This window comes from Shimia sp. W99, from assembly GCF_053851455.3.
Genome location: NZ_JBSQBU020000001.1, coordinates 1,453,262 through 2,350,451, shown reverse-complemented (window position 1 = coordinate 2,350,451; position 897,190 = coordinate 1,453,262). Strand labels below are relative to the sequence as shown.

856 protein-coding genes, 7 tRNA genes, 2 other RNA genes, 7 pseudogenes and 3 riboswitches (1 of these 875 only partly in view) are annotated in these 897,190 nt (G+C 61.6%); of the genes and pseudogenes, 465 read left to right on the top strand and 407 right to left on the bottom strand.

Translation table 11 applies throughout. The annotated features are described in order from the left end of the window. A protein-coding gene (locus ACS3QZ_RS11560; RefSeq protein ID WP_456037962.1) for an urease accessory protein UreD crosses the window boundary here: on the bottom strand, positions 1 to 571 show its 5' portion. The gene continues 239 nt to the left of window position 1, outside the view; 571 of the gene's 810 nt are visible here — the first part of the coding sequence; it begins with the start codon at positions 569 to 571; the stop codon falls past the left edge of the window. 368 nt (positions 572 to 939) lie between these two features. On the opposite strand from ACS3QZ_RS11560, the gene rpe reads away from it, so the two are divergent. Then, on the top strand, positions 940 to 1,629 hold the full coding sequence (gene rpe, locus ACS3QZ_RS11555; protein WP_456037961.1) for a ribulose-phosphate 3-epimerase: 690 nt from the start codon (positions 940 to 942) through the stop codon (positions 1,627 to 1,629). 23 nt (positions 1,630 to 1,652) lie between these two features. On the opposite strand, the gene ACS3QZ_RS11550 is transcribed toward rpe, so the two are convergent. Next, positions 1,653 to 2,156, bottom strand: a complete 504-nt coding sequence (locus tag ACS3QZ_RS11550) for an SH3 domain-containing protein (RefSeq protein ID WP_093091246.1) — start codon at positions 2,154 to 2,156, stop codon at positions 1,653 to 1,655. 116 nt (positions 2,157 to 2,272) lie between these two features. Here ACS3QZ_RS11550 and ACS3QZ_RS11545 point away from each other — a divergent pair, with 116 nt between their 5' ends. Genes ACS3QZ_RS11545 through ACS3QZ_RS11525 form a run of 5 tightly spaced genes read left to right on the top strand, consistent with a single transcriptional unit; the run spans position 2,273 to position 7,519 of the window. Beyond that, entirely contained in the window at positions 2,273 to 3,259 is a 987-nt protein-coding gene (locus tag ACS3QZ_RS11545; protein ID WP_093091244.1) for a 2-hydroxyacid dehydrogenase, read from the top strand. Positions 3,260 to 3,276: 17 nt separating this feature from the next. Further along, positions 3,277 to 3,840: an RNA 2',3'-cyclic phosphodiesterase gene (gene thpR, locus ACS3QZ_RS11540; protein WP_456037960.1), complete on the top strand. Its 564-nt coding sequence runs from the start codon at positions 3,277 to 3,279 to the stop codon at positions 3,838 to 3,840. 42 nt (positions 3,841 to 3,882) lie between these two features. Further along, positions 3,883 to 5,652, top strand: coding sequence for a gamma-glutamyltransferase (ggt, locus tag ACS3QZ_RS11535; RefSeq protein WP_456037959.1), 1,770 nt, complete (start codon positions 3,883 to 3,885; stop codon positions 5,650 to 5,652). 57 nt (positions 5,653 to 5,709) lie between these two features. Then, complete coding sequence (locus tag ACS3QZ_RS11530; RefSeq protein WP_456037957.1) at positions 5,710 to 7,107, top strand: FAD-binding oxidoreductase; 1,398 nt, start codon at positions 5,710 to 5,712, stop codon at positions 7,105 to 7,107. A gap of 7 nt (positions 7,108 to 7,114) precedes the next feature. Then, the gene (locus tag ACS3QZ_RS11525) at positions 7,115 to 7,519 is read left to right on the top strand and encodes a DUF1801 domain-containing protein (protein ID WP_456037956.1); all 405 of its coding nucleotides are present in this window, start codon (positions 7,115 to 7,117) and stop codon (positions 7,517 to 7,519) included. 18 nt (positions 7,520 to 7,537) lie between these two features. Here ACS3QZ_RS11525 and panB read toward each other — a convergent pair whose 3' ends face one another. Together panB and panC are read right to left on the bottom strand one after the other, a co-directional pair. After that, entirely contained in the window at positions 7,538 to 8,347 is an 810-nt protein-coding gene (gene panB, locus ACS3QZ_RS11520) for a 3-methyl-2-oxobutanoate hydroxymethyltransferase (protein WP_456037955.1), read from the bottom strand. Next, positions 8,344 to 9,189, bottom strand: a complete 846-nt coding sequence (gene panC, locus ACS3QZ_RS11515; RefSeq protein WP_456037954.1) for a pantoate--beta-alanine ligase — start codon at positions 9,187 to 9,189, stop codon at positions 8,344 to 8,346. The genes panB and panC overlap by 4 nt, the downstream gene beginning before the upstream one ends. A gap of 167 nt (positions 9,190 to 9,356) precedes the next feature. Here panC and ACS3QZ_RS11510 point away from each other — a divergent pair, with 167 nt between their 5' ends. Next, positions 9,357 to 10,433: a hypothetical protein gene (locus ACS3QZ_RS11510; protein ID WP_456037953.1), complete on the top strand. Its 1,077-nt coding sequence runs from the start codon at positions 9,357 to 9,359 to the stop codon at positions 10,431 to 10,433. Positions 10,434 to 10,567: 134 nt separating this feature from the next. Beyond that, a complete protein-coding gene (locus ACS3QZ_RS11505; protein WP_456037952.1) occupies positions 10,568 to 13,075 on the top strand; it encodes a GcvT family protein in 2,508 nt (835 codons plus the stop codon). Between the two features lie 47 nt (positions 13,076 to 13,122). Here the strand turns inward: ACS3QZ_RS11505 and ACS3QZ_RS11500 are convergent, their stop codons facing one another. From ACS3QZ_RS11500 to ACS3QZ_RS11475, 6 genes are all read right to left on the bottom strand, one after another. Then, positions 13,123 to 13,557, bottom strand: a complete 435-nt coding sequence (locus ACS3QZ_RS11500; protein ID WP_456037951.1) for an EF-hand domain-containing protein — start codon at positions 13,555 to 13,557, stop codon at positions 13,123 to 13,125. A gap of 97 nt (positions 13,558 to 13,654) precedes the next feature. Next, positions 13,655 to 14,059, bottom strand: coding sequence for an EF-hand domain-containing protein (locus ACS3QZ_RS11495; RefSeq protein ID WP_456037950.1), 405 nt, complete (start codon positions 14,057 to 14,059; stop codon positions 13,655 to 13,657). A gap of 61 nt (positions 14,060 to 14,120) precedes the next feature. Beyond that, positions 14,121 to 14,459, bottom strand: coding sequence for a carboxymuconolactone decarboxylase family protein (locus tag ACS3QZ_RS11490; protein ID WP_456037949.1), 339 nt, complete (start codon positions 14,457 to 14,459; stop codon positions 14,121 to 14,123). 113 nt (positions 14,460 to 14,572) lie between these two features. Beyond that, positions 14,573 to 15,235: a DUF938 domain-containing protein gene (locus ACS3QZ_RS11485; protein ID WP_456037948.1), complete on the bottom strand. Its 663-nt coding sequence runs from the start codon at positions 15,233 to 15,235 to the stop codon at positions 14,573 to 14,575. After that, positions 15,235 to 16,311 (bottom strand): NAD(P)/FAD-dependent oxidoreductase, encoded by a 1,077-nt coding sequence (locus ACS3QZ_RS11480; RefSeq protein ID WP_456037947.1) that lies wholly within the window; start codon positions 16,309 to 16,311, stop codon positions 15,235 to 15,237. The genes ACS3QZ_RS11485 and ACS3QZ_RS11480 overlap by 1 nt, the downstream gene beginning before the upstream one ends. Positions 16,312 to 16,555: 244 nt before the next feature. Further along, the gene (locus tag ACS3QZ_RS11475) at positions 16,556 to 17,137 is read right to left on the bottom strand and encodes a VOC family protein (protein WP_093091218.1); all 582 of its coding nucleotides are present in this window, start codon (positions 17,135 to 17,137) and stop codon (positions 16,556 to 16,558) included. A 332-nt stretch (positions 17,138 to 17,469) separates the two neighbouring features. Between ACS3QZ_RS11475 and ACS3QZ_RS11470 the strand changes: the two genes are divergently transcribed. The 3 genes from ACS3QZ_RS11470 (at position 17,470) to ACS3QZ_RS11460 (ending at position 20,790) form a co-directional block, all read left to right on the top strand. Beyond that, positions 17,470 to 17,919, top strand: coding sequence for a hypothetical protein (locus ACS3QZ_RS11470; protein ID WP_093091216.1), 450 nt, complete (start codon positions 17,470 to 17,472; stop codon positions 17,917 to 17,919). A gap of 3 nt (positions 17,920 to 17,922) precedes the next feature. After that, the gene (locus tag ACS3QZ_RS11465) at positions 17,923 to 19,161 is read left to right on the top strand and encodes an HlyD family secretion protein (protein WP_456037946.1); all 1,239 of its coding nucleotides are present in this window, start codon (positions 17,923 to 17,925) and stop codon (positions 19,159 to 19,161) included. 132 nt (positions 19,162 to 19,293) lie between these two features. Beyond that, positions 19,294 to 20,790, top strand: coding sequence for an amidase family protein (locus ACS3QZ_RS11460; protein WP_456037945.1), 1,497 nt, complete (start codon positions 19,294 to 19,296; stop codon positions 20,788 to 20,790). 51 nt (positions 20,791 to 20,841) lie between these two features. On the opposite strand, the gene ACS3QZ_RS11455 is transcribed toward ACS3QZ_RS11460, so the two are convergent. Genes ACS3QZ_RS11455 through ACS3QZ_RS11440 form a run of 4 tightly spaced genes read right to left on the bottom strand, consistent with a single transcriptional unit; the run spans position 20,842 to position 25,484 of the window. Continuing rightward, a complete protein-coding gene (locus ACS3QZ_RS11455) occupies positions 20,842 to 21,915 on the bottom strand; it encodes a BMP family ABC transporter substrate-binding protein (protein ID WP_093091210.1) in 1,074 nt (357 codons plus the stop codon). A 43-nt stretch (positions 21,916 to 21,958) separates the two neighbouring features. Next, positions 21,959 to 22,879 (bottom strand): ABC transporter permease, encoded by a 921-nt coding sequence (locus tag ACS3QZ_RS11450; protein WP_093091208.1) that lies wholly within the window; start codon positions 22,877 to 22,879, stop codon positions 21,959 to 21,961. Further along, positions 22,879 to 23,958 carry an ABC transporter permease gene (locus tag ACS3QZ_RS11445; RefSeq protein ID WP_456037944.1) on the bottom strand — a complete coding sequence of 360 codons (1,080 nt, stop codon included), beginning with the start codon at positions 23,956 to 23,958 and terminating at the stop codon, positions 22,879 to 22,881. The genes ACS3QZ_RS11450 and ACS3QZ_RS11445 overlap by 1 nt, the downstream gene beginning before the upstream one ends. Continuing rightward, entirely contained in the window at positions 23,955 to 25,484 is a 1,530-nt protein-coding gene (locus ACS3QZ_RS11440) for an ABC transporter ATP-binding protein (protein ID WP_456037943.1), read from the bottom strand. Before ACS3QZ_RS11440 ends, ACS3QZ_RS11445 begins: the two co-directional genes overlap by 4 nt. A gap of 473 nt (positions 25,485 to 25,957) precedes the next feature. On the opposite strand from ACS3QZ_RS11440, the gene dnaE reads away from it, so the two are divergent. Then, positions 25,958 to 29,476: a DNA polymerase III subunit alpha gene (dnaE, locus tag ACS3QZ_RS11435; protein WP_456037942.1), complete on the top strand. Its 3,519-nt coding sequence runs from the start codon at positions 25,958 to 25,960 to the stop codon at positions 29,474 to 29,476. Between the two features lie 343 nt (positions 29,477 to 29,819). Here the strand turns inward: dnaE and ACS3QZ_RS11430 are convergent, their stop codons facing one another. Then, on the bottom strand, positions 29,820 to 30,614 hold the full coding sequence (locus ACS3QZ_RS11430; protein ID WP_456037941.1) for a pseudouridine synthase: 795 nt from the start codon (positions 30,612 to 30,614) through the stop codon (positions 29,820 to 29,822). 63 nt (positions 30,615 to 30,677) lie between these two features. Here ACS3QZ_RS11430 and ACS3QZ_RS11425 point away from each other — a divergent pair, with 63 nt between their 5' ends. Next, positions 30,678 to 31,133, top strand: coding sequence for a nucleoside deaminase (locus ACS3QZ_RS11425; RefSeq protein WP_456037940.1), 456 nt, complete (start codon positions 30,678 to 30,680; stop codon positions 31,131 to 31,133). Between the two features lie 17 nt (positions 31,134 to 31,150). On the opposite strand, the gene ACS3QZ_RS11420 is transcribed toward ACS3QZ_RS11425, so the two are convergent. Genes ACS3QZ_RS11420 through ACS3QZ_RS11395 form a run of 6 tightly spaced genes read right to left on the bottom strand, consistent with a single transcriptional unit; the run spans position 31,151 to position 36,909 of the window. Beyond that, complete coding sequence (locus ACS3QZ_RS11420; protein WP_456037939.1) at positions 31,151 to 32,326, bottom strand: M24 family metallopeptidase; 1,176 nt, start codon at positions 32,324 to 32,326, stop codon at positions 31,151 to 31,153. Continuing rightward, complete coding sequence (locus tag ACS3QZ_RS11415; protein ID WP_456037938.1) at positions 32,326 to 33,300, bottom strand: nuclear transport factor 2 family protein; 975 nt, start codon at positions 33,298 to 33,300, stop codon at positions 32,326 to 32,328. The genes ACS3QZ_RS11420 and ACS3QZ_RS11415 overlap by 1 nt, the downstream gene beginning before the upstream one ends. Further along, on the bottom strand, positions 33,297 to 34,268 hold the full coding sequence (locus ACS3QZ_RS11410; protein ID WP_456037937.1) for an adenylate/guanylate cyclase domain-containing protein: 972 nt from the start codon (positions 34,266 to 34,268) through the stop codon (positions 33,297 to 33,299). Before ACS3QZ_RS11410 ends, ACS3QZ_RS11415 begins: the two co-directional genes overlap by 4 nt. Continuing rightward, positions 34,265 to 35,239: an adenylate/guanylate cyclase domain-containing protein gene (locus ACS3QZ_RS11405; RefSeq protein WP_456037936.1), complete on the bottom strand. Its 975-nt coding sequence runs from the start codon at positions 35,237 to 35,239 to the stop codon at positions 34,265 to 34,267. The genes ACS3QZ_RS11410 and ACS3QZ_RS11405 overlap by 4 nt, the downstream gene beginning before the upstream one ends. After that, entirely contained in the window at positions 35,236 to 36,210 is a 975-nt protein-coding gene (locus tag ACS3QZ_RS11400; RefSeq protein WP_456037935.1) for an adenylate/guanylate cyclase domain-containing protein, read from the bottom strand. Before ACS3QZ_RS11400 ends, ACS3QZ_RS11405 begins: the two co-directional genes overlap by 4 nt. 6 nt (positions 36,211 to 36,216) lie before the next feature. Beyond that, positions 36,217 to 36,909 carry a metal-dependent hydrolase gene (locus ACS3QZ_RS11395; RefSeq protein WP_456037934.1) on the bottom strand — a complete coding sequence of 231 codons (693 nt, stop codon included), beginning with the start codon at positions 36,907 to 36,909 and terminating at the stop codon, positions 36,217 to 36,219. 71 nt (positions 36,910 to 36,980) lie between these two features. Here ACS3QZ_RS11395 and ACS3QZ_RS11390 point away from each other — a divergent pair, with 71 nt between their 5' ends. From ACS3QZ_RS11390 to rnpB, 6 genes are all read left to right on the top strand, one after another. Next, positions 36,981 to 37,643 (top strand): ceramidase domain-containing protein, encoded by a 663-nt coding sequence (locus ACS3QZ_RS11390; RefSeq protein WP_456037933.1) that lies wholly within the window; start codon positions 36,981 to 36,983, stop codon positions 37,641 to 37,643. Positions 37,644 to 37,841: 198 nt separating this feature from the next. Next, positions 37,842 to 38,129: an Asp-tRNA(Asn)/Glu-tRNA(Gln) amidotransferase subunit GatC gene (gene gatC, locus ACS3QZ_RS11385; RefSeq protein WP_093091182.1), complete on the top strand. Its 288-nt coding sequence runs from the start codon at positions 37,842 to 37,844 to the stop codon at positions 38,127 to 38,129. Continuing rightward, positions 38,129 to 39,616: an Asp-tRNA(Asn)/Glu-tRNA(Gln) amidotransferase subunit GatA gene (gatA, locus tag ACS3QZ_RS11380; protein WP_456037932.1), complete on the top strand. Its 1,488-nt coding sequence runs from the start codon at positions 38,129 to 38,131 to the stop codon at positions 39,614 to 39,616. The genes gatC and gatA overlap by 1 nt, the downstream gene beginning before the upstream one ends. A 43-nt stretch (positions 39,617 to 39,659) precedes the next feature. After that, on the top strand, positions 39,660 to 40,529 hold the full coding sequence (locus tag ACS3QZ_RS11375; protein ID WP_456037931.1) for a hypothetical protein: 870 nt from the start codon (positions 39,660 to 39,662) through the stop codon (positions 40,527 to 40,529). A gap of 4 nt (positions 40,530 to 40,533) precedes the next feature. After that, positions 40,534 to 41,193 (top strand): N-acetylmuramoyl-L-alanine amidase, encoded by a 660-nt coding sequence (locus ACS3QZ_RS11370; protein ID WP_456037930.1) that lies wholly within the window; start codon positions 40,534 to 40,536, stop codon positions 41,191 to 41,193. 90 nt (positions 41,194 to 41,283) lie between these two features. After that, positions 41,284 to 41,675: RNase P RNA component class A (gene rnpB / locus ACS3QZ_RS11365), an RNA gene on the top strand. 27 nt (positions 41,676 to 41,702) lie between these two features. On the opposite strand, the gene ACS3QZ_RS11360 is transcribed toward rnpB, so the two are convergent. Continuing rightward, complete coding sequence (locus tag ACS3QZ_RS11360) at positions 41,703 to 42,722, bottom strand: alpha/beta hydrolase (RefSeq protein ID WP_456037929.1); 1,020 nt, start codon at positions 42,720 to 42,722, stop codon at positions 41,703 to 41,705. 143 nt (positions 42,723 to 42,865) lie between these two features. Between ACS3QZ_RS11360 and ACS3QZ_RS11355 the strand changes: the two genes are divergently transcribed. The 4 genes from ACS3QZ_RS11355 to ACS3QZ_RS11340 are packed head-to-tail and all read left to right on the top strand — an operon-like array spanning position 42,866 to position 46,382. Next, on the top strand, positions 42,866 to 43,549 hold the full coding sequence (locus ACS3QZ_RS11355; RefSeq protein ID WP_456037928.1) for a lysoplasmalogenase: 684 nt from the start codon (positions 42,866 to 42,868) through the stop codon (positions 43,547 to 43,549). A gap of 38 nt (positions 43,550 to 43,587) precedes the next feature. Then, positions 43,588 to 44,808 (top strand): signal recognition particle-docking protein FtsY, encoded by a 1,221-nt coding sequence (gene ftsY, locus ACS3QZ_RS11350; protein ID WP_456037927.1) that lies wholly within the window; start codon positions 43,588 to 43,590, stop codon positions 44,806 to 44,808. Between the two features lie 45 nt (positions 44,809 to 44,853). Beyond that, positions 44,854 to 45,756: an EamA family transporter gene (locus tag ACS3QZ_RS11345; protein ID WP_456037926.1), complete on the top strand. Its 903-nt coding sequence runs from the start codon at positions 44,854 to 44,856 to the stop codon at positions 45,754 to 45,756. 14 nt (positions 45,757 to 45,770) lie between these two features. Continuing rightward, positions 45,771 to 46,382 (top strand): inner membrane-spanning protein YciB, encoded by a 612-nt coding sequence (locus ACS3QZ_RS11340; RefSeq protein WP_456037925.1) that lies wholly within the window; start codon positions 45,771 to 45,773, stop codon positions 46,380 to 46,382. Positions 46,383 to 46,484: 102 nt separating this feature from the next. Here the strand turns inward: ACS3QZ_RS11340 and ACS3QZ_RS11335 are convergent, their stop codons facing one another. After that, entirely contained in the window at positions 46,485 to 47,186 is a 702-nt protein-coding gene (locus ACS3QZ_RS11335; RefSeq protein WP_456037924.1) for a glutathione S-transferase N-terminal domain-containing protein, read from the bottom strand. Next, positions 47,119 to 48,099 carry an alpha/beta hydrolase gene (locus ACS3QZ_RS11330; protein WP_456037923.1) on the bottom strand — a complete coding sequence of 327 codons (981 nt, stop codon included), beginning with the start codon at positions 48,097 to 48,099 and terminating at the stop codon, positions 47,119 to 47,121. Before ACS3QZ_RS11330 ends, ACS3QZ_RS11335 begins: the two co-directional genes overlap by 68 nt. A gap of 111 nt (positions 48,100 to 48,210) precedes the next feature. Beyond that, a riboswitch (SAM riboswitch) is annotated at positions 48,211 to 48,288 on the top strand. 65 nt (positions 48,289 to 48,353) lie between these two features. Here ACS3QZ_RS11330 and metZ point away from each other — a divergent pair. The 5 genes from metZ to ACS3QZ_RS11305 all read left to right on the top strand — a co-directional run bounded on the left by metZ (position 48,354) and on the right by ACS3QZ_RS11305 (position 54,381). Next, positions 48,354 to 49,541 (top strand): O-succinylhomoserine sulfhydrylase, encoded by a 1,188-nt coding sequence (gene metZ / locus ACS3QZ_RS11325; RefSeq protein WP_456037921.1) that lies wholly within the window; start codon positions 48,354 to 48,356, stop codon positions 49,539 to 49,541. 260 nt (positions 49,542 to 49,801) lie between these two features. Continuing rightward, positions 49,802 to 50,902 (top strand): GTP cyclohydrolase FolE2, encoded by a 1,101-nt coding sequence (gene folE2 / locus ACS3QZ_RS11320; RefSeq protein WP_456037920.1) that lies wholly within the window; start codon positions 49,802 to 49,804, stop codon positions 50,900 to 50,902. 131 nt (positions 50,903 to 51,033) lie between these two features. Further along, positions 51,034 to 51,258: a hypothetical protein gene (locus tag ACS3QZ_RS11315; RefSeq protein WP_456037918.1), complete on the top strand. Its 225-nt coding sequence runs from the start codon at positions 51,034 to 51,036 to the stop codon at positions 51,256 to 51,258. Positions 51,259 to 51,319: 61 nt separating this feature from the next. Then, the gene (locus ACS3QZ_RS11310; RefSeq protein ID WP_456037916.1) at positions 51,320 to 52,768 is read left to right on the top strand and encodes a TrkH family potassium uptake protein; all 1,449 of its coding nucleotides are present in this window, start codon (positions 51,320 to 51,322) and stop codon (positions 52,766 to 52,768) included. Continuing rightward, positions 52,768 to 54,381: a thiamine pyrophosphate-binding protein gene (locus ACS3QZ_RS11305; RefSeq protein ID WP_456037915.1), complete on the top strand. Its 1,614-nt coding sequence runs from the start codon at positions 52,768 to 52,770 to the stop codon at positions 54,379 to 54,381. Before ACS3QZ_RS11310 ends, ACS3QZ_RS11305 begins: the two co-directional genes overlap by 1 nt. A gap of 111 nt (positions 54,382 to 54,492) precedes the next feature. On the opposite strand, the gene ACS3QZ_RS11300 is transcribed toward ACS3QZ_RS11305, so the two are convergent. After that, a complete protein-coding gene (locus ACS3QZ_RS11300) occupies positions 54,493 to 56,253 on the bottom strand; it encodes a serine protease (protein WP_456037914.1) in 1,761 nt (586 codons plus the stop codon). Positions 56,254 to 56,405: 152 nt separating this feature from the next. On the opposite strand from ACS3QZ_RS11300, the gene ACS3QZ_RS11295 reads away from it, so the two are divergent. From ACS3QZ_RS11295 to glmM, 9 genes are all read left to right on the top strand, one after another. After that, complete coding sequence (locus tag ACS3QZ_RS11295) at positions 56,406 to 57,335, top strand: glycine--tRNA ligase subunit alpha (RefSeq protein WP_456037913.1); 930 nt, start codon at positions 56,406 to 56,408, stop codon at positions 57,333 to 57,335. Further along, positions 57,332 to 57,856: a DUF6446 family protein gene (locus ACS3QZ_RS11290; RefSeq protein WP_456037912.1), complete on the top strand. Its 525-nt coding sequence runs from the start codon at positions 57,332 to 57,334 to the stop codon at positions 57,854 to 57,856. Before ACS3QZ_RS11295 ends, ACS3QZ_RS11290 begins: the two co-directional genes overlap by 4 nt. 3 nt (positions 57,857 to 57,859) lie before the next feature. Beyond that, positions 57,860 to 59,071, top strand: coding sequence for a sodium/glutamate symporter (gene gltS, locus ACS3QZ_RS11285; protein WP_456037911.1), 1,212 nt, complete (start codon positions 57,860 to 57,862; stop codon positions 59,069 to 59,071). Between the two features lie 9 nt (positions 59,072 to 59,080). Further along, entirely contained in the window at positions 59,081 to 61,306 is a 2,226-nt protein-coding gene (gene glyS / locus ACS3QZ_RS11280) for a glycine--tRNA ligase subunit beta (protein WP_456037910.1), read from the top strand. Positions 61,307 to 61,392: 86 nt separating this feature from the next. After that, positions 61,393 to 63,933 carry a pyruvate, phosphate dikinase gene (gene ppdK / locus ACS3QZ_RS11275; protein ID WP_456037909.1) on the top strand — a complete coding sequence of 847 codons (2,541 nt, stop codon included), beginning with the start codon at positions 61,393 to 61,395 and terminating at the stop codon, positions 63,931 to 63,933. A 151-nt stretch (positions 63,934 to 64,084) separates the two neighbouring features. After that, complete coding sequence (locus tag ACS3QZ_RS11270; RefSeq protein ID WP_456037908.1) at positions 64,085 to 64,729, top strand: cell wall hydrolase; 645 nt, start codon at positions 64,085 to 64,087, stop codon at positions 64,727 to 64,729. 127 nt (positions 64,730 to 64,856) lie between these two features. Further along, entirely contained in the window at positions 64,857 to 65,786 is a 930-nt protein-coding gene (locus ACS3QZ_RS11265) for a dihydroneopterin aldolase (protein WP_456037907.1), read from the top strand. Between the two features lie 39 nt (positions 65,787 to 65,825). Continuing rightward, a complete protein-coding gene (gene folP, locus ACS3QZ_RS11260) occupies positions 65,826 to 66,845 on the top strand; it encodes a dihydropteroate synthase (RefSeq protein WP_456037906.1) in 1,020 nt (339 codons plus the stop codon). Continuing rightward, positions 66,835 to 68,184, top strand: a complete 1,350-nt coding sequence (gene glmM, locus ACS3QZ_RS11255) for a phosphoglucosamine mutase (RefSeq protein ID WP_456037905.1) — start codon at positions 66,835 to 66,837, stop codon at positions 68,182 to 68,184. Before folP ends, glmM begins: the two co-directional genes overlap by 11 nt. Here the strand turns inward: glmM and ACS3QZ_RS11250 are convergent, their stop codons facing one another. Beyond that, a complete protein-coding gene (locus tag ACS3QZ_RS11250; RefSeq protein ID WP_456037904.1) occupies positions 68,185 to 69,099 on the bottom strand; it encodes a DMT family transporter in 915 nt (304 codons plus the stop codon). A gap of 94 nt (positions 69,100 to 69,193) precedes the next feature. Next, entirely contained in the window at positions 69,194 to 70,216 is a 1,023-nt protein-coding gene (gene ilvC / locus ACS3QZ_RS11245) for a ketol-acid reductoisomerase (RefSeq protein WP_093091130.1), read from the bottom strand. Positions 70,217 to 70,352: 136 nt separating this feature from the next. Between ilvC and ACS3QZ_RS11240 the strand changes: the two genes are divergently transcribed. Genes ACS3QZ_RS11240 through ACS3QZ_RS11230 form a run of 3 tightly spaced genes read left to right on the top strand, consistent with a single transcriptional unit; the run spans position 70,353 to position 72,438 of the window. Further along, positions 70,353 to 70,808 carry an Lrp/AsnC family transcriptional regulator gene (locus ACS3QZ_RS11240; RefSeq protein ID WP_456037903.1) on the top strand — a complete coding sequence of 152 codons (456 nt, stop codon included), beginning with the start codon at positions 70,353 to 70,355 and terminating at the stop codon, positions 70,806 to 70,808. Further along, a complete protein-coding gene (locus ACS3QZ_RS11235) occupies positions 70,805 to 71,260 on the top strand; it encodes an Lrp/AsnC family transcriptional regulator (RefSeq protein WP_456037902.1) in 456 nt (151 codons plus the stop codon). The genes ACS3QZ_RS11240 and ACS3QZ_RS11235 overlap by 4 nt, the downstream gene beginning before the upstream one ends. 59 nt (positions 71,261 to 71,319) lie before the next feature. Beyond that, complete coding sequence (locus ACS3QZ_RS11230; RefSeq protein ID WP_456037901.1) at positions 71,320 to 72,438, top strand: aminotransferase class V-fold PLP-dependent enzyme; 1,119 nt, start codon at positions 71,320 to 71,322, stop codon at positions 72,436 to 72,438. 89 nt (positions 72,439 to 72,527) lie between these two features. Here ACS3QZ_RS11230 and ACS3QZ_RS11225 read toward each other — a convergent pair whose 3' ends face one another. The 3 genes from ACS3QZ_RS11225 to ACS3QZ_RS11215 form a co-directional block, all read right to left on the bottom strand. Further along, positions 72,528 to 73,730, bottom strand: coding sequence for a UbiH/UbiF family hydroxylase (locus tag ACS3QZ_RS11225; RefSeq protein ID WP_456037900.1), 1,203 nt, complete (start codon positions 73,728 to 73,730; stop codon positions 72,528 to 72,530). A 62-nt stretch (positions 73,731 to 73,792) separates the two neighbouring features. Then, on the bottom strand, positions 73,793 to 74,023 hold the full coding sequence (locus tag ACS3QZ_RS11220; RefSeq protein ID WP_456037899.1) for a hypothetical protein: 231 nt from the start codon (positions 74,021 to 74,023) through the stop codon (positions 73,793 to 73,795). A gap of 397 nt (positions 74,024 to 74,420) precedes the next feature. Then, on the bottom strand, positions 74,421 to 75,065 hold the full coding sequence (locus tag ACS3QZ_RS11215; protein WP_456037898.1) for a pyrimidine 5'-nucleotidase: 645 nt from the start codon (positions 75,063 to 75,065) through the stop codon (positions 74,421 to 74,423). Positions 75,066 to 75,189: 124 nt separating this feature from the next. Here ACS3QZ_RS11215 and ACS3QZ_RS11210 point away from each other — a divergent pair, with 124 nt between their 5' ends. Next, positions 75,190 to 75,828 (top strand): GntR family transcriptional regulator, encoded by a 639-nt coding sequence (locus ACS3QZ_RS11210; protein ID WP_093091116.1) that lies wholly within the window; start codon positions 75,190 to 75,192, stop codon positions 75,826 to 75,828. Position 75,829: 1 nt separating this feature from the next. Here the strand turns inward: ACS3QZ_RS11210 and ACS3QZ_RS11205 are convergent, their stop codons facing one another. Together ACS3QZ_RS11205 and carA are read right to left on the bottom strand one after the other, a co-directional pair. Further along, positions 75,830 to 77,743, bottom strand: a complete 1,914-nt coding sequence (locus ACS3QZ_RS11205; protein WP_456037897.1) for a glycosyltransferase — start codon at positions 77,741 to 77,743, stop codon at positions 75,830 to 75,832. Positions 77,744 to 77,814: 71 nt separating this feature from the next. Next, positions 77,815 to 78,969: a glutamine-hydrolyzing carbamoyl-phosphate synthase small subunit gene (gene carA / locus ACS3QZ_RS11200; protein ID WP_456037896.1), complete on the bottom strand. Its 1,155-nt coding sequence runs from the start codon at positions 78,967 to 78,969 to the stop codon at positions 77,815 to 77,817. A 184-nt stretch (positions 78,970 to 79,153) separates the two neighbouring features. On the opposite strand from carA, the gene ACS3QZ_RS11195 reads away from it, so the two are divergent. Further along, positions 79,154 to 79,621: a GatB/YqeY domain-containing protein gene (locus tag ACS3QZ_RS11195; protein ID WP_456037895.1), complete on the top strand. Its 468-nt coding sequence runs from the start codon at positions 79,154 to 79,156 to the stop codon at positions 79,619 to 79,621. Between the two features lie 71 nt (positions 79,622 to 79,692). Here ACS3QZ_RS11195 and ACS3QZ_RS11190 read toward each other — a convergent pair whose 3' ends face one another. The 4 genes from ACS3QZ_RS11190 to ACS3QZ_RS11175 all read right to left on the bottom strand — a co-directional run bounded on the left by ACS3QZ_RS11190 (position 79,693) and on the right by ACS3QZ_RS11175 (position 84,875). Next, positions 79,693 to 81,279, bottom strand: coding sequence for a calcium-binding protein (locus ACS3QZ_RS11190; protein WP_456037894.1), 1,587 nt, complete (start codon positions 81,277 to 81,279; stop codon positions 79,693 to 79,695). 180 nt (positions 81,280 to 81,459) lie between these two features. Next, the gene (locus tag ACS3QZ_RS11185; protein ID WP_456037893.1) at positions 81,460 to 82,254 is read right to left on the bottom strand and encodes a phytanoyl-CoA dioxygenase family protein; all 795 of its coding nucleotides are present in this window, start codon (positions 82,252 to 82,254) and stop codon (positions 81,460 to 81,462) included. A gap of 67 nt (positions 82,255 to 82,321) precedes the next feature. Next, positions 82,322 to 83,152 carry an IclR family transcriptional regulator gene (locus ACS3QZ_RS11180; RefSeq protein WP_456037892.1) on the bottom strand — a complete coding sequence of 277 codons (831 nt, stop codon included), beginning with the start codon at positions 83,150 to 83,152 and terminating at the stop codon, positions 82,322 to 82,324. 37 nt (positions 83,153 to 83,189) lie between these two features. Continuing rightward, entirely contained in the window at positions 83,190 to 84,875 is a 1,686-nt protein-coding gene (locus ACS3QZ_RS11175; protein ID WP_456037891.1) for a long-chain-fatty-acid--CoA ligase, read from the bottom strand. A gap of 193 nt (positions 84,876 to 85,068) precedes the next feature. Here ACS3QZ_RS11175 and ACS3QZ_RS11170 point away from each other — a divergent pair, with 193 nt between their 5' ends. Genes ACS3QZ_RS11170 through ACS3QZ_RS11160 form a run of 3 tightly spaced genes read left to right on the top strand, consistent with a single transcriptional unit; the run spans position 85,069 to position 89,419 of the window. Beyond that, positions 85,069 to 87,156 (top strand): 3-hydroxyacyl-CoA dehydrogenase NAD-binding domain-containing protein, encoded by a 2,088-nt coding sequence (locus ACS3QZ_RS11170; protein WP_456037890.1) that lies wholly within the window; start codon positions 85,069 to 85,071, stop codon positions 87,154 to 87,156. A gap of 1 nt (position 87,157) precedes the next feature. Continuing rightward, positions 87,158 to 88,345 (top strand): acyl-CoA dehydrogenase family protein, encoded by a 1,188-nt coding sequence (locus ACS3QZ_RS11165; RefSeq protein ID WP_456037889.1) that lies wholly within the window; start codon positions 87,158 to 87,160, stop codon positions 88,343 to 88,345. Positions 88,346 to 88,348: 3 nt separating this feature from the next. Further along, entirely contained in the window at positions 88,349 to 89,419 is a 1,071-nt protein-coding gene (locus tag ACS3QZ_RS11160; RefSeq protein WP_456037888.1) for an acyl-CoA dehydrogenase family protein, read from the top strand. A 54-nt stretch (positions 89,420 to 89,473) separates the two neighbouring features. Here ACS3QZ_RS11160 and ACS3QZ_RS11155 read toward each other — a convergent pair whose 3' ends face one another. After that, positions 89,474 to 89,929, bottom strand: a complete 456-nt coding sequence (locus ACS3QZ_RS11155; protein WP_456037887.1) for a YHS domain-containing (seleno)protein — start codon at positions 89,927 to 89,929, stop codon at positions 89,474 to 89,476. Between the two features lie 157 nt (positions 89,930 to 90,086). On the opposite strand from ACS3QZ_RS11155, the gene ACS3QZ_RS11150 reads away from it, so the two are divergent. Further along, on the top strand, positions 90,087 to 90,575 hold the full coding sequence (locus ACS3QZ_RS11150; RefSeq protein ID WP_093091096.1) for a peptidase associated/transthyretin-like domain-containing protein: 489 nt from the start codon (positions 90,087 to 90,089) through the stop codon (positions 90,573 to 90,575). Positions 90,576 to 90,579: 4 nt separating this feature from the next. Continuing rightward, positions 90,580 to 91,176 (top strand): ferric reductase-like transmembrane domain-containing protein, encoded by a 597-nt coding sequence (locus ACS3QZ_RS11145; protein WP_456037886.1) that lies wholly within the window; start codon positions 90,580 to 90,582, stop codon positions 91,174 to 91,176. A 60-nt stretch (positions 91,177 to 91,236) separates the two neighbouring features. On the opposite strand, the gene ACS3QZ_RS11140 is transcribed toward ACS3QZ_RS11145, so the two are convergent. Further along, complete coding sequence (locus ACS3QZ_RS11140; RefSeq protein ID WP_093091094.1) at positions 91,237 to 92,439, bottom strand: acetyl-CoA C-acyltransferase; 1,203 nt, start codon at positions 92,437 to 92,439, stop codon at positions 91,237 to 91,239. A 23-nt stretch (positions 92,440 to 92,462) separates the two neighbouring features. Beyond that, on the bottom strand, positions 92,463 to 92,924 hold the full coding sequence (locus ACS3QZ_RS11135) for a MaoC family dehydratase (RefSeq protein WP_093091092.1): 462 nt from the start codon (positions 92,922 to 92,924) through the stop codon (positions 92,463 to 92,465). Between the two features lie 246 nt (positions 92,925 to 93,170). Here ACS3QZ_RS11135 and ACS3QZ_RS11130 point away from each other — a divergent pair, with 246 nt between their 5' ends. From ACS3QZ_RS11130 to uvrC, 8 genes are all read left to right on the top strand, one after another. Then, positions 93,171 to 94,046, top strand: a complete 876-nt coding sequence (locus ACS3QZ_RS11130; protein WP_456037885.1) for a crotonase/enoyl-CoA hydratase family protein — start codon at positions 93,171 to 93,173, stop codon at positions 94,044 to 94,046. Between the two features lie 72 nt (positions 94,047 to 94,118). Further along, positions 94,119 to 94,649, top strand: coding sequence for an SRPBCC family protein (locus ACS3QZ_RS11125; protein WP_456037884.1), 531 nt, complete (start codon positions 94,119 to 94,121; stop codon positions 94,647 to 94,649). 103 nt (positions 94,650 to 94,752) lie between these two features. Then, on the top strand, positions 94,753 to 95,682 hold the full coding sequence (locus ACS3QZ_RS11120) for an ABC transporter ATP-binding protein (protein WP_456037883.1): 930 nt from the start codon (positions 94,753 to 94,755) through the stop codon (positions 95,680 to 95,682). Next, positions 95,679 to 96,440, top strand: a complete 762-nt coding sequence (locus ACS3QZ_RS11115; protein WP_093091084.1) for an ABC transporter permease — start codon at positions 95,679 to 95,681, stop codon at positions 96,438 to 96,440. Before ACS3QZ_RS11120 ends, ACS3QZ_RS11115 begins: the two co-directional genes overlap by 4 nt. 112 nt (positions 96,441 to 96,552) lie before the next feature. Continuing rightward, positions 96,553 to 97,350: a S49 family peptidase gene (locus ACS3QZ_RS11110; protein ID WP_456037882.1), complete on the top strand. Its 798-nt coding sequence runs from the start codon at positions 96,553 to 96,555 to the stop codon at positions 97,348 to 97,350. A gap of 171 nt (positions 97,351 to 97,521) precedes the next feature. After that, the gene (locus ACS3QZ_RS11105; RefSeq protein ID WP_456037881.1) at positions 97,522 to 98,475 is read left to right on the top strand and encodes a calcium/sodium antiporter; all 954 of its coding nucleotides are present in this window, start codon (positions 97,522 to 97,524) and stop codon (positions 98,473 to 98,475) included. Between the two features lie 20 nt (positions 98,476 to 98,495). Next, a complete protein-coding gene (locus ACS3QZ_RS11100) occupies positions 98,496 to 99,275 on the top strand; it encodes an SDR family oxidoreductase (RefSeq protein ID WP_456037880.1) in 780 nt (259 codons plus the stop codon). A 371-nt stretch (positions 99,276 to 99,646) separates the two neighbouring features. Then, positions 99,647 to 101,521, top strand: coding sequence for an excinuclease ABC subunit UvrC (gene uvrC, locus ACS3QZ_RS11095; RefSeq protein WP_456037879.1), 1,875 nt, complete (start codon positions 99,647 to 99,649; stop codon positions 101,519 to 101,521). Here uvrC and ACS3QZ_RS11090 read toward each other — a convergent pair. Next, positions 101,518 to 101,847 (bottom strand): hypothetical protein, encoded by a 330-nt coding sequence (locus ACS3QZ_RS11090; protein ID WP_456037878.1) that lies wholly within the window; start codon positions 101,845 to 101,847, stop codon positions 101,518 to 101,520. The two genes, uvrC and ACS3QZ_RS11090, sit on opposite strands and share 4 nt — an antisense overlap. 103 nt (positions 101,848 to 101,950) lie before the next feature. Here ACS3QZ_RS11090 and pgsA point away from each other — a divergent pair, with 103 nt between their 5' ends. The 3 genes from pgsA to ACS3QZ_RS11075 are packed head-to-tail and all read left to right on the top strand — an operon-like array spanning position 101,951 to position 103,306. Next, positions 101,951 to 102,610 carry a CDP-diacylglycerol--glycerol-3-phosphate 3-phosphatidyltransferase gene (gene pgsA / locus ACS3QZ_RS11085; protein WP_093091070.1) on the top strand — a complete coding sequence of 220 codons (660 nt, stop codon included), beginning with the start codon at positions 101,951 to 101,953 and terminating at the stop codon, positions 102,608 to 102,610. A 5-nt stretch (positions 102,611 to 102,615) separates the two neighbouring features. Then, positions 102,616 to 102,861, top strand: a complete 246-nt coding sequence (moaD, locus tag ACS3QZ_RS11080) for a molybdopterin converting factor subunit 1 (RefSeq protein ID WP_456037877.1) — start codon at positions 102,616 to 102,618, stop codon at positions 102,859 to 102,861. Between the two features lies 1 nt (position 102,862). Further along, complete coding sequence (locus ACS3QZ_RS11075) at positions 102,863 to 103,306, top strand: molybdenum cofactor biosynthesis protein MoaE (protein ID WP_456037876.1); 444 nt, start codon at positions 102,863 to 102,865, stop codon at positions 103,304 to 103,306. A 374-nt stretch (positions 103,307 to 103,680) separates the two neighbouring features. Here the strand turns inward: ACS3QZ_RS11075 and ACS3QZ_RS11070 are convergent, their stop codons facing one another. From ACS3QZ_RS11070 to ubiA, 3 genes are all read right to left on the bottom strand, one after another. Beyond that, on the bottom strand, positions 103,681 to 104,010 hold the full coding sequence (locus tag ACS3QZ_RS11070; protein ID WP_456037875.1) for a hypothetical protein: 330 nt from the start codon (positions 104,008 to 104,010) through the stop codon (positions 103,681 to 103,683). Next, positions 103,997 to 106,075 (bottom strand): OmpA family protein, encoded by a 2,079-nt coding sequence (locus ACS3QZ_RS11065; RefSeq protein ID WP_456037874.1) that lies wholly within the window; start codon positions 106,073 to 106,075, stop codon positions 103,997 to 103,999. The genes ACS3QZ_RS11070 and ACS3QZ_RS11065 overlap by 14 nt, the downstream gene beginning before the upstream one ends. 61 nt (positions 106,076 to 106,136) lie before the next feature. Next, complete coding sequence (gene ubiA / locus ACS3QZ_RS11060; RefSeq protein ID WP_456037873.1) at positions 106,137 to 107,114, bottom strand: 4-hydroxybenzoate octaprenyltransferase; 978 nt, start codon at positions 107,112 to 107,114, stop codon at positions 106,137 to 106,139. A 12-nt stretch (positions 107,115 to 107,126) separates the two neighbouring features. Between ubiA and ACS3QZ_RS11055 the strand changes: the two genes are divergently transcribed. From ACS3QZ_RS11055 to ACS3QZ_RS11045, 3 genes are all read left to right on the top strand, one after another. Beyond that, complete coding sequence (locus ACS3QZ_RS11055) at positions 107,127 to 107,852, top strand: 16S rRNA (uracil(1498)-N(3))-methyltransferase (RefSeq protein ID WP_456037872.1); 726 nt, start codon at positions 107,127 to 107,129, stop codon at positions 107,850 to 107,852. Beyond that, complete coding sequence (locus ACS3QZ_RS11050; RefSeq protein WP_456037871.1) at positions 107,849 to 108,358, top strand: hypothetical protein; 510 nt, start codon at positions 107,849 to 107,851, stop codon at positions 108,356 to 108,358. Before ACS3QZ_RS11055 ends, ACS3QZ_RS11050 begins: the two co-directional genes overlap by 4 nt. Positions 108,359 to 108,419: 61 nt before the next feature. Continuing rightward, the gene (locus tag ACS3QZ_RS11045; protein WP_456037870.1) at positions 108,420 to 109,790 is read left to right on the top strand and encodes a glutamate--cysteine ligase; all 1,371 of its coding nucleotides are present in this window, start codon (positions 108,420 to 108,422) and stop codon (positions 109,788 to 109,790) included. Positions 109,791 to 109,880: 90 nt separating this feature from the next. Here ACS3QZ_RS11045 and plsY read toward each other — a convergent pair whose 3' ends face one another. The 15 genes from plsY to ACS3QZ_RS10970 form a co-directional block, all read right to left on the bottom strand. Then, positions 109,881 to 110,486, bottom strand: coding sequence for a glycerol-3-phosphate 1-O-acyltransferase PlsY (gene plsY, locus ACS3QZ_RS11040; RefSeq protein WP_456037869.1), 606 nt, complete (start codon positions 110,484 to 110,486; stop codon positions 109,881 to 109,883). Beyond that, a complete protein-coding gene (gene pyrC / locus ACS3QZ_RS11035; RefSeq protein ID WP_456037868.1) occupies positions 110,486 to 111,760 on the bottom strand; it encodes a dihydroorotase in 1,275 nt (424 codons plus the stop codon). The genes plsY and pyrC overlap by 1 nt, the downstream gene beginning before the upstream one ends. Continuing rightward, the gene (locus tag ACS3QZ_RS11030; protein WP_456037867.1) at positions 111,757 to 112,311 is read right to left on the bottom strand and encodes an aspartate carbamoyltransferase catalytic subunit; all 555 of its coding nucleotides are present in this window, start codon (positions 112,309 to 112,311) and stop codon (positions 111,757 to 111,759) included. Before ACS3QZ_RS11030 ends, pyrC begins: the two co-directional genes overlap by 4 nt. After that, the gene (locus ACS3QZ_RS11025) at positions 112,308 to 112,736 is read right to left on the bottom strand and encodes a hypothetical protein (RefSeq protein WP_456037866.1); all 429 of its coding nucleotides are present in this window, start codon (positions 112,734 to 112,736) and stop codon (positions 112,308 to 112,310) included. The genes ACS3QZ_RS11030 and ACS3QZ_RS11025 overlap by 4 nt, the downstream gene beginning before the upstream one ends. A gap of 8 nt (positions 112,737 to 112,744) precedes the next feature. Beyond that, positions 112,745 to 113,308, bottom strand: coding sequence for a hypothetical protein (locus ACS3QZ_RS11020; protein ID WP_456037865.1), 564 nt, complete (start codon positions 113,306 to 113,308; stop codon positions 112,745 to 112,747). 100 nt (positions 113,309 to 113,408) lie between these two features. Beyond that, on the bottom strand, positions 113,409 to 114,365 hold the full coding sequence (locus tag ACS3QZ_RS11015; RefSeq protein WP_093091043.1) for an aspartate carbamoyltransferase catalytic subunit: 957 nt from the start codon (positions 114,363 to 114,365) through the stop codon (positions 113,409 to 113,411). Between the two features lie 159 nt (positions 114,366 to 114,524). Further along, complete coding sequence (locus ACS3QZ_RS11010; RefSeq protein ID WP_456037864.1) at positions 114,525 to 115,196, bottom strand: nitroreductase; 672 nt, start codon at positions 115,194 to 115,196, stop codon at positions 114,525 to 114,527. Positions 115,197 to 115,214: 18 nt separating this feature from the next. Continuing rightward, on the bottom strand, positions 115,215 to 116,321 hold the full coding sequence (locus ACS3QZ_RS11005) for a TFIIB-type zinc finger domain-containing protein (RefSeq protein ID WP_456037863.1): 1,107 nt from the start codon (positions 116,319 to 116,321) through the stop codon (positions 115,215 to 115,217). 47 nt (positions 116,322 to 116,368) lie between these two features. Then, positions 116,369 to 116,902 carry a cytochrome b gene (locus ACS3QZ_RS11000; protein ID WP_456037862.1) on the bottom strand — a complete coding sequence of 178 codons (534 nt, stop codon included), beginning with the start codon at positions 116,900 to 116,902 and terminating at the stop codon, positions 116,369 to 116,371. Continuing rightward, positions 116,899 to 117,306, bottom strand: coding sequence for a Rid family hydrolase (locus tag ACS3QZ_RS10995; protein WP_456037861.1), 408 nt, complete (start codon positions 117,304 to 117,306; stop codon positions 116,899 to 116,901). Before ACS3QZ_RS10995 ends, ACS3QZ_RS11000 begins: the two co-directional genes overlap by 4 nt. A 3-nt stretch (positions 117,307 to 117,309) precedes the next feature. Then, on the bottom strand, positions 117,310 to 118,437 hold the full coding sequence (locus tag ACS3QZ_RS10990; RefSeq protein WP_456037860.1) for an SPFH domain-containing protein: 1,128 nt from the start codon (positions 118,435 to 118,437) through the stop codon (positions 117,310 to 117,312). A gap of 30 nt (positions 118,438 to 118,467) precedes the next feature. Then, entirely contained in the window at positions 118,468 to 119,358 is an 891-nt protein-coding gene (locus ACS3QZ_RS10985; RefSeq protein WP_456039333.1) for a DUF2927 domain-containing protein, read from the bottom strand. Between the two features lie 26 nt (positions 119,359 to 119,384). Continuing rightward, a complete protein-coding gene (locus ACS3QZ_RS10980; protein WP_456037859.1) occupies positions 119,385 to 120,584 on the bottom strand; it encodes a toxic anion resistance protein in 1,200 nt (399 codons plus the stop codon). A 22-nt stretch (positions 120,585 to 120,606) separates the two neighbouring features. Further along, a complete protein-coding gene (locus ACS3QZ_RS10975; RefSeq protein ID WP_456037858.1) occupies positions 120,607 to 121,470 on the bottom strand; it encodes a 5-bromo-4-chloroindolyl phosphate hydrolysis family protein in 864 nt (287 codons plus the stop codon). Positions 121,471 to 121,784: 314 nt separating this feature from the next. Continuing rightward, positions 121,785 to 121,979 (bottom strand): SlyX family protein, encoded by a 195-nt coding sequence (locus ACS3QZ_RS10970; protein WP_456037857.1) that lies wholly within the window; start codon positions 121,977 to 121,979, stop codon positions 121,785 to 121,787. 101 nt (positions 121,980 to 122,080) lie between these two features. Here ACS3QZ_RS10970 and ACS3QZ_RS10965 point away from each other — a divergent pair, with 101 nt between their 5' ends. The 4 genes from ACS3QZ_RS10965 (at position 122,081) to hisG (ending at position 126,525) form a co-directional block, all read left to right on the top strand. Then, positions 122,081 to 122,884 (top strand): crotonase/enoyl-CoA hydratase family protein, encoded by an 804-nt coding sequence (locus tag ACS3QZ_RS10965; RefSeq protein WP_456037856.1) that lies wholly within the window; start codon positions 122,081 to 122,083, stop codon positions 122,882 to 122,884. A gap of 379 nt (positions 122,885 to 123,263) precedes the next feature. Next, the gene (gene hisS, locus ACS3QZ_RS10960) at positions 123,264 to 124,754 is read left to right on the top strand and encodes a histidine--tRNA ligase (protein ID WP_456037855.1); all 1,491 of its coding nucleotides are present in this window, start codon (positions 123,264 to 123,266) and stop codon (positions 124,752 to 124,754) included. Next, on the top strand, positions 124,754 to 125,839 hold the full coding sequence (locus ACS3QZ_RS10955) for an ATP phosphoribosyltransferase regulatory subunit (RefSeq protein ID WP_456037854.1): 1,086 nt from the start codon (positions 124,754 to 124,756) through the stop codon (positions 125,837 to 125,839). The genes hisS and ACS3QZ_RS10955 overlap by 1 nt, the downstream gene beginning before the upstream one ends. Continuing rightward, positions 125,836 to 126,525 (top strand): ATP phosphoribosyltransferase, encoded by a 690-nt coding sequence (gene hisG, locus ACS3QZ_RS10950; protein WP_456037853.1) that lies wholly within the window; start codon positions 125,836 to 125,838, stop codon positions 126,523 to 126,525. The genes ACS3QZ_RS10955 and hisG overlap by 4 nt, the downstream gene beginning before the upstream one ends. 15 nt (positions 126,526 to 126,540) lie before the next feature. On the opposite strand, the gene ACS3QZ_RS10945 is transcribed toward hisG, so the two are convergent. Continuing rightward, positions 126,541 to 126,972 (bottom strand): DUF1489 family protein, encoded by a 432-nt coding sequence (locus ACS3QZ_RS10945; RefSeq protein WP_456037852.1) that lies wholly within the window; start codon positions 126,970 to 126,972, stop codon positions 126,541 to 126,543. Between the two features lie 134 nt (positions 126,973 to 127,106). On the opposite strand from ACS3QZ_RS10945, the gene ACS3QZ_RS10940 reads away from it, so the two are divergent. After that, positions 127,107 to 129,389: an adenosylcobalamin-dependent ribonucleoside-diphosphate reductase gene (locus tag ACS3QZ_RS10940; protein WP_456037851.1), complete on the top strand. Its 2,283-nt coding sequence runs from the start codon at positions 127,107 to 127,109 to the stop codon at positions 129,387 to 129,389. Between the two features lie 72 nt (positions 129,390 to 129,461). Here ACS3QZ_RS10940 and ACS3QZ_RS10935 read toward each other — a convergent pair whose 3' ends face one another. The 8 genes from ACS3QZ_RS10935 to ACS3QZ_RS10900 form a co-directional block, all read right to left on the bottom strand. Next, positions 129,462 to 129,761, bottom strand: coding sequence for a hypothetical protein (locus ACS3QZ_RS10935; protein ID WP_456037850.1), 300 nt, complete (start codon positions 129,759 to 129,761; stop codon positions 129,462 to 129,464). 121 nt (positions 129,762 to 129,882) lie between these two features. Further along, positions 129,883 to 130,056, bottom strand: a complete 174-nt coding sequence (locus ACS3QZ_RS10930) for a dihydrofolate reductase family protein (RefSeq protein WP_456039332.1) — start codon at positions 130,054 to 130,056, stop codon at positions 129,883 to 129,885. A 6-nt stretch (positions 130,057 to 130,062) separates the two neighbouring features. Continuing rightward, positions 130,063 to 130,422, bottom strand: a complete 360-nt coding sequence (locus ACS3QZ_RS10925) for a dihydrofolate reductase family protein (protein WP_456037849.1) — start codon at positions 130,420 to 130,422, stop codon at positions 130,063 to 130,065. Positions 130,423 to 130,539: 117 nt separating this feature from the next. Next, positions 130,540 to 131,484, bottom strand: a complete 945-nt coding sequence (locus tag ACS3QZ_RS10920; RefSeq protein WP_456037848.1) for a Gfo/Idh/MocA family oxidoreductase — start codon at positions 131,482 to 131,484, stop codon at positions 130,540 to 130,542. A 10-nt stretch (positions 131,485 to 131,494) separates the two neighbouring features. Then, positions 131,495 to 132,349 carry a class III extradiol dioxygenase subunit beta gene (locus ACS3QZ_RS10915; protein WP_456037847.1) on the bottom strand — a complete coding sequence of 285 codons (855 nt, stop codon included), beginning with the start codon at positions 132,347 to 132,349 and terminating at the stop codon, positions 131,495 to 131,497. Continuing rightward, positions 132,349 to 132,753 (bottom strand): protocatechuate 4,5-dioxygenase subunit alpha, encoded by a 405-nt coding sequence (gene ligA, locus ACS3QZ_RS10910; protein ID WP_456037846.1) that lies wholly within the window; start codon positions 132,751 to 132,753, stop codon positions 132,349 to 132,351. The genes ACS3QZ_RS10915 and ligA overlap by 1 nt, the downstream gene beginning before the upstream one ends. A gap of 18 nt (positions 132,754 to 132,771) precedes the next feature. Beyond that, complete coding sequence (locus tag ACS3QZ_RS10905) at positions 132,772 to 133,674, bottom strand: NAD(P)-dependent oxidoreductase (RefSeq protein ID WP_456037845.1); 903 nt, start codon at positions 133,672 to 133,674, stop codon at positions 132,772 to 132,774. A 100-nt stretch (positions 133,675 to 133,774) separates the two neighbouring features. Continuing rightward, positions 133,775 to 135,004 carry a LysR family transcriptional regulator gene (locus tag ACS3QZ_RS10900; protein ID WP_456037844.1) on the bottom strand — a complete coding sequence of 410 codons (1,230 nt, stop codon included), beginning with the start codon at positions 135,002 to 135,004 and terminating at the stop codon, positions 133,775 to 133,777. Positions 135,005 to 135,114: 110 nt separating this feature from the next. On the opposite strand from ACS3QZ_RS10900, the gene ACS3QZ_RS10895 reads away from it, so the two are divergent. The 6 genes from ACS3QZ_RS10895 to ACS3QZ_RS10870 all read left to right on the top strand — a co-directional run bounded on the left by ACS3QZ_RS10895 (position 135,115) and on the right by ACS3QZ_RS10870 (position 139,786). Continuing rightward, positions 135,115 to 135,852 (top strand): PIG-L deacetylase family protein, encoded by a 738-nt coding sequence (locus ACS3QZ_RS10895; protein ID WP_093091002.1) that lies wholly within the window; start codon positions 135,115 to 135,117, stop codon positions 135,850 to 135,852. After that, complete coding sequence (locus ACS3QZ_RS10890) at positions 135,849 to 136,541, top strand: 4-carboxy-4-hydroxy-2-oxoadipate aldolase/oxaloacetate decarboxylase (protein WP_456037843.1); 693 nt, start codon at positions 135,849 to 135,851, stop codon at positions 136,539 to 136,541. The genes ACS3QZ_RS10895 and ACS3QZ_RS10890 overlap by 4 nt, the downstream gene beginning before the upstream one ends. An 81-nt stretch (positions 136,542 to 136,622) precedes the next feature. Next, positions 136,623 to 137,669, top strand: coding sequence for a 4-oxalomesaconate tautomerase (locus ACS3QZ_RS10885; protein ID WP_456037842.1), 1,047 nt, complete (start codon positions 136,623 to 136,625; stop codon positions 137,667 to 137,669). After that, on the top strand, positions 137,666 to 138,553 hold the full coding sequence (locus ACS3QZ_RS10880; protein ID WP_456037841.1) for an amidohydrolase family protein: 888 nt from the start codon (positions 137,666 to 137,668) through the stop codon (positions 138,551 to 138,553). The genes ACS3QZ_RS10885 and ACS3QZ_RS10880 overlap by 4 nt, the downstream gene beginning before the upstream one ends. 15 nt (positions 138,554 to 138,568) lie before the next feature. Further along, positions 138,569 to 138,925, top strand: coding sequence for a protocatechuate 4,5-dioxygenase subunit alpha (locus ACS3QZ_RS10875; protein ID WP_456037840.1), 357 nt, complete (start codon positions 138,569 to 138,571; stop codon positions 138,923 to 138,925). A gap of 12 nt (positions 138,926 to 138,937) precedes the next feature. Further along, entirely contained in the window at positions 138,938 to 139,786 is an 849-nt protein-coding gene (locus tag ACS3QZ_RS10870) for a class III extradiol dioxygenase family protein (RefSeq protein WP_456037839.1), read from the top strand. A 1-nt stretch (position 139,787) separates the two neighbouring features. Here the strand turns inward: ACS3QZ_RS10870 and ACS3QZ_RS10865 are convergent, their stop codons facing one another. Then, positions 139,788 to 140,696, bottom strand: coding sequence for a helix-turn-helix domain-containing protein (locus ACS3QZ_RS10865; RefSeq protein ID WP_456037838.1), 909 nt, complete (start codon positions 140,694 to 140,696; stop codon positions 139,788 to 139,790). A gap of 56 nt (positions 140,697 to 140,752) precedes the next feature. On the opposite strand from ACS3QZ_RS10865, the gene pobA reads away from it, so the two are divergent. Continuing rightward, complete coding sequence (pobA, locus tag ACS3QZ_RS10860) at positions 140,753 to 141,925, top strand: 4-hydroxybenzoate 3-monooxygenase (RefSeq protein ID WP_456037837.1); 1,173 nt, start codon at positions 140,753 to 140,755, stop codon at positions 141,923 to 141,925. A 15-nt stretch (positions 141,926 to 141,940) separates the two neighbouring features. Here the strand turns inward: pobA and zapE are convergent, their stop codons facing one another. Then, positions 141,941 to 143,005: a cell division protein ZapE gene (gene zapE / locus ACS3QZ_RS10855; protein WP_456037836.1), complete on the bottom strand. Its 1,065-nt coding sequence runs from the start codon at positions 143,003 to 143,005 to the stop codon at positions 141,941 to 141,943. A gap of 145 nt (positions 143,006 to 143,150) precedes the next feature. On the opposite strand from zapE, the gene ACS3QZ_RS10850 reads away from it, so the two are divergent. Further along, the gene (locus tag ACS3QZ_RS10850) at positions 143,151 to 144,386 is read left to right on the top strand and encodes an MFS transporter (protein WP_093090989.1); all 1,236 of its coding nucleotides are present in this window, start codon (positions 143,151 to 143,153) and stop codon (positions 144,384 to 144,386) included. 148 nt (positions 144,387 to 144,534) lie between these two features. Here ACS3QZ_RS10850 and ACS3QZ_RS10845 read toward each other — a convergent pair whose 3' ends face one another. The 8 genes from ACS3QZ_RS10845 to mbfA all read right to left on the bottom strand — a co-directional run bounded on the left by ACS3QZ_RS10845 (position 144,535) and on the right by mbfA (position 150,826). Next, positions 144,535 to 145,446, bottom strand: coding sequence for an ornithine cyclodeaminase family protein (locus ACS3QZ_RS10845; RefSeq protein ID WP_456037835.1), 912 nt, complete (start codon positions 145,444 to 145,446; stop codon positions 144,535 to 144,537). Then, a complete protein-coding gene (locus tag ACS3QZ_RS10840; protein ID WP_456037834.1) occupies positions 145,443 to 146,066 on the bottom strand; it encodes an HAD family hydrolase in 624 nt (207 codons plus the stop codon). The genes ACS3QZ_RS10845 and ACS3QZ_RS10840 overlap by 4 nt, the downstream gene beginning before the upstream one ends. Positions 146,067 to 146,145: 79 nt before the next feature. Further along, positions 146,146 to 147,099, bottom strand: a complete 954-nt coding sequence (locus tag ACS3QZ_RS10835) for a DMT family transporter (RefSeq protein WP_456037833.1) — start codon at positions 147,097 to 147,099, stop codon at positions 146,146 to 146,148. Between the two features lie 51 nt (positions 147,100 to 147,150). Further along, positions 147,151 to 147,603 (bottom strand): YaiI/YqxD family protein, encoded by a 453-nt coding sequence (locus ACS3QZ_RS10830; RefSeq protein WP_456037832.1) that lies wholly within the window; start codon positions 147,601 to 147,603, stop codon positions 147,151 to 147,153. A 51-nt stretch (positions 147,604 to 147,654) separates the two neighbouring features. Continuing rightward, entirely contained in the window at positions 147,655 to 147,846 is a 192-nt protein-coding gene (locus ACS3QZ_RS10825; RefSeq protein ID WP_456037831.1) for a hypothetical protein, read from the bottom strand. An 83-nt stretch (positions 147,847 to 147,929) separates the two neighbouring features. After that, on the bottom strand, positions 147,930 to 148,763 hold the full coding sequence (gene fghA, locus ACS3QZ_RS10820) for an S-formylglutathione hydrolase (RefSeq protein ID WP_093090975.1): 834 nt from the start codon (positions 148,761 to 148,763) through the stop codon (positions 147,930 to 147,932). A 40-nt stretch (positions 148,764 to 148,803) separates the two neighbouring features. Beyond that, on the bottom strand, positions 148,804 to 149,733 hold the full coding sequence (locus ACS3QZ_RS10815; protein WP_456037830.1) for an AEC family transporter: 930 nt from the start codon (positions 149,731 to 149,733) through the stop codon (positions 148,804 to 148,806). 118 nt (positions 149,734 to 149,851) lie between these two features. After that, positions 149,852 to 150,826 (bottom strand): iron exporter MbfA, encoded by a 975-nt coding sequence (mbfA, locus tag ACS3QZ_RS10810; protein ID WP_456037829.1) that lies wholly within the window; start codon positions 150,824 to 150,826, stop codon positions 149,852 to 149,854. Positions 150,827 to 150,948: 122 nt separating this feature from the next. On the opposite strand from mbfA, the gene ACS3QZ_RS10805 reads away from it, so the two are divergent. Beyond that, on the top strand, positions 150,949 to 151,575 hold the full coding sequence (locus tag ACS3QZ_RS10805; RefSeq protein ID WP_456037828.1) for a TetR/AcrR family transcriptional regulator: 627 nt from the start codon (positions 150,949 to 150,951) through the stop codon (positions 151,573 to 151,575). Between the two features lie 125 nt (positions 151,576 to 151,700). Here the strand turns inward: ACS3QZ_RS10805 and ACS3QZ_RS10800 are convergent, their stop codons facing one another. The 3 genes from ACS3QZ_RS10800 to ACS3QZ_RS10790 all read right to left on the bottom strand — a co-directional run bounded on the left by ACS3QZ_RS10800 (position 151,701) and on the right by ACS3QZ_RS10790 (position 155,192). Beyond that, positions 151,701 to 152,201: a DUF2244 domain-containing protein gene (locus ACS3QZ_RS10800; RefSeq protein WP_456037827.1), complete on the bottom strand. Its 501-nt coding sequence runs from the start codon at positions 152,199 to 152,201 to the stop codon at positions 151,701 to 151,703. 49 nt (positions 152,202 to 152,250) lie between these two features. Beyond that, positions 152,251 to 153,417 carry an acyl-CoA dehydrogenase family protein gene (locus ACS3QZ_RS10795; RefSeq protein ID WP_456037826.1) on the bottom strand — a complete coding sequence of 389 codons (1,167 nt, stop codon included), beginning with the start codon at positions 153,415 to 153,417 and terminating at the stop codon, positions 152,251 to 152,253. 101 nt (positions 153,418 to 153,518) lie between these two features. Continuing rightward, a complete protein-coding gene (locus ACS3QZ_RS10790; protein ID WP_456037825.1) occupies positions 153,519 to 155,192 on the bottom strand; it encodes a cytochrome c oxidase subunit I in 1,674 nt (557 codons plus the stop codon). A 270-nt stretch (positions 155,193 to 155,462) separates the two neighbouring features. Between ACS3QZ_RS10790 and ACS3QZ_RS10785 the strand changes: the two genes are divergently transcribed. Next, the gene (locus tag ACS3QZ_RS10785) at positions 155,463 to 156,287 is read left to right on the top strand and encodes an isocitrate lyase/PEP mutase family protein (RefSeq protein WP_456037824.1); all 825 of its coding nucleotides are present in this window, start codon (positions 155,463 to 155,465) and stop codon (positions 156,285 to 156,287) included. Positions 156,288 to 156,371: 84 nt separating this feature from the next. Here ACS3QZ_RS10785 and ACS3QZ_RS10780 read toward each other — a convergent pair whose 3' ends face one another. The 3 genes from ACS3QZ_RS10780 to lipB all read right to left on the bottom strand — a co-directional run bounded on the left by ACS3QZ_RS10780 (position 156,372) and on the right by lipB (position 158,447). Next, the gene (locus ACS3QZ_RS10780) at positions 156,372 to 156,785 is read right to left on the bottom strand and encodes a c-type cytochrome (protein ID WP_093092536.1); all 414 of its coding nucleotides are present in this window, start codon (positions 156,783 to 156,785) and stop codon (positions 156,372 to 156,374) included. A 191-nt stretch (positions 156,786 to 156,976) separates the two neighbouring features. Further along, positions 156,977 to 157,501, bottom strand: coding sequence for an outer membrane protein (locus ACS3QZ_RS10775; RefSeq protein ID WP_456037823.1), 525 nt, complete (start codon positions 157,499 to 157,501; stop codon positions 156,977 to 156,979). Between the two features lie 274 nt (positions 157,502 to 157,775). Then, positions 157,776 to 158,447: a lipoyl(octanoyl) transferase LipB gene (lipB, locus tag ACS3QZ_RS10770; RefSeq protein WP_456037822.1), complete on the bottom strand. Its 672-nt coding sequence runs from the start codon at positions 158,445 to 158,447 to the stop codon at positions 157,776 to 157,778. Between the two features lie 171 nt (positions 158,448 to 158,618). On the opposite strand from lipB, the gene ACS3QZ_RS10765 reads away from it, so the two are divergent. The 7 genes from ACS3QZ_RS10765 (at position 158,619) to ACS3QZ_RS10735 (ending at position 164,840) form a co-directional block, all read left to right on the top strand. After that, positions 158,619 to 158,951 carry a peptidoglycan-binding domain-containing protein gene (locus tag ACS3QZ_RS10765; RefSeq protein WP_456037821.1) on the top strand — a complete coding sequence of 111 codons (333 nt, stop codon included), beginning with the start codon at positions 158,619 to 158,621 and terminating at the stop codon, positions 158,949 to 158,951. A gap of 69 nt (positions 158,952 to 159,020) precedes the next feature. Next, complete coding sequence (locus ACS3QZ_RS10760; protein ID WP_456037819.1) at positions 159,021 to 160,223, top strand: peptidoglycan-binding domain-containing protein; 1,203 nt, start codon at positions 159,021 to 159,023, stop codon at positions 160,221 to 160,223. Between the two features lie 136 nt (positions 160,224 to 160,359). Further along, positions 160,360 to 160,446 (top strand) — tRNA-Leu (locus ACS3QZ_RS10755). A gap of 559 nt (positions 160,447 to 161,005) precedes the next feature. Then, complete coding sequence (locus ACS3QZ_RS10750; RefSeq protein ID WP_456037818.1) at positions 161,006 to 161,866, top strand: FAD binding domain-containing protein; 861 nt, start codon at positions 161,006 to 161,008, stop codon at positions 161,864 to 161,866. Positions 161,867 to 161,869: 3 nt separating this feature from the next. Beyond that, a complete protein-coding gene (locus tag ACS3QZ_RS10745; protein WP_456037817.1) occupies positions 161,870 to 162,352 on the top strand; it encodes a (2Fe-2S)-binding protein in 483 nt (160 codons plus the stop codon). Further along, positions 162,352 to 164,592 (top strand): xanthine dehydrogenase family protein molybdopterin-binding subunit, encoded by a 2,241-nt coding sequence (locus ACS3QZ_RS10740; RefSeq protein ID WP_456037816.1) that lies wholly within the window; start codon positions 162,352 to 162,354, stop codon positions 164,590 to 164,592. The genes ACS3QZ_RS10745 and ACS3QZ_RS10740 overlap by 1 nt, the downstream gene beginning before the upstream one ends. Continuing rightward, complete coding sequence (locus tag ACS3QZ_RS10735; protein WP_456037815.1) at positions 164,589 to 164,840, top strand: MoaD/ThiS family protein; 252 nt, start codon at positions 164,589 to 164,591, stop codon at positions 164,838 to 164,840. Before ACS3QZ_RS10740 ends, ACS3QZ_RS10735 begins: the two co-directional genes overlap by 4 nt. 28 nt (positions 164,841 to 164,868) lie before the next feature. Here ACS3QZ_RS10735 and ACS3QZ_RS10730 read toward each other — a convergent pair whose 3' ends face one another. From ACS3QZ_RS10730 to ACS3QZ_RS10695, 8 genes are all read right to left on the bottom strand, one after another. Beyond that, positions 164,869 to 165,528 (bottom strand): DsbA family oxidoreductase, encoded by a 660-nt coding sequence (locus ACS3QZ_RS10730; protein WP_456037814.1) that lies wholly within the window; start codon positions 165,526 to 165,528, stop codon positions 164,869 to 164,871. Positions 165,529 to 165,614: 86 nt separating this feature from the next. Further along, positions 165,615 to 166,544: an AEC family transporter gene (locus ACS3QZ_RS10725; RefSeq protein WP_093090924.1), complete on the bottom strand. Its 930-nt coding sequence runs from the start codon at positions 166,542 to 166,544 to the stop codon at positions 165,615 to 165,617. Positions 166,545 to 166,556: 12 nt separating this feature from the next. Further along, positions 166,557 to 167,357 (bottom strand): MBL fold metallo-hydrolase, encoded by an 801-nt coding sequence (locus tag ACS3QZ_RS10720; protein WP_456037813.1) that lies wholly within the window; start codon positions 167,355 to 167,357, stop codon positions 166,557 to 166,559. Continuing rightward, positions 167,354 to 168,160 (bottom strand): TatD family hydrolase, encoded by an 807-nt coding sequence (locus ACS3QZ_RS10715; RefSeq protein ID WP_456039331.1) that lies wholly within the window; start codon positions 168,158 to 168,160, stop codon positions 167,354 to 167,356. The genes ACS3QZ_RS10720 and ACS3QZ_RS10715 overlap by 4 nt, the downstream gene beginning before the upstream one ends. 5 nt (positions 168,161 to 168,165) lie before the next feature. Beyond that, the gene (locus tag ACS3QZ_RS10710) at positions 168,166 to 169,284 is read right to left on the bottom strand and encodes a DNA polymerase III subunit delta' (RefSeq protein ID WP_456037812.1); all 1,119 of its coding nucleotides are present in this window, start codon (positions 169,282 to 169,284) and stop codon (positions 168,166 to 168,168) included. Further along, positions 169,281 to 169,907, bottom strand: coding sequence for a dTMP kinase (tmk, locus tag ACS3QZ_RS10705; RefSeq protein WP_093090918.1), 627 nt, complete (start codon positions 169,905 to 169,907; stop codon positions 169,281 to 169,283). Before tmk ends, ACS3QZ_RS10710 begins: the two co-directional genes overlap by 4 nt. Further along, the gene (locus ACS3QZ_RS10700; RefSeq protein WP_456037811.1) at positions 169,904 to 171,073 is read right to left on the bottom strand and encodes a D-alanyl-D-alanine carboxypeptidase family protein; all 1,170 of its coding nucleotides are present in this window, start codon (positions 171,071 to 171,073) and stop codon (positions 169,904 to 169,906) included. The genes tmk and ACS3QZ_RS10700 overlap by 4 nt, the downstream gene beginning before the upstream one ends. A 12-nt stretch (positions 171,074 to 171,085) precedes the next feature. Continuing rightward, positions 171,086 to 171,964 carry an SPOR domain-containing protein gene (locus ACS3QZ_RS10695; RefSeq protein ID WP_456037810.1) on the bottom strand — a complete coding sequence of 293 codons (879 nt, stop codon included), beginning with the start codon at positions 171,962 to 171,964 and terminating at the stop codon, positions 171,086 to 171,088. Positions 171,965 to 172,159: 195 nt separating this feature from the next. On the opposite strand from ACS3QZ_RS10695, the gene ACS3QZ_RS10690 reads away from it, so the two are divergent. Beyond that, positions 172,160 to 172,249, top strand: a tRNA-Ser gene (locus ACS3QZ_RS10690). 353 nt (positions 172,250 to 172,602) lie between these two features. On the opposite strand, the gene istB is transcribed toward ACS3QZ_RS10690, so the two are convergent. Both istB and istA read right to left on the bottom strand, forming a co-directional pair. Continuing rightward, complete coding sequence (gene istB, locus ACS3QZ_RS10685; RefSeq protein ID WP_456037809.1) at positions 172,603 to 173,394, bottom strand: IS21-like element helper ATPase IstB; 792 nt, start codon at positions 173,392 to 173,394, stop codon at positions 172,603 to 172,605. Next, the gene (istA, locus tag ACS3QZ_RS10680; RefSeq protein WP_456035996.1) at positions 173,384 to 174,913 is read right to left on the bottom strand and encodes an IS21 family transposase; all 1,530 of its coding nucleotides are present in this window, start codon (positions 174,911 to 174,913) and stop codon (positions 173,384 to 173,386) included. Before istA ends, istB begins: the two co-directional genes overlap by 11 nt. A gap of 113 nt (positions 174,914 to 175,026) precedes the next feature. On the opposite strand from istA, the pseudogene ACS3QZ_RS10675 reads away from it, so the two are divergent. The 10 genes and pseudogenes from ACS3QZ_RS10675 to ACS3QZ_RS10630 all read left to right on the top strand — a co-directional run. Further along, positions 175,027 to 175,173 (top strand): annotated as a pseudogene (locus tag ACS3QZ_RS10675) (IS3 family transposase); the annotation flags it as partial. Between the two features lie 73 nt (positions 175,174 to 175,246). After that, positions 175,247 to 175,537, top strand: a pseudogene (locus ACS3QZ_RS10670) (integrase core domain-containing protein); the annotation flags it as partial. Between the two features lie 12 nt (positions 175,538 to 175,549). Then, a pseudogene (locus ACS3QZ_RS10665) lies at positions 175,550 to 175,780 on the top strand (IS6 family transposase); the annotation flags it as partial. A gap of 462 nt (positions 175,781 to 176,242) precedes the next feature. Continuing rightward, a complete protein-coding gene (locus ACS3QZ_RS10660; RefSeq protein ID WP_456037808.1) occupies positions 176,243 to 214,201 on the top strand; it encodes an LEPR-XLL domain-containing protein in 37,959 nt (12,652 codons plus the stop codon). A 32-nt stretch (positions 214,202 to 214,233) separates the two neighbouring features. Beyond that, complete coding sequence (locus ACS3QZ_RS10655; RefSeq protein WP_456037807.1) at positions 214,234 to 216,099, top strand: GAF domain-containing protein; 1,866 nt, start codon at positions 214,234 to 214,236, stop codon at positions 216,097 to 216,099. 3 nt (positions 216,100 to 216,102) lie between these two features. Further along, a complete protein-coding gene (locus ACS3QZ_RS10650; RefSeq protein WP_456037806.1) occupies positions 216,103 to 218,259 on the top strand; it encodes a PqqD family peptide modification chaperone in 2,157 nt (718 codons plus the stop codon). A 126-nt stretch (positions 218,260 to 218,385) separates the two neighbouring features. Beyond that, a complete protein-coding gene (locus ACS3QZ_RS10645) occupies positions 218,386 to 219,258 on the top strand; it encodes a SapC family protein (RefSeq protein WP_456037805.1) in 873 nt (290 codons plus the stop codon). Further along, positions 219,251 to 221,281, top strand: coding sequence for a preprotein translocase subunit SecA (locus tag ACS3QZ_RS10640; RefSeq protein ID WP_456037804.1), 2,031 nt, complete (start codon positions 219,251 to 219,253; stop codon positions 221,279 to 221,281). The genes ACS3QZ_RS10645 and ACS3QZ_RS10640 overlap by 8 nt, the downstream gene beginning before the upstream one ends. Then, positions 221,278 to 222,099, top strand: coding sequence for an efflux RND transporter periplasmic adaptor subunit (locus tag ACS3QZ_RS10635; protein WP_456037803.1), 822 nt, complete (start codon positions 221,278 to 221,280; stop codon positions 222,097 to 222,099). The genes ACS3QZ_RS10640 and ACS3QZ_RS10635 overlap by 4 nt, the downstream gene beginning before the upstream one ends. A 153-nt stretch (positions 222,100 to 222,252) precedes the next feature. Beyond that, positions 222,253 to 222,957, top strand: a pseudogene (locus ACS3QZ_RS10630) (IS6 family transposase). 346 nt (positions 222,958 to 223,303) lie between these two features. On the opposite strand, the gene ACS3QZ_RS10625 reads toward ACS3QZ_RS10630, so the two are convergent. Then, positions 223,304 to 224,061 (bottom strand): IS5 family transposase gene (locus tag ACS3QZ_RS10625; RefSeq protein WP_456037200.1). Its coding sequence is split into 2 segments (ribosomal slippage): positions 223,304 to 223,743 and positions 223,743 to 224,061, totalling 759 coding nucleotides; the frame shifts between segments, so codons are not numbered across the junction. A gap of 114 nt (positions 224,062 to 224,175) precedes the next feature. On the opposite strand from ACS3QZ_RS10625, the gene ACS3QZ_RS10620 reads away from it, so the two are divergent. Further along, positions 224,176 to 225,360 carry a sugar ABC transporter ATP-binding protein gene (locus tag ACS3QZ_RS10620; RefSeq protein WP_456037802.1) on the top strand — a complete coding sequence of 395 codons (1,185 nt, stop codon included), beginning with the start codon at positions 224,176 to 224,178 and terminating at the stop codon, positions 225,358 to 225,360. After that, entirely contained in the window at positions 225,357 to 226,367 is a 1,011-nt protein-coding gene (locus ACS3QZ_RS10615) for an ABC transporter permease (RefSeq protein WP_456037801.1), read from the top strand. Before ACS3QZ_RS10620 ends, ACS3QZ_RS10615 begins: the two co-directional genes overlap by 4 nt. A 107-nt stretch (positions 226,368 to 226,474) precedes the next feature. Here the strand turns inward: ACS3QZ_RS10615 and ACS3QZ_RS10610 are convergent, their stop codons facing one another. Then, positions 226,475 to 227,041 carry a cupin domain-containing protein gene (locus tag ACS3QZ_RS10610; protein ID WP_456037800.1) on the bottom strand — a complete coding sequence of 189 codons (567 nt, stop codon included), beginning with the start codon at positions 227,039 to 227,041 and terminating at the stop codon, positions 226,475 to 226,477. Between the two features lie 144 nt (positions 227,042 to 227,185). Here ACS3QZ_RS10610 and ACS3QZ_RS10605 point away from each other — a divergent pair, with 144 nt between their 5' ends. The 3 genes from ACS3QZ_RS10605 to ACS3QZ_RS10595 are packed head-to-tail and all read left to right on the top strand — an operon-like array spanning position 227,186 to position 231,359. Then, on the top strand, positions 227,186 to 228,463 hold the full coding sequence (locus ACS3QZ_RS10605) for a 4-aminobutyrate--2-oxoglutarate transaminase (protein WP_456037799.1): 1,278 nt from the start codon (positions 227,186 to 227,188) through the stop codon (positions 228,461 to 228,463). A gap of 2 nt (positions 228,464 to 228,465) precedes the next feature. Continuing rightward, the gene (locus ACS3QZ_RS10600) at positions 228,466 to 229,920 is read left to right on the top strand and encodes an NAD-dependent succinate-semialdehyde dehydrogenase (protein WP_456037798.1); all 1,455 of its coding nucleotides are present in this window, start codon (positions 228,466 to 228,468) and stop codon (positions 229,918 to 229,920) included. Positions 229,921 to 229,949: 29 nt separating this feature from the next. Then, a complete protein-coding gene (locus ACS3QZ_RS10595; RefSeq protein ID WP_456037797.1) occupies positions 229,950 to 231,359 on the top strand; it encodes a Glu/Leu/Phe/Val family dehydrogenase in 1,410 nt (469 codons plus the stop codon). A gap of 491 nt (positions 231,360 to 231,850) precedes the next feature. Here ACS3QZ_RS10595 and ACS3QZ_RS10590 read toward each other — a convergent pair whose 3' ends face one another. After that, complete coding sequence (locus tag ACS3QZ_RS10590) at positions 231,851 to 232,513, bottom strand: rhomboid family intramembrane serine protease (protein WP_456039330.1); 663 nt, start codon at positions 232,511 to 232,513, stop codon at positions 231,851 to 231,853. A 334-nt stretch (positions 232,514 to 232,847) separates the two neighbouring features. Here ACS3QZ_RS10590 and ACS3QZ_RS10585 point away from each other — a divergent pair, with 334 nt between their 5' ends. The 8 genes from ACS3QZ_RS10585 to nusG all read left to right on the top strand — a co-directional run bounded on the left by ACS3QZ_RS10585 (position 232,848) and on the right by nusG (position 241,535). Continuing rightward, the gene (locus ACS3QZ_RS10585; RefSeq protein WP_456037796.1) at positions 232,848 to 233,585 is read left to right on the top strand and encodes a hypothetical protein; all 738 of its coding nucleotides are present in this window, start codon (positions 232,848 to 232,850) and stop codon (positions 233,583 to 233,585) included. Positions 233,586 to 234,346: 761 nt separating this feature from the next. Next, a complete protein-coding gene (locus ACS3QZ_RS10580; RefSeq protein WP_456037795.1) occupies positions 234,347 to 235,024 on the top strand; it encodes a hypothetical protein in 678 nt (225 codons plus the stop codon). 113 nt (positions 235,025 to 235,137) lie between these two features. Next, entirely contained in the window at positions 235,138 to 236,427 is a 1,290-nt protein-coding gene (locus ACS3QZ_RS10575) for a leishmanolysin-related zinc metalloendopeptidase (RefSeq protein ID WP_456037794.1), read from the top strand. Positions 236,428 to 236,593: 166 nt separating this feature from the next. Beyond that, the gene (locus tag ACS3QZ_RS10570) at positions 236,594 to 237,475 is read left to right on the top strand and encodes an ExeA family protein (protein ID WP_456037793.1); all 882 of its coding nucleotides are present in this window, start codon (positions 236,594 to 236,596) and stop codon (positions 237,473 to 237,475) included. A 50-nt stretch (positions 237,476 to 237,525) separates the two neighbouring features. Further along, complete coding sequence (locus tag ACS3QZ_RS10565) at positions 237,526 to 239,019, top strand: GumC family protein (protein WP_456037792.1); 1,494 nt, start codon at positions 237,526 to 237,528, stop codon at positions 239,017 to 239,019. A 22-nt stretch (positions 239,020 to 239,041) separates the two neighbouring features. Then, positions 239,042 to 239,845, top strand: coding sequence for a tyrosine-protein kinase family protein (locus ACS3QZ_RS10560; protein WP_456037791.1), 804 nt, complete (start codon positions 239,042 to 239,044; stop codon positions 239,843 to 239,845). A gap of 463 nt (positions 239,846 to 240,308) precedes the next feature. Beyond that, on the top strand, positions 240,309 to 241,004 hold the full coding sequence (locus ACS3QZ_RS10555; RefSeq protein WP_456037790.1) for a sugar transferase: 696 nt from the start codon (positions 240,309 to 240,311) through the stop codon (positions 241,002 to 241,004). Between the two features lie 3 nt (positions 241,005 to 241,007). Further along, a complete protein-coding gene (nusG, locus tag ACS3QZ_RS10550; RefSeq protein WP_456037789.1) occupies positions 241,008 to 241,535 on the top strand; it encodes a transcription termination/antitermination protein NusG in 528 nt (175 codons plus the stop codon). Positions 241,536 to 241,786: 251 nt separating this feature from the next. Here nusG and ACS3QZ_RS10545 read toward each other — a convergent pair. The 3 genes from ACS3QZ_RS10545 to ACS3QZ_RS10535 form a co-directional block, all read right to left on the bottom strand. Then, a protein-coding gene (locus ACS3QZ_RS10545) for an IS3 family transposase (RefSeq protein ID WP_456035993.1) occupies positions 241,787 to 242,946 on the bottom strand; the annotation gives its coding sequence in 2 pieces (ribosomal slippage) (positions 241,787 to 242,697 and positions 242,697 to 242,946; 1,161 coding nt in all). A 36-nt stretch (positions 242,947 to 242,982) separates the two neighbouring features. Beyond that, complete coding sequence (locus tag ACS3QZ_RS10540; protein WP_456037788.1) at positions 242,983 to 244,206, bottom strand: site-specific integrase; 1,224 nt, start codon at positions 244,204 to 244,206, stop codon at positions 242,983 to 242,985. A gap of 292 nt (positions 244,207 to 244,498) precedes the next feature. Then, positions 244,499 to 244,572: transfer RNA gene (locus ACS3QZ_RS10535), tRNA-Cys, on the bottom strand. Positions 244,573 to 244,808: 236 nt separating this feature from the next. Between ACS3QZ_RS10535 and ACS3QZ_RS10530 the strand changes: the two genes are divergently transcribed. From ACS3QZ_RS10530 to ACS3QZ_RS10520, 3 genes are all read left to right on the top strand, one after another. Then, positions 244,809 to 245,462: a protein-L-isoaspartate O-methyltransferase family protein gene (locus tag ACS3QZ_RS10530; protein ID WP_456037787.1), complete on the top strand. Its 654-nt coding sequence runs from the start codon at positions 244,809 to 244,811 to the stop codon at positions 245,460 to 245,462. 40 nt (positions 245,463 to 245,502) lie between these two features. Then, on the top strand, positions 245,503 to 246,933 hold the full coding sequence (locus ACS3QZ_RS10525; protein ID WP_093090827.1) for a TolC family outer membrane protein: 1,431 nt from the start codon (positions 245,503 to 245,505) through the stop codon (positions 246,931 to 246,933). Positions 246,934 to 247,082: 149 nt separating this feature from the next. Continuing rightward, the gene (locus ACS3QZ_RS10520; protein ID WP_456037786.1) at positions 247,083 to 248,135 is read left to right on the top strand and encodes a hypothetical protein; all 1,053 of its coding nucleotides are present in this window, start codon (positions 247,083 to 247,085) and stop codon (positions 248,133 to 248,135) included. 75 nt (positions 248,136 to 248,210) lie between these two features. Here the strand turns inward: ACS3QZ_RS10520 and ACS3QZ_RS10515 are convergent, their stop codons facing one another. After that, on the bottom strand, positions 248,211 to 248,531 hold the full coding sequence (locus ACS3QZ_RS10515) for a DUF6280 family protein (RefSeq protein WP_093090823.1): 321 nt from the start codon (positions 248,529 to 248,531) through the stop codon (positions 248,211 to 248,213). Positions 248,532 to 248,748: 217 nt separating this feature from the next. Between ACS3QZ_RS10515 and efp the strand changes: the two genes are divergently transcribed. Continuing rightward, positions 248,749 to 249,312 (top strand): elongation factor P, encoded by a 564-nt coding sequence (efp, locus tag ACS3QZ_RS10510; RefSeq protein WP_456037784.1) that lies wholly within the window; start codon positions 248,749 to 248,751, stop codon positions 249,310 to 249,312. Positions 249,313 to 249,402: 90 nt separating this feature from the next. On the opposite strand, the gene ACS3QZ_RS10505 is transcribed toward efp, so the two are convergent. Further along, positions 249,403 to 250,215 (bottom strand): fructosamine kinase family protein, encoded by an 813-nt coding sequence (locus ACS3QZ_RS10505; RefSeq protein WP_456037783.1) that lies wholly within the window; start codon positions 250,213 to 250,215, stop codon positions 249,403 to 249,405. Further along, a complete protein-coding gene (gene ygfZ / locus ACS3QZ_RS10500; protein ID WP_456037782.1) occupies positions 250,212 to 250,952 on the bottom strand; it encodes a CAF17-like 4Fe-4S cluster assembly/insertion protein YgfZ in 741 nt (246 codons plus the stop codon). Before ygfZ ends, ACS3QZ_RS10505 begins: the two co-directional genes overlap by 4 nt. Before the next feature lie 71 nt (positions 250,953 to 251,023). On the opposite strand from ygfZ, the gene ACS3QZ_RS10495 reads away from it, so the two are divergent. Beyond that, positions 251,024 to 251,704 carry a TIGR04283 family arsenosugar biosynthesis glycosyltransferase gene (locus tag ACS3QZ_RS10495; protein ID WP_456037781.1) on the top strand — a complete coding sequence of 227 codons (681 nt, stop codon included), beginning with the start codon at positions 251,024 to 251,026 and terminating at the stop codon, positions 251,702 to 251,704. Here the strand turns inward: ACS3QZ_RS10495 and ACS3QZ_RS10490 are convergent. Next, the gene (locus tag ACS3QZ_RS10490) at positions 251,701 to 253,581 is read right to left on the bottom strand and encodes an ABC transporter ATP-binding protein (RefSeq protein WP_456037780.1); all 1,881 of its coding nucleotides are present in this window, start codon (positions 253,579 to 253,581) and stop codon (positions 251,701 to 251,703) included. The two genes, ACS3QZ_RS10495 and ACS3QZ_RS10490, sit on opposite strands and share 4 nt — an antisense overlap. Positions 253,582 to 253,782: 201 nt before the next feature. Between ACS3QZ_RS10490 and ACS3QZ_RS10485 the strand changes: the two genes are divergently transcribed. Next, entirely contained in the window at positions 253,783 to 254,979 is a 1,197-nt protein-coding gene (locus ACS3QZ_RS10485) for a pyridoxal-phosphate-dependent aminotransferase family protein (RefSeq protein WP_456037779.1), read from the top strand. Here ACS3QZ_RS10485 and ACS3QZ_RS10480 read toward each other — a convergent pair. Together ACS3QZ_RS10480 and ACS3QZ_RS10475 are read right to left on the bottom strand one after the other, a co-directional pair. Further along, the gene (locus ACS3QZ_RS10480) at positions 254,976 to 255,149 is read right to left on the bottom strand and encodes a hypothetical protein (protein WP_456037778.1); all 174 of its coding nucleotides are present in this window, start codon (positions 255,147 to 255,149) and stop codon (positions 254,976 to 254,978) included. The two genes, ACS3QZ_RS10485 and ACS3QZ_RS10480, sit on opposite strands and share 4 nt — an antisense overlap. 76 nt (positions 255,150 to 255,225) lie before the next feature. Next, positions 255,226 to 256,329 (bottom strand): pyridoxal phosphate-dependent aminotransferase, encoded by a 1,104-nt coding sequence (locus tag ACS3QZ_RS10475; protein ID WP_456037777.1) that lies wholly within the window; start codon positions 256,327 to 256,329, stop codon positions 255,226 to 255,228. 120 nt (positions 256,330 to 256,449) lie between these two features. Between ACS3QZ_RS10475 and ACS3QZ_RS10470 the strand changes: the two genes are divergently transcribed. Next, on the top strand, positions 256,450 to 257,241 hold the full coding sequence (locus tag ACS3QZ_RS10470) for a crotonase/enoyl-CoA hydratase family protein (protein ID WP_456037776.1): 792 nt from the start codon (positions 256,450 to 256,452) through the stop codon (positions 257,239 to 257,241). An 86-nt stretch (positions 257,242 to 257,327) separates the two neighbouring features. Here the strand turns inward: ACS3QZ_RS10470 and ACS3QZ_RS10465 are convergent, their stop codons facing one another. Next, positions 257,328 to 257,651 (bottom strand): DnaJ family domain-containing protein, encoded by a 324-nt coding sequence (locus ACS3QZ_RS10465; protein WP_456037775.1) that lies wholly within the window; start codon positions 257,649 to 257,651, stop codon positions 257,328 to 257,330. 41 nt (positions 257,652 to 257,692) lie between these two features. After that, a complete protein-coding gene (locus ACS3QZ_RS10460; protein WP_456037774.1) occupies positions 257,693 to 260,830 on the bottom strand; it encodes a valine--tRNA ligase in 3,138 nt (1,045 codons plus the stop codon). A gap of 141 nt (positions 260,831 to 260,971) precedes the next feature. Between ACS3QZ_RS10460 and ACS3QZ_RS10455 the strand changes: the two genes are divergently transcribed. Further along, positions 260,972 to 261,922: a zinc transporter ZntB gene (locus ACS3QZ_RS10455; protein ID WP_456037773.1), complete on the top strand. Its 951-nt coding sequence runs from the start codon at positions 260,972 to 260,974 to the stop codon at positions 261,920 to 261,922. Here the strand turns inward: ACS3QZ_RS10455 and ACS3QZ_RS10450 are convergent. Both ACS3QZ_RS10450 and ACS3QZ_RS10445 read right to left on the bottom strand, forming a co-directional pair. Further along, entirely contained in the window at positions 261,919 to 262,548 is a 630-nt protein-coding gene (locus tag ACS3QZ_RS10450; RefSeq protein WP_456037772.1) for an HD domain-containing protein, read from the bottom strand. The two genes, ACS3QZ_RS10455 and ACS3QZ_RS10450, sit on opposite strands and share 4 nt — an antisense overlap. Then, the gene (locus ACS3QZ_RS10445) at positions 262,548 to 263,426 is read right to left on the bottom strand and encodes a phytanoyl-CoA dioxygenase family protein (protein WP_456037771.1); all 879 of its coding nucleotides are present in this window, start codon (positions 263,424 to 263,426) and stop codon (positions 262,548 to 262,550) included. The genes ACS3QZ_RS10450 and ACS3QZ_RS10445 overlap by 1 nt, the downstream gene beginning before the upstream one ends. A 102-nt stretch (positions 263,427 to 263,528) precedes the next feature. On the opposite strand from ACS3QZ_RS10445, the gene ACS3QZ_RS10440 reads away from it, so the two are divergent. Next, on the top strand, positions 263,529 to 264,419 hold the full coding sequence (locus ACS3QZ_RS10440; protein ID WP_456037770.1) for a LysR substrate-binding domain-containing protein: 891 nt from the start codon (positions 263,529 to 263,531) through the stop codon (positions 264,417 to 264,419). On the opposite strand, the gene ACS3QZ_RS10435 is transcribed toward ACS3QZ_RS10440, so the two are convergent. Beyond that, the gene (locus ACS3QZ_RS10435) at positions 264,416 to 264,853 is read right to left on the bottom strand and encodes an Lrp/AsnC family transcriptional regulator (protein WP_456037769.1); all 438 of its coding nucleotides are present in this window, start codon (positions 264,851 to 264,853) and stop codon (positions 264,416 to 264,418) included. The genes ACS3QZ_RS10440 and ACS3QZ_RS10435 overlap by 4 nt on opposite strands. Before the next feature lie 107 nt (positions 264,854 to 264,960). Here ACS3QZ_RS10435 and ACS3QZ_RS10430 point away from each other — a divergent pair, with 107 nt between their 5' ends. From ACS3QZ_RS10430 to ACS3QZ_RS10420, 3 genes are all read left to right on the top strand, one after another. After that, positions 264,961 to 266,091 (top strand): type III PLP-dependent enzyme, encoded by a 1,131-nt coding sequence (locus tag ACS3QZ_RS10430; protein ID WP_456037768.1) that lies wholly within the window; start codon positions 264,961 to 264,963, stop codon positions 266,089 to 266,091. A gap of 76 nt (positions 266,092 to 266,167) precedes the next feature. Continuing rightward, positions 266,168 to 268,465 carry a xanthine dehydrogenase family protein molybdopterin-binding subunit gene (locus tag ACS3QZ_RS10425; protein ID WP_456037767.1) on the top strand — a complete coding sequence of 766 codons (2,298 nt, stop codon included), beginning with the start codon at positions 266,168 to 266,170 and terminating at the stop codon, positions 268,463 to 268,465. Then, positions 268,443 to 269,540: a T6SS phospholipase effector Tle1-like catalytic domain-containing protein gene (locus ACS3QZ_RS10420; protein WP_456037766.1), complete on the top strand. Its 1,098-nt coding sequence runs from the start codon at positions 268,443 to 268,445 to the stop codon at positions 269,538 to 269,540. Before ACS3QZ_RS10425 ends, ACS3QZ_RS10420 begins: the two co-directional genes overlap by 23 nt. Before the next feature lie 9 nt (positions 269,541 to 269,549). On the opposite strand, the gene ACS3QZ_RS10415 is transcribed toward ACS3QZ_RS10420, so the two are convergent. Beyond that, positions 269,550 to 270,149, bottom strand: coding sequence for a thymidine kinase (locus tag ACS3QZ_RS10415; protein ID WP_456037765.1), 600 nt, complete (start codon positions 270,147 to 270,149; stop codon positions 269,550 to 269,552). 285 nt (positions 270,150 to 270,434) lie between these two features. Between ACS3QZ_RS10415 and ACS3QZ_RS10410 the strand changes: the two genes are divergently transcribed. Beyond that, positions 270,435 to 270,893, top strand: a complete 459-nt coding sequence (locus ACS3QZ_RS10410; RefSeq protein ID WP_093092518.1) for a hypothetical protein — start codon at positions 270,435 to 270,437, stop codon at positions 270,891 to 270,893. 4 nt (positions 270,894 to 270,897) lie between these two features. Continuing rightward, a complete protein-coding gene (locus ACS3QZ_RS10405; protein ID WP_456037764.1) occupies positions 270,898 to 271,773 on the top strand; it encodes a helix-turn-helix transcriptional regulator in 876 nt (291 codons plus the stop codon). Positions 271,774 to 272,171: 398 nt separating this feature from the next. Here the strand turns inward: ACS3QZ_RS10405 and ACS3QZ_RS10400 are convergent, their stop codons facing one another. Both ACS3QZ_RS10400 and truA read right to left on the bottom strand, forming a co-directional pair. Continuing rightward, positions 272,172 to 273,293, bottom strand: coding sequence for a beta-ketoacyl-ACP synthase III (locus ACS3QZ_RS10400; protein ID WP_456037763.1), 1,122 nt, complete (start codon positions 273,291 to 273,293; stop codon positions 272,172 to 272,174). Positions 273,294 to 273,476: 183 nt separating this feature from the next. Next, positions 273,477 to 274,244, bottom strand: coding sequence for a tRNA pseudouridine(38-40) synthase TruA (gene truA, locus ACS3QZ_RS10395; RefSeq protein WP_456037762.1), 768 nt, complete (start codon positions 274,242 to 274,244; stop codon positions 273,477 to 273,479). A 109-nt stretch (positions 274,245 to 274,353) separates the two neighbouring features. Between truA and ACS3QZ_RS10390 the strand changes: the two genes are divergently transcribed. From ACS3QZ_RS10390 to ACS3QZ_RS10380, 3 genes are all read left to right on the top strand, one after another. Beyond that, positions 274,354 to 275,769 (top strand): YcjX family GTP-binding protein, encoded by a 1,416-nt coding sequence (locus ACS3QZ_RS10390; RefSeq protein WP_456037761.1) that lies wholly within the window; start codon positions 274,354 to 274,356, stop codon positions 275,767 to 275,769. Then, a complete protein-coding gene (locus tag ACS3QZ_RS10385; RefSeq protein ID WP_456037760.1) occupies positions 275,766 to 276,761 on the top strand; it encodes a YcjF family protein in 996 nt (331 codons plus the stop codon). The genes ACS3QZ_RS10390 and ACS3QZ_RS10385 overlap by 4 nt, the downstream gene beginning before the upstream one ends. Positions 276,762 to 276,846: 85 nt before the next feature. Continuing rightward, a complete protein-coding gene (locus ACS3QZ_RS10380) occupies positions 276,847 to 277,557 on the top strand; it encodes a VIT1/CCC1 transporter family protein (protein ID WP_456039329.1) in 711 nt (236 codons plus the stop codon). A 130-nt stretch (positions 277,558 to 277,687) separates the two neighbouring features. On the opposite strand, the gene ACS3QZ_RS10375 is transcribed toward ACS3QZ_RS10380, so the two are convergent. Both ACS3QZ_RS10375 and ACS3QZ_RS10370 read right to left on the bottom strand, forming a co-directional pair. Further along, on the bottom strand, positions 277,688 to 278,092 hold the full coding sequence (locus ACS3QZ_RS10375; protein ID WP_456037759.1) for a group III truncated hemoglobin: 405 nt from the start codon (positions 278,090 to 278,092) through the stop codon (positions 277,688 to 277,690). An 85-nt stretch (positions 278,093 to 278,177) separates the two neighbouring features. Next, entirely contained in the window at positions 278,178 to 278,585 is a 408-nt protein-coding gene (locus tag ACS3QZ_RS10370) for a group III truncated hemoglobin (protein WP_456037758.1), read from the bottom strand. Positions 278,586 to 278,840: 255 nt separating this feature from the next. Here ACS3QZ_RS10370 and ileS point away from each other — a divergent pair, with 255 nt between their 5' ends. The 3 genes from ileS to ACS3QZ_RS10355 all read left to right on the top strand — a co-directional run bounded on the left by ileS (position 278,841) and on the right by ACS3QZ_RS10355 (position 283,783). Then, on the top strand, positions 278,841 to 281,750 hold the full coding sequence (gene ileS / locus ACS3QZ_RS10365) for an isoleucine--tRNA ligase (RefSeq protein WP_456037757.1): 2,910 nt from the start codon (positions 278,841 to 278,843) through the stop codon (positions 281,748 to 281,750). A 126-nt stretch (positions 281,751 to 281,876) separates the two neighbouring features. Beyond that, positions 281,877 to 282,335, top strand: a complete 459-nt coding sequence (locus ACS3QZ_RS10360) for a methylated-DNA--[protein]-cysteine S-methyltransferase (protein ID WP_456037756.1) — start codon at positions 281,877 to 281,879, stop codon at positions 282,333 to 282,335. Positions 282,336 to 282,394: 59 nt separating this feature from the next. Beyond that, positions 282,395 to 283,783: an alpha/beta fold hydrolase gene (locus ACS3QZ_RS10355; protein WP_456037755.1), complete on the top strand. Its 1,389-nt coding sequence runs from the start codon at positions 282,395 to 282,397 to the stop codon at positions 283,781 to 283,783. 6 nt (positions 283,784 to 283,789) lie between these two features. Here ACS3QZ_RS10355 and ACS3QZ_RS10350 read toward each other — a convergent pair whose 3' ends face one another. From ACS3QZ_RS10350 to ACS3QZ_RS10235, 24 genes are all read right to left on the bottom strand, one after another. After that, positions 283,790 to 284,485: a CDP-alcohol phosphatidyltransferase family protein gene (locus ACS3QZ_RS10350; protein ID WP_456037754.1), complete on the bottom strand. Its 696-nt coding sequence runs from the start codon at positions 284,483 to 284,485 to the stop codon at positions 283,790 to 283,792. A gap of 72 nt (positions 284,486 to 284,557) precedes the next feature. Then, positions 284,558 to 285,364, bottom strand: a complete 807-nt coding sequence (locus ACS3QZ_RS10345; protein ID WP_456037753.1) for an NAD(P)-dependent oxidoreductase — start codon at positions 285,362 to 285,364, stop codon at positions 284,558 to 284,560. 4 nt (positions 285,365 to 285,368) lie between these two features. Next, positions 285,369 to 286,022, bottom strand: a complete 654-nt coding sequence (gene yihA / locus ACS3QZ_RS10340; RefSeq protein ID WP_456037752.1) for a ribosome biogenesis GTP-binding protein YihA/YsxC — start codon at positions 286,020 to 286,022, stop codon at positions 285,369 to 285,371. Next, positions 286,022 to 286,768 (bottom strand): MOSC domain-containing protein, encoded by a 747-nt coding sequence (locus ACS3QZ_RS10335; protein ID WP_456037751.1) that lies wholly within the window; start codon positions 286,766 to 286,768, stop codon positions 286,022 to 286,024. Before ACS3QZ_RS10335 ends, yihA begins: the two co-directional genes overlap by 1 nt. Further along, complete coding sequence (gene yidC / locus ACS3QZ_RS10330; protein ID WP_456037750.1) at positions 286,765 to 288,576, bottom strand: membrane protein insertase YidC; 1,812 nt, start codon at positions 288,574 to 288,576, stop codon at positions 286,765 to 286,767. Before yidC ends, ACS3QZ_RS10335 begins: the two co-directional genes overlap by 4 nt. Positions 288,577 to 288,687: 111 nt before the next feature. After that, entirely contained in the window at positions 288,688 to 290,241 is a 1,554-nt protein-coding gene (locus ACS3QZ_RS10325) for a putative bifunctional diguanylate cyclase/phosphodiesterase (RefSeq protein ID WP_456037749.1), read from the bottom strand. A 61-nt stretch (positions 290,242 to 290,302) separates the two neighbouring features. Continuing rightward, the gene (gene ttcA, locus ACS3QZ_RS10320) at positions 290,303 to 291,172 is read right to left on the bottom strand and encodes a tRNA 2-thiocytidine(32) synthetase TtcA (protein ID WP_456037748.1); all 870 of its coding nucleotides are present in this window, start codon (positions 291,170 to 291,172) and stop codon (positions 290,303 to 290,305) included. Positions 291,173 to 291,242: 70 nt separating this feature from the next. Beyond that, positions 291,243 to 291,746 (bottom strand): hypothetical protein, encoded by a 504-nt coding sequence (locus ACS3QZ_RS10315; protein ID WP_456037747.1) that lies wholly within the window; start codon positions 291,744 to 291,746, stop codon positions 291,243 to 291,245. Positions 291,747 to 291,916: 170 nt separating this feature from the next. After that, the gene (gene yidD / locus ACS3QZ_RS10310; RefSeq protein ID WP_093090751.1) at positions 291,917 to 292,147 is read right to left on the bottom strand and encodes a membrane protein insertion efficiency factor YidD; all 231 of its coding nucleotides are present in this window, start codon (positions 292,145 to 292,147) and stop codon (positions 291,917 to 291,919) included. 114 nt (positions 292,148 to 292,261) lie between these two features. Next, positions 292,262 to 293,569 (bottom strand): DUF8689 domain-containing protein, encoded by a 1,308-nt coding sequence (locus tag ACS3QZ_RS10305; protein ID WP_456037746.1) that lies wholly within the window; start codon positions 293,567 to 293,569, stop codon positions 292,262 to 292,264. Positions 293,570 to 293,654: 85 nt separating this feature from the next. Next, positions 293,655 to 294,149 (bottom strand): prepilin peptidase, encoded by a 495-nt coding sequence (locus ACS3QZ_RS10300; RefSeq protein WP_456037745.1) that lies wholly within the window; start codon positions 294,147 to 294,149, stop codon positions 293,655 to 293,657. Positions 294,150 to 294,164: 15 nt separating this feature from the next. Next, positions 294,165 to 295,013 (bottom strand): tetratricopeptide repeat protein, encoded by an 849-nt coding sequence (locus ACS3QZ_RS10295; RefSeq protein ID WP_456037744.1) that lies wholly within the window; start codon positions 295,011 to 295,013, stop codon positions 294,165 to 294,167. A gap of 29 nt (positions 295,014 to 295,042) precedes the next feature. Next, positions 295,043 to 295,606 (bottom strand): tetratricopeptide repeat protein, encoded by a 564-nt coding sequence (locus ACS3QZ_RS10290; RefSeq protein ID WP_456037743.1) that lies wholly within the window; start codon positions 295,604 to 295,606, stop codon positions 295,043 to 295,045. Between the two features lie 12 nt (positions 295,607 to 295,618). Continuing rightward, positions 295,619 to 296,590 (bottom strand): type II secretion system F family protein, encoded by a 972-nt coding sequence (locus ACS3QZ_RS10285; protein WP_456037742.1) that lies wholly within the window; start codon positions 296,588 to 296,590, stop codon positions 295,619 to 295,621. Positions 296,591 to 296,602: 12 nt separating this feature from the next. Next, the gene (locus ACS3QZ_RS10280) at positions 296,603 to 297,571 is read right to left on the bottom strand and encodes a type II secretion system F family protein (protein WP_456037741.1); all 969 of its coding nucleotides are present in this window, start codon (positions 297,569 to 297,571) and stop codon (positions 296,603 to 296,605) included. Between the two features lie 5 nt (positions 297,572 to 297,576). Further along, positions 297,577 to 299,061 (bottom strand): TadA family conjugal transfer-associated ATPase, encoded by a 1,485-nt coding sequence (locus ACS3QZ_RS10275; protein WP_456037740.1) that lies wholly within the window; start codon positions 299,059 to 299,061, stop codon positions 297,577 to 297,579. Between the two features lie 14 nt (positions 299,062 to 299,075). Then, the gene (locus tag ACS3QZ_RS10270; protein WP_456037739.1) at positions 299,076 to 300,323 is read right to left on the bottom strand and encodes a CpaE/TadZ family protein; all 1,248 of its coding nucleotides are present in this window, start codon (positions 300,321 to 300,323) and stop codon (positions 299,076 to 299,078) included. Between the two features lie 292 nt (positions 300,324 to 300,615). Next, complete coding sequence (locus ACS3QZ_RS10265) at positions 300,616 to 301,272, bottom strand: OmpA family protein (RefSeq protein ID WP_093090734.1); 657 nt, start codon at positions 301,270 to 301,272, stop codon at positions 300,616 to 300,618. Between the two features lie 11 nt (positions 301,273 to 301,283). Beyond that, positions 301,284 to 302,693 (bottom strand): type II and III secretion system protein family protein, encoded by a 1,410-nt coding sequence (locus ACS3QZ_RS10260; RefSeq protein ID WP_093092514.1) that lies wholly within the window; start codon positions 302,691 to 302,693, stop codon positions 301,284 to 301,286. A gap of 191 nt (positions 302,694 to 302,884) precedes the next feature. Next, a complete protein-coding gene (cpaB, locus tag ACS3QZ_RS10255; protein WP_093090732.1) occupies positions 302,885 to 303,742 on the bottom strand; it encodes a Flp pilus assembly protein CpaB in 858 nt (285 codons plus the stop codon). Positions 303,743 to 303,889: 147 nt separating this feature from the next. Further along, positions 303,890 to 304,069, bottom strand: coding sequence for a Flp family type IVb pilin (locus ACS3QZ_RS10250; RefSeq protein WP_456037738.1), 180 nt, complete (start codon positions 304,067 to 304,069; stop codon positions 303,890 to 303,892). A gap of 176 nt (positions 304,070 to 304,245) precedes the next feature. After that, positions 304,246 to 304,434: a hypothetical protein gene (locus ACS3QZ_RS10245; RefSeq protein ID WP_093090728.1), complete on the bottom strand. Its 189-nt coding sequence runs from the start codon at positions 304,432 to 304,434 to the stop codon at positions 304,246 to 304,248. 272 nt (positions 304,435 to 304,706) lie between these two features. Next, positions 304,707 to 304,895 (bottom strand): hypothetical protein, encoded by a 189-nt coding sequence (locus ACS3QZ_RS10240; RefSeq protein WP_093090728.1) that lies wholly within the window; start codon positions 304,893 to 304,895, stop codon positions 304,707 to 304,709. 291 nt (positions 304,896 to 305,186) lie between these two features. Continuing rightward, a complete protein-coding gene (locus ACS3QZ_RS10235) occupies positions 305,187 to 305,375 on the bottom strand; it encodes a hypothetical protein (RefSeq protein ID WP_093090728.1) in 189 nt (62 codons plus the stop codon). A gap of 367 nt (positions 305,376 to 305,742) precedes the next feature. Here ACS3QZ_RS10235 and ACS3QZ_RS10230 point away from each other — a divergent pair, with 367 nt between their 5' ends. Continuing rightward, complete coding sequence (locus ACS3QZ_RS10230) at positions 305,743 to 306,555, top strand: lytic transglycosylase domain-containing protein (RefSeq protein ID WP_456037737.1); 813 nt, start codon at positions 305,743 to 305,745, stop codon at positions 306,553 to 306,555. An 81-nt stretch (positions 306,556 to 306,636) separates the two neighbouring features. Here ACS3QZ_RS10230 and ACS3QZ_RS10225 read toward each other — a convergent pair whose 3' ends face one another. Both ACS3QZ_RS10225 and ACS3QZ_RS10220 read right to left on the bottom strand, forming a co-directional pair. Further along, the gene (locus tag ACS3QZ_RS10225; RefSeq protein WP_456037736.1) at positions 306,637 to 308,010 is read right to left on the bottom strand and encodes an L-serine ammonia-lyase; all 1,374 of its coding nucleotides are present in this window, start codon (positions 308,008 to 308,010) and stop codon (positions 306,637 to 306,639) included. Between the two features lie 338 nt (positions 308,011 to 308,348). Then, positions 308,349 to 308,798 (bottom strand): hypothetical protein, encoded by a 450-nt coding sequence (locus ACS3QZ_RS10220; protein ID WP_456037735.1) that lies wholly within the window; start codon positions 308,796 to 308,798, stop codon positions 308,349 to 308,351. Positions 308,799 to 308,873: 75 nt separating this feature from the next. Between ACS3QZ_RS10220 and ACS3QZ_RS10215 the strand changes: the two genes are divergently transcribed. From ACS3QZ_RS10215 to ACS3QZ_RS10185, 7 genes are all read left to right on the top strand, one after another. Further along, on the top strand, positions 308,874 to 309,308 hold the full coding sequence (locus tag ACS3QZ_RS10215) for a MarR family winged helix-turn-helix transcriptional regulator (RefSeq protein ID WP_093092510.1): 435 nt from the start codon (positions 308,874 to 308,876) through the stop codon (positions 309,306 to 309,308). Positions 309,309 to 309,408: 100 nt separating this feature from the next. Next, positions 309,409 to 310,197 (top strand): ribose-5-phosphate isomerase RpiA, encoded by a 789-nt coding sequence (gene rpiA / locus ACS3QZ_RS10210; RefSeq protein ID WP_456037734.1) that lies wholly within the window; start codon positions 309,409 to 309,411, stop codon positions 310,195 to 310,197. A 15-nt stretch (positions 310,198 to 310,212) separates the two neighbouring features. After that, complete coding sequence (gene gor / locus ACS3QZ_RS10205; protein WP_456037733.1) at positions 310,213 to 311,568, top strand: glutathione-disulfide reductase; 1,356 nt, start codon at positions 310,213 to 310,215, stop codon at positions 311,566 to 311,568. 77 nt (positions 311,569 to 311,645) lie between these two features. Beyond that, positions 311,646 to 312,779 carry an FtsH protease activity modulator HflK gene (gene hflK / locus ACS3QZ_RS10200; protein ID WP_456037732.1) on the top strand — a complete coding sequence of 378 codons (1,134 nt, stop codon included), beginning with the start codon at positions 311,646 to 311,648 and terminating at the stop codon, positions 312,777 to 312,779. Between the two features lies 1 nt (position 312,780). Then, a complete protein-coding gene (gene hflC / locus ACS3QZ_RS10195) occupies positions 312,781 to 313,653 on the top strand; it encodes a protease modulator HflC (protein WP_456037731.1) in 873 nt (290 codons plus the stop codon). After that, positions 313,650 to 313,847 (top strand): DUF2065 domain-containing protein, encoded by a 198-nt coding sequence (locus ACS3QZ_RS10190; RefSeq protein ID WP_456037730.1) that lies wholly within the window; start codon positions 313,650 to 313,652, stop codon positions 313,845 to 313,847. The genes hflC and ACS3QZ_RS10190 overlap by 4 nt, the downstream gene beginning before the upstream one ends. 242 nt (positions 313,848 to 314,089) lie before the next feature. Beyond that, on the top strand, positions 314,090 to 315,505 hold the full coding sequence (locus ACS3QZ_RS10185) for a DegQ family serine endoprotease (RefSeq protein WP_456039328.1): 1,416 nt from the start codon (positions 314,090 to 314,092) through the stop codon (positions 315,503 to 315,505). 68 nt (positions 315,506 to 315,573) lie between these two features. On the opposite strand, the gene ACS3QZ_RS10180 is transcribed toward ACS3QZ_RS10185, so the two are convergent. Further along, positions 315,574 to 316,116 (bottom strand): peptidoglycan-binding domain-containing protein, encoded by a 543-nt coding sequence (locus ACS3QZ_RS10180; protein ID WP_093090714.1) that lies wholly within the window; start codon positions 316,114 to 316,116, stop codon positions 315,574 to 315,576. Positions 316,117 to 316,175: 59 nt separating this feature from the next. Further along, positions 316,176 to 316,547 carry an OB-fold nucleic acid binding domain-containing protein gene (locus tag ACS3QZ_RS10175; RefSeq protein WP_093090712.1) on the bottom strand — a complete coding sequence of 124 codons (372 nt, stop codon included), beginning with the start codon at positions 316,545 to 316,547 and terminating at the stop codon, positions 316,176 to 316,178. A 129-nt stretch (positions 316,548 to 316,676) separates the two neighbouring features. Here ACS3QZ_RS10175 and ACS3QZ_RS10170 point away from each other — a divergent pair, with 129 nt between their 5' ends. Both ACS3QZ_RS10170 and ACS3QZ_RS10165 read left to right on the top strand, forming a co-directional pair. Beyond that, on the top strand, positions 316,677 to 317,000 hold the full coding sequence (locus ACS3QZ_RS10170) for a 2Fe-2S iron-sulfur cluster-binding protein (RefSeq protein ID WP_093090710.1): 324 nt from the start codon (positions 316,677 to 316,679) through the stop codon (positions 316,998 to 317,000). Next, the gene (locus ACS3QZ_RS10165; protein WP_456037729.1) at positions 317,000 to 317,734 is read left to right on the top strand and encodes an FG-GAP repeat domain-containing protein; all 735 of its coding nucleotides are present in this window, start codon (positions 317,000 to 317,002) and stop codon (positions 317,732 to 317,734) included. The genes ACS3QZ_RS10170 and ACS3QZ_RS10165 overlap by 1 nt, the downstream gene beginning before the upstream one ends. Positions 317,735 to 317,738: 4 nt before the next feature. Here the strand turns inward: ACS3QZ_RS10165 and ACS3QZ_RS10160 are convergent, their stop codons facing one another. From ACS3QZ_RS10160 to purD, 4 genes are all read right to left on the bottom strand, one after another. Beyond that, positions 317,739 to 319,328: a peptidoglycan-binding protein gene (locus tag ACS3QZ_RS10160; RefSeq protein ID WP_456037728.1), complete on the bottom strand. Its 1,590-nt coding sequence runs from the start codon at positions 319,326 to 319,328 to the stop codon at positions 317,739 to 317,741. Positions 319,329 to 319,353: 25 nt separating this feature from the next. Continuing rightward, complete coding sequence (locus tag ACS3QZ_RS10155; RefSeq protein WP_456037727.1) at positions 319,354 to 319,974, bottom strand: LuxR C-terminal-related transcriptional regulator; 621 nt, start codon at positions 319,972 to 319,974, stop codon at positions 319,354 to 319,356. Between the two features lie 72 nt (positions 319,975 to 320,046). Continuing rightward, on the bottom strand, positions 320,047 to 320,634 hold the full coding sequence (locus ACS3QZ_RS10150; RefSeq protein ID WP_456037726.1) for a hypothetical protein: 588 nt from the start codon (positions 320,632 to 320,634) through the stop codon (positions 320,047 to 320,049). A 1-nt stretch (position 320,635) separates the two neighbouring features. Further along, positions 320,636 to 321,898 carry a phosphoribosylamine--glycine ligase gene (gene purD / locus ACS3QZ_RS10145; protein ID WP_456037725.1) on the bottom strand — a complete coding sequence of 421 codons (1,263 nt, stop codon included), beginning with the start codon at positions 321,896 to 321,898 and terminating at the stop codon, positions 320,636 to 320,638. A 75-nt stretch (positions 321,899 to 321,973) separates the two neighbouring features. On the opposite strand from purD, the gene xseA reads away from it, so the two are divergent. Then, complete coding sequence (xseA, locus tag ACS3QZ_RS10140) at positions 321,974 to 323,464, top strand: exodeoxyribonuclease VII large subunit (RefSeq protein WP_456037724.1); 1,491 nt, start codon at positions 321,974 to 321,976, stop codon at positions 323,462 to 323,464. A 76-nt stretch (positions 323,465 to 323,540) separates the two neighbouring features. Here xseA and ACS3QZ_RS10135 read toward each other — a convergent pair whose 3' ends face one another. Continuing rightward, a complete protein-coding gene (locus ACS3QZ_RS10135) occupies positions 323,541 to 323,933 on the bottom strand; it encodes a hypothetical protein (RefSeq protein ID WP_456037723.1) in 393 nt (130 codons plus the stop codon). 38 nt (positions 323,934 to 323,971) lie between these two features. After that, positions 323,972 to 325,006 (bottom strand): alkane 1-monooxygenase, encoded by a 1,035-nt coding sequence (locus ACS3QZ_RS10130; RefSeq protein ID WP_456037722.1) that lies wholly within the window; start codon positions 325,004 to 325,006, stop codon positions 323,972 to 323,974. A gap of 262 nt (positions 325,007 to 325,268) precedes the next feature. On the opposite strand from ACS3QZ_RS10130, the gene rpmG reads away from it, so the two are divergent. The 3 genes from rpmG to ACS3QZ_RS10115 all read left to right on the top strand — a co-directional run bounded on the left by rpmG (position 325,269) and on the right by ACS3QZ_RS10115 (position 326,438). Continuing rightward, positions 325,269 to 325,436 carry a 50S ribosomal protein L33 gene (gene rpmG, locus ACS3QZ_RS10125; protein ID WP_007814563.1) on the top strand — a complete coding sequence of 56 codons (168 nt, stop codon included), beginning with the start codon at positions 325,269 to 325,271 and terminating at the stop codon, positions 325,434 to 325,436. Between the two features lie 110 nt (positions 325,437 to 325,546). After that, positions 325,547 to 326,113, top strand: a complete 567-nt coding sequence (locus tag ACS3QZ_RS10120) for a GNAT family N-acetyltransferase (protein WP_456037721.1) — start codon at positions 325,547 to 325,549, stop codon at positions 326,111 to 326,113. Between the two features lie 31 nt (positions 326,114 to 326,144). Beyond that, positions 326,145 to 326,438 carry a DUF4342 domain-containing protein gene (locus ACS3QZ_RS10115; protein WP_456037720.1) on the top strand — a complete coding sequence of 98 codons (294 nt, stop codon included), beginning with the start codon at positions 326,145 to 326,147 and terminating at the stop codon, positions 326,436 to 326,438. Positions 326,439 to 326,509: 71 nt separating this feature from the next. On the opposite strand, the gene ACS3QZ_RS10110 is transcribed toward ACS3QZ_RS10115, so the two are convergent. Next, on the bottom strand, positions 326,510 to 327,247 hold the full coding sequence (locus ACS3QZ_RS10110) for a Bax inhibitor-1/YccA family protein (RefSeq protein ID WP_456037719.1): 738 nt from the start codon (positions 327,245 to 327,247) through the stop codon (positions 326,510 to 326,512). A gap of 142 nt (positions 327,248 to 327,389) precedes the next feature. Then, positions 327,390 to 327,596, bottom strand: a complete 207-nt coding sequence (locus ACS3QZ_RS10105; RefSeq protein WP_093090686.1) for a DUF1127 domain-containing protein — start codon at positions 327,594 to 327,596, stop codon at positions 327,390 to 327,392. A 127-nt stretch (positions 327,597 to 327,723) separates the two neighbouring features. On the opposite strand from ACS3QZ_RS10105, the gene ACS3QZ_RS10100 reads away from it, so the two are divergent. Continuing rightward, complete coding sequence (locus tag ACS3QZ_RS10100; RefSeq protein ID WP_456037718.1) at positions 327,724 to 328,617, top strand: LysR family transcriptional regulator; 894 nt, start codon at positions 327,724 to 327,726, stop codon at positions 328,615 to 328,617. 20 nt (positions 328,618 to 328,637) lie between these two features. Here the strand turns inward: ACS3QZ_RS10100 and ACS3QZ_RS10095 are convergent, their stop codons facing one another. After that, positions 328,638 to 329,600: an NADPH:quinone oxidoreductase family protein gene (locus ACS3QZ_RS10095; RefSeq protein ID WP_456037717.1), complete on the bottom strand. Its 963-nt coding sequence runs from the start codon at positions 329,598 to 329,600 to the stop codon at positions 328,638 to 328,640. 309 nt (positions 329,601 to 329,909) lie between these two features. Between ACS3QZ_RS10095 and ACS3QZ_RS10090 the strand changes: the two genes are divergently transcribed. From ACS3QZ_RS10090 to ACS3QZ_RS10080, 3 genes are all read left to right on the top strand, one after another. Then, positions 329,910 to 330,275: a helix-turn-helix domain-containing protein gene (locus ACS3QZ_RS10090; RefSeq protein WP_093090680.1), complete on the top strand. Its 366-nt coding sequence runs from the start codon at positions 329,910 to 329,912 to the stop codon at positions 330,273 to 330,275. Positions 330,276 to 330,332: 57 nt separating this feature from the next. Next, positions 330,333 to 331,127 (top strand): histidinol-phosphatase, encoded by a 795-nt coding sequence (gene hisN / locus ACS3QZ_RS10085; protein ID WP_456037716.1) that lies wholly within the window; start codon positions 330,333 to 330,335, stop codon positions 331,125 to 331,127. 117 nt (positions 331,128 to 331,244) lie between these two features. Next, positions 331,245 to 332,579 carry an 8-oxoguanine deaminase gene (locus ACS3QZ_RS10080; RefSeq protein ID WP_456037715.1) on the top strand — a complete coding sequence of 445 codons (1,335 nt, stop codon included), beginning with the start codon at positions 331,245 to 331,247 and terminating at the stop codon, positions 332,577 to 332,579. A gap of 47 nt (positions 332,580 to 332,626) precedes the next feature. Here ACS3QZ_RS10080 and ACS3QZ_RS10075 read toward each other — a convergent pair. Both ACS3QZ_RS10075 and ACS3QZ_RS10070 read right to left on the bottom strand, forming a co-directional pair. After that, positions 332,627 to 332,701 (bottom strand) — tRNA-Gly (locus tag ACS3QZ_RS10075). 155 nt (positions 332,702 to 332,856) lie between these two features. Beyond that, positions 332,857 to 332,931: transfer RNA gene (locus tag ACS3QZ_RS10070), tRNA-Gly, on the bottom strand. A 123-nt stretch (positions 332,932 to 333,054) separates the two neighbouring features. Here ACS3QZ_RS10070 and ACS3QZ_RS10065 point away from each other — a divergent pair. From ACS3QZ_RS10065 to ACS3QZ_RS10050, 4 genes are all read left to right on the top strand, one after another. Further along, positions 333,055 to 333,423, top strand: a complete 369-nt coding sequence (locus ACS3QZ_RS10065; protein ID WP_456037714.1) for a hypothetical protein — start codon at positions 333,055 to 333,057, stop codon at positions 333,421 to 333,423. A 30-nt stretch (positions 333,424 to 333,453) separates the two neighbouring features. Beyond that, entirely contained in the window at positions 333,454 to 333,594 is a 141-nt protein-coding gene (locus tag ACS3QZ_RS10060; RefSeq protein WP_456037713.1) for a hypothetical protein, read from the top strand. Between the two features lie 92 nt (positions 333,595 to 333,686). Then, positions 333,687 to 334,550 (top strand): glycosyltransferase family A protein, encoded by an 864-nt coding sequence (locus tag ACS3QZ_RS10055; RefSeq protein ID WP_456037712.1) that lies wholly within the window; start codon positions 333,687 to 333,689, stop codon positions 334,548 to 334,550. A gap of 32 nt (positions 334,551 to 334,582) precedes the next feature. After that, on the top strand, positions 334,583 to 335,422 hold the full coding sequence (locus tag ACS3QZ_RS10050) for a glycosyltransferase family 2 protein (RefSeq protein WP_456037711.1): 840 nt from the start codon (positions 334,583 to 334,585) through the stop codon (positions 335,420 to 335,422). 51 nt (positions 335,423 to 335,473) lie between these two features. On the opposite strand, the gene pyc is transcribed toward ACS3QZ_RS10050, so the two are convergent. Then, the gene (gene pyc / locus ACS3QZ_RS10045; RefSeq protein ID WP_456037710.1) at positions 335,474 to 338,917 is read right to left on the bottom strand and encodes a pyruvate carboxylase; all 3,444 of its coding nucleotides are present in this window, start codon (positions 338,915 to 338,917) and stop codon (positions 335,474 to 335,476) included. Positions 338,918 to 339,152: 235 nt separating this feature from the next. Here pyc and ACS3QZ_RS10040 point away from each other — a divergent pair, with 235 nt between their 5' ends. Continuing rightward, positions 339,153 to 339,611: a rhodanese-like domain-containing protein gene (locus ACS3QZ_RS10040; RefSeq protein WP_456037709.1), complete on the top strand. Its 459-nt coding sequence runs from the start codon at positions 339,153 to 339,155 to the stop codon at positions 339,609 to 339,611. Here ACS3QZ_RS10040 and ACS3QZ_RS10035 read toward each other — a convergent pair. Next, positions 339,608 to 340,741: an alpha-hydroxy acid oxidase gene (locus ACS3QZ_RS10035; RefSeq protein ID WP_456037708.1), complete on the bottom strand. Its 1,134-nt coding sequence runs from the start codon at positions 340,739 to 340,741 to the stop codon at positions 339,608 to 339,610. The genes ACS3QZ_RS10040 and ACS3QZ_RS10035 overlap by 4 nt on opposite strands. Before the next feature lie 132 nt (positions 340,742 to 340,873). Here ACS3QZ_RS10035 and ACS3QZ_RS10030 point away from each other — a divergent pair, with 132 nt between their 5' ends. Then, positions 340,874 to 343,531, top strand: a complete 2,658-nt coding sequence (locus ACS3QZ_RS10030; RefSeq protein ID WP_456037707.1) for an ATP-dependent helicase — start codon at positions 340,874 to 340,876, stop codon at positions 343,529 to 343,531. A gap of 78 nt (positions 343,532 to 343,609) precedes the next feature. Continuing rightward, entirely contained in the window at positions 343,610 to 344,239 is a 630-nt protein-coding gene (locus ACS3QZ_RS10025) for a glutathione S-transferase family protein (protein WP_456037706.1), read from the top strand. Between the two features lie 424 nt (positions 344,240 to 344,663). Here ACS3QZ_RS10025 and ACS3QZ_RS10020 read toward each other — a convergent pair whose 3' ends face one another. Continuing rightward, positions 344,664 to 344,879 carry a DUF1127 domain-containing protein gene (locus ACS3QZ_RS10020; RefSeq protein ID WP_093090660.1) on the bottom strand — a complete coding sequence of 72 codons (216 nt, stop codon included), beginning with the start codon at positions 344,877 to 344,879 and terminating at the stop codon, positions 344,664 to 344,666. Positions 344,880 to 345,122: 243 nt separating this feature from the next. Between ACS3QZ_RS10020 and ACS3QZ_RS10015 the strand changes: the two genes are divergently transcribed. Next, positions 345,123 to 346,196 (top strand): Mrp/NBP35 family ATP-binding protein, encoded by a 1,074-nt coding sequence (locus tag ACS3QZ_RS10015; RefSeq protein ID WP_456037705.1) that lies wholly within the window; start codon positions 345,123 to 345,125, stop codon positions 346,194 to 346,196. On the opposite strand, the gene ACS3QZ_RS10010 is transcribed toward ACS3QZ_RS10015, so the two are convergent. From ACS3QZ_RS10010 to ACS3QZ_RS10000, 3 genes are all read right to left on the bottom strand, one after another. After that, positions 346,197 to 346,505 carry an EthD family reductase gene (locus ACS3QZ_RS10010; protein WP_093090656.1) on the bottom strand — a complete coding sequence of 103 codons (309 nt, stop codon included), beginning with the start codon at positions 346,503 to 346,505 and terminating at the stop codon, positions 346,197 to 346,199. 245 nt (positions 346,506 to 346,750) lie between these two features. Further along, positions 346,751 to 347,464 (bottom strand): NYN domain-containing protein, encoded by a 714-nt coding sequence (locus ACS3QZ_RS10005; protein ID WP_456037704.1) that lies wholly within the window; start codon positions 347,462 to 347,464, stop codon positions 346,751 to 346,753. Between the two features lie 205 nt (positions 347,465 to 347,669). After that, entirely contained in the window at positions 347,670 to 348,806 is a 1,137-nt protein-coding gene (locus tag ACS3QZ_RS10000; RefSeq protein ID WP_456039327.1) for an S-(hydroxymethyl)glutathione dehydrogenase/class III alcohol dehydrogenase, read from the bottom strand. 144 nt (positions 348,807 to 348,950) lie between these two features. On the opposite strand from ACS3QZ_RS10000, the gene ACS3QZ_RS09995 reads away from it, so the two are divergent. Continuing rightward, positions 348,951 to 349,265: an I78 family peptidase inhibitor gene (locus tag ACS3QZ_RS09995; RefSeq protein ID WP_456037703.1), complete on the top strand. Its 315-nt coding sequence runs from the start codon at positions 348,951 to 348,953 to the stop codon at positions 349,263 to 349,265. Between the two features lies 1 nt (position 349,266). Here ACS3QZ_RS09995 and ACS3QZ_RS09990 read toward each other — a convergent pair whose 3' ends face one another. Continuing rightward, a complete protein-coding gene (locus ACS3QZ_RS09990) occupies positions 349,267 to 349,707 on the bottom strand; it encodes a c-type cytochrome (RefSeq protein WP_456037702.1) in 441 nt (146 codons plus the stop codon). Between the two features lie 115 nt (positions 349,708 to 349,822). Continuing rightward, positions 349,823 to 350,326 (bottom strand): fasciclin domain-containing protein, encoded by a 504-nt coding sequence (locus ACS3QZ_RS09985; protein WP_456037701.1) that lies wholly within the window; start codon positions 350,324 to 350,326, stop codon positions 349,823 to 349,825. 264 nt (positions 350,327 to 350,590) lie between these two features. Here ACS3QZ_RS09985 and ACS3QZ_RS09980 point away from each other — a divergent pair, with 264 nt between their 5' ends. Together ACS3QZ_RS09980 and ACS3QZ_RS09975 are read left to right on the top strand one after the other, a co-directional pair. Then, positions 350,591 to 352,249: a Y-family DNA polymerase gene (locus ACS3QZ_RS09980; protein WP_456037700.1), complete on the top strand. Its 1,659-nt coding sequence runs from the start codon at positions 350,591 to 350,593 to the stop codon at positions 352,247 to 352,249. Between the two features lie 208 nt (positions 352,250 to 352,457). Continuing rightward, positions 352,458 to 352,805, top strand: coding sequence for a DUF2794 domain-containing protein (locus tag ACS3QZ_RS09975; RefSeq protein ID WP_456037699.1), 348 nt, complete (start codon positions 352,458 to 352,460; stop codon positions 352,803 to 352,805). Positions 352,806 to 352,886: 81 nt separating this feature from the next. Here the strand turns inward: ACS3QZ_RS09975 and speB are convergent, their stop codons facing one another. From speB to ACS3QZ_RS09955, 4 genes are all read right to left on the bottom strand, one after another. After that, positions 352,887 to 353,855, bottom strand: a complete 969-nt coding sequence (gene speB, locus ACS3QZ_RS09970) for an agmatinase (RefSeq protein WP_456037698.1) — start codon at positions 353,853 to 353,855, stop codon at positions 352,887 to 352,889. Continuing rightward, complete coding sequence (locus tag ACS3QZ_RS09965; protein WP_456037697.1) at positions 353,852 to 354,730, bottom strand: C40 family peptidase; 879 nt, start codon at positions 354,728 to 354,730, stop codon at positions 353,852 to 353,854. The genes speB and ACS3QZ_RS09965 overlap by 4 nt, the downstream gene beginning before the upstream one ends. Next, complete coding sequence (locus ACS3QZ_RS09960) at positions 354,730 to 356,118, bottom strand: leucyl aminopeptidase family protein (RefSeq protein ID WP_456037696.1); 1,389 nt, start codon at positions 356,116 to 356,118, stop codon at positions 354,730 to 354,732. The genes ACS3QZ_RS09965 and ACS3QZ_RS09960 overlap by 1 nt, the downstream gene beginning before the upstream one ends. A gap of 71 nt (positions 356,119 to 356,189) precedes the next feature. After that, positions 356,190 to 356,567, bottom strand: a complete 378-nt coding sequence (locus ACS3QZ_RS09955; protein WP_456037695.1) for a hypothetical protein — start codon at positions 356,565 to 356,567, stop codon at positions 356,190 to 356,192. 151 nt (positions 356,568 to 356,718) lie between these two features. Between ACS3QZ_RS09955 and ACS3QZ_RS09950 the strand changes: the two genes are divergently transcribed. Then, positions 356,719 to 357,369, top strand: coding sequence for a carbonic anhydrase (locus tag ACS3QZ_RS09950; protein WP_456037694.1), 651 nt, complete (start codon positions 356,719 to 356,721; stop codon positions 357,367 to 357,369). Between the two features lie 78 nt (positions 357,370 to 357,447). Here ACS3QZ_RS09950 and ACS3QZ_RS09945 read toward each other — a convergent pair whose 3' ends face one another. From ACS3QZ_RS09945 to ACS3QZ_RS09930, 4 genes are all read right to left on the bottom strand, one after another. Next, positions 357,448 to 357,585, bottom strand: coding sequence for a hypothetical protein (locus ACS3QZ_RS09945; RefSeq protein WP_165609988.1), 138 nt, complete (start codon positions 357,583 to 357,585; stop codon positions 357,448 to 357,450). A gap of 414 nt (positions 357,586 to 357,999) precedes the next feature. Beyond that, positions 358,000 to 359,610 (bottom strand): DUF4139 domain-containing protein, encoded by a 1,611-nt coding sequence (locus tag ACS3QZ_RS09940; RefSeq protein WP_456037693.1) that lies wholly within the window; start codon positions 359,608 to 359,610, stop codon positions 358,000 to 358,002. Between the two features lie 175 nt (positions 359,611 to 359,785). After that, positions 359,786 to 360,808 (bottom strand): aspartate-semialdehyde dehydrogenase, encoded by a 1,023-nt coding sequence (locus tag ACS3QZ_RS09935; RefSeq protein ID WP_456037692.1) that lies wholly within the window; start codon positions 360,806 to 360,808, stop codon positions 359,786 to 359,788. 125 nt (positions 360,809 to 360,933) lie between these two features. Then, positions 360,934 to 362,106 (bottom strand): MFS transporter, encoded by a 1,173-nt coding sequence (locus tag ACS3QZ_RS09930; protein WP_456037691.1) that lies wholly within the window; start codon positions 362,104 to 362,106, stop codon positions 360,934 to 360,936. A gap of 155 nt (positions 362,107 to 362,261) precedes the next feature. Here ACS3QZ_RS09930 and ACS3QZ_RS09925 point away from each other — a divergent pair, with 155 nt between their 5' ends. Continuing rightward, positions 362,262 to 363,413 (top strand): DUF3095 domain-containing protein, encoded by a 1,152-nt coding sequence (locus ACS3QZ_RS09925; protein WP_456037690.1) that lies wholly within the window; start codon positions 362,262 to 362,264, stop codon positions 363,411 to 363,413. 3 nt (positions 363,414 to 363,416) lie between these two features. Here ACS3QZ_RS09925 and ACS3QZ_RS09920 read toward each other — a convergent pair whose 3' ends face one another. From ACS3QZ_RS09920 to ACS3QZ_RS09890, 7 genes are all read right to left on the bottom strand, one after another. After that, positions 363,417 to 364,475, bottom strand: a complete 1,059-nt coding sequence (locus tag ACS3QZ_RS09920; RefSeq protein WP_456037689.1) for a branched-chain amino acid ABC transporter permease — start codon at positions 364,473 to 364,475, stop codon at positions 363,417 to 363,419. A 1-nt stretch (position 364,476) separates the two neighbouring features. Next, entirely contained in the window at positions 364,477 to 365,508 is a 1,032-nt protein-coding gene (locus ACS3QZ_RS09915; RefSeq protein ID WP_456037688.1) for a branched-chain amino acid ABC transporter permease, read from the bottom strand. Further along, positions 365,505 to 365,966, bottom strand: coding sequence for a hypothetical protein (locus ACS3QZ_RS09910; protein ID WP_456037687.1), 462 nt, complete (start codon positions 365,964 to 365,966; stop codon positions 365,505 to 365,507). The genes ACS3QZ_RS09915 and ACS3QZ_RS09910 overlap by 4 nt, the downstream gene beginning before the upstream one ends. Further along, positions 365,966 to 366,688: an ABC transporter ATP-binding protein gene (locus tag ACS3QZ_RS09905; RefSeq protein WP_456037686.1), complete on the bottom strand. Its 723-nt coding sequence runs from the start codon at positions 366,686 to 366,688 to the stop codon at positions 365,966 to 365,968. Before ACS3QZ_RS09905 ends, ACS3QZ_RS09910 begins: the two co-directional genes overlap by 1 nt. Beyond that, complete coding sequence (locus ACS3QZ_RS09900) at positions 366,681 to 367,445, bottom strand: ABC transporter ATP-binding protein (RefSeq protein WP_456037685.1); 765 nt, start codon at positions 367,443 to 367,445, stop codon at positions 366,681 to 366,683. Before ACS3QZ_RS09900 ends, ACS3QZ_RS09905 begins: the two co-directional genes overlap by 8 nt. Before the next feature lie 75 nt (positions 367,446 to 367,520). Next, positions 367,521 to 368,699, bottom strand: a complete 1,179-nt coding sequence (locus ACS3QZ_RS09895; protein WP_456037684.1) for a substrate-binding domain-containing protein — start codon at positions 368,697 to 368,699, stop codon at positions 367,521 to 367,523. A gap of 107 nt (positions 368,700 to 368,806) precedes the next feature. Continuing rightward, complete coding sequence (locus tag ACS3QZ_RS09890) at positions 368,807 to 370,219, bottom strand: pyridoxal phosphate-dependent decarboxylase family protein (RefSeq protein ID WP_456037683.1); 1,413 nt, start codon at positions 370,217 to 370,219, stop codon at positions 368,807 to 368,809. Positions 370,220 to 370,318: 99 nt separating this feature from the next. On the opposite strand from ACS3QZ_RS09890, the gene hpaR reads away from it, so the two are divergent. Further along, positions 370,319 to 370,759, top strand: a complete 441-nt coding sequence (hpaR, locus tag ACS3QZ_RS09885; RefSeq protein ID WP_456037682.1) for a homoprotocatechuate degradation operon regulator HpaR — start codon at positions 370,319 to 370,321, stop codon at positions 370,757 to 370,759. A 2-nt stretch (positions 370,760 to 370,761) separates the two neighbouring features. On the opposite strand, the gene maiA is transcribed toward hpaR, so the two are convergent. The 7 genes from maiA to hmgA form a co-directional block, all read right to left on the bottom strand. Continuing rightward, on the bottom strand, positions 370,762 to 371,403 hold the full coding sequence (maiA, locus tag ACS3QZ_RS09880; protein WP_456037681.1) for a maleylacetoacetate isomerase: 642 nt from the start codon (positions 371,401 to 371,403) through the stop codon (positions 370,762 to 370,764). A gap of 79 nt (positions 371,404 to 371,482) precedes the next feature. Next, a complete protein-coding gene (locus tag ACS3QZ_RS09875) occupies positions 371,483 to 372,028 on the bottom strand; it encodes a VOC family protein (protein ID WP_456037680.1) in 546 nt (181 codons plus the stop codon). Positions 372,029 to 372,033: 5 nt separating this feature from the next. Then, positions 372,034 to 372,231, bottom strand: a complete 198-nt coding sequence (locus ACS3QZ_RS09870; protein ID WP_093090614.1) for a DUF2783 domain-containing protein — start codon at positions 372,229 to 372,231, stop codon at positions 372,034 to 372,036. Positions 372,232 to 372,236: 5 nt separating this feature from the next. After that, the gene (locus tag ACS3QZ_RS09865) at positions 372,237 to 373,850 is read right to left on the bottom strand and encodes an FAD-dependent oxidoreductase (RefSeq protein ID WP_456037679.1); all 1,614 of its coding nucleotides are present in this window, start codon (positions 373,848 to 373,850) and stop codon (positions 372,237 to 372,239) included. Between the two features lie 166 nt (positions 373,851 to 374,016). Next, positions 374,017 to 374,967 (bottom strand): MBL fold metallo-hydrolase, encoded by a 951-nt coding sequence (locus ACS3QZ_RS09860; RefSeq protein WP_456037678.1) that lies wholly within the window; start codon positions 374,965 to 374,967, stop codon positions 374,017 to 374,019. 11 nt (positions 374,968 to 374,978) lie between these two features. Next, complete coding sequence (gene fahA / locus ACS3QZ_RS09855; RefSeq protein ID WP_456037677.1) at positions 374,979 to 376,238, bottom strand: fumarylacetoacetase; 1,260 nt, start codon at positions 376,236 to 376,238, stop codon at positions 374,979 to 374,981. A gap of 13 nt (positions 376,239 to 376,251) precedes the next feature. After that, positions 376,252 to 377,613, bottom strand: coding sequence for a homogentisate 1,2-dioxygenase (gene hmgA / locus ACS3QZ_RS09850; protein WP_456037676.1), 1,362 nt, complete (start codon positions 377,611 to 377,613; stop codon positions 376,252 to 376,254). 77 nt (positions 377,614 to 377,690) lie between these two features. Here hmgA and ACS3QZ_RS09845 point away from each other — a divergent pair, with 77 nt between their 5' ends. Further along, complete coding sequence (locus ACS3QZ_RS09845; protein ID WP_456037675.1) at positions 377,691 to 378,137, top strand: MarR family winged helix-turn-helix transcriptional regulator; 447 nt, start codon at positions 377,691 to 377,693, stop codon at positions 378,135 to 378,137. A 9-nt stretch (positions 378,138 to 378,146) separates the two neighbouring features. Here the strand turns inward: ACS3QZ_RS09845 and ACS3QZ_RS09840 are convergent, their stop codons facing one another. Together ACS3QZ_RS09840 and ACS3QZ_RS09835 are read right to left on the bottom strand one after the other, a co-directional pair. Beyond that, the gene (locus ACS3QZ_RS09840; protein WP_456037674.1) at positions 378,147 to 378,956 is read right to left on the bottom strand and encodes a division plane positioning ATPase MipZ; all 810 of its coding nucleotides are present in this window, start codon (positions 378,954 to 378,956) and stop codon (positions 378,147 to 378,149) included. A gap of 105 nt (positions 378,957 to 379,061) precedes the next feature. Then, entirely contained in the window at positions 379,062 to 379,610 is a 549-nt protein-coding gene (locus ACS3QZ_RS09835) for a pseudouridine synthase (RefSeq protein WP_456037673.1), read from the bottom strand. A 95-nt stretch (positions 379,611 to 379,705) separates the two neighbouring features. Between ACS3QZ_RS09835 and ACS3QZ_RS09830 the strand changes: the two genes are divergently transcribed. Next, entirely contained in the window at positions 379,706 to 380,848 is a 1,143-nt protein-coding gene (locus tag ACS3QZ_RS09830) for a trans-sulfuration enzyme family protein (protein ID WP_456037672.1), read from the top strand. A 130-nt stretch (positions 380,849 to 380,978) separates the two neighbouring features. Continuing rightward, positions 380,979 to 382,199, top strand: coding sequence for an MFS transporter (locus ACS3QZ_RS09825; RefSeq protein WP_456037671.1), 1,221 nt, complete (start codon positions 380,979 to 380,981; stop codon positions 382,197 to 382,199). Here ACS3QZ_RS09825 and ACS3QZ_RS09820 read toward each other — a convergent pair. After that, positions 382,141 to 383,037: a LysR family transcriptional regulator gene (locus tag ACS3QZ_RS09820; protein WP_456037670.1), complete on the bottom strand. Its 897-nt coding sequence runs from the start codon at positions 383,035 to 383,037 to the stop codon at positions 382,141 to 382,143. The genes ACS3QZ_RS09825 and ACS3QZ_RS09820 overlap by 59 nt on opposite strands. 101 nt (positions 383,038 to 383,138) lie before the next feature. On the opposite strand from ACS3QZ_RS09820, the gene ACS3QZ_RS09815 reads away from it, so the two are divergent. Next, positions 383,139 to 383,363, top strand: a complete 225-nt coding sequence (locus tag ACS3QZ_RS09815) for a hypothetical protein (RefSeq protein ID WP_456037669.1) — start codon at positions 383,139 to 383,141, stop codon at positions 383,361 to 383,363. 7 nt (positions 383,364 to 383,370) lie between these two features. Here ACS3QZ_RS09815 and ACS3QZ_RS09810 read toward each other — a convergent pair whose 3' ends face one another. From ACS3QZ_RS09810 to rplS, 3 genes are all read right to left on the bottom strand, one after another. Continuing rightward, positions 383,371 to 385,107: an adenylate/guanylate cyclase domain-containing protein gene (locus ACS3QZ_RS09810; RefSeq protein WP_456037668.1), complete on the bottom strand. Its 1,737-nt coding sequence runs from the start codon at positions 385,105 to 385,107 to the stop codon at positions 383,371 to 383,373. A 150-nt stretch (positions 385,108 to 385,257) separates the two neighbouring features. Next, positions 385,258 to 385,479: a 50S ribosomal protein L31 gene (gene rpmE / locus ACS3QZ_RS09805; protein WP_093090590.1), complete on the bottom strand. Its 222-nt coding sequence runs from the start codon at positions 385,477 to 385,479 to the stop codon at positions 385,258 to 385,260. A gap of 11 nt (positions 385,480 to 385,490) precedes the next feature. Next, positions 385,491 to 385,865, bottom strand: a complete 375-nt coding sequence (gene rplS / locus ACS3QZ_RS09800; protein WP_093090588.1) for a 50S ribosomal protein L19 — start codon at positions 385,863 to 385,865, stop codon at positions 385,491 to 385,493. 423 nt (positions 385,866 to 386,288) lie between these two features. On the opposite strand from rplS, the gene ACS3QZ_RS09795 reads away from it, so the two are divergent. Next, complete coding sequence (locus ACS3QZ_RS09795; protein ID WP_456037667.1) at positions 386,289 to 387,098, top strand: glycoside hydrolase family 25 protein; 810 nt, start codon at positions 386,289 to 386,291, stop codon at positions 387,096 to 387,098. Positions 387,099 to 387,195: 97 nt separating this feature from the next. Continuing rightward, positions 387,196 to 388,494, top strand: coding sequence for an FAD-dependent oxidoreductase (locus ACS3QZ_RS09790; RefSeq protein ID WP_456037666.1), 1,299 nt, complete (start codon positions 387,196 to 387,198; stop codon positions 388,492 to 388,494). A 63-nt stretch (positions 388,495 to 388,557) separates the two neighbouring features. On the opposite strand, the gene ACS3QZ_RS09785 is transcribed toward ACS3QZ_RS09790, so the two are convergent. From ACS3QZ_RS09785 to ACS3QZ_RS09715, 15 genes are all read right to left on the bottom strand, one after another. Beyond that, positions 388,558 to 388,890: a YegP family protein gene (locus ACS3QZ_RS09785; RefSeq protein WP_456037665.1), complete on the bottom strand. Its 333-nt coding sequence runs from the start codon at positions 388,888 to 388,890 to the stop codon at positions 388,558 to 388,560. An 82-nt stretch (positions 388,891 to 388,972) separates the two neighbouring features. Beyond that, the gene (locus tag ACS3QZ_RS09780) at positions 388,973 to 389,728 is read right to left on the bottom strand and encodes a TylF/MycF/NovP-related O-methyltransferase (RefSeq protein ID WP_456037664.1); all 756 of its coding nucleotides are present in this window, start codon (positions 389,726 to 389,728) and stop codon (positions 388,973 to 388,975) included. An 80-nt stretch (positions 389,729 to 389,808) separates the two neighbouring features. Next, positions 389,809 to 390,615 carry a tRNA (guanosine(37)-N1)-methyltransferase TrmD gene (gene trmD / locus ACS3QZ_RS09775; protein ID WP_456037663.1) on the bottom strand — a complete coding sequence of 269 codons (807 nt, stop codon included), beginning with the start codon at positions 390,613 to 390,615 and terminating at the stop codon, positions 389,809 to 389,811. Then, on the bottom strand, positions 390,612 to 391,418 hold the full coding sequence (locus tag ACS3QZ_RS09770) for a hypothetical protein (protein WP_456037661.1): 807 nt from the start codon (positions 391,416 to 391,418) through the stop codon (positions 390,612 to 390,614). Before ACS3QZ_RS09770 ends, trmD begins: the two co-directional genes overlap by 4 nt. Next, positions 391,415 to 392,218 carry a hypothetical protein gene (locus ACS3QZ_RS09765; RefSeq protein WP_456037660.1) on the bottom strand — a complete coding sequence of 268 codons (804 nt, stop codon included), beginning with the start codon at positions 392,216 to 392,218 and terminating at the stop codon, positions 391,415 to 391,417. Before ACS3QZ_RS09765 ends, ACS3QZ_RS09770 begins: the two co-directional genes overlap by 4 nt. Continuing rightward, positions 392,215 to 393,000, bottom strand: coding sequence for a hypothetical protein (locus tag ACS3QZ_RS09760; RefSeq protein WP_456037659.1), 786 nt, complete (start codon positions 392,998 to 393,000; stop codon positions 392,215 to 392,217). The genes ACS3QZ_RS09765 and ACS3QZ_RS09760 overlap by 4 nt, the downstream gene beginning before the upstream one ends. A 2-nt stretch (positions 393,001 to 393,002) precedes the next feature. Then, positions 393,003 to 393,506, bottom strand: coding sequence for a ribosome maturation factor RimM (rimM, locus tag ACS3QZ_RS09755; protein WP_456037658.1), 504 nt, complete (start codon positions 393,504 to 393,506; stop codon positions 393,003 to 393,005). A 101-nt stretch (positions 393,507 to 393,607) separates the two neighbouring features. Further along, the gene (gene bluB / locus ACS3QZ_RS09750) at positions 393,608 to 394,237 is read right to left on the bottom strand and encodes a 5,6-dimethylbenzimidazole synthase (protein ID WP_456037657.1); all 630 of its coding nucleotides are present in this window, start codon (positions 394,235 to 394,237) and stop codon (positions 393,608 to 393,610) included. 17 nt (positions 394,238 to 394,254) lie between these two features. After that, on the bottom strand, positions 394,255 to 394,623 hold the full coding sequence (gene rpsP, locus ACS3QZ_RS09745; RefSeq protein ID WP_093090568.1) for a 30S ribosomal protein S16: 369 nt from the start codon (positions 394,621 to 394,623) through the stop codon (positions 394,255 to 394,257). Between the two features lie 70 nt (positions 394,624 to 394,693). Then, on the bottom strand, positions 394,694 to 394,990 hold the full coding sequence (locus ACS3QZ_RS09740) for a chorismate mutase (protein ID WP_093090566.1): 297 nt from the start codon (positions 394,988 to 394,990) through the stop codon (positions 394,694 to 394,696). Further along, positions 394,983 to 395,588 carry a GNAT family N-acetyltransferase gene (locus ACS3QZ_RS09735; protein WP_093090564.1) on the bottom strand — a complete coding sequence of 202 codons (606 nt, stop codon included), beginning with the start codon at positions 395,586 to 395,588 and terminating at the stop codon, positions 394,983 to 394,985. The genes ACS3QZ_RS09740 and ACS3QZ_RS09735 overlap by 8 nt, the downstream gene beginning before the upstream one ends. Continuing rightward, entirely contained in the window at positions 395,588 to 396,142 is a 555-nt protein-coding gene (locus ACS3QZ_RS09730) for a GNAT family N-acetyltransferase (protein WP_456037656.1), read from the bottom strand. The genes ACS3QZ_RS09735 and ACS3QZ_RS09730 overlap by 1 nt, the downstream gene beginning before the upstream one ends. After that, complete coding sequence (locus tag ACS3QZ_RS09725; RefSeq protein WP_456037655.1) at positions 396,139 to 396,651, bottom strand: GNAT family N-acetyltransferase; 513 nt, start codon at positions 396,649 to 396,651, stop codon at positions 396,139 to 396,141. Before ACS3QZ_RS09725 ends, ACS3QZ_RS09730 begins: the two co-directional genes overlap by 4 nt. Beyond that, positions 396,652 to 398,169 (bottom strand): signal recognition particle protein, encoded by a 1,518-nt coding sequence (gene ffh, locus ACS3QZ_RS09720; RefSeq protein WP_093090558.1) that lies wholly within the window; start codon positions 398,167 to 398,169, stop codon positions 396,652 to 396,654. Positions 398,170 to 398,353: 184 nt separating this feature from the next. Then, positions 398,354 to 399,658: an NADH:flavin oxidoreductase/NADH oxidase family protein gene (locus ACS3QZ_RS09715; RefSeq protein WP_456037654.1), complete on the bottom strand. Its 1,305-nt coding sequence runs from the start codon at positions 399,656 to 399,658 to the stop codon at positions 398,354 to 398,356. Positions 399,659 to 399,772: 114 nt separating this feature from the next. Between ACS3QZ_RS09715 and ACS3QZ_RS09710 the strand changes: the two genes are divergently transcribed. Both ACS3QZ_RS09710 and ACS3QZ_RS09705 read left to right on the top strand, forming a co-directional pair. Then, a complete protein-coding gene (locus ACS3QZ_RS09710) occupies positions 399,773 to 400,303 on the top strand; it encodes a prolyl-tRNA synthetase associated domain-containing protein (protein WP_456037653.1) in 531 nt (176 codons plus the stop codon). Positions 400,304 to 400,350: 47 nt separating this feature from the next. Continuing rightward, the gene (locus ACS3QZ_RS09705; protein ID WP_456037652.1) at positions 400,351 to 401,112 is read left to right on the top strand and encodes a phytanoyl-CoA dioxygenase family protein; all 762 of its coding nucleotides are present in this window, start codon (positions 400,351 to 400,353) and stop codon (positions 401,110 to 401,112) included. A 54-nt stretch (positions 401,113 to 401,166) separates the two neighbouring features. Here ACS3QZ_RS09705 and ACS3QZ_RS09700 read toward each other — a convergent pair whose 3' ends face one another. Then, positions 401,167 to 401,706, bottom strand: coding sequence for an FMN-dependent NADH-azoreductase (locus tag ACS3QZ_RS09700; RefSeq protein ID WP_456037651.1), 540 nt, complete (start codon positions 401,704 to 401,706; stop codon positions 401,167 to 401,169). A gap of 125 nt (positions 401,707 to 401,831) precedes the next feature. Here ACS3QZ_RS09700 and ACS3QZ_RS09695 point away from each other — a divergent pair, with 125 nt between their 5' ends. Together ACS3QZ_RS09695 and ACS3QZ_RS09690 are read left to right on the top strand one after the other, a co-directional pair. Further along, positions 401,832 to 402,716, top strand: a complete 885-nt coding sequence (locus ACS3QZ_RS09695) for a LysR family transcriptional regulator (RefSeq protein ID WP_093090548.1) — start codon at positions 401,832 to 401,834, stop codon at positions 402,714 to 402,716. Beyond that, a complete protein-coding gene (locus tag ACS3QZ_RS09690; RefSeq protein WP_456037650.1) occupies positions 402,713 to 403,597 on the top strand; it encodes a DMT family transporter in 885 nt (294 codons plus the stop codon). The genes ACS3QZ_RS09695 and ACS3QZ_RS09690 overlap by 4 nt, the downstream gene beginning before the upstream one ends. An 18-nt stretch (positions 403,598 to 403,615) precedes the next feature. Here the strand turns inward: ACS3QZ_RS09690 and ACS3QZ_RS09685 are convergent, their stop codons facing one another. Then, positions 403,616 to 403,957, bottom strand: coding sequence for an ArsR/SmtB family transcription factor (locus ACS3QZ_RS09685; protein ID WP_456037649.1), 342 nt, complete (start codon positions 403,955 to 403,957; stop codon positions 403,616 to 403,618). Between the two features lie 356 nt (positions 403,958 to 404,313). Between ACS3QZ_RS09685 and ACS3QZ_RS09680 the strand changes: the two genes are divergently transcribed. The 7 genes from ACS3QZ_RS09680 (at position 404,314) to ACS3QZ_RS09650 (ending at position 407,709) form a co-directional block, all read left to right on the top strand. Next, positions 404,314 to 404,643, top strand: a complete 330-nt coding sequence (locus tag ACS3QZ_RS09680; protein ID WP_093092489.1) for an AtpZ/AtpI family protein — start codon at positions 404,314 to 404,316, stop codon at positions 404,641 to 404,643. Between the two features lie 54 nt (positions 404,644 to 404,697). Next, positions 404,698 to 405,405, top strand: a complete 708-nt coding sequence (locus tag ACS3QZ_RS09675) for a F0F1 ATP synthase subunit A (protein WP_207502920.1) — start codon at positions 404,698 to 404,700, stop codon at positions 405,403 to 405,405. 85 nt (positions 405,406 to 405,490) lie between these two features. Further along, positions 405,491 to 405,715: a F0F1 ATP synthase subunit C gene (locus tag ACS3QZ_RS09670; RefSeq protein WP_022572950.1), complete on the top strand. Its 225-nt coding sequence runs from the start codon at positions 405,491 to 405,493 to the stop codon at positions 405,713 to 405,715. Between the two features lie 87 nt (positions 405,716 to 405,802). Continuing rightward, entirely contained in the window at positions 405,803 to 406,348 is a 546-nt protein-coding gene (locus ACS3QZ_RS09665; RefSeq protein WP_093090540.1) for a F0F1 ATP synthase subunit B', read from the top strand. Between the two features lie 4 nt (positions 406,349 to 406,352). Continuing rightward, on the top strand, positions 406,353 to 406,925 hold the full coding sequence (locus tag ACS3QZ_RS09660; RefSeq protein ID WP_456037648.1) for a F0F1 ATP synthase subunit B: 573 nt from the start codon (positions 406,353 to 406,355) through the stop codon (positions 406,923 to 406,925). 109 nt (positions 406,926 to 407,034) lie between these two features. Further along, positions 407,035 to 407,244 (top strand): hypothetical protein, encoded by a 210-nt coding sequence (locus tag ACS3QZ_RS09655; protein WP_131814312.1) that lies wholly within the window; start codon positions 407,035 to 407,037, stop codon positions 407,242 to 407,244. Positions 407,245 to 407,331: 87 nt separating this feature from the next. After that, positions 407,332 to 407,709 (top strand): hypothetical protein, encoded by a 378-nt coding sequence (locus ACS3QZ_RS09650; RefSeq protein ID WP_456037647.1) that lies wholly within the window; start codon positions 407,332 to 407,334, stop codon positions 407,707 to 407,709. On the opposite strand, the gene ACS3QZ_RS09645 is transcribed toward ACS3QZ_RS09650, so the two are convergent. After that, positions 407,706 to 408,344, bottom strand: coding sequence for a ribonuclease T2 family protein (locus ACS3QZ_RS09645; protein ID WP_456037646.1), 639 nt, complete (start codon positions 408,342 to 408,344; stop codon positions 407,706 to 407,708). The genes ACS3QZ_RS09650 and ACS3QZ_RS09645 overlap by 4 nt on opposite strands. 132 nt (positions 408,345 to 408,476) lie before the next feature. Between ACS3QZ_RS09645 and ACS3QZ_RS09640 the strand changes: the two genes are divergently transcribed. After that, positions 408,477 to 409,238, top strand: a complete 762-nt coding sequence (locus ACS3QZ_RS09640) for a DUF1013 domain-containing protein (protein ID WP_456037645.1) — start codon at positions 408,477 to 408,479, stop codon at positions 409,236 to 409,238. 167 nt (positions 409,239 to 409,405) lie between these two features. Here the strand turns inward: ACS3QZ_RS09640 and recR are convergent, their stop codons facing one another. From recR to ACS3QZ_RS09615, 5 genes are all read right to left on the bottom strand, one after another. Then, positions 409,406 to 409,996 (bottom strand): recombination mediator RecR, encoded by a 591-nt coding sequence (gene recR, locus ACS3QZ_RS09635; protein ID WP_456037644.1) that lies wholly within the window; start codon positions 409,994 to 409,996, stop codon positions 409,406 to 409,408. Positions 409,997 to 410,090: 94 nt separating this feature from the next. After that, entirely contained in the window at positions 410,091 to 410,435 is a 345-nt protein-coding gene (locus ACS3QZ_RS09630; protein ID WP_093090528.1) for a YbaB/EbfC family nucleoid-associated protein, read from the bottom strand. A 78-nt stretch (positions 410,436 to 410,513) separates the two neighbouring features. Beyond that, positions 410,514 to 411,317 carry a class I SAM-dependent methyltransferase gene (locus tag ACS3QZ_RS09625; RefSeq protein WP_456037643.1) on the bottom strand — a complete coding sequence of 268 codons (804 nt, stop codon included), beginning with the start codon at positions 411,315 to 411,317 and terminating at the stop codon, positions 410,514 to 410,516. A 28-nt stretch (positions 411,318 to 411,345) separates the two neighbouring features. Further along, entirely contained in the window at positions 411,346 to 413,085 is a 1,740-nt protein-coding gene (locus ACS3QZ_RS09620) for a DNA polymerase III subunit gamma/tau (RefSeq protein WP_456037642.1), read from the bottom strand. 77 nt (positions 413,086 to 413,162) lie between these two features. Beyond that, on the bottom strand, positions 413,163 to 413,540 hold the full coding sequence (locus tag ACS3QZ_RS09615; RefSeq protein ID WP_456037641.1) for a YidH family protein: 378 nt from the start codon (positions 413,538 to 413,540) through the stop codon (positions 413,163 to 413,165). Positions 413,541 to 413,593: 53 nt separating this feature from the next. Between ACS3QZ_RS09615 and ACS3QZ_RS09610 the strand changes: the two genes are divergently transcribed. Then, the gene (locus ACS3QZ_RS09610) at positions 413,594 to 414,079 is read left to right on the top strand and encodes a protein-tyrosine phosphatase family protein (RefSeq protein WP_456037640.1); all 486 of its coding nucleotides are present in this window, start codon (positions 413,594 to 413,596) and stop codon (positions 414,077 to 414,079) included. Between the two features lie 239 nt (positions 414,080 to 414,318). On the opposite strand, the gene ffs is transcribed toward ACS3QZ_RS09610, so the two are convergent. Together ffs and ACS3QZ_RS09600 are read right to left on the bottom strand one after the other, a co-directional pair. After that, positions 414,319 to 414,417, bottom strand: an RNA gene (gene ffs, locus ACS3QZ_RS09605) — signal recognition particle sRNA small type. A 45-nt stretch (positions 414,418 to 414,462) separates the two neighbouring features. Beyond that, positions 414,463 to 416,346: a bifunctional 2',3'-cyclic-nucleotide 2'-phosphodiesterase/3'-nucleotidase gene (locus ACS3QZ_RS09600; RefSeq protein ID WP_456037639.1), complete on the bottom strand. Its 1,884-nt coding sequence runs from the start codon at positions 416,344 to 416,346 to the stop codon at positions 414,463 to 414,465. A 211-nt stretch (positions 416,347 to 416,557) separates the two neighbouring features. Between ACS3QZ_RS09600 and nudC the strand changes: the two genes are divergently transcribed. Both nudC and ACS3QZ_RS09590 read left to right on the top strand, forming a co-directional pair. Beyond that, entirely contained in the window at positions 416,558 to 417,526 is a 969-nt protein-coding gene (nudC, locus tag ACS3QZ_RS09595; RefSeq protein WP_456037638.1) for an NAD(+) diphosphatase, read from the top strand. Between the two features lie 49 nt (positions 417,527 to 417,575). Continuing rightward, positions 417,576 to 418,043 (top strand): SRPBCC family protein, encoded by a 468-nt coding sequence (locus ACS3QZ_RS09590; protein WP_456037637.1) that lies wholly within the window; start codon positions 417,576 to 417,578, stop codon positions 418,041 to 418,043. A 2-nt stretch (positions 418,044 to 418,045) separates the two neighbouring features. Here the strand turns inward: ACS3QZ_RS09590 and ACS3QZ_RS09585 are convergent, their stop codons facing one another. Further along, positions 418,046 to 418,885, bottom strand: a complete 840-nt coding sequence (locus ACS3QZ_RS09585) for a prephenate dehydratase (protein ID WP_093090513.1) — start codon at positions 418,883 to 418,885, stop codon at positions 418,046 to 418,048. 118 nt (positions 418,886 to 419,003) lie between these two features. On the opposite strand from ACS3QZ_RS09585, the gene ACS3QZ_RS09580 reads away from it, so the two are divergent. The 6 genes from ACS3QZ_RS09580 to ACS3QZ_RS09555 all read left to right on the top strand — a co-directional run bounded on the left by ACS3QZ_RS09580 (position 419,004) and on the right by ACS3QZ_RS09555 (position 425,782). After that, positions 419,004 to 419,534 carry a c-type cytochrome gene (locus tag ACS3QZ_RS09580; RefSeq protein ID WP_456037636.1) on the top strand — a complete coding sequence of 177 codons (531 nt, stop codon included), beginning with the start codon at positions 419,004 to 419,006 and terminating at the stop codon, positions 419,532 to 419,534. 214 nt (positions 419,535 to 419,748) lie between these two features. Further along, positions 419,749 to 421,683: an extracellular solute-binding protein gene (locus tag ACS3QZ_RS09575; RefSeq protein WP_456037635.1), complete on the top strand. Its 1,935-nt coding sequence runs from the start codon at positions 419,749 to 419,751 to the stop codon at positions 421,681 to 421,683. Positions 421,684 to 421,690: 7 nt separating this feature from the next. Continuing rightward, positions 421,691 to 422,797 (top strand): microcin C ABC transporter permease YejB, encoded by a 1,107-nt coding sequence (locus tag ACS3QZ_RS09570; RefSeq protein WP_456037634.1) that lies wholly within the window; start codon positions 421,691 to 421,693, stop codon positions 422,795 to 422,797. Then, positions 422,797 to 423,903 carry an ABC transporter permease gene (locus ACS3QZ_RS09565; RefSeq protein ID WP_456037633.1) on the top strand — a complete coding sequence of 369 codons (1,107 nt, stop codon included), beginning with the start codon at positions 422,797 to 422,799 and terminating at the stop codon, positions 423,901 to 423,903. Before ACS3QZ_RS09570 ends, ACS3QZ_RS09565 begins: the two co-directional genes overlap by 1 nt. Continuing rightward, positions 423,900 to 424,196, top strand: a complete 297-nt coding sequence (locus ACS3QZ_RS09560) for a hypothetical protein (RefSeq protein WP_456037632.1) — start codon at positions 423,900 to 423,902, stop codon at positions 424,194 to 424,196. The genes ACS3QZ_RS09565 and ACS3QZ_RS09560 overlap by 4 nt, the downstream gene beginning before the upstream one ends. Continuing rightward, a complete protein-coding gene (locus ACS3QZ_RS09555; protein WP_456037631.1) occupies positions 424,193 to 425,782 on the top strand; it encodes an ABC transporter ATP-binding protein in 1,590 nt (529 codons plus the stop codon). Before ACS3QZ_RS09560 ends, ACS3QZ_RS09555 begins: the two co-directional genes overlap by 4 nt. A 66-nt stretch (positions 425,783 to 425,848) precedes the next feature. Here ACS3QZ_RS09555 and ACS3QZ_RS09550 read toward each other — a convergent pair whose 3' ends face one another. Then, positions 425,849 to 426,772 carry an endonuclease/exonuclease/phosphatase family protein gene (locus ACS3QZ_RS09550; protein ID WP_456037630.1) on the bottom strand — a complete coding sequence of 308 codons (924 nt, stop codon included), beginning with the start codon at positions 426,770 to 426,772 and terminating at the stop codon, positions 425,849 to 425,851. Positions 426,773 to 426,796: 24 nt separating this feature from the next. Beyond that, positions 426,797 to 428,152 (bottom strand): oxygen-independent coproporphyrinogen III oxidase, encoded by a 1,356-nt coding sequence (gene hemN, locus ACS3QZ_RS09545; RefSeq protein WP_456037629.1) that lies wholly within the window; start codon positions 428,150 to 428,152, stop codon positions 426,797 to 426,799. A gap of 58 nt (positions 428,153 to 428,210) precedes the next feature. Between hemN and fnrL the strand changes: the two genes are divergently transcribed. Continuing rightward, positions 428,211 to 428,963, top strand: coding sequence for a transcriptional regulator FnrL (fnrL, locus tag ACS3QZ_RS09540; protein WP_456037628.1), 753 nt, complete (start codon positions 428,211 to 428,213; stop codon positions 428,961 to 428,963). 87 nt (positions 428,964 to 429,050) lie between these two features. Here fnrL and ACS3QZ_RS09535 read toward each other — a convergent pair whose 3' ends face one another. After that, positions 429,051 to 429,890, bottom strand: coding sequence for a universal stress protein (locus ACS3QZ_RS09535; protein ID WP_456037627.1), 840 nt, complete (start codon positions 429,888 to 429,890; stop codon positions 429,051 to 429,053). A gap of 231 nt (positions 429,891 to 430,121) precedes the next feature. On the opposite strand from ACS3QZ_RS09535, the gene ccoN reads away from it, so the two are divergent. The 8 genes and pseudogenes from ccoN to ACS3QZ_RS09495 all read left to right on the top strand — a co-directional run bounded on the left by ccoN (position 430,122) and on the right by ACS3QZ_RS09495 (position 437,430). Next, complete coding sequence (gene ccoN / locus ACS3QZ_RS09530) at positions 430,122 to 431,723, top strand: cytochrome-c oxidase, cbb3-type subunit I (protein WP_456037626.1); 1,602 nt, start codon at positions 430,122 to 430,124, stop codon at positions 431,721 to 431,723. Positions 431,724 to 431,737: 14 nt separating this feature from the next. Continuing rightward, complete coding sequence (gene ccoO / locus ACS3QZ_RS09525) at positions 431,738 to 432,466, top strand: cytochrome-c oxidase, cbb3-type subunit II (protein ID WP_456037625.1); 729 nt, start codon at positions 431,738 to 431,740, stop codon at positions 432,464 to 432,466. Between the two features lie 11 nt (positions 432,467 to 432,477). Beyond that, a complete protein-coding gene (locus ACS3QZ_RS09520) occupies positions 432,478 to 432,663 on the top strand; it encodes a cbb3-type cytochrome c oxidase subunit 3 (protein ID WP_093090485.1) in 186 nt (61 codons plus the stop codon). Then, positions 432,660 to 433,532 carry a cytochrome-c oxidase, cbb3-type subunit III gene (ccoP, locus tag ACS3QZ_RS09515; protein WP_456037624.1) on the top strand — a complete coding sequence of 291 codons (873 nt, stop codon included), beginning with the start codon at positions 432,660 to 432,662 and terminating at the stop codon, positions 433,530 to 433,532. The genes ACS3QZ_RS09520 and ccoP overlap by 4 nt, the downstream gene beginning before the upstream one ends. 135 nt (positions 433,533 to 433,667) lie before the next feature. After that, positions 433,668 to 434,425: pseudogene (locus tag ACS3QZ_RS09510) on the top strand (IS5 family transposase). 180 nt (positions 434,426 to 434,605) lie between these two features. Continuing rightward, complete coding sequence (locus tag ACS3QZ_RS09505; protein ID WP_456037623.1) at positions 434,606 to 434,899, top strand: hypothetical protein; 294 nt, start codon at positions 434,606 to 434,608, stop codon at positions 434,897 to 434,899. A 279-nt stretch (positions 434,900 to 435,178) separates the two neighbouring features. Further along, positions 435,179 to 435,559: a recombinase family protein gene (locus ACS3QZ_RS09500; RefSeq protein ID WP_456037622.1), complete on the top strand. Its 381-nt coding sequence runs from the start codon at positions 435,179 to 435,181 to the stop codon at positions 435,557 to 435,559. Positions 435,560 to 435,774: 215 nt separating this feature from the next. Next, on the top strand, positions 435,775 to 437,430 hold the full coding sequence (locus ACS3QZ_RS09495; RefSeq protein WP_456037621.1) for a glycosyltransferase family protein: 1,656 nt from the start codon (positions 435,775 to 435,777) through the stop codon (positions 437,428 to 437,430). A 62-nt stretch (positions 437,431 to 437,492) separates the two neighbouring features. Here ACS3QZ_RS09495 and ACS3QZ_RS09490 read toward each other — a convergent pair whose 3' ends face one another. Together ACS3QZ_RS09490 and ACS3QZ_RS09485 are read right to left on the bottom strand one after the other, a co-directional pair. After that, positions 437,493 to 438,131 (bottom strand): hypothetical protein, encoded by a 639-nt coding sequence (locus ACS3QZ_RS09490; RefSeq protein WP_456037620.1) that lies wholly within the window; start codon positions 438,129 to 438,131, stop codon positions 437,493 to 437,495. A 1,168-nt stretch (positions 438,132 to 439,299) separates the two neighbouring features. Further along, positions 439,300 to 439,494: a helix-turn-helix domain-containing protein gene (locus ACS3QZ_RS09485; RefSeq protein ID WP_456037619.1), complete on the bottom strand. Its 195-nt coding sequence runs from the start codon at positions 439,492 to 439,494 to the stop codon at positions 439,300 to 439,302. 273 nt (positions 439,495 to 439,767) lie between these two features. Here ACS3QZ_RS09485 and ACS3QZ_RS09480 point away from each other — a divergent pair. Both ACS3QZ_RS09480 and ACS3QZ_RS09475 read left to right on the top strand, forming a co-directional pair. Then, positions 439,768 to 440,525, top strand: a protein-coding gene (locus tag ACS3QZ_RS09480; RefSeq protein ID WP_456037618.1) for an IS5 family transposase whose coding sequence is annotated in 2 segments (ribosomal slippage) — positions 439,768 to 440,086 and positions 440,086 to 440,525 — 759 coding nt in all. Because the reading frame shifts where the segments join, the coding sequence is not laid out codon by codon here. A gap of 315 nt (positions 440,526 to 440,840) precedes the next feature. Continuing rightward, the gene (locus tag ACS3QZ_RS09475; RefSeq protein ID WP_456037617.1) at positions 440,841 to 441,743 is read left to right on the top strand and encodes a LysR family transcriptional regulator; all 903 of its coding nucleotides are present in this window, start codon (positions 440,841 to 440,843) and stop codon (positions 441,741 to 441,743) included. Positions 441,744 to 441,753: 10 nt separating this feature from the next. Here ACS3QZ_RS09475 and ACS3QZ_RS09470 read toward each other — a convergent pair whose 3' ends face one another. Then, positions 441,754 to 442,446, bottom strand: a complete 693-nt coding sequence (locus ACS3QZ_RS09470; RefSeq protein ID WP_456037616.1) for a DUF2270 domain-containing protein — start codon at positions 442,444 to 442,446, stop codon at positions 441,754 to 441,756. 447 nt (positions 442,447 to 442,893) lie between these two features. Here ACS3QZ_RS09470 and ACS3QZ_RS09465 point away from each other — a divergent pair, with 447 nt between their 5' ends. From ACS3QZ_RS09465 to ccoS, 5 genes are all read left to right on the top strand, one after another. Continuing rightward, complete coding sequence (locus ACS3QZ_RS09465; RefSeq protein ID WP_456037615.1) at positions 442,894 to 443,910, top strand: AraC family transcriptional regulator; 1,017 nt, start codon at positions 442,894 to 442,896, stop codon at positions 443,908 to 443,910. A gap of 75 nt (positions 443,911 to 443,985) precedes the next feature. Continuing rightward, positions 443,986 to 445,425: a cytochrome c oxidase accessory protein CcoG gene (ccoG, locus tag ACS3QZ_RS09460; RefSeq protein ID WP_456037614.1), complete on the top strand. Its 1,440-nt coding sequence runs from the start codon at positions 443,986 to 443,988 to the stop codon at positions 445,423 to 445,425. After that, positions 445,425 to 445,886 carry a FixH family protein gene (locus tag ACS3QZ_RS09455; protein ID WP_456037613.1) on the top strand — a complete coding sequence of 154 codons (462 nt, stop codon included), beginning with the start codon at positions 445,425 to 445,427 and terminating at the stop codon, positions 445,884 to 445,886. The genes ccoG and ACS3QZ_RS09455 overlap by 1 nt, the downstream gene beginning before the upstream one ends. Positions 445,887 to 445,889: 3 nt before the next feature. Then, complete coding sequence (locus tag ACS3QZ_RS09450; RefSeq protein WP_456037612.1) at positions 445,890 to 448,076, top strand: heavy metal translocating P-type ATPase; 2,187 nt, start codon at positions 445,890 to 445,892, stop codon at positions 448,074 to 448,076. 10 nt (positions 448,077 to 448,086) lie between these two features. Then, on the top strand, positions 448,087 to 448,245 hold the full coding sequence (gene ccoS / locus ACS3QZ_RS09445) for a cbb3-type cytochrome oxidase assembly protein CcoS (RefSeq protein ID WP_093090468.1): 159 nt from the start codon (positions 448,087 to 448,089) through the stop codon (positions 448,243 to 448,245). A gap of 79 nt (positions 448,246 to 448,324) precedes the next feature. On the opposite strand, the gene ACS3QZ_RS09440 is transcribed toward ccoS, so the two are convergent. Then, positions 448,325 to 449,677, bottom strand: coding sequence for a D-alanyl-D-alanine carboxypeptidase family protein (locus tag ACS3QZ_RS09440; protein WP_456037611.1), 1,353 nt, complete (start codon positions 449,675 to 449,677; stop codon positions 448,325 to 448,327). 202 nt (positions 449,678 to 449,879) lie between these two features. Then, a complete protein-coding gene (locus ACS3QZ_RS09435) occupies positions 449,880 to 450,596 on the bottom strand; it encodes an HAD family hydrolase (RefSeq protein ID WP_456037610.1) in 717 nt (238 codons plus the stop codon). Between the two features lie 80 nt (positions 450,597 to 450,676). Here ACS3QZ_RS09435 and clpS point away from each other — a divergent pair, with 80 nt between their 5' ends. From clpS to hemF, 4 genes are all read left to right on the top strand, one after another. Further along, complete coding sequence (gene clpS / locus ACS3QZ_RS09430) at positions 450,677 to 451,018, top strand: ATP-dependent Clp protease adapter ClpS (protein WP_456037609.1); 342 nt, start codon at positions 450,677 to 450,679, stop codon at positions 451,016 to 451,018. A 28-nt stretch (positions 451,019 to 451,046) separates the two neighbouring features. Then, complete coding sequence (locus ACS3QZ_RS09425; RefSeq protein ID WP_456037608.1) at positions 451,047 to 452,030, top strand: class I SAM-dependent methyltransferase; 984 nt, start codon at positions 451,047 to 451,049, stop codon at positions 452,028 to 452,030. 47 nt (positions 452,031 to 452,077) lie between these two features. After that, positions 452,078 to 452,878 (top strand): SDR family NAD(P)-dependent oxidoreductase, encoded by an 801-nt coding sequence (locus ACS3QZ_RS09420; protein WP_456037607.1) that lies wholly within the window; start codon positions 452,078 to 452,080, stop codon positions 452,876 to 452,878. Positions 452,879 to 452,957: 79 nt separating this feature from the next. Further along, the gene (hemF, locus tag ACS3QZ_RS09415) at positions 452,958 to 453,851 is read left to right on the top strand and encodes an oxygen-dependent coproporphyrinogen oxidase (protein WP_456037606.1); all 894 of its coding nucleotides are present in this window, start codon (positions 452,958 to 452,960) and stop codon (positions 453,849 to 453,851) included. Between the two features lie 129 nt (positions 453,852 to 453,980). Here hemF and ACS3QZ_RS09410 read toward each other — a convergent pair whose 3' ends face one another. Then, on the bottom strand, positions 453,981 to 454,550 hold the full coding sequence (locus tag ACS3QZ_RS09410; protein WP_456037605.1) for a hypothetical protein: 570 nt from the start codon (positions 454,548 to 454,550) through the stop codon (positions 453,981 to 453,983). A gap of 100 nt (positions 454,551 to 454,650) precedes the next feature. Further along, the gene (gene hemC / locus ACS3QZ_RS09405) at positions 454,651 to 455,610 is read right to left on the bottom strand and encodes a hydroxymethylbilane synthase (RefSeq protein ID WP_456037604.1); all 960 of its coding nucleotides are present in this window, start codon (positions 455,608 to 455,610) and stop codon (positions 454,651 to 454,653) included. 197 nt (positions 455,611 to 455,807) lie between these two features. On the opposite strand from hemC, the gene hemE reads away from it, so the two are divergent. Beyond that, entirely contained in the window at positions 455,808 to 456,842 is a 1,035-nt protein-coding gene (gene hemE, locus ACS3QZ_RS09400; RefSeq protein ID WP_456037603.1) for a uroporphyrinogen decarboxylase, read from the top strand. 45 nt (positions 456,843 to 456,887) lie between these two features. Continuing rightward, positions 456,888 to 457,967, top strand: coding sequence for a hypothetical protein (locus ACS3QZ_RS09395; RefSeq protein ID WP_456037602.1), 1,080 nt, complete (start codon positions 456,888 to 456,890; stop codon positions 457,965 to 457,967). Between the two features lie 19 nt (positions 457,968 to 457,986). On the opposite strand, the gene ACS3QZ_RS09390 is transcribed toward ACS3QZ_RS09395, so the two are convergent. The 8 genes from ACS3QZ_RS09390 to ACS3QZ_RS09355 form a co-directional block, all read right to left on the bottom strand. After that, entirely contained in the window at positions 457,987 to 459,081 is a 1,095-nt protein-coding gene (locus tag ACS3QZ_RS09390) for a CaiB/BaiF CoA transferase family protein (protein ID WP_456037601.1), read from the bottom strand. An 11-nt stretch (positions 459,082 to 459,092) separates the two neighbouring features. After that, on the bottom strand, positions 459,093 to 459,917 hold the full coding sequence (locus ACS3QZ_RS09385; protein ID WP_456037600.1) for an SDR family NAD(P)-dependent oxidoreductase: 825 nt from the start codon (positions 459,915 to 459,917) through the stop codon (positions 459,093 to 459,095). Between the two features lie 46 nt (positions 459,918 to 459,963). Further along, entirely contained in the window at positions 459,964 to 461,112 is a 1,149-nt protein-coding gene (locus ACS3QZ_RS09380; protein WP_456037599.1) for an acyl-CoA dehydrogenase family protein, read from the bottom strand. 11 nt (positions 461,113 to 461,123) lie between these two features. Beyond that, positions 461,124 to 461,540, bottom strand: a complete 417-nt coding sequence (locus ACS3QZ_RS09375) for a MaoC family dehydratase (RefSeq protein ID WP_456037598.1) — start codon at positions 461,538 to 461,540, stop codon at positions 461,124 to 461,126. A gap of 11 nt (positions 461,541 to 461,551) precedes the next feature. After that, positions 461,552 to 462,019 carry an FAS1-like dehydratase domain-containing protein gene (locus tag ACS3QZ_RS09370; RefSeq protein WP_456037597.1) on the bottom strand — a complete coding sequence of 156 codons (468 nt, stop codon included), beginning with the start codon at positions 462,017 to 462,019 and terminating at the stop codon, positions 461,552 to 461,554. A 4-nt stretch (positions 462,020 to 462,023) separates the two neighbouring features. After that, positions 462,024 to 463,208, bottom strand: a complete 1,185-nt coding sequence (locus ACS3QZ_RS09365) for a lipid-transfer protein (RefSeq protein WP_456037596.1) — start codon at positions 463,206 to 463,208, stop codon at positions 462,024 to 462,026. A 110-nt stretch (positions 463,209 to 463,318) separates the two neighbouring features. Next, positions 463,319 to 465,949, bottom strand: coding sequence for an ATP-binding protein (locus tag ACS3QZ_RS09360; protein ID WP_456037595.1), 2,631 nt, complete (start codon positions 465,947 to 465,949; stop codon positions 463,319 to 463,321). A 47-nt stretch (positions 465,950 to 465,996) separates the two neighbouring features. Continuing rightward, entirely contained in the window at positions 465,997 to 466,518 is a 522-nt protein-coding gene (locus tag ACS3QZ_RS09355) for a putative pterin-binding protein (RefSeq protein ID WP_456037594.1), read from the bottom strand. A gap of 283 nt (positions 466,519 to 466,801) precedes the next feature. Here ACS3QZ_RS09355 and ACS3QZ_RS09350 point away from each other — a divergent pair, with 283 nt between their 5' ends. The 5 genes from ACS3QZ_RS09350 to ACS3QZ_RS09330 all read left to right on the top strand — a co-directional run bounded on the left by ACS3QZ_RS09350 (position 466,802) and on the right by ACS3QZ_RS09330 (position 472,855). Continuing rightward, positions 466,802 to 467,416, top strand: a complete 615-nt coding sequence (locus ACS3QZ_RS09350) for a response regulator (protein WP_456037593.1) — start codon at positions 466,802 to 466,804, stop codon at positions 467,414 to 467,416. Between the two features lie 122 nt (positions 467,417 to 467,538). Further along, positions 467,539 to 468,330, top strand: a complete 792-nt coding sequence (locus ACS3QZ_RS09345) for a DUF2092 domain-containing protein (protein WP_456037592.1) — start codon at positions 467,539 to 467,541, stop codon at positions 468,328 to 468,330. Between the two features lie 316 nt (positions 468,331 to 468,646). Beyond that, positions 468,647 to 469,495 carry a peptidoglycan-binding domain-containing protein gene (locus ACS3QZ_RS09340; RefSeq protein ID WP_456037591.1) on the top strand — a complete coding sequence of 283 codons (849 nt, stop codon included), beginning with the start codon at positions 468,647 to 468,649 and terminating at the stop codon, positions 469,493 to 469,495. Positions 469,496 to 469,669: 174 nt separating this feature from the next. After that, positions 469,670 to 470,731 carry a Hint domain-containing protein gene (locus ACS3QZ_RS09335; RefSeq protein ID WP_456037590.1) on the top strand — a complete coding sequence of 354 codons (1,062 nt, stop codon included), beginning with the start codon at positions 469,670 to 469,672 and terminating at the stop codon, positions 470,729 to 470,731. Positions 470,732 to 471,049: 318 nt separating this feature from the next. Continuing rightward, on the top strand, positions 471,050 to 472,855 hold the full coding sequence (locus ACS3QZ_RS09330) for a GAF domain-containing protein (RefSeq protein ID WP_456037589.1): 1,806 nt from the start codon (positions 471,050 to 471,052) through the stop codon (positions 472,853 to 472,855). 20 nt (positions 472,856 to 472,875) lie between these two features. Here the strand turns inward: ACS3QZ_RS09330 and ACS3QZ_RS09325 are convergent, their stop codons facing one another. Beyond that, positions 472,876 to 474,762, bottom strand: coding sequence for an adenylate/guanylate cyclase domain-containing protein (locus tag ACS3QZ_RS09325; protein WP_456037588.1), 1,887 nt, complete (start codon positions 474,760 to 474,762; stop codon positions 472,876 to 472,878). Between the two features lie 241 nt (positions 474,763 to 475,003). Here ACS3QZ_RS09325 and rpsD point away from each other — a divergent pair, with 241 nt between their 5' ends. Continuing rightward, positions 475,004 to 475,624: a 30S ribosomal protein S4 gene (rpsD, locus tag ACS3QZ_RS09320; RefSeq protein WP_093090430.1), complete on the top strand. Its 621-nt coding sequence runs from the start codon at positions 475,004 to 475,006 to the stop codon at positions 475,622 to 475,624. A gap of 78 nt (positions 475,625 to 475,702) precedes the next feature. Here the strand turns inward: rpsD and ACS3QZ_RS09315 are convergent, their stop codons facing one another. Further along, positions 475,703 to 476,500: a L,D-transpeptidase gene (locus ACS3QZ_RS09315; protein ID WP_456037587.1), complete on the bottom strand. Its 798-nt coding sequence runs from the start codon at positions 476,498 to 476,500 to the stop codon at positions 475,703 to 475,705. A gap of 287 nt (positions 476,501 to 476,787) precedes the next feature. On the opposite strand from ACS3QZ_RS09315, the gene hisC reads away from it, so the two are divergent. From hisC to ACS3QZ_RS09300, 3 genes are read left to right on the top strand one after another with little or no spacing between them, the layout of a single operon-like run. Continuing rightward, complete coding sequence (hisC, locus tag ACS3QZ_RS09310; RefSeq protein ID WP_456037586.1) at positions 476,788 to 477,873, top strand: histidinol-phosphate transaminase; 1,086 nt, start codon at positions 476,788 to 476,790, stop codon at positions 477,871 to 477,873. After that, positions 477,870 to 478,793: a prephenate/arogenate dehydrogenase family protein gene (locus tag ACS3QZ_RS09305; protein WP_456037585.1), complete on the top strand. Its 924-nt coding sequence runs from the start codon at positions 477,870 to 477,872 to the stop codon at positions 478,791 to 478,793. The genes hisC and ACS3QZ_RS09305 overlap by 4 nt, the downstream gene beginning before the upstream one ends. Continuing rightward, positions 478,790 to 479,683 (top strand): extensin-like domain-containing protein, encoded by an 894-nt coding sequence (locus tag ACS3QZ_RS09300; RefSeq protein WP_456037584.1) that lies wholly within the window; start codon positions 478,790 to 478,792, stop codon positions 479,681 to 479,683. The genes ACS3QZ_RS09305 and ACS3QZ_RS09300 overlap by 4 nt, the downstream gene beginning before the upstream one ends. 31 nt (positions 479,684 to 479,714) lie before the next feature. On the opposite strand, the gene ACS3QZ_RS09295 is transcribed toward ACS3QZ_RS09300, so the two are convergent. Next, positions 479,715 to 480,713 carry a DUF2125 domain-containing protein gene (locus tag ACS3QZ_RS09295; RefSeq protein ID WP_456037583.1) on the bottom strand — a complete coding sequence of 333 codons (999 nt, stop codon included), beginning with the start codon at positions 480,711 to 480,713 and terminating at the stop codon, positions 479,715 to 479,717. Between the two features lie 71 nt (positions 480,714 to 480,784). Here ACS3QZ_RS09295 and ACS3QZ_RS09290 point away from each other — a divergent pair, with 71 nt between their 5' ends. The 3 genes from ACS3QZ_RS09290 to ACS3QZ_RS09280 all read left to right on the top strand — a co-directional run bounded on the left by ACS3QZ_RS09290 (position 480,785) and on the right by ACS3QZ_RS09280 (position 485,048). Further along, positions 480,785 to 481,309: a gamma-glutamylcyclotransferase gene (locus ACS3QZ_RS09290; protein WP_093090420.1), complete on the top strand. Its 525-nt coding sequence runs from the start codon at positions 480,785 to 480,787 to the stop codon at positions 481,307 to 481,309. Positions 481,310 to 481,403: 94 nt separating this feature from the next. Next, complete coding sequence (locus ACS3QZ_RS09285) at positions 481,404 to 482,648, top strand: biopolymer transporter ExbB (protein WP_456037582.1); 1,245 nt, start codon at positions 481,404 to 481,406, stop codon at positions 482,646 to 482,648. 3 nt (positions 482,649 to 482,651) lie between these two features. Further along, complete coding sequence (locus tag ACS3QZ_RS09280) at positions 482,652 to 485,048, top strand: peptidoglycan -binding protein (protein ID WP_456037581.1); 2,397 nt, start codon at positions 482,652 to 482,654, stop codon at positions 485,046 to 485,048. Between the two features lie 6 nt (positions 485,049 to 485,054). Here ACS3QZ_RS09280 and ACS3QZ_RS09275 read toward each other — a convergent pair whose 3' ends face one another. The 3 genes from ACS3QZ_RS09275 to gloB form a co-directional block, all read right to left on the bottom strand. Beyond that, positions 485,055 to 486,017 (bottom strand): M23 family metallopeptidase, encoded by a 963-nt coding sequence (locus ACS3QZ_RS09275; RefSeq protein ID WP_456037580.1) that lies wholly within the window; start codon positions 486,015 to 486,017, stop codon positions 485,055 to 485,057. After that, a complete protein-coding gene (gene clpA, locus ACS3QZ_RS09270; protein WP_456037579.1) occupies positions 486,017 to 488,341 on the bottom strand; it encodes an ATP-dependent Clp protease ATP-binding subunit ClpA in 2,325 nt (774 codons plus the stop codon). Before clpA ends, ACS3QZ_RS09275 begins: the two co-directional genes overlap by 1 nt. Before the next feature lie 168 nt (positions 488,342 to 488,509). Then, positions 488,510 to 489,277, bottom strand: a complete 768-nt coding sequence (gloB, locus tag ACS3QZ_RS09265; RefSeq protein ID WP_456037578.1) for a hydroxyacylglutathione hydrolase — start codon at positions 489,275 to 489,277, stop codon at positions 488,510 to 488,512. A gap of 61 nt (positions 489,278 to 489,338) precedes the next feature. Here gloB and ACS3QZ_RS09260 point away from each other — a divergent pair, with 61 nt between their 5' ends. Beyond that, positions 489,339 to 490,079 (top strand): class I SAM-dependent methyltransferase, encoded by a 741-nt coding sequence (locus ACS3QZ_RS09260; RefSeq protein ID WP_093092480.1) that lies wholly within the window; start codon positions 489,339 to 489,341, stop codon positions 490,077 to 490,079. A 3-nt stretch (positions 490,080 to 490,082) separates the two neighbouring features. Here the strand turns inward: ACS3QZ_RS09260 and ACS3QZ_RS09255 are convergent, their stop codons facing one another. Further along, complete coding sequence (locus tag ACS3QZ_RS09255; protein ID WP_456037577.1) at positions 490,083 to 490,730, bottom strand: hypothetical protein; 648 nt, start codon at positions 490,728 to 490,730, stop codon at positions 490,083 to 490,085. 403 nt (positions 490,731 to 491,133) lie between these two features. Here ACS3QZ_RS09255 and ACS3QZ_RS09250 point away from each other — a divergent pair, with 403 nt between their 5' ends. The 6 genes from ACS3QZ_RS09250 (at position 491,134) to ACS3QZ_RS09225 (ending at position 496,497) form a co-directional block, all read left to right on the top strand. After that, positions 491,134 to 491,694: a F0F1 ATP synthase subunit delta gene (locus tag ACS3QZ_RS09250; RefSeq protein WP_456037576.1), complete on the top strand. Its 561-nt coding sequence runs from the start codon at positions 491,134 to 491,136 to the stop codon at positions 491,692 to 491,694. Further along, entirely contained in the window at positions 491,694 to 493,232 is a 1,539-nt protein-coding gene (atpA, locus tag ACS3QZ_RS09245; RefSeq protein ID WP_456037575.1) for a F0F1 ATP synthase subunit alpha, read from the top strand. The genes ACS3QZ_RS09250 and atpA overlap by 1 nt, the downstream gene beginning before the upstream one ends. 12 nt (positions 493,233 to 493,244) lie before the next feature. Further along, positions 493,245 to 494,117, top strand: a complete 873-nt coding sequence (locus ACS3QZ_RS09240; protein WP_093090405.1) for a F0F1 ATP synthase subunit gamma — start codon at positions 493,245 to 493,247, stop codon at positions 494,115 to 494,117. A gap of 16 nt (positions 494,118 to 494,133) precedes the next feature. Beyond that, positions 494,134 to 495,558, top strand: a complete 1,425-nt coding sequence (gene atpD, locus ACS3QZ_RS09235) for a F0F1 ATP synthase subunit beta (RefSeq protein WP_456037574.1) — start codon at positions 494,134 to 494,136, stop codon at positions 495,556 to 495,558. An 11-nt stretch (positions 495,559 to 495,569) separates the two neighbouring features. Next, a complete protein-coding gene (locus ACS3QZ_RS09230; protein ID WP_093090402.1) occupies positions 495,570 to 495,965 on the top strand; it encodes a F0F1 ATP synthase subunit epsilon in 396 nt (131 codons plus the stop codon). Positions 495,966 to 496,140: 175 nt separating this feature from the next. Next, the gene (locus ACS3QZ_RS09225; RefSeq protein ID WP_093090400.1) at positions 496,141 to 496,497 is read left to right on the top strand and encodes an H-type lectin domain-containing protein; all 357 of its coding nucleotides are present in this window, start codon (positions 496,141 to 496,143) and stop codon (positions 496,495 to 496,497) included. A 66-nt stretch (positions 496,498 to 496,563) separates the two neighbouring features. Here ACS3QZ_RS09225 and ACS3QZ_RS09220 read toward each other — a convergent pair whose 3' ends face one another. Further along, on the bottom strand, positions 496,564 to 497,580 hold the full coding sequence (locus tag ACS3QZ_RS09220) for a ribose-phosphate pyrophosphokinase (RefSeq protein WP_456037573.1): 1,017 nt from the start codon (positions 497,578 to 497,580) through the stop codon (positions 496,564 to 496,566). Between the two features lie 105 nt (positions 497,581 to 497,685). Between ACS3QZ_RS09220 and ACS3QZ_RS09215 the strand changes: the two genes are divergently transcribed. Then, complete coding sequence (locus tag ACS3QZ_RS09215) at positions 497,686 to 498,285, top strand: 2-hydroxychromene-2-carboxylate isomerase (protein ID WP_456037572.1); 600 nt, start codon at positions 497,686 to 497,688, stop codon at positions 498,283 to 498,285. A gap of 11 nt (positions 498,286 to 498,296) precedes the next feature. Then, positions 498,297 to 499,088, top strand: a complete 792-nt coding sequence (locus tag ACS3QZ_RS09210; protein ID WP_456037571.1) for an alpha/beta fold hydrolase — start codon at positions 498,297 to 498,299, stop codon at positions 499,086 to 499,088. Positions 499,089 to 499,127: 39 nt separating this feature from the next. On the opposite strand, the gene ACS3QZ_RS09205 is transcribed toward ACS3QZ_RS09210, so the two are convergent. The 4 genes from ACS3QZ_RS09205 to ACS3QZ_RS09190 are packed head-to-tail and all read right to left on the bottom strand — an operon-like array spanning position 499,128 to position 501,994. Continuing rightward, on the bottom strand, positions 499,128 to 500,180 hold the full coding sequence (locus ACS3QZ_RS09205) for a threonine aldolase family protein (protein ID WP_456037570.1): 1,053 nt from the start codon (positions 500,178 to 500,180) through the stop codon (positions 499,128 to 499,130). Continuing rightward, positions 500,180 to 500,656, bottom strand: coding sequence for a YcgN family cysteine cluster protein (locus tag ACS3QZ_RS09200; protein ID WP_456037569.1), 477 nt, complete (start codon positions 500,654 to 500,656; stop codon positions 500,180 to 500,182). The genes ACS3QZ_RS09205 and ACS3QZ_RS09200 overlap by 1 nt, the downstream gene beginning before the upstream one ends. Further along, complete coding sequence (locus tag ACS3QZ_RS09195) at positions 500,653 to 501,585, bottom strand: bifunctional riboflavin kinase/FAD synthetase (protein ID WP_456037568.1); 933 nt, start codon at positions 501,583 to 501,585, stop codon at positions 500,653 to 500,655. Before ACS3QZ_RS09195 ends, ACS3QZ_RS09200 begins: the two co-directional genes overlap by 4 nt. A gap of 40 nt (positions 501,586 to 501,625) precedes the next feature. Continuing rightward, positions 501,626 to 501,994 (bottom strand): winged helix-turn-helix transcriptional regulator, encoded by a 369-nt coding sequence (locus tag ACS3QZ_RS09190; RefSeq protein ID WP_456037567.1) that lies wholly within the window; start codon positions 501,992 to 501,994, stop codon positions 501,626 to 501,628. Between the two features lie 92 nt (positions 501,995 to 502,086). Here ACS3QZ_RS09190 and ACS3QZ_RS09185 point away from each other — a divergent pair, with 92 nt between their 5' ends. Beyond that, the gene (locus ACS3QZ_RS09185; RefSeq protein WP_456037566.1) at positions 502,087 to 502,857 is read left to right on the top strand and encodes a nuclear transport factor 2 family protein; all 771 of its coding nucleotides are present in this window, start codon (positions 502,087 to 502,089) and stop codon (positions 502,855 to 502,857) included. A 53-nt stretch (positions 502,858 to 502,910) separates the two neighbouring features. On the opposite strand, the gene ACS3QZ_RS09180 is transcribed toward ACS3QZ_RS09185, so the two are convergent. The 3 genes from ACS3QZ_RS09180 to ACS3QZ_RS09170 form a co-directional block, all read right to left on the bottom strand. Beyond that, the gene (locus ACS3QZ_RS09180; protein ID WP_093090386.1) at positions 502,911 to 503,354 is read right to left on the bottom strand and encodes a MaoC family dehydratase; all 444 of its coding nucleotides are present in this window, start codon (positions 503,352 to 503,354) and stop codon (positions 502,911 to 502,913) included. A gap of 103 nt (positions 503,355 to 503,457) precedes the next feature. Beyond that, complete coding sequence (locus tag ACS3QZ_RS09175; RefSeq protein ID WP_456037565.1) at positions 503,458 to 504,333, bottom strand: HAD family hydrolase; 876 nt, start codon at positions 504,331 to 504,333, stop codon at positions 503,458 to 503,460. Between the two features lie 156 nt (positions 504,334 to 504,489). Further along, positions 504,490 to 505,218, bottom strand: a complete 729-nt coding sequence (locus ACS3QZ_RS09170; protein ID WP_456037564.1) for a glycosyltransferase family protein — start codon at positions 505,216 to 505,218, stop codon at positions 504,490 to 504,492. Positions 505,219 to 505,381: 163 nt separating this feature from the next. Between ACS3QZ_RS09170 and ACS3QZ_RS09165 the strand changes: the two genes are divergently transcribed. Continuing rightward, positions 505,382 to 506,527 (top strand): acyl-CoA dehydrogenase family protein, encoded by a 1,146-nt coding sequence (locus tag ACS3QZ_RS09165; protein ID WP_456037563.1) that lies wholly within the window; start codon positions 505,382 to 505,384, stop codon positions 506,525 to 506,527. Between the two features lie 115 nt (positions 506,528 to 506,642). Here the strand turns inward: ACS3QZ_RS09165 and ACS3QZ_RS09160 are convergent, their stop codons facing one another. The 3 genes from ACS3QZ_RS09160 to ACS3QZ_RS09150 all read right to left on the bottom strand — a co-directional run bounded on the left by ACS3QZ_RS09160 (position 506,643) and on the right by ACS3QZ_RS09150 (position 510,571). Then, positions 506,643 to 508,367, bottom strand: a complete 1,725-nt coding sequence (locus tag ACS3QZ_RS09160; protein WP_456037562.1) for a tetratricopeptide repeat-containing sulfotransferase family protein — start codon at positions 508,365 to 508,367, stop codon at positions 506,643 to 506,645. A 160-nt stretch (positions 508,368 to 508,527) separates the two neighbouring features. Next, on the bottom strand, positions 508,528 to 509,442 hold the full coding sequence (locus ACS3QZ_RS09155) for a manganese-dependent inorganic pyrophosphatase (protein WP_456037561.1): 915 nt from the start codon (positions 509,440 to 509,442) through the stop codon (positions 508,528 to 508,530). Between the two features lie 118 nt (positions 509,443 to 509,560). Next, positions 509,561 to 510,571, bottom strand: coding sequence for a TraB/GumN family protein (locus ACS3QZ_RS09150; protein WP_456037560.1), 1,011 nt, complete (start codon positions 510,569 to 510,571; stop codon positions 509,561 to 509,563). A 103-nt stretch (positions 510,572 to 510,674) separates the two neighbouring features. On the opposite strand from ACS3QZ_RS09150, the gene ACS3QZ_RS09145 reads away from it, so the two are divergent. Then, complete coding sequence (locus tag ACS3QZ_RS09145; protein WP_456037559.1) at positions 510,675 to 511,331, top strand: DUF2161 domain-containing phosphodiesterase; 657 nt, start codon at positions 510,675 to 510,677, stop codon at positions 511,329 to 511,331. A 104-nt stretch (positions 511,332 to 511,435) separates the two neighbouring features. Continuing rightward, positions 511,436 to 512,545 (top strand): NADH:flavin oxidoreductase, encoded by a 1,110-nt coding sequence (locus ACS3QZ_RS09140; RefSeq protein ID WP_456037558.1) that lies wholly within the window; start codon positions 511,436 to 511,438, stop codon positions 512,543 to 512,545. Positions 512,546 to 512,569: 24 nt separating this feature from the next. Here ACS3QZ_RS09140 and ACS3QZ_RS09135 read toward each other — a convergent pair whose 3' ends face one another. Next, complete coding sequence (locus ACS3QZ_RS09135; protein WP_456037557.1) at positions 512,570 to 513,454, bottom strand: alpha/beta fold hydrolase; 885 nt, start codon at positions 513,452 to 513,454, stop codon at positions 512,570 to 512,572. A gap of 158 nt (positions 513,455 to 513,612) precedes the next feature. On the opposite strand from ACS3QZ_RS09135, the gene ACS3QZ_RS09130 reads away from it, so the two are divergent. The 3 genes from ACS3QZ_RS09130 to groL all read left to right on the top strand — a co-directional run bounded on the left by ACS3QZ_RS09130 (position 513,613) and on the right by groL (position 516,727). After that, the gene (locus tag ACS3QZ_RS09130; RefSeq protein ID WP_456037556.1) at positions 513,613 to 514,590 is read left to right on the top strand and encodes an oxidoreductase; all 978 of its coding nucleotides are present in this window, start codon (positions 513,613 to 513,615) and stop codon (positions 514,588 to 514,590) included. A gap of 168 nt (positions 514,591 to 514,758) precedes the next feature. Then, the gene (locus ACS3QZ_RS09125) at positions 514,759 to 515,046 is read left to right on the top strand and encodes a co-chaperone GroES (protein ID WP_093090364.1); all 288 of its coding nucleotides are present in this window, start codon (positions 514,759 to 514,761) and stop codon (positions 515,044 to 515,046) included. Between the two features lie 40 nt (positions 515,047 to 515,086). Beyond that, complete coding sequence (gene groL / locus ACS3QZ_RS09120; RefSeq protein WP_456037555.1) at positions 515,087 to 516,727, top strand: chaperonin GroEL; 1,641 nt, start codon at positions 515,087 to 515,089, stop codon at positions 516,725 to 516,727. Positions 516,728 to 516,943: 216 nt separating this feature from the next. Here groL and ACS3QZ_RS09115 read toward each other — a convergent pair whose 3' ends face one another. After that, positions 516,944 to 517,519: an ImmA/IrrE family metallo-endopeptidase gene (locus ACS3QZ_RS09115; protein WP_456037554.1), complete on the bottom strand. Its 576-nt coding sequence runs from the start codon at positions 517,517 to 517,519 to the stop codon at positions 516,944 to 516,946. Between the two features lie 27 nt (positions 517,520 to 517,546). Beyond that, the gene (locus ACS3QZ_RS09110) at positions 517,547 to 517,723 is read right to left on the bottom strand and encodes a hypothetical protein (protein ID WP_456037552.1); all 177 of its coding nucleotides are present in this window, start codon (positions 517,721 to 517,723) and stop codon (positions 517,547 to 517,549) included. 71 nt (positions 517,724 to 517,794) lie between these two features. Here ACS3QZ_RS09110 and ACS3QZ_RS09105 point away from each other — a divergent pair. The 5 genes from ACS3QZ_RS09105 to ACS3QZ_RS09085 all read left to right on the top strand — a co-directional run bounded on the left by ACS3QZ_RS09105 (position 517,795) and on the right by ACS3QZ_RS09085 (position 522,815). Continuing rightward, positions 517,795 to 518,552 (top strand): IS5 family transposase gene (locus ACS3QZ_RS09105; RefSeq protein ID WP_456036452.1). Its coding sequence is split into 2 segments (ribosomal slippage): positions 517,795 to 518,116 and positions 518,116 to 518,552, totalling 759 coding nucleotides; the frame shifts between segments, so codons are not numbered across the junction. A gap of 346 nt (positions 518,553 to 518,898) precedes the next feature. Beyond that, positions 518,899 to 519,981, top strand: coding sequence for a ribosome small subunit-dependent GTPase A (gene rsgA, locus ACS3QZ_RS09100; protein WP_456037551.1), 1,083 nt, complete (start codon positions 518,899 to 518,901; stop codon positions 519,979 to 519,981). Positions 519,982 to 520,186: 205 nt separating this feature from the next. Then, the gene (locus ACS3QZ_RS09095) at positions 520,187 to 520,741 is read left to right on the top strand and encodes a hypothetical protein (RefSeq protein WP_456037550.1); all 555 of its coding nucleotides are present in this window, start codon (positions 520,187 to 520,189) and stop codon (positions 520,739 to 520,741) included. Beyond that, the gene (locus ACS3QZ_RS09090) at positions 520,742 to 521,947 is read left to right on the top strand and encodes an MFS transporter (RefSeq protein WP_456037549.1); all 1,206 of its coding nucleotides are present in this window, start codon (positions 520,742 to 520,744) and stop codon (positions 521,945 to 521,947) included. It abuts the gene before it with no gap. Between the two features lie 40 nt (positions 521,948 to 521,987). Then, a complete protein-coding gene (locus ACS3QZ_RS09085) occupies positions 521,988 to 522,815 on the top strand; it encodes a DMT family transporter (RefSeq protein WP_456039326.1) in 828 nt (275 codons plus the stop codon). 2 nt (positions 522,816 to 522,817) lie between these two features. Here ACS3QZ_RS09085 and ACS3QZ_RS09080 read toward each other — a convergent pair whose 3' ends face one another. Then, a complete protein-coding gene (locus ACS3QZ_RS09080; protein ID WP_456037548.1) occupies positions 522,818 to 523,267 on the bottom strand; it encodes an NUDIX domain-containing protein in 450 nt (149 codons plus the stop codon). A gap of 81 nt (positions 523,268 to 523,348) precedes the next feature. Here ACS3QZ_RS09080 and ACS3QZ_RS09075 point away from each other — a divergent pair, with 81 nt between their 5' ends. Next, complete coding sequence (locus tag ACS3QZ_RS09075; RefSeq protein WP_110680243.1) at positions 523,349 to 524,113, top strand: esterase/lipase family protein; 765 nt, start codon at positions 523,349 to 523,351, stop codon at positions 524,111 to 524,113. Then, positions 524,106 to 525,248, top strand: coding sequence for an alpha-D-ribose 1-methylphosphonate 5-triphosphate diphosphatase (locus ACS3QZ_RS09070; RefSeq protein ID WP_456037547.1), 1,143 nt, complete (start codon positions 524,106 to 524,108; stop codon positions 525,246 to 525,248). Before ACS3QZ_RS09075 ends, ACS3QZ_RS09070 begins: the two co-directional genes overlap by 8 nt. 40 nt (positions 525,249 to 525,288) lie before the next feature. Here the strand turns inward: ACS3QZ_RS09070 and ACS3QZ_RS09065 are convergent, their stop codons facing one another. From ACS3QZ_RS09065 to ACS3QZ_RS09055, 3 genes are all read right to left on the bottom strand, one after another. Then, a complete protein-coding gene (locus ACS3QZ_RS09065) occupies positions 525,289 to 526,365 on the bottom strand; it encodes a 5-(carboxyamino)imidazole ribonucleotide synthase (RefSeq protein ID WP_456037546.1) in 1,077 nt (358 codons plus the stop codon). Beyond that, positions 526,358 to 526,849 (bottom strand): 5-(carboxyamino)imidazole ribonucleotide mutase, encoded by a 492-nt coding sequence (gene purE / locus ACS3QZ_RS09060; RefSeq protein ID WP_456037545.1) that lies wholly within the window; start codon positions 526,847 to 526,849, stop codon positions 526,358 to 526,360. The genes ACS3QZ_RS09065 and purE overlap by 8 nt, the downstream gene beginning before the upstream one ends. Positions 526,850 to 526,958: 109 nt before the next feature. Continuing rightward, on the bottom strand, positions 526,959 to 527,183 hold the full coding sequence (locus ACS3QZ_RS09055; RefSeq protein ID WP_456037544.1) for a YdcH family protein: 225 nt from the start codon (positions 527,181 to 527,183) through the stop codon (positions 526,959 to 526,961). A 198-nt stretch (positions 527,184 to 527,381) separates the two neighbouring features. On the opposite strand from ACS3QZ_RS09055, the gene ACS3QZ_RS09050 reads away from it, so the two are divergent. Then, on the top strand, positions 527,382 to 527,795 hold the full coding sequence (locus tag ACS3QZ_RS09050) for an Hsp20 family protein (RefSeq protein WP_093092472.1): 414 nt from the start codon (positions 527,382 to 527,384) through the stop codon (positions 527,793 to 527,795). Between the two features lie 3 nt (positions 527,796 to 527,798). Further along, a complete protein-coding gene (locus tag ACS3QZ_RS09045) occupies positions 527,799 to 528,026 on the top strand; it encodes a DUF1150 family protein (RefSeq protein WP_456037543.1) in 228 nt (75 codons plus the stop codon). A 23-nt stretch (positions 528,027 to 528,049) separates the two neighbouring features. Here ACS3QZ_RS09045 and ACS3QZ_RS09040 read toward each other — a convergent pair whose 3' ends face one another. The 4 genes from ACS3QZ_RS09040 to trxB form a co-directional block, all read right to left on the bottom strand. Then, positions 528,050 to 528,400, bottom strand: a complete 351-nt coding sequence (locus ACS3QZ_RS09040) for a hypothetical protein (protein ID WP_456037542.1) — start codon at positions 528,398 to 528,400, stop codon at positions 528,050 to 528,052. Between the two features lie 117 nt (positions 528,401 to 528,517). Continuing rightward, positions 528,518 to 530,593, bottom strand: a complete 2,076-nt coding sequence (locus tag ACS3QZ_RS09035; RefSeq protein WP_456037541.1) for a bifunctional sulfate adenylyltransferase/adenylylsulfate kinase — start codon at positions 530,591 to 530,593, stop codon at positions 528,518 to 528,520. Between the two features lie 122 nt (positions 530,594 to 530,715). Next, positions 530,716 to 532,407 (bottom strand): adenylate/guanylate cyclase domain-containing protein, encoded by a 1,692-nt coding sequence (locus ACS3QZ_RS09030; RefSeq protein WP_456037540.1) that lies wholly within the window; start codon positions 532,405 to 532,407, stop codon positions 530,716 to 530,718. A 100-nt stretch (positions 532,408 to 532,507) separates the two neighbouring features. Beyond that, complete coding sequence (trxB, locus tag ACS3QZ_RS09025) at positions 532,508 to 533,452, bottom strand: thioredoxin-disulfide reductase (protein ID WP_456037539.1); 945 nt, start codon at positions 533,450 to 533,452, stop codon at positions 532,508 to 532,510. Between the two features lie 213 nt (positions 533,453 to 533,665). Between trxB and ACS3QZ_RS09020 the strand changes: the two genes are divergently transcribed. Beyond that, complete coding sequence (locus tag ACS3QZ_RS09020) at positions 533,666 to 534,166, top strand: Lrp/AsnC family transcriptional regulator (protein WP_456037538.1); 501 nt, start codon at positions 533,666 to 533,668, stop codon at positions 534,164 to 534,166. 153 nt (positions 534,167 to 534,319) lie between these two features. Here the strand turns inward: ACS3QZ_RS09020 and ACS3QZ_RS09015 are convergent, their stop codons facing one another. The 4 genes from ACS3QZ_RS09015 to lgt all read right to left on the bottom strand — a co-directional run bounded on the left by ACS3QZ_RS09015 (position 534,320) and on the right by lgt (position 537,295). Next, positions 534,320 to 534,460 (bottom strand): hypothetical protein, encoded by a 141-nt coding sequence (locus ACS3QZ_RS09015; protein ID WP_456037537.1) that lies wholly within the window; start codon positions 534,458 to 534,460, stop codon positions 534,320 to 534,322. Positions 534,461 to 534,603: 143 nt separating this feature from the next. Continuing rightward, entirely contained in the window at positions 534,604 to 535,362 is a 759-nt protein-coding gene (gene pgeF / locus ACS3QZ_RS09010) for a peptidoglycan editing factor PgeF (protein ID WP_456037536.1), read from the bottom strand. Continuing rightward, entirely contained in the window at positions 535,359 to 536,417 is a 1,059-nt protein-coding gene (locus tag ACS3QZ_RS09005) for a class I SAM-dependent methyltransferase (protein WP_456037535.1), read from the bottom strand. The genes pgeF and ACS3QZ_RS09005 overlap by 4 nt, the downstream gene beginning before the upstream one ends. Beyond that, complete coding sequence (lgt, locus tag ACS3QZ_RS09000) at positions 536,414 to 537,295, bottom strand: prolipoprotein diacylglyceryl transferase (protein WP_456037534.1); 882 nt, start codon at positions 537,293 to 537,295, stop codon at positions 536,414 to 536,416. The genes ACS3QZ_RS09005 and lgt overlap by 4 nt, the downstream gene beginning before the upstream one ends. Before the next feature lie 97 nt (positions 537,296 to 537,392). Here lgt and ACS3QZ_RS08995 point away from each other — a divergent pair, with 97 nt between their 5' ends. From ACS3QZ_RS08995 to ACS3QZ_RS08935, 13 genes are all read left to right on the top strand, one after another. Next, positions 537,393 to 537,632, top strand: a complete 240-nt coding sequence (locus ACS3QZ_RS08995; RefSeq protein WP_093090319.1) for an accessory factor UbiK family protein — start codon at positions 537,393 to 537,395, stop codon at positions 537,630 to 537,632. 183 nt (positions 537,633 to 537,815) lie between these two features. Continuing rightward, a complete protein-coding gene (locus tag ACS3QZ_RS08990) occupies positions 537,816 to 538,544 on the top strand; it encodes an ABC transporter ATP-binding protein (RefSeq protein ID WP_093090317.1) in 729 nt (242 codons plus the stop codon). Between the two features lie 4 nt (positions 538,545 to 538,548). After that, on the top strand, positions 538,549 to 540,912 hold the full coding sequence (locus tag ACS3QZ_RS08985) for an ABC transporter permease (protein WP_456037533.1): 2,364 nt from the start codon (positions 538,549 to 538,551) through the stop codon (positions 540,910 to 540,912). Positions 540,913 to 540,917: 5 nt separating this feature from the next. Continuing rightward, the gene (locus ACS3QZ_RS08980) at positions 540,918 to 542,150 is read left to right on the top strand and encodes an efflux RND transporter periplasmic adaptor subunit (RefSeq protein ID WP_456037532.1); all 1,233 of its coding nucleotides are present in this window, start codon (positions 540,918 to 540,920) and stop codon (positions 542,148 to 542,150) included. A gap of 242 nt (positions 542,151 to 542,392) precedes the next feature. Continuing rightward, entirely contained in the window at positions 542,393 to 542,893 is a 501-nt protein-coding gene (locus ACS3QZ_RS08975; protein ID WP_456037531.1) for a type III secretion system chaperone family protein, read from the top strand. Positions 542,894 to 542,926: 33 nt separating this feature from the next. After that, on the top strand, positions 542,927 to 543,742 hold the full coding sequence (gene proC, locus ACS3QZ_RS08970) for a pyrroline-5-carboxylate reductase (protein WP_456037530.1): 816 nt from the start codon (positions 542,927 to 542,929) through the stop codon (positions 543,740 to 543,742). Then, positions 543,735 to 544,073: a tRNA-binding protein gene (locus tag ACS3QZ_RS08965; RefSeq protein WP_456037529.1), complete on the top strand. Its 339-nt coding sequence runs from the start codon at positions 543,735 to 543,737 to the stop codon at positions 544,071 to 544,073. The genes proC and ACS3QZ_RS08965 overlap by 8 nt, the downstream gene beginning before the upstream one ends. Continuing rightward, positions 544,070 to 545,023, top strand: coding sequence for a 2-hydroxyacid dehydrogenase (locus tag ACS3QZ_RS08960; protein WP_456037528.1), 954 nt, complete (start codon positions 544,070 to 544,072; stop codon positions 545,021 to 545,023). The genes ACS3QZ_RS08965 and ACS3QZ_RS08960 overlap by 4 nt, the downstream gene beginning before the upstream one ends. Before the next feature lie 69 nt (positions 545,024 to 545,092). After that, positions 545,093 to 545,881, top strand: a complete 789-nt coding sequence (locus ACS3QZ_RS08955) for a uracil-DNA glycosylase (RefSeq protein WP_456037527.1) — start codon at positions 545,093 to 545,095, stop codon at positions 545,879 to 545,881. Next, positions 545,878 to 546,474 (top strand): metallophosphoesterase family protein, encoded by a 597-nt coding sequence (locus tag ACS3QZ_RS08950; protein ID WP_456037526.1) that lies wholly within the window; start codon positions 545,878 to 545,880, stop codon positions 546,472 to 546,474. The genes ACS3QZ_RS08955 and ACS3QZ_RS08950 overlap by 4 nt, the downstream gene beginning before the upstream one ends. A gap of 15 nt (positions 546,475 to 546,489) precedes the next feature. After that, the gene (gene moaB, locus ACS3QZ_RS08945; RefSeq protein WP_456037525.1) at positions 546,490 to 547,032 is read left to right on the top strand and encodes a molybdenum cofactor biosynthesis protein B; all 543 of its coding nucleotides are present in this window, start codon (positions 546,490 to 546,492) and stop codon (positions 547,030 to 547,032) included. 157 nt (positions 547,033 to 547,189) lie between these two features. Further along, positions 547,190 to 548,647, top strand: coding sequence for an efflux RND transporter periplasmic adaptor subunit (locus ACS3QZ_RS08940; RefSeq protein WP_456037524.1), 1,458 nt, complete (start codon positions 547,190 to 547,192; stop codon positions 548,645 to 548,647). A 4-nt stretch (positions 548,648 to 548,651) separates the two neighbouring features. Beyond that, a complete protein-coding gene (locus ACS3QZ_RS08935; RefSeq protein ID WP_456037523.1) occupies positions 548,652 to 552,047 on the top strand; it encodes an efflux RND transporter permease subunit in 3,396 nt (1,131 codons plus the stop codon). A 16-nt stretch (positions 552,048 to 552,063) separates the two neighbouring features. Here the strand turns inward: ACS3QZ_RS08935 and ACS3QZ_RS08930 are convergent, their stop codons facing one another. Continuing rightward, on the bottom strand, positions 552,064 to 552,867 hold the full coding sequence (locus ACS3QZ_RS08930; RefSeq protein WP_456037522.1) for a protein-disulfide reductase DsbD domain-containing protein: 804 nt from the start codon (positions 552,865 to 552,867) through the stop codon (positions 552,064 to 552,066). Positions 552,868 to 553,037: 170 nt separating this feature from the next. On the opposite strand from ACS3QZ_RS08930, the gene ACS3QZ_RS08925 reads away from it, so the two are divergent. Continuing rightward, the gene (locus ACS3QZ_RS08925; protein ID WP_456039325.1) at positions 553,038 to 553,592 is read left to right on the top strand and encodes a YqgE/AlgH family protein; all 555 of its coding nucleotides are present in this window, start codon (positions 553,038 to 553,040) and stop codon (positions 553,590 to 553,592) included. A 123-nt stretch (positions 553,593 to 553,715) separates the two neighbouring features. Here the strand turns inward: ACS3QZ_RS08925 and ACS3QZ_RS08920 are convergent, their stop codons facing one another. Then, entirely contained in the window at positions 553,716 to 554,660 is a 945-nt protein-coding gene (locus ACS3QZ_RS08920) for an L-threonylcarbamoyladenylate synthase (protein ID WP_456037521.1), read from the bottom strand. Between the two features lie 119 nt (positions 554,661 to 554,779). Here ACS3QZ_RS08920 and ACS3QZ_RS08915 point away from each other — a divergent pair, with 119 nt between their 5' ends. The 5 genes from ACS3QZ_RS08915 (at position 554,780) to ACS3QZ_RS08895 (ending at position 558,888) form a co-directional block, all read left to right on the top strand. Beyond that, positions 554,780 to 556,501: an acyl-CoA dehydrogenase gene (locus ACS3QZ_RS08915; RefSeq protein ID WP_456037520.1), complete on the top strand. Its 1,722-nt coding sequence runs from the start codon at positions 554,780 to 554,782 to the stop codon at positions 556,499 to 556,501. Continuing rightward, positions 556,501 to 557,544 (top strand): MBL fold metallo-hydrolase, encoded by a 1,044-nt coding sequence (locus tag ACS3QZ_RS08910; protein WP_456037519.1) that lies wholly within the window; start codon positions 556,501 to 556,503, stop codon positions 557,542 to 557,544. Before ACS3QZ_RS08915 ends, ACS3QZ_RS08910 begins: the two co-directional genes overlap by 1 nt. Positions 557,545 to 557,606: 62 nt before the next feature. Further along, entirely contained in the window at positions 557,607 to 558,008 is a 402-nt protein-coding gene (locus ACS3QZ_RS08905) for a DUF6173 family protein (protein ID WP_093092470.1), read from the top strand. A gap of 80 nt (positions 558,009 to 558,088) precedes the next feature. Further along, on the top strand, positions 558,089 to 558,223 hold the full coding sequence (locus ACS3QZ_RS08900) for an aa3-type cytochrome c oxidase subunit IV (RefSeq protein ID WP_093090287.1): 135 nt from the start codon (positions 558,089 to 558,091) through the stop codon (positions 558,221 to 558,223). 23 nt (positions 558,224 to 558,246) lie between these two features. Beyond that, the gene (locus tag ACS3QZ_RS08895) at positions 558,247 to 558,888 is read left to right on the top strand and encodes a hypothetical protein (protein ID WP_131814309.1); all 642 of its coding nucleotides are present in this window, start codon (positions 558,247 to 558,249) and stop codon (positions 558,886 to 558,888) included. A 9-nt stretch (positions 558,889 to 558,897) separates the two neighbouring features. On the opposite strand, the gene ACS3QZ_RS08890 is transcribed toward ACS3QZ_RS08895, so the two are convergent. Then, complete coding sequence (locus tag ACS3QZ_RS08890) at positions 558,898 to 559,215, bottom strand: AzlD domain-containing protein (protein ID WP_456037518.1); 318 nt, start codon at positions 559,213 to 559,215, stop codon at positions 558,898 to 558,900. Beyond that, positions 559,212 to 559,925 carry an AzlC family ABC transporter permease gene (locus ACS3QZ_RS08885; RefSeq protein ID WP_456037517.1) on the bottom strand — a complete coding sequence of 238 codons (714 nt, stop codon included), beginning with the start codon at positions 559,923 to 559,925 and terminating at the stop codon, positions 559,212 to 559,214. The genes ACS3QZ_RS08890 and ACS3QZ_RS08885 overlap by 4 nt, the downstream gene beginning before the upstream one ends. A gap of 150 nt (positions 559,926 to 560,075) precedes the next feature. Here ACS3QZ_RS08885 and ACS3QZ_RS08880 point away from each other — a divergent pair, with 150 nt between their 5' ends. The 5 genes from ACS3QZ_RS08880 to rpiB all read left to right on the top strand — a co-directional run bounded on the left by ACS3QZ_RS08880 (position 560,076) and on the right by rpiB (position 564,068). Further along, the gene (locus ACS3QZ_RS08880) at positions 560,076 to 560,960 is read left to right on the top strand and encodes a formate dehydrogenase accessory sulfurtransferase FdhD (protein ID WP_456037516.1); all 885 of its coding nucleotides are present in this window, start codon (positions 560,076 to 560,078) and stop codon (positions 560,958 to 560,960) included. Beyond that, on the top strand, positions 560,957 to 561,601 hold the full coding sequence (gene mobA / locus ACS3QZ_RS08875; RefSeq protein ID WP_456037515.1) for a molybdenum cofactor guanylyltransferase MobA: 645 nt from the start codon (positions 560,957 to 560,959) through the stop codon (positions 561,599 to 561,601). Before ACS3QZ_RS08880 ends, mobA begins: the two co-directional genes overlap by 4 nt. Before the next feature lie 2 nt (positions 561,602 to 561,603). Beyond that, positions 561,604 to 562,104: a molybdopterin-guanine dinucleotide biosynthesis protein B gene (gene mobB, locus ACS3QZ_RS08870; protein ID WP_456037514.1), complete on the top strand. Its 501-nt coding sequence runs from the start codon at positions 561,604 to 561,606 to the stop codon at positions 562,102 to 562,104. Continuing rightward, positions 562,097 to 563,362, top strand: a complete 1,266-nt coding sequence (locus ACS3QZ_RS08865; protein WP_456037513.1) for a molybdenum cofactor synthesis domain-containing protein — start codon at positions 562,097 to 562,099, stop codon at positions 563,360 to 563,362. Before mobB ends, ACS3QZ_RS08865 begins: the two co-directional genes overlap by 8 nt. Positions 563,363 to 563,624: 262 nt before the next feature. Beyond that, positions 563,625 to 564,068 (top strand): ribose 5-phosphate isomerase B, encoded by a 444-nt coding sequence (gene rpiB / locus ACS3QZ_RS08860; RefSeq protein WP_456037512.1) that lies wholly within the window; start codon positions 563,625 to 563,627, stop codon positions 564,066 to 564,068. 13 nt (positions 564,069 to 564,081) lie between these two features. Here the strand turns inward: rpiB and ACS3QZ_RS08855 are convergent, their stop codons facing one another. Together ACS3QZ_RS08855 and greA are read right to left on the bottom strand one after the other, a co-directional pair. After that, on the bottom strand, positions 564,082 to 565,104 hold the full coding sequence (locus tag ACS3QZ_RS08855) for a hypothetical protein (RefSeq protein WP_456037511.1): 1,023 nt from the start codon (positions 565,102 to 565,104) through the stop codon (positions 564,082 to 564,084). 30 nt (positions 565,105 to 565,134) lie between these two features. Beyond that, positions 565,135 to 565,605: a transcription elongation factor GreA gene (gene greA, locus ACS3QZ_RS08850; protein WP_093090270.1), complete on the bottom strand. Its 471-nt coding sequence runs from the start codon at positions 565,603 to 565,605 to the stop codon at positions 565,135 to 565,137. Between the two features lie 254 nt (positions 565,606 to 565,859). Here greA and ACS3QZ_RS08845 point away from each other — a divergent pair, with 254 nt between their 5' ends. The 3 genes from ACS3QZ_RS08845 (at position 565,860) to ACS3QZ_RS08835 (ending at position 570,154) form a co-directional block, all read left to right on the top strand. Then, a complete protein-coding gene (locus tag ACS3QZ_RS08845; RefSeq protein ID WP_456037510.1) occupies positions 565,860 to 567,509 on the top strand; it encodes an electron transfer flavoprotein-ubiquinone oxidoreductase in 1,650 nt (549 codons plus the stop codon). A 109-nt stretch (positions 567,510 to 567,618) separates the two neighbouring features. Further along, positions 567,619 to 569,337, top strand: a complete 1,719-nt coding sequence (locus tag ACS3QZ_RS08840; protein WP_456037509.1) for a tetratricopeptide repeat protein — start codon at positions 567,619 to 567,621, stop codon at positions 569,335 to 569,337. After that, positions 569,327 to 570,154: a 4-(cytidine 5'-diphospho)-2-C-methyl-D-erythritol kinase gene (locus ACS3QZ_RS08835; RefSeq protein ID WP_456037508.1), complete on the top strand. Its 828-nt coding sequence runs from the start codon at positions 569,327 to 569,329 to the stop codon at positions 570,152 to 570,154. Before ACS3QZ_RS08840 ends, ACS3QZ_RS08835 begins: the two co-directional genes overlap by 11 nt. A gap of 68 nt (positions 570,155 to 570,222) precedes the next feature. Here the strand turns inward: ACS3QZ_RS08835 and ACS3QZ_RS08830 are convergent, their stop codons facing one another. Beyond that, a complete protein-coding gene (locus ACS3QZ_RS08830) occupies positions 570,223 to 571,224 on the bottom strand; it encodes a polyprenyl synthetase family protein (RefSeq protein WP_456037507.1) in 1,002 nt (333 codons plus the stop codon). Between the two features lie 58 nt (positions 571,225 to 571,282). Between ACS3QZ_RS08830 and ACS3QZ_RS08825 the strand changes: the two genes are divergently transcribed. The 3 genes from ACS3QZ_RS08825 (at position 571,283) to ACS3QZ_RS08815 (ending at position 572,586) form a co-directional block, all read left to right on the top strand. Continuing rightward, the gene (locus ACS3QZ_RS08825) at positions 571,283 to 571,504 is read left to right on the top strand and encodes a putative signal transducing protein (protein WP_456039324.1); all 222 of its coding nucleotides are present in this window, start codon (positions 571,283 to 571,285) and stop codon (positions 571,502 to 571,504) included. Next, positions 571,501 to 572,256, top strand: coding sequence for a tRNA1(Val) (adenine(37)-N6)-methyltransferase (locus tag ACS3QZ_RS08820; RefSeq protein ID WP_456037506.1), 756 nt, complete (start codon positions 571,501 to 571,503; stop codon positions 572,254 to 572,256). Before ACS3QZ_RS08825 ends, ACS3QZ_RS08820 begins: the two co-directional genes overlap by 4 nt. Positions 572,257 to 572,421: 165 nt before the next feature. Then, entirely contained in the window at positions 572,422 to 572,586 is a 165-nt protein-coding gene (locus ACS3QZ_RS08815; RefSeq protein ID WP_093090260.1) for a YdcH family protein, read from the top strand. Here the strand turns inward: ACS3QZ_RS08815 and yddG are convergent, their stop codons facing one another. Both yddG and ACS3QZ_RS08805 read right to left on the bottom strand, forming a co-directional pair. Continuing rightward, entirely contained in the window at positions 572,587 to 573,450 is an 864-nt protein-coding gene (yddG, locus tag ACS3QZ_RS08810) for an aromatic amino acid exporter YddG (protein WP_456037505.1), read from the bottom strand. Further along, a complete protein-coding gene (locus tag ACS3QZ_RS08805; protein ID WP_456037504.1) occupies positions 573,447 to 574,394 on the bottom strand; it encodes a transcriptional regulator GcvA in 948 nt (315 codons plus the stop codon). Before ACS3QZ_RS08805 ends, yddG begins: the two co-directional genes overlap by 4 nt. Positions 574,395 to 574,503: 109 nt before the next feature. Here ACS3QZ_RS08805 and ACS3QZ_RS08800 point away from each other — a divergent pair, with 109 nt between their 5' ends. Beyond that, entirely contained in the window at positions 574,504 to 574,662 is a 159-nt protein-coding gene (locus ACS3QZ_RS08800; RefSeq protein WP_456037503.1) for a hypothetical protein, read from the top strand. Between the two features lie 141 nt (positions 574,663 to 574,803). On the opposite strand, the gene phbB is transcribed toward ACS3QZ_RS08800, so the two are convergent. The 3 genes from phbB to ACS3QZ_RS08785 form a co-directional block, all read right to left on the bottom strand. After that, a complete protein-coding gene (gene phbB, locus ACS3QZ_RS08795) occupies positions 574,804 to 575,529 on the bottom strand; it encodes an acetoacetyl-CoA reductase (protein WP_456037502.1) in 726 nt (241 codons plus the stop codon). A 197-nt stretch (positions 575,530 to 575,726) separates the two neighbouring features. Then, complete coding sequence (locus ACS3QZ_RS08790) at positions 575,727 to 576,902, bottom strand: acetyl-CoA C-acetyltransferase (RefSeq protein ID WP_456037501.1); 1,176 nt, start codon at positions 576,900 to 576,902, stop codon at positions 575,727 to 575,729. A 147-nt stretch (positions 576,903 to 577,049) separates the two neighbouring features. Continuing rightward, complete coding sequence (locus ACS3QZ_RS08785) at positions 577,050 to 577,901, bottom strand: EAL domain-containing protein (protein WP_456037500.1); 852 nt, start codon at positions 577,899 to 577,901, stop codon at positions 577,050 to 577,052. Between the two features lie 131 nt (positions 577,902 to 578,032). Between ACS3QZ_RS08785 and ACS3QZ_RS08780 the strand changes: the two genes are divergently transcribed. Together ACS3QZ_RS08780 and ACS3QZ_RS08775 are read left to right on the top strand one after the other, a co-directional pair. Next, positions 578,033 to 578,593 (top strand): DNA-3-methyladenine glycosylase I, encoded by a 561-nt coding sequence (locus ACS3QZ_RS08780; RefSeq protein WP_456037499.1) that lies wholly within the window; start codon positions 578,033 to 578,035, stop codon positions 578,591 to 578,593. A 25-nt stretch (positions 578,594 to 578,618) separates the two neighbouring features. Beyond that, on the top strand, positions 578,619 to 579,659 hold the full coding sequence (locus ACS3QZ_RS08775; RefSeq protein ID WP_456037498.1) for an ACT domain-containing protein: 1,041 nt from the start codon (positions 578,619 to 578,621) through the stop codon (positions 579,657 to 579,659). Positions 579,660 to 579,670: 11 nt separating this feature from the next. Here ACS3QZ_RS08775 and ACS3QZ_RS08770 read toward each other — a convergent pair whose 3' ends face one another. The 4 genes from ACS3QZ_RS08770 to ACS3QZ_RS08755 form a co-directional block, all read right to left on the bottom strand. Further along, positions 579,671 to 580,600, bottom strand: a complete 930-nt coding sequence (locus ACS3QZ_RS08770; protein ID WP_456037497.1) for a sterol desaturase family protein — start codon at positions 580,598 to 580,600, stop codon at positions 579,671 to 579,673. After that, positions 580,597 to 580,986 carry a hypothetical protein gene (locus tag ACS3QZ_RS08765; RefSeq protein WP_456037496.1) on the bottom strand — a complete coding sequence of 130 codons (390 nt, stop codon included), beginning with the start codon at positions 580,984 to 580,986 and terminating at the stop codon, positions 580,597 to 580,599. The genes ACS3QZ_RS08770 and ACS3QZ_RS08765 overlap by 4 nt, the downstream gene beginning before the upstream one ends. A gap of 65 nt (positions 580,987 to 581,051) precedes the next feature. Continuing rightward, positions 581,052 to 581,678, bottom strand: coding sequence for a hypothetical protein (locus tag ACS3QZ_RS08760; protein ID WP_456037495.1), 627 nt, complete (start codon positions 581,676 to 581,678; stop codon positions 581,052 to 581,054). Between the two features lie 28 nt (positions 581,679 to 581,706). Next, a complete protein-coding gene (locus tag ACS3QZ_RS08755; protein WP_456037494.1) occupies positions 581,707 to 582,309 on the bottom strand; it encodes a TlpA family protein disulfide reductase in 603 nt (200 codons plus the stop codon). A 27-nt stretch (positions 582,310 to 582,336) separates the two neighbouring features. On the opposite strand from ACS3QZ_RS08755, the gene argH reads away from it, so the two are divergent. From argH to ACS3QZ_RS08725, 6 genes are all read left to right on the top strand, one after another. Continuing rightward, positions 582,337 to 583,728 carry an argininosuccinate lyase gene (gene argH, locus ACS3QZ_RS08750; protein WP_456037493.1) on the top strand — a complete coding sequence of 464 codons (1,392 nt, stop codon included), beginning with the start codon at positions 582,337 to 582,339 and terminating at the stop codon, positions 583,726 to 583,728. Next, positions 583,725 to 583,949, top strand: coding sequence for a hypothetical protein (locus ACS3QZ_RS08745; RefSeq protein WP_456037492.1), 225 nt, complete (start codon positions 583,725 to 583,727; stop codon positions 583,947 to 583,949). Before argH ends, ACS3QZ_RS08745 begins: the two co-directional genes overlap by 4 nt. Before the next feature lie 40 nt (positions 583,950 to 583,989). Then, positions 583,990 to 584,151, top strand: a complete 162-nt coding sequence (locus ACS3QZ_RS08740; protein WP_456037491.1) for a hypothetical protein — start codon at positions 583,990 to 583,992, stop codon at positions 584,149 to 584,151. A 356-nt stretch (positions 584,152 to 584,507) separates the two neighbouring features. Then, positions 584,508 to 584,825, top strand: a complete 318-nt coding sequence (locus ACS3QZ_RS08735) for a DUF2834 domain-containing protein (RefSeq protein ID WP_456037490.1) — start codon at positions 584,508 to 584,510, stop codon at positions 584,823 to 584,825. Between the two features lie 164 nt (positions 584,826 to 584,989). After that, complete coding sequence (gene lysA / locus ACS3QZ_RS08730; RefSeq protein ID WP_456037489.1) at positions 584,990 to 586,255, top strand: diaminopimelate decarboxylase; 1,266 nt, start codon at positions 584,990 to 584,992, stop codon at positions 586,253 to 586,255. Between the two features lie 36 nt (positions 586,256 to 586,291). Continuing rightward, positions 586,292 to 588,847: a TIGR02302 family protein gene (locus tag ACS3QZ_RS08725; protein ID WP_456037488.1), complete on the top strand. Its 2,556-nt coding sequence runs from the start codon at positions 586,292 to 586,294 to the stop codon at positions 588,845 to 588,847. 72 nt (positions 588,848 to 588,919) lie between these two features. Here the strand turns inward: ACS3QZ_RS08725 and ACS3QZ_RS08720 are convergent, their stop codons facing one another. Beyond that, entirely contained in the window at positions 588,920 to 590,005 is a 1,086-nt protein-coding gene (locus ACS3QZ_RS08720) for a zinc-ribbon domain-containing protein (protein WP_456037487.1), read from the bottom strand. A 146-nt stretch (positions 590,006 to 590,151) separates the two neighbouring features. Here ACS3QZ_RS08720 and ACS3QZ_RS08715 point away from each other — a divergent pair, with 146 nt between their 5' ends. From ACS3QZ_RS08715 to ACS3QZ_RS08700, 4 genes are read left to right on the top strand one after another with little or no spacing between them, the layout of a single operon-like run. Next, complete coding sequence (locus ACS3QZ_RS08715) at positions 590,152 to 590,829, top strand: cell division ATP-binding protein FtsE (protein ID WP_093090222.1); 678 nt, start codon at positions 590,152 to 590,154, stop codon at positions 590,827 to 590,829. Between the two features lie 11 nt (positions 590,830 to 590,840). Then, a complete protein-coding gene (locus tag ACS3QZ_RS08710) occupies positions 590,841 to 591,728 on the top strand; it encodes a cell division protein FtsX (RefSeq protein ID WP_456037486.1) in 888 nt (295 codons plus the stop codon). After that, positions 591,728 to 592,468 (top strand): lysophospholipid acyltransferase family protein, encoded by a 741-nt coding sequence (locus ACS3QZ_RS08705; RefSeq protein WP_456037485.1) that lies wholly within the window; start codon positions 591,728 to 591,730, stop codon positions 592,466 to 592,468. The genes ACS3QZ_RS08710 and ACS3QZ_RS08705 overlap by 1 nt, the downstream gene beginning before the upstream one ends. Next, positions 592,455 to 593,060, top strand: a complete 606-nt coding sequence (locus ACS3QZ_RS08700) for a pyridoxamine 5'-phosphate oxidase family protein (RefSeq protein WP_456037484.1) — start codon at positions 592,455 to 592,457, stop codon at positions 593,058 to 593,060. Before ACS3QZ_RS08705 ends, ACS3QZ_RS08700 begins: the two co-directional genes overlap by 14 nt. A gap of 109 nt (positions 593,061 to 593,169) precedes the next feature. On the opposite strand, the gene lpdA is transcribed toward ACS3QZ_RS08700, so the two are convergent. From lpdA to mdh, 8 genes are all read right to left on the bottom strand, one after another. Next, positions 593,170 to 594,567: a dihydrolipoyl dehydrogenase gene (lpdA, locus tag ACS3QZ_RS08695; protein ID WP_456037483.1), complete on the bottom strand. Its 1,398-nt coding sequence runs from the start codon at positions 594,565 to 594,567 to the stop codon at positions 593,170 to 593,172. Positions 594,568 to 594,738: 171 nt separating this feature from the next. Then, on the bottom strand, positions 594,739 to 596,262 hold the full coding sequence (gene odhB, locus ACS3QZ_RS08690; RefSeq protein WP_456037482.1) for a 2-oxoglutarate dehydrogenase complex dihydrolipoyllysine-residue succinyltransferase: 1,524 nt from the start codon (positions 596,260 to 596,262) through the stop codon (positions 594,739 to 594,741). A 3-nt stretch (positions 596,263 to 596,265) separates the two neighbouring features. Then, complete coding sequence (locus ACS3QZ_RS08685) at positions 596,266 to 599,223, bottom strand: 2-oxoglutarate dehydrogenase E1 component (RefSeq protein WP_456037481.1); 2,958 nt, start codon at positions 599,221 to 599,223, stop codon at positions 596,266 to 596,268. A gap of 94 nt (positions 599,224 to 599,317) precedes the next feature. Continuing rightward, positions 599,318 to 600,205: a succinate--CoA ligase subunit alpha gene (sucD, locus tag ACS3QZ_RS08680; protein ID WP_093090210.1), complete on the bottom strand. Its 888-nt coding sequence runs from the start codon at positions 600,203 to 600,205 to the stop codon at positions 599,318 to 599,320. A 3-nt stretch (positions 600,206 to 600,208) separates the two neighbouring features. Next, a complete protein-coding gene (locus tag ACS3QZ_RS08675; protein WP_456037480.1) occupies positions 600,209 to 600,754 on the bottom strand; it encodes a hypothetical protein in 546 nt (181 codons plus the stop codon). Beyond that, positions 600,754 to 601,947: an ADP-forming succinate--CoA ligase subunit beta gene (gene sucC / locus ACS3QZ_RS08670; RefSeq protein ID WP_456037479.1), complete on the bottom strand. Its 1,194-nt coding sequence runs from the start codon at positions 601,945 to 601,947 to the stop codon at positions 600,754 to 600,756. The genes ACS3QZ_RS08675 and sucC overlap by 1 nt, the downstream gene beginning before the upstream one ends. A gap of 168 nt (positions 601,948 to 602,115) precedes the next feature. Next, a complete protein-coding gene (locus ACS3QZ_RS08665) occupies positions 602,116 to 602,937 on the bottom strand; it encodes a hypothetical protein (protein ID WP_456037478.1) in 822 nt (273 codons plus the stop codon). Between the two features lie 117 nt (positions 602,938 to 603,054). Then, positions 603,055 to 604,017, bottom strand: coding sequence for a malate dehydrogenase (gene mdh / locus ACS3QZ_RS08660; RefSeq protein WP_093090202.1), 963 nt, complete (start codon positions 604,015 to 604,017; stop codon positions 603,055 to 603,057). 233 nt (positions 604,018 to 604,250) lie between these two features. Between mdh and ACS3QZ_RS08655 the strand changes: the two genes are divergently transcribed. Further along, positions 604,251 to 604,460, top strand: coding sequence for a hypothetical protein (locus ACS3QZ_RS08655; protein ID WP_456037477.1), 210 nt, complete (start codon positions 604,251 to 604,253; stop codon positions 604,458 to 604,460). 47 nt (positions 604,461 to 604,507) lie between these two features. Next, the gene (locus ACS3QZ_RS08650) at positions 604,508 to 605,251 is read left to right on the top strand and encodes a sulfite exporter TauE/SafE family protein (RefSeq protein WP_456037476.1); all 744 of its coding nucleotides are present in this window, start codon (positions 604,508 to 604,510) and stop codon (positions 605,249 to 605,251) included. Positions 605,252 to 605,291: 40 nt separating this feature from the next. Here the strand turns inward: ACS3QZ_RS08650 and ACS3QZ_RS08645 are convergent, their stop codons facing one another. Then, a complete protein-coding gene (locus ACS3QZ_RS08645) occupies positions 605,292 to 605,609 on the bottom strand; it encodes a hypothetical protein (protein WP_456037475.1) in 318 nt (105 codons plus the stop codon). Between the two features lie 242 nt (positions 605,610 to 605,851). On the opposite strand from ACS3QZ_RS08645, the gene ACS3QZ_RS08640 reads away from it, so the two are divergent. The 16 genes from ACS3QZ_RS08640 to ACS3QZ_RS08565 all read left to right on the top strand — a co-directional run bounded on the left by ACS3QZ_RS08640 (position 605,852) and on the right by ACS3QZ_RS08565 (position 618,899). Further along, positions 605,852 to 606,706 (top strand): HpcH/HpaI aldolase/citrate lyase family protein, encoded by an 855-nt coding sequence (locus ACS3QZ_RS08640; protein WP_456037474.1) that lies wholly within the window; start codon positions 605,852 to 605,854, stop codon positions 606,704 to 606,706. Positions 606,707 to 606,739: 33 nt separating this feature from the next. After that, the gene (locus ACS3QZ_RS08635) at positions 606,740 to 607,288 is read left to right on the top strand and encodes an NnrU family protein (RefSeq protein ID WP_456037473.1); all 549 of its coding nucleotides are present in this window, start codon (positions 606,740 to 606,742) and stop codon (positions 607,286 to 607,288) included. A 5-nt stretch (positions 607,289 to 607,293) separates the two neighbouring features. Next, positions 607,294 to 607,497 carry a DUF1737 domain-containing protein gene (locus tag ACS3QZ_RS08630; protein WP_127113724.1) on the top strand — a complete coding sequence of 68 codons (204 nt, stop codon included), beginning with the start codon at positions 607,294 to 607,296 and terminating at the stop codon, positions 607,495 to 607,497. After that, a complete protein-coding gene (locus ACS3QZ_RS08625) occupies positions 607,498 to 608,529 on the top strand; it encodes a MaoC family dehydratase (protein ID WP_456037472.1) in 1,032 nt (343 codons plus the stop codon). 7 nt (positions 608,530 to 608,536) lie between these two features. Then, positions 608,537 to 608,668 (top strand): hypothetical protein, encoded by a 132-nt coding sequence (locus tag ACS3QZ_RS08620; RefSeq protein ID WP_456037471.1) that lies wholly within the window; start codon positions 608,537 to 608,539, stop codon positions 608,666 to 608,668. A 91-nt stretch (positions 608,669 to 608,759) separates the two neighbouring features. Next, positions 608,760 to 609,431, top strand: coding sequence for a DUF1194 domain-containing protein (locus ACS3QZ_RS08615; RefSeq protein ID WP_456037470.1), 672 nt, complete (start codon positions 608,760 to 608,762; stop codon positions 609,429 to 609,431). Positions 609,432 to 609,716: 285 nt separating this feature from the next. Next, the gene (sdhC, locus tag ACS3QZ_RS08610; protein ID WP_456037469.1) at positions 609,717 to 610,100 is read left to right on the top strand and encodes a succinate dehydrogenase, cytochrome b556 subunit; all 384 of its coding nucleotides are present in this window, start codon (positions 609,717 to 609,719) and stop codon (positions 610,098 to 610,100) included. Between the two features lie 10 nt (positions 610,101 to 610,110). Next, entirely contained in the window at positions 610,111 to 610,482 is a 372-nt protein-coding gene (gene sdhD, locus ACS3QZ_RS08605) for a succinate dehydrogenase, hydrophobic membrane anchor protein (RefSeq protein ID WP_093090187.1), read from the top strand. Positions 610,483 to 610,493: 11 nt separating this feature from the next. After that, a complete protein-coding gene (gene sdhA / locus ACS3QZ_RS08600; protein WP_456037468.1) occupies positions 610,494 to 612,299 on the top strand; it encodes a succinate dehydrogenase flavoprotein subunit in 1,806 nt (601 codons plus the stop codon). 119 nt (positions 612,300 to 612,418) lie between these two features. Continuing rightward, complete coding sequence (locus ACS3QZ_RS08595; RefSeq protein WP_456037467.1) at positions 612,419 to 612,880, top strand: hypothetical protein; 462 nt, start codon at positions 612,419 to 612,421, stop codon at positions 612,878 to 612,880. A gap of 76 nt (positions 612,881 to 612,956) precedes the next feature. Beyond that, complete coding sequence (locus tag ACS3QZ_RS08590; RefSeq protein ID WP_456037466.1) at positions 612,957 to 613,736, top strand: succinate dehydrogenase iron-sulfur subunit; 780 nt, start codon at positions 612,957 to 612,959, stop codon at positions 613,734 to 613,736. A gap of 115 nt (positions 613,737 to 613,851) precedes the next feature. Next, positions 613,852 to 614,568 (top strand): ZIP family metal transporter, encoded by a 717-nt coding sequence (locus ACS3QZ_RS08585; protein ID WP_456037465.1) that lies wholly within the window; start codon positions 613,852 to 613,854, stop codon positions 614,566 to 614,568. A 118-nt stretch (positions 614,569 to 614,686) separates the two neighbouring features. Further along, complete coding sequence (locus ACS3QZ_RS08580) at positions 614,687 to 614,845, top strand: hypothetical protein (RefSeq protein WP_165609980.1); 159 nt, start codon at positions 614,687 to 614,689, stop codon at positions 614,843 to 614,845. Positions 614,846 to 614,954: 109 nt separating this feature from the next. Beyond that, positions 614,955 to 616,595 carry an FAD-binding dehydrogenase gene (locus ACS3QZ_RS08575; RefSeq protein WP_456037464.1) on the top strand — a complete coding sequence of 547 codons (1,641 nt, stop codon included), beginning with the start codon at positions 614,955 to 614,957 and terminating at the stop codon, positions 616,593 to 616,595. 216 nt (positions 616,596 to 616,811) lie between these two features. Then, positions 616,812 to 617,987, top strand: a complete 1,176-nt coding sequence (locus ACS3QZ_RS08570; RefSeq protein ID WP_456037463.1) for a type III PLP-dependent enzyme — start codon at positions 616,812 to 616,814, stop codon at positions 617,985 to 617,987. 63 nt (positions 617,988 to 618,050) lie between these two features. Further along, positions 618,051 to 618,899 carry an urea carboxylase-associated family protein gene (locus ACS3QZ_RS08565; RefSeq protein WP_456037462.1) on the top strand — a complete coding sequence of 283 codons (849 nt, stop codon included), beginning with the start codon at positions 618,051 to 618,053 and terminating at the stop codon, positions 618,897 to 618,899. 278 nt (positions 618,900 to 619,177) lie between these two features. On the opposite strand, the gene glyA is transcribed toward ACS3QZ_RS08565, so the two are convergent. Further along, positions 619,178 to 620,518, bottom strand: a complete 1,341-nt coding sequence (gene glyA / locus ACS3QZ_RS08560; RefSeq protein ID WP_456037461.1) for a serine hydroxymethyltransferase — start codon at positions 620,516 to 620,518, stop codon at positions 619,178 to 619,180. A gap of 138 nt (positions 620,519 to 620,656) precedes the next feature. On the opposite strand from glyA, the gene ACS3QZ_RS08555 reads away from it, so the two are divergent. Further along, positions 620,657 to 621,490, top strand: a complete 834-nt coding sequence (locus ACS3QZ_RS08555; protein WP_456037460.1) for a LysR family transcriptional regulator — start codon at positions 620,657 to 620,659, stop codon at positions 621,488 to 621,490. On the opposite strand, the gene deoD is transcribed toward ACS3QZ_RS08555, so the two are convergent. The 5 genes from deoD to ACS3QZ_RS08530 form a co-directional block, all read right to left on the bottom strand. Further along, entirely contained in the window at positions 621,464 to 622,174 is a 711-nt protein-coding gene (gene deoD / locus ACS3QZ_RS08550) for a purine-nucleoside phosphorylase (protein WP_456037459.1), read from the bottom strand. The genes ACS3QZ_RS08555 and deoD overlap by 27 nt on opposite strands. A 76-nt stretch (positions 622,175 to 622,250) precedes the next feature. Beyond that, entirely contained in the window at positions 622,251 to 622,529 is a 279-nt protein-coding gene (locus tag ACS3QZ_RS08545; RefSeq protein ID WP_456037458.1) for an acylphosphatase, read from the bottom strand. Between the two features lie 55 nt (positions 622,530 to 622,584). Continuing rightward, complete coding sequence (locus ACS3QZ_RS08540; RefSeq protein WP_456037457.1) at positions 622,585 to 622,899, bottom strand: H-NS histone family protein; 315 nt, start codon at positions 622,897 to 622,899, stop codon at positions 622,585 to 622,587. Positions 622,900 to 623,044: 145 nt separating this feature from the next. After that, positions 623,045 to 625,012 (bottom strand): methylmalonyl-CoA mutase family protein, encoded by a 1,968-nt coding sequence (locus tag ACS3QZ_RS08535; protein ID WP_456037456.1) that lies wholly within the window; start codon positions 625,010 to 625,012, stop codon positions 623,045 to 623,047. A 94-nt stretch (positions 625,013 to 625,106) separates the two neighbouring features. Beyond that, entirely contained in the window at positions 625,107 to 625,700 is a 594-nt protein-coding gene (locus tag ACS3QZ_RS08530; RefSeq protein ID WP_456037455.1) for a GNAT family N-acetyltransferase, read from the bottom strand. Positions 625,701 to 625,765: 65 nt separating this feature from the next. Between ACS3QZ_RS08530 and ACS3QZ_RS08525 the strand changes: the two genes are divergently transcribed. From ACS3QZ_RS08525 to ACS3QZ_RS08500, 6 genes are all read left to right on the top strand, one after another. Next, positions 625,766 to 627,124, top strand: a complete 1,359-nt coding sequence (locus ACS3QZ_RS08525) for a 1-acyl-sn-glycerol-3-phosphate acyltransferase (RefSeq protein WP_456037454.1) — start codon at positions 625,766 to 625,768, stop codon at positions 627,122 to 627,124. 156 nt (positions 627,125 to 627,280) lie between these two features. Beyond that, positions 627,281 to 628,570: a crotonyl-CoA carboxylase/reductase gene (ccrA, locus tag ACS3QZ_RS08520; RefSeq protein WP_093090163.1), complete on the top strand. Its 1,290-nt coding sequence runs from the start codon at positions 627,281 to 627,283 to the stop codon at positions 628,568 to 628,570. Between the two features lie 379 nt (positions 628,571 to 628,949). Beyond that, positions 628,950 to 629,669, top strand: coding sequence for a helix-turn-helix transcriptional regulator (locus ACS3QZ_RS08515; protein WP_456037453.1), 720 nt, complete (start codon positions 628,950 to 628,952; stop codon positions 629,667 to 629,669). An 88-nt stretch (positions 629,670 to 629,757) separates the two neighbouring features. Then, positions 629,758 to 630,396, top strand: coding sequence for an acyl-homoserine-lactone synthase (locus ACS3QZ_RS08510; RefSeq protein ID WP_456037452.1), 639 nt, complete (start codon positions 629,758 to 629,760; stop codon positions 630,394 to 630,396). A 42-nt stretch (positions 630,397 to 630,438) separates the two neighbouring features. After that, complete coding sequence (locus tag ACS3QZ_RS08505) at positions 630,439 to 631,965, top strand: ATP-dependent DNA helicase (RefSeq protein WP_456037451.1); 1,527 nt, start codon at positions 630,439 to 630,441, stop codon at positions 631,963 to 631,965. Further along, positions 631,962 to 632,690 (top strand): SDR family oxidoreductase, encoded by a 729-nt coding sequence (locus ACS3QZ_RS08500; RefSeq protein ID WP_456037450.1) that lies wholly within the window; start codon positions 631,962 to 631,964, stop codon positions 632,688 to 632,690. Before ACS3QZ_RS08505 ends, ACS3QZ_RS08500 begins: the two co-directional genes overlap by 4 nt. A gap of 21 nt (positions 632,691 to 632,711) precedes the next feature. Here the strand turns inward: ACS3QZ_RS08500 and ACS3QZ_RS08495 are convergent, their stop codons facing one another. The 14 genes from ACS3QZ_RS08495 to trpS form a co-directional block, all read right to left on the bottom strand. Further along, a complete protein-coding gene (locus ACS3QZ_RS08495; RefSeq protein WP_456037449.1) occupies positions 632,712 to 633,470 on the bottom strand; it encodes a TIGR02186 family protein in 759 nt (252 codons plus the stop codon). 3 nt (positions 633,471 to 633,473) lie between these two features. Further along, positions 633,474 to 634,391 carry a sulfite exporter TauE/SafE family protein gene (locus ACS3QZ_RS08490; protein ID WP_456037448.1) on the bottom strand — a complete coding sequence of 306 codons (918 nt, stop codon included), beginning with the start codon at positions 634,389 to 634,391 and terminating at the stop codon, positions 633,474 to 633,476. Positions 634,392 to 634,487: 96 nt separating this feature from the next. Then, entirely contained in the window at positions 634,488 to 635,453 is a 966-nt protein-coding gene (locus ACS3QZ_RS08485; RefSeq protein WP_456037447.1) for an ABC transporter permease, read from the bottom strand. Further along, positions 635,453 to 636,547 carry an ABC transporter permease gene (locus tag ACS3QZ_RS08480; RefSeq protein WP_456037446.1) on the bottom strand — a complete coding sequence of 365 codons (1,095 nt, stop codon included), beginning with the start codon at positions 636,545 to 636,547 and terminating at the stop codon, positions 635,453 to 635,455. The genes ACS3QZ_RS08485 and ACS3QZ_RS08480 overlap by 1 nt, the downstream gene beginning before the upstream one ends. Further along, the gene (locus tag ACS3QZ_RS08475; RefSeq protein ID WP_456037445.1) at positions 636,540 to 638,141 is read right to left on the bottom strand and encodes an ABC transporter ATP-binding protein; all 1,602 of its coding nucleotides are present in this window, start codon (positions 638,139 to 638,141) and stop codon (positions 636,540 to 636,542) included. The genes ACS3QZ_RS08480 and ACS3QZ_RS08475 overlap by 8 nt, the downstream gene beginning before the upstream one ends. Beyond that, positions 638,138 to 638,494 carry a nuclear transport factor 2-like protein gene (locus ACS3QZ_RS08470; protein WP_456037444.1) on the bottom strand — a complete coding sequence of 119 codons (357 nt, stop codon included), beginning with the start codon at positions 638,492 to 638,494 and terminating at the stop codon, positions 638,138 to 638,140. Before ACS3QZ_RS08470 ends, ACS3QZ_RS08475 begins: the two co-directional genes overlap by 4 nt. A gap of 79 nt (positions 638,495 to 638,573) precedes the next feature. Beyond that, positions 638,574 to 639,563: a BMP family lipoprotein gene (locus tag ACS3QZ_RS08465; protein ID WP_456037443.1), complete on the bottom strand. Its 990-nt coding sequence runs from the start codon at positions 639,561 to 639,563 to the stop codon at positions 638,574 to 638,576. Between the two features lie 164 nt (positions 639,564 to 639,727). Beyond that, positions 639,728 to 640,141, bottom strand: coding sequence for a ribosomal protein S18-alanine N-acetyltransferase (gene rimI / locus ACS3QZ_RS08460; RefSeq protein ID WP_456037442.1), 414 nt, complete (start codon positions 640,139 to 640,141; stop codon positions 639,728 to 639,730). Next, on the bottom strand, positions 640,138 to 640,725 hold the full coding sequence (gene tsaB / locus ACS3QZ_RS08455; protein ID WP_456037441.1) for a tRNA (adenosine(37)-N6)-threonylcarbamoyltransferase complex dimerization subunit type 1 TsaB: 588 nt from the start codon (positions 640,723 to 640,725) through the stop codon (positions 640,138 to 640,140). The genes rimI and tsaB overlap by 4 nt, the downstream gene beginning before the upstream one ends. A gap of 74 nt (positions 640,726 to 640,799) precedes the next feature. After that, positions 640,800 to 641,363, bottom strand: coding sequence for a NifU family protein (locus tag ACS3QZ_RS08450; RefSeq protein WP_093090137.1), 564 nt, complete (start codon positions 641,361 to 641,363; stop codon positions 640,800 to 640,802). Between the two features lie 365 nt (positions 641,364 to 641,728). Continuing rightward, positions 641,729 to 642,211 (bottom strand): hypothetical protein, encoded by a 483-nt coding sequence (locus ACS3QZ_RS08445; RefSeq protein WP_456037440.1) that lies wholly within the window; start codon positions 642,209 to 642,211, stop codon positions 641,729 to 641,731. Between the two features lie 262 nt (positions 642,212 to 642,473). After that, positions 642,474 to 642,929, bottom strand: coding sequence for a universal stress protein (locus tag ACS3QZ_RS08440; protein WP_093090135.1), 456 nt, complete (start codon positions 642,927 to 642,929; stop codon positions 642,474 to 642,476). 66 nt (positions 642,930 to 642,995) lie between these two features. Continuing rightward, the gene (locus tag ACS3QZ_RS08435; RefSeq protein ID WP_456037439.1) at positions 642,996 to 643,859 is read right to left on the bottom strand and encodes a branched-chain amino acid aminotransferase; all 864 of its coding nucleotides are present in this window, start codon (positions 643,857 to 643,859) and stop codon (positions 642,996 to 642,998) included. 351 nt (positions 643,860 to 644,210) lie between these two features. Next, on the bottom strand, positions 644,211 to 645,251 hold the full coding sequence (gene trpS, locus ACS3QZ_RS08430) for a tryptophan--tRNA ligase (protein ID WP_456037438.1): 1,041 nt from the start codon (positions 645,249 to 645,251) through the stop codon (positions 644,211 to 644,213). Positions 645,252 to 645,325: 74 nt separating this feature from the next. Between trpS and ACS3QZ_RS08425 the strand changes: the two genes are divergently transcribed. Beyond that, a complete protein-coding gene (locus ACS3QZ_RS08425) occupies positions 645,326 to 646,012 on the top strand; it encodes a rhomboid family intramembrane serine protease (protein ID WP_456037437.1) in 687 nt (228 codons plus the stop codon). Positions 646,013 to 646,015: 3 nt separating this feature from the next. On the opposite strand, the gene ACS3QZ_RS08420 is transcribed toward ACS3QZ_RS08425, so the two are convergent. The 4 genes from ACS3QZ_RS08420 to ACS3QZ_RS08405 form a co-directional block, all read right to left on the bottom strand. Further along, on the bottom strand, positions 646,016 to 646,534 hold the full coding sequence (locus ACS3QZ_RS08420) for an HdeD family acid-resistance protein (RefSeq protein WP_456037436.1): 519 nt from the start codon (positions 646,532 to 646,534) through the stop codon (positions 646,016 to 646,018). A 78-nt stretch (positions 646,535 to 646,612) separates the two neighbouring features. After that, entirely contained in the window at positions 646,613 to 648,157 is a 1,545-nt protein-coding gene (gene murJ / locus ACS3QZ_RS08415; protein WP_456037435.1) for a murein biosynthesis integral membrane protein MurJ, read from the bottom strand. Further along, positions 648,154 to 650,964 carry a [protein-PII] uridylyltransferase gene (locus ACS3QZ_RS08410; protein WP_456037434.1) on the bottom strand — a complete coding sequence of 937 codons (2,811 nt, stop codon included), beginning with the start codon at positions 650,962 to 650,964 and terminating at the stop codon, positions 648,154 to 648,156. Before ACS3QZ_RS08410 ends, murJ begins: the two co-directional genes overlap by 4 nt. Beyond that, complete coding sequence (locus ACS3QZ_RS08405; protein ID WP_456037433.1) at positions 650,924 to 652,096, bottom strand: penicillin-binding protein activator; 1,173 nt, start codon at positions 652,094 to 652,096, stop codon at positions 650,924 to 650,926. Before ACS3QZ_RS08405 ends, ACS3QZ_RS08410 begins: the two co-directional genes overlap by 41 nt. Before the next feature lie 97 nt (positions 652,097 to 652,193). On the opposite strand from ACS3QZ_RS08405, the gene rsmI reads away from it, so the two are divergent. The 3 genes from rsmI (at position 652,194) to gshB (ending at position 654,424) form a co-directional block, all read left to right on the top strand. After that, on the top strand, positions 652,194 to 653,051 hold the full coding sequence (gene rsmI, locus ACS3QZ_RS08400) for a 16S rRNA (cytidine(1402)-2'-O)-methyltransferase (RefSeq protein ID WP_456037432.1): 858 nt from the start codon (positions 652,194 to 652,196) through the stop codon (positions 653,049 to 653,051). A 19-nt stretch (positions 653,052 to 653,070) separates the two neighbouring features. Then, complete coding sequence (locus tag ACS3QZ_RS08395) at positions 653,071 to 653,424, top strand: YraN family protein (protein WP_456039323.1); 354 nt, start codon at positions 653,071 to 653,073, stop codon at positions 653,422 to 653,424. Positions 653,425 to 653,488: 64 nt separating this feature from the next. After that, a complete protein-coding gene (gshB, locus tag ACS3QZ_RS08390; protein ID WP_456037431.1) occupies positions 653,489 to 654,424 on the top strand; it encodes a glutathione synthase in 936 nt (311 codons plus the stop codon). Here the strand turns inward: gshB and ACS3QZ_RS08385 are convergent, their stop codons facing one another. The 4 genes from ACS3QZ_RS08385 to cobU form a co-directional block, all read right to left on the bottom strand. After that, positions 654,425 to 655,939 carry a YifB family Mg chelatase-like AAA ATPase gene (locus ACS3QZ_RS08385; RefSeq protein WP_456037430.1) on the bottom strand — a complete coding sequence of 505 codons (1,515 nt, stop codon included), beginning with the start codon at positions 655,937 to 655,939 and terminating at the stop codon, positions 654,425 to 654,427. 69 nt (positions 655,940 to 656,008) lie between these two features. Then, positions 656,009 to 656,875, bottom strand: a complete 867-nt coding sequence (locus tag ACS3QZ_RS08380; RefSeq protein ID WP_456037429.1) for a glutathione S-transferase N-terminal domain-containing protein — start codon at positions 656,873 to 656,875, stop codon at positions 656,009 to 656,011. Between the two features lie 58 nt (positions 656,876 to 656,933). Beyond that, complete coding sequence (locus tag ACS3QZ_RS08375) at positions 656,934 to 657,512, bottom strand: histidine phosphatase family protein (protein ID WP_456037428.1); 579 nt, start codon at positions 657,510 to 657,512, stop codon at positions 656,934 to 656,936. Further along, the gene (cobU, locus tag ACS3QZ_RS08370; protein WP_456037427.1) at positions 657,509 to 658,030 is read right to left on the bottom strand and encodes a bifunctional adenosylcobinamide kinase/adenosylcobinamide-phosphate guanylyltransferase; all 522 of its coding nucleotides are present in this window, start codon (positions 658,028 to 658,030) and stop codon (positions 657,509 to 657,511) included. Before cobU ends, ACS3QZ_RS08375 begins: the two co-directional genes overlap by 4 nt. A 106-nt stretch (positions 658,031 to 658,136) precedes the next feature. Between cobU and ACS3QZ_RS08365 the strand changes: the two genes are divergently transcribed. From ACS3QZ_RS08365 to ACS3QZ_RS08345, 5 genes are all read left to right on the top strand, one after another. Continuing rightward, entirely contained in the window at positions 658,137 to 658,928 is a 792-nt protein-coding gene (locus tag ACS3QZ_RS08365; RefSeq protein WP_456037426.1) for a ChaN family lipoprotein, read from the top strand. 70 nt (positions 658,929 to 658,998) lie between these two features. Further along, the gene (gene coaBC / locus ACS3QZ_RS08360) at positions 658,999 to 660,192 is read left to right on the top strand and encodes a bifunctional phosphopantothenoylcysteine decarboxylase/phosphopantothenate--cysteine ligase CoaBC (RefSeq protein WP_456037425.1); all 1,194 of its coding nucleotides are present in this window, start codon (positions 658,999 to 659,001) and stop codon (positions 660,190 to 660,192) included. 27 nt (positions 660,193 to 660,219) lie between these two features. After that, positions 660,220 to 660,687, top strand: coding sequence for a dUTP diphosphatase (gene dut / locus ACS3QZ_RS08355; protein ID WP_456037424.1), 468 nt, complete (start codon positions 660,220 to 660,222; stop codon positions 660,685 to 660,687). Further along, entirely contained in the window at positions 660,687 to 661,745 is a 1,059-nt protein-coding gene (locus ACS3QZ_RS08350; RefSeq protein ID WP_456037423.1) for a HesA/MoeB/ThiF family protein, read from the top strand. Before dut ends, ACS3QZ_RS08350 begins: the two co-directional genes overlap by 1 nt. 101 nt (positions 661,746 to 661,846) lie before the next feature. Beyond that, positions 661,847 to 663,859: a M3 family metallopeptidase gene (locus ACS3QZ_RS08345; RefSeq protein WP_456037422.1), complete on the top strand. Its 2,013-nt coding sequence runs from the start codon at positions 661,847 to 661,849 to the stop codon at positions 663,857 to 663,859. A gap of 160 nt (positions 663,860 to 664,019) precedes the next feature. Here the strand turns inward: ACS3QZ_RS08345 and ACS3QZ_RS08340 are convergent, their stop codons facing one another. The 8 genes from ACS3QZ_RS08340 to ACS3QZ_RS08305 form a co-directional block, all read right to left on the bottom strand. After that, positions 664,020 to 664,580 carry an NYN domain-containing protein gene (locus tag ACS3QZ_RS08340; RefSeq protein ID WP_456037421.1) on the bottom strand — a complete coding sequence of 187 codons (561 nt, stop codon included), beginning with the start codon at positions 664,578 to 664,580 and terminating at the stop codon, positions 664,020 to 664,022. A 13-nt stretch (positions 664,581 to 664,593) separates the two neighbouring features. After that, the gene (locus ACS3QZ_RS08335; protein ID WP_456037420.1) at positions 664,594 to 666,090 is read right to left on the bottom strand and encodes a phosphomannomutase/phosphoglucomutase; all 1,497 of its coding nucleotides are present in this window, start codon (positions 666,088 to 666,090) and stop codon (positions 664,594 to 664,596) included. A 31-nt stretch (positions 666,091 to 666,121) separates the two neighbouring features. Then, on the bottom strand, positions 666,122 to 666,955 hold the full coding sequence (gene kdsA, locus ACS3QZ_RS08330) for a 3-deoxy-8-phosphooctulonate synthase (protein ID WP_456037419.1): 834 nt from the start codon (positions 666,953 to 666,955) through the stop codon (positions 666,122 to 666,124). Continuing rightward, the gene (locus ACS3QZ_RS08325; RefSeq protein ID WP_456037418.1) at positions 666,956 to 668,617 is read right to left on the bottom strand and encodes a KpsE/RkpR family capsule polysaccharide export protein; all 1,662 of its coding nucleotides are present in this window, start codon (positions 668,615 to 668,617) and stop codon (positions 666,956 to 666,958) included. Continuing rightward, positions 668,595 to 669,254, bottom strand: a complete 660-nt coding sequence (locus ACS3QZ_RS08320; RefSeq protein WP_456037417.1) for an ABC transporter ATP-binding protein — start codon at positions 669,252 to 669,254, stop codon at positions 668,595 to 668,597. Before ACS3QZ_RS08320 ends, ACS3QZ_RS08325 begins: the two co-directional genes overlap by 23 nt. Before the next feature lie 188 nt (positions 669,255 to 669,442). Further along, positions 669,443 to 670,690 (bottom strand): Na+/H+ antiporter NhaA, encoded by a 1,248-nt coding sequence (locus ACS3QZ_RS08315; RefSeq protein WP_456037416.1) that lies wholly within the window; start codon positions 670,688 to 670,690, stop codon positions 669,443 to 669,445. A gap of 128 nt (positions 670,691 to 670,818) precedes the next feature. Continuing rightward, on the bottom strand, positions 670,819 to 671,853 hold the full coding sequence (locus ACS3QZ_RS08310) for a permease (protein WP_456037415.1): 1,035 nt from the start codon (positions 671,851 to 671,853) through the stop codon (positions 670,819 to 670,821). Continuing rightward, on the bottom strand, positions 671,846 to 672,190 hold the full coding sequence (locus ACS3QZ_RS08305; protein ID WP_456037414.1) for an ArsR/SmtB family transcription factor: 345 nt from the start codon (positions 672,188 to 672,190) through the stop codon (positions 671,846 to 671,848). Before ACS3QZ_RS08305 ends, ACS3QZ_RS08310 begins: the two co-directional genes overlap by 8 nt. An 86-nt stretch (positions 672,191 to 672,276) precedes the next feature. Between ACS3QZ_RS08305 and ACS3QZ_RS08300 the strand changes: the two genes are divergently transcribed. Then, the gene (locus tag ACS3QZ_RS08300; RefSeq protein WP_456037413.1) at positions 672,277 to 672,858 is read left to right on the top strand and encodes a uracil-DNA glycosylase family protein; all 582 of its coding nucleotides are present in this window, start codon (positions 672,277 to 672,279) and stop codon (positions 672,856 to 672,858) included. Beyond that, entirely contained in the window at positions 672,855 to 673,646 is a 792-nt protein-coding gene (locus ACS3QZ_RS08295) for an SseB family protein (RefSeq protein ID WP_456037412.1), read from the top strand. The genes ACS3QZ_RS08300 and ACS3QZ_RS08295 overlap by 4 nt, the downstream gene beginning before the upstream one ends. 1 nt (position 673,647) lies before the next feature. Here ACS3QZ_RS08295 and ACS3QZ_RS08290 read toward each other — a convergent pair whose 3' ends face one another. From ACS3QZ_RS08290 to ACS3QZ_RS08265, 6 genes are all read right to left on the bottom strand, one after another. Next, positions 673,648 to 674,577, bottom strand: a complete 930-nt coding sequence (locus ACS3QZ_RS08290) for a 2-hydroxyacid dehydrogenase (RefSeq protein ID WP_456037411.1) — start codon at positions 674,575 to 674,577, stop codon at positions 673,648 to 673,650. Positions 674,578 to 674,746: 169 nt separating this feature from the next. Further along, positions 674,747 to 675,886, bottom strand: coding sequence for a rod shape-determining protein RodA (gene rodA, locus ACS3QZ_RS08285; protein WP_456037410.1), 1,140 nt, complete (start codon positions 675,884 to 675,886; stop codon positions 674,747 to 674,749). Then, positions 675,883 to 677,826: a penicillin-binding protein 2 gene (gene mrdA, locus ACS3QZ_RS08280; protein ID WP_456037409.1), complete on the bottom strand. Its 1,944-nt coding sequence runs from the start codon at positions 677,824 to 677,826 to the stop codon at positions 675,883 to 675,885. The genes rodA and mrdA overlap by 4 nt, the downstream gene beginning before the upstream one ends. After that, on the bottom strand, positions 677,823 to 678,359 hold the full coding sequence (locus ACS3QZ_RS08275; RefSeq protein WP_456037408.1) for a rod shape-determining protein MreD: 537 nt from the start codon (positions 678,357 to 678,359) through the stop codon (positions 677,823 to 677,825). The genes mrdA and ACS3QZ_RS08275 overlap by 4 nt, the downstream gene beginning before the upstream one ends. Continuing rightward, positions 678,352 to 679,245, bottom strand: coding sequence for a rod shape-determining protein MreC (gene mreC / locus ACS3QZ_RS08270; RefSeq protein WP_456037407.1), 894 nt, complete (start codon positions 679,243 to 679,245; stop codon positions 678,352 to 678,354). The genes ACS3QZ_RS08275 and mreC overlap by 8 nt, the downstream gene beginning before the upstream one ends. Positions 679,246 to 679,317: 72 nt before the next feature. Then, on the bottom strand, positions 679,318 to 680,358 hold the full coding sequence (locus ACS3QZ_RS08265) for a rod shape-determining protein (protein ID WP_093090085.1): 1,041 nt from the start codon (positions 680,356 to 680,358) through the stop codon (positions 679,318 to 679,320). 205 nt (positions 680,359 to 680,563) lie between these two features. On the opposite strand from ACS3QZ_RS08265, the gene ACS3QZ_RS08260 reads away from it, so the two are divergent. Beyond that, on the top strand, positions 680,564 to 681,349 hold the full coding sequence (locus ACS3QZ_RS08260) for a 23S rRNA (adenine(2030)-N(6))-methyltransferase RlmJ (RefSeq protein ID WP_456037406.1): 786 nt from the start codon (positions 680,564 to 680,566) through the stop codon (positions 681,347 to 681,349). Positions 681,350 to 681,482: 133 nt separating this feature from the next. Here ACS3QZ_RS08260 and ACS3QZ_RS08255 read toward each other — a convergent pair whose 3' ends face one another. After that, complete coding sequence (locus ACS3QZ_RS08255) at positions 681,483 to 682,460, bottom strand: LysR family transcriptional regulator (RefSeq protein WP_456037405.1); 978 nt, start codon at positions 682,458 to 682,460, stop codon at positions 681,483 to 681,485. Between the two features lie 96 nt (positions 682,461 to 682,556). Here ACS3QZ_RS08255 and ACS3QZ_RS08250 point away from each other — a divergent pair, with 96 nt between their 5' ends. Then, entirely contained in the window at positions 682,557 to 683,462 is a 906-nt protein-coding gene (locus ACS3QZ_RS08250; protein WP_456037404.1) for a TauD/TfdA dioxygenase family protein, read from the top strand. Between the two features lie 78 nt (positions 683,463 to 683,540). Here ACS3QZ_RS08250 and ACS3QZ_RS08245 read toward each other — a convergent pair whose 3' ends face one another. Beyond that, positions 683,541 to 683,981 (bottom strand): GNAT family N-acetyltransferase, encoded by a 441-nt coding sequence (locus ACS3QZ_RS08245; RefSeq protein WP_317674168.1) that lies wholly within the window; start codon positions 683,979 to 683,981, stop codon positions 683,541 to 683,543. Between the two features lie 159 nt (positions 683,982 to 684,140). Beyond that, entirely contained in the window at positions 684,141 to 685,712 is a 1,572-nt protein-coding gene (locus ACS3QZ_RS08240) for a 2-isopropylmalate synthase (RefSeq protein ID WP_456037403.1), read from the bottom strand. A 293-nt stretch (positions 685,713 to 686,005) separates the two neighbouring features. Here ACS3QZ_RS08240 and ACS3QZ_RS08235 point away from each other — a divergent pair, with 293 nt between their 5' ends. The 5 genes from ACS3QZ_RS08235 to ACS3QZ_RS08215 all read left to right on the top strand — a co-directional run bounded on the left by ACS3QZ_RS08235 (position 686,006) and on the right by ACS3QZ_RS08215 (position 690,331). Continuing rightward, positions 686,006 to 686,491: a hypothetical protein gene (locus tag ACS3QZ_RS08235; protein ID WP_456037402.1), complete on the top strand. Its 486-nt coding sequence runs from the start codon at positions 686,006 to 686,008 to the stop codon at positions 686,489 to 686,491. Positions 686,492 to 686,494: 3 nt separating this feature from the next. Then, positions 686,495 to 687,079: a TetR/AcrR family transcriptional regulator gene (locus ACS3QZ_RS08230; protein ID WP_456037401.1), complete on the top strand. Its 585-nt coding sequence runs from the start codon at positions 686,495 to 686,497 to the stop codon at positions 687,077 to 687,079. Positions 687,080 to 687,110: 31 nt separating this feature from the next. Beyond that, on the top strand, positions 687,111 to 687,773 hold the full coding sequence (locus ACS3QZ_RS08225) for an SDR family NAD(P)-dependent oxidoreductase (RefSeq protein WP_456037400.1): 663 nt from the start codon (positions 687,111 to 687,113) through the stop codon (positions 687,771 to 687,773). Beyond that, entirely contained in the window at positions 687,770 to 689,296 is a 1,527-nt protein-coding gene (locus tag ACS3QZ_RS08220; protein WP_456039322.1) for a cryptochrome/photolyase family protein, read from the top strand. The genes ACS3QZ_RS08225 and ACS3QZ_RS08220 overlap by 4 nt, the downstream gene beginning before the upstream one ends. Positions 689,297 to 689,395: 99 nt before the next feature. After that, positions 689,396 to 690,331 carry a LysR family transcriptional regulator gene (locus ACS3QZ_RS08215; protein ID WP_456037399.1) on the top strand — a complete coding sequence of 312 codons (936 nt, stop codon included), beginning with the start codon at positions 689,396 to 689,398 and terminating at the stop codon, positions 690,329 to 690,331. 39 nt (positions 690,332 to 690,370) lie between these two features. Here ACS3QZ_RS08215 and ACS3QZ_RS08210 read toward each other — a convergent pair whose 3' ends face one another. After that, on the bottom strand, positions 690,371 to 691,756 hold the full coding sequence (locus tag ACS3QZ_RS08210) for an MORN repeat-containing protein (protein ID WP_456037398.1): 1,386 nt from the start codon (positions 691,754 to 691,756) through the stop codon (positions 690,371 to 690,373). 168 nt (positions 691,757 to 691,924) lie between these two features. Here ACS3QZ_RS08210 and ACS3QZ_RS08205 point away from each other — a divergent pair, with 168 nt between their 5' ends. Continuing rightward, positions 691,925 to 693,583, top strand: a complete 1,659-nt coding sequence (locus ACS3QZ_RS08205) for an NAD+ synthase (protein WP_456037397.1) — start codon at positions 691,925 to 691,927, stop codon at positions 693,581 to 693,583. 120 nt (positions 693,584 to 693,703) lie between these two features. On the opposite strand, the gene ACS3QZ_RS08200 is transcribed toward ACS3QZ_RS08205, so the two are convergent. Further along, positions 693,704 to 694,633, bottom strand: a complete 930-nt coding sequence (locus tag ACS3QZ_RS08200; protein ID WP_456037396.1) for an MBL fold metallo-hydrolase — start codon at positions 694,631 to 694,633, stop codon at positions 693,704 to 693,706. Between the two features lie 158 nt (positions 694,634 to 694,791). Here ACS3QZ_RS08200 and ACS3QZ_RS08195 point away from each other — a divergent pair, with 158 nt between their 5' ends. Both ACS3QZ_RS08195 and ACS3QZ_RS08190 read left to right on the top strand, forming a co-directional pair. After that, positions 694,792 to 694,992, top strand: coding sequence for a DUF1059 domain-containing protein (locus ACS3QZ_RS08195; RefSeq protein ID WP_093092441.1), 201 nt, complete (start codon positions 694,792 to 694,794; stop codon positions 694,990 to 694,992). A gap of 65 nt (positions 694,993 to 695,057) precedes the next feature. After that, positions 695,058 to 695,486: a DUF1801 domain-containing protein gene (locus ACS3QZ_RS08190; protein WP_456037395.1), complete on the top strand. Its 429-nt coding sequence runs from the start codon at positions 695,058 to 695,060 to the stop codon at positions 695,484 to 695,486. 2 nt (positions 695,487 to 695,488) lie between these two features. On the opposite strand, the gene ACS3QZ_RS08185 is transcribed toward ACS3QZ_RS08190, so the two are convergent. After that, on the bottom strand, positions 695,489 to 695,986 hold the full coding sequence (locus tag ACS3QZ_RS08185) for a TspO/MBR family protein (RefSeq protein WP_456037394.1): 498 nt from the start codon (positions 695,984 to 695,986) through the stop codon (positions 695,489 to 695,491). 323 nt (positions 695,987 to 696,309) lie between these two features. Between ACS3QZ_RS08185 and ACS3QZ_RS08180 the strand changes: the two genes are divergently transcribed. Beyond that, positions 696,310 to 697,659: an amidohydrolase gene (locus ACS3QZ_RS08180; RefSeq protein WP_456037393.1), complete on the top strand. Its 1,350-nt coding sequence runs from the start codon at positions 696,310 to 696,312 to the stop codon at positions 697,657 to 697,659. Between the two features lie 62 nt (positions 697,660 to 697,721). After that, a complete protein-coding gene (gltX, locus tag ACS3QZ_RS08175) occupies positions 697,722 to 699,047 on the top strand; it encodes a glutamate--tRNA ligase (RefSeq protein ID WP_456037392.1) in 1,326 nt (441 codons plus the stop codon). A gap of 117 nt (positions 699,048 to 699,164) precedes the next feature. Here the strand turns inward: gltX and ACS3QZ_RS08170 are convergent, their stop codons facing one another. Then, the gene (locus ACS3QZ_RS08170) at positions 699,165 to 699,740 is read right to left on the bottom strand and encodes a gamma-glutamylcyclotransferase family protein (RefSeq protein WP_456037391.1); all 576 of its coding nucleotides are present in this window, start codon (positions 699,738 to 699,740) and stop codon (positions 699,165 to 699,167) included. 90 nt (positions 699,741 to 699,830) lie between these two features. Between ACS3QZ_RS08170 and ACS3QZ_RS08165 the strand changes: the two genes are divergently transcribed. The 4 genes from ACS3QZ_RS08165 (at position 699,831) to gcvP (ending at position 705,069) form a co-directional block, all read left to right on the top strand. Then, positions 699,831 to 700,277 (top strand): RrF2 family transcriptional regulator, encoded by a 447-nt coding sequence (locus tag ACS3QZ_RS08165; protein ID WP_093092439.1) that lies wholly within the window; start codon positions 699,831 to 699,833, stop codon positions 700,275 to 700,277. A 65-nt stretch (positions 700,278 to 700,342) separates the two neighbouring features. Then, positions 700,343 to 700,430: riboswitch (glycine riboswitch) on the top strand. 163 nt (positions 700,431 to 700,593) lie between these two features. Continuing rightward, complete coding sequence (gene gcvT, locus ACS3QZ_RS08160; RefSeq protein ID WP_093092437.1) at positions 700,594 to 701,718, top strand: glycine cleavage system aminomethyltransferase GcvT; 1,125 nt, start codon at positions 700,594 to 700,596, stop codon at positions 701,716 to 701,718. Between the two features lie 17 nt (positions 701,719 to 701,735). After that, positions 701,736 to 702,095 (top strand): glycine cleavage system protein GcvH, encoded by a 360-nt coding sequence (gene gcvH / locus ACS3QZ_RS08155; RefSeq protein ID WP_093090068.1) that lies wholly within the window; start codon positions 701,736 to 701,738, stop codon positions 702,093 to 702,095. Positions 702,096 to 702,219: 124 nt separating this feature from the next. Then, a complete protein-coding gene (gene gcvP, locus ACS3QZ_RS08150) occupies positions 702,220 to 705,069 on the top strand; it encodes an aminomethyl-transferring glycine dehydrogenase (protein WP_456037390.1) in 2,850 nt (949 codons plus the stop codon). Between the two features lie 161 nt (positions 705,070 to 705,230). On the opposite strand, the gene ACS3QZ_RS08145 is transcribed toward gcvP, so the two are convergent. Further along, the gene (locus ACS3QZ_RS08145) at positions 705,231 to 707,756 is read right to left on the bottom strand and encodes an ABC transporter permease (protein ID WP_456037389.1); all 2,526 of its coding nucleotides are present in this window, start codon (positions 707,754 to 707,756) and stop codon (positions 705,231 to 705,233) included. After that, entirely contained in the window at positions 707,753 to 708,439 is a 687-nt protein-coding gene (locus ACS3QZ_RS08140; protein WP_456037388.1) for an ABC transporter ATP-binding protein, read from the bottom strand. The genes ACS3QZ_RS08145 and ACS3QZ_RS08140 overlap by 4 nt, the downstream gene beginning before the upstream one ends. Positions 708,440 to 708,493: 54 nt before the next feature. On the opposite strand from ACS3QZ_RS08140, the gene ACS3QZ_RS08135 reads away from it, so the two are divergent. Beyond that, positions 708,494 to 709,117 carry an arylesterase gene (locus ACS3QZ_RS08135; RefSeq protein WP_456039321.1) on the top strand — a complete coding sequence of 208 codons (624 nt, stop codon included), beginning with the start codon at positions 708,494 to 708,496 and terminating at the stop codon, positions 709,115 to 709,117. Positions 709,118 to 709,120: 3 nt separating this feature from the next. Continuing rightward, entirely contained in the window at positions 709,121 to 709,726 is a 606-nt protein-coding gene (locus ACS3QZ_RS08130) for an SOS response-associated peptidase (RefSeq protein WP_456037387.1), read from the top strand. 57 nt (positions 709,727 to 709,783) lie between these two features. Here the strand turns inward: ACS3QZ_RS08130 and ACS3QZ_RS08125 are convergent, their stop codons facing one another. Then, on the bottom strand, positions 709,784 to 709,990 hold the full coding sequence (locus ACS3QZ_RS08125) for a cold-shock protein (protein WP_456037386.1): 207 nt from the start codon (positions 709,988 to 709,990) through the stop codon (positions 709,784 to 709,786). A 303-nt stretch (positions 709,991 to 710,293) separates the two neighbouring features. On the opposite strand from ACS3QZ_RS08125, the gene ACS3QZ_RS08120 reads away from it, so the two are divergent. After that, the gene (locus ACS3QZ_RS08120; protein ID WP_456037385.1) at positions 710,294 to 711,616 is read left to right on the top strand and encodes an NAD(P)-dependent oxidoreductase; all 1,323 of its coding nucleotides are present in this window, start codon (positions 710,294 to 710,296) and stop codon (positions 711,614 to 711,616) included. A gap of 14 nt (positions 711,617 to 711,630) precedes the next feature. Beyond that, entirely contained in the window at positions 711,631 to 712,935 is a 1,305-nt protein-coding gene (preA, locus tag ACS3QZ_RS08115) for an NAD-dependent dihydropyrimidine dehydrogenase subunit PreA (RefSeq protein WP_456037384.1), read from the top strand. A gap of 124 nt (positions 712,936 to 713,059) precedes the next feature. Here preA and ACS3QZ_RS08110 read toward each other — a convergent pair whose 3' ends face one another. Together ACS3QZ_RS08110 and ACS3QZ_RS08105 are read right to left on the bottom strand one after the other, a co-directional pair. Beyond that, positions 713,060 to 713,677 carry a TetR family transcriptional regulator C-terminal domain-containing protein gene (locus ACS3QZ_RS08110; protein WP_456037383.1) on the bottom strand — a complete coding sequence of 206 codons (618 nt, stop codon included), beginning with the start codon at positions 713,675 to 713,677 and terminating at the stop codon, positions 713,060 to 713,062. A gap of 15 nt (positions 713,678 to 713,692) precedes the next feature. Beyond that, positions 713,693 to 714,328: a TetR/AcrR family transcriptional regulator gene (locus ACS3QZ_RS08105; protein WP_093090058.1), complete on the bottom strand. Its 636-nt coding sequence runs from the start codon at positions 714,326 to 714,328 to the stop codon at positions 713,693 to 713,695. 135 nt (positions 714,329 to 714,463) lie between these two features. Here ACS3QZ_RS08105 and ACS3QZ_RS08100 point away from each other — a divergent pair, with 135 nt between their 5' ends. From ACS3QZ_RS08100 to trxC, 9 genes are all read left to right on the top strand, one after another. After that, on the top strand, positions 714,464 to 715,714 hold the full coding sequence (locus tag ACS3QZ_RS08100) for a Zn-dependent hydrolase (RefSeq protein WP_456037382.1): 1,251 nt from the start codon (positions 714,464 to 714,466) through the stop codon (positions 715,712 to 715,714). A 13-nt stretch (positions 715,715 to 715,727) separates the two neighbouring features. Continuing rightward, positions 715,728 to 716,171 (top strand): hypothetical protein, encoded by a 444-nt coding sequence (locus ACS3QZ_RS08095; protein ID WP_456037381.1) that lies wholly within the window; start codon positions 715,728 to 715,730, stop codon positions 716,169 to 716,171. 21 nt (positions 716,172 to 716,192) lie between these two features. Next, positions 716,193 to 717,647 carry a dihydropyrimidinase gene (hydA, locus tag ACS3QZ_RS08090; RefSeq protein ID WP_456037380.1) on the top strand — a complete coding sequence of 485 codons (1,455 nt, stop codon included), beginning with the start codon at positions 716,193 to 716,195 and terminating at the stop codon, positions 717,645 to 717,647. 76 nt (positions 717,648 to 717,723) lie between these two features. Beyond that, positions 717,724 to 718,509, top strand: coding sequence for an ABC transporter ATP-binding protein (locus ACS3QZ_RS08085; RefSeq protein WP_456037379.1), 786 nt, complete (start codon positions 717,724 to 717,726; stop codon positions 718,507 to 718,509). Further along, positions 718,509 to 719,393, top strand: a complete 885-nt coding sequence (locus tag ACS3QZ_RS08080; RefSeq protein WP_456037378.1) for an ABC transporter permease — start codon at positions 718,509 to 718,511, stop codon at positions 719,391 to 719,393. The genes ACS3QZ_RS08085 and ACS3QZ_RS08080 overlap by 1 nt, the downstream gene beginning before the upstream one ends. Beyond that, positions 719,393 to 720,232, top strand: coding sequence for an ABC transporter permease (locus tag ACS3QZ_RS08075; protein WP_456037377.1), 840 nt, complete (start codon positions 719,393 to 719,395; stop codon positions 720,230 to 720,232). Before ACS3QZ_RS08080 ends, ACS3QZ_RS08075 begins: the two co-directional genes overlap by 1 nt. A 40-nt stretch (positions 720,233 to 720,272) precedes the next feature. Further along, positions 720,273 to 721,262 carry an ABC transporter substrate-binding protein gene (locus ACS3QZ_RS08070; protein ID WP_456037376.1) on the top strand — a complete coding sequence of 330 codons (990 nt, stop codon included), beginning with the start codon at positions 720,273 to 720,275 and terminating at the stop codon, positions 721,260 to 721,262. A gap of 90 nt (positions 721,263 to 721,352) precedes the next feature. Beyond that, positions 721,353 to 722,399 (top strand): AbrB family transcriptional regulator, encoded by a 1,047-nt coding sequence (locus tag ACS3QZ_RS08065; protein WP_456037375.1) that lies wholly within the window; start codon positions 721,353 to 721,355, stop codon positions 722,397 to 722,399. 45 nt (positions 722,400 to 722,444) lie between these two features. Then, positions 722,445 to 722,876, top strand: coding sequence for a thioredoxin TrxC (gene trxC, locus ACS3QZ_RS08060; protein ID WP_456037374.1), 432 nt, complete (start codon positions 722,445 to 722,447; stop codon positions 722,874 to 722,876). Between the two features lie 7 nt (positions 722,877 to 722,883). Here trxC and ACS3QZ_RS08055 read toward each other — a convergent pair whose 3' ends face one another. After that, entirely contained in the window at positions 722,884 to 724,035 is a 1,152-nt protein-coding gene (locus ACS3QZ_RS08055) for an NAD(P)/FAD-dependent oxidoreductase (protein ID WP_456037373.1), read from the bottom strand. An 89-nt stretch (positions 724,036 to 724,124) separates the two neighbouring features. Here ACS3QZ_RS08055 and ACS3QZ_RS08050 point away from each other — a divergent pair, with 89 nt between their 5' ends. Continuing rightward, on the top strand, positions 724,125 to 724,532 hold the full coding sequence (locus ACS3QZ_RS08050; protein WP_093090048.1) for an acyl-CoA thioesterase: 408 nt from the start codon (positions 724,125 to 724,127) through the stop codon (positions 724,530 to 724,532). Positions 724,533 to 724,662: 130 nt separating this feature from the next. After that, positions 724,663 to 725,007 (top strand): BrnA antitoxin family protein, encoded by a 345-nt coding sequence (locus ACS3QZ_RS08045; RefSeq protein ID WP_456037372.1) that lies wholly within the window; start codon positions 724,663 to 724,665, stop codon positions 725,005 to 725,007. Positions 725,008 to 725,033: 26 nt separating this feature from the next. On the opposite strand, the gene ACS3QZ_RS08040 is transcribed toward ACS3QZ_RS08045, so the two are convergent. Continuing rightward, positions 725,034 to 725,249, bottom strand: coding sequence for a hypothetical protein (locus ACS3QZ_RS08040; RefSeq protein WP_456037371.1), 216 nt, complete (start codon positions 725,247 to 725,249; stop codon positions 725,034 to 725,036). Positions 725,250 to 725,496: 247 nt separating this feature from the next. Here ACS3QZ_RS08040 and ACS3QZ_RS08035 point away from each other — a divergent pair, with 247 nt between their 5' ends. From ACS3QZ_RS08035 to ACS3QZ_RS07985, 11 genes are all read left to right on the top strand, one after another. After that, positions 725,497 to 726,357 carry a fumarylacetoacetate hydrolase family protein gene (locus ACS3QZ_RS08035; protein ID WP_456037370.1) on the top strand — a complete coding sequence of 287 codons (861 nt, stop codon included), beginning with the start codon at positions 725,497 to 725,499 and terminating at the stop codon, positions 726,355 to 726,357. Positions 726,358 to 726,503: 146 nt separating this feature from the next. Then, positions 726,504 to 727,268, top strand: a complete 765-nt coding sequence (locus ACS3QZ_RS08030) for an SDR family NAD(P)-dependent oxidoreductase (RefSeq protein WP_456037369.1) — start codon at positions 726,504 to 726,506, stop codon at positions 727,266 to 727,268. Between the two features lie 46 nt (positions 727,269 to 727,314). Then, complete coding sequence (locus ACS3QZ_RS08025) at positions 727,315 to 728,349, top strand: dipeptidase (protein WP_456037368.1); 1,035 nt, start codon at positions 727,315 to 727,317, stop codon at positions 728,347 to 728,349. A 172-nt stretch (positions 728,350 to 728,521) separates the two neighbouring features. Beyond that, a complete protein-coding gene (locus ACS3QZ_RS08020) occupies positions 728,522 to 729,238 on the top strand; it encodes a GntR family transcriptional regulator (protein ID WP_456037367.1) in 717 nt (238 codons plus the stop codon). 2 nt (positions 729,239 to 729,240) lie between these two features. Next, complete coding sequence (locus tag ACS3QZ_RS08015) at positions 729,241 to 730,158, top strand: dihydrodipicolinate synthase family protein (protein WP_456037366.1); 918 nt, start codon at positions 729,241 to 729,243, stop codon at positions 730,156 to 730,158. A 3-nt stretch (positions 730,159 to 730,161) separates the two neighbouring features. Further along, positions 730,162 to 731,658, top strand: coding sequence for an aldehyde dehydrogenase (locus tag ACS3QZ_RS08010; protein WP_456037365.1), 1,497 nt, complete (start codon positions 730,162 to 730,164; stop codon positions 731,656 to 731,658). Beyond that, complete coding sequence (locus tag ACS3QZ_RS08005; RefSeq protein WP_456037364.1) at positions 731,655 to 732,995, top strand: NAD(P)/FAD-dependent oxidoreductase; 1,341 nt, start codon at positions 731,655 to 731,657, stop codon at positions 732,993 to 732,995. Before ACS3QZ_RS08010 ends, ACS3QZ_RS08005 begins: the two co-directional genes overlap by 4 nt. A gap of 122 nt (positions 732,996 to 733,117) precedes the next feature. Further along, entirely contained in the window at positions 733,118 to 734,242 is a 1,125-nt protein-coding gene (locus ACS3QZ_RS08000) for an MlaE family lipid ABC transporter permease subunit (protein WP_456037363.1), read from the top strand. After that, positions 734,242 to 735,060: an ABC transporter ATP-binding protein gene (locus ACS3QZ_RS07995; protein WP_093090039.1), complete on the top strand. Its 819-nt coding sequence runs from the start codon at positions 734,242 to 734,244 to the stop codon at positions 735,058 to 735,060. The genes ACS3QZ_RS08000 and ACS3QZ_RS07995 overlap by 1 nt, the downstream gene beginning before the upstream one ends. Before the next feature lie 3 nt (positions 735,061 to 735,063). Then, on the top strand, positions 735,064 to 737,157 hold the full coding sequence (locus ACS3QZ_RS07990; RefSeq protein ID WP_456037362.1) for an MlaD family protein: 2,094 nt from the start codon (positions 735,064 to 735,066) through the stop codon (positions 737,155 to 737,157). Further along, positions 737,154 to 737,816 (top strand): ABC-type transport auxiliary lipoprotein family protein, encoded by a 663-nt coding sequence (locus ACS3QZ_RS07985; protein WP_456037361.1) that lies wholly within the window; start codon positions 737,154 to 737,156, stop codon positions 737,814 to 737,816. The genes ACS3QZ_RS07990 and ACS3QZ_RS07985 overlap by 4 nt, the downstream gene beginning before the upstream one ends. 3 nt (positions 737,817 to 737,819) lie before the next feature. On the opposite strand, the gene ACS3QZ_RS07980 is transcribed toward ACS3QZ_RS07985, so the two are convergent. Then, positions 737,820 to 738,698: a LysR family transcriptional regulator gene (locus tag ACS3QZ_RS07980; RefSeq protein ID WP_456037360.1), complete on the bottom strand. Its 879-nt coding sequence runs from the start codon at positions 738,696 to 738,698 to the stop codon at positions 737,820 to 737,822. Positions 738,699 to 738,796: 98 nt separating this feature from the next. Between ACS3QZ_RS07980 and tmpA the strand changes: the two genes are divergently transcribed. Together tmpA and tmpB are read left to right on the top strand one after the other, a co-directional pair. Then, positions 738,797 to 739,942 (top strand): 2-trimethylaminoethylphosphonate dioxygenase, encoded by a 1,146-nt coding sequence (gene tmpA, locus ACS3QZ_RS07975; RefSeq protein WP_456037359.1) that lies wholly within the window; start codon positions 738,797 to 738,799, stop codon positions 739,940 to 739,942. Further along, positions 739,939 to 740,526 (top strand): (R)-1-hydroxy-2-trimethylaminoethylphosphonate oxygenase, encoded by a 588-nt coding sequence (gene tmpB, locus ACS3QZ_RS07970; RefSeq protein ID WP_456037358.1) that lies wholly within the window; start codon positions 739,939 to 739,941, stop codon positions 740,524 to 740,526. The genes tmpA and tmpB overlap by 4 nt, the downstream gene beginning before the upstream one ends. Here the strand turns inward: tmpB and ACS3QZ_RS07965 are convergent. From ACS3QZ_RS07965 to ACS3QZ_RS07945, 5 genes are read right to left on the bottom strand one after another with little or no spacing between them, the layout of a single operon-like run. Continuing rightward, positions 740,523 to 741,875 carry an NAD(P)/FAD-dependent oxidoreductase gene (locus ACS3QZ_RS07965; RefSeq protein ID WP_456037357.1) on the bottom strand — a complete coding sequence of 451 codons (1,353 nt, stop codon included), beginning with the start codon at positions 741,873 to 741,875 and terminating at the stop codon, positions 740,523 to 740,525. The two genes, tmpB and ACS3QZ_RS07965, sit on opposite strands and share 4 nt — an antisense overlap. Further along, positions 741,875 to 742,687: an ABC transporter permease gene (locus tag ACS3QZ_RS07960; protein WP_456037356.1), complete on the bottom strand. Its 813-nt coding sequence runs from the start codon at positions 742,685 to 742,687 to the stop codon at positions 741,875 to 741,877. The genes ACS3QZ_RS07965 and ACS3QZ_RS07960 overlap by 1 nt, the downstream gene beginning before the upstream one ends. Continuing rightward, positions 742,684 to 743,580 carry an ABC transporter permease subunit gene (locus ACS3QZ_RS07955; RefSeq protein WP_456037355.1) on the bottom strand — a complete coding sequence of 299 codons (897 nt, stop codon included), beginning with the start codon at positions 743,578 to 743,580 and terminating at the stop codon, positions 742,684 to 742,686. The genes ACS3QZ_RS07960 and ACS3QZ_RS07955 overlap by 4 nt, the downstream gene beginning before the upstream one ends. Before the next feature lie 10 nt (positions 743,581 to 743,590). Next, positions 743,591 to 744,730 (bottom strand): ABC transporter ATP-binding protein, encoded by a 1,140-nt coding sequence (locus ACS3QZ_RS07950; RefSeq protein ID WP_456037354.1) that lies wholly within the window; start codon positions 744,728 to 744,730, stop codon positions 743,591 to 743,593. Further along, positions 744,727 to 744,936, bottom strand: coding sequence for a hypothetical protein (locus ACS3QZ_RS07945; protein WP_456037353.1), 210 nt, complete (start codon positions 744,934 to 744,936; stop codon positions 744,727 to 744,729). The genes ACS3QZ_RS07950 and ACS3QZ_RS07945 overlap by 4 nt, the downstream gene beginning before the upstream one ends. 408 nt (positions 744,937 to 745,344) lie before the next feature. Here ACS3QZ_RS07945 and ACS3QZ_RS07940 point away from each other — a divergent pair. After that, a tRNA-Arg gene (locus ACS3QZ_RS07940) sits at positions 745,345 to 745,421 on the top strand. Here the strand turns inward: ACS3QZ_RS07940 and ACS3QZ_RS07935 are convergent. After that, on the bottom strand, positions 745,384 to 746,169 hold the full coding sequence (locus tag ACS3QZ_RS07935; RefSeq protein ID WP_456037352.1) for a DeoR/GlpR family DNA-binding transcription regulator: 786 nt from the start codon (positions 746,167 to 746,169) through the stop codon (positions 745,384 to 745,386). The two genes, ACS3QZ_RS07940 and ACS3QZ_RS07935, sit on opposite strands and share 38 nt — an antisense overlap. Before the next feature lie 144 nt (positions 746,170 to 746,313). On the opposite strand from ACS3QZ_RS07935, the gene glpD reads away from it, so the two are divergent. From glpD to ACS3QZ_RS07905, 6 genes are all read left to right on the top strand, one after another. Next, complete coding sequence (gene glpD, locus ACS3QZ_RS07930; RefSeq protein ID WP_456037351.1) at positions 746,314 to 747,915, top strand: glycerol-3-phosphate dehydrogenase; 1,602 nt, start codon at positions 746,314 to 746,316, stop codon at positions 747,913 to 747,915. A 153-nt stretch (positions 747,916 to 748,068) separates the two neighbouring features. Beyond that, the gene (locus tag ACS3QZ_RS07925; RefSeq protein WP_456037350.1) at positions 748,069 to 750,285 is read left to right on the top strand and encodes an NADP-dependent isocitrate dehydrogenase; all 2,217 of its coding nucleotides are present in this window, start codon (positions 748,069 to 748,071) and stop codon (positions 750,283 to 750,285) included. 316 nt (positions 750,286 to 750,601) lie between these two features. Then, the gene (locus ACS3QZ_RS07920) at positions 750,602 to 751,645 is read left to right on the top strand and encodes a pyridoxal-phosphate dependent enzyme (protein ID WP_456037349.1); all 1,044 of its coding nucleotides are present in this window, start codon (positions 750,602 to 750,604) and stop codon (positions 751,643 to 751,645) included. Continuing rightward, positions 751,638 to 752,795, top strand: coding sequence for a M24 family metallopeptidase (locus ACS3QZ_RS07915; RefSeq protein WP_456037348.1), 1,158 nt, complete (start codon positions 751,638 to 751,640; stop codon positions 752,793 to 752,795). The genes ACS3QZ_RS07920 and ACS3QZ_RS07915 overlap by 8 nt, the downstream gene beginning before the upstream one ends. 3 nt (positions 752,796 to 752,798) lie before the next feature. Beyond that, on the top strand, positions 752,799 to 753,542 hold the full coding sequence (locus ACS3QZ_RS07910) for a maleate cis-trans isomerase family protein (RefSeq protein WP_456037347.1): 744 nt from the start codon (positions 752,799 to 752,801) through the stop codon (positions 753,540 to 753,542). Between the two features lie 89 nt (positions 753,543 to 753,631). Then, positions 753,632 to 754,582, top strand: a complete 951-nt coding sequence (locus tag ACS3QZ_RS07905) for an NAD(P)-dependent oxidoreductase (RefSeq protein WP_456037346.1) — start codon at positions 753,632 to 753,634, stop codon at positions 754,580 to 754,582. A 34-nt stretch (positions 754,583 to 754,616) separates the two neighbouring features. Here ACS3QZ_RS07905 and ACS3QZ_RS07900 read toward each other — a convergent pair whose 3' ends face one another. The 5 genes from ACS3QZ_RS07900 to ACS3QZ_RS07880 form a co-directional block, all read right to left on the bottom strand. After that, the gene (locus tag ACS3QZ_RS07900) at positions 754,617 to 755,540 is read right to left on the bottom strand and encodes a tyrosine recombinase XerC (RefSeq protein ID WP_456039320.1); all 924 of its coding nucleotides are present in this window, start codon (positions 755,538 to 755,540) and stop codon (positions 754,617 to 754,619) included. Beyond that, the gene (locus ACS3QZ_RS07895) at positions 755,528 to 756,238 is read right to left on the bottom strand and encodes a DUF484 family protein (protein WP_093092425.1); all 711 of its coding nucleotides are present in this window, start codon (positions 756,236 to 756,238) and stop codon (positions 755,528 to 755,530) included. The genes ACS3QZ_RS07900 and ACS3QZ_RS07895 overlap by 13 nt, the downstream gene beginning before the upstream one ends. A 236-nt stretch (positions 756,239 to 756,474) precedes the next feature. Beyond that, a complete protein-coding gene (gene fsa, locus ACS3QZ_RS07890; RefSeq protein WP_456037345.1) occupies positions 756,475 to 757,128 on the bottom strand; it encodes a fructose-6-phosphate aldolase in 654 nt (217 codons plus the stop codon). Positions 757,129 to 757,312: 184 nt separating this feature from the next. Beyond that, on the bottom strand, positions 757,313 to 758,350 hold the full coding sequence (locus ACS3QZ_RS07885; protein ID WP_456037344.1) for a calcium-binding protein: 1,038 nt from the start codon (positions 758,348 to 758,350) through the stop codon (positions 757,313 to 757,315). A 184-nt stretch (positions 758,351 to 758,534) separates the two neighbouring features. Beyond that, on the bottom strand, positions 758,535 to 759,194 hold the full coding sequence (locus tag ACS3QZ_RS07880) for a helix-turn-helix domain-containing protein (RefSeq protein ID WP_456037343.1): 660 nt from the start codon (positions 759,192 to 759,194) through the stop codon (positions 758,535 to 758,537). A 78-nt stretch (positions 759,195 to 759,272) separates the two neighbouring features. Here ACS3QZ_RS07880 and ACS3QZ_RS07875 point away from each other — a divergent pair, with 78 nt between their 5' ends. After that, the gene (locus ACS3QZ_RS07875; protein ID WP_456037342.1) at positions 759,273 to 761,465 is read left to right on the top strand and encodes a primosomal protein N'; all 2,193 of its coding nucleotides are present in this window, start codon (positions 759,273 to 759,275) and stop codon (positions 761,463 to 761,465) included. Positions 761,466 to 761,557: 92 nt separating this feature from the next. Here the strand turns inward: ACS3QZ_RS07875 and ACS3QZ_RS07870 are convergent, their stop codons facing one another. Beyond that, the gene (locus tag ACS3QZ_RS07870; RefSeq protein ID WP_456037340.1) at positions 761,558 to 762,622 is read right to left on the bottom strand and encodes a YeeE/YedE family protein; all 1,065 of its coding nucleotides are present in this window, start codon (positions 762,620 to 762,622) and stop codon (positions 761,558 to 761,560) included. Between the two features lie 128 nt (positions 762,623 to 762,750). Between ACS3QZ_RS07870 and ACS3QZ_RS07865 the strand changes: the two genes are divergently transcribed. The 4 genes from ACS3QZ_RS07865 to ACS3QZ_RS07850 all read left to right on the top strand — a co-directional run bounded on the left by ACS3QZ_RS07865 (position 762,751) and on the right by ACS3QZ_RS07850 (position 766,873). Next, positions 762,751 to 763,983, top strand: coding sequence for an MFS transporter (locus ACS3QZ_RS07865; RefSeq protein ID WP_456037339.1), 1,233 nt, complete (start codon positions 762,751 to 762,753; stop codon positions 763,981 to 763,983). Positions 763,984 to 763,986: 3 nt separating this feature from the next. After that, positions 763,987 to 765,318 (top strand): MATE family efflux transporter, encoded by a 1,332-nt coding sequence (locus ACS3QZ_RS07860; protein WP_456037338.1) that lies wholly within the window; start codon positions 763,987 to 763,989, stop codon positions 765,316 to 765,318. A gap of 86 nt (positions 765,319 to 765,404) precedes the next feature. Beyond that, positions 765,405 to 766,274: a 50S ribosomal protein L11 methyltransferase gene (locus ACS3QZ_RS07855; RefSeq protein ID WP_456037336.1), complete on the top strand. Its 870-nt coding sequence runs from the start codon at positions 765,405 to 765,407 to the stop codon at positions 766,272 to 766,274. 254 nt (positions 766,275 to 766,528) lie between these two features. Continuing rightward, positions 766,529 to 766,873 (top strand): hypothetical protein, encoded by a 345-nt coding sequence (locus ACS3QZ_RS07850; protein ID WP_456037335.1) that lies wholly within the window; start codon positions 766,529 to 766,531, stop codon positions 766,871 to 766,873. A gap of 161 nt (positions 766,874 to 767,034) precedes the next feature. On the opposite strand, the gene ACS3QZ_RS07845 is transcribed toward ACS3QZ_RS07850, so the two are convergent. Continuing rightward, positions 767,035 to 767,223: a DUF1127 domain-containing protein gene (locus tag ACS3QZ_RS07845; RefSeq protein ID WP_093090015.1), complete on the bottom strand. Its 189-nt coding sequence runs from the start codon at positions 767,221 to 767,223 to the stop codon at positions 767,035 to 767,037. A gap of 333 nt (positions 767,224 to 767,556) precedes the next feature. On the opposite strand from ACS3QZ_RS07845, the gene ruvC reads away from it, so the two are divergent. The 21 genes from ruvC (at position 767,557) to folD (ending at position 788,677) form a co-directional block, all read left to right on the top strand. Then, positions 767,557 to 768,063, top strand: a complete 507-nt coding sequence (ruvC, locus tag ACS3QZ_RS07840; RefSeq protein ID WP_456037334.1) for a crossover junction endodeoxyribonuclease RuvC — start codon at positions 767,557 to 767,559, stop codon at positions 768,061 to 768,063. Next, positions 768,060 to 768,749, top strand: coding sequence for a Holliday junction branch migration protein RuvA (gene ruvA, locus ACS3QZ_RS07835; RefSeq protein WP_456037333.1), 690 nt, complete (start codon positions 768,060 to 768,062; stop codon positions 768,747 to 768,749). The genes ruvC and ruvA overlap by 4 nt, the downstream gene beginning before the upstream one ends. Positions 768,750 to 768,752: 3 nt before the next feature. Further along, positions 768,753 to 769,778: a Holliday junction branch migration DNA helicase RuvB gene (ruvB, locus tag ACS3QZ_RS07830; RefSeq protein WP_456037332.1), complete on the top strand. Its 1,026-nt coding sequence runs from the start codon at positions 768,753 to 768,755 to the stop codon at positions 769,776 to 769,778. Between the two features lie 359 nt (positions 769,779 to 770,137). After that, positions 770,138 to 770,776: a hypothetical protein gene (locus ACS3QZ_RS07825; protein WP_456037331.1), complete on the top strand. Its 639-nt coding sequence runs from the start codon at positions 770,138 to 770,140 to the stop codon at positions 770,774 to 770,776. A gap of 100 nt (positions 770,777 to 770,876) precedes the next feature. Then, positions 770,877 to 772,409 (top strand): glutamate synthase-related protein, encoded by a 1,533-nt coding sequence (locus ACS3QZ_RS07820; RefSeq protein ID WP_456037330.1) that lies wholly within the window; start codon positions 770,877 to 770,879, stop codon positions 772,407 to 772,409. Positions 772,410 to 772,470: 61 nt separating this feature from the next. Further along, positions 772,471 to 772,857, top strand: coding sequence for a tol-pal system-associated acyl-CoA thioesterase (gene ybgC, locus ACS3QZ_RS07815; protein WP_456037328.1), 387 nt, complete (start codon positions 772,471 to 772,473; stop codon positions 772,855 to 772,857). 133 nt (positions 772,858 to 772,990) lie between these two features. Further along, the gene (locus ACS3QZ_RS07810; protein ID WP_456037327.1) at positions 772,991 to 774,709 is read left to right on the top strand and encodes an adenylate/guanylate cyclase domain-containing protein; all 1,719 of its coding nucleotides are present in this window, start codon (positions 772,991 to 772,993) and stop codon (positions 774,707 to 774,709) included. A gap of 244 nt (positions 774,710 to 774,953) precedes the next feature. Then, positions 774,954 to 775,628 carry a protein TolQ gene (tolQ, locus tag ACS3QZ_RS07805; RefSeq protein ID WP_093090006.1) on the top strand — a complete coding sequence of 225 codons (675 nt, stop codon included), beginning with the start codon at positions 774,954 to 774,956 and terminating at the stop codon, positions 775,626 to 775,628. A 3-nt stretch (positions 775,629 to 775,631) separates the two neighbouring features. Beyond that, positions 775,632 to 776,108 carry a protein TolR gene (gene tolR, locus ACS3QZ_RS07800; protein WP_456037326.1) on the top strand — a complete coding sequence of 159 codons (477 nt, stop codon included), beginning with the start codon at positions 775,632 to 775,634 and terminating at the stop codon, positions 776,106 to 776,108. Between the two features lie 10 nt (positions 776,109 to 776,118). Continuing rightward, positions 776,119 to 777,192 (top strand): cell envelope integrity protein TolA, encoded by a 1,074-nt coding sequence (gene tolA, locus ACS3QZ_RS07795; protein WP_456037324.1) that lies wholly within the window; start codon positions 776,119 to 776,121, stop codon positions 777,190 to 777,192. Then, entirely contained in the window at positions 777,189 to 778,514 is a 1,326-nt protein-coding gene (tolB, locus tag ACS3QZ_RS07790) for a Tol-Pal system beta propeller repeat protein TolB (protein ID WP_456037323.1), read from the top strand. Before tolA ends, tolB begins: the two co-directional genes overlap by 4 nt. A 77-nt stretch (positions 778,515 to 778,591) precedes the next feature. After that, complete coding sequence (gene pal / locus ACS3QZ_RS07785) at positions 778,592 to 779,104, top strand: peptidoglycan-associated lipoprotein Pal (RefSeq protein ID WP_093090002.1); 513 nt, start codon at positions 778,592 to 778,594, stop codon at positions 779,102 to 779,104. A gap of 6 nt (positions 779,105 to 779,110) precedes the next feature. After that, positions 779,111 to 779,953, top strand: a complete 843-nt coding sequence (gene ybgF, locus ACS3QZ_RS07780) for a tol-pal system protein YbgF (RefSeq protein WP_456037322.1) — start codon at positions 779,111 to 779,113, stop codon at positions 779,951 to 779,953. Continuing rightward, positions 779,944 to 781,158: a tRNA lysidine(34) synthetase TilS gene (gene tilS / locus ACS3QZ_RS07775; protein WP_456037321.1), complete on the top strand. Its 1,215-nt coding sequence runs from the start codon at positions 779,944 to 779,946 to the stop codon at positions 781,156 to 781,158. Before ybgF ends, tilS begins: the two co-directional genes overlap by 10 nt. A gap of 112 nt (positions 781,159 to 781,270) precedes the next feature. Then, positions 781,271 to 783,187 carry an ATP-dependent zinc metalloprotease FtsH gene (gene ftsH, locus ACS3QZ_RS07770; RefSeq protein WP_456037320.1) on the top strand — a complete coding sequence of 639 codons (1,917 nt, stop codon included), beginning with the start codon at positions 781,271 to 781,273 and terminating at the stop codon, positions 783,185 to 783,187. An 80-nt stretch (positions 783,188 to 783,267) separates the two neighbouring features. Beyond that, on the top strand, positions 783,268 to 784,041 hold the full coding sequence (locus tag ACS3QZ_RS07765) for a methyltransferase domain-containing protein (protein ID WP_456037319.1): 774 nt from the start codon (positions 783,268 to 783,270) through the stop codon (positions 784,039 to 784,041). A 17-nt stretch (positions 784,042 to 784,058) separates the two neighbouring features. After that, positions 784,059 to 784,658 (top strand): MOSC domain-containing protein, encoded by a 600-nt coding sequence (locus ACS3QZ_RS07760; protein ID WP_456037318.1) that lies wholly within the window; start codon positions 784,059 to 784,061, stop codon positions 784,656 to 784,658. A gap of 162 nt (positions 784,659 to 784,820) precedes the next feature. Continuing rightward, the gene (locus ACS3QZ_RS07755; protein WP_456037317.1) at positions 784,821 to 786,497 is read left to right on the top strand and encodes a formate--tetrahydrofolate ligase; all 1,677 of its coding nucleotides are present in this window, start codon (positions 784,821 to 784,823) and stop codon (positions 786,495 to 786,497) included. A 63-nt stretch (positions 786,498 to 786,560) separates the two neighbouring features. Next, a complete protein-coding gene (locus tag ACS3QZ_RS07750) occupies positions 786,561 to 786,857 on the top strand; it encodes a chorismate mutase (protein WP_456037316.1) in 297 nt (98 codons plus the stop codon). A gap of 11 nt (positions 786,858 to 786,868) precedes the next feature. After that, positions 786,869 to 787,762, top strand: a complete 894-nt coding sequence (locus ACS3QZ_RS07745) for a bifunctional 5,10-methylenetetrahydrofolate dehydrogenase/5,10-methenyltetrahydrofolate cyclohydrolase (protein ID WP_093089995.1) — start codon at positions 786,869 to 786,871, stop codon at positions 787,760 to 787,762. Positions 787,763 to 787,774: 12 nt separating this feature from the next. Beyond that, positions 787,775 to 788,677 carry a bifunctional methylenetetrahydrofolate dehydrogenase/methenyltetrahydrofolate cyclohydrolase FolD gene (gene folD, locus ACS3QZ_RS07740; RefSeq protein WP_456037315.1) on the top strand — a complete coding sequence of 301 codons (903 nt, stop codon included), beginning with the start codon at positions 787,775 to 787,777 and terminating at the stop codon, positions 788,675 to 788,677. Between the two features lie 54 nt (positions 788,678 to 788,731). Here folD and ACS3QZ_RS07735 read toward each other — a convergent pair whose 3' ends face one another. Continuing rightward, positions 788,732 to 789,154: a PaaI family thioesterase gene (locus ACS3QZ_RS07735; RefSeq protein WP_456039319.1), complete on the bottom strand. Its 423-nt coding sequence runs from the start codon at positions 789,152 to 789,154 to the stop codon at positions 788,732 to 788,734. Between the two features lie 122 nt (positions 789,155 to 789,276). Here ACS3QZ_RS07735 and ACS3QZ_RS07730 point away from each other — a divergent pair, with 122 nt between their 5' ends. Beyond that, positions 789,277 to 790,041 (top strand): LytTR family DNA-binding domain-containing protein, encoded by a 765-nt coding sequence (locus ACS3QZ_RS07730; RefSeq protein WP_456037314.1) that lies wholly within the window; start codon positions 789,277 to 789,279, stop codon positions 790,039 to 790,041. A 24-nt stretch (positions 790,042 to 790,065) separates the two neighbouring features. On the opposite strand, the gene pdeM is transcribed toward ACS3QZ_RS07730, so the two are convergent. The 5 genes from pdeM to ACS3QZ_RS07705 form a co-directional block, all read right to left on the bottom strand. Further along, a complete protein-coding gene (gene pdeM / locus ACS3QZ_RS07725; protein WP_456037313.1) occupies positions 790,066 to 790,731 on the bottom strand; it encodes a ligase-associated DNA damage response endonuclease PdeM in 666 nt (221 codons plus the stop codon). Between the two features lie 116 nt (positions 790,732 to 790,847). Continuing rightward, on the bottom strand, positions 790,848 to 793,271 hold the full coding sequence (locus tag ACS3QZ_RS07720; protein WP_456037312.1) for a ligase-associated DNA damage response DEXH box helicase: 2,424 nt from the start codon (positions 793,269 to 793,271) through the stop codon (positions 790,848 to 790,850). Positions 793,272 to 793,277: 6 nt separating this feature from the next. Beyond that, on the bottom strand, positions 793,278 to 793,598 hold the full coding sequence (locus ACS3QZ_RS07715; RefSeq protein WP_456037311.1) for an ArsR/SmtB family transcription factor: 321 nt from the start codon (positions 793,596 to 793,598) through the stop codon (positions 793,278 to 793,280). Between the two features lie 80 nt (positions 793,599 to 793,678). Continuing rightward, a complete protein-coding gene (locus ACS3QZ_RS07710) occupies positions 793,679 to 794,101 on the bottom strand; it encodes an acyl-CoA thioesterase (RefSeq protein ID WP_093089991.1) in 423 nt (140 codons plus the stop codon). Between the two features lie 111 nt (positions 794,102 to 794,212). Next, on the bottom strand, positions 794,213 to 794,437 hold the full coding sequence (locus ACS3QZ_RS07705) for a hypothetical protein (protein WP_456037310.1): 225 nt from the start codon (positions 794,435 to 794,437) through the stop codon (positions 794,213 to 794,215). A 155-nt stretch (positions 794,438 to 794,592) separates the two neighbouring features. Here ACS3QZ_RS07705 and ACS3QZ_RS07700 point away from each other — a divergent pair, with 155 nt between their 5' ends. Beyond that, positions 794,593 to 795,288: a winged helix-turn-helix transcriptional regulator gene (locus ACS3QZ_RS07700; RefSeq protein ID WP_456037309.1), complete on the top strand. Its 696-nt coding sequence runs from the start codon at positions 794,593 to 794,595 to the stop codon at positions 795,286 to 795,288. A 103-nt stretch (positions 795,289 to 795,391) separates the two neighbouring features. Here the strand turns inward: ACS3QZ_RS07700 and ACS3QZ_RS07695 are convergent, their stop codons facing one another. From ACS3QZ_RS07695 to ACS3QZ_RS07685, 3 genes are all read right to left on the bottom strand, one after another. Continuing rightward, positions 795,392 to 796,252 carry a DUF302 domain-containing protein gene (locus tag ACS3QZ_RS07695; RefSeq protein ID WP_456037308.1) on the bottom strand — a complete coding sequence of 287 codons (861 nt, stop codon included), beginning with the start codon at positions 796,250 to 796,252 and terminating at the stop codon, positions 795,392 to 795,394. A 9-nt stretch (positions 796,253 to 796,261) separates the two neighbouring features. Next, entirely contained in the window at positions 796,262 to 796,639 is a 378-nt protein-coding gene (locus tag ACS3QZ_RS07690; RefSeq protein ID WP_456037307.1) for a DUF4345 domain-containing protein, read from the bottom strand. Positions 796,640 to 796,740: 101 nt separating this feature from the next. Then, a complete protein-coding gene (locus tag ACS3QZ_RS07685) occupies positions 796,741 to 797,973 on the bottom strand; it encodes a mandelate racemase/muconate lactonizing enzyme family protein (protein ID WP_456037306.1) in 1,233 nt (410 codons plus the stop codon). A gap of 150 nt (positions 797,974 to 798,123) precedes the next feature. Here ACS3QZ_RS07685 and ACS3QZ_RS07680 point away from each other — a divergent pair, with 150 nt between their 5' ends. Both ACS3QZ_RS07680 and ACS3QZ_RS07675 read left to right on the top strand, forming a co-directional pair. Then, complete coding sequence (locus ACS3QZ_RS07680) at positions 798,124 to 799,569, top strand: M20 family peptidase (protein WP_456037305.1); 1,446 nt, start codon at positions 798,124 to 798,126, stop codon at positions 799,567 to 799,569. Positions 799,570 to 799,709: 140 nt separating this feature from the next. Next, positions 799,710 to 801,635 carry an FAD-dependent monooxygenase gene (locus ACS3QZ_RS07675; protein WP_456037304.1) on the top strand — a complete coding sequence of 642 codons (1,926 nt, stop codon included), beginning with the start codon at positions 799,710 to 799,712 and terminating at the stop codon, positions 801,633 to 801,635. Between the two features lie 33 nt (positions 801,636 to 801,668). Here ACS3QZ_RS07675 and ACS3QZ_RS07670 read toward each other — a convergent pair whose 3' ends face one another. The 9 genes from ACS3QZ_RS07670 to ACS3QZ_RS07630 form a co-directional block, all read right to left on the bottom strand. Next, entirely contained in the window at positions 801,669 to 802,751 is a 1,083-nt protein-coding gene (locus tag ACS3QZ_RS07670) for a Zn-dependent alcohol dehydrogenase (protein ID WP_456037303.1), read from the bottom strand. A gap of 89 nt (positions 802,752 to 802,840) precedes the next feature. After that, positions 802,841 to 804,043, bottom strand: a complete 1,203-nt coding sequence (locus ACS3QZ_RS07665; protein WP_456037302.1) for a TCR/Tet family MFS transporter — start codon at positions 804,041 to 804,043, stop codon at positions 802,841 to 802,843. Between the two features lie 186 nt (positions 804,044 to 804,229). After that, positions 804,230 to 805,558, bottom strand: coding sequence for a lyase family protein (locus ACS3QZ_RS07660; protein ID WP_456037301.1), 1,329 nt, complete (start codon positions 805,556 to 805,558; stop codon positions 804,230 to 804,232). A gap of 3 nt (positions 805,559 to 805,561) precedes the next feature. Beyond that, positions 805,562 to 806,272, bottom strand: coding sequence for an alpha/beta fold hydrolase (locus ACS3QZ_RS07655; RefSeq protein ID WP_456037300.1), 711 nt, complete (start codon positions 806,270 to 806,272; stop codon positions 805,562 to 805,564). Then, positions 806,265 to 807,053 (bottom strand): 3-oxoadipate enol-lactonase, encoded by a 789-nt coding sequence (gene pcaD, locus ACS3QZ_RS07650; protein WP_456037299.1) that lies wholly within the window; start codon positions 807,051 to 807,053, stop codon positions 806,265 to 806,267. The genes ACS3QZ_RS07655 and pcaD overlap by 8 nt, the downstream gene beginning before the upstream one ends. A 2-nt stretch (positions 807,054 to 807,055) precedes the next feature. Further along, complete coding sequence (locus tag ACS3QZ_RS07645) at positions 807,056 to 808,249, bottom strand: endonuclease/exonuclease/phosphatase family protein (RefSeq protein ID WP_456037298.1); 1,194 nt, start codon at positions 808,247 to 808,249, stop codon at positions 807,056 to 807,058. A 178-nt stretch (positions 808,250 to 808,427) separates the two neighbouring features. Continuing rightward, the gene (locus ACS3QZ_RS07640; RefSeq protein ID WP_456037297.1) at positions 808,428 to 809,402 is read right to left on the bottom strand and encodes a threonine ammonia-lyase; all 975 of its coding nucleotides are present in this window, start codon (positions 809,400 to 809,402) and stop codon (positions 808,428 to 808,430) included. 3 nt (positions 809,403 to 809,405) lie between these two features. Next, a complete protein-coding gene (locus tag ACS3QZ_RS07635; protein WP_456037296.1) occupies positions 809,406 to 810,239 on the bottom strand; it encodes an alpha/beta fold hydrolase in 834 nt (277 codons plus the stop codon). Further along, positions 810,239 to 810,925 carry a haloacid dehalogenase type II gene (locus ACS3QZ_RS07630; protein ID WP_456037295.1) on the bottom strand — a complete coding sequence of 229 codons (687 nt, stop codon included), beginning with the start codon at positions 810,923 to 810,925 and terminating at the stop codon, positions 810,239 to 810,241. Before ACS3QZ_RS07630 ends, ACS3QZ_RS07635 begins: the two co-directional genes overlap by 1 nt. 142 nt (positions 810,926 to 811,067) lie before the next feature. Between ACS3QZ_RS07630 and ACS3QZ_RS07625 the strand changes: the two genes are divergently transcribed. Both ACS3QZ_RS07625 and ACS3QZ_RS07620 read left to right on the top strand, forming a co-directional pair. Next, entirely contained in the window at positions 811,068 to 811,496 is a 429-nt protein-coding gene (locus ACS3QZ_RS07625; protein ID WP_093089975.1) for an FKBP-type peptidyl-prolyl cis-trans isomerase, read from the top strand. Between the two features lie 98 nt (positions 811,497 to 811,594). Beyond that, entirely contained in the window at positions 811,595 to 812,644 is a 1,050-nt protein-coding gene (locus tag ACS3QZ_RS07620; protein ID WP_456037294.1) for an NAD(P)H-dependent flavin oxidoreductase, read from the top strand. A gap of 96 nt (positions 812,645 to 812,740) precedes the next feature. Here ACS3QZ_RS07620 and ACS3QZ_RS07615 read toward each other — a convergent pair whose 3' ends face one another. From ACS3QZ_RS07615 to fabA, 4 genes are all read right to left on the bottom strand, one after another. Beyond that, positions 812,741 to 813,532 (bottom strand): enoyl-ACP reductase FabI, encoded by a 792-nt coding sequence (locus tag ACS3QZ_RS07615; RefSeq protein ID WP_456037293.1) that lies wholly within the window; start codon positions 813,530 to 813,532, stop codon positions 812,741 to 812,743. A gap of 7 nt (positions 813,533 to 813,539) precedes the next feature. Continuing rightward, positions 813,540 to 814,769 (bottom strand): beta-ketoacyl-ACP synthase I, encoded by a 1,230-nt coding sequence (gene fabB / locus ACS3QZ_RS07610; protein WP_456037292.1) that lies wholly within the window; start codon positions 814,767 to 814,769, stop codon positions 813,540 to 813,542. Between the two features lie 162 nt (positions 814,770 to 814,931). Then, a complete protein-coding gene (locus ACS3QZ_RS07605; protein WP_456037291.1) occupies positions 814,932 to 815,423 on the bottom strand; it encodes an REP-associated tyrosine transposase in 492 nt (163 codons plus the stop codon). Between the two features lie 121 nt (positions 815,424 to 815,544). Next, positions 815,545 to 816,054, bottom strand: coding sequence for a bifunctional 3-hydroxydecanoyl-ACP dehydratase/trans-2-decenoyl-ACP isomerase (gene fabA / locus ACS3QZ_RS07600; protein ID WP_456037290.1), 510 nt, complete (start codon positions 816,052 to 816,054; stop codon positions 815,545 to 815,547). Between the two features lie 180 nt (positions 816,055 to 816,234). On the opposite strand from fabA, the gene irrA reads away from it, so the two are divergent. Together irrA and ACS3QZ_RS07590 are read left to right on the top strand one after the other, a co-directional pair. Beyond that, complete coding sequence (gene irrA / locus ACS3QZ_RS07595; protein WP_456037289.1) at positions 816,235 to 816,651, top strand: iron response transcriptional regulator IrrA; 417 nt, start codon at positions 816,235 to 816,237, stop codon at positions 816,649 to 816,651. A gap of 84 nt (positions 816,652 to 816,735) precedes the next feature. Then, positions 816,736 to 817,722: an NADPH:quinone reductase gene (locus ACS3QZ_RS07590; RefSeq protein ID WP_456037288.1), complete on the top strand. Its 987-nt coding sequence runs from the start codon at positions 816,736 to 816,738 to the stop codon at positions 817,720 to 817,722. A 26-nt stretch (positions 817,723 to 817,748) separates the two neighbouring features. Here the strand turns inward: ACS3QZ_RS07590 and ACS3QZ_RS07585 are convergent, their stop codons facing one another. Beyond that, positions 817,749 to 818,159: a GFA family protein gene (locus ACS3QZ_RS07585; RefSeq protein WP_456037287.1), complete on the bottom strand. Its 411-nt coding sequence runs from the start codon at positions 818,157 to 818,159 to the stop codon at positions 817,749 to 817,751. A 3-nt stretch (positions 818,160 to 818,162) separates the two neighbouring features. Then, complete coding sequence (locus ACS3QZ_RS07580; protein WP_456037286.1) at positions 818,163 to 819,032, bottom strand: hypothetical protein; 870 nt, start codon at positions 819,030 to 819,032, stop codon at positions 818,163 to 818,165. A 110-nt stretch (positions 819,033 to 819,142) separates the two neighbouring features. Between ACS3QZ_RS07580 and miaB the strand changes: the two genes are divergently transcribed. The 4 genes from miaB to ACS3QZ_RS07560 all read left to right on the top strand — a co-directional run bounded on the left by miaB (position 819,143) and on the right by ACS3QZ_RS07560 (position 822,754). Further along, positions 819,143 to 820,468 (top strand): tRNA (N6-isopentenyl adenosine(37)-C2)-methylthiotransferase MiaB, encoded by a 1,326-nt coding sequence (gene miaB, locus ACS3QZ_RS07575; protein ID WP_456037285.1) that lies wholly within the window; start codon positions 819,143 to 819,145, stop codon positions 820,466 to 820,468. Positions 820,469 to 820,759: 291 nt separating this feature from the next. After that, positions 820,760 to 821,275: an OmpA family protein gene (locus tag ACS3QZ_RS07570; protein ID WP_456039318.1), complete on the top strand. Its 516-nt coding sequence runs from the start codon at positions 820,760 to 820,762 to the stop codon at positions 821,273 to 821,275. 11 nt (positions 821,276 to 821,286) lie between these two features. Next, positions 821,287 to 821,583, top strand: a complete 297-nt coding sequence (locus tag ACS3QZ_RS07565) for a hypothetical protein (protein ID WP_093089964.1) — start codon at positions 821,287 to 821,289, stop codon at positions 821,581 to 821,583. A gap of 148 nt (positions 821,584 to 821,731) precedes the next feature. Continuing rightward, entirely contained in the window at positions 821,732 to 822,754 is a 1,023-nt protein-coding gene (locus tag ACS3QZ_RS07560) for a PhoH family protein (protein WP_456037284.1), read from the top strand. A 3-nt stretch (positions 822,755 to 822,757) separates the two neighbouring features. On the opposite strand, the gene ACS3QZ_RS07555 is transcribed toward ACS3QZ_RS07560, so the two are convergent. Further along, positions 822,758 to 823,402 (bottom strand): Fe2+-dependent dioxygenase, encoded by a 645-nt coding sequence (locus ACS3QZ_RS07555; protein ID WP_456037283.1) that lies wholly within the window; start codon positions 823,400 to 823,402, stop codon positions 822,758 to 822,760. Beyond that, positions 823,402 to 824,229: a 4-helix bundle domain-containing protein gene (locus ACS3QZ_RS07550; RefSeq protein WP_456037282.1), complete on the bottom strand. Its 828-nt coding sequence runs from the start codon at positions 824,227 to 824,229 to the stop codon at positions 823,402 to 823,404. The genes ACS3QZ_RS07555 and ACS3QZ_RS07550 overlap by 1 nt, the downstream gene beginning before the upstream one ends. 110 nt (positions 824,230 to 824,339) lie before the next feature. Here ACS3QZ_RS07550 and ybeY point away from each other — a divergent pair, with 110 nt between their 5' ends. From ybeY to ACS3QZ_RS07420, 26 genes are all read left to right on the top strand, one after another. Next, a complete protein-coding gene (gene ybeY, locus ACS3QZ_RS07545) occupies positions 824,340 to 824,840 on the top strand; it encodes an rRNA maturation RNase YbeY (RefSeq protein WP_456037281.1) in 501 nt (166 codons plus the stop codon). Between the two features lie 33 nt (positions 824,841 to 824,873). After that, a complete protein-coding gene (locus ACS3QZ_RS07540; protein ID WP_456037280.1) occupies positions 824,874 to 825,767 on the top strand; it encodes a hemolysin family protein in 894 nt (297 codons plus the stop codon). Then, on the top strand, positions 825,757 to 827,265 hold the full coding sequence (lnt, locus tag ACS3QZ_RS07535) for an apolipoprotein N-acyltransferase (RefSeq protein ID WP_456037279.1): 1,509 nt from the start codon (positions 825,757 to 825,759) through the stop codon (positions 827,263 to 827,265). The genes ACS3QZ_RS07540 and lnt overlap by 11 nt, the downstream gene beginning before the upstream one ends. Before the next feature lie 36 nt (positions 827,266 to 827,301). Continuing rightward, positions 827,302 to 827,351: riboswitch (SAM-SAH riboswitch) on the top strand. A gap of 4 nt (positions 827,352 to 827,355) precedes the next feature. Continuing rightward, positions 827,356 to 828,537, top strand: a complete 1,182-nt coding sequence (metK, locus tag ACS3QZ_RS07530; RefSeq protein ID WP_093089958.1) for a methionine adenosyltransferase — start codon at positions 827,356 to 827,358, stop codon at positions 828,535 to 828,537. A gap of 160 nt (positions 828,538 to 828,697) precedes the next feature. Further along, entirely contained in the window at positions 828,698 to 829,558 is an 861-nt protein-coding gene (locus ACS3QZ_RS07525) for a bile acid:sodium symporter family protein (RefSeq protein WP_456037278.1), read from the top strand. 62 nt (positions 829,559 to 829,620) lie between these two features. Then, the gene (trmB, locus tag ACS3QZ_RS07520) at positions 829,621 to 830,334 is read left to right on the top strand and encodes a tRNA (guanine(46)-N(7))-methyltransferase TrmB (protein ID WP_456037277.1); all 714 of its coding nucleotides are present in this window, start codon (positions 829,621 to 829,623) and stop codon (positions 830,332 to 830,334) included. Between the two features lie 57 nt (positions 830,335 to 830,391). Beyond that, entirely contained in the window at positions 830,392 to 831,456 is a 1,065-nt protein-coding gene (locus ACS3QZ_RS07515; protein WP_456037276.1) for an amidohydrolase family protein, read from the top strand. Between the two features lie 90 nt (positions 831,457 to 831,546). Continuing rightward, a complete protein-coding gene (gene aroA, locus ACS3QZ_RS07510) occupies positions 831,547 to 832,899 on the top strand; it encodes a 3-phosphoshikimate 1-carboxyvinyltransferase (protein WP_456037275.1) in 1,353 nt (450 codons plus the stop codon). Next, positions 832,896 to 833,429, top strand: coding sequence for a hypothetical protein (locus ACS3QZ_RS07505; RefSeq protein WP_456037274.1), 534 nt, complete (start codon positions 832,896 to 832,898; stop codon positions 833,427 to 833,429). The genes aroA and ACS3QZ_RS07505 overlap by 4 nt, the downstream gene beginning before the upstream one ends. A gap of 25 nt (positions 833,430 to 833,454) precedes the next feature. After that, positions 833,455 to 833,964, top strand: coding sequence for a hypothetical protein (locus ACS3QZ_RS07500; protein WP_456037273.1), 510 nt, complete (start codon positions 833,455 to 833,457; stop codon positions 833,962 to 833,964). 57 nt (positions 833,965 to 834,021) lie between these two features. After that, entirely contained in the window at positions 834,022 to 834,636 is a 615-nt protein-coding gene (gene cmk / locus ACS3QZ_RS07495; protein WP_456037272.1) for a (d)CMP kinase, read from the top strand. 1 nt (position 834,637) lies between these two features. Further along, positions 834,638 to 835,639, top strand: coding sequence for an aldo/keto reductase (locus tag ACS3QZ_RS07490; RefSeq protein ID WP_456037271.1), 1,002 nt, complete (start codon positions 834,638 to 834,640; stop codon positions 835,637 to 835,639). Between the two features lie 356 nt (positions 835,640 to 835,995). Next, on the top strand, positions 835,996 to 837,057 hold the full coding sequence (locus ACS3QZ_RS07485; protein ID WP_456037270.1) for a Hint domain-containing protein: 1,062 nt from the start codon (positions 835,996 to 835,998) through the stop codon (positions 837,055 to 837,057). A gap of 118 nt (positions 837,058 to 837,175) precedes the next feature. Continuing rightward, positions 837,176 to 838,090: an ATP-grasp fold amidoligase family protein gene (locus ACS3QZ_RS07480; protein ID WP_456037269.1), complete on the top strand. Its 915-nt coding sequence runs from the start codon at positions 837,176 to 837,178 to the stop codon at positions 838,088 to 838,090. Positions 838,091 to 838,200: 110 nt separating this feature from the next. Further along, positions 838,201 to 838,446, top strand: a complete 246-nt coding sequence (locus ACS3QZ_RS07475) for a DUF6525 family protein (RefSeq protein WP_456037268.1) — start codon at positions 838,201 to 838,203, stop codon at positions 838,444 to 838,446. 235 nt (positions 838,447 to 838,681) lie between these two features. Continuing rightward, positions 838,682 to 840,361: a 30S ribosomal protein S1 gene (rpsA, locus tag ACS3QZ_RS07470; RefSeq protein ID WP_093092406.1), complete on the top strand. Its 1,680-nt coding sequence runs from the start codon at positions 838,682 to 838,684 to the stop codon at positions 840,359 to 840,361. A gap of 202 nt (positions 840,362 to 840,563) precedes the next feature. Further along, a complete protein-coding gene (locus tag ACS3QZ_RS07465; RefSeq protein WP_456037267.1) occupies positions 840,564 to 841,577 on the top strand; it encodes an alpha/beta fold hydrolase in 1,014 nt (337 codons plus the stop codon). Positions 841,578 to 841,738: 161 nt separating this feature from the next. Beyond that, a complete protein-coding gene (locus tag ACS3QZ_RS07460) occupies positions 841,739 to 842,497 on the top strand; it encodes a nuclear transport factor 2 family protein (protein WP_456037266.1) in 759 nt (252 codons plus the stop codon). Positions 842,498 to 842,675: 178 nt separating this feature from the next. Continuing rightward, on the top strand, positions 842,676 to 843,299 hold the full coding sequence (locus ACS3QZ_RS07455) for a class I SAM-dependent methyltransferase (RefSeq protein WP_456037265.1): 624 nt from the start codon (positions 842,676 to 842,678) through the stop codon (positions 843,297 to 843,299). A gap of 428 nt (positions 843,300 to 843,727) precedes the next feature. Further along, positions 843,728 to 844,009 (top strand): integration host factor subunit beta, encoded by a 282-nt coding sequence (ihfB, locus tag ACS3QZ_RS07450; protein WP_093089946.1) that lies wholly within the window; start codon positions 843,728 to 843,730, stop codon positions 844,007 to 844,009. A 3-nt stretch (positions 844,010 to 844,012) separates the two neighbouring features. Continuing rightward, the gene (locus ACS3QZ_RS07445; protein WP_456037263.1) at positions 844,013 to 844,363 is read left to right on the top strand and encodes a lipopolysaccharide assembly protein LapA domain-containing protein; all 351 of its coding nucleotides are present in this window, start codon (positions 844,013 to 844,015) and stop codon (positions 844,361 to 844,363) included. A gap of 73 nt (positions 844,364 to 844,436) precedes the next feature. Beyond that, positions 844,437 to 845,096 carry a phosphoribosylanthranilate isomerase gene (locus ACS3QZ_RS07440; protein WP_456037262.1) on the top strand — a complete coding sequence of 220 codons (660 nt, stop codon included), beginning with the start codon at positions 844,437 to 844,439 and terminating at the stop codon, positions 845,094 to 845,096. A gap of 225 nt (positions 845,097 to 845,321) precedes the next feature. Then, positions 845,322 to 846,575 (top strand): tryptophan synthase subunit beta, encoded by a 1,254-nt coding sequence (trpB, locus tag ACS3QZ_RS07435; RefSeq protein ID WP_456037261.1) that lies wholly within the window; start codon positions 845,322 to 845,324, stop codon positions 846,573 to 846,575. A 259-nt stretch (positions 846,576 to 846,834) separates the two neighbouring features. Continuing rightward, positions 846,835 to 847,065, top strand: a complete 231-nt coding sequence (locus ACS3QZ_RS07430; protein ID WP_456037260.1) for a hypothetical protein — start codon at positions 846,835 to 846,837, stop codon at positions 847,063 to 847,065. 233 nt (positions 847,066 to 847,298) lie between these two features. Continuing rightward, positions 847,299 to 847,829: a hypothetical protein gene (locus tag ACS3QZ_RS07425; protein WP_456037259.1), complete on the top strand. Its 531-nt coding sequence runs from the start codon at positions 847,299 to 847,301 to the stop codon at positions 847,827 to 847,829. A 39-nt stretch (positions 847,830 to 847,868) separates the two neighbouring features. Further along, positions 847,869 to 848,393 (top strand): helix-turn-helix transcriptional regulator, encoded by a 525-nt coding sequence (locus tag ACS3QZ_RS07420; RefSeq protein WP_456037258.1) that lies wholly within the window; start codon positions 847,869 to 847,871, stop codon positions 848,391 to 848,393. Here ACS3QZ_RS07420 and ACS3QZ_RS07415 read toward each other — a convergent pair. Beyond that, the gene (locus ACS3QZ_RS07415) at positions 848,390 to 848,764 is read right to left on the bottom strand and encodes a DUF2237 family protein (protein WP_456037257.1); all 375 of its coding nucleotides are present in this window, start codon (positions 848,762 to 848,764) and stop codon (positions 848,390 to 848,392) included. The two genes, ACS3QZ_RS07420 and ACS3QZ_RS07415, sit on opposite strands and share 4 nt — an antisense overlap. Before the next feature lie 107 nt (positions 848,765 to 848,871). On the opposite strand from ACS3QZ_RS07415, the gene ACS3QZ_RS07410 reads away from it, so the two are divergent. Beyond that, the gene (locus tag ACS3QZ_RS07410) at positions 848,872 to 850,239 is read left to right on the top strand and encodes an FAD-dependent oxidoreductase (RefSeq protein WP_456037256.1); all 1,368 of its coding nucleotides are present in this window, start codon (positions 848,872 to 848,874) and stop codon (positions 850,237 to 850,239) included. Positions 850,240 to 850,281: 42 nt separating this feature from the next. On the opposite strand, the gene ACS3QZ_RS07405 is transcribed toward ACS3QZ_RS07410, so the two are convergent. From ACS3QZ_RS07405 to pth, 3 genes are all read right to left on the bottom strand, one after another. Next, positions 850,282 to 851,448, bottom strand: coding sequence for a serine hydrolase domain-containing protein (locus ACS3QZ_RS07405; protein WP_456037255.1), 1,167 nt, complete (start codon positions 851,446 to 851,448; stop codon positions 850,282 to 850,284). 66 nt (positions 851,449 to 851,514) lie between these two features. After that, positions 851,515 to 852,552, bottom strand: coding sequence for a DUF2332 domain-containing protein (locus tag ACS3QZ_RS07400; RefSeq protein WP_456037254.1), 1,038 nt, complete (start codon positions 852,550 to 852,552; stop codon positions 851,515 to 851,517). Then, positions 852,549 to 853,250 (bottom strand): aminoacyl-tRNA hydrolase, encoded by a 702-nt coding sequence (pth, locus tag ACS3QZ_RS07395; RefSeq protein WP_456037253.1) that lies wholly within the window; start codon positions 853,248 to 853,250, stop codon positions 852,549 to 852,551. Before pth ends, ACS3QZ_RS07400 begins: the two co-directional genes overlap by 4 nt. Before the next feature lie 86 nt (positions 853,251 to 853,336). Between pth and ACS3QZ_RS07390 the strand changes: the two genes are divergently transcribed. Then, positions 853,337 to 854,026: an FkbM family methyltransferase gene (locus ACS3QZ_RS07390; RefSeq protein WP_456037251.1), complete on the top strand. Its 690-nt coding sequence runs from the start codon at positions 853,337 to 853,339 to the stop codon at positions 854,024 to 854,026. An 18-nt stretch (positions 854,027 to 854,044) separates the two neighbouring features. Here ACS3QZ_RS07390 and ACS3QZ_RS07385 read toward each other — a convergent pair whose 3' ends face one another. The 8 genes from ACS3QZ_RS07385 to ACS3QZ_RS07350 all read right to left on the bottom strand — a co-directional run bounded on the left by ACS3QZ_RS07385 (position 854,045) and on the right by ACS3QZ_RS07350 (position 861,066). Next, positions 854,045 to 854,425 (bottom strand): excinuclease ABC subunit A, encoded by a 381-nt coding sequence (locus tag ACS3QZ_RS07385; RefSeq protein ID WP_456037249.1) that lies wholly within the window; start codon positions 854,423 to 854,425, stop codon positions 854,045 to 854,047. Between the two features lie 259 nt (positions 854,426 to 854,684). Continuing rightward, entirely contained in the window at positions 854,685 to 855,326 is a 642-nt protein-coding gene (locus ACS3QZ_RS07380) for a 50S ribosomal protein L25/general stress protein Ctc (protein WP_456037248.1), read from the bottom strand. 127 nt (positions 855,327 to 855,453) lie between these two features. Further along, positions 855,454 to 856,077, bottom strand: a complete 624-nt coding sequence (locus ACS3QZ_RS07375; RefSeq protein WP_456037247.1) for a hypothetical protein — start codon at positions 856,075 to 856,077, stop codon at positions 855,454 to 855,456. Positions 856,078 to 856,135: 58 nt separating this feature from the next. Beyond that, a complete protein-coding gene (locus ACS3QZ_RS07370) occupies positions 856,136 to 857,302 on the bottom strand; it encodes an alpha-hydroxy acid oxidase (RefSeq protein ID WP_456037246.1) in 1,167 nt (388 codons plus the stop codon). Positions 857,303 to 857,429: 127 nt separating this feature from the next. Next, positions 857,430 to 858,998, bottom strand: coding sequence for a trimethylamine methyltransferase family protein (locus ACS3QZ_RS07365; protein ID WP_456037245.1), 1,569 nt, complete (start codon positions 858,996 to 858,998; stop codon positions 857,430 to 857,432). Positions 858,999 to 859,178: 180 nt separating this feature from the next. Then, positions 859,179 to 859,970: a tryptophan synthase subunit alpha gene (gene trpA / locus ACS3QZ_RS07360; RefSeq protein ID WP_456037244.1), complete on the bottom strand. Its 792-nt coding sequence runs from the start codon at positions 859,968 to 859,970 to the stop codon at positions 859,179 to 859,181. A 111-nt stretch (positions 859,971 to 860,081) separates the two neighbouring features. Beyond that, complete coding sequence (locus ACS3QZ_RS07355) at positions 860,082 to 860,567, bottom strand: acyloxyacyl hydrolase (protein WP_456037243.1); 486 nt, start codon at positions 860,565 to 860,567, stop codon at positions 860,082 to 860,084. Between the two features lie 76 nt (positions 860,568 to 860,643). Then, complete coding sequence (locus ACS3QZ_RS07350; protein WP_456037242.1) at positions 860,644 to 861,066, bottom strand: VOC family protein; 423 nt, start codon at positions 861,064 to 861,066, stop codon at positions 860,644 to 860,646. Between the two features lie 93 nt (positions 861,067 to 861,159). Here ACS3QZ_RS07350 and ychF point away from each other — a divergent pair, with 93 nt between their 5' ends. Further along, complete coding sequence (gene ychF, locus ACS3QZ_RS07345) at positions 861,160 to 862,257, top strand: redox-regulated ATPase YchF (RefSeq protein ID WP_456037241.1); 1,098 nt, start codon at positions 861,160 to 861,162, stop codon at positions 862,255 to 862,257. 127 nt (positions 862,258 to 862,384) lie between these two features. On the opposite strand, the gene ACS3QZ_RS07340 is transcribed toward ychF, so the two are convergent. Next, entirely contained in the window at positions 862,385 to 863,230 is an 846-nt protein-coding gene (locus ACS3QZ_RS07340) for an ankyrin repeat domain-containing protein (protein WP_456037240.1), read from the bottom strand. 355 nt (positions 863,231 to 863,585) lie between these two features. Here ACS3QZ_RS07340 and ACS3QZ_RS07335 point away from each other — a divergent pair, with 355 nt between their 5' ends. The 4 genes and pseudogenes from ACS3QZ_RS07335 to ACS3QZ_RS07320 all read left to right on the top strand — a co-directional run bounded on the left by ACS3QZ_RS07335 (position 863,586) and on the right by ACS3QZ_RS07320 (position 866,930). Then, on the top strand, positions 863,586 to 864,503 hold the full coding sequence (locus tag ACS3QZ_RS07335; RefSeq protein ID WP_456037239.1) for a branched-chain amino acid ABC transporter permease: 918 nt from the start codon (positions 863,586 to 863,588) through the stop codon (positions 864,501 to 864,503). A gap of 1 nt (position 864,504) precedes the next feature. Next, positions 864,505 to 865,488 (top strand): branched-chain amino acid ABC transporter permease, encoded by a 984-nt coding sequence (locus ACS3QZ_RS07330; RefSeq protein WP_456037238.1) that lies wholly within the window; start codon positions 864,505 to 864,507, stop codon positions 865,486 to 865,488. After that, positions 865,481 to 866,245 carry an ABC transporter ATP-binding protein gene (locus ACS3QZ_RS07325; RefSeq protein ID WP_456037237.1) on the top strand — a complete coding sequence of 255 codons (765 nt, stop codon included), beginning with the start codon at positions 865,481 to 865,483 and terminating at the stop codon, positions 866,243 to 866,245. Before ACS3QZ_RS07330 ends, ACS3QZ_RS07325 begins: the two co-directional genes overlap by 8 nt. Beyond that, positions 866,242 to 866,930, top strand: a pseudogene (locus ACS3QZ_RS07320) (ABC transporter ATP-binding protein). Before ACS3QZ_RS07325 ends, ACS3QZ_RS07320 begins: the two are co-directional and overlap by 4 nt. A 13-nt stretch (positions 866,931 to 866,943) precedes the next feature. Here ACS3QZ_RS07320 and ACS3QZ_RS07315 read toward each other — a convergent pair. Further along, the gene (locus ACS3QZ_RS07315) at positions 866,944 to 867,618 is read right to left on the bottom strand and encodes a GntR family transcriptional regulator (protein ID WP_456037236.1); all 675 of its coding nucleotides are present in this window, start codon (positions 867,616 to 867,618) and stop codon (positions 866,944 to 866,946) included. 198 nt (positions 867,619 to 867,816) lie between these two features. Between ACS3QZ_RS07315 and ACS3QZ_RS07310 the strand changes: the two genes are divergently transcribed. The 9 genes and pseudogenes from ACS3QZ_RS07310 to ACS3QZ_RS07270 form a co-directional block, all read left to right on the top strand. Then, positions 867,817 to 868,971 carry a Gfo/Idh/MocA family protein gene (locus ACS3QZ_RS07310; RefSeq protein ID WP_456037235.1) on the top strand — a complete coding sequence of 385 codons (1,155 nt, stop codon included), beginning with the start codon at positions 867,817 to 867,819 and terminating at the stop codon, positions 868,969 to 868,971. Between the two features lie 34 nt (positions 868,972 to 869,005). Beyond that, entirely contained in the window at positions 869,006 to 870,019 is a 1,014-nt protein-coding gene (dctP, locus tag ACS3QZ_RS07305; RefSeq protein WP_456037234.1) for a TRAP transporter substrate-binding protein DctP, read from the top strand. Between the two features lie 26 nt (positions 870,020 to 870,045). Then, positions 870,046 to 870,651 (top strand): TRAP transporter small permease, encoded by a 606-nt coding sequence (locus tag ACS3QZ_RS07300; RefSeq protein ID WP_456037233.1) that lies wholly within the window; start codon positions 870,046 to 870,048, stop codon positions 870,649 to 870,651. After that, the gene (locus ACS3QZ_RS07295; RefSeq protein WP_093089918.1) at positions 870,648 to 871,943 is read left to right on the top strand and encodes a TRAP transporter large permease; all 1,296 of its coding nucleotides are present in this window, start codon (positions 870,648 to 870,650) and stop codon (positions 871,941 to 871,943) included. The genes ACS3QZ_RS07300 and ACS3QZ_RS07295 overlap by 4 nt, the downstream gene beginning before the upstream one ends. 5 nt (positions 871,944 to 871,948) lie before the next feature. Continuing rightward, entirely contained in the window at positions 871,949 to 872,836 is an 888-nt protein-coding gene (locus tag ACS3QZ_RS07290) for a shikimate dehydrogenase (RefSeq protein WP_456037232.1), read from the top strand. Positions 872,837 to 872,846: 10 nt separating this feature from the next. Then, complete coding sequence (locus tag ACS3QZ_RS07285; protein ID WP_456037231.1) at positions 872,847 to 874,733, top strand: bifunctional sugar phosphate isomerase/epimerase/4-hydroxyphenylpyruvate dioxygenase family protein; 1,887 nt, start codon at positions 872,847 to 872,849, stop codon at positions 874,731 to 874,733. Between the two features lie 774 nt (positions 874,734 to 875,507). Then, positions 875,508 to 877,109, top strand: coding sequence for an asparagine synthetase B family protein (locus tag ACS3QZ_RS07280; protein ID WP_456037230.1), 1,602 nt, complete (start codon positions 875,508 to 875,510; stop codon positions 877,107 to 877,109). A 262-nt stretch (positions 877,110 to 877,371) separates the two neighbouring features. Continuing rightward, a protein-coding gene (locus tag ACS3QZ_RS07275) for an IS3 family transposase (protein WP_456035993.1) occupies positions 877,372 to 878,531 on the top strand; the annotation gives its coding sequence in 2 pieces (ribosomal slippage) (positions 877,372 to 877,621 and positions 877,621 to 878,531; 1,161 coding nt in all). 24 nt (positions 878,532 to 878,555) lie between these two features. Next, positions 878,556 to 878,702: pseudogene (locus ACS3QZ_RS07270) on the top strand (transposase); the annotation flags it as partial. A 707-nt stretch (positions 878,703 to 879,409) separates the two neighbouring features. Here the strand turns inward: ACS3QZ_RS07270 and ACS3QZ_RS07265 are convergent. Next, positions 879,410 to 883,231, bottom strand: a complete 3,822-nt coding sequence (locus ACS3QZ_RS07265) for an SIR2 family protein (protein ID WP_456037229.1) — start codon at positions 883,229 to 883,231, stop codon at positions 879,410 to 879,412. A gap of 339 nt (positions 883,232 to 883,570) precedes the next feature. On the opposite strand from ACS3QZ_RS07265, the gene ACS3QZ_RS07260 reads away from it, so the two are divergent. The 3 genes from ACS3QZ_RS07260 to ACS3QZ_RS07250 are packed head-to-tail and all read left to right on the top strand — an operon-like array spanning position 883,571 to position 885,871. Beyond that, the gene (locus ACS3QZ_RS07260) at positions 883,571 to 883,825 is read left to right on the top strand and encodes a DUF3489 domain-containing protein (protein ID WP_456037228.1); all 255 of its coding nucleotides are present in this window, start codon (positions 883,571 to 883,573) and stop codon (positions 883,823 to 883,825) included. 4 nt (positions 883,826 to 883,829) lie between these two features. Beyond that, positions 883,830 to 884,243 (top strand): DUF2924 domain-containing protein, encoded by a 414-nt coding sequence (locus tag ACS3QZ_RS07255; RefSeq protein ID WP_456037227.1) that lies wholly within the window; start codon positions 883,830 to 883,832, stop codon positions 884,241 to 884,243. Then, positions 884,243 to 885,871, top strand: a complete 1,629-nt coding sequence (locus ACS3QZ_RS07250; protein ID WP_456039317.1) for a recombinase family protein — start codon at positions 884,243 to 884,245, stop codon at positions 885,869 to 885,871. The genes ACS3QZ_RS07255 and ACS3QZ_RS07250 overlap by 1 nt, the downstream gene beginning before the upstream one ends. 181 nt (positions 885,872 to 886,052) lie before the next feature. Here ACS3QZ_RS07250 and ACS3QZ_RS07245 read toward each other — a convergent pair. Continuing rightward, a tRNA-Gln gene (locus ACS3QZ_RS07245) sits at positions 886,053 to 886,127 on the bottom strand. A gap of 174 nt (positions 886,128 to 886,301) precedes the next feature. On the opposite strand from ACS3QZ_RS07245, the gene ACS3QZ_RS07240 reads away from it, so the two are divergent. Further along, positions 886,302 to 887,537, top strand: coding sequence for an acyl-CoA dehydrogenase family protein (locus ACS3QZ_RS07240; protein ID WP_456039316.1), 1,236 nt, complete (start codon positions 886,302 to 886,304; stop codon positions 887,535 to 887,537). 262 nt (positions 887,538 to 887,799) lie between these two features. Here the strand turns inward: ACS3QZ_RS07240 and ACS3QZ_RS07235 are convergent, their stop codons facing one another. Beyond that, positions 887,800 to 888,246: a M78 family metallopeptidase domain-containing protein gene (locus tag ACS3QZ_RS07235; RefSeq protein ID WP_456037226.1), complete on the bottom strand. Its 447-nt coding sequence runs from the start codon at positions 888,244 to 888,246 to the stop codon at positions 887,800 to 887,802. Positions 888,247 to 888,421: 175 nt separating this feature from the next. On the opposite strand from ACS3QZ_RS07235, the gene ACS3QZ_RS07230 reads away from it, so the two are divergent. After that, positions 888,422 to 888,817 carry a RidA family protein gene (locus ACS3QZ_RS07230; protein ID WP_456037225.1) on the top strand — a complete coding sequence of 132 codons (396 nt, stop codon included), beginning with the start codon at positions 888,422 to 888,424 and terminating at the stop codon, positions 888,815 to 888,817. A 95-nt stretch (positions 888,818 to 888,912) separates the two neighbouring features. Then, complete coding sequence (locus tag ACS3QZ_RS07225) at positions 888,913 to 889,773, top strand: cation diffusion facilitator family transporter (RefSeq protein ID WP_456037224.1); 861 nt, start codon at positions 888,913 to 888,915, stop codon at positions 889,771 to 889,773. 62 nt (positions 889,774 to 889,835) lie between these two features. Here ACS3QZ_RS07225 and carB read toward each other — a convergent pair whose 3' ends face one another. Next, on the bottom strand, positions 889,836 to 893,168 hold the full coding sequence (gene carB / locus ACS3QZ_RS07220; RefSeq protein WP_456037223.1) for a carbamoyl-phosphate synthase large subunit: 3,333 nt from the start codon (positions 893,166 to 893,168) through the stop codon (positions 889,836 to 889,838). A gap of 192 nt (positions 893,169 to 893,360) precedes the next feature. Here carB and ACS3QZ_RS07215 point away from each other — a divergent pair, with 192 nt between their 5' ends. The 3 genes from ACS3QZ_RS07215 (at position 893,361) to aspS (ending at position 897,047) form a co-directional block, all read left to right on the top strand. Continuing rightward, on the top strand, positions 893,361 to 894,485 hold the full coding sequence (locus ACS3QZ_RS07215; protein ID WP_456037222.1) for an aminodeoxychorismate synthase component I: 1,125 nt from the start codon (positions 893,361 to 893,363) through the stop codon (positions 894,483 to 894,485). Further along, the gene (locus ACS3QZ_RS07210) at positions 894,440 to 895,090 is read left to right on the top strand and encodes an aminotransferase class IV family protein (protein ID WP_456037221.1); all 651 of its coding nucleotides are present in this window, start codon (positions 894,440 to 894,442) and stop codon (positions 895,088 to 895,090) included. Before ACS3QZ_RS07215 ends, ACS3QZ_RS07210 begins: the two co-directional genes overlap by 46 nt. A gap of 106 nt (positions 895,091 to 895,196) precedes the next feature. Continuing rightward, the gene (gene aspS / locus ACS3QZ_RS07205) at positions 895,197 to 897,047 is read left to right on the top strand and encodes an aspartate--tRNA ligase (RefSeq protein WP_456037220.1); all 1,851 of its coding nucleotides are present in this window, start codon (positions 895,197 to 895,199) and stop codon (positions 897,045 to 897,047) included. Positions 897,048 to 897,190 lie beyond the last annotated feature (143 nt).

Genomic DNA, 897,190 nt, shown 5'->3' with positions numbered 1-897,190 from the left:
GGCGGTCAAGATGGGCCTGTACGTCGCCGCTCAGGCGCACGCGGTCGGCGAAAACCAGCTGGTCGCCCTGAAAAACGGTGATGTGATCCTGCAGGGTCGCATTGCGAAGGGTCTCGCCCATCGCGGTACGCCCGAAAATCATCGGCTCGACCATCAGCAGGCGGGCGTCCCGTGCCATGTGAATATCGAGACTGCGCCTCAAGGCACTCCCGTCAAACAGAATGGTTTCCTGCGGAAGCCAGTCGATCCGGGCGCCTTGGTCGAGCGTCAGGCGGGTTTGAATGCGACCGGGACGGGTATCGATGCTGCGATAGGCGCGCTCTGCTGCCTGGGTCGTGAGGGTCAATGCTGTTCCGGCTCCGGCGGTCGCAATGGTTTCAAAAACGTCGCCGCCCGTGACACCACCCGAAGTATTGAGAAGAACCGCCTCGAGCACCGCATCGCGGCGCCGCGGAAAAAGAACCCGACAGGACCCGGACAGGCGAAAATCGTCCAGCACCGTCTGCGCGCCGCGACGTTTGGCCTTGATCAGGGCGGACCCGATGGCGCGGGGCTGCGGCGGATTGGGCAACTGCGCAGGGGCTATCTGGGCAAGGGCGGGAATGAGCGGACTCCTTCGTGTCTTGTCGCGACCTTGGCAGCGGCCTGTAACAGTTCGAAGATAGGGTGCCGGATTATTGGGCTTTACCGGCCGCCTCGGGTGAAAATTTGGGCTTGCGGTGTGAAAGAGGTGAAAATCTGTGCGGATTTGAAACAGGGTCTCGGGCAAAGGTGTTGGAATTGACGTTGCACTTTTGCCAGACGCTCCCCATTTTCCCGGCAAAGGTCGAATCGTGGTGCATATCCACGGTCCGGCAGAACCCATGACGCCGTTTTCCATTGTGGAGGACGGTCCGGAACTGAAACAGCATTCCGGCGCCAGACCGCAAGGAGACACGCATGTCCTTTGACCGCAAAATCAAGATCGCCCCGTCGATCCTCTCTGCCGATTTCGCCAATTTCGGTCAGGAGATTCGTGCCATCGAAGATCAGGGCGCCGATTGGGTGCATGTTGACGTGATGGACGGGCATTTCGTTCCCAACCTGACTTTTGGGCCGCCCGCCGTGAAAGCGTTCCGTCCGCATGTGAAGACCTTCATGGACGTACATCTGATGATTGCGCCTGTTGATCCTTATATCGAGGCCTATGCCGAGGCGGGCGCCGACATGATAACGGCCCATGTCGAAGCCGGGCCGCATATCCACCGCACCTTGCAGGCGATCAAGGCGCAAGGTGTGAAGGCGGGGGTATCGCTGAACCCCGGCACGCCGCTGGAGAGCATCGAGCATGTGCTGGATCTTGTGGACATGGTTCTGATCATGACCGTGAACCCGGGTTTCGGTGGGCAGAAGTTCATCCATTCCGGTGTCGAAAAGACGCGCCGGTTGCGCCAGATGATCGGGGACCGCGAAATTCACATCCAGATCGACGGTGGCGTGACGACGGAAACAGCGCCGCTCGTGGCGGAAGCGGGGGCGGATGTGCTCGTCGCCGGGTCAGCTGTGTTCAAAGGCGGCAGTGTCGACGCGTCCGAAGTCTACGGTGAAAACATCCGCGCCCTTCGGGCGGCAGCGGAAGCCGCGCAATAGGCGCGGCCCTCTTCATCTCGGGATCAGTCGCGCAGCTCGTCCGGGGTTACACCCCAGAGATGGGCTTTTTGCGCCCAGCCCTTGTATCCGGCGGCATTGAGATAGCACCAGTCGGGACCGCATTCCCCCAGCCGTGCCACCACCCCGAGTTCGAGATGCGCCACTGCGGGCGTGTTGGCTTCGGGGCGCATCGCCAGCGGCAGCATGTCGTGCTCGACGATTACGGTGCGCGCGCCGGACAGGAGCGAGTAATGCACCCAGCCGCCGGCCCCTTCGATGTCGCGCACGCGGCGCCAATGCCCGTATTCGGCGGTAATCTCCAAAGGCATGTTCTTGCGCTTGAACACCCAGTCGATTCGATGGGTAAGCGACGGGCCACGCCTGACGTTGGCCTTGGACGCCTTGAGCGACACGAAGCGCGGCAAAGGCAGGTTCGTCACCGGACCGCGCGCGGTTTCCGCAACCACGGCCCCGGCCACGGCCAGCACCCCGGCCGCCACGATGCAAAAAAGCGTTTTTCTCCCCATGACGAGTATCTTGCCTGATTTTCTGCTCTGATTTCTTCGCGGGTTCTTGTGCCCCGTCGGTGTGTGTTGCACTGTGGCAGCAACGCACCGAATTGCAAAGCACTGGGAGGCCCTGAATGCCAAAGCAACGTCTAAGTGTTGTCGTTACGCGACGCTTGCCCGAAGCCGTGGAGACAAGACTGTCCGAGTTGTTTGACGTCAAGTTACGAGATGACGACACGCCGATGTCGCGCGAGGAGCTTGTCGCGGCGATGAAGGACGCCGACGTGCTGGTGCCGACCCTGTCTGACAAGATCGACAGGTCCCTGATTGCGCAGGCCGGGGACCGTTTGAAGCTGATCGCCAACTATGGCGCCGGTGTTGACCACATTGACGTGGCCACTGCGCGTCAACGTGGCGTGTTGGTGTCAAACACCCCGGGTGTGTCGGCCGATGACACGGCGGATATGGCGCTGGCGCTGATTCTGGGGGTCACGCGGCGTATCCCGGAAGGTTTGCAGCGAATGCATAGCGGAACCTGGGATGGCTGGGCACCGACCGCGCTTTTGGGAGGTCGCATCAGCGGCAAACGGCTTGGCATTCTGGGCATGGGCCGGATCGGCACGGCTGTGGCGCGGCGCGCACAGGCGTTCGGGATGCAGATCCACTATCACAACCGTCGCCGCCTGCGTCCCGAGATCGAGGAAAAGCACGACGCCACCTATTGGGAAAGCCTCGATCAGATGCTGGCCCGGATGGACGTGGTGTCGGTCAACTGCCCGCATACGCCGTCAACCTTTCACCTGTTGAACGCGCGCCGTCTCAAGCTGATGAAACCCGGTGCGGTGATCGTGAACACCTCGCGCGGCGAAGTGATCGACGAGAACGCCATGGTGCGGATGCTCAAGGCCGGAGAACTCGCCGGGGCAGGGTTGGACGTCTACGAACACGGTAACGAGGTCAATCCAGACCTGCGCGAGATGCCCAATGTGGTGATGTTGCCCCATATCAGTTCGGCGACGATCGAAGGCCGGATCGAGATGGGCGAGAAAGTCATCATTAACATCAAGACCTTTGACGACGGCCACCGTCCGCCGGATCTCGTGGTCCCGGCCATGCTCTGACCCCACTGGCTGGGGCGATGCGCGCTTTTGTGGCCATCGATCTGAGCGACCCCACGGGCGCGGAGATCACGGCGCTGCAGGCGCGCGTTCCCGTGGGGCGGGCAACTCCGGTCGACAACCTGCACCTGACGCTCGCGTTTCTCGGGGAGCAGCCGGTCGCGGCGCTTGAAGAACTGCACGAGGCTCTGGCGGACATTTCGCTGCCGGAGTTTTCCCTGAAACTTGCGGGGCTCGAGGTGTTGGGCGGGCGGCGTGCGAAGGTCTTGTGTCTGCGCGCGTTCCCTGATCCGGCGTTAATCGCGTTGCACGATGCCGTGCGCAGTGCCGCCCGTCGCGTCGGCATCATGCCCGAACGGCGCAGGTTTCACCCGCATGTCACGATATCCCGGTTCGGAGGCGGGCTGGGCACACAGGAAATGGCGCGGTTGGGCGCTTTCCTTGAAGGCATGGGGGACTGGGCGCTGCCGGAATGTGCCGTCAGCCATTTCAGCCTGTTCGAATCCATCCTGACCTCCGAGCGGGCCATTCATCAACCGATGGCGACCTATCCCTTGGTAGGTTTGTTCAATCCCGGTCGCTGACCTAAGCTTCTTCCGGAGTGTATTTTCGGAGAGGGGATTCGCATGAAACAGTGGTTGTTGGCCCTGGCGCTGGGCTCTGCGCTGGCGGTGCCGGGCATGGCGCAGGAGACCGCCGATGCGGTCGCGCCCGAAGTGGCGACCGAAGTCGGGGGGATTGTTCCGTCACAATTGCAGGCCTCGCTTGAGGCCAAGACCGCCGGGGGGCCGGTTGTTGCCCCGGGATGGATGGTCGTCGCCGCGCATCCCTTGGCCGTGCAGGCGGGTTCCGACATCCTGCGCGAAGGCGGCACGGCGGCGGACGCGATGGTGGCCGTTCAGGCGGTTCTCGGACTGGTGGAGCCGCAAAGCTCGGGTCTGGGCGGGGGGGCCTTTCTTGTCTGGTACGATGCGCAAACCGGTGAGGTGACAACGCTGGATGGGCGGGAAACGGCGCCGCTCTCTGCCACGCCGCGCCTGTTTCAGGATGAAAATGGGCAGCCGCTGAAATTTTTTGACGCGGTTGTTGGCGGGCGCAGTGTCGGTGTGCCGGGTACGCCGATGCTGTTGGAAGAGGCGCATCGGCGATGGGGGCGCGCACAGTGGCCGGACTTGTTCCGCTCGGCGATCACATTGGCCGAGGATGGCTTCACCGTGTCGCCGCGCATGGCAATGTCCGTTGCACGGGATGCGGCGCTTCTTGCCAGCCACCCGGAGACAGCAGCGTATTTCCTGCCAAATGGCACTCCGATCGAGGCCGGCGACAGGCTGGTGAACAAATCCTATGCCGATACGTTGCGGGCGCTGGCGGGGCAGGGCGCGGCGCCGTTCTATACAGGCGATATCGCGGCGGACATCGTTTCGGCCGTGCGGACCGCTAAGTCTCCGGGGCAGTTGCGCGCCATTGATCTTGCGCTTTACCGGGTCAAGCAACGCCCCGCCGTGTGTGTTGAATATCGCGCGCATGATGTCTGTGGAATGGGACCGCCGTCATCGGGCGGGCTGACCGTTGGGCAGATACTCGGGCTTGTGGCACCGTATGATATTGCTGGCATGGGCCCCGACAACCCACAAACGTGGCGCCTTATCGGGGATGCGTCGCGCTTGGCTTTTGCGGATCGCGGGCGCTACATGGCCGATAGCGACTATGTCCCGGTTCCGATCACGGGGCTGCTGGCCAAAGAGTATCTTGAGGAACGGGCCACGCTTTTGACCGGAGAGACCGCGCTTGCAGAGGTCGCGCCGGGGCAACCCGAATTCGATCATGCGCTGAACTGGGCGGATGACGATGCGATAGAGCTTCCGTCGACGTCGCATATTTCGATCGTTGATCGCTATGGCAATGCGCTGAGCATGACGACCACCATCGAAAACGGTTTCGGCAGCCGGGTGATGGTGCGCGGGTTCCTGTTGAACAACGAACTGACTGATTTCTCATTTCGCTCGCATGTGAATGGGGTTCCGGTTGCCAACCGGGTTGCTCCGGGCAAGCGGCCCCGATCCTCGATGGCGCCGACCATCGTGCTCAAGCAAGGCAAACCGGTTCTGGTCGTCGGCTCGCCCGGGGGCAGCCGGATCATAGGCTACGTGGCCAAGACAATTATCGCGGTTCTTGACTGGGAGCTGGACTCGCAACAGGCGGTGGCATTGCCGCATCTGGTCAACCGGTTCGGCGCCTACGACGTCGAGCAGGCCGATCTTGTCGAACCATTGGAAAAGCTTGGATATTCAGTTTCACAGCGCGACCTCAATTCGGGGCTGCATGTAATTTCCGTGGGCCGCTATTTGCTTGGCGGAGCCGATCCCCGGCGCGAGGGGCTGGCCTATGGTGAATAAGGCTGTTTAAGTGCTGGCGAGTGATATTGGCCCGCGGGGCTGAGGGGGAGGAAGCGTATGGGACAAGTTGTTGACTTGCCGCGCAACGAAGAGGGAATCTCGGCTGCTCTGGGTATTCTCAAGCAGCAGTTTGGCGAGAAGTTCCAATCGGGCCAGTCGGTGCGCGAACAACACGGGCACACGACGACCTGGATCAGGAACCAGGCACCGGACGCGGTGGTTTTCGTGCGCTCGACCGAGGAAGTCTCGGATGTGGTCAAGGTCTGTGCAGCGCACAGGGTTCCGGTGATTGCCTATGGCACGGGGACCTCTCTGGAAGGCCACGTGAATGCCCCGGCGGGTGGTGTGTGCATTGACTTGACCGAAATGAACCAGATCGTTGCCGTTCACGCCGAGGACCTCGATTGCGTGGTGCAGCCCGGTGTGACGCGCGAACAACTCAATACCTATTTGCGCGATCAGGGGCTGTTCTTTCCGATTGATCCGGGTGCCAATGCGTCGCTGGGTGGAATGGCCTCGACACGGGCGAGCGGCACGAATGCGGTGCGCTATGGTACGATGAAGGACAACGTGCTTGCGCTGGAAGTGGTATTGCCATCCGGTGAGATCATCCGCACCGCCAGCCGTGCCAAGAAATCGAGCGCAGGATATGATCTGACGCGATTGATGGTTGGGGCCGAGGGAACGCTTGGCATCATCACCGAGATTACGCTGAAGCTTCAGGGCATTCCCGAGGCGATGTCCTCTGCGCGCTGTTCTTTTGAAACGGTGGATGATGCCTGTCAGGCGGTCATGGCCACGATTCAGTATGGCATTCCGGTGGCCCGGATCGAGTTGCTGGACGCCATGAGCGTGGGCGCGGCCAACGCCTATTCGAAGCTCGACCTACCCGAAACGCCGCTCTTGCTGCTGGAGTTTCACGGATCGGAAAACAGCGTTACCGAACAGGCCGAGATGTTCGGCAGTATTGCCGAAGAGTTCGGCGGTTCCGGGTTCGATTGGACGGCGCGACCCGAAGATCGCACGAAGCTCTGGCAGGCGCGGCATGACATGTACTGGGCGTCCATGGGATTGCGCCCCGGCGCGAAGGGGATTTCGACGGATGTCTGTGTGCCGATTTCACGGCTGGCGGAATGCGTGACGGCGGCGCAGGACAAGGCCAGGGAGCTAAACCTGTTGGCACCGATCGTGGGGCATGTGGGGGATGGGAACTTTCACGCCCTGCCGCTTGTCGACATGGAGGATGCCGACGAGGTTGAGCGGGCTGGCATGTTCGTGTCCTGGCTCAATGATCTGGCGATTTCGATGGATGGCACCTGCACCGGGGAACATGGGATCGGACAGGGAAAGAAGCCCTATCTTCTGCGTGAACTGGGGGGGGCTGTCGATGTGATGGCAGCCGTGAAACAGGCGATTGACCCGGACAATATCATGAACCCCGGCAAGATCATCTGATCAGGAAATGGCGCCTGTCCCGCCCATTGCCGATCCCAAGGTCGCCGCCGCTTTCGAAGCATTTGCGCCTGACGAACGGGAGATGCTCCTGCAACTGCGTCGCCTGATTTTAGAGGTGGCGGCAGAGAACAAGGGGGTCGGGCGGATTGAGGAAATGTTGAAATGGGGGCAGCCAGCCTATCTGACGCCTGAGACGAAATCAGGGTCGACGATCAGGCTCGGGGTGCCCAAAAGCGGCGGCATTGCCATCTTTGCTCACTGCCAGACTAGCATCATCTCGGATTTTGATGCGGTGTTTCCGGGTGATTTCACGCTGGATGGCAATCGAGCCGTGCTGCTTCCAACGGATGCTGATTTGCCGTTGGATGCCTTGCGGATGTTGATCCGAAGCGGTCTGATCTATCACCTGTGACAGATCAGACCGGTTTTTTCAGCGATAGACTGCGTCTTCACCGGGGAAGGTGCGGTCCTTCACCTCTTCGGCATACTGGCTCACGGCACGTTCGATGGCGGGGCCGAGATCGCCGTAGACCTTGACGAATTTCGGGGTCCATTCATTGAGGCCCAGCATGTCTTCGAGGACGAGGATTTGTCCGTCGCATTCGGCGCTGGCGCCGATGCCGATGGTGGGCACCGCGACCTGTTTGGTGATGCGGGCGGCGAGCGGTTCGACCATGCCTTCTAGCACGATGGCAAAGGCGCCGGCCTCGGTCACGGCCTTGGCGTCGGCCTCGTGCACGGGCCAGTCATCTTCGTCGCGCCCTTGGGTCTTGAAACCGCCCATGACGTTGCTCGATTGGGGCGTGAGGCCGATATGGGCCATGACCGGGATGCCGCGTTCGGTAAGGAAGCGGATGGTCTCCGCCATGCGCGCGCCACCCTCGAGCTTGACCGCTCCACAGCCGGTTTCCTTCATGATACGCGCAGCATTGCGGAAGGCGACCGAGGGGCTTTCCTCGTAGGTGCCAAAGGGCATGTCCACCACGATCAGCGCCTTCTGGGTGCCTCGAACAACGGCCTTGCCATGCATGATCATCAGGTCCAGTGACACGCCCAGCGTGCTTTCCATGCCGTGCATCACCATGCCGAGACTGTCCCCGACAAGGATGAAGTCGGCATATTTGTCCACGATCGCGGCGGTGTGCGCGTGGTACGAGGTCAGCGACACGATGGGTTCACCGCCCTTGCGCGCGGCGATCTGGGGCACGGTGGTGCGGCGGATAGGAGTTTGTTTGCTCATGGTGCGACAACCCTTTGATCAAGCAACAGGATCTCTCCGAAAGCGACGGAAAGCATGATGGCGGTCGGCCCGGTCAGAGAGCCGGACACCGGATCGAGTGTTTCGGCGGCGACAATGTCGAGGCCCTTGATTTCTGCGCGCGGCTCGGTGCCGATGGTGTCCCGGATCAAACCGTCGAGCGCGTTAACCGTTGTGCCGTTGCGGGCCGCTTGTTCAGCGGCATCCAGCGAGCGGGACAGGACAAGCGCCGCCTTGCGGTCGGTCGGGGACAGGCGCACATTGCGCGACGACATGGCCAGCCCGTCCGTTTCACGCACGGTTTTGCCGCCGATGATCTCTACCGGCATATGCAAATCGGCCACCATGCGTTTGATCACCTGCAGTTGCTGGTAGTCTTTTTCTCCGAAACAGGCGACGTCCGGTTGAACGATATTGAAGAGGCGGCTGACCACCGTGGTAACGCCCCGGAAATGGCCGGGCCGCACCTTGCCATGCAGCATGTTGGCAAGCCGCGTGGTTTCGACAATGGTTTCGTCACCCGGGGGATACATCGTGTCGACCTTGGGCAGGAAGACCACATCGACGCCAGCCTCTTCCAGCAGCGCGAGGTCGCGTTCTTCGTCGCGCGGATAGGCGTCAAGGTCGGCGGCCTCACCGAACTGAGCAGGGTTGACGAAAATGGATACGGCGACCTTGTCCGCGTTCTCCTGCGCCAGTCTGACCAAGGAAATATGGCCCTCGTGCAGAAATCCCATTGTCGGCACGAGCCCGATACTGTGGCCTGCCCGGCGCAGTTCACCAAGCGCGGCACGGCATTCAGGGATCGTGCGGCAGATTTTCATATCACCCGTCTCCTCCTAGGGTGGGTCAGGGATTTAACGTCTGCGCTGCGTTGCAGCAAGGATTTTGTTGCAACGCGGCGCCTGTCGGAAAAATGCCGCTTTTCCGTCAACACGGCGCCATTGGCTCCGGTTCAATCTGCCAGCGGTTGTGTTGATGGAGTTTTGTTATGAAATTGCAGTATCTTGCCCCTTTTGTACTGGTCGCTGCGAGCGCCACAGTCGGACTGGATTACATGGTCCAGTCGAAGAACCTCTCAGAAGACGGAGATATGCTGTCCGCGCCGGCCTATATCGGAACGGTTTCCGACCGGTTCGGTTCGGCGCGGCAGGAAGTGACGGATGCCCGAGAGACCCGGTCCACCGAGACCGCGCGACTGGAGAAATTGCGTGCGCCGTTGAATACCTATCTGCCTGCGGCGCCCGCGGGCTGGGCACGGTTTTCATGGAGCGACGAGTTGGCCACCCCGCTGGAGCATCTGAAGCAGGAAGACGATATTGCCGGCGCCCTGCTTGAAGAGATGCAGCATACAAATGTGCAGGTGGCCATGTTGGGCCATTCGGGCAAGGATCTGCGCGCCCGCCAGCAACTGGAAGAATACCAGTTTTACAGCAAGGCTGAGGCGCTGATTTCGATTCGGGTACGCTATGCCGAACCCAGGGAAGTGGTCTCGCAGACCGAATTCGAAGCGGCCCTTGAGGATGCGGCAGACCCGGCCAAGGCCCTGTCGAACCCGATTGCGGCGCAGCGCAACATGGCCAAGGTTCAGGAAGGCGCCATGCAGATGGCCATGCGCAACATGGCCGGGGTGTCTATGGTGGAATGGACACCTTTTGCCCGGATTCAGGGCGTGACCTTCGCGCAAGGGGTCAATATTGCAGAAGACCCGAGCCCGGTTGTCCGCCTGAAGGCCAATCTGGGGGCGGGAATCACGCTCAAGGTAAGGGCATTGGCCGACAAGCAAACCATTGTCGAACTGCTGCAGGCGATTGACTATGACACGCTGAATGCGCTGCAACCGGTTCAGATGGCAGGTATCGGCAAGGGGGGTGTGACGCTGATCGCGGCGGATGAGACAGCCGAACAGGCGGTCCAACCTGCCCCCGCTCAGGCCCCCAAGCCGGTTGTAGCGGAAGAGCCCACCGAAGTTGCCGAAAAGCCCAAGGTGCGGCGCGCGGCAGGGTTTGGCGGCAGCAGTTGCACGATGGTCGGTCAGATGAAACGCTGCCGGATCGGCACCGACTGAGATGCACACCTGAAAATCCGTGCGATTCCGGCCTGACAGGTCGGTTTCGCGCGTTTTTGCGTCGGGTGGATCGTGCGGATTGCGTCACGTTTTGCCAGAGTGTGGCAAGTTCACATTTTGGGAGTCGTTGCGACATGAAAACGAATGTCAAAGCGCTGGTTGTCGGCGGTGGTGCCGTCGGAACCTCAATCGCCTATCACCTGGCCAAGGCCGGGTGGGAAGATGTCATGCTCATCGAGCGGGACGAACTGACCTCCGGTTCGACCTGGCACGCAGCGGGTCTGCTGCCGCTTTTCAACATGTCCTACGCGACGACCCACATTCACCAGTACTCGGTGGACTTCTACAAGACGCTGGAAGAGGAAACCGGGCTGAATGCCGGGTTTGCAGTAGTGGGCAACCTGCGCATGGCGCAGACGCAGGAGCGCATGGACGAATACATGCTCTATGCCTCGACCGCCGAAACCTGTGGCGTGAAATATGAATGGCTGACCCCGGCGCAGATCAAGGAACGCTGGCCGCTGATTCACACCGACGATCTGAAGGGTGCGATCTATCACACCGAGGATGGCTATATTAACCCTGCTGATGTGACGCAGGCGATGGCCAAGGGCGCCCGTCAGCGCGGTGTCGAGATCGTGCGCAAGATGCAGGCAGATGCCTTCCACTGGACCGGGACCCACTGGGAAGTTACCTGCACCAAGATGGTCGAAAAGGGCGGCAACCTTGTAGAGAGCGACGAGAAGGTCGTGATCACGGCGGAGCATGTCGTGACCGCATCCGGTAACCATGCACAGCGCACGGCCAAGATGCTGGGCATCAAGATGCCCGCCATCCCGGTTGAGCACACGTTCATCGTCATGGACAAGGACCCCGAGCTGGTCAAATGGCGCGAAGCGGGCAACCCCGAGCACCCGGTCGTGCGCGACGCGGATAACGAATCCTATGCGCGTGAAGAGCGGGGCGGCTGGATTCTTGGCATCTACGAGCACGGTGCGCCTGCACGTTTCGAACACGGTGTGCCCGACAGCTTCCGCGCCGACCTGTTCCCGCTCGATCTGGACCGGATCGCGGAACAGTACATGGCCATGGCCGAGCGCGTGCCTTCCTGTGCCGAAAGTGGCCTGAAGGACGATTTCAACGGCCCGATCTGTTACACGCCCGATGGCAACCCGCTGGTCGGCCCGGCACCGGGCCTGCGCAACATGTGGCTTGCCGAAGGGTTCTCGTTCGGGATTACCGCTGCGGGTGGAACCGGCTATTACCTTGCCCAGATGATGGTGGACGGTGAGGCCGAGATCGACATGGCGTCTCTCGACCCCAAGCGTTATTCGTCGAACTGGATGACCACCGAGTTCGCGGCGCGCAAGAACGAAGAGTGCTATGAGCACGTCTATATCCTCCATCACCCGGACGAAGAGCGTGAAGCCTGCCGTCCGCTGCGCACCGCCCCGGCCTATGACCGGCAAAAAGCACGTGGCGCCCAGTTCGGCTGGGTCAATGGCTGGGAACGTCCCAACTATTACGGGCCGCTGGACGCGCCCTCGACCTTCGACAAGGATGCCCGCAGCTTCCGCCGTGGCGGCTGGTGGCAATATGCCGTCGAAGAAGCGAAGGCGATCCGCGAAGGTGTCGGCCTGATCGACGCCACGGCATTCACCAAGCACGTGGTCAAGGGCCCCGGTGCCACCCAGTTCCTGGACTGGTTCACCTGCAACAAGCTGCCCAAGGTGGGCCGTATCAACCTGACCTATGCGCTGACCAGCGCGGGCACCACGCGTACGGAATACACCATCGTGCGCAATGGCGAGAATAACTACTACCTCGTCTCTGCCGGTGCCTGGACCGAGTATGACGCCGATTACCTGCGCAAGGCGGCCGAGGACAAGATGGAGGAGTTCGGCTATATCGAGATCCAGGACGTGACCACGCAATGGGGCGTCTTTGCCATCGCCGGACCCAAGTCGCGCGACGTGCTGAAAGAAGTGATCAACGACGCCGATCCGGCGACCGCGCTCAGCAACAAGCGTTTCCCGTGGCTGTCGGCGCGCCAGATCGAGCTGGGCATGTGCCCGGTCAACGCGATCCGCGTGGCCTATACCGGTGAACTCGGTTGGGAACTGCATCACCCGATCGAGATGCAGAACTACCTTTGGGACCTGCTGAACAAGGCGGGCGAGAAGCACGGTATGAAGCTGGTTGGGGCGCGGGCGCAGAACTGGCTGCGTCAGGAGAAATCCTACCGTGCCTTCGGCACCGAACTGGGCCGCGATGCGACCCCGGCCGAGGCCGATCTGCCGCGGTTCATCGACCTGTCCAAGGAGTTCCACGGCAAGGCCGAGATGGAAGCCAAGGGCATCCGCGCCAAGTGCTGCACGCTTTTGATCGACGGACCGGACGATGCCGATCCGTGGGGCCGCGAGGCGCTTTACACCCCCGAAGGCACCCGTGTCGGGCGCCTGACCTCGGGCGGTTACTCGGTGGCTTTCGAGAAATCCATCGGTATGGGCTATGTCACCCCAGATCTGGCGGTCGAGGGCATCAAGCTCAAGGTCAAGATGCAGGACAAGCTGTGGGATGCGGTCGTGACCTGCGACAGCCCCTATGACCCCAAGAACGAAACCATCCGCAAGGATGGTTGAGCCAAGGTCAAGAGACACTACGGAAAGGGGCCCATGTGGCCCCTTTTTCAGTTCTTCCTGAAATCCTCGACCGAGACCGCACCGTCGTCGTTGCGGTCAATCTTGGCGAACCACGCTGGCACGGCATCCATGAACTCCTGCCGGGAGACCTGTCCGTCGCCGTCGACATCGGTCACATCCCGCAACATGCCGTTGGCCGGATTATTCTGCCCCTTGCCTTGTCCCATGCCGTTTTCGGCCATGTCAGTGGCGCGGGCTTCGTCAAAAAGATCGTGTTCTTCAGCGTCCAGGACGCCGTTCTCGTCCGCGTCAAAGGTCAGGAAGATATCCGCACGTCGCTCGGTGGCTTCGGCAAGCGTGACATGGCCATCACCATTCAAGTCCCAGTTTTCGACAAAATGAGCACCGGGCCCGCCCTGTTCGGCAGTGGCCAGTGTTGCGGAAATTAAGACCAGGGGTATCGAGAGGGCGTGTAGGCGCATGAGGCGATCCTTTCCTAGAGTTGCATTCCTTTTACGGAATGTAACTCGGGTTCCAGCGCGGTCAGATTGCCGCAGGATTTTCCGGGGCAGGATCCGATCAGAAATCGCCCTTTTCCAGAATGCCGTTCTTGTTGCCATCGTGCTTTTCGAACCATTCCCTGAGAGCGGTTTCGAACTCTTCCCTCGTCACCATCCCGTCAAGGTTCTTGTCGAACCCTTCGCGCGCAAGGCCATGCACGGCGCGTTTGGCAATCGGATGACCGGATGCTTCGGCGGCTGCGGCGCGGGCGTGGTCGAATTCGGTATATTCCGCGCTGTTGAGTGCGCCGTCACCATCCGCGTCGAAGGTGTCAAAAATATTGCGCCGCAGTTGCTCAAGTTCGGCCCAGGTCACACCGCCATCCGCATCAAGATCCCAGTCTTCCAGAAAACTGGTATCGGCCGCCATGGCGAGGCTGGCTGTCATGGCAATGGCCGCAAAGGGCGGAAAAACGTGTTTCATGAGTGCGATATCCTGATCCATTCGTGTTTTCCCGCGACCTTACGGAGGCAATCGCCCGATGTCAGCCCGCAGCAAGCTCGTCAAAGCATTCCAACGCCTTGGCGGCATACATCATTGACGGACCACCGCCCATCTGGATGGTCATGGCCAGAACGTCGCCCACCTCTTCACGGCTGGCGCCGGCCTTGAGCAGCGCGTCGCAATGCAGAACGATGCAGGCTTCGCATCGCATGGCCACGGCGATACCAAGTGCGACGAATTCCTTGGTCTTGAAGTCCAGCGTACCGCCTTCCTTGACGGCCTTGCCCAGAGCGCCGAACGCGCGGGTGGTGTCGGGGATGGTCTTGTTCAGACCGCGCAGTTGGTTGCGCGTGTCGTTCAGCTTGTCATTCCAGCTCATGATCTACTCCGTAACAGGTTGTTTGAGGGTCTCAGATCATGGATTCGGAATGTGAACTTTGATCCTGATCAGATAGGATGAAAGTTCCGTCGCGTCGTTTCGGCGGCGCGTGTTCAGGCGCCCGCCTTGCGCCAGCACAGGGCCAGGTTGTTGGCGGGCATCTCGACAACGTCCGCCACGTCCAGCCATGCGTCGACACCCCAGTCCAGCACGTCGAAGTCGCTCTTGTAGCCAATTTCCGGGTCCTGTGCCTGCAGGCTGGCATGGAAGGCGGCGTCGCCTTCACTGGTCAGTTCATCATCGCGCAGGAATGGGCCATACACGATCAGCATCCCGCCGGGTGCAAGTGCCTTGGCCGCTTCGCGGATCACGGTTTCTGCCTCGGCCGTGCTGATCAGGTGAAGCAAGTTCACGAGAAGGATCAGGTCATATCCAGTGTTGTGCGCGCTCCAACCCGCGTCGGTGGCATCCAGTTCGATCGCCGGGGCCACGTTGGCAAGAGCCGCGTCCCGCACATAGGCGTCGATGCTGGCGCGTCGGGTGCTGTCAATGTCCGTCGGTTGCCAGTGCATGTCCGGCATGGCGCGCGCAAGGGTCACGACATGCTGTCCCGTACCGCTTGCCAGTTCGAGCGCCTTGCCCTGTTTGGGGGCTTTTTCGCGAACAAGCGCCACGATAAACTCGGCGTTCCGGTCGGCGGAAGGGGCGAAGAGTTTGCCGTCACCATCAGGTGTGGCGACGGCGGCGGTGTCGGGCAGGTTGAGGCGGCGCGGCATCAGGCGAACCTTTTCGGGGTGAGCGCGGCGCAGGTGTCGGCGTCAAGCTCGGAGGGGCGCCCGGCGACGAGGTCGGCGACATGCAGAGAGGCCGCGGGCGCAGTCTGGAAGCCATACCCGCCCTGGCCGGCAATCCAGAAGAAGGCCGGGTCATCGATGGCGGGGCCAAGCACGAGGTTGCGGTCGGGCGAGAAGGTGCGCAGCCCGGCCCAGCTGGCTTCGAGGCGCGTGACCTCTTCCGTGACATGTTCCTGATAGCGGGCCAGCCCCTCGGCCAGCACCATGTCGTCGGGCCAGGCGTCAAATGGCTCCATCGGGTCTTCTTCGGCGGGTGAGACCAGAAGGCTTCCGGCATCGGGCTTGGCGTACCAGTTTTCATGGATGTCGAGGATCATCGGCCAGGCGCTTATGTCATGCCCGCCAGGGGCGGGAATGCGCGCCATGGAGCGGCGGAGGGGAGTGAAACCAAGGGGGGCGACGCCGGCAAGTCGTGCGATCTGGTCCACCCAGGCGCCTGATGCGTTGAACAGCATGCGGGCGGAGCGGGTTTCGCCGCCGGAGGTCACGTCCCAGCCGGTTTGGGTGCGGGTGATGGCCGTGACCTCCTGACCAGTGAGGACGGCACCGCCATTCTCGCGCACGGTGCGGGCGAAGGTCTGGATCTGGCGGTCGGTGTCGATGTCATAGGCCGCTTCATGATAGGCGACGTAGCCCACGGTTTCCGGGTTCAGGATCGGCACCATTTGCAGGGCCTGCTCCATGGGAATGGGGTCGGCGTGGAAATGTTTGCAGGCTTGCGCAAAGGCGTCGGCCTCGTCCGGGCGGGCGGTGAACATCAGGCCACGCGGACTTAGGAACCCGCCATGCGCCGTGGCGTGATACTCGGCGCTGGCCTTGCTGAGCGCGATGGTGCTGGGCAGGCCGTAATTGGATTCAAACAGCGCCGCAGACCGCCCCGAGGCGTGGTAGCCAAGCGCAGATTCCCGTTCAAGAACAACGGTTTCGCCCAGTTCCGAGAGGCGCGCGCCTGCGGAGGTTCCGGCGATACCGCCGCCAACAACGAGGAAGTCGATCATGTTTAGTCCCGTATCAGAAATGGGTGGCGCAGGGGCCGTGCTTCCGGGGACGTTGGCATGGATTTGGCCGGGGGGAAAGGGGGCCTTGCCCCCGCCGCAGCAATACGTGGGGCTCCGCCCGTTCGCGCCTGAAACGGTCCGCTGGACCGTTTCCGAGACGACGCTCACCCCCCAAGGGTATTTCTGGAAAAAGAAAGTATGGGGCACGCGCGCAGATAGCGGGGCGTGCTCCCTAACCCCCTGTTCAGTAGGGGTGTTTCGCGCCGCGGTCGTCGCTGAGAGAACCCTGGCGTTCCAGCACCAGTTCTTCGATCGCGTCGGCAAGATGCGGCTCGGCAATGTTGTAGTCCCCGGCGGCGACGCGTTTCTTGTGGGCGCGGATCATCACGTCGGCATGGGTGCAGCCGACGGGAGGTTCGAACTTGTAGCTCGCCAGTTCGATCATGAGCCCCAGCGGGTCCTTGAAATAGACCGAATCCATGAAGCCGCGATCCTTGATCCCGGTGTGTTTGATGCCGCGATCGTCCAGCCTTTTCAAGGACATGAGCAGGCTCGCACGGCTCACGTTGAAAGCGATGTGATGCACGCAGCCCGGTTCGGTTGGAGTGCGGCGCGGGTCGGGCTTGCGGTCTTCATTGGTGAAGATGGTGATCAGCCGCCCGTCGCCGGGATCAAAGTAGAGGTGGCCTTCGCGCGGATTGTCGAGATTGGGTTGGTCGAAGATGAAGGGCATGCCAAGCACGCCCTCCCAGAAATCGATGGAGGTTTGCCGGTCGGCGCCGGTGAGGGTGATGTGGTGGACGCCCTGAGCCTGAATCTTGCGCATGGTTGTGGTCTCCTTTGACCCGAGTATAGGGCGCGCGGCGCGGTGCGGGTACGGGTGTCGGTGCACGAGCGATGTGCAGATATGGAGAACCAGGGTTAACGCTTTGATCTGCCTAAAAAAACCGTTTCGGTATCACGTCGGTATTGCGTCGGTATTACATCGGTATCGGCGGCGGGGAATGCGGCTTTAACGCGGCGCCCGCTGGATTAAGGGCGCATTCGTGCGATTCGAAATGCCGAAACTCTGAAAATGCGCTTGAGTTTTTCACGGCGCCGGGCGCACAGTTATGCACGTTTTCAGGACCGATTGCATTTTTCCAGCGAGGGGAAACCATGAGCGAAACTTCTGTCAGCGGCGCGGGCGCAGCCGCGATCAACCCCGCCGCGCCCGAGCATCTGCCAAGCTATATTGTTGCCGCTGATGGCAGCGATTTCCTGTTTACGGTGATGACGGTTTTCACGGTGTTGCTGATCCTCGGAATCGGGATTCTGTACCTCACCCTGCATGCCATGCCCGAGAAGTTGGCGCACAAGAGCAACCACACGCAGATGCAGGTGGTCGGCATTCTCGCTCTGTTGGCGCTGTTCACGCATAACAACCTTTTCTGGGTCATCGCGCTTTTGGTGGCGGCGTTCCGGCCACCGGATTTCATGACACCTCTCACGTCGATTGCGGACTCGCTTGCGTCCATGGCCGGCAAGAAGGATGCGCCCGACGAGGACGTCGAGGCGCCGTCTGTGCCTGAGGGCGCAGCGTTGAAACCTGCGGACGGGGGGCACTGAACCATGCTGGAAACCCTGATTTGCGCCGTCTTCACCCTTTTGCCCGACTACCTTTATCGCCGCTATGTGCAGGGCAAGAGGATCGGGCACGAGATTACCTTTTTCACCGTGTGGTACGAGCTGCGCTGGGGGTTGGTGACCTGTTTCATGGCGGCGGTGTCGGTGATCACGCTGCTGTTCTATTACCATCCTTCGACAAGCGTCGTGACGTCGTATTTCCGCACCGTGACGATCCTTCCGCAGGTGGGCGGACGCGTCGCAAAGGTCTATGTGGTCAACAACCAGGACGTGGCCGCGGGCGAGGTTCTGTTCAAGCTGGATGACGCCAGCCAGCAGGCCGCCGTCGAGGCGGCAGAGCGCCGGGTCGAAGAGGCCGAAGCGGCCATCGAGGTGTCCAAGGCCGAACTGGTGGCGGCAGAGGCAACGGTGGAACAGGCCCGGGCGGCCTATGAGCTGGTTGAAGATGATTATCTGCGCAACAAGGAGTTGCTGGACCGCAATTCGCCCGCCGCAAACCCGGCCGAAGTACAGCGGCAGGCCAATCGGCTGGCTGAGCGCGAGGGGCAATTACATGTCGCCGAAGCCAATCTGGGTGCCGTGGTCGAGAATATCGACGTTCTATTGCCCGCCCAGAAGGCCAGCGCCTTGGCCGCGCTCGAACAGGCGCAGGCGGAGCTGGACAAGACGGTTGTGACCGCCGGGGTGGCGGGGCAGCTGGAGCAGTTCGCGCTTGAGCCGGGGGATTACGTCAACCCGATCTTGCGCCCGGCGGGTATCCTTGTGCCCTCGGATTTCAAACATGCGCGGTTCGAGGCGGCGTTCAACCAGTTGGCCGCCGGAGTGGTGAAGCCTGGTATGATCGCCGAGATGGGCTGTGCGGCGCGCCCCTTTACCATCGTGCCGATGGTCGTGGTGGGGGTGCAGGACGTGATTCCGTCGGGGCAGTTCCGGCCAACGGACGAATTGCGTGATCCGGCGTTCAGCCTGCGGCAGGGGTCGATCCTTGCCTTCATGGAGCCGCTCTATGAAGGCGGGAGTGACCATCTTTTGCCGGGCAGCAACTGTATCGCCATGGCCTATACGTCGAACCACGATCGGCTGGCCCATGACGACAGCCTTGGCACCGGGCAGCGGGTGTTCCTGCATGTGATCGACACGATCGGGGTGGTGCATGCCGCCGGGCTGCGGCTCAGGATGCTACTCTTGCCGGTGACGTCGCTGGTGTTCTCGGGCGGGCATTGATCCGCGGCTTTCGGGGGCACTGGCCCCCCGACGGGCTATGTTCCGCTTAATCCGCGGCAGATTGCGGCGTTTGGCTTGGCTTCCTGATCAGGGAATGGGATAATTGGACATCCCATTTTCCAGGAGGTTAAGGTGTTTTCCCGACGCGATTTTCTTTGTTCCGTCGCAGCGGTCGGAGTGACCGCAGCGACATCCACGCGGGCCTTTGCGAGCAACGCGGATATCCGGCAGTTGATGATGACGACGGATGGGCTGGGTCTTGCCAAGCTTGTGAAAGCCGGAGAGGTCACGCCGCGCGAGTTGGCGGAGGTTTCGGTTGACGCTGCGCTGGCGCTTGATGCGCGGCTGAACGCGATCACGACCCCGATGTATGGTCAGGCGCTCTCGAAGGCCAAGGACATGCGCCGACAAGGACCGTTTGCAGGTGTGCCGTTTGCGGTGAAGGACAACCTGGATGTCGCGGGGCAGTACACGACCCACGGATCGCGCGTTTACAGTGACAATATGCAGACCCGCTCGGCGCCGCTGGCGCTGGTGCAGGAGGCGGCGGGGTTCAACCTGATCGGCAAGACCAACATGCCGGAGGTGGGCGCGCTTCCGGTGACCGAGGGGCAGTTGCTTGGCCCCTGCCGCAACCCCTGGTCGCTGATGCATTCGTCGGGGGGATCCAGCGGCGGGTCGGCGGCGGCGGTGGCCGCCGGGATCGTGCCGGTGGCGCACGCGAGCGACGGGGGTGGGTCGATCCGCATCCCGGCGGCCTGTTGCGGGGTTTTCGGGCTCAAGCCCAGTCGACGCCGGATGGTCTGGGGGTCGAGCGACCAAACGACCTATGCGGCGGATAACTGCGTGAGCCGGTCCGTGCGAGACAGCGCGATGTTGTTTGCCCTTGGGCAGGACCGATCTCCAACTGCGCCACATGCCCCGATCCCGTTTGTGGCCGGGCCAAACAGCAGGCGGCTGCGGATCGGGTTCGACCTGAAGAACTATTTCGGAGACCTGCCCGACCCCGAGGTGCAGCGGGCCATCGAAGACACGGCGACGCTGTGCGAGAGCCTTGGGCACGAGGTGTTTGAGACGCAAAGCCCGGTGGATGAGGAATTCGCTTTGCGGTTCAACCAGATTTTCGGGTTCCGCATGGTGGGATTGGCCGATGCCGCCACGGCGCGGGCGGGCCGCTCGCCGGAAGAGACGGGGATGCTGGAAGTGTTCGTGCGGCAATGGGCAGACTCGGCGCGTGCCTTCACGTCCGAGGACGTGGAAGCGGCCAACAGCTACATGGAGCGGTTGGGCGCGGATTATGCCGCGTGGATGGCGGAGATGGACGTGTTCCTGTCCCCGGTGATGACTGGGCCTGCGCCGAAGCTGGGAACGCTCTACGATCCCGAGGTGCCGTTCGACGAGATGTTCGATCGCGTCTCCCGGTTCACGTCCTATACGCCAATCCAGAACGCGCTGGGCCTGCCCGGCATGTCCGTGCCTGCCGGGGTGAATGGTGCCGGTTTGCCGATTGGAAGCCATTTCGTGGCCCCGGCCGGACGCGAGGACGTTCTGTTTGAGCTGGCCTACGAGCTTGAGGCGGCACGCCCTTGGTGGGGGCAATGGGCGCCGGTGTCGATCGCCAGTCTGTAAAAAAAGGCCCGCCAATGTGGCGGGCCTTTCGCTTTTGATCCGGAGATCAGATCAGTTCGGGATTTCTGCGTCGATGCCTTCGACGTAGAAGTTCATTCCGGCCAGCGTACCGTCATCGGCGGTTTCGCCGTCTGCCAGCCATGCCGAGCCGTCCTGCTTGTTCAGCGGACCGGTGAAGGCGTGGTAGGAGCCGTCTGCCAGCGCGTCCTTGAGGGCGAGGGCTTCGGCTTTCACGTCGGCAGGCACCGCGTCGGAGATCTCACCGATGCCGACCATGCCAGCGCCGATGCCGTCCCAGGTGTTCACGCTTTCCCAGGTGCCATCCATCACGGCCTTGGTGCGCGCGACGTAATACGGTGCCCAGTTGTCGATGATCGAGGAGACGCGCGGGAAGGGCGCGTATTCACCCATGTCGGAGGCCTGACCGAAGGTGATCACGTTGCCGGCGGCCTGTGCGGCGGCTTGCGGTGCGGTCGAGTCGGTGTGCTGCAGGATCACGTCGGCGCCCTGTTCGATCAGCGCCTTGGCGGCGTCGGCTTCCTTGGCCGGGTCAAACCAGGTGTAGGCCCAGATGATCTTGAACTGGACGTCCGGGTTCACCTTCTTGGCGTGGATATAGGCCGAGTTGATGCCACGAATGACTTCGGGGATCGGGAAGGAGGCGATGTAGCCAACCACGTTGGACTTGGTCATCTTGCCTGCGATGTGGCCCTGAACCGCGCGGCCTTCGTAGAAACGGGCCGAGTAGACCGACACGTTGTCGGCGGTTTTATAGCCGGTGGCGTGCTCGAATTTCACCTTGGGGAATTTCTTGGCCACGTTGATCGTCGGGTCCATGTAACCGAACGAGGTGGTGAAGATCAGGTCGGCGCCCTGAAGCGCCATCTGGGTGATCACGCGCTCGGCGTCGGCACCTTCCGGCACATTCTCGACATAGGTGGTTTCCACCGCGTCGCCGAAGGCCTCGACAACGGCCTTGCGACCCTGATCGTGTTCATAGGTCCAGCCGCCGTCGCCGACGGGGCCAACATAGACAAAGCCGACCTTGGTCTTGTCTGCGGCCATGGCGGTGGTCGCCAGACCCAGCGCGACAGCGGCGCTTGTCAGGAGTTTCGTGAATTTCATAAGGAGATCTCCCCGGTTGTTGTAAGCAGTTTTTGTTTTGGCCTCATTGAGAGGCGTGGAAGGTGCGGCCAAGCGAGGCGGGTGCGCGGCTTTTGTCGGCCGACATGATGACCAGCACCAGGATGGTGATGAGATACGGAGACATTGCCAAGTATTCCACCGGAATCGCAATACCTGCCGCCTGCAAATTGAGTTGTAGCACGTTGATGCCGCCGAAAAGATAGGCGCCAAGCAGAACGCGCCACGGCTTCCAGCTTGCGAACACGACCAGCGCGAGGGCGATCCAGCCGATGCCTGCGGTCATGCCTTCGGTCCACTGGGGCACGCGGATCAGCGAGATATAGGCCCCGCCAAGCCCGGCACAGGCTCCGCCGAACATGATGGCAAGGATGCGCACGCGGATCACGTTGTAACCAAGCGCATGGGCGGCGTCGTGGCTTTCGCCCACGGCGCGCAGCACCAGGCCGCCGCGCGAGAATTTCAGGAAGGCCCAGACGGCGGCGCAGAGCGCGATGCCGATATAGAGCACGGGGTCATGGGAAAAGAGAATCGGGCCGATGACCGGGATGTCGGAAATCACCGGCAGGTCGAGCTTGGCCATGGCCGGGGGTTTGATGCCGACATAGGACTGGCCCATGAGGGCCGAGAGGCCGAGGCCGAAAAGGGTGAGGGCCAAACCGCTTGCGACCTGATTTGCGAGGGCAAACTGGGTCAGGAAGGCAAAGAGCAGCGACAGAAGCGCCCCGCCGATGATCGCCGCGATCAGGCCGAGGAAGGGCGAGCCGGTTTCCACCGAGATCGCAAAGCCCGATATCGCGCCGACGATCATCATGCCCTCGACACCGAGGTTCAGCACACCGGCCTTTTCGACCACGAGTTCGCCGATGGCCGCCAGAAGGAGGGGCGTGGCCGCGACCATGAGGGAGGCAATCAGCAGGACGGGGTTGATGGCGGAAAGGTCCATTATGCGGCTCCCTTTGCAGCGAATTTCACGCGGTAGTTGGTGAGCAGGTCCAGAGCCAGCAGGAAGAACAGGAGCATGCCCTGAAAGACCTGAATGGCGGCAGAGGGCAGGCCGAGATTGCCCTGGGCAATCTCACCGCCAATGTAGGTCAGCGCCATGAGCAGCCCTGCCAGCAGGATGCCCACGGGATGCAGGCGGCCGAGGAAGGCGACGATGATGGCGGTGAAGCCGTAGCCGACGTTGAAGTCGATGCTGATCTGACCGGAGGGGCCGGACACTTCGAAGAGACCCGCCATGCCCGCCAGCGCGCCCGAGGTGCCAAGGCAGAACAGGATCAGCCGTGTGGGATTGACGCCCGAGAAGCGCGCGGCGCGGGGGGCTTCGCCCGTGAGGCGGATGTTGAAGCCGAGGATGTGACGGTTCAGGAGCACATAGGCGAAGATCACCGCGATAAAGGCAAAGGCCATGCCCCAGTGCAGGCCCGCGGCCTCGTTGATCCAGCTGGTTGCCGAAGGATAGTCGTTGAGGTTGCGCGAGCCGGGAAAGCCGTGGCCTTCGGGGTTTTTCAGAAGGCCGAGCGACATCGAGGCGAGGAGTTGTTCGGCCACGTAGACGAGCATCAAGGAGACGAGGATTTCGTTGGTGCCGAATTTGACCTTCAGAAGTGCCGGGATCATGGCCCATGCCCAGCCGCCAAGTGCGCCTGCGAGGATCATCAGGGGGAAGATCAGGATGCTTTCGGTGGGGTAAAAGGCAAGGCCCACCCCGGCGCCGCAGATCGCACCGATGACGTATTGGCCTTCGGCCCCGATATTCCAGATACCGGCCTTGAAGCCCAGCGAAAGGCCAATGGCGATGAGGACCAGCGGCGCGGCTTTGACCAGCAGTTGCGGGCGGTAGTAGAAGGCGTACTCACCCAGCACCGGGTCCCAGAAGATCGTGCGGATCGCCTCGAACGGGTTCTTGCCAAGCGCGGCGAACAGCAAGCCACCGGCGATCATGGTGATCAGCACGGCAATCAGCGGGGTTGCCATCGACAGAGTGCGCGACGGCATGGGGCGTTTTTCGAGCTTGATCATGCGTCTTCTCCCACTTGCGCGACTTCCATGCCGTGGGCGCCGCCCATCATCAGGCCGATTTCATCAATGGTCAGACCCGCCGCCGGGCGGATGTCGGAGAGGCGGCCTTCGTTCAGCGCGCCGAAACGGTCGGAGATTTCCATGAGTTCGTCGAGATCCTGTGAGATGACCACGATGGCCGCGCCATTGGCGGCAAGGTCCAGAAGCGCCTGCCGGATGGCGGCAGCAGCGGCGGCGTCCACGCCCCATGTGGGCTGGTTCACGATGAGGACTTCGGGGCGCTGCAGAACCTCGCGCCCGATCACGAATTTCTGCAGGTTGCCCCCCGAAAGCGCGCGGGCCGCGACATGGGGGCCGGGGGTGCGTACGTCGAAATCCTTGATGATCTTCTCGGCGAAGGCGGTGGTGCCGGACCAGTTGACAAAACCCTTGCCGGTCAGCTTTTCGCGGATGGCCCCGGTGAGGAGCGCATTTTCGGTCAGGCTCATGTCAGGAGCAGCGGCATGGCCGAGCCGTTCTTCGGGGGCCGCGAGAATGCCCATCTTGCGCCGGGCGTTGGGGCCGAGATTGGCGACCTCCTTGCCGTTGACCTTGACCGCGTCTTTCCACGTCAGGGTTTCACCGGAAAGCGCGGCGAGAAGCTCGTCCTGTCCGTTCCCGGCGACCCCGCCGATGCCGAGGATTTCCCCGGCGCGGACGGTGAAATGGATGTTCTTCAATTTGGTGCCAAAGGGTGTGGCCGGTTCGAGCGACAGGCCGGAGACATCGAGCACCACTTCGCCGGTTTTCTCGGTCGTGCGGGTCGGGGTCTGCAGTGTGTCGCCCACCATCATTTCGGCCATGTCGCGGGCCGAGGTTTCCGCAGGCACGCATTCGCCCACGTTCTTGCCCAGCCGCAGGATCGTGGCGTGGTCACAAAGCGCGCGGATTTCCTCGAGCTTGTGGGAGATGTAGAGGATCGAGGTGCCTTCCTCTTTGAGCTTGTTCAGGGTCTTGAACAGGATGTCGACCTCTTGCGGGGTGAGCACGCTGGTCGGCTCGTCCATGATCAGCAGCTTGGGATCCTGCAAAAGGCAGCGAATGATCTCGACCCGCTGGCGTTCGCCTGCCGAGAGATCGCCGACGGTGCGGTTGGGATCGAGCGGCAGGCCGTAGGTTTCCGAGACCTTGCGGATGCGGCGGGCAAGATCGCCCATCGGGGGCGGGTCTTCCATGCCAAGCGCGACGTTTTCGGACACTTTCAGCGCATCGAACAGCGAGAAATGCTGGAACACCATGGCAACGCCTGCGGCGCGGGCGGCCTTGGGTTCGGCGGGGGTGAAGGACTGACCCTTCCATGTCATCGTGCCGCTGTCGGGTTTCACAAGCCCGTAGATCATCTTGACCAGTGTCGACTTGCCGGCGCCGTTTTCGCCGAGCAGCGCGTGCACCTCGCTTTCGCCGATGTCAAAGGACACATTGTCGTTCGCGACGACCCCCGGATAGGCCTTGGTCAGCCCGGAGATGCTCAGCAAAGGTGCAGTCATGGTCACGTCCCTTCTTGGCCGTCTTTTGCGGCCGCTTGTCCCGACGGTTCTGGCGCGTCGTTGTCTGTCATTTGGCGGCCTAACCCTAGGGAGGGGAAGGTCGTTTCTGCAAGAGAAACTTGGACTTAGACGGAGGCGCAAAAAGGGTTGACGGCACCGCCGGATGCGCAGAATAAGGGGAAATCCCTGTGAAATTAATGGGTAAACAATTGCAATTTTCAATGAATTGTTGAAAGTGTTGCACCTCTGGCGTGGTTATTATTTGAGCAGGTTTCGCGGTTTGAGAAGGCTGGGGGCGCTGCCCCCGTCGCGAGCAGCCGTGTGGACCCCGCTCGTTCACGCCTGAAACGGACCACTGACCGTTTCCGAGACAGCGCTCCCCGCCGGGGTACTTCCGGAAAAAGAATGAGCTGGGTGCGCGATTGACGGGATCGGGGATTTCATCGGTCGGGCGGCTGGGATAGCCTGTCGGCATGAGCAGCGAACCCCGATTCATTCACCTGAGAACCCATACCGAATACTCCTTGTTGGAGGGCGCGGTGCGGGTGAAAAAACTGCCCGCGCTTTGCGAGAAGATGGGCATGCCCGCGGTGGCGGTCACCGACACGAACAGCCTTTTTGCGGCGCTGGAGTTTTCGGTCACGGCCAGCGGTGCGGGCATTCAGCCGATCATTGGCTGCCAGGTGGATGTGACCATGCCCAACCCGGACCAGTCCGGGCGGTCGCAGGCGCCCGCGCCGGCGCCGGTTGTTCTGTTGAGCCAGCGCGAAGAGGGCTATGAGAACCTCATGAAACTGTCCTCGTGTCTGTATGTGGACAAGGGCGGGCAGTTGCCGCAGGTCACGATGGAGGAACTTGAGGCGCATTCGGGGGGGCTGATCTGTTTGACCGGCGGGCCGGAGGGGCCGGTGGGGCGGATGCTTCAGCAGGGCCAGCGCGAGGCCGCCGAGGCGTTGATGGCGCGGTTCAAGACGATTTTTGGCGACCGGCTTTATGTCGAGTTGCAGCGCCATCCCGGCGAGACCGGACAGCCCGAGGCGGAGCAGCTGACCGAGCGGGGCTTTGTCGAGATGGCCTATGGGATGGATATTCCGCTTGTCGCGACAAATGACGTCTATTTCCCAGAAACCGGGATGTACGAGGCGCATGATGCGCTGATCTGTATTTCGGAAGGGGCCTATGTCGACCAGCAGGAGGGGCGGCGGCGTCTGACGCCGCAGCACTATTTCAAGAGCCAGCAGGAAATGGTGACGCTGTTTGCCGACCTGCCCGAGGCGATTGAAAACACGGTCGAGATCGCGCGCCGATGTGCGTTCATGGCCTATCGGCGGGATCCGATCCTGCCGAAATTTGCCGATGACGAGGTGGCGGAACTGCGCCGCATGGCCAACGCAGGGCTGCAGGACCGGTTGGCGGTGATCCCGCATGCGGTGAGCGTTGAGGAATATCAGGAACGGCTGGATTTCGAGCTGGGCATCATCGAGGGGATGGGGTTTCCGGGCTACTTCCTGATCGTGGCCGACTTTATCCAGTGGGCCAAGGACAATGACATCCCGGTGGGGCCGGGGCGGGGCTCGGGGGCGGGTTCTCTGGTGGCTTACGCGCTGACCATTACCGACCTTGATCCGCTGCGCTACAGCCTTCTTTTTGAACGGTTCTTGAACCCGGAACGGGTGTCGATGCCCGACTTTGACATCGACTTCTGCATGGATCGCCGGGAAGAAGTGATCCGGTACGTGCAGGAGAAATATGGCCGCGACAAGGTGGGGCAGATCATCACCTTTGGTGCGCTTTTGTCCAAGGCGGCGGTGCGCGATATCGGGCGGGTGTTGCAGATGCCCTATGGGCAGGTGGACCGGTTGTCCAAGCTAATCCCGGTCGAGGGCGTCAAACCGATGTCGATCTCGGACGCCTTGAAGGAAGAGCCGCGATTGCGCGAAGAGGCGCGCAACGAAGAGGTCGTGGACCGCCTGTTGAAATACGGGATGCAGGTCGAGGGACTTTTGCGCAATGCCTCGACCCACGCTGCCGGTGTGGTGATCGGGGATCGGCCTCTGGATGCGCTGGTACCGCTTTACCAGGATCCGCGTTCGGACATGCCCGCCACCCAGTTCAACATGAAGTGGGTCGAACAAGCGGGGCTGGTGAAGTTCGACTTTCTGGGGCTGAAAACGCTGACGGTGATCCAGAACGCGATTGAACAGATTCATGCCAGCGGGCGGCCATTGCATGTCGCCGCGGATGGGACGCAGCTTTATGAACCGGCGGAGGGGGCGGAGAACCAGATCAACGCCATTCCGCTGGATGATGAACCGACTTACAAGCTTTATGCCTCGGCCAAGACGGTGGCGGTGTTCCAGGTGGAATCGACGGGCATGATGGATGCCCTGAAGCGCATGAAGCCGACCTGTATCGAGGATATCGTGGCGCTGGTTGCCTTGTATCGTCCGGGGCCGATGGAAAACATTCCAACCTATTGCGAGGTCAAGAACGGGTTGCGCGAGATCGAATCCGTGCACCCGCTGATCGACCATATTCTTGAGGAAACTCAAGGCATTATCGTTTACCAGGAACAGGTGATGCAGATCGCACAGGTCATGGCAGGGTATAGCCTTGGCGGCGCGGACCTGTTGCGCCGGGCGATGGGTAAGAAGATCAAGGAAGCGATGGACGCCGAGCGGCCCAAGTTCGAGAAGGGCGCGGGCGAAAATGGCGTGGATGCCAAGAAAGCCTCGGAGGTTTTCGACCTTCTTGAGAAGTTCGCCAACTATGGTTTCAACAAGTCGCACGCGGCGGCCTATGCGGTGGTGTCCTACCAGACGGCGTGGCTCAAGGCGAACCATCCGGTCGAGTTCATGGCCGGGGTGATGAACTGCGATATTCACCTGACGGACAAGCTGGCAGTTTACTTCGAAGAGGTAAAGAAACAGTTGAAGCTCCCGTACGTTCCGCCCTGCGTGAACCGCTCGGATGCGACGTTCAAGGTGGTCGATGGGGCGCTGGTCTATGCGCTGGGCGCGCTCAAGAACGTCGGTGTCGAGGCGATGAAGCTCGTGGTCGAGGGGCGCAAGGTGGATGGCGTCGAGAAACCTTTTGCCACGCTTTACGACTTTGCCCGCCGGGTGGACCTGAAGAAGGTGGGCAAGCGCCCGCTGGAGATGCTGGCGCGGTCGGGGGCGTTTGATCAGCTTGATCCGAACCGGCGGCGGGTGTTGGAGAGTCTGGATTCTCTTGTCGGATATTCAGCGGCGATTTTTGAGCAGAAGGCCAGCAATCAGGTGTCCTTGTTCGGCGAGGCGGGGGATGATCTTCCCGAGCCGCGCTTGTCGCCCGTGGGCGATTGGCTGCCTGCCGAGAAGCTGGATGAAGAGGCCAAGGCCATCGGATTTTTCCTTTCAGGTCATCCACTTGAGGATTACATGCCCGCGCTCAAGCGCAAGCAGGTGATGACCTTGGATGACCTCACCGAGAAGGCGCGGGGCGGGGCGATGATTGCCAAGATCGCGGGCCGTGTGTCGGGGCGGCAGGAGCGGAAATCGGCCAAGGGGAACCGCTTTGCTTTTGCCCAGCTGAGCGATCCGACGGGCGCCTATGAGGTCACGATTTTCAGCGATACGCTGGAGAAATGCCGGGATTACCTTGAGACCGGGTCCAAGGTGGTGGTCACGGTCGAAGCGACGATGGAGAGCGATCAGCTCAAGCTTCTGGCGCGGTCCTTTGCGCCGGTGGATACGATCGTGGCGGATGCCGGGGCGGCGGGGTTGCGCATTTTTCTTGAGGATATGCAGGCGGTTACGCCCGTGGCCAACGTGTTGCAGGGGGCGGCGGAGAGCCTTCGGGGGACGCCGCGCGGGCCGGTTGTGCTGTGCCTGATGGACCCGGCGCTTCCGGGTGAGGTGGAGATGGATCTCAATGCCGAGTTCCCGGTCAATCCCCAGATCAAGGGTGCGCTGAAATCGCTCGAAGGGGTGATGACGGTGGAAGAGTATTAACGCGCTCAGGCGAATCGAAGGTTAACGGCCTTGTTTTGCTGGATTTGCGCGTCGGTATCACGTCGGTATTGTGTCGGTAACGCGTCGGTATGGGCTGGCGCGCGGGCAAAAAACGCCGAGTGTTAAGGCGGCGGGCGCAAGGGTTTGTTAGGGATTGGTGGGTTTTGGCGGGTCGCTCCCGGAGTCAAGGCGCGCTTGCGCGCCGCCGGGCGATTGCCAGACCGCCCGCACGGGCTGGCAACTTATGGGCATCATGCGCAATGGATAACTCGGACGTGGGTGGCGAGATAAAGTGCCCGCCGACCGCGTCGGATGCCAACCCGCGGTCTGGCAGTCGCCCTATCTACCGCCGACGCCGCACCGGCTTCTTACGGGTTTCAGGTGGTTTCGCCCCGTCCAGTCCCAACTGATCGCGGACGATGCGACGGCGGACTTCCTCGACCTGACCGGGTTTCAGATCGCCCAGTTGGAACGGGCCATAAGAGACGCGGATCAGGCGGTTCACGGTGAGGCCGATTGCCTCCATCGCACGGCGAATTTCACGGTTCTTGCCTTCGCGCAGGCCAATGGTGGCCCATGCGTTCGCGCCTTGTTGACGGTCGAGCGTGATCTCCATGGGCTGAAAATGCTCGCGGTCCACGACGATGCCTTCGCGCAGAGGCGCGAAAGTGTCTTCGGTGGGGCGACCGTTGATGCGCACACGGTATTTGCGCAGCCAGCCGGTGGAGGGCAGTTCCAGCTTGCGTTTGACGCCGCCGTCGTTGGTCAGCAGCAAAAGCCCTTCGGAATTGAGGTCGAGCCGTCCGATGGTCATGACGCGGGGCAGGGTGTCGGGCAGGTGATCAAAGATCGTTTCGCGGCCCTTTTCGTCCTTGTTCGAGGTCACGAGGCCCGCGGGCTTGTGATAGAGCCAGATGCGTTCGGGATCGGGCTCGCCCACGGGTTTACCGTCAACGGTGATCCGGTCCTTGGCGGTCACGTTGAGGGCGGGGCTGGTGAGTTTCTTGCCATTCACCGAAACCCGGCCCGCTTCGATCATGCGTTCGGCCTCGCGGCGGGAGGCGACTCCGGCGCGGGCGAGGACTTTGGCGATACGGTCCCCGGCGGGGCTGTCGGATTTGGGTGTTTTCTGGGTCATGCTTCTCCCTCTAGCGGGGTTTGGGGGATTGCGAAAGGGGCCAAGGCGGGGCAGTGATGGGGCATGACGTTCAAGAGCCATATGGATCAGGCGCTGGCCGAGGCGCGCGCCGCCGCCGGACGCGGCGAGGTGCCGGTGGGCGCAGTTGTCGTGTCGCCCGACGGCAAGGTTGTTGCGGCGGCGGGCAACCGGACGCGGGAATGGAACGATCCGACGGCCCATGCCGAGATTGTCGTCCTGCGCGAAGCGTGCCGGATGCTTGGCAGTGAGCGTTTGCCCGGTCATGATCTCTACGTGACGCTGGAGCCCTGTCCGATGTGTGCGAGCGCGATCAGCCAGGCACGGATTGCGCGGGTCTATTATGGTGCGTCCGATCCCAAGTCGGGCGGTGTGGCGCAGGGGCCGCGCGTGTTTGCGCATCCCCAGAGCCATCACGTGCCCGAGGTCTATGACGGGATTGGCGCGGTTGAGGCCGAAGAGTTGCTGAAGGCGTTTTTCGCGGCGCGGCGCCCGGACTAGGGCCGCGCCGGAGTTGATCAGGCCGGAACGACAAATATCTCGCGCGGGACATTGGCGAGCGGCTGTCCGCCTTCGGGGGTGATGACAAAGCTTTCGGTGATCGCGACACCCCAATCCGGCGTCCAGAGGCCGGGCATCAGGTGGAAGGTCATGTTTTCTTCGAGTGGCGTCGTGTCGCCGGGGCGCAGGGAGATGGTGCGCTCGCCCCAGTCGGGCGGGTAGCTGAGGCCGATCGGATAGCCGGTGCGGTTGCCTTTGACATAGCCCGCGCGCGCAAAGCTTTCGTAAACACAGGCCGCGACCTCTTCGCTGGTCACGCCGGGTTTGGCCGCGGCGAAGGTGTCGGAGATGGCGGTGAGCACGGCGTCCTCGGCGCGGCGGATGTCGGCGGGAGGTTCGCCAAGATAGAGCGTGCGGCTGATCGGGCAGTGATAGCGGTGATAACAGCCGGAAATCTCGAAATAGGTGGCTTCGCCGGGGGTCAGGGGCCGGTCATTCCACGTGATATGCGAGGCCGAGGCTTCGGTGCCCGACGGGGCAATCGGGGCAATGGCCGCGTAGTCTCCGGCGATGCCGGGCAGGCCCGCGACCCCGGCGGCCTGAACCTCGGCCACAAGTTCATGTTTGGGCCGGCCTGCACGAAAGCCCGCACGCAGGGTGGCGTGCATGTGTTCGCTGAGTTGCCCGGCCTTGCGCATCATGGCCAGCTCGGCGGGGCTTTTGACGGTGCGCTGCCAGTTCACGAGGCCGGTGGCGTCGGTGATCTGGTCCTGTCCGAATGCTTCGAGCAGCACCTGATGCGACTTGGCCGAATAGTAGTAATTGTCCATCTCGACCCCGAGGGCGCGGGTCCAGCCGCGGTCGCGCAGGTGGGCCACCAGCGCCTCGTAGGGGTGGTGGTCGGGGTGCTGGACATGTTCCTCGGGCCAGTCGAGCAGGTGATCGTCTTGCATCCATGTGGTCTGGGCCGCGCCGGGGCGGTCCTGTGTGCGGCCCCACCAGAGCGGATCGCCCGATTTGTGCAGGACGACGGCCTGGGGGACATAGAAGCTCCAGCCGTCATACCCGGTCAGCCACGCCATGTTGGACGGATCGGCCACGATCAGCGTGTCGATGCCTTGGCTCGCCATGGCGGCGCGGGTCTTGGCAAGGCGGTCGGCGTATTCTTCGGGCGTGAAATCGCTGGCGGGCATCAGGTGTCCTTTTCCTTGGGACGCAGTTGATAGGTGAGGTGGTCGCCGTCCAGCCCCTTGAGCGGCTGCGTGGACGGGTCCGCGAAACGGTAATCCGCGCCGGTTCCTGCAATCAAGCGTGTTGCGTCGGACAGGCGAATTTCGCCGGGGCGGGCAAGATTGGCGATGCGCGCGGCCTTGTTGACCACGGTGCCGAAGAAATCGTTCCTCGAGCGGATCACCTCGCCGGTATGGATGCCGATGCGCACGGCGATCTGCGGCTCGGTTTCATTGGCCGCGACACGCGCCTGAAGGGCCAGCGCGGCGTTGAGTGCGCCGCGCGCGGAAGGGAAGGCGGACATGGTGCCATCGCCCAGCGACTTGACCAGTTCGCCGTTCTGTGCGGCGATCACGGCGGTGACGTCCTGCATGTGGCGGGCGAGCACCTGCATCCAGACCCGATCCCCGACAAGCGCCGCAAGAGAGGTCGAGTCGGCAATGTCGGTGAACATGATCGAGGCCAGACCCTCGTCGCCAAAGTCGAACTCTTCGGCCTGTGCGGCGTCGAGCAGGGATTGGATGGCCGAGTGTTCGAGCCCCAGTTTTTCGAGGTTCGAGGTGGCCTCGGAAATGTGGTGCTGGATCATTTTCCAGCCGCCCTGTTCCAGCACGAAGACAAAGGTGGCCCGGTGCGTGCCGGTGGCGCCCGTGGTCGCGAAGTGGAACCGGCTTGTGTAAAAGGCCCAGCCGGTGTCGCCGTTTTCAAAAGCGGTGATCTCGACCTCGGTTTCGGTGAAGTCGGGCACTTCGGCGAGATGGGCGGCGATGCCGTCGCGCACGATGGCCCCGTGCCACGCCTCGCCCTCGGCCGTGCCGACATAGAGCAGCGCGTCATTCTGGCTGAGGTAGTGGGGCAGGTCGGTGACGTCATGGTTGCGGATCGCGCTGGTGAAGCGGCGCACGATCGCCTCGATCTCGGGGGAGGGGCGGATCATGTGGACCACTCCAAGGCATACGTGACATGGTCGCCGTCGAACCCTTTGAGCCTTGCGCTGTGCGGAGCGGAAAAGGCAAAGCCGCTGGCCCCACCCACCATGGCACGGGTAATGTCAGAGACCCGTATTTCGCCCGATCCGGCGGTGGCAGTGATGCGGGCCGCCTTGTTCACGACATTGCCAAAGAAATCGTCGTCCGATTGCACGACGTCACCTGTATGGATGCCGATGCGCAGTTGCAGGTGGGGCTCGCTGGCTTGCTCGGTCATGGCACGTTGAATGTCGACGGCGGCGGCAAGGGCCGCCTTGGCCGACGAAAAGCTCGACAGGGTACCGTCTCCCAGCGATTTGACGAACTGTCCCTCATGTGTCTCGACAATACCACGCAGGTGGTTGAAGTGTTCCGAGACGCGCGCTGACCAGACCCTGTCGCCAAGCGCGTTGGCGAGGGTCGAACTGTCGACGACGTCGGTGAACATGACCGAGGCCAGACCTTCGCGCTGGCCAAGGGCAAAACCCTGTTGGGCCGCCTCGGTCAGGGCCTGTATCGCCTTGTGTTCATTGCCGATAATCAGCGCGTTCGAGACCGGCACCGAGGCGTGGCGCTGAATGATCTTCCAACTGCCATCTTCGAGCGTGAAAACGAGCGTGGTGCGGAAGGTGACAGGTTGATCTGGGCGGTTTTCGAACCAGAAGCGATGGGCAAAGAAGGACCAGCCCGCGCCGTTGCTTTCAAAGGCCTCGGCGGCAAGCTCTTCCTTGCGGATCAGCTCGGGCACCTCGTGAAAATGATCGCCGATGGCCTGTCGCACGGCGGGGCCAAGCCAATGCTCATCCTCGGCAGAGCCGACAAAGCGCAGATGTGCCCCGCTGGACAAGAAGTTCTGCAATTCGCTGGGATGGCGGGTGACAATCGCGTCATACCAGCGCCGTGACACGGCCAGTAGTTCGGGGGAGGGGCGGATCATGTGGACCACTCCAGCCGATGGACAAGGTGCTCGCCCTCAAACCCCTTGAGCGCAACCGAGGCAGGCGCGTCAAAGGTGAACTCGGTCGTATCCCCGACCATGGTGCGGGTCGCGTCCGAGACCCGGATGTCGCGTGCTCCGGCAGAGGCCGCAATGCGGGCGGCCTTGTTGACGACCGACCCGAAGAAATCGGCCTCGGTCTGGACAACGGGGCCCGAATGGATGCCGATCCGAAGCGTGATCGACGGTCCGTCAGACTGTTCCACGGCTGTCTGGATCGCGCGCGCGGCCTGCAGGGCGGCGGCGGGCGCGGCAAAGCTGGACATGGTGCCGTCGCCCAGCGATTTCACGAATTGCCCGCCGCCCTGTTCGATGATCCTGCGCAGCGTGCCGAAGTGTCGGGCAATTTCAGCGGACCAGAGCCTGTCGCCCATCACAGAAGCAATGCGCGCGGAATTCACGATATCGGTGAACATCACCGTGGCAAAGCCTTCGCGTTGATCCAGCGCAAACCCCTCTTGCGCGGCGGCCACGAGATCGGCAATCGCCGATTGGTCAGCGCCGATCATCTCGATATTGGGGATTGGAACCGAACCGTGGCGATGCACGATCTTCCATGCGCCATCTTCCAGCACGAAAACCAGCGTGGTGCGCACGCTGAACTGCCGGTCGGGTTGATTGGCAAAGATTAGCTCGTGATTGAGACAGGCCCAGCCGGTTGCGCCGTTTTCATAGGCTTCGGCAAAGGTTTCCTCGTGGCGGATCAGCGAAGGGATGACGCCAAAGAAATCGCCGACGCCCTCGCGCACCGCGCTTCCGGTCCAGATCTCATCCTCGGCGGTTCCGACAAACTGCATGTATTCCCGCTTCGTGACCATGTTGCGCAGATCGCCGGGTCTCTTGTTCGGAATGGCATCGATCCATCGGCGGGCAACGGCGAGCAATTCCGGTGAAGGGCGAACTTCGCTCATGCCTGCCAGTCCAGTTGATAAAGCGTATGGTCTCCCTCCAACCCCTTGAGCGCCACCGAGGTGGAGGGGCCAAAGGAAAACTCCGACGCGCCGCCCACCATGATGCGGGTGGCATCCGAGAGGAGAATGCTGCCCGGTGCGGCCAGAGCGGCGATGCGGGCGGCCTTGTTCACAACGGTGCCAAACATGTCGCCATCGCGTTCGACAAGGTCCCCGGTGTGCAACCCGATGCGGATTTGCAGCTTGGGTTCGCTGGTGCTGGCCTGCATGGCCTGTTGCAAGCCCGTGGCCGCGAGAAGCCCCGCGCGGGAGGAAGAAAAAGAGGCCATGGTGCCATCGCCCAGCGTCTTGATCAGGGTGCCGCCATGGTCAGAGATGATCCGGCTCACCTGATCCACATGCGCGTTCACGGCGGCTGTCCAGCGCGCGTCGCCGATGGTTTGGGCGATCGCGGTGCTGTCGGCAATATCGGTGAACATGATCGTGGCAATGCCGGTCTGAGCGAGGTCTGCCGGTGCAGAGAGGGCCGCATCGACCAGATCTTCGAACCCTTCGGCCTCGTAGCCAAGCGCCTGCATATTGGCCACCGGGTTCGAGTTCATCACCAGCACGATGCGCCAGACACCTTTTTCCAGTGCGAGCACAAAGACCGAGCGGAACTTGATCGATTTGCCGGTGTCGCGGGCAAAGGTGTCTCCGTGCCATTCGACCCAGCCAATGTCGCCACAGGAAAAGCCGCGAAATTCAGTGCTGGACCAATCAAAGCGCGGGATTTCATCCATGTAATGCGGCAGGGTGCGTTTGAGTGCAGCCCCGCGCCAGATTTCATTATCCGCCGAGCCGACATAAGAGAGCGCCGGATCATCCGACAGGAGGTTGACCACCGTCTCCTTGTCGCCCCGCGCATAGGCGCGCAGCCACCTTTCCACGATGGGCCCAAGCTCGGCCGACTGGGTGATCCCGGCGCACATTGTCCCTCAGACCTCGATGGCCTGCATCACCTCGGGTTCGATCACGTCGACTCCGGGCAGGCCCGCCTTGAGCGCCTCGGCATCCTGTTCGAGGATCGGGAAGGTCTTGTAATGGCAGGGGATCACCGTCTTGAAGTTGAAATAGCGTTTGGCCGCATAGGCGGTGCCCTTCATGTCCATGGTGAAATGCCCGCCCGCCGACAGGATGCCGATCTCGGGTTTGTAATAATCCCCCATCCAGTCCATGTCGGCCATGATGTCGGTATCGCCCGAGACATAAACGGTCTTGCCCTCGGCCCGGATCATGTAACCCACCTCTGTGCCTGACGCCTTGGGGCCTTCGGGGGTGCCGAAACAGGAACTGTGCGAGGCTGGCACCATGGAAAGCTGCACCCCGCCAAGGTCGACAGTACCGCCCTTGTTGAAGCCGATCGTCTCGATATGCTCGTGTTCGGCCCAATAGCCCATGAGATCATATTGCCCGACCACCGGGACCTTGAGCTTGCGCGCCAGCGGCAGCATGTCGGCGACGTGGTCGAAATGCGCGTGGGTCAGGATCAGGTGGGTGGCGCCCGCGACGGCAGCGTCGTGGCTCTCTTCGGGCAGGACCGGGTTGCCGGTGAGCCATGGGTCGATCAGCAGCACCTTGTCGCCGGTTTCGATGCGAAAGGATCCGTGGCCAAGCCAGATGATTTGCATGAAGACTCTCCCTATGTCTGAAATGGATTGAATTCAGACTAACACGGGTTTGCGGCGAGGGAAGAGACCAGATGGACTGGACGCGCGCGGTGGATGGATATTGCGAACGGGGGGACCCGGGCTATTGGGCCGAGCCGGTCAACGCGGTGACCAATGCCGCTTTCCTGATCGCGGCGCTGATCATGTGGCGCCGGGTGCAGGGCGTGGAACGGGGGGCAGACCTGGGCGTGGCGCGGCTGCTTTGCGGCGTGCTGGCGATGATCGGAATCGGCAGTTACCTGTTTCACACCCATGCGCAGGTCTGGGCCGGAGTGGCGGACGTGCTGCCGATCGCGGTCTATGTGCTGATCTACATTGCGCTGGCGAATCGCGCCTATTGGGGCATGCGCTGGCCGCTGGCGCTGGGCGCAACGGCGCTGTTCTTTCCCTACGTGGCGCTCACCGTGCCGCTGTTTCAGCGCCTGCCCTTCCTTGACGTCTCCGCCGGATACTGGCCGATCCCGCTGTTGATCGCCGCCTATGCGCTGCTCCTGCGCCGCCGCCTGCCGGATGTTGCGCGCGGGCTGGCCATCGGGTCCGCGCTCCTCGCGCTGTCACTTACCTTTCGCAGCCTTGATGACACCCTTTGCGGCGCGATCCCCATTGGCACCCACTTCCTGTGGCATATCCTCAATGCCGTGATGCTGGGCTGGATGATCGAGGTCTACCGGCGCCACGTGATCCGGGTTCGCTGATCCCGCCCTTCATTTTGCCAAAAATACTCAGGAACAGGCTCAGCTTGCTGAGCCGGGCCCAACCCCTCAACGGGCATCTTTGATGCACTTTGAGGGGGCGGGAGCATTCCGTCGCTGGAAAGCAGGCCAAGCGCTTGCACCGCGCGGGGCAGGGCGGTAAAGGCTGTGACGCACGTTTCAACCGGAGAGACCTCGCTCATGTCGATTGACAAGGACACCGCCGCGCGCGTTGCCAAGCTGGCGCGCATCAAGGTCGAAGAAGACGCCCTGCCTGCGCTGGCGCAGGAGTTCAACACCATCCTGGGCTTTATCGAACAGCTCAACGAGGTGGATGTCGAGGGCGTCGAGCCGATGACCTCGGTCACGCCGATGCGGTTGAAGCGGCGCGAAGACGTGGTCACGGATGGCAACCAGCAGGACAAGATCCTGTCCAACGCCCCGGACGCACGTGAAGGCTTTTTTGCAGTTCCGAAGGTGGTTGAGTGATGAGCGATCTGAACAAGCTGGGGCTGGCCGAAGCCCGTGACAAACTGCGTGCCAAGGAAGTGACCTCGGTCGAGCTGACGCAAGCCTGTCTGGACGCCATCGAAGGTGCAGGTGCTCTGAACGCCTTTGTGCACAACACGCCTGATCTCGCGCTGGAACAGGCCAAGGCGGCAGATGCGCGCATTGCCCAAGGCGACGCGCCCGACATGTGCGGCCTGCCGCTGGGTATCAAGGACCTGTTCTGCACCAAGGGCGTGCCGTCGCAGGCCGCTTCGGGCATTCTCGAAGGCTTCGTGCCGGAATACGAATCCACCATCACCCAGAACCTGTTTGATGCAGGCGCGGTGATGCTGGGCAAGCTCAACATGGACGAATTCGCCATGGGCTCGTCCAACGAAACCTCTGTCTATGGCAACGCGGTGAGCCCGTGGCGCCGGGGCAATGAAGACACGCCCCTGACGCCGGGCGGCTCGTCGGGCGGTTCGGCCAGCGCGGTGGCTGCAGACCTCTGCCTTGCCGCGACCGGCACCGATACTGGCGGCTCGATCCGTCAGCCGGCTGCCTTTACCGGCATCACCGGCATCAAGCCGACCTACGGGCGCTGCTCGCGCTGGGGTGTCGTGGCCTTTGCCTCTTCGCTCGATCAGGCCGGGCCGATGACCAAGAACGTGCGCGACGCGGCGATCATGCTGGAAACCATGTGCTCGCATGACCCCAAGGATTCGACCAGCGCCGATATTCCGGTGCCGAATTTCGAGGCCATGCTCACCGGCGACATTCGCGGCAAGAAGATCGGTATCCCGAAAGAATACCACATGGACGGGATGCCCGCCGAGATCGACGCACTCTGGGCCGAGGGGCGTGACATGCTCAAGGCGGCCGGGGCCGAGATCGTCGATATCTCGCTGCCGCACACGAAATACGCGCTGCCGGCCTATTACGTGATCGCGCCGGCCGAGGCGTCGTCGAACCTCGCCCGCTATGACGGCGTGCGCTATGGCCACCGCGCAACGCTGGCGGCGGGCGATGGCATCACCGAGATGTACGAGAAAACCCGCGCCGAAGGCTTTGGCCACGAGGTTCAGCGCCGGGTCATGGTGGGCACCTATGTGCTCTCGGCTGGCTTCTATGACGCCTATTACAACCGCGCCCGCAAGGTGCGTGCGCTGATCAAGAAAGACTTTGACGACGTGTTCGCCGCCGGGATCGACGCGATCCTGACTCCGGCGACGCCGTCGGCGGCCTTTGGTCTGGGCGAGATGAACGACGAAGATCCCGTCAAGATGTATCTCAACGACGTCTTCACGGTGACCGTCAACCTTGCCGGGCTGCCGGGGATCGCCGTGCCGACCGGGCTTGATGCACAGGGTCTGCCGCTGGGCCTGCAGCTGATCGGGCGTCCGTGGGAAGAAGGCGATTTGCTGAATACTGCCTACGCGCTGGAGCAGGCGGCCGGATTTGTGGCCAAGCCTGCGAAATGGTGGTAAAACCCCTGCCAAGCAATAAAAAGCAAGGCAGATAGGGCAGAAAATGAAGCGGATCCTCCTCATCGGATGTGCGCTGACGGGATTGGCGGCATGCCAGCCGCAGATTCCCGACAGCGCGGCAGGCGTTGGTTTTGACAACGCGGTGAACTCGCCGCAGGCGCGCGCGCGCCGCGAATCGCAGCTCTCCGGGCCAGCCGTGCCGCCGCCACAGGCCGTGAGCCAGGAAACCATTCCCGAAGCGCCTCGTGTTGCCGCCGTCCCGGTCGCGCCAGCCGCCGCGCCCATGGCCACAACGGCCACGGCCCGCGCGCCTGCACCAACTCCGACCGCGGTGCCGGCGCCGGTGCCGACCGCTACCGCCGTGAGCGCTGCGCCGCTCTCTGCGACACGCACCACCAGCTCGGAAGCCAGCGACATCGCGCGCGAGACCGAGGCCGCGCTTGCGGCCGCCAGTGCCAATTCCGGCGAACGCCCGCTCGAGGCGAGCCCGTCGAACCCGGCCCCGGCGGTGATCTCGAACCCGGGCATCTCCAACGAGAACGATTTTGCCGCCGTGGGACAGCGCCGCTCGATCGAGGCCGATGCTGCCCTGCGCCAGCAGAACAAGGCCAATTACACGGTGATTGCCCCCACCGCCGTGCCGGAACGCACCGGCAATACCGGCCCCAATATCGTGGCCTATGCGCTTTCGACCACCAACCCCAAGGGCACACGCGCCTATCAGCGGATCGGCTTCAGCTCGGCGTCGCGCTATGAAAAGAACTGTGCCAAATACGCCCGCGACGACCTGGCCCAAAGCGCGTTCCTGTCCAAGGGCGGCCCCAAGGTCGACCGGCTGGGACTGGACCCGGACGGGGATGGCTATGCCTGTGACTGGGATCCGGCCCCCTTCCGCAAGGCGGCGCGGAACTGACCCCGTGACGGGGATCATTGCGCATCCTTCCCCCAATTACGGGCCGCGCCGCGACGGGCTGCGGCCCGAATTCGTGGTGCTGCACTACACGGCAATGGAAAGCGCCGAGGCCGCGCTGGACCGGCTTTGTGATCCGGGGCCCGAGGTCTCAGCCCATTACCTGATCTGCGAGAAGGGCCGCGTCTTCCAACTGGTGCCCGAAGACATGCGCGCTTGGCATGCGGGCGCAGGCCGCTGGCAGGGCAAGGACGATATCAACTCCCGCTCGATCGGCATCGAACTGGCCAATCGCGGCACGCATCCGTTTTCCGAGCCACAAATGGCGGCGTTGGAAACCCTGCTCCCCGGCATCATGACACGCTGGGAAATCCCGCTTCTGGGAGTGATCGGCCATTCCGACATGGCGCCGGGGCGCAAGTTCGATCCGGGCGCCCGGTTTGACTGGCAGCGCCTCGCGCGTCAGGGGCTGTCGGTCTGGCCAAAAACGGCACATGGCACCGCGCAGGCGCTGGAATGGGCGGCGCTGGCCACCGCCTTCGGCTATCCGATGGACGACGCCGCTGCCACGCTGGCCGCATTCCGCGCCCGGTTCCGCCCCTGGGGCAGCGGCCCTGTCACCGAGGCGGATGCGCGCATCCTTGAAGGGCTTCTCTCCACGTCCTGATCTTCATTTTGCCCAAAATACTCAATAACCGCCCCCGCCATGCGCGCCGCAATTGACGCAAGGGGCGCAACCGCCTACATGCAACCCCGCGCAGAGGGCCGGATGGCCGCGGGGGCTTCGGTCCGCGAGGAAAGTCCGGACTCCACAAGGCAACGGTGCCGGGTAACGCCCGGCCGGAGCGATCCGAGGGAAAGCGCCACAGAGAACAGACCGCCTTTCATGCCCCTCGCGGACATGATGGGTAAGGGTGAAACGGTGGGGTAAGAGCCCACCGCGCTTCTGGCAACAGCGGCGGCACGGCAAGCCCCACCGGGAGCAATGCCAAATAGGGACCGCGCGTGAGCGATCACAGGGGCGCCTTGCCCCGAGCAGGTCCGGGTTGGCAGCTAGAGGGCATCCGGTAACGGGTGCCCAAGATGAATGGTCATCGGCGGCGGGGCGACCCGCCGTGACAGAATCCGGCTTACAGGCCCTCTGCGCGTATTTTTGGCAAATAACTTCCGGCCGGATCACTCACTGAGATTGGCGTCGAGAAAGTGGACGATCCGCGCGCTGAGCGGCATGCGCGAACCGTCATCGCCCAGCGAAACCGCGTTATGCGGGTAAAAATGCGCAAATCCCGGGATCCAGTTCAGCGAATAGTCGATTCCGGCTGCTTTCATCAGGGAGACGATCCCCGGCAATTGGCCCAGTTGCAGGTGTTCGTCGAACTGGGAATAGGCAAGCAGGGTGGGGGGCAGGTCATCAAACCCGGCAACCGAGTCGTGATCATAAAGGATATCCGGACCCGAAAGCGGAAAGATCGCCGCCAGCGGAGCACGCATCCCCAATGCGACGTTCAGCGTGATCCCGGCCCCAGCGGAATGCCCGCCCATGGCAATTTTCTCCGGGTCGATGTTGAAACGCTCGGCGTTCTCGATCACGAAGGACACGGCCTTGTTCACATCTTCGGCCCCCGCCAACGCCGCGTTCCACAGAAAGAGCCGGTTTTCGGGCGTGTTCTCCAATCCGGGAAGTCCCGACGAGACTCTTGCGCGCACGGTGCCCTCGAATGCCTGATCCGTGATGAAGGCGCTCACATCCTCGACAAGATGATTTTCGCCCGGTTTTTGCGCCACCACCGGGTTTTCCTGAGCGAGACGGTACTCCACGACAAAAACGACATAGCCAAGGGGGGCGAGCAGACGTGCGTAGTCTTCCGGACGAGAATGAACAGCCGCTTCCAGTTGGAATGGCGCAAGGCGACGACCACCCCGATGATATGCACCGCCATGCACATATATGACGGCGGGCCGTCTTGTCCCCGGCGCAAAGGTCCCCCGCGTGTAGTCGCTGTTTTCGGCCACCGGTGTGTAGGCATCCATGAGAAGCGGGCGCTTCTTGATGTCGCCATCCTGAGAGACCAGCCCTGTGCCGAAGGGAATATCAAATTCGACCTTATAGCCAAAAGCGCCATCTGCAGCGGCGCAGCTGGGAAAAAGACCGATCGTGACAAGAGCCAGAAGGGCCGCAATACTTTGTCGGGGCATTGAAGCGGTCTCCGCGCGAACAATGATGCACATGGTGCTCTGGTCAATAGAGTTTTGCAATGTCGTCCACCTTGCCGTTACGGCGGGGGCAGACAGGTACGGCGCGCCCGGCTAGTCTCGGCGCGAACAGGAGAGGGCAGGGCATGACCATCGTTGAAGAAATTGCATTGCGCCAGTCGGTGCGCTTCGGGCTGATCCTGATCGGGCTGCTTGCCACTGTCGTCTATGCGCTGTTCTTCTGCCATCGCGGGCCCAGCCGCGCCAAGACGCTGGTCAAGGCGATCCCCATGCCCGCCTTTGCCGCCGCCGCTGCGGTGAGCTTTGGCAACCCGGTGGTGGTCGGCGCGCTGTTGCTGTCTGCGGTCGGGGACATCGCGCTCAGCCGCGACGGAGAGCGGTCCTTCCTGATTGGTCTGATTGCCTTTGCGCTGGCCCATGTGGCCTATATCCTGCATTTCTGGGGGCTGTCGGCAGGGGTTCCGGATGCATGGCTGCCGATTGCGCTGATCCTGCTGTTTGCCGCCTCGACCGAATTCTGGCTGGCGCCCTATACCGGCGACCTGAAAGTCCCTGTGCGGGTTTACGTGGTGCTGATTTCGCTGATGGGGATCACGGCGCTGGGCCTGCCGGGCCTGCCGTTGGCGGTGATCGGCGCCTTTGCCTTTCTCGCCTCGGACACGATCCTGTCACTCCAGCTTTTCCGCATGTCCGACAGCTCTCCATGGCAGCGCCCGGCCTCGATCGCGCTCTGGCTGCTCTATGCGCTGGGACAATTCGCCATCCTTGCCGGGGCGGGCTGGTCAACGCCGCTCTTCCAAATCCCTTGATTTGGGAATAGGTGAAGGGGACGATTTTCGGAGGCCCCATGGCGTTTTTCAAGAAACTCAAGGACAAGCTGTTCAAATCCTCCTCGCGGCTCGAAGAGGGCCTTGACGCGATTGTCGAGGACGGGGGCGAAGAAGTGGTGGTCGACACCGCGCCCGAACCGGTTGCCGCGCCGACACATTCGCCCACCCCGGACCCTGTACCGGAACCTGCGCCTGTGCCCTCCCCCGAAGCGGAACCCACACCGACACCGGACCCTGCGCCGGCCCCTGTGACCGCGCCGGAACCGACCCCAAGACCGTCCCCCGCCCCTGAACCGTCCCCCGTGCCCGAACCGGTGCCTGCCGCAATACCGGAACCGACCCCGGCGCCCGCCAAACCGGGCTTCCTGCAGCGCCTGACCGGGCGCAGCGCGCCGAGTGAGGTCAAGCGCGTTCTCGACGATGACATGCTGGAAAGCCTCGAAGAGCTGTTGATTACGTCGGACATGGGCGTGGACACGGCGCTGCGCGTGACCGCGAACATCGCCGAGGGGCGCTTTGGCAAGAAACTCTCGTCGCGCGAGATCAAGGAGTTGCTAGCGGGCGAAGTGGCCCGCATCATGGAACCGGTCGCGCGCCCATTGCCGCTTTACCCGTCCAAACCGCAGGTTGTGCTGGTGGTGGGCGTGAACGGGTCGGGCAAGACCACGACCATCGGCAAGCTGGCCAGCCAGTTCCGCAGCGCGGGCAAGAACGTGGTGATCGCCGCCGGGGATACCTTCCGCGCGGCGGCCGTCGAACAGTTGCAGGTCTGGGGTGAGCGCGCCGGTGTGCCGGTGATGACCGCGCCCGAAGGCTCCGACCCGGCGAGCCTTGCCTTTGACGCCATGACGCGGGCCGAAGCCGAGGGCGCGGACCTTCTGATGATCGACACGGCAGGGCGGTTGCAGAACCGTGCCGACCTGATGGAGGAACTCGCCAAGATCGTGCGGGTGATCCGCAAGAAGGACCCGGAGGCGCCGCACAACACGCTGCTGGTGCTGGATGCGACGACGGGTCAGAACGCGATCAGCCAGGTCGAAACCTTCCAGAAACTGGCCGATGTCTCTGGCCTTGTCATGACCAAGCTCGACGGCACCGCCAAGGGGGGCATCCTAGTCTCGCTCGCCGACAAATTTGGCCTCCCGATCCACGCGATTGGTGTTGGCGAACAGATCGACGATCTTGCCCCGTTCGACCCCGAGGAGTTCGCCGCCGCCCTGACCGGGCTGGACAGGTGACGCCCGTCTGCGGGGGATGCCGGGCTTTGGCCCGACGTCCAAGCCATGGCTGACTGGCTGATCTCTCTCGAAGGCACCGAGGCCGGTCATCAGGTCGCGCTTGCATTGGCGCTGCTTGCCGCCTTCCTGCACGCCGTCTTTGGCGCGCTGCAAAAGGGGCGGCACGATCCGTGGCTCAGCCGGGGGGCGATCGACTTTTCCTATGGCGCGATGGCGGCGCCTTTCGCGCTTTTCGTGGTGCCATGGCCCGAACCGCATATGTGGCCGATCCTTGCGGGGGCCTTTTTCATCCATGTCGGCTACAAGCTCATGCAGAGCTGGGCCTATACCAAGGGCGCCTTTACCGTCGTTTACCCGGTGGTGCGCGGCACGGGGCCGTTTTTCACGGTGATCGGCGCCTACCTGATTTTTGGCGAGACCTTTTCCGGCCTGCAATGGCTGGGGGTGCTGGTGCTGATGGGGGGGATTCTCGGGCTGGCGGGCTATAACATGGTGTTCATGACCTCGGGGCGCGAGACGCTGGGCATGGCGATGGTGCTGGCGGTGATCACCGGGTTGTTCGTGGCGCTTTACACGACCTATGACGCCTACGGCATCCGCGCCACGGCCAACCCGTTCACCTTCCTTGCGTGGTTTTTCTTCATCGACGGGCTGTTCTTTCCGGTGCTGGCCTTTCTGCGTTGGCGCTCGATGGTGCACCCACCCGCGCCGGGACCGCTCATGCTGCGCGGGTTCATCGGTGGATTGATCGCCTTTGCCAGCTTCGGCTCGGTCATGCTGGCCACGCGGCTCGACAAGGTGGGCGAGGCGGCGGTGCTGCGCGAAACCTCGACGGTGTTTGCCGCCGTAATCGGGTGGATTTTCCTGAAAGAAACCGTGGGCCCGCGCCGGGTGGCGTTGATGGCATTGATTGCGCTGGGGGCTGTGATAGTGGAGATGGGAGGCTGAGAGGACGCGTACGAATGGACGACACAACCAACGAAAAGAAGATCAACCCGACCCTGAAATTCGCGCTCGAGATGGGGCCGATCATTGTCTTCTTCGCCGCCTATCTCTGGTTGCGTGAGCGGACTTTCACGATCGGCGACACGGATTACGAGGGGTTCATCATTGTCACGGCAGGTTTCGTGCCGCTGATGATTGCCTCCAGTCTCGCCCTGTGGCGGCTGACGGGGAAACTCTCCAAGATGCAGGTGGCCACGCTGGTGCTCGTCGTGATCTTCGGCGGCCTGTCGGTGTGGCTCAATGATGACCGCTTCTTCAAGATGAAGCCGACCATGATCTACCTGCTGTTCGGCGGGTTTCTGGGTGTCGGGCTGCTACGCGGGGAAAGCTACCTCAAATATGTCATGGACGAGATGTTGCCGCTGAAACACGAAGGCTGGATGATCCTGACCCGGCGCCTGACGCTGTTCTTTTTCGTGCTGGCGGTGCTCAACGAGGTGATCTGGCGCACGCAAAGCACCGATACATGGGTCTATTTCAAGACCTTTGGCCTGACGGCGGGAGTGTTCATTTTCTTCCTGACACAAGGCAAGCTGTTTCAGGAATATGCAGTCGAGGAAGATGACTGACGCGGCCTGCCGCGCCTGATCTTTCTTTTTCCAAAAATACCCCGGGGGTGGCGTTTGAAAATGCGGGCATTTTCAAACCAGGGGGCTGGCCCCCTCCCAGGCTCAGCTTTGCTGAGCTACCGAGAGGCTCAAAAGATCTGCCTGAACCCAGGTGTCGGACTTGTCCCCACGCAGATCGGCATAAAGCGCACGTCCGCGCCGAAGGGCGGGGCGCTCCCAGAGGTCGCGAAGCCAGCGCGCCATGTGCGGCTTGTCCTCAAGTGTCTGCTCCTGTCCTTCCCAGAGCGAGGCCCAGCCCCAGATCGCCATGTCGGCGATGGAATAGAAGTCGCCCGCGACATAGCGGTACTCGGCCAGGCGCCGGTCAAGAACCCCGTAGAGACGGGCAACCTCGCCGCGGTAGCGGTCCTTGGCATAGGCAATGTTTTCGGGGGCGTATTTCAGAAAGTGATGCGCCTGCCCGGCCATGGGGCCGACGCCGCCCATCTGCCACATGAGCCATTCGTCGACCGCGATCCTGTCACGTTCGGATGCCCCGTAGAAACGGCCCGTCTTGCGCGCGAGATACATCAGGATGGCGCCGCTTTCGAACACCGAAACCGGCGCGCCGCCGGGGCCGTCAGGGTCGGCGATGGCGGGCATGCGGTTGTTGGGGGCAATGTTCAGGAAATCGGGGGCGAACTGGTCGCCCTGTCCGATATTGATCAGGTGCGTTTCATAGGGCAGGCCCATTTCTTCAAGGGCGATGGAGACTTTCCATCCGTTCGGGGTGGGCCAGTAATAAAGGTCGATCCGGTCTGTCATGGGCGTGCTCCTGTTGCGGCGGCCATGATGCCGGTTTCGGCCAGAGGGGCAAGGAAAAGCCGGGGTGCCGAGGGGAGTATGTCGGGCGGCAAAGGGTTTGCAGCTGTGCCAGCGGCAGGCGCGCGGGGTCGTGGATCAGACTGCGATAGAAGGGGAACACGCCGGGGCGCAGGTAGGTGGACCAGTGACAGACCATGCGGCGGCGCGGGGCGATGGGAAAACCGAGCGTGGCGAGGTGGTCAAGGGTGCGGCGGTCGTCAAGGCGCAGGGTGACAGCGTTGGGCGCGCTCAGCCCGCGCCCCAGAAGCCGGTCCCGCCGTTGCAGGAGCCGCGCGAACAGGTAGTCATAAGGGGCGTTTTCGCGGCTCGAGATATTGAAGAGTTCCGCGCCGCTGCCCGCAGGAGATGCCAGCGCGCGGATGGCATCACGTTCAAAGGCCGCCGCGTTCAGCAGGATCACCCGCCCGACCGCCCCGGCAGGCGCATGCGGCAGGGCGCGCAGCGCGAGGAACCCCCCCATGGAATGGGCGATGAGATGAACCGGGCGGTGCGGTTCGAGGCGCTGCAGGGTGGCGATCAGCCCGGCAAGGGCGCGGCTGGCGCGCATGGCGGCCTTCAGCGCCTGTTTCAGGCTGCCGCGGGCGGTCCAGCCAAAGGCGATACCGACCCCTTGGCTGTCAAAGCCGAGATGGCGGGGCCAGCTCAGCGCCTTTCGGTGGGCCGTGTCCTGAAGTGACAGGATATGAAGGTGCGGGCAATGGGCCGGGTCGGCGGGTTGAAAACGGAAACCGTGGATCATGATGGCGATGGGGCCGGGTGTGGCAAGCACGCGCCGCAGAGTCGGCTCAAGCCCCTGTCCCGCGCCATGCAGCCTGGGCGTGCGGCCATCGGCATTGATCCGTATGAGTGCCATTGGGCGACTCCCCTACATCTTGTGTGCGGTATTCAGAATGTTTGTGTATCTGGCGTGAAAATCGGGTTTCAGGACCGTGACGGTGTTGACGTGCAACACCTTGGCGCGCTAATCGATCGGTGTGGCGATTTGTTACCGGATTGCGGGCCACGTAAAACATGCCGCTAAAGAGGTCAGGAAGAAGGAGCCCCCTTTCGCTTGGCCGAAACGGGGCTTTTTTGTTGGGCGACTGGAGCCGCCCGGGAGATATGGAAATGAGTGACTGGAACACACGCACCAAGCTGGTCCACGGCGGCACGCGCCGCAGCCAGTATAACGAGGTGAGCGAGGCGATCTTCCTGACACAGGGGTTCGTTTACGAGAGTGCCGAACAGGCCGAGGCGCGGTTTATCGAAGCCGGGCCGGACGAGTTCATCTATGCCCGTTATGGCAACCCCACGGTGGCCATGTTCGAAGAGCGGATTGCACTTCTGGAAGGGGCCGAGGATGCCTTTGCCACGGCGAGTGGCATGGCGGCGGTCAACGGCGCGCTGACCTCGATGCTGAAGGCCGGGGATCACGTGGTTTCGGCCAAGGCGCTGTTCGGGTCGTGCCTTTATATCCTTGAAGACATTCTGACCCGTTACGGCGTCGAGGTCACGTTCGTCGACGGCACCGATCTGGACGCGTGGCGTGCGGCGGTGCGCCCCGACACCAGGGCGGTGTTCTTTGAAAGCATGTCCAACCCGACGCTCGAGGTGATCGACGTGGCCGGTGTGGCCGAGATTGCCCATGGCGTAGGCGCCAAGGTGGTGGTGGACAACGTGTTCTCGACCCCTGTTTTCTCGAACGCAATTGCGCAAGGGGCGGATGCGGTGATCTATTCCGCAACCAAGCATATCGACGGGCAGGGGCGCACGCTGGGGGGCGTGATCCTTGGTACGAAGGAGTTCATCCGCAAGACGGTGGAACCCTACATGAAGCATACCGGGGGCAGCATGTCGCCGTTCAACGCGTGGGTGTTGCTCAAGGGGCTCGAGACCATCGACCTGCGGGTGCGCGCGCAGGCGGCCAGCGCACAGGCGATTGCCGAAGCGCTGGAGGGGCACGCGGCGCTGGAACGGGTGCTTTATCCGGGGCTGAAGACCCATGCGCAGAACGCGCTGGTGCAGACGCAGCTCGGGGGCAAGGGCGGTACGGTGCTGTCGCTGGACATCAAGGGCGGGCAGGCGGCGGCGTTTCGTTTCCTGAACGCGCTGAACGTGGCGGTGATTTCCAACAACCTTGGCGACGCGAAGTCGATTGCCACCCACCCCGCGACGACCACGCACCAGCGGCTATCGGACGATCAGAAAGATGAGTTGGGAATCACGCCGGGATTGGTGCGGTTCTCGGTGGGGCTGGAAGACACGGACGATCTGATCGGGGATGTGATGCAGGCTTTGGCGGCGGCGCAGGGATAGGCGCGCCGCCTGAAGAAAAGGGGGAAGGGGGCGCTGCCCCCGCCGCAGCAAGCTGCGGCTCCCCCGGGATATTTTTGGCAAAAGGAAGATCAAGGGGGCGTTCCCTCTCTGTTTCGCCTTGCTATTCCTGGAGAAGGGCAAGAGATCCTGAATGATCCGGGGCGTCGTTTTTGACGTAGGAGTCTTCGAGATTGGTAATCTTGCCGGGCTTTGCTTACATTAGACTGGCGACAGGACGCGAAACGAAAGGCACCCCGCCGATGAACATGCAGACGCCCAAAGGCTCCGACAGCTTGTCCCGTGATGACGCACGCGAGGCGCTTGAGCGCCTGCGCGCTTGGGCGGCACAGGCGACGGTGACGGAAATTGCGGAGCTGGATCCGGCGGTGGCGCGGCTTTTGCCGGACCAGCCGTTGTCGAACTATCCCGACCTGTCGCGGGATTATCCGGAAGATTTCGAGGTGGATGCCGCTTATCGCGCCAGCCTGCCGGATTTGCAGAACGGGCCAAGCAGCCTGATCAAGGGCGAGAAGCAGCAGATCCAGCATGTGGGCATTTCAAACTTTCGCCTGCCGATCCGGTTTCACACGCGTGACAATGGCGATATCACGCTGGAAACCAGCGTCACCGGAACGGTGAGTCTTGAGGCCGACAAGAAGGGCATCAACATGTCCCGGATCATGCGGTCCTTCTACAAACACGCGGAAAAGACGTTCAGTTTCGAGGTGATGGAAGCGGCGCTGGCCGATTACATCACTGACCTGGAAAGCTTTGATGCGCGGCTTCAGATGCGGTTCAGCTATCCGATGAAGATCGACTCGTTGCGGTCCGGGTTGCAGGGGTACCAGTATTACGACATCGCGCTGGAGAAGGTCCAGATGAACGGAGAACTGCATAAAGTGATGCATCTCGACTATGTCTATTCGTCGACCTGCCCCTGTTCGCTTGAGTTGAGCGAACATGCGCGCATGGCGCGCGGCCAGCTTGCGACGCCGCATTCGCAGCGCTCTGTGGCGCGGATTTCGGTTGAGATCGTTGGGGAGGACTGCCTGTGGTTCGAAGACCTGATTGACCTTGCGCGGGCGGCGGTGCCGACGGAAACGCAGGTGATGGTCAAGCGGGAGGACGAGCAGGCCTTTGCGGAACTCAATGCGGCCAACCCGATTTTTGTCGAGGATGCGGCGCGGCTGTTTTGCGAGCAGCTCAAGAACGATCCGCGGATCGGGGATTTCCGGGTGATTGCCAGCCACCAGGAGAGCCTGCACAGTCATGATGCGGTGTCGGTGCTGACCGAGGGGCCGTTTTTTGCGGGTCAGAGCCTTGATCCCAAGCTGTTCACGACGCTGTTCCACGTCGGGTAAGGCTCGCGCGCGTGCGGCAGGGGGGCAACACCGCCGTTGCCGTATGGCTGGGCGCGGCCCGCGCAGGTGCGGTATTGCTGTAAACTGAGCCCGTGGGAGGAAACCGAAGACGTTGCGAACGGAGGTTTCCAATGAACGGCGACGATTTCGAGATCCATGTCTCATCAAGCCGGATGCTCAGGCGGATGGACCTTTTCCTTGCGTCGCAGGGGATGGGGTTCAATGCCGGAACCGAGCGGCGGCGGCGTCTGCATGACGCCTTTGCGCTGGATGCGCTCAGCGATTGCCAGTTGGCCTATCTCGGTCTGACGCGCGACCAGATTCCGGCCTATGTCTTTGCGGATTTGCTGGGGTGAGGGCGCGCGGGGCGGTTGATCCTGCTTGACAGGGGCGGATGGGCAAGCCAACGCTGCGGCCATGTTTGACCTGCGTCCTGTCGGATATGTGATCGGCCTTCTGGTGGCCATGCTGGGTATGACCATGCTGCTGCCGATGGCGGTGGATCTCATGGATGGAACCGAGCATTGGTCGACGTTTTTCATCAGCGCGGTGATCACGCTTCTGTCCGGCGGGCTGGTGTCCCTGTCCTGTCATAACGGGCGGGGAAGCGGGCTGAGCCTGCAGCAGACCTTTCTTCTGACCACCGGCGTCTGGGTGGCGCTGCCGGTCTTCGGGGCGATGCCGTTCATGCTGGGGGCCACCGAGGCGCGGATTGTGGACGCGGTGTTCGAGGCGATGTCGGGGTTGACCACGACCGGGTCCACCGTGTTTTCCGGGCTGGATGATCTGCCGCGCGGCATGTTGTTGTGGCGCGGGTTGCTGCAATGGCTGGGCGGGATCGGGATCATTGTGGTCGCGATGGTGTTCCTGCCCGAGCTGCGGGTTGGCGGGATGCAGATCTTCCGGTCGGAAGCCTTTGACACGATGGGGAAAATTCTGCCCCGCGCGACGGCGATTTCGGCGCAGATATCGGTGATCTATGTCGGGCTGACGCTGGCCTGCCTGACGACCTATGCCTTGATGGGGATGCCCGTTTTCGATGCGGTCGTTCACGCGCTGACAACGGTGTCCACCGGCGGGTTTTCAACGCGGGATGCCTCGTTCGGGGCGTTTTCCGGCCCGATGGAATATGCGGCCTCGGTGTTCATGATCCTCGCGGCGTTGCCCTTTGTGCGCTATGTCCAGATGGTCAACGGGCAGTCGCGGCCCCTGTTGCGGGACAGTCAGGTGCATGTCTTCCTGATCACGATCGGGGTGCTCGTGCTGTTGTTCACGGTGGTTCTGACCCGGATTTTCCCGCATCACTGGGAACAGTCGTTCCGCGAAGCCCTGTTCAATATCACTTCGATCATTTCCGGAACCGGCTATGCCAGCGTCGACTACATGAACTGGGGCGGGTTCATCATCACGATGTTCTTTTTCATTGGGCTGATTGGTGGCTGCGCGGGGTCGACGGCCTGTTCGGTCAAGATTTTCCGCTACCAGCTTCTGTTTTCCGCGATCAAGGTGCAGCTGCGCAAGATCCAGCATCCCAGTGGCGTCTTCACCACGCGTTACCAGGGGCGGCGGGTGGATGAAGACGTGCTGAGCTCGGTGATGACATTTTTCGTGTTCTTCACGGTGAGCCTTGGTGTCCTGGCGGTGGCGTTGAGCATGACGGGGCTTGATTTCGTGACGGCGATTTCGGGGGCGGCGACGGCGATTGCGAATATCGGTCCCGGATTGGGGGATATCATCGGCCCGGCCGGGAATTTCTCGACGCTGAATGATTTGGCCAAGTGGCTGCTGGTGATCGGAATGCTGATCGGGCGGCTGGAGTTGCTGGCGGTCTACGTATTGTTCACGGTTCAGTTCTGGAGGGCGTGATGGTCGAGGAAACGCGGGCGCCGTTGGGGGCGCAGATTTCGCATATGCTCAAGGCGCGCGGCGTGGATGTGATCTTTGGCATTCCCGGCGTGCACAATGTCGAGTTGTATCGAGGCATTGAAGAAGCCGGGATCACGCATGTACTGGCGCGTCATGAGCAGGGCGCGGGGTTCATGGCGGATGGCTATGCGCGGGCCAGCGGCAAGCCGGGGGTGGCCTATGTGATCACTGGGCCGGGCCTGTGCAATATCATGACGCCTATGGGGCAGGCCTTTTCCGACAGCGTGCCGGTGCTGGTGATCTCATCCTGTCTGGATGAGGTGGCGGCGACGCGCGGGCAGCTGCACCAGATGCTGGATCAGCAGGGCGCGGCGGCTTGCGTGTGTGACTGGTCCGAGGAGGCGCGCAGTGCGGAGGCGGCCTATGGGCTGATCGACCGTGCGCTGGTGGAATTCGCGGCGCGCCGCGCGCGGCCCAAGCATATCCAGGTGCCGATTGGGGTGCTCGGAAGCCTGGCCGCGCCTGCGCCGAAAGGGCCGCCGGGCTGGGGCGAGGCGCATGGGGTGCCGGATGCCGGAGACATGCGCGGGATCGTGCAGGATCTGGTTCAGGCGTGCAAACCCTTGTTCATCTTTGGCGGGGGCATGGCGGCGCACGGGATGGGCGGCGCGCGGCTGGTGCGCGATCTTGTGGCGGAAAGCGGCGCGGCGGCGTTCATGACCTATGCCGGGGGTGGTTTGCTGACGCCGGATGATCCGATGAGCTTTGGCTGTTACCTTGGGCGACCGGAAAGTGCGCGGATCATTGGCGAGGCTGATCTGGTGATCGCGATTAGCACGGAACTGTCTGAAAACGATCTGTGGCGGGACGAACTGGGCCATCGCGGGACATTGGTGCGGGTGGATATCGACCCGGAAGTGCTGGCCGACCGGCACCGGGCCGGGATCACGGTGCAGGCGGATGCCTATCTGTTTGTCAAAGCGCTGTTGGATTTGCTGGAGGCGCCGCAGCCCGCCAGGTGGGACGCGGGTGAGATTGCCGCCGCGAAGGCACGGTTCCGGGCCGAGGCGGATGCGGAGCGTCCGGGGATTGTGCCGCTGTGTGCGGCTTTGGCCGAAGTGATGCCGGAAGATGCGATGGTGTTTTCGGACATGACCCAGTTTGCCTACGTCGCCAAGGAGGTCTGGGACATGGCCAGACCGAACATGTGGCACCACCCCACGGGGTTTGGCACGCTGGGCTATGCTTTGCCTGCCGCGATTGGCGGGGCGATGGCGCGGCGCGGGTTTCCGACGGTCTGTATCGCGGGGGATTACGGGTTCCAGTACACGGTGCAGGAGCTTGGTGCGGCGGTGGAGATGAAATTGCCGATCCCGATCCTGCTCTGGGACAATGGCAAGCTCAAGGAGATCGAGGACAGCATGACCGCCAGCCAGATCGCGCCCAATGCGGTTGAAGCGGTGAACCCGGATTTCTGCAAGCTGGCGGAAGCCTATGGGTGTTTGTCCGAAGCGCCGCAGGACGTGGCGGCGTTGCAGGAGGCGGTGCTGGCGGCGTTTGCGGCGGATCGTCCGACGCTCATTCGTATGACGCCGGAGCTGGCGAGGGGGTAGGGGGCGTTGCCCCCATCGCGGCAGAGCCGCGATTCCCCCAGAGTATTTCTGGCAAAATGAAGAAGGGCGCCCGGTGTGAGGGGCGCCCTATTGTTTTTTTTGTTGGAGGCGTCAGTCGGCCCAACAGCTCACGAGGACGGTCATGCCGGAGGCCAGCCGGGTTATGTCCTCGGGGGCCATGGCGCCGGAGACGTCGCTGGTGGTGGCGCGGATGCCTTCCTGTTCCAGCAGGGCGCGGATGGCATCGGCGTTGACCGCGAAGCTCACATTGTCGGGGAGCTGTTGCGCGCTGCCGGATGCGCGCGGCAGGAGCATGCCGAAGACCGCGCCGCCCGCATCGAACACGGGGCCACCGGCATCGCCGGGTTGGGCCGCCAGCGCGAGGCGGGCGAGTTCCTGTTCGCCAGCGAGGCCCTTGATATCGGCCAGTTGGCCGAAGGTCATGGTGGGCGCGCCGAGCATACCTTCGTAGGAATAGCCCGAAACCGCCACGTCCGATTTCAGCAACGGCACGCCGAGGCGCAGGCTGGCCACGCTCATCGGGGCCAGCGCGCTTTGCGGTTCGAGAATCGCGACGCCGAGGGTGGAATCGATCGTCGCCACGGTGGCCTCGTAATCCTCTTCCAGCGTGATCCGGGTACAGTTCTGCACCGCCTCGGCGGTGGTGACGACGCGGCCGGTCGGGTCAATGAAGAACCCCGAGCGCGACAGGCGGGGTTTGCGGATCTGCAGGCCAGCGATCAGGTCGATATCCTGCGTCGGATTGCTGCCCGCCGCGGGATCGAGAATGCCGTCGATGCGCGCGAGGCTGTCCTGCATTTCGGTCAGGATGCGGGTGCGGCGCTCTTCGTCTCCGGCGGGCCAGACCAGGGTGAAGCCCTTGATCTCGCCATCCTTGAGCACGACCTCGGTATGCGAGACGATGTCGGCGCCTTCCCCGATTAGCAGGAAGCCGCGGTCCTTGCGGTCGCGCTTGCCGTTGAGGGGCACGATTTCCAGCGTCTGCATGATGTCATAGAGGCCAAAGAGCGTGGTCTGGTCGCCCGCCTGGCTGATCAACAGGACCTTGGCCGGGATGTCGCTAGTGGCGTCATATTGCACGAACGGGTATTCGGTGGTCGCCTTGGCAACGACACCCAGCGGCAGCATGATTTCGATCCCGGCGTCAAAGTCGCTGACCAGTTGCAGGTTCATGCCCTTGAGCACGGCGTTATACTGATCCAGCAGCATCTGGCGCTGCATCGTGGTGAGAACGCCGGTTTCCTCGAAATTGTTGTCGCGCTGCCAAGCGGCCATGGAGGCACGGGTGCCACGCCCGAAGGCGCCGTCGATGGCGGATGCGTAATAGCCGGCCCATTTCAGCAGTTCCTGCAGTTCCATGCGCTCGTCACGGGTCAGGCGGGCTTCGCTGGCGCGGGCTTCGCGCGGGGTTTCATCGGCGACCTGGGGCGCGGGCGGCTGGGCGGGCGCCACGCTGGGGGCGGTGCCGGTCGGCGTGTTGGGCGCGGCAGCGGCGGTTTGCGCCGCAAGCTGGTTGGCGCCCACCGGCCAGAACTGGCTGCGGTAGCTGCCCGCGGTGGAAATGTAGCTGTCGATCGGGATCAGGCCCTCGGAGCGGTAGACCTGCAGCACGGATTCCGCATCGCGGCGCTGATAGGGGCCAAGCGCGATGGCGTACCAGCCGCCGCCAAGAGAAAATCCGTTCACGTCCTGCATCCGTTCGCCATAGGCGCGGATGCGTTCTTCGGCGACGGTCAGGCTGGGTTGGGCCTCGAGCTGGACCCAGACAAGTTCGTCATCGGCGGATTGGGAGAAAGCGGCGGTGGTGAAGAAGAAAGCGGAGAGAAACAGCGACAGTAGTACGCGCAACATCTTTGGAAAGGCCCCTGAAATGCAAATAGGTGTCTTGGTTGGACCTGTTTAGCAGGTTCACGCCGTCTTGCATCCCCATTTTGAGGCTTCGTGCAATTGACCCCGTCTTTGCATCCGCATAAGCAAGAGCCGCGTTTCCAAGGGGCAGAGCCATGGCATCAAAAGACAGCAAACCGCGCAGTTTCCAGGAGATCATCCTGCGGCTTCAGGCATACTGGGCCGAGAAGGGCTGTGCCGTCATGCAACCTTATGACATGGAAGTCGGCGCCGGGACGTTCCACCCGGCCACGACCCTGCGGTCGCTGGGCAGCAAACCCTGGGCCGCGGCCTATGTGCAGCCGTCGCGCCGTCCGACCGACGGGCGCTATGGCGAGAACCCGAACCGGTTGCAGCATTATTACCAGTACCAGGTTCTGATCAAACCCAGCCCGCCGGATCTTCAGGCGCTGTATCTCGGCTCGCTTGAGGCGATCGGGATCGACATGGAGCTGCATGATATCCGCTTTGTCGAGGATGACTGGGAAAGCCCGACGCTGGGCGCGTGGGGGCTTGGCTGGGAAGTTTGGTGTGACGGTATGGAAGTCAGCCAGTTCACCTATTTCCAACAGGTCGGCGGGCATGACTGTCACCCGGTTTCGGGCGAGCTGACCTATGGGCTTGAACGGCTGGCGATGTATGTTCTGGGTGTGGATCACGTGATGGACATGCCGTTCAACGCACCGGACGCGCCGATTGCGCTGTCTTATGGGGACGTGTTCAAACAGACCGAGCAGGAATACAGCCGCTGGAACTTTGACGTGGCCAATACCGAGGTGCTTTTGAAGCAGTTCGAGGAGGCCGAGGCAGAGTGCGAAAAGATTCTGGCGCAGGAGCATGTCGACCCGAAAACCGGCAAGCGCATCATCATGGCGCATCCGGCATACGATCAGTGCATCAAGGCGTCCCACTTGTTCAACCTTCTGGACGCGCGCGGGGTGATCTCGGTCACCGAGCGGCAAGCCTATATCGGGCGGGTGCGGGCGCTGGCCAAGCAATGCGCCGACGCCTTTGTGCTGACCGAGGCCGGGGGGCACGCGGCGTGAACGGAAAACTGCTGGCGGGGTTTATTGTCGTGGTCGCTTTCATTGCTGGCATCGCCATGTATTACCTGCAGGTTTATGCCTATTACGATGCCGTTCCGGCGTCGGGCACGGATGACGTGCAATTGACCGTGATGGCCAGCGGTCAGCCCGAGCCGATTCTCTATGAAAACTTCGAGGCGATTGACTCGGAGAGTTCCCCGATCCGGTATCGGGCCTGTTTCACCACGTCGATGAGTTCCGGCCTGCTGACCGAAACCTATGAAGCCTATGAACGCCCCGAGCCGCTTGTGGCGCCGGGGTGGTTTGACTGTTTTGATGCCAAGGAAATCGGTTATGCCCTGGAAGAGGGCGAGGCGCTGGCGTTTTTGGGCACTGAGAACGTGGTTTACGGCGTGGATCGCGTGATCGCGATCCTGCCGGATGGGCGCGGTTTCGCGTGGCATCAGATCAACCGCTGTGGCGAGGTCGTGTTTGACGGCAAGCCCGCGCCCGAGGGCTGTCCGCCCGCGCCGGAGAGCTGATGGGTGGCTGAGCCGGTCATCATAAACGACTTTCTGACCGCGACCTTCGGGTTCGCGGTCTTTCTGCTGGGGGCTCGGCTGACCCGCAAGGTAGTGTTCCTGCGCGAGTTCAATATTCCTGAACCGGTGTCGGGCGGGTTGCTCGCCGCAGGTCTGTTTGCGCTTTACATGCAGGTAAGCGGGCAGGATCTTGAGTTCTCGATGCAGGGGCGCGACCTGTTCCTGATCCTGTTTTTCACCTCGATCGGGTTGAATGCACGTCTTGGCGATCTCGTCGCCGGGGGCAAGCCGCTGGCGATCCTGCTGGTGCTGACGGTGCTGATGATCGTGGCACAGAACGGGATTGGCGTCGTCGGGGCGCTTTACTTTGACCTGCCGGTGCCGGCAGGGGTGATGCTGGGATCGGCGGCGCTGATCGGGGGGCATGGCACTGCCATTGCATGGGCGCCCGAGGTGGTGCGCGCGACCGGGTTGACCGATATGCCCGAGATCGGGATCGCGATGGCGACGCTCGGGTTGATCGTGGCGGCGCTGATCGGGGGACCGATTGCCAAGCTGCTGATTGCCCGTTTCGACCTGACCCCGCGCCGTCCCGACGAGGAGACAACCGTGGGCCTGCCTTTTGACAAGGAAGGCCATGTGCGGCCCATCACCCATATCAGCCTGATGCGGGTGATGCTGGCGCTGAACCTTGCGATCATCCTTGGCCATGCGCTGGGCGAGGTGATCGAGGCCGCCGGGCTGATGTTGCCGACCTTTGTGCCCTGTCTGATCATGGGGATTGTTGTGGGCAACGTGTCCCCCGTGCTGTTTCCGAAGATGGCGCCGATTTCGCGGACGCCGTCGCTGGCGGTGATTTCGGATTTTGCGCTGGGGGCGTTTCTTGCCATTTCGCTGATGACGCTGGATTTCGCGACCCTGCGCGGCGTTGGCTGGAGCATTGCGTTGGTATTGGCCTGCCAGACGGTCATGACGTTCCTGTTCGTCCGCTACATCCTGTTTCCGGTTCTGGGGCGCGGGTATCGCGCCGCCGTGCTGGCCGCCGGGTTCGCCGGGTTTTCGCTCGGGGCCACCCCCACCGCCATCGCCAATATGACCGCCGTGACCAAGCGTTATGGGCCGTCGCCCATCGCCTTTGTGGTTTTGCCGCTTGTCTCGGCTTTTTTCGTGGATATCGCCAATGCGATTGTCATACAGACAATCGTGAACTTCTAAGGACCTGTCATGCCTGATCTGCTGATCGAACTGTTTTCCGAGGAAATCCCCGCACGTATGCAGGCGCGGGCTGCTGAAGACCTGAAGAAACGTGTGACGGATGGTCTGGTCGAGGCGGGGCTGACCTATGCCGGGGCGCATGGGTTTTCGACGCCGCGCCGTCTGACGCTGGCGCTTGAGGGGCTGCTGGCCGAAAGCCCGACCGTCAAGGAAGAGCGCAAGGGGCCGAAAGTGGGCGCGCCGGACAAGGCGATCGAAGGCTTCCTGCGCGGCGCTGGCGTAGCGCGCGAGGATCTGGAAGAGCGCGACACCCCCAAGGGGGCGGTTTATTTTGCCACCATCACCAAGCCGGGGCGTCCGGCGGCTGAGATCGTGGCCGAGGTTCTGGAAGACACGATCCGCAATTTCCCCTGGCCCAAGTCGATGCGCTGGGGCGCGGGAAGCCTGCGCTGGGTGCGTCCGCTGCATTCGATCCTGTGCATTCTCAGCGACGAGGCAGGGGCCGAGGTGGTGCCGCTGGAGATCGACGGGATCACCGCGGGTGATACGACCGAAGGGCACCGTTTCATGGGCGCAGGACGGTTTGCCGTCACCGGGTTCGAGGATTACGAGGTCAAGCTCAAGCGCGACAAGGTGATCCTGAGCGCCGAGGAGCGGGGCGAGCATATCTGGCATGACGCGACCAACATGGCCTTTGCCCAAGGGCTTGAGGTGGTCGAGGACAAGGGGCTTCTGGCCGAGGTGGCGGGGCTGGTGGAATGGCCCGTGGTTCTGATGGGCGATATTGCCGAGGATTTCCTTGGGCTGCCGGCCGAAGTGCTGCAGACCTCGATGAAGGAGCACCAGAAGTTCTTTTCGGTGAAGAACCCCAAGACGGGCCGGATCGAGAAGTTCATCACCGTGGCCAACCGCGAGACCGCCGATCATGGCGCGACCATTCTGGCGGGCAACCAGAAGGTGCTGTTTGCACGGCTGTCGGATGCGAAATTCTTCTGGGAGAACGATCTGCGCATTGCCAAGCTGGACATGACGGTCTGGAGCAACGACCTTGAAAACGTGACCTTCCACAACAAGCTGGGCACGCAGGCCGCGCGGATTGACCGGATCGCCGCGCTTGCGGGTGAACTGGCGGGCGTGACCGGTGCCGACGCAGGCCGCGCGAAGGATGCCGCCCATCTGGCCAAGGCCGATCTGAGTTCGCAGATGGTCTATGAGTTCCCCGAGTTGCAGGGCCTGATGGGGCGCTATTACATCGAGGCCGCAGGCATGCCCGCAGAGGTGGCCGCCGTGGCGCAGGAGCATTATTCGCCGCTGGGCCCGTCAGATGATGTGCCCACCGCGCCCTTGTCGGTTACGGTGGCGCTGGCGGACAAGCTGGATACGCTGACCGGGTTCTGGGCGATCGACGAAAAGCCGACCGGCTCGAAAGACCCGTTTGCCTTGCGTCGCGCGGCGCTGGGGGTGATCCGGTTGGTGCTGGAAAACGATCTGCGCCTGTCGCTGGATCGCTACTTTGATGGCCAGTTGCTGCGTCACGAGATTGCACAGAATGGCGATGATGCCGTGTCGCGTGGGTTGATGACGGATATGATGGCGGAAGTGGCAGATCATGGCGTCTTTGGTGCTGCGGTGCGTACCGTGCTGGATGCGTTTGATGGCGACCTGCCTGAGCATATGGAAGAGTTGAAGAGCCGTCTGCCGGACACGTCGCGCGATTTGCTGGGGTTCTTCCATGACCGCCTGAAAGTCTACCTGCGCGATCAGGGCATTCGCCATGACGTGATTGACGCCTGTATCGCGATGCCGGGCAATGATGACCTGACGCTGCTGGTGAAGCGCGCGCGGGCGTTGCAGGACTTCATGAGCACTGAAGATGGCGAGAACCTGTTGCAGGGATTCAAGCGGGCCAACAACATCCTGAGCCAGGCCGAGGAAAAGGACGGGGTGGAATATTCCTTTGGGGCGGATGTGAAATTTGCCGAGGATGAGAGCGAAAAGGCGCTGTTTGCGGCGCTTGACGGGGCGGAGGGCGCGATCTCTTCGGCCATCGAGGCCGAAGATTTCGCATCGGCCATGGGGACCATGGCCTCTCTGCGCGCCCCGATTGATGCGTTCTTTGAAGCGGTGCAGGTGAACAGTGATAACGAAACCGTGCGGCGCAACCGTCTGAACCTGTTGTCGCGTATTCGCACGATTTGCCTTGGGGCCGCCGACCTGACCCGCGTCGAGGGGTGATCACCTGACGCAGTCGGGCGAGGCAAGCTTTCGCTTGCCTCGTTCCAGTTGGCGCGTATGCTGCGGTTTCAAAGAAAGGTGCCGCAGTGCAGCAAAACGACCCCGATATCACCCTGATCACACAGGATGCGCCTGTGAGCGTCGCCAATCATGGCGGGCGGGCAAAATGCCTGCAGCGCCTCGTGCGGCTGGACCTGCCTGTGCCGGTGACGGTGGCGCTGAGTTTTGACGAGGTACATCGGATTGCGACCGGCGAAACGCCGGAGATGGCGCGTATCCTTGCGCCTTTTGCCTCGGAACAATTGTTGTGTGTGCGCCCGTCTTCGGAAGATCCCGACTGGGGTGGGCCGGGGGCGGTGTTGAACATCGGCATGAACGACGCCCGCCTTGAGGCGCTGGGCAAGCGGATTGGCGAAAAGGCGGCGGCGCGGCTGTATGTGAAGTTCATCCAGTCCTATTCGACGCATGTCGCGCGGCTTGACCCGGATATTTTTGACGATCTGGATATGAACGCCCCCGACGTGGTGGCACAGTTCCTGGAAGCCTATGAGGACGAGGCAGAGGAGCCGTTTCCGCAGGAACGTGGGCAGCAGCTTGTGGGCGTGTTGCGGTCAATGGCGCGGGCCTGGGAGGGCACAACCGCACGCCTGTTGCGCATGGCCAAGGGCGCGCCGGCGGATGCGGGGCTTGGGCTGGTGGTGCAGTCGATGGTTCTGGGTGTCGGGCAGGGCGAATGCGGTTCGGGCGTGTTGCAGCTGGTCAATGGCGACACGGGCCTGCCGCAGATCACGGGACGATACCTGAGCCAGAGTCAGGGGCGGGATGCGTTGCAGACCGGGGCAGAGGCGCTGTACCTCGAAAGGGATGCGCGTGGCGCGTCGCTGGAGGAAGAGGCTCCCGAGGCGTTTGAACAGCTCAAGGCCCATGCGGCAGTGATGCGCATAAAGCTGCGCGAAGAGATGCAGTGCGAATTCGCGATCGACAGCGGCGAGGTGCATATTCTTGACGGTGTGCGTGTGCAGCGCACGGCGCGGGCGGCGGTGCGGATCGCGGTGTCGCTGGCCAATGACGGGATCATCCCGCGCGAGGAAGCGGTGATGCGCATCGAGCCACGCGCCCTTAATGAGCTTTTGCACCGCCAGATCGACCCCAACGCCAAGCGCGACGTGATCGGCGCGGGCGTGGCGGCCAGCCCCGGCGCGGCCACGGGCAAGATCGTCTTTACCGCCGCCGAAGCGCAGGCCAGCGCGGCGCGCGGCGAAGCCTGTGTGTTGGTGCGCCGGGAAACCAACCCGGAAGACATTCGCGGCATGCACGCGGCGAGTGCGGCGCTGACGGAACGGGGCGGGATCACCAGCCACGCCGCCGTGATCGGGCGCGGGCTTGGCCTGCCTTGCGTGGTGGGCGCGTCACAGATGCGGTTCCATACCCGCAAGCGGCGGCTGGTGGCGCCGGATGGACGGGTGTTCCGCGAGGGCGACGTGATCACGGTGGACGGCACCAACGGCCAGATCCTTGCCGGAGAGGCGCCGATGGTCGAGGCGGCACTGGATGATGCGTTCCAGGCGCTGATGAACTGGGCCGATGATGTGCGCGACATCGACGTGCGCGCCAATGCCGATACGCCCGACGATGCGCGCACGGCGCTGAATTTCAAGGCGCAGGGGATCGGGCTGTGCCGGACCGAGCACATGTTCTTTGAGGCGGACCGGCTAACTGCCATCCGCGAGATGATCTTTGCCGACGGTTCGGAGGATCGCCGCGCCGCGTTGCAGCAGATTTTGCCGTTGCAGCGTAACTCGATTGCTGAACTGTTCCGCATCATGGAGGGGCGTCCGGTCTGTGTGCGCCTGTTCGATCCGCCCTTGCACGAGTTCCTGCCGACCGACCGCGCCGGGCTGCGGGACCTGGCCGAGGCACTGAACCTGCCGTTGTCGGACGTGACGCGCCGGGTGGAGGCGCTGGGCGAGTACAACCCGATGCTGGGGATGCGGGGCGTGCGGCTTGGGATCACGGTGCCGGAAATCTACGACATGCAGGCGCGCGCCATTTTCGAGGCGATGCTGATGGTGACGGAAGACGGCGCGCCGATCGTGCCCGAGATCATGATCCCGCTGGTGTCGGCCAAGCGTGAAGTGGAACTGGTCAAGACCCGCATCGACGCGGTGGCCGCTGCCGTGCGTACCGAGAAGGGGCGTGACTTCGACTATCGGCTGGGCGTGATGGTGGAAACACCGCGCGCCGCGCTCCGGGCAGAGGATATTGCGCCGCACTGTGACTTTTTCAGCTTCGGCACCAACGACCTCACGCAGATGACTTATGGCCTGTCGCGCGATGATGCGGGGCGCTTCATGTCGCCCTATGTGCAGCAGGGCGTTTTCCCGGAAGATCCGTTCCATACGCTGGATCGCGAGGGGGTGGGTGAGCTGCTTCGGCTGGGGGCAGAACGGGGGCGCAAGGCGCGGCCCGAGTTGACGCTGTCGGTGTGCGGCGAACACGGGGGCAGCCCCGAATCAATCGCCTTCTGTCGCGAGATCGGAATGAACTATGTGTCCTGTTCGCCGTTCCGCGTACCGGTTGCGCGTTTGGCCGCAGCACAGTTCGCGATTCAGGACAAAATCTCATAAAATAAGACTTTTTTGAGGCTTTTGCTTGACATCGGCGTGTCTTGTCGGAAGCGCCGAAAGGCGACCGACTGGACGATTTTGGACAATTCGGCTAAGAGGGCGCCAGTTTCGGACGGGGAGGGTCCGGTCTGGAAACGATTTTGAGGTCGCTATGCGTAAGTTTTTTGCTGCCGTTCTTGTTTTTTCTCTGACGTCCGGAGTGGCGATGGCCGAGGCGCCTGCCGACAACCGGGACGACGCGACGCTGCCCAAGCGCGTGGCGTTGTTTGATGGAAAGAAGCTTCGTGATTTCTTTGCGCCGAAGTCTGAAAAGCTGACCGAGCAGGTGAGCTATTCGCGTGCTTGGATCGACACGCTGCCGCCGGTGGCCAAGAAGGAACGCGACACGGAATGGCAGTGCCTTTCGGAGGCGCTTTATTTCGAGGCGCGCGGCGAGAGCATCAAGGGACAGTTCGCGGTGGCCGAGGTCATCATGAACCGCGCCGAGCATGGCGCGTTTCCTGACAGCATCTGTGGCGTGATCAACCAGGGTACGGCGAGCGGGCGCAAATACCAGTGCCAGTTCACCTACAACTGTGACGGGGTGAAGAACCGCATCCACGAAAAGGCCGCTTATGAGCGCGTGGGCAAGGTGGCCCGGCTGTTGATCGACGGCGCGCCCAAGGTGTTGACGGAAGGGGCAACCCACTATCACACCAAGGCCGTGAGCCCGTCCTGGTCGCGCAAGTTCAAGCGGACCGCGACCATCGGCGTGCACCATTTCTACCGGATGCCGACCCGCATTTCCCAGAATTAGGCCGATCTCAGGCTGCGCAGTCACCCGCCAGTGACGCGTTTCGCCGCTGGTTTGCCGTCTTGGGCTTTGTTAAAGGCCAAGCAAGCGCCTAGTCTGGGCGTTGCCCGATACCAACAGGAGCGGCGCCATGACCAATGAAATCCGCCTCGCATTTGCGCACCCGTCCGAACGGTCCGAAGCCACTTCTGGCCCCGATCCGCTGGACCGGATTTCCCTGCGCGACCATATCGTCGAGGTAGACATCGGAGCGTTCCAGCAGGAGCGCGGCCAGATGCAGCGTGTCTGTTTCAACGTCGTGGTCGAGGTGCGTCCGTTGTCCGGGGCGGTCGAGGACGATGTGGACCGCATCCTGTCTTATGACCGTGTGACCGAGGCGATCGCCCATGAACTGGCCGCCGAGCGGCTCAATCTTCTGGAAACGCTGGCCGAGCGCGTTGCCGAACGCATCCTTCATGAGCCACAGGCGATGCGGGTGTTCGTGCGGATCGAAAAGCTGGACCGGGGGCCGGGGGCGCTTGGGGTGGAGATCGTGCGCAGCCGCAAGACATCATTGGCCCCCGTCGAGGAGGCCGCCGAGGATGAGGCCCCCCATCCGCGGGTTGTGTTCCTGTCCAACGAGGCAATCACGTCGCCGTACCTTACGGGTTGGATTGACCAGCTGGAACGGGACGGCGTGCCGGTGATCTTTTGCGTCGGGGCCGGCGATTCGCCCGCGCCGCGTACCGGCCATGCCATGACCCAGCGGCGGATCGACCTGCTGACGATCGAGCAGAACGCCTGGGTGCTGGCCTCGAAAGACCCGCGCTGTGTGGTGGTGAACACCCGGACCGAGCTGGACTGGGCGATGAAGAATGGGCAGTTCTGTGTCTGGGCGCCGTCCAAGATCGTGCTGGATGCGGTGGATGGCCCGTCGGCACAGCCGCACGACGCGGTGGCGCTGGGCATCTGGTTTGCCGAGCTGGTGCAGGCGCGGCGGTTCTGGACCGTCGGCGCGAACCCGCCGGAGCACGCGAATATCCCCGTGCGGGCCGTGGCTGTGGACGCCGAGCAGTTCTGAGCGCTTGCCTTTCGGCTGGCAATTGCGCATTCAGCAATCATGACGGATTATTTTCGTGCGATCCCCCAGACCGATGCCGCGCGTCCGGAAGGCGCTTTGGTGCTTGCAGGGGGCTGGTGTTGGTTTACTCATGTTGAACATTTGCGGCGCGGCGCGCCGCCCGAGGTGATTTCTGCGCGCGACGTGCCCGAGGACGTGCTGGCGGCGATGACCGCCCCGCGATCCAAGCTGGGGCGGGTGCGTATGGACCGCCCCCAGATCATGGGCATCCTGAACGTGACCCCGGACAGTTTCTCGGATGGTGGCGCACATGTCGGACCGGCCCGAGGGCTGGCCCATGCGCGGGTCATGGTCGATGCCGGGGCAAGCCTTATTGACGTCGGAGGCGAATCCACGCGCCCCGGCGCGATGGAAGTGCCTCCCGAGGCCGAGATTGCCCGCACCGCGCCGGTAATCGCCGCGATTTCCAACGTGTTGCAGGTGCCGATCAGCATCGACACGCGCAAGGCCGTGGTGGCGCGGGCCGCGCTGGACGAAGGGGCATTTCTTGTCAATGACGTGTCCGGCTTCACATTCGACCCGGCGCTGAAAACGCTGTGCGTGGAGCGTGCGGTGCCGATCTGCGTCATGCATGCGCAGGGCGATCCGGAGACCATGCAGGCCGACCCGCGCTATGACGACGTGCTTCTGGATGTGTACGATTTTCTGGCTGCCCAGGTTAGCATGCTGACCGGGCTGGGCATACCGCGTGACCAGATCCTTGTTGATCCCGGCATCGGCTTTGGCAAGCGGATCGAGCACAACCTTGCCCTGCTTGCGCGCCTGAGCCTGTTTCACAGCCTTGGCTGCCCGATACTGCTCGGGGCATCGCGCAAGGGGTTCATCGGCAAGATCGGGAATGCGCCGGAGGCCGATCAGAGGGCGCCGGGATCTGTGGCCGTCGCGCTGGAAGGGTTCGCGCAGGGAGCGCAGGTTGTGCGGGTGCATGATGTGGCCGAAACACGGCAGGCCCTGCAGTTGTGGCAGGCAGTGACGACAGGAGAGTATCATGGTGCGTAAGTTTTTTGGTACGGACGGGGTGCGCGGCACAGCGAACCAGCATCCGATGACTGCGGAGATGGCATTGCGCATCGGCGCTGCCGTGGGGCGGTATTTCCGCAATGACGGGACCAACCAGCATCGCGTGGTGATTGGCAAGGATACGCGCCTTTCCGGATATATGTTTGAGAACGCGCTGACGGCGGGTCTCACGAGCACGGGGATGAACGTGCTGTTGCTGGGGCCGGTCCCGACACCCGCGGTGGGTCTGTTGACCAATTCCATGCGTGCGGATCTGGGGGTCATGATCTCGGCCAGCCATAACCCGGCGGAAGACAATGGCATCAAGTTTTTCGGACCGGATGGTTTCAAGCTTTCGGACGAGGCCGAGCTGGAAATCGAACGGCTGATCGAAGAAGGGGTCGAACCGGTGCATGCCCAGAATATCGGGCGTGCAAAACGGATCGACGACGGGCGGTTCCGGTATATCGAGCGGGTCAAAAGCTCATTGCCGCGCGCGCTGCCGCTTACGGGGATCAAGGTGGTGATCGACTGCGCCAACGGGGCGGCCTATCGCGCGGCTCCCGAAGCGCTCTGGGAGCTTGGCGCGGACGTCATTCCGGTTGGCACGTCGCCGAATGGTCTGAACATCAACAAGAATTGCGGCTCGACCAAGCCGCAAACCGCCAGCGAAGCCGTTGTGGCGCATGGCGCGGATGTGGGGATCTGCCTGGATGGTGATGCGGACCGCGTCATGATCATCGACGAAACCGGCAAGGTGGCCGATGGCGATCAGATCATGGCAGTGCTGGCATCACGTTGGGCCGCCGAAGGGCGGCTCAAGGGGGAAGCATTGGTTGCGACCGTGATGTCGAACCTCGGGCTTGAGCGGTATCTCGAAGGGCGTGGATTGCGGCTTGAGCGGACGGCGGTCGGAGACCGTTACGTGGTCGAAGCGATGCGCAAGGGGGGCTACAACCTTGGTGGGGAGCAGTCGGGCCATATCGTGATGACCGACTATGCCACGACCGGGGATGGCCTGATGGCGGGCTTGCAGTTCCTCGCGGCCATGGTGGGGACCGGGCAGAAGGCGTCCGAGCTTGCCCATGTTTTCGAAGCTGTGCCGCAAATGCTCAAGAACGTGCGGTATCAAGTCGGGCAGGCGCCGCTGGAGATGGATGCGGTCAAGTCGGCGATCGCCGATGCCGAGGCTGCGTTGACCGGGAAGGGGCGGCTGTTGATCCGCAAGTCCGGCACGGAGCCGTTGATCCGGGTTATGGCGGAATGCGAGGATTCCGTGTTGCTGGAGCAGGCCGTCGATGGTGTGGTGGATGCGGTGAGCGCGGCGGTTGCGGGCTGATCAGCCTGCGCCGAACAGGCGTTTCAGCGCGCCGTACTGGCTCAGCCCGACGCCAGCAAGGATCAGCAAGGTGGCCCAGAGCAGCGAGGGCTGCACGGGTTCGGCAAGGAAGACCGCCCCGAGCAGGACCGACCAGAGCGGCACCATGTAGTTGGTCAGGCTCATGAAGACCGGCCCGGCGCTGCGGATCACGACATTGCGCAAAAGGTTCGCGCCCGCGGTGGGGACAAGCCCCAGCAACACGACGTAGAACAGCCCCTGGGCCGCCGGGATTTCCGGCAGGCCATGGTTGATGAGCGCCATGGGCACAACGAGGCCCATGCCGAAGACCAGCGTGATCGCCGAAAGGCCCACGGCGTCGATCGGGGGCAGGCGGCGCATGACGATTGACGACACAGAATAGCAGCAGGCCGCCCCGAGACAGGCGAAACGGCCCACGGTTTCCAGAGCGTTACCCGAGCTTTGAAAGGCACCGGGGCCGATCAGGACCAGAACACCAATGAAACCGATGACAAAGCCGATGGTGCGGCGCAGGGTCATGCGCTCGCCGGGGATGAAGACATGCGCCAGCGGCAGGGTGATCAGTGCGACCGCCGCCATGGAGACCCCGGCAAATCCCGAGGTCACGAATTGCTGGGCAAAGGACAGGAGCATGAAGGGAATGGCAACACTCAGCAGAGAGACCAGCCCGAGGGCGCGCCAATCGGTTTCCTCTGACGTAAACAGGCGCCCGCCGAGTGCCTGCCAGAGGGCCACGGTCAGGACGGCGGCAAAGCTGATGCGTCCAGCGGCCACCCAGAGCGGGGGCAGGTAGCCCAGCGCCAGTTTCTGCACCATGAAGGTGCCGCCCCAGATCACGCCAAGCGCAGCGACCATGAGCCAGCTTTGGGGGGTGATGTCAGGGGATTGCGTCATGGAATGTCCTTAAGGCAATTGACCCCGGCGCGGGGGCCGGGGTCAATCGTTTTCGTCAGATGAAACTCTTGCTGCGGGAAGGCCCCGCGCGCAATCAGTTCTTTTCTTTGTCGACCATTTTGCCAGCCGAGATCCACGGCATCATGCCGCGCAGTTTCTCGCCGGTGGCTTCGATCTGGTGCTCGTCATTGTGACGGCGGGCCGCCTTGATGGTGGGCTGACCCACGGCATTTTCAAGCATGAAGTCGCGCACGAATTTGCCCTGCTGAATGTCGGTGAGGACGTCCTTCATGGCTTTCTTGGTCTGCTCGTAGGGCAGGATGCGCGGGCCGGTGACGTACTGGCCATACTCGGCAGTGTTCGAGATCGAGTAGTCCATGTTGGCGATGCCGCCTTCGTAGATCAGGTCCACGATCAGTTTCACTTCGTGCAGGCACTCAAAATAGGCCATTTCCGGTGCGTAGCCGGCTTCGACCAGGGTTTCGAAACCGCAGCGGATCAGTTCCACGAGGCCACCGCAGAGAACGGCCTGCTCACCGAACAGGTCGGTTTCACACTCTTCGCGGAAATTGGTTTCGATGATGCCCGAGCGCCCGCCGCCGATGGCAGAGCAATAGGACAGGCCGATTTCCAGCGCCTTGCCGGTTGCGTCGCGGTCAACAGCCACGAGGCAGGGCACGCCGCCACCTTTGGTGTATTCGCCGCGCACGGTGTGGCCGGGGCCTTTGGGCGCCATCATGATAACGTCGACGCCGTCTTTGGGCTCGATCAGTCCGAAATGCACGTTCAGGCCGTGGGCAAAGGCAATCGCCGCGCCTTCGCGGATGTTGTCGTGCACGTATTTCTTGTAGGTCTCTGCCTGAAGTTCATCGGGCATGGTGAACATGATCAGGTCGCACCATGCGGCGGCTTCCGCGATGCCCATGACCTGCAGGCCTTCGCCTTCGGCTTTCTTGGCCGAGGGGCTGCCTTCGCGCAGGGCGACAACAACGTTCTTGGCACCCGAGTCGCGCAGGTTCAGCGCGTGGGCGTGGCCCTGCGAACCATAGCCGAGGATGGCCACTTTCATGTCCTTGATCAGGTTAATGTCGCAATCGCGATCGTAGTAAACGCGCATGTCGGCGCTCCCTCTTGTTTGATATCTCTGGGGGCGATCATAGGGCGCTGGCGGGGGAAGACGAGCGGTGTTCGGTGCGGTATTTGGGGAAATATTGCTCTGGCTATTCGTCAAAATTTAGTTTACCGCATGATTCATGCTTGATGACCTCGACAGGCGCATACTTCGCCACATGCAGGCCGACCCGCAGCAATCGATTCCCGATCTCGCGGACCGGCTCACGCTGACCACGTCGCGCCTGACCCGACGGATCGAGAAGCTGCGTGAAGCGGGCGTGTTGCGGGGGCAGCGGGCGGTGATCGACTGGCAGGCGTTGGGCTATGCTGTCGAAGTGAGTTTGCGGGTGACGCTGGACAAAACACAGGCACGTGCCTTTGACGATTTCATTGCCGCGGCACGGGACATTCCTGAGGTGCTCGAAATCCAGACCTTTCTCGGGCAGGTGGATGTGCGGCTTTCGGTGATTGCGCGGGACATGCCGCATTATCAGGAGATCTACCGCGCGCGTATCCTGACCCTGCCGCATATCGCAGATATTGAAGCGTTGATGCATGTGGCGCGGATCAAGTCGGACGAAAGCCTGCCGGTATGATCGAGCTGGACGAGATAGATCGCGGGCTTTTGCGCGCCCTGAGCGAAGATGCGACGCGCAACGCGGGCGCGCTGGGGCGGGCCTTTGGGCTAAGCCAGCCCGCGACGTGGCGGCGGATCAAGCGGTTGCAGGACAGCGGCGTCATTGCCGGGCGGCGGCTTGATCTGGACGCGGAGAAGCTGGGCTTTGGGGTGACGGTGTTTCTGGGCGTGAAGCTGGCCACCAAGGGGCGGATTTCGCTTGAAGACTTTGAGCGGGCAGTGACGGCGATTCCAGAGGTGCAGACGGTGGAGCATGTGCTGGGCATGTATGATTACCGGCTGCGGGTCACGGCGCGCGACATCCCGGATTTTGAACGGGTGCTCAGGCGGCGGATCATGACCCTGCCGGGCGTGGGTAATGTGGATGCAAATGTGCTGTTGAGCGAAGAACGCCGACCCGGGCCGCTTTGAGTCTTTGCAATGGCGCGCATTCGCGCTAGCCCTTGGGACAACAGACAAAGGAGTGTCCCATGGCGAGCGAGATTGATCCCGGCGGTTTGGACGAGTTCTCGGTGGTGTTCACCGACCGGTCCCTGAACCACATGTCAGCGGCGTTTCAGCAGGTGATGCTGGATATCAACGCGATGTTGAAAGAGGTCTACAACGCCGAGGCGGTGGCGCTGGTGCCCGGTGGCGGGACCTATGGCATGGAGGCAGTCGCGCGCCAGTTTGCGCGCGGGGCAAAAACGCTGGTGGTGCGCAATGGCTGGTTCTCCTATCGCTGGAGCCAGATTTTCGAGGCCGGGGGATTTGCCGCCGAAAGCACGGTGATGAAGGCGCGCCAGACCGGCAACGGAGCCACAGCGCCGTTTGCGCCGGCGCCGATTGACGAGGTTGTCGCCAAGATTCAAGAGGTTAAGCCGGATGTGGTCTTTGCCCCGCATGTCGAGACCAGCGCCGGGGTGATCCTGCCGGATGATTATATTGCAGCGATGGCGGCCGCGGCGCATGAGGTTGGCGCGCTGATGGTGCTCGACTGTATCGCGTCCGGCTGTGTCTGGGTGGATATGCAGGCGCTGGGGGTGGACGTATTGTGTTCCGCGCCGCAAAAGGGCTGGTCCGCCTCGCCGTCCGCCGGGTTGGTGATGATGTCGGCGCGGGCGCTGGAGCGCCTGGAGACGACGGAAAGCGACAGCTTTGCCATTGATCTCAAGAAATGGAGGTCGATCATGGCGGCCTATGAAGGGGGTAGCCACGCTTATCACGCGACCATGCCGACGGACGCGCTGCGCGCCTTCCGCGATACCATGCTGGAAACCCGCGACTATGGCTTTGACCGGCTGTGCGAAGCGCAGTGGGCCCTTGGCAATGGCGTGCGGCAGATGCTGAAGGAAAAAGGCATTCAATCAGTTGCCGCCGAAGGTTTCGGTGCGCCGGGGGTTGTGGTGAGCTATACCTCGGACCCGGGCGTTCAGAACGGTAGCAAATTCGCCGCCGAGGGCATGCAGATCGCCGCCGGGGTGCCGCTGGCCTGTGATGAACCTGAAGGATTCATGACCTTCCGTCTGGGCCTGTTCGGACTGGACAAGCTTTATGATGTGGACGGGACGATGGCGCGGCTGAAAACGGTGCTCGATAAGGTGCTGTAAGATCGCTCCCCAAACGCCCTTATCTTCCTTTTGCCAAAAATATCCCGGGGGTCCGGGGGCTGGCCCCCGGCCTCGCGAAATGCACGATACTACCGTGCCCCAAGCCCCATCTGCATCAGCGTTTTGCGTACGGGGGCCATGGAATAGAGCGCGTTCAGTCCCATGGCGCGGGCATCGCGCAGTGGGCGGGCCTCCATCATCGACGCACGGTTGAGAAGGTCGATGCCCTTTACGCGCAGCTTGACCTCGGTAAAGCGCTTGCGGTGGTAGGTTTCGAGCATCTTTTCGCTGCCCAGTTCCGCCGGGTTGGCCTTGGCCAAATCCAGCAGGATGCGCATGTCCCCGAGCGACATGTTCAGGCCCTGCGCCCCGATCGGGGGCACCACGTGGGCCGCTTCGGCCACCAGCGCGAGGCGCTCTCCATAAAGGCATTCGGCAGATTGCGAGATGATCGGCCAGATCGTGCGGCGCGAGGCCAGCGTCAGCGGGCCGAACAGCGAACAGGAGCGTTCCGTCATGGCGGCCTCGAAGTTCGGCACGTCCATTTCGAACAATTCCTTGGCGCGCGGGCCACGCTCCATCCAGACCAGTGCCGACGAAGGCTTGCCCTGGTAATCGGGCAGGGGCACCAGCGTGAAGGGACCGCCCGAGCGGTGGATTTCGGTCGAGACATTGCAATGCGGGATTGGGTGGGTCACGGCAAAGGCGAGCGCCTTTTGACCATAGCGGGTGGTGTGCACCTTGATCCCGGCGGCCTCGCGCATGGGCGAATTGCGGCCATCGGCGGCGATGACAAGGCGGCAACGGGTCTGGGTGCCGTCCGAAAGGCCCGCGCGGGCCTCGTTCGTGCGGGTAAACAGCGACGTCGTCGCCGTTCCAAGGCGCAGGTCGACATTGTCCATTTCCGAGAGCCGCGCCAGCATCTCGCGGCGCAGCAGCCAGTTGGGCAGGTTCCAGCCGAAGGGCAGATCGGAAATGTCCGTGGCGTTGAAATCCTTGATGATGCGCGGCTCGGGCGTTTCACCGCCCGCGTCGACGATGCGCATAATCTGCAGGGGTGCCGCGTGTTCATCAAGGCGCTGCCACAACCCGGCCTCGTCAAGCAGGCCGCGTGCGGGTTGCAGGAAAGCGGTGGTGCGCAGGTCCGATCCGGCGGCGTCGCGTTCCGTGACGGGCGGGGCCGGATCGACGCATTGCACCGAGAACCCCGCGCTTGCAAACGCGGCGGCCGCGGTCAGCCCGGCGATGCCACCGCCGGAAACCAGGATGTCGACTTGTGTGAGGGTGGTCATGGGAAAGCCTCCTGAACCCGGAACTTAGTCCTGTGCGGGCCGGGTTCCAAGAGGCGTATTTGTCATCCCCGCGAGATGACCAGCAGAATGATCCAGATCACGGGAACTGCAGCGACGGCAGGCATGTAGAGACCGGGGATACCATAGGCATAGATCGCCGAACCCCATGCCGCGACCACGGCCAGCAGCACGGCATAGATCGCCTTGAGGCCCGCTGCCGAGATGACTTCGTCATGGGCGGCTTCGTGGGTTTCGGCAAGGGCGGTGGTGTTTGCGGTTTCGGTCAGGCTCATCAGAGGCTCCTGTGGTCTGTGGTTTCAAGTCGAATCACATATACAATCGCGAATATGTGAATAACAAGGTGAATTGCTGCGCTGCAGCATGATTGCCAGTCCCTTTACGATGCCTTTCCCTCAGGCGCAATCCGAACCGGCGGGATCACGCCCAGTTGAAATCGTTCCAAACGTTTCGCTGGCCGCGATCTGTCCGCTCCTCCAATCGCAAACCAGGGTCAAAAGGGCGGGAAGATGGACTCGCCAACATGCCGGAACGGGCGGGCATCATTGGGAAAACGAGGTTTCAGTGCGTTTCCGTCAAGGGCATTCAAGGTCTCCTGCTGCGTGCAGGAAATAAATGTGAATTGAGAAGGCGTCTTTTGATCGGGCGAACTGTCGCAGTCACCGCCTGCGCTCAGCTCAGTTTTCGAAGAAACGCGGCCAGGTCGTCGGTATGATGATGGATGTGCTCCGCATCATGCGGATCAGGGGCGACGTGCACGGTGCGCATCCCCATGTCGTGTGGTGCCTCGAGGTTGCGCGGATCGTCTTCGAACATCGCTGCGGTTTCGGTATCCACACCATCCATTTTGAACACGGTTTCAAAGGCTTCGCGTTCCGGTTTGGGGCGGAACCCGGCATGTTCCACGCCATAGACCGCATCAAACAACCCATCCAGCCCACGCGCCGCCAGCACCCGTTCGGCATAGGGGGCGGTGCCGTTCGTATAGACGATGGCCCGCCCCGGCAGGGCACGGATATAGGCCGCCAACTGCGCGTCCGGTTCAAGGTGGTCCAGCGAAATGTCATGCACTTCGGTCAGGTAGGGACCGGGGTCGACATCATGTTCGCGCATCAGGCCCGCGAGGGTCGTGCCATAGGTGGCCCAGTAATGGCGGCGCAAGTGGTCGGCCTTGGGCTGATCGACGCCAAGCGCCTGCATCACGAAGCGCGTCATGCGCACTTCGATCTGATCGAACAGCCGCGCCTGCGGCGGATAGAGGGTGTTGTCGAGGTCGAACACCCAGGTCGAGACATGTGCGAAGGATTCCTTTGGCATGGACGGAAGGTAGGTGTTTGACCGCAACGGCGCAATGGCGGGAAAGACGCTGCGGTGCCGTATGGGGTTGCATGATTGCCCCGAGCGCTTAGTCTGGCGCGCAATAAGACGGGGAGACGCGCCGATGGCTCAGGTGAAATCAACCAACAAGGATGCTTATACGCTGATCCTTGAAGCGATTGACGTGGGCGTGTTCAAACCCGGCGACAGGTTGGTGGAAAGTGATCTGGCCGAACGCTTTGGCGTGTCGCGCACACCGATCCGCGAGGCGTTGCAGCGGCTCGAGACGCAATCCCTGCTGGCGCGGGACGGGCGCAGCCTGATCGTGTCGTCGCTGGATCACAATCAGATGGCTGAGCTTTACGTGGTGCGTACCGAGCTGGAAGGGCTGGCCGCGCGGCTGGCGGCGCGCCATGCCACAAACGAAGAGGTGCGCGTGCTGCAGGACATGGTGGATGCGGATCACAAGCTGGTCGACGACCCGTCCGCGCTTGCCCGGTCGAACCGGCGGTTCCACAAGCAGATCCATCTTGCCTCGCATAACCGCTATCTCGTGCAGCAGCTTGACCTTGTGCACCGGTCGATGGCGTTGATGGCGACCACGTCGATTGCTGCCGAGGGGCGCGGGACCGACACGTTGATCGAGCACCAGAAGATCGTGGATGCGATTGCGGCGCGAGACGAGGAAGGTGCCTATAACGCGCTGCGCGATCATATCTCGCAGGCCTTCGTGACGCGGCTGAAGCAGGAAAGCGACGGCTGATCTATTCAGACGAAAAGCTTGTATGGGCCTGTGTGCCTTCGGCGGTTTTGCCGTGGGCGGTCTTGTCCCAGTAATAAGGGATGATCAGCAGTTCGATCAGAGCCTTGTAAGCCGCGAGCGTCGCCAGCGGGAAATAGAAAGCCATGGTCAGCACGAAAGGGTAGAGCCGTTCCCGGCCCTGACCAAGGATCGAGGTGAGCGCGATGAGCGCGCTCATGATCCCGGCGCTGATCATCAGCGCGGCGATGGCGCCGATCACCGCAGGAGGCAAGGTTCCGGCAAGCGGATGGCCGAATCCCAGAGCTGCCGCCCAGAAGCTCCAGATCAGCGGCGCCAGCACGAACTGGGTAAGGGTGGTCATGAAGACCATATGAAAGCCGAAGAACTTGCGCGGGCCAAGGTCCCGCCACAACCGGCGGGGCGCGCGCATGTGCACGAGGTAGGTGATCATGAAGCCCTTGAGCCAGCGCGAGCGTTGCCGGATCCAGGCGATGGGGCGGCAATTGGCTTCTTCCTGCGTGACCGTGTGCATGAGTTCGGTGCGGTAGCCGAAGCGGGCCAGCCGATAGCCGAGGTCTGCGTCCTCGGTGACGTTATGCGCGTCCCAACCGCCGACCTGCTCAATGGCCTCGCGGCGCAGGAACAAGGTGGTCCCACCAAGCGGCACGGCCAGCCCCATGCGCGCAAGCCCGGGCAGGACGATGCGGAACCACGTGGCATATTCGATGGTGAAACAGCGCGACAGCCAGTTGGTATAGGGGTTGTAATAGTCCAGCACCCCCTGGAGGCAGGCCACATCGGGCGCGGCATGGGCAAAGTGTTGGGCGACCTGTTCGAGCTGGTCTTTGGCCGGGGCATCCTCGGCATCCCAGATGCCGATGATGTCGCCCTTGCAGAAGTCCAGCGCGTAATTCAGAGCGCGCGGCTTGGTGGTGAGTCCGGACCCGGCCGGGACTTGAACCACGCGCATCCATCTTGGCAGGCGGGTCTGGGCGATGGTCTGGCGGGTCAAGGTATCTTTTTCCTCAAGCACCAGCACCACGTCGAGCAAGGCGCGCGGATAGGTGAGCCGGGTCAGGCGGCGGATCAGGGCGTGGGCGATTTCCTTTTCGCGGAACAGGGGCACCATGACGGAAATGCGGGGCAGCGGTGGCGGAGAAGAAGGTGGGGGGAGAGGCGGGTTCTTGCGGGGGATCATGTGCAGGATCAGGGCTGCGTTTTTCATCACCGCAGCGATCAACAGCGACAGCAGCGCCCAAGCCATGACCCCTGCAAAAAGCAGCGCGGGCTGGAACAGGATCATCAGGGCTGCACAGGCGAGCAGCCCGAGAAAGAGTGCGGATCGGGGCGGGGTGCGAATGTCCCATCCCCGGCAGCTGAATTGAGGAGCTACCCGCGTTTCGGCCAGTGTTGTCAGTGCTTCGCGATGCGTGACGGAGAGGTATTGCATGACCTGATCCTCGGGAGCGACAACGAGATTGGCGCTGCGCAGGTCAGGCGGGAGCTGTGGGCGGATTTCCTCGAACCGATCGGCGCGCCCGATGGCGAGAGTCAGCACGCCGTCCTCGATCGCCCATGGGACAAGGCAATATTTCAGGCAGAGATGCGGCGGCAGATGCGACGCCAGCCTTGGGTCGGGCGGTTCGCGTGTCAGGTCGATCTGGTGCGTCGAAAACCGCGCCGCCTGCCGGTTTCGCAGGTCGTGATCGGAAATCCAGCCGCGGGAGCGCAGAATATCCGAGAGCGTGGCCTGCCAGCGCCGCTGGGCGCGAAGCGCGTAGAAGAGTTGCCACGGGGTAATAAGGTCGTGTTCGATCAGATCCCGCCCAAGCGGCATGTGATCTTCTTGGCGGGGCGGCGAGGCGTCCCGGAAAACACGCATGACCGGGTCGTTCATCCACTTTACCCACGACATTCTGACGGTATCGCCAGAATGCGCGGGGAAAGGTTAATGCGCCGTTAAGAAAGGTTTACACGCCCGGCGTTTCAGGCGCGCTCTGCCATGTACGCGGCAAATTTCTCGAACAGGTAGAAGCTGTCCTGCGGGCCAGGGCTGGCTTCGGGGTGGTGCTGGACCGAGAAGACCGGCTTGTCGGCGATGCGGATACCGCAGTTGGAGCCGTCAAACAGGGATACATGGGTTTCGAGCACGCCCTCGGGCAGGGTCTGGCTATCCACGGCAAAGCCATGGTTCATCGAGGTGATTTCAACCTTGCCGGTGTCGTTGTCCTTGACCGGGTGGTTGGCCCCGTGGTGGCCGTGGTTCATCTTGATGGTCTTGGCGCCCAGCGCCAGCGCCAGCATCTGGTGGCCCAGGCAGATGCCAAAGACCGGCAAGTCGGCCTTGAGCACGTCCTTGATCATCGGCACGGCATATTCACCGGTTGCGGCCGGGTCTCCGGGGCCGTTGGAGAGGAACACGCCGTCCGGATTGTGGGCCAGCACCTCTTCGGCGGTCGCCGTGGCGGGCAGAACGGTGACGTCACAGCCTGCCGAAGCGAGACAGCGCAGAATGTTGCGCTTGGCACCGAAATCGACCGCGACGACCTTGTGCTTGGGGGCTTTCTGGCGGGTATAGCCTTCGGGCCAAGCCCAGCGCATTTCATCCCAGTGGTAGGATTGCGCGCAGGTCACGTCCTTGGCGAGATCCAGCCCTTCGAGGCCGGAGAACGCGCGTGCCTTGGCGATCAGCGCCTCGGTATCGAATTTGCCCTCGGGGTCATGGGCCAACGCCACGTGCGGGGCGCCCTGCTGGCGGATGGCGCGGGTCAGGCGGCGCGTGTCGACGCCACCAATCGCAATGCGTCCGCGCGTGGCGAGCCAGTTGGAGAGGGTATCGGCAGACCGCCAGTTCGAGGGTTCGGTGGGGTCCCATTTCACGACCATACCTTCGGCCACGGGATCGGCGGTTTCGTCATCCTCGGGGGTGACGCCGGTATTGCCGATATGGGGGAAGGTGAAGGTCACGACCTGCCCGGCATAGGAGGGGTCGGTCATGATTTCCTGATAGCCGGTCATGGCGGTGTTGAAGCACAGTTCGGCCACTGTCTCGCCGGTGGCGCCGAAACCGCGTCCGTAAAACAGCGTCCCATCGGCAAGAGCAAGGCAAGCGGTCGGGTGGGAAGGGGGCTGTTGGGCCATGGTGCGACTCTCCGGCTGACAAATTGGCCGATACCTATGTCGGGGTGGGGACAGCGTCAAGCGCCGAACGCAGCAAAACAAGGCCGAAGTTGACCTCGGGGCGCGTGGGGTGCAGGCGGTTGCGAGTCGGGTTGGGGTTTTGTATGGTCCCGGCCTTATGTTTGACATGAAATGGCAGGGCCCAATGACACTGCGGGACGAAATTAACACGGCGATGAAACAGGCGATGCGCGACCGCGCCGCCGAGCGTCTGTCGACTTTGCGGCTGATCACGGCGGCTATCAAGGACCGCGACATTGCCGCGCGCGCAGAAGGCGAAGATCGTAGCGGGGTGGATGACGGTGAAATCCTCAGCATTCTGGCCAAGATGGTAAAGCAGCGCCAGGAAAGCGCCCGCACCTATGAAGAGGGCGGGCGGCTGGATCTGGCGGAACGCGAGATCTCGGAAATCGGTGTGATCGAAGAGTTCCTGCCCAAGCAGCTTTCCGAGGGAGAGGTCAACGCGGCGATCAAGGCAGCCGTGGCGGACGTTGGCGCCAACTCGATTCGCGACATGGGCAAGGTGATGGGCGCGCTCAAGGCGCAGTACACCGGGCAGATGGATTTCGGCAAGGTCGGCCCGATGGTCAAGGATGCCCTCAACCAGGGCTGAAATTTCAGGAAATCAACAAAGAAAAGGCCCGGATGTCCGATCCGGGCCTTTTTCATGGCGCGTGTATCGGTCTAGACGAATACGAAGTCGTCGTCGGTGATCAACGCCGCATTTACGCCGGTCAGTACAAAATCGATACCGTTGTCCATCTCAACGAGTGCGCCATCGGCTGTGCCGGTGACGGTGTAGCCATGGTTGGCCGAGGCGATGCGGATCAGGTCAATGCCGTCTTCAAAGTCGAGGATCACATCCAGACCGTTGTTGACCGTATCGCGGAACACGAACTGATCCGCGTCTGCGCCACCGCGTAGAATGTCATTGCCGACACCCCCGCGAAGATAGTCATTGCCGTCTCCGCCAAACAGGACATCGTTGCCGCTGCTTCCGGTAAGCGTGTCATTGCCCTGGCGGCCAAACATCAAGTCATTGCCGTCGCCGCCATGCATGGCATCATTGCCGCGTTCCCCCCGCAGGGTGTCATCTCCGATATTGCCGAAAATCGTATCGTCGCCATCGCCGCCCGAGACAAAGTCCGAACCGCTGCCGGCTTCGATCAAGTCCTCTCCATCGCCGCCCAGCAAGGTATCGTCGTCGTTGCCTCCGCGCATGTAATCGTTGCCGGAGCCGCCCATCAGGGAATCGTCCCCGTCTCCGCCGCGCAGGAAGTCGCGTGCCGCTCCGCCCCAAAGCACGTCGTTGCCATCTTCACCGGTCAAGGTGTCGGTTCCGGCGTCGCCGTAAAGGGTGTCGTCATGTGCGCCGCCATTGAGGCTGTCGTCGTTGTTGCCGCCATAGAGAACGTCTGCGCCACCCTCGCCAATCAGGGTATCGGCGCCGTTGCCACCGTCCAAGTGATCGGCGCCCCACCCCCCTTTGAGAACATCCGAGCCAGTACCGCCCATCAGACTGTCGTGGCCGGCGCTTCCCATCAGCAGATCATTGCCCTCGCCACCATCGAGTATGTCGTTGCCATTTCCGCCACGCATCACGTCGTGGCCGCTGCCGCCACCCATGGTGTCGTTGTGATCCCCGCCAAACATGCGATCATTTCCGCCGCCGCCGGACATCAGGTCGTTGCCGAGGTCGCCATACATCCAGTCAGACCCCGCCCCACCGAACATGGTGTCATGCCCGAATTGGCCGTACAGGGTGTCATTCCCCAACTCACCGTGCAGGATGTCGTGATCGATCCCCCCATACAGGACATCGTTGCCGGTACCGCCCAGGACGGTGTCATTGCCTTCGCCGCCGACCACGCTGTCCGAGCCGGCGCCGGCATCGATGTAGTCCGCGCTGCCCTCGTCAAGGATCGTGTCGGCGCCCATGCCGCCATAGAGGATATCGCTTCCCCCACCGCCTTCGATGAGATCGTTCCCCTCTTCGCCGAAGAGCAGGTCGTTTCCTTCGCCACCATAGAGCGTGTCGTTGCCATCTCCGCCAAAGGCGATGTCATTCTGGGCGCCGCCGAACAACAGGTCGTTGCCGCCGCGCGCAACGAAAACCCCGCGTCCGTCATTCAGGGTGAACACGTTGTCGTTTTCTGTTCCATAAAACAGCACTGCGACGTCTGCGAATACGATAACGGACTCGGTGTCGTCGATCGTGAAATCGTAAGGCCCGGCAGCCGCGATGATCTCGGCGTCGCTGAGGGTCGGCAAACGGAATATCACGTCTTCGGGATTCGGAATCACCGGCGGAAGAATGGGCGTGGCAGTGCCTCGCTTTCATGAATTGAACGCAAATATGGCGCAATAATGTCGAGAATGAGGCGAATTGTACGCGTCGGTCAATGGAAACGCTGAATCATAAATTAACTGTTTCCCGATTGGCAGCAACGCTCAAGGGGTCGGCCAAAGCACCGGGAACCAGTCTTCGCGCAGTTTCTGGCCGGGTGTCATGTCATGACCGGGGAAGGGCGGCGAGGTACGACCGGGGCGTTCGACATAACGCGCGTCATCGCCGAGAAGGCGGAGCGAAAAGGCGCGGCGGCGGGTGGTCGAGGTATTCCCGCGTGCACCGTGCAGTACATCATAGTTGAAGGCCACGGCGTCGCCGGGCTGCATGGGCCATTCCAGCACCTTCATGCCCTCGTCATCCGGATCGGGGATGGGCATGTAGTCATCTTCGTTCGGAAAGAAGCTTTCTTCGCTGACCCAGCGGGTCGGCAGCACGGGTTTTTCCCAGCGGTGGGATCCGGCGACCATGCGCAGGGTGGCGTCTTCGACCGGGTCGAGGGGGGACCAGAAGCTGATCGTCTGTTTGCCTTCGACAAAGTAATAGGGGCCGTCGGTATGCCAGGGGGTCGCCATCGAGGTGCCAGGTTCCTTGACCAGGACGTGATCGTGGAACATCTGGACGCTTTCGGACTGCATCAGCTTCGCGGCGACTTCGGCGGCGGGGGAGGTTTCGATCACCTCGCGGAACTCCGGGATGCGCTGCCAGTTGCAGTAATCATCGAAGAATCGCCCCGACTCGCCTGCTTTCTCGTTTTCCGAGGCATAGGGGCCGGGCTCGGCCATGTTGCGGGCCACACCGGCGCGCAGGGTCTCGACATGATCGGCAAAAAGCCCCCGGATCAGGACGACGCCGTCTTTCTGAAAGGCGTCGATATCGGATTGTGTGACCGTGACCATGGCGGTGTCTCCTGTTGCCGGACCGGGCGGCACAGTGGGCGCGCCGCGCGGGGAGGTCAAGGGCGGATCATCCGTGCGCGAGGTGGTGGCGCAGGCTGTGGGTCATCTCGACAAGCCGGGGGCCCAGTTCGGTCTCAACCCGCTCGCGGGGCAGAAACGAGGAGGGGCCGCCAAAGGCAAAAGCCATGTTGGGCGTGCCTTCGGAGCGGGAGGGGAAAGGCACAGCGGCGGTATGCACCCCGGTGTGCCAGTCGCCGTAATCCGCGATGAAACCGCGGGCGGCCAACTCGTCTTTTGCCGCATGCAGGCTGTGTTGGCGCGCGGGCCAGGCATCGGGTCCGTAGTGGTCTTCGAGTTCGGCTTCGATCTCGGCCTGTTCGGCGGGGCTGCTGCCGGCGAAATAGGCCAGCCCCGAGGCGGTGCGCGCAAGGGACACGCGCGAGCCGACGCCGAGCTGGATGGACACAACGCTGTTGGGGGCGCGGGCCACGGCGAGGTAGGCCATGGTCGGCCCGTCGCGCGCGGCCATGACAACCTGCACGCCTTCACCTGCCTCGTTGGCAAGGCGTTGCATGTGTTTCTTGGCCTCGTCGCGCATCGGGATCGAGCCGAGGCAGGCAAATCCGAGCGACAGGACTGGAATGCCGATCCGGTAGCGCCCGGTCTGCTCATCATAAAGAAGGTAGCCACCCTGCATCAGCGTGTAGGTCAGGCGCGAAACGGTGGAGTTGGGCAGGTCGGTGCGCTGGGCGAGGTCACGATTGGACAGCCCGGCGCGGTCGTCGGGGCGAAAGGCGCGCAGCACATCAAGGCCACGCGACAGGGCGGTGACGAACTGGCGGTCCGTTTCCGTGGATTTCGCGGCGGGGCCGTCCGAGGTGGGGAGGCGTTTTCTCATATCGAAGCCTTGGGCATTTGGTGGCGCAGTCTATCGGTCATGTGAGGTCTTTCCACAAGACCTTGCCCGCGCCGGATTTGGGCAGGGCATCGACGAATTGCACGATGGAGGGGCATTTGTAGGCGGCCATCTGGGTCCGGCACCACGCGATGATCTCGTCTTGAGTTGGGGTCACCCCGACGCGCGCGACCACCACGGCCTTGACGCATTCGCCCCGACGCGGGTCGGTGGCGCCGATGACGCAGGCTTCGGCGATGTCCGGGTGATGCAGCATGAGCATTTCGATCTCGGCAGGCCAGACCTTGAACCCGGCGGCGTTGATCATGCGTTTCACGCGATCGACCATGAAGAAATACCCGTCGGCGTCGCGATAGCCGATATCGCCGGATCGAAAGAAGGGCAGGCCGTCGATCTGGATAAAGGCTTCGGCAGTTTCCTCGGGGCGCTGCCAGTAGCCGGTGAAGTTCTGGGGCGAAAACATGATGATCTCGCCCACCTCGCCATGGGCCAGTTCGGCGCCGGTGTCAGGGTCGATCACGCGGGAATCGACCTGGTAGAGCGGTTGGCCAAGGCATTGCGGTTTTGGTGCATCAATGGGGTTCACATGGGTTGCGGCCATGGTTTCAGAGAGGCCGTAGCCTTCGACATAATCGAGTCCCAGCATGTCCTTGAGCTTGCCTGCGATGGCGGCGGGCATGGCTGCGCCGCCGCCACCGATCATTTCGAGGCTGGAGAGGTCGTAGCTGTCAAAGTCCGGATCGTTCACGAGGTCGATGGCCATGGTCGCGATCGAGCGCCAGCGGGCAATGCGGTAGCGCGCGATCAGTGCGGCGGCCAGTTTCGACGACCAACGCGGCAGGATCACCAGTGTTCCGCCGGTCATCAGGGGGCCGTGCATGCCGTTCTGCATGCCGGTGACGTGAAAGAAGGGCAGCGCGCCGAGGTGAACGGTGGTCTCGTCGACCGGGTTCCACAGGATACCGGCCACGAGGGAACACATGACAGAGCGGTGGGTGTGTACACAGCCTTTGGGCTGGCCGGTGGTGCCGGAACTGTAGGGGATCACGCAGAGATCGTCCGGTGTTGTGATCCGGGGCGCGGGGGCGTGGTTTTCAGCCAACGCCGCTGCAAATCCGGTGATACCGAGGGCTTTGGCTTCGGCTTCGGACGTGGTTTCCGCCGCGCCGGGGATGGGCAGGTCAAAGCCGGGATCGGCCATGTCCGCATAGCGCGCGCCGATGATATGGGTGAGATCGCCGCGTTTCAGGGCAGGCAAGATGTTGTCGAGCAGTTCCAGCCCGCAGATCGCGATTTTGGCGCCGGTATCCGCAACGAGATAGTCAAGCTCGGCGCTTCGGTTCATCGGGTTGACCGGGATCACCGCGCCGCCTGCGCGCAGGACGCCGAAACAGGCGATGATATGTTGCGGGCAGTTCTGGGTATAGATCAGCACCCGGTCGCCGCGCTCGAGACCGATCTGTTGCAGGTAGCCCGCCATGGCCTCGGCCTTGTGCCAGAGATCCGCATAGCTGATCTCGTTGCCCTGATAGATCACCGCCGTCTTGTCGCCCAGCCGTGCGGCAGATCGTTCGAGGTTGGCATCCATGGTGGTGTCGGGAATCTCGTAATCCCACGGTTTTCCGGTGGGCCAGAAGTCCGGTTGGCGCGCCTCGGGCGACGAGATGTGACGCCGTGGTATGGTATCATCCAGAAACAAGCGCATGTCCCCCCTCATATGCGTGACCGACAATGTGCCGTTACGTTATTTATTCCGCATCGTGAAATTGATTTCCGCACGATTGACGGGTGAAATCAAGGGTGCAACAAATCAAAAAGACTTGGCAGGGGGCCATGTCAGAAGGAATTTGACCGCGCTGGCGCGTGTGGCTGGCGTGTGGGCGCAGGAGGAGACGCAGATGGACGAGAGTCAAAAGGTTTCGACGGAAATGGTGGGCGACGTTGCCCTGATCTGTATCGACAACCCCCCGGTGAACGCGGGCGGCGTGGCGGTGCGCCGGGGCATTCAGCACGCGGTGGAGGAGATCAACGCGGGTGGCACCGCCAAGGCCATCGGGCTTTACTGTGCCGGGCGGACCTTTGTCGCCGGGGCAGATATCACCGAATTCGGCAAGCCGCCGCAGGCGCCGATGATGCCGGAGCTTTATGACATCGTCGAAGCCTCGGGCGTCCCTCTGGTCTGTGCCATTCACGGCACGGCTTTGGGCGGTGGGCTGGAACTCGCCATGGCGTGCCATGCGCGTGTTTCTTTGCCGGGCGCGCGGGTTGGTCTGCCCGAAATCCATCTGGGTCTGTTGCCCGGGGCCGGGGGCACACAGCGGGCGCCGCGTCTGGCCGGAATTGCGGCCGCGCTGGACATGAGCCTTACGGGGCGGCAGGTGTCGGTGGCCGAGGCTCTCAAGATGGGGCTGGTCGACCGGATCGACGAGGGCGAGCCGCGAGACGTGGCGCTCAAGGCCGCACAGGATGTGGTGGCGGGTACACTGGAGACACGCCGCACGCGCGACATTGAAACGGTGGCGGACGCAGAGGCAATTGCCGCCGCACGGGCGATGGTGAAAAAGAAATCGCCGCTGTTGTTGTCGCCGGTGCGCTGCATCGACGCGATTGAAGCTTCGATGGGGGATTTCGACGCGGGCATGAAGATCGAGCGCGCCGCCTTCATGGAGTGCCTTGCGCATGACCAGAGCCGGGGCATGATCCATGCCTTTTTTGGCGAGCGGGCCGTGGCGAATATCCCCGAGAAAAAGGCCGCGCCGCGCGACATTGGCAGCATCGGCGTGATTGGGGGCGGCACTATGGGATCGGGGATTTCGACCTCGGCGTTGATGGCGGGCCTGCCGGTGACGCTGGTGGAAGTCACCGAAGAGGCGCTTGAGCGCGGGGTGAAGACGATTACCGGCAATCTGGATGGCGCGGTAAAACGCGGCAAGATGAGCGCCGAGAAACGCGACGCCGCGCTGGCAAACCTGACACCGGCGGTCGGGCTGGAAGCGCTGGCGGACGTGGATCTGGTGATCGAGGCCGTCTTTGAGAAGATGGAGATCAAGAAAGAGATCTTTGGCAAGCTCGACACGATCTGTAAACCGGGGGCGGTTCTGGCTTCGAACACGTCTTATCTCGACATCAACGAGATCGCCGCCGAAACCAGCCGCCCTGCCGATGTGCTGGGCCTGCATTTCTTCTCGCCTGCGCATATCATGCGCCTGCTGGAGGTTGTGGTCGGGGCCAAGACCGCACCCGAGGTCGTGGCGACGGGCTTTGCGCTGGCCAAGCGGATGAAGAAGGTCGCCGTGCGTGCGGGAGTGTGCGACGGGTTTATCGGCAACCGTATCCTTGGACATTACCTTAAGACTGCGAGCTATCTCGTGCAGGACGGGGCGCACCCGGATCAGGTGGACAAGGCGCTGGAAGGGTTTGGCTTTGCCATGGGGCCGCATCGCGTGGGCGACCTTGCGGGGCTGGACATCGGTTATATGACACGCAAGCGTCTTGAAGCGACGCGGCCCGCCGAAGAACGCTATGGCGGGGCGATTGCCGACCGGTTGAGCGAGAACGGCTGGAACGGGCGCAAGACTGGAAAAGGGTATTTCGTCTACGAGGATGGCAAGACGCTTGAGAACCCGGACCTGAACGCCATTATCGACGAAGAACGCGCCAAGGCGGGCATTACGCCGCGCGATTTCAGCGATGAAGAGATCGTGGACCGTTACATGACGGCGATGATTTCCGAGGCCGCGCGTGTGGTGGAAGACGGGATCGCGCTGCGCCCCGTCGACGTCGATGTGGTGTTCCTGATGGGCTATGGCTTCCCGCGTTTCCGCGGCGGGCCGCTGCATTATGCAGACACGATTGGCGCTGCGGAACTTGTGCGCCGGATTGAAACCTATGCGCAGGAAGACGCGTATTACTGGCAGGTGCCTGAAATTCTGCGCCGCATGGCCGAGGATGGCAGCACATTCGCCGACATGAACAGGGGGAAATGAGATGGACCTGAGTTATTCCGCCGAGGAAATCGCGTTTCGCGACGAGGTGCGGGCCTTTCTGGCCGAGAACCTGCCCGCGCATATCTCGGATGCGGTGCGCGCGGGAGGGGAGCTGGACAAGGCGACCATGGAAGAATGGCACGCCATCCTGAACAGCAAGGGCTGGCTCGCGACGATCTGGCCCAAGGAGTTTGGCGGCCCCGGCTGGAGCCCGGTGCAGAAGCATATCTTTGACGAGGAGTGCAACCGCGCCTATGCGCCGAGGATCGTGCCCTTTGGTCTGGGCATGCTGGGGCCGGTCCTGCAGAAATTTGGAACCAAGGAACAGCAGGACCATTACCTTCCACGCATTTTGGATGGCACGGATTGGTGGTGTCAGGGCTATTCGGAACCGGGCGCCGGATCGGACCTTGCCTCGCTCAAGACCCGCGCGGTGCGCGAGGGCGACGAATGGGTGATCAACGGTCAGAAGACATGGACGACGCTTGGCCAGCATGCGGACTGGATCTTCTGCCTGTGCCGGACCGACCCGGAGGCCAAGCAGCAGGAAGGCATCAGCTTCATCCTTGTTGATCTCAAGACACCGGGTATCGAGATGCGCCCGATCAAGCTGATCGAAGGGGGGCACGAGGTCAACGAAGTGTTCTTTACGGATGTGCGGGTGCCGTATGGCAACCTCGTTGGTCAGGAGAACAAGGGCTGGACGATTGCCAAGTACCTCTTGACCCATGAACGCACCGGCATTGCCGGAGTGGGCGCGTCGATGCAGGCGCTGGAAGAGGTCAAGGCGCTGGCGCGCAAGGTGCGTCGGGGTGGGCGGCCGCTGATCGAGGACCCGCTTTTTGCGGCGCGGATCGCGCGGGCCGAGATTGACCTTGAGGCGATGAAGATCACCAACCTGCGGATGCTGTTCCAGGCGCAGCAACAGGGCGCGCCGGGGCCGGAAACCTCGATCCTCAAGATCAAGGGGACGGTGATCAACCAGGAACTGAACGATCTGGCGCGTCGGGCGTTGGGTCCGGCGGCGGCGCCCTTCCCGGGCTTTGTGAATGACGGCAACCTCATGTTCGGACCGCCCGATACGGCCCACAGCGCGGCGACCTATTTCAACAACCGCAAAACCTCGATTTTCGGTGGATCAAATGAGATCCAGCGCAACATCCTTACCAAAACCATGCTGGAGCTCTGAGAGATGGATTTCAACCTGACCGAAGACCGGCAGATGCTGTCGGACACGCTGAACCGTTTTCTCGGGGATCAATACCCGGTGGAGCGCCGTAACAAGGTGGCCTATGAGGCGCCGTTTCATGACCCCGCGCTGTGGGATCAGCTGGTGGAACTGGGCGCGTTGTTCGCGTTGGCCGATGAGGACGCGGGCGGCTTTGGCGGCACCGGGTTTGATATCTCGGTGGTGTTCGAGGCGCTGGGGCGCGCATTGTGCCCCGAGCCCGTGCTTGGCGCGGCGATGGCAGCGCGGCTGTTGAGCGCTGCCGGGGAAGACAGTGAGGCATTGCTCTCGGGCGCGTCGAAATACGCGGTCGCGATCACCGAGTTGGACGCGCCCTATGACCTGAACGACATCGCGGCCACGGCCAGCGCGCGGGGCGATGGCCATGTCCTGAGCGGGCGCAAGAGCACCGTTTATGGCGGGCAGGTCGCGGATGTGTTCCTTGTTGCGGCCAAGCTGGACGGCGTTGTGGCTCTTTTCGAGGTGCAGGCCGGGGATGCCAGCGTGACGGGCTATGCCATGATGGATGGCGGCGGCGCGGCAGAGGTGTTGCTGGACGACACGCCGGGGCGTCTGTTGCTGGCGGATGCGTCGGCGGCACTGGAAGACGCGGTAAATGCCGGGATCGTGGCGCTCTGTGCGGAAGCGGTGGGGGCGATGGATGTGACCCATGCCATGACCGTGGATTATCTCAAGCAGCGCAAGCAGTTCGGCGTGCCGATCGGCAAGTTCCAGGTGTTGCAGCATCGCGCTGTCGACATGCTGACCGAGATCGAGCAGGCGCGCTCGATCACGATCAAGGCGGCGGCCGACCTGGGCAGTGACGATGCTGCGCTGTCGGCGTCGATGGCCAAGAACATGGTGGGCCGCGCGGCGCGACTGGTGGCGGAAGAGGCAATCCAGATGCATGGCGGGATCGCCATGACATGGGAATATGCCGTCAGCCACTATGCCAAACGTCTGGTGATGCTGGACGCGCAGCTTGGCGACACCGATTATCATCTGAGCCGGGTGATGGCGGGCTACGCGGCCTGATCCGTCGCTTTTCGGACAACACTGGCGCGGCCCCTTTGGGCCGCGCCTTTTTGTTCACCCAAGGATTCCGGGCCAGTTTGCCAGCCCCTTGGCGATATTGCCGGGGATGTCCTGCCGCCAAAGCTCCTGTGCGCGCAGGTTGTAGTTGAGGTAGAGTGTGTTCTCGTGGATCGTCCATGCCTCTGGAATGGTGGGGGCGAGATAGCCCTTGGACGCCGCGTAGGCGCAATAGCCCCCAAAGACAGGGGCATAGGCGCGCGGATTGGCTTCAAATGTTGCGGCGTTTTCGGCGCTGGCAAACAGCCATTTCGCGCCGTTCCACATCAGCTTGTGGGCATCGCTCCCGGCAACGGGTTTCTGCATGGTGAAATAGGCCACGGGGTCATAGCCGTTGATGGCCAGCGGATTCTGAAACACTTCGGGCTCGCGCGCAAGCGCGGCGCGGGGCGCGAGGGCAAGGCCCAGTGGGGCGGTGGCCAAAAGGCCAAGGGTGGTACGGCGTGTCAGCATGTCGGTCCTCCTGATCTGCAATGGAGATTAGGCAGATATTTCGTCAAGAGGACCCCACCTGACCGAGGTGTGATCGCTTCGTGAACATGGCGGCTTCGGCTGTGAGGCGCTTTTGCGCTATGGTGAGGCCAGGAGTTCACGTTTCGGAGGATGCCCGATGGCGAGACATTTGTTTTCACGGCGGAGCGCGTTGGTCACCGGGGGGGCTGCGCTGATGACGGGCGGGTCGGGGCTATTGGCGCCGGCGCGGGCCAAGTCGCTTGCGCCAACGCGCTCGATGCGGGGCGGGGCGAACAATTACCGCCCCGGAGCGCCGATCGTCGAACGGATCGGGGGCGGCGGGTTCTGGATGTATGGGACGGTCCGACGCGCGGGCGACGGGGCGCCTCTGGCGGGGCAGCGCATCCAGATCTGGGCGCATACCACCGAAGGGCACGAGCGCGACTGGCACAGCCATGGCGCGACGCTGACCAATGATAAGGGCGAATTCCGGCTGGAGATGCCCCAGATCGTCCCCGCGTTCGGCCAGCCTCACGGGCATCTGGCTTATGACAGCGGCGAATTTGAAACGGTGTTCCTGCGCCCTGTCATGAAGAGTTCGAAGGACACAAAACTTCGGGCGGATTTTGTGCTTAACCCGGTCTGAGCAGGTGCGCAGTCTGGCGATCTGGGGGACGGGCGCCTGTGTTCTGATGGTGCCGTTTGCGCTGGCCACGCAGAGCCCGCTGTTACAGTGGCGGGACGCGCCCTATGTCGTGGCGGGTTTTGCAGGGATACTGGCGATGACGGTCATGGTTTTTCAGCCGCTGCTGGCGGCGGCGGAGCTGCCGGGGCTATTGCGCCAGAGGGCGCGGCGTGTGCACAGGTGGGTCGGCCTGTTGGTTCTGACGCTGGTGGGGGTGCATGTGGCGGGGCTGTGGCTGACCAGCCCGCCGGACGTGATCGACGCATTGTTGTTCCGCTCGCCCACGCCGTTTTCCGTCTGGGGTGTATTGGCGATGTGGGCGTTGGTCCTGTCGGCGGGCTTGGCGGCGATGGGGCCACCCATGCGCCCGCGCTTGTGGCGCATCCTGCACACCGCACTGTTCCTCGTAATCATGGTTGGGAGCGTGGTGCATGCCCTGTTGATCGAGGGCACCATGGAGACCGTTTCCAAGTCTGTGCTGTGTACTGTTCTGATCTGGGTGACAGTTGGGGCGGTTCTGCGACGGCGCGTCTGGGTTGTACTGCTGCGCCGTCAACGCTGATCGGCGCAAGAAAAGGCGGCACCGGGGCGCCGCCTGAAGAGTTCACCGTTGAAACGGTGTTCAGAGAACTTCGAAAAGACCCGCCGCGCCCATGCCGCCGCCGACACACATGGTACAGACCACGTATTTCGTGCCCCGGCGTTTGCCTTCGATGAGCGCATGGCCGACCATGCGCGCGCCGGACATGCCATAGGGGTGGCCGATGGAAATCGCGCCGCCGTTCACGTTGAGCAATTCGTTCGGGATGCCCAACACGCGCGCGGAATGCAGCACCTGGCAGGCGAACGCCTCGTTGAGCTCCCAGAGGCCGATATCGTCCATGGTCAGCCCATGCGCCTTGAGCAGCTTAGGGACTGCGTGGATCGGGCCTATACCCATCTCGTCGGGTTCCAGCCCGGCGGCCATGACACCGACATAGCGCCCCAGCGGGGTCAGGCCGCGCTGTTCGGCCAGCTTGGCCTCCATTACAACCGAGGCCGAGGCACCATCAGACAGTTGCGAGGCGTTGCCTGCGGTGATGTGCTGGCCTTGTTTCACGACCTGCCCATCCTTGAACACGGGCTGCAGGCCCTGAAGATTTTCAAGCGTTGTGCCGGGGCGGTTGCCTTCGTCTTTTTCTAGCGTCACCTCGTGGAACGAGATTTCCTTGGTCTCCTTGTCCATCACGCCCATCGACGAGGTCAGGGGCACGATCTCGTCATCAAATTTGCCTGCCGTCTGTGCCGCGGCGGTGCGCTGTTGGCTTTGCAGGGCATAGGCGTCCTGATCCTCGCGGGTGACGCCATAGCGGTCAGCGACAATCTCGGCGGTTTCCAGCATGGTCATGTAGAGTGCGGGCTTGTGTTCCTTGATCCACGGATCTCCCGCGCGGTCGGTGCGCATGTTCTGGTTTTGAACCAGTGAAACGGATTCGACGCCGCCGCCGATGACGACATCCATACCGTCATGCACAACCTGCTTGGCCGCCGTGGCAATTGCCATCATGCCGCTGGCGCATTGGCGGTCGAGCGACATGCCCGCCACAGATACCGGAAGTCCTGCGCGGATCACGGCCTGACGCGCGATATTGCCCCCGGTGCTGCCCTGCTGGATCGCGGCACCAACGATGCAATCGTCAACTTCGTGTCCTTCGAGACCGGCGCGTGACACAGCGTGGCTAACGGCGTGGCCGATCAACTCCTGGGCCTGCGTGTTGTTGAAGGCACCGCGATAGGCCTTGCCGATCGGGGTGCGGGCGGTGGAGACAATAAGGGCGTCGCGCATGGGTCTTGTCCTGTTGCTGGTGATTAGGCTTTTTTCTCGAAGAAGAGGTTTTTCCACTGCGCCACGAGGGCGGGCTTGTCCTCTCCACGGATTTCGACTGTGACGTTCCACATCATTTCCTGAACGCCGGGCTGGGGTTCACTGTAGCGCGCCAGCGTAAAGCGGCCGCGAATCTCGGACCCCGAGCGCACCGGGGCGACAAAGCGGACGCGGTCAAAACCGTAATTGACCCCGGTTTCGGCATTGGCGGTCTTGGGGACGGCCTCGGCCACCATCTGCGGCAAGAGGGCAAGGGTCAGGAACCCGTGCGCGATGGTGCCGCCAAAGGGCGACTCCTTGGCCGCTTCCGGGTCGGTGTGAATGTACTGGTGATCCCCTGTGGTGTCGGCAAAGGCATCAATCATGGCCTGATCGATGCGAATCCACTTGGACAGGCCGTATTCAAGGCCGACGCCCTCTTTGGGCTCAAGCAGGCTGGCAATCATGGGTCCGGCTCCCTGAAAATTTGGTCATTTCGTTGCTATGGGCGGATGAGAGCGAATTTTTTGGCTTGTGTCAATCTGCGGAATGCAATTCCGCACAGCGGAAATAAGCTAATTGCCACGATTTTTCAGGGGGAAAGCACGGGATTGGTGGGTGGGTGAAAAAAAAGAGACGCCACGTCAGGTTGGGCAAAACGGGGTTCAGAGCGGCAAAGTTGCGGGGTGAAAGTCGATCAGGGAGGGCTTGCAATGACTTTGGCTGAAGAGGTGCACGTGCGCTATGAAAAGGACGGGCGGATTGGGCGGATCACGTTGAACCGCCCTGCCGTGCGCAATGCGATTTCAATGGCAATGCCCGGCCAGATCGCGGCGGCGGTGGCGGAGGCCGAGGCTGACCCCGAGGTACATGTCATGGTGCTTTCCGGGGCAGGCGAGGCGTTTTGCGCGGGCTATGACCTGACCGAGTTTGCCCAGGCGGAGGGGTCAAATCCGGGGGTGCAGGAGATGCCGTGGGACCCGATGCAGGACTACCAGTTCATGTGGAAGAATACACAGGACTTCATGAGTCTGTTCCTTGCGATGAAGCCGGTGGTCTGCAAGGTGCATGGGTTTGCGGTGGCGGGCGGTTCGGACATCGCGCTTTGTGCCGACCTGACGATCATGGCCGAGGATGCGCAAATCGGGTACATGCCGGCGCGGGTCTGGGGCTGTCCGACGACGGCGATGTGGGTCTATCGGCTGGGGCCGGAAAAGGCCAAGCGCATGCTGTTGACCGGGGACAAGATCACCGGGCGCGAGGCGGCGGATATGGGTCTTGTGCTCAAGGCGGTGCCTGAGGACGCGTTGGATGATGAGGTCGAGGCATTGGCGGCGCGGATGGCGAGCGTGCCCATCAACCAGTTGGCGATGCAGAAGATGGTGATCAATCAAGCCGTGGAGATGGCCGGGATCAACCAGACGCAGCGACTTGCCACGGTGTTCGATGGGATCACGCGGCATTCACCCGAGGGTATGAATTTCAAGGCACGCTCCGAGCAGATGGGCTGGAAACAGGCGGTGCGTGAACGCGATGAGGGCACGTTTGACTGGACCACTAACGAGGAAATGCCCCGGCGCAATCGTTAGACCTTGGTCTGGTTGCGCGGGGTGTCTGCCGGGCCTAGTTTGGCGACGCGTTGAGATGAGGAGGACCACCCCATGCATATGAGCGATGAGCGCGAAATCGCGGCCCCCGTTGCCGAGGTCTGGGCGGCGCTTTTGAGTGCGGATGTGCTGCAGGCCTGTGTGCCCGGTGCCAAGGAAGTGACCGGGACGCCCGAGGACGGGTTCGAGGCCGTGGTGGTGCAGAAGGTTGGCCCCGTGAAAGCGACATTCAAGGGGCAGGTCGTGCTCTCGAACATGATCGAAGGGGAAAGCCTGACACTGACCGGTGAAGGCAAGGGCGGTGCAGCAGGTTTTGCCAAGGGGGGGGCGGACGTGACCCTGGCGGCAAGCGAAACCGGGACTTTGCTGAGCTATGAGGTGGATGCGAAAGTCGGGGGCAAGCTGGCCCAGCTGGGCTCGCGGCTGATCGACGGGTTTGCCAAGAAAATGGCAGATCAGTTCTTTACCAACCTTCAGGAGCATCTGGAGGGGCCTGCGGACGATGAGCCTGAGGGCGCGCCGGAGAACGCCGCAGAAGAGCAGGGCGAAAAGAAAGGCCTGTTCAAGCGGCTTAGGGGCGGCTGAGCGCCGTCGACCCTGCGCGAACGCACAGGTTGGTCTCTTGGTTTGCGACTTGGCCTTTGGCGCGAGGGTGATACCTTGCGCGGGCGAAGGCGTGAGGGGACTGATGGAAACGATTGTCGACATAAGTGATGTGCGAAAGACCTATGCGGGCGGGTTCGAGGCGCTGAAAGGCGTGACCCTGTCGATCCGCAAGGGCGAGATACTGGCATTGCTCGGGCCAAATGGTGCTGGAAAGACCACTTTGATTTCAACAATTTGCGGTATCACCAACCCGGGGTCGGGCACGATCACCGTTGGTGGGCATGACGTGGTGCGCGACTATCGCGCGGCGCGACGGCTGATTGGGCTGGTGCCGCAGGAGATCAATCTGGAACCCTTTTCCAAGGTCAGAGATACGGTCGCGTTTTCGCGCGGGCTGTTTGGCAAGCCCAAGGATGACGCGCTGATCGAACGTATCCTGCGACAACTGTCGCTTTGGGATAAACGCGACGCGCGGGTTCTGGAACTGTCGGGGGGCATGAAGCGCCGGGTCCTTATTGCCAAGGCGCTGGCCCATGAGCCCGAGGTGCTGTTCCTTGATGAGCCCACCGCGGGCGTGGACGTGGAGCTGCGCAAGGAGATGTGGGAGATCGTGGCCGAGATGAAGGCACAGGGTACGACGATCATCCTGACAACGCATTATATCGAAGAGGCCGAGGCGATTGCCGACCGGGTTGGCGTAATCAATGGCGGGCAGCTCTTGCTGGTCGAGGAAAAGACGGCGTTGATGCAGCGGCTGGGGCAGAAGTGCCTGCAGATTGACCTGCAGGAGCCGGTTGAGGCCGTGCCTGAGGCGCTGGCCGCCTATGGGCTGGAGCTTGCCGATGACGGGCAGGCGCTGCGCTATACCTATGACACACGGGGTGAAAGCACCGGGATCACGCGGCTCTTGGGCGATTTGTCGGCCGCCGGGTTGTCCTTGCGCGACATCCACACGGAACAATCGAGCCTTGAAGACATCTTTGTCGGGCTGGTCAAGGAGGGCGCGGCATGAACTGGGCAGCGATCCGCGCGATGTATGTTTCTGAAATGACCCGGTTCTTTCGAACGATTGCGCAGAGTTTCATTTCTCCGGTGATTTCGACATCACTGTATTTCGTCGTATTTGGTGCCGCCATCGGCAGCCGCATCGACCAGGTCGAAGGCGTGAGCTATGGCGCCTTCATCGTGCCGGGGCTGATCATGCTGTCGGTGATGACACAGGCCTTGTCGAACGCGTCCTTTGGTATCTATTTCCCGAAATTCATCGGCACGATCTATGAATTGCTGTCCGCGCCGGTGAATTTCCTTGAGATCGTTTTGGGGTTCGTTGGGGCGGCGGCGACCAAGGCGTTGTTTATCGGGCTGGTTATTCTGGGCACGGCGGCCTTGTTCGTGGACGTGCAGATCCAGCACCCGCTGGCGATGCTTACCTTTCTTGTTCTAACGTGTCTGAGTTTCGCGCTTTTTGGGTTCATCATCGGCATCTGGGCCGGGAATTTCGAACAACTGCAACTCGTACCGCTTTTGGTGGTGACGCCGCTGGTGTTCCTCGGCGGGTCCTTCTATTCGATCTCGATGCTGCCGCCGATCTGGCAGAAGATCACGCTGTTCAATCCGGTGGTCTACCTCATTTCCGGGTTTCGCTGGTCGTTCTTCGGGGTCGCGGACGTGCCGATCGGGATGAGCCTTTTGGCGATTGCCGGGTTCACGGCGTTGTGCCTTGGAGTGATCTGGTGGATCTTCAAGACCGGGTGGCGCATTCGCAGTTAGGGCACTCCTCAAGGCCGGGCGGGCTTTCGTCGCGTCAATATTTCCTCAACACGGCAGGTTTCGTTGAACCCTTGCCTTGTGAAAGGGGGCGGGGCGTTCTACATCCGAAGACATGAAACGCTGGATCCCTTTCGTCAAATCGCCACCGACCGTGGCTGTTGTGCGCCTGAGTGGCATGATTGCAAGCGGTCCGCGTGGCCCGTTGAACGACGCGGCATTGGGTCCGGTGCTGGAAAAAGCGTTCCGCCGGGGCAAACCTGCGGCTGTCGCTCTGGAGATCAATTCGCCCGGCGGCAGCCCGGTGCAAAGCTCGATGATCGGCAACCGCATCCGGCGGCTGGCCGAGGAGAAGGACATTCCCGTCTTTGCCTTTGTCGAAGACGTGGCGGCGTCGGGGGGCTATTGGCTCGCGGCGGCGGCGGACGAGATTTACGCGGATGACAATTCGATTGTCGGTTCGATCGGGGTGATCTCGGCTGGATTCGGGGCGCATGTGTTCCTGTCCCGGCAAGGGCTTGAGCGGCGGGTGCACACGGCTGGGAAATCCAAGTCGATGCTGGACCCGTTCAAGCCCGAGAAACCGGAAGACGTGCAGCGGTTGACGGCATTGCTCGAACAGATCCATGCGAGCTTTATCCGGCATGTGAAGACACGCCGGGGGGCAAAACTCGAAAATGTGCCGGAGCTGTTCACCGGCGAGGTGTGGATCGGTCGTGAGGCAGAAAAATTGGGCCTGATCGACGGGTTGGGGCACATGGTGCCCGTGCTCAAGGAAAAGTTCGGCAAGGACGTCAAGCTGCGCCGTTATGGCGTGCGCCGCTCGGTCTGGCAGCGCTTTGGCGCCAACGTGGCGCAGGATGCACTGGCCGGGATAGAGGAGCGGGCGGAATACGCGCGTTTTGGCCTCTGACGTGATCATCAAGATTGTCTCTCTGTTCCTGGTGGGCATGGCAGTGCTGGCCATGTTCGGAAAGCTGCGCTTTCCGGGGCAGAAACGGTTACAATCGGCAAAATGCCCGAGCTGCGGGCGCTACAGGATCGGCAAGGGGCCCTGTCCCTGCCAGAAGGGCAAGGGGTAAGCATGGAGTGGGTTCTCGTCTCATTGGGGCTGGTAATCCTGCTTTTGGCCGGGGACGCGCTGGTGCGCGGCGCGGTCAACCTGTCGCTCAGGATCGGAATTCCGGCGCTGATCGTGTCCTTGACCATAGTGGCCTTTGGCACCTCGGCGCCCGAGTTGCTGATTTCACTGCAAGCGGCACTGAAGGGCGCGCCCGGTATTGCCATGGGCAATGTGGTCGGATCGAACACGGCCAATATCCTTTTGGTGCTGGGGGTTCCGGCAATTCTGGCGACGCTGCACACCAGCCATTGCAACACGCGGCGCACCTATCTGTTCATGATCGCGGCGTCGATCCTGTTCATTTGCCTGTCCTATCGCGGCATTTTCACCTTCTGGTCGGGGATCGTGCTGCTGAGCGCGCTAGCTTTTGTGCTTGGGGACGCGTTCATGGCCGCGCGCAAGCACCGCAAGGAGGCCAAAGGGCTTGTCGTCGAGGACGAGGAAGAGCTTGAAGGCGCGGACCCGGACATGCCGTGGTGGCGGATTATCGTCTTCCTGGTGCTGGGGCTGGTCGGGTTGCCGCTGGGGGCGGACCTGATGGTGGACAATGCCGAGGTGATTGCCCGCCGCTATGGGGTTTCGGAAGTGGTGATCGGATTGACGCTGGTGGCGTTAGGTACATCGCTGCCGGAACTGGCAACGACGGTCATGGCGGCTCTGCGCCGACAGGCGGACGTGGCGCTGGGCAACGTGATCGGGTCGAACATGTTCAACCTGCTGGCCATTATCGGCATCACGTCGATCGTGGCTCCGATCCCGGTGGATATCGAGGAGCTGGAATTCGACCTGTTCGTCATGCTGGGTGCGTCGATCCTGATCGTGCCGTTCGTATTCTTCCGGCAGGATATAAATCGGGTCTGGGGCATCGCCCTGACCCTGATGTATCTTACCTATGTGATGATCGTCCTTTCGTGACGATCTGAAGGAGGGCAGTCGTGAAAAGAGCCTTGGTTACGGGAGCGGGCAAGCGGCTTGGCCGCGCCATGGCGCTTTATCTTGCCGAGCGCGGCTTTGATGTGGCGGTACACTACGCCAGCGCCGCAGAGGAGGCGGAGGCGGTCGTTGACGAAATCCGGGCGATGGGCCGTCACGCGGTTGCGTTGCAGGCCGACCTGTTGCAGGAAGCCGAAACCGTGGCGCTTTTCGAGGCGGCGGTAGCAGGGCTGAACGGGCCGGTGACATGCCTCGTGAACAATGCGTCCATCTTTGAATATGACCGGATCGAAACCGCAACCCGGCAAGGCTGGGACCGGCATATCGAAAGCAATCTGCGCGCGCCCTACGTGCTGATTCAGGCGATGGCCCGACAGGGGCTTGAGGCGCAGGAGGATGCCGGGGCAGAGCCGGTGGCGGCGGGGCTGGTGGTCAATATGGTTGATCAGCGGGTGCGCAAGCTGACGCCCGAGTTTTCGACCTATACCATTGCCAAGATGGGGCTTTGGGCGCTGACGCAGACCGCGGCGCAGGGGCTTGCGCCGCATATCCGGGTCAATGCGATCGGGCCGGGGCCGACCCTGCAGGGCGCGCGTCAGAGCGACCGACACTTTGCGAACCAGCGGGCCAACACGGTTTTGCAGCGTGGGGCGGATGCGGGGGATATCACCGCAGCTTTGGGGTATCTGCTCGATGCGAAGGCCGTGACCGGGCAGTTGATCTGTGTCGACGGCGGTCAGCACCTTGGCTGGCAAACCCCCGACATTCAGGGCGTGGAATAGGCTCGGGCGCGCCCGGTTTCAGGGTGACGTTAGGGCAGGCATTTCGGGTGCAGGAAGAAGCTGGGCGAGGTCTAAACCTGTCTCTCCCCTGCAAGTTTTGCACCGGGGCGCAAATCGTCACAAACGTGTTACATTTTTTGTAATGTTTTCAGGTGTTTGCCACGCATGTTAAAAAATATTATTTAATTTCAAGCCCTTAAAATAGTGCCTAAAAAATAGGCAAATCAACGAAGCGGGCCGAAAACAAGGAAAATTCCCGGTTCACGGAAAGATATCATCAGACTTATCCACAGGTTTGGTGGATTTGTTTTGGGTTGCGAAAAAACGCGGGAGATTGCAGGGCGCCCAAAAGAATCATATTTCGGTGGACTATGACATCCCAGGATCAAAAAACCCCTAACGCACCCACCGGTTACGCCTGTGTCCACGGTTACCTGAAGACACTGGACGGGTCGCCCGGTGTTTACCGGATGCTGGATGCGCAGGCGCGGGTGCTTTACGTGGGCAAGGCGCGGAACCTGCGGGCGCGGGTGTCGAACTATGCGCGACCGGGGGGGCATTCGGGGCGGATTGCGCGGATGATTTCGGAAACCGCGTCGATGATGTTCCTCACGACCAAGACGGAAACCGAGGCGCTGCTTCTGGAGCAGAACCTGATCAAGCAGCTCAAACCGAAATACAACGTGCTGCTGCGCGACGACAAAAGCTTTCCCAATATCCTCGTGAGCAAGGCGCACGATTTTCCCCAGATCAAGAAACATCGCGGGGCAAAGAAGGAAAAGGGCAGCTACTACGGGCCCTTTGCCAGCGCGGGGGCGGTGAACCGGACGCTGAACCAATTGCAGAAAGTGTTCCTGTTGCGCAATTGCTCGGACGCGATGTTCGAGAGCCGGATGCGGCCTTGCCTGCTCTATCAGATCAAGCGGTGTTCGGGGCCTTGTGTCGACAAGATTTCCAAGGCGGATTATGCCGAAAGCGTACGCGATGCGGAGCGGTTCCTTGCGGGGCGGTCGACGCAGATACAAGAGACCCTGGCCAAGCAGATGCAGGCGGCCTCGGACGCGATGGAGTTTGAGCAGGCGGCTGCGCTGCGCGACCGGATCAAGGCGCTGACCAACGTTCAGAGCACGCAGGGTATCAACCCGCGCGGGGTGGCCGAAGCCGACGTGATCGCGTTGCATCTGGAAAACGGGCAGGCCTGTGTGCAAGTGTTCTTTATCCGAGGGCATCAGAACTGGGGAAACCGGGATTTCTATCCGCGCGTGGGGGCCGAGATCGAGGCGGCAGAGGTGCTGGAGGCCTTTATCGGGCAGTTCTATGACACCAAGGACCCGGCGCGGCAGCTGATCCTGAGCCACGGGATCGAAAACGCCGACCTGATGGCGGATGCGCTGACACAGAAGCTGGGACGCAAGGTGGAGATTTTGGTGCCGCAGCGGGGCGAAAAGGCCGAGCTGGTGGCCGGGGCGGCGCGCAACGCCCGAGAGAGCCTTGCGCGCAAGATGAGCGAGACCGCGACGCAGGCCAAGCTGTTGAAAGGCTTGGCGGACGCCTTTGATCTGGATGGGCCGCCGCAGCGGATCGAGGTCTATGACAACAGCCATATTCAGGGCACCAACGCGGTTGGGGCGATGATTGTTGCCGGGCCCGAGGGGTTCATGAAGAACAGCTATCGCAAGTTCAACATCAAGGGCGATGCACTCACGCCGGGGGATGATTTCGGCATGATGAAAGAGGTGCTGACCCGGCGGTTCAAGCGGCTGCTCAAGGAAGATCCGGATCGGGAAAACGGTATGTGGCCAGACCTGTTGCTGATCGACGGGGGCGCGGGGCAGGTGTCGGTGGTGGCCGAGATCATGCGCGAGATGGGGGTTGAGGATATTCCCATGGTGGGCGTGGCCAAGGGGGTGGATCGCGACGCGGGCAAGGAAGAGTTTCATCGGGTCGGACAGCGGGTGATGGCGCTGCGTCACAATGATCCGGTTTTGTATTTCGTGCAGCGGTTGCGTGACGAGGCGCATCGGTTTGCGATCGGCACGCACCGAGCCAAGCGGGCCAAGGCGATCGGCGCAACGCCGCTGGATGATGTGCCGGGTGTGGGCGCGACGCGCAAGCGCGCCCTGCTTGCGCATTTCGGGTCAGCCAAGGCCGTGTCACGCGCCAACCTGGCGGATCTCAAGGCGGTGGATGGTATCTCGGGCGCCCTGGCCGAAACCATCTATGATTATTTCCACGAACGCGGTTAGGCCGAGGCACGGTCCCGCACGAATTGCATGCGCACGACGCGGTCCACAAAACCCGCCATGGCGTCGGGGCCGGAGGCGCGGTCCTTGACGTGAATGCAGATGTCCGGACGCCGGGTGGCGATCATTGCCACGAGGTCGCCGCGCACGTCATCGGGTAGCGAACCGCCAATGATGGCGCAGGCAATATTGGGTTCGTTTTCAAGCTGATGCATGACCTCGGCGTGGTCATGCGCGCCCAGCCAGTTGACCGGCAGGTGATCAAGCTGGCGGGGCACCTCGCTGATGACCTGACGCAGCTTGCCGATCAGGAGTACAACTGGTTTCATACTCTTCTCCTTTGCTTTGGCATATCGCGCGTGAGCCCATCATAGCACATTCGGTTCAAAGTCGGGCTAGCTGTTGTATTCAAAAGCCTTTAGGAAGGCAGACATGAACTGGACGATCCCAAATATCCTGTCGGTCCTGCGCCTTTTGGCGGCGCCGATGGTCGCTGTTATGTTCCTTTATTTCACGCGGCCTTATGCCGACTGGTTTGCGCTGTGCCTGTTCCTTGTTGCGGCGGTGACGGACTGGTTTGACGGCTATCTGGCGCGGGCCCTTGGGCAGGAGACCAAGCTGGGCGCAATGATCGACCCGATCGCCGACAAGGCCATGGTGGTGATCGCGTTGATGGTCATTGTGGGCTATTCGTCGATGTCGCCGTGGCTGGTGCTGCCCGCCACCGTGATCCTGTTCCGGGAAGTGTTCGTGTCGGGCCTGCGGGAGTTCCTTGGCGACGTGGCAGGGACGCTCAAGGTGACAAAGCTTGCCAAATGGAAAACGGCCACGCAAATGATTGCAATCGCGACACTTTTTGCCCAAGGCGTGTTCGAACATTACCTTGGCATGAGCGCCTGGGGCATGGATCAGGCGCTGGTGGATCAGGTCATGGCCGGGGAAGTCGAGGACCTTCAGGGGCTGCGTTGGAAATATGACGGCATGATCTGGTCGGGCTGGATCGGCATGGCGCTCTTGTGGATTGCGGCGGTGCTGACGGCGGTGACGGGGATCGACTATTTCAACAAGGCCAAGCCGCATTTGAAGGATTGACGCAGATGGATGTGCTTTACTTTGCATGGGTGCGCGAGCGGATCGGGGTGCCCAAGGAGACGGTCGACACAGGGGCCGCGACGGTGGCCGAGCTGGTCGAGGAACTGAAGGCGCGCGAAGAGCGTTACACGGCAGCGTTTGCCGATCTGAGCGCGCTGCGGGTAGCGGTGGATCAGGAGCTGACCGACTTTGACGCATCGCTGGATGGCGTGCGCGAGGTGGCGTTTTTCCCGCCGATGACCGGAGGGTGACATGCGGATTTCGGTGCAGGAAGCGGCGTTCGATCTTGGGGCGGAGGCAAGCGAATTTGCCAGTGGCCACAAGGACATGGGCGCGATCGTGACCTTTACCGGCGTGGTGCGGGACCTGGCGCGCGGAGATCTCGACCGGATGGTGATCGAGCATTATCCGGGCATGACCGAAAAGGCGCTGGAAAAGATTGCGCGCGAGGCGCAGGCGCGCTGGAACCTGGGTGACGTGCTGGTCATTCACCGCCACGGGGCGCTGGAGCCGGGGGACATGATCATGATGGTCGCCACGGCTGCGCCGCATCGTAAGGACGCATTCGAAGCGGCGGAATACCTGATGGATTACCTCAAATCGCGGGCGCCGTTCTGGAAGAAAGAGATCACCCGTGACGGCGCCGATTGGGTGGCCGCGAAGGACGAGGATGAGGACGCGCTCAGCCGTTGGTAAACGGAGGCTGAACGGAGCGTTTCAGTGCTGATCGGACGGGCGGCGCGAATCGCGCAGAATGCCCTTGGTTAACAGGGAAAATCGGGTTCGGTATCACGTCGGTATTGCGTCGGTATGGACGGGTAAAATCGCGTGGTTAAGCGCGCGGACGGCGGGTTTGCGTTTTTTTGAGGAAATTGAGCTGGGCGATGAGTCGATTTCTACGCCGGGCAAAGTCGTCGTGCGCGGTGGCGAAGCGACAGATCCGGTGCGCAGTTTATCGTGCCAAACTCTGCACTTCTGAAGCCTGTGACTGACCTCACCAAATCGCCGCCGCGTAGGGGCGCGACGACGATGCCCGGCGGCGCGCTTGCGCACCTTGATTCCGGGCCGACTTAACCGTTCTGGTTTACCCGTTCGACATAGGCGCGCAGCTCTTCGGCCTCGTGGCGGGCGTCGCGCAGGCCGTCCATGGCAGCCGAAAGCTCGGCCTCGGTCTGGGTGAGCTGGTTGGTCAGCTCGGCCTCGCGCTGTTGCAGATAGGTGATCGCCTGATCGCGGGTTTCCTCGGCCTCGTGCAACTCCTGGCTCATGCGTTCGAGTTGATCCACGTCGGATTGCGCGACGCGGGTAAAGCGGTGCACCAACCAGTTGGCGAACCAGCCCATGCAGAAGGCCACGAAGAGGATGACGGCGGTCATCAGGATAAACTCAGTTCGTGTCATCGGTCGTGTTCTCCGTGCCGGTGGTGTCTGTTTCGGCGTTCGTTTCCGGGGCGTCTGGAGCGGCGTCGCCGCTGGTGTCGGGTTCGGCGTCGCCGGAGCCTTCGGTGTCTTCTGCGTCTTCGGACGTCGCGTCGGGCTGGGCCTCTTCGACCGCGGGCTGGGCCTCTTCCGCCGCGGGTGCGGCCTCCTCGGCCCCGTCTTCGGGCGCGGTCTCGGCCGTCTCGCCACCTGTTCCGTCGCCTTCCTCGGCCTCGGGCTGAATCAGGACAAATTCGATGCGTCGGTTGGCTTCGCGCCCCTCTTCGGTGTCATTGTCGGCGATCGGCTGGCTTTCCCCATAGCCGGTCGCCACGATGCCCGCCGTCAGGATGCGACGATCCTGAAGTGCGGTCAGGACCGACTGGGCGCGGGTCTGGCTCAGGGCCTGGTTCATCGACTCGCGGCCCTGGCTGTCGGTATGACCCTGGATTTCGACCTTCAGGTCAGGGCATTCGGTAAGCTGTTGGGCAATCGCGTCGATGATCGGTTCGGCGCTGGCATCCAGCGTGCCCGATCCGGGTTCGAACAGGATTTTCTGGTCTTTCTGGATTGCCTGCAGCCCGGCGATGCATTCCTCGGCCGTTGGCAGGGCCGCGATCGGGTCGAGTTCCTCGACATAACGCACGTCGATCGAGAAGCTGTCGGTCTGCGAGAGCTTGTCTGCGAGGTGTCGGGCGATCTCGGCGTTGGCCTCGGTGTTGCCGGTGCGTCCGGCGACGCGCAGGCCGTCAGGGGTGATGTTGAGCACGCCGTTATGCAGTAGCGACAGCGCATCCAGCCCGGCCATGACACGTACCGGCCAGCTTGCCGGGAGCGTGTCGTCAAGCCGCGCGGCCATGTGGACCGAGCCGCCACCGAAGCGGGCCTTGGCATAGCTTTCGGTGGTCTGGCGTGACAATTCGTCGGGCAGGCGGCCGCGCAGTTGCAGAAGCCCTTCGGGGCTGAGTGTGGCGGTGAACTCGGGGATGGCCGGAGCGCCCTCGTCCGCTTCGGGCGGCGGGGGCAGGGTGGAATGCAGGGCGAAGACGTCGGGCAGGCCGCTTTCCAGTTCGCCGACGACGGTGTCGAACAGGGCCTGTTCGGTGCCCTGGCGGGCGACAAGCGTGATGTCGGCGTCGGTAAAGGTGACAGAGCCGCCGCCCAGAACGGCCAGCCCGGCAATGGCCTTTTCGGCGGCGGTGGCCCAGCTCGGGGTGGGCACGCCAAGGCCGATCGTGCAATCGGCGCTTCCGTCGAGCCCGGCAAGGCGGGCGGCGGTCAGGATGCGGACGCGCGCCTTTTCGGTGTCGGCCGAGCAGGCATCGAAACGCGCGCCTTCTTCGTCGATCAGGAAGCGCAGGGTGAAGGGCGTGATCACCGGGCGCGGCGCGGAGATGTCGAGATCAAGGCGCAGGTCCTTGGGGGCGCGGCGCAAGAGATCGGCTTCGAGTTCGCGCCGGGCCTCGGGGCTGTCGGACATGGCGGTGATCGAGACCGCGTTGGCCGCAACCGAAATCTTGGCGCGCGGCAGGATGTCGAGCGCCGAGAGCGCGAATTTCAGGGCCCGGTTCCAGCCGCGCGGGGCGGTGTATTCGGCGGTTTCCAGAAGGTCGGTCACGTTCGGGCGTCCGGCGATGTCGATCATCTGGTCGACGATGTCGGAGCGGTCCGAGGTTTCCGGAATCAGGCCGATGAGCGAGATACCCGCGTCGTTACGCAGGATCTCGATGGAAAAGCGCGGCGGGGCGATGTCGGCCGTGGCCTCGACCTGCATGTTGTCGATCACGCGGGCCGCGTCGACGATGCTGCCAGCCGCGGAGATCGCCTTGAAGCGGGCGGCCTCGGAAGGGGCAACCCCGGCGAGAAAGACTTGCAGCCCCTCTGCATGGACCTCGGCCCAGGTCATGCCCTGCACGTCGAGCTCGTGTTTGACGCTGCTGCGCGAGCTGTCCTCGATCAGGTCGGCGGAAAAGCTCGCGGCGATCAAGCTGAGAAGGGCGGCTGTTGCGAAGGTCGCAAAGACGATGAGCAGGGAAGATAGACGCATTCAGTGAGCCGTTTCAGCGAAGTGGTCCGCAGGTGATACGACGCGGGGGACGGGCTTGCAATCACAGGAACCACGCAACGGCGAAAAACAGCAAGGGGATCAGGCCGGTGTCGCGATTGGCGCGGAAGAGGATCATGCAGATATGCGGATCGGCGATGTCGAGGCGGCGCATCTGCCATTGCATGTGCCAGCCCATTGCCAGCGGCCCCAGGAGCGCCACGGCCAGCGATGCCGGGGACCGGTCGATGGCGGCGAGGATCACCGCGAGGCCCATGAGGGCAACGGTGGCGATCAGGAACCCTTGCAGCCATTGCGGGGAGTTGTCGCCAAAGAGGCGGGCGGTGGATTTGACCCCGATCAGGGCGTCGTCCTCGGTGTCCTGATGGGCGTAGATCGTGTCGTAATAGAGTGTCCAGGCGATACCGGCGACGTAGAGCACGATGGCGGGCGCGTTGAGCGTGCTGGTATGGGCGGTCCAGGCCAGCAGCGCGCCCCAGTTGAAGGCGAGGCCAAGGAAGACCTGTGGCCACCACGTGAAGCGCTTGGCAAAGGGATAGACGACCACGGGCAGCAGCGACAGGATGCCCAGCAGGATGGCGTTGAGATTGAAGGTGAGCAGGATCGCAAAGGCGATCAGCGCCTGCAGGACCATCCAGACAGCGGCCTGTTTGGCGCTGACCTGTCCCGAGGGGATCGGGCGTGAGCGGGTGCGTTCGACCTGGGCGTCGAATTCGCGGTCGGTGATATCATTCCACGTACAGCCCGCCCCGCGCATCAGGAACGCCCCGGCTGCGCAGGCGATGAAGATCCAGAGGTCAAAGAGCGAAGCACGCCCGTCAAAGAGCATGGCCAGCCCCAGCCCCAGCCAGCAGGGCAGCAACAGCAGCCATGTGCCGATCGGGCGGTCTGCGCGGGAAAGGCGCAGGTAGGGGCGCGACCATGCCGGGGCGAGGTGATCGACCCAGTTGCCCTTGACGGCATCGGAAACCTGCCCCTGCGGTGCGGGGTTTGGCTCTGGCGTTGTCGGCGTGGCGGCCATATGTATTGCTCCATGAAAGATGCAAAAGTCAGGCTGTATGTAGAGCACCCGCTGGGGGAAGGGCAAACCATTCCTCTGGAGCGGGATCAGGCGCATTATCTTTTCGGGGTGATGCGCCTTGGTGTGGGCGATGCCGTGGCGTTGTTCAACGGGCGCGATGGCGAGTGGCGTTGTGGCGTGGTCGAGGCCGGGAAGCGGCGCGGCGTGCTGGTCTGCGAGGCGCAGACCAAGCCGTTGCAGATGCCGCCCGACCTGTGGCTGATCTTTGCCCCGATCAAGAAGGCGCGCACGGATTTCATCGTGGAAAAGGCCGCCGAGATGGGCGCGGCGCGGATCATGCCGGTGCAGACCGATTTCACCAATTCCGAGCGGATCCGGCAGGACCGGTTGCAGGCGCATGCGGTGGAAGCCGCCGAGCAATGCGGCGGGACATTTGTGCCGGAAGTTGCCGATCTGCAAAAGCTCGACCGGGTGTTGGCGGACTGGCCCGAGGGGCGGCAGTTGATGTTTTGTGACGAGGCCGAGGTGGGAAGTGCCGCGCGGTTGGGTGCGGCTTCTGGCGATCAGTGGGCAATCCTGATCGGGCCGGAGGGCGGATTTTCACCCGACGAGCGGGCGCGTCTCAAAGCCTTGCCGTTTGCCCATGTGGTCAGCCTTGGGCCGCGCATTCTGCGGGCCGACACGGCGGCGGTTGCGGCGATGACCCTTTGGCAGCAGGCGCTGGGGGATTGGGGATGAGTTTCATCCGTCCCGAAGCACGTGCGGCGCTCTTGCGCTGGCGCGAGGCATTGGTCGGACTGGCGGTACTGATGCTTGGCCTGTGGTGGGCCAGCGGGTTCGGGCTTTTGCAGTGGCTGGGCTATGGCGTGACCGTTTTGGGCGTCATCTTCATCATTGCGGGCATTCAGCGTGCCCGGTTTCGCAGCGGGCATGGTGGCCCTGGCGTGGTGCAGGTGGATGAAGGGGCGGTGATCTATTTCGGTCCGCTTGACGGGGGCAGCGTGGCGATGCGCGACCTCACGAGGCTGGCGCTTGATGGGCGATCGCATCCGGCGGTCTGGGTGCTGTCGCAGGCCGGACAGGCGCCGTTGATGATCCCCGTCAATGCCGAGGGCAGTGATGCCCTGTTTGACGCCTTTGCCACCTTGCCGGGTTTGAAGACCGAAGCAATGCTGGCCCGGTTGCAGGAAAAACCGGATCACCCCGTCGTGATCTGGCAGAAATCCGGCGTGCTGTTGCATTGACACTCGGGGAAATTCCCCCCACGACTGCCTGAAGCGAGCGAAAAGGATCGGAGAAAAGCGCATGTCCATCCCTCAGTCCGGCGGCGGGCCGATCGAGCATCACGACCAGTTGGCCGAGTATCTTGAGAGCGGCTGCAAGCCTAAAGACACATGGCGCATTGGCACCGAGCACGAGAAGTTCGGCTATTGCAAGGACACGCATAAACCGCTGCCCTATGAGGGGGAACGGTCGATTCTGGCCGTGTTGCAGGGGCTACGCGATGGCCATGGCTGGGCCCCGGTGGAAGAGGGTGGCAAGCTGATCGGGCTGGAAAAAGACGGCGCCAACGTGTCTCTGGAACCGGGCGGGCAGCTGGAGCTTTCGGGCGCGCCGCTGGAGAACATTCACCAGACCTGTGACGAGGTGAACCAGCACCTTGTCGACGTGAAGGACATTGCCGACAAGATCGGCGTGGGGTTCATCGGGCTGGGCGCGGCGCCGATCTGGAAACATGAAGACATGCCGTTGATGCCCAAGGGGCGTTACAAGCTGATGGATGGCTACATGCAGGAAGTTGGCACCATGGGCACGACCATGATGCGCCGGACCTGCACGGTTCAGGTGAATCTCGATTTCGCGTCCGAAGCCGACATGGTGCAGAAGTTGCGCGTGGCGCTGGCGCTGCAGTCGGTGGCGACCGCGCTGTTTGCCAATTCGCCTTTCCTGGATGGCAAGCCCAACGGGCACAAGAGCTGGCGGTCGCGTGTGTGGCGCGATCTGGACGCGGCCCGCACCGGGACGTTGCCCTTCGTGTTCGAGGACGGGTTCGGCTTTGAATCCTATGTGCAATACGCGCTCGATGTACCGATGTATTTTGTCTATCGCGATGGGAAATACATCAACGCGCTGGGGCAGTCGTTCCGGGATTTCATCAAGGGGGAGCTTCCGGCGCTGCCCGGTGAGACGCCGACGCTGAGCGACTGGGCGGATCACCTGACGACGATTTTCCCCGAGGCGCGGATCAAGAAATACATGGAGATGCGCGGGGCTGATGGTGGCCCGTGGCGGCGGCTGTGTGCGTTGCCCGCGTTCTGGGTGGGCCTGATGTATGATCAGTCCTCGTTGGATGCGGCGTGGGATCTGGTCAAGGGCTGGAACACCGAGATGCGCGAGGGGCTGCGCGTGGCGGCGTCGCGTGACGGGTTGCAGGCGAAGTTCGGCGACGTGAACATGCATGATCTCGCGCGCGAGGTGCTGGCGATTTCGGAAGCGGGCCTGAAGGCGCGGGCGCGGGCCGGGGCGGGTGGTTTGGTCCCGGACGAGACCCATTTCCTCAATGCTTTGAAAGAGAGCGTCGAGAGCGGCAAGGTGCCGGCGGACGAGCTTTTGGAGCATTATGAGGGCGATTGGGGCGGCGATCTGAGCAGGATCTACGACGCCTATAGTTATTGAGCGGGTCGGGGGGCGCTGCCCCCCCGTCGCCCAACGGCGACTCCCCCCGGAGTATTTTTGGCAAAATGAAGGGGGAGGGCCGCGCAGGGCCTATTTCTTGCCGATCTTCGGTTCGGTTCCGGCACGCAGGCGGCGGATGTTTTCGCGGTGGCGCCAGAACACGATCAGGGTGAGCAGGACGCCAAGGAAGAAGGTCTGTGAATGGCCGAGAAAGACCATCCAGATCGTGCTGGTCGCGGCGGCGACGAGGGCAGAGAGCGACGAGATGCGCGTGAGCGCGGCGGTGGCGAGCCATGTCAGGCAGCAGGCGATGCCGACCGGCCAGGCCAGTGCCAGCATGAGGCCAAGGAAGGTGGCGACCCCTTTGCCGCCCTTGAAGGCGAGCCAGACCGGGTAGCAATGGCCGAGAAAGGCCGTCAGGCCAGCCAGTTGGGCGGCATCTTCGCCTGCGACGGCGCGGGCGAGCAGGACGGCGACAGCGCCCTTGCCACCATCCAGAACCAAGGTCAGGGCGGCGGCTTTCTTGGAGCCGGTGCGCAGGACGTTGGTGGCGCCGATATTGCCCGAGCCGATTTCGCGCAGGTTGCCAAGGCCCATGGCGCGGCTGAGGACCATGCCGAAGGGGATCGACCCCAGGAGGTAGCCGAGGGCGGCCCATAGGAGCAGGACAAGGGGGGCGCTTTCGAGGATGGGCATCAGGTTCTCCGGTAGACGGCGTGGCCGCCGACATAGGTTGCCAGCACCTTACCCTGCATGCGCTGGCCGTCAAACGGAGTGTTCTTGGATTTCGACTTGAGCTTGGTGCGGTCGAGGATGAATGGGGCGTCCGGGTCGAAAAGCACGAGATCGGCGGGGGCGCCGGGGGTGAGGCGGCCGGAAGCCAGGCCCAGCCGCTTGGCCGGGTTGAGCGACATGGCGCGCCAGAGTTCCGGCAGGGTGAGGTGTTCCGCGTGATAGAGGCGCATGGCCGCCGGGAGCAGAGTTTCCAGCGCGACGGCCCCGGAGGCGGCTTCCTCGAAAGGCAGGCGTTTGCTCTCTTCGTCCTGGGGTGTGTGCATCGAGGAAATGATGTCGATCAGGCCGGATTTTACCGCCGCGACGACGGCGAGTCGGTCATCTTCAGAGCGGAGCGGCGGCTTGATCTTGAAAAAGGTGCGGTAGTCGGCGACGTCGAGTTCGTTCAGAGTCAGGTGATGAATCGACGTCCCGGCGGTGATGTCGAAGCCGTTTTTCTTGGCGCGTTCCAGCGCGGGCAGCGCGCGGGCGGTGGTGATCTGGTCGGCGTGGTAGCGCACGCCGGTCATTTCCACGAGGGCGATGTCGCGATCCAGCCCCATGCGCTCGGCCATGGGCGACACGGTGGGCAGGCCGCGCAGGGCGGCAAATTTGCCCGACGTGGCGGCGGCCCCCGACGACAGGCCGGGTTCCTGAGGATGCGAGATGATCAGCGCGCCAAGGGCGCGGGCATAGGTCATGGCGCGGGTCAGGACCTTGGTGTTGGTGACGACATGGTCGCAATCGGTAAAGGCCACGGCCCCGGCATCGAGAAGGAAGCCGAACTCGGTCATTTCGCGGCCCTCGCGGCCCTTGGTGAGGGCGGCCATGGGCAATACGTTCACCGGCGCGGCCTCGTTGGCGCGGCGCTCGACGAATTCCAGTGCCTCGGGGGTGTCGGTGGCGGGCAGGGTGTCGGGGCGGGTGATGATGGTGGTCACACCGCCCGCGGCGGCGGCAAGACCGGCGGTCTTGTAGCTTTCCTTGTGGCGCTCGCCCGGTTCACAGACCTTTACGCCGATATCGACGATGCCCGGCGCGAGGCATTTGCCGTTGCAGTCGATGGCTTCGTCTGCTTGGGGCGCATCGCCTGTCCCGCTGGCTGCGATCGTTCCGTTTTCGACCAGCAGCCAGCCGGAGGCGTCGGTGTTGGCTTCGGGGTCGATCAGGCGGGCGTTGGTGAAGAGCGTGCTCATGTCTTGTCTCTTTCCGGGTCTGCGGATTTCTGGCGGTCGATGTCCTGCACCTCGCGCATCAGACGCAAGACGTTGCGTCCGTCGGGGATGCGTTCGAAGCCGATCTTGGTGCGGCTGACACCGTGTTTTTTCGTTTGGGTGATCTTTTCGGCGTAATGGATGGTCGCGAGGTCTTCGTCGTAGAAGGAAAACACCGTGCCCGCGTCGATCGGGTAGAAGTCGAGCTTTTTGCCCTTGAAGGGGATGTCGGTGGCAATGAAGGCGCGTTTGTCGGTGAGCGTGTACCATGTGTGCCGACGTCGCCATGTGGGCCAGAAGACCGGGCCGAGAGCGATGGCGATGCCGACGCCGAAATGCAAAAGGCCGAACATCCAGAAGAAACCGCCTGCCAGCGATGCCATGACCATCCAGAACAGCGCGAACCCGGCAAAGAACAGGCCGAAGATCAGCGGGAAAACAGCCCCCCAGTCAAAGGCGAACGCGCCGTCGGGGCGTCCCTGCCAGAGGATTTTCTCGCCCGGATCGAGGATACCGTCCCAGCCGTCGCTCATGGGTGCCCCCCGACGCTAGCGCGCTGGATCGCGGCGATGGTGGCCTTGGGGGCAGCCTGATACTTGATCAGGTATTTGTCGCCGGAATGGGTGACGATCTGGACCACGGAGCCCAGCGTGTTGAGTTGCTTGATACTGCCCAGTGGGATGGCGCGGGTCATCGGGCCAAGGATGCGCTGGTTGGTAAGGTCCCAGCGTTCGGAGAGGGCCTCGGACATGAGGTAGAAGGCGCGCACGGCAACCGCCGCGAGGCCGCCCACGGCGCCGGTCCAGACGTAAGGGTTGCCCAGAAGCCAGAGGATGACCATGCCCGCGCCCATGGCGACGGCGGCCATCCACGTATTGGTGCGCACATAGGTGGCGCGGTCGGCGCGGAAGCTTTGCAGCACTTCTTCTCCGTCAGCGAGCGGGGTGGTTGGGGTCATGGAGGGGCTCATTTGAGAACTCCGTAGAAGATCAGACCGATGATGATCGCGGCAAGCGGCAGGGCAAGAATGGCCAGAAGCACGTTGAGATGCGGATTGGGCTTGGCCGGTTCGGGGGCTGCGCCGGAGACCGGGGCGCCGGAGGCTGCTGCGCTGGGCAGTTTTTCGTAGATCACGGGCGGGCTGTCTTCGGCGAAGCTCCCCAGATGGGTGACGCCGGGGCCGGGGGTGAGCGTGGCCGCCTTGCCGCCAAAGGCGCGCGAATAGAGGATCAGGACCGGGCCGTCAAAAGCGTTGAGGCGCATTTTGGCGGCTGCGAGGGTTTCTTCGGCCACGCCGCCGCCGTCGCGCAGGTAGCCTGCGAGTCCCAGTTCCCCGAGCACGTCGGTTTCGAAGATTTCAAACCCGCCCTCTTCGAGCCAGTCGAGGCCGACCAGCATGGCGACGGTGGCCTGCGGGCTGGGGTCGGTCTTGCCGGGATTGGTGAGGCGGGCAAGGTCGCGCTCGGGCATGTCGAGCGCAAAGACGCGGACCATGCCGCGTTCCTGCTCTGCGACAGAGAGCGCGCTCATCCGGCCACCCAGATCATCACACCCACCAGCGCGAACATCACGATCAGCGCCACCATGGCGACCATGCCGGAGGCGCGGGGGTCTTTGGGGTCTTCGCCGCTCATACCATCACCCGAGGTTTGGCGCGGGCCTCGTGCAGGTTGCGGGCGAGGAGGTCCATCGCGGCCATGCGGACGGCGACGCCCATTTCGACCTGTTCCTGAATGACAGAGCGGTTGATGTCGTCGGCGATCTCGCCGTCGATCTCGACACCGCGGTTCATGGGGCCGGGATGCATGACGATGGCATCCGGCTTGGCATAGGAGAGTTTCTCGGCATCCAGCCCATAGCGGTGGTAATATTCGCGTTCGGAGGGGATGAAGCCGCCATCCATGCGTTCTTTCTGAAGGCGCAGCATCATCACCACGTCGACGTCGCGCAGGCCCTCGCGCATGTCTTCGTAGACCTCGGCGCCGAACTCGGCGAATTGCGCCGGGACAAGCGTGGGTGGGCCGACAAGGCGGATGCGGTTTTCCATTTTGCCCAATAGGATCAGGTTGGAGCGGGCGACGCGGGAATGGGCGATGTCACCGCAGATGGCGATATTCAGGCGGTGCAGGCGGCCTTTGGAGCGGCGGATGGTCAGCGCATCGAGCAGCGCCTGCGTGGGGTGTTCGTGGCGTCCGTCACCGGCGTTGAGTACCGCGCAGTTCACCTTTTGCGCCAAGAGGTCGACCGCGCCGGAATGCGGATGGCGCACGACCAGCAGGTCGGGATGCATGGCGTTCAGTGTCATCGCCGTGTCGATCAGGGTTTCGCCCTTTTTGATCGAGCTGGCCTGCATCGCCATGTTCATCACGTCCGCGCCAAGGCGTTTGCCGGCGAGTTCGAAGCTGGCCTGGGTGCGTGTGGAGTTTTCAAAGAACATGTTGACCTGTGTCAGGCCGGAAAGCGCGTCGGAGTGTTTCTGTTCGCGCCGGTTCAGATCGGCATATTGATCTGCGAGGTCCAGAAGCGTGGTAATCTCGGTCGGGTGCAGCGGTTCGATTCCGAGAAGGTGCTTTTGGCGGAAGGTCATGGGCCGTCACTCCGTGGCTGAACTCAATCGCTTATAAGAAGGGCGCGCGCGGGGAGCAAGGTGGGGAGAGGGGGCCAGCCTCCTCGTTTGAAAATGCAGGCATTTTCAAACCCACCCCCGGGATACTTTGGGCAAAAGGAAATAGAGGCCGGGGCGGGGTCAGCCGCGCCAGGTGACCAGATCGTCCAGCGGCGCACGTTCGGTGCGGAACTTGTTGGCGGGGTGATCGGTGTCGGAATAGCCGAAAGAGATCGCCGCGAGCACTTTGAAGTCTTCTGGAATGTCGAAAAAGGCACGTACCTCGTTGGCGTAGAAGGCAAGGGCCGCTTGCGGGATGGTGGCGATGCCCTGTGATTGCGCGCTGAGGCAAAAGGCGGTGATGAAGCCGCCGCAATCAAGCGCGCCATAGGTGCCAAGCTCGCCCGCCGAGGCGATGAGGGCCACGTGGGGGGCGCCGAAGAAGCGGTAGTTTTCGCGCATCTGGGCGCTGCGGGCTGCGCGGTCGCCGCGTCCGATGCCGACAGCTTCGTAAAGTTGCAAGCCGCAGGTGCGGCGGCGTTCGAGATGGGCGCCGGTATAGCCTGTGGGCGGGTCGAAATCGCAGGACGAGGACTTGGTGTCGAAAGCGTCGAGCATGATTGTGCGGAAGGCTTCGGTCTGGTCGCCGCTGGTCAGGTAGATTTTCCACGGTTGCGCGTTGCACCAAGAGGCGGCGCGACCCGCATCGGTGAGAATGGTTTCGATCACGTTGCGCGGCACCGGATCAGGGCGGAAGGCGCGGCAGGAGTGGCGGGCGTGCAGGAGGTCTTGCAGGACGTCATGGGCGGTCATTTTGGGGTTCGGGGCCTGTTACTGGTTCTGGGCGATGATATAGCCAATTCCAGCGGCTGCAATGGCCCCGAGCAGGACGGCGAAGGCGATTTTCCACGCCGACCATGGGCGTTCGCCCTGAACGCGGCCGGTCTGGCCATTGACGACGAAACGGTAGGATTTGCCGCGGTACTTGTAGGCGGCCATCCAGACCGGAAGCAGGATGTGCTTGAAGGTCACGTCGCTGACCTTGGTGGAAATCTGGTGGATGCGCTGGCGGTCGCCGCCGATGTCAAAGGCCACGTCGCGACGGATCACGGCGTCCATATGAGCGCGGGCGTGATCATAGCCGTCTTCAAGGGCGATCGTGTAGCCTTCGGCCTGGAACCCGGCGAGGTATTCAGGGCTGTAGGGTTCGAGCGCGGAGAGATCCCAGGGCTGGAGCGCGTCGGTATAGGATTTGGGCAGGGCGCGGGAGGCCAGCACCAGCACGTCGTCAAACCAGCGTTTGACCCGGCCAGAGGCCGGGGTCCAGCGGATTTTCTGGACCTGTTTCTGCACGCGCTTGCCGTCCTGCATGACGGTTTGGGTGACGTAGTAGATGGTGCCGCGTTCGCCGGAATAGCTCGATTTCGTATCGGCGTCATAGGTCCAGTAGGGGACGTAGATGCCATCCATCTTGCGCCCTTTGCGGGCATATTCCTTGAGCCCGCTTGGTGCGAACCAGAGCCTGCCCAGCCAGTCATTCATGGCCTTGTGGGCCGTGCGTTCGTCAAGCTGGAAGGGCAGCACGGCGCGCGGCTTGATCAGGCGGTGGGTGCCGGTGTCGACCACGACGGGCGTCGCGCAGAAGGGGCATTCCGTGGCGTGGGTGTCGCCGTCAAAGGTGACATGCGCGGCGCAGTTGGGGCAGGTCGAGATGCGGGTTTCGACGATCTCGGCCTGTGGCAGTTGATCGGCCAACGCCTGTCTGAAATCGAGTTCCGTGATCGCGGCGGCGCGGTCGCCCTGTTCCATGGGTTCCTCGTGGCCGCAATGATCGCAGACCAGCTTGGCCTCGCGCGGGGCAAAGCGGTAGTCGGCGCCGCATTGGGGACAGGGAAAACGGTGGGTTTCCTGTGGGGCGGGCGGCGGTGTGGCGGACATGAGGCGGGTTTCCGGGGGAAAGTTCCATGGGGGTAATGAAAGCAGGATCAGAGGTATTTGTGCAAGGCCCTGGGAACCATGATGCGCAGGGCGTTGTCCTTGAGGACAAAATGCCGCCAGAGGTGGAACGCGATATGGGCGATGATCAGGACAAGCAGGGTGTTGAAGGCAATCTCGTGCACTTCCTCGGCCAGCTTGTGCAGGCCCTTGGGCGCGGTTCCGGGGGTGATCGGCAGCACGCCGAAGGCGCGGATCATGAAGGGCGCGGCCAGCCCCGTGAGGGCGCCAGTGGCGACCATGATCGGCAAGCCGTATTGCAGGGCCTTGTGCGAGAGGCTGTGAAAGCGTTTGCCCCAGCCGGGCAGCTTGGGACCGGGGCGACCGGCAAGGCCCTTGGACCAGAACATGCCCATCCAAAGCGCGGTGACAAGGCCAAGCAGCATCCCCATGCCCGCATGGGTGGAGAGGGCGGCGCCCTTCTGGGCCGCGCCGCGCACCTCTTCGGGTTCCACGAGAAAGAAATAGAGGATCAGACCGGCGGCGAGCCAATGCAGCCATTTCAGGAGTGTGCGACGGGTCACGGGGCGGTCTCCGATGGTTGGGGCAGGTGGGCGACGATTCGGAATTCGACGCGTGCGCCGGGGCGGCGCAGCTTGGCCACCTCGACGGCGGTCCATGCGGGCAGGGGCTCGTGCAAAATGGCACGCAGGCGGGTGTCGACCGCGGAAAAATCCGCGTCGATATCGGTGTGATAGCTGGTCAATTCGACCACCGAGCCAGCCGTACCGCCCGCCGTTCTCAGGATTTCGAGCACCTTGGCGAGGGCGATGTCAGTCTGTTCAGCGGCGGTGTCAGGCATCGTCCCATCCGCCCGGCCGCCCGTGGCGCCAGTCAGGAACAGGAAATCACCCGCCCGCACAGCCGGAGAGAAGCCCGAGGCGGCGACGGCGTCGCGCAGCGCCTCGGGCACGATTACATCACGCAAGGCTCAGGCTCCGGGGGGCGGGGGCGGCAGGATGGTGAAGAGCTGCGCCAGTTCGGCCACGTCCTCGGCATATTTCCAGCCGTCCTGACCCGCGGTCCAGACATGGGTTTCGCGGGTGAGTTCCCCGGCGGCGGCCATGCGCCCCAGGGCGGCCTTGGAGAAAGGACCGCGGGTCTGGCCGTTTTCGGCGATGTGCCAGACATGTTCGACCGGAGGTGGCGGGGGCGGGGCCGCATGGGTGGCTTGCGGCGCGGGTGCCGCGCTGGGGCGGGCGCCCCACGGACCGGTATTGGCCATCTGTTGCGCCATGGCCATGCCCATCCCGGCGCCCAGCCCGGCAGCCATGCCGGAATTGGGTGTCTGGGCGGCGGCGGTCATGGCTTCGGCGGCAGAGAATTGCGTGTATTTGCCAAGATCGCCCACGATGCCCATCGAGGTGCGCTTGTCCATCGCCTCTTCGACGGCGGGGGGCAGGGAGATATTCTCGATGTAAAGTTCAGGCATGGAGAGGCCGTATTCCGCCAGTGTGGGCGAGATTTCCGCCGCGACCAGCTTGCCCAGATCGGCGGTGTTGGCGGCCATGTCCAGAACCGGGATGCCGGAACCGGCGATCACGCGGGAAAATTCCTGCACGATGATATTGCGGATCTGGAACGAGATTTCGTCCATGGTGAATTCGCCGTCGGTGCCGACGATCTCGGTCAGGAAGCGGGCCGGGTCGATCACGCGGATCGCATAGGTGCCATAGGCGCGCAGGCGGACCGGGCCGAACTCGGGGTCGCGCGCCATGATCGGGTTCTTGGTGCCCCATTTCAGATCGGCAAAGCGCGTGGTGTTGACGAAGTAGATTTCCGATTTGAACGGGCTTTTGAAGCCGTGATCCCAGTGTTGCAGGGTGGTCATGATCGGCATGTTGTTGGTCTCGAGCATGTAGAGACCGGGGGTGAAGACATCCGCAAGCTGGCCTTCGTGCACGAACACGGCGGCCTGTCCTTCGCGCACGGTCAGCTTGGCGCCGTACTTGATCTCGTGGCCTTCACGTTCGAACCGCCACACAAGCGTGTCGCGGGTGTCGTCGACCCAGTGAATGACGTCGATGAATTCGCCGGTGAGAAAATCGAAAATGCCCATGGGAGAGAGTCCTTTCGGGTGGTCCTGAATTCAGTATATGCGACCCGTCTGTTCGCGGGCCAGTATGTGAATGACGGGGCGGGCCTGTTCCAGTGGCATGCCGATGGCGAGCCGGTCGTCGTAAAGCATGGACAACAGCATCTCGTCATGGGTAGTCAGGAAGGCGAACTCGTCATCATCGTTGAAGATCGAGGGGCGGGCCTCGGGGCTGTCATTGGCGAGGCCCAGACCCTGCGCGATTTCCTCGTGGATGCAGGATTTGCGCATGAGGTCGGGATGCTCGGCACGGATCAGGGCGATAGCGGTGGTATAGTTGCCCGCGTTGTTGTCCGAGGAGAAGGCGGCCACGAGGCAATGGATATTGCGCGGCACATCCTGGAACAGGGCGCGGGTCGAGGCATTGGCGCCGGGCACGATCTGGCGCAGGCGGGCGTCGATCGTTGGGTTGTCGTCGGCGCTCATCACGAGGACATGGAAGTTGGGGCGACGCGCGGACATGGTGATCGGATGGCCGGTGATGTTGGCAAGGCGGGGGACATAGGCGTTCACCGTGGCCTTGTCGGTGGCGCGGATGGATTCGGGCACCGAGGGGCCGAATTCGACATTGACGCGCACCGGACCGGACCAGCGGCGCAGGGTTCCCGCGCGCCCGTTCGACGCACGCAGACCCCGGTTCAGGGCGTATTCATCATAAAATGCGATGCGTTCGAAATTGCGGGCCAACATGTCCGGGGTAAAGGGCGTGTCCGGTCCGCCGCCATCGGTGCGTAACAAGCCCCGCGCCAGCAGGTCGGATTGCACATGCGCATAGTAGTTGCGCAAGGATTCGCTCGCCTGCGAGGGCTTGGCCGGCGCCGGGGCCACCGGTTTGGGCGTGGTTGTTGGCACGCTGTCGCAAGCGACCAGCGCGCCAAGGGCCATTGTTGCCAATATGGTCGCGAGGGGCCTCACGCCTTGGGCACAGCCCCGGCCGTGGTGTCCCCCAGCCCGGTCTGACGTGCCTTGGCGGCGGCCAGCGTGTCGCGCAATTCGGCCTCCATCTTCTTCATCTCCTCTTCGGCGGCGGCGCGGCGCGCCTTGCCTTCGTCGGCAATCTGGAGGCTTTCGTTGATGGTGGCAATCAGGTCGGCATTGGCCTGTTTCACGGCCTCGATGTCGAATACGCCGCGCTCCATCTCTTCGCGCACCATCTTGTTGGTGTCGCGCAGGTTCTTGGCGTTCGAGGTTAGAAGTTCGTTGGTCAGGTCATTGGCGTCGCGCACGGCCGCCGCCGCCTCGGCGCTGCGCTGGATGGTGACGGCCTGTGCCAGCTGGGTTTCCCAGAGCGGTACGGTATTGACCAGCGTCGAATTGATCTTGGTCACGAGCGACTTGTCGTTTTCCTGCACAAGGCGGATCGAGGGCAGGGATTGCATGGTCACCTGACGGGTCAGCTTGAGGTCATGCACCCGGCGTTCGAGATCGTCGCGAGCGGCGCGCAGATCACGCAGTTCCTGTGCCTTCATGACCTGCGCGTTTTCATCCGCTTCCTGCACGGCGGCTTCGGCGGCGGGGATGTCAGTGGCGTCGAGATCGGCGATCTTGGCTTCGCCCGCGGCGATATAGAGCGCCAGTTCGTCGTAGAAATTCAGTGTCTTGTCATAGAGCAGGTCAAGCGACTTGATGTCTTTCAGCAGCTTGTGCTCGTGGTTCAGCAGGTTGTCGGTGATCTTGTCGATCTGGCCCTGAACTTCTTCGTAGCGGGCGGTGAACTTGGCAAAGGGCGCGGCGCGGCCCAGCAGCTTTTCCCAGAAGGAGCGTTCACGGCGCACGTCGAGTTCGGAGACGGAAAAACCGCGAATTGTGGTGACGATGTTGCGCAGGCTGTCCCCGGCGGGGCCGACATCCTTGTTGCGCACATCCTGCAGCATGGCCTGACTGATCTCCTGAAGCTCGGCCTGTGCGCCGGAGCCGAAGGACACGATCGAGTTGGTGTCGTTCATGTCGAGTTCCGCAATGCGCCTGGTGATTTCGGCGCTGAGCGGCGCGTCGGCCTGTTCGAGCGGCACGATGGCGTCGGCGTCAACCGGTTCCGCGAGTTCCACGGCGGTCACGGTTTCCAGCTCGGCAAGGGCAGCTTCGGCCTTCTGGCGGGTGGTGTCGGACATGGGGTTCCCCTTTCTGAAAGGATTAGCGCACGCCTTCGCGTTGCAGGCGTTCGCGCAGAACGTCGATTTCAACGGTCAGGTCGCTGCGGTCATCAAGCAGCAGTTTCTGGTTGCGGGAGGCGAAATTCTCTTCGAGGTCATCGAGCAGCTCCTCGTAGTCGGCGCGGGCTTCGGCGTTGCGGGTGCGGGCATAGATGTCGGCGAATTTGACCGTCGCGTCACGCGCACCAAGCAGGTAGACGCCAAGATAGCGGCGGGCCGCCGTGAGGTCGCGCGGATCGTTCTCGACGGTGCGAAAAAGCGCGCGGGCGGCTTGTTGGAAGCGCTCGACGCGCCCCTCCAGCGTGCGGTCGCCGGCGCGTTTGATGGCATCGGACATGGCGCGCAGGTGATCTTCGGCCTCATCCACGGCACGGGCAACGCGGTCGGTCTGAAACAGGTCGACACCTTCGAGCCCCTTGTTGCGCATCGGGTCGGGGCCGAAGGCAAGGAAATGCAGGACCGTGCCGACGATGCCATAGGCCAGAGGCGCAAGGAGATCACCGCTGGAGGCAAATCCCGCCACGGCAAGACCGGCCCCGGTAAGCAGGGAACCGAGGATCTTGCGCGGCAGGGCGGGGCGGCGGGCCACCTTGCGCGCCTCGTATGCCTCTTGCGCGAGGAGCCCCTCGCGGGTCAGCCACGCAGCCAGAAGCAGGGTGCCAAGGGCGGCGAGGTTGAGCACCAGCGCGGAAGGGCCATTGCCAAAAGCCTGCCAGATCAGCGGAAGCGGGGCGAGGAACAACAGGTTGACGCGCCCCCCGGCACGGCTGCGCCGCGCGCCCTGAAAGGCTTCGGGCTGGGGCGTGCTGTCGGGGCTGTATTTCCCGCCGAATTTTTGCGCCATCACACGCCTCCTGCGATCGACACATAGAGGATGAGGATGACAAGAAGAACAAACGAAAGCTTTTGTAATCCGGTTCCGGACATGCGTTTGCCCCTTTGTTGAATCCGTTAGAAATCTAGGAACTATGGGGCGGAATGGCTAGGGGGAAGTTTGCGGCGTCCGCGTCAGCAGCGGGAATCCCCGGCCCGCGCCGCGCCCGCTTTTTGCGCAAGATGCCTTTTCCTTCTCAATGCTCGAAAATACCCCGGGGGTGAATTGAGCCGCAGGCTCAAGCGGGGGCTGGCCCCCGCATCCCGATTGTCCCGGTCGCGCGCCTAGTAATGCGGCGGGCGTTCATCCCCCAAAACCACCCCACCGGTGCCTTCGGCTTCGCGGCTGGCTTCGCGTTCGAGAAGCAGGGCGACGCGGCGGGTCAGGAGGGCGATTTCCTGATCCTGACGGGCGACCACGTCGCTGAGGTCTTCGACGACGCGGATCAGGTGGGCGATCTGTTCTTCAAGCTTTTCCATGAGGTGTGGCTAGCCCCGGCGCGCGGGCGCGTCAAGCGACGCGGCGTTTTGTTTGCGTGGGGGCCACGCGGCGTGCTGGGGTTGGTGGGGGAGGACAGGACATGACGATCAGCTTGGAAACGGTGGGCCGGGTGCGGGTGGTGACGATCCATCGCGCCGAGGCGCGCAATGCGGTGAACCCGGAGACGGCGCGGGCGCTGTTCGAGGCGTTCTGCGCCTTTGAGCGGGACGATGCGGTCGATGTCGCTGTGTTTACAGGTGCCGGGGGGCATTTCTGCGCGGGCTATGACCTCAAGGCCGCCGCCGGGGGCGATAGCGCGGATTGGCTGTCGCAGGTGCAGATGCCGGACGATTGGGTGGACGCGGCGGCGCAGCCCTTGCCGGGGCCGATGGGTCCGTCGCGGCTTTTGTTGACGAAGCCGGTGATCGCCGCCGTGGAGGGCTATGCCGTGGCCGGGGGGATCGAGCTGGCGGCGTGGTGTGACATGCGGGTGGCGTCCGAGAGCGCGGTGTTCGGAGTGTTATGTCGTCGCTGGGGCGTGCCATTGATTGATGGCGGGACCGTGCGCCTGCCGCGTCTCGTTGGGCAGGGGCGGGCCAGTGACCTGATCCTGACCGGGCGCCCCGTGGGGGCTGTCGAAGCGCAGGCGATGGGGTTGGCGGATCGGGTGGTGCCGGAGGGGCAGGCCCTAGCGGCGGCGCTGGACCTGGCCGAGGGGCTGGCGCGGTTTCCGCAGGCCTGTATGCGGGCGGATCATGTGTCGGCGCGTCTTTCCGGTGTTGAGCTGGCGTCGGCGCTGCGCCGGGAATGGGCGTCTTTCGCGGCGTTTGCCGCCGAGGGGGCGGCCGGGGCGGCGCGATTTGCGTCCGGAAAAGGCCGCGGCGGCAGTTTTGGTGACATCTGAAGCAGGGGGCTGTCTGCCCCCCCCCGGTTTCCAAACGGGGTTTGGAAACGCTCCCCCCGAGGGTATTTGTGGAAAAGAAAGTGGCGGGTCGGCGTATGTCTCGGGGTGGTGTGAAAGGCCGTAATGAACCAGATGCCGTGCGCCAGTGATGGTGACGCCATCGAGGTGCGACGCGGGCTGGAGCGGCTTTTTGGAGCAGGATTCCCCGTGTGACGTATTTCGTCATGCTTGCGCGTCTCGATCCCGGAGCGCCTTCGGGTCAGTGATTTTTCGGGCTGGAACGCGGGGCGAAAGCGGGTCTGCGACAGAGGGTTTGCTTGCCCCTGTGCGGGGCTTTGGGTAAAGGCGTGGGCGACCGCATTCCGAAGGGACCTGTGCCATGGCCAAAGTGAAGAAAGCCCCCCGCCCCAAGGCGATCACGCCCAAGGGGTTCCGCGACTATTTCGGCGCCGAAGTGAGCGAGCGTGCCGAGATGCTGCATCAGATTGCCGGGGTGTATCATCGCTATGGGTTCGAGGCGTTGGAATCGAGCGCGGTGGAGACCGTCGAGGCGCTGGGCAAGTTTCTTCCCGACGTGGACCGCCCCAACGAAGGTGTCTTCGCGTGGCAGGAATCGGATGAAGACGGAAACGGCGACTGGATGGCGCTGCGCTATGACCTGACGGCACCTTTGGCGCGGGTTTATGCGCAGCACCGCAATGATTTGCCGACCCCCTATCGTCGTTATGCGATGGGTCCGGTGTGGCGCAATGAAAAGCCCGGACCCGGTCGATATCGCCAGTTTTATCAATGTGATGCGGACACCGTGGGTACGGCGAGCATGGCCGCCGACGCCGAGATTTGCGCAATGCTGTCCGATACGCTGGAGACCGTCGGCATTCCGCGCGGGGATTACCTTGTGCGGGTGAACAACCGGAAGGTCCTGAATGGTGTTCTGGAAGCGATGGGCTTGCCCGAGGGGGAAGGCGCGCGCGATAACGTACTGCGCACCATCGACAAGTTCGACAAGGTGGGTGAGCAGGGCGTGCGCGAGTTGCTGACCAAGGGGCGGTTGGATGCGTCGGGCGCGTTTATCGACGGTGTCGGGCTGAGCGAGGATCAGGCGGAGCCGGTGATCGCCTTCCTGACCTCGAAAGCCGACGACGTTGCCAAGACCTTTGCCAACCTGCGCGGTGCTGTCGGTGAGTCCAAAATTGGCGCCGAGGGGATTGCCGAGTTGGAACAGATTGGCGAGTTGCTGGCTGCGGGTGGCTATGGGGCGGACCGGATCGAGATTGACCCCAGCGTCGTGCGGGGTTTGGGCTATTACACTGGGCCGGTTTACGAGGCCGAGCTGACGTTCGAGATTTTCGACGAGAAAGGGCGCAAGCGTCAGTTCGGGTCGGTCTCGGGCGGTGGGCGTTACGATGACCTCGTGAAACGATTTACCGGGCAGGCGGTGCCTGCGACGGGGGTGTCGATCGGCGTGGATCGCCTGTTGGCGGCGTTGCGTGAGAAGGGCCGGATCGGTGGCGCGGTCAAGGGGCCGGTGGTTGTGACCGTGATGGATCGCGACCGGATGGCGGATTATCAGGCGATGGTGGCGGAGCTGCGCAATGCGGGCATTCGCGCCGAGGTGTATCTTGGCAACCCGAAGAACTTTGGCAACCAGCTCAAATACGCCGACAAGCGCAACTCGCCGGTTGCCGTGATCGAAGGCGGGGATGAGAAGGACCGGGGCGTGGTGCAGATCAAGGACCTTATCCTTGGGGCCAAGATTGCCGAGAGCGCCACGTTGGAAGAATGGAAAGAGCGCCCGAGCCAGTTCGAAGTGGCGCGTGGTGATCTTGTGGCCAAGGTGCGCGAAATCTTGGAAGGGCAGGACGACTGATGCCTCAGAAAGCGGAAATCCGGGCCCGCGCAGCCGCGCTGCGCGATGGGTTCGAGGCGGCCGGGGCGAAACCGGTGGAAACGGCGATCCTGCAACCGGCCGAAGTGCTTCTCGATCTTTATGGCGAGGACATCCGGGCGCGGGCCTATGTGACGAGCGACGCATTGCGCGGCGAACAGATGCTGCGCCCCGACTTTACGGTGCCGGTGGTGCAGATGCACATGGCGCACGGGGCGGAGCCGGCGCGTTATACCTATGCGGGCGAGGTATTTCGTCGTCAGGAAGACGACCCGGACCGGGCCAACGAATACATGCAGGTCGGATACGAGGTGTTTGACCGGGAGAACCCGGCGGCAGCGGATGCCGAGGCCTTTGCCGTCATTCAGGACGCGCTGAAGGGCGTGAACCTGCGTGCGGCGACGGGGGATATCGGTATCCTGACGGCGGCTGTGCGCGGGCTGAACACGACCGAGCGGCGCAAGCAGGCGCTGTTGCGCCATGTGTGGCGGCCGCGGCGGTTCCGGGCTTTGCTGGACCGGTTTTCCGGGCGCAGTGCCGTGCCCGCCAGTCGCGCGGCGTTGCTGGCACATCCGGACCCGATGGCGCATGACTTTCCTGATATCGGGATGCGCTCTCAGGATGAAGTGGCTGCACGGATCGCGGCGTTGCGCGAGGATGCCGAAGCCGCGCCGATCAGCGCGCGGGAGGTCGGGTTGATCGACACGCTGCTGAACGTGCGCGAAACCCTGCCCTATGCGCTTGAGCACATTCGCGATCTGGCGGTGGATATGCCTGCGATCACCGAGGCGATGTTTCGTCTGCAGGAACGGATCGAGGCGCTGGCGGCGCGGGGCGTCGATGTGGCGAACCTTGAGTTCGAAGCCAGCTATGGGCGCACGTCGATGGAATATTACGATGGGTTTGTCTTTGGTTTTTACGTGCCGGGACGTCCCGACCTGCCGCCGCTGGCATCGGGGGGGCGGTATGACGCGCTGACCCGCGTGCTGGGGCAGGGCAGCGAGATTCCGGCGGTGGGCGGGGTGATCCGTCCGGGCCTGTTGGTCGAACTGGAGGCCGGGGCATGAGTATCAAGCTGGGTGTGCCGTCCAAGGGGCGGTTGATGGAAAAGACCTTTGACTGGTTCAAGGCGCGCGGTGTGGAGTTGTCGCGGACCGGTTCGGACCGGGAATATGCCGGGGCTGTCGAGGGCATCGACGGGGTGGACCTCGTGCTGTTGTCGGCGGGGGAAATTCCGCGCGAACTGGCGGCGGGGCGCATTCATCTGGGCGTGACGGGGACGGACCTTGTCCGCGAAAAGCTGGGCCGCTGGGAACAGCAGGTGGAAGAGATCGAGCCATTGGGCTTTGGTCAGGCCGACCTGATCATCGCGGTGCCGGGGTGCTGGGTTGATGTGGACACGCTGGACGATCTGGATGCGGCGGCGGCGGCGTTCCGGGCGCGGCACGGGTTTCGGCTCAGGATCGCGACCAAGTATCACCGGCTGGTGCGGGAATACCTGCGCGACAACGGCGTGGCCGATTACCAGCTTGTCGACAGTCAGGGCGCGACCGAAGGCACGATCAAGAACCTGACCGCAGAGGGCGTTGCGGATATCACCTCGACCGGGGAAACATTGCGGGCCAATCACCTCAAGATCCTGTCGGACGGTCCGATCCTGCGGTCGCAGGCGACGCTGTGGCGGAGCCGGGTGGCCGACGTATCGGACATGGAAAAGGCAACGTTGCGCGCGTTGTTGGACCGGTTGGGATAGGGTTGCCTGCGCGGCTTAGAGTACCCCGATTTCGGCGAGGGCCCTGTTCAGGTCATCGGGCAGGGCGTCGTCGCTTTCGCGGGACTTGGGGAGGTCCGGGGGGCTGTCTTCGGGTTTGAGATAGCGCCAGCCCTGGAAGGGGCGTTTGAGGGCGGAGACGGTGCGGTGGAGCTCGGGGTCGAGCACGATGGCGCAGCGGCGGATGCCGTCCGCGCCGATCACCTCGTCCAGGCGCAGGATGCGCTGGCGGCACTGGATCGCGCCCTTGATGACCCAATAGATCGACCCACCGCGCAGGATTTCGGCCTCGCGTTTGGGCCACATGCGGGTGACGTGGCGGGGCAGGCCATCTTCGCTTTGGGCGGCGCGAGTCGCTTGCCAGTCGGCAAGGGTCTCGACGCTTTCCGAGCCGACCGACAATTTCACCAGATTCACGATGTTATCCACAGAGTCCCCCACAGATTAGGGCGCATATGGTAGTGGATTTGGGTCGGCATTCAAGGTATTGTGTATCTCCGCGCCCATGGGTGCGTATCCCGCTTGCCACCAAAACTGCCAGACTACCGACCGAGGATCCCCGCATGAGCCGATTTGCTGCCCCAATCGCCGAACAAATTTGGGACATGAAATACCGTTTCAAGAAGGCCGATGGCGCGCCGATTGATCTCAGCGTCGAGGACAGCTGGCGCCGGATCGCGCGGGATCTGGCGAAGGTGGAGAAAGAGCCCGAGGTCTGGGAAGAGCGATTCTATTCCGCGCTTGAAGATTTTAAATACCTTCCCGCAGGCCGGATCACCGCCGGAGCGGGTACGGCGCGCAACGTGACTCTGTTCAACTGTTTCGTGATGGGCACGATTCCCGACAGCATGGCGGGCATCTTCGACATGCTGAAGGAGGCCGCGCTGACCATGCAGCAGGGCGGCGGCATCGGCTATGATTTTTCGACCATCCGCCCGCGTGGCGCGGATGTGATGGGTGTGGCGGCGGATGCCTCGGGGCCGCTGTCGTTCATGGATGTGTGGGACGCGATGTGCCGCACCATCATGAGTGCCGGGAGCCGTCGCGGTGCGATGATGGCCACCATGCGCTGTGACCACCCGGATATCGAGCAGTTCATCACTGCGAAGTCCGACCCGGCGCGCCTGCGCATGTTCAACATGTCGGTGCTGGTCACGGACGCCTTCATGGAGGCGGTCAAGGCGGATGGACCGTGGGAGCTGAAGTTCGGCAACAAGGTCTATCACACGGTTCAGGCGCGGAATCTTTGGAACAAGATCATGCAGTCGACCTATGATTATGCCGAGCCGGGAGTGATTTTCATCGACCGGATCAACGCGATGAACAACCTCAACTATGTCGAGACCATCGCCGCGACGAACCCCTGTGGCGAACAGCCGCTGCCGCCCTACGGCGCCTGCCTTCTGGGGTCGATCAACCTTGCGCGGCTGGTGAAGAACCCGTTTGAGGGGGACGCGGCGCTGGATGAGGTGGAGTTGAGCGAGCTGGTCGCGACCGCCGTGCGGATGATGGATAACGTGGTCGACGCGTCGAAATTCCCGCTGCCCGAACAGGCTGCGGAGGCGCAGGCCAAGCGGCGGATCGGACTGGGGGTGACCGGGCTGGCGGATGCGCTGCTGATGCTGGGCCTGCGCTATGGCAGCGAAGACGCGGCGGCGCAGACCGAAGCGTGGATGAAGGCGATTGCGCGGGCGTCTTATCTGGCGTCGGTGGAGCTGGCCCGCGAAAAGGGCGCTTTCCCGCTGTTTGACAAGGAGAAATACCTGTCGGGCGGGTTGGTTGCGCAAATGGATGAGGACGTAAAGGCGGCGATTGCCGAGCATGGCATCCGCAACGCCCTGCTGACCTCGATTGCGCCGACCGGGACGATCTCGCTTTATGCCGGGAACGTGTCATCAGGGATCGAGCCGGTCTTTGCCTATGCCTATACGCGCAAGGTGCTGCAAAAGGATGGATCGCGCACCGAGGAAGAGGTGGTCGATTACGCGGTGCAGATGTGGCGTGACAAGTTTGGCGACCGCGAGTTGCCCGAGTATTTCGTGAATGCCCAGACGCTGGAACCGTCGGCCCATGTGCGGATGCAGGCGGCGGCGCAGAAATGGATCGATTCCTCAATCTCCAAGACGATCAACTGCCCCGAGGACATCAGCTTTGACGCGTTCAAGGATGTCTACATGCAGGCATGGGACACGGGCTGCAAAGGCTGTACGACCTATCGCCCCAACGATGTGACCGGATCGGTTTTGGCCGTGAGCGAGAAAGAGGATCAAGCGCCGGGCGAGAACCCCGCCGATCACGTCGCGGATTCAGGCGAAGTGATCTACATGTCCGAGCCGCTGGAGCGGCCGCAGTCGCTGGAGGGCGCGACCTACAAGCTTAAATGGCCCGATAGCGAGCACGCGATTTACCTTACGGTGAATGATGTGATCATCAACGGCCATCGCCGCCCGTTCGAAGTGTTCATCAACTCCAAGAACATGGAGCATTACGCGTGGACGTTGGCGCTCACCCGGATGATTTCGGCGGTGTTCCGGCGCGGGGGCGATGTGTCTTTCGTGGTCGAGGAGCTGAAGGCGGTGTTTGACCCGCGCGGCGGGGCGTGGATGGAGGGGAAATACATCCCGTCGATCCTCGCCGCGATTGGCGGCGTGATTGAGCGCCACATGATTGCCATCGGGTTCATCGAGGGTGAGGGCATGGGGCTCAAATCCGACCCGCAGGCGCAGGTGATGGCCGTAGGCGAAGCGCCACGCGGCAAGGCCTGCCCGAGCTGTGGTCAGTTTGATCTGCAAATGGTCGAAGGCTGCATGACCTGCATGAGCTGCGGCCATTCGAAATGCGGGTGAGCGGCTAAATATGTCTTTGTGTGTGGCATTGCGCGCTGTGTAATCGACGCGTGATGCCATGTGCGGTCCGTTTCAACCCGAATAGGTGATCGCCAGCACTTGGCGTGGGCTGCGGCGCTCCATCAGGCGACGGCGGGCGAGGTCGAGCTTCAGACGGGCGACCTCCATGCGCTCCATCGCGCGGTGGCGTTCGTCGTACAGGCGGCGGATGCGCGAGCCGGGATGGCCGATGCGCCAGACATTGTGGTCAATCACGTCAGGGACAAGGACGCGCGCGTCTTCGAGTGCGCGGCGCAGGGACAGGTCAGCCACCATGTAGGCGCGGGACGCATGGATCACCATGCGACGGCGGGCTTTCAGATCGGGATGCATTGCGGACCTCCTTTTCTGTCAGGCGCGTTCGGCGCGCGCCATATCTCGAGTGTAGAAAGCGAGTCCGAATTGCGTCAAGAAACGCTTGTGTGACGGGGCAGGATGCGCTGTTTCCCGCTTCTCAGCCGGAGCGTTTGCGACGATACCGTTTTTGCAGGAGTTGCCCGCGCATCGTTGCAGTGCCCACGAGGTCAAGCATCAGAGGGTGATCGAGCGGGCCAAAAAGGCGGGTGCCACCGCCAAGCAGCAATGGGAACTCGGTGATGATCACTTCGTCAATAAGATCATCGCGCAGGAAGTTCTAAATCGTGGCGCCGCCGTCGATATAGAGTGTTTCGTGGCCGAGCTGGCGCGCGATCCGGGTGATTTCAGCGGGTGTGCCGCTGGCAAAGCGGACATGGTCCTCAAAGCCATCGGGGGCGATGGTCTGGGAGTTGGAGAGGATCAGACCGGGTTTGGGATAGGGCCAGCCTATGCCGAACCCAACCACGGATTCAAACGTGACCCGCCCCATGACCACGGCATCGACGCGCTCCATGAAGGCGGCAAAGCCGCCGTCGTCGCCATCCGGGTTGGGAACGCTTTCCAGCCAGTCCAAGCCGCCGTTCTTGTCAGCGATGAAACCATCAAGGCTGGTTGCGATGAAAACGATATTGGGCATGGCGGAAACCTTCGGCATCTGTCGCTGATACTGGTCAGGCTAGGGCGATAGCGCGGTGGCCACAAGAAAAGAGGCCGCCCAGGGGCGACCTCTGTTTTACTGCGGAATGAGGCGGAATCACGCGAAGCTTCGTTCGATCCGGTCCAGCGTGCGCATGGCGTCGAGCACGTCATGCACCGTGCCGTTGGGTTCGCGCCCTTCCTTGATCGCGGCGATGAACTCGCGGTCGATCAGTTCGATGCCGTTGTTGGACACAGCCACGTCCGACAGGTCAATCGGGTTCTCGTTGCCGTCATAAAGGTCGTCATAGCGCGCGATATAGGTGCCGTTGTCACAGATATAGCGGAAGAACGTGCCGAGCGGCCCGTCATTGTTGAACGACAGCGACAGGGTGCAGATCGCGCCTGATGGGGTCTTCATGCCTATCGCCATGTCCATCGCGATGCCAAGCTCGGGGTGGTGTGGGCCTTCGAGGCCGAACGCCTGCGACGCGGTTTCGCCGGTCTGGTACTGGAACAGGTCGACGGTATGGCAGGCATGGTGCCACAGCAGGTGATCGGTCCAGCTGCGCGGTTCGCCCTTGGCGTTCATGTTGGAGCGGCGGAAGAAATAGGTCTGCACGTCCATCTGCTGAATCTTAAGCTCACCCGCCGCGACCTTGTTGTGAATCCACTGATGCGAGGGATTGAAACGACGCACCTGCCCGGCCATGGCCAGAACGCCGGTTTCCTTTTGCACGCGGCAAATCTCTTCGCTGTCTTCCAGCGAGTCGGCCATGGGAATCTCGATCAGTACCGGCTTGCCCGCCGTCATGCAGGCGATGGCCTGTTCGGCGTGCACTTGCGTGGGCGTGGCGAGGATCACCGCGTCGACGTCGTCGCGGGCGAGGCATTCGTCGAGCGTGGTGGCGGCGTGGGGAATGCCGCGTTCGGCGGCGAGGGCCTCGATCTTGGCCTTGGTCGGACCCATGACCGAGGTCACGGTGACCTCGTCAATCGCGGCTAGCGCGTCAAGATGTTTGATTCCAAAGGCGCCGTATGCGCCAGCTACGCAGAGTCTCATGCTTTGGTCCTCAGCTTTCTTTGTTTTCGAGAATGATATGGCCCACGGCGGTGTTGGAGGCCGGGACATGGTAATGGCGGTGCACTTCGGTCACGTCGTCATCAAGCGCGCCGCGCATGACGTGCCACATGACCATTTCGACCCCTTCCGAACCCGCTTCGCGCAGGTACTCGACATGCGGCATCTGCGACAGGCCGACAGGGTCGGAGGTGAGCCGATCGAGGAAGGCGGTATCCCATTCCTGGTTGATCAGCCCGGCACGTTTGTATTGCAACTGGTGGCTCATGCCGCCGGTGCCGAAGATCACGACATTCAGGTCTTCGTCATAGCTCTCGACCGCGCGGCGGATGGCTTTGCCAAGGTTGTAGCAGCGGTTGCCGGTGGGCGCCGGGTATTGCACGACGTTGACGCAGAGCGGAATGACCAGCGCGGGCCATTCGTCCTCGGGGGTCTTGTCGCCATACATCACCGAGAGCGGCACGGTCAGGCCGTGATCGACCTCCATCTCGTTCATGATGGTGATGTCAAACTCATCCAAGATCAGCGACTGGGCGATGTGGCTGGCCATCTTCTGATGGTTCTTGACCACGGGCACCGGGCGCGGCCCCCAGCCTTCGTCCGCCGGCGCGAACTCGGCAGCACATCCCAGAGCGAAAGTCGGGATACAGGACGCATCAAAGACGGTGCAATGGTCGTTGTAGACAAGAAAAATGACGTCCGGGTTCTTTTCCTTGATCCATTCGCGGGATTTCTCGAAACCCTTGAAAACGGGCTGCCAATAGGGTTGTTCGGTGATCCCGGTGTCCATCGCGACACCGATGGCGGGCACGTGGGAACACCCCACGCCGGCTGTAATACGGGCCATCAGTCGGTTTCCTTTTCGTCCCATTCGGATTGGTAGCGGTTGCCCTTGGGAGAGCGGCCGCCGTTGAGCATCATGTCGCGATAGGCCTCGCGGCCCATGCCGGTCATGATGCCCGCCAGATCCTGAAAATTGATGCCGTCATTGGCGGCAAGTTTGCTGGTGTAGTAGATATTGCCGCCCAGTTCCAAAAGACGGTTCCATTCGCGTTTGAGCACGGCCTCGCGCTGTTCGGGCGTCATGGGATAGGCGTCGAGATAGCCTTCTTCGTCGGCGTTGAATGCATCGCGATTCTTTTGCAGGCGGAGGGAAATGCAGAACTGGTTGAGGTGGTAGCCCTCGCGCCCGCGGTCCGCATCGAAGACAAACGTGCCGGGGATGTCCTCGTAGTCTTTCTTGATGGCCATGGCGGGCCTCCTGTTCGCTTAAGGTTGCTCGGCCGCAAGCGCGGTGAGAATGGCGTCGGTGAGCGCGGCGAGATTGTCCGTGCCGATGGTGGTGGCATGGAGGTTGAGATCGCCCATCTGTTGCTGGCGGGCGGCAGTGGCGGTGGCCATGAGCGGGTCAAGGCCGAGATCTGTCACGGTCTGGGCCACCTCGCGCATTTCGGCGGCGCGGCGGATGCCGTGGGTCAGGCTGCGTTCGATCATGTAGGGCGCGCGGGTTGCCCAGTCGAAACCGGGAAAGCTGGTTTCAAGCGAGGCGAGGATGTGGTCCTCGACACCGGCCTTGCGTGCGGCGAGGAAGCATTCCAGCGTCAACGCCTCAAGCCCCTTGATCATGATGGAGCGCACCATCTTGCGGGTAGAAGCTGCGCCGATGTCCTGCCCGGCGAGCTTGGTTTCCATGCCGAGCGCGCGGGTGATGTCTTGCGCGATTTGGGCGTCTGGGCCAGCCAGAAGACAGGGGGATTTGTGCAGGTGCGGTTGCACCGGAGTCATGATCGCCAAGTCGACATAACGCCCGCCCGCCTCCGTGATGATTTGTGCCGCGCGGCGCTTGGCGTCGGGGGCGCAGCTGTTGCCGTCAAGATAGAGCGCGCCGTCGAGATCGCTGCGGGCCGCAGCCTTGGCGGCTGCCTCGGCCTGATCGGCAGTGACGAGCGAGAAGATAAGTTCCGCGCCGACGGTTGCGGTGGCGCTGCTTTCGGCGCCCTGTACGTTGGCGGCGGTGTAATCGGCCCTTTTGGCTGCTGCCTCTGACCCTTCTGTCTTGATGTCGAAGGCAGAGATGGCCAGCGTCGCCGTTTCCTGCCGCAATCCGCGCGTGAAAGCCTGCGCCGCTTCGCCAAATCCGATGAACGCGAGTTTCGGGGGATTGGGGGGCACGGGCGACAGTCTCCTTGGGTTTCGCACCTTGCTAGCATTTCCGCGCCCCGTACGGCCAATTCAATTGACTGGGGGAATATTGAAAAAAGCTATGTTGGTGTCAGGTCGCGGGGACGATTTCATCGGAAAACCGGCTGAATTCGTGCAGGTTTTCAATGAACTGAGCCTGGGTTTCGGTGGGTCGCCAGTCCCTTCGGATGGTGAGGCCGATGTCGCGGCAATGACCTTCGAGAGGAATATCGAGCGCGGTGATCATGCCGAGGGATTCATCGACGCTGATCTGGTGGCGGGACACGATGGAAATGTAATCGCCTTGCGAGAGGATGCCGCGTAGCGTGACCATCGAAGACGAGACCACGCGCACCGGGGTTTGGTCGCGTTCATGAATGCGCAGCGTGTCAAACAGGTATTGCCCGGCAGGTGTTTCGCGGGGTGGGGCAATCCACGGGTAGGCAAGCGTATCCTCCAGCCTCAGGTTGGAGCGCCCTGCCAGCGGGTGGTTGGGGTGCGCAACGATGGCCAGCGCGTCGCGAAACAGAAGGGTTTGGGTGATGTCATCCGCCGGGGGCGGATATCGCAATGCGCCGATCAGGCAATCGAGATCGCCTTCGCGCAGGGAGCGCAGGAGTTCCGGGTAGCGCCCGTCAACGACGCGGATCTGAACACCGGCGGTCGCCGAGATCATGGCGTGGATCGCCTTTGGGACGATGGATGTGCGCGCCAAGGGCAGGCTGCCAAGGACAAATGTCCCCTGATCCTCACCCAGTTCGCGGCTGATCTCTTCGACGCCCTGCCGGATTTCTGCTTGAGCCAGCTTGGCCCCAAGCACAAAAGCCTCGGCGGCGGGGGTAAGCGCGACACCCGACGGGCGGGCGGTGAAGAGGGGTACGCCCGCAAGGGCTTCGAGGCTGCGTGCGGCGCGGTGCACGGTCGGTTGAGACAAGTCAAGATGGCGCGCGGCGACGGTAAAGCTGCCGGTGTTTGCAATGGCAATGAGAGTGCGCAACTGGGCCGCTGTGACGGCGCGGTCGAAGGTGGGACGGCGTCCGGTTTTGCCTTGACTGCGCAGCGCGGCGCGCGCGCCATCAGACAGGTGCTTGAGCGCTGCTGTGGCGCGTTTTTCGAAGGCTTCACCACATGGGGTCAACGCAAACTGCTGACGGCGGCGGATCAGGAGCGGCGTGCCGAGATCGGTTTCGAGCCGGGTGATGGCCTGTGTCGCGGCGGGCTGGGAGAGGTGGCAGCGTTCGGCCGCGGCGGATACCGAGCCGGTATGGGCCGCTTCGAGGAAGACGCGCATGTGGCGGATGTTTGGAAAGCCAGTCTGCATTTGGGCCCCTATAGCATAACCTTATATTGGGAACCGATTTCGAAATAGGCAATAGCGCGGGTGAGGATGTAGGGTGGAGGAAATCACGAAAACGCTTGGAGCATCAGGACATGTCCGACAAGAAAACCGCGCTTGTGATCAGTGCGCATTCCGCCGATTTCGTCTGGCGCGCCGGGGGCGCGATCGCGCTGCATCAGGAAAAGGGATACGAGGTTACGGTTGTGTGCCTGTCCTATGGAGAGCGCGGGGAGAGCGCGAAACTGTGGAAGCAAGAGGGCATGACGCTTGAGCGGGTCAAGGCCGCGCGCCGGGAAGAAGCGGAAAACGCGGCTGCGGCGCTGGGTGTGAACGATATCCGATTCTTTGACGTCGGCGATTACCCGCTCGATCTGGGCCGCGAGACGCAGGACCGCATGGTGGACGTGATCCGCGAGGTGCAGCCGAAATTCATGATGAGCCATTCCAAGTGGGACCCTTACAACACGGACCACATGAACACGACGCAATTTGCGCTGGAATGCCGGATGATCGCGCAAGCCTGGGGGCATAACCCGGGACAGAAGGTTCTGGGCGCGCCACAGCTTTACCTGTTCGAGCCGCACCAGACCGAACAGATGGAATGGAAGCCGAGCGTGTTTCTCGACATCACGGACGTCTGGGACAAGAAATGGGCCGCGATCCAGTGCATGCAGGGGCAGGAGCACCTGTGGAACTTCTACAAGAACGTGGCTGAAAACCGGGCCAACCATTTCCGTCGCAATTCGGGCGGGATGGCCGGGGGGCGCGCGGCGAAATACGCCGAAGGGTTCCAGACGATCTTTCCGCGCACGGTGGATGAGCTGGAATGACCTATCAGGCGGGAACCACGGGCGTTGTCGTCCAAAAGATCGAACGCGCCGATCAGGCGATCATTGATGGTCTGGCGGAGTGTGGCGTGGCCACGGTGCACGAGGCGCAGGGCCGCAAGGGGCTTTTGGCCGATTACATGCGCCCGATCTATGCCGGGGCGCGGATTGCCGGCTCTGCGGTGACGATCCTTGCCCCGCCTTGTGACAACTGGATGATCCATGTGGCGATCGAACAATTGCAGGCAGGCGACGTGATGGTGCTGGGCACGATCACGCCGTCGAATGCGGGGTATTTCGGGGACCTGCTGGCGACCTCGGCCAAGGCGCGGGGCTGTCGCGGGTTGATCATTGATGCCGGGGTGCGGGATGTGCGTGACCTGAGCGAGATGGATTTCCCGGTCTGGTCCAGGGCGGTATTTGCGCAGGGCACGATCAAGGAAACGCTGGGATCGGTTAACGTGCCGGTGGTCTGCGCTGATGCCTTGGTGAACCCCGGCGATATCATCGTCGCTGACGATGACGGGGTCTGTGTGGTGCGCCGCGAAGAGGCGGCGGAGGTGCTTGAAAAGGCCCGCGCGCGGGAAGCGAACGAAGCCGCCAAGCGGGCGCGGTTCGAAGCCGGGGAGCTGGGTCTCGACATCTATGGGATGCGGGAACGGCTGGCCGAGAAGGGTTTGAAATACGTCTGAGGGGCGTGCCGGCGCGCAGGCTGGGGGCCAGCCCCCAGACCCCCGGAGTATTTTTGGCAAAATGAAGAAAAGGGTGTCGGAATGAGCGATGGCGTGCGCTGCATGTGGATGCGCGGGGGGACGTCCAAGGGCGGGTATTTCCTTGCGGATGATCTGCCCGAAGACCGCGATGCCTTCCTGCTGCGTGTCATGGGCTCGCCGGACCCACGCCAGATCGACGGCATGGGCGGAGCCGATCCGTTGACCTCGAAAGTGGCGGTGGTGAAGCGGTCGGCGCGCGCCGGGGTGGATGTGGATTACCTGTTTTTGCAGGTCTTCGTGGATCAGCCGATTGTGACGGATGCGCAGAATTGCGGGAATATCCTGGCCGGGGTTGGCCCCTTTGCCATTGAGCGTGGGCTGGTTGCGGCGCAGGATGGTGAGACGCCGGTGGTGATTTTCATGGAGAACACCGGGCAGGTTGCGGTGGCGCGGGTGGCGACACCAGAGGGTGTGGTGTCCTATGCCGGGGCGGCGCGGATTGACGGGGCGCCGGGGACGGCGGCGGCGGTGCCACTTGCCTTCAAGGATACGGCTGGGTCGTCCTGTGGCGCACTGCTGCCGACCGGGAATGCGCTGGACGTGGTCGAGGGCGTCGAAGTCACCATGATCGACAACGGCATGCCCTGTGTGGTGATGCGGGCCTCGGACATGGGGGTTTCCGGCGAGGAGACGCCGGAAGAGCTGGAAGGCAACGCAGCTTTGCGCGCCCGGCTGGAGGCGGTCCGGCTGGCCTGTGGGCCGCTGATGAATCTGGGCGATGTGACCGAGAAGTCGGTGCCGAAGATGACCATGGTGAGCGCGCCGCGCGACGGTGGGGCGATTGGCACGCGGACGTTTATTCCGCATCGGTGCCACAAGACAATTGGCGTCTTGGGCGCGGTGAGCGTGGCGACGGCTTGTCTGATCGACGGGTCGGTGGCCTGTGACCTTGCGGCACGCGGCGCAGGGAAAGAGCGGACATTGTCGGTTGAGCACCCGACGGGGGAAATGACGGTGGTGGCGACGCTGGATGATGTTGGTGCGGTGCGCGAGGCGGCGATCCTGCGCACGGCGCGGAAATTGATGGATGGAGAGGTGTTCGCATGAGTGAACAGGTGATGGACGCGGATTGGCTGGTGTTTCACCCCAACCCGAAAAAGCCGGATTTCGTACTGCCCGAGGGTGCCGTGGACGCGCATTGCCACGTCTTCGGGCCGAGCCCGGAATTTCCCTTTGCGCCTGAGCGCAAGTACACACCCTGCAATGCGGGCAAGGACAAGCTGTTCGAGCTACGCGATCACCTGGGATTTTCGCGCAACGTGATCGTGCAGGCCACCTGCCACGGCAAGGACAACCGCGCCATGGTTGATGCCTGTCGCGCCGCGGGGGAGCTTGCGCGCGGGGTGGCGAGCGTGGGGGCGGATGTCACCCGCGAGGAACTTGCCGAGATGCACGAGGCCGGGGTGCGCGGGGTGCGCTTCAACTTTGTCAAACGGCTTGTGGATGCCACGCCCAAAGAGGTGTTCATCGGCATTGCCGAGAAGATTCAGGAATTTGGCTGGTCCATCGTGGTCTATTTCGAGGCCGCCGATCTTGAGGAGCTGGAACCCTTCCTGAAACAGCTGCCAGGCATTATCGTGGTCGATCACATGGGCCGCCCGGACGTGGAAAAGGGCGTGGAACACCCTGATTTTGAACGTTTTATCAACCTGATGGCCGAAAACGAGAACATCTGGACCAAGGTGACCTGCCCGGAACGCCTGACCAAGGCGGGTCCGCCCTATGACGATGTCATTCCGTTTTACCAAGCCATTGTCGACCGGTTCGAGGACCGGGTCCTGTGGGGCACAGACTGGCCGCATCCGAACATGAAATCACACATGCCCGATGACGGGGCATTGGTCAATTACATCCCGAAAATCACGCGAACACCTGAGCAGCAGAGAAAACTGCTCGTGGATAACCCCATGCGGCTCTATTGGGGCCGCTGAACAAGGAGGACGATGATGGCGCACGATACGCATGACTATCATATCGACATTCCAGGTACGACGGTCTTTGACGGCAAGATGGCGATGAAAGGCTATGCGCTCAACAAGATGTGCTATGGCTTCAACAAGGCCGAGAACCGCGAGGCCTTCAAGGCCAATCCGGAAGGCTGGATGGAGAAATACGGTCTGAACGACGCGCAGAAACAGGCCATTCGCAACAGCGATATCCTGGGCATGATCGCAGCGGGGGGGAACATCTATTACCTCGCCAAGCTGGCCGGCATCTTCAAGCTGAGCGTGCAGGACGTGGGCGGGTTGCAGACCGGCCGCACCACCGAGGAATTCCAGGAATTCCTGAAAAGCCAGGCCTGAGGAGGAAAGATCATGGCAAGAGTACTTGGCGGGATCACCACCTCGCATATTCCGGCGGTGGGCAACGCGATCCAGAAGGAGCTTTATGACGATCCCTATTGGAAACCGTTCTTTGACGGCTATCCGAAGGTGCATGCCTGGATCAAGGAGCATAAGCCGGACTATGTGGTGAATATCTACAACGACCACGGGCTTGGGTTCTTTCTCGACCAGATGCCGACCTTTGCCATTGGCGCGGCCGAGGAATATCGCAACGAGGACGAGGGCTGGGGGCTGCCGAGCCTTGATCCGTTCCCCGGCGCGCCGGAGCTGAGCTGGCATATCATCGAGAGCATGGTGGCGGACGAGTTCGACATTACTTCGTGTCAGGAACTGGCGGTGGACCATGGGTTCGTGGTGCCGATGCAGCTGTTCTGGCCGGGGGCACCGAACAACCCGGACATGCCAAAGGCCGTTCCGATCAGCGCCAATACGGTTCAGCACCCGATCCCGACGTTGAAACGGGCGCTGGATTTCGGCAAGGCGCTGGGCAAGGCGCTGCGGTCTTTCCCAGAGGATGCGAAGATCGTGATCCTGGGCACGGGGGGGCTGAGCCACCAGTTGGACGGTGAGCGGGCCGGGTTCATCAACAAGGAATTCGACCAGTATTGCCTTGAGAACATCGTGTCGAACCCGGAAGAGCTGACCAAGATTTCCCGTATGGAGCTGGTTGAAAAGGCCGGGGCGCAGGGCACCGAGTTCCTGATGTGGATGATGATGCGCGGGGCGCTTGGGGATGACGTGACCGAGATCACGCGGAATTATCACATTCCGATCTCGAACACGGCGGCGGGTACATTGTTGCTGGAATGTGCGGCTTAAATCAGTCTTGCGGGCCGGAGGCGGCCCGCGACCGAAAGGCGCGCGGGGACAGGCCCGTTGCGCGTGAAAAGACACGGCTGAAATAGGCCGGGTCCTCGAAACCAAGCGTGTAGGCGATGGTTGAGACAGGCAGGTTTGTATAGACGAGGTTGCGCCGGGCTTCGCGGATGATGCGTTCTTCGATGAGGCGTGAAGCGGGCCGCCCGGTGGCGGTGCGGGTGATGCGGCTGAGATGCGTGGGGCTGACCGCCAGCGCATCGGCATAATCGGCCACTGTCCAGTGGTCCTGGAAATGGGTTTCGAGCAAGGCTTCGAACCGGGAGAGCAGACCCGGTCGATCACTGGTTTCCGGCGTTGTTTCGTTCTGGGCAAGGGTCTGTGCGATCTGTCCAAGCAAAAGCGCACAGTGGGCGCGTAGGATATGGGCGCGGGCAAAGTCGCGCCCGCCAAAGGCCCGCGCGATATCAAGAAGCGTGGCCATAACGGGTTTGGGCGCGGCGCGCACGAACGGGCGCGCCAAAATGCGGTTCAGACCCTCGGATGGGCGCAGGCTCTCATCAAGCATTTCGACCGCCATGGTAATGACCTGTCCCCGTGCGCCCGGTTCGAAGCTGAACCCATGCACAATTCCCATTGGAATATTGACAAAAGAGGGCGGAATGATCCGGTGTGTCCGACCCTCTAGCGTCACCGTTCCGGCCCCCTCTTGCAGCAGCAGGACCTGATGTAGGCGCGCATGGCGGTGGGGAGCGAATTCCCAATCGTGCAGTCGTGAGCGCGCTTCGATGGTTTCGCAATGCACCACGTCGGGAAGATCGCCGGATTCACCAAACAGGTTGTAGTTGAGGATCGTGGCGGCGGTGGGTTGATTCATGTTCGAAATGTACAAGTTCTTGGCCGTCTGGTCCATTCAATTCATCCCAGGCCGCCGTATTGTGTCACCATACCCCAAGAGGAGGACAGGATATGAAAACCCAAGTCTGCATTATCGGTGGCGGTCCGTCGGGGCTGATGCTGTCGCAGCTTCTGCACCTGAAGGGCATTGATACGATCGTGCTTGAACGCCAGAGCCGGGAATACGTTCTGGGGCGCATTCGGGCCGGAGTGCTGGAGCACGGATTCGCCGAACTGATGCGCGAGGCCCAGTGCGGCGAACGCATGGACAAGGAGGGCGAGATTCACGAAGGGTTCTATATCGCCAACGAAGGCGCGCTGAACCGGGTGGACCTGCACAAGTATTCGGGCGGAAATTCCGTGGTTGTCTATGGTCAGACCGAGCTGACCCGCGATCTCTATGAGGCGCGCGACAAGATGAACGGCAAGGTCATCCACAATGTCGAAGACGTGAAGTTGCATGATCTGAAGGCGGAGAAACCGCATGTGACCTATCGTGACGGGGACAATATCGTGCGCATTGATTGCGATTTTGTAATCGGCGCGGACGGGTTCCACGGGGTCAGCCGCAAGTCGATCCCGTCAGATGTGCTGAAGGAGTACGAAAAGGTCTATCCCTTTGGCTGGTTGGGCGTTTTGAGCCGCACCAAGCCGGTGTCGCCGGAGCTGATCTATGCCAAGAATGACCGCGGCTTTGCGCTATGTTCGCTGCGCAGCCAGGTTCTTAGTCGCTATTACATTCAGGTGCCGCTGACCGACACGGTTGAGGACTGGTCGGATGACGCCTTCTGGGCGGAGTTGAAACGGCGGTTGCCGGACGAGGTTTCCGACAAACTGGAAACCGGCGAGTCGATCGAGAAATCCATCGCGCCTCTGCGCAGCTTCGTGGCCGAACCGATGCGGTACGGCAACCTGTTTCTTGCCGGGGATGCGGCGCATATCGTGCCGCCGACCGGAGCGCGGGGGCTCAACTCGGCGGCGTCGGATATCTATTACCTCTACCATGCCATGCTGGGGCATTACCTTGAGGGGGATGATACCGGGCTGGAGGAATATTCGCAGAAGGCGCTGGCACGGGTTTGGAAGGCGCAGCGGTTCAGCTGGTGGATGACATCCATGCTGCACACGTTCCCGGACAATATCGACTACGATCAGCGCCTGCAGCAGATCGAGATGGAATACCTGTTCTCGTCTGAAGCGGCCATGAGTTCCTTGGCGGAAAACTACGTCGGGCTGCCGTTCTGATCGTTTGGTGTGGGGTCAGTCCGACTGACCCCATTCCGCATCCTGCATCTCGCGCAGGCGGCTGGCAGTGCGTTCGAATTCGAACGTACCTTCGCCCTCGACATAGAGCATTTCGGGTTCCGCTGCGGCGGAGCAAATCAGGCGCACCTTGGCCTCGTAGAGCGCGTCAATCAGGGTGACAAAGCGTTTGGCTTCGTTGAAATTGTGGCGCGAAAGACGCGGAATATCCTCCAGGATCAAAACCTTGACGGCATCGGCAATGGCGAGGTAATCGCCCGGTCCGAGCATCTTGGAGCAGAGGTCGAAGAAGGTCGCCCGCGCCACCCCGTTGCGGAACGCAGGCAGTTCGACCTTCCGTCCCTTGATCGTAAGTACAAGCGGGTCTGCCGTGCCCCCGGAAAGGTCCTGCCAGATGGCGCGGATCTGGGCGCGGGCCTCGGTGCCGGCCTGCACGAAATAGACCTGATTGCCGGATAGGCGGTTCTGGCGGTAGTCGACTGGACTGACGAGCTCCCACACACGCAGGCGCTCCTTGATCAGGTTGATAAAGGGCAGGAAAAGCTGACGGTTGAGGCCGTCCTTGTAGAGATCGTCCGGTACGCGGTTCGAGGTGGTCACGACGACGGTTCCGGCCTCAAAAAGCTGTTCGAACAGGCGTCCGACGATCATCGCGTCGGTGATGTCGGTGATCTGCATTTCGTCAAAGGCGAGGACGCGGACGCTTTCGGCGACCGCCTTGGCGACAGGTTGGATGGCGTCCTCGACACCGGACTGTCGGGCCTTGTGCATGGCCTCGTGGATTTCCTGCATGAAGGCGTGGAAATGCACGCGACGCACCGGGACATCCAGAGAGTCGACAAAAAGATCCATCAGCATGGACTTGCCGCGTCCGACGCCACCCCAGAGGTACAGGCCCTCGACAGGATCGGGGGTGGCCTTGCGGAACCATCCCTTTTTCACCGGTTTGGCAAGTTCGGCGCGGATGCGTTCGAACTGGGGCAAGACGGCCTCTTGCGCGTCGTCGGCGTGAAGCTCTCCGGCCGCGATCTTGGCGGCGTATATCTCGGGCAGCGTGGTCATGATCTTCCCTTAGCCAATGCGCGCGTCAGAGGGAAGGTGCACCAAGCGCGCAGGCGGGCATGACGGATCGTGATAAGGGGGGGAACAAATGCTGAATTGACCATGGCGGGCCTGCGCGCGAAGGTGTGCGGCGCGCAGGCCCGCCATGGAGCAACGGCATTCGATTTTTACACCGGTGTTGATCGTCGGCTGCATCATTATCCTTGTGTCCTTTGCCGTGCGGGCGAGTTTCGGGGTGTTCCAGATCCCGATCGCCGAAGAATTCGGGTGGCTGCGCAGCGAGTTTTCATTGGCGATTGCCATTCAGAACCTCGCCTGGGGGATCGGGCAGCCGATCTTTGGCGCCATTGCCGAGAAGATCGGGGATCGCAAGGCCATCATTCTGGGTGCCGTGACCTATGCGGCAGGGCTGGTTCTGTCGAGTTTCGCAGTCAGCCCTGAGGCGCACCAACTCTATGAAATCCTTGTAGGATTCGGCATTGCTGGCACCGGGTTCGGGGTCATTCTGGCAGTGGTTGGCCGGGCCAGCAGCGATGAGAACCGTTCCATGTCGCTGGCCATCGTGACGGCGGCGGGGTCGGGGGGGCAGGTGTTTGGCGCGCCCTTGGCGGAGTGGATGCTGGGGTTCCTGACGTGGCAGAGCACGTTCCTTGTCTTCGCGGCGGCGATCCTTGCGATGCTGTTGCTTCTGCCGATGATGCGCGCCCCGGCGGTGAGCAAGGTCGAGCTGGAAGAAAGCATGGGCGCGATCCTGCGTCGAGCCTTTCGCGACCCGTCTTACACGTTGATTTTTCTTGGGTTCTTCAGCTGCGGCTATCAGCTGGGCTTCATCACCGCGCATTTTCCCGCGATGATCACCGAGATGTGCGGGGCAATTGATCCCTCAGGGACGCTGGCCAGTATCGGGGTGAGTACCACCTCGGCGCTCGGGGCGGTGGCGATTTCACTGATTGGTCTGGCCAATATCGTCGGCACGCTGACGGCCGGGTGGCTGGGCAAGCGGTTCCAGAAAAAGTATTTGCTGGCATGGATTTACACTGGGCGTACCGTGGCAGCGGCGGTATTCATCCTGTTGCCGATCACCCCGACCAGCGTCGTGATCTTCTCGATCGCCATGGGGTCGCTGTGGCTGGCGACGGTGCCGCTTACCTCGGGTCTGGTCGCGCATCTTTATGGGCTGCGTTACATGGGAACGCTTTACGGGATCGTGTTCTTCAGCCACCAGCTGGGGAGCTTCATGGGCGTCTGGCTGGGCGGACGGATGTACGACGCTTATGGCGATTACACGCTGGTCTGGTGGATCGGGGTGGGTGTCGGCGCGTTCAGCGCGATCGTGCATCTGCCGATCCGGGAAAAGCGCGCGTTGGCCGTTGCGGCATGATCCGACGGCGAATCGGAGCTAAGCGGCTGGGTTAAAGGGAAAAACCCGCTTCGGTATCACGTCGGTATAACGTCGGTATTGCGTCGGTATGAATGCCCCCAAACCCTCTGGTTAAGGGTGCGTGCGGGGCATTCAGGGGATCGTCATTTCAGGCTGTCTTGAACCGGTCGAGAATGTAGCGGGAAGTCATCAGGTCAAGATGCGCGCCGCCGCCATTCTTGAACACGGTGATTTCGTCCTCGGACCGACGCTTGAAAGCAGCAAGGTCATAGTAGTCCGCCAACACCTGTTCGCGGGTGATCGCACCGGAGGCGAGCGGGATTTTCAGCTCTCCGATATGGTCGAGCGTGGTGTCGAAACTGTCGACAAAGATGCGGGCGCGTTGCAGGGCGGTGTCGTCGGCTTCGCGCATGTCGGGGCGGTAGGCGCCGATCAGGTCGACATGCTGTCCCGGTTGCAGCCAGTCGCCGCGCAGGGTTGGTTCGGTGGACATGGTGGCGCTGGTGATGATGTCGGCTTCGCCCACGGCGGTTTCAAGATCGGTTGCCACCGCGAGACCGTCGATTTCATCGGCCATTTTCGCGGCGTTTTCCGGCGTGCGGTTCCAGACGGTGAAGCGCGCTTCGGGGAAGGCGGCGGAATAGGCGGCGTGCAGGTTGCGCCCGACGGTGCCCGCGCCGACGATGAGGATCTTGCGGCTGTCCGGGCGGGCGAGGAGACGGGCGGCCAGTAGGCTGTCGCCAGCGGTTTTCCACTTGGTGACGAGGTGGAAATCCAGCAAGGCTTCGAGCCGCCCATGGGCGTCGTCAAACAGGGTCACGGCGCCGTGGATCATCGGCACGTCCTGCGCAGGATTACCGGGAAAGACAGTGGCGGATTTCACGCCGATGCCCAGCCCGTCGATCCATGCCTGTCGCTGCAAAAGCGTGTCCTTGCCGCGATAGAGGAAGCTGTCGGAAATCTCGGCCTTGGGCAGGTGATGCCCGGCGGCGAGCGCGTCAATCAGTCCGATCCAGTCGAGGTTTTTCTCGCCTTCGGAAAATTCGATGATCGTGGTCATTTGGCGTCCTCCTCGCTCAGCAGGCCCTCGGCGACCAGCCGGTCGGCCCAGCCCTGCGGCCCGGTGAAATGGTGTACCTGCCAGCCACGCGCGGCGGCAGAGGTGATATTGTCGTCGCGGTCGTCGGTAAAGAGAAGCCGATCCGGTGCGATCCCGCAATCCTGTTCGACATGTTCATAGATTTCCGGGTCCGGCTTGATCATCCTGAGGCGGCCCGAGACATATTCGCGATCAAACAGGGTAAGAAAGGGAAAGGCCTGTTGCGAGATCGGAAAGTTGTCATGCCCGAAATTGGTCAGGGTGAAAACGGTCACGCCGTTGCGCTTGAGTGCCTCGAGCAGGCGGACGGAATGGGGAATGGCCGGTTGGGCAAGGTCGTTCCAGTTGTCGTTCCACATGCGCAATTCGCGTTCCCATTCGGGATAGCGCGGGATCAGGTCGGAAATCAGTCCGGGGAGCGAGGCGCCCCTGTCAATTTCAAGGTGATGGGTGTGCATGTCGGTGGCATCAAAAAAGGCGCGGCGGCGCTCGGGGCCGATCACGCGGTCATAGAAGTTTTCGGGCTGCCATTCGATCAGGACATTGCCGATATCAAAGATCACGGCGTCGATGCGGGACATGCGGAATACCTTTCGGGAGATATGCTTTTGCTGCGGACCCTAGTGGGGATCGCGCGCGGAGAAAACCCGTGAAGCCGGATCAGCGGCGGGTGCGGGGGCTTTCGATCTCGACGGTCTGTCCGGCGCGGCTTTCGCGCCAGAAGACAAACAGCCCCGCGCCGATGATGAGCACCATGCCCGCCCATGTGCTGGGTTGTGGCCATTCGCCGAACACCACCACACCGAAAGCCACGGCCATGGGCATGGCGGCGTATTCGAGGGGGGCGATCAGGCTGGCTTCGGAGATGCGGTAGGCCTGGGAGATGAAATAGCCGCCACAGGCGCTGGCAAGGCCAAGCAGGGCCAGCAAGGGAAGGTCGGCGGCATCGGGCCAGAACCAGCCGCGCAGGAGGAAATCGAACATGCCACCGGAGCCGCTATCGAACTGGCCATGGCCGACGGTCAGTCCCACCGTGCCGCTGACAATGATGAAGACAAGCTGGATATAGACCGACATGGTGGCCGCGCTTTCGGTGACGCCGATCTTGCGTGTCATGACGTGCAGCGCGGCATAGGCAAAGGCGGCCACGACCGGGAGCAGCATGGCGAGGTTGAAGCTGTCTCCGCCAGGACGGATCATGATCAACACGCCGATCATGCCCGCAGCCACGGCGGCGATCCGACGGGGGCCGATTTTTTCCTTGAGGAAGATGGCCGAGAACAGGGTGATGATCAGCGGCGAGACAAAGAACACCGCGACGGCATCGGCAAGCGGCAATACGGCAAGGCCGAGGAAAAAGGTGGTGTTGGCAAAGACCACGCAGACCCCACGCAGCAAGTGCATGCCGATGCGCTGTGTCCGCAGGACATGGAAGCCACCATCCAGCGGCACGATGATCAGCAGGAGCAGCGTCAGCCCAATGGTGGAGCGGAACAGGACGATCTCGTGCAGGGCGTAGTCACCGGAGAGAAACTTGATGGTGACGTCGTTGATCGAGAAAAAGAACGTGGCAATCAGGGCCGAGAGCGGCCCCAAGGGAATACGGTTGGTCATGATGGGAGTTGGCCTGTCGCTTTCGGGATGGTCTAGCGGAAAAGCGACAGGTCACACAGATTTCGCAAACCGCATTTCGCGTTCGAGTGCATCGAGAAAGCGCGAGCGGTCGGCCTTGGAAAAGGGCTTTCCGCCCCCTTGCCGGAAAGGATCGGCAGAGCGCAGGTCGCTCATCAGGTCGCGCATGGCCAGCGCGTTGCCGACATTGGCTGCGGTCAGCGTCTCGCCATTGGGTTTGAGCACCCGCGCGCCGTTTTCGACACAGCGCGCGGCCAGAGGGATATCGGCGGTAATCACGATGTCGCCGGGACCGGCGCGGTCCGCAATCCACATGTCGGCCACGTCCGGCCCGTCGGGCACGACCACGGTCTCGACCAGCGGGTTCTGCGAGGGACGCAAGCCGCCATTGGAGACCACGTGCATCGTGACCTTGTGGCGGGTGGCCACGCGTTCGGCTTCGGCCCGGACCGGGCAGGCGTCGGCATCAACGTAAAGGGCTGTCATCGCGATGGGGTCCTGAAGGATGCGGGTGCGGCAGCCCTTGCGGGCATTTGCTCAGACTTCGCAGGTCATGTCCTGTCCGCAGCACATGGGCGATTTGATCTTGCCCTCGCATTTCGGGCATTGGGAGATCTGAACCGTCGTGCCGTCATCCTTGGTAAGTGTGGCGTTGACCAGCGGTTCATTGCAGTCCGCGCATGTGGCGTTTACGCCCATTCCGCAGGCGCTACAGCGATATGTTGCCATGGTAAGTCCTCCTGTTCGTTCGTTTATCTTGCGCCCGAACCTGTCGGCGATCAAGGGCGCGACGCGTTCGTCCGGATCGGGTGTCAGTCGGCGTAGAGCGCCTCGGCATGGAAGGCGACATGGTCTTCCATGAAAGTCGAGACAAAGAAGTAGCTGTGGTCATAACCCTTTTGCAGACGGAAGGTTGCCGGTTGGCGGCGCTCGGTGATGGCGCCGGCAAGGGCTTCGGGACGCAACAGGTCGATGAACTGGTCGTCAGAGCCGACGTCGATCAGCAGGGGGCCGTCAAAGCCCTTGTCCCGCATCAGCACCGAACTGTCATGGGCGGCCCAGGCCGCTTCGTCGTCACCAAGATAGGCGCGCAGTTGTTTCCGACCCCATTCCGCGGCGGTGGGGTTGGCGATCGGGGCAAAGGCCGAGACAGAGCGAAACCGACCGGGAAGCGCCATGGCCAGCGTCAGCGCGCCGTGCCCGCCCATGGAATGCCCGCAGATGGATTGGCGGCTCATGTCGATCGGGAACTCTTCCTGCAGGAACGAAGGCAGGTCTTCGGCAATGTAGTCCCACATGTTGAAATGCGGTGCCCAGGGTTTCTGGGTGGCGTTGACATAGAAACCGGCACCCTGTCCCAGGTCATAGGCCTCGTCGTCAGCGACCCCTTCGCCGCGCGGCGAGGTGTCGGGAAAGACAATCGCGATACCCTGTTCGGCGGCCCATTGCTGGGCCCCGGCTTTGACCATGGCGTTCTCGTGGGTGCAGGTCAGACCCGAGAGGTACCAGAGCAGGGGCACCGGACCATCACGCGCCTCTTCGGGCAGGAACAGGCCAAAGGTCATGTCGCAATGGCAGCTGTGGGAGTGATGTTTGTAGACGCCCTGAACGCCGCCGAATGCACGGTTCTCGGATACGGTTTCCATCAATTTCTCCCTGTCGTTTCGCGATGTTGTGGTCACGATGTCAGAGTTGGGAGACCCATGCAATGACAACCGAAACCGTACCGATGCTGAGCAGGGTGGAGAACAGGATGGCGGCGGATGCGCGGTGTGGTGCGACGCCGTAATGCTGGGCAAGAATATAGACATTGCCCGCCACGGGGAGGGCTGCGGCGGAGATCACCACACCGGCGGAATAGCTGTCGATCGGGAACAGGACAAGCGCGCCGATGGCGACGAAAAGCGGGTGCAGGAGCAGCTTGCAGGCGCTGAGCCAGAGCGCGACCTGAACACGTTCCGCCGACTTGGTGGCAAGTGAGGCGCCAATGGCAAAAAGCGCACCGGGGGTGGCGGCCCCTCCGAGGATCGCAAGGAATTCATTGAGCGGCGCTGGGATCGGAATTTCCAGCGCCGACCAGAGCAGCCCGGCGGAGATCGCGACGATCATCGGGTTCCGGAGCAGGCCAAGGCCAACCGTGCGCAGGATACCAAGGCTCATCCGGCCATCCCGCGCGCCGGTGATCAGGATGACGATCAGGCTGGAAAACACGATCAGGTCGACCGCGAGCACCAGCATGACGGGGCCGATGGCCTCTTGTCCGAGCAGCAGAACCAGCATCGGCACCCCGAGAAAGCCGACATTGCCGATGACAGCACATTGTGCCTCGATTGCGGCAGTGGGGACATCAAGGCGTCGCACAAAGGCGACAGCCGTGGCAATGCCATAGACCACGGCCGTGCCCCAGAGATAGGCGCCGACAAGGGTCCAGTTCAGCACCTCGGCAAGGCTCAGGTTGGCGGCAAAGCGGAAGAGCATGGCCGAGAGCGCGAAGTAAAAGACGAACTTGGTGAGATAGGCCGTGGCCTCGGCGCTGAAAAACCGCGTGCGACCAGCCCAGTAGCCAAGGCCGATGATCGCAAAGAAGGGTAGGGTTTTCAGGAAGATCGCGAGCATGTTGACGTGTTAACAGCTTTGCGGATTTGGTCAATAGATTTGACCGGTTTGGGGCGGGGCTGAGGGGGCCAGCCCCCTCAGCCCCGGGGTATTTCCGGAAAAAGAATGCAGAAGGGCGCTAGCCGCTGCCGATCAGCGCGCCTGCGGCAAAGACGAGCGCGCCGCCGAGCACCACCTGGAACGTGGCGCGCAGGAACGGGGTTTCCATGAACTTGTTCTGAATCCACGCGATGGCCCACAATTCGATGAAAACCACGATCAGGGCAATCACGGTCGCGGTCCAGAAGTCCGGGATCAGATAGGGCAATGCGTGGCCCAGCCCGCCGACAGTGGTCATGATGCCCGAGGCAAAGCCGCGTTTGACCGGCGAGCCGCGTCCGGAAAGCTCTCCATCATCCGAGGCGGCCTCGGTGAAGCCCATGGAGATCCCAGCGCCGACCGAGGCGGCGAGGCCGACGAGGAAGGTGGTCCAGGTGTCCTGCGTGGCAAAAGCGGTGGCGAAGATCGGGGCGAGGGTGGAGACCGACCCATCCATGAGGCCCGCAAGGCCGGGTTGCACCCATGTCAGGATGAACTGGCGGCGGGCGGTGGCGTTTTCGTCGGACAGGGTTTCCGCATCGAGGTTTTCCTGTTCCAGACGTTGCGCGGTTTCCTGGTGGCCCGCCTCGGCGGCGGCGAGATCGCCCAGCAGTTTGCGGGTATCGGCGTCGGTCGTGCGTTTTGCGGCGGCGAGATAGAAGCGTTCGGCATCGCGCTCCATGGCTTCGGCCTCGGTGCGGATGCGGTCGATGCCGAGGTTGGAGACCAGCCAGACCGGGCGGCGGGCATAGTAGCCCGCGACATGTTCGCGGCGGATCAGGGGGATGGTGTCGCCGAAGCGGCGGACGTGCAGGTCGATCAGGCGTTTGCGGTGCTGGTCTTCCTCGGCGGCCATGCCTTCGAATTTGGCGGCGGTGCCGGGGAATTCGGCGCGCAGCATCTCGGCATAGCTGCGGTAGATGCGGGCGTCATCCTCTTCGGAGGAAATCGCCAGCGCGATGATTTCCTGTTCGTTGAGGTCTTTGAAGTGTTTTCGTTGGGTCAGGAAACGCATGCGATTCACCATATGTATCCCGGGCAGGCTAGGACGGGCGCAGGGGAATGACAACCGGGGTCGGAGCTTGCCGAAACTGAACTGATCAGTTTATATTCGGGGTCTCGCAGGAAAGGACGTCGATGAACGAGGCCGTACAAGTCATTCGCAAGGGGCGCAAGTTCGACCAGGTTGTCGAAAGCGCGCGGACGTTGTTCATGCAGCATGGGTTCGAAGGTATCGGCGTGGACGAGATCGCGCGCAAGGCGGGTGTGTCCAAGGCGACGCTTTATGCCTATTTCCCTGACAAGAGGCATCTTTTCATGGAGGTGGCGCGCCTGGAATGCGAGCGACAGGCGGAGCGGATGGAGGCGGAGATCGACATCGAGCGCCCCGTGCCAGAGGTGCTGGGTGCGGTCGGGAGAGCGTTCATCGGCATCATCCTGTCCGATTTCGGGCGCAACATGTTCCGGGTTTGCATCGGTGAAGGGGAGCGGTTTCCCGAGCTGGCGCGTCAGTTTTATGAAAGCGGGCCGATGGTGATGCGGGCCGGGATGATCGAGTTTCTCGAACTTGGGATCGCGCGGGGTGAGCTGGAGATTGCGGATGTGGAGCTTGCCGCGGACCAGTTCCCGGAACTGTGCAAGGCCGGGGTGTTCCTGCGGCTGGTGACGGGGGTGCAGACCGCGTTCAGCGCCGATGAGATTGACCGGGTGGTCGATGGCGCGGTCGAGACCTTCATGGCGCGTTTCGGGGCGAATCGGGGTTAATACGCTGAAATCGCAGGAAGACCCGTTTCGGTAATACGTAGGTATCACGTCGGTATTGCGTCGGTATGAGACACCGCCATGGTGCGGGTTAATGCGGCGCACGCCCTGTTGCCGGGCTGGATACCTCAGGCGCGGTTCTGGGGCCGGGTTCTCAGGAAATCGTCAAGTTCGGTGTAGAGCGCCTTGCGTTCGTCCTCGGACAGGAAGCTGCCGATTTCGACGGTGCGGCCATTGCCTGTCAGGGTCACGTAATGGGGCACCGGGCCGCTGTGGACATGCATTTCGGCGCGCGCCCAGTAGACGTTGCACGCCCATGTCTTTGAGGGGCCGCGCGCAGGGCGGTGCAGCAGGGTGAGCGTGTGGCCGTCAAGGGAGAGTTCCTCGAGGATGTCGCCATCCCGATAGGACCGCTCCAGCCCCCACCAAAGCCCGCCAACCATGATGAGGATAAAGGGCAGGATTCCCCAGAGGAACACGGTGCCCAGAAGCCCGTAGAGCGGGATGGTGCCCAGCGTGAAGGCCATCAGGATCATCGCCGCAAAGCCGCGGCGCGGCAGCGAGCGGTGCGGCCAGAGAGAGAGCACGGTCTTGGTACTGGGATCGTTGTCTGTCCAGCGGTGGGGCATGTGGTTTCCTGTCGCGTGACCGACAGTAGAGCGACCGGGGCGCGCGGGATCAAGAGCCAAGGATGTCGCGGGCGATGACTTCGCGCTGAACCTCGCTGGTGCCTTCGAAGATGCGCATGACGCGGGCATCGCGATAAAGGCGCTCGATCTCGTAGTCGCGGGAATAGCCGTTCCCGCCGTGAAGTTGGAGCATCTGGTCGACAACCCGGCCACAGGTTTCGGAGGCGGCGAGCTTGGCCATGGAGGCCTCGGCGCGGATGGGGATGCCCCGGTCGAGCAAGCGGGCCGCGCGCAGCATCAGAAGCCAGCATTGGTCGAGCGCGGTGCGGGCGTCGGCAATGGCGAAGCGGCTGTTCTGGAACCCGGCCACGGGGCGCCCGAAGGCTTGCCGCTGGGTGGCGTAGTCGAGGCCAAGCGCATAGGCGCGTTCGGCGATGCCGATGGATTGCGAGGCGATGGCCACGCGGCTGGCGGAGATGCCCGAAAGAGCAAGGCGGAACCCGTCCCCCGGCGTACCGATCAGCGCATCGGCGGGCAGGCGGCAGTCTTCGAAGAAGAGTTGCGCGGTGCCCGAAGAGCGCAGGCCCATCTTGTCTTCGATCCGGCCAAGGCGGAAGCCCGGGGTGTCGGCCTCGACCACGAAACAGGAGGCCGCGTTGGGGTTGGTTTCTGTAGGTGTCTTGGCGAAGACGGTGAAAAGCTGTGCCCCCGCCGCGCCGGTGATCCATTGCTTTTCGCCATTGAGCACCCATCCGTCTCCGTCGCGCGTGGCGTGGGTGCGGATGGCCGCCGTGTCGGACCCGGCGCCGGGTTCGGTCAGGGCAAAGGAAAGCGCGCCACGTTCGCCGCGTGCCACGGGGGCGAGGTAGCGGGCGCGCTGCTCGGCGGTGGCACCTTTCGACAGGATCGCGGCGGCAAGGTTGGAGGCGACGGCGACGACAGCGATGGAGGCATCAAAGCGCGACAGGGCCTCGATGGCGAGCGCATAGCCGGTATTGTCGAGCCCCGGCCCGTCATCCCCGGGCGCGGTCTTCATGGCCATGGTGCCCATGGCGGCCAGTTCGTTGATCAATGCATGGGGAAAGGCTTCGGTCCGGTCGCGGTCGGCGGCGCCGGGGGCGAGGCGCTCGGTGGCAAAGCGCAGCATCATGTCCCGGATTTCGAGCTGGGTATCGGTCAGGTCGAACCCGAAACGGGTCATGTCATTGGCATCCATGTGTCGCTTTCCTCCTTGATCGGGAAAAGCTTGCCCCGGACACAGGCATAAAAAAAGGGCCCCGTGCGGGGCCCTTTGGGTATCTTGTCGGTGACGCTGCGTCAGTGCGCGTGGCCTTTGTCCCAGTCTTCCTGCTTGGGCAGGATTTCAAAGGTGTGCTCCGGCGGCGGGCACGGCAGGGTCCATTCCAGCGTATCGGCATATTCGTTCCAGTAGTTGTTCTCGGTGACGCGGGCGCCACGGAACAGGGTGTAGAACACGATGCCGAAGAACAGGATGAACGACGCGAACGAGATCAGGGCACCGTAGGTCGAGATCTTGTTCCAGTAGGCAAATGCCTCGGGATAGTCGATGTAGCGGCGAGGCATGCCCTGACGGCCCAGGAAGTGCTGCGGGAAGAAGGTCAGGTTCACACCGATGAAGAACATCCAGAAGTGAATCTTGCCCGCCAGTTCCGGGTACTGACGCCCGGTCATCTTGCCCATGTAGAAGTAGACACCGGCAAAGATGGTGAAGGCTGCGCCCATCGACATGGTGTAGTGGAAGTGCGCCACGACATAGTAGGTATCGTGATAGGCGCGGTCCACACCGGCCTGCGACAGAACGATGCCGGTCACACCACCGATGGTGAACAGGATCAGGAAGCCGAAGGCAAAGAGCATCGGCGTCTTGAACTCGATCGAGCCGCCCCAGAGGGTTGCGATCCAGCTGAAGATTTTCACGCCTGTCGGAACCGCGATGACCATGGTGGCCAGCATGAAGTAGGATTGCTGGGTCAGGGACATGCCGACGGTGTACATGTGGTGCGCCCACACGACGAAGCCGAGAGCACCGATCGCGATGATCGCCCAGACCATCGGCAGGTAACCGAAGACCGGCTTGCGCGCGAAGGTGGCGAACACGTGGCTGACGAGGCCGAAGCCGGGCAGGATCACGATGTACACTTCGGGGTGACCGAAGAACCACAGGATGTGCTGGTAGAGGATCGGGTCACCGCCACCGGCCGGGTCGAAGAAGGTCGTGCCGAAGTTACGGTCGGTCAGCAGCATGGTGATGGCGCCAGCCAGAACCGGCAGGGCCAGCAGGATGAGCCATGCGGTGACAAAGATCGACCACGAGAAAAGCGGCACCTTGAAGAGCGTCATGCCCGGCGCGCGCATGTTCAGGAAGGTGGTGATCATGTTGATCGCACCGAGGATCGACGAGGCACCCGAGACGTGTACCGCGAAGATGGCGAGGTCCATGGACATGCCGCCTTCGAGCGTCGAGAGCGGCGGGTAGAGCACCCAGCCCACGCCCGAACCGAGCTGGTCGTTGCCACCCGGGCTGAACAGCGACGCAACACCCAGCGAGGTCCCGGCGACATAAAGCCAGAAGCTGAGGTTGTTCATGCGCGGGAAGGCCATGTCCGGTGCACCGATCTGCAGCGGCATGAAATAGTTGCCGAAACCGCCGAACAGGGCCGGAATCACCACGAAGAACATCATCAGGACGCCGTGATAGGTGATCAGCACGTTCCAGAGGTGGCCGTTCGGGGTACAGGGGCCGTCACCGCCGCCCAGGAAACGGGCGCCTTCGAGGCACATGTACTGAACACCGGGTTCCATCAGCTCGAGGCGCATCAGAACGGTGAAGAAAACTGCGATCAGGCCGACGATGGCCGAAACGATCAGATAGAGAAGACCAATGTCTTTGTGGTTGGTCGACATGAACCAGCGGGTGAAGAAACCGCGCTCGTCATGATGGTCGTGGCCGTGAATGGCTGCGTCTGCCATGCCTTGCCTCCTGTTGGTGCATTAAAAGGCGCTGCGGGGGTTCCCCGGCGCCTGGTTCATCGTCGTTTTTAGATGTGTCGGGCCAAGGTCGCAATCTCCGTATTTGACCCAGATCAAAAAAAAGTGTCGCACCCGAAACGCGCGGCGCGGCGGGAAATGCAGGGGTTTCGGGGGGATTTGGCGTCGGAATTTGACGTGTTTTGGATAATGTTCGCCTTATGTTCGTGAATGTGCGAAGGTGATCGGGCGCAAATTGCAGGAGGGTGGCGGATGGACCGGGCGGAAAAGCATGAACGTTTCAAGGCATTGCACGCGGGCGCGGGTGCGTTCGTGATGCCCAATCCGTGGGATGCGGGCACGGCGCGGTTGCTGTCGTCGATGGGATTCGCGGCGCTGGCGACCACCAGCGCGGGGCTGGCCTTTGGCTTGGGGCGATGCGACGGGCAGGGGGCGCTGAGCCGGGACGAGGTGCTGGAGAACGCGCGCCGAATCGCCGGGGCGGTCGAGGTGCCGGTGTCGGCTGACCTTGAAAACGGCTATGGTGCCACGCCCGAGGCGGTGGAAGAGACCATGCGGCTGGCGGCGGAGGCCGGGCTGGTCGGGGCATCGGTGGAAGATGCCAGCGGAGATGCGGCGCGCCCGATCTATGACTTCGAGGAAGCAGTCGCGCGGGTACGTGCGGCGGTGGACGGCGCGAAGGGCCGACACCTGATGATCACGGCAAGGGCCGAGAATTACCTGTGGGGGCGTCCCGATCTGGATGACACGATTCGACGGCTGCAGGCGTTTGGCGAGGCCGGGGCGGATGTGCTCTATGCGCCGGGGTTGCCGGATTTGCAGGCGATTGCCACGGTGGTGCGCGCGGTCGACAAGCCGGTGAACGTGGTGATGGGGCTGCGGCCGCCGTTCTATAGCGTTGCCGAGTTGGCGGCGGTGGGGGTGCGGCGGATCAGCGTCGGCGGCAGTTTTGCCCGCGCCGCGTTCGGCGCTGTGCGGGATGCGGCGGAGGAAGTGCTGGGTGCGGGGACGTTCGGCTATTCCGAGCGCGCAATGCCGGGCGCGGAGATTGCAGCGGTGATGAAGGGCGACGGGTAACACGCCGTTTCGCGACGCCAAGCACAGAAAAAAACCCCCGCGCCACGCGGGCACGGGGGCGGTTTTCGCAGGGATGCGAAAGATTTATTCTGCAGCCGGTGCGACCGATGCCAGATAGGCAGCAACGTCTTCGCCGCCCTTCTTCAGCTTGAAGGACATCTTCGACTTGGCGTCAAAGCCGTTGTCGGCCAGCCACGCCTTGGGATCGGCGGCATAGGCGGCAACGGATTCCTCGGTCCAGACAAAGCCCGCTTCTGCGGCCTCGGCGAGGCCCGAGCCGTATTTGAAGTCTGCCGAACCGGCAACGCGGCCGATCACGCCATAGAGGTTGGGGCCGGTCTTGCCACCCTTGACGATGGTTTCACCTTCCGGCGATTCGATCATGTGGCAGGATTTGCATTTCTTGAAGCCATTCTCGCCTTTCGCGGCGTCACCCTCGGCGAATGCGGGGGCGGCGAGGGCCAGAGCTGCGGCGGCTGATGCAATGATGAGTTTCATGTTTTGCCTCTTCAATTGGGTTACTTCGCGTCCGGGGCGCACCTTTGTGCAATCCGCGCCGAAGTGCAACGTGCAAAAGCGCGCGGGGGCCTTGTCGGCGGAAACATGAGTATTGTTTGTGTTTTGTGAGGAAAAACAACGAAAAAAGGGCGTCGGAAGCCCGGCGCCCATAATCAGCGATTCGCTATCGATCAGAAACGATAGTTGAACTTCAGCGCCGCGCTGGTGTCTTCGAGCCGGCGACCTGTGGTGCCAAAGCTGTTGTATTCTGCCTTGAGCACTTCGAGGCCGACGCTCCAGTCGTTTGACAGCATGCGTTCGACGCCGAACCCGTACACGAACCCGTCATCTGTCATCGACCCGGCCCCGGTGCTTACCGATCCGCGGGTCACGCCAGCGGTTCCGTAAAACAGCGTGCCGTCGAAATCGTAGCCAAAGCGGCCCTTGAGGGCGACGGATTCATCGAACGTGCCAAAACCAAGCCGGTTGTCAGGGCGCCGGTATTCGATTTCACCCCCTGCAACCCAGTCGCCAAAGTCGTAGTTGTACCCGGCCTGAAGGCCGCCGAAGGCGTTATCGTCGCGGACGCCAGCGGATTGGCTTTCGCCAAAGCCCAGCTGGGCGCCGCCGTAAAAGCCGGTCCAGTCGGTTGCAAGGGCCGGGGTGGCCATGGCGCCGACGAGGGCGACAGCGGTGAGTAAGGATGCGGTTTTCATTGTCTTGACCTTTCCCATTCAAGGGGCCCATTCACGGGTCTTTCGAGCCTTTGCTCGGGACCGACATATGGCGGCAAGGAGCGGGTTCAATCGGGTAGGCGGGCAAACCAAAGAAACAGGTCCCAAAGCGCAAGAATCAGGCTGCACCATGCCGATGCAGGCGGAAGAACCGGCGAATTTCAGCCGCTTGCGCGCGATCGCGAAAATGTGGGCGCGCGCCCTCTTGAATGCGGTCGCTTGCAGGCTGGTGTTCGGGGGGGCACCTTTGGGGGCGTCAGGACGCGGGGGACACAGCCGCGTCGCCGAAGATGTCTTCGAAACAGCGGCGCAGGGCGACATCGAGGTCATCCATCGTGACCGGCAGGCCGAGATCGACCAGCGAGGTGACGCCATGTTCGGTGATGCCGCAGGGCACGATGCCGGTGAAGTGATCGAGATCGGGTTCAACGTTGATCGAGATGCCGTGGAAGCTCACCCATTTGCGCAGGCGGATGCCGATGGCGGCAATCTTGTCCTCGGGTTTCTGGCCGGTCACGGTGAGGGGTTTGTCATCGCGGGTGATCCAGACACCAACGCGCCCGTCGCGGATTTCGCCGCGCAGGTTGAACTCTGCCAGGGTGGCAATCACCCACTCCTCGAGCTGCTGGACGAAGGCGCGGATATCGCGCCCGCGCTTGTTGAGATCGAGCATCACGTAGGCGACGCGCTGTCCGGGGCCGTGATAGGTGTATTGGCCGCCGCGCTTGGAGGTGTAGACCGGAAACCGGTCCGGATCGGTCAGGTCGGCGGGTTTGGCCGATGTTCCGGCGGTATAGAGCGGAGGGTGCTCGACCAGCCAGATACATTCGTCGGCCTCGCCTGCCGCGATGGCGGCGGCGCGGGTCTCCATGAAGGTGACGGCCTCGTCGTAATCGGTCAGGCCGTCCGTGATGATCCATTCAACCATGCTGTGCCCCAGATGATATGCGGTTGGTATCGAGTAAAAGGTCTGCGGGGCGAATGTCCAGAGCGCGCAGCCCCGCAGGTTTTTCTTCGCGGAGGGCGGGGATTGGGGTAGGCTCAAGGCATTCTTAACCCTTTTGGGGGGCAATTTCACAAAGTGATAGGGAGACAGGGGATGTTCAACAAGTCGATCAAGGCAACGATTGCGGCGGTGTTTCTTGCCACGTCCGGGGCGGCCCCCGCGCTGGCCAGCGACGTCGGTGCCGCGATCGTCGGCGGGATTATCGGCGGCGTCATCGTGAACGAGGCGCACAAGGACAAGCGGCGCAAACACGCGGCGGCGCGCTATTCCGCCACCCGCGCCTATAACCGCGAAACCCAGACCGCGCTGAACTATTTCGGGTTCAATGCCGGGTCTCCTGATGGGGTGATGGGGCGCCGCAGCAAGGCCGCGATCACTCAGTACCAGGTCTATGTCGGGTTTCCCGCGACCGGCAACCTGACATAGTATGAACGCGATTTCCTCGTCACGTCCTATAACCGCGCGCAGGTTGGGGGGGCACAGGTTGTCAAGGCGATGCAGTCGCACCAACACGGAGTTCGCAGCCTGTTGGCGGTCTGGCATGAAGAGGCGACGGGCGTGCGCACGCCCAACGCGTCGGGCTATGCCGGGATGCCGGTCGAGGTCAGCCAGGCGATCGACGAGGTGGCCCTAAGTTCGGAACCGAGCGCGGAACAGCTGATGCAGCGCTCTGGGTTCATCCAACTGGTCGACCTGAACGGGGATGGCAAGACGGACTATATTCTCGACACATCGGTCACGGGCAGCTCGTTCTGGTGTGGCGATCAGAGCTGTACGGTCATGGTGTTCGCGTCGTCCTCCCAGGGCTACAAGCGCAATGATTTCCTGACCAATGACGCCACGCCGGCGATGTTCTCGTGCCACCAGAGCGTCTGTCGCGTGAGCCAGTCGAGCACGACGCAGGTTGTGGTGGCGCCACAGCCGACCCCGGTCATCAACACGCCGCCGCCATCGACCAAGGTGTCAAATCAGAATGCGGGCAATGGGCTGAACGGAATCACGCTTTTCAACACCGGCCCGAAAGAGGCGGCGGCGCGGTCTTTGGCCAGCCATTGTTCCAAGGTGTCGCTGCTCACCAGTTCGAATGGCGGTTTCATGACCGTGTCGAACATGAACGATCCCGAACTGGCCATGAGCGAACAATTCTGTCTGGCCCGGACTTACGCGATCGGAACCGGAGAAAACATGACCAGCGCGCTTCAGGGCGTGACCGCGGCACAGGTCGATCAGCAATGTGATGCGTTTGGCCCGGCGCTGGCCCCCTATGTGGGCAAGCTTGGCACCACGGATGCGGCGGCGCTGACCGGTGAAGTGCAGAAATTTGTCCTGACCTCGAACATGTCGATTGATCAGCTGGCAAACACCGCCAAGATCTGCCTGTTCTCGGGCTATCGCCGCGACCAGATGGATGTGGCGCTTGGGTCGGCGCTGCTGATGGTTGGTCTGGGGCAGAAGCCCTATGGCGAACTGGTCGGGCATCACGTGGCGCAGGGATATGGCGCCGCCGCCGACCCGGAGCGGGCGCAGGGGTGGTACATGATGGCGATCGAGGCGCTTGAGGGCGGGGCCGAGGCGGCCTTTGCCCCCGGACAGCCCGAGCGCGTCGCCCTGCTGCGTGCCGCGGTGAACCGCGCGCCCGGAGGGTTGGCCCAACCGCAACCCGCCGCCGCGCTGCCGACATTCAAGCTTGGTGAATGAACTGGAATTCGGGGCGGCCTGTGCCGCTCCGAAACCGGGCCGGACGGGCTTTCATCAAAAGTTTCGATTAGGGCGCATTTGCCTCTTCACATCCCAATCCGGCTCGTCTATACGCCCCTCACCCACCAGGGCATGTGCGGTCGTGGCGGAATTGGTAGACGCGCAGCGTTGAGGTCGCTGTTCCTTAACCGGAGTGGAAGTTCGAGTCTTCTCGACCGCACCATTGGGTCCTTGCCCATAGCAACGCCCGGGCAATGCCGGGTTCCTGCCTTGGCACAGACGCCGAAAATCTTCTGACAACCCAATCCAGCGGGCCGATGCAACAGGCGTTTGGCGTGTGCGGTGCGTGTGTTCTGTTCAGGGCTGTTCCGGTTTTGCAGTTCGGGTCGGTTGTCGGCAAAAATGTGTCGCTGTTGCCCGAACCCGAGAGCGCAAACATGTAAGAGTATCAGCCAACAACGCGCGTTTCGCCGTGCATGCCGTGCGTGTGGTTATGTGCCCCCCTGATAAGGGAGTCGGAGCGGCAGGGCGCGTGGCGCCGCAGGCGGAGGCCTGTGTGTAGTGTCGCGATCAGGGGCGTTGGCGGGGCCGGTATCCCCGGCCATCTTGTTGACCCGAGGTCAGGAACATGGGGCAGGCTGTGCCGGCTCCATGAATGAAAACAGCGCTTGATCCGCACGGGCTGCAGGCGCAAGACTAGGACAAAGGCGCGCGGAATTGCGCGCCCTATGCTTTTTCGCGGGGGCGCGGGCCCCTGACGGAACGCCAGGAAGGAAGGTCATATGCATTATCATTCGCCGTCGACATTCGAAGACGCCGCGCGGCTTGCGGCGTCGACCACCGGAGTCACCCGGTTTCTCGCTGGTGGCACCGATGTGCTGGTGCAGATGCGCGCCGGTATGGTGCTCCCGGACGATCTGATCGACCTCAAGGGGATACCCGGGGTGGCCGACATCCAACAGACCGAGGATGGCGGTTGGCGGATCGGCGTCGCTGTGCCGGGCATTCAACTGGGCGCGCATGCCGCGCTGGTGGCGGATTGGCCCGGTGTGGTCGAGGGGATGGAGCTTGTCGGTTCGACCCAGGTGCAGGGGCGCGCGACGCTGACCGGGAACCTGTGCAACGGCTCGCCGGCAGCGGATTCGGTGCCGGGGCTGGTGGCGGCCGGGGCGACGGTGGAGATCACCGGACCGGACGGCACGCGTACTGCATCGGTTGAGGACATCCCGGCGGGACCGGGCAAAACGACGCTGGGGCAGGGGGAGCTGATTTCGGCGATCCTGTTGCCGCCGCGCGGGCAGAATGGCGGCGATGCCTACCTGCGCTTCATTCCGCGCACCGAGATGGATATTGCGGTGGTGGGCTGTGCCGTCAGCCTGACGCTTGAGGGCGATACCGTGACGGCGGCGCGTGTGGCGCTGGGCGCGGTGGCGCCGACCGTGGTTCTGGTGCCTGAGGCGGCCGAGGCCATCATTGGCACGACGCTGGACGACGCGGCGCTGGAGGCGCTGGCCAAGGCGGCAAGCGCCGCCTGCAACCCGATTGACGACAAACGCGGGACGGTGGCGTTCCGCACGGATGTGGCGGGCGTGCTGGCACAGCGCGCCGCGAAGATCGCGTATACGCGCGCGAAAGGAGCCTGAGACATGAGCAAGACCCACGTGACGACGAAGGTAAACGGGGACACGGTTGAGTTTCTGGCCGACCCGCGCGCCAGCCTGCTGGATTGCCTGCGCGACAATCTTGGCCTGACCGGAACCAAGGAAGGCTGTGGCACCGGCGATTGCGGTGCCTGTTCGGTGACGCTTGACGGAACGCTTGTGTGTTCCTGTCTCGTGCTGGGGGTCGAGGCCGAGGGCCGCGAGATCGGCACGATCGAGGGCATGGCCGACGAAAAGGAACTGCATCCGTTGCAGCGCAAGTTCATTGAACATGCGGCGCTGCAATGCGGGTTCTGCACGCCGGGCTTCCTTGTGGCGGCCAAGGCGCTTCTGGATCAGAACCAGAACCCGACCGAGGAAGAGGTCCGCTATTGGCTGGCGGGCAACCTGTGCCGGTGCACCGGCTATGACAAGATCATCCGCGCCGTGATGGATGCGGCGGCGGAACTGCGTGGGGAGGCTGCGTGATGGCGAAGGACGGACTCACAGAATTCAGACTGGTTGGCACACGGCCGGACCGCCCGGACGGGCTCGACAAGGTGACGGGGCGTGCGCGCTATGGTGCGGATATCTCGGCGCCGGGGATGCTTTGGGCGGCGGTGGTGCGCAGCCCGCATGCGCATGCGCGGATCGTCAGGATCGACACCTCGAAAGCAGAGGCGCTGGACGGGGTGAAGGCGGTGATCACGCGCGCCGATTTCCCAGAGGGGCTGACCGGCGAGGCGTGGAACCTGCAGGAAAACACCATGGCAGGGGAGCGCGCGCTTTATGATGGGCATGCGGTGGCCGCCGTGGCGGCGACGTCGGCTTTCGTGGCGCAGGATGCGGTGCGGCTGATCGAGGTCGAGTACGAGGTGCTGCCGCATGTGATTGACGTGGATGACGCGATCAAGCCGGACGCGCCGGTGATCCGCGAAGGCGCGGCGGATGCGAGCGTGCCCGAAGGCATGCCGCCCAACGTGGTGCGGTACATGGAATTTGGTCACGGGGACGTCGAGGCCGGGTTTGGCGAGGCCGATCTGGTCATGGAAAAGACCTATAAGACCGAAGCCACGCACCAGGGCTATATCGAGCCGCATGCCTGCATGGGGCAGATGGGCGAAGACGGCCGGGGCGAGATGTGGGTCTGTACGCAGGGCCACTGGTTCATTCGCAAGATGTGTTGCGATGTGCTGGGACTTGATCCGGCGCAGCTTCGCGTGACCCCGTCCGAAATCGGTGGCGGTTTTGGCGGCAAGACGACGATCTTCATGGAGCCGCTTTCGCTGGCGCTGAGCAAGAAGGCAGGCGGGCGTCCGGTGAAGGTTGTGATGACCCGTTCCGAAGTGCTGCGCGCGACGGGGCCGACGGCGTCGGCGTCGATGGACGTGAAGATCGGCATGACCAAGGATGGACAGATCACCGCCGGGCGGGCCGAGTTCCGCATGCAGGGCGGGGCTTTTCCGGGCGCGCCGGTGGATTTCGCGCTGATGTGTGGCTTTGCCGCCTACAAGATGCCGGCGGTGGAACATATCGGCTATGACGTTCTGGCCAACCGCCCGCGCGCGGCGGCCTATCGCGCGCCGGGGTCCCCGATGGGGGCCTTTGCGGTGGAGAGCCTTGTTGACGAGATGTGCCGTGAGCTGGGGCTTGATCCGCTGGAAGTGCGTCTGAAAAACGCGGTGCACGAAGGGGACAAGGCCAGCTATGGGCCGAAATTCGGTTCGATCGGGCTGGAAGAAGTGTTGCAGGCCACGAAGGCGCACCCGAACCTGTTGGCCGAACTGGGGCCGAACCAGGGGCGCGGCATGGCCAGTGGCTATTGGTTCAACCATAGCGGCGACACGTCGGTTTCGCTGGCGATTTCCGAGGATGGCACGGCGCAGGTTTCCGTGGGCACGCCGGATATCGGCGGGAGCCGGGCGTCGATTGCGCTGATGACGGCGGAAACGCTGGGCATCGACTATGAAGACGTGCGGGTAAACGTGGTCGAGACCGGTGCGCTGGGCGTGAACGAGCCCACCCACGGAAGCCGTGCGACCTTTGCCAGCGGCAAGGCGGCGGTGATGGCCGCAGAGCAGGCGATTGGCGAGATGTGTCGCCGGGCCGCGGCCAAGTGGGGCATTGAACCCGAGGCCGTGGAATGGGTCGATGGCGCGGCGCAACCCGCCGGGCCGAATGCCGGGAAATTCCCGCCGATGACCATTGCCGAGATCGCCGCCAAGATGAGTTCGACCGGCGGGCCGATCGCCGGGCATCATGAATCGGTGCCCGAAGGTGTGGGCGCGAGCTTTGGCACCCATGTGGTGGATGTCGAAGTGGACCCGGAGACCGGGCGCACGACCATTCTGCGCTATCTCGTGGTGCAGGATGCCGGGCGGGCGATTCACCCGGCCTATGTGGAAGGCCAGTATCAGGGCGGCGCGGTGCAGGGCATCGGCTGGGCGCTCAATGAGGCCTATATCTATGGCGAAGACGGGCGGTTGCAGAACACGGTGTTCCTGGATTACCGGATCCCGGTGGCGTCGGACCTGCCGATGATCGACACGGTGATCGTTGAGGTGCCCAATCCGGGCCACCCATACGGGGTGCGCGGGGTCGGGGAGACCGGGATCACGCCGCCGCTGCCTGCGATTGCCAACGCGATCCATGACGCGGTGGGCGTGCGCCTGCGCAGCCTGCCGATGTCGCCCCCTGCGGTTCTGGCGGCACTCAAGGCCAAGGAATGAGCGGGGCGGTTTCCGTTCATCTGTGGTCCAGCCTGACCCGGTTCACGGACGGGGCGCGGGTGGTCTCGGTCGAGGCCGCAACGGTGGGCGGGCTTCTGGAGGCGCTTGCAGGCGCCTATCCGGGGCTTGAGCCGATCCTTGAGGCGGGCGTTTCAGTGGTGATTGATGACGAACTGGTCACGGATCACCACAGCGCCGTGCCCGAGGGGGCCGAAGTCTACCTGATGCAACGGATCAAGGGCGGCTGAGGCCGCCCTTTGGTGTTTTGGCCGAAGTTTATTGGCTGACCTGCCGCGGTTGCGCGGCCATCTGGGTCAGCACCTGCGTGAAAGTATCGACGCCCTGCGCGCCCGAAGTGGCCTGTCGCGCATCAAAGATCATCGTCGGGACGCCGCTCACTCCGCGCGAAGTCCAGAAAGCTTCCTTGTCGCGCACGGTGTGGGCAAAGCGCTGATCGTTCAGAACCGCGCGGGCTTCGTCGCCGTCAAGGCCGACGGCTTCGGCTACGGCAATCAGGATTTCGGGATCGGACACGTCTTTGCCGTCGGTGAAATAGGCGTCAAATAGCGCGAGCTTGAGGTCCTGAGTTTTTCCCATGTCCGAGGCCCAGTGCAGCAGTTGATGGGCGTTGAACGTGTTGTAGATGCGGCTCTCGGGGGTGAAGGCAAAGGTGAAACCAAGGTCGGCGCCCAGTTGCGTGAGATGCGCACGGGCGCTTGCGGATTGTTCGGGGGTGCTGCCGTATTTGCGGGCGATGTGTTCGCCGGTGTTTTCGCCTTCGGGGACCATGTCCGGGTTGAGTTCGAACGGGTGCCAGTAGGTTTCAACCGGCACGCCGGCTTTCTCGCTGGCGGCGATCAGTTGGCGATAGCCGACGATGCACCACGGGCAGACAACGTCAGAGATAATGTCGACACGGATGGGGGCGATGGTCATGGCGTTGGCTCCTTTGCGCGAGGCAAGGAATATGGACCTCGGGTGCAGGGGGTTCAAGTCACGGTGTTGTGTGTCGGGCGTCTGCCTTAGGGGATCACGAAAAGCCAGAGCCAGATGGTGAAGACCGAGGCGCCGGTGGCAATCAGCACGCTTGAAGCGGCGACACGCTGGGCGCGGCCATACATGTTGGCAAAGAGATAGGCGTTGACGCCGGGGGCCATGGTGGCGGTGAGCACGGCGGAGCGAAAGCTGTCGCGGTCAAGGCCGGAGAGTGTACCCAGTGTCCATGTGATCAGCGGGTGCAGGCCAAGCGCGATGGCGCAGGCAAATAGGATCACGCGCATGTCGCCTTCGGGGCGGTAACGGAACAGGACGCCGCCCATGCCAAAGAGCGCGGCGGGCAGGGCCGAGGCGGCGATGAGGTTGACCGCCGAAGTGATGGCGTCGGGCACAGGGATATGGCCAAGGTTGACGATGAAGCCCAGACCGATCCCGAGGATCAGCGCGTTGGAAAACATCGCCTTGAGCACCTTGGGCACGATGGCGCGGCGACTGCCGCCACGGGCGCGCAGGATTTCCATGACGGTGATGCCCAGCCCATAGCAGAAGGGTGCGTGGATCGAGACGATGGCATAGTTGCCGGTGAGTGCGTCGGGGCCATACGCCTGTTCGGTGATGGCTAGGCCGAGGAGCAGGGAGTTGGAGAAGAGGCAGATGAAGCCGATGGCGGTGGCGTCTTCCCAGTCGCGGCCAAAGAAATAACGTGCCCCCAGCATCCCGGCGAGAAAGCACAGGAAAGCCCCGGCATAGAAGCTGCCCATCATGGGCAGGTTGTATTCGGCGGCCAGATCCAGCGAAGAGATCGCGCGGAACAGCAGGACGGGTACGGCAATGCCGGTGGCATAGCGCATCAGCCCGTCGACGTGATTATGCGTGAAGTAGCCGCGCCAAGTGGCGACATAGCCCGCGCCGATCACCACAAAGACCGGCAGGATGACCGAGATCAGCGTCTGCATATGCGCAGCCGTTCAGACATCGTAGGTGATTTGCATGCCGTCATAAGCCGGTGTGATGTGGGCGGGGGTTTCGGCGTCGACCGTGGCATAGTCGAGGTCGATATGCATGTTGGTCAGCACGGCGCGCCGGGGAGCGGTGCGGTCGATCCATTGCAGCGACTTTTCGAAATGCGCGTGTGTCGGGTGGGGCGTGCGGCGCAGGGTGTCGAGGATGAAGCAATCCATGTTCTGCAGGGCGTCCCAGGCATCGTCGGGGATGTCGGCCACGTCGGGCATGTAGACCAGCCCGCCGACACGGAAGGCGAGCGCGTCGATGCTGCCGTGATTGACTTCGATCGGAGTGAAGGTGATGTCGCCTCCGGCGCCCGAGACGGTCACGTCGCCCTTGATCGTGTGCATGTCGAGGATCGGCGGATAGGGCGAATCCTCGGGCTGCACGAAAGCATAGCCGAAGCGGGAATAAAGCGCGTCCTGTGTCGGGCCGTCGGCCCAGACCGGGATGCGTTTGCGCATGTTGAAGACGATCATGCGCAGATCGTCGATGCCGTGCACGTGGTCGGCATGGGAATGGGTGTAGAGCACGGCGTCAAGCGCGCCGACCTCTTCGCGCAGAAGCTGGTGGCGCATGTCGGGCGAGGTGTCGATCAGGACGGTCGTCTTGCCGTCATTGTTTTCACGCTCGACCAGCAGGGAGCAGCGGGTGCGGCGGTTGCGTGGGTTCTCGGGGTCGCAATCGCCCCAGTGCCCGCCAAGACGGGGGACGCCGCCCGAGCTGCCGCAGCCCAAGATGGTGAAGGTCAGACGGGCGCTCATGCGGCTTTGGCCTTGAGCTGGGCCTTGGAGAACAGGCGGTCGAAATTGGCCTGTGTCTGGGCCGCGAACTCGGCGTAGTCCATGCCGAACACCTCGGCGCCGACGCGGGCGGTTTTCTCGACATAGGCGGGTTCGTTGCGCTTGCCGCGGAACGGGGGCGGCGCGAGGTAGGGCGCGTCGGTTTCGACAAGGATGCGCTCGACCGGCGCGGCGGCAAAGATATCGCGCACCTCTTGGGAGCGGGGAAAGGCGGCGATGCCGGACATGGAGAGGTAAAAGCCTAGGTCGAGCATCTGGCGCGCCAGCTCTGCGCCGGAGCTGTAGCAATGCATGACGCATGAATAGGCGCCGTTGTGGAATTCTTCGGTCAGGATGCGGGCCATGTCTTCGTCTGCGTCGCGGCTGTGAATGATCAGCGGCAGGCCGGTTTCACGCGCCGCTTCGACGTGTACGCGCAGAGAGGTCTGTTGGATGTCCTTGCTTTCGGCAGTGTAGTGGTAATCAAGCCCGGTTTCGCCGATGCCGACGAATTTCGGATGCTTGGCAAGTGCAACCAGTTCGTCGAGCGTGGCCAGCGGTTCGTCGGCGGCGCTCATCGGGTGGGTGCCTGCGGCGTAGAAGACGGGCGCATGCGCTTCGGCAATGGCGCGCACCTGCGGTTCGAGGCGCAAGCGGGTGCATATCGTGACCATGCGGGTGACGCCGGCCCGGCCCGCGCGGGCGACGATCTCGTCCAGTTGCCCCTCGAAGTCGGGGAAGTCGAGATGGCAATGGCTGTCGGTGATTTCGGGCAGGTCGGTCATATCGCTCATGCGCTGGCAGTTTTCTGAATCCTGAAAACCGTATCAAGCACCAGCGCGGCAGGGTCAAGGTTCACCGCCTGACCGTGGCGGCTGCGATCGGTGATTTCCTGTGCCGCGACGGCCCATTCGCGCGCTTTGTGGGCGTTGGGGGCCAGACGGGAGAGCAGGGCGGCCTCGCCCGGGGCAGCCTCGACCAGAGGCGGCTGTCCGGTGGCGCCGGTGCGCGCGAGGCGGGTCACGAAGATGTCGATCAGGGTCAGGAGCAGTTCGAACTTGTCGGCGGCACCGCGCTGGGCGGCGGCTTCGGCGAGTTTGAGCGCCTGTTGGCGGTCAAAGCCGGGCATGGTGGAGAAGAGGGCGACGAGATGCTGGTACATTTCCAGCCCGCCAAGGCGGACAAGGCGCAAGGCTTCGCCCACGGACCCGGCGGAAAGCTCGGCCAGGGCCGGGGTTTCCTCGACTTCGAGCCCGGCCTGTTGCAGCGCGGCATGCATGTCCTCGGGCAAAAGCGGGTGCAGGCGCAGTTCGCGGCAGCGCGAGCGGATCGTGGGCAAGAGGCGCGAGGGCTGGTGCGAGATCAGGAGAAGCGTGGTGCGCGCGGGGGGCTCTTCGAGCATTTTCAGAAGGCCGTTGGCGGCGTTCATGTTCATGTCGTCAGCGGCATCCACGATCACGACGCGGCGCCCGCCCTCGGCAGAGGACATGTGCAGGAAATGCGTCAGGCCGCGAATGTCGTCGATCACGATCTGATCCCGCAGGCGTCCGGTTTTTTCGTTCACGGTGCGGGTGATCGAGAACAGCCCCGGTTCGGAGCGCGCGGCGATGCGGCGGGCGACGGGGTGGTCGGGATCGACCTGCAGGCTGTCATATTGGGGCGGGCCGCCGAACAGGCCGCCATCGGCCTCGCCCGCCGTGGCCAGCAGAAAGCGGGCGATCTGCCAAGCCAGCGTCGCCTTGCCCACGCCAAGCGGGCCGGTGATCAGCCAGCCGTGGTGCAGACGGTCTGCGTTCAGAGCCTGCAGGAAATCGCGCTGGGCGGCGTCCTGTCCGAAAAGGCGCAAGGTCTCGCGAGGATGCGGCGCGCCGGGGACGCGATCGGCTTCTGGGAGGGCCTCTTCGCTCACGCCAGATGCTCCAGCGCGATGCGGGTGACGTCTAGGGCAACCTCTTCGGGGCTGCGCCCGCCATCGATGACGCGGAAACGGTCGGAAAATTCATTGGCGAGGTTGAGAAAACCGCGGCGCATCTGTTCTTGAAGCGCCTGCCCGAAATCCTCGAACCGCTCCTCGGAAGTCTGGCGGGCCTTGGCGCGGGTGAGGCCAAGGGCCGGGTCCATGTCGATCAGCAATGTCAGGTCGGGTTCGCGCCCGATCATGAGGGCGTGCAGCTGGTCGACAATGCCGCGCAGATCGCCGCGCGACAGGCCCTGATACATGCGGGTTGAATCGGCAAAGCGGTCGCAGATCACCACCTTGCCCTGCGCCAGCGCGGGCAGGATCGTGCGTTCGAGATGATCGCGGCGGGCCGCCGTGAAAAGCAGGATCTCGGTTTCAGCGGACCAGCGGTCTGGGTCGCCTTCGAGCACGAGGGAGCGGATTTCCTCGGCCCCCGGAGAGCCGCCGGGTTCGCGGGTCAGGACAACGTCATAGCCTTCGGCGCGCAGGGCATCGGCCAGACGGCGGGCCTGTGTCGACTTGCCGGACCCGTCGATGCCCTCGAAAGTGATAAAGCAGGCGGCGTGTTTCAAAGCGCCCCCGCCGGGGTCAGCCCGAGCTGGCCCATCAAGACGTTGGTCGCGGTGCGCAGGCGCACGGCAAAGCCCCCTTCGGAAATATCGCTTTCGGCCACGAGAGGCACACGGATCTCGGGCAGTTCTTCTGGTTTGAGCACCAGTTGGGCCAGTTCCTGCCCCTTGGTGATCGGCGCGTTGACCGGCCCCTGATAGACCACTTCGGCCTGTACCTTGTTTTGGGCGAGGACCGGCAGCAGCACGGTGATGTCCTCGGTCGGGACGAGACCGACGCGGGGCAGGCTGCCCATCCAGACATCCGCCTCGGCCACGCGCTCACCGGCCTTGACGATGGTGGATTGCGAGAACTGGCGGAAAGCCCAGTTGACGATCTGTTCGGACACTTCGGCACGGGCGGCGGTACTCTCGAGGCCGGAAATGGCAAAGATCACGCGGCGTCCGCCCTGCACGGCGGACCCGACAAGACCATACCCTGCTTCGGATGTGTGACCGGTCTTGAGACCGTCGGCGCCGATGTTGAGCTTCAGAAGCGGGTTGCGGTTGCGGGTGTTCTGGGGCGCGCGGCCGTCAAACTTGAACTCGGTTTCCGCGAACATCGGGTAGAAGTCGGGGAAGTCGCTGATCAGGCGGTTGGCCAGCAGCACCAGATCGCGCATCGACATGCGATGTCCGGGCGCGGGCCATCCATTGGAGTTGGCAAAGGTCGAGTTTGTCATGCCCATCTGGCGCGCCTTGCGGGTCATCAGGCGGGCGAACCCGGCTTCGGTCCCGTCCGGGCTCAGTGTTTCGGCGATCACGGCACAGGCGTCATTGCCAGAAAGCACGATGATCCCACGCAGAAGGTCGATCACCTTGACCCGGTCGGTCGTGTCCAAAAACATGGTCGAGCCGCCATAGCTCATCGCGTGATTGGACACGGGCAGGCGTTCTTCGGTCGACAGGCGCCCGTCGCGGATCGCCTCGAACGCCATGTAGAGTGTCATCAGCTTGGACATCGAAGCCGGCGGCAGCGCGGTGTCGGCATTCTTGGCCATGAGCACGGTCCCGGTGGACTGGTCCATGACAAAGGCCGCCGTCGCGCGGGTTTCAAAGGCGCGGGCCGCCGACAGCGGCAGCATCAGCACAAGCACGAGGGCCAGTAGGGTGGCAAAAAGCCGGGGCATTCAGCGTCTCCGTCAGTTGGTCACGGCATAGGCGTCGGTAAAGCCGGTGCCGTGCACTTTCTTGATCATCGCGTTCAGGCCGGATTTGGATGTTGCCGGTCCGACCAGCACGCGCCAGAAGGTCTTGCTTCCGGACGTGGTTTTCTTGATCTGCGGCTCAAGCCCGGCGGTGCGCATCTGGTCGGCGGCGGTCTTGGCGTTGGCCTCGACCGAGAAGATGCCGATCTGCACATAGGGTTTCTTGAGCGACGAGGATTGCGGTTTGGGGGCAACCTCGGACTGGGCCGCGGGCGGTGTCGGCTTGGTTTCTTCGGCCTCGGCGGCGGCAATGGCCGCCGTCGCCGCTGCAATCGGTTCGAGCGGGGCCTCTTCGACCTGAGCAGGTTCGGTGACTTCGGATGTCGCCTCGGCGGTGGCTGGGGGATCCTCGGGCACTTCCTCGCGCCGCAGCGCAGTGACATTCAGTTCGACGGGCTGACCGGCGAGCATGCCAAGCGCCTCGGCGGCGTCAGATGAGACCTGGATGCGCGGTCCGGGGATTTCCCGTTCGCGGCGGAACAGTGCGCCGATCACGAACTTGCCGTTGGCCTGGTTGCGGATGATGACCCGTTCCGGGTCGGCCACGTCCGGGTGCGCCGCCCAGACCCCGCCCAGCGACGGGCGCCCGTCCCAGAGGCCGGCCTCGGTCTTGGAAAAGACCTCGGGGGCTTCGACATCGCGTTCCACCAGCTTGGTTGTTTGTCCGGCAGTGGTGGGCGCGGTGGGTTCCTTGTTCCCGAACAGCGCAAAATCCTCGCCGTCGGTGCAGGCACCGAGCGACATCACGAGAAGCAATGCGGCGACGGATGCGCCGCGCCGTCCCGGTCCGATTGGAGTGCGGATGAGTGCCATGTCTTGTCCCTTGCCTGTCAGCGGTCGTTGCCGCAGATGATCCCGACACCGCGATGCGCGCGGGCCGGACCGTGTTTGTTTGCGCAGAGTTTAGCCCCATGTGCAAAGCAATAAAAGTCCGGCGGGTGCAATCGGCAAAAAATCACCCCGTCACGTCTTGCACATGGGCATTCGCGCGATTAGTCATGTCGCGTCGGAGGAGTGGCAGAGTGGTCGAATGCACCGGTCTTGAAAACCGACGAGGGTTAACGCCCTCCGTGGGTTCGAATCCCACCTCCTCCGCCACCGACCCCTGTCTCAGTAATCCCTGCAGAATTGGTTTCGAATAGTGCCGTGATTCCCGTCGGTTGCGGGAGTGGGTTTCGAACAGAGACGCACTGTGGCGTGGTATTTCCCTGAACATTCTCGAAAGTCTCAAAGGGTCAATTTGGCCGGTGGGGTTTGGTAAGTGGATTCCCTGATAAGGGTTGATTTACAGGGAATTCTGCTGAAACTGACGTTTTTCGCCCGAATCTCAGGGCGTTTGCACAAGCGAAAACAGTGGGTTAGCCTGTCATTTCCCTAGCTGTTGATTTCCGCTGAGAAGTGACCCGGTATTTTCACCGAGAACTGACCCACCTTCGTTTATGTCTCAGCGGTCATGTTGTGGTCAATGCGGGTGTCTCCTTTCTCTTTTTTTTTGCGGCTTCTGAGCTGGCTTTGTAGCGGTAGCTGTCGTTGCCGGTTTCCAGGATGTGGCAGCGGTGTGTGAGCCTGTCGAGAAGCGCTGTGGTCATTTTTGCGTCGCCGAAGACCTGGGCCCACTCTGAGAAGCTGAGGTTGGTGGTGATGACCACACTGGTGCGTTCGTAGAGTTTGCTGAGGAGGTGGAACAACAGCGCGCCGCCGGATGAACTGAACGGCAGATAGCCGAGTTCGTCGAGGATGACCAAGTCGATCTTGGTCAGCATCTCGGCCAGTTTGCCGGCCTTTCCGAGCGCCTTTTCCTGCTCCAGGGAGTTGACGAGTTCCACCGTCGAGTAGAAGCGCACCTTGCATCTGTGATGCTCGATGGCCTGGACGCCGAGAGCTGTGGCGATGTGGCTTTTGCCCGTGCCGGGGCCACCGATCAGGACGACGTTTTCCGCGTTCTCCATGAACTCGCCACGGTGCAACTGCCGAACGCTGGCCTCGTTGATCTCGCTGGACTTGAAGTCAAAGCCTGCGAGGTCCTTGTAGGACGGGAAGCGCGCCACCTTAGTTTGGTAGGCAATGGACCGGACTTCCCGTTCGGCCATTTCCGCCTTGAGAAGTTGGGACAACATTGGCGTTGCCGCTTCGAACGCCGGTGCGCCCTGGGCAACGAGATCGTCAACGGCTTGCGCCATGTCATGCAACTTCAGGCTGCGGAGCATGATCACGACCGAAGCGCCTGCAGGATCATGACGCATGGCGCTTCTCCCCGGCCTGTCTCAGATCATCATAGCGATCGACATTGGCCTTTGGCGCTGTGTCCAGGGCCAGAGCCTCTGGCGGATCGACCTCTGGCAAGTCTGTCTGCTTCTTATCGATTGGCCTGTGAAGCAGGTTCAGGACATGCGTCTTGGTGGGCACGCCTGCTTCCAGCGCGAGTTCTACAGCACACAGAACGGCGTCTTCGTCATGGTGCAGAACCAGGGATAAGATATCGACCATCTCGCGGTCACCGCCCTCCTTGCGCAACATATGATCCTGCAGACGGCGGAAGGCGTCCGGCATCTCGACGAACGGCGCACCATTGCGCAGGGCGCCGGGTTTGCGTTGGATAACAGCAAGATAATGACGCCAATCATAGATCACCCTGCCTGGTTTGTGGTGAGATCGCTCGATGATGCGGTCATGGGCGCAAACGGTATGGCCTTCGGCCACCACAACCAGCCGATCCGGATAGACATGCAGGCTGACGCGGCGGTTCGCAAAGCTGGCCGGGACGCTGTAGCGATTGCGTTCGAAGGTGATCAGGCAGGTGGGCGACACCCGCTTGCTGTGCTCCACAAACCCATCGAAGGCCGGGGGCAGTACCATGAGCGTGGGCTTCTCGGCTTCCCAGACATCGGCGATAGAACCAGGCAAAGCCTTGTGTGGTGTCTCTGCCCATAAGGCGATGCAACGATCCTCAAGCCATTGGTTCAGCTCATTCAGATCGCCGAAGACAGGCATGACCTGCCATAGGCGATTCCGAGCGTCCTGAACGTTCTTCTCCACCTGTCCCTTCTCCCAACCGGCTGCCGGGTTGCAGAACTCAGGCTCAAACACATAGTGGCTGGCCATGGCCTTGAAACGTGCGTTGATATCGCGCTGCTTGCCTTTGCCAACACGATCTACGGCCGTCTTCATGTTGTCGTAGATCCCGCGACCGGGCACGCCGCCGAAGACGCGGAACGCGTGCCAGTGGGCGTCGAATAGCATCTCATGTGTTTGCAGCGGGTAGGCCCGCACCAGGAACGCCCGGCTGTGTGACAACTTGATATGGGCGACCTGCAGCTTGACCCGCTCGCCACCGATATTGGCCCAGTCTTCGCTCCAGTCGAACTGGAATGCCTCGCCGGGTTGAAACACCAAGGGCACAAAGGTTCCGCGCCCGGTCGTTTGTTCCGCTCGATGCCGATCGGCACGCCAAGCTCGGGCAAAGGCCGCCACGCGACCGTACGACCCATCATAGCCAAGCTTGACCAAGTCAGCATGCATTTGCTTCACGGTTCGACGTTCCTTGCGTGGCTTCCGCGTCTGCGCCAGCAACCAGGCCGACAACCGATCCGCATACGGATCCAACTTGCTTGGACGAGATGGCGTCTTGAACTTCGGCTCAACCGCGCCCTCGCGTAGGTACTTTCTGATGGTGTTGCGAGACAGGCCGGTGCGCCTTGAAATCTCGCGGATTGGCATTTTGTCACGCAATGCCCAGCGTCGGATAACACTCAAAAATCCCATGTCGATCACTCCAAATCTCCCCGACCGAATCCGTCAGGGCAACGTGTTCACATGGGTCAATTCTCAGTGGAAACTTAGGGGGCTACCGGGTCACTTCTCAGCGGAAATCAACAAACCACCGCTATCACGAGAGCCTGAACAACGTCACTCCGGCAGACGTCTACTTCGGACGGGACAAAGACATTCTCAGAGAAAGGGAAAAGATCAAGAAACAGACAATCCAGTATCGCCGCTTGCAACATCAAAGGCAGGCTGCATAATCAACCCTACAGATGAGCCAGAGCCTCCTAAGCTCAGACCAGTCTGATGTCCCATTTTATATGACGACGGACACCAGAGTTCATTGCTCAGAAGGCGCGGGACTGGATCACCGCGGTCGGCGCTCAAACAACCGATGCCGAACCAGGTTCACCTTGTAAAAACGGATACTGCGAAAGCTTCAATGCTGGGTTCTGAGACGAGTTTCTGAACGCTGAAATCTGCTATAGCTTGCGAGAGACCCAGATCCTGATCGTGCAATGTCGCATTCACTACAACACCGTCAGGCCGCACAGTTCATTTGGCTATCGCCCGCCTGCACCAGAAAGCATCGTTCCAATGGACCAGAGGCCCACGACGCACTAACAATTAGACCGGACCACCCGATGGGGGCACGCCGTTCGAGCGGAGAATTCACACCTGCCATTTCGGCGTTGGGAGGAGCCAATGCAGCGCTTCCGGCGATTGCGACGTTTACAGGAATTCGCACCCGTCCACGCCTATGTGTTTGAACTCTTCAACTCGGAGCGCGGCCTCTACTCTAGAACCAATGTCAAGCTTAACCGCGCCGCTGCTCTCGCCGGGTGGCGCCAGCTTTGTGGTGAATAAAGGGCAGAAAGCCCGTCCAAGCTGAGATGAATTGGAATCCGTCTGGCAGCACCCTCCAGACCGCGTTAACACTTTGAATTATAACACGCGTCCGGGCGCTAGGATGCGAAAATCGGTACGTTGCTAGGGGATGGTCAGTTGAATTTTTCGTCTTGTTGTTCTAGTCTGGTCGCATTGTGTTTTGAAGATATGCCAATGGCTGCTGTTGGTTTTTTGTCCCATGACGAAGATTAGGGTGGGATAAACATTTTGGCGCAAAGTACGCGCGAATAGTCTGCCGTTGTCATTGTGATCGCAGGGAGATCAACGATGGCCCTTCCATTTGGCCCCGGCGCAGAGCGCCGGGAGAAGCATTATAAATCCGTCTGGGAAAACGCTTTTTCCTGGTTCTCGGCTGACCGAAAAACGTCCTTCCGAAACTCGAGGCGAAGAAAGACAGGCGGTGTTTCAACCGGCTTGAAGATGGAAGCTTTTGAGCCGCGACTGTTGCTTTCTGCTGATCCGGCGCCGTTTCTCGTCGACATGGGCGGGCCTGATGGTAGCGATTTTTCCCTGCGCTACGATTCGTTAACTCAGTCGATTAATTTGTATGACCAGAAGGCGAATTCCCTGCTCGCCCAGCGTCTGGTCAACGAAATCAGCCTCATTCGTGTTGTCGGTACGGCGTTTGACGACAACCTTGAACTTGATTTCAGTGACGGCTTTGTATTCCCCGTGAATGTCGAGTTTGAAGGCGGCGACGGGGCGGACACGGTGACGATTTCCGGGGCGACGCTCAGCACGGTATCCCTGACCGTGACGGGCGAAGGCGAGGGCACCGTCTCGATGAGTGATAGTGAGCGGGTTCTGGACCTGTCTCTGACCGGGACTGAAGCAGTGAACGATCAGAACTCGGCCACGGACAGGCTGTATTCCGATGCCACGAACCTGGGTCAGAATCTTCGAATCCAGGACAATGGCGACAGCAGCGACGGAATTGGCAGTATTACCGGAGCCGGACTGATCGCTTACAACTACGTTGCGCCTGACGGCGTCATTACTGTCGATGCCGGTGAGGGAGATGACCTTATCTCGATTGACGTTATTGACGATCAGCTGATCGGCAAGGTTCTGGTGTCTGGTGGCGCGGGGTCGGATGCCGTGACCGGACCACCTGTGAACTCGACCTGGAACATAACCGGTGCGGATTCCGGTGAAGTTGCGGGCGTGTCTTTCGTTTCGGCCGAAAACCTGATTGGGCAGGCCGACAACGAGGACACGTTTGTTGTGTCCGAAGGGGGGAGTCTGTCCGGCATCATGGACGGCGGCGACGGCGGCTTTGATAGTCTGGTGCTGGATGGCGGTACTTTTGGCTCGGTTGTCTACACCGCCTTTGATGCCCATTCCGGTACCGTCGCGCGGGATGGTGATATTCTGGAATATGCCGGGCTGGAACCGATCACCGATAACCTGTCGGTAACCGACCGGGTAATTGATCTCAGCGGCTCTTCCGATACTGCGACCGTCACACAGTCTGGCAGCACTGTTACGGTGGCCGATACGGCGCCGGCCGAAGCTCCAAATACATTTGAAACAATTAACTTCAATTCCGCAGGACTGAATTCGCTGACGATCCGGTTGGGGCACAGCGAAGATTTTGGCCAGGAAGTTCCCTTCGTCTCTCGTGATGACATTACAATTTCGGGTTCGGTGGACCTGACAGGTGTGGATGTAACGATTGAAGGCCAGGATGGCAAAGACGTCGTAAATATCGATGGGACGCTGACGGTCAACAACTTGACCGTCAATGCCGAGATCATCAATGTTTCCGGCATCATCACCGCCGGTGGAAACGTTGTTCTGAATGCCGATGACGAAGACGATGGTGAAATCATTAACGACGATTCACCGCAATTCCTTAAGGATCTCGGGCTTGGGCTGTTCGTAAGCGTGCCCGAAGCCAAGATTGACATCACCGGGGCGATCAGCGCTGTTGGGGATCTGACAATGACCGCCGATGCGGTGGCCAATGTCAGCGCGACACCGGGCGACCTGTTCGCGGCCGGTGTGGTCGATCTGAGCAATATCTGGATCATTCCCGACGCCGCAATCTCGCTGAGCGGTGCGACCATATCTGCCGTCAATATCACCGGTATTGCCACGGCCAATGTGACCGCTGGCTTCACTGACAATGCCGACGCCAATGATGCGTCCAGCACCACTGACACCGATGCTGCGGTGACCGTGATTGTTGTGCTGGGCGACAGCGCGATGACCGTTGATGGCAGCACCGCCATCACGGCAACCGGGAACGTCGCCCTGGGGGCCGCGTCCACGCTGGATATTGACAGCAAGGCTGATGGTTCGACCGAGGCAGGCGCCAAGGGCGCCACTCTGGCCGTTACCGAGATCAGCATCAGCACGGCGACTTCGGTGGCCGACACGGCAGCGATTTCCGCGACCGGCGGCAATATCAGCTTGACCGCAACAACGACCGCGGATGTTGCCACCGAAGCGATTTCGACCGCGGAAGGGGCGGATCAGGCCGGCAACGGCGCCGCAAGCACCAATGAATCCGAGCGCCGCCTTGCCGACCCCAACCAAGACGGCAGCAACGTCGACCAAGCTGCCAGCGAAGGCGGCAGCGTCAATTTCGCCGGTGCGGTGGTGGTCTCGGACTATCGCCCGACCACGTCCGTCGCAATCACAACATCCGGCAATATTCACGCGGATCAAAGCCTGACGGTCAGTGCTTCAAGCACGGATACGGTCCTTGCCAAGGCTGATGGGTCCACCACGGGCGGATCGGGGACCGGCGTCGGTGTGGCCGTTGCGATCGGGGTCGTCGACCCAACGGTCAGCGTCAGCGTAACCGGCGGTAACCTGGATGCCGATAGCGGCATCACCCTGTCGGCCATAATGGACGCTGACAACACCTTTGCGGTTGAGACAATTTCGGGCGTCGGTGACGGCGGAAAGACGGGTGCAGCAGGCTCGCTGGCGATCCATGTTGCGCTGAGCAACGTAACAGCGACATTGGGCGGCACTGTGGTTCTGAACGGATCCGACCTCTCGATCACGGCGAGTTCCGAGACAAAAACCACGACCTCGGCAACCCCGCATGAAAACGGCGCGACCGGTTCCAGCCTTGGGATAGGTGCGTCTGTAGCCTTGGCAATCGTCGACCACAGTACAGTTGCGAGCATTGCAGATAGCGCCATGATCAGCGGCGGTGATGCGCTGACAATGTCGGCCACCGGCACCCACGCCGTGGAAACGACCGCCAAGGGCGGCGCGTCCGGCGCAGGCACGGTCGCCGTTCCCGTGGCCGCGATTTCGCTGTTGTTCAGCGATACCTCGACCGAAATCGGTACCGGCGCGGGAGCGCTGAGTTTTGCCGGAGATATCGGGCTGAGCGCCACGCATAACAGCGCCGCTACGACGAGCGGTGAAGGTGATGCCGAAGGTGGCAGCACCGCGGTGGGGATTTCCTTTGGCCTTACAGTCGATGAACAGACCTCGACGGTAAAACTGATGCGCGACCTGACTTCGGTCGGGGGGGCCATTGCTTTGACGTCCACTGGCGTCATGCGGTCGAAAACCGACACCAAGGCAGCAGCGTCCGGGTCGCAACAAGACGGAGACCAGACCGGAACGGCTGATAGCCAGGGTCAATCCCAGTCCAACTTTGCCCAATCTCAATCGCAGTCGCGGACCGGCCAGCAGTCGGCCCCGGCCAACCAGACCAACCCAAGCACGTCGAACGGTAGCGGGTCGCTGACCGTTGCCGCGGCCTTTGCGATCAATATTCAGGACGTCGATGTCGAGACGTCGCTGGGGGATGGTATCACGGTGACGGCCGACAAGGCTGTCGAGCTTAAGGCACTGTCGAATGTCGACAGCTGGGCCGATGCGGATGGCAGCGCCTCCAAGGGCACCGGCACGACAATCGGTGCCGCCGCCTCGCTGAACTATGCAAATGTCTCGACGACGTCGACCAGCGGCACCGCAACTCTGGTGGGCGATGGAATTACCCTGGAAGCGGGTAAGACTGATCGCGAGATGGGGCTGTCCGTTCAAAGCGGTCCGACCGTTGATATCAGTGAAGATACGATTTTTGTTGGTGAAGGCCATGAATTGTCGACCGGCGACGCGGTCGTCTATGACAAAGGCACAGGTGGCACGGATATCGGTGGCTTGACCAGCGGTCAGACCTACTACGTGGTTAAAGGCGAAGACGGCCGTATCAAGCTGGCCACAAGCGACGCGAATGCAACCGCAGAGACGCCGACGACGATCGACCTTACTTCCCAGGGGGCAGGGGACGAGCACACCCTGACCAAGGCGGGTGAAGATGCGATCAAATTCGATCCTGATAAGGATATTTTTGCGCTCGACAGCGATGAGAAGGGGAGCCTGCGCACGGGTGATGAGGTTGTCTACTCCAACGGTGGCGGCACAGATTTCGGCGGCTTGACCGATGGGACGACCTACTATGCCATCATTGACGACGACGGAGATCTCAAGCTTGCCGAGAGCCGTGACAAGGCCGCCAAGGGCGAAGCCATCGAAATCACCAGCGCGGGCACCGGTACAGACCACAAGCTGACCGAAACGACCAGCCGCGCCGCAGCGGATTCCACGTCGGGCGCTTCTGCCGGGAGCCTCAGCTTTGCAGGCTCGCTGGCGATCAACGTGGCCGAGATGAACACCCGCGCTGCGCATACCTCGGGTGCCACGGCGACGCTTGTCGACGGGGGCGATGGCGATTTAGATGTCGGCGCGCTGACAATCAAGGCCAGCGCCGACACTTTTGCTGGCGTGAATGCAGGAGCCAAGCAGGAAGCCACCGAAAACACCGGTGTGGGTTTTTCCTTTGGCTTGAACATTGCCGATCACAACACCAATGCAACTTATGAGACTGGTGCGATCCTGAGCGCGGGCGCCGATGACATCAACCTCGTCGCTGACGGCGAATACGGTATGCGCACGGATGTGACCGGTGGCGCAGAGTCGACAGGTGGGACAGGTGTCACGCCGGTGCTTGGCATTTCGGTTGCCCTGAATGATACCGCTGCGACGATGCAGGCCGGCGATGCGCTGAGCATCACGGGCGATCTGTCGCTGAGCGCAACTCACGTTGCAGAGACTGTCACCGCCGTCAAAGGCGATACCAAAGGGTCGAGCGCGGCTGTAGGGATTTCCTTTGGGCTGACCGTAGCCGAGGATGATGTCAGTGCGCAATTGCTGCGTGATATGACAACCGGCGGAGGCGTTACCCTGGTCGCCCAAGGCGCGGCAGCAAGCCGGACCGAGGTCGAGGCTTCGGCAACCGGTGCATCGTCGAACGGCGCCGACAACGAAGGCAGCGACGTCAACAGTAACACGCAAGCACAGGCCAACCGTGCCGACTCTCAGACCACGTCGCGTACACGCAGTAATGCGACACCCGGTTCTTCGCAAAACGGGCAGGGTCAATCGGATGCTTCGAACAATGGACAAAATCTGACTGTCGCCGCTGCGATCAGCTTGAATATCGCCGATCTGGACGTGGTATCGACGATCGACAATGGTGCGACGGTCAATGCGACCGGTGCGGTTGAAGTGACGGCGCGTGGCAATCTGGATGCCACAGCCAAAGCGGACGGCTCTGCCAACAAGGGTAACACGACCATCGGGGCCGCTGTTGCGCTGAACTGGGGAGCGGGCGACATAGATGCCAGCATCGGCGACGCGACCATTACGGCCGGAGGCCTGACTGTTCAGGCGCTGATGTTCGAACGCGGTGACGACAAAACCCACAGTTTCCTTGCGGAATCGACCTCGGGCTCCAGCGGTGGATCGACTGGTGTCGCTGGGTCCTTTGCCCTGAATCTGCCCAGCGTTTCGACCTCGGCCACCTTGTCCGAGAGTGCCTCTGTGACGATCACCGGTGGCAACGATATCGCGGTGAAATCCGCCTCTGATACAGATGTGACGACAAAGGCCGGTGCCACGACCGAGGCGAAGAAAGCGGCCAGTAGCGGTTCTTCCAGCTCATCCGGCAGCACCAGTGGAACGGGCAGCAGTTCGACCAGCTCGGGCAAAACAATCGGTGTCGGTGTTTCGATCGGCATTGCGGTCAGCAACATGGTCACCGAAGCCTCTATCGCGGGCGGTGCGGCGCTTTCGGGGGCCAACAATCTGACGGTTGAAGCCGTTGGCAAACACGCCATGGCCACCGAAGTCGAGGGCGGCGCAGCGTCGCCTGGTGGAACAGCGGTTACTCCGGTGATCGGTATCACCGTGGCACAAAACGATGTTGACGCATCCATGTTGTCGGGCGATGCGCTGACCATTAGCGGCGACCTGACCCTCAAGGCGTCGCTTGACGCCGATACTTCCACGGCTGCCAAAGGCAGCGCGGACGCCACCAACGCGGCGATCGGCGCTTCGCTGGCGCTGACCGTAACCTTTGACAGTGCGACTGCCACACTCGCCCGCTCCATCACGGCTGGCGGCGCAATTCTGGTTTCGGCCAAGTCCATGGCGGCGAGCCGCACAGACGCGCGTGCCTCGGCCAAGGGAGCGCAGCAGGCCAACAATGACGGCACTGCGCAAAACGGAAATAGTGTTCAAAGTCAAACGACTAATCAACATACAGAGGCTAGCAACAGAACTGCCACAACGGGCACCGGAAATAGCTCAACGAACCCCAGTAGCCGCCAGAGTACGAATTCGGGAACGCTGACGGTTGCGGCGGCCATTGGCATCAATATTGCTGATACGGATTCCCGCGCACAAATCACCGGCGAAGATGGCGCGCCGATCTCGGTTGTTGCCCAGGGTGGTGTCGTCACGGTCAAGTCCGAAACCAATGCTGATGCCAATGCGCGTGCAGACGGTCAGGCAACATTCAAAAAGACCAACGGAAGCAACAGCAGCAGTAGCACAACGATTGGCGCGGCTCTTGCTCTGAATATTTCCGATGTCGACAATACGGCTTTGGCAGACGATGTGAGCCTGACCGGTCAGGGTATCAATGTTCAGGCGCTCATGGCCGCGCGCGACAACAAGATCGAAGCTTCTGAACTGGACACCGTCGATGCAGATGCCGACACGATCTTTGTTGGCGAGCCCGAAGTGGCCTTCACCACGGGTGAAGAAATCACCTATAACCACGGCGGAGGAACCGCGATTGACGGGCTGAGCGACGGTGGCACCTACTATGTCATCCTTGCGGACAATGGCAACATCAAGCTGGCGGCATCGGCAGACGACGCCAATGAAGGCAAGGCCATCGACCTCAAAGACCAGGGGGCGGGCAACGCCCATGAACTGGTGCGCACGGCGGCCAGCGCCGATACCGTTACCTTTGATCCGGACGAAAACCGCTACGAGATTTCCTTTGACAATCCTGGTGGTCTGCAAACCGGTGAGGCGGTCGTGTATGACACCGATGGCACCGCGATTACCGGCCTTACCGATGGCACGACCTATTACGCCATTGTCGAGGCCGATGGGCGGCTCAAACTGGCCGAGGATCGGGAAAAAGCCCTTAAGGGCGAAGCGATTAACCTGACCGGTACCGGTTCAGGCGAACACAAACTGACGGAAGCGGCGCACAGCACCGGTGCGACCGCCATTTCTGGCGCATCCGGCGGAAAGACCAGCGTTGCCGGGTCGGTCGGGTTGAATTTTGCCTTTGGCGATACCAGCGCCAGCTATGGCGAAACCGCAGCTCTGACCGTGACTGGAAACGGCGCCAGCAGCGTCACCGCAGAGAACAGTTCCCACAGCCTCGTGCGCGCATTGCCCGCAACCCTGACCTCAGGAACGTCGACGGGCGTTGGCTTGTCCTTTGCCTTCGGGCTTTCGGACTATAACACTGCGGCGACGGTCGCCAGCGGCGCGACGCTGGCCGATTTCGGCGATTTGATCGTTACTGCGACCGGAACTCATGTGGAATTGGCCAAGGTCCAATCGGGTGCCAAGACCACGGCTCAGGATGGCACTTCGGTGGGTGGCTCCCTGGCTCTAATGGTGTCGTTGAACAATACCGATGCAGCGATTCCGGGTGGCGGTTCCGCGATGTCGGTCGATGGTGATCTGACCGTCAAGGCGACTAGTTCGCTTGTGCTTAATACCGAATCCGATGCCGACACCAAAGGTGGCGAAACCGGTGTCGGGATCGCTCTTGCCATGGTTTGGGCTGAAGACGACACCTCCGCTCTTCTGGCGCGGGATGTGTCGACATCGGGCAATACTGCTGACAACGTCACTGTTGAAGCAGGCGGCACGATTTCCTCCAAAGTTGTTGCAACGGGCAGCTCTGAAGGGGCCAAGAAACAGTCCAATGGCGGCCAGACGGCGAACCAGCAAGGGACGAGCGGAACGTCATATGCCAGCGGTCAATCCCAATCGACGCTGCAAAACCCGCAGGCTGGAACCCAGGTCGCGGGGGGCAACAACCAAGCGGCGGGTCAAACTGCCAATCCGGGCGGTCAAGGCGGTACAGGACAGCAGTCCTCGACCCAAACCAGCGGGGGGTCGGTCCGCGTGGCCGGTGCGCTTGGTATTGCAGTTGTGCGCCCATCCGTCAGCGCAGAGATCGCGGATGGCGTGACGATCCGGTCGACCGGCGACATAGTGGTCAAGGCCGAGTCGCAGGCCGATAGCGAGATCGAGGCTATCGGCATTGCGATGAATCTGACCGATGGCAAGACAGGCGTTGCGGCGGCGGTTGCCTTTAACTGGGCCGATTTGGATACCACCGCGCGCGTTGGCAACAATGCCGATATTACGACCGGTTCGCTCAGCGTCTCGGCTGGCACGCCCTCTGGTGAGCAAAGCGACTTCAAGACGCTGGCGCTTTCGGGTGCGGGCGTCAATCAGAAGTCGTCCAGTAACCAGGGTAATTCAAGCCAGGATACGACGGGTGGCCTGGCGATTGCCGGTGCGGCCGGCGTCAATGTGGTTACGGCCAACTCCAGCGCGACGATCGGTGACGATGCCTCGGTGAATGCCGGGGCAGGCTCGGTCAGCGTGGATGCAAACGATGTGTTCGGCCTTCAGAACATTGCGGGTGGCGGGTCGATCCTTGCAGGAAGCAGCGGTACCAGTGTGGGCGCTGCAATCGCGGTCAATGTACTGACCAGCGACACGCTGGCGACTATCGGTACGGACAGCACGGTCATCGCAACTGGTGATATCGGCGTTTCGGCCAATTTCGAAGTCAAGCCGCTGGAAATCGTGGCACCGCTGCTGAATGAAACGGGCGTGGAAGTGACGGCGCTGGCTGCAGGCGCGGCCATCGGTTCGGGTGGCGGCCAGAACGGTTCCGGAGGGGCGGGATCCGGCCCGAACAGCGGGTCGGGCAGCTCCGGAGCCGATGCGGGTGCCGGCTCTGCCATCGTCAACGTCTTCACCAACACGACCAAGGCCGAGATCGGCGGTGCAAGCACCATAGATGCCAGTGGCGACGTGAATGTTCTGGCGACGTCGAAACTGACCATCTTGGACTTTGCCGGCACGCTGGCGGTTTCCACTGATGCTGCAGGTGTCGGGGTTGGTCTGGATGTCACCGTTCACACCGGCACGACAGAAGCGATCATCGCAGGATCCGATGATGACACCGATCCGACGGTGGTAACCGCTGGTGGCAACATTACGGTCGATGCGGATGCAGAAGAGCGTATTTTCCAGCTGACTGCGAATATCGGTGCGGGTGACAGTACCTCGGGCGCTGGCGCGTTGAATGTTCTTGTCAATATCACCTCGGCCAAGGCGCTTGTGAACGGCGGTCTGCATGACCCCGAGTCTGCAGAGCCTGCCCCGGCGGCGACTCATGCGACTCTTAGCGCAACCGGGTCGATTGAAGTTGCTGCGGATTCCAAGACCGACCTGGAAACCTATGCAGGGACGCTGGGCGTGTCGCTCAGCGGGTCTTCGGTTGGTATTTCGGTTGGCGTCATAGTTGATCTGGATGACACACATGCCGTGATCGGCGAGGGCACCGATGTCACCGCGCTTGGCAATGGTGACGCGATTGAAGTGCGTGATGGCATTTTTGACGCAGACGGCAATCAAGGCTCGGAATCCGTCCGCGGTTTGGCGGTCACAGCCACCAGCTTTGACGATATTTACCAGCTTGCAATCGCAGCATCCGCTTCGCTGGGACAGGATTCAAGCGGCAATTCCGGTTCAGGTTCTGGCGGTAGCCAGGGCAGCACCGGCGGCGGCAATTCGGTCGGCATCGCGGGTGCCGTGACGGTCGCGGTCGTCAACGGCGAGACCAAGGCGGTTCTCGCCAATGACGTGGATGTAAATGCCGACAACTCCGGTGCGCATGCCAATCAGGAAATCCTGGTGCGCGCCTCGGATGAAACCAATATGGATCAAGACTTAGGCGGTCTTTCGTTTACCTTGGGAAGTGGCACCGGCATCACCGGTTCGGTGGCCGTAACCGTGGTGGAAAGCGAAACCTGGGCGCGGGCCCTTGGCGCCAACACCCTGGTGGCCGGTTCCGGCGGCGTGGTGTTCAGCGCCAAGGGTAAGACGGATATTTCGACACTCGTGATTGCTGTCGCGGGTGTGGTGGATTCCGGCAGCTCCAGCAACAACAACAATTCCTCGTCGCTCAGCTTTGCGTTTGCCGGGGCCGTGAACGTCAACGTCGTGACATCCGAGGTGCGCGCCGAAATCGACGCGGGCGGCAATATCTCGACGACCGGCGATCTTAATGTGTCTGCAGAAGACAATTCTCTGATTGACGCGGACGCGGGTGGTGCTTCGGTTGCAATTACCGCCGCAGACGGTTCGAGCGCAGGCAGCGTGGGTGCGTCGGTTGTGGTCAACGATGTGACCCAGACGATCAAGGCAACCGTGACTGACACCCCGATCAACGCGGCTAACGTGTCGGTTACGGCGCTGAACAATTCCACTGTGAAAGCCTTTGGGATCGCCGGGTCTGTTGCCGCTGCGTCCGATGGCAGTGCATTTGCCTTGGTTGGGGCTGTGGTGGGCAACTACATGCTGGTCACCACCGAAGCCAGCATCCGAAATCCAGGCAGTCAGAAAAACCTGACCGCGGCGGGGAATGTAACTGTCTCCGCAACCGATCAAAGCACCATCGTTGCTGATGCCGGCGCCGGTGCGCTTGCGGTCTCCGATGGTAACGGCGCGCTGGCGTCGATCGCAGCAGGTGCGGCCGCCGCTGAAAACCGGCTGACGCGCAGCACGACTGCCGAACTGGAAAATGTGCGCATATCCAGTGATGGGGCTGTGGCCCCGATCGCAGGGGATGTAAGCGTTTCGGCGACGGCAACGGGTTCGATTGATACCTTTACACTTGCGATTTCGGGGTCCTATTCGTCAGGTGCGACGGTCAACATCGGCGCAGCCGGGTCGGGGTCGGGCAACTACATCACCTCGCATACACTTGCCAGTATCGATCCAAGCCTTGTTTACGCGGCGGGCAATCTGTCCCTCAGTGCCACCGACAGCGCCAATATCAAGGCCGAAGCCGGCGCGGGTGGTATCACGATTACGACCGGCAGCGGGTCAACGGGCGTTGGCGTTGGGCTCGGAATTGCCGCGGCGGTCAACGAAATCACCAGCTCCGCCCAGGCCATTCTGGATGACACGACCGTTGCCGTCGGCGGAACTGTAGATATCACTGCCAACAGCACCGGCCATATCGATGCGCTGGCCTTTGGTATTGCGGCCTCGGTCTCGACGTCCAGCAGTACGACCGAGGTGACACTTGACGGTGGCGTCGCTGTGACCGTCAACGACGTCAACATGACAACCCGCGCAGCGATCCAGGACAGCATTACCGCCACCGAGAATACCGTCACGGCCGGTGGCGAGATCACGCTGTCGGCAACGGAAAGCGGCCGGATCAACGCCGATGGCGTCTCGGTTGCCGCCACCGTAGATGTGGGAAGTTCCAGCGGTACCGATATTGGCGGCACCATTGCCGTTGCCTATGCCGACAACGACATCACGAGCACCACGGAAGCGGTGATTGCAAATGTCGACACAACGAGCACCAGTGCTGGCGTCACCCTGACGGCCTCATCGACCAAGGATATTGACGCCACCATCGTTGCGGCCTCGGCCAGTTTCTCGGGAGGCTCCAACGGCGGCACGAGCGTTTCACTGACAGGTGCCGGCGCATTTGCCACCAACGATACGACAAATTCGGTCCTCGCGCGGATTGATGCTGCGGATGTGGTTGCGGATGGCGCGGTCAGCCTGACCGCGACGGACGGGACACAAATTGATGCCGACGTTGTCGCTGCGACGGTTTCCACCGAGATCGGCAGCAGCTCCAGCGGTGGCTCGTTGGCTGTTTCAATTACTTACGCCACCAACACGATCAACAACACCACCCGCGCGGTTGTGGAGAATGGCGGCACCGTCGACACGAATGGCGATTTCAGCACGTCGGCCAGTTCGACGGGCAATATTTCTGCCGTTGGTGTGGCGGCGTCCCTGTCTGTTTCGGTCGGCGGGACCGGCAGCATCGGTCTGTCAGGTACAGGTGCCGGGGCACGTGTTTCGAACGCTATTACCAACACCATAGAAGCCGGTGTGATTGGCGGTTCAGACGCAGATGCGGAAGGCTCGGCCACCGTCATGGCAACGGATTCCGCGACCGTTCTCGCAGATGTCGCGACGGCCGCCGTAACGGTCGATGTCGGTGGCGGCGGGACAGTGGATGTCACATTGACGGCGGCACTGTCTTTCGGTGCGAACACCATCAACAATGTGGTTCAGGCCCATGTGGTCAACTCCGGTCTCAAGTCCGGTGCCGGCGGCATCATGATTTCCGCGGCTTCGACCAAGACTATCGAAGCGCTAGGGCTTGCCATCGCGGCGTCTGTCGTCGCGGGTAACGGGACATTCACGATTACCGGTTCCTTTGGATATGCGGAACTGACGAATACCATCGGTGGGTCGGTCGAGGCTAAGATCACCGGGGCGAATGACGATGCAATTGATCCGCAGAGGATCGTGCAATCGGATGGCGCAGTTACGATTTCCGCCAACAATTCCAGCACGATCAACGCGACGCTCTTGGCGTTTGCGGCGTCGATCTCGGCCGGGTCGGGGACGGTCAACCTGTCCTTCTCGGGGGCAGTCGCGCGTGCTGCAAACACGGTCACCAGCGACGTCGATGCCGAGATCAACAACTCGATCGTGAGCGCAGGCGGGCGCATCGACATTGATGCCACGGCGGGCAACGATATCGATGCCGTGACCGTGGCTGTGTCGGTCAGTATCACCGCCGGTGGGCAGGCCGCAATTGCGGCTTCGGCTGCAGTAGCAACCGCCGAAAACGATATTGGCGGTACGGTAGACGCGATCATTTCCGGCGGCAGTACGGTTACTGCATCCGGTGATGTCGAGATGACCCTGACTGACAGCAACCAGATTTACTCTGACGTTGCCGCAGGGGCCGTGTCGGTTGCCGTATCGAATGGTATCGCAGCGGCGAGCCTGGCGGTTTCGGTCACCATCGCGCACAACACCATCTCGAGCGTCAGCCGGACCGGAGTTTATGATTCAAAAGTAACGGCGAACGGTGCGCTCAGCGATGTCATCGCCATGGCTACTGCCACTAATACGATCGAGTCGCTGTCGCTTGCCGCTGCAATCTCGGTTTCGGCCTCAAGCGGCGCTCTGGCACTGGGCGGAGCGGGGGCGGGAGCAGAGTCGCGCAACACCGCAACCAACGAGATGCTGGCCGAGATTTCCAATGGCGAGGTGACCGCTGGAAATGGTGTTTCGGTCACTCTGACAGATACGTCGACGATTACGTCGACCAACGTTGCCGCGGCGATTTCGGTTGCCGCTTCAAGCGGTGCAGGTATTTCGGCCGCCATCGGTGTAAGCATTGCCGAAAACACGCTTGGCGGCACGTATCGTGCGACGATTTCCAACAGTTCCGACATTGACGCTCATACGGCAGGCGTGACCGTTTCGGCAATCTCGGACAACACGATCAGCGCCACCGGTGTGGCCGTCGGATTCTCGGTTGGTGCCGGATCCACAGCTTCGGTTGCCGCCTCGGGCACTGGTGTCGAGGGTCGCAACAGTTTGACCAACGTCTTGGAAGCGTCGATCCGCGACAGCGAAGTTGACGCGGATGGTGCTATTGATGTCATCGCAACAGACACCTCTTCGGTTACGGCGACACTGGTGTCTGCATCTGCCGCGATCTCGATCGGTGGCGGTGCGTCAGTTGGCATTTCAATCAGCGTCACGGTTGCAGAGAATATTATCGGCTCGAGCACGATTGCAACGGTGAGCAACTCAACCTTGGGTACGACCGATCCAGACACGCTTGTCACCGACTATGTCGATGGCGCAGTGACGGTGTCGGCTCTTACCGACACGACGATTGATGCGGTTGGCGTTGCAATTGGCATTACAGTGTCGGGTGGCGGCAGCGTCGGGATTTCGGTTGGCGGGGCAGGTGTCTTCGCCAGCAACACGATCACGTCGATCGGAGAAGCGTCGATTGTGAATTCGACCGTCCACGCGACCGGTGATGTCGATATCGACGCCCAGAATCTGTCCAACATCAAGGCAGACCTTGTTTCTGCGGCCCTGGGTGTCACGATCTCCGGCGGCGCCAGCGTGGGCGTCAATATTTCCGGTATTAGTGCGACGAACACGGTTGGGGGTTCGACTACGGCCAAGGTCAGCGGGTCGACGATCCGAGCCGATGCGTTGACGGTAGATGCCATGTCCGGGATCGATCCGTCGGAACTGACGCCTGTTCCGACAATCGAGGCCCTGGGTCTTGCTTTCGCGGTCACGGTAACAGGCGGCACCGGTGTTGCGATAGGCGGTGCCGCGACGGTCACAGTTGCCGAAAATACAGTGACCAGCGCGACGAAGGCGGCTGTCGAAACCTCGGATGTCTTGGTAACAAACGAGACCACGGTCTATGCCGAAGACACGTCGGCGATTATTTCTGACCTCGTCTCTGTAGCCGCTGCGGTGGCGATTTCCGGTGGCGCCGGTGTTGCGTTCAACCTGATCTATAGCGAGGCGACAAACACCGTTAACAGCACGACCACGGCAACCATTGATGCCTCGACCGTCGATGCGTCCTATGTCACGCTTGATGCGCACAGCAATGCCGATATTGACTCCCTGGCCGTCGCGGTTGGTGTTTCGGTCTCCGGCGCGACTGGTGTGGCCATCAGCGCTGGTGGCAGCGGCGTTATTGCCGAGAACGTCATCGGCGGCGGCACTGAAGCCTCGATCAAAAATGGCTCGACCATCACAACCGCGGGGTTGGTGGAAGTCGATGCCGACGATTCGTCGAAAATCACCTCCGACATTGCCAATGCGCAATTTGGTGTCAGCATCAGCGCGGGCGTCTCCGGTTCCTTCAACATCGCCTATACGGTTGCAGAAAACACCATCACCAGCACAACGTCGGCTTTGATCGACGGCTCGACCATTCAGCCGAATGCAAGCATGGTCACTGTTGACGCCTTCAACGACACGACAATTGACGCGCTGGCCGCCACGGTGGCGATCTCGATTGCCGGTTCGGGCGGTGTTGCTGCGGGGATCTCGGTTGCCGCCATTGAGGCGAGAAACGTGCTTCAGGGCACCACCGAGGCCCTGATCCAGAACGGATCGACCGTGAACGCCAGTGGTCAGGTGAAAATCCAGGCCGAAGACGACTCGCAGGTTGATGCTGAGCTGATCACGGTCAGTTCGTCGATCGGGATTTCTGGTGGGGCATCGATCAACATTGCGATTTCTGCAGTGATTGCTGAAAACCTGGTTAGCTCGAATACTTACGCAGGCATCGGTAACGGTATTACCGAGCTCACCGATGGAAGCGTGGTAAATGCCGGAAGCCTTGACATCGACGCCATCGGCGACGCGACGATCAATGCGCTTGGTGCCGCGGTCGCGCTCACGGCAAGTGGGTCGGGCGGCTTTGCCCTGTCCGGCGCCGGCGCAGGTGTTGAACTCAAGAACCGCATTGATGGCCTAACCGAAGCACGAGTGCGCAATTCGACGGCGGATATCGCCGGAGCGGCCACGATCGACGCCAAGGACATGTCCAATATCGACGCAACACTGACGTCGACGGCGGTCAGCTTTGCGGGCAGCGGTCTTGCATCGGTCTCGATCTCGATCGCGGTGACGCTTGCTGAGAACACCATTATCGGCACCACGCGGGCGACGATTGACAACGCGATCGTCGACACCGGCGAAGTTGCTGACCTTGGTGCCGGAACCTTGACGGTCAAGGCATTGGCCACGAACACGATCAATGCCGATGCAGTGGCCGTCTCTGCCACGATCACCGCAGCAGGGGCTGTCTCATTTGGCGGAGCAGGGACCGGTGCGGTTGCCCGCAACACCATGGGCAATACGCTGGATGCGGAAATCATCGATGGGTCGACGGTCACGACCACGGGCGCAATCACCATTGAAGCCAAGGATAGCGCGAACATAGATGCGGACGTCACCGCAGTTTCGGTTAGCCTGTCTGGTGCTGGCGGTGTTGCCGGTGCGATCTCGATTGCGGTCTCAGAGGCCGAAGTCAACTACGAGACGATCACACGGGCGCGGATCGGCAGTTCCGATGTCGAGGCCAAGTCGGGCAAGGTCGACCTTTCGGCCGAGTCTGCGGCCGATATCGATCTGACCGTCACTGCGGCATCGATCGCCTTTGCCGGAAGCGGTTTGTTCTCGTTGAGTGCCGCTGGCACAGGGTCGATCGCCACGGTGACTTCGAACAGCCAGACCATCGCATCAATCTTCGGCGGCTCCGATGTTGATGCGCTTGGTGGCGCAATCGAAGTGGATGCCGACGACAAGACCACGATCAATGCCGACGCCTATGCCGTGTCGGTTAGCTTCTCGGCCAGCGTGGGCATGTCCGGTTCGCTGAGTGCGTCGGTGACCGAAGTGAATGTGGACTTTGATGGCCTCGTGCGAGCTGAGATTGCGGGCAGTTCCGCCTCGGCTTCGGGCGATGTGATTGTCACAGCGGACTCGAGCGCAGATTCGACTGCAAACACGATTGCCGGCGCTGCCTCCATCAGTGGTTCGCTTGCCGGTTCTCTGGCGCTTTCTGTCTCCGCAGGGATCGTTAGCAACGAAGTATCGCAAACGGTCGAGGCCCGGATCATCGACACCAATGGTGTGCTGGATGCCGATGACGACCCATTGGCCTTGGTGGATGCGGACGATGGTGTCAGTGCCGGTGGCAAAGTCGATGTCAAAGCCAAGGACGACACCGACCTCAAAGGCACATCAAGTGCGGTATCCGTTTCCGTGGCTGCTGCTGGCGGATTTGCCGGTTCAGGCGCCGCCTCGGCTGCCCTCGTGACCCTGACGCTTGGTGGAGCTACGCGCGCTTCCATTTCCAACAGCCGCGTGGAATCCAAAGGCGGCGATGTCACGGTCGATGCGCATTCGACCAGCGATCTCGAAAACACCGCATTGGCTGTCTCGGTCGCAGTTTCGGCCTCGGCGATTGGTCTTTCAGTATCCGGAGCCGGCGCCGGTGCGATCAACAGTGTGACCCAGACTGTCGCTGCCACAATTTCCGGCGGTTCAAATGTGATTTCGTCCAACGCGGCCTTGGTTCACGCATCGGACAACGGATCGACCTCTACGATTGACCTCGATGCGGCGGCGGCGTCCTTCGGCTCATTGACGGCGAGTGCAGTCGGTGCGGGATATGCCTCGAATACGATCGACAGCACGATTACCGCCTCTGTCGAAGACAGCACGGTCGATGCGAACGGCACCAACGACCCGTTGCCCAATGTCGGTGGGGAAATCTACATCCACGCCGAGTCGATTCATACGGCGGATGACTATGAAACCGTTATGGATCTGACCGCCATTTCGGCGGCGCTGGCGGGTATTTCCGTCACCGTGGGTAGCGGCAGCGTGAATATCACCAACACGGTCGAAGCCTTTGGCGACAACGCCAACCTCTATGCCAATGACGAGTTGAACATTGACGCCGACAGCCAGCACTATGCGAACCCGCAAGTGGCGGCCTATTCGATTTCCAGCGGCGCAGCGATTGCGGCGATTCAAGGCATCGGCACAGTGTCTGGCGCAACCCGTGCCTATTTGAGTGGCGATAGTACGGTTCAGTCGCTTGGGGCGGTGGACATTACTGCCGACAGCGATGCTTTCGCGGCACCGTCCGCAGTGGCGCTTGGTGCTGGCGTCTTTGCCGTCGGTGCAGGTTTGTCCGACCTGATCGGCACCGTGACGCGCGAGACCTCAGCCTATGTCGGGAGCCGTGTGAACACAACACCCGAGGCGGCGACGATCTCTTTGGGCAACCAACAGCTCAATATTCTGGCAGATGCCAACCTGTCAGCAACAACGAACAGCCAGGCATTCGGGTTCTCTCTCTTGGCGGGTGCTGCCTCGGCCACCGCCGTCGCCACGGTCAACGGCTCGACCTATGCATATGTGGGCGAAGGGGCGGATGTCACAGCTGGTGGGGCGCTGATACAGGCCACGTCTTCGGATACTGCCGTTTCCAACAACCTTACGGCCACGTTGGGTACGGTAACGATCAACAATTCAGAGGCCACGGCCATTGTCCAAAGCCGGACTGAGGCGTTTGTCGGCGCGTTGAGCGGAGTGCAGGCTGCAACACCGGTCGAAGGTATCAATGAGTTCGTGACCAATGTTAATGTTGGCACAACGGGTGATATCGACATCTTTGCAGATGCAAATATGACCGCGACGGCGATTGCCGACGGATTAAGCCTGGGTGGCGTCGAGATTTCACGCTTCATGCCGACCGCGACGGTTGACGGCAGCACGCGCGCCTATGTCCGCGATGGTGTTTCTATCAATACCGGAACGCTGGATGTCCGCGCTGGAATTGATCAGGACGGCGGCGGTCTCGCTGATGTCGAGCGCGTGCGTTATACGGCCAATGCAACGTCGACGAACCTGGGCTTTACCTTCTTGGGTGGCGGCGCCGATATCGGTGCCATCTCGACGGTAACGGGTACTGTCGAAGCCTTCCTTGGGGCATCGTTGAATACGGATGGCGGTGGCGATCCTGATGCAACGATCAATATCCATAACACCGGCAGCCCACTGACGGTTCAGGCGTTGTCGGAAATCCGCGCAAACGCGGACCTCAACAGCGCCGGGGGCTCGCTTGGTGTCGATGTGACCAGCATGAACCCAGTCGCGACTGCCGGTGGCGCAACCCGTGCCTTTGTCAACGATGGCATCACACTCACCGGTCCCGATCTGTCGCTTCTTGCTGACGGTGATGCCGAGTCCTTTGCCTTCCTCGACAATTTCAGTATGGCGGGCCTGTTCACGCTGAACCTTTTGTCTCCGATCGCGATCACAAATAACACGGTTGAGGCCTATGTTGGCCGCAACGACGAAACCACAAGCCTTGACACCGCAAACATCTTCATCGGCGATCCCGATGATGCCGGGGAACGTCTGAATATCAGTGCAACCGCTTTGGGAACAAGCAACGCCAAAGCCATCGCAGAGAGCGCTTCCGGGGCGCTTCTTGTGGGGGTCGGCAGCACAACTACCAATGCCCAACTGCTGGGTGCCACCCGCGCCTATGTCGGTGACCTGACCGTGCTGCGTGCTGGGAACGTCACACTGTTCGCCGACGAAGTCGAGGCGCAGGCACTGGCCAATTCCGGGAATGGCAGCGGATCCGGAATCGCGGATGTCAGCCTGTTGGAGGCCAACGCCAGCGCGGCACGCAAAACCGAAGCCTTCGTTGGTGATGGTTCGACGCTTAACATTCAAGGACATATTCTGTCCGCAACCGCAGATACGACGCTGGCCGGAACTCCCATGGCGCTGGCCAAAATTCAGACCGGTTCGGGCGCTGGCATTGCCAATGTTAGCACGCTTGAGACTACGTCGACGGTGGGAACTGGAACCGGTCAGGAATCGGCCACACGCGCCTATGTCGGCTCGGGCAGCACCATCAATGCCGCCTCGATGCTTCTTGATGCTGATTCCGACACCACGGCGGATTCCGAGATTGTTCGCGGTGCAGGCGCAGGTATCGCCGATATCTCGATCACCAATATTACCGTGAACTCGGATCACGATACCGAGGCCTATATCGGTGCTTCCACTGTGAACCTCACGGGCGCCCTGCAGATATTGGCGAACGGAACGTCCGCTGCGGTGCCGACCGCCAGCAATGGCGCAGGTGCCGGTGTATTCACGCTGGGATCGGCAGATGTTTATGCCAACACTGCCGGGATCACGGGTGCTGGTATCGGCGCCGGTGCAACGGTGACGGCGAACTTCCTTGAAATTAAGGCGATCGGGACGACCACCGCGGATGCCTCGACGCTCAATGGTGGCGGTTCTCTTGTGGCGTCGATTTCCTTGCTCGAGGCATATGCCAACGACACCGGGCAGGCCAATATCTGGATCGGTGAAGATGGTGGCGCCGCGACGAGCGTCACAATCCTTGATACCGGCACCGCCCCCAATGTCGGCATCGATGCCAAGGCCGAACTGACGTCGAAGGCGCTTTCGCTTTCCGAAGGATATACTTTCGCCATCGGCGGGTCCGGCGGGGATCTTTTCAGCTTTGCGGATAACCAGAGCCAGGCCAGCGGCGTCGTCGGTGACGGCGTCACCATTGATGTCCAGAAGGGCAGCTTCGACTTTATCGTCGATCTCGACGGCGAGGCGCGCGGCACCGCGATCAGCACGTCCGGGGCGATTGGTGACGTCAGCGTCAGTAGCGCGACGGTGAACTTTGCCAGCGGCACGACACTGACGGTTGGCACCGGCGGTTCGATCAGCGCGAAGGACAATATCAACCTCAAGGCCTACTTGAACGCAACGGATGCAGGCTTTGTGGATCAGGATGGTGGCAGTTCCGCAGGCCGCGGTGCAATCGGCACGGCAGGCAGCTCTGGCGGCGGCGTTCTGACGGTTTCGACCGGAACTGTGGATGTCACGGCCAATTCGACCATGAACGTCACCGTCGAGGGAGGCTCCTTGCTGACCACTGACGGCGGCGACGTGACGGTGGTTGGTCTGCATTCGAATACGGCTTATGCCACCATGTCGCGTGCCGGCGGCGGCGCCATTGCGGTGTCCACCGCAACGGCCAAGGCCAAGGCAACGGGGTCGAGCACAGTCAGCTTCTATGGCGATGTGGACGACGGGCAGGGCACGCAGACCAACAACCTGACGGTCAAGGCGGAAACGCTGTCCGTTTCAGAAGGGACCTTTGAGGTCTTTGGTGGCGGTGGCGTGAATGTCAGCGTCGGCAACGTCACGGCGCATACCGACACGGACCTGCTGCTCAACTTTGCGAATTCCCTGACGAATGTGGATGTTGATGGAGATGTCTTCGTCTTTGCCAATCTTGTCACCGATGCGGACAGCAAGTCGCAAAGTGGCACTGGCGGGGGCGTTGACGTTGCCGTGCTCAACCCGTCTTCAATTGCGTTGGGCAAAGTAGACCTTGTCGTGGGCAATGCGCCGGAAGTAACGGCTGGTGGAACCATGACCTTGCGTGTGGCGCATGGAGCCGAGGCGGAACAGGTTTCAGATGGAACGATCTTTGCGGTGGATTCTACCAATCCGTCCGTTGGCAACCAGACACCCGGCGCAAACAACTACATCGATTTCGACCTGACCACGAAACTTGGCACAGGGGCCAAGATCACGTATTCCGCCTCGACCGAAGGGGCGACAGAAGGTGGTCTCAAAGATGGTCGCCAGTATCAGGTGATCGTCAAGGATGGGGACGACTCGCAGCTTTACCTGGGCGATGTCTTCGGACAGGGCGACGTCAATACGTCGACCGATACGATTACGGTTGTCGGACACAACTTTGAAACAGGGGACCGGGTCTTCTATCACTCCAACAACGGCTCGACCGTCGGTGGGCTGGTGAATGGCCAGAAATACGTGGTCACCGTTGTCGATGCCAACACCATCCGGTTGGTCCGAGAGAGCGACTTCGGGGACAGTGCAACCTTTGGTCTGAACAACGTGTCGGGCAATGCCATACAAGTGTCGAACCCGTTCACGGATCCCGCACAGCCCGTGGTTTATCATGTCGTCGCACCCAAAACATTCAGCGATAACGGCGTGGATTCCAAGATTGTCGAAAATGCCAACTCGGCACCGACAATTTCCCAGGAAACAAACGTAAACCTGCGTGACCGCATCTATATCGAAAACCATGGTTTCAGCATTGGCGACGCAGTGGTTTATCGGACGGATGGTCTTGGAATCGACTATGCCGGCCCGGGCCGTCTGCAAGATGGTGTGGTCTATTGGGTGGCTGGCGGTGGCGCCAAACAGCTCGACGGCACCTATGCGACTGACAGCAATTACATTCGCCTGGCAACGAGTGAAGATGGGGCAACCGGGTATTTGGATACCGGGCCTAACCCGCCGGTCTTTGTTCCGCCGGATGTCTTGGATCTCGTGTTTAACAGCACATCGGATTCGACCGTGCACTCTCTGCGTCTGCTTGCAGATGAGCCGATTGCAGATCTGACTGTCGGGGGCGTCTACTACGTGGTCGAGCGCACGAGCACCAGTTTCAAACTAGCGCTGAGTCAAGGCGGACCCGCGATTACGATCAGTACCAGCGGAACCGGTGGCACGCACATGTTCGTTGCCGAAGGAGAGAACCTGACCAGTCAAGGTGGTGGCGCGACGCAATACCTGATCCACGACATTACCGGCAATCTGCCGGGCGCGTTCAATGGCATTGGCGGCGCACGTGGAGCCGTCGGTGCGGCGTCGGGCGACGCGACAGTGACGTCAAGCGCGACCGGTGTCGGCGGCGGCGGTATCCAGATTGGTGTTTCAGGTACCGAGGCCGACGGAACGGTGGAATCCGGCCTCTCGATCCTGGGCGGTGCCAACCTGTCTGCGAATCTGGTCGAGATCATGATCGACTCGACGCTGAATGTCAGCGCTGTTGCAGATGGCGGCGGCGGCGGCGGGATTGCTGTCAATAGCGCCACGGCGGATGCCCGCGGCACGCATTACTCCAAGCTGGAAATTGGTGCCAATGCCGTCATCGACAGCTTCACTGCAATTAACGTGAACCTAAATAACTACTCCAAGGTCGATGCCTTCTCGGAATCTACCAGCGGCGGGTTTATCTCGGGCGGCGGTGCCGATTCCGAAGCCGACCTGAACTTTGGCGCGGTTGTGACCGTGAATGGCGATTTGACCGCCGAAGGGGATATCAACATCAAGACCGATGTAACGGCGATCGGCGTGGCTGAAGCCGAGGCCGATGGTGGCGGGGCAGGCGTTGGCACGGTCGTGAATGCCTATGCACGTGTTGGTACGGGCACCAAAAACGCCCGCACATTGGGCGGCAGTCAAGTGCCGGCACTCTCCGATACACCGCCGTCTCTGAACCGCATCACGCTGGGCGGAGACGCGATGCTGAATGGTGAAAACGTCACGATCCAGGCGCTGGACACCAAACTGCGGGCACGTGGATATGCAGAAACCGATGCCGGTGGTCTGGGTGGTTTCGCAAATGCCGAGGCCGATACCAACATCAAGAACCTCACTGAGGTGGTGTTGGATGATGGCGCAGACATCACGGCCAACGAAAACATCGTGATCGAAGCGAAAATCGCCGAAATCGATAACTATGCCCGCTCCGATGCCGAGTTCTGGGCCTTTGCTGGCGACCTTTATAGCGATGCCCATGTCCGTCTGGATACGATGACCAAGATCGCCGGCGAATGGGAAGCAATCCTGCGCGCCGCTGCAGTGACGGTTAACTCCAAGACCGAAAACATTCGCCACGATGCATCGCGCCGCGCGGCTGGTGCCTTTATCGGGCCAAAGCGGGGAGGCGCCACCGATAACGCCGGAACACGTGACACCGACCGTCATATCTTCTGGGAATCCCACATTATCCTTCTGGGCGAACCCAATCCGGAACTGACGATCGATGAAAACGGCGTTATCACCCGCCTCAATAACATCAACTTCCTTGGCGTGAATTCTACCAAGAAGCTGGGCGATGCGTTGATCGCGGCGGATGCATCCAATCCCCAGGTTGTTCTGGACGACATCATCTTTGACAAGGCCGGGCTCGTGACCTTCTATGCCAATGCGATCAGCGGCCACGAAGACGGCGTGATCTGGGGCAATGAAGGTCTTATCGAAAGCCAGCGCAGCTGGGATTCGGTATCGATCATCAATTACTCGAAGTTTGATATTGTTATCAATCACATAGATACGATTGATGGTTCTGCCGTGGTCAATGTCATTGTTGACGATATCCGCTATGACGGTGGTGGCCAGACGGGCAATACATCAAATACTGCCGCTGCACCTGGCGACACTTTCGAGTTCGCGCTCAATCTCTTCTATCCACGCACGGGTGTCGAAATTCGCAACCGTACGGCGGTTGACGATGACGGCCTGCCGATTGCCAATAGCGATATCATTCTGATGGGCGGTATCGAGAACACCCTTGGCGACACCTACATCGAAAACCAGCGCGGCAATATTCGTGTCGATGAAGCCAACCTGGTCGTTGAGAATGTTCTGCCGACGCAGATATTCGACGAAGCTTTGATCCGCACCAATACCCTGGATGTGGACGCGACAGGCGATATTGGGAACCAAACTTCGGCCAGCGGTCTGGCGCGCAAGGCGCTCGCGGTTGAACTGATGCGCATCGAGCACGCCGAACGCCGTGGCGAGACAGTTGAGCTCTACGAGATCAGCCTCACCGCAGATGCAGGCGCGGATGCGGTTCTGGATATCACCGTGTTTGATCGCACGATTGATACTCTGCCTGGCGGCACGGAATTCCTTGCGGTCGAAATCGAGCGCATCACTGCAGGCGACGATGTGGACGTAGTCGTCAATGACAGCAAAATCGGCAACACGCCTTCGGACTTGAACGGTGTGAGCGTCCGCACCTTTGATCCGCCGGACACCGATTACCCGGCGGACACCGTTGCGCGAACCGGTAGTTACTTTGTCTACTGGAGCCCTGATCCGGGCGGATCTGACGCGGCCAAGGCCCAGTATGACTTTATCGCCCGCAGCTTTGGCACCGATGCGACCGAGGTGGATTCGACCTATATCTTCGTCGAAGCCCGCAGCGGCGACGACATCGACATCGGCCACGAGGACACGACCGGACTCGACACCTATGAGGGCGCCGAGAACCGTGCCTATCGTATGACCGAGTACAGCTATGGTGCGATGGCCTCGAATGGCACGACTCCGATTACGGCAAGTGTGGATGATCCGGTTGATACGACCATCAACTTTGTCGTCTTCACAGACGTGAACTGGCAGTCTGGGGTCGGGAATAGCCAGTGGCCGTTGGAACAGGACGAAGAGAGCGGTGGCGCACAAATTTTCCTGACCACCAACGGTGACATCATTGCCCAGGAACTGGCCTTCTCGATGCTGGTGGGCCATATACATTCGACCCAAGGCGATGTGACGCTGTATTCCGGCGCCAGTATTCGCGACGCAAACGGTTTGGACACGGTTGACGTTTCGGGCATCAACATCACGATGTATACCGGTGTGGCGACAGGTGCTTACAACGATCTTCTGGGCGCCAATGATGGCTATACCGAGGGTGGTCTGGCGATCCCGAACGGCGTGAACAATCCTAACTTTGGCGGGATCGGGACGACGAGCGACTTCCTCGAGATCAACGTAAACGCACGTGACGCGGTGGCCGACAATGTATTGTACGGTGCGAACCTCGATGCCTTTGACGTCGGAACGGGGAATACTCACGATGGTATCTTCATCGACGAATTGACCGGCGACCTGCGTGTTGGCCAGGTCGAGACGCTGCAGAACGTATCGCTACGCACTGTGGACGGTTCGATTGTGGATCGCACTGAAGATGCCGGAGAAGATGTGACTGCGGCGGACATTCTGGCCCAGGCGGTTGATTTGGATGCCAATGGTATCGGATCCAGCATAGGTGAAACGGGCAATGATCTGGACATCGACTCGCGCCGCGGGTCGAGCGGTTCGGATGATTTCGAAACCGTGAACCTGAATGCAAACTTGCGCGATGTTGCGTTGGAAGCCTACGAGAGCATTTTCCTGAGCGAGTCGGACGGTGCGCTGCGTCTCGTGCTGGCGCATGCGCTCTACGGTTCCATCCGCCTGACGGTACGTGAGAGTGGCGATAAAGACGAACATCTCTTTGTTGCTGATAGCGGAACGGCCCGGTTCGCGGAGTCCGGGAACCGTCTGCCTGGCCTGCAAACCGATGATCCACGCGACATCGCGAATGGCACCATCTTTGCCGAGCGCGGTTCAGTTACGCTCTATGTCGGTGACAACATTGCCTTTGATGCCAATGCGGACATTCTCGCAGAGCAAGGCATTGATATCTATGGCGACGCCAACTTTATCGACGGAGCCAATCAAAACACCGATCCCGACAGCGTGGGCGTGAATGATTATGGCACGACCATGATCCTGCGCGGCCGCATTATTGCAGGCGCTGATGTGACCCATGGTCAGGACGGTGTTGGTATTGGCCATATTGGCGACGACGCTATGGGAACGGCCGATCCGACTTATTCCGCGCCAGTTCATCTGACCCGGATTTTCGGCAACACCGGAAACGATCAGATCAACTTTGGCGACGAAAGCGGTATCACCGGCCTGACAACCCAGAACTCGGATGGCTACATCTTCCTTGGCTCGAAAACCCGAGTCTACGGTTCGCAGAACGCGCCGGCAGACGGCACAGGCACAAAAGGCAGGGACCTGAGCCCGGCAGGCGATGGCGAGGACTTTATCAGCGTCTTCTATCTGCAGGATACCGCGACGGTGACCTCGCCTTCGATGCTGAGCAATCCCGAGGACATCACTTACGGCCCCGATCTGACAGACCTTGGTCGCCAGAATGCCGAGCATACGCTTACGCTTGATGGCCAGGGCGGATATGACACCTACGAAATCTATGTGCTGGGATCCAACGGCACCGACAACCGGAACTTCATCATCAATGTTCTGGATACCGGCGGTGACAATGATGGGGCGGATGAGCTACATATCATTGCCCCTGCGGGAACCCTGACTGGCGTGGGGAACGAAACCTATGCCACGGACGACATCTTCCTTTTGCGGGCGATGCAGAACATCGATGGCGAAGATGTGCACCGTCCCGGCTTTGTCGCTCTGCTGCACGGGTCGCTTGATCCGAACCAGGACATCGTCCAATTCAACGAAGACAGCCCGGAAGTTGCGCGAATTCAATATGATAGCGGTCTGAACGGGCGGTTGGTTGTTGAAGGCCGCGAGGGGAATGACAGTTTCTATTCGGATGACGTGACCGTTATCACGACGCTGGACGGCGGCGCTGGCGACGATACGTTCCAGATTGGCCAGATCTTTGGTCAGAACCGGACCGCCGAAGCCAATATGCTTCCCAATGACGTGTTCCCGGAATTGGTTGCGACGACACGCGGCTGGTTGAGCCCGGGTTCATCTGCTCCGCTGGTTGCCCAGGGCGGCACCGGTAACGATACGTTCCGTGTCTATTCCAACCAGTCTGAGCTGCGTCTGGAAGGTGACGATCACAACGATCTGTTCATCATCCGGGCCTTTGCTCTGGCGGCAACAGTCGACTTTGACTGGAACTTCGATGGCGTCAAGGACAAGGCCGATCTGGATGCGGGCGTGGCCTTGCTGAACGCGATGCGCGATCTGCTGGCGGGTGCGGATCTGTTGGTTGGCACCTCTGACGACCTGGTGGGCGGTGCAGAAGATGCAATTGACGCACTGGTTGCCGATCCGGCTGACCGTGCCGAACTGAAACTGAAGCTCGGCACAACGACCACCTTTGACTGGAACAATGGCGGGGCCGTTGCCGGCGATGATGCGACCGCTCGGACGACCATTCTGGCCGCATTGGAAGATCTGCAGGATGGCGCCGACAACATCTTTGGCACATCCGATGATCTGAGCATCCTTAGTGCGATTGAAGCTTTGACCGTTACCGGGGTCAATGACGCCTACAGAGATGCGCTCGAGGCATGGCTTGTCTATCCGTTTGATGCCAATGACGATGGCGGGATCAACTTCCTCGACCTGACCCTGACCGAAACGACCCAGGACGACACCATCGTCCTTGACGAGAAAGGCGTCGCAACGCCGCAGATCGGTCTCGGGTTCTCGGTTGCGCAGGCGCCGGACATTCGCGCTGGCGGCGGCCAGGACGAAGTGCGCTATAACGTCAACGCGCCGGTTTCGGTGGACGGTGGCACAGGGTTTGACAAGATGGTCATCCTTGGCACGGAATTTGCCGATGACATCGTTATCCGCAAAGATGGCATCTTTGGCGCAGGTCTGAACGTGCGTTACTCGACGATCGAAGTGGTTGAGGTCGATGGTCTCGAAGGGGACGACGAATTTTTCGTTCTCTCCACGGCCTTTGGCGTCAGCTATCGCGTGATCGGCGGGCTTGGCTCCGACACGATCAATGTCGGCGGTGATGTGACCGAAGACATCGTGACCCGCGAGCTTGAAGGTGCGACCGGCACGGTCAACCACCTCGTGAAGTCGAATGATGCACTTTATGATGGATTGCTGGTCGACGGGTTTGACTACAATGTCGCCAAGGACGGCGAAGGGCTCGTCGTGATCAACGAAGAGGCCGACACGGAATTGCCTGGCCGCACGGTTGTGGGCGAAGAAACCAATATTCTTGACCAGTATTCAGACTACTACACGGTTCGTCTGGCTCAGATGCCGACGGATGTGGTCTACGTCACGATCTCTGCGGCCCGCAGCTTCCAGGAAGAGCGTGATCTCGATCCGCTGACTGGTCAGCCCTATGATCTGAACCCCGATTTCCTGAACGATGATCTCGGCGAATCGATCTGGCTCTCGGCCTCTGATCCGGGGGGTGTTGTCACCAACAGCGACTTCCAGCGCTTTATCCGCATCGACGGCGAACTGGTGCCGATCGGTAGTCAGGCGATTACGCTGGCCTTCAGCGCAGACGGTTCGATACCCGGGACGTTCAAATGGGACCAAGAGGTTTCGGTCTTTGTTTTTGCACCGGACGATCTGCGTTCGGAAGGTGACCGCGTCACGGTTATTCAGCATAGCGTGATCTCCGAGGATGACGCCTATGACGGTATCGATGTGCGCAACGTCGAGGTCGAAGTGATCGACAATGACACGCCTGGCATCAAGGTGCGCGAAGTTGACGCCGCCGGGAATGACGATGGCCAGACCATCGTTGTCGAAGGCGACGATGTAACCAAGCTGACAGACGAAGTGCGTCTGAAACTGGCGAAGGATCCGAATTTCGGCGAAACCATTGTCGTCAATCTGGTTGTCGATGTTCAAAGCGACAATGCCTTGCAGTTCTTCAATATTGCCAGCGATGACCGGCTTGAGATCTTCACCGAAACCGAGGTTCGCAGCGACGGCACGATCGTCATTGGTACGATGACATTCACCAATGACGGCTCGTCGAACTGGGACGATGAAATCCATCTGGGTATTGAGGCACGTGACGATTTTGTGCGCGAAGATCTGGAAATTGCGGTTCTCGAGTTCGAGCGCAATGATGACACGACGCAGGACGACTATATCTTCCCGAACCTCCGGGCGAGCTTCCAGATGCTGGATATCGAGGTTTATGACAATGAAACCTCTGGTGCGGTGGTGCTGGAATCCGGCGGTGACACGCAGCTCATCCCGGATATTCCGGCTGGTTCCGGCAAGGACGACACTTATGAAATCCGTCTGACCCGTCAGCCGGATGACACAGTGACCATTGCGGTGCTGACCGACGGTCTGGCCGATGTGACTGAAATCGACGGTGTTACAATCACACCCGAGGAATACGTCAATATCGGTGGCCTGCTGGCAACGCAGATGTTCAACGGCAATCTCATCTTTGGCGATGATGGCACCAACCTGACTATCACCCGTGGTACGGGCTCGGACTTTGGCAGCTTCCAGGAAGAAGGGTTCTTTGGCAAAACCGCAGTCGCAGAAACAGTCTTCAAGGGCACAGTCGATTTTACTACGGTCGGTGGCCATCTTGCGCTGAATGTGACCGGTATGAATGCGCACTTCTCGGTCGGCGACACCATGCAGATCCGCGCACCATCCGCTGGCGGATTTGACGGCAACAATGATGACTATGTCATCATGGCGGTGACTCCGACGCAGGTGATCTTTGAAAACATCGGCGCCTGGTCGGCGGGCAATGGCAGCACGACCGACGTCACGCTGAACGCATTCTCGTGGGTCGAAGGACAGCGCGTCCGCCTAGGTAACGTCATGCTATTTGACGAACTGGTCGAACGTAATGTGACCTTTGGCAATGACGGCACCAACTTGACGATCGCGCTGAACGAAGCGGGTGATTTCAACGCGGATGGCTTCGTTGCGGATCAAGAACTTCGTTTGGGCGGCGCCAATGCCGGCACCTATGTCATCAAGGCGGTTTCGGGGGATGGGCAGACCATGACCCTGACAGCGCTGGTGGCAGATGGCGACTGGTCCACCAACGGTGACATCAACAATGTCTCACTTGAGGTTCCGAAACTCTTCAACAACGGTGACTATCAGATCTTGTCTGTTTCAGCTGATGGTATGACCATCACCCTGGTTCAGACCGTAGGCGATGTACCCACTTGGATGGACGGCGAGACGTCTGAACCCGCAGTTCTGTCTGATCTGGCTGAGAACACCATCTTTACCGGCTCAGTGTCCTTCGGTGAGGAAACCGATCCGAACTCGTTCCCGGGTGAGTATCTCGACCTTGGCCTGACTGGCGCACAAGAGGGTTGGCTGGCTGACGGCTTCCTCGAAGGCATGTGGGTGCGGATTGTGAATACCGACAACCCGGATGGCGTGGGCACCAGGGATATTGAAGCCAAGATTCAGCTGATCCGTGGCGACAACGACAGCAAGGATGCCAAGCTGCAGCTGATCAACGTGACTATCGACGGTGTCGAACAGGCCTTGTCCGCGACCTGGCTCAACGGCTCTGACCTTAACGTCGAAGTGGTGCGGATCGCCGCCGAAGTGACCTTCTCCACAAGCGACTGGTACCAGATGCAAGAGGTGGTTCTGACGGCGGATACTGATTATGTCGTGCCGCCGACGCGTGACGGTGTGAAAATCTTCCCGGTCTCGACGCATCTGCTGTCGAAATTGCGCGGCCCACTTGCGGTTGAGGGTGGTCCGGCCGGTGCCGACCGCTCGCTGACAGCCGGGGTCAAACTGCCAGGCGAAAAGGATGACTTCCTGATTGCGATCGGCGCACAGCCCCCGGAAAGCCAGCAGATCGATGTTCTGAACATCTTTAACGACTCGAGCCAGGCTGACACTTCTGGCGTGCTGGATCAGACCACGCTGCGCGGCTTTGGCATGGCAAAAGATTTGGAGTTCACAGGTCTGTCTGGACCTCTCTTCGGCGAAGCGCCTGAAGGATCGACCACGATTGTCGTTCCGGGTGGCATAAGCTTTGGCAAGGTGAACTTTGGTTCGGCCAGTGTCGGCACCGATGGGGCTCAGTCTACAATCGAGGTGATGAACCTTATGCTGGGCCAGGGCAACGACTATCTCGATATCAACGGGACGCTCGATCCGGCGCCATTCGTCTCGGCTCAGAACGCGTTCAGCTATCATGTGCCGGGTGCCGACCCGGATGCCAAGAACTTGTTCGCCGCCTATTACACCGTGCGGTCCGATACGATCGACTGGAAAGCCGAAGGCTTCCTGCCTGGGCAACTTGTGGTGGTCGACGGCATCACGGATGTGACATTTACAGTCATTGAAGTTGCTGATGCTACCTATGTCGATGGCAACGGGCTGCCCGTCATCGTCGGCGGTCAGTATTTGCGCGACCCGAACGACAACTCGATCCTTGTTCTGCAAGTCAACGGCCCGGCACCGACCGCGGCTCAGGCTCAGGCGCTTGAAAATGCCTTCGCAAGCGAAGTGCGTTTGGTCGCCATCGATAATCTGGTGCTTGATAACTACACCTACGATGTCGAGGAAACCCTGACGGGCGCGGTTCTGATCGGTGTCGATTGGGAAGACGAAGGCTTTATCGAAGGGCATCTGATCCACATCGGTGGGCAAAACGGCAGCTTTGATCAGGCGGTCGCGTATCGTGTGCTGTCGATTGAGGGTGACCGGATGGAAATCCTGGGCGATCAGATCGCCGATGCGGTTGACGTTGCCTCGAACATCTGGGTCCAGGGCCCGCATGGTGCGCTGACCGTGGTCCACGGTGGCGGCAACCTGCCGGTTCAAACATTCGGGGCCTATACCACTGAAACCATTGATGATGCGCATTACCTGCTGCGTGATGATGGGCGTGACTGGTCCGGCGACGGGTATCAAGTCGGTCAGCTGATCTATATCGAAGGCGAAGGGGTAACCCGCGAAATCCTTGAGATCATCGATGCCGAGAGCGTGCCGACAGCGACGTCCGATTTTGATAAGCCGGACGGAGCAGCCGCGACCTGGGGTGTGGGCTCGGTCCTTGTTCTCGGGGGCGAGACACCCATCGTGCCGGTCGACACAAACCTTGATGGTGAAATCGATATTCACAAATCGGTTCCCGAGCGCGTGGAAATCTCGGTCACAGTGAAGCTTTTGGCGGACAAGCTGACACGCACTGATGGCGGTGACTGGAGGGATGATTTCTCGGAAGGTCAGGTGATCTTCATCGAGGGCATTCCGGGCGGCTTTACCATTGAAACGGTCACCGCGGAGACGATTACGCTGGCTGGAGCTGCGATTCATAAATGCGTGATCGAACCGGGTAGCGAAATCACGGTCTACCGGATTGACCTGACGCAGGATGCTGGCGCCCAGATTGGTGGCGACCACTTTGTTATCGGCTTGGCCGAAGGAGCTGATCCGACCACCAGCGTTCTGGCAGGCGCGCGCAGCCCGCTGGTTGTCTACGGCGACACCAGCCAGGACGGTGTCTGGTATTCGGGTCATGCCTATGACCGTCTGGGCCTCGAGTTCGGAGAAAAACCGTTTAACCCGTTCCCGGATCTTGCGGATGAAGAAAACGAGGATGACGAGTGGGTCTTCCCACTGGCCAACCCCTTCAACCATGCGGGTCATGACATCATTGATGCCTCGGCCCTGTTTACGCTGCGTGAGCCAGAATCCGTGGGCCTCACGGCCTATGGGGGTGCTGGCAATGACCTGATCATCGGTAGCCAGGCAGGCGACCATCTGGCCGGCGGCTCGGGTGACGACACGATCATTGGTCATGACGGAACCGACCACATCTATGGTGACAGCGGCTTTAACGTCAACATCCTGACCCGTGCGCTGCACGTGGCCACGGTTGACAACAGCCCGAACCCAACCGTTGATCCGACACTTGGGGCCAGCGACCAGACCTTCAAACCGGTCAAGGTGGCCAACCCGATGCGCGACGATATGGTCGCGGGTCAGGATGTCATTTATGGTGACGACATTGATGGACCGGCGGATGAGTTGACGCCCAACATCATCTTTGGCGATCACGGTGAAGTGGTGATGTGGGTCGACGATCCGAACCTGCCACCGGTCTTGTTGCAGCGGATTCAGACAACAGATCTGGCGCTTGTGGTCGAGATCAACTCGAAAGAGTTCCAGAACGGTGCGGATGACGTCATCTTTGGCGGCGCCATTCAGGATCTCTTGATCGGTGGTGCGGGCAACGACATGATCGATGGTCGCGAAAATGACGACCTGATCTTTGGCGACAACGTGTTCCTGACACGGCGCGCCGATCCGGGGGCGGCCCTATTCGAAGGCGACTTTACCAGCCTGCGCTTCCAAGCGCTGGCGGGTATTCTGATGTACTCGCGTACCGACCGGAATTCGGCAGAGTATCTCGGCGATGGTCTGACTGCGGCAACAACAGCCGAGTTCGCCTATCCCACGACCGGAACCGGCCAATTGGGCGAATCCACTTCGGGCCGTCTCATGACCAACGGCATTGCTTATAACTACCGTGATCCGAACGGTGCAGATTGGTGGGCCGAATATGAGATCGACTATGCGCTGTTCCACAACTTTGCGGTGGAATACGGCATGGTCGGTGTCGGCAGCTTCGGCAACGACTACATCGCTGGCGGTGCGGGCAATGACCAGATCTTTGGCCAGATGGGCCACGACTGGATCCAGGGTGATGGCTCCATCGACCTGGCGGTTGCGCATGTCGAACATGTCGGCGCGGCGCGGGTTCCGAACTTTGACGGGCTGATCCACGATCCGCTTGGTCCTCTCACTGTGGTTGCAGCGGAAGAGGCCATAACGGATGGACAGGACTATATCGAAGGTGGCGGCGGCAGAGACGTGATCTTTGGCGGCCTTGGCCAAGACGATATCGTCGGCGGGTCTTCAGATTTCTTCGGCCTCACCGAGCGTGATGATCTTGCGGATATTCTGACCGAACTGGGTCTGGATCAAAGCGAACGTGCGATGGTCCTGAACAACGGGTCGTTCTTCCGCCCGGATACCGACGACTGGCTGTTCGGTGGCGCAGGGACGCAGATCGGATTGAACAACGGGTTCGATCCAAGTGCGAACCCGATCTATGACACCGACAACAACCTGATCAGCATCGGTGGTGATGTCCCCAAGGCGATTGGTGTCGAATATGCCGACAAACACGGACGTGACAGCGATGCCATTGTGGGCGACAACGGCGACATCATTCGCATCGTGGGTGTGAAGGGTGTGGATGTGAACCCGAACGGTGATCTGAGCCAACCCCAATATGTCGAGTTCGTCTATGACAACTATGGCGGCGAAAAGATCGTCGTGCGCGGCATTCGCCTGATCGACTACACGGCGGGCGGCCCTGACTGGGATGCAGCCTATAACAACAGCACGCGCTTCCCGGGTGCCGCCGTTCCGGGTGCCTATCAGATGTGGTCCGAGACCTGTGATCCGACGGATGGCTTCTGGTCGATGGACATCGGCGGTCATGACGAGGTGCATGGCGAAACCGGCGATGACTTTATCTATCTGGGTGGTGGTTTTGATATTGCCTTCGGCGATGCGGACGATGACGACATCATTGGCGGCTGGGGTCATGACTGGATCTCGGGCGGAACCGGCAATGACGGTGTTCTGGGGGATGATGGTCGTATCTTTACCAGCCGCAATTCCGCCGATCACAATCTGTCACTGTTGAATGGCGACGACCTGAATGAATCCCTCTTTGGTGTACTTTCGCTGCTGAACCGTGATCCCGACACGCGGACAAGTCAGGGCAATGTCCTGAACGAGTTGATCCGCACGCCGGGCAATGTCCAGGTGGAGTTGATCAACGTCGCGGGCGAGTTGAAGAAATCGGTTGACCTCACGCCATTCAACCTGTTGCCGACATGGCAGATTGACGATCCTCTGGGTCAGGATCCTGTTCTGGCCGATGATGTGATCTTCGGTGGTCTGGGCGTTGACTGGCTGCATGGTGGAGATGGCGATGATGCCATCTCGGGTGCCGAGGCATTGCTGGACAGTTATGCGCCGCGCTTTGATGAAAACGGTGTATTGGTTGGCCTTTACAAGTCTGACTTCAACAGCCCGTACAACCCGTCGGATATCCTGAAGTTTGGGGATGATACCGATCCGTGGAACGATCCGAAGCCGATCAAGCAACGTCTGGGCGAATTCTTCCTCTATGACGAATATGATCCGCGTCGGGTCATCATGTTCGATCCGTCCGTTGTGAATCCAGCGGAAGAACTGGTGTGGAAAGGCGATGTCTATGACCAAAACGATCCCTACAACACGGGGGCGCTGCTTCAGTACTTCCTGAATAATGATGCCTCTCAGGGTGTCAGTCTCCTCGGATATGTCGCGTTCAAACCCGATGGCAGAACCCCGGACCCGGAGGTGGCGCCAGAGTTCCGCAATTCGGATGGCGATGACATGATCTTTGGCGATCTGGGCAATGATTGGCTCGTCGGGGGAACTGGTCGCGACCGGATGTATGGTGGCTTTGGCAACGACTTGATGCAGGCCGATGACTCACTCGGAACGATCGACCCGAACCCGCCGGCCAATAACCCGGGCCAGCTGCCGCTGCACACAACGGATCAGACGCCGGATACCCATTGGGCGTACGAGGACCGTGCTTTCGGTGGTGCGGGGCTCGATATCCTGATCGGCAACACCAAGGGCGACCGGTTGATCGACTGGGTTGGTGAATTCAACAGCTTCATCGTGCCTTTTGCGCCGTTCGGTATTGCAACCGTCAGCCGTCAGGTTCCGCCGCATCTGTTCGATTTCCTCTATGCACAGGCATTCGGGGATGGTGCGGATATCACCCGTACGTCGGACGGTAACCAGCCGAACCACAATGACCGCTATTCGAATGTGGCCCTGTTGCAAGGCGGTATTCGCGGCGAAATCGGCCTGGTGACGCAAAAAGATCATGGCTACTGGCAGGATCAGACTGGCGGACCGTCGGATGTTCAGGCTGGCAATGTGCCGGGTGGCCGTCGCGACGTACTGCGGACTTCTGACTTCAACAACAACTCGGGCGACATCTTTATCCGAGATACCGGCAAAATGACCGTGACGGGTGGTGCGCTGACGCTGACTGCGGACAACAAGGATACGCAAGCATCAGCGGTCTACAATCTGGATGAATACCTGCCGATCTACTATGAGATTACCGCGCAGATATCGACCGAGAAGCCAACGGGCGGTAACAAGGCCAATGCCTTTGTCATCTTTGACTATAAGTCGGATATCGACTTCAAATATGCTGGCATCAACATCTCGAACAACAAGATCGAGATGGGCTACCGCGATGCCACCGGCTATCATGAGCTTATCCAGTCGAACAAGCCGGTGCGGATCAAGCCAAACACGTTCTACAGCGTGCTTGTGGCAGTGAACGGCAACAATGTAACCTTGCAGATCGATGGTGTGAACTGGTTCACCTATGATTACGCGCCCGAGCTGGACGAAGAAGGCCTGCCAATCCCGCTGAACAAGGGCTTCGTCGGGTTCGCGACGGATGGCGGTGCGGCCACGGTCGACAATTTCACCGTCCAGGTTCTGCCGCCGGATTGGACCATTGAAGTCCCCGAAGAGTTCAGCGGCCAGGATGCCGGGGTCTTCTCGGGAAGGCATGGCAGTTGGACCCTTGGTGGTGGCAACTACAGTGCCGCGCTGAACGGTGCAGAGGCGGCCATCAGCATAGTGGATCTTGGTGCCGGTATCGCCGCCAGCTCGATCATCGAGATTGAGACCACGATTGCCAAAGGCGACGTCGGTGGTGTTGTCTTCGATTACTACGATCAATCTCGCTACAAATTCGTGCTTCTGGATGCGTCGGCAGATCTGGTGATCGTTGGGCATGTCGATGGCGCGGGCGTTGTAATCGACGAGTCCTTCGCAGCCTCGTTGAGCACGAACAAGGCGCAGGATCTCAAGGTTCAGACCTCGGGAGCGTCCATCCAGATTTCCGCCAACGGCAGTGCCATCGGCAGCTATGGCTTCAATTCGGTTCTGGTGGATGGCGAGTTTGGCCTGATCACCTTTGACGGTGCCGACTTTGAAGAGGCCTCGGTGCGGACCAACGATGCCGCATTCGAAATTCCTGAAGCGCTGCGTGCAGCGACGATTGGGGATGGCAATGTCGCTCTACTGACCGAGACGGATGTAGCTTCGCTGAAGGACGTAGCAATTGACATCATGGTTGCAGAACTGGGTCTGAACCCGGAAGAGGAGGCCCTGCTGCGTGCAGTTGAGGTCACGATCCAAGACCTGGGCGGCTCAATTCTGGGTCTCGCGGGAGAAGATGTGATCGAGCTGGATGCTGATGCCGCCGGACATGGTTGGTTTGTCGATCTGACACCGCTGTCGAACGAAGAATATCTTGCGGATGTCAATGGCGTACTTCGGGCCTTGCCGGGTGCAGCATCGGCTGGGCGTATCGATTTGCTGAGTGTGCTGACCCATGAGTTGGATCACATGCTGGGCTCGACCCATTTGCCGCATGCCGAGGATGGTGAGCTGATGTCCGACACATTGTCGGTCGGCACTCGCCTGTCGCTGTTCGGCGATGAACACGAAGAAGATCACCACGAGCCAGAGGTGGCGGCAGCACCCGCCGGGGTTCTGATCTATGATGATACGCTTGGCAGGTTTGTCTCGGATGAGGGCTTGCGCCACATGGCGTCTGCGCGCAATCTTGGACTTGATCTTGTTGATACCGAAACAGCCGTGATTGTCGAGGTTGCCCATTCGGAAGAGGGGGAGCCGGACTCGGTGGCTGAAATGGCAAAAGGAGTTGTCTCGGTTGGGAAAGAACCAGGAGGCTCGTCAGCCGAGTCCGATAGACCTGGCGACGACCTGATGGCGTGGAAAGAAAACGGTGGGCTATTGAACCGTCTGGCGTCGCTATTCCGCAGGTAAGTTTGGTTGGGATCGGAGGAACCCGCAAGTAAATGACTACGGACAATCCTGCCGATCCGGCTAATCATCGTACTGGCGACACGGGACAGGTCAGCTACGCGATTTTTGACCAGGCGCTTTGGAACCAGTTCTCTGGCGCCCGGTCCATTACCGAATATCTTGGCGCTTGGCTGGCGCTGATGTGCCGCAGTATTTCCGGCGCGAAAGCGGCTGTCGTGGTTTTGGGTGATCCCGACACCGGGCCATTTTCGTCGGCTGCGCATTGGCCTGAAGAGAAAGATGTCGGGCAGGCGCTGATGGCGGCGACCGAACAGGCGCTTGGAAAACGCCAGCCAGTGATGGCCAAGACGGACACTACGAACGAAATTTCTTTACCAATCCTTGTCGATGACCAGCTTTATGGTGCGGCATCCGTTACGCTTGAAAACTCTGGATTGGCACCGGTCGAGGCGCTCCGCCATCTTCGGTGGGCCTCCGGCTGGATCGAAGTCGTGCTGCGGCGTGATCAAGGACAAACCTTTGAAAAATTGCAATCCCGCACGGCCTCGGCGCTCGCGATGCTGGCGACGGTTCTTGAGCAGAAACGCTTCTCCGGCGCGGCCAATGCTCTTGTGACAGAGCTCGCCCAGTCTCTGGATTGCGATCCAGTCAGTCTGGGCTTCGTGCGGCGCAAGAACGTCAAGATGTCGGCCATCAGCCATGCTGCCGGATTTGGCAAACGGATGAGTCTGATCCGTGATATCCGCGCAGCGATGAACGAGGCCATAGATCAGGAAGCGGTGGTTCTTTTCCCGGTTCCAGAAGGGTGGGATTTTCGCGTCACTTTGGCACACGAAGAGCTTTCGCGAGCGCACAAGGCGGATTCCGTCCTCACCGTGCCAATCCAGTATGACGGCGAAATCATCGGCGCGCTGACTCTGGAGCGTACGAGTGACCGCGCGTTTGATGAAGATACCGTTGCCTTGGTGGATGCTATCGCCACGGTTGTTGGTCCGGTGCTGGAGGAAAAACGCCGCAACGACCGCTTTGTCATCACCAAGATTTTCGAGTCGCTGGGCAATCAGCTTGTGGCGCTGCTGGGGCCGCGGAATTTTGGCCGCAAATTCGCGACCATCCTTTTCATTGCTGTGGTTTGGTTCTTCGCCAACAAAACAACCACGTTCAAGGTCACGGCGCCAGCCGAATTGCAGGGGGCTATCCAGCGGACAGTCGTGGCCCCGTTCAATGGCTATCTGGCTGATGAAACTGTGCAGGCGGGTTCCTTGGTGGAAGAAGGGCAGGTTCTGGCGCGGTTGGATGATCGGGATCTTGTGCTGGAACGATTGCGCATGACGACAACGCGCGCGCAAAGGCAGGCGGAATATGACCTGGCCCTGGCCAACCGCGAGCGCGCCGAGGCCAACATTATCGAAAGTCAGATACGTCAGGTTGAAAGCCAGATTTCACTCGTTGACGAACAAATTGCCCGAACCGAAATTCGGGCGCCATTTTCCGGGGTCGTCGTCACGGGCGATCTCAGCCAATCAATCGGTGCGACGGTCGAGCGTGGCGAAGAGCTATTCAAAATCGCACCGTTGGATGGCTGGCGCGTGGTGCTTGAGGTGGATGAGGCGGATCTAGCCGAAGTCCAGACCGGTCAGATCGGACAGTTGCGGGTTGCCTCTCTGCCCGACTTGCCTTTGAACTATACTATCGATCGGATCACGCCTGTGTCGGACCAGCGCGAGGGGCGGAACTTCTTTCGTGTCTATGCGGACCTGGACACGTCAGATGTCCGCCTGCGCCCTGGTATGGAGGGCATCGCCCGCACCGATATCGACGAACGACTGCTGATTTCGGTCTGGGTGCGTCCGCTCGTCAATTGGGCGAAGCTTACCTTGTGGCGTTGGCGGCCCTAAGCCATGGAAAAGTCGTTCCTATCATCAAACTGGTACCGCGCTGCCAATCTCAAACCCAGGCTAAGGCGCCATGCGCAGTTGTTTCGTTCGCGGTATCGGGGACAACTATGGTATGTGTTGCAGGACAGGACTTCCGGTCGGTTCCACCGTTTTTCCCCGTCCAGCTACCGCATCATCTCCATGCTCGATGGCAAGCGGACGGTGCAGGAGATTTGGGATATCGCCTGTGACCAGTTGGACGACGAGACACTGACCCAAGATGAAGTTCTCCGGCTGCTCGGGCAGTTGCATACGGCGGACGTGTTGCTTGGCGATCTTCCTCCCGATATCGCGGAAATGTCAGAACGTGGGGAACGTCAGCGCAACCGCAAGTTCCTTATGAGCTTCATGAACCCGCTGGCGGTCAGGTTGCCATTGATTGACCCTGATGATTTTGTCTCGGCGACGATGCCGTTGGTGCGTCCGATTATTTCCTGGTTTGGGGCTCTGATTTGGGTGGCCGTTGTCGGATACGGCGCCTTCCTGGCATTGTCCCACTGGGACGAGTTGACCGAAAATGTGGTCGACCGGGTGCTAACTGCGGAAAACCTGGCATTGCTTGGGCTCTGTTACGTGTTCGTCAAAGCAGTTCATGAATTGGGCCACGCCTATGTTGTGAAACGATGGGGGGGAGAGGTTCATGAAATCGGCGTGATGTTTCTGGTCTTCATGCCTGTTCCCTACGTGGACGCTTCAGATTCAATGCGTTTCTCGTCGAAATGGCAACGCGCGCTTGTCGGTGGGGCAGGCATTCTGGTCGAAGCTTTTTTGGCCGGAGTGGCCATGATTGTCTGGCTGAATGCCGAAGATGGCTTTGTGCGGGCCTTTGCCTTTAACACGATGTTGATTGGTGGCGTTTCCACGTTACTGTTCAATGGCAATCCGCTGCTAAAATTTGATGGCTATTATGTGCTGTCAGATATCATCGAGATCCCGAACCTTGCACAACGTTCCAAAGATCATCTCGCTTATCTAGTAAAGCGGTATCTGTTCGGCCTGAAGCATCTACAGGGGCCGGCAACAGCACGGGGCGAACCTTTTTGGTTCACATTCTACGGCGTCGCGTCATTTGTTTATCGCCTGTTCATCACATTTTCGATTGTGCTGTTTGTCAGCACAAAGTTCTTTTTTCTCGGAATCATCATGGCGATCTGGGCAGTGGTGCTCATGTTCATCTGGCCGCTGCTGAAACAGATCTGGTTCTTGTTCACCAGTCCGGTTTTGCGCCGTCACCGAAGTCGCGCATTTGTCGTGACCGGCGTTTTTGTCGGTATTCTGGCTGTGGTTCTTTTCGGCACGCCGGTGCCGCATGCCACAGTTGCCGAAGGTGTCGTCTGGGTGCCTGGAAATCGCATCGTGCACAGCGAGGCAGACGGCATCATTACCAAGCTTGATGTGCAGCCGGGAGAGTTCGTTTCCGAAGGAAAGCCGCTGTTACTGCTGGAGGACCCGTTTGTTGCCGCAAGGGTGCGGATGTTGGATGAGTATATCGTCGAACTGCGCCGGCGGCTGACGGCACAGGATTTCACGGACAGGTCTGCGGCCCGGGTGCTGCAGGAAGAATTGCGTGCAGCGCGTGCGGACCGCGAACTGACGCTGGCGCGCATGGAGCAACTGACGATCAAGGCCACGGCTCCGGGTGCTGTACTGTTGCCGCGCGGCGAAGATCAGGTAGGCCGATTTGTGCGCAAGGGGGAGGTCGTGGCTTACATCACCGACTTCAAAGACCCGCTTATTCGCGTGATCGTACCGGAAGAACGCAGCGATCTGGTGCGCAGCGAAACCAAAAGCCTAGCGCTGCGATTCGCCTCGGAACCGGATCGAATCGTGCCTGCACACGTCAGGCGGGAGGTCCCGGCATTGTCTGCAACCCTTCCCTCTATGGCGCTTTCAACCGAAGGCGGCGGGCAAATTCCGCTCGACCCAAGCCAAGGTGCTGGCGTCGGACAAAGGCTTGCCCTGTCCAAGTTACTGCATCTGGATGTTGCTCTGCCCGAAGGTAGCACATTTCGTGGTCTGGGGGAGAGGGTCTATGTCCGGTTTGACCACGGCAGCGAACCGATGGCGAAACAGATGTACCGTGTTGCCAGGCAAATATTCTTACGTCAGTTCAGTCTCTAGAGACATTTGCAAACAAACTGTTTCCCAGAAACGGTAAATTTTTCTTGTTCTGATAGGGGGAACCGCCGACAATTCGTTTGTTTCCGTAAGACAATCGTCGAGAATTTTTGCAGATAAGGAACAAACATGACCCAGTTGCTTTTTTACGAGAATGCCGTTCCGGTTTCGTCAGAGCGCCACAAATCGATCTCTGTCAAAACCGGTGCGAATTACAAATTCGCTGAAAAAGTGAACTCTGTTCCGCTGACGGCGATCGAATTTGGCCAGGCTTCGGTAGAGTACCCCATTGTGTTTTCCGGCAATGACGAAGCGGTAATGCCTTGCGCCATTCTTGGTGCAACAGCAACAAAGAACCTATTCGTTCAGGATGACGGAACCTGGGGCGGTAAATATGTCCCGGCGTTTGTGCGCCGCTACCCTTTTGTTTTCGCCCAGGATAAATCGGCCAATAACCTGATCCTGCATATCGACGAAAGCTATGATGGCTGCAACAAGGAAGGGCGTGGAGAACGCCTGTTCGATTCAGACGGATCGCAAACCCAGTACCTGAAAAATGTGCTGGCATTTCTTCAGGATTACCAGCAGCGTTTTAATCGCACGCAGATTTTCTGCAAACGTCTTGTTGATCTGGGGCTACTTCGGCCGATGGAGGCTCAATTCAACCTACCAACGGGGCAACGTCAGTCGCTTTCTGGCTTCCAGACAGTGGATCGCGAAAAGCTCAAGGCGCTTTCCGACGAGGATCTGGGCAACATGATGCGCACGGACGAGTTGGAATGCATCTATCTGCATTTGTCATCGCTGCGTCATTTCGGCTCGATTGCGGAACGGTTCTCGATGGACGGTGATGACGGGTCGGAAACCCAGGTGGGATCCGAGACCGATACCGTCGTGGAAGATGCCGAAGTGGTTTCGGAAGAAGCCGGCGGCGTAGAGGACAAGAAAGCCTCGGCAAAATCAAACGGATCAGAGAAGAAATCTGCCAAGTCGGATGCTTAACGACGGGGTGGCAGCTGTTCATTCTATCAATGCCGCGCAATCGCGCGGCACATTCGCTTCTCCTGTTCTGCAGCTTTACCCTGAAAAGGAAGAGCCCCGGCATCATTGGCTTGATCCTGCGGAGTCGGCTGTGCGGTTTGTTGGAGAACGGCTTTCGGCGCCGGTTTTTCGCTATCGGCTGCGGGTCTTGATGTGGCGCGTTGGTCGAAGGGCATCCAGATACGAGAAACTTGATGAACGTGCGCTGGATGCCGAGATTGCCAAAACTCGCATAAAGGTGCGCCGCAGTGGCTTGACCGATGCCAATCTCGTCGAGTGTTTTGCTGTTATTCGCGAAGCTTCTCGTCGGACGCTTGGCCTTTTCCATCACAATGTTCAGGTCCTTGGTGCCCTTGCAATTGCGCGAGGCGCCGTGGCGGAAATGGAAACCGGAGAAGGCAAGTCTCTGACGGCCACGCTTGCGGTCGGCGCGGCTGGCATGGCGGGAATGCCTGCCCATGTCGTGACGGTGAATGACTATCTTGCCAAACGCGATGCAGAAGTCATGGAGCCGCTTTATTCACGGCTTGGCCTGACGGTTGGGGCTCTGGAACATGGCATACGTCCGGACGAGCGTCGGGCCATCTATTTGAGAGATGTGGTTTACGCGTCCAACAAGGAGATCGTGTTTGATTATCTGCGCGACAGGGTGAAATTCGGGGGGGCGCCGCGAAATACGCACGTGAAGTTGCAGCAATTCTTTGGTTCAACCGACCTGGACGATCCGCCTGTCATGAGAGGTTTGCATTTTGCCGTGGTCGACGAAGCCGATAGTGTTCTGGTGGACGAGGCCCGAACGCCGCTGATCCTATCAAGCGAAACGGATGCCGAGGCGGAACGGCTTTGGGCCGAAACGGCGCACCGCCTGGCGAAGTCCCTTTTTGAAGGCCGCGACTACAAGATCCATCGCCGCGAAAGGCGTATCGAACTAACCAAACGCGGAAAAAAAACCCTCGAACGGACGGGGGCTTATGTGGGCGGCATCTGGGAAAACCGTATTCGGAGGGAACAGGCGGTGCGCCAAGCGCTCGCCGTCACGTTTCTGTATCACGAAGGCGATCATTATATCATTTCGGACGGCAAGGTGGTGATCGTCGACGAATACACCGGGCGCGCGATGGAAGAGCGTTCCTGGAGCGATGGTATGCATCAGCTTGTCGAGTTCAAAGAGGGTGTCGAGGTGACGGCTCGCAAGGATGTTCTGGCCCGGATGACCTATCAGCGTTTTTTTCGCAGATATCGCCATTTGGCGGGCATGACCGGCACTGCGCGTGAAGTTATCGCCGAACTCAGTTCAGTGTATCATTTGAATGTGGTTTCAATCCCGACCAATGTTCCGTCCCAGCGCAGGCGGCTCGGGGTGCGCGTGTTCTCGACATCAGAAAAACGCTGGAAAGCGGTTGCGGAACGCGTGTTGCAATTGCGACGTGAGGGGCGCCCTGTCTTGGTCGGTACGCGCTCGGTTGGCGCATCTGAGGTCGCATCCGAAGCGCTGAGCAAGCTCAACGTACCGCACGAGTTGCTGAACGCGAAGAACGATGCCCGCGAGGCCGAGGTCATCGCAAGAGCAGGAGAGCGCGGCATGGTCTTGGTTGCCACCAATATGGCCGGACGTGGCGTTGACATTTCGTTGGGCGACGGGGTCGCGGGTTTAGGGGGGCTGCATGTCATCCTGACAGAGCGCCACGATTCCAAGCGCATAGACCGCCAACTGGAAGGGCGTGCTGCCCGGCGAGGAGAGCCGGGATCAAGTGAAGCGATGTTGTCTTACCAGGACACCATACTGGAAATGACCGCCGCTGGGAGAAGCTTCGCGGCCAAGCTGGCGCGTATGCCGGGCGCACCGGGGAGGTGGGTCGCGTTGCATGTGTTCCGCAAGGCGCAGCGGAAGGCCGAAAATGCCCATGCAAAAGCCCGACGGATCCTGTTGGATCAAGATCGGAGACTCGGCATTATGCTGGCTTTCACCAGTAAATCAGAATGAATAAGGTATTTGAGATGCGCGTCCCTCTTTTTCTGTCGGCTGCATTGTTCTTTGTGGGTGCGGCGCCCGTTGTGGCAGAACGGTTTGATTGTGTGATTTCACCTGCGGTAACTGTCAGGGTGGGGACTCCGGTACCGGGATTGCTGGAGGAAGTTTTAGTAGACCAAGGTGACCGGCTGGTGCGCGGGCAAAAAATTGCCGCGCTGCATTCCGAAGTCGAAAGCAAGACACTGGAATTACTGGCAGTTCAGGCGCGCAGCACGGCCGAAATCGAAGCGCAGGAAAGCAGACTGTCATTGAGTAAGAAACGTCTCGAAAGGGTCCGGGATCTGGTTGAGCGGGAAGTCGCGACACAAGAGCAACTTGAAGCCGTCGAAGCGGAAACCGAAGTGATTATCCGAGAGCGTGCGATTGCCGAAATGCGCCGTCAGGTAATGTTACTGGAGCTTGAACGCGCCGAAGCGCAAATTGAGCGCAGGACCATTCGCAGCCCATTGGACGGGGTGGTTGTGGCGCGCCATCTGTTTGGCGGCGAGTTTTTTGCGACCGAGGACAGCGTCGTGACGATCGCCAAAGTAGACCCGCTTCATGTCGTCGCGTTTTTGCCCGTTTCGCTCTATCGATCAATCAAGGTCAATGGGACCTACTCCATTTTTCCCGAACCGCCCGTGGAAGGGGAGTATCCCGCGAAAATAAGCGTAATCGATAGCGTTTTTGACGCGGCTTCCGGAACTTTTGGTATTCGCCTGGAGCTGGCTAATCCTGACGGACACATTCCAGCTGGTCACAGATGCCAAGTGGAAATCAATTTTGATTGATTGGTGTATTGGCAGGCCATGTCGGAGCGATGGCCCTTGAGGCTGGAAGAGGTGGTATCTGATGGACCATGCCTGCGGCAGGGCAGGGTACCGATTGGCGCTGTCAAAGGAACTTAAGTTGAAGCGGGCAGGGCGCTGGCATAGCGTCCTGCCATGACAATACGTTCCCTGTTTCGTTACTCCAAAACGTGCCCGGAAATCATCCGCTCGGCGGAGATGCGCTATGTTAGGCTTCCATTGTCGCTTCGCAATGTGGAGGATCTTCTCCACGCGCGCGGCGTTGATGTAATCCATGAAGCCGCACGATATTGGTGACATCACTTTGGTTCGATGTTCTCCTTTGAGATCAGGAAACGTCTTATTGCCGGTATGAAATACAGCAACTGGCCTTGGCATCCGGCCGAGATGTTCGTGAAGATCAACTGTGAGACGCACTATCTCTGCCGGGCCGTCGACCACGAGGTCGAGGATCTGGAAAGCCAATTGGAAAAGACACGGGACAAGAAAGCGGTTTCGAAATTCCCTGGAAAATCGATGAAACGCCATGGTCGCCCTCACGACCTGGTGACCGACATGCTCCGCTCCTATGGCGCGGCGATGAATAACATCGGCAATGCCGAGCAGCAGGCGACGGGCCGTTGGCTGAACAATCGCGCAGAGTATTCACATCTGCCATTTCGGCGTCGCGAGCGGGCGAAGCTGCGCTTTCGGTGGGTGCGAAGTCTACAGATGTTTGCATCTGTCCACGTCTCATTTTTCAACCATTTCAATTCGGAGCGCAGCCTTTCCTCACGAACCAAATTCAAGAAGAACCGCACCGCTGCTCTCTCGGAGTGGCGCAATCTCTGCGCAACATAAAGGACAGCAATGCTGCCCTTAGGGAGACTGGTTCGAATTGGTCTGACACCTCCGCCACCGACCCCGGTCTCATTTTTCCCTGCAGAATTGGTTGCGATTAGTGCCGCGATTTCCGTCGGTTGCGGGCGGGGCTTTGGAACTGAGACGCACCGTGGCGCGGCATTTCCCTGAGCATTCTCAGAAGTCTCAGAGAGCCATTTTGGTCGGTGAGGTTTGGGGTGGGATTTCCCTGATAGGGGGCGATTAACAGGGAATTTTGTCGAAAACGGCGTGTTTTGCCCATTTTCGGCGCCGTTAACCCGAGCAATTGCAAAGGGTTAGTTCGTAAATTCCCTAGGGTCAGGACTCATAGCCAGAAAATGACGAGTGCCGCCAGCGCGATGGCTGACAGGAATACCTTTGGGGATCTGTCGTAACGGGTCGCGACCCGCCGCCAATCCTTGAGCCTGCCGAACATGATTTCTATGCGGTTGCGCCGTTTGTAGCGGCGCTTGTCGTACTTCACCGTTTTCTTCCGCTGTTTTCGACCGGGGATGCAGGCGCGTATCCCTTTGTCTTTCAAAGCTTCTCTGAACCAATCGGCGTCGTAACCACGATCTCCGAGCAGCCAATCTACTTTTGGCAGGCTGCCAACGAGAACCCGTGCGCCGGTGTAATCACTGACCTGACCGGCTGTCACAAAGAGGTTCAGAGGACGTCCTTGGCTGTCGCAAATGGCGTGCAGCTTTGTGTTCATGCCGCCCTTGGTGCGCCCAATCAGACGCCCACGCCCCCCTTTTTCACACCCAGACTGGACGCCGTGCGATGAGCCTTCAGATAGGTGGCGTCGATCATGACCGTTTTCTCTTCACCATGATCAGCAGCCAAACCAATCAGCATCTCGGCGAAGATGCCCTTGTCGCTCCAACGCTTCCAGCGATTGTAGAGTGTCTTGTGCGGGCCGTATTCCTTGGGAGCATCACGCCATCGTAACCCGTTGCGATTGATGAAGATAATGCCGCTCAGCACCCGGCGATCATCCACACGAGGTTTGCCATGGGACTTGGGGAAGAAGGGCTCAAGGCGCGCCATCTGCGCGTCGCTCAACCAGAAAAGATCAGACATGTTTACCGCTCGTTTTTCGAGTCGTGAATCATGCCGCTAACCGGAAATCAATGGGTCCTGACCCTAATCCCGACCCTGACTGTGGCGCAAAACATCTTCCTGGGCTGGGAGCCCATGAAGGGTCCTTTCATCGACCATCGCACAATGCGCAAACGTGCGCATGACATGTTGTTGGAGCTCGGATTTGACATCGATCCGAATGAGACCACTTCGCACCTGTCGCGGGCGCAGCAACAGATGGTCGAGATTACCAAGGCTTTCCATGGCGATCTCAAGGTGCTCATTCTGGATGAGCCGACAGCATCACTCACCGACAAAGAAGTCGACCACCTCTTTGAGTTCGTAAACGAGCTCAAGGCCAAGGGGGTGGGCATCATATACATTTCCCACCGTATCCAGGAATTCTCGCGGATCGCGGACCGAGTTACCGTTTTGCGCGACGGAGGCAAGATTGGCACCGTCCAGATGGAAGAAACCAATGAGGATGCTCTGGTCGAAATGATGACCGGGCGCGCCATCGACGAGATTTATCCCAAGATCGAAAAGGGGACCGGGGAAGTCCTGCTGACTGTTGAGGGCCTTGGAACGGCAGGCATTCATGATGCTTCCTTCGAGGTGCGGGCGGGCGAAGTCCTGGGTGTTGCGGGGCTTGTCGGCTCTGGCAAATCGCGCCTCTTCCGCACTGTCATGGGCCTGACCACCCGCGTGCAAGGCACGGTGAAAATGCGCGGCAAGGACATCAGTCATGCGCCGACGCGCAACATCATCAAGGAAGGCATCTATTACCTCTCGCCGGACCGGAAGGGGGAAGGGCTCGACCTTGCCAAGCCGTCCAAGGACAATCTCGCGATCAATCTTGTCATGGGGGACAAGGTTGGGGGCGACGGTCAGCTGGTCAAATGGTCCGAAGTCAACTCCGAAGCCGCAACGATCTCGGACCATGTGGAGTTGCACGAGGGTTATCGCAACAAGCCGGTGTCCCAGCTTTCGGGCGGCAATCAGCAGAAGGTCCTGTTTGGCAAGTGCTTTGGCCAGAATGCCGACATCATCATCTTTGACGAGCCCACGGTCGGTGTCGATATGGGGACCCGTGCGGCGCTTTACCTCCTAATCAAGGAATTGGCGGAGTCGGGCAAGGCCGTGGTCGTGATCTCCTCCGATCTTCCCGAGGTGATGAACCTCTCTCACCGAATGATTGTTCTGGCGCATGGCCACATCTCAGCCGAGCTGAGCGGTGACGACATGACCGAAGAACAAGTTCTCAAATACTTCGTCGATGAAACCGGAGCGAAACTATGACGACAGAAGCAAAACAGACCGGGGCCTTCGATCCCATCCGAAAAACATTCATCAAGGTTGGCGTTCTGCCGTTCTTTCTTGTTGGGGCGCTAATCATTTTCACCGCATTGTCCGACAAGTTTCTCAGCCTGCAGAACCTCGTCAACGTCGCCCGGCAGTCGGTTTATCTTGTGCTCGTGTCTATGGGACAGATGCTGGTTCTGATTTCGGGCGGTTTCGACCTGTCGGTTGGTACGTCGATTGCCTTGACGTCAGTGGTCTCCGCGCTCGGTATGGTCTGGCTCGCCGGTATTTTCCCTGACGCGATTTGGCTCGCGATCGCCCTTGGTGCTTTCATGGGCTTTGCGGCTGCAATCTCCGTCGGTTTGATCAACGGTGTCGGCGTCGCCTATTTCGATGTCTCGCCGTTCATCATGACACTGGGTGTTTCCTCTGTCGGCGCAGGCCTCGCGCTCTTCCTGACGGGTGGGGTTCCGGTTTCGGGACTACCCTTTGCCTTTGGCGACACTTTCGGGTTCGGCAGGCTCTTTGGGGTTCCCATTCCGGTGATCATCGCGGCCATCTGTATCATCGTCATGTGGCTCTTCATGTCCCGCACACGCCTCGGCACACAGGTTTATGCCGTTGGTGGAAACATCAAGGCGGCGCATCTTTCGGCGATCAACACCAAGCGCACATTGATGATGGCTTATGTGATTTGTGCCCTGATCGCGTCGTTGACCGGTTTGCTGCTCACTGCGCGCGTCGAGTCGGGCGAAGCCAACCTCGGCAGCACGATTGCACTGGAATCGATCGCAGCCTGCGTGATCGCGGGCGTGTCTTTGAGAGGCGGCATCGGTCGGGTGGAAAACGTTGTCCTCGGGGCCTTCTTCATCGTGCTTGTGCAGAACGGCATGAACCTCGCGCAGGTCAGCTCCTATATGCAGATGGTGCTCCTTGGAGCGCTACTGATCCTCGCCGTGATCTTCGATCAGATGCGTTACCGCATGATCCTCAGCGGCAACTGACGAACAAGCAAAAGACTGGGGCCGGCAACAACCGGCCCCTTTTGGTCTCAGTCATGACAGGAGAACAATCTCGAACACATGGGGCTCAGGTGCGCACAGATTGAGTGTCAGAACGTTGGGGGCGTGCACGCACTCACCAGAACGCAAGGTTCGGGTCCGACCTGGCGAAAACGATGGGGCCTTTTGCTATCGAAATAGTAGGCATCTCCGGGACCGAGTATCTTGCGTTGATCATCGACCGTTATTTCGATGCGACCTGAAATAACGACCCCGCCTTCTTCGCCTTCGTGGACGTACATGACCCGTCCGGTGTCAGCTCCGATCTCATAGGTCTCGTAGAGTATCATCATGGCACGGCCCAGCAGATCGGTTCCGACCTGTTTGAGAGACAGCCGCCCCTTCCCGATCTCCGGCAGATCTTCAGCAGCATAAAAGGTCGTCTTCTCGATCTCCGGTTCGAATTCGAAGAACTCGGAGAGGCTGACCGGGATACCGTCGAGGACTCGCCGTAACGCTCCGACAGATGGATTTGTCTTACCGGATTCCATGAGCGAGATCGTCGAGTTGGGCACGCCGGTCTTCTTGGCAAGCGCCCTTTGGGACAATCCGGCTCGCTCTCTGAGAGCCCGCAATCGGGCACCAAGAATGAGGTCTTCCTGCGTTGTGTTCATCATGTTCAGAATACCCAAAATATTGAATTTGAGTCTTTATAAATCAACTATTTAACAAGCACAAGAAATAGGCTTTTACAGCATCGTGAACGCCTACAGGATACGGAAAGCAGGCGTCGTCGCCATGATTCGAAAAGGAAGAAAACCATGTTGAACGCAGAAATCAGCACTCGCAAAGACAAAGCCATATCTCGCGGCGTCGGGATGCAGACCCAGATCTACGCCGACCGGGCAAAGAACTCGGAAGTTTGGGATGTGGAGGGAAACCGCTACATCGATTTCGCCGCGGGTATTGCCGTCGTGAACACCGGCCACTGCCATCCGAAAGTCATGGCAGCAGTGGAGCGGCAGATGGGATCCTTCACCCATACCTGTCACCAGGTGTTGCCTTACGAGAACTACGTCCGGCTTGCTGAGCGTCTGAACGCGAGCGTTTCCGGCGATTTCGATAAGAAGACAGTCTTCGTGACGACCGGAGCGGAAGCGGTCGAGAATGCGATCAAAGTGGCGCGCGCCTACACTGGCCGTCCGGCGGTCATCGCCTTCGGGGGCGGCTTTCATGGCCGCACGTTCATGGGCATGAGCCTCACGGGCAAAGTCGCACCTTACAAACAGGGCTTCGGGGCGATGATGCCCGACGTCTATCACGTGCCGTTCCCGATCGACATCCATGGGGTTTCCACGGAAGATTCGATGAATGCCTTGAACAAGCTCTTCAAGGCGGACCTTGATCCCGGGCGCGTCGCGGCGATCATTTTTGAGCCGGTGCAGGGCGAGGGCGGTTTCTATCCTGCACCTGCCGAGCTTGTGCGCGAGATCCGCGCGCTTTGTGACGAGCATGGGATTGTGATGGTCGCGGATGAGATCCAGACCGGCTTTGCGCGCACGGGCAATCTCTTTGCCATGGATGGCTATGGCGTCGCACCCGATCTGACCACGATGGCCAAGGGGCTCGCTGGTGGCTTGCCACTCGCGGCCGTTACCGGCAAGGCCGAGATCTTGGATGCCGCAGGTCCTGGCGGTCTTGGCGGAACCTACGGCGGCAACCCGCTCGGGATCGCAGCAGCCCATGCCGTTCTTGATGTCATCGAGGAAGAAGACCTCTGCGCACGCGCAAATGAGCTGGGGTCACGTCTGCGCCAGCGGCTTGAATCGATCCGCGCCACAACTCCGGAAATCGTCGACATCCGCGGCCCCGGTTTCATGGTGGCTGCAGAATTCAATACGAGCGATGGCGCGGCCCCCAGCCCTGAATTCACGCAGAAGGTTCGCGCCGAGGCTCTCAAGCGCAACCTGATCCTTCTGACCTGTGGCGTCTATGGCAACGTCATTCGCTTCCTCGCCCCGATCACCATCGAGGATGAGGTTTTTGCCGAAGCGCTCGACATTCTTGAAGCGTCGATCGCCGCCGCGCGGGAGAACTGATCATGCTAAAACTGAACGATTCCGCACTTCTTGAGACCCGCGCCTATGTGAATGGGCACTGGATCGAGAACGGCAACAGCTTTCCGGTCTTCAACCCTGCGACCGGGGAGAAGATTGCGGATGTGACCGACCTTGGCGTCGAAGACGTCTCGCTCGCCATCGACGGTGCTTATGATGCCAAGGCAGCCTGGGCGGCCAAGACAGGCAAGGAGCGCGGTGCGATCCTGCGCAAGTGGCATGATCTGATGGTCGAGAACATCGACGATCTGGCCACGATCCTGACCGCTGAAATGGGCAAGCCTCTGACCGAGGCCAAGGGGGAGATCATGTATGGTGCGTCCTATGTCGAGTGGTTTGCCGAAGAGGCAAAACGCATCTACGGGGATGTTATCCCAGGCCATCAGCCCGACAAGCGCATTGTGGTCCTGAAGCAGCCGGTCGGTGTTGTCGGCTCGATCACGCCGTGGAACTTCCCCAATGCGATGATTGCTCGCAAGGTGGCGCCTGCGCTCGCCGTAGGCTGCACCTTTGTTGCGCGTCCTGCTGAACTGACCCCGCTGTCGGCATTGGCCATGGCGGTGCTAGGCGAACGCGCCGGTATTCCCAAGGGCGTGTTCAGCGTGATCCCGAGCAGCGACGCATCCGCCATCGGCAAGGAATTATGTGCCAACTCCAAGGTGGCCAAGATCACCTTTACCGGCTCCACCCGTGTCGGGAAGATTCTGATGGAGCAGGGGGCTGCTACGGTCAAGAAAGTCTCGATGGAGCTTGGTGGCAACGCGCCGTTCATCGTGTTCGACGACGCCGATGTCGATGCGGCTGTTGAGGGCGCACTGATTGCCAAATACCGGAACGCCGGCCAGACATGCGTCTGCGCCAACCGGATTTACGTTCAATCGGGAGTCTACAAGGAGTTCTCCGAGAAACTTGCAAAACGCGTGTCGGCGCTGTCCGTCGGGGATGGCTTCGAGGAGGGGGTGGCGATCGGTCCATTGATCAATGAGGCCGCCCTGTCGAAGGTCGAGGCGCATCTGTCGGATGCGATTGCCAAAGGCGCCAGAATTGCGACAGGCGGCAACCGGCATGCACGTGGTGGGACATTCTTTGAGCCGACCGTCGTTACCGGTGTGACCCGCAGTATGCAGGTGCAGCACGAAGAGACCTTTGGGCCAATTGCGCCACTCTTTGAATTTGAAACGGAAGACGAGGCCGTCGAACTGGCGAATGATACGGAGTTCGGCCTTGCCGGATACTTTTATGCCAAGGACATCTCCCGCGTCTGGCGCGTCGCCGAACGCCTTGAGACGGGCATGGTCGGTATCAACACCGGTTTGATTTCGACGGAAGTCGCGCCCTTCGGCGGCGTCAAGCAATCGGGGCAGGGCCGCGAAGGCTCCAAATACGGAGCCGATGATTACCTCGAACTCAAATACATGTGCTTCGGCGAGATCCACTGAGATCGCTAAACCAATCCAAGGACAAGACCATGTCGGGCAGCAAGACCTTTCTCCAGGACGTCAATGCGATGTTCCAGGAAGCCGCAGACCTCATTTCGATGGAAGAGGGGCTGGCCACGAAAATATCCGTGGCAAACTCAACATATATCACGCGGTTTGGTGTCAGACTGCGTGGGAAAATGCATACATTCGAAGGCTGGAGATCGGTTCATTCCAATCATCCCAGCCCTGCAAAAGGCGGGATCAGATACGCCTCCTACGCCAACCTTGACGAGGTTGAAGCCCTGGCGGCTTTGATGACCTACAAATGCGCCTTGATGGACATTCCGTTTGGTGGATCAAAAGGCGCGCTGAAGATTGATCCCAAGGAATGGACCCAGGATGAGCTGGAACGCATCACGCGTCGTTTCACGCAAGAGCTGGTGCGTCACGAATTCCTGACGCCGAGCCTCAATGTGCCGGCGCCTGATGTCGGGACAAATGAAACCACCATGATGTGGATGGCCGACGAATATCGACGCCTGCGGCCCACGGATATCAACGGATCCGCCTGTGTCACGGGCAAACCTCTTGCCGCTGGTGGAATCGAAGGCAGGATCGAGGCGACGGGCAGGGGGGGGCAATACTCCATACAAGCGTTCTTCGAGTCAGAAATTGATCGCGCAAAAGCCAAGCTGCCCAGCACGCTTGAGGGAGCCACGGTTATTGTTCAGGGCCTTGGGAACGTTGGCTATCATGCGGCCAAGTTTCTCTCTGAGGAAGACGGATGCCGGATTGTATCGGTTATCGAGCGCGACGGCGTGGTCCGGAACCCCGACGGTCTCAACATTGAAGAACTCAAGAAGCACATCAATGAGACCGGCGGCGTCCGGGGTTTCAAAGGCGGCGTGCATTCGCTCGATTCAACGGACGCGTTGGCGGATGAATGCGATATCCTGATCCCGGCGGCCCTGGAAGGCGTCATTACCGAGGACAATGCGCCCTACCTTCGCACGAAACTCATCGTGGAGGCGGCAAACGGACCTATGACTTTCAAGGCGAACGAAATTCTCCGAAAACTGGGCGTCATCATCATTCCCGATCTCTTTGCCAACGCAGGTGGTGTGACCGTCAGCTATTTCGAGTGGGTCAAGAACCTTACGCATATTCCTTTCGGGCTCATGGAACGGCGGCGCGATGAAATGGGCCACAGGGTTCTCGCACAATCGCTTGAGCGTATGACGGGCAGTCAGTTCCCGGAAGACGGCGCCAACGCTTTTTTGCAAGGCGCACGAGAGATCGACCTTGTCCGCTCGGGGCTGGATGACAAGATGCGCTCGGCCTATGCGGAGATGTCCAACCTCTGGAATACCGATGACCAGATCCCGGACCTTCGGACAGCAGCTTACATTATCGCCGTGCGCCGGATTGCGGGTATTTACAAAGCACTGGGCATCTGAGCCATGGATGCGCAGGTACCACGCATTGTTGTTGTCGGAGGCGGGGCAGGTGGTCTGAACCTCATCACCCGGCCAAGTAGGTCTTTGGGGCGAAAGGGACGGGCCGACGTCATACTCGTCGATGAAAACCTGTCCCATATCTGGAAACCCTCGCTGCATGAATTTGCAGCGGGAACGAAGGGATCCTAAGAAGAGATCAGCTTTCTCGAGCATTTCAACCGAAACGGATTACCGCCCTTTCCTGAGGACGGTAACCGCGTCGCTGCTCCGCTGAGTAGCGCGGTCTAAGCGCGGAACAATGGGCAACATCACTGCCCAAGCTGAGACAAGTTCGAATCCGTTTGACAGCACCTGCCTGGCGGCACCGCAGGATGGTTTGTCGCTGGAAGAGGATGAGCGCCAAAGGCGCGTTTGAATCTCGTCTACGTTTTCACGGGTTCAAACGCGTTCCCTATTTGCCGCCCGACTGATCGTCGCAATGGGGTACTGGATTACTCGGTGTGTTCGTTCTCTGGAGTATGGGCAATCAGCGGGCCGGCGATCCAACCGACGATGAATCCTCCCAGGTGAGCTTGCCAAGCAAGTTGTCCTTCCAATGCCCACCAAAGCAAAAGGTTGAAACCAGCGAGGGCCAGAACCGTCAAAGAAATGTGGCGCCGGTCCACATTGTCTGCGTCTGGGTGCACAAATGCACAGGCCATCAAAGCGCCCAACAAACCAAACAGTGCGCCCGATGCCCCTACCATTGGTTGCAAGCCGGGGGCGAAGAGTGCAAACCCGGCGCCCCCTCCAAGAGTGGTTGCGACATACAGAAGCAAGAAATTTCCTTGGCCCATACGGACCAGGACCGGTCGCCCCAGCGACCAGAGCGTGATCATATTAACAGTCAAATGTATCGGGCCGCTGTGCAGGAAGCTGTGCGTTATGAACATCGTATATGGCTGGGCTGCATAATTTGGCTGCCAATTCCCTAGAAGGCCGGGCCAAAACGCTCCGTACTCGAGCACAAGTCGCCTCAGGTGCGTAGACCAAACTAATCCGAGGTCTGCAGCGCTCAAAGCGATCTCGATCACGCAGCATGCAGTGATAAGCAGATAGAGGAAAAAACGATTCGGTTTCAGCTTTGCCTCCAGTGCAAAAGCTCGCCATTCCATGCTCAAAAGCGCATTCTGCCCGGCGCGTCAAACACGTTTTTTGGGGTTAATCCATCTTGTGGACAACCTTGTGAGTGCCGGGAAGTTGATAAGAAGGTTTCTGATTTGGCAACAGTGGACCCCAAATGCGCGGCATTTCCGTCCAATTGTTTCACTTTTGCCAACGAGTCGTGGCGAGATTGTGGCCCTACGCCCCTCGGCTGCCTCCTTTTCGCCGCATTTCGTTGACATCGAGGGCGATAAAGCGCTATAAATACCGGTAGTTTCAACCTTTGGTCGCTTGTCACGAAGTGTCATTATTGCGAGCGAACGTTTAGTGTGAGGGCAAAGCAATATGAAAAAGTTTAGTACGGCACTTTCGGTAATTGCGCTGGCGACGCTGGCTGCGCCGGTTGCACAGGCTACGACGATCATCGATCATTTTACGAAGGCGCAGTGGGTGACCGATGACCCATTTGATTCGCTTCCGAATTATTCGGAAGTGGCAGATGGCGGGATCATTGGTGGTGCCCGCGACATGCTCGTTACGACAAATCCCTCCGTGGAGTTAGGGACACAACTTCGCTCGGCTACAGGAGCGTCGGGCAGCGAACTGACCTTCTCAAATGCCACTAAGCAATTTGGAACGGCACTTATTGTCTATGACGGTGTTGGTGGTTTTGATGGCGTCAACCTTGGTTCGATCAATAAAAATGGCCTTGGAGGCATTGATCTGACGAATGGTGGGGGGCATAACAAGTTCTTTTTCGGTGTCACATATTTTGACCTCGACGGCGCGTTGGACTTTGAGATGCAGGTTTGGGACACAGACAACAAGTCTTCAACTTACACTGAAACCGTAACACTTGGCCTCAATCCCTTTCTGAAATTCAATGAGTTCACCGGCAACGCGGACTTCACGAAAGTTGGCGCGATCGCTTTCCGGCTGACGTCGACGAGTGTATCTTTCGACGGCGCCATTGACCTGATCTCGGTTGTGCCGGTTCCTGCATCTGCTCTCTTGCTTCTGGGCGCGTTGGGCGGTCTCGGCGGGATCTCAGCATCCAAGCGTCGTCGTCGCAAGGCGGCTTGAAAAACAGTTCTGCCTAAATCCGAACTATGTGGACGAGGCGGTAGCACAATGAAAAGGGCCATGGTGGTTTAAGTCGCCGTGGCCTTTTGCATTTGGGGCGTTGAAATTGCTGGCCGGCTCAATATGGCCAGCACTGCCAGTATTCGTTGGGTGCGAACTTGGCGAGAAAATGCGAAGCGGCGTTGGCCCGAGTGCTGCTTGGTTCGTGTGTAGACAAAGCGTGCAATCCCGTTGGGCTGTGACGGCCCTGGAAGTAGGCTCGACAGTTACAATGAGGCTCTAAGAACGAAGGCCGGCGGCTCAATCAACTTGACCGGAATGGCTTGAGCGTTCACTTCCATGGTTGGAACCAGACGGGGTGACGCGAGTGCGCACGCATAAACGAATCATGATGTGACGGGCAATCCAGATAAGCGCAATTGTTTCCAAATTCGCCTTGATATGCCCCAACACACTTGACTGTTCGCGAGCTGCACATGGAAACCTCACCGCTGGCGCGCGGATCCCGCAATCACAGGTTGAATTTATGGCTTTTCGCCTCAAAAATGCCAAAAAGTCTCCAATTTTGGGTCTAAATGTGCGAAAGTTAAGATAACGTTTCCGCTGACTTGCCTATTTCCTGAGTCATATGTTCGCCGCTGAAGAAAGTTACTACGGTATGAGCAATTTGAAGGCAGGAGAAAACAGAAGGCGGGGCAGGGACGTTCAGCGGGTTAGTGTATGCCCGCATCAATATTTATGTGTTTGTTAGGATCAAGCCTATGAGAATGTCGAAAACTTTGATAGCAATTCTCGCTTTTGGCGCTTTGAGTGTAAGCTCCACACTTGCCAGCGCGGCGACTGTGTTCAGTTGGTCTGAAGCGACGCACGGTTCATCTGTCACTTCGGGGACGCTTTCGATCGACCGTATTATCCCGGACCCCGGTGTCAAAAAATACGCGTACTCAATGAGGTTGTCGAATACATCGAACGACTCCAGCGTCTTGACAGGGTTCCTGCTGCAGGTTGATCCAGAACTTGCAACTATTTTGTCTATTACCACGACCAGCTCGTTCATAGAGGAAAAGGTTGGGAGTGATCCCTATACTAGCTCATTTGATTTTTGCTTGGGTAACATTTTGACAGGCTCTTGTCTGGGCAATGATCCGAATGGCCCTGTTCAGCCGGGTCAGTTTGTGGACATAGACATCGTGTTTGAGGCTGATGCACCGTTGACGTTTACAGCTGCTGGTGCACGCTTTCAGCGGACCACATACCCGGGTAGCGGCCTCATTGGCGATAGTTTGAAGTTGACCGACACATGCTCGGTAAACTGCAATGGCAGCCCTGGAGGCGGTGTGACACCTCCTGTGGTTCCGCTGCCTGCCGGACTTCCCCTTCTTCTCTCGGCCTTTGGACTTGGGGGGCTTCTGAAGCTTCGCCGCCGAAAATCGGCATAGCAGTAAACCTGAAAACCTACAGAAAATGGGGCGCCCTTTCGGGCGCCTTACTTTTGCCATGGACCTCACATAGAAGCTACTCCGGCGCGGGGGCGTAAACGAGTGAGTTGGACATGCAAAAGCGAGACTTTGCGGGGCCAGGTGCCCCTTTGGCGGATTTGCTTCCGCCTGAATTCGATGCAGAATTGGTGGCTTCCTTTTTTGATAGCAGTGCAACGGATCGCAAGGCGGAGCTGCTCCCTGACAGCGACGGCCCAGTCTTAGAGCAAGTGCAGGCTTCAGAGGAGCCGCAGCTTGAGGAAACGGACAACACCAACCACCTGAGTAGCGACCGCACCATTTTTGACAGCGACACACCTGCATCATCCGAGGCGGACAAGCGCGAGTTTGCCAAATTTGAAGCGGCTGATCCTCTTGTCCTGGTCGATTCATATCAATCCTCGAATGCGTTTTCCGGCCTGGAAATCGCCGGTAACAATGCGCCGATTGACCTTTGGAAATACGCTCGTCCTCTGGGTGAACACGACGATGCCACTGACAGCCCTCTAACGGGCGCGGGGGCAAAACCAACCTGGTCTGGCGGCGGCAAAGGCAGCACCGACGATGGGAGCGATTCCGGAACAGGTGGCAAGGGAAAGGGTAAGACCAAGAGCGGCGATGGAACAACCGGCGACGACGGCGTAGTCACGCCCCCGCCTGATGACGGTGTGACGCCGGTCGAGCCCGACTTCGTCAGCGGCATGGACAACCCCACAGGGTACAATATCGCGATCGTGTATGTTGGTACTTGGAGCGAAACTCTCCGCCAGGGAATTGAAAACGCCGCCGAGATGATCAGTACTTTGATCACCGATGATCTTCCCGATCACAACGGCATCGACGATATTTCTATTACGGCAACATTGGAAAACATCGATGGAACAGATGGTTACTGGGGTTGGGGAGGGTATGACACCCTGCGCAGCGACAGCCTTCTCCCAAGTTCAGGCTACATAAAGTTTGATACCTCGGATACGGACAGGATTGAGTCCCTTGGCCTTTGGGAGGATCTGATGCTGCACGAAATGTTGCACGCGTTGGGTTTTGGAACGACATGGTCCGACATGGGATTGGTCGAGGACTTTGGGGGTGACTTGAGGTTTACTGGCGCAAACGCAACCGCAGCCTACAACCGGGATTTTGCCGACATCGCGAAGCACGATGCTTTGGCCGACTTTGGCGTCGCCGTGGAAACTGAGGGCGGACCCGGGACGGCTGGCGTTCACTGGGACGACGCAACATTCAAAAATGAGTTGATGACCGGACAACTAAATTACGACAACTATCTGTCGGACATGAGCATCGCAGCATTGGAAGACATGGGGTATGGTACCGTCCTTGCAGACAGTTTCATCTTTACTTAGAGTAATTTAGGCGATTGAAGGCGCCCGGCTCAGTGCTGTGGGACGGGCGCATCTTTCGTAGCAAATTTTCGCCGGGTGTGTTTCGCGCTTTCGACATCTATTCTATAGACATTAGGATGGCATGAAGAATTTCTAGCCATCTTGGTTTGAGTGAGTTGAGTGAAGCATGGGTGCTGCCCTGTACAACGACTATTTCGGATTTCGCGAGAGACCATTTTCTCTATCGCCTGATCCGGACTTTCTGTTCTGGTCCAAGGCACACGCCAGGGCTATTTCAGTGCTTGAATACGGTATCGTAACAAGGGCGCCTCTTACTCTTGTCTCCGGCGAGGTCGGGACGGGCAAGACCACGTTGATTCAGCAACTTCTGCGCAATCTCGAGAATGATGTGACCGTTGGGCTGATTTCGAACGCCCGCGGCGATCGTGGCGACTTGCTCCGTTGGGTTCTAGGCGCGTTTGATTTGGATGTACCAAGCGATGGCGATTACGTGGACCTCTTTCAGCGGTTCCAAGATTTCGTGTTGGCGGAGTACGCGGCCGGTCGACATGTGGCTCTGATTGTTGACGAGGCGCAGAACTTGGGCATCGAAACCTTGGAAGAATTGCGAATGCTCACAAATATCAACTCCGGCAAGGACGAGCTGCTGCAAATCATCCTTGTCGGTCAACCTGAATTACGCGTTATGGTCCGCAAGCCAGAGCTGCGCCAATTTGCACAACGCGTAACGGCGACCTACCATTTGGAGCCAATGGACTTAGACACCACTGTGAATTATGTCATTCATCGGTTGAAGCACGCGGGCGGGACCGGCAAGGAATTCACCCTTGAGACCATACGCCATATCTACAACGAATCTGAAGGAATCCCGAGAGTAGTCAACAAGTTGTGTGATCTCGCTCTTGTTTATGCTTCCACTGCAGGAGAAAAAGAGGTCGGCGTGGGCACGATCAAGGAGTTGATCCAAGACGGACTGATCCTGAAGTCGTCTAAAGAGCCTTTGGTTTTGACTGAGCGAATTGATAATGTGGGAAAGGCCGCTGAATGAACTTTGACCTAAGTTTTTACTGGGCCATATTCCTGAGGCGCCTCCCGGTGATGGCATTATTCGTACTGCTGTTTTCGTCGCTGGGTATCGTCGCAGCTCTGAAGTTACCTGAAACCTACATGACGTCCGCACGGCTATTGCTGGAGGCGTCGCATATCCCCGACAGCATGGTTTCCTCTGTCGTGCAGTCCAGCGCTGCTCAACAGCTCGAAGTCATTGAGCAGCGTTTGATGACCCGTGCGAATTTGATCGACATCGCTAACCGTTTTGACGTGTTCGAAGATATGGACGCGATGGAACCTGACACCGTCAACACGAAGATGAAGGAGGCTACAAAAATTCGTCGGCGCGGCGGTCGAGAAGGTGGTCGGGGTGATAGCTCAATAATGATGACGATAAGTTTCGAGGCGCGTACCGGACAGATTGCCGCGAGCGTCGTGAATGAATACGTCACCTTGGTATTGGAGGAAAACTCCAAATTTAGGGCTTCTCGCGCTGAGAGCACGTTGGAGTTTTTTGAACATGAGGTCGAGCGGCTAAATGACGAGCTCAGCCGAAAGAGTGTGGAAATTGCCAACTTCAAGAGTGAGAATGCCAAAGCTCTGCCCCAAGACCAAGCTTTCCGACTTGGGCGCGAGAACAGTCTCCAAGAACGTCTTGATCAGCTGGCGAAAGAGCTTGCAGTAGCGGAGCAGCGACGAGAACAAATCAAGCTCAACTTTGAAAATCCAAGAAAACCCGCTGAAAACGCCCGTAGCGCTTATGAAGAAGAGCTGGTCATTGGTAAGGCGGAGCTTGAGCGCCTGAGGGAATCTTATGGCGAAAGCAATCCCAGGATTATTAGACTGAAGGATCGGATCAAGAGGTTGGAAGCGATTGTTGCCGCGCGGAATTCGGTTGATGGGACAGCCGGAGAAAGTGAAGACATCAAAACGCTTTATGATGCCGCGTTGAAAGACGCCGACGGCAAAATCAAGGTGATTCGAGACCAGATTGAAGCAACGGAGGACGAGCTCGAAGAGCTCAGGAAAAACATCTCTAGAAGCGCAGTCAATGCGATCCGGCTTGCGGAGCTGGAGCGTGATTATCAAATTCTCCAAACACGATATGGTTCGGCGGTATCCAATCTGAATTTGGCGCGCATGAGTGAACGTATTGAGTCCACCGCACAAGGTCAGCGGATCAACGTGATCGAGAACGCCAGTGTGCCACAGGTACCCAGTGGGCCCAATCGCCCCTTGATTGCGGCCATTGGTATCTTTTTCGGCTTCGGCTTGGCCGTGGGGTACTTTGTCGTGTTGGAGCTTTTGAATTGGGTAATTCGGAGACCTTCGGAACTTTCGGAGCGTTTCAACATATCGCCGCTTGTGACGATTCCATATATCGAAAGCCGGATGGAGAAAGCTGTGCGTCGCGGTGCGCTTGTGGTGACATTGGTCGCCGTGCTGATCGGGGTGCCGGCGGTACTCTGGTATATCGATACACATTATCTTCCTTTAGAGTTGATTGTACAAAAGAGCCTGTCCAAGCTCGGGCTTGGGTAGACGAATCGGGAGACAAAGCCCTGTGGAAAAACTGCAAGCAGCCCTTGACAAGGCCCGTAACTCCCGACGCGAGCGCACTGACCCAGGAGTGGAGGTCAAGCCGGCTGCTAAGGAAACACAACCGTCCAGTGTCGATGCGCGCTGGCAGGCGCTAACCTCCTTCGACGCGAAAGATGCGGATCTAATACGGCATCGAGTTGTGACCCGGCATGCGCGCAAAGAAGCGACTCCGTTTGACATTCTGCGCACCAAGGCACTTTTGCAGATGCGTCAAAACGGCTGGAAGCGACTGGCAATTACATCGCCAATGCCCCAGTCCGGTAAGACCACCACGGCATGCAACCTTGCGCTTGGGCTTGGACGTCAGAGAGACCTGCGTGCTATGCTCTTTGACTTGGATCTTCGCGACCCTTCTGTGCATGCCTTTTTCGAAACTCAGCCGCCTTATTTGATCGGCGAGATGTTGACAGGGGCTGTTTCCTTCGAAGAGCAAGCCTTGCGCTATGGTGACAACGTCGCTGTTTCCATGTCCTTGCATCCTGAAACTGACCCGACACGAATACTGTTGGCCGAAGATACCGCGGAGAAGTTGACTTCGATCCAAGAGGCGTATGAGCCAGATGTCATGATCTATGATCTTCCTTCGGTACTTGTGAACGATGACACGCGGGCATTTCTTAAGAACGCAGATTGCGCATTGATTGTGGTCCGCTCTGATTCAACGACTTACAGTCAATTCGAGCATTGCCAGCGCGAGGTCGCCGAGCAAACTAATGTTCTTGGTGTGGTTTTGAATGCCTATCGCCACGACAAGCGAACCACATAACCCGCAAATTTCAGGCCAATGTGAGACACAATGTTCCTGGAGTTAGTGGTGTTTTCCCGGGTGGTTAATGATTGATTTTTGCTCGGCGAGAAACCTGAACACAATCGAGAAACTCGGCTACATAATTCAAACCTGGTCGTCAGCCCACGAGTTCGATGAACCAATGAGACGGGAAAGCCCAAGACTGTGATATGCCGATTCGCACGAGCGGGTCCGACACGTGCCGCACAAACACATCTCCAATTGACGTGATGCGGGTCCAATTGTTTTCGTGTCAGGGTCAATGCCGGCACTTGGGTGCACTTTGTTGCTGGTTTACAAATTGTTACTTCAAATCACTTGATTACATCTGCTAATAACAAGAGGATTAACAAAAGAATAATATCTGAGTCTTTGAGACATGCCTCGAAGTTGAGGTTCGGTTGGCAGTGAATTTTTTTGCTTCCTTTGGAGGGGGTCAGTTTTGAAAATAGAAGCCGCTGCATTGTACGGCCAAGCCGTTCCTACCGAAGCATCTATTTCCGCGGTTCGGAAAGCTTCCGTCGAACGTGACAACTTGCTCCACGACTACAATGGATTTTTTGTTGCTAAACGTGCGTTGGACTGGATATTCGCTATCCTGGTTTTTCCTACCTTTTTGGTAATCACCGCCATACTTTTTTTGGTGAACCCTCTGTGGAACCGCGGCCCGGTTTTCTTTCGCCAAGTAAGGATGGGGCGGGGTGGAAAACCATTCACCATGTGGAAGTTCCGGACAATGACGGAAAACGGCGCGTCCGTACGCGCTGCCGATGCGCCGCTTGACACGCACCGTATCACACCGCTGGGTCGCATGTTGCGCCGGACCAAGCTCGACGAGTTGCCGAACATCCTAAATATTTTTTCGGGTGATATGAGCCTTGTGGGGCCGCGACCTGACGCTTTCGATCATGCCTGCGAGTACATTGCGGGCGTGCCACATTATTGCAAACGTTTTACCGTGCGTCCCGGCATCACGGGGTTAGCACAAGTGCGCGGAGGCTATGCCGACAACAGGCGTGCAGTGGCGCGCAAGGCGCGTTATGACACTTTTTACATCAAGAACTCCAGTCTGCGTATGGAACTGTATGTGATCTCTTTGACTTTTGTGGTTGTCTTCTCGGGCTTCGGACAACGGTAAGCTATGGCTGGTGGAGCAGTTTCTGAAAACCACAATGATCCTTGGTTTCTTGCTCAGCTTAAGCCAGGTGGATTAGAGCGCGCAGTGACAAACCTTGCTCGGCAAGGTTATGAGAGCTTCATGCCGATGCGTGAGGAGACGCGCCGTCGCGCAGGGCGATGGGACAGGGTGCGAAAGCCGCTTTTCCCGGGGTACCTATTCGTCAAGGTGCCGCATACTCAGATGCATTGGCGGTCTATCAATTCCACTTATGGTGTCGCAAGAATAGTTGCACTTGAAGCAGGGCGCCCAACAAGAGTTGATCCCGACCTTGTTGCGGCTTTAAAGGTTCGTTTCCGCTTCAATGGAGAGCTGAAACAACCAGCCGAACTTGAGGTTGGCAACAGGGTAAGAGTAATCACCGGGCCTTTGGCGGACAATCTTGCGGATATTGAAGCTGTCCCGGAACGTGGGCGCATCCACGTTCTTCTGCAGTTCATGGGGCGCTATACTAGGGCTGTTCTGGCTACTGACGACGTGGAGAGTGTCTAACTAACATTTGTGTCGTGCGTCGTATGCAGATTCAAGCGAATCGCAGAGTTGGCTTGCCAATCTCATTTCATATTACGCACTATGAAGCGGCTGGAAGGGGTGTCGTTTGACAAAGGGCAACGTAGCGCCAGCTTCGGCACCGGATTGGCCTTCTTCCCTGAAAAGCCCCCGATTTGAAGTTAGCCTGTTCTCCAACTGAGGAGACGGGCGATGAAGTGACCTGCCTGACCTGCCCCCCGATGGTCCCTCATTCAAAACGAGAGTCTGCGGGTCTGGTTTTCATATTCTTCGGTTTCGGTTTGGGCAAGCGCGCCGGGCGCGGAGCCCTCATTTGGCTCAAGCGCCCGGCGCGCTTCCGCGGGTGTTTGATTGCCGAGCGATGAGTGCGGCCTGACGTTGTTGTAGTCGTAGCGCCAGAGGGCCAGAATTCGCCGTGCATCTTCCAAGCTGTCGAACATCTCCTCGTTCAGCAACTCGTCCCGGAGGCTGCCGTTGAAGGACTCGATGAAGGCGTTCTGCTGGGGCTTGCCCGGATCGATGTAATGCCAATCGACGCCGTTGTTGTTCGCCCATTTCAGGATCGCCCGACTGGTGAACTCGGTGCCGTTGTCACTGACTATGCTGGCGGGCCTACCATAGACCCGGACAAGCGCATCCAGTTCCCGCGCCACACGGGCACCCGAGATGCTGGTATCGGCCATCAGACACAGGTTCTCGCGGCAGCAATCATCGTTCACCGCCAGAATGCGGAACCGTCGCGATGCCCCGAACGTGTCGGACAGGAAGTCCAGAGACCAGCGTTCGCCGGGCCTCAGAGCCTCGGGCATTGGCGTCCGCGATCCCCGCGCCCGTTTGCGACCCCTTCGTCGCCTGACGCCCAGCTTCTCCTCCGTGTAGAGGCGGTACAGCTTCTTGTGGTTCATGATCATCCCCTTGCGCTCCAGCATAACGCCGATCCGCCGATAGCCGAACCGGCGCCGCTGGACTGCGACGGCTTTCATCTCCTCCCTGATCTCAGGATTGTCGGGCGGGCGTTCACGCCTGACAGTTTTGGGATCGACACCAACGAGCCTGCACGCTCGGCGCTGCGAGATGTCATGATCCCGCATCGCCTTGAGCGCTGCATCCCGCCGTTCGGTTGGCGTCGTCAGTTCTTTCCCAGCAAGTCTTTCAGAACGGCATTGTCCAGCATCGTATCTGCCAGAAGGCGCTTGAGCCTGGCGTTCTCGTCTTCCATCGCCCTCAGCTTAGCGACATCCGACACCTCCATGCCGCCATACTTCGATTTGTACTTGTAGAACGTGCCCTGGCTGAGACCGTGCTTGCGGCACACCTCCGCTGTCGGCATGCCTGCTTCCTGCTCTTTGATCATCCCAATGATTTGCGCTTCCGTGAAACGGCTCTTTCGCATCTGTTTGCTCCTTCGAAAGGTTGAGCAAACTCTACATCAGAACGAGGGAGAATTTGGGGGGCAGGTCATATGGAAGACAAGGCCGGGCTGCTTGATGCCCAGTTTTGGTAAGAAACTTTCGTTACACCAGCGCCCAAGGTTACGGCCATAGCCGCCGTTTGCACTGTAGCTGTAGTCTGGAAACAAGCGCGTACCCCGTCGGCGGCTTTCTACGAAGTCGAGAAAGCCCAATTGGATCAACTCAGGGTGCAGTGGCACCTTGCGCCTACCTGCTGTGGACTTCACGCTCTTGTTGTCGTCACCTTCGTCGGTGATATTCAGAAACCAAGTGTCACCGTCTTGCTGTATGTCAGCGATGTCGAGTTGGCATACTTCGTTCAAGCGCGCTCCGGTGAACATGCCCAACAGCATCCCCCACTTGTGGCTGTCGCTGCGCACCAACCCTGCGGGGTTTAGTGTCAACTCAGTATAAAGCCGTTGGGTTTGGTCTGGGGTAAATGGCTTGCGCTCAGTCTTGCTTTTCTTGGCCTTGGCTACTTTCATGCCGTCAAAGAGGCTGTGTGGCGTATGACCGTGCCGTTCTGCCCAATCGAAGAACATCTTGAACATTTGAATGTGACTGTTGATCGTCTTGGGTGCGATCTTGTTGTGTCCGGGTTCTTTGATGACTTGCGCAAGTGGCATTGCTTTCAACTTCGGTTTAGTGTTCCTGCTTGCCGGTAACTCCTGCAAAACCTTCTTAACCTCGCTGGCATCCTGCTTGGTGATCGTGCCAAGGAGGCGGCTAGGCCCAAAGTACTCAACGAGAATGTTCAAGTAAGCACGGTTCTGCCCGATGGTCTTTGCAGCCCATTGTCGAGAGTGTTCCGCGATGAAGTCGTCCACTGCCGTCCCCAAGGGCGAAGACACGGGCAGCGTCGGCGCAGGACGCACGGGAGGGTTGGCTGGGCTTGTGTCAAAGGAATAGTGCTCAAGGCGCTCTACGGCCTCTAGAACGCGTGCCAGCATGTCTCTGCGGCCCTTGCGCAGTTCGCGGCGCAGCGACGGCAGGTTGTCGCGCCATTGAATGGGACTGAGACCCACAGCTTCGCAAATTGCTTCGCTGTCGAGGTACAAATCGGAAAGCAGGTCTTCACCTTCCGCCGCGTTCTCGTGCACAGAAATCTCATCTTGCATCAGTTCGATGGAACGCTGGGCAAAACCAGTGTCATTCATCTTCTCTAGGTATCGGTCCAGCATCGTCTGGAAGTAGTCGCGCACCAGCGATCTAATCTCATCCTGCCTTAAGTGTGCCAAGTCGTGTCTATCCCGCATCAGTTGGCCGCAACATGCTAAATACCGGGACAAAGTTCCAGCTTGCGTTGCACATCGGGTCCGCAAGGAAATCCGGACAGTTGTCCTCTTTCTGTCTAGTGAAGAAGGGATAGGCCAGCGAAAGTAAAAAATTCCATGTCTGGAACAGGTTAGATAAGTTGACAGCTTCATGGTTGGTGTGTCCCACTTTGTGTCACACTCGACCACTCAGTCGCTAACCCTGTGATTTAGAAAGAAATGGAGGCGAGTACCGGAATCGAACCGGTGTACACGGATTTGCAATCCGCTGCGTCACCACTCCGCCAACTCGCCATCCGTGGTGTTTCGGGCAGGCCCGAAAGTGGTGGCATACATGGTCTGAAATCCGGGGCGGTGCAAGTCCTTTTTTGGGCCCCAATACTCCGAAAACACCGTTTTGAAGCGGGACAGGTGGGCGGGTCAGGCCATGTGTCGCGGGGGTTGGGGCGGAAAAGCGGGGGCGGGACGTTGCCGAGCGGGGGGAGTTGTGGCAAGAGAGGGCATCCCGAGTCTGAGCACATGAGTTTGGAATGACCGACTATACCGCCCTGCGCACCACCATGGTTGATACACAGGTACGTCCTTCGGACGTTACCAAATACACCGTCATCGAGGCGATGTTGAGCGTTCCGCGGGAAGCCTTCGTGCCGCGCGACTGCCGGGATGCGGCTTATGTCGGGGAACATATTGCCCTGGGGGGCAAACGGGTGATCCTAGATCCGCGCACGCTGGCCAAGATGCTGGACGGCCTGGATATCCAGAAAGACGAGTTGGTGCTGGATATTGGCGTGGGGCTTGGTTACTCCACGGCGGTCATCGCGCGTATGGCCGAAGCCGTGATTGCGATCGAGGATGATGAGGATCGCGCGGCGGAAGCGCAGAACCTTTTGGCCGAGCAGGGTGTCGACAATGCGGTGATCCACACGGGCGCCCTGACCGACGGTGCGGCGGAACATGGCCCCTATGATGTGATCGTTGTGCAAGGGGGTGTGGAATTTTTGCCGGATTCCCTCACGTCGCAGTTGAAAGAGGGTGGCCGTATGGTCACTCTGTTCGTAGAGGGCGCCTTGGGCGTGGTCCGGATCGGATACAAGATCGACGGCGAGATCAATTGGCGGTTTGCATTCAATGCGGGCGCGCCGGTTTTGCCGGGGTTCGAAAAACACCACGCCTTCGAACTTTGAGCACGACCGGAAGGGTCGGGCCGCAACAGGTGAGGGAATAATGTTCCAACAGGTACGCAAGGCGGTTCGCACGGGGGCCTTGGCCTTCTCGGTTTCGGTTCTCGCGGTGGCATCTGCCTCGGCAGAGACATTGTCCGATGCGATGGTGTCGGCTTATCGGCACAGTGGTCTGCTGGAACAAAATCGCGCTCTTTTGCGGGCTGCGGACGAAGACGTGGCCGCCACTCTCGCTTTGTTGCGACCCGTGTTGAACTGGTTCGGTGAGATTAGGCACACCAGCAGCAACGCACGCAACGCTGGATCTGTTGGCCGGGTCGTCAGCAACGACCGGCAATATGCGTCCATTGGGCTCGAATTCCAGTTGCTGCTTTTTGACAATGGGGCCACCCGTCTCGCGGTTGATGCGGCCAAGGAAACCGTTTTGGCGACCCGTCAGGCGTTGGTATCAGTCGAGCAGGCCGTTTTGTTTGACGCGGTGCAGGCATTCATGTCGGTCGTGCGCGATACGGAAATCGTGTTGCTGCGTCAGAACAACCTGCGTGTGCTGGAACGCGAGTTGCAGGCCGCGCGGGACCGTTTCGAAGTTGGCGAAGTGACGCGTACTGATGTCGCGTTGGCCGAAGCCCGGCTGGAAGGCGCGCGGGCGCAATTGGCGGCGGCACAGGGGGATCTGCTGCAGAGCCAGGAATTCTATGCCTCTGCGATCGGGCATCGCCCGGGCAAACTGACGGCTCCGACGCGCCTGCCATACACGGCGAAATCCGTTGATGACGCCAAGGCGGTTGCCATTCGATCCCACCCGGAGATGATCCGGGCCCAGCATGAGATTTCGGCTGCGGAGCTGAACGTGCTGAGAACCAAGGCGCAGATGGGACCGACCGTGTCGCTTGGTGCGCGCTATGGGACAGAGCAGGAATTCGGCAACAACTTTTTCTCGGACGGGGCCTCGGTTGGCGTGACTCTGGGTGGGCCGATCTATCAGGGCGGGCGCCTGTCTGCGCTGTCCCGCCAGGCCATGGCGCGGCGCGATGCGGTGCGCGCTGGGCTGCACGTCACGCGGCACGGAATTCGCGAAGCTGCGGGTAGTTCCTGGGCACGCCTGATTGCATCTGGTGCGGCGATCACCTCGAGCGAACGCCAGGTGGACGCGGCGCGGATCGCATTTGAAGGGGTGCGTGAAGAAGCCAAGCTTGGTGCGCGTACAACGCTGGACGTGCTTACGGCGGAGCAGGATCTTCTGGATGCCGAAGCCAACCTGATCACGGCAATGGCAACACAGCATATCGCGGCCTACGCGGTGCTTTCGTCGATGGGGTTGCTGACCATTGATCACCTCAACTTGCGGGTCGAACAATATGACCCCGAGGCCTATTACAACCTCGTCAAGGACGCCCCCGCAGTGCACTCCAAGCGAGGCAAACAGCTCGACAAGGTCTTGAAGTCCTTGGGCAAGGCTGCCGACCATAACTAGGGTTCGAGGGGCGTGTTGGCGCTGGGGCGCGGGATTCGGCGCCACGTTATTGCGAACAGCGTCCTGTGTGCGTTTACAATTCTTCCTATAGGTTGTGCGAAAAGCACGCAGTCGCTACACTTGCGACGAGGAAAGAGTGGTACTGCACAATGTCTGATCCCGTCACCAATTCTGAGATCGAAGATGTCCTGACGTCTATTCGTCGGCTGGTTTCGGAGAATCGCAAACCGGCGCAGGCGGCTGCACCCGTGGCGGTTTCGCATGGCGAAAACGAAGCAAAACAACTTGAATCAGAGCATCCACCCGCGCCGCCGGCGTTGGTCCTGACGCCGTCATTGCGGGTGGCGGAAGTGCCGCAGGAAGCGGAAGCCGATGGCGGCGACGACTTAGCCCCCGAGGACGAATCGTTTGCCGCGTGGGACGACGTGGACGATGGCGAAGAAGCCGCGGCCGAAGCCGCCGCGAAAGAAGACATCGCGGCGGATATCGACGAAGATGCCGAAGATGCGGTGGCCGCGTGGGAAGAAGATGCTTCGGAGCTGTCTGATGGGGATGGTGACGACTGGCACGACGACGAGCTTGATGCGGGGTCGGATGTCATCGAAGCCGAGGCCATGGCGAACACGGACGCTTGGGACGCGCCGGAAGCGGCGCCCGATGCCCCGGAAACGGGAGACGCCGACGCGTGGCACGACACCTTCGAGGACGCGGGCGAGGATCGTGACGCGGATGTCGCGGAGGATCACGTCGAAGCCGGGCAGGACTCCGAAATGGCGGGGGAAGAGGAAACGCCGTTCGATTTCCAGCAGGTTCTGGATGCGCGCATTGTACAGTGGCGCGAAGGTGAGCCCGCGTTCGGCCCGGAAGAGCCGGATGCCCCGGGGGACAGTGACTATGCCGGGACGGAAACGGTCGCGACGGGATGGAGTGCCGCGCCCCGCGAAGAGGATTTGGAAGCAACGACTTTCGAGCAGGCGCTTCAGGATGAGTTCATCGAAGAGGTCGAGTCCGCAGTAATGCCGGACCTGGCCGATGGCGTGGACGAGGCTGCGGAGATCGATGAAGAAATGCTGCGCGAGATGGTGGCCGATATCGTGCGCCAGGAACTGCAAGGTGCCTTGGGAGAGCGGATTACCCGCAATGTGCGCAAGCTGGTCCGGCGCGAGATACATCGGGCGCTGGCGGCGCATGATCTGGACTGACGAAGCCACCAGTTGAGAAAGGAAAAGCGGCGCGCCCAATAGGCGCGCCGCTTTTTCATGGGACGAGCGAGGAAATCAGGCGGCTTCGGCCTGTGCAGCGGCGTTGCGCCGTTCGCTTTCTTCGCGCGACAGGGCCACCGATGTGCGGACCCCTTTGGCGACGAATTCCATAAGACCCGAAACAACGCGTTCGTTGGGGTCAATTCCGGCGCAGGACAACACCTCGCGCCCGTCTCGCGACCGGGCCCAGCGGGCAATCTGTTCCGGACCATTGCCGTACTTCTTGTCGTCGGCGATGGCATCATCGAGTGCGGCCAGCACAACAGCCGCGAAAAGTTTGCGAGCGCGGTTGCCTTGCTCGTTGTTAAAGGCCGCTCCATCAACGAAATCGGTCATCTCGTCGTCCTTGTATTATTGCTCTTGTGTTTTCGGCGTGACGCCCCTTATGGCGCAATTCATTTGATTCGGATAGGGCAGTGTTGCATATCTTCTATGCACAATTTGCATAGCATTCTGCGTTTGCAGCACGAGATACGCCACCTTGCCACCTGTCAGCCTGCCAGATATAGGAGCGGGTGAACTCGGATCAACCTTTCTGACATGGTTTTGTAACATGCCCAAGATCAACGGTAATGAAATTCGCCCCGGCAACGTGCTGGAGCATAATGGCGGTCTTTGGGCCGCTGTCAAAGTAGACCACGTGAAGCCCGGTAAGGGCGGTGCCTTTGCCCAGGTCGAGCTGCGTAACCTGCGCAACGGCTCGAAGCTGAACGAACGCTTCCGCAGCGCCGACAAGGTGGAGCGGGTGCGTCTGGAACAAAAAGATCAACAATTTCTGTATGAAGACGACGGAATGCTGATCTTCATGGACACCGAAACCTATGAGCAGATCCAGCTTCCGGCGGATCTGTTGGGGGACCGGCGTCCGTTCCTGCAAGACGGAATGACGATTGTTGTGGAGTTCTACGAGAACGAAGCGCTGAACGCGACACTGCCGCAGAAAGTGATCTGCAAGATCGTGGAAACCGAGCCGGTGGTCAAAGGTCAGACGGCGGCGAACTCGTTCAAACCGGCGGTTCTGGACAACGGCGTGCGGGTCATGGTGCCGCCTTTCGTGGGACAGGACGAGGACATCGTGGTCAACACCGAGACCATGGAATACTCCGAACGCGCCTGATGTGACGTTGCGTTTCTTTTGGAAAGGGCCCGCCAAGCGCGGCCCTTTTTTGTTTTGGGTATTTGGAACCAATGAGAAATGGGAGTCGCGTTAGACCTTGAGCGTGTCGAGCAGACGCGTGACGAGAGCCTGATAGGTGGTCCCAAAGAGCTTCAGGTGCACAAGTGCGGGCCAGAGCTGGTAGATCGGGAGGCGTGTGCGCCAGCCCGGATCGGGGGCGCCGTAGCCTTGCCAGAATATGTCCGGAGGGGCGGCGAAAAGGTGCAGCATGGCGAGGTCGACTTCGCTGTGGCCAAAATAGCAAGCGGGGTCGACCAGCCATGCCTTTCCGTTTCGGTCGAAAAGCACGTTGCCGGACCAGAGGTCGCCATGCACGAACGCGGGCGGCGGTGTTGCCGGGAGCAGATCGGGCAGGCGGGTGGCCAGGTGTTCAAGACGCAGGGCGATATCCGGCGGGAGGGTTTGGAGATCTGCCAACAAGCGGTGATCGGCCCAGAAACCGAGCCAGTTCGAAGTCCTTCGGTTGCAGATGGCGACGGCGCCGAAGGCATAGTCTTCGTGCCAGCCGTAACGTTCACCGGTCCGGGCGTGTAGTTGGCTTAGGGTTGCTCCAAGATTACGCCAACCCGCCGGAGAGGCGCTGGCTTCTTCGACATGGGCCAACAGGAGCAAGGTGCTTTCGGCCGCGAGGACTTCGGGAACCGGCGCGCCGCCCCGTGCCATGGCATGCAACATGCGGGCTTCGGTGGCGACGAGCGGGCCGGTCTTGGCCACCACGTTGCGCCCGTCGGCCAGGGTAAGCTGCGCGACCTGCGAGAGGTCGCCGCCGTGTAGCGGGCGCGCGTTGAGGACGGCGGAGCCAAGCAGCCTTTCGACCGCATCGCTCAGCCTTTCCGGGGTCATGTTGTCCAGCGGATGCGGGCGCCGCCGGCCTGCATGTCGCCGCCCGCGCGATCAAAGCGCAGATAGGCCAGCGCGCGGGTGCCGGATTGGGTAAAGAGTGTACCGATGGCGCGGCCATCACGGATGATTTCTGTTCCCACCGGGGCGGTGCCGTCAATCTCGACCACTGTCAGCCCCTTGCGTAGTTCGGTCTTGTGTTTCATGCGCGCGGTGACTTCCTGTCCGACATAACAGCCTTTGCGGAAATCGACGCCGTTCAGTCGCTCGAACCCGTTTTCGAGGATATAGCTGTCTTCGGTCAGCTCCACGCCGGAAGCAGGGATCGCAAGCGCAACGCGCAGGGCGTCCCAGTCGGTTGTGTCGCCGGCCTGGGGCGTATCCCGATAGGCACGCCAGCCCAAGTCGGGGTGGCGGGGGTCCGGGTGGCCGTCTTCGGGGACCGGTCCGGTGCCCCGATGCAAGTGCAAGTTGGTGGTGGCGATTTCGATCGCAGCGCGCAGTTTGTACATGGCGAGGCGCGTCTGAAGGGCGGGCGCCTGTGCGCTGTCTGCGTCCAGGAGAACAGTGTCCCCATCACGGAGCAGGAAGAAATCGGCCAGATACTTGCCCTGTGGGGTCAGGATGGCGGTGTAGAGCAGGCCACCCGTGAGCTGGGTCATGTCATTGGTGATCAGCCCCTGCAGGAAGTGATCGGTATCGGGGCCGGTGATGCGGAGAATGGTTCTTGGGCGGTCCATGGCGTGTCCTGTTCTTGCGCTTCTTGTTCATATAGAAGCAACAGGGCCGTGCAACAGGGCAGGAGAGAGAAATGCGCGCACCGGTTTCGGTGATTATCCCGACCTTGAACGCCGAAGGGGCGTTGGCGGCGTGTCTGGCTGCGCTGTTCGAGGGGCTGCAAAGCGGGGTGATCCGCGAGTTGATCGTGGTAGATGGCGGTTCGGATGACGGCACTGCGGCCATGGCCGAGGAGGCCGGCGCTGTTGTGCTGCGCACTGCGCCTTCCAGGGGGGGGCAGTTGCGTGCGGGCGGCGCAGCGGCCGAGGGCGAGTGGCTTTTGTTCCTGCATGCGGATACGTGCCTTGAACCGGGGTGGAGTGAAGCCGTGATGGCGCACATGGCGGCCTCTGGCGAGGCGGGGTATTTCCGCCTGCGTTTTGATGCCGGCGGCGTGGCGGCGCGGGTCGTGGCAGGCTGGGCAAACCTTCGGTCGCGCCTTTTTGGACTGCCTTACGGGGATCAGGGGTTGCTGGTCTCGCGCGCTCGTTATGAGCAGTCAGGTGGTTTCGCCGATATGCCGCTGATGGAAGACGTGGCCATGGCGCGGGCGCTGCGGGGGCAAATGCGGGGGCTGGATGCCATGGCCGTCACCAGCGCGGAGAAATACCGCCGCGCGGGTTGGATGCGGCAGGGGGCACGCAATCTCTGGACGTTGGCCCGGTATTTTGCGGGGGTATCGCCGGAAACCTTGGCTGAAAACTATCGGCGTTAGGGGCCGCTAACCCAAGGCAGCCGAGACAGGAGGCGGCCGAACATGGTTCTGGGGGACTCGTCGCCCTGCGGCGCGTCATCCGCGACCGGTTTGAGCGCCTTTTTTTCGGCGCTTTCACCTGTCGTGTTGAATTGCAGGTTGTAAAGCTCGGCATAGAGCCCGCCGCGTTTCAGAAGCTCGTCATGGGTGCCCTGATCGACAACCTGCCCCCGGTCCATCACCACGATCTTGTCGGCTTCCCGCACGGTGGACAGACGGTGTGCAATGACAAGGGTCGTGCGGCCTTGGGACAGTTCGTCCAGCGCCTGTTGCACGAGGGTTTCAGACTGGGCGTCCAGGGCGGAGGTGGCTTCGTCCAACAAGAGGATCGGGGTGTTGCGCAGCAGGGCGCGGGCGATCACCACGCGCTGGCGCTGACCACCCGACAGGTTGGAACCGCGCGGGCCGACCTCGGTATCCAGACCATCCGCGAGCTTGGGCAAGAACTCGGCAACATGGGCGGCCTTAAGTACGGCCTGAAGCCGGTCGTCGTCGATATTATCCTGACCCAGAAGGATGTTTTCGCGCAGGGTTTCGTCAAACAGCATGGCGTCCTGCGAGACGACGGAAAACATGTTGCGCAAATCGGTCAGGGTCAACTGGCGGTTGGCGACGCCGCCCACGAGCGCCTCGCCGGACTGCGGGTCAACGAGCCGGGTCAACACGTTGAACACGGTGGATTTACCGGCCCCCGAGGCGCCGACGATGGCGGTTGTCTTGCCGGGTTCGGCGGTGAAGCTGGCCCCCTGCAGCACGGTCGTATCCCCATAGGCAAGCGTAACATTGCGCAGTTCGATGCCGGGTACGTCCTTGGGCGGGGCAAGAGGGTTGCTTGGATCGGTCAGCGTGGGCTGGGTGTCGACCAGTTCCTTGACGCGTTCAATCGAGGAGGCAATGACCTGCCAGCGACCGGCAATGCCACCAAGGCGGCGCAGGGGTTCGAACATCATGCCCATGGCCGTGAAAAAACTCATGAACTGCCCCACGGTCTTTTCCCCGGCGACGATCTCGCTGCCGCCGTAGAGCAGGACGAGGAAAAAGCCGAGACCGGCGGTGAAATCGACCATGCCGGCAATCGAGGCCGTCCCGACCGAGGCGCGGATTTCAGCGCGCACCAACCGTTTGGTGGACTGGCGGAACTTGTTGGATTGGTAGTCTTCAAGCCGGTTGAGCTTGGTCGGGATGATGCCGTGGAAAATCTCGTCCAGAAGGGTGGCGATGCGCGCCCCGAGATCGCGGGCTTCGCGTGACCGGCGGCGGACGAATTTCTGCGCGGCCAGCGTAGGAAGGATCAGAAGCGGGGTGCCGACGCAGGCAATCAGGGTCCAGATCGGATCGACGCTCACAGCCACCACGAGCAGCGCAATAAGTGACACGAGATCCCGACCCGCACGGGTGATGAAGGTGGACCAGATATTGTTGATCGCCTGAACGTCTGACTGCACACGCTGGATCAGGAAGCCCGGGGGGTGCGTCTGATGATAGGCGTTGTCCTGAAGCATCAGATGTCCGAGCAGGTCGGTGCGCAGATCGGCCGCGGCCTTTTGCGACACGGATGTCATCATGACCTTGTGCAGGATGCTGGTGACGCCACGGGTAAAGAAAATGCCCGCGAAAACAAGGGCAACGAACCAGAGTGCCCCTGAATTGCCCGGCGCAAAGGCCGTATCGAACATGGGTTTCACCATGTAGCTGATCGCGCCCAGCGTCGATCCTTCGATGGCCATCAGAACTCCGGCAAGAGCCAGAATCCATTTGTATTTTCTGAGGTATCCACGCCAGATCCAGAGTATCAGCGCACGGCTGTCCTGGCCATAATCTGCTTCTTTGTCTGCCACGTGGTCCGGCCCTGTTACCCATTCTTAGGCATTTGGTTTACAGCCCGGGCACGGGCAAAACCAGAGGCAAAGGGGCGGGTGCCGGTTTTTAGGGCGGTTTCCGCGGAAAACCTCTTGCGCCCGCGTGGCGGGTTATTGACGTCGGTTCATGGGGGGATAGTGTCTGTCCGATCACTCTTAACAGCGCAAGGAGTCGGGTTCATGGATCTGACGCAGGGACGTTCCTATCTCGCCATTCCCGGCCCCTCCGTGATGCCCGAGGCGGTGTTGCGCGCAATGCACCGTGCTGCACCCAACATCTATGAAGGGGAACTGATCGACCTGACCTACGGTCTGATTCCGGATCTGAAGATGGTGGCAGGGACCAGGCATCACGTGGCGATCTATATCGGCAACGGGCATGCGGCATGGGAGGCGGCGCTGGCCAACGTGATCTCTCCCGGAGAGAAGGTGCTGGTGCCGGCCTCGGGGCGGTTCGGGTACGGCTGGAGCGAGATCGCAGAGGGGCTAGGTGCCCAAACGCAGATCATTGATTTCGGGCGTCAAAGCCCGATTGATTCCGAACGGGTGGCAGATGCGTTGGCCGCCGACACTGGCCACGAGATCAAGGCCGTGCTGGCGGTGCATGTGGACACGTCGACCTCGGCACGCTCTGACATTGCCGCGTTGCGCAAAGCCATGGACGCCGTGGGGCATCCGGCACTGTTGATGGTGGATTGCATCGCGTCGCTGGGCTGTGACCGGTTCGAGATGGATGCCTGGGGCGTGGATGTGATGGTTGCGGCCAGCCAGAAGGGACTGATGGTGCCGCCGGGGCTGGGTTTCGTGTTCTTCAACGGCAAGGCGGCGGTGGTGCGCGAGTCAATGCCGCGCGTAAGCCGGTATTGGGATTGGACACCGCGTGCGAATCCCGAGTTCTATTACCAACTTTTCTGTGGCACGGCGCCGACGCATCACCTTTATGGGCTGCGCGCCGCTTTGGATATGATCAAGGCGGAGGGGCTGGATCATATCTGGGCGCGTCATGAGATCCTGGCGCGGGCGATCTGGGCGGCTGTGGGGGCGTGGGGACAGGATGGTCCGATGCGGCTAAACATGGCGGACCCGGCGCATCGCAGCCATGGAGTGACGTCTCTGCATCTGGGGGCGCCGCATGGCACGGTGCTACGGCGCTGGACACAGGATCAGGCGGGGCTGACGCTTGGCATCGGGCTGGGTATGTCGACCGACGCGGATCCCGCAGGTGACGGGTATTTCCGGTTCGGTCACATGGGGCATGTGAATGCGCAGATGATCCTTGGGCTTCTGGCGACGGTTCAGAGCGGGCTTTTGGCGTTGAGTATTCCCCACGGGCCGGGTGGGATCGAGGCGGCCTCGGAGGTGATTGCGGGCGCCTAGGGGCGCCCGGAAATACGGTTGATGCCGGCGTTCAGGATCACGGCGAACACCATCACGGCGGGTAGGCCCCAGAGCACCCAGAACACGCCGAATATCCAGAGCAGGTTGACGAAACCCATCACCAGGCAGGTGGTGGTGTAATCCTCGACACGCTGGATCGGGCGGGACATGGGCTTTCCTCCTTGGGCAGAAGGATAGCGCCGTTTCGTGTGCGGGGCGGCAAATTTTTCGTGAGCAGGCGTGAAATCAGCCGAGTTCCGCCAGTACCTCTTCGAGCGCGGCGTCGAACAGGGCGAGTTCGTGTTCCGGCCCGCAACTGATGCGGATGCAGCGGTTCTGGGGGGCGACGAAAGGCATCCGCACGAATACGCCACGCGCCACGAGACCGTCGAGAATGGCCTTGGCATAAGCGCCGTCACGGCCGCAGTCGATTGCAACGAAATTGGTGGCCGAATGCAGAGCGGTGAGCCCGTATTTGGCGGCGATATCGGTGATCGTGTCGCGCGCGGCCGCGACCTTCGCGCGGGTTTCTTGGAGCCAGTTGGCATCTTGCAAGGCGGCCAGCGCCCCGGCCTGTGCGGCGCGGTTCATACCGAAATGGTTGCGGATCTTTTCGAAGGCGCGGATGAAATCGGCCTGCCCAAGTGCATAGCCCACACGGGCGCCCGCCATGCCGTAGCCCTTGGAGAAGGTGCGCATGCGGATCACGCGGGGATCGTCGATCGACACCGGCGCGGCGGTGCCCTCGGGGGCCAGTTCGACATAGGCCTCGTCGAGCACCAGAACGCAGCCTTCGGGGATAGCGTCGAGCTGGGCCACGATGTCGACGCCCTTGCACCAACTGCCCATCGGGTTATCGGGATTGGCGAAGTAGACCAGCTTGGCGTCGACCTCGGCAGCCTTGGACAGCAGCGCGGGCAGGTCTTCAGAATCGCCGTGATAAGGGACCGTGTGCAGCGCGCCGCCGAAACCTGCGACGTGGTAGTTGAAGGTAGGGTATGCGCCGAGCGAGGTGACCACCGAGTCGCCGGTTTCGATCAGCAGGCGCACGAGATAGCCGAGGAGGCCGTCGATGCCTTCGCCTACGACGATGTTCTCGGGGGCAACCGCATGAAAATCGGCAAGCGCATGGCGCAGATCATGGCTTTCGGGGTCGCCATACATCCAGATATCAGAGGCCGCGCTCTGCATGGCGGCGATGGCCTTGGGCGAGGGGCCGAAGATGTTTTCGTTGGCGCCCAGACGAGCGTCGAAGGCACGGCCCATGTTTCGTTCCTGGGCTTCGGGTCCGACAAAGGGGACGGTGGCGGGCAGGCTCTGAGCGAGCTTGGTAAAACGGGGTCCGGTCATGCGCGTGAATTTGGCGCAATGGCCGTCAGGCGGCAAGCGAGAAATGCCCCGACGTTAGAGTGGATTTTGGCGGCAGTCCTTGTGAGATTGGGGCAACGACGCTTTGAGAGGGAGGCATTCATGGCCCGCGTATCGGTTGAGATTGAAAACCACATTGCCCGCGTGACGCTGACGCGGGGGGACAAGATGAATGCGCTGGACCCGGAGATGATGCAGGCCATCGTCGATGCCGGGGAAAGCCTGATGGACAACGAGGACGTGCGGGTTGTCGTGCTGTCGGGAGAGGGCAAGGCGTTTTGCGCGGGGCTGGACGTGATGTCGTTTGGCATCCACGCCGGAAGCGACCCTGTCGAATTGTTGATGCCGCGCAGCCATGGAAACGCCAACCTGTTCCAGCAGGTGGTTATGGTGTGGCGCAAGTTGCCAGTGCCGGTGCTCTGTGCGCTTCAGGGTGTGGCCTATGGTGGAGGATGCCAGATCGCGCTGGGCGCGGATGTGCGCTTTGCGGCGCCCGATACCAAGATGGCGGTGATGGAGATGAAATGGGGAATCGTGCCGGATATGGGCGGGATGGCGCTGTTGCCGCATCTCACCCGGTCGGACGTGATCCGGCGGCTGACCTATACGGCGGCACCGTTTGATGCCGCGCAGGCGCTGGACTGGGGGTTGGTCAGCGAGATTGCCGAAGATCCGGTGGCAGCCGCGATGGCGCTGGCCGAGGAGATTGCAGGCAAGAGCCCGTCGGCCATTCGCGCGGCCAAGGCTCTGATCGGGTTTGCCGAAGAAAACAAGGGCGATCCGGATGCCGTGCTGCTTGAGGAGAGCCGGGTGCAGTCCACCCTAATGGGCAAACCGCACCAGATGGTGGTGATTGCCGCGAACCTGCAAAAGCGCAAGCCGAATTTCGGGTGAAGCAAGGGGGCCAGCCCCCTGGTTTGAAAATGTAGGCATTTTCAAACTTACCCCCGGAGTATCTGCGGAAATATGAAGAGGCGGAGCTATTTCAGGAACTTGCGGTAGGCTTCGCGTTCGACGTTATAGGCGAGTTCCAGTTCAGCGATGCGGGCCATGAGGCGCTTCCTGTCCGCCGGATCGGTGGCGCTCCGCCAATCCTTGCGGGCCTGCTCTAACTGTTCCTTGAGCTCAAACTCTCGCGGGACCACACCTGCCTGGGCCATGATGCGATGACCGGCGGCGATGGCGGGGTCTTCGAGCGCGTGGCGCTGGGGCAGGGGTTTGCCGGAGCCTTCGAGGTTGGTGAGTTGCCCCTCGGCTTCGGCCTTCTTGATCTGCCGTTCTATCAGGTTTCGAAAAGAGCGCATCATGCCGTCATTATAGGCATAATGCGCGGCTTTTCACAGGCTCAGTCGATTTCGGCCAGCTTGTCCAGCGCGGCCTTGAGCTTGGCTTCTTCCTCTTCGCGGGCGGCGAGGTTTTCGCGGGCTTCTTCCACCACCTCTTCCGGGGCGGAGGCCACGAATTTGGGGTTGTTCAGGCGGCCGCGCAGACCGCCCAGTTCCTTGGCGAGTTTGCCTAAGGTCTTTTCAAGGCGCGCTTTTTCGGCGTCGATGTCGATGATGTCGGCCAGCGGAAGGCCAAAGCTGCCGCCCTCGACCGCAACGGTGATCGAGCCTTTGGGGAACTCGGCCGCTTCGGTCAGGCTGTCGATGCGCGCGAGCTTCATGATCAGCGCCTCGTTGCGGGCCCATGCCTCTTTGCCGGCGGCATCAAGTTCGCTTACCAGCATCGGGATCTTGAGGCCTGCGGGCACGTGCATCTGGGCACGTGCCGAGCGGACGTTATCGATCACCGAGATCACCCAGTTCATTTCGCGGTCGGCGGCTTCGTCAACGAAATCAGCAGCTTGGTAGGTCGGCCAATCGGCGTGCACCAGCATCGTGTCGCGTGTCCCAAGGTTGTCCCAGAGCTCTTCGGTGATGAAGGGCATGATCGGGTGCAACAGGATCAGGCACTGGTCGATGACCCAGCGCATGGTCGACTTGGTTTCGGCCACAACAGCGGGGTCTTCGGAGGCGAAGAGCGGCTTGGAGAATTCCAGATACCAGTCGCAGACCTTGCCCCAGACAAAGGCGTAAAGCGCGTTTGCGGCGTCGTTGAAGCGGTAGTTTTCGAGCGCGTCATCGACGGTTTCGCGAACCTTGGCGGTTTCACCGATGATCCATTTATTCGCGGTTTGGGCCACGTCGGTATCACGTCGGTATTGTGTCGGTATCACGTCGGTATCGAACACGCCGTTCATCTCGGCAAAGCGCGCGGCGTTCCAGAGCTTGGTGCCGAAATTGCGGTAGCCCGCGATCCTTGCCATGTCGAGTTTGAGCACGCCCCCAAGCGCGGCCATGGCCGCCGAGGAGAAGCGCAGCGCGTCGGCACCGTATTCGTCGATGATTTCCAGCGGGTCCATGACGTTGCCAGTGGACTTGGACATCTTCTTGCCCTTGGCGTCGCGGACAAGGCCGTGCAGGTAGACCGTGTCGAACGGGATGTCGTCGACCACGGCCAATTGCATCATCATCATGCGGGCGACCCAGAAGAACAAGATGTCCTGCCCGGTGACGAGGGTCGAGGTCGGGAAGTATTTCTCCAGCTCCGGCGTCTTGTCGGGCCAGCCCAGCGTGCCGATGGGCCAGAGGCCGGAGGAGAACCAGGTGTCGAGCACGTCGGGGTCGCGCCAGACCGGGTAGACCAGCTTGGTCGGGTCCTGCGTGACTTCGTATTCGGCCAGACCGGCGGCAAAGGCATGCACAGCGGCGGCGCGGTCTTCGACCTCGATCACGTTGGCATGGTTGAGCGGCGTCGGCAGGGCGGCTTCGACATCTGCGAACTGGGCCTTCACCGCCTCGAAGTCATGGGCGCAATGGTGGCGCTCATCCCCGAGCAGAAGCTTCTGCTCGGAAAGCAGGCGGCCCATTTCCACTAGATCGAGCGTGCCGTCGCCTTCGTCATCGACAAAGCCGTTGGCCGAGAGGTCAAAACCATACCAGACCGGGATCTGGTGGCCCCACCACAGCTGGCGCGAGATGCACCAGGGTTCGATGTTCTCAAGCCAGTGGTAATAGGTTTTCTCGCCCGACTCGGGGAGAATCCTGACCTTGCCCGAACGCACCGCATCGAGCGCGGGGCCGACAACCTTTTCAGCGTCCACGAACCATTGGTCGGTGAGCATCGGTTCGATCACCACCTTGGAGCGGTCGCCAAAGGGCTGCATGATCGGCTTGTTCTCGACCAGCGGGATCTCTTCCGGCTCACCCTCGGCCCCGGCGGCGGGGTTGGGGATCATCACGGCAAGACCTTCTTCGGTGATCTGGTTGATCACGGCGGTGCGCGCTTCGAACCGGTCCAGCCCGCGCAGGTCATCGGGCACGAGGTTGATGGCGTCGGCCTCGTTCTCGGTCAGGGTCATTTCGCCCTTGGCGACGGCCATGGCGGTGGCGGCGTCTTCGGCATAGGGTTTGCCGTCGGCGCGCATGTGGCCCTTGGTGTCCATCAGGCGGTACATCGGGATGCCGTCGCGCTTGGCGACCTGGTAGTCGTTGAAGTCATGTGCGCCGGTGATCTTCACCGCGCCCGAGCCGAAATCGGGATCGGGGTATTCGTCGGTGATGATCGGGATCAGGCGGCGATGTTCCTTGGGGCCGACCGGGATTTCGCAGAGCTTTCCGACGATGGGCGCATAGCGTTCGTCCGACGGGTGCACCGCGACGGCGCCATCGCCCAGCATCGTCTCGGGGCGTGTCGTGGCGATGGAGATATAATCGCGCTCCTCGGTCAGGATCACGTTCCCATCTTCGTCTTTCTCGACATAGGTATAGGTCGCGCCACCCGCGAGCGGATATTTGAAGTGCCACATATGGCCGTGCACTTCGATATTCTCGACTTCAAGATCGGAGATCGCGGTTTCGAAATGCGGATCCCAGTTCACGAGGCGTTTGCCGCGATAGATCAGGCCCTTTTCGTACATGTCGACAAAGACCTTGAGCACGGCATCGTGGAAATTGCCGCCCGCCACGTCTTCGGGCGCGCCGGGGGCGCCTGACATGGTGAAGGCTTCGCGCGACCAATCGCAGGACGCTCCGAGGCGCTTGAGCTGGTTGACGATGGTGCCGCCGGATTGCGCCTTCCATTCCCAGACCTTTTCGAGGAATTTCTCGCGGCCCAGTTCGTTGCGCGAGGGCTGCTGCTCTTCGGCAAGTTTGCGTTCCACCACCATCTGGGTGGCGATGCCAGCGTGGTCGGTGCCGGGCTGCCAGAGCGTGTCAAAGCCCTGCATCCGTTTCCAGCGCATCAGGATATCCTGAAGCGTGTTGTTGAAGGCATGGCCCATGTGCAGAACGCCGGTCACGTTCGGGGGTGGGATCATGATGCAATAGGTCGAGGCGCCGGGCTTGGCGTTGGCACCGGCTGTGAAGCAGCCCGCCTTTTCCCAGGCTTCGTAGAGACGGCCTTCGGCTTCGGCCGCGTTGAAGGTCTTTTCCATTGCCATTTTTCTTGATCCAGCTTGGTGTTCAGGTTGGATGATCCATTATCGAATGGTGCGCCCAAGGGAAAGGTCGCATGCCAATTTTCTTGACCTTGGCGGGGGGGCTGGCGAGTCTGGGGGTGGAAATTCAGGGGAACCCACTAAATGACCGCGATGAAGGAAATCAGTCTTGATCAGGCAGGGCGCATCGTGCCGGAAGCCGTGGAGGGTGGGTTTGTCTGGCGGCATGCGGATATGGCGCTGCCGGGTGCGGGTGAGGAACTGGAAGCGCTGGGGCTGGATCCGCTGGTGATGCAGGCCCTGCTGGCGGCCGAGACGCGGCCGCGCTGTACGGTGCATGGCGACGGGGTGTTGATGAACCTGCGCGGAGTGAACCTGAATCCCGGCGCGGAACCCGAGGACATGGTGTCGCTGAGGTTGTGGTTGACGGCGGATTTGGTGGTGAGCGTGCAGCGGCGCCAGTTGCGCGCCCTGGACGATGTGATCGGGGCGGTGGAGCGCAACCAGGGGCCGGAAGGGCCGGCAGATCTGGTGGCGCGGTTGGCGCTGCGGCTGGCGGACCGAGCAGAACCGGTGGTCGCCGGGCTGAACGAAAACATCGACGCGCTCGAGGATGCCGCGCTTGACGGGGACGTGCCGCCATCGCGGGCCAAGCTGGCAGATATCCGGCGCATTGCCATCGTGTTGCGCCGCTACATGTTTCCGCAGCGTGACGCGCTGAGCACGCTTGAGATCGAAACCCTTCCATGGGTGCGCCCGGAGGATCGCTCGCGGTTGCGGGAAGCAACCGAAAGGGTGACGCGTTTGGCCGAGGAACTGGACGCGATCCGCGACCGGGCGCAGCTGGTGCAGGACCAGATCCTTGATCTCAGGGCCGAGGCAATGAACCGGCAGATGCTGATCCTGTCGGTGGTGGCGGCGCTGTTTCTGCCGTTGGGGTTGATCACCGGGCTGTTGGGGATCAACGTCGCGGGCATCCCCGGCGCCCAGACACCATGGGCGTTCTGGGCGGTTTGCGGGCTGTTGGTGGGGACGGCAGCGATCCAGATGTGGGTGTTTTGGCGGATCGGCCTGATCGGGCGACGGCGCGATTAGTCTGGCTGGCTCCGCCGCGCGGCTTTTGTTGCATCGGTCAGTGGTTCACGCGCGCCGGGGCGGATCACCTCTGGGTCATAGGGTTTGCGGTCAAACACTTCGCGCACCATCGGGGCGAAGAATTCGAGCGGCAGGTCTTCATAGTCGGGATCAAAGGACGCCTGGTCCCAGCGTTCGCAGAATTCGGCGTTGTCGTCGAAATAAGGGTGCCCTTTGTGCCGGTCGCGTTTGTGTTGGTCGAACCCGTCAAGGTGGTGACCGTAATAGAGCATCTGGAAGTCGCCATGAGTCTGCACCACCCAGGCGCATTGCTCGCGCACGAAAGGTTTGAGGATCGTGGCGGCGTATTCGTCGTGATTGTAAGGCGCGTAGATGTCGCCGATGTCATGCAGCAGAGCCGACACCACCCAGTCGATATCGGCCCCGTCGCGCCAGGCGCGGGTGGCGGATTGCACGGAATGGCCAAGGCGGGTGATCTGGTAGCCCGACAGGCTTTCGTCGAGCTCGACAAGGGCCTTGAGGAGCCGGTCGGCGGTGTGGCGCGTGTGGTCGATCTCATGGGCCGTCAGGAATTCGTACTCTTCCTTGGTGCCGTCCTTCATCTGGGTAAAGCTAACCTTGTCCATTACGCATATAGTCCCTTCGTATTGTCTGCGCCCTTCATCGTCGCCTGTGCCTGAGCGGAGCGGATTTCCTCGTAAAGGGCAAGGCTTTCCGGCGAAAAGGGCGCGCGGGGTGGGGCATAGTTGATGAAATTTCCGGTACGGTCGGCGCCGCGGGCGAGCATGGCGTAATCCTTGTCGGCGACCTGTTGAGCGACCTCAGGGCTGACGTATCGGATCACGGCGGCGATGCGACGGTCATCGCTCGTGTTGGGGCCGGAGCCGTGGATTGTCAGCCCGTGATGCAGCGACATTTGGCCGGGGTGAATCTCGATGGGCACCTTGTCGGTCTCGGCGACGTCGACGCGCACTTCCTGTCCACGCGACAGCAGATTCTCTTCGGAAAACGTGTCTTCATGGGGCAGGATGGCGTTATTGTGGCTGGCACGCACGAAATCCATGCAGCCCGATTGCGGAGTCGCCGGGGAGAGCGCCAGCCATGCTGTCACCAGCCCGTCGATCGCGCCCAGCCCCCAATAGGTGAGGTCCTGGTGCATGCCCACCATGTGGCGGGTGCGTGGTTCCTTGATGAAGAATTCGACGCCATAGATCAGGATGTCCGGGCCGATCAGACCTTCGACGATGTCGAGAATGCGTGGGTCGGAGCCTATGCGATGGGCCAGCGGCATGACGCATTGGGCGTTGACCCGTTTGTAGGTGTTGAGCGGTTGGGGCAGCCCGGCATCGAGCCAGTCGCGTTCCAGCGCCTCGAGTTCGGTGCGCAGGGTTTGGGCCTCGTCCGGGGTCAAGACGGGAAGCGGGAACAGGAATCCATCCTCCCAATATTGGGCGGTTTGGGCGGTGGAGAGGCGACCATTGGTCAAGGGCAGGGAAGGAATCATGAGGACCTCCGGCTGGGTGATGATCCGAGGCTAGTGCGGGAAGCGGGATTTGCAGCACGGCGGCTCTTGCCTCAGAGGCTAAGCTGAGCTTAGCCTATTGACATGGAGAGCCGGATTCCTTCGCTGAACTGGCTGCGTGTGTTCGAGGCCGCCGCGCGGACGGAAAGTTTTGCGCGTGCGGCGCAGCAGTTGAACATGTCCGCCGCCGCCGTGAGCCAGCAGGTGCGCGCGCTGGAAGACCGGCTTGGCGCCCCCCTGTTCACGCGTCGCGCGCAGGCTGTGCGACTGACCGAGGCCGGGCGGGCCTATTTACCCCCCGTCCAACAGGCGTTGATGACACTGGAAGAGGCCACCGAAGGGCTTTTTGGGGCGGTCGGCGGGCAGGGGCTTTACCTGCAATCGGTGCTAATCTTTGCGCATGGGATCCTGTCGAAGGGGTTGGCCGAATTCGAGGCGCAGCATCCGGGCATTTCGGTGATGCTCAGCACAGGTAATTCGGCAAGCGATTTTCAGCAGGGGTTCAGTGATCTCAAGATCATCTTTGGCAATCCGCATGAATATGGGCGGGAAAGTGACCGGATCATGGGGGAGCGGTTGATCCCCGTGGCGCCGCCGGATGTGGCGCGCCAGATTGCCCATGCGGGCGACCTGTTGGACTGGCCCCTGATCGAAGTGGGCACGCATCGGTCCGGATGGCGGCAGGTTTTGGAAACGGCGCGGGCGCGGCCCGGAGCAGGGCGGATGGTGCATGCGGATAACACGCTGATGGCAATGGCGATGTCCCGCGCGGGACGCGGGATTGCCCTCGCGCGGGCACCTGCGAGCGACCTTGAAATGCAGGGGGCCGGGTTGGTGCCATGCCTGCCCGGGTTCGAGGTGCAGGGCAGCCAAGCTTATCACCTGGTTTACGACAGCCTGAGCGGTCTGCGCCCGCCTGCGCGGCGGTTTCGCGACTGGCTTTTGGACTGGGTGCGCGCGCAGGGGTGGGATTAGGCCCGGTTGCGAGAGAGCTTGGTGCTTAGGTGGATCAGGCTTTCGGAACTGCGCACGCCCTTGGTTTCGCCGATACGGTCGAGGGTTTCGTCCAGTTCGGATGTCGATTCCGCGGCGATACGGACGATCAGGTCGACCCGGCCCGAACAGGTGTGTACCGATTCGACGGCAGGCAGGGTCTTGAGCCTTTGAAGCACCGACGGACCGGCGCGCAGTTCGATCGACACCAGCGCCGTGGCCCGGATGCGCGGGCGCGCCATTTCCCCAAGTTTCAGGGTGTATCCGGTAATGGCGCCGCCTTGTTCAAGTCGGTCGATCCGAGCCTGAACCGTGGTGCGCGCGAGGCCAAGCTGGCGGGCCAGCGTGGCCACGGGAGCACGCGCGTTTTCCGAGAGAAGCGAGAGCAGTTTGCGGTCGGTTTCGTCAAGTTGCATGTCTGGACTGTCAGTTTGCCGATATTTTCCTGCATATCTACCACATTGATACATGAAATCGACCGAAAACCGGGGGAATCTAAAAAGAAACAGGACGTGAGGCAGATATGCGCAATCAACCGGCCCTTTGGCCTTCTCCCACTTGGCATCTCAAGAAGTTTCAGCCGGATGACCCGGTTTTGTATTTTGCGCCGGACGTGTTGCAGGCGACGGCACGGCGGTTTGAAGCCGGGTTTGACGGGCTGGTCACCTATGCGGTCAAGGCCAATGACCAGGCGGCAGTGCTCGATAACCTCGTAGGGGCCGGGCTGGCGGCGTTTGATGTCGCCTCGCTGAACGAGATGGCAAAGGTGCGGCAGGCCAAGGCGGATGCGGTGCTGCACTATCACAACCCGGTGCGGTCGGTGGCCGAGATCGCCGGGGCGGTGGGGCATGGCATTGCGAGCTGGTCGGTGGATTGCCCGCGCGAGTTGGACAAGCTGGCCGATGTTCCACGGCATGGTACCGAGATCGCGGTGCGGCTGCGGATGCCGGTGCCGGGGGCGGCCTATGATTTTGGTGAGAAATTCGGGGCCGACCCGGACCAGGCGGTTGCGCTGATGAAAAAGGCGCGCGCGATGGGATTTGATGTTTCCCTGACCTTCCATCCGGGCACGCAATGCGCCGATCCGCAGGCATGGGCGGTGTATATTGTGGAAGCGGCGGATGTGGCGCGCCGCGCGGGGGTGACCTTGAAGCGGTTGAATGTGGGGGGCGGTTTTGCCGCCCATCGCCGGGGAGCGGCCCCTGATCTTGAGGCGATTTTTGACCGGATTGCGTCCGAGACCAACCGCGCCTTTGGTACCGCGCGTCCCGCGCTGGTGTGTGAGCCGGGCCGGGCGATGGTGGCCGAGAGCTTTACATTGGCGCTTCGGGTCAAGGCGGTGCGCGGGGACGCGGTGTTTCTGAACGATGGTGTTTATGGGTCGCTGACGGAACTGCGTGACATCGGAGCGCCCGACCGGGTGTCGGTGATGCGCCCGGACGGCGCGGAGCTTGGTGGGGTCAAGGCGCAGAAGGTAGTATTCGGGCCGACCTGCGACAGTATCGACCGTTTGCCGGACCGCATGGCGCTTTCCCAGGAGATTGCCGAAGGGGATTACGTGATGATCCGGGCGATGGGGGCCTATTCCGCGTCGATTTCGACCGGGTTCAACGGCTATGGCCGACAGGAGGTCGTCACCGTCGCGGCATTGTGAGCCGCCCCGCCTCTGGACAAGCTGCCCGCGCCGTTTACATTCCATGTTAACAATCTGACGCGCGGGGAGCAGGTGCATGGAAAAGTTCGGTAAAAGCCAGCCGGTGCGGCGGGTCGAGGATTCGCGGTTTCTGACCGGGCAGGGGCGGTATGTGGATGACATCGCGCCCAAGGACGGGCTTCATGCGTTTTTCCTGCGCTCGCCGGTGGCACATGCCGAAATCACGGAACTGGATGTCAGCGATGCGGTTGAGGCCGAGGGTGTGCATTGCGTCCTGACGCAGGCCGACCTTGAGGCGGCGGGGCTGGATGCGCAGCTTTTGGGCGCGCGGGTCAAGAACCGGGATGGTTCGCAAGGCGCCGGTCCCAAACGGCCTTTGTTGGCCGAGGGCCGTGTGCGCTATGTCGGGGAGCCGATTGCGGTGGTGGTGGCAGAAACACTGGCGCATGCACGTGATGCGGCGGAAATGATCCTGTTCGATTTTGACGATCTGCCCGCACATGTGGATTTGGCCGTGGGCGGCGAGACGCTGCACGCAGAAGCGCCGGAAAACCGGGCGTTTGACTGGGGATTGGGGGATGAGGCGGCGACCGAGGCCGCCTTTGCCAAGGCGGCGCATGTGGTGCGGCTTGAGGTTGGCGACAACCGGGTGATCGTCAATTCGCTGGAGCCGCGCGGCAGCTATGCCGAATGGGAAGACGGACGGGTGCATGTCGCGGTAAACGCACAGGGCGTTTGGGTGCCCAAGGCGCAGGTGGCCCGTATTTTCGGGATGGAACCTGAGCAGGTGCGCGTGACCAACCCCGATACGGGTGGTGGGTTCGGCATGAAGGCCATGGTCTATAACGAGCCTTTCGTGATCGCGCAGGCCGCGCGCATCGTTGGGCGGCCGGTGCGCTGGATGGCGGAGCGAACCGAGGCGATGTTGTCGGACAACGCGGGGCGTGACCTCGTGTCGATGGCGGAAATGGCGTTTGACGAGAACCTTAAGGCGATTGCCTATCGCGTGCACACGACCTGCAATCTCGGGGCCTATAATTCACAGTTTGCCCAGGCCATTCAGACCAACCTGTTCAGCAGGGTTTTGATGGGGGTCTATGACGTTCAGGATACGTGGCTGCGGGTCGAGGGGGTCTATACCAACACGACGCCCGTGGATGCCTACCGCGGGGCCGGGCGGCCTGAGGCGATTTACGTGCTGGAACGGCTGATGGACCGCGCTGCACGCGAATTGGGGGTGGATCCGCTGGAGCTGCGGCGACGCAGTTTCATTCCGAAAGAGGCGTTCCCGTACAAGACGGCGACGGGGGAAACCTATGATGTGGGCGATTTCGATCGGGTGCTGACACGGGCGGCTGCGTTCTCTGACTGGGACGGGTTTGAGGCGCGTAAATCGGCCAGCTCGGCCAAGGGAAAACTGCGTGGGCGGGGTTTGTGTTACTATATCGAAAGCATTCTGGGCGATCCTTCGGAAGGGGCGAAGGTCGAGTTCAACGAGGATGGCACCGTGTCGATCTATGTCGGGACACAAAGCAATGGACAGGGGCATGAAACGGTCTATGCCCAGTTCCTGTCGGACCAGACGGGGATTCCCGCGCATCTGATCGAGGTGGTGCAGGGCGACAGCGACCGGATTGCGCAGGGCGGCGGCACCGGCGGGTCACGATCGGTCACGGTGCAGAATTCGGCCACGCTGGTAACGGTCGAGAAGATGATCGCGGCCTTCACGCCATTTCTGGCTGAAAAGATGGGGGTTGATCCCGAAGCGGTGCGCTTTGACGATGAGCAGTTCCGCGCCGACGGGTCAAACCTGCATCCGACGATGCTTGAGGCTGCAGAGATGGCGCGAGCCGATGGGCGCGAAGACCTGCTCCGCCACGAGGCGCGCATGACACTTGAGGCGCGCTCTTTCCCCAACGGGGCGCATGTTGCCGAGGTCGAGATTGACCCCGAGACAGGGCAGGTCACGGTCGACCGCTATGACGTGGTCGACGATTTTGGCAACCTGATCAACCCGATGCTGGCCGAGGGGCAGGTGCATGGCGGGGTGGCGCAAGGCGTCGGACAGGCGTTGATGGAACATGTCGTCTTTGACGAGGATGGGCAGTTGCTGACTGCGACTTTCATGGATTACGCCATGCCGCGCGCCGGGGATCTGCCGATGATCCGGTTCACCACCGAGGCGGTCCCGTCGACGGCAAATGCGATGGGGATGAAAGGCTGTGGCGAGGCCGGGACCGTGGGCGCTATGGCGGCGGCGGCGAATGCGGTGCAGGATGCCTTGTGGGAACACGGTGTGCGTCAGGCGGATATGCCCTTCACACCGCTGCGTGTATGGGAAATGCTAAGGGATGCCTCTCAGACGGCTGCATGAACGACTTCTCGGATGGCTTGGTCGGCGCGCGAGCGAAGACCATTCCGCAGCCGTTGCGCGTCGCGGACCGCAGACCCATGTGATCATTCTTGATGGCACGATGTCGACTCTGGAGCCCGGGCAGGAGACCAATGCCGGCCTCACCTATCGCCTTTTGCAGGAGATGGGCGCGGAGGTGTCTCTTTATTACGAGGCGGGGGTGCAGTGGCCCGGCTGGCGCCATACGCTTGACGTGATGATGGGGCGGGGGATCAATCGACAGATCAGACGCGCCTACGGATATTTGGCGTCACGCTACCGCCCCGGAGACCGGATCGTGCTCATGGGATATTCGCGCGGGGCGTTTGCTGTGCGCTCGCTGGCCGGGGTCATTGACCGGGTGGGGCTGTTACGGACGGCCTGCGCCACCGAGCGCAATATTCGCACCGCCTATCGCCACTATGAGTGGGCTCCGGAAAGCGATGCCGCCCGTGTTTTCGCCAAGGCTTATTGCCATGAAGATATCATGGTCGAGATGGTCGGGGTCTGGGACACGGTCAAGGCGTTGGGGCTGCGGTTGCCTGTCTTGTGGCGCCTGACCGAGGATCGTCATCAGCATCACAACCACCACCTGAGCCCGTCAGTGAAACACGGGTTCCACGCGCTGGCGCTTGATGAAACCCGCGAAGTGTTCGAGCCGGTGCTTTGGGAATGCCCCGAAAGCTGGGACGGGCGGGCCGAACAGGTCTGGTTTCGGGGGGCACATGGCGATGTGGGCGGCATGCTTGGCGGCTATGACGCGGCGCGGCCCCTGTCGAATATCCCGCTGGTGTGGATGCTGGAAAAGCTGGAAAGCTGCGACGTGCGCCTGCCGGACGGATGGCGCGCGCGTTTCGCGACGGATGCGGACGCGCCCATGGTCGGGACGTGGCGCGGCTGGGGCAAGATGTTCCTGCTACGCAAGCGTCGGGTCGTTGGGCGGGATCGCTCGGAACGCATTCACGAAAGCGCGCGGTCGTATGTTGAAACAGGGCGCCTCAAGGCCACCGGGCCGGATGGGTCCCCGGTTGAGTTCCCGCCGTCGGTTGACGCCTGAGAGCTTTTTTCAGGCAACGGTGTCGGTCGGCAGATCACCCATCGCTTCGCGCCAGTGGCGACGACACAGCGAGACATAGGTTTCATTGCCGCCGATCTGAACCTGCGCGCCCTCGCGCAGCACGGCCCCGGTTTCGTCCTGACGCACGACCATGGTGGCTTTCTTGCCGCAATGGCAGATCGTGCGCACCTCGCGCATTTCGTCCGACAGGGCGAGCAGCGCGGCAGAACCAGGGAACAGCTTGCCTTGGAAATCGACGCGCAACCCGTAGCACATGACCGGAACGCGCAGATCGTCCACGGCGCGCGCCAGCTGCCAGACCTGATCTTCGGTCAGGAACTGGGCTTCATCGATGAAGACGCAGGTGACTGGACCTTCGACGAGGCGGGTTTGAAGCTGCGCGAACAGGTCTGTGTCCGGGCCGAATGTGTCCGCGTCCTCAGAAATACCAATCCGCGAGGCGATCTTGCCCTTGCCAGCACGATCATCAAACCGCGCGGTCAGAAGGTACGTCTGCATGCCTCGTTCGCGGTAGTTGTGGGATGCCTGCAAAAGCACGGTCGATTTGCCGGCATTCATGGTCGAGTAGTGAAAGTAGAGCTTGGCCATGCGCGCGGTGATAGGACGGTGTAGCGGGCGTGCGCAAGAGGGTTGCTGCGGAAAGTCCCACCGGGATGGGAGGCGGGCTTTCCTGCAGACGGGGAATACGCCTCCCCTGGCGGGATGCAAAGGGAGGCGTACCCGTAGTATCCGACGTAACAGTGCCGGAAACTCACACATGCCCGCGACGTCACAAGCAATTATTGAATGACAAATCGGGCTTAAGTTATTAATGGGAAAAGACTTGTAACATTCCCCGGTTTTGGGAATGGGTGGTAGACTCGGAGCATGGGTATGGGCGTCGTCGGAAGCTATTTGAAGAAACATTCGGAGGCCCTCGTCAAGGATGTGGGGATCGAGGCGGCGTGCAAGCTGACCGGCAAGTCAAAGGCGACACTGGGGCGCTATTATTCGGCCCATGACGAACACGAAGACCGGTTCATGCCGATCGACGCCGTGGTTGCGCTTGAAGAGGCGGCCTCTTACCCGCATGTCACCGCAGCGCTTGCCGAATTGCAGGGCATCACGCTGTCCCATGACGAACGTCGCCGCAATACCGACGAAAAGGGCGGTGTGAACTCCGATGTGATCGCCCTGAGCCAGCGTTTTGCCGTGCTGATGGCGGAATACAGCCAGTCGATCGAGGACGGGATCATCACCGTGACCGAGGCCAAACGGCTTTTGCGCGAGACGGTGGCGCTGCAGCAGGTCCTTGTGGACATGAAGCTGCATCTCGAAGAGGAAACGGTCTAGGGCGATGGAGGATGGCCAGAACCGCCGCCCCCTGACAGCAGCCGAACAGTATGTGCCGGAGCTGTTGCAGGAGTTTCTGGTGGGCCTTGAGGCCACGTCGCACTCGGCGGATGTCTGGCGGCTGATTGTCCGTCTGGGGCGGACATTGAACCTGCCTTATATCGACTTCATTTCGGCCAATAACTACGCCGACTGGAAAAAAACACTCTTTATCCGCACCTCTTACGATTCGACCTGGCTCAATGCGGTCAACAAAGACCCGGACCTGGCCAAGTGGTCCTATTTCCGTACGCACGCGATGCACCACCTGACACCGATTGCGGTCGGGCTGGAGTTTGTCGACGAGTACCACCATATCCCCGAGGCGCGCTACAAGGTGCTGCGCGAAGCCGCTTCACGTGGCATCCGTGCCGGCTTCTCGATTCCACTGCGGGTGCATGCGCCCGCGCAGGCCGCGTTGATCACGTTTTCTGGCAATCACAGCAAGCGGGACATGAAACGGATCATCCAGACGCATGGATGGGTTCTGAATGCCGCTGCGCTGATGGGACATCAGCGCTACATGATGCATTTCGCGGCCGAGTTCGTCGAGCGGAACGCGATTTCCGACAAACAGCGCGAGTTGCTGGAAATGATCGGTGCCGGCTTGCAGGACAAGGTGATCGCGGAACAGTTGGGGATCTCGGTGTCCGCGGTGCGCCAGCGCATGAACAACCTTCTGAACAAGACCGGCTTGAGCAACCGCGCCGAGCTGGCCGCACTCGCCATGAGCTCCGGTTTGCTGCCCGACCCGCTGAGCCACCGGGGGGATGGGCGGGATTCGGTTCTGGTGGAAATGGGTGTCTCCGAAAACGGTCCGGGCAAGTTTCGCAGCCGCTAGGGAAAGCCCCGGTTTTTCGGAGGACAAAAAATTGGGTGTCCCGGATAACCGGAACACCCAGACGTCATGAAATGACCTACAGGAAAACCGATGTGCACGGGTGTGCATCTCGATTGATCCTCTGCACGGGACAGCACAGAGCAGAAGGTGATTGGAGAATTCTCCGCCCGAACGCCCGATCCGCGACCGCCTGGGGATGCAGCCATGTGCGGCTCAAGCTCCTTCCAAAGACGAGATTACCTTAGGGAAGAGTGCGTGTCTGGTAAGGAATCCCAAACTATTGGGTAATACGTGACTGTTAATTTTGACAGTATTAGCCGAATCCACTGGTGAATTAGACAGGGTCTTGATGCTGGTTGGCATCGCGATTTCGAATCGCCAGCCGCAAATGATCCAAATCAATGTCGGCGCAAAAGTACCGAACCGACCGAGTAACCGGCCCCGAAGGAACAGATCATGCCGTGTTCGCCCGGAGCGATGTCATCGGAGTATTTCGAGAAGGCAATGATCGACCCGGCGGACGAGGTGTTCGCGTAGTCCTGGAGAATATTGGGTTGCTCGCCAGGCTCGGGGCTGCGACCAAGGACTTTCTTGCCAATGAAGTCGTTCATGGTCTTGTTGGCCTGGTGCAGCCAGATGCGACGCAAGTCATCCTGTCCGACACCTTCGTCGGCAAGGTGATCGAGCATGTGCTGGGACACAAGGGGCAGCACCTCTTTGAACACCTTGCGGCCATTCTGCATGAACTGCATGTCGCGGCGATCCTTGAGACCGTCCGGGCGCGAACGGCGCAGGAAGCCGTTATTGTTGCGGATGTTGTTGGAGAACAGTGTCGCGCAGCGGGTCGAGATCACGTCGAAATAATCACCCTTGGCGTCCTCGCTGCGTTCCAGAACGGTCGCTGTGGCCACGTCGCCGAAGATGAAGTGGCAGTCGCGGTCGCGCCATTCCAGGTGCGCCGAACAGATTTCGGGGTTCACGACGATGGCCTTGCGCACCGATCCCGAGCGGATCATGTCGGCGGCGGCCTGAATACCAAACGTGGCCGAGGAACAGGCGACATTCATGTCGAAGGCAAAGCCGTTGGCTCCCAGCGCGCTCTGTATTTCGACAGCGACCGCAGGATAGGCGCGTTCCATGTTGGAGGCGGCACAGATCACGAGGTCGATGTCACCTGCGTCGACGCCGGCCTGACCAAGTGCCTTCTGGCAGGCGTCCAGCGCCATTTCACACATCAGCGAGGGTTCGTCATCACTGCGCTGGCGCAGGAGCGGGTGCATGACATTCGGGTCCAGCACGCCCGTCTTGTCGATCACGTAGCGCTGGTTGATGCCGGATGCCTTCATGATGAACTCGGTCGAGGAATGTTCTATCGGCTCCATCGTACCCGCGGCGATGGCGTCGGCGTTTTGAGCGTTTACCAGATCGGCATAAGCGTTGAAGCTTTGGACCAACTCGTCATTGGTGATCACGTTTTCAGGGGTGAAGACACCGGTACCGGTGATGGCGGGCTGGTACATTTAAGGCCTCATGCGGTTCTGATGGAGGTCAGATAGCACCAGATTGACGGGCCGGGTCAAGGGTTTCCGCAAGGTAAGCTGGTGGCGTTTGGCCTTGGTTCGTTGGGGTTGGAGGGGGTGAGTCCTCATTTGGGCCGAGGGCCAATTCACCCTTGGGGTATTTTTGGCAAATGGAAGAGATTGTCAGGTGAACGGGTCGTCGGGGTAGCCGACACCGGCAAGGTAAAGTCCTTGGGGCGGGCAGACAGGGCCACATGCGGCGCGGTCGCGAGCGGCGAGTGCGACGGCCACGTCTTCGGGCGTCCAGGCGCCCGCGCCGACCCTTTCGAGCGTGCCGACAAAGCTGCGGACCTGATTGTGCAGAAAGGAGCGAGCGCGCACATGAAAGTGGATTTCCGGCCCCCAGAGCGTATCGACCTGTTCGACGCGCAGTTCATCAAGGGTTTTGACCGGGCTGGCGGCCTGACAGATGGAGCTGCGGAAGGTGGTGAAATCGTGATGACCGATGAGGTGGTCGGCGCCGCGCTGCATGGCGTCTGCGTCCAACCTGTGGTTCACGCGCCAGACGAGGCCGGATTGATGCGTCGCAGGGGCGCGGCGCATGAGGATGCGAAAGAGGTAGCGCCGCTCGATCGCGGAAAAGCGGGCGTGCCAGTCATCCGCGACACGCGCGACGTTGCGAATGGCGACGGGGGCGGGCTTGAGATGATGGTTGAGGGCTTCGGACAGGCGAAAGGGATCCCAGTCCTTGGTCATGTCGCAATGGGCGACCTGAGCCAGCCCGTGCACTCCGGCATCTGTGCGCCCGGCAGCGGCGATTGTGTGCGGTCCCGGCTCAAGACGCGCAAGCGCGGCCTCGATTGCGCCTTGCACCGAAGGCTGATCGGCCTGGCGCTGCCAGCCGGCAAAGGGGTGTCCGTGGTATTCGACCTGAAGGGCATATCTTGGCATGGCCGCGCTTTAGACCATTCCAAGGGGGAAATGAAGCGGTCTTGGCCCACTGGAAAAGGGCGGGGGCAGGGCTTAGGTTCCAAGCGAAGCAGTCAAAGGGGCCGTGGGTTTGGTCATTTCCACAATTGCGGACAGCGTGACACGCGGGGTCGAATCCATCGGCGACGCGGTATCGGAGGCGTTGTTCGAGCCGGTGATCCGTTTGGGAGTGACCGGGTTGGCGCGGTCGGGCAAGACCGTTTTCATCACCTCTTTGGTGGCCAACCTGATGGATCGGGGGCGTATGGGGCAGCTGGTGGCCGCCTCGGAAGGCCGCATTGACGCAGCATTTTTGCAGCCGCAGCCGGATGTCACGGTGCCGCGTTTTGATTATGAGAAACATCTTGCGGCCCTGACCGGGCCGGAGCCGCATTGGCCCGACAGCACGCGGGCGATCAGCGAATTGCGCCTGTCGCTCAGGGTGCGCCCCTCGGGATTGCTCTCGGGGTTGCAGGGGCCGCGCACGATCCACCTTGATATCGTGGATTATCCGGGGGAGTGGTTGCTGGACCTCGCGCTGCTCGACAAAAGCTATGAGCAGTGGAGTGGTGAGGTTCTGGAGCGCATTGCCGGGCGTGCCGAGGCCGAAGCCTATTGCGCGCTGATGCAGGCGGCAGATGGAGGCGCGGAGCTTGATGAGCCGCGCGCCAAGGCGCTTGCCGCGGCCTTTACCGAGTACCTCAACGCCGCGCGCAACGCGGGGTATTCCGATTGCACGCCGGGGCGGTTTTTGCTGCCGGGCGACCTTGAGGGATCGCCCGTTTTGACCTTTGCGCCTTTGACGGAGGTGGCGCCGGCCGGAAAGCGCTCTTTGTGGCGGGCGTTCGAACGGCGGTTCGAGGCCTATAAGGCGCAGGTGGTGAAGCCGTTTTTTCGGGACCATTTCGCGCGGATTGACCGGCAGGTGGTGCTGGTCGATGTGCTTGGCGCGATTCATAACGGGCCGCGCGCGGTGGAAGACATGCGGGGCGGGCTGGCGGATATCCTGTCGGCGTTTCGCCCCGGTAGGAACGCGTTCCTGTCCCGGCTCCTTCTGGGCAAACGGGTGGAGAGGATTCTGTTTGCGGCGACCAAGGCCGATCATCTGCACCATTCCCAGCACCCGCAACTGACCGCGATCATGCAGGCGCTGACCCGAGATGCGGCGGACAGGGCGCAGTTTGCCGGGGCGGAAACCAGCGCGCTGTCGCTGGCGGCGCTCAGGGCAACGGTGGAAGAAACGATTTCTCATGAGGGCAAGGCGCTGGACTGTGTGCGGGGGCGGTTGCTCGACACCGGGCGGCAGGCGGCATTTTACCCCGGGGCCTTGCCCGATGATCCGTCGCAATTGCTGGTTCCGGCGCGGGACGGGGCCGAAACCTGGCTTGGGCAGGACTATGAAGTGATGAGATTCGCGCCCGCGCCCCTCAGTCTGCGCCCCGGCGAGGGGCCACCGCATATCCGGCTGGACCGGGCCGCGCAATTCCTGATTGGAGATCGGTTGTGACCAACGGGCCTGTGTTGATTGATTTGGACGGCAAGCCGTCCGTGAACGTGGCCGAAGCCGCCCCGGTGCCGGATGTGACACCGCCTTTGCCGGAGGGGCAGGCGATGCAGGTCGCGGCGCGGCTGGGGGCGCGGCGGTCGTCGCGGCTTGCGCGGTGGTTCTGGGCGTTGCTGGCGGCGTTTCTCGGGGCGGTTGTTTCAGTGGCGGCTTGGGATTTCGTGACCGGGATGGTCGCGCGGTCACCAGTTCTGGGTTGGACCGTGACGGGGATCGGCGCGGCGTTGCTACTGGTGGCAGTGGCCATGATGTTCAAGGAGCTGGCCGGATTCGCGCGGTTGCGCCGGGTCGACCAGCTGCGCCAGCGGGCGGATGCGGCACAAGCGGGCGGGACGCTGGCCGAGGCGCGCGTGGTCGTAGACGATCTGACCCGGTTCTATCGCGGACGCGAGGATACGCGTTGGGGCCGGGAACGGCTGGCAGAGCGGCGCGGTGACGTGATGGATGGCGATGCCCTGTTGCAGCTGGCCGAAGCCGAGGTGATGACCCCCTTGGATGAAGCGGCACGACGGGAAGTGGAGGCGGCTGCACGACAGGTGGCCACAGTCACTGCGCTGGTGCCGTTGGCGCTGGCGGATGTGGTGGCGGCGTTGACGGCGAATATGCGGATGATCCGGCGTGTGGCCGAGATTTACGGCGGGCGCGCAGGGACGTTGGGCAGTTGGCGCCTGTTCCGGGCGGTGATGACGCATCTCGTGGCCACCGGGGCCGTCGCCGTGGGCGATGACCTGATCGGAACGCTGGCGGGGGGCGGTGCGCTGGCCAAGTTGAGCCGCCGGTTTGGCGAGGGGCTTGTGAATGGCGCCCTTACGGCTCGTGTCGGGGTGGCGGCGATGGAAGTCTGTCGCCCGTTGCCCTTCGGCGCGGGGCGCCGCCCGTCGGTTTCGGGGCTGGTCAAGCGGGCGTTGACGGGGTTGTTCGAGCGCTCGGGATAACGCGGTGCATCATGCGATGCCCGGCGGTCTTCGTGGTTTGATCTGCCGCATGGAGGCAGTGGGAAAGGTCTGGCATCTTGGGGTCATGAAGGATCACGGCCATTCCCAGAGCGAAGTTGAACAGCGCATCGGTGCACCGCCAGGGCGGGGGTATCTGCGGGATCTTGTGTATGGCGGGATCGACGGGTCGGTCACGACCTTTGCCATTGTCGCGGGCGTGGCCGGCGCGGGGCTGTCGCCTCTGATCATCGTGGCGCTGGGGCTGGCGAACGTGCTGGCGGACGGGTTTTCGATGGCGGCGGGAAATTACTCGGGAACCAAGGCGGAGCTGGATCATGCGCGCCGGTTGCGGAGGGTTGAGAAGCGGCATCTTCGTGAGCACCCAGAGGGCGAGCGTCGGGAGATCAAGGAAATCCTGCGCCTTAAGGGACTGGAAGGGGAGGTTCTGGAGGCGGCGGCGGATGCGATTACGGCCAATGAAGAGGCCGCCATTCAGTTGATGCTGGAAGGCGAATACGGATTGGCCGGTGTGGATCCGCACCCGATGCGGGCCGCTGTGGCGACGTTCCTGGCGTTTCTCGTGGCCGGGCTGATCCCGCTTTTGCCTTTTGTTTTTGGGGTATTGGATGCGTTTGCATGGTCTGCGGCGATGACGGGGGTGGTCTTTTTTGTCATCGGCGCCAGCAAATCATTTTGGTCGCCGGAACCGTGGTTGCGGTCGGGGTTCGAGACGCTGGCGATCGGTGGTGCGGCAGCCGCGATTGCCTTTGGAGTGGGGTCACTGTTCCACCCGTGAGCGAGGTGCAAGAGGCGCCGTTGGGACGCCTCCGGCGGGAGTATTTTTGGCAAAATGAAGCAGATGCCCAGTGCAGAAACCCTTGCGGTTTTGCGTCGGTATCACGTCGGTATTGTGTCGGTTTGAACCGTCACTCTTGCAGATGGGGTGGGACTTTGCCCTGCATACCCATGCTCAGCCGTTTGCCGAGGCGATGGGCGACCATGGACCAGGCGCGCGCCTGATCGGGCGAGAGTTCTTCGGACAGGACCGTGTCGAGCAGGGCCAGCCAGGGATCGAAATGGGCCAGTTGCATCGTGCTGGCCTGATTATGGGCCTTGAGCGGATTGCCCTGATAACTGTTCTCGCCCAGCAGAGTGCTGCGCCAGAAGCTTGCCACGCGGGCCACATGCGCGGGCCAGGCATCGTCTGTCACGGTCGCGGCGAATACGGGGCCAAGCGTGTCATCCTCCCGGATAAGGTCATAAAACCGCGCGGTCACGCGGTCGATCTGCTCGGCGCTCAGGGTGGCTTCGGCGGTGGGCGTAGAGGTCATGGCAAAGGTCCGTCAATCGTTACCGGGTCAGGAAACCGGAGCGTTGACGCAAGGGCAATGATACGCATTGCCGCGCCCGGGCCCGTCAGCGCAGGATCGGGACGCCGCCGGGACCTTTCTGGCGTTCGACGACGCTGGCGCGCAGGCTGCGCCCGATTGTGTGTGCCAGAGCCGACCAAGAGGCGGCCTGTTCGGGGGCGAGTTCGCGCTTCAATGTCATGTCAAAGAGCGCCAGCCAGGGTTCGAACATGCCGGGGCGGACATTGCGGGCGTCCTTGTGGATTTGTGCCGGATTGCCGTCATAGCTGCGCTCGTAAAGGATCGCGTTGGCCCAGAAGCGGGTGATCTTTTCCTCATGCGCGGGCCAGTCGTTCACGTGGACGGCAAAGACCGGACCCAGACCGGGGTGCTGGCGGATTTGCGCATAGAACGCGGCAACAACGCGGGCGATGTCTTCGCGGGAGATGTCAAAGCGTGGTGGGATGGGGGGCATGTTCAGGTCTCGCTCTCTGTGTGGGCACACTAGTGTTGCAGGCAAGAAGGGAAAAGGGCCAAAGCGCCGCGTTTCAACCCTCTGGACGCTGGTTTCACGCGGGCCTATAAGACCGGCATGATGATGCCCCGCCACGCGATCATTATTCGAATTATATGCCCGGCGCTCTGAAGCACGAGCCGCCGGGACAAGGCGTTTGAGATGTCGCGCCGCCCCAACCATTCCGATACGACCGATAGATGAAGGACGCCAAAGATGTGCGCCGATACACCTGAGTACAAAGACACCCTGAACTTGCCCAAGACCGATTTTCCGATGCGAGCGGGCCTGCCCAAGCGCGAGCCGGCTTGGTTGGAGCGCTGGGAAAAGATCGGGGTTTATGACAAGCTGCGTGAGAAAGAAGGGCGCGACCCCTTCACGCTGCATGACGGGCCTCCCTATGCCAACGGGCATCTGCACATCGGCCACGCGCTCAACAAGACGATCAAGGACATGATCGTGCGCAGCCATCAGATGATGGGGTATGACAGCCGCTATGTGCCGGGCTGGGATTGTCACGGCCTGCCGATCGAGTGGAAGATCGAAGAGCAATACCGTGCCAAGGGCAAGGACAAGGACGCGGTGGACGTGGTCGAGTTCCGTCAGGAATGCCGCGCCTTTGCCGACAAGTGGGTCGACATCCAGCGCGAGGAATTCAAGCGGCTGGGGATCACCGGCAACTGGGAAAAGCCCTACCTGACGATGGATTACCATGCCGAGGCGGTGATTGCCGGGGAATTCATGAAGTTTCTGATGAATGGCACGCTGTATCAGGGGTCCAAGCCCGTGATGTGGTCGCCGGTGGAAAAGACCGCGCTGGCCGAGGCCGAGATCGAATACCACGACCACAAGAGCCACACGATCTGGGTCAAGTTCCCCATCGTGCGGGCGGTGGAGAGAACCGGCGCGCGTTCGCAGCTTCTTGGCGTGAACGTGGTGATCTGGACCACGACCCCGTGGACGATCCCGTCGAACCGCGCCGTGGCGTTCAACCCGGACCTCTCCTATGGCCTTTACAAGGTCACGGCAGCGCCGGAGGGCAACTGGGCCCAGAAGGGCGAGCATTATCTTCTGGCCGACAACCTTGCCGAGGACGTGATGAAGGCGGCCAAGGTCGAGGAATTCGTCCGTAAGCGCGATGTGAGCGCCGAGCAGCTTGACCTTTTGATCTGTGCGCACCCGCTGCGCGGGGTCGCGGGCGGCGAAGGCGAATGGGACTATGATGTGCCGATGCTGCCCGGCGACCACGTGACCGACGAGGCTGGGACCGGGTTCGTGCACACCGCGCCGAGCCATGGTGCGGACGACTTTATCCTTGGGGTGAAGCACGGGCTTCAGATGACCCATAACGTGATCGAAGACGGATCGTTCCGCGCGTCGCTGCCGTTGTTCGGCGGTGAAGTGATCATCACGCCAAAGGGCAAAGAGGGCGGCGCCAATACAGCGGTGATCAACAAGCTGGCCGAGGTTGGTGCGCTGATCGCGCGGGGCCGGGTGACGCATAGCTATCCGCATTCTTGGCGCTCGAAGGCGCCGGTGATCTTCCGCAACACGCCGCAATGGTTTGCCGCCGTCGATCGGGACATCGAGGACGGGCAGGGCGAGATGGGCGATACCATCCGCGAGCGGGCGCTGAATTCGATCGACAAGCTGGTGAAATGGACCCCGCAGGCGGGCCGCAACCGGCTATATTCGATGATCGAGAGTCGCCCGGACTGGGTGCTGAGCCGCCAGCGGGCCTGGGGTGTGCCGCTGACCTGTTTTGTGAAGAAGGATGCGTTGCCAAGTGACGAAGGGTTCCTGTTGCAGGACCCGGCGGTGAATGCGCGGATCGTCGAGGCTTTTGAGCAAGAGGGCGCGGATTGCTGGTATGCCGAAGGCGCGAAGGCGCGGTTCCTTGGCAATGAGTATGACCCGGAAGAATGGGTGCAGGTCTATGACGTGCTGGACGTTTGGTTCGACAGTGGATCGACCCATGCGTTTGTGCTGCGCGACCGCGAAGACGGGACCAAGGACGGGATTGCCGACGTCTATATGGAAGGTACCGACCAGCATCGCGGCTGGTTCCATTCCTCGCTGTTGCAGGCCTGTGGCACCAAGGGGCGCGCGCCTTATCGCAACGTGGTGACCCACGGGTTCACGCTGGACGAGAAGGGCAACAAGATGTCCAAGTCGCTTGGCAATACCATCGTGCCCGAGAAGGTCGTGCAGCAATACGGCGCGGATATCCTGCGTCTGTGGGTTGCACAGACCGATTACACCGCCGATCAGAGGATCGGGCCGGAAATCCTCAAGGGGGTGGCGGACAGCTATCGCCGCCTTCGCAACACGATGCGCTTCATGCTGGGGTCGTTGTCGGAATTCAGTGAGGCCGACCGGGTGGAACTGGCGGATATGCCGGAGCTGGAGCGCTGGGTGTTGCATCGCCTTGCCGAGTTGGATCACAAGGTACGCACCGGATACGCGGCGTTTGATTTCCAGGGTGTGTTCTCGGCCGTGTTCAACTTTGCCACCGTGGACCTGTCGTCCTTCTATTTCGATATCCGCAAGGACGCGCTTTATTGCGACGGTGACACGGCACGGCGTCGGGCAGCGCGCACGGTGCTTGATATCCTTTATCATCGCCTGACCACGTGGTTGGCGCCGATCCTTGTTTTCACCATGGAAGAGGTCTGGCTCGAGCGGTTCCCGGGGGAGGCGTCCTCGGTGCATCTCGTGGACTTCCCGGACACGCCTGCGGATTGGCTGGACGAGCCCCTGGCCGCGAAATGGGCGCAGGTGCGCGAAGTGCGCCGTGTCGTGACCGCGGCTCTGGAAATCCAGCGGACCGACAAGGTGATCGGGGCGTCGCTTGAAGCGGCACCGACCGTGCATGTACGCAATGAAGAGGTGCTGATCGCGCTGAAGGGCGTGAACTTTGCCGATGTCTGCATCACATCGAGCGTATCCCTGACCGGTGATCCGCTGCCTGCCGAAGCTTTCCGCATGCCGGAGGTTGAAGGCGTGGGCGTGGTCTTTGAAAAGGCGGACGGTGCGAAATGTCAGCGGTGCTGGAAAATCCTGCCGGATGTGGGCAGCCACGCGCATGCTGCGGTCTGCGGCCGTTGTGACGAGGCACTGAGCTGATTAGGATCCAGCCTCCAACCGCATGATGAATTGGGGGCCGGCCCCCAAACCCCCGGAGTATTTCGGGCAAAATGAAGAGAAGGGCGCCCTGCTTGCCGGGCGCCTTTTTCATTGGCAGGATGGGGTATGGAAGAGCGCTGGATGGAGAGCCCCTTGGGGGCAATGCGGATTGCCGCACAGGACGGGGCGATTGTTGCATTGGATTGGGGCGGCGTGCCGGCGCGCTCGTCAGATTGTGCCGTTTTGCAGGACGCGGAGGCGCAGTTGGCTGACTATTTTGCCGGGACGCGGGAGGTGTTCGACCTGCCTTTGCGCGTGCGTGGCTCGGCGTTTCAGCGCGCGGTTTGTGACGCGATGCGGGCGATCCCTTTCGGATACACGCGGACTTATGGCGAGATTGCCAATGATCTCGGAGTCCCGGCGCAGGCGGTCGGGCAAGCCTGTGGCGGCAATCCGATCCCGATCCTCATTCCCTGCCACAGGGTTATGGGGGCCAAGGGGCTGACAGGCTTCTCCGGCGCGGGTGGGGTTGAAAGCAAGGTCTGGCTTCTGCGCCACGAGGGGGCGGGCGGGTTCCTGATCTGAGGTTTTGGGCGAAACCGTCCTGCGTGCTAAACTGTGTCCTGCGCCAGCAGGAGATTTTTATGGAACGCAGACTTGCCGCGATCCTCGCCGCCGACATGGTCGGGTTTTCGCGAATGATGGAACAGGATGAAGAGGGGGTGCTGTCCCGCCAGAAGCGGCATCGCCGCGAGCTGATCGACCCCGAGATAGCCCGCAACCGGGGACGAATCGTCAAGACGACAGGCGACGGCATGCTGGCCGAGTTCGCCTCGGCACAGGATGCAGTGCGATGCGCGATCGACATTCAATCGGACATGGCCCGGCGGGAAGCGAGTTTGGAAGACGACCGGCGCATCGTCTATCGCGTCGGGATCAATATCGGCGATGTGATCGTGGATGCGGAGGACGTGTTCGGTGACGGAGTGAATGTTGCGGCGCGGCTCGAGGCATTGGCGGAACCGGGTGGGGTGGCGATTTCGGACATCGTGCACCAGACGGTGCTTGACCGGCTGGGTGAACATTTCCGCGATCTGGGCAGCCAGCGCGTCAAGAACCTCACCCGGCCGATCCGGGTTTGGCAATGGAGCCTCGAGCGGCCCGAACCGCCCCCCGAGTTCCGGGAAGCGCGTGCGCAGCATGTGCGCTATGCCCGGTCGGCGGACGGAACGCAGATCGCCTGGGCGGAGACCGGACAAGGAAAGCCGGTTTTTAAGGCGCCGAACTGGATGACGCACCTGGAATATGAATGGGGGAACCCTCTTTGGTCAGGGTTCCTGCGGCGGTTTTCGGAGAATACGCGGCTGATCCGGTTCGATCAGCGGGGCAATGGCCTTTCGGATTGGGATGTGCCCGAGATTTCCAGCGATGCCATGATCGCGGATATGGAAGCGGTCGTGGCGGCGTCGGGATTGGACCGTTTCGCGATCTTCGCGGCCAGCCAGGGAGCGGGGTTTTCGATCCGCTACGCTCTGCGCCACCCCGAGAAGGTAAGTTGCCTCGTGATCTGGGGCGGCTATCTTCAGGGGCGGTTGATGCGGGAGAGCCAGGAGGAGACCTTGCTTTACGAGGCGGCCTGCAGGATGATCAAAGATGGCTGGGGCCTGCCCAACCCGATCTTTCGCCAGTTCTTCACCTCGAGCTTTGCGCCCGGATTGGCGCCGGAGCAGCAGAAGGCCTTTGATGAAATGCAGCGGCTGACCGTATCTTCCGAAAATGCGCTGGAACTGTTCAGGATGAACGCGCGGCTTGATTGTGTCGAAGAGGCGCGGCGGCTTGGTGTGCCGGTGCTGGTGTTGCATGCCTCGGGCGACCGCATTGCGCCGGTATCGCAAGGCAGGTTGATGGCGCGGTTGATCGAAGGGGCCGAATATGCGGAATTCGCTGGCGACGATCATTTCATGTTCGAAGGCTCAGCCACCTTCGATGACATGTGCGCCGAGGCGCTTGCCTTTATCGACCGGCACGATTGACCCGGATCAGAGCGTTTCGCGGAAGATCAGCTGTTGCGCGGCCCCGGCGACCAGAAGGTAGGCGGAGGTGGCGACTAGGCCCCAGTGGGCCCAGCTTTCGGGATGGAAATCGACCCAGGCCGCCCAGCCGGCAAAGAAGGTCCAGGCGACGGCCATGGGCAGGGAAACAAGGCGCCAGCGTTCGGTGCGGACCGGGTGGATGAACTTGATCGGCAGGAACATGGCGATGGCCAAAACCGTGACGAGGGCGAGGCTCACCCAGAAGTTTGGCTCAACCGCGAAGATCACGATCACCAGCATGTTCCAGCATCCGGGGAAGCCGGAAAAGGAGTTGTCCTTTGTTTTCATGCGGGTGTCGGCAAAATAGAGAGCCGAGGTAAAGGTGATCACGATGATCGCGAACCAACCGGTCCAGCCGTCCATGAGCCCGGATTTGAAGAGGGCGAAGGCCGGGATGAAGACATAGGTCAGGTAGTCGATGATCAGGTCAAGCAATACACCGTCGAACTCTGGCGCATATTTCTTGACATGATAGCGGCGCGCCATTGGGCCATCGAACCCGTCGACCACGAAGGCCACAACCAGCCAGAGGAACATGAGGCTCCATTTGCCGTCGACGGCGGCCAGCATGGCCAGCATGGCGAAAACCGCGCCGGTGGCGGTGAAGAGATGAACGGCGAGGGCGCGGGCGTGTTTGGTCATGGGGCACTCATGCCGCAAAAGGCGGAGGGGCGCAACTTTTTGGGTGGATGGAAATGGCTGCGACGCGGGTATTCACCGCGGGCGGAGAGCGCGAATGGCGGCTTGCACGGTTTCGGGAAGGGTTGTGTCGGCGTCCGGCGGGGCGGCATCCAGGGCGGAGGCGACGTCTTTGACGAGGATGCCAATGGTGTTTTCCGGGTCGAGACCATCGCGCGCGAACTCGATGTCGTTGAAGCCGGAGGCGAACCAGTTTTGCCCGGAAGAGGTGTGGATCAAATTCAGCAGAGCGGTTTCGTCGATCCCGGCGGCGTCGGCCCAATCGAGCACAAGCCGGGTCATGGCTGTGTTGGAGGCGGCGAGCAGGTTGTTGAGCACCTTGGCCTGCATGCCGGTTCCAAATCCGCCCATGCGGTGAAAATGCGCACCCATGGCATCAAACAGGGGCTGGTGGCGATCGAGCGCGTCGGTGTCTCCGCCCAGCATGAAGGACAGGCGCGCCTCTTCTGCGGCGATGGCGGCGCCGGACATGGGGGCATCCATCAGGGTGACATGCGCGGGAATGCGGTTGCGCAGATCAGTGACATAGCGCGGGCTGAGCGTGGAGGAGATGATCACCGATTGCAGATTGGGGGCTGTGGCGAGGTTCTGGGCGCCGAACAGAACGTCGTCGGTCTGGGTGATGTCGCGCACAACCGTGATGAGGGTGCGGATATGGGCGCCGAACTCGTGCAGGGGGCGCATGTGAGGGGCGAGGGGGCCGAATTCTTTTGCGGGGCGGATGTCGAAACCTTGCGCGTCGAAACCGGCGGCACGCAGCGTGGCGAGCATGGGAGCCCCCATGCGGCCACAGCCGGCCACACCGATGCCGGTGAGCGACACGGCTCTAGTCCAGCCCGGCGATGATGGCGCGCAGTTCGGCGAGCCCGTCGCCCTTTTCGGAAGAGGTCAGCACGATCTCGGGGAAGGCGGCGGGGTGTTTGGAGAGCTTTTCCCGGACCTGTTTCAGCACCTTCTCTCGGTCCTTTTCCTTGACCTTGTCGGCCTTGGTCAACACTGCCTGAAAGGTCACGGCAGAGCTGTCGAGAAGGGACATGATTTCCTCGTCCACGGCCTTGATCCCGTGGCGGGTGTCGATCAGGACGAAGGCGCGGCGCAAGTTGGCGCGGCCCGAGAGGTATTGTTTTAGTAGCTTTTGCCATTTCTCGACCACAGCGAGCGGCGCGTTGGCATAGCCATAGCCGGGCAGGTCGACGAGGTAATGGCTGTCGGACAGGGTGAAAAAGTTGATTTCCTGTGTGCGGCCCGGTGTGTTGGAGGCGCGGGCAAGGCGGGTACGGTTGGTCAGCGCATTGATCAGGCTGGATTTGCCCACGTTGGAGCGGCCCGCGAAGCAGACTTCGACCCGGTCGGACGGGGGCAGGCCGGACATGGCCACGACGCCCTTGAGAAAGTCGCTGTTGGCGCCGTCAAAAAGCTTGCGCCCTTTTTCGACGGCAAAGGGGTCAAGATCTTCGACAAGCGGGAAAGGCAGTTGCATCAGAGCACCTCTGCGGGGGAGTCTATGGCGATGTCGCCGGATTTTGTGACCACACCGTAGACGCCAAATTCCTGATGGCCAAACACCTCATTCAAAACGCCCAGCGTGTCTGCATCGCGGTGGCCGGTATCGGGGTTGGCAGTGGTGGCAAGGCAGCGGGTGATCGGTTCGCGGATTTCGATCTCGGCGGAGCCGATACGGAGCGTCTTGCCGATCCAGTCGAATTCTTCCCACGGCGCAAAACCGTCGAGCCAGATATTGCCGCGCCAGCGTTCGGTCGAGAGTTTGCGACCCATACGGCCTTCGACGGCGCGGTGTGACGCGGTGGTGTGGATCGAGATCGAAGGGAACATGGTATCGGTCATGCCGTGGTCCCCCGCCGGGACAACGCGGGCCGAAGCGGCGCGGTCGGCGGGCATGATCGGGCGCGCCCACTGGATCAGTTTTTCGCCCTGTGTGTCGGGGTCAAAGGTGAGGTCCCAGAGGTCGGGGTGGCTGAGGGTGATCCGGCCCGTCGTTTCGTCAGTTTGCGCGGTGATTGCCATCAGCGAGGGCGCCTTGGCGGCGCGGGAAAAATTGGCACAGGGGGCCCATTCGCCCCCCGTTGTCTTTGCAGCTTGGTGTGCCACGGCCCAGCGGCGATCCCAGGGAAAGGTCTGCCCCTCGGTCAGGGACACCCGGCCCAGGGCTTCGCGCCCATGAGCCTTGATCGGGTGCCGCCAGAGAGCCGCGACGCGGCCCATCACTTGGCGTCCGGTTTGGGCTTGCGCTTGAAGCTCGACCGGATGTTGCCAAAGACGTCAGGCTTGTAGCCGTGGCTGCGCATGATCAGGTACTGCTGCGTGAAGGTGATCACGTTGTTGGTGATCCAGTAGACCACGAGGCCGCTGGCAAAGCTGCCCAGCATGAACATGAAGACCCACGGCATCCAGGCAAAGATCATCTGCTGCGTCGGGTCGGTGGGGGCCGGGTTCAGTTTCTGCTGAAGCCACATCGAGATACCCAGCAGGATCGGTAGAATGCCAAGGCTGAGGATTTCGAGGAAGCCGAGTTCCGGCACGGCAAAGGGCAGAATCCCGAAGAGGTTGAAGATCGAGGACGGATCCGGTGCCGAAAGGTCGGTGATCCAGCCGATCCACGGGGCATGGCGCAATTCGAGGGTGACGAAGATCACCTTGTAGAGCGAGAAGAAGATCGGGATCTGGATCAGGATCGGCAGACAACCCGAGGCGGGGTTCACCTTTTCCTTCTTGTAAAGCTCCATCATGCCCTGCTGCATCTTCTGACGGTCGTCGCCGGCGGCCTCCTTGAGGGCTTCCATCTGCGGCTGGAGTTCCTTCATCTTGGCCATGGAGGCGTAGGATTTGTAGGCCAGCGGGAAGACGATGATCTTGATCGCGATGGTCAGGCCGATAATGGCCCAGCCCATGTTGCCAATGAAACTGTTGAGCCAGTGCAGAAGGGCGAACATCGGTTTGGTCAGGAAGAAGAACCAGCCCCAGTCGATGGAATCGAGGAAGCCCTGAACGCCACCCGATTTCTGATAATCGCGGATGGTGGCCCATTCCTTGGCCCCGGCAAACAGTTGCGAGGTGGTGGCGACGGTGCTGCCCTGGGCCACGGTCAGGGTCGGCATGACGGCTTCGGTCTGGTAGATGTCGCGGCGCTCGTCATATTTGGCGACGGATTTGAAGGCGGTGCCGGGCTGGGGGATGAGGGTGGCCATCCAGTAGTGATCGGTAAAGCCGATCCAGCCATTCTCGGTCACTTGCGTGACCTCGGCGCGCGCGCCTTCGCGCTGTTCGAACGGGTAGTCCGTCATGCCGTCATAATCGGTTTCGGTCAGCTCGCCATCGGCCATGGCGATCAGACCTTCGTGCAGGATGAAGAAGTTCTTGAGATCCCCGGGCTCCCCATGGCGGGCAAGAATGCCGTAGGGCGCCAGCGAAACAGTGCCTGCACCGGTGTTCTCAACCGATTGTTCGACCGAGAACATGTAGTTTTCGTCCAGCGAAATGGTGCGGCGGAAGGTCAGCCCTGCGCCGTTGTCCCATTTCAGGGTAATCGGGGCGGTTTCGGTCAGTTTGTCGCCATTTTCCACGGTCCATTCGGTGTTGGAGCCGGGAACCTGATCGTAGCTCAGGCCGGCACCGGGCGCCCAGCCATAGAGCGCATAATAGGCGTGCGGCTGGCCGGACGGGGAAAGGAAAGAGACGATCGGTGCGCCTTCATCCAGTGTTTCGCGGTAGTCGTTCAGTTTCAGGTCGTCGATGCGACCGCCGACCAGCGAAATCGAGCCGCTCAGGCGGGCGGTGTCGATGTCAACGCGCGGGGCGTCCGGGACGGCTTCGGTTGTGGTTGTCCCGGTTTCGGCCGCGGGGGCCGCCGAAGGCGCGGTGGCGGTCGGCGCCACGGGTACGGAACCATCCGCCGCAATCACGGCGTTGGGGTCTTCCACCGGTTGTTCCGGGGGAGGGAACATGACAAACCAAACCAGGATCACGACGAAGCTGAGCGCTGTCGCGAGGATGAGGTTCTTGTTCTGATCGTCCATTGCCGAAGGCCACCTGTCTTTGAAACGTTGGGGTGGTTCAACAGAGGTGCGCCCCAAAGGTCAAGGGGGTTGTGCCCGATTCTGAGCCCCGAGCGACCCGGATCGGCAGGTTCACCCCGACTTTCTCCCAATTTCGGGGGGAAGACAGAGTTTGGCCTTGTGTTTCTCCATCCATCCGAGCGTATCGGCAAAGGGCATGGGACGGGCGATGCCAAAGCCCTGGACGTGGCGGCAGCCCAATTGAGCGAGCATGGCGTGTTCGGCGGCGTTTTCGACGCCCTCGGACAGGGTTTCAAGGCCCAGCCGCTCGGCCATGGTGACAATGGCGGCGATCATGCGCTGCTGTTCCGGGTCGCTGTCGACATGCGTGACGAAAGAGCGGTCGATCTTGAGCCGGGATATCGGCATCCGGCGAATCGACGATATCGAGGCATGTCCCGTGCCGAAATCATCAAGGTCGATGGCGCATCCAAGTTTGGCGAGAGCCTCGACATTGCGCACCACCATGTCGTCGGGTGCCCCGGCGATCACGCTTTCGAGGATTTCGACCGCCAGCCGTGACGGGGCGAGGCCGGTGCGGTCCAGTTCCCAGCGAATCCGGTCGAGCAATGACGGGCTGCGCAGTTCGTCACCGGAAAAGTTCACGCCGACCATGGGGACATTCAAGCCGGCCTCATCCCACGCACGCACGGCGTTCAACGCCTGCGCCAGCATGTAGTCGGCCAGGCGCGACATCTGGCCCGTCTGGGTGAGGACATCGAGGAATTCATAAGGGGCAAGGATGCCGCGCGAGGGGTGCTCCCAGCGGGCCAGTACTTCGAACCCCGTGACCCGTCCTGTGTCGGTTGAAATCTGGGGCTGATACCAAGCGCGGATCTGATCGCGCTCCAGGGTGCGGGCGGCTTCGCTTTCTGTTCGACGGCGGGTCACGACCTTGCGACGCATGTCGGCCGAAAAGGCGCGGATACTCGAATGGCCGGCGCGACGGGCTTCTGTCATCGCCATTTCCGCCGATTGGATCAGGGCGCGCGCGGTTGCGTCGCGTATGCGGGCAGCCAAACAAAATCCGATCGAACAGGAGGCATAGATTGATGCCATGCGCAGGGGAACGGGTTCCTCGATCGCGGTTTGCAGCCGCACGGCAAGTTGCAACCCGGTTTCAAGGTCGAGCAGGCGCACAGGATCAAGCGCGATCAGAAATGTCGCGTCCCCCGAGCGGGCGACGAGATCATCGCTGCGCAGGGCGCGGACAATACGCTCTGCCGTGAATTTCAGCACCTGATCCGCCTCGGCATCTCCATAGGTTTCGCGCAGCCGCGCAAAATCGTCGATCTTGATCGAGAAACACGCGGTTGTGCGTCCGTTGTTGGGCAGGGAGCGCATGAGTGCCTGAAAACGCCTTTCGAACGGGGAGGACAAGAGCGCGCCTGTCAACGCATCGGTTTGCGACGCGCGCCGCCGACTTGGCGCGGCGGCGGTACCACGCAGAAGCAGCAGCGGCAGAGGCAGCAACAAGGCGGCAATCAACAGGCCGGATTCGCCCGCGAGCATCCAGGCCGCAAGTGATACGACCGGAATCAGGATAGGCAGACGGCGCCACAATGACGTCTCCGCAGGAGGGGCGGTCCGAAGCAGGTTGAGTAACGGTCCCAGGCGCAGCGGCATGTATCATGTCCCTGATGGCAGCGATTCCCATCAAGGTTAGAGGCACATGTTGACCTGACCGTTAACGCAGCCTGGGGACTTCCGTGTCAATTTGTTCAAATTTTACAGACCCGCGCATCAGCCCCGCAAAATCAAAAAGCTTGGGATCGAGCATGTGGCTTGGTCTGATGTTCATCAGGGAACGGAACATGACCTGCCGCCGACCGGGGCTGTTTTTTTCCCATTGATCAAGGATTTGCTTGACCTGCTGGCGCTGCAGCCCGTCCTGAGATCCGCAGAGATCACAAGGGATGATCGGGTACTGCATGTCACGCGCAAACTTCTCGCAATCGGCCTCGGCGACATGGGCCAGCGGGCGGTATACAAAGAGATCGCCCTCTTCATTGACCAGCTTGGGCGGCATGGTTGCAAGACGCCCGCCATGGAAGAGGTTCATGAAGAAGGTTTCGAGAATGTCGTCACGATGATGCCCGAGAACGACCGCGGAACACCCTTCTTCGCGGGCAATGCGATAAAGGTTGCCGCGGCGCAGACGAGAACAGAGCGCGCAATAGGTTCGCCCCTCGGGGACCTTGTCCTTCACAACGGAATAGGTGTCCTGATACTCGACCCGATGTTCGACCCCCATCTTTTCAAGGAATTCCGGTAATACGGTCGAGGGAAAGCCCGGCTGCCCCTGATCGAGGTTGCAGGCCAGTAATTCGACCGGCAGAAGGCCGCGCCATTTCAATTCGTGCAAAACGGCGAGCAGGGTATAGCTGTCCTTGCCGCCGGACAGGCAGACAAGCCAGCGGCTGTCGCGTTCGATCATGCCGTATTGTTCAATCGCCTCGCGCGTCTGTCGCACGATGCGTTTGCGCAGTTTCTTGAAACTGGCGGAGGACGGCGCGCCGTGGAACAGCGGGTGGATATCATCGAGATCGTCAAGCATGGGGCGGCTTTATGGGAAATCGGCCCACCGGGCAAGCGTTTGAGTGGGGGGCGTGCCCCCCGGCCTGTGTTTACTGCACTTGCTCGGCGTTGCACTTCTTGGCCAGCTCAAGCGCCTTGGCCGTGCCCTTGAGATCGACGAAGAAGCTGTAGCTCTTTTCGGGAAACACCGTCATGGTGTAGGCCTTGGCGATGTCATCGAACACCTGCGGATCGTCGGTCAGCACGTAACCGCCGGAATAGCCCTTGGTGATGTTCCCACGCATCCCTGTCGCTTCGCCTACATAGAGATTGTCCCCGATCAGCACGGCCACAGCAGACTTTGCCCCTTTGCGGATGTCGGTTTCCGCCTTGGTAAATACGCCGATATAGGCCACGCCCCGATCCCGGGTCAGGCCCATCTGCACGACATTTTCGAAATCGTCCTTGGTTTCGATCATGCAGGATTTTTTCTCGGTATCGACATAGACGTTCCAGCCTTCGATGGCTCCGTAGCCGAGGAATTTTTCGGCCATGGCCGGAGCGGCGCAGAGGGCGGCGGTGGTGAAAATGGCAATTTTGGTAACAAGGCGCATGCTCAACTCCTGAAGCAATAAAGTTATGGTCGCACCGTAGGAACCGCCAGATCAGCTGTCCAGCGTGTTAGCCCGGTGGGCGCAAAGATCGGCGGCCGATTGCGTGTTTGCGACGGTCGGGATTCAGGGATTGATTGAGCGGGGCAGCTTTTTTGGCGGTCGCCTGAATCCTATTCCTTGCCCGGAGGGACGGGATCATAGCCGCTGCTGCCCAAGGGGTGACAGCGCCCGATCCGGCGCAGGGTCAGCCAGCTTCCCTTGACCGCCCCGTGCTTTTCCAGCGCTTCAAGCGCATAGGCGGAACAGGTCGGCTGATAGCGGCAGTTGAAGCCGACCCACGGGGAGAAGATCAGGCGATAGGCGCGCACCGGGAGCGCGGCGATATGGGCCAAGGGTGTCATGACCTTTATTTAGGGGATGCGGGGCGTCGGGAAAAGGGGGCGCGCTGCCCCCTGTCGCAGCGGGCTGCGCCTCCCCCCGGGATACTTGTAGAAATAGAAAGTGCGGGCGTGCCCCTATTTGACGATGTGCTCGTCCTTGACGAACATGTTGGCCCAGGCGCGGTCGATCAGCGCGGGGGACATCTGGTAGGGGATGCCTTCGAACTCGCAGATCGAGATCATCTGGTCGATCAGGAAGACCGGCTGGTAGTTGGCATAGACATTGTCGATCGTCGGGTACTTGTGCTTGAGAAGGTGCACGAGGGCCTCTTCGTCGAGCGGCATCTTCTTTTTCTTGGCGACCAGTGCGAAGATCTTGAGGAAGTTGGCCTGGTTGGGGCCGTCGATCTTGATCTTGAAGAAGATCCGGCGCAGCGCGGCCTGGTCGAAGATCTCGTTGGGGTGAAAGTTGGTCGAGAAGATCACCAGCGTGTCGAAGGGCACTTCGAACTTCTCGCCCGATTGCAGGGCGAGGATGTCCTTGCTTTCTTCCAGCGGTACGATCCAGCGGTTGACGAGCGCTTGAGGCGGTTCTTCCTGGCGGCCAAGGTCGTCGACGATGAAGATGCCACCGGTCGATTTGAGCTGCAGCGGGGCCTGATAGGTGCGGGCGGTGGGGTTGTAGACAAGGTCGAGCATGTTGAGCGACAGTTCGCCCCCGGTGATCACGGTGGGGCGGTCGCATCTGACATAGCGGCTGTCAAAACGGGCGACGCGGCGCAGGGAGTTTTCATCCTGTTCATCGCCTTCGGCAGCAGAATGCACGATCGGGTCATAGACGGTGATCACCTGGCCTGCATATTCGATGGCGCGGGGCACATAGATCTTGTCGCCCATGGCGTCGCGGATGCCGTTGGAGATAGAGGATTTACCGTTGCCGGGCGGGCCGTACATCAGGATAGAGCGTCCCGAGCTCACGGCCGGTCCAAGGTGATCGAGCAGCGAGTCCGGCAGGATCAGGTGGCCCATGGCATCGGTCAGCTGCTGGCGGGTAATCTGGATGTTGCGGATGGATTGGCGTTTGACCTGTTCGCGGTAGACATCGAGCGGCACCGGCATCGCGCCGAAATACTCGGATTGGGCCAGCGCGTCCTGCGCCCGGGATTTGCCGAGATCCGTCAGCTGATAGCCCATTTCATTGCCGTTATTGGCGTTGAGCGTACCTGTCGCCTCGAGCAGGCGCTGTTCGCGGGCCATGTCGACCAATTCCTGGGTGACGGCGCGCGGCAGGCAGATTGCCCCGGCGAGGTCGGACACCAAGTCGATATTCTTGCGGAACATGGTCTTGAGAAGGATGTCGCGCATCATGACGACGGGCAGTTTCATCTCTTCGAGCCGCTTGGGCGGGGGCGGGGCCATCACATGGGATGTCTGCATGTTCATTGGCAAATCTCCAACAGGGCGCAATGCGGGCGCCAGATTCCTTGCCTTGGTTACACACCAGAAAAATGGCGATATTCAGGCTGGTTCAGGCCCCGTAGATGGCTCCGAGCACAAGGTAGGTCGCCAGAGCGCCACCAAGGGCGAGGCCCATCGGGAAATCCCAGCCCTGATCCCAGCTATCCCAGTCGGGCACAGCGCGGCGGATCGGGGAATGCTTGGCAATGCGGTGTGTCACCCAGGCGGCAAGGAGCGTGGCGGCAAAGATCGCAAGCAACAGGCGCAGATCGCCAAAGGCGATGAAGGGCGCGGCGGCGGCGGAGAACTTGGCGTCGCCCGCGCCGATGAGTCCCCCGGCGTTGAGCACCATGCCAATCAGCAGGATCACGACGACATGCAGAAGACGATAGGCGTATTCCGTGAAGGGTAGCGCGAGCAGGCCAATCACCAGGAACACACCGAGCAGAACCAGTACCGACTGGTTGGGAATGCGCATGGCGCGCATGTCCGACCAGGCGACATAGAAGCAGATCGGCAGGACGAAGGGCAGGAACCACATCGCGGAATATGCAGTGATTTGCATCGCGGGTGCCCCTGACTAGGTGTTTTCGAGTGCCCGCAAGGCCCGCACGGCGGCCTCGAAATGCTGCGGGTGCGTGTCGATCGCCTCGCGCAGGAGCGCCTTGCCTGTGGCAGTGTCACCCTGCTTGATCGCGGAGAGCGCCAGCGTGTGCAGCAACTGGGCGCGCTCGGTCTGGACCATGGGGATCACGGGAAGCGTGTATTTGCGCTGGGCACCGCGGGCGAGAACCATGTTGTTCTTGGCGGTGAACAGCGTGTTGTCCTGACGGATGGCTTCGCCGAACAGGCGCTCGGCCTCGGCGTAGTCGCCTCGGGTGAGCTTGGAATAGCCCCAGTTGTTCATGACCCCGGCGGGGCGGGTGGTGAGGCCCACGGCGGTTTCATAGAAGCTGTCGGCGCGCGACCATTCCTTGTTGCTGTCGGCGATCATCGCCTCGAGCCGATAGCGTTTGAAGGTTTCATGCGTGGGCGGAATATCATCAAGCGTCTTTTCCGCATCTTCCCATTTGCCGGCCCTGATCTGGGCGTCGGCAAGATCGACGCGGTCGTTGGCCGTGCTGTCTTCGTGCTTGGTCACTTTCGTCCAGGCCGGCACGGCCTCGGTATAGCGTTTGGCGCGCACGAAAGAGATCGCCAGACCGCGTTGAAGGTCGATCCGGTCGGGATGATCCTTCAGGGTTCGCTGGAAATAGGAGACCCCCTCGTTCGGGTCTGCCACCGTCAACATGATGTCTGACAGGTTGCTGTCATCCACCGCGTTCACATTCTGGATTGCGCGTTCGACGCTTTCGTCAGTCGTGTCAGCGCATGCCGAAAGCATGGCGATTGCTGCCACGCAGACTGTCCCAAGGAAAGGATGGCGCATTTTTTGCGTCCTTATACTGCTCGTGCCCTTTATGGTGTTTGCCGGATGAGGTAGTCGCTGCTGCCCCGCCGCACCAATTTGTAGTCTTGTGTTTTCCCGTCATCATAGCCGGGGTTTTCAGATTTTGCGAGCGCTAAGCGCAAATTGTCGCGGATCGAGTCACTTTCGCCATTGTCGAGCGCATAAGCCTTGCGAAAAACCAGCTCTGCCTCGGGTAATTCGCCCTTTTCCATGAGCACCACGCCGAGATTGTTCCATGTTTCCGGGTGGTCAGGGCCTTCTTTGAGGCTTTCGCGCAACAGTGTCTCGGCCTGACCAAGGCGCCCCAGCCCGATATAGGCGGTGCCGACAGCGGCCTTGAGCTCTGGCGTGGTGCCGTGATCGACCGCGTGGCGGGCAAAGGCGTCGAGCGCCAGTTCGTATTCTCCAGCTTCCATCAAACGCCAGCCGACCACAAGACCGTCCACGGCATCCTTGGACGTGTCGACAGGTGGGGCAAAGGGGCTGTCGTCGGACGTGCCAAGGCCGCCCGAAGAACAGGCGGCCAAAGACAGTAGCAGGATGACAAGGGCAGAGGCCCGTAAGGTGGTCATGCTCGGTTCGTATTATTGGCCCATGTTGCCGATGCCGACGATCGACGGCGAGACCAGGATGATCAGCAGCGGCGGGACTGTGAGCATCATAGTGGCGAGTGTCATCTTGGTTGGCAACTTGTTTGCGGCCTCTTCGGCGCGCATCACGCGTTTGTCCCGCATCTCGCTGGCATAGACCCGCAGCGCTTCGGCAATCGACGTACCGAAGGTGGCCGACTGGATCAGCACCGTCACGAAAGACGAGACATCCTGAACGCCGCAGCGCTCGCCCATGTCCGAAAGCACCTGCGCCTTGTCCTTACCGGCTTTCATCTCGTAGGCGACGATCTGGAATTCGTCGGCCAATGAAGGATAGGAGGCGCGCAGTTCCCCGGCGACGCGGACGATGGACTGGTCGAGCGACTGGCCTGCCTCAACACAAACGAGCATCATATCGAGCGAGTCCGGGAAGCCGGAGGTGATCTCTTCCTTGCGGGCGGCGACGCGGCGCGTGACCCAATATTTGGGCAGCATGTATCCAATAACGCCGGGGCCAAGCGTGTACATCAGCGTGTCCTTGGTGGTGGCCCCGTCGGTACCTTTGACATAGACGAAATAGAGAACACCGAGGATCAATCCACCGATGCCAAGCAGCATCTGCGACAGGTGATAGGCACGCACGGCATCGCGCGACGGATAGCCCGCCTGCATCAGCGTGAGGCGCACCGAGCTCAGTTCCTCTTCGTTCTTAGGTTCAAGGAACTGCTTGTATTTGTCCAGCTTGGCATTGGCGCCCTTGCGGCGCAGTGCTTCCTTGCGCTGGTCTTTCTTGCCGCCTTCTGTCTGGCTGCGCTTGAGTTTGTCGATCGGGTCTTCCTTGCGGCTCATCAGAAGTGGGATGATGAGGAGGATCAGGAAAACGACCACGACCGAGAGGCCGATCATCGGACCACGGGGACCGAGAATGTCGGTCAGCATCATGTTGAGCGCTTCAAAGGTGTTCATATCGGCGTCTCCTCAGACCTTGATGTTCGTCAGCACGCGCATCACGAACAGGTTGGCGGCCAGGAACATACCCACGGCGATACAGCCGGGAATGAACCAAGGATGGGGTTTCACTTCGTCGTAGTAGTTCGGATCCAAGAGGTTGATCACGATCAGCGCGACGACCGGGAAGGCGGACAGGAACTTGCCCGACCATTTTGCCTCGGCGGTGATGGCTTTCACGCGGCGGAACAGGCGGAAGCGGGCGCGGATCACCTTGGAGAGACCGGCGAGGATCTCGGCCAGGTTACCACCCGATTGCTGCTGGATGGTCACGGCCACGGCGAGGAAGCGCAAATCCTGCATATCCAGGCGTTCGGCCATGTCTTTCAGCGCTTCGCCAAGGTCGCGACCGTAGGCACTTTCGTCGGCGATGACACCGAATTCGGTGGCCAGCGGGTCGTCGATTTCTTTCGAAACAATCTGGATCGCCGAGGAGAACGGATGGCCGACGCGCAAGCTGCGCACCATCAGTTCGATGGCGTCCGGCAGTTGCTCTTCGATCATTGCAACGCGCTTGCCCGCCTTCATGCTGACCCAGAAATAGACGCCGCCCACGCCCATCATCACCGAGATGAGTGCTGTTGTGACGGGGCCGGTCTGGGTGCCGACACTCAGGCCAACAAAGGCAAAGGCGGTTACGGCGGCCATCATCATCATGAGTTGCTTGGGCGTGAAGGCAATCGCGGCCTTCTGGGCCTTGTCCGCCAGAAGCGAATAAAGAGGAATGGTGCGGGTTTCGCCGTGCTGCTTCATCTCCTTGCGGAGCTGTTCGAGCACTTCTTCACGCCGCGCGCCCTTGTCGAGCATTTCGAGGCGGCGATTGACGCGGCTGTTGAGCGAGATCGATTTGCCGAAGACGGTCAGGTAGACGCCTTCGACAAGGACAAAAACGCCGATGAAGATCATGCCATAGACGATGAGTTCAGGAGAAAACGGCATATCAGTTACCCCGCGGTCGGTTCATAGATTTCGGCAGGCAGGTCGTAGCCCCACATGCGGAAACGTTCGGAATAATGGCTACGCACACCGGTTGCGGTGAAGTGGCCGATGATCTTGTTGTCGGGTGTCAGGCCGGTGCGCTGGTAGCGGAACACCTCCTGCATCGAGATGACGTCGCCTTCCATGCCGGTGATCTCGGTGATCGATGTCATGCGGCGCGAACCGTCCTGCAGGCGGCTGGCCTGCACGATGAGGTTTACAGCCGAGGAAATCTGGGAGCGCACGGCCTTGATCGGCATCTCGATCCCAGCCATGGCGATCATGTTTTCCAGACGGGACACGCCATCGCGGGCCGAGTTGGCGTGGATCGTGGTCATGGACCCGTCGTGGCCGGTGTTCATGGCCTGCAGCATGTCGATCACTTCTTCGCCGCGCGTCTCGCCCACGATGATGCGGTCAGGGCGCATCCGCAGGGCGTTCTTGAGACAGTCGCGCGGGGACACCTCGCCCTTGCCTTCGACGTTGGGCGGGCGGCTTTCCATCCGGCCAACATGGGTTTGTTGCAGCTGAAGTTCGGCGGTGTCCTCGATGGTGAGAATACGTTCGGCATTGTCGATGAAGGACGACAGCGCGTTGAGCGTCGTCGTTTTACCGGAACCGGTACCGCCGGAGACGATCACGTTGAGGCGAGTGGCCACGGCGGCCTGAAGATAGGCGGCCATCTGTTCGGAAAACGCGCCAAAGCCGACGAGGTCGTCAATGCCCAGCTTGTCTTTCTTGAACTTACGAATGGAGACCAGCGAGCCGTCCACGGCAATCGGGGGCACCATGGCGTTGAAACGCGAGCCGTCCTGAAGACGGGCGTCGACATAGGGGTTGGATTCATCGACGCGGCGGCCCACGGCGGATACGATCTTGTCGATGATGCGAAGTAGGTGCTTTTCATCTTTGAACACGATGTCGGTCAATTGCAGCTTGCCGGCACGTTCGACAAAGATCTGCTTGGGCCCGTTCACCAGAATATCGTTGACGCTTTCGTCCTGAAGCAGGGTTTCGAGCGGGCCGAGGCCGGTCACTTCATCGTAGAGTTCCTGAAACAGCGTGGAGCGCTCTTCGCGGTTCAGAACGATGGCCTTTTCCTGCAGAACTTCAGTCGCGATCGAGCCGATCTCTGCGCGCAGCTCCTTTTCCGATGCCTTGTCGAGGGCGGCAAGGTTCAGGTTGTCGAGCAGTTCGCGGTGAAGTTCGAGCTTGATTTCGCCAAGTCGCTCCTTGCGCCGCCGCTCCTTGTCGCCGGCCACAGGCTGTGCAGCGGTCTTGACCATCGGTTTGCGCATGATCGGTTTCTTGGCTGTCGCGTCCGGCGTGGCAGCCGCAGCCGGGGCTGCGGGTTTTTCTGCGAGTTTGCCCTTGAGCGTCTTCGCGGCCTTTTCGGCAACCGCCGGATTTGGCTTCTTGGGTTCGGTTGTCTTCTTGTAGCGAGAGAACATGGTTTATTCCTCCCTCAGGCTGCTTTGTCGTCGGACTGGTCAAGCTCGTGCAAGCTGACCGCGAGTTTCGAGATTTCCTTGCGGAGCGGATTCTTGGGCACGTTCAGCGCCAGCGGTTCGCCATGGTCGCTTGCCGCCGCGATCGGCTTGCCGCCGTCCGGGAGGTGCACGTCGATCGAGATGCCGAGGCTTTCGGCTAGGCGCTTGACGCGGCTCTTGCCGCTCAGGTCGGTGAATTTCGGCGCGCGGTTCATGACGTAGCGCAGTTTTTCGAAGGGCAGGTCCTCGGCCTGAAGCGCACGCTTGAGGCGCATGGCGTTCTGGGCGGAACGCATGTCGATTTCCATCGTCGCAAAGTAGACATGGGCCGCGTTCAGGACGACTTCGGACCACTGGACCAATGTCGAGGGCATGTCCACGATCACATAATCGTAGTGGCGCCGCGCCATACCAACCACACGTTCGACATCTTCGGGGGATACGAGATCCATCGGGATGATGTCGGGGGGCGAGGTCAGGACGTGCAGTTTTTCCTGGTAGGTCTGCAGAGCCTGTCCGAAACTTTCGCTGTCCAGCGCCTCTGTGTCGGTGATCACCTCGAAGGCCGCATCCTGGCGCGGCAGGTCAAGGAAGGTCGAAACCGAACCGAATTGCAGGTCGAAATCCAGCAGGCACACGGTTGGCGAATTCTTCTTGTCGATCGTGGCCAGTTCCCAGGCGAGGTTGACGGCCAGCGTGGTGGCGCCGGTGCCTCCGGCAAGCCCCTGAACCGCGATCAGCACACCTTCGCGGGACTCTGCGGCGGAACTCAGCGAAACGGTTGCCTGTTGCGGAACGGGTTCCGGCTCGGGTTCGACGGCGTGCATCTTGTCGATGACGTTTTGCAGTTCGCCCGGCGGCAGAGGGTAGGGGATGAATTCGTTGGCACCTTGGCGCAACAGGTGGTGCAGCGATGCCGGCGTGACGTCCTCGGCGATCAGAAGTGTGCGGATATTGCGTTCGCGCGCTGCGGAGATGATATTGGTCAGCTCGGCGAGGTTGTCCTCGTCCATGTCGTCGATGGCAAGAGCGATGAATTCCAGATGCGCAGCCTCTGGCTGCTCCATGAACGGGATCGCGTCCTCGAAACCAAGGTCGCCCCATTGTTCGCCAAGCGCCTCCTCCATATCCACGATAAGGAGTTCGAAGTTCTGCACGTCCCGGCAAATGGTACACGCCAGGATCGGGCTCTGCTCGGTCTGGATCGGCTCGCTACTCGTCATAAGCCTCAAGTTCCTCGCTCGCGGTCAGGCCGCAATTCGTTCCTAGGGGGTGCTGGCTTCTTGTCGCTGTCGCCATGCCCCCTGATTGTTGGAAACCGAGGGAACCGACTCGTGTCGGCACACTGGTCCCATGCAAGTGAAATTCGCTGGCAAGTTGGGCAACATTGGGGCCAAAAAACCGAAATTGTGCGGAATTATGCGACGATAGCGGAAAAGTTGCCCGATCGTTTCCGCAACAAAAAAGGACCGGCCACGGGGGCCGGTCCTTTGTATTTGTTGTTGGTTTGAACGCTTAGTCGCTGGTTTCACCCGTTGCAGACAGACCGGACAATTGTGTGCGGTAGGTCGCGCTTGCGGTATACTCGCGCGCGATGATCTGGGCGTATTTCCCATCCAGCACGGTCGGGTGCCGTTCGACAAAGCCGGTCACTTCGGTGACGGTGCGGCGATTGCGACGTTCACGGCCCTGGGAGACGATCAGCGGCTGGGTCTTGCCAAGCGATACGACGGCCTCGAGACGATCACGACCGATGCCCTGTGATGCCAAGTAGCTGACCACGGCGCGGGCGCGACGCATGCCGAGCGACTTGTTGTAGCCATGGCTGCCGACGGCATCGGTGTGCCCGTAGACCTTGAAGCGCACTTCGGGGAATTGAAGGATCCACGATGCCTGCTGGCGCAGCGTCGTGCGGGCGGCCTCGTCAAGTTGGGCGCTGTCGAAGTCGAAATTGATCGTTGTGTCCACTTCTTCCGCGAAACGGTTGGCGAGGCTCAGAACATATTGCTTGTCGCCGTTCTGAATGCCGACGTTGTTCATGGTGGCATAGCCGAAATTGCCTGAGTCCACGACTGAGCCGGCTTCGCGGAACCACGAAGGTACGTAGTCACCGTCGCCATCCGAACAGGCTGCCAGGGCAAACAGAGCGAGGGTAGCGAGTTTCTTCCACATCTTCCTGCTCCTCAATCCATCACATAGCCGTAAGAGCCAGAGAAGTCCTGTTTGGCCACTTCGCTCGCCGGGCCCTTCTTGGGCTTGCGCCGCTTGGCGTCATCGGCGACATGGCCAAACAGGAACAGGTCCTGCTCTGTCGGGGGTTTCACACGATCCGTCGGCAGGGCCAGCGCCTCGCCACGGGTGGGGGTTACGAGATGGGCGGTGACGATGATGACCAGTTCGGACTGGTTGCGCTGGTAATCTGCGCTGCGGAACAGGGCGCCCAGTACGGGGATGTCCCCAAGCCAGGGCACCTGCGCATTGTTGTCCAGAAAGTCGTCCATCAGCAACCCGGCAATGGCAAAGCTCTCGCCGTCGCGCAGTTCAACCGTGGTCGAGGTTTCGCGCCGTTTGAAAGCGTTGATCGTCAGGGTTCCGTCCGAATAGCTGTTGGTGCTGTCCACCGAGGAGACGGCAGCGGCCATCTCGAGATTGATCAGGTCGCTGTCGACGACGCGTGGCACGAAATTCAGCTCGACACCGAAGGGTTTGAATTCCACGGTGATCGCTCCGTTTTCCTGGGCCACCGGGACGGGGTATTCGCCACCGGCAAGGAACTTGGCCTCTTGCCCGGACAAGGCCGTCAGGTTGGGTTCTGCGAGGGTGCGGACAACGCCTTTGTTTTCAAGGGCTTCCAGGAGGATGCCCACTTCGAACGCACCGACGCCGAACTGAAACGCCATGGCGCCGACGGTGCCTTCCTGCGTTGCAATGGGGTTGCCAAGCCCATTGTCACCGGACAGCCATGTGCCGGTCTCAACGCCGACGCCTTCGCCACCGAGGGCGAAGGAGGAACTGAGCGACTTGGACACGGAGCGCTGCATTTCCGCGAAACGGACCTTGAGCATGACTTGTTGCACGCCGCCGACCACCATCAGGTTAGAGACGCGTTCCGGTGAGTAGCGCTGTGCCAGTTCCATGGCGCGATCGAGCTTCTGGATCGAGGACACGGTCCCCGAAAGCACGATGCCGTCATTGGCGGTACGGACTTCGATTTTCTCGCCGGGCAGGATCTGCCGCAGGCGTTCCTTGAACTCGGTAATGTCCGGCGCGACGCTGACTTCGACATTGGTGATCAGCTTGCCCGCCGCATCCAGCAGCGTGAGCGTTGTCATGCCCGGCGATTTGCCCAGAACATAGATCGTGCGATCCGACAGCGACGAGATATCGGCGATGGCCGGGTTGGCGATCGACAATTCCGCAAAGGGAACATCGCTTTCGACGACCACGGCGCGGTTCATCGGAACCCCGAGTGTCGAAGAGGTGCCACTGCGGACCACCCGCAGAGTTTCGGCCAACGACGGCCCCACAAAAACAGGTAAGATACCAAGTGCCGCACCCAAAAGGGCCGCACCCAAGATTTTTCGATATGTCATGTGACCTGCCTCTCGATCACGCCTCAGTTCGTGGATCTTTTGTCCACATTTCCTTGCACTGTGCGCCAGTTTGCGAATTTTTGCAAGAATCAATGGTTTCGTGGCCATTTTGCATGTGGACGCCGTGCCACAGCTGGATATGGCGAAAGGGCGCCCGGAATGCGGGCGCCCTTGTTTGGAAAGGAATTTGATCAGTTCGTGCACGGGATCGGGATCTGGATGATCTCGGAGCCTTTGCGGGTCTTGATGGTGCAGACCTGCTTGCTTTCGACATGCTGCACCACTTCTTCCTGTTCGGCCTCGATCCCGAGAAGGGCGCGCTGGTCCACCTCGATGGCAGAGGCAACCGTGTCATCCTCGGCGCCGACCAGCGACAGGGACAGGCGGCCCGTGGATTGAGCCTGGGCCAGAGCGGCGACCTGCTGGGGAGATGCGGCCACGGTGACGGTGCGTGCAATGGTGCCGGTGTCGACCTCTTCGTTGGTTGTCTGGTCAATCGCGATCAGCGAGACATTCGCTTCGATCAGTTTGGTGAAGTCACCGCGAGAGTCGTTCATGTCACCGGCTCGGCCTGTCCAGTAGACATCGACGCGGTCGCCGGGACGCAGGAAGCCGGAGACACCGCTGGATACGTCAACCTTGATGGCAAAGGCTCGTTGGCCGCGCTGAAGACGCGAAACGATGCCAGCTTCTTCACCGGGCTTGGTCAGCTTGGCCGCAATCAGGACTTCGCCTTTTTCCATGGCACGCAGGACAACCCGCTTGCTGTTGTCGCCTTTGGGGAAAAGTTCGTCCACAGTCACGAACATGCCCTCGGGCATGGCGGCCTTGGGCCATTTGACCCGGCGCACGTCATCCTTGACGAGGGTTTCTCCGTATTTCAGCGATCGGGCGACGATGAACCCGTCGACCAGTTCGATGGTCTGGCGTTCCGCGCGTTCCTTGGCCAGGGCGGCCTGGTAACCTTCGATATAGTTCTGGGCCATGTAGACCGCGACTCCTGCAAGTCCCAGGCCGACAAGGAGAACGACTGCAAAAATAGCACGCATGTCTCTTACCTCGTTTTCCGTCTTGTACAGCGGCGGATCAGACCGCAGCTGGGATTTCTATCGCCTCACATTGACGGGTGAATGTGGCGATTTGAGGGTTGCTTGGAGCATCTTTCATGGCCTTGGCCATGTTTTTGGCGTACCGGATCAATAGCTGGCCCGGTCATTGATGAAGGCACCGGTATCGCGCGCCGATTGCTTGGCGCTTTCCCCAAGCGTGCTCATGATGGCCAGCAGGAAGCCGACCATGGCGGCGGTCAGCACGACCCACTCTACCGAGATCGCCCCGTTTTCATTCGCGCGAAAGCGCAACAGAAACCGTTTCATACAGGAACCCTCACGTTTATCGGATGTCGGGAAAGCCTCATGCGGCGTGCATGAATGAACAAGGACCTGGGCAGCATCCGGTGTCGCAGGCGCGTGCAGATGGTGCGCCTTGCAAAAAAAAGGGGCCGACACGCAAGGTGTACCGGCCCCTTTTCGTTGATCTGGCGGGCTGAGGATTAGTCAGCGGCCAGGGTGTTCTCAACGGCGATGCGGTCAGCAGCTGCACCGGCCAGCGTCTTGGTGTTGCTTTCGATGGTGGTGTAGGCAGCAACGGCCAGGCCAACAACGGCTGCGGTCAGCACAACCCAGTCAACAGTCACGGCACCGTTTTCGTCTTTGCGGAAGTTCTTGATGAACTTGATCATGGTATGTCCCTCCAAAGGATCAGATTTGGTTTCAGTCGACCTTGCCGGGATGATCAGACGTCTCTCTCAATGGCCTGTCCGACTTGGTATGAGAGATTTATCGCGGGGGAATGCGGCGGGATTTGGGCCGCAATAGAACCTTTCTGGTTCTTTTCAGCGGTTGTTGCGTGTCCGAAGACCCGAAGGTGGAGCATGTGTGCAGTTGTCCCAACCGCAAAGAAAAGGGCCGCGCCCGAAGCGCGGCCCTTCTTAAAACTCGACTGGGCTGAGGATTAGTCAGCGGCCAGGGTGTTCTCGACGGCGATCCGGTCAGCAGCCGCACCGGCCAGCGTCTTGGTGTTGCTTTCGATGGTGGTGTAAGCAGCAACGGCCAGGCCAACAACGGCTGCGGTCAGCACAACCCAGTCAACAGTCACGGCACCGTTTTCGTCTTTGCGGAAGTTCTTGATGAACTTGATCATGGTATGTCCCTCCAAAGGATCAGATTTGGTTTACAGTCGACCTTGCCGGGGTGATCAGACGTCTCTCTCAGTGATCTGTCCGACTTGGTATGAAAGACTTATCGCGGCGGAATGCGGCGGGATTTGGGCTGTAATCGTGCGAATCTGGTGCAATTCAAAGGAAGTTGCATGGCTTTTGATGAAAACCCCTCATGCGCGAGTAGCCCATTTTTGTCGTTGCGATATGCACATCACATGAAAAAGGGCCGCGCCCGAAGCGCGGCCCTTCTGAAAACTCGACTGGGCTGAGGATTAGTCAGCGGCCAGGGTGTTCTCAACGGCGATGCGGTCAGCAGCTGCACCGGCCAGCGTCTTGGTGTTGCTTTCGATGGTGGTGTAGGCAGCAACGGCCAGGCCAACAACGGCTGCGGTCAGCACAACCCAGTCAACAGTCACGGCACCGTTTTCGTCTTTGCGGAAGTTCTTGATGAACTTGATCATGGTATGTCCCTCCAAAGGATCAGATTTGGTTTCAGTCGACCTTGCCGGGATGATCAGACGTCTCTCTCAATGGCCTGTCCGACTTGGTATGAGAGATTTATTGCGGGGGAATGGGGCGGGATTTGGGCGCAAGTGGCACCATTTTCGCGCCCCGTCATTTTGTTAGGGAAATCTTAGCAACTATATGAATTGGCTGGATAAATGGTTAATGGAAAGTGCGCAGATCGTTTGTTTTGCATTATTCTCAGGGTGGTCTGTGGGGCACAATCGGCCAAAAACGCTGCTGGAATCGACCTGCAGGCTGGTTTTGACGCGCGCCATTTGCAAGACTTGAGACGGAGCAGAAAAACATACAGGCGCATATTCAATGAAATGGCGCAGATATTTCGCGATGGCCCTTGTCGTGGCAGGGCTGGCTTGGCCGGTTGCGGCCGAGTCGCCGCCGCCTTTTCCGGATTTCAAGGCAAAGCGGGTCAAACCGCCCAAACCGGGGCAGACAAAAAGGATCACGGTTCAGATCGAACCGCAGGTGGCGGCTGTTGCTGTGCCGGGTACACAGAACGTGGCCGCGGCGACCCCGGCCGTGGCCGGGCAACGTTATGGTTGGTTCTGGGATGGGGTTTCTCCTCAGATTGATGCCTCCGGGCCGGGACGGCTGGAACCGGCTTTGGTGAAACTGTCCAATCCCCCGATGGGGGCGGGTGTTGCGGCGCCACGCTTGTCGGATTTAAGCAGCATCGTAGAGGCGCATGGTATCGAGATATTGAAGGCAACGGTCGGTACCAAGGTTTCGCCCGCCTTGGTACTTGCCGTGATCGCGGTGGAATCCAGCGGGCGCGGGGACGCCGTGAGCGGCGCGGGGGCGCAGGGGCTGATGCAGCTGATGCCGGCGACGGCGGAGCGATTTGGCGTGACGGACGCAATGGACACCCCCCAGAACATTCAGGGGGGCGTGCGGTTTCTCGACTACCTGATGGAGCATTTCGAACGCGATCCGATCCTCGTGCTGGCCGGGTATAATGCCGGGGAGAATGCGGTGCGCAGCCATGGCGGCGTGCCGCCCTATGCCGAGACCCGTGATTACGTGCCCAAGGTGCTGGCCGCGTTCAACGTGGCCCGGGCCATGTGCCTTACGCCACCGCAACTGGTGACGGATGGCTGTGTTTTCGCAATGCGATAGGGTTTGGGGGGCGCTGCCCCCTCTTGCGCCAAGGGCGCAATTCACCCCCGGGGTATTTCTGGAAAAAGAAAGAGCGGGGCGTCAGCAGTTGGGAACGTTGACGGCGAGTCCACCCAGCGAGGTTTCCTTGTATTTCTCGTGCATGTCCGCCCCGGTCTGACGCATGGTTTCGATGACCGCATCCAGTGGTACGAAATGGGTTCCGTCGCCCCGCAAGGCAAGGCTGGCGGCGGAGACGGCCTTGATCGCGCCCAGCCCGTTGCGTTCGATACAAGGCACCTGCACCAACCCCTTGACCGGGTCGCAAGTCATGCCGAGATGGTGTTCCAGGGCGATTTCAGCGGCATTTTCGACCTGTTCGGGCGTGCCGCCCATGACGGCGCAGAGACCGGCGGCGGCCATGGCCGAAGCGGAACCGACCTCGGCCTGGCAGCCGGCTTCTGCGCCCGAGATCGACGCGTTGAATTTGACGAGGCCGCCAATCGCGGCGGCGGTGAGCAGGAATTCATCGATGCGCGAGGCCGTGGCACCGGGCACGTGGTCGAGCCAGTAACGGATCACGGCCGGCAATACCCCGGCGGCACCGTTGGTGGGGGCGGTGACGACCTGTCCACCGGCGGCGTTCTCCTCGTTTACCGCCATGGCATAGGCGCTCATCCAGTCGTTGATCGTGTGGGGCGCATTGAGGTTCATGCCGCGTTCGGCCTGAAGCGCGTCATGGATGGATTTGGCGCGGCGTTTGACGCCCAGCCCACCGGGCAGGGTTCCGTCGGTGGTCAGGCCGCGTTCGATACAGTCATTCATGACTTGCCATAGGCGGGCGCACCCTTTGGCGAGGCTCTCGGTGCAGCCGCGCGAAATCTCGTTGGCCTTTTTCATCTCGGCAATGGATTTGCCCGAGATCTGGGCCATCTCCAGCATTTCTGCAGCCGATTTGAAGGGGTAGGGAACCGGGGCGCCTTCGTCGGTGTCCTTACCGGCGGCGAGTTCGGCTTCGGTCATCACGAAGCCGCCGCCGATGGAATAGTAGGTTTCCTGCAGGATCACGTCGCCCTGGGCATCGGTGGCCATGAGGATCATGCCATTGGCGTGGCCGGGCAGGTTGGGGCCGAAATCGAACCTCAGATCGTCCTGCGGGTTGAAATGCAGGGCGGGCAGGCTCTCGGGGTGGACTGTGTGGGTTGCCTTGATCTGCGCCAGAGTGATTTCGGCCTTGTCGTGATCGTAGCTGTCAGGCTGGAACCCGGCGAGGCCAAGAATGGTGGCCCGGTCGGTGGCGTGGCCGACGCCGGTAAAGGCCAGCGAGCCATGCAGAGAAGCGCGAAGACCGTGGAAATCAAAGGGGGACGCGCGCATGGTGTCAAGAAAACGGGCGGCGGCGACCATGGGGCCCATGGTGTGCGAGGAGGAGGGGCCAACGCCCACTTTGAACATGTCGAAGACAGAGAGGAACATGCGCGCGTCCGATTCTGAGATGTTTTCAGAAGGGATAACGCAGGCAATGACAGGCTGGCAGCCTCAAAGCGACGCTTGCCGCCGAAAACGCGCAAAACGCGGCTGTTCAATGAGATTAACGAGAGGCTGCGGCGGCGGCGCGGGTGCGGGGCGAATCGGTGGCGGAGATCAGGTAAACCAGGCGACAGAGGCGAAAATCGCGATCGGTATCACGTCGGTATTGCGTCGGTATTACGTCGGTACGGTGTGCCATGACAGCCATGGTAAACACCGCGCGCGATGATCCTGTTAACCAAGGCGCAGCCCTTTGCGGGCTGCGCGCATTCGAGCAAGGCGGTTCAGGCGGCGGTCCGTTTCAGGCGACGTGCGCGCAGCGCGAGCCCGTCCTTCATGTTGCGGATCAGAAGGGTGATGTTGGTTGCCCCGGCAACGAGTTCCACGCCTTGCACGAGGTAGAAAGCCGTATCGAACTGGTGGGACTGGGCCCGCAAAGCGAGAAAGACCGCGCTGGGCAGGAGGATCAGAAGGCCATTCGCGGCGATGATCTTCATGCGGCGTTGCTTGGCCGCAACCTGGGGCAGACGCCAGCCCTTGCCGAGCATCGCGCCGGTGGCGCCTGCGGTCGCCATGGCCGGAATCAGCACGATCATGCCGTAGAGAACCGCAGTCTTTACCCAGATGATCATGTCTTTGTTGCCAGAGACTTCGGAGATCACCGTGCCGGTCCAGAATGTCGAAATCGTGAGCAGGGCAAGCGCGCCCGAGATGGCGTGGAGTCTGAGTTTCATGGTAACCCCTCTAAAACATAGCATGCTATGCGAAATAGGGTTGAATAGCGTGCTATGCAAGTGTTTTTTGGGGCAATGACCTTCGAAACGGGAAACTCGGCCGGATTTCTGGCCAATCACATGGCGCGATTGTTTGCCGCCGGGCTGGCCCGGCGCATCCAGCCGCTTGGGCTGGCGCCGGCGCAGTTCATGGTGCTGCTCGTGCTATGGGATGGTGACGGGTTGACCCAGCGGGACCTGGTGGAGCGGCTGGATGTCGAACAGGCGACAATGGCAAACACGCTTGCGCGGATGGAGCGGGACGGGCTGATTACACGTCAGCCCAGTCCCACGGACAAGCGCGCGCGGATCGTGCGCCTGACGGACAAGGCGCGCGCTCTGGAGGGGGACGCGAAGGCGGCGGCACAGGCGCAGAACAACGCGGCCTTGTCAGGTTTGAGTGCGGCCGAGGCTGATCAGCTGGTCGACCTGATGCGCCGGGTTGTGGGCACAATGCAGAGGCGGGCATGAGAGCGCATGGAAAGGCCGGTGTGCGGCAGGCTGAATTGGCGCTCGCACCTGCGGCGCTTCTTTTCTATAACCTTTACAAAACAAATCAGGGAGTCGCGCCATGACCGGAGAATTGTCGCCCATCGACAAGGCCAAATTCGTCGCCGCAAAGCGGGCCACGGATTATGTCGAGGATGGTATGCGCGTCGGGCTGGGCACGGGATCGACCGCCGCGTGGATGGTGCGATGCCTGGGTGAGATGGTCCGGGAACAGGGGTTGCGTATCAAGGGCGTGCCGACATCGACCCGCACTGCGCAGCTGGCGCAGGATGTGGGGATCGAGGTGGTGAGCCTTGATGCGGCCAAGTGGCTTGACGTGACGATCGACGGTGCGGACGAGTTCGACGGCAATCTGAACCTGATCAAGGGTGGTGGCGGCGCGCTGTTGCAGGAAAAGATCGTGGCCACGGCAAGCGACCAGATGATCGTGATTGCTGATGTCGGCAAGGAAGTGGAAACGCTGGGCGCGTTCCCCTTGCCGGTCGAGGTGGTGCCGTTTGGATGGCAGACCACACAGGCGCTGATCGAGGAAACGCTGGTAAGCATGGACGTGCTGGGGCGCAATTCGACATTGCGGATGAACGGCGCGGCGCCGTTCATGACCGATGAAGGCAATCACATCCTTGATTTGCACCTGAAGCGGATCGGGGATGCGCGTCAGCTGGCAATGGTGCTCAACCAGATGCCGGGTGTGGTTGAAAACGGGCTGTTCATAGATATCTGTGACGCGGTTGTAGTCGGTTTTGGGGATGGGCGCGTCGAGGTGCGCGACATCAACGCCGGGACGATCGAAGAGGCGATGCTGGACTTCGCCGAAACCGATAATCTTTTCACGGATCTCGTGGACTAGGGAAAACGACGATACATGTCTTTTGATTATGATCTGTTTGTCATCGGCGGTGGTTCCGGTGGTGTAAGGGCTGCGCGCGTTGCGGCAGCCGAAGGTGTCAAGGTCGCGTTGGCCGAGGAAGACCGATATGGCGGCACTTGCGTGATCCGGGGCTGTGTGCCGAAGAAACTGATGGTATTTGCCAGTGAATACTCAGGTATGGTCGAAGATGCCGCGGCCTATGGCTGGGATATCAAGCCGGGGCCGTTCAGCTGGGACCACTTCAAGGGCAAGCTGCATGCCGAGTTGGATCGGCTGGAGGGGGTTTATCGCAAGCTGTTGGCAAACAGCGGGGTCGAGACCTTTGATCAGCGCGCCAAGCTGGTGGATGCGCATACGGTGGAGCTGTCCGATGGGACGCAGAAAAGCGCCAAGCATATCCTGTTGGCGATGGGCGGGCGGCCTGTGTTGCCCGAGATGCCGGGGATCGAGCTGGCGATCACGTCGAACGACATTTTCCACCTCGAAAAGCTGCCCGAGGACATGTTGATCATTGGCGGGGGCTATATCGCCTGCGAATTTGCCGGGATCATGCATGGTCTGGGCGTGAAAACGACACAGTATTATCGCGGCGCGCAGATCCTGCGGGGCTTTGACGATGAGGCGCGGGGACTGATCTGTGAAGAGATGTGCCAGCGCGGGATCGACGTGCATCTTGGCACCAATATCCTGTCGATGGAGAAAGACGGCGACAAGATCCGGGTGAAGGCGACGAACGGCACCGAGCGTCTGTTTGATCAGGTGATGTTTGCCACGGGGCGCGCGCCCAATACCGAAGGCATGGGGCTTGCGGAGATCGGCGTTCAGATCGGGCGCAAGGGCGAAGTGGTTGTCGACGAATACAGCCAGACGGCGGTGCCGTCGGTCTTTGCCGTGGGCGATGTCACCGACCGGGTGAACCTGACGCCGGTGGCGATCCGCGAGGGCATGGCCTTTGTGGAGACCGTGTTCAAGGGCAACCCGACGCCGGTGGATCACGAACTGATCCCGACCGCGATCTTCACCCAGCCTGAAATGGGCACGGTCGGGCTTTCGGAAGAAGAAGCTGCGGAGCAGGAGCCGATCGAGGTGTATGCCACTAGTTTCAAACCGATGCAGCAGAGCTTTGCGGGGCGCGCCGAAAGGGTGCTGATGAAGCTGATCGTGAGCAAGGCAACGCGCAAGGTTCTGGGCTGTCATATCGTGGCGCCGGGGGCGGGCGAGATGATCCAGCTTGCCGGGATCGCCGTAAAAATGGGTGCGACCAAGGAAGATTTTGACCGGACGGTTGCGGTGCACCCGACCATGTCGGAAGAGATCGTGACGATGAAAACGCCGGTGCGCAGCGCGTAAATCGGCTTGAAATTTGCGGCACAGCCCTCAGGTTAAGGGCAGCGCCGAAGACGGATGTAGGAAAGGGATGAACCTTTATGGCAGGTAATAGCGGCGGCCCCTGGGGAGGGGGCGGCAATCAGGGCGGCGGAAATCGCGGCAATAACGGCGACGGGCGACGCCCGCCCGAGGGTGGCGGCGACGGGCCGCAGATCCCGGATATTGATGACCTGATGAAAAAGGGTCAGGACCAGCTGCGCGTGCTCATGGGCGGGCGTGGCGGCGGCGGTGGTCGCTCGGGGGGCAATGGCCCGGCGGGCGGTGGCGGCCCCAAGCTGACCAAAGGCACGATCGGGATCGGGATTGCCGTGGCGGGTGTTTTCTGGGCGCTGGCGAGTTTCTATTCCGTGAAGCCCGAAGAACAGTCGGTCGAGCTGTTCCTTGGTGAATATTACGCGACGGGCAATCCGGGCCTGAACTTTGCGCCCTGGCCGCTTGTCACGGCCGAGGTTGTCCCGGTTACGAACGAACAGACCGAAGATATTCCGGCAAGTTCGCGCTCGACTGACGGTCTGATGCTGACCGGTGACGAAAACATCGTGGATATTGATTTCCAGGTGGTTTGGAACATCTCGGACCCGGCGCAGTACCTGTTCAACCTGCGCGACCCGCGAGACACGATCCGCGCCGTGTCGGAATCGGCGATGCGTGAGATTATCGCGCAGTCGGAACTGGCGCCGATCCTCAACCGGGACCGGGGTATCATCGCGGACCGTCTGCAAGAGCTGATCCAGCAGACGCTCGACACTTATAACTCGGGGGTGAACGTCGTTCGGATCAACTTTGACGGTGCCGATCCGCCCGAGCCTGTAAAAGACGCCTTCCGCGAAGTGCAGTCGGCGTCTCAGGAGCGTGACCGCTTGCAGAAACAGGCCGATGCCTATGCCAACCGGGTGCTTGCCGGGGCGCGGGGTGAAGCCGCTCAGGTTCTGGAAGAAGCCGAAGGGTATCGTGCACGGGTCGTGAACGAAGCCGAAGGTGAAGCGAGCCGGTTCTCGGCCGTGCTTCAGGAATACCGTAAGGCGCCGGACGTGACGCGCAAGCGTCTTTATCTGGAGACCATGGAAGAAGTGTTGGGTGGTATCGACAAGGTGATCATTGATCAGGATTCGTCGGAACAGGGTGTGGTGCCTTACCTGCCGCTGAATGAACTCAAGAAGGGGAGCAACTGATATGCGTAAGACGACTTATCTGCTGCCCGTGCTGGTGATCATCGTCGCTGCGGCGCTGTCATCAGTGTTCATCGTGGACGAACGTGAAAAGGCGCTGGTTCTGCAGTTCGGCCGGGTTGTGACCGTCAAGGAAGATCCCGGTATCGCGTTCAAGGTGCCGCTCATTCAGGACGTGGTCAAATATGACGACCGTATCCTGAGCCGTGAAGTTGGCCCGCTGGAAGTCACGCCGCTGGACGATCGTCGTCTGGTCGTGGACGCCTTTGCCCGCTATCGGATCGCGGATGTGAAACAGTTCCGACAGGCGGTTGGTACCGGTGGTATCGAGCTGGCGGAACGGCGTCTGGACAACATCCTGCGGTCGCAGACCCGTGAGGTTCTTGGTTCCGTTCGCTCGGATTCGGTGCTGTCTTCGGATCGTGTGTCGTTGATGAACCGCATCCGGGATGCGGCCATCACCGAGGCGCGGGGCCTTGGCCTTGAGGTGATCGACGTGCGTCTGAAACGCACCGACCTGCCGCAGGCCAACCTTGAGGCGACCTTTGCACGGATGCGTGCAGAGCGGGAACGGGAAGCCGCCGACGAGATCGCGCGTGGTGAAGAAGCCGCGCAGCGGGTGCGTGCGCAGGCCGACCGGACCGTGGTCGAGCTTGTGTCGGATGCAAACCGTCAGAGCGAGATCATCCGAGGTGAAGCCGATGCCCGGCGCAACGCCATTTTCGCCGATGCCTTTGGCGCGGACCCGGAATTCTTTGAATTCTACCGTTCGCTGAATGCCTATCGCGCGGCTTTGGGCGGGGACAACTCGTCGATGGTGATGTCGCCCGACAGCGAGTTCTTCAACTACCTGAAGAGCGACAAGGGCCGCGAATGATCGGCACCGCGCTTTTGGCCATTGGCCTTGTGTTGATTGTGGAGGGGCTGGTCTATGTACTGGCCCCTTCGCTTGTTGAAGACCTGCTTGCCGCGCTGCGCAGCCTGCCCGAAGGCCAGCGGCGCACACTGGGGCTGATGGCGCTTGTGCTGGGGCTGGTCTTTGTCTGGGTGGCCAAGACGCTGGGCGCGTGAGCGATCCGGCGCGCATTTCTTTGCAGGAATCTGCATTATGGGCGTAATCTTACCGAAAAATTCACGAGTCACTCACGCGGATTTGTGACAAAGCGATAGGTGTGCTGTTGTACTTGCAACGGTAAGAACACATTTTTCAGCCTGACGAACCGGCGGGGCCGGTTCCTAGGACCAAAACAGAATAGGGGGAACCTGACGTGAAATCTCAGGCGATTGCAGTGGACCGCCACCCTTGGGCCCAGATGCGGCTTTTGTGGCTGGCGTTTCTGACCGGCATGCTGGTGCTGGCACAGGCACTCACGGCACAGGCGCGGCCCGAGAGCTTTGCCGATCTGGCGGAGAAGTTCAGCCCGGCCGTGGTCAATATCACCACATCGACCGTGGTGGCCGGGCGGACCGGGCCGCAGGGTATCGTTCCCGAAGGCTCGCCCTTCGAGGACTTTTTCCGCGAATTCCAGGACCGCCAGGGTAATGGTGATCGTCCGCGCCGCACTTCGGCGCTTGGGTCCGGCTTCGTGATTTCGGAAGACGGATACGTGGTGACGAACAACCACGTGATCGAGGGCGCGGATGAGATCCTGATCGAGTTCTACTCGGGCGAGGAACTGCCTGCGAAGGTGATCGGCACCGACAAGAACACGGATATTGCTCTGCTCAAGGTCGAATCCGACAAGCCTTTGCCGTTTGTTTCCTTTGGCGACAGCGACACAGCCCGCGTAGGGGATTGGGTGATTGCCATGGGCAACCCGCTGGGGCAGGGATTTTCGGTTTCGGCCGGAATCGTGTCGGCCCGCAACCGGGCGCTGTCGGGCAGCTATGACGACTACATCCAGACCGACGCCGCGATCAACCGGGGCAACTCGGGTGGGCCATTGTTCAACATGGACGGCGAGGTTGTCGGTGTGAACACCGCGATCCTGTCGCCCAACGGCGGGTCGATCGGGATCGGTTTCTCGATGGCGTCGAACGTTGTCAAGAAAGTGGTCGCCCAACTCCAGGAGTTTGGGGAGACCCGTCGCGGCTGGCTGGGTGTGCGCATCCAGAACGTGAGCGAAGACATGGTCGAAGCGATCGAAGGTCTGGAAACCGCATCGGGCGCGATGGTCACGGATGTGCCAGAAGGGCCAGCGAAAGAAGCGGGCATGGAAGCGGGTGACGTGATCCTGAGTTTTGATGGCGCGGACGTGGAAGACGTGCGTGGGCTGGTCAAGCAGGTGGGCAACACCGATGTGGGCACGACCGTGCGCGTGGTTGTCCTGCGGGACGGCAAGACCCAGACGCTCAAGGTGACTTTGGGCCGTCGTGAAGAGGCTGAAGCTGTGCCGGCGAGCCAGCCCGTGCCGCAGGGCGAGCCGCAGGAGAAAGAAATCCTCGGCCTGACCGTAGCACCGCTGACCGATGCGCTGCGCGGTGAACTGGGCATTGATGACGGGACGACCGGGCTTGTTGTCGGGGCGGTGGACGAGGCGTCGAAAGCCTATGAAAAGGGCCTGCGCGCCGGGGATGTCCTGACCGAGGCGAGCCAGCAGAAGTTGCTGACCATCTCGGATCTGGAAGACCGGATTGCCGAGGCCAAGGAAGCGGGGCGCAAGTCTCTGTTGCTTCTGGTGCGTCGTGGGGGAGAGCCGCGTTTCGTGGCACTGAGCCTGGAAGAGTAACGTCGCACGCATGACGCGAGATCAAAAAAGCCCCGGCCTCTGGTCGGGGCTTTGTTCTATGTCGGGGCTTATTCCTCGCGCGGAACCGCCACCAAGCCCAGCCGCCGGGCGCTTTCCTGCGAGAGGGCCGCGCTGTCGAGCCCACCCGCTTTCTGATAGCGGCGGATGGCGGCACGGGTACGGGCGTCGGGCTGACCGGTGATGGGGCCATAGAACAGGCCACGCGCCTGCAGGGCGCGTTGCAAGGAGGCGGTGAATTCCTCGGTCCAGACCTCGGGGCAGGGGGTTTCGAACCAGGTTTCGCGGCGCTCCTTGACGATACGTTGCTGGGTTTCCGTGCGGAAAATGGCCGGGCTGAGCACAGTGCCGTCGTCCAGCACTTCGGCGGGTTGCACGATGATCTGTTCGGTGACGGTTTCGACCACGGCCGGGGTCACGTCGCGGCCCCAGCAGCTTCCGGGGCGCGCATTGGGCGGCGCGCCTGCGTCTTCGGCGCGGACAATCTCGGGTTCGGCCAGCGCAGCGATATAGGGCACGTCCGCAATCTGCTCCTGGCAGGCGGCGAGAACCGCCAGCGCGATGGCCGGGAGAAGGGCGGATCGGGGGGGCATGCTCGGGCCTCTTGATTTGCTGTGCCCTTTCTAGCCGGTTTTTGTGCATCTCAAAAGGGTCAGGGTGTGTTCCCGCTCAGAAGTCTGTCGAGCATGGGCGAGATATCCTCGATCCGTTCGGCAATCACATGGGTGACGTTGTTTTCACGCTGAAGCTGCCCGGTGACGCGCAGCATCCGCCCGGCGATCACCGCGCGGCGGAATTGTTCATAGCGCTTGCGCCAGACAATGATGTTCACCACGCCGGTTTCGTCTTCGAGCGTGAGGAAGATCACGCCCTTGGCGGTGCCCGGACGCTGGCGCAGAATCACCAGTCCGGCCACGGTGATGCGGGCACCGTTGGGCGGCTCGACAAGGCGGTCGGCGGTCAGCGCCGAAGGGGGGCGGGGCCAGTTGTCATAAGGGGCGCGGGAGGGGGAAATGGTCAACATGAGAACAAATATAGAACATTTGGATTTTGTCGCAAGGTTGTTCCCGCGATGTCGCAAAAGGGACTGGCAGCGCGGGGCGTGCATGACTAGGTACAGGCGGACGTCAAATGAGAAGGGGAGCCCGAGGGCATGGCAAAGATCACCTATGTCGAGCATAACGGAACCGAGCACACGGTCGAAGTGGCCAACGGTCTGACCGTGATGGAAGGCGCGCGCGACAACAATATTCCGGGCATTGAGGCCGATTGTGGCGGCGCCTGTGCCTGTTCGACCTGCCATGTTTACGTGCATCCTGATTGGGCGGATAAACTGCCTGCCAAGGATGACATGGAAGAGGACATGCTGGACTTTGCCTATGAACCCGATCCGGCCCGCTCGCGCCTGACCTGTCAGATCAAGGTGACGGACGCGCTGGACGGGCTGGTCGTGCAGATGCCTGAAAAGCAGATCTGATGCGGCGCGCGCTCGCCGTTCTGATACTGGCGCTGGCAGTTCCTGCCGTTGCGCTGGCGGGAAGCGATCGCGAAATTCTGTCGGCGCGCTATGACGCGCCGACCACCCGCTATGCCCATGGCGTGCTTGGGGATGCCGTGGAGTGGGGTGCACTGGTCCTTAAGGTGGATACCTGTCCGGCCTGTGCACTGTTGAAGGCCAAGACCATCAGAATTACCCTGCCGGACACGCGGGTGTTCGAGGACCTGGAGCCGCGCCTTGTGGATGTGGACAATGATGGGCGCCCGGAAGTGATCGTGGTCGAAAGCGATGTTCGCCTGGGCGCGGCATTGGCTGTTTATGATGAATCCGGAAAAATCGCCCAGACCCCGCATATCGGGCGCACCAACCGCTGGCTTGCGCCTTTGGGGGCGGCGGACCTGGACGGGGACGGCAAGATCGAGCTGGCCTATATCGACCGCCCGCATCTGGCCAAGACACTGCGCATCTGGCGGTTTGACGGCGGCAAGCTGGTGCACTTGGCCGACAAGCCGGGGCTGACCAATCACAAGATCGGTGAAGATTTTATCTCGGGCGGTATCCGCGACTGCGGCACGGGACCCGAGATCGTGACGGCCAGCGGCGACTGGGCGCGGGTGATGGTGACGACGTATCGCGGCAGCAAGGTCGCCAGCCGCGATGCAGGCCCGTTCAAAGGGTCAAAGAGCCTGTCCGACGCGGTGGCCTGCAAATAAGCCTTTAGTGATCGTAAGCCGGATCGCAGAAGCGGAACCGGGCCTGTGCCTCTGACGGGATGCCCATGGCCTGCAGCAGGGCCGGTGTTACGCGCCCCTGTGCCGTGGTGTCGCCGGTCAGCCGGTTTTGTGCGGTTTGAATACCTTCGCGGGTGTTGGGGCCGGGGGCGCCGTCGGGGCGGCCCACATTGATGCCGAGATCGTTGAGCTTGCCCTGAACCATGCGCACCAGTTCGGGATTGGCATCATCCAGAGCGCCGCAATAGGCCAGAGGCATGCCAATCTGGTCCGGGGTCAGCGGCACATCGCGGAACAGGTAGCTTTCATCCTTGTAGAACTCGCGGACATAGGCGAGCAGCGCGCCGCGATGGGCATAGTCGCGGATGGCGATGCCGAGCTCTGCGTTGTCGATGCCAACGGCGATGTCCAGCATCTGGTTGTAATATTTGAGCGCGGGGTCCTTGGGCATCATCTCGACCTGGCCATAGGTCTCGAATACGCAGCGATTGCTGTCGCAAATCTCGACCTGCCATGTCCCGGCGTTGCTCTTGTGACCCATGCAGGCAAAGTTGCGCCCGGTTTCGAAGGTAATGAAGGACAGCGCGTCGACCTGAAGATTATGCACGAGGTCCATGCTGTCGACCTTGTAGGTCGAGCGGAAGCTTTGCCCGCAATAAGCCAAAGCGGCGGCGCGGGTGGCGGTGAGCCGGCCCGGCAGGGGCTGGTTCGGGGCGGCGGCCCAGTCAAAAAGGAAAACATGTTCCCCGGCGAGATCGAGCGGGGTGAGCGTGTACATGTCCTCGGGGGCGGTGGCGAACATGCGGTCCATCAGGCCGATGGACACGCCGGACCCGAGGAAGAAGCTGGTCACGGCATTGGTCGAGCGAGACAGGATGGCAAGAATCTGGTCGACCTCGCCCGCCGAATAGTCGCGGCGGGGCAGGCTGATCGCGGGTTGGTGCACGCCAATGCGCGCGCTCACATGGGCAAAGCGGCGGGGAAAGAAGCGGCCCTCGTAGCTGGTGTAGCCGCCAAGAAACATCAGCGTGCAGGCGCTTTCACAGGTGGCGTTGGGGCCGACGACGGTGACGAAGTTTTCCGACCGTATGATTTCGGCCAGCCGCAGCGCCTCGGCAAAACTGCCGCCCGGCGAGTCGAGGGAAATCACGTTGGCAAAGGGGCAATAGCCGGGTGCGCGGCAGTTGCTGAACCCGCCTGCCTTGATCAGCCTTTGCAAAACCTCGGCGTCGCCTTTTTCGATCTGTCCTGAGAGGTGGATCACGCGCCCGGCCTGCAGACTTCCGACGGCGGCAGGAATGAGCAGGGTTTCATAGCTGTGCGCACCGTCCGAGCGGATTGCGTTACCCCGAAACACCCAGTCCCAATCCTCTTGTACCCCTTCCAGCGTGGGTTTGGAGGGGCCAAGGCCCTGAATGAAGCCAATCGCCTCGGAATAGGTCTGGTTCAGGTCGAGAAGCTGAAACCGGGGATCGCCATATGGGTTGGTGGCGCGGATTTCGAAAGTTGCGGCCTGTGCCGAAAGTGCGGTCAGGAAACCGATCAGAGTCAGAACCGCCCCGAATAGTCTTGTCATGGTGGGGTCTCCCTGGCTTGGGGGATCAGCGGGCCGAGAACTGGTGCCCGGCGTTGATCACGTGATCGCCGCTGATCGCGCCGAGCGACTGGAACAGTGCGGCAGTGTTGGTGGCCCCGAATTTCTTCAGGAGCTTGGCGCGGTGCACCTCGACGGTGCGGTTGGACATTTCCAGCACCTTGGCGATTTCCTTGGAGGTCATGCCTTCGCTCATCAGCGAGAACACCTCGCGCTCGCGGCGGGTGAGTTGCTGATAGGGGCGGGTGTCGGAGAGGTCGGCAAAGCTCCAGACCGCGCGCATCAGCGGGTCTTCGGGGGTAAACGTATGGCCGCGCACCCGGCACCAGAACATCTCGCCGCCATTACGCATCATCACGCGCTCGTCCCAATAGATGCCGCCTTCGCGCAGGCAGTCGACGCCCCGGTTGCGGATATTGGCGAATTCTTCCTGGCTGGGATAGAGGATGGCGAAGGTCTGGTCGCGCAGGGCCGCGCGCTCATAGCCGAACATGGAGGCAAAGGTCTGGTTGCAGTCTCGGATCACGCGGTTTTCGGTCACGACGATGCCGACCGGCACGAAATGAAAGGCCAGATCGGTGAACTCGCCGCTTTGATAGGCATCCGCAACGGATGGCATGTCGGACATGGGTCCGGCTCCCATATTTTCTCCCCTGAAGGGCAGGTTACTGTGCGTATGGTGGACTGGCAAACGCTTTGCTCAGGGTGTTTCTTCGACCTTGCCCCCGGCCATGTAGATCAGGATTGACGGGAGCAGCGTAACTGCGATGCGCGGCGGGCGTTTCCACGGGTTATAGGCCCGGATCAGAAGGCCGCCAAATAGGGTCAGACCCAGAAGCGGAACCGCGGCCTCGGTCAGGCGGCTGGAGGAAATGCCGCTGAGAAGTGCGGCGGTGAAAAGCCCGGCCCCGGCGAGGGCTGACAGAAGGCCGACGGCAAAAATCGCCTTGCGCGCGCGGCCATGTTCGCCGAACAGGATTTGTTGGTCAGGGAGGGTTTCTCCCAGTGCGTTGACCAGCCCGTGAAAGGCGGTGAAGTCCTCCGTAAGATAGGCGTCTCGGCTTGGCAGGTTGGCGTTGATGGGGTGCGTTTGGTCACCGCTCATCAGGTCAAGCCGCCAGATCATTCGGCCATGAGATTTGTAGCTGACAAAAGCCGCGTCGGTGACACTGGCCAGCGGCAGAGACCATTCCGCGCGGCTGTCCTTGAGACAGGTGAGGGTTTCCGCCTCCAGCCGGAACACCCGTTCGGAGCGAACGGGCGCCGGACGGAAGCGGAACTCGGCCATGTCAGAGCGCCCGCCAGCCGATATCGCGGCGGAAGAAGCCGCCGGGCCAGTCGATCGCGTCGACCATGGCATAAGCGCGGTCGCGGGCCTCCTGCAGGCTGTCACCCCGCGCCGTCACGTTGAGCACACGGCCCCCAGAGGCGGTGATGGCGCCGTCCCTGGCGGTGGTGCCGGCGTGGAAGACCATGTTCATGCTGTCCTCGGGCAGGGCATCCAGCCCCTTGATTACCGAACCCTTTTCGTAAGAACCGGGATAGCCGTTGGCGGCCATGACGACAGTGATGGCATGATCATCGGCCCAGTTTACCTCTACCCCGGCAAGCCGTTCTTCGGCGGCGGCATGCATGAGGTCCATGGCCTGTGCCCCAAGGCGCATCATCAGAACCTGGCATTCCGGGTCGCCGAACCGGACGTTGTATTCCACAAGGCGTGGCTGGCCGTCCTTGATCATGAAGCCGGCATAGAGCACGCCCTGATAAGGCGTGCCGCGCCGTGCCATTTCGTCGATCGTGGGCTGAATGATCTGATCAAGCGCCTTTTGTGCCACCTCGTCGGTCAGAACGGGGGCCGGGGAATAGGCGCCCATGCCGCCGGTGTTGAGACCGGTGTCGCCTTCGCCGACGCGCTTGTGATCCTGTGCCGTGCCGATGGGCAGCGCGGTCTTGCCGTCGCAGAGGATGAAAAAGGAGGCTTCTTCGCCCTCCATGAACTCTTCGATCACCACCTCGGCGCCCGCGCCGCCAAAGGCGCCGCCGAACATGTCGTCGATGGCGTCCAGAGCGGTTTGTTCGTCCATGGCCACGATCACGCCCTTGCCCGCGGCCAGCCCGTCGGCCTTGACCACGATGGGCGCGCCCTGTTCGCGGATATAGGCGCGGGCAGCGTCTGCGTCGGTGAAATGGCCATAGGCGGCGGTCGGGGCGTTGGCCGCGTCGCAGATTTCCTTGGTAAAGCTTTTGGAGGCTTCGAGTTTCGCGGCGGCCGCAGAAGGGCCAAAGACGAGGATGCCCGCCTCGCGCAGGCGATCGGCCACCCCGGCAGCAAGCGGTGCCTCGGGGCCGACGATGACAAAGTCGATGGCGTTTTCTTCGGCGAAATTCACCACCGCGCCGCCATCCATGATGTCGATCCCGGCGCAATCGGCGATCTGGGCGATCCCGGCATTGCCCGGCGCAACGATCAGCTTGTCGCATTTGGGGTTTTGCAGGACGGCCCATGCCAGCGCATGTTCCCGTCCGCCGCTGCCGAGAATGAGAATGTTCATGGGGGGTGCCCTTCTGCTTGGCCTTCGGTTGTGCGCGTTCTAAGCTGTGGGACGCAGAGTGACAAGCGAGGCCAAATGTCCGACCTCATCGATTCCCCCATCGAAGGCGAAAACGCCCCGGAATTCTCGGTTTCCGAGATTTCCGGCGCCTTGAAACGCACGATCGAGGGCGCCTTTGGGCGCGTGCGGGTGCGGGGCGAAGTGGGGCGGGTGATGCTGGCGCGCTCGGGGCATCTCTACTTTGACGTCAAGGATGACCGGTCTGTGATCGCCGCGGTGAGTTGGAAAGGGCAGGTGAGCCGCCTGTCGATGATGCCCGAAGAGGGTATGGAGGTGGTGGTCACGGGCAAGCTGACCACCTTTGGCAGCCAGTCCAAGTACCAGATCAATGTCGATGACGTGACCGTCGCGGGCGAAGGCGCGCTGATGGCGATGCTGGAAAAGCGCAAAAAGGCTCTGGCGGCCGAGGGGCTGTTTGCCGAGGAGCGCAAGCGGCCCTTGCCCTATCTTCCCGAGATCATTGGCGTGGTCACGTCGCCGAGCGGTGCGGTGATCCGCGACATCCTGCATCGGCTGCGCGACCGGTTTCCGCGCAAGGTTCTGATCTGGCCGGTCGCTGTCCAAGGCGAGCAATGCGCGCCTCAGGTGGCGCGCGCGATCGAGGGTTTCAACCGTTTGACGCCGGGTGGGGCGATGCCGCGCCCGGACCTCCTGATCGTGGCCCGGGGCGGTGGCTCGATCGAGGATCTTTGGGGGTTCAACGAGGAAATCGTGGCCCGTGCGGCGGCGGCTTCCGAGATTCCGCTGATTTCGGCGGTGGGGCACGAGACAGATACCACGCTGATAGATTTCGTGTCGGATCGGAGGGCGCCCACCCCGACGGCGGCGGCGGAGCTTGCGGTGCCTGTGCGGCTGGACCTGCTGGCGTGGGTGGATGAACAGGGCGCGCGGCTGACGCGTGCCATGGGCAATGCTGTCGGGCAGCGCGGGCAGCGGCTGCGCGACGTGGCGCGCGCCTTGCCGCGGGTGGACGCGCTGTTGCAGACGCCGCGCCAGCGGCTGGATGAGGCGTCAGATCGTCTCCCCCGCGCGCTGGTTGCCGGGGTTCAGCGGCGCAAGGTCACGCTTTCCGAGGCGACGGGTTCCCTGCGGGCCAGCACGCTGCGGCGCATGATCGAGGGCAAACGCGAGGCGCTCTATCGCCGTTCCGACCGGTTGCGCACAGATGCGTTGGTGCGTGAAATAGATCGCCGCAAGGACAGGATCGACGACCTGCACAGGCGGCTGGAGGACGCCTATTTGCGCCGGATCAGACTGCAGCAGGACAAGCTGGCAGGACTTGAGCGCATGCGCCAGACACTGGGCTATCACGCGACGCTGGAGCGTGGTTACGCCGTGGTGCGCGGGGACGGCGCGCTGGTCAAGACCGCGAAAGCAGCAAAAAAGGCGCAGGTACTGGAAATCGAATTCGCGGATGGCAAGCTGACGCCGGGCGGCGCGGCCACCGCTGCGCCAAGAAAGCCGGCCAAACCCAAGGATACGCCGGAACAGGGCAGCCTGTTCTGACCCGCCTCTTCATTTTGCCGAAAATACTCCGGGGAATCGCGGCCCCGCCGCGATGGGGCAGCGCCCCTCTTGCCTGTCAGACCCCCACTTCCGGGCCAAGACAAAGCATCTCTTCCCCGGTGGATTCGATCTCGTAAAGCGTGCGCCCGCCGGGACGGTTTTCGAACGTCGCCGTCAGGCCGCGACTGCCCAGGAAGAAACTCCAGCATTGCGGGCTATCGCTGTCTTCGTAGACAAAGCAGATCTGCTGATTGTCCTCGTACCAATACCCTTCTTTGCACTGACCATCGAGAAAAGACCATCTGACACGTCGGTCAGGCAGGTATTCTTCAACACCATAGCGCTGACCATCGGCCGCAAAGAAGAGGGTCTTTCCCTCGGCATAGGCTTCGAATTCGGTGGCCGTCATGGGCGATTGCGCCCAGAGCGGCGCGGCGAGGAGGCTGAAAAAGAGGAACGCGCATTTCATGGCTCCATGCTGCCAAAACCCGTCCGTGCGATCCAGTCTCAATCCCGGGGCGCGCGCAAAGCCGCCACTCGCGGATCCATCACGCGCCGCCAGAGGGGCGGCCAGAGCGCCAACGCGCCCATGGCCGGAAGAGAGCGGGGCAGGGTGGGCATGGTGTCGGCGTCAAGGCGCAGCGAGGGATAGCTGCGCAGCGGGTGCATGTGGTGATCTGAATGGCGTGGCGCATTCAGCATTAAGGCCGAAGAAAAGAAATGCGGTGCGTTCCAGCTATGGGCAGAAGAGACCGGTTCCGGCTTGCCCATGTCACTGACGGCGCGGGTCAGGCCGTAATGTTGCACGTAGTCCGACACCAGAAGCTGCATCTGGGCATATCCTGTCACAGTGATCAGCGCGACGAGACCCGCGGGGCCGAAGAGCACCCCGGCAATGCCGCAGGCCGCGAGAGCGCCGCCGATATAGACGATATAGGGGTGGGTCCACAGCTGCGCGCGGCGGGTGGCGCGGGCGCGCAGGGCGTTTTCTGCCCTGAGACCTTCGATAAAAGAGCCTATCCATGCGCGGGGCCAGAATCGGTAAAAGCTCTCGCCGTGCCGTGGGCTGTTGGGGTCGCGTGGGGTGGCGACCCAGACATGGTGCACGCGGGTATGGGCTGACGTGTGATGGCCAAAGAGCAGGCTGGTATAGATCAGCATGCCCAGCCGCCGCGGCCAGCGGGCCTGTTTGTGGATCAGCTCATGCGCGTTGGGGTTGCTGACCTGCCCGAAGAAGATGCCAAAGCCGAGGAAACAGGCAAGCCGCTCGGCCCATCCGAACCCGCCTGCGCCCGAGATGGCGTAGACGGCAATCAGGAGAAGCGGGAAGTGCGCGAGGCCCAGAAACACGGCCAGCCCCTCGCCCACCGGGAATTCACCATTGCTTTTACGCCGCGCCGCAGCCCCCTGGACCAGGAGATCGACGGCGAATGCAAAGGCGGTCAGGTAAACAAGCGCCAGCACCGACCAGAAGCCGCCCAACATCCCGGCGGCCAGCAAAAGGGCGACGGGCGTGGTGGTGGCAAGCGTGAACCAGAGCATGACGATTCCCGGACAACGGCGAAAATTGCAGTATTTGCCCACAAGGGTGCCGGGCAGGCAAGTCGGCCGCAGCGGCAAGGTATGCCTCCAATGCGCCGGACATGGCTTGTTTTCGTGGGGATCGTGTCGAATTTGCGTAAATACGCAGGGTCGCGAAAAATCTTTGGCCGGGGCCATTGACTCGGGGGCGGGCATCAGTAAAAGGCAGGCTTCATGAGAATTTCACGGGGCGGTCTGTCTGCCTCGGCGCAGGAGAAGACAAATGGCGAAGCCGACGACCATCAAGATCCGTCTGAACTCGACCGCGGGCACGGGCCATTTCTACGTGACCAAGAAAAATGCGCGCACCATGACCGAAAAGATGGTCGTACGTAAGTACGACCCGGTGGTGCGCAAGCATGTCGAGTACAAAGAAGGCAAGATCAAGTAAGATCCCCCCTTTCGACACATGCAAAAGCCGCGCCATCCAAGGCGCGGCTTTTTGCATTTGAAGACCCCGGTCGCGCCCTGAACCCCAAGAAAAATTTTCAGGATGCCACCATGTCCCAATATTTTAGTATTCGCCCCGCCTCGATTTCCGACAGGTCCGATGTGACGGCGTTGCTGCGCCGGTCCTACCCGCAGCTGTTGCCCGATGACTATGACGCCCGTCTCTTGCGCGACGCGCTGCCTCTGATCACCACGGCGCAGCCTGCCCTTCTGGCCTGTGGTACCTATTTCGTGGCGCGTTGTCCCGAAAGTGGGGGGATCGTGGGGGCGGGCGGCTGGACCGATCTCAGCCCGGCGCGCGGCATTTACGGTCCGGGACAGGGTCATGTGCGGCACGTGGCAACCGACCCGGATTGGTTGCGTCGCGGTGTGGCTGCGGCGTTGATCGCGCATACGCTGGCTTCGGCGCGGGAGATGGGCATGACGCGGATGCATTGCATGAGCACGCTGACCGCGCGGTCGTTCTATACGGCCATGGGCTTTCGCCCCGTCGGCGAAATCGAGCTTACCCTGGCACCGGGGGTGTATTTTCCTGCCGTCCAGATGGTGCGAGACCTGGAAGACCTGCAAGATGTTGACGGGTGTCATGGCGCCGTTACACCGGATGCGGTTGGATAGGCGTGGTATTTGCAGAAAGGAGCGCATTGGCATGTCAGACGAAAAGAAACCCGATTGGATCGAAGAGATCGAAGTGGCTGGGGAAAAGCTGGTCGAAGAGGTCAAACGGATTGCGGCAGAGGGCAAGGCGAGCCGGATTCGCATTTACGAGCCGGATGGCGATATCGCGGTCGATATTCCGCTGACCGTGGGGGCCATTGCCGGGGGCGCGGTTGTGCTGGCCGCGCCGGTGCTGGCGATCGTGGGCGCGCTGGCCGCGTTTGTCGGCAAGGTCAGGATCGAGATCGTCCGCGAGGACCCGCCTGAAGAAGACGGGGCGGTTTGAAATGCGTCTTTGCAAAAAGAAAAGGCCGGTCCCGAAGGACCGGCCTTTGTCTTGGTTGATATGTCTGCGCGTTACTCGCGATTGCCAAGCAGCTGCAGCAGGAACATGAACATGTTGATGAAGTCGAGATAGAGGTTCAGGGCCCCCATGATCGCGGCTTTGCCCAACCATTCGCTGTCGCCGTGATGGGCGTGCTGCAGGTAGGTGTTCTTGATGTTCTGCGTGTCATAGGCGGTGAGGCCGGCAAAGATCAGCACGCCGAGGATCGTGATCGCGAAGTGAATCGCGGGCGAACCGAGGAAGATGTTGATGATCGAGGCCACGAGGATACCGATCACACCCATGATCAGGAAGCTGCCCCAGCCGGAGATGTCTTTCTTGGTGGTGTAGCCCCAGAGCGACAGACCCGCGAAAGCGATCGAGGTTACAAGGAAGACCTGCGCGATCGAGAAGCCGGTAAAGGCCACGAAGATCCACGACAGGGACAGGCCCATGACAGCGGCAAAGGCGTAGAAGAACAATTGCGCGCCAGCCGCCGACAGGCGGTTGATGGCGGCGCCAAATGCAAACACCATGATCAGCGGTGCGAACATGACGATCCAGCCCAGAATGTTGGGGCTGAGCGTCACCGGATCGCGGAACATGCCCAGCAGCGCGGGCGACGTGCCCACGGCCCAAGCCACCGCAAAGGTGATCAGCATGCCCACGGACATCGTGCCGTAGACCTTGTTCATGTGGGCGCGCAGCCCTTCATCAATCTGGGCCGCGCGCGCGCCTACGCCGCTCCGGATTGTGTCAAATTCAGCCATTCAAGCCTCCGATATTGAACTTTTGGGCCGCCCGATCGCTCGGGCAGCCGTCACAGATGAATATCGGTGAGATGATGGGGCTTTTCAAGGATTACACGTGCGAGAAACGCGAAATAGATTGTTGAAAAGCCGCGGGGCTGGTTTAGCCGCGCCAGTTGGTCGGGACATCCCAGACCGGGCGCTTGAGTTCTGCTTCCACATCCGCACGGGTCAGGCCCAGATCCTTCAGCGCAGCAGCATCAAGCCGGTTCAGCGCACGACGCTGGCGCATAACGGCGGCAGCTTTGGTGATGGCGCTGGTGTCAAACGAAATGCCGAACGAACGGCCGATTGTGCTGAGAAGGGTCATGGCGTGTTCCTTTCCTGATCTGCGATGAGTCTTCCATGTTTCATCAAATTGCTTGATGTATATGGAGGAGTGTGGTCTATTTTAAAAACGAATAGTTGTGACGTGATGCATCAAGGATGTTGATGAAATGCGAAATCTCGACGTAACGACCCTGCGCAGCTTCGTGGCGGTCGCCGATCTTGGCGGTGTGACGCGGGCCGCGGGGTTCCTGCACCTGACCCAATCGGCGGTGTCGATGCAGTTGAAGCGGCTGGAGGAACTGATCGGTGTGGCGTTGCTTGACCGTTCCGGACGGGGAATTGCCCTGACTCCGGCGGGTGAGCAGATGCTGGGCTATGCGCGGCGCATGGTGACGCTCAATGACGAGATCATGCGGCGATTGACCGACGATACCTTCGAGGGGGAAATTTCGCTCGGAGTTCCCCATGACATCGTCTACCCGGTTATTCCCCGTGTATTGCAGCAGTTCAATGCGGCCTTTCCACGTGTGAAGGTGCATCTGGTGTCGTCCTTCACACGTGCGCTCAAGCAGCAGTACGAAAAGGGCGAGATGGACCTGATCCTGACCACCGAAGCGGAAAAGCCGGAAAGCGCAGAAGGGCTGTGCCAACTGCCGCTGGTTTGGATCGGGGCGCCGGGGGGGGCGAGCTGGCGGCGGCGGCCGATCCAGTATGCTTCGGGGCGGCAATGCGTTTTCCGCGCACGGGCAATAGGATCGTTGGACAAGGCCGGGATCGAATGGGAATCCGCGCTGGAAACCGAGTCCGACCGGACGGTGGAGGCCACGATTGCGGCCGACCTGGGGATTGGGGCCATGATCGAGGGGACCGAGCCGCAGCAACTCGAGGTGATCGACCACGGCGGCGCTCTGCCCGACCTGGGTGAGCAGTATATCAACATGTATGGGGGCGACGCGGCGAAGGGCGACGCGATCGCCCATCTCGCCGGTTTGGTCCGTAAGGGGTTCCGTCCGATCTCGACCCGACAGGAGCATCCGGTACGCCTCGGGGTGGTGCGCTGAGCCCCCCCGAGGCGCAGAGGTCAGTCTATTGTCACAACCACTTTGCCGGTCGATTTGCGGCTGCGCAAAAGCTCATAGGCTTCTGCGGCCTGTTCGAGCGGCAGGACATGGCTGACATGCGGGCTGATCTTGCCTTCGGCATACCAGCGGAACAGCGTGGTCATGCTTTCTGTGATGACCGAGGGTTTAAAGGCCATGTAGCCGCCCCAGTAGAGGCCCATCACGGTGAGGTTCTTGACCAGCAGGTGGTTGGCCGGGATTTGCGGCACGTCCCCCGAGGCGAAGCCGATGGGCAGCAGGCGTGCTTCGGGGCGGCAGGCGCGGAAAGCGGCCTTGAACTGTTCGCCGCCCACGGGGTCGTAAACGACGTCGGCCCCGCCGAGCGCCTTGACCGCGGCGCGGATATCGTCGGTTTCGGCGTCGATCAGGTGATCGGCCCCCATTTTGCGCGCCACTTCCAGCTTGTCGGCCCCGCGGGCGCAGGCGATCACGTTTGCGCCCATCAGCTTGCCGATCTCGACAGCGGTCAGGCCCACACCCCCTGCGGCACCCAGTACCAGCAGGTTTTCCCCGGGTTGCAGGCGAGCACGGTAATCCAGTGCCACGTGGCTGGTGCCGTAGGCAACCGGGAAGGCGGCAGCGTGCTCAAAGCTCATGCTGTCAGGCAGCGGGACGGCCTGGTTGGCATTGTAGCAGCCGTATTCGGCCAGTCCGCCTCCACCTCCGAACACCACAACGCGGGTACCGATGGCCGGGCCTTCGGTATCCGGACCCAGGGCGTCTACCTCGCCCGAAACTTCCATGCCAAGCACGAAGGGCAGCTGAGGTGTGTCCTGATAGGTGCCCTTGATCATGAGAAGATCGCCAAAATTCAACGCGCAGGCGCGGATCCGGATGCGGATCTGACCCTTGGCAGGCTCGGGGCGGGGAATGTCTGCGATGCTTGGGGGCGATTCGTGGGACGTGACCTGATATGCGCGCATTGTGATATGTTCCTCTGTCTGATGCTGTTTGATTACACAGCCTTGTGAACCCGTGTCAAAATGCCAAACCGATTTGCGCCAAATCGCGACACCGCGTCACGAGCCTGAAACAAGCATTGATTGAATGTGGTGCCTTTTCGTTAACCGCTTGCTTGTATCAATATTCTTGATTGCGTGGTCAAAGATGTTAAAGTGACGCATCGCTGTAGGGATGCGCGGCGACGTCAAGATGGTCTCACGTGAAGGGAGATGGGAACCGACGCGTGATGCGGTGAAAGCCGTATGAAAGTTATAAAGGAGTCGTGTGTGATGACGCACCCAGTAGATGTGCATGTTGGGAAACGCATTCGTCAGCGCCGGTGGTTGACCGGGATGACGCAGCAGCAGCTGGCCGAGCAGGTCGGCATCAAGTTCCAACAGATTCAAAAATACGAGACCGGCGCAAATCGCGTCAGCGCGTCACGGCTTTGGGACATCGCGGATGCTCTCGACGTTCCAGTAAGCTTCTTCTTCGAAGGGCTGGATGCGGAAGAGGGTGAACTGGCCAAGAAGGTGCCTGCGGACCTGATGGGGGACAAGGAAGCGCTTGACCTGATCCGCTCCTACTATGCGATCCCTGAGAACCAGCGCCGCCGCCTGTTTGAGCTTGCGCGGGTTTTAAGCGACGTAGCTTGAGTTTTCTTCCGCCCTGGGCTAGCGCAGAGAGTGTTGGCAAGGGCGAAGGAAAATCAAGTGAACCGGTCAGACACTAATGAAATTATTCGGGTGGCGCATGCGATGGCAGACGCCGCCCGAATTGCAATTCTGCCTCATTTTCGGGCCGCGGGCCTGACGGCGGAGAACAAGCTGGATGCCGGGTTCGACCCCGTGACGGTTGCAGACCGGGCCGCTGAGCAGGCCATGCGCGACATCCTTGCCGAAGTGCGGCCGCAGGATGCGATCCTTGGGGAAGAATTTGGCAACAAGGCGGGGACCAGTGGCCTGACATGGGTTCTGGATCCGATCGACGGCACGCGCGGCTTCATCAGCGGCACGCCGACTTGGGGCGTGTTGATTGCGTTGTCCGATGAAACCGGGCCGATCTTTGGCATCGTCGACCAGCCGTATGTGCAGGAGCGGTTTGTGGGTGGCTTCGGGTTGGCGCAGGTCAACGGGCCGACTGGCGAACACGCGCTCAGGACCCGGGAGACGCAGAATTTGGAAGATGCCATTCTGTTCACCACCTTCCCGGAGATCGGTACGGAGGCCGAGCGGCGCGGGTTCGAGGCGGTGGAGCGGCAGGTGCGGCTGACCCGGTACGGCATGGATTGCTATGCTTATGCCCTGATCGCGGCGGGGCAGGTCGACCTGGTGATCGAAGCCGGGCTTAATGCCTATGATATCCAGGCGCCGATTGCCGTGATCGAAGCTGCGGGCGGTGTCGTCACTGATTGGCAGGGCGGTCCGGTTCATGAGGGTGGACAGGTTCTTGCCGCCGCCAACCCAGAGTTGCACGCCAAGGCGCTGGAAAAACTTCAGAAGGGTTGATCTGCGCAAGTTGCAGCCGCTAAACTGGGGCTGCACCGAGTCCTTTGCCCGTCTTCTGTCGGTGCCCATTCACACTTCGTAACCGAAGCGGGCCATATGAAGTGTGAAGGGACCGTTATGGCTGAAACTCTCATCAAATCTTGTGAAACCGTTCTGACCATGGACGATGCGCGCCGAGAATTGTCGGCGTGCGATATCCGCGTTCGTGACGGGGTAATCGTGGAAATCGGAACAGGGCTGGAAAGCGACGGTGAAACCGTTCTGGCCGAAGGGTGCGTGGCCACGCCCGGATTGGTGAACACCCACCATCACCTTTATCAGACGCTGACGCGTGCGGTGCCGGGGGGCCAAGATGCGCTGCTGTTCGGGTGGTTGCAGACGCTGTACCCCATCTGGTCCAGATTCGGGCCGGAAGAAATGTTTGTCTCGGCGCAGATCGGATTGGCCGAGCTTACTTTGTCGGGCTGCACGCTGACGTCGGATCACCTGTATCTTTACCCCAACGGCGCGCGGTTGGATGACACGATTGCCGCCGCACAGGAAATCGGGATGCGGTTTCACCCGACACGCGGCGCGATGAGTATTGGCGAAAGCGATGGCGGCTTGCCGCCGGATGCGCTGGTCGAGCGTGAGGCGGACATTCTTAATGATGCGATCCGGGTGATCGACGCTCATCACGATGCGCGCGAAGGGGCCATGGTGCGGGTTGGCGTGGCGCCCTGTTCGCCGTTCTCTGTGAGCCGCGAGTTGATGCGGGATTCGGCCATTCTGGCGCGCGATAAAGGGGTCATGTTGCACACCCATCTGGCTGAGAATGATGAGGATATTGCTTACTCTCTTGAAAAATTCGGGTGTCGGCCCGGTCAGTATGCCGAGGAACTGGGGTGGACCGGAGCGGACGTCTGGCATGCGCATTGCGTCAAGCTGGACGGGCAGGAGATCGATTTGTTTGCGCGTTCCAAGACCGGGGTGGCGCATTGCCCCTGTTCGAATTGCCGCCTTGGCAGCGGTATCGCGCCGGTGCGCGCGATGCGGGATGCAGGTGTTCCCGTCGGGCTTGGCGTAGATGGATCAGCTAGCAATGATACGGGCAACCTCGTCGTCGAGGCGCGGCAGGCGATGCTTTTGCAGCGCGTGGCGCGCGGCGCGGACGCGATGAGCGCGCGCGAGGCGCTGGAGATTGCGACGCGGGGTGGGGCCGAGGTTCTGGGTCGCCATGATTGCGGGCAGATTGCCGTGGGCAAACGCGCCGATATCGCGCTTTGGGATGTGTCGGGCGTGGAGAGCGCGGGCAGCTGGGACAAGGCGGCGCTTTTGCTGGCCGGACCGACCCGCGTGCGGGATCTGTTTGTCGAAGGGCGTCAGGTGGTGCGGGATGGGACGGTGACAACCATCGACCTGCCGCGTGTGATCGAGTGGCAGAATGCGATGGCGCAGAAACTGGCTTCCTGAAACGCGAAAGGCGCAGAGCCAAGCTCTGCGCCTTTTCGAAGACCTATTGGAGCGGGCGAGGCGATTCGAACGCCCGACCCTAACCTTGGCAAGGTTATGCTCTACCCCTGAGCTACGCCCGCATCCTTAGGTGAGGCGTGAGATAGCCCCAGCGGCGGGCGACTTCAAGGGCAAAAATGAGGATTTTTTCGAGTGCGGTTGCAGGGTTCGGAAAAAGCGAAAAGGCGCAAGGTTGCCCTTGCGCCTTTTTCACTGTCCCTCGCGACTGGAGGTTTGTTGGAGCGGGCGAGGCGATTCGAACGCCCGACCCTAACCTTGGCAAGGTTATGCTCTACCCCTGAGCTACGCCCGCTTCCTTGGGTGAGGCGTGGAATATAAAGAGTCGGGTTAGGCCGCAAGGGGTAAAATGGTCTGGCGTCAAAAAAAATAGCGAGAACAGACGACGGAAAGGGGCGCGCTGCGCGTATGAGGTCATATGACAAATGAGGTTTCCAAATTCAGCCGCCGAGGAATTGTTCTGGGTGCACTGGCATGGCCCTTCGCTGGGTTGGCGCATTCCGGCCATGGAGTGGGATTCGTCGTGGCGGACGTCACCCTTCGGCGGGTGCGCGGCCAGACAGCGAGCCTGGTTGTCACCCTGTTCAACAGGGGAGAATCGGTCGTGAAGCTTGTTGGCGCGCAGGTGGATGGTGCCGCGGGAGCCATGCAGGCGGTCGAGCTCAGGTCCGGCGCGCTTGTGGAGGTTGATCTGGCAATGACCTTTGATGGGGCGGTGCCGGCGGTTTTTACGGTGGTTCTGGATTTTGCGGATCACGGAGAGATTCCGGTGGCGGTCTTTCGCTGAACGGGGAAGAAATTGAAGAGGACAAGAGGGATGTTCAAGGCAGAGAATGTACGGGTGGTCCTGCTGGCGTTTGCAATCATGCTGGGTTTCGCGGCAAGTAGCGATTTGCGGGCCGACCCCAGCCACCTGTGTCCGGGAGAGGGCATAGCCGTGCAGCTTGGAAGCGGTTGACGCGATTGCGAAAATACCGCCCGTGCGTGACTTGACCGTTCGGCGCGGCGTGGTAGGGACATGGGCAAGGAAAATTGCAAAGCCCCGAGCGCGTGTCCCAGAGATATATCATCACCCTGTCTTCCATTCCGCCGCGGTTTGGCCAGTTACGGCCAACGCTGGAAAGCCTGCTGAACCAGACGGTCCCTGCCGAACGGGTGATCCTGTATCTGAATCGCCGGTATCGTCGCTTCCCCGACTGGGACGGCGCGCCGCCCGAGGTTCCCGAGGGGGTCGAGATTCGCTGGGTGGACGAGGATTGGGGCCCGGCGACCAAGATTCTGCCCGCCTTGCGGGACTTTGCCGGTCAGGATGTGGACCTGTTTTTCTGTGACGACGACCAGGAGTATCGCCCCTATCTGCTGGAACGGATGCTGAAGGCACGGGCAACACGCCCCGAAGACTGCATCGCGATCAGCCCTATGGATGACTATCCCGCCCCTGTGGGGAAAGCCCGCCGAAGTGACAAGCGCCACCCGCATGTTCTGCGGCTTTGGAAGGCGACCAATGTCGGGTTTCATCTGCGTGACAAGTTGTGCCGGATCGGGGCATGGCTGAAAAAGCGCCCCCATGTGCAGCCGGCACGACGCAACATCCTGCGCCCCGGTTATGCAGACGGGTTCGAAGGCTGGATGGGGGTTTTGGTGCGTCCGGACTTCTTTGCCGAGGACGTGTTCGATATTCCGGAATTCGCATGGCCGGTGGATGATGTCTGGCTGTCCGGTCATGCGCGCCGCATGGGACATTGGCCGTGGATCATTGGCGGGTTCGGCGAGCCTATTCTCGAACCTTGGAGCGCAGAGGAACACAATGGAGAAACCGCATTGCACCGGGCGGTGTTCGGCGGATCGGATCGTGACGATTCCAACCTGGAAGTTGTACGTTATTTCCAGGAAACCTATGGCCTCTGGACGTGATCGCTCCCTGATGCGGTGAAAGGACCAAGCCCGTGCGCCCTTATGTGATCAGCCTGACCTCGATTCCATCGCGGTTTGCACATTTGAACCAAACCCTGAAGGGGCTGGTGAACCAATCGGTGCCGCCGCTGGCGATCCATGTCTATATCCCTGAGGCCTATCGCCGGTTTCCCGACTGGGATGGGTGGTTGCCCGAGGTTGTGGAGGGTGTAACGATCCGGCGTTGTACCCATGATTATGGGCCAGCCACCAAGGTTCTGCCCGCGCTCAGGGACTATGCCGGTCAGGATGTGGATATCCTGTTTTGCGACGACGAGATGCGCTATCCGCGGCGCTGGGCATCGTGGTTCCTGCGGCAAAGGCAGCGCCAGCCCGAGGCCTGTATCGCGCTGGTGGGTGAAGATATTGCCGATATTCCACGCGCAGAGCGGACCGACGCCGTCGCGCCAAGGCCGCTGGACCTGTGGAAGGTCACGAACCCTGAACAGTGGGTCAAGCGTGGAATCGAAGCCTTTGGGCAGCGCTGGCTGGGCTGGCCGATGCGCCATTTGGGGCGGCGGCTTTACCTGACCGGGGGGTTCCTCGACACGTTTCAGGGGTTTGGCGGGGTCATGGTGCGCCCGCATTTCTTTCCTGAGCAAGTGTTTGATATCCCGTCAGTCCTTTGGGCTGTGGACGACCTTTGGTTGTCGGGCATGGCCAAGGTTGAGGGACATCCGGTGTGGGTTATTCCAATGCGCCCATCTCCGAATTCCCACCCGCATTACAAAGCGGATGCGCTGCATGAAGCGGTGATCGACGGGCATGACCGTGATGAGGCAAACCTGTTTGCCGAACGCTATATGCGCGAACATTTCGGTATCTGGAAATGACAACGCCCCGCCGGGTCGGGCGGGGCGTGCGAGGTTGGCTTTCTACCGGGATCAGTCAAGTTCGACAAGGAGGTCCTTGGCGTCGATTTGGCCGCCTGCCTGAACGTGCAGGGCCTTGACTGTGGCGTCGCGTTCGGCGTGGATGCCGGTTTCCATCTTCATGGCTTCGATGGTCAGAAGAAGGTCGCCTTCCTTGACCTGTTGGCCGGCGCTGACCGCAACCGAGGCCACGACCCCCGGCATTGGCGCGCCGACATGGTTGGCATTGCCTTCTTCGGCCTTGGGGCGCTGGATAGTCGAGGACTTTACCAGACGGTTGGGCACGCGGATGGTGCGGGGCTGGCCGTTGAGTTCGAAGAAGACCTTCACTTCGCCGTTCTCGTCGGTTTCCCCCAGCGCCTGCAGGCGGATTTCCAGCGTCTTGCCGGGGTCGATTTCGGCGGTGATTTCTTCGCCGGGCTCCATGCCATAGAAGAAGGTTCGTGTCGGCAATGTGCGGACCGGACCGTAGGTGCGGTGGCGCCCCATGTAGTCGAGGAAGACCTTGGGATACATCAGGTAACCATTGAGATCTTCGCTATCGACCTTGAAGCCCTCGAGTTCCTCGACCAGCGCGGCGCGAGTGGCTTCGAGATCGACTGGCTCTAGATGTTTGCCGGGGCGCTCGGTGTTGGGTTTCTCTGACTTGAGCACTTTCTTGACGATGGTGTCAGGGAAACCGCCCGGGGGCTGGCCCAGGTTGCCGCGCATCATGTCGATGACCGAATCCGGGAAAGCGACGTCCGTCTTGGGGTCTTCGACGTTGGCGCGGGTGAGGCCCTGAGAGACCATCATCAGCGCCATGTCACCCACGACCTTGGAAGATGGTGTCACCTTGACAATATCGCCGAACATCATGTTCACATCCGCATAGGACTGAGCGACCTCGTGCCAGCGTTCTTCGAGGCCAAGGCTGCGGGCCTGGGCCTTGAGATTGGTGAACTGGCCACCAGGCATCTCGTGCAGGTAGACTTCGGAGGCCGGGGCCTGCAGCCCGCTTTCAAAGGCCGCATACTGACCACGCACCGCTTCCCAGTAGTTCGAGATTTCGCGCACGGCACCAATGTCGAGATCACTTTCGCGATCGGTGAAGCGCAGCGCTTCGAGGATGGAGCCAAGCGTGGGCTGCGAGGTGTTGCCCGAGAAGGCGTCCATGGCGGCGTCGACACAATCGACCCCTGCGCGCGCGGCGGCGAGAACGGTGGCAATGGCGGCGCCGGACGTGTCGTGGGTGTGGAAGTGGATCGGGATATCGACCGCATCTTTCAGGGCAGGGAACAGGACTTCGGCGGTGGGCACTTTCATCAGCCCAGCCATGTCCTTGATGCCCAGCACATGCGCGCCCGCGGCTTCCATTTGCTTTGCCATATCAACGTAATAGGCGATGTCATACTTGGAGCGCGACGGGTCGAGCGCGTCGCCGGTATAGCAGACGGTGCCTTCACAGATCTTGCCGTTTTCCTGCACCGCATCCATGGCAACGCGCATGTTCTCGACCCAGTTGAGCGAGTCGAAGACGCGGAAAACGTCGACACCAGTTTCGGCGGACTGACGGACAAATTCCTGCACCACGTTGTCGGGGTAGTTGGTGTAGCCCACGCCGTTGGATGCGCGCAGCAGCATTTGCGTCAGGATGTTGGGCATGGCCGCGCGGATATCGCGCAGGCGCTGCCATGGGCATTCCTGAAGAAAGCGATAGGCCACGTCGAAGGTCGCCCCGCCCCAGCACTCGACAGAGAACAACGGCGAGAGGTTGGCGGCATAGGCCGGGGCCACCTTGATCATGTCGATTGAGCGCATCCGGGTAGCCAGAAGCGACTGGTGCCCGTCGCGCATGGTTGTGTCGGTAAACAGAAGCTGTTTCTGCGCCTTCATCCAGTCGGCAACAGCCTTGGGACCCTTCTCGTCAAGAAGGGTACGAGTGCCTGCCGGGGGCGTGTCCACGCGGCGTTCCGGGCAGCGGGCCGGTTTGAGGTCTTCGGCGGGCATCGGGCGGCCCTGCACCTCGGGGTGACCGTTCACCGTGATGTCGGCGATATAGGTCAGAACCTTGGTTCCGCGGTCGCGCCGTTTCTTGAACTGGAAAAGCTCCGGGGTCTCGTCGATGAACTTGGTGGTGTACTGGTTCGTCAGGAAGGTCGGGTGCTTCAAGAGGTTCTCGACAAAGGCGATGTTCGTCGAGACACCGCGAATGCGGAACTCGCGCAGGGCGCGGTCCATGCGGGCGATGGCCTTTTCCGGTGTCGGGGCCCAGGCGGTGACCTTGGTCAGTAGCGAGTCATAGTAGCGCGTGATGACGCCGCCCGCGTAAGCCGTGCCGCCATCCAGACGGATGCCCATACCGGTGGCCGAGCGATAGGCGGTGATACGGCCATAATCTGGAATGAAGTTGTTCTGCGGGTCTTCGGTGGTGATCCGGGTCTGAAGGGCGTGGCCGTTGAGGCGGATGTCATACTGCGAGGCTTTGCCGGTGGCTTCGGCGATGGATTTGCCTTCGGCGATCAGGATCTGGGCCTGAACGATGTCGATGCCGGTCACTTCTTCGGTGACAGTGTGTTCCACCTGCACGCGCGGGTTGACCTCGATGAAGTAGAACTTGCCGGTCTCCATATCCATCAGGAATTCGACGGTGCCCGCGCATTCATAGTTCACATGGGCGCAGATTTTGCGCCCCAGCTCACAGAGTTCTTCGCGCTGCGCTTCGGAAAGATAGGGGGCCGGAGCGCGCTCCACGACCTTCTGGTTGCGGCGCTGGACCGAGCAGTCGCGTTCGTAGAGGTGATAGATATTGCCCATCTTGTCGCCGAGGATCTGAACCTCGACGTGACGGGCGCGGGTGATCATCTTTTCAAGATAGCCTTCGCCGTTGCCAAAGGCAGCTTCCGCTTCGCGGCGGCCTTCGAGCACCTTTTCCTCGACCTCGTCGGGCCCGTGGATCGGGCGCATGCCGCGCCCGCCGCCACCCCAGGAGGCCTTGAGCATCAGCGGATAGCCAATCTCTGCGGCTTCCTTGCGGATGGCCTCCATGTCGTCGCCAAGCACCTCGGTCGCGGGGATGACGGGCACGCCAGCCTGGATCGCGACCTTGCGGGCGGATGCCTTGTCACCAAGCGCGCGCATGGTCGCCGCCTTGGGGCCAATAAAGGTGATCCCGTTGGCGTCGCAGGCGTCTACAAAATCGGGGTTTTCCGACAGTAGGCCATAACCCGGATGGATCGCGTCGGCACCGCTTTCCTTGGCGACGCGGATGATCTCGTCAATCGAGAGATAGGCCGCGACCGGTCCCATGCCTTCGCCAATGCGATAGGCTTCGTCCGCCTTGAAGCGATGAAGGCCAAGCTTGTCTTCCTCGGCAAAGACCGCGACGGTCTTTTTACCCATTTCGTTGGCGGCACGCATCACGCGGATGGCAATCTCACCACGGTTGGCAATCAGGATCTTGTTGAAGTCGGTCATGGGCAGGCTCCCCCCTCTTCGGTGTCTGTCCGGTTGTTCGCTGCGCGCACCCTAAGGGGGTGCTGCAGCGCAGCGCAATACCAAGTCCTACGGATTTTGTTACATTTCTGTAGGGTTTCGTTCCGCGTTCAGTCTTATGACACACGAATAAGTGACGTCACGCTCTTTGCGACCTGTTGATTACGATTTACGCCTGTGGCAGTTGTTACATGCCTTGTTTGGAATGTGAGTTGCCATGAATCGTAGAACGATGATCCTTGGGCTGGCCGTGCTGCCGTTGATCCCACATGTTGCATCGGCGAACCCTTTGAAGATTTCCGCCGGTGAAGCATTGTCGGAGGTTCAGGATGACAAGCTGATCCTGATTGATGTGCGCCGTCCGGAAGAGTGGCAATCAACCGGTGTTGCAGAGGGGGCTTGGCTGCTGGATATGACGCACAAGCAGTTTGGGCCGCGGTTCCTGGCCGTGCTGGAACGCAACCCGAACCACAAGATTGCCATCATCTGCCGAACCGGGAACCGTACCGGGTATCTGATGAAGGTCTTGGCCGAAAACGGCATCTCCGGGGTGCTGGATGTCTCAGAAGGCATGGCGGGCGGGCCAAATGGCAAAGGATGGATTCCGTCCGGGCTACCGCTGCAATCTGCAGAGGAGGCGCTTGGCGCGATGCCCAAGGATCTGACCAAGGGTTAACGTATCAGGCAATCGGACACGGTATCGAGGGTTTCCAGACCCATCTGCCCCATGTTTGCGATCAAGTCTTTTTGCAGAATGTCGACAAGGTGATCTGGCCCCTTGGCGCCAAGCGCGGCGAGGGCATAGTGAAAGCCGCGCCCCATCATCACGAAATCTGCGCCCAAAGCTCGGGCGCGCAGGATATCGAGGCCGGTTTCAAAGCCGCTGTCGACGATCAGGGGCAGATCAGTGGCCGCACGAAACGTCGGAAGTACATCAATCGTGGCAGGGGCGGCGTCGAACTGGCGTCCGGCGTGGTTGGAAATCCAGAGCGCATCGACACCGGCATCTTGCAACTTTGGTGCGTCTTCGGGGCGCATCACGCCCTTGACCAAAAACGGTCCGTTCCAGTGATCGCGCAGCCAGTGCAGATAATCCCAGTCGGGCGAGGTGCGCAGCAGGTATCCGGCGTGGGCGGTGGAATCCATGCCGGTAAGGTTCCCGGCATATTCGTCGATCAACCGCATGCGCGGCATGCCCTGTTGCAGGATGCCAAGCGCCCAGGCCGGGCGCATGGCGACCTGTGCCAGAAGACGTGGGGTCAGGCGTGGCGGGGTGGTCAGGCCCGAGCGCACCTGACGTTCTCGGCGGCTGGCAACGGGGACATCCACGGTCAGGATCAGGGTGCTGAACCCGGCGCGTTTGGCGCGGGCCAGCATGTCCTTGCGAATCCCGGTGTCTCGCGGCGGGTACATCTGGAACCAGCCATGCGGGCCAAGATCCGGGGCGACGGCCTCGGGTGTCTGGCTGGCGACGGTGGAGAGACAATAAGGGATGTTCAAGCGTTTGGCAGCAGCGGCCAGAAGGCGTTCGGCGTTGGGCCAGATCAGGCCGGACATGCCGATCGGGGCGATGCCAATGGGCAGCGGGAACTCCTGACCCTGGAAAAATGTGGTGGTGTCGGGCGTGATCTCTCCATGCAGGATCGACGGCTGAAACAGGATTTGATCCAACGCAGCGCGGTTGCGCGCCTTGGTGCGCTCGTCGCCGGTGGCGCTGTCGAGGAATTCCCAGACAAATTTGGGTATTCGGGTGCATGCGCGTGTGCGCAGGTCGTTGAGCGCGGGATATTTGCTGTGCAGGTCCATGTGTCTTTGTTGGCTGCGGGTGGGCGGCTTGTCCAGAGGGGGCAAGGCGTTTGTGCTGAATCGCAAAATGTGAGCGGAACATAGAGAGAACGAAGCTTTAACGTGGGTTCGCTTTGCGCTATTCTGGCGCGCATGAGCAGTTTTGACGAATTCGACGCCTTCGAAGGCGCTTCTCTTTCGGCCCGGGCCATGGCGGCACGGCCGATGCCCTATCTTGACGAGTTGAACCCGGCCCAGCTTGAGGCGGTGGAGCAGCTGGACGGGCCGGTGTTGATGTTGGCCGGGGCAGGCACGGGCAAGACCAAGGCGTTGACCGCGCGGATAGTGCATTTGCTGAACACCGGGAAGGCGCGGCCGAACGAGATTCTGGCGGTGACCTTTACCAACAAGGCCGCGCGGGAAATGAAGAACCGCGTCGGCAACATGCTTGGCCACCAGATCGAGGGCATGCCGTGGCTGGGCACGTTCCACGCGATTTGTGTGAAGTTGCTGCGGCGACATGCGGAACTGGTGGGGCTCAAGTCGAACTTCACGATTCTGGATACGGATGATCAGCTGCGCCTGCTCAAGCAGTTGGTGCAGGCGGCGGGTATTGACGACAAACGTTGGCCCGCGCGGCAATTGGCGCATCTGATCGACGGTTGGAAGAACCGGGCGCTGACACCCGAGACTCTGCCAGCAGCGGATCATGGCGCCTATAACAATCGTGGCGGAGAGCTGTATGCGCAGTATCAGCGCCGCCTTCTGGAACTGAACGCGGTCGATTTCGGCGATCTGCTGCTGCATGTGGTGACGATTTTCCAGAAGCACCCGGACGTATTGGCGCAATATCAGCGTTGGTTCAAATACGTGTTGGTGGATGAGTATCAGGATACCAACGTGGCGCAGTACCTGTGGCTGCGGCTCTTGGCCGGGGGGCACAAGAACATCTGTTGCGTCGGTGATGACGACCAGTCGATCTATGGCTGGCGGGGCGCCGAGGTGGGCAATATCCTGCGCTTTGAGAAGGATTTTCCCGGCGCGCATGTGGTGCGGCTGGAGCAGAATTACCGCTCGACGCCGCATATTTTGGCCGCGGCGTCCAATGTCATTCGCGGCAATGAAGGGCGGCTGGGCAAGGAACTTTGGACGCTGAAAGAATCTGGCCACAAAGTTGAATTGATAGGCCATTGGGATGGTGAGGAAGAGGCGCGTTGGGTTTCTGAAGAAATAGAGAGCCATGCGAGCGGAAAGTCATATAAGTCGAAGAACAGAGACAACCCCCGGTCTGAGAGTCTTTCACAAGAAATTGAGAGGCGTGCAAAGCATGGTTTGGGCCGATATACGAGGCATGAGTTTGTTCGTTGGGCTTTTGAAACGGGAGAAGCATACACCGATTTCAAGGTCCAAAAGCTGTTGAAAAGGCTCCTGAAAGATGATTCCGGAGCTGAGAACATGTACAAAGCGCTGCTTGCCAGCCCCGTAAAGAGCTACGCCCTTAATGAAATCGCCATCCTCGTGCGGGCGTCGCACCAGATGCGAGCCTTTGAGGACCGTTTCCTTACCATTGGTCTGCCCTATCGGGTGATTGGCGGGCCGCGATTCTATGAGCGCATGGAGATACGCGATGCCATGGCCTATTTCCGGCTGGTGGTCAGCCCGGATGATGACCTTGCCTTTGAGCGGGTGGTGAACACGCCCAAGCGCGGGCTTGGAAACGTGGCACAGCAGAAGATCCAGACCTGTGCCCGTGCCAATGGGGTGAGTCTTGTGGAAGGCGCGCGCATCCTGCTTGAGGAAAAGGGCATCGGCGGCAAGGGTGCCAAGGAGCTGGCTCTGTTTCTGGACGGGTTGGAGCGCTGGCGGCGGCAGGGCATGGCGCCTGTGGTCGAGGTGCCTCTGGATGATGACGCGGTTGTGGATGATGAAGTCACGGTGACGGCGACGCAGTTGCAGGAGGGCAAGGCCGAGCTGTCACATGTGGAGCTGGCGCAGGTCATTCTGGACGAATCCGGCTACACGGCGATGTGGCAGAACGACAAGACACCCGAGGCTCCGGGGCGGCTGGAGAACCTCAAGGAATTGGTCAAAGCTTTGGAATCCTTTGAGAACTTGCAAGGGTTTCTTGAGCATGTCAGCCTGATCATGGACAATGAAAGCGATGATGCGGAGCAGAAGGTGAGCATCATGACGCTGCACGCGGCCAAGGGCCTGGAATTTCCGGTGGTGTTCCTGCCCGGTTGGGAAGATGGGCTGTTCCCGTCGCAGCGCAGCATGGATGAGACCGGGCTCAAGGGGCTCGAGGAAGAGCGGCGGCTGGCCTATGTCGGGATCACGCGCGCCGAGGAGTTGTGCACGATTTCCTTTGCCGGCAACCGGATGGTGTTCGGGCAATGGCAATCGCAGATGCCATCACGGTTCATTGATGAACTGCCCGAAGATCATGTCGAGGTGCTCACCCCGCCGGGGCTTTATGGCGGGGGATATGGTGCGGCGTCGGCGCGGCCGGTGGCCTCGTCGCTTGAGGAACGGGCCACGCGGGCGGACGGGTACAACTCGCCGGGTTGGAAACGGATGCAGGCGCGCGCCGGGCAGTATGGCACCAGCCAGCCGCGCGAGAGCAAGCAGTCGGCGATCGACCTTCAGGCAGTATCGAGCTTTACCGTGGGCGACCGGGTGTTTCACCAGAAATTCGGCTATGGCACGATCACGGATATCGAGGGCGACAAGCTGAACGTGGCCTTTGAAAAGGCCGGAGAAAAGAAAGTGGTGGCGCGATTCGTGACCGCACCAGATGACATCCCGTTTTGAGGCGCGCAGCTTTGACCCCGCGTCCGGATTGACAAGTGGGGGCGGTCCGCGCCCTGTTGAGAGCAGGAGGAGGACCACATGATTTTCTATGATTGCAGCACGGCGCCCAGCCCGCGGCGGGCGCGGATGTTCATCGCCGAAAAGGGGATCGAGATCGAGACCCGCAATATCGACATGAGCAAGGCGGAGCAGTTGTCGCCTGAATTCCTTGCCGTGAACCCGCGCGCAACGGTTCCGACCTTTGTAACAAAGGACGGACAGGTGCTCGGTGAAAACATCGCGATTGCCACCTATCTCGAAGATGTGTTTCCCGACCCCCCCTTGATGGGCGCTGGGGCCGAGGAAAAAGCTTCGGTCATGATGTGGAACGCGATGAGCGAATTTCACGGCGGCATGGCAATTGCCGAAGCCTTGCGCAATGCACACCCGGCGATGAAGGGGCGCGCGCTGCCGGGGCCAGAAAATTACGAGCAAATACCAGAACTTGCCGAGCGCGGTCATGCGCGGGTCGGGGTGTTTTTCGACATGCTGGAGCGGCGCTTGCAGGAAAGCCCGTACCTTGCCTCGGGACGGTTTACCTTTGCGGATATCACGGCGTTCGTGTTCTGCGACTTTGCGCGGGTGATCAAACGCAAGCTTCCCGAAGAACACACGGCCGCGCGGGACTGGTTCGCGCGCATCCAGGAGCGGCCAAGCGCCAGACTTTGAGCAGGCCCTTCAGAAAAGAAAAACGGCGACGCAAAGGGAGGAGCGCGTCGCCGTTTCTTTTTTCAAGACACTCAGGGAGGAGGAAGGGTGCCTTGATTCCGGTGGGCCGTTTCACCCGATGTTCTGGCGCGGCGACACCAGGGAGGAGGAGAGGTGCCGCCGCTCTAGTCTCAAGGCGCCCCAGGGAGGAGGAGAGGGTCACCTTGATTCCGTTTGGGCCACTTGGCCCGATATTCTGGCGCGGCGACACCAGGGAGGAGGAGAGGTGCCGCCGCTCTAGTCTCAAGGCACCCCAGGGAGGAGGAGAGGGTTGCCTTGATCCCGGTGGACCGTTGGGTCCGTGTTTTGCTGCGGCAATGTCAGGGAGGAGGAGACATCGCCGCAGATGTGGAAAGCCCGAGGGAGGAGAGGGCTCTCCGAAACCTTAATGTTCTGCCGCGGCCTCCATCGCGACCCGACGCAGCATCGACCGGCTCATGCCGAGGTCAGCCAGTTCGCGATCAGACAGAGCGTTCAGCTCGGCAAAGGTCTGACGGAACTTGCGGTGACGCTCAAAGCGTGCGACCAGATCGGCGAAGAGGGTCGAAAGGCCGCGCCCGGATGCCGAAGCAACTGCGGTTTGGTTTGCAGCGTATGCCATTTCAAAAACCCTTTCGGATGTGTCACTGTTCGTCGTTGATGATGAGCATATAGGGGCATGCTGCAGGTGCACAATGGACGGCTTCGCAAAGCTGCTATGCACTGAGGGAATGGGGACGTAGGGTCAATTCACGTTATGCTGCAAATATACGCAACTAGAGGTAATAGTTGGTAAAATAGTTGTGAATTGTCCGAGCGGTCAAAAAAGTGATGCACTGTGCATGTGCAGAAAAAGGAGAGAAAAATGGGTGTCGAAAAGGCGGTGATTCTTGAAGGTCTGAGCCGTCTGGCGTTGCCGGACGGAGGCGATCTGGTCTCTCGTGATATGATAAGGGCGTTGACGATTGATGAAGGCGCGGTGCGTTTCGTGATCGAGGCAGCCTCTCCGGCGATTGCACGCCAGATGGAACCACTGCGCCGGGCGGCGGAAGATTTGGTGCGAACGATAGATGGGGTGACGTCGGTTCAGGTTGCCTTGACGGCCCATGAAACGGCGCCTGCGGCGAAGCCTGCACCCAATCTCAAGATCGGTGGTCATCCCAAGCCGCAAGCCGGCCCGATGCAGGTTCCGGGCGTCAAGCGCATTCTGGCTGTCGGGTCGGGCAAGGGCGGTGTTGGTAAATCCACCGTGTCCTCGAACCTGGCCGTCGCGCTGGCCAAGCAGGGGCGCAAGGTCGGTCTGCTGGACGCGGATATCTATGGCCCGAGCCAGCCACGCATGATGGGTGTGAACAAACGCCCCGCGTCACCGGATGGCAAGACGATCCTGCCGTTGCACAGCCACGGTGTGACGATCATGTCGTTGGGCTTCATGCTGGATGAGGACAAACCGGTGGTCTGGCGTGGTCCAATGCTTATGGGCGCATTGCAGCAGATGCTCACACAGGTGCAATGGGGCGAGTTGGACGTGTTGATCGTGGACCTGCCGCCGGGCACTGGGGATGTGCAATTGACCCTGTGCCAGAAGACGGAACTGACCGGGGCGATCGTTGTGTCGACCCCGCAGGACGTAGCGCTTCTGGATGCGCGCAAGGCGCTGGGCATGTTCGATCAGCTGAAGACGCCCGTGCTGGGCCTCATTGAAAACATGAGTGTTTTCCATTGTCCGAACTGCGGCCACGAGGCGCATATCTTTGGACATGGGGGCGTTGCCGCCGAAGCAGAGAAGCTTGGCGTACCGCTTTTGGGCGCTTTGCCGATTGACCTTGATACAAGGTTGGCCGGGGACGGTGGCACGCCGATCGCCGCCGGCGACAGCGACATGGCCAAGGCCTATGCGCGGATCGCCGAAGGGCTGGTCAAGGGGGGGATGGCCTGATCAGGCCACCACTTCTCCGATCAATACGTCGGGCTTCACATTGGTGAAGTTCGGCACATCGGCCATCACCGGACCAGAGGCGGCCATGGCCGCCTTGAACGCGTTCTGATCCGCGAAGGTGATGGTGGCGATGGCGTGATAGCCAGCGGGCGTGTCCGGGCCACCGGCCACGCCTTTGGTGACGACGGTGCTGGCGATGTGCGGGCCCATATGTTCGCCCACGAGGTCGAAATGGGTCGACAGGTAATAGTCGAAGTCGAAGGTCGATCCGTCCGCGACGGGGTAGATGACTTGCAGTGAAACGGCCATGTCGCGAGTCTCCTTGTTTGAAAACAGCTTGGGGGAGTGTACGCGAAGGCGGGCGCTTCGGGGATTCTTTTTCTGCAGGGTTAACAGAGGGTCACAGCTGCGAACGCGACGTCGGTATCACGTCGGTATTGTGTCGGTATCGCGTCGGTCGGGTTTTGAGTCGCTGGCTCGGTCGGCTTTGTGACCGTGGCGCGCTTAATCATTCATAGAGAAAGCAACGCGCCACACGTCCCGGTCCCGTCATCTCAGTCTATGCGGCGCACCTGAAGCTGGTTGCCGGTCTTGCGGGTTTCGAACCGCTTCAGCACCTTGACCAGATCGCTGAGTTTCTTGTGGCCATAGGTGCGGGTGTCGAAATCGGGATTGGCTGCGGTGATGTATTGGCCGAGCGGACCCAGCGGGTACCAGTCGTCATCCTGTTCGATCTGCTCCATGGCCGCGAGGATCAATGGAATCGTATCTGTGGCGGGGCGTTTGCTGCTCTTGGCAAGGGTGCCTTTCCCGGTAGGTTCCGGTTCGTCGATCAAGTTTTCAGCTATGATGAAGCGGTTACAGACGCTGCGTAGTGCGGGGTTGGTTTTGGCCTCGCCGATTCCGATCACTTCCAGCCCCTGTTCACGGATGCGATTGGCAAGCGCAGTGAAGTCACTGTCGGAACTGATCAGGACAAACCCGTCAAAGCGCCCGGTATGTAGGATATCCATTGCGTCGATCACCATGCCGATGTCGGTGGCGTTCTTACGTTTGGTGTTGGCGGTTTCCTGATGCGCCACCAGCCCGTGTTCACGTGCGGCATCGGCCCATCCCTTGAGCTGTCCGGAGGACCAGTCGCCATAGACCCGGCGCAGGGCGGGTTCGCCGAAAGAGGTGATCTCCTTGAGGATGGTGCCTGCGTATTTGGCGGGAATGTTGTCGGCGTCGATCAGGACGGCATAGAGCGGGCGGTCGCGGTTGGGCATGGGAGGTGTCCTGTTGTTTTGGTCAACATGACGGCGGGAGAAGCGGAATGCAAACGGTCGGTGTTTTTGCGCCGCCCGGAGTCAAGGTGTGCTCACACGCCGCCGGGCAGAGTCCGACCGCCCTATGGGCGGGCGCTTCCCGGCGGCAAATCAACGAAAACGGGCCGCAAATTGCGGCCCGTTTCAAAAGGGATTTCCCGTGGGATCAGAACTCCACCACGGCCCGGATCGACTTGCCTTCATGCATGAGGTCGAAGCCTTCGTTGATCTGGTCCAGTGTGAGCTTGTGCGTGACCATGTCGTCGATTTCGATCTTGCCGTCCATGTACCAGTCGACGAACTTGGGCACATCGGTGCGGCCCTTGGCGCCGCCGAATGCAGTGCCTTTCCAGACGCGTCCCGTGACAAGCTGGAACGGGCGGGTGGAGATCTCTGCCCCGGCAGGCGCCACGCCGATGATGACCGACACCCCCCACCCACGATGCGAGCATTCCAGCGCGTCGCGCATCACCTGCACGTTTCCGGTGGCGTCAAAGGAATAATCTACGCCGCCGAAAGCGTCTTTCTCGGTCTTGGTGAGCTCGACGATCGCTTCGGTCACGGATTGGCCCTCGGGCAGTTTAGACGGGTTCACGAAATGGGTCATCCCGAACTTCTTGGCCATCTCGGCCTTGTCGTCATTGAGGTCGACACCAATGATCATGTCGGCCCCGGCCATGCGCAGGCCCTGGATCACGTTGAGACCGATGCCACCCAGGCCGAACACGGCCGCCGTCGAGCCAATCTCGACCCCGGCGGTGTTGATCACCGCGCCGATGCCGGTGGTCACGCCGCAGCCGATATAGCAGATCTTGTCGAAAGGCGCGTCGTCGCGCACCTTGGCCAGCGCGATTTCGGGCAGGACGGTGTGGTTGGCGAAGGTCGAGCAGCCCATATAGTGATAGATCGGTGTCCCATCGAGCATCGAGAAGCGCGTGGTGCCATCGGGCATCAGGCCCTGACCTTGGGTGCCGCGAATGGCGGTGCAGAGGTTGGTTTTGCCCGACAGGCAGGAATGGCATTCGCGGCATTCCGGCGTGTAGAGCGGGATCACGTGATCGCCGGGTTTCAGCGTGGTGACACCTTCGCCCACTTCCAACACAACGCCTGCGCCCTCGTGGCCGAGGATGGACGGGAACAGCCCCTCGGGATCGGCACCGGAGCGGGTGAATTCGTCGGTGTGGCAGATTCCGGTGGCCTTGACCTCGATCAGCACTTCGCCTGCCTTGGGGCCTTCGAGGTTCACTTCCATGATTTCAAGTGGTTTTCCGGCTTCCAAAGCCACGGCGGCACGTGTGCGCATCATTTTTCAAAGTCCTCCATCTGTTGGCGGCAGGGTGCTGCAAACGGGGGCGATTTTCAATAGGGGGGTGCGACATGCGGTTGCGCAGATACGACAGGGCAGGCATTGTTGCCGAAGTTCCTGTTACTGTCCTGAGGAGGCGATATGCGCCCTGTGATCCCCGCTATTCTGTGTCTTGGTGCTCTGGTGGCTTGTGCCGCACCTGATCCCGTGCCGGAGCCGGAAATCAATGCGTCCGCTCAGATGTCACAGCTTCCGCTGGTAGGATCGTCGAGCTGTTCGGAAGAGGCGTTCGGGCCAATGCTGGGGCGTCCCGTATCGGTGCTGGAAACGATCGAGACGCCTGAAAAGGTGCGCGTGATAGCGCCGGGGCAGATCATTACGATGGAATACCTGCCGCAGCGGTTGAACGTCGAACATGACGACCGCAAGATCGTCACCAAGGTCTGGTGCGGCTGAGTTACTTGTCGATCCGATAGCGTTTGTGGCATCCGCCGCAGGTGGCGCCAAGATCGCGCATCGTGGTGCTGAGTGTGCCGCGATCCGTGAAATCGAGCGCCAGCGCGGCCTGCTCCATCGTTTCGGCGCGACCGGCGAAATCGGACCAGTCCTCCCAGATCGCGGGGAGCGCTTCGGATTTCGGATCGGTGGCGGGGTTTTCGAACAGGTCGGGGATCTTGGCGGCGTTGAGGCTGAGCGTGTCGCGCGCCATGCGGGCCTTGGCCTGATGTAGGGGAATCTTGCCACGGGCCATGTCGCCGAGGGTCTGTGTCGCCTTGCCGATTGCGCTCATAGCGTCCATGCGGGCCATCACATCCGGGTCTTTGACCCCACCATGTGCCAAGACCGCCGTGGCGGCGCAGATGGTCAGTATGGTCAGCGCGTGTTTGGTCCTGTTCATGACTGTCTCCTTTTGGGGAGAGGGTAATGGCAGGAAGGCGCGGGGGCCAAGGCACAATTTTGTGCATTGCGAATGGGGGCACAGGCCGCAGCGCCCGCGCCCCCGATTCGGCAGATCAGCTCTGTGGGATCAGAACCGTGTCGATCACGTGGATTACGCCGTTGCTGGTGGCGATGTCGGCGGTAACGACAGTGGCGGCGTCGACTTTAACACCGTTCATTGCGTCCACACTCAACTTGGAGCCTTGGACGGTGGCGACATCAGCCTTCTTGCCGGCGATGTCACCCGACATCACCTTCGAAGGGATCACGTGATAGGTCAGGATGGCAATCAGCTGGTCCTTGTTTTCCGGCTTGAGTAGGGTTTCAACGGTGCCTTCGGGCAGGGCGGCAAATGCTGCGTCCGTGGGGGCGAAGACGGTAAAGGGACCGTCGCTCTTGAGGGTGTCGACCAGCCCGGCGGCCTGAACGGCAGCAACGAGGGTATTGAACGATCCTGCGGCAACGGCGGTGTCCACGATGTCCATCTTGGCGGCACTGCTGCCGGCCAGAGTGGCGTTCACGGCGGTGATCGACAGGGCGATGCCGCCAATGGCAGCGATGAAAGAACGTCTGAGCATGGTGTTTCCTCTTGTTGGTTGTATCTGGGCTACGGCGACGTTCTGAGGTTGGATGAATGCCCATGGCGGATTTCTGGCAAAAATCATTTAAGTAATTGAAAGTAAATGAATTACGTTTTCGTGAGATGCGCGTGAGGCGTTGCTTCGGTGGCGGGCGGGCCGTGCTGAAGTCTCGACAGGAGGAGAGAATCGCGGTAATCATCATCGGGACATAAGGGGAACATTTGTGCCTGATGTTCTGTTTGTTCTGCCTGATAGATTGACATGCCAACCCGCCGTATCCTGTCCCTGTGGTTCCCGCGCCTGGGAGCTGAACGCCTGATCCGCATGGAGCGGGGCCTTTTGGAGGCGCCGTTGGTGGTGTTGCAGGAAACCGGGCAGATGCAGGTGATTTCGTCGCTTTCCCCCGAGGCTGAAGCGGCGGGGCTGACGTTGGGCCAACCCATGCGCGATGCGCAGGCCATGTGTCCCGAGGTGATCATGCGGCTGCAGAACAAGCCGGCCGAGGCCGCTTTCCTTGGCGTGATCCGGCGCTGGGCGGGCAAGTTCTCGCCCTGGGTTGCAGAACAGCCGCCGGATTCTCTGGTGATGGATATCACGGGCTGCGCCCATCTTTTTGGCGGGGAAGAAGGGCTGGTGTCAGAGGTGACCGAGGAATGCGCGCGTTTGGGGATGACGGCGCATGTCGGGCTGGCCGATACGCTGGGCGCGGCCTGGGCGCTGGCCCGGTTTGCCGCGCAGGCCGGTGAGAGTCACCGCAGCGGGGATGACATCCGTCAGGAAGCGCGGGCGACGCGTAGCAGGGCGGTCAGGCGGCGGCATTGGACCCGGGGTGGGACGCCGCCGCCGGCACTGGCCACGGCTGTGCAGGGCGCGCGGATCGCCCCGCCGGGCCAGACCCATGGCGCGCTGGCCGGTTTGCCGGTGGCGGGTCTGCGGCTGGAGGCCGAGACCCAGGCGGAACTGGCCCGGTTGGGATTGCGCCGGATCGGGGATCTGAGCGGGCAACCCCGCGCGGCCCTGGCGCGCCGTTTTGGCAAGGGGCTGGTGCTGCGGCTGGACCAGGCGCTTGGCAGCGTGCCCGAACCGGTGAGCCCGGCGGCCCCCGCACCGGTCTTTGCGGTGCGCATGACTTTGCCTGATCCGATCGGGCTGGAAGACGACCTGATGGCGGGGATCCAGCGGTTGCTGGTGCCGCTTTGCGACAAGCTGCGCGATCAGGGCAAGGGCGCGCGGGTGGTGCGGCTGCAGGTGTTTCGCACCGATCAAAGCATGCAATGGGTGGATGTGGGGCTTGCGCGGGCCAGCGACGAGCCGGAGCGCATCCGCCCCTTGTTGCGGATGAAGCTTGACGAGATCGACGCCGGGTTCGGCATCGACATGCTGCGCATCGAAGCGGTCCGGGTCGAAGCGCTGCATCAGCGCCGGGCGGTGGGGCACCTGGAGGCCGGGCGGGCAGTGGCCGAGCGCCTGTCGGCGGGCCATGCGCTTGATGACCTTGTGGGGCGGATCGGGGCGCGGATCGGGCTGGAACAGATCACCCGGCGCCACCCGGCTTCAAGCCATATTCCGGAAAAAGGCGCACAAGTGCTGCACGCGGCATGGTCCGAGCCGTTTCGCGAAGACTGGCCCACCCTGCCGGTGCCGCGCCCCTTGCTGCTCTGGCACCCGGAGCCAGTTATGGCACCGGATACCCCGCGCCTGACCGGGCCATTCCGCTGGCGCGGGCGCGACATGGCCTGGGTGGCGGCGCAAGGCCCCGAACGGATCGCACCGGAATGGTGGCTGGATGATCCGGACTGGCGGACGGGGGTACGCGATTACTGGCGTGTGACCTGTGAAAGCGGCGATCGGCTCTGGCTCTACTACGCGCATGGCGGGGCCATGTCCTCGGGCTGGTTCTGCCACGGGGCCTTTGCCTGATTGTCCGGAAAAAAGTGCCCCCGGCGGCGCGCACTGGGTGGGGGCAATAACGTCGCGCCGCCGGGGGTAGCGTTCAAGTTTCGCTATGAGAGTAAGATGCTGCATGGCTTGGGCAGAAAAAGGATCGCTCAAGGGCCATTTGCAGATGAATCTGAGGCAAAACCGAGGCAGGCTTGATTTCTCTAAAAAACACGGCAAATCTGGGAGCATGAATGCCCAACCGCCCATTCCTCTGCACACCGGCCCGCAGGCGCCGCCGCAGGTGGCGTTTCACCGCACCGAACTGAACCTGATCCTGTCGCTTTATGGGCGCATGGTGGCTGCGGGCGAATGGCGCGACTACGGCATCTCGCTGCTCAAGGAAGTGGCCGTGTTCTCGGTCTTTCGGCGCACGGCGGAAAACCCGCTCTACCGGATCGAAAAACGCCCCAAGCTGCGCAACAAACAGGGCATGTACGCGGTGATCGGCATGGATGGGCAGGTTCTGAAACGCGGTCATGACCTCAAGACCGTGCTGCGCGTGCTTGAGCGCAAGCTGATTCGCAGCGTCGACTAAAGCGCCCCTTCACTTTCTTTTTCCTCAAATACCCCGGGGAGTCGCGGGCGTGCCCGCGACGGGGCAGCGCCCCAAATCCCCTCAGGTCTTGGCCGAGATCTCATTGGCCATGATGCAGAGCATTTCGAACATGATCGACACGCCAAGGAAAGCGGTGCCGCCCGAGCTGTCGAAAGGGGGGGAGACCTCGACGAGATCGGCGCCGACGATATTCATCCCGTCCAGTGCGCGCACGACCTGAAGCGCCTCGAACGAATTCGGGCCGCCCACTTCGGGCGTGCCGGTGCCCGGTGCAAAGGTCGGGTCAACGAAGTCGATATCATAGGAGAGATAGGTGGGCGCGGTGCCGACAATCTCGCGGGCTTCGGCCATCACATCGGAAAGGCCGCGGGCAAAACACTCCTCGATCTTGATCACGCGGATGCCGACCGACTTGGCGAAATCCTGGTCTTCGCTGTCATATTGTGTGCCGCGAATGCCGATCTGGACCACGCGTTTGGGATCGAGAAGCCCTTCCTCGACCGCGCGGCGGAACGGGGTGCCGTGGGTGTACATCGTGCCGCCGAAATAGCTGTGAAACAGGTCGGTGTGGCTGTCGAAATGCACCATGCCCAAGGGCGCGTCCGCCGCCAGCGCCCGCAACACTGGCAGGGAGGTCAGGTGGTCTCCGCCTGCAGTAAGAGGAGTAATCCCCTGCGCACGTACATCGGAATAGAAGGCGGTGATGCGGGCCATACTGTCCTGGATATCGGCCGGGTTGGGACCGACATCGCCGAGATCGGCGCAGTTGACCAGCTCGAACGGCCGTACGCCCGTAGCGCCGTTTTCTGCACGGATCATGGTCGAGGCATCGCGCAGCTGGCGCGGTCCGTGGCGCGGGCCGGGGCGGTTTGTGGTGCCCGAATCCCATGGCACGCCGATCAGGCCGATATCGACATCCTTGCGCCGCGCATCATCAAGCCCCAGAACGGGCAGTCGCATGAAGCTGGGAATACCGGCGAAACGGGGCAGGTCCATGCCCGAGACGGGGTGAAAAAAGGGATCGGTCATGGTGCCTCCTGCGATGGGCGCTTGTGGGATGTGACCGGACCGCCGCCCTGGGCTGCGATCCGGGAAATGGTGTCGGCAATGGGTTCATAGGCCACGGCCATGTGATGGGCATTGGCGTGGATCAGCCTGTCTGGGTCTGCCACGAACGCGACATGGCCCTTCCAGAACAGAAGATCGCCGCGCTTGTATCCGCCGGAAGCAACGGCAAAGGCGGCTTCCTGGAGATCGCTGTCGCCGGGGCAGGGGATGTCGCAGGCCAGCAGGGCGGCCTGCACCAGACCGGAACAGTCGATGCCGAACCCGGAATTTCCCGCCCAGAGATAGGGGATGCCAAGATAGCGTTCAGCCTCGGCCACAGGGTCGGTGGCGATCTGATCCAGCGGCAACAGCTGTGGCATCGGGACGTAGACCGCGCTGCCCGGGCTGTCAGGGGATGTCGCGGGCCAGTCGATTTCGGCCCAGTCGCAGTGGTCGTGATGGGAGGTGCACACGGACACCTTGGCGCCAATGGGCAGGGGCATCGGCTCGTAGGCCGATTTCAGGCGCGGTTCAGAGCGCCAGTAGGTCGGAGCGATGACGCGATGGGTGGGGGGCAGGAAATCCGTTGTCAGCACGTCCTCGGGGACATAGCCGACATAACCGTCGCGGGTAGCCTGCCCAAAGGCCCAACCGTCGCGTTTTTCCAGAACGTCGAAGCCTTCGCCAAAGGCCAGTTCGCGGTCGCGCGGGGCCGAGGTGGCGGGTTGGCTGAGTAACGGGGCCACGGGGACGGCGATCATGTGGCGGGTCGGCGCAACGAAGGCCGCAGCCTCGACCTTGCCCTTGAGGGCGACATGGGCGACGGAGCCGTTGGCCGGGGTCAGGCGGCGGTCCATCAGAGCGGCAGCAGCTTGGGCAGGGCCGCAAGGATCGCGCGTGCGCCCATGCCGACTCCGCCCTTGGGACGGGCGGGGGCGGCGGTGGGATTCCAACCGTAGATGTCGAAATGGGCATAGCGCTGATCCGAAGCGAAGCGGCGCAGGAACAGGGCGGCGGTGATAGACCCGGCCATGCCACCGGATGGGGCGTTGTCGAGATCGGCGATGTCCGGCTCGATCATCCTTTCGTAGGGCTCCCAGAAGGGCAGGCGCCAGACCGGATCGGCCACATGCGCCGCGGCCTGTTCCAAAACGGACGAAAAGACGGGATCGTCGGTGAAATAAGGGGCGAGATCTGGGCCGACGGCGACCCGGGCAGCGCCAGTAAGGGTGGCCATCGAGATCAGGAGATCGGGGTTTTCCTCGGAGGCCAGCGCCAACGCATCGGCCAGCACGAGGCGGCCTTCGGCATCTGTGTTGTTGATTTCAACGGTCAGGCCCTTGCGCGACGTGAGTACGTCGCCGGGGCGGAAAGCATCGCCCGAAACCGCATTTTCCACCGCCGGGATCAGGACGCGCAGACGCAGGCCCAGGTTCAGGGACATGATCATCTTCGCCAGTCCCAGCACCGTCGCAGCCCCGCCCATGTCCTTTTTCATCAGCGCCATGGAGTTGCCGGGCTTGAGGTTGAGGCCGCCGGTGTCAAAGCAGACACCCTTGCCGACGAGGGTCAGGGATGGGCCCGTGTTGCCCCATGTCAGGTCGATCAGGCGCGGGGCGCGGTTGGGCGCGGCGGCGCGCCCAACGGCATGGATCATCGGAAAGTTCTGGTGCAGCAGATCATCGCCGCGGGTCACGTTGACTTGGGCGCCATGGGTTTCTGTGAGGTCTCGCGCGGCGGTTTCGAGCGCAGCGGGACCCATGTCGGCGGCGGGGGTGTTGATCAGGTCCCGGGTCAGCGCCTCGGCGGCGGCGATAGCCTCGACACGCGACGCATCAATGCCGGGGGGGCAGACGAGGCGCGCCGCGCTTCCGGATTTTTTCTTATATTTGTCAAAAGCATAGGAGGACAGTAGCCAGCCAAGCGTTTCGGTTTCAATGTCGCCAGCGGGCAGGGGCAGAGCGAGTTGATAGGTGCCTGAAGGGAGCGCGGCGGCGGCGGCAGCGAGCGGAAAGCGGACTCGGCCGCGCGACGTGGCATCGCCAAAGCCCGCAACCGCCAGCAAAGGCGTGCCGGATGTGCCAGGGACCAACAGCGTTTTTCCGGTGACGGGCTTGAAGTCGCTGGCCGCGACCCAGCGCTGGATCGCGGGGGATTGGGATGAGAGCCAGCCGTCAAATCCGTCCTTGTCGACGATGTGGAGTGGCAGGGCGTCGGCGGTCGCCGGGGCGAAAGTCAGGGACATGGGGGCCTCTTGCGGTCGGTCGGATTGACAGACCACAGGTTATCCCAAGCGCGCGCGCCTGCAAGCCCGGATCAGATCGGCAGGTCCTGAAGGTCCCAGATTTCGCGCAAGCTGCCTTCGCCCAGACGTATCATACGCGAAAGCGTGGCGGCCAGAGCCGCCGGGTCGCCCGAAGCGCAGCAAGTCGACACATCCCCGGCAACGCGTGCCAGCGTGGTCATGCCAAGACGAGCCGCAATCGTGGAGATCGAGGCAGCGCAGGCTGCGAGATCTCCCGGCAAGCTTTGTTGATAGAGGGTTTCGGCATGCGGCATGCGCAGCGCCAGTTCCTCGATCGCTTGGGCCACCATGTCGTCGGCGGCGCTGTCCATCTGAATGTAAATGCGTGCAAGCTCGTCCTGATCGACCGAAACATCTTCGCACGGTCGCAGGATTGGTACCTGTGTCACTGTCTCACCCCAATATTTCCCATTTCGTCCACACCCGAGACAGAAAATGCGCCGAACTCCTTCTCAAAAAGTTGATGCGCGGCAAGATTACCTGTCGAAATTTGTGCAAATTGGGGATATCTCCACGAGAATTTTGGAAAAGGGACATGACATGGAACACGCCAAACCTTTGCCCTCCTACCTTGTGCAGCGGTATCACGGGTGGAAAGCGACCTCTTATGCGCAGAATGAAAGCTGGTATCGGCATCTTGGCGCCGAAGGGCAGCATCCGCGCGCCATGATCATTTCCTGTTGTGACAGCCGCGTGCATGTCACGTCGATCTTTGGGGCGGATCAGGGCGAGTTCTTTATTCACCGCAATATCGCGAATCTCGTGCCGCCCTACAAACCGGACGGGAATCAGCACGGCACCTCGGCGGCGGTGGAATATGCCGTGACCGCGCTCAAGGTCGCGCATCTGGTGGTTCTGGGACATTCGCAATGTGGCGGTGTGCAGGGCTGTATCGACATGTGCAAGGGCGACGCGCCGCAACTGGAGAGCAAGGAAAGCTTTGTTGGACGCTGGATGGACGTGTTGCGCCCCGGTTATGAAGCGGTTGCCGATGTTGCCGAAGGGCCTGAACAGGCGCGGGCGCTGGAAAAACAGTCGATTCTGGTATCGCTTGGCAACCTGATGACTTTCCCGTTCGTCAAGGACCGCGTTGCAAGCGGCGATCTGAGCCTGCATGGGCTGTGGCACAATATCGGGGAAGGTGGTCTGGAAGCCTATGACCCCAAGACCGGAGAGTTTGCACAGGTCTGAGGCCGAAGCGCTCCCTGAAAATGAGGCAGCCCGCCGATGGCGGGCTGTATCCTGATGCGTTTGCCCCCGTAAGTCGGGTCAGATGAAGATGTTCGACTGGTTGCGGTTCGAAGCCATCAGAGCGCGCAGGCGACGTTCACGGGCCTTTTCTGCAAGCGACTGATATTCGATGTTTGCATTTTCCATGGTGTTGTCCTTGTAGATCCGCTTTGGCATGTGAGCCTCCAGTGTTACGTTATTGCCCTTGTCTTATCGACATCTTCAATCTGCTCCCGGAATGCGGCGGAAGTGGCGCGAAATGTGTCGAAAAGGCGGAAATCAGGGTCAATTTTAGAAACACAGCGTTTCGGGCCCAGCAACGCCATGCTGAGGGCCTGAAAAGGCGCATATCATTTGTCGCAGGACCACCCATTCGCCGCCCGGCACGTGGCCGGCGGACCCTGGACAGTAACTGCCCCACTGCCCGGAACCTGAGGCCCGGGACCCGTTAACCAGAGGAAACCCGAAAAGGGATAACTGTGGATAACTGTCGATGGTGATAAATCCGCTTCTTGTTCCGAATGTGGCAGCGGGCTGACATTTCGGGGGAGTGATTCGGCGCGACTGTGGCGCCGGCCAGGGGGAGCGGAATCAGTGAAGCTCCATGTCTCCGGGCCATTTCAGGTGAGTCGACAGGGTGATATCGAGGCTGTCCCCGGCGGGCACCACCCGTTCCCAGGCCAGGATGCCGCGGTCGTCGTCGTGGTTGACCTGATCGGGTTGGGGCTTGGCCTGCCACGTGATTTGCAGGTCTTCCTGTTCCGAATACGGTACGCGCCCAAGGATGCGCATATCCCAGCTCCTGTTGCCCAGGTTCTCGATGGTGAAGCGGCGGGTTTCCTTGAGTTCGTTGCGCGACGTGAGCACGCCGCTGTCTCCAGCTTCGCGGTCGATCACGCTTTGCGACAGCCGCAGGCCGTTGATCGGGCCAAAGGAGAGGTCGAGCGTGTCCCCCTCGGCCACGAGCGGCATCTCGCCCCGGCTGATGAACTGGCCGTTGAGGTAATAGCTGGTTTCATAGCTCGGCAGGATGGTTTCGCCGGTGTCGTTGGTCAGTGTGGCCATCAGGAAGGCCGTTTCATCGCGCATCGGGTTGGCCAGCGCAAAGACGCCGGGGGTGGTGTCGAGCGTATCGAGCGACAGGCGAAGGTTATCGTCACCCGATCCCAGCGAAACCGGTGTGGGATAGACATAGGTGGCGTTGATACCGTCGCTGAAATCGGGCGCAGCGACGGCCTCGGCCATGACCGGGGATTCCGGGGCCGGGGCGGCCTTGCTGTCATAGGTGGCCCCGGCGCGGCGTTCCTGTTTTTCGTATATGGCGCGTCGTTCCGGGTAGAGCGGGCTGGGCACGGTCTGGTCGTTGGGGCGGCTGGTGGAGAGGGTGACGGCGACGTCGCGCCAGTCTTCGCCGGTATTCTGCCCGACAAAGGCGCCGCGTTGCAGGGAAAGCTGAGTGGTGTCGGTATGGGTCAGGTGCACGTCATAGACCGGCATCCAGCCGGCCTGATGCACGAGATGGGTGAGGGTGAGCGTGCCGGTGGTGGCTTCGGGCGCCGTGATGGCCACGGCCAGCATGGCGGAGTTGTTCTGCGGCGGGGTCAGGGCGTCGACGGTCTGCTGGGCCTTGGCGAGGGTTTCCGTCAGTTCCTTGAGGGTGTCGGCAAAGCCGCGCGCCTCGCGTTGGGCGGCGGCGGCGTCCTGATGGGCAGCCAGCGTCTGGGCCGCGATCAGCTCGAGCGTGGCCTGCAGGGTTTCCGGAGAAGGGGCGGTCTCTGTCGGGCCGGTCAGGGTGGCGAGATAGGTGATGCGGGCCTGGGCAGCTTTTTCGCGCATCAACACGTCTTCTCGCGCATCCCGCGTTGTTTCGATTTCACCTTCGAGGCGTTTGACCTCGGCCTTGGCGTCGGCGAGTTCCGGACTGTCGATGGTGTCGACAGGCAGGACGCGGCCCTGTCGCACGGTGACGGCGCCAAGGGTCACGCCGTCGATGGCAACACGCACCGAATGGGGATCAAGCGACGGTGGCAGGCCGGTGATGAGCAGCTCGTGGTCACCCTGTGGTGCCGGGAAGACCGCCGTGCGGGTCACGGTGGCACCCTGGCTGTATATCACGGCTTCGGTTACTGGCGCGGAAAGGGGAATGGTTTCGGCATAGAGCGCGGTGGGCAGGAAAAGGAGCGCGGCAAAGGCTTTGGTCATAAGGCACCTGTCTGACTGTCTTTGGCACAAGATGGGGATGCCGGGGATGGGATGGCAAGGCCACGGTTCCCGAACGGCGGGAAATGGCCGGTGAAGACGCGGCGCCATGGGGGTAGCCAATATGAAAAAGGGCGCCCCTTGGGACGCCCTTTCAGTCATTCAGATGTCGCGCGGCTCAGCCCTTTTTGAGGACTTCGCGACCCAGCGTTTCGGCAATCTGCACCGCGTTCAGCGCGGCACCCTTGCGCAAGTTGTCGCTGACGCACCACAAGTTCAGGCCGTTATCAACGGTGCTGTCCTGACGGATGCGCGAAATGAAGGTGGCGAAATCGCCGACGCATTCTTTCGGGGTCACGTAGCCGCCGTCTTCGCGTTTGTCGATCACCATGATGCCCGGTGCCTCGCGCAGGATGTCACGGGCTTCGTCTTCATCGAGAAAGTCCTCGAACTCGATGTTGATCGATTCCGAGTGGCCCACGAAAACCGGCACGCGCACGCAGGTCGCGGTGACCTTGATCGCCGGATCGACGATCTTCTTGGTCTCGGCCACCATCTTCCATTCTTCCTTGGTCGAGCCGTCTTCCATGAAGACGTCGATATGGGGGATGACGTTGAAGGCGATGTCCTTGGTATAGACCTTGCGCTGGTAATCGTCGGTCGGGTTGTAGACGGCCTTGGTCTGGTCCCAGAGCTCGTCAATCGCGGCTTTACCCGAGCCCGACACCGACTGGTAGGTCGAGACGACAACGCGCTTGATGGTGGCGCGGTCATGCAGCGGTTTCAGGGCGACAACCATCTGCGCGGTCGAGCAGTTGGGGTTGGCGATGATGTTCTTCTTGGAATAGCCATGGATCGCGTCGGCGTTGCATTCCGGCACGATCAGCGGCACGTCGGGGTCGTAGCGGTAGAGCGACGAGTTGTCGATCACCACACAGCCCGCCTTGGCTGCGATGGGGGCGTATTTCTTGGTGGCGTCCGAGCCGATGGCAAACAGCGCCATGTCCCAGCCCGAGAAATCGAACTGTTCGATGTCCTGGGTCTTGATGGTCTTGTCGCCGAAAGTGACCTCGGTGCCCAGCGAACGGCGGCTTGCCAGCGCTGCGATTTCATCAACCGGGAACTGGCGCTCGGCCAGGATATTCAGCATTTCGCGGCCCACATTGCCCGTGGCGCCTGCGACGACGACGCGATAACCCATTTCAGGTCTCCTCAAGATTAGGACGCGCCCTATTAGCGTCGTTTGCCCACAGAAAAAAGGGGGTTCGTGACGGTTTCTCGTGAAGTGGCGCATTTCGGGATGCGATGGATGCGCGCAGGGCAGTGTCAGTCGGTGCGGTCCTCGGAGAACAGGTAGATCACGAGACCGATTGTGACGAGGACACCGAACCCGGCGAACAGGATCTGGTAGGCCAGCAGCGGGTCGGATGCCGAGACCGCGCCGTGCAGGCGGCCCGATCCGAATTGGGTGACGCCGACCCCGCCAATGCCGAAGAGGTTCAGCAAGGTCACACCGCGTCCGGTGAGATGGGCGGGAAAGAAGCTGCGGGCATGGGCGATGATGACCGGGAAAGCCGCGCCGAAAAAGCCGATAGCCGCCATGAGCGCGATTGCGCCCCATGCGTTCGAGTCGATCCAGAAGGCAAGGGCAAAGAGAGCCAGCGCGCCAAACCCCGAGCCGACAAACACCACCCATTTGCGGGTCCCGAGGATGCGGTCGATCGGCCCATAGACCAGCGTACCGAGGATCATGGCGATGCCCATCACCAGCGTTGCCTGACCGATACCTCCGGTATCAAGGGCGAATACATCCGAGAGGTAGGGGCCGATCCAGAGGCCACGGATACCTGCGGCGGGCATGTAGTTGACGAACATCAGCGGGATGATCAGCCAAAGGGCGGGGATCTTGAGCAGGTCCAGCACCGAGCCTTTTTCGTCATGTTCGACATGGGGCGGGTCCTGAACCATGACCCAGAGGCCAAGCGCGGTAACGCCGCTGATCCCGGCCAGAGCCCAGAGCGACGCGCGCCAGCCGATGGTTTCGGCGGCCCAAGCCATTGGGTAGGCGGCGACAAGGTTGCCCACCGATCCGACGCCCAGCATGAGCGCGGCAAGGGTTGCAAAGCGCGCCGGGGGGTAGGAGCGGGCAAAGATATAGTAGCTGGCCATCAGCACGGGCGAACAACCGACCCCGATCAGACCCATTGCCAGCGAAATGTGCAGAGGTGTGGTTGCCAGCGCAAAAAGCGCGGCGCCCCCGCCCCCACCGATCAGCAGCAGCAGGCCGGAGGTGCGCCGTGGCCCAAACCGGTCCAGAGCGGCGCCCACGGGGATTTGCATGGCGGCAAAGACGAGGAACCACAGGCCCGAGGCATTGGCGAGGTCCGCCGGGGTCGCTCCGATATCGGTGTTCAGCACCTGTGTCAGCACTGCGAGGAAGGCGCGGAAGAACTGGCTCAGCACGTAGGCCAGGCACAACAGGATCAGATCTGCGCGCATTTTGTGGTTTCCTCCCCTTAGCGCGTGGACTTCATCCGACCGGGATGAAAAAGGCAAGGGGGCGGTTCACATGGATGTGTGCGGTTGTGCGTTGCGGTGATCCTGATGGCCCCCATCTTCGTATCAAATAAGGAACCGGCGAGGGGTCGTGGGTCGTGTATTTGAAACAGTCTGATCAGAATTATTATGAGAACCTGCCGCGTGTCGCCGATTTCAATCGGCTGGCCGATCCGGCGGGCTATGTGCCGTTGCCCGATGACTGGGTGGTCGGGGTGGCCGATATTGTCGGCTCGACGCGCGAGATCGAGCGTGGGCGTTACAAGACCGTCAACATGGTCGGCGCGGCGGTGATCTCGGCGCAGCTTAACGCCGCCGGACTGGCGCGTTTGCCTTATGTGTTTGGCGGGGATGGAGCGGGTTTTGCGGTCTGGCCGGAACAGAGGGGCGCGGCGGAAAAGGCGCTGGATGCGGTGCGGCGTTGGGCCAAGCGCGAATTTGGTATCTCGTTGCGCGCAGCGACGGTGACGGTGGGCGAGATACGTGCGGCCGGGTATGACGTGCGCGTGGCGCGGTATGCCCCGTCCGAAGGTGTGGATTACGCGATGTTTTCCGGCGGTGGTGTGGCCTGGGCCGAGGCGCAGATGAAAGCGGGCGCAATCGGGGTGACAGACGGCGCCGGGCAGGGCGCGGATCCGGACCTGACGGGGTTGTCGTGTCGCTGGTCAAATCTTGCTGCGGAGAACGGCGCGATTCTGTCGCTGGTAATGGAACCGCAGGACGGAGTGTCCGAGCGGGCCTTTGCCAAGGTCGCTCGCGGCGTGATCAAGGCTGCTGAGGGCGCAGGGCGGGGTGGTCATCCGGTGCCTGCCAACGGACCGGATTTCCGGTTTCCCCCGGTCGGGTTGACGCTTGAGGCGCATGTGAGCCATGGCAAGCGCCCACTCTGGATGCAGAAGCTACTGCTGTTGGGGGGCAACTTCATGATCTGGGCGCTGTTTCGCAGCAACATGCGACTGGGGAATTTCAGCCCGGAACGCTATCGCGCGGAGGTTGGTCCGAACGCCGATTTCCGCAAGTTTGATGACGGTTTGAAGATGACGCTGGATTGTGACGGGGAAACGCAGGCCCGGATCGAGCGTGTCTTGCGGCGGGCGGCAGAGCGGGGCGTGATCCGCTATGGTCTGCATGCGCAGGATGAGGCGCTGATGACCTGTCTCGTGCCCTCGGCGAGCGAAAACACCCATATGCATTTTGTGGATGGCGCGGCGGGGGGCTATGCCCGCGCCGCGGCCCAGTTGCATGGCTGACGCCTATTTTCCCTGTCGCAGGCGTCCGACGATGCCGGTGGGGAAGAAATAGACCGACAGGATAAAGAGCACGCCCAGCCACAACAGCCAGCGGTCGGCATTCAGCAGGTCCGGCAGGATCGGAATGCCGCTCACCGCGTGCGAGGCGACGTCCATCAGGTTTTGCAGGTAGTTCTGCGCGAGCACGAAGAGGGTCGCACCAATCACCGCGCCATACATTGTGCCCATGCCGCCGATCACCACCATCAGAAGAATGTCGATCATGATTTCCATCGAAAGCGACGTGTCCGGCCCGACATAGCGCAGCCAGATCGCATAGAGCGAGCCTGCCAGCGCGGCGATGGCCGCCGAGATGCAGGTTGCCACAACACGGTAATGCACCACGCGATAGCCGATCGCCTCGGCGCGGAAATCGTTCTCGCGGATCGCCAGCAGCACGCGGCCAAAGGGCGAATGCACAATGCGCAGCATCAGCAGGAACAGGATCAGGCAGGAGAAGAAGACAAGGTAATACTTTAGAAGCTTGCCGTTCATCTTGACGCCGAACAGCTCTCCGTCGGCGAATTTGAAGGCCGGGCCCAGTTCGCGCGGGATCTTGTAGGAGAGGCCGTCTTCGCCCCCGGTGAGCCCGGAAAGCTGCGAGACCAGTACTGCGACGGCCGAGGCCACTGCCAGCGTGATCATGGCGAAGAAGATCGCGCGCACCCGCAGGGAAAACAGACCAATCAAGAGTGCCAGAAGAGCCGCGATCAGCGCGCCCGAGAGCGAGCCGACAAGGAGCGCATCAAAGCCGCGTCCCATATGGGTGCTGGCCAGCGCAACCCCATAGGCGCCCAGTCCGAAGAACATGGTGTGGGCAAAGCTGACGATGCCGCCATAGCCCAGCATCAGGTCATAAGACGCCACCAGAACGATGAAGATGCAAATGCGTGCCGCCGTATCGACCGAGCGCACACCCGGGAAGATAAAGGGTGCAAGCGCGAGACAGATCAGGATGACGGCCAGAAGAATGGCCAGCACGGTAGAGCGGGGCATGTCGCCCGAAAGCAGTTTGTTCAGCATGTCATTTCGCCTTCACAACCGGGATCATGCCCATCGGGCGCCACATCAGGATCGCCACCATCAGGCCAATGTTGGAAATCAGCGCCAGTTTGGGTTCAAGGAAGGCGACATAGTTCTGCATCAGCCCCACCATCAGGGCGCCGATGAAACAGCCCTCGACCGAGCCCAGCCCGCCGATGATCACCACGATGAAGATCAGGATCATGGTCTGGTTGCCCATATGGGCGGTGATGACTTCCTGGTAGAGTCCCCAGAGCACGCCGCCCAGACCGGCCAGCGCAGAGCCTGCGATGAAGACACCGACAAAGACCAGTCGCAAACGATATCCCAGCGCTTCGACCATTTCGCCGTTTTCAACGCCAGCGCGGACGATCAGGCCGATCTTGGTCCGTCGCAGCACCCAGCGCATCGCGAGGAACACGACAAGGCCGATCCCCACGGCGACAAGCCGGTATTTCTCAAGCGCGGCCCCGGCAAAGGTGATCGCGCCCTTGAGCGCCTCGGGACGGTTGATAAAGATCTCTTCCGGTCCCCAGAGCACGATAATCAGCTGTTCGACAACGATCAGACCGCCCATGGTGACAAGGATCTGCTTGAGGTGATGGCCATAGACGGGCTTGACGATGACCTTTTCAAAAGCCCAGCCCATCAGCCCCGTCGCGGCCATGGCCCCGACAATGGCGACCATCATTGCGGTCAGGTTGAGCCAGAGCGACGGCGCGCCGGTCATGTGTTCCAGCACGAGAAGGAAGGAGATGCCAACAAAGGCGCCCACAGAGACAAAGGCGCCATGACCAAAGTTGATCACGTCCATCAGGCCAAAAACCAGCGTCAGGCCGGAGGCCATGATGAAGATCATCATGCCCATGGCCAGCCCTGACACTGTGAGCGTCAGCCAACTTGAGGTCGAGGGAATGGCGATCAGGCCAAGGATCATCAATGCGATGATCAACAACACGGGCGCATGTGGCTCCAGCCGTTCGGCCAGCGACATGCGCGCCATGGTGGGATTATGTTCCGGTGCGGCACTCATTTCATAGCCTCCAAGCATTCTTTTTTGATGTTTTTTCTATTGGGTGCGGAAACCCAAGAGGACCATGCTATATGGGCTAGACCACTTTTCTGACGTCTCTCCAGAAACATTGGTCGTACGTCTTTTTTGGGAAGCATCATGGCTTCAGCCAGATTGAAGTTTTCATCCCACCTAAACGTCGCGAACCAATCGCATTTTTCTAGATGATGGTCGCGAAGACTCACGCGAGGGTTATCACCATCGGTTCCCAGCTTACGTGACTTTACTTCTATTCGTCCAAATTCCTCGGACTGAACGTCTTTGCCTCGGGAGTTGCCTCCAATGACTTCTCCTTTGGTAACAATCGCTGTAAGTACTTCGCTAAGTGTGCCATGGCTAATATTTGAGTACCTTTTTGCACAGGGGTAGGTTCGAAGAATTTCGGCCATGTCTTGAGCGTCTCTAATCAAGTCGCGCATCAGTGGTTCTCCATGCTCAGGCCCATCAGCCGTTCCTGCAACTCGGCGTCGGTGGCGAGCTGTTTCATCTCGCCGGACCAAACCATGCGCCCGTCATCCATCACGTTGGCGCTGTCTCCCAAGGCGCGGGCGACCGAGAAATTCTGTTCCACAAGAAGGATCGACGCGCCCTGTTCCTTCAACTCGCGCAGGGCGCGCGCCATGGTCGAAATGATGGCCGGGGCAAGGCCCTTGGTCGGTTCGTCTATCAGATAGAGGCGACGCTCTTCGATCATGGCGCGGGCAATCGAAAGCATCTGTTTCTGCCCGCCCGAGAGCGTGCCTGCGTCTTTCTTCCAGAAGGTTTCCAGCGCAGGGAAGACCGTGAACAGCCATTCCAGCCGGGTGGAATCGATCGGGCCGGACACGGCGGCAAGGGTCATGTTTTCCTCGACCGAAAGGTCCGAGAAGATGCCCATGTCCTCGGGGACGAACCCGATACCCAAACGTGCAATCGCCGGGGTGGGGAGCTTGGTGATGTCCTGTCCGTCGAACAGCACCTGGCCTTGATGGGCGCGCCAGTGGCCGATGATCGTGCGCAGCGTGGTGGTCTTGCCCACGCCATTGCGCCCCAGAAGCATGGTCACCGCGCCGCGCGGCACATCAAGGTCCACCCCTTGCAGGATGTGATACTGCGCGATGTTGGTGCGCACGCCCTTGAGGGAAAGAATGGGATCAGACATCTTCCAGCTCCTTGCCCATATAGGCTTCCTGAACTACGTCCGAGGCGATCACCTCGTTCGGCTCGCCATCTGCGGCGAGAGCGCCGTTGTGCAGCACGATGATGCGGTCTGCGAGCTTGGCAATCACGTCCATCTTGTGTTCCACGAGCAGGATCGAGCGATCCTTGCGATGTTTCAGCTCTGCAATGAGATCAAGCACCACGGGCGCTTCGTCGACCGACATACCTGCGGTGGGTTCGTCGAACATGTAGACCAGCGGATCGAGTGCAATCAGCAGGGCGACTTCAAGCTTGCGCTGGTCGCCGTGGGAGAGTTCGGTGACGGGCTGCAAAGCCTGATCAGCAAGCCGCACACGTTCGACGATTTCCATCGCCGGGGTGGTCAGGTCGTCATGGCTCGAGGCCATGGAGAACATGTTGAAGCCGCGCCCCGATTTGGACTGGATCACGAGGCGGACGTTTTCCAGCACGTTGAGGTTTGGAAACAGGTTGGTGAGCTGAAACGCGCGTCCTATGCCGAGATGGGTGCGCTGGGCCACGGACATGCGGGTGATGTCACGGTCATTGAGCACCACCTTACCCTCGCTCGACGGGATCTGCCCGGAGATGAGGTTGAAATAGGTGGTCTTGCCCGCGCCGTTGGGGCCCACGATGGCCGTGAGTTCGCCCGTGTTGAAGGTGCAGGTGATATGGTCGACCGCCACATGGCCGCCGAAACGGACCGTCAGGTCTGTGGTCTGAAGAATGGGATGAGACATTTGGGGAAGTTCCCTTGGGTGGGAAAGCATGAGGCCCGGCAGGGGAACCGCCGGGCCTCGGATCTGCGGTTCGGTTTACTGGTTGCGGATCGGGATCGGCAGATCCTCGATGGTCAGTTCCTTGACCAGATCGGGGATCGCCCATTCCACGTTGTCATCGACGCGGATCTTGAAGTGATACATGGACTGCATCGCCTGATGGTCTTCGGCGCGGAATTTCATCATGCCCTTGGGCGTCATCCATTCCATGCCCTCCATGGCCGTGATGAGAGTTTCCGTATCGGTGTCGCCGCCGGTTTTCTTGAGCGCTTCGACCACGGCCATGCCGGTGGCCATGCCGCCTGCGGTGAAGAAGTCGGGCGGGCTGTTGTAGCGTTCCTGATGGGTCGTGACGAGCCAGTCGTTCACTTCGTTATCAGGCAGCTCGTAGTAGTAGTAGATCGCGCCTTCCATGCCGGGGAAGTCCTTGTAGCCCTTCAGAGCCGCGAGGATGTTGCCGCCGGTGGCCAGTTCAATGCCGAAGCGCGAGGGGTCCATGGCCTGGATCTTGCCCAGCGGGTTGCCGCCGCCGGCCCAGAGGATGAAGACCTTCTTGTCGCCGTCAAGGTCTTTCATGGCGTTGAAGATACGTTCCGCAGCCGCCGTGAAATCGGTGGTGTCGGTGGGGGCGTATTCCTCGTGCACGACCTCGGTACCGGTGCCTTCGAGCGCTTCCTTGAAAGCCGAAACGCCGTCACGGCCAAAGGCGTAATCCTGTGCCAGTGTCGCGATTTTCACGTCCGGGCCTGCCATGGCGATGGCCTGTGCCACGGCGTCCTGAGAGGAGTTGCGGCCGGTGCGGAAGATGTAGCGGTTCCAGTTGGCGCCGGTGATGGAGTCGGCAACGGCGGGGTGCACGATCAGCAGTTTCTCGAATTCCTCGGCGACCGGCAGCATGGCCAGCGCAACGCCCGAGGAGACCGGACCAATGGCGAGGTCGACTTCATCGTCGCCATAGGCTTCTTCCAGAAGCGCCTTGCCATTGTCGGGCTTCAGCTGGGTGTCTTTCTCGATGATGACGATCTTTTCGCCATTCACTTCCATGGTGCCGCCGGTGGCATATTCGATGCCCAGCATCAGGCCGTCATGGGATTGTTTGGCATAGGCCTCGAACGGGCCGGTTTTGCCGTAGACATGGGCGATCTTGATGTCGGCAGCGGCGGCACTTGCCAGCGCCAAGGCCGAGACCATGCCCGAAAGCAGTAGTTTCTTCATGAGTTTCCTCCCTGAGATCACGTCCGGATTTGGCCCGGAAGCATTGATCTCATGGTAGGGGGAGGGAGTGAATTGGGTCAATTCGGGGAAAATACGTAGTCGTAAAACTACGTAAGTTCGGTCGAAATTTCCTGAATGACTTCAAGGGCAAAGAGGACGTCTTCGCGTGTGGCGTTGACCTGTCCGGCCTGAAAACGGATTACGAGATCGCCGTTCACGCGGGTCTGGGTGAGGTAGATGCGCCCGTCATCGTTGATCCGGTCCACAAGGGTTTGGTTGAGCCTGTCAAGATCGGTGGCCCCGTCCGGCGCATAGCGGAAGGTAAAGAGCGAGAGCACGGGATCGGTGATGATCTCGAAGTCGGGCAGGGCGCGAATGGCGGTGCAAAGCTCTTCGGCCCACGTCACGTGGTTGCGGATCATCTCTTGCAGACCGCTCAGCCCGTAGCTGCGCAGGACGAACCAGATTTTCAGGGCACGGAAGCGGCGGCCAAGGGGAACGGACCATTCGGAATAGTTGATGATCCCGTCTTTTCCATGGGTCTTGAGGTATTCCGGCTGGATCGCCAGCGTGCGCACGAGATCGTCGGGATTGCGCAGGAAATGCGCAGAGCAGTCGAACTGCACACCGAGCCATTTATGCGGGTTGAACACAACGCTGTCGGCGCGCTCGACGCCTGTCCAGAGGGTGCGGTATTCGGGGCAGATCATTGCCGCACCGGCCCATGCCGCGTCGACATGCAGGTAGAGCCCATGTGCCTCGGCCACGTCGCAGGTGGCGGTGATGTCGTCACAGGCGCCCGTGCCTGTGCCCCCGGTGCAGGCGATGATGCCCGCCGGGGTGAGACCGGCCGCGATGTCGGCCTTGATCGCAGCATCAAGCGCGGCGGGGTCCATGGCGCGGGTGGGGCCTTGGGTCGGAATGCGCACAAGGTTGTCCTGACCGATGCCGGACACCCAGATGGCGCGGTCAACCGAGGTGTGGACCTCGGCAGAACAGTAGATGCGCAAGGTCGACAATCCGGCGAGGCCCTTTTGATTGCCCTGCCAGTTCAGCGCCCGTTCGCGCATGGTCAGCACGGCGGCGAGGGTGGCGGACGAGGCGCTGTCCTGAATGACGCCGGAAAACCCGTCGGGCAGGCCGATGGACTGGCGCAGCCAGTCGATCATGCGGGTTTCCATTTCCGTAGCGGCGGGGGAGGTCTGCCACAACATGCATTGCGGGGCGATCACGGATGTCAGGTAATCGGCCAGCATCGAGGGCGGGGTGGCGTTGGCCGGGAAATAGGCAAAGAAGCGCGGGTGTTGCCAATGCGTGATGCCGGGCATCACGGTTTTCTCGAAATCGGCAAAGATTGCGTCCATGTCCTCACCCACGGTCGGGGGGGTGGTCGGCAGGGCATTCAGCACCTCACCGGGCGCGACCTGTGCGCGCACCGGACGCTCGCGCAGGGTTTCGTGATACCCGCGCGCCCAGTCGGAAATCTTTGCGCCCCAACGAGAAAACTCTGACCATTGCATGATTTGCCCCTTCAATAATGTTAACAGGTTAATCAAATGCCATCCGCTTAGCAAGATAATGAATTTGCCTTTTTTCGCCCTTGGGTGCATGTAGTTTTCATGACTGTCGAGACAAATATTCCGGCCACTTCTCAATCTCTGCCCATTGCCTTGCTTCGGGCGCGGGAAAAGGTGATGGGGCCGATCCGCAATATGCTGGCCGATGCCGGTGTGACCGAACAACAATGGCGCGTTTTGCGTGTCTTGATGGAAGAAGGGCCGCTGGACCCGACCTCAATTGCCGAGCGTGCGGTTCTGTTGCTGCCAAGCCTGACCCGGATCCTGCAGAAGCTGGAAGAGAAGGGCCTTGTCACGCGCACGCGCGATGACAATGACCGTCGCCGTCAGGTGATCACGGTGACCGAGGCAGGCCATGCGCTGATTGCGCAGAACATGCCCGCGAGTCAGCGCCAGATGGCGCGGTTGCGCGAAGAACTGGGTGACGAGAAGTACCAGGGCCTGTTGGCCCTGTTGGATGATCTGAACCAGCTCGATCTCTGAGATCAGCCGGGGTTCACTTCGTCAGGATGCGCCGCTGCAAAGGCGGGATGCGCAGCACAGGCCGCTTCAACGGATTTGATCCGCTCACACCCTGAGAAATCAGCGTTCCAGCGGCGGGCATTGTAGAGCTGCGGCATCAGGCAGATGTCGGCCAGCGACGGCGTGTCGCCAGTGCAGTAAGGGGCCTGCTCAAAGCCTTCGAGCAGCGCTTCGAAGGCGGCGAGACCGGGTGGGATAAAGCGCTGCATCCACGTGGTCATGCCGGTCATCTTGTCATCTGAAATGTACCCGGCCGCAAACCCGGCAACGGATACGTTGCAGACTGGATGCACGTCCACGGCGACCGAATGGGCGAGGGCGCGGACCTGCGCGGCCTCGGCTGGTTCCTTGGGTAGAAGGCCCAGATTGCGGGTTTCGTTAAGGTAATCGAGGATGGCCAGCGACTGGGTAAAGCGATGACCGTCGATGTCCAGCACCGGAACCAGGCCCTGCGGATTACGGGCGACATGGTCGGGCGTCTTGTGTTCGCCTTTGACTAGGTCGACTGGAATGGCCGTATAGTCGATGCCCGCAAGGTTGAGCGCGATGCGCAGGCGGTAGCTGGCAGAGGAGCGCCAGTAGTCAAAGAGAATGGTGTCGGTCATGAAGGCTGTCCCCTGAGTATGCAACAACCGGCCCGATTGGGGCCGGTTGTCTCTTGTTTACGCGATTTTGATTGCGTTGTTAAATGTCTTTGTTCAGTTCCTTGGCGTGCAGCCAATCAGCGTGTTTGGGCGCCTTCTTGGTCACGGACCATTCGTTGAGCATGTCCCACTTCACTTCGTCCATACGCTTGAGCATGGCTTCTTCTTCGGGATCGGGGCAGGCCAGTTCGACGCGGTGGCCGTTGGGATCGAAGAAATAGATCGAGTGGAAGATCGAGTGGTCGGTCACACCCAGAACCTCGACACCGTTGGCTTCGAGATGCTCCTTGAACTCGATCAGGGTATCGCGGTCTTTCACCTTGAAGGCGATGTGCTGCACCCAGATCGGGGTGTTGGGATCGCGGCCCATTTCCGGCTTGGTCGGCAGTTCGAAGAAGGCCAGAACGTTGCCATTCCCGGCATCAAGGAACAGGTGCATGTAGGGATCGGGTTCGTGGGTCGACGGGACGTGATCCTCGGCAATGGCGAGGATGAAGTCCATGTTGAGCATCTTGCCATACCACTCGACGGTTTCCTTGGCGTCTTTGCAGCGATAGGCGACGTGGTGGATTTGTTCGATTTTCATGGGGGTTACTCCTTCAGTGCGGCGGCTTCGAGCGCCTGCGAGAGAACGGCGCGGTTGCCGATGTGGTTGGCGAGCACGAGAACAAGGCGTGCGTTGAGCGCATCGCTCTGGTCTTTCGCAAGGCCCTCGTGGGCGGCCAGCAGTTCGGCGTAGAAATCATCCGCGCCATCGATGTTGGGGGTCAGTGTCAGTTGATCGGACATGTCTGTTACTCCTTGCCGGTTGCGCGGCGCAGCGCGGTGCGGAACTGGGCTTCGTCAAAGCTGGCGCGACGGGCGGCGACGTGCTGATCCGGGCGTATCAGGTAGACGGCGCTGTCATTTTCGCCAAGGTAGCGGCGCTTGAGTTCGAGCGAGGCGTCATCCTTGACCGAGAGGGCCAGCCGGGTGACTTCGACCCCGTCTTCCTCGAAGCTGTCGGGGGCATCGGCATCAATGGTGAGCAGGATGAACTTGTCGCCCAGCTTGGGAAGCAGGAAATCATCCCCCAGCGGCGCATCCGGGCAGGGCGAGCCGGGCCGGGTCCGGGCCGGGCCGTCAAGCAGTGCGTCAGCCGAATTGAGCGGTGAGCCGTCATAGGTGCAGGGCACCGAAAGTCGACCCGAGTTCACCAGCGGACGGGCAAAGGAATAATGCTCGGAGAGGTCCAGAACGGCATCTCTCAGCGTCCGGCTCATGTCGGACTTGGGCGTGATGAAATCGGTCGAGCGCGAGGAATTGAGAATGTTCTCATCCGCGCCGTGGATGCGCTCCATGTCGTAGCTGTCGAGGAGCGACTCGGGCGCCTTGCCGTCCATGACCAGCTTGAGCTTCCAGCACAGGTTGTCGGTGTCCTGAAGGCCCGAGTTTGCGCCACGGGCGCCGAAGGGCGAGACCTGGTGCGCGGCATCCCCGGCAAAGAGCACACGGCCATGGCGGAACTGTTCCATGCGGCGGCACTGGAAGGTGTAGATCGACACCCATTCGAGTTCGAATTCGACGTCATCGCCCAGCATCTGCTTGAGACGCGGGATCACGTTCTCGGGGCGCTTTTCGCGTTCCTTGTCGATGTCCCAGCCCAGTTGCAGGTCGATGCGCCAGACATTGTCGGGCTGTTTGTGCAGCAGAGCCGACTGGCCCTTGTTGAAGGGCGGATCGAACCAGAACCAGCGTTCGGTCGGGAATTCGGCCTCCATGATCACGTCGGCAATCAGGAAGTTGTCCTCGAACACTCGGCCGACGAAGTCGAGCCCCAGCATGCGGCGGGCCGGTGAATTGGCGCCGTCGCAAGCGATCAGCCATTCGGCTTCGAGCGTGTAGGCGCCTTCGGGCGTGTCCACTTCGAGGGTGACGTGATCGTCATGGGTGCCGATCGCCTCGACCTTGTTGCGGCCGCGGATTTCGATCGGTGCGCCAGCGGCCTGCAATTCGCGGACGCGGTTCACGAGGTATTCTTCAAAGTAGTATTGCTGAAGGTTGATGAAGGCGGGGCGCTGGTGGCCGTCTTCGGGCAGCAGGTTGAAGTCATAGACCTGGCGGTCGTCGAAGAAGACTTTGCCGATGTTCCATTCTACACCCTTGTCGACCATCGGCTGACCACAGCCCAGACGATCAAGTATTTCCAGCGGACGCTTGGCGTAACACACCGCGCGGCTGCCGAAGCTGACCTTGTCGTTGTCGTCAAGGATGACAACTTCGACGCCCTGCTGGGCGAGGTCGATGGCCGCGCCAAGACCGATGGGGCCGGCGCCGATGATGACGACCTTGCGCCGAACCGGCGTCTGGGCGTCCTGATCCGGGCTGCGCTCGTAAGCGTAGAGCGGAATTTCGAAGATTTTGTTCATGGTCTCCTCCCGATGATGGGCAAATCTCTCCCGAGCTCCGGCGCGGGGCTGCGCCGGGGCGATTGCATTTAGTGTCTCATGTTCCCCAAAATCGTCACACGATCTGGATCAAATCGTGTTTTGCGGGGTGGGCTCCTCCGCCCGAAGAGGGGGAGGAACGGTCGGTTTAGCCCTGAAGGGCCTCCCACATTTCCAGATCGCGCTGGGCGGTCCAGATGCGGGGATGCGCGATGCCGCGGGCTTCGTCATAGGCGCGGGCCACGTTGAAGGGCAGGCAGTGCTCGTAGATCGCGTAGTCGGCGAATTTCGGATCGCATTCTGCGCGCACGGCGTCCCAGGCTTCTTTCAGCGAGCCACCGCGCGCCGCCACACGGGCTGCGGGCAGATAGGTGCTCTGAACGAAGTCGCGGGTGCTTTCGATGGCGCGGTTCACGGCTTCCTTGCCGACCAGTGCGCCGCCACGACCCGGCGCGATGGCGTCGACGTCATAGGCTTTGATGTTATCGAGCGTGTTGCCCCAATCGGCAAAGTGACCGTCGCCGCAATAGCAGGCCGAGTGGTCTTCGACGATGTCACCGGTGAACATGACGTTCTGGTCGGGCACATGGATCACGGCGTCACCGGCGGTGTGGGCGCGACCGATCTGCTTGATGTTCACGCGACGTTTGCCGAGGAACACGGTCATTTCGTCCGTAAAGGTGGTGGTCGGGAAGGTCAGACCGGGGATCGACTCGTGGCCTTCGAACAGACGCGGGAAGCGTTGGAATTCGCTGTCCCAGTCTTCCTGACCGCGTTCCAGAACCATGTTGTAGGCGGTGTTGGACATGATCACTTGCTGGGCGTTAAAGGCCGAGGCCCCCAGAACGCGCACGGCGTGATAGTGGGTCAGAACCACATGCGTGATCGGCTTGTCGGTGACGGTGCGCACACAGTCGATCACCTTGTTGGCCAGACGCGGGGTGGCCTGTGCCTCGACGATCATCACGCTGTCATCGCCGATGATGACGCCCGAGTTGGGATCGCCTTCGGCGGTGAAGGCGTAGAGGCCTTCGCCGATCTCATCAAAGGTGATTTTCTTTTCGGTCATGTCCCCTTGGGACGCGAATGCTTTTGCCATTGGGATCTTCCTTATTTTGCGGGCCATGCCACGGCGGGCAGGATTTTTCCGGTGCAGTCGCCAAAACCGATGGTGTAGCCCTCGCCGCGCGCATTGCCGCGCAGGGTCAGGGTGTCACCGTCTTCGATGAAGCTGCGGGTTTCGCCGGTGTCGAGGGTGAAGGGTTCGCGACCTGCCCAGCTGACCTCCATCAGAGAGCCGTATTCGCCCTTGTTGGGGCCAGAGATCGTGCCCGACCCAAGGAGGTCGCCGACATTCATGCCACAACCGCCAATGGCGTGATGGCAAAGTTGCTCGGCAGCCGAATAATACATGCGGTTGTAGTTGGTCTTGGCCACGACCGAAGCTGTCTCTGCCCCTTCGGGCTGCATCAGCACTTCGAGGTCGATGTCAAAGAGACCATCCCTGGTGCTGTCGAGATAGGGCAACAGCGCTTTTTCGCGTTCCGGCGTCGGTGCGCGGAAGTCTTCCAGCGCGGCGGCCGTCACGATCCAAGGCGAGATCGAGGTGCCGAAGGCCTTGCCCTGGAACGGGCCAAGCGGCTGGTATTCCCAGCCCTGGATGTCGCGCGCGGACCAGTCGTTCAGCAGCACATAGCCAAAGATCATGTCGTCGGCCTGATCCACGGTGATTGGCTGGCCGAATTCGGACGCGGTGCCGACGATGGCGCCCATTTCGAGTTCGATATCGAGACGCATCGAGGGGCCAAAGCTGGGCATCTCGGCGTCGGGGGCCTTGCGCTGACCATTGGGGCGGTGGATCGGGGTGCCGGAGATCACCACCGACGAGGCGCGACCGTTATAGCCGATCGGGATGTGCAGCCAATTGGCGGGCAGGTCGGGCGAACCGCGCAGGATGGCGCCCATGTTGGCGGCGTGCTGACGACCGGCGTAGAAATCGGTGTATTCGCTGACCGCAAAGGGCATGTGCAGGGTCGCGTCCGCCATCGGCACGAGCAGCGGCTCAACTGCGGACTGCTCGGCGCTGCCTTCGGCCAGAAGCTCGGTCAGGCGGGCGCGCAGGGCGGCCCATGCTTCGGAGCCCATGTCCATCAGGTCGTTCCAGTACGGCACGTCAAAGACCGGGATCTCGGACATCGTGACCAGCCCGGCCTCTTCTGCGGCGGCCATGTCGAGGATCATGTCCCCAATGGCGACGCCGCAGCGTTCTTCGGTCCCGGCGGTCGAAAAGACACCGTAGGGCAGGTTGTTGAGCGGGAAGGGGTGGTAGGCGTCATTGGCCGAAGCCACCCAGCTTTTCATCAATGGCATCGTGTCGTGTTCCTTATTTCTTGCCCGAGGTGCCATCGAATTTCTTTTCGATGTCGGACCAGCAATCAATGTAATCGTCCTGAAGCGGGGCTTCATCTGCGGCAAATGTGGTCAGATGCTGCGGGAAGCGGGTTTCGAACATGAAGGACATGGTGTTGTCCAGCTTTTCGGCAGTGAGGTCGGCATTCGAGGCGCCCTCAAAGGCGTTCTTGTCCGGTCCGTGGGGGAGCATCATGTTGTGCAGGCTCATGCCGCCGGGAACGAAGCCCTGCGGTTTGGCGTCGTACTGGCCATAGATGTTGCCCATCAGCTCGGACATGATGTTCTTGTGATACCATGGCGGGCGGAAGGTGTCTTCGGCGACCATCCAGCGTTCGCGGAATAGGACGAAGTCGATATTGGCGGTGCCGGGCTGGCCTGAGGGGGCGGTGAGCACGGTAAAGATCGACGGGTCGGGATGGTCGAACAGGATCGCGCCGACCGGGCAATAGGTGCGAAGGTCGTATTTCATCGGCGCGTAGTTGCCGTGCCATGCGACCACGTCGAGCGGCGACTGGCCGATTTCGGTCTTGTGGAACTGGCCGCACCATTTGACGGTGACGGTCGAGGCAACCTCGCGGTCTTCATAGGCCGCCACGGGCGCCTTGAAGTCGCGCGGGTTGGCCATGCAGTTGGCGCCGATCGGGCCGCGGCCCGGCAGTTCGAACTTCTGACCATAGTTTTCGCAGACAAAGCCGCGGGCCGGGCCTTCCAGCACTTCGACGCGATACAACAGCCCGCGCGGTATGATGGCGATTTCCTTAGGCTCAAGGTCGATGATGCCCAGTTCGGTCGAGAAGCGCAGCACGCCCTCTTGCGGAACGACCAGCAGTTCGGAATCGGCGGAGAAGAAATAGTCGTCCACCATGGATTCGGTCACGAGGTAGATATGGGAGGCCATGCCGACCTGCGTGTTGACGTCACCGGCTGTCGTCATGGTGCGCATGCCCGTGACCCATGTCAGATTCTCGCCTGAGTGCGGCACCGGATCCCAGCGATACTGGCCGAGGCTGGTGACATCGGGATCAACATTGGGGGCCGACTTCCAGAACGGCACGTCGATCTTTTCATAGCGGTGCGAATGCTTGACGGACGGACGGATGCGATAGCACCACGTGCGTTCGTTCTGGTGGCTGGGGGCGGTGAAGGCGGTGCCCGAAAGCTGTTCGCCGTAAAGCCCGTAGTTGCATTTCTGCGGAGAGTTCATGCCCTGCGGCAGGGCACCGGGCAGGGCCTCGGTTTCATAGTCATTGCCAAAACCCGGCATGTAGCCTTCGTGCGGGCCGGGCAGGGACGGGGCCATCTGCATGCGGGTCGGAACAGTATGTTTAGTCATTTCGCGCGCTCCTGTTTCGAATTTGGTTGCTTTGGTAATAGTTGTTTTTGTAACTAACAAGCAGGAGGATGGACCTCATGCCACAAAAAGATGATTTTTCGCTGCAGGACTTTACGCCCTATCTGCTCAACCAGGCGGCGGAGGAAAGCAGCCTTGCGTTTCAGCGAGTATACAAGAACCGCTATGGAATGTTGCGCACGGAATGGCGGGTGCTGTTCCACTTGGGCACCTATGGTGAGATGACCGCCACCGACATTTGCACCAAGGCACGGATTCACAAGACAAAAATCAGTCGCGCAGTGCAAAAACTGGTTGAGCGGCGCTTTGTCGTGCGGGCGCGCAGCGACGAGGATCGGCGGGTGGAAAAGCTCAAACTCACGCCCGCCGGGGACACCGCTTATCGCGATCTGAGGGCGGTGGCAGAGGAGTATGATGCCAAGCTGCGCGCGCAGTTCACCAGTGGCGAGGTGGCCCTTTTGCGGATGATGCTCAAGCGGCTGGCGGGGCTGGAATCATCGGAGTGATTCGCCCGATCAGAAGTCGACCGACACACCCGGAAGGTTCAGTGCCTTGATCAGGTCGCGCAATTCCTGACGGGCGGCAACGTTCGAGATGTTGAGTTGCTTGACCCCGATATCGCGCAGATCTAGCAGGGTCAGACCGCGCGGGAACAGCTCGCGAAAGATGACGCGTTCGTTGAAACCGGGGGCAACGCGGAAGCCGATGCGCTTGGCCAAACGATCCAGCGCACGGCCCATCTTTTCCTTGTTGACCATCTGTTGTGCGCCCATGCGGTTGCGCATCACGATCCAGTCGATCGGCTTCAGGCCTGCCTGGGCACGCAGCTGGCGGGCGTTCCAGACCATTTCGGAATAGACCGAGGGGCCAAGGATTTTTTCGCCGTCGCCGTCGATATGGGCCAGAAGGTCGAAATCGACAAAGCTGTCATTCAAGGGCGTGACCAGCGTGTCGGCGAGAGAATGCGCGACCTGTGACAGACGGGTGTGAGATCCGGGACAGTCGATCAGGATGAAGTCATTGCCCGGCTCAAGCGCGGCTACGGCAGCCGACAGGCGGTGATCATAGATATTTTCGCCGGGTTTGAGCGTCGCCGGGTCGATCTCGGGCAATTCCTGATATGAAGGGCCGGGCAGATCGAGGCCGGATTGCTCCATGAACTTGCGACGGTTGTCGACGTAGCGTCCAAAGCTTTTCTGGCGCAGGTCAAGGTCGAGCCCGCCGACCTTGTGGCCCATGCGGGTCAAAGCAGTGGCGATGTGCATAGACAGCGTGGATTTGCCCGCGCCGCCCTTTTCGTTACCGACCACGATAATATGTGCCATGTGCCTGTCCCTGCCGGTTCGTGTTTCGCGCCGGAATACGGCGCGGCCCCGTTCCTGTCCACTATATGTTGTGTTTATCCACAGGAAAAGTGGCCAGTCTGCCGTTTAGGCGTCCCGCCATTTGCCCGGCTGCAGCCCATCCAGTGTCCAGTGACCGATCCGCGCGCGGATCAGGCGCAAGGTGGGATGGCCGACGGCGGCGGTCATGCGGCGGACCTGCCGGTTGCGCCCTTCGCGGATGGTGAGCTCGATCCAGCAATCCGGTACGGATTTGCGAAAGCGCACCGGGGGCGTGCGGGGCCAGAGCCCCTCCGGTTCGTCGATGCGGCGGGCTTCGGCGGGTTTGGTGCGGCCATCCTTGAGGTCGACGCCCCGGCGCAGCGCTTCCAGTGCGGCGGCGTCGGGCAGGCCCTCGACCTGTACCCAGTAGGTCTTGGACATCTTGTGGCGCGGGTTCGAGATGCGCGCTTGCAACTGGCCGTCATCGGTCAGAACCATCAACCCTTCGCTGTCCCGGTCCAGCCGCCCGGCGGGATAGACGCCGGGTACGTCGATGAAGGTCGACAGGGTCGGGCGCGGGCTGCCTTCGGTGCCCTTGTCGGTGAATTGCGAAAGGACATCATAGGGTTTGTTAAAGAGGATCGTACGGGCCATGGCGTTTCCCTAGCATCTGAAAGAGCGCGGCGCGAGGGGGCTTGCATGTTCGCCGCATGTGGCTGCAGATGGGGCGATAATGGAAGGAGCGCGTGATGGACCCCAAAGAGATGCACCCCGACACGTTGCTGGCTCAGGCGGGCGGCGCGATTGATCTGGCCAGTGGCGGGGTGGTGCCGCCGATCCAGCCCTCAACGACATTTGTGCGCGATGCGGATTATGCGCCGCTCAACCCGGCCAACACCTATGCGCGCGACCATAATGACGCGGTGCGGCAGGCCGAAGCGGTTTTGACCCAGTTGGAGGGGGGCGATGCCGCGCTGCTGTTTCCTTCGGGCATGGCGGCAATCGCGGCGCTGTTTCGCACCGTGCCAACCGGGGGACGGGTGATTGTGCAGTCGGGGATCTACTGGGGTACGACCAAATGGATCCGCGAATTCTGTGAGCGCCGTCAGGTGGTTATGGATGAGGTGGACGCCAGTGATGCGGTCGCTTTGACGGCGGCTTGTGCCGAGGGGCCGGCGCATCTGGTGTGGATCGAAACGCCGTCGAACCCGTGGCTGAAGATCGTGGACATTGCCGCTGCCAAGGATGCGGCGCGGAGCTGTGGCGCGCTTCTGGCGGTGGACAGCACGGCAGGGTCGCCGATCCTGACCAACCCCTTGAAATTGGGCGCGGATGTGGTGATGCATTCGACAACTAAGGTGATCAACGGGCATTCGGATGTGCTGGGTGGTGTGCTGGTGGCGCGCGAGCCGGGCGCGGTTTGGGATGAGATAGCCAATGACCGGGCCAGTGCGGGGGCGGTGATGGGGCCGTTTGAGGCGTGGCTGTTGCTGCGGGGCATGCGGACGCTGCCTTTGCGGGTTGAGCGGATGTGCGAAAACGCGATGAAAGTGGCGCGGTTCCTGGAGGATCATCCGGGCGTCGAGGCGGTCTGGTATCCGGGGCTGGAGAGCCATCCGGGGCATGATCTTGCCAAGCGACAGATGCCGCAAGGTTTTGGATTCCTTATGTCATTTCTCGTGAAAGGCGATCGGGAAACGGCGTTGAAAGTGGCGGGGCGCCTGGGGCTGTTTCACCGGGCCACATCGCTTGGCGGGGTCGAGAGCCTTGTGGAACACCGCCATACGATAGAACCGCATACCGGCATTCCCGAAACCCTTTTGCGGATTTCGGTGGGGACGGAAAAGTCCGACGATCTAATCGCGGATCTGGGGCAGGCGCTGGGGCAATAGGTGCCAAAACGGGCAGCGGTATCACGTCGGTATTGTGTCGGTATCGCGTCGGTAATGGCGGCGCGGCCCACGCCTATGCCGGGATAATGGGCCTATTGCAGCGAAACCTTTGGCGACCTAGCGTGATTTGATGACTGACACCGATATCCTTGACAGCCGCTATAGCTGGACCCGCCTTCTGGTGACGCTGGCCATTGCCTTGGTGGGCAACGTCGGGATGTGGGCGGTGATCGTGGTGATGCCGGCGGTGCAGGCCGAATTCGGGATTGACCGGGCCGATGCCTCCTTGCCGTACACGCTCACGATGATCGGTTTTGCGTTGGGCAATTTCGGGATTGGTCGGGCTGTGGACCGCTGGGGGATCACGCTTGCGCTGTCGGGTGCGGCGGGTCTTATTGCGGTGAGCTTTGCTGCAGCCGCGCTCAGTCCGACCGTGCTTTTGCTGTCGCTGGCGCATTTCTTTCTGGGGTTTGGCACGGCGGCGAGTTTCGGTCCGTTGATTGCCGACATTTCGCTTTGGTTCCAGAAGCGGCGTGGCATCGCGGTGGCGATTGCGGCGAGCGGCAATTACCTGTCGGGGGCGCTTTGGCCGATGGTCCTGAGCGGGGTGCTCAGCGGCTATGGCTGGCGCGTGGTGTTCGCGGTGCTGGCCGTGCTGACGCTGGCGGTGGTGGTGCCGCTGTCGATGTTGCTCAGGCGTCGGGTGCCAATGGAGGCGATGACGGCGCAGGCCATGGCGGCGACCGCAAGGCAGGGGCGGGTGCCGTTCCGTCCGGTGGTGCTGCAATGGATGCTCGGGATTGCCGGGATCGGGTGTTGCGTGGCGATGTCGATGCCACAGGTCCATATCGTGTCCTTCTGTGTCGACCTTGGCTATGGGCCTGCAGTGGGTGCGGAAATGCTGTCGCTGATGCTGTTGGGCGGTGTGGTATCGCGGCTGGTGTCGGGGGCGCTCGCGGATCGGTTGGGCGGGGTGCTGACCCTGTTGATCGGGTCCGCCTTGCAATGCGCGGCGCTGTTCCTGTTCCTGCCGTTTGACGGGTTGGTGCCGCTTTATCTCGTCAGCCTTGTCTTTGGCCTGTCGCAGGGCGGCATCGTGCCTGCCTATGCCATTGTCGTGCGGGAATACATGCCCGCCAAGGAGGCTGGTGCCCGGGTTGGGTTCGTGATGATGGCGACGATCATGGGCATGGCGCTGGGCGGGTGGATGTCGGGCTGGATCTACGACATGAGCGGCAATTACGAATGGGCGTTCCTCAACGGGATCGCGTGGAACTTCCTCAATATCGCGATCATGATCGTGATCCTGATGCGGGGGCGTCCTCCGAAATTGCGCGCAGTAGCCACTTGATGAATGTCTGAACGTTCCTGCGCGGTGGCCACGGTGGCGTCACGATGAAGTATGACGAGACGTGCTGGATTTGTATCGGCGCGACTTTTAGCGATCCCTGATCCAGCTGACGCGCCACGTCGACCTGAGATTCAAGCAACAGGCCCATGCCCTGTTCCGCCGCGCGGATTTCGAGGGCCGGGTTGCCGACGTCGATGGTGCGTATTTGCGCCGGGTCGATGCCCGATTGCCGGAGCACGTCGCGCTCCCAGGTGTCTTCATGCGGGATGAGCCACGGTATGTCTTGCCAGTTGATTGCCGGGTCATCCACGAGCCTTGGCGACGCCAAGGCAAGGGTTGGACTTTGCAGGAGGCGACGTGCGTCAAGATCCGGCCAGCCGCCTTCGCCCGCCCGCACGGCGAGATCAAAGCCCTCTGCGACGAGATCGACCGCCCGGTCCGTGGGGGTGAATGCGATCTCTGTATCAGGGTGTTCCAGCCAGAAATCGGCGATGCGCGGGAAAATGACGGATTCGGCGAAATAGGCCGTCGTGGTGACACGGACGGGTTGCTGTCCGCCCTGTTCCATCGCGGACAGGACGCCGTCGTTTATCGCGGTGAAGCCCGACTGAAGGCTTTGGGCCAGACGCTGGCCTTCCGGGGTTGGCGTGATGCCGCGTGGGGAGCGAAGGAGCAAGGGCAGGCCCAGATGCGTCTCCAACGCTTTGACCTGCTGGGCGACGGCGGCGTGGGTGACATTGAGCGACCTTGCCGCAGCGCTGAAGCTGCCGGACTGAACGGTGGCATCAAAAGCACGCAAGGCCGTAAGCGATGGGAGTTTGGTCCAGTCAATGGCCATGGATGAAAGTTCAGCTTACAGGGTTTCAGAAATGCTGGTTCGGAATCTACCGCATTTTCATTCAATATACACTTGAAAGTTGTGATTGTGGGAGAAATACCATGCTCATTCAGGACGAAAAGATGTTGTTTCATGTTTCAGCATTCGATTCAGCCGGTCGGCTTCGGTTCAGCCATGATCGGCGGGCCGATGAGGCCGCGCGAGAATTGGCTTTGGTGCGAAGGGTGGCGCGTCGCAGTGCAGTGCGCACTGTCCTGAGAAGGGTGATCGCGCTGATGCGCAACGACTCGGCGCAGGAGAGCGCGCAGCCCAAGCCCATTGTTTGAAAGGTGCCTACTCGGGCATCCCGGCACGGCGCAGCCCTTCGAGCCAGCGTTCGTGATCGTCCGGGTAGCGGATCGGAACGATGTCGCGCACCATGGAGACGGTCAGGCCGGGCATGAGCGCCAGCAGGCGTTGCATGGTGGCTTGCGCGGCTTCGCTCTGACCGTTCATGGCCTGTGCTGCGGCCAGTTGGCGCAGGGCAGAGGCATAGTTGGGAAATTCGGCCAGTACCTCGGTGCAGACCTCGATACAGCGTTCGTAATTCTCGTCGAGATAGGCGGCGATGCCGTGGCCACCATACCAGAAGGCGCGATAGGGATCGCGCGGGCTGAGGGTTGTGGCGCGTTCAGCGCTTGCGCGGGCCGCACCATAATCGCGGCTGACGCCGTGATAGGCGGCCAGAACACCGTGGGCGTTGGAGAGGTTCGGATTAAGCCGCAGCGCCCGGTTGAGGTGTAGAGGCGCCTTGTCGTAGTCGCGCCCGAACATATAGGCCATGCCCAGAATGCTGTGGGCGGTGGCGTCGGATTCATCGGCCTTTACGGCGTCTTGTCCGTGGCGGATCGCTTCGGCAATCGCCGCCTTGGTGTCGCGCCGCCAGAGGTGCAACATGGCGTGCAGCTTGGCCAGCGCAAGGATGGCATGGGCATCCGAAAGGCGCGGATCAAGCGCGATTGCATCTTTGGCAAAGGTCTGAGCCTTGGCGATGCTGTCCTCGCTCAGATGCCCGATATGCCAGCGGCCCAGCAGGATTTTCTCCCACGCGTTGGTTTCGGTTTCTGCCTTGTTGCGGGAGCGGTGGGTTTCGGCGTTGAGTGCCTCTGGGGCGACGGCGGCGACGATGGCTTGGGTGATTTCGTCTTGAACGGTGAAGATGTCGTCAAGGTCGCGGTCAAACCGCCCGGCCCAGAGATGGGCACCTGTGGCGCCTTCGATGAGCTGCGCGGTGACACGTATCCGGTTGCCGGCCTTGCGCACCGATCCTTCGAGCAGATAGCGCACGCCAAGCTCGGCGCAGACGTCCTCGGCCCGGACAGGTGTGCCCTTGTAGGTAAAGCTTGTGTTGCGGGCGATGACGAAGAATTCGCGAAAATGCGACAGCTCGGTGATGATGTCCTCGGAGATGCCGTCGGAAAAGAACTCCTGATCCGGGTCGCCGGACATGTTGTCAAAGGCAAGCACCACAATGGAGGCTTTCTTGAATTTCTCGGCGTCTTGCGAGGGGCGCGGGGTGGGATGATCGGGGGTCCATGTCAAAACGGTGACGGGGGCAGGGATGTTCTTGAGGGGTTGCGGGCCGGTATCGGCAAAGCGCTCGGCCAGATGGGGGGCGAGGTGGGCATGGGCGCTGGCGGATAATGCGATGCCGCCTTCGGGGGCCAGTGCTTCGAGACGTGCAGCGATGTTGACGCCGTCCCCGAAGATGTCTTCGCCTTGTTGGATGATATCCCCGATATTGAGGCCGATGCGGAAGGTCAGGGGGGCATCGAGGCCGGGGACGGTTTCTGGTGGGGTGCTCTGAAGTGCGAGGGCGCATTCGGTGGCGTTGGTAATACTGGGAAACTCAACCAGTGCGCCGTCGCCGAGGAGTTTGACGATCCGCCCGCCATTGGCCTTCACTGCCGGTTTGAACACGCTGCGCAGGTTCCGGCCAAGAGCGGCGACGGTGGCGTCTTCGTCGCGCGCCATCAGCCGGGAAAACCCGACGACGTCGATGGCGAGAATGGCGGCGAGTTTGCGCTGCATTTTGCAGTTCCCAAAATTGTGTCCGGCCAGAGTGGCACGGGTTGGTGGAATCGCAAAGGAGAATGCAGGGACAACGTGCGGGGCTTTGGGGGAAAGAAAAACGCCGCCCCCGGGGGAGCGGCGTTTTCGAAATCGAAATGGACAGGTGCTTTAGAAGCCCAGACCTTCGTATTTCTTTTTGAACTTCGAAACGCGGCCGCCGGCGTCCATCAGACGGGTGGAACCGCCGTTCCATGCGGGGTGCACGGAGGGGTCAACGTCCAGAGCCAGCGTGTCGCCTTCGTTGCCGTAGGTCGAGCGCATCTTGATGATGGTGCCGTCGGTCATTTTGACGTCGATGAAGTGGTAGTCGGGATGGGTGTCTTTTTTCATGAGACCACTCCTTACGCTTGCTTGGGCTTGTAGTTGGTATCTTCCGCGATACGGGCCGATTTACCACGACGCGCGCGCAGGTAGTACAGCTTGGCGCGACGGACACGGCCACGACGCACGACGGTGATGCTGTCGATGTTGGTCGAGTGCAGCGGGAACACACGCTCCACGCCTTCGCCAAAGGAAATCTTGCGAACGGTGAACGAGCCGGCAATGCCCGAACCGTTTTTACGGCTGATGCAGACGCCTTCGTAGTTCTGCACACGGGTGCGCGTACCTTCGGTCACCTTGAAGCCGACGCGAATGGTGTCGCCAGCTTTGAAATCGGGGATGTCTTTCCCCAGGGCGGCAATCTGTTCCGCCTCGATTTGTGCGATCAGATCCATCTGACCTTCTCCTAACTTGCTCGTGGTTTGGTCCACGAAGATGTATGCGCCTGAGGAGCTCTTGGTCTTCTTCCGGGTCCGCGTGGATGCGCCCGCCAGAGATCAGGTCGTCTTTTCTTGTTCGCTTGGCATCCTGCACGCCAAGATCGGACGAAGAAGCCCGAAAGGCGATGCCTGCAATAGCCAACACGCCCGGAGCCGCGAAAGCGATTCCGAACAGGGGGTCGTTTACGCAGTTTGCGCCCTGCGATCAAGGGCGGAGTCGATTTGGGCGGCGAAATTCATGCCGCACGCCGGATTCCGCGCAATTTTCCGGGACGGGGACATCCGGTTGTTGCAAAATGGGCGGCTGACGGAGTCTATGGGGGGCAGGGTTTGGAATTGTTTGGGCCTGTTTTGGGTGTTTTGGACAAGAGAGTTTTCATGCGTATTGGTTTGTTTCTGTGTTTTCTGGCCGTATCCCTGACCGCTTGTGGACGCCGGGCACCGGAACCTCCGCCGCACAAGGCGGCGCCCGTGGTGGCCTCGTATCCGGTGGAACAGTTCCGTACCTATCCCCGGTTCGGGGACGGCGATCCGCATGAATGGGACGGGCGCGCGCCGACCAGCTATCCGATCCACGGCATCGACATTTCGCGCTGGCAGGGGGCGATCGACTGGAAGAAGGCCAAGCGATCAGGGGTGAGTTTCGCCTTTATCAAAGCTACCGAAGGCGGCGACGTCGCCGACCCGAAATTCCGTGAACACATGCGCGGGGCCAAGGCCGCCGGGGTGCCCTGGGGCGCGTATCACTACTACTATTTCTGCCGAAAACCCGAGGAGCAGGCGCGCTGGTTCATCAAGCACGTCCCCAAGGGCGCCGACCTGCCGCATGTGCTCGACATGGAATGGAACCCGCGGTCGCGCACCTGCAAACGGCGCCCCTCGGAGCGCGAGGTCTGGTCGGAGGCGCGGGTGTTTCTCAATATGCTGGAGGCGCATTACGGACGGCGTCCGGTACTCTACACGACGGTGGATTTCTGGCGCGACACGAATATCGGCAAATTGAGTCGGACCGAGTTTTGGCTGCGTTCGGTGGCAGGGCACCCGCAAAAGGTCTATCCCGGCGCCTATTGGACGTTCTGGCAATATACCGGCACCGGCCTCATTCCCGGGATCGAGGGCGAGGTGGACATCAACGTGTTCCGTGGCTCGCCGGAAGGCTTCGGACAGTGGATCGCAGGCGCCTCCTGATCGGCGGTTTTTCTGGACCGCGCAGAGCAGACGTGCATCCTGTTTCTCAATGGTTTCAGATACCCATTGTGAAACGGGGTGAACAGGAGGGAGCTGCATGTCTGAACGCGCGTGGACAGCGGATGTGCTGGTCGTGGGGGGTGGCACTGCCGGGTTTGGTGCGGCGGTGGCGGCCGCGCGGCAGGGGCTGGATGTTCGGCTGATCGAAGCGACGGGCAAGGTGGGCGGGGTCATGGCCTTTTGTCCGGGGATGCCATGGGGTGCGGCCTATCCCAACGACAGGATCATTGGCGGCATCATGGAAGAGCTGGCGGGGCGGCTGTTTGCGATGACGCCTGTCGCGGCGGAGAAGCGGCCCTGCACTCTGGCGAATTTTGGTCCGGAGATTCTCTATGATCACGATCTTGCCACCTTGACCATGTTCGAGATGCTCGAAGAGGCAGGGGTGCAGGTGCATCTCAACACCACCGCGTTGGCTCCGCACATGGCGGGCAATCGGGTGGCGGCGGTCGAGGTGTTTGACCGGCATGGCGCGCATCTTATCGAGGCGGGCATGGTGATTGATTGCTCTGGGGATGGGGACATTTCGGCGCGAGCCGGGGTGCCCTATACGCTGGGAGATGACAGCGGCAACCTGATGGGGGTGACGCTGAGTTTTCATATGGTGGGGGCCGACTGGGACCGGGTATTTTCCGAGGACGATCCCTATTTCACGCGTTACGCGGCCATGGGCATTGCGCAAGGGCGCCTGCACCCGGACTTGGCACAGCTCTACATGATGAAGGGCTTCCATCGTGACACGGTGTTCTGCAATTCGGTGGTGATCCGGGGCGTGGACGGGACCGATGCGCGCGCCGTGGCGGCGGCGACTCAGGAAGGGCGGCGGCGCTGCAGGCAACTGGCGGAATTCCTACGCGCGGATGTGCCGGGGTTCGAGGCTGCGCGGATGATGTATCTTGGTCCCACTGTCGGTGTGCGCGAGACGCACCGGTTGGAGGGGATGTACCGCGTCACCGGGGCAGACCTTGCGGCGGCTACACAGTTCGAGGACGGGATTGTCTGCTGCGATAACCCGGTGGACGATGTCATGCGGGGGGCGCGGATGACCCATGACGCGATTGTCGGGCAGGGGGCCTATTACACCATCCCGTTCCGGTCGCTGGTGCCGCGCGACATCGGGAACCTGATGTTTGCGGGGCGGATCATCTGCGCGGACCCGGTCGCCTTTGCCTCGGTGCGGGGGATGCCGCAATGCATGGCCATGGGGCAGGCCACGGGCACGGCGGCGGCGCTGGCTTTGCGGGACCGGGCGCCGATACAGGAGGTGGATCATTTGGAACTGGTCGCAAACCTGCAAGCGCAGGGCGTGCGCGGGATCGGCGGGGCCGCCCTGTAGGTCATTTGCGAAAGGGGGAGGATGCCGGACCGCTTTCTTGCGGACCGGCATGATGTCATCTGATCAGGTCAGGTCTTCGACGCGCGCATCGGGCGCGTTTTTCTTGACGGACTCGATGCCATTGTCTCGGCCCGAAGTGCTTTCGTAGCTTTCCGAGGTGCCGATCACCTGGCCGTTGGTGGCCTTGAGGTTGAACATATGCTTGCCCGACTTGGTTTCCTTGCGCTCATAGCGCGCGTCCTCGGGGGCGTTCTTCTGCACCGACGCGATGCCGTTCTCGGCGCTGGCTTTCTGTTTGTAGCCTTCGCTGGCAAGGATGATTTCGCCGTTGCCTGCCTTGAGGCGGAAGCGGAATTCACCCGCCTTGTCGGTGTAGAGTTCAAATTTTCCAGCCACTGCCCAAATCTCCCTAGTTACGTGTGCTTGGGGGGAGTTAACCACCAAAGCAAGGGTGACTGCAAAAGGAAATTGGCAGCGCCTATTGCTTGATCACGAGACCCTGGCCCGTCGGGATTTCGAGAATGCTGTGTTGGCGCGCTTCCATGAATGCGTTTTCGGCATGGCGCTGAGCCGCATATCCGGTCCATCCGTAGTCGTCGAATATGATCAGCCCCCCGGAAACCACCTTGTCAAAAAGCGCATCAAGCGCCGCGATTTCCGAGGCGGCGGAGTTCATGTCGATCAGCAGCAGGGAAATCTGATCCGGGCAATCGGTCTTGAAGGTGTCGGGGACGATGCCCCGTACGACGCGGACGTTCGGATATCTGGAAAACCGACGGATGACGTGGTTGTAAAGGGCATCGGGGTCGTTCCCGGTTTCCTTTTCATAGATTTCGTTCGAACGGTTTTCGGAGTTCAGTTCCGAAGGGATCCCCGAGAACGTGTCATAGAGGTACAGTTGTTTGTCGACCGTTTCGAACGCCAGGTAGTCGGCAATCACCGAAGAGCTGAACCCCTTCCAGACGCCACATTCGACAAAATCGCCGGGCAGGTGCAGCGCGCGGCGCGCGGCCCAGACCAGGGTGTGAATACGCCACGCAATCGAGAGGTCCTGGTTCGATTCCGCGTTGCGCCGGAGAGCGTCGATGAACCGTTTGTCCTCGCGAAATCCGGCGGCGCGTTGCAGGCCGATCAGGTTGTCGCCGGCAAACATCGGCCCGCAGAGTTCGCCGAGGGTTTTCAAAGCCTCCTGAAAACGGGCTTTGTTCTCGCCTTCGAAGTTGCCATAGAACATGGGATGCTTCCTTTCGAGGCGCGGCAACGCACAGGATGCGCGCAGCGAGCCCCGCAATTCTGCAACTCATGCTTGGCGTGTCAATCTTTGCCGTCTTTGCGATAGGCCCGCCACATGTCGGGGCGGCGATGGCGGGTCAGGGCTTCGGCCATCTCGCGGCGCCATTTTTCGATGTTGCCGTGATGCCCGGACATAAGCACATCGGGTATGGCGCAGCCCTTCCATTCGGCGGGGCGGGTGTATTGCGGGTGTTCCAGAAGGCCGTTGGAGTGGCTTTCGTCTTCAATGCTTTCGGCATTGCCAAGCACCGAAGGTAAAAGCCGCACGGTGGCGTCGATCATGGCCTGCGCGGCGATTTCGCCACCCGTCAGCACGAAGTCTCCGAGCGACACTTCCATGATGCCATAGTGATCCAGCACCCGCTGATCGACCCCTTCGAACCGTCCGCAAAGCATTGTCACTCCGTCCGCTTCGCTCCAGGCGCGGGCCATTTTCTGATCGAAGCGGCGACCGCGGGGCGAGAGATACACAAGCGGCCAAACACCGCGCGCGCCCTGCATGGTGTGTTCAATGGCGTTGCCCAGCACGTCCGGGCGCAGCACCATGCCCGCGCCGCCGCCTGCGGGCGTGTCGTCGACATTGCGGTGCTTGCCAACGCCAAAGTGGCGCAGGTCGGTCGTTTCAAGCTGCCACTTGCCGTCCTTGAGCGCCTTGCCGGTCAGGCTTTCGCCCAGTACGCCGGGAAATGCATCGGGAAAGAGGGTGATGATCCGCGCGGTCCAGATTCCGGCAAGGCGGGGATTGTGGGTCATCAATTCGCGCGGTTTCAGCGAAACGGAAATGGCCTTGCGGCCATGTGACTTGGGAGTTTTGGGCGTATCGCTCACGGGTTCTGTCCGGTTTGCTGTTCGTATTCTGCGATCAGGCGTTGCTTGGCCGTCTTGCGGGTCTCCCTGTCGCTGATATTGCGGTTGAGGTCCAGCAATTCCTGCAAAAGCGCGTCCGGCAGGCGGGTGTTGACCGGGGGGATCGGGGTGAGTGTGGATTGGGCTTCGGCGTCCATGCCGACAAGGGACAAAAGCGGCGCGGCGAGGCCGAGCGGATGATCGCGCCAGTCCTCAAGCGCGATGCGGTGCAGGGGGACGGGGGCGATTTTTTCCGCCAGCTGATCAAGTAGGGGGGCGAAATCGGCGGCCTTGGCATAACGGGTCTGGAAGTCCGAAAGGTCCATCGTCATGGACGAGGATTTCACGTGTTCCCAATAGGCACTGGTGAGCCAGCTTTCGGCGCTGCGGGTGCTGAAGACGAGGTGCAAGTCCGGCGCGCGATGGCGGCGATGGAAGGCGGCGACCAGTTCCGGGAGGAGGTCAAGTGCAGCGCTGTAATCGTCGATACCTTCGCGCCCGGGCATGTGGCCTGCGAATTCTTCGGCCGAGGCGATGAGGCCGCGATGCATGTAGTCGGGCTGATCCGCCAGCCATGTGTCGGCGCGGTGGGCAAGCTTGGCCAGCGACAGGGGATCGCGCCAAGTCGAATAGCCCCGGGTGGCGTGCAGCAACTCCTTGAGGCGGAATTTCAGGACGAGGTTGCAATGGGTCTTGATCGCGCGGCGATTGGCCTTGAGCGTCTGTTGCAGGCTGGATGTGCCGGTCTTGTGGAACCCGGCGTGCAGGATGAGGGGGCGGGTCATGGGGTTTTGTCCGCGTTGAGCCATGCGCGCCGGGCGGCGATCTTGGTTTGCGCGACGGTGGCATCGTCAAGGTCGGAGCGGTTGGTGGCGAGATAGTCGGCCAAGAGCGCATCGGGGGGCGAGAGGTTGGCCGAGGGCAGGATGTCGAGCTGTTGGCGCAGGCGCGGGGGGATGTCGAGCGTATCAAACAGGATACCCAGCGGCCCGAGCGGATCATCGGTGAGGTCTTCGAGGGGGGCGCTGTGGACCCGGTGCGGCGCGACGGCGGTGCGGACCGCGCTCACGATGGCGTCGAGATCGGCAGAGGCCGCGTATTGCGTGGCGTAGCTGTCGAGATCATCCGTCATGCGGATCGCGCGCAGGTGTTGGGCGTGACAGGAGCGCAGCCATGCCTCGGGTGCGCGGGTGGAGAAGAAGAAGCTGAGGGATACAGGAGCATCAAACGCCTGTTGCGCCGTGTCGCAGAGCGCGCGCATCAGCGCGGGGGCGGCGTCATAGCGGGCCAGACCAAAGCGGCCGGGCATGTGACCCGAGAGGTCTTCGGAGCTGATCAGGACGGCGCGGGGATCGGTCGGGTCGATCTTGGCAAAACTGGCAGCGAGTTCGGAGCAGAAAGCCATAAGATCGGCCTCGGTGCGGCGGATCGAATAGGCGCGGGCGGCCTCGCAGGGGCCAACCATGTTGCGGCGGGTGAAAATCTGGAGCTTGCGGCGCAGGGTCTTGCGGTTGTGCACCAGCATTTTCTGCACGCTCGTCGTGCCGGTCTTGTGAAATCCTGCATGGACGAGGATTTGCTTCATTCCGCCACCTTGGCCAGTTCGGCACGGGTTTCCTCGCTGAAATAGCCCGGAAAGCGGGTTTCAAGTTCAAGCGCGGCGCGGGCGATATGGGGCGTGGCGACGTCGGCGGCCTCGTCCAGCAGATCGCCGAGATCGGCGGTTGACAGGATGTCTGTCGCCATCTCGGTCCGGGCGTAGAGGCGCAAGGCCAGAAGCAGGTAGGCGTCGCTGTGATCGGCGCGTTGCAGGAGGGCGTCGGCAAGGTCGATCGGGGCAGGATGGGCGGCGCAGGTTTCTTCGATGTCGCGAAGGGCGTCGGGCGTTGCGGGCAGGGCTTCGACCTGGTCGAGAAGGGCGGCGATCTCGTTGGTGAGGGCGTCGTCCGAGGCGTTCAGAAAGGTGCCGGGCGACTCGATGGCATTCAGGGCCTGATCGAGCGTGGCGTCTATTTCGGAGGCGTTGCAATAGCGCCATGCGCCCCAGAGGCTGGCGCCAACGGTGAGGAGAACCGGCACGGGCAGGGGAATGGCAAGCGGTCCGGTGAGGCGCGAGAGCGCAAGACCGAGGCCCATGCAGGCCGCGACCAGCACGCACTGCACCAGCGCCATGAAAAACAGGGCGAGACCGTCCTGTGGTGACTTGAGGGGCGGTTTGCGCGTCGCGACGATGTAGAAAAGGAAGGCGGCCACAAAGGCCGGGAAGGTTGCGGGCGAGCCATGGCTCAGACCGGCGAGGACCGGGCCGCCATAAAGCGGGAGCGCGAAAAGCGCGATGCCAAGGGGCGTGAAACGGCCCGGCCCCATGTTCAGAACAGGCCCTCGGGCGGGTCTGCGATGATACGGCCCGAGGCGATGTCTACGGTTGGTACGGCGGCATGGGTGAAGGGCAGGAGCACGGTGGAATTCAATCCGGGGCCGTGGATTTCCAGAAGGTCGGTCGAGCCGTGGTTCTGCACCGACTTCACGCGGCCCAGCACGGTGCCGCCGGTGTCGCGCACTTCGAGCCCTATGAGATCGGCGTAGTAATACTCGTCATCCGGCAGGCTCGGCAGACGATCGCGCGGCACGAAAAGGCGCACGCCCTTGAGCGCGTCGGCCTGTTCCTTGGTGGCGATGCCCGAGAGTCGTACGGCCAGCCCGTTCTTGATCGGGCGGGTCAGGGTGACATCAAAGGCAAAAGCGCCGTCTTCGGTTTGCAGGGGCGCATAATCGACGATTGCCTCGGCCTCGGCGGTGAAGCTCTTGAGGCGGACTTCGCCGCGCACGCCATAGGCGCCCGAGATGGCGCCGACACAGACCAGTTCCGTCATCTCATGTCTCCCGGAATTCGTGGGGTCATTTGTCCTTGATCCGCTGGTCGTGTGCAAGGGGCGGGCGGGGCAAATGAGTATTTATGGAACAATGAAAGGGCTTAGCGGGTGGTCACGGGAAGGGCGGCGCGGCGCGCTTCCCAGCCGACTTGCACCAGTTCCGGCGTGTCGGAATGCACCTCGGGCCAGCCGACGCAGAGATAGGCGACCAGCGACCAGTCGGTTGGTGCGTCCAGATCCCGGCTGAGGCGGTCGGGATCAAGGATCGAGACCCAGCCGACACCCAGACCGTTTGCGCGGGCGAGAAGCCAGAATTGGGTGATGGCCCCCACCACCGAGTAGCGGCGGGTTTCGGGCATGGTGGCAGCGCCGAGGCCAGCGCCCTTGGGGGTGGTTTCATCGCAAAAGATGGCAAGCTGCACCGGAGCGTTTTCCATGCCGGTGAGCTTCAGTCCGGCATAGAGCGCGGCCTTTTCACCGGAATAGCCCTTGAGGGCGGTGGCATTGGCGGTGCGAAAATTGTCGAGCGCGGCGGTGCGTGCCGCGTCGCTTTCGACGCGGATCACACGCCAGGGTTCGCTCAGCCCCACCGAGGGGGCCATCAGAAACGCGTCGAGGCACTCCGTCAGGAGTGCCTCGTCCACCGGATCGGTGCGGAAGTGGCGCACGTCGCGGCGCCACGTCATCAACCGGGAAAGATCGTCCCGGAAATGCTGCGAGAAGTCGGTCATTTCCGGGAATGTCCTTCTTATTCCTCGGCGGCGGCTTCTTCGGTCGCTGCTGCTGCCTTGGCGGCTTTCTCTTCAGCGCGGTCCTTGGCTTTCTGGCCGGGCTCACCCTTCTTGGGGTTGTTGCGCTCGGTCTTGGTCAGGGTGCCAGAGGCTTCAAGGAAGCGGGCCACACGGTCGGTCGGCTGGGCGCCCTGGTCGAGCCAGTACTGAACGCGTTCCATGTCCAGTTTCACGCGCTCTTCGCTGTCTTTGGGCAGGAGCGGGTTGTAGGTGCCCAGTTTCTCGATGAAACGGCCATCGCGCGGCATGCGGCTGTCGGCCGCGACAACGCGGTAGAAGGGACGTTTTTTCGAGCCGCCGCGGGCGAGACGAATTTTCATAGCCATGGGGTTTCTCCTTTGAATGGCAGTGCACCGATGGTGCGATTTGGTGTGCGGTGCGTGCAGTGCACGCACCCTACGTTTGGTGTTGTTTGTGGTGCTGAATGACTTCAGCGATGATGAAGTTCAGAAATTTCTTGGCGAATTCGGGGTCGAGATCGGCCTCTTGCGCCAATGCTTCGAGCCGCGCGATCTGGGCCGCTTCGCGGTTGGGATCGGACGGGGGAAGGTCGTGTTCGGCTTTCAGTTTCCCGACAGCCTGCGTGTGCTTGAAACGCTCGCCCAGCGTGTAGACGAGGATCGCGTCCAGACGGTCGATGCTTTCACGATGTTCCTTGAGCACCTCGGCGGCGCGGGTCACGGCGTCAGTCAAGGGCGTATCCTTTCGGTTTGAACATCGGGTCGGCATAGTGGCTGATTTCCATTTCGATGCCGTGGTTGATCTGGCTGTCCGCCAACTTGGCGGCAGAGGGGTGGCGATAGACCACGTCGTTGCCATCGACCGAGGGGGCTTCCTTGTCCTTGACCGCGCCAAGCCGTTCGGCGAGGCGGATCGAGTCGAGGTTCTTGGGGTCGAGATAGGACACCGCGCCCTCCCAGCCGAGCTGGTTATAGAAGTACTTGCGCGCCGCATGGGTGGCTTCGAGCGCATAACCCTGACCGGCCTTGTCGGGCCAGATGATCCAGGCCAGTTCGGCCTCGGGCCATGCGGCGGGTTTCCAGCCACCGGCCATGCCATAGGTTTCATCCGTCACCTTGTCGTGGATCATCCACATGCCATAGCCGCGAATGTTCCAGTGGCCGATTTCGGCCGCATAAAGCATCCATGTTTCATAAGGGTTCAGAGGGCCGCCCATGAAGCGGGAGCGGTAGGAGGCGAAGGTGGCCTTAAAGGCGGCGTAGTCCTCGGCCTCGGGGCCGCGCAAGACCAGACGCTTTGTTTCAAGGACGGGGATGTTCTTGGTTGCCATTATGCATACGCCTCCATGCCGCCATTGATCAGGGCGTCCGGGCCAAGGTGGCGCCAGATCTCGATCGTGCCGTATTCCGGGTCTTCGTGGTGTTTTTCGAAAGACGCGCCAACCCGTCGCGCCACGGCCTTGGAGCCTTCGTTTTCGGGGGCGATCTGCGAAATTGCCGTGTCCCAGCCAAGCACGTCATAGGCAAAAGCGCGCGATGCAATCGCGGCTTCGGTGGCAAAGCCCTTTCCCCATGCGTGCGGCATCAGCGTCCAGCCGATTTCACGCTCGAGCCAGCCGTCGGGATACCAGAGGCCGACACGCCCCATGTACTGGCCGGTTTTCTTTTCCTCGAGCGCCCAGAAGCCAAAGCCGCGCAAGGCCCAGTGGCCGATCACCATCGCAATCGAGCGCCACGCGCGGTGCGGCGGCATCGGGCCGCCGACAAAGCGGGCGTCATCGCTGGCGAGGAACGCTTTCTCGAAGGCGATATCGTCTTCGCAGAGTGCGCGCAGGATCAGCCGTTCGGTTTCCAGCGTGGGAATCGAGAATGAAGTGACGGTCATTGCATCGGCTCCGCAGTCAGGAGGAACGTTAGGCAACCGGGATACCAGTCGGGTGCATCCTGATCGGTCAGCACGGCGCCAAGCTTGCGGGCCACGGCGAGCGATGCGGCATTGTCGGGCTGCACAAGGATTTCCAGCAGGGACCAACCCGCTTCGCCAAGGAGGTGGTCGCGCACGGCGGCGGCGGCTTCGGTTGCGTAACCGTTGCCTTCATGCGTGCCGTCCCAGAGGGTCCATGTGAGTTCGGGCGCCTTGTCGCCCTCAATCATCAAGGGGCCGACATGGCCGATCGGGCGATCCTCAAGCGTGATGGTATAACGACCAAAGCCGCGGATCTGCCAATGACCGAGAACGGTGGCGAATTTTTCGAAACACTGCGCCTTGGTATAAGGACCACGTACAAAATGGCTGCGCGGCCCCATGTAATAGGCCGTGTATGCCGGTAGGTCCGAAGGCTCGGGCCGGCGCAGCCGCAGACGCGGCGTGGTTATGACCGAGGCGACGGTCATTTACTTTTTCTTCCCAAAGCCGGAGAGACCGGGGGGCAGGCCGCCCATGCCGCCCAACCCGGGTAGGCCGCCGGGCAAGCCGCCCTTGCCGCCAAGGGCCTTGGCCGCGGCCTCCATCTGTTTCGGGTCCATGCCAGCGGCCATTTCCTCGGGGGAGGGGCCGCCTTTGCCGAACATCTCGCCAAGCGCGGACTTGAGCATCTTGCCCTTACCCATCTTGCCCATCTTTTTCATCATGTCCGACATCTGACGCTGCATCTTCAAGAGCTTGTTGAGGTCGGACACCTCCATGCCGGAGCCCTTGGCGATGCGCTTCTTGCGGGAGGCCTGAAGGATCTGGGGGTTGGCGCGTTCCATCTTGGTCATCGACTGGATCATGGCGATCTGGCGCACGATCATCTTGTCGTCAAAACCCGCGTCCTGCACGTTCTTGGCCATCTTCGCCATGCCGGGCATCATGCCCATCAGGCCTTCCATGCCGCCCATCTTCTGCATCTGTTCGAGCTGCATTTTCATGTCGTTCATGTTGAAGCGGCCCTTCTGGAACCGTTTCATCATGCGTTCGGCCTGTTCGGCCTCGATGGTTTCCTGTGCCTTTTCGACAAGGGCTACGATGTCGCCCATGCCAAGGATACGGCCCGCGATCCGGTCCGGCTCGAAGGTTTCGAGCGCGTCCATCTTTTCGCCCAGACCGACGAATTTGATCGGCTTGCCGGTGACAGCGCGCATCGAGAGCGCGGCACCGCCGCGTCCGTCACCATCCATCCGGGTCAGGACGACACCGGAGATGCCGATCTTGCCGTCGAATTCCTCGGCCACCTCGACGGCGACCTGACCGGTCAAGCCATCGACGACGAGCAGCGTTTCGCGCGGGTTCACCGCGTCGCGCACGTCTTCGACCTCTTTCATGAGGACTTCGTCGATCTGCAGACGACCGGCGGTGTCGAGCATGTAGACGTCATAGCCGCCGAGTGTCGCCTGTTGTTTGGCGCGCTTGGCAATCTGAACGGCGGTTTCGCCGGGTACGATGGGCAGGGTGTCGACGCCGATCTGCTGGCCCAGCACGGCAAGCTGCTGCATGGCAGCGGGGCGGTAGATGTCGAGGCTGGCCATCAGCACGCGCTTGCCGTTCTTGTCGGTCAGGCGCTTGGCGAGTTTACCGGTGGTGGTGGTTTTACCCGAGCCCTGCAGACCGACCATCAGGATCGGGGCGGGCGGGTTGTCGATCTTGAGTTCGCCGGGCTCCTCGTTGTCGCCCTGAAGAACATGCTTGAGTTCGTCATGCACGATCTTGACGACCTGCTGACCGGGGGTGACCGATTTGGTGACGGCCTGGCCAGTGGCTTTTTCCTGAACCGCTTTGACGAAGTCGCGCGCAACCGGGAGCGAGACGTCGGCCTCCAAGAGGGCAACGCGCACTTCGCGCAGGGCGGTTTTCACGTCGTCTTCGGAGAGCGCGCCTTGTTTGGTCAGGCGGTCAAAGACACCGGACAGGCGTTCGCTTAGATTTTCAAACATCGCTCACCGGCTCCTTCTCACCGTTTCCAACTTGGCCCGAACTTAAGCACGAACCGCTCAAACGCCAATGTCCCCCGTGGGCGCGACGCGCTGACGGGGGGCGATCCCGGCCAAAGGCCATGGGACCGGAAGCTTGACAGACTCCCGGAGTTGCTGCGCCGTTTAGGACGGGAGGGGGGCAGAGTCAAGCGCTGTTGGGGTTTGATGCCCGTGCATAGGGTTTGCGGCGCAGGGCACGCAGCGTGCTTTTGCCGAGATAGCCCAGCATCAGCATGAGCGCGCTTTTGCTGGTGCGGGGCGAAGGCTCTTTCCCGGCGGCCATGCGGTCCATCTGCCAGACATAATACTCCACGCGCGCCACAGTGTTCACGAGGTTGATCAGCCAGTTCTTTGCGTTGATCCCCCACGCGCCGCGTCCAAGGGTCAGGTCATCTTCGTTGATGCCAATCTGTGCGGTCTTGCCTGAGATCAGATTCGTCGCGCCGTCGGGATGAACACAGAGCGGGCGGGCCAGTCCGATCATGTCGATGCCGTCTTCGGTCAGGGCCTGTTCCATCGCGGCGCGGCTGCGAAAACCGCCGGTGACCATGAGGGGCAGCGTGACTTCGGCGCGGATCTCGCGGGCATAGTCGAGAAAGAACGCCTCGCGCGCCCTGGTGCTGTCGCGTTGCGTGGCCTCGGGGGTGGCGGTGGCAAAGCTCATTTCCTCATAGGTACCGCCGGAGATTTCCAAGAGGTCGATGCCGTCCTCCTGTAACCAGCGGGCCACCTGTTTGCATTCTTCAAGGGTGAAGCCGCCTTTCTGGAAATCCGCCGAGTTGAGCTTGACCCCGATCGGGAAGGTGGGGCCGACCGCGGTGCGAACCGCGGCAATGATGCTGCGCAGGAAGCGGGCGCGGTTTTCAAGACTGCCGCCCCAATCGTCGCTGCGCCTGTTGGTGATGGGCGAGAGAAACTGGCTCACGAGATAGCCATGCGCGCCATGCACCTGCACACCGTCGAACCCAGCCTTTTGCAGGATGCGTGCGGTTTCGGCGTAGCGGCGGATTGCGTCGGCGATGTCGTCAGCACTCATGGCGCGTGGCTTGGCAAACAGGCCAAGCATTTTCAGTTTCTCATCCGAAGGAGAAAGCGGGCGGGCGTTGACTACCATGGGACATTGCCGACCCGGATGGCTAATCTGCACCCAGACCTGTGTATCATCGGATTTTGCGGCGGTGGCCCATTTGTTCAGGGCCGCCAGATCGCGTTCATCCTCGACCACGATATTGCCGGGGCGTTCAAGGTAGCGGCGGTCGATCATCACGTTGCCGGTGATCTGCAGCCCCATCGCGCCGCGCGCCCAGCGCCGGTAAAGCGTGGTGTGCTTTTGCGTCGGGGCGTCGCGCTTGTCAGCCATGGCTTCGGTCATGGCGCTTTTGCCAAAACGGTTGGAGAGGGTCGCGCCACAGGGCAGGGTGAGGGGTTGGGACAGAGGGGTGTCAGACATTACGCCAGTCTAGCAGCGGGTCTTGGGCGCGCACAGGGTTTTGTCGTGGGACGGCTTGTGTCGCCATGGGGGAGCGGGCAGAAAGGCGCAAAAGCTAGGCCATGGAGTTGGAAGATGGAGGCACCATTGAAGGCTGAGGACGCGTTGCCCATCAGCTCGGATGCTCTTTTGGAGCGGCTGACGGCGTGGGGATTGCCATATGATTTGCACGAACACCCGCCGCTGCGCACGGTGGAAGAGGCCAAGTCGGTCGAGGCGGCAATGACGGTGCCCGGCGAGGCGGCGCTCCGGATCAAGAACCTCTATCTGCGGGACAAGAAGAAGAGAAATTACCTTGTCACGCTGGAGCAGGATCGCGAGATTGATCTCAAGGCGCTGGGGGCGGCGTTGGGGGTGGGCAACCTGTCTTTCGGGTCGGCAGACCGGCTGTTTGAATTTTTGGGCGTGCGGCCCGGCGCGGTCACGCCGCTGGCGATGATCAACGGGGCGAAAAAAGGCGTGCGTTTCTTCATGGACAGCGCGTTTCACGAGGCGGATCGGGTCTATATGCATCCGCTGGTCAATGATCGTACAATCGCGTTGTCCCGGGGCGACGTGATGCGGTTCTTCGAACAGATCGGCGTAGAACCGGAATGGGTGGAGTGATTTCGATTGGTGGCGTTCTTTTGATGTGAGTGACACAGGGGGGAGCAATGGCGGAACGGTATAGGCTGAGCGAGGCACAGGTGCGGGCGTTCCGGGCGCAGGGATACCTTTATGTGCCGGGGCTGTTTTCCGGTGACGAGGTTGCTCGGATCACCGACTGGGTTGCGGAGCTCGAAGCGCGGCCTGACCGGGTGGGGGATGTCTGGAAGTATTTCGAGACCACGGCCGAGGGCGACCGGTTGCTGAACCGGGTCGAGAATTTTGCGCCCCATCACGCGGGGCTTGCGGGGTTGGTGGCAGATGCGCGCCTGCTGGGTGCCTGTGGGCAGTTGTTCGGCGAAGAGGCGGTTCTGTTCAAGGACAAGATCAACTTCAAGAAACCGGGCGCAGGTGGGTTCGAGCCGCATCAGGACATGCAGGCGGGGTGGGATACGTACGGGAATCTGCACATCTCGGTACTGGTTGCGATTGATGCGCAGACGGCGGAAAACGGGGCGCTTGAGATTGTGCCCGGGTATCATGACAGGGGGCTGCTCGGGGACATGTGGGCGCCGCTGAACGAAGCGCATGTGGCGGGCGCAACATGGGAGCCGTGCTATGCGCAGCCGGGAGACGCGCTTTTCTTTGACAGTTTTGCGCCGCACCGGTCCGGGCCGAACCACACGAACGCGGCGCGACGGGCGATGTACCTGACCTATGGCAGGATGTCAGACGGGGATCAGAGGGCGCGTTACTATGCAGACAAGCACGCGAACTTCCCTCCAGATATCGAACGCGATCCGGACGGGGACTACGCATACAGGGTGTAATACGAAAAGGGCGCCCGGCCGGGGCGCCCTTGGTCGCTTGGATGCGCGCGGGGATCAGGCGGCGATCTGGTCGAGAGTCCGACCTTCCTTGTCGAGGATGGTCACGTCGGTAATGCCGACAAATCCGAGGATGAATCGCAGGTAGTTCGAAGCATGGTCGAAGTCGGAGCCCAGTGGCGTGCCGCCGGTCGCGATGGTCACAATGGCCCTTTTGCCCGTCAAAAGACCCTTGGGGCCGGTCTCGGTATAGGCAAAAGTCACGCCAGCGCGGGCGATCTGGTCGACCCATGCCTTGAGCACCGCCGGGAGCGAGAAATTGTACATGGCGGTGCCGATGACGATCGTGTCGGCGGCCTGAAGCTCGGCCACCAGTTCGTCGGACAAGGCCAGCGCCGCGGCCTGTTCCGGGGTGCGGTTTTCCGCCGGGGTGAAGGTTGCGACGGTGAAGGTTTCGTCCAGAAACGGGACCCCCTCGGCAAGATCGCGGCGGATAACGGTGTCGGCGTTCTGTTCGGCCACGATACGGGCCGATGCCTGGCGCGAAGCAGAATCTGCGAAGCGTGCAGAGGCGTCGATATGGAGAAGAGTGGTCATGGATCAGGCTCCTTGGAGTGGTGTTTGCTCTTGTCCTCATTTGGGGAGTTGCAAATTCACACACAATTGGAATAATTGCGCATGTCTTGTTGGAAAATGCACAATTCATCGAGAGGGACGTGCGAATGGACAATTGGGACGAGGTGCGGACAGCATTTCAGGTAGCACGGCAAGGTACGGTAAGCGGGGCGGCTGAGGTGCTGGGCGTGCACCACGCGACGGTTATTCGCCACATCGATGCCTTGGAAACCCGGTTGGGGGTCAAGCTGTTCCAGCGTCATGCGCGCGGATACACTGCGACCGAGGCCGGAGAGGACCTGATGCGGGTGGCGCAGGCCACGGACGATCAGTTCAATCACCTGGAAGGGCGGATCAAGGGGCGCGGCGCGGATGTTTCGGGCGAACTTGTCATCACGTCGCTGGGCGGGCTTGCCGCGTTGGTCACGCCGGTGGTGGCCGCTTTCCAGGTGGCGCACCCGGACCTGATGGTGCGGTTCCTGACGGATGAGCGGGTGTTCCGGCTTGAGTATGGTGAGGCGCATGTGGCGATCCGTGCGGGGTCACAGCCCGAGCAACCCGACAACGTGGAACAGGCGCTGACCGGTATGAAAGTCGGCCTGTTTGCCAGCGACAGTTACATCGAGCGACACGGGCTGCCGGAAACCGAGGCCGACTTGGCCGCGCACAGGTTCATCGGGCATGACAATATCGACAACCGGGCCCCGTTCAATCAGTGGATGAAGGAGCATATCCCGCGCAACAACGTCGTATTCCGCACCAATTCGGACCGTGCGATTGCAGCCGCAATCCGGGGCGGCGTCGGGTTGGGGTTCATGGGGCTTTGGGCGGCGGAACAACTGCCCGAGCTGAAATTGGTGCACCCGGCGCGGGATGACTGGGCCATTCGCATACGGCTTGTCACTCATGTTGATCTGCATCGCACGGCCAAGGTCCAGGCATTCCTGAAATTCCTGAAGGCCGCCGCGAAGGAATGGCCCGGTACCGTATGAGCCTGATTGCCCGCGGCCATCTGGCCATGTTGTGTTTCTCGGCGCTTGTGGCCGGGTCGTTTTCTCTTGGATCGCTGGCGGCGAATGAGATCGCGCCTGCCGCGCTCAACGCGGTGCGGTTCCTGATCGCGGCCTTGGTGATCGGGGTGCTGGCCTGGGCGACCAGGGGCATCCCGCGGAGCGCCTTTCGGGCACCGTGGCGCTATCTGGTGCTGGGCGGGTTGTTTGCCACCTATTTCGTATTGATGTTCGAAGGCCTGAAGACGGCCGCCCCGGTAAGCACGGCGGCCGTCTTCACGTTAACCCCGCTGATGTCGGCGGGGTTCGGTTGGGTTTTGCTGCGCCAGATCACCACGAAACGCATGGCGATTGCACTGGCAATCGGAGCGGTCGGGGCGGTCTGGGTGATCTTTCGCGCCGACCTGAACGCGCTGTTGCAGTTTCGCGTGGGGCAGGGGGAAATCTACTATTTCTGGGGCTGCGTGGCGCATGCGGCCTATACGCCGATGGTGCGCAAGCTGAACCGGGGCGAGGCACCGGTGGTATTCACCTTTGGCATGTTGCTGGCCGGGCTATTCGTCTTGACGGTTTATGGCTGGGGCGACATTCGGGCGACCGACTGGGCAAGATTGCCGGGAATCGTTTGGATCACGGTGGTGTATTTGGCGCTGTTTGCCAGCGCGGCGACATTTGTGTTGTTGCAGTTCGCGACACTGCAACTTCCGAGCGCCAAGGTGATGGCCTATACCTATCTCGTGCCAAGCTGGGTTGCGGTGTGGGAGATCGCGCTGGGACATGGGGCGCCGAACATGCTTGTGCTGGTCGGGGTGGCGATGACCATTGTGGCCTTGGTGATGCTGCTCAGGAATGAACATGGGTGACGGGGCCCGTGCGCGAGGTTATCCCTCGGGCGGGTCGCGCAATTCCTGTTCGAGGAATTTTTCGAAGGCGTCGAGATTAACCGGCTCGAACTGGCCAAAACCCTGCATCCAGACGCTGGCCGCGCGCAGGGCGTCCGGTTCCAGCTTGCACCATTTCACCCGGCCACGCTTTTCCTGAGAGATCAGACCGGCACGGGTCAGGATCATCAGGTGCTTGGAAATTGCCGCGAGCGAAATGTCGAAAGGCTCGGCCACGTCCGTCACGGCCATGTCATCTTCGAGCAACATTGACAGGATCGCGCGCCGGGTCGGATCGGCCAGCGCGGCAAAGACGGTATCAAGAGCGGTTGTATTGGTCACAGTTTCGCGTAACCGGATGGGGCGGGGCGGTCAAGCGTGGTGTCCCGGTCGCGCGTGAACCGTCTGACAAGCTGATCGGCCAAGAGAGAGATGCCGCGATGACGGGTGGGGAAGAAAGCGGGATCCATCTGTTCCAGAATACGCCCCTGCCAAATTCAACCAGATCGTTGAATAAGGAATGTGAGCGCAAACCCCGGTCAAACCGCCTGCGACGGAATCGCCCGTTCTGCTGGGCTTAAAATAAAACGCAATAAAAACAACAGGTAAGGAGCGTGTCCGGTGGGTTTTGTTGCGCATTGACTCAGAGCGTGCTGCGCCGTAGCAATGCGCCAACGTCAGCAAGGGGTAATTTGCGCGTGACCGACCCGGATCAGAAAGACAGCATGAAGCGTCTGGAAGAGCGGATCGAGGCGGCTCGGCGAGCCCAGGACCCAAAGCCCCGCGTTGATGAGCACTATTCGGCGGCCAACCTGGCATGGCGCATGGTGATTGAGCTTGTGGCCGGTCTCGGGATCGGCTTCGGCATCGGATACGGGCTGGATATCCTTCTGGGAACCCTGCCCATCTTCATGGTGCTGTTTACATTTATGGGTCTCGCGGCAGGCATCAAGACGATGCTGCGCAGCGCCAAAGAGATCCAAGAGGAACAAGAGGCCGAAGCGGCCTCGAAAGACGAGAGGGACTAAGACGTGGCAAGCGAAGCACACGGCGCCGAAGAGGGCGGTCTGGTTTTCCACCCGATGGATCAGTTCATTGTGAAGCCGCTTTTTGGTGGCGATCACATCGGCCTGTTCACCATCACCAACGTGACCCTCTGGATGGCAATCGCCGTTCTGGGCATCATCGCGATGATGATCATGGGCACGCGCAGCCGCGCCATTGTCCCGAGCCGCTCTCAGTCGATCGCCGAGCTGGCCTATGGCTTCATCTACAAGATGGTCGAGGACGTTGCCGGCAAGGACGCCATCAAGTTCTTCCCCTACATCATGACCCTGTTCATGTTCATCGTGTTCGCCAACTTCCTTGGCCTGATCCCGATGTCCTTTACCACCACCTCGCACTTCGCCGTGACCGTTGTTCTGGCGCTGCTGGTTTTCCTGACCGTGACCATCGTGGGTTTCGTCAAGAATGGTGTTGGTTTCCTTGGCCTGTTCTGGGTTTCGTCGGCACCGCTGGCGCTGCGCCCGATCCTCGCCATCATCGAGCTGATTTCCTACTTCGTGCGCCCCGTGAGCCACAGCATTCGTCTTGCTGGCAACGTCATGGCGGGCCACGCGGTGATCAAGGTGTTCGCGGGTTTTGCCGCCATCGCCGTGGTCAGCCCGGTTTCGGTCATCGCGATCACCGCGATGTACGGTCTCGAGGTCCTGGTGGCCTTCATTCAGGCCTACGTCTTTACCATTCTGACCTGTGTGTACCTGAAGGACGCACTGCATCCGTCGCACTAAGAGCGGTGCGTGGCATCATGCACCCTACACAGGTTCGAAACTCTCAACTCTGAATACCAACTTCCAATCGTAAGGAGATACACCAATGGAAGGTCAACTCGCACACATCGGCGCAGGTCTCGCAGCTATCGGTTCCGGCGCAGCCGCTATCGGTGTTGGTAACGTTGCAGGCAACTACCTGGCCGGTGCACTGCGCAACCCCTCGGCAGCTGCTTCGCAGACCGCCACCCTGTTCATCGGTATCGCATTCGCAGAAGCACTGGGCATCTTCTCGTTCCTGGTTGCTCTGCTGCTGATGTTCGCCGTCTAAGCCGACTGGACTTATCCTTACGTGCGGGCGCGGGCGCGTCTGACAGCGCCCCGCCCGTAATTTAACGGAAGTTCCCAGGAGGACGACATGGCATCTTCAACAACAGAAGCCACTAGCCACGCCGCAGACGCCGCCGCGTCGGCGCCCGGCATGCCGCAGCTCGACTTCTCGAACTGGGGCAACCAGATTGTCTGGCTCTTGATCACGCTGATCGTGATCTATTTCGTCCTGTCGCGCATTGCGCTGCCGCGCATCGCCGCGGTTCTGGCCGAGCGCCAGGGGACAATTACGAATGACATCGCCGCAGCTGAAGAGCTGAAGGCGAAGGCCATCGAAGCGGAAGAGGCTTACAACAAGGCTCTGGCCGATGCCCGTGCAGAAGCACAGCGCATCGTGGCAGAAGCCAAAGCCGAGATCCAGGCCGACCTGGACGCCGCGACTGCGAAGGCCGATGCGGAAATTTCTGCCAAGGCGGCTGAATCGGAGAAGGCAATTGCCGAGATCCGTGCCGGTGCGTTGGAAAGCGTCAAGGAAGTGGCCAACGCCACCGCCGTCGAAGTGGTCGCCGCCCTGGGTGGTGCCGCAGACGAGGCGGACGTAACCGCAGCCGTTGACGCCCGGATGAAAGGGTAAAGAGATGCGCAAACTTTTGACACTCGCCGCCCTGACCGCCGCTGGCGTGACAGCAACGGGCCCGGCATTTGCCGCAAGCGGGCCGTTCTTTTCGCTGCACAACACGAACTTTATCGTAACGCTCGCGTTCATTCTCTTCATCGTGGTCCTGTTCTACTTCAAGGTCCCCTCGATGCTGGGTGGTATGCTGGACAAGCGCGCCGAAGGCATCCAGTCGGAACTCGACGAGGCCCGCTCGCTGCGCGAAGAGGCCCAGACTGTTCTGGCCAGCTATGAGCGCAAGCAGAAAGAAGTTCAGGAACAGGCGAACCGGATCGTCGAGCACGCCAAGGCTGAAGCCGCCACGGCAGCCGAGCTTGCCAAGGAAGAGCTGAAAGCCTCGATCGCGCGCCGTCTGGCCGCTGCCGAAGATCAGATCGCCTCGGCCCAGGCCAGCGCCGTCAAGGAAGTGCGTGATCAGGCCATCGTGGTTGCCATCGGCGCCGCACGCGACGTGATCGCCAAGAAGATGTCCGCAGCCGACGGCAACAAGCTCATCGACGCAGGCATCGCGGAAGTCGGAGCCAAGCTGCACTAAGCGCGCTTCACCTTGCTGAAAACTCCTGAAAACCCGGCCTTTGCGCCGGGTTTTTGGGTTTTGGCGTTATGCGTGGTATCATGTCTCCGCAATTCAGGGGAAATATCAGATGGCTTTCTGGAAGAGACAAACCATTGCGCCGCGCGACCCCGAGATCGTCCTGTCAGACATCCGGCAAAAGATTCTTTCGGGTCGAAAGCTGCATGTTGACCAGTTGACTGCAGAAGAGCTGGCCGCAGTTGGCAAGTTGATCGCCCAAGGGACCGCGCGATTTGGCAGCGCCGCCTGCCATCCTGTTGTCGAGGCGCGCCTGCGCTAAGAAAGGGAATGCTGGTTTTGGGCGGTGCCGAATTTCCGCCAATATTCTGTGATGTAAGTCGGCGACGAACATCACGGAGACCAAACCATGCGCGGATTATTGATTCTTGCAGCGATCGTGCTGTCAGGTTGCATGAGCACAACTTCGGTGAGCACCAAGCAAGCCACCGTCGAACCCAGAGAGATATTCTGGGCCAAGAACACGTTGGCTGAACAAACCGTTGATCCGGGAGCAGCCCAGTTTCGCAACATCTTTGTCGCCGACCTGAGCAACGGGGATCGCGTCTATTGTGGCGAGATGAATGCCGCCAATGGTGTGGGCGGTTACCTGGGCTTTACGCCATTTTACATGCGCCGCAGCGGTGAGGCGGTCAAGGCGTTGAACTGGGAGGCGCGCAGCGCCGATTTCTCTGCGGAGAAATGCGCGGATGCGCGCGCCGGGGCCCTTCGGATCAACAAGGTCTAGCGGATCGGATTGAACACCGCGTCCTTGAGCGTGCAATCGCGGATCACGTCCCGGCCGCAGGGGACGGGATCAAGTGACTTGGACAAGCAGACCCGTGCCTCCTGGATATAGCCGTCCCGACAGGTGATGGTCAGCATGTCCTTGTCGAGCTGCGGATTGGCCTTGAGAAAGGCATCCTCGACGACCGAAGCCGGCAAGCGGATGGTTTTGTCGAGCTTTCGAAACACGGCGGGCCGCGTGATTGCGTCATAGGCGCGTCGTGAGAGGGCGTAGTAATCCTCTCCCGAAAGGCCCGAGCAGCGGCCGTGTTTCTTCCACTGGTACCAGGCCAGGCCGGATGTGCCCATGATATCGGCCATCTCGTTGGTCAGGCTGCGGGGGGGATTGCGATGTGGGGTGCGGCAGTGGGACGGCCATCCCCGGTGGTATTGCGGCCAGAGCCCGTGCAAGACCCAACCATGGTCTTCGGAGGCATCGCACTGCGGCGAGTTGCGGGTATCGCCCTCGATCGCGCACCAGTTGGGCGACCAGCTCAGCGCCAGTACATAATAGTCGAAGTCACCGGCCTGTTCACCCTCGGCAAGACTTTGCGAAGTGATCAGGAAGGCAAAAAACAGGACTAACAGGGCGCGCATTCACTCTTTCCTTATTCTCGTCGTGCCACTATATAGGCCACAAGTTCCCCGACAACGGAAACCCGCATCTGGTTCCAGATGCCGCCTGCAAGGTCAGGCATCGGGGAAGATTTGTGTGAAGGAGAAGTGCATATGACCAAACTGCTGCACCCCAAGGCCACCGCCGTCTGGCTGGTGGACAACACCACGATCAGCTTCAAGCAGATCGCTGATTTCGTGGGCATGCACGAGCTTGAGATCCAGGGCATCGCCGATGGTGACGTGGCCGCTGGCGTGAAAGGGTTCGACCCGGTCGCCAACAACCAGCTGACACAGGATGACATCGACGCCGCGGAAGCCAACCCGCTTCACAAGCTCAAGGTCAAGTTTAACGCCGCCGCTCAGGGCGAAGAGAAACGCCGCGGCCCACGATATACGCCGCTCTCCAAGCGTCAGGACCGCCCCGCGTCGATTCTGTGGCTGGTCAAGTTCCACCCGGAACTGAGCGAGGGTCAGATCGGGAAGCTGGTCGGCACGACCAAACCGACCATTCAGGCAATCCGCGAACGCACGCATTGGAATATTGCCAACATCCAGCCGATCGACCCGGTGGCGCTTGGCCTGTGCAAACAGTCCGAACTCGATGCCGCAGTTCAGAAAGCGGCCGCCAAGAAAGCGGCAGAGGGCGAAGTCATGAGTGATGACGAACGCCGTAAGCTGGTCTCGACTGAACAGTCGTTGGGTATGGACGCCGAGCCCAAGATTCCGACCGCGATCGAAGGGTTGGAAACATTCAGCCTGAGCGGCGACGATGACGATGAGGACACGCGCACCGATGGTGATTACTCGGATGCGGACAGCTTCTTCAACCTGCCGGGTGGTGACGACGAAGACGAGGAAGACAAGCAGCCCTGATGCGGGTGAGCAATGTCAGAAGACCCTAATTGGGCCGTTCCGGGTGGAGCGGCCCTTTCTTCTTTCTTTTTCCAAAAATACCCAAAACCGCGCCTCTGGCGCGGCCACGCCCAACGTTTTGATGCGCATCTTTGATGCGCGGACAAAAGGGCGGGAGCGCCTCCGGTTCAGAGTTGTTTGCGTGCGTTCAGCGCGGCAGTGATCGTGCCTTCGTCGAGATAATCGAGTTCGCCTCCCACTGGCACACCCTGCGCCAGCGAGGTTAGGCGTACACGTCCCTCGAGTTGATCCGCGATGTAGTGGGCGGTGGTCTGGCCATCCACCGTGGCGTTCAGGGCGAGGATGACTTCGGAGATGGACTCGCTGGTCACGCGGTCGATCAGTCGCGGGATCGACAGGTCATCGGGGCCAACGCCCTCAAGCGCCGACAAGGTGCCGCCCAGCACGTGATAGCGCCCCTTGAATACCCCCGCCCGCTCCATTGCCCAGAGGTCGGACACGTCTTCGACCACGCAGATTTCACCCGTGGCGCGTTTGTCCGAAGCGCAGATATCACAGATTTCCGAGGTGCCGACATTGCCGCAGTTGAGGCATTCGCGGGCGGTCACGGCGACCTGTTGCATGGCATCGGCAAGCGGTGTGAGCAACAGGGCGCGCTTGCGGATCAGGTGCAGCACCGCACGACGCGCCGAGCGTGGGCCAAGCCCGGGCAACTTGGCCATCATCTCGATCAGCGTGTCTATTTCAGAACGGCTCATGTGGCTGGCCCTTGTTTTGCACACCGCCGACCCAGGCATTGGAATGCGAGGTCGGCGTTTTGAGTATTTATGGCAAAATGAAGAGCCACAAGCCTTAGAACGGCAGCTTGATGTCCTTGGGCAGGCCAAGGCTCTCGGCGATGTTGTTCAGTTCCTGCTGCGAGCGCTCTGCCGCCTTGGTCTGGGCGTCCTTGATGGCGGCAAGGATCAGGTCTTCGACCACTTCCTTGTCGTCGCCGTTGAAGATCGACGGGTCAATGTCGAGCGCCTTGAGCTCACCCTTGGCCGAGGCGGTGGCCTTGACCAGCCCGGCGCCGCTTTCGCCGACGACCATGATGCTGTGCAGTTCTTCCTGCATCTCGGTCATCTTCGATTGCATTTCCTGGGCCTGTTTCATCATCTTGGCCATGTCGCCCAGATTGCCTAAACCTTTGAGCATGTGTGTCTCCAGAGTGGGATGTTTGCGTTTGCGTCTAGATACGGGCCACGGGGTCGCGACACAAGGGGCGGGGCAGGGTCAGGGCGCGCGAAAGACCAGCGTGTAACTCATCGGCAGTCCGATATTCGCGGTTTCAAGATTATACCACGTGTTCGAGATATGGGTCGGGTATTCGGTGAAGTCCTCGACCCGGAGCCCGGATTTCACGCCGGACATGATGATCTCGGCCATGGTGTGCGAAAAGGATGTGGCGGGCTTTGCATCGTAGCTTTCGCCGCCATAGTAATCGAGGCCGTCCTTTTCCAGGTAGGGGGATTTGTCGAAATAGGAGAGTTCCCAGACGATTGGCCCTTTGGGTGGTCCGGGTTCGAACATGAAGAGGATGGGGTGATGTTCGTAGATGAAGAGCGCCCCACCGGGTCGCAACAGCCGGGCCACGCTGGCCATGAAGCGGTCGATGTCGGGCATCCACGACAGAACGCCGATGGTGATCAGCACGATGTCAAAGGTGCCGTGGTACTCGGGCGGAAAATCATGTGCTTCGCAACAGACGAACCGCGCCTGTGATCCGGCAGCTTGCGCCAGCTCGCGCCCCTGTTCGATGAAGCCCTCAGCGCCGTCAAACCCGACGCATTCCGCCGCCCCGAGCCGCTCGACACAGATCAGCTCGCGTCCGTTGTTGCAACAGACCTGAGCGACTGCCTTGCCTGCCACCTGAAGCGTTTCGAGTATGTCAATTGCCACGTCATCCAGAAGCGAGAAGCCGAAATCTGAAAAGGCTTTTAGCAGGTTATCCTGATTGTGCCGCGCATGGATCGGCGCCACCTGTTCCCAGGCCTCGAGATTTTGCGCCATAACCGATTTGGCGTCCTTGTCACTCATTACCACATCTTTCCGGGACAAAGGGGGATCAGTCCTCTTCGAAGGGGTCCCATTCGTCTTCGACCTCGGGCAGAGCCTCGGCCATGGCCTCGGCGGCCAGATCGTGTTGGGTTTTGATTTCGGTGATCCTTGCCTTTGGAAAAGCTGAGATCACGGCCTGAACCATCGGATGCTCCAGCGCTTCGGCGCGCAGGGCGTTTTCGGCGGCGTCGCGTTTTTCGGCAATCGTTTCCGCGCCGCCCTCGTTGACGATGGTCACGGCCCAGCGATTGCCGGTCCAGCCCTGAAGGCGCTGACCCAGTCGCGCGGCCAGATCGCGGGGGGCGGCCTCGGTGGGAACAAACTCAATCCGTCCCGGTTGGTAAGACACCAGCCGGACACAGGTTTCTACCTCGACCAGAAGTTTCACATCGCGATTGTGACGGATCAGTTCGACAACGTGGTCAAAGGTGGCAAAGCGGGCCAGCGCCTGTTCGGCGTCCAATGCAAGCGCGGTGACGTTGCCGCCGGGGCCGCCGGACACCTGCGTGTTGGCGCGTGCCATGGTGCCGCCGCCTGCGCCGCCGGGGGCCATACCACCGCCCGGTGGGGGCGGGGGCGGAGTTGTGTTCTGCAGTTTGCGCACCAGTTCCTCGGGTGAGGGCAGGTCGGCCACATGGGTCAGGCGGATGATGGCCATTTCCGCGGCCATCATCGCATTGGGGGCGGAGGCCACTTCGTCCAATGCTTTCAACAACATCTGCCACATGCGGGTGAGAACGCGCATGGGCAACTGGTCGGCCATGGCCTGGCCGCGTGTGCGTTCGTCGGGCGAAACGGTGGGGTCTTCGGCGGCCTCGGGTGTGATCTTGACCACGCTGACCCAATGGGTGATTTCGGCCAGATCGCGCAGCACGGCAAGCGGATCGGCGCCGTCGGCATATTGCGCGGACAGCTCGGTCAGGGCACCGCCCGCGTCGCCCTTGAGGATCATGTCAAACAGGTCGAGCACGCGGCCCCGGTCGGCAAGGCCCAGCATGGCGCGAACCTGGTCGGCGGTGGTTTCACCGGCGCCATGGCTGATGGCCTGATCGAGCAGGGATTGCGCATCGCGGGCCGAGCCCTCGGCAGCACGGGTGATCAGGGCAAGCGCGTCGTCGCTGATCTCGGCGCCTTCGGCGGTCGAGATGCGGCGCAGCATGGCGATCATGTCTTCGGGTTCGATGCGGCGCAGGTCAAAGCGCTGACAGCGCGACAGGACCGTCACCGGAACCTTGCGGATTTCCGTGGTGGCAAAGATGAATTTCACATGTGCGGGGGGTTCTTCCAGCGTTTTGAGCAGCGCGTTGAAGGCGCTGTTCGACAGCATGTGCACCTCGTCGATGATGTAGATCTTGTAGCGCGCGGAGGCGGCGCGGTAGTGCACGGAATCGATGATTTCGCGGATGTCGCCAACCCCGGTGCGCGAGGCGGCGTCCATCTCCATCACGTCGACATGGCGCCCTTCCATGATGGCGACGCAGTGTTCGCATTGCCCACATGGATCGGTCGTGGGGCCAGAGCCGCCATCCGGGCCGATACAGTTCATGCCTTTGGCGATAATACGCGCCGTGGTGGTTTTTCCGGTGCCACGAATCCCTGTCATAATAAAGGCTTGCGCGATCCGGTCGGCAGCAAAGGCGTTCTTCAGGGTACGCACCATGGCGTCCTGACCAACCAGATCGGCAAAGGTCTCGGGGCGGTATTTGCGCGCGAGAACCTGATAGGCTTTGGGGTCGGTGTCGCTCATTTGTGGCCTTTGTCGGGATTCGTCGGATCAGCCAGAGCCTACGGCGGGGCGGGGGCGAGGTCTACCGTTGATACCGGTCACAGCGCCCACAATATGCCGCCCACTCCGAGGGTGGCGATGGTCATCATTGTGGCGAGGCGGGTGAAGGCCTTGGTGGGCATGGTTTCGGCGTCGTTGTCGGAGAGTTTCTCCAAGGTCTTGCAGGCCTGATGGCGGGCGGCCCAATAAAGCGCGATGGCGGTGATCAGGAACAGGGTGGCCACGAGTTTGGCCGCCCATGTGGGTTCGAAATCGCCAAAAACCGCCTTGAGGCCGATGGCAACGCCGACGGAACCCAGCCCGGTGCCCATCCACGAGGAAAACGTGCGCTCATTGGCCATGATCGTGCGGTCTTCGGCCCAGCGGGTGCGGGTTTCGCTATTGTCTTCGGAAGGGTGTGAGGCATTGTGGGACATGGCACCAGACTAGCCCGAGACGCGGGGTGTTGCGAGGAGGATTTGCCGAGAGCATGGCATTCACGATTGCAGAAGTGACAGCCGCAAATGGCGTGTTGGGGATTTGCCCTCTGCCGGGGGTGGATGGGGATTATGAACGTGATTTCAAAATGATAGAGGGCTGGGCACCCGATCTTGTGATCAGCATGACGGAGCCGGACGAGATGCGCGCGGTCGGGGCAGAGGCGGTTGGCGGCGATCTTGCCGAGCTGGGAATCACATTTCACAGCCTGCCGGTCCGCGACTTTGGCGCACCGGCACCGGGCGTGCAGGCCGCCTGGCCGGGCGTGTCGAAAAAGGCGCACGCGATCCTGTCAGGGGGCGGGCGGGTGCTTGTGCATTGCCGGGGCGGGTGCGGGCGGTCCGGGATGGTGCTGTTGCGGCTGATGGTGGAAATGGGCGAGGCGCCGGAGGCGGCGCTGGCGCGGTTGCGCGCACAAAGGCCCTGCGCGGTGGAGACCGCAGCGCAGATGACGTGGGCGTTTGCCGGGAAAGGTTAACCGAACTGGCGACTCAAAGGTTAACGGCCTTGTTTTGCAGGGTTTCGGCAATCGGTATCCCGTCAGTAATACGTCGGTATTGCGTCGGTATGGCGCCCGCAAAGGCCCGAAATGGGCATGTGTTAAGGCAGCGTTCTTAACGAATTGATGAGAATTTGCGCGAAAATGCCCCCTCATCCAAGGTTCAGGGTCGGACCCTCGGGAGGTTGACCATCATCAGGCACGGTGTTGGGGGGATAAGGTGAGAGGCTGGACAACGACCCAAGCGGGGCTCGTTACGGCTGCTTCCTTCCGGATCTGACCGGGTTGGCGAGGCGCCTGCCCGCGCCAACCTCTCAAGCGGGGATATAAACCCGGCGATGCCCCATTGCAACCCGGATACGTCACCCGGATTGCGCGCCAAGATCCAGCCGGAAAGACAGGAACCCGTCTCCGCATTCCCCCAGAAGCTCCAGCGCGAGATCGCCGGGCAGGGGGTGGTTGGCCGCACCTGCGCCGGTGTCGAAGCGGGCGGATGTACGGGGCAGGCGGCGAAACCGCCAAGCGGGGATGTCGGGCGAAACCCGGCCACGCGTGTGCCGAACATGCTGACTCAGGATGTCGCGCAGCGCGACGGGCGCGATGGGCACGGTCCGGTCGAGACCGCCGCCGGGATAATGCCCGCCACCGCCCGCGCGATATTCGCTTGTAGCAAGCAGGAACCGCTGCGAGGGATCGAGCGGCGCTCCGCCAAAGTGGACATCATGAACCCGCTGCGCGGTCGGGGACACGATCCGGCCTTCGGTGTTGTAGCGCGGGGGGTGTGACAGGTCGATTTCGTAGGAGAGACCATAGATCGCTTCGCGGTTATAGGCGGGCGTGTCGCGGTCAAACAGCAGCTGGTCCGGTGTGTTCGGCACAAGCTGATTGTAGAGGCTGGCCGACATTTCGAGCCACTCGACCAGCTCTGCGCCGGTCATTTCGAGCAGGCTCAGGTGGTTGTCGAACGCCTGCAGGTCGGCGATTGCACGCATGGCCATGGGGCCAGCGGCCACGTCAGAGTAATTGCCGCTGCCGGCACGTCCCCCGCATTTGAGCGGTGAGGCCGCGGAGAGAACCGGAAGATGGGCCAGCGGCCCTCTCGCCAGTTCGCGGGTGACATGGGCCAGCATGGCCTCGGCCATGATCCGCACGGAACGGTCGTCCTGTGCCATGGCGAAATAGCTGTGGGCCGGGGCGTCGAGGGTGGCGACGATTTTGCGCGTGGCAGCAAGGGTTCGGGCATGGGCCGGGGCGAGCAGGTCGACGAGTTTCGGGTCTTCGGGGGTATTGGCTGTGGGCAGGGCGTGGCTGGCTTGGGTGCACACCCGCCAGCGCCCCGCGCGGCGTTCAAGAACGAGGTCGATCAGACCCAGATGCGACGCCGCTGCGCCGGGCATGACGGCCGGGATGCCGTTGACCGTGCCGGCATTGGTATCGACCCCGGCCTGTCCGGCCAGTTGCGGCCCCGGGAAGACCCGGTGCACATGCCCTGCGACCAGCGCGTCCACGTCCGGCAGCGCAGCGATATGGCTGGCCGCGTTTTCCATGTTGTCCACGCGCGGGGCGTCGGAGATCCCCGAATGGGCAAGCGCGACGACGATGTCGGCCCCCTCGGCCACGAGCAGTGCCGCCGTTTCGCGCGCCGCGTCAACCATGTCGCGCGCCACAAGGCGCCCGGCAAGGCGCATCCCGTCCCATTGCATCACCTGCGGAGGTGCGACGCCGAACAGGCCAAGTTTGACATGGGCCGGGCGCCCCGCACCGTCGGTCGTGGCAAGCTCAAGCATCACGCGGTCCTGCCAGAGACCGCCAAAGGGTTGATCCGGCCCCGTCTCCGCCTCGAGATTGGCGCAGAGCAACGGGAACTGCGCCTGTTTCAGCACCGTGCGCACGTCGTCGGGAGCCGGGTTGAATTCGTGGTTTCCCAGCGCGACAGCGTCATAGCCAAGGTGGGTCATGGCCGTGATCGCCGGGTGGGCGGCGCCTGCGTTCTTGCCGATATGGGCATCCGCCAAGGGCGTGCCTTGCAGGAAGTCGCCGTTGTCCAGCAGGATCGCCCCCGGCCTGGAGTGACGCAGGCGGGTGATCAGGGTCGCCGCGCGGGCCAGCGACGGGGTCGCAACCGGACGGTCGGAAAAATAGTCATAGGCCAGCAGCGCCGCGTGCACGTCGCTGGTTGCGAGGATCGACAGGGACACCTGGTCCGATCCTGTGGCGAGGCGTTCGGGTAAGTCACTTTCGGGCAAGCGTGGTCCGCCGTATGTTGATTTCTATCAATGGGATACCTGTCCTTGCTAAAGGGTTTGCCATAATGCGGCATGGATGCAATCCCCGATTTCCGGAAAATCCTCACAACCCTGAAGAGAGGATTTACGGCAACATTCCCCAGAAACAGAGAGGCAGTTTCGATTGCCCCGGCATCGGCAAAGTGGCAAGCCTGCGCCGAGGGAGAATGATATGAGACATGCGGAAACAGTCACCTTTGGCGGCTCGGAGCTGGACCGGGCCGGAGAAATCCGCGGCGATGCGGCTGAGATCGAGGCGCTGCTGGCCGATCCATCGAGCCGGGCGATTGCCCTTTGGCGGGGCAAACCGCTTTGCGCGGGCGCGGCGCTGGACAATCTGGTGCGCCTGCCCGTGGATCATGCGCTGTTCGGGGAAACCAAGGTGCCGCCGATCCTGCTCGGACGGGAAGAGGGGGGCGCCTGTTTTGCGCGTGATGTGTCGGCATGGACGCCCGAGGATCTTGATCAGGAGAGCCTTGGGCAGTTCTTCGATGCCAGCCTGCAGCACCACCCGCTTTTGCCCGACGATCATCAGTTCTGCGAATTGCGCGGGGTGATGTCGCGGTTGTCGGCGCGGGATGCGGAGCTTGCCGCCACAGCGCGCGCGATTTTCGGCTGGCACAGGTCGCATCGGTATTGCGCGGCCTGCGGGTCGGAAAGCCGGATGGCGATGTCCGGGTGGCAACGGAACTGCCCGGCCTGTGGCACGCCGCATTTCCCGCGCACCGATCCGGTGGTGATCATGCTGATCACCCATGGCAACAAGGTGCTGATGGGGCGCAGCCCCGGCTGGCCCGAGGGGATGTATTCCTTGCTGGCCGGGTTTGTCGAGCCGGGCGAACCGCTGGAGGCGGCGGTGCGGCGCGAGGTGCTCGAGGAGGCCGGTATTCGGGTCGGCGCGGTGGATTATCTTGCCAGCCAGCCTTGGCCCTATCCGTCATCGCTGATGTTCGGGTGCCGGGGCGCGGCGCTGAATGACGATATCACGCTGGATGAAAACGAGCTGGAAGACGCGATCTGGGTGTCGCGCGAGGAGATCATGGAGTCCTTTGCGGGGCTGCACCCGGTTCTCAAACCCGCACGCAAGGGCGCGATTGCCCATTTCATCCTGCGCAACTGGCTTGCGGACCGGTTGGATTGAGGCGACAATGGCGCCATCCATGTAAACACCAAAAAAGGGCAGAGCAGCCATGGAATTCACCGCCAGGGAAGACATCGACGTCCCGATCGAACAAGCCTTTGAAATGGTGACGGATTTCGAACAGTTCGAGCGGGCCGCGCTGCGGCGCGGAGCCGAGGTGAGGCGGCTGGATGATCTCAACCGCCCCGGTGTCGGCGCAAAGTGGCAGGTCGAATTCAAGTTTCGTGGCAAGCCGCGCGAGATGGATCTGGAAGTCACAGATTTCGACCGCCCCAACGAAATCAAGCTGCACGCCAAGATCCAGGGAATCGAATCGGACATGAAGATCGAGCTTGTCGCCCTGTCGCGTACCCGGACCCGGATCAATATCTGGACCGGGCTTTCGGCCAAGACGCTGTCGGCGCGGCTGCTGCTGCAATCGCTGAAACTGGCGCGCGGCACGCTGACGGAACGGCTTGAAAAACGCGTCACCGCCATGGGACGCGACATGGAAGACCGGTTCAGCCGGATTGCCTGATCCTAGCCGACGTCGCGCCCGCGCGCAGCGGGGTAGACGCCCAGAATGGTTACGTCATTGGTGAAATAGCGCAGCTCTTCCATCGCGAGGCGCACGTTGCGGTCCTCGGGGTGGCCCTCGATATCGGCGTAGAACTGGGTTGCGGTAAAGCTGCCGCCCACCATGTAGCTTTCCAGCTTGGTCATGTTGACGCCATTGGTGGCAAAGCCGCCCATCGCCTTGTAGAGCGCCGCCGGGATGTTGCGCACCTCGAAGACGAAGGTGGTCATCATGTTGGCCCCGGCGCGGCGCGAATAATCCGGTTCCCGCGACATGATCAGGAAGCGCGTGGTGTTGTTGCTCTGATCCTCGATATGGCGCGCCAGAACGTCCAGCCCGTAGATTTCACCGGCAAGTTCCGAGGCCAGCGCTGCAAGGCTGGGGTCACCCTTTTCGGCCACGTGTTTGGCCGATCCGGCGGTGTCGGCGCCGGTGATGCGGTGAATGCCGTATTCGCGCAGGAAGTCCTGACACTGGCCCAGAAGCACGGTGTGCGAGATTGCGTTCTTCACCTCGGCCAGAGGAGTGCCGGGCAGGGCCAGAAGGTTGATATGCACCCGCACGAAGGCTTCGTCGATGATGTGCAGCCCCGAGTCGGGCAACAGCGAGTGAATGTCCGCCACGCGCCCGTAGGTGGAGTTTTCTACCGGCAGCATGCCCAGTTCAGCACGGCCCGATTTGACGGCGTCGATCACGTCTTCAAAGGTCCGGCAGGGCATCGCCTCCATGTCGGGGCGTGCGTCGCGGCACGCCTGATGCGAATAGGCACCGGGTTCCCCCTGGAATGCGATACGATGGGTCATTTCTGTCATTTCCGTGTGTTTGGCGCCCCTTGGGCGTTTGGTCGCGGTAACTATACCTTGCGTTCGCTTAGGGGAAGCGGATAGATACCCCGCAAACGCCACGAGATGGAAACGTAGCATGTTCGACACGATGACAATGACGAAAGTCCTGGGTGCCTTCTGTGGCGCTCTGCTGATTTACCTTTTGGGCGCCTGGGCCGCCGAAACGATCTATCACACCGGCCCGTCCGGCCATGGCGACGGCCATGCCCAGCAGGCTTACGTGATCGAGGTCGAGGGCGAAGAAGGTCACGGTGCCGCCGAAGAAGAAGCCGGCCCGACGCTGGAAGAGCTTCTGGCCTCGGCCGATGTTGCCAAGGGCGCCAAGGTTTTCAGCAAATGTAAAGCCTGCCACAAGCTGGAAGACGGCGCCAATGCGACCGGCCCGCACCTCTACGGTGTTGTTGGCCGCACGGTAGATGGCGTCGAAGGATTTGGCTATTCCGGCGCCCTTGTGGCAGTGGCCGACGTCTGGAGCCCGGAGAACCTCGATGGTTTCCTTGCCAACCCCAAGGGTTTTGCACCGGGTACCAAGATGTCGTTCTCGGGCCTGAAAAAGGCCACCGACCGCGCCGACCTGATCGCCTACCTGGACAGCCTCGACGACTGATCCAGACCGGGTTACCAATTTAAAAGGCCGCTGCTTGATTGCAGCGGCCTTTTTCGTTTGCGCAGAGTTGTGCGTTCTTCAGGCCCTTTCGGACATTCCATTCGGGGAAGGGGCGCTTTCACGCCTTGTTGACGCATTCGGAACTTGAATGTCGGGGGCAAGCACCCTTAGCTAGGGGTCAACAAAAAGACGACCAACCGTCAGGGGAAACGCCATGATCCGAGCCCGTGTTGCGTGCAGCAGACTTCATTCGCTTGAAACCCTGAGTCGATGGCTTGTGGCCGGGGCGGCCGCGCTGGGGGTGATGGTGGCGGCGCAATCCGTGCGCGCCGAAGGTGACGGGGTCATTCGCAGCCATGGTTATTCCTATTTCGGGGACCTGACATATCCGGCGGATTATCCGCATTTCGACTATGTCAACCCGGAGGCCCCCAAGGGGGGCGAGATCGCGCTCTGGGCGCCGGGGACGTTTGATTCCCTGAACCCCTATAGCCGCAAGGGCCGGGCCGGGCGCTATAGCTGGATGATGTATGAGAGCCTGCTTGGCGATGCGCCCACGGGTGGCGGGATGCCGGCGGATGTTTATGGCGAATCCTATGGGCTTCTGGCCGAGCGACTGGAATATGACGCGGGCAAGACCTGGGTGATTTTCTACATGCGGCCCGAGGCCAAGTTCTCGGACGGCACGCCGGTGACGGCGCATGACGTGGTGTTTTCGCATAACCTGCTGTTGGAGCAGGGCTTGCCGTCTTATGCGCAGGCGGTGAAGAAACGGGTGCTGAGTTCGGAGGCGCTGGACGATCACACGGTCAAGTTCACCTTTGCCGAGGGGATTTCGCGCCGCAGCCTGATTGATCAGGTGGGCGGGGTGCCGGTGTGGTCGCAGAAATGGTTTGAAGAGACCGGCGCGCGGCTGGATGAGCCGCGTCTGGATGCCTCGCCCGGATCGGGGCCCTATATCGTGGACAGCTACGAGGTGAACCGGCGGATCGTTTACAAGCGCAACCCGGACTACTGGGGCTGGCATTTGCCGATCAACAAGGGGCGGCACAATTTCGACCGCATCCGCATCGAGTATTTCGCCGATGACTCGGCCGCGTTCGAGGCGTTCAAGGCCGGGGAGTACACATTCCGTGCGGAAGGGAACTCGAAGCAATGGGCGACGGGGTACAATTTCCCGGGCATCGACAAAGGCTGGGTAAAGAAGGAAGAGCTGCCGGATGGCACGCCGCCGACGCCGTCGGGGATCGTGTTCAACCTTGGCAAGGAGGTCTTGCAGGACCGGCGGGTGCGTGAGGCGATCACGCTGGCCTATAATTTCGAATGGACCAATGAATCGCTGCAATACGGGTTATTCAAGCAGCGCAATTCCTTTGTCGAGGGCGCGCCGCACGAGGCCAAGGGGGTGCCTGAGGGTAAGGAGCTTGCCCTGTTTCAGAGCCTTGGCGACCTTGTGCCGGAAGAGATCCTGACCGAACCGGCGGTGGTTGCGCATGAATCGAGCCCCAAGCGGGAAGTGGACCGGCGCAACCTGCGCGCGGCGTCGAAGCTTCTGGACGAAGCGGGCTGGGAAGTGGGCGATGACGGAATGCGCCGCAATGCCAAGGGTGAGAAGCTCACGCTGGTCTTCCCGTACCCGTCGTCGGCCTCGGCCACATTGGGCGCGTTCATCGAGGTGTTCGTGCAGAACCTTCAGCGCATGGGCGTGGACGCCAAACAGGACAAGGTGGACCCGGCACAGTACACACTGCGCGAACGCGAGCGGGATTATGACTTGATCTTTGACAGCTATGTGGCGTTCCTCGACACGGGTACCGGACTGCATCAGCGCTATGGCTCGGCCGAGGCGGCGTTTTCGCTCTTTAACCCGGCGGGGCTGGCCAGCCCGCTGGTGGACAAGATCATCGACATCTCGCTTGAGACAGAGACCCGCGAGGACCGCGACGTGGCGCTGATGGCGCTGGACCGGGTGCTGCGCTGGGAGCGGTTCATGATCCCGGTCTGGTACAATGACAGCGTGTGGGTCGCTTATTACGACCAGTATGAATATCCCGACCCACTGCCGACCTATGCGCTGGGCGAGCTGGATTTCTGGTGGTTCAACGCGGAAAAAGCGGCCCGGCTTCGCTCCGAAGGCGCGTTGAGGTAATCCCGCCATGGGCGCCTATATTCTTCGCAGGCTTCTGCTGATCATTCCGACGCTTTTGGGCATCATGATCATCAACTTCACGCTGGTACAGTTCGTGCCCGGTGGTCCGGTCGAGCAGGTTATTGCCCAGATGCAGGGGCAGGGGGACGTGTTTGAAGGCTTTGCCGGGGGCGGGCAGGACGCCGGGAACCTTCAGAACGAAGACTTTGCCGGGAGCGCCGGGGGCAACAGCAAATATGCCGGGGCGCAGGGGCTGCCGCCCGAGTTCATCGCGCAGCTGGAAAAGGAATTCGGCTTTGACAAGCCGCCGCTGGAGCGGTTCGTCGGCATGATGGGCAACTATCTGAGGCTGGATTTCGGCGAGAGCTATTTCCGCAAGATCAATGTGACCGACCTTGTGCTGGAAAAGATGCCGGTGTCGATCACGCTGGGGCTTTGGTCGACGTTGATTGCGTACCTCGTGTCGATCCCGCTGGGCATCCGCAAGGCGGTCAAGGATGGGTCGCCCTTTGATACGTGGACGAGCGGCGCGATTATCGTGGCCTATGCCATTCCGGGGTTCCTGTTCGCGATCATGCTGCTCGTGCTGTTCGCAGGTGGGTCATATTGGAAGCTGTTCCCTTTGAGGGGGCTGACTTCGGACAATTTCGAAGAGCTGACGATGATCGGTAAGGTGCTGGATTATTTCTGGCATATTACGCTGCCGGTGATCGCCTCGACGATTGCGGCCTTTGCGACGCTGACGCTTTTGACCAAGAACTCGTTTCTGGACGAGATCAAGAAGCACTACGTGATGACAGCGCGGGCCAAGGGGCTGAGCGAAAACCGGGTGCTTTATGGGCATGTGTTCCGCAATGCGATGCTGATCGTGATTGCGGGCTTTCCGGCGGTGTTTATCGGGGTGTTCTTTGGCGGGTCTGTGCTCATCGAGACGATTTTTTCGCTCGACGGGCTGGGGCGGCTGGGGTTCGAGGCGGCGGTGGCGCGCGATTACCCGGTGATCTTTGGCACGCTGTTCATATTCGGCCTGATCGGCCTTGTCGTCGGGATTCTCAGCGACCTGATGTATGTGCTGGTCGATCCGCGGATCGATTTCGAGCGGAGGGAAGGCTGATGGCGTTGTCCCCTCTCAATCAACGCCGCTGGCGCAATTTCAAACGCAACCGGCGGGCGTTCTGGTCGCTGATCATCTTTTCGGTGGTGTTTTTCGTGTCGCTCTTTGCCGAGGTGTTGGCCAATGACAAGCCGATCCTCGTCAACTATCGCGGCGAGTATTTCACGCCGGTGTTCAAGTTTTATCCCGAGACCACCTTTGGCGGCGATTTCAAGACCGAGGCCGATTACAAGGACCCGGTGGTGCAATGCCTGATCGCGACCGGGGGCGTCGAGTTCTGTTTCGATGAGCCGGAAGATATCATCGAAGAGGTCAAGGCAGGCAGCTACGCGGAGGACGGGTTCGAAAAGGGCTGGGCGCTCTGGCCGCTCATTCCCTACAGCTATGACACGCCGGTGGATCGCCCCGGCGCGGCCCCTTTGCCGCCGAACGCGCAGAACTGGCTGGGCACTGACGATCGCAAGCGCGATGTGGTGGCCCGTGTACTTTATGGCTTCCGCTTGTCGATCCTGTTCACGCTGATGGTGACGACGCTGGCCAGCGTCGTCGGCATCATCGCGGGCGCGGTGCAGGGGTATTTCGGTGGCTGGGTCGACCTGATCTTTCAGCGGGTGATCGAAATCTGGGGCGCGACGCCGAGCCTTTACATCATCATCATCCTGTTCGCGGTGCTGGGGCGCAGTTTCTGGCTGCTTGTGTTCCTGACCGTGTTGTTTGGCTGGACCGCCTTGGTGGGCGTGGTGCGGGCCGAGTTCCTGCGGGCGCGCAACCTTGAATATGTGCGCGCGGCCAAGGCGCTGGGCGTGAGCAACCGGGTGATCATGTTCCGGCATATGCTGCCCAATGCGATGGTGGCGACAGTGACGATGCTGCCCTTTATCGTGACGGGCACGATCTCGACCCTTGCGGGGCTGGATTTCCTTGGCTTTGGGCTGCCCTCGACGGCGCCGTCGCTGGGCGAGCTGACGCTTCAGGCCAAGCAGAACCTGCAGGCGCCGTGGCTGGGCTTCACCGCGTTCTTCACCTTTGCCATCATGCTGTCGCTGCTGGTCTTCATCTTTGAAGGCGTGCGCGATGCGTTTGATCCCAGAAAGACCTTTTCATGAGTGCGCCTGTCTGTAACAGCAAGCTGCAATGTCAGCGCAATGGGCTGGCGGGGACGGCGGCGTTTCTGTCGGCGGTGATCCTTGGCTGGGCCGGGTATGATGTCTATGGCGCGGGGCTGTCGCTGTCTGCGGCGGCGATGTTTGTCACGCTTTTGGCGCCGGTCTGGTTGTCGGTTGGCTATGTCGCGGTGATGCGCTGGCAGTCGCGGGCGGTCGGCTGGGCTGGGCTTGCCATTGCTACAGGCGGGACCGCGTGGGGTGTCTTTGTCCTCAACGGAGTGGCGCGTCTATGAGCATTCTCGAAGTCAAAGACCTGCGTGTCGGGTTCCGGCAGGACGGGCGCGTGGTGCCGGCGGTCAGGGGCGTGTCGTTCACGGTGGATCGCGGCGAGACGGTGGCCTTGGTGGGCGAGTCCGGGTCGGGCAAGTCGGTGACGGCGCTTTCGACCGTGTCGCTGTTGCCCGCAAGTGCCGAGATCGCCGGGTCGGTGACCTATGACGGGCAGGAGATGATCGGTGCGGACGAGGCAAGGCTGCGCGAGGTGCGGGGCAATGACATCTCGTTCATTTTTCAGGAGCCGATGACCTCGTTGAACCCGCTGCATACGCTGGAAAAGCAGCTGGCCGAGAGCCTTGCCCTGCATCAGGGGATCGTGGGCGACGCGGCGCGGGTGCGGATCATCGAGTTGATGGAAAAAGTCGGCATTCGCGATGCGGAAAACCGGCTGGGGGCCTATCCGCACCAGTTGAGCGGTGGGCAGCGGCAGCGGGTGATGATCGCCATGGCGCTGGCCAACAAGCCCGACATCCTGATCGCTGACGAGCCGACGACGGCGCTGGACGTGACCATCCAGGCGCAGATCCTTCAGCTTCTGGCAGATTTGAAGGCCGAAGAAGGGATGGGGCTTTTGTTCATCACCCATGACCTTGGGATCGTGAAACGGATCGCGGACAAGGTCTGCGTGATGAAGGATGGCGAGATTGTCGAGGCCGGGCCGGTGGCCGAGATTTTCGCCAATCCCAAGCATCCCTATACGAAGAAGCTTTTGAGCGCGCGGGCCGTGGGTGCGCCCGATCCGGTCGAGGAAGGCGCGCCGGTGGTGGCCAAGACGGATCACCTCAAGGTCTGGTTCCCGATCCAGCGCGGTTTTTTCAAGAAGACCGTGGGCCATGTGAAGGCCGTCAATGACGCGACGATTTCGGTCCGGGCCGGGGAGACGCTGGGCATCGTGGGCGAAAGCGGGTCGGGCAAGACCACGCTGGCGCTGGCGATCATGCGGCTGATTGCGTCCGAGGGAGGGATCACCTTTGACGATCGCGATGTGCGCAAGTGGTCGACGCGCGAGCTGCGGTCGTTACGCAAGGACATGCAGATCGTGTTTCAGGACCCGTTCGGGAGCCTGTCGCCGCGCATGACCTGTGAACAGATCATTGCCGAGGGGCTGGGCGTGCATGGCAATCCGGATGGGCGCCCGACGCAGGAGCTGGTTGCGGAGGTGATGGTCGAAGTCGGGCTCGACCCGGCGACGATGCACCGCTATCCGCACGAGTTTTCCGGCGGGCAGCGGCAGCGGATCGCGATTGCGCGGGCGATGATCCTGCGGCCCAAGCTGGTGGTGCTGGATGAGCCGACAAGTGCGCTTGATATGACGGTGCAGGTGCAGATCGTGGACCTGTTGCGCAATCTGCAGCGCAAGTACGGGCTGGCCTATCTGTTCATCAGCCATGATCTGCATGTGGTGCGCGCCATGTCTCACAAGATCATGGTGATGAAGGCGGGCGACGTGGTGGAGCAGGGCGAGGCGCAGTCGCTGTTCAATGCACCTCAGACCGAGTACACGCGCAACCTTTTGGCGGCGGCGCCGGATTTGTTCAGCTGAGTCGCGGGCGGCGCATGCGGGACGCCTCCGGCGGGAGTATTTTTGGCAAAATGAAGAGGGGGCGGGTCAGAGCCCCTTGAGGTCGATCATGATCAGCCCGTGGTCCGAAGCGTGGGGGCGGTGGGTGCCGACCGTGTCGAGGCGGGCGCCCGTGTGGCGGCGAGCTTCGAAGCCCAGCCCCTCGCGCAGGATGGTTGGGGTTGCGCTCGGAAAGCGTTGGGCCAGCGCGGGAGAGGCCAGCATCACGTCAGACGCGGTGTAGAAATCGCCGATGGGGCCGGGATAGCTCCAGCGATCCTTTTCCGGCAGACGGTCAGAGAGGTCGACGGAAAAGCTGCCGCGCAGGGGTTTGGAAGCCCCGTGCCCGGCGCGGGCTTCGTTGAGATCGCCAAGGATCAGCCAGAGCGCGTTTTGTGGGTCGGGAAAACGGGTTTCGATGATGTGGCGGATCGCCAGCGCTTCGAGGTGGCGGGTCTGGAAGGTGGCGGTGGTGTCCGGGTAGGGCGCCTTGAGGTGACACAGGAACAGCGACAGGCCGGGCAGGGCGACTTCAAGGCAATCGCGGCGCAGGATCGGCGCGTCGGGGTTGACGTTTTCGGGTGTTGGGAGGCCCGCGCGGCGCGGCGTGAGGTTGGCGTGGCTGATCACGGCAAGCGGGTTGACGCGGGACATCAGAGCAACGTCAAAGCCGCGCCCGTCATTGCCGGGCAGGCAGTGGCGGTGGGGATAGGGGGCGCAGCCTGTGTCGCGCAGGTATGTGTCGTGGAAATGGTCGAGCGTGTCCTGATCGAACACTTCCTGAAGTGCCACCACGTCGGCGTTGGCCTTGGCCAGAAGTGCGGCGGTCAGAGCGCGGTCATAGCTGTCGAGTTGATCGGCGGCGGGTCCGGTGTCTTCGGGCAGATCACGATCACGTGCCCCATCAAGGCGCGGACCCGAAGGTCCGCGCCTGAGGCGCATGTTCTGCACGTTGAAACTGGCAAGCCGCATCGCATTCCCCGGGTTCGGGGCGGATCAGATGGCCGAGCTGTGACCCGCCTTGTCGAGATCATAGGCATCGAGCGCGCGGGCGACCATACGTGTCAGCGGGCGCGCGTCTGGCGGGATGAAAAGCCCGTCCGGTCCAAGGGTCAGCATGCCGGGGAACTGGGCCATCACATCGTCATACATGGCGTTGAGACGGTCCGGCGTGATCCCGAACGTGTCGATGATCTCGGCCGAGTTGATGCGGAAATCGCACATCAGGGCTTCGATCATGCGGCCGCGCAGCTTGTCCTCTGCGGTGAACACATGCCCGCGCGAGGTGGTGAAGGCGCCGTCGCGGATACGGCCCGTATAGGCCGAGGTGGCCGGGGCGTTCTGGGCGTACCCTTGAGGGAAGCGGGCAATCGAGGAGGCCCCGACACCGATAAGCACATCGGCGGTGTCGTCGGTATAGCCCTGGAAATTGCGGCGCAGGGTGCCGTTTTCCAGTGCCACGGAAAGACCGTCTTCCTTGGTCGCGAAATGGTCGATGCCGATCTCGACGTAATTGTCCCACATGAACAGCTTGCGCGCGGTTTCAAACAGGGCAAGACGTTCCTGCGGTGTGGGCAGGGCGTCCGACGGAATCATCTGCTGGCGCTTGGCCATCCACGGCACATGGGCATAGCCGTAAAGCGCAACGCGATCCGGTGAGAGCGACAGGAGTTTCTGCACGCTTTCGGTGATCCGGGCCTGTGACTGGTGCGGCAGGCCAAAGAGGATGTCGGCATTGAGGCTTTTGACCCCGTGGGCGCGAATCGCTTCGACCGCGTCGCGGGTGATGTCGTATCCTTGGATGCGGCCAATCGTCTTTTGAATCTCGTCGTCGAAATCCTGCACCCCGATCGAAGCACGGTTCATGCCTGCCTTGGACAGTACCGCGAGGCGGGCATCGTCGATCTCGTTGGGGTCGATCTCGACCGAGAATTCGCCATTCTCCGCCATGGGGGCGACATCGAAGATGGCCCCCGCGAGGTCTTCCATCATGCCCGGTTCCAGCAGGGTTGGCGTGCCGCCACCCCAATGCAGGCGCGAGAGCGTAACACCTTCGGGTAACGTGTCTTTGAGCAGTTTCAGCTCGGCTTTCAGCGTTTCCACATAGGCGGCCACGGGCGAGGCGCTGGCGGTGCCTTGGGTCCGGCAGGCGCAGAACCAGCAGAGGCGCCGGCAGAACGGCACGTGCACATAAAGCGAGACCTGGCTTGCGACCGGAATGGCGCGTATCCAGGAAGCATAGGTTTCGGGCGTCACGTCATTGTTGAAATGAGGTGCCGTCGGGTAGCTGGTGTAGCGCGGCACTTTTGCGTCGAACAGTCCCAGCTTTGCCAATTGAGTTTTCGTTTCCATAAGATTACGCTTAGCCGCAGACAGTCAGGGCTATCCTTGACCCAGATCAAGCGCGAACATGAACAAACTGAACGACGATGTACTCCATATCTCGCAGGATTGCGGGAACTGTCCGATACGGCATCGGGCGGTTTGTGCCCGCTGTGAGAGCGACGAGTTGGAGCAGCTTGAGGAAATCAAGTATTACCGGAGCTTCGAAGCCGGCCAAACCGTGATCTGGTCCGGGGACCGGATGGATTTTGTCGGCTCGGTGGTGTCGGGAATCGCGTCGCTGACGCAGACGATGGAAGACGGGCGCACGCAGATGGTCGGCCTGCTGCTGCCGAGCGACTTTGTCGGGCGGCCCGGACGGATGGCGGCGGCTTATGACGTGGTGGCCACCACGGACATGGTGATGTGCTGTTTCCGCAAGAAGCCGTTTGAGCAGATGATGGAGCAGACGCCGCATATCGCGCAACGATTGCTTGAAATGACTCTCGACGAGCTGGACGCGGCGCGCGAATGGATGCTGGTGCTGGGTCGCAAGACCGCGCGCGAGAAGATCGCGAGCCTGTTGTCGATCATTGCCCGCCGCGATGCGACGCTGAAGCTTGACGGGATGCAGGGGCCGCTGGTGTTTGATTTGCCGCTGACCCGCGAGGCGATGGCGGATTACCTTGGCCTGACGCTGGAGACGGTAAGCCGGCAGATGTCGGCGCTCAAGCGGGACGGGGTGATTGAACTGCAAGGCAAGCGGCATGTGACCATCCCCGATTTCTCGCGCCTGTTGAACGAGGCCGGGGACGATGCCGATGGCGGGATCATGGCCTAGGCTTCTTGCCGGATGCGTTACACCCTGAAAAGCCGCCCGGTTGGGCGGCTTTTGTCGTTCAGGGGCAAAGCGCTGCGGGGCGTTGGCTTAATGTGCGAGGAAGACCGGGATGTCGGCCTGTTCCAGCATGTTGCGCGTGGCGCCGCCGAGAATGGCTTCGCGGAAGCGCGAGTGGCCATAAGCGCCCATGACCATCATCTCGGTCTCGGTATCGCGCGCGTGGCGCAGAAGGATGTCCGAAATGCGGGGCAGGGTCTTGGACAGCACGTCGACCTCGACGCGCACGCCATGGCGCGACAGGAATTGCGACAGGAGACCGCCGGGATCTGAGCGGTTGGGGCCGTGGGTGGGCGGATCGACCACGACCACGCGCACGAGATCGGCAGCCTGCAGGAAGGGCAGGGCGGCCCGCACCGCGACCAGCGCCTCGGAGCTTTCGTTCCAGCCGATGGAGATGGTCCGGGGCTGGGTGATCGCAGGTTTGTCGTCAGGGACCATCAGCACTGGGGCCTGACCTTCGAACAGCGCCGCCTCAAGCGTCGGTTCAAGCTCGGCGCCGCGGTCGTCGCCATAGGGTTTGGGCAGGATCACCAGATCGGCGAACCGGGCATGGGCCGCGACATGGCGCCCGAGATCGGCAATCTGGGCGACGCCGGAATCGGTGGCCCAGCGAATGCCGGAGCCCTTGAGCAGGGCCTTGGCGCCGTCCTCGATCTTCTGGGATTCCGTCTGAGCCTGATTCAGAGTTTCCTGCAGAATCATGGCGTTGGCGCCAGCGTAATAGTAGCCTGCCTGACTGCGATCTACGCCAAGGCACAGCACGTCGTAATGGGCATCCTGCGTTCCGGCCAGCGCGATGCCCTGCGCAATCGGACCTTCGGCCAGATCGGAGTTGGTCAGCACGGACAGCAACGATTTGTAGGCCATATTGGCACTCCCGTGATATTGATAAGCTATATGCGATATGCAAGTTTTCATGTGGGGCGTCGAGCTACCCCGAGTGGACATCCCTGATAGGGACGCATTTCAGAAAACCGTGCTTTGATGCAGATCAAGGCAAAGTTTACGCTGCAGCCGCAAAAAGCGGTCAGTCTGAAACAGCCGAGGTGCGTGCGAGTCGTGCCTTGGAAAAGACGTAAAAGACGTAAGGGACGCAAAATGGTTAATTATATCAAGCTGATCGCGCTTGGTCTCATCACGCTTCTGGCGATGATGGCGGCCAACTACGCGCGCGATGTGGCTTACCTGGTACATGCCCTCATTGTGACGGCAGTGTCTGGTGGCCTGTTTATCTGGACCCTGCGGAGAGTTGGCACCACCGTGTCGCACCCGCAGGACGAATATTTCGACTCCGTGGTGCGCGCCGGCGTGATCGCGACCGCCTTCTGGGGCGTTGTCGGCTTTCTGGCAGGCGTTTTCATCGCTTTCCAGCTGGCATTTCCGGTACTGAACTTTGAATGGGCACAGGGCTATGCCAACTTTGGCCGCCTGCGTCCGCTGCACACTTCGGCGGTGATCTTCGCCTTTGGTGGTAACGCCCTGATCGCGACCTCGTTCTACGTGGTTCAGCGCACCAGCGCGGCGCGCCTCTGGGGCGGCAACCTTGGTTGGTTCGTGTTCTGGGGCTACCAGCTCTTCATCGTTCTTGCCGCCACCGGCTATCTGCTGGGCGGTACGCAGTCGAAGGAATACGCGGAACCCGAATGGTATGTTGACCTGTGGCTGACCGTCGTCTGGGTGGCCTATCTCGCCGTTTTCCTCGGCACGATCATCAAGCGGAAAGAACCCCACATCTACGTGGCGAACTGGTTCTACCTGTCGTTCATCGTGACCGTGGCCATGCTGCACCTCGTGAACAACGCCACCATCCCGGTGTCGATCTTCGGTTCGAAATCGGTGATCGTCTGGGCCGGTGTCCAGGACGCAATGACCCAGTGGTGGTACGGCCACAATGCTGTGGGCTTCTTCCTGACGGCAGGCTTCCTGGGCATGATGTACTACTTCATCCCGAAACAGGCCGAACGCCCCGTGTTCTCGTACAAGCTGTCGATCATCCACTTCTGGGCGCTGATCTTCATCTACATCTGGGCTGGTCCGCACCACCTGCACTATACCGCGCTGCCTGACTGGGCGTCGACGCTGGGCATGGTGTTCTCGGTCGTGCTGTGGATGCCGTCCTGGGGTGGCATGATCAACGGTCTGATGACGCTTTCGGGCGCATGGGACAAGCTGCGCACCGATCCGGTGATCCGTATGATGGTGATCTCGGTAGGCTTCTACGGCATGTCGACCTTCGAAGGTCCGATGATGTCGATCCGCGCCGTGAACTCGCTGTCGCACTACACTGACTGGACCATTGGTCACGTGCACTCGGGTGCTCTTGGCTGGAACGGCATGATCACCTTTGGTGCCCTGTACTTCCTGGTTCCGGTTCTGTGGAAACGTGAGCGCCTCTACTCGCTGACCCTCGTCAGCTGGCACTTCTGGCTCGCCACCATCGGCATCGTGCTTTACGCCGCGTCGATGTGGGTCACGGGCATCATGGAAGGCCTGATGTGGCGTGAAGTGGACGCAAACGGCTTCCTCGTGAACTCGTTCGCCGACACCGTTGCCGCGAAGTTCCCGATGTACGTTGTTCGTGGTCTGGGTGGACTTATGTTCCTCGCTGGTGCCGTGATCATGTGCTACAACCTGTGGATGACTGTACGGAAGTCGCCGGCCAAAGAGTCGAGCCTTTCCGTTGCGGTCCCGGCTGAATAAGGAGGGCCGGAGCAATGGCAATTCTCGATAAACATAAAATCCTCGAGACCAACGCGACCCTCCTGCTGATCTTCAGCTTCCTGGTCGTAACCATCGGCGGCATCGTGCAGATCGCACCGCTGTTCTGGCTGGAAAACACCATCGAAGAGGTGGAGGGCATGCGTCCCTACACCCCGCTCGAGATGGCCGGTCGCGAGATCTATATCCGTGAAGGGTGCTATGTCTGTCACAGCCAGATGATCCGCCCGATGCGCGACGAGGTCGAGCGTTATGGTCACTACTCGCTGGCAGCGGAGTCGATGTACGACCACCCGTTCCAGTGGGGGTCCAAGCGGACCGGGCCTGACCTGGCGCGCGTGGGTGGCCGTTACTCGGACGACTGGCACGTTGACCACATGCGCGATCCGCAGTCGGTGGTGCCCGAGTCGGTGATGCCGAAATATGGCTTCCTCGAGAAGAAGAAGATCGACGGGAAGTATATCGGTGATCTCATGGCAACCAATGCCATCGTGGGTGTGCCCTATACTGAAGACATGATCGCCAACGCTCAGGCCGACTTTATGGCCCAGGCAGATCCCGACAGCGATTATGACGGGCTGCTGGAGCGCTATGGTGAGAACGTGAACGTGCGCAACTTTGACGGCCAGCCTGGTGTGTCCGAGTTGGATGCGATGATCGCCTATCTTCAGATGCTGGGCACGCTGGTCGACTTCTCGACCTTCACCCCTGATGCGTCGCGGTAAGGAACGGGAAAATGGAAACATATTCCCTTCTGCGTGAGTTTGCCGACAGCTGGATGTTGTTGTTCCTGTTTGCCTTCTTCATCGGAATCATCCTCTGGGTGTTCCGTCCGGGGGCAAGCAAGGAATACCGCGAAACCGCGGACATCCCGTTCCGGCACCAAGACAAACCCGCCACGGACGAGGAGGCGAGGACATGAGTAAGAAACCTGTTCAAAAAGGTAACCAGGTCGAAACGACCGGCCACAGCTGGGACGGGATCGAAGAGTACAACAACCCGCTTCCCAAGTGGTGGGTCTGGATCTTCTACGCCTGTATTGTTTGGGGGATCGGCTATTCCATTGCCTATCCCGCATGGCCCGGCATCAAGAGTGCAACCGCTGGCGTTCTGGGCTTTTCGACCCGCGCCAACGTGCAGGCCGACATTGATGCGGCAGCTGCCAAGCTGGCGCCGATCAATGCCAAGCTGGAAGCGGCAGAGCTGACCGAAATCGCGAATGACGCGGAGCTGAGCGCCTATGCGGTTTCCGCAGGTGCAGCTGTGTTCAAGACCTGGTGTGCCCAGTGTCACGGCTCGGGTGCTGCCGGTGCGGTGGGATATCCCAACCTGCTGGACAACGACTGGCTGTGGGGTGGCGACATCGAGTCGATCCACACCACGATCACCGTTGGTATCCGCCAGCAGGCGGACGCGGATAACGACTATCTGCGCCAGTCCGAGATGACCGCCTTTGGCGATCTTCTGGAAGCCGAGCAGATCGACGCTGTGGTGAACTATGTGATGTCGCTTTCGGGTGACGCACAGGATGCCTCCAAGGTGGCCGAGGGTGCCGTTGTCTTTGAAGAGAACTGTGCCTCGTGTCACATGGAAGACGGGACGGGCGACCGTGCCCAGGGTGCGCCGAACCTGACGGATGCGATCTGGCTCTATGGCGGCGACTATGCCACCATCAGCGAGACCGTTGTCGGGGGCCGCAAGGGCGCAATGCCCGCGTGGAACGAGCGTCTGAGCGAAGCGCAGATCCGCGCCGTTGCGACCTATGTTCATGGACTGGGTGGCGGCGAATAAGCCAGCTGTCGAAGACAAGGGAAAAGGGGCCGCTGTCGCGGCCCCTTTTTCATTTTCGGCCCTGTCCTTTAGGGTCAGGACCCATTGATTTCCGGTTGGCGGCATGATTCACGACTCGAAAAACGAGCGGTAAACATGTCTGATCTTTTCTGGTTGAGCGACGCGCAGATGGCGCGCCTTGAGCCCTTCTTCCCCAAGTCCCATGGCAAACCTCGTGTGGATGATCGCCGGGTGCTGAGCGGCATTATCTTCATCAATCGCAACGGGTTACGATGGCGTGATGCTCCCAAGGAATACGGCCCGCACAAGACACTCTACAATCGCTGGAAGCGTTGGAGCGACAAGGGCATCTTCGCCGAGATGCTGATTGGTTTGGCTGCTGATCATGGTGAAGAGAAAACGGTCATGATCGACGCCACCTATCTGAAGGCTCATCGCACGGCGTCCAGTCTGGGTGTGAAAAAGGGGGGCGTGGGCGTCTGATTGGGCGCACCAAGGGCGGCATGAACACAAAGCTGCACGCCATTTGCGACAGCCAAGGACGTCCTCTGAACCTCTTTGTGACAGCCGGTCAGGTCAGTGATTACACCGGCGCACGGGTTCTCGTTGGCAGCCTGCCAAAAGTAGATTGGCTGCTCGGAGATCGTGGTTACGACGCCGATTGGTTCAGAGAAGCTTTGAAAGACAAAGGGATACGCGCCTGCATCCCCGGTCGAAAACAGCGGAAGAAAACGGTGAAGTACGACAAGCGCCGCTAAAAACGGCGCAACCGCATAGAAATCATGTTCGGCAGGCTCAAGGATTGGCGGCGGGTCGCGACCCGTTACGACAGATCCCCAAAGGTATTCCTGTCAGCCATCGCGCTGGCGGCACTCGTCATTTTCTGGCTATGAGTCCTGACCCTAGATACTACGAAGTACATGAATACGACGTAGGCGCTGTCAAAGCCTTCCTTGCTGTAGCCGACGGCATTGCCTTTTTGGGTGAGTGCCGTTGACCCTCAGGAAAGCCTCTGTCTGAACAGGCAAGGACAGGGGGGGATTCCTTTAATAGGGCAGAACGAAAGGGACTGCATGACCAAACCGATTATTGCTCTGACGGCTTTTCTGATGGTGATCTGTCTTCCGCAGTTAGCAGCTGCAGATCCTGATAAAAATCTTGAAACCATGATCAAGGCGGCGCGGGAGTTGGAATGGGCGCTTCCTGAAAACCGCGCGTATTTGCTGATCAAGAACGAAACGATTGAATCCCCGGTGGGGGTGATATTTGGATACGTAGACAACAGAGTGGCTTGCCAGGAAATCGCTGAAGCCCTTAGTAATCCTGCTGCTCGGGTAGGCACATTTCAGTGTCACGCGGTCTACTGAAGTAGGGCAGGAGCGAGGGGTTCTGCTTCGCCAAGCCGTTCCCCAGTAACGGTTTTCCGATTTTAACTCCCCTTCTCGTAATCTGCCCCCAGGTTAGCGGCCAGACCGAACCCCAGCCCCTACAGTATGTCGAAACCGGCGCGACCCTTTGCTCACCTCAACCTTAGCAAACGTTAACATTAGCTCCACTTTGATTTTCGCTCTCCCTACCTGGGGTCGATTCCGGCTGAGTGCAGAATGACACCCTGAGGCTCCCGCCCCCGTCTTTTGCCCTCGGTTTTGAGCCCTCTGCAGGAGCTGACCGATCGTGAGATCGGCCTGCGCGTCCTCACGGGCCAAGGCGCACAGATCGACACGACCACAGCTGCAGGACGGCTGGTTTTTGGCATCTTCGCTGCACTGGCTGAATTTGAACGGGAATTGATCCGCGAACGCACAGTCGCGGGTCTCAGAGCGGCACGGGCGCGAGGGCGCAAAGGCGGGCGTAAATTCGCGTTGACCAAAGCCCAGGTGCGCCTCGCGCAGGCAGCCATGTCCAGTCGCGATACCTCTGTCTCGCAACTCGCCGCAGAACTCGGGGTCAAACCCGTCACAATTTACAGATATGTCGGACCCAACGGTGAACTCAGAGAGAACGGAAGACGCGTACTGGCTGCCTAACGTACGATCCTGCACTCAGCCGGAAAGGACCCCCATAAGCTGGCGGACGCGTTGCCGGGAATTTCCGAGATTGACTTCGCCCGAATCCACGAAAAAGCTGCAAATAACAGCGCAGATCGTGTTATGATTGCGGAAGCCAGTTAACCAAAGAACCGCGACAGAAAGTATTGCGGCACGCCTGTTGAGGCAAGAACAGTGACACAAAAGGTGCGAACATGAACAGAGTTGCAGAAGACGGATGTTTCTTGGCAGAAGGGATGCACTATCTGTCGTTTTTCAAGTCATTGCACAACAGCCTGAAACCTGAATGGTATCTGGAGATTGGAACGCAAACTGGCGTAAGCCTCGAACTCAGTTCAGCCAAATCCATCTCGGTCGATCCGGTCTTTCGCCTTCGCACCGAAGTGATGGGCAACAAACCTGCTCTCTACGCGTTTCAAGAGACCAGCGACGACTTTTTTGCCAATGGTCACATTGAGAAACTCGGCGCAAAAATCGACCTTGCGTTTCTGGACGGTATGCACTTGTTCGAATACCTGCTGCGCGATTTTATCGGCACCGAACGCCATTGCACATCCAAAGGCGTCGTCGTGCTGCATGATTGCCTTCCCTGGACAGCCGGCATGGCCTCGCGAAGCCGCAGTGATGCCGCCACCTCAAGCTGGACCGGCGACGTCTGGAAAATGGTGCCGGTGCTCCGGAAATATCGACCCGACCTGACACTTGAGATCGTTGATGCGGAGCCTACAGGTTTGGTGATCATTGCCAATCTCGACCCGAAAAACCGCATTCTTGAAAAAAACTATGACAAGATCATGGAAGAGTTCCTTGACGTGTCGCTTGCCGAGTACGGTGTCGAGAAATACTTTTCTTCATTCTCGGTTGTCCCTGCTCTAAGCAGTCGATTTATGTCCGAGTATCCGTTCGATCTGGTGGAAGAATGGGAGAACAATCCTGATGTCTGCATAAAGATACCCGCTCCTAACAAGAGCCGCATGACCTTTTGGGGCGACTATGCCTTTGCACGTGGTATCGCGCGCACGTTTAGCCGCAAGGGTCACCGAACCTATATCGCTTCTCAGGAAGACTGGGATTTGCATGCGGAACCGGGCGGAATTGACATTGTACTCCGGGGAAGGGCGCAAGTGCCTGCGATCCCCGGCCGCACTACGCTGTTCTGGTGCATTTCGAAAGGGATGCGCGACATCAACTACAACGAAGCGGACCACGTGTTCTGGGCGTCCCAGACACTGATGGAAGAAGGTGAAAGCGGACGTGGCAAAGGAATTTCGACACTGCTTCCGCAGGCCTTCGATGCCGAACTTATGACACCTCCAAAATCTCGAAAATCGCGAGAGGGAATTGTCTTTGTGGGTCGTTCGCGCGCAAAATACGTGAGAAAATCGGTTTTGTTTGCCGATCAAGCCGGGTTGGATTTCAAAATCTGGGGACCGGGCTGGCGAAAGAGCGAATACAAAGACTATGTTCAGGACGACTTCATCGACAACAGCGAATTGCCGGCGATCTACCAATCGGCCTCGATCGTTCTGAATGACCATACACCCGTGATGCAGGTTCGCGGCCTTTTGTCCAATCGCGTTTTTGACACGCTCGCGTGCGGCGCTATCCCGGTCTCCGAAGACGTCGGCTGGCTACCCGAAGACTTGTCGGACTACATCTACACCTACACCGATTTTGACAGCTTCAAAGCGGCCATCGAGAGCGCGCAGAACGAACCCGCAAGCAAACTGAAAAAGCGCGAAGCGCTTGCCAGGAAGCTCAGCGAAATGCACTCGTTTGATGCGCGTGTGGAAACAATTCTTTCAGTTGTGGAAAGTCTTGGAAGCAAACAAGAAATAGCGGCAGAGTAAATCTGCCGCCTAGATTGCCCGCTTGAGAGCAGAGACCAGCTCATCCATCTCGGGGTCCATTTTCAGAGCCGCCACTTTGCGCGTGTGCCACTCCACTGCCTGTGCGTGCAACTCAGGTGATCCACGATCCCGACCAAAGCGCGATCTGACAGGGCGTCGTGTTCGCGGCAAAGACGCTCATAAGTGCGCCAGTGCACTCCCTTGGGCTTGCCCCAGTCGCCGCCTTCCAGGATGCCACCAGGCCAGCCCATTTTGTCCCTGATGCGATCTGCCCGCCGTGCCGCTCGATCCCCCGGCTTTTCCCGCTGAGAGGGATAAGCCAACTGGTAGCAATGACGGCAGGCGAAGATTGCCCCGCCGTAGAGGATGGCGACCCGGCGACCGCAGCCCCGAGCTGGGCAAAGAAACCAATGCCGCTCGCCGCCCATGTGGCAGGGCGTGGTGTCGAGATAGACGGGATAGCGTTCAGGTTGCCATTCCCCGCCTCGATCCCGGTGGCGATAGTCCAGGATCACGCGCCCCGGCTCTGACTGGACATTGATCGAGCCTGTCACCTCGCCACCACGCGACCAGGTAATGCGCCGACTGCCCACGAAATCCAGAAGCCCTTCACGTTTCAGCCACCGAATATCAATCGAGCGGTAATCGTCCGTTGTGTCTGCCCCGAACTGCCAGTGTCGCCCACTACCGATCCCTCCCATGCCTCACCTCAGATTTAGCCGAAATCATTTGGAAACTTGCCCGGTATCGGTTCCCGGCTGCTTTTGCTGTGAAGGGGTGATTTTCGCAAATGCCCCTGAGAGGCGCAGAGAGCGCCGCTGAGCGCGCTTCTCGCTTTTGGCACCCCCCTCTCCCATACCTCACCCCCCCCCATGCCGCTTAAATCGCCGCTCTGGCGGGCTTTCATGGCCTGTTTGAGCGGACGGGCAATGTCGAACCGTTTCTTGAGTGCTGTCGTGCCCCTGATCTGACCTTGCGGCGCGTCGTATCTGCCAGACCTTTCACGGCCACCGAATGCCTGGCCCCTGACCAGCTTGCGGGTGTTCGGGACCAGTTTGCCGCGAAACATGCGTTCAGATGGTTCGCCCTTCCCAAGATAAGCGGCGAGGTAGAAACCGGATCGTTCCGGGTATGTGTCTTTTGCCAGGTGCCACGACCGCCAGACGCTACATGCGAACTCGCCTTCTGTTCGCCCTTGAGCCTTGGTGCGGGCGTGTGGTCTACAGGTTCGCCAAGAAGATCGGAGAGATAGGACGCGACGGCCTTTCGCTTTCCGTGTGGCAGATGAAAGGCGAGGTGCCAGTGTTCGCCCAGCTCCGATGTTGTTTCGCGGACCCAAAGATACAGGAAGCCGCCGCGACACCGCGTGCCAACCCATTTTCTCAGCAATTCGACCAGGTAGGCAATTCGCTCGACGGGTGATTGCGCAAAGAGCGGATTGGCGTTGTCGTGATGGTAGAGCGATACCCAGCGAACCGTGAGAAGCGTGTTGATTGGAAAACCGCAAACAGCAGCACATTTTGCCGCCTCGATGAATTTTGCTTGAGAACCGACCGGCAAGTCATCCGTGCGTTTTTCTGGCGGCTGGATTGTCTTGGCGATCTCGTTGATTACCGTGCCCAGCGGGCGGGCTGCGGCTGCGGGGCTGGGGACCGCCCCTTGCCTGCCCTTGTTCGCTAAGGTGTCTCTGTGTGGGTCTTGGTGGGAACCGTATGGTATAGGTAACGCGCGAGCTATATATATATAGGCCGCTTCCGTAACTCGGGCGTTTCAGCCGTTCCGTTAGGGCCTGATGCCGTGAATTGCGTGTCCAGTTTCTTAGCCTCGTTGCGCCCGCCGTTCCTCCCATTTCGACCGGGCTAGGTTGTGTCAGTGGATGGTGCTGCCTCTTGTTTCGTTCTCAGCAAGCCATGCCTCAGCTGCTTCCTTTCGGATGCGTTGAATGCCGCCGATGGTGACGACGGCAGGTGTTGCGCCCTGGCGCTTGAGCTTGTGCCAGGTGGATCGGCTAATACCTATAGCCCGGCAGAAGTCAGCCACGGTGAGCAGGGGTGAAATGTCCATATCTTGCGGTCCATGTGTGAGCAGATACGAGCCATTGTAGTGTTTTGGCAGCTACAGCTCAAGGAACAAAGGTCGAACATGACGAAAATTATGCAATTACGTAAATCCGTATTTGTGCTTTGATTGTTCTTCTTCTTTTTCTTCTAGAATCTTCTTACTTCGGGGATCGTAATGCTCTGATCTGAAAAGAGAAATCCGCCAAGCTCTTAGGGTCAGGACCCATTGATTTCCGGTTAGCGGCATGATTCACGACTCGAAAAACGAGCGGTAAACATGTCTGATCTTTTCTGGTTGAGCGACGCGCAGATGGCGCGCCTTGAGCCCTTCTTCCCCAAGTCCCATGGCAAACCTCGTGTGGATGATCGCCGGGTGCTGAGCGGCATTATCTTCATCAATCGCAACGGGTTACGATGGCGTGATGCTCCCAAGGAATACGGCCCGCACAAGACACTCTACAATCGCTGGAAGCGTTGGAGCGACAAGGGCATCTTCGCCGAGATGCTGATTGGTTTGGCTGCTGATCATGGTGAAGAGAAAACGGTCATGATCGACGCCACCTATCTGAAGGCTCATCGCACGGCGTCCAGTCTGGGTGTGAAAAAGGGGGGCGTGGGCGTCTGATTGGGCGCACCAAGGGCGGCATGAACACAAAGCTGCACGCCATTTGCGACAGCCAAGGACGTTCTCTGAACCTCTTTGTGACAGCCGGTCAGGTCAGTGATTACACCGGCGCACGGGTTCTCGTTGGCAGCCTGCCAAAAGTAGATTGGCTGCTCGGAGATCGTGGTTACGACGCCGATTGGTTCAGAGAAGCTTTGAAAGACAAAGGGATACGCGCCTGCATCCCCGGTCGAAAACAGCGGAAGAAAACGGTGAAGTACGACAAGCGCCGCTACAAACGGCGCAACCGCATAGAAATCATGTTCGGCAGGCTCAAGGATTGGCGGCGGGTCGCGACCCGTTACGACAGATCCCCAAAGGTATTCCTGTCAGCCATCGCGCTGGCGGCACTCGTCATTTTCTGGCTATGAGTCCTGACCCTAGGGTCCCCCGGCTTTTTCAGCGGGAAAGGTTGGGCAAGGTGGGGGTGGTATACGATCGGGTCGATCATGCAACTGGCCGGATGTCAGCGGTTGTCGCGCGCATGGCGATTGCCCCTGAAACGGCGATGGGGAGCGTCCCAGCGCCGGGCGCGGGGATCGCGAAAGGTCGCCGCGTGAATGAAATCTGAAAGAATGAACAACATGAAAGCCTCCTGGGGTTTGGGGTTGGTGCCTTGAAATGTGAATGTTTCAGGGTAACACTGCGAGTCAGAAAGCCTGACAATATGTAAGCTGAAATTAAGTATGAACTGGACTGATCTGCCACCGTTGAACGCCGCCCGCGCCTTTGCTGCTTATGCTGACAAGGGCTCGCTTCAGGCGGCGGGCGCGGCGCTTAATGTCACCCATGCGGCGATCAGCCAGCAAATCCGGCAGTTGGAGGCGCATCTGGACCTGCGGTTGCTCGATCGGACCGGACGGGCGGCGGTACTGACCCCGGATGGGCAACTATTGGCGGATGCGTTGCTGGGAGGCTTTGGCGCGATGGCGCAGCGGGCCCGCGAGCTGCGCGAACTGGATCGGGCGCGGCCCCTGCATGTCACCACGACGCCGACCTTTGCCGCGAACTGGCTGATGCCGCGCCTGCCGGATTTCAGGCAGAAACACCCCGAGATCGACATCATGATCGACCCGAACCCGAACCTGTCCGATCCCACACCCGGCGGGATTGATATCGGGGTCCGCTATGGCAATGGGGACTGGCCGGGGCTGGAAAGCGAGATGCTGTTGCAGACGTCGATTGCTGTCGTGGCGGCACCGTCGTTGATCGGGACGCGGGACGCGGCCACGCCTCAGGACCTGGTGCAGTTTCCCTGGCTGCAGGAACTCGGCACCTCGGAGAGCTCGATGTGGCTTGAAGATAACGGGGTGCCCGAGACGGCGACGGCGGGCATGGTGCATCTTCCCGGCAACCTCTTGCTGGATGCGGCGCGCAGTGCCCAGGGGGTTGCGGTCACGGCGCGGGCCTGGGTGGAGGAGGATTTGCGCAGCGGGCGGCTTCGGTTGTTGTTCGAGGATGCGCGGCGCAAGGGCTATCATATCGTGGTCGGACCGACATCGCTGCGCCCGGTGGCCCGAACGTTCCGGATGTGGCTGCGCGGACAGGGACGCAAAGCGCACCCTACCGGCTCTCCGGCGCAAGGCTGACCGCGTTGGGCTAGCCCATCGAGGTTTGGGTGCCACGCGCGCGGGCTTTTTGCGCATCAGCACGGCTGCTCCAGACCGCCAACCCGGCCCATGCCAAGATGTAGAGCACGGTGAACGCAACGATGGTTTCGCCCGGTATCGGGCCGATATCGGCGCGACGCAGGGCTTCTTCGAAGCTCGACACAGGGGTGGGGTGCACAGCGATCTTTCCGGCAAAGGCAAGGGACTGGATCAGAAGAATCCACAGGTAGTTGCGCCGGATTCGTCGTCCGATCGCGGTCAGGAAGCTGACATGGTAGGCTGGGCGCATGTAGTCGCTGGCTAGGGTCTTCTGCCAGTTTTCTTCCATGTGCAGGTCACCGTCATGCAGGAGCGGGGCGTAGAAATGCGTCTCCATCCAGCGTGCCCGAGCCCGCCAGACGTTAAAATAGCGATAGCGCCGGGCCTCGAGGATCAGGAAGAACACGATCAGCACCCCGACCAGCACCAGCGGCAAAGGAGAGGCGTCGGGTTCGGCAAAAGAGATCGACAGGGCCACCCCAAGCGTCACGACGGACCAATTGGTGGTCGTATCGAGGCGGGTGCGCCAGATTGTACTTCGATAGACCTCGCCCCGGTAAAGATGGGCCACTGCGCCAATCTCGGCTGCGGTGAGGGTTTTGCGTTCGTCTTGCGGGGCAACGGGGCGATCGGGGTCTTGCATAGTCAATTCTTTGCACGGTGCGCAGGAGCGGTCAAAGCTTTGAAACGCGCGGGGCGCGGTTTTAAAAGATGCACGCGAAATGCCTTTATTTTTAAGGGAAAAATGCGGGGATTTCTGTGGCCGACTTGACAGAGATCAAGTCACGGCAGGTTGAATCGGCGCAGTATGGCGTCAACGGAGCCAAAAAGGGACATCCCGCAAGGTTCTGAGAGAAACCCCTGTTGCTGGTGCAGATGGGGTCATAGGTATCGGTCTTCCCGTCCTGTTCGCGCGTTTCCTGGGAAGGCCGGTACCTTTTTCTTTTCCCGACATGGATGATTGCTCGCACAAGTGTGACTTGCATTTTGCGCCAAACTGCTTGCGGATTGTGCCGGAGCCGCGCGTGACACTGGGTTTGCGGCGCCGGATGCCGATATCATCGGGGCACAAGGCCTCGCGGAGGGAACCATGCAAAAACAGACGCGCTATGCGATTTCGAATTCGACGGTCCAGGCCTGTCGCATTCTGGGCGTGGATCCGGGGCGGGTGCTGCGCCGGGCCGGGGTGCCCCAGGCAGTTTTGCAGGACACGGGGCTGGGTGTGACCGCGGCGCAGTTCTTTGCGATCTGGGGCGCGCTCATGGAAGAAAGTGACCGACCGGGTTTGCCGATGGAATTGGCTCGGATGCTGGCGCGCGGACCGTTCGAACCGGCGCTGTTCGCGTTCTCCTGCAGCCCGGATGTTTTGACGGGACTGGAACGGCTGGCGATCTTCAAGCCATTGGTGGCGCCGGTGCGGTTGTTGGTGAAACCAAGCCCGGAAACGGTGACTCTTGAAGTCTCGACGGGAGAGGCCGCGATTGGCAAGCCGATGGCGATGGCTGCGTTCGAGCTGGTTTATTTCATCGAGATCTGTCGCAATTTCACCGGGGCGGACATTGTGCCGCTCAAGCTGGAGATGCCGAAACTGATGCCGAACCAGGCCGAGTATGACCGTTATTTCGGCCGCCGCGTGGTATTGGGGAGCGAGGTGCGGTTGACGCTGTCGCGCGCGGATGCGCAGCGCCCGCTGATTTCGGAAAACCCGGAACTGTGGGCCGGGTTCGAGCGTGACCTGACCCGGCAACTGGCACAACGCCAGCGCAACATGGCAATGTCAGAGCGGGTTCGCGATGCCCTGCTGGAATTGCTTCCGGCGGGGCAGGCGACGGTGGATGCCGTCTGTGCCCGCCTGTTGACCAGCCGCAGAAGCCTGCAACGGCATCTCAAGGAAGAAGGCAAGACATTTCAAAGGGTTCTGGACGCAACGCGCGAAGATCTTTCGATGCACTATCTCAAGAGTGGCGATCTGAGCGTCGAGGAAATCTCGTTCCTTCTGGCCTATCGCGATCCCAACTCGTTTTACCGCGCTTTCCAGAGCTGGACCGGTCTCACCCCCAAACAGGTGCGCGACGCGGGGCAAAAAGTGGATCAAAACCTACATTAAAGATGTGGCATTTGATACAGGTCAAAGTGTGAACGTGTTAAGATTGGGAAAAGGGCCACACCCAATTTCCAATGCGTGAGTGATTCCGTGAGCAGTAATCCCGAGCCATCCCTTTACGCGGCCCGCGAGCCGATTTTTCCCAAACGAGTGAAAGGCAAATTCCGGAACCTTAAGTGGTACATCATGGCAATCACGCTGGGGATTTATTACCTCACGCCGTGGATTCGCTGGGACCGGGGGCCAAACCTACCGGATCAGGCGGTTCTGCTTGATCTTGCCAACCGCCGTTTCTTTTTCTTCATGATCGAGATCTGGCCGCACGAGTTCTATTTCGTGGCCGGGTTGCTGATCATGGCCGGGCTTGGATTGTTCCTGTTTACCTCGGCTTTGGGGCGTGTGTGGTGCGGCTATGCCTGTCCACAGACCGTGTGGACGGACCTTTTTATCCTCGTGGAACGCTGGATCGAGGGCGACCGCAACGCGCGTCTGCGCCTGTATCGCCAGAAAAAATGGGACTTTCGCAAGTTCCGTCTGCGGCTTACGAAGCTGATCGTGTGGATTTTTATCGGTCTCGCAACGGGTGGGGCTTGGGTGTTCTATTTCACTGATGCACCGACGCTGATGGTGGATCTGGTGAACGGCACGGCCCATTCGATTGCCTATACCACCATTGCGGTAATGACCTTTACCACCGTGTTCTTTGGTGCCTTTGCGCGGGAACAGATCTGTATCTATGCCTGCCCGTGGCCGCGGATTCAGGCGGCGATGATGGACGAAGACACGCTGACCGTGGGCTATCGCAGCTGGCGCGGCGAGCCGCGCGGCAAGGGCAAGCGGACCAAGGACACGGAACTGGGCGATTGTATCGACTGTATGGCCTGTGTGAACGTCTGCCCGGTGGGGATCGACATCCGTGACGGGCAGCAGCTTGAGTGCATCACCTGCGCGCTGTGTATCGACGCCTGTGACGAGATGATGGAAAAGGTCGGTAAGCCGCGCGGTCTGATCGACTATCTCGCGGTTGGGGATGAAGAGTGGGAAACCGCGGGCAACGCGCCGCGCAGCATCTGGAAGCACCACTTCCTGCGTCCACGGACCGTGCTTTATACTGCGCTCTGGTCCTTGGTGGGAGTGCTTCTGGTCGTGGCGCTGTTCGTGCGCAAGGACATCGAGATCACGGTGGCCCCGGTGCGCAACCCGACCTATGTGACCCTGTCGGACGGCTCGATCCGCAACACCTACGAAGTGCGGCTGCGCAACAAGCATGGGGATGACCGTCCGTTCCGAGTAACGGTCAAGGGCGATCTGACGTTGCGCGTGGAGCTGGAAGGCACACCTTACGAAGTTGTGACCGTACCAGCGGACTCGATGAAATTGCAGCGTGTCTATGTGGTTGCGCCCAAAGGTTCGGTGCCGGCCGAAAACGACCGCACGGAATTCCGCTTCTGGGTGGAAGACACGAGCAATGGAGATCGTGTACATAGCGACACGGTGTTCAACGGAAGGAAGAACTGATGTCAAAACGCGAATTCACCGGACGGCATGCGCTGATGGTGTTTGTCGGGGCGTTCGGGGTGATCATCGCGGTCAACCTGGCCCTGGCATGGAACGCGGTGGCGACGTTTCCGGGGTTGGAAGTGAAGAACTCGTATGTCGCCAGCCAGCAATTTGACGAAAAGCGCGATGCGCAGGAGTCTTTGGGCTGGCAGGTGGCAGCGCGGGCCACGGGCGGGTTGCTGATCCTGTCGATCACGGATGCCTATGGCAAGCCGGTCGAGGTGGCCGAGCTGGACGCGGTTCTGGGGCGGGCGACCCATGTGAAGGATGACGTGAAGCCCAGTTTCGAGTTTGACGGGCAGTTCTATGTGGCCCCGACAGAGCTTGCGCCGGGCAACTGGAACATCCGCATGACCGCCAAAGCCAAGGACGGTACGCTGTTCCAGCAACGGGTCGTCCTGAACGTGATCAAGGGGTAAGACATGACCGCTGCGATGCGTCCCAACATGTCGGCCTGCCCGGCCTGTGATGCCGCCCCGGCCGCCGAAGCGCTGGCCGAACAGGAGGCGCAAAAGGACGCGCATCTGGCGCTGTCGGTGCCCGGAGTGCATTGCGCCCTGTGCATCAGCACGATCGAAGGGACGCTGACACGGGTGCCGGGGGTCAAGTCGGCGCGGGTGAACCTGACGCTGAAGCGGGCCACGATCGAAGCCGAGCCGGATGTGAGCGCGGATGACATGGTGCGGGTGCTGGATGGCATCGGCTATGAGGCGCATGAGTTGGATGCCGGGACGCTGAGCGCGACCAAGACCGACAAGGCGGGGCGTGATTTGTTGATGCGTCTGGCGGTAGCCGGGTTCGCGTCGATGAACGTGATGCTCTTGTCGATCTCGGTCTGGTCCGGGGCCGAGGCGGCGACGCGTGACATGTTCCATTGGATTTCGGCGGCGATTGCCCTGCCGACCATCGTGTTTTCGGGGCGGCCTTTTTACGTGAGTGCCTGGGGCGCGCTGAAACATCGCCGTCTCAACATGGATGTGCCGATTGTGCTGGCAATTGTGCTGGCAGTGGTGACGTCGCTTTGGGAAACCGCGCTGAGCGGGGAACATGCCTATTTCGACGCGGCGCTGGCGCTGGTGTTTTTCCTGCTGGCGGGCCGGTATCTGGATTATCGCACGCGGGCCGTGGCGCGCTCGGCGGCCGAGGAATTGGCAGCGCTGGAAGTGCCGCGGGCGGTGCGGGTGCGCGAAGGTGTCGAGGAAACCGTGCAGGTCAGCGAATTGGTCGTAGGTGACCTCGTGCTGGTGCGCCCCGGTGGGCGGATGCCGGTGGATGGCGAGATCGTCGAGGGGCAGTCGGAGCTGGATCGCTCGCTTCTGACCGGGGAAACGCTGCCTGTGTTTGCCGAACCGGGATTGGGCGTGAGTGCGGGGGAAGTGAACCTGACCGGGCCGCTGGTTGTGTGCGCGACGGCGGTGGGGCAGGAAACCAGCCTGCACCGGATGGCGGATCTTGTGGCGATCGCGGAATCGGGGCGGTCGAATTACACATCGTTGGCGGACAAGGCGGCCAAGCTTTATGCGCCGGGGGTGCATATCCTGTCCGCGCTGAGCTTTGTGGGCTGGTATCTTTACACCTTTGATATGCGCACCGCGCTCAATATCGCGGCAGCGGTTCTGATCATCACCTGTCCCTGTGCGCTGGGGCTGGCGGTGCCAGCCGTGACCACCGCAGCGTCGGGGCGGCTTTTCCGCAAGGGGATGCTGATCAAGGACGCGACTGCGCTCGAGCGGTTGGCGCAAGTCGATACGGTGGTGTTTGACAAGACCGGCACGCTGACGGCGGGGACGCCGCAACTGACCAACCTTGAGGATTTCTCGCAAGAGGAACTGGGCGTCGCAATGGCGCTGGCCATGGGGTCGTCGCACCCGCTCAGCCGGGCCTTGGCGGATGCGGCACAGGCGGCGGGCGTGCGTCCGGCGCGGGTGAGCGAAATCGAGGAAGTGCCGGGATATGGCGCACAGGGCAAGCTTGATGGCAGGCTGGTTCGGCTGGGCCGGGCGAGCTGGGTCGGGGCGGAGCCGCCGGCGCAGACCGCGGCATTTCTGTCGCTGGGCGCAGGGCAGGCCAAGGGGTTCCTGTTTGCAGACAGCCTGCGCGAGGGCGCGGAAGCGGCGGTCGAGGCGCTCAAGGCCGATGGCAAGGAGGTGATCCTGTTGTCGGGCGATACGGCGGGCGCGGTGGAAGACCTTGCCAAGCGGCTGGGGATCGCACGCTGGGTGGCGGAAGCCTTGCCCGAGGACAAGGCGCGCCGGGTGCAGGCGCTGGCCGAAGACGGCAAGCATGTGTTGATGGTGGGCGATGGGCTGAACGACACGGCTGCGCTGGCAGCCGCGCATGTGTCAATCTCACCGGCTTCGGCGCTGGATGCGGCGCGGGTGGCATCGGATATCGTTCTTCTGGGCGGCGATCTGAGCCCGATTGGCGATGCGCTGACCACCGCGCGGTCGGCCACGAAACGCATTCGCGAGAATTTCCAGATTGCGACGGTCTACAACGTGATCGCCGTGCCGCTGGCGGTTGCCGGATTGGCAACGCCGCTGATCGCGGCCTTGGCCATGTCCCTGTCTTCGATTACTGTGTCGCTGAACGCGTTGCGCCTGAGGTAAAGACGACACCATGCAGATTCTGGCCTATCTGATCCCGATTTCCCTCGTTCTGGGCGGCGTGGGCCTTTTGGCCTTTGTCTATACGGTCAGGACCGACCAGTATGACGATCCCGAGGGCGATGCGCAGCGCATCCTGTCGGGGCAGTATGACGACAAACCCAAAAGCTGACTGAAGCGTGTGTCCTGGGGGTGCGAAGCCCCGTATCAGTTCCGGGGTGCGGTGCTGTGGGGCGGCGCTGTGCACGCTGTCAGCTTGGGCCGATCGTGTAGCAGGTGATCTGGCGGGCCTGAAGGCGGCGGCAGGCGAGGTCGGCGGTGTCCTGGGTCATGCCCATGAAGTTCGCCTCGTACCCGCGTGAATTCTTGACCACCTTGCGCAGGGTGCCATCGAGCGTGGCCATTTCGGCCAGCGCGGTTTTCAGCAGCACCTTTTCAGCGGCATAGCGGCTTGCGTAGCGGCCTACATTGATGCCCCAGTGACGCCCGCCGGACGTCGACAGGCGCGTGACGACCTTGGGTTGCGGCGGCGGTGTCGGCGCAGTCGCGACCAGCGTCGCGCCGGTTTCTTCTTGCGCCTGCAACAGCGCCGACTGGATGTCATGTTCGATGACCTTGGCCGATGCGACCACGACGGGTTGGTTTTCGGGTTCGTTGACCACGGGGCGCAGCTTGGGGCGCAGAGATTTGGTCACGGCGGTGGCCACACGCACGGTCTTGCCTGCGGGCGGCGTGCCACCCTGGTAGGCGGGCGGGGCCGGTTTGCGCAGGGCGACCTGGCTGGGCGCGCGTTTGAACCCAAGGTCCAGAAGCTCGGCCACCTTGGCGTTGCGGGACGCGGTGGAGCGCCCGCCAAAGACGGTGGCGATGACGCGTTCATTGCCGCGCTCGGCAGAGGCGACAAGGTTGAAACCGGCAGCGCGGGTATAGCCCGTCTTGATCCCGTCGGCGCCCTTGTAGGCGTCGAGCAGGCGACGGTTGGTATTGTTCACGGTCTTGATCCCGGCGCTGGTCGACCGGCGCGAGAACAGGTTGTAATATTGCGGGTAGTCATAGAGCAGATGACGGCCCAGCGTCGTCATGTCCCGTGCGGTGGACAAATGGCCGCTCTCGGTGAGACCATGCGCGTTCTTGAACGTGGTGTTGGACATGCCAAGCGCCTTGGCGGTGCGGTTCATGCGGCGGGCAAAGGCCGCTTCTGAGCCTTCGATGGCCTCGCCGATGGCGGTGGCCGCGTCATTGGCCGATTTCACCGCAGCGGCACGGATCAGGTAACGCAGGGCGATACGCTGACCGGATTTCAACCCCAGCTTGGAAGGCGGTTCGGCGGCGGCATTGCGCGAGATGCGGACCTTTGTGTCGAGAGAAATTTCGCCGTTCTTGACCGCTTCGAAGGCGATGTAGAGGGTCATCATCTTGGTCAGCGAGGCCGGGTGCAGGCGGGTATCGGCATTGCGCGCATGCAGCACTTCGCCCGAGCGTGCATCCACCACCATCGCGGCATAAGGCGCCGCGAATGCCACGACAGGCACGCCGAGCGCGAGCCAAACCAGTGTCAGAATCAATAGCCCGTATCGGGCCGGCCATATGCGCCGCGCCTTCACTTGAACTGCCCTTTTACTGCCTCTGGTCGCCGTTTTTCCGGTCTGACCTTTTGTTTGAAAGAACGCTAGCACAGGTAACGAAACGAATAAAGCCTTTGTTTTAGGCAATTTGCGGGGCGTTATTCAGACAAAGGCACATCTTGGGGGTAGCTTAGGCGCAAACGCAAATGCTGCCATTTTCGGACCGCCCATTGACAAGGCGTCACCCCAGTTGGTGCACAAGGTCGGGAAGGCCGGCCAGCGACGGCATCTCGACAAAGCGTTCGGGCTGATCGGGTGTGGCAGCCTTTTCCAACTCCCAGGCCGGGCCGTTGGGAATGTGCACACCCCACCCCCCGGCGGCAATCGCGGGCACAACGTCCGAGCGCATGGAATCGCCGACCATCATGGCGCGCGCCGCGCCGTCGCCGTGGCGTTCAAACACGCGGGTGTAAACGGCGGGGGTCTTGTGCGAGACGATCTCGACCCAGTCGAAGAGGTCGCCAAGGCCGGACTGGGCCAGCTTGCGTTCCTGATCGAGCAGGTCGCCCTTGGTGATCAGCAGGATGTGGTGACTTGGTGCCAGCGCCTCGACCGTTTCGCGCGCATGAGGCAGAAGTTCGATCGGGTGGCGCAGCATCTCGCGACCGGCGGCCATGAGTTCCGCGATCACGGCTGCGGGCACGCGTTCCTCGGTCACTTCGATGGCGGTTTCGATCATCGACAGGACAAACCCTTTGATGCCAAAACCATAATGCCCGATGTTGCGTGTCTCGGCGGCGAGGAGCCGTTCCTCGAGATGGTCCGCAGACGCGAAATCGGCGAGCAATTCCGCGAATCGCTCTTGGGTGATGCGAAAGAAACGCTCGTTGTGCCAAAGCGTATCGTCCGCATCAAAGGCGATTGTGGTGAGATTTTGGGGCTTCCGTCGCTTCGTCACGTGCGCAACCTCTTTTCTCGGGGTGGTGTCAGGCTATATAAACAGCAGACGCGAAACATCCCGATAGCGAAAAAGCGAGAATGAGTTTGCAGCCAGTGCTGATGACAAACGGACCAGAAGGTGACGATGGCGATTCCGGAGTCGCGGTACAGACTCGTACCCGCACCAAGCGCCCGCCGCTGTACAAGGTGCTGTTGCTGAATGACGACTACACGCCGATGGAATTCGTCGTGCACATCCTCGAGCGGTTCTTTGGCATGACCCACGCCGAGGCGTTCGAAATCATGCTGACCGTGCACAAGAAAGGTCTTGCGGTGGTCGGGGTGTTCAGCCACGAGATCGCGGAAACCAAGGTGACGCAGGTGATGGATTTTGCCCGCCGCCACCAGCACCCGCTGCAATGCACCATGGAGAAAGAGTGAGCCGGGCGCGCGCCCGCCACCTGATGATATGTCCCAGTCTCGATTGACCCTGGCCGTGCAGGAGCACGGTCTTCCCGTGCCGCCCGAGGGGCGGATTGTCGTTTTTGCGCCGCGCACGGGCTATGACCTGAGCGCGCTGCAGCGTGAACGTGTCGATGTGATCCAGCCACTCAAGCCGGATCACGATGCCTTTGAGCGCGCGGGCTATGCCTGTCCGATGGCACCCGAAGGCCCCTATGCGATGGCGGTGGTGGCGCTGCCCCGCGCCAAAGCGCAGGCGCGTGATCTGGTGGCTCAGGCGGCAGAGCTGGCCGACGTGGTGGTAATTGATGGTCAGAAAACCGACGGGATCGACAGTATTTACAAGGAGTGCCGCAATCGCACCGATGTCGCGGGCGTGATTTCCAAGGCGCATGGCAAGCTGTTCTGGTTTGCCGGGGGCACGTTTGCCGATTGGCGGGCCGCAGAGGAAACCGTACTGGGCGGTGGTTTTGTCACGGTGCCGGGCGTTTTCTCGGCGGACGGGATCGATCCGGCGTCCTCCGTGCTGGCGCGCGCGTTGCCTGAGAAGATGGGCCGCGTGGTGGCCGATCTTGGGGCGGGCTGGGGGTATCTCAGTGCGGAAGTTCTGCGCCGGGAGAGCATTCGCGAGGTTCATCTCGTCGAGGCCGATCACAGCGCGCTGGATTGTGCGCGGCGCAACGTGACGGACACACGGGCCGTGTTCCACTGGGCGGATGCCACCGCTTGGAAAGCCCCAGGAACCGTGGATACGGTGGTGATGAACCCTCCGTTCCACACCGGGCGCAAGGCCGAACCGGGGCTGGGCGTGCAGTTCATCCAGTCGGCGGCGCGCAACCTGTCCCCGGCGGGGCATTTGTGGATGGTGGCGAACCGGCACCTGCCTTATGAGGCGGCCTTGCAGGAGAGTTTCCTCAAGGTCGAGGAGGTCGCCGGCGACAATCGGTTCAAAGTACTGCATGCCCAACGTCCGGCTCGCAAGCGACGGTGAAACCGCGTAACGTGAACAGAATCGGGGCAGCGTGATGGGGATCGCTCATGTCTTTTTCAATTGCGGGTAAGACCGCGATCATTACCGGGTCGGCCAACGGCATCGGGCTTGCCGTGGGGCGACATTTCGCGGACCACGGGGCGAATGTCATGTTTGCGGACATGGATGAAAAGCGGCTTGTCGAGGAACTGGGTGAACGCAGCGAAACCGGCAACATCCGTTACTTTGCTGGAGACCTGCGTGAGAAGCTGACGATCAAGAACCTGATTTCGGCGACGATAGACGCGTTTGACCAGGTGGATATTCTGGTCAATGGCTGTCGTCAGGTGATGCCGACCGATGCGCTTGATCCCGACGATACGTCGGTTGATCAGATGTTGCAGCAGAACCTGATGACCTCGCTGCGCCTGTCGCAGATCGTGGCCAACCGCATGATCAAGCAGAGCGAAGGGCAGGAAGAAGGGCAGGCCGGTGCCATCGTGAACCTGTCATCCATCGCGGCGCGGCGGACGCATCCCGACCTGTTGGCCTATTCCGTGTCGACGGCGGCACTTGATCAGATGACGCGGTCCATGGCGGTGGCGCTGGCACCGCACCGTATTCGGGTGAACGCGGTCTCGTTCGGGTCGGTCATGTCGGCGAGCCTCAAGGATACGCTCAAGGAAAATCGCGAGTATCGCAACGAAATTGAACACCATACGCCGCTGGGCCGGATCGCGGCGCCGACAGAGCTTGCCGATGCGGTGCAATACCTCGCGTCCGAAGGTTCGGGGTTCATGACGGGGCAGATCCTGACGCTGGATGGCGGGCGCACGCTGGTGGACCCGGTGACGGCACCGGCCCACTGAACAGGCGCATCAAACCGGCCTCTGGTCTCTGTTCCCTGCGCCTGCTAGCTAGGGGCAAAGGACGAGGAGGAGCCCCGTGATGAGCGACCAGATGGACAGCCAGAAATCCCGCGCGAGCGCGTGGTTCCGTGAATTGCGGGACCAGATTGTTGCCGCGTTCGAAGGGCTGGAGGATAGCCATTCGCAAGGACCGTTCAGTGATATGGCGCCGGGACGGTTCGAGGTGAGCGAGACCAAGCGCGCCAGCGCGGATGGATCAGATGCCGGGGGCGGTCTTATGTCGGTCATGCGCGGTGGGCGCGTGTTCGAAAAGGTCGGGGTGAATATCTCGACAGTCTATGGCGAACTGGGCGAGCGGGCGCAGGCGGCCATGGCGGCGCGCAAGGGCATTCCCGGCATGAAGGACGATCCGCGGTTCTGGGCCAGCGGGATTTCACTGGTGGCACATATGCAGAACCCGCATTGTCCGGCGGTGCATATGAACACGCGCATGTTCTGGACCCCGCATGCGTGGTGGTTCGGCGGGGGATCGGACCTTAACCCCTGTCTGGAGTATGACGAGGACACGGTGCATTTCCACGGCGTTCAGAAGGCGCATTGTGACCGGCACGACCCGGAGCACTATCCGCGGTTCAAGGCCTGGGCGGATGAGTATTTCTATGTCCCGCATCGCAAGCGGGCGCGGGGTGTGGGCGGAATTTTCCTTGATGACTACAATTCCGGCGACTGGGAGGCGGATTTTGCGTTCATTCAGGACGTGGGAAAGGCGTTCCTGCCGGCCTTTGTGCCCTTGATCGAAAAACGCCGGGTGGATGCGTTTGGCGAGGCCGAGAAGGACGCGCAGCTTGTGCATCGCGGGCTCTATGCGGAATACAACCTTGTTTATGATCGGGGCACCAAGTTCGGGCTGGAAACCGGGCATGATGCGAACGCGGTGCTGATGAGCCTGCCGCCCTTGGCCAAGTGGGTCTGACGATAGTCTTTGTGTGCGAGGCCTTGCGTGAGATGCTGCAAAAACGCAGCTACACCTGGGTTCTATAAAGGTTGTGTAAAGCAAAAATGCCGGGGGGAAACCCCGGCATTTTGCGTTTTTGTCGATGTATCAGCCCAGTTTGCGGGCCATGCGGATGTCTCTGCACAAAAGGCTGTGCAGCATCTCGATCTCCGTATCGGTGCCGCGAATGGCGGTGATCTCGTTGGGGCTGTTGTTGAAGCGGATGCGCAGGGCGGCCATACCCGGAGGCATGTCGGAGCGGCGCACATAAATGCTTTTGACGTTGCGCAGGGGCACGCGCTTGACCGCCTTGTGGCGGTCCTGGCGGTTCAGGGCCGAGACAACGAGTTCGTTTTTCCGGGGATCAAAGCGGATTTCGCTGCGGTGGCCGCGGGTGGCAAAGCTGTAGACCGCAAGCCCGACCAGCGCGAAAGCGATGGAGAGCAGGGCTTTGCTGGTCACCGGGTCTCCGGCAAAGTTGGCGTCCGGGAAGGTCCACTGGACCAGCGCGCCCAGCACGATGAGAATCCCGAAAAAGCGCAGGATGGCCTCGTTGCGCGAGGTGTGGCGGAATTTCCCGTCGGATTCGCTTACGGCATAGCCACCGTCGGCGGCTTCTGCCCGTAGCGAATGCCAATTTTCCGCCCCCACGGCTCCAAATCGGACCAATGCGTTCATGAGTTCTGTCCTTTGTTCACTCAGTCAGGCACAGAATCTCTTTCAATCGTGGCCAAATCGTGGAGCGATTGGTCCGTATTGGTGAAATTAACCTTGTCCTCTAGCCGCGCCAGGAAAAGAAGTCGGGTCCAGCCTGGGACAACAGGTGTTCGGCCATTTCGCGCCCCAGTTCGGCGCCGTCCTCGATCGGGGCGGTGCGATCATCCGAAATGCTCTCGGACCCGTCGGGGCGCAGCACTTCGCCGCGCAGGCGCAGGGTGCCCCCGTCAAGCTCGCAGAGGCCGGCAATTGGCGTTTCGCAAGAGCCGTCCAGCGCGGCGAGGAAAGACCGTTCGGCGGCAAGACGCTGGCCCGTGGGCGTGTCATGGATCGCGGCCAGCATGTCGGCCGTGTTGCTGTCATCGGCGCGGCGTTCGATGCCGATGGCGCCTTGTGCAACGGCGGGCAGCATGTATTCCGGTTCGATGGCCGACGAGGCCACGTGGGACATGTCCATACGGTTGAGGCCCGCCATGGCAAGGAAGGTGCAATCCGCGACCTTGTCTTCGAGTTTCTTAAGGCGGGTCTGCACATTGCCGCGGAATTCCACGACCTTGAGGTCGGGGCGGTAGTTCAGCAATTGCGCGCGGCGGCGCAACGAGGACGTCCCCACAACGGCGCCTTGGGGCAGGTCAGCCAGCGTCTTGACGTTGGGCGAGACAAAGGCATCGCGGGTGTCTTCGCGTGGCAGGTAGGTGTCCAGCAGAAGCCCGGCAGGCTGATCGACGGGCATGTCCTTCATCGAATGCACCGCGATGTCGATGGCGCCCGAGAGCAGGTCTTCTTCGATTTCCTTGGTAAACAGGCCCTTTCCGCCCAGTTCCTTCAAGGGGCGGTCCTTGGCAATCAACCCGGCATCGTCCCCGGTGGTCTTGATCACGACAATCGCGAACGCTTCTTCGGGAAGATCGAAGGCGGCCATCAGGCGGCGGCGGGTTTCATATGCCTGCGCCAGAGCCAGCGGCGAACCGCGTGTACCGATCTTGAGGGGCGAAGCGGGGGAGGGAAGGGTCAGTGTCATGGTCTCGGTCTAATCCTGACGGCGCGGCCTGACAAGCGCAGAAGGGTTGACATCCCCGCCTTGTCGCGTGACCTAGCAGTTCTAGTTTGCCCGCCAGAGGGGGCGCGTTTCATCGACGCCAAAAGGCACGAATTCGGAACGTGATTCCTTGATACATGTCAACGCTAGCGCATGTGGCCGACACTAAGAGGGAACGCATGACTGAGACAAAGAAAATTCTGCGGGCTTTGGCCGGCGAGACGCTCGACACCCCCCCGATCTGGATGATGCGCCAGGCAGGTCGTTACCTGCCCGAATATCGCGCCACGCGCGCGCAGGCGGGGGATTTCCTCTCACTTTGCTATAACAGCGAGCTGGCTGCCGAGGTGACGCTTCAGCCGATCCGGCGCTACGGGTTCGATGCGGCGATCCTGTTTGCCGATATCCTGTTGTTGCCACAGGCGCTGGGGGCCGATCTCTGGTTCGTGACCGGCGAAGGCCCGCGCCTGTCGACGATTGAGACACAAGCGGATTTTGACAAGCTGAAACCGGCGAGCGAAATCGACGCGGTTCTGAACCCGGTTTACGAGACCGTGCGTATCCTGAGCCGGGAATTGCCCGAGGAAACCACTTTGATCGGGTTTGCCGGGATGCCGTGGACCGTGGCGACCTATATGGTGGCAGGCCGGGGCACGCCCGACCAGGGGCCGGCGCACAAGCTCAAGGATGAAAACCCAGAACTGTTCGGGCAGATCATCGACCTGCTCATCGAGGGCACGGTTGAGTATCTCAGCAAGCAGATCGAAGCGGGTGCCGAAGTTGTGAAGCTGTTTGACAGTTGGGCCGGGTCGCTCAAGGGTGACGATTTCGACCGCTATGCGTTGGAACCGGCCAAGAAGATCATTGCCGCACTGAAAGCGCGTCATCCGAACGTGCCGATCATCGCCTTCCCGCGTGGGGCAGGAGAGCGTTACGAGGGGTTTGCCGAAGCGACGGGCGCGGATTGCGTGGCGCTTGATGATGGCGTGACGCCGGAATGGGCCGCGGCACATGTGCAGAAGGACGGCTGTGTGCAGGGCAACCTGAAGTCGTCGCATATGGTGGCGGGCGGTCAGGAATTGGTTGATGAGACCCGCAAGATTGTCGAGGCCTTCGGCAAGGGGCCGCATATCTTCAACCTTGGGCACGGGATCACGCCGGATGCGGACCCGGAGAATGTCCAGCTGATGATCGACACGGTGCGCGGAAAGTAACGCCGAATGTTTCCGTAAGATGATTGCAATAGCGCGCTGCGGTTAGTGGCGCGTTTTGAAGTGCAATATTTTCGTGATACCCTTCGATGGTTTTTGGAGGTGTTTGATATGATTATTGCATGCAGGTTTTTTCTACTGTTTTGCGCGCTTTTTGTATTCACGGGACAGGTCACTGCTCAGCAGCTTTGGACAGGCTCTTATGTCAGCCGGGGCAAGTGCAGCAGTTTTTCGGGTACGGTTGGTCCGGAGCAGCTTAGCACGGTCATTCAAGGCCATAAATATCCCCATCCCAAAGGCAGTGGGATCGAGTTTATTGACCGCAATGCCAGAGGGATCAATGCCATGGCGGTGGGCGGTGGCAGCCCGGCCCAAATGAAAGCTAGGTTGCTGAACGCTGCCCGCAGCAATGCGTTTACCAGGCTGGACTTTGAAGGGCCGGGTGGATCAAGCCCGGCGTTTGTTTCGGCGATCGTTGTGGAATCGACGGCCTATGCAATGTCGCAGCTGAGAGCCAGGGGCGCGATTTCGGCCGCTGAGATCAAGGAAGTCGACGCCTGGGTTCAAAAGCTTCTCAAGAACAGCACTCAGAGGGCCAATAGCCCCGACCACAAGGCAGCTATCGGGACAGCGCGCCTTCTTTGGGGGGCGGCGATTGGCGACAAGAAGCAATTCTCCAAAGGCAAGAGCCAGTTGAATTCCACCTTTGGAACCTTGCGGCGCAAACCGGTTTTCTCAGAGAAAATCAGGGTCAATAACGAGGTCATGCATCAGGCAGTTCACGCCGGGATCGTCCTTTATCGGAACGGTGTCGACGTGTTCTCTAAAAAGCAGGGCAAGAACAGTTTCCATGACGCGATTGCGTTTCATGCATCACAGGTCGCGGCGAACGGCTCGAAAAAACTTAAGACCCTGGCAGACTCGGAAAGCCAGGCGCGCAGCATCATGAGGGCCTCTGGCTGGGGCACACATCTCGCTTGGATTCCACTCTATCTCAGCCATTTCCCGAATTCGGGGGCGGCCAAGGAGGTGCGTGCCCTCGACCGCGAACTGCGCAAGGTGGATCGCAAGCCTTACTACGGCCAGCAAATCGGAATCCACTCGTCCTGTGTCTATGGGCAATACTGAGCGGGGGCAGAGTTTTCTGCTAGGGTTTGACTTTGGCCTGCGCCAGCTCAGCCAATATCTCCGCGCTGTGCTCTCCGCGTTTGGGCGCGGGGCGCGGGCTGTGGACCTCTCCGTCAAAGCGGGGGGCAGGGGCGGCCTGCAGCACTCCGTCAGGGCTTTGCCACGTGTGGCGTTCGATCATGTGCGGGCTGTGGGCGGCCTCTTCGGGGGAAAGCACCACGGCGACGCAGGCATCGGACCCCGCAAAGAGCGTGTCCCAGTGGATCCGCGGTTCGGACAGGAAGCGTTCGGAAAGACGGGCCGTGAGCTTGGGCCAGAGCCCCTTGTCCATCTGGCGTTGGAATTCCGGGTCGCCGGAAAGATCCATGAGGCGCAGAAACTCGGCATAGAATTGCGGTTCGAGGCATTGCACCGAGACATGTCCCCCGTCGGCGCAGACATAGCTGCGCGACCAGTGCGGGCCGTCGAGCAGGCTTTGGCCGCGCTTTGGGGAGAGGCCGCCGGATTGGCGGATGGCCATCAAAAGGTTCATCATGTGGGCCGAGCCGTCCACGATGGCCGCATCCACAACCGTGCCGCGCCCGGTGGCGCGGGCGTTGATGATACCCGAGAGGATGCCCACCACGAGATAGAGCGCGCCACCGCCGATATCCCCCACCAGAGTAGCCGGGGTGATCGGAGGCTGGCCAGGTTCCGAGGCATAATAGAGCGCGCCGGATTGGGAAATGTAGTTGAGATCGTGCCCGGCGGTTTCGGCACGTGGCCCGGTCTGGCCCCAGCCAGTCATGCGGCCATAGACCAGCGCGGGATTGTCGGCATGGCAGGCTTCGGGGCCAAGGCCGAGCCGTTCCATCACGCCGGGCCGGAAGCCCTCGATCAGGGCATCGGCGCCGGCGATGAGTTGCCGCGCCGTGGCCATGTCGGCGGGGTCCTTGAGGTCAAGCGCGATCGAGCGTTTGCCCCGGTCGAGCACGCTGGCCTCGGTTGTGACCGGGCCGGATTTGCCCTTGCGGTGGATGGTGATCACGTCGGCGCCCAGATCGGCGAGCGTCATGGCGGCAAAGGGGCCGGGACCCAGCCCCTCGATTTCGATGATGCGGATGCCGTCGAGCATGTCAGGGTTCCTTAGCCGAGTGTGAAGCCGCCGCCCACGGTCAGGACCTGACCGGAGACATAGTTCGATTCCGGGATGCAGAACAGATATACACCGCCCGCCGCCTCTTCGGCTGTGCCGCCACGTCCCATCGGGACCATCGAGGCAAAGCCGCCCGCAACCTTGGTGGGAATGCCGATGCCGACCTCGTTGCCGTCCACGGTGATGGTTTTCTTTTCGTCGGTCGCTTCGGTCAGGCGGGTTTCGATATAGCCGAACGCCACGCAGTTCACGCAGACCTTGGAGCGGCCCCATTCCTTTGCCAAAGTCTTGGTCAGGCCGACGATGGCAGCCTTGGCCGAGGAATAGTTGGCCTGTCCGACATTGCCGCCGAGGCCCGCGACCGAAGAGATGTTGACCACCTTGCGGAACACTTCGCGCCCCTCTTCGGCTTCCTGCTTGGCCGCGCCCTTGATGAAGCCAGATGCGGCGCGCAGGATGCGGAACGGGGCCTTGACGTGCACGTCCAGCATGGCGTCGAACTGATCGTCGGTCATGTGGCCGATCAGGCTGTCCCACGTATAGCCCGCGTTGTTGACGATGATGTCGATGGCGTTCCATTTCTCGACACCTGCGCCGATGAAACGCTCGGCAAAGCCGTTTTCGGTGACTGAGCCGGGAACGGAAATCGCGTGGCCGCCGGCGGCGGTGATTTCCTCGACCACGGCCATGGCGGGCGCGGCTTCGAGGTCATTGACCACGACATTGGCGCCTTCGGAGGCAAGTTTCAGGGCAACGGCGCGGCCGATGCCGTTGCCTGCGCCGGTGATGTAGGCGGTTTTTCCTGCGAGTTTCATATCGGGCTCCCTTCAGAGGCGCTGTCCGGCAGTGCCGGGCGGCAAGTCAGTCCACGTCCATTGAGCGGGCGATGACTTCTTTCATGATTTCATTGGTCCCGCCGTAGATCTTTTGCACGCGGGCATCGGTATATAGTTCCGAGATCGGGTATTCGGACATGTAGCCGTAGCCACCAAAGAGCTGCAGGCATTCGTCGATGACCTCGCACTGGGTCTGGGTGCCCCACCATTTGACCATGGCGGCCTTTTCGGCGGTCAGCTTGCCCTCTTCCAGCTCGGCAAGGCACTGGTCGCAGAAGGCGGCGAGAAGCTCGATCTTGGTCTTGGCTTCGGCCAGCTTGAAGCGGGTGTTCTGGAAATCCATGATGCGCTGGCCGAAGGCCTTGCGTTCCTTTACGTAGTCCAGCGTCAGGTCCAGCGCACATTGCGATGCACCAAGCGCCATGAAGCCGAGGATCAGGCGCTCCCATGGGAGTTGCTTCATCAACTGGTAAAAACCCTGCCCTTCTTCGGTGCCCAGAAGGTTGGTGAGTGGCACGCGCACGTCTTCGAAGCTCAGCTCTGCGGTGTCGTTGCGCTTCATGCCCATTTTCTTGAGGCGGCGACCAACCGAAAAGCCTTCGAGCCCCTCGGTTTCGACGATGATCAGAGACACGCCGCGGCCCTTGGCCTTGGGGTCGGTCTTGGCGACAAGCACGATCAGGTCGGCGCTGCCGCCGTTGGTGATGAAGGTCTTGGAGCCGTTGATCAGGTATTCGTTGCCATCCTTGATGGCGGTGGTTTTCACGGCCTGGAGGTCCGAGCCGGTGCCCGGTTCGGTCATGGCAATGGCGGCGACCTTGTCGCCAGAGGCGAGGTCCGGCAGCCAGCGGGCCTTTTGCTCCTCGGTGCCGAAGGCGGTGATATAATGGGCGGCGATATTGTGGACCGAGACGCCCCAGCCGCTGTCGCCTGCCTTGGTTTGCTCAAGGAAGGTCACGGCGTCGAAATGGCGCGACAGGCCCAGACCGCCATGTTCCTCGGGGAAGGTCGCGCCGAGAATGCCCATGTCACCGGCTTTTTTCCAAAGCGATTTCGGGATCGTTCCGGCTTGGGTCCAGGCATCCTTGTTGGGGGTGATTTCCTCGGCAAAGAAACGCGCGACCGTGTCGGCAAAGGCGGTGTGGTCTTCGTTCATCCAGAGATGGTTGGGCATTGGGTGTCTCCTTACGCGGCGCGGATCAGCGCTTCGCCTTTGAGGGTTTGAGTGCCATCGGCGAGTGTGGCGGATAGGCGCACGCGTAGGTGCGGGGCACCTTCGTGGATCAGCTGTTCCGTGACCTCGCCGGTGCAGGTGATGACGGCGCCAACGGGGGTCAGCGCGGAGAAACGGGTCGACAGGCTGGTGACGTTGTCTTGCCCGGCCCAATTGGTGACGAGGCGGCCAAGCTGCGCCATGGACAGCATGCCATGGGCAAAGACGTCGTCCATCCCGGCCTTTCTGGCAAAGTCGATGTCGATGTGAATCGGGTTATGGTCGCCCGAGGCCCCGGCATAAAGCGCCAGCGTTGTGCGGGTGATGGGGCCGAAAGTCAGCGGGGGGAGCGTATCGCCGACGATGGCGGTTTGCGGTGTGATGGTCATGATCGCCTTCCTCAGCCCAATCGGTGAATCAGATCCCGCCGCGCCTCGACCAGAAGGCCGCGCGTGGGGTGGGTGATACGCTGGGTCAGGGTGGCGATTTCCAGCTTCCCACCCTTGGCGTCGGCAAAGCCCGTGACCTCGGTTTCCACGTCAACTGTGTCTCCGGCAAACATGGGGCCGTGATAGCTGTATTGCTCGGTCCCGTGCAGCAGGTAGCGCATGTCGGCCCCGATCAGGGCCAGCATGTCCGGTTCGCCGCGCCGGGTCAGGTCCTTGCCGGCCATGGTGCCGACAACAACCGCGTAGGTCGCCGTGGCCATGATGTCGGGATGCCCGGCCGCGCGCGCGGATTCCAAGTTGAAATGGATCGGGTTGGTTTCCCCGATGGTCTCGGCAAAGAAGGTCATCGCGCCGCGTTCGAGCGTGACGGAGGCCGACGGGGTGGTTTGCCCCGCCGTGTCGCGATTGAACAGGCCCATGGGATCAGGCCGCCTGATAGAGCGTGACCACGCAGGCGCCGCCCAGACCAAGGTTGTGTTGCAGGGCGGTGCGGGCGCCTTCGACCTGTCGCCGTTCGGCGGTGCCGCGCAGCTGGTGGGTCAGCTCGTAGCATTGCGCCAGCCCGGTCGCGCCAAGGGGATGGCCCTTGGACAGCAGTCCGCCGGACGGGTTGGTCACGAACTGGCCGCCATAGGTGTTGTCTCCATCGGCAATGAATTTCTGAGCTTCGCCTTCGGGACACAGGCCAAGGGCCTCGTAGGTGATCAGTTCGTTATGGGTGAAACAGTCGTGCATTTCGACCACGTCCACATCCTTGATATCGACGCCGGACTGTTCGCAGACCTGTTCGCGCGCGGCTTTGGACATATCATAGCCGACAAGCTGCATCATGTCGTGGGCTTCGAAGGTTGAGGGGTAGTCGGTGGTCATGGCCTGTGCCGTGATCTTCACCTTGGTGTCGATGCCATGTTTCCGGGCAAAGCTTTCCGAGCAGAGGATCGCCGCCGCGCCGCCGCAGGTCGGGGGGCAGGCCATCAGGCGGGTCATCACGCCGTCCCACATCATCGGGGCGGCCATGACTTCATCCTCGGTGACTTCCTTGTTGAAGAGCGCCAGCGGGTTGTTGGCGGCATGGCGGCTGGCCTTGGCGCGGATCTTGGCAAAATCGTTGAGCGTGGTGCCGTATTTCTCCATGTGGGATTTGCCCGCGCCACCGAAATAGCGCAGCGCCAGCGGCACCTGACCATTGCCGACAAGCGCGTCGGTTTCGGCGTCGAAATCGTCAAACGGGGTGGGGCGGTCGAGCCAATGGCTCCCGAGCGCGCCGGGCTGCATCTGTTCGAAACCAACGGCAAGCACACAATCGGCAATGCCGTGTTCAATGGCCTGACGGGCGAGAAACAGCGCGGTTGAGCCGGTGGAACAGTTGTTGTTCACGTTGACGATCGGGATGCCCGACATGCCGACGTGATAGAGCGCTTTTTGGCCACAGGTGCTGTCGCCGTAGACGTAACCGGCATAGGCCTGCTGGACGTCATCATAGCTGAGGCCCGCGTCGGCCAGCGCATCGCGCACGGCGGCGGCGCCCATCTGGTCATAGCTGTCAGACGCGCCGGGTTTGGCGAACTTGATCATGCCGACACCGGCAACAATGGCTTGATTGGTCATGGTTTCCTCCTCGAATCCACGTGTTGGACAAGAGTATCCGGCTTGGTGCTTCCCTGATCAATCCGTAGGACCACTGGTGACGCTGTGTCCCAATCCCGTTTGACGTAGGGTCACATGTCAGGCAGGTGCGAATGCAGCACGTCCCTGGTGGCGGTCCATAAACCGGGCAGAGCGCGCAGTTCCTGCGTGATGGTCTCGGATTGCCCCGCCTTGGCGGCCGTTTCGATCCGGGCGAGCGCGCCGTGCAGCCTGGTCGCCCCGAAGAAAACGGCGCTGCCGGCGGCTTTGTGGCTGGAGGCGGCAATTTCAGGAAGCGGTGGATGATCGGGCGCCCCCGAGGTGAGCGCGTCAACCGTCTCCTTCAGCTCGGCCACGAAGCGGGTCAACAGGGAGGCGAACATCTCGTCACCCAACTCTTCGCGGGTTGCCGTGAGGTGGGGCAGGTCGATCAACGCGCCGGTCACGTCCGACGGAGCGGTGGCCATGGCGCTGTCAAAAACACCCGCGATGGCCGATTTCAGGTGGTCGAGTATGAGGGGCTTGCTGAGAAGTCCGTTCATGCCTGCCTGCGCAATCTTTTCCCGGTCGGAAGGCAGGACATTGGCGGAAAAGGCGATGATCGGCGTGTCGCGAGAGGCGCCGGGGGTGTTGCGGATCTGCTCGGTCGCCTGAAAGCCGTCCATCACGGGCATCGAAATGTCCATGAGGATCAAATCAAAGCGTTTTACGCGGGCGTTCTCGACCCCGGACGCACCGTCGGGGCTGCACATGACATTGTGTCCCGCGCGTCGCAGCATTTCGCAAGTGACGTCGCGATTGATTTGATTGTCTTCGACGAGCAGAACGTCGAGCGCGCGCATCGCTCGGTGTTTTCCGGTGCTTTGTTCGTTGGCGTCCGGTGGTGCGCTTGCAGTGACGGGCAGGCGAAACCAGAATACGCTGCCGACATCTTCGGTGCTCTCGACGCCAATTTCACCCCCCATGGATTCAACGATGCGGAGCGCGATGCCAAGTCCCAGCCCTGTCCCACCCGCCAACCGCCCGAACGACGTGTCGCGGGTGACGAAGTCCTGAAACACGAGTTCCAGATCGCTTTCGGGAATGCCGATCCCGGTGTCGATCACGCGAACTTCCAGCAGGTGTTGCGGGGAGGCAACCGGTTTGGTGGCCTCGAGCTCAATGATGATCCGGCCCTTTGGGGTGAACTTGATGGCATTGCCCACGAGGTTGAGCAGCACCTGTTCAAGCGCGGCTGGTGCAACTTCGGCCCATTGCAGGGCGTTGCCCTCCCAATGCCAGTCGAGGGTCGCCCCTTGTCTTTCCGCCAGCCCTAACTGGCTGTCGACAACATTCTGCACCAGTTCCGTGAGGTTCGTCGGCACCGTCTTGGGGTCGGATCTGTCCGCTTCGAAGCGGGCAATGTCGAGCACGCTGTCAACGTGACGCAGCAGGATCTTGCCCGATATCTCCATGTTCCGCGCGAACTGCGCCTGATCGGGCGTGAGCGGCGTGTCCTCGAGCAGCGACAGGTTGCCCAGAAGACCGTTCAGGGGCGTACGGATTTCGTGGCTCATAACGGCGAGGAAGTCGGCCTTGGCCTGTTCCCCCGCAAGCGCGCGGTCGCGCGCGCCGACCAGTTCCTGTTCGTCGGCCACCCGCTTGGAGATGTCATGCAGGAAGGCGATATAGAGATCGTGGCGACCATCAAAGGCCGACTGTACCGAGATTTCCGCCGGGAAGACCTCGCCATTGGCGCGCACGGCGTCAAGTTGGACGCGCCCTTGTCCGATGATGGGGTTCTTGGTGGCCTCGGATGCCTTGTCCTGGCGGATGAGGCGGGATGGTAGGAGCGCATCGGTCAGGAACAGGTCGGATATCCGGTGACGGCGCGCCTGCTCCTGGGTCATTCCGAAAATGTCCTGCGCCGCAGGATTGAATTCAATCACCCAGCCCGAGGGGTCGGCCACGATGACACCGTCCAGCGAGGTCGTGAGAATGGTATTGGTGCGCTTGTTGGCCTGCGACAAGGCCGCGCCGCGCGCGCGGGCCTTCCGCAGGATCGAAAGCATGTAGAAAATCAACGCGACGAGGGCGCCAAGCAGCATGACCGCAAGGGCCGCCAACCGGATGAGCGTATTGGCGACGTCGGCGCGGCGTTCGTCCGACTTCTGGGCAAACCCTCCAATCCCGACGACCGCGAGCTTGCGCACGTCGTCGCGCAGGTTCTTGGCGGTTGTGAGCAGCGCCGGCAGCGCGGACTGCAACGCGGCGTCTGGTCCGTCCATCAGGGGCACAGTTTCATCCAGAAAACTTTGCGTGGCATCGAGCGAGGCCCTAAACGGCGGGTATTCTGTGATCTGCCCATAGACCGGCGAGCCGTGGAGAGATTGAACCCGGCTGTAAAGGATGTCGAACTCCAACCTGATCCGCTCGAGGTCGGGCGCGCCCTGATACCGGGCTTCGATCAGGGCGCCTGTCAGTTCGAGCATTTCCACTTCGATCTGGCTGAGCGTCCATTGGATGTTGTCGGAACTGGCCGAGTTCAGGCGGTTGAGGTTGGTGCGGACCTCGATGGATACAAACACCGCGAGTACGAGCAGAATCCCGGCGAGAAGTGCGAGGAAAGCGCCAAGGCGCCAGCCGCGCCGGAATATGGTGATACCGCGCCGCGCCATCACCGCCTGCCCCTGTGTGATCCCGCCGGTTCCCGCGCGGAAACGATTCGGGGGGCGGTAGAGCAAGAGGGCAAAAATCTGCTGGAAGCTGACCGAAGTGTCATGCCGTGAGGTTATTCGAGGACTTCGAGCCTGTCGAGTTGCCAGATGCTCCGGGCATACACGAGCTCCGTTCGATAGCGCGATGCGGAGTCATACGGGTACACAACCCAGAGCGGTCCCTTGTCCCGGCGGGACATCGGAGCTCCGTCCATTTCATAGGCAATGATCGGGGCATCCGGTTCGAGTTCGGAGATGTCGAATTCTGCGAGGTAGTCGTTGATGGCCCAAGCATCAACAGTGCTGCCTGAAGTCCCCAGACTTTCAAGCAGCACTGCCAATGGTACACCCGTGAACTTACGGACTCCCTCGGTCCATAAGGTGGTTGTCGAGAAGCTGCGTGCGGGAAGCGCCCGCAACATCTCCAGATCGAACTGAGCCGTGTCACCCGAATTCGTCGCGCTTATTTTGCCCGACACGGTCAGAACTACGCTTCCGGTGGGCTTCACCATGGCGTCCTCCGCCATTGCGGCGGTCGTGAGTGGTAGCATGAGGCAGACGGTCAGGGCGAAAAATACCCATCTCAAAAGGCGCATCTGCTCGGGTTCCTCAATCTTTGTCTCCATAATATGACACAATGGCACAGGTCTTCGGTATTGGGCATAGGGATAATTACCTATCCGAAAGGATAGGTCTGGTATGGTATGCTATACTGGAGCGTATGTTCGCGCGGGGGCAGAGGTGACTCGTGGTGTCGCGGGCATACATGGGCCCGGAAACTGGCAGTTACCGGACAATCCGAATGAAATCAGGCCTTTTCCATCTTGATCAGGATGGGGAGACATGCGCTAAAGTGGCGCCATTGTTGAGGGCATCATTTTGAAAATTCTGATTGCAGACGACCATGATTTGTTGCGCGATACGCTGGTCGCTTTTGTCGAAGGGGCGGGCGATATCGAAACCCGGACTGCGCCGGATCTTGGGCAGGCATTGGCATCGATCACCGCCGAGGGGCCTTTTGACCTCGTGCTTTTGGATTACAACATGCCGGGCATGGACGGGCTGAAGGGCGTTAAGCGCGCGCTGGCGCAGGCCGGAGCGCCGCATGTGGCGCTGATTTCGGGCGAGGCGAGCCGTTCGGTTGTGGAGGCGGCGCTGGAGGCCGGGGCCATCGGCTTTGTCCCCAAGACCCTGCCTGCGAAATCATTGGTCAACGCCATACGGTTCATGGCCATGGGCGAGCAATACGTACCGGTGGAGTTCATGACCGGCGAGTCGGATGCTTCGTCGCATCCGCTGGCCGAGAAACTGACCACACGGGAATTGCAGGTGTTGCGAGGTCTGTCCGAAGGCAAAGCCAACAAGGAAATCGCGCGGGATCTGGAGCTTTCGGAACCGACGATCAAGCTGCACGTGAAAACGCTCTACCGCAAGATCGGCGCGTCCAACCGGACGCAGGCGGCGTTGATTGCGCGCGAAGAGGGGCTTTTCTGAGGCGGCAGATTACAGGAGAGACAAGTCGTCATCGCCTCTGGCACTCAATTCCTTCGCGTTTTGCCTGTTCGGGGCTAAGCTGTTCCCGGACTGCGCGTATTTGACAGAGTCGGGGAGAGGTGATGATGCGAATTTCAGGACTGGGCCGGGCCGTGGCGCTGATTGGCTTGTTATGCGGTCCGCTTCAAGCTCAGGAGGCGTCCGAGGCTCAGGAAACGCCAGCGATCGACCCGGAAGCCGTTCAGTGGGTGCGGGCGGCAGCGCAGACCGTCGCAGAGCAGCCCAATCTTGCGGTCAACTGGTTCGTCTCGTTCGACGAGGTGGCGGATGGGCGCGAAATCGTGACACATGTGCGCAGCGGAACGGTGCTTTTGGCGCGGGGGCAGGGGTATTACGCCTATGCCGAACAGGAGCAGGGTACCCGCGAGTTCTTTTTCGACCAGTCTGTATTGACCGTCTACCTGGCAGAGCAGAACGCTTATGTTGATGTGCCATTCCTGGGCTCGTTCGACGATCTGGCAGACCGGATCGCTGCCGAATACGACTCGGCCTTGCCCATCTGGCAGATGCTCGTGACGGATAATGGAGACCGCCTGCTGGAGGGCGTGACGGCGGCGGCGTATCTGGGGATCAAGCGGTTTGCGGGTCAGACGAGCCACCATATCGCCTTGTCGACCTATGATTTTGACCTTCAGCTATGGGTTTCGGATGAGGAGCAGCCTGTCCCCCTGATGATGGTGGGTACCGAACCCTACAAACAGGGCTGGCCGCAGTTCCGCGCCTATTTCTCGGACTGGGATTTCGATCCGGAACTGAGTGACAGTGCGTTCAGCTTTGTTGCGGATGACGATGCCACGCGCCTTGTCTGGCCCAAGCAGGACGGATTTGACGGAAGCTTCGGGGGAGAGGAATGACATGAAACGCCTGTTTGTCTGGATATTGTCCTTCAGCATCGCCCTGACCCAGGGGCCGGTGGTTTTTGTTGGTGGCTTTGGCGGTCCGGACCTTGCTTTTGCGCAAGGGCGTGTGGCGCCGGGTGCACGGGGGGGATATTCGCACCGCCCCGCGAGCCGACCCAGCGGGGCGCGCACACGGCCCGCCGCGCGACCTGCGCCCAGGCCCAGTACCCGACCGGCGACGCGGCCGGCGCCCAAACCGGCGACGCGACCGTCGACGAAACCCGTAAACAGGCCGTCGACGAAACCGGTCACACGGCCGTCGACACAGCCTGTGACCCGCCCTTCGACACAGCCGGTGAACCGGCCCAGTACGAGACCGGTCGATCGGCCGGGCACACGCCCGCCAGGAAGCCGCCCGCCGGGGAGCCGTCCGCCCGGGGCCCGGCCACCGGGAAGCCGTCCGCCGGGCACACGCCCGCCCGGATACCGTCCGCCGGGGCACCGTCCGCCGGGGTATCGCCCGCCGGGAGGGCGCCCGCCCGGATGGCGTCCGCCGGGACATCGCCCGCCTTACTGGCGCCCACCGGCGTACCGCCCGCCCTATTATCGCCCGCCGCATCCGCATTGGGGGCGCTATTACTGGTACCCGGATTGGGGATGGTACTTTACCGCGCTGGTCGCCGGCGCGACGCTGGTTTATGTGACGTCGCTGCCCTCGGACAAGTCGTGCCAGAAGGTGACGGAGAACGGGGAGACGCTGTACCTGTGCGACGGGGTGCTTTACCGCGCGACGTACAAGGACGACCAGCAAGTCTATGAAATCGTGTCAGACCCCGAGGAAGAGGCCAATGCCGAACCGCAAACGGTGATCGGACTGGCACTGACGTCACCGATGACACGGGGCCAGGTCGTGCGGGATCTGCAGAACCAGCTTGTTGCGGCCGGGTATGACGTTGGGGCCGTCGATGGCGTGTTCGGGTCCGACACGGAAACCGCGATCCTGTGGTTCCAGTATGACAACGGACTGGAGCAGACGGGTTACGTGGACCGGGATACGGCCGAGCTGCTAGGGTTCGACGTGCCGCCTGCGGCGCCTTCTGCGGAAGGTGATGCGGCGACGGAACCATCGTCGGCCGAAGAGGGCAGTGAGGCTGCGCCGAGCGAGGCCACAAGCGACTGACCAGAGGCCCGGCACCCGTAGAGGCGGATGCCGGGCCTGTTGACCTTGGGCCTCTGGAGGACCCTGAGTCCGAAATGCGCCTGCGTTAACTTTTCACAATTTGCCCTCTTTGCAGTCTGATTCGGGCCTGCTATCCTGCCGATAATAAAAAAAGAAATGGCAGGTTATCAGGCAATGGAAACGGGCTTTCGTGGCACGTTTGTCATCTCCTGGTCGCAAACAGAAGTGGACGGTCTTGTGGCCGCACCGGAGCAAACGCTGGAAACAGGCGTGGTGTGGTCGTGGCATGGGGACGCGGTACGCGTGGACGGTCCCAATGGGCTTCTGCGACTCGACCAGGGGGAAGAAGGGGCAAACATCCGCAAGCGGGCGGCACGCATGGTGCGCCGGCTGGTTGGGGCAGCGGTGAACAATACCACCACGGTGGATGACGTGGACGTGGAGGAACCGTTGCTGGAAGGCGGGTTCGTGATCACGGACGGGACAGGCAGCTACACGGCGACGGTGATCGAGGTGCAGGGCAGTGCGCCCCTATTGATGTTCCTTGATGAACTTCCCCCGAAAAACAAAGACTTGTGGGTCGTCCACCATTCAATGGAAGCCCTGGAAAGCCATCGTGGGGCCACGCCGGAGGGCGGCGTGATCTGTTTCACGCCCGGTACCAGGATCGCAACGCCGAATGGTCCGCGCCGGATTGAAGACCTGCGCGAAGGCGACCGGGTGCTGACCAAGGATAACGGGGCTCAGGAGGTCTGCTGGATCGGCAGCCGACGCATGACCGGCGCGCGGTTGTTCGCAATGCCGAAGCTGCGACCGATCCGGATGCGGCCCGGCGCGCTGGGCATTGAACGCCCCGACGAGGAGCTGATCGTTTCGCCCGAGCACCGGATGCTGGTGAAGGGGGCCGTGGCACGGGCCCTGTTCAACACGTCCGAAGTGCTGGTGCAGGCCAAGGATCTTGTGAACGGGTCGACCATCGCGGTGGATCATGCCTTGCGGGAAGTGACTTATGTGCACCTGTTGCTGCCGGGACACGAGGTGATCTGGGCCAACGGGGTCGAGACCGAGAGCTTCCACCCGGCCAGCGCGTCGTTGCAGACGCTTGAGGCCAGGGACCGCGGTCGCCTGCTGCAGATGCTGCCGGGTCTGGCGCATAACCCGCATGAGTACGGGCCATATGCGCGGCGCAACCTGAGCCGGTCAGAGGCGGCAATCCTGATGCATGATGTAGCGTGAGGCGCGCAAAGGTTAACGAACCGGGCGCCCATGACGCGGCGCGCGGGCCGAATCGCGGGTTCTGGCCTTGGTTAACAGGCAAAACCGCGTTCGGTATTGCGTCGGTATCACGTCGGTATTGCGTCGGTATGGAACGCCGTCGAGGCCGTGCTTAAGCTGCCGAACGGTGTTTTGAAGTCGATTTAAGGTGTAGCCCGTCCACGCTTTGCCGTGGTTGAAGCAGGTCCTTTCGAATCGTGCGAGAGGCTGGAAAGCTGCGACTTGCGTCTATAGCCTGTTGATACTGTCTCTCGGGGCGCAACACAGGTCAGGCCGGGCATGGAGAAAGAGTCGACACTGGAAAGCTTGGTTGAGGAACTGCGTCGCGGGCTTCAGCGTGAACTGGCGACGCGGCGTATTCTCGAGATCATTCAATCGTCGCGCGACGACGAAGGCCCCGTGTTCGAAGCCATCCTCAGTCAGGCTGTGGACCTGTGTTCCGCCAGCCAGGCGTCGCTGCAACTTGCGAATGCAGCGCGCACGCATTTCGAAATTGCCTCTTACTGGGGATTTGACGAAACGGCCTTTCGCGTGGGCGGCTCTGCGCCCCTGAACAGCGGCCGACCGATCCCTGAGGTCATACGCACCGGCATCACGATCAACATCGCTGATCTGGGCAGCACGGATTTCTACCGGCAGGAAGACCCGGTCATCAAACACGTGGTTGACGTGGAGGGGGTGCGCTCATGGCTGATCGTTCCCCTGATGCACGGGCCGCGGGCCATCGGCGCCATCGCCCTGAGCCGCAAGGAGGTCAGACCGTTTTCAGACGATGAAATTGCGCTCGTTGAAACCTTTGCGGCGCAGGCGGTCATCGCTATCGAAAACGTCCGCCAATTTCGAGAGGTGCAGACCCGGCTTGAACGCGAGCGTGCGACCGGCGAGGTGCTGCGGGTGATCAGTCGCAGTCGGAGCGATGACCTGCCCGTCTTTGATGTCATCCTGCGCAGTGCTGCGCGGCTTTGTGATGCGCAACTCGCGGATCTGGATCTTGTCGACGAAGACAGTCAGACCCTGCGCGAAGTGGCGACCTGGGGACCGAGCGCGCGGATGACACCGTCGAGCCACTGGGTCTGGCCGCTCGACAGTGACTTACTGCATGTTGGCGCTGTGCGCGACGGCAAGGTCGCGCAGGTGGCTGACCTGCGCGAGACAGATCGCTACCGCGCGGGTGATCCCATGACACGGGCAGTGGTTGACGACGAAGGCATCCGCGCCTTTCTTGCCGTCCCGCTGATATCCAGCCAGAAGAGTCTGGGGTGCCTGGTGCTGTTCCGCAAAGAGCCGATCCCTTTTGCCGAGGATCAGATTGCGTTGGTTGAAACCTTTGCCGCACAGGCCGTGATCGCCATCGAGAACGTGCGGCAGTTTCGGGCGCTTGAGACGTTGAACGCCGAATTGGCGGACCGGGTCGAGACACAGGTTGCCGAGATCGAGCGGATGGGGCGGCTCAAGCGCTTTCTGCCTGCCGCCGTGGCCGATACGGTCGTGTCCTCGGGATCGGAGAAGATGCTGAAGAGCCATCGGGCGCTTCTGGGGGTGCTGTTTTGTGACATTCGCGGTTTTACGGCGTTTTGCGAGACCGCCGAGCCGGAAGAAACCATCGAAGTTCTGCAAACCTATCATCAGGAGATGGGCAAGCTGATCAATGCGCACGGGGCCGGGGTGGATCATCGTATGGGGGATGGGATCATGGTTCTGTTCAATGATCCGCTGCCCTGTGAAGACCCCGCGGGGGATGCCGTGCGGCTGGCTGTGGCGATGCGTGGCCGCATGGTCGAGCTGTGCCGGACATGGAAGCGCATGGGCTACCGGCTGGGGTTTGGGGTTGGTGTGTCACTTGGATATGCAACCGTGGGCATGGTCGGTTTCGAGGGGCGGTCGGATTACACGGCCTCGGGCACAGCGATCAATATCGGCTCGCGGCTGTGCGAAATGGCAAAGGACGGGGAGATCCTGTTGAGCACGCGCGCGGCCATCGCCGTGGAGGATGATTTTCCGTCTGTTTCGGTTGGAAAGGTCACGCTCAAGGGCATCCGGGAACCGCTCGAAGTTTTCAGGTTGTCCGACGGCGTAACGGTTTGAGACATCGCCCCCGCATGATGTCAGTTTTCGGGAATGCCTGCCTGAACCAACGCATTGGCGTATTGATCGACAAAATCCTGGTTCTTGTATTGCCAGCGCAGTTTCCTCGCGTAGGCGGCGCTGGCGTGTGGAACGCGTTCCAAGAAATCTTTCGCCCGGCTTTTGGCCTCTTCGAGGTCGCCCTGAAAAACGGCAACGGCCACGAGCATGCTGGCGGCATAGGGCTTGGCGCGGACATCCTGCGTGTCGGAGGCCAGTACCTCGCGTGCCAGACGTGCGGCGTCTTTGTAAAGACCCAGTTCGAGGCGCGCGAAATTGACCGCTGCGGGCAGCCATTCGGGGTAGTCCGGTTCGAGCCGCATGCCCAGTTCCATGTGGTGCAACCCTTCGCGGGGTTGATCACTTGCCGCCTTGACCCAGCCGCCAATGGCGTTTGCTTCGGCGCTGCCCGGTGAAAGGGCCAGCGCCTTGTCGGCAAAAACAATGGCCTTGGCGTGCAGCTTGTTTTCAAGGGCCAGAACAGCGGCAAGCGTGTAGGCCTCGGAGAATTCTTGTGTCGCCAGTGCCTTGTCCACAAAACGTTGTGCGGTGGCCAGGTCCGCGGAACGATCCTGGCTGAGGCCGATGATGACCTTTTGCCAGTACAGCCAGCCCATCAGGTAGTTGGCAATCGGCTGATCGGGATTGTTGCGCAGCAGGTTGGCATAGATGCGCCCGGCATTGGCGTGGCCTTCGGGGCTGAATTTCTGGAATTCGGCGCGCCCGTTGATGACCTGAACATAGTTTTCAAACCCACCGGCCAGCTCAAGCCAGGTCCGGGTGTCCTCACCGAGCGTGAGAGAAACGGACATTTCTTCGAATATCTGGCGTGAGATGGTGTCTTGCAGGTCAAAAAGGTCGTCAAGCGTGCTGACGCGTTGCAGCGACCAGATCTGTTCACCCTTGATCGCGTCCGCGAGTTCTGCGGTGACGCGCAGTTTTTCCCCGAGGCTGACCACCGATCCGCTGAGGATATAGCGCACACCAAGGTCGCTGGCGATTTGGGCGGGGTCGGGCTTTTGGCCCTTGTAGGCAAAGGTTGTCGAGCGTGATAGGACGACCATGTCCGGGGACAGAGACAGCGTGGAAATGATGCTTTCGGAAATGGCGTCAGCGATCCAGTCCCGACCATTGGCATCACCCGTCATTGTGAAGGGCAGTACCGCGATCGACGGGTTGCTGGGCAGTTCCAGCGCCATGTTCGCCGGGTCAACCGGTTTAAAGTCGGACGGGTCACGCGACCACCAGTAGCCTCCCAACAGCAGACCGATCGAAATGACAAGTACGAGGGCGGCCAGACTCCATTTACGTTGGCGCGTCATCGGGGTTTTGGCTTTGATCCCGTCCTGAGCCGGATCGAGCAAGATACGCCATGCGCGGATGGGGCGCGCGATGTTTTTGACCTGCACTTCGTTCAGGTCTTCAAACCCGACATCCGTCACGCCGCGCAATTGATTATAGGCGTCGCCGGAGAGGCAAATGCCGCCGGGGTGCGCCAGTGCTTCGAGGCGCGCGGCGATGTTGACGCCGTCACCATGGATGTCACCGTCTTCGTGGAACACATCGCCGAGATGGATGCCGATGCGGTACTCAATACGCGTCTCCGGAGCGTGATCGACCTCTCGCAGGGCCATTTCACGTTGAATTTCCACGGCACAGGAGACGGCCTCGACCACGCTGGGAAACTCCGCGAGTAACCCGTCCCCGGTTGTCTTGACCACGCGACCCTTATGGGCGGTCAGGGAAGGATCAATGAGCGCGGACCTGTGGGCCTTCTGTCGCAAAATCGTACCCGACTCGTCCTGCTCCATCAGGCGCGAGTAGCCGACCATGTCGGCAACAAGGATCGCGGTCAATCGTCGTTCCAAGTGTACCCTCTCTGCGCGCAGTGTATATTGCTTCGGCCCAAAAGCCCAATGATAAGGGGGCAGCGCAGATGGAATTGCAGGCGACGCGGCAAAACCGCATAGGACGCTTGACTCCCCCGCAGGCTGCTGTATACGCGCGGCTTCATTGGTGTTGGTGGCCCTCGCAAGAGGATGCCTGTCATGTCGGCCAAATCCGGCAAGAGGACAACGCCCTTCGAAACCTGAACGAAGGAGATCAGCCGTGACCAAACGCACGTCTGCCAAGTACAAAATCGATCGCCGCATGGGCGAAAACATCTGGGGTCGCCCCAAATCCCCCGTCAACCGTCGTGATTATGGCCCCGGCCAGCACGGTCAGCGCCGCAAGGGCAAACTGTCGGACTTCGGCACCCAGCTGCGCGCCAAGCAGAAGCTCAAGGGCTACTATGGCGACATGACCGAGAAAATGTTCCGCCGCATCTATGCCGAAGCCGAGCGTGTCAAAGGCGACACCGGTGAAAACCTGATCGGTCTGCTGGAACGCCGCCTGGATGCAGTTGTTTACCGCGCCAAGTTCGTGCCGACCGTTTTCGCTGCACGTCAGTTCGTGAACCACGGCCATGTTCTGGTCAACGGCAAGCGCGTCAACATCCCCTCCTACCGTGTGAAAGAGGGTGACGTGGTTGAAGTGCGTGACAAGTCCAAGCAACTCGCCGTTGTTCTGGAAGCTGTTCAGCTGGCCGAGCGTGATGTTCCGGATTACATCGACGCCGACCACAGCAAAATGACCGCCACTTTCGTACGCACCCCCGGCCTGTCGGACGTGCCGTACCCGGTGATGATGGAACCGAACCTCGTGGTCGAATTCTACGCGAAGAACTAATCTTCGCCTGCACCAGCAAACAAAAAGAAACCCGCTGCGATGTCGCAGCGGGTTTTTTCGTGGTTGTGATGACGGGTATCAGCCGTCCTCTTCGGCTTTCTCTTCTTCTTCCAGCTTGCGCTGGGTTTCGCGCATCACGCGCAGGCGTTCCTGATCGGCGACGGCGGCATAGACGATGTCGGGGTTGACGATCTTGGGCGGCAATTCCTGACCGCGGTTGGCCATCTCAACGCCTTCGATCTCGACCGATTCCTCGTATGAGCGCACCTTGACCTGTGTGCCGAGGTCGACGCGGTCGGCGAGGTGAATGACATCCTGATTGAACATGCGGATACAGCCAGCGGAATTGGCGTTGCCGATGGATTCCATGTCATTGGTGCCGTGGATGCGATAGCGCGTGTCCTTGCCGCCACGATAGAGGTACAGGGCACGGGCGCCAAGCGGGCTGGCCACGCCGCCGGGAATGCCGCGGGCAAAGGGGCCATAAACCTCGGGTTCGGTCTTGAGCATGTTGGCGGTCGGGGTCCAGCCGGGCCATTCTTCCTTGCGCTTGATCACGCCTTCGCCCTTGAAGCCGCGCCCCTCGCGGCCCACGGCGACCGGGTAACGCGTCGCGGTGCCGTCGTCTTCGACGTAGTAGAGGAACTTGGCATAGGGGTCGACGACGATGGTGCCGGGCTCTTCCTCGCCCTCGTAAGGAAGGATGACGCGGCGGTTGGGGGCTTCGAGATATTCGGGCGGCACTTCGGGCAGGGTAATGTCGCCGTCGATGAAGCTGGCATAGGCGTCCGGGGTCTTGGCCTGGGGATCGGCGCAGGCCGCGATCAGGGTGAGGCAGAAACAGGCGAAAAGGGCGCGGAGTGTCGGGAAGGTCATAAATGTCTTTCTGAAGATGTATTCCGTGGCGGCAGGTGTGAGCAGGTTAGGGGGATCACGGCATTCATCGCAAGAGCGGAGTGCGTCCCGACCAGTGGCAAAGTGGCGAGGTGTGTCCGGCGGGCGCGACAGGATGTCCCGCGCAGGCGGCGGAAGCACCAACGGAAATAGGATCAGGGCAGGGCGGCGTTGCCAACAAGGCGCATTTGCACCTCAATGCGGCGTTCCCTGCTTTCCAATACGATGGCGCAGGGCTAAATAGCGTGGCGTAGCAGGAGAGTTTATTGATGCCCCGTATTAAGCCGCAGCCCGGTATTCTGGATATCGAATTGTATGTTGGCGGATCGTCCAGTGTTGAGGGCGTGTCCGACGTGGTCAAGTTGTCGTCGAACGAGAACCCGTTCGGGAGCTCGGACGTGGTGAAACAGACCCACGCCAAGACCGGCCACGCGCTGCATCGTTACCCGAATACGGACCATGCCAGCCTGCGTGCAGCGATTGCCGAGGTGCACAAGCTCGATGCCGAACGCATCATTTGCGGGGTCGGGTCGGACGAGGTGTTGCAATTCGTGACGCAAGCCTATGCGGGCGTGGGTGACGAGGTGGTTTACACCGAGCACGGGTTTTCCATGTATCCCATTCTGGCGCGCATGGTTGGGGCGACCCCGGTCAAAGTGGCCGAACGCGAGCGGATCGTGGATGTGGATGCGATCCTCGCGGCCTGCACCAAGAAGACCAAGATCGTGTTCATCGCCAACCCGGCCAACCCGACGGGGACAATGATCGGCACAGCCGAGGTGGCGCGTCTGGCGGACGGTCTGCCCGAGGGGGCGATCCTTGTGCATGACGGGGCCTATACCGAGTATGTCGAGGGGCATGACGGCGGCGCGGCCTTGGTGGAATCGCGTGACAACGTGGTGATGACACGGACCTTTTCCAAGATCTACGGGCTGGGTGGGTTGCGCGTCGGCTGGGGGTATGCGCCGAAAGAGATCATCGACGTGCTGAACCGGCTGCGCCAGCCGTTCAACCTCTCGACCGTGCAGCTGACGGTGGCAGAGGCGGCGGTGCGGGATCAGGCATGGGTCGAGAAATGCCGCAGCGAGAACACCCGCCTGCGCGCGTGGCTGGCCGAGGCGCTGGCCGAGCTGGGGGTGCCGTCGGACACCTCGACCGCCAACTTCATCCTGGCGCGTTTCGCGGATCAGGATGAGGCCGAAGCCTGTGACGAGTATCTGAAATCGCAGGGCATCATCGTGCGCCGTGTGGCGGGGTACGGCCTGCCCAATTGTTTGCGGATCACCGTTGGCGACGAGGCCGGGTGCCGCCGCGTTGCGCATGCGATCGGCCAATTCAAGGACGGTGCGCGATGAGCCAGATTTATGACCGCGTTGCGCTGATCGGTTTGGGGCTGATTGCCTCGTCGATGTATTGGGCCATCAAGCGCGGTGGTCTCGTGGGGGAGGTGACGGGCTATGCCCGCACCGAGGCGACCCGCGAGAAGGCGCGCGAGATCGGTTTGTGTGACCGGGTGTGCGACAGCGCCGCCGAAGCGGCCCAAGGCGCGGACCTCGTGGTTCTGTGCGTGCCGGTGGGTGCGATGGGGGCCGTGGCCGAAGAGATTGCGCCCGTGCTCAAACCCGGTGCGACCGTGTCGGATGTGGGGTCGGTCAAGCGGTCGGTGATCGAGGCGGTGGCGCCGCATCTTCCCGAAGGCGTGCATTTCGTGCCCGCGCACCCCTTGGCCGGGACCGAACATTCCGGGCCGGAATCGGGGTTTGCCGAGCTGTTTGACAACCGCTGGTGCATCATCGTGCCGTCGGATGAGGACACCGATGCCGAAGCAGTCGCGACCTTGCGCGCGCTTTGGGAGGGGATGGGCGCCAATGTCGACGAGATGGACGCGGATCATCATGACCTAGTGCTTGCCGTGACCAGCCACACGCCGCACCTGATCGCCTATACGATGGTGGGTGTCGCGGATGACCTGCGCCGGGTGACGGATAGCGAAGTCATCAAGTATTCCGCCGCCGGTTTCCGGGATTTCACCCGGATCGCAGCAAGTGATCCGACCATGTGGCGGGACGTGTTCCTGACCAACAAGGACGCAACGCTGGAGATTCTCGGGCGGTTCACCGAGGAACTTTTCGCGTTGCAGCGGGCCATTCGCACGGGTGACGGCGATCACCTGTTTGAGTATTTCACCCATACCCGCGCCATTCGCCGGGGCATCATCGAAGCCGGGCAGGATACCGACGCGCCCGATTTCGGACGGGGAGCGCCCCGGAAATGAAAGGGCGGGCCGCGATAACGGCCTGTGTCATAGCCGGACTCTGCCTGATGGATGCGGCATTTGCCGGGGCGCCGACGCGGTCGTTGCGCCCCGTGACGCGGGAGCACGTGTTCCCGGTGGCCTTGCCCAGTTTCGCGCCGGATCGTTCGGTGCGGCCCGTGGTGCGCCCGGATCGCCAAACACGCAAGGTGGCTGCGGCGGCGGCAGTGGCCCCGGCGGCCCTGGTGCCTCCGGTGGCGAAGAAAAAACCGGACATCAAGCCCGCGCCGACGCAACCGTTCGACCCGCTGGAGGCGGCCATGCCGCAGCGTGATGGGCTTGATGCGAAGCCCTCCAAAGAGGGCAAGAATGTCGGCAATGGCATGGTGCGCCTGTGCCGGGACCGCAAGCTGATCGGCAAGGAAATCGCACCTGTGCCCGCGCGTGTTGCGGGCTGTGGCATCTCGAAGGGGGCGATCCAGCTTTACGAGGTGAATGGCGTCAAGCTCAGCACCCCCGCGGTGATGCGCTGTGAGACGGCGCAGTCGCTCAGCAAATGGATCGAGAATGGTGTGGAGCCAGCGGTCAAGCGCTATGGTGGCGGGGTGGTCGAGTTGAAAGTCGCCGCCGGCTATGCCTGCCGGACGCGCAACAACCGCAAGGGCGCGAAGATTTCGGAACATGGCAAGGGCAACGCGATCGACATCGCGGCGTTCCGGTTGAAGAACGGGGACGAGATTTCCGTGCTGAAGGACTGGGGCGGCGGCAAGAAGGGGCGCATTCTCAAGAAGATGCACAAGAACGCCTGTGGCCCGTTTGGCACGGTTCTGGGGCCGCGCGCGGATCGGTATCACAAGGACCATTTCCATCTGGACGTCGCGCGCCACCGGGGCGGGCCGTATTGCCGATAGGTTGACGGCCCCCGCCGTTAAGTGAAGGCGTTCAGTGCAGGCGGATGATCGGGGCCGGAGCGATGGGCACCGGGCCGAGGCGGGTGGCGCCATTCTTAAAGGTCAGCGGGATATCGAGTTGATTGCTGTTCCCGGCCAGTTGAGACGCAAGGTCGAGCGCGCCTTCGACCGTGTCGAGGATGGCCGGAGAAACCTGCCCGGACGCGCGCGCCACGGCGATGATCTCGCGCCAGTTGACCGCGCGTATGGTGATCGTGCCTGTGGGATAACCGAGGCTGTCGACGCTCACCTTGCCTGCCGCATTGAGTTCGAGATCGCCCCATTTGGCCTCGGCCAGGGCGAGGTCGATTTCGACAGGCTGGGGGCGGCTGTCTTCGATGGCGGTGCGGTCCCATGCGCGATCAAAGGTGACGGTCACGTCCGCCCGGAGCGCCGAAAAGTTGCGGGGCAGGTTGGTGCCGGAGGGCAGGGCATAGGCAACGGGGGGCGCGAAATCCTGTGTTTGCAGGGCGAGGCGATAGGTCGCGTCACCGTCAGGCTGGGCGTGCATGGCGAGGTTCAGGGCGGTGGCCGACATCTGCCAGTCGCGCGAAGAGGATAGGGTCAGCCCCTCGATCACGACGTTCGTGCGTTCGAGTGTCAGCGCTGTGTCCGGGCGCAGCACGAGGGAGGCGCGCATGTCCGTGCTGTTCAGGGTCAGTTTCTCGGACGGGGTGGACAGGGTTTGCGCGTGCGGCCAGACGGCGATGACATGGGTCGGACGATAACTCAGCGCAAAAAGCTGAAAGAAAGGCGCATCCCACGCAACCGAGGTGCCGGGATCGGCTAGGGTCAGGTTGGTGAAGGTGGTGTCAAAGCGATTGGGAAAGCCGCGCGTGGCGCGATCGTCGTATTCGGCCACCCAGCCTTCGGCGCGGCGGTCTTCGAACCAGATGTCGAACCCCTTGGTCAGGCCCCAATGCCCGGCCAGCCAATAGCCCGACCAGGCCGCCGCCAGCACGGCGATCAACACGACAAGACGATTCATCATGGCAAGGCCCCTTTTCCCAGCGCTGTGATTGGTGTTTAACGGCGCGCAACGTCAAGGACCAGAGGCAGAACATGTGGGTTTTTGGATACGGTTCGCTCTTGTGGAACCCCGGTTTCGAGTATCAGGAAAAGGCGATTGCCAGCCTGCCGGGATGGCATCGCAGCTTTTGCATGCGCTCGATCCATCATCGCGGCACGGTGGACAAGCCGGGGCTGGTGCTGGCGCTGGATGCGATGGCGGGCGCGCATTGTCAGGGGCTGGCGCTTTCGGTGGCGCCCGAGCACCGGGACACGACGCTGGATTACCTGCGTGAGCGCGAACTGGTCAGCTCGGCCTATCTGGAAAAGATGCTGCACATTGATCTGGCGGACGGGCGCAAGGTTGAAGCCGTGACCTATGTGATCGACCCGGATCATGTCCAGTATTGCCATCTGGAGCTGGAAGAACAGGCGCAGATCATTGCCACGGCGGTGGGTGGGCGAGGGCCGAACACCGATTACCTGCACAACACCGCCAGCCACCTTTGGGAGCTGGGGATCGAGGATGCGGAGCTTGACTGGCTTTCGGCGCGGGTGCGCGAATTGACAGCGGTTTGAGTGCTTCGCGGCGGCGCGGCGCAATAAAACTTGGCAGGGCAAGCCGTTGCCAGTAGGGTGACGGCAGAAAAAACAAGTGTCAGGATCCGTCCACATGGACCAGCCAGACCGAAAAATCGAGCCGCGTTTCTCTCAACCGTTCCGACAGATCATCCTGATGTTGGTCGTGCTTGGGCTGACCGGGCTGTTGGTCTATGTCGCGATGCCACGGGTCATGCCCGTGTTCATCGCCAACCCCTATCTCAACGGGTTCATTGCCTTTGTCTTCCTGATCGGGGTGCTGGCCTGTTTCTGGCAGGTGTTTTCGCTGATCAACTCGGTGCGCTGGATTGAAAGCTTTGCCGGGCTGCGGGAGGGGTATGAAGAGTACCAAGCGCCGCAACTTCTGGCACCTTTGGCGGCGCTGTTGCGCACGCGCGGTGCACACAGCCAGATCAGCGCAACGAGCACGCGGTCGATACTCGACTCGGTTGCGACACGTATCGACGAGGGGCGTGAAATCACGCGTTACCTCGTCAACATGTTGATTTTCCTTGGCCTTCTTGGAACTTTCTATGGGCTTGCCACCACGGTGCCGGCGGTGGTCGACACGATCCGCAGTCTCGCGCCGCAGGAAGGCGAGGGCGGTGTCGAGGTGTTTTCGCGCCTGATGACCGGGCTTGAGGCGCAGTTGGGGGGCATGGGCATCGCCTTTGCATCGTCGCTGTTGGGGCTTGCCGGATCGCTGATCGTGGGGCTCTTGGAGCTGTTTGCGGGACACGGGCAGAACCGGTTTTACCGCGAACTGGAAGAATGGCTGAGTTCAATCACGCGGGTCGGGTTCTCCTCGGGCGACGGGGAAGGTGGCGAGCAGCAGGCCGTGGGCCTGGCCTTTGACCACATGGCGCAGCAGATGGAAGCGATGCAGCTGAGCTTTGCCGCTGCCATGGGAAGCCGCGAAGACGCGGATGCGCGGCTGTCGCAACTGGCCGAAGCGATCCACCGGATGACGGATCGGATGGAGACACAGGCGCCCACAACGCAGGCGCTTTTGCGGGTGGCCGAGGGGCAGGAGCGGCTATTGCATGTGCTCGAAGAGCGCGATGACACAGACGGCGGGATTGATGCCGAAAGCCGCATGCGGCTGCGGTCGATCGACGTGCAGATGCTGCGGATTCTTGAAGAGATATCCGCCGGGCGGCAGGAGACCATGGCCGAGCTGCGCAGCGATCTGGCCGGATTGCAGCGTCAGTTGCGGGCCATGTCCCGCGCGCAGGTCAGCGATCCGGCAAAGCCCGCGGGCAAGCCGCGCCCCAAGCCGGGGACCGACGCGCAGGACGGCGGCGGGCAGGAGGGCTGATCCATGGCCCTTTCCCGGCGCACCGGACAGCGTTTTCAGGCGTCGATCTGGCCCGGTTTCGTGGATGCGATGACCGGGCTTTTGCTAGTGCTGATGTTCGTGCTGACGATCTTCATGATCGTGCAATTCGTGCTCAGGGAAACGATCACCGGACAGGAAGACGAGCTGAACGCGCTGGAAGCCGAGGTGATGGCGTTGGCCGATGCGCTGGGATTGGAGCGGTCCCGTGCGGAGGCTTTGGAAAGCGAGGTCGGCGGGTTGAAGGCGACGCTCGACAGCAGTGAAACGCAGGTGCGAGAGCAGGAGGCGTTGATCGCCGCGTTGTCGGCTGAGCGTGAAGCGCAGGATGCAGCACTGTCAGCGGCTCAGGCGCGGATCACGAGTTTTGAAACCCAGGTGGCGGCCTTGCTGGTGCAGCGCGACGAGGCGCTGGGCACGATTTCCGATCTCGAAGCGCGGCGCGATGCGTTGTCCGCAGAACGCGACGCGCTGATCGACGAACGCGAGGCGCTCAACCTTGCCTTGGCGCAGGCGCGTGATGAGATCGACGTGCAGACCGAGACCGCGCGGCTTTTGGCAGCGCGGCGCGAGGCCTTACAGGCGCTGGTGGAAGAATTGAACGGCAAGCTGGCCGAGAGCGCCGCGCGGGAAGCGGAGCTGACGGCGCGGGTGGGCAATCTTGAGGATCAGCTGACCGAGGAAGAGGCGGCGCGGCTGGTTGAGGCCGCGGCGGCCGAGGCGCTGCGCGAGCGTTTGAAGAATGCGGACGCGGAGCTGACGGCGATGACGCTGGCGCTGGAGGAACAGCGCCGCAATGCCGAAGAAACGCTGACCATGCTGGCTGCGGCGCGGGCGGCGCAGGAGGATCTGGATCTGAAACTGGCGGCGGCGCTGGTCGAGGGGCAGGATGTGTCCGAAGATCTGGCCGACGCCATGGTGCGGCTGGCGGCGGTTGAGGCGGCTTTGGCCGAACGGGAACAGGAACTGTCGGCGGCGCGGGGCGAGCTGGAAGGCGCGCTTGCGGCCCGAGAGGACCTGGCGGCGCAGCTTGCGCGGGCGGTGCTGGCGCTGGAAACGGCGCAGAGTTCGGCCACGGCACAGTCCGAGGAATTGGCTTCGGTGCGGGCCGAGTTGACGGCGGCCTTGCTCGACCTCGAAAAGGGCAATGAGACGCTGGCGGATTTGCAGGCGCGGCTGGCGACGGAAGAGGCGGCGCGGGCCACGGCGGAGGCCGCAGCAGGACAGACCGAGACACAGTTGCGCAGCGATCTTGAGGCGCTGGAGGCGCGTTTGTCCGAAGCCCTTGCGGCGAAGCTGGCGGCAGAGAACCGGGCGGAGCAGGCGGAAAACACGGGCGCGGGGCTGGAAGAGGCGTTGAAAACGCTGGAAGAACGGCTGGCGGCGGCGGTGGCGGCGCAGCAGGTTCTCGAAGCGGATCTGGCGGCGACGCAGGAGAACGCGACATCCCTGCGCGAACGGTTGGCGGCAGCCTTGGCGGCCAAGCTGGCGGCAGAGGCCAAGCTGCGCGATGCCGAGGATGTGGAACGCCAGTTGGCGGCGGCGCTCGCAGCCAAGAAGGCTGCCGAGGGCAACTCGGAAGATGCCTTGAGCGCGGCGCAGGAGCGTGAGGCGCTGTTGCGGGCGGCGAACGAGGCGCTGGCACAGGAAGAGGCGCGATCAGCCGAAGGTCTGCGTAAGATCGAGGCTTTGAACCAGCAGATTGGCGCGCTCAGGTCGCAATTGTCGAGCCTGCAGGCGTTGTTGGATGACTACAAAGAACGTGATGCGGCGGCGCGGGTGCAGCTGGAAACGCTGGGCAGCGACCTCAACGCGGCATTGGCGCGGGCGGCGGCGGAAGAACGCAAGCGGCGCAAGCTGGAAGAGGACGAGCGCAAGCGGCTTCAGGCAGAGAAAGAGGCGCTTGAAGCCGAGACCAAGGATCTGGCGCAGTATCGGTCAGAGTTCTTCGGGCGGTTGCGGCAGGTTCTGGGCGATCAGGAAGGCGTGCGCATCGTCGGGGACCGGTTTGTCTTTGCCTCTGAGGTGTTGTTCCCGCCGGGTGGGGCGGATCTGTCGGTGGAAGGTGAGGCCGAGATTGCCAAGGTGGCGGCGATTCTAAAGGCGGTCGCGGATGAGATCCCCGAGGGGATCGACTGGATTATCCGCGTGGACGGACACACGGACAACGTGCCGATCCTTGGCGGGCGGTTTGCGGATAACTGGGAACTGAGCCAGGCGCGGGCCCTGTCGGTTGTGCGGTACATGATCGAGGCGCTCGGGATCGCGCCTTACAGGTTGTCGGCCAACGGGTTCGGGGAATACCAGCCGGTCGACTTTGACGACACGCCCGAGGCGCGGGCCAAGAACCGGCGAATCGAGTTGAAATTCACCGAGCGGTGATCCGGGTCATTCAACGGTGAGGGTCAGGCTCTGGCTGTCGAGCGGCTGTTGATCGCGGTAGAGGGTCGCGGTGCCGATATAGGTCCCCGGTTGCCAGCCGCCAGCGGGTGTGCGTTTGCCGATGGCGCGAAAATACTGGGCCTGTGTTTTGTCGATATCGACGGATTGTGCAACAACCCGATTGGCAGGGCCGTTGATTATGATGTCGAGGCGATCGCCTTCGCGGCTCCCGAACCCATAGGCGTAAAGCACCAATGCCGGCGCGTTGGGCGGCAGGGTGGTCTGCGCAATCTGTCCGGATTTGACCTGATCAAAGCTGGGAATGGCGGTGGTGAAGCCGAGGGCGATCAGACCGCCGGGCGAATAGGCGAGGGGATCGGCCCAGAGGGTTTTGTCGCTGGTGCCACAGGTGTCGTTGGCGCCGGGCTGGAACGGGTCGATGACCGTGCCGTTGTGGCGCACGGAAATATGAACATGGGGAAACTGGGTGCGGCCCGAGAGGCCGACCTGTCCGAGAACAGCGCCGGTTTCGACGGTCTGACCCTTGGTGACGGAAACGCTGCCCTGTTTCATGTGACAATATTGCGTGACCCAACCGTCGCCGTGATCAATGACGACACCGTTGCCGCATTCGCGGCCCTCGACAGAGGCGGCGGTGTCTTTGGTGAGGGCGCGGTCAATCATGCCGTCGCGCGTGCCGACAACCACGCCCCCGGCTGAGGCCAGCACGTTTACCCCGGCCTGCATGGTGGCAATGGAAGGCAGCGCAAAATCGGTGCCCTTGTGCCCATCATAGCTGAGCGGGCCACAGGTGAAGTCGCGATAGCCGGGGCCGGGGTCGGTATCGACGTAGTTCTGCAGGAAACAGGTTTCGCCCAGTTCGCAGTCGATGGGCAGAGACAAGGACGGCGCCCCGATGGCTGATGAGGCCAGGAGGGCGCCGCAAAGAGCTGTGGTCAGCGTGCGCATCAATCCGCGGTAAGGAGCGGCGGCTTCTTTCCGGTGATCCGGGGGCTATCGGGGCCGGAAATCTCCAGTTCGAGGTTGCCATCCTTGACCTTGACCTTGACGACACCACCCTTGGCCAGCTTGCCAAAGAGCAGTTCTTCGGCCAGCGGTTTCTTGATGTGCTCCTGAATGGTGCGGCCCAGGGGACGTGCGCCCATCTTCTCGTCATAGCCCCGGTCGGCCAGCCATTCGGCGGCCTTGCGGGTGAGTTCGATGGTAACGTTGCGATCCAGAAGCTGCGCTTCGAGCTGGAGGACGAATTTCTCGACCACCTGCAGGATGACTTCCTTGGGCAGGGGCGCGAAGGAGATCACCGCGTCGAGGCGGTTGCGGAATTCGGGCGTGAAGGTGCGCTCGATGGCGGCTGTATCCTCGCCCTCGCGCCGATCACGGCCAAAGCCGATGGCCGCCTTGGCCTGTTCCGCAGCACCCGCGTTCGAGGTCATGATCAGGACCACGTTGCGGAAGGAAACGGTGCGGCCGTTGTGGTCGGTCAGCTCGCCGTGGTCCATCACCTGCAACAGGATGTTGTAGACATCGGGATGCGCCTTTTCGATTTCGTCCAGAAGCAGCACGCAATGCGGATGCTGGTCGACGCCGTCGGTCAGAAGGCCGCCCTGATCGAAACCGACATAGCCCGGAGGTGCGCCAATCAGGCGGGAAACCGCGTGTTTCTCCATGTATTCGGACATGTCGAAACGCAGCAGTTCCACGCCCAGCGTGTCGGCGAGTTGCTTGGCGACCTCAGTCTTGCCGACGCCAGTGGGGCCGGCAAAAAGATAGTTGCCGATGGGTTTTTCCGGCTCGCGCAGACCCGCGCGGGCGAGTTTGATGGCCGAAGACAGAGCCTCGATGGCGTCGTCCTGACCAAAGACCACGCGCTTGAGGGATTTTTCGAGATCCTTGAGCACCTCGGCATCGTCCTTGGACACGTTCTTGGGCGGGATGCGGGCAATCTTGGCGATCACGCCTTCGATTTCCTTCACGCCGATGGTCTTGCGCCGTTTCGAGGCCGCCACGAGATGCTGTGCCGCGCCCGCTTCGTCGATCACGTCAATCGCCTTGTCCGGCAACTTGCGGTCATTGATGTAGCGCGCCGACAGTTCGACGGCGGTCTTGATCGCGTCTGCGGTGTATTTCACGGAGTGGTGTTCCTCGAAATACTCCTTGAGACCCCGGAGGATCTTGATCGTGTCTTCGACCGTGGGTTCGTTCACGTCGATCTTCTGGAACCGGCGCGACAGGGCGCGGTCCTTTTCGAAGTGCTGGCGGAACTCCTTGTAGGTGGTGGAGCCCATGGTGCGCAGTTTGCCGCCCTGCAGGGCGGGTTTCAGGAGGTTGGAGGCGTCCATGGCACCGCCCGAGGTCGCGCCAGCACCGATCACGGTATGAATCTCGTCAATGAAGAGAACCGCGTCGGGGTGTTCCTCAAGCTCGGTCACGACCGCCTTCAGACGTTCTTCGAAGTCACCGCGATAGCGGGTGCCGGCCAGAAGCGCCCCCATGTCGAGCGAATAGATTGTGGTGTTGGAGAGCACTTCGGGCGTTTCGCCCGAGACCACCTTGCGCGCGAGACCTTCGGCAATGGCGGTTTTACCAACGCCGGGGTCGCCCACCAGGAGCGGGTTGTTCTTGCGACGGCGGCAGAGCACCTGAATGCAACGCTCGACCTCGTGGTCGCGCCCGATCAGCGGGTCGACATCGCCCTTCATCGCCTTGGCATTGAGGTCGACGCAATATTTGGCCAGTGCGCTTTCCTTCTTGTCGCCCTCCACATGATGGGTCGCCTGTTCTTCGGCCTCGTCCTGCGCGCCGGTGATGGGGCGGGATTCGCCAAAAGCGGGATCCTTGGCAACGCCATGGGCGATGTAGTTCACCGCGTCATAGCGGGTCATGTCCTGTTCCTGCAGGAAATAGGCCGCGTTGGATTCGCGTTCGGCAAAGATCGCCACGAGGACGTTTGCACCGGTCACTTCAGTCCGGCCAGAAGACTGAACGTGAATGGCGGCGCGCTGGATCACGCGCTGGAACGCGGCGGTGGGAACGGCTTCGGACCCCTCGATATCGGTGACGAGGTTGGATAGATCCTCATCAATGAACTCCAGCAGCGTCTGGCGCAGCTCGTCCACATTGACCGAGCAGGCCTGCATGACGCGCAGGGCATCGGGTTCGTCCAGCAACGACAGAAGGAGGTGTTCCAGCGTGGCAAATTCATGGCGCCGCTGGTTGGCCTGTGCCAGCGCGGCGTGGATGGCTTGTTCAAGCGTATTCGAGAATGAAGGCACTGCTCTCGTGCTCCTTCCGTTTCTGGGGCGCGGGGGGACGAGGCCCCACCAACACCATTGGCCTCATAAGTTAAAGTTTGGTCGATCTGGCCCGGTCTTCAAGGACTTTCTGCATTTTTAATGTCACATTTATCGTGAACGGCCACCGGATCGCCCATTCCGCGAGCCCTAGAAGCTGTCTTTGCGCCTGCGGATTTCAGCGAAAACGGCAGCCGGGTCGGCGCCTTCCATGCCCACGGTGCGTTGGACAACCGGGTCATGGCCGCGCAGGAACGGGTTGGTGGCCAGCTCTTCTGCCAGCGTGGAGGGGACGGTGGGGATGCCCTTGGCGCGGGCGTCGGCGACGGCCTTGATCCGGGCGGCAAGCGCGGGGTTTTCCGGGTCGACGGTGATCGCGAACTTGCCATTGGCGGTGGTATATTCGTGACCAGAGCAGACGATCGTGTCGGCGGGCAGAGCGGCGAGTTTGGACAGGCTGTCCCACATCATTTCGGGCGAGCCTTCGAACAGACGGCCACATCCCAGCGCCATCAGGCTGTCGGCGGTGAAGACGGCGCCGGTGTCAGGAAAGTAGAAGGCGATATGGCCAATGGTGTGGCCGGAAACGTCGATCACCTGTGCCGCTTCGCCACCAATGGTGACGGTATCGCCCTCGGACAGGGCAAGGTCGAGCGGGGGCAGGCGTTCGGCATCTGCGGCTGCGCCAACCACCTTGGCGGGGTGTCGGGCGAGGATGTCCGGCAGGCCGTCGACATGGTCCCAGTGATGATGGGTGAGCAGAACGTGGCTGAGCGTCCAGCCGCGCGCCGCCAGTTCATCAAGGATCGGGCCGGGCTCGGGCGCGTCGACAAGGGCGGTTTCGCCGCTGGCCGGGTCGTGGATCAGGAAGGCGTAATTGTCGGCAAGGCAAGGAATGGTCACGATCTGATGGGGCATGGATTTTCGCCTGTTCGTTGTTATGTTGACATCAGCTTTGCCGATCATGGGGCCGGGTGCAATGCATCTTGATGTACAGGATCTTCGCAACTTCTATTACCGCAGCGCGCTTGGGCGCGCGGCGCAGAAGGCCGTGCGGGACGAGATGCTGGAGCTGTGGCCCGACGCCACCGGGCAGACGGTTGCCGGGTTCGGCTTTGCGGTACCGTTGCTGCGCCCGTATCTCGGGGATGCGCGGCGGGTGATCGGGCTGATGCCTGCGCCACAGGGGGTGATGCCCTGGCCTGCGGGGATGAAGAATGTCTCGGTCCTGTGCGAGGAAACGTTGTGGCCTTTGGAAACCGGGCATGTGGACAGGCTGGTCCTGATGCACGGTCTGGAAACCAGCGAACGGCCGTCGGATGTGCTCGGCGAGGCGTATCGGGTGCTGGGGCCGGGGGGAAAGGCGCTTTTTGTGGTGCCGCACCGTTCAGGGATGTGGTCGCGCAGCGACTCAACGCCCTTTGGATATGGCCGGCCCTATTCGGGCGGGCAGTTGGAAGCGCAGCTGCGCCGCCATGGGTTCATGCCCGAGCGCCATCGCGCAACCCTGTATCAACCTCCATCGCATCGCCGGTTCTGGCGGAAAACCGGGCCGGTTTGGGAAAGCATTGGCAAGACGCTGTCGCCGGTGATGGCCGGGGGCGTCCTGATCGTTGAGGCGACCAAGCGGGTGCATGCGCCGACCGGGCCGGGGCTTCGCGAGGCGGTGAGGAAGCCGCTCAAGGCGCTGGCGCCCAAGCCCGAGGCAGCGCCGGTCTAGGGCTTAACGCGCGCCGGTGGCCATGCGGAACACGGAGACGACATCCCAGTCGAACGCGGACAGGGGGGGTGTTGGCCGGATCAGGGCGATGATCTGTGCGGGGGGCAGCACACCGAGATCGACGAGCACCTGTGTCAGCTGTGTCAGGCGCTGGGCGGCGAGATCCTGCTGCGCCTCGGCTGTGCCGGTTTGGCCGCCGTAGCCAAGCAGGAGATAACGCTGGCCCGAGCGCACCTGCGCGCGCAAGGTCTCGATCGCATCGAAATGGCGCAGCAGTCCGCGCGCCGGGTCGCTGGAGCCGGGGGCAAAGCTGAAAGACAGGTCCGGTCCGCCGGAGCGCACCGCGCCGCTCAGCGGGGCCGCCATCAGGTCGCCACAGGCGGGGTTGGAGGCATTGCTCTTGGGTTCGATGTTGCCGAGATTCTGCACGTCATCCATGTCAAAGATCGTCTCGGAGTCGAAGGTGCCACCGGGGGTTGGCTGGCGCATGGTCACCGGTCGGCCGCATCGGTCAAAGGAGGGTGCCGCGTCTTCGGAAGATGGGGCGAAGTCGAAATCGTCCAGCGACAGGCTGCTTTGGGCCGCGACCGGCGTGACGGGCCCGAAGAGGGTGATCACTATGGCAAGCACTGGCAAAACTGCAGATCGCACGCGGGTGTCCGTTTTCGAATTGTCCTTTGCCCAAGGCTAGCGCCGTGATCCGGGCCTGTCACGGGGTCAGCATCGCTTTTGTGGTCTCTCTGCAGAAAGCGATTTTCCATGTTTTCGCTAACAATTTGGCTTTGGCGATGCCGGGAATCGCCCAAAATCGGGGTTTGGGCTGCATTTTTTTGACGCCCCGTCACAGGCAAAGGGTCGCACCTGCCTCAAAGCCTTAAAAAACAGGGGGTTGCGCAAAGTCGGGAATATTCCGAACAATGTTGCCCGCCGCGCAAGCCTCTGCTACACCCGCCACGGATTTGACTGCCCTGTTTCATGACAGGGCCACGTAACGCTCCAAAGCACTGCATACAATTGTATGCCGCGACTGGGGCCAAAAAGCGGAAGGGTGGACGTGTCCGAACCAGCTTCGATCTCCTCCGGCATCGCTGAACGCTATGCCACCGCGGTCTTCGAGATCGCGCAAGAGAACAAGTCGCTTGCCAAACTGGAAAGCGGTCTTGATGACCTGAGCGCCGCACTGGCCGATAGCGCAGACCTGCGCAACCTGATCAACTCGCCGCTGGTGAGCCGTGACGATCAGGGCAAAGCCATTGCTTCGATTGCAGACAAGATGGGCCTTCAGCCGGTGCTGAAGAACGTGCTCAGCCTGATGGCCGAGAAACGTCGCCTGTTCGTGCTGCCCCAGCTGATTGTTCAGCTGCGTGCCAAGATTGCGGAAGACAAGGGCGAAGTGACCGCCGATGTCGTGACCGCGAAGGCGCTGACCAAGACCCAGAGCGAGAAGCTTGCCAAGACGCTGGCCGACCGTGTGGGCAAAACCGTTAAGATCAATGCGACCGTTGATGATGCGCTCATCGGCGGTCTTGTCGTTAAAGTGGGCTCGAAGATGATCGACACGTCGATCCGCTCCAAGCTCGCCTCCCTCCAGAATGCAATGAAAGAGGTCGGATAATGGGTATCCAAGCAGCCGAAATCTCTGCGATCCTTAAGGACCAGATCAAAAACTTTGGCCAAGAGGCCGAAGTGGCCGAAGTCGGCCGTGTGCTTTCCGTCGGTGACGGTATCGCGCGCGTCTACGGCCTGGACAATGTTCAAGCCGGTGAGATGGTTGAATTCCCCGGTGGCATCCAGGGCATGGCCCTGAACCTTGAGAACGACAACGTTGGTGTCGTTATCTTCGGTTCGGACCGTGACATCAAAGAAGGCGACACCGTCAAGCGCACCAACTCGATCGTGGACGTTCCGATCGGTGAAGGCCTGCTGGGTCGTGTTGTTGACGGCCTGGGCAACCCGCTGGACGGCAAGGGCCCGATCGAAGCCAAAGAACGCGGCGTTGCCGACGTTAAGGCGCCGGGCATCATCCCGCGTAAATCGGTTCACGAACCGATGGCAACCGGCCTGAAATCGGTTGACGCGATGATCCCGATTGGCCGTGGCCAGCGTGAACTTATCATTGGCGACCGTCAGACCGGTAAAACCGCTGTGGCTCTGGACGCTATCCTGAACCAGAAATCCTACAACGACGCCGCCGGCGACGACGAGAGCAAGAAACTGTACTGTGTGTACGTTGCGATCGGTCAGAAGCGGTCTACCGTTGCTCAGCTGGTGAAAAAGCTGGAAGAAACCGGCGCCATCGATTACTCGATCGTTGTTGCCGCAACCGCTTCGGACCCCGCGCCGATGCAGTTCCTGGCACCTTACGCCGCAACCGCGATGGCCGAGTACTTCCGTGACAATGGCCGTCACGCGCTGATCATCTATGATGACCTTTCCAAGCAGGCTGTTGCCTATCGTCAGATGTCGCTGCTTCTGCGTCGCCCGCCGGGCCGTGAAGCGTATCCGGGTGACGTTTTCTACCTGCACTCGCGTCTGCTGGAGCGTTCGGCAAAGCTGAACGAAGATTTCGGCGCAGGCTCGCTGACAGCGCTGCCCGTCATCGAAACCCAGGGCGGCGACGTGTCGGCCTTTATTCCGACCAACGTGATCTCGATCACCGACGGCCAGATCTTCCTGGAAACCGAACTGTTCTACCAGGGTATCCGTCCTGCTGTGAACACCGGTCTGTCGGTGTCGCGGGTTGGTTCGTCGGCACAGACTTCGGCCATGTCGTCGGTTGCCGGTCCGGTGAAGCTGTCGCTCGCTCAGTACCGCGAGATGGCCGCGTTTGCTCAGTTTGGTTCCGACCTTGACGCCGCAACCCAGCAGCTGCTGAACCGTGGTGCACGTCTGACCGAGCTGATGAAACAGCCGCAGTACTCGCCGCTGACCAACGCGGAAATCGTCTGCGTCATCTTCGCCGGTGTGAACGGCTATCTCGACAAGGTCGACGTCAAGGACGTTGGTCGCTTCGAGACCGGCCTTCTGCAGCACCTGCGCGGCAAGCACGCCGACCTTCTCAAGTGGATCACCGACGAAGATCCCAAGATCAAGGGCGACGCCGCAGACAAAGTCAAAGCCGCGCTGGACGAATACGCAGCTGACTTCGCATAAGGGGTTCGGACAATGCCTAGTCTGAAGGACCTAAAAAACCGGATCGAGAGTGTGAAAAACACTCGGAAGATCACCAAAGCCATGCAGATGGTTGCCGCGGCGAAACTTCGCCGCGCGCAGGAAGCTGCTGAGCAGTCGCGTCCCTACACAGAACGGTTCAACGCCGTTCTGGGTGGGCTGGCGGCCTCGGTTGGCGGCTCGGATTCTGCACCGAAGCTCTTGTCGGGCACCGGCAGCGATCAGACTCACCTTCTGGTGGTGATGACCGCGGAACGGGGTCTGTGCGGCGGCTTCAACTCGAACATCGCCAAGCTGGCGCGCTCGAAAGCCGAAGAGCTTCTTGCCAAAGGTAAGACCGTCAAGGTCATCACCGTGGGCAAGAAAGGTCGTGACGCGATCAAGCGTGACCTGGGGGATCACTTCATTGCGCATGTCGACCTCACCGAGGTGAAACGTGTGGGATATGACAACGCGCAGGATATCGCGCGGGACATCCTGGCCCGTTTCGACGCGGAAGAGTTCGATGTCGCCACGATCTTCTATTCGAAGTTCGTGAACGTCGTGAGCCAGATCCCGACCGCACAGCAGATCATCCCAGCCGCGTTTGACGCGGACGAAGATGGGGCAAGCACGCTGTATGACTACGAACCGAGCGAAGAGGAGATCCTTGCGGACCTTCTGCCGCGCGGTGTGGCCACGCAGATCTTTGCCGCCCTGCTGGAAAACGGGGCCTCGGAGCAAGGCGCGCGGATGTCCGCAATGGACAACGCAACCCGCAACGCTGGCGAAATGATCGACAAGCTGACCATCGAGTTCAACCGCTCGCGTCAGGCTGTGATCACCAACGAGCTTATTGAAATTATCTCGGGCGCTGAGGCGCTCTAAGAACCGGAGACGAAACATGGCAAACGCAAAAGGTAAGGTGACCCAGGTCATCGGCGCCGTTGTAGACGTTCAGTTCGACGATCACCTGCCGGAGATCCTGAACGCGCTGAACACCGAAAACAACGGCAAGAAACTGGTTCTGGAAGTATCCCAGCACCTTGGTGAAAACACCGTTCGCTGCATCGCGATGGACGCGACCGAAGGTCTGGTCCGTGGCGCAGCCGTGGAAGACACCGGCGCACCGATCTCGGTGCCGGTCGGCAACGCCACCCTGGGCCGCATCCTGAACGTTGTGGGCGAGCCCGTGGACGAAAAAGGCCCGGTCAACGCAGACGAGTTCCGCGCCATCCACCAGCCAGCACCGGAATTCGACGAACAGTCGACCGAGTCGGAAATCCTCGTCACCGGCATCAAGGTGATCGACCTTCTCGCCCCCTACGCCAAGGGTGGTAAGATTGGTCTGTTCGGCGGCGCCGGCGTGGGTAAAACCGTTCTCATCATGGAACTGATCAACAACATCGCAAAAGTGCACTCGGGTTTCTCGGTGTTCGCAGGTGTTGGTGAACGGACCCGTGAAGGTAACGACCTTTACTGGGAGATGATCGAATCCAACGTGATCAAACCGGACAACCTCGAGGAATCGCAGGTGGCCCTGGTTTACGGTCAGATGAACGAACCTCCGGGAGCACGTGCACGTGTGGCCCTGACCGGTCTGACGCTCGCCGAGCAGTTCCGCGACCAGTCGGGTACCGACGTTCTGTTCTTCGTGGACAACATCTTCCGCTTCACGCAGGCAGGTTCGGAGGTGTCCGCACTTCTGGGTCGTATTCCTTCGGCCGTGGGTTACCAGCCGACGCTGGCCACCGACATGGGTGCCATGCAGGAACGCATCACCTCGACAAAGTCGGGCTCGATTACGTCGATCCAGGCCGTCTACGTTCCCGCGGATGACCTTACTGACCCGGCACCGGCAACGACCTTTGCCCACCTCGACGCAACCACCGTTCTGTCGCGTGCGATTTCGGAACTGGGTATCTACCCGGCCGTTGACCCGCTCGACTCGACCTCGCGTCTGATGGATCCGGGTGTTGTGGGTGAAGAGCACTACAACGTGGCTTTCGAAGTTCAGGGTATTCTCCAGCGCTACAAGTCGCTGCAGGACATCATCGCCATCCTCGGGATGGACGAACTGTCGGAAGAGGACAAGCTGACCGTGGCCCGCGCCCGGAAAATCCAGCGTTTCCTCAGCCAGCCGTTTGACGTTGCGAAGGTCTTTACCGGTTCGGACGGTGTTCAGGTTCCGCTGGAAGACACCATCTCGTCGTTCAAAGCAGTTGTGGCCGGCGAATACGACCACCTTCCCGAAGCAGCCTTCTACATGGTTGGCGGCATCGAAGAAGTGATCGCAAAAGCCGAAAAGATGGCTGCTGAAGCGGCCTAAGGAGGCCCCTGATGGCAAACACGATGCAATTTGACCTGGTCAGCCCTGAGCGGAGCCTTGCTTCGCTTGAGGCGACTTCCGTGCAGATCCCCGGCGCAGACGGTGACATGACCGCCATGCCGGGCCATGCGCCCACGCTGACCTCGCTGCGCCCCGGTGTAGTGAAGGTGCAGTCGGCGGATGGCGAGAAAGCCTTTGTCGTGACCCGCGGTTTCGCGGAAATCTCGGCGGAGTCGATCTCGGTGATCGCTGAGCACGCACATGTCGGGTCGGAAGTGACCAAGGCGGACCTTGAGGATGTTCTGGCGAGCGCCCGCAAGTCGGTTGAGGACGCGGCTTCCGAGGATAAGGACGCAGCGGAGAAATTCGTGGCGGACCTTGTGCACCTCATGGACGACATGGACTGATCCTTCGGGAACAGAAAGCATTCAGGGCCTCGCCGAATGGCGGGGCCCTTTCTTTTTGCGGCGTCGATGCCTTCGGGAAGCACATTGGCGGCGATCCGTCCAAGCCAGTTCCCCGGCTTTTGCAATTGCCTTTCGGATGGGTTCGCGCGAATGTCGTTTCCACAGGGAAGACGTGATGAAGAAATTAAGAAATCACTTTATTGGTGTGGACAGTGGCGATGTCGCGCTGTTTTCGGATTTTGACACGGATGGCGAAATGTGGACGGGCGATGGCCCGCGCGAGCGCCGCAAGCTGATCCGCTTCAGTGAAAAGTTCCGCGTGCCGCCGACAGTGCATGTCGGGTTGTCCCTTTGGGACATGGATTGTGGTGCGAATATCCGTTCGGAAGTGGTGGCCGAAGAGGTGACGAACCTCGGTTTCCACCTAGTCTTTCGCACATGGGGCGACAGCCGCGTTGCGCGGGTGCGCATGAACTGGATGGCGATTGGTGAGCTGGCCTTTGCCGACGATTGGGTCGTGGACGCCGACTGATCGTTGTGTGCAACGAAAAAGGCCGCGCCCCCAAGGAGTGCGGCCTTTGTGTCTAAGCAGGCTGGATCAGCTTTTGAACAAGCCTTCGTAGGATTGTTCCAGCGTCTCGGTTTCGAACAACGAAGACACGCTGGTGCCGGCGCCGATGTTCATGATGGCCTGGGCGAACATGGGCGCGGTGGGTACGATGCGGATATTCTCGGCGTCGAGCACGGCTTGGGTCGGTTCGATCGAGTCGGTGATCACCAGAGATTTCATCACGGATTTGGTGATGCGGCCAACGGCGGGGCCGGAGAGAACGCCGTGCGAGATGTATGCGTGCACCTCGGTGGCGCCATGCTCCATGATTACCTCGGCGGCCTTGCAGAGCGTGCCGGCCGTATCGCAGATGTCATCGACGATGATGCATTTCTTGCCTTTGACATCACCGATCACGGTCATTTCCGCCACTTCACCGGGTTTCTCGCGACGCTTGTCGACGATGGCGAGAGGGGCGTTGATGCGCTTGGCCAGCTCGCGGGCGCGGGCCACGCCGCCGACATCGGGCGAGATGATCAGGACATCGTCGAGTTCGTTCTTGAACTGGTGTTTGATGTCGAGCGCAAAGATCGGCGAGGCGTAGAGGTTGTCGACGGGGATGTCGAAGAAGCCCTGGATCTGGGCGGCGTGCAGGTCCATGGTCAGAACCCGCTCGATCCCGGCTTCGACCATCATGTTGGCGACAAGCTTGGCAGTGATCGGGGTGCGGGCCTTGGTGCGGCGGTCCTGCCGGGCATAGCCGAAATAGGGAATGACCGCGGTGATGCGGCTGGCCGAAGAGCGGCGCAGCGCGTCCGACATGATCAACAGTTCCATCAGGTTGTCATTGGCCGGGCGCGAGGTCGACTGCATGATGAACATGTCTTCGCCGCGCACGTTCTCGTAGACCTCGACAAAGATTTCTGCGTCGTTGAAGCGTTCGACGCGGGCGTCGACGAGATCGACCGTCTGGCCGCGGTGCATGGACATGCGACGGGCAATTGCCTTGGCCAGAGGCTTGTTGGAATTGCCGGTGATCAGTTTCGGTTCATGGATGTTTGGCATGTGAGTGGTCCCCAGGGTGACGCCGATGACAGATTCGTGACGTTGCCAACCGATTAACATGTGCCTAGGGTCTCGCAAAGGTAAGCGAGGCGACTGGAGGGCTAAATGGCGCATATCGACTACTATTTTTCGACGATTTCCCCTTATGCCTATCTTGCTGGCAACCGGTTTGAGGAAATTGCAACGAAACATGGGGCGCAGATTTCCTACAAGCCGCTGGACATCATGGCGCTGTTTGCCCGCACGGGCGGCACGCCGCCCAAGGACCGGCATCCGTCGCGGCAGGAATATCGCGCGCAGGACCTGTTGCGACAGGCCAAGGCGCTTGGAATGGATTTCAACCTGAGCCCGGCGCATTGGCCGACCAATCAGGCCCCTTCAGCCTATGCGGTGATCGCCGCACAGAATGCGGGTGGCGGCGATGTGGGGGCCTTTGTGCGGGCGCTGATGCGGGCCTGCTGGGCCGAGGAAAAGGACATCGCACAGGACGACGTGATCAAGGGGTGTCTTGAAGCAACCGGGTTCGATCCGTCGCTGGCAGACAGCGGGCTGTTGACCGGGGCCGAGACCTATGCGCGCAACCTTGAGGAAGCGGTGGGTGCAGGAGCGTTCGGATCGCCCTTTTATGTCACGCAGGACGATGCGCGGTTCTGGGGGCAGGACCGGCTGGAGTATCTCGACCGGCATCTCGCGGGCACGCTCTGACGTTTCCCGACATGCAGGAAAAGACCTATTGGAGAGAGATGGGGCAGGGGCCGCGCAACGTGCTGGCCCTGCATTGCACAATGGCGCACTCCGGCGCGTGGCGTGGGCTGGCCGCGAATCTGGGGGATCAGTTCACGGTGCTAGCGCCGGATATGATCGGGCACGGACGTAGCAGCGACTACGATGGCGAAAGCTGTACCGGATCGCTGGTTTATGACGCAGTTCTTGACCGGATCGACGCGCCGGTTGACGTGGTCGCCCACAGTTTCGGCGCGGTGGTTGCGTTGCGTTTTGCGGTGGCACATCCGGAGTTGGTGCGTAGTCTGGTGTTGTATGAGCCGGTGTTCTTTGCGCTGGCGATGGAGCTGGATGTGGGCGGGTTTGCCGGGCATGACGCGCAGATCGAGACGATCCGGGCGCGGATTGCTGCCGGGGACAATGACGCTGCGGCGCAGGTTTTCATGGAGGAATGGGGCGACGGAACGCCTTGGGCTGCCTTGCCACCGCAGGTGCGGGCAGGGTTTGCCAAGCGCATTCCTTTCGTGATCGGCTCGCAGAACTATGTGGCGTTCGACACGCCGGGCACGATGGCGCGGCTGTGCGAGATCACCGCGCCGACGGTGATCATGGATGGGGCCAAATCGCCGGAGGTGATTGGCACGGTCTGCGATGCGCTTGGGCGCCGCATTCCCGGCGCATGGCGCGTGACAGTCGACGGGGCTGGGCATATGGGTGCGATCAGCCGTCCCGACGCCTTGGCCGCGGAGCTGCTGCGCCTGAGCGGAGCGGACGAAGCCGCTTGAGAACGGCTTGCCAAGGCGTTTTCAAACGCCTTGGCCCGTTCAGACGGCGCTGGCGGCGATTTCCAGAAAACGGTCGATCTCTTCGCGTGGGATAGACCAGTCACAAACGAAACGCGCCGTCACCGGGGCGGCGGGATCGTCACCTTCGAGGCTTCCCGCCCAGATGTGATAGACCGCCCCGGCGGCAAACAGGGCCTTGTGCATCGCGCGCGGCATGGTGGCAAACACCATGTTGGCTTGGGGCTCATGCGCGAAGCTGACACCGGGGATGCCATTGAGACCAGCCACCAGATGGGCCGCGTTGGCGTTGGCCTTGCGCGCGCTTTCGCGCCAGAGGTCGCCATGCAGATAGGCCCGCATCTGGGCCGACAGGTAGCGGTGCTTGGAAAACAGATGCGCCCCGCGTTTGCGGCGCAGCTCGAATTCCCAGGCATGTTTCGGATCGAAGAAGATCACGGCCTCGACGCCGAGACAACCGTTCTTGGTGCCCCCGAAACTGACCGCGTCGACTCCCACTTTCCACGTCATCTCAGCCGGGGAGCAGGCAAGCGCCTCCATCGCATTGGCAAAGCGCGCGCCATCAAGGTGCACCGGCAGGCCATGGGTTTCTGCCACGGCGGAAAGCGCGTTCAATTCGTCGAGCGAATAGATCGTGCCGCGTTCCGTGACCTGAGTGATCGACACCGGGCCGCGCTGGGGGCCGTGCACGCCCCGGGTTTCCTCGGCCTCGATAGCGGCGCGCAGGGCATCGGGCGTCATTTTATCGGCATTGCCCACGAGGGTCAGTTTCGCGCCGCCGGAGTAGAACTCGGGCGCGTTGCATTCGTCTTCGTGGATATGGGAGACGGGCGAGCAGAACACGGTTTGCCACGGCTGGCACAGCGTCGCCAGGGCGAGCGAGTTGGCCGCGGTGCCGGTCGCAACGAGGTAGACTGCAGCCTCGGGGGCTTCAAATGTTTCGCGGATCTGTTGGCGGACCTCTGTCATGATCGGGTCGGCGCCATAGCCCATGGCATAGCCTGTGTTGGCGTCTGCAACCGCCGCCATCACCTGTGGCAGGGCGGGCCCGGAATTGTCGGAGGCAAAATACATCAGACGGGCTCCTCGATAATGTGGTCTTCCCATTCGTCTTCTGGGGTTTCGAATTCGGATACTGTCATCTGATAAACCGAGACACCAGCCCGGTGCACCGAGTCCGGGTCGCCCGAGATCAGCGGGTGCCAGTCAAACAGCGGCTTGCCCTCCCAGAGCAGACGATAGGCACAGGTCTGCGGCATCCAGTAGGCGTGGCTGTCAAGGTTGCCGGGGGTCAGCACGATGCATTCCGGCACGAATTGATGGCGAATGTCATACTGGGTGCAGCGGCAGGTTTCGTCATCAAGCAGACGACAGGCGACGCGGGTCAGGGCAACATAGCCGGTGTCGGCGTCTTCCAGCTTGTTCAGGCAGCATTTCCCGCAGCCATCACACAGCGCTTCCCATTCCTTTTGAGACAGATTTTTCAACGGCTTGCGTTCCCAGAAGCGGGGCATGAGACCGTCGCGGTCGATGGGGTCGCGTTTGCTCATAGCGCGCTCAGGATGGCACGGCATTGGGTGCAATCCTTGTCGATCTGGGTGACGAGGGCTTCGATACTGTCGTAGTTTTCCTCGGGGCGGAGAAAATCGATCAGCGCCACGGAAAGCTCGGTGCCGTAAAGGTCGCCGGAGAAATCGAACAGGAAGGTTTCGATATTGGCTTTGTTGATGCCGAACATCGGGCGTACGCCGACCGAGGCCGCGCCGTGATAGCTGCCCTTGTGGGGGCCTTCGAGCACGTCGACCAACACGGCATAGACGCCGAACTTGGGCGGGTGCAGGCCGTCAAGGGACATGTTGGCCGTGGGAAAACCAAGGTCACGGCCACGCTGGTCACCGCCGATCACGGGGCCGTCGATGCGGTGCCAATGGCCCAGCATGGCGGCGGCGTCGCGGGGACGACCTTCGGAAAGTGCGTTGCGGATCGAGGTTGATGACACCTGCGCGTCGCCGTTCTGGATCAGGGGCGCGATGGTGACCCCGAAACCCATTTCAGCCCCAAAGGCCTTGAGGTCTTGGGCTGTGCCGGTGCGCCCCTTGCCAAAGCAGAAATCGGCCCCGATGACCACATGGCTCAGGCCCAGCCCATCGGCAATTACGTCCTGTGCGAAGGCGCGCGGCGTGAGGCTGGAGAGGGTGGCGTTGAAAGGCAGTTCATAGAGCCGTTCGACGCCAAGCTTTTCAAGCCGATGCGCGCGGGTGTCCGAGCTTGTCAGGCGAAAGGGCGGGGCCTCGGGGGCGAAGAACTCGCGGGGGTGGGGTTCGAAGGTGACAATGCCGAGCGGCGCGTCGGGCGCGGCGCTGCGGGCGATGTCGATCACCGACTGGTGCCCGAGGTGGACCCCGTCGAAATTGCCGATCGCGGCGCTGGCGCCCCGGTCTGCTTCGTTCACGTATTTGTAGTCTCGAATGATCCGCATGGGATCGGGGTAGCGGTTTGCCAGGGGTGTTGCAAGTGCGTCAGGTGTCGTCGCAGGCCTGACGCGAGGCCGCGATGGCCGGGAAGTTCTCTGCCGCCCAGCGCACCAGCGGCCTAAGGGTGTCGACAAGCGCATGCCCCTGATCGGTCAGGGCATAGGTCACGGCGACCGGCGGGCCCGGATCGACGGTGCGAGTCAGGTGGCCATCGCGTTCCAGCGACCGCAAGTTCTCGGTGAGAACGCGCTGCGTGACATCGCCGATGGTGCGCTTGAGCGCGCCAAAGCGCAGCGGGCCCTCGGCCAGGGCAAAGAAGATTAGGATCTGCCATTTGCCGGTGACCCGGGTCAGGACGGATCGGATCGGGCAGTTTTCGGCCTGTTCCTTGGTGTGGGCGGTTACCTGGAGCATACCTGGTTCCTTTAAGGTGCGTAATTGATACTTGGTATCAAAATGATACCTGTATGCCACGAAGTTTTCAACGCGATTCGAAAGGACCAATCATGACCGTGAAGGAAATCGTTCTCAGCGCCGTGACGGCGCTCTTTACCGACTTTGACCCCGATGCCGCGCGTCAGCTGCTGGCACCGGACTACATCCAGCACAACCCGGCGGTGCCGACCGGAGCCGAACCGATCCTAGGGTTCCTGCCGGCGCTGAAGGAGAGCGGGCTGAGCGCCACCGTACACCGGGTGATCGCCGAGGGCGACCTGGTGGTGCTGCATGTGACCTATGAGAATGCCCAGGCCTTTGGCGCGCCCACGCAGGTGGCGTTCGACGTGTTCCGGGTGGAGGACGGCAAGGTAGCCGAGCACTGGGACAACCTGCAGCCCGAGGCCGGGCCAAACCCGTCAGGGCGCAGCATGGTGGATGGCGTCACCGAGATCGCGGACCTGGACAGGACCGCCGAGAACAAGGCGCTGGTGCAGGCCTTCGTGACCGACGTGCTGCACGGCCAGGCGCCGCAGAACATCACCAACTACATCTCGATGGAGTCCTATGTCCAGCACAACCCGCAGATCGCCGACGGGCTAAATGGGCTGGGCGCGGCGCTGAAGGGGCTGCAGGCCATGGGGATGACCCTGCGCTATGACGCCACCCATATGGTGGTGGCCGAGGGCAATTTCGTCTTTGCCGCCTCGGAAGGGGTGCTGGGGGAGGCGCCCACGGCGTTCTTTGACCTGTTCCGGGTCGAGGATGGCAAGATCGTCGAGCACTGGGACACGGTCTCGGAAATCCCGGCCCAGATGGCGCATGACAACGGCAAGTTCTGAACGCCGAAAGGCCGCCCGTCGGGGCGGCCTTTTCCGATCCGGTTGGGTACGGATCAGTCGAACTTGCGGGAAGGCGCCAGCACGGTGGCCTCGCCGACGAGCACTTTCTTGCCGTCCACGGCGCAATGGCAATCAAGCTTGACCCGGCGCTTGGCGAAGTCGATGTCGATCACCTTGACCTCGGCATAGACCATGTCGCCGGGGCGGACGGGGGCGAGGAACTTGAGGCTCTGGCCCATGTAGACGGTGCCGTGGCCTGGAAGTTGTTCGCCGATCACGGCGGAGATCAGCCCGGCGGTCAGCATGCCGTGGGCAATGCGACCCTGAAAGATCGTGTCATTGGCATAGTCGTCATCCAGATGCACCGGGTTCCGGTCGGTCGAGATCTGGGCAAACATCTCGATATCCTCGTCGGTCACGACTTTGCGCAGGTAGCGCGACATGCCCATCTCTATATCTTCGATACAGATGGTTCCGCGCGGCAGGTTGTCCAACATTCGACCCTCCGGATAGGATTGGCTTGGTAATTTTGAGACGACTTGCCGCCCCGTTCCGCAACTTTATTACTTTGCAGCTGCAGAAAATCAACCCCTAATCGCGTCAGCGTAGTTGACCTATTGAATACTGCGGAGCCACTTTTTCCTTTTCAAGGTAAGCTTTTAGGGCATTTGCGTCGGGGTGCTGCGTCGTTTTGGTTTCCGAGGCGGCGAGACCGCCGGTGATGAAGAGAGAATCAATGTCTTCCCCCATGGCGCCGGAGATGTCTGTCTGGGCGCCGTCTCCGATCGCCAGAATGGCCGCATCCGGTATAGATTTCTCCAACGCAGCGAGGCGGCGGCGGGCGAGGTCGTAGATTGGCGGATGGGGTTTGCCGAAATAAAGGCTTTCACCACCCATCTCGGTATAGAGCCGGGCCAGCGCGCCGGCACACCATTCGCGGGTTTCACCGCGGTCGACGACGATGTCCGGATTGGCGCAGAGCAGCTTCATGCCCTTGGTCTTGGCATAGAGAAAATCGGCGCGATTGACGGAGGGATCGGCCATCGGATCAAAAGGGCCGCAACAGACGATACCCTCGGCCTCGGTCAGGGGGACGCGTGTTATTGGGGCGGGATTATCAAGGATTTCAAGAGGTTCGAAGAAGCCCGCGTCGCGGTCCCACTCGCCCATGAAATAGACCTTTTCGCCCACCGCGCCCTGGAACATGGCGGAACGGGCGCTGTCGCCGGAGGTGGCGATCGTGTCGTAGGCATCGCGCGGCACACCGAAGGTTTCAAGCTGTTTGGCAACACCTGCGCGGGGTTTGGGGGAATTGGTGACCAGCACGACGATCCCGCCCCTGGCGCGGTAGGCTTTGAGGGCGGCGACCGCGTCGGGGTAGGCGGTGATGCCGTTGTGCACACAGCCCCAGAGGTCGACGAACAGGGCGTCGTAGCGGTCGGAAATCTCGGAGAGAGAAGAGATGATCTGGGTCATGGTATGTCCTGTGCGCGGGGTTTCGGCTTGTCTTCTCTATGGCAAAGCAAACCATTGAACGCCAGTGGAGAGCGCCGGAAACCGGGATCGGTTTCGCGTCGGTATCGTGTCGGTATTACGTCGGTATGACATTCCGGGCTGCGGGAAAGGGCGATTTTAGCCGCGTCGCTTGCGGTTCATCCATTTTCGCAAGGCCCCGGCGATGGTGCGGAACGGTTCGACCCGGTCAAAAAAGCGCAGATCATGGATGTCGGTGCGCGAGGCGCGTTGCCCGGCAAGGCAGGGTGTGGCGATGCGGAAGGTGATGCCGGGGACCTGCGTGCGGACCATGTTGAAGGCGCCGTCAAAGAACATCGAGCCACCCTTGGGGTGGCCGGGCGGGCGCTGGCGGACAAGTTCGAGGTAGTCGTGAAAGCCCTTGATGGCGTCCTTGCCCTGGATGGCCCAGAACTGGGTGCCGCGGGTGCCGGTGGTCCAGTCGGAGAGGCCGGTGTGATCCGTCGGCGGCTCGTAAGGTTCGAGATAGCCCAGGGCCGCGATGGACCAGTCCGTAGTCTTGAGATCGCTCAGCACGGCGGCGACCGTTGCGGGGGAGAGGTCGTTGAGGTGCAGGTCGTCTTCGCAGATCAGCACGCGGGTCAGGCCGCGTTCCATCGCGTCCCTCAGAACGCGGGTCTGGGACATGAAGTTGCCCAGCGAACCGATGGAGGGGAAGTCGCCCTTGGCGTCTGGGCGGGAGGCTTCGAAAAACTGGATGCGGGGGGCGGGCAGTTGGATGTCGACGCGGGCGAACTCGGCCGTGGTTTCCGCGCGCCGATCGGCGCGGTGGGGCAGGTTCACGATATAGACTTGGTCAAACCAGTCGAAGAGGTCGGCAAAGCTCATGACGCGGGTCCGGTTGGTGGCGGGGTATGCTCCGTCTAGGGGAGGTTGGCGGCAAGAACATGTCAAGCGTGGGGAATGATCGCGGTGACCGGAAGGGGCGTAACGTCAGAGTGGACAGCCGCAGGGAGTGTGAGGCAGCGTTTTGGGTGAGGGAGGATTACTCATGGATCAGCATCTTTTTTTGAGCCCGGAACATACCTTGTTGCGCGATCAGCTGCGCAGGTTTGTCGAGGAACGCGTCAAACCCAACGGCGATGATTGGGAAGAGGCGGGCATGGTGCCGCGCGAGGTTCTGCGCGAAATGGGGGCGCTCGGGTTCCTCGGGGTCCGGTACCCGGAGGAATATGGCGGCAGCAATATGGACACGCGGGCGACGGCGGTGTTGGCCGAGGAGTTGGGCAAGTCGAGCTATTCCGGGTTCGCGATTACGGCGCTGGTGCATACGGACATGGCGTCGGTTCATATTTTCAATGCGGGCACGGAAGCGCAGAAGGCGCGCTACATGCCTGATATCGTGGCCGGAGAGAAGATCTGTGCGGTCTGCGTGACAGAACCCGGGGCCGGGTCGGATGTGAAGGGCATTCGCTCTTTTGCGCGGCGCGAGGGGGATCATTTTGTGCTCAACGGGTCCAAGATGTTCATCACCAACGGGGTGCATGCGGATCTTTATTGCGTGGCGGCCAAGACGGATCGCGAGGGGCCGGCAAGCCAGTCGGTGACGATGTTCCTTTTGGAAAAGGGCATGCCGGGGTTCGAGGTGGTGCGCCAGCTCGACAAGCACGGGTGGCGCTCATCCGATACGGCGGAGCTGTCTTTCGTGGATGTGCGCGTGCCGGTCGAAAACATGCTGGGCGAAGAGGGGCGCGGATTCTACGCGATCATGCAGAACTTCCAGAATGAGCGGCTGGTTGCGGCTGCGGCGGCGGTGGGCGAAAGCCAGGCGGCGATTGACATGACGGTCGATTATGTGCGCGAACGGCAGGCCTTTGGGGCGCCGCTTTGGGCACAGCAGACGATACGCCAGCGCCTATCCATGCTGGCCGCGCGGGTTACGGCGGCGCGGGCGCTTGTTTACCAGACGGCGGCGCGGGATGCGGCCGGGGAGGACGTGGTGCGTGAGGTGTCGATGCTGAAGGCGCTGTGCGGGGAGCTGGTCAACGAGGTCATGTATGATTGTCTGCAGTTCCACGGCGGCTCGGGATACATGCGCGGCATGGCGATTGAGCGCATGGCGCGGGATGCGCGGGTACAGGCCATTGGCGGTGGGGCCACGGAAGTGATGCTTGAGGAAGTGGCCAAACGGTTGTGAAGATGGGCGCGCCTGACGGCGCGCGCCGGGTTTGCCCGCTGACGCGGGCGGTGCGAGGGGCCAGCCCCTCGCGCTCCCCGGAGTATTTTTGGCAAAATGAAGGGGTGGGCAGCGTCTAGGGTTTGAAGATGTTGGGCAGGAGGTCTGGGTAGGTTTCCCAGCGGGCGACGCTTTTGGTGTTGATGCTTTCGCGGGCCTGAAGGCTGCTGACGGTGCGGATAGAGTCGCGGTTGTCCTCGGGGCGCAGCATGGCCGGATCGTACGGCAGGCCGGTGTCGGCGCAAAGGGTTTTTAGGGTGGCTTCCGGCGCGCTCACGAGGTCTTCGTAGTGCACCGTGTGGAAGGGGACGCCGAGGGATTGCCAGTCGGCGATGGTGTCTTCGAAGAGGGTAAGCCGGTGCTGGATGGCTTTTTCCTGAAAGGTGAAGGCCTGTCCGGGATCGTCGAAGAAGTTTTCGAACATGGAAAGCGCGACGGCGCGGGGATCGCGGCGCAGCTGGATGATCTGTGCTTCGGGGAAGGCGCGGGTGAGCCAGCCGATATGCATGTAATTGACCGGCATCTTGTCGATGGTCCAGTCGGCGGGGCCTGCAAGGGCGGCGAGGTCGGCGTAGCGTTGGCGCAGGCCGGGCAGGCCGTCGGAGATCGGTTCCCCTGCCATGAAGCGGGCCGAGAAATAGCGGTGCGGGGCGGCGACTTCGCCAAGGCCGGCGATGCCTTGGCCAGCGGAGAGCATGCGTTCCAGAAGGGTTGTGCCAGAGCGGGGCAGGCCGAGGATGAAAAGCGGGCGCGCGGGCAAGGGCGGCGTGTCGAGCGCGACGGCTGGTTCTTCGGCGAAACGGGCGCGTAGATATTGGTGGAATTCGGTGTCGGCCTTTTCGTCGTAGCGGCGCAGGCGGGACATCTTGCGGTTGGCGTCCTTGAGGGCGCTGACGAAGGCGGGGGCATTGCCGGTGCGTTTGGCGATCGTGGCCTGTGCAAAGCCGAGAAGCGCGCCTGCCTCGGGGTTGGGGGCCTTCCTCGCGGCGCGCGCCACCTCTTTGTTGAGCGTTTCCAGCGCGGTTTCCGGCGCAAGCTCGGCCAGTTGGCGCAGCGCTTCGGGAACGAAGTCGGGGGCGGTGTCGGCCAGTTGGCGGAACAGGGACGCGGCGGTTTCGAAATCGCCGTTTTCGCGTTTGCGGTTGGCGAGATTGTCGATCACGGCAGGCAGGTTGGGCGCCAGGGAATAGGCGCGTTCGGTCACTTCGAGACTTTTGGCCGCCTGATTGGTGAAGGCGTAGAAACGGCCTAGGTTGATCAGGGCGATGGGGCGGTTGGGATTTGCTTCGAGCAGGCTTTCAAGCGCGTGGATGGCATCGAGAAGCCGCCCGCAATCGGCCAGCAGCACGCCGCGCAATTCCTGAAGGTCGGCATTGCCCGGCAGGTCTTCCAGCGCGTCTTCGACGGCCTTCAGGGCAAGATCGCTGTCCCCGGCCATGCGGTGCACGTTGACACGGGCGCGCCACAGCGACAGGTCGCCGGAAAATCTGGCCTGTGCCTTGTCGAGCGCGGTGAGGGCAGAGTCGGTCAGGCCCTCTTCGGCGGAGATCTGGGCGAAGTTGACATAGGCGTCGGGGGTGGGGGTGCCGAGGTTGATTGCCTTGGCAAAATACTTGCGCGCGTCGCGTTTCTGACCTCGTGTCAGGCATACCAATCCAGCCACGAAAGCCACCCGTTCGCTCTGTGGAAAGGTCTTGAGGGCGCGGCGGGCGTCGGACCAGGCCTTGGCCGGGTTCTGCGCGATCTGGTGATAGACGGCCGTGGCGGCGCGTTCGCCGGGATCGTGTCTGGGGGGCTGCATGTCGGTCTCTTCCTGAAAGCGCGTGTCGTCGCGGCGTCTTGGCGTTGTCGGGAGTATTTCATGAAACTTCGGGCGGCTGAAAGGGGGCGCGGGTCCTTGCGGGCACAAAAAAGGGCGCCGCGGGGGCGCCCTTGTTCATGTCATGTCCGAACGGGAGGTCTCAGACCTTGAGGTTCGGGATGATCTGTTTCTTGCGCGACACGACGCCGGGCAGAACCACCGCATCACCCGATGCATCGGCATCGAAGGATTTCTTGGCAACGGTTTTAACGAGATCGTTCGGGACCAACAGGGTCGATTCTTCGTTCAGGATGTCCACGACGAAGAGCAGCACCTGATCGACGCCGTCTTCGCTGGCAACCGAGGTCATGGTGTCCATCAGCGACGCCTTGCGGTCGAGCACGGTCGCGGGCGAGGTGGTTTCCAGAACCGAGACGCGGAACTTGGTGCCCTCGACTTCGTATTCTTTCGAGTCCATGCGCAGAAGCTCGGCATCCGAGAAGGACGAAACGTCCGATTTCGCGGCGAACATTTCGGCGGCGTATTCGGAAACGTTGATCCCGAGATCGGCGGCCAGTTTCTCGGCCACGGCCTTGTCGTGGGTCGTGGTGGTAGGCGAACGGTATTCCAGCGTGTCCGACAGGATGCAGGCCAGCATGGTGCCCTTGATCCAGTCGGGCATGTCCACGTCACCCATCAGGTCGTGCATGATGGTGGCGGTGCAGGCCACGGGGCGGATGGTGATGTCGATCGGACCCTTGGTTTCGAGGCCGCCCACCAGCTTGTGGTGGTCGATGATCGCCTGAACGTCGGCGCCATTGATGTTGGCGGGCAGTTCGGCGGGGTTGTTGGTGTCGACGATCACCACGGCGGCGTCATCTTCGACGTCCGAGATGATGGCGGGCTTGGGCAGGTCCCAGCGGTTCAGGAGCCATGCGGCCTCGGTGTTGGGTTCGCCAAGCAGCTTGGCTTCGGCGGGGGTGCCTTTGACTTCGTTGAGGTACCAGGCCCAGATGATGGGCGAGCCGGTGGAGTCGGTGTCGGGGGATTTGTGGCCGAAAACCTGGATGGTCATGTCAGTTAATCCTTCGATTGAATGTCAGGAATGGAGGGAATTTGCGCGCCTTATAGAAGGCGCGTGCGGGATTGTCACGGGGGGTGCGCGGCCTGCGACGACGCGGCGCGTTCGGGCGTTATTTTTCGCGAAGTGGCAGACGCGATACTGAATAACCCTGATCCTGAAGCAGCGCCAGAAGGCCTTTTTCTCCGGGAAGGTGCATCGCGCCAACTGCGACCAGCGTCGGAGTTTGAACCAATTCGGAGGCCAAGGTTTCGAGCCAGAATGCGTTGCGCTCTTCAATCAGGCCGGCTTGAACATCGAGGAACAACTCCTTTACCCGCTGGACATCCTCGGGGGTATCCACCTGTGCCATCGCTTTGTCCGAGGCGCGCTCCCAGATGAGCTGGATTTTCTCCCGGAAATACAAAGAGAGCATTTCCGCCGTGTCGTCGGCCCCTTGCTGGTCGAGGTCCAGCGACAGGGACCACTTCATGATGTCAATCTGCTCGTCCAGAGGGTCAGATGCGAGAAGGGACAGAACGTGGTGAAAATTGTCCAGGGACCGAACTTGAAGCGCGTTTTCTCCTGCCCAGTTTTCGATCTGTCGGTCCAGTCCGTGCTTTCCCGCCCGCAAGTCGGCGGACGCACAGGGCGGCACCGACAGGGCGAGCCCGAGAAACCAGGGTTGGTATCTTGCCGCCATGAAGGCGGGCAGCCCTTTCACGGCCAGTTTGGGTTTGAGTTTGGTCCAAAGATCATCCCCCAGCCGGTCAATCAGCGAAGGCCCCTCGTTGATCAGGTATAGGTCGGGGTTCGCCGTGATGTGGCGCAACATCGCGACTTCATCGCTTTTTGTCAGTTCGATCAGGACTTGTTGGGGGGTGATCGGCAATGTGTCGATCCGGGTCATCAATTGTGCGTGGCCCTTCGCGGGAAAGTGCAGCGTGCCGACAATCACGGAGGAAACGCCGTCGCGTTCGACCTGCCACATCAGCCCTTCCGAAAAAGGCACCTCGCTGGCGCGCTGTTCATATGCGGCACGCTCTGCTTCGGAGAGGGCGTCGAATGCAGCCGGGCCTTCGCAGGATGCGGAAAGTGGTCCTGCAAGGCAGGAAATGAGGATTGCGGCGATGAGGCGAAGCATGGGAACTCCCTGATGCGAATAGGCGTGAGGCTAGCATCCGCCGTGGCAGGCGCAAGCGGCAACGCAGTTGGCAGACCCGGCCAGAGAGGCTAGGTCTGGGGACATGACGAAACCCCGCGAATCCGAACTTTATACGCCGGTCAAACGCTGGCTCGAAGCGCGTGGTTTCGAGGTTAAGGCCGAGGTGGGCGCGGCGGATGTCGTGGCTTGCCGCGAGGGGGATGATCCTGTGATTATCGAGCTGAAGACCGGGTTTTCCCTGACACTTTTGCAGCAGGCGGTGGCGCGGCAGGCGGTTACAGATTCGGTTTATGTCGCGGTGCCGCGCTGGAAGGGGAAGGCGGGCTGGAAGGCGTTCAAGGGCAATGTGGGGCTGTGCCGTCGCCTTGGCGTCGGGGTCCTGTCGGTGCGGCTCAAGGATGGGGCGGTTGAAGTACATGCCGATCCGGCGCCTTTTCAGCCGCGGAAGTCCAAGCAGCGCAAGGGGCGGCTGCTGCAGGCCTTTGCGCGGCTGGAGGGGGATCCGAATACCGGCGGGATGCAGGGGCAGCGGGTGACGGTTTATCGGCAGGAAGCGATGAAATGCGCGGCCTTCTTGTCAGAGAATGGCGCCAGCAAGGGCGCGGTGGTGGCGCGGGAAACCGGGGTTGAGAAGGCGACTCAGATGATGCGGATCAACCATTACGGCTGGTTCGAGAAGGTCGAGACCGGGGTTTACATGCTGAGCGAGGACGGGGTGGCGGCGTTGTCGCAATCGTGACGCAACGTTCCCAAAGTTGGGCTGACCTTAGGGAATGTTTGCCGATGCGGGTCCTGTTCGCTTCTATCGGTGGAATTCAAACCCTCTGATCCAAGGAAATCGCGATGCGCCATGCCGAAACCCTGTTCCGCCCGTTTGTGTCGGAAAAACTGCAGTTGAAAAACCGGGTGGTGATGGCGCCGATGACGCGGACCTATTCGCCGGGGAATGTGCCCAATGACCTTGTAGTGGACTATTATCGCCGCCGCGCCGAGGGTGGGGTGGGGTTGATCATCACCGAAGGCACCATCGTGGATCACCCGGCGGCCAGCGGCTATCCGAATGTGCCTGCGTTTTTTGGTGAGGATGCGTTGGCCGGGTGGAAGCGGGTTGTGGACGCGGTGCATGCGGCGGGCGGCAAGATCGCGCCGCAGATCTGGCATGTGGGGGCGATCCGACGCCCCGGTGTTGATCCCGGGGGCGATACGCCGGGTTACAGCCCCAGCGGCATGGCGGTGCCGGGCAAGGTTGTCGGGCACGCGATGACGCAAGAGGATATTGACGACGTGGTGGCGGCGTTTGCCAAGGCGGCGAAGGATGCCAAGGAGATCGGGTTTGATGCGGTCGAGATTCACGGCGCACATGGCTATCTGATCGACCAGTTTTTCTGGGACGGGACCAACCAGCGGGACGATGGCTATGGCGGTGATCTGGCGGCGCGGTCGCGCTTTGCACTTGAGATCGTGCGGGCGGTGCGGGCTGCGGTGGGGGATGACTTTCCGGTGATCTTCCGCTTTTCGCAGTGGAAGCAGCAGGATTACTCGGCGCGCTTGTGTGAGACGCCCGAGGCGCTGGGCGCGTTTTTGACGCCGTTGGCAGAGGCCGGGGTCGATATCTTCCATTGTTCCACGCGCCGCTTCTGGGAGCCGGAATTCGAGGGCAGTGACCTGAATCTTGCCGGGTGGGCGCGCAAGCTGACCGGCAAGCCTGCGATCACGGTGGGCAGTGTAGGGCTCAACGCGGATTTCCTGCCCGAGGATGGAACCGCGAATTTCAACGCGGGCGAACCGGCGAGCATCGACAACCTGATCGAGCGGCTGGAGCGGGACGAGTTCGATCTTGTTGCCGTGGGGCGGGCGCTGATTGCCAACCCGGATTGGGCGAACAAGGTGGCGGACGGGGCATTCGACGGCCTTGCCGCCTATGAGCGGGACATGCTCAGGGAACTGCGCTAGCGCGTTGGGCGGCGCAGGCGGGGGTCATCCTCCGCGCCGCCGGATGAAATCATCCACCATCTCGACGATCATCGGTGCCAATGCGGGCGTGATGATGTGCCCCATGCCGTCAATGGCGTGGTAGTCGCATTCCGGGATCAGCGACGCGATCTCGGCGCCGAGTTCCACCGGGATCAGGGCGTCGTCAACGCCGTGGATGACCTGACATGGCAGCGCAACGCGGGTCAGGTCCGAGCGGCGGTCCGGACTGGCCATGACCGCGAGGGCCTGGCGGTTGATGCCGTCCGCATCGACGCCGCGCGACCAGGCCAGTTCGGCTTCGGCACGGATGCCCTCGTCGGGCATCGGGTAGCCGGGGCTGCCGTGATTGGCATGTTCCTGCACCCAGCTTTCGATATAGGCCTCCTTGTCCATCGGGCGGGACAGGATAGCGGGAAGTAGGGCGCGCCCCTCTTCGCCGCTGGCCAGTGGGCGGGCGGCGGTCATGACGATGGTGGCTGAGCGCAGCCGATCGGGGTGGTCGATGCAGAGGGTCTGGGCAATGCCGCCGCCCATGGAGATGCCGAAGATATGCGCGGTGTCGATGTCGAGCGCATCCATCAGGCCAACCACGTCATTGGCCATGTCGGTCAGCTTGTAGGCATGGGGCACCGGCGCGCCGGAAGCGGCGATTTCCAGAATCGCGTCGGCATCGCCGGGGGCATCGGGTGCCGGACACCGTTGGGAGAGGCCAACATCGCGGTTGTCGAAAATGATCGTGCGGTATCCGCGCGCGGCGAGACCCTCGTAGAGTTCGGCGGGCCAGTGGATCAGTTGTGACCCGAGGCCGCGTATCAGGATCAGCGGCACGCCGTCGCTGGGGCCAAATTCCTGAACTTCGAGGGTAATCCCGTTGGCGGTGATTTGCATAAGTCGTGTCTCCGGCTGTTACCCGTCACCCTAGCGCGCCGGTCGGGCTTGTAAATCCGGTTTGATCAAAGGCGATTTTGGCGCGATCTGCAATTGTTTGCGCCACCGCCCATGCGCATCTGTCAAAGACACACGATGGAACACTCAGGGAGAACAGAATGGCAAATGCGGATCAGGTGCCGGTCAACAGCGGCTTTCATGCAAAGAGCAGTGGGGCGGAGGTGCTGGCGGATATCGACCTTGCGGGCAAAACGGCGGTTGTGACGGGGGGCTATTCCGGGCTGGGCCTGGAAACGGTGCGGGCCTTGGCCAACAAGGGGGCGACGGTGATCGTGCCGGTGCGCTCGCCCGAGAAAGCCGCCGAGACGCTTGCCACGATCTCGGGGGATGTCACGGCCTTGCCGATGGATTTGTCCGACATCCGGTCGATTGCGCGGTTTGCGGGGCAAGCCGCTGAGGCCCTTTCGGGTCTGGACCTGTTGATCAACAATGCCGGGATCATGGCCTGCCCGTTGGAACGCGTCGGGCCGGGCTGGGAAAGCCAGTTCGGGGTAAACCACATGGGGCATTTTGCGTTGACCAAGGCGCTGATGGGGCTTTTGGCGGCTGCAGAGGCGCCGCGCGTTGTTTCCTTGTCGTCCTCGGGGCACAAGATTTTCCCGATCCGGTGGGACGATATCCAGTACGAGACGTCCGAATATGACAAGTGGCAGGCCTATGGGCAGGCCAAGACCGCCAATGCGCTTTTTGCCAATGCGCTGTCGCGGCGGTTGCAGGTGACAAACGGGCTGGCGTTCTCGGTGCATCCGGGCGGCATTTTCACGCCCCTGCAGCGGCACCTGCCCAAGGAAGAGATGATTGCGCTGGGCTGGCTGGGCGAGGACGGGGAGCCTTCGGAACTGGCCAAGCAGGGGTTCAAGACGCCCGAACAGGGCTGTTCGACAACGCTCTGGGCGGCGACGTCGCCCTTGTTGGAAGGCAAGGCCGGGGTGTATTGCGAGGATTGCGATATCGCGGCACCGACGGACATGGACAGCCCGACGGCGCGTTTCTTTGGTGTGAATGCCCACGCGACGGATGACGAAGCCGCCGAACGGCTCTGGTCGGTGAGCGAGGCCTTGCTGGAGGCGGCCTAGGTTGCGTATTGCTGCGGCGCGGCGAAGAAAGTGCCGAAAATTTCGATCTGCTCCTGTTGACACCCGGTATCGACCTGCCTAGCTATGCGCCGTTAGCACTCGCTTCCGAGGAGTGCTAACGACTCCGCTGAGGAGTCAGGGAGACAACTAGTTAGGGAAACCTAGACAATGGCATTTACACCTCTGCATGACCGTGTGTTGGTTCGTCGCGTTGAAGGCGATGAGAAAACCGCAGGCGGCCTGATCATCCCCGACAGCGCGAAAGAAAAGCCCGCCGAGGGCGAAGTCGTTTCCGTTGGCGCAGGTCTGCGCGACGATGACGGCGACCGTATCGCACTGGACGTCAAAGCAGGCGACAAGGTCCTGTTTGGCAAATGGTCGGGCACCGAAATCACCATCGACGGTGAAGAGCTGCTGATCATGAAAGAATCCGACATCATGGGCATCATTGCCTGATCGTCGCTGACACGTAATTCAAAAATTCAGGAGCAAGCACATGTCTGCAAAAGACGTCAAGTTTGACACCGATGCCCGTAACAAGATGCTCAAGGGCGTCAACATCCTCGCCGACGCGGTGAAAGTGACCCTCGGCCCCAAAGGCCGCAACGTGGTTCTGGACAAGTCGTTCGGCGCACCGCGCATCACCAAGGACGGTGTTTCGGTCGCGAAGGAAATCGAGCTGGAAGACAAGTTCGAGAACATGGGCGCGCAGATGGTGAAAGAAGTCGCCAGCCGCACCAATGACGAAGCCGGCGACGGCACCACCACCGCGACCGTACTGGCACAAGCCATCGTTAAAGAAGGCCTCAAGCAGGTTGCTGCTGGTCTGAACCCGATGGACCTGAAGCGCGGCATCGACCTGGCAACCGCCAAAGTCGTACAGGGCATCAAGGATATGGCCCGCGAAGTGAAAGACTCCGCAGAAGTCGCACAGGTTGGCACCATCTCGGCCAACGGCGAAGCCGAAATCGGCCAGCAGATCGCAGACGCGATGCAGAAGGTTGGCAACGAAGGCGTCATCACGGTTGAAGAGAACAAGGGTCTGGAAACCGAGACCGTTGTTGTCGAAGGCATGCAGTTCGACCGCGGCTACCTGTCGCCCTACTTCGTGACCAACGCCGACAAGATGATTGCAGAGCTGGAAGACTGCATGATCCTGCTGCACGAGAAGAAACTCTCGTCGCTGCAGCCGATGGTTCCGCTGCTCGAGCAGGTGATCCAGTCGCAGAAGCCGCTGCTGATCATTGCCGAAGACGTGGAAGGCGAAGCGCTGGCCACCCTCGTGGTCAACAAGCTGCGCGGCGGTCTGAAAATCGCAGCCGTCAAGGCACCGGGCTTCGGCGATCGCCGCAAGGCCATGCTGCAGGATATCGCGATCCTGACCGGCGGCCAGGTGATCTCGGAAGACCTGGGCATGAAGCTCGAGTCGGTGACCATGGACATGCTTGGCACCGCCAAGAAAATCCAGATCACCAAGGACGAAACCACCATCGTTGACGGTGCTGGCGAGAAAGCCGAGATCGAAGCACGCGTGGCCCAGATCCGCACCCAGATCGAAGAGACCTCGTCGGATTATGACCGTGAGAAGCTGCAGGAACGTGTTGCCAAGCTGGCAGGCGGCGTTGCCGTGATCAAGGTAGGCGGCATGACCGAAGTCGAAGTGAAAGAGCGCAAAGACCGTGTGGACGATGCTCTGAACGCGACCCGCGCTGCTGTTCAGGAAGGCGTGATCGTCGGTGGCGGTGTTGCACTGGTTCAGGCCGGTAAAGCGCTGGAAGGTCTGGAAGGTGCAAACGCCGACCAGAACGCCGGTATCACCATCGTGCGTAAAGCCATCGAAGCGCCGCTGCGCCAGATCGCTGAGAACGCCGGTGTGGACGGTGCTGTTGTGGCTGGCAAGGTGCGTGAATCGACCGACAGCAACTTCGGCTTCAACGCTCAGACCGAAGAATATGGCGACATGTTCGCGTTTGGTGTGATCGACCCGGCCAAAGTGGCCCGGACCGCTCTGGAAGATGCGGCCTCGGTTGCTGGTCTGCTGATCACCACCGAAGCCATGGTTGCCGACAAGCCCGCCAAAGAAGGCGCAGGCGCACCGGCAATGCCCGACATGGGCGGCATGGGCGGCATGATGTAAGACGAATTTCCGTAAGGAAGTTCTGTCAAAATGCGATAACGCAAAGGCGCCTTCGGGCGCCTTTGTCATGAGAGCAAGACAATTTCGCGTAAGCGAAATCTGTCGCAGGCGACAGGCGATTTGCCGCAAGGCCAATCTGCCGAGCGCCACCGTCGCAAAGACAATTGGAGGCCGCCTTTTGGGCGGCCTCTTTTTTTGATGATTAGGTTGGGAATGCTATGCGATGATACGCAGGTTCTTTAGGCGGTACTCCATCGCCTGAGAAGACACCTCGAATTTTTGCGCCAACTCATCAATGAAACGCTGGCGCGACATGCCGATCTTACCATCGGGCTTTCGATATGCATCCTTAAGTTTGGTGGATTCTTCTTTAACCATTGGAGCGGGCATCAGCAGTTTTGCAGCGAACTGATTAGCTTCACGTTCCTCCTTGCCCACGCTTCCGTCTCGACGAAACTCACGAGGGCCGTCCTTAAACTCCTCCGCGCGTTGTACGTCTTGATAATTGGGCAGCATGTGTTGAAATAAATGCCCCAACTCGTGTGCTAAAGTGAAACGACGACGGTTCTCCGGCTCAAGTGGGTTCACCCAGATATTCGCCGTCTTTCGGTCTTCGGACCAGCGCGCGAACCCAGAAAGGCTTAGCTTGTCGAAGTCTAGCGAGTCATCTTGGGATATCCCAAAGGCTGACATCACTCGGTCAAGGTCGACCGGCGGTTCTCCAACTCCAGCGATTTTTAGAACGTCCGAAGCATTGTAGCGCTTTGGAGTCTCCAAATACTCTTGCTTCATTTGTGCTCTCCCGACGCCAATATAATACTACTCGTCGTCAAAGTCATCCCTGCCCAGAGGGTCTTTGTTTTCGCCATCGCTCGCGGTCGGGAGCTTGGCTTCAACAGCGGCATACACCAGCTTTTCGAGGTTTTTCTTAAACGTTTCGCTTTGCATCAGCATGGTCGGAGTTTCTTCAAGATCGTTTTTTACGGCATCGCGCACGTGCCTAGGGTCAGGACCCATTGATTTCCGGTTGGCGGCATGATTCACGACTCGAAAAACGAGCGGTAAACATGTCTGATCTTTTCTGGTTGAGCGACGCGCAGATGGCGCGCCTTGAGCCCTTCTTCCCCAAGTCCCATGGCAAACCTCGTGTGGATGATCGCCGGGTGCTGAGCGGCATTATCTTCATCAATCGCAACGGGTTACGATGGCGTGATGCTCCCAAGGAATACGGCCCGCACAAGACACTCTACAATCGCTGGAAGCGTTGGAGCGACAAGGGCATCTTCGCCGAGATGCTGATTGGTTTGGCTGCTGATCATGGTGAAGAGAAAACGGTCATGATCGACGCCACCTATCTGAAGGCTCATCGCACGGCGTCCAGTCTGGGCGTGAAAAAGGGGGGCGTGGGCGTCTGATTGGGCGCACCAAGGGCGGCATGAACACAAAGCTGCACGCCATTTGCGACAGCCAAGGACGTCCTCTGAACCTCTTTGTGACAGCCGGTCAGGTCAGTGATTACACCGGCGCACGGGTTCTCGTTGGCAGCCTGCCAAAAGTAGATTGGCTGCTCGGAGATCGTGGTTACGACGCCGATTGGTTCAGAGAAGCTTTGAAAGACAAAGGGATACGCGCCTGCATCCCCGGTCGAAAACAGCGGAAGAAAACGGTGAAGTACGACAAGCGCCGCTACAAACGGCGCAACCGCATAGAAATCATGTTCGGCAGGCTCAAGGATTGGCGGCGGGTCGCGACCCGTTACGACAGATCCCCAAAGGTATTCCTGTCAGCCATCGCGCTGGCGGCACTCGTCATTTTCTGGCTATGAGTCCTGACCCTAGTGTTGATAGTGACATCAATTCCGGACCTTGGCAGCTAATATTTAGGATCCTTCTACTGACTATTTGATTTGATATGCAACTAATACGTGCAAGCGTCGGTTCGGGTATCCTGTTTGACCTGCTTGCAATAATCGAGCCACTACTGGATATTTGGCATCAGAAACGATGGAGATTTTATGGCCCGTTGAGGTGGGAAGGCACGGCGTCCTTCCAAGGCAAAAACGACCTGAGACGCAGTCCGCAGAGTTGCGGGCGGCTGGGCTGTTTTTGCGCCTGATCCAATGATAGATTGATGCCGGGATGATCCCGGCAGGGCCATGAAGGTAACAAGATATGACACGGGACTATTCCCAGTTCTTTTCAACATCCACGTCGTCGCAACCCGGCACAGAAAATCCGTCCAAGCTGGCGCGGTTGGGCTGGCAGACGTTTTTTGCAAGACAGGTTGATCCGCAAACCCTGAACCAGACACCGCCCGTGCGGGTGAGTGAAGTGCACCGCAACGGGCTGCGCGTTGTGGGAGCGGACATCGAGGGCCTGATCCCGGGGAGACCCGACGCGACGGTGGGCGATTGGTTTCTCTATGACGCGGACCTTCCGGCGCATAGCGTGCTTTTGGAGCGCAAGAGCCTGTTCAAGCGGCGCGCGCCGGGGCATGACCGCCGGTTTCAGCTGATCGCGGCCAATGTGGACACGGCGTTTATCGTGACGTCCTGTAACGCCGATTTCAACATCGCGCGGCTGGAGCGTTACGTGGCGCTGGCGTTTGATGCGGACGTGACGCCGGTGATCGTTTTGACCAAGACCGACCTGTGCGACGATCCTGATACATACGTTCAGCAGGCGATGTCGGTATCGGACAGGGTTGTGGTCGTGGCGCTCAATGCGCTGAGCCGGGAACCGCTGGAGAAACTCGCGGACTGGTGTCGTCCGGGGCAGACCGTGGCCTTCATGGGCAGTTCCGGCGTGGGCAAATCGACGCTGGTCAATGCACTGTTTGAAGAGGGGCGCGTGGCGACGGCCGGTATTCGCGAGGACGATGCAAAGGGGCGGCATACCACCACTGCGCGCCAGTTGCATTTCACCCCGGACGGGGTGGCTGTTCTGGATACACCGGGGATGCGCGAGTTACAGATGGCGGATGCCGAGGACGGGATTGCGGATTTGTTTGCGGATGTCACCGATCTGGCGATGCAGTGCAAGTTTCGAGATTGCGCCCATGACAGTGAGCCGGGTTGTGCGGTAACGGCGGCGATTGCGGCTGGTGATCTTGACCCTTCACGGCTGGAGCGCTGGCGCAAGTTGATGGCGGAAGACCGGTTCAACTCGGCGTCACTGGCTGAAAGGCGGTCCAAGGACAAGAACTTTGGCAAGATGGTGCGTTCGGTGATGAAGGACAAGAAGAACCGGCGTTAGGGTATTGGGGCGGTGTCGGGGGCGTTGCCCCCCGCCGAACCCCCAAGGGGCTTCGGCGTCCCCCAGGATATTTCTGGCAAAAGGAAGATGTGGGCCGCACGCATGCGTGCGCGCGTTGCGGATTGGTCGGCTTGGGAAAATGATCCGCTTTTGGAAATGAGGCGTACCCTTTGAAAATCGCCAATGGTTGCCAAGGGGGGATGCCATGCAGACGAGAGTGCCGATCAGGGGACGCATGTTGATCATGGCGTTGAGCCTGTTGTTACCGGTCGCCTTTGCCGCCAAGGCCAAGGCGGACGTGGCGCCGGAAGTTCGCACGGTTGTAAGCCAGCCTGCGGAACTGGGTAAGGGTGCGTTTAGATGGCTTGGCTTCAAGGTTTATGACGCTCAGTTGTTCACGCCCGGTGGGCGGGGGTTTGACTGGGAACGACCCTTTGCGCTGCAATTGGACTATGCTCGAAAGGTGAGATCGGAAATCCTGTTGCAGGCCAGCATGGACGAGTTGATGCGCATGGAAGGCCCGCGCGCGGATCATGACGGAATCCGTGCCAAGCTGACCCAATGCTTGCGCGATCTGCGCCCCGGGGATCGGGTTGTGTCGGCCCCGCGCGGTGCAAATACACTTGAATTCTGGGTGAACGGTGCCAAGACCTGTCGCCTCCAACATGTGAACATCCGGGACAGGTACATGGCGATCTGGTTGTCCGAAGACGCGCGCGACAAGGCGTTGGCGCGTCAGTTGCGCGGGGCTGCAGGGTAAGTGCTTTCACGGGTCGGGGTGTATGCGGCCATGCTGGCCGCCGCTGGAGTGCCGCTGTACATCCATCTGCCGCGGTACGTGACGGTCGAGATGGGGATCAGCCTGAGCACGCTGGGGGCGGTTTTGCTTGGCATACGCATCATGGATTTTGCACAGGACCCTGCGTTGGGATGGCTCACGGATCGACCGGGAGTGCCGGTGGGCGTGTGGGCTGCGATGGGCAGCGTTGGTTTGGCGGCAGGCTTTTGGGGGCTGTTCGGTATGGCGCCCGTCGGTGCGCCCGTTTTTTGGCTGGTGGCGGTGCTGGTGGTGATCTTCACGAGCTACAGCCTTTTGACCATCCTGTTTTATGCGCAAGGTGTACGGCTGGTACAGGCTGGCGAGGCGGGAGCGCATTACCGTCTGGCAGGTGCGCGTGAGGCCGGCACCGTGGTGGGCATTTTGCTAGCTGCGATTTTGCCTCAGGTGATGGGATACCGGGGATTTGCGGGGGTCTACGTCGCCGTGGTTCTGATTGCGGCACTTGCCATGGCACGGCTGTGGAGCCGTGAGGGTACACCTGAAGGGCCGTCGCTCGGGCTCAAGGCGGTTCTTGCAAGCGGGCGGATGCGGCTGTTGCTGGCTCTGGGTTTGGTCAATGCGCTTCCCGTGGCAGCGACCTCGACCCTGTTTTTGTTTTTTGTAGAAGACCGGTTGCAATTGACGGGGCTGGCAGGCGTTTTCCTTCTGACCTTTTTTGCCTCGGCCGGGATAAGCGCGCCGCTCTGGGCGCGGATGGCGCGTGGGTGGGGGGCGAAACCGGTGCTGCTCGGCGGGATGAGTCTTGCCATCGTCAGCTTTGCGGGGGTTGCGGGGTTGGGTGAAGGGGCGGTGATGGGATTTGCCGCCGTCTGTGTCGGCTCTGGGCTGGCGCTTGGGGCGGACATGGTGTTGTTGCCAGCGCTGTTTGCCGTGGGGCTGGACGAAGAGCGGCTGGGAGGGGGTGCTGGATTTGGCCTGTGGTCGCTGGTGACAAAACTGTCGCTGGCCTTGGTGGCGGCGGTGTTGCTGCCGTTCCTTGAGATGTCGGGGTTCAAGCCCGGCGAAGAGAATTCAACGGAGGCTTTGCGCGCACTGACGCTGGGATACGCGGTGCTGCCCTGCCTTCTGAAGATCGCGGCTATGGCGTTGGTCCTTGCCTTGCCGCGTAAGGCACGCGGGGTGTGACCGGTCTTGCCCTCGGGCATCCCGCGTGCCACCAAGCGTAATGCGCTTGTTCCTGCTCACACTGTTGACGATGATCGCCTTTGCCGCGAACTCGGTGTTGAACCGGGCGGGCGTGGCCGGGGCGGGCATGGACCCGATTGCCTTTGGCGCGGTGCGGCTGGCGGCGGGGGCGGTCATGCTGACGCTGTTGGTTTTATGGCAGCGGCGGGGCTTTGAACTTGGCGGGGCCGGGCGCGGTATCGGGGTGCTTGGGCTGTTGCTCTATATTTTTGGATTTTCCCTCGCTTACCGGGCGCTGGATGCCGGGCTTGGAGCGTTGATCCTGTTTGGGGTCGTGCAGGCGACCATGTTTGCCGGGGCGCTGCTCGGGCGGGAAGACATGCCTGCGACGCGATGGTTTGGGGCGTTGTCGGGATTGGTCGGTTTGGTCTGGTTGCTCTGGCCCGGTGGGGCGGTTGCCGTTTCTGCGATGCATGCGGCCATGATGGTGGCCGCGGGTGTAGGCTGGGGCCTCTATTCGCTGCAGGGGCGGAAAGAGCGGGATGCGACGCAGGCCACGGCGATGAATTTTCTGTTGGCTGCGCCTGTGGCGGTGCTGGGGGCTGTGGTTCAGGGCGCGACCGGGTGGAGCGCAGAGGGCGTGGTGTTGGCGGTGATTTCAGGCGCGTTGACCTCGGGTTTGGGCTATGCGCTGTGGTATCAGCTTTTGCCAGCGCTGGGCGCAAGCCGGGCGGCGGTGGCGCAGTTGAGCGTGCCGGTGATCGCGGTGGCAGGCGGCATGGTGTTTCTGGGCGAGCCGGTGACATGGCGCTTTGTGGGGGCGGCGGTGCTGGTGATCGGGGGCGTGCTGGTATCTATGCGCCGGTAAGGTTATCGCGTCGGTTTCACGATGGGTTCGAGCGGGTCATAAAAGAGCCTGTCGGACCATGCCACGTCAGGCAGGCTGTCGGGTTTGAACGCCATGCGGGAGAGTTCGTCACGGGTGACGAAGCGGCGTTCGCTGACGATGCCTTCGGGATCGCGCCAATCGTCGGAGAGCGTGCCGGACAGGATCGTGCAGCGGAAATAGACGTCGACCTGGTGGAATGTGCCATCGGGATCATGGAATTCGTTGATGAGACAAGGCGCGCCGACGGCGATGGTTAGGCCGGTTTCCTCGTGCACTTCGCGGGCGAGATTGTTGGGCAGGGAGCTGCCCCGTTCGACCCCGCCGCCGGGTGCGCACCAGAGGTCGCTTTTCCCCGCCGGGTAGGCGTTGACCACGAGCAGGCGGTCATCTTGAAGGATCAGGGCGCGCGCGGCGAGGCGAGGGGAGGGCATATTGTGACATCCGGTCTGTTTGGCCTTTTGTAAGGCGGCGGGAGGGCTTATCTCAAGGGCATGGTTCGGATCGTTGCTTTCATGGCCCTTTTGGCCGGTGTCGCGCCGGGGATGGCGCGGGCGGATTGTGTCGTGCTGCTGCATGGGCTGGCGCGGACGGAAAACTCGTTCGTGCTGATGCAGGCGGCGCTGGAGCGCTATGGCTACAAGGTGGAACGGCCCGGATACCCGTCGACCCGCAAGGAGATTGAAACGCTTGCGCAGGAAACCCTTCCAAATGCGGTGGCCGCGTGCAGCGGAGAGTCGGTGCATTTCGTCACGCATTCGATGGGCGGTATTTTGCTGCGGTTGTGGCTTTTGGATCATCGCCCGGAGAACCTTGGGCGTGTGGTAATGTTGGGGCCGCCCAACCAGGGGTCGGAACTCGTGGATGTTTTGGGCCAGCTGGAACCATTTGACTGGATCAATGGGCCGGCGGGATCGCAGTTGGGCACCGATGGGTTGCCCACTGAATTGCCGCCGGTGGATTTCGAACTGGGAGTCATAGCCGGAGATCGGTCGCTGAACCCGTTCTACTCGGCGCTCATCGAGGGGCCGGATGACGGTAAGGTGTCGGTCGAGAGCACCAAGGTGGCCGGAATGGCGGATCACCTTGTTTTGCCGGTGACGCACACGTTCATGATGAACAACCCGATGCTGATTGCGCAGGTGCGGTTGTTCCTGCGGGACGGGGCCTTTGATCACGACATGAAGTGGGGCGACACAGACGCCACGCTGGAAGAGATCGACCTGTGGCGGAAAGGCAGTTGCGAAGGCGGGCATTGCGAGGAGTCTCCGCGTGATTGATCTGGACCTTGTCGGTGCGGAAGTGCTCTGGCCGGATGGGCTGCGGCCCGGCGAAATCGCGTTGCGTGGCGGTGTGATCGGGGCGCCGGGCGGTGGCGTGCGAGAGGTGGATTTGCGTGGTTTCTGGGTGTTGCCCGGGATCGTCGACATGCATGGCGACGGGTTCGAGCGGCATCTCGCGCCGCGCCGGGGGGCGATGAAAGACCTCGGGCAGGGGTTGGTTTCCGTGGACGCGGAGCTTGCCGCGAACGGGGTCACCACGGCGATGCTGGCGCAGTTCTGGAGTTGGGAAGGCGGGATGCGGGGGCCGGACTTTGCGCGCCGGTTTCTTGGAGCGCTGCACGACGGGCCAGACATGTTGACCGATTGTCGGGTGCAGCTGCGGTTTGAGACGCATAAGCTGGACGATTATTCCGCGTTCGAGGAAACGGTGGCGGCGCATGATGTGCGCTATGTGGTTTTCAATGATCACCTGCCCCATGCCGCGTTGGACAAGGGCAGGCGCCCGCCGCGATTGACGGGGCAGGCGCTCAAGGGCGGGCGCAGTCCCGAGGCGCATTTGGCGCTGATGCAGGGCTTGCATGAGCGAGGCGCCGAGGTTGGGCCGGCTGTTGAGGCTCTGGCAAAGCGGCTGGCGGCGCGGGGGGTGCTGCTGGGCAGTCATGATGACGACACCGCGGAACTGCGCCAGATATGGCAGGAGCGCGGCGTTGGCGTTTCAGAGTTTCCCGAGACCGAGATCGCCGCGCGGGCGGCGCGGGATGGAGGCGGGGCGATTGTGCTTGGGGCGCCGAACGTGGTGCGGGGTGGATCGCATTCGGGCAATGTTTCGGCGGCTGCGCTGGTGCAGGCTGGGCTGTGTGATGCGCTGGCCTCGGATTATCACTATCCGGCGCTGCGGCAGGCGGTTCTGCGGCTGGTAGCAGAGGGCTGCGTGACGCTGGAAGAAGGCTGGACGCTGATCTCGGCGCGTCCGGCGGCGCTCTTGGGGCTGCGGGATCGCGGGCAGCTGGAAGAGGGCAGGCGCGCGGATCTGGTGGTGATGGAGCCCGGAACCGGGCGGATCTGTGCGACGCTGACCGGTGGGAAGGTGAGCTTTATGGCCGGTGAGGCCGCGGCACGGTTCATGGCATGAAAAAGGGGGCTGCGGCGCCCCCTTTGGAATTCAAGTCAGATCAGGTCGACTTGGGGCGGATGTGGTTGGCATGTCCCATCTTGCGGCCCGGCTTCGTTTCGGCCTTGCCATAGAGGTGCAGGGCGGTATCGGCGCTGCGCAGCAGGGTCGGCAGCTTATCCATATCGTCGCCGATCAGGTTTTCCATGACCACGTCGGCGTGACGTTGGCCATCGCCCAAGGGCAGGCCGGTTATGGCGCGGATATGCTGTTCGAACTGGTCCACGGCACAGCCATTCTGGGTCCAGTGGCCGGAATTATGCACGCGCGGGGCGATCTCGTTCACGATCAAGCCGCCGTCGGTCACAAAGAGTTCAACCCCCATAACACCGACATATTCCAGCGCATTGAGGATTTGCGCGGCGAGCAGCACGGCCCCCATGCGCTGCGAGGCGGTCAGGTGGGCGGGCACTGTGGTGGTGCGCAGGATGCCTTCGTGATGCACGTTTTCGCCGGGGTCGAAACAGGCGACATCGCCATGCAACCCGCGCGCGGCGATCACCGAAACTTCGCGGGAAAATTCGACGAAGCCTTCGAGAATGGCAGGCGCGCCGGCCATGTCTGCAAGGGCGGGTTCGGCCTTGTTCGCAGATTTGATCCGGGCCTGTCCCTTGCCGTCATAGCCAAAGCGGCGGGTTTTGAGGATCGCCGGTGTGCCGGTGGAGGCGATGGCGTCTTCAAGGTCGGATAGGGTGTCGACAGCGGCGAAGGGGGCCGTGGCAAGGCCGAGGTCCTGCAGGAAGCGTTTCTCGACAAGGCGGTCTTGCGAGACGCGCAGGGCCTCGCGGTTCGGATGGATCGGGCGATGCGCTTCGAGAATGTCGAGCGCCTGCGTGGGTATGTTCTCGAACTCGTAGGTGATGATATCGACCGACGCGGCGAAGGCTTCGAGCGCCGCCTTGTCTTCGTAAGCGGCGGTCGTGACCTGATCGGCCACGTGACCGGCGGGCGGGTTGGCGCCGGGTTCGAAGATGTGGGTGCGATAGCCAAGGCGGGAGGCGGCGACCGACAACATGCGGCCCAACTGACCGCCGCCCAGAATGCCGATGGTGCTGCCGAAGGGGAGGGGATCAGTCATCTTGGGGCTCGTCGGGAATAGAAGCGGAAAGGGCATCGCGCCAGGCATCGAGGCGTGCGGCCAGCGCGGGGTCTTGCAGGGCGAGGATGCCTGCGGCCATCAGTCCGGCGTTGGAGGCACCGGCTGCGCCGATGGCCATGGTGGCCACGGGGAAACCCTTGGGCATCTGCACGATCGAATAAAGGCTGTCGACGCCCGAGAGGGCGCGGGTCTGGACCGGAACACCAATCACGGGCACGCGGGTTTTGGAGGCCATCATGCCGGGCAGGTGCGCCGCGCCGCCAGCCCCCGCGATGATCACCTGAAGACCACGCCCGGCGGCCTCTTTGCCGTAGCTCCACAGCCGATCCGGGGTGCGATGGGCAGAGACGATCTTTTTCTCGTAAGTGATGCCCAGTTCGTCGAGAATCTCGGCTGCGAGTTTCATTGTGGGCCAGTCAGACTGGCTTCCCATGATGATGCCGACCTGTGGTGTGTCCGTCATTTTTGCCTCTGCCAGAACGTGAAGCCCGGTTTATAGAGCATTGCGGGATTTGCGCAATGCGGCGGAACGTGAGGCAGCCGGGCTGTTGTGTCCTGATGCGCAGGGTGGTTCAGGCGATGATATCGGGGGTCAGGCGGTCTTCGATCAGGGCGATCATGTCCTTGAGGCGCAGTTTCTGCTTTTTCAGCCGTTGGATGGTAAGCTGATCACCGGTGCCCCGTTCGACAAGGGCGTGAATGGCGTCATCGAGATCGCGGTGTTTCTGGCGGAAAACTTCCAATTCGACCCTGAGTACATCGTCGGTCTTCATCGACAGGTCATTGGGTGCGTTCATGGGAGATTTCCTTAGGTATTGCAGGGTCGTAGCATAACGATTCGAAGCCGTCCTGCAAAGGGTTTCGCCCCTTTGATACGAGGTGTTTCAATCGGACTTGCCTCTTGCCAAGCGGCTTTTCGCCTCCCATATTTGAGGCACCGGGTTGCCAGAACGGGGCCCGGAAATGGACTGTCGCTTGAAGTTGAGGACGTGTCGATGACAAAACTGACCTTGGGGTCGCATCCCCACATGCTGGGGTTCGAGCAGCTGGAACGCCTTCTGGAGCGTACCGCGAAGACGGGCAACGAAGGCTATCCCCCTTTCAATATCGAACAGACATCGGATTACTCTTATCGGATCACGCTTGCCGTGGCCGGGTTCAGCGAGTCGGATCTGAGCATTACGGTCGAAGATCGCCAGTTGGTGATCCGGGGCCGTCAGCGCGACGATTCGGAGGATCGCGTGTTCCTGCACCGGGGCATTGCGGCGCGCCAGTTCCAACGCTCGTTCGTGCTGGCAGATGGCGTGGATGTGGGCGAGGCGCATATGGAGAACGGCCTTCTTCATGTCGACCTGACCCGGACCAAGCCGGAAAGCGTGGTGCAGACGATCCAGATCAGGAAAGGGTAAGCGATGTACAGCAAGTTTGATTTCGGACAGGAAGAAGAACGTCGGATCGTCTATGTGCGCGAGGTCGCGCTGGACGAGTTGCCGGATGAAGTACGTGCACAGGTTTCGGAGGCCGAAACCCTCTATGCCGTGCACAATGCGGATGGCGAGCGGTTGGCACTGGTTAAGGACCGAAACCTTGCCTTCATCCTCGCACGGCAGAACGACTTTGACCCTGTAACCGTGCATTAACCACGATTCCACGGGCGGGGCGGTCAGTCCAGTTTGAGCAGATAGGTTTCGTCCGCCCATCCATCCTTGTTGCAGCGGGCGCGGATTGCGACTGTGCCCGTGCCCGAGGGGAGGCTGACCCGTGACAGCGAGCGGGTGAAGGGCTGTTCGCTGACATGGGGGTGGTAGAGTTCGCGGTAGCCAAGCACGACGCCGTCCATGGATTCCACACGCCAACCGTCTGCATAATGATCCCAGCCGGTATCCGGGTGGGAAAGGGTCACATTGAAGGTCCAGCCTGTATCGGTTTGCAGGGCGATGGCATTTTCGACAACAGGCGGATCGGCGCGCAGGGCGCTTGCGGCGAAAACCAGGGGAAGGATGAAGTATTTCATGGCCTCAGCCTAACACCGTCATGGCCATGGCGGCATTGAAATTTTGGTGAGGCAGGCCAAGAAAAAAACGCGGGGCATTGTGCCCCGCGTTTTCGTTTGTCAGTCGCTCAGAGCGGATCAGGCTTTGATCAGGCCCATGCTTTCCAGCTTCAGGATGACCTGATGCGCGCAGTTGTCCACGTCTGTGCCTTCGGTTTCAACGCGCAGTTCCGGGTTGGCGGGTACGTCGTAGGGGTCGGAAATCCCGGTGAACTCCTTGATCTTGCCTTCACGGGCCAGCTTGTAGAGACCCTTGCGGTCACGACGCTCGCATTCCTCGATCGAGGTCGCCACGTGGACTTCGACAAAGGCACCGAACTGTTCGATGTCCTCGCGCACGGCGCGGCGGGTGGTGGCGTAAGGTGCGATCGGAGCACAGATGGCGATGCCACCATTCTTGGTGATCTCCGAAGCAACATAGCCGATGCGGCGAATGTTCAGGTCGCGGTGCTCTTTCGAGAACCCGAGTTCCGAGCTGAGGTTTTTCCGCACGAGGTCCCCATCCAGAAGCGTGACCGGACGGCCACCCATTTCCATGAGCTTGACCATGAGCGCGTTGGCGATGGTCGATTTGCCCGACCCGGAGAAGCCGGTGAAGAACACGGTGAAGCCTTGCTGGGCGCGCGGCGGACGGGTCTTGCGAAGCTCGCTGACAACCTCGGGGAAGGAGAACCACTCGGGGATTTCCAGACCCTCGGCCAGACGGCGACGCAGCTCGGTGCCCGAGATGTTCAGAATGGTAACGTCGTCCTTGTCCTCGATCTCGTCCATGGGTTCGTATTGTGCGCGCTCGGCGACCCAGACCATATGCTTGAAGTCGACCATTTCGATGCCGATTTCTTCCTGATGCTCGCGGAACAGGTCCTGAGCGTCATAGGGGCCGTAGAAGTCTTCGCCCTGGCTGTTCTTGCCGGGGCCGGCGTGGTCGCGGCCAACGATGAAATGGGTGCAGCCGTGGTTGGCGCGGATCAGGCCGTGCCAGACGGCTTCGCGTGGGCCGGCCATGCGCATCGCCAGGTTCAGCAGCGACATGGTGGTGGTCGCCGCTGGGTACTTGTCCAGAACGGCCTCGTAGCAACGCACGCGGGTGAAGTGATCGACGTCACCGGGTTTGGTCATGCCGACAACCGGATGGATCAGCAGGTTGGCCTGTGCCTCTTTCGCGGCGCGGAAGGTCAGTTCCTGGTGCGCGCGGTGCAGCGGGTTGCGGGTCTGGAACGCAACAACTTTGCGCCAGCCCAGCTTGCGGAAATAGGCGCGCAGTTCGTTCGGGGTGTCGCGACGGGCGCGGAAGTCATAATGCACAGGCTGCTGGATGCCGGTGACAGGACCGCCGAGATAGATCTTGCCAGCGGTGTTGTGCAGGTAGTTGACGGCCGGGTGCGCATCGTCGTCGGCGCCGAACACTTTCTCGGCTTCGCGGGCCTTGTTGGGTTCCCAGCGATCGGTGACGGTCATGGTGGCGAGGATCACGCCTTCCTGGTCCCGCAGGGCAATGTCCTGACCGATTTCGATCGACTGGGCAAACTCCTCGCTTACATCAAGGGTGATGGGCATCGGCCACAGCGTGCCGTCGGCCAGGCGCATGTTTTCGACGACGCCGTTGTAATCCTCTTCCGTCAGGAAGCCCTTGAGCGGGTTGAAGCCGCCATTCATCAGCAATTCGAGGTCGCAGATCTGGCGCGGGGTCAGGTCGTGGCTGGTCAGGTCGGCTGCTTCGACTTTGAGCTTCTGTGCACTCTCGTAGGAGACATAAAGCTCGGGAATGGGAGCCAGGTTGTTCTGCATGGGATGTGTCCTGTGTTTTATGGGAGGCATACCGCTGGCGGTGCCAGTGAGTTCCGCGTGCAACGCGTTGTATTCCGCAAGTTTGCGGGCGAGAAATTTGTCCGTGAGACGCACCTTTTCCGCTGCGCCTCGGGATGTGAGCGTGTAGGCAAAGCGCTGTCGCTTGTCGGGGCCCTGACGCGCGCTGATCGTGATCAGCCCGGCGTCGGCGGCCGAGCGCAACTGCGCATTGAGACGTCCGAGGGAAATGCCCAGAGCCGTTGCCGTCGCCCGCTGCGATGCTTGGGGCGCCAGATCCAGCTGGCGCAGGAGGCAAAACAATTGGTCCTCCTCATCTGAAATGGGTTTTGTCAAAGGCAGTGACATCAAAAAGCGACTCAAAGTGTGTTCACGCGTGAACAGTTCTCATGTTTTGACTCGCGGCGAAAGGGAAAACTGACCAAATGCGCTGATTTCCGCTGGCGTGACATTGCTGCAACGCAGCATGATCACGCGGATGTCCTGTTCTGCGCCTCTTCCGTCAGGGTTTTCAGAACCGTGCTGGCGTCTTTGAGAGCAAGGGCTTCAATCGGGTGCGACACGCCTCTGAGGGAGAGGGAGACAAGTTCGAACTGCTCGGTGGTGTGGCCTGCGGCCTCGAGAAGCTGGGCAGAGACAAGCAATTGTACGCCCAGCGTCTTGGTTTCAGCCTCAAGGCGGCTGGCGGTGTTCACGGTGTCCCCGATGATGGTGCGGGGGGCATGGTCGGCGGCGCCGATCTCGCCCAGTACAAGTTCGCCCAGATGGAGCCCCATGCCGATGGCCACGGGAGTGTCTTTCTCGGCGGCCAGCGCCTTGTTGAAGACTTTCAGCGCCGAACTGATGCCGGCGGCGGCATTGAGCGCGGCCATTGCCGAACTGCGTTCATCGGAAAGTTCGAAGACCGCCAGCAATCCGTCGCCAAGGTATTTGTCCACCGTCCCCCCTGCACCGGTGATCGAGGGCACGATCGCGTCAAAGAAACGGTTGAGCAGGAACACGACATCATAGGGCAATTGCCCGGTGGTGCGGGCAGTAAACCCGCGCATGTCGAGAAAGAGGATTGCCAGCCGGCGTTCCCGACCAAGGCTTTGATGGCTGCGGGCGCGCCGCCCGTCCGCGCGAAACACGCGCAGCACGGTTGCCGGTTCCGTCGGGCGGATCTGGCAGGCCAGCCGGGCATTGGGTGGTGCGTTCACGGCGGCAAGGCTGGCCGCTTCTTCGGGGGAAGGGGGGTGCAACAGGTCGGCCCCATCCTCGATCACCACGCGGCAGGTTGTGCAGCGCCCGCGCCCGCCACAGAGCGCCATGTGGGGCACGCCCGCCGCACGTGACATTTCAAGCAGGGTCATGCCGCGCTGTCCGCTGATCTCGGGGCCGTCGATGTATCGCACCTTCAGGGCGCGGCGCGAGACCAGCAATCGACGGACCAGAAAGGCGGCTGCGGTCAGGACAAGCAGCCCCCAGAACACCCAAAGCCCCTCGCGGGTCATGCGTTCCAGCTGTGCAAGGGTATCCCGGCTTGGAAAATTGTAGAGCGCGGCCAGGTCTGGCCCCTCGACAGGGTCAAAAAGACGGGCCCGTTGCGCGCGGCCCTGCACCATGAACCCGGCCAGCGCAAAGGCGGGGATCAGGGTGGCGAGTGAAATCATCACCGGAAGGGAGCGTCGCCACCATTCCGTTATCCTCAGCCAGAAATGCATCCCCATGCAGCCATGGGTCCAGACGATCAGAAGCAGGAGCGCCTGCTGCCAGCCGCTGGATGTGTCCCAGATCAGCCCGGTGATATAGCCCATCCGGTCATTGACTGCGAAATTGCTCGAGGCCGCGCGGGTATGCACGACATGGACCGTCAACAAGAGCGGAATGGTCAGGCCGAGAAGGATCTGAACCGCCTCCCATGGCGGCATGCGGAGCGTGTTTCGGCGGGCCAGCCGCCAGAGGGCAAGCCCGGCATGGGTGAACAGGGCCGCATAAAGCAGAAGCCCCCCGAGCGCGCTGCGTGTTATGGCGCGGCGCCAGTCCTGGAATTGCTCCATCGCGTCGAGCGAGAAGAGACCCAGCCCGACATTGATGTAGTGAAAGAGCACATAGGTGAAGAGGACAAGACCCGAGGCAATGCGAAGCCGGGTGCGGATATTGCCTTTCCAGAGTGCGCTCATGCCGTGGCCTGTTTCCTTGGCTGTGTCCGGCAAGAGTGGCGACGCGCGGGGCGTGGGTCAAGGCACAGGGCCTGTGCGGCCCTGCGCCCGGAGTTTCGTATCAGTCGTTCTGCTCGGCGAGGAAGCGCTCGGCATCCAGCGCCGCCATGCACCCCATGCCTGCCGAGGTTACGGCCTGGCGATATTTGTGGTCGGTCAGGTCGCCCGCGGCAAAGACACCGGGCACCGAGGTCTCGGTGCTGCCGGGTTTGACTTGCACGTAGCCACCGTTGTGCATTTCGAGCGTGTCCTTCACCAGTTCGTTGGCGGGGGCGTGGCCGATGGCCACGAAGACGCCTGCACAGGGGATCTCGGAGATTTCGTCGGTTTTCACGTTGCGCACCCGAACGCCGGTTACGCCCTTGGGATTGTCGTCGCCCAGAACCTCCTCAAGCGTGTGGAACCAGAGCGTTTCGATCTTGGGGTTTTTCGTCAGGCGGTCCTGAAGGATCTTTTCGGCACGCAATTCGTCGCGGCGGTGGATCAGCGTCACCTTGGAGGCGAAATTGGTCAGGAACAGCGCCTCTTCCACGGCAGTGTTGCCGCCGCCGATCACCACGATTTCCTGACCGCGATAGAAAAACCCGTCGCAGGTGGCGCAGGCGGAAACGCCAAAGCCCTTGAAGGCCTCTTCCGACGGCAGGCCCAGCCATTTCGCACGGGCGCCGGTGGCAAGGATCACGGCATCGGCGGTGTAGATGGCGCCACTGTCGCCCTTGGCGGAGAAGGGGCGCTTGGACAGATCGAGGTCGTTGATGATGTCACCGATAATCTCGCAGCCCATCGCCTTGGCATGGGCTTCCATGCGCACCATCAGGTCCGGGCCCTGCACCTCGGTATCGCCGGGCCAGTTCTCGACCTCGGTGGTGGTGGTCAGCTGGCCGCCCGGTTCGATCCCCTGCACCAGAATCGGTTCGAGCATGGCGCGGCTGGCATAGACCCCGGCCGTATAGCCTGCCGGGCCCGAGCCAATGATCAGAACCTTGGTGTGTTTGGTGTCGGCCATGGGGGCCCCTTTCGTGTCTGCAACAGGTATGTCGCAAGGGGATATAGTCTGCGCGGCGCCGTAGGAAAACCCCATTGCAGATTTGTCCGCAGCCGTCCGCATCAGGGGCGTGGGCGATGTCTCGCAAAAGGATATTGCTCCACGGTGAAATAATATTGCGCGCGGCTTGGGTGGTGCTATAAGAACCGCAAATCTGACGGAGCGCTAGATCACATGCCCGGAACCCGGCTCGACCCAATTGATCGCAAGATTCTTGCTGAACTGCAGGCAGATGGCCGCATGACCAATGTCGAACTCGCCAAGCGCGTGGGCATTTCCGCGCCGCCCTGTTTGCGTCGCGTGCGCACGCTGGAAGAGGCAGGCTTCATCCGTGGCTATCACGCCGACGTGGATGCCCGCGAACTGGGTTTTGAAGTGCAGGTTTTTGCCATGGTGGGCCTGCAAAGCCAGGCCGAGGCCGACCTGAGCGTGTTCGAGGAGCGTTGCCGCAACTGGCCCCTTGTACGGGAATGTCACATGCTCAACGGCGAGGTGGATTTTATCCTGAAATGCGTGGCCCCCGATCTGAGCACTTTCCAGAGCTTCCTGACCGAAGGCCTGCTTCGGGCCGATAACGTGGCCAGCGTGAAGACCTCGCTTGTCATCCGTGGCGCCAAGGACGAGCCGGGCGTGCCATTTGACGTGCTTGAGGATCGGTTGAACCGCGACGCCTGACGCCCCTTTACTTTCTTTTTCCAGAAATACCCCGGGGGAGACGCAGCTTGCTGCGGCGGGGGCAGCGCCCCCCCTCCTGCGTCATCGGCAAAACGCAAACGGGCCGCATCCCAAGACGAGATGCGGCCCGTTTGCATTTGGTCTGTTTCCGGCTCAGGCGGCTTTCTTGAGCGGGGCGCCGTTGCGCTTGGCGATGAAAGCGGCGCGGCGGCGGCCACGGGCCCAGGGCATCTCGGGCAGATCACTCTTGGAGGCTGCAACAACGGATTTGATAAAGCGGGTCTGGCTGCTCATATTGTTTCTCCTTGAACCGGCTCCGGCTTGGGCGGCGCCAACTGTTTCTGACTTGAGATCAGTGTGTTCCCACAATGGGGCGGAGATGGGGCAGGAATGGTCAGATTTGAGGAAAATACCGCAGAGATTCTGAGGCAGGCCGTCTAGAGACGGATCACCGAAATCAGCCGACCATAGTCGGCTTCACGGGCGTGAGTGCTGCGGCGATAAGAGAAAAAGCGCTGCGGATCGGAATAGGTGCAATGACGAATCCACTCCGCGCGGCCGATCCCTGCCTGGCGCAGGCGATGCAGCCCGTAGGCGGGCAGGTCGAACAGCATCCGATCGCCCGCACCATTTGTGAAGAATCGGCTGTTGTCCGAATGGGCGGCTAGGAAAATGTCGAGAAACTCCGGCCCAACCTCGTAGGCCTTCTGGGAAATGGAGGGTCCGATGGCGGCCTTTATACTGTCGCGACGTGCACCACGGTCGATCATGGCCTCGACCGTGGCTTCCAGAACACCGTCAAGCGCCCCGCGCCACCCGGCATGGGCTGCGCCGACCACACCGGCCTCGTCATCGGAAAACAGAACCGGCTGGCAATCGGCGGTGAGAATTGCGAGGGCAAGGCCCGGCACGTTCGTGACCATGGCATCCGCGACGGGTTTGTCACCGGCGATGGGGGCGGTCACGACGGCGACATCGGGCGTGTGAGCCTGATGCACGGTCACGAGTTTTTCCACCGGAACATCCATGGCCGAAGCGACGCGCGCCCGGTTGATACTGACGATCTCTGTCTGATCCGAGCTTCCGGGGCCGCAGTTCAGCCCTTCGAACACACCTGAGGAGGCGCCGCCCCTGCGCGTGAAGAAACCGTGGTGTACGGGTCCAAGTATGTCTGCAGTGAGTATCTCGAGTGTCATGGATCACATCCGGGCGGTGGCGTGGCGCCCTCTGGAAAGAGGGCAAGAACCTTGAACAGGTTTCCCATTTCCTCGGGATGCGTCAAGCGTCGATGCGCGGCGACATGGGCCGTAAGTGCGTCCCCCTCAAGCCGGGTTGCGAGCGCCTGAGCCCGTGCGGTGATGCCGAGCCGTTCGAGAAAGACACCCTGCGGGGTAAGCTGGGCATGTGCACAGCCGGCTTCCTTGGCGAGAACTTCGAAGTCGACATGGGCGGTCAGGTCAGATGTGCCGGGGGCGATCAGCGGGTCGATCGGTTGGTGATCCTGCACAGCCTGCAATGTGTCCCCGCGCGCTCGCCAGTCGCCATAGTCGATGATCAGCGCTGCGCCGCCAAATTCCGCGATCCGGCCGCCGATCGACTGGGCCAGCGCCGGGGCGGGGGGGCAGATCTCGACGATCTGGCCTTCGATCGTATCCGCAAGCCGGTGCTCAAGATCGGCGCGCGGCTGTTCCGGGCCAAGGCCGATGGTCAGCGCCTCGTCCCGCAGGCCGATCAGACGTTCCTGCCAGCCCTCGGCACCACGTTGGAACTGGCGGATGGGCAGGGCGTCGAAAAACTCGTTGGCGACAAGGAACAGCGGTTGGTCGGGAAGCTGATCCAGCGTGTCGAGCCATGTCGCCCCGTCACCCAGCAGGGCGCGTTGTTTCTCGCGCAAGGCCGGCGAGGCCTCGATCAGGCAGAGTTGCATGGCGGCGTGAAAACCGGGTACTGCGCGGGTGGCGCGCAGGATATCGGCCATGAGCGTGCCGCGTCCGGGGCCGGGTTCGGCCAGTGTGAATGGGTTGGGGGCGCCCTGATCCATCCACGCCTGCGCCAGCGCGAGGCCGATCATCTCGCCAAACATCTGGCTGATTTCCGGCGCGGTGGTGAAATCGCCTTTTGCGCCAAGTGGATCGCGGGTGGTGTAGTAACCGAGTGTCGGATGCAGCAGGGCTTCGGTCATGAACTCGGCCACGGTCATCGGGCCGGAGCTGCGGATGCGGCGGATCAGGTGATCTTTCATGTCGCTCATGCCCGCGCCTGCCGGATCAGCCATAGCCCAAGCAGGATCATGGGCAGGGACAGGAGTTGGCCCATGGTGAGACCATAGCCGCCGATATGCCATACCAGCCCCAGCGGGTTGCCCTCGGAGATGAATTGCGCGTCCGGCTGGCGGACGAATTCGACAATGAACCGGGCCAGACCATAGCCGGCAAAGAACACGCCCGCGATACGGCCCGGGAATTTCAGAGCGCTGCGACGCCACGCCAACCAGAGAAGGACCGCGCCAAGGATCAGGCCTTCGAGCAGCGCTTCGTAGAGCTGCGAAGGGTGGCGTGCGCAAATGTCGCCAAGCGCCTGTCCGCAATCCTGCGCTGCGTATCCGGGAAAGGTCACGCCCCAGGGCAGGTCGGTCGGACGGCCCCAAAGCTCGGCATTGATGAAATTGGCGATGCGCCCCAAGAGCAGGCCCGGCGCGACGCCAAGCGCGATGGCGTCTGACATTGATAGCTTGGGGATGGCGTATTTGCGGCTGTATAGCCACGCCGCAACGATCACGCCCAGGAACCCGCCGTGAAAGGACATGCCGCCCGCCCAGATCTGCAGGATTTCCGCAGGGTTCTGAGCGTAATACCCGGCCTTGTAAAACAGGACATAGCCCAGCCGACCGCCAAGGATCACGCCGAGGATCACCCATGTCAGCAGGTCTTCGACCTGTCTGGCCGTCATCGGTGGCATATTGGCAGGCCAGAGGCGTTCTGCCCGGAGGGCGGCGACCACAAGGCGCCAGCCGATCAGGATGCCAACGATATAGGCTAGCGCATACCAGCGCAGGGCCAGCTCGAATCCGAAGATCGTGATCGAGAACAGCTCGGGTGAGACGTCGGGAAAGGGAATTTGTGCTCGCATTTGGGGTCTGTTTGGCCATGGGCTGCGGCAAGTGTCAACCTTGTGTCTCAGCCGCGCGCGTCCCATATAGAGGCCAAAGGTAACGTCGGAGAGACAGATGCAGACCCGCAATAAATTCATGGACGACATGTCGCAACTGATGACCAACGCCATGGGCGTGGCCCAGGGCGCCAAGGACGAGGCGGAAAACGCCATGAAATCAATGATGGATCGTTGGTTGGCGGACCGGGATTTCGTGACGCGTGAAGAATTCGACGCGGTCCGCGCCATGGCGCAGAAGGCGCGCGAGGAAAACGAAGCGCTGAAGGCCCGCATCGAGGCGCTGGAAAACAAGTGAGACAATTAGGACCCGGGCAATTGATCGCTCCGGGTCTTCCTTTTGCCAGAAATATCCCGGGGAATCGCGGCAAGGCCGCGATGGGGCAGCGCCCCTTGGGCCGCAGCGGATGTGACGCAGCGGGAGGCATGGACCGGGGCGCCCCGGTCACCTAGGCTGCCCCACGGAAAAAGGGGGGCTTGCATGGCCAAGGACTCTGAACCCGCCGGACAAACCACGTTTGTCACTCGCGGCTTGACCAAGGTTTACGGAGAAGGCCCTGCCGCCGTGCATGCGCTGCGCGGTGTCGATCTCGAGATTCCCAAGGGCGAGATCGTGGTGCTGCTTGGCCCCAGCGGATCGGGCAAGTCGACCCTGCTCAACATCATTGGCGGACTTGACCGGGCGACGGAGGGCGACGCCTTTTTCGAGGATCAGAACCTGTCGCAGATGAGCGACCGGGAGCTGACACTCTATCGGCGCGATCATGTCGGCTTTGTCTTTCAGTTCTACAACCTGATGCCATCGCTGACCGCGCGCGAGAATGTGGAGCTCGTCACCGAAATTGCCGAAGATCCCATGGACGTGGAAAAGGCGTTGCATCTTGTTGGCCTGGGCAAGCGCATGGATCATTTTCCGGCGCAGATGTCGGGCGGTGAGCAGCAGCGCGTGGCGATTGCGCGGGCGATTGCAAAGAACCCGACGGTCTTGTTCTGCGATGAACCGACCGGCGCGCTGGACAGCACCACGGGGCGTGCGGTGCTGCATGTGATCAACGATGTGAATCGCGAGCTGGGCGCGACGGTGATGATTGTCACCCACGCCGCCGCAACGGCACAGATGGCGCATCGGGTGATCAACTTCGCGGACGGGGCGATTCGCTCGGTCGAGGTTAACGACCACAGAGTCAGCCCTGACGAGATCGAGTGGTAGGATCATGGGTGCGCTGAACCACAAGCTGCTGCGCGACCTCTGGCGGATCAAAGGCCAGGCGGGCGCGATTGCGCTAGTGGTCGCGGTGGGGGTTCTGTTGCTTGTCATGATGTCGGGGATGATCTCGTCGCTCGATGAAACCCGGCGCACTTATTATGAACGCTACCGTCTGGCGGATGTGTTTGCCCCCGTGGTGCGCGCGCCGGAAAAGATGCTGGAACGGCTTGCGGCGATTCCGGGGGTGGATGCGGTTGAGGGGCGCATTCAGGGCGGTGCCCTTGTCGAGATCGCGGGGCAGGACATGCCCGTGCGGGCGCAGGTTGTTTCCTTGCCGCCATGGCGAGAACCGCGGCTCAATGGCGTGTATCTCGCAGATGGGCGGATGCCGCAGGCGGGACGCACCGAAGAGGTGCTTTTGCTCAGAAGCTTCGCAAGGGCGCATGGCCTGACTCTGGGCGATCACCTGTCGGCAACGATGCATGGCAGCCGACGTGATTTCCGCATTGTCGGCATCGCGCAGGCGCCCGAGTTCCTGTTCACCATCGCGCCGGGGGAGTTCGTGCCGGATGATGCGCGCTTTGCCGTGATCTGGATGAACCAGGACGCGCTGGAGGCTGCCTATGATCTCAAGGGGGCCTTCAACGAAGCGCTTTTGAAGCTGGAGCGGGGGGCGCAGGTCGAACCCGTGCTGGCGGCGGCGGATGCTCTGCTCGACCGCTATGGCGGGTTGGGGTCATATGCCCTGGAAGACCAGCTTTCCAACCGGTTCCTGAGTGAAGAAATCAAGGGCTTGCGCACAACGTCGTCAGTTGTGCCGCCGATCTTCATGGCGGTGGCGGCCTTTCTGCTCTACATCGTGGTGAGCCGCATGGTGCAGTCCGAACGCGAGCAGATCGGATTGATCAAGGCGTTTGGCTACACCGATTGGGAAGTGTCGCTGCACTACGTCAAGCTGGTGGTGGCGATCGCTGTGTTTGGCGCGGCGCTGGGCTGTGCCGGGGGCGTGTGGAGCGGGCGGTTGCTGGCCGGGGTCTACCAGGCGGTCTATCACTTTCCGTTCCTTGTATTTCGGGTCGAACCGTCGTCGTTTGTGTCGGGCGTCGCGGTGAGCGTGCTGGCGGCGATGGCCGGGGGGCTTTTGGTGTTGCGCCAGGTCTTTGCCCTGACCCCCGCAGTGGCGATGCGGCCGCCTGCACCGGCAGATTATTCGCGTTCGGGCGCGCTCAATGCGCGGCTCAAGAGGTGGCTGGACCAACCCAGTCGCATGGTGCTGCGCCGGGTGGTGCGCAATCCGGGGCGCGTGTTTGGCGCGGTGCTGGGCATCGCGGCGGGGATGGGGCTGAGTTCGGCGCAATTGACCGTGATGAGCGGGTTCGACGATACGCTGGACCAGACGTTCGATGTTATCGACCGGTCGGACGTCGCCGTGACCTTTTTTGAACAGATGCCGGACAAGACAGCCTTTGCCCTGCAGCACCTTCCGGGGGTGATCGAGGTAGAACCGACACGCTCGGTCAGCGCCGTGCTGCGCCATGGCACGGAAAGCTACCGGGGCGGGATCACCGGGCTTGTGCCCGGCGCGCGGCTGAGCCGGGCGGTGGATGCGGACCACGCGGACATACCGATGCCGGATGCGGGGATCGTGCTGGCCAAGGCGCTGGCCGATATCCTCAAGGTTGGTCCGGGGGATCGGATTATGGTTGAGGTGCTGGAAGGGCGACGCCCGGTGCTGGAGGTGCCCGTCGCGCGGATTGCGGACACGTTGCTGGGGGCGCCTGCCTTCATGAAGCTGGATGTTCTGAACCGGGAGCTGAATGAACCGGGGCGGATTACCGGGGCTTATTTGCGGGTGGACGCGCAGGCCTACCCGGCGCTTTTTGCAGCGCTCAAGGATGTGCCCAGTGTTGCCGGGGTCTCTCGCAAGAGCGACTCCCGCGCGGCCATGAAAAAGCTGATGGACAGCGGGGCAGGGACCATGCGGTTCATCATGGCCGCGATTGCCGGGATCATCACCTTTGGAATTGTTTACAACACGGCGCGGATCAGCTTTGGTGAGCAATCCCGCGATCTCGCCAGTTTGCGGGTGATGGGGTTCACGCAGGGCGAGGCGGCGTTCATCCTCTTGGGGGAGCTGGCGATCGTGGTGTTCCTCGCGATCCCGTTGGGCGTGGCCATAGGGTATGGATTGTCCTTCCTTGTGGCCGCCGGGTTCAGCACCGATCTTTACCAGATATCCACCGATTTCAAACCTGACGCCTATGGGCTGGCCGGGGGGGCAGTGGTGGTGGCGGCGATCCTGTCGGGGTGGTTGGTGAAACGTGATATTGAGAAGGTCGACCTCGTGGCGACCCTGAAGACGAGAGAGTAGGCGAGATGGCAAAGCGGCAGTCACGGCGGATTTTGACACTTGGGGCGGCGGTTCTGGTGGCGGCGGGGTTGACGGCGGCGTTCTGGCCGCAGCCGATGCTCGTCGATCTCGGCGAAGTCCGGCGTGGCGCGATGATGCAGACCGTGGACGAGGAGGCGCGCACCGAGGTGCGTGACCCGTATGTCGTGTCCACGCCGATCGCTGGGCGGTTGATGCGCGTTGAACTGGAGCCGGGGGATTACGTTGAGGCGGGCAAGACGGTCGTAGCGCGCATGTTGCCGACCAACCCGTCGGCGCTCGACATCCGTACCCGCGAACAGGCGCGCGCCGCGATTGCGGCGGCAGAAGCCGCGTTGCGGGTGGCGCAGGCCGATCTGAACAAGGCGCTGGCGGATCGGGACCTCGCCTCTGAAGACGTGAAACGCGCCCGCAAGCTGCATGAACAGGATACGATCTCGCAAGCGGCGCTGGACCGGGCCGAGGGGACGTGGCGGTCGGTTCAGGCCACGGTCGACACGGCGCGGGCCGCGATCTCAATGCGGATTGCCGATCTCAACAACGCCCACGCGCGACTGATCAGCTTTGATGACCAGGGGCTCTATGATGCGGCAACGGGTGCGAATGCGACGCCAATTGATGTGCCGTCCCCGATCACCGGGCGGGTGCTGCGCGTGATCCAGAAAAGCGAAACCACGCTGGGCGCGGGCGCGCCGATCCTTGAAGTGGGTGATACGGCCAGCGATCTGGAAGTGGTGGTCGAGTTGTTGTCGACGGATGCGGTTCAGGTCAGCGTTGGCGATCCGGTCTTGATCACCAACTGGGGTGGAGAGGGCGACTTGCACGGGAAGGTCGAGCGGATCGATCCGTGGGGATTTACCAAGTATTCGGCGCTGGGCGTGGAGGAGCAGCGGGTGAAGTCCGTGATCCAGTTCACCGAGCCACCCGAAACCCGCGCTTCGCTGGGCCATGGGTTCCGGGTCGAAACCCGGATTGTCGTTTGGCAGGAGGAAGACACGCTGATCGTGCCGTCCAGTGCCCTGTTCCGGCAGAATGGCGGCTGGGCAGTGTTCGTTTTGAGTGACGCGGGACAGGCCGTGTTGCGGATGGTTGAACCCGGTCGCAACAACGGGATAGATGCACAGGTTCTGGATGGGCTTGAGGTTGGCGAACGCGTCGTGCTGTATCCGTCGGCGGGGCTTGTGGATGGCGGCAAGGTTGCGAAGCGCGGTGCGGAATAGACCATCCTGACACGTGCGGACAGGCTGTTGGCGGGGGCGAAACAATCAGCGCTTACCTTGTGCTTTGATGCGTTTCATCCACAACTTATTGCGTTATCCACAGATATTTTGCTTTACAGCAGCGCTCTGGCACAGCACCATATCTGGTAAGAGGGGCGGAATACTCCGCATCTTATAGAGCAGGCACCAAGCGCTAGGGGCGCTGCCATTCCCCGGGCGCAACAGCAAAAAGAGGTGGCGCCATGGCATTGTCAGAGCAGTTTCTCGAAGAAGACCTTCACCCAATCGACATCGTCGAACATATCGCCGAGCACCACGACTGGAGCTTTGATCGCATCGCTGATGACCAGATCGCTATGGCCGTCGAGGGGCAGTGGCGCACCTATTCGATCACGTTGGCCTGGTCCGCTTATGACGAGACCCTGCGTCTGGTCTGTTCCTTCGAAATGGAGCCGCCCGCCGACAAGTTGCCCCAACTTCACGAGGCGCTGAATGCCGTGAATGATCAGTGCTGGGCCGGGGCGTTTACGTACTGGGAGCAGCAGAAGCTGATGATCTACCGCTACGGCCTTGTGCTGAGTGGCGGGCAGGTCGCCAGCCCGGATCAGATTGACATGATGATCAGTGCGGCGATTGTCAGCGCGGAACGGTTCTACCCGGCGTTCCAGCTTGTGGTCTGGGGAGATCGTAAGGTGGAAGATGCCATGCAGGTTGCCATTGCAGAGGCTTACGGGCGGGCGTAACACTTGCCCCCAAAAGCGATGAAGGGGGGCGTTATGGATATGAGTTCGGTGGCCGAAAAGGGCCTTGTGCTGCTGGGATGCGGCAAGATGGGGTCGGCCATGCTGCAGGGGTGGCTTGCGGACGGATTGCCTGCGAAATCGGTCTGGGTTCAGGATCCTTATCCGAGTGAATGGGTGCAAAACAGTGGCGTGCATGTGAATTCCGATTTGCCCGCAGCGCCCGCAATTGTCCTGATTGCTGTGAAACCCCAGATGATGGCCGAGGCGCTGCCTGTGCTCAAGGCGATGGGCAATGGTGAGACGCTGTTCGTGTCGGTGGCCGCCGGGATTTCCATTGAAAGCTATGAAGGCATGTTGGGCGACCGCACACCCATCGTCCGCGCCATGCCAAATACACCAGCGGCCGTGGGCAAGGGGATCACCGCGATCATTGGCAACGACCATGCGGGAGCGGATGGTCTGGCGATGGCCGAAGGGTTGTTGAACGCCATCGGGCAGGTGGTGCGGCTGGAGCGCGAATCCCAGATCGACGCGGTTACAGGGGTCAGTGGCTCGGGGCCGGCTTATGTCTTTCATCTGATCGAAACGCTGGCGGCGGCGGGCGAAGCACAGGGGCTGCCGCCGGAAATGTCGATGGCTTTGGCCAAGGCGACGGTGGCCGGGGCGGGGGCGCTGGCCGAGCAGTCCGAGGAAAGCCCGACAACGCTGCGTGAAAACGTGACCAGCCCGAACGGCACAACACAGGCCGGGCTTGAGGTGTTGATGGACCCGGCCAAAGGATTGCCGCCTCTGATCATTCGCACAGTGGGCGCAGCGGCGGATCGGTCGCGGGAGCTGGCCAATGGGTGATCTGAGTTTTGACGAGTTTCTTAAGGTGGATATCAGGGTGGGCACCGTTGTGCGGGCTGAACCCTATCCAGAAGCGCGCAGACCCGCGATCAAACTGTGGGTCGATTTCGGGGACGAGATCGGTACGCGGAAAAGCTCGGCCCAGATCACGCAGCACTATGATCCCGATGGCCTGGTGGGCAAACAGGTGATGGCGGTGGTGAACTTCCCCCCCCGCCAGATCGGAAAGTTCATGTCGGAAATCCTTGTTCTTGGATTGCCCGATGCGGACGGTGAAATCGTATTGATCGGGCCGGATGGCGCCGTTCCCAACGGAGGGCGGATGCATTGAAGACACTGCTGATCACAAGGCCGATGCCCGAGCCCGTTTTGGCGCGGGCCCGCGAGAGTTTTGACGTGACCGTGCGGCAGAGCAACCTGCCGCTGCGCGACAATGATCTGCGCCACGCGTTGCGTGAATATGACATGGTCATGCCGACGCTTGGGGACGCGTTCGATAAGCATGTTTTTGCGGACGTCGCCGCGCCGCGCTGCAAGCTGCTCGCCAATTTCGGGGTCGGGTACAATCATATCGACGTAGACGCCGCCAAGGCTGCCGGTGTGGGCGTGACCAACACGCCGGGTGCAGTTACGGACGCGACGGCGGACATCGCTATGACCCTGATGCTGATGAGCGCGCGGCGCGCTGGTGAAGGCGAGCGGCTGGTCCGTTCGGGGCAATGGCAGGGATGGCATCCGACGCAGATGCTGGGCCTGCACATGTCGGGCAAACATGTTGGAATCGTTGGCATGGGGCGCATCGGACAGGCCATCGCGCAGCGCTGTTTCTTTGGGTTCGGCATGAAGGTGTCCTATTTCAACCGGTCGCCCCGGCCAATGGAATTCGAGGCGCAACGGTTCGAGAGCCTGACCGGGTTGGCCGCAGAGGTGGATTTCCTTGTTGCGGCGGTTCCGGGTGGGGCGGGAACGCACCACCTGATCGGGGCCGAGGTTTTTGCGGCGATGCCACCGCACGCGCGGTTCATCAACATTTCGCGTGGCGACGTTGTCGACGAATCTGCGCTGATTGCGGCGCTGCAGGACCAGTTGATTGGCGGTGCGGGGCTTGATGTGTATGAATTCGAGCCCAAGGTGCCCGAGGCGCTTTTGGCGTTGGAGAACGTGACGCTGTTGCCCCATCTGGGCACGGCGGCGCTTGAGGTGCGCACGTCGATGGGAATGATGGCGGTGGCCAATCTTGAGGCGTTCGACCAGGGACGGCCGTTACCCAACGTGGTCTGATCGTCACGCGTTGTTCCGGCGGACAATGAGCAGTTTCAACCCCCTGCCGGGCACACTAGAGTAGCTGTCATGGAATCGGCTTTGGACTATCACACGGCGCGTGCCCTGCTGGAATGGCAGGTGGAGCTTGGCGTGACCGAGGCCATTCTGGACGCCCCTCTCAATCGTTACGAGGTGCCCGAGGCACCAAAGAAACCGACCGCGCCTGTGGCCCCGGCGGCTCCGATGCAAGCCCCGGTGGCGCCCAAGGTGGACCCTGTGCGCGAGGCGGTCGCGGCGCTGCAAGGGGTGAAGGATCTCGATGAGTTGCGGGCGGCGATGGCGGCGTTCGAACACTGCGAGTTGAAGCGCGGTGCGCGTAACCTCGTGTTTTCCGATGGCAATCCGGCCGCACGGGTCATGATCATCGGTGAAGCACCAGGGCGGGACGAGGACCGCGAAGGCAAGCCCTTTGTCGGGCGGGCCGGGCAGCTGCTCGATAGGATGCTGGCTGCAATCGACATGGGGCGTGATGCGCCAATGTCGAAGGATGCTGTCTATATCACCAACGTGCTCCCGTGGCGCCCGCCGCAAAATCGCGATCCGAAACCGGAAGAGATCGCCATGCTGAAGCCGTTCCTGGAACGGCATGTCGAAATCGTGGCGCCGGACGTGATTGTTCTGATGGGGAATATCAGCTGTCAGGCGGTGCTGAATCGACGTGGGATCACGCGATTGCGGGGCAATTGGCAGGAAGCTTTTGGAAAGCCGGTGATGCCAATGTTCCACCCCGCCTACCTGCTGCGCCAGCCGGGGGCGAAGCGTGAAGCCTGGGCCGATTTGCTAAGCCTGAAGGCGCGGTTGGAGACGAGTACATGAAGGTTCTGGCGTTTTCGGATATGCATCATTCGGCCCGTGCGGCCCGCGTCCTCGTGGAAGCCAGCCGGGACGCGGACCTTGTGATTGGAGCGGGGGATTTCTGCAACCGGCGGCGCGATCTGGCGGATGCGCTCGAGTTGTTGAGCGGCATTTCGGCGCCGATGGTGCTTGTGCCGGGGAACAACGAAAGCGAAGCAGAATTGCGGGCGGCGGCGCCCGAGGCGGCAATTGTGCTGCATGGGCAGGCGTGTGAAATCGGCGGGTTGCGGATTTTCGGGCTGGGTTATGCGGTGCCGGTGACGCCGTTCACCGACTGGTCCTGTGACCTTCCTGAAGAGCGCGCGAGAGAGATGTTGGCCGGCTGCGGGGAGGTGGATATATTGATCAGCCATTCCCCGCCCAAGGGCGTGGTGGACCGGACCTCCAACGGGCTTTCGCTTGGCTCGGTGGCGGTGCTGGAGACAATTGAGCGGGCGCAGCCGGGGCTGGTCATGTGCGGGCATATTCACGATTGCTGGGGCCAGAGCGCCATGGTGGGCGCATCGCGCGTGGTCAACCTGGGGCCGGCGGCGAACTGGTTCGAATTCGACTGAGACAGGAGTATGGCCATGGGCCGGATCGACGAGAGCAAAGATTTTATCCCGGTGCGGATCGCCGTTCTGACGGTGAGCGATACGCGGTCTTTGGAAGAGGACCGGTCGGGGGACGTGCTGGTGTCGCGGTTGGAAGACGCAGGGCATGTGTTGGCCGATCGCAAGATCATTCAGGACGAGCGCGCCGAGATCGCGGCGCAATTGCGCACATGGTGCAGCAGTGACGCGATCGACGTGATCATTTCGACGGGGGGAACTGGGCTGACCGGGCGGGATGTTACGGTCGAGGCGCATCGTGACGTCTATGAAAAGGAAATCGAGGCGTTTGGGACGGTCTTTACCATGGTTTCGATGGAAAAGATCGGTACCAGCGCGGTGCAGAGCCGTGCAACGGGGGGCGTGGCGCAGGGCACCTATCTGTTTGCTTTGCCGGGCAGTCCGGGGGCGTGCAAGGATGCCTGGGACGAGATCCTGAAATGGCAGCTGGATTATCGCCACAGGCCCTGCAATTTTGTGGAAATCATGCCCCGTCTTGACGAGCATATGCGCCGCAAATAGGCGCTTTGCGGTACCTGTCTCGCAAAAATATGAGGTGACGCGTCACAATTTGTGACGGAAAATCCCGTCGGGCGCGTATAAACCCCGAGTTGGATTGGCAATTTTTCGTCCGAGTTCTTAGAATTGTGGACGGTTCGCGCGAGTGAGAGGCCGGCAGATGCGGTTTTTGCGACAGAGTTTGACAGGTTTGTTCCTGCTGGCCGTGACGGTGGGGGTTCTGTTGTTTGCCGGGCAGTTGGTGCGCGACGCGATCGAGGAACGGTTGGCGCGGGACAGCAAGGCCCCTCCTGCGCGTGAGCGAGTGTTTACCGTCAATGTAGTCACCGCTGCGCCCGAGGATATCGCGCCGGAGCTGGTGGCCTTTGGCGAAGTCCGCAGCCGTCGCAGCCTTGAAATCCGCGCGGCGGCCGCGGGCACGATCGTCCAGCTTTCGGAGAAATTCGAGGAAGGGGCCGAGGTGAGCGCGGGCGAGGTGCTGGTGCAGGTCGATCCGACCAAGGCGCGCTATGCCGTGGAACGGATCACAAGCGATCTACTGGATGCCGCGGCTGAGGAGCGGGATGCAAAACGCACCTTGAAACTGGCCCAGGACGAGTTGGCAGCGGCCGAGGCTCAGTTTGACCTGCGCAACCGTGCATACGAACGGCAAGTCGATTTGCGCGAACGGGGTGTGGGCACGGCAGCGTCGGTGGAAACCGCGGAACTGGCGGTGGCCGGCGCGCGGCAGGCGGTGTTGTCCAACCGCCGCGCCCTTGCTCAGGCCGAGGCACGCGTGGATCAGGCGGCGACCCGGCTGGAGCGTACGCGTATTGCGCTGGCCGAGGCGGAGACAGATCTGAAGGACACGATCATCACGGCGGATTTCTCGGGTGCGTTGTCGGAAGTCTCGGTGGTGCAGGGCGGGCTGGTGTCGCGCAACGAAAAGCTGGCCCAACTAATCGACAGTGACGCGCTTGAAGTAGCGTTTCGGGTGTCGACCCCGCAATATGCGCGTCTGCTGGATGATCAGAACAGGCTTTATCCATCGGAAGTAAGAGTGTCGCTGGACGTTATGGGATCGGACCTGACGGCAACGGGCGTGATCACGCGGGATGCGGCGGCCGTGGGCGAGGGGCAGACCGGGCGGGTGCTTTTTGCGCGACTGGATGGCGCGCGCGGCTTGAAGCCCGGGGATTTCGTGACCGTGCGGGTTCAGGAACGGGTGCTGGAGAATGTCGTGCAACTGCCCGCGACGGCGTTGGATGCGGGCGGTGAAGTGCTCGTTGTCGGCGACGGGGATCGGCTTGAGGCGATGACGGTGCGACTGCTGCGCCGCCAGGGCGACACTGTTCTCGTGCGGGGGGCGGGGCTTGCCGGGCAACGCGTTGTGACGCGTCGGACGCCCCTTCTGGGCGAAGGTATCGCCGTGAAACCGCTGAGTGCCACGGGAGCGGCAACACCCGAAGCGCCCGAGATGGTGGCGTTGAGTGACGAAGACCGCGCGCGGTATGTCGCCTTTATCGAGGCCAACAAGGCGATCCCGGCGGATGTCAAGAAACGCCTGATCACGGCACTCAATCGGCCCGAGGTTCCAGCACGCATGATCGAGCGTCTGCAAAGCCGGATGGGGGGCTGAGGCCATGCGCGAACTGGGAGATCGCGCCGGGGGCATCCTGTCATACTTCACGCGCCACGCGACAGCGGCCAACCTGTTGCTGGTGGTGTTGATCATTGCCGGGCTGGCGGCGTTTCCGCGCATGCGTGCACAGTTCTTTCCCGACGTGATCGTCGACAATGTGACGGTCTCGGTGACTTGGGAAGGGGCCGGAGCCGAGGACGTGGACGCGGCGATCGTACAGGTTCTGGAACCTGCGATGCTGGCTGTTGAGGGGGTGGAGCAGACGAACTCCCGTTCGACCGAAGGCCGCGCGCGGATCACGCTGGACTTCGAGCCCGGTTGGGACATGGCACGGGCGACGGACGACGTACAGGTCGCGGTGGATGCGGTCAGCACCCTGCCGGAAGAGGCCGAGGAGCCGGTCGTGCGGCGCGGGCGCTGGCGGGATCGGGTCACGGATGTGGTGATCACGGGCCCCGTGGCCATCGACCAGATCGCGCGATTTGCCGATGAGTTTGTCGCGCGGCTTTATGCGGAGGGCGTGACGCGGACCACCATACGCGGCCTTGCGGAGCGGGAAACGATTGTCGAGATCTCGTCGGTTGCGCTGATTACTCATGATGTGTCGATTGCCCAGATCGCCGAGGCGATCAAGGCCGAGGTCAATGCAGATCCGGCCGGAGATGTGACGGGGGCCGTGGCCCGGGTGCGCACGGGGGTCGAGAAACGTGCACCGGACGAGATCGCCGGGATCATTCTGCGATCAAACCCGGACGGGACCAAGCTGACGATCGGGGACGTGGCGTTGATCCGGGTCGAGGGGGTGAACCGCAACCGCAGCTATTTCGTTGGCGAAGACCCGGCTATTTCGATCCGCATCGACCGCAGCGACAAAGGCGATGCCATCGGCATACAGGCCACGGTCGAAGACGTCGCGCGCACCATGCAAGCGACCCTGCCGCAAGGGGTGGAAATCCAGTTGATCCGAACTCGGGCCGAGGCGATCACGGGGCGTTTGAACATCCTTCTGGACAACGGGGCCATGGGGCTGGTGCTCGTCGTGTGCCTGCTGTTCCTGTTTCTCAATGCGCGGACCGCGATCTGGGTGGCGGCGGGTATTCCGACGGCGATGCTCGCGGCGGTGGCCCTGATGTATATCGGCGGATTGACGATCAACATGATCTCGTTGTTTGCGCTGATCATCACGCTGGGTATCGTGGTGGATGATGCAATCGTGGTGGGGGAACATGCGGATGCACGGGCGCGGCGTTTGAATGAAACGCCGGTGGTGGCGGCTGAAAACGCGGCGCGACGGATGGCGATGCCGGTGTTCAGTTCAACTCTGACCACGATCATCGCCTTTTTTGGTCTGACCATGATCTCGGGACGGTTCGGCGACCTGATCGCGGACATACCGTTCACCGTGATTGCGGTGCTGGCGGCTTCGCTGATCGAATGTTTCCTGATCCTGCCCAATCACATGGCCCATGCGCTCAAGCACACCGCCAAGGAGCATTGGTATGACATCCCGAGCCGGGTGGTAAACCGCGGATTCCGCTGGTTCCGCGACGTGGTTTTCCGGCGCATGATCCGGCTTGTTGTGGTCATGCGTTACCCGGTGGTTGCCGGAGCGATCCTGATCCTTGCCACACAGGCTGTGTTGTTCATTCAGGGAGATGTGCAGTGGCGTTTCTTCAACGCGCCGGAGCGTGGGTCCGTTACGGGGAACTTCGCGATGCTGCCCAGTGCTTCGCGCGAGGACAGCCTTGCCATGATGCGCGAGATGCAGCGCGCGACCGAGGAACTGGGCAAGGAATACGAAGAACGTTATGGGCGCAACCCGTTGGACTATGTGCTGGCCGAGGTCGGGGGCAATTCCGGGCGACCGATCCCGGGATCGGATACGATGGATGCGGACCTTTTGGGCGGGATCGCCATCGAGTTGATCGACGCGGATCTGCGCCCCTATTCCAGTTTTGCCTTTGTCGGCGAGTTGCAGGACCGCGTGGCGCGTCACCCGCTTGTCGAAACGGTGTCGTTCAGGGGCTGGCGGTCTGGGCCGGGGGGCGATGCGCTGGACGTGCAGTTTTTTGGCGCGGACAGCGACACGCTCAAGGCGGCAAGCGAAGCGCTCAAGACCGCGCTTGCAGAGTTTCCCGAGGTATCGGCGGTCGAGGACAGCTTGAACTATGACAAGCAGGAACTGATCCTCGAATTGACCCCGCAAGGGCATGCGCTCGGGTTTTCCATCGACTCACTTGGGCGGGTCTTGCGGCATCGCCTGAACGGGCTGGAGGCGGCGACCTACCCGGACGGGCCGCGTAGCGCGCGCATTCGGGTCCAGCTGCCCGAAGGGGAGCTGACGGCGGACTTTCTCGAGGGCAGTCTTATGCGCACGCCCCAAGGCAAGTACGTGCCATTGGCCGACCTGGTAACGGTGGAAAGCCGCACGGGGTTCAGTACGGTGCGTCGGGAAAACGGTGTGCGGCAGATCAAGGTGACGGGGGACATTTCCGAGGACGATCCGGCGCGGGCCGAGCTGATCATCGAACGTCTGCAGGAAGACATCCTGCCCCGCATTGCCAGCGAACAACAGGTCGAATGGCAACTTGCCGGGCTGAGCGAGCAGGAGGACAATTTCCTGAGCGATGCGCGCACGGGGCTGATCCTGTGTCTGACAGGGATATACCTTGTACTGGCCTGGGTGTTTTCAAGCTGGACCCGGCCTGTCGTGGTCATGGCGATCATTCCATTTGGTCTCGTCGGGACGATCTATGGGCACTACATGCACGAGGTTCCGCTCAGCATGTTCACCGTGGTCGGGCTGATCGGGATGACCGGGATCATCATCAACGACTCGATTGTGCTGGTGACGACGATTGACGATTATGCGCATGATCGCGGGTTGATCCCGTCGATCATTGACGGCACTGCAGACCGCTTGCGGCCCGTGTTTCTGACCACTGCGACCACCGTTCTGGGCCTCGCTCCGTTGTTGTTCGAGCGCTCGCAGCAGGCGCAGTTTCTCAAGCCGACGGTGATCACGCTGGTCTATGGGCTTGGGTTCGGGATGGTGCTGGTTCTGATCGTGGTGCCCGCGCTACTGGCGATGCAGGCGGACGTGTCGCGCCAAGTGGCCGCGCTGCGTCGGGGGGTGCGGGCGCGCGGTCTGCGTGGCCTTGTGCTCGGGACCGGGGCGGTCCTGGTGGTTTGGCTCGGGCTGACGCTGGGCTGGACTTTGTGGCAGGGCGGAATGCATCCGCAACTTGTGGCGCTGGTGCCTGTTTTGGGGTCCGTCAAGGGCCCCGGATTGACAGTGGTTGTGTTCGCGGTCGGCGCCTGGGGTATCACCATGCTGGGCTATGGCATTGGTCTGTTGGGCCAATTGTTTGCCCGTCGCCGGGCGGCGCGGGGATAAGCCGCAAGGGCTGATGTCAGCCCGCGCAGCCGCGAATATCAACCGCGTGGCGGGCGCCCAGAACGGTGAAGCGCAGGGTCGAACGATCAAGAATGAAGGGCTTGCCTTCGACATGCATCATCTCGGTCTCGGTAACCAGAGTCCCGCCCTGACGTTGGGCGGTGCCTTCCGCAATCCAGATCTCCGGATCGACCGTCTCGATCACGGCGACCTCCGTCCCGCCGGCGCTGGGCATGTCAATGCGCGCGGTCAGCTTCAATCCGTCCCGGGTCGGGCTGAGGCGGCAGGTGACAGTACGCAGGCCGGCCTCGGAGCCCGATAGCGGACGATCGGCAAGTGCGGCAGCAATGCGGGCGTCGCGTTTGCCGCCCGGTGGGAGCTCGGCCTTGACGGTGATCTGCTGCGGCACACAGATGTCACGGCAGACACCAATGTCCAGATGGGCCTTCAGCCGGATCGGCTTGTCTGCCGATTTCGGTGTGATGCGTACCGGCAGGACCAGTTCCTGCTTGTAACCAATCGAGCGCATGCCGTTCTGCTGAAAAACATGAGGAGTCGGCCACGTGATGTCGAGGCCGCGCAGGTTGCGCGAACCGCCCCAGTCGAAACGCGGCGGAATGCCCGCGTCGCCCGGTGCACGCCAGTAGGTCTTCCATCCCGGATTGAGGGAAATCCGGATCGCCGCCGTGTGGCTGCCGTCGCTGTTACGCCAGCCCGGCAGGATCTCGGCCCGCACCACACCATCGTAGGATTGGGCGTGAACAGGGAACGTCGCGAGGCCAAGGAGCAGGCAGGTGATGGACAGTAGCTTTTGGATCATGTCTCACATCTGGGCCATTCGACGTTCAATGCCAACTCACATTCCGGCGAGAAAATGTCGCGGGTTTGAAACATGCCAATCACCCTTGCGTCATCACGTTCGGGGGCACATGTTGGAAAGGAGCACAACAGCACAGGGATGAGGCATTGACGGAAGACAGCGATACAGCAATGGACCTGACTGGCAAGATGCTGATTGCCATGCCCGGCATGGGCGATCCGCGTTTTGCCCATTCAGTGGTGTTTCTGTGTGCCCATTCAGAAGAGGGCGCGATGGGGCTGATCGTCAACAAGACGATGGACCGAATGCGCGTTTCAGACCTCCTCAAGCAGTTGTCGATCCGTCTGGAGCGCCCGGAATACGACGGAAACCTCTATTTCGGCGGCCCGGTAGAGGGGGGGCGGGGGTTCGTGTTGCATTCCTCGGAATATCGTTCGGACCTGTCGACCCTGCGGGTGAACGAAGCCTTCGGCATGACCGCGACACAGGATGTTCTGGAAGCGATGGCGACGGGCGCGGGGCCGGAAAGAACCTTGCTGGCGCTTGGATACAGCGGCTGGGGGCCGGGTCAGTTGGAAAGCGAAATCGCGGCCAACGGCTGGTTGATCTGCGATGCGACACCGGAGTTGGTGTTTGACCTAGCCAATGCCGAAAAGTGGCCGGAGGCGCTGAAAAGCATCGGCGTGGATGCGCTCAGCCTGTCGGCGACGGCGGGGCATGCCTGACGCGGGTTTTAGGGCGCTGCCCCGTCACAGCAAGCCTGGGCTCCGCCCGTTCACGCCTGAAACGGTCCACGAGACCGTTTCCAAGACGGCGCTCACCCCCGGGTATCTATGACAAAAGGAAAATCAGGGGCGCGGCGCGGCGGCGCGGGCGAGGCGGTCGTTTATGGCGCGACCGAGACCATGGTCCGGGATCGGAGAAACGGCGATTGTTTCGGGGTTTTCCGCGTCGAGCCGGTGCAGGAAGTGAAACAGGTTCGCCGCCGCTTCTGTCAGGTCACCCGACGGGCTGAGGTTGAGTGTGGCGTTGTCGACTTTTCCGAAGCCCAGTAATATCTCGCCCGCGCCCAGCGTCGTGGCATTGAGGCGGATGCGCGCGCCGGGGGCGTAATGCGAGGTCATCTGACCCGGTGCGGTCAGGGGATCGCCGGATTGGTGGGTCGCTACGGCAGCGCCAAGCGCGGCCTCTATGGCTTCCTGCGGCAGGCCGCCCTGGCGCAGCAGGATCGGGATTTCCCAGAGACCAAGAATGGTGGATTCGACCCCGACGCCGCAGGCCCCTCCGTCCAGAATAGCGTCAATCCGGCCAGAGAGGCCGTCAGCGACGTGGCCGGCGGTTGTTGGGCTGATCTTGCCGGAAGGGTTGGCCGAAGGGGCAGCCACGGGGCCACCGAAACGCTTGAGCAGGGTGCGGGCGACCGGGTGTTCGGGCACGCGGATTGCCAGTGTCGGAAGCTCGGCCGTGACCAGTGGCGACAGGCCGCTGTCCGGCGCGAGTGGCAGGACCAGGGTCAGGGGGCCGGGCCAGAACGCAGCGGCGAGGCGGTCGGCGGTATCGTTCCAGATGACAAAGCGCTTTGCCGTGGCGATGTCGGCCACATGCACGATCAGTGGGTTGAAGCGCGGGCGGCTCTTGGCCTCGAAAATGCGTGCAACCGCGTGATCGTTGCGGGCATCTGCGCCAAGCCCGTAGACCGTTTCGGTTGGAAAGGCGACCAGCCCGCCATTTTGCAGAATGGTGCAGGCGTGATCAAAGCCGGTCTCGTCTGACAAAAGGCGCTTGGTCTGCACGGGCGGCCCTCTCCTGTGACGCTGCGTTTTTCTTTGTTGGGCTGTTGAAGCCCCTTACTCTTGGGTGAAAAGCTGCATACAAGCGCCTGCACCCAAAGCCAAGCCAATTGGAGAAAGCCATGCCCTTCCGCGCCCCTGTGACCGACTTCCAGTTCCTGTTCGACCACGTGGTGGATTTTGCCGATGTCACGGCGACCGAGCGTTTTGCGGATGCGGACAAGGACGTGACGGATGCCATCCTGTCCGAGGCGGGGCGGATGTGTGAAGAGGTGATGTACCCGTTGCAGCGCAATGGCGACCTGCAGGGCGCGGTGTTGGAAAATGGCGTGGTGCGGACTTCGCCCGGTTTTGCCGAGGCCTATGCGCAGATTGCCGAGGGCGGGTGGATTTCGACCAGCGCGTCGCTGGAACATGGCGGCATGGGGCTGCCGCATTCGATCACCACGGCGGTGAACGAGATGATGAGCGCAGCCTGTCTGTCGCTGCAACTGAACCCGCTGATGACGCAGGGCCAGATCGAGGCGTTGGAACATCATGCAAGCGACGAAATCAAGGCGCTTTACCTGCCCAAGCTGATGACTGGCGAATGGGCCGGAACAATGAACCTGACAGAACCGGCAGCGGGGTCCGATGTGGGCGCGCTGCGCTCCAAAGCCGAACCGAATGGCGATGGCAGCTATGCGGTGTCGGGGCAGAAGATCTTCATCAGTTGGGGTGACAATGACTTCACCAAGAACGTCTGCCACCTTGTTCTGGCTCGTTTGCCGGATGGGGCGCCGGGCACCAAAGGGATCAGCCTGTTCATGGTGCCCAAGTACATTCCGGACGAGAACGGAGAGCCGGGCGTGGCCAACAGCCTCAAGGTGGTGAGCCTTGAACACAAGCTGGGCCTGCATGGCTCACCCACGGCCGTGATGGAGTATGATGGGGCGACCGGTTGGCTGATCGGGAACGAACATGACGGCATGAAATGCATGTTCACCATGATGAACAACGCGCGCCTTGGCGTCGGTGGTCAGGGTGTGGGCGTTGCCGAGGGCGCCTATCAGCATGCGCTGGCCTATGCGATGGACCGCAAGCAGGGCCGCACACCCGTCGGAGACGGCAGCGGCACCATTCTGGATCACGCGGATGTGCGCCGGATGCTGGCGACGATGAAAGCCGATATCTTTGCCGCGCGCGCCATCGAAATGGCCTGTGCCGTGGCGATCGACATGGGGACCGCCACCGACGACAAGGATTGGAAGGCACGGGCCGCTTTCCTGACACCGATTGCCAAGGCGTTTGGCACCGACACTGGCATCGCCGTGGCTGAAATGGGTGTTCAGGTGCATGGCGGCATGGGCTTCATCGAGGAAACCGGGGCGGCTCAGTATGCCCGCGATGTTCGCGTGACCGCGATTTATGAGGGCACCAATGGCATTCAGTCGATGGACCTTGTGGGGCGCAAGCTGATGGACGGGGGCGAGGCCGCCTATGCGCTGCTGGACGAGATTGAGGACCGGGCCGAAGCCGTACGTGGCACATTCCCGGAGTTGGCCGAGCCGGTCTGGCAGGCCACGGAAACCCTGCGCGAGGCGACCGAGTGGATGGTGGCCCAGGGCAACATGAACGACCGTTTTGCCGGCTCTGTGCCGTTCCTCAAGGGGTTTGCGCGGGTGCTGGGTGGGTATTACCACCTGCGCGCGGCCGTGGCTGAAGGTGGGCAGGGACCGCGCAGCAAGCTGGCGCAGTTCTATGTCAAACGCCTGCTGCCAGAGCATGTCGGCCTGTTGACCCACGCGATGCAGGGGGCAGATGAACTCTATGCGCTGAGCGCAGAAGACCTGGGCGCGGCTTGATGGCGGACGGCGCAGCAGGCATTCGTTACCCTTGGGAGACGCCGCCGGAAGAGGGGCAAGCGATCGAGGTGGCCGAGGGTGTCCTTTGGATGCGGCTGCCGCTGCCGATGGCGCTGGATCATGTCAATATCTATGCGCTGGACGAGGGCGATAGCTGGACCATTATCGACACCGGGTTCGACAGCAAGCGCAGTCGTGCGATATGGGGCGGGCTTATGGCGGGACCGCTGGGGGGCAAGCCGATTTCGCGGCTGGTCGTGACCCATCACCACCCCGACCATGTCGGGTTGGCCGGTTGGTTCCAGGAAGAGCATGGCGCGGAGCTTTGGACGACGCGCACGGCATGGTTGTTTGCGCGCATGCTGCAGCTTGATGAGCAGGCGGTGCCGCGTCAGGAGACGTTGGAATTCTATCGCCGCTGCGGCATGGATGAAGAGATCTATAATGAGCGCAAGAGCGAGCGGCCCTTCAACTTTGCCGACGTGGTGGCGCCGATGCCTCTGGGCTTTCGCCGGATCAAGCAGGATGACGTGATCCGCATCGGTGGGCGTGACTGGGACGTACATATTGGCAATGGCCATGCGCCCGAGCACGCGACCCTGTGGAGTCGGGGCGACAATCTTGTCCTGTCGGGGGACCAGATCTTGCCCTCGATCAGTTCCAACATCGGGGTCTATGCCACGGAACCCGAGGCAGACCCGGTGGCCGATTGGCTGGAAAGCTGCGAGCGGCTCAAGCAATATGCCCGACCTGACCAGTTGGTGCTTGGCGGGCACAAACTGCCCTTTACCGGTGCACCGACGCGGATGCGGCAACTGATCGACAACCACCATGGTGCGCTGGAACGGCTGGTGGGGCATCTGGACACGCCCAAGACCGCGAGCGAGTGTTTCCCGCCATTGTTCAAGCGCACGATTGACAAGGGGGCTTATGGGCTGGCTCTGGTCGAGGCCCTTGCCCATCTCAACCATCTTTACCATGTTGGACTGGTAAGCCGCACCCTGCGCCACGACGGCGCGTGGATGTGGCAGAAGATTGGCTGAGGGAGACCCGCGTGAGCGACGAAGAGATCAAGACCACCGCCGAAGCAGTTGAGGCGGCGGCCATGCCGCGTCGCCATGAAGTTCATGCCGATCCTGACGTGGAGCCCTGTGCGGTGCCTGACTCTGTGGCGCAAACGCCCGTTACACAGAAAAGCCCGGCAGAATGGGCCTATGAGCGGCTGATTCTCTATATCCAGAATTTCGAACAGCAACTGGACAATGAACACGAGGTCGCGATGGGGTTCACCGGAGGAGATGCCGGGGTTCTCAGGATCGAGGGCATGGGGTTCTTCGACCCGGATATCGTCACCTTCTACGGCACCGATTCGAACGGCATAAAAACCCAGCTTGTCCAGCATGTCAGCCAGCTCAACGTGATGCTGCGTGCCCTGCCTCGGCAGGTGGAAGAAGGCGCCCCAACCCGGATCGGGTTCCGGCTGGCGCAGGATCTGGCAAAATCCTGATCCCCTGCGCGACATTGACGTGGTGACAGGCCAGCGCGAATGCGCTATCCAGCGGGAAACAAGACTTAAGGAATGCGAACATGGCTGAACATAAACAAGGGTCGATGGATATCTCCGTTCAGGAAAAAACCTTTGCCGGATTCATCAAGGCGTCGATGTGGGTTGCCGGCGTATCGATTGGTGTCCTGATTTTCCTGGCGCTTTTCAACAGCTGATACGGACAGGCGGGATTGCAGGCATGAAAACGTTGCTTCGCCTTTGTACGGCGTTGGCCGTTATGGCTACGCTTACGGCGTGTTCCATACGCAATCCCGTTGAGACCAATTCGTCAGACGCAGAAGTGGCGCAGGCCCGCTATGTGCATTCGGGTCCGCCGCGTCTGACGCTGTACACGATGATTTCGAACTCGAGTGGCGCGGGCGCACACACTTCTTTGATGATCAACGGGAGCCAACGGGTGGCTTTTGATCCGGCGGGATCGTTTCGAACCGGGGGCATCGTCGCCAAGAACGATGTGGTCTATGGGATGAGCCCCTATCTGGTGGATCAATACACCCGTTACCACGCGCGCGAGACGTATCACGTGGTTCTGCAATCCGTCGACGTCAGTCCTCAAGTCGCCGAAATGGCGTTGCGCAAGGCGCAGTCGACGGGTCCGGTTCTTGAAGCGCAATGTGCCTATACGACATCAAGCATCATAGCGAGCCTGCCCGGGTTCGAAGGTGCTCCAGTCACCTATTCCCCCCTGAAATTGTCCGAGTATTTCGCCAAGAAGGGCGCCAGCTATGACCGGTTGTTCGAGCAGGATGGGGACGACAACTCCCGGGTTCTGAAAGCGTTCATTCCCGAATACGAGCTGAACAAACCCAAGGTGAACTGATCGCCCGGATCAGCCCAGCAGGTAAAGCGCGCCATACAGCGTGACCGCGCCCCCGCCAATCGCCAGCAATACATTGCCGTACCGCAGTCCGAGCGCCAGTGTCACCAGCGCCGCCATCAGACGGGGCGGGTCGATCGCGCCACTGGTGGCCTGTGGCCAGACGACCAAAGGCGTGACAAGGGCCGGGAGAATGGCGACGGCCGTGTAGCGCAGGTGGCGCAGTACCCAGGGCGGCATTTCGCGATCCCCGACAAGCCCCAGAAACAGGAAGCGCAGGCCAAAGGTGCCGAAGCCCATCGCGATGATGACAATCCAGATTTCCTTCATGACGTGCGGCGCCTTTCCGTCCAGAGTTCAACCTGTGCCCCGGTGATCATCCCGGCAATGCCCGCGACCATGAGGCCAAGATTGTAGGGCAGGAAGGCAAAGACCAGCGACAGCGTGACGGCAACGAGCGCCGCGGCGACATGCGCCCCGGTGCGCAGCATCGGGCCGATCATGGCCAGAAAACAGATCGGCACCGCAAAATCCAGCGCCAGACCCGGTGGGATCGTCTTGCCGATCAGGGCGCCCAAGAGGGTCGCAAGATACCAGTTGGGTGCGACAGGCGTGATCGCACCCATCATGTAAGAGAACTTCTGGGGCAGGGTCATGTCCGGCTCTTGCTCGTATTTCACGCTGGACAACGCGTAGTTCTGGTCCACGAGGAAATAGGCAGCAATGGCTCGATGCCAGAAGGGCAGGCCGCCAATATGGGGGGTGAGCGAGGCCGAATACATCGCCATGCGCAGATTGACGGCGAGCGCAGAGATGATGACGATCACCGTCGGTGCATTCTCGGCCATGAGTTGCAGGGCGGTGAACTGTGCCGCCCCCGCGATGACGAGGACCGTGAAGGACATGGTCTCAAATATCGACAGGCCGGCTTCGGTCGCGACGACGCCGAAAAGCAGGCCAAAGGGCGCCACCACAAAGATGAAGGGCAACCCGTCGCGAATGCCCTTAAGGTAATATGAACGGTCAAAATACGAAGCCATGCCAGGTCCTGAATGCGTCTGCACCGATCTGCTCTAACGCGCGAGGCATGGCGATGCAATTGGCATGGTTGCAGGACTATGCTTGGGTGGTGGTCAAGCGCCGGAAACGGTCGTAGGGTCGCCGGGCATGATGCCGAACGGGAGAAGAGCGTGTCGACCCTTGATGTGACGTCCCAGTACCTGATCGCCCCGGAACCGAGTGCCGCGCGGCTGACGCGGGCGGTGAGCGGGTATGATCATGACGGAAACCCGGTGGAGATTTCCGTGGTCGAGGAACGGCCGCTGACGATCTATCTTAACCGGCAGGAAATCGTCACTGCGATGACGATTGGCGATTATCCCGAATATCTGGCACTCGGGTTTTTGCGCAATCAGGGCATGTTACGTGCCGAAGATGTGGTCACGGCGGTCGATTATGACGAAGAGCTTGAGGTCGTGGTTGTGCGCACCACCATAGAGACCAGCCATGAAGAAAAGCTTAAGAAGAAGACCCGCACCTCTGGCTGCGCGGTTGGCACGGTTTTCGGGGACATGATGGAAGGGCTTGAGGACGTGCGTTTGCCGCAGACCGAAGTCAGGACATCCGACCTTTACGCGCTGGCCCATACGATTAACCGAACGCCGTCCCTCTATCTTGAAGCCGGGGCCATTCATGGCACGGTTCTGTGCCAGGGGGCGCGGCCCCTTGTTTATATGGAAGATGTCGGACGGCATAATGCGGTCGATAAGATCTCTGGCTGGATGTTCGACACCGGAACGGGGCCCGATGACAAGGTGCTTTATACCACTGGGCGGCTGACGTCCGAGATGGTGATCAAGACCGCGCTGATGGGCATTCCGGTGCTGGTGTCGCGGTCGGGCTTCACCGCTTGGGGCGTCGAGATCGCTCGTCAGGTTGGGCTTACCGTTGTGGGCCGGATGCGGGGGCGGCGGTTTGTCTGTCTGAGCGGGGAGGAACGGCTGGTGCGGGACGTGGACCCGGCCAGCGTGGTCGAGGAAGACCGCAAGCACCGCCGCAAAGGAGCGCCGTCATGAAGCAGCCGTTGGGCGTTATTCTGGCGGGTGGCCAGGCCACGCGTATGGGCGGGGGCGACAAGGGGCGCCTGATGCTTGGCGGACAGTCGATCCTGGAGCATGTGATAGACCGGCTGGCCCCTCAGGTGGCGCAGGTTGCTCTGAATGCCAATGGAGATGCGGCGCGGTTTGATGATCTGAATTTGCCGGTGCTGGCGGACAGTATCGAGGATTATGCCGGGCCTCTGGCCGGGGTGCTGGCGGGGCTGGACTGGGCGGCGGAGCAGGGTGGGGACACCATCGTGACCGTGGCCGCGGATACGCCTTTTTTTCCTTGCGATCTGGTGCCGCGCTTGCTTTTGGCGACGGAAGGTATGAAGCACCGGCTGGCCCTGGCAGCGACTCCGCGCAAGGCGGGAGAGGTGACGAAATCCATGTCGCGGTCCGGGTTGATCCGGCACCCGACTTTCGGCATCTGGCCTGTTGCCCTGCGCGATGATCTGCGGCGCGCGCTGGAAGGCGGGCTGCGCAAGGTGGTGCTGTGGAGCGATCCGCATGGCGGGCGGCTGGCGGAGTTTGATGCGGATCATGTGGACCCGTTTTTCAACGTGAACACGCCCGAGGACCTCGTTGTGGCACAGGCGATGGTGGGGGAGGAGTGACGATGCGGATTTATGGCGTCGTGGGCTGGAAAAACGCAGGCAAAACAGGGTTGATGGAGCGGTTGGTGACAGAGATCACCGGGCGGGGATATAGCGTGTCGACGATCAAGCATGCGCACCACAGTTTTGACGTCGACCAGCCGGGGCGGGACAGCTATCGCCATCGGGTTGCGGGCGCGCGCGAGGTGTTGTTGGCATCGGGCAACCGGTGGGCATTGATGCATGAATTGCGCGACGAAGAGGAACCCAGCCTGCAAACCCTGTTGGGACAGTTGTCGCCGGTCGATCTTGTGCTGGTTGAAGGCTACAAGCGCGAGGCACACCCCAAGGTCGAGGCACACCGGGCCGAGACCGGGAACCCGTTGATCGCGCCGGGGGATGACAGCGTACGTGCGATTGCCTCGGACGTGCCACTGGAAAGCGACAGGCCGGTATTCGGGCTGGACGATACGGGGGCGATTGCGGATTTTATCCTTGCAGAAGTGGGGCTTGGCCATGGGTAATCCGCTGACGCCACCGCCGTTGACCAACGACTGTTTCGCCTTGCCTGCGGGAACACACTGGACGCCGGTAGACGAGGCGTTGGCAGATCTCAGGTCGCGTTTGCGCCCGGTGGTGGGGCAGGAGACCGTGCCGTTGGGCGCAGCGCTGGATCGTGTTCTGGCTGAGGACGTGGCGGCCCTGCGGGCCAATCCGCCGCAACCCAATTCGGCGGTGGACGGCTATGGGATGCGGCATGCGGACGTGGTCGAGGGACCGCAAACCCTGCCATTGATCGCGGGGCGGTCGGCGGCGGGGGGTCCGTTTTGTGGATTGGTACCAGAGGGTTACGCCATTCGCATTCTCACCGGGGCGACGATTCCCGAGGGGGTGGATACGGTCATCCTGCAGGAAGATGTGTCTACGGATGGGACGGCCATTGCCTTTCACGGGCCTTTGAAAAAGGGCGCCAACACGCGGCGGGCTGGTGAAGACGTGGATGCAGGCGAAACGATCCTGCGCGCCGGGCAACGAATGGGCCCGCCGGAGTTGGCGCTTGCGGCGGCGACGGGGCTGGGCGCTTTGCCGGTGCGCAAGCGGCTGCGCGTGGCGGTGGTCTCGACAGGGGATGAACTGGCCGAGGCCGGGGGCGCTGCGCGGGCGGACCAGATTTTTGATGCCAATCGTCCCATGCTGCTCGCGATGGTCAAACGCTTTGGTTTCGAGGCCGTGGACCTTGGGCGCGCGCCGGATAACCGACTGGCATTGAAGGGGTTTCTGGATGAGGCGGCAGAGGCGGCGGACCTTATCCTGACGTCGGGTGGCGCTTCGGCTGGGGACGAGGATCATCTTGCGGCACTGCTCAATGAAAGTGGGGCCATGGCACTTTGGCGGATGGCGATCAAGCCGGGGCGGCCCTTGGCGTTGGGCGTGTGGCAGGGCACACCGGTGTTTGGATTGCCGGGTAATCCAGTTGCGGCGATGGTCTGCACATTGATCTTTGCACGCCCTGCGATGGGGGTGATGGCGGGTGAAGGCTGGCGCATCCCGCAAGGGCTGCAAGTGCCTGCGGCGTTTGAGAAAAACAAGAAACCGGGGCGGCGGGAATACCTGCGGGCGCGGCTCAGGAATGGGCGGGCCGAAGTGTTCAAATCCGAAGGTTCGGGCCGGATCAGCGGGTTGAGCTGGGCCGAGGGGCTGGTGGAGCTGCCGGACGGTGAAATGCAGGTGCGGGACGGCACCTTGGTAACCTTTTATCCGTATGCCAGCTTCGGGTTGTGACGAATCGTTCGTAAATTCCTGATTTTGAAGGAAAACAGGTTTCGGTACTACGTCGGTATTGCGTCGGTATGGTTTTGCGGATCCGGCTTTCTGGCGGGTGTTAACGCTGCGCTCTTAACCCCCTGGGGCGATCAATTAAGAATTGCGGCTGGACCCCAAAAGCGGGCGTGGTAAGTAGCGCCCACCACTCACCAGACGTCCCAAGGGCCGCTGACCGGATCGGCAGGGCCTGTGTGGGGGGCGACAACAGAAAGACATGTCCATGACTGCCAACAAACGCATCGTGCTTTCGAGCGACCACGCCGCCATTGATCTGCGCCGCGCGGTGGCGGACCACATCGCCGCCCAGGGCTGGGACGTGGTGGATATCGGACCGACCACGACCGAGAGCACACATTACCCGTTGCACGGCAAGGCCGCGGCGGAAAAGGTCGCGTCGGGCGAAGCGGCTTTGGGCATCATCCTGTGCGGGACCGGGCAGGGCATCATGATGGCGGCGAACAAGGTGCCGGGCATCAGGTGCGGCGTGTGTTCGGATACGTTTTCGGCCGCGATGATCCGTCAGCACAACGACGCCAACATGCTGTCGATCGGGGCACGGGTCGTGGGCGAGGGGCTCGCGCTGGAGATCGTCGATGCGTTCCTTGGTGCCGATTTCGAAGGCGGGCGCCATGCGACGCGCGTCGATATGATCGAAGCGTCCTGACGCGACGGGCCGGTTAGTCGAAGATCCCGGCGACCCGGCCCAGCAGCATGAAGGCGCGGGCGGTGCGGGTGTCGGCCAGTGCGGCGATCTCGCTATCCGAGGCGGTTTCCTCGAACTCGATAAAGCTCTTGTCGAAGCGGCGCAGAAAATGGTGTGCCGCGTCGCGGAAGATCGGGTCCTGTTTCATACGCCCCGCAGCCAGCGCCAGCGATGAGCGGTCCCGGATGCCGCCAAGCGCGGCGATGGCGCGGCCCCGTTCCCCGGCGGCAAAGCGGCGCCAGATTTCCGGGCGTGCCAGATCCGGGCGCAGATCGTCCATGTAGATTCCGTCCTGACTGAGCAGGGTGAGCACATCCTGGCTGGCCTGGATCAGCGCTGCCGACTGGCGGTCGCGCAGGGCCTTGCGCAGGGCGGCAAAGCCTTCCTTGTCATCGGCGGTTTCCGGGAAGTTCAGCGCGGTGATGAAGTCGTTGCGCGGCAAGGGCGGGGAAAGCTCTTCGGCGGGCGTGCCCAGGGCCAGAAGACCCTGATCTGCGCCATCGTCGGACGGGGGGGCCGGCTCGGGTGCCTTGCGAATTCCGGTATCGCGGTCGCGCGTGGTCGAGAAGGTGGCCAGCGCGGTTTCGGTTTTGCGGGTGGCGGCGGCAATCTCGTCGAGTTTCTTGGCGACAGAGGGTTCCAGCCCGCCCTGTGGGCGCGCGCCCTGGGTCTGGGCCACGTAGGTGCGGCGCATGGCGTCAATCGCGGCCTGCAGACGTGTGCTTTCTTCGCGCATCACGCGGGAGGAGCGCGCCGCAGTGGCGGCAACCCAGATCATCGCCACAGGCATGAAGATTGCCAGCAGCGTCATCATGAAGCGCAGGCTGTCCACGTCACCGCTGGTGTCCGGCTTCAGGACAAGAAAGAACATCACGGTGCCAGCCAGCCAGACAAAGCTCAAGCCGACGGCAACAACCTCGATACCCGTGACCTTGGGCTGCTCGGGTTTGTCGTAGATGCCCAGCGGGGTGGGCTTGCTGTCGCTCTCGTCTGCCATCTGGTTCAAAAGACCTTGACCAAAACCGTGTTACACAAAGGCGATAGAGAGCACCTCGTAGCTCTTTTCGCCACCGGGCGTGCGCACTTCGACGCTGTCGCCTTCTTCCTTGCCGATCAACGCCCGCGCAATGGGCGATTTGATGTTCAAAAGACCTTTTTCGACATTGGCCTCGTGTTCGCCCACGATTTGCCAGGTCTTTTCTTCGTCGGTATCTTCGTCCACGAGGGTTACGGTCGCGCCGAACTTGATCGCCCCGGACAGGGTTGTGGGGTCGATCACCTCGGCCAGACCGATCACGCCTTCGAGTTCCTTGATGCGGCCTTCGATGAAACCCTGCTTTTCGCGGGCGGAGTGGTATTCCGCGTTCTCTTTCAGGTCGCCAAGCTCGCGAGCAGAGGCGATGGCCTCGATGATCGCGGGGCGCTCAACTGACTTGAGATGCTTCAATTCTGCCTCGAGCGCCGCATAGCCGGCGCGGGTCATTGGTAGCTTTTCCATGGGTTCGGTCCCGTTGGTCCTTGGCCCCCGTTCAGGTCACGCGGGCGGGTCGTCGTTTGTGTCTTGGGGGCAGAGTGCCCCGAGCGCTCTTCCAAAAGCAAGAGACAGCCCGCATTGCAAGCGCAAATATGTCAAAAGCCGATGCAAAAAAGCGATTTGTCGCCAAATATCGTAGGGTTCCGATTGACGTTTTGTTCCAGAACGGGCTAGCAGGTGCGAAAGAAAATTACGCAAGCGATGCGAGGAGGATTCCCATGTCGGAAATCGAACGCGAAGCCATGGAATATGATGTTGTCATCGTCGGTGCCGGGCCTGCCGGTCTGTCGGCGGCGATCCGGCTCAAGCAACTGGACGCGGACCTGAACGTCGTTGTGCTGGAGAAGGGCTCGGAAGTGGGCGCGCATATCCTGTCGGGCGCCGTGCTGGACCCCTGCGGGCTGGATGCTCTGATCCCGGACTGGAAGGAGAAGGGCGCGCCGCTCAATACCCCGGTCAAGGAAGACAAGTTCTACATGCTGGGCGAAGCGGGCGAAATCCGCATCCCCAACTTCCCGATGCCGCCACTGATGAACAACCACGGCAACTATATCGTGTCGATGGGCAATGTCTGCCGCTGGATGGCAGAGCAGGCCGAAGAAATGGGCGTGGAAATTTTCCCCGGCATGGCCTGTTCCGAGCTGGTCTACGGCGACAATGGCGAAGTGAAGGGCGTTGTCGCGGGCGTGTTCGGGCTTGAGGAAGACGGCTCCTATGGGCCGAACACCGAACCGGGCATGGAGCTGCATGGCAAATACGTGTTCCTGTCCGAAGGCGTGCGCGGGTCGCTGGCGAAAGAAGTGATCGCGAAATACGACCTGCAGGCCGGGAAAGAGCCGCAGAAATTCGGCGTCGGAATGAAAGAGATCTGGGAGATTGACCCGGCCAAGCACAAGGAAGGGTCCGTGACCCACACGATGGGCTGGCCGCTGAACTCGAACGCGGGTGGCGGATCGTTCATCTATCACTTGGAAAACAATCAGGTTTATGTCGGTTTCGTGGTTCACCTGAACTACAAGAACCCGCACCTTTTCCCGTACATGGAATTCCAGCGGTTCAAGCACCACCCGATGGTGGCCGACCTTCTGGAAGGCGGCAAGCGCGTGGCTTATGGCGCGCGGGCGATCACCGAGGGCGGCTATCAGTCGATGCCCAAGATGGTGGCACCGGGTGTTGCGCTGTTGGGTTGTTCGGTGGGCATGGTCAACGTGCCGCGCATCAAGGGCAACCACAACGCGATGCTGTCGGGCAAGGCCGCCGCGGAAGCCGCCTTTGACGCGATCAAGGCAGAGCGCTCGGGTGACGAGCTGACCTCTTACGAGGAAGAAGTGCGCAACGGTGCGATTGGCAAGGACCTCAAGAAGGTGCGCAACGTCAAGCCGATGTGGTCCAAGTGGGGCATGTTGCCGAGCCTGGCGCTGGGCGGGCTGGACATGTGGACCAACACGCTGGGCTTTTCGTTCTTCGGGACGCTGGGCCATGGCAAGAACGACGCCGAGTCCACCGAAAGTGCGGACAAGCACAAACCGATCGACTATCCCAAACCCGATGGCAAGCTGTCGTTTGACCGCCTGACCAACGTGTCTTTTGCGATGACGAACCACGAGGAAAGCCAGCCCTGCCACCTGCGGCTTGGCGATGACAGCATTCCGCTCAAGGTCAACCTGCCGAAATACGCGGAACCGGCGCAGCGCTACTGCCCGGCCGGGGTTTACGAAGTGGTCGAGGAAGAGGGCAAGGACGCGCGCTTTGTCATCAACTTCCAGAACTGCGTGCACTGCAAGACCTGCGACATCAAGGACCCGAGCCAGAACATCACCTGGGTCACGCCGCAGGGTGGGGACGGGCCGAACTATCCCAACATGTGATCCCGGTCACATTTCATCACTTTCATGGGGCGGTCCTTGGGCCGCCCCATTGCGTGTTGGCGGGGGGGGGACTAGGATTCCAGCAACTGTACGATCCGAGGAGCCTTGCGTGGCCAGTCATTTTATTCGTTCCGTGACCCTGTCGGCGCTTCTGGCGGCGGTCACTCTTCCGGTTCAGGCCCAGCAGCAGGACGGGTTGTCGGGGTCGTACCTCGCGGCGCGTCAGGCCAGCTATAGCGCGGATTTCGAGGCGGCCGCCCGCTACTACAGCGCAGCCCTTGCCCGCGATCCGGGCAACCCGGTGTTGTTGGAAAATGCCGTTCTGGCCTTTCTGTCGCTGGGGCAGGTGGACCGGGCCATGCCGGTGGCGCGCAAGATGGTGGCCGATGATCACAAGAGCCAGCTGGCGCATATGGTGATTGCGGCCGGGCTGGTGCGGGATGGTGAATTCACCCAATTGCTTGAGCGTCTGGGCGAAGACGGCGGCGTCGGACCCTTGGTGGACGGGCTGTTGGCGGCCTGGGCAGAGATCGGGCGCGGGGACATGTCCAAGGCGCTGGCCGCCTTTGATGACGTTTCCAAGAAGGCGGGTCTGGCCGGGTTTGCCGCCTATCACAAGGCGCTTGCGCTGGCCTCGGTCGGCGATTTCGAGGGCGCGGAAAAAATCTATGCCACGGGCGATCTGCAAGGCGCGCAGATGACGCGGCGCGGAATCATGGCCCAGTTGGAAATCCTGAGTCAGGTGGACAAGAGCGAAGAGGCGCTGGCACGGCTGGACGAGGTGTTCGGCAGCGAACTTGACCCCGACCTTCAAGAGATGCGCGACCGGCTGGCGGCGGGTGAAATGCTGCCATTTACCCATGTCACCAACGCAAGCGATGGTGTGGCCGAGGTGTTCTTTTCCCTCGCCAGCGCGCTGCAGAACGAAGCCAATGCGGATTACACGCTGCTTTATACGCGGATCGCGGAATACCTGCGCCCGGATCACACCGAAGCGCTTTTGCTGAGCGCGGAGTTGCTGGAAATGCTGGGGCAGCATGAACTGGCCACGCAGGCGTTCAAGCGGGTGCCGGCGGATCACCCGTCCTTCCATGCCGCCGAACTGGGCCGAGCCGAGGCGCTGCGGGCCTCGGGCAAGATCGAAACAGCGATCGAGGTGCTGGAACAACTGTCGCGCAGCCATGGGAACCTGCCCATCGTGCACACGGCCCTTGGCGACCTGCTGCGCCAGGAACGCGACTTTGCCGGGGCGGTGCAGGCCTATGACGCGGCGCTGGCGCAATATGACGAGACCGAGCAGCGCCAGTGGTTCATCTATTACGCACGTGGGATATCGCACGAGCGTCTGGGCAACTGGGACAAGGCCGAGTCGGATTTCCGCAAGGCGCTTGACCTGAACCCGGAGCAGCCGCAGGTGCTGAACTATCTGGGTTATTCCCTTGTGGAAAAACAGGAAAAGCTCGATGAGGCGCTGGACATGATCGAGCGCGCGGTCGCGGCGCGACCCGACAGCGGCTATATCGTGGATTCGCTGGGCTGGGTGCTTTTCCGGCTGGGGCGCTATGAAGAAGCGGTTGATCATATGGAACGCGCGACCGAGCTGATGCCGGTGGACCCGGTGGTGAATGACCATCTGGGCGATGTCTACTGGGCCGTGGGGCGCCACCTTGAGGCCGAGTTCCAATGGCGCCGGGCGCTGAGCTTCGTCGATGACGAAACCGCGGAAGAAGCCAAGCCGGACCGCATCCGCCGCAAGCTTGAAGTGGGTCTGGATGCGGTGCTCGAAGAAGAGGGGGCGCCGCCCCTGACGGTGGCCAATGACGGTTGAGGCCTTTGCCCCGGCCAAGATCAACCTGACCCTGCATGTGACCGGCCAGCGTGCGGATGGCTATCATTTGCTGGACTCTCTGGTGATGTTTGCCGATGTCGGGGATCGGATCACGGTTGAGAAGGCAGTTGAGACCTCGCTGACGGTGACCGGGCCGATGTCCGCCGGTGTTCCAGGCGATGCAAGCAATCTCGTTTACAAGGCCGCCGCCGCGCTTGGGGTGCCTGCCCGGATCAGGCTGGAAAAGCACCTGCCCAATGCGGCGGGAATCGGGGGCGGCTCGTCTGATGCCGCGGCCACGCTGCGCGCGCTCACGGCATTGAGCGGTCAGAGCCTGTCAGGTGGCGTGGTGTTGAAACTCGGCGCGGATGTACCAGTTTGCCTCACGGCGGGGGCTGCGCGTATGTCCGGCATCGGGGACGAGGTTTCTGCGTTGCCCGGGCTGCCCGGCCTGCCGGCAGTTCTGGTCAATCCCGGCGTCTCGGTCGCGACGCCGGTCGTGTTTCGCGCGCTTGCCTGCAAGAGCAACCCGTCCATGCCCGCCACGCTGCCCGAGTTTGAAACAGCAGGGGCGTTGATCGACTGGCTCGCGACCCAGCGCAATGATCTCGAAGCGCCGGCAATCCTTGGCGCACCGGTCATCGAGGACGTGCTTGAGGCGTTGCGCAGCCAGGGCCAGACCCGGCTGGCACGCATGTCAGGGTCAGGGGCGACCTGTTTTGCGCTTTGTGAGACGCGGGCGGATGCCCAGCACCTCGTGGCAAATATCCACGCGGCACATCCCGACTGGTGGGCCGTCGCAACGACCCTGACCTGATCTTTCTTTTTCCAAAAATACCCCGGGGGAGTCGCAGCTTGCTGCGGCGGGGGCAGCGCCCCGATCCGTCAGTTGAGCCGCGCGACCACGTAATCGGCGATATCGCTGAGCAACCCGCGGATCTGGTGGTCGGGCAGGGTGGCGATGGCCGCCTTGGCCTTTTCCGCCCAGCCGAGCGCATCCTGACGCGTGGCGTCCAGCGTGCCGTATTTGCCCATCAGCGCCAGCGCATGCTCAAGATCGCCGTCTTCCTGGCGGCCCTTTTCGATGGTGCGCACCCAGAAGGCGCGTTCCTGTTGGGTGGCCTGTGCCACCGCCTTGATCACCGGCAGGGTCAGCTTGCGTTCGCGGAAATCGTCTCCGACGTTTTTGCCCGTGGCCGAGGTGTCGCCCTGGTAATCCAGCAGGTCGTCGGCGATCTGGAAGGCAATGCCAAGCGCATCGCCATAGTCAAAAAGCGCCTGCACATGGGCCGGGTCCGCGCCGGCGATCACCCCGCCGACCTCGGTCGCCGCCGAGAACAGCGCGGCTGTCTTGCCGCGCACCACCTGCAGGTAGATGCTTTCATCGGTACGCAGATCGGTAGCGGCGGTGAGTTGCAGCACTTCGCCCTCGGCAATCGTCGCCGAGGCATTCGACAGGATGCGCAGCACGTCTATCGAACCGGTCTCGGTCATCAACTGGAAGCTGCGGGAAAACAGGTAGTCACCCACCAGCACCGAGGACTTGTTGTCCCAGAGAAGGTTGGCGGTGGGGCGGCCGCGCCGTTGGGCGCTTTCGTCCACAACATCGTCATGCAGGAGCGTGGCGGTGTGGATGAATTCGACCGTGGCGGCGAGGTGTACATGGTAGGGTCCGTCGTAGCCGCAGAGCCGCGCCGCGGCCAACGTCAGCATGGGCCGCAGACGCTTGCCGCCCGCGCCGACAAGGTGTGCCGTGACCTCGGGAATGCGCGGGGCGTGCTCAGAGGCCATGCGCTCTTGGATCAGTGCATTCACGGCGTCCATTTCGTCGCGGAGCAACGCTGCGAGGGCCTCGTGTGGTTTGCTTGCGGCTGTGTCGAGACTCATGGTCAAGTTCCTGTCACAGGGGTCGACATTTGCCCGTCCCTGTCCTTACATCCCCGGTATGAAAGAGCTTCTGCGCAGCAACGATCCGACCATCATCGCCTTTGCCTCGGCCCTGCTTCGGGGAGAGGGTATAGACTGCTTTGAAATGGACGTAAATATGAGCATTCTCGAAGGGTCCATCGGAGTTTTCCCGCGACGGTTGATGGTGCGCACCGACGACCTTGAGGCGGCCGAAGTGGTCATGAAAGACAACGACATCGCTTTGGGGCGGCCCGGGTGAGCGTGGCGGTCACGGAAAACGGGTATCTCGGGGGCAAGTTGCGGTTGCGCCAACCTGCGCGAGGCTATCGAGCGGGAGTCGACCCGGTGCTTCTGGCGGCATCTGTTCCGGCGGTGCCCGGCCAGCGGGTGCTGGAGCTGGGCTGTGGGATCGGGACTGCGCTTTTCTGTCTTGGCACGCGCGTGGGGGGGCTGGAACTGACTGGGCTGGAGGTGCAGGCCGAGTATGCGGCGCTGGCCGAAGGTAATGCGGTGTCGAACGGGATTTCGGCCCGGATCATCGTCGGAGACCTTGCGCGGATGCCGGATGCGCTGAAACAGGCGCAGTTTGATCATGTGATTGCCAACCCGCCCTATTTCGACCGCGCCGCCAGCACGGCGGCCCGCGACCCCGGGCGCGAGGTGGCGATGGGTGAGGACACGCCCTTGGCGGCCTGGGTCGATGCGACGGCGCGCCGTCTGGCGCCAAAGGGATACGCGAGCTTCATCCACCGGGCCGAGCGGCTACCGGATCTTCTTGGGGCGGTTCAGGGGCGGTTAGGATCGGTGCAGGTGCTGCCGTTGCAATCCCGGCAGGGGCGCGATGCGGGACTGATCCTGTTGCGGGCGCGCAAGGGGGGCAGGGCGGCATTTCGCCTGCATGCGCCCGTGCTGATGCACGAGGGCACACGCCACGAACAGGATGGCGAAAGCTATACTCCGTTGCTGCGCGCGGTGCTGCGCGAGGGGGCGGAACTGACCTTTCCCGAGTGATTCGCTTGGGGTGTCAGTCGCGGGGCGTGCGACAGCCATGTGAACACCGCCGCAAAGATCGGCAATATTTCTCTCCTGTTACAATTTCGAGGCATTGGGCACGTGACAGGGCGTCGGAATTGTGCTGCAGTGATCGTGTTGTCGAAATATGAGAGGAGATTGACGATGAGCGTAAGTGCGCACCTGGAAGAACTGAAACGCAAGCACGAAGCCCTCTCGGACCAAGTTGAACAGGAACAGCGATCGCCCGGTTCCAGCGATTTCGAAATCGCGGAGCTGAAAAAGCAAAAACTGAAACTCAAGGAAGAGATCGCACGCCTTTCGGCGTGATTATCCCCTCAGGCTGGCGCGCGCGGCAAGAATCGCACCGCCGGTAATCAGAACGGTCGCAGCAGCCAACATCCAGCTTGGCTCTGCGACGCCTACCCCCACAAGCACCAATGTCGACAATAGCGGGGCCGCATAGGATGCGGTGCCCAAGAGCTGAATGTCGCCCCGCTTGACCCCCACATCCCAGACATAAAAGGCCAGCCCCACCGGGCCGAGGCCAAGGGCGATGGCTGCGCCCCAGGCCAGCGGGGTTTGTGGCCAGATGGTCTCTTCGAGAGCGATGTGCATGAGGGCGGAGAGAAGCGCGGTGGCGACGCAGAACACCGCGACGGTGGCCGTGGGCGCATCGCCAAGACGGCGTGACAGGACCGAGTAACCCGACCATGTGAGTGCACAGGCCATTGCAAGGAGGTAGCCGGGCAGAGCGGCGAGATCGAAGCCCGCACCGCCGCCCCCGATGATCAGGGCCGCACCCGCAAAACCGCAGAGCGCGCCAATGAGATGCCCGCGCCGCAGGGCTTCGCCGGGCAGCAGGCCCGAGAAAAGCACGATGAGCAGGGGCCAGAGATAGGCGATCAGGCCCGCTTCGGCGGCGGGGGCGAGGCGCAGGGCGCTGAAATAGAGGGCGTGATAACCAAAGAGGCCCAGCGTGCCAAAGGCGTAAACTTTCCAGCTGATGCGGCGCAGTTGGGCGAAACCACCGGTGCGCGCTACCCAGATCAGGCCGATGGTCCCACCGATGGTGAAGCAGATGGTATTGAGCAACAGGGGCGGCGTGGGCGCGGTGCCGACGGTAAAGAGCGCGAGCAGCGCCCAGAGCAGCACAGCGACAAAGCCGATCAGGGTGGCGCGGGAGCGGGTCATACGGGGGGCACCTCTTCGACGGGGATGATTTCGAGCGTTTCATGCACGGCAGCGGTTTTTTCGATCTCGGCCAGCATCCAGGCGCGGAAGGCGGCGATCTGGGGGCGGGTTTCCGCGCCCTTGCGGCAGAGAAATCGGAAATGTGCCTTGGTTTCAAGCGCACGTTTGTAGGGGGCAACGAGGCGACCTTCGTGGATGTCCTTGACCACCATGGCGCGCCGCCCGAGCACAATTCCAGCCCCGGCCAGCGCGGCATCGACCGCGTGGTCGGCCTGCGAAAAATGCGGGCCGTGAGTTGGGGTAAAGTCCATGCCCACCGCGCGGAACCATGTAGGCCAGTCACAGGGTGGGTCGAGAAAATCGATCGAATCATCGAACATCAGCGGCGCATGGCGCAGACTTTCTGGGGTGGGGAATTGCGCGGCCAGCTCGGGTGTCATGACCGGGGTGATCCATTCATTGCGCAGCGGCATCGAGAACAGGCCCGGATCGGGGCCATAGCCGAAGCGGATTGCCACGTCGACTTCATCCCGGTCGAAATCCATGATGCGCAGCGTGGCCGAAAAGCGCAGGTCCACTTCGGGATGGGCGCGGGCGAACTCGTAGAGTCGGGGTGCGAGCCATTTGGCGGTAAATGCTGGTCCGGCGGTGACGTTGAGCGTGTTGGTGTCCTGAAGCCTTCGCGCGGCGCGCCACGCGGCTGTCAGGCTCTGAAAGCCCTCGGAGGTGCCGGGGGCAAGGGCGCGGCCGGCCTCGGTGAGTTTCACGGCACGGTTGAGACGCAGGAACAAGGGCTGGCCCAGATGTTCTTCGAGCGACTTGATCTGGAACGAAAGCGCGGCCGGGGTGACGTTCAACTCCTCCGCCGCCATGGCAAAGGACATGTGGCGGGCGGCGGCTTCAAAAGCGCGCAGGGCGGTCAGGGGGGGCAGGCGATCGGACATATCAGTTAAGTACAGTTTAACTGAAGCATTGAAAAGTCTCGTTTGTGAAGGCGGACGGTTAAATCCATATTGAGTGCAAGAAATCACATTCAGCCCCAAGGAGGCCATTATGATCGAAGTTGCATCAAACGCCCGCACCGCCCGCGCCTACCACGACGCTCATGCCGCCCGGGGACAAGCGTTTGTTTCGGTTTTCAAGTGGCTGTTTGCCCGCAAGGATGTTCCGCTGAGCCGTCAGGCCCTTACGGAACCTTCCCGCTGCGCCTGAGACACGGCACTTACGGGATGAAGAGGACCGCTTCGCGAGGGGGCGGTCCTTTTCGGTTCTGGTCGGTCGCGTGCGGTTGATTCCCCAAAAAAAAGGCCGCCCCGGATAGAGCGGCCCTTCATTCATTTCGTTCAAATCGACTTAGCCGAAGAACTGTGCACCGTTGGCCGAGATGGTCGAGCCGTTGATGAAGCTGGCGTCGTCGGAGGCGAGGAAGGTCACGCAGCGTGCGATTTCTTCGGGCTCACCAAGGCGGCCAGCGGGGATCTGCGGGATGATGTTCTTGTCCAGAACTTCCTGCGGGATCGCGCGGACCATTTCGGTGCCGATGTAGCCGGGGCAGACGGCGTTGGCAGTGATGCCGGCGCGCGCGCCTTCCTGTGCCAGCGAACGCACGATGCCGATGTCACCTGCCTTGGTGGCGGCATAGTTGACCTGGCCGGCCTGACCTTTTTGACCGTTCACCGACGAGATCACGATCACGCGGCCAAACTTGCGCTCGCGCATGCCGGGCCAGACCGGGCGCACGGTGTTGAATACGCCGGTCAGGTTCGTGTCGATGACTTTCTGCCACTGCTCGGGCTTCATCTTGTGGAAGAAACCGTCCCAGGTGATGCCGGCATTGGCGACAACGATGTCGATCGGGCCAAGATCGGCCTCAACCTGTGCGATACCGGCTTCGGAGGCTTCGTAGCTGCCCACGTCCCACTTGTAGGTCTTGATGCCGGTTTCTTCGGTGAAGGCGGCGGCGGCTTCGTCGTTGCCCGCGTAAGATGCGGCGACGTTGTAACCTTCGGCCTTCAGGGCTTTGGAAATGGCTGCGCCGATACCGCGCGATCCGCCGGTGACGAGTGCTGTTCGTGCCATGGGTGTCCTCCAATTTGGCTTTATGCGTTGGTAACTCTGTTACGCATTTAAATGCTGCTGCGCAACAAAGTTGCGCGTGTAAATTGCCGCAGGGCAGATTTTTTCGTTCTGCTGGCGGGGCGGCTTCCCGAATTCAAAAAATCAGGGGCGCGGTCCGCGCGCCCCTTTCGTTGTTTTCAGCCTGCAGGGGACGCAAATCAGGGACGCTCGAGGCACATGGCCACGCCCATGCCGCCACCGATGCAGAGAGTGGCGAGACCCTTCTTGGCGTCGCGGCGCTTCATCTCGAACAGCAGGGTGTTGAGAATACGCGCGCCCGAAGCCCCGATCGGGTGACCGATGGCGATGGCGCCGCCGTTCACGTTCACGATCGACGGATCCCAGCCCATGTCCTTGTTCACGGCGCAGGCCTGTGCGGCGAAGGCTTCGTTGGCTTCGACCAGATCCAGATCGTCCACCGACCAACCGGCCTTGTCCAGCGCTTTGCGCGATGCGTAGATCGGACCGACGCCCATGATCGACGGATCGAGACCGGCGGTGGCATAGGACGCGATGCGCGCGAGCGGTTCGATGCCGCGCTTTTCGGCTTCGTCCGCGGTCATCAGCAGGGCACCGGCAGCGCCGTCGTTCAGGCCCGAAGCGTTGGCCGCCGTAACCGAGCCGTCCTTGGTGAAGGCCGGGCGCAGTTTCTGCATGGCTTCCATGGTGGCGCCGTGACGGATGTATTCGTCAGCGTCGACCACGATGTCGCCCTTGCGGGTCTTGACGGTGAAGGGGGTGATCTCGTCAGTAAATTTGCCTGCTTTTTGAGCAGCTTCGGCCTTGTTCTGCGAGCCGACGGCGAATTCGTCCTGCTGATCGCGGCTGATCTGCCACTGTTCGGCGACGTTTTCGGCGGTCTGACCCATGTGGTAGCCGTTGAACGCATCCCACAGGCCGTCACGGATCATGGTGTCGATGTACTTCACGTCACCCATCTTGGTGCCCGCGCGCAGGTAGGCGACATGGGGGCTCAGGGTCATGTTTTCCTGGCCACCGGCGGCCACGATGGCGGCATCGCCCAGCTGGATGTGCTGTGCGGCCAGCGCAACGGCGCGCAGACCCGATCCACAGACCTGGTTGATGCCCCAGGCTGCGGCTTCCTTGGCGAAACCGGCATTGATGTGCGCCTGGCGTGCGGGGTTCTGGCCCTGACCGGCAGTCAGCACCTGACCGAGAATGGTTTCGGACACTTCCGACGGATCGACGCCAGCGCGCTCGACGAGGGCCTTCAGGACAGTGGCGCCCAGATCATGTGCCGGGGTATTGGCGAAAGAGCCGCTGAAGCTGCCGACAGCGGTCCGTGCTGCGGAAGCGATCACTACGTTGGTCATATTTGTTTCCTCTACCAAATGACTGGGCGAAGCCTGCCCCAGCGTCAGGTACGGGGGAGAGTGGCTTCGGTATCCGGAATGTCAATAACGGATTTGCCGCAATGCGGCAACGGACAGTCTGTCTCAGATAGCTGGCAAAGGACCTACTTAGCTGCGCGCCTGCCTGGCGGCGGCTTTGCGGACCCATGGGGGGGACACGGTTGGGGCGCCGAAGGCAAAGCCCTGCAACGCGTCAAAACCCAGTTCCCCCAAAACGCGGGCATCGGCGGGAGATTCCACGCGGCTGGCGATGGACATCATGTCGAACTTATGGGCAATGGCGGCAACCGCGCTGGCCAGAACCTGATTGGCGCGGTTGGTGCAGATGTCGCGGCTGAAACTGCCGTCAAGCTTGATGAAGTCAAAGTCGAAATCGCGGAATACCCGCAACGAGGTCATGCCCGCGCCATAGTCATCCAAGGCAAAGCTGACATTGCGGGCGCGCATGTCGGTCATGAAATTCTGCACGATGTCAGGCACCTGGTTGACTGAGGTTTCGGATATTTCAAGGATCAGCCGGTCGCCCAGATCGGCGTTTCCGCCCACCGCGCGGCGCAGGACATCGCCCCAGGGACCATAGCCGATCGAGCGCGCGGACATGTTGATCGACAGGCGGAGGTTCGGCTGGTCGGCGAGGGTTTCAAGCCCGAGTTCGAGGGCAAGGCAATCCAGTTGTCGCCCCAATTCGGTGGTTTCGACCGCGGACATGAAATCCTTGGCCGGGATGATGCGACCGGTGTCGTCCAGCACGCGGATCAAGCCTTCGTAAAAGGCGGGGCGGTCGGTTTCGCGGGCACTGACGATGGGTTGAAAGGCCAGCATGACCTGTTTGTGGCGGATTGCCGCCGTCACCATGTCGAGCGCGCCCTGGTCCCGCGCGGAGACGGCATATTCCAGCGCGTTTCGTTCGGCGCGCGTGGTCTTGCCCTTGCGGGGTTTGTTTTTCTTTTGACCAATCATCGTGCTACCCGTCAGGTTTGATGGAATTGCCGCCAGAATGATGCCGAAATCATGAAGGGGGGCTTAAAGGGACAATTGTCCTCAATTTATCTGCGTCGGGCATTTTCATCGGCGCACAAGGGAGGCACAGGATGGGCGAAAGATGTGGCTGGGCCGGAAGTGAGCCGATCTATCAGACGTATCACGACACGGAATGGGGCGTGCCGGAATATGACGGGCGTGCGCTTTGGGAAAAGCTGATCCTCGACGGGTTCCAAGCGGGGCTGAGCTGGATCACGATCTTGAAAAAGCGTGACAATTTTCGCGTGGCTTTTCAAGGCTTTGACCCGGATGTGATTGCGAACTGGGGCGAGGTGGATGTGGAACGTTTGTTGCAGGACACGGGCATCATCCGGCATCGGGGTAAGATCGAGGCCACCATCGGCAATGCCCGTGCCTTTCAGGAGATCGAGGCCGGTGAAGGGTTCAGTCGCTTCGTATGGAAATACGTGGATCATGCGCCCTTGCAAAACAGCTGGGCGCGGCTTGAGGACGTGCCCGCCCATACCGATTTATCGAAACAAGTTTCGAAAGATTTGAAGAAAGCCGGGTTTCGCTTTTGCGGACCGACAATCGTTTACGCGTGGATGCAGGCCTGTGGTGTGGTCAATGATCATGTCGTGACATGCCCGCGTCACGCGGAGCTGTCATAACTCCGGAACAGGGAAAGGGGTCGACATGATCAGGTCGTTGGTGACGGTTCTGGGGATGACATTGGCGGCAAGCGGCGTGGCGCTGGCCTGTGGCTTCCACGGCTATGTGCCCGAGGCAACCGCGGTGGACCGGCTCTTGGCCAGCGACCGCGTGGTGCTCGCGCGGCCCTCTGCGGAGAACCCGTTTCGCTATGCGGCGGAAACGATCCTGCGCGGTCCGGAGGCCGAAGTGGATATCCCGTATCTGGTGGATTCGGGGACGCGGCGCAGGCTGGGCGCCAATATGGATCACTCGGTTCTTTTCGCGCGGGATGGAACGGATGGGACGTGGCATCGCGTTGCCTATCTTGATCCGGGTTTCGACGCAGTGATGGATGCGGTTCTGGTGCGTCTGGACGAATGGCGGCTTGGCGGGGATTGGGAGCGATACCAGTTTTTCGCTGATCTGCTTGGGCATCCGCATCCGGCGGCGGTGCGGTTGGCGCTTGGTGAGCTGGACCGGGCGCCGTACCCGGTGTTGGCGGACTTGAACCTGACACCCGATGCAGATCGGCTCTTGGAGGGGATATTTGCGCCCGAGAACCGGGACAGCCTGCCAATCCGCGTGTTGCTGCTCGGATTGAGCGATGCGGACGCGGCGCGGGCATTTCTGCGGCGGCAATTCGAGGGAGCGCGCGTGCCCGGGGGCGTTGTGGCCGGAGCCTATGGCGTGGCCCTGATTGAGAGTGTCGGTTTGGACGGGGTGATGCGTGTGGCCTCTGCCCTTCAGGCGTCGGGGGACCCGGTTCTGCGCGAAAGTCTCATGGAGGCCCTGGCGATGCAGGCCGAAACGGGCGAGGGGCCGCTTGTAGATGAGATCCGCGCGCGGGTTGGCGTGCTTTTGGCGGATGATCCCGATCTGGCGCTGATCGTGGCGCGGCATTTCGGACGGCGGGCGGACTGGTCACAGATCGACATTCTGGACCGGTTGATGGCTTCTGGGAAAATCGACGATCCCGAGACACTGTACGAGGTCGATCAATACCTTCGCGCCGCCACAGAAGCGCTGTTCTGGGAGAACAACTGAGCCGCGTTGCCCTAGCTGAATCCCGGTGTGCCGCGGTCCTCGGGGTGGTGAGCAAGATGGCTTGATTTGATCTGGTCCGAGGTTTCACGGCTTTGGTCATGGCTCCAGCCGGGCGGTGCGATGGCGTACATGAGACGCTCTCGCAAGGTGAGACCGCGTTGGGACATGTCCTTGAAAATGCCGATCCATTCGTGAAAGGCGACGCGCAGGGGATTGAAGGTGCCAAGGTTGTGCACGAGGCCGTAGTCGACCTTTTCGTCGTCCTGTTCGGGAACAAAGGTGCCGAACATCTTGTCCCAGATGATGAACACCCCGGCATAGTTGCAGTCGAGGTAGCGCGCGTTGCGCCCGTGATGGACGCGGTGGTGGCTGGGGGTGTTCATGATGGATTCGAACCAGCGGGGCAGTTTGTGGATGGCCTCGGTGTGAATCCAGAACTGGTAGATCAGGTTGAGCCCGCCACAGAACAGCACCATGGCGGGGTGAAAGCCGAGGAGGATCAGCGGCGCGCGCACGATCATCATGAAGGTGAAGGTGCCGGTCCATGTCTGGCGCAGGGCCGTGGTGAGATTGTAGTGCTGGGAGGAATGGTGGTTCACGTGGCTGGCCCAGACCCAGCGGATACGGTGGCCGAACCGATGCACCCAGTAATAGCGCAGGTCATCCAGCACGAAGCAGAGCACCACCACCCACCAGCTTGTGCCGAGATCAAGTGGCGTGATCTGCCAGAGCACCATGAAGAAGCCCCAGGCGATGAAGCCCAGAAGGATGCCCGAGGCGACGTTGCCCGCGCCCATGATCAGCGAGGTCAGCGCGTCACGCGTCTCATAACGTCCGCCCCGCCCCTTGACCACGATCCAGACCAGTTCGAGCAGGATCGCCACGATGAAGAAGGGAACGGCATAGTTGACGACGTCCGGGTAGGTCAGTTGATCGGTCATGCGGCTCTCATCAAATCTTGCCACGTCTGGCGGTCGGCATCGGGAAGGGTGATCGTGGTATGCGGCGCGCCGACATCGTGGAAATCGACGTGCAGCCCGGTTTTGGTTATGCTGAGGTCGCAGCCGCTCAGGGGGCGGGCGACGGTGTCGGCACCAAGGCACCAGACGAGGCCCGGCCCGGTCTGTGTCGTGATCAGCGCGGCGCGCTGATCGGCGGAAAGGGTGATGTCGGTTGGAAGCTGGTAGGGGAATTCGCGCAGCCATGCAGCGCGGGCATCTTCGGCATCACGCAGTTGGCGCGGGCTGGTCAGCCCGAGCAGGTGCAAGATCACCGCGATCCCGGAAATACCCCCAACAACGAGGATCAGCAAAATCTCCAAAGGCATGCGCCCGTCCTCCCTGCAGCATATTCAATCGCAGGGGCTGGCGGGTTGTCAAAGGTGGCGTGGGGTCAGCCGGAGCGGTGCACGACGCGGCAGACATGCTGGGGCGAAGAGGCGAGCACCCCCTGAAGATGCTTTGGTGTATTGCGTAACAGCTTGCGCGCGGATTTGGTACAACGTTTCAAAGCCTCGCGGTCGGCGGACGCGCGGGAATGTTCGGCCCATGAATAGCCGATCGCGCCGTTGTCGGACATGGCAAAGGCGCCATAACGCTCTACATCCTGGAGCCGGATATATTCGCGGAAATCCTGATTGCCGCTGCGCGATAGGGTCAGGCCGGATTCGGTTGGGTCATATTTCTTGGGCAACACGCGGGCATAAAGGATACAGCCCTGCGGATCGACTGATTTGGACTCGCAGGAGGTGCGGGCGTGGGTTTCGGCTGTCTCGAGATTGGCGGCATCCCAGTAGGACCCAGCGACATTCTCGGAGAGGTTGGCGAAGAAGGCACCGTAGAATTGTCCCTTGCGCCTGAACTGTTTGAATTCGCGCCGCGCGTCACCCTTGAGGGGGGCGTCAAGCAACTGTTGCAGGCGAGAGCGTTTCTTCTCGACATTGATATCCTGGGCCTGCAGGGCGGGTGCGGATACAAGCGCGGCAATCAAAAGGACCACGGATGCAAGGCGGGTCGTCATCGGCAGTCTTTCACGGGGTGCCACGCGCCTATTGCGCCGCGGTCTTTTCAATCACGGCCGAGATGATAGCACGGGCATTTTCGCTCGACCAGTCCGCATCTCCTTGAAGTCGCGCGATTTCCTGCCCTTCGCGGTCAATCAGAACGGTTGCCGGAAGCCCCAGAACGGCCATGTCGCGCGCCAGCATCTGCTTGGGGTCACGGTGGAGCGGCAGGTTGTCGACGCCAATTTCTTCGAAGAACTTTTTCATTGCGGGCACCATGTTGCGCCCGGTGGCCAGCGTGACGACTTCGAAGTCGTCACCGCCCAGTTCGCTTTGCAGCTCCGATAGCATGGGCATTTCGTGGCGGCAGGGGGCACACCAAGTCGCCCAGAAGTTAAGAAGCACCACCTTGCCACGGTATTGGGCAAGGGTTGCCTCGCCGCCGTCTTCGGTTGTGAACGCCTTGTCCGAGACGGCGCGGGGGGCGGAGTGGAAATTGAGCTTGCGCATGTCGCCGGTCCGCATTTCGGCAATCGCGGCGGTATCCAGCGATGCCCCGGCGGTGGCGGGGTTTTTCAGGGCGACAAAGGTGACAGCTGCAATTGCGATTGCGGCCAGCCCCGTATAAACCAGCGCGGACTTCGACATTCTTATCTTCCCTCCGAAGGGCATATCATGACCAAAGACACCTCGAACCAGATGTGGGGCGGCCGCTTTGCCGCCGGACCGGACGCAATCATGGAGGCGATCAACGCCTCGATCGGGTTCGATCAGCGGATGGCGGCACAGGACATTGCCGGTTCCAGGGCCCACGCGGCGATGCTCGCCAAGGCAGGCATCCTGACAGATAGCGATGCCGAGGCCATTCGGGAAGGGCTTCTCACGGTGTTGTCAGAGATTGACGCAGGGACGTTCGCGTTTTCCACCGCCCTGGAAGACATTCACATGAACGTGGAAGCGCGGCTGAAGGAAATCATCGGTGAACCGGCTGGACGTCTGCACACGGGGCGGTCGCGTAATGATCAGGTGGCGACGGATTTCAAGCTTTGGGTGCGGGATCAGATCGACGCGGCGATCTCGGGTCTGGAGGCGCTGATCCGGGCGCTTTTGGTGCAGGCCGAAGCGGGTGCGGAATGGGTGATGCCCGGCTTCACGCATTTGCAGACGGCGCAGCCAGTAACATGGGGACATCACATGATGGCCTATGTCGAGATGTTCGGGCGGGACCGGTCGCGTTTCCAGGACGCACGCAAGCGGATGAACGAATCGCCGCTTGGCGCGGCGGCTCTGGCCGGGACGTCTTTCCCGATTGACCGGCATATGACCGCAGAGGCGCTGGGCTTTGATCGTCCGGCGGCGAACTCGCTTGATGCCGTATCGGACCGGGATTTCGCGCTGGAGTTTCTAGCTGCGGCGTCGATCTGTGCGATGCACCTGTCGCGCTTTGCCGAAGAGCTGGTGATCTGGTCCTCGGCGCAGTTCCGCTTTGTCACCCTTTCGGACCGGTTCTCGACCGGCTCGTCGATCATGCCCCAGAAGAAGAACCCGGATGCGGCCGAATTGATCCGCGCCAAGATCGGGCGGATTTTCGGGGCCAATACCGCGCTGTTGATGGTGATGAAGGGGCTGCCGCTGGCCTATTCCAAGGACATGCAGGAAGACAAGGAACAGGTGTTTGACGCGGCCGATAACCTGATGCTGGCGCTGGCGGCGATGGAAGGCATGGTCAAGGACATGTCGGCCAACCGCGAGAGCCTTGAAGCGGCGGCGGGCAGCGGGTTTTCGACCGCCACCGATCTTGCCGACTGGCTGGTGCGGGCGCTCAACATGCCGTTCCGCGATGCGCATCACGTGACGGGCACGCTGGTGGCCATGGCCGAGGCACGTGGATGTGATTTGCCGGACCTGACGCTGGCCGATATGCAGGAAGTGCACGCAGCCATCACCGAGGACGTGTTTGGCGTGCTGGGTGTGCATAATTCGGTCGCGTCGCGCATGTCGTATGGCGGCACCGCGCCGGATCAGGTTCGCGCTCAGGTGGCGCGCTGGAAGGAAATGATGGAATGAGAATTCTGGGTGCACTTGCATTGGTTGCCAGCGTGGCGGCCTGTAACACGACCACCACGTCGACCGCGCCGAGCCCGGCGCCCGCTTCGGGGACCGGGGTGACGGTGTCGGGCGATGTCACGGTGGGCGTGCGCTCCGGGCCCAGCTATTCGTCCCATAGTGGCTATGCAACGCCGCACGGGGGCTGCAATGGTGGCGCTCATTGTGGTTATGGGCGCTGACGGGTGCGGTCCCGTGCGGCCAAATTGAGTGAGTGATGAAATGAGACTGGCTGTTTTGCTTTCCGTGATGGTCGTGCTGGGGGCCTGTGTCAGCAGCACGGGTGGTACACCCTATGGCAACACGTCCAAGACCGGCAACCTTGGCTATGCGACGCCGGTGGGTGGCTGCAATGGTGGCGCGGAGTGTGGCCGGGGCCGCTGAGGCTGTGTTTTGCAGAATCTGTTGCGGGGCGGTATGATGGCCCTCTGCTTTTTGGGGGATCCAGGTCGTGTTGCGAGTCGTCTTTCTGTGTTTGAGTGGGGTGGTCCTTGCAGGGTGTGGCGTTGACGGAGAGCCGTGGACGCCCACGATGGGGGCCAATATCGGGATCAGTCCGAGCGGGGTTTACACCTCCGGGCATGTGGGGGCCACGAATGGTCCTTTCAGCATCACGATCGGCGGTGGCTGCGGGTATGACCGCTGCTGGTAGCGCGCCGCCTTGCGCAATCAAAGCTTGATCCGGGTTGGGGGTGTCTGCGTATCCTGACGACTGAGGCAGACACATGCGGAGCGCGAACATGTCCCCTTTGAGATTGGTTTTCCTGGGCCTGGCTATTTGGGGTGCGGTGCATCCGATGAGCTACTTTGTGCCGTGGCTGATGGAAAACGGTGTCGATCTTTCCGCGCTGGTGGCGGCATGGAAAGTGAGTGCGGCGACGACGGGGCTCTATTGGGACCTGGTCATTGCCGCTGTCGCGCTGACGATCTGGATTGTCGCGGAAGTGGCGGTGCGGCGCAACTGGGTGGCGTTGATTGCGATTCCCGCGACATTCCTGATCGGGGTGAGCTGTGGCCTGCCTCTTTACCTGTTCCTGCGTGCCAAGCCTGTGACGTAAGAGGGGGCCAGCCCCCTCGGTTTGAAAATGCGCGCATTTTCAACCCTCACCCCCGGGGTATTTTTGGAAAAAGAAAGTGCGGGCGCGGTGCGCGGTTGAAGCGGATTGAATGACTCTTCGCGGCTGGCTATGAGGGTTCGGACGGGTATCAGGAGACGCCGGACATGGATCATTTTCTTTACCGAGACGGTGCGCTTTTTGCCGAGGACGTTCCGGTGGCCGAAATCGCGGCTGCGGTGGGAACGCCGTTCTACTGCTATTCGACGGCCACGCTGGAGCGGCATTTCCGCCTGTTCGATGAGGCGTTGGAGGGGGTGGACCACCTTGTCTGTTACGCCATGAAGGCCGCGAGCAATCAGGCCATTCTCAAGACGCTCGCGGCACTGGGTGCCGGCATGGACGTTGTATCGGGGGGCGAATACGCGCGTGCAATTGCCGCCGGTGTACCGGGGGATCGGATCGTGTTTTCTGGTGTCGGCAAGACCCGCGAGGAGATCGCGACCGTTCTGGCGGGCGGTATTCGACAGTTCAACGTCGAGAGTGAGCCGGAGATGGAAGCGATCAACGCCGTGGCGTTGGAAATGGGGGTTGTGGCGCCAATCACGGTGCGGGTGAACCCGGATGTGGATGCCAAGACCCACGCCAAGATCGCGACCGGAAAGTCGGAGAACAAGTTCGGCATCCCGATCAGCCGGGCGCGCGAAGTTTATGCCCATGCCGCCAGCCTGAAGGGGTTGAAGGTGGTCGGGATCGACGTGCATATCGGCAGCCAGCTGACCCAGTTGGAGCCATTCGAGCTGGCCTATCGGAAGGTTGCCGAGCTGACCGAGCAGCTGCGCAGCGACGGGCACGAGATCATCCGGCTGGACCTTGGGGGCGGGCTGGGTATCCCTTATGAGCGCTCCAACACCGCACCTCCCTTGCCGGTGGAATATGGCGCGATGGTCAAGCGGGTGCTGGGACATCTGGACGTGGAGATCGAGATCGAGCCGGGGCGGTTGATCGCCGGGAATGCCGGGATCATGGTCAGCAAGGTGATATATGTGAAGTCCGGCGAGGACCGGGAGTTCCTGATCGTGGACGGGGCGATGAACGATCTGATCCGCCCGGCCATGTACGAGGCGCATCATGACATCGTGCCGGTGATCGAGGCCGAGCCGGGGCTGGAGCCGGTGCGTTATGACATCGTGGGGCCGGTCTGTGAGAGCGGGGACACGTTTGCCAAGGGGCGCGCGATGACGCCTCTGGCGGCGGGCGACCTGATCGCGTTTCGCAGCGCGGGCGCCTACGGGGCGGTGATGGCGAGTGAATACAACTCGCGGCCCTTGATTCCCGAGGTTCTGGTGAAAGGGGATCAATTTGCGGTTATCCGCCGACGCCCGACCTATGAAGAGATGATAAACCGCGATAGCATCCCTACATGGCTATAAGGTCGTATCGGCCGTAAGCCTTGTGGATGGAGCGTCGTGGAACACCGATCTGAGGCTGACACTGCATTGAAAAGGCTGGGCTGGGTGCTTGGCCTGACACGGCTTGGCCTTCTGGCCGAGCGTGTGACGCGGGCGTTCTGGCCGCTTTGGTCCCTTGTTTTCCTTGTTTTGGCCGCCTTGATGATGGGCGTGCAGGATGTACTGCCGCTTGAGGCGGTATGGACATTGGCGGCGTTGGCCGTGCTGGGAGCATTGGTGGCGTTGGTGGCTGGCATGCGCGGTTTCGCGGTTCCCACGCGTGCTGATGCGCTGGCGCGGCTGGATGCGACCCTGCCGGGGCGGCCGATTCAGGCCTTGATGGATCATCCGGCGATTGGTGAGCGGGACGCGGGAAGCCGGGCGATCTGGCAGGCGCACCAGTCGCGGATGGCGGAGCGGACGCGCGCGGCGCGGCCCGTGGAGCCCGACCTGCGGGTGTCGCGGCTCGATCCGTTCGGGCTGCGATACATCGCGGTGCTGGCGCTGGCGGTGGCGGTCTTGTTCGGCTCGGTTGCCCGCGTTGGAAGCGTGGCCGAGATGGCGCCCGGATCGGGCGCGGCGTTGGCTGCGGGGCCGACCTGGGAAGGCTGGATCGAACCGCCCGGCTATACCGGACGCCCGGCGCTTTATCTCAATGATCTGGAGCCGGGGACGCTGGAGTTGCCCGAAGGCAGCCGGGTTCTGATGCGGCTCTATGGCGAGGTGGGCGCGCTGAGCGTCGCCGAGACAGTATCGGGACGGATTGGCGAAGTGCCGAGCGCGTCCGAACCGGAGCAGGATTTCATCATCTCACAGTCAGGAAATCTCGAGGTGCTGGGGCCGGGGGGACGTGTATGGCGCATCGACATGATCGCCGATGCAGCGCCCAAGATCGTGATCAACGGGTCAGCGGAGGTGTCCGGACGTGGCGAGATGACACTGCCTTTCGCGGCGGAGGATGACTATGGAATCAAGGGCGGCTCAGCAGTGATCGCGCTTGACCTTGGGGCGGTGGACCGCCGCTTCGGGTTGGCAACGCCGCCCGAGTCGCGACCTGTGGTCACGGTGCCCTTGCCGTTGCCGATCACGGGGGATCGCGCCGCGTTCGAAGAAGTCCTGATCGAGGATTTTTCGAAACATCCGTGGGCGCATTTGCCCGTTACGGTGACACTGTCGGTGGAGGATGACGCGAGCCATGTCGGGCAGGCTCTTCCCGAGGCAATGCTCTTGCCCGCCAGGCGGTTTTTCGATCCGTTGGCGGCGGCGGTGGTGGAGTTGCGGCGCGACCTGTTGTGGTCTCGCGAGAACGCCCGCCGCGTGGCGCAATTGATGCGGGCAATATCGCATCGGCCGGAAGACGGGGTGTTCAAGAAAGAGACCGACTATTTGCGGATGCGTACGATCCTGAGGCGGTTGGAAGCTTATTCCGCGCGCGGGCTGGATGCAGAGCACCGTGACGAGATCGCGGAGGCGCTCTGGGATCTGGCGTTGAAGCTGGAAGAAGGTGATCTGGGCAGCGCGCTTGAACGGTTACAGCGGGCGCAGGAACGGCTTTCGGAGGCGATGAAGAACGGGGCCAGCGACGCGGAAATCGCGCAGTTGATGCAGGAGTTGCGCGAGGCGACCGAGGATTACATGCGCGAGCTGGCACGGCGTAACCAGCAGGACGGCGAAGAGGGCGAGGAACAGCAGCTTTCCGAGAATTCCATGCAGATGACGCAGGACGACCTGCAGCGCATGATGGATCGCATTCAGGAGTTGATGGAACAGGGCCGGATGGCCGAGGCCCAGCAGGCGCTGGATGAGTTGCGCCGGATGATGGAGAACATGCGCGTTACGCAAGGCCAGGGGCAGCAGAGCCCCGGAGAACAGGCGATGGAAGGGCTTGCCGAGACCCTGCGCGAACAGCAGGGCCTGTCGGATGAAGCGTTCCGCGAATTGCAGGAACAGTTTAACCCGAACGCCCAGAGCGGCCAATCGCAGGAGAATCAGGGCTATAGCGGTGGTGACGGGCGCGGCGAGGCGCATGACGGCACTGGTCAGGGACGTGGCGAGGGCGAGGAAGGAACCGCGCAGGGGCAACAGCCGGGTCAAGGCGAACTGGAAGACCGGCAGCGGGCCTTGCGCGAGGAACTGAACCGGCAGATGGGCAACCTTCCCGGACAGGGCACGCCCGAAGGCGACGCGGCACGCGAGGCGCTTGGACGCGCGGACGAGGCCATGGAAGGGGCCGAAGACGCGCTGCGCGAAGATGATCTGGCCGAGGCGATCGACCGGCAGGCCGAAGCGATGGAAGCGCTGCGCGAAGGCATGCGCAATCTTGGCGAAGCGATGGCGCAGCAGCAGCGGCAGGGCCAGCAGGGCACTGCGGAAAACCAGGGCAATGCGCAGGACCCGCTTGGGCGCAGCGCAGGCAACCGGGGGCCGTCAGGCACCGATGAGGGGTTGCTGCAGGGTGAAGACGTGTATCGGCAGGCACGTCGGCTGCTTGACGAGATCCGGCGCCGGGCGGGCGAGAGCGCGCGACCTGAAGCCGAGCGCAATTACCTTGAGCGGTTGCTGGATCGGTTCTGAAGCGATAGCCGAGGCGTGACTCGCGCGCACCCGTGGTGCGCGACGACCCACCCGCCCCGGCCTCTTTTTGCTTTAAGATCCGGAGGCGATGTTGTTCAGCATCAGAAAGAGATTCGTGACCTGAGAGTCGAGCCAGACGCGGCCATTGTTGGCGCCGGAAACGAAGCTTTCCAGATAAGGGGCTGCCGGGGGATAGGCCGCCGCGATTTCCTGGTGCTTCGAGTAGGCAAGGATCGCCAGCAAAGCCAGGAGCAGGACGATAACGAACCCGATCCGGAACCCGCGTTTCCTGCTGGCCTCGCTGGACACGGCCGGGTCCGCGTTTGGCGAAAGGCTGGCTTCGCTGCTGCCACGCAGGGTGGAGTTGATTTCCTCGATATCGGGAAGCAACTCACGCCTGGATTCGGCTTTTTGCGCCATCGGTTCGGCGGGCGCGGAAGGTTCGTCTTCTTCGGTTGGCAGGCCGCGCAGGCGGCGCATCCGGGCCTTGGCCTGAAGCGCATGACGATCGGATTCCGTTTCGGGCGCGCGCAATCCGAGTTCGGTTTGCGTCTCGAGCGTTTCTGCGGCGCGCACGCGGGCTTCGTGCTCGGCTTCCTCGCGCAGCACGTCTGCGATGGCGGGATCCAGTCCTCTGCGGGTTGCAGCGTCGGGCACGGGGGGCTCTTCTTCGAGAGCGTCATCCGCGTCCGTGTCATCTGCGTCCGTGTCGTCGCCGGTTTGATCATCGTCGCCCCGGAGATCGTCCTTTGCCGGGACCGTTTCGGTATCCTGAGTGGACTCCTCGGCCGCTGTGGTGTCCTCAGCCCAGGCGTCTTCTTCCCAGGGGTCGGATTCCAGTTCCCAATCCTCTTCGGCTTCGTCTAACAGCCCATCGCCCTCGGCGTCGGGGGCTTCGTCTTCGTCCCCAAGCGAGATTTCAGGCGGCTCGACCTCATCAAAGGGCGGCGTGTCGTCCGCATTCTCGTCTTCGGTCTCTTCCTCTGGAAGGTGTTCGGACAAGGCGAACGGTTCGTCTTCCTGCGGTGTTTCGAACTCGGGATGGGATTGGAACCATGTATCCCCGCAGTTGGAGCATTGCACGTCGCGTCCCGCGAGCGGGATCACGTCATCCGGTACTTCGTATTGCGCGCCACAATTCGGGCAGGTAAGCCGCATGGTGTTCCCCCGATATCCCCAAACTTATCGTTATTTACAGGATCATATTCTGTAACTTGCGATCGGGAAAGTGCAAAGCCTTGGCGTGATTGGATTGAATCCATGCCGATGCTCGTGCACAACAAGGCCAGACAGGGGGCCGATCCGTGATCGAACTGGAAAACATTGCTTATAACTATGGTGGCGGCGAATTGCTGAGCGAGATTTCTCTCAAGCTCGCGCCGGGATCGTTTCATTTCCTCACCGGGCCGTCCGGGTCGGGGAAGACCACATTTCTCAAACTGTGCTATGGCGCGCTGATCCCCACGGCGGGGAGTGTACAGCTTTTTGGACAGGACGTGCGCCAGATGGACCGAGATGGCCATGCCCTGGCGCGCCGCCGGATCGGTGTGGTGCACCAGGACTGCCAGTTTCTCGACCATCTGCCGGTGGCGGACAACGTGGCGCTACCGCTGACCGTTTCGGGACGGGATTCGCTGGAACAGGTGTCGAACCTCAAGGAGTTGCTAAACTGGGTGGGGCTTGGGCATCGTGCCAGCGCCCTGCCGCCGGAACTGTCTGGTGGTGAACGGCAGCGGGCGGCGTTGGCACGGGCGGTGATCATGTCGCCCGAGGTGGTACTGGCCGATGAACCGACAGGCAACGTGGACTGGGAAATGTCCCAACGCCTGTTGCAATTGCTGGTCGAACTCAACCGGATGGGCAAGACCATCCTGATCGCCACCCATGACTTGAACCTGATCCGCACGGCCAAGCATCATGTGCAGGCACGGGTCCTGCGGATTTCGAACCGCAAGTTGCAGCTGGCGGGGGCGGATCTGTGAGCATTCGCAATATGATAGCAACTGTTGTTGCAGGAGATGCCCAGGCCGACCGCGTGGTGCCGCCAACCGGGTTTACCGCGCGTCTGACATTGTTCGCAGCCGGAACCATGGCGTTTCTCACGGTGTTTGCGCTTGCCCTGTCGCTGGCGTCCGGGCGGTTGGCCCAACGTTGGGGTGACGAGTTGGCGCAGAGCTCGACGTTGCGGATTTCCGCGCCCGCCGAACAGTTGGATGCGCAGACGGCGGCGGCCTTGCGGCTGTTGGAAACCACGCCCGGCATCGCTTCGGCGCGTGCGCTGAGTGACAAGGAACAGCGCGCGCTTCTGGAACCTTGGTTCGGGCCGGATCTTCCGGTCGACAGCCTGCCGATCCCGCAGTTGATCGAGATCCGCGAAACCGATGACGGGTATGATTCCGCCGGGCTTCGGCTTCGGTTGCAGGCCGAAGTGCCCGGGGCGGTGCTTGATGACCACACGCGTTGGCGCAAACCGCTGGAACGGGCGGCAGGGCGCTTGCGACTGTTGGGGTGGGTTGCGATTGCCCTGATCGGAGCCACGACGGGGGCCATGATCACGCTTGCGGCGAATGCGGCGCTGGCCGCCAACGCGCAGGTGATCTCGGTGCTGCGTCTGATCGGGGCGCGGGACAGTTATATCGCGCGGGCTTTTGTACGCCGCTTTACCCTGCGGGCGCTGGCAGGAGCCGCGATTGGCACGGTTCTGGGGATAGGGGCGATCCTGCTTTTACCCGCCGCGCAGGATGAGGGCGGGTTCCTGACCGGACTGGGATTTAGCGGCGCCGGGTGGGCGCTGCCGTTAATGATTCCGCTGCTGGCTGCGGTGGTGGCCTATGCGGCCACCGGGGCCGCAGCGCGGCGGACGCTTTCGGAGTTGGCCTGATGCGTTATGCAATCCAGTGGGTACGATCCCTGATCTTCAACACGCAGATGTATGTCGCGATGCTCGTGCTGGGCGTGTTGTTTTTTCCTTGGGCGCTTTTTGACAGTCGCGGCGCCTTGACCGCCTGCAAGACCTATGCGCGGTGGGTGAGGTGGACGGCCAGTTGGATAATTGGTCTAAAGACGGAAGTGCGGGGCACACCGCCCACCGAGCCGGTTCTGATCCCGTCCAAACACCAGTCATTTCTTGATATCCTGATGATCTTTGCCGCCGTGCCCGCAGGCAGGTTCATCATGAAACGTGAATTGATGTGGGCCCCCATACTGGGGCAGTACGCGCTTCGGATCGGGTGTGTGCCGGTCAATCGCGGCAAGCGGGGCGCGGCGATCAAGAAAATGATGGAGGACGTTGCCTCGGGCGCGGCCAAGCCGGGGCAGTTGATCATCTATTCGCAAGGGACGCGGGTCGCGCCCGGACACCGGAAACCCTACAAGGTGGGTACCTTCGCGCTTTACAAGCAATTGGGGCAGACCTGTGTGCCCGCAGCAACCAATGTCGGTGTGTTCTGGCCGCGCCATGGGGTGTATCGCAAGCCGGGGTTGGCGGTGGTGGAGTTTCTGGCCCCGATTGAACCGGGCATGAAACAGGCCGAGTTCATGGAGCATCTGGAGCGGGAAGTGGAAGCGAAGTCAGATGCATTGATGCGTGAAGCGGGGTTTGATCCGGATGCAGTGGGTTGAAGATATTGGCGAGCTGGAGCGGCTTTATGGGGATCCCGGCGCGGCCTCGCTGCGCAAGGTGGCACAGGCGCTGACGCCGGAGTACCGGCGCTGGATAAGCCAGTCGCGGTTCTGTGTTGTCTCGACGGCGGGGGTCGGCGGCACGGACGGAAGCCCGCGCGGGGATGACGGTCCAGTGGTGCGGGAACTGGATGAACAGACGCTGGCGATGCCCGATTGGCGGGGCAACAACCGCATGGATACGTTGCGCAATATCGTGGAAGACGGTCGAATTTCTCTGATGTTCATGGTGCCGGGGTCCAATACCGTGGTGCGGGTGAACGGTTTTGCTCGTGTAACGACGGATGCAGCGCTTTGCGAGAGTTTCGAGGTGGATGGGAAGCATCCCCGGTCGGTGATCGTGATCCGGATCGGAGAGGTCTATTTCCAGTGCGCGCGGGCGTTGATGCGGGCGCGGGTCTGGAGCAGCGGAGACGAGAGTGAAGGTTTGCCCAGTGCTGGGGAGTTTCTGTCGGCGTTGACGCGAGGCGAAGAGGGCGGAAAGCCCTATGATGACGCCTGGTTGGAACGGGCCAAAGCGTCAATGTGGTAGGGGGCAAGGGATTTCGAAATGCCTTGGAAAGCGGGTTCGAACCCGTTTGGCGCCGCCCATCAAAAAGGCGGCCGGTTGGGCCGCCTTTTCTCGTTTTTGACCTGATACTTCAGCTGTGGATCGCGCCGTCGCCGCAGGCCAGCGCGGCTTCGCGCACGGCTTCCGAATAGGTCGGGTGAGCGTGGCAGGTCAGGGCAATGTCCTGTGCCGAGGCGCCAAATTCCATGGCAACGCAGATCTCGTGAATCATGTCGCCCGCCGCCGGGCCGATGATGGCGGCGCCAAGGATGCGGTCGGTTTCAGCATCGGCAATCAGTTTCACAAAGCCGTCGCCCTGGTGCACGGCCTTGGCGCGGGCGTTGCCCATGAACATGAACTTGCCGATCTTGGGCTTCTTGCCTTCGGCCTTGAGCGACGCTTCGGTCGCGCCGACGGTGGCAACTTCGGGGGTGGTGTAGACCACGCCGGGGATGACGCCATAGTTGACGTGGCCATGTTTGCCGGCGATCACCTCGGCGACGGCCATGCCTTCGTCTTCGGCCTTGTGGGCCAGCATCGGGCCTTCGATCACGTCGCCAATGGCATAGATGCCGGGCATGTTGGTGGCCCAGTGGGCGTTGGTGGCGATCTGGCCGCGTTCGGTGAGTTTCACGCCAGCGGCGTCGAGGCCGAGACCCTCGACATAGGGTTTACGGCCCGTGGCGACGAGCACGACATCGGCATCGAGCGTCTGTTCCTCGTCGGGTTTTTTCTTGAGCGCGTACTTGACTTTGGCCTTGGTCTTGGTGGCGTCCACGCCCGAGACGGCTGCGCCCATGACGAAGCTAAGCCCCTGTTTTTCAAGGATACGCTTGAAGGTGCGCTGCACGTCGGCATCCATACCGGGGCAGACGGCGTCCATGTATTCCACGACCGTGACTTCGGCGCCGAGGCGGGCATAGACCGAACCGAGTTCGAGGCCGATGACGCCTGCGCCGATCACGACCATTTTCTTCGGGACCTTGGGCAGGTCGAGCGCGCCGGTGCTGTCCACGACGATGCCCTTGTCATTGTCGACTTCGACGCCGGGCAGCGAGGCCGGGACCGAGCCGGAGGCGATCACGATATTCTTGGTCTCGTAGGTGGTGTCACCGACCTTGACTTTGCCTGCGGCTTCGATGCTGGCATAGCCCTTGATCCAGTCTACCTTGTTCTTTTTGAACAGGAATTCGATGCCGCCGGTGTTCTGGCCGACAACGTCGGACTTGTAGGCTTTCATCTGTTTCCAGTCGACGGACGGGCTTTTGCCCTTGAGGCCCATGTCGGCGAAATTGTGTTCGGCTTCGTGCAGCAGGTGGGTGGCGTGCAGCAGGGCCTTGGAGGGGATGCAGCCCACGTTGAGGCAGGTGCCGCCAAGGGTTTCGCGGCCCTCGACCACAGCGGTCTTGAGGCCCAGCTGGGCGCAGCGGATGGCCGACACATAGCCGCCGGGGCCTGCGCCGATGATGATGACGTCATATTGGGACATGGGTCATTTTCCTTTAAAAAACGACGCCCGAAACAGGTTCGGTATCACGTCGGTATTACGTCGGTATCGCGTCGGTGCGATACGGGGATTACGGGCGTCGGCACCGCGAAAGGTGCGTGAGATCACGCACCCTACTGCGATGTAGGGTGCGTGCTTGCACGCACCGTGCCTTTACAGATCCATCAACAGGCGGCGCGGATCTTCCAGCGCTTCCTTGACGCGCACGAGGAAGGTCACGGCGCCTTTGCCGTCGACGATACGGTGATCGTAGGACAGGGCGAGATACATCATCGGGCGGATCTTGATTTCGCCGTTGATGACCATCGGGCGGTCCTGGATCTTGTGCATGCCGAGGATGCCGGACTGCGGGGGGTTGAGGATCGGCGAGGACATCAGCGAGCCGTAGACACCGCCGTTCGAGATGGTGAAGGTGCCGCCCTGCATCTCGGCCATGGAAAGCTTGCCGTCGCGGGCGCGGCGGCCTTTCTCACCGATGGCTTTCTCGATCTCGGCAAAGGACATCTGGTCGGCGTCGCGGATCACCGGAACCACCAGACCCTGCGGTGTGCCTGCGGCGATGCCCATGTGCACGAAGTTCTTGTAGACGATGTCGGTGCCGTCGATTTCGGCGTTGACCTCGGGAACCTCTTTCAGCGCGTGGCAGCAGGCCTTGGTGAAGAAGGACATGAAGCCCAGACGGACGCCGTGTTTCTTCTCGAACTGGTCCTTGTACTGGCTGCGCAGCGCCATGCATTCGGTCATGTCCACCTCGTTATAGGTGGTCAGGATCGCAGCGGTGTTCTGTGCATCCTTGAGGCGGCGCGCGATGGTCTGGCGCAGGCGGGTCATTTTTACACGCTCTTCGCGGGCGGCGTCATCGGCCGGAATCGGGGCGCGCGGCGCGGCGGCAACAGGGGCTGCAGCGGCCGGGGCCGGGGCCAGAGCGGCCTTGAGCACGTCTTCTTTCATGATGCGACCGTCACGGCCCGAGCCCTGCACATTGGCCGGATCGATGCCTTTTTCCGCCATCAGCTTATTGGCCGAGGGGGCGTTTTCCACGTCCGAGCGGCCCGCACCGGCAGCGGTTGCCGGAGTCTGAGCCGCAGCCGGGGCGGCGGGGGCGGGCGACGCGCCCGCAACAACGGCACCGGAGCCGGAGATCACGGCGAGTTTCGCGGATGCGTCGACGGTGGTGCCTTCGGGCGCGGTGATTTCGGCCAGAACACCAGCAGCAGGCGCGGGTACTTCGACCGAGACCTTGTCGGTTTCCAGCTCACACAGCATTTCGTCCTGCGCAACCGTGTCACCTACGGCTTTGAACCACGTGGAGACGGTGGCTTCGGTCACGGATTCACCCAGCGTGGGGACCATGACATCGACGCTGTCTCCGCCCGATGCGGGGGCGGCGGAGGATTCTGCGGCGGGGGCTGCTGCGGCAGGTGCGGCGGCGGCGCCATCCCCTGCGGCGATGGTGGCCAGCAGGGCATCAACACCCACGGTGTCACCTTCGGCGGCGACGATCTCGCCCAGAACGCCAGCGGCGGGGGCGGGAACTTCGACGGTCACCTTGTCGGTTTCCAGCTCGCAGAGCATTTCATCAACGGCAACTGCATCACCGGGCTTTTTGAACCAGGTGGCGACGGTGGCCTCGGTGACGGATTCGCCAAGTGTGGGGACGCGAACTTCGGTCGTCATCGCTTAGTTTCCTTCCATGGAGAGCGCGGCTTCCACCAGCGCTTCTTGTTGTGCTTTGTGTTGGCTTGCCAGACCGGTTGCAGGCGAGGCCGATGCGGGGCGGCCTGCATATACCGGGCGGGTGTGTTTGGCACCGATGCGGGTCAGGGCCCATTCGATGTTGGGTTCGATAAAGGTCCAGGCGCCCTGGTTCTTGGGCTCTTCCTGACACCAGACCATTTCTGCGCCCTTGAAGCGTTCCAGCTCCTTGACCAGCGACATCGCCGGGAAGGGATAGAACTGTTCGATGCGCATCAGGTAGACATCGTCGATCCCGCGGGCGTCGCGTTCTTCCAGCAGGTCATAATAGACCTTGCCCGAGCACATGACGACGCGCTTGATGTCCTTGTCCTTTTTCAGCTTGGTGTCCGAGTGGCCCTTTTGGGCGTCATCCCAGAGCACGCGGTGGAAGCTGGAGCCGGTGGTGAAATCCTCGGCGTCGCTGATGCAGAGCTTGTGACGCAAGAGCGATTTCGGGGTCATCAGGATCAGCGGCTTGCGGAAGGTCCGGTGCAGCTGGCGGCGCAGGATGTGGAAGTAGTTGGCCGGGGTCGAGCAGTTCGCTACGATCCAGTTATCGCCGCCACACATCTGCAGGAAGCGTTCCAGACGGGCCGAAGAGTGTTCCGGACCCTGACCTTCGAAGCCATGGGGCAGGAGTACGGTCAGACCCGACATGCGCAGCCATTTGCTTTCACCCGAGGAGATGAACTGGTCGAACATGATCTGGGCGCCGTTGGCAAAATCGCCGAACTGGGCTTCCCACAGGGTCAGGGCGTTTGGTTCGGCAAGGCTGTAGCCATATTCAAAACCCAGAACCGCATATTCGGAGAGGGCCGAGTCGATGACTTCGTACTGGGCCTGGCCGTTGCGGATGTTGTTGAGCGGGTAATAGCGCTCTTCCGTGTCCTGGTTGATGATGCCCGAGTGGCGCTGCGAGAAGGTGCCGCGGGTGGCGTCCTGACCCGCGAGGCGGACCGGGTAGCCTTCGGTCATCAGCGAGCCAAAGGCCAGCGCCTCGGCCGTAGCCCAGTCAAAGCCCTTGCCGGTTTCGAACATCTTGCCACGGGTATCGAGAAGACGGCCCACGGTTTTGTGCACCGGGAAGCCCTCGGGCACGGTGCTAAGCGCGGTGCCGATTTCCTTGAGCGTGCTTTCCTCGATCGAGGTCTGGCCGCGCTGGTAGTCTTCTTTCTGCTTGTCGAGATGCGACCAGCGCCCATCGAGCCAGTCGGCCTTGTTGGGTTTGTATTCCTTGCCGGCCTCGAACTCTTCGTTGAGGTGGGCCTGGAACGCGGCCTTCATGTCCTCGATCTCGCCTTCGGGGATCAGCCCGTCCTTGACGAGACGCTCGGTATAAAGCGTCAGCGTGGTTTTGTGCTTTTTGATCCGCTTGTACATCACCGGGTTGGTGAACATGGGCTCGTCGCCCTCGTTGTGACCAAAGCGGCGGTAGCAGAACATGTCGATGACGACATCTTTCTGGAACTTCTGGCGGAATTCGGTTGCGACCTTGGCGGCGTGTACCACGGCCTCGGGGTCGTCGCCGTTCACGTGGAAGATCGGCGCCTCAACCACCAGCGCGTTGTCGGTGGGATAGGGGGACGAGCGCGAGAAGTGGGGCGCGGTGGTAAAGCCGATCTGGTTGTTGACCACGATATGCATCGTGCCGCCGGTCTTGTGACCGCGCAGACCCGAGAGGGCGAAACATTCTGCCACGACGCCCTGACCTGCAAAGGCCGCATCGCCGTGCAGCAGCACCGGCATGACCTGGGTCCGGGTGGCGTCCTTGAGCTGGTCCTGCTTGGCGCGGACCTTGCCCAAAACCACCGGGTTCACAGCCTCGAGGTGCGAGGGGTTGGCGGTCAGGCTGAGGTGAACGGGGTGGCCGTCGAACTCGCGGTCCGAGGAGGCGCCGAGGTGGTATTTCACGTCGCCCGAACCGTCGACGTCTTCAGGTTTGAAGCTGCCGCCCTGGAATTCGTTGAAGATCGCCTTGTAGGGTTTGGCCATGACGTTGGCGAGCACCGAGAGGCGGCCACGGTGGGGCATGCCGATGACGATTTCTTTCAGCCCGAGGTTGCCGCCGCGCTTGATGATCTGCTCCATCGCGGGGATGAGGGATTCACCACCATCGAGACCAAACCGCTTGGTCCCCATGTATTTCACATGCAGGAACTTTTCGAAGCCCTCGGCCTCGACCAGCTTGTTCAGGATGGCCTTACGACCTTCGCGGGTGAACTTGATTTCCTTGTCATAGCCCTCGATCCGTTCCTTGAGCCAGCCGGCCTGTTCGGGATCGGAGATATGCATGTACTGGAGCGCGAAGGTGCCGCAATAGGTGCGCTTCACGATGTCCATGATCTGGCGCATCGTCGCGATGTCGAGGCCGAGAACCTTGTCGATGAAGATCGGGCGGTCCATGTCAGCATCGGTGAAGCCGTAGGATTTCGGGTCCAGCTCGGGGTGCGGGGTCTGGTCGCGCATGCCCAGTGGATCAACGTCGGCAATCAGGTGGCCGCGAATACGATAGGCGCGGATGATCATCAGGGCGCGGATCGAGTCGAGCACCGCGCGTTTGATCATGTCGTCGGAAACCTCGACGCCCTTTTCGGCGGCCTTCTTCTTGATCTTGTCGCCTGCGCCCTTGATCTCGGGCTCGGCCCATTCGCCGGTCAGCGAGGCGGTCAGATCATCATTGGGGATCGGCGGCCAGTCATTGCGCGCCCAGGAGGGGCCGGAGGCCTCGGCCTTGACGTCCATCTCGGCATCGCCCAGTTGGCGGAAGAATTCCTGCCAGACCTCGTCAACGGCGTTGGGGTCATTGGCATAGCGGGCATACATCTGTTCGAGATATTCCGCGTTGTGCCCCTGCATGAAGGAAGAGGCGTGGAAGATGTCGTTGGGGCTTTGGTCGGTCATTGATGACTCCCGATCCAGACGGTTTCTATTGTCGTTGTCCGCAAACGCGGAAAAGGGACCGGGCGCTTGGGCCCGGTCCCCTCGATTTCAGGGCTTAGCCCAGTTCGATCGCTTTGAGCACGGCTTCGCCCAGACCAGCGGGGCTGTCTGCGACAACGATACCGGCCTCTTTCATGGCGTTGATCTTGTCTTCCGCGCCGCCTTTACCACCGGCAACGATGGCACCGGCGTGGCCCATGCGGCGGCCCGGAGGCGCTGTGCGGCCAGCGATGAAGCCAGCGGTTGGTTTCCAGCGACCCTTCTTGCGCTCGTTGGCGAGGAATTCGGCGGCTTCTTCTTCTGCCGAACCACCGATCTCACCGATCATGATGATCGACTGGGTTTCGTCGTCCGAGAGGAACATGTCCAGCACGTCGATATGCTCGGTGCCCTTGATGGGGTCACCACCGATGCCAACAGCAGTCGATTGGCCAAGGCCGATGTCAGCAGTCTGTTTCACGGCTTCATAGGTAAGCGTACCCGAGCGCGATACAACACCCACCGAGCCACGCTTGTGGATGTGGCCGGGCATGATGCCGATCTTGCAGGCGTCAGGGGTGATGACACCGGGGCAGTTCGGGCCGATCAGGCGCGATTTGCTGTCCATCAGGGCGCGCTGCACCTTCATCATGTCCAGAACCGGGATACCTTCGGTGATGCAGACAATCAGTTCCATCTCGGCGTCGATGGCCTCGAGGATCGAGTCGGCTGCGAAGGGCGGGGGAACATAGATGACGGAAGCATTGGCTTCGGTCTTGGCCTTGGCTTCGTGCACCGAGTTGAAGACGGGCAGGCCGAGATGCTCGTTGCCGCCCTTGCCGGGGGTTACGCCGCCGACCATCTTGGTGCCATAAGCGATGGCTTGTTCAGAGTGGAAGGTGCCCTGCGAGCCGGTGAAGCCCTGACAGATGACCTTGGTGTTTTCATCTACGAGAATAGCCATTTTCTATTCCTCTCTTGGTGCAGATATGGCGATGGAACCACCTGCAATACCCATGCTTTTCGCGCTAGAGACGACCAAATGGCCGAGCCCCGGTGCGAGACTAATTTCCCAGACTTGCTGCCTTTGACCGTCGATCTCGTCATCAAAGATGAGGCGATCCACATCGACAAGCTGCAATATCTCTTTCGTCGTTTCGTCGATAGTAGTGTGAGGGTTTGCTACTGCGCATGTTTCCAGCGGTTCCCCATCCATTATGGTGGATGAAACCGAAAGGAAGTAGAGTTCGGGTAAGGATTCACCAACACGCCACATTTTGTAGTCAGCGTTCGGATCTTGCGGAGCCAACATAAGGGCTTCATCCTCACTCAGTTCAACAAACCCAAAAACACGAGCCGCGGCTTCGACTTTGTCCCTGCGACCAGCATTCTGGACGCAGTGGCCGACAAACCCGTGGGCAAGTTCTTTGGGAGTGATGTACTCCTCGGCAACAGCGGCGTGCCCGCAAAAAGCGGTAAAAATCACCAAGATTTGCAGGCACGACTTAAGCATTAGCCCTTCACCGCTTTCACGATTTTCTCTGCGCCGTCCGACAGGTTGTCGGCGGCGATCACGTCAAGGCCGGAGCCGTTGATGATCTCTTTGCCGGCTTCCACGTTGGTGCCTTCGAGACGGACAACCAGCGGCACCTGAAGGCCCACTTCTTTCACGGCTGCCACAACGCCCTCGGCGATCACGTCACAGCGCATGATGCCGCCGAAGATGTTCACGAGAATGCCTTTGACGTTGGGGTCAGAGGTGATGATCTTGAACGCTTCGGTGACTTTCTCCTTGGTTGCGCCGCCGCCCACGTCGAGGAAGTTGGCAGGCTCTGCACCGTAGAGTTTGATGATGTCCATGGTCGCCATCGCGAGGCCCGCGCCGTTCACCATGCAGCCGATTTCACCGTCCAGAGCGATATAGTTGAGGTCGTATTTCGACGCTTCCAGCTCTTTGGGGTCTTCTTCGGTGGTGTCGCGCAGCTCGGCGATGTCCGGGTGCCGGTAGACGGCGTTGCCGTCAAAGCCGACCTTGGCGTCGAGCACCTTGAGCGAGCCTTCGTCGGTGATGATCAGCGGGTTGATTTCCAGCATCTCCATGTCCTTCTCAACGAAGGCTTTGTAGAGCTGACCCATCAGTTGGACGCATTGCTTGACCTGCGCGCCGGACAGACCGAGCGAGAAGGCGATGCGGCGGCCGTGGTAGGGCTGATAACCCGTGGCGGGATCAACGCTGAACGACAAGATTTTTTCTGGGGTCGCGGCGGCGACTTCTTCGATGTCCATGCCGCCTTCGGTCGAGCAGACGAAGGAGATGCGCGAGGTCTGACGGTCGACGAGCAGCGCAAGATAGAGTTCACGCTCGATGCCGGAGCCGGCTTCGATGTAGATGCGGTTGACCTGTTTGCCCGCCGGGCCGGTCTGGTGGGTCACGAGGGTGCGGCCCAGCATCTTCTTGGCTTCTTCAGCGGCTTCTTCCACCGACTTGGTCAGGCGCACGCCGCCTTTTTCACCGGCGTCGGCTTCCTTGAAGGAACCTTTGCCGCGGCCACCGGCGTGGATCTGGGCCTTCACAACCCAGAGCGGGCCATCAAGTTCGCCAGCGGCGGTTTTGGCTTCATCTGCCTTGAGAACGACGCGGCCTTCGGAAACCGGGGCGCCGTAAGTGCGAAGAAGTGCCTTCGCCTGGTATTCATGGATGTTCATGGAACTGTCCCATCTTGCTGCGGTTGCAAGCGGTTTTGGCACAGTTCAACCTTGTGTCTAAGCGTTTTTTGCGTTGAATGCTGTTTTTTCTGAATTTGTGATCACAGCGAGAAAAGCTGTGATCACAAAATCGGTTTTTGTCGCTTGAGAGGCGCGAAACAGCTTTGATCAAGGGGGATAGAGTTGCATCAGGATCGAGTCGGAGAGACGTTCGAGAAGGAATGCGCGGTCCCTTGAAGCGAGGCCTTCGTAGCTGGCGGCAGCGGCGCGTTTACGAAAGTTTTCAGTCTTGGCAAAGGGGCGGAAAGCGCGTTGTCGGGACAGGAAACCCCGAATGTCGTGATCGGGCAGGGCGTCTGTGACCGGGTGTCCGGGCGCGAGGCCGATGGCGCGCAGAGTCCGGTCCGGTTCCTGCACCAGATCCTCGTAGCGCAGTAGGCAACTGTTGTCGTAGCGGGTGAGCAGGTCGGCATAGGCCTCCATCTTGGCGGCGAGCATGTCGGGCAGGGAAGGAAACAGGCGTGGGCCAAGGCTGTCGCGGGCCACGGTCAACCATGGCTGCCGGATGAAGGTGCCGAAATCGCGGGGGATGGCGACAAGTGCGTGAAACGGGTTCTTGTGCATCGAGCGCAGCCAGCTTGCGGGGTGGCGCACGATGATCAGGACGCCCGGAGATTTGTGGGCCAGGAAATCATGTGTGAAGCGGTGATCGGGTGCCGCGTGTTTCCAGCCGCCATTGTCGGGCAGCTGGGCATGATGCATGTGGTCGATCATCGCTTCATGCGCGGCCTGGCCCCGGTCGCCTTTTGGAAACGGGCCGTCTGGCGGCGCCGGGGTCATGTTCGGTGACAGGATCGGGATGTTTTCGTGCAGATATACATCCACATGTTCACGCAGCAGCGTTTCCAGAACGTTTGTGCCAGAGTTGCGTTCACCCAGAACCTTGATCCCGGCGTCTGGTGAAAGCGTGCGATTATGTCCGATCAACATGCGTCAGGGCTCCGGTCCGTTCGGGGCGCAAACTTGCAGGTTGGTGCCTGATGGCAAGTCGAAAAACAAAAAAGCCCGCCGGATCGGCGGGCTTTCTCTGATAGGGTATGCTGTGGCTTATGCCAGCGAGCTGTCGATGCCCTTGCAGGCGTCCACGAGGCCCTGAACCGCCTTGACCGACGTGTCGAACATTTCCTGCTCTTCCTTGTTGAGCTTGATGTTCACGATCTTTTCGACGCCACCAGCGCCGATCACGGTCGGCACGCCGACATACATGTCCTTGACGCCAAGGTCGCCGTCGCAATAGGCGGCGCAGGGCAGAACGCGCTTCTGGTCTTTCAGATAGGCTTCGGCCATTTCGATTGCCGAGGCGGCAGGCGCATAGAAGGCCGAACCGGTTTTCAGCAGGCCAACGATTTCGGCGCCACCATCACGGGTGCGCTGAACCATCGCGTCCAGTTTCTCCTGCGTGGTCCAGCCCATCTCGATCAGGTCGGGCAGCGGGATACCGGCAACGGTCGAGTAGCGCACCGACGGCACCATGGTGTCGCCGTGGCCGCCCAGAACAAATGCGGTCACGTCGCGCATCGAGACGTTGAATTCTTCGGCGAGGAAGTGACGGAAGCGGGCCGAGTCCAGCACGCCGGCCATGCCGCAGACCTTGTTCGCGGGCAGGCCCGAGAATTTCTGCAGTGCCCAGACCATTGCGTCGAGCGGGTTGGTGATGCAGATCACGAATGCGTCGGGTGCGTGGTCGCGGATGCCTTCGCCAACCGACTTCATCACCTTGAGGTTGATGCCGAGCAGGTCGTCGCGGCTCATGCCAGGCTTGCGAGCCACACCGGCGGTCACGATGCAGACGTCGGCGCCAGCGATGTCGGCATAGTCGCTGGTGCCGGACATGGCGGCGTCGATTTTTTCGACGGGGCCGGATTCTGCGATGTCGAGCGCCTTGCCCTGGGGCAGGCCGTCAGCGATGTCAAAGAGGACGACGTCGCCCAGTTCCTTGAGCGCTGCGAGGTGGGCGAGCGTGCCGCCGATGTTGCCTGCGCCGATAAGGGCAATCTTGGGTCTGGCCATTGGAAGTATCTCCGGTCGATTGAAATATCGCGGTTGGCTTAGGGCGAATCCGGCGTTGACGCAAGTGTTTGCAGGCGCGGCGAACCGCAGCAGGGCGGAGAATGCTGCAGATGCACATTGCCGTTGAGGGGCGGGCTGCGCTGTTGAGGGACGCCCGACAACGCGCTTGCGAGGGGATGGGCGGGGGGCTACAACTATCTTCAACAGAAAGACATTTGAGGGATGACGGACAGATGAAAACAGCCGTGAAATCGTTGATGGTACTGGCATTGATGGGGATGACGCTGTCGGCGTGCGGGAATGGCGGCAACACGACCAACAATGTGTCGACCACGACGCTTGGTCAGGAGCTGGCCGATCTGGACAAGGCCTATGCCGCTGACCTGCTGACCGAAAAAGAGTACGAGGATCAGCGCAAGGCGCTTCTCAAGAAATACAAGTGAGCACGGGCGCGAGGCCGTCATGGGCAAGGCACCGACAGGGCTGAGCCATGATTGATTCTCCGGGTCTGTTTGCATTTGCCGCGCTGGCCGCGGCGTTTGCCGGAATATCGAAAGGCGGTTTCGGAAGCGGAGCCGCCTTTGCCAGTTCTGCGCTTTTGGCCATCGTTTTGCCGCCAGCGCAGGCTTTGGGGCTGATGCTGCCGCTCTTGATGCTGATCGACGTTGCGACGTTGCGACCCTATTGGCGCAAATGGAGCCTGGTGGACGCGCGGGTTCTGCTGATCGGATCGGTGCCGGGCGTGGCGCTGGGGGCGGCACTGTTTTCCGTGGCCAACGACGATGTGTTGCGCCTTTTGATTGGTGCGGTTTCGCTGGGCTTTGTGGCGTGGCAACTTTGGCCGCGCCGGGGGCGGCCGCGCAAGTCAATGCCGGAATGGGTGGGGTTTGTCGCCGGGGCCGTCGGGGGGTTCACAAGTTTTGTCAGCCATGCAGGGGGGCCGCCGGTCGCGGTTTACCTGCTCTCACGCGGCGTGAGCAAAACCGCGTACCAGGCGACGACGGTTCTGATTTTCTGGGTGATCAATATCGCCAAGGCCGTGCCTTATGCGTTTCTAGGGGTGTTCAAGCTCCAGACGCTTTGGGCCGATCTGCTTTTGGCGCCTTTTGCGCTTATGGGGGCGTGGATCGGGGTCAAGGCGCATTACGCGATTCCCGACCGGGCGTTCTTTGGACTAACCTACCTTTTGCTTACCCTGACGGGGAGCAAACTGATATGGGATGCGCTGAACTGAGGGCCGGGGCGGCATGCGCACCCGGCCCCGTTGGATCATGTCATGCGCCTTCGCCCAGAGGCGGCAAGGGTTCGGCAAGGGTCTGGTAGGCTTCGCCGCTGGCGACAAGACAGGTCGCGCCACCCGGGAAGGTGACGGTGATCGTCCAGCTGCCCGAGCTTTGCGAGGCAAAGACTTCGAGAACGGCACCTTGGGCAGCCAGCCCGATAGCCTGCCGGGTTTCGCCATAGCCTTCGGCCAGACGTTGCACCACGGCCTCGCGGGGGCCGCAGTTGCGGGCGTTTTGCGCCTCGACCAGCTGAGCGCCCGCAATCAGAAGGCCAAACCCCATCGCCAGTGCCAGAGTTTTGTGTTTCATCGGTTGGTTCCTTTCTCACATGCGGGGAAATCCCCGCGTTTTCCATGGTGAATCGAACCTTCTGGTGCCGTGCCTCCCACCCGTGTCCGATGGAAACAGGCTGCCTTTGGAGGCGCAAAAACAGGGTTAATGTGGCGTTCGGTGCTGCGCGATGGCAATTTCTTCTGCGTTGCGGCAATTTCGTTCTTGAAGTATTTGGGAAAAAATGCGCAGTTTCGCGCAACTTTATTACGGAGAGACTCATGGATCAGCGCGCACGCCCCTATCGTTCAGTACTCTACATTCCCGGTTCCAAGGATCGGGCGCTCGAAAAGGCGCGGACCTTGCCGGTGGACGCGATCATCTTTGACCTCGAAGACGCCGTGGCGGTCGAGGAAAAGGAAAACGCGCGCGACACGCTGAAGGCAGCACTTGCGGCGGGTGGCTATGGCGACCGGGTGCGGATCGTGCGGATCAACGGGCTGGACACGCAATGGGGTGAGGCCGACGCCAAGGCGGCCGCCGAGATGGATTGTGATGCGGTTCTGCTGCCCAAGGTGGAAAGTGCTGCACAGCTTGATGCGCTGGCCGCGCTGGTCGGGGACAAACCGCTTTGGGCGATGATGGAAACGCCGCGCGGCATGCTGAATGCGACCGAGATCGCCGCGCACCCGCAGCTCAAGGGCATGGTGATGGGTACCAATGACCTTGCCAAAGAGCTTCAGACCCGGTTCCGTGCCGACCGTCTGCCGATGATGGCAGGGCTGGGCCTGTGCCTGTTGGCGGCCAAGGCCGAGGGCGTGATCATCGTGGATGGTGTTTATAACGCGTTCAAGGATGCCGAGGGGCTGAAGGTGGAATGTGATCAGGGCCGCGACATGGGCTTTGACGGCAAGACGCTGATCCACCCCGCGCAGGTGGATGTGGCCAACGAGGCCTATGCCCCGAGCGAAGCGGAAATCGATCTGGCCGAGCGCCAGATCGCGGCCTTTGAAGAGGTCGAGGCCAACGGCCAGGGCGTGGCCGTGGTGGACGGCAAGATCGTCGAGAACCTGCATGTCGTGACGGCGCGTGAAATCCTGGCAAAGGCAAGTGCAATCGCGGCGCTTTCGTCGTAAGCCTGTTCCCTGAAGCAAACAGGGGAGTTTGACATGGTACTTTTGATCTTGGGTGTCCTGCTATGGGTGGCAGGGCATTTCTGGAAGCGGGCGATGCCGGATGCGCATGCCCGCATGGGGGATCGCGCACGGGGTGTTTCGGCGCTGATCATCTTTGCTGGCGTGATCGCGATGATTTTTGGCTATCGCATGGCCCCGGTGGTGGACCTTTGGTACCCACCGACGTGGACATGGCATATCAACAACCTGTTGGTGCTGATCGCGATCTTCATGATGAGCCCGGCGCCGCGCAAGGGCAAGCTGCTCAACAACATGCGTCATCCGCAGTTGGCGGGTTTCCGGGCCTGGGCCTTTGCGCACCTGCTGGTGAACGGCGATCTGGCTTCGCTGATCCTGTTTGGCGGGCTGTTCGTCTGGGCGCTGGCCGAGGTTGTGGTGATCAACAAGGCCGAAGGATCGTGGCAGCCGACCGAGCGCGGCACGATTGCCAAGGACGGCATGTTCCTTGTTGCGTCGCTGGTGCTGATGGCGGTGATCGGGTGGATCCATGGCTGGCTGGGCTACTGGCCGTTTCCGGGGTGAATGAGATGAAGCTGTATCGTTTTCTGTCCGAAGAGGACACATCGGCCTTCTGTCACAAGGTGACGGATGCGTTGAACAAGGGGTGGGAGCTTTATGGCTCCCCCACGCAGACATTCTGTCAGGCCACCGGCGTCATGCGCTGTGGGCAGGCAGTCATCAAGGAGGTCGAGGGCACCTATACCCCCGACACGAAGCTAGGAGAGCACTAGATGGCCAAGACCAATCCGGGCCGGTTTTTCGAAGACTACACGCTGGGCCAAGTGATCGAGCACGCGGTGCCACGCACCGTGTCGGGGGGCGAGCGGGCGCTCTATCACGCGCTCTATCCTGCGCGCCACGCGCTGTATTCGTCGGACGCATTTGCGCAGGCTTCGGGCCTGCCGAAATCGCCGATCGACGATCTGGCGGCGTTCCACGTGGTCTTTGGTAAAACCGTACCGGATGTGTCGCTGAACGCGGTGGCAAACCTTGGTTATGCCGAGGGGCGCTGGCTCAAGCCGGTTTATGAGGGCGACACCCTGCGTTCGACGTCGGAGGTCATCGGGCTCAAGCAGAACTCGAACGGCAAGACCGGGGTGGTTTACGTGCGTACCCGCGGCATGAACCAGCGCGACGAGGTCGTGATGGAGTACGTCCGCTGGGTGATGGTGCGCAAACGCGACGTGGATGCGCCCGCGCCCGAGGCCGTGGTGCCCGAGCTTTCCAAGGTGATCGATGCTAAGGATCTGGTGATCCCAGAGGGTCTGGATTTCTCGAATTATGACTTCACGCTGGCTGGCGAGCCGCATCGCTGGGGCGATTACGAGATTGGCGAAACCATTGACCACGTCGACGGTGTGACGCTGGAAGAAGCTGAACACATGATGGCCACGCGGCTTTGGCAGAACACGGCCAAGGTGCATTTCGACGCCACGTTCCGCCCGGACGGGCAGCGCCTGATCTATGGTGGGCATATCATTTCGCTGGCGCGCGCGCTGAGCTTTAACGGGCTGGCCAATGCACAGATGATCGTGGGTCTGAACGGTGGCGCCCATGCGAACCCGGCGTTCTCGGGGTTGACCGTAAAAGCTTGGTCGGAAGTGCTCGACAAGGCCGAGACCGATTTGCCCGGTGTGGGCGCGATTCGGTTGCGGCTGGTGGCGACCAAGGGCGGGGCGCCGTTTGCGCTACGTGGCGAAGACGGGAAGTACTTGCCCGAAGTGCTGCTTGACCTAGACTACTGGGCGTTGATGCCGGTCTGATCGGCGCATGATACGCGCCATCCTGACGACTTTGATTCTGGTCTCGGCCTGCCCTGTGCAGGCCGAGTTGCGTTTTGACCGTACCGACGAAGACGAGATTGCCGGTGCCAACGGTAATACCTTGGAAATTTTTTCCTGAACCGGGGCACGCGCTGATCGACTGTTCCGACCTATCGGAAGCGCGCGGGGTTATCTGTAGGCGCCGAGCGGTTCCAGCGATAGGGTGAGGTATGATTGCCCGATTGGCCCTTTCCCTGATGATGACATGCGCGTCGTTGGTTCCGGCGCGGGCCTGTGACGTGGCATTGTTGCTGGCCGTGGATGTGTCGGGCAGTATTGATCCTCTCGAATACAAGGTTCAGATGGAAGGCCTTGCCGCTGGTTTGCGGGACGGCGTTGTGGTCGAGGCGCTGGTGCGCGGACAGAGCGCGGTGGCGTTGATGCAATGGACGGGCGAGGGGCGACAGGAACTGGTGCTGCCGTGGTTTCAAGTGCGTAGCCCGGCCGATGCCGAGGCGTTTGCTCAAGCCGTAGAGGCCATGCCGCGGGTCTGGGACAAGTATTCAACGGCGGTGGGCGAGGCGATGTTGATGGCGCTCAAGGCATTTGAAAGCGCGCCGGCCTGTTTGCGCAAGGTGGTTGATGTGTCGGGTGACGGGTTTTCCAATGAAGGCTTGGAGCCCGCGAAGGCGCGGGAAGCAATGGTCAGGGCCGATGTGACTGTCAACGCGCTGGTGATCGAAACCAACGAGATCGACCTGACGGCCTATTTCTGGGAAAATGTGATCACAGGCGCGGGTGCGTTTGTTGTCACAGCCAACGGATTTCCCGATTACCCGGCGCGCATTCGCCAAAAACTGATCCGTGAACTGGCCCGACAAATGTCGTCTCTTGCACCGTGACGGGTCGCTATCGGTGGACCAAGTGTCGCCAAACCCCTTGAGAGCGCAAACATTCAGGGTTTACCCGACTCGCCACATCGCGGGAAACAGCGGGAAGGTGGGGGCGAGCGGACATTAAGCGGGCTCAAACTGCGAAAATGTGATCACGAACAAATTTCAGTGATCACAAATCCTCCAAAATCTGACCCATTGCGCCAAAAAACCGCGCCTTTTAGGCTTTGCTCAGAGTGACAGAGACAAAAAAACCTTTAGTAAAGGACGCAAGGGAACCTGAAAGGATTCAGAATGGCTGATGCGAAAAGGGTTGAGCGCCCGCTTTCTCCTCACCTGACGGTCTATCGCCCGCAGTTGACTTCGGTCACGTCGATCCTCACGCGGATCACCGGGAATGCGATGATTGTCACGGCTTTGTTGATTGTCTGGTGGCTGGCAGCGGCGGCTGCGGGACCGGATTACTTTGCGGCTGTGAATGGCTTTGCCACCGGATTTATCGGTGACGTGCTGTTCAGCCTGTCGCTTCTGGGCATCTGGTATCACTACCTCGCCGGGCTGCGTCACCTGATCTATGACGCCGGGCGCGGGCTGGACATTCCGACCGCCGAAAAGCTTGGCTGGGCCTGCATCATCGGTTCGGTCGTGCTGACCGTTCTGACCATGATCATCGTATAAGGGGGCGACCATGCGTTATCTTACCGACCGCAAGCGCGCCGAAGGACGCGGCGCTGCACACGCAGGGACAGAGCACCACTGGTACATGCAGGTCAGCGCCGTTGGCCTGGCCCTGATCATTCCGGTTTTCATCTATATCTTCGGCAGCGCCCTTGGGGGCGGTCATGCCGAGGTGGTGGCCACGTTCGGCCGCCCGTTCCCGGCGATCGTGACCGCGCTGGTCTTGGTCTTTGGCATGCAGCACTTTGCAAAGGGTGCACAGATGATGATCGAGGACTACTTCCGCAAGTCGACCAAGAAAATCCTGATCATGTCGGTGATCATCCTGAGCTATGGCATCACCGCCATCGGCTTGTTCGCGCTGGCAAAAATCGCGCTGTGAGGACCTGAGACATGGCTGAATACGAATACGAAACACATGAATATGACGTGGTTGTCGTAGGCGCCGGCGGTGCCGGTCTGCGCGCCACGCTCGGCATGGCCGAACAGGGCCTACGCACCGCTTGCGTCACCAAGGTGTTCCCGACCCGCTCGCACACTGTGGCGGCACAGGGTGGCATCGCGGCGTCGCTGTCGAACATGGGCCCGGACAACTGGCAGTGGCACATGTATGACACCGTCAAGGGGTCGGACTGGCTGGGCGACACGGACGCGATGGAATATCTCGCCCGCGAAGCGCCCAAGGCGGTTTACGAGCTTGAGCATTACGGCGTGCCGTTTTCGCGCACCGAAGAGGGCAAGATCTATCAGCGCCCGTTCGGCGGCCACACCACCGAGTTTGGTGAAGGCCCCCCCGTGCAGCGGACCTGTGCCGCCGCCGACCGGACCGGCCACGCGATCCTGCACACGCTCTATGGCCAGTCGGTCAAGAACAACGCCGAATTCTATATCGAGTATTTCGCGATCGACCTGATCATGTCCGAAGACGGACAGTGTCAGGGGGTGGTCTGCTGGAAGCTGGATGACGGCACCATGCATGTCTTCAACGCCAAGATGGTCGTTCTGGCCACGGGTGGTTATGGTCGTGCTTACTTCAGCGCGACCTCGGCCCATACCTGTACCGGCGACGGTGGCGGGATGGTGGCCCGCGCGGGCCTGCCGCTGCAGGACATGGAATTCGTTCAGTTCCATCCGACCGGCATCTACGGCTCGGGCTGTCTGATCACCGAAGGGGCACGCGGGGAAGGTGGCTACCTGACCAACTCCGAAGGCGAGCGGTTCATGGAGCGCTATGCGCCCAATTACAAGGACCTCGCGCCGCGTGACTATGTTTCCCGCTCCATGACCATGGAAATCCGCGAAGGCCGCGGTGTGGGTGAGCATGGCGATCACATCCACCTGAACCTCAACCACCTGCCCGCCGAAGCGCTGGCCGAGCGCCTGCCGGGTATTTCGGAAAGCGCCAAGATCTTTGCGGGTGTGGACGTCACCAAGGAACCGATCCCGGTTCTGCCGACGGTGCATTACAACATGGGCGGTATCCCGACCAACTATTGGGGTGAGGTGCTGAACCCGACCGCCGAAGATCCGACCGCCGTTGTGCCGGGTCTGATGGCCGTGGGCGAAGCGGGCTGTGCCTCGGTGCATGGCGCGAACCGTCTGGGCTCGAACTCGCTTATTGACCTCGTGGTGTTTGGCCGCGCTTCGGCCATTCGCGCGGGCAAGGTTGTGGATGCGGATGCGCCGAACCCGGTTCTGAACCAGGCGTCGGTGGACAAGGCATTTGACCGGTTCGACGGTCTGCGCAACGCCAAAGGTGGCACGCCGACCGCGGAACTGCGTCTGGAAATGCAGCGCACCATGCAGTCGGACGCAGCTGTGTTCCGGACCGACAAGACCCTGAAGGAAGGCGTCGAGAAGATGACCGCGATCGCGGCCAAGCTGGACGATCTGCACGTGACCGACACATCGCTGGTGTGGAACACGGACCTGATGGAGACGCTGGAACTCACCAACCTGATGCCCAACGCGCTGGCCACGATCCACGGCGCAGAGGCCCGCAAGGAAAGCCGTGGCGCGCATGCGCACGAGGATTACTCGGAGCGGGATGACAAGAACTGGCGGGTGCATACCGTCAGCCGCGTCGAAGGCAACAAGGTTGACCTGAGCTATCGCCCGGTCATCGTTGATCCGCTGACCACCGAGGATGAAGGTGGCATCAGCCTCAAGAAAATCGCGCCCAAGGCGCGGACGTTTTGATGGCGGCGCCCGTGAAGCTGTTTTTTTGTGCTGCAGTCTTTGGGCTTGGGGTCGGTGCGGGCGTTCCTGCGCCAACCCAGGCTCAGGACGCGGCGGCCGCGCAGCATGTGCGTTCTTGCATGAAAGAAACCCGCGCGCCCGGCAGCTATGCCTATATTCAGACCGGAGGCGTTCCGCGCGTGGGAGCCGCCGATGGTGGCACCGAGCGCGGCGCGCACGACATCAATGACTGTCTGCAAGACCGCTACTCTGTTCAATATGGCTCGAATGCAGGCGTCGTGCGGACCTCCAGCGGATCCGGAAACGAGGTGCCTGCCGCGTCGCAGTGCAAAACCACGCGTAACCAGCAGAAGGTGATCGGTGGTGTTCTGACGGCGGGCGTGTTCGCAGTGGCGGGCGCGACCGGCGCTGGCGCTCTGTTCTGGGGCGGCGTTGCCGCGGGCGTAACCGGGAACCGCGAATACCGGGATTGTCTTGATCGTGCCGGTGTGACGCGCCGGGGCTCGGAGAAACAAGAGCACGGCCACTTTGTCTGTTCCCGCTCTTCGAAGGGCATGTATGGCGGAAGTGGCTATTGCTAAAGAGAAAATTGCTGAGGCGTCGATACCCGATTGAGGTCGCTCATGGCATCGGCAGCTGATTGTAGGAGACAGACAAATGGCTGAATTCAAACTCCCGAAGAACTCGCGCATTACGACGGGCAAGACATGGCCCAAGCCGGAAGGCGCGACCAATGTCCGCAAGTTCCAGATCTATCGCTGGAACCCGGATGATGGCAAAAACCCGCGTGTCGACACCTATTTCCTCGACATGGACAAGTGCGGCCCGATGGTTCTGGACGCGCTGATCAAGATCAAGAACGAGGTCGATCCGACCCTGTCGTTCCGCCGGTCTTGCCGCGAGGGGATTTGTGGCTCCTGCTCGATGAACATCGACGGGATCAACACGCTGGCCTGTATCTATGGGCTGGATGAGATCAAGGGCGACGTGAAGATCTATCCGCTGCCGCATATGGCGGTGGTCAAGGACCTGATCCCGGACCTGAACCACTTCTACGCGCAGCACGCGTCGATCATGCCGTGGCTGGAAACCAAGACCAACCGTCCGGCAAAAGAGTGGAAGCAGTCGATAGAAGACCGCAAGAAGCTTGATGGCCTGTATGAATGCGTGATGTGCGCCAGCTGCTCGACGTCCTGCCCGAGCTACTGGTGGAACAGTGATCGGTATCTTGGCCCGGCCGCGTTGCTCCACGCTTATCGCTGGATCATCGACAGCCGTGACGAGGCCACCGGCGAACGTCTGGACGAGCTGGAAGACCCGTTCAAGCTTTATCGCTGCCACACGATCATGAACTGCGCCAAGACCTGCCCCAAGGGGCTGAACCCCGCGAAGGCGATTGCCGAGATCAAGAAGATGCTGGTCGAGCGCCACGTCTGATTGCAGGCTTGAAGCTTTTCGAGAAAGCCCGTTCCATTGGAGCGGGCTTTTTCTTTTGGGGAAAGGGGCTTGACCGGGTGCGGGGGGCGCCGCCAGCTTGGGCGCAGGAGGTGGGATGGAACAGGGCAGTTTGATGCAGGCGCTTTTGCTGGCGACGCTGGCAGGGGCCTCGATCCCGGTTGGAGCGGCTTTGACGTGGTTTGAAGGCTGGCTGCCGGAACAGGAAGACAATACGCTGCGCCATTTTGTGATGGCCTTTGGCGGCGGGGCGCTGGTCTCGGCGATTGCATTGGTGCTTGTGCCTGAAGGCGTGGAGATGCTCGCGCCGGGCTGGGCGGTGGCGCTGTTTGGATTGGGCGGGCTGGCCTTTATGCTTGTGGATCGCGCGCTGGATCAGAGCGGCAGCAAGGCGGCGATGTTTCTGGCGATGTTGCTGGACTATGTCCCTGAGGCGCTGGCGCTGGGGGCGTTGTTGACGGCCAAGGCGGACGTGGCGCTGCTGATGGCGGCAATGATCGCCCTGCAGAACCTGCCCGAGGGGTTCAACGCCTTTCGCGAGATGACCGGAGCGGGCCTGGCGCGGGCGCGGGTCATGGTTGTGTTCCTTTTGATGGTCCCAGTCGGACCATTGGCGGCGTGGGTGGGTCTTAGCTTTCTCAGCGATGCGCCGGGGATGCTTGGGGCGGTTATGCTGTTCGCCTCGGGTGGCATCCTTTTTCTGCTGTTTCAGGACATCGCGCCGCGCGTCCCGCTCAAACACCATTGGGTGCCTAGCTTTGGCGCCGTGGCGGGGTTCATGCTTGGGCTGGCGGGCTATCTGATCACCAATTGACGTAAGGAAAATTGCGCTAAGCGCATGGCACAATTGCAGAAATGGGGGATGAAATCCCACCTGCGCAGGCATAGGTTCCGGGGCAGGGAGGAGGTTTGACAGCAGTAAGGATAGACAGATGTCGACCTCGCAAAACCGCCCCGAAGACTTTGCCGCACGCGCGCTCGAGTTGCTGGAACAGGCCTATGCCTACTACACTCCGCCGCTGAAAACCGTTCCACGCGGAGAGGCCAAGCCCGAGAGCGAAACCTACTATGAGTACGTCAAAGCCGCTTGACGAATGGGCGCCCCGGTTCTGACCATGTGGGGCGCCTTTTCATTTACGTCAGGTTCGGCTTGGTGATCGCCTGCCCCATAATCTAGGTTTGTCATGAGAGGAGAATTTCATGGCAGACGTTATTATCATCGGGGCAGGGTTGGCCGGGCTTGTGGCGGCCGCAGAAGCGGCAGAGCGGGGGCGCAAGGTGCTCTTGCTGGACCAGGAAGGCGAACAGTCGCTGGGTGGTCAGGCGTTCTGGTCCTTGGGCGGATTGTTCATGGTGGACACCCCCGAACAGCGCCGGATGGGAATACGCGACAGCCATGCACTTGCCCTGAGCGACTGGATGGGATCTGCGCAGTTCGACCGCCCCGAAGATGAAAACCCCCGCAAAGTGGCCGAGGCCTATCTTGAGTTTGCCGCAGGAGAGATGCGTCCGTGGCTCGCAGAGCGCGGACTTCGCTGGTTTCCCGTCGTTGGCTGGGCCGAGCGCGGCGGCGACATGGCGCATACGCATGGCAATTCGGTGCCGCGCTTTCACCTGACATGGGGCACGGGCCCGGGCGTTGTGGCCCCGTTTGAACGCCTTGTGCGCAAGGCGGTTGATGAAGGCAAGATTGCCTTTGGCTTCCGCCATCGTGTCACGCAGTTGATCGTGGAAAATGGCGTGGTCAAAGGGGTCAGTGGCGAGGTCCTTGCCGCGGACGATGCCGCGCGTGGACGGTCGACCAATCGTGACGTGGTTGGGGATTTCGAACACCGCGCCGAGGCCGTGATCGTCACGTCCGGCGGCATCGGCGGAGATCATGATATGGTGCGCCGGTATTGGCCCGAAGACCGTCTTGGCAAAGCGCCCAAGCGCATGGTGGCCGGGGTGCCGGATTATGTGGATGGCCAAATGCAGCGTGTTGCGGAAGGCGCAGGCGCAGCGATCATCAATGGCGACCGGATGTGGCATTACACTGAGGGGCTGGCGAATTGGGATCCGATCTGGCCCAATCACGGCATCCGCATCCTGCCGGGGCCGTCCTCGATGTGGTTTGACGCGTTGGGCGAACGTATGGAAGCGCCTTATTTGCCGGGGTTTGACAGTCTTGGGACATTGAAACGTATCCTGTCGACGGGGCATGAGCACAGCTGGTTCATCCTCACTCAGAAGATCATCGAAAAGGAATTCGCTCTGTCCGGGTCAGAACAGAACCCGGACCTGACATCTGGCAAATGGCAGGAGGTGCTCAAGGCCCGTATCATGGGCAAGGGTGCCCCGGCGCCAGTCGAGGCGTTCAAGCGTAAGGGCGAGGATTTCGTAGTTGCCGAAAGCCTGCCGGAACTGGTGCGCGGCATGAATGCGCTGACGCCGGAAACGCCGGTGGCGTTCGAGAAAATCCTTGCCCAGATCGAGGCGCGGGATGCGCAGATCGAGAACCCCTTTTCCAAGGATGCGCAGGTCACAGCCATTCGGGGTGCGCGCCAATACCGGGGTGACAGGCTGATCCGTACAGCCAAGCCGCACCGCATTCTGGACCCGGCCAATGGGCCATTGATCGCCGTGCGGCTCAACATCCTGACACGCAAATCGCTGGGCGGGCTGCATACCGATCCGACCGGGCAGGTTCTGCGTCCGGACTGGCGTGCGTTCGAGGGGCTGTTCGCGGCGGGCGAAGTGGCGGGATTCGGGGGCGGTGGATATCACGGCTACAACGCTCTGGAGGGCACATTCCTTGGCGGGTGTATTTTTTCCGGGCGCGCCGCGGGCCGGTCAGTTTGAGGGATTGTCCTGCAAGTATATGAAAAGTATATAAAAAATATTATTGTGTGTTGCTGAAAAGAAAATGCTTGATTGAAATTGGCTTTGGCCCGATATGGCGTATCAAGACGCCAACGCACGCGCCTCTGTCGTAAGGGTCGCCCCCAAGTTACGTAGCGACGGTAACGTCTCCCTTTGAGTTTTGACCCGCCGGGTCAGGTCTTTTGGAGATGACCAATGTACGCATACGCAACCGGGGCTTTCGCCCCCGATCACGAGTCGCGTGGTATTTCACGCGCAGAAGCTTTCATCCTGCAAAACCGTTTTGAACGCCCGACGTTGGTTCTGGATACCGAGGCCGTTGCCCGCCAGTACGACGCGCTTAAGGCGGGTCTGGGGCGGGCTGTTATCCACTATGCGGTCAAGGCAAACCCGGCGCCGGAAATCCTGAAGACGCTCTGCGCGCTGGGCAGCCGCTTTGATGCCGCAAGCCGTGCCGAGATCGAGATGTGCCTTGCCGTCGGGGCTTCGCCTGCGCATGTGTCCTTTGGCAATACCGTCAAGAAACCTGCCGACATTGCTTTTGCTTATGGGGCAGGCGTGGAGCTTTTTGCCGTGGATGCCGAAGAAGAGCTGGAAAAGCTTGCGGAGTTCGCGCCGGGCGCCAAGGTCTATGTGCGCCTGATCGTCGAGGCCACCGAGGCCGACTGGCCGCTGACCCGCAAGTTCGGCTGCGCACCGGGCAAAGCGGTGTCTCTCATGGATTATGCGGTGTCACTGGGCCTGTGCCCGGTGGGCGTATCATTCCATGTCGGCTCGCAGACGCGGCGCGCCGCGATGTGGGCGCCCATTCTGGATCAGGTGGCGGGTGTCTGGGCCGACGCGAAAGCGGCCGGTCATGACCTTTCGGTGCTCAACATCGGTGGTGGTTTCCCTGCGTATTACGGCGTGGAAATACAGGGTGCGACCTCCTATGCCGCTGAAGTCATGGAACAAATCGCAACCCGTTTTGGCAATGTCGCACATGTGATGGCCGAACCGGGGCGGGGTCTCGTGGGGGAATGCGGTGCAATTGCCGCCGAGGTTCTGCTGGTCAGCCGCAAGTCGGACAACGACCTGCATCGCTGGGTTTACCTTGATATCGGCAAGTTCTCGGGATTGGCCGAAACTCTGGACGAAGCGATCCGCTACCAGTTTCTTACCGAGCGCGACCATGAGGACACCGGGCCTTGCGTGCTGGCGGGTCCGTCCTGTGACAGCGTGGATGTTCTATACGAAAAACAGCCCGTGCAATTGCCGCTGGGCCTGAAATCCGGCGATCGTATCGTGATCCGCAACTGCGGTGCCTATACCTCGACCTATGCCACGGTCGGCTTCAACGGCTTCCCGCCGTTGGACGTGATCGCCATCTGAGGCTTGCCAATCCCGGGGAGGGAGGGTTCATTCGGGGGAGTTCGCAACAAGGGAGCCCCCCGAATGGCCCACATTCCCGAGGATGCCGCCGCGCGCCGCGCGATCAAGCCCGTCATCTGTTACCCGAACGAGACCCTGCCTGTGCCGCCAATGGCGCTTTACCAATCGGCGCGCGACACGGCCCGGAAAACGGGCGAGGTGCTGATCCCGCCGCGCGAGGCGCGGTGTTTTTCGGTGCCTGCCGGGCATTTCTTTCGCATTTCCTCGGTCGAGGGGCCGCAGGTGGGCGACCTCAACCTGTGGAACGCGCACGACCTCAACGAACGGTTCTACTCCGGCAAGACCCGCGCGCTGCATGGCACACACCTGACCACGGGCATGCGGATGTGGTCGTCCTTTCCTTCTTTGCGTCCGATGGCGACGATTCTGGAGGATACGCTGGAATGGTATGGAAAAGATGAATGGGGCGGGTCGGTACATGACGTGATCGGCACGCGCTGTGATCCCTACACGGGTAATCTGCTTTCGGGGAGCCAGTATCACCATTGCTGCCATTCCAACCTGACGCGGGCGCTGGCCGAGGAAACCGGGCTTGATCCAAAGGTGGCAGAGCGACAAGTACATGACGTGCTCAACGTCTTCATGTGCACCGGTTTCACCCGCGAAACGGGGCAGTATTTCATGAAGGCCAGTCCCGTGCGGCCCGGCGACTACCTTGAATTCTTTGCGGAAATCGACCTGCTGGGGGCGCTGAGTGCCTGTCCCGGAGGGGATTGCTCGTCGGAACACTCCTCTGATAGTGCAGCCTGTTATCCATTGCTGGTCGAGGTGTTCGAACCGGAAAAAGAAATCTTGAAGGATTGGACCCCACCTTCGGTCAATGGCTATGACCGCAGCCATGGGCTTGGTTAACCAAGTCTTGCGCATCCGTTCCCGGCAGGGTGGCGCAAGTGGCGCGAATCCGATGCGATGGCCTTGGTTAACAGGCAAAACCACGATCGGTTATGCATCGGTTTCACGTCGGTATTGCGTCGGTATGAAGCGGCGTTTCCCCACAGGTTAAACCACCGCGCCCTGTCTTCATTTTGCCAAAATACTCAAACAAGGCGCGCACGCGCGCCGCCGCCCTGCGCCCGCCTTGCGGGCGCAGGGCCGGACCCAACCGATGCCGGACCAGCTTGCTGGCCCGGTTATCGGGCGGGAGCGCCTCCTTCATGGATGAAGTGCAATCGGTCGAAGGTTGCGCGCCAGTCCGCAGTGTCTCGGGCAAGGCTGTCTGGTGCGTTGGCGCGCAGGGCGGCGGCAATGCGTGCGGCCAACTCGGGCGCGTGTTCTGCGCCCATGCCCCAGCGCACGAGCTCGGGCGTTCCGATGCGCAGGCCGTTCATGTCACCCGTGACCGCATCTACCGGCAGGCCGATGCCGCAGGCAAGGAAACCGGCCTTGCGCAGGGTTTTTGACGCGGTCTGCCCACCCCCAAAGGGTGCGGCCAGCACTGCGAACTGATGCGAGCGGGTGGCACCGGCATGGGTTTCAAAAACCGGGATGCCCTCGGCTTGGAGCGCGGCGGCGAGGGCGATGCTCGTGTCGATCATCGCCTGCGCATAGGCGGATCCGAAATCGCGCCAGTCGAGCATGGTCATGGCAAGCGCGGCGGATTTGGCGGCGTCGAAATTGGCGGTCATGCCGGGAAAGGCGATGGCATCGAGCCGCCGGGCGATCTCGGCCTCATTGGTGACGATCAGGCCCGAAGGCGGACCGCCCAGTGATTTGTAGGTGCTCATTGTCATCATATGCGCGCCTTCGGTGAGCGGGTTTTTCCATGCCTTGCCCGCGATCATGCCGCATTGATGGGCCGCGTCGAACAGCACATGCGCACCAACCTCATCGGCAATGGCCCGGATTTCCGCGACAGGATGTTCCAGAAGGTTCAGCGAGCCGCCGATAGTAATAAGCGCAGGCTTGACCTTGCGGGCCAGCGCAGCCAGCCCGTCGAGATCGACGGTATAACCATCTGCATTGACCGGGGCGGCGTGGCTTTCCAGCCCGTAGAGCCCGGCGCAACCGGCAGCATGGTGGGTGACATGGCCGCCAACCTCGGCCGGCGGCGTGATAACGGCGTCCCCCGGTTTGCAGAGCGCCATGAAGCCGTAGAGATTGGCGATTGCGCCCGAGGGAACACGGATTTCGGCATATTGTGCCTCGAAGATTTCGGCGCAAAGCGCGGCGGCGATGACTTCGATTTCCTCCATCGCCTCAAGGCCCATTTCGTACTTGTCACCGGGATAGCCCAGCGACGGGCGCGAGCCGAGGCCGGAGGCGAGCAGGGCCTCGGCGGCGGGGTTCATGACATTGGTCGCCGGGTTGAGGTTGAAGCAGTCCCGTTCGTGGATCTGACGGTTCTGATCTGCCAGTGCAGTCAGACGATGGGCGATCGCCGTGCTGCTCGCCTGTGCGGTGTCTTGGGCAATGCGCTGAATCAGGGTTTCGCAGGTGGCAGGCACCCAGGGGCGGGAAGCAAGATGGGACATGATGGGCTCCGGTTTGATTTGTCTTGGATTGGACTGTGAAAGCGGGCTGGGCGCAAATCAGATTTCATGATAATTAGGCATAGAAAAACTATGGGTATTTAGATGGCGGTGCTTCCTCCCCGGCCGAAGGGGCCTCCGATGACGGCTTTGCGCGCCTTTGAGGCGGCGGCCCGGTTGGGCGGGTTTGCCCGCGCAGCGGATGAGTTGTGTGTCACGCCGGGTGCGGTAGCACAGCAGATCAAGACACTTGAGGACTGGTGCGGGGCTGCATTGTTCGAACGGCGGGCGCAGGGCGTTGTGCTAAGCCGGGTCGGGGCGCGGGTGTTGCCCGAGTTGAGTGCGGCCTTTGATGCCATGGGCGGGGCCGTGGGCGCCTTGCGGGAAGCGGCGGCGCCGGGGCGGCTGCATGTGGCGGCCTTGCCCGCGATTGCCCAGCTTTGGCTGTCCCCGCGCCTGCCTGCGATCCGGGCGGCGTTGCCCGACGTGGAGATATCGGTGACAGCGATGGAACAGCCGCCGAACATGGCGCGCGAGCCGTTCGATTTGACGGTGTTTTTCGGCGCCGGGGATGGCACGCGGATCGAGAAGGACGAGATCTTTCCGGTTTGCGCGCCGCAGGTGGCCGCGCAGTTGCGCGATGTGGGGGATCTGGCTGGGGTGGCGTGCCTGTCGGATGCGGTTTGGGACCGGGACTGGGAAACGTGGTTGGCTGCGGCGGGCGCATGTGTTGGCGTGAAGGGGCCGGTTTTTTCACTTTATGCGCTGGCCGTGGAAGAGGCGGTGCATGGCGCCGGGGTGCTGATGGGGCATGGCGCGCTGGTGGCGCGGCATCTGGAGAGCGGCGCCCTGGTGGCACCGTTCGAGACGCGGGCCGAATTGCCGCGCTGGTTGGAATTGGGAAAGAAGGGCGGCAAAGCTTCGCCGCCCTTGCAGGCGCTGGCGCGGTTACTGACCGGAGAAAGCGGCCTCTAGCGCGATTTCAACCATGTCTCCAAAGGTTTTCTCGCGATCTTCGGCGGGCAGGGCTTCGTGCGTGATCAGGTGGTCCGAGACGGTCAGAACCGCCAAGGCGCGCCGACCGTGGCGGGCGGCGAGGTTATAGAGCTCGGCCGCTTCCATCTCGACGCCCAGAATGCCGTGGCGGATCATCTGTTCATTGAGGTCAGGGCGTTCGTCGTAGAACACATCCGAAGAATAAATGCCGCCCACATGGGTCGGTGTGCCGCGCGCCATGGCTGCATCGGCGGCGGCGCGCAGGAGGCCGTAATCGGCGCAGGGCGCAAAATTGATTTCCTTGAAGATGCCGCGCGACGGGGTTGAAACCGACGTGGCGGTCATGGCGATGATCACGTCACGCACGTTCACCGATTTTTGCATGCCCCCACAGGACCCGATGCGGATCAGCGTTTGGGCATTGTAGGACGTGATCAACTCGTTGGCATAGATCGACAGCGACGGCATACCCATGCCCGATCCGTGAATGGTGACGCGATGGCCATTCCACTTTCCCGTAAAGCCGAGCATCCCGCGCACCTGGTTGACGCATTCTACGTCTTTCAGAAACGTTTCAGCCGCCCATTTCGCCCGGTAGGGATCCCCCGGCAAAAGGACAGTTTCAGCAATCTGGCCCGGTTCGGCGCCAATATGGATGGTCATGGGGATGCCTCGCGCAAAAGTTTTCAGAGCCACAAGATGAAGGCAAGCCGGGCCCTTGCGCAAGGGGGAAGGGGCGTCAGCGCAGGATGGAGAATCCGGTCAGGCTGTCGTCCGGCGTGGCCTTGGAGGATTGCACATCGCGCACCGAGGCAGCGGCAGGGCCGGACCAGAGATCGTTGAGCAGGGTTTCGACGTCGGTCTTGGGGCCTTGCACGAAAGCGCTGACCGAGCCGGTCGGGTCATTCTGCACCCAGCCCACCAAACCCAGCGACCGGGCGCGGGATCGGGTCCAGTTGCGAAATGCGACGCCCTGGACCCGTCCGGTTATCTTTACGGAAAACGCTATGAAGGACATGGGGCACCTCTTGGTCTGATTGTGCCCCATGCCCCGAGTCGGAGCAAGCTGGGGATCAGAGTTCCATCTGGTCCGGTGTGATCCCGGCAGCTAGCGCCTCGTCAAACCACTTTGGTTTGCGGCCCTTTCCGGTCCAGGTGGTCTTGGGGTCTTGGGGATGAACGTATTTCGGGACACCTTTGGCCAGTGCGCCCTTGCGCTTGCCTGCGATGGAGGCAATTTCATCAAGTGTGTAGCCGTGTTTTTCGGCGGCTTCCCTAATGGCCTTGAGCGCGTTTTCCTTGCGTTCGGCTTCGAGTTTGAGCAGTTGCGCGTCAATCCGTTCTTTGAGCGCGATCAATTCGTCGGCTGACATTCCATCCAGTTTCATGGCTTCCCTCTCGCTTGTTCATTTCTTTCTTTTTTTCAATATCACCAAGTCGATATACAGGGGTCAATTTGTGTCAGTCCGAAAAAAGCCCTATTCGGTATCCGAATAGGGCCAATTAGAATTAGTTTGATGCGCTTTGGCGTCTTTATTCGGCAGCGACTGCCTTGGGATCTGCCAACGTCACGATATCCATCATGATCGTATTCAATTCGAAATCTTTCGGCGTATAGACCCGTGCCACACCCATGGCGCGCAGACGGTCGGCGTCTTCGTCTGGAATAATGCCGCCGACGATGACCGGCGTATCGCCCAGCCCTTCGTCGCGCATACGTTGCATCAGGTCTTCAACCAGCGGGATATGGCTGCCGGACAGGATCGAAAGCCCGACGACATGTGCCTTATCCTCGAGCGCCTTGGCGACGATTTCCTCGGGTGTGAGGCGGATGCCGTCATATGTAATGTCCATGCCGCAATCGCGGGCGCGGAAGGCGATCTGCTCGGCGCCGTTGGAGTGGCCGTCAAGGCCGGGCTTGCCGATCACGAACTTGAGGCGGCGGCCAAGCTTGTCGGAGACGGCATCGACGGCTGTGCGGATGTCGTCGAGCCCCTCGGTCTTGTTCGAGGGCGAGCCGGAAACGCCGGTGGGGCCACGGTATTCGCCGTGGATGACGCGCATCTGCGCGGCCCATTCCCCGGTGGTGACACCGGCCTTGGCGGCGGCGATCGACGCGGGCATGACGTTTTGCCCGGCTTGCGCGGCGGCGCGCAGATCGGCCAGTGCCTTTTCCACGGCGGCGCTGTCGCGCTCGGCGCGCCATGTATTCAGGCGGTCGATCTGTTCCTGTTCCACGGCGGGGTCGACAACCATGATGCCACCATCGCCGGTCATCAGCGGCGAAACCTCGCCCTTCTGGAACTTGTTCACGCCGACGACCACGGTTTCCCCGGCTTCGATCCGGTTCAGGCGGTCCGCGTTGGAATCGACAAGGCGGGACTTCATGTAGTCGATGGCGTCAATGGCGCCGCCCATGCTTTCGAGATTCGCCAGTTCGTGGCGTGCGCCCTCTTTCAGTTCGGCGACCTTTTTGTCGACGGCGGGGTTGCCATCAAACAGATCGTCATATTCCAGGAGGTCGGTTTCAAAGGCCATGATCTGTTGCATGCGCATCGACCATTGCTGGTCCCAGGGGCGGGGCAGGCCAAGGGCCTCGTTCCATGCGGGAAGCTGAACCGCGCGGGCGCGGGCCTTTTTCGACAGGGTCACGGCCAGCATCTCGATCAGGATGCGGTAGACGTTGTTTTCGGGCTGCTGTTCGGTCAAGCCGAGCGAGTTGACCTGAACACCATAGCGGAAGCGGCGGAATTTCGGGTTGTCGACGCCATAGCGGGTTTCGAGGATCTCGTCCCAGAGATCGACGAAGGCGCGCATCTTGCACATTTCGGTGACGAAACGGATACCGGCGTTGACGAAGAACGAGATACGGCCCGCAAGCGCCGGGAAGTCTTCTGCGGGAACGCGCGGTTTCAGCGCATCCAGCACGGCGATGGCTGTGGCGAGGGCAAAGGCCAGTTCCTGTTCGGGCGTCGCGCCGGCCTCTTGCAGGTGATAGGAACACACGTTCATCGGGTTCCATTTCGGCACGTTGGTATAGCAATACTCGGCCACGTCCGCGATCATCTTGAGCGATGGGGCGGGCGGGCAGATATAAGTGCCGCGCGACAGGTATTCCTTGATCAGGTCGTTCTGAACGGTGCCCTGAAGCTTGGAAACGTCCGCGCCCTGTTCCTCGGCCACGGCGATGTAGAGCGCCAGCAGCCACGGGGCGGTGGCGTTGATCGTCATCGAGGTGTTCATCTGTTCGAGCGGAATCTCTTCAAACAGGGTGCGCATGTCGCCGAGGTGGCAGACGGGCACGCCCACCTTGCCCACTTCGCCGCGCGACAGGACGTGATCGCTGTCATAGCCGGTCTGGGTGGGCAGGTCGAAGGCCACCGAAAGACCGGTCTGACCCTTTTCAAGGTTGGAGCGATAAAGCGCGTTGGACGCCTTGGCGGTGGAATGGCCGGCATAGGTTCGGATGAGCCAGGGGCGGTCTTTCTGCGTCTGCGACATGGAGCGTCCTTATGAATCGGTTGGGCAATATTGTTGCGTCAGAGCGTAGATATGCGAAATATCATGCGCAAGTCAATTCGCTGCATTGCGGCAATTATGCTGCAACCATACATACCATCTTCGTCGCGCTACTGAAGCCAAAGATATGTCGCAAAGGGCCGATATGCTCGGTTTCGCCTGCGACAAAACCTTCGCGTTCGTAAAGGGCACGGGCGCGCGGGTTGGAATCGATGACGTCCAGCCGGACGAAGGAGAGGCCTCGGTCGCGGGCTTCGGCCTTGATGGCGGTGAGTAGCGCGGTCCCGGCCCCGCGTCCCCGCGCCTCGGGGGCGACAAAGATCCCGTCCATAAGAAGGGTATCGGTGACGGTGTCGCGTTCCAGCAGGGAGAGCACGCCCGCGCGCCAAAGCGCACCGAACCAGCCATAGACCTGGGCCATGTCCCGCAAGGACCCGCCGACCAGCGCGCCGGAGGCCGTCTTGAAACCGGCAACTCCCAGCAGGGTGCCCGTGTCGTCGCGGGCTGTCAGGGCGAATTCCGGGTCGAGGACAGAGGTGAAGAACGCGAGCGCGCGCGCGCGCGGGCGCATTACGGGGCCAAGCTTGCCCGAAAAGGCATCCCAATAGAGTTGGGCCACGGTGTCCCGTTCTGTTTCGCAAAAGCCACGGGTGATCGTTAACGCGTGCATGGGGGCTGCCTGATTTTCATGCGTTTTGATATTTACCTTGCCGCGTTGCATTGCAAGAGTTGCCCATGGGCTCGACCGTAGAACTTCCCCTTTGGCTTTTTGTCCTGATCCTGCTGTTTGCAGCGGTCACGGCGGCAAGTCATCTGCTTTTCCCCTCGGTGCGCTGGTTTTTCCGGCGCCGGATGGAGAAGGCCGTTGCGCAGCTCAATACGCGGCTTGAACGTCCGATCGAGCCGTTCAAGCTGGCGCGGCGTTACGACATGATCCAGCGGCTGATTTATCAGCCCGACGTGGCACAGGCGGTGGCCGATCATGCCGCCGAGCAGGGCATCCCCGAAAACGTCGCCTTTGAAGAGGCCAAGCGCTATGCGCGGGAGATCGTGCCGTCCTTTTCGGCCTCGGCCTATTTCGGGGTGGCGATCAGGCTCGCCAGGTTCCTGAGTACGGCGCTTTACCGGGTGCGGTTGGGGCATTTCGACGAGTCGGGGCTTAAACATATCCCGACGGACGCGACGGTGGTTTTCGTTATGAACCATCGCAGCAACATGGATTACGTGCTCGTGACATATCTTGCCGCCGAACGCTCGGCGCTGGCCTATGCGGTGGGGGAATGGGCGCGGGTCTGGCCGCTCAGCCGATTGATCAAGGCGATGGGCGCCTATTTCATCCGGCGCAAATCACGCAATACGCTCTATCGCAAGGTGCTGGCGGCCTATGTGCGGCTGGCCACGCAGGGCGGGGTGACGCAGGCGATGTTCCCCGAGGGGCGGCTGAGTCTGGACGGGGCGCCGCAAGAGCCGAAGATGGGATTGTTGAAATACATCACCGACGGGTTTGATCCGGAGGCGCGCGACGTGGTGTTCGTGCCGGTGGCGCTGAACTATGATCGGGTGCTGGAAGATCGCATCCTGCTTGAGGCGCTGGCGCGCAACGGGCGTGGGTTCCATGCGCGTATCAGCGTGATCTCGGGTTTCTTCCTAAAGCAGATCTGGTTGAGGATGAGGGGCAAGTATCACAAGTTCGGCTATGCGGCGGTGAGCTTTGGGCATCCCTTGTCGCTCAAAACCTTTGCCGCGCATCATGGCGGGGACATCGCCGAACCATTGGCCGAGGAATTGATGCACCGGATCAATTCGGTTGTGCCGGTTTTGCCCGTACCTCTGGTCGCGGCGATCATCGAGGATGGTGAGAACCCGCTGTCGCGCGCAGCGATCGAAGCCGCTTTCGCGACGTGGGTGATTAAGCTCAACAAGGCGCATGTGCACCTGCCGCGCGATGACATGAGCTATGCGGTCGAAGTGGGGCTGCGCACGCTCGAACAGCGCCGGATGATTCTCAGATCCGAGGGCTGTTACGGGGTGAACCCGGATCAGACGCAGGCGTTGGCCTTCTATGCGAACTCGATCCGGCATCTTTTGATGTGATTTTGCAGGTGCAGCAGAAATTTCTGCAACCGCTGGGTCATAAAATTACAAAATCACCCCAAATGTGGTTGCAATATTTCAAGGCCGTGGATATTCCATGTTTCAGACGCCGCGATTCTGCGTTGCGGCGAAACAGGACATTAACAGGAGGCAATCATGGCTCTGGATACCGATAGCGCCATTGCAGCGTACGACGCGCCAAAGAAAGATCTTTATGAAATCGGGGAAATGCCCCCGCTGGGTCATGTGCCGAAGCAGATGTACGCCTGGGCGATCCGCCGCGAGCGCCACGGTGAGCCGGAACAGTCGTTCCAGATGGAAGTTGTGGACACCTGGGAAGTGGACAGCCACGAGGTATTGGTGCTCGTGATGGCCGCAGGCGTGAACTACAATGGTGTCTGGGCTGGTCTCGGCAAGCCGATCTCGCCGTTTGACGTGCATGGTCAGGATTATCACATCGCCGGGTCCGATGCCTCGGGGATCGTTTGGAAAGTTGGCGACAAGGTGAAGAACTGGAAAGTGGGCGACGAGGTTGTCATTCACTGTAACCAGGATGACGGTGACGACGAGGAATGCAACGGCGGCGACCCGATGTTCTCTCCGACGCAGCGGATCTGGGGCTATGAAACCGGCGACGGGTCCTTTGCGCAGTTCACCAAGGTGCAGGCGCAGCAGCTGATGCCGCGTCCCAAGCACCTGACTTGGGAAGAGTCTGCCTGTTACACGCTGACCCTGGCGACCGCGTACCGGATGCTGTTCGGCCACCACCCGCACGAACTGCGGCCCGGTCAGAACGTCCTGGTCTGGGGTGCTTCGGGCGGTCTGGGGTCCTATGCGATCCAGCTGGCCAACACGGCGGGTGCCAACGCGATTGGTGTGATCTCGGACGAGAGCAAGCGCCAGTTCGTGATGGATCAGGGCGCCAAGGGCGTGATCAACCGCAAGGACTTCAACTGCTGGGGCCAACTGCCCACGGTGAACAGCCCCGAGTATAACGAGTGGCTGAAAGAAGCCCGCAAGTTCGGCAAGGCGATCTGGGACATCACTGGCAAGGGCGTGAGCGTCGACATGGTATTCGAACATCCGGGCGAGGCGACCTTCCCGGTGTCGACCCTGGTGGTGAAAAAGGGCGGGATCGTCGTGATCTGTGCCGGTACCAGCGGCTTCAACACAACCTTTGACGTGCGTTACATGTGGATGCACCAGAAGCGCCTGCAGGGCTCGCACTTCGCGAACCTGAAACAGGCTGCTTCGGCCAACCGCCTGATGATCGAGCGCCGTCTTGATCCCTGCATGTCGGAAGTCTTTGCCTGGGACGAGATCCCGGCAGCCCATACCAAGATGCTCCGCAACGAGCACAAGCCGGGCAACATGGCCGTTCTGGTTCAGGCGCCGAAAACCGGCCTGCGCACCGTTGAGGACGTGCTGGAAGCCGGCAAGAAGTAACGAACGCCGAAAGGCGCGGGTTCACACCCTTTCGAATCACCCCCGAATCGCGTTGCGGTCCGGGGGTGTTTTTTGTTCTGAGACCGGCTGTATTTGAGTTCAGAGCCTTGGCCAACCCATCCCTCACCATTTCTGGGGAGAGAAAATCAGTGAATATCTTAACGTGGAGCACTCGTGCTATGCTTGTATTAACCTTTCATTAACCACTGATAACGAGAGTCAAATATGAAATACGACTGGATACTCGACGTTCTCGCGGACTTACGGACCTTTGCTCAGGCGAACGGTTTGGACGGATTGGCAGACCAGCTGGATGATACAAGGCTGGTGGCCGCGACCGAGATCGTGTCGATGGCTGAAAGGGCAGGGACAGCGCGGCATGGGGATGATGCAACGACGGGAACACATATTGGAGGAGCTGGAACACGCGCAAGAGCTTGATGCGCTGCAAATCGCGATCGAAGAGCTGAGGGACAATTTTGGTGTCGACCACATGGTCTATCACTGGGTCAGCGCCAATGGGGATCAATACGGCTGCGGGACTTATTCTGACGCCTGGCGCGACCGCTATATCGAGCAGGATTACATCCGAACAGATCCAGTGATTGTTGGGTGTTTTCAACGGTTTCATCCGGTCGACTGGAAGCGGTTGGACTGGTCTGGCAAGGCGGCCCGCGCGTTTCAGCGCGAAGCCATCACTCACGGGGTCGGCAATCAGGGGTTTTCAATCCCGATCCGCGGACCGAACGGTCAATTCGCCTTGTTCACGGTCAGCCACCATTGCGACGACGATACATGGGCCACGTTCACGGATGCCAACCGGCGCGATCTGATCCTGATCGCGCATGAGTTCAACCAGAAAGCTTTGGAATTCGAGCCGGGGCGCGCGCCGGAGCAGGCCCGCGCCCTGTCGCCGCGCGAAGTGGACGCGATGACGCTCATTGCGATTGGTTATTCCCGGGCACAGGTGGCTGAAACACTGTCGATCTCAGAGCATACGCTGCGGGTGTATATCGAAAGCGCGCGCTTCAAGCTGGGGGCGCTCAATACAACCCACGCGGTCGCCAAGGCGCTCAGTCGAGGCCTGATCGTCATATGAAAAGGTTAACGCACCGAGCCAAGCGTTAGGATGGCCTTAAGGGATGTTCGCTATTTGTTTCTCTGCTCGAAAGGGAAGGGATGCCAGAATGCTCCGTTATATCTATGCCAATGATCTTCACAAGTTTCCGAAGCTGGGACAGGAAATGTTCCGGGACCGGGCGGATCAGTTCAAGACGCGATTGAACTGGGAGGTTTCGGTCGATGACACAGGTGAAGAGCGCGACGAATATGACGCGCTGAACCCTCTTTACGTAATCTGGGAAAAGGCCGATGGCGGTCATGGCGGGTCGATGCGGCTTCTGCCGACGACCGGCTCGTGCATGGTGAATGACCATTTCCTGCACCTGACGGATGGCGTAAGGATCGAAAGCCCGCTGATCTGGGAATGCACCCGGTTCTGCCTGGCCCGGGATGCGGAACCGCGCACCGCAGCGGCCTTGATGCTGGGCGGTGGCGAGGTGATGACCGGCTTTGGCGTCGAACATTATGTGGGCGTATTTGATGCGCGCATGGTGCGTATCTACCGGCTGATCGGCTCGTCGCCCGAAGTGCTTGGGTCGGAGGGGCAGGGACGCGAGCAAATCAGCGTCGGCCTGTGGAGCTTTACCGAAGAAGCGCGTGAAAAGGTCGCCCGGCGGGCGGGCATTGACCCGGCGCAATCGCGCGCTTGGTTCGAGGCAGCATTCGGTAGCGATCAGGTTGAGCAATTCGCACAAAGCGCCTGATCAGCGCTGGAAGCGGGCGTGGCGCGGCTGTAGGGTCGCGCCATGACTTTGAACGCGCTCACCCTCAGCCATGATCAGGCCGACGCCTATGACTCCATCTCGGAGATGCTGCGCAATGTTGGCGTGGACATCGAGGAGGGGATACTGACGCCACCGCAGGAAGGTCGGGAAGCGGTCGCGGCGGTGATGGGCAAGGCTGGATCGGGCAAAACGCTGTTACTTGCCGAGTTGGTCAAGGCACTGGACGAGGCCGGGGTCGACATCGTGTCGGGGGATTACGAGGGGCGCCGACGCAAGGACCGGCGCACGCTGGCGATTCTGGCCCCGACCAACAAGGCGGCCAGCGTCTTGCGGATGCGGGGCGTGCCAGCGACGACGATTCACCGGATCATCTATACCCCCGTCTATGACCCGGAATACGAAAAGATCGCGGATTGGCTGGCCGGGAATGGTGAGCAGCCCGAGATCGAGGGGCTGACCGAAGAGGCACTTGAGCGCGCTGCAGCGTTCTACAAGCAGCACAAATCCATCCCCGGCGCCCTGGCAGCGGCGGGGTTGCGCGGATCGGATTTCATCACCGGCTGGAAACGCCGGGACGAACCTTTGGACATCGGGTTTGTCGATGAAGGCTCCATGCTGGACGACCGGCAATTCGATGATCTGAAAGAGATTTTTTCGACGCTGGTTCTGTTCGGCGACCCGGCGCAGCTGGCGCCGGTGAACCAGTCGGGCGCCATGGTGTTCGACAAGCTGCCGGAAAAATCCAAGCACATGCTGCACCGGATTCACCGGCAGGACGCGGACAACCCGATCCTTGATCTGGCCCATGCGCTGAGCGATCCGCAGCTTGAGTTCCACGATTTCGAACGCATGGTGGAAGAAACGGCACGCAAAGATGACCGGGTGGTCTGGGCACAGCGGGTCGAGGTGGACCTGATGGCGCGCTCGCCAGTTCTGGTTTGGCGAAACGCAACGCGGATTCGTCTGATCAATGCGTTTCGGCAGGTGCATGGCGCGCCCGAAGACGCGTTGCTGGAAGGAGAGCCGCTGATTTGCGACGGGATCGAGCTGCCGCTCAAGCATCGCAAGAAGCGGCTGGACCTTGAGGCGCGTGGGCTGATCAAGGGGGCACAGGTCATTTATTTGGGGCCGGGGCGCAAGCCGGGGTTCTCGCGGTTACATGTGATGGGGGCTGAAGACCCGCGCGTGTCGGCGGCTTCGATCGTCAAGATCGAACTGCCAGACGAGGAGGAACCTTTCATCCCCTATGCCGCGCGCATGGGGGCGACGTTTCTGCACGGTGCGGCGGTGACGATCCACAAGGCGCAAGGATCGCAATGGGACAACGTGCAGGTGTTTGCACCCGACCTGTTCGTGGCGGCGCGCATGGGCCGGGTCGAGGCGGGGCAGCCGCTGTGGAAACGGCTGGCCTATGTGGCGATCACGCGGGCGTCCGAGCGGCTTTATTGGGTGGTGCGCAATCGGTTGGCCAAGCCGACCGGACCGCTTCGGGTGGATGATCTGACGGTGGCGCCTGTGCCCCTGATTTTGCAGGAGGAAGAGCAATGAAGTCCATTCTGATCACCGGCGCGAGCCAGGGGATTGGCCGGGCAACGGCCGAGGTGTTTCTTGGCGCGGGTTGGCGTGTGGGGCTTGTGGCGCGTAGCGCGAAAAAGCTGGAAGACATGGCGGCACGCCACGCGGGCGCTGTGGCGCTGCCGGCAGATGTGACTGATCCGCAGGCGATGGAGGCGGCGTTTGAGGTTTTCGTGCAGGAGGCCGGGCGGCTGGACGTATTGTTCAACAATGCCGGGATGTTCGGCAAGCCGGGGGCGATTGACGCGTTGGACGTTGAGGATTTCGACGAGGTAGTCAGCGTCAACCTGCGGGGCATGTTCATCGCGGCGCGGCTGGCGTTCAGGCAGATGCGAATGCAGGACCCGGCGGGCGGGCGGATCATCAACAACGGGTCGATTTCCGCACATGTCCCGCGCGAGGGGTCGGTCAGCTACACGACGACGAAACACGCGATTACCGGGCTGACCCGGAGCCTGTCACTGGACGGACGCCCGCTTGGGATTGCCTGTGGACAGATCGACATCGGCAACGCCGAAACGGACATGGTGGCGGAGCTGAACGCGCGGCTGAAGGCGGAAGGCAAGCCACCGAACCCAACGATGGATGTCGCGGATGCGGCGCGGTCGGTGCTGCACATGGCCGAGCTGCCGCTCAATGCGAATGTGCAGTTCATGACGGTGATGGCCACGCAGATGGCCTATATCGGGCGCGGCTAGGTCTGGCGAAAAAGGGGCCTGTTACCCCTGGCGGAGCAGGCGGAAGGCAGCCGAGGCGCCCCAGCCTGCGGCGATGGCAATGGCAAGTGACATCAGTCCGTAGATCAGCGGTTTCTGGCGGGACAGGTCATAAAGCCAGCGCTCGAGCCCGACCTTGTCCACGTCGATCGTGGTTTCCAGCTGGGACACCACCTCGCCGCCACGGGTCAGGAAGATGCGGGTGGGGTATTCGCCTTCGGTGAGGTTGGCGGGCATCTTGATCGAAGTTCGGAACAGGGTCTGTTCGTCGACTTGCACCGCTTGTTCCAGTCGCTGGTATAACCCCTGGTCCTTGCGAATGCGGATCAGAGCCCGCGTAAAGTTCTGTGAATCTTCGATGGAAGACGGTGCTCCGACCGAGCGAATAGCGCGTTCGATCGAGACACTGTGGCGTTGATCCTCGACATTGGAGAGGGTGTCATGGAAGGAGGCCGAGGTGGCCACGGCGTAGAAGGTTGGGGCTGCATCAACCTCGACCGTGTCCGTGTTTACCCAGATGCCAAAGCGGCGTTCTTTGCGGCGCACGGTGATCGGTTCGGACGGGCCCGACACGGTGATGACAACTTCGAGGGGGGGCGCGGGCTTGATCGGCTCTTCGCGTTTGACCGCGCCGAAGATCAGGATTTCCGAGCCGTCAAATGTGGCGGTGATGGCAACCTTGTCCTGGCTGAGGCCAAGCACTACCTCTTCCGCGGAAAGCGGCAGGGCGGTGAGCAGCAGAATCACGAGGGCGCGCAGCATGGATCAGTGCCCCCCCGGCGCGCCGAGCGAGTAGAGCTCGGATGGTTGAAGGAGCAGATCGAGCGCAAGCTTGGCGCAGACCAGGATCACCATGAGGGCCAGCAGGATGCGCAGTTGTTCGGCCTTGAGGTAGGTGCCGATCCGGGTGCCGATCTGGGCACCAATCACGCCGCCGACCAGAAGGAGCACGGCCAGCGCGATATCGACGGTATAGTTGGTGGTGGCGTGCAAAAGCGTGGTGAAGCCGGTCACGAAGATGATCTGGAAGAGCGAGGTGCCGACCACCACCTTGGTGGGCATGCCCAGAAGATAGATCATCGCAGGCACCATGATAAATCCACCGCCCACGCCCATGATCGCGGCAAGGATGCCCACGGCGACACCTACAAGGACTGGCGGGATCACGGAGATATAAAGGCCCGAAACGCGGAAGCGCATCTTGAAGGGCAGGCCGTGAATCCAATTGTGTTTCTTGCGTTTGACCGGGCCGGCATTCTTACGCGACTTGCGGATCGCGTTGAGGCTTTCGACGAACATCAGGCTGCCGATCACGCCGAGAAAGACGACGTAACAGAGGCGCACGAGAAGATCGACCTGGCCGAGGGATTTCAGGTAGTTGAAGACCACGACGCCAAGCGCGGCCCCTATGAGGCCGCCGACAAGCAGCACGCAGCCCATCTTGAGATCGACGGTTTTTCGTTTGAAATGGGCCAGAACGCCGGAAAAGGACGAAGCGACAATCTGGTTGGCTTCGGTGGCCACAGCGACGGCCGGCGGGATGCCAATAAAGAACAGAAGCGGCGTCATCAGGAAGCCGCCACCCACGCCGAACATGCCCGACAATATCCCGACCATGCCCCCAAGCCCCAGCAAGAGGAAGGCGTTGACGGAGACTTCGGCAATCGGGAGGTATATCTGCATGTTTTTTGATACTGTTAGCACACGCAGAAAATCAACCTGCCAGCGCTCAAATTTGCTGGCAGGTCTGAAATCTTTTCGTGATCTGGACTTATCGGTCTAGCGTTCCTTGACATAAGGTTCGCCACCGGCGCGCGGCGGGATGGCACGTCCGACGAAACCGGCGAGAATCACCACGGTCAGAATATAGGGCAGGATGTCCATGAACTGGACCGGGATGACGAAGTTTCCAAGCTCGATATTCTGGTAGCGCAGGGCGATGGCCTGCAGGAAGCCGAAGAGCAAGGTGGCCGAGAGCGCATACCATGGGCGCCACTTGGCAAAGATCAGCGCTGCCAGAGCGATAAAGCCGCGCCCGGCGGTCATATCCTTGACGAAACCGGCCTGAAGCGCGGTGGCGAGATAGGCCCCGGCAATGCCGCAGAGAACACCACAGATCATCACGGCTGCATAGCGCAGGCCGACAACCGAGACCCCGGCGGTGTCCACAGCGGCGGGGTTTTCGCCCACGGCGCGCAGACGCAGGCCAAAGCGGGTGCGGAACAGAACCCACCATGTCAGCGGAACGCAGGCAAAGGCGATGTAGACCAGAAGCGAATGTCCAGACAGCAGTTCCGAATAGATGGGACCGAGGATCGGAACATTCTCAAGAGCGTCCGCAAAGGGGAAGGTGATCGGGCCGAAACGCGCCTCGTCCGGGAGCGAGGGCGTGCGCCCGCCCTGTTTGAACCAATCCTGCGCAACAAGAACGGTCATGCCCGCGGCCAGAAAGTTGATCGCCACGCCGGAAATGAGTTGATTGCCCCGGAAGGTGATCGAAGCCAACCCGTGCACCACCGAAAGCACCAGCGAACTGACGATGCCCGCGAGCAGGCCAAGCCAGACGGAGCCCGTGGAATAGGCAATGGCCGCAGAGAAGAACGCGGCAAAGAGCATCTTGCCTTCAAGCCCGATATCGAAGATGCCCGCGCGCTCGGAATAGAGTCCGGCAAGACAGGCCAGCAGGAGCGGGGTTGCAAGGCGAATGGTGCTGTCCAGAATCTGGATGATTGTCAGGAAATCCATCACGCGTTCCTCCGGCGCAGGGCAAGGAAGAGTTTTTCAAGCGGCATGCGCACCATGTTGTCGAGCGCTCCGGTAAAGAGGATCACAAGCGCCTGAATGACGACGATCAATTCGCGCGGAATGTTGGTCCAGAGGGCAAGCTCGGCGCCGCCCTGGTAGAGGAAACCAAAAAGGATGGCGGCGAGGAAAACGCCGAACGGGTGCGAGCGGCCCATGAGCGCCACGGCGATGCCGATAAAGCCCGCGCCTTCGGTCGAGTTCAGGATCAGGCGTTCGCTTTCGCCCATGGTGGTGTTGACCGACATGAGGCCCGCCAGTGCCCCGGAGATCAGCATGGCGATCACGGTGATGCGCACGGGGCTGATCCCGGCGTATTTAGCGGCAGATTCCGAATGTCCGAAAGCGCGGATTTCATAACCCAGCCTTGTGCGCCAGATCAGATACCAGACCAACACGCAGGCGGCGATGGCAATGAAGAAGGTCACGTTGGCCGGGGCGCCGCGGAACATGATGTTGTCAGCGGTCGAGAACATGTCGCGGAAGGTCGGCAGGTGGGTCGCCTCGGGGAATTTGGCGGTGGCTGGGTCCATCGCGCCAACGGGGCGGAGCATGTTGACTAGAAGATAGTTCAGCACCCCGGCGGCGATGAAGTTGAACATGATCGTGGTGATCACGATATGGCTGCCGCGCTTGGCTTGTAGAATGGCCGGGATATAGGCCCACGCCGCGCCGAAAAGAGCTGCGCCGACCGTCGCGCCGACAATGGCGAGCGACCAGTGTGGCCACGGGATGTAGAGGCAGGCGAGGGCCACGCCAAGGCCGCCCAGCATGGCCTGTCCTTCGCCGCCGATGTTGAACATGCGGGCGTGAAAGGCGACGGCCACGGCGAGGCCGGTGAACATGAAGTTTGTGGCGTAATAAAGCGTATAGCCCCACCCGGCAGAGCGCATCAGAGCGCCCTGGACCATGAGATTGAACGCATCGATCGGGTTCTCGCCGATCGCGAGGATCACCAACGCCGACAGGATCGCGGCGAGGATAAGCGAGATCAGCGGGATCAGGACCACATCGGCCCATTGGGGCATCTTATCCATTGGCTTCGCCCTCCCGTTCCTGTTCCTGTAGCGCGAATTGCTGGTCGACCACCTTGGCGATGTCGCCTTCGGGTTCCTGTGTGATCCCGGCCATCATCAGGCCAAGTTCTTTTTCGTCGGTCTGGTCCGGGCTGCGTTCACCCATGATATGCCCGTCAAACATCACCGCGATGCGGTCGGACAGCGACAGGATTTCGTCGAGTTCTACGGAGACCAGAAGGATCGCCTTGCCCTGATCGCGCAGGTTGACGATCTGTTGGTGAATGAACTCGATGGCGCCGATGTCCACGCCGCGTGTCGGTTGGCCGACAAGCAGGAGGTCGGGGTTGCGTTCGATTTCGCGGGCCAGAACGATCTTTTGCTGGTTGCCGCCGGAAAAGTTCTTGGCGGCCAGTTTCGGATCGGGGGGGCGGACGTCGAAACGTTCCATCTTGGCGGCGGCTTCAGTCTGGATCGCGGCATTGTTCATAAGAATACCGGATTGGTATTCCGGGTCGCGGTGATAGCCGAAGACGGTGTTTTCCCACGCGGTATAATCCATGATCAGACCTTCGCGCTGGCGGTCTTCGGGGACGTGACAGATGCCTGCGTCGCGCCGGGCCTGCCCATCGGCGCCCAGACCCGAAAGCGGGATCTCGGTGCCATTCATGCGGATCGTGCCGGTGCCTTCGGCAAAGCCGCCAAGCACTTCGAGCAGTTCGGATTGGCCATTGCCCGCGACCCCGGCAATGCCGACGATTTCGCCCGCGCGCACGGTGAGGTCGATGCCCTTGACCCGCTCGACGCCCTTGTCGTCGATGACGCGCAGGTTCTGCACTTCGAGCACCACCTCGCCCGGCGTGGCGGGTTTCTTGTCCACGCGCAGGAGCACCTTGCGGCCCACCATGAGTTCGGCGAGTTCCTGCGGGCTTGTGTCGGAGGTTTTGACCGTGGCAGTCATCTGGCCGCGACGCATGACCGACACGGTGTCGGTGATTTCCATGATCTCGCGCAGCTTGTGCGTGATCAGGATGATGGTTTTGCCCTCTTCGCGCAGCCGGTCGAGAATGCGGAATAGCTGGTCCGCCTCGGCCGGGGTCAGCACACCGGTGGGTTCGTCGAGGATAAGGATGTCGGCCTGACGATAGAGTGCCTTGAGGATCTCGACACGCTGCTGGTGGCCCACGGAGAGGTTTTCGATCAGCGCATCGGGATCGACGTTGAGTTCATATTCCTCGGCAAGATGTTTGAGCTCCTTGCGCGCCTTGGCAAGCGAGGGACGCAAAAGGCGGCCATCCTCGGCGCCAAGGATGATGTTTTCCAGAACTGTGAAGTTTTCGACCAGCTTGAAATGCTGAAACACCATGCCAATCCCGGCAGAGATCGCGGCCTGGCTGTCGGGGATCAGGGTTTTCCGGCCCTTGATGAAAATCTCGCCTGCGTCGGCCTTGTAAAAACCGTAGAGGATCGACATCAGCGTCGATTTCCCGGCGCCGTTTTCGCCGATAATGCCGTGGATTGTGCCCGGCTGAACGGAGATCGAGATGTCCTTGTTGGCCTGGACGGGGCCAAAGGCCTTGGAGATGCCTTTGAGTTCGATGGCGGGGGCTGTCATTCCGGCTCTCCCAATCCGACGAAACCGATGAGACGCGTGAGGCGCGACTGGTCGTCGAGGTCTATGAAATATTGGCCGTGCTGGACCATGCCGTTGGGCATGGCAAATTCCACGGTGGCGCGGTGATGTGCGCCGGTTGTGCTCAGATGCGTGACGCGGGCGGTCGCGCCGGGGGCCTGCGCCGAATACATCGCGACATAGTCGATCAGCGCTGCAACCGATGTCAGGGCTTCGGACGTGCGCGGGTCAAGATAGATGATGTCTTCGCAAAGAGTGTCGCGCAGGGCCGCAGCGCGGGTGTCCGGGTCGCTGTCGCCCCAGGCTTGAAAGAAGCGGTGGATCGCATCTGACATCGGGATGTCCTTGCAAGAAGGGCCGCGCCGCCATGGCACGGCCCTGTTTTCAGGTGCTAAGGCTTTGATCGCCCGTGGATTATTCCACCGGGCAGGTGTTGTCCGACATGTAATCATGCACGGACAGAGCGCCGCTGGAGATCGCTTCCTTGGCCTTGTCCACGTCGCGTTTCATCGGGCCGGTCACGAGCGCTTCGTTGTGCTGGTCCAGCGCATAGTCGATGCCGCCATTGGCCACGCCCATCACATAGATGCCCATGTCGAGGTTTTCGCCCTCTTTCATGGCTTCGTAAACGGCGTTGTCGACGCGTTTCATCATCGAGGTCAGAACCTTGCCCGAATGCAGGTAGTTCTGGTTGCTGTCCACGCCGATCGACAGGATGCCTTCGTCGGCTGCGGTCTGCAGAACGCCCACGCCGGTACCGCCAGCCGCGGCATACACCACGTCAGCACCCTGGCTGATCTGGGCCTTGGTCAGCTCCGAGCCCTTCACCGGGTCGTTCCAGGCCGCTGGGGTGGTGCCGGTCATGTTTTGGATCACGGTGGCATCCGGGTTCACCGCCTTGACGCCCTGCACGTATCCGCAGGCGAATTTGCGGATCAGCGGGATGTCCATGCCGCCGATAAAGCCGACCGTGCCGGTTTTTGAGGCCATCGCGGCCATCATGCCGACGAGGTAGGAACCTTCATGTTCGTTGAAGACGACCGAGCGCACGTTGGGGGCATCCACCACCATGTCGATGATGGCAAACTTGGTGTCCGGATAGTCGGGTGCCACTTCGGAGAGCACGTTGCCAAAGGCAAAACCGGTCATCACGATCGGGTTGTTGCCCGCTTCGGCAAAGCGGCGCAGGGCCTGTTCACGCTGGGCTTCGGACTGAAGCTCAATCTCGCGGAAGCTCTTGCCGAATTCACCGGCCCATCGCTGGGCACCACCAAAGGCGGCTTCGTTGAACGACTTGTCGAACTTGCCGCCCAAGTCGAAGATCAGGGCCGGTTCGGCAACAACAGCGCCCGCCGACAGGGCCACGGCCGCAGCAGCCCCCAGGAATTTTTTCATCAGGGTCATGGATATCTCCCATATGTTGAACGGCTGGTCGTTATTGGAGGTGCCAGCCCTTTAATCGTGTCGATCCTGACAGATCACCCCCAAGTAAGGCCGCAGTGCGGCGGAGGGGTCAACCTGTTTTTGACCGTTTGGCCGAGATTCTTGACCTTTTGGACAGGATGACTTTAGGTCAGTCGCTTGTCCATCAGGCAGGCGTCAACGCGGCTGCCGTCGGTCTTGGCATAATAGTCTGGGCGGCGGCCCGAGAGCGTGTAACCGACCTTGGAATACAGGCCAATGGCAGCGTTGTTGTCCTCGGCCACTTCGAGAAAGGCGCGGGTTGCCCCACGGGTACGGGCAGTGTCTTGGAATGCGGTCAGAAGCTGTTCACCCAGCCCGCAGCGACGTTTGGCGGGGTGGACGGCGAGGGTGAGCAATTCGGCTTCATCCGCGATGACGCGCCCAAGGGCGAATCCGTTGGATCCGGTGCACAGGAAAACGTGTGGAGAAGCGAGGAGGTCTGCGAACTCGCGGGCCGACCATGGTCGCGCGTCGGCAAAAGCCGCGGCATGCAGCGCCGCCAGCGCCTCGGGGGTCATTCGAGGATCACCGGGGCGGGATCGCGGGGCGGGGCGGCGTCGGCGGGTTTGACATAAAGCGGGGCCGGGCGGGTCGTGTCGTCGGCATGGCGATGGGCTGCGCAGCGGGCGATATTTACCACAAGCAGGGCGGGCGCAGGGGGCGTGTGCACCGGCAGCTGTGTGTCCAGCGGGGCCTTGAGTAGCGCAGGTGCCGTCATGTCGGGCGCCATGACGTAAAGTTGATCGCGCGGGGCCGGAACGGCGGCAACATGCGGTTCAGCGTGATCCAGCGACGTGGCCTCGAAGGTGGAGACACCGATCGCGGGAATACCCAGACCAAGCGCGAGGCCGCGGGCTGTGGAGACGGAGATGCGGATTCCGGTGAAGTTGCCGGGGCCGATGCCGACGCCGATGTTGTCGAGGTCTTTCCAGCCGAAACCGGCCTCTTGCAGCAGCTCTTCGAGCAGCGGCATCAGGCGCTCTGCCTGACCGCGCTTCATGTCTTCGCACACTACGGCAAGAACGTCGGGGCCACGCAGCAGGGCGGCGGCAACGGCGGGGCCGGAAGTGTCAAAGGCGAGGATCAGGGGCGTATCGGTCATCTGGCGGGTCAAAAGCAAAGGGACGGCGCCGGATGGGCGTCGTCCCGATTGTGTGGATCAGCGCATGGGTGGCCTCAGACGGCGACCGGGCGCACCTCGGTCACTTCGGGGATGTAGTGGCGCAGCAGGTTCTCAATGCCCATCTTGAGGGTTAGGGTCGAGGACGGGCAACCGGCGCAGGCCCCTTGCATGTGCAGGTACACGACGCCGCGATCAAAGCCGTGGAAGGTGATGTCGCCACCGTCCTGCGCCACGGCGGGGCGGACGCGGGTGTCGAGCAACTCCTTGATCTGGCCCACGATTTCACCGTCTTCGCCGTGATGTTCGGCATGGCCCGAGGATTGTGCAGCGTCGCCTGCCATCACCGGCTGGCCGGATTGGAAATGCTCCATGATCGCGCCGAGAATTGCGGGTTTGATATGATCCCATTCTACCGCGTCTTCCTTGGTCACGGTGACGAAATCCGTGCCGAAGAACACGCCCGCAACGCCCTTGACGTCAAAAATGCGCGTCGCCAGCGGCGAAGCCGAAGCGCCGTCTGCCGTGGGGAAATCGGCGGTTCCCATTTCCAGAACGGTCTGGCCGGGAAGGAATTTCAACGTGGCCGGGTTTGGGGTGGACTCGGTTTGAATGAACATCTGGTATTCACCTTTTATCGCTTGACAAAAGATATGCGCCTCTGGTCCCGGAGTGTCAAGGTTTAGAATTGTTCTAAGAGGGCGCGCGGGGAAAGGGGTGGCTTGGGGCAAATCATGGTTGACGCCCTTGTTTTACGGGGAATGGCCTATCGGTGGCGCGTCGGTATCACGTCGGTATTGCGTCGGTGCGGGGTTAAAGAATTGCGGGGGTTAAGGGCGCGCGCGAGCCCCCCTTCCTTCAACCTTGCTGGAATGCGTGGTATTTGGTTCTCGATGCCCGGATTGGGAAACTCGTGCCCCCCTTTGACGGCGCCCGGTCGTTGAGCATCCAAAAACCAGGCTACTTTTGCAGCGCGCCTAACCGATCAGAAAGTCGCCATGCAGTCGCGCGCCCGGTCGATGGCGTTCTTGGGGGTTTTGACCTTTACCGTCATGGAACGGGGGGAGCCCCGGAACGCAACGAATTCGCGGGCCTCTTCAAGGTCGCTCACAAAATTCGGATTGTCGAAGACGATGTATCCGCCCTTGAGTCCACCCGAGATGGCGCGGGATTCGGTGATTGCGTTTCCGACATAGAGCTTGTCGTTCACGGCAATCGTGATTTCGTGCGCGCCTTCCGGGGGTTCGTACCCCTTTACGAAGGCGCCGAGATAGCCGGAGTTCTGGTCGCGCGTCAAACCGGCTTGCACAACGCTGTTTTCGCTGCGCCATTCGATAAAGCAAGATTTTCGCGTATTGTTTTTGAAGATCGTCCAGAACTTGGCGCTCCAATAGGTTTCAATGGCGTCGCCCTTGGTGGGCAGCACGGTTTCGTCCGCAGCGTAGGCCAGCGAGGCCGCCAACATCATGGAGGCTGCGGCAACTCCGGAAAGAAGTGTTTGAATCGGTTGTGGGTTTTTCAAAAGTGTTTCCTCCATTGGTGCGCAAATTGATGAATGAGGGCGGCCCAAACGACCAATCCCGACAGAGTGATATGAGTTGAGGCTAGGGGAAGACCTGCTTTCGGTCCATCACTTAAGACGCGCGCCTGATGTGGAGGTGCCTCGGGCATCGAGCACTTCAGCTTATGTTGCAAGCAACTCCAGAACGGCGACCGTGGGTCGCCCAGCGTCACGTCACCGCTTCTAGCTGTTCCTTGGACAGATCGCCCGGCACGATGGTGATCGGGACAGGAAGGCTGCCGGAGTTGCGGGAGAGTTGGGAGACCAGCGGGCCGGGGCCCTTGCGGTCGGTGCCCGCGCCAAGGACGAGCACGCCGATGTCGCGGTCTTCCTTGATCTCAGCCAGGATCTCGGAAACGGCTTCGCCTTCACGGATTTTCAGCTCGGGATCCACGCCCTGACGGTCGCGCATCCATTTGGCGAAGACTTCGAAATGCACCTCGATGCGCTCGCGGGCTTCTTCGCGCATGATGTCGCCGACGCCGATCCAGTGATTGAATTCCTCGGGCGGGATGATCGACAGGATTTTGACGCCGCCCCCGGTGTTGGAGGCACGCATGGCGGCGAACCGCATCGCGTTGAGGCATTCGCGGCTGTCATCCAGCACGACCAGAAACTTACGCATGATCCCCTCCGTTTGCAGCGGATCATGGCCGCTTCAGCGGTGTTCCGCAACAGGTGTTTGCCCGGTTCAGCCGTTCGAAACGGCCCAGTCCCAGTACATGTCGCGCACGCGGCGGGTGACGGGGCCGATCTGGTACTGGCGATCCTCAATGGCGGTGACGGGCGTGACCTTGTTCATGTTGCCGGACATGAAGACCTCGTCGGCTGCTTCGAAATCGGCAAAGCCCAGGACCGTTTCATGCACAGTGACCCCGTCGGCGCGCAGGTTCTTGATGTGGCGGGCGCGGGTGATCCCGGCGAGGAAGGTGCCGTTGGGGATCGGGGTGAAGACCTCGCCTTCCTTGACCATGAAGATATTTGCGGTGGCGGTTTCGGCGACGTTGCCCATGGCATCGGCGACGAGCGCGTTGGCAAAACCCTTGGAGCGCGCTTCGGACAGCATGCGGGCGTTGTTGGGATATAGGCAGCCTGCCTTGGCATTGACCACGGCGTCTTCGAGCACGGGGCGGCGGAAACGGGTGCGCGTGAGGGTGGCGCTGGCCTCGGGTGGCGCCATTGGGATCTGTTCGAGACAGATGGCAAATCCGGTCTCTTCCTGATCAGGCACGATGGCGGTGACGTCGCCCCCGATACCCCAATACATCGGACGGATGTAGACGGCAGCGTCCTTGTCATAGGCTTTGACACCTTCGCGGACGATCTCGACCATCTCTTCGGTCGACACGGTCGGCTTGAGCATCAGCGCCTCGGCAGAACGGTTGGCGCGGGCGCAATGCTTGTCGAGATCGGGCATCAAACCGCCCACGAACCGCGCCCCGTCAAAGACGCCAGAGCCAAGCCATGCGCCGTGATCGGCGGCGCGCATGATCGGGACATCACCGTCATGCCAAGTGCCATCAAAATAGGTTCGGATATTGGTGCCAACTGCCATCTGGTATTCTCCCTCGCTCTCGGGGGGCGAGACTACGTCCGGTCGGGCAGGAGGTCCACAAGGAAAAGCCCCCTCGGGCTGGGGAGACCGAGGGGGCGAAAGATCAGGTGCTGAAAAAGAATGTACCAAAGTCGTTTTGTGGTTTCAGGTGAGTGCCGCAATAGACACCCGGTACGTAAGAAGAGGTTAACGGATAGATGCGACGGATTCGTGAAGATACGTGCTGCGGCGCAGAAAATTCGGTGCCTGGGGCGGATATGGGCGCGATCCAGGCGGGGTTGCATGGAAAATCGGCAAATAAAAAAGGCGCGAACGGGGCCGCGCCTTTTTGATGAGCATCTCGGCGAGGGCTCAAGTCGACGAGATCATACCGACGATGTCGTAGGTTTTCTTGAGGATCGGTGCAGCCAGGGTACGGGCCTGCTGGGCGCCGTGGCCAAGGATGCGGTCGATCTCGGCCGGGTCCTGCATCAGGCGGGCCATTTCGGTGCTGATCGGGGCCAGTTTTTCCACGGCGAGGTCCGAAAGCATCGGCTTGAACTCGGAGAATTGCTTTCCGCCGACGTCGCGCAACACATCCTCGACCGACTGTTCGGAAAGGGCGGCGTAGATGTTGACGAGGTTGCGCGCCTCGGGACGGTCTTCGAGACCTTTTTCTTCGGACGGCAGCGCGTCGGGGTCGGTCTTGGCCTTGCGGATCTTCTTGGCGATGGTGTCGGCGTCATCCGTCATGTTGATGCGGCTGGCATCCGAAGGATCGGATTTTGACATCTTCTTGGAGCCGTCACGCAGGGACATCACGCGGGTCGCCGCGCCCTCGATCACCGGTTCGGTGATGGGGAAGAAATCAACGCCGTAGTCGTGGTTGAACTTGATCGCCACGTCGCGGGTCAGTTCGAGGTGTTGTTTCTGGTCCTCGCCCACGGGGACGTGGGTGGCGTGGTAGATCAGGATGTCTGCCGCCATCAGCGCCGGATAAGCAAACAGGCCCAGCGACGCATTCTGCTGGTTCTTGCCGGCCTTGTCCTTCCACTGGGTCATGCGCTGCATCCAGCCCATACGGGCGACGCAGTTGAAAATCCATGCCAGCTGCGCGTGTTCGGGGGCCTGGGACTGGTTGAACAGGATCGACTTGTTCGGGTCGATGCCCGCTGCGATGAACCCGGCGCAGAGCTCGCGCGTGGCATGGCGCAGCTTTTCGGGGTCCTGCCAGACGGTGATCGCGTGCAGGTCGACCATGCAATAGACGGTCTCGTAGGAGCCTTCGTTCTGCATGTCGACAAAGCGCTTCATCGCGCCAAGGTAATTGCCCAGCGTCAGGCCGCCCGAGGGTTGGATCCCGGAAAAGACGCGTGGGGTAAAGGTGGAGGACGTTTGGACCGCCTCGTTCATGGGGAATACTCCGTCTGGATTTATAGTCGGTGTTGCCTTACCCATGGGGCAAATCGCCGTCAAGGAGCGTGGACATGAGCAGCCCCCAAGAGCCCGGACCGATCAACCCGTTGCCGCCTGTCGTGGTGGCGCTTTTCCTTGTGATCGTGGGGATCGAAGCCGCTTTCTGGCTTGGGTCCAAGGGCATGGTAGGCGGGCCGGAAGCCGTAGGATGGCGGTTGGGTGCGATCCAGAGATATGCGTTTTCCACTGATATTTTCCAATGGATGCTGACCAACAACCGCTGGCCAACCGAGCACCTGTGGCGGTTCGTGACCTATCTTTTCATCCATGGCAATTTCACTCACACCCTGTTTGGCGCGGTGCTTTTGCTGGCGATGGGCAAGATGGTCGGTGAAGTGTTTTCGCAGGCCGCCACGCTGGTCGTGTTCATCCTCTCGGGGAGTGTCGGGGCGCTGGGCTATGCGCTGATCACCGGGGCGTCGATGCCGTTGATCGGGTCTTATCCCGGCGTCTACGGGTTGATCGGCGCGTTCACCTTTCTGATGTGGGTGCGTCTGGGGGTGATCGGTGCGCCGCAGGCGCGGGCGTTTACGCTGATCGGGATGCTGGTCGCGATCCAGCTGGTCTTTGGCCTGCTCTTTGGTGGAACGCCGAGCTGGGTTGCCGATGTCTGTGGCTTTATCGCCGGGTTCCTGTTGTCATTCCTGCTGGTTCCCGGCGGGTGGCGGCGGATCAGGGAACTGATCCGCCACGACTGAGGTTCAGGTTTCGATCTTCTTGCCGATCATGGCGAGCGCGATAGCGCTGATGCCGTTGGACAGAAGCTCGATGCCCAGCAATACGCCCAGCACGACCGCGGCCGATTGCGGGAAGTTCGACAGCACCATCACACCCAGCACAATCGACACCAGGCCCGAGATCATCATCGCGCCGCGCAGGCTGCCTTGGGTGTTGGCAAAGCCGAACCATGCCTTGAAGATGCCCGAGGCCAGAAACATGATCCCGGCAATCATCGTCAGGGTGATCATGCCGCGCAGCGGTTCGGCGACAAGGTTGATGCCGATAAACAATGCGATCAGGCCGAGCAAGGCACCCAGCACCTTGTTGCCCGCCCCTTCGGCGCGCAGCCCGGCGATAAGCTGCAGAAATCCGAGGATGAAAAAGCTCCATCCCGTGATCAGTGTGGCCACGACCGAGGCCCCGAAGGGGTTGAGCAGGGCGACGATCCCGGCCACGAGGGACAGGATGCCGACCAGCATCATGATAATCCAGTTAGACATACTCGCTCTCCAATTGTCCTGTCTGTGCCCCGAGTAACGACCGATCCGGGGAAGAGGGCAAGGAAAAACTGGATTTCGTCAGGCAGACCGGCGCGCGGCCCCACGTAGTTCCGAGAAGCGGAACGCGCCTGTGACATGCGCAGAAAGGAAGTAGGTGACGCTTCCTGCCGCGATCAGGACCAGCAGCGCGCCATAGCGCCAGCCGGGCATTCCGAGCCATGGTGAGAGGATCAGCGTTGCCCCCCATAGGGCGCCGGCCATGACCCCCGAACAGAGGCAGATCCGCCAGAGGCGGCTGCGCAGGCGGTTGTCGAATCTGGCCACCGCGCCATAGCGGCGGGCGCCCAGAGCCAACTGTGCGACCATGACCCAAGCCGAAACCGAGGCGGCAATGGCGGGGGCCATCCAGCTCAGGAAAGGAGAGAGGCCAAAGGACAGAGCGGCGTTCACGATCATCGCCCAGACGGCGTAGTGGAATGGGCGCCGCGTATCTTCGCGGGCGAAATAGAGCGGCTGCAGCAATTTCTGCAGCACGAAGGCGGGCAGGCCGAGCCCGTAGATCGCCACGGCCACGGCGATGGCGGCACTGTCGTCCGCGCCGGTGGCGCCGCGTTCGAACAGGACGGAGACCAACGGCAGCGGGATCACGAGAAACGCAACGGCGCAGGGGATGGTCAGGAACAGCGCGAACTCTCCGGCGCGGGAAAAGGCATACCGCGCGCCGTCATCATCGCCTGCACGCAGTCGGCGCGAAAGGTCGGGCAAAAGCACGATACCAACGGCGATGCCGACCACGCCGAGGGGCAGTTGATAGAGACGGTCGGCGGCAAAGAGCCAGCTCACGGCACCGGGGGTGGCCGAGGCGACGATCTGGCCGACGACAAGGTTGATCTGCATGACGCCCGAGGCCAACGCGGCGGGAACGGCAATCGCCAGCATTCGCCGCATGTCGGGGGTGACGCGGGGCAGGCCGGGGCGAAAGGAAATGCCCGCGCGCAAGGTTGCGATCCAGACAAGGGCCAGTTGGGCGACACCGGCGATCGGGATGGTCCAGACCAGCCACATGACCACGTCGCCCCCCACTGCCGCCCCGATAATCAGGGCAGGCACCACCATCACGTTGAGCAGAACCGGCGCCGCCGCAGCGGCGGCAAAGCGCCCGGTGGCATTCAGGATGCCCGAAAACAGCGCCGCGAGGGACATGAAGACGATATAGGGAAAGACGATATGGCCAAAGCCGACCGTCATGTCGAAGCGTTCATCGCCATAAAAGCCTTCGGCGGTGAGCCAGACCAGAGCGGGCATGAAGATCATCGCCAGAGCGGCCAAGCCCAACACGGTGACGGCCAGTAGGTTGAAGGCATCGCGGGCAAAGGCGGAGGCGTCCTCGTCGCCTTCGTATTTCTTGGCGAACATTGGCACGAAAGCCGCGTTGAAGGCGCCTTCGGCAAAGAAGCGGCGGAACATGTTGGGCAGGCGGAAGGCGGCGACGAAGGCGTCAAGCGCACTGCCTGGTCCGATATAGGCGAGAATCAGGATTTCACGCGCAAAGCCGAGGACCCGGCTCATCAGGGTCCAGAAGCCGACGGTCAGAAAACCGGATATCAGCCGGATTGGCTTCAAGAGGTCGCCCTTTCCACGCCTTTTTCGATCGCTTCGCGCAGGCGTTTTTCAAGCGTCCGCTGCTTGGCTTCGGAGTGGAATTTGAGCCCGAACATGTCCTTGACATAGAAGCTGTCGACCACCTGCTCTCCGAAGGTCGCGATGACCGCAGAAGCGATGTAGACGTTGTTGTTGGCCAAAGTCCGGGTCAGGTCGAACAAGAGGCCCGGGCGGTCGCGGGTGTCGACTTCGATGATGGTGTAGATATCGGAGCCGTCATTGTCGAAGGTGATGGTCGTGGGCACCCGGAAGGCACGTTCGCGTTTCTTGATCACGTCGCGCGACTTGATGGCTTCGGTAGTGAGTACCTCGCCGCGCAGGGTCTTTTCGATCATCTGGCGCAGGCGGGGCAGGCGCGAGGCCTCGAAAGGGTGGCCCTCGATGTCCTGGATCCAGAAGGCGGCGGTGGCATACCCGTCCTTGGACGTGAAGGTGCGCGCATCCACGATATTGGCCCCGACAAGCGCCAGGGCACCGCACATGCGGCTGAAGATGCCGGGATGGTCGGCCATGGCAAAGCAGGCGCGGGTGGCGTCGCGATCTTCGTCCGGGTGAAGGTCGATGCGGACCTCATCGTCCTGGATGTCGCGCAGCAGCTCGGCAAAAACCTTGTGCGCGGTGACATGCAGCCCCTGCCAGTAAGGATCGTAATGGCGCCCGGTTTCACGTTTGAGCTCTTTGGCGGGCCAGTCGGCCAGCTCCTTGCGCAGGAGTTTCTTGGCCTCGGTGCCTCGGTTTTCGCGGGTGATCGCCTCCATCCCGTCTTCCAGAACCAGCTTGGTCTGGCGGTAGAGCGCGCGGATCAGGACCGCCTTCCAGTTGTTCCACGTGTCCGGCCCGACGCCGCGAATGTCACAGACGGTCAGAACGGTCAGAAGGTTCAGCCGGTCGACCGTCTGCACCGCCTTGGCAAAATCGCGCACGGTGCGCGGATCGGCGATGTCGCGTTTCTGGGCGGTGTCGGACATCAGGAGGTGATACCGCACCAGCCATTCGACCGTCTCGCATTCCGCCTTGGGCAGGCCAAGTGCCGGGGCGACGCGGCGGGCGATCTGGGCGCCCAGCACGGAATGGTCGATGTCGCGGCCCTTGCCAATGTCGTGCAAAAGCAGCGCCACCATAAGCACGCGGCGGTTGATGCCCGATTTGATGATGTCCGAGCTGAGAGGCAGTTCCTCGCGTAGTTCGTCGCGTTCGATCCGGTCAAGATTGGCGATGACCTGGATCGTGTGTTCGTCCACCGTGTAGGAGTGATACATGTTGAACTGCATCATCGCCACGATGGGTTCGAATTCGGGAAGGAAGGCGGCCAGTACGCCCAGTTCGTTCATCCGCCGCAGGGCGCGTTCCGGGTTGCCGTGTTTCAGCAAAAGTCCGAGGAAGATCTTGCGCGCTTCCTTGTTGGCCCGCATGTCGTCGTCGATAAGGTCGAGGTTGGCAGTGACAAGGCGCATGGCATCCGGGTGGATCAAAAGCCCGGTGCGCAAGCCTTCGTCGAAGATACGCAAGAGGTTGAGCTTGTCGGAAAGAAACGCTTCGTCATCGACCACCGCGAGGCGGTTGTTTATCACGACATACTCGGGCTTGACCTTGCGGCGGCGGCGGAAAATACGCTCCATCAAGGGGGCGGCCTTGGCGTGGTCCGCCTCCAGCTTGGTCAGAAGGATGCGGGTCAGGTCGCCCACCGAGGTCGCCTTGCGGAAATAATCCTGCATGAAATGTTCGACCGCGCGGCGCCCACCCCTGTCGACATAGCCCAGTCGGTCGGCCACTTCGACCTGCACGTCAAAGGTCAGCTGTTCGACCGGGCGCCCGGCGATCAGGTGAAGGTGTCCGCGCACTGCCCAAAGGAAGTTTTCGGCGTCGATGAAGCTTTCGAGTTCGTCCTTGGTCAATACCTTGAGCGCGACGAGTTCGGAAACGTCCTGAACGTGGTAGACATATTTCGCGATCCAGAACAGCGATTGCAGATCGCGCAGGCCCCCCTTGCCCTCTTTCACGTTGGGCTCAACGACATAGCGTTCGCCCTGCTTGAGGTGGCGCGCCTCGCGTTCGGAGAGCTTGGCCTCGATGAACTCCCGTTCCGTGCCGGTGAACAGTTCCGCCCGGAGACGTTTGTTCAACTCGGTGGCAAGGGCCTCATCCCCCCAGAGAAAGCGGTTTTCCAGCAGCGCGGTGCGGATGGTGTAATCTTCGCCCCCGAGGCGCAGGCAATCCTTGACGGTGCGGCTTGAGTGACCAACCTTGAGGCGCAGATCCCACAGGATGTAGAGCATGGATTCAATCACGCTCTCGGCCCAGGCCGTGATCTTGTAGGGGGTCAGGAACAGCAGGTCGACATCCGATTGCGGTGCCATTTCACCCCGTCCGTACCCACCCACCGCCAAGAGCGCCAGACGTTCGGATTCGGTCGGGTTCGGCAGCGGGTGCAATTGGGTCGTGGCCACGTGAAAGGCGCAGCCGACAAGGCAGTCGGTCAGCCACGTATAGGAGCGGGTCATTTCCCGCGCGGCGAATGGTTTTTCCCGAAACGAGTCCGCGATGCGGGCCATGCCTTCCTTGCGGCGGGTCGACAGCAGCTTGACGACCGCCCCCCGAAAGGCACGGTCATCGCTTTTTTCTTCAACAAGAGCGTCGAGATCCGCCCGGATGGATTTGTGGTCGAAGATCTGGTCAGGATCGCAGATCAGCGTGTCCTTGGGCAGTGTGATGATATCCGCGCCGGGCTCAGAAGCCGGCACCGCCGAATCGGGTTGGGGCAGGGTCAATGATTACAACCTTCTTGTCGCGGATCGTGGCCACGGCCAGCCCGCGTTCATTCGTACCGTCAGCGCGAAGGCGGAAAATGCCGTTCACACCCTGAAAACCTGCGCCTTGGGTGAGGGCGCCCGTCGTCAATGCATCGCTCTTGCCCGCCTTGACCAGTGCGCCGATCGCCGCAATCCCGTCATAGGCCAGCCCACCGATCGGGTGGGGCAGGCCGCCATAAGCCTGTGCATAGCGGGTCTGGAACTGTTGCGTGAGCTGCGGGTCGGGCATGGCGAACCAGCCGCCCTGAACCCCCGGCAGTTCGAGCGTCTGGGCCGGGATGTCCCAGCGGGTCAGGCCGATAAACTGGGTGGTGGCGGGGCTGAGACCGGCCTCGGGCAGAACCTGTGTCAGCAATGGCAGGGCGCCGGAGGTGTCCGAGGTCAGGAAGATCGCGTCGGCCTGATTCTGATCGGCGTTGAGCTTGATCTGTGACGTGGCCGCGATGACGCCTTCCTGTGAGAACTGGTAGGACACGGTGCCCGCCTCGGTCGCGTTGTTGCGCGAAATCGCGGACAGGATGGCATTGCGTCCAATCTGGCCCGAAACGTTTTCGGCATGCACGACCATGATGCGTTCCCTGCCGTTGCGCTTGGAGAAGCCAACGAGGCGGTCGGCGGTGTTTTCGAATGTCGGGCCCAGGACAAAGAGGTTGCCCCCGGCAATCGTGGTGTTGTTGGAGAAGGCCATGACGTTGATCTTGCGGTTGACCACGGCCTTGGCCGCTGCGTTCGCGGCCTCTGCAAACACCGGACCAAGAATGATCTTGGCGCCTTCATTCACCGCCTGAATGGCGGCGGCCTGTGCGGTGGCTGCCTGCCCGGCCGTGGGATAGACCCGCAGGTCGATCTGCACGCCCTGAAGATCCGCGATGGCCAAACGCGCCGCGTTTTCAAGGCTTTGCGCCAGAAGGGCATCGCCAGAGTTGCCTGACCCCTTGGGCACGAGAAGCGCCACTGGCACCGGGGCGTTGGTCGAGATGGTCGGTCCGGTGCTCAGCCCAGTGGGTTCACAAGCGAACAGCGCAAAACTCGCCAATCCAAGTGCGGCCCCTTTCAGAAGCTTGCGGGCGGGTTTAAGAAAAGCAAACATCACGAATATCTCCACTCCCATTGGGGTCGGGTCCGCAACTCTGATCCGGCCGCCCGATGGGGTGCAATCATAAACGTAGCGAAAGGCGGGTCCAGAGGTGAATTACAAGACCGAGAAATTGCGACCTGGTTTGTACTTTGTCGCCACACCGATCGGCACGGCGCGCGACATCACGCTCAGGGCGCTGGACGTTCTGGCCTCGGCCGATGTGATTGCAGCCGAGGACACGCGGTCTATGCGGCGGTTGCTGGAGATTCATGGCGTGCCGCTCGGGGATCGCCCGCTGATATCCTATCACGATCACTCTGGCGCCGGGGCGCGGGAAAAGCTGCTGGGGTTTCTGGCCGATGGTCGGTCGGTGGCGTATGCCTCGGAGGCGGGGACGCCGCTGATCGCCGATCCGGGCTATCATTTGTCGCGCGCCGCGGCAGAGGCGGGGCATTTGGTGACGTCGGCGCCCGGACCGTCCGCCGTCGCCACGGCGCTGACGCTGGCGGGGTTGCCGACGGATGCGTTTTTCTTTGCCGGGTTCCTGCCCAGTGCCAAGTCCGCCCGGCGCAGCGCGCTTCAGGCGGTGAAGGATGTGCCGGGGACATTGGTGTTTTACGAATCCCCCAAGCGGGTTGGCGCGATGCTGTCGGATGCCGCCGAAGTGCTTGGCGCGGGGCGCGAGGCGGCGATTTGCCGGGAGTTGACGAAGAAGTTCGAAGAGGTGCTGCGCGGGTCGCTGTCCGAGTTGAGTAGCGTGGCGCTAGAGCGCAATTTCAAGGGAGAAATCGTGGTTCTCATTGATCGTGCGCGCGGCGAAGGTGCCGGGGAGGACGATATCGAGGCGGCGCTGGTCACAGCGTTGGAAACGATGAGTGTGCGCGATGCCTCAGAAGCGGTGGCGCAGGCGTTTGGGGCGCATAAACGGAAAATTTATCAACTGGCCCTTAAGTTGAAGAAGGATTGAAGCAGCGGAGGGCGTGATGATGTCGGGGACAAATTATCATGCGGGGCAGGCGGCCGAGGCGAACGTGGCGCGGGAATACGAGCGACAGGGGATGCACGTGGTGCATCAGCGCTGGCGCGGGCGTAGCGGAGAGATTGACCTGATCATGCGGCGCGGTGACGAGGTGATTTTTGTCGAGGTCAAGAAAAGCCGCAGTTTCCATCGCGCGGCGCAGCGCCTGCAACCGCGCCAGATGGCGCGCCTGTTGGCCGCCGGAGAAGAGTTTCTTGGTGGCGAGCCACGCGGGCTTTTGACCGACGCGCGGTTTGACGTGGCGCTGGTGGATGTCACCGGTGCGGTGAAAATCATTGAAAACGCGTTGATGGCGGCCTGAGCAGCCATTGCAAGCGGGCGGGGCTTGGGCCATGTAGTGGTGACATCAACAGAGGTTGCCCCATATGAAGATCGCTTTTCAGATGGACCCGATCCAGTCGGTCGACATCAACGCTGACAGCTCGTTCCGCCTTGCCGAAGAGGCGCAGGCGCGTGGCCATGAGCTGTTTTATTATTCGCCGGACAAGCTAGCCTATGAAGAAGGGCGTATTACCGCGCGCGGGCACGAGATGCAGGTGCGCCGCGAGCAGGGCAACCATGTCGATCTTGGGCCGGAGGTTCATGTGGATCTTGCGGATTTTGACGTGGTTTGGCTGCGTCAGGATCCCCCGTTCGACATGCATTACATCACCTCGACGCATATCCTGGACCGGTTGATGCCCGAGACGCTGGTGGTGAATGACCCGTTCTGGGTACGCAACTACCCCGAGAAACTGTTGGTTCTGGACTTTCCAGATCTGACCCCGCCGACCACGATCGCGCGAGATCTGGCGACCATCAAGGCGTTCAAGGAAAAACACGGTGACGTGATCCTGAAGCCCCTTTACGGCAATGGCGGGGCTGGGGTGTTCCGTCTGGACCGCAATGATCGCAACCTGACCTCGCTGCATGAATTGTTCACCGGGTTCAGCCGTGAGCCGCTGATCGTTCAGAAGTTTTTGCCGGATGTCAGCAATGGCGACAAGCGGGTGATCCTTGTCGATGGCGAACCGGTGGGCGCAATCAACAGGGTACCTGCCGCCGGTGAGACCCGTTCCAACATGCATGTGGGCGGGCGGCCCGAGAAGATAGCGCTGAGCGCGCGGGACCGCGAGATTTGCGAGGCGATTGGTCCGCTTCTGCGCGAAAAGGGGCAGGTCTTTGTGGGGATCGACGTGATCGGCGATTACCTCACCGAGATCAACGTGACCTCGCCGACGGGCATTCAGGAACTGGAACGGTTCGACGGGATCAACGTGGCCGAAAAGATCTGGCAGGCGATTGAGGCCAAACGCGCCTGATCAGACTTCGCGTGCGCCGGTAAGGCGGAAGCTGACCGCCTCGGCCACGTGGGGTTTGCGCACCGTGTCGCTGCCCGCAAGGTCGGCAATCGTGCGCGCCACGCGGAGGACGCGGTGATACCCGCGTGCGGACAGGCCAAAGCGCGCGGCCACTTTGCCCAGCAATTCGCGCCCTTCGGAGTCGGGCGTGGCGATTTCCTCGAGAAGCGCGCCTTGGACGTCGGCGTTGCTGCGCAGATCCGGGTGGTCGGCAAAGCGCGTGTTTTGGATATCGCAGGCTGCGAGGACGCGGTCGCGGACGGTTTCCGATGTATCCCCGTCGGCGGGCAGGTCAAGGTCGGTGTAGCGCACGGGCGGAACCTCGATCCGCAGGTCGAGCCGGTCCAGCAAGGGGCCGGAAAGACGCCCGAGGTAATCTTCACCGCAGGCGGGCACGCGGGCGCAGGCGCGCTCGGGGTCGTACATATGTCCGCAGCGACAAGGGTTGGCCGCCGCGATCAGCATGAATTTGCAGGGATAGGTCACGTGGGCATTCGCCCGCGCAATCATCACCTGTCCGGTCTCGATCGGCTGGCGCAGGGTTTCGAGTACAGGGCGGGCGAACTCTGGCAGTTCGTCCATGAACAAAACGCCGTTATGGGCCAGTGATATTTCGCCCGGAAGGGCGCGCCGCCCACCGCCAACGATGGCCGCCATGGAGGCTGTGTGGTGTGGTTCGCGAAACGGGCGGGTGCGGGAAATGCCTCCCTGATCCAGCAAACCGGCCACGGAATGGATCATCGAGGTTTCCAGCGCCTCGGCTGGGCTGAGCGGGGGCAGGATCGAGGGCAGGCGCGCCGCTAGCATGGATTTCCCGGAGCCCGGCGCGCCAACCATGAAAAGGTGGTGGCGCCCGGCGGCGGCGATTTCGAGTGCGCGCTTGGCCCGTTCCTGACCCTTGACCTCGCGCAGGTCGCGCAGATGGCCGGTCTCGGAGACTTCGCCGGGTTCCGAAGGCGGCAGCGGCGACTGGCCGGTATAGTGGCGCACCACGTCCGCGAGCGAGGCTGCGCCGATCACCTGTGTCGCAGCCACCCAGGCGGCTTCGGGGCCGCTGGCGCGCGGGCACAGCAGGATGCGGTCTTCTTCGGCGGCGGACATGGCCGCCGGCAGTGCGCCGGTGACGGGCACAAGCGTGCCGTCCAATGACAGTTCGCCCAATGATACGGTGCCCTCGGCGGCGTCCCCGGGTACGATCCCGAGCGCGGCCAGAAGGGCCAGCGCGATGGGGAGATCAAAGTGGCTGCCTTCCTTGGGCAGGTCGGCCGGGGAAAGGTTGATGGTGATGCGCTTGGAGGGCAGGGCGATGGCCATCGACGACAGCGCTGCGCGGACGCGGTCGCGGGCTTCGGACACCGCCTTGTCCGGCAGGCCGACGATGGAGAACGCGGGCAAGCCCGCGGTCACGGCGCATTGCACCTCGACCTGATGAGCCGTGACACCTTCGAACGCCACCGTGTATGCGCGCGCAACCATTGTCGCTCCTTAGACCGATCCTGTTAAGATTGGTAAACGCGACGTGGTTAGCGAAAGGTAAATGCCGCCCTACAAAAGTGCCATGAAGGCGGGCCATGCGGCGGGGTCGGCGGCGGTCTTGTCCCGGCAGAACGCGTTGCAAAACCCAAAGCGTCGCCCTTGCAGTTCCAGCGCGTGCGTCACCGGGCGCCCAGAATAGGGACAGGTGGTGTTTTCGGCCTCGGGGCCTTCGACCGCTGTCGCCTTGAGGGGCGCGGGGCCGGGCCAGGGGCGTGTTTCAAACGGTTTTGCATATCGGGTCAGGGTTGCGCCATGCACTAGGCCCATGGCGCGCCAGCGCCGGAACGCGTCGTCGTTGAGGTGCGCGTCGACATAGGCTTGGGCCGGGGCGTTCACGGGTAGGCTGTATCCGGCAATCCGAGCCGCGACGGGGGCAAAAAACGCATCCGCCGCCGTGTAGGCGCCAAAAAGCCACGGGCCATCACTTTCGCAGGAGGCACGTGCGTGGTCCCAGATGGTTTCCAGCCGGTCGAGATCGGCGAGAACCGTGTCGGAGGGCTGTGTGTCGACAAAGCTCTGGCGCAGGTTCATCGGGCAGTCATTGCGCAAGGCTCCGAAACCGGCATGCATCTCGGCGGCAAGCGTGCGCGCGGTGGCGCGCGCACGGGGATCGGCGGGCCAGATCCCGGCTTCGGGATGGCGGCTGGCGAGTTCCTCGGCGATAGCGAGGCTTTCGGAGACGATCGCGCCTTCGGGAGTGATCATCGTGGGAACCGTGCGTGCCGGGGCATGTTGGGCCAGTTGCTCGGCCACGGATTGTTGCGAGAAATCAAGCATCTGCGACGTGCGCGCAATGCCAAATTTTTCAAAAAGGAGCCAGCCACGCAAGCTCCACGAGGAATAGGCGTAATCGCCGAGAAGAAGCTGATATGTCATACAGCGAGGCTAGCAAGACATGGTCAATCGCCAAAGACAAAGGTTTTGACGATGATCATCACGGAATGTGATTGATATGTCCCAGCGTCCAGCCGTCCGGGCGGATGGAGATCGACGTGACCGACAGATTGTCGATTCTGTGAGAGAAGGCTTCCGATGCGGTCAATTGGTCGGCGCGCTGGATCTGGGTCAGGATCACACCGAAATGGGCCACGGCAATGAGGTTGCGCCCCTGATGTGCGGCGATCAGGCGGTCGATCGCGGCGTCGACGCGCGCGCTGGTCTCGTTCCAGCTTTCTCCGCCCGGCGGGCGCACGTCGCCGGGGTTTTCCCAATAGGCGCGGATGCGATGGGGGTCGGCGGCTTCAATTTCGTGGAATGTTTTCAGCTCCCAATCGCCGAAATGGATCTCGCGCAAATCCGGGTCATGGGGCAGGCGCGGGCGGTCCTGCTGGATGGCGTCGGCGGTGGCGCTGGCGCGGCTGAGATCGGAGCTTATCACCGTGGCGTCGCTGGGGAGAAATTCGCAGAGCCGCGCGATGGCTGCGGTGTCGGAAAGGTCGGCAGGCAGATCGGACCAGCCGACCATGGATTTGGCGTGAGTGGGTCCGTGGCGGACAAGGTAAAGCGTGGTCATGAAAGGGAGCCTTTGAGGGCCATCGGAAGGCCCGCGACGACCAGAGCAACAAGATCGGCGCGGGTGGCGATCTGTTGGTTGAGCTTGCCTTGTGCGTCTCGAAACCTCCGCGCCAGCGCGTTGTCGGGCACGACATCAAGGCCGACTTCGTTGGACACGACAACAACCCGCCCGAGGCAGTTTTCCAGCGCCAACAAAAGCGATTGGGTTTCCAGTTCCAGATCGGAATCGGCCAGCAAGTGATTGGAGAGCCACATGGTTGCGCAATCCAGCAAGACCACTTCGTCCTGCGCAACCTCCGCCAGGGCGTCCGCTGCTCCAAGGGCGGTTTCAATCGTGCGCCACTGATCGCCGCGCATGGCGAGATGGGCGGTAATCTTGTTGCGCATCTCGTCGTCAAATGCCTGTGCCGTGGCGATATAGACGCGTGGCGCGCCGGAGTTGACCACGAGGGTTTCCGCAAAGGCGGACTTGCCCGAGGACGCCCCGCCAAGGATCAGTGAGAGTTTTGCAAGCATCGGCTTCCTGTTGCCTGTTTCCGGACGGAGACTGCGCAAATTCGTGAAGGAGCGCAAGCGGTGGCGCGGGTTGAAACGGGTCTACCGGGATGGCATTTGTGAGACCATGAGAACAGTTCTGGCCCTGACCCTGATTTCCGCGCCGCTATATGCGGAAGAGATTACCCCGGATCGTCTGGCAAGTTTTGCCGACCGGGATGTGATTTTCCTTGGCGAGCTGCACGATAACCCGCATCACCATGCCAATCAGGCAGAGGGTGTGAAGGCCTTGCGGCCTGCGGCGGTGGTTTATGAGATGCTGACGCCGCAGAAGGCGGCGCTTGTTACTCCGGATTTGCTTCAAGATGCTGAAAATATGGCAAAAGCTCTTGAATGGGCGGCTAGCGGTTGGCCGGATTTCGCGATGTATTATCCGGTGTTTCAAGCCGGGGGCAGGGCGGCTGTCTATGGTGCCCAGGTGCCACGCGACGTTGCGCGGGCTGCGGTTATGGGCGATGGCGTAGCCGCGCGGTTCGGCGATGACGCTGCCCGGTTCGGCCTGACCGCCCCCTTGCCCGAGGCGCAGCAGGCGGTGCGCGAGGCATTGCAGATGGCCGCACATTGCGATGCTTTACCCGAGACGATGTTGCCGGGCATGGTCATGGTGCAGCGGCTGCGCGATGCGACGCTGGCCCGTGCGGTGACGCAGGTGCTGGAAGAAACGGGTGGGCCGGTTGTGGTGATCACCGGGAACGGCCATGCGCGGACCGATTGGGGAGCGCCGGCCCTGTTGTCGGAAGAGCTCGACATGGTGTCGGTGGCACAGTTGGAAGCGGTGCCAGAGCCGGGGCAACCCCATGATTTCTGGATCGTGACCGCCCCGGCCGAACGTGAAGACCCCTGCAAGGCGTTCCAGTAGCGCAAGCTTGCTTGTGTCCAGGCGCGCCGCAGCCTAAGTTTGGGGCGGTTTGGCTTTGGAGGGCCGCAAATTGCTGACAGACAAGCGGATTTTGCTGATCATTAGCGGCGGGATCGCCGCCTTCAAATCGCTGGACCTGATCCGGCGGCTGCGCGAGCGCGGCGCGTGGGTGACGCCGGTGCTGACCCGCGCTGGTGAGGAATTCGTAACCCCCCTGTCGGTGTCGTCTCTCGCGGGTGAAAAGGTTTATCGCGACCTGTTTGACCTGACGGACGAGGCCGAAATGGGCCATATTCAGCTGTCGCGCTCCGCGGATTTGATCGTCGTGGCACCCGCGACGGCGGACCTGATGGCAAAAATGGCAAACGGCATGGCGAACGACCTTGCCTCGACGTTGTTGCTGGCAACCGATACGCCGGTTCTGATCGCGCCTGCAATGAATGTGCGAATGTGGGAGCATCCGGCGACGCGGCGCAACGTGTCGCGCCTTCGCGGCGACGGGATTTCGGTGGTGGGGCCGAATGAAGGGGACATGGCCTGTGGTGAGTTTGGACCGGGGCGCATGTCCGAACCGCTGGAGATTGTGGCGGCAATTGAAACGGCGCTGGCGGAAGGGCCGCTGACCGGGCGACGGGTGTTGGTGACATCCGGGCCGACACACGAGCCGATTGACCCGGTGCGCTATATCGCGAACCGGTCGTCCGGGGCGCAGGGCACGGCGATTGCGCGCGCGCTGGCCGTGATGGGGGCTGATGTTGTCTTTGTCACGGGGCCGGCAGATGCGGACAGACCGGAAGGGGTGCATGTTGTCGAAGTGCAGACCGCTGCAGAGATGCTCGAAGCGGTGCAGGCCGTGTTGCCGGTGGATGCGGCGGTGTTCGCGGCGGCGGTGGCGGATTGGCGGGTGGCCAGTGCTTCGGACAGCAAGATCAAGAAGGACAAGGGGCAGATTCCGAGCATGGAATTTGCCGAGAACCCTGACATCCTTGCCACCGTGAGCCAGATGACGGACGGGCGGCCCCGCCTTGTGGTCGGGTTTGCAGCCGAGACGGACGACGTGATTGCCAATGCCACGGCCAAACGGTTGCGCAAACAGTGCGACTGGATCGTGGCCAATGACGTGAGCCCGGAGACGGGGATCATGGGTGGCGCAGAAAACGCGGTGACCCTGATTTCCGACGAGGGGGCCGAGAGCTGGCCCCGGATGGGCAAAGATGAAGTGGCGCATCAACTGTCGGTCCGCATCGCGGCCGCGCTGGGGTAAGTCATTGAAAGACATGGGGGACGTGACATGAGCGCTGTGCCGATCAAGCTGGCCTGGCTGGAGGGGGCGGATCATGACGTGCCGCTGCCCGGCTACGAGACCAAGGGCGCGGCGGGGGCGGATGTGCGCGCGAATTTCCCGCCCGATCAGCGCTCTGGCGTTGTTCTGGAACCGGGCGCGCGCGCGTTGATCCCGACCGGGCTGCGCATGGAAATTCCCGAAGGTTACGAAGTTCAGGTGCGACCGCGGTCCGGGTTGGCGCTCAAGCATGGGATCACCTTGCCCAACACGCCCGGCACGATCGACAGCGACTATCGCGGACCGCTTGGTTTGATCGTGCTCAATGCGGGGGATGCACCGTTTCACGTCGAACACGGCATGCGCATGGCGCAGTTGGTGGTGGCGCCGGTGGTGCGCGGGGATTTCGCCATGGCGGACGCGTTGAACGAGACCGCGCGGGGCACGGGCGGATTTGGCTCGACCGGGGTGAGCTGATGCTTCTGGTTCTTGGATTGGCCGCATTCCTTTGGGGGATTGGCGCGTTGATGGGCGCGCCCAAACGCGCGCGCTGGATGATGATCGGTGTGCTCTATGTCGCTGTATTGGGCGTGCAGGCCGCGATGCCGCAAGCCAGTCCGCTGCGCAGTGCCACCGGGGGCAGTCTTGCATTATGGTTGATGATCGGCGGGGCCGTGGCGGCGATCCTGATCTATCGGCAGGGATTGCGGGCCTTGCGTCGTCGCGCGCAGCCTGACGCGCCTGAACCGCCGGTTGGCCCCTTTTCCGACACGGAGCTCAATCGCTATGCGCGCCATATCGTGCTGCGGGAAATGGGCGGGCTTGGTCAGAAAAAACTGAAGGATGCCAAGGTTTTGGTGATTGGTGCAGGGGGGCTTGGCTCACCTGCTCTTCTTTATCTGGCGGCCGCAGGTGTCGGAACGATCGGCATCGTGGATGACGACACGGTCGACAATTCGAACCTGCAGCGGCAGGTCATTCATCGCGACGATGCGATTGGTACGCCCAAGGTGTTTTCGGCCCGCGAGGCGATGATTGCGCAGAACCCCTTTGTCGAGGTCCGGCCCTATCATCGCCGGTTGGCCGAGGATGAGGCCGGGGCGTTGATCGCGGAATACGATCTGGTGCTGGACGGAACCGACAATTTCGACACGCGTTATCTGGTGAACCGCGTGTGCGTGGAGCAGGGCGTGCCCTTGATTTCCGGGGCTTTGTCGCAATGGGAAGGGCAATTGAGCGTTTTTGATCCGGCTTCGGGAGCCCCTTGTTATCAGTGCATTTTCCCGGAGGCCCCGGCGGCGGGGCTGGCGCCGAGCTGTGCGGAGGCGGGGGTGATCGGGCCGTTGCCGGGCGTGGTGGGCACGATGATGGCGGTTGAGGCAATCAAGGTAATCACCGGGGCCGGGGCGGCGCTCAGGGGCGAGATGATGATCTATGACGCGCTTTGGGGCGAAACCCGCAAGATCGGGCTGAGGCGGCGCGAGGATTGCCCAGTCTGTGGCGCGGAAAAAGGCCGTTTGGCGGCGTCGGTATAACGTCGGTATCCTGTCGGTATTGCATCGGTGATCAAATTCGCAGACGGACGATTGCGGCCCGTGCGGGTCGTGCTTAGGTTGGCGTCAAAGGAGTTTGATGCATGACCAACCCGCTTTTGTCCGACTGGACGACCCCGTTTCAACTGGCACCATTTTCAGCGATTTCGGACGAGGATTTTGCGCCTGCCTTTGAAGAGGCGCTGAGCGCGCACAAGGCCGAGATTGCGGCGATTTCCGACAATCCCGAACCGCCGACATTCGCCAACACGGTAGAGGCGCTGGAGGCAGCGGGTGTGGCGTTGGACAAGGTATTGTCGGTGTTCTTCACCGTGGCGGGTGCAGACAGCAATCCGGCACGGCAGGCATTGCAGCGGGAATTTTCGCCGAAACTGGCGCAGCATTCGGCGGAAATCGCCTCCAACAAGGCTTTGTTCGCGCGGATTGCCGAGGTCTCGGAGGGGCGTGATGGGCTGGATCTGACCGACGAGCAGGCGCGGGTGCTGATGCTGACCCATCGCGGCTTCGTGCGCGGGGGCGCGGCGCTGACCGGGGATCAGGACGCGCGGATGCAGGAAATCAAGGGACGGCTGGCGGTGTTGGGCACCGAGTTCACCCAGAACCTGTTGGCGGATGAGCGCGAGTGGTTCATGGAACTGACGGAGGCCGATCTTGAGGGGCTGCCTGGCTTCGTGGTGGATGCGGCGCGTTCAGCCGGAGAGGAAAAGGGCGCGGGCGGTCCTGTGGTGACACTGTCACGGTCGCTGATCGTACCGTTCCTGCAGTTCTCGCCGCGCCGTGATTTGCGGGAAAAGGTGTTTCAGGCTTGGGGGGCGCGGGGCGCCAATGGGGGCGAGACCGACAACCGGGCGATTGCGGCGGAGATTCTGGCGCTGCGCGAGGAGCGGGCCAAGCTTTTGGGCTATGACACGTTTGCCGACTACAAGCTGGAAACCGAGATGGCCAAGACGCCCGGCGCGGTGCGGGACCTGTTGATGGCGGTCTGGGAACCCGCCAAGGCGCGGGCCGAGGCGGATGCGGCCGTGTTGACCGAGATGATGCAGGCGGACGGGGTGAACGGGCCGCTGGAGCCGTGGGACTGGCGTTACTATGCGGAGAAGCGGCGCAAGGCGGAGCATGATCTGGATGAGGCGACGCTGAAGCCGTATCTGCAACTCGACCGGATGATCGAGGCGGCGTTTGCCTGTGCAAACCGGCTGTTTGGTCTGAAGTTCACACCGCTGGATGTGCCGCTGTATCACCCCGATTGCCGGGCGTGGGAGGTAACGCGGGAGGGCGCCCATGTGGCGGTATTCATTGGGGATTACTTTGCGCGCGGGTCGAAGCGGTCGGGCGCGTGGTGTTCGGCGATGCGCGGGCAGGCGAAATTTCCCGAAGTGCAGGCGCCGGTGGTGATCAATGTTTGCAATTTTGCAAAGGGCGATCCGGCGCTTTTGAGCTATGACGATGCGCGCACGCTGTTTCACGAGTTCGGCCATGCGCTGCACCAGATGCTGTCGGACGTGACCTATGAAAGCGTTTCGGGCACGTCTGTGGCGCGCGATTTCGTGGAGCTGCCCAGCCAACTTTATGAGCATTGGCTGGAGGTGCCGGAGGTACTGGCCGAGTTTGCGACCCATGCGGAAACCGGCGAAGCGATGCCGCGGGAGATGCTGGAGAAGGTGTTGGGGGCGGCGAATTTCGACATGGGATTCCAGACGGTGGAATACGTGGCTTCGGCGCTGGTGGACCTTGGGTTTCATGAGGGTGCAGCGCCTGCCGATCCCATGGCGAAACAGGCGGAGGTGCTGGAAGGGTTGGGGATGCCGCGTGCGATCACTATGCGCCACGCCACGCCGCATTTCGCCCATGTCTTTGCCGGGGACGGGTATTCGAGCGGTTATTACAGCTACATGTGGTCCGAGGTGATGGATGCGGACGCGTTCGAGGCCTTTACCGAGGCCGGGGATGCGTTTGATGCGGAAACCGCGAAGGCGCTGGAGGCGCATATCCTGTCGACCGGCGGGTCGGTTGAGGCGGATGATTTGTACGTGCGGTTCCGGGGGCGGCTGCCGGGGGTTGAGGCACTCTTGAAAGGGCGGGGTCTGGCGGCCTGAGGGGCTCTCCCGCCCGGTCTGGATTGCATCGAAGATGCAAGCGGCTGGTTGGGCGGGGCTCAGCAAAGCTGAGCCTGGGAGGGGGCCAGCCCCCTGGTTTGAAAATGCCTGCATTTTCAAACACCACCCCCGGGATATTTGAGGCAAAAGGAAAAACAGATCAAAGGGACTTGAACCAGATCTTGCCTTTGGAACACCCGCCGGTGATCAGGTTCTTTGGGGTCGCTTCCTCTGGATAGGCATCGGCCCAGTCGCGGAAGCGGTCGTTCGTGACGATCTGGACGCCGAAATCCTGCGAGGCTTGCAGGATATACTGGTCGGCGGGTGTGCCTTTGGGGACGACCATCACCTGTTTTACGGGCAGGTTCAAAAGGCGTGCGAAAGCGCGGTCGTCGAGATAGCGATCAGAGACGAGATACCCGGCATTGGCGTCGAAGATCACACCGGGGTCGAAGCCCTTTTTCTCGAGATGGTCCACGAGAGAAATGACGGTGTCGAGTTTGGGGGTGTTTCCGTCCCAGTAGAGCACATTGGAGCCGTCAATGATGAGGAACGGGCGCGCGGGGCGGCGCAGCCGCAGGATGCGCCACAGCCAGACAAGGGCGGCCGCGATAGCTACTGCTCCGGTTGCCATGGCAAACCACTGCCATTCCGGACGGGTGGCGCCAAGAGCGGCGCCACCTGCCGACACGAGGGCGATCAGAAGCCAGAGATGTTTCAAAGGCGTTGTGCGGTCAGATCGTCTGGTCGTATTCTCCGACGCCGGGTTCGGTGCGGATCACCTCGTTCAGGGCATCGAAGATGGCGCGCATTTCGGCTTCGCTTTCGGCGCTTTCGCAGACCACGACCAGGTTCGGGGTGTTCGACGAGGCGCGCACGAGGCCCCAGGAGCCGTTGTCGAGGATGACGCGGGCGCCGTTGACGGTGACGACCTCTTTGATGGCGCGGCCCGCGAAGGTTTCGCCCGCCTGATGCTTGGCCACCAGTTTCGCGACCAGCCGTTCGAGGATGTCGTATTTCTCGGTATCGGCGGCATAGGGGGACATGGTGGGGGTGGACCACGTCTTGGGCAGGGCCTTGCGCAGGTCGGACATGGATTTGTCCGGGTTGCGGTCGAGCATCTTGCAGACCTCGACGGCGACGCGCATGCCGCAGTCATAGCCACGCCCGATAGGTTCGGCGAGGAAGTAGTGGCCGGATTTCTCGAATCCTGCCAGGGCGCCGATTTCCTTGACCCGGCGCTTCATGTGGCTGTGGCCGGTTTTCCAGTAGTCTGCGGTGACGCCGTTGGCCTGAAGCTCGGGGTCGGCGGCGAAAAGACCGGTGGATTTCACGTCGGCCACGAAAGTGGCGTTGGGGTAGATCTTGGAGAGATCGCGGGCCATGATTACGCCGACCTTGTCGGCAAAGATCTCTTCACCCTCGTCATCGACCACGCCGCAGCGGTCGCCATCCCCGTCAAAACCGAGTGCCAGGTCGGCGCCTGTCGCCTTGAGCGTGTCGGCCATGTCATGCAGCATGTGCATGTCTTCAGGGTTGGGGTTGTAGTTGGGGAAGGTGTAGTCGAGTTCGGTGTGGGAATGCACGACTTCGACGCCGATGCGTTCGAAAATCTCGGGCGCGAAGGCGGCCGCCGTGCCATTGCCGGTGGCACAGACCACCTTGAGCGGGCGGGACATTTTGAAGTCGCCCACCAGATCGTCGATATAGGCGTCTTTCACACCTTCGGCGAATTCATAGGCGCCACCGGGGGCCTCTTCAAAATCGCCGTTCAGGACGATATCGCGCAGTTCGGCCATCTCGTCCGGTCCGTGGGTCAGCGGGCGGTCAAACCCCATCTTGACGCCGGTCCAGCCATTGGGATTGTGCGACGCGGTGACCATGGCCACGGCGGGCACATCAAGGTGGAATTGCGAGAAATAGGCCATGGGCGAGACCGCCGGGCCGATATCCTTGACCGTGATCCCGGCGCGCATCAGGCCCAGGATCAACGCGTGTTTGATCGACAGGGAATAGTCGCGATAGTCGTTGCCCACGGCGATGACCGGGGCGATCCCACGACGACGCATCTGTGTGCCCAGACCCAGGCCCAGTGCGGTCATGCCGGGCAGGTTGATTTCGTCCGGGAATTTCCACCGCGCATCATATTCGCGAAAGCCGGTCGGCTTGATCATCGGATCGCGCAGGAATTCCCAGGTGTTCGGTGCGACGTCGTAAATAGGACGGGTCATTGCAAATAGTCTCTTTTATTTTGGGGGTCGTTCAAAGGTTAATCGGGTTTGCCTTGGCAAGGCGGTCAAAGGCCATCAGGGTTTCAATCAAAGCAGACATCTGGTCAAGCTGTATCATATTTGGACCGTCTGAGGGCGCGTTATCGGGATCTTCGTGGGTTTCGATGAAAACTGCGGCGATTCCGAGTGAAACTGCAGCACGGGCCATGACAGGCGCAAATTCACGTTGACCGCCAGAACTGCCACCCTGGCCGCCGGGCTGTTGCACGGAATGGGTCGCGTCCATCACGACCGGGTAGCCGGTCTGGGCCATGCGGGGCAAGGCGCGCATGTCGGCCACCAGGGTGTTGTAACCAAAAGACGTGCCGCGTTCGGTCAGCAGAATGCGGGAATTGCCGGTGCTTTCGACCTTGGCGACGACATTGTCCATGTCCCAGGGCGCAAGGAACTGCCCCTTTTTCACATTGATCGCGGCCCCGGTTTCGCCGGCTGCCAGAAGAAGATCGGTCTGGCGGCACAGGAATGCGGGGATCTGAAGGATGTCGACGGCCTCGGCCGCGGGCGCGCACTGGGCCTCGGTGTGAACGTCGGTGAGGACAGGCACCCCAATCGCCTTGCGCACGCCTGCAAGAACGGAAAGTCCTTCGTCGATGCCAAGGCCGCGTTTGCCCGAAACGGAGGTGCGGTTGGCCTTGTCATAGCTGGCCTTGAAAACGTATTGGGCGCCTGCGGCGTCGCACGCCTCTTTCATGCGTCCGGCGATCATCTGAGCGTGGTCTGCGCTTTCGAGTTGGCAGGGGCCGGCGATGACCGTGAGCAGGCAGTCATTGCCAACGGTCAGTCCGGCGATATCAACATGTTTCATCTACGAGGACACCTGTTCTCTGAGGATGGACGCGGTCAGCGAAATCATCAGATAGATGCCTGAAAAGATGAGAAAGGCCAAGACGGTGTTTTCGAAGCTGCGCGGATAGGAGGGATCCTGCGAGGCGACCGGTTCCACCGAGGTGGTCAGGTAACGCACCTGGCGATTGGCTTCGAGTTCGGTCTGTTTCAAGGTCTGAAGCGCCGATTGCATCAACAGGTCAGCCGTTGCCAGATCAGCCTGGGCCATCTGGATCTGGGCGGTTTGCTGGGCCAGAGAGCTTTCGCCGGCCGTCGCCTCGGTCATCTTGTCGCGCAGCCGTTCAAGCAGGTCCTTGAGTCGGCGCACGTCGCCTTCAACCCCGGCCATGCGGGCGCGGTTGGGGCGGGGGTTGTCCTTGAGCGCGGCCAGTTGCAGTTCTTTTTCCTGGAGCTGGATCTCGACATTGGAAATCTGGTTGCGCAGCGACACGATGAGTCCTTCGGGGTCGAGCACCGAGTTTTCCTGAAGTGCCACAAGGGCGGCCTGAGCGGCGCGGCGGTCATCCTTGGCTTTTTCGAGGCTGAGCCGGGCATCGCGCATCTGGTCTTCGCGTTTGCGTTGCGAGAGGTCGTCGACACGGGTTTCGGCATAGCCGATCAGCGCGCGCGAGAACCCGGCAGAGACGGCCGGGTCGGGGGCCGAAACCTCCATCCGGATCACGCCTTCGGTCGGGTCATAGCCGATCTTCACGTATTTCTTGTAAAGCTTGTACGCCTGTTCGTGGCTGGCATTCTGCGGCAGGCGCTGGATCGGGTCGATGGTCGGGTCGGCAAAGACATTCTTGAACCCCTCGTCCGCATCCAGACGCACCATCGCATCCTTGGATGCAAGATAGCTCTGGGTCGCGATGCTGTCCTGGTTGGTGGCGAACTGTGTGCCCGACAACAAGGAGCCAAGCCCGGTGCCGCCGGTATTGTCCGCCTGCAGGATGAGGAATTCGGACTTGGTGGAATACATTGGCGTGGCCACCGAGTAGAAATACCAGGCGGCGAACATGGTGGGCAGGAAGACAAACACCGACAGGCGCGCCAGCATGAGCATGAGGCGGCGGCGGCGGCGGCGGGCGATATCTTTCTGGATTTCCCCGATCTCGATCGCGCGCATCTCGGCCGGAGAACGGGTTTCAGTCGAGGGAAGGGTATTCCTGTCCACCGGCATGGTTTGGGGCAACTGCACCCGGTTTTCCGAAACCTTGGCGGGGGTCGCGGCCTGTTCCTGCTGGCCGACAAGCTCGAGCATGTTGGCACGCTCGAACGGGTCGATCCCCGCGGCGCGTAACAGGCGCACGGCGTCATAGTCGGATGTGGCGGCAAGTCCGTTTTTCTGCGCCATGCGGCGCGCCATGCGCAATTGGCGCCCGGTCAGGCCTTCGCGCTTGATATCGTCGATTTCCTGCTCGGCTGATTTTGCCTGGCCGGGGGCAGGCGGTTTGCCGGTGGCGGCATCACGCGGCGGCAGATCCGGCACGGCGCGGGGGCGTGCCTGGGGCGGGGCGGGGGTTTGAGGCGTGGCGGGCGGCTGTGGATCACCGGTGCGCGCAACGGCCGTCGCGCCCTCTGTCCCGGTTGCGGGCAGGGAGCGGCGGATTCGAAACTTCTTAGCCTTGGGTTTGGTAGTCATAGAGCTGCTTTGCCTCTTCCAAGGTGTCAAACATGTACAATTTCCCGTTCAGCAGCACGGCGGCCGAGCGGGCAAATTTTTCCAGCACCTGCGGCTGGTGCGACACGATCACGATGGTCGTTGTGCGCAGGCGTTCGCGAAGCACTTCGCCGGCGCGTTTGTTGAAGTCTACGTCTGTCGACGAGGGCATGCCTTCGTCAATCAGATACATGTCGAAGTCCAGCGCCAGCAAGAGCGCGAATGTGAAGCGCGCGCGCATCCCTGACGAATAGGTGCCAAGGGGCTGATCAAAGTATTCGCCCAGACCACAGAGCCAGCGGCAGAACGCCTCGACATAATCCGGGTCAAGCCCGTAGAGCCGGGCAATGTAGCGGCTGTTTTCAACAGCAGTGTGTTTGCTCACGACGCCGCCCATGAAGCCGAGTGGGAAGGAAATCCGGCATTCGCGGCGGATCGTGCCCTCGTCGGGTTTTTCAAGCCCGGCCATCATGTTGATCAGCGTGGTCTTGCCCGTGCCGTTCGGTGCGAGAATGCCCAGAGAATTGCCCAGTTCCACACGGAAAGACACGCGGTCAAGGATCACCTTGCGCTGCGTGCCGGTCCAGAAGGACTTGCTGACATTTTCAAACTCGAGCATTGACTGCTCCTGGGGCTGCTCTGCCGTTACCTTACACCGAAACCCTTAACGCTCTGTCGGCGCTTTTGGGCCAATATGTCGGATTGCAGGTCGGTTTAGCAACTCTCTGGGGCAAGAATAGGGCGAGAAACAAGAAAAACCGGAGCGGGAGCATCGGTTTTCTCCTGTTTCGGGGGGTGAATTCGCCTTTAGAGCGTTTGTTTCTGTACCCTGAACAGCTTGCCCGCGATCAGCGAGATTACGGCGGCGGCAAAGCTGAAGAGGGCGCCCATCTTGGCAGCATCCTGAACGGGACCGGTTTCAAAGGCGACCGACGCCACGAAGAGCGACACGGTAAAGCCGATGGCAGCGACACAGCCGATGACCACAAGATCGATGATCCGCATGCCGGCGGGAATGCCCAGTTTCAACGGTACTGCCGCGATCCACCCCATCAAGAGAATGCCGATCGGTTTGCCGATCAGGAGTCCCGCGAGGACAAGCCAGGTCGCGTCGCCCATGGACGAGAACTGAACCCCAGCGTTGCACAGGCCGAAGAAAAACAGAATGATCTCGACCGGATGCTTGAGCGCATGTTCGATCACGTTCAAAAGGTCATGCAGGTAGGTCTCGGCCTCGGCAAAGATGCCGAAGGCGCGATCGGCATGCGGTATGGTCGGCACGATCGGCAGAAGACCAAGCGCCGGGTGCAGGCCCGAGCGCATGAAGCCGTACCAACTGATGCAGGCTGCGACGAAGTAGGGGAGAAAATGCAGTTTGCGGCGCACCCAGGTGGAGTTCGGGCGCAGCTGGTTGCCCCTGTCCAGCCGTCGCGGCAACCAGTTCGCGAGAATGAACACGGCGAGCGCGGCGCAGAGCGACAGCAGCAGCCATTGGGGTGCGAGATCACCGGAGGGGTAGAAAATCGCGAGAATGATCAGACCGGCGGCGTCGTCGGCGATGGCCAGAAGCAGCAGGAAACGCACCGCCGGGTGCCCCGCCCCAAACACAAGCCGCCCCACGAGGTAGGAAAAGGCAATGTCGGTAGCCGTCGGAATCGCCCAGCCATTGGAGACGGCGTTGTAGGTGTCTGATCCGAGGATCATGGCAAGACCGAGATACACCGCAATCGGCCCGAACATGCCGCCCGCAGTAGCAAAGAGCGGAGTTGCGGCCTTTTTGCCGCGCAGGCTTCCGTTTTTGAGGATCACGGCTTCCCAGACTTCCTTGGCCGCGATGGCAAAGAACAGGGCCATGAGCAGATCATTGACGAGATAATGCAACGTCAGGGTGCGATGCCCGTCGTGCAGATGCCCGATGGGGGCGTGATCCCAAAGCGTGAACTCGACGAAATGGTGATAACTGGCATAGTCGAGATTTGCCCAGATCAGGGCAATTGCTGCGCCGATGATCAGCAGGAGCGAATACTCGGTGAGAAACCCCCAGACACGATACATGAATTCTCCTCCCTGAATTCAAGTCTGCATGTCGGCTTAGCGGAGAGACGCACAGGGGGCAACGGTCGCCCATGCCGCAGGTGTTTCAGGCAAAGGCGACAAATCCGCCTTTGCCCTTAATTTGAGGCTCAGGCGACGGCCTGCCACGCAACCCCGGCGATCAGCGCGCCGAGCATGGCATAGCCGAGATAGGCATAGAACACCCGAGGCTTGACCAGCGCCCAGACAGCGACGGCGGCGGGGATGCAGCTCACGCCCCCGGCGAGGACGAAGCTCATTGCCGCGCCGTTGGACATGCCCTGTTCCAGAAGCGCATCCACCATCGGCACAGCGGCGTAGCCATTGAGATAGGCTGGAGCGCCAACCAGTGCGCCAAGAAGGATCGGCATGAGCCCGGTGCCGCCCAGCACGCCTGCAATCAAGTCTGCCGGGACATAGTGGATCATGAGCGCCTCGATCACATAGGCCAGCGCCAGCCATTTGAGCAGGAACAGAAAGTTCTCCGTTGTCGCGTCGCGGAAGGTGTTGCGGCGATCAGTCTCGGTCCAGAATTTCCACACTGGTTTGCCTGAGAAGGGTTTTTTCACACCGCAACAGCCGCCGACATGAGGTTTTTCGCGCAGAGGATCGGTGAAGACGGGCGTGTTCTTGAGCAGCATGGTGCCAAAGCCTCCCATCAGCCCAAGGCCGACCGCCGCAATCAGCTTGGCCAGCGCGAAGTCGAAGCCGAGCGTGCCGGAGGTGATCGCGAACATGGCCGGATCCATCAGCGGCGAGGCCAGCCAGAACGCCATCACCGCGGACAGGGGTGCACCCACCGCCAGAAGCGCCGCAATAAAGGGGATGACCTCGCAGGAGCAGAAAGGCGCCAGCCCGCCCAGCAGGGCCGCGAACAGGATCATGCGGGTCTCGCGCCCTTCAAAGGCCTTGGCCAGCAGGTTTTCCGCGCCCGTCGCCTTGAGATAGCCAATGGCAAAGACCGCGAACAGGATGAAGGGTGCCGTATTCAGAAGCGCCCCGGTGGCGAATTGTACCGTGGGGACGAGTTGGCCGCGATCCAGCATGGCGAGGGCAACGAGGATGAGGATCAGTGCCCCCCACGCCTTGTCGATGCGTCCCCACCGTCTGCCCGGTGATGTGTGGGTATGGGTTGTTTCAGCCATGATCATGGTCCTTGTCGGGCTGGGAGGAGTCGGCGCAGCATTCCCTGAGCAGGAAATGCGACAGCTGGTGTACCGCGTCATAGGCAACGGCGGCACAGATGATGGAGCGGCCCTGTTTTTCCTGCCGCACCAGCCCCGCTTGCGCGAGAATCTTCATGTGGTGGGTCAGGGTCGAGCCGGTCACGCCAGTACGCTGGCCAAGCTCTCCGATCGACAGGCCGTCATTGCCTGCGCGCACAAGGCACCGCAGGACCGAAAGCCGTTGTTCAGAACCAAGCGCGGCGAAAGTCGAGGCGGCGACTTCGAGGGAGATATCTGTAGGGTCATCATGTTTCATATTTCTAGAAATATCGAAATGATTGAGTCGTGCAAGTGTTATTTCGAAAATTGTCGAAATAAATAGCGCAAGCTATAGGGAGGCGCATGGGAGTGATCGAAGACATCCGGGCCTGTCGGCTATGCGAGACGCGCTTTGCGGCCACGGCTACCGCGCATGCACCGCGTCCGGTGGTCTGGTTCCGCCCCGGCGCACGTGTCCTGATCGTCGGGCAGGCCCCCGGTGCGCGGGTGCATGAGAGCGGGCGCCCCTTTACGGATCCCTCCGGCGACAGGTTGCGGGACTGGTTGGGCGTGGACGGAGACACCTTCTATGATCGGGAACGTTTTGCCATTCTGCCGATGGCCTTTTGCTTTCCGGGCTATGACGCCAAGGGCAGCGACCTGCCGCCACCGCCCATCTGTGCGCGTACGTGGCGCGATCAGGTGATGGCGGCGCTCGGGAATGTGCGCCTGACGTTGCTGGTGGGGGGCTATGCGCAGAAATGGAACCTCGGAGGCAAGGCGGGTGTGACCGCAACCGTTGCGGCATGGCGCGACCATGCGCCCGACGTCTTTCCCTTGCCTCATCCGTCCTGGCGCAATACGGCATGGCTGAAGAAACACCCATGGTTCGAAGACGAACTCTTGCCCGCGCTGCGCGGGCGCCTGAAGGAGGTGCTGGAATGAGTGAAGCAACCCCACTGGACCGCGCATTCGCGGCGATGGAGGCCGCGCCGGAAGACGACGGCGCGCGGCTGCGATTCTATGAACGTCTGGCGGATGCCGAACTGTTCCTGCTTCTGGAAAAGGATATCGAGGACGACAATATTTCACCCGAGGTCTTCGAAACCTCGGATGCGTCTTTCGTGCTGGTCTTCGATACCGAGGAACGCCTGTCGACCTTCGTCGGTCGCGTCGCGCCCTATGCGGCCATGTCGGGGCGGATCATCGCCGGGATGCTGGCTGGCCAGGGAATCGGTCTTGCGGTCAATCCGGAAGTGGCCCCAAGTGCGATCCTGATCCCGCCCGAGGCGGTGGGGTGGTTGCGCGAAACCCTGACCCATACTCCCGATGAGGTCGAAGCGCGCCCGGAGAGTTTTTCGGCGCCTGCCGGATTGCCGGATATTCTTTTGACGGCGCTGGATGCCAAGTTGAGCACGGCCGCCGGGCTTGCCCGCATGGCCTATCTGGTGGGGATCACCTATGACAGCGGCGCGAAATCACACCTGCTGGGCTTCGTCGACGCGCTTCCCGAGGCGCAGTCGGCACTTGCCAAGGCGGTCAACGAAGCGCTGACCTTTTCCGGGATCGAAGCCGGGGCGCTGGATGTGGGGTTCTTCGCGGCCTCTGATCCGGTTGCCGGGCACCTCGCCCGATCGGGGCTGCGCTTTGACCTGCCCGAGTCGGAGTTGCCGCAGGACTATGCCCCCGCGCCGCCGGGAAGCGATCCCGACAATCCGCCAAAACTGCGCTAGCTCAGTACCCGGCGCAGCGATCGACGAGATAAAGGAACGGTTCTCGCGCTTCCCCCCGTCGAATGTTCTCGGCAATCACCTGACTGGCAGTGCGGGCGCGGGTTTCCGAGGCGATATGAGGCGTGACCGTGACCCGTTGATGCGCCCAGAACGGGTGATCCTTGGGAAGGGGTTCAACGCGGAAGACATCAAGCGTGGCATGGGCGATCTGGCCCGCATCAAGCGCGGCAAGCAGTGCGTCGTCGTCGATCAGCGGTCCACGCCCCGGGTTGATGATGAAAGCACCGGTGGGCAGTTGGGCCAGCCTGTCTGCGTTCAAAATGTTGTCGGTAGCCGGGGTTTTGGGCAGCAAAAGCACAAGGATGTCGGCCTTGCCGAGTGCCACGTTCAAACCTTCTTCCCCATGAAGGCAGGTGATCCCTTCGGCCTGTTTCAGAGTGCGGCTCCAGCCGGTGACCGGAAAGCCCAACCCCGAGATGGCGCGAGCGCAGGCCATGCCCAGCTCTCCAAGGCCGAGAATGGTGACGCGGCGATCACTGGCCAGAGGTGGGACATAGCTGCGCCATTCGCCGTCCTGGCCCTTGATATGAAGATCAATGCCAAGGTGGTGGCGCATCACGTGACCGGTGACCCATTCGACCATGCCCTGGGTCATGCCAGGATCGACCATGCGCGCCAACGGCTGCGTCAGCGTCGTGTTGCCGACAACGTTTTCCACCCCGGCCCAGAGGTTCAGAACGGCCTTGCAGCGGGTGTAGGGTGTGAAGTCCTGCACGTCGCTATTGGGCGCATAGACGATGTAGTCGACCTCTTCCGGGGCGAAGCTGGTGCGAAGATCGACCTCTAGACCCATCTCGGCAAAAGCCTCGTTGAGCGTTGCCTCGTAGGTCTCCCAACGTTCCGCCTTGGCTGCGAATAACACGTTGATCATGGCGCGCCTTTCCGTTTCATTCCCTGTCCCCCGTTGCTGGCATTCTACGAATGGATTTGCAAGACGTGGCCCCACCGGGCCAGCGCCCGCTCGGGCGCGCCTTCCGGCCGCGCCCAACCGGAACAGCGGTCGCGCAAGCGGCGGCTGGAATGGGCGGGAGTACCCCGTGTCAGCGCGGGCGGTGAACGTGCGCGCTTTGCACAAGGCCGAAGGCGATCATCAGGACCAGCATGGCCGAACCGCCATAGCTGACCAGCGGCAGCGGCACGCCAACAACCGGGGCCAGCCCCATGACCATGGACATATTAACCGCAAAGAACAGGAAGAAGGCCCCGGCGATGCCGAGTGTCAGCAGCGCGGAATAGCGGTCGCGGTTGGCCAGCGCCGACGCGATGCAGAACAGGATGATCAGCACGTAGAGCGACAGAAGGGAGGCCGCGCCGACGAAACCGAACTCTTCGGCCAGCGTGGTGAAGATGAAGTCCGTATGTTTTTCAGGCAGGAAGTTCAGACGGCTTTGGGTGCCCTGCATGAAGCCGCGTCCAGTCCAGCCGCCCGAGCCGAGCGCGATCTTGGACTGGGTGATGTGATACCCCGCGCCCAGCGGGTCCGAAGACGGATCCAGAAACGTGTCGATCCGCCGGTACTGGTAGTCCTTGAGCAGTTGCCAGTTCGTGCCGCGCGACTGGAACACTGCGACGACCGTGCCGGTGGCCAGCCCGATCACGGCGGCGAAATAGGCCCAATGGACCCCCGCCATGAACATCACGATCGCCCCCCCCGTGATCAGCAGGATCGAGGTGCCAAGATCGGGTTGCCGCAGGACAAGCGCCGTTGGGATAAGGATCATCAGCACCGGGAGCAGTACCCAGAGCGGCTTGGATGTCTTGCGCGCGGGAAGCCAGTCGTAATAGGCGGCAAGGCTCATCACCAGCGTGATTTTCATCAACTCGGAGGGCTGCAGGCGCATGAAACCAAGGTCGATCCAGCGCTGCGCCCCCATGCCGACCGAGCCCATGACCTCGACCAGCACCAGCAAGAGAAGCGTTGCCAGATAGGCCGCACCCGAGACCGAGCGCCAGAACCAGATCGGTACCATCGCCACGATCAGCATGAGCACCAATCCCAGCGCATAGCGTTTCATCTGGGGTTCGGCCCATGGGGTGAACGATCCACCCGCCACAGAATAGAGCATCAGAAAGCCGACCCCGGTGACGGCGGTCAGCAAGAGCACCAGAGGCCAGTTCAGATGCAGCACCTTGCGCAGGCCGGTGGGCACGTGTTTGACGGTATACTCCAGATAACTCATGCCCGGTCCCTCCGGGTGATCTCGCGTCCCGGAACAAGTTTTTCGAGCGCCTCCTGCTGGGTGCGGATGCGGCCGCGATCCTTGGACGGGTAGGCAGCAAGGGGCGGTGTGCCGCCATAGAGCGCCTGAAGCGTGACGTCGCGGGCAATTGGGGCGGCTGCCTTGGAGCCGCCACCGCCATGTTCGACCACCACGGCCACGGCGACCTCGGGGTTTTCGTAAGGCGCGAAATTGACGAACAGCGCATGATCGCGGCGTTCCCATGGCAGGTCTTCGTTGCGGGTGACGCCCCGGGCGCGTTCGGCGGCGGTGATGTTGCGCACCTGGCTGGTGCCGGTCTTGCCGGCAAGGCGGTAATTGTCCTCGATGATGCGGCTGCCATAGGCGGTGCCGCGCCGGTGGTTGGAGACCGCGTACATCCCGCGCCGGATCTGGCGGAGGTGGTTTTCGTTGATGTCGAGCTTTTCGGGTGTGACGCCGGGTTGTTCGATTCCGTTGAGGGATTTCACAAGACGCGGAGAGATGTTCATTCCGGTGGCCAGCCGTGCCGTCATCACCGCAAGCTGCAGCGGTGAGGCCAGAACGAAGCCTTGTCCGATCGAGGCGTTCACCGTGTCGCCGATGACCCAGCTTTCGCCGCGCACGGTTTCCTTCCAGCCGCGCGTCGGATTGAGCCCGCGCGCCACGCCTGACATGGGCAGATCATAGCGCACGCCAAGGCCAAGCTGTTCCGCCATGGCTGCGATCTTGTCGATTCCCACTTCCAGCGCCAGCTCATAGAAATAGACGTCGCAGCTTTCCCGCAGGGCCTGACCAAGATCGACATGTCCATGCCCGGCGCGTTTCCAGCAGTGGAACCGGCGGTTCGAGACTTCAAGATGGCCGGGGCACCAGACTGTGTCCTCGGTATTGACGATGCCTTCCTGCAGCGCCGCAAGCGCGGTGATCATCTTGAAGGTCGATCCGGGCGGATATGTGCCTTGCACCGACTTGGCCGCGAGCGGGCGGTGGTCGTTTTCGGTCAGGGCGCGGTAGTCGGCGACCGAAATGCCCTCGACAAAGAGGTTGGGATCGAAGGTGGGAGAGGAGGCCACGGTCAGGAGATCGCCGGAGCGGCAATCCACCACCACGACCGAGGCGCTTTCTTCGCCCAGCCGGGCTTGGGTGTAGGATTGCAGTTGCTGGTCGATGGTCAATTGCACATCGTCGCCCGGCTGGCCCTCGCGCCGGTCCAGTTCGCGCATGACGCGGCCCACGGCATTGACTTCGACCCGTTTTGATCCGGCCTTGCCGCGCAGGTTGTCTTCGAGCTTGGCCTCGAGTCCGACCTTGCCGATCTGGAAGCGGGGGATGCGCAAAAGAGGGTCGGGGTCCTCGATCTTGGAGAGATCGTAGTCGGAGACCGGGCCGACATAGCCCACCACATGTGCAAGGTCGCCGCGCAGGGGATAATAGCGTGACAGGCCCACTTCGGGGGTGATGCCCGGCAGGGCCGGAGCATTGACGGCGACCCGGCTCATTTCTTCCCAGCTGATCCGGTCGGCCAGTGTCACCGGCAGGAACGGGGGAGAGCGGCGCATCTCGGTCATGGCGCGGTCAAGGTCATCCGGATCAAGTTCGACCAGCGTCGCCAGGCGCCCAATCACCGCGTCAACATCACCCGCATCCTCGCGCACGATGGTGATGCGATAGGACGGTTCGTTGCGGGCCAGAACGATGCCGTTCCGGTCGAACAGTTCGCCGCGTGCGGGGGGGATCAGGCGAATATTGATACGGTTTTCTTCAGCCAGAAGGCGGAACTGGTCCGCCTGTTCCACTTGAAGGTAACGCATGCGCAGACCCAAACCGGCGACAAAAGCCAGCTGGGCGCCGCCAAGCAGCAGGGCGCGACGGGACAGGCGCACATGGCTTTCGCCGATTTCCGCAGGCGATTTCCTCATGTGGCTGCCCCCATGCCGGTTTCGCGCGCCGGGGCGTGGCGTACGCCGAACAGTCCCGAGGACAGCATGACGATCAGCGGATAGAGCGAGATATTCATGATGGTCTGCATCAGGGTCAGGCCAAGCGAGGCGCGTTCGACGAAAAACACCATAAGACCAAGGCGATAGGCCAGCATGATCGTCATCATTGCCGCCGCCGCCGTGGCCCATTCAACGGCAAAGGTCGCGGCCCGAAGCGATGGCGCGCGACGTTGCAGGACCTCGACCGCCAGCACCATGACCGCCGCCATCAAGCCGGGCGGGCGCATGAGCAGAAGATCGGCGAGCAGGAAGACCAGGGCTACGAGCAGGGGCGGGGTAAATTTCGGCTGGCGAGCCGCCCAAACCACCGTCACAACCACCAGCAGATCCGGCCCGGCCCAACGGCGGGGCGTGGTTTCCAGCGGCAGCAGCTGCAGGAACAGGATGGCAAGGCAGATCGCGGCATATCCCAGCCGCATCAGCCACTTGCGGGGGATCAGACCGCTAGCCATCGCTGGCTTCTCCGGGATTGGGCACGGCTTCGGGAAGAACGATCTGACCCGGTGTTGAGACCTGTTCCTGACCGTGATGGCGCAGCACCCGCAGGAATTCAAGCCGCTCGTAATCCGCCGCAAGCCGCACGCGCAGACGGCCGCCGGGGTCGGTGGCCACTTGCCCGATCAGAAGTCCACCGGGAAAGACGCCGCCGTCTCCCGAGGTGACAACCCGGTCGCCCGGACGCACGAGATCGGGGGTTTCGAGAAAATCGACATGGGGCGCAACCGAGTTGTCCCCGACAATCAGTGCGGTCTGGCCGGAGGGCTGGATCAGGGCGGGGATGCGGCTGGAACTGTCGGTCAGCAGGATCACGCGGGCGGTTGTCTTGCCCACGCCCGAGATGCGCCCGACAAGACCGATCCCGTCCATCGTGGCCCAGCCATCAACGACGCCGTCGCGGGCACCGATATTCAGCAGCACGGATTGGCGGAAGGGCGAACCGCTGTCGGCGAGCACGACGCCGGTGATGTAGGTCAGGCGTGGATCAAGGCGCACGTTGTTGAGATCAAGCAGTCGCGCGTTTTCCTGTTCAAGCTGAAGCGCGGCTTCCTTCCACGCTTTCATTTGCTGAAGTTCACGGCGAAGCTCTTGGTTTTGCTCAACAATCCGTTGATAGCTTTGAAAGTCGCGGACCAGGTTCACGGCCCCTGTCACCGGGGCCATGGCCCAGTCGAAGCTGGGGACGATGCGATCGGTGACTTGTGCCCGGAAGCGCTCCACGCGCGGGCTGTCGATGCGCCAGAGCAGGAAGATTCCCAGCAGGCACAGCAGGATCACGCCCAGAAACAAGCGTTTGAGCGGGCCCGTGTAATCTTCGCCTTGGTTGCGGTCTCTGGCCACCTTGCCCCCGGGAGTGGTTCAGGTTCAACGGGTTAGATGTAGCACGCCACCGCGCGCGGTCCAAACCGCGCGTCAGCTGTCATAGTCGATGGCGTGGCGCAGTTGTTTCTCATACTCGAGCGCCTTGCCGGTGCCCATGGCCACGCAGTTGAGGCTTTCGTCGGCGATTGACACAGCGAGGCCGGTCTGTTCGCGCAGGGCAAGATCGAGATCACCCAGAAGCGCGCCGCCGCCGGTCAGCATCACGCCTCGGTCGACGATGTCGGCTGCCAGATCGGGCGGGGTAGCTTCGAGCGCGGTCATCACCGCCTCGCAGATCTGCTGTACGGGTTCGGCCAGCGCCTCGGCCACCTGGGCCTGGCTGATCTCGGTTTCCTTGGGCACGCCATTGAGGAGGTCACGGCCACGGATCTGCATCGACTGGCCGCGACCGTCGTCGGGCATACGTGCGGTGCCGATAGAGGTCTTGATGCGTTCAGCGGTGGATTCACCCACCAGCAGGTTCTGCTGGCGGCGCAGGTAGTTTATGATGGCCTCGTCCATGCGGTCGCCACCGACGCGCACCGAGCGCGCATAAACGATGTCACCCAGCGACAGGACGGCCACCTCGGTGGTGCCGCCGCCGATGTCGACAACCATGTTGCCGGTCGGGTCGGTGATCGGCATGCCAGCGCCGATTGCGGCAGCAATGGGTTCCGCGATCAGGCCGGCGCGACGGGCGCCAGCGGACAGAACCGATTGACGAATAGCCCTTTTTTCCACCGGCGTCGCTCCATGGGGGACGCATACGATGATCTTGGGCTTGGAGAAGGTCGAGCGTTTGTGCACTTTGCGGATGAAGTGCTTGATCATCTCTTCGGCGGTGTCGAAGTCTGCGATCACCCCGTCGCGCATGGGGCGGATGGCTTCGATCGAACCGGGCGTGCGGCCCAGCATCAGCTTGGCATCCTCGCCCACGGCAAGTACCTTTTTCACGCCATCCTTGACGTGGTAGGCGACCACCGAGGGTTCGCTGAGAATGACGCCCTTGCCCTTGACGTAGACAAGCGTGTTGGCCGTTCCAAGGTCGATGGCCATGTCAGACGTGAACAGGCCGCCCAGATTTCCCAGCATAGTTTTCCGTTCCCCAGAAATTCAGAAAGGACCCGCGACTCTGATGCCAGCGGGCCGACCTTCTTATATGGAGTGCGGACGCTTTGTGAAAGGGCCATCACGGGGCAAATGCGCGTGAATCCGCCGCGCCATGGATGGATGCCCGAAAGCCTTGCAAACAAGGTCAAAAGATGAGCATCACTTGGGAAGGACAAGGGGACGCAAGATGTTGAGCTATCAGCATATTTATCACGCGGGCAATCTGGCGGACGTGCACAAGCATGCGCTTTTGGCGGTGATGCTGGATTACATGGGGCAAAAGCCCAAGCCGATGAGTTACCTGGAGACCCATGCAGGGCGGGGGCTTTATCAGCTTGATGATGACGCGGCGCTCAAGACCGGGGAGGCAGCTGCGGGAATTGGTGTGGCCGAAGGATGGTTCGACGAAAAACACCCCTACTCCCAAGCACTTGCCGCTGTGCGTGCAAAGCATGGAGCGGTGTCCTATCCGGGCTCGCCGGTGCTGTCGCGGGCGCTTCTGCGGGACGATGACAGGATGAAGCTGGCCGAGCTGCACCCGCAGGAATGCGAAGCTTTGCGGGTGGCGATGCGCGGGTCGGGGGCAAAGATCCATCAGCAGGACGGGTTCGAAATGGTCATGGGCGTCTGTCCGCCCGAGCCGCGCCGGGGGCTGTGCCTGATTGATCCGAGTTACGAAATCAAAAGCGATTACAAGATGATACCGGAGTTTATCGGCAAGCTGCATCGCAAGTGGAATGTGGGTGTCATCGCGCTTTGGTATCCGATCCTGAGCGACGGGAGCCACAAGGGCATGATCGGCGCGCTCAAGGGCAAGGGGCTTGCCAAGGTGTTGCATCACGAGGTGCGCTTTCCCCCGGCAAGAGAAGGGCATCGCATGGTCGGGTCTGGCATGTTCATCGTGAACGCGCCGTTCGGGCTTGAGGACGAGGCCAAGTGGCTGGGCCGGAAATTCGCGGCGCTGAAAGGTTAACGATCGCGCGAGCCTGCGCGCGGTCGGGTGCTCTATTCGCGGCGCGAATCGGTCCCAAACCCCTTGGTTAACAGGGAAAAGGGCTTGTGGTTTTGCGTCGGTACCACGTCGGTATTGCGTCGGTATGGACGCGTCATTTTGCCGGATTAAGCCCGCGCGCGCTGGCTTTGTCTGATTTTCTGGGTTTTGGGGCAGGGGGCAGGGCGGCGGCCTGATCGCGGAACCAGCCGAGCACCGCTTTGCGCAACTCGGGCGGGCCGACATCCGGGCGGTATTCCAGCGAATAGGCGCCCGAGCGGGCGTGGAGCGGGGCGCCGATCTGCACGAGGCGACCAGAGGCGATCTGATCACAGACAAGGTGGTGCCAGCCAAGGGCCACGCCCTCGCCATCCATCGCGGCCTGAATCATGAAATGGTAGTTGGAATGGCGGTAGCTGTCGGGGGCCTTTGGTGTGGGGCGTCCGGATTGGGCGAACCATTCATCCCAGCTGACAAATTCATGGTCGCGTTCTTCGAAATGCAGGAGGTCTTCTGCGCCGAGGGCATCGGGGCCTTGGGTGAGATGCGGGTGGCGGTCGAGATAGGCCGGGACGCAGACCGGGTAGACCACCTCGTCAAAGAGCGAGAGGCGGGGCCAGTCGGTCCAGCCTCCGCCGCGCCAGTTCACGATCAGGTCGACATCGTCAAGCTTCACGTCTTCGAGCCAGTAGGAGACGACCAAGTGGATCGGTGTGTCCCCGGCGGCGCGGCGCAGGTCGGAAAAGCGCGGCAGGAGCCAACCATGGGCAAAGCTGAAGGAACAGGCCAGCGTCAGCCCGCCGCGCGGGGCGCGGGCCGACGCACTGTGCACGGCGGTCTGGATGTGCGAGAGGCCGAGATCGACCGCGTGGGCAAGGTCGCGCCCGGCCTCGGTCAGGGCAAGCTTGTTGTGATCCCGCCGGAACAGGGCGACTCCGAGGTCCGCTTCGAGATTGGCGATATGGCGCGAGACCGTGGGCTGGCGCATACCGAGTTCCTGCGCGGCGCGGGTAAAGCCACCCAGCCGGGCGGCGGCTTCGAAGACGCGCAGGGGCGTGAGCAGGGTCTGGATGCGACGAAAGCGGCTTGGCATAGTCTCAGGCTATGCAATGGATAGAAAAACCGCAAGTTTCTCACGCATATTGGGGTGGTATGGTTCTCGAAAGCTATTGAGTGAAGGATAGGCGCGATGACAGGTGACATGGATGCCCTGAAAACCACCCCGTTGACGGAGACATTTGGCGTGATCGTCGAAGGGGTTGATTTGTCGAATGTAAGCGAAGCGGCATTTGACGCGCTGCGGATGTTGTTCGAGGAACATTCGGCGTTGCTGTTCAAGGGGCAGGACCTGAGCCCGGAGGCGCATTTGCGGCTTGGCGAGATGTTCGGACCGATCGAGGACCGGGAAGCGGACAAGCGCAAGCCGGGCGAAAAGGCACCGGTGCGTCCGGTGAGCAATGAAACCGAGGATGGCGGCGTGACGGGCGAGATGGATTTGCACACGCTGAACCTCAAGGCGAACCAGTTGTGGCATATCGACAGCACGTTCCTGCCGGTGCCGGCGCTGTGCAATATCCTGATGGGCAAGGTCGTCACCCAGACCGGCGGCGAGACCGAGCTGGCCTCGACCCGCGCGGCCTGGGCCGAGATGCCGGAGGCGCTTAAGGATCGGATCAGGGGCCGCGTGCTGGGGCATAATTTCATCCGCTCGCGTGAGATGATTTCGCCGGAACTGGCAAAGCAGGCGCAGTTTACCAAGTGGGGGGCACAACGCTGGCCCGCAGTGTGGCCGAACCCGGTGAACGGGCGTGAGGGGCTGTTCATTGCCAGCCATGTGTACGAGGTCGAAGGCATGGACAAGGACGCGGGCGAGGCGTTGATCGGTGAGCTGATGGCGTTTTGTACCCAGCCGCAGTTTACCTATTCCCACAAGTGGGAGGTGGGCGACGTTCTGATCTGGGATCAGCGCGCCGTGCTGCATCGGGGGCGGGAATGGAATTATTCGGAGCCGCGCACGCTGGTGAGCGTGTGTTGTTCGATGACGGACGCGGACGGGCTGGCGGCGGCACGGGAGGTGGTTGCGGCGGCGGGGTGAACTTGGGGCCGAGCCAAGGGGGAGTGTTGCCGAAGCATCGCGCGCTTGGCATTCGCGGCGCAGGGCAGGTTTGAGCCCTTATCGTCTGTATTTTACAAACGGTGTCATGCTTGCAACGCGGTCATATAATTTGCGTGCCGCCTTGTTGGTTGTGGTTGTTAGCCAGAAAGTCTGCGCCGCATCGTTTTCGTCGGCATCGGCATAGACCGCTTCAATGAGCGATTGCCCAACACCACCGCCCCTTACGGATGGGTCAACAAATAGGTCTTGCATATAGCAGCGAGGCCCCCAATCTGACGTCGATCGAAGATAGAAATAATGGGTAAAACCAACAAGTTTTCCACCTTGTTCCGCTACGAAACAGAACGGCTCACCCGTTTTGCCTTTTAGAGCATCCCAAACTCGATCAGTGGTCCTGTCCTCAACTTCCCGTTCGTAAAACGCGTTGTAGCCGCACCATAGCATTTGCCATTCGGCCTTGTCGGCTTCCTTAATGCGGCGAATTACTGTCGTTGTCATTTGAAGTACCTTGCGATTGCTGAGGCCAGCAGAGCCTATAAGCTACAAAAGCTCAATGTCTCAAAAGTCCGCAATGCGGACTTCGCCGTCATTCGCGGCACTTGCTTGCCACGGCAAAAAAGCCGCCCCGAAGGGCGGCCTTTGGCGTTTGTGCCGGGATCAGGTCAGGTCCTTGTAGGAGATCTCGCGCGAGTCGGCGCCTTCGCCCATTTTGCCACGGCGCACGAGAAGGCGGTTCAGGGCGTGGATGTAGGCCTTGGCCGAGGCGACCACGGTGTCGGTGTTGGCCGACTGGCCGGTGGCAATGATGCCGTCTTCCTCAAGGCGCACGGACACGGTAGCCTGTGCATCGGTGCCTTCGGTCACGGCATGCACCTGGTAAAGCTGCAGATGCGCGGCGTTGGGGTGCAGGGCGCGGATCGCCTTGAAGGTGGCATCGACGGGGCCGTCGCCGGTTTCGGTGGCCGAGACATCCTTGCCGTTGATCTCCATTTCGACGGTCGACTCGGCGGGGCCGCCGGTGCCGCAGATGACCTTCATCGACACGAGTTTCAGGGCGTCGTTCTCGGCATCCTCGCCCACGCGCACGAGGGCGATGATGTCATCGTCGAACACCTCTTTCTTGCGGTCGGCCAGCTCCTTGAAACGGACGAAAATGTCCTTGAGCTGGTTGTCGCCGACCTCGAAGCCGAGGGTTTCGAGCTTGTCCCGCAGCGCGGCGCGGCCCGAGTGTTTGCCCAGCGGCAGCGAGGTGCCCGAGAGGCCGATATCCTCGGGGCGCATGATCTCGAAATTCTCGCGGTTCTTGAGCATGCCGTCCTGGTGGATGCCGCTTTCATGGGCAAAGGCGTTCTTGCCGACGATGGCCTTGTTGAACTGCACCGGAAAGCCCGACACGGTGGCGACACGGCGCGAGATGGCCATGATCTTGGTCGTGTCGATGCCGGTGGTCCAAGGCATGATGTCGTTGCGCGTCTTGAGCGCCATGACGACTTCTTCCAGCGCGGTATTGCCGGCGCGTTCGCCCAGACCGTTGATGGTGCATTCGATCTGGCGCGCGCCGCCCGCAACGGCGGCCAGCGCGTTGGCCGTGGCCATGCCCAGATCGTTGTGACAATGGGTGGCAAAGATCACGTCATCTGCCCCCGGCACGGTTTCGATCAGGCGCTTGATCAGGTCCGCGCTTTCTGCCGGGGCGGTATAGCCCACGGTGTCGGGGATGTTGATCGTGGTGGCGCCGGCCTTGATCGCGATTTCGATCACGCGGCAGAGGTAATCCCATTCGGTGCGAGTGGCATCCATGGGCGACCACTGCACGTTTTCGCAGAGGTTGCGGGCGTGGCTGACGGTTTCGTGGATCTTGTCGGCCATCTCGTCCATCGTGAGGTTCGGGATGGCGCGGTGCAGGGGCGAGGTGCCGATGAAGGTGTGAATCCGGTTCTTCTCGGCGTGTTTCACGGCCTCCCAGCAGCGGTCGATATCGGCAAAGTTGGCGCGGGCCAGACCGCAGATGCGGCTGTTCACGGCATTCTTGGCAATCTCGGATACGGCCGCGAAATCGCCCTCGGAGGCGATGGGAAAGCCGGCCTCGATGATGTCCACGCCCATCTCGTCCAGCATGGAGGCAATTTCCAGCTTCTCGTCATGGGTCATGGTGGCGCCGGGGCTTTGTTCGCCGTCGCGCAGGGTCGTGTCGAAAATGACAACGCGGTCTTGTGCAGTCTCAGTCATGTCGGGTCTCTTTTCTTGTTCTCCAAAAGCCTAGGCGCGAAGCGGCATCCTCTGAGCGGTCGCGCCAGACATCGGCACGCTCAGAGGCGGGCTAGGAGAAGCAGGAGGCCAGCCGGAATCGCCGCGCGGATGCACGAAGTCATGGGGGCGATATGTGGCCGAATGGTCATGAGGGCATGTTATAGGCGCTGGGCCGCGAAGTTAAAGATAAAAAACGGTGGGTGGGAGAATTGACTCTTTAGTAAGTAAGTACTAACTAATTATCAGCGTCATTTGAGAAAAGGGCTTTCGCGATGAGTTTGGCATGTAAGGCAGGGTGGGGCGTTTCGGCGGTTCTGGCCGGGGTGATTGCGATCGGGGGATATAAGCTGATCGTTCAGGGGCATACGGTGCCTTCTGAGGATGGGCGCACGGTGGTTCTGTTGAGCGAGGATGAGCGCAACAGGGTGCTGGCCGAGATGCGGGGGTTGCTGGAAGCGGCCAAGGGCATCACGCAGGCGGCAGTGGTCGGAGACATGGAAACCGTGGCCGCCGAGGCGCGTGCCGTGGGGATGGCAGCGGCGGACGGGGAAAGCCCGGCGCTGATGGCGAAGCTGCCGCTGGATTTCCTGCAACTTGGCATGAGCGCCCACAAGGCGATGGATGATCTCGCGGATCTGGCGCTGGCGACGGATGATCCGCTGGTGGTGCTGGGGGCGATGGGTGAGGCGATGGAGGCTTGTACCGGGTGCCATGCCGGGTATCGTCTGGGTGTGGAAGGCATCGACGGAGACCTCTGAGGCGTGGCGCGACAGAGAAAATCGGCAGAGGACCGCAAGGCCGAGATCGTTCAGGTGGCGATCCGGCTGGCGGGCGAGTTGGGCCCGGACCGGGTGACAACACAGGCACTGGCCGATGCGGTCGGCGTCAGCCAGCCCGCGATCTTTCGCCATTTCCCGACAAAGCCGGACATCTGGCAGGCTGTCGGCGCGGCGATCACGTCGGGCATGGAGATGGGCGCTCTGCCTGATCCCGGTGATGATCCGCTTGGGCTGCTGGAGGCACTGGTGGCGCGGTATCTCGGACAGATCATGGCAACCCCGGCGATCCCGGCGATCCTGTTTTCGCGGGAATTGCATGTCGAGAACGAGGCGCTTAGGGCGCATTTCGAGCGTGTGATGACCGCGCGCCGGGGCATGTTTGCGCGCCTGATCGGGGCGGCGCAGGACAAGGGGCAGTTGCCGGAGACTATTGCCGCTGATGATTTGGCGGCGTTGGTGCTGGCGACGATCCAGGGGCTGGCGATGCGCTGGTCACTGGAGGCGCGGGGGTTTGATTTGCAGACCGAGGGCGCGCGTCTGATCGGGTTGTTGCTGCGGCGCGGCTGATCCGGGGACGGGTTTCAGACGTAGTCTGCACATGGAAAAAGCATTGATCATTGGGGCGTCGGGCGGCATCGGGTCGGCGCTGGCGGAACACCTTGCGGCGCGCGGTGTCGCGGTGACGGGGCTGTCACGTCGGGGCGACGGATTCGACATCACCGATGCCGAGAGCGTGGAGCGGCATCTGGCGGCGCTGTATGGGCCGTTTGATCTGGTTTTCGTGGCCTCGGGGCAGTTGGTGTCGACGAGGGAGAGGCCAGAGAAATCGTTGCGAGAGGTGAGCGCCGAGGAGTTGGCGGCGCAATTCGCGGTGAACGCGATTGGCCCGGCTCTGGTGTTGCGTCATGCGCCCCGGTTGTTGCCACGCAAGGGGCGATCGGTGTTTGCGGTGTTGTCGGCGCGGGTTGGGTCGATCGGTGACAACCGGGCGGGAGGGTGGTATTCCTATCGCGCATCCAAGGCGGCGGTGAACCAGATCGTGCATACCAGCGCAATCGAGTTGGGGCGCACTCACCGCGAGGCGATCTGTGTGGCGTTGCATCCGGGTACGGTGGCGACGGCCTTCACGGCAGAGTATCCGGGGCATGACAAGGTGGCCGCGCCGCAGGCGGCGGCCAACCTTGTGCGGGTGATGGATGGGTTGGACCCGCGCGATACCGGGCAGTTCTTTGACTGGGCCGGGAAGGGGGTGCCGTGGTGACGCGTTTGGTGCTGGTTCTGGGGGACCAGTTGAGCGACGGGTTGTCGGCGCTTGCGGCAGCGGACAAGGCGCGCGACGTGGTCGTGATGGCCGAGGTGGCCAGCGAGACCGGATATGTGCCGCATCACCCCAAGAAGATCGTGTTGGTTCTGACAGCGATGCGCAAGTTTGCATCGCGGTTGCGCGCGGCGGGCTGGGAGGTGCGGTACACGCGGCTGGACGATCCGGAAAATGCCGGGTCGATCCCCGGAGAGTTGCTGCGCCGGGCCGAGGAGGTGGGCGCGTGCGAGGTTTTGGCCACGACGCCGGGGGAGTGGCGGGTGATCGAGGCATTGCGCGAGATGCCTTTGAAGCTGTACCTGCACCCCGATACGCGGTTCATCGCCAGCCGGGCGGATTTTGAGGGCTGGGCCACGGGGCGCAAGCAATTGCGGATGGAGTATTTCTATCGCGAGATGCGGCGCAAGACCGGGCTGTTGATGGACGGTGACACGCCCGCCGGGGGCAAGTGGAACTTTGACCATGACAACCGCAAGCCAGCCAAGGTCGAGATGCATTTTCCCGCGCCGCTTTGGTTTCAGCCGGATGAGACGGTGGGGGACGTGCTGCGCCTTGTCGGTGCGCGGTTTGGCGGCAATTTTGGCGAGCTGGAGCCGTTTGGCTTTGCCACGGATCGGGACCAGGCTCTGCAGGTGTTGGCGCATTTCATGGCGCACGCGCTGCCGCGGTTCGGGGATTATCAGGACGCGATGTTGCGGGGGGAATCAACGCTTTATCATGCGTTGTTGTCGTTTTACCTGAATATCGGATTGCTGGGGCCGATGGAGGCGTGCCGTGCGGCCGAGGCCGAATGGCAGGCGGGTCGCGCGCCGATCAACGCGGTCGAAGGGTTCATCCGCCAGATCCTTGGCTGGCGCGAGTTTGTGCGGGGCATCTATTTCCTTGAGGGGCCGGATTATGCGGGGCGCAATGCCCTTGGGCAGACCCGCGATCTGCCGCCGCTTTATTGGGGGGCGGAGACCGATATGCGCTGCCTATCGGAGGTGGTCGGGCAGACGCGAGAGATGGCCTATGCACACCATATCCAGCGGTTGATGGTGACGGGGAATTTCGCGCTTTTGGCCGGGGTCGATCCGACACAGGTGCATGAATGGTACCTGTCGGTCTATGCCGATGCCTTCGAATGGGTCGAGGCGCCGAATACGGTTGGCATGAGCCAGTTTGCCGATGGGGGTGTTGTGGCATCAAAGCCCTATGTGTCGTCGGGAGCCTATATCGACCGGATGTCGGATTATTGCCGGGGCTGTGCCTACGACGTGAAAGAGAAGGTGGGCGAGGGGACCTGTCCGTTCAACATGTTGTATTGGCACTTTCTGGACCGGCATCGGGCACGGTTTGAGGGCAATGCGCGCATGGGCAACATGTACCGGATTTGGGACCGGATGAGCGAGGATCGGCGCGTCGCTGTTCTTTCGGGCGCCGACGCGTTTCTGCAGCGCCTTGAGAGCGGCGCGCGGGTGTGATGCGGGGGCAAGGCGGGTTTCAGCGCATGAGGCCAAATGGGCTGTGCATTGATTTCATTTTCTGATCATACTGCTGCAAAAATTGAAATCGAGGCGAAAATGATCTCTGAAAAAGCCCTCAAGGCCGTGATGAGCCTTGCGAAGACGGGAAGTTTCCAGGAATCGGCGCGGGATTTGGGGGTGTCGAACGCGTCCCTGTCACGCCATGTGCAACAGGCCGAATCCGAGGTGGGGTTCGTGCTGTTCCGGCGGGGGAACACGGGATGTGATCTGACGCCCGAGGGGCGGGCGTTCATGCCGCTGGCCAGGCGGTTGGATGATGACATGGCCCGGTTTGCCACCCGTGTCAGCGAATTGCGCAGCAGTGAGCAGGAACACCTGCGGATTGGCTGTGGTCCGCTGGCGACACGGTCTTTGCTGACGCCCGTGATCCGCGCGTTCCGCGAAAAGATGCCGGGTACGCGGTTGTCTGTACAGGTGCAGGCGCTGGCGGAACCGATCCGCCTGCTGGACCGCGGCGAGGTCGATATCTTCGTGGGCGATCTCAGCCATACGAGCGGGGTCGAGGGGCTGGATATCCATGTGGTGCGCCGCCGCGAAGTGCGTTTTGTGACACGCCCGGGGCATCCGCTTCAAACAGGCCAGCCGAACCGGTTGGAAGACCTGTTCCGCTATCCTTTCCTGTCCCCTTACATGCCCCGGTTCTGGCGCGCCCGCCTCACGGCGGCGATGGGTGGGGGGGAAGAGGCGGAATGGGCCGTCGAACGCCTGCCAAGCGTTGAATGCGACGACTACGCGTTGCTATGTGATCTGATCGACGGCAGCGACGCGGTTCTTGCCGGTATGCCGGAGCATTTCCGAGACCTTGAGGCAGCGGGACTTGCGCGGCCATTGCCGATTGACACACCGCTGTTCTGGAACATCTGCCTGTCGCGCCGAAAGGAGACTCAGAGCGCTGCTGCGCAGCTGTTCTGGGAACTGCTGCAAGCACAGGGCAAGGTGCGGCAGGCGCTGGTGGAGGTTGACGAGGCCTGAGGGAAAGGGCCTCGGGGAGGGGGCGATTGCGGCCCGGCCCTAGTTCTGGAGCGTGCCGTTGTCCCAGTTGCCGCTGGCCTCTTCGCCGCTGGCATAGCGCATGGTGCCTTCGCCCTGGCGTTTGCCCGCCTTGAACGTGCCTTCGTAGACATCTCCGTTGGCATATGTGGCCACGCCGACGCCGTCGATTTCACCCGCGCGCCATTCGCCGGAATATTTGAACCCGTCGGGCATGACGATCTCGCCAATGCCCTCGCGCTGTCCCTTGACGAACTGGCCGGTATAGATGGTGCCGTCTGCATAGGTCGCCTTGCCCATGCCGTGACGATGGCCATCCATCCATTCACCTTCGTAGCGGTAGCCGTCGGAATAGGTCATCACCCCATGGCCGTGGTTGCGGGCATTGGCGAATTCACCTTCATAGACAAGACCGTTGGCATAGACCGCCTTGCCCGTGCCGTCGATCACGCCGTTCTTCCAGTCGCCTTCATAGGTGGAGCCATCGGTATATGTGATCAGGCCCTGCCCGTCGGCGAGGTCGTCCTTGAACTGGCCCGCATAGACAGAGCCATCCGGATAGGTCACGGTGCCGTTGCCTTCGATATGGCCGTTGACCCAGCTTCCTACGTAGACATAGCCATCCGCACCCGTAAACGTGCCCTGTCCGTGGCGCTGATCGGCCTCGAACTGGCCTTCGTAGATGTCGCCGTTGGAATAGGTCACGCGGCCCATGCCTTGTCGTTGGCCACCGACGAGGTCGCCGACATAGACGTCGCCATTGGGTTGGGTGAGGGTGCCCTGGCCCTCGATCTGGCCATTGGCCCAGGTGCCGGAATAGACCAGCCCGTCCGGCATGGTCAGCGTACCTTCGCCCGCGCGCTCTCCGGCAACGATCTCGCCGTCATAGATGGTGCCGTCACCATAGGTGATCTTTCCCAGACCTTCCTTGACCCCGTTGAGCCAGTCGCCTTCGTAGCGGTAGCCGCCGGGTGAGAGCATCACGCCCTTGCCGTGGTGCATCGCGTTTTGAAAGCCACCTTCATAGCGCACCCCGTTGGCATAGATCGCCACACCCTGTCCCGAGATCTTGCCCTCGGCCCATTCGCCTTCATAGGTGCCGCCATCGGTAAAGGTGATCTTGCCGAAGCCATGCGGTTTGCCCTTGGCGAATTCGCCCTCGTAGACTGACCCGTTGGGAAAGCGCGCCATGCCCTTGCCCTTGATTTCACCGTCTATCCATTCGCCGGAATACTCATACCCGTTAGGCAGGCGATAGGTGCCTTGCCCATGCTGTAAGCCGCCCTTGAACGTGCCTTCGTAGACGCCACCATCGTCATATTGCTTGGTCAGAACCTGCCCGTCCTGAGCCAGCGCCGGTGCAGCCGCCAACAGGAAGGCAAAGGTAAGTGCCTGAGTTCTGCTCATGTTTTTGGTCCCCATGGGTTCGGCGTGTTCGCCCGTGCCGCCGGTTGCGGCTTTTGCGGAAATTCTAAGGCATGGGGCTGGCATGGGCAACGGGTTTTGCAGCTTTACGCTTTTCCCCGGCGCGGGTTCTGCTAAATCTGCGCATAAGCGATGCGACAGGAGGCTATCATGGCTGACACTTTCCGTCTGACGATGGCGCAGGCCAACCCCACGATGGGGGACCTCGAGGGCAATGCCGCCAAGGTGCGCGCCATCTGGGCCGAGGCGCGCGACGCCGGGTCGGACATGGTCGCCTTCCCGGAAATGTTCATCGTCGGCTACAATGCGCAGGACCTGATCCTGAAGCCCGCCTTGCAGGCGGCGGCGATGGACGTGATCGAGCGGCTGGCGGTGGATTGTGCGGATGGGCCGGTTGTGGCCGTGGGCGGGCCTTACGTGCACGATGACAAGCTGTTCAACGCCTATTTCATCCTCAAGGGCGGCAAGGTGGTGCATCGGCAATTGAAACACCACCTGCCCAATTACACCGTGTTCGACGAGGTGCGCCTGTTTGATCAGGGGCCGTTGGGCGGCCCCTATGACGTGAACGGCGTGCGTATTGGCTCGCCCATCTGCGAGGATGCGTGGTTCGAGGATGTGCCGGAAACCATGGAAGAGACCGGGGCGGAGATTCTCGTGGTGCCCAACGGGTCGCCCTATTACCGGGACAAGTTCGACCGGCGCATGAACCACATGGTCGCGCGGGTGGTCGAGACCGGGCTACCGCTGGTTTACCTCAACATGGTGGGCGGGCAGGATGACCAGGTGTTTGATGGTGGGTCGTTCGTGCTGAACCCCGGTGGGGAGCTGGCCATGCAATTGCCCGTCTTTGACGAGGCGGTGGCGCATGTGGAGTTTAGCCGCACCGACCGGGGATGGCGCTGTGGCGAGGGCGAAAAGGCGGTGCTGCCTGCGGGAGAGGAACAGGATTACCGGGTCTGTGTCGAGGCCCTGCGCGATTACATGGGCAAGACCGGGTTCAAGAAGGTGCTTCTGGGCCTGTCAGGCGGGATTGATTCCGCGCTGGTGGCGACGATCGCGGTGGATGCGCTGGGCGCCGAGAATGTGCGCTGTGTGATGTTGCCCTCGGAATATACCTCGCAAGGGTCGCTGGACGATGCCGAGGATATCGCGAACCGGTTGGGCGTGCGCTATGACTATGTACCGATCAAGGAAGGGCGGCAGGCGATCACCAACACGCTGGCGCCGCTGTTTGAAGGCACCGAACCGGGGCTGACCGAGGAGAATATCCAGTCGCGCCTGCGGGGGCTGCTCTTGATGGCGCTGTCGAACAAGTTTGGCGAGATGCTTTTGACCACCGGCAACAAGTCCGAAGTGGCGGTGGGTTATGCCACGATCTATGGCGACATGGCGGGGGGCTATAACCCGATCAAGGATATGTACAAGACGCGGGTGTTCGAGACCTCGCGCTGGCGCAATCAGGTGCATCGCGACTGGATGTATGGGCCGGGCGGCGAGGTGATCCCGCCGGCGATCATCGACAAACCGCCAAGCGCCGAGCTGCGCCCCGATCAGAAGGACGAGGACAGCCTGCCGCCTTATGAGGTGCTGGACGCGATCCTGCTGATGCTGGTGGATCAGGAGAAATCGGTGGCCGATTGTGTGGCCGCCGGGTTTGACCGGGAGACGGTCAAGCGGGTGGAGCATCTGGTCTATATCAGCGAATATAAACGCTTCCAGAGCGCGCCGGGGGCGCGGCTGTCGAAAAAGGCGTTCTGGCTGGACCGGCGTTATCCGATCGTGAACCGGTTCCGCGATCCGAGTTGAGGCCTATGGGGGCGCTGCCCCCGCCGCCGCACGCGGCGACTCCCCCGGGGTATTTCCGGAAAAAGAAAGAGGCGGGTCGAACGCTGGGGGTGCGCCCCGCCTGCAAGCCCTTTCGGGGAGTCAGAGCATCAGCTGGTAGCTGGCCGGGACATAATGGAAGGCAGAGTCGCGGGTTTCGACAAAGCCGACGGCGGGCCAGGGCATGTGGTAGCCGATGAAGGGCAGGCGGTCGGTGGCCATCATGTCCAGCATTTTCTTGCGGGTGGCGGCGGCGGCGGCCTTGTCCATGTCGAACTTTACTTCCCAGTCTGGATAGGACAGGGACCAGACGTAATGGTTGGCGAAATCGGCGGCGATGACCAGTTGCTTGCCCTCGCTTTCGATCATGTAGGCCATGTGGCCCGGCGTGTGGCCAAAGGCGTTCATCGCAGAGATGCCCGAGACCACCGCATCACCCGGTGCGATCATGTCGAACCGGTCGGCGTTGGGGCGGACCTTGGCCTCGAAGGCCTTGTTCTTGTCGGTCGCGGCCCAGGCGTCGAACTCGGTGGCCCCGGTCACGTGGCGGGCATTGGGGAAAGTCATGCCGGATTCCCCGGCGAGGCCGCCGACATGGTCGCCATGCATGTGGGTGATCACCACGACGTCGATCTGATCCGGGCTGTAACCAGCGGCGGCCAGCGCGGCGGTCATCGCGTCGGGAGCGAGGCCGGTATCGAACAGAACCAGCTCGGCACCGGTGTTGACAACGGTCGGGGTAAAGAAGAACTGCGCCGCGTCGGTCGGGATATTGGCCGCGTTCGAGGCGGCGGCGAATTCTGCCGGGGTGGCGTTCATGCCAAAGATCGCCTGTGGGCCTTCGACGGTGCGGGTGCCCACGAGCAGGGTGGTGACTTCGAAATTGCCCAGCTTCATGCGGTTGAAGCGCGTCGCGCCGATGCCCATCATCTCGGCCGCGGCAAGGGCAGGGCGGGTGGTAGCGGCGGCCAGTGGAAGGGCGGCCGCACCCAGCAGGACGTGACGGCGTGAGAGGGCGGGTGTTTTCAGCATGATGAATCTCCTGTTGGCGTTGGTATCTTCAAGGTACGTGAGAATCTGACATTTGGATGACCGGTCACGCGGATTTGATGGGGCGTCGAGCGCCGGGGGCAAATGGCGAAAAAGGCGCATTTGTGCTATGCTGCGCCCTTGTTGGAAAGGGGGACATCATGACCAACGCTTTTTCTTATGCCTGTCGGGACTGCGAAGGAATGGAGGCTTGTCCCGCGAGTGTCGTGGCCGAGACGCGGGACGAGGTCTGGAAGTTGATGGAGCTGCATGCACGGGTGGCCCATGACGAGGAGCCAGCGGATTGGGACCAGGAGACACGCGATTACCTGGGTACACTGATCAAGCCGGTGAGCGTCTAGACAGTCGGATCGGGGGCGCTGCGGGTAAAGCACCCGGGATCGCGCGACATTGAGGAGATGTCTTCATGAGCGGGAACAGCACCGGTCCGACTGGCGCCGACCCAAGGGTATTCCTCGATGGTGTCCTTCCAGAGCGGCGGCGCGAAGAAGGGCGGGTTCTGCTTGACCTGTTCACCCGGACAACCGGGTTTCCTGCGGTGATGTGGGGACCTTCGATCATTGGGTTCGGACGGTACCACTATACCTATGCCTCGGGACGCGAGGGCGATTTCCTTGCCACCGGCTTTAGCCCGCGCAAGGCGCGTCTTTCGATCTATATCCTGCCCGGTTACCAGGATTACGGCGACATCCTTGCACGGCTGGGCAAGCACAAGCTGGGCAAGAGTTGCCTTTACGTGAACAAACTGACCGATATCGACCTTGCGGTGCTGGAAGAGTTGATCCGTACCGGGCTGCGGGATCTGGATGCCATCTGGCCGGTGTCGCCGCGCTAACGTCAGTTCAGGATGGCGATCGACAGGTTGAGGGCGCTCGCAAAGGCGACCCATGCCAGGTAGGGTGCGAAAGCCCATGCCGACACCCAGTCGCGCCCCCACGCGCGGCGCAAGAAGGCGAGGATCACCACCAGCATTGCGAGGATGATGGCGAAGGCCAGCCATGGCCGTTGCAGCACGAAGAACACGGGCGACCAGAGGAAGTTGAGCCCGAGCTGCGCCCACCACAGTCTCATAGCGGCTCCGGACCGATCCGATGCGAACTGGCGCCAGCCCGCCATGGCGATCAACACGTAGAGCACTGTCCAGACTGGGCCAAAGATCCAGTTGGGCGGGTTGAAGGGGGGCTTTTCGAGCGCCGTGTACCATGCGCCCGGCGCGGTCAGCGTCCCGATCAGGATGCCACCGCCCAAGACAAGCAGCAGAAAGCGATACGTGTGGGCCAGTTGGTCTTGTGGCTCCTCAAAACGGGTCAGGAGCGGGCGTGACGTCTTGAACACAGGCAATCGGCAGACTTGAGGGCGCGAAGGTCATGATCTTACATCCTCTTTTTCAGCTGTAAAATCTACGGAAGATTTGCTGACATGGATCAATTTTCAGGCAGAATGACGGGGGTAATGTGGATGGGGGAACAGCGTATGACGTATGCGAAGGGTATGGGTGCACTTCGGTATTGCGGACTTGATGCAACGTGGTAATGCCGGTTCGCTGATAATCGGCTTAGGATTTGGAATAAGGTCGTGACCGGCATTTGGATCAATGCGTGATTTTTCAAGTTATAGTCGTCGGTGATGTGTGTTTACATTGATTGGAGGGAAGCGGTATGCGGTTTTGGCTCAAGGGGATAGCCGTCGCTCTGGCGATTGTCGGCGCTGTTCCGGTTGCGGCGGAGATGGACGCGGGCGAAATCCGAAAGATGTCAGACCGTATCAGCACAATGGTCGATGCCGATGCTGATCGTCTCAAGGCGATCTTCAAGGATATTCATCAGAATCCCGAACTAGGTTTCATGGAAACGCGGACGGCGGGGATCGTCGCATCTGAACTCGCGACTCTTGGATACGAGGTGAAAACCGGAATCGGCGGCACTGGGGTTGTCGGGATTCTGCGCAATGGACCGGGGCCGGTTGTGATGTGGCGCGCGGACATGGATGCCAATGCGATCCAGGAACAGACCGGTCTTCGTTATGCCAGCGATGTGCGGGTCACGAATTTTGCAGGTGAAGATACCTTTGTGGCGCATATGTGTGGTCATGATGCTCACACGACCTGGCTGATTGGTCTGGCGCGGGTGATGAAGGACCTTCGGGATGAGTGGTCCGGAACGCTCGTTCTTGTGGGGCAGCCTGCCGAAGAGCCGATTGCCGGGACGCAGGCGATGGTCGATGACGGTTTGTACAGCACGCATGGCGTCCCGGAGCCGGACTATTTCTTTGCGTTTCACACCGCTCCTGTACCGACTGGAGCTTTCATCTCGACGGTTGGGCGCATGACCACCATGACGACCATGGTCGATCTCACCTTTAACGGTGTTGGTGGGCATGGGTCCTCACCACATCACGCGAAGGATCCCATCGTGATGGCCGGGCAGGCGATCATGGCATTGCAGACAATCCTGTCGCGACGTGTCGAACCGGGCAAAACCGCCGTGGTGACGATCGGGGCGATCGACGGTGGTGTCGACAATAACGTGATCCCGAATGAGGCGACGTTGAAGCTCAAGCTGCATGCCGAAAGCCAGCAGATATTTGACCAGCTTTTGCGGGAGATCACGAATATCGCGCACGGGATCGCTGTTGGGAGCGGGCTTGATCCTCTGGAGATGACCAAGATCGAACAAAAAGGGTTTGCCTCGCTGATCGTGAATTCCGAAGCGGCCGTCCTGAGGGCGCGTGAGCTGATGAGCGCGGCCGATTACGTGCCCGGTCAGGTCAAGGACGAGATCATGCAGGGGTCGGATGATGCGTTTCTGCTGGTCGATGGGATCGAGGGGGTCGAGAAGGCCTACTATTTCATAGGGATTGCCGATCACGATCTGTTCCGCGAGTCCTGGGAGCGCAACCAGAGTTTTCCCTTCTTTGTCCACGAGCCGTTCTACAAGGTGGACCTTGAGGCGATTCCGACAGGCACGAAAATGTCGGCGCTGCTGGTTCTTGATGCTTTGCGGAACTGAGTGCCGTCAGAGTGGACAAAGCGCGCCAGTTGTGGAATGGGGAGCCGCAACAGGAGTATGAGATGACCACCACCCGTTTTGCCCCTTCGCCGACTGGCTATATCCATGTTGGCAACCTGCGCACCGCATTGATGAACCACCTGATTGCCCGCAAGGCGGGCGGGACGTTCATTCTGCGGATTGATGACACCGATCCCGAGCGGTCCAAGCAGGAATATGTGGATGCCATCCAGCAGGACCTGGAATGGCTTGGCCTGACCTGGGACCGGGTCGAGAAACAGTCGGACCGGCTGGAGCGCTATGAAGAGGCCGCCCAGCAGTTGCGCGATATGGGGCGCTTTTACGAGTGTTTCGAAACCCCGACCGAGCTGGACCTCAAGCGCAAGAAACAGCTCAACATGGGCAAGCCGCCGGTCTATGACCGCTCGGCGCTGGGGTTGAGCGATGCGGACAAGGACAAGCTGCGCGCCGAGCGGGGCAGTGGCCATTGGCGTTTCAAGCTGGATCATGAGCGGATCGAGTGGGAGGATGGCATTCTCGGGCATCGCTCGATCGACGCGGCCAGCGTCAGCGATCCGGTGCTGATCAAGGGCGACGGACAGTTCCTGTATACGCTGGCGTCGGTCTGTGACGACATTGATTTCGGGATCACGGACGTGGTGCGCGGATCGGACCATGTGACCAATACCGCGACGCAGATCCAGATCATCGAGGCGCTGGGCGGCGGTGTGCCGAATTTCGCGCACCATTCGCTGTTGACGGGTCCACAGGGCGAGGCGCTGTCCAAGCGCCTTGGCACGCTGGCTCTGCGCGATCTGCGCGAGGCAGGGGTGGAGCCGATGGCGCTCTTGTCGCTGATGGCGCGGCTGGGGTCGAGCGACCCGGTCGAGATCCGAAATGACCTTGCCGAGATCGCGGACGGGTTCGAGCTGTCGCATTTCGGGGCGGCGCCGACCAAGTTCGACGTGCAGGATCTCTATCCGCTGACCGCGAAATACCTGCATGAGCAGCCCCTGTCGGCAGTCGCTGCGGATGTGGCGGCGGCGGGCGTTCCGGACGATCTGGCCGAACGTTTCTGGCAGGTCACGCGCGAGAACATCACCACCCGCAAGGATCTCAAGGGCTGGTGGGAGCTGTTTGCCAACGGTGCGGAGCCGGAGATTGCCGACGAGGACAAGGAGTTCATCGCCGAGGCCATGAAACTTCTGCCCGAGGGGCCGTTTGACGATGAGACCTGGGGCAAGTGGACGTCCGAGGTCAAGGCGGCCACCGGGCGCAAGGGCAAGGGGCTGTTCATGCCGCTCAGGAAGGCGCTTACCGGGCAGGGCTCGGGGCCGGACATGTCGGCGCTGATGCCGCTCCTGCAGGTGGTCAAGGCCCGCGGCTGAAGCTTCGGGGCGCCCTTGCCCCTTCTCAATGGTTCCAAATACCCAAGGCGCGCCAACGGCGCGCCACGCCCAACGCTTTGGGGCGCGGCAAAGCCGCGTGTCAAAGGGGCGGGAGCGCTATGCCGTGTCGATCAGCGTGACATTCAAAGCCCTGAGGTGATCATCCACAAGAGTGCGCTCATCGCCTGACAGGGTTTGATGGCGCGGATAGATCGGGGTTGCCCGGTCATCGAGGATCGGCGCGCTCCAGCCTGCGGTGGTATTGAAGAAGCGTGCCACACCGTCCTCTCCGAATTCGCGCAGATAGCCCTGTACCACCACGTCGATATAGCTCAGCAGCACCGGATGCTCGACCGTGGGCTGCCCATGTTTGCCATGCGGCACGGTATAGACCGCCACGTCGATCGGGTCGGGCTTGGGGTGCGTAATCGCGGCATTGGCGTCGACCCGGTCATAGGCATGTTCGCGTTGATCCAGCGCGGCCCAATCACCGCCGGGAACATGCGCGATCAGTCCGTCGATTTCGCAATCCGGGTCCGGCACCACGGTCAGGTAGGCCACGGGACGCAGGTCGGTATGGCGCCAAATCCGCCGCCAACCGCCGAGTCGGGCCGGGTGGGTATCGCCATACTGGTGCGTATCCCGGTTCACGAGGCTGCCATAGCCAAAGAAATAGGGGTCTTTCTTGCGCATTCGCCCTTGGTGCTCTTGATCCATGTCAATTGCTTGCCCCTTGCCATGCTGCATAAAGAGCGGAACTTCAAGCCATGGCGAGGACCGTCCGTGCGTATCACCAAAAGAACCAACATCGCGATTCGGGTGCTGATGTTTTGTACGGCACATGCGGATCGGTTGGTCACGAAACACGAGATCGCAGAGCGCTGCAACGCCTCGGAAAACCACCTTGCCCAGGTTATCAACCAGTTGGCCCAGATGGGGGTCATCAAGACCCAGCGCGGGCGCAATGGCGGTCTGGAGCTGGCCCGCCCGGCGACAGATATCAGCATTGGCGAGATTTTCCGGATCATGGAAGCGCCGGTGCCGCTGACCGAGTGTTTCGCCGATGTGGACAATTCCTGCCCGCTGACGGCGGCCTGTCGGCTGCGCTATGCACTGCAGGATGCGGCCGAGGCATTCTACCTGCGGCTGGATGACGTGACACTGGATGCGCTGGTCTGCAACAACAGCGCTTTGCTCAGTATTCTCGCGCCTGAACCCTGTGCGACATAAATCGCGCCAAAAGCGACCTTTTTGCGGCTTGCCAGCGCGTTTTCTGCACACTACGGTATGCGACAACAGATGACTCGGGAGAACCGGATGTTTCCGGTGCCGAAGGAGCAACCGCCCCGGAAACTCTCAGGCCGCAGGGACCGCGCCATCTGAAAAAACTCTGGAGAGAGGCGCCGAAACATGCGTCCGCCGAAGGGATAACGATCTCAGGCCAAAGGACAGAGGGGGCATCGCACGCGCAGGGCAATTGCGCGAAATTGGGATGCCGGATGTGACCAGAGCCATGGACGCGCCGGAAGTGACGGGAGCGAGAGCCATGGGCGAATTGAAGCGCACACCGCTTTACGATCTGCATGTCGAGCTGGGCGCCAAGATGGTGCCGTTTGCCGGGTACGAGATGCCCGTGCAATACGGGCTGGGCGTGATGAAGGAACATCTGCACACCCGCGCCGCCGCAGGGCTGTTCGACGTTAGCCACATGGGGCAGGTGATCCTGGGTGGAGCGTCCTATGAGGCGATTGCCGGGGCGTTCGAGAGAATGGTGCCGATGGATGTTCTGGGGCTTGGCGAAGGGCGCCAGCGCTATGGGCTGTTCACCAACGGCGCCGGGGGCATCGAGGATGACCTGATGTTCGCCAACCGGGGCGATCATCTTTTTGTCGTGGTCAACGCCGCCTGCAAGGAAGGCGACATTGCGCGGATGCGCAGCGTTCTGGAGCCCGGTGTCACCGTGACCGAGATCACCGACCGCGCGCTGATCGCGTTGCAGGGGCCGGCGGCGGAAACTGCGCTGGCGCGGCTGAACGCGGACGTGGCAGGCATGTCTTTCATGGATGTGGCCACGGTTGCGCTGAATGGCGCGGAATGCTGGGTTTCGCGCTCGGGCTATACAGGGGAAGACGGCTACGAGATTTCGGTGCCCGCCGCCGAGGCCGAGGCGCTGAGCCGCGCGCTTTTGGCGATGGACGAGGTTGAGGCGATTGGCCTTGGGGCGCGGGACAGTCTGCGGCTTGAGGCGGGTCTGTGCCTTTATGGGAATGATATTGACGCGGGCACCTCGCCGATCGAGGCCGGGCTGACCTGGGCGATCCAGAAGGTGCGCCGCGCCGGAGGCGACCGAGCGGGAGGATTTCCGGGGGCCTCGCGCCTTTTTGGGGATCTGGCCGAAGGCGTGGCCCGCAAGCGTGTTGGCCTCGCACCGCAGGGCCGTGCGCCGATGCGTGCCGGGACGCAATTGTTTGCCGAAGCCGAAGGGGGCGACGCGATTGGCGAAGTCACCTCGGGCGGGTTTGGCCCGACGCTCAATGGGCCCGTGGCCATGGGATATGTCGGCAGCGCGCAAGCTGCTGCCGGAACCGAGATTTTTGGCGAGGTACGGGGCAAGCGGATGCCCGTCACGGTGGCGAAGATGCCGCTTGTGCCTGCCAATTTCAAACGCTGACCAACAGGAGAGACAGCATGAAATTCACCGAAGAACATGAATGGCTGCGCGAAGAAGACGGGCTGATCGTGGTGGGGATCACGGATCACGCTAGCGAGCAGCTGGGTGACGTGGTGTTCGTGGAGCTGCCCGAGACGGGCACCGAAGTGACCAAGGACGAAGAAGTCTGCGTGATCGAGTCGGTCAAGGCGGCGTCGGACATTCTCGCGCCGATCGATGGCGAGATCGTCGAAGTGAATGACGCGATCGTCGAAGACCCCGGCAAGGTCAACGAAGACCCGATGGGGGATGCGTGGTTCTTCAAGATCAAGGCTGCCGATCCCAGCCAGATGGACGATTACATGGATGAAGCCGCCTACAAGGACTTCATCGGGTAAGAGCTGATGCGCCCCGGCCGGATGAACCGGGCCGGGGCATCGCAGGCGGTCCTGCCGCCTGCGCCTGACGGGCGGCCCCTGTGTTGCGGGCGCGCCATGACCTTTTTGTTTCCGGGAGGATGCCATGCCCTTCGAACCGACAGACTATCTGCCTTATGATTTTGCCAATCGCCGTCATATCGGCCCGTCTCCGGAAGAGATGGCCGAGATGCTTGACGTGGTTGGGGCGTCCAATCTGGATGCTTTGATTGATGACACGGTGCCCAAGAGCATTCGCCAGAAAGAGCCGCTGGACTTTGGTCGCCCGATGTCGGAGCGCGAGCTGCTGCATCACATGCGGGAGAACGCCGCCAAGAACAAGGTCTTCACCTCGTTGATCGGGCAGGGCTATCACGGCACGGTGACGCCGCCCGCGATCCAGCGCAACATCCTCGAGAACCCGGCTTGGTACACGGCATATACCCCCTATCAGCCCGAGATTTCGCAGGGCCGGCTTGAGGCGTTGTTGAACTTCCAGACGATGATTTCGGACCTGACGGGGCTGGAGATTGCCAACGCGTCGCTTCTGGACGAATCCACTGCCTGTGCCGAGGCGATGACCATGGCGCAGCGTGTCAGCAAGTCCAAGGCGAAGGCATTCTTTGTCGACCGTGATTGCCACCCGCAGAACATCGAAGTGGTAAAAACCCGCGCCGAACCGCTGGGGATCGAGGTGATCGTTGGCAACCCCGACAAGATGGACGCCGAGCAGGTGTTTGGCGCCCTGTTCCAGTATCCGGGCACCTATGGCCATGTGCGCGATTTCACCGACCACATTGCGACGTTGCACGAACACAAGGGGATCGGCATCGTCTGTGCCGATCCGATGGCGCTGACCCTGTTGAAAGAGCCGGGTGCAATGGGAGCGGATATCGCGATTGGCTCGACCCAACGCTTTGGTGTGCCGGTGGGTTATGGCGGGCCGCACGCGGCCTACATGGCTTCGAAAGACGCTTACAAGCGCGCCATGCCGGGGCGGATCATCGGAGTGTCGATCGACAGCCATGGCAACCGTGCCTATCGCCTGTCGCTGCAGACCCGTGAACAGCATATCCGCCGCGAGAAAGCCAATTCGAACGTCTGCACGGCTCAGGCATTGCTGGCGGTGATGGCGTCGATGTACGCGGTTTTCCACGGGCCGAAGGGCCTGAAGGCAATTGCCCAGCGTATTCACCGCAAGACGGTGCGGCTGGCGCGCGGGCTGGAGGAGGCCGGTTTCAAGGTCGATCCGCAGGCGTTTTTCGACACGATCACCGTTGATGTGGGGCCGTTGCAGGCCGCCGTTCTGAAATCGGCGCGGGACGAGGGCATCAACCTGCGCCCCGTCGGCGAGAAACGGGTTGGGATTTCGATGGATGAAACCACGCGCCCCGCCACCATCGAGGGGGTCTGGCGGGCCTTTGGCATTGTGCGCAAGGACGATGATTTCGCGCCGGAATACCGCGTGCCCAAAAAGATGCACCGCACCAGCGAGTTCCTGACCCACCCGATCTTCCACATGAACCGGGCGGAAACCGAGATGATGCGCTATATGCGGCGTCTTGCGGACCGTGACCTTGCGCTGGACCGGGCGATGATCCCGTTGGGGTCGTGCACGATGAAGCTCAATTCGGCGGCGGAAATGATGCCGCTGACCTGGCCGGAATACGCCTTCGTGCATCCGTTCGTGCCGGTCGAGCAGGCGCAAGGCTATGCCGCGATGATCGAGGACCTGAGTGACAAGCTGTGCCAGATCACAGGATATGACGCGATCTCGATGCAGCCCAACTCGGGCGCACAAGGGGAGTATGCGGGCCTTCTGACCATCGCCGCCTATCACAAGGCACGCGGCGAGGCGCATCGCAATATCTGCCTCATCCCGATGAGCGCGCATGGCACCAATCCCGCGTCGGCGATGATGGTGGGTTGGAAGGTTGTGCCTGTGAAGTCGGCGGCGAATGGCGATATCGACCTCGACGATTTCCGCGAGAAGGCCGAGAAGCACTCAGAGAACCTCGCCGGGTGCATGATCACCTATCCGTCCACCCATGGCGTGTTCGAGGAAACCGTGATGGATGTCTGTGCGATCACGCATGAACATGGCGGGCAGGTCTATATCGACGGGGCCAACATGAACGCCATGGTGGGGCTGTCGCGCCCCGGTGATCTGGGCGGGGATGTCAGCCACCTCAACCTGCACAAGACCTTTGCCATTCCCCATGGCGGGGGTGGACCCGGCATGGGGCCGATTGGCGTGAAGGCGCATCTGACGCCGCATCTTCCCGGACATCCGGAAACGGGCGGCGCCGAAGGGCCGGTCTCGGCCGCGCCCTACGGGTCGGCGTCGATTCTAACCATCAGTTGGGCCTATTGCCTGATGATGGGCGGTGCGGGCCTGACGCAGGCGACGCGGGTGGCGATCCTGAATGCCAACTACATCGCCAAGCGTCTGGAAGGGGCGTTTGACGTGCTTTACCGGGGGCCGACGGGTCGCGTGGCGCATGAGTGCATCATCGACACGCGCCCCTTTGCCGAAAGCGCTGGAGTGACGGTGGATGACATCGCCAAGCGCCTGATGGACGCGGGCTTCCATGCGCCGACCATGAGCTGGCCGGTGGCCGGGACGCTGATGATCGAGCCGACGGAAAGCGAGACCAAGGCGGAGCTGGACCGGTTCTGTGAGGCGATGCTGGCGATCCGCGAAGAGATTCGTGATATCGAGGAGGGCCGGATTGATGCGGAGAACAACCCGCTCAAGATGGCGCCGCATACGATGGAAGACCTCGTACGCGAGTGGGACCGGCCCTATAGCCGCGAACAGGGCTGTTTCCCGCCGGGGGCCTTCCGGGTGGACAAGTACTGGCCACCTGTGAACCGGGTGGACAATGCCTGGGGCGACCGGAACCTCGTCTGCATTTGTCCGCCGATGGAGGATTACGCGGACGCGGCAGAGTAAAGGGAGGGGGCCAGCCCCCTCTTGAGCCTGAAGGCTCAATTCACCCCCGGGGTATTTGGAACCATTGAGAAAGGGCAGCCAGTTCTGCTTCTCAATGGTCGGAAATACCTCGGGGGAGTTGCAGCTTGCTGCGGCGGGGGCAGCGCCCCCAACCGGAACGCTCAGTCGCGGGCGCGCAGGATGCGGGCGGGGCGGATGCCGAGCGAGGGCAGGGCAAAGAGCATGCCCGCAACGAGGTTGGCGAGCAATCCGGCCAGCACCACGGTGATGGCATTGGACCAGATCACCTCGAAATCGCTTTCCATCACGAAGGTCATGACCGCCCAGGCGCCGGTCAGGCCGACTGCCAGCGCGACCAGCCCGGCGGCTGTGCCCAGAAGGGCGGCGCGCAGGGCGAAGCTTGTGAGGATCTGGCGGCGCAGGGCGCCGATGGTTTTCAGGATGGCAGCTTCGTAGAGCCGCCCCTGTTGTCCGGCGGCGGCGGCGCCGATGATCACAAGGAGGCCGGTGAGCAGGATGGCGGCGGCGCCGTAGGTGGTGGCGTTGGCAAGCTGGGCGACGAGGTCGGAGACCCGGCCCACGGCTTCGCGCACGTGGATGGCGGTGATGTTGGGGAAGGCGTTGGCCAGTTCGCGCAGGAGCGGGGCTTCGGCGGCGGCATCGGCATAGACGGTGGCGATGAAGCTGTGCGGCGCGCCCGCCAGCGCGGTAGGATTCATCGCAATGACGAAGCCCATGCCGGCGGTGGAGAAATCCACTTCGCGGAAGCTGGTGACGGTGGCGGTGATGTCACGGCCAAGGATGTTGACCGTCATCGTGTCGCCAAGCTGCACACCCATTTCGAGTGCTTCTTCGGCGGCGAAGCTGATCTGGGGATCGCCGGTGTAGTCGGCGGGCCACCATGTGCCGGCGGTGAGCTTGGTGTTTTCGGGCAGGGCGGCGGAATAGGTCACGCCACGGTCGCCCCGGATGACCCAGTGATCGCCCGCCACCTCGCGCGCCGATTTGCCGTTGATGCGGGTAATGATGCCGCGCAGCATCGGGGCGCTTTCGACCTTGGAGACGCTTGCATTGGCATCGAGCCGCGCGGAGAAGTCGGGCATCTGGTCTTTCTGGATGTCGACGAAGAAGAAGCTGGGCGCGACGTCGGGAAGGTCGCGGGCGATGGCATTGCGCAGGTTGCCGTCGACCTGTCCCACCGTGGCCAGCACCGAGAGGCCCAAACCGAGGGACAACACGACCGGCGTGGTGGCTTCGCGCGAGCGGGCGATGGCGTTGAGCGCCCATGAGAGCGCGGGGGTGGGGCGGGTGCGTTTTGAAAGCACACGGACCAGCGCGCGCAGGGCGAGCGCGGCGAGGGAGAGAAAGCCCATGGCGGCCACCACGCCTGCGGCGAACCAGAGGGTGAGCGTGGTCGAGCCGGAAAGCCATGCGGCCAGTGCGACAAGCAGGGCCAGCAGCAGGGCCACGGCGAGGAGATAGCGCGGGGCGGGCAGATTGGCGCGTGCATCGAGCGCATCGCGGAAGAGGGCGGTGGGGCGCACGTCTTCGATGCGGGCCAAGGGCCAGAGGGTGAAGATGGCCGCGGTGAGCGCGCCGTAGAGGGCGGCTTCGAACAGCGGCAATGGATAGAGGGTGAAGACCGCCGGGAAGGGCAGCACGGCGAGGATCAGGGGCGCGAGCAGGATCGGGGCCAGCGCGCCGATCAGCAGGCCAAGGGCGATGCCGATGGTGGCGACCATGCCGATTTGCAGGAAATAGGTGAGGAAGATGGTCTGACGGGTGGCGCCGAGGCTGCGCAGGATGGCGATGATCTCGGTCTTGCGGGCGAGCCATGCGCGGATCGCGGTGGAAACGCCGACGCCGCCGACGGCCAGACCTGCAAGGCCGACGAGGATCAGGAAGGCGCCGAAGCGGTCGACGAAACGGGCCAGCCCCGGCGCGCCATTGCGGCTGTCGCGCCAGCGCAGGCCGGTGGTTTCGAAACGGGCGCGGGCGTCTTCCTCCAGCGCGGCGAGGTCGGGGTTTTCCGGCAAGGACAAGCGGTAATGCGAGGTGAAGAGCGTCCCCGGCGCAAGCAGGCCGGAGGTTTCCAGCGCCTTGGTGGTGACGATGGTGCGTGGGGCGAGGCCAAAGCCGCCGGAGCTGTCCGGTTCGCGCATCAGGCGGGCCATGAGGACAAATTCCTGTTGGCCAAGTTTGAACGTGTCGCCGATCTCGAGCCCCAGCCGGTCGACGAGCAGCCCCTGCATGACGGCGCCGGGCAGGGTGTCTTGTCCGGCCATGGCCTCGCGTAGCGGCATGGGCGGGTCGAGTTGGACCTTGCCGACAAGGGGGTAGGCGGTGTCGATGGCCTTGACTTGCGTGAGGGCGCGCTCGGCGTCGTCGCCGCGCGGGACCACGGCCATGGAGCGGAAATCGACGATTTCGGAGGCTGTCAGGGCATTGTCCCGCATCCAGGCACGTTCGTCGTCATTGGCCATGCGGTAGGTGAAGCTCATTTCCGCATCGCCCCCAAGAAGGGCTGCGCCTTCGGAGGCCAGCCCAGCCTCGATCGCGGCGCGCACCGAGCCGATGGCGGCGATGGTGGCGACGCCAAGGGCGAGGCAGGCGAGAAAGACGGCAAAGCCACGCAGGCCGCCGCGGATTTCGCGGCGGGCGAGGCGGGCGGCGTGGGCAAGGCTCATGCCGCCGCGTCCGTTTGGGTCTCGATACGCCCGTCGCGCAGGCGAATGACGCGGGAACAGCGGCTGGCAAGGCGGTTGGAATGGGTGACAAGCACCAGCGTTGTGCCTTGTCGGGCGTGCATGTCAAAGAGCAGGTCCATGATGACCTCGCCCGTGGACTGGTCGAGATTGCCGGTGGGTTCGTCGGCCAGAAGGATGTCCGGGGCGGGCGCCGAGGCGCGGGCCAGCGCGACGCGCTGTTGTTCGCCGCCCGAAAGCTGGCTGGGGTAATGGTCGGCGCGATGATCGAGACCAACCGAGGCCAGCGCCTGTTGCGCTTTTTCAAGCGCGTCGCGGTGCCCGGCGAGTTCCAGGGGGGTTGCGACGTTTTCCAGCGCGGTCATGGTGGGAATCAGGTGGAAGTTCTGGAACACCACCCCCATGTGGTCGCGGCGGAACCGGGCGAGCGCGTCTTCGGACATGGAAGAGAGATCCTGTCCCAGCGCGGTGATGCTGCCCCCGGTGGCGCGTTCCAGACCGCCCATCAGCATCAGGAGCGAGGATTTGCCCGAGCCGGAAGGCCCGACTAGCGCAAGTGTCTCGCCTTTGTGAACGTCAAGCGACAGTCCGTGCAAGATTTCGATACGTCCGGCATTGCTATCGAGCGCCAAAGTCGCATCTTTGAGGGTAAGAACGGGATTCATGCGGGGGACTGCCTGTTGTCAAAGGTTTCGGAACTATATGGGCACGTGAAATTGATGGGCAAGGCGTTGGCCGTTGGTCTTTTCATGGGCGGGCCGGTCTGGGCGGAGGAAGTGGTGGTTGCCGCGCTGGGCGATAGTTTGACCCACGGGTATGGTTTGGCACCCGAAAAAGGCTTTGTGCCGGTGTTGGAAGGCTGGCTGAGAGCGAAGGGTGCCGACGTGCGGCTGATCAATGCGGGCGTGTCCGGGGATACGACGCAAGGCGGGTTGGCGCGGGTCGGCTGGACCCTGTCGCCGGACGTGGATGCAATGATCGTGGCCCTTGGCGGCAATGACGTGCTGCGCGGCATTGATCCGGGGGTAAGTCGGGGCAACCTTGCCGGGATCATTGAGGCGGCGCGGGCGCAGGGCGTCGAGGTTTTGATGGTCGGCATGCGTGCGCCTTTGAACTACGGGGCCGCGTACAAGGAGGCGTTTGACGGCATGTACGGGGCTTTGTCCGAGGAATACGGCGTGGCGTTGGCACCGGACTTCTTTGAAGGGCTGCGGGACGTGCCGACCGAGGAAATGGGCAGCGTGATGCAGGGCGATGGGCTGCATCCCAATGCCGCCGGGGTGGAACGGATTGTCGAGGCACTGGGGCCGCATGTCCTGCAGCTTGTTGAAGGCGTGGAATAGGCGATGCCGGGGCGGCTTTTCCTGACCACGCCAATGGCGGAGATCGCCGCGTGGATGCGGGCAGACGCGCCCGTCGAGGAGCCACCACGCCGCAATATCCAGCCGGGACAGGAAATCGTCTGTTTCACGGGGGAAAGGTTTCAGCGGATGCGCTGGGGGATCATCCCGGTGGGGCGGCTGAATGCGCGGGGGCGGCCCGTGATGGAGGCCATCATCAATGCGCGCAGTGAGACCGTGTTTGACAAGAGCGCCTTTGAAGGTGTGGGACGGGCGGTGGTGATCGTGGATGGCTGGTATGAATGGACCGGTGAAAAGCGGCGCAAGACGGCGTGGCGCATCTCTGGTGCGGAGCCTTTGATCTTTGCGGCCATTACGGATGAATGGACGGCACCCGGCGGGCTGAGAGTTCCGCAGGTGGCGACCGTGACCTGCGAGCCCAATGCAGATGTCGCGCCGATCCATCACCGGATGGGCGTGTTGTTGCGTCGCGAGGACGTGTCGCTTTGGTTGTCGGGTGGGGAAGAGGACGTCGCGCCGCTTTTGGTGCCTTGGCCCGACGGGCGGTTGAAGATCGAAGAGGCGGGGGACGTCGATTGGTCGGGGCCGTAGACGGCCCCTGACCGTGTTCGAATGGGCGCGGTCAAGGGACCAGCGCCCGAAATGCGATCACAGCGCGGTCAGATCCACGGCGCTTTCGCGGCCGTCGCGGCCCGACTGCAGCTCGTAGCTGACTTTCTGGTTGTCGGCGAGGCCGGTCAGGCCCGAACGCTCGACTGCAGAAATGTGAACAAAGATGTCCTTGCCGCCGTCATCGGGGGCAATGAAGCCATAACCTTTGGTGGTGTTGAACCATTTTACGGTGCCAGTGGCCATATCCGTATCTCCTGTTTTGTACTGCCCGCAACATGCGGCAGCTCGGCTTTGTCACGCATCGAATGACTGAGCCGGAAAAGGAGCAGGTGGTCGAATGTAGTAACTTGCACCCCCCATCTGATACCGATGGCGCCCATTTACAAGCAAAACTTCTGTGAAACTGTCACTTTCGGCGGGGAAATTCCGATGAATTTTTGGGCGGTTCGGCTCGTGACGTTCATTTTTATTTTTTTACCAGTTGATAAAAAAATGAACCTGTGAGAGCGTGAGGGTGTAGCCAAACAAGGTGTATGGGGAGGTCTTATGTCCAAAACACCGTTCAGCGAAGGGATCACGGCGGGGCGTCTGAGCGCCGCGGAGCTTTCCGAGAACTTCGGGGATTTGCATCCTCGCTTTGACGATCACGAGGCGCTTGTTGCGGCGGATCGTTGTTATTTCTGCCATGACGCGCCGTGCATGACGGCCTGTCCGACGGATATCGATATCCCGTTGTTCATTCGTCAGATTGCCACGGGCACGCCGGAAGCGGCAGCCAGGACGATCTTTGATCAGAACATCCTTGGCGGCATGTGCGCGCGGGTCTGTCCAACGGAGACCCTTTGTGAAGAGGTCTGCGTACGAGAGACGGCGGAAGGCAAGCCGGTCGAGATCGGGCGGTTGCAGCGCTATGCCACCGACACGCTGGTGGATGCGGGTGTGCATCCGTTCAAGCGTGCGACCGCCACGGGCAAGAAGGTGGCCGTGGTTGGTGCGGGGCCTGCAGGTCTTGCGGCGGCACATCGGCTGGCGATGCATGGCCATGACGTGACCGTTTATGATGCACGCCCCAAGGCGGGCGGGCTCAACGAGTTCGGCATTGCGGCCTATAAATCGGTGGACGGCTTTGCGGCTCGCGAAGTGGATTGGCTGCTCAAGATCGGTGGGATCACCATCGAGACCGGCAAGGCGCTGGGCGCGGGGCTGTCGCTTGATGGGTTGAAGGCCGCGCACGACGCGGTGTTCCTTGGCATTGGTCTGGGTGGTGTGAACGCGCTGGGCGTGGATGGCGAGGACAAGGGCGGCGTTGAAGCCGCCGTTGATTTCATCGCCGAATTACGTCAGGCGAGCGATCTTGCGAGTTTGCCGATTGGCCGTGACGTGGTCGTGATCGGCGGCGGCATGACGGCGGTGGATGCCGCGGTGCAGGCCAAGCTTCTGGGCGCGCTCAATGTGTCGCTGGTGTATCGGCGGGGACGCGACCGGATGAATGCATCCGAATTCGAACAGGATCTGGCCGCGAGCAAGGGCGTACGCATCATCACCAACGCTTCGCCCAAGGCGGTGATCGGCAATGGCGCGGTGCGCGAGATCGAATTTGCCTATACCGATGACGATCTGAACCCGACCGGAGACACGATCCGGTTGGCGGCGGATCAGGTTTTCAAGGCGATCGGCCAGACGCTGGAAGGCGAGGGCCTGCCTGCGCTGGAGCGGGGCAAGATCAAGGTCGACGAAGCTGGTCGCACGAGTGTGGCGGGCATCTGGGCCGGGGGCGATTGCGCCACCGGGGGCGATGACCTGACCGTGACCGCCGTGGCCGAAGGCCGTGATGCGGCGGAAGACATTCACGCCATGTTGATGGCGTAAGGAGGACAGTGACAATGGCTGATCTGACAAGCGAATTCATCGGGATCAAATCCCCCAACCCGTTCTGGCTGGCCTCTGCGCCGCCGACGGACAAGGAATACAACGTGCGCCGCGCCTTTGAAGCGGGCTGGGGCGGGGTTGTGTGGAAAACCCTTGGCGAGGCGGGCCCGCCCGTCGTCAATGTGAACGGGCCGCGTTATGGCGCCATTCACGGCGCGGACCGGCGGTTGCTGGGGCTCAACAATATCGAGCTGATCACCGACCGTCCTTTGGAGGTCAATCTCGAAGAGATGACCCGTGTGAAGCGCGACTATCCGGACCATGCGCTGATTGCGTCAGTCATGGTGCCCTGCGAGGAAAAGGCGTGGAAAGACATCCTGCCGATGATCGCGGAGACCGGCTGTGACGGGTTCGAGCTCAACTTTGGCTGTCCGCATGGCATGGCCGAGCGTGGCATGGGCTCTGCCGTGGGGCAGGTGCCGGAATATATCGAGATGGTGACGCGTTGGGCGAAAGAGGCGACCGGCCTGCCGGTGATCGTCAAGCTGACGCCGAACATCACCAATATTCTCTACCCGGCGACTGCGGCGCTTAATGGTGGCGCGGATGCGGTGAGCCTAATCAACACGATCAACTCGATTACGAGTGTGAACTTGGACGTGATGAGCCCGGAGCCGATGATTGACGGCAAGGGCACCCATGGCGGCTATTGCGGCCCGGCGGTGAAGCCGATCGCGATGAACATGGTCGCCGAGATCGCGCGCAACCCGGAAACCGCGAACCTTCCGATCAGTGGCATTGGTGGGATCACCACATGGCGCGATGCGGCGGAGTTCATGGCGCTGGGGGCTGGCAACGTGCAAGTTTGCACGGCGGCGATGACCTATGGGTTCAAGATCGTGCAGGAGATGATTTCGGGCCTTAGCCAGTGGATGGATGAGAAGGGTTATGAAAGCACGGCCGATTTTGTCGGCATGGCGACGCCGAACGTGACCGACTGGCAGTATCTCAACCTCAATCACATCACCAAGGCAGTGATCAACGAGGAAGATTGCATCAAATGTGGGCGCTGCTATGCGGCCTGCGAAGATACCAGCCACCAGGCGATCGAGATGTCGGAGGACCGCGTGTTCACGGTCAAGGATGACGAATGCGTGGCCTGCAACCTGTGTGTGAATGTCTGCCCTGTTGAAGGCTGTATCACCATGAGAACGCTGGAGCCTGGCGACATGGATGAGCGGACCGGCCAGCCGGTTTCGCCCGACTATGGCAACTGGACCACGCATCCGAACAACCCGTCGGTGCAGGCGGCTGAATAAGCCAAGCCTTGCCGACAACAAGACGCCCGCCGCGGTCCTCCCCGCGGCGGGCGTTTTCTTTTTGGGGGCGCTGCCCCGTCCCGGCAAGCCGGGACTCCCCGGGGTATTTGGGGAAAAAGAAAGATCAGGGGGCGAGAAGTTTGCGGAACAGGGTTTCCAGATGGGTGTCGGCGCCATCGAGGATAGTCTTTTCGCCGTTCATCAGAACGCGGACCTGCGCGTCGAAATCGGCGTAGTGCTGGGTTGTGGCCCAGATGGAGAAGATCAGGTGACGCGGATCGACAGGCGCGAGTTTGCCAGCGTCTATCCAGCGCTGGATCAGCGCGGTTTTCTTGTCAAAAAGCGGTTTCAGGCCGGATTTTAGATGCGGCCCCATGCGCGGCGCGCCTTGCAGGATTTCATTGGCAAAGAGGCGGCTTTCGCGGGGAAAATCGCGACTCATTTCCAATTTGCGATGAACATAGGCCAGAAGTTCGCTGAGCGGGTCCCCGTTCGGGTTCATGGCGTCCAGCGGATCGAGCCATGTTTCCATCAATTGGTTGAGCAGGGAGACATGGATGTCCTCTTTGCCATCGAAATAGTAGAGAATATTGGGTTTGGAGAGCCCGGCCTCGTCGGCGATCTGGTCCAGCGTGGCCCCGCGATAGCCATGGCGCGAAAACACCTCGAGCGCAGCGTCGAGGATGCGCTTGCGGTTGCGTTGCTGGATGCGGCTGGGTTTCTTGGCGGGCGTGTTGGCCATGTCGGTCCTTTCGGGTCAGTCCAGCGCGCCGATGCCGCGCAGGATGATCTGTTTCACGCTGGCCTTTGCGGCCTCCCACTGGTCATCCGACAGGGGGGCGCCGCCGTTGAGCGTTTCAATCTGGTGGCCGAAATCGGCGTAATGCTGGGTCGTGGCCCAGAGCATGTAGAGCAGGTGATCGGGGTCGACCGGGTCCATGCGGCCTTCGTCGATCCAGCGCCGGATGACATCAGCGCGGCCGGCCGTCCATTCCATGAGCGTGGTTTCGAGATAATCCTGAATGACGGGTGCGCCGTGCATCACCTCGGAGGCCCAGACCTTGGAGCCTTCGGGGTGGCGGCGGGAGATCTCCATCTTGGCGTCAATATAGGCACCGATTCCCTCGGCGGGGCCATCGGCGGCGTCAAAGATGTCTGCGGCCTGCAACCAGATCTGGAAAATATTCTGCACCACCTGTCGATAAAGCGATTCCTTGGTGGGAAAATAGTAGTGCAGATTGGCCTTGGGCAGGCCCGCCACATCGGCGATGAGCTGCATCGTGGCCCCGCCAAACCCCGCTTCGGCAAAGACTTTTTCCGCTGCTGACAAAATGAGCTTTTCGCTTTCCTGGCGACGTTCTTTTTTGCTGCTGCTGCGTCGGGTCGGGGCCATGAAATATCCCTTGAGAATTTTCTTGACCGTTTGGTCAGGGTGTGGTGCTCTGAATTTGACCATACGGTCAGGAACCACGCGAACGCAAGAGGCCAGAAAAAACCGGCCCGACGCGAGACAGCCAGGGAGACAGACATGGCGGCACCGGGAGAGAACCTGAAGGTAAACGCGGATCGGCTGTGGGACAGCCTGATGGAGATGGCCAAGATCGGCCCCGGTGTTGCGGGCGGCAACAATCGCCAGACCGTGACGGATGAAGATGGCGAGGGACGCGCGCTGTTCCAGAGCTGGTGCGAGGCGGTGGGCTGTACCATGGGGCTCGATACGATGGGCAACATGTTTGCCGAGTACCCGGGCACCGATCCGGAGGCTTTGCCAGTCTATGTCGGCTCACATCTTGATACGCAGCCGACGGGCGGCAAGTATGACGGGGTGCTGGGGGTGCTGGGCGGTCTCGAGATACTGCGCACGATGAAGGATCTGGGCATCAGGACCAAGCATCCGATTGTTGTCACCAACTGGACCAATGAGGAAGGCACACGGTTTGCGCCGGCGATGCTGGCTTCGGGTGTGTTTGCCGGGGTGCACACGGAAGAGTGGGCGTATGACCGAGAGGATGCGGAAGGCAAGAAGTTTGGTGATGAACTGAAGCGGATTGGTTGGCGCGGGGATGAGCCGGTGGGCGCGCGAAAGATGCACGCCATGTTCGAGCTGCATATCGAGCAGGGCCCCATTCTGGAAGCCGAGGAAAAGGATATTGGGGTTGTCACCCATGGTCAGGGGCTGAGCTGGACGCAGGTGACGATCGAGGGCAAGGACAGCCATACCGGATCGACGCCGATGCCGATGCGCAAGAACGCGGGTCTTGGCATGGCACGCGTGCTGGAGAAGGTGGACGAGATCGCGTGGAGTCATGCGCCGCATGCGGTGGGCGCGGCGGGTCATATCGATGTCTATCCGAACTCGCGCAACGTGATCCCCGGCAAGGTGGTGTTCACGGTGGATTTCCGCTCGCCCGAGCTTTCGGTGATCGAGGACATGGAAGCGCGGCTGCGTGTCGAGGGGCAGAAGATCGCCGACGAGATGGGCCTCACGATTTCCTTTGAGAAGGTGGGCGGGTTTGATCCGGTCAAGTTCGATGAGGGCTGTGTGACGGCGGTGCGCTCGGCGGCTGAGCGTCTGGGCTATTCGCATATGGATATCATCTCGGGCGCGGGGCATGATGCCTGCTGGATCAACCAGGTGGCGCCGACAGCGATGGTGATGTGCCCGTGTGTCGACGGGTTGAGCCACAATGAGGCGGAAGAGATTTCCCGCGAATGGGCGGCAGCCGGTGCGGATGTGCTGATGCATGCGGTTCTGGAGACGGCCGAGATCGTCGAGTGAAATGATGGGCTGATTGGGGGCCAGCCCCGCCGCCATTGTCGCTCGGACCAATGGCGCAACAAAGTCGGCCCCCCCGGAGTACTTTGGGCAAAATGAAGGAAGGATCGCGGATATCAGCCAGGCGAGCCACATAAAGGCGCTCATTGCGGCGGAGTTGAGGGATTACGATCCCGAGTGCGGCACGCGCGTTGTGGGCTGGGGAACGCCAATGTCGCCCGAGTGGCATCGTGTGACCCTGGCGGATTTTCGTGCCGTTATGATCGAGCCCGAGGAAGTGGACGTTAAGTTTTCCGGCGGGGTGTCGATGGCGTGTTGGGCGGTGACGCGCAGCAATGGCGATTACCGGGTGGTCTGGGTGCCCTCTGCCGAGACGTTTTCGCTGGTGACGGAAAGCAAATTCGGCCCCGTGGATATCGGGGTGCATGGCGACGCGATTGGTGTGTTCGGGTCGATTTAAAGAACAACAGGGAGTTAAGACATGTCGACGGTTATCAGGAACGGAACCATTGTGACGGCGGATCTGACCTACAAGGCGGATGTGCGGGTCGAGGGAGGGGTGATCACCGAGATCGGGCCGGACCTCAAGGGGGACAAGGAGCTCGATGCGACCGGGTGTTACGTGATGCCGGGCGGGATCGATCCGCATGTGCATCTGGAGATGCCGTTCATGGGCACCTATTCATCCGATGATTTTGAGAGCGGCACCCGCGCGGGTCTTGCCGGAGGCACTACGATGGTGGTGGATTTCTGCCTGCCGAACCAGGGCGAGAGCCTTTTGGATGCGATCAAGCGCTGGGACAACAAGTCGACCCGCGCAAACTGTGATTACTCCTTCCACATGGCGGTGACATGGTGGGGCGAGCAGGTGTTCAACGACATGAAGACCGTGATCGAGGACCGCGGCATAAACACATTCAAGCATTTCCTTGCCTACAAGGGCGCGTTGATGGTGAATGATGACGAGCTTTTTGCCTCGTTCAACCGCCTGTCGGAACTGGGCGGCATCGCGATGGTGCATGCCGAGAATGGCGACGTGGTGGCGGAGATGACCGCCAAGCTCTTGGCCGAGGGCAATACCGGGCCGGAGGCGCATGCCTATTCGCGGCCCAGCCAAGTTGAGGGCGAAGCGACCAATCGGGCGATCATGATTGCCGACATGGCGGGCGTGCCGCTTTACGTGGTGCATACGTCCTGTGAAGAGGCGCATGAGGCGATCCGCCGGGCGCGGATGCAGGGCAAGCGGGTTTGGGGCGAGCCGTTGATCCAGCACCTGACGCTGGATGAGAGCGAATACTTCCACCCCGATTGGGACCATGCGGCGCGGCGCGTGATGTCGCCGCCTTTCCGCAACAAGAAGCACCAGGACAGCCTGTGGGCCGGGTTGCAGTCGGGCTCGCTTTCTGTGGTGGCAACGGATCACTGCGCCTTTACCACCGAGCAAAAACGCTATGGTGTGGGCAATTTCTCGCAGATCCCGAACGGGACCGGCGGGCTTGAGGACCGGATGCCGATGCTCTGGACGCAAGGGGTGGCCACGGGGCGGCTGACGCCGAACGAGTTCGTGGCCGTGACCTCGACCAATATCGCCAAGATCCTGAACTGTTATCCCAAGAAGGGCGCGGTTCTGGTGGGGGCGGATGCGGACCTTGTGGTCTGGGACCCTGAGAAGGAAAAAACCATTACCGCGGACAGCCAGCAATCGGCGATCGACTACAACGTCTTTGAGGGGCACAAGGTCAAGGGGCTGCCGCGCTATACGCTGACCCGGGGCCAGGTGGCCGTGAATGACGGGGCGATCCAGACGCAGGAAGGCCACGGCAAGTTCGTGGCGCGCGAAGCCAACACGACCGTGAACAAGGCGCTTTCGACGTGGAAAGAGCTGACTGCGCCGCGTCCTGTTGAGCGGACCGGCATTCCGGCGACCGGTGTTTGACGCAGAAGGCCGGGTACAGACGCGTGTCCGGCCAAACATCCGCCCCTGTGCGGCGGCGAGAAGAAACGAGACTTAAATGAGCGACACCACGGTAATCTCGGCAAAGAACCTGAGCCTGACATTTGAAACGAATGACGGGCCGGTTCACGCGCTCAAGGATGTGAATCTTGAGATCAACAAGGGCGATTTCGTCAGCTTTATCGGGCCGTCGGGCTGTGGCAAGACCACGTTCCTGCGGGTGATGGCGGATCTGGAGCAACCCACTGCGGGGGAGATCACCGTGAACGGGGTCAGTCCCGCCGAGGCGCGCAAGGCGCGGGCCTATGGGTACGTGTTCCAGCATGCCGGGCTTTACCCGTGGCGCACGATTGGTGGCAACATCCGTCTGCCCTTGGAGATCATGGGCGTGAGCAAGGCCGAGCAGGAGCGGTCGGTAAAGGAAGTGCTTGACCTGGTTCACCTGGAAGGGTTCGAGAAGAAATTCCCATGGCAGTTGTCGGGGGGGATGCAGCAGCGGGCCAGTATCGCGCGGGCACTGGCGTTCCATGCCGATATCCTGTTGATGGACGAACCTTTCGGGGCGCTGGATGAGATCGTGCGGGATCACCTCAACGAGCAGCTGCTCGACCTTTGGGCGCGCACCAACAAGACCATCGGCTTTGTGACCCATTCGATCCCAGAGGCGGTGTATCTGTCGACCAAGATCGTGGTCATGAGCCCGCGTCCCGGGCGGATCACGGATGTGATCGAAAGCACGCTGCCCAAAGAGCGGCCTTTGGATATTCGGGATTCCCCGGAATTCATCGAGATCGCGCACCGGGTGCGGGATGGGTTGCGCGCCGGACATGGGGATGATGTCTGATGGGGGCGCTCTGGTATCGGATCGGTCCGGTGATCACGGTGGTGATCGCGATTTTTGTGCTGTGGTATGCGGGGGCGGTGGCGCTCAATTCGGCATGGGCACATGACAAGGCCAAGCGGGCCGGGGTCGAGTTGACCACCTCGGAGTTGATTGCCGACACGCTCAGCCAAGAAAAACCCAAGCTGCCCGCGCCGCATCAGGTGGGGCGCGAAATCTGGAAGACCACCGGTGAAATGGTGGCCAAAGGGCGGGCATTTTCCAAGCGCTCGCTGATTTATCACAGCTGGATCACGCTGAGTTCGACGCTTTTGGGGTTCGTGATGGGCACGGCGCTGGGCATCGCGCTGGCGGTGGGGATTGTCTATAACCGGACAATGGACATGAGCGTCATGCCGTGGGTGATCGCCAGCCAGACCATCCCGATCCTTGCGATTGCGCCGATGATCATCGTGGTGCTGAATGCGATTGGTATTTCGGGGCTTTTGCCCAAGGCGGTGATCTCGATGTACCTGTCGTTCTTCCCGGTGGTCGTGGGCATGGTGAAGGGGCTGCGCAGCCCCGGGCGGATGCAGCTTGACCAGATGAAGACGTGGAACGCGAGCGGGGGGCAGGAGTTCTGGAAACTGCGCCTGCCAAGTTCGATGCCGTTCCTCTTTACCTCGCTCAAAGTAGCGATGGCGGCCTCTCTGGTCGGGGCGATCGTGGGTGAATTGCCCACGGGCGCGGTGGCCGGATTGGGCGCGCGTCTTCTGGCGGGGAGCTATTACGGGCAGACGATCCAGATCTGGAGCGCGCTGATCACGGCGGCGGCCTTGGCGGCATGTCTCGTCGGGATCATCGGGATGATCCAGAAAGCGGTACTCAAGCGGATGGGGATGGCGTGATGGGCTGGTTGATTGCAGGGATCGGTATCTGGGTCGGCGGCTGGGCGTTGAATGTCTGGTTGGCCAATCAGCCGCGTACACGCGCAACGTCGCTGGCGGTTCCGATCATTTTTGGTGTCACGCTGATCCTGATCTGGGAATGCGTGGTGGGCGGGTTCGAGATCAACCCGGTTCTGTTGCCACCGCCTTCGGCGATCATCGCGCGCTTTGGCACGTCGCTGCCGACCCTTTGGGAGGACTTCGTGCAGACCGTGATCAAGGGTGCGATGTCGGGCTATATCATCGGTTGCGGCGGGGCGTTCCTGACCGCGATCGTGATCGACCGCTTTCCGTTCCTGCAACGGGGGCTGTTGCCGGTGGGCAACTTTGTTGCCGCTCTGCCGATCATCGGCATGGCACCGATCCTCGTGATGTGGTTCGGTTTTGACTGGCAGTCCAAGGCCGCGGTGGTGGTTGTCATGGTGTTTTTCCCGATGCTGGTGAACACTGTGCAGGGGCTTCAGGCCACGGATGCAATGCAGCGCGATCTGATGCGGACCTATGCGTCGAGCTATTGGCAGACGCTGTTGAAGCTGCGCCTGCCGGCGGCGATGCCGTTCATTTTCAACGGGCTCAAAATTTCGACAACGCTGGCGCTTATTGGTGCTATCGTGGCCGAGTTCTTTGGTTCGCCGATCAAGGGCATGGGGTTCCGCATTTCGACCGAGGTCGGACGGTTGGCGCTTGATATGGTCTGGGCGGAGATTGTCGTTGCGGCGATTGTCGGGTCGGCATTTTATGGGGGCGTGGCGCTTTTGGAAAAGGCGGTGACGTTCTGGCATCCCTCGCAAAGGGGGTAAGAAAAACAAAAATGAAACGTTCAACAAGGAGAGAAAAACAATGAAGACACTGATGAAAACCATCAGCGCCGCAGCGCTGGGGCTTGCCGCCAGCATGGCGCAAGCGGCGGACGACGTGACGCTGCAGCTCAAATGGGTCACGCAGGCACAGTTCGCGGGCTATTACGTGGCGCTCGATAAGGGGTTCTACTCAGAAGAAGACCTCAACGTCACGATCAAGCCGGGTGGCCCGGATATCGCGCCGGCCCAGGTGATTGCGGGCGGTGGTGCCGACGTGGTTCTGGACTGGATGCCGTCGGCGCTGGCCAGCCGTGAAAAGGGATTGGCACTGGTGAACATCGCGCAGCCGTTCAAGTCGTCGGGCATGATGCTGACCTGCCGCAAGGATGCGGGCGTGTCGTCGCCAGCCGATTTTGCAGGCAAGACGCTGGGCGTCTGGTTCTATGGCAACGAATATCCGTTCCTGAGCTGGATGAGCAAGCTGGGCCTTGCCACCGACGGTTCGGATGGCGGTGTGACCGTGCTCAAGCAGGGTTTCAACGTGGACCCGATCCTGCAAGGGCAGGCGGCCTGTGTGTCGACCATGACCTATAACGAATACTGGCAGATCATCGACGCGGGCCTGAGCCCGGATGACCTCGTGGTGTTCAAGTATGAGGATCAGGGCGTGGCGACGCTGGAAGACGGCATGTACGTTCTTGAAGACAACCTCAACGACCCTGCATTCGTCGACAAGATGGTGCGGTTCGTGCGCGCGTCGATGAAGGGCTGGAAATTCGCCGAGGAGAACCCGGATGAAGCGGCCATGATCGTTCTGGACAACGATGCATCGGGTGCGCAGACCGAGAAGCACCAGAAGCGCATGATGGGCGAGATCGCCAAGCTGACCGCCGGTTCGAATGGCGCGCTGGACCCGGCCGACTATGAGCGGACCGTGGACAGCCTGATGTCGGGCGGCTCGGACCCGGTCATCACCAAGAAACCCGAAGGCGCATGGACCCATGCGATCACGGACAAGGCGCTGAACTAAGGCGCTTTTGTTCAAGGTTTGAGCGGGCCGTGGGATTTATCCTTCGGCCCGTTTCTTTTGGATCAACGCGAAGTGTGATAGCGCGGAACCATGATACACTGGATCGAGTCCTCGCCTTTTGTACAGACCGCCGTAACCCTTGTAATCGGGGCGATGGGGGCTGTGCTGGCGCGCTGGCTGGGTTTGCCGCTTTACCAGATCACCGGACCGGCGGTGATGGTGGGGCTGGTCGCGTTGAGCGGGGTTCGACTGCAGTTGGCTCTGCCGGTGCGGGATCTGGTTTTCCTGCTGGTCGGGGTCGGGATCGGCGCCGGGATGAACGCCGAAGCGCGCGAGGCCATGGCGCGCTGGCCGCTGGCCATGCTTGCCCTTGGCGGGATGCTGGTGGCGATCATGGTGGTGTGTCAGCAGCTTTTGATGCGGGGGTTCGGGTTTGAGCGGCGCGCGGCGCTGTTGGCGTCATCGCCCGGGCATCTGAGCTTCGTGATTGCGATGAGTGCCGAGATTGATGCAGACGTGATGCGGATCACGGTGATCCAGACGATCCGGGTGATGGCAATGACGCTGGCCGTGCCGTTTGCGCTGGCGCTGGCCGGGGCGGATCTGAACCGGAGCGTTCCTGTGCCGGAGGATGTGATGGGGTGGGGCGCGCTTGGGCTCCTGATGCTGGCGGGGGCAGGACTGGGGCCGATTCTGAAACGGTTTCGTGTACCAGCGCATTACCTGATCGGAGGCATGGCGGTATCGGCACTGGCGCATCTGGTGGAGTGGACGCCGGGGGCGGTGCATCCGGTGTTGGCGCTCATCGGGTTTGGCGCGATTGGCACGCTGATCGGGACACGGTTCAGCGGGATCACGCTGAGAATGCTGGCAAAAACCGCTTTTGCCGGGTTGAGCACGACGGTTGTGACCATGGGAATGGCGCTGGCCGTTTCGGTGCCGGTGGCATGGTATCTGGCGATGCCCACAAGCCATGTGGTGGTGGCGTTTGCACCCGGCGGGTTGGAGACAATGATCGCGATGGGGGCGATCCTTGGGGCGGATGCCGGGTTCGTGGCGGCCTGCCATCTGGGACGATTGCTGTTCCTGCCGATCCTCTTGCCTGTAATGTTGGGACGGTCTTCACAATCGGCGTGAGGCTCCTATATATATTGAAATTGGAATGTAATTTGGAGCGTGGACATGAGTGGCAAGAAACTCACCTGTCTGGAATGTGGCCAGTTGAACCGTGTGCCGTTTGAAAAACTGTCGGCGGGCCCGAAATGCGGCACCTGTGGCGCGCAGCTTGTGGGCGGCAAGGTGGCCGAGGTTGACCTTGCCACGTTGGAAAAGGCGGCGCGCAACGACGATCTGCCGATCGTCGTGGATTTCTGGGCCCCGTGGTGCGGGCCGTGTCGCCAGATGGCGCCGCAGTATCAGGCGGCGGCGGGCGAATTGGCCGGGCAGGTGCGTCTGGTCAAGCTTAACACCGAGGAACATCCGAACGCGGGTGCGAAATACCGGATCAGAGGCATTCCTACCATGGCGGCCTTTGCAAATGGTAAAGAGCGGGCGCGCCAGTCGGGCGCGATGCCTTCACAGGCGATCGTGAACTGGGTGAAGGCGAACACCTGAGCGCCGGCTACCGACGTAAAGCGTTGAGCACGTAGCGCGGCAGGCGCGCAACGACGCTGCGGGCGAGTTCGGGGTATTCGACCTCGCCTGCAAGCAGCGCCATGTATTGCATGCGCACGGTGCCAGAGCGTCGGAAGGTGCTGACAAAGGCCTTTTGCCAGCGGGGCGCGAAGATGATGCGGCGCAGGCGGCGGGCGATGCGCAGGTTGCGCTGCATGTCTTTGAGCGCTGTTTTGTAATGTGTGAGCGCCGATTGTGGCGTTCCCGCAGAGAGCGCATCGCAGGCGGCCTGCGCCGCCAGTTGGCCGCTTTTCATGGCAAAGGCGATGCCTTCGCCGGTGATCGGATCGACAAGCCCTGCGGCGTCTCCCGCCAAAAGGATATGGTCGCGGCCCGGATGTTCCCGGAAATCTCCGAACGGGAGGTAGTGGCCCTTGAACCGGGCCTGTTTCGGATCAAGGCCAAGGGTTTCGAGATAGCCCGAGAAATGCGCCTTCATGTCCGGGTTCGGGGCGTGCAGCCCGCCGACGCCCACGGTGGTTGAGTCTTGTTTCGGGAAGGACCAGCCATAGCCCCATGTGGCGGCGGCAAAGTCGATGCGCAGGGGCTGTTCGGCGGGGTTTTGCGCATCGGGCGGGACTTCGATTTCAAGCCCGAAGCCGATGGTGTCCTTGTTGAAGGGCGCGCCGAACAGGTGGCGGGCGACGATGGAATTGACCCCGTCGGCACCGATCAAGACGGCGCCTGAAATCTGCGTGCCGTCGCGAAATGTCAACTTATTGTCAGAGAGTTCTGCAATTGCGCGGCCGGAAAAATCCGCGGCCCCCGCCGCGAGGGCGTGAGTGAAAAGCGTGTTGTCGAGATCCAGTCGCATGGTGAGATGCAGCGGCGGGATGTCGTGCAGGACCGCCAGTTCGGTGCCGTCATGCCAAAAGGCGATGTCGCGGCGGGTGACGGCGCGCGAGAGATCGAAATCCTGTCCGAAAATCTCGTGGTAGTAGGCACGGCTGCGTTCGGTGAAAAGGCCGCCGCAGAGCTTGTTGCGGGGAAACCGGGCCTTGTCGACAAGCGCGACCGTACGCCCCTGCCGGGCCGCCCATGTTGCCGCTGCGCTGCCCGCGGGGCCGGCGCCGATGACGATGATGTCGAATTTCTGCATTGCGTGCCTCATTGCCCCCCGTGCTTCTACCAGCTTTCGCCGGTCGTGCCAGAGGGTTAGGGTGGTGTGGCAGGAAAAAGGAACTGGACATGGCAGAAGAAATCCAACCCCAGAGCGAAGCGACGTTGCGCGTAGTGGCGATGCCCGCGGACGTGAACATCAACGGCGATATCTTCGGCGGCTGGGTTTTGAGCCAGATGGACATTGCCAGCGGCATCGTCGCGGCGCAGCGCGCGCGCGGGCGGGTTGCGACAATTGCCGTGGATGCGATGAAGTTCATTCGACCGGTGAAAGTGGGGGATGTGCTATGCGTGTGGGCATGGGTTGAGCGCGTCGGGCGCACCTCGATGGGAATTCGGATCGAAGCTTGGGCCAACAAGCCGCGCAAGGGCACGTCGGAAATGGTGACCGAGGCGGTCTTTACCTACGTGGCGATCGACGAGGATGGGCGTCCGCGCGAGGTTCCTGCCGAGGATGCGCCGTGGCCGAATGACTAGGTCGAGGGCCGAAAACTCGGGGGGGCAGTAACGCGTCGGTATCACGTCGGTATTGCGTCGGTGCCGCCGTTCGGTGGGCTAGGGGCGTGTTAAGCGCACCGTGGCAGGGTTTCGCCAAAGGAGATCTGCCATGCCCGAGACCCGCCGCCTGACCAAGACGCAACGCATCGCCCGGGACACGCTGACCCGCAACCTTGTGTATCTCAATTCGGAAATCTGGTTGTCGGCGTCGCTGCGCGAGGACATTCCCGATGCGTGGCACACGCTGGAACAGGATGTGGATGTTCAGGAGCCTAAGGAAAAGGTTACGCTCTATCTCGATAAGTCGGTGGCGCGGTTTTACCGGGCGATGGGCAAGGGATATCAGGAGCGGATCAACCGATTGCTCGCCACATGGGCGCAGATGAAGATCGCCGATGAATTGCGGATTGATGAATTGATCCGGGCACGGTTTGACGACGACAGGATCGGATAATCAGGCCGCTTGGTCAGACCCGGTAATCAGGCCTTATGCCAGCCATATTCCTCGGCATCATGAGATGGCGTGCGCAGGCCGGACAGCCCCCAGGTCAGTAGACCGGTCAACAGCGGGAATCCAAGGGAGAAGGTCATGTAGGTCACCAAGCCCTGCCAGAGGGTTGCGTCCTGAAACAGCATCTGGATCGTTGCGACAATGATGCCGATGAAGCTTCCGACAAAAATCAGGATCAGGGCCATGCTGGTTTTCTCCCATTGAACAGGGTGCAGCAGACCAGCCCATTGGGGCGGAAATGTGGCGCGGATGCGGCATTCGCACGAAGCGCCCCCTGCGCCGGTCGTTTGTTGGGCCTTTCACCTGCTGCGCGGGCGTGGTCATATGCGGTGAAGCCCATGTGTTCGTTGTGCGCCGGGATGGTGGTTTGCGCCAAAACCGGACGCTCTGAGGATCGAGCGAGGGCTGGGATCATGTCGAGGGGACACGCAGATGAAACTGATGCGCTTTGGGGATCGTGATGGGGCCAAGACGCCCTGTCTGTTGGATGGGGAGGGGCGCGCGCGCGATGCGTCGTCGATCGTCGGGGATTTCGGGCCGCGCAGCCTGACACCCGAAGTGATCGCGACGCTGAAGGCAACGGACCCTGAGAGCTTGCCGGTGGCGGATGTGGCGGGCAAGCGCATTGCGCCGCCGGTGGCGCAGCCGATGAATATCTATTGCATCGGGCTGAACTATTCGGATCACGCGGCGGAAGCGGGGCTTCCTGTGCCGCAGGAGCCGATCCTGTTCAACAAGTCCTCGGGCACCTATTGCGGGCCGAATGACGACATTCTTTACAGCTCGAAAATGAGCAAGCTCGACTGGGAGGTCGAACTGGGCATCGTGATCGGAAAACAGGCGCTGAATATCCCGAAAGACGCAGCACTTGATCACATCCTGGGCTTTACCGTGGTCAATGACGTGTCCGAACGCGCCTGGCAGCAGGAGCGGGGCGGGCAATGGGCCAAGGGAAAGAGTTTTCCGAATTTCTGTCCCACGGGTCCGGTTCTGGTCAGTGGGGATGAACTGGGCGATGGCGGGGCGCTGGACATGTGGCTGGAGGTGAACGGGGCGCGGATGCAGACCGGGAACACCGACAGGATGATTTTCGATTGCGCGACCATTGTCAGCTACCTGAGCGAGTTCATCCGGCTGGAGCCGGGCGACCTGATCTGCACGGGGACACCGCCGGGTGTGGGCATGGGACAGACCCCTCAGGTCTGGCTCAAGCCCGGGGATGTGCTGCGCCTTGGGGTCGAGGGGCTTGGGGAGCAGTCGCAGCGGGTGGTCGCGCTTGGTGACGAGCGCTGAACGCCTGCCACGAGGCCGGGGGCGCGGCCCCCGGACCCCCGGAGTATTTCTGGCAAAATGAAGGATGGGGCGGTTTGCTCAGCGGTTGCGCCGGGTTTGCAAGCGGCGCAACATGGGGCGGATTTGTTGCGGGACAGGAAGAGTTCATGACCGAATTGCCAGAGACGCCTTCGTTTTCCCTTGCGGGCCAGAGCGCGTTTGTGACCGGTGCCTCGTCGGGGATCGGGCAGGGGTGTGCGGCGGCGCTGGCCGCTGCGGGGGCGCATGTGGTCTGCGTGGCGCGTGGGGCGAAGAAACTGGACGAAACCGTGGCCGCGATCCAGGCGCGGGGGCAGTCGGCAGAGGCGCTGGTGTTGGACATCTGCGACCTTGGCGCCTTGGCGCAGGTCTTTGAGGGGCGGGCCTTTGACGTGGTGGTCAATTCGGCAGGCACGGCGCGGCATTCCCCCGCGATCGAGACCGCGCCGGCGGATTTTGACGCGGTGATGGGGCTCAACCTGCGCGCGGCTTATTTCCTGTCGGCCCAGGCGGCGAAGGCGATGATGCGTGAAGGTACGCCGGGGTCGATCATCCACATCAGCAGCCAGATGGGACATGTCGGGGGCATGGAGCGCGCGGCTTATTGCGCCAGCAAGCACGGGCTGGAAGGCATGGTGAAGGCCATGGCGATCGAATGGGGGCCGCAGCGCATCCGGATCAACACGATCTGTCCGACCTTCATCCGTACGCCGTTGGGGGCGCAGACGTTGGAAGATCCTGCACGCCGCCGGTGGGTGGAAGACAAGATCAAGCTGGGGCGTGTGGGCGAGGTCGCGGATATCATGGGGGCGGTGGTCTATCTTGCATCGCAGGCTTCGGCGCTTGTCACGGGAACGTCGATGATGATCGACGGAGGATGGACAGCGGATTGACGGGGTGCCGGGTGGCCCGGCGGACGTAGGCAGGAAAGGGCAAGGGATGACGGTTCCGGTTTTTGACGGGCACAACGATGCAGTTCTGCGGCTGTGGAAAGGGGGCGCGCAGGATCTGGCGGCGCGATTCGCGCGGTCTGAGACTGGGCATATCGACCTTGAAAAGGCGCGTCGGGGCGGGATGAAGGGCGGGTTCTTTGCGCTGTTTGCGCCGCCCGAGGGGGAATTCGTGATGCCCGCGTTCGAGCCGCCTTATGATGAGCTGTTGCCCGGTCCGCTGGAACAAAGCGCGGCGTTGAAGATGATCGTCGAGCAGGCGGCGGTGCTGGTGGTGCTGGAGCGCGCCGGGGCGTTGAAGATTTGCCGGGGCCGGGGCGAGATCGAGGCGGCCATGGCCGCCGGGCAGATGGCGGCGATCATGCATCTTGAGGGGGCCGAACCGATTGATGCCGACCTGTTGGCGCTGGATGTGCTCTATGCGGCGGGGTTGCGATCCTTGGGGCCGGTCTGGTCGCGGCCCAACATCTTTGGGCACGGCGTGCCGTTCCGCTATCCGTCCGACCCCGATACGGGGCCGGGGCTGAGTGAGACTGGCAAGCGGCTGGTAGGGCGGTGCGCGGAACTGGGCATGATCGTGGACACTAGCCATCTGACGTTCAAGGGGTTTCTTGATGTCGGCGAGGCGGGGGTGCCGTTGGTGGCGACGCATTCCAATGCCCACGCGGTCAGCCCCGGTGCGCGCAACCTGACGGACGATCAGTTGCGCATGATCGGGCAGACCGGCGGCATGGCGGGGTTGAATTTCGGCACCATGTTTCTGCGCGCGGATGGGCGGATGCAGGCTGAAGGATGCATGGACGCGGCCTTGCGCCATCTCGATCACATGATTGCGCTGGCAGGTGAGGACCATGTCGGGCTGGGATCGGATTTCGACGGGGCGCCGATGCCGGCGGAGCTGGCCTCTGCCGGGCACTTGCCGGTGCTGGTCGACGCGATGCGCGCGCATGGGTATGGCGAGGCTCTGATTGCCGGGATCACGCATCAGAACTGGCTGAACTTTATCGGTCGCACGCTGGGCTAGAGGCGTTTCCAGACGGCTCAAACAGAGGCGTGTCGTTCTTGCGTGGATGGCATGGCGAAAGTGATTTCGCGTCGATAGAAAATTGTGTACAAATTGTATGCGAATCGCGTACACAAATTGTACACATGGCGCGCAGAGGGCGCGCTGAGGCCACATGAAAAGGGGGGATGCCATGAAGGACGAAGCCAGACAGCGCCGGAATCGGCTTTACGACCATCTCAAGATGTCCATCCTGACATTGCGGATTGCGCCCGGCAGTGATCTTGACGAGGCGGAGTTGTCCGAGGCGTTTGGCCTGTCGCGCACGCCGCTGCGCGAGGTGTTCCGCGAGATGGCGGGGGAGGGATATCTTGACCTGCGTACCAATCGCGGCGCGCGGGTGAGCGAGATGTCCTATACCACTTTGCGGGATTTCTTTCTGGCGGCGCCGATGATCTATGGGGCGATCCTGCGGCTGGCGGCGCTGAATGCAACAGCGGCGCAGGTCGAGGCGCTCAAGGGCGCGCAGGACGATTTTCGGGCCGCGCTGCGCAGCGGCAGCGGTGCCGACCGGGCGCTGGCCAACAATCGCTTTCATGAAATCACGGGGGAGATGGCGGGGAATGTGTATCTGTTGCCGTCGTTCAACCGGCTGCTGATTGATCACGCGCGCATCTCGATGACCTTCTATCGGCCCGGGGACACCAAGATGGTCGAAAACGTGTCCGAGGCAAGCGCCCATCACGATGACATTATTGCCGCGATCGAGGCGCGGGACGCGGAGCGCGCAGCGGCGTTGGCCGAGGCACATTGGAACCTGTCGCGCGGCCATATCGAGATGTTCGTGATGCCGGACGCGTTGACCATGCCGCTGGGAACGCTTCCCGGACAAGCTGTTGCTGGGGGATGACCATGACACCGATTTTCAGATTTGACGGGATCTACACGCCCGTTGTGACGCCTTATCTGCCGAATGGAAACGTGAACTGGGACGCCCTGGCCGAGGTGATCGCATTCCTGTTGGATCATGGGGTGCACGGGGTGATCTCGGGCGGGTCGACCGGGGAAAACTATGCCCAGACCGTTGCGGAACGGGTCGAGATCGCGCGTTTCACCAAGGCGCAGATCAAGGGCCGGGTGCCGCTTGTCGTGGGGACCGGGGCGATGTTGACCGATGACTCGATTGCGCTGGCGCAGGCAGCACGCGAGATGGGGGCGGAAGCGATCCTTTTGGCGAGCCCGCCCTATGCGGTGCCAACGGACCGGGAGAATGCGCTGAATGCACTGGCCATCGACAAGGCGGCCAATCTGCCGGTGATGCTTTACAACTATCCGCATCGCACCGGGACAATGATGGGAGAAGAGTTCCTTGACCGGGTCGGGCGCAGCCGGAATTTCTGTGGGATCAAGGAAAGTTCGGGCGATATCAACCGGGTGCACCTTCTGGCGCGGGATTATCCGCATATCCAGCTGGGCTGTGGCATGGACGATCAGGCGCTGGAGTTCTTTGCTTGGGGCGCGCCGTTCTGGGTTTGCGGCGGGTCGAACTTCCTGCCTGCCGAGCATGTCGCGCTGTACCGGGCCTGTGTGGTTGAGGGGGACTTTGACAAAGGGCGGCGGATCATGTCGGCGATGATGCCGCTGATGCGGGTGCTCGAACAGGGAGGCAAGTTTATCCAGACGATCAAGTACGGGGTAACGATGAACGGCATCCCGGCGGGCGAGGTGCGTGCGCCGCTCAAGGGGTTGAACAAGGATGACAAACGCGCGCTGGAACAGGTGGTGCGGGTGCTGAAACGCACGATTGCCGATATTCAGGCGGAGGGCTGAGACATGGGATTGCTGACACGGGATGAATATGGCGCGATTGCCGCCGATCTGGATTTTCCGACCGGGGCCTTCATTGATGGGAGCTTTCGCCCCGCGATGTCCGGCGCGGTGTTTGAAACGGTGAACCCGGCCACGGGCGATAAGCTTGCCGAAGTGGCTGCCTGTGGCGCGCAGGACGTTGATTTCGCGGTGGAAAAGGCGCGGGACGCCTTTGAGGATGGGCGCTGGTCGCGGCTGCATCCGTCCGAGCGCAAGGAGGTGCTGATCCGGTTGGCCAAGCTGATCGCGCGCAATGCGCGCGAGCTGGCGGTGATGGAGAGTTTGGACAGTGGCAAGACGATCTATGATTGCGAAACCGTCGATCTGCCGGAAACCATTCATTGCCTAAAATGGCATGCCGAGGCGATTGACAAGATCTATGATCAGGTGTCGCCCGCGTCCGACGATCACATCGCCATGATCCTGCGCGAGCCGATTGGCGTGGTGGGGCTGGTGCTGCCGTGGAACTTTCCGCTTCTGATGCTGGCGTGGAAGATTGGTCCGGCGTTGGCAGCGGGCTGTTCGGTGGTGGTGAAACCGGCCGAGGAAACGTCGCTGACGGCGTTGCGGGTGGCGGAGCTGGCGATGGAAGCCGGGGTGCCGCGCGGGGTTTTGAACGTGGTGCCGGGAAGCGGCCCGGAAGTGGGGGAACCCATCGGGCGGCACATGGATATCGACATGGTGTCTTTCACTGGCTCAACCGAAACCGGGAAGCGGTTCCTGTCTTATGCGGCGGAAAGCAACGCCAAGGAGGTGGTGCTTGAGATGGGCGGCAAGAACCCCGCGGTGGTGCTGGAGGATGCCGAGAACCTTGACCGGGTGGCGCAACATGTCGTCAACGGGGCGTTCTGGAACATGGGAGAGAATTGTTCGGCGTCGTCGCGGCTGATCGTGCATCGGGACGTGAAAAGTGATCTGCTGGTGCGGATCGAAAGCCACATGCGCCACTGGAACGTGGGTGATCCACTGGACCCGGAAACGCGGGTCGGGGCCTTGGTCAGCCGCGCGCATTTTGACAAGGTGTCCGGGTATCTGGCCGAAGCTGCGAACGTTCTGATCGGCGGCAAGGCGGAAAACGGTTTCGTGGAAGCGACCGTCGTTGAGGTGCCGGACAACGCGGCGCGGCTGGCGCGTGAAGAGATCTTTGGCCCGGTTCTGAGCGTCATCGAAGTCAATGGGTTCGACGAGGCCATTGCCATGGCCAATGACACGGAATACGGGCTTTGCGCGTCGATTTTTACCGCGAGTGTCAAACGCGCCATTCGCGGTTCGCGGATGCTTCGGGCGGGAACGGTCACGGTGAACAGCTTTGGCGAGGGGGATATCAGCACTCCCTTTGGCGGGTTCGGGCAATCCGGGTTCGGGGGGCGGGACAACGGGCTGCACGCCCATGACCAGTATACCGGGCTCAAGACCCTTTGGATCGATCTTGCGGATGATGAAGACGAGGCCGTGTCGTGACATCGATCACGGCGCGTCACCTGCCAAGGCAGCGCGGGCAGGCCGCGTGGAATGCCATTCTCGGCGCGCAGCCCCCGGCCAAGGTGCTGGAGGCGGATCGCACGGCGGATGTCGTGATCATCGGGGCAGGTTTCGCCGGTCTCTCGGCGGCCCGGCGGGTGCGCCAATTGCAGCCGGGCGCGCGGGTGGCGGTGCTGGAAGCGGGGCGGCTGGCCGAGGGGGCTGCGGGGCGCAACTCGGGGTTCATGATCGACCTGCCGCATGACCTCAGCAGTGAGGATTATGCCGGCGCAGGGGATGACCGCGCGGTGATCGCCCTGAACCGCAGGGCGCAGGCCTTTGCGCGCAATGCAGTGCAAGACTATGAAATCAAGCCAGATTTCTTTGATCCTGTTGGCAAGGTGAATGGCGCCGCCGGAGCGGCGGCGCATGCGCATAATCAAAGCTATGCCCGTCACCTGGCGTCGCTTGGCGAGGCGCACGAGATGCTGGACGCCGCCCAGATGCGGGAACTGACGGGGAGCGGGCATTATATTTCGGGGCTTTACACGCCGGGGACGGTAATGCTTCAACCCGCGGGATATATTCGCGGCTTGGCTGCGGGACTGGCGCGTGAAGGTGTTGATATTTATGAGGAAAGCCCGGCCCTTGGGTTTGACAGGGCGGGTGCGGGTTGGCGGGTGAGAACGCCGGGAGGGACGGTGTCGGCTGGGCGGGTCATCCTGTCGGTGAACGGGCATCTGGAAAGTTTCGGATTTGCCCGCAACCGTTTGATGCAGCTCTTTCTTTTCGCGGTGATGACGCCGGAGCTGGACACGGACCAGCTCGCCCGGCTTGGTGGGGCGCCGCGTTGGGGCATCACCCCGTCCGACCCGATGGGCACAACCATGCGTCGGATAGACACGGGGCAGGGCGGCAACCGGATCGTGACCCGGACATGCGCGGTGTTGCGCCCCGGAATGCAAAGTCAAGCTGGCGACATGCGCCGGGCGGCGTGTGTGATGCAGCGTAAATTTGACGAGCGATTTCCGCAGCTTGCGGGGATGAGCATGGAATACGCCTGGGCCGGGCACCTGTGCCTGAGCCTGAACGGCGTGGCGGTGATGCGCGAGGTTGACGACGGTCTGTTCGCGGCCTGCGTGCAGAACGGGCTGGGCACGGCGCGGGGAACGTTGACCGGGATCGCGGCGGCGGAGCTGGCCTGTGGGGTACGCTCTGAAATCACGGATCACTTCACCGCCGAAGCCGCGCCGAAAAAGCTGCCGCCGCAACCGGTTCGTCAGATCGGGGCCAACGCGGTGTTGCGCTGGCGGGAATGGAAGGCGCGCGCCGAATAGGGCGGGGGGGCGCGTCGGTATCGTGTCGGTATCGCGCGATGATGACAGGGTTTTTGGGCACGGCACGAAAAGAAGCTCAGTTTTTGATTGCAGTTCCCCCCCGGAATGACCTTGATTGGGGCATGTCTGCTCCGACTCTCCAAATGGAAGGCTCCGACCAAGGAGCCGTCCTTCGTCTGGCCGGGCGGTTCCTGACACAGTCGTTGGGCGCCGTGGAGAAGGCGTTTGCCAATGTCGATGCGGGGGGACGTCCGCTTGAGATCGACATGTCCGGGGTCGAGGTGGTCGATACCGGGGGCGCGTGGCTGATCGTGGACCTGATGGATCGTCTGCAAGGCGCGGGACTCGCGGTCACGCTGATCAATGCTGATCCGTCGCATCTTGCGCTGATCGAGACCGTCCGGGAGGCCATTCCCGAAGAGCCCGGCGAAGAAGAACCCGAGCGCGGTCTTTTGGCATGGTTGGAACGTGTCGGGCGGGAGGTCGAGCGGGGCAAGAAGGGGACCTTGTCGATCCTGAGTTTCCTCGGCGAAACGCTGGCCGCGCTGGCGCGGGCGGTGGTGATGCCGTGGAAGATGCGATGGGCACCTCTGGTAAGCCAGATGGATGATGTCGGGTTCAAGGCCGTACCCATCGTGGCGCTGATGGGGTTCCTGATCGGGATTGTTCTTGCCTTTCAGGGTGCGACGCAGCTTCAGCAGTTTGGTGCCGAAGTGTTCGTGGTCGAGCTGATTTCCATCTCGATCCTGCGGGAACTGGGAATCCTGCTGACCGCGATCATCGTGGCGGGCCGGTCGGGATCGGCCTTTACCGCCTCGGTCGGGTCGATGAAGGTGCAGGAAGAGATCGACGCGATGCGGACGTTGGGGCTCAACCCTATTGATGTGCTGGTCTTGCCGCGGGTTCTGGCGCTGCTGATCATGCTGCCGATCCTTGGCTTTGTGGCCAATATGTCGGGGTTGTTTGGCGGGGCGCTCATGAGTTGGCTGAACCTCAATGTCAGCCCCGGCATGTTCGTCACGCGCCTGCAGGAGACCACGAGTATCTGGCATCTGGGCGTGGGTATGATCAAGGCGCCGTTCTTTGCGCTGGTGATCGGGGTGATTGCTTGTTGGCAGGCATTCCAGGTGCGCGGATCGTCCACAAGCGTGGGCCAGCGCACCACGTCTTCGGTGGTGCAGTCGATTTTCATGGTGATCGCGCTGGACGCGCTGTTTTCCGTGTTCTTTGCGAAAATGGGGGTGTGATGGACGGCCAACCCCACCCCGCCGCCACGGACGCGGCCAGTGATCGGGAAGCGGTCATCAAGGTACGCGGTTTGCGTAACCAGTTCGGTCGGCAGGTGGTGCATGACGGGTTGGACCTTGATGTGTGGCGTGGTGAGGTGCTGGGCGTGGTTGGCGGGTCGGGGACCGGAAAATCCGTGCTGCTGCGCACCATCGTCGGGCTGAACAAACCCGCCGCCGGGAGCATCGAAGTGCTGGGGGTCGATGTGCTCAATGCATCCGAGGCGGAACGCCAGAGCGTCGAACAGCGCTGGGGCGTGGCATTTCAGGACGGGGCGCTGTTTTCCTCGCTGACCGTGTTGCAGAACGTCATGGCGCCGATGCGCGAACATCTCAGGATGAGCCGTGGGTTGATGAAGGCATTGGGCGAGTTGAAGATCAGCCTTGCCGGGCTGCCCCCTCTGGCCTGTGGCAAGTTTCCTTCGGAACTGTCTGGCGGGATGCGCAAGCGGGCGGCGCTTGCGCGGGCGCTGGCGCTGGATCCCGAGATCGTTTTTCTCGATGAACCGACGGCGGGACTCGACCCGATTGGCGCGGCAGCGTATGACGAGTTGATTGGAGAATTGCAGCGGTCGCTGGGCTTGACCGTGTTCATGGTGACCCATGACCTTGATAGCCTTTATGCGATTTGTGACCGGATCGCGGTGCTGGCCGAGAAGCGGGTTCTGGTTGAAGGGCCGATTGAGACAATGACCTCGGTGGATAACGCCTGGGTTCAGGAATATTTCACCGGCCCGCGCGCCCGCGCGGCGCAGGAAAAGGGCTTGAGGGGAAAGTAGGCGATGGAAACACGCGCGAATTACATCCTGATCGGGCTTTTTACCGTTGTAGGGATCGTGGGGGCGTTCGGCTTTCTTCTGTGGTTGGCCAAGATCGACGTGGAACGCCAGATCACCCATTACAACGTGCTTTTCGAGAATGTTGCCGGGCTGAGCTCGGCGGGGGATGTGCGTTACAATGGTTTGCCCGTGGGGCAGGTGGTGCATCTTGAACTTGACGATGTGGACCCCAGCAAGGTGCGGGTGCGGATCGAGATCGACGCGCAGACCCCAGTGCGCACGGACACGGTGGCGCAATTGCAGTCGCAGGGTGTGACAGGTGTCAGCTATGTGGCCTTGTCGGGGGGCTCTCCCGATGCGGACCGGCTGCCGCGCGACGGGGTGATCGTGGCCAAGCCAAGCCCGCTGCAATCGGTGCTGGAAGGGGCGCCGCAGCTTCTGGAAAAGGCGATTGCGCTTTTGGAGGACGTGCAGTCGGTGGTCAGCGCGGACAACCGGCAGGCGGTGACGGATACGCTGAGCAACCTGTCTTCGGCCTCGGCAAGATTGGACAAGGCGTTGCAGGATTTCGAGGTGTTGTCCGGCGATCTGGGCGGTGCAGCCAAGGCAATCGCGGGCTTTACCGACCGGTTGGATACGTTGTCGGATACGGCCGAAGTCACGCTCAAGGAAGCAACCGAGACGCTGGTCGAGGTGCGCGGTGCGGTGGACAATGCCGGGTCAGCCTTCGGGACGGCGGATGAATTGATGCAGGGTGAATTGAAGGAATTCATTGAACGTGGGGCCGAGGCGGTCCGGTCGCTCGATACGATCGTGACGACGCTTGAGCCGTCGGTGATTTCGGCTGTGCAGGCGGCGCAGGGGCTTATTGAAGAGCGGTTGCCCGAGCTGATGGGCCAGTTGCAGGACACGGCGGCGGTTCTGGAAGAGCAGGTTGCCACCGTGGGGGACGATGCCAGCCGCCTGATGGCCCGCTACGAAGAGGTGGGGGCCGAGGTGCAGGCGCGTGTGGCGCAGGCAGAGACAGCGATCACTGCATTCGAAGCAGCCTCTACCGAGGCGGCGTCGACGCTTGAGTCGGTGCGCAAGACGTCTGATACGGCCGGGGCGGTGATCGAGGGCGATCTGAAACCGTTGGCCAATGAAGCGACCGAAACGCTCGCTTCGGCGCGGGCGCTGACCGAAGAGAAGTTGCCCGGATTGATAGATCAGACGCAGTCGACACTGAGCACCGTGGAGCGCGAAGCGGTGGCCCTGTCGCAGGATGGGCAGGCGATGTTGGAACAGGCCACAGCGCGTCTTGCCGAAACGCGGGAGACCTTGGTCGTGTTCAAGGAGGCCTTGCTGGAATCCGAGGGCATGATGGTCTCGGTCAGGGAAACCTCGGACAGTGTTGGCGAATTGGTGCGCGGGGATGGCGCGGCGCTTGTGGCGGATGCGCGGGTGGTGGCCGAAGAGGCGCGTGCGGCAATCGAAGGGATCAATGCTGCCGTGCAGGACGACCTGCCGGGGATCATGGCCGATGTGCGCAGCGCGACGGAGGCTGCGAACCGCGTGATCGGCACGGTGGAGACCAGCGTCGGAGAACTGACCGGTAAGCTTGACGGCTTGAGCGATGAAGCCAGTGCCGCACTTGAGGTGGCGACCGAGGCGTTCACCAATGCCAATGACACGCTGGCCTCGATCACGACGGCGATGGACACGGCGACGGGCACGCTGAACACCGCCGAGCAGACCTTTGCATCGGTGAATACCCTGATCGACGAGGATGTCGACGTGATCATTGCCGATATCCGCCGGGCGGTGGACGCGTTCACGACGACCGTCACCGGGGTTTCGAGCGATTTCGACAAGGTGTCGGATGAAATTCTTGCGGCGTCTGAATCGGCGTCTGGCCTGATGGCGACGGTCGAGGGAATCGTGGAAGAAAACCGGCGGCCCGTGTCCGACTTCCTGCGGGTTGGCATGCCGCAGTTCGTAAGGTTCATCGAGGAATCCCGGCTTCTTGTCGCGAATCTTGACCGGCTCGCCAATCGGGTCGAACGCGATCCCGCACGCTTCTTGTTGGGTACACAGAATTCGGAGTTCCGCCGATGACACGGGCAATTCTTATCATGGCAGTGGCAGGTGCGCTGGGTCTTTCGGGCTGTGCCGGGATCGGCACGCTCAACCGCGCGGCGACGCCATCGGACCTATATGCGCTGACGCCCAAGAGCACGTTTGATTCCAATCTGCCGCGCCTGCGTCAGCAGATCATCGTGGAAGAGCCCACGGCCACCGCCGCCGTGGACACGGACCAGGTGGCTGTGATGCCAAATCCGTTGCAGGTGCAATACCTGCCCAAGGTACGCTGGGTGGATCGGGCGCCGCTGATCGTTCAGGCACTGTTGATCGAGAGCTTCGAGAATAGCGGAAAGGTTGCGGCCGTCGGACGTTCGACCGTGGGTCTGCGACCGGACTATTCGATCGTGACCGATATTCGCGAGTTCCAAGCGACCTTGCCCGATGAGACGGTTGAAGACAGTCGGTTGGTGGTGGACGTGCGGCTCAATATCAAGATCGTGGACAGCTACAGCGATCACATCATCGCGTCGAGCTCGTTTGGCAAGCAACGGGTCGCGGCGAGTGACGAGATGATCGACATTGCCACGGCCTTTGACGGGGCGCTGGGGTCGGCGATGCGGGAAGCGGTGGAATGGAGCATTCGCAAGATACACACCCATGCTGCGAACAATCCGCGGCCAGCCTTGCCATGAGTGTTAGGTCCCGCTGCGCAGCAGGTCGATGAAAGCATCGAGCCGGGCGCGGGCGCGGTTGCTGCGAAAGGCGGTGTCTGGCCAGCTGAGCCAATAGCCGAAATCCGTATCGAGCGCGGGGGTGTCCAGGGCGACAAGCTGACCTGTATCCAGTAACGGGCGTGCCAAGGGGCGGGAGCCCAGCAGCAGCCCTGCGCCGTGGGCGGCGGCGGTCAGCCCGTGTTCCATACTGTCGACGCTGAGCCGGGGCACGGGGGGGAGGGGGATGTTGACCCGCCTGGCCCAGTCGCGCCAACCGGGGCGTTCGCCACGGGTTTCGATCAGCGGCAGTTCCGTAAGGGCGGTGGCGGTGTGTGCGGGGGGGCAGATCGGCACGAGGGTTTCGGCGCAGATCAGCGCGGCGTCGCGCCCCGGCCAGAGACCGCGCCCGAAGCGCAGGTGCAGCGGGGTCTTCTCGCGTGCGAAATCCGAGCGTTGAGGCACCGAGGTCGTGCTCAGGTGGATGTCTGGATGAGCGCTCAGGAAGGCGGGCGCGACGGGCAGGACCAGAGCGTTCAGGTGCGACCCGACCCCGGCGATGCGAAAGTCGCGCGGGGCTTGTCCGAAAAGGTTCTCGGTGCCCAGTTCCAGCGCCTGAAGGGCGTCTTCGACCAGCGGCAGATACGCCTCGCCGGCGTAGGTCAGAGAAACCCCGCGCGCCGAGCGCAGAAACAGGTCGCGTCCCAGCCAAGTTTCAAGGTTGCGGATACGCTGGCTGACGGCGGCCTGAGTTAGGCCGAATTCGCGTGCCGCAGCGCTGAACCCGCCAAGCCGGGCGGCGGACTCGAAAATGCGCAGCCAGTCGAGCGGCGGGAGACCTGGTTTGCGAGATGGATTAGACATTAGAAAAATTGGGCCTCAGAGGTATATTGTGGTCACTAGAGTTATGCCCCCTCGTGTCGCACACTGGCAATGGAAAATGCCAGCGACGGAGCGGACAGATGGTCGACAAGGTTGAAGTGGGCGCAGAAGGACGGTTTCTGACCGTCGGTTTTGCGGACGGGTCAGAGGCGCGGTTTCACGCGGTCTGGTTGCGGGACAATGCGTTGGACCCGGCGACGCGCGATCCGGGCAACGGGCAGCGGCTAATCACGCTGGGGGACATTCCGGCGGAGACGCGGATTGCGTCGGCCTCGGGGGCGGGCGGCGTTGTGACGGTGCGCTTTGCGCCGGAGGACAAGGAGGTCGCGTTTCCGGCTGAATGGCTGGCGCGGCATGTCTATGACCGGACGCAAGGCCATGCGCCGGGATGGTGCGAAGAGGGTGTCACGCCTTGGGATGGTCGCACCGGGCAGGTGGCGCGGGCCGGGCTTGCCGACCTGCAGGGGGGCGGCGCGGTGCTGGCCGATTGGCTGGGCGCGGTGCGGGCCACGGGCTGTGCGCTTTCGACGGACGGGCCGGTTGATAGCGGAGCGTTGCTTGAGGTGGTCAAGCTCTTTGGCTTCGTCCGCGAGACCAATTATGGCACCTGGTTCGAGGTGCGCACCGAGGTGAACCCGACCAACCTTGCCTTTACCGGGCTGGGGTTGCAGGGGCATACGGACAACCCCTATCGCGATCCGGTGCCGAGCCTGCAACTGCTTTATTGCCTTGAGAATTCAGCCGAAGGCGGCGAGTCGATCCTTGTCGATGGGTTCAACGTGGCGCAAAAGCTGCGCGACGAGATGCCCGAGGGGTTCGACCTTCTCAGCCGCTACTGTGCGCGGTTCGAATATGCCGGAAGCGCGGGCGTGTGCCTGCGCACACGGTTGCCGATGATCGAGTTGACGCCGGATGGGGCGCTGCGAACCGTGCGGTTCAACAACCGCTCGTCGGCGCCGATCGTGGATGTACCGTTTGAGGATATGGAGACCTATTATGCCGCCTATCGCCGGTTTGGCGAATTGGTGGACGATCCGGCCAACCAGATCACGTTCAAGATGGTGCCGGGGGATTGCGTGTTGTTTGACAACCGCCGCCTGTTGCATGCGCGCACCGGCTATAGCGGGTCCGGGTCGCGTTGGTTGCAGGGGTGTTATGCGGACATGGACGGGTTGCTGTCGACCTGGGCGGCGCTGCAGGGCAGCCAGAAGGAGGCGGCGGAATGAGTGCGGTGCAAGATGATCTGAACGCGGACACGATCGTGGACTTCATCGCCGGGATATTCGAGCGACGAGGGGGCGAAGAATACCTTGGCGAACCGGTAACGATGGCCGAGCACATGTTGCAGGGGGCGACGATTGCCGAGCAGAACGGGATGCCGGACGAGATTGTCGTGGGGGCCTTGCTGCATGACATCGGGCATTTCACCAGCGAGTTTGGCACGTTCACGATGGACGATACCGAGGACCGTTTTCACGAAGATGCGGGCGCGGCCGTTTTGGAGCGGTTCTTTCCGCCGGTGATCACCGAATGCGTGCGCTGTCACGTGGCGGCCAAACGGTATTTGTGCGCGACCAAGCCGGAGTATTTCAAGCGCCTGTCCGAGGCATCTGTGCATTCGCTGAACCTGCAGGGCGGGCCGATGAGCCCGGAGGAGGTCGCGGCTTTTGAAAAGAACCCCTACCTGAAGGAAATCATTCAGGTGCGCTATCTGGATGAGGCGGGCAAACGCGACGACATGGAGACGCCGGGATTTGCCCATTTCGCGGACCGCGTTCAGAAGATGGTCGACCTGCACATGCGGGGTTAGGGCATCATGTCCTGAAGCGCGTACCAGCCATAGGCGGCGGGCAAGGCCAGCCGCCGCCAGCTTCCCAGCTCAAAGCGGCGCAGGGGCTGGCGCATCAGGCCGGGTGTGGCGGGGCCGGTGCCGGTGATCTGGGCGGCGAGAAGCTGGCCCGCATAGCTGCCCATGGCGACACCATTGCCGTGGTAACACATCGCCCCCCATGCGTTGTTCATGCCGGGAATCGGGCCTGCGAAAGGCGTGAGGCTGCGCGAGAGAGCAACGAGGCCGGACCAGAAGTGTTCCGTTTCGACATGCCGCCACGCAGGGAAGAAACGGTCGAAGTCGGTGCGCGCGCGGCGTTCCGTGTCGGCATGCATGGCCGGTGTGGCACGGTAGGCGGCGCGCAGGCCGAAGAGCATCCGGTTGTCCGGCAAAAGGCGGAAATAGTGTAGCAGGTGGCGGCTGTCATAGGTCATCTGCCGCGTGGTCCAGCCTTGGGCTTTCAATTCGTCATCCGTCATCGGGCGGGTGACGATGATCGAGCTTTGCACCGGCAGCACGCGCCCGGCGAGCCACGGCGGCAGGTTTTCCGAAGAATAGCCGTTGGTGGCAACGATCAGGTTTCGCGCGGTGACTTCGCCGATCTCGGTCGAAAGGCGATGTGCACCGGTGGGGCCGGTGTCGATGGCGTTGACCGGGCTTTGTCCAAAGATGCGCACGCCTGCGGCCATGGCGGCCTGTGCAAGACCGGTGACGTATTTCATCGGATTGAGCGCAAAGCCGATGGGGATGGTCAGGGCGCCGTGGAATTCGGGGCTGTTGAAACCGTGCTCGGGCAGGGCTTCGGCGGGCAGGTATTCTGCCTCGACCCCGAGCGTTTCGCGGATATGGGCAACGTCCCCCGCAAGCGCCTTGCCGCGACGGGGCGTGTGGGCGAGCAAGGTTTCCCCTTTGGAATGGGTGTCGGCGTCGATGCCGTGGCGTTCCAGCAGGGCAGCAACATGATCGACGGCGTCGCGTTCGGCGTTGGCATAGGCCAGGGCGTCTTCGGCGCCGTGGCGTTTGGCCAACGTTTTTGCCTTGGCCTTGGCGCCGCCCAGACAGCAGAACCCACCATTGCGCCCCGAGGCGCCCCAGCCGGGTTGGTTTGCATCGAGCACGACCACGTCCTGTCCGGCCTCGGCCAGCGCCAGCGCCGCATTGAGCCCCGTATACCCCGCGCCGATGATGACCGTGTCGCAGCGCACCGCACCGTGAAGGGCTGCGCAATCCATGGCCGGAACGGTTGTCCGCCAAAAGCTGTTGGCGATGGGGGCGGGGCCATAGGCCATGTCTTCGTAAAGACGACGCCCCTTCGAGGTATTCGTCATCAGCCGCCTGCCATCTTTTCTTCCATCTGGCGGCGTTTCACCGCGCGTTTTGTGACCAGCGAGGCCGAGATCGTGCCCACGGCGACAATCAGGATCAGGATGGTCGAGAGCGCGTTGATCTCGGGGCTGACGCCAAGGCGCACGGATGAGAAGATCTTGATCGGCAGGGTGGTCGAGCTGGGCCCGGCCACGAAGGAGGCGATCACGAGGTCATCGAGTGACAGGGTCAGCGCCAGCAGCCAGCCCGAGATCACTGCAGGTGCGATAATCGGCAGGGTGACAAGGCGGAAGGCTTCGAAGGCCGAACATCCCAGATCAAGCGCGGCTTCTTCCAGTGACTTGTCAAAGCTGACAAGGCGGGAGCTGACCACGACCGAGACGTAACACATCGAGAAGGTCGCGTGGGCGAGCACGATGGTAATCATGCCGCGATCCAGCCCGATCGAGATGAACAGCAGCAGGAGCGACAGACCGGTGATGACTTCGGGCATCACCAGAGGTGCATAGATCATGCCGGAGAACAGCGTGCGTCCCATGAAGCGACCGCCGCGGACCAGCACATAGGCGGCCATGGTGCCAAGCACGGTGGCGATGGTCGAGGAGGCAACGCCAACCTTGAGCGTGACAAGCGCCGCGTCAAGGAACGCCTGGTTCCCGAGCAGTTCGCCGTACCACTTGGTCGAGAACCCGGCCCAGACCGTGACAAGGCGGCTTTCGTTGAAGCTGTAGATGATCAGGATGACCATCGGCAGGTAAAGGAAGGCAAAGCCCAGCGTCAGCGAGGTGGTGTTGAACCATGTCAGACGTCTCATTGTTCCGCCTCCATCATTTTCTGCTGGTTGCGCTGGTACATAACGATCGGGATGATCAGGATCAGCAGGAGCACGACAGCAACGGCGCTGGCGACGGGCCAGTCGCGGTTGGCGAAGAACTCTTCATAGAGCACCTTACCGATCATCAGGGTCCGCGAGCCGCCCAAAAGCGAGGGGATCACGAATTCCCCCAAGGCGGGGATGAAGACGAGGAAACAGCCCGCGATCACGCCCGGTTTGGCCAGTGGCAGGGTGACAAGCCAGAAAGAGGAGGTGCGTGAGCAGCCAAGGTCAACGGCGGCCTCGTTCAAAGAGGGGTCGAGCTTTTCCAGCGTGGCGTAGATCGGCAGGATCATGAACGGGCAGTAAGTGTAGATGATGCCGACATACACCGCCCAGTTGGTGTTGAGGATGATCAGCGGATCGGAAATGATGCCGATCCCCATCAGGAACTGGTTGAGAAAACCCTCTTGAGACAGAATGCCCATCCATGCGTAGACGCGGATCAGGAAGCTGGTCCAGAAAGGCAGGATGACCAGCATCATCAGCGTGGGGCGCCATTCGTCCGGCGCGTTGGCCATGCCGTAGGCAATGGGGAAGCTGACCAGCAGGGTCAGAGCGGTGGCAAAGACCGCGATCTTGAGGCTGGAGAGGTAGGCTTTCCAATAAAGATCGTCCTCGGTCAGGAAGACGTAGTTTTCAAAGTCCAGCGCGGACAGGAACGCCTTGAACCCGGCCCAGCCTTCGGTGAAGTCGAGCGTGGGCGTGTAAGGCGGGATCGAGATCGCGTAGTCCGACAGCGAAATCTTGAACACGATGCCGAAGGGCACGAGGAACAGGACAAAGAGCCAGAGATACGGGACCGATATCAGCGAGAAGCGGCGGAAATTCATGTCGGCCCCCTCACTTGTCCAGCACGATGCCGGCGGTCTCGGTCCAGCTTAGCCAGACGTCGTCTTCCCAGGTCAGTTCGCGACGCGACAGGCGGCGATTATTGGCGGTCTGTGCCTTGACGCGGGTACCATTGGCCAAAAGCACGCTGTAGGTCGAAAGGTTTCCGAGATAGGCGATGTCTTCGATCTTGCCCTGAATGGCATTGGTGCGATCTGTTGGTTTTTCCTTGGAAATGGTGACTTTCTCGGGGCGGATCGCAAAGGTGCAGCGGGCTTCGACGTCCGGCGCATGCGGGCATTCGGCCACCAGAGGCGGCTGACCTTCGGCCCAGTGCAAGATGGTTTTGCCATCGCCGCGCGGGCTGGCGTTGCCCTCGATCAGGTTCACATCACCGATAAAGTCGGCCACGTAGACCGAGTTCGGGGTTTCGTAGATGCGCGCCGGTGTGTCGACCTGGATCAGAAGGCCTTCGTCCATCACGGCGATGCGGGACGCGACGGTCATGGCCTCTTCCTGATCGTGGGTCACGATTACGAAGGTGGTGCCGGTCTTTTCCTGGATATCCATCAGTTCGAACTGTGTGTCCTGACGCAGTTTCTTGTCGAGCGCGCCGAGCGGTTCGTCGAGCAGGAGCAGCTTGGGCGCCTTGGCCAGCGAGCGGGCCAGTGCCACGCGCTGACGCTGACCGCCGGAAATCTGGTGCGGCTTGCGGCGGGCGAATTTGCCGAGGCGGACCAGTTTGACCATTTCCTCGACGCGGGCCTCGATCTGATCCTTGGGAAGCTTGTCGCGGCGCAAACCAAAGGCGATGTTGTCCCAGACCGAGAGATGCGGGAACAGCGCATAGCTCTGGAACATCATGTTCACGGCGCGTTTGTTGGGGGGGACATTGGCCATGTCTTGACCGTCGATCAGGATCTTGCCCGAGGTCGGCGTCTCGAACCCACCCAGCATCCGCATCAGCGTGGTCTTGCCGCAGCCTGATGGGCCCAGAAGGGCAAAGAACTCACGTTCGTAGATGTCGATGCTGATGTTGTCGATGGCGGTGAAATCGCCGAACTTCTTGGTGACATTCTGAAAGGAGATCAGCGGCTTGGCCTTGGCATCCTCCCAGGGTGCGAAAGCGGCGGTGGGCGCCGGTTGGTTCATGTCATTCCCTCCGTGTCGGTGCGTCCGGCATCGTGCTGTCCGGTTTCGCGATGTTTCTGGCTGCGCGCGGCGCGGACCGTCGCGCCCTTGCCCATGATATTGGTCAAATCATGGTTCCGGGTGCAAAGGCATTTTCCCCAAACCGGCCAAAGTCCAGGATCGCGCATATCCGTGGCGGCGCGGGTGCCTGAAAATGGGACAGTCATTGAGGTGTCGACCCCTCGAGCAGTTCGTGTTCAGCCTATTTGATCAAAAAATTGATTCGATGCAATCGGTGGATTGGCTTTCATGGCTCCAAAGGGGGGGTGATCGCGGTATGAATGTCGCTTTAGTGTTCGGGCACGAAGGGGCGGTCAGTAACCTTACCCTTTGCTTTTGTTTGATTAAACCTCTGACCGGGGAATGTTCTAGGAAGTTTTGGAGGAGAGTGTGAGAATTCTCAGGGGAGTGCCAATTTTTTGATCAAAATATGAGGTGGGACCCGTATATGCGCCTGCGGAGCGATGGTTTTTGTCGACTTGGCCGCGCTTCGGGGCCAGCAAGGGCCGGGATCTCGTGAAATTTTTGTGCGGGTCTTTTCCCGGAAAAGGAATTGGGCTAGGGGAAGAACAAGCGGTCCCTTAGCTCAACTGGATAGAGCAGCTGACTTCTAATCAGCAGGTTGAGGGTTCGAGTCCTTCAGGGATCGCCACGATCACGTCAAGATTTTCAGGGATGTCGTAGGAGAACCCGGTTGGCAGGGGTTGATCCGTGTACAGGCGGTCGACCGTGTCGAGCGTGGTGATCTGAACCGGCGCGTGGCGCTGGAACTTGGAGTGATCCGCCAGCAGCCATGCGCTGCGACTTTGGGCGAGGGCCGTCTGGCTGACGATCACCTCGTTCATGTCGAAGTCATAAGCACCAAGATCATCCGAAATGGCCGAACAGCCGAGTACGGCGATGTCAAAGCGGAAGCTGCGGAGCATCTGCGCGGCGACCGGACCAGTGAGGCCGCCATCTTCGGGGCGTGGGCGTCCGCCGGTCAGAAGGATATCGCATCCGGGGGTGGCAGAGAGGATCTTGGCAACATTGAGGTTGTTGGTCACGACAAGAAGCCCGTCATGGCCGCGCAGCGCGCGGGCCAGTGCCTCGGTGCTGGTGCCGATATTGAGGAAAAGGGCAGAGCCATCGGGAATGCGGGCGGCCGCGGCGCGGGCCATGGCGTCTTTGGCGGCGGCGTTGACCTGCCGCCGTTCCTCGTAACGGATGTTGCGCACACCCGAGGGCAGCACTGCGCCGCCGTGCACGCGTTCCAGCCGCCCGGCATTGGCCAGATTGGTCAAATCGCGGCGGATGGTCTGGACCGTGACATTCATCCGCACGGCCAGATCTTCGACCATCACGCTGCCCGAGTCGCGGGCGATGTCGAGGATTTCGCGTTCACGCAGGCTCAGGGACATGTTCGCTTGCTTTCGTAATTTCGCGTATTTGTGTCATTTGATCTGCGTGTTTACAAGAGAATAAGGGGTGATGCGCTAAATTTGGGTTGAATTTGCCCGAAAAACGACGTTTCTGAGGTTCGTAAATGTTCGAAAGTGATCGTTATGGATTCGCAATCACCCCCTGAGGTCGATCTTTTCATCATCGGCGGCGGTATCAACGGCTGCGGCATCGCGCGGGATGCGGCGGGGCGGGGGCTGTCTGTTGAGCTTGTCGAGATGGATGATCTTGCCTCGGCCACGTCTTCGGCCTCGACCAAGCTGTTTCATGGCGGCTTGCGCTATCTGGAATATTTCGAGGTGAGGCTTGTGCGCGAGGCGTTGCGTGAACGTGAAGTGTTGCTCAGGGCGATGCCGCATATCAGCTGGCCCATGCGATTTGTGCTGCCTTATCACAAGGACATGCGGTTTGACGGGCAGACGCCCGCGTCGCGCCTGTTGAGCACGGTGATGCCCTGGCTCAGGGGGCGGCGTCCGGCCTGGATGATCCGGTTGGGACTGTTTTTGTATGACCACCTTGGCGGGCGCGAGATTCTGCCCGGGACGCGGTTGCTGGATCTGCGCAGCGACCCGGCGGGGGCGGCACTGAAGGGACGGTTTGCCAAGGCGTTCGAGTATTCGGATTGCTGGGTCGAGGACAGTCGGCTGGTGGTGCTGAACGCACGGGACGCCGAAGCGCGGGGCGCGCGGATCAGGACGCGCACGCGGGCTGTGTCGGCAGAGTGCCGGGATGGGCTGTGGCATGTGGAAACCGAGGACACGGAGACCGGCGCGCGCGCGGTCACGCGGGCGCGGGCGCTGGTGAACGCGGGCGGTCCCTGGGTGGCGGATGTGATCAAGGGCGTGGTCGGGCAGACCAGCCGCGAAGGCGTGCGGCTGGTGCGGGGCAGTCATATCGTGACCCGGCGGCTGTTTGATCATGACAAATGCTATTTCTTTCAGGGCGGGGATGGACGCATCGTGTTTGCCATTCCCTATGAGCAGGATTTCACGCTGATCGGGACCACGGATGTGGACCATCCGGCGCCGGACGTATCCCCTGAATGCAGTGATGAAGAGGCGCAGTACCTGTGCGATTTCGTATCGGAGTATTTTGAGAAAGCGGTGACGCTGGAGGACGTGGTCTGGCGCTATTCCGGGGTGCGTCCCTTGTTTGATGACGGGGCCGGATCGGCCTCGGCAGCGACGCGGGATTATGTGCTGAAGCTCGAAAACCCCGGCGCGCCGGTGCTGAACGTGTTTGGCGGCAAGATCACGACCTATCGGCGACTGGCGGAATCGGCGCTGGCCAAGCTTGGGCCAGCGTTGGGAGTACGCGCGGGCGACTGGACAGCGGGTGTGCCTTTGCCGGGGGGGGATTTCCCGGTGGATGGCGTGGGCGCGCTGATTGACGCGTTGCGCGCGGATTATCCTTTTCTGGATGCGGCTTGGGCGGGGCGTCTGGTACGGGCTTATGGCCGTGAGGCGCGCGAGGTGTTGGGGGACGCAAAAAGACCCGACGATCTGGGTCTGGATTTTGGCGCCACCCTGACGGAACGCGAAGTGGGCCGGCTCATGGACAGGGAATATGCGCGCAGCGTGGAGGATGTTGTCTGGCGGCGCAGCAAGCTTGGTCTGCGTCTGGACGATGCACAAATTGAGGCGCTGGCATCGTGGATGGAAAGGGCGCGTCAAATTGCTCGGCAGGAGGGCGCCGCAGAGAATTGATATTTTGACCATTGTCCTCTAAAGGGGGCGGGACCATCGCGCCCGCCTGCCAGTGGGTCCGCATGGGCGCAAGATTTATGGAGCCGGGCGATCCCGCCCCCAAACCTCGAGTCGCAAGACATCCCTGACACACGAAAAAAGGTTGTGAGAAAGATGGCAGATAACAAGACCGCAGACATATTGTATACCATTGTAGACGAAGCGCCCGAGCTGGCCTCGGCGTCGTTTCTGCCGATCATCCGCAAGTTCGTTTCGGCGGCTGGAATCACCGTGGGCACCCCGGATATTTCGCTGGCGGGCCGCATCATCGCGACCTTTCCGGAAAACCTGACCGACGCACAGCGTCAAAACGACGATCTGGCCATGCTGGGTGAACTGGTGAAGACGCCGTCGGCCAATGTCATCAAGCTTCCCAACATCTCGGCCTCGGTGCCGCAGCTGACCGCGGCCATCGCGGAGCTTCAGGCACAGGGCTATGACATCCCGAACTATCCCGAAGACCCGAAGACCGACGAAGAAAAGGCGATCCGCGCCCGCTATGACGGGATCAAGGGCTCGGCTGTGAACCCGGTTCTGCGCGAAGGAAACTCGGATCGCCGCGCGGCCAAGGCCGTCAAGAACTATGCCCAGAACAACCCGCATTCGATGGGTGCATGGGAGTCGTCCTCGAAAACCAAAGTGTCGTCGATGCCGGGCAACGATTTCTATGCCAACGAAGTGTCGGCCACCATCACCGCCGATCAGGCCGGTGACGCCAAGATCGAATTCGTTGCCAAAGACGGTGCTGTCACGGTTCTGAAAGACGGCTGGCCGCTGGAAGAAGGCACCGTTGCGGATGCGACCTTCATGAGCGCCAAAGCGCTGGGTGCGTTCCTGGGCGACGCCATCGAAGACACCAAGGCCGACGGCACCATGTTCTCGCTGCACATGAAAGCGACCATGATGAAGGTCAGCGACCCGATCATCTTTGGCCACGCGGTCAAGGCATGGCTGGGCCCGGTCTGGGACAAGCACGGTGACGCGATTATTGCCGCGGGCGGTTCGCCCAACTCGGGTCTGGGGGCGGTTCTGGCCGCGATCGACACGCTGGCAAACGCCGACGCCATCAAGGGCGAGATTGCCGCGCTGGATCGTCCGTCCATGTACATGGTGGACAGCGACAAGGGCATCACCAACCTGCACGTGCCTTCGGACGTGATCATCGACGCCTCGATGCCCGCCGTGATCCGTGCAGGCGGCAAAGGCTGGGACGAGACCGGCGCGAAGGCTGACACCAACTGTGTAATCCCCGACCGCTGCTATTCGACCGTCTATGACGAGACCATCAACTTCTTCAAGGCCAATGGTGCGCTGGACGTGACCACCGCAGGGTCGGTGTCGAACGTCGGCCTGATGGCGCAGAAGGCTGAGGAATACGGCTCGCACCCGACCACGTTCGAAGCGCCCGCAGACGGTGCGATCCGCATCGTTCTGGCCAATGGCGACACTCTGCACAGCCATGACGTGGAAGCCGGTGACATCTGGCGGTCCTGCACCGTGAAAAAGGCGCCGATCGAGAACTGGATCGAGCTGGCGATGGACCGTCAGCGTCTGACCGGATCGGAAGCGATCTTCTGGCTGGACGAAAACCGTGCCCACGATGCTGAGCTGATTAAATACGTCAAGCCGGTTCTGGAAGCCAAGGGCGTGGCCGACAAGTTCTTGATCATGGCGCCGCGCGAAGCGACCCGCCAGTCGCTTGAAACCATCACAGCGGGCAAGGACAGCATCGCCATCACCGGAAACGTGCTGCGTGACTATCTGACCGACCTGTTCCCGATCCTGGAACTGGGCACCTCGGCCAAGATGCTGTCGATTGTCAGCCTGATGAATGGCGGTGGCCTGTTCGAAACCGGTGCCGGTGGATCGGCTCCGAAACACGTGCAGCAGCTGGTGGAACAGAACCACCTGCGCTGGGACTCGATGGGTGAGTTCTGTGCGCTTGGTGAATCGCTGAACTTCCTGGCCGACTCGAAGGACAACGCCAAGGCGGGAGTTCTGGGCCGTGCCGCAGAGGCCGCGACTCAAGGTATCCTCGACCACAACCGAAGCCCGAGCCGCAAGGTGGGTGAGCCGGACAACCGTGACAGCCACTATTGGTTCGCACGCTACTGGGCCGAAGCGCTGGCCGCGCAGGGCGATGATGCCGAACTGGCCGCCGAGTTTGCCCCGGTTGCCAAGGCTCTGGCCGATGGCGAAGCGGCAATCACCGCGGAGCTGGCCGCGGCGCAGGGTCCCGAAGCGGAAATCGGCGGGTATTTCCGTCCGTCGGTTGAACTGAAAGCCGCCGTGATGCGCCCGAGTGCAACGCTGAACGCGATCATCGGCTGAGTCTTTTTTGAAGTCTTGAGAATGGCACCCGTCCCTTGATTAGGGGCGGGTGTCTGCGTTTTTGGGGATAGGCCGGGCGGACGGGCGTTGCCCAGCGGGCATTGTCTATTATCCCAACATCTCCGCGTCGATGGACGGCGCGTTTCAGCTCCTCCGCTTGTCCTAGGGTGGGCACCAGGTGGTCGGTGAAGCCCTTGGGGCGGGCGGATGCGGGCGGGTGATATGGCGCCGCTGAAGGCGTTTCTGGAACGGGAAGCGGCATCATAGCGTCGCTTTCGGCGTTTCGCGCCCCGCTAGTCCCGTGCAAGGGTGGGGCATGACCAAGATGCTCGCCAACCCGTTTCGGGGTGCCGGTCTTCCCGGCGCCGATCTTTTTCCCAGCACCGATGCCGAGGCCGTGGCCGCGTTGCTTGCCCAGTGCCCAGCCCATGCGGAAACACCGCTGACCGCTGCGCCCGAACTGGCGGCGCAGGCCGGGATTGCGGCGCTCTGGCTCAAGGATGAGCGTGGCCGGATGGGGCTGGGCAGTTTCAAGGCGCTGGGGGCGGCCTATGCCATTGCCCATGACGCGGCCGAAGGCAGGGGGCCGTGGGAGACCCGGTTGACTGGGCGGACCTATGCAACGGCCAGCGCGGGCAACCACGGCATGTCCGTGGCCGCCGGGGCGCGGATGTTCGGCGCGCGGGCGGTGGTGTACCTGGCCGATACGGTGCCGGAAGCCTTTGCCGAGCGGCTGCGCGCGATGGGGGCCGAGGTGGTGCGCGCGGGCGATGATTACGAGGCCAGCATGGACGCGGCCAAGCGCGATGCCGAGGCGAATGGCTGGGCGCTTCTTTCAGACAGCTCGTGGCCGGGATACTGGCAGCCGGCCTATCGTGTGATGGAGGGCTATCTGCAGATGGCCGCCGAGGCCGCGCGGCAGGTGCCCGAGGTGCCGACACACATCCTTTTGCAAGCCGGGGTTGGCGGGTTGGCGGCGGCGGTCGCGACCCATGCGCGGCATGTCTGGGGAGACGAGCCGGTGATCGTGGTGGTCGAGCCGGAGGCGGCGCCGGCGTTGATCGAAAGCATTCGGGCTGGGGCGCTGATCGACACCGCGGGGCCTGTGTCGAACATGGGACGGCTGGATTGCAAAACACCGTCAATGGTGGCGTTGAACGGGTTGGCGCGGGATGCGGATCTGTTCGTGACCATCACCGAAGACGAGGCCGTGGCGGGCACCGAAGCGTTGGGCGCAACGGGGTTCGCGACGACACCTTCGGGTGGGGCCGGGGTGGCGGCTCTCCTGGCCGGGGTCGATGGCATCGGGGCAGATGCGCGGGTGTTGTGTTTCCTGAGTGAAGGCCCCGAGGATGGCTGAGCGCGGTTTTCTTCCGTCCGAATTTCGCACCCGCGTTGCAGCGTTGCAGGCGCGGATGGGAGTTGCTGGGATTGATGCCCTGCTGCTCACCACTGCGGCGGACGTTTTCTATGTCACCGGCTTCCTGACGCGGTTCTGGGAAAGCCCGGCCCGTCCGTGGTTTGTGCTGGTCCCGCTACGGGGCGATCCGGTGACGGTGATCCCGTCGATAGGGGCGGAGTTGATGGGGCAGTGCTGGGCGACGGACATCCGAACATGGGACGCGCCGATGCCGGGCGATGACGGGGTCAGCCTGTTGGTGGCGACCTTGACCGACATGGTGCCGCAAGCGGGGCGGATCGGTGTGCCGATGGGGCTTGAAACACAGGTGCGTATGCCGCTGGGCGACTATCTGACGGTTGCGGACCAGCTTGCGCCACGGGTGTTCGTGGATGCGACCGACGTGGTGCAGCGGGTGCGCGAGATCAAGTCCGAAGCCGAGATTTCCAAAATCCGCGCTGCCTGTCGCGTGGCGGATGCATGTTTTGCGCGGGTGCCGGAATTTGCCGGGCCGGGTGCGCGGCTTGACCATGTTTTCCGCGATTTCCAGCGCGTCTTGCTGGAAGAGGGGGCGGACTGGGTGAGCTATACCGCCGGGGGCGCGGGACAGGGTGGGTATGGCGATGTCATTTCGCCAGCTGGGCCGCAGGTTCTGGTGGACGGCGATGTGCTGATGCTGGACACGGGCGCAGTGCTGGACGGCTATTTCTGTGATTTTGACCGCAATTACGCGATCGGATCGGCGGGGGATGAGGTGCGGCGCGCCCAAGCGGCGCTGTTCAAGGCGACCGAAGTGGCCATGGGGGCAATGCGCCCCGGCATGGTGGCGTCGGATGTGCACCGGATTCTATGCGACAGCTTGCGCCAGAGCGGCGCAACTCCGGGTGGTGGACGCCTTGGACACGGGCTTGGGATCACGCTTACGGAATGGCCGTCCTTTACGCCGCATGACCAGACGGAATTGCGCGCCGGGATGGTGCTGACGCTTGAGCCGGGGGTGGAGATCGCGCCCGGGCGGATCCTCGTGCATGAAGAGAATATCGTTCTGCGGGAGAGCGGTGTGGAGCTTTTGTCGGCACGCGCGCCTGAGCAACTCCCGGTTTTGAGGTGATCCATGGCGCATTTTCCTTTTGAACTGACAGGGTCGATTGGCACACGGACGCTGGGGCTGATCGTGTTGCAGCAGGATGAGACGCTGGAACAGGACTTTCGCCGCCTGTTTGGCGCGCAGGATGTGGCGGTTTACGTGAGCCGGGTGCCCAGTGGCGAAGACGTCACGCCCGATACACTGGCCGCGATGGAGGCGACTTTGCCCGCTGCGGCGCGGTTGCTGCCGCCCGCCGCGCCGTTTGACGTGGTGGGCTATGGCTGTACCTCGGGCACAACCATGATCGGCGCTGAGAAGGTGGCCGAGCTTGTCTGTCGTGGGGTGGGTGAAGTGGCCGTAAGCGATCCCCTGACGGCGGCGCTCTCGGCGTGCGGTACGCTGGGGTTGCGCTCGATAGGCATGGTCACGCCCTATATCGACAGCGTTTCGGTACCGGTGCGCCGTGCCTTTGAAGCGGCAGGTATCGCGGTTCCGCGCACGGTTTCTTTTGGCGAGGCCGGTGAGGCACGGGTGGCACGGATTGATCCGGCCTCTATTCGGGCTGCGGCGCTGGAAGTAGGGACGGGCGACGATGTGGACGGGGTTTTCCTGTCCTGCACAAATCTGCGGACGCTGGATGTGATTGCAGAGGTTGAGGAAGCGCTGGGTAAACCGGTGCTGAGCAGCAATCAGGCCCTGGCCTGGCACATGGCGCGGCTGTCCGCGGCCCCGGTGGCCGATGACGCGCCCGGGAAAATCTTCGCCATCTGACCCGCTTTTTGCGGGCCCGTGTCGCGGATGGGCATGACAGGGCGCAAACGCCGCATGCACCTTGCCCCAAACGGCAGGGAGACATGGCCATGAAAGTTGGATTTATCGGTCTGGGAAACGTGGGCGGCAAGCTGAGCGGCAGCCTTTTGCGCAACGGTGTGGACCTGATGGTGTTCGACCTCAATCCCGAGCTTGTCGCGGCCAAGGTCGCCGCCGGGGCCGAGGCAGCGGAAAACGCAGCCGAGATGATGCGCCGCTGTGATGCGGTCATCACCTGTCTGCCCTCGCCGGCGGCGTCGGATGCGGTGATGCAGGAGATGTTGCCCGAGGTGGGGCCGGGCAAGATATGGATGGAGATGTCGACTACGGATGAAGCCGAGGCCAAACGGCTTGGGGCGCTGGTGATCGAGCGGGGTGGCGCGGCGGTGGATTGCCCGGTTTCGGGAGGGTGCCACCGGGCCGATACCGGAAATATCTCGATCTTCGCGGGCTGTGATCGGGCTACGTTCGACCGTATTCTGCCGCTCTTGACCACGATGGGGCGACGCATCCTGCATACCGGCGAGCTTGGATCTGCCTCGGTTCTGAAGGTGGTGACCAACTATCTCGCCACGGCGCATCTTATCGCCAATGCCGAGGCGCTGGTGGTGTCCAAGGCGGCGGGCATGGATCTCAACGTGGCGTTCGAGGCCATTCGCATCAGTTCGGGCAATTCGTTCAGTCATGAAACCGAAAGCCAAGTGATCCTGAACGGGTCGCGCGACATTTCCTTTACGATGGACCTCGTGAAAAAGGATATCGGCCTGTTTCAGGCAGTAGCAGACCGGGCCGGGGTTCCCGTCGAGCTGAACCCGAAAATGATCGAGATTTTCGACGACGGGATCGCGCGCTACGGCGAACGCGAGCTGAGCCCGAACATTATCAAGCGTTTGGAAGAGGCCACTGGGCTGGACATCCGCGCGCCGGGGTTCCCACCGGAAATGACCGATGATGAACCCGAGGAACCGGGTTACGAGGTGATCCCGCAGGGGCGTGGCTGAGTGTTCTTGGGCCGGAGAAGCGGCATATGCCGCTTCACGCCTTGGGATGGGTGCGGTTGTAGATTTCCATAAGGCGCGTGCTGTCCACCTCGGTATAGGTCTGGGTGGTGGACAGGGACGCGTGGCCCAGCAGTTCCTGGATCGCGCGCAGATCGCCGCCGGCTGACAAAAGATGCGTGGCAAAGCTGTGCCGCATGGCGTGCGGCGTGGCCGAGGCGGGCAGGCCCAGTTGCAGGCGGGTTTGTTCCATGATTTTCTGAACCTGTCGAGGGTTCAGCGCACCGCCCCGCGCGCCGCGAAAGAGCGGGCTGTCCGGTTCCTGCGGGTAGGGGCAGAGGCGCAGGTAGGTATTCACGGCATCGCGCGCCGCGTCGAGTACCGGAACCAGCCGTTCCTTGCCGCCTTTGCCACGGATCCGCAAGGTCGGCGCAAGCGGCGCGTCCTTGCCGGTGAGGGACAGCGCCTCGGAAATCCGCAAACCACAGCCGTAAAGCAGGGTCATGACGGCGGTATCGCGGGCACCGATCCAGTCCTTTTTCGATTGCAGTTCAACCGTGTCCAGAACGGCGCGGGCGGCGTCTTCGGGCAGGGGGCGGGGCAGTTTGCGCTGATACTTGGGGGCGCGGGCCGACAGGACCGCAGTTGGATCGAATACTTCGCGTTCGGCCAGCCACCGGTAAAAGCTTTTGACCGCAGAGAGCTTGCGCGAGAGGGAGCGCGCTCCAAGCCCGGTGCCGCGCGCATGGGCCATCCACGCGCGCATATCCGAGACCGAGACCGCCGTCAGCGGGGCGATCCCTTGTGGCCCGCCCTTGTGCTGCGCCATGAATGCGAGATAGTCGATGAGGTCGCTGCGATAGGCTTTGAGCGTATTCTCGGATGCGCCCGCAAGGGCCGCACGTTGTGCGAGGAATTCGTCGAGAGCGCGTGTGGCTGCCGGGCTGATCACGACAACCAGCGGCGCATGGCACGCTCGAACACACCGGCGAAAAACGCCAACAGATCGGTGCCTTGCTGCGGTGTAAAATGATGCGGGTCTTCGGCACCCATGACCAGAAGGCCGGGCAGGCGCCCGGCGCCGAAATCCAGCTTGAGACAGGCTTCGGATCGAATCCAGTCGGCGCTTTCGCCATAGATGTTTTCCGCGCCGGTCTGGATCTGGCGCAATGTGACCTGTCGCAGTGGGACATTGCGTCCACCGGTCAGGTAGTCGTCGATGAAGCCAGGTTCCGCCACCGCGAGCACGTCGCCGAGGCTTTGGATGGCGCTGTCCTCGGACGTGTCTTCCTTGGTTTCCAGAACAAGCCGGATCGCGTCAACCCGCAGGATATTCGCAACTTCGCCTCCCAGATCGTGCAGGAACGACTCGAACTCTACGGGGTCAAGCATGCGCAAGATCGCCCTGTGCACCTGGTTCGTGCCCGCAAGGTTTTCATAGGCTGCGGCGATGACGGAACGATGCGTGTCTTCCAGCCGGTCGAGCCGCGCTTCGAGCCGCTCCATGGCGATGCCACGCAGATCGACGATATTGCCGCCCATGGTCTTTTCATTGGCGGCGATCAGGGCGCGCATCAGGTCGCGGTCCTCGAGAATCACGTCGGGTTGCGAAATGATCTTCTCGCGCAGGCTGTCGTCGATCTTGAGGGTACTGCTCATGGTGATGCCGTTTCTGGTCGTTGGCGCGACCATAGCAGAGGCCCCGCGCGAATGCCGCAATTTTTTTGTTGGAGTTTAGAGAAAATGGGGCGCTGCCCCTCTTGAGCCTGCCGGCTCAATTCACCCCGTGGTATTTTGAACCATTGAGAAATGGCAGGTGCGTCTTCTCAATGGTGCCAAATACCCCGGGGGGAGACGCAGCTTGCTGCGGCGGGGGTAGCGCCCCCTTGCCGGCTTTACAGAATCTTGATTCCAGCGGCTTCGATATCGGCGAGGAAGGCGGCAAGGCCCTTGTCGGTCAGCGGGTGGTTGACCATCGCCTTGATCACGGCGGGGGGCGCGGTCATCACGTCGGCGCCGATCAGGGCGCATTGGGTGACGTGGTTCACGGTGCGGATCGAGGCGGCGAGGATCTGGGTTTCATAGCCGTAGTTGTCATAGACCTGACGGATATCCGCGATCAGGTCCGTGCCATCAAGGTTGATGTCATCGAGACGTCCGAGGAAGGGCGAGATGAAGGTTGCGCCCGCCTTGGCTGCGAGAAGGGCTTGGTTTGCCGAGAAGCAGAGCGTGACATTGACCATGTGGCCATCGTCGGTGAGGGTTTTGCAGGCCTTGAGCCCGTCCCATGTCAGCGGCACTTTGACAGCGATGTTGTCGGCAATCTCGACCAGCTTGCGCCCCTCAGCGATCATCTCGTCAGCGTCCGTGGCGGTGACTTCGGCCGACACCGGGCCGTCGACGAGGTCGCAGATTTCCTTGGTCACTTCGAGAATGTCGCGGCCGGACTTCTTGATCAGTGAGGGGTTAGTGGTGACGCCATCGACCATGCCAAGGGCGTTGAGTTCGGCAATGGCGTCGATCTCGGCGGTATCAACAAAGAATTTCATCGGGGGCTCCTGTCAGCGATTCATCCGAATTTGCCCCCTCATAGCGCACAGATCCACCGGGCGGGAGTCCCGTCGTTAGCGTTAGCAAGCTTATGCCCTCAAAAAGATGAAGGCCTGGGGCATGCCCAGGCCTTCGAAGGCGGCTCCGTGAGTGGGTGGGTGGGGTCGCCTTTTGGGGGACGGGTCAGCCGAGAACCGAGAAAGGCTCTTCTACCCCGAAGAAGACGCCAGCATCGACTTCGATATCGGCAACGTCGATCTGCTCGTTCAGGATCACCACGCTGCCGACCGCGTCGCCATCATGTGCGCCACCGTTGCCGCCCTGGTTCGAGACAAAATGCAACACCGTGTCGATTGTGCCGTTACCGTCAAAATCTTCGTAGTCAACGCTGTCGAGTTGAACGGTATGGCCCTTGAAGACGAAGGTGTCACCTTCGGCGGCATCGAAATCGGTCACCACCTTGGTGCCGATCGTTTCAACCCAATGGTCATGGGCATTATCGTTTTCGCCAGCCACACCGTTCATTGAATAGTCGATGTCGCCGTTGGCGTCCGTGTGCTTGGCAATGATCTCGTCCTTGGCGTCGATAAGCCAGCGGAACTCGAACGTGTCCGCGCCGTTGCCGCCCTGCAGATAGTCGACATCGTCCAGCGGTTCATCGGCATTGACCCGCGCGGTTGCATCTTGTGCGGGCACTGGCTCACCGCCCCAGGAGAAGCCATACAGAAAGTCGTCGCCGTCGCCGCCAAAGAGCTTGTCATTGCCCGCGCCACCTTCCAGCGTGTCGTTTCCGGAATCGCCGTAAAGCTTGTCGTCGCCGGTTCCTCCAAAGAGCAGATCCTGTCCGCCATTGCCATGCAGTACGTCCGCGCCGTTACCGCCGTGAATCTCGTCATTGTCGCGACCGCCCGACATGGTGTCGTTGCCAGCGCCGCCGAACAAGAGGTCGTCGCCGTCACTGCCCTTGACATTGTCATTGCCGTCGCCGCCGTCAACGGTGTCGTTGCCGCTACCACCATTCAGCAGATCATCGCCAAGGCCGCCATAGACCTCGTCGCTGCCAGCGCCAGCATTGATGCTGTCGTTGCCCGCTCCGGCGTCGACGAAGTCATTGCCACCGTGACCGTTGATTGTATCGTCGCCCGCAAGCCCCTCGAGAAGGTCCGCGAATTTCGTTCCCGTCAAAACGTTGCCCAGAACGTCGCCCCGAATATGTGCCATGTGTCTTTTCCGTTGTTGAGTGAAGTCCCAACAGTGCTAAACGGATCGAGCTGGCAGGGTCCAGATGGCCGGTTATGCCAAATTATGCTTTATTAATCATTGGGTTATCTGTCAGTTTTCGGCGGTATTCCGCGCATGCAGGCTTGACAAGCCATGTGTGAAGAAAACAGGGCGATGCCGCTTGTCAGCTTCCGGGAAACCGGCTCAGAACGGTGTTGGAATGTCCGTCGCGCGCGCCGGCGAAAACCACCTGCATTTCGCCGTACCGTTCAAGCGACTCGCCGAAAACGTCATGGTCATGCACCGCGAGGGCGGCAATATTGCCGTGGGCATCACGCACCGGGAACATGGACACAACGATCACCCCGCCAACGCTGATCCGACGGTCCTGAAGAAAGGGGTTCATCTTCAGGACCGCCAGCATCACGTCGCCTTCGAAAAAGCCATGGGTGTTGAGGAGGTCCATGATGTGAACCATGACTTCAAGCCGTGACAGCAACGACTGGGCCGCGCCGGATTCGCAGTCGTCGAGCAAAAGCGCTTCACGTTCGAAGCGCGGCGAGGCGCCCAGCAGCGTGCCATCGCGGCTCCAGACGGCAACAGCCGAACCGCTTTGTTCGAGCATCAGTCGCATGGTGTGGTCCGGGCCCGCCTGTCCGGTGTCCAGCATTTCGTTCAGGATCGCCTGTTTCACACGCAACGAAGGTTCACGCAGGCCGCGTTCCCAGCGACTGACCTGCGACTGGTCGACGCCGAAATCTTGGGCCATGGCGGCTTGCTTGAGGCCGTGGCGCTGGCGATATGCGCGGCAAAGCTCTGCCCAGTCTTGCCCTTTGATCATCATCTGCGCTACCTCCAAAGCAAGCCTGCCCCCTTTGGAAAGGGGGCAGGTGAAGCGCAGAGTATCCGGGGGCTGTAGGCAATGGAAGTGACGTATTTCGACGCCGACGCCGCCGTTTCGGTGCTGACTGCGCAACCACTTGACCGTTTTCTGGATTACACGGCGCCGGAGGGTGGTTGCTTTCTGGGCGCCTTCGTCGAGGTGCCGCTGGGGCCGCGTCGGGTGTTGGGGGTTGTCTGGGGGCCGGGCAGCGGCACATTCGATCGAGCAAAGCTGCGCCCGATCAATCGGGTGCTGGACGTGGCGCCAATGCGTGACGAGATGCGCCAGTTTCTTGGGCGCGCGGCTGACTACACTCTGACGCCGCTGCATGCGATGCTTCGGCTGGCCACGCGCGCGCCGGGGCTGAGCGACCCACCGTCGATGCGCAAGATCTATCGGCTGGGCGAAGGGGAACCGGATCGCCAGACGGATGCGCGGCGCCGGGTCCTGGAAACCTTGCACGAATATGGCGGGCTGGCCTTTACCATGGGCGAGTTGAGCGAGATGGCCGGAGTCACTAACTCGGTGATCAAGGGGCTCGTCAAGCAGGGTGTCGTGCGCGAGGAAGACACGCCGCGGGATTTGCCATTTCTCCGGCTGGACCCGGACTATGGCGGCAAGGCTTTGACTGAGGAACAGGCGGTGGGGGCGCAAGCCTTGAAGGCCGGTGTGCGCTCGGGGCGTTATGGCACGACGCTGCTTCGGGGGGTGACGGGGTCTGGCAAGACCGAGGTGTATCTTGAAGCCGTGGCCGAGTGTCTGCGCATGGGGCGGCAGGCGTTGGTGCTGTTGCCTGAGATCGCGTTGACGGCAGAGTTCCTGACGCGGGTCGAGGCGCGGTTTGGTGCGCGCCCGGCAGAGTGGCATTCCGGCGTGACCATGACCGAGCGCCGCCGGACATGGAAAATGGTCGGGCAGGGGGACGCACAGCTTGTGGTGGGCGCGCGATCAGCCCTGTTCCTGCCCTATCGGGACCTCGGATTGATCGTCGTCGATGAGGAGCATGATACGTCTTACAAACAGGAAGACGGTGTCCTTTACAACGCGCGGGACATGGCGGTGTTGCGCGCATCCTTGTGTGACGCGCGGGTGGTGCTGGCCTCGGCCACGCCGTCGCTGGAAAGCTGGGCCAATGCGGAGGCCGGGAAATATGAACGGCTTGAATTGACCTCTCGTTTTGGTGCGGCGGTGTTGCCCGAGATGCGCGCGATTGACATGCGTGTCGAGGATTTGCCGCGCGACCGCTGGATTTCCCCGACGCTCAAGGCCGCGGTGGACCGGCGCATTCTGGCTGGCGAGCAGAGCTTGTTGTTCATCAATCGGCGGGGCTATGCGCCGGTGACAATCTGCCGGGCCTGTGGGCATCAGGTGGGCTGTGATCATTGCGACGCGCGCATGGTGGAGCACCGGTTCTTGAAACGGCTGGTCTGTCATCAATGCGGCGAGACCAAGCCCATGCCCGAGGCCTGCCCCTCCTGTGAGGTCGAGGGCAAGCTGGCGCCGGTTGGTCCCGGTGTTGAGCGGCTGGCGGAAGAGGCGGGCAAGCTCTGGCCCGAGGCGCGGTTGGCGGTGTTGTCATCGGACCTGTTCGGATCGGCCCGCGCGCTTAAGGAAGGGATCGAGACGATCGCTGGGGGGGGAGCGGATATCATCATCGGTACGCAATTGGTGGCCAAGGGGCATAATTTCCCGCTACTGACGCTGGTCGGGGTGATTGATGCGGATCTGGGCTTGCAGGGGTCGGACCTGCGCGCCGCCGAGCGCACGTTCCAGCTGATGCGGCAGGTGGCGGGGCGCGCGGGGCGGGCCGAGAAGCTGGGAGTCGCGATGTTGCAGAGCTATCAACCCGAGCATCCTGTGATCCGGGCTATCCTGGTCGGGGATGAACTGGGGTTCTGGAAGGCCGAAGCGGGCGAACGGCGTCATGCCGGGGTGCCGCCCTATGGACGGATGGCGGGGATCATCCTTTCAGGGGGCGACGTCAGTCAGGTGTTTGATCTGGGCAATGCGCTGGCACGCAATGCCGGGATGCTGCGGGCGATCGGGGCCGAGGTCTATGGGCCCGCACCTGCGCCGATTGCACGGGTGCGGGGGCGGCATCGGGTGAGATTGCTGGTCAAGGCGGACAAGGGCGCGCCGTTGCAGGCGGCGCTGGCCGAGTGGGTTGGGCAGTTCCGGCTCAAGGGCGATTTGCGGCTGGCAGTGGATATTGATCCGCAGAGTTTTTACTGAGCTTTGAGGGGAAGGGGGCGTTGCCCCCTCTTGAGCCTGACGGCTCAATTCACCCCCAGAGGTATTTTTGGCAAAATGAAGCCTGTGGTGGGTCAGGCGGTGGCCGTGGCGCCGCCGCGCTGGTCGACGAAGAAGTCCGTGGCTATTGCGCCAAGCCACATGGCAAAGAGCGCGACCCAAGCGGTGCCCGCAAAGATCGAGCCGCCGGTGACGCCCGCGCCGATCGCGCAGCCGCCCGCCAGCATGGCGCCAAAGCCCATCAGAACGGCACCGGTCATGGCGCGGCGCATATTGGCCTCGCCTTCGAACCCCTGGAACTTGAACTCGCCTGCAAGCGAGGCGGCGAGGAACGAGCCGATCACCACGCCCGGCACAAGCCCGACGTCGAATTCCAGAACCGCATTGCGATCCAGAAAGAACATCAGCGTGTGGGCGGACGGACCTGAGAAGGTGGCGCTTTCGATCTGAACAGGTTCAAAGGCGACCTGCGCCAGCCCGTAGGTGAGCACCCACCCGACGGCAACAGCAAAGCCGACACCGGATGCAAATATCAGGCGGGAGGCGCCGATCCGGTTGCGCCGGGCAATGATCAGCGCCAGCACGGCCATGACCGCCCCTAAGATCAGGCCCGACAGGTCGGGCAGGCCAAAGGCGGCGATGAGGTCGACATTGCGCCCTTCGGAGGTGATCCAGAGGCTGGCAAGGCGGTCACGCAGGGGCGAGAGCAGCCCGGCAAGGCTCATCTGGGCAACAACGGCAAAGATCAGACCGGAGATCACGGAGCGCAGGTTGCCCGTCGCGGCCAGCACGAGAAGTCGGCCCGAACAGCCGCGCGCCAGCACCATGCCGACGCCAAATAGCAAGCCGCCGATGATCGCGCCCGACCAGCTTCCTGGGACGGCCATCATGCGGGCGTCGGCCGAATGCATCAGCCCGAGCGCTTGGGCGCCCTGCACCCAAACAATGGCGGTGGAGATGGTCAGCAGCCAGACCGCGACCTTGTCGCCCAGTTCGCCGCGCGCAAACTCCACCGTGGCAGCGCGCAAGCAGAAACGGGACCGCTGCGCCGCGATCCCGAAAACCAGACCCGTGATCAAGCCAAGCACCGCCGCCGTCGGTGCTTCGCCGATGTTTTCGACCAGAGTCAGGATATCCATGCCGCCACCTATCAAAAAATGCGAATGCGTGGATATATGGGCGTGGAATCGCTTTTGTGCATTGATTCAGATCAGACCTGCGGGTTTTTGCACTCGCCAAGCTGTCGCAACAGGCGTATTCGGACCACATGTTAAACAAAATCACCCTTGATGAGGCGGCGCGTCTGCCGGTTTGGCGGCGTCCCGTGACGCTGTTGTTCCTGATGGCGCTGGCGATGCCGATTGCCTTCAACACCTGGTCGGCGCTGCTGAACAACTTCGTGGTCGAGGTAGCTGGGTTTGATGGGGCGGATATCGGCCTTTTGCACACGGTACGCGAAATCCCGGGCTTTTTCGCCGTTGGTGTGATCGCGATCCTGATGGTGATGCGGGAGCAGGTGCTCGGGATGGTGTCGCTGTTCCTTTTGGGGGTGGCGACGGCAGTGACGGCATGGTTCCCGTCGCTTGCGGGTATCCTGACGATCACCATGCTTAGTTCGATCGGCTTTCACTACTATGAGACGGTGAATCAGTCACTGCAGTTGCAATGGCTGGACAAGGCGCGCGCGCCCAAGGTGCTGGGCTGGCTCTTGGCGGCGGGGTCTGCAGCGACGCTGGTGGCCTATGGGCTGATCGTATTGACGTGGAAGCGGTATGATCTGGAATACAACACGGTTTACTTGCTGGGTGGTGGGGTCACTGCGGTGATCGCGGTCTATTGCTTCCTTGCGTTTCCGCAATTCGAAGCCCGCACGCCGCAGGTGCGCAAGATGGTTCTGAAGAAACGCTATTGGCTGTATTACGCGATGCAGTTCATGGCGGGCGCACGGCGGCAGATTTTTGTCGTCTTTGCCGGGTTCATGATGGTCGAACGCTTTGGGTTCGACGTGCATGAGATCACGGGTCTGTACCTGATCAACCTCGTGATCAACATGGTTGCGGCGCCTTTGTTTGGCGGCGCGGTTGCGCGGTTTGGCGAGCGGCGGACGCTGATCTTCGAATACGCCGGGCTGGTGATCGTGTTCCTGGCCTATGGCGGCATTTATTTCTTTGGCTGGGGCGTTGTGCTGGCGGCCATACTCTACGTGGTCGACCACATGCTGTTCGCACTGGCGCTGGCGCTGAAGACTTATTTCCAGAAGATCGCCGACCCCGAAGATATCGCGCCCACGGCGGCCGTGGCCTTTACCATCAACCATATCGCGGCGGTGTTCCTGCCGGTGCTGTTGGGGCTTTTGTGGCTGGCGTCCCCCGGGGCGGTGTTTGCGCTGGCGGCGGCGATGGCGGCGGTGTCGCTGGCCTTGGCCACGCTGATCCCGCGCCACCCGGAAAAAGGCAATGAATCGCGCCTTGTGCGCTATGCGCCGAGCCCGGCGGAATAAGCCATGCAGCGGCGCGGGCGGTTTCTGGACGGGTCGACCATGGGTCACGTGGTTCGCATGACCCTGACCGGGGCGGCGGGGATCACCTTTGTCTTCCTGGTCGACCTGGCAAACCTTTTGTGGATTGCACGGATCGGAGACCAGAAGCTCGTCGCCGCCATTGGCTATGCCTTCGCGATCCAGTTTTTCGCGGTGTCGATCGGTATTGGCTTGATGATTGCCGGGACCGCGCTGATCTCGCGCCGGATCGGGATGGGGGATTTCGAGCGGGCGCGTCACGAAGCGACGAGCGCGATGGTGTTGACCGTTGCCGTACAGACCTGTGTCGCGCTTCTGTTTGTCTCGCTGCGGAAACCGATGCTGGCGTTGGTGGGGGCGGAAGGCGAGACGCTGGCGTTGGCGGCGCGGTATATCCTTATTTCCATGCCTTCACTGATCGTGATGGCCATCGGCCTAGCCGGACAAGCCTGTCTCAGGGCCGAAGGGGACGGACGGCGGTCGATGTTCGTGACACTGACAAGCGGTGCGGTGGCGATGGTGATTGATCCGTTCCTGATCCTAGGGCTTGGCCTTGGGCTGGATGGGGCTGCGATGGGGGTCGTGCTGTCGCGCTTTGTCATGGCGTTCATGGCGATGCGCTTTGCCGTTGGCGTGCACAACCTTTATGCCCGCCCCGCAATCTGGGCTATCCGGCGCTGCGTGGGCCCCTTTGCCAAGGTCGCTGTCCCCGCGATCCTGACCCAGATGGCGACGCCCTTTGGAAACTACCTGTTGACCGGGGTCATTGCCGGGTTCGGTGACAATGCGGTGGCGGCCTGGGCAGTGGTGAACCGGCTGATGGTTGTGGCCTTTGGTGGCATCTTTTCGCTGTCCGGTGCGGTTGGCGGCATCTTTGGGCAGAACTATGGGGCCGGATTGTATGACCGGCTGCGCATGACCTTTCGGGATGCGCTGGTGTTTTGCGCAGGCTACACGCTTTTGGCATGGGCCTTGCTTGCCGGGACGGCGCAGCTTGTGGTGCGGGGCTTTGGCTTGGTCGGTGAAGGCGTTTTGGTCTACGAGGCCTTTGCCTATGTCGGGGCCGGGGCGTTCATCTTTACGGGCGCCTTGTTCGTGTCGAACGCCTCTTTCAACAATACCGACAAACCGGCGCGCTCGACCATGCTAAACTGGTTGCGGGACGGGGTCCTGATCCTGCCTGTGGCGTGGTGGGCGGCTTCTGTTTTTGAGGCCCCCGGCGTGGTTTACGCCCAGTCGGGGGTCGGCGCGGCGGTGGGCTTTTTGGGGGCGATCTGGAGCTGGCACTACTTGCGTGGGATCGGGCGGTCCGCGTGAAGCGGGACAAGCGGATTGCAATCCGCTTGGCTTGACCTTGCCCGCCGGGCGCACTAGGCCGCAGGGAACCCTTTAGGAGAGCCGCCATGCCCACATTCACAGCCCTGACCACCCTTGTTGGAAAAGCGCAAGCCGAGCAATTGGGCGAGGCGATGGAACGCCTGAACCCCGAGCCCACCGGCGTGGGCGTCTTCGAGATCGAGGACGGGTCCGGCCTGTGGGAAATAGGCGGGTATTTCACGGAAAGCCCGGACGCAGCGGGGCTGGCGGTGCTGGCGGCGGCGTTCGACGCAAAACCCTTCGTGGTGAGTGAATTGCCGGAAACCGACTGGGTCGCCAAGGTCAAACGGGAGCTGGCGCCGGTCGAGGCGGGGCGGTTTTTCGTATATGGCAGCCATGATGCAGACAAGGTGCCCGAAGGCAGCGAGCCGCTTCTGATCGAGGCGGCCATGGCTTTTGGCACCGGTCATCACGGCACCACGTTGGGATGTCTCAAGGCGCTGGACCGACTGGCGAACGAAGGTTTCGTGGGGCAGAACGTGGCCGATATCGGCTGTGGCACGGCGGTGCTGGCGATGGGGGCGGCGCGCATCTGGCCCAATCCGGTGCTGGCCAGCGACATCGACGAGGTCGCGGTCGAGGTGGCCGTGGCGAATGCCAAGGCCAACGGGCTTGATGGGCGGGTCATCTGCCTTGAGGCCGCAGGGTTTGGGCATCCGGACCTTGCGGCCAAGGCGCCTTATGACCTGGTGTTCGCCAATATTCTCAAAGCGCCCCTGGTGGATCTGGCTCCGGACATGGGGGGCAATATCGTGGCCGGTGGGCATGCGATCCTCTCGGGCATCCTGAACGAACAGGCGGACGAGGTGGTCTCGGCCTATGACGCGGCCGGGTTCGATGTGCATACCCGCGAAGAGATCGGGGAATGGACGACGCTGACGCTGACCCGGCGGTGAACCCCTGACGCTCCAGACAGAATCGGGCGGCCTTGGTGCCGCCCATTTTTTTGCATAGCACCGCATTAATGTTTCTGAAAATCAGACAGTTATAGATTGGTTGGGTGAACTGTTTCCGGTTGGCAGGGTGAATTTTGGCGTTTTCGCCCCATTTGTCTTGAAACCGCCGCAATTGGACCACGACGCCACATTTTCGCCACATTTGAAGGCCATTTTCGCCATGTTTGGTGGGGGCCAAACACGAGTAAGTTGCCATGAGTGAATCACACGCAGAGTTTCACGAGCGTCTGGCCAACATCTATCGCAATGAGGCCAAGGGACGCCGTTCCCGCAAGCGGGTTTCCATTAATCGCGACGGTTATGTGATCGTGCGCGGCGCCGGGCGTCGGCGCGGCATTCCATGGACCGGGCTGATGATGGTTGTCGTCGCCTTCTTTGGGATCAAGGGCGCGATCATGGCCCAGTATGGCCCCGATTTCTACACGCAGCACGTGGCGCGTCTGGATGGTGCTTCGGTGGTCGAACAGGCCGCCGCATGGACCATGCGCGCAGATCCGGTGTCGCGTTGGGTTGCGGTCCAGATCAAGACATTCAAATAACGCTGACCCTCCAATTCAGCTCAGTGCAAAGGCTCCGCATCTCTCTCTGCGGGGCCTTTGTCGTTCGCCTGCCCAAAAGGCACAAAAAAACCGTGGCCCGGACGAGGCCACGGTTTTCTGATCGGATCGACCGACCGCTGCGCCCGGCAGGGGCGCGCGGGTCAGATCAGGGTGTCGATATCACCGCGCGACAGACCGATGTCTTCGAGTTCGCGGTCGGTCAGCTGGTGCAGGGTGTTGCGCGTCACGCGGGTTGCGTTCCATGCGGAGAACGCGGAAACGGCGTTGACGAGGGTCTGACCAATACGGCCAGCAAAACCGGGGGTGTAGACGTTGTCATAAGTGGCCATATCAATCTTCCTTCTGTTGTGTGGTGAACGATGGTCCGTTGATGATGAGCGGCAAATATGGACGTTCTGCACAACAAACAAGCAGCAAAAACATCATAGGTGCCATGCAATTTCTGCATTGGTCGCATCCGGGCGAAAGCCCTGTAAAACAAGGGCGAAAACGACGCCCCGAGTGTCGTTTTCAGGCATCATCCCGCGCCGTTTCCAAGTGGGTGTCGCGCGCGGGTGCACAAGTGTCGCAAAATCGCCTCGGCGTATTCCGCTTGGCGTTTGTTCTTGTTTCGTGCTACTGCTTCAAAAAAGCAACAAATCGCGGGCAGCAGGGGCGACGGCATGCGTGTTTTGGGAATTGACCCCGGGTTGAGGAACATGGGCTGGGGCGTCATTGAGGCAGATGGCAGCCGACTCAGCCATGTCGCCAACGGAATTTGCCATTCGGTCGGGACAGATCTGGCGGCGCGGCTGCTGTCTTTGCATGAGCAACTGACCGATGTGGTGGTGCGGTTTCAGCCTGATCAGGCGGCAATTGAACAGACTTTTGTGAACAAGGACGGGGCTGGAACGCTCAAGCTGGGGCAGGCGCGGGGCATCGCGCTTTTGGTGCCGGCGCAGGCCGGGCTGGAGATCGGGGAATATGCGCCCAATAAGGTCAAGAAGACGGTTGTGGGTGTGGGACATGCCGAGAAGCAACAGGTCGAGCATATGGTGAAGCTGCAATTGCCCGGTGTGGTGATCAAGGGGGCGGATGCCGCGGACGCGCTGGCGATCGCCATTTGCCATGCCCATCACGCGCGGGCCGGGGCGGGCTATGCCGCAGCTTTGAAGAGGGCCAGCGCATGATTGGGAAGCTGACGGGGCGTGTGGAATACCGGGCGGCAGACCACGTGCTGATCGACGTGCGGGGCGTGGGCTATGTGGTCTATTGCTCGGAGCGGACATTGGCGGCGTTGCCGGGGATTGGCGAGGCGGTGTCGCTTTATACCGACTTGCTGGTGCGGGAAGATTTGCTGCAATTATTTGGGTTTACGTCCCTTCAGGAGAAGGAATGGCATCGCCTGCTGATGAGTGTTCAGGGGATTGGTGCCAAGGCGTCGATGGCGATCCTGGGCGCTTTGGGCGCGGATGGGGTGAGCCGGGCCATTTCTCTCGGAGATGTGACCGCGATCAAGGCCGCCAAGGGGGTAGGTCCAAAGACGGCACAGCGGGTGGTGATCGAGTTGAAGGACAAGGCGCCGGAGGTGATGGCGCTGGGTGGGACGCTTGGACAGGCCCTGGAGGGGGCGCCGGCGTCTGATGTTGCGGTGGTCGAGGAGGACCACGCGCCGGCGGTTGTGAAGCCTGCGCCCGTGGCAAGCGGCGCGGTGGCGGCGTCGGTGCAGGCGGATGCGTTGTCGGCGTTGAGCAACCTTGGATATGGGCCGGGTGAGGCGGCTGGCGCGGTGGCGCAGGCGGCGGGTGAAGACCCGGACGCGGATGCGGCCGGGTTGATCCGCGCCGCGCTTAAGTTGTTGGCGCCGAAAGGATAAATTATGGATCAGCCGGACCCGACATTGCGCCCTGATCCCCGGCCCGAGGATGCCGACCGCGCCTTGCGCCCGCAGGTGCTTGACGAGTTCATTGGGCAGGCCGAAGCGCGCGCCAATCTCAAGGTGTTCATCGAAAGCGCCCGCCGGAGGGGCGAAGCGATGGACCACACGCTGTTCCATGGCCCACCCGGATTGGGCAAGACCACGCTGGCGCAGATCATGGCGCGGGAGCTGGGGGTGAGCTTTCGCATGACGAGTGGGCCGGTGTTGGCGAAGGCCGGGGACCTGGCGGCGATCCTGACCAATCTTGAAGCGCGGGACGTGCTTTTTATTGATGAAATTCATCGCCTTAACCCGGCGGTCGAAGAAGTGCTCTATCCGGCGATGGAGGATTTCGAGCTGGATCTGGTGATTGGGGAAGGGCCAGCGGCGCGGACTGTCAGAATCGAGTTGCAGCCCTTTACGCTGGTGGGGGCGACAACGCGGCTCGGGTTGCTCACGACGCCGCTCAGGGACCGGTTCGGCATTCCGACGCGGTTGCAGTTTTACACCGAGGATGAACTCAACGAGATCGTCACCCGAAATGCACGCAAGCTGGGGGTGCCGGCAGAGGATGCGGGCGCGCGCGAGATTGCGCGGCGGTCGCGCGGGACACCCCGGATTGCCGGGAGATTGCTGCGCCGGGTGGTGGATTTTGCGCTTGTCGAGGGCGACGGGCGGATCACGAAAACCCTTGCAGACGGGGCACTTACGCGGCTTGGCGTGGATAAACTCGGCCTTGACGGGGCGGATCGGCGCTATCTGCGCTTCATTGCCGAAAACTATGGTGGCGGGCCGGTGGGGATTGATACGATCAGTGCCGCTCTGAGTGAGGCGCGAGATGCGATTGAAGAGGTGATCGAGCCGTTTCTCTTGCAGCAGGGGCTGGTGCAGCGGACGCCGCGGGGGCGGATGCTGGCGCAGAAAGCCTGGGCCCATCTGGGGTTGCAGGCGCCCAAGCGGGGTGAGCAGGCGCAGCTGTTCGACTGATCCTTCCGCCGGGGGAATGAGTATTTTTGGCAAAGTGAAGGGGTTAACGGCGCATTGCGGCGGCGGGCGGCGTGGCTTGGCCCGCGCGCGGCGAATCGTGGGAAAATGCCTTGGTTAACAGGGGAATCGGCCTGCGGTTTTGCGTCGGTATCAAGTCGGTATTGCATCGGTCTGGAAGGCTGATTTGCGCAGGTTAAAGCGGCGTGCGGTGTCTTCAGGGGCGCGCGGGCCGGGACATGTATGAGTCGGGGTGAAAAACCGAGGCGGTTTTTCATGGGCCTGTCCGGGGCAGCCGGGTCTTGCCTCTTGGAGCGTGGGAAGGCATGAAGCGCCCGGTTGGATTTTCAGGAGAGAAGCCGATGCCGCGTCTGATGCCGGAAGAGATCGAAGCGCTGTTCACCCGCAATGATGGCAGCTATGGGTTTGCCCGCTGGGGTCGCCCGATCGCGCCGATCGTGTTCGGGGTGCAGGACGAGACGCTGGGCATCGTCAAGGGTGCGATCGAGGCGGTGGTGACGCTGGCCGGGCACCAGATGGCCGAAACCGACCCGGAGCTGGGTGCGAACCTGATGGTGTTCTTTTTCCGCGAATGGGACGAGCTTCTTGATGTGCCGGATCTTGGGCGGCTGATCCCGGAGCTTGCGCCTTTGGTGGGGCGGCTCAAGGAAGCGGATGCGACCCAGTACCGGGCGTTCCGGTTTGATGATCAGGGTGGGGTTCAGGCGGCTTTCGTGTTCCTACGCATGAATGAGGCGATGTCCGAAATTCCGGCCGAAAGCCTTGCATTGGCGCAGGCGGTGCAGGTGATCCTGCTTTGGGGGGATCGTGCCTTTGCCGAGACTTCGCCGCTGGCGGTGTTGCCGGAAAGCGGCGCGACGGTGCTGCGCCCGGAGATCGCCGGGGTGATTGCTGCCGGGTATGACCGGATGATGCCGGTGGCGGCGCAGGATGCGAGCCATGCCTTGCGCCTGTTTGCGCGCTTGCAGGGTGATGACTGATCACTTTCGCGCCAGCGCGCAGGCGTTGTGCGGGGATAAGGCTTTGATCGTGTGAGGCATCGTGGTCTCGTGGGTGCATCATGCATTCGGGGAGGATCACATGAACGACGTGCCCATCATTGCCGCCAAGACACCCACCAAGGTCGAGCTGGAGGCCGGGAAAGCCTATCACTGGTGCCGCTGCGGGCGGTCCAAGAACCAGCCTTTTTGTGACGGCAGTCATCGCGGTACCGATATCACCCCATTGAAATTCACCGCCGAAAAGGATGGAGCGGCGACATTGTGCCGGTGCAAGGGCACGGCCAACGCGCCGTTTTGCGACGGGACACATGCGCGGTTGGGAGACGCCGAAGTGGGTGATCCGGCGCCCAAGCCCTCTTCGGAGGTGCCGCGGGCAGAGCCGACCCCGGAAGAGCCGACCGTGGCGCGCATTCATGCGCTGGCGCGGGACGGGCTGAGCAAGCTGGGGCATCACGGCGAGATGGGCGCGATGGGGGTGCCGCGCAAGGATCTGCCGCATTGGGATGATATCCAGATCCTGCCCGCGCAGATGGCGCGCAAGCCTCTTTTGGACGCGGCGGCGGTGGCGACGCAGGTCGTGATCGGGCCGCGTGCGAGGAAGCCTTTGGTGTTGGACATTCCGCTGTTTGTGTCGGACATGAGTTTTGGAGCGCTTTCGGAAGAGGCGAAGACCGCCTTGGCGCGTGGGGCAGAGATGGCTGGGACCGGGATCTGTTCCGGCGAGGGTGGCATGCTGCCCGAGGAGCAGGCCGAGAATACGCGGTATTTCTATGAGCTGGCCTCGGCGCGGTTTGGTTGGGATCTCGACCTTGTGGAAAAGGTGCAGGCGTTTCATTTCAAAGGCGGGCAGGGAGCCAAGACCGGGACCGGAGGGCATCTTCCGGGGGAGAAGGTGCAGGACAAGATCGCCCAAGTGCGCGGGCTTGAGCCGGGGCAGGCGGCAATTTCGCCGAGCACTTTCCCGGATTTGCACGGACCGGAGGATTTTGCACGGATCGCGGATCAGGTGCGCGAGCGGTCGGGCGGCATTCCGATCGGGTTCAAGCTGTCGGCCAACCATATCGAGGATGACATTGATTTCGCGCTGGCGGCGGGGGCGGACTACATCATTCTGGACGGGCGCGGAGGCGGCACCGGGGCGGCGCCGTTGATCTTCCGTGACCATATCTCGGTGCCGACCATTCCGGCGCTGGCGCGGGCGCGTCGGCATCTGGACGCGAAGACGGGGCGCGAGGTGACATTGGTGATCACCGGCGGGCTGCGGGTGGCCGAGGATTTCGTGAAGGCAATGGCGCTTGGGGCGGACGCGGTGGCGGTGAGCAATGCGGCGATGCAGGCGGTGGGCTGTATCGCGGCGCGGATGTGCAATTCGAACAATTGCCCTGTGGGGATTGCCACGCAGAAGCCGGAGCTGCGCAGGCTGTTGGATGTGCAGGCCGGTGCCGAGAAGCTGGCGCGTTATTTCGGGGCCAGTGTGGAATTGATGCAGGTGCTGGCGCGGGCCTGCGGGCATGACAGCCTGTCGGATTTCCGGCGCGAGGACATCACTACGTGGAAGAAGGAGATGGCCGAGCTGAGCGGCGTGCGCTTTGCCGGGGTAGGGCTGGGATAGCGGTTGAAAAGCCCGTGCGGCTTGCCTAGCAATGAGGTAGCCGTACGGGGAGCCAAATGCGATGACCTACACACTGCCGATCCGCGTCTATTACGAAGACACCGACATGGGGGGGATCGTCTATTACGCGAATTACCTCAAGTTCATCGAGCGCGGGCGCAGCGAATGGGTGCGCGAGATCGGGCTGGACCAGCACGAGATGAAGGCGGAAGGCGTGGTTTTTGCCGTGCGGCGGGTGGAGGCAGACTATCTCGGGTCGGCCAAGCTTGATGACATGCTGACGGTTGTTACCGAGGTCGCCAACGTGACGGCGGCGCGGCTGGTGATGGAGCAATGGGTGAAACGGGGCGAAGAGGTGCTGTTTCACGCCATGGTAACGGCGGTGTGCATGAATGAGGCCGGGCAGCCGGTGCGGCTTCCGGCGAAGGTGCGTCAGTTGATGCATTGAGGGCGGCGGGGGCGTTCCGCGAGGATGAACTATCGGTCTTTCTCGTATCTGCGCCCGCCGTTTTCGCAATCATAACAAGTCTATGTTTTGATCTGCTACGTTGCTAAGCTGTCTCCTGAAGAGGAGCCACGAAATGGAACGCCGTCTTGTGACAATCCTCGCGCTGGACGTTGTGGGATACGCGCGGCTGATGCACCGGGATGAAGAGGCAACACTCGCCAACCTGAGCGCATGCCGCGGCATGGTGGACCATCACATCAGCGAACGTGGCGGCCGGATTTTCGGAAGCGCGGGGGACAGCGTCATCGCCGAGTTCGACAGCCCGGTTCAGGCCGTGCGCTGCGCCTTGGCGATCCAGACGCAAATGTCGGACCCGGACAGGACGCCTTCGCAAGACCCGGAGTTCCTGTTTCGCTGTGGTATCAACCTTGGGGACGTGATCCGGGAGGTGAACAACCTTTTTGGCGAAGGCGTGAATGTCGCGGCGAGGCTGGAAGCCATCGCGGAGCCGGGCGGGCTGTGTATTTCGCAATCGGTGTTCGAGCATGTCGAGGGTAGGGTCGAGGCCGATTTCGTTAACCTCGGTCCCATGAACCTCAAGAATATCGCCAAGCCGGTCACGGTGTACGGGTGGCTTTCCGACAGGGCGGAGCAGCGCGTCGAAAATCCCCTTCAGGACAAGCCGGTAGTTGCCGTGCTTGAGTTTGAAACCCTTGGGGCCGTGGGGCAGTCTTTTCTTGCCGAGGGGCTCTCTGAAGAGATTATCACGACCTTGTCCAAGGTCCCCGGTCTGCGTGTCGTCTCACGCCATTCCTCGGCGGCTTATGCAGCGCGCGATGTCGACATTCGACGAATTGGCATGGAACTCGGGGCAAGCCATATTCTTGAAGGTAGCATTCGCGAGGTCGGAAACCGGGTGCGCATCAGCACTCAGTTGATCGATGCGACAAGTCGGCAGCATATCTGGACGGACCGGTATGACCGGGAACTCGAAGATATCTTTGACCTGCAGGATGACATTTCACTTAGTATTGCCAAGGCGCTTCACGGGGAAATCCTGGAAGGCGAGATGGCTTTCGAGCGGGGTTCGGGGACTCGGGATCTGCGAGCATGGGAGTTGCAGGTTCGGGCAAATGAAGCAATGCGAAGCATCACGCGTGAGACCAGTGCGGCAGCGCGGATCATGGCGGAAAAGGCCCTGAGTATAGATCCCGGCTACGCGTCTGCGATGACCACGCTGGCCCTGACGCATGGACTTGATGCGCGACACGGGTTCAGCCCGTCACGGGCGCATTCGCTGACTTTGATGCGGGAATGGGCGGAACAGGCGCTCAGTATTGATGACAGGAGCGCCGAAGCCCATGGCGTGCTGGGGTTTGCCGACAATATCGAAGGCATGAATACGAGTGCGCAAGACCACTTTCAACGCGCACTGGAGATAAACCCCAGCCATGCCGAGGTCACGATACGGCTGGCTCTGTCGCAGATCTTCAACGGTGAAGAGGCCCAGGCCGTCCGAACCGCCGAAAGGGCGATGCGGCTGTGCCCGAAGCATCCGCCGTATTACCTTGGGGTTTACGGTTTTGCCCTGCGGTCGGTGGGGCGGTACGATGAGGCCATATCGGCGTTTCGCAAGTATGGCGCAAAGGTCGAGGGGTTCGGATTGATCGACCTTGTCATCATTTACATGAAGATCGGAAACGAGGCGGCGGCGCGCGAACACGCGGCGCTTTTGCTGAGGTATCGCCCGAATTTTACCGTGCGTGAGTGGGCCAAGACGCAGCTTTACAGCGCCAAGAACGGCGGGAAAGCAGATATCGAGGCGTTGCTAAAAGCGGGATTGCCTGAATGAAATCGCTTATTGGCTCCATTGCGCGGCCTTAAGAGGAAAAACCGCGAATTGATCGGAAACCGGGGGCGTGTGTCAGTTAATGCATTGAGAGCGCGGGGTTGCGCGTGCTTGATGCACGGCGAGTAAAGCCATGCGCGGTTTTCCGCGTCTGACGTCAATTTGATGGCTTTCCCCGTTTAACTGCGCTAGTTTTGCTGCAAAACAAGGCCCGATAACGGGACCGCAATAATATAGAGCAGGCAGAATGGAAGCAGCAGTCGACTTTTCCATGTGGGCGCTTTTCGCGCGCGCAACGCTGACCGTGAAACTGGTAATGGTGCTGTTGATCGCGGCGTCTTTCTGGTCGTGGTCGGTGATCATCCAGAAAACCATCCTTTACCGCGCTGCGCGGCGCGAGGCGAAGCGGTTTGACCGGGCATTCTGGTCCGGGGAGCCGCTGGACCAGCTTTTCGAAGAGCTGGGGCCGGAGCCGCGGGGGCGTTCGGAGCGGATCTTTGCCGCCGGCATGGTGGAGTGGCAGCGCAGCCACCGGCAGGACGGGGGGCTGATTGCCAATGCGACAAGCCGGATCGACCGGAGCATGGACGTGGCGATCGTGAAAGAGGCCGAAGTGCTGCAAAAAGGATTGCCGGTCCTTGCCACGGTGGGGTCGACCGCGCCGTTTGTCGGGCTGTTCGGCACCGTTTGGGGCATCATGAACGCATTCATCGAGATCGCGGCACAGCAGAACACCAATTTGGCCGTGGTCGCGCCCGGCATTGCCGAGGCGCTTCTGGCGACGGGGCTGGGGCTGCTTGCGGCCATTCCGGCGGTGATTTTCTACAACAAGCTGAGTTCCGACAGTGACCGGATCATTGCCGGATACGAAGCTTTTGCCGACGAGTTCGCCACCATCCTCAGCCGCCAGTTGGACGCCTGAGCCATGGGCGCGGGGGTCATGCAACCGGGCGGCGGGGGCGGCAAGCGGCGGCGGCGCACGCGGCGGCGCAGTGCGCCGATGTCCGAGATCAACGTCACGCCCTTTGTCGACGTCATGCTGGTGTTGCTGATCATCTTCATGGTGGCCGCACCGCTTTTGACGGTGGGGGTTCCGGTGGAGCTGCCCAAGACGGCAGCCAATCCGCTGCCCGGAGAGCAGGAAGAACCGCTCACGGTGACGATTGCCGAGGATCTGAGCATCACGATCCAGACCACGCGGGTGTCGCCCGAGGAGTTGGTGCCCAAGCTGCGCGCCATTGCGGAAGAACGGGCGTCGGATCGGGTGTATCTGCGCGCGGACGGGAAGATTCCCTATGAAGCGGTGGTGCAGGTGATGGGCGCGCTCAATGCGGGCGGGTTCAGCGATATCGGTCTGGTGACGGATATCGGGGGGCCGTCGCTGGGCGGTCCTGAGAACTGAGGCGCGCACGGTGCATGTCGGGCATTACATATCGGGCGCGGCGCATGCCGGGCTGATCGGGTGGGTCCTTCTGGGCGGGGCATTCCGTTCGGAGCCGCCGCCCATGGAGGTGACAGGCGTGTCGGTGATCACGACCGAAGAATTTGACGCGGTGATGCGCGCACAGGAGGCGCCCAGCCCGGAGACGGAGGTGGCCGTGCCGGTCATTCCCGAGGCCGACGTGGAGACACCCGACATGACTTCGGTGCCGGACGCGCCCGTGGATGTGCCCGCCCCGCGCGAGGCCGAGGCCGGGGTGCCGGATGGCGCGCCCGACCTGAGCGAGATCGCCCCGCCCGAACCGCAGGATGTGACGGATGAGGCGCCGGTGCTGGAAACGCCCGAGGTGGAGACGGTGGTGGTTGTGCCGGAACGCTCGGTACGGCCCGTGCCGCGTCCCGCGCCGCGCGTCGCGCCCGAGCCGGTCGCCCAGCCCAAACCGGACACGACCATCGCGGACGAGTTGCAGGAAGCTACCAAGCCCGACGAAAGCGGCCAGGTCGCCGAGGAGCCGAAAGAGGAAACCGCCCCCGAGGCGGCGACAACCGAAATCGTGACCGAACCCAAGGAAGCCGAACAGGCCAGCGCGGCACCGAGCCGGTCCCTGCGGCCCCGCACGCGCCCCGCGGCGCGCCCCGATCCCGGACAGGGCACGGATGCCGCTGTTGCGGCCGCTTTGGCCGAGGCCGAGAGCGAAACCGCTCCGGCGGCGCGCGCGCCCTCGGGGCCGCCACTTACGCAGGGCGAAAAGGACGGGCTGCGCGTGGCGGTGCAGGACTGCTGGGTCGTGGACGTGGGTTCGCGCGCGGCGGATGTCACGGTGACGGTGGGCTTCTCGCTTGACCAGAACGGCAAGGTGACGGGCGACATCCGCCTGATCAGCGCCACGGGGGGCGACGAGGCGGCGACACGCACCGCGTTCCAGTCGGCGCGGCGCGCGGTTTTGCGGTGCCAGAAAAACGGCTATGATCTGCCGACGGAAAAATATGACCATTGGCGCGACGTCGAAATTACTTTTAATCCGGAGAAAATGAGGCGCAAATGACCAGATTCTTCGTAAGCCTTCTGTTTGGGCTGTTGATGCTTGGCCCGGTGGCCCCTGTGGCCGAGGCCCAGAACGGACCGCTTCGGATCGAGATCACCGAGGGCGTGATTGAACCTTTGCCTTATGCGGTGCCCGATTTCGTGGCCGAAACGCCCGGTTCGAACCAGATTTCCAAGGATATCAGCAGGGTGATCGCCGAGGACCTGAGCGGCACCGGATTGTTCCGGGAAATCCCGGCCAAGGCGCATATTTCCACGATCACCCATTTTGGCAGCCCGGTTCAGTTTGCTGACTGGAAGGCGATCAACGCGCAGGCCCTGATCACGGGCGGCGTGAGCGTGAGCGGCTACCAGCTTGAGGTGAAATTCCGGGTCTGGGACGTGTTCGCGGGGCAGGAACTTGGCAACGGGCTGCGCTTCAAGGGAACGACGGATGGCTGGCGGCGCATGGCGCACAAGGTGGCGGATGCGGTCTATAGCCGGATCACCGGCGAGGGCGGCTACTTCGACAGCCGCGTGGTGTTCGTGAGCGAGACCGGGCCGAAGAATGACCGCAAGAAGCGGCTGGCGGTCATGGATTACGACGGGGCCAACCTGCAATACCTGACCGACAGCAGCGCGATTGTTCTGGCGCCGCGCTTTTCGCCCAAAGGCGACCGGGTGCTTTACACGAGCTATGAAACCGGGTTTCCGCAGGTCTACGTGATGGATGTGGGGTCGGTGCGCCAGAAGGTGCTGTCCAATGACAGCGGCACGATGAGCTTTGCGCCGCGCTTTTCGCCCGATGGCAAAAGCGTGGTGATGTCCGTGACCGAAGGCGGCAATACCGACCTTTACAAGATGGATATCGCCAGCGGCAAACGGCAGCGGCTCACCAACAGCCCGTCGATTGAAACCGCGCCGAGCTATAGCCCGGACGGGAGCAAGATCGTGTTCGAAAGCGACCGCTCGGGCACGCAGCAGCTTTACGTGATGAGCGCCAATGGCGGCGAAGCGACGCGGATCAGTTTCGGGCAGGGGCGCTATGGCACGCCGGTCTGGTCGCCGCGCGGCGATCTCATTGCTTTCACCAAGCAGAACAAGGGCCGGTTCCATATCGGGGTGATGCGCACGGATGGCAGCGAAGAGCGTCTGCTCACCGCGTCGTTCCTGGATGAGGGGCCGACATGGGCGCCCAACGGGCGGGTGATCATGTTCACCCGCGAAACGCGCGGCGCCGGGGGCGTTGCGGCGCTTTATTCGGTGGATGTTTCGGGGCGCAACCTGAAGCCCGTAAAACTCAACGGCGGGGGATCGGATCCGAGCTGGTCCCCGCTCCAGTAGCGGTAATATTTCAAAGGCAGGGGCGATGTGATAAGACATCGCCAAAGACCAAGGGAAACGAGGCGAGGCATAATCTTATGAGCATTTTCAACAAGGCGGCCCTTGTGGCCATGGGCCTGACATTGGCGGCCTGTTCGAACAACGACATGTTCGGCGGCGAGGATCAGTACAACAGCGGCAACAGTGGCGCGACCGCAGAGGCGGGCAGCGTGGACGATCCCACGTCTATTGCGCATTTCCAGCAGGTCGTGGGCGACCGGGTGCTGTTCGAGGTGGACCAGTCGACGCTTTCCGAGCAGGGGCGGCTGACGGTGCTGTCGCAGGCCAACTGGTTGATGGCAAACCCGGAATACACGGCGGTGATCGAAGGTCACGCCGATGAGCAGGGCACGCGCGAATACAACCTTGCGCTGGGTGCGCGGCGCGCCAGCGCGGTGCGCGAGCTGATGGTGGCGCAGGGCGTTGCGGGCAACCGGCTGCGCACGGTGAGCTATGGCAAGGAACGCCCGATCGAAATCTGTTCCGAGGAAAGCTGTTACGCCCAGAACCGCCGCGCGGTGACGGTGCTGGCCGCTGGGCTGACGGGGTAAGGGATCATGCGGGGGCAGGTATTTGCAAGCGTTCTTGCCGTGGCCGTGGCGATGGTGCCGGTGGCGGGGCTGAGCCAGTCGCGGGACGAGACTTTGGCGGATATCCGCCAGCAGCTGAGCGTGCTTTATGTCGATATCCAGCGGCTCAAGCGCGAGTTGTCGACGACCGGGTCGCCGGGCACGGCGACGGTGAGCGGATCGGCGTTGGAGCGGCTGGATTCGATCGAGGCGCGGCTTCAGGATCTGACCGGCAAGACCGAACAGCTTGAATACCGGGTGCAGCGCATCGTGGAAGACGGGACCAACCGGATCGGGGATCTCGAATTCCGGCTGGTCGAGCTGGAAGGCGGAGACGTGAGCACGCTGGGCGAGACCTCGACGCTTGGCGGGGATACCGGAACGGCGCCGAGCTTTGGCAGTGGGACCAACGACAGCGGGTCCGGCGATGGCACGGCGACGGAGCTGGCCGTGGGCGAGAGCACGGATTTCGGGCGCGCCAAGCTGGCGCTGGAAAACGGCGATTACCGCGCGGCGGTGGATCAGTTCACCGCCTTTGTCGACACCTATCCCGGCAGCCCGCTGGAAGCCGAGGCGCATCTGCGCCGGGGGCAGGCGCATGAGGGGCTGGGCGAAAACACCCGCGCAGCGCGCGCTTTCCTTGAAGCCTATAGCGGGGCGCCGCAGGGCGATGTCGCGGCAGAGGCGCTCTATCATCTGGGGCGCTCGCTGGGCCAGTTGGATCAGATCAACGAAGCCTGCGTGACTTTGAACGAGGTCAGGGTGCGTTATCCCGGATCGGGAGAAGTGCCCAAGGCACAGGCCGAGATGGCCCGGTTGCAGTGCCCGTAACGCTGCAGGACCGGTTGGCGGAAGGGCTGGCCGGGGTTTTTCCGGAAAATGAGCGGTCCCGGATCGGGGTCGCGGTATCGGGCGGCGGCGACAGCATGGCGTTGCTGGACCTGTTGCGCGTGGCGGGCTGGGAGCTTGCCGTGGTGAGCGTGAACCACGGATTGCGCGAAGAGGCGGCGGAGGAGATTGCGCTCGTTGCGGAGTATTGCGCCCGGTTCGGGATTGCCCATGAGGTGCTGGCCTGGGGCTGGGACGGGCGCGGTAGCGTGCAGGCGGCGGCGCGGGACGGGCGACGGGCTCTGATCAGCGATTGGGCAAAGCGGCGCGGGATCGGGCACGTGGCGCTGGGTCATACGGCGGATGATCAGGCGGAAACGGTGCTGATGCGGCTGGGGCGCGGGTCGGGCGTGGACGGGCTGGCGGCGATGGCGCCGGTTCTGGCGCGGGACGGGATTGTCTGGCTTCGGCCCTTGCTGGATGTGCGGCGCGCAGAATTGCGTGACCATCTGCGGCAGGCGGGGCTGGTCTGGGCGGATGATCCGAGCAACGACGACCCGGCCTATGACCGGATCAAGGCGCGGCAGGCGCTTGAGCTGCTGGCCCCCTTGGGAGTGAGCGTGGAACGGCTGACCCGCACGGCGGCGCATATGGCGCGTGCACGGGCGGCGCTGGACTATGCCGAGCGGCAGTTGGTGGCGGAGGCAGTGACCTTTGATGCCGGGGATGTGGTGATTGCGCTGGCGGCGTTCGATGCGGCCCCCGAGGAATTGCGCACGCGGGTCGTCGCGCGGGCGCTGAACTGGGTGTCGGGACAGGTTTACAAACCGCGTTTTGATGCGCTGCAGGCCGCGTTGGCGGCAGAGACGACAACGGCCCTACATGGCTGTCTTGTGATCCGCAAAGGCGGATGCCTGCGTATCACGCGCGAATGGGCGGCGGTGGCCGGCGTTCGATGTGATATAACTGCCGCGTGGGACGGGCGGTGGCGTCTGGATGGACCGGGGCAGGCGGGGCTTGAAATTGCCGCGCTGGGCGAGGCGGGCATTGCAGAGTGCCCGGACTGGCGGGCCACCGGGCGCCCGCGTGTTTCGGTGCTGGCAAGCCCGGCGATCTGGCAGGGCGCGCGGCTTGTGGCGGCGCCTCTGGCGGGACGGGCAGAGGGCTGGTCCGCCCGGATCACGGGCAAACGGGCGGATTTCTTCTGATCTCGCCCCGCCGGATGGCAATTATCGCATTGAACATGGTCGTGTGATGTCTATTTAACTGTGACGCGCGCTGTGTTAGGCACGGCGTCGGTCTAACCTTGGGAGATTTGCCTTGGGCAACGCACGCAATATTGCATTCTGGGTCGTTCTTTTTCTATTGATTCTGGCCCTGTTCAACCTGTTTAGCGGCGACAGCGCGTCGTTGCAGAGCCGTGAGAACAGCTATTCCGACTTTGTCGCGGCCGTGGATGGCGATCAGGTGTCGAGCGTGACCTTGGATGGCGAAAAAGTGCGCTATACCACCAAGGACGGGTCGAATTATGTGGCGATCAAGCCGACGGACGCCGAGGTCACCACGCTTTTGATCGAAAACAACATTCCGGTGCGGGCCGAAAGCCAGGAACAGAGCGGGTTTCAGGCGTTCCTGATTTCGCTGTTGCCGTTCCTTCTGTTGATCGGGGTGTGGATCTATTTCATGAACCGCATGCAGGGCGGCGGCAAGGGCGGCGCGATGGGCTTTGGCAAGTCCAAGGCCAAGATGCTGACCGAGAAACATGGCCGTGTGACCTTTGACGACGTGGCGGGCATCGACGAGGCCAAGGAAGAGCTTGAGGAGATCGTCGAATTCCTGCGCAACCCGCAGAAATTCTCGCGCCTTGGCGGCAAGATCCCCAAGGGCGCGCTGCTGGTGGGCCCTCCGGGCACCGGTAAGACGCTTTTGGCGCGCGCGATTGCGGGCGAGGCGGGTGTGCCGTTCTTTACCATCTCGGGCTCGGACTTTGTGGAAATGTTCGTCGGTGTGGGTGCCTCTCGCGTGCGCGACATGTTCGAGCAGGCCAAGAAGAATGCGCCCTGTATCGTCTTTATTGACGAGATCGACGCCGTGGGCCGCCATCGTGGCGCAGGCTATGGCGGCGGTAACGACGAACGCGAACAGACTCTCAACCAGCTTCTGGTCGAGATGGACGGGTTCGAGGCCAATGAAGGCGTGATCATTTTGGCCGCGACCAACCGGAAAGACGTTCTGGACCCCGCATTGCTGCGTCCGGGCCGATTTGACCGTCAGGTCACGGTGGGCAACCCCGACATCAAGGGCCGCGAAAAAATTCTGGGCGTGCATGCCCGCAAGACCCCGCTGGGGCCGGATGTGGACCTGCGTATCATTGCGCGCGGCACCCCCGGTTTCTCGGGTGCGGACCTTGCCAACCTCGTGAACGAGGCCGCTTTGATGGCGGCCCGCGTGGGGCGGCGGTTCGTGACCATGGAAGATTTCGAGAACGCCAAGGACAAGGTGATGATGGGCTCCGAGCGCCGCTCGATGGTGCTCACGCAGGACCAGAAGGAAAAGACCGCCTATCACGAGGCCGGCCACGCGGTTGTCGGGCTGTCGCTGCCGCTGTGCGATCCTGTCTACAAGGCGACGATCATCCCGCGCGGTGGTGCGCTGGGCATGGTTGTGTCGCTGCCCGAGATGGATCGGCTGAACTATCACCGGGATGAATGCGAGGAAAAGCTTGCCATGACCATGGCGGGCAAGGCCGCCGAGGTGATCAAGTACGGCGAAGACCACGTGTCGAACGGCCCCGCCGGTGACATCATGCAGGCGAGCCAGCTGGCGCGCGCGATGGTGATGCGCTGGGGCATGTCGGACAAGGTCGGCAACATCGACTATGCCGAAGCCCATGAGGGCTATAGCGGCAACACCGCCGGGTTCTCGGTTTCGGCCCATACCAAGGAGCTGATCGAGGAAGAGGTAAAGCGCTTTATCCAGCAGGGTTATGACCGCGCTCTGGAAATCCTCAAGGACAAGCACGAGGAATGGGAGCGTCTTGCCAAGGGGCTGCTGGAATACGAGACCCTGACAGGGGACGAGATCAAGCGGGTGATGAATGGCGAACCGCCGCATGCCGGGGATGATGATGACACTCCGGACGAGGGCAGCGCCCCGAGCGTGACTGCGATCCCGAAAACCAAGCCGCGCAACAAGCCCAGCGGCGATGGCGGGATGGAGCCGGAACCGACAGCATAAAGGTTTGAACAGGCCGGGGGAGACCCCGGCCTTTTACTTTGGCCGACGGGCACTTTCACAGAATGAAAGGGTGGCGCGACATGAATGACTGGAACCCCGGAAAATACGAGACCTTCGCGGATCAGCGGCTTCAGCCGGCGTTGGATCTTCTGGCGCGGGTCGGGCCGTTGCCGGAGGGCGACGTGTTCGACCTTGGCTGTGGCAATGGCCCGGTGGGGGCAGCGCTGCGGGCGCGGTTTGGGGCGCGGGCGCTGGTCGGGGTGGACAATTCCCCGGCGATGCTGGAGCGGGCCGAAGAGCGGGCGGTTTATGACAGGCTGATCGAGGCCGATATCGCCGGATGGGCGCCGGAGCGACCTGCGGCGCTGATCTATTCCAACGCGGCGCTGCAATGGCTGGGCGATCACGACACGCTGCTGCCACGCCTTGCCGGGATGCTGGCGCAAGGCGGCGTGTTGGCGGTGCAGATGCCGTTTCAGAATGCCGCGCCGTCTCATCGGGGCTGGGGCACGTCGTTTGGCGCGCTGTTCGGGGATCGGGCGGTGGCGCGGGGGCCGCAGATCCTGAACCCGGAGGCCTATTTCGACCTGTTGGCGCCGCTGGGGGCGGTGCAGGTCTGGGAGACGCATTACCTGCAGCATCTGCCCGCCGCCGAAGGCGCCCATCCGGTGCGGCTCTTTACCGAAAGCACCTTTGCGCGCCCCTATCTTGAAGCGGTGGATGCCGAGGAGATGCAGGCGTTGATCGCGGCCTATGAAGCGGCTATGGCACAGGCGTATCCGCTGCGCGCGGACGGGTCGGTCCTGTTCGCGTTTCGCCGCCTGTTCTTTACCTTGCGCGCATCTGGCGCGTGACTGACCCGGAGCCTGTCATGCCTGCTTTGAAACCCTCGGAATTCTACGGAGAAATCGTCTGGCTGGGCCGGGTGGCGAATTCGGTCGAGGACCTGAGCGCGGTGCCGATCACGGAGATGTCGGTGGATTTCGGCGGCCCGGTGGGCGAGTTCCACGCCGGGATCACGCGCGAATCCTGTAGTCGGGTGTTGTCGCAGCATCCGCGCCACACCGAGATTGCCAATGTGCGCCAGCTTTCGGTGGTATCGCAGGAAGAGCTGGACGTGATCGCTGCGGAAATCGGGCTGGACACACTGGACCCGGGCATGCTGGGCGCGAGCATGGTGGTGCGGGGCATTCCCGATTTCAGCCACGTGCCGCCGTCGTCGCGTTTGCAAGGTGACAATGGCACAACCATCGTGGTCGACATGGAAAACCGCCCCTGCGTTCTGCCCGGTCGGGTGATCGAGGCTGCCCATCCCGGCCATGGCAAGGCGTTCAAGAGCGCGGCTGTGGGCCGGCGCGGTGTGACGGCCTGGGTCGAGCGGGAAGGGGGGTTCCGGGTGGGCGACATACTGCGCCTGCACATCCCGGATCAGCCCGTCTGGAGCCAGTTCGAGGCCGCCCGCGCGGACTGAGCCATTTGCCGCCCAAGGGGGGCAATCGTTTCCAAAAAGAAACCTGTGCCCGTTCTGTCGCCGCAACGGGCGTGGGAAATGTCGGAAATGCTGCCTGAGTCGGCTTGGCGTGTCGCTATGGTTTTGGTCAGAACGACCAACAAGTCTGCGATAGGGACCGCCATGAGCTTCAAGACTGACATCGAAATTGCCCGCGAGGCAAAGAAACGCCCGATTCAGGAGATCGGTGCCAAGCTGGGAATCAGCAGCGACGACCTGCTGCCGTATGGCCATGACAAGGCCAAGGTGAGCCAGGAGTTCATCAACTCGGTTCAGGGCAACAAGAACGGCAAGCTGATCCTTGTGACCGCGATCAACCCGACCCCTGCGGGCGAAGGCAAGACCACCACCACCGTCGGCCTTGGCGACGGTCTGTGCGCGATCGGCAAGAAAGCGGCGATCTGCATCCGCGAAGCCTCTTTGGGGCCGAACTTTGGCATGAAGGGCGGGGCCGCCGGGGGCGGTTATGCCCAGATCGTGCCGATGGAAGAAATGAACCTGCATTTCACTGGCGATTTCCACGCGATCACGGCGGCGCATAACCTGCTGACCGCGATGATCGACAACCACATCTACTGGGGCAACGAGCTTGAGATCGACGAGCGCCGGATCACCTGGCGCCGTGTCATGGACATGAACGACCGGGCCCTGCGGGACACGGTTGTCGGCCTTGGCGGCGTGGCCAACGGTTTTGCCCGCCAGACCGGGTTCGACATCACCGTGGCCTCGGAAGTCATGGCGATCCTATGCCTTGCGACCGACCTTGCCGACCTGCAGAAGCGTCTGGGCGACATGATCGTGGCCTATCGCCGCGACCGCACCCCGATCTATGCCCGCGACATCAAGGCGGATGGCGCGATGACCGTGTTGCTGCGCGATGCGATGCAGCCCAACCTTGTGCAGACGCTGGAAAACAACCCGGCCTTCGTGCATGGCGGCCCGTTCGCCAACATCGCGCATGGCTGTAACTCGGTGATTGCGACCTCCACCGCTTTGAAAATCGCGGATTACGTGGTGACGGAAGCCGGATTCGGGGCCGACCTTGGTGCCGAGAAGTTCATGAACATCAAGTGCCGCAAGGCGGGACTCGCGCCCGATTGCGTGGTGCTGGTGGCGACGATCCGCGCGATGAAGATGAACGGCGGCGTGGCCAAGGCCGATCTGGGCCCGGAGAACGTGGCCGCGGTGAACGACGGCTGCGCCAACCTGGGTCGTCACATCGGCAACCTCAAGCAGTTCGGCGTCCCGGTCGTGGTGGCGATCAACCACTTTGTCACCGACACCGACGCCGAGGTGCAGGCCGTCAAGGATTACGTCGCCAGCCAGGGCGCCGAAGCGATCCTGTGCCAGCACTGGGAAAAGGGGTCGGAAGGCACCAAAGAGCTTGCCACCCGCGTGGCCGAGATCGCCGATGCCGGGATCAGCCAGTTCGCACCACTTTATAATGACGACATGTCCCTGTTCGACAAGATCGAGCGCGTCGCCACGGCCATCTACCGCGCCGACGAGGTGCTGGCGGACAAGAAAATCCGCGACCAGCTGCGCCAGTGGGAAGAGGCGGGATACGGGCATCTGCCGGTCTGTATGGCCAAGACGCAGTACTCGTTCTCGACCGATCCGAACCTGCGCGGTGCGCCCACGGGCCATTCCGTTCCGATCCGCGAAGTGCGGTTGAGCGCGGGGGCCGGGTTCGTGGTGGTGATCTGTGGTGAGATCATGACCATGCCGGGTCTGCCCCGCACCCCGGCGGCGGAAAACATCCGCATCAACGAGGAAGGCCTGGTCGAAGGTCTGTTCTGATCTGCGTTGCGGTTTGGCAAAAGGCAGGGTAGGGCATGCGCAGAAATTTCCGAGTGGAATGCGATGCTTGACCCTGCCGAATGCCCCGATATGCCCACGCTGCGCGCACAGATAGACACGCTGGACCGAGAGTTGGTCCGGTTGCTGGCAAGACGGGCTGGCTATATCGACCGCGCGGTGGAGATCAAGACAGAGGCGGGGCTGCCCGCCTCTATTCCGGCCCGCATCGAGGATGTTGTGGCCAAGGTGAAAGCCACAGCCGGGGACGAGGGGCTGGACCCCGAGATCGTCGAGGTGATGTGGCGCAAACTGATTGACTGGTCGATCGCGCGGGAAGCGCAGAGCATCGATTTCGAATAGCGGAGCGGACCATGCGCGCAGTTGTGATTGACGGAAAAGCGGTTGCAGCGGAGTTGCGATCAGACGTCAGGGCCGAGGCGCAGAAGCTGAGCGAGCTTGGCTGGTCGCCCCGCCTGGTTTCGGTGAGTGTCGGGGACACGGCGGCGGCCGAACTTTATGTGCGCAACCAGCAGAAACAGGCGGAAAGCGCCGGGGTGCAATTCGAGGCGCGCAGCTATCCGGCGGAGACGTCGCTGGAACAGTTGATCGGGATCCTGCAGGGGCTGAACCATGATCCGCGTGTCAACGGGATCATCATCCAGCGCCCGTTGCCCGAGCATATCCCGGTGAAGGCGCTGCAAAAGGCCGTGCATCCGCTCAAGGATGTCGAGGGCATGCACCCCGCGTCGATCGGCAACATCGTGTATAACGACCTCGCGCTGGGCCCGTGTACGGCGGTGGCGTCGGTGGAGATCCTGAAAACGCTGCCCTTGCAGATGGAGGGGTTGAACGTCACCGTGATCGGCCATTCCGAAATCGTGGGTAAGCCGATAGCCTTCCTGATGATGGGGTTGGGCGCGACGGTGACGGTGTGCCACCACATGACCCGATCGGTCGCCATGCATTCGCGCGCGGCGGACGCGGTCTTTGTTGCCGTGGGCAAGCCGGGCCTTGTGACCGGGGACATGATCAAGCCCGGCGCGGCGGTGATCGACATCGGCATCAACCGCGTCGAGACGCCGGATGGGCCGCGCACGGTGGGGGACGCGGATTTTGACAGTTGCGCCGAAGTGGCCGGATGGATCACGCCCGTACCGGGCGGGGTTGGCCCCGTGACCGTCGCAACCTTGATGAAAAACGCCGTGTTGGCGACGCGGATGCAAATGGACCATTACCGGGACAGCTATGCCCGGACGGATGTATAACGGGAGATCGAGATGACAGCGCAAGTGATTGACGGCAAGGCCTTTGCGGCCAAGGTGCGCGACAAGGTGGCCGGGCATGTGGCCCGTCTCAAGGAAGAAAACGGGATCACGCCGGGGCTGGCCGTGGTGCTGGTGGGCGAAGACCCGGCGAGCCAGGTCTATGTGCGCTCGAAAGGCAAACAGACCGTGGAAGTGGGCATGAACAGCTTTGAACACAAGCTGGCGGCGGATACGGCGGAGGCGGATCTTCTCAACCTCATTCATCAGTTAAACAATGATCCGCAAGTCCATGGTATCCTTGTTCAATTGCCGTTGCCGGGGCATCTCAACGAAGACCTCGTGATCAATTCGATTGCCCCCGAGAAGGATGTGGACGGGTTCCATATTTCCAATGTTGGCCTCTTGGGCACCGGGCAGAAAAGCATGGTGCCCTGCACACCGCTGGGTTGCCTGATGATGCTTCGGGATCATCATGGAAGCCTGTCGGGCATGGATGCGGTTGTGATCGGACGCTCGAACATCGTGGGCAAACCGATGGCGCAGCTTTTGCTGGGCGACAGCTGTACGGTAACGATCGCGCATTCGCGGACCAAGGATCTGGCGGACGTGGTGCGGCGCGCCGATATCGTGGTGGCCGCGGTGGGGCGTCCGGAAATGGTGCCCGGCGACTGGATCAAGGACGGCGCAACGGTGATCGACGTCGGCATCAACCGGATCGACGCGCCGGAAAAAGGCGAGGGCAAGACCCGGCTGGTGGGCGACGTGCATTACGAGAGTGCCGCCGCCGTGGCCGGGGCAATCACGCCGGTTCCCGGTGGGGTCGGTCCGATGACGATCGCCTGTCTGCTGGCCAACACGGTGACGGCCTGCTGCCGGGCAAACGGGCTGGCGGAACCCGAAGGTCTTACGGCCTGAGAGCAGCGACAGAGCGTTTAAAATATGGCAGGCGGATCGACGGATCCGCCTGTTTTATTTTGGAAAAACCGGAACCATGGTGCCCGTCATAAGCGCAATCTGCGTGCTCTGATCCCCGGAGATCGCATGTACCTCTGCCTGAACAATCACAAGCCGCCGCCCGGGTTTGACAACCTTGCCGGTGGCGCGCAACAGATCGCCTTGGGCCGGAGAGAGCAGGTGAATCTTCATCTCGCTGGTCAGCACTTCGGCCTCTGGTGGCATCACCGAAAGGGCAGCGTACCCGGCGGCCGAATCGCCCAGACCAAAGGTCAGGGCGGCGTGGCCGAACCCATGCTGTTGTGTACATTGTTCGAGAATGGGGGCCTCGATTTCGACCATGCCGTGTGCGAGACGGGTCAGCCTCGCGCCGAAGGTCGTCATCATGGCCTGACTTGCAAAGCTTTGTTCAACTTTTGCGGCAATTTCGCGCGACAGATCCAATTGTTTCCCCCTTGTTGCTGATCCGGGTTTGGGCGATCAGTGGCAGGAGAAGAGCATTTGCGGCCCGGGTCAAGAGGGTGTGGCCGCCCAAAGGGGGCCTGTCTCCAGGAAGTACATTGAAGAAGTTTTTTGCAGTCGCGCGATTGACTTATCGCTCGATATTGAAGCCGCAGGTCGTGGCAATCTGGCTTTTGCTTTGCGTTGCCGTTGTGGTCGCGAGCCCGTTTGGCACGTATTCCTACATGGATTTCGGGCAGCGGGTGATCTATTGGAGCACGGTCGTCACCCTGTCGTTCGTGTTGGGTTTTGGCGGGCGGGCGCTGGCAGTGTACCTGTGCCCGGCGCACGGCGATATCACCCGCTTCGTCGTCGAGGGGATGTTTGCCACGCTGTTCATATCGGTCGCGGTCTGGGGGCTGGGCCGGGTGCCCTTTTTCGGACCCGAAGTACGGACGGTGCCCTTTTATCTGACCCTGTCATATGTCGCCCTAGTATCGGGCGCCGTGGTCACGATCCGGGCGTTTGTCATGCTCGCAAGCGGGGCAAAATCCGCCGCCGTGGAGCGTGTGCGCCCCCGGTTGGCGGATCGGCTGAACGGTGAGGCGGCGCCGTGGATTCTGCATCTTTCGGTCACGGACCATTCGGTGGATGTCACCACGGACAAGGGGCGGGAAAGGGTGCGGATGCGCCTGACCGACGCGATCAAGGAAATGGAAGGCGTCGAGGGGTTTCGGGTGCACCGGTCGCATTGGGTGGCGCGCGATGCGATCCGGCGCTGTGAAATGAAGCAGGGGCGGTGTTTTCTTGTCCTTGTGAATGACACGCGCGTTCCGGTGAGCCGCAACTATCGCCCGATGCTTGAAGAAGTCGGGATTCTCTGAGCCTATTCAGAAGGTTGGCAAGTTTTATCCGCGGGGCATGGGGATTACGCGCGGTGTCTGGCCGGTGATGATGGCGCGGGCTTCGGGCCGCATGAGCGTGGCCAGCGCGGCGTCGGTGCTGCGCAATCCGCCGGTATAAGTGCCAAAGGCCGGCAGGATCACGCGGTCGGCATCGAAAAGGAACGCGGGACGCGAAATGGCACGCAGGCGGGTTTGGACACGCACCTTGGGATGGTAGTGGCCCGAGATTTCGCCGCTTTTGCGAGGCTGGGCGATATGGCGGAAGGTGAGCGGCGGCAAGGGCAGTTCGGCAAGATGTGTGCCGCCCAGGGCAATCGGACCGGGATCGTGGTTACCTTCGATCCAGACCCAGCGGCGCCCGGCCTGAAGACGGTTGATCCAGAGACGGTCTGCCTCGGAAAGGGCGCGGGCCGCTTCGAGATCGTCGAAACTGTCACCAAGGCAGATCACGGTGCCCGCATTGGTGCTGTTGAGATCGTTTTCCAGCCGGATCAGGGTATCGCGGGTCTCGTACGGGGGGAGCTGCGCTCCGTCGCGCCGGGCCAGACGGTCGGACTTTCCAAGGTGCAGATCGGACACCACGAGCAGGCGTCGCTCGGCCCACCAGAGCGCGCCGGAGCCGAGCGCGGTGAGGGTTGCCCCCGCCAGTGAAAACTCTACGCCGTTCATGGTGTGTTCCTAGACCGGGGTGAACATGCGCGCAAGAGGGTTCGTGCGACGCTTGTCTTATTCGAACATTAATGGAGAAAATAAGGGCATTTTTCGTGCAATATAGACTGTATGAATTACATTTGTGCGAGTCCGCTGTCTATCATAAGCGCCTCGGTCTCTTCTGCCAGCAGACGTTCTTCGGCGCTGCCGCTCTGGACCGGAACCTTGCCGACTTCGAGAAAAAGCGGTGCCGCAAACGGGGTGACATGGGGCGTGCGCACGAGATCGATCCGGGTTTCGACGCGGGTCAGGAGATCTTCGATGCGGGCGAAATCGACAAGTCCGCGCATCGCCTCTTGCCTTGTGATCTGCATCAGCAGGTGGTCGGGATCGTATTTCAGAAGCGTGTCGTAGAGGATGTCGGAGGAGAAGGTCGCCTGCCGCCCGGACTTGCGTTTGCCGGGCATGTTGCGTTCGATCAGCCCCGAGATCGTTGCAGCGCCGCGAAAGGTGCGTTTCATCAGGGCGTTACCGGCCAGCCAGCCATCCAACCCGTCGCGGAAAGCCTCTAGATCAAAGAGCGGGGTCGGGTCGGTGACGGCATCCAGCCCCCAGATCAGGGTGGCGTAGTCGGTCGAGACAAACCCCATCGGCGCCAGCCCGGTTTCCTCCATGCGTTTGGTCAAAAGCAGGCCAAGCGTCTGTTGCGCGTTGCGTCCGGCAAAGCCATAGACGCAGAGGTTCTCGCGCCCATTGCGCGGGAAGCTTTCGATCAGAAGCCGCCCCGGTTCCGGCAGGCGGGACATGCGGTTCTGGAGCTGTATCCAGTCGGCCGTGTGGGCCGGTAGGTCGGGCCATTCATGGCGTTGCAGGCTGTGTAGGATACGTTGGGAGAGCTGGGTGGATGTTGCAAATTTTGTGCCTGAAAACACTGCGATACGGGGCTTTCTTGCGGCGTTGCGTGAAACCTCGACGGTCATTTCGCGCAGGCCTTCATAGCGTACGATCTGTCCACCGATGAGGAAGGTGTCGCCCGCCGAGAGCGTGGCGGCAAAGCTCTCTTCGACCTCGCCAAGTGGCTTGCCGCCACGGCTGCGTTTGAGGCGCACCTTGAGCGTGTCGGTGTCCTGAATGGTGCCCGCATTCATGCGGATATGTGCAGCGGCGCGGGGATCGCGCAATTGCCATAGTCCATCACTACGCTGTTGCAGGCGTTGCCAGCGGTCATAGGCCTTGAGCGCGTAGCCGCCCGTGGCGCAGAAGTCGAGGCAGGCGTCGAACTCGGGCCTTGTCAGGTCGACATAAGGTCCTGCGCTTTGCATCTCTTGAAAGAGCGCGTCGGCGTCGAAAGGCCCGGCGGCGGCGGTCAGGAGGATGTGCTGGCAGAGCACGTCGCGCGGGCCGGGGCCGCGCGGGTCGCCGTCAAGATCATGGTCGCGCACAGCCTGAAGGGCCGCGACGCATTCGATGACTTCCCAGCGGTTGGCGGGCACCAAGAGCGCCTTGGATGGGGCATTGTAGCGGTGGTTGGCGCGTCCGATACGCTGGACAAGGCGTTTGACGTTCTTGGGGGCGCCGACCTGGATCACGAGGTCGACATCGCCCCAGTCGATGCCCAGATCCAGCGAGCCCGTGCAGACAATGGCGCGCAGATCGCCACGCACCATGGCGGCCTCGACCTTTTGACGCTGGTCGCGGTCGAGGCTGCCGTGATGGATGCCGATGGGCAGGCCTTCTTCATTGGCAAGCCACAGATTATGAAAGAAAATTTCCGCCTGCGCGCGGGTGTTGTGAAAGATCAGCGTGGTCTTGTGGCGCTTGACCTGTTCTAGAACGGCGGGGATCGCATAGGCTGCGCCGCCTCCGGACCATGGCGGCTCTTCCTGCGTTTGAAGCATGGAAATGTCGGGATCGGGGCCGGGATCGGCGGTCACGATCGCACAGGGGTCGGGATTGCGGGCCAGCAGGCGGGCGATGTCGGCGGGGCGGTCGACGGTGGCCGAGAGACCGACGCGGCGTAGGTCGGGGCAAAGGGTTTGCAGGCGGGCGAGCGCCAGAAAAAGCTGATCACCACGTTTGCTTTCGGCGAGCGCGTGGATTTCGTCGACGATCACGCGTTTCAGCCCGGAAAAGATATGCGGCGCGTCCGGGTAGGAGGTCAGCAGGGCAAGGCTTTCGGGCGTGGTCAGCAGGATATGGGGCGGATCGGCGCGCTGGCGTTTCTTGGCGGTGTTGGAGGTGTCGCCGGTGCGGTCCTCGATGCGGATGGGCAGGCCGATTTCATCCACAGGGGTGCGCAGGTTGCGCTTGATGTCGGCTGCGAGCGCTTTCAGCGGGGAGACATAGAGCGTGTGCAGCCCTTCGTGGGGCGCGCGGGCCAAATCCGCGAGCGTGGGCAGGAACCCGGCCATGGTCTTGCCGCCCCCGGTGGGGGCAATCAGCAGCGTGCAGGGATCAGCCGCGCGCGCGAGCATGTCGCGCTGATGCGGGTGGGGCTGCCAGCCGCGCGTTTTGAACCAGTTTTCAAGCGGTTGGGGCAGGGCGCCCGCGTCTGACACCGGGCCTTATTCCTCGGCAGGGCCACAGAACAGGCGGTAGAGCATGCCGATCACCTCGGCCGTGTTCTGGTCCGCAAGGCTGTAATAGATGGTCTTGCCCTCGCGCCGGGTGGAAACCAGCCCCTCTTCGCGCAGGCGGGCGAGCATTTGCGAAACGGCGGCCTGACGGATTTCCAGAAGGTTCTCCAATTCGCCCACGGATTTCTCGCCGGACCCGAGATGGCAAAGGATCATCAGGCGGCCCTCATGGGCGAGCGTTTTCAGATACGCGGCGGCCGAAGCGGCGCTGCGGGCCATTTCAGAGGGCGGAGCGGGGGGCGCTTGCATGTTCACGGGTGCGGTTCCTCGGGTTGTCACGCATTTTATAACATGGTGCGATTTCGAATGCGAGTTCGGTCGTGATTTGACTACGCGGTCTCCCGCCAAGCTTCCGCTTTTTTGATGACGTCTTCGGGAATTGGGCTGGCGCGTCGTGCGGCGAGATCCAGCATGACGCATTTGAAGATCGTCTCGAATGAAATGGCCTTGTCCTCGGCGCGGATCAGGCGGTGGCGAAACGTCATTGATTTGGTGCCGATTTCGAGGATGGCGGTTTCAAGAAAGATCGAGTCTCCCGCAGACAATTCGGCGCGAAAATCGCTGTCGGCGTGGACCACGGCAAAGGACAGGCGGCGGCCCGAACGCATGTCATTGGCGGTCAGGCCCATTTCCGACTGAATGGCAAAGACGCCATCGGAACAGGCCGCGAAATACCTGGAAACATTCATGTGGCCCAAAAAATCGCAGTCGGAGGGTTCGACGACCGAGCGGAAGGAAATCATAGCGGGCATGCGTATACTCCTTTTGGGGTGGAACAAGGCGAGTATGCCGCTGTTTGGGAAGTATTGGAACTGTTGGACTCTTGGCCTTTTTCGGGGGAGAGGGAACGTGTTTGTTGTGGTTCAGAAGTCGCGCGGCGTGGCATACCAGAGCATGGCCCCGGCGAGCGCGTCACGTGCCGCGCCCGGGGGGGAGGTGCGCGGGGCAAAGTCGGGATGTGATTTGGGCGCGCGCGAGCATTCGCGGGACTTGGAGGAGGCAGGCAAGTCCATGCGTCCGCGAATCCGGTAAAGGGTCAATAAACCGCGCAGGAGTGGCGGGGTCAACCGGGCGAAATTCAGTGGCATCGGGTATGTCCTCTGGATTGTTTCCTTTAGGACAAGTGTGCGTGACGAGCGCATCATGCGGCCAGTCGGCCAAAGAGAGCGGGTCGGTACACAAATGATACTGGACCCGGCGGTGGGCATCCCACTACCCTTGTCGCATAAGGGAGGGCGCGATCATGACCGCCAAACCATATGGGCTGATCTGCCCGATATCCAAAGCCTGCGAAGTTTTGCAGGCGCGTTGGACGCTTCCGATCCTTTGTGAGATTTGGGCCGGGGAAACCCGGTTCAATGATATTCGCCGTGCCTTGGGAGGTATCTCGCCGACCGTTTTGTCGCGTCGGTTGAGCGAGTTGGAGGCGACGGGAATGGTCGAGCGGATCGAGGATCCGGCCAAGGGAAGCGTGGATTACCTGCGCACGCAAAAGGCCGTGGATTTGGAACCTGCGCTCATCGCGCTGGCGCACTGGGCACAGGCCAACATCGAGGCAGACGTGGCGCTGTCTTATGAAGTGTCCACATTGATGTGGAAAATGCGCAAGATGGATGTGAGCAAGGTGCCTGCGCGCCGGATCGTGGTGCGGTTTCATTTCTCGGACGCGGACGAGGCGCACGAGGTCTATTGGCTGTTGTTGCGTCCCGGTTTTCCAGTGGAAGTGTGCGTGGATGTGCCGGGCTTCGAGGTCGATCTTTACGTGGAAACGACGACGGAGTCCTTCGGGGCCGTGATCATGGGGCGGTCCACGCTGGCGCGTGAAGAAGAACTGGGGCGGATGTACGTCAGTGGGGATGCGGCCTTGAAGCGAACGTTGCCGGATTGGTTTCCCAAGTCAAAGCACAGCACCGCCGAAGGGATCGCGATGTTGCCTTGAGCGGAGCACTTCGCGCTCTTGCGATTTGGCCATGGTGGAATAGACGTTGTCTTCTGCGCGCATAAACGGACCGGAAACCCCGGTCGGTGCGCGCCGCGGGAAACTAGTTGAGTGCTGCCTTGAACGTTGCAGTCAACCTTTCATTAAGCGCGTGATGGGGCGGCGCGGATGTTCCGTAATGCAGCTTGGCCAGTGCGGCGATGTCGTTGAAGAGTACCACCGAGCCCCCGTTCGGGGCGGCGTAGACCAAGAGTTTCTGGCAGAAGGCGTCCAGGCCGATGGCCGGGAATTGCGCCATGGCGACACCGCCGGGGGCGGGGCCGCCAAACAGGAGGAGCGTCGCCTCGGGCAGATCGGCGCCAAGCGCGGCGGCCTCGGCCTTGAAGTCGATCTCGCCAAACCAGATCGTGTCGCTTTGGGCCTTGACAGTTGCGGTCAGGCTGGCGACGGCATCGGGAACGGATTTGGTGCTGGAGAGCTTGATAATGCCGTAATCACGGGGCGCGATGGGGGCCGGGGTCGTTGTCACCGTGTCGGGGCCTGTGAGCGTGGCGAGCGTGTCTTGGAAGGCTCGCAAAGCGGGCGAGTCCTGGAGTTCGTGCCGCGACTTGAGAAAGCCCGCCCCGGAATAAATCACGCGGGCCTCGCCGCTCTGGGCGTAGTTCAGCACCTTGAACGGAAGGTCCAGCCCGGTCGCGATGTTCTCTGAAAGGAGTGGGGTATTGATGGCCGGATCGGAAAAGATCTGCACCCGCGCGGGCGGCATCGAGACGCCCTCGGCGGCAGCAAGGCGGGCGTGGTCTATCGCGACAATGCGCTTCAGGCCGATCGCTTCGATCGCTGCAGCGATTTCGGCAAAGCGGGTGTCGACAGCCTCTTGCGGTGTTTCTGCAAAAAGCGGTGTCGATTGAATCATCGCTGCCGCGACAAGGGCGGCAGGCAATTTGGGCAGGTGTGAGAACATGGCGGCGCCTCAGGATGCGGGGCGGCGCAGGGCGTTGAAGGCGAGCGCCGCGAACGCCAGTTCTGCCAGAAGGTAGAAAATGAGAACCGGGCCCGGAATACCATCCATCAGGACGCTCAGGATGCGGCCAGCCGCGAGCCCGCCCATGAACACGAAAAGGCTGATCAGGGCGGGGCGGCGCAGGGACGCGGTGAGCGCCCCCATGATCCAGAGCACGACATTGGCAAAATACAGCCCCATGATGGCGCGGAACACATGGGTCTGGTTGGTGCCTTCGACCGGGAAACCCAGCAGGTAGTTCACCGAACGCGCCGGGTCCACGCCATAAGAGAGGGCAATGGGCACAAGCCCGATAGCCGCGAGAACAAGGACTAGGCGTTCAGTCATGGCAGGTCCTTCATCTGTCTATGTGCAAGCGTGTTCAGCTTTGTAATGCGTTTCAAGAGAAAACGAGACTTCGAGGCGATTGGATCAGTTCCGGTATTGGGTCACTCCGTCACCGGCGGTGCGCCCCCGGCGAAGTTGTTACCGTGCTGATAGTCGCAGGGATCGTCCTGCATTTGCAAATGCAGCCCGTCGCCGGTGAACGGATGGGCGCGGGCGAGGTCTTCGTCGACCTCGATGCCAAGACCCGCACCGGTGGGGGCGGCGATATAGCCGTCTTCGACGCGGAAGCTGTGCTTGATCAGGGCATAGTGGAAATCGGTCTCGATGCTTTCGACCAGCAGGCAGTTGGGGATGGACAGGCCAAGCTGGATATTGGCGGCCCATTCGATGGGACCGGCATAGAGGTGGGGGGCCATCTGGGCATTGTAGACCTCGGCCATGGCGGCGACTTTTTTCATTTCCCAGATGCCGCCCGCGCGCCCAAGCGCGGGTTGAAGGATGGTGGCGGCGCCCTGGCGCAGGATCGGGGCGAACTCGGCCTTGGTGGTGAGGCGTTCGCCGGTGGCCACGGGGATCGACACGGCGCGGGCAACCTTGGCCATTTCTGCGTAATTGTCCGGCGGGATGGGTTCTTCGAACCAGAGGGGGGAATAGGGTTCGAGCGCCTTGCCAAGGCGGATCGCGCCTGCGGTGGAGAACTGACCATGGGTGCCAAAGAGGAGGTCGGCGCGGTCGCCCACGGCCTCGCGGATGGCTTTGCAGAAGGCAACGGATTTGGTGATGTCGTTCATCGCGGGCATATGGCCGCCGCGCATGGTGTAGGGGCCGGCGGGGTCGAATTTGACCGCTGTATAACCCTTGTCCACCATGGCCAGCGCGCATTCGGCGGCCAGTTCGGGCGAGGACCAGAAGGCGTTGATGTCGTGATGGGGCAGCGGGTAGAGATAGGTATAGGCGCGCAAGGCGTCGTTCATGCGCCCGCCAATGAGCGCATGCACCGGGCGGTCACGGTCTTTGCCCAGAATATCCCAGCAGGCGATCTCGAGCCCGGAATACGCGCCCATGACGGAGAGGTCGGGGCGCTGGGTGAAGCCGGAGGAATAGCTTTTGCGGAAGAGTTTTTCGATGTTTTCGGGGTTTTCGCCTTCGAAATACCGCGCGAACAGGTCGCGGATAATGTGGGTCATCGCCTCGGGGCCAATCGAAGAGGCGTAGCATTCGCCCCAGCCTGTGATCCCGGTATCCGTGGTGAGTTTCACCAGTATCCAGTAGCGCCCGCCCCAGCCGGGGGCGGGCGGGGCGGTGACGATGATGTCGAGGTCCGAAAGGCGCATGTTGATCTCCCTTTCCTGTCAGGCTGACGGGTGGTTGCGCGTCGTGCAAGGCAGAATGCGACAGATGCATGTCGGGATAACGCCGGGTCATGGGTGACTTGCCGGGGGGCTTTGGGCAGATTGATCCGCAAGAGGGAGAGGGGATTGACCATGTTGAAACGGATTCTGGCCGCCATTTTGCTGGTTCTGGTGGTGTTGGCCGCGGTGATTGGCGTGAAAACGTTTCAGTATCGCCCCGGGGCGGTGGCCGAGGCCGAACCGTTCCGGTTCGAGGCCGATCTCGAGGGAGCGGTTCAGGCGCTGAGCCGGGCGGTGACGTTCGAGACCGTGTCCACGGATATGAGCCGCCCGGATTTTCGCGCGTTCCTTGCGTTTCTGGAGGCGCAGTATCCGCAGGTGCATGCCACGATGGACCGGGTCGAGCTTGAGCCCGTGACTCCGCTTTACAAGTGGCAGGGGACGGACCCCTCGTTGGCGCCGGTGCTTTTGGCGGCGCATTATGACGTGGTTCCGGTGGCGCCTTTTTCGCTTAATCAATGGGAGCATCCGCCCTATGCGGGCGCGGTTGACAGCGAATTTGTCTGGGGGCGGGGGACGCTGGACAACAAGGGCGCGCTGATCGCGATCATGACCGTGGCGGAACAGCTGATCGCAGACGGGTTCACGCCGAAACGGACAATCTACCTGAGTTTTGGCGGGGATGAGGAAACCGGCGGCAAGGGGGCCGAGGCGGTGGCGGCCCATCTCAAGGCGCAGGGTGTGGAACTGGAATGGGCGCTGGATGAAGGGTCATTCGTGCTCGACAAGGTCATTCCGGGGCTGGACGTGCCGGTGGCGAGCATCAACCTTGCCGAAAAGGGATATGTGACGATGCAGTTGGTGGCAACTGCTGCGGGCGGGCATTCGTCGATGCCACCACGCGAGACGGCGGTGGGCAAGCTGGCCAATGCGGTGGCGCGGTTGCAGGACAACCCGGTGCCCGGCGGGCTGACGGGTGTATCGGCCGAGTTCTTTGACGCGCTGGGGCGGCATTTCACCATCGAGAAACGCGCGATTTTTGCCAATCGCTGGCTGTTTGATCCGCTCTTGGAGGGGATTTTGTCCGGGTCGCCGTCGACCGATGCGATGCTGCGCACGACCACGGCGCCGACCATGCTGGAAGGGTCGCCCAAGGAAAACGTGCTGGCGCAGCGCGCGGTGGCGACGATCAACTTCCGTATCCATCCGCGTGATAGCGTGGATGACATTGAAGCACATGTGCGGTCTGCGATTGATGACCCGAAAATCGAGATCGTGGTGCAGCGGGAATTCGCCTCGCCCGCCTCGCCGGTGTCGGATTCAAGCGGGCCGGGATATGTGGATATCGAAGCCGCGATCCGGCAGGCATTCGGCCCGATTGCCTCGGTGCCGGGGCTGACCATCGCGGCGACGGATGCGCGCCATTATGCCAAGGCGGCCAAGGCGGCCTATCGGATCAACCCGTTCCAGATCACCGGGGATGACCTTGCGCGATTCCACGGGTTGAATGAGCGGCTTTCGATCGAGAATATCGAGAAAGGCATCAACTTCTACGCGGCGCTGATCCTGAAACAGTAAGCGAGGAGATTGACAAGCTTCTGTTAAATAGTGAGAAATTGACAAATAATCGGTATACTTATTAATTCTTGACAAGAGATAGTCAGTATAGCTATTAATTTGCGCATCCCGCATGGCGAGTGCTGCAAGGAGGCGTTTGGATGCAATATTACGTTGATGGATTCCGTGGGGGAGACCCCGACCGCAAGACCGCCGCGCCGGGGGTGCGGGATCGTGATCCCTTTGCGCCGCTGCCGGAAAAGGTCGACGTGCTGATTGCGGGGACCGGGCCGGCGGGGCTTTGCCTTGCCGCGCAGCTGGCGCAGTTTCCCGAAATCGAAACCATGATCGTTGAACGCGACCCGCGCAACATCACCAAGGGCAAGGCCGACGGGATCAACACGCGCACGATGGAGATGTTCCAGGCCTTTGGCTTTGCCGACACGGTCAAGCGCGAAAGCTACTGGGTGAACCAGACGGCGTTCTGGATGGCGGATCCAGAGAACCCGGCCCATATCAAGCGGATTGGCCGGGTACAGGACGTGGCCGATGACAGTTCCGAGATGCCGCATATCCTGATCAACCAAGCGCGGCTGCATCAGTTGTTCCTTGACGTGATGGAAAATGCGCCGACGCGGCTGCAACCGGATTACAACTGGGCGGTGAGGGATCTCGTGGTGGACCCGGACGCCGAGGATTACCCGGTCACGGTAACGCTTGAGGATACGGGCGTGGACTGGGGGCAGACCCGGAGAGTGCGCGCCAATTACGTGGTGGGCTGTGACGGGGCGCGGTCGGCCGTGCGCAAGGCCATTGGCGGAGAGCTGCACGGCGATGCAGCGCATCAGGCCTGGGGGGTGATGGACATTCTTGCGAACACGGATTTCCCGGATGTGCGCCAGAAATGCCTGATCAGTTCCGCCAGCGACGGCAATATCCTGATCCTGCCGCGCGAAGGGGGATACCTGTTCCGCATGTATGTGGAGCTGGACAAGCTGAGCGCGGACGAGCGCGTGGCGGACCGACAGTTCACCCGCGAGGACATGATTGCTGCCGCCAATCGCATCATGGCGCCCTATACGATTGACGTGAAGGAGGTGGTCTGGTGGTCGATCTATGAAATCGGGCACCGCCTGACGGACCGGTTTGACGACGTGGCGCCGGGCGAGGACCGCAATCCGCGCGTGTTCACCGCCGGAGACGCCTGTCATACCCACAGCCCCAAGGCCGGGCAGGGCATGAACGTGTCGATGCAGGACACGTTCAACCTTGGCTGGAAGCTGGCGCATGTGTTCCAGGGGCGGGCCGATGCGCGGCTGTTGCGCAGCTATTCGGCGGAGCGCTGGCTTGAGGCCAAGCGGCTTGTCGATACCGATCACGAATGGGCGCGGATCATGTCGGCGCCGCCGGGCCAATCGGCGCTTGATGCGGGGGACGAGCCGCGTTTTGTGCAGGCGTTCAAGGAAAACCTCGAGTTCACCGGGGGGCTGGCCGTGAAATATGACCCGTCCGAGTTGATCGGGGAACCGACCCATCAGGCGCTGGCGACCGGGCAGGAGATTGGCCGCCGCTTTCATTCGGCGCCGGTTGTGCGGGTGGCGGATGCGATGCAGATGCAGCTTGGGCACGTGGCCGAAGCGGACGGGCGTTGGCGGATCTATGCCTTTGCCGGTGCTGGCGATGACGGGCAGGCCGGGGGCGGGATCGCGCGGCTTGCGGAGTGGCTTGAGACCGACGCGGCGTCGCCCGTGCGGCGCCACACGCGCGCCGACGAGGATATCGACGCGGTGATCGACCTGCGTGCGGTGTTCCAGCAGACATTCGACGCCTTGTGCTATGAGGTCATGCCGTCGTTGTTGAAACCCTGCAAGGGCAAGCTGGGATTGCAGGATCACGAAAAGGTCTTTTGTGTCGATCACAAGGGGCGCGGCGATATTTTCGACATGCGCGGGATCGACCGGGATCAGGGGGGCATGGTGGTGGTGCGCCCCGATCAATATGTCGCGCATGTACTGCCGCTTGATGGCTATGACGCGCTGAGCGCGTTCTTTGCCGGGTTCCTGTTGCCGGTGGGCAGGACGGAGTAAGGGGATGCGCCCGGTTTATCGGGGCGCGTCTTTTCAGAACATGATGACGTTGCGCTTGGCCGAGCCGGTCTTGGTGTCGGCAATCGCCTCGTTGATCTGATCCAGCGACCAGCGGCCCGAGATCAGCTCGTCGAGTTTCAGGCGGCCTTGTTCGTAGAGATCGACCATCCACGGAATGTCCCGCTGAATCACCACGTCGCCCATCTTGGATCCGATCATGCCCTGACCCACGGCGGCGAGGATCACCGGTTCATAAGATGATTTTGCGCCAGAATGGGGCATGCCGACCATGATCACTTTGCCGCCCCGGCCCAGATATCGGGGGGCGTCGTCATAGGCGGGAATGGCGCCGACGGTGACGATCACCGCATCCGCACCTTTGCCCATGGCGCGCATGGCGCGGATCCACGGCTTTTTGTCGGTTGCGAGGATGCCGTCAGTCGCGCCGAATTCTTTGGCGATGGCGAGTTTTTCCTCGGACATGTCCACGGCCACGATGCGCCGTGCCCCTGCGATGCGCGCGCCTTGAATGGCATTGAGGCCGACACCACCGGCACCGATCACCACCACGTCCTGCCCTGCGCGGATCTGGGCTGCGTTGACCACGGCGCCGACGCCGGTGATCACGCCACAGGCCACCAGGGCTGCGGCATCCTTGGGCATGTCATGGCTGATCTTGACCACTTGCCGGTGGCTGACCACGACCTTTTCAGCAAAGGCGCCACAGGCCATGGCCTGATGCAGCGCGCCACCGTCGGCTGTCTTGAGCGGGTGGCTGTCGCCATCCACCGGGGTTTCGCAGATCGTGGGCTGACCCCCGGCGCAGGCCGGGCAGGAGCCGCAGGCGCGGATCAGGGTGACGATGACCGAATCCCCTTCCGCAAGCCCGGTGACGCCCGGACCGACCGCGCTGATGCGTCCGGCGGCCTCGTGGCCGTAGACGGCGGGAAGTGTGCCGCCCCATGCGCCATCGGCAAAGGAAATGTCGGAATGGCAGATCGCCACGGCATCAAGCGTGACCTCGATTTCACCCAGAGCCGGGTCGGCCAACTGGATGTCTTCGATCACCAGCGGTTGGCCAAATTCATGGCAGACGGCAGCCTTGATAGTTTGCATGGGGCACTCCCTCTTATTCCCTGCGCCCAGAGTTGGCGGGTGGCGACTCAAAGGCTAGCCAAAAAAGACGCTTGGTGTCGTTTTTGACGTCACGTAGCGCGGCGCGAGCGCAGAAAGACGGCAATGGCGCAGATCATCAGGACCGCGGAGACAAGGAAGGGCGCGCCGGGCAGGTAGACCGGGGCGTCGGGGCCAGAGAAATGCGCGAAGGTCTGGGTCATGACGAGGGGCGCAAGGATATGCGCCAGCGAGGTCAGCGAGGCGAGAACGCCCTGCAATTCACCTTGGGAATCATCGGCGACGCGGCGTGACAGGATGGCCTGAAGCGCAGGCAGGCCAAGCGCGCCAAGGGCAAAGACCGGGATCGCGGCGAGGAGCAGCAGGCCGGAGGCGACAAAGCCGAGAAAGACAAAGCTTGCCAGTTCGATGGCGAGGCCGATGGTCACGGTCCAGCGATTGCCGACCCAGCGGATGGACGGGCCGATGGCAAACCCCTGAACCAGCGCGAAGGCCAGCCCGTAGGCGGCCAGCGAGAAACCGATCATGCCGGGCGACCAGCCAAAGCGCTCGGTGGTGAAATAGGGCCAGACCGCCGGGTAGACCGCCGAGGCGACCTGATAGAGGAAGAAGACCCAGAGAAGCTTGCCCACCGAGGGCAGTTTTCCAAGTGCCGCCAGAGAGCCAAGCGGATTGGCGCGACGCCATGTAAAGGCGCGGCGGGTGGCATCGGTCACGGTTTCGCGCAGCACCATCCAGCCCAGAAGCGCATTGGCCCCGGCGAGGATCGCGGCGCCCCAGAATGGCGCGCGGGTGCCGAACTCGGCCAGGACCCCGCCCAGCACGGGGCCAAGGACAAAGCCGATGCCGAAGCCTGCGCCGACGATGCCAAAGGCGCGGGCCTTTTCATGCGGCTTGGAGATGTCGGCCATGTAGGCCAGCGCGGTGGCATGGGTGGCGGCGGTGATTCCAGCGATGATGCGGCCCAGAACCAGAAGCCAGATCGACCCGGCCAGTGCCATGACCACGTAATCCGCCGACATCACCGCGAGCGAGACCAGCAGGACGGGACGGCGCCCGAAACGGTCCGACAGGCTGCCCAGAAGCGGGCCGCAGAGGAACTGCATCACCGCAAAAACGGTGGCAAGGATGCCGCCCCAGATGGCCGCCTCGGCCAGATCGCCGCCCGTCACCTCGCGGATCAGGTCGGGCATGACCGGCAGGATCAGTCCGATGCCCATGGCGTCGATCACCACAGTGGCAAGTATGACAAGGACGGGCAGGCGGGCGAACATCGGGACTCCGGCAAAAAACCCGCAGAGAGGGGCACGAAATCAGGGGCGGGTCAACGGTGGAAAACCGGAAAAGACCCTCGTGCCGTTGCGGTACCTGGCAAGGTGGCATTTGACTATTTGGGGCAAGATGAAGAGAGGGGCGTGGTTCTTCTTCTCAATGGTTCCAAGTACCCGTGTCCCGCACTCTCAGAGCGCGGCGACGTTGCAGGCAAAGGCGCGGGCGAGCATGGGGGCCTGTCCCATCTGGGTTTGGGCAGAGAAGAGAGACGCTGTGTCCAGGTGGGGGAAATCGCGGGCGATCAGGGTTTCGAGCGGGATTTGCGTCGTGGTGGCTTCACGACAGAGCGCCTTGGTGGCGGCCTGCGCCTCGGGGCGGGGCATCTGTGTGGTCAGCGCAAAAGAAAGCGCCTCGGCATGGATCAGGCCGAGCGGGTTATCTGCCGTGGCCGACATGCTGTCCGCGTTCGGTGACAGGGTTTCACAGATGGTGCGCGCAAGTGTCAGGGCGGACGCAGCGCCAAGGCAGAGCTGGGGCAGCGCAAGCCATTCGGCGAACCATGCCGCTCCGTCGCGTTGATGGGTTTGCGAGGCGCCGCCCTGAAGCGTGGCCATGAGGCTGGCGGATTGGCGCGCCAGCGCCACGAGGGCCGAGGGGGCCACCGGGTTTTGTTTCTGAGGCATGGTCGAGGACGCCCCGACAGGGCCAAGCGAGACCTCGGCAATGCCGCTTTGGGTGAGGCTCACGAGATCGGCGCCAAGCTTGCCAAGGGCGGTGTTGATCCGCGCAAGCCACGTGGCGATGCGCAACACGGACGTGCGGTCGACGTGCCAGCTGCGCCCCGGATCAGCGAGGTTGAGCGCCTTGGCCAGCGCGGCGCGGGTTTCATCCGCTTGCGGGCCAAGCGCGCCCGATGTGCCCGCGGCGCCGGAGAGCGAGACCCAGAGCGAACCGGCGCGCAGTTGTGGTAGTTCGCTGAGCAGTTCCAGAAGCGGCGCACCCCATTCGGCGGCCTGTGCGCCAAAGCTGGTGACAGTGGCGTGCTGGCCCCAAGTGCGGGCGGCCATGGGGGTCTTGGCATGAGCGTCGGCCAGTCCGGCGAGCGCGGTCAGGATTGCCTTGAGGTCGGCCTCGGCCAGTGTCAGCAACTGGCGCAGGCGCAGCATCAGGCCTGTGTCGATAATGTCCTGTGACGTCGCGCCCCAGTGGATGTACTGGCTGTGCTCGGGCGCTTCCATTGCCTTGCGGAAGGCGGCGACCAGCCCCGGCACGCTGACTCCGTTCTGGCCCGTGGCCTCGGCCAGTCCGGCGGGGTCGATCTGCACTTCCATGGCGCTGCGCTGGATGAAGAAGGCGCTGTCCTGGGGGATCACGCCCAGTTCGCCCTGCACCTTGGCGAGCATGCCCTCGACCAGCAGCATGGCGCGCACTTCGGCGCTGTCTGAGAATAGGCGGCCTGCCTCGCCAGTGGGGAAAAGGCGCGCAAACATCGGGCTGTCAAAGACGGAACCGGCCATGAATTATCCTTGGATGATCTGGTCTATCAGGGCAGCCAGGCCCTTGGGGTCTGCAAAGAAGGGCGAGTGGCTGGTCTGCATTTCAAAGACGTCTTTGGCGGGCCAGCTTTCGGTCATGGTGACCTGGAATTCCGGCGGGATGGTGCGGTCATCCATGCAGCGGATATAGCTTTTGCGCACCGTGGCATAGCCCGCGCCAAGGGTGATCGGGGTCTCCTGGGGCAGGATCGCCTGCGGGCAGAGGCGCATGTTGGCAAATTCGGTCGTGCCGTCGGGACAGTCGTGATAGAACACCGCGCCTGTCTGGGTCGGGTCGATGGAGAAGCTTTTTCCGTCAGGGGCTCGCATGACAGCGTGCATCAGCGGTTGGCGGGGCGCGGCTCGGCGCATGTCGGCCAGAGAATAGCCGTCCCACGGGGCATAGGCGCAGAGATAGATCAGGCGCGCGATGCGCCCCGGTGCGAGGTCGGCGGCGCGGCTGATCGGGAAGCCGCCCCAGCTGTGGCCGACAACGATGGTGTTTTCTCCGAGCGCGTCGACCACCGATTGGGCACAACCATCCAGCGTAACGTCGCCTACGGGCGTGGGATCAGCGCCGTGGCTGGGCATGTCGATGCTGCGTGCGGTATGTCCGAGCGCCTCGAGTTCCGGTTCAAGGTCGCGCCAGCACCATGCGCCGTGACAGGAGCCGTGCACGAGGAGAATGTCAGACATGGCCCGTCTCCGTGAGGAAGGCAACCAGCAAGGCGGCGTAGGTTTCAGGTTGCTCGACGCAGGGCAGGTGCCCGGCGCGGCGGATCAGTTCGAAGCGCGAGCCGGGGATCAGGTCGACGGTTTCGCGCACCAGATCCGGCGGGGTGCCGCCGTCTTCGGACCCGGCAATGCCCAGTGTCGGCAGGCGCAGGCCGGAAGTGGGCGTGTAGAAATCGGTGCCCTTGATGGCGGCGGCGCAGCCGGTGAAACCCTCAAGCGGCGTGCGTTCGAACATGTTGCGCCAGAGGGCCAGCTCGGGACGGGCGAGGTAATCGCGGGAGAACCAGCGTTCCATGGTGCCTTGGGCCAGCGCCGCGACACCGTTTTCGCGGGCCATGGCGATGCGCTGGTCCCAGAGGTCGCGGGTGCCGATCTTGGCCCCGGTGTTCGACAGCACCAGCGCGCGCACGAGGTCGAGCCGTTTGACCGCCAAACCTTGCGCGATCATGCCGCCGATCGACAGGCCCACGACCATGGCGTCTTTTACGTCGAGCAGGTCGAGCAATTGTTCGGCGTCGCGCACCAGCGTGCCCATGGCATAGGGTGCGGGCGGGCAATCCGAAAGCCCGTGGCCACGCTTGTCATAACGGATGATGCGCAGGCCCGGCGGCAGATGGGGCAGGATCGGATCCCAGAGGCGCAGATCGGTGCCAAGGGAATTGATGAACAGGAGCGGCGCGCCCGATGGGTCGCCGTCGATGAGATAGTGCAGGCGTGTGCCGTCGAGGTCGGCAATCTGCATGGTCACTCTCCCAGTTTTATATGCGCCATGATTTGTCCGTGGTCGCTGGCCAGTTTGTTATAGGGGGCCTCTGCGTGGCTGCCATCGGTCAGGTGGTCGTTGAATACGCTGAAATACTCCATCTCGCCAAGCCGCTTGTCGTTCTCGGGGTGGAAATGGCGGGACAAATAGATCTGGTCGATGCTTTCATAGACACCGGCAAAGGCCGAGGTATAGACCATGTCGCGCATGGATTTCTGAACGAAGAGCTGTTCGGCGCTTGTCAGGCGCGTTGCTTTGACGGCACCGGTGATCTGGGTGTTTTCTTCCTTGGAATAGCGGTCGTCGCGGTCTTTTGCGTCGTGGCGCAGCATCCACGCGTAGTTGCGGAACGGGACTTCGCCCGAGATGATTTCAGAGCTGACTGCGTGTTCGCCATCGTTGAAATCGCCCAGCACCATAACCGGGCGTCCCTTGTGCAACTCGGCCACGATGGCGCGGCGCAGGACCCAGGCTTCGGCCATGCGGCGGGTTGCGGCGCGCAAGGCCCCCATGGCGCGGCCCACGGGATCATAGCGGGTGAGGTCGGCTTCGGGGGCATAGTCAGCCCCGGCGGGTTTGAGAAATTCGCCCAGCTTGGATTTCAGGTGGCAGTTGAAGACGGTGATGGTGGTTTTGCCGACCGGAATGCGCGCTTTTTGGATCGGGCGGGAGAGGCGCGTCATACGATAGTGGCCTGCGTCTTCGCCCGTCAATTCGCGGAACGGGATGTCGAGCGGTTCGGGCAGGTTCTGGATGATTTCGGGCGGTTCAGCAAAGCCAAAGCGGGACAGAAGCGCGAGGCCGGGGCGGCGCTGACCGGGGAGGCCGGTGTCGTTGGAATTGGGGGCAAAGGCGAGCGCGGCGTCAGTGTAGGGATCATAGCCCAGTTTGCGAAAGATCGCCTTTTTCCGGTAGCTCTTGGATTTTGACGGCAACACCGCATCGTTGGAGGCGATGCCGACGCGGTCGGCTTCGGCAATCACATCGCGCAGCGACTCTTCTTCGAAGATTTCCTGAAAGCCGATGATGTCGGCGTTCATCGAGAAAATCTGGTTGGCGGTCCAGTCTTCTTTCCAGGCGTATTCTTCGGGGGTGTAGGTCTGGAACTCGTAATATTCGCGGTCGGGGCCGATCAGGTTCTTGACGTTGAAAGAGGCGATTGTGAAGCGGGTCATTTTAGTCCTCCTCTGAGGGCTTGATGCCCCGGATCGCTTGCGATCCGGATCGCGCCCGACCCCGCCCCCAAGGGCGGGCGCGATTTGATTGGCTTGTTTCGGTGGCTGGATGGCATGGCCGATTTAGCCACCGTGTCATGGTTTAGAGAGGCGCCCACCCTCAGGGTCGGGCGCGATCCTAGTCGTATTTCGTGATCGTGTCGGCAAAGAGATCGGCGTCGACATTGCCGCCCGTGCAAACCGCGATCACCGCGTCGCCTTCGATCTTGTCTGCATGGAACAGCGCAGCGGCCAGCGCCACGGCGCCGCCGGGTTCAACAACGATCTTGAGGCGTTTGAAGGCGAGAGCCACGGCGCGGAGCGCTTCTTCCTCGGTCACGACAAGGCCGGGGCCGCAGAGGCGGGACATGATCGGGAAGGTGATCTCGCCCGGCGCAGGCGTGATGATGGCGTCACACAGGCTGCCCGATTGGCGGTTGTTGGTTTCGATCCCACCCGAGATCAGCGAGCGGGCCACGTCGTCAAAGCCTTCGGGTTCGACAGGGCGCGCGCGCAGGCCGGGCGCATCCGCTTCCAGAGCCAGCGCGATGCCAGAGGTCAGCCCGCCCCCGCCGCAACAGATCAGCACGTCGCCGGTTTCGACCCCTTCGGCGCGGGCCTGTTCGGCGATTTCAAGCCCGGTGGTGCCTTGTCCGGCGATCACCTGTGGCTCGTCATAAGGGCGGATCAGGGTGAGGCCCCGTTCGCTGGAAATCCTGTCCCCCACCGCCTCGCGGCTTTCGCCGCCGGGACGGTCATAAAGCACCACCTCGGCCCCCAGCGCGCGGGTGTTGTCGATTTTGAGCTGGGGCGCGTCATTGGGCATGATGATCACGGCGGGTGCGCCATGCTGGGCGGCGGCAAGGGCCACGCCCTGTGCATGGTTGCCCGAGGAAAAGGCGATCACGCCGCGTTTGCGGGTCTCGGGGTCGAGCGCGGAGACCGCCGACCAGCCGCCGCGGAACTTGAAGGATCCGGTATGTTGCAGGCATTCCGGTTTGACCAGAACACGGCGTCCGGCGATGTCGTCAAGGAAGGGGGACGAGAGCAGGGGGGTGCGCCGGGCGTGGCCGTCAAGCCGCCGGGCGGCGGCGCGGATCATGTCGATATTCATCTCTCAGGCTTTCAGGTCGTTGACCCAGTTGCGCAAAAGCGCCACCGCGTCGGGTTCGTCAAGGAAGGGGACGTGGCCGCGATCCGGGATGGTCGCGGCGCGCAGGGGCAGACGGTTTTGCATCTCGGTCAGGGTGGCCGCACTCATGATGTCGGAGTTGGCTCCACGAATGGCCGCCAGCGGCAGGCCGCGCAGGGCGTCATAGAGAGGCCAGAGATCGGGCGGTTCGGCGCTGGGATCAAAGGCGGCGAGCGTGGCATCGCGCAGTTTCGGATCGTAGTTGATCCTGAGGCCATTTTCGGAGGCGATGAAGTGCTTTTCCACCTCTTCCCGCCAGCGCGACTGCGGCACGTTGGCAAAGCCGGCCATGCGGCTGCCGATGACGTTTTCAGCCTCGTCGTGGGTTTTCCAGACCGGGTTACGGCCGACGAAATCCAGCACGACGGACAGCCCTTCGACCTCGATCACCGGGCCGACATCGTTGAAACAAACGCCGGTGAGGCGGTCGCGGGCCATGACGGCGAGGGACAGCGCAATCAGCCCGCCGCGCGAGGTGCCAAGGATGGCAGCTTGGTCGATCCCGAGATGGTCGAGCAATTCCAGCGCATCCTGCGCCTCGCGGGGCACGTTGTAGGTCGAGAAATCTTCGGTCCAGTCCGACTTGCCGCGCCCGCGATAATCCATGCGGATCACGCGCGCGCCGGAAAGGGCAGGCATGGCATAGTCAAAGTCGCTGCTGTTGCGGGTCAGGCCGGAGAGGCAGAGCACCACCGGGCCATCTCCCCCGGTGTCATCGTAATAAAGCGAGAGGCCGTCAGAGCTGGTGAATTGGGGCATTAGCGGTTGGTCTCCTCGGGGATGCCGGTGAGGTCGGTCAGCACGATCTGTGGTGTCCATGGCAGGCGGTCAATCGGTTCGCCTGCGCGGTTGACCCAGGCGGTGGTAAAGCCAAAGCCCGTGGCGCAGGCGGCGTCCCAGCCGTTGGAGCTCACAAAGAGCACGTTGTCGGGCGCACAATTGAAGCGTTTCAGGACAAGTTCGTAAACGGAAGCGTCGGGTTTGAAGATGCCCACGTCCTCGACGCTGAGAACGTCGTCCAGCAGTGCGCCGATCCCGGCAGAGTCGACCGCGCCGTTGAGCATCGAGGGCGAGCCATTGGACAGGATCGCGGTGTTCATGCCCTGTGCCTTCAAGTCTGCCAGCATCTGGGGCACTTCGGGATAGGCGGACAGTTCCCAGTAAAGCTGCAACAGGCGTTCGCGCAGCTCGGGGTCGCCTTCAAGCCCGCTGGCCTCGAGCGCCCAATCAAGGCCGTTCTGTGTGACCTCCCAGAAATCGGTATGGGCATCGGCCACGGCACGCAGCCAGGTGTATTGCAACTGTTTCAGCCGCCAGTCCTGCGCAACACGCGGCCAGTGTTCGGCAAAAATCTCACGCCCCGGCTCGGCGGCGGCCTCGCGGGCGGCGGCGGCCACGTCGAAAAGCGTGCCATAGGCATCGAAGATACAGGTGGTGATAGGCATGGTGTCCTCCCTCGCTCGGACCCGAGCTTGGCAGGATTTGGGACGGGGGAAAAGGGGCGTTTGTCATTCCGGCGTGGTGCCGCTAGATTGCGACCCTCAAGCCGATCACCGGATCGGAAAACGCTGAGAGATTGGACATTTCATGACAGCCGCAAAATCGGGCGATACGGTCCGTATTCACTACACTGGCACGCTGAGCGACGGGTCGGTTTTCGACAGTTCCGAGGGGCGCGACCCGCTGGAATTCACGCTGGGGTCCGGTCAGGTGATCCCCGGCTTTGACGCGGCCGTGGACGGTATGGCTGTGGGTGACAAGAAGACCACCGAGATCCCCTGTGATCAGGCCTATGGCCCGCGCCACGAAGGCGCCATCCAGGATGTGCCGCGTGCCGATATCCCGGCGGAAATCCCGCTGGAAGTTGGCCTGCAATTGCAGATGCAAGCGCCCACCGGACAGGTCGTGCCGGTGACGGTTGCCGCGATCACCGAAGAAACCGTGACGCTGGACGCCAACCACATGCTGGCGGGCAAGGATCTGACCTTTGCGATCGAACTGGTCTCGATCAACTAAAACTTTCCGGTCAACGAAATTTGCGAAAGCCCGCCATTTATAGGCGGGCTTTTCTTTTTGGGGCAGGGTGTTAGCTTGCGCCCGATCAGGAGGATGACATGGACATTATTGCGCAATTGGGCCTGCGTTGGCCGGTCTTTCAGGCGCCCATGGCGGGCGTGTCGACCCCGGCCATGGCTGCCGCCGTCAGCAACGCGGGGGGATTGGGGGCATTGGGGCTCGGGGCCGCGGGGGTAGACGCGGCGCGGGCCATGATCCGCGAAACGCGGGGGCTGACCGCCCGCCCGTTCAACGCCAATTTCTTTTGCCACGCCCCGGCCCGGCGTGACGCCGGAAGCGAGGCGGCGTGGTTGCAGGCGCTGGCTCCGGAGTTTGCCCGTTTCGGGGTGAAGCCACCGGACCGGCTTCATGAGATCTACACCTCTTTCGTGGCGGACCCGGCGATGTACGACATGGTGCTCGACGAAAATCCGGGGGTGGTGAGCCTGCATTTTGGTCTGCCCGATCCTGCGTGGATCAAGGGCCTGAAGGAAGCGGGCAATCTGGTGCTGGCCTCGGCCACGTCCCTTGATGAGGCCCGCGCTGCCGTGCGGGCCGGGGTGGACGCGGTGGTCGCGCAGGGGATCGAAGCCGGCGGGCATCGCGGCATGTTTGACCCGGAAGAGCCGGATGAGGCACTGACAACAGATGCGCTGGTCAGGCGGCTCGTGGGAGAGATTGGCGTGCCGGTGATTGCAGCCGGTGGGGTGATGACCGGCGCGGATGTGGCGCGCGTGGTCGGGCTTGGCGCGGTGGCGGCACAATTGGGCACGGTTTTCCTCGACTGCACTGAGTCGGCGGCAGATGCCGGCTATCGTGCCGCTTTGCGCGCGCCGCAAAGCCAGCCCCCGGTGCTGACGCGGGCTATTTCGGGTCGCCCGGCGCGGTGCCTGCAAAACCGGTTCACGCGTTGGGGGGCAGGGCGGGACGGTGTGCCGGATTATCCGGTCACCTATGATGCGGGCAAGGCGCTGCATGGCGTTGCCAAGGCGCAGGGCGAACACGGCTATGGGGCGCATTGGGCCGGAACAGGCGTGGCACGGACCCGGCACGGGGATGCCGCCACGATTCTCTCGGACATCGCCACGGAATGGCGCGCGGCTCAGTAGGGCTGAGCCCCTTTATCTTTCTTTTTCCAGAAATACCCCGGGGGTTTGGGGGCTGGCCCCCAATTGGCCATGAGTTTGGGGGCTGGCCCCCAATCCTCAGAGGTTTTCGGGCTGCGGCATGCCGAGCACGTGATAACCGCCATCGACACGGATGATCTCGCCCGAGGTGCAGGCACCGGCATCGGATGCGAGGTAGACCGCGGTTCCGCCGATCGCTTCGAGCGTCGCGTTGGCGCGCAGGGGGGCGTTCTGGTCGGTGTGCTTGTACGTTTTGCGCGCACCGCCGATCACCGCGCCGGCGAGGGTTTTCATCGGACCCGGCGAGATGGCGTTGACGCGGATACCGTCGGGGCCAAGATCATTGGCCAGATAACGCGTCGCGCTTTCCAGGGCGGCCTTGGCAACACCCATGACGTTGTAGAACGGGGTCACACGGTTCGAACCCGAATAGGTCAGGGTCAGGATCGTGCCGCCGTTTTCCTGCATCATCGGGTGGGCGCGGCGCGCCACTTCGATCAGCGAATAACAGGAGATGTCCAGCGAGTTCTTGAAGTTCTCGCGCGAGGTATCGACAAAACGCCCCGTGAGTTCGTTCTTGTCGGAATAGGCAATGGCGTGCACGACAAAGTCGATGGTCGGCCATTTCGCTGCCAGCTGTTCGAATGCGGCGTCCAGCGAGGCGTCGTCGGTCACGTCGACATCGACAAGGAAATCGCTATCGAGGCTCGCGGCCAGTGGTTCCACACGTTTTCCAAAGGCTTCGCCCTGGTAGGTGAAGGCCAGTTCGGCCCCGGCTTCGTGCATGGCCTTGGCAATGCCCCAGGCAATCGAGCGTTCGTTGGCGACGCCCATGATCAGGCCGCGTTTGCCTTTCATCGTAATGGTCATGGCGCGCTTATCCCTTGTATTTCGACAGCAACATGGAGCCGTTGGTCCCACCAAAGCCGAAGCTGTTGGTCATCACCGTGTCCAGACCTGCATTCTCGACCAGTTCGGTTGCGATCTCGTCCGGGTTGATGGCCGGATCCAGCGTTTCCACGTTGATTGACGGCGTGATGAAATCGCCATCGAGCATCAGGAGGCAGAAGATCGCCTCGAGCGCGCCTGCGGCGCCCTGTGCGTGGCCGGTCATGGATTTGGTCGAGGAGATCGGCGGCGTGTTGCCCTCTCCAAAGACGCGGCGCACGGCTTCGACTTCGCCCACGTCTCCAACCGGGGTCGACGTGCCATGGGCGTTGATGTAGCTGACCGTGCGGCCTTCGGGCAGGGTGGCCGTGGCCAGCCGCATCGCGCGTTCGCCGCCTTCGCCCGACGGGGCCACCATGTCATGCCCGTCCGAGGTTGCGGCAAAGCCGGTCACTTCGGCATAGATCTTGGCGCCGCGTGCCAGCGCGTGATCGAGATCTTCCAGCACCACGATGCCGCCGCCGCCCGAAATCACGAACCCGTCGCGGGTTTCGTCAAAGGCGCGCGAGGCTTTCTCGGGCGTGTCGTTGTATTTCGAGGACATGGCGCCCATCGCGTCAAAGAGGCAGGAGAGGGTCCAGTCGAGCTCTTCACCGCCCCCGGCGAACATCACGTCCTGCTTGCCCATCATGATCTGTTCGGCGGCGTTGCCGATGCAATGCAGCGAGGTCGAGCAAGCCGAGGTGATGGAATAGTTGATGCCCTTGATCTTGAAGGCGGTCGCGAGGTTGGCCGAGATCGTGGACGACATGCATTTCGGCACCGCAAACGGGCCGATGCGCTTGGTCGCGCCGGATTTCAGCACGGTCTGGTGCGCGGTCAGCATGGCGCTGGTCGATGGGCCGCCCGAGCCGGCGACAAGGCCGGTGCGTTCGTTGACGATCTGGTCCTCGGTGAGGCCCGCATCGGCAATCGCCTGTTGCATGGCGATATGGGCGTAGGCCGCACCATCGCCCATGAAACGCAGTGCGCGCTTGTCGATATGTTCCTTGGGGTCGATCTTGAGGGTCCCGGCGATCTGGCTGCGGAACCCGTGCTCGGCCATGTCCGGGCTGGCGACGATGCCGGATTTACCGGCCTTGAGCGAGGCGGTGACCTCTTCGGCGTTGTTTCCGATGGACGAGACAATGCCCAGTCCGGTGACGACGACACGACGCATACGTGCTCTCCCTTAGCTGTTGCTGCCTTACTAGGGCTTGGGGGGCAGGGGTGCAAGATGGGATGGGGCGAGAGCGGCGCGATGGAGCGGGCAAACAAGCGCGGTGCGTGCGAGCACGCACCCTACGGGCTGCCGTCGGGTTTCGGGGGTGAGGGCGTGATGTCAGGCACCGCTTGCCAAACCTGGCGCGAACCGGGCGTCGCTGTGCACGCTGGAGTGGGGCCAGTCCTCGGGCGCCTGGACGAGGCGGTGTTTGACCGGGTTCCACCAGCAATAGGTGAGGTGCGCGCTCAGGTCGGCCCGGTCCCGGATGTGGTGTTCCCAGAAGCGGCGTTGCCACAGGCCCCGTTCGTTTCGGGTGACGTGGCTTGGGCGACGGGGGCCGGCAGGCAAGCCGCGTGAGAAACGGGATTTGATCAGCCGCCAGCGGGTCGAGAAATCGCGATCGCCGGCGGGCAGGCGCCAGATGCAATGCAGGTGATCGGGAAGCACCACCCACGCCTCGATGTCGAACGGGCGTTCGGCCTTGGTCTGGCGGACAGCGTCGCGCAATTTATCAATCTCCGAGATCAGCAGGTCGCTGGATCGGTCCGCCAGGGCAACTGTGAAGAAAATCGTGGCGCCCGGCACGCGCGGGCGTAGATAGTTTGCCATCCCGCAGAGGGTAGTTGGGAATGGTTAATGGTTCGTGAAAAACATGGCAAGGTGCGTGCGAGCACGCACCCTACGGAAGAGGGGTAGGGTGCGTGATTTCACGCACCGCATCCCGAGGTCCTCAGCTTTCGCTGAGCGCCACTTTCATGTCTTTCACCTCGTAGATCACTTCGCCATCGGCTTCGACGATGCCGTCGGCCACGCCCATGGTCAGGCGGCGGGTCTGCACGGCCTTGGTGAAGTCCACGTAATAGGTCAGCATCTTTCGGTCCGGGCGCACCATGCCCTTGAGCTTCACTTCGCCCACACCCAGCGCATAGCCGCGCCCCTGCCAGCCGCGCCAGCCGAGGTTGAAGCCGGTGAGCTGCCACAACCCGTCAAGGCCCAGACAGCCGGGCATGATCGGGTTGCCCGGGAAGTGGCAGTCGAAGAACCAGAGGTCGGGGGTGATGTCGAATTCGGCAACCACGTGGCCTTTGCCATGTTTGCCGCCGTCGCCCGAAATTTCGGTGATGCGGTCCATCATCAGCATCGGCGGGGCAGGAAGCTGGGCATTGCCGGGGCCGAACAACTCGCCGCGCGCGCATTGCAGCAGACCTTCTTTGTCAAAGCTCGTGGGGTAGTCGGCCATTCGGATGGTCCCTCTTGATAGTCTCTATAGTCTGTAGTCCGTTATGCCCCCTCTAGCACCGTGCCAAGCTGTCCTGCAAGGCGCCTGTAGGGGCATGGATTGGTGTTGCAACTCATTTTCAATTGAAAAACGGGGGGCAGGCGGGTTATATGATCTGTTAAGAAACGGAAAGCGCACGCCATGAACACGCAGGCAATCGACAACGGAACCAGGTGGCTCGCAAGCGCGGGTTTGCGCCCGACGCGCCAGCGCGTGGCGTTGGCGGCGTTGCTGGTGGGGGATGGGCAGGATCGTCACGTGACGGCAGAGAGCCTGTTTTCGCTGGTGCGCCACTCCGGGGAAAGCGTTTCCCTTGCAACGGTTTACAATACGCTGCGCGCCTTTTGTGATGCCGGGCTGATGCAGGAGATCACGGTGGACGGGGCCAAGAGCTATTTCGACACCAATACCGGGGATCATCCGCATTTCTATTGGGAAGATGAGCGTGAGCTGACCGATGCGCCGGCGGACCAGTTGCAGATTGCGCGCCTGCCCGACGCGCCCGAAGGGGCCGAGATCGCCAAGATCGACGTCGTGATCCGCCTGCGCCGGACCTGAGAACAAACGCATCCCGTTGCACCCCGCCTGACCCTGTGACAGCATGGCGCAGGAATGACACAAGGGGATTTCAGGGGGATTTCCATGAAAGCTGTGACCTGGCGCGCCTTTGGCGCGGCGCGTGATGTATTGCGGATCGAAGAGCTGGAGACACCGGCACCGGGGCCGGGCGAGGTTCTTGTGCGGGTTGCCTTTTCCGGTGTGAACCCCTCGGACGTCAAGGCGCGCGGCGGGGCGCGGCCCGGCGTAACCAAGCCGCCGTTCGAGGTGATCGTACCGCATTCGGACGGAGCGGGTGTGATCGAGGCCGTGGGCGAAGGGGTTGACCCGGCCCGCGTGGGGGCGTCGGTCTGGATATGGAACGGGCAGTGGCAGCGCCCTTTCGGCACCTGTGCGGAATATGTGTGCCTTCCCGAAGCGCAGGCGGTGACGCTGCCCGAAGGGGTATCGCAGGAAACCGGGGCGGTGCTGGGCATTCCGGGGCTGACGGCGTGTCACTGTGTTTTTGGCGGCGGCGACATAAGCGGGAAGACGGTGCTGGTCTCGGGCGGTGGCGGTGCGGTTGGCTTTCTCGCGGTACAGCTGGCCAAGTGGGGCGGCGCGCGGGTGATCGCCACTTGCGGCGCGCGCGACATGGACCGCGTGCGGACCGCCGGGGCGGACGTGGTGTTGCCTTATGACAGCGCGACCCTTGCGGCGGATATTCTGGGCGCGACGGAGGGCGTCGGGGTTGACCTTGCGGTGGAGGTCGAGTTCGGCGTGAACGCGGCGTTGCTGGCCGAAGTGATGGTGGCCAACGGACGAGTAGCGATCTATGGATCGGCCAAGGACATGGCGCCGGAACTGCCCTTTGGGCCGATGCTGTTCAAGGCGCTGACGCTTGATATCGTGCTGATCTATATCCTGCCGGACGGCCCCCGCGACGCTGCGATCCGGTGGCTGCACGCAGCGCTGGGCGACGGGGCGCTGCACCTGCCCGAGCCGCATGTGTTTGCGCCGGAACAGGCGGTTCAGGCCCATGAGATGGTCGAAGCCGGTGGGCGCGTCGGCGCGGTATTGGTCGCTTTCTGAGCCGGAACGCCGAATCCACGGCTTGATCAAGGCGTTTCCGAACGCCTTGATGCGTCGTCATGCAAGATGCGGCTGCCATGGATGGGGCGCACGGGCACCGTTGACGGGTCAAACCCTTGCAGACAGCGGGTGTTGATGGCCCATCCATCAAAGGGCTGTACACCCTCGGCCTGTTCCTGTCGTGTAGGTGCGGAGGGGCGGCGAAAGGGCAGGATGCCACAGCGGGGACAGAAGTAATCTTTGGCGGTGCGGCTGCCCCATTCGTACAGCGACAGCTCAGACAGGGGAGTCAGCAGGGTGAGCGCCGCATCCGGAACCCGGTAGATCAGTGCGCCGCGCTGGTGGCAGATGGAACAATCACAGACGCGCACATGGTCAATGTCGGCCTCGACCCGGAAGCGGACCAAGCCGCAATGGCAGGCACCATCATAAATCACAGATCAGAACCATTGCCCCGGCTCCATCAACCCAAGGTCGAGCAACTGCCGGGAATGCCATTCGAAGGGCACGGAGTTGTGCCACCTGAATTGCTGAATGTCGAACTGGCTGCCCGGGTTGGACATGAGCGCCTTGGCGGTGCGGAAGGAACAGACCGCGGCGGTGATGTTGTTGTGCCAGGGGCAGGCGTAGGTGTTGTATTCCTCGTCATCGAAGGTGAAATCATCGCGCAGATGCAGCCCCTCCTTGGCGCGGAAGATCGAGATGCGGTCGATCTTGCGTCGGTTGGCGGGGATATGTTCCTCGAACCGCCAGCGCAGGCCGCCGAAGAAATCCAGCTGGCGTTCCTTGGGATGATTGTGGTTGTCCGGGTCGGGCCGGGCGAGCGCGTAATAGCCGGTGCGGTCCATCTGGGCGTTTTCGAGCGAGACCGCGCCCGGCATCGCGACAAGGTCCGGGGCATAGAGATCGACCACATAGGACAGCATCGCGTCGCGGCGTTCCTCGGTGTGGAAGGTCAGCATCTCGCCAATGGTGCGGGTTTCGCAGAACGGGTAGAACAGGTATTCGGCGTTGAAACAGTAATAGAGCCAGAGACCGGGCGCGGCGGCGTTGACTGCGTTCACGGCGTCGAGCATGGCCGCGCCACGCGGGGAGTCCATCGTGACGCGGGGGCAGGTTTCGGCCAGGTCTTCTGCCAGATCGAAGGCCGTGGGCATGAAGGCGATGACCTTGGCGAACCCAAGGTCGAGATGATGGCGCAGGGTGCTGTCAATCTCGACGTCATCCTCGACGAAGATCAGCGCCACCGGCCCCTTGGCGAGGTGCGCTTTGCCAGTGCGGAGGAACTGTGAAACGGAATCGTACTGCATGCCCGGCCTCGCCGTTATTTTGCGTCAGATTCGGTTAATTCGGGGTGCATTGCAAGCCACCCCGGTTTTGCTGTAGGGAAGCGCCCTGAAACCGCGACAGGACCGGATCCATGGCCGATACGAAAAAGCTCTATATCAAGACCTATGGCTGTCAGATGAATGTCTATGACAGCGAGCGTATGGCTGAGGCCATGGGCGGGGCGGGGTATGAAACGACCGAGAGCCCGGATGACGCCGACATGATCCTGCTCAACACCTGCCACATCCGGGAAAAGGCAGCCGAGAAGGTCTATTCCGAACTGGGCCGGTTCAAGGGGCTGAAAGCGGAAAAGCCGGACCTGAAAATCGGGGTTGCGGGCTGTGTTGCGCAGGCCGAGGGCGAAGAGATCATGCGCCGTCAGCCCATGGTCGACCTGGTGGTGGGGCCGCAGGCTTATCACCGCCTGCCCGAGATGGAAGCCAAGACCCAAGGTGGCGAGAAAGCGCTGGATACGGATTTCCCCGAAGAGGACAAGTTCGAACGTCTGAAAAGCCGTCCCAAGGCCAAGCGTGGCCCGACCGCGTTCCTGACCGTGCAGGAGGGCTGTGACAAGTTCTGCGCCTTCTGCGTGGTGCCCTATACACGCGGTGCCGAAGTCAGTCGCCCGGTGGATCGCATCCTGACCGAGGCACGTGATCTGGTGGAGCGCGGTGTGCGCGAAATCACCCTTCTGGGGCAGAACGTGAATGCCTATCATGGGGCCGGGCCGAACGGTGACATGACGCTGGCGGGGCTGATCTGGGAGCTGGACAAGGTGGATGGGCTGGAGCGCATTCGCTTTACGACGAGCCATCCCAACGACATGATGGACGACCTGATCGAGGCGCATGGAACTTGCGAAAAACTGATGCCTTACCTGCACTTGCCGGTGCAATCTGGCAGCAACAAGATTCTCAAGCGGATGAACCGCAGCCATGATCGCGACAGCTATCTGCGGCTGGTCGAGCGCATCCGCGCGGCACGCCCCGATATCCTGCTTTCGGGGGATTTCATTGTCGGGTTCCCGGAGGAAACCGAGGCCGATTTCCAGGACACGATGGATTTGATTGAAGAGGTGAAATACGGGCAGGCGTTCAGCTTCAAGTATTCGTCGCGCCCCGGCACCCCGGCGGCAGAGCGCCCGCTGGTGGATGATGCCGAAGCGTCGGACCGCCTGTATCGCTTGCAAGCTTTGATCACCCAGCAGCAGCGCGCCATTCAGGACAGCATGGTGGGGCGCGAGGTGAGCGTGCTCTTTGAGCGCCCCGGACGGCTGGCCGGACAGATGGTGGGCAAGTCCGAGTATCTGCACGCGGTGCATGTGGCCGATTGCGACGCCAGAACCGGTGATCTGGCCCGCGTGAGAATCGTGGAAAGCGGTGCGAATTCGCTGGCGGGTGTTCTGGTCGATCATTGACCCCGGGACGGAAACAATCCGTTGATCCGCGAGGAATTGGCCAAATCGCCATCAGAGCTCTGCCCGATTTGCGTCATATTTTCGCCATTTTTTCAATCCGCCTCTACCAGATGTTGTGAATAATCCTTCACATGAGGTCCAATTTCGCTAAGCTTCCGGCATTGGTGAAGGTCTTGATTTCGAAAACGATTCACGGGGTCGGCTTTCGGGGGATATTGAAAGGAACACGCTGTGGCGGATAACACAAGAAAAACGTTCCGGACCGCATTGGGAGCGATTGCCGCCGTCTGCATGGCAATTGTGGCAATCCCTCAGCCGGTCGCGGCGCAGAACCAGCGTACTGTGCTGGGACAGGAATACGTCCCGACAGTCTGGGTCGATCCGGACGGGTGCGAACACTGGGTCATGGATGACGGCGCAGAGGGGTACATGACCCCGCACGTGAACCGCCAGGGCATTCCGGTCTGCCGCCGGGGCAATGTCTGTGGCGTGATGAATTCGGACCAGTTCTTTGCGACCGACAAGTATTACATCAACGGCGCCAATCGCCAGCGTCTGAGCGAGTTCTTCAAGACCGCAACGGCCTCGGCGTTCATCATTGCCGGTCACACCGACAGCCGCGCAAGCGACGAATACAACATGCGCCTGAGCTATAACCGTGCCAACGCGGTGGCCAAGGTGGCACGCCAGTCCGGAGCGCGGGTTGTCGATGTGCGTGGGTATGGCGAACGCATGCCGCGCGCGACCAACCGCACGGCGTCGGGTATGGCCCAGAACCGCCGTGTCGAAATCATCTGTCTGCGCTGAGGAGAAACGACATGAAACTGATCAAGGGTGTTCTCCTTCTTTCGCTGGCTGCCGGGGTTGCCGCCTGTGACAACAAGGTCGACAAGACAGTGGACCGGGGGTGGGACAGCAAGCATCTGAGCCAGCTCAAGGCCGGAATCTGGGTTGACCCGAACGGCTGTGACCACTGGATCATCGACGACGGGTTCGAAGGCTACCTGTCGCAGCGGCTGGACCCCTATGGCAAGCCGGTCTGTTCCGGTGCCGCCCCTCCGGGCGTGGCGACCGGGCCGTTCAAGAAGGGTTCGCCGGTCAAGGACCAGATCTGATCCGCACCGCATGATTTTTGGGACCGCGTACCTTTGGTACGCGGTCTTTTTCCTGTGGTCATGGAAAATTCATCGCCGGGCGCTTGCGTGCGCCCCCGCATCTTGGCACGATCAGGATAAAGCGACTCTATCGTGTCAGGAGACTTGATTGGCCATTGGCGCAATGACCCCACCGCCCGCATCCGAACAGCCCGCCGAAACGCTGGTTGAGTTCCCGGATAATCGTTTGCTGATAGACCTTTGCGGGGAATACGATCGCAATCTTGCAGATATAGAACAGAAGGTCGGGGTGCAGATTCTGCGCCGGGGCAACCAACTGGCGATTCATGGTGAAGAGGCGGCGCGCGTCGAGGCGGCAGAGATTCTGACAGCGCTTTACGAGCGGCTTGAGACCGGAAAATCGGTGGAAAGCGGCGATATCGACCGCGAAATCCGCATGGGTGGATCGGAACAGGGCACCGGCACCCGTGACGGCGATCAGCTTGAGATGTTCAAGGGCGGATCGGTCGAGATCAAGACCCGCAAGAAGCTGGTTGAGCCGCGCACCGATGCGCAGCGCGCCTATGTCATGTCGCTGTTCAACAACGAACTGGCCTTTGGCATCGGCCCGGCAGGCACCGGCAAGACCTATCTGGCGGTGGCCGTGGGTGTATCGATGTTCATCCAGGGGCATGTGGACCGGATCATCCTGAGCCGTCCTGCGGTCGAGGCGGGGGAGAAGCTGGGCTATCTGCCGGGGGACATGAAGGACAAGGTCGATCCCTACATGCAGCCTCTTTATGACGCGTTGAATGATTTCCTGCCGGGCAAGCAGCTGGCCAAGCTGATCGAGGAAAAGAAGATCGAGATCGCGCCGCTGGCCTTCATGCGGGGGCGGACCCTGTCTAATGCCTTCGTGGTGCTGGACGAGGCGCAGAACGCCACAACGATGCAGATGAAGATGTTCCTGACCCGGCTGGGCGAGGGCAGCCGCATGGTGATCACCGGCGACCGCAGCCAGATCGACCTGCCGCGCGGGGTGCCGTCGGGATTGCGGGATGCCGAGAGCCTTTTGAAGGGGATCAAGGGCATCAGCTTCAACTATTTCACTGCTGAAGATGTTGTGCGTCACCCGCTGGTTGCGGCGATCATCAAGGCCTATGACAAGGCCGACGCCGCCAAGCAGGGATAACGCCTAGCCCGCCCACATGCGGATCAGGTTGCTGCGGGATTTCGACAGGAGTTGCTGCTGGGCCGGGTCGTCCGTTGCGTTGATCGCACGCCAGAGATCAAACAGGATTTCACGTTGGCCCGGGTCGCGGACCCAGCTTGTCACCCAGCCAATCACCACGATCCGCGCGCCGCGCGTGACCGGGTTGACCCGGTGCAGCGTGTTGGAGGGGTAGACGATCGCCTCGCCCCTGTCGAGCTTGAACTGGCGGTCCTCGATCCGGTCGCCAATGACCAGTTCACCGCCGTCATAGGTGTCGGGGTCGGACAGGAACAGGGTGAAGGACACGTCTGCCCGTTGCCCCGCAATCAGGGCGTTGTCGACGTGATCACCATATTGACCTCCCCCGGACGTGCGGCTGACGATCAGGCGCGCAAACTGGCGGGGATAGGCGACCGCCTGAAACCCGGGATGGGAGAGCAGCGTGGCCTGAACCTTTTCCGTTATGGCGCGGGTCTCGGGGCCATTGGCCGCCTGTTCATTGTCCTTGACCGCGCGGGCGACGGACCCGGCGGTGCGGGCGCCGTCTTCGAAAGGCAGTTGCGCCGCAGCGGCAGAGAGAACCTCTGCCGCAGATGGTGTGAGCAAATCGCTTAAAACGATGGGCATCACTCTTGCCTCAGCGCGATGATCTCGATCCAACCGGTGGCGACGGTAAGCTGTGAGGGATCGGTGCTGGCTTTGTCGGTCAGGAGGCCGGGATAAAGCGCTTCGGCCCCGTCCAGTTGGTCCAGCACGTCCTGACCCGCCTTGACGGCATCGGGTGTGCCTGCGTCGACCATGGCCTGAGCGCGGGCGCGGGCCACATCGTAGAATCCCCAGCTGTCGCGGTACTCGATGGCGATGTCGATCGCGCCATCCCCGGCGACGCCACCCTCGTATTCGGCGGCGGCCAGTGCGACGAGATCCTTGAGCGACAGGATCTGGTCGCGCAGCGAGGCATCTGCCGCCGCCGCGTTGAGCGAGATCGCTTCGTGCAGGGTGTCAAATGCTTTCCGAACGGTGTCGGCATCCGCGCCGTCGCGCACGGCGGCGACAAAGGCGGCGTCTTCCGACTTGAAGCCCGGAGCGCCATAGGCTTGGAGCGCGTCCTCGATGTCGTCGTAAAAGGCGTGGTGGCTTTCTTCCATATGGGCACGCGCCGCATCGGTTTCGCCGTCAAGATAGAGGCGGGTGATAATGCGGTAGGTGCCTTCGAAATACCCCAACTGGGTAAGGAAGGCAGAGGGCCCCTCGGTCAGTTCCACACCGGCTTCGCCGGATTCCCCGGCCTCGCCGCCTTCGCTGGATTCGGCGGCGGTGGCATGCAGTCCGGTGGTGGCGGCAATGCTTGCCACAACCACGGGATGGGCCGCCGCAAGCGCGGTCGCTGCCACGGTCCCGGCCAGAGACCACTTGCGTGGCCGCGTGGTGCGGGGGGTGTTTTCGTCTGTCATGTCGCGGTCTCCTTGATTCTGACTATTTTTGTCGGGATATGATTTGCGCCGGATCCTGTCAACGGTTTTTTCGACTGTTGCCGGGATGTTGGCCGCGATATGGTCGGGTCATGAACGTGGATATTCTTTATGAAGACGCGCGCTGGCAGGCGCTTGGGCTTGAGGGGCTGGCGGATCGGGCGATTACGCAAACGCTGCGTCATCTTGGGATCGCCGCCGAAGGGGTCGAGGTGGCGCTTCTGGCGTGCGACGATGCGCGGATTGCCGAGCTGAACCGGGATTTCAGGGACAAGCCGGTGCCGACAAACGTGTTGAGCTGGCCCAGCGAGGAACGCGGCGCGGCGCAGGACGGGGACATGCCGGACCTGCCGGAGCCGGGATTGCCGGGCATGCCGGAAGAGCTTGGGGATATCGCCATTGCCTGGGAAACCTGTGCGCGCGAGGCCGAGGCGGGCGAAAAACCGCTTGAGGCGCACGTGACGCATTTGCTTGTGCACGGTCTGTTACATCTTCTGGGATATGATCACGTGCGTGACAAAGATGCCACTTTGATGGAAGGGCTTGAAACGGCGATACTTGGCAAGATGGGGATCGCTGACCCATATACATAGGATCAAGGGGCGTATCCCCGATGGAAAGGACCGATGGGCGACAGTACCGACGGGTCTTCTAACGCAGCGCTTGGCGCGCAGCTGGAAGGCCGGACACCGACGAACAAGGGTGGCTTTTTGCGCCGCCTGTTTTTTGCAGACACCCCCGAACCCGAAAGCCCGGAGGGGCGACCAGAGGCGCCCAAGGCCCCTGTGACGCAGACGCATGGCATGATCAACCTGCGCCGCATGCGGGTTGAGGACGTGGCGATTCCGAAGGCGGATATCGTGGCCGTTCCCACCAGCATTACCAGGGATGACCTTGTGCAGCTGTTCCGTGAAAGCGGGTTGACGCGGCTGCCGGTCTACGAGGGGACGCTGGACACACCGATCGGCTTTGTGCACCTCAAGGATTTCGCGTTGCGCCACGGGTTCAACGGCTCGGGTGGCGCATTCGAGATCACCGAGGAGTTGCGCCCGCTCCTGTTCGTGCCGCCGTCGATGTCGATCGGCGTTCTGCTGACGCGGATGCAGGCCGAGCGGCGCCACATGGCGCTGGTGATCGACGAATATGGCGGTGTGGACGGGCTTGTCACCATCGAGGACCTGATCGAACAGGTGATCGGTGAGATCGAGGATGAGCATGATATTGACGAGGCCGACCTGTGGACCGAGGAAAAGCCGGGAAGCTATATCGCGCTGGCCAAGACGCCGCTGGACGAGTTCGAAGCCGCCATCGGGCGGTCGCTGACCCATCACGACGAGGTGGACGACGAAGAGGTCGACACGCTGGGCGGGTTGGTCTTCATGCTGTGCGGGCATGTCCCGGCGCGGGGCGAGGTTGTCGAATTGCCCGACGGGGTGGAGTTCGAAGTGATTGACGCAGACCCCCGCCGGATCAAGCGGCTGCGGGTGATCCTGCCCAGCGGGGCGCAGCGTGACGAGTAAGAGACGCGCGCGCTGGCAGACCGGTGCGCGTTTCTGGCAGGATTTCCTGATGTTGGCGGGTGCCGGGGCGGTGGCCGGGCTGGGCCACCCGCCGTTTGACCTGTGGTTTCTGACGGTTGCGGGATTGGCGTTTGCGGTCTGGTCGCTAGGGCGCAGCGGATCGGCGCGGCAGGCATGGTGGCAGGGCTGGGGCCTTGGCACGGGCTATTTCGCCGTGTCGATCCACTGGATCGTCGAGCCGTTCTTCGTGGACCCGGTGCGCCATGGCTGGATGGCTCCCTTTGCGATCCTGTTCATGGCCGTGGGGCTGGGGCTGTTCTGGGCTGTGGCCTTTTTGGGCGCAAGGCGGATCGGGCGGTCAGTCTGGCCGGTGGCGGTTTTCCTGACCCTTGCCGAGATGGTGCGCGCCTATCTTTTTGGCGGTTTCCCGTGGGGGATGCCGTCCTATGTGCTGGTGGACAGTTTCGCCGGGCAGCTCGCCGCGTGGATCGGGCCGCATGGGCTGAACCTTTTGGTGTTCGCGCTGGCCTGTGGTCTTGCGACTGTGGCGGCACAAGGCGGCGTGGCCCGGTTCGCGGCCGGGGGGATCGGTCTTGCTGCCCTGGTGTTGATGGTGCTGCCCCCGCCCGAAGCAGCCCCGGTGGTGCCCGACGCTCCGGTGATCCGTCTGATCCAGCCCAATGCGCCACAGCACCAGAAATGGGACCCGGCACATATCGGGCGGTTCTTTGACCGGTCGATCCTGTTCACGCGGCTGGGCGCGCCGCGCCCCGATCTGATCGTGTGGCCAGAAACCTCGGTGCCGACATTGCTGGGGCGGGCGACCAACACGCTGGCGGTGATCGCGGAGGCCGCCGAAGGTGTGCCGGTGGTTCTGGGCATCAACCGGGTGGGGGGCGAACGAGTCTATAACTCGGCGGTGCTGATGGACGGTACGGGCGCGGTGACGGACATCTATGACAAGCACCACCTCGTCCCGTTTGGCGAATACGTGCCGCTGGGCGACCTGATGAGCCGGTTTGGCCTGCGCGGGTTCGCAAGCCAGCATGGCGAGGGATATTCGCCGGGGCCGGGGCCGCAGTTGATGGATCTGGGGCCGCTGGGCAAGGCGCTGCCATTGATCTGTTACGAGGCGGTGTTTCCGCAGGACGTGAACGGTGCGCCGGAACGGCCCGAATTCCTGTTGCAGATCACCAATGACGCGTGGTTCGGCAATTTTTCGGGGCCTTACCAGCATCTCGCGCAGGCGCGGATGCGGGCCATCGAACAGGGCCTGCCGATGGTGCGTGCCGCCAATACCGGGGTGTCGGCCATGATCGATGCGCGCGGGAAGGTGATCGCGAGTCTGCCACTTAACGAGGACGGGTTTCTGGACGTCGCGTTGCCTGCGAAACGCGCCAAAACGCCCTATGCGCGCATGGGGGATTGGCCGCTGGCGGTGTTGCTGGCAATCCTTAGCGTATGGTTGATGCGGCGTGCGCGCCGCGAAAGCGATTGACCTGATCCGGGCAGGCGCGTATGGCGCTGTGGATATTCGTCGTCACAACGGCTTCCTGGCGTGGCGACTTGTGAAATAACGGAGCATTTCATGAGCAGACAGAGCTATATTTTCACTTCCGAAAGCGTTTCGGAAGGGCATCCCGACAAGGTGTGCGATCGCATTTCCGACGCCGTGCTGGACGCGTTCCTGACCGAGGAGCCCGAAGCGCGGGTTGCGGCCGAAACCTTTGCCACCACCAACCGCGTGGTCATCGGGGGTGAGGTCGGCCTGTCTGACAAGGACAAGCTGCATGAATACATGGGCCGCATCGACGAGATCGCGCGCGCCTGTATCAAGGATATCGGTTACGAGCAGGACAAGTTCCACCACGAAACCGTGGAAGTGACCAACCTGTTGCACGAGCAGTCCGCGCATATTGCCCAAGGGGTGGACGCGGCCGAGAACAAGGACGAAGGCGCGGGCGATCAGGGCATCATGTTCGGCTTTGCCACCAATGAGACCGAAGCGCTGATGCCGGCCCCGATCCAGTATTCCCACGCGATCCTGCGCCGTCTCGCCGAGGTGCGCAAATCGGGTGCCGAGCCGACGTTGGGCCCGGATGCAAAATCGCAGCTTTCGGTGGTCTATCGCGAAGGCAAACCGGTGGGCGTGAGCTCGATCGTGCTGTCGACGCAGCATCTGGACGAGAGCATGACCTCGGATGATGTGCGCGCGGTTGTCGAACCCTATATCCGCGAAACCCTGCCAGAAGGCTGGATCAGCGCGGATACGGTCTGGCATGTGAACCCGACCGGGAAGTTCGTGATTGGCGGACCGGATGGAGACGCAGGTCTGACGGGCCGCAAGATCATCGTGGACACCTATGGCGGTGCAGCACCGCACGGGGGCGGGGCATTTTCGGGCAAGGATCCGACGAAAGTGGACCGCTCGGCGGCTTATGCCGCGCGCTACCTTGCCAAGAACGTGGTTGCGGCAGGCATGGCCGAGCGCTGCACCATTCAGCTTTCCTATGCGATCGGTGTGAGCCAGCCGCTGTCGATCTATGCTGACACCCATGGCACGGGAGACGTGGCCCCGGCGGATATCGAAAAGGCAATCGGGCAGGTCATGGACCTTTCCCCGCGCGGCATTCGCCAGCACTTGGAACTGAACAAGCCGATCTATCAGCGCACCGCGGCCTACGGGCATTTCGGGCGCGAGCCGGATGCCGATGGCGGGTTCAGCTGGGAAAAAACCGATCTGGTCGAGGCGCTGAAGGCGGCAGTCTGAGGCGGGAAAGGCTTTCGCAAAAGCCTTGTCGCGCGATTTCGAAATCGCGTGCCGCCGTCACGATCAAAAGACAGGGCCAAAGCCTTCCGTGAGGGAAAGCTTTGGCCTTTTTGCTGGCCTGTGCAAACCTGATGCCTGCGTACAGGGAGGAAACCGCGCCATGTTGATCGACGTTGCTTTGCCACTTTCGCTGGCTTTCATCATGTTTTCACTGGGGTACGGGCTGACATTCGCTGATTTCGGGCGTGTGTTGTCCATGCCGCGGGCGGTGTTGGTTGGGATGCTTGGGCAGGTGGTTCTGGTGCCGGTGGTGGCATTTGTGCTGTTGCAGGTCTTTAGCTTGCCGCCGGCGCTGGCCTTCGGGGTGATGATCCTGAGTTTCTGCCCCGGCGGGGTGACGTCGAATATCCTGACCAAGCTGGCCGGCGGGACGGTGGCGCTTTCGATCACGTTGACAGCGGTGGTCAGCCTGTTGTCGGTTCTGACGGTGCCGGTTCTAGTGGGGTGGGCATCGGGGGTGTTCCTCGGGGCGGATGCGCCGGCGATCAACGTGTCCGCGATCGGGTTGTCGATGTTTGCCATTACTGCCGTGCCGGTTCTGATCGGGCTTTTGGTGCGGTTTGTCGCGACCAATTTTGCCGAGCGTACTGAAGGGGCCGTTTCTGTGGCTGCGGTGGTGCTGTTCGTGGTGATCGTCCTTGCGGCGCTGATCACGAACTGGGATCTGTTCGTGGCCAATATCAGCCGGTTGGGTCCGCTTCTGGTGGCGATCAACGTGGTTCTGTTGATCCTTGGCATTTTGTTGGCACGAGTCTTGGGGCTGGGTGGCGGCGACGGGCTGTGTATCTCGATCGAGATGGGGGTGCAGAATGCGGCTTTGGGCATTACGGTGGCCGGGCTGGTGGCGCAGAGCGGGGGAATCCCGGAGTATGCGGTGCCCGCCGCACTTTACGGGATCACGATGTATATCGTGACCCTTCCCGGCATGTTCGTGCTGCGCGCGATTTTCGGAAAGTCCTGAGGCGGGCTTGACCCCGGCGCAGGCTTTGGGCAAAGCCCATGCCGCGACAAAGGAAAGAGCCGATGCCAAGCGACAAACACCCCTCGGGCGCCCCGTGGCGCAACTTCTATGGCCGTTTCAAGGGCAAGGGGCTGCGTAAAAGCCAGGAAGAGTTTCTTGATGCGGACCTCGAAAAGCTGGCGCCCGGCAAGGTGGATTGGGAGAGCAACCCCGAACGCGAAAAGATCGATCTGCAAGGATTGTTCGGGGAGCGCGATGTCTGGCTTGAGGTAGGCTTCGGTGGCGGCGAGCACATGGTGCATCAGGCGGTGTCGAACCCGGACGTGGGGATCATCGGATGTGAACCCTATATCAATGGCGTCGCGATGCTGCTTGGCAAGATCCGGGATGCGGGGGCGGACAATATCCGGGTGCATCCGGGCGATGCGCGCGACATGTTCGACGTGCTGCCCGAGCAGAGCATCGCGCGGGCCTTCCTGCTTTATCCGGACCCTTGGCCCAAGAAACGCCACCATCGCCGTCGTTTCGTGACGCCGGAACACCTTGAGCCGCTGGCGCGGGTTCTGAAACCGGGGGCGATTTTTCGGGTGGCCACGGACATTCCCGACTATGTACGCCAGACGTTGGAGCAGGTGCCGCGCCACGGGTTGGAATGGCTGGCCGAAGCGCCTGCCGATTGGCGCGATCCGTGGGGCGACTGGATTTCGACGCGATATGAGCAGAAGGCATTTCGCGAGGGGCGCACGCCGCATTATCTCACGTTCAGAAAGACTTGATTTCGGGGCGGTCTCTCGCGCAACCTGAGGGTGTATTTTGCACCCAAGGTTTCAGAGATGTCCGATATCGAGATCGTCAATTGTCATATCCACACGTTTACCGCGGCGCATGTGCCGCGCAATTTCCCATTCCCGCTGGCGCGGCTGTTTCGCAAATCGCCGCATCTGGTGCGGGCGCTGGCGGGGTTGGCGCGGATGCTGGGGCAGCATCCCACGGCAGACACGCTGGATCGGCTCTATCGCTTTGTCGAGGAGAGCGGGCACAAGCATCAGCGCGAATTGCTGGAGCTGGTGAAGCGGCATTACCCGTCCAACACGCGCTTTGTCGTTTTGCCGATGGACATGGAGGGGGTCGGGTTTGGCAAGCCGCAGGCGGGGCTAAAAGCGCAGCATGACGAATTGGCCGCGCTGGCCCGGCACCCGGAGCATGAAGGAACGGTCATACCCTTTGCCACGGTGAACCCGGTGCATGAAGGCAGCGTGGCAGAGGGGCTGCGCGCTATTCGTGAGCTGGGTTTTGAGGGGCTCAAGATCTATCCGCGTCTGGGCTTTGCGCCGGATCACCCAGACCTGATGCAGGACGTCTATCCCGAGATGCAGGCGCGCGGTTTGCCGGTGATGACCCATTGTTCGCGCGGCGGGGCACAGGGGCGGCATGTGTGTGACTACAAGGCCGATCAAGTCACGCGGCCCTATGCCTACAAGGAGGTTCTGCGCGCTTTTCCAGACATGCGGCTGTGTCTGGCGCATTTCGGCGGGCAGAAGGACTGGCGCGCCTATGCCAATGGTGAAGAGTTGCCGGCCAAGGAGAATTGGCAGCGGCAAATCCGCCAGATGATCGGGTCAGGGGAGTGGCCGAACCTGTGGACCGACATTTCCTATACCCTGTTTCACTTTGACGACTACATCCCGTTCCTGCGCCTGTTCCTTTTGGATGAGAGCGATGCGGGAGAGCGGTTGCGCCGCCGGGTGTTGTTCGGATCCGACTATTACATGACGCGGCAGGAGAGCCTGAGCGAGAAGGCCGTGTGCTTCCGGCTGCGCAATGCGCTGGGCGAGGAGGTGTTCCGCCAGATTGCCGAAAAGAACCCCGTCGAATGGCTGACGGGGCGGCCCGCCTAGGGTTTCGCGCGGCGGGGCAAATCGCGCCATGGACGCATGGCTGTTGTTGCGCTAACAGCGAAGGAACGACCCAAGAAGGAAATGCGCGAAATGTCCGGCCACGGCACCCCGATCCCAATGACCTCCCGACCCTGCGGCCCGTTGAAGGGCGAGGCTAATGTCCCCGGTGACAAGTCGATCTCGCACCGTTCGCTGATCCTTGGTGCGATGGCGGTGGGCGAGACCCGGATTTCCGGCCTGCTGGAAGGCGAAGACGTGCTGGACACCGCCAAGGCGATGCGTGCCTTCGGGGCCGAGGTGACGGACCATGGCGGCGGCAACTGGTCGGTGCATGGCGTGGGCGTGGGCGGCTTTGCCGAACCCGAGAACGTGATTGATTGCGGCAATTCGGGTACAGGCGTGCGGCTGATCATGGGGGCGATGGCCACGAGTGGGATCACGGCGACCTTTACCGGGGATGCGAGCCTCAACAAGCGCCCCATGGCACGGGTGACGGACCCGATCGCGCTTTTCGGGGCGCAGTCGGTGGGGCGCTCGGGCGGGCGGTTGCCGATGACCATCGTGGGCGCGGCGGACCCGGTGCCGGTGCGCTACGAAGTGCCGATGCCGTCGGCCCAGGTGAAATCGGCGGTGCTTTTGGCGGGGTTGAACGCGCCGGGGCAGACGGTCGTGATCGAAAAGGAAGCTACGCGCGACCACACGGAACGGATGCTGGCCGGGTTTGGCGCAGAGATCAGCGTCGAGGAAACCGAGGAGGGCCGGGTGATCACGCTCACCGGGCAGCCCGAGTTGAAGCCCCAGACCATCGCGGTGCCGCGTGATCCCTCTTCGGCGGCGTTCCCGGTCTGTGCTGCGATCATCACGCCGGGCTCGGATGTGCTGGTGCCCAATATCGGGCTGAACCCGACGCGCGCCGGGTTGTTCACGACGCTGCGCGAGATGGGCGCGGACCTGACCTATGAAAACGAGCGCGAAGAGGGCGGCGAGCCTGTCGCGGACCTGCGGGCGAAGTTTTCGCCAGACCTGAAAGGGATCGAGGTTGACCCGGCGCGTGCCGCGTCGATGATTGACGAATACCCGGTTCTGTCCGTGGTCGCGGCCTTTGCCAAAGGTGACACGGTCATGAAGGGGGTCAAGGAGCTTCGGGTCAAGGAAAGCGACCGGATTGATGCCATGGCCAAGGGGCTGCGGCTGAATGGGGTTGAGGTTGAGGAAGGCGAGGATTGGTGGATCGTTAAGGGGCTGGGCCATGGCAATGTGCCGGGCGGCGGCACCTGTGAAAGCCATCTCGACCACCGGATCGCGATGTCTTTCATGGTGATGGGCATGGCCGCACAGAACCCGGTGAGCGTGGATGACGGGAGTCCGATTGCCACGTCCTTCCCGATCTTCGAACCGCTTATGGCCAGCCTTGGTGCAGATGTTGTGAGGTCCGATCGGTGAGCCGTTACGCCAAGTCGTTTTCCCTGCTGAGCGTGGTCACGGTTGTGACCTATGCTGTGCTGGTGACGCTTGGCCTCAACCACCTTGTGGTGGGTGATCCACCCATGCAACCGTTTGACCTTCGGATGCTTGGGTATACCTATTTTGAATCAACGGCTTACCTTGAAGCGTTGCCCGAGGCAGCGGCCCGGCTTTATGCAGGAAGGCTGCGCCTGATCGACACGATTTTCCCCGCGCTCATGGGGCTTTGGCTCGGCTGGGCCTTGTGGGGGTTGACGCGCAACGTGCACGCCTGGAGCCGGGTCATTCTGATGGTGGTGCCGGGCAGTTTTGTGGTGATGGACCTGTGCGAAAACGCGCTGGTATCCGAGATGCTGCGCGTTGGGGCGACGCAGATCACCGATGAGATGGTCCTTTTGGCAAGCAGCTATACCGTTTCAAAGTTTGTCACGCTTTTGGTTGCTTTTGCGCTTTTGTCGGTCATGATCGTCTTCAATGTCGGTAAGAACAGGCGCGGCTGGCGGGGATGACCTGCCGCATCGGGCGGAGTAGGGCATGCAACGGGTATTCTGGATCAGCTTTTGTGCGGCGGCGTCCGTCTATCTGATCATGGTGCTCTGGTCCTTGCCACGGATCACCGAAGCGGCGCAGGGCCTGACGCCGTTCGACATGCGCCCGCTGGGCTATTCTGCACAAGACGCGCGTGCCTTTCTGGGCGCGCTTAGCGACGAGGGACGGCAGTTTTATGTCGGCGTACAGCAGAAGCTGGATATCCTTTATCCTGCGCTTCTGGGCCTGACGCTCATCCTCGGGTTCCAAATTCTGTTCGCGCGGCCCTGGTCGTCGGTGCTCGGTGTGATTGCGCTTTTGGGGGCGGCGGCCGATTACCTTGAGAACTACCTTGTTGCGGTAATGCTGACGACACCGGTTACGGCGCTCGAAGACAACCTCGTGGGATTGGCGAGTTTCTGGACCCTGAGCAAATCATTGTCGGCGACCGTCTGTTTCTTGGCTCTCATCTATGGATTCATCCGGTTGCTGGTCCGCCGCCGCAAAGGCGGATGACTTGCATCCCGGCGCCTTGGCTGGGATAGATGAACGTCAGGAAATTTGAGGAACATCATGAGTTTTACCATCGCAATCGACGGCCCGGCAGCGGCCGGAAAAGGTACGATTTCCAAGGCTGTCGCGGCGCATTTCGGGTTCGCGCATCTTGATACCGGGCTATTGTACCGGGCGGTGGGGGCCAAGACGCTGGATGGCACGGACCCGATCGAGGCGGCCCGCGCGCTGGTGGCGGAGGACCTTGAAAACGACGCGTTGCGCACCCCCGAAGTGGCGCAGGCCGCAAGCAAGGTGGCGGTGATCCCGGATGTGCGCGCGGCGTTGGTGGATTTTCAGCGTGCCTTTGCCCGGCGCGCGGGCGGCGCGGTGCTGGACGGGCGCGATATCGGTACGGTGATCTGCCCCGAGGCCGAGGCCAAACTTTTTGTGACCGCAAGCGCCGAGGTGCGGGCGGAGCGGCGGTTTCTGGAGCTGGAGGCCAAGGGGCTGGAGGTGAGCCGCGAGCAGGTTCTGGCGGATGTGATAGAGCGCGACCAGCGCGACCGCGAGCGCGCCGAGGCGCCGTTGGTGGCCGCCGAGGATGCGGTGGAAATCGACACGTCCAACCTCAGTATCGAGGCGGCGGTGGCACAGGCGGTGGCGGCCGTGGAAGCAAGAAAACAAGGGGGTTGAGATGAAAACGCGCAGGCTTGGGCCGCAGGGTCCGGAAGTTTCGGTTGTGGGCGTCGGGGCAATGTCCTTTGGCGATTTCTATGGGCCGACCACGCGGGAAAACTCCTATGCGGTTCTCGATGCGGCACTGGACGCCGGGGTGACGCATCTGGACACCGCCAATGTCTATGGCATGGGAGGCTCGGAAGAGACAATCGGGGAATTCCTGAAGATGCGGGGCGCGGGGACGCGCGAGCGGTTCTTTATCGCGACCAAGGCAAGCATCACCAAGGACGGCGATGGAAAACGCTGTTACCGCAACGACTTGGCGCATCTGGAAGACGAGCTGGACAAGAGCCTGCAGCGGATGGGCACGGATCATGTGGACCTGTTCTATGTGCATCGCCGGGATCAGGCGGTGCCGGTTGAAGAGGTGGCGGGAACCCTCGCAACCCTGAAAAAGAAGGGCAAGATCAAGGGGATAGGGTTCAGCGAGATCGCGCCGAGTTCGTTGCGCAGGGCGGCGGCGGAACATCCGGTGGATGCGGTGCAGTCGGAATACTCGCTTGGAGTCCGGTCACCGGAACTGGGACTGGTGCAGACCTGCAAGGCATTGGGGACGGCGCTGGTGGCGTTTGGCCCGGTGGGGCGGTCCTTTCTGACAGACGATCCGATCCCGGCCAGCCGCATTCCCGATTTGCCCTGGCCGCGCAGCAATCCGCGGTTTCAGGATCCGAATTATTCCAACAATATCAAGGCGACAGAACCGTTTCGCGCCCTTGCGCGCGACATGGGCGTTCCGGCGGCATCGCTGGCAATGGCGTGGGTGCTGGCGCAGGGGGAAGAGGTCTTTGCCATTCCCGGAACGCGGTCTGTGGCGCATTTCGAGGAACTGGTGCGGGGGGCCGAGATCACGCTGGGCGCCGAGGACTTGGCCGCGATTGAAACCGCGCTGCCGGTGGGCTGGGCGCATGGGGATCGCTACAGCGTGGACCAGTGGGACGGGCCGGAACGCTATTGTTAGGGCCTTCAAGGCGATTCGAAGGTTAACGGCCTTGTTTTGCTGGTTTTGCCGATCGGTATCGCGTCGGTTTGACGTCGGTATCGCGTCGGTAACGGTCTCAGAAAACGGCTATTCGGGCAGGTGTTAACGGAGCGGGCGCAAGGGTTTGGTAAGATGTGGGGCCCGACCGGGGCGTACCGGGCGTTTTCGGCGGGACACCGGACGGGCGCGGCTGTGTTGAAAAATGTCACAAATGTGATGAATCTATTAATGCGCCTTGAATAGAGGCGTGTTTCGCGGTCTGATAGACCTCAAGATCCCGACAAAGGGGTCAAAATTGGCCCGAAAACGGGCCGGTCCGGTTGAGGCGGGCAGACATGGCGACGATCAGCTTTTTCGCACGTGGCGACAGCAACACGGCGAATAACTCCTATTTGAATGCGGAGAACACCAACAGTGTTCCCACGACCGAAATCACGTTTTCAAGCGGGACTTCGGGCAACCTCAAGCTTCAGCCCAACGGCGGATTGCCGGACCCGAACACGACGGTGATCATCAACGGCGTGGAGATGAGTTTCACGGTCGAATTCTCGGGGACGTTGCCCAATTCCAACAAGCTCAAGAACGTCAATGGCGAAGACCTGCGCGGAGAACCGATCGTGGTGATCACGACCGAGGATGGGCAACGGCTTTTCCTTTTTCCCAACGGGGTCTCACAGGCCACGATGGATGCGTTTCCAAACGGGGCGCATGATCTGAACGGCTGGTCGGACGTGGTGAGCATTCCGATCTGTTTCGTGCGTGGCACGCTGATCGACACGCCAAGGGGACCGGTTCCGGTGGAACGCCTGATCATCGGGGACAGGGTGACGACGGAGGCGGGTGGATCGGCCGAGATCCGCTGGATCGCGGAGCGCCGGATGAGCCAGGCCGATTTGCTTCTGGAGCCGCAGTATCGGCCGATCTGTATCCGGGCGGGGCAACTGGGCAAGGGCATGCCGCGCCGCGATCTGTGGGTGTCGCCGCAACATCGCATCCTGTTTCGCGGCTGGCAGGCGGAAATCCTGTTTCGCGAGGCCGCGGTACTGTTTCCAGCGGTGAGTTTCGCGCGGTTCGGCGGGCAGGTGGCGGATCCAGCGGGCGGGGTCGACTATTTCCACCTGATGTTCGAACAGCACGAGGTTATCATGGCCGAGGGGCTTGGGGCGGAAAGCCTGTATCCGGGGGATCAGGCGATTGCCAGCCTGACACCGGCGGCGCGGGCGCGTATGGCGCGGGCGTTTTCGCATCTTGAGGGCGATTGGTCGGAATACGGGCCGTTGGCGCGCCCCTGTCTGACCCGTTGGGAAGGCGAGACGCTTTTGGAGTGCGCCGGGTTCGGGGATAGAGGCGGCGCCAGCAGGCAGGCTTCGGGCGGGCGCTGGCAGGCCGTGGCCTGAGCCGGATGGCGCCAATTGGCGCCAGTTTCCATGCATGGAAGGGCTTTTGGGCGGGGTGTCTTGTTCCCGTCAGGGCATGCTGTATAGGAGACACAAGTCGACGATCCAGGTTCCGAAAATGTCCCCGTGGAATACCCTGAAATACTTCTTTCTCCGCAAGATCAGCGCCGTTGAAGGCCGCATTGACAAGGCCCGGGGCTACAGGCGGCTTAAGGCGGAATATGCCGGGACCTTTGGCGTGGACCCGAACCTTCGTGATCCCAAGGGGTTCAGCGAGAAGGTGCAGTGGCGCAAGGTCCATGACCGCAATCCGCTTTTTCCGGTGTTCACCGATCGCGTGAAATGCCGCGCCTATTTCGAGAAGCGCCTTGGCAAGGCGCGTGCCGAGGCGTTGACGACGCGCCTGCTCTGGCATGGGCGCAACCCGGAGGACATTCCCTTCGACAGGTTTGGCGAAGGGGCCATTCTCAAGGGCAATCACGGTTCGGGCTGGAGCCGCATCATTTTGCCGGGTGAAGATTGTGACCGGGACGAGATCCGGCGGCAGTGTACACGCTGGGTCGGGCGCACCTATGGGCAGGAAGTCCATGAGTGGGGATACTGGGGTGCCGAACGCGGCATCGTTGCGGAAGAGCTGATCCGGACGGAAGAGGGCGCGCATATCTCGGACCTGAAGTGCTTTGTGTTCGATGGCAAGCTGCGGTTCATGTACCTGATGCAATATGGCAGCAACAAATGCGGCCTGTTCGATGCGGACTGGAACCGGATTGCGGCGACGTTCCGTATCCGTACGACCAAGCCCTTCGGGGTGCTGGGCGATACGCCCGCGCCGTCCTATCTGGACGACTTGATCGAGGTGGCGGAAAAGCTGGGGGAAGGGGTCGACATGCTGCGGATCGACTTCCTTGTCGCCAAGAGCCGGTTCTGGCTGTGCGAGATCACGGTTTATCCGACAAGTGGTATCGGCAATTTCGATCCCCCCGAGTTCGAACGCGCGGCGGGTGATATGTGGACGTTGCCGAAGGTCGGCTGAACGGGCGCGTCCATGCCGTGGGTGCTTGTATCCTGTTAATGTAATGTTATTACATTTTGAGGCGCAGGCCAATGGTCGGTGCGTTGCGGTGGGTGCAAGAGGATCATGTCATGGAACGCAATCTCAACAGCAGTTTGCGGCGGCGCCGGAGGGAAGGGTGCGCGATGACATCCTATGACCGCTTGCCCCCGGCCTTGCGAGGGTGGTTGTCACAGGCGGCCCTCCCGTGGAGCCCGGCCTCGGCGCGGGCGATCTGGGAAAAGGCAGGCGGGCGACGTGACCCGGAGGCGGCGTTGCAGCGTCTGAGCGAGGTGGAACGGGCGATGCTGCGGCGAGATCGTTTCACACGGGCTTAGCACAGGTATGGTACTTGCGCTCATACCCGCGTTGAGCTATACGCGCGCCTGTCCAGAGACCGTCAAGAGTCGCGGATGTGGTGAGTAGGGCCCGAGGAAATCCTCCGGCCCTTCTTGTTTGTGTGTGACACCACGCCCGTTTTCTTGGCCAAACGGCCCGGGACGTAACGAAACCAAGACCGGCGGAGACAACCGCGTGGCCCGCAAAAATGTTTGTAAAGGAATGAAACGCCACATGGCTAACGCAACCATGGAGGAATTCGAAGCCCTCCTTAATGAAAGCTTCGAAATGGACACCCCGAACGAGGGTTCGGTTGTCAAAGGCAAGGTCATCGCAATCGAAGCAGGCCAAGCCATCATCGACGTCGGCTACAAGATGGAAGGCCGCGTTGATCTGAAAGAATTCGCAAACCCGGGTGAAGCTCCTGAAATCGCTGTTGGCGACGAAGTGGAAGTCTTCCTGCGCGCGGCTGAAAACGCCCGCGGCGAAGCGGTTATCTCGCGCGAGATGGCCCGCCGTGAAGAAGCATGGGACCGCCTGGAAAAAGCATATGCCGACGACCAGCGCGTCGAAGGTGCGATCTTTGGTCGTGTCAAAGGTGGCTTCACCGTCGATCTCGGCGGCGCCGTGGCCTTCCTGCCCGGTTCGCAGGTTGACGTGCGCCCCGTGCGCGACGCCGGCCCGCTGATGGGTCTGAAGCAGCCGTTCCAGATCCTGAAAATGGACCGTCGCCGTGGCAACATCGTTGTATCGCGTCGCGCGATCCTCGAAGAGTCCCGCGCCGAGCAGCGCGCCGAGGTTATCGGCAACCTGCACGAAGGTCAGGCCGTGGACGGTGTGGTCAAGAACATCACCGAATACGGTGCGTTTGTTGACCTGGGCGGTGTCGACGGCCTGTTGCACGTCACCGACATGGCATGGCGCCGTGTGAACCACCCGTCGGAAATCCTGACGATCGGTGAAACTGTCAAGGTACAGGTCATCAAGATCAACAAGGAAACCCACCGCATTTCGCTGGGCATGAAGCAGCTGCAGGACGATCCGTGGGATCTCGTGGCCGCCAAGTACCCGCTGTCGTCGGTCCACAAGGGCCGCGTGACCAACATCACCGATTACGGCGCCTTCGTGGAGCTGGAGCCGGGTGTCGAAGGTCTCGTGCACGTCAGCGAAATGTCCTGGACCAAGAAAAACGTACACCCCGGCAAGATCGTCTCGACGAGCCAGGAAGTGGACGTCATGGTTCTCGAAATCGACGGCGCCAAGCGTCGCGTTTCGCTGGGTCTCAAGCAGACCATGCGCAACCCGTGGGAAGTGTTTGCAGAAACCCACCCCGAGGGCACGCAGGTCGAAGGCGAAGTCAAGAACATCACCGAATTCGGTCTGTTCATTGGCCTGCCGGGCGAGATCGACGGCATGGTTCACCTTTCGGACCTCAGCTGGGACGAGCGTGGCGAAGACGCCATCCAGAACTACCGCAAGGGCGACGTTGTCCAGGCGGTTGTCTCGGAAGTCGACATCGACAAGGAGCGTATCTCGCTGTCGATCAAGGCGCTGGGCGGTGACAAGTTCGCAGAAGCCGTTGGCGGCGTGAAGCGTGGCTCGGTCATCACCGTTGAAGTGACCGCGATCGAAGATGGCGGCATCGAGGTCGAGTACGAAGGCATGAAGTCGTTCATCCGTCGTTCGGACCTGAGCCGTGACCGCGCAGAGCAGCGCCCCGAGCGTTTCTCGGTCGGTGACAAGGTTGATGTGCGCGTGACCAACGTGGACAGCAAGACCCGTCGTCTGGGCCTGTCGATCAAGGCACGCGAGATCGCCGAAGAGAAAGAAGCCGTGGAACAGTACGGTTCGTCGGATTCGGGTGCATCGCTGGGCGATATCCTCGGTGCCGCGCTCAAGTCGGGCGACGAGTAAGTCTGTCGACATACGATTTGAGAAGCCCCGCCGGAAACGGCGGGGCTTTTTTGTTGGCCGGCGATCGGCTCTCGGGGCGGGTGCGTGGACCGGATTGAGGGCGCGCGCGAGCGCCCGGAGCGGGCTGCGCAGGACCGCGAGAACAGGACTTTTCATTCATTTCGTGATAGGATTTGAGCGGTGAAGTCCGGAGGCATCTTCAATGCCGAGCTATCGTACATCGCATTTTCGCTTGCAGTCCGGTTTCGTGCTGCCCGAGCTGGACATCGCCTACGAGTGCTACGGCGACCTGAATGCCGAAAGATCGAACGCAGTTCTTGTGCACCACGGAACGACAAGCACGCATCATGCCGCCGGTCGAACGACACCCGACTTACGTGAAGGTTGGTGGGATGGCATCATCGGCCCCGGAAAGCTCCTCGACACGGACAAATTCTGCGTCATTTCCTCGAATATGCTCGGCTCTTCCTACGGCACGACCGGGCCGAACTCCTTGAACCCGGAGACAGGGCTGGCCTGGGGCGCCGATTTTCCCGAAATCACGCTTGAAGACATGGTCCGCGCGCAGAAATGTCTTATTGATGCTTTGGGCATTGATCAGCTTCTTGCCGTGGCTGGTGGATCAGTTGGGGGATTGCTGTCGTTTCAGTGGGCGGTCACCTATCCTCGGGCCATGCGGGGCATTATCGCCGCCGACTGCGGCCCGGTGAGCCAGTTCGGAACCAGCGCGGCCTTGCCTGAACTTGTCGCCGAACTGCAAGCGGACCCCAACTGGAACGATGGACATTATGCAGAAGTGGGGGGCCTCAGGGACGTGATGACCCGCATCCGGATCAGAACCCTGCTGTCCTACCAGTTCATGGAAAAGTTTGAAGGCCAGATGCCAAGGCAGGATATCGAGAAACTCTTGCATGATACGTCAGCGGAATGGGCCGAAGAATTCGATCCCATGAGCCTGATCGCCCTGAACTCGGCGATCGGAGATTTTAACGTCTCGGACAGGCTCGACCGCATTCGCGCGAGGTTCTTCTATGTGCTTTGCGATACCGATGAATTCTACCCGGCCTCGATCGGACAAGGAGTTGCCGAGGAGATGCGTGCGGCGGGCGCAGAGGTGACATTCCATGAAGTGCAAAGCCACATGGGGCATTTCTCAACTTCCGTCGAGCCGGAAAAATGGGTGCCGCAGGCGCGGGGCTTTCTTGCCGGGTTGTGATCAACAATCATTCCAGGATGTGAGCGACCTGTAACCGGTTCGCCGGGCAGGGGCGGGGCAGGTCTTTGCGGGAAGGAAGGGTCGTCAACCGGGTTGATCGTTTTGATTTCCGTTCGCACGTGGTCGTGATTGAATGGGCGGGGAGAAACGAGGGGATTGTGATGACGTCGAAAAAGGATCTTCTGCAAAAGCTGCTCAAGGGGATCGAAACCGGCGATCCCGAGGCGGCGGCGGTGGTGAACGAAGCGCGCTATGTCCAGCACAACCCGCAGACCCACGAGGGCAGCGAGGGGTTGGCGGCGCTGTTTGCGCGGCTGTCCAAAACCAATCCGAAGGTGACGTTTGTCAGGGTCTTCGAGGATGGTGACTTCGCGTTTGCCCATAACCTTTATGATTTTGACAGGCTTCGGGTCGCGTTCGAGGTGTTTCGCTTTGAGGACGGGCTCGCCGTCGAGCACTGGGACAATATTCAGCCGGAGCGCGGGCCGAATCCGTCCGGGCGGGGCATGCTGGATGGGGAGACCGGGATCACGGATCTCGACAGGACCGAGGCGAACAGGGCGCGGGCGCGGGCCTTTGTCGAGGAGGTGCTGATCGGGCGCCAGCGCGCGCGCCTGCCCGAGTACGTGGCGGCGGATCTGATCCAGCATGACCCGGATATCGGTGATGGGGCCGACGCGTTGTGGGCGGTGTTGCAGAACGAGGCGACCGTGCCCGGGGCAAGGCAGTATGATCGGCTGCACAGGGTTCTGGCGGAGGGCAACTTCGTGTTGTGCATGAGCGAAGGGCGTCGGGGTAATCTGCCAACAAGCTATTACGATCTTTTCCGCCTTGAGGCGGACAGGATCGTCGAGCAGTGGACCACGGTGGAAACCATTGCCCCCAAGGATCAATGGAAGAACAACAAAGGCAAGTTCTGAGATGGCGACGCGTCGGGAAATCGCCGGATGGCATTTGTCATCCTGAACCGCAGGTCGGGGTACCATTGCACTTCGATGGCGGTGTTTTGCCCGTTGCACGCGACACAGCAGGGTATCAAAGGGTCGGGTTATGACGTAGAGATCAGGTCGTCGCAGAACTCGATGGAAGGTTCGTCTGATGGCAGAAAAGACTGCCCGTTTGACCGATCGTTATGACGTCGCCGCGCCTCGTTGGGGCGACAAGATGCGCACGTTGGGATACTATGATGCCTATCTCGGCTTTCTTTCTGCTCAACGACGAAACGACGGCGGCGACCTGCGCGTCGTTGACGTTGGTGCGGGCACGGCGTCCTTCTCTGAAGCCTGGGTTGCGATCAACGGCCCGCCGCGCGAGTTGATCTTGCTTGAGCCAAGCCGTGCAATGCTTGGACTTGGCGGAAAAGCACTACGCAGACGCGGCGTTGAGCCAAGGATGGAAATGTCCTTGTTGGGGGAAGTGGATTTGGGTCTGTCAGAAGTCGTTCTGGCGGCGCATGTCATCGAGCATTGTCCGGATCCGCTACGTGCCCTCCGACAAATGCGCGACCTGCTTCGCGAAGGTGGCCGGTTGCATCTCGTGGTGTCCAAACCGCATTGGTGCAATGCAATCATATGGCTGCAGTGGCGTCATCGTACTTTTCTGGAGGGTGAGATCGTGGCGCTCGTCCAAGAGGCCGGTTTTGACATTGAGCGGATGTATAGTTTCCCGTCGGGGCCGCCATCACGGACCAGCCGCGGGATCGTGGCCGTTCGAAAAAGGTAAACCTCTGGCACAAGCGCGCGTGGTATTTTCGAGGATCGGTTCAGGCACGGTTTTGCGCGCGCGCCTGTCCGTGTTCGTCGCGGGCGTTCTGATCCGGCATGACCCCGGATATCGAGGATGTGGCTGACGCGGTGTGCGCGGTGTTTCAGCGCGCGGCCGGGCATTGCAGGGCGGTATTTGCAGTCCTGAACAGAGGATCAGCTTTTCATTGCGAATCAATGGCTTCTCTGCGGCGCGGCGGGTGTGCTGGTTGAAGGCATGGGGGAGGAATTCGCCAAGAGGGACGCCGATTCCGCAGGGAATCTCGGGGATTCGGCAGGATTTCGCGCCCAAGGGGTGTGTTTCCATTTCCCGTTTGCGCGGTTTCTTCCTATAGTCGGGGCGATGCATGCGGCCAAAGACGTGCACACCCAGGGAGACATGAACCGATGATCCGTTCGGAACTGATACAAAAGATTGCTGATGAAAACCCGCACCTCTACCAGCGTGACGTGGAGCGTATCGTGAATACGATCTTCGAGGAGATCACCGATGCGATGTCGCGGGGGGATCGAGTGGAGCTGCGTGGCTTTGGTGCGTTTTCGGTGAAGCAGCGGGATGCCCGCGTCGGGCGCAATCCGCGCACGGGAGAGTCGGTGGAAGTGGAAGAGAAACACGTGCCCTTCTTCAAGACGGGCAAGTTGCTGAGAGACCGACTGAACGGAAAGTAAGGAATGCGTTACATTCGCTATGCCTTTCTGGGCATACTGGGCGCCGCGCTGATCGCGGTGGCACTTGCAAATCGCGAGATCGTGACCCTGACCCTGTTGCCGCAGGCGCTTGGGGATTTGATCGGGATCAACCATTCGATCAGCCTGCCGTTGTTCGTGGTGATTTTTCTGGCCATCGCCGCAGGGTTGCTGATCGGATTCGTCTGGGAGTGGATGCGTGAGCATCGCCACCGGGCGGAGAAATCCAAGGCAGAGAAGGAATTGCACCAGACCAAGCGCGAGGTGCGGCGTCTGAAGGGCAAGCAGGCCGAAAACAAGGACGAGGTTCTGGCGTTGCTGGACGAGGCGAGCTGAGCCGCAATTTGAGTATTTCGGGCAAAATGAAGGGGCGGGTTGCGCCCCTTTTTGCCGTGTGGGATGAAGAGCCATGGATATCCGGGTGAAAATCTGCGGGCTGCGGGAGCCTGAACATGTGGTGGCGGCGGCTGAGGCCGGGGCGGCCTATGTGGGGTTCGTGTTCTTTGAAAAATCGCCGCGCCATATCGGGGTTGCGGCTGCGCGGGATTTGGCGCTCGAGGTGCCGGTAGGAGTGGCCAAGGTGGCGTTGACCGTGAATGCGGATGATGCGTTTCTGGATCAGCTGGTGGATGCGGTGCCGCTCGACATGCTGCAGCTTCATGGCGGTGAAAGCCCGGAGCGGGTGGCCGAGATCAGGGCGCGGTTCGGTCTGCCGGTGATGAAGGCCGTAGGGATCGCCGGGCCCGAGGACGTGGCGCAGATCGACGCCTATGGCGCGGTGGCGGACCAGGTGTTGATCGACGCCAAACCGCCCAAGGGCGCGGATTTGCCGGGGGGCAACGGGCTGGCCTTTGACTGGCGGTTGGTGAACCGGAAATACTGGCCCTGTCCGTGGATGTTGGCCGGGGGGCTGACGGCGGCGAACGTGGCCGAAGCGGTACGCATGACCGGCGCGCGACAGGTGGATGTCAGTTCGGGCGTGGAAAGCGCGCCGGGCGTGAAGGATGCCGGGTTGATCCGGGATTTCGTCAAGGCCGCACAGGGGCAGGCGGTGCCGGTTTTGCGGTAATAGGGTTTTGTTGCTTGTTCCGAGTGGATCGGGGCACGCGGCAGCCGCTTTCCCGCTTGCCCTGTAGCTTCGTGCGTTCTAAAGCGTTTCGCCATGAAGCTGAAACAAAGGTTTGTGGCGGAACGCCCACAACACCAAGAAGTCTTACCGCGCCTCGCCTTTTCCCTGCCGCAGGTCAAAGGCGTGACGCTTTAGGTAAAACCGACGCAAGCGAAGGACGACCCCATGGCCAATGATCTTTTCAATTCCTTCATGACCGGACCTGACGAGAAGGGCCGTTTCGGCGATTTCGGGGGACGGTTTGTCTCTGAGACGCTGATGCCGCTGATCCTTGATCTGGAGGCGGAATACGAGAAGGCCAAGGATGACCCGACATTCTGGGCCGAGATGGACGATCTTTGGAAGCATTACGTTGGCCGCCCGAGTCCGCTTTATTTCGCACCGCGCCTGACCGAGAGCCTTGGTGGCGCCAAGATCTATCTCAAGCGGGATGAGCTGAACCACACCGGCGCGCATAAGGTGAACAACGTGCTGGGTCAGATCATTCTGGCACGGCGCATGGGCAAGACCCGGATCATTGCCGAGACCGGCGCGGGTCAGCACGGGGTGGCCACGGCCACGGTCTGTGCCAAGTTCGGGTTGAAATGCGTGGTCTATATGGGGGCGCATGACGTTCAGCGTCAGGCGCCGAACGTGTTCCGGATGCGCCTTCTGGGCGCCGAGGTGATCCCGGTGACGTCCGGGCGGGGCACGCTCAAGGACGCGATGAATGACGCGCTGCGCGACTGGGTCACGAATGTGCGCGACACGTTTTACTGCATCGGGACCGTTGCGGGACCGCACCCCTATCCGGCGATGGTGCGCGACTTCCAGTCGATCATCGGCAAGGAAGTGCGCTGGCAACTGGCCGAACAGGAGGGCGAGGGACGTCTTCCCGACACGGTGATTGCCGCGATTGGCGGCGGGTCGAACGCGATGGGGCTGTTCTATCCCTTCCTCGACGACAAGTCGGTCAACATCATCGGGGTTGAAGCCGGTGGCAAGGGCGTGGACGAGAAGATGGAGCATTGCGCGTCGCTGACGGGCGGGCGCCCCGGCGTTCTGCATGGCAACCGCACCTATCTGTTGCAGGATGATGACGGGCAGATCCTTGAAGGCTATTCGATCTCGGCCGGGCTCGACTATCCCGGGATCGGGCCGGAGCATAGCTGGCTGCATGACATCGGCCGGGCAAACTATGTGTCCGTGACCGACAAGGAGGCGCTGGAGGCGTTCCAGTATTGCTGTGCCCATGAAGGGATCATCCCGGCGCTGGAGCCCAGCCATGCGTTGGCGCATGTGATGAAGATCGCCGGCGACCTGCCCAAGGATCATATCATCGTCATGAACATGTGTGGCCGGGGCGACAAGGATGTGCAGACCGTGGCGCGCTATCTCGGGTTCGACATGAGTGACACCGAGGGGCGTCCAGCGGACTGAACCCGCGCAACGCTGTTCCGAAATACATGTAAGGGGCGTCTTCGAAAGGAGGCGCCTCTTTTTTGTGCCTGTTCGCGCCACGGGCTTCGGGAAGGCCATAAACCCAGGTTTATGGCTGTAATCCTTTGGAAAATGCAGGGGATGGTAAACCCCAGACCTATGGACGGCGCCGGCCGGGGCGGGCTTTGCTGGGGGCACCGAATGGCATGGGCCATGAATTGAATTTGATATCTCGAACAACCACGGGGGCACCGGAAAGATGGGGCGAAAACTGAGGGCATTTCTATCTGCTACCCTTGGCTTCGTGCTTGTCGTTCTGGCCGAGGAGGAAGGCGTTCTGGATAACATGGTCGATGCCGCCTTGGGGCGCTATCCCAAGGCAAGTTCGGATCCGTTATTGGTCGCGGAAAGCCCGACCGTCCTGCTTGGCAGCATATGGGGCGGATGGGCAAGTGAGACCCGGGCGGCGCCCCGCCCGGTAGGTGAGTGAAATGTGGTTTCGACTCAGACGCCTGGACCCGTGCATCCCATTCCTGGATCAGGCGAACTTGGCCTCATGGAGGTGGTGCGTGTATTCCCACGCATCCACGGGCGGTTTCATGAGGTGTGATGATTGGCGGTGTGTTACGTGACAAATCTGTCCCTCACGCGTAATCTGTGCCTTCATCTTGCCGGTCGCCGTTGCTTCCCCAGAGCACGGCGGCCGGAAAACATGGTTTGGTCATGAAACATCTCAAAATCATAGCATCCGTCCTGATACCGACCCTTGCGCCGCAAGTGGCGAGCGCGGAGGCGGTTGCGGAGGCGATCGTGCGCCAGCTGCGCGCGCTCGGGTATTCCGAGGTCGACGTGTCGCGCACCATTCTTGGACGTGAGCGCATCGTTGCGCGCACCAAAACGCGCAGTCGCGAAATCGTGGTGAACCCGCGGACCGGCGAAATCTTGCGCGATTTCCAGAAGGGCGGTTTTGGATTGGCATCCGATCCCATACTGGGAGCAAAGAAAGAACAGGCGGATGTGGCACAGGCCGGGGACAAGGAAACACCGGGTCAGGGCCGTGGAAATTCCGACAAAGACACGTCCGGGAAGGAAACTTCTGGAAACGGAAACTCGGGCAACGGGAACTCGGGCAACGGTGTGGGCAACGGGACTGGCAGTGCCGACAGCAGCGGGAATGGGAATGCTGGTGGGAACGGGAATGGAAATGCCGGTGGGAACGGCAACGGGAATGGCAACGGGCGGGGTGGCTCGTGAGGCTTCGCAGGACATCCTGACGTCCCATGAGGCCTTGGCGTGCTGACGCGCGCGCGCCGGTCGCGCCTTTGGCTGATCCTGTTGATCGTGGTCCAGGGGGGCTGCGCGATCTTTTTCGTGTCCGACATCCTGTTGACCGTGATCGGTGTGCGCATGTCTCCGATCAGCTGGCAGAGCCGCGAGTTTCTGGAAATCGGTGCCGCGGTGGGTTTGTTTCTTGGGGTGGTGCTTGGCTGGGTGGCGTTCCGGCGAACCCTTGCGGACAAGCACGAGGCCGAACAGAGCCTGCGCAATGTGCGCATGGCCTTTGTTGATCACATGGACAAGCGGTTTGCGGACTGGGGGCTGACCCCGGCAGAGCATGAGGTAGCGCTGTTTTCGGTCAAGGGGCTGAGCATTCAGGACATTGCCGATCTGCGCAACACGTCCGAGGGCACCGTCAAAGCGCAGTGCAACGCGATCTATCGCAAGGCAGGCGTCACCGGGCGGGCGCAGCTGATGAGTGTCTTCCTTGACGATCTTCTGGACAGCGACAAGGAGTTCACCGGCACACCGCCGCGTTAATGTGCGCCATAAATGGCCAGGATATCCAGCGGCACGATGTCGAGCGCGCGTTGGTGCGTGGCGGCAAGATTGACCCGCGGGGCGCAGCCTTCGTCATGGGCCTGCAGGAAACGCCCGGCGCAGAGGCACCAGTGATCGCCCGGCTTGAGTCCGGCAAAACCGAACTCGGGGCGCGGGGTCGAGAGATCGTTGCCGACATACTTGGAAAAGGCGAGAAACTCGGCCGTCATGATGGCGCAGACCGTATGGCTGCCCTGATCCTCAGCGCAGGTATTGCAATGCCCGTCGTGGAAGAACCCGGTCAGGGGGTCGGTCGAACAGGGGGCAAGGGCGGTGCCAAGCACGTTGAGGCTGGGGTCTTTCTCGATCATGGGGGTATTGTTGCATGCGCGGGTATGCGGCGCAAAGGGACAAATCCTGTATGGCCATTTCACTTTTGGATTGACGCAAGGCACGGCTTTGTCAAAGGCTGGGCGTCATGAAACAGATCACCGAACCCGCCCGCCAGATTGATGTCATCCACGAAACCGACGTGCTGGTCGTTGGCTCGGGGCCGGGGGGGCTTTCGGCGGCGCTGGCGGCGGCTCGGGCCGGGGTCGAGGTGACGCTGGTCGAGCGGTTCGGCTGTTTCGGGGGCAATATCACCGTGGTCGGCGTGGAGGGGATGCATTGGTATCGCCACGAACAGACCGTGGAGAGCATGGGCATTCCCAAGGAGTTCGAGGACGCCGCGAAGGACGCGGGCGCGGCGGTGCCCGAGAGCCAGTCGCTGAGCTATGAGATCGACAGCGAGGGGTTCAAGCTGGTCGCGGACCGGATGGTGGAAAAGGCGGGCATTCATCCGATGCTGCACCGTCAGTTCGTGGCCCCGATCATGGAGGGCGATGCCATAGTCGGCATCATCACCGAGTCCAAGGCCGGGCGCGAGGCGATCCTTGCCAAGCGGGTGATTGATGCGACGGGCGACGCGGATGTGGCGCATCGCGCGGGCGCGCCGACGCGGATGACGCCGCGGGAAGAGATGATGGCGGCGTCGGTGATGTTTCATCTCGCCGGGGTGGACAAGACCCGGTTCATGGAAGGCATCAAGGCCGATCCCCAGACCTATGCTGATTGGGGCGGCGGCGGGGAGTGGAATATCGAGACCTCGGGTAAGGAGGACGAGATGTTTTCGCCCTTTCTCGGCAAGCCCTTTGCGCAGGCGATCAAGGCGGGGATCATTCCGGCGCATCTCAACACGATTGCCGGGACGTGGGGGGCGATGCATGACACGGGCGAGCTGACCTATATGAACCTCGTGCATCTGGATGGGATTGACGGGACCGACCCGGACAGCCTCACCCAGGGTGAGATCGAGGGGCGCCGGCAGGCGATGCTGGCGATCGAGGCGTTAAAGCGGTTCACGCCGGGATGCGAGGGCGCCCGGCTGCGTAACTTTGGGATGAGCCTTGGCGTGCGGGATACGCGCAAGGTGGATACGGTTTATCGGATGCGTGAAGGCGATGTGCGAGAGCAGGGGCGGTTCGAGGATTCGATTGGCATTTTCCCCGAGTTCATCGACGGGTATGGCGTGCTAATCCTGCCCACGACGGGGCGGTATTTCCAGATCCCCTATCGCAACCTCTTGCCCAGGAAGGTGAAGAACCTGTTGGTGTCGGGGCGGGCGACGGGGGCCGAGCGCATTGCCCATGCCGCGACACGCAACATGGCGTGTTGTGCGGTGATCGGGCAGGGTGCGGGCGTTGCGGCGGCGCTGTCGGTCAAACAGCAGGGGCGCGATCTGGATCAGGTGGATATCGGGGATATCCAGAAAGAGTTGGAGCGGCAGGGCGCAAGGGTTTGGTGAGGGGGGCCGGTCGGCGCGCAAAGCGCGCCGTGGATGTGGGCTTTAGTTCAGCGCCGTAACGATCTCGCGGAACATGGCGATGTTGCTGTCGGTAACACCGCTTTCCTTGAACTGGCGATCAGCCGAGTTCATTGCGATCACCACGCCGCTTGGACGATCAACGTAGATGTATTGACCGTAAACACCGATGCCGAAGAACTCTTCGGGTTGGGCGTCTTTAGGCATCCACCATTGATAGCCATACTGCAGTTCGCCCGGTGCCGTGTTGGCGCTTGGGGTCGTGCTTTCGGCGACCCATGCGGCGGGCACGATCTGAACGCCGCCATACATACCGTTCTGCAGGAACATCTGGCCAAAGCGGGCATAGTCGCGGGTGCGGATGTTCAGCCCGCCCAGAACAAAGGCCACGCCAACGCCATCGGTGATGTAGTAGGGGCTTTCTTCATAGCCAAGCGGGGCGATGATTTTCTCGGACAGGAGCGAGGCCACGTCGCGCCCGGTGGCGCCGCGGATCACCATGCCAAGGACATGGGTGTCGATGGACACGTATTGCCACTGGCTGCCCGGTGCGGTGAAGGTTTCCGAAAGGCTGGCAGCGAAATCGTCCATTGTGCCGCCAAGGGCAATCACGCGGCCCATGCGGTTGATGTCGGAATTGAAGTCGAGATAATCCTCGTCAAAGGTCACGCCCGAGGACATCTGCAACACGTTGCGGATGGTGGCGCCGTCATAGGCGGTCGCCGTCAGCTTGGGGGCGTATTTCGTGACCGGGTCATCAAGGCTGTCGATCTGACCTTCGGCCAGAACGATGCCGAAGAGGGCGGAGAGATAGGATTTTGCCACCGACCACGAGATGCGCAGATCGTCGGGCGCGGTGTCCCTGTAATAGCTTTCATGCACGATCTGGCCGTCCTTGAGCACCACCAGAGAGGTCACGGAACGCGCGGTCAACCAATCGTCGACGCCGGAAGGCAGGGTCATGTCCGCGCCCTTGGGTAAATCCGAAACAGGGGTGTCGCCGCGCGACACGGGGCGGGTGAGGAACAACTGGTCCATGTTCGAGAAATTCCAGACGATTTTCTCTTCTGAAAACAACGAGTTCACGGCCAGAAGGCGATGGATTTCCTCGCGTTTCCAGACATAGACCACGACGGCTGCAAGTATGAACATAAACAGGATGCGGCCGAGCCATTTTCCGAATGTGCGCATAGGTCCCTCTCCCCTCTGGTCCGGGAGGGAGTTGAGCAGAGCGTTGCCTTTCGGGCAAGGGCGACGTCAGGGCAGGTGGGTTGGGGCCTGCCAGTCGACCCAGCGACCGTGGAAATCGGCGCGGCCCAGATCAATGTCGTGGTTGCCCGGCCAAAGGCGCAGGCGGATGGCGGCGCCGGGGGTCTTGTCGTCGGCTTCGAGAGAGAGCCAGGCCAGCGGGGTATCTGGCAGCGCGGCATGGCCTGCGCCAACGATGATCTCTTCGCCGCGTTCCTGTGCATGGGTCGGGAAATACTGCCATGCAACGGTGTGATAGATCAGGTGCAGCGTGCCCGGAACGGGCGTGAGGTTGCGTTCGAGCCAGTCGATCGCGTCACCCTGTTCCAGCGGGGCGTCCTGGAGCGCGATGGCGGCACGGGTGCGGGCAAGGCGTTCGGATTGATCGGGCCAGAGATAGGCCAGAAGACGCAGCTGGTCGGCGGGGTCTTGTGCATTGAGCGGGTTGAGGTCGACGCCACGCCGCTCGGTGATGTGGGGCAGGGTCTTGGGCGGCAGGGGGCCGCGCCAGTCGGGGGCCAGTTGCACCGGGCTTTGCGGGCCATAGTCCGCCCCGTCCAGCGTCATGTGGAACTGGTCGAACATCAGGTTCAACCCCGCCGAGGCCCCCAGTTCGGTCAGGCGGATGGGCATGCCGAAGCGGTCGGAAAGCAAGTGGGCGGCGCCGATCAGAACGGCGGAGCGGCGCACCTCGTTGGTTTGCGGCGCGTGGTCGATCCATTCGGTGAGAAAAGCGTCATGCGTGTGAAGGGCGCCCTGTACGGCCAGCCAGAGATCCGCGTCCGGCACGCTGTTGGGCGGGTAAGCAGCGGCGAGGGCCGGGTCCATGCCCTGCAAGACCAGCGCATGAAGGCCCCCGGCGATGCGCAGCGGCAGCGAGGCGGCCATCGGGCCGATATCGCCCTGCCACGCGGCACATTTCTGCGCCAGCGCCGTGTCAGTGGGCCAGCGGTCTGCCAATAGACGCAGCAGGCGGCCCATGAAGGGGCTGTCGAGCCCTTCGCAGGCATCGGCCTGAAACAGGAAGGCGTCGCGCAGGGCGGTCATTTGAACTTGTCCATGAGTTGTTGCAGCTTGGAGCGGGGTTCGGGATTGGCCGGGGCCGGTTCGGGCGCTGGTTTTGCCGTTTTCGTGGCCGGGGTGTCGGCCTTGGGAGCCGGGTTCTTGGACGAGCGCGGTGGGTTCACGCGCAGGGCTACGGCGTTCATGAACTTGCCTGTGTCGCCCTCGGCCAGATGCGGTGCACCGTCCGAGATGCCGCGCAAGAGATCGTCGAGCCAATCGGCATCCGCCTTGGGGAAATCGCGCAGCACATAGCCCGAGACAGCGTTCTTGTTGCCCGGATGGCCGATGCCCATCCGCACGCGGTCGTAATGCGGGCCGATATGCTGGTGGATCGAGCGCAGGCCGTTGTGGCCCGCATGGCCGCCGCCGGCCTTGGCGCGGCATTTGCCCGGTGCGAGGTCAAGCTCGTCATGAAAAACGGTCACGTCGGTGCTGTCGAGCTTGTAGAACCGCATCGCTTCGCCGACCGACTGACCGGAGAGGTTCATGAAGGTTTCGGGTTTCAGGAGCAGCACTTTTTCGCGGCCAAGACGGCCTTCGCAGAGGGACCCCTGAAACTTGGATTTCCACGGGGAAAAGCCATGGTCGGCGGCGATCTGGTCAAGCGCCATGAAGCCGATATTGTGCCGGTTGTTCGCGTATTTGGCGCCCGGATTCCCGAGGCCGACAAAGAGTTTCATGGCGCGTTTCCCATTCGTCGTGATGGTTGCTCTATAGGTGGCAGGGGCTTAGGAATCAATCAAGGGTAAGGCAGGAGCGGGCAGGCGTGACGGTTTACACACTCAAAGGCGTCGAGATCGGGCTGCCCGAGTTTCTGGTGGGCACGGCGATCGAAGACAAGATCCGGGCCGGGGAATACGAGAGCAAGGAAAGCGACGCGGCGCTCAAGCGGTTGCGCAAGGGCTGGAAGGTGCTGGAGCTGGGCGCGGGACTTGGGTTTGTGAGTTCGGTCTGTGCTTCGGTGGTGGGGGCGGAGAACGTGATCAGCGTGGAGGCCAACCCGCAGATGCTTGATCCGGTGCGGGCCAACCTTGAACGCAACGGCTTTGGGGATGTCACGCTGCTGCATGGGGCCGTGGTCGGAGATGACCACGAAGAGGAAACCGTGCGATTCCGCGCCGGAAAACTGTTCTGGGGCGGGTCCATCGTGGAAGAGGGCAAGAGCCACGACGATATGGTCGAGGTGCCCGCCTTGCCGATGTCGCATCTTCTGGGCATCTACGAGCCGAAATTCGTGATGATGGATATCGAAGGGGCGGAGGCGCATCTTTTCGAACGGCCATGGCCGCGCTGCGTGAAACATGTGGTCATGGAGATTCACCCCAGCCGCTATGAAAGCAAGCAGGTGATCCGCAAGATGGTGGACTGCATGTCGAAATCCGGCCTGACCTATGACCCGGTGATGAGCAACGGGCGCACGCTGGGCTTCATGCGGGTGGCGAAGGGGAGGGGGTGAGGCCGCCCCGAGGTCTGGTCAACGCAAGAGGGCGTCCGCCAGACCGATGAAGGCGATCACGCGCCCGGTTTCGGGAGACATGCGAAAAATCTCGCGCCCGACCATGTAATAGAGATAGCTGTCATTCAGCCCGTAGCGGTCATAGTCGCGGATGATCTTGTAATCCTTAAGGATCTTGTCACCGTTCTTGTAGGCCGGGTGATAGCCAGGGATGACCTTTTTGGCTTGTCCCGGCGGGATGCAGGGCGGGTTTTTCTTGGCCAACCCGGGCGGGCAGTTGGCAACATAGGTCGCACCCGCGTTCTTGGGAGGCTTGCCATTGCCGTTGCCCGCAAAAACAGGCGTCGCGGCAAGGGCCAATGCGGCAAGGGTCAACGGTAGCTTGGTTTTTACTGACATCGGGGCACTCCTTTTGACGTCCATATAGGTCTTCAACGCCGAAGGTGTATATCGGGTTCCCATTGTTCTTTGTCGCCCTGCGATTTGTTGCCGGTATGGGCGAATGTGTGAGCGGAAAGCCACCTGAAAAAAAAAAGCATGCCGTTCCACGGCTGCCGAGGGCGGGGCAAAACGGATGCTCGACAGAGGCCCGCCACAAAAAAAACGGCGCCCCGATTGGAGCGCCGTTTCAAAACCGTCGGGAAGACCCGGTGCGGTCTTATTCTTCGGTGGCTTCTGCCTCGGCCTCGTCGCCTTCGCCTTCACCGTCTTCGTTATCCGAAGAGCGCAGGCTCGACGGAGCCGAGATGTTGGCGATCACGAAGTCGCGGTCGATGGTCGGCTTGGCGCCGTCGGGCAGGGTCACGTCCGAGATGTGCACGATGTCGCCGATGTCCAGATTGGCCAGATCGACGGTGATGCTCTCGGGGATGTCACCCGCGGTCACGTTCAGTTCCACCTCTGGACGCACAACGGTCAGAACGCCGCCCTTCTTGATGCCGGGAGCGATGTCTTCGTTGATGAAGTCCACGTGGATGAACAGGTTGATTTTCGAGGTGCGGCGCAGGCGCAGCAGGTCGATATGAGTCGGAAGGTCCTTGACGACGTCACGCTGAACGCCGCGGCAGATGACGCGCACGTCTTCCTGACCGTCGACTTTGAGGTTCCACAGGGTCGAAAGGAAGCGGCCTGCCTTCAGTTTCTTCAGAAGAACGTTGAAGGGGATCTGGATCGCTTGGGGATCTGCCTCGCCACCATAGACGACACCGGGAACGAAACCGTCGCGACGCGCTTGACGAGCGGCGCCCTTGCCTGTCCCCGTGCGTGCTTCGGCGTGAAGATCAGGAATCTGACCAGCCATGTTGTATACTCCAATAGATAGGGCAGGGTGCCTCCAAGGCTGTCACCCCGCGTGAAGCCGCGTCCTTAACGCGGATTCGTCCGGTTGCAAAGGGGGTTTTGTCGGGTTTGGGGCGGTTTTTCGCGCCCTATTTCTCTGAATAGGCGCGCAGCACGCCATCGGCCTGCAGAATCCGGTCATAGAGCGCGAAATCCTCGGGGCGGGCGGCGCGCAGTTTGGCTTCGACCTCAGGCGAGAGGGGGGCCGGGATTTCGGGAGAGACGTTCTTTTGCTTGGGCTCGATCTCGCGTTCGAACCGCTGTTCGAGGAAGTCGCGCAGGAGGCGCTGGCGTTCATAGGCAAAGAGGTGGTGGACTGGCAGGCCCTTGCCAGCCAGCGTCAGGAAGGAATGCTGGCTTCCGACACCGGCCGGTTTGGACGGTTTGTCGGAGATCACGTCGAGCACGTATTCGTCGAAACTGACCCCGCCATGGCAGTGTTTGTTGTCGCCCATGCGTTCGGGGCTGCGGTATTTGTACCAGGAGCGGATCACGTCGATGGGATCGCGCATCACCGCCATGCGTTCGGGTTTCAGCCCGTAAGTCTGGTCGAGAAAGGGCGCGAAACGCTTGTGGAACTTGCCCACGGTCATGTGTTTCGTGGCCTTGGTGAAGGCGATGTCGGCGGCGGGGCGCAAAGCGAGTTCATAGGCCGTGGTGCCGGTTTTCGGCACCGAGAGAAACGCAAGATTCTGTTTGAAAAAGACCAGCAATTGACCTGCCCCTGAAATGCCCGGCGCCACTATCGCGCGCCGGGCGGGGGGTGTCCAGTTACTGCTGCCAGCGGCCTTCGAAATCCTCGGGGATCAGGAGGATGTCGCGGGTCACTTCGTCGATGCGGCGGTGCCCGCACAGCGCCATTGAGATGTCCATCTCGTTGTGGATCACGCGCAGGGCTTCTTCGACGCCCTTCTGTCCCATGGCGCCAAGACCGTAGACGAAGGCGCGCCCGATGAAGGTACCCTTGGCGCCCATCGCCATGGCCTTGAGGACGTCCTGTCCCGAGCGGATACCGCTGTCGAGATGCACTTCGATCTTTTCGCCCACCGCGTCGAGGATAGAGGGCAGGGCGCGGATCGAAGACAGGGCACCGTCAAGCTGGCGGCCACCGTGGTTGGAGACGACGATGGCGTCGGCGCCCACGGAGAGCGCCATTTTTGCGTCCTCGGCATCGAGAATGCCCTTGAGGATCACCTTGCCGCCCCATTCTTCCTTGAGCTTGCGCACCTTGTCCCAGTCGAGCGAATGGTCAAAGCTTTCCCGCGTCCATGCGCCGAGGTCAGCGGCGTCCGAGATGCCGTCCACATGGCCGACGATATTGCCGAAATTGCGCCGCTTGGCGCCCAGCATTTCGATACCCCAGGACCACTTGGTCATCAGGTTGGCGATGGTGGAGGGGGTCAGCTTGGGCGGGGCGGAGAGGCCGTTCTTGAGGTCCTTGTGGCGCTGGCCCAGAATTTGCAGGTCGAGCGTGATGACGAGGGCGGAACACTTGGCATCCTTGGCGCGCTGGATCAGGCGGCTGACATAGTCGGTGTCGCGCATGGTGTAGAGCTGGAACCAGAAAGGTTTGGTGGTGGCCTCGGCGACTTCTTCGATCGAGTTGATCGACATGGTCGAGAGGGTGAAGGGCACGCCGAACTTTTCGGCGGCGCGCGCCGCTTTGATCTCGCCATCGGCGCATTGCATGCCGGTTAGACCCACAGGGGCGAGGGCGACGGGCATGGAGACGTCCTGGCCGATCATCTGGGTTGCCAGCGAGCGGTTGGTCATGTCCACCGCGACACGCTGTTTCAGGTAGATCTTGTCAAAATCCGAGGTGTTTTCGCGGAAGGTCTGTTCCGTCCAGCTGCCCGACTCGGCGTAGTCGTAGAACATGCGGGGCACACGGCGGTGATAGATGCGCTTGAGGTCTTCGATACAGGTTATGACGGGCATTTTGGTCCACTTTCCCTCATATTGGTAAAGGTTCTTTACCAATATCGGAATTTTGACGCAATGGGAATTTGGTCGCAGGGGGCGCTTTGGCCGCCTGCGGTGCGTTGTTTTACCGAAATCGGGCGGCTCAGATCGTGTCGACGGCCCCGGCGCCCGAGTAGACCTCGACGATATGTTTGTCGGCGGCGCTGGCGAGAGCGGCGATTTCGCGGCGCTGGTCCTCGGAGAGGACGCCGCCCTCGGGCTGGGCCTTGATCGCGGCAAGGGCGTGGTCGCGGGCTTCGTCAAAGGCGGTGCGGCGGCCCGAGGCTTCGTAGTCGTCGCGGCCCATGCGTTGAAAGACGCGCGGGGTAAGCTGGTCGCGGCAGCCTGCGACGGTGTGGTCGCTGTCGAGGAAATGACCGCCCTGGGCGACGCGCATCATTTCGTCGAAGTTCAGCGCGTCGTCGGAAATGTCGGGCGTGCGAATGAAGCGTCGCATCATCGCGCCGATTTCATTGTCGAGCACGGCTTGCACCGGGCTGAAGACGGTGGCGCATTCCAGTTGCCCGATGCCACCGAGGATGTCGGCACCGGAAAGGGCAACCGTCTGCATCAACAGCGCGCGTTCGGCCATGGATTGATGATCGGCATCGGGCGTGTCCGATCCGGAGCCGTAGGTGTGGGCCATGAGGCCATAGCTTTTGCAGATCTGGATCGAGAGCGAAGCGGCTTGCAGGGCCTCGACCGAGGATTGCAGCGCCGAGCCGGTGCGCATGTCGAGCGCGAACATCAGCGGCGTGGCGATGACCGGCAGGCCGGGCGAGAGCACATGCGCCATAGTCACCATACCCACGATCTCGGCCACGGCCATGAGCGAGAGGGCGGCGGGCGAAAGCGGTGCGGTGCCGCCCGCGGAGGGCAGAGAGCAGGCATGGACGGGCACGCCGTATTTGCCACAGGCAATGATCACCTCGGTGTCCATGTGCTTGAATTCAAGCGGGGAGAAGGAGCAGGTGATGGTGCTGGTCGAGGGATGCGCGCGCAGCTGGTCTTCGCCCCCGGCGGCGATGGCGGCGATCTTCAAAAGGTAGTCGACGTTTTCCTTCTGATAGGGCTGCATCCAGACATGTTTGTTGGTGTGGCTAGTGATGCGGGAATAGGAATGGATGTCGGCAGTGACTTCGGGGACGCCATGCACGAAGGGATGGGCGATAAAGCCGACCTGATCCAGCGTGTCGGCCACGGCGGCGATTTCACCAGCGGCGGTGAGGTCCATGTTGCGATACGACGCGTCGCGCGGATCGACATAGCCATGTCCGCCGGTGCCAGTGCGCAGGATGAAGCCCTTGTCCGGGCGGGGGACCTGCATGTCGCGGTCGCGGGTTTTGCCGGCCAGCGTGCAGGTTTTGGGCGTGGCGGCGAGCGCTTCGTGGACCAGTGCCCGGGGCAGGCGGAAGCGGCCCGCGTCGGCGCCTTCGGTGGCACCGGCCTTGCGCAGCGCGTCCTGCGCGGCGGGGTGCACGATCATCATGCCGTAGTCTTCGAGCAGGGTCAGGACGCGTTGTTTCAGCGTGTCGAGCCGGGTGGCATCGAGAAAGCCGAAGCCCGCGCGCGGGGCGATGATTTGGTCGAGGGAAAAGGCGTCCGCACTGGCGCGGCTTACGGGTGGGTTCTTGCGACCGCGACGTTTGCGGGGGGCGGTGTTCTGTTCCATTTCGGGTCCTCCGGAGATGAAAAACGCGGAAATGGCACACACCGATTAAAGCTCACTGCCTGCCGACTTGAGCGACCGAAGCCTAGCAGGCGCGGGGAATGGATCAAGCGATTTGTGTGAGAGGAGACGCGCGCTGCCCGGCGGCGTGCCACAGCACGCCTTGGTTTCGGGCAATGGAGATTACGCCGAATGGGCGCCGTCCGAGAGGGTCTTTACGAAATCCAGCACTTCGGCTACGGGTTTGCCCGCGCCGATCTGACCGACGATGGCCGAGCCGACCACGGCGCCGTCCGCGACGGAGGCAATAGCGCGGGATTTCTCGGGCGTGTTGATGCCGAAGCCGACGATGACAGGCAGGTCGGTGCTTGCCTTGATGCGGGCCACTTCGGGGCCGACATCGGTTGCCTCGGCCTCGGCCGAACCGGTGATGCCGGTGATCGAGACGTAATAGACGAACCCGGACGTGTTCTGCAGCACCTTGGGCAGGCGTTTGTCATCCGTGGTGGGCGTGGCGAGGCGGATGAAGTTCATGCCCGCGGCCTGGGCCGGGATGCAGAGTTCTTCGTCCTCTTCCGGGGGCAGGTCCACGACGATCAGGCCGTCGATGCCCGCCGCCTTGGCGTCGGTCAGGAATTTGTCCACGCCGCGCGAATAGATCGGGTTGTAATAGCCCATGAGCACGATCGGGGTGGTGTCGTCGGTCTTGCGGAACTCGGTCGCGAGGTCGAGCGTCTTTTGCAGGGTCATGCCGCCATCAAGCGCGCGCTGACCAGCAAGCTGGATCGTGGGGCCGTCGGCCATGGGATCGGTGAAGGGCAGGCCCAGTTCGATCACGTCGACCCCAGCGCCGGGCAGGCCTTTGACGATCTCGAGCGAGGTGTCATAGTCGGGATCCCCCGCCATCACATAGGCCACGAAGGCCTTTTTGCCAGCGGCCTGAAGTTCTGCGAATTTGGCGTCGATACGTGTCATCGGCGGGTCCTCGTCATTGATCCTGTCCCATGTGCCGCATGCCACGGGGGAAATCAATCCCGCCTGCGCCGCTTGGGCCGAATTGCCGTTGAAAGGGCGGGTCGGGCGCGCTCAGAAACTGCGGTGATAGCGCAGCAGCAGAGAGTTGACGCCGGGATTGGTGGCAGAGATGCTGGCGTTGGATTTGTGCACGATGGCCAGCGACAGCGCGGAGCGGTCGTTGATCCTGTGGCCGATGCCGAGCAGGCTGCGGAATTCGAGCTTGTGCCCGAGGTCGTTGAAGGGATTGCCCTTGAAATAGGCGCCGGGCATCAGGCTGCCTTCGACAAACCAGCTTTCGTCAAAACCATAAGTGGCCACCAGCCCGCCGCCAAAGAAGAAATCGTCTTCGGCATCGTAAGAGAGCATGGCGCCCCAGCCAAGGTTGAGGCGATTCCGTTCGAGAAAGGGGCGGTGATGGTATTCGACTTCCATCAGGGCCGCATCTGCGGCGGTACTGTCGAGAAAGTCCGAATACCCGAGGCCCAGAATAACTTCCTGTGCCCCGGCCTGCGTGGCCAGTAGCAGGCCCGTCAGAACGAAAGCATGTCTTTTCACCGATGATCTGCTCCATGCTCAGAACCAAGTTATCTTTTGAATATTAATGCGTTCTGAGACGTCGACAAGGGGGGCTCTATTGCGGCATGGTTTCGTCTTCCGGGTAGACGCCGATCATCCAGTTCGTCCCGAACTTGTCGCGCAACATGCCGAAGGCGGGGGCATAGAAGGTGGGGCCGTAGGGCATGATGATCTCTGCGCCATCGGACAGTTTGTCGAAAATGGCCTGACCGGCCGCAACAGAGGGAACCGGGTGGTTGATTGACACGGAGTCCTGGGCCGGGACGGGGGTGCCGGGCATGCCGTCTGCGGCCATCAGGCATTGGTCGCCAAGCATGATATGCGCATGCATCACCCGGTCGGACGCGGGCAGGCCCTCGTCTGCGGGGGCGTCGCTGTAGCGCATGATCTGGATTTCGGTGGCTTGGAATACATCGGCGTAAAAGTTCATGGCGGCCTCGGCGGTGCCATCAAAAGTAAGGTAGGGAATAAATGTCATTTGGGGTCCTCCATGGGGGGCAGGCTAACACGTGGCTTGCGCCGCCCCCAAACACTGCATATTAGCACCACGAGATTGTGACAGGAGGCCGACATGGGTTTCAAAATGGGGATCGTGGGGCTGCCCAACGTGGGCAAGTCGACACTGTTCAACGCACTGACCAAGACGGCCGCGGCGCAGGCGGCGAATTTTCCGTTCTGCACGATTGAGCCGAACGTGGGCGAGGTCGGCGTTCCTGACGCACGGCTGGACAGGCTGGCGGCCATTGCCGGGTCCAAGCAGATCATCCCGACACGCATGACATTCGTGGACATTGCCGGGCTGGTCAAAGGCGCGAGCAAGGGCGAAGGGCTTGGCAACCAGTTCCTTGCCAATATCCGTGAAGTGGACGCGATTGCCCATGTGCTGCGCTGTTTCGAAGACGGCGATGTGACCCATGTCGAGGGCCGGGTGAATCCCGTCGAGGACGCCGAGACCATCGAAACCGAACTGATGCTGGCTGATCTCGAGTCAATCGAGAAACGCCGCGCCAACCTCGTGCGCAAGCTTAAGGGCAACGACAAGGAAGCCCAGCAGCAGGACCGTCTTCTGGCCGCAGCGCAGGCGGTGCTGGAAAATGGCCAGCCAGCCCGCGTGGTCGAGGTGGACGCGGAAGACGCCAAGGCGTGGAAGATGTTGCAGCTTCTGACCACCAAGCCGGTGCTTTACGTGTGCAACGTTGGCGAATCCGAGGCGGCCGAAGGCAATGAGCATTCGGCCAAGGTGGCGGAAATGGCCGCATCGCAGGGCAACAGCCACGTGATCATCTCGGCCCAGATCGAGGAAGAGATCAGCCAGCTTGAAGACGACGAAGCCGCAATGTTCCTTGAGGAAATGGGGCTGGAAGAGGCCGGGCTCGACCGGTTGATCCGCGCGGGCTATGACCTGCTGCATCTCGAAACCTATTTTACTGTCGGCCCCAAGGAGGCGCGTGCCTGGACCATCCGGAAGGGCATGCTGGCGCCGCAGGCAGCAGGTGTGATCCACGGGGATTTCGAAAAGGGCTTCATCCGCGCCGAAACCATCGCCTATGACGACTTCATCGCCTGCAACGGCGAACAGGGGGCCAAGGAAGCAGGCAAGATGCGCGCCGAGGGCAAGACCTATGAGGTCAAGGACGGGGATGTCATGCATTTCCTGTTCAATACATAAGCGGGATCACAACCTGTTTGAAAGGGCGCTGATCAGGCCCATCCCTTTGCGGTAAGTGGTGCAAGTGAGAACCTTGACGGCTCGAAGCGCAATTGCGGCTTTGAGCCCAAAGCGGTCAATTCAATAATCAAGGTAGTGGAATTGGACTATCGCTAAGGGTTCTGATGTAGGCAATGATATCTACCCTGTCCTGCTCGACAGCAATTCCGTCAATGTCCATTCTGTTGCCGGGAATCGAAACTCTGGGGCTCGCGATAAATGAATTTAACGTGTCAAAATCCCAATGTCCGCCCCGATTGGCCAGAGTTGGAGTGTACTCAAAGTCCTCAGATGAGCCTACTTCCCTGCCTAAAACGTCCCACAGGGGGGGACCGTCCTTTTGGTCTTGCGTAGGCTGTGCTTCCATGTGGTGGCACTGGCGACAAGCGCCTGCCAGAAGGCGACCACGCTCAATATCGGCCGATGCAAGCAAGTGTGAAACGCTAGGATAGGACCTTCCGTCGGGGACACCTGATGCGATAAGCATGTCCTCAATCACCTTGTGCCCCCGAACGCGGGCTAAGTGCAAGGCCGTACCGATCCAAGGGTCAACGAATGACGCATCAACACCCGCGTCAAGCAGGATACGAACGATGTCTGCATGGCCGTTACTGGAGGCCACGTGAAGTGGGTAGGAGTAATTGAATTCAGTTTCTGCGTCTGGGACTGTGTAACTAGGATCAGCGCCACGTTCCAAGAGAGCCAGCACAACGTTTGTCCGACCGAAGCGTGCAGCGACCACCAATGGTGACGAGCCCTTGATGCGGGCGCCGGTGGTGCTTGGCAGGTCAACGGGAACTCCTTTGTCAATTTCCGCCTGTACTTTGGCAACGTCTCCTTTGCGCGCCATTAGATGAATCATCTCGGCAGATACCGCCGTACCCAAGACCAAAAACGCGCAGGCAGCTGTAAAACAGAGTGATCTTAGTTGCATGCTGAACTCCCCCACTCGCTGGGGAGATTACCGAATAGCGGGTTTCACATCAAGTTTTCGTCGTTTGTCGGCGTTGTCCGCGTAACCGACATCCGTCGCCGACAGTTCCCGAAGAAATTTTCGGGAGCTGCTTTTCGACATGGCGCCATGCCCACAATGCGTTCGGTCAGACGCTGCACCATTTATCGCAAAGGGCTGGTGATCGGGCGCCCTTTCTTGTTGGAAAATGCCACAGTTCCGCGCCGTTCTGGATGCTTGTGGCGGGCGGGGTGTTGAAATCCCGTAAGGAAAAAGGGCAGAACCGTTGAAAGAAAATCACGCGCCCTGACGCGCGGGTCCGGGGGGATGGACAGCCGTGAGCACGGTTCTATTGATCGAACAGACACTGAACGGGCTGCAATTCGGGGTCATGCTGTTCCTGATGGCGGCGGGGCTGACGCTCATTTTCGGGGTCATGGGGCTTATCAATCTCGCGCATGGGTCGCTCTACATGGTGGGGGCCTTTGCCGCTGCGGGTGTGGCGGCGGCGACGGGATCGTTCCTGTTGGCATTGATCGCCAGCCTTGTCGCGGCGGCGATTGCCGGGGTGATTGTCGAGATGACGGTGATCCGGCGGCTTTATGACCGGGATCATCTGGATCAGGTGCTGGCGACCTTTGCGCTGATCCTGATTTTTTCGGAGGGTACACGTTGGGTGTTCGGCTCGTTCCCTCTGTTTCTCGATAAACCGGAGTGGCTCTCGGGCACAGTGATGCTGCCCTTCGGGATCGAATACTCGCTGTACCGGCTGACGATCATTCTGGTCGGGCTGGCAGTGGCGGCGGGTCTGTTCTGGATGATCGCGCGCACGCGGATCGGCATTCAGATCCGGGCCGGGGAGAATGACCGCGAGATGATCGGGGCGCTGGGCGTGAATATCTCGCAGCTTTACACGCTGGTCTTCGCGCTGGGCGCGGCGCTCGCCGGGTTTGCCGGGGCGTTGATCGGGGCGATCCAGTCAGTGCAGGTGGGCATGGGCGAGCCGGTGCTGATCCTTGCCTTCGTGGTGATCGTGATCGGCGGGATCGGGTCGATCAAGGGAGCTTTGGTGGGGGCCGTGCTGGTGGGGCTGACCGACACGCTGGGGCGGCTTTTGTTGCCTCAGCTTTTTGGCCTGTTCATGGAACCGTCGGCAGCGACCACAGTAGGCGCTTCGTTGGCGTCGATGGCGATCTATGTCCTGATGGCGGGGGTGTTGCTGTTCAAGCCGTCCGGCCTGTTCGGAGGGGCATGAGATGCGGCGCGAAACGATGCTCAATGCCACCCTGATGCTGATCCTGCTGGGCTTTCCGCTTTGGGCATGGTCGGTGGACGAACCGTTCCTGATCACGCTGAGCACGCGGGCGGTGATCTTTGCCATTGCCGGGGTGGGGCTGAATTTTGCGCTGGGGATCGGCGGGCTGGTGAGCCTTGGCCATGCCGCGTTTTTCGGGATTGGCGGCTATGCGATGGGCATTTTGGCCTATCACGCGCAGACTTATACCGCGTTGATGGAGTGGCCGGTGCTGATCGAGGGCACCAAGTCGATGCCGGTGATCTGGATCGTGGCGATCGTGGCCTCGGCGCTGGTGGCGCTGGGGATGGGAGCATTGTCGCTGCGCACGACGGGCGTCTATTTCATCATGATCACCCTGGCCTTTGCGCAGATGTTTTTCTACTTCACGATCAGCTGGCCCGCCTATGGCGGCGAAGACGGGTTGTCGATCTATGTGCGCAACGGGTTTCCCGGGCTCAATATGATGGACCCGATCCAGTTCTACGCGATCTGTTACGTTTGGCTGGTAGTCGTGCTGTTCCTTGTGCACCGCGCGGCCAAGGCGCCGTTTGGCCTGATGCTGAGCGCGGCGCGTCAGAACGGGGCGCGGGTGCAGGCGGTGGGGCAGGTGCCCTATCGGCTCTATCTCGTGGCGTTCACGATTTCCGGGGCGATCACCGGGCTGTCCGGGGCGCTGTTTGCCGATCTCAACCGCTTTGTCAGCCCGACCATGTTCAGTTGGCAGACCAGCGGCGAAATCATGGTGTTCGTGATCCTTGGCGGGGTGGGGCGCATCTTTGGCCCGGTGGCCGGGGCGGCGCTGTTTATCCTTTTGGAACATGTGCTTGGGGGCTTGAGCGAATACTGGCATGTCTATCTCGGCGCGATCCTTCTTGGGGTGGTTCTGTTTGCGCGGGGCGGTCTTTATGGCCTGTTCGCGGGGCGGGAGGTGGCGCATGACTAAGCCGGTTCTGAAGGTCGAAGGCATCAGCAAGGCGTTTGGGGCGTTGCAGGCGAGCAAGGGTATCACGCTTGATTTGCGACAAGGTGAGATTCATGCGCTGATCGGTCCGAACGGGGCCGGGAAATCGACGTTGATCCAGCAGATCACGGGCGGGTTGGCGCCGGATGCGGGGCGGGTGGTGTTCGGTGGCAAGGATGTTACCACGTACAGCACCGCGGCGCGGGCGCGGCTGGGCATGGCGCGGACCTTTCAGATTTCATCGCTGGCGATGGAATACACGGTGTTGCAGAACGCGGTATTGGGAGCACTGGGCGCACGCGGCGGTGTGTTTCGGTTCTTCCGCCCGGTGATGAAGGACAAGGCGTTGCTTGCAGTGGCGCGCGATGCGCTGGCGCAGGTCGGGCTGGATGAGTTCGAGCGGTTCCGCACGTCGGAACTCAGCCATGGGCAGCGTCGTCAGCTTGAAGTGGCGGTGGCGCTGACCCTTAAACCGCGCGCCTTCTTGATGGATGAACCCATGGCGGGGCTTGGGGCGGAAGGCACGCAACGCCTGATGAGGTTTCTGGACGGGTTGCGTGCGCAGGCGCCGATCCTGCTGGTCGAACATGACATGGACGCGGTTTTCGCGCTTGCGGACCGGATCAGCGTGCTGGTTTACGGCGAGATTATCGCCACCGGCACGGTTGAGGAAATCCGGGCGAACCCCTTGGTGCGCAGCGCCTATCTTGGGGAAGAGGACGGGGAGGGCGCGGCATGAGCCTGTTGAAGCTGTCGCATGTGTCGGCCTTTTACGGCGCAAGCCAGGCCCTGTTCGATGTGCATCTGAGCATTGACAAGGGCCAGGTCGTGGCGCTGATGGGGCGCAACGGCATGGGTAAGTCGACCACGGTCAAGGTGATCTCGCGCCTGTTGCGCCATCGCGGCGGGTCTGTGGTGTTTGACGGGCAGGACATGGGCCGCGTACCGGCCTTTCGCGCCGCGCGGGCCGGGATTGGCCTTGTCCCCGAAGGGCGGCGGTGTTTTTCAAACCTGACGGTGCATGAAAACCTGATTGCGGCGGCCCGGCCCGGGGCGTGGGATTTCGCGGCCGTTGCCGGGTTGTTCCCGCGCCTTGAAGAACGGCGGAATCAGGTGGCGGCGTCCCTGTCGGGGGGGAACAGCAGATGCTGGCGATCGGACGAGCCTTGATGACCAACCCGCAGCTTCTGGTGCTGGATGAGGCGACCGAGGGGTTGGCCCCCGTGGTGCGTCAGGAAATCTGGGCGGCGATTGCACGGCTCAAGGCGGAAACCGGGATGGCGATCCTTGTGATCGACAAGTCCATTCGCGAACTGTCACGGGTGGCGGATCACGCGGTGATCCTTGAAAAAGGCGTGTCGGTCTGGGACGGCGCGTTTTCGGCGCTGAGCCCGGAGATCACGGACAGGTATCTCGGCGTCTGAAGAGGGACGGTTTTTACTGTCCGAGTGAGTCAAGCTGCATGGCTTCGAGCGTGTGCGTCAGGCCATTGTGGATATGGGTTTCCAGAAGCTGTGTGGCTTTGTCGGGGTCGCGGGCAAGGGCCGCGTCGAGCATTGCCTTGTGTTCGGCCGCCGCGACTTCGCCCCGAAAGGTCAGCACAAGGAGCTGATACCGCAGGTACCTGTCATAGATCTTGGAGTGCAGGGACAGAAGGTTCGGGGCGTTGCAGGCACGGATCAGCGCAAGGTGGAATTCCCAGTCATAGCGCTTCCAGGATTCCTTTTCACTCTCGTCACCGCTTTGCATCAACAATTCCATGCGATGCAGCTTGTGATGGGCCGCGACAAGGTCGCCTTCCCATTCGGTGTCACCGTTCTCGATGGATTGCCGGAGTGCGTGGCATTCCAGCAGCGCGCGCAGGCTCGCGATTTCGAGCAGGTCTTCCTTGGAGACGGGGGTCACGAAGAAACCACGCTGTTCCTCGGCGGAGACAAAGCCGTCACTTGCCAGACGGTTGAGCGTTTCACGCAAGGTCGAGACGCTCGCGCTGTAGCGCGCCTTGAGTGCGTCGAGCTTCAGCTTCGAACCGGGGGCCAGCGTGCCGAATATGATGTCGCGCTTGATGCGTTCATAGGTTGATGAGCCAACCGTGTGTGGTTGTTTGGCCATGCGGAGCGCCCTGATTATTCAAGAATTTCATATGACGTAACATTTCCTGACAGCATCTACAATTCTTCAAAATATCACCTGATTCAAAAAATATATGATATTATTGATTTGGTCGACTGAAATCGCTAGTCTCCTGTCCAACAAGAGATCGAATCCCGTCAGAGGGGATACATTTGATCCGACTTTGGGAGGTGGCCAATGGTGTCATCCAGAAACAGCGGGACGGCGGGAAAGGCGGGATCTGGCCTGCGCCTTGCCATTGCGGGTATCGGTCTCGTGGGGCAACGCCATGCCGACGCGCTTGATCATGTGGCGGGGGCGACGCTTTGCGCGATTGTCGATCCGAGCGACATGGGAAAGGCCGAGGCCGCGGCACGGAACGTGCCATGGTATGGTGATCTCGAAAGCATGATCCGGGCCGAGGCGCCGGACGGAATCATCCTGTCCACGCCAACCAAGCTTCACGTGGCTCAGGGGCTGGCCTGTGTCGAGGCGGGTGTGCCGGTGTTGATCGAAAAGCCGCTGGCCGATGACGGTGACGCGGCGCGCGTGCTGATCGACCGTGCCGAGAAGGCAGGCGTGGAAATTCTCGTGGGTCATCACCGCCGCCACAACCCGATCATTCGCAAGGCGCATGAATTGATCCGGGAGGGTCATATCGGCACGGTGCGCGCCGTTCAGGCGACCTGCTGGTTCTACAAGCCGGACGGCTATTTCGACGTGGCGCCGTGGCGCAAGAAGTCCGGGGCGGGGCCGATTTCCGTCAATCTCGTGCATGATATCGACCTGCTGCGCCACCTGTGCGGCGAGGTCGTGAGTGTTCAGGCGCAGGCCGCCCCGTCGGTGCGGGGGTTCGAGAACGAGGATGTCGGGGTCGCCTTGCTCAGGTTCGAGAACGGGGCGCTTGGCACGATTACCGTATCCGACAGTATCGTGTCCCCCTGGAGCTGGGAGATGACGTCACAGGAGTACCCGGTGTATCCCGCAACGTCGCAGAGTGCCTACCAGATTGGCGGCAGCCACGGTTCGCTTTCCATTCCCGACCTGACACTGTGGTCGCATGGCGCGGAGCGCGATTGGTGGTCGCCGATTTCGGCAACCTCCATGCCGCGTGGGGCATCCGACCCGCTGGTTAACCAGATGGCGCATTTCGTCGCCGTCATCGAGGGGCGCGAGGCGCCGATCGTGTCCGGGCGGGAAGGGCTGCGCAGCCTGGCCGTTGTCGGCGCGATTCAGGACGCTGCCCGCACACGGGATACGATTCATCTTGTTTCGGAGGCCGTGGAGGCGGCCCGGACGGGGGCGGAGGAGCCCCGCGAACGTAACGGACACCTTGAAAACCCGGCGCAGTAAGACGCCGGAAATCATCATCTTGGGAGGAAAACAGATGATTACCAAATTCACCCGCCGCGCTGCGCTGGCATCATTCGCGGCCCTCGGCCTTGCAGCCGGGGTCGCTGGTTCGGCCCATGCCGCAGGCGACAAGGTCACGATCACGATGGCAACATCCGGTTCGGAAACGGACCAGCGTTCGGTTGCGCTTGCCCAGGTGTTCGCGCCCATGGTTTCAGGCTTTGCCGAGTACAAGCCGGCCTATAACGGAACAATGTTCGCGCAGGGGGCAGAGCTTGAGGCGATTGCGCGGGGCAACCTGACGATGTCGATCACCTCGGCGCAGGAACTGGCGCAGTTCTTCCCCGAGTTCTCGATTTTTGCCACCGGGTACGTGCATCAGGACGCGGCACACCAGGTGCGCGTGTTCAATGACCCGCTGATGGATCCCTTTAAGAAGACGGTGGAAGAGGAACTTGGGGTGAAGCTTCTGTCGGTGATGTATCTGGGGCGCCGCCACGTGAACCTGCGCTTCACGCGGGCCGAAAAGGACATTCAGACCCCGGCCGATCTCGCCGGTGTCAACCTCCGCATGCCGGGCACGGAAGCGTGGCAGTTCCTTGGCAAGGCGCTTGGCGCGTCGCCGACACCGCTGGCGTTCACCGAGGTCTATACCGCTTTGTCGACCGGCGCCGTGGATGGACAGGACAACCCGCTGCCCACCGTCGTGGACAAGAAATTCTACGAAGTGACCAAGCAGATTGCCCTGACATCCCACCTTGTCGACCTGAACTATATCGCGTTCTCGAAAGAGACCTGGGATTCGCTGACACCGGAACAGCAGCTCGTGGTGCAGCGCGCGGCGGATGCAGCAGCCTCTTACGGGCGTCTCAAGCAGCTGGATCAGGAAAACAGCCTGGCCGAGTTCATCCGCAGTCAGGGCGTGGAAATCTACACGCCGGACCTCGCGGCCTTCCGGACCCACGTCCAGTCCCAGTATGTTGGCTCTGAAGCTGCGGCGAGCTGGCCCGAAGGGGTTCTGGATCGCATCAACGCGCTCGGTAACTGATTAATCGGCACGGGAGGGCCAATGTGATGAACATAGTTTTCAACAGGCTCTCCCGTGTTGCTGAATTTATCGCCGCCATGGCATTGGCGGCGGTGTTCGCCACTTTCCTCATCCAGATTTTCAGCCGCTACGCCGCAAAGATCGCCTGGCTCATGCCCATTCCGCCAATCTCGGACTGGATGGCGTCTCTGGAGCCGATCGGCTGGACGGTGAACCTCATTTCACTGCTCTGGGTCTGGATCATCTTCTTTGGCTGCGCCTTCATCGTGAAGGAACGGGACCATGTCACGTTCGACGTTCTCTACCTTGCCGCGCCGCGTGGCGTTCGCCGGGTGCTGGCCTTTGTGTCGGCGCTCGCGCTGATTGCGGCGATGCTCTATTCCTTTCCGGCCACGTGGGACGCAATCTTTGACAACCGATTGATGGACCTCAAGAAAATCCCGACCTTGCGGATGCCGTTCACGGGCGAAAAGATCGCGATCAAGTGGCTCTTTGGGGCCTATATCCTTCTCATGATCGCGACGATCTTGCGCTATTTGTGGCGGCTTTATTGGCTGGTCCGGCACGGACCGCCCAAAACCGAGTTGGAGGAACTGGTCTCGGATGACGCCCACACGGGGGACACACCATGAGCCAGGAGTTGCTTTTTGGCCTGATTGCCCTCTTTGGAATGGCGGCGGTCGGCACACCGGTGGCTTTTGCCATCCTTGTCGGGGTCATTGTCTATCTCGGTATGGCAGGGCAGGATCTTGCCATTGCGGGTCAGACGATGGTGCAGCGCCTGTTCGACGGGTTTCTGCTTTTGGCGGTGCCGTTGTTCATCGTCTCTGCCAATATCATGAATGCCGGATCGATTTCCGATCGGTTGCTGAATTTCTGTATCGCAGTTGTCGGACGGTTCCGGGGCGGGATGGGGCACGTGAACGTGGTCGCGTCGCTCATCTTTTCGGGCATGTCCGGATCGGCCGTGGCCGACGCGGCGGGGATCGGCAAGATCATCATCGAGATGATGGTCAAGAGCGGCAAGTACACGCGCGGCTATGCGGCGGCCATCACGGCAGCCACGGCCACGATCGGCCCGATCATTCCGCCCTCCATTCCCATGGTTATCTATGCGCTGGTTTCCGGGGCGTCGATCAAGGACCTGTTCCTTGGCGGTATCGTTCCGGGTCTTCTCATGGGGCTGGTGCTGATGGGGTTGAACGTCCTGATCTCGCATCGCCGCGATTTCGGACGCGAGGACCCGGTGCCGCTGCGCGCTCTGCCGCGGCTGACCGTGCAGGCGACGCCGGCCCTGCTGATGCCGTTCATCCTGCTCTTTTGCCTTTATAGCGGCATCACCACGCCCACCGAGGCAGCCGCAATTGCCGCGCTCTATGCGCTGGTGATCGCGGCGGGCCTTTATCGCGCGATCAAGGTGAGCACGCTTTATCGCGTTTTCGTGGACAGCGCCCGCGCGTCGGCGTCGGTCGGGCTGGTGATCGGGGCGTCGATGATCCTGACCTATGTCGTGGTTCAGGAAAACATTCCGCAAACGCTTTCGAACGTTCTGGACGGGGCGGACATTCATCCGCTGGTGTTCCTGCTGCTGATCAATGTGCTGGTGTTGCTGCTGGGCTGCATCCTTGATGCGACCGTGATCATTCTCGTGATCGTGCCGCTGTTCATTCCGACCTGTGAAGCGCTTGGGATTGACCTTGTGCATTTCGGGGTGCTGATCGTGGTCAACTCGATGATCGGACTGATCACGCCGCCTTATGGAATCCTGCTGTTCGTCATCAACGCGGTCACGGGCATTCCGCTCCGGGAGATCATCGGTGAAATCTGGGCCTTCCTGGGAGTTCTGCTGCTGGCGCTTCTGGCGATGATCCTGATCCCGGATATCGTTTTGTGGCTGCCGCGCCTGTTCGGCTACCAAGGATAGCGGACATGTCATCACAGATCAAAGCGGGGCTTGTCGGGCATGGGATTGCCGGGTCGCTGACCCCCTTGCTGCACGAGGCCGAGGGGCGCGCGCTGGGGCTGAACTATCGCTATCTGCGCATTGACACGGCGCTGGCCGAACATGCGGGGCGGCCTTTGCGCGACCTGATCTCGATGCTGGAGGACCAGGGGTTTTGCGGTGTGAATGTCACCCACCCCTACAAGGGAGAGGCGGCTGCATTGGCGGACGAGAGTTCGCCCATCGTTGCGGACCTTGGTGCGGCCAACACCGTTGTTTTCAAAGACGGCAAACGCGTTGCGCATAACACGGACTATGTCGGGTTTCGGTCCGCCCTGCAGGAGGCGACGGGGCTGGGCGCGATCAGGTCCATGCTGTTGCTCGGGGCAGGGGGGGCGGGCAGCGCTGTTGCGCTGGCGCTGTTGGATCAGGGCTGCGATCACCTGACGATCTGTGACCCCGCGCCGGGAGCGGCGGAACGTCTGGCGCACAGGCTCAGGGGGCTGAGGCCGGCGCGGCGGGTCGACGCGGTGACGGGACTGGCGCAGCTCGACGCGCAGCTGCTGGATGGTGCGGTGAACGCGACCCCGCTGGGAATGGAGGGACATCCGGGCATGGCGATGGACCCGGCCATTCTGGCGGCGCGGACATGGGTGGGGGATATCGTCTATTTCCCGCTTGAAACCGAATTGTTGAAGCGCGCGCGTGCGCGTCGTCTTAACACGTTGCACGGGGGGCGGATGGCGGTGTTTCAGGCCGTTTCAGCCTTTCACCTGTTGACCGGCCACAGGGCCGATGCGGATCGAATGAGCGCGCAGTTCCAGAACCTTGTCTCGGCCGGTTCACCGCCCGTGCGGGCCAGCGGACCTGCCTGAGGGAGCGACCATGAAGAAGTCTATCGCCACGGTGTCGATCTCTGGCACGCTCCGGGAAAAGCTGGAGGCGATTGCCGCCGCCGGTTATGACGGGATCGAGATTTTCGAGCAGGATTTCATCGCCGATGACGGCAGTCCCGCCGATGTCGGGCGGTTGGTGCGGGATCATGGGCTTGAGATCACCCTGTTTCAGCCCTTCCGCGATTTCGAGACCTTGCCGGAGCCGGCCCGGTCCAAGGCATTCGATCGTGCCGAACGAAAGTTCGACGTGATGCAGGAGCTTGGCACCGATCTCGTGCTGGTGTGTTCTTCGGTCCATCCTGCGGCGCTTGGCGGTATCAACCGGGCGGCGGATGATTTTCACGCGCTTGGGGAGCGCGCGGCCCAACGGGGGCTGCGCGTGGGTTATGAGGCGCTGGCCTGGGGGCGCCATGTCAATGATCATCGGGACGCCTGGGAGGTGGTGCGCCGCGCCGACCATCCGAATGTCGGCCTGATCCTGGACAGCTTTCACACGCTGGGACGCAAGCTGGACCCGGACAGTATCCGCGCAATTCCCGGCGACCGGATTTTCTTTGTCCAGCTGGCGGATGCGCCGCTGATCGACATGGACCTGCTTTATTGGTCGCGCCATTTCAGGAATATGCCCGGCGAGGGTGATCTTGACGTGACCCGGTTCATGCGGGCGGTTATGGCGACGGGGTATGGCGGGCCGATCAGCCTGGAGATTTTCAACGACCAGTTTCGCGGGGGCAATCCGCGGTCGGTTGCCAAGGACGGGTATCGTTCGCTCGTGGCGCTCATGGATGACGTTGTCCGCACGGAGCCGATGCTGGGGCTCTCGGAGGCGGGTATTCCGCCGCGCGTTCCCGCCGAAGGGGTGGCCTTTGTCGAACTGGCCTCGCGCGGCTCTGAGGCGAAAGCACTGGTCGGGGACCTTGATGCAATGGGGTTCGAGAAGGTCGGTCAGCATCGGAGCAAATCCGTCGCGCTGTGGCGGCAGGGGGATATTCGCATCGTCGTGAACGAGGAAACGACGGGCTATGCCGCCGCAAGCTGGAACGCGCGCGGCACCAGCGTGTGCGATATCGGGCTGACAGTGTCGGATGCGCAGGCGGTGGTGACGCGGGCTACGGCGCTGGGGGCGGAGCTGTTCGAACAACCCATCAGCGAGGGGGACCTCGCCATTCCGGCGGTGCGTGGGCTGAGCGGGTCGGTGCTGCATTTCCTCGATGGCAGTTCCGATCTCTCGCAAGTGTGGCGGACAGAGTTCGATGCCCCGGAAGATGCGCCTGCCGGCGCGGGGCTGACCCGCATCGACCACATAGCACAGACCATGAGTTACGAGGACATGCTGAGCTGGTCGCTGTTCTACACAACCCTGTTCGAGATGAAGAAGGCCCCCATGGTCGACGTCATCGACCCGTACGGGCTTGTGCGCAGCCAGGCGGTGGAATCGGGGAACGGGGCGGTCAAGATCACGCTGAACGGGGCGGATACCCACCGAACGCTCGCGGGCGCTTTTCTTGCGGATACGTTCGGGGCGGCGGTACAGCATATCGCCTTTGCCACGGATGACATCTTCACGACGCTGGAACGGTTGTCCGCGCGCGGATTCGCGACCCTGCCCATTTCGCCGAACTACTATGACGACCTTGCTGCCCGGTTCGATCTTGCTGACGGGCTAATCGGGCGGATGAAACGGGCCGGGGTGCTCTATGACGAAGAAAACGGCGCGCCCTTTTTCCAGAGCTATTCGCGCAGTTTCAGTGGTGGATTGTTCGTTGAGATCGTTCAACGGTCGGAGGGGTATTCGGGCTATGGGGCCCCCAACGCTCCGTTCCGGATCGCCAGCCAGAAACGCCTGTCACGCGGGAAGGCCATGCCAAAGAGGTAGAAGACCCCTGGCCGGGCGATTGGTTGAAAAGGGCGTTTGAGAGGCGCCGTGCGAAGAAGCGGAACTGCCGAAGGAAATCCGGTTCAAGACCGGACGCGACCTGTTGAACTGAGGGACCGTACCTGAATTCCAGCGTTTGCAGACGGACACTGCTCCGGCCACTCGGGCGACCCGGCTGCTTGTTCTGCTGATCTAGGAGAAGGTGGCTGGGTGGGAGGAATCCTTGCCGCCCGATGATTGCTATCGGTTTCTCGAGATGAGGGGGATATCTGGGGCGGTTGCTGGGGCATTTGAGGGTCGCTGGAGCCCCGCCAGAGGGGCCTAAAGCCTCTCCAGAGAGCCGCCAAAGCCCAGTCCGAGCATCGCCAGAGCCCAACCTGAGGACCCTCAAAACCTGGTGAGCCGCTCTAGCCACCCCAATGCCAAAGACCTGCCATACAGCCGCTGGAGGGTGTCTGACACAGCGGCAATACCTGAACGAAAGTGTCTCGGTTGGCCTGTCTAATCGGGTGTCGAAAGTAGCAAATTCGGGTCAGCCCTGTCGCCGGGACCAGATATCGTAGTCAGCTCGTGCATCGGATGCCCGATCTGCGGACTGATGTACCCGCGAGACTTGATCGGCGTGCAGAATGACGGCAGACTCAGATCGAATGCGTTCTACTTGGGGAATGTCGGTATCAGCACCTAAGTACTATGTTTCAGCCTTGGCCAAAATGCTGCCTAGGTAAAATCAGCCTACCTAGAGAGGGATAAGAAAAAATTGAAAGCGAATATATGAAATTCATCGGTTATGCCGACAGCAGGCTGCGTGATTGGGTAGAGAGCCATGAAACCCGCATAAGTGATGAAGAGATAGCAAGGATTGCACTCGGTACACATGGTAATTTTGGCGGATATCGTCACGAAAGCAATCAAGAGATTACTATACTGACGGATCATTCTGGAAGTGTGCCAATCTACTACGGGCGTACCGCTTCAGGTGTGGCGGTCTCAGAAGATCCACGCAAGGTAGCGCGCGAGCTCAATCTTAAGACACTTGATCCAGTGTCTGCGGTGGACTTCATACTCAATGGTACAGTCTGTTTTCCTTATACAGTTACTGAGGGAATTCGAGTTGCCCCACCGGGATCCATAACTCGGGTCAAAGTGGAGAATATCACTTCGAAGAGGTACTTTGAACCTTTCGAGGAAGAGGCCTACGGTTCTGCAGCTGACTTTGGAGATGAATTAGGGTGCCTTCTCCGCGAGGCATGCCAGTTCGGACTGGATGGATGTGAGACAATAAAAGTACTGTTTTCTGGCGGTGAGGATGCTCGTGCAGTGGTTGGCCTGCTCCCCAAGGGACGAGATATAACCCTTTACACAGTCGCGGACGGAGAGAACCGGGAGTTGCGACTTGCCAGAAGCGCAGCGCGCAAACTCGGTTATCCTTTCGTAGCTGGTTTGCGCCCCGATCAATTTTATCGCAAAGACTTAGTCGAACGGATAGATGCCACAAGCGGTCAATTCGATGTAAGTCATACGCATATCTGGGGCAAGCTGGCTGAGCCGCTGGCTCAAGCAGATGCCATCGTAGGCGGATTTACATCAGATACATTGTTCAAGTCTCTGTGGATGGGAAATGTTGATCGGCCACGGATATCAAACTTCTGGGTTGAGCGCCTCTCGGATAATAGCCCGAAAGAACCAAGAGGTGTTAGATGGGATGATCCCTCAGGTCGGTTAGATGAAAGTCTTGTGCAGGCGGTTCGCGAGCGACGCCTAGCGCATCAAAGACGTATCAAACGGATTAGGGCGCACAGCGCGGCTAACTGGCACAACAAGTGGCCATTGGGGACGCAGCAGAACCAGTTTGCTCATCTGCTCGCGACGCGCCAAATCGGACCGCGTGTTGTCGAGCCATTCATGGACGGACAAGTGTATCGCTTGGCGTCGCGTATGCCCGACAGCTATAGAGTAGACAGGAAGGCCTTCAGGTATCTTTTTAACAATCCGTTCCAAGGTGCCTCACTTTCTCTAAGCAGCTCGGGTCGGGTACCCTACTTCAATGGTTTTGTGGGTGCTGTAACCTCGCAACTGGTCTTAAAATATTGGGGTGGAAAGGATCGCCTATCTCGTGGCTGGGCTAGGTTTCAGGGCAAGCCGTGGGTTTCGCAAGGTGCATGGACGCCGGATCATATAGGTTTTGATTTCCAGGTTGATGACTATTTGTCAGATGATGATTTCGATAGCATTATGGCGTCGATTGGCTGGAAAAACTTCTCTAATGCTGATGAATTAAACCAAACTCATGCGGGGGCAGTCAGATTCCGCAGACGAGCAAAGTTTCGGGGATTCCAGCTTGCAATTTTTCAACGGAGCCTGAGCAAAGCATAAGTTCGAGTCGTTTGCAGCACGGGGGGAAACCTACGTTTTGGAGTTCCCCCGGTTTGATGAACACTTTTTCACTAATGAACGAGAGTGTTTTCCATGCCGAGAACGAGGAACCCGTACCCGACGGAATTCAGGGAACAATTGGTTGCGCTGGCGCGAGGGGCGGAATGAAGCGGACCCTGGGACGGGTTGCCTTCTGACCTGCCCCCCAAATTCTCCCTCGTTCTGATGTAGAGTTTGCTCAACCTTTCGAAGGAGCAAACAGATGCGAAAGAGCCGTTTCACGGAAGCGCAAATCATTGGGATGATCAAAGAGCAGGAAGCAGGCATGCCGACAGCGGAGGTATGCCGCAAGCACGGTCTCAGCCAGGGCACGTTCTACAAGTACAAATCGAAGTATGGCGGCATGGAGGTGTCGGATGTCGCTAAGCTGAGGGCGATGGAAGACGAGAACGCCAGGCTCAAGCGCCTTCTGGCAGATACGATGCTGGACAATGCCGTTCTGAAAGACTTGCTGGGAAAGAACTGACGACGCCAACCGAACGGCGGGATGCAGCGCTCAAGGCGATGCGGGATCATGACATCTCGCAGCGCCGAGCGTGCAGGCTCGTTGGTGTCGATCCCAAAACTGTCAGGCGTGAACGCCCGCCCGACAATCCTGAGATCAGGGAGGAGATGAAAGCCGTCGCAGTCCAGCGGCGCCGGTTCGGCTATCGGCGGATCGGCGTTATGCTGGAGCGCAAGGGGATGATCATGAACCACAAGAAGCTGTACCGCCTCTACACGGAGGAGAAGCTGGGCGTCAGGCGACGAAGGGGTCGCAAACGGGCGCGGGGATCGCGGACGCCAATGCCCGAGGCTCTGAGGCCCGGCGAACGCTGGTCTCTGGACTTCCTGTCCGACACGTTCGGGGCATCGCGACGGTTCCGCATTCTGGCGGTGAACGATGATTGCTGCCGCGAGAACCTGTGTCTGATGGCCGATACCAGCATCTCGGGTGCCCGTGTGGCGCGGGAACTGGATGCGCTTGTCCGGGTCTATGGTAGGCCCGCCAGCATAGTCAGTGACAACGGCACCGAGTTCACCAGTCGGGCGATCCTGAAATGGGCGAACAACAACGGCGTCGATTGGCATTACATCGATCCGGGCAAGCCCCAGCAGAACGCCTTCATCGAGTCCTTCAACGGCAGCCTCCGGGACGAGTTGCTGAACGAGGAGATGTTCGACAGCTTGGAAGATGCACGGCGAATTCTGGCCCTCTGGCGCTACGACTACAACAACGTCAGGCCGCACTCATCGCTCGGCAATCAAACACCCGCGGAAGCGCGCCGGGCGCTTGAGCCAAATGAGGGCTCCGCGCCCGGCGCGCTTGCCCAAACCGAAACCGAAGAATATGAAAACCAGACCCGCAGACTCTCGTTTTGAATGAGGGACCATCGGGGGGCAGGTCAGCGCCGCTACAAACGGCGCAACCGCATAGAAATCATGTTCGGCAGGCTCAAGGATTGGCGGCGGGTCGCGACCCGTTACGACAGATCCCCAAAGGTATTCCTGTCAGCCATCGCGCTGGCGGCACTCGTCATTTTCTGGCTATGAGTCCTGACCCTAGGAACAATTGCTCGTAGTATTTGGCTAATCTGTTTTCACATTCGTGACGGGTCACAAATAGCATCTCGCCCTTCGGCCATTTGCTTTTAATGTGGCTGGCGACTCTGTTGCTAGGAGGGCCTTTACCAACGTACTTGCATTGCATTGTATGGGTTTTGTGGTCATCACAATGCTCGTATTCGCTCCACAAATGGTAGATGCCAATCTTACCACGCATTGGTCTTAAGAATTTTGAGGGTTTCAGATCGCCAATCTGAAAGATTTCATCCGCCGGAACCTGACTACAATACCAACTTTCGTTGACTATATCGTTCGCCAAGGTCGGATTTCTAAGTTCCCTCTTCGCGGTATTGTCAAAGTTTGTATAGTCGGGGTTTTCGCATGGGAAGTCTTGGTCGATACATTTTGGCATTTTCTCAGTCCTTCACCCCTTCACAGCGGCAACCATCTTGTTCCGTTCCTTCAACAATTCGGCGCAGCGACATCAGCCATATGAACCTCGGTCACTGGTCAGTCGCTGTCATGCGTGCCCGCGGTGGCGAATGACAGTAGTCCACCATCTGACTGATGAAGAACTCGGTCCAACGCTGACGTTGAAGTTACTTCACAGCACTGCAGTGCATAACCGTGTGATCGGGCCTTGCATGACAGCTCACCTTGGTTCACTTCATTGTCCACATCCATGTACATTGTGACTAACGCCTCTCGACGAGATCGATAAGCCTAAAATACCGGCGATCCCGGGCCAAGCTCGGATCAGTCGCCTCGACTAGTTCGAGAATTGAAGCGAGTTCATAAGGCGCAGTTTGTGGATCACTGGGCACAATCGCGTCCAACATATCCAGTACCGCCGAAGGATGCTTGGTGGTTAGCGGCACTTCGCCACCAACTTCTCTAGTGAACCGGTAGAGCCAGTGGCTTTCCTTCTCCACTGGGACTAGGAACCTCAAGACACTAGGAAGCACCACGGGAAATTCATCACCAGTGTCATCGAGCAGGTTGACCCAAGACGACACCATCTCGGATGTCCGAAACTTTCTCTCTCTCGGCCATGTGGTCTCAATGAACGGCACCACATGGCTGGCCCATCCACCGTCGTCTCGTTTACCGATCAGACCTAGGCGGAACACCACATCTTGGCGATTTGAATCGGACATTTTCCGTATGCAGTTTCGAGCTTCGTTGATCGAAATGCCGTCCGGTTCATCTCGTCGGTAGATCGCCAGTTCCACGACCATTTGCGCAGCAATTTTCGCGAGATCGCGATCCCAATCCCACTTATAAATGCGAGGGAAAATTTCCAGGAGCAACGGTTTTAAACGTTGCCCAATCTCGACCTGAGGAAACTTCGCTGCCGACAGGAAGGCATTCCACGCTGGCTCAGACGCGGGATGGTCAAATGCGAACCATGGAATGACGCGTTCCATGACCCATTCACGATCAAGAAAATAAAGCCACCTCAGCTGCCGGACCAAGATCGCCACGGCATGGTCGCTTCCTTCGCCTGGTGCCGCCAGTAGACGTTCGATTCGCGCTTTAAAGTCATCAGGGATTCCGGCGTTTTCTTCCAACTTCAAACCATTCAGTGCATTGAGCAATCCCTCGGTAACCCGGCCAATTGGGCCGTTAATCGCGTGCCCGTAGGTGCGCCGCGAGCTATCCACGACTTCTCCGCCAACTCGCGTCTCTCCCCGTCCACTGTTGATTGCCGAACCGTCGTCGGACAACAGGCCGGAGACGACGGCATCGAACACTAGCCATGCACTTTCGACGTCATTTACATATTCGGATTCAAATCGCTCCCTGATCCAGTCCCCGAGCGGATGGCTCAGGCTGCGCATCGTGCCGTGAGGAAGGCGAGCAAGCCTATGAACAAATACCAAGTTCAAGCGTGGTGTAACTTCAACGGGCCAATTTTGTATTAATGGCCTCCAAAGTTCTTGAGGGTACTCGCCTTTTCTCGATGCATAAGAAAGGGCTGCGAGGGCTTTCCGCGGATCGGACGTGACAAGGCCATAGAATGGCCTGTAGTCAGTATGAGCACGATAGTCTCTGGTGTTTTCAGATGTTGCGCGTTCAACAACCTCGCTCACTGGAACGCTGGCCAAGCCCCTTGGGTCATCATCGGTCCCAACCCAGCCGACATGCATACCGTGAAGCACCACAATGCTGGTTGCCCAACCATCCGACCAATCCTCAATACGCCCGATCATGATGGCCAACCGGGAAGATTGGCTTTCAGTCAGTTCACAGCCTTGCAGTTCCAACCACCGCGTATATCGTGAAGCGAACTCATCCCTGATACTTGGGTAATCCTCGTCGGCCCAGTGATCCATCTTTTCGGGACCGGCCAGAAGCCGTTCGACCAAAGCGATCTTGTTCTCACTTGAGAATTCTGTCCATCGATCCGCGATCAAGAACAGCAGTTCCCGCACCACCTGGTCGTCCCAAATGTCGGCTTGCGAGAATTCCAAGATAGTGTTTGCCGAGGTGTCCGCGTCGAAGAGCCGACTGTCGTTCAATGCAAAAAGCTTTAACTTCCTGAAGTAGAAACTGTCGTGGTGGTCCCACGCCAGCACCCGCGCTCTCAACTGCGCAGGATGCTGATCCGCCATCCTATTCAGCAAGCTGAGAAACCACCGGAAATAACCGGCCTCATCATCACGGTCTTCTCCATCCACTTCTCGGCCCGGGTAGCAGGTCGGCGTGGTGAAGTAGCTGGTGCCAATGTCCCGGTTTAAATCACCAGCGAGCCCTAGATGCCGTTCCGCGATCAAGCACACCTTGGGAAGTGCCTCATCCGGTACGTCGAGATTTTGACCATGTCGATCAGGGAACTTGATCTCCCATCTGCCGATGTCTCCAAGTGAAACATCGTCCCATGTACCTTCTGGCGGTTTCGATGCCCCTACGCCGTATGGAATCTCAGATGCCAGAATTCGAGCCATAGCTTCATCCAATGCCCGGAGCACGCCGTTTGTCCAACCGTCCTTCTTGATCCTGTCTGCGAGGTCAAACCAACCATCATCCCATGCGGCACCACGCCTGTCGGCTTGCGCCTCCAAAATCAGGTTCCAGACACTTCGGGCCTTGGGATGCAGGTCATCCTTTACCCGAAGCTGACGCTCGATTTCGTTGGAATGGCGCGGATGTAGTCGGTGCTGACGCGCGGCCCACCAAGCAAAAACTGGTGAATTCAGTTGTTTCGCGGACCAGGTCAATAGGTGAAAAAGCCGCGACGGGATGTCTTCCCAACCTTCGGCTTGCCTGCCAGCCAAGCTGTGACTGGCTGAGGGATTGGCATCTCCTCGACGCCATTCCAGTAAATGGTCATGGACACGACCTGTTCTACGCCCCGCCTCCGGCGGGCGTGTCGGATCGTCATCAAGTCCGTACACCTCCAATGGGTCGAAAGCTTCAGCTTCTGTTCCATAGTCTTTGCTTGCCTTCGCGGCTCGACAGGAAGCGTCAAACACATTCAGCCATTCGGCGGGTGGAGGCGGTTCGGACAGTGCAAACAACCTAGCGCCGGGAGTGCCTCGAACTAAGTGAGCGACCTGCCCGCGTTCGTGAGGGGCAAGGCCACGGGGACCTTGTCGCGCCATCTCAACAATGCTGGTTCGCCATACCCTTGGATCATCTGCACGATTGGCCCACGCTTCCAGCGTCGCCCATAGATCACCGTGTTCAGCGTAAGCTATTGGTGTAACACCACGATCACGCCACTTGACCTCTATGTCTTCGAACTGGCCTCGATCAAAGGCGTACAGGTTGGCAGTGTCACGTAAACCGTCGTGGTTCAAACCTTGCAGCAGGTATTTCACCGGAGGATCTTCTGCCTGATAGCCGACCAATACAACTGTATATTGGTCCAGCAACGCCCTTACGAATTTCGTCGCCCATCCTTCGGCAAGATACGCACGACCAAAGTCAGCACTGCTGAGTATGTAGTCGTGGTGTGGATACTCTGGCGATTGGAGGCGTCCGTGCAGGTAAGTGATCCCATAGATCGGCATGCCAAGCTCGATATCGGGGAACGCCGGTGGCTCGAAGATTTTGTCCTCGGAAACACCAGGGCATTGATCGAAAAGTCGGTCGAAGTTGGTGGTTACAATCTGTGGGCGGCCCTCTGGGTCTGACGAAATGCGAGCAATGAGACTGTGCTCATGGCTGACTGTAGTCAGGTCTTCGGCTGTCAACCGCTCGGCAACCAGAGTGCTTACATCCTGCTTGCCGTATTCCTGGTTCAGCAGATGAAACACCTGATCAAGCGGAGCCAGGGGACCATCCTCATCCCGCGGCCTGTAGTCCTCTCGAATTCGAGGGCCGAATGCGGTAACGATTGATGAACCCGCTGGTGGATCGAAGAATTTGATTGCATGTCGGGTCAGCCCAACGAAATCTGGCATGCCAGACGGGAATGAAACTCCGGCACCGCATAGAAACACAACACGGCCTTGGTCGCAGCGCTGTAAAAGCGCATCCGGGATGTCAGGACCATTCGCATGAAACCGCATTCATTCAAACCTTCATTTCAGCACGCGCGCACCGTTCGGGTCAGTTTGAGCGAATAGAAAAACAAGATTTCAAAAAGCATCAAAAAATAAACCTCTACGTGCGCACTAGAGGGATAGGTAACGTCAATTGCCCTGCAAATTCAATGTCTACTCTTTGTTGGCGTTGGGATTCGCTTTGCGGCTGTAGCGAGCGACGGCTCTCCGCCCTTCTTCCAGAAACAACTGGACTTCCAGGTGTGAGAGAGCGGTATTGTTGTCACGACGCACCGCCCGGGATCGCCGGGCTCCACTCAGTACAGGGTGAAGGATTGGCCTTTGCCGATAGAGTGGAGACGAACAATGGCTTTCAAATCCGAGCCGAAGCTAAAAACGACAGGCACAAAACCTGCCCAGACGAGCCTAACCCGCCAGCAGCAACTGGTAAAACTTCTTGGACGTAAGTCTGGCGCGACAATCGCACAATTGCAGAAGGCTTTTGGCTGGCAGCCGCACACGGCACGGGCAGCGATATCGACGCTGCGCAAAGCGGGAGTTCTGGTAGAGCGTGCCGACACTGACAAAGGAGCGGTCTATCGCTTGGTCGGGAAAGCCTGAAGCAATGACAGACGAATGCGCTTCAAAGCTTGAACAGGCAATTGCTGAACTTGAGCAGCTGGACAGGGCGGGCTGCCTGGAGCGCTGGCGACAGGCCTTCGGTCGCTCCCCGCCAAAATACCTCTCACCCCAATTCATGAGGAGGGTGCTGATCTGGGAACTTCAAAACAAGGAGTTGGGAGGCCTGTCCGCCAAGACCGAGCGGCGGCTGAAGCAAATCGCATCAGGTAAGACGCCATCTGCGGCGGCTCAGCCGGGATCACACCTGGTTCGGGAATGGAACGGACGTACCTATCAGGTTGAAGTGGTCGACGGAGGCTATGTCATGGATGGCAAGACCTGGCGGTCCCTGTCGGCCATCGCCCGGCACATCACAGGCGCACGCTGGTCCGGGCCGCGCTTATTCGGAGTTCAGTGATGCGTCGGGTTCGTTGTGCTATCTACACCCGCAAGAGTTCGGAAGACGGGCTGGAGCAGGACTTCAATTCGCTGGATGCCCAACGAGAAGCGTGTGAGGCCTATATCGCCAGCCAGAAACACGAGGGCTGGGAACTGCTGCCCGATCACTATGACGATGGCGGCATATCGGGCGGTCATCTGGATCGCCCGGCACTTCAGCGCCTGATGCAGGCTGTGGACGAGAAACGCGTCGATCAGATCGTGGTCTACAAGATCGACCGCCTGACGCGTTCCCTGGCCGACTTCGCCAAACTGGTCGACCGGCTGGATGCGGCTGAGACAGCCTTTGTATCGGTCACCCAGAGCTTCAACACCGCCACCAGCATGGGGCGCCTGACTTTGAACATGCTGCTCAGCTTTGCCCAGTTCGAACGTGAGGTCACGGCGGAGCGCATCCGGGACAAGATCGCCGCTTCGAAGCGAAAGGGTATGTGGATGGGCGGGAGTGTGCCACTGGGCTATCAGCCAGATGGCCGTACACTGAAGATAGACGAGACCGAAGCTGAAACGATCAGGGCGGTTTACGATCTCTATCTGAAACTTGGCACCCTGCGGGATGTAAAAGAACAGGCAGAGGATCTCGACCTCAGATCCCGACGCCGTGAACGAGTGGGCGGTCGAACTTCTGGCGGAACACATTTCGATCGAGGTCATCTCCAGCATATTCTCAGCAACCCAGTTTATGCCGGGAGAATCCGGCACAAGAAACAGGTCTATGAGGGACAGCATCCGGCCATCATTGATCCGGTGGTTTGGGGCAAGGTGCAGATCATGCTTCAGAGCGGGGCGGCGGTTGCTCGCGGCTCCAGACAAAAGGCCACCAGATCACCTCTGGCGGGCAAGCTCTTTGATGAAACCGGTGATCGTCTGACGCCCAGCCACAGCCGAAAGAACGGCAAAAGACTTCGCTATTACATCTCCCGCAGGCTTGTCAAAGATCGCAGCCGGAAACATCCGGATGCCTGGCGGCTGCCCGCAGATCAGGTGGAGGGCTTGCTGGCGGAACTGGTGGGGCGGCATTTGACCAGACCCGATGCTGCGGTTGCGATGACCGAAAGTTTGACGGCAGCAGAAGTGTCAGACGCATCGAAAAGGCTTCAGGAACGAGACACTGTGACGGAACGCCTGGCCTTGATTGAACGGGTTGATCTGCAACCGGGCTCCCTGACGGTACGGCTGGACAAGTCAATGCTGGCTGACCGTCTTGGCAGCAAACCGGAGCAGATCAAACCGGCTGAATTGACAATCGAAGCTCCATTCCAGATGCGCCGGCGTGGCGTGGAATTGAAACTGCATCTGGGCGAGGCGCCGGCAGAGATCGATAGAACGCTGGTGCAGAACATAATGAAGGGGCGTAGCTGGCTGGCATTGGTCATAGCGGGCAAGAGCTTCTCCGAAATCGCCGACTCCGAAGGCGTCTCAACGCGCCGTGTTCAGGATGTGACCAGCCTTGCGTTGCTCGCACCTGATGTCCTTGACCGCATCGCCGACGGTGAACAGCCCGATGGCCTCACCACGGACTACCTGATCAAAACCCGTTTCTCGGCGGTCTGGTCGGAGCAGTGTGAACAGTTCGCTGCGCTCTGAAACAAAACACCCTGAAATCTGCAAACTCGTACCGCCGGAATCGCAAACAGAGACTGGGCCGTGAAATCGGCCCGGTTCGTGCTCTTATCTGCGTCTCTGCTGAAATTCCTTTCTCCCAAGCGCCCGAAAACACGCGACATTCGCGCGGCAACTGTTCAGCGTCTGAAAACAAGGAAGTGTGTGGCTGGGGTGGTAGGATTCGAACCTACGATACACGGTACCAAAAACCGCTGCCTTACCACTTGGCTACACCCCAACAGTGAGCGGCTAAGTAGCGGGTGGATTGGGAGTTTGCAAGACCCCAACTGCACTTTTTGACAAAAAAATCGACCGCCGATCCGGGTCGGAACCTTGCGTCACTTTTTGTGGTGAAGATGGACATGCCCGGACCGGCGGGCGCATGCTCAGCTCAACCGGAATGCAGGGAGGATTGCACATGTTTTTGGGGATGCGGCCAGAAGTCGAGAAACAGTTGGAACAAGTCAAGGACATGATCCGGGACGAGATCATGCCGTTGGACGAGGAATACCATGCCGAGATCGGCAAGGGGGATCGCTGGACCTATACGCCGCGCCAGGCAGAGATTCTTGAAGGGTTGAAAGCCAAGGCGCGCGAGCGGGGACTCTGGAATTTCTGGTTGACCGACAGCGCGCGGGGATTGGGGCTTACAACCGTGGAATACGCCTATTTCGCCGAGGAAATGGGCAAGACGCCGATGGGCGCCGAAGTGTTCAACTGTGCGGCGCCGGACACAGGCAACATGGAAGTGTTCGAGCGCTATGGTTCAGAGGCGATGAAGGAGCAGTGGCTGAAACCGCTTTTGAACGGCGATATCCGCTCGGCCTACCTGATGACCGAACCGGACGTGGCCAGCTCGGACGCGACCAATGTTTCGATGCCCTGTGTCGCGGACGGGGATGACTATGTTCTCAATGGTGAGAAATACTGGTCCTCAGGGGCGGGGGATCCGCGCTGCAAGGTCTACATCGTGATGGTTAAGACCGGGGGCGAGGAGATGCCAGTGCACCAGCGCCAGTCGATGATCGTGGTGCCTGCAGACACGCCCGGGATCGAGGTGCTGCGTCCGATGATGGTCTATGGCCATGATGACGCGCCGCATGGACATATGCATATCCGGTTCACGAATGTACGTGTGCCCAAGGAAAACATCCTTTTGGGGGAAGGGCGCGGGTTTGAGATTGCGCAAGGCCGCCTTGGACCGGGGCGGATTCACCATTGCATGCGCGCCATCGGACAGGCCGAAGCGGCGCTTGAGCGGATGTGCAAACGCGCGCTTGAACGCGAAGCCTTTGGCAAGCCGCTGGCGCATCTCGGCGCGAACTACGACATCATTGCCAATTGCCGGATGGAGATCGAGCAGGCGCGCCTGTTGTGCCTCAAGACGGCCTGGATGATGGACCAGGGAGACGCGCGGGCCGCAGCGCCCTGGATCAGTCAGATCAAGGTGATCGCGCCGAACGTCGCGTTGAAGGTGATCGACGAGGCGGTGCAGATGCATGGTGGCACCGGGGTGAGCCAGGACACGCCGCTGGCCATTGCCTGGACGCAGGTGCGCACGTTGCGGCTTGCCGATGGGCCGGATGCGGTGCACCGCCGCCAGGTGGCGCGCAAGGAGCTCAAGAAATACACCCAGCAAAAGGTGTGATTGCCGACGTCGGTATCGCGTCGGTAAAACGTCGGTATCGCGTCGGTGCGAAGTCAGGCGCGAGATTCAATCGGGGGGGCTGTCGGTCCCCCGATTTCCGTTGGGGGATGCTTCAGATGAACGGAACCAAAGGTACGCCACCGCAGGCGCTGAGTGTCAGAAGGGTTCCCAGAAGGATTGTAATACGCATGAGACTTGTCCCGGTCTGCTCGTAGTTTTGCTGACAGACTGGCAGGGTCGGGGCGGGTTGGTCAATGGCAGATCATTTGGCGGAGCAGTGCGCCAATGCCTCGATCCGCTCGGCATCGGGGCGGTGACCGGCCCATGCGGTGTCGGGCAGGGTTGTCAGGGCGTCCTGCAATGCCGTTACCTGTTCCGGCGTGCGCAACTTTTTCTTGCGCAGGAGACGCATGGCGAAACAGTCCGCCTCGGCCTCGGTGTTGTAGTCGGGGATCAGCGCGTGGTGGCCGCATTCATGGGCCAGGAAGAAATCGCGCGCCGGTTCGGGGAAGGTTGACAGGATCTCGGGGTTGAGCAGGATCACCGCCCGCCCGCGCGCATTCATGGTGGCTCCCCCCACGGTTTCCAGCGTTGCATCACCAAGATAGGGCACTTCCATTCCCTGCCACGAGCGGCAGGTTAGCGGCTGTGCGTCGACGGCGGCGGCGGTGCCCAGGCAGAGGATCAGGGCGAGGCTGAGCGGTTTCATTGGATGATGCTCCGTGGTTTTCGCGAGGTTCTCGCGTGGGTTTCACGCGGTGTTCCGACGCAGCTTAGCCGATGCGGGCGCGTTGAAAGGCGACATAGGTCAAGTGCCGCGGTTTTTTTGAAGGGACGGAGGCGAGTCGGTGTAGACTCGGCGTTGCGTAAAGGGAGAAGGCACCATGTCAGCGAGCCGCGTTCTGATTTCCAATGGCAACCCGATGGAGAAGATCGTCGGGTTCAGCCGTGCCGTACGAGTGGGACCGTTCATCGCCGTTGGCGGCACGGCGCCGGTCGATGCCGATGGTAAAACGGTGGGGGTTGGCGATGTATTTGCGCAGACCCGACAATGTTTCGAGATAATCAAAGTGGCGCTTGAAGAGGCCGGTTCTGGATTGCAGGACGTCGTGCGCACACGGGTCATCCTGACCGATATCGACAATTGGAAACAGGCCATCGAAGCGCGCAAGCTTTATTGTCTCGATGCCCGACCGGTGGACACGATCATGGCGGTGAACCGGTTCGTGAACCCGGAATGGCTGGTCGAGATCGAAGTGGACGCGGTGGTCGCAGAGTAGGGGCAGGATGCGACGACCCGACCTCGCGGGCGCGATTTGATGCCGGGCGCGGTTGTCGCTATGACAGGGCAGGTGGTCATGATCCCGGAGTCCTGATGTCTCACAAGTTTGCCCTCTGGTCGATCCCGGTGGCTGTTGCCGTCTTTCTTCTGAAACTGTTGGCGTGGCACTGGACCGGGTCGGTTGCGCTGTTGTCGGATGCCTTGGAATCGATCGTCAACGTGGTGGCGGCGATGATCGCGTTTTATGCGGTGCAATTGTCGGCCAAACCTGCGGATGACAAGCACCCGTTTGGCCACAGCAAGGCGGAGTACCTGTCGGCAGTGGCTGAGGGGGCAATGATCCTGCTGGCAGCGGTGTTGGTGATGCGCGAGGCGATTGCGGCGCTGCCAGACCCGTCGTTGAAAGACGCCCCCATGGCGGGGATCGTGGTCAACATGGTGGCCGCGGGTATCAACGCCGCGTGGGCGATGGCGCTGATGCGGGTGGGGCGGGCCAATCGCTCCCCGGCGTTGGTGGCCAGCGCGCGCCATATCCTGACGGACGTGTTTACCTCGGTCGGGGTGGTTGTGGGCCTTGGGTTGGCGCTGGCGACGGGGTGGATGATCCTTGATCCGATTCTGGCGATCCTCGTGGCGCTGAACATCCTGCGGGAAGGGTGGAAGGTGCTCTCGGAATCGGTGGATGGGTTGATGGATGCGTCAGTGAATGACGGCGAGTTGCAGGCCATCGAGGCGGCGGTGTCAGGGGCATCTGAGGGGGCGTTGCAGGTGCATGATCTGCGCGCGCGCCGGTCGGCTTCGATCGTATTTGTCGAGATGCATCTCGTGGTGCCCAAGACGATGAGCGTGGGGGCCGCGCATGACATCTGTGACCGGATCGAGGCGGCGGTAAAAGAGGTGCTCCCGGTGGCGCGCACGACGGTGCATGTGGAGCCGGAAAGCGAGCTCATATAGGGATTGGCAAAGAAAAAGGCCCGGGCGGAACCCGGGCCTTTTTGTTGGGAAGGGTGTCGCTCTTACCCCTGAAGCGAACGCACTTCGATTTCGCCTTCTTCGCGCGCCTTCATCGCACGTGCGGCGGCGTGGGCGGCGGCGGCGGTGGTGAAGTAGGGAATCTTGTCAAACAGGGCGACCGAGCGGATTTCGCGGCTGTCATTGACGGCTTGCGCACCTTCGGTGGTGTTCATCACCAGCACAACGTCGCCGTTCTTCAAGAGATCGACCACGTTGGGGCGGCCTTCATAGACCTTGTTGACCACGTCGCAGGTGACGCCGTTCTCGGCGAACCAGCCTTGGGTGCCGCGGGTGGCCACCAGCGTAAAGCCCAGTTCGAGCAGGATCTGGGCCGCTTCGAGCATCTGGGGCGTCTTGTCTTCATCCTTGATCGAGATGAAGACCTTGCCCGCGGTCGGCAGCACCATGCCCGCACCCATCTGTGCCTTGAGGAAGGCGCGGGCAAAGGAGCGGTCCCAGCCCATGACTTCGCCCGTGGAGCGCATTTCCGGACCCAAGATCGTGTCGACGCCGGGGAAGCGGTTGAAGGGCATCACGGCCTCTTTCACCGAGAACCACGGCATGTTCGGGTCGGCCAGCGTCATCTGGTCGGCGATGGGTTGCGGCGTCGAGATATCGGCGCCCTCTTCGTAGGGCGGACGCTGAGGGAAGTTCGAGAGCGGCTCACCCGCCATCAGGCGCGCGGCAATCGAGGCGATGGCGCTGTCGGTGGCCTTGGCGACGAAGGGCACCGTGCGGCTGGCGCGGGGGTTGACTTCGATGAGGTAAATCTCGCCGTCCTTGACCGCGAACTGCACGTTCATCAGGCCCACCACGTTGAGCGCCTTGGCGAGCGCCACGGTCTGGCGCTTGATCTCTTCGATCGTGTCGGCGGCCAGCGAGTAGGGGGGGAGCGAACAGGCGCTGTCGCCCGAGTGCACGCCCGCCTCTTCGATGTGCTGCATGATGCCTGCGATATGAACGCCTTCGCCGTCACAAAGCGCGTCGACGTCGAGTTCCGTCGCGCCCGACAGGTAGCTGTCGAGCAGGACCGGGCTGTCTCCCGAAACCACCACAGCTTCTTTGATGTAGCGTTCCAGCTGGGCCATGTCGCGCACGATCTCCATGGCGCGGCCACCCAGCACGTAGGAGGGGCGGATCACCAGCGGGAAACCGATATCTTCGGCGATCTTGAGGGCCTCGGCGTCGGTCGAGGCAATGCCGTTCAGCGGCTGTTTCAGGTTCAGCTCGTTCACCAGCGCCTGGAAGCGTTCGCGGTCTTCGGCGAGGTCGATAGCGTCGGGCGTGGTGCCGAGGATCGGAATGCCCTCGTCATGCAGCGCGTTGGCGAGTTTCAGCGGGGTCTGGCCGCCGAACTGAACGATGACGCCGTGCAGGGTGCCGTTTTCCTGCTCGACGCGGAGGATTTCCATGACGTGTTCGAAGGTCAGCGGCTCGAAATACAGGCGGTCCGAGGTGTCATAGTCGGTCGACACGGTTTCGGGGTTGCAGTTGACCATGATGGTTTCATAGCCCTGTTCGGTCAGTGCGAAACAGGCATGACAGCAGCAATAGTCAAACTCGATCCCTTGCCCGATCCGGTTGGGACCGCCGCCAAGGATGACGACTTTTTTCTTGTCCGAGGGGCGCGCTTCGCATTCCACGTCGCCCATCATGGGCGCTTCGTAGGTGGAGTACATGTAGGGCGTCTGGGCTTCGAATTCGGCGGCACAGGTGTCGATGCGTTTGAACACTGCGGTGACGCCCGCGTTCACGCGGCGATTGCGCACGTCGCGTTCCTTGTAGCCGGTCAGCTTGGCAAGGCGAGCGTCGGTGAAGCCCAGCATCTTGAGCTTGCGCAGGCCGGCCTCGTCCGAAGGCAGGCCGCCCGCGCGCACCTCTTCCTCGGCCTCGACGATTTCGCGGATGCGCGCAAGGAACCACGGGTCGAAATGGGTGACAGCGTTGATCTCGTCATCGGTGAGGCCGTGGCGCATGGCCTGTGCGATGGTGCGCATGCGGTCCGGGGTCTGCTGGGAGATCGCCTTGATCACGGCGGCCTTGTCTGGAGCGCCTTCGATCGCGACCTCGTCAAAGCCGGTGAGACCGGATTCCATGGACGCCAGCGCCTTTTGCAGCGACTCGTGGATGGTGCGGCCAATCGCCATGGCTTCGCCCACGGATTTCATGGCCGTGGTCAGGTAGGGTTCGGAGCCGGGGAATTTCTCGAAAGCGAATTTCGGGATTTTGGTCACGACATAGTCGATGGTCGGCTCGAAGCTGGCGGGCGTGACCTTGGTGATGTCGTTGTCGAGCTCATCAAGGGTAAAGCCCACCGCCAGCTTGGCGGCGATCTTGGCAATCGGGAAACCTGTCGCCTTGGACGCCAGCGCCGAAGAGCGCGACACGCGCGGGTTCATCTCGATCACGACCATACGCCCGTCGACCGGGTTCACGGCCCATTGCACGTTCGAACCACCGGTTTCGACACCGATCTCGCGCAGCACGTTGATCGAGTGCGTGCGCATGATCTGGTATTCCTTGTCGGTCAGCGTCAGGGCAGGCGCGACGGTGATCGAGTCGCCGGTATGCACGCCCATCGGGTCGACGTTTTCGATGGCGCAGACGATGATGGCGTTGTCGGCCTTGTCGCGGACAACCTCCATCTCGAATTCTTTCCAGCCCAAGAGGCTTTCATCGACGAGGATCTGGTTCACCGGCGAGGCATCCATGCCCGAGCGGCAGAAATGGATATAGTCTTCGCGGTTATAAGCCACACCGCCGCCGGTACCGCCAAGGGTAAAGGCGGGGCGGATGATGGCGGGAAGGCCGATGTCTTCAAGCTCTTCCAGCGCGAGGCGCACACCTTCTTCGAGGTCGGCTTCGCCGTTTTCTTTCTTGGGGGCGGTGACAATCGCGGCGCGCGGGTTTTCGATGCCGAGGCGGTCCATGGCTTCGCGGAACAGTTTGCGGTCTTCGGCCATTTCGATGGCGTCCCGCTTGGCGCCGATCATCTCGACGCCGTATTTTTCGAGCACACCCATTTCCTCGAGCGCAAGCGAGGTGTTGAGGCCGGTCTGACCGCCCATCGTGGGCAGGAGCGCGTCGGGGCGCTCTTTCTCGATGATTTTGGCGACGGTGTCGGGCGTGATCGGTTCGATATAGGTGGCGTCCGCGAGGCCCGGGTCGGTCATGATTGTCGCCGGGTTCGAGTTCACGAGAATGACGCGATAGCCTTCTTCGCGCAGCGCCTTACAGGCTTGCGCCCCGGAATAGTCGAATTCACAGGCTTGACCGATCACGATGGGACCGGCCCCGATGATCATGATCGAGGAGATGTCGGTTCTTTTGGGCATGGCAGACCTCGGGCTAGGGCGGGCGATGGAGTGAGGAGTTGCCCGGATGCGCAAATTGTCGTGGGTTATAGACATCGCGGGCCAAGGTGCAAGGGGGATCGGGAAAACAGCCTGAACCGCCGCTTTCGGCGTGTTGTTTCCCGTGGGTGCGGTCTAGAGCTTGGGTCGCAGTGAAGAGCAAGGAGAGCGGGTTTGGAGATTCGCTTTGATCATGGTCCCTCAGGACAGGCCGCGGGATTCTATGGCGCGCGCCGTCTTGTCGTGGCGCGGGACGCCGCAGAGGTTCCCGAGGTGCTGGCGGAACTGGACGCGGCCCGCGCAGAGGGTATGTGGTTGGCTGGCTATGCCACTTACGAGATGGGATATGCTCTAGAGCCGCGGTTGATTTATCGTCTGAAGCCTGGACGCACGCTGCCGTTGTTGTGTTTCGGTGTATATGATGAGCCAGGGCCGGCAAGACCGCTTGGGCAGGGAGAGGTCGGGCTGGACCGATTTCGGCCCCTCTGGCCCGAGGCACGTTATCGCGCCGCTTTTGAGCAGGTGCACGGGTATATCGGGGCCGGGGATATCTATCAGGCGAACCTGACCTTTCCGATGGAGGCGGCATTCGCGTGCTCTGCCGAGGCGCTTTATGGCGCGCTTATGCGGCGGCAGGGGGTGGGGCATGGTGCCTTGATTCGCCAGTCGGGCCTGCCGGATATCCTCAGCCGGTCGCCCGAGCTGTTCTTTCGCACCGATGCCACGGGGCGGATCGAGACACGGCCCATGAAGGGCACACAGCCGCGCAGTAATGATCCGGTTGAAGATGCACGGCGCAAGGCGTGGCTGGCTGGGGACGAGAAGAACCGGGCCGAGAACCTGATGATCGTCGACCTGCTGCGCAATGATATCAGCCGGGTTGCCAAGCCGGGCAGCGTTCATGTGCCCGAGTTGTTCCGCATCGAAAGCTATGCAACCGTGCACCAGATGGTGTCGAGCGTGGCAGCCCAGCTGCGTCCGAGGGCGGGGCTGGCGGATATCTTCGCGGCGCTGTTTCCCTGCGGGTCGATCACCGGGGCGCCCAAGCTGCGGGCGATGGAGATTCTGGACGATTTAGAGCCGGCGCCGCGCGACATCTATTGCGGCACTATCGGCTGGGCCGCCCCGGATGGGCGATCGGAGTTCAACGTGGCGATCCGCACATTGATGCTGGATAATGGACGTGCCACTTTGAACGTCGGTGGCGGAGTCGTCTGGGACAGCACCGCCACATCCGAATATGAAGAGGCCACATGGAAAGCCCGTTTCGCGCTCCCGTTCCTGACGGAACCCGCCTGATCGAGACATTCTGTTTTGATCCGTCAACCCGCAGCATCACACGGCGAGACCTGCACAAGGCGCGCCTGGAGCGGTCGGCGGCGGCTTTCGGGTTTCCGCTTGATCACGCCGAGATACGGGCCAAGCTCGACGCGTTTGATTGCGATGCGCCGTTGCGCTGCCGTCTGACGCTGGACCGGGAGGGGCGGGTCGAGATCGTTGCCGCGCCGATGCCGCCCGCGACCGCGCGTGAATGGGGGGTGACTGTGTCGGGGCAAAGGCTGCGGTCCGACGATCCGTGGCTGGCGCACAAGACGACGCAGCGCGCGCTTTATGATGAAACCCGCGCCACCCTGCCCAAGGGTGTGGACGAGGTGCTGTTTCTCAACGAGCGTGACGAGCTTTGCGAAGGGACGATCACCAACCTGTTCGTGACGCTGGAGACCGGCGAAATGGTCACGCCGCCCTTGTCCTGTGGGGTGTTGCCCGGCGTTCTGCGCCAATCGCTGATTGAAGCCGGAGAGGTGCGCGAAGCGGTCGTGACGTTGCCCATGCTGGCGCGCGCGCAAGCGGTGCATGTCGGCAATTCGCTGCGAGGCCTGATCCCGGCGCGGCTGATCGGGTAAATTCGGCGGGTTTGGCAAGAGTTCCCGACGACGTACCTTGACTTTGCGCCCCCAAAGAGGTGTATCGGCGCGACTTCACCATTCTGACCCTCATGAGGGAGCGACCATGCACGCCTTTCGCAGCCATACCTGCGCCGACCTGAACAAATCCAATGTCGGTGAAACCGTCCGCCTGTCGGGCTGGGTTCACCGTGTTCGTGACCACGGTGGCATCCTGTTCATCGACCTGCGCGACCATTATGGCGTGACCCAGGTGCTGTGTGACCCTGACAGCCCCGTCTTCTCGGAAATGGAGAAGGTGCGCAGCGAGTGGTGCATCCGCATCGACGGCAACGTCAAGGCGCGCGATCCCGAACTGGTGAACCCGAAACTGCCGACCGGCGAGATCGAAGTGTTCGTGCGCGATCTCGAGGTGCTGGGCGCAGCCGACGAACTGCCGCTGATGGTCTTTGGCGATCAGGAATACCCCGAGGAAACCCGTCTCAAGTACCGCTTCCTTGATCTGCGCCGCGAGGCGATGCAGGAGAACATGAAGCTGCGTTCGGATGTCGTGGCCTCGATGCGCAAGCGCATGTGGGATCAGGGCTTCCGCGAATACCAGACGCCGATCATCACGGCTTCGAGCCCCGAAGGCGCGCGCGACTTCCTCGTGCCGTCGCGTCTGCATCCGGGCAAGTTCTATGCGCTGCCGCAGGCACCGCAGCAGTTCAAGCAGTTGATGATGGTTGCCGGTTTCGACAAGTATTTCCAGATCGCGCCCTGTTTCCGCGATGAGGACCCGCGCGCCGACCGTTCGCCAACGGATTTCTACCAGCTCGACATGGAAATGAGCTTTGTCACCCAGCAGGACGTGTTCGACACGATCCAGCCGGTGCTTAAGGGCATTTTCGAAGAGTTCGGTGGTGGCCGCAAGGTGGATGCCGACTGGCCGCAGATTTCCTATGCGGATTCGGCCAAATGGTACGGCACCGACAAGCCCGACCTGCGCAACCCGATCAAGATGCAGGACGTATCCGAACATTTTGCAGGCTCGGGTTTTGCGATCTTTGCCAAGTTGCTGGAGCAGGAAGGCACCGAAGTGCGCGCGATTCCAGCGCCAACGGGCGGCGGGCGCAAGTTCTGTGACCGCATGAACAAGTTCGCACAGGAGCAGGGCCTTCCCGGCATGGGCTATATCTTCTGGCGCGAGAAAACTGCTGACTCGGTGGCGCAGGAACTTGGCATCAAGGTCAAGGAAGCGCAGGCCATGCTGAAATCCGGCGAAGTCGAGGGGGGTATGGAGGCGGCTGGTCCGCTCGCCAAGAACATTGGCCCCGAGCGCACTGAGGCGATCCGCCAGCAGCTGGGTCTTGGGATTGGTGATGCGGCGTTCTTCCTTGGCGGCAAGCCGAAGGCATTCGAGGCGGTTGCGGGGCGTGCCCGCGACGTGATCGGCAAGGAGCTTGGCCTTCTGGACGAAGACCGGTTTGCCTTTGCCTGGATCGTCGACTTCCCGATCTTCCAGAAGGACGAGGACACCGGCGAGGTCGATTTCGATCACAACCCGTTCTCGATGCCGCAGGGTGGGATGGAGATTCTTGAAACCGATCCGCTGTCGGCGACCGGTTTCCAGTATGACCTTGCCTGTAACGGGTATGAGCTGGTGTCGGGCGCAATCCGGAACCACAAGCCGGAGATCATGTTCAAGGCGTTCGAAATCGCGGGCTATGGCGAAGATGAAGTGCGCAAGCGCTTTGGCGGCATGGTCAATGCGTTCAAATACGGCGCCCCGCCGCACGGTGGCTGTGCCGCTGGCGTCGACCGCATCGTGATGCTGCTCGCGGATCAGGTGAACATCCGAGAAGTGGTGATGTTCCCGATGAACCAGCGTGCGGAAGATCTGATGATGAACGCGCCCAGCGATCCGACCAGTGACCAGCTGATGGAGCTTGGGTTGCGGGTGATCCCGCAGGAATAAGCGGCGCATCGCAGACCGATTGCCAGGCCGTCCCGTAACGGGGCGGCCTTTCTTTTGGGCGGCTGGCAGGGCGCAGTGGCAAGATTTGACCGATGCCGCCGAGTGGCGTTTCATTTTCTGTAAAATCCCGCCGCGTCGACATA

Coding starts and splice junctions, on each gene's coding strand:
- rpe (WP_456037961.1), top strand. CDS start 940: ATGTCCTTTGACCGCAAAATCAAGATCGCCCCGTCGATCCTCTCTGCC.
- ACS3QZ_RS11550 (WP_093091246.1), bottom strand. CDS start 2,156: ATGGGGAGAAAAACGCTTTTTTGCATCGTGGCGGCCGGGGTGCTGGCC.
- ACS3QZ_RS11545 (WP_093091244.1), top strand. CDS start 2,273: ATGCCAAAGCAACGTCTAAGTGTTGTCGTTACGCGACGCTTGCCCGAA.
- thpR (WP_456037960.1), top strand. CDS start 3,277: ATGCGCGCTTTTGTGGCCATCGATCTGAGCGACCCCACGGGCGCGGAG.
- ggt (WP_456037959.1), top strand. CDS start 3,883: ATGAAACAGTGGTTGTTGGCCCTGGCGCTGGGCTCTGCGCTGGCGGTG.
- ACS3QZ_RS11530 (WP_456037957.1), top strand. CDS start 5,710: ATGGGACAAGTTGTTGACTTGCCGCGCAACGAAGAGGGAATCTCGGCT.
- ACS3QZ_RS11525 (WP_456037956.1), top strand. CDS start 7,115: ATGGCGCCTGTCCCGCCCATTGCCGATCCCAAGGTCGCCGCCGCTTTC.
- panB (WP_456037955.1), bottom strand. CDS start 8,347: ATGAGCAAACAAACTCCTATCCGCCGCACCACCGTGCCCCAGATCGCC.
- panC (WP_456037954.1), bottom strand. CDS start 9,189: ATGAAAATCTGCCGCACGATCCCTGAATGCCGTGCCGCGCTTGGTGAA.
- ACS3QZ_RS11510 (WP_456037953.1), top strand. CDS start 9,357: ATGAAATTGCAGTATCTTGCCCCTTTTGTACTGGTCGCTGCGAGCGCC.
- ACS3QZ_RS11505 (WP_456037952.1), top strand. CDS start 10,568: ATGAAAACGAATGTCAAAGCGCTGGTTGTCGGCGGTGGTGCCGTCGGA.
- ACS3QZ_RS11500 (WP_456037951.1), bottom strand. CDS start 13,557: ATGCGCCTACACGCCCTCTCGATACCCCTGGTCTTAATTTCCGCAACA.
- ACS3QZ_RS11495 (WP_456037950.1), bottom strand. CDS start 14,059: ATGAAACACGTTTTTCCGCCCTTTGCGGCCATTGCCATGACAGCCAGC.
- ACS3QZ_RS11490 (WP_456037949.1), bottom strand. CDS start 14,459: ATGAGCTGGAATGACAAGCTGAACGACACGCGCAACCAACTGCGCGGT.
- ACS3QZ_RS11485 (WP_456037948.1), bottom strand. CDS start 15,235: ATGCCGCGCCGCCTCAACCTGCCCGACACCGCCGCCGTCGCCACACCT.
- ACS3QZ_RS11480 (WP_456037947.1), bottom strand. CDS start 16,311: ATGATCGACTTCCTCGTTGTTGGCGGCGGTATCGCCGGAACCTCCGCA.
- ACS3QZ_RS11475 (WP_093091218.1), bottom strand. CDS start 17,137: ATGCGCAAGATTCAGGCTCAGGGCGTCCACCACATCACCCTCACCGGC.
- ACS3QZ_RS11470 (WP_093091216.1), top strand. CDS start 17,470: ATGAGCGAAACTTCTGTCAGCGGCGCGGGCGCAGCCGCGATCAACCCC.
- ACS3QZ_RS11465 (WP_456037946.1), top strand. CDS start 17,923: ATGCTGGAAACCCTGATTTGCGCCGTCTTCACCCTTTTGCCCGACTAC.
- ACS3QZ_RS11455 (WP_093091210.1), bottom strand. CDS start 21,915: ATGAAATTCACGAAACTCCTGACAAGCGCCGCTGTCGCGCTGGGTCTG.
- ACS3QZ_RS11450 (WP_093091208.1), bottom strand. CDS start 22,879: ATGGACCTTTCCGCCATCAACCCCGTCCTGCTGATTGCCTCCCTCATG.
- ACS3QZ_RS11445 (WP_456037944.1), bottom strand. CDS start 23,958: ATGATCAAGCTCGAAAAACGCCCCATGCCGTCGCGCACTCTGTCGATG.
- ACS3QZ_RS11440 (WP_456037943.1), bottom strand. CDS start 25,484: ATGACTGCACCTTTGCTGAGCATCTCCGGGCTGACCAAGGCCTATCCG.
- dnaE (WP_456037942.1), top strand. CDS start 25,958: ATGAGCAGCGAACCCCGATTCATTCACCTGAGAACCCATACCGAATAC.
- ACS3QZ_RS11430 (WP_456037941.1), bottom strand. CDS start 30,614: ATGACCCAGAAAACACCCAAATCCGACAGCCCCGCCGGGGACCGTATC.
- ACS3QZ_RS11425 (WP_456037940.1), top strand. CDS start 30,678: ATGACGTTCAAGAGCCATATGGATCAGGCGCTGGCCGAGGCGCGCGCC.
- ACS3QZ_RS11420 (WP_456037939.1), bottom strand. CDS start 32,326: ATGCCCGCCAGCGATTTCACGCCCGAAGAATACGCCGACCGCCTTGCC.
- ACS3QZ_RS11415 (WP_456037938.1), bottom strand. CDS start 33,300: ATGATCCGCCCCTCCCCCGAGATCGAGGCGATCGTGCGCCGCTTCACC.
- ACS3QZ_RS11410 (WP_456037937.1), bottom strand. CDS start 34,268: ATGATCCGCCCCTCCCCCGAACTACTGGCCGTGTCACGGCGCTGGTAT.
- ACS3QZ_RS11405 (WP_456037936.1), bottom strand. CDS start 35,239: ATGAGCGAAGTTCGCCCTTCACCGGAATTGCTCGCCGTTGCCCGCCGA.
- ACS3QZ_RS11400 (WP_456037935.1), bottom strand. CDS start 36,210: ATGTGCGCCGGGATCACCCAGTCGGCCGAGCTTGGGCCCATCGTGGAA.
- ACS3QZ_RS11395 (WP_456037934.1), bottom strand. CDS start 36,909: ATGCAAATCATCTGGCTTGGCCACGGATCCTTTCGCATCGAAACCGGC.
- ACS3QZ_RS11390 (WP_456037933.1), top strand. CDS start 36,981: ATGGACTGGACGCGCGCGGTGGATGGATATTGCGAACGGGGGGACCCG.
- gatC (WP_093091182.1), top strand. CDS start 37,842: ATGTCGATTGACAAGGACACCGCCGCGCGCGTTGCCAAGCTGGCGCGC.
- gatA (WP_456037932.1), top strand. CDS start 38,129: ATGAGCGATCTGAACAAGCTGGGGCTGGCCGAAGCCCGTGACAAACTG.
- ACS3QZ_RS11375 (WP_456037931.1), top strand. CDS start 39,660: ATGAAGCGGATCCTCCTCATCGGATGTGCGCTGACGGGATTGGCGGCA.
- ACS3QZ_RS11360 (WP_456037929.1), bottom strand. CDS start 42,722: ATGCCCCGACAAAGTATTGCGGCCCTTCTGGCTCTTGTCACGATCGGT.
- ACS3QZ_RS11355 (WP_456037928.1), top strand. CDS start 42,866: ATGACCATCGTTGAAGAAATTGCATTGCGCCAGTCGGTGCGCTTCGGG.
- ftsY (WP_456037927.1), top strand. CDS start 43,588: ATGGCGTTTTTCAAGAAACTCAAGGACAAGCTGTTCAAATCCTCCTCG.
- ACS3QZ_RS11345 (WP_456037926.1), top strand. CDS start 44,854: ATGGCTGACTGGCTGATCTCTCTCGAAGGCACCGAGGCCGGTCATCAG.
- ACS3QZ_RS11340 (WP_456037925.1), top strand. CDS start 45,771: ATGGACGACACAACCAACGAAAAGAAGATCAACCCGACCCTGAAATTC.
- ACS3QZ_RS11335 (WP_456037924.1), bottom strand. CDS start 47,186: ATGACAGACCGGATCGACCTTTATTACTGGCCCACCCCGAACGGATGG.
- ACS3QZ_RS11330 (WP_456037923.1), bottom strand. CDS start 48,099: ATGGCACTCATACGGATCAATGCCGATGGCCGCACGCCCAGGCTGCAT.
- metZ (WP_456037921.1), top strand. CDS start 48,354: ATGAGTGACTGGAACACACGCACCAAGCTGGTCCACGGCGGCACGCGC.
- folE2 (WP_456037920.1), top strand. CDS start 49,802: ATGAACATGCAGACGCCCAAAGGCTCCGACAGCTTGTCCCGTGATGAC.
- ACS3QZ_RS11315 (WP_456037918.1), top strand. CDS start 51,034: ATGAACGGCGACGATTTCGAGATCCATGTCTCATCAAGCCGGATGCTC.
- ACS3QZ_RS11310 (WP_456037916.1), top strand. CDS start 51,320: ATGTTTGACCTGCGTCCTGTCGGATATGTGATCGGCCTTCTGGTGGCC.
- ACS3QZ_RS11305 (WP_456037915.1), top strand. CDS start 52,768: ATGGTCGAGGAAACGCGGGCGCCGTTGGGGGCGCAGATTTCGCATATG.
- ACS3QZ_RS11300 (WP_456037914.1), bottom strand. CDS start 56,253: ATGTTGCGCGTACTACTGTCGCTGTTTCTCTCCGCTTTCTTCTTCACC.
- ACS3QZ_RS11295 (WP_456037913.1), top strand. CDS start 56,406: ATGGCATCAAAAGACAGCAAACCGCGCAGTTTCCAGGAGATCATCCTG.
- glyS (WP_456037910.1), top strand. CDS start 59,081: ATGCCTGATCTGCTGATCGAACTGTTTTCCGAGGAAATCCCCGCACGT.
- ACS3QZ_RS11270 (WP_456037908.1), top strand. CDS start 64,085: ATGCGTAAGTTTTTTGCTGCCGTTCTTGTTTTTTCTCTGACGTCCGGA.
- ACS3QZ_RS11265 (WP_456037907.1), top strand. CDS start 64,857: ATGACCAATGAAATCCGCCTCGCATTTGCGCACCCGTCCGAACGGTCC.
- folP (WP_456037906.1), top strand. CDS start 65,826: ATGACGGATTATTTTCGTGCGATCCCCCAGACCGATGCCGCGCGTCCG.
- glmM (WP_456037905.1), top strand. CDS start 66,835: ATGGTGCGTAAGTTTTTTGGTACGGACGGGGTGCGCGGCACAGCGAAC.
- ACS3QZ_RS11250 (WP_456037904.1), bottom strand. CDS start 69,099: ATGACGCAATCCCCTGACATCACCCCCCAAAGCTGGCTCATGGTCGCT.
- ilvC (WP_093091130.1), bottom strand. CDS start 70,216: ATGCGCGTTTACTACGATCGCGATTGCGACATTAACCTGATCAAGGAC.
- ACS3QZ_RS11240 (WP_456037903.1), top strand. CDS start 70,353: ATGCTTGATGACCTCGACAGGCGCATACTTCGCCACATGCAGGCCGAC.
- ACS3QZ_RS11235 (WP_456037902.1), top strand. CDS start 70,805: ATGATCGAGCTGGACGAGATAGATCGCGGGCTTTTGCGCGCCCTGAGC.
- ACS3QZ_RS11230 (WP_456037901.1), top strand. CDS start 71,320: ATGGCGAGCGAGATTGATCCCGGCGGTTTGGACGAGTTCTCGGTGGTG.
- ACS3QZ_RS11225 (WP_456037900.1), bottom strand. CDS start 73,730: ATGACCACCCTCACACAAGTCGACATCCTGGTTTCCGGCGGTGGCATC.
- ACS3QZ_RS11220 (WP_456037899.1), bottom strand. CDS start 74,023: ATGAGCCTGACCGAAACCGCAAACACCACCGCCCTTGCCGAAACCCAC.
- ACS3QZ_RS11215 (WP_456037898.1), bottom strand. CDS start 75,065: ATGCCAAAGGAATCCTTCGCACATGTCTCGACCTGGGTGTTCGACCTC.
- ACS3QZ_RS11210 (WP_093091116.1), top strand. CDS start 75,190: ATGGCTCAGGTGAAATCAACCAACAAGGATGCTTATACGCTGATCCTT.
- ACS3QZ_RS11205 (WP_456037897.1), bottom strand. CDS start 77,743: ATGTCGTGGGTAAAGTGGATGAACGACCCGGTCATGCGTGTTTTCCGG.
- carA (WP_456037896.1), bottom strand. CDS start 78,969: ATGGCCCAACAGCCCCCTTCCCACCCGACCGCTTGCCTTGCTCTTGCC.
- ACS3QZ_RS11195 (WP_456037895.1), top strand. CDS start 79,154: ATGACACTGCGGGACGAAATTAACACGGCGATGAAACAGGCGATGCGC.
- ACS3QZ_RS11185 (WP_456037893.1), bottom strand. CDS start 82,254: ATGGTCACGGTCACACAATCCGATATCGACGCCTTTCAGAAAGACGGC.
- ACS3QZ_RS11180 (WP_456037892.1), bottom strand. CDS start 83,152: ATGAGAAAACGCCTCCCCACCTCGGACGGCCCCGCCGCGAAATCCACG.
- ACS3QZ_RS11175 (WP_456037891.1), bottom strand. CDS start 84,875: ATGCGCTTGTTTCTGGATGATACCATACCACGGCGTCACATCTCGTCG.
- ACS3QZ_RS11170 (WP_456037890.1), top strand. CDS start 85,069: ATGGACGAGAGTCAAAAGGTTTCGACGGAAATGGTGGGCGACGTTGCC.
- ACS3QZ_RS11165 (WP_456037889.1), top strand. CDS start 87,158: ATGGACCTGAGTTATTCCGCCGAGGAAATCGCGTTTCGCGACGAGGTG.
- ACS3QZ_RS11160 (WP_456037888.1), top strand. CDS start 88,349: ATGGATTTCAACCTGACCGAAGACCGGCAGATGCTGTCGGACACGCTG.
- ACS3QZ_RS11155 (WP_456037887.1), bottom strand. CDS start 89,929: ATGCTGACACGCCGTACCACCCTTGGCCTTTTGGCCACCGCCCCACTG.
- ACS3QZ_RS11150 (WP_093091096.1), top strand. CDS start 90,087: ATGGCGAGACATTTGTTTTCACGGCGGAGCGCGTTGGTCACCGGGGGG.
- ACS3QZ_RS11140 (WP_093091094.1), bottom strand. CDS start 92,439: ATGCGCGACGCCCTTATTGTCTCCACCGCCCGCACCCCGATCGGCAAG.
- ACS3QZ_RS11135 (WP_093091092.1), bottom strand. CDS start 92,924: ATGATTGCCAGCCTGCTTGAGCCCAAAGAGGGCGTCGGCCTTGAATAC.
- ACS3QZ_RS11130 (WP_456037885.1), top strand. CDS start 93,171: ATGACTTTGGCTGAAGAGGTGCACGTGCGCTATGAAAAGGACGGGCGG.
- ACS3QZ_RS11125 (WP_456037884.1), top strand. CDS start 94,119: ATGCATATGAGCGATGAGCGCGAAATCGCGGCCCCCGTTGCCGAGGTC.
- ACS3QZ_RS11120 (WP_456037883.1), top strand. CDS start 94,753: ATGGAAACGATTGTCGACATAAGTGATGTGCGAAAGACCTATGCGGGC.
- ACS3QZ_RS11115 (WP_093091084.1), top strand. CDS start 95,679: ATGAACTGGGCAGCGATCCGCGCGATGTATGTTTCTGAAATGACCCGG.
- ACS3QZ_RS11110 (WP_456037882.1), top strand. CDS start 96,553: ATGAAACGCTGGATCCCTTTCGTCAAATCGCCACCGACCGTGGCTGTT.
- ACS3QZ_RS11105 (WP_456037881.1), top strand. CDS start 97,522: ATGGAGTGGGTTCTCGTCTCATTGGGGCTGGTAATCCTGCTTTTGGCC.
- uvrC (WP_456037879.1), top strand. CDS start 99,647: ATGACATCCCAGGATCAAAAAACCCCTAACGCACCCACCGGTTACGCC.
- ACS3QZ_RS11090 (WP_456037878.1), bottom strand. CDS start 101,847: ATGAAACCAGTTGTACTCCTGATCGGCAAGCTGCGTCAGGTCATCAGC.
- pgsA (WP_093091070.1), top strand. CDS start 101,951: ATGAACTGGACGATCCCAAATATCCTGTCGGTCCTGCGCCTTTTGGCG.
- moaD (WP_456037877.1), top strand. CDS start 102,616: ATGGATGTGCTTTACTTTGCATGGGTGCGCGAGCGGATCGGGGTGCCC.
- ACS3QZ_RS11075 (WP_456037876.1), top strand. CDS start 102,863: ATGCGGATTTCGGTGCAGGAAGCGGCGTTCGATCTTGGGGCGGAGGCA.
- ACS3QZ_RS11070 (WP_456037875.1), bottom strand. CDS start 104,010: ATGACACGAACTGAGTTTATCCTGATGACCGCCGTCATCCTCTTCGTG.
- ACS3QZ_RS11065 (WP_456037874.1), bottom strand. CDS start 106,075: ATGCGTCTATCTTCCCTGCTCATCGTCTTTGCGACCTTCGCAACAGCC.
- ubiA (WP_456037873.1), bottom strand. CDS start 107,114: ATGGCCGCCACGCCGACAACGCCAGAGCCAAACCCCGCACCGCAGGGG.
- ACS3QZ_RS11055 (WP_456037872.1), top strand. CDS start 107,127: ATGAAAGATGCAAAAGTCAGGCTGTATGTAGAGCACCCGCTGGGGGAA.
- ACS3QZ_RS11050 (WP_456037871.1), top strand. CDS start 107,849: ATGAGTTTCATCCGTCCCGAAGCACGTGCGGCGCTCTTGCGCTGGCGC.
- ACS3QZ_RS11045 (WP_456037870.1), top strand. CDS start 108,420: ATGTCCATCCCTCAGTCCGGCGGCGGGCCGATCGAGCATCACGACCAG.
- plsY (WP_456037869.1), bottom strand. CDS start 110,486: ATGCCCATCCTCGAAAGCGCCCCCCTTGTCCTGCTCCTATGGGCCGCC.
- pyrC (WP_456037868.1), bottom strand. CDS start 111,760: ATGAGCACGCTCTTCACCAACGCCCGCCTGATCGACCCCGAAGCCAAC.
- ACS3QZ_RS11030 (WP_456037867.1), bottom strand. CDS start 112,311: ATGAGCGACGGCTGGGACGGTATCCTCGATCCGGGCGAGAAAATCCTC.
- ACS3QZ_RS11025 (WP_456037866.1), bottom strand. CDS start 112,736: ATGACCCCAACCACCCCGCTCGCTGACGGAGAAGAAGTGCTGCAAAGC.
- ACS3QZ_RS11020 (WP_456037865.1), bottom strand. CDS start 113,308: ATGAGCGCGCTCTCTGTCGCAGAGCAGGAACGCGGCATGGTCCGCGTC.
- ACS3QZ_RS11015 (WP_093091043.1), bottom strand. CDS start 114,365: ATGACCTTCCGCCAAAAGCACCTTCTCGGAATCGAACCGCTGCACCCG.
- ACS3QZ_RS11010 (WP_456037864.1), bottom strand. CDS start 115,196: ATGACCGCCCATGACGTCCTGCAAGACCTCCTGCACGCCCGCCACTCC.
- ACS3QZ_RS11005 (WP_456037863.1), bottom strand. CDS start 116,321: ATGTCCGCCACACCGCCGCCCGCCCCACAGGAAACCCACCGTTTTCCC.
- ACS3QZ_RS10990 (WP_456037860.1), bottom strand. CDS start 118,437: ATGGGCATTTTCGATTTTCTCACCGGCGAATTCATCGACGTCATTCAC.
- ACS3QZ_RS10985 (WP_456039333.1), bottom strand. CDS start 119,358: ATGGCCCTTGGCGCGCTGGTCGCTTGCGACAGCGTGCCAACAACCACG.
- ACS3QZ_RS10980 (WP_456037859.1), bottom strand. CDS start 120,584: ATGTCCGACACCACCCGCCAGAAGGCCGAAGCTGCCCTTGCCGAGCTG.
- ACS3QZ_RS10975 (WP_456037858.1), bottom strand. CDS start 121,470: ATGGCGCAAAAATTCGGCGGGAAATACAGCCCCGACAGCACGCCCCAG.
- ACS3QZ_RS10970 (WP_456037857.1), bottom strand. CDS start 121,979: ATGGAAAAGCTTGAAGAACAGATCGCCCACCTGATCCGCGTCGTCGAA.
- ACS3QZ_RS10965 (WP_456037856.1), top strand. CDS start 122,081: ATGACGATCAGCTTGGAAACGGTGGGCCGGGTGCGGGTGGTGACGATC.
- hisS (WP_456037855.1), top strand. CDS start 123,264: ATGGCCAAAGTGAAGAAAGCCCCCCGCCCCAAGGCGATCACGCCCAAG.
- ACS3QZ_RS10955 (WP_456037854.1), top strand. CDS start 124,754: ATGCCTCAGAAAGCGGAAATCCGGGCCCGCGCAGCCGCGCTGCGCGAT.
- hisG (WP_456037853.1), top strand. CDS start 125,836: ATGAGTATCAAGCTGGGTGTGCCGTCCAAGGGGCGGTTGATGGAAAAG.
- ACS3QZ_RS10940 (WP_456037851.1), top strand. CDS start 127,107: ATGAGCCGATTTGCTGCCCCAATCGCCGAACAAATTTGGGACATGAAA.
- ACS3QZ_RS10935 (WP_456037850.1), bottom strand. CDS start 129,761: ATGCATCCCGATCTGAAAGCCCGCCGTCGCATGGTGATCCATGCGTCC.
- ACS3QZ_RS10925 (WP_456037849.1), bottom strand. CDS start 130,422: ATGCCCAATATCGTTTTCATCGCAACCAGCCTTGATGGTTTCATCGCT.
- ACS3QZ_RS10920 (WP_456037848.1), bottom strand. CDS start 131,484: ATGAGACTCTGCGTAGCTGGCGCATACGGCGCCTTTGGAATCAAACAT.
- ACS3QZ_RS10915 (WP_456037847.1), bottom strand. CDS start 132,349: ATGGCCCGTATTACAGCCGGCGTGGGGTGTTCCCACGTGCCCGCCATC.
- ligA (WP_456037846.1), bottom strand. CDS start 132,753: ATGGCCATCAAGAAAGACTACGAGGACATCCCCGGCACGTTTGTCTTC.
- ACS3QZ_RS10900 (WP_456037844.1), bottom strand. CDS start 135,004: ATGCAGACTGGCTTTCCAAACATCCGCCACATGCGCGTCTTCCTCGAA.
- ACS3QZ_RS10895 (WP_093091002.1), top strand. CDS start 135,115: ATGTCCGACAAGAAAACCGCGCTTGTGATCAGTGCGCATTCCGCCGAT.
- ACS3QZ_RS10890 (WP_456037843.1), top strand. CDS start 135,849: ATGACCTATCAGGCGGGAACCACGGGCGTTGTCGTCCAAAAGATCGAA.
- ACS3QZ_RS10885 (WP_456037842.1), top strand. CDS start 136,623: ATGAGCGATGGCGTGCGCTGCATGTGGATGCGCGGGGGGACGTCCAAG.
- ACS3QZ_RS10880 (WP_456037841.1), top strand. CDS start 137,666: ATGAGTGAACAGGTGATGGACGCGGATTGGCTGGTGTTTCACCCCAAC.
- ACS3QZ_RS10875 (WP_456037840.1), top strand. CDS start 138,569: ATGGCGCACGATACGCATGACTATCATATCGACATTCCAGGTACGACG.
- ACS3QZ_RS10870 (WP_456037839.1), top strand. CDS start 138,938: ATGGCAAGAGTACTTGGCGGGATCACCACCTCGCATATTCCGGCGGTG.
- ACS3QZ_RS10865 (WP_456037838.1), bottom strand. CDS start 140,696: ATGGACCAGACGGCCAAGAACTTGTACATTTCGAACATGAATCAACCC.
- pobA (WP_456037837.1), top strand. CDS start 140,753: ATGAAAACCCAAGTCTGCATTATCGGTGGCGGTCCGTCGGGGCTGATG.
- zapE (WP_456037836.1), bottom strand. CDS start 143,005: ATGACCACGCTGCCCGAGATATACGCCGCCAAGATCGCGGCCGGAGAG.
- ACS3QZ_RS10850 (WP_093090989.1), top strand. CDS start 143,151: ATGGAGCAACGGCATTCGATTTTTACACCGGTGTTGATCGTCGGCTGC.
- ACS3QZ_RS10845 (WP_456037835.1), bottom strand. CDS start 145,446: ATGACCACGATCATCGAATTTTCCGAAGGCGAGAAAAACCTCGACTGG.
- ACS3QZ_RS10840 (WP_456037834.1), bottom strand. CDS start 146,066: ATGTCCCGCATCGACGCCGTGATCTTTGATATCGGCAATGTCCTGATC.
- ACS3QZ_RS10835 (WP_456037833.1), bottom strand. CDS start 147,099: ATGACCAACCGTATTCCCTTGGGGCCGCTCTCGGCCCTGATTGCCACG.
- ACS3QZ_RS10830 (WP_456037832.1), bottom strand. CDS start 147,603: ATGACAGCCCTTTACGTTGATGCCGACGCCTGCCCGGTCCGGGCCGAA.
- ACS3QZ_RS10825 (WP_456037831.1), bottom strand. CDS start 147,846: ATGGCAACATATCGCTGTAGCGCCTGCGGAATGGGCGTAAACGCCACA.
- fghA (WP_093090975.1), bottom strand. CDS start 148,763: ATGGAAACCGTATCCGAGAACCGTGCATTCGGCGGCGTTCAGGGCGTC.
- ACS3QZ_RS10815 (WP_456037830.1), bottom strand. CDS start 149,733: ATGCTCGCGATCTTCCTGAAAACCCTACCCTTCTTTGCGATCATCGGC.
- mbfA (WP_456037829.1), bottom strand. CDS start 150,826: ATGCGTTTCCTGACCCAACGAAAACACTTCAAAGACCTCAACGAACAG.
- ACS3QZ_RS10805 (WP_456037828.1), top strand. CDS start 150,949: ATGAACGAGGCCGTACAAGTCATTCGCAAGGGGCGCAAGTTCGACCAG.
- ACS3QZ_RS10800 (WP_456037827.1), bottom strand. CDS start 152,201: ATGCCCCACCGCTGGACAGACAACGATCCCAGTACCAAGACCGTGCTC.
- ACS3QZ_RS10795 (WP_456037826.1), bottom strand. CDS start 153,417: ATGGATGCCAATGACATGACCCGTTTCGGGTTCGACCTGACCGATACC.
- ACS3QZ_RS10790 (WP_456037825.1), bottom strand. CDS start 155,192: ATGGCAGACGCAGCCATTCACGGCCACGACCATCATGACGAGCGCGGT.
- ACS3QZ_RS10785 (WP_456037824.1), top strand. CDS start 155,463: ATGGACCGGGCGGAAAAGCATGAACGTTTCAAGGCATTGCACGCGGGC.
- ACS3QZ_RS10780 (WP_093092536.1), bottom strand. CDS start 156,785: ATGAAACTCATCATTGCATCAGCCGCCGCAGCTCTGGCCCTCGCCGCC.
- ACS3QZ_RS10775 (WP_456037823.1), bottom strand. CDS start 157,501: ATGAAAACCGCATCCTTACTCACCGCTGTCGCCCTCGTCGGCGCCATG.
- lipB (WP_456037822.1), bottom strand. CDS start 158,447: ATGGTTGAATGGATCATCACGGACGGCCTGACCGATTACGACGAGGCC.
- ACS3QZ_RS10765 (WP_456037821.1), top strand. CDS start 158,619: ATGTTCAACAAGTCGATCAAGGCAACGATTGCGGCGGTGTTTCTTGCC.
- ACS3QZ_RS10760 (WP_456037819.1), top strand. CDS start 159,021: ATGCAGTCGCACCAACACGGAGTTCGCAGCCTGTTGGCGGTCTGGCAT.
- ACS3QZ_RS10750 (WP_456037818.1), top strand. CDS start 161,006: ATGCATTATCATTCGCCGTCGACATTCGAAGACGCCGCGCGGCTTGCG.
- ACS3QZ_RS10745 (WP_456037817.1), top strand. CDS start 161,870: ATGAGCAAGACCCACGTGACGACGAAGGTAAACGGGGACACGGTTGAG.
- ACS3QZ_RS10740 (WP_456037816.1), top strand. CDS start 162,352: ATGGCGAAGGACGGACTCACAGAATTCAGACTGGTTGGCACACGGCCG.
- ACS3QZ_RS10735 (WP_456037815.1), top strand. CDS start 164,589: ATGAGCGGGGCGGTTTCCGTTCATCTGTGGTCCAGCCTGACCCGGTTC.
- ACS3QZ_RS10730 (WP_456037814.1), bottom strand. CDS start 165,528: ATGACCATCGCCCCCATCCGTGTCGACATTATCTCTGACGTTGTCTGC.
- ACS3QZ_RS10725 (WP_093090924.1), bottom strand. CDS start 166,544: ATGCAGACGCTGATCTCGGTCATCCTGCCGGTCTTTGTGGTGATCGGC.
- ACS3QZ_RS10720 (WP_456037813.1), bottom strand. CDS start 167,357: ATGAGCGCCCGTCTGACCTTCACCATCTTGGGCTGCGGCAGCTCGGGC.
- ACS3QZ_RS10715 (WP_456039331.1), bottom strand. CDS start 168,160: ATGACCGACCTGCCCGAAATCACCGACAGCCATTGCCATCTCGACTTC.
- ACS3QZ_RS10700 (WP_456037811.1), bottom strand. CDS start 171,073: ATGCCCCGGCTTTTTGCCACCCTACTGGCCCTCGTGCTTGTGCTGATG.
- ACS3QZ_RS10695 (WP_456037810.1), bottom strand. CDS start 171,964: ATGGCACTCATCCGCACTCCAATCGGACCGGGACGGCGCGGCGCATCC.
- istB (WP_456037809.1), bottom strand. CDS start 173,394: ATGCGTCATGATCCTGCAGGCGCTTCGGTCGTGATCATGCTCCGCAGC.
- istA (WP_456035996.1), bottom strand. CDS start 174,913: ATGGGATTTTTGAGTGTTATCCGACGCTGGGCATTGCGTGACAAAATG.
- ACS3QZ_RS10660 (WP_456037808.1), top strand. CDS start 176,243: ATGGAAGCTTTTGAGCCGCGACTGTTGCTTTCTGCTGATCCGGCGCCG.
- ACS3QZ_RS10655 (WP_456037807.1), top strand. CDS start 214,234: ATGACTACGGACAATCCTGCCGATCCGGCTAATCATCGTACTGGCGAC.
- ACS3QZ_RS10650 (WP_456037806.1), top strand. CDS start 216,103: ATGGAAAAGTCGTTCCTATCATCAAACTGGTACCGCGCTGCCAATCTC.
- ACS3QZ_RS10645 (WP_456037805.1), top strand. CDS start 218,386: ATGACCCAGTTGCTTTTTTACGAGAATGCCGTTCCGGTTTCGTCAGAG.
- ACS3QZ_RS10640 (WP_456037804.1), top strand. CDS start 219,251: ATGCTTAACGACGGGGTGGCAGCTGTTCATTCTATCAATGCCGCGCAA.
- ACS3QZ_RS10635 (WP_456037803.1), top strand. CDS start 221,278: ATGAATAAGGTATTTGAGATGCGCGTCCCTCTTTTTCTGTCGGCTGCA.
- ACS3QZ_RS10620 (WP_456037802.1), top strand. CDS start 224,176: ATGAAGGGTCCTTTCATCGACCATCGCACAATGCGCAAACGTGCGCAT.
- ACS3QZ_RS10615 (WP_456037801.1), top strand. CDS start 225,357: ATGACGACAGAAGCAAAACAGACCGGGGCCTTCGATCCCATCCGAAAA.
- ACS3QZ_RS10610 (WP_456037800.1), bottom strand. CDS start 227,041: ATGATGAACACAACGCAGGAAGACCTCATTCTTGGTGCCCGATTGCGG.
- ACS3QZ_RS10605 (WP_456037799.1), top strand. CDS start 227,186: ATGTTGAACGCAGAAATCAGCACTCGCAAAGACAAAGCCATATCTCGC.
- ACS3QZ_RS10600 (WP_456037798.1), top strand. CDS start 228,466: ATGCTAAAACTGAACGATTCCGCACTTCTTGAGACCCGCGCCTATGTG.
- ACS3QZ_RS10595 (WP_456037797.1), top strand. CDS start 229,950: ATGTCGGGCAGCAAGACCTTTCTCCAGGACGTCAATGCGATGTTCCAG.
- ACS3QZ_RS10590 (WP_456039330.1), bottom strand. CDS start 232,513: ATGGAATGGCGAGCTTTTGCACTGGAGGCAAAGCTGAAACCGAATCGT.
- ACS3QZ_RS10585 (WP_456037796.1), top strand. CDS start 232,848: ATGAAAAAGTTTAGTACGGCACTTTCGGTAATTGCGCTGGCGACGCTG.
- ACS3QZ_RS10580 (WP_456037795.1), top strand. CDS start 234,347: ATGAGAATGTCGAAAACTTTGATAGCAATTCTCGCTTTTGGCGCTTTG.
- ACS3QZ_RS10575 (WP_456037794.1), top strand. CDS start 235,138: ATGCAAAAGCGAGACTTTGCGGGGCCAGGTGCCCCTTTGGCGGATTTG.
- ACS3QZ_RS10570 (WP_456037793.1), top strand. CDS start 236,594: ATGGGTGCTGCCCTGTACAACGACTATTTCGGATTTCGCGAGAGACCA.
- ACS3QZ_RS10565 (WP_456037792.1), top strand. CDS start 237,526: ATGGCATTATTCGTACTGCTGTTTTCGTCGCTGGGTATCGTCGCAGCT.
- nusG (WP_456037789.1), top strand. CDS start 241,008: ATGGCTGGTGGAGCAGTTTCTGAAAACCACAATGATCCTTGGTTTCTT.
- ACS3QZ_RS10530 (WP_456037787.1), top strand. CDS start 244,809: ATGACCGACTATACCGCCCTGCGCACCACCATGGTTGATACACAGGTA.
- ACS3QZ_RS10525 (WP_093090827.1), top strand. CDS start 245,503: ATGTTCCAACAGGTACGCAAGGCGGTTCGCACGGGGGCCTTGGCCTTC.
- ACS3QZ_RS10520 (WP_456037786.1), top strand. CDS start 247,083: ATGTCTGATCCCGTCACCAATTCTGAGATCGAAGATGTCCTGACGTCT.
- ACS3QZ_RS10515 (WP_093090823.1), bottom strand. CDS start 248,531: ATGACCGATTTCGTTGATGGAGCGGCCTTTAACAACGAGCAAGGCAAC.
- efp (WP_456037784.1), top strand. CDS start 248,749: ATGCCCAAGATCAACGGTAATGAAATTCGCCCCGGCAACGTGCTGGAG.
- ACS3QZ_RS10505 (WP_456037783.1), bottom strand. CDS start 250,215: ATGACCCCGGAAAGGCTGAGCGATGCGGTCGAAAGGCTGCTTGGCTCC.
- ygfZ (WP_456037782.1), bottom strand. CDS start 250,952: ATGGACCGCCCAAGAACCATTCTCCGCATCACCGGCCCCGATACCGAT.
- ACS3QZ_RS10495 (WP_456037781.1), top strand. CDS start 251,024: ATGCGCGCACCGGTTTCGGTGATTATCCCGACCTTGAACGCCGAAGGG.
- ACS3QZ_RS10485 (WP_456037779.1), top strand. CDS start 253,783: ATGGATCTGACGCAGGGACGTTCCTATCTCGCCATTCCCGGCCCCTCC.
- ACS3QZ_RS10480 (WP_456037778.1), bottom strand. CDS start 255,149: ATGTCCCGCCCGATCCAGCGTGTCGAGGATTACACCACCACCTGCCTG.
- ACS3QZ_RS10475 (WP_456037777.1), bottom strand. CDS start 256,329: ATGACCGGACCCCGTTTTACCAAGCTCGCTCAGAGCCTGCCCGCCACC.
- ACS3QZ_RS10470 (WP_456037776.1), top strand. CDS start 256,450: ATGGCCCGCGTATCGGTTGAGATTGAAAACCACATTGCCCGCGTGACG.
- ACS3QZ_RS10465 (WP_456037775.1), bottom strand. CDS start 257,651: ATGCGCTCTTTTCGAAACCTGATAGAACGGCAGATCAAGAAGGCCGAA.
- ACS3QZ_RS10460 (WP_456037774.1), bottom strand. CDS start 260,830: ATGGCAATGGAAAAGACCTTCAACGCGGCCGAAGCCGAAGGCCGTCTC.
- ACS3QZ_RS10455 (WP_456037773.1), top strand. CDS start 260,972: ATGACCGCGATGAAGGAAATCAGTCTTGATCAGGCAGGGCGCATCGTG.
- ACS3QZ_RS10450 (WP_456037772.1), bottom strand. CDS start 262,548: ATGGACAAGGTTAGCTTTACCCAGATGAAGGACGGCACCAAGGAAGAG.
- ACS3QZ_RS10445 (WP_456037771.1), bottom strand. CDS start 263,426: ATGATTCCTTCCCTGCCCTTGACCAATGGTCGCCTCTCCACCGCCCAA.
- ACS3QZ_RS10440 (WP_456037770.1), top strand. CDS start 263,529: ATGGAGAGCCGGATTCCTTCGCTGAACTGGCTGCGTGTGTTCGAGGCC.
- ACS3QZ_RS10435 (WP_456037769.1), bottom strand. CDS start 264,853: ATGCAACTTGACGAAACCGACCGCAAACTGCTCTCGCTTCTCTCGGAA.
- ACS3QZ_RS10430 (WP_456037768.1), top strand. CDS start 264,961: ATGCGCAATCAACCGGCCCTTTGGCCTTCTCCCACTTGGCATCTCAAG.
- ACS3QZ_RS10425 (WP_456037767.1), top strand. CDS start 266,168: ATGGAAAAGTTCGGTAAAAGCCAGCCGGTGCGGCGGGTCGAGGATTCG.
- ACS3QZ_RS10420 (WP_456037766.1), top strand. CDS start 268,443: ATGCCTCTCAGACGGCTGCATGAACGACTTCTCGGATGGCTTGGTCGG.
- ACS3QZ_RS10415 (WP_456037765.1), bottom strand. CDS start 270,149: ATGGCCAAGCTCTACTTTCACTACTCGACCATGAATGCCGGCAAATCG.
- ACS3QZ_RS10410 (WP_093092518.1), top strand. CDS start 270,435: ATGGGCGTCGTCGGAAGCTATTTGAAGAAACATTCGGAGGCCCTCGTC.
- ACS3QZ_RS10405 (WP_456037764.1), top strand. CDS start 270,898: ATGGAGGATGGCCAGAACCGCCGCCCCCTGACAGCAGCCGAACAGTAT.
- ACS3QZ_RS10400 (WP_456037763.1), bottom strand. CDS start 273,293: ATGTACCAGCCCGCCATCACCGGTACCGGTGTCTTCACCCCTGAAAAC.
- truA (WP_456037762.1), bottom strand. CDS start 274,244: ATGCCAAGATATGCCCTTCAGGTCGAATACCACGGACACCCCTTTGCC.
- ACS3QZ_RS10380 (WP_456039329.1), top strand. CDS start 276,847: ATGAAGGATCACGGCCATTCCCAGAGCGAAGTTGAACAGCGCATCGGT.
- ACS3QZ_RS10375 (WP_456037759.1), bottom strand. CDS start 278,092: ATGACCTCTACGCCCACCGCCGAAGCCACCCTGAGCGCCGAGCAGATC.
- ACS3QZ_RS10370 (WP_456037758.1), bottom strand. CDS start 278,585: ATGCCCCCCATCCCACCACGCTTTGACATCTCCCGCGAAGACATCGCC.
- ileS (WP_456037757.1), top strand. CDS start 278,841: ATGTGCGCCGATACACCTGAGTACAAAGACACCCTGAACTTGCCCAAG.
- ACS3QZ_RS10360 (WP_456037756.1), top strand. CDS start 281,877: ATGGAAGAGCGCTGGATGGAGAGCCCCTTGGGGGCAATGCGGATTGCC.
- ACS3QZ_RS10355 (WP_456037755.1), top strand. CDS start 282,395: ATGGAACGCAGACTTGCCGCGATCCTCGCCGCCGACATGGTCGGGTTT.
- ACS3QZ_RS10350 (WP_456037754.1), bottom strand. CDS start 284,485: ATGACCAAACACGCCCGCGCCCTCGCCGTTCATCTCTTCACCGCCACC.
- yihA (WP_456037752.1), bottom strand. CDS start 286,022: ATGCAACTGCCTTTCCCGCTTGTCGAAGATCTTGACCCCTTTGCCGTC.
- yidC (WP_456037750.1), bottom strand. CDS start 288,576: ATGGACGATCAGAACAAGAACCTCATCCTCGCGACAGCGCTCAGCTTC.
- ACS3QZ_RS10325 (WP_456037749.1), bottom strand. CDS start 290,241: ATGCCGCTGCGCCTGGGACCGTTACTCAACCTGCTTCGGACCGCCCCT.
- ttcA (WP_456037748.1), bottom strand. CDS start 291,172: ATGCTTGACGATCTCGATGATATCCACCCGCTGTTCCACGGCGCGCCG.
- ACS3QZ_RS10315 (WP_456037747.1), bottom strand. CDS start 291,746: ATGCGCCTTGTTACCAAAATTGCCATTTTCACCACCGCCGCCCTCTGC.
- yidD (WP_093090751.1), bottom strand. CDS start 292,147: ATGACACCCTTGGCCCATATCGCCGCGCTCCCGGTGCGCGCCTATCGC.
- ACS3QZ_RS10305 (WP_456037746.1), bottom strand. CDS start 293,569: ATGAACATGCAGACATCCCATGTGATGGCCCCGCCCCCGCCCAAGCGG.
- ACS3QZ_RS10300 (WP_456037745.1), bottom strand. CDS start 294,149: ATGCAAATCACTGCATATTCCGCGATGTGGTTCCTGCCCTTCGTCCTG.
- ACS3QZ_RS10295 (WP_456037744.1), bottom strand. CDS start 295,013: ATGCGCCATCCTTTCCTTGGGACAGTCTGCGTGGCAGCAATCGCCATG.
- ACS3QZ_RS10290 (WP_456037743.1), bottom strand. CDS start 295,606: ATGACCACCTTACGGGCCTCTGCCCTTGTCATCCTGCTACTGTCTTTG.
- ACS3QZ_RS10285 (WP_456037742.1), bottom strand. CDS start 296,590: ATGAACACCTTTGAAGCGCTCAACATGATGCTGACCGACATTCTCGGT.
- ACS3QZ_RS10280 (WP_456037741.1), bottom strand. CDS start 297,571: ATGCCGTTTTCTCCTGAACTCATCGTCTATGGCATGATCTTCATCGGC.
- ACS3QZ_RS10275 (WP_456037740.1), bottom strand. CDS start 299,061: ATGTTCTCTCGCTACAAGAAGACAACCGAACCCAAGAAGCCAAATCCG.
- ACS3QZ_RS10270 (WP_456037739.1), bottom strand. CDS start 300,323: ATGACGAGTAGCGAGCCGATCCAGACCGAGCAGAGCCCGATCCTGGCG.
- ACS3QZ_RS10265 (WP_093090734.1), bottom strand. CDS start 301,272: ATGTGGAAGAAACTCGCTACCCTCGCTCTGTTTGCCCTGGCAGCCTGT.
- ACS3QZ_RS10260 (WP_093092514.1), bottom strand. CDS start 302,693: ATGACATATCGAAAAATCTTGGGTGCGGCCCTTTTGGGTGCGGCACTT.
- cpaB (WP_093090732.1), bottom strand. CDS start 303,742: ATGCGTGCTATTTTTGCAGTCGTTCTCCTTGTCGGCCTGGGACTTGCA.
- ACS3QZ_RS10250 (WP_456037738.1), bottom strand. CDS start 304,069: ATGAAACGGTTTCTGTTGCGCTTTCGCGCGAATGAAAACGGGGCGATC.
- ACS3QZ_RS10245 (WP_093090728.1), bottom strand. CDS start 304,434: ATGATCAAGTTCATCAAGAACTTCCGCAAAGACGAAAACGGTGCCGTG.
- ACS3QZ_RS10240 (WP_093090728.1), bottom strand. CDS start 304,895: ATGATCAAGTTCATCAAGAACTTCCGCAAAGACGAAAACGGTGCCGTG.
- ACS3QZ_RS10235 (WP_093090728.1), bottom strand. CDS start 305,375: ATGATCAAGTTCATCAAGAACTTCCGCAAAGACGAAAACGGTGCCGTG.
- ACS3QZ_RS10230 (WP_456037737.1), top strand. CDS start 305,743: ATGAAATGGCGCAGATATTTCGCGATGGCCCTTGTCGTGGCAGGGCTG.
- ACS3QZ_RS10225 (WP_456037736.1), bottom strand. CDS start 308,010: ATGTTCCTCTCTGTCTTCGACATGTTCAAAGTGGGCGTTGGCCCCTCC.
- ACS3QZ_RS10220 (WP_456037735.1), bottom strand. CDS start 308,798: ATGAAACTCAGACTCCACGCCATCTCGGGCGCGCTTGCCCTGCTCACG.
- ACS3QZ_RS10215 (WP_093092510.1), top strand. CDS start 308,874: ATGACCTTCGAAACGGGAAACTCGGCCGGATTTCTGGCCAATCACATG.
- rpiA (WP_456037734.1), top strand. CDS start 309,409: ATGACCGGAGAATTGTCGCCCATCGACAAGGCCAAATTCGTCGCCGCA.
- gor (WP_456037733.1), top strand. CDS start 310,213: ATGTCTTTTGATTATGATCTGTTTGTCATCGGCGGTGGTTCCGGTGGT.
- hflK (WP_456037732.1), top strand. CDS start 311,646: ATGGCAGGTAATAGCGGCGGCCCCTGGGGAGGGGGCGGCAATCAGGGC.
- hflC (WP_456037731.1), top strand. CDS start 312,781: ATGCGTAAGACGACTTATCTGCTGCCCGTGCTGGTGATCATCGTCGCT.
- ACS3QZ_RS10190 (WP_456037730.1), top strand. CDS start 313,650: ATGATCGGCACCGCGCTTTTGGCCATTGGCCTTGTGTTGATTGTGGAG.
- ACS3QZ_RS10185 (WP_456039328.1), top strand. CDS start 314,090: ATGCGGCTTTTGTGGCTGGCGTTTCTGACCGGCATGCTGGTGCTGGCA.
- ACS3QZ_RS10180 (WP_093090714.1), bottom strand. CDS start 316,116: ATGCCCCCCCGATCCGCCCTTCTCCCGGCCATCGCGCTGGCGGTTCTC.
- ACS3QZ_RS10175 (WP_093090712.1), bottom strand. CDS start 316,547: ATGTTGACCATTTCCCCCTCCCGCGCCCCTTATGACAACTGGCCCCGC.
- ACS3QZ_RS10170 (WP_093090710.1), top strand. CDS start 316,677: ATGGCAAAGATCACCTATGTCGAGCATAACGGAACCGAGCACACGGTC.
- ACS3QZ_RS10165 (WP_456037729.1), top strand. CDS start 317,000: ATGCGGCGCGCGCTCGCCGTTCTGATACTGGCGCTGGCAGTTCCTGCC.
- ACS3QZ_RS10160 (WP_456037728.1), bottom strand. CDS start 319,328: ATGACAAGACTATTCGGGGCGGTTCTGACTCTGATCGGTTTCCTGACC.
- ACS3QZ_RS10155 (WP_456037727.1), bottom strand. CDS start 319,974: ATGTCCGACATGCCATCCGTTGCGGATGCCTATCAAAGCGGCGAGTTC.
- ACS3QZ_RS10150 (WP_456037726.1), bottom strand. CDS start 320,634: ATGGCCGAGTTCCGCTTCCGTCCGGCGCCCGTTCGCTCCGAACGGGTG.
- purD (WP_456037725.1), bottom strand. CDS start 321,898: ATGAACATTCTCATTCTCGGCAGCGGCGGACGGGAACATGCGCTGGCA.
- xseA (WP_456037724.1), top strand. CDS start 321,974: ATGTCCGACCTCATCGATTCCCCCATCGAAGGCGAAAACGCCCCGGAA.
- ACS3QZ_RS10135 (WP_456037723.1), bottom strand. CDS start 323,933: ATGAAATGCGCGTTCCTCTTTTTCAGCCTCCTCGCCGCGCCGCTCTGG.
- ACS3QZ_RS10130 (WP_456037722.1), bottom strand. CDS start 325,006: ATGCTCTGGTTCACGCTTGCCACCACCACGCCCGTCGCCCTTTTGCTG.
- rpmG (WP_007814563.1), top strand. CDS start 325,269: ATGGCGAAGCCGACGACCATCAAGATCCGTCTGAACTCGACCGCGGGC.
- ACS3QZ_RS10120 (WP_456037721.1), top strand. CDS start 325,547: ATGTCCCAATATTTTAGTATTCGCCCCGCCTCGATTTCCGACAGGTCC.
- ACS3QZ_RS10115 (WP_456037720.1), top strand. CDS start 326,145: ATGTCAGACGAAAAGAAACCCGATTGGATCGAAGAGATCGAAGTGGCT.
- ACS3QZ_RS10110 (WP_456037719.1), bottom strand. CDS start 327,247: ATGGCTGAATTTGACACAATCCGGAGCGGCGTAGGCGCGCGCGCGGCC.
- ACS3QZ_RS10105 (WP_093090686.1), bottom strand. CDS start 327,596: ATGACCCTTCTCAGCACAATCGGCCGTTCGTTCGGCATTTCGTTTGAC.
- ACS3QZ_RS10100 (WP_456037718.1), top strand. CDS start 327,724: ATGCGAAATCTCGACGTAACGACCCTGCGCAGCTTCGTGGCGGTCGCC.
- ACS3QZ_RS10095 (WP_456037717.1), bottom strand. CDS start 329,600: ATGCGCGCATATCAGGTCACGTCCCACGAATCGCCCCCAAGCATCGCA.
- ACS3QZ_RS10090 (WP_093090680.1), top strand. CDS start 329,910: ATGACGCACCCAGTAGATGTGCATGTTGGGAAACGCATTCGTCAGCGC.
- ACS3QZ_RS10080 (WP_456037715.1), top strand. CDS start 331,245: ATGGCTGAAACTCTCATCAAATCTTGTGAAACCGTTCTGACCATGGAC.
- ACS3QZ_RS10065 (WP_456037714.1), top strand. CDS start 333,055: ATGACAAATGAGGTTTCCAAATTCAGCCGCCGAGGAATTGTTCTGGGT.
- ACS3QZ_RS10060 (WP_456037713.1), top strand. CDS start 333,454: ATGTTCAAGGCAGAGAATGTACGGGTGGTCCTGCTGGCGTTTGCAATC.
- pyc (WP_456037710.1), bottom strand. CDS start 338,917: ATGACCGACTTCAACAAGATCCTGATTGCCAACCGTGGTGAGATTGCC.
- ACS3QZ_RS10040 (WP_456037709.1), top strand. CDS start 339,153: ATGAATCGTAGAACGATGATCCTTGGGCTGGCCGTGCTGCCGTTGATC.
- ACS3QZ_RS10035 (WP_456037708.1), bottom strand. CDS start 340,741: ATGGACCTGCACAGCAAATATCCCGCGCTCAACGACCTGCGCACACGC.
- ACS3QZ_RS10030 (WP_456037707.1), top strand. CDS start 340,874: ATGAGCAGTTTTGACGAATTCGACGCCTTCGAAGGCGCTTCTCTTTCG.
- ACS3QZ_RS10025 (WP_456037706.1), top strand. CDS start 343,610: ATGATTTTCTATGATTGCAGCACGGCGCCCAGCCCGCGGCGGGCGCGG.
- ACS3QZ_RS10020 (WP_093090660.1), bottom strand. CDS start 344,879: ATGGCATACGCTGCAAACCAAACCGCAGTTGCTTCGGCATCCGGGCGC.
- ACS3QZ_RS10015 (WP_456037705.1), top strand. CDS start 345,123: ATGGGTGTCGAAAAGGCGGTGATTCTTGAAGGTCTGAGCCGTCTGGCG.
- ACS3QZ_RS10010 (WP_093090656.1), bottom strand. CDS start 346,505: ATGGCCGTTTCACTGCAAGTCATCTACCCCGTCGCGGACGGATCGACC.
- ACS3QZ_RS10005 (WP_456037704.1), bottom strand. CDS start 347,464: ATGCCCAACCGCGACCGCCCGCTCTATGCCGTCCTGATCGACGCCGAC.
- ACS3QZ_RS10000 (WP_456039327.1), bottom strand. CDS start 348,806: ATGCGCACACGTGCCGCCGTGGCTTTGGAAGCCGGAAAACCACTTGAA.
- ACS3QZ_RS09995 (WP_456037703.1), top strand. CDS start 348,951: ATGCGCCCTGTGATCCCCGCTATTCTGTGTCTTGGTGCTCTGGTGGCT.
- ACS3QZ_RS09990 (WP_456037702.1), bottom strand. CDS start 349,707: ATGAACAGGACCAAACACGCGCTGACCATACTGACCATCTGCGCCGCC.
- ACS3QZ_RS09985 (WP_456037701.1), bottom strand. CDS start 350,326: ATGCTCAGACGTTCTTTCATCGCTGCCATTGGCGGCATCGCCCTGTCG.
- ACS3QZ_RS09980 (WP_456037700.1), top strand. CDS start 350,591: ATGCCAACCCGCCGTATCCTGTCCCTGTGGTTCCCGCGCCTGGGAGCT.
- ACS3QZ_RS09975 (WP_456037699.1), top strand. CDS start 352,458: ATGAATGCCCAACCGCCCATTCCTCTGCACACCGGCCCGCAGGCGCCG.
- speB (WP_456037698.1), bottom strand. CDS start 353,855: ATGACCGATCCCTTTTTTCACCCCGTCTCGGGCATGGACCTGCCCCGT.
- ACS3QZ_RS09965 (WP_456037697.1), bottom strand. CDS start 354,730: ATGGACCGCCGCCTGACCCCGGCCAACGGCTCCGTCGCCCATGTCGCC.
- ACS3QZ_RS09960 (WP_456037696.1), bottom strand. CDS start 356,118: ATGTCCCTGACTTTCGCCCCGGCGACCGCCGACGCCCTGCCACTCCAC.
- ACS3QZ_RS09950 (WP_456037694.1), top strand. CDS start 356,719: ATGGAACACGCCAAACCTTTGCCCTCCTACCTTGTGCAGCGGTATCAC.
- ACS3QZ_RS09945 (WP_165609988.1), bottom strand. CDS start 357,585: ATGCCAAAGCGGATCTACAAGGACAACACCATGGAAAATGCAAACATC.
- ACS3QZ_RS09940 (WP_456037693.1), bottom strand. CDS start 359,610: ATGACCAAAGCCTTTGCCGCGCTCCTTTTCCTGCCCACCGCGCTCTAT.
- ACS3QZ_RS09935 (WP_456037692.1), bottom strand. CDS start 360,808: ATGGGTTATCGCGTCGTCGTCGCAGGCGCCACGGGCAATGTGGGCCGC.
- ACS3QZ_RS09930 (WP_456037691.1), bottom strand. CDS start 362,106: ATGCGCGCAGATCTGATCCTGTTGTGCCTGGCCTACGTGCTGAGCCAG.
- ACS3QZ_RS09920 (WP_456037689.1), bottom strand. CDS start 364,475: ATGCTGAACAAACTGCTTTCGGGCGACATGCCCCGCTCTACCGTGCTG.
- ACS3QZ_RS09915 (WP_456037688.1), bottom strand. CDS start 365,508: ATGAGTGCCGCACCGGAACATAATCCCACCATGGCGCGCATGTCGCTG.
- ACS3QZ_RS09910 (WP_456037687.1), bottom strand. CDS start 365,966: ATGCGCGACTTGATTAGAGACGCTCAAGACATGGCCGAAATTCTTCGA.
- ACS3QZ_RS09905 (WP_456037686.1), bottom strand. CDS start 366,688: ATGTCTGATCCCATTCTTTCCCTCAAGGGCGTGCGCACCAACATCGCG.
- ACS3QZ_RS09900 (WP_456037685.1), bottom strand. CDS start 367,445: ATGTCTCATCCCATTCTTCAGACCACAGACCTGACGGTCCGTTTCGGC.
- ACS3QZ_RS09895 (WP_456037684.1), bottom strand. CDS start 368,699: ATGAAGAAACTACTGCTTTCGGGCATGGTCTCGGCCTTGGCGCTGGCA.
- ACS3QZ_RS09890 (WP_456037683.1), bottom strand. CDS start 370,219: ATGCAATGGTCAGAGTTTTCTCGTTGGGGCGCAAAGATTTCCGACTGG.
- hpaR (WP_456037682.1), top strand. CDS start 370,319: ATGACTGTCGAGACAAATATTCCGGCCACTTCTCAATCTCTGCCCATT.
- maiA (WP_456037681.1), bottom strand. CDS start 371,403: ATGACCGACACCATTCTCTTTGACTACTGGCGCTCCTCTGCCAGCTAC.
- ACS3QZ_RS09875 (WP_456037680.1), bottom strand. CDS start 372,028: ATGAAAATCGAACAAATCCACCACGTCGCCTATCGCTGCAAAGACGCC.
- ACS3QZ_RS09870 (WP_093090614.1), bottom strand. CDS start 372,231: ATGTCCGATCAACTGACACTGACCCCCAACATCGATGGCGCGGATGAT.
- ACS3QZ_RS09865 (WP_456037679.1), bottom strand. CDS start 373,850: ATGAACAAAATCTTCGAAATTCCGCTCTACGCTTACGAGCGCAGCCCG.
- ACS3QZ_RS09860 (WP_456037678.1), bottom strand. CDS start 374,967: ATGGCAAAAGCATTCGCGTCCCAAGGGGACATGACCGAAAAGAAAATC.
- fahA (WP_456037677.1), bottom strand. CDS start 376,238: ATGCCATTGATGAAAAGCTGGGTGGCTTCGGCCAATGACGCCTACCAC.
- hmgA (WP_456037676.1), bottom strand. CDS start 377,613: ATGACTAAACATACTGTTCCGACCCGCATGCAGATGGCCCCGTCCCTG.
- ACS3QZ_RS09845 (WP_456037675.1), top strand. CDS start 377,691: ATGCCACAAAAAGATGATTTTTCGCTGCAGGACTTTACGCCCTATCTG.
- ACS3QZ_RS09840 (WP_456037674.1), bottom strand. CDS start 378,956: ATGGCACATATTATCGTGGTCGGTAACGAAAAGGGCGGCGCGGGCAAA.
- ACS3QZ_RS09835 (WP_456037673.1), bottom strand. CDS start 379,610: ATGGCCCGTACGATCCTCTTTAACAAACCCTATGATGTCCTTTCGCAA.
- ACS3QZ_RS09830 (WP_456037672.1), top strand. CDS start 379,706: ATGGACCCCAAAGAGATGCACCCCGACACGTTGCTGGCTCAGGCGGGC.
- ACS3QZ_RS09825 (WP_456037671.1), top strand. CDS start 380,979: ATGACTGACACCGATATCCTTGACAGCCGCTATAGCTGGACCCGCCTT.
- ACS3QZ_RS09820 (WP_456037670.1), bottom strand. CDS start 383,037: ATGGCCATTGACTGGACCAAACTCCCATCGCTTACGGCCTTGCGTGCT.
- ACS3QZ_RS09815 (WP_456037669.1), top strand. CDS start 383,139: ATGCTCATTCAGGACGAAAAGATGTTGTTTCATGTTTCAGCATTCGAT.
- ACS3QZ_RS09810 (WP_456037668.1), bottom strand. CDS start 385,107: ATGCAGCGCAAACTCGCCGCCATTCTCGCCATCGACGTCGTCGGGTTT.
- rpmE (WP_093090590.1), bottom strand. CDS start 385,479: ATGAAAAAAGACACCCATCCCGACTACCACTTCATCGACGTCAAAATG.
- rplS (WP_093090588.1), bottom strand. CDS start 385,865: ATGGATCTGATCGCACAAATCGAGGCGGAACAGATTGCCGCCCTGGGG.
- ACS3QZ_RS09795 (WP_456037667.1), top strand. CDS start 386,289: ATGCGTATTGGTTTGTTTCTGTGTTTTCTGGCCGTATCCCTGACCGCT.
- ACS3QZ_RS09790 (WP_456037666.1), top strand. CDS start 387,196: ATGTCTGAACGCGCGTGGACAGCGGATGTGCTGGTCGTGGGGGGTGGC.
- ACS3QZ_RS09780 (WP_456037664.1), bottom strand. CDS start 389,728: ATGTTCTATGGCAACTTCGAAGGCGAGAACAAAGCCCGTTTTCAGGAG.
- ACS3QZ_RS09770 (WP_456037661.1), bottom strand. CDS start 391,418: ATGACCCGCCCCCTCATCCTGCACGCCGGGTTCCACAAGACCGGCACA.
- ACS3QZ_RS09765 (WP_456037660.1), bottom strand. CDS start 392,218: ATGAAGCAAATCCTCGTCCATGCAGGATTTCACAAGACCGGCACGACG.
- ACS3QZ_RS09760 (WP_456037659.1), bottom strand. CDS start 393,000: ATGGGGCCGGGCCGTTTCACGCCCCTTGGCATCGCGCTTTTCGCGCTC.
- rimM (WP_456037658.1), bottom strand. CDS start 393,506: ATGACGGAACTGGTCTGTGTCGGCGCCATCTCGGGCGCCTATGGCGTG.
- bluB (WP_456037657.1), bottom strand. CDS start 394,237: ATGACCGACTTCTCGCAGCATTTCCGGGACGATCTTTCCCGGTTGATG.
- rpsP (WP_093090568.1), bottom strand. CDS start 394,623: ATGGCTATGAAAATTCGTCTCGCCCGCGGCGGCTCGAAAAAACGTCCC.
- ACS3QZ_RS09735 (WP_093090564.1), bottom strand. CDS start 395,588: ATGGCAACCAAGAACATCCCCGTCCTTGAAACAAAGCGTCTGGTCTTG.
- ACS3QZ_RS09730 (WP_456037656.1), bottom strand. CDS start 396,142: ATGACCGTCACTTCATTCTCGATTCCCACGCTGGAAACCGAACGGCTG.
- ACS3QZ_RS09725 (WP_456037655.1), bottom strand. CDS start 396,651: ATGACCGTCGCCTCGGTCATAACCACGCCGCGTCTGCGGCTGCGCCGG.
- ffh (WP_093090558.1), bottom strand. CDS start 398,169: ATGTTTGAAAATCTAAGCGAACGCCTGTCCGGTGTCTTTGACCGCCTG.
- ACS3QZ_RS09715 (WP_456037654.1), bottom strand. CDS start 399,658: ATGTCTGACACCCCTCTGTCCCAACCCCTCACCCTGCCCTGTGGCGCG.
- ACS3QZ_RS09710 (WP_456037653.1), top strand. CDS start 399,773: ATGGAGGCACCATTGAAGGCTGAGGACGCGTTGCCCATCAGCTCGGAT.
- ACS3QZ_RS09705 (WP_456037652.1), top strand. CDS start 400,351: ATGGCGGAACGGTATAGGCTGAGCGAGGCACAGGTGCGGGCGTTCCGG.
- ACS3QZ_RS09700 (WP_456037651.1), bottom strand. CDS start 401,706: ATGACCACTCTTCTCCATATCGACGCCTCTGCACGCTTCGCAGATTCT.
- ACS3QZ_RS09695 (WP_093090548.1), top strand. CDS start 401,832: ATGGACAATTGGGACGAGGTGCGGACAGCATTTCAGGTAGCACGGCAA.
- ACS3QZ_RS09690 (WP_456037650.1), top strand. CDS start 402,713: ATGAGCCTGATTGCCCGCGGCCATCTGGCCATGTTGTGTTTCTCGGCG.
- ACS3QZ_RS09675 (WP_207502920.1), top strand. CDS start 404,698: ATGGATCAGTTCATTGTGAAGCCGCTTTTTGGTGGCGATCACATCGGC.
- ACS3QZ_RS09670 (WP_022572950.1), top strand. CDS start 405,491: ATGGAAGGTCAACTCGCACACATCGGCGCAGGTCTCGCAGCTATCGGT.
- ACS3QZ_RS09665 (WP_093090540.1), top strand. CDS start 405,803: ATGGCATCTTCAACAACAGAAGCCACTAGCCACGCCGCAGACGCCGCC.
- ACS3QZ_RS09660 (WP_456037648.1), top strand. CDS start 406,353: ATGCGCAAACTTTTGACACTCGCCGCCCTGACCGCCGCTGGCGTGACA.
- ACS3QZ_RS09655 (WP_131814312.1), top strand. CDS start 407,035: ATGGCTTTCTGGAAGAGACAAACCATTGCGCCGCGCGACCCCGAGATC.
- ACS3QZ_RS09650 (WP_456037647.1), top strand. CDS start 407,332: ATGCGCGGATTATTGATTCTTGCAGCGATCGTGCTGTCAGGTTGCATG.
- ACS3QZ_RS09645 (WP_456037646.1), bottom strand. CDS start 408,344: ATGCGCGCCCTGTTAGTCCTGTTTTTTGCCTTCCTGATCACTTCGCAA.
- ACS3QZ_RS09640 (WP_456037645.1), top strand. CDS start 408,477: ATGACCAAACTGCTGCACCCCAAGGCCACCGCCGTCTGGCTGGTGGAC.
- recR (WP_456037644.1), bottom strand. CDS start 409,996: ATGAGCCGTTCTGAAATAGACACGCTGATCGAGATGATGGCCAAGTTG.
- ACS3QZ_RS09630 (WP_093090528.1), bottom strand. CDS start 410,435: ATGCTCAAAGGTTTAGGCAATCTGGGCGACATGGCCAAGATGATGAAA.
- ACS3QZ_RS09625 (WP_456037643.1), bottom strand. CDS start 411,317: ATGAGTGACAAGGACGCCAAATCGGTTATGGCGCAAAATCTCGAGGCC.
- ACS3QZ_RS09620 (WP_456037642.1), bottom strand. CDS start 413,085: ATGAGCGACACCGACCCCAAAGCCTATCAGGTTCTCGCGCGCAAATAC.
- ACS3QZ_RS09615 (WP_456037641.1), bottom strand. CDS start 413,540: ATGTCCCACAATGCCTCACACCCTTCCGAAGACAATAGCGAAACCCGC.
- ACS3QZ_RS09610 (WP_456037640.1), top strand. CDS start 413,594: ATGGCATTCACGATTGCAGAAGTGACAGCCGCAAATGGCGTGTTGGGG.
- nudC (WP_456037638.1), top strand. CDS start 416,558: ATGAGACATGCGGAAACAGTCACCTTTGGCGGCTCGGAGCTGGACCGG.
- ACS3QZ_RS09590 (WP_456037637.1), top strand. CDS start 417,576: ATGGAATTCACCGCCAGGGAAGACATCGACGTCCCGATCGAACAAGCC.
- ACS3QZ_RS09585 (WP_093090513.1), bottom strand. CDS start 418,885: ATGACCCATCGTATCGCATTCCAGGGGGAACCCGGTGCCTATTCGCAT.
- ACS3QZ_RS09580 (WP_456037636.1), top strand. CDS start 419,004: ATGTTCGACACGATGACAATGACGAAAGTCCTGGGTGCCTTCTGTGGC.
- ACS3QZ_RS09575 (WP_456037635.1), top strand. CDS start 419,749: ATGATCCGAGCCCGTGTTGCGTGCAGCAGACTTCATTCGCTTGAAACC.
- ACS3QZ_RS09570 (WP_456037634.1), top strand. CDS start 421,691: ATGGGCGCCTATATTCTTCGCAGGCTTCTGCTGATCATTCCGACGCTT.
- ACS3QZ_RS09565 (WP_456037633.1), top strand. CDS start 422,797: ATGGCGTTGTCCCCTCTCAATCAACGCCGCTGGCGCAATTTCAAACGC.
- ACS3QZ_RS09560 (WP_456037632.1), top strand. CDS start 423,900: ATGAGTGCGCCTGTCTGTAACAGCAAGCTGCAATGTCAGCGCAATGGG.
- ACS3QZ_RS09555 (WP_456037631.1), top strand. CDS start 424,193: ATGAGCATTCTCGAAGTCAAAGACCTGCGTGTCGGGTTCCGGCAGGAC.
- ACS3QZ_RS09550 (WP_456037630.1), bottom strand. CDS start 426,772: ATGCGGCTTGCCAGTTTCAACGTGCAGAACATGCGCCTCAGGCGCGGA.
- hemN (WP_456037629.1), bottom strand. CDS start 428,152: ATGGAAACGAAAACTCAATTGGCAAAGCTGGGACTGTTCGACGCAAAA.
- fnrL (WP_456037628.1), top strand. CDS start 428,211: ATGAACAAACTGAACGACGATGTACTCCATATCTCGCAGGATTGCGGG.
- ACS3QZ_RS09535 (WP_456037627.1), bottom strand. CDS start 429,890: ATGGCCTACAAATCGTTGCTGTCCGTGCTGACCAACTCCGATCTGGCC.
- ccoN (WP_456037626.1), top strand. CDS start 430,122: ATGGTTAATTATATCAAGCTGATCGCGCTTGGTCTCATCACGCTTCTG.
- ccoO (WP_456037625.1), top strand. CDS start 431,738: ATGGCAATTCTCGATAAACATAAAATCCTCGAGACCAACGCGACCCTC.
- ACS3QZ_RS09520 (WP_093090485.1), top strand. CDS start 432,478: ATGGAAACATATTCCCTTCTGCGTGAGTTTGCCGACAGCTGGATGTTG.
- ccoP (WP_456037624.1), top strand. CDS start 432,660: ATGAGTAAGAAACCTGTTCAAAAAGGTAACCAGGTCGAAACGACCGGC.
- ACS3QZ_RS09505 (WP_456037623.1), top strand. CDS start 434,606: ATGACCAAACCGATTATTGCTCTGACGGCTTTTCTGATGGTGATCTGT.
- ACS3QZ_RS09495 (WP_456037621.1), top strand. CDS start 435,775: ATGAACAGAGTTGCAGAAGACGGATGTTTCTTGGCAGAAGGGATGCAC.
- ACS3QZ_RS09490 (WP_456037620.1), bottom strand. CDS start 438,131: ATGGGAGGGATCGGTAGTGGGCGACACTGGCAGTTCGGGGCAGACACA.
- ACS3QZ_RS09485 (WP_456037619.1), bottom strand. CDS start 439,494: ATGGACATTTCACCCCTGCTCACCGTGGCTGACTTCTGCCGGGCTATA.
- ACS3QZ_RS09475 (WP_456037617.1), top strand. CDS start 440,841: ATGAACTGGACTGATCTGCCACCGTTGAACGCCGCCCGCGCCTTTGCT.
- ACS3QZ_RS09470 (WP_456037616.1), bottom strand. CDS start 442,446: ATGCAAGACCCCGATCGCCCCGTTGCCCCGCAAGACGAACGCAAAACC.
- ACS3QZ_RS09465 (WP_456037615.1), top strand. CDS start 442,894: ATGCAAAAACAGACGCGCTATGCGATTTCGAATTCGACGGTCCAGGCC.
- ACS3QZ_RS09455 (WP_456037613.1), top strand. CDS start 445,425: ATGTCAAAACGCGAATTCACCGGACGGCATGCGCTGATGGTGTTTGTC.
- ACS3QZ_RS09450 (WP_456037612.1), top strand. CDS start 445,890: ATGACCGCTGCGATGCGTCCCAACATGTCGGCCTGCCCGGCCTGTGAT.
- ccoS (WP_093090468.1), top strand. CDS start 448,087: ATGCAGATTCTGGCCTATCTGATCCCGATTTCCCTCGTTCTGGGCGGC.
- clpS (WP_456037609.1), top strand. CDS start 450,677: ATGAGTTTGCAGCCAGTGCTGATGACAAACGGACCAGAAGGTGACGAT.
- ACS3QZ_RS09425 (WP_456037608.1), top strand. CDS start 451,047: ATGTCCCAGTCTCGATTGACCCTGGCCGTGCAGGAGCACGGTCTTCCC.
- ACS3QZ_RS09420 (WP_456037607.1), top strand. CDS start 452,078: ATGTCTTTTTCAATTGCGGGTAAGACCGCGATCATTACCGGGTCGGCC.
- hemF (WP_456037606.1), top strand. CDS start 452,958: ATGAGCGACCAGATGGACAGCCAGAAATCCCGCGCGAGCGCGTGGTTC.
- ACS3QZ_RS09410 (WP_456037605.1), bottom strand. CDS start 454,550: ATGAACGCATTGGTCCGATTTGGAGCCGTGGGGGCGGAAAATTGGCAT.
- hemC (WP_456037604.1), bottom strand. CDS start 455,610: ATGACACTGACCCTTCCCTCCCCCGCTTCGCCCCTCAAGATCGGTACA.
- hemE (WP_456037603.1), top strand. CDS start 455,808: ATGACTGAGACAAAGAAAATTCTGCGGGCTTTGGCCGGCGAGACGCTC.
- ACS3QZ_RS09390 (WP_456037601.1), bottom strand. CDS start 459,081: ATGCTCGACGGCATCCGCATCATCGAAATCGAGGGGCTGGGTCCCGGC.
- ACS3QZ_RS09385 (WP_456037600.1), bottom strand. CDS start 459,917: ATGAAACTCGCAGGAAAAACCGCCTACATCACCGGCGCAGGCAACGGC.
- ACS3QZ_RS09380 (WP_456037599.1), bottom strand. CDS start 461,112: ATGCCCAACCATCTCTGGATGAACGAAGACCACACCGCCTTTGCCGAC.
- ACS3QZ_RS09375 (WP_456037598.1), bottom strand. CDS start 461,540: ATGACCATCACACCGCAAACCGCCATCGTCGGCGATACGCTCCCCCCG.
- ACS3QZ_RS09370 (WP_456037597.1), bottom strand. CDS start 462,019: ATGGGCCTGTTCAATCGCGACACGGCGGGGCAAACCACCCCGTCGGCC.
- ACS3QZ_RS09365 (WP_456037596.1), bottom strand. CDS start 463,208: ATGACCAATCAAGCCATTGTTGCCGGTGTCGGCATGATCAAGTTCGCC.
- ACS3QZ_RS09355 (WP_456037594.1), bottom strand. CDS start 466,518: ATGCGCCTTTTGAGATGGGTATTTTTCGCCCTGACCGTCTGCCTCATG.
- ACS3QZ_RS09345 (WP_456037592.1), top strand. CDS start 467,539: ATGATGCGAATTTCAGGACTGGGCCGGGCCGTGGCGCTGATTGGCTTG.
- ACS3QZ_RS09335 (WP_456037590.1), top strand. CDS start 469,670: ATGGAAACGGGCTTTCGTGGCACGTTTGTCATCTCCTGGTCGCAAACA.
- ACS3QZ_RS09330 (WP_456037589.1), top strand. CDS start 471,050: ATGGAGAAAGAGTCGACACTGGAAAGCTTGGTTGAGGAACTGCGTCGC.
- ACS3QZ_RS09315 (WP_456037587.1), bottom strand. CDS start 476,500: ATGACCTTCCCGACACTCCGCGCCCTTTTCGCCTGTTTCTGCCTCACC.
- hisC (WP_456037586.1), top strand. CDS start 476,788: ATGCCCCGTATTAAGCCGCAGCCCGGTATTCTGGATATCGAATTGTAT.
- ACS3QZ_RS09305 (WP_456037585.1), top strand. CDS start 477,870: ATGAGCCAGATTTATGACCGCGTTGCGCTGATCGGTTTGGGGCTGATT.
- ACS3QZ_RS09300 (WP_456037584.1), top strand. CDS start 478,790: ATGAAAGGGCGGGCCGCGATAACGGCCTGTGTCATAGCCGGACTCTGC.
- ACS3QZ_RS09295 (WP_456037583.1), bottom strand. CDS start 480,713: ATGATGAATCGTCTTGTCGTGTTGATCGCCGTGCTGGCGGCGGCCTGG.
- ACS3QZ_RS09290 (WP_093090420.1), top strand. CDS start 480,785: ATGTGGGTTTTTGGATACGGTTCGCTCTTGTGGAACCCCGGTTTCGAG.
- ACS3QZ_RS09285 (WP_456037582.1), top strand. CDS start 481,404: ATGGACCAGCCAGACCGAAAAATCGAGCCGCGTTTCTCTCAACCGTTC.
- ACS3QZ_RS09280 (WP_456037581.1), top strand. CDS start 482,652: ATGGCCCTTTCCCGGCGCACCGGACAGCGTTTTCAGGCGTCGATCTGG.
- ACS3QZ_RS09275 (WP_456037580.1), bottom strand. CDS start 486,017: ATGCGCACGCTGACCACAGCTCTTTGCGGCGCCCTCCTGGCCTCATCA.
- gloB (WP_456037578.1), bottom strand. CDS start 489,277: ATGCCCCATCAGATCGTGACCATTCCTTGCCTTGCCGACAATTACGCC.
- ACS3QZ_RS09260 (WP_093092480.1), top strand. CDS start 489,339: ATGCATCTTGATGTACAGGATCTTCGCAACTTCTATTACCGCAGCGCG.
- atpA (WP_456037575.1), top strand. CDS start 491,694: ATGGGTATCCAAGCAGCCGAAATCTCTGCGATCCTTAAGGACCAGATC.
- ACS3QZ_RS09240 (WP_093090405.1), top strand. CDS start 493,245: ATGCCTAGTCTGAAGGACCTAAAAAACCGGATCGAGAGTGTGAAAAAC.
- atpD (WP_456037574.1), top strand. CDS start 494,134: ATGGCAAACGCAAAAGGTAAGGTGACCCAGGTCATCGGCGCCGTTGTA.
- ACS3QZ_RS09230 (WP_093090402.1), top strand. CDS start 495,570: ATGGCAAACACGATGCAATTTGACCTGGTCAGCCCTGAGCGGAGCCTT.
- ACS3QZ_RS09225 (WP_093090400.1), top strand. CDS start 496,141: ATGAAGAAATTAAGAAATCACTTTATTGGTGTGGACAGTGGCGATGTC.
- ACS3QZ_RS09220 (WP_456037573.1), bottom strand. CDS start 497,580: ATGCCAAACATCCATGAACCGAAACTGATCACCGGCAATTCCAACAAG.
- ACS3QZ_RS09215 (WP_456037572.1), top strand. CDS start 497,686: ATGGCGCATATCGACTACTATTTTTCGACGATTTCCCCTTATGCCTAT.
- ACS3QZ_RS09210 (WP_456037571.1), top strand. CDS start 498,297: ATGCAGGAAAAGACCTATTGGAGAGAGATGGGGCAGGGGCCGCGCAAC.
- ACS3QZ_RS09205 (WP_456037570.1), bottom strand. CDS start 500,180: ATGTATTTTGCCTCCGACAATTCCGGGCCCGCCCTGCCACAGGTGATG.
- ACS3QZ_RS09200 (WP_456037569.1), bottom strand. CDS start 500,656: ATGAGCAAACGCGACCCCATCGACCGCGACGGTCTCATGCCCCGCTTC.
- ACS3QZ_RS09195 (WP_456037568.1), bottom strand. CDS start 501,585: ATGCGGATCATTCGAGACTACAAATACGTGAACGAAGCAGACCGGGGC.
- ACS3QZ_RS09190 (WP_456037567.1), bottom strand. CDS start 501,994: ATGCTCCAGGTAACCGCCCACACCAAGGAACAGGCCGAAAACTGCCCG.
- ACS3QZ_RS09185 (WP_456037566.1), top strand. CDS start 502,087: ATGACCGTGAAGGAAATCGTTCTCAGCGCCGTGACGGCGCTCTTTACC.
- ACS3QZ_RS09180 (WP_093090386.1), bottom strand. CDS start 503,354: ATGTTGGACAACCTGCCGCGCGGAACCATCTGTATCGAAGATATAGAG.
- ACS3QZ_RS09175 (WP_456037565.1), bottom strand. CDS start 504,333: ATGACCCAGATCATCTCTTCTCTCTCCGAGATTTCCGACCGCTACGAC.
- ACS3QZ_RS09170 (WP_456037564.1), bottom strand. CDS start 505,218: ATGAGCTTTGCCGACCTCTTCGACTGGTTTGACCAAGTCTATATCGTG.
- ACS3QZ_RS09165 (WP_456037563.1), top strand. CDS start 505,382: ATGGATCAGCATCTTTTTTTGAGCCCGGAACATACCTTGTTGCGCGAT.
- ACS3QZ_RS09160 (WP_456037562.1), bottom strand. CDS start 508,367: ATGCAGCCCCCCAGACACGATCCCGGCGAACGCGCCGCCACGGCCGTC.
- ACS3QZ_RS09155 (WP_456037561.1), bottom strand. CDS start 509,442: ATGACCATCCAGGTTTTCGGCCACAAATCCCCCGACACCGACTCCACC.
- ACS3QZ_RS09150 (WP_456037560.1), bottom strand. CDS start 510,571: ATGCTTCGCCTCATCGCCGCAATCCTCATTTCCTGCCTTGCAGGACCA.
- ACS3QZ_RS09145 (WP_456037559.1), top strand. CDS start 510,675: ATGACGAAACCCCGCGAATCCGAACTTTATACGCCGGTCAAACGCTGG.
- ACS3QZ_RS09140 (WP_456037558.1), top strand. CDS start 511,436: ATGCGCCATGCCGAAACCCTGTTCCGCCCGTTTGTGTCGGAAAAACTG.
- ACS3QZ_RS09135 (WP_456037557.1), bottom strand. CDS start 513,454: ATGCAAATCACCGCCAACGGGATTACCCTCGAAGTTCAGGAATTTGGC.
- ACS3QZ_RS09130 (WP_456037556.1), top strand. CDS start 513,613: ATGGCAAATGCGGATCAGGTGCCGGTCAACAGCGGCTTTCATGCAAAG.
- ACS3QZ_RS09125 (WP_093090364.1), top strand. CDS start 514,759: ATGGCATTTACACCTCTGCATGACCGTGTGTTGGTTCGTCGCGTTGAA.
- groL (WP_456037555.1), top strand. CDS start 515,087: ATGTCTGCAAAAGACGTCAAGTTTGACACCGATGCCCGTAACAAGATG.
- ACS3QZ_RS09115 (WP_456037554.1), bottom strand. CDS start 517,519: ATGAAGCAAGAGTATTTGGAGACTCCAAAGCGCTACAATGCTTCGGAC.
- rsgA (WP_456037551.1), top strand. CDS start 518,899: ATGACACGGGACTATTCCCAGTTCTTTTCAACATCCACGTCGTCGCAA.
- ACS3QZ_RS09095 (WP_456037550.1), top strand. CDS start 520,187: ATGCAGACGAGAGTGCCGATCAGGGGACGCATGTTGATCATGGCGTTG.
- ACS3QZ_RS09085 (WP_456039326.1), top strand. CDS start 521,988: ATGCGCTTGTTCCTGCTCACACTGTTGACGATGATCGCCTTTGCCGCG.
- ACS3QZ_RS09080 (WP_456037548.1), bottom strand. CDS start 523,267: ATGCCCTCCCCTCGCCTCGCCGCGCGCGCCCTGATCCTTCAAGATGAC.
- ACS3QZ_RS09075 (WP_110680243.1), top strand. CDS start 523,349: ATGGCCCTTTTGGCCGGTGTCGCGCCGGGGATGGCGCGGGCGGATTGT.
- ACS3QZ_RS09065 (WP_456037546.1), bottom strand. CDS start 526,365: ATGACTGATCCCCTCCCCTTCGGCAGCACCATCGGCATTCTGGGCGGC.
- purE (WP_456037545.1), bottom strand. CDS start 526,849: ATGACGGACACACCACAGGTCGGCATCATCATGGGAAGCCAGTCTGAC.
- ACS3QZ_RS09055 (WP_456037544.1), bottom strand. CDS start 527,183: ATGAACGCACCCAATGACCTGTCGATGAAGACCGACGATGTACTCAGG.
- ACS3QZ_RS09050 (WP_093092472.1), top strand. CDS start 527,382: ATGACAAAACTGACCTTGGGGTCGCATCCCCACATGCTGGGGTTCGAG.
- ACS3QZ_RS09045 (WP_456037543.1), top strand. CDS start 527,799: ATGTACAGCAAGTTTGATTTCGGACAGGAAGAAGAACGTCGGATCGTC.
- ACS3QZ_RS09040 (WP_456037542.1), bottom strand. CDS start 528,400: ATGAAATACTTCATCCTTCCCCTGGTTTTCGCCGCAAGCGCCCTGCGC.
- ACS3QZ_RS09035 (WP_456037541.1), bottom strand. CDS start 530,593: ATGTCACTGCCTTTGACAAAACCCATTTCAGATGAGGAGGACCAATTG.
- ACS3QZ_RS09030 (WP_456037540.1), bottom strand. CDS start 532,407: ATGAGCGCACTCTGGAAAGGCAATATCCGCACCCGGCTTCGCATTGCC.
- trxB (WP_456037539.1), bottom strand. CDS start 533,452: ATGGCCGACACCAAACACACCAAGGTTCTGATCATTGGCTCGGGCCCG.
- ACS3QZ_RS09020 (WP_456037538.1), top strand. CDS start 533,666: ATGCCCGGAACCCGGCTCGACCCAATTGATCGCAAGATTCTTGCTGAA.
- ACS3QZ_RS09015 (WP_456037537.1), bottom strand. CDS start 534,460: ATGAGCAGCCAGACCCGCTTTATCAAATCCGTTGTTGCAGCCTCCAAG.
- pgeF (WP_456037536.1), bottom strand. CDS start 535,362: ATGACACTCGAGATACTCACTGCAGACATACTTGGACCCGTACACCAC.
- ACS3QZ_RS09005 (WP_456037535.1), bottom strand. CDS start 536,417: ATGAGCGACATGAAAGATCACCTGATCCGCCGCATCCGCAGCTCCGGC.
- lgt (WP_456037534.1), bottom strand. CDS start 537,295: ATGCGAGCACAAATTCCCTTTCCCGACGTCTCACCCGAGCTGTTCTCG.
- ACS3QZ_RS08995 (WP_093090319.1), top strand. CDS start 537,393: ATGCAGACCCGCAATAAATTCATGGACGACATGTCGCAACTGATGACC.
- ACS3QZ_RS08990 (WP_093090317.1), top strand. CDS start 537,816: ATGGCCAAGGACTCTGAACCCGCCGGACAAACCACGTTTGTCACTCGC.
- ACS3QZ_RS08985 (WP_456037533.1), top strand. CDS start 538,549: ATGGGTGCGCTGAACCACAAGCTGCTGCGCGACCTCTGGCGGATCAAA.
- ACS3QZ_RS08980 (WP_456037532.1), top strand. CDS start 540,918: ATGGCAAAGCGGCAGTCACGGCGGATTTTGACACTTGGGGCGGCGGTT.
- ACS3QZ_RS08975 (WP_456037531.1), top strand. CDS start 542,393: ATGGCATTGTCAGAGCAGTTTCTCGAAGAAGACCTTCACCCAATCGAC.
- proC (WP_456037530.1), top strand. CDS start 542,927: ATGGATATGAGTTCGGTGGCCGAAAAGGGCCTTGTGCTGCTGGGATGC.
- ACS3QZ_RS08965 (WP_456037529.1), top strand. CDS start 543,735: ATGGGTGATCTGAGTTTTGACGAGTTTCTTAAGGTGGATATCAGGGTG.
- ACS3QZ_RS08955 (WP_456037527.1), top strand. CDS start 545,093: ATGGAATCGGCTTTGGACTATCACACGGCGCGTGCCCTGCTGGAATGG.
- ACS3QZ_RS08950 (WP_456037526.1), top strand. CDS start 545,878: ATGAAGGTTCTGGCGTTTTCGGATATGCATCATTCGGCCCGTGCGGCC.
- moaB (WP_456037525.1), top strand. CDS start 546,490: ATGGGCCGGATCGACGAGAGCAAAGATTTTATCCCGGTGCGGATCGCC.
- ACS3QZ_RS08940 (WP_456037524.1), top strand. CDS start 547,190: ATGCGGTTTTTGCGACAGAGTTTGACAGGTTTGTTCCTGCTGGCCGTG.
- ACS3QZ_RS08935 (WP_456037523.1), top strand. CDS start 548,652: ATGCGCGAACTGGGAGATCGCGCCGGGGGCATCCTGTCATACTTCACG.
- ACS3QZ_RS08930 (WP_456037522.1), bottom strand. CDS start 552,867: ATGATCCAAAAGCTACTGTCCATCACCTGCCTGCTCCTTGGCCTCGCG.
- ACS3QZ_RS08925 (WP_456039325.1), top strand. CDS start 553,038: ATGGACCTGACTGGCAAGATGCTGATTGCCATGCCCGGCATGGGCGAT.
- ACS3QZ_RS08915 (WP_456037520.1), top strand. CDS start 554,780: ATGCCCTTCCGCGCCCCTGTGACCGACTTCCAGTTCCTGTTCGACCAC.
- ACS3QZ_RS08910 (WP_456037519.1), top strand. CDS start 556,501: ATGGCGGACGGCGCAGCAGGCATTCGTTACCCTTGGGAGACGCCGCCG.
- ACS3QZ_RS08905 (WP_093092470.1), top strand. CDS start 557,607: ATGCCGCGTCGCCATGAAGTTCATGCCGATCCTGACGTGGAGCCCTGT.
- ACS3QZ_RS08900 (WP_093090287.1), top strand. CDS start 558,089: ATGGCTGAACATAAACAAGGGTCGATGGATATCTCCGTTCAGGAAAAA.
- ACS3QZ_RS08895 (WP_131814309.1), top strand. CDS start 558,247: ATGAAAACGTTGCTTCGCCTTTGTACGGCGTTGGCCGTTATGGCTACG.
- ACS3QZ_RS08890 (WP_456037518.1), bottom strand. CDS start 559,215: ATGAAGGAAATCTGGATTGTCATCATCGCGATGGGCTTCGGCACCTTT.
- ACS3QZ_RS08885 (WP_456037517.1), bottom strand. CDS start 559,925: ATGGCTTCGTATTTTGACCGTTCATATTACCTTAAGGGCATTCGCGAC.
- mobA (WP_456037515.1), top strand. CDS start 560,957: ATGAAGCAGCCGTTGGGCGTTATTCTGGCGGGTGGCCAGGCCACGCGT.
- mobB (WP_456037514.1), top strand. CDS start 561,604: ATGCGGATTTATGGCGTCGTGGGCTGGAAAAACGCAGGCAAAACAGGG.
- ACS3QZ_RS08865 (WP_456037513.1), top strand. CDS start 562,097: ATGGGTAATCCGCTGACGCCACCGCCGTTGACCAACGACTGTTTCGCC.
- rpiB (WP_456037512.1), top strand. CDS start 563,625: ATGACTGCCAACAAACGCATCGTGCTTTCGAGCGACCACGCCGCCATT.
- ACS3QZ_RS08855 (WP_456037511.1), bottom strand. CDS start 565,104: ATGGCAGACGAGAGCGACAGCAAGCCCACCCCGCTGGGCATCTACGAC.
- greA (WP_093090270.1), bottom strand. CDS start 565,605: ATGGAAAAGCTACCAATGACCCGCGCCGGCTATGCGGCGCTCGAGGCA.
- ACS3QZ_RS08845 (WP_456037510.1), top strand. CDS start 565,860: ATGTCGGAAATCGAACGCGAAGCCATGGAATATGATGTTGTCATCGTC.
- ACS3QZ_RS08835 (WP_456037508.1), top strand. CDS start 569,327: ATGACGGTTGAGGCCTTTGCCCCGGCCAAGATCAACCTGACCCTGCAT.
- ACS3QZ_RS08830 (WP_456037507.1), bottom strand. CDS start 571,224: ATGAGTCTCGACACAGCCGCAAGCAAACCACACGAGGCCCTCGCAGCG.
- ACS3QZ_RS08825 (WP_456039324.1), top strand. CDS start 571,283: ATGAAAGAGCTTCTGCGCAGCAACGATCCGACCATCATCGCCTTTGCC.
- ACS3QZ_RS08815 (WP_093090260.1), top strand. CDS start 572,422: ATGAGCGTAAGTGCGCACCTGGAAGAACTGAAACGCAAGCACGAAGCC.
- yddG (WP_456037505.1), bottom strand. CDS start 573,450: ATGACCCGCTCCCGCGCCACCCTGATCGGCTTTGTCGCTGTGCTGCTC.
- ACS3QZ_RS08805 (WP_456037504.1), bottom strand. CDS start 574,394: ATGTCCGATCGCCTGCCCCCCCTGACCGCCCTGCGCGCTTTTGAAGCC.
- ACS3QZ_RS08800 (WP_456037503.1), top strand. CDS start 574,504: ATGATCGAAGTTGCATCAAACGCCCGCACCGCCCGCGCCTACCACGAC.
- phbB (WP_456037502.1), bottom strand. CDS start 575,529: ATGGCACGAACAGCACTCGTCACCGGCGGATCGCGCGGTATCGGCGCA.
- ACS3QZ_RS08790 (WP_456037501.1), bottom strand. CDS start 576,902: ATGACCAACGTAGTGATCGCTTCCGCAGCACGGACCGCTGTCGGCAGC.
- ACS3QZ_RS08785 (WP_456037500.1), bottom strand. CDS start 577,901: ATGATTGGTCAAAAGAAAAACAAACCCCGCAAGGGCAAGACCACGCGC.
- ACS3QZ_RS08780 (WP_456037499.1), top strand. CDS start 578,033: ATGGGCGAAAGATGTGGCTGGGCCGGAAGTGAGCCGATCTATCAGACG.
- ACS3QZ_RS08775 (WP_456037498.1), top strand. CDS start 578,619: ATGATCAGGTCGTTGGTGACGGTTCTGGGGATGACATTGGCGGCAAGC.
- ACS3QZ_RS08770 (WP_456037497.1), bottom strand. CDS start 580,600: ATGACCGATCAACTGACCTACCCGGACGTCGTCAACTATGCCGTTCCC.
- ACS3QZ_RS08765 (WP_456037496.1), bottom strand. CDS start 580,986: ATGCCTTTGGAGATTTTGCTGATCCTCGTTGTTGGGGGTATTTCCGGG.
- ACS3QZ_RS08760 (WP_456037495.1), bottom strand. CDS start 581,678: ATGACGACCCGCCTTGCATCCGTGGTCCTTTTGATTGCCGCGCTTGTA.
- ACS3QZ_RS08755 (WP_456037494.1), bottom strand. CDS start 582,309: ATGTCGAAGTCCGCGCTGGTTTATACGGGGCTGGCCGCAATCGCAATT.
- argH (WP_456037493.1), top strand. CDS start 582,337: ATGACCAAAGACACCTCGAACCAGATGTGGGGCGGCCGCTTTGCCGCC.
- ACS3QZ_RS08745 (WP_456037492.1), top strand. CDS start 583,725: ATGAGAATTCTGGGTGCACTTGCATTGGTTGCCAGCGTGGCGGCCTGT.
- ACS3QZ_RS08740 (WP_456037491.1), top strand. CDS start 583,990: ATGAGACTGGCTGTTTTGCTTTCCGTGATGGTCGTGCTGGGGGCCTGT.
- ACS3QZ_RS08735 (WP_456037490.1), top strand. CDS start 584,508: ATGTCCCCTTTGAGATTGGTTTTCCTGGGCCTGGCTATTTGGGGTGCG.
- lysA (WP_456037489.1), top strand. CDS start 584,990: ATGGATCATTTTCTTTACCGAGACGGTGCGCTTTTTGCCGAGGACGTT.
- ACS3QZ_RS08720 (WP_456037487.1), bottom strand. CDS start 590,005: ATGCGGCTTACCTGCCCGAATTGTGGCGCGCAATACGAAGTACCGGAT.
- ACS3QZ_RS08710 (WP_456037486.1), top strand. CDS start 590,841: ATGATAGCAACTGTTGTTGCAGGAGATGCCCAGGCCGACCGCGTGGTG.
- ACS3QZ_RS08705 (WP_456037485.1), top strand. CDS start 591,728: ATGCGTTATGCAATCCAGTGGGTACGATCCCTGATCTTCAACACGCAG.
- ACS3QZ_RS08700 (WP_456037484.1), top strand. CDS start 592,455: ATGCAGTGGGTTGAAGATATTGGCGAGCTGGAGCGGCTTTATGGGGAT.
- lpdA (WP_456037483.1), bottom strand. CDS start 594,567: ATGTCCCAATATGACGTCATCATCATCGGCGCAGGCCCCGGCGGCTAT.
- odhB (WP_456037482.1), bottom strand. CDS start 596,262: ATGACGACCGAAGTTCGCGTCCCCACACTTGGCGAATCCGTCACCGAG.
- ACS3QZ_RS08685 (WP_456037481.1), bottom strand. CDS start 599,223: ATGACCGACCAAAGCCCCAACGACATCTTCCACGCCTCTTCCTTCATG.
- sucD (WP_093090210.1), bottom strand. CDS start 600,205: ATGGCTATTCTCGTAGATGAAAACACCAAGGTCATCTGTCAGGGCTTC.
- ACS3QZ_RS08675 (WP_456037480.1), bottom strand. CDS start 600,754: ATGCTTAAGTCGTGCCTGCAAATCTTGGTGATTTTTACCGCTTTTTGC.
- sucC (WP_456037479.1), bottom strand. CDS start 601,947: ATGAACATCCATGAATACCAGGCGAAGGCACTTCTTCGCACTTACGGC.
- ACS3QZ_RS08665 (WP_456037478.1), bottom strand. CDS start 602,937: ATGTTGATCGGACATAATCGCACGCTTTCACCAGACGCCGGGATCAAG.
- mdh (WP_093090202.1), bottom strand. CDS start 604,017: ATGGCCAGACCCAAGATTGCCCTTATCGGCGCAGGCAACATCGGCGGC.
- ACS3QZ_RS08655 (WP_456037477.1), top strand. CDS start 604,251: ATGAAAACAGCCGTGAAATCGTTGATGGTACTGGCATTGATGGGGATG.
- ACS3QZ_RS08650 (WP_456037476.1), top strand. CDS start 604,508: ATGATTGATTCTCCGGGTCTGTTTGCATTTGCCGCGCTGGCCGCGGCG.
- ACS3QZ_RS08645 (WP_456037475.1), bottom strand. CDS start 605,609: ATGAAACACAAAACTCTGGCACTGGCGATGGGGTTTGGCCTTCTGATT.
- ACS3QZ_RS08640 (WP_456037474.1), top strand. CDS start 605,852: ATGGATCAGCGCGCACGCCCCTATCGTTCAGTACTCTACATTCCCGGT.
- ACS3QZ_RS08635 (WP_456037473.1), top strand. CDS start 606,740: ATGGTACTTTTGATCTTGGGTGTCCTGCTATGGGTGGCAGGGCATTTC.
- ACS3QZ_RS08630 (WP_127113724.1), top strand. CDS start 607,294: ATGAAGCTGTATCGTTTTCTGTCCGAAGAGGACACATCGGCCTTCTGT.
- ACS3QZ_RS08625 (WP_456037472.1), top strand. CDS start 607,498: ATGGCCAAGACCAATCCGGGCCGGTTTTTCGAAGACTACACGCTGGGC.
- ACS3QZ_RS08620 (WP_456037471.1), top strand. CDS start 608,537: ATGATACGCGCCATCCTGACGACTTTGATTCTGGTCTCGGCCTGCCCT.
- ACS3QZ_RS08615 (WP_456037470.1), top strand. CDS start 608,760: ATGATTGCCCGATTGGCCCTTTCCCTGATGATGACATGCGCGTCGTTG.
- sdhC (WP_456037469.1), top strand. CDS start 609,717: ATGGCTGATGCGAAAAGGGTTGAGCGCCCGCTTTCTCCTCACCTGACG.
- sdhD (WP_093090187.1), top strand. CDS start 610,111: ATGCGTTATCTTACCGACCGCAAGCGCGCCGAAGGACGCGGCGCTGCA.
- sdhA (WP_456037468.1), top strand. CDS start 610,494: ATGGCTGAATACGAATACGAAACACATGAATATGACGTGGTTGTCGTA.
- ACS3QZ_RS08595 (WP_456037467.1), top strand. CDS start 612,419: ATGAAAGAAACCCGCGCGCCCGGCAGCTATGCCTATATTCAGACCGGA.
- ACS3QZ_RS08590 (WP_456037466.1), top strand. CDS start 612,957: ATGGCTGAATTCAAACTCCCGAAGAACTCGCGCATTACGACGGGCAAG.
- ACS3QZ_RS08585 (WP_456037465.1), top strand. CDS start 613,852: ATGGAACAGGGCAGTTTGATGCAGGCGCTTTTGCTGGCGACGCTGGCA.
- ACS3QZ_RS08580 (WP_165609980.1), top strand. CDS start 614,687: ATGTCGACCTCGCAAAACCGCCCCGAAGACTTTGCCGCACGCGCGCTC.
- ACS3QZ_RS08575 (WP_456037464.1), top strand. CDS start 614,955: ATGGCAGACGTTATTATCATCGGGGCAGGGTTGGCCGGGCTTGTGGCG.
- ACS3QZ_RS08570 (WP_456037463.1), top strand. CDS start 616,812: ATGTACGCATACGCAACCGGGGCTTTCGCCCCCGATCACGAGTCGCGT.
- ACS3QZ_RS08565 (WP_456037462.1), top strand. CDS start 618,051: ATGGCCCACATTCCCGAGGATGCCGCCGCGCGCCGCGCGATCAAGCCC.
- glyA (WP_456037461.1), bottom strand. CDS start 620,518: ATGTCCCATCTTGCTTCCCGCCCCTGGGTGCCTGCCACCTGCGAAACC.
- ACS3QZ_RS08555 (WP_456037460.1), top strand. CDS start 620,657: ATGACGGCTTTGCGCGCCTTTGAGGCGGCGGCCCGGTTGGGCGGGTTT.
- deoD (WP_456037459.1), bottom strand. CDS start 622,174: ATGACCATCCATATTGGCGCCGAACCGGGCCAGATTGCTGAAACTGTC.
- ACS3QZ_RS08545 (WP_456037458.1), bottom strand. CDS start 622,529: ATGTCCTTCATAGCGTTTTCCGTAAAGATAACCGGACGGGTCCAGGGC.
- ACS3QZ_RS08540 (WP_456037457.1), bottom strand. CDS start 622,899: ATGAAACTGGATGGAATGTCAGCCGACGAATTGATCGCGCTCAAAGAA.
- ACS3QZ_RS08535 (WP_456037456.1), bottom strand. CDS start 625,012: ATGTCGCAGACGCAGAAAGACCGCCCCTGGCTCATCCGAACCTATGCC.
- ACS3QZ_RS08530 (WP_456037455.1), bottom strand. CDS start 625,700: ATGCACGCGTTAACGATCACCCGTGGCTTTTGCGAAACAGAACGGGAC.
- ACS3QZ_RS08525 (WP_456037454.1), top strand. CDS start 625,766: ATGGGCTCGACCGTAGAACTTCCCCTTTGGCTTTTTGTCCTGATCCTG.
- ccrA (WP_093090163.1), top strand. CDS start 627,281: ATGGCTCTGGATACCGATAGCGCCATTGCAGCGTACGACGCGCCAAAG.
- ACS3QZ_RS08515 (WP_456037453.1), top strand. CDS start 628,950: ATGGGGATGATGCAACGACGGGAACACATATTGGAGGAGCTGGAACAC.
- ACS3QZ_RS08510 (WP_456037452.1), top strand. CDS start 629,758: ATGCTCCGTTATATCTATGCCAATGATCTTCACAAGTTTCCGAAGCTG.
- ACS3QZ_RS08505 (WP_456037451.1), top strand. CDS start 630,439: ATGACTTTGAACGCGCTCACCCTCAGCCATGATCAGGCCGACGCCTAT.
- ACS3QZ_RS08500 (WP_456037450.1), top strand. CDS start 631,962: ATGAAGTCCATTCTGATCACCGGCGCGAGCCAGGGGATTGGCCGGGCA.
- ACS3QZ_RS08495 (WP_456037449.1), bottom strand. CDS start 633,470: ATGCTGCGCGCCCTCGTGATTCTGCTGCTCACCGCCCTGCCGCTTTCC.
- ACS3QZ_RS08490 (WP_456037448.1), bottom strand. CDS start 634,391: ATGCAGATATACCTCCCGATTGCCGAAGTCTCCGTCAACGCCTTCCTC.
- ACS3QZ_RS08485 (WP_456037447.1), bottom strand. CDS start 635,453: ATGGATTTCCTGACAATCATCCAGATTCTGGACAGCACCATTCGCCTT.
- ACS3QZ_RS08480 (WP_456037446.1), bottom strand. CDS start 636,547: ATGGATAAGATGCCCCAATGGGCCGATGTGGTCCTGATCCCGCTGATC.
- ACS3QZ_RS08475 (WP_456037445.1), bottom strand. CDS start 638,141: ATGACAGCCCCCGCCATCGAACTCAAAGGCATCTCCAAGGCCTTTGGC.
- ACS3QZ_RS08470 (WP_456037444.1), bottom strand. CDS start 638,494: ATGTCAGATGCGATCCACCGCTTCTTTCAAGCCTGGGGCGACAGCGAC.
- ACS3QZ_RS08465 (WP_456037443.1), bottom strand. CDS start 639,563: ATGACCCTGATGAAAAAATTCCTGGGGGCTGCTGCGGCCGTGGCCCTG.
- rimI (WP_456037442.1), bottom strand. CDS start 640,141: ATGACCCCCGAGGCGCTGGCGGCGCTGCATGCCGCGGCTTTTGCCGAC.
- tsaB (WP_456037441.1), bottom strand. CDS start 640,725: ATGACCGATACGCCCCTGATCCTCGCCTTTGACACTTCCGGCCCCGCC.
- ACS3QZ_RS08450 (WP_093090137.1), bottom strand. CDS start 641,363: ATGTTCATTCAAACCGAGTCCACCCCAAACCCGGCCACGTTGAAATTC.
- ACS3QZ_RS08445 (WP_456037440.1), bottom strand. CDS start 642,211: ATGATGTTGGCGGCCTCGCTGGCCTACGCTGCGGACGAAACCGTGCTG.
- ACS3QZ_RS08440 (WP_093090135.1), bottom strand. CDS start 642,929: ATGCGTAAGTTTCTGGTCGTGCTGGATGACAGCCGCGAATGCCTCAAC.
- ACS3QZ_RS08435 (WP_456037439.1), bottom strand. CDS start 643,859: ATGGCAGTTGGCACCAATATCCGAACCTATTTTGATGGCACTTGGCAT.
- trpS (WP_456037438.1), bottom strand. CDS start 645,251: ATGAACGAGGCGGTCCAAACGTCCTCCACCTTTACCCCACGCGTCTTT.
- ACS3QZ_RS08425 (WP_456037437.1), top strand. CDS start 645,326: ATGAGCAGCCCCCAAGAGCCCGGACCGATCAACCCGTTGCCGCCTGTC.
- ACS3QZ_RS08420 (WP_456037436.1), bottom strand. CDS start 646,534: ATGTCTAACTGGATTATCATGATGCTGGTCGGCATCCTGTCCCTCGTG.
- ACS3QZ_RS08405 (WP_456037433.1), bottom strand. CDS start 652,096: ATGTTTGCTTTTCTTAAACCCGCCCGCAAGCTTCTGAAAGGGGCCGCA.
- ACS3QZ_RS08395 (WP_456039323.1), top strand. CDS start 653,071: ATGTCGGGGACAAATTATCATGCGGGGCAGGCGGCCGAGGCGAACGTG.
- gshB (WP_456037431.1), top strand. CDS start 653,489: ATGAAGATCGCTTTTCAGATGGACCCGATCCAGTCGGTCGACATCAAC.
- ACS3QZ_RS08385 (WP_456037430.1), bottom strand. CDS start 655,939: ATGGTTGCGCGCGCATACACGGTGGCGTTCGAAGGTGTCACGGCTCAT.
- ACS3QZ_RS08380 (WP_456037429.1), bottom strand. CDS start 656,875: ATGACATATCAGCTTCTTCTCGGCGATTACGCCTATTCCTCGTGGAGC.
- ACS3QZ_RS08375 (WP_456037428.1), bottom strand. CDS start 657,512: ATGACCACGCTTTACCTTGTCCGCCACGGACCCACTCACGCCAAATCC.
- cobU (WP_456037427.1), bottom strand. CDS start 658,030: ATGCTTGCAAAACTCTCACTGATCCTTGGCGGGGCGTCCTCGGGCAAG.
- ACS3QZ_RS08365 (WP_456037426.1), top strand. CDS start 658,137: ATGAGAACAGTTCTGGCCCTGACCCTGATTTCCGCGCCGCTATATGCG.
- dut (WP_456037424.1), top strand. CDS start 660,220: ATGAGCGCTGTGCCGATCAAGCTGGCCTGGCTGGAGGGGGCGGATCAT.
- ACS3QZ_RS08350 (WP_456037423.1), top strand. CDS start 660,687: ATGCTTCTGGTTCTTGGATTGGCCGCATTCCTTTGGGGGATTGGCGCG.
- ACS3QZ_RS08345 (WP_456037422.1), top strand. CDS start 661,847: ATGACCAACCCGCTTTTGTCCGACTGGACGACCCCGTTTCAACTGGCA.
- ACS3QZ_RS08335 (WP_456037420.1), bottom strand. CDS start 666,090: ATGACCCGTCCTATTTACGACGTCGCACCGAACACCTGGGAATTCCTG.
- kdsA (WP_456037419.1), bottom strand. CDS start 666,955: ATGAAACATGTTGATATCGCCGGACTGACCGTTGGCAATGACTGCCTG.
- ACS3QZ_RS08325 (WP_456037418.1), bottom strand. CDS start 668,617: ATGACTACCAAACCCAAGGCTAAGAAGTTTCGAATCCGCCGCTCCCTG.
- ACS3QZ_RS08320 (WP_456037417.1), bottom strand. CDS start 669,254: ATGCTCGAGTTTGAAAATGTCAGCAAGTCCTTCTGGACCGGCACGCAG.
- ACS3QZ_RS08315 (WP_456037416.1), bottom strand. CDS start 670,690: ATGTATCGTGTCTGGGGGTTTCTCACCGAGTATTCGCTCCTGCTGATC.
- ACS3QZ_RS08310 (WP_456037415.1), bottom strand. CDS start 671,853: ATGGCTGAAACAACCCATACCCACACATCACCGGGCAGACGGTGGGGA.
- ACS3QZ_RS08305 (WP_456037414.1), bottom strand. CDS start 672,190: ATGAAACATGATGACCCTACAGATATCTCCCTCGAAGTCGCCGCCTCG.
- ACS3QZ_RS08300 (WP_456037413.1), top strand. CDS start 672,277: ATGGGAGTGATCGAAGACATCCGGGCCTGTCGGCTATGCGAGACGCGC.
- ACS3QZ_RS08295 (WP_456037412.1), top strand. CDS start 672,855: ATGAGTGAAGCAACCCCACTGGACCGCGCATTCGCGGCGATGGAGGCC.
- ACS3QZ_RS08290 (WP_456037411.1), bottom strand. CDS start 674,577: ATGATCAACGTGTTATTCGCAGCCAAGGCGGAACGTTGGGAGACCTAC.
- rodA (WP_456037410.1), bottom strand. CDS start 675,886: ATGAGTTATCTGGAGTATACCGTCAAACACGTGCCCACCGGCCTGCGC.
- mrdA (WP_456037409.1), bottom strand. CDS start 677,826: ATGAGGAAATCGCCTGCGGAAATCGGCGAAAGCCATGTGCGCCTGTCC.
- ACS3QZ_RS08275 (WP_456037408.1), bottom strand. CDS start 678,359: ATGGCTAGCGGTCTGATCCCCCGCAAGTGGCTGATGCGGCTGGGATAT.
- ACS3QZ_RS08265 (WP_093090085.1), bottom strand. CDS start 680,358: ATGCTGGGAAATCTGGGCGGCCTGTTCACGTCTGACATGGCCATCGAC.
- ACS3QZ_RS08260 (WP_456037406.1), top strand. CDS start 680,564: ATGTTGAGCTATCAGCATATTTATCACGCGGGCAATCTGGCGGACGTG.
- ACS3QZ_RS08255 (WP_456037405.1), bottom strand. CDS start 682,460: ATGCCAAGCCGCTTTCGTCGCATCCAGACCCTGCTCACGCCCCTGCGC.
- ACS3QZ_RS08250 (WP_456037404.1), top strand. CDS start 682,557: ATGACAGGTGACATGGATGCCCTGAAAACCACCCCGTTGACGGAGACA.
- ACS3QZ_RS08245 (WP_317674168.1), bottom strand. CDS start 683,981: ATGACAACGACAGTAATTCGCCGCATTAAGGAAGCCGACAAGGCCGAA.
- ACS3QZ_RS08240 (WP_456037403.1), bottom strand. CDS start 685,712: ATGACTGAGACTGCACAAGACCGCGTTGTCATTTTCGACACGACCCTG.
- ACS3QZ_RS08235 (WP_456037402.1), top strand. CDS start 686,006: ATGAGTTTGGCATGTAAGGCAGGGTGGGGCGTTTCGGCGGTTCTGGCC.
- ACS3QZ_RS08225 (WP_456037400.1), top strand. CDS start 687,111: ATGGAAAAAGCATTGATCATTGGGGCGTCGGGCGGCATCGGGTCGGCG.
- ACS3QZ_RS08215 (WP_456037399.1), top strand. CDS start 689,396: ATGATCTCTGAAAAAGCCCTCAAGGCCGTGATGAGCCTTGCGAAGACG.
- ACS3QZ_RS08210 (WP_456037398.1), bottom strand. CDS start 691,756: ATGAGCAGAACTCAGGCACTTACCTTTGCCTTCCTGTTGGCGGCTGCA.
- ACS3QZ_RS08205 (WP_456037397.1), top strand. CDS start 691,925: ATGGCTGACACTTTCCGTCTGACGATGGCGCAGGCCAACCCCACGATG.
- ACS3QZ_RS08200 (WP_456037396.1), bottom strand. CDS start 694,633: ATGCTGAAAACACCCGCCCTCTCACGCCGTCACGTCCTGCTGGGTGCG.
- ACS3QZ_RS08195 (WP_093092441.1), top strand. CDS start 694,792: ATGACCAACGCTTTTTCTTATGCCTGTCGGGACTGCGAAGGAATGGAG.
- ACS3QZ_RS08190 (WP_456037395.1), top strand. CDS start 695,058: ATGAGCGGGAACAGCACCGGTCCGACTGGCGCCGACCCAAGGGTATTC.
- ACS3QZ_RS08180 (WP_456037393.1), top strand. CDS start 696,310: ATGCGGTTTTGGCTCAAGGGGATAGCCGTCGCTCTGGCGATTGTCGGC.
- gltX (WP_456037392.1), top strand. CDS start 697,722: ATGACCACCACCCGTTTTGCCCCTTCGCCGACTGGCTATATCCATGTT.
- ACS3QZ_RS08170 (WP_456037391.1), bottom strand. CDS start 699,740: ATGCGCAAGAAAGACCCCTATTTCTTTGGCTATGGCAGCCTCGTGAAC.
- gcvT (WP_093092437.1), top strand. CDS start 700,594: ATGGGCGAATTGAAGCGCACACCGCTTTACGATCTGCATGTCGAGCTG.
- gcvH (WP_093090068.1), top strand. CDS start 701,736: ATGAAATTCACCGAAGAACATGAATGGCTGCGCGAAGAAGACGGGCTG.
- gcvP (WP_456037390.1), top strand. CDS start 702,220: ATGCCCTTCGAACCGACAGACTATCTGCCTTATGATTTTGCCAATCGC.
- ACS3QZ_RS08145 (WP_456037389.1), bottom strand. CDS start 707,756: ATGAGCCTTGCCCACGCCGCCCGCCTCGCCCGCCGCGAAATCCGCGGC.
- ACS3QZ_RS08140 (WP_456037388.1), bottom strand. CDS start 708,439: ATGAATCCCGTTCTTACCCTCAAAGATGCGACTTTGGCGCTCGATAGC.
- ACS3QZ_RS08135 (WP_456039321.1), top strand. CDS start 708,494: ATGGGCAAGGCGTTGGCCGTTGGTCTTTTCATGGGCGGGCCGGTCTGG.
- ACS3QZ_RS08130 (WP_456037387.1), top strand. CDS start 709,121: ATGCCGGGGCGGCTTTTCCTGACCACGCCAATGGCGGAGATCGCCGCG.
- ACS3QZ_RS08125 (WP_456037386.1), bottom strand. CDS start 709,990: ATGGCCACTGGCACCGTAAAATGGTTCAACACCACCAAAGGTTATGGC.
- ACS3QZ_RS08120 (WP_456037385.1), top strand. CDS start 710,294: ATGTCCAAAACACCGTTCAGCGAAGGGATCACGGCGGGGCGTCTGAGC.
- preA (WP_456037384.1), top strand. CDS start 711,631: ATGGCTGATCTGACAAGCGAATTCATCGGGATCAAATCCCCCAACCCG.
- ACS3QZ_RS08110 (WP_456037383.1), bottom strand. CDS start 713,677: ATGGCCAACACGCCCGCCAAGAAACCCAGCCGCATCCAGCAACGCAAC.
- ACS3QZ_RS08105 (WP_093090058.1), bottom strand. CDS start 714,328: ATGGCCCCGACCCGACGCAGCAGCAGCAAAAAAGAACGTCGCCAGGAA.
- ACS3QZ_RS08100 (WP_456037382.1), top strand. CDS start 714,464: ATGGCGGCACCGGGAGAGAACCTGAAGGTAAACGCGGATCGGCTGTGG.
- hydA (WP_456037380.1), top strand. CDS start 716,193: ATGTCGACGGTTATCAGGAACGGAACCATTGTGACGGCGGATCTGACC.
- ACS3QZ_RS08085 (WP_456037379.1), top strand. CDS start 717,724: ATGAGCGACACCACGGTAATCTCGGCAAAGAACCTGAGCCTGACATTT.
- ACS3QZ_RS08080 (WP_456037378.1), top strand. CDS start 718,509: ATGGGGGCGCTCTGGTATCGGATCGGTCCGGTGATCACGGTGGTGATC.
- ACS3QZ_RS08075 (WP_456037377.1), top strand. CDS start 719,393: ATGGGCTGGTTGATTGCAGGGATCGGTATCTGGGTCGGCGGCTGGGCG.
- ACS3QZ_RS08070 (WP_456037376.1), top strand. CDS start 720,273: ATGAAGACACTGATGAAAACCATCAGCGCCGCAGCGCTGGGGCTTGCC.
- ACS3QZ_RS08065 (WP_456037375.1), top strand. CDS start 721,353: ATGATACACTGGATCGAGTCCTCGCCTTTTGTACAGACCGCCGTAACC.
- trxC (WP_456037374.1), top strand. CDS start 722,445: ATGAGTGGCAAGAAACTCACCTGTCTGGAATGTGGCCAGTTGAACCGT.
- ACS3QZ_RS08055 (WP_456037373.1), bottom strand. CDS start 724,035: ATGCAGAAATTCGACATCATCGTCATCGGCGCCGGCCCCGCGGGCAGC.
- ACS3QZ_RS08050 (WP_093090048.1), top strand. CDS start 724,125: ATGGCAGAAGAAATCCAACCCCAGAGCGAAGCGACGTTGCGCGTAGTG.
- ACS3QZ_RS08045 (WP_456037372.1), top strand. CDS start 724,663: ATGCCCGAGACCCGCCGCCTGACCAAGACGCAACGCATCGCCCGGGAC.
- ACS3QZ_RS08040 (WP_456037371.1), bottom strand. CDS start 725,249: ATGGCCCTGATCCTGATTTTTGTCGGAAGCTTCATCGGCATCATTGTC.
- ACS3QZ_RS08035 (WP_456037370.1), top strand. CDS start 725,497: ATGAAACTGATGCGCTTTGGGGATCGTGATGGGGCCAAGACGCCCTGT.
- ACS3QZ_RS08030 (WP_456037369.1), top strand. CDS start 726,504: ATGACCGAATTGCCAGAGACGCCTTCGTTTTCCCTTGCGGGCCAGAGC.
- ACS3QZ_RS08025 (WP_456037368.1), top strand. CDS start 727,315: ATGACGGTTCCGGTTTTTGACGGGCACAACGATGCAGTTCTGCGGCTG.
- ACS3QZ_RS08020 (WP_456037367.1), top strand. CDS start 728,522: ATGAAGGACGAAGCCAGACAGCGCCGGAATCGGCTTTACGACCATCTC.
- ACS3QZ_RS08015 (WP_456037366.1), top strand. CDS start 729,241: ATGACACCGATTTTCAGATTTGACGGGATCTACACGCCCGTTGTGACG.
- ACS3QZ_RS08010 (WP_456037365.1), top strand. CDS start 730,162: ATGGGATTGCTGACACGGGATGAATATGGCGCGATTGCCGCCGATCTG.
- ACS3QZ_RS08000 (WP_456037363.1), top strand. CDS start 733,118: ATGTCTGCTCCGACTCTCCAAATGGAAGGCTCCGACCAAGGAGCCGTC.
- ACS3QZ_RS07995 (WP_093090039.1), top strand. CDS start 734,242: ATGGACGGCCAACCCCACCCCGCCGCCACGGACGCGGCCAGTGATCGG.
- ACS3QZ_RS07990 (WP_456037362.1), top strand. CDS start 735,064: ATGGAAACACGCGCGAATTACATCCTGATCGGGCTTTTTACCGTTGTA.
- ACS3QZ_RS07985 (WP_456037361.1), top strand. CDS start 737,154: ATGACACGGGCAATTCTTATCATGGCAGTGGCAGGTGCGCTGGGTCTT.
- ACS3QZ_RS07980 (WP_456037360.1), bottom strand. CDS start 738,698: ATGTCTAATCCATCTCGCAAACCAGGTCTCCCGCCGCTCGACTGGCTG.
- tmpA (WP_456037359.1), top strand. CDS start 738,797: ATGGTCGACAAGGTTGAAGTGGGCGCAGAAGGACGGTTTCTGACCGTC.
- tmpB (WP_456037358.1), top strand. CDS start 739,939: ATGAGTGCGGTGCAAGATGATCTGAACGCGGACACGATCGTGGACTTC.
- ACS3QZ_RS07965 (WP_456037357.1), bottom strand. CDS start 741,875: ATGACGAATACCTCGAAGGGGCGTCGTCTTTACGAAGACATGGCCTAT.
- ACS3QZ_RS07960 (WP_456037356.1), bottom strand. CDS start 742,687: ATGAGACGTCTGACATGGTTCAACACCACCTCGCTGACGCTGGGCTTT.
- ACS3QZ_RS07955 (WP_456037355.1), bottom strand. CDS start 743,580: ATGAATTTCCGCCGCTTCTCGCTGATATCGGTCCCGTATCTCTGGCTC.
- ACS3QZ_RS07950 (WP_456037354.1), bottom strand. CDS start 744,730: ATGAACCAACCGGCGCCCACCGCCGCTTTCGCACCCTGGGAGGATGCC.
- ACS3QZ_RS07945 (WP_456037353.1), bottom strand. CDS start 744,936: ATGACTGTCCCATTTTCAGGCACCCGCGCCGCCACGGATATGCGCGAT.
- ACS3QZ_RS07935 (WP_456037352.1), bottom strand. CDS start 746,169: ATGTCCCTGAGCCTGCGTGAACGCGAAATCCTCGACATCGCCCGCGAC.
- glpD (WP_456037351.1), top strand. CDS start 746,314: ATGGATTCGCAATCACCCCCTGAGGTCGATCTTTTCATCATCGGCGGC.
- ACS3QZ_RS07925 (WP_456037350.1), top strand. CDS start 748,069: ATGGCAGATAACAAGACCGCAGACATATTGTATACCATTGTAGACGAA.
- ACS3QZ_RS07920 (WP_456037349.1), top strand. CDS start 750,602: ATGACCAAGATGCTCGCCAACCCGTTTCGGGGTGCCGGTCTTCCCGGC.
- ACS3QZ_RS07915 (WP_456037348.1), top strand. CDS start 751,638: ATGGCTGAGCGCGGTTTTCTTCCGTCCGAATTTCGCACCCGCGTTGCA.
- ACS3QZ_RS07910 (WP_456037347.1), top strand. CDS start 752,799: ATGGCGCATTTTCCTTTTGAACTGACAGGGTCGATTGGCACACGGACG.
- ACS3QZ_RS07905 (WP_456037346.1), top strand. CDS start 753,632: ATGAAAGTTGGATTTATCGGTCTGGGAAACGTGGGCGGCAAGCTGAGC.
- ACS3QZ_RS07895 (WP_093092425.1), bottom strand. CDS start 756,238: ATGAGCAGTACCCTCAAGATCGACGACAGCCTGCGCGAGAAGATCATT.
- fsa (WP_456037345.1), bottom strand. CDS start 757,128: ATGAAATTCTTTGTTGATACCGCCGAGATCGACGCCATTGCCGAACTC.
- ACS3QZ_RS07885 (WP_456037344.1), bottom strand. CDS start 758,350: ATGGCACATATTCGGGGCGACGTTCTGGGCAACGTTTTGACGGGAACG.
- ACS3QZ_RS07880 (WP_456037343.1), bottom strand. CDS start 759,194: ATGATGATCAAAGGGCAAGACTGGGCAGAGCTTTGCCGCGCATATCGC.
- ACS3QZ_RS07875 (WP_456037342.1), top strand. CDS start 759,273: ATGGAAGTGACGTATTTCGACGCCGACGCCGCCGTTTCGGTGCTGACT.
- ACS3QZ_RS07870 (WP_456037340.1), bottom strand. CDS start 762,622: ATGGATATCCTGACTCTGGTCGAAAACATCGGCGAAGCACCGACGGCG.
- ACS3QZ_RS07865 (WP_456037339.1), top strand. CDS start 762,751: ATGTTAAACAAAATCACCCTTGATGAGGCGGCGCGTCTGCCGGTTTGG.
- ACS3QZ_RS07860 (WP_456037338.1), top strand. CDS start 763,987: ATGCAGCGGCGCGGGCGGTTTCTGGACGGGTCGACCATGGGTCACGTG.
- ACS3QZ_RS07855 (WP_456037336.1), top strand. CDS start 765,405: ATGCCCACATTCACAGCCCTGACCACCCTTGTTGGAAAAGCGCAAGCC.
- ACS3QZ_RS07850 (WP_456037335.1), top strand. CDS start 766,529: ATGAGTGAATCACACGCAGAGTTTCACGAGCGTCTGGCCAACATCTAT.
- ACS3QZ_RS07845 (WP_093090015.1), bottom strand. CDS start 767,223: ATGGCCACTTATGACAACGTCTACACCCCCGGTTTTGCTGGCCGTATT.
- ruvC (WP_456037334.1), top strand. CDS start 767,557: ATGCGTGTTTTGGGAATTGACCCCGGGTTGAGGAACATGGGCTGGGGC.
- ruvA (WP_456037333.1), top strand. CDS start 768,060: ATGATTGGGAAGCTGACGGGGCGTGTGGAATACCGGGCGGCAGACCAC.
- ruvB (WP_456037332.1), top strand. CDS start 768,753: ATGGATCAGCCGGACCCGACATTGCGCCCTGATCCCCGGCCCGAGGAT.
- ACS3QZ_RS07825 (WP_456037331.1), top strand. CDS start 770,138: ATGCCGCGTCTGATGCCGGAAGAGATCGAAGCGCTGTTCACCCGCAAT.
- ACS3QZ_RS07820 (WP_456037330.1), top strand. CDS start 770,877: ATGAACGACGTGCCCATCATTGCCGCCAAGACACCCACCAAGGTCGAG.
- ybgC (WP_456037328.1), top strand. CDS start 772,471: ATGACCTACACACTGCCGATCCGCGTCTATTACGAAGACACCGACATG.
- ACS3QZ_RS07810 (WP_456037327.1), top strand. CDS start 772,991: ATGGAACGCCGTCTTGTGACAATCCTCGCGCTGGACGTTGTGGGATAC.
- tolQ (WP_093090006.1), top strand. CDS start 774,954: ATGGAAGCAGCAGTCGACTTTTCCATGTGGGCGCTTTTCGCGCGCGCA.
- tolR (WP_456037326.1), top strand. CDS start 775,632: ATGGGCGCGGGGGTCATGCAACCGGGCGGCGGGGGCGGCAAGCGGCGG.
- tolB (WP_456037323.1), top strand. CDS start 777,189: ATGACCAGATTCTTCGTAAGCCTTCTGTTTGGGCTGTTGATGCTTGGC.
- pal (WP_093090002.1), top strand. CDS start 778,592: ATGAGCATTTTCAACAAGGCGGCCCTTGTGGCCATGGGCCTGACATTG.
- ybgF (WP_456037322.1), top strand. CDS start 779,111: ATGCGGGGGCAGGTATTTGCAAGCGTTCTTGCCGTGGCCGTGGCGATG.
- ACS3QZ_RS07765 (WP_456037319.1), top strand. CDS start 783,268: ATGAATGACTGGAACCCCGGAAAATACGAGACCTTCGCGGATCAGCGG.
- ACS3QZ_RS07760 (WP_456037318.1), top strand. CDS start 784,059: ATGCCTGCTTTGAAACCCTCGGAATTCTACGGAGAAATCGTCTGGCTG.
- ACS3QZ_RS07755 (WP_456037317.1), top strand. CDS start 784,821: ATGAGCTTCAAGACTGACATCGAAATTGCCCGCGAGGCAAAGAAACGC.
- ACS3QZ_RS07750 (WP_456037316.1), top strand. CDS start 786,561: ATGCTTGACCCTGCCGAATGCCCCGATATGCCCACGCTGCGCGCACAG.
- ACS3QZ_RS07745 (WP_093089995.1), top strand. CDS start 786,869: ATGCGCGCAGTTGTGATTGACGGAAAAGCGGTTGCAGCGGAGTTGCGA.
- folD (WP_456037315.1), top strand. CDS start 787,775: ATGACAGCGCAAGTGATTGACGGCAAGGCCTTTGCGGCCAAGGTGCGC.
- pdeM (WP_456037313.1), bottom strand. CDS start 790,731: ATGAACGGCGTAGAGTTTTCACTGGCGGGGGCAACCCTCACCGCGCTC.
- ACS3QZ_RS07715 (WP_456037311.1), bottom strand. CDS start 793,598: ATGCAAGCGCCCCCCGCTCCGCCCTCTGAAATGGCCCGCAGCGCCGCT.
- ACS3QZ_RS07710 (WP_093089991.1), bottom strand. CDS start 794,101: ATGCCCGCTATGATTTCCTTCCGCTCGGTCGTCGAACCCTCCGACTGC.
- ACS3QZ_RS07705 (WP_456037310.1), bottom strand. CDS start 794,437: ATGCCACTGAATTTCGCCCGGTTGACCCCGCCACTCCTGCGCGGTTTA.
- ACS3QZ_RS07700 (WP_456037309.1), top strand. CDS start 794,593: ATGACCGCCAAACCATATGGGCTGATCTGCCCGATATCCAAAGCCTGC.
- ACS3QZ_RS07695 (WP_456037308.1), bottom strand. CDS start 796,252: ATGTTCTCACACCTGCCCAAATTGCCTGCCGCCCTTGTCGCGGCAGCG.
- ACS3QZ_RS07690 (WP_456037307.1), bottom strand. CDS start 796,639: ATGACTGAACGCCTAGTCCTTGTTCTCGCGGCTATCGGGCTTGTGCCC.
- ACS3QZ_RS07685 (WP_456037306.1), bottom strand. CDS start 797,973: ATGCGCCTTTCGGACCTCGACATCATCGTCACCGCCCCGCCCGCCCCC.
- ACS3QZ_RS07680 (WP_456037305.1), top strand. CDS start 798,124: ATGTTGAAACGGATTCTGGCCGCCATTTTGCTGGTTCTGGTGGTGTTG.
- ACS3QZ_RS07675 (WP_456037304.1), top strand. CDS start 799,710: ATGCAATATTACGTTGATGGATTCCGTGGGGGAGACCCCGACCGCAAG.
- ACS3QZ_RS07670 (WP_456037303.1), bottom strand. CDS start 802,751: ATGCAAACTATCAAGGCTGCCGTCTGCCATGAATTTGGCCAACCGCTG.
- ACS3QZ_RS07665 (WP_456037302.1), bottom strand. CDS start 804,043: ATGTTCGCCCGCCTGCCCGTCCTTGTCATACTTGCCACTGTGGTGATC.
- ACS3QZ_RS07660 (WP_456037301.1), bottom strand. CDS start 805,558: ATGGCCGGTTCCGTCTTTGACAGCCCGATGTTTGCGCGCCTTTTCCCC.
- ACS3QZ_RS07655 (WP_456037300.1), bottom strand. CDS start 806,272: ATGTCTGACATTCTCCTCGTGCACGGCTCCTGTCACGGCGCATGGTGC.
- pcaD (WP_456037299.1), bottom strand. CDS start 807,053: ATGCAGATTGCCGACCTCGACGGCACACGCCTGCACTATCTCATCGAC.
- ACS3QZ_RS07645 (WP_456037298.1), bottom strand. CDS start 808,249: ATGACCCGCTTCACAATCGCCTCTTTCAACGTCAAGAACCTGATCGGC.
- ACS3QZ_RS07640 (WP_456037297.1), bottom strand. CDS start 809,402: ATGAATATCGACATGATCCGCGCCGCCGCCCGGCGGCTTGACGGCCAC.
- ACS3QZ_RS07635 (WP_456037296.1), bottom strand. CDS start 810,239: ATGCCCCAATTCACCAGCTCTGACGGCCTCTCGCTTTATTACGATGAC.
- ACS3QZ_RS07630 (WP_456037295.1), bottom strand. CDS start 810,925: ATGCCTATCACCACCTGTATCTTCGATGCCTATGGCACGCTTTTCGAC.
- ACS3QZ_RS07625 (WP_093089975.1), top strand. CDS start 811,068: ATGACAGCCGCAAAATCGGGCGATACGGTCCGTATTCACTACACTGGC.
- ACS3QZ_RS07620 (WP_456037294.1), top strand. CDS start 811,595: ATGGACATTATTGCGCAATTGGGCCTGCGTTGGCCGGTCTTTCAGGCG.
- ACS3QZ_RS07615 (WP_456037293.1), bottom strand. CDS start 813,532: ATGACCATTACGATGAAAGGCAAACGCGGCCTGATCATGGGCGTCGCC.
- fabB (WP_456037292.1), bottom strand. CDS start 814,769: ATGCGTCGTGTCGTCGTCACCGGACTGGGCATTGTCTCGTCCATCGGA.
- ACS3QZ_RS07605 (WP_456037291.1), bottom strand. CDS start 815,423: ATGGCAAACTATCTACGCCCGCGCGTGCCGGGCGCCACGATTTTCTTC.
- fabA (WP_456037290.1), bottom strand. CDS start 816,054: ATGGCCGACTACCCCACGAGCTTTGACAAAGAAGGTCTGCTGCAATGC.
- irrA (WP_456037289.1), top strand. CDS start 816,235: ATGAACACGCAGGCAATCGACAACGGAACCAGGTGGCTCGCAAGCGCG.
- ACS3QZ_RS07590 (WP_456037288.1), top strand. CDS start 816,736: ATGAAAGCTGTGACCTGGCGCGCCTTTGGCGCGGCGCGTGATGTATTG.
- ACS3QZ_RS07580 (WP_456037286.1), bottom strand. CDS start 819,032: ATGCAGTACGATTCCGTTTCACAGTTCCTCCGCACTGGCAAAGCGCAC.
- miaB (WP_456037285.1), top strand. CDS start 819,143: ATGGCCGATACGAAAAAGCTCTATATCAAGACCTATGGCTGTCAGATG.
- ACS3QZ_RS07570 (WP_456039318.1), top strand. CDS start 820,760: ATGGCAATTGTGGCAATCCCTCAGCCGGTCGCGGCGCAGAACCAGCGT.
- ACS3QZ_RS07565 (WP_093089964.1), top strand. CDS start 821,287: ATGAAACTGATCAAGGGTGTTCTCCTTCTTTCGCTGGCTGCCGGGGTT.
- ACS3QZ_RS07555 (WP_456037283.1), bottom strand. CDS start 823,402: ATGCCCATCGTTTTAAGCGATTTGCTCACACCATCTGCGGCAGAGGTT.
- ACS3QZ_RS07550 (WP_456037282.1), bottom strand. CDS start 824,229: ATGACAGACGAAAACACCCCCCGCACCACGCGGCCACGCAAGTGGTCT.
- ybeY (WP_456037281.1), top strand. CDS start 824,340: ATGAACGTGGATATTCTTTATGAAGACGCGCGCTGGCAGGCGCTTGGG.
- ACS3QZ_RS07540 (WP_456037280.1), top strand. CDS start 824,874: ATGGGCGACAGTACCGACGGGTCTTCTAACGCAGCGCTTGGCGCGCAG.
- metK (WP_093089958.1), top strand. CDS start 827,356: ATGAGCAGACAGAGCTATATTTTCACTTCCGAAAGCGTTTCGGAAGGG.
- ACS3QZ_RS07525 (WP_456037278.1), top strand. CDS start 828,698: ATGTTGATCGACGTTGCTTTGCCACTTTCGCTGGCTTTCATCATGTTT.
- trmB (WP_456037277.1), top strand. CDS start 829,621: ATGCCAAGCGACAAACACCCCTCGGGCGCCCCGTGGCGCAACTTCTAT.
- ACS3QZ_RS07515 (WP_456037276.1), top strand. CDS start 830,392: ATGTCCGATATCGAGATCGTCAATTGTCATATCCACACGTTTACCGCG.
- aroA (WP_456037275.1), top strand. CDS start 831,547: ATGTCCGGCCACGGCACCCCGATCCCAATGACCTCCCGACCCTGCGGC.
- ACS3QZ_RS07500 (WP_456037273.1), top strand. CDS start 833,455: ATGCAACGGGTATTCTGGATCAGCTTTTGTGCGGCGGCGTCCGTCTAT.
- cmk (WP_456037272.1), top strand. CDS start 834,022: ATGAGTTTTACCATCGCAATCGACGGCCCGGCAGCGGCCGGAAAAGGT.
- ACS3QZ_RS07490 (WP_456037271.1), top strand. CDS start 834,638: ATGAAAACGCGCAGGCTTGGGCCGCAGGGTCCGGAAGTTTCGGTTGTG.
- ACS3QZ_RS07485 (WP_456037270.1), top strand. CDS start 835,996: ATGGCGACGATCAGCTTTTTCGCACGTGGCGACAGCAACACGGCGAAT.
- ACS3QZ_RS07480 (WP_456037269.1), top strand. CDS start 837,176: ATGTCCCCGTGGAATACCCTGAAATACTTCTTTCTCCGCAAGATCAGC.
- ACS3QZ_RS07475 (WP_456037268.1), top strand. CDS start 838,201: ATGGAACGCAATCTCAACAGCAGTTTGCGGCGGCGCCGGAGGGAAGGG.
- rpsA (WP_093092406.1), top strand. CDS start 838,682: ATGGCTAACGCAACCATGGAGGAATTCGAAGCCCTCCTTAATGAAAGC.
- ACS3QZ_RS07465 (WP_456037267.1), top strand. CDS start 840,564: ATGCCGAGCTATCGTACATCGCATTTTCGCTTGCAGTCCGGTTTCGTG.
- ACS3QZ_RS07460 (WP_456037266.1), top strand. CDS start 841,739: ATGACGTCGAAAAAGGATCTTCTGCAAAAGCTGCTCAAGGGGATCGAA.
- ACS3QZ_RS07455 (WP_456037265.1), top strand. CDS start 842,676: ATGGCAGAAAAGACTGCCCGTTTGACCGATCGTTATGACGTCGCCGCG.
- ihfB (WP_093089946.1), top strand. CDS start 843,728: ATGATCCGTTCGGAACTGATACAAAAGATTGCTGATGAAAACCCGCAC.
- ACS3QZ_RS07445 (WP_456037263.1), top strand. CDS start 844,013: ATGCGTTACATTCGCTATGCCTTTCTGGGCATACTGGGCGCCGCGCTG.
- ACS3QZ_RS07440 (WP_456037262.1), top strand. CDS start 844,437: ATGGATATCCGGGTGAAAATCTGCGGGCTGCGGGAGCCTGAACATGTG.
- trpB (WP_456037261.1), top strand. CDS start 845,322: ATGGCCAATGATCTTTTCAATTCCTTCATGACCGGACCTGACGAGAAG.
- ACS3QZ_RS07430 (WP_456037260.1), top strand. CDS start 846,835: ATGGGGCGAAAACTGAGGGCATTTCTATCTGCTACCCTTGGCTTCGTG.
- ACS3QZ_RS07425 (WP_456037259.1), top strand. CDS start 847,299: ATGAAACATCTCAAAATCATAGCATCCGTCCTGATACCGACCCTTGCG.
- ACS3QZ_RS07415 (WP_456037257.1), bottom strand. CDS start 848,764: ATGATCGAGAAAGACCCCAGCCTCAACGTGCTTGGCACCGCCCTTGCC.
- ACS3QZ_RS07410 (WP_456037256.1), top strand. CDS start 848,872: ATGAAACAGATCACCGAACCCGCCCGCCAGATTGATGTCATCCACGAA.
- ACS3QZ_RS07405 (WP_456037255.1), bottom strand. CDS start 851,448: ATGCGCACATTCGGAAAATGGCTCGGCCGCATCCTGTTTATGTTCATA.
- ACS3QZ_RS07400 (WP_456037254.1), bottom strand. CDS start 852,552: ATGACCGCCCTGCGCGACGCCTTCCTGTTTCAGGCCGATGCCTGCGAA.
- pth (WP_456037253.1), bottom strand. CDS start 853,250: ATGAAACTCTTTGTCGGCCTCGGGAATCCGGGCGCCAAATACGCGAAC.
- ACS3QZ_RS07385 (WP_456037249.1), bottom strand. CDS start 854,425: ATGTCAGTAAAAACCAAGCTACCGTTGACCCTTGCCGCATTGGCCCTT.
- ACS3QZ_RS07380 (WP_456037248.1), bottom strand. CDS start 855,326: ATGGCTGGTCAGATTCCTGATCTTCACGCCGAAGCACGCACGGGGACA.
- ACS3QZ_RS07370 (WP_456037246.1), bottom strand. CDS start 857,302: ATGCCCGTCATAACCTGTATCGAAGACCTCAAGCGCATCTATCACCGC.
- ACS3QZ_RS07365 (WP_456037245.1), bottom strand. CDS start 858,998: ATGGAACAGAACACCGCCCCCCGCAAACGTCGCGGTCGCAAGAACCCA.
- trpA (WP_456037244.1), bottom strand. CDS start 859,970: ATGACACGTATCGACGCCAAATTCGCAGAACTTCAGGCCGCTGGCAAA.
- ACS3QZ_RS07350 (WP_456037242.1), bottom strand. CDS start 861,066: ATGACATTTATTCCCTACCTTACTTTTGATGGCACCGCCGAGGCCGCC.
- ychF (WP_456037241.1), top strand. CDS start 861,160: ATGGGTTTCAAAATGGGGATCGTGGGGCTGCCCAACGTGGGCAAGTCG.
- ACS3QZ_RS07340 (WP_456037240.1), bottom strand. CDS start 863,230: ATGCAACTAAGATCACTCTGTTTTACAGCTGCCTGCGCGTTTTTGGTC.
- ACS3QZ_RS07330 (WP_456037238.1), top strand. CDS start 864,505: ATGCGGCGCGAAACGATGCTCAATGCCACCCTGATGCTGATCCTGCTG.
- ACS3QZ_RS07325 (WP_456037237.1), top strand. CDS start 865,481: ATGACTAAGCCGGTTCTGAAGGTCGAAGGCATCAGCAAGGCGTTTGGG.
- ACS3QZ_RS07315 (WP_456037236.1), bottom strand. CDS start 867,618: ATGGCCAAACAACCACACACGGTTGGCTCATCAACCTATGAACGCATC.
- ACS3QZ_RS07310 (WP_456037235.1), top strand. CDS start 867,817: ATGGTGTCATCCAGAAACAGCGGGACGGCGGGAAAGGCGGGATCTGGC.
- dctP (WP_456037234.1), top strand. CDS start 869,006: ATGATTACCAAATTCACCCGCCGCGCTGCGCTGGCATCATTCGCGGCC.
- ACS3QZ_RS07300 (WP_456037233.1), top strand. CDS start 870,046: ATGAACATAGTTTTCAACAGGCTCTCCCGTGTTGCTGAATTTATCGCC.
- ACS3QZ_RS07295 (WP_093089918.1), top strand. CDS start 870,648: ATGAGCCAGGAGTTGCTTTTTGGCCTGATTGCCCTCTTTGGAATGGCG.
- ACS3QZ_RS07290 (WP_456037232.1), top strand. CDS start 871,949: ATGTCATCACAGATCAAAGCGGGGCTTGTCGGGCATGGGATTGCCGGG.
- ACS3QZ_RS07285 (WP_456037231.1), top strand. CDS start 872,847: ATGAAGAAGTCTATCGCCACGGTGTCGATCTCTGGCACGCTCCGGGAA.
- ACS3QZ_RS07280 (WP_456037230.1), top strand. CDS start 875,508: ATGAAATTCATCGGTTATGCCGACAGCAGGCTGCGTGATTGGGTAGAG.
- ACS3QZ_RS07265 (WP_456037229.1), bottom strand. CDS start 883,231: ATGCGGTTTCATGCGAATGGTCCTGACATCCCGGATGCGCTTTTACAG.
- ACS3QZ_RS07260 (WP_456037228.1), top strand. CDS start 883,571: ATGGCTTTCAAATCCGAGCCGAAGCTAAAAACGACAGGCACAAAACCT.
- ACS3QZ_RS07255 (WP_456037227.1), top strand. CDS start 883,830: ATGACAGACGAATGCGCTTCAAAGCTTGAACAGGCAATTGCTGAACTT.
- ACS3QZ_RS07250 (WP_456039317.1), top strand. CDS start 884,243: ATGCGTCGGGTTCGTTGTGCTATCTACACCCGCAAGAGTTCGGAAGAC.
- ACS3QZ_RS07235 (WP_456037226.1), bottom strand. CDS start 888,246: ATGAAACCGCTCAGCCTCGCCCTGATCCTCTGCCTGGGCACCGCCGCC.
- ACS3QZ_RS07230 (WP_456037225.1), top strand. CDS start 888,422: ATGTCAGCGAGCCGCGTTCTGATTTCCAATGGCAACCCGATGGAGAAG.
- ACS3QZ_RS07225 (WP_456037224.1), top strand. CDS start 888,913: ATGTCTCACAAGTTTGCCCTCTGGTCGATCCCGGTGGCTGTTGCCGTC.
- carB (WP_456037223.1), bottom strand. CDS start 893,168: ATGCCCAAAAGAACCGACATCTCCTCGATCATGATCATCGGGGCCGGT.
- ACS3QZ_RS07210 (WP_456037221.1), top strand. CDS start 894,440: ATGGAAAGCCCGTTTCGCGCTCCCGTTCCTGACGGAACCCGCCTGATC.
- aspS (WP_456037220.1), top strand. CDS start 895,197: ATGCACGCCTTTCGCAGCCATACCTGCGCCGACCTGAACAAATCCAAT.